We start from the raw sequence: 911,812 nt of genomic DNA on the forward strand, positions 1-911,812 counted from the left end.
GTCACCGGCAGGGGGCGCCGAGCAACCTGCAATTGATGCTGGAGCAGGTCGGCCAGCGTTTTGTCTCCGGTGAGCAGGAGCAGACCTCGGCGACCCGGACCTTGCTGACCCATGCGGGCTTTCGTTCCCCGGCCGCTGTCCAGATGTACTGGGCGGTGCGCCTGTTGACGCCATTGGTATTGGTGGCGCTGGCGGTCATGGCGCTGCCGCTGATACCGAAGGTATCGCTGCTGCTGGGGATGGGGCTGGTGATCCTGGCGCTGGGGGTGGGCTGGCTGGTACCGGCCATCTATGTCGACAGCCGCAGGAACGCGCGGATGACCCGTTTGCTCGTCGCCTTTCCGGATGCGCTGGACTTGATGGTGGTCTGCGTGGAATCAGGCCTTGCCTTGCCCCAGGCGATCGAGCGGGTGTCGGAAGAGATAGCGGTCAGCCAGCCTGAGCTGGCCATGGAGCTGGCACTGGTCAACTCCGAGATCCGCGCCGGGATTCCCAGTACCGAAGCGCTCAAGCATCTGGCCGAGCGTACCGGGCTGGAGGACATTCGCGGGTTGGTGAGCCTGTTGGCGCAGAGTATTCGCTTCGGGACCAGCGTGGGGACGACCCTGCGTATCTATGCCGAGGAGTTTCGTGACCGGCGCACTCAGCAGGCCGAAGAGAAAGCCGCGAAAATCGGCACCAAACTGGTGTTTCCGCTGATCTTCTGCCTGTGGCCAAGCTTCTTTCTGGTCGCCATAGGACCGGCGATCATCGGCGTCTTCAAAGTATTCGGGAAGTTATGAAAGAGGGGAGGGGCAAGGGCCATCGGCATGGATGGCATTGCCCCCTCTGAACTGAACGCCATCGCGATTCATTGTCACTTTGAACCACCCGAACTACCCGAACCTACGTACTCCTTGTAGTACTCGGGGATCGGGTGTTTGTAGTTGTCCAGCCAGCGCTGCAGGGTCAGTTCCCGTTCGCTGGGCGAGGCGTTCTGCGGAATGGGCGACTTGACCTGGTTACGACTCTGCAGCAGCAGCCAGGTTTCGGTCGGCTGTTGTGACAGGGAGGCCGGGCCGGGTTCGATAGCCTGGGTCACCAGCGGAAGAAGCAAGAGTCCCAGGCAGCTGAGCGTTTGGTATTTCATCACTACCTCTGCGTTATTGGTTGATTGACACTTGATGGCGACGAATCCGTAGCACTGACTGCCTGACCGTTAGCTGACTTCTTCACCGCGTTCCTGAGTTTTTCGGCCCGCTCCTTGGCGTTGGTGACTTGTTCGGGCTTCAGGCCGGCACGATTGACCAGGTCCGAGGCCTGTTTCCAGTTGCCTTGATAAATCAGCAAGGTCACCAGGTTGAGGGTTGCCAACTGATCGTCCTGTTTCAGCTCCATGGCCGTGAGGAACTCAAAGCGGGCTTGCCTGGTATCCCCCTGGTTGAGGTAGACCACCCCCAGATCGTTGCGGATCTTCTCGTCGGTGGGGGACAGGCGCGCCGCGCGTTTCAGATGTTCCAGGGCCAGAGCGTTATCGTGGCGTGACGCTGCCAGTTGACCCAGGCCATGCTCGCCTTCGGCGGCCAGGCAGGTGCTGAGCAGGCTGCGGTACAGCGGTTCGGCATCGCTCTGGCCGAGCTGGCGATAGACCTTGGCCTTGCGCATGCGGACCTGCGGCAGGTCTTCCGGCAGGCGTTGCAGATTGGCCAGGCCGGCGTGCAGCTTGCCTTCGCCGATCATGTCGTCGGCCAGGCTCAGCGACAGTTCCTGATCCGAATCCAGTTTGCTGCATGCCTGCTTCGACCAGGCACTGCTGCCGTTCGTGGCGCAGCCGCTGAGCATGAGCAGCCCCAACGCAGCAATGACTACTTTCATTTTTCGCTCCTGGAACAATCCGATTGTCGAGGAATGGCCAACACCGGACTTGCCGAGTCCGGTGTCATCGAGCCTGAGCGTGGCCAGCGACGAGCCAGAACCCTGGTTCATTGTGAAAGCCCGCTGGCGGCCTGGTCATAATTGCCGTTTTCCAGGAAGTACAGACGGAACCAGTTCGGGTCGTAGTTGCGCAGTGGCTCGCCAGGCAGTACCGGCAGCTTGGCGTTGACCGCCAGCGGTTGCACCAGATGCGGGGTGACGATCATCAGCAGTTCCTTCTCTTCGCGCCTGATCGAAGAATCACGGAAGAATGCGCCCAGGATCGGAATCTCTCCCAGGCCGGGGAACTTGCTCACGGCCGTGGTATTGGTGGTGCTGATCAGGCCGCTGATCACGAAGCTCTCACCGTCGGCCAGGGAGATGCTGGTGTCGGTGCGACGCACAACCAGGGCTGGCACCGAGATGCCGTTGACGGTAATCCCGTTGTTGAAGTCCAGTTCGCTGACTTCCGGGGCGACCTTCAAGGCGATGCGGTCATTTCCGACGATTGTGGGGGTCAGGGTCAGGCGAATACCGAATTCCTTGTACTGGATGGTAATACTGTCGCTGCCGCTGCTGGGGACCGGGATCGGCACTTCACCACCGGCCAGGAAGCTTGCGCTCTGTCCGCTCAGCGCCACCAGGCTCGGACGCGCCAGGGTGTAGGCAAACCCACTGCCTTCCAGGGCGTTGATCAGCCCAAGGACGTTACCGCCACCAAAGCCGATATTAAACTGGCCGTTGTTGAGCGGTATTCTCGGTGCGAGGCCACCGATATTGCCGGGCGTCACCGTCACCAACGGGACCGTGCCCGGGGAGCTGAACAGGAAGTTACCGCTCTTGCCGAAGATCGAGGTGCCGGCCTCTTTCAGCTTGGTGCGGCTGACTTCGACAAAGCGGATATCGGTCTGCACCTGGCTGGCCAGAGACGGGTCTTCGGAGGGGGGCAGTAGCGAACTGACCATCGAATGAGGGCCCTTGCCCTGGACGAACACCATGCTCTGGCGAGGTTCCTTGTCGCAGGCTGTCCAGACCATCAGGCTGGTGGCGCCGGGCGCAATGCCCGTCAGCAGGTATGAATCCCGCCCATTGAGATACACATCGGCAATTTTCGGGTCGCCCACGGCCAACCGGGTAATGGCAACGGGGGAGTGCATTATCGTCTGCTGACCCTCTCCCACTTCCACCGTCGACGGCAGTGGCGGCAATCCAGCGCAGTTATTTGATGCCGCCATGGCCATTCCGGTGGGAAGACCAGCGACAATCAATGTCCACGCCACTCTCCTGAGCACCTGTACACAATCACTGTTCATGCACTGCTTCCTTGTTTGGGCTGGGAAAACCGCAAGGGCCGGTCAGCAGGGATCATTTCTCCGTCATCTGAACCAGAGCCCGCCAAGTGTTGCTGCAACCAACCAGCAGTTAGCTGTTTCTGTAACTGACGTTAGCGCAGAAAGATAAAATTGCTATGAAGTGTAAAAAAACGCTTGGTCGATCGAGGGGATTCGCCGCCGGGTCGAGGCTCGCCTGCCTGTAATGCTCAAAAATGGTGCGAGTGCGCATTGCGCGTCACTGAGCCGTTTGCGCTGAGGCGCTTCTGCAGAGGCTGCAATTTGTGGGCTTTCGTGCTGGGTCGAGCCGTGTGGCACGGGCGTGACACAGGTCAGAATCATCTTTTACATCAAGGGGATATTCTGTAGCCTTGCGCAGTTTCAACGCTGCACCTACCTGATGAATACTCACTCTCCCGGCGGTACCCTCAACGGGGCCGGAGCCGGGTGTATACTCGACTTTCGCGCATAAGCGCCCGCAGGTCTTGCGATCATGACGCACATTTCCGAACGCCTTCTGGTTCAGGCCCACCTTGACGCCAAGCAGCCCAAGCCGCTGACTGCCGCAGAAGAAGCCCATTACCGTGCCGCGATTGCTGCCGAGCTCAAGGCTCAGGACGCCGTGCTGGTGGCTCACTTCTACTGTGACCCGGTGATTCAGGCCCTGGCCGAAGAGACTGGCGGCTGCGTGTCCGATTCCCTGGAAATGGCCCGTTTCGGCAACGCTCACCCGGCCAAGACCGTGGTGGTCGCCGGTGTCAGGTTCATGGGCGAGACGGCGAAGATCCTCAACCCCGAGAAACGGGTGCTGATGCCTACCCTGGAGGCCACCTGCTCCCTCGACCTGGGGTGCCCGGTGGAAGAGTTCTCGGCGTTCTGCGACCAGCATCCGGAGCGCACCGTTGTGGTCTACGCCAACACCTCGGCAGCGGTCAAAGCCCGTGCCGACTGGGTGGTGACCTCCAGTTGCGCCCTGGAAATCGTCGAAAGCCTGATGGATAACGGCGAAACCATCATCTGGGGGCCGGACAAGCATCTGGGCACCTACATCCAGCGCCAGACCGGTGCCGATATGCTGCTGTGGGACGGTGCCTGCATCGTTCATGAAGAGTTCAAGTCCAAGCAGCTGGAGGACATGAAGGCGCTCTATCCCGATGCGGCCATTCTGGTCCACCCGGAATCGCCGACCTCGGTGATCGAACTGGCCGATGCGGTGGGTTCCACCAGCCAGCTGATTGCCGCCGCGCAGCGTTTGCCGAACAAGACGCTGATCGTGGCGACCGACCGCGGCATCTTCTACAAGATGCAGCAGCTGTGCCCGGACAAGGTGTTTATCGAGGCGCCAACGGCCGGTAACGGCGCGGCTTGCCGCAGCTGCGCCCATTGCCCGTGGATGGCCATGAACACCCTGGAGCGCACCTTGCAGTGCCTGCGTGAGGGTAGCAACGAGATATTCGTCGACCCGGCGCTGATTCCCCAGGCCATTCGCCCGCTCAAGCGCATGCTCGATTTCACCCAGGCCGCGCGGATGAAGCTGGCGGGCAATGCCTGATCGCCTTCGACAAGCGCACAGAAAAACGCCCCGACATTCGGGGCGTTTTTTTGTGTGGCGGATTATTTTTTCTGTTTGGGGATGCGCACGATCTGGCTGGACGAGTAGATGTCGTGCCAGCTGCGCTTCTGTTTGTCCACCAGGACCCAGATGAAACCCAGCCCGGCGCATAGCCAGGAAGCGATCGAGACCATGAAGCGCAGGAAGGCCTGCCACAGGCTGATGCTGCTGCCGTCGGCGTTCTGCACGCGAATGCCCCAGACCTGCATGCCCAGGGTCTGGCCGGAGTGGGTCCAGAACTTGGCGAAGAAGGCGAACAGCACGAACAGCAGGACGGTCGAGTAGAGGGGATCGCCGTCCAGGGCGCCGGATTCGGTCAGGGTGCGCATCCGGGTTTCACCGAGGATCTGCAACTGGATGAACTTGTAGATGCCGCCCGTGACGATCAGCAGTGCGGTGCACAGCAGGAAATCGTAGAACATCGCTGCCAGACGACGGCCCAGGCCAGCGGCGGGAAAATCGCCCTGGGGGGTTAGCAGGTGCTTTGGCATCACAGGCCTCTCGATCGAAGAAAGAAGCCATTTTACGGAATTGCGCGCACAAAAAAGCCCCTGATGTCAGCATCAGGGGCTTTTTCGTTACAGACGATCAGCCTTCGGCTTGAACTTCGTCAGCCTGCATGCCTTTTTGGCCCTGCACAGCGATGAAGGTCACTTTCTGGCCTTCTTTCAGGCTCTTGAAGCCGTTGCCCTGAATAGCGCGGAAATGCACGAACAGATCCGGACCGCTTTCTGGAGTGATAAAACCAAAACCTTTCTCGTCGTTAAACCACTTGACGGTACCGCTCTGACGTTGGGACATTTCTTATTTCCTTTGACGCTAAAAAATTAATGACAGTCTCTTTCTCATGAAGGAGTACTGGGCTGGGTTGCAGGAAAGTAAGAGACGTCGAACGGGTTGTAGCAAACTTGTTGGCTACTGCCCAGGTCACGATTCCAAGCGACCCATGCAAACACAGTGGGGAAACTCTACGCCAACTATGGGAGAAAAAACAAGCCCTGCGAAACCCCGGTTTTCCTCAGCTTGCAGCTGTTTGCCGGAACTAGGCGTCTGGGCTTATTCGATAGAGTTGTTCAATTGTTTTCAACTGTTATAAGGCAAGTTCAATATCGAAAATATGCACTATTTTATGGCGGTTGCGTTACAGATTAGTGCACTTTTAACGCAACCGCGTTACTTATAGAAACAGTTGATCAACCGCGATAGTAGCGTTGTGCAACGAATGGCATTTTGCTTACAAGCATTGGCACCTTTTTCCCACGAACAATTGCCCAAACTGGCGTATCGAGTGCGACATAAGCGCTATCGATGTAACCCATGGCCAACGGACCGCCCAGGGTCGGACCAAAACCACCGCTGCAAACACTGCCGATCACCTCGCCCGCTTCGTTGACGATTTCCGCGCCTTCTCGCACCGGTGTGCGTTCCTGGGGCAGCAGGCCCACGCGCTTGCGCTGCACGCCATTGAGCTGTTGGGCGAACACCTGTTCCGCGCCCGGGAAACCGCCGGCCCGCGCGCCATCGGCACGACGTGGCTTGGAGATGGCCCACAGCAGGCTGGCTTCGATCGGGGTGGTCTGGCTGTTCATGTCATGGCCATACAGGCACAGGCCGGCTTCCAGGCGCAGCGAGTCACGGGCACCGAGGCCGATCGCCGCCACTTCCGGTTCGGCCAGCAGGGCGCGGGCCAGGGTTTCGGCGTCGGCCGCCGGCACCGAGATTTCGAAACCGTCTTCGCCGGTGTAGCCCGAACGGCTGACAAAACAGTCCACGCCCAGCAGCTTCACGCGGGTGAATTGCATGAACGTCATCTTCGCCACTTCCGGCGCCAGGCGCGCCAGCACGGTGACGGCCGCCGGGCCTTGCAGGGCGAGCAGGGCGCGCTCCTCGAACAGCGGCTCGATGCTGCACGCCTGGCCAATGTGCTGGCGCAGATGGGCCAGGTCCTGCTCCTTGCAGGCGGCGTTGACCACCAGGAACAGCTCGTCGTTACCCAGGTTGGCGACCATCAGGTCGTCGAGGATGCCGCCGTTTTCATTGGTGAACATGGCATAGCGCTGCATGCCCACGGGCAGGTCGATGATGTCCACCGGCACCAGGGTTTCCAGGGCCTGGGCGGCATTGGCGCCGCTCAGGCGGATCTGGCCCATGTGCGAGACGTCGAACAGGCCGGCCTGCTCGCGGGTGTGCTGGTGTTCTTTCATTACGCCCAGCGGGTATTGCACGGGCATGTCGTAACCGGCGAACGGCACCATGCGCGCGCCGAGTTCGAGGTGCAGCGAATGCAGCGGGGTCTTCAACAGTGTTTCGGTGGACATGTTCAGCTCCTGGATAAACGTGAGATGCGTGTGTGCCTGCATCAGCACTCGATGATGTTGACTGCCAAACCGCCGCGGGCGGTTTCCTTGTATTTGCTTTTCATGTCGGCGCCGGTCTGGCGCATGGTGCGGATCACCTTGTCGAGGGAGACGAAGTGTTGCCCATCGCCACGCAAGGCCATGCGCACGGCGTTGATCGCCTTGACCGAACCCATGGCGTTGCGCTCGATGCAGGGCACCTGCACCAGGCCGCCGATCGGGTCGCAGGTCAGGCCGAGGTTGTGTTCCATGCCGATCTCGGCGGCGTTTTCCACTTGTTGCACCGTACCGCCGAGCACTTCGCACAGGGCGCCGGCCGCCATCGAGCAAGCCACGCCGACCTCGCCCTGGCAGCCGACTTCGGCGCCGGAGATGGAGGCGTTTTCCTTGTAGAGAATGCCGATGGCGGCGGCGGTCAGCAGGAAACGCACCACCCCGTCTTCGTTGGCGCCGGGGATGAAGCGCATGTAGTAGTGCAGCACCGCCGGGATGATGCCGGCGGCGCCATTGGTGGGCGCGGTGACGACGCGCCCGCCGTTGGCGTTTTCTTCGTTGACCGCGAGGGCATACAGGTTGACCCAGTCCAGCACCGACAAGGAATCGCGCAAGGCCGCCTCGGGGTGTTTGCACAGCTGGCGGTGGAGGGCGGCCGCGCGGCGCTTGACCTTCAGGCCTCCCGGCAGGATCCCTTCATTGCGGCAGCCGGCATCCACGCAATCCTGCATCACTTGCCAGATCTTCAGCAGGCCGGCGCGGGTTTCCGCTTCCGGTCGCCAGGCACTTTCGTTGGTCAGCATCACCTGGCTGATGGACAGGCCATAGGTGGTGCAATGGCCGAGCAAGTCCTTGGCGCTCTTGAAGGGGAAGGTCAGTTTGGTGGTGTCTTCGACGATACGGTCGGCCCCCGCGGCGTCCTCGTCGACCACGAAGCCGCCGCCCACCGAGTAGTACTCGCGGCTGCGGATCTGCAACCCGGCGGCATCGAAGGCACGGAAGATCATGCCGTTGGGGTGGTAGGCCAGGGGCTTGCGGATCATGGCCAGGTGTTCTTTCTCGTTGAACGCGATGACGTGTTCGCCGAGCAGGGTCAAGCGTGCGCTGCTGCGTATTTCCTGCAGGCGCGCGGCGATGTTTTCGGTATTCACGGTATCCGGGTGTTCACCTTCCAGGCCCAGGAGCACGGCCTTGTCGCTGCCGTGGCCCTTGCCGGTGGCGCCGAGCGAGCCGTACAGCTCGACCTTGACGCAGGTGGTGGCGCCCAGCAGCCCGTCACGCCGCAGGCCTTCGACGAAGCGCGCGGCCGCGCGCATCGGGCCAACGGTGTGGGAGCTGGAGGGGCCGATGCCAATCTTGAACAGGTCGAACACGCTCAAGGACATGTTGGTTCTCCGGTTTCTTATTGTGTTGATCGGCACGCACGGGGGAAGCGGGTATTGCGGTTCGGTCTGGCCGGTATTCGTCGCCAGCCGCCTCGCTCCTACAGGTATACGCAGAAACCGTAGGAGCGTGGCTTGCCCGCGATGGACGGCGATGCCGTCTTAGGCGTCCTGATAGCTTTCGATCGACGGGCAGGCGCACACCAGGTTGCGGTCGCCGAACACGTTGTCGACGCGGCCGACCGGAGGCCAGTACTTGCCGTCGATCAGCGAGGCCACTGGGTACACCGCCTGTTCACGGCTGTAGGGGTGCGACCACTCGCCAACGATTTCCGCCGCGGTGTGCGGGGCGTTTTTCAGCGGGTTGTCGTCCTTGTCCAGGCTGCCGTTTTCCACCGCGCGGATTTCTTCGCGGATGCGGATCATGGCGTCGCAGAAGCGGTCCAGTTCTTCCCTGGGTTCGCTTTCGGTCGGCTCGATCATCAGGGTGCCGGCCACCGGGAACGACATGGTCGGGGCGTGGAAGCCGAAGTCGATCAGGCGCTTGGCGACGTCGTCGACGCTGATGCCGCTGCTGTCCTTGAGCGGGCGCAGGTCGAGGATGCACTCGTGGGCCACCAGGCCGTTGCTGCCGGTGTAGAGCACCGGGTAGTGCTCTTCCAGGCGACGGGAGATGTAGTTGGCATTGAGGATCGCCAGCTGCGAGGCACGCTTGAGGCCTTCGCCGCCCATCATGCGGATGTACATCCAGGTGATCGGCAGGATGCTCGCGCTGCCGAACGGCGCGGCGCAGACCGCGCCTTCCTTGCGTTCCATGGCCGCGTGGCCCGGCAGGAACGGCGCCAGGTGCGACTTGACGCCGATCGGGCCGACGCCCGGGCCGCCACCGCCGTGGGGAATGCAGAAGGTCTTGTGCAGGTTCAGGTGCGACACGTCGCCGCCGAACTTGCCCGGGGCGCAGAGGCCGACCATGGCGTTCATGTTGGCGCCGTCGATGTACACCTGGCCGCCGTTGTCATGAATGATGCCGCAGATTTCGCGGATGCCTTCCTCGAACACGCCGTGGGTCGACGGGTAGGTGATCATCAGCGCGGCGAGGTGCTCGCGGTGCTCGATGGCCTTGGCCCGCAGGTCTTCGATATCGACGTTGCCGCGGGCGTCACAGGCGGTAACCACCACGCGCATGCCGGCCATGTTGGCGGTGGCCGGGTTGGTGCCGTGGGCGGACGAAGGGATCAGGCAGATGTCGCGACGGTCGTCGCCACGGCTCTGGTGATAGGCACGAATGGCCAAGAGGCCTGCGTATTCACCCTGGGAGCCGGCGTTCGGCTGCAGGGACACCGCGTCGTAGCCGGTGGCGGCGCAGAGCATGGCTTCCAGTTCGGACGTCAGTTGCTGGTAGCCGGCGCTTTGCTCGGCCGGGGCGAACGGGTGCAGGGCACCGAACTCGGCCCAGGTGATCGGGATCATTTCGCTGGCGGCGTTGAGCTTCATGGTGCACGAGCCCAGCGGGATCATGGTGCGGTCCAGGGCCAGGTCCTTGTCGGCCAGCTTGCGCAGGTAGCGCATCAGCTCGGTTTCCGAGTGATAGCGGTTGAACACCGGGTGGCTGAGGATCGCCGACTGGCGCACCAGCGGCGCCGGGATACGGCTCTGTACCGTGGTGGCCAGCGCGGCGAAATCCGGCAGCGCCTGACCGTCGGCCAGCAGGCTCCACAGGGCCTCTACATCGGCCTGGCCGGTGGTTTCGTCGAGGGACAGACCCAGGCGCTCGGCGTCAATCACCCGCAGGTTGATGCGCTGGGCGCGGGCCTTGTCGTGCAGCGCCGAGGTGCGCGCGCCTGTGTGCAGGGTCAGGGTGTCGAAGAAGCTTTCCTGCTCGACCTTGATCCCCAGCTTGCTCAGGCCCTGAGCCAGGATCGCGGTCAGCTGGTGGATGCGCCGGGCAATCCGGGTCAGGCCTTTGGGGCCGTGGTACACGGCGTACATGCTGGCGATGTTGGCCAGCAGCACCTGGGCGGTGCAGATGTTGCTGGTGGCTTTCTCGCGACGGATATGTTGCTCGCGGGTCTGCATGGCCAGGCGCAGCGCCGGCTTGCCGAAACGGTCCACGGACACCCCGACCAGACGGCCCGGCATGTCGCGCTTGAACGCGTCCTTGGTGGAGAAGTAGGCCGCATGCGGGCCACCGAAGCCCAGTGGCACGCCGAAGCGCTGGGCGCTGCCGATGGCCACGTCGGCGCCGAATTCGCCCGGCGGGGTCAGCACGGTCAATGCCAGCAGGTCGGCGGCGACCGCCACCAGAGCGTTGGCGGCGTGGAAGCGCTCGGTCAGCTCGCGGTAGTCGAACAGGTCACCGTTGCTCGCCGGGTATTGCAGCAGGGCACCGAAGAACGGGCTGACGTCGGTCAGTTTGCGCTCGTCGCCGACCACCACGTCGATGCCCAGCGGCTCGGCACGGGTGCGCAGCACGTCGAGGGTTTGCGGGTGGCAATGGCTGGAGGCGAAGAAGGCGTGGCTGCCCTTGTTCTTGCTCAGGCGCTTGCAGAAGGTCATGGCTTCGGCGGCGGCGGTGGCTTCGTCGAGCAGGGAGGCGTTGGCGATCGGCAGGCCGGTGAGGTCGCTGATCAGGGTCTGGAAGTTCAGCAGCGCTTCCAGGCGGCCCTGGGAGATTTCTGGCTGGTACGGGGTGTAGGCGGTGTACCAGGCCGGGTTTTCCAGGAGGTTGCGCAGGATCGGCGACGGCGTGTGGCAGTTGTAGTAGCCCTGGCCGATGTAGGTCTTGAACAGCTGGTTCTTGGCAGCGATGGCCTTGATCGAGGCCAGTGCGTCGGCTTCGCTCTGCCCGGCGGGCAGGTCGAGGACGCTGGTGCCCTTGATGCTGTCGGGGATCACGCTGGCGCTCAGGGCTTCCAGGGAGTCGAAGCCCAGGCTGTTGAGCATGGCTTGCTCGTCGTCCTGGCGCGGGCCGATGTGGCGCGCGATGAATTCGTTGGCGGTGCTCAGGTTGACTTGAGTCATGGCGGCTCCTCAGGCGTCGGCGTTGGCTTTGATCAGGCGGTCGTAGGCGTCCTGATCCAGCAGTTGGCCGACAGCGGCGGCGTCCGCGGGAATGAAGCGGAAGAACCAGCCTTCGCCCAGCGGGTCTTCGTTGACCAGCTCGGGGCTGGTGTCCAGGGCCGGGTTGGTTTCCACCACTTCCCCGTCCAGGGGCATGTACACGCCGCTGGCGGCTTTTACCGATTCCACGGTGGCGGCTTCAGCGCCCTTGTCGTAGGCCTGCAATTCCGGCAATTGCACGAACACCACATCGCCCAGGGCGTTTTGCGCGAAAGCCGTGATGCCGACGGTAACGCTGCCATCGGCTTCGGTACGCAGCCATTCGTGATCTTCAGTAAAACGCAACTCGCTCATGGAAACTCCTCAAGGGGCCAGATTCGTCTGGTGGACGCGATTGAATGCTCGTGCAAGGCCGAGCTGAATGGGTAAGCCCATAGCAAAAATGCGGCCAATGTTTTTAAGTTGTTATAAATCAATAAGTTATGAGTTTTCTCTGGCAAGCATAAATTGACAGCTGTAGCGAAATCGCTACAGCTGGAGCGTCAGGGAAAAGCCTATGGGGATCAAAGCCTTGCGTTGCGCCGATTACAACCGACTGTAGCGATATCGTTCCGCTGTAGCGCTTTCAGTACAGGTGGAGGTCGCTTTTCGCACTGTTTTTCTGTAGGAGCGAAGCTTGCTCGCGATGAGCCTGAGAGCGCTGCGCGGGCTCCAGGCACTGCGGCGCCGTTGAGATTTTTCGCGAGCAAGCTTCGCTCCTACAGAAGCAGAGCGGAAGCGACAGCCATCAGGCTTTCAGGGCTTGTTGGGGATGCCGTACTTGCGCAGGCGATGGGCGATGGCGGTGTGGGAGGTCTGCAGGCGGCTGGCCAGCTGGCGGGTCGAGGGGTAGTTGACGTACAGGCTTTCCAGCAGTGCCTTCTCGAACTCTTCGACGGCCTGTTCCAGGCTTTCGACTTCGGTGTCGTTCTGGCGCGCCACCGAGGTGCCGGCGATATCCAGGTCGCCGATGTCCACCAGGCTGCTTTCGCAGATCGCCGCCGCGCGGAAGATCACGTTCTGCAACTGGCGCACGTTGCCCGGCCAGCGGTTGCCCAGCAGCGCCGGATAGGTGCCGGGCGCCAGGCGGCAGACCGGGCGCTGGATCTGCGCGCAGGCCTGCTGCATGAAATAGCGCGCCAGCAACAGGATGTCCTGGCCGCGCTCGCGCAGGGGCGGCACTTCCACATTCAGCACGTTGAGGCGATAGAACAGGTCTTCGCGAAAGCTGCCTTCGGCGACCATCTTTTCCAGGTCGCGGTGGGTGGCGCTGAGGATCCGCACATTGACCTTGACCTCACGGTCGCCGCCGACCCGGCGAAAGCTGCCGTCATTGAGAAAACGCAGCAGCTTGGCCTGCAAATAGGGCGACATTTCGCCGATCTCGTCGAGAAACACCGTGCCCTGGTTGGCCAGCTCCATCAGTCCCGGCTTGCCGCCGCGCTGGGCGCCGGTGAAGGCGCCGGGCGCATAGCCGAACAGCTCGCTTTCGGCGAGGTTTTCCGGCAGGGCGGCGCAGTTCAGCGCGAGAAACGGCGCGCCGTGCCGCGCACTGATGGCGTGGCAGGCCCGCGCCACCAGCTCCTTGCCGGTACCGGTTTCGCCCTGGATCAGCAGCGGTGCATCCAGCGCGGCGACGCGCTGGGCGCGGGCCTTGAGGGTACGGATGGCCGGCGAATCGCCGAGCAGGGCATCGAAGCCTTCGGCATGGTCGTGGTGCAGGGCCGACAGGCGCTCGCCGATGCGATTGGGCTGATACAGGGTCAGCAGCGCGCCGGCGTCGGTGATCGGCGTGGCGTCCAGCAGCAGGGTCTGGCCGTTGAGGGTGATTTCCCGCAGGGGCAGGCGAAAGCCCTGTTCCAGCAGGGTTTCCAGCAGCGCCGGGTCGTCGAACAGCTCGGCCACGCTTTCCCCGGCCGGCTCGCGGCCATACAGGGCGATCAGCGCCGGGTTGGCCAGCAGCACCTTGCCGGCGCTGTCCAGGGCCAGCACCGGGTCGGTCATCGCCGCCAGCAGGGCGTCGAGCTGCAGGTGGCGGCGCTGGCCGGGCAGGATGTCGACCACCGTCACCGCCTGCACGCCGCGCACGCTGAACAGCGCGTCGCGCAGCTCTTCCAGCACTTGTGGGCTGAGCGTCGGGGCGTCGATGTAGACGTTGGGCGGCACCATCTCCACCGCATCCAGGTTGAGGTTGCGCCCACCGAGCAGGGCCAGGACTTCCTGGGTGATACCGACGCGGTCGATAAAGCTGACGTGGATGCGCATGGGGCGGACAAGGGTTCTGGAAAACGGAGGGTGGCAAGTATGCCTTGGCGGACGCCATTGGTGAAATTCGCCGTGGCCACAGGCTTCTGTAGGAGCGAAGCTTGCTCGCGATGAACTAGAAGACACCGCGGCGGATCAGGCTACCCGCGTCATCCTTGACGACCATCGCGGGCAAGCCTCGCTCCTACAAGTCAGCGGGTAGGGGAAGCCCGCGACCCGCGGGCTGGGGTTACTCGAGATGTTCGGGTTTTACCGGGTCCCCGGATTTCACGTTCAACTGCACCCGCACATCCTCGAACATCGCATCGTAGTGCTTGTGCACCGAACCGATGCTGCTCATTGCCTTGGGAATCCCGTACTTCTCGGCGATTTTCGTCACGTTGCTGGCGAAGTTGTACGCCTGATCCTTGGGCAGGAAGAAGGGTTCATCGACCGCTTTGCCCTGGATCGTTCCATGCATCTTGAACTGCATCCCCTTGCCTTCCTTGGGATCCTGCGCAACCTCGTAGTCGATGCAGATGTTGTAGCTGACATCGTCCTTGTTCAGCGCGTGTCGTTCGATGTGCAAATGACCGGGTTCGAACTGGGCCATGGTTCTCTCCTTTCAAGGCATGGGAGAGGGGCAGGCCTGGAACCTGCACCCTGAGTCTCTCTTATCGGTAGGTGATGCCCGGCTGGGCCGTGCTGATGCGCGTGCCGGCCTGGCCCTGGACGATCGCTTCGATGTCCGAGAGTGAACCGATCACTGCGACTTTTCCAGTATGGCGGGCGAACTCGCAGGCCGCCTGGACCTTTGGTCCCATGGAGCCGGCGGCGAAGCCGAGCTTTTCCATTTCGTCCGGGTGCGCCTGGGCAATGGCTTTCTGCGACGGCTTGCCCCAGTCGATAAAGGCCGCGTTGACGTCGGTGGCGATCACCAGCAGATCGGCATCCAGCTGTTCGGCCAGCAGCGCCGAGCACAGGTCCTTGTCGATCACCGCCTCGATGCCCTTGAGCTTGCCATCCTCGCCGTACATAGTCGGAATGCCGCCACCGCCGGCGCAGATCACGATACTGCTCTTTTCCAGCAGCCATTTGATCGGGCGGATTTCAAAGATGCGCTTGGGTTTCGGGCTGGCCACCACGCGGCGGTACTTGTCGCCATCGGGGGCGATGGCCCAGCCTTTTTCCTTGGCCAGTTTTTCCGCCTCTTCCTTGCTGTAGACCGGGCCGATGGGCTTGCTCGGGTTCTGGAACGCCGGGTCCTTGGCGTCGACCTCGACCTGGGTCAGCAGGGTGGCGAAGGGCACTTCGAAGTCCAGCAGGTTGCCCAGTTCCTGTTCGATGATGTAGCCGATCATGCCTTCGGTTTCGGCGCCGAGCACGTCCAGCGGGTAAGGTGACACCGAGGTGTAGGCCGCCGCCTGCAGCGACAGCAGGCCGACCTGCGGGCCGTTGCCGTGGGCGATCACCAGCTGGTTGCCGGGATGGATCTTGGCGATCTGTTCGGTGGCGATCCGGATATTGGCGCGTTGATTGTCCGCGGTCATGGGTTCACCACGGCGGAGCAGGGCGTTGCCGCCCAGTGCGACGACGATACGCATAATGCATTCCTTCCAGAATTCGGTGATCCCGTGGGCGCAAGTCGCGCGCCCACGGGGCGAGGGGCCGGCCGTCAGGCGGTCGGCCCGGTCATCGTGGTTACAGGTCGGCCAGGGTCGAGACCAGGATCGCCTTGATGGTGTGCATGCGGTTTTCCGCTTGCTCGAAGGCGATGCAGGCCGGCGACTCGAACACGTCGTCGGTCACTTCGATGCCGTTGGCCAGGTGCGGATACTGCTCGGCGATCTGCTTGCCGACCTTGGTATCGCTGTTGTGGAACGCCGGCAGGCAGTGCATGAACTTGGTCCGTGGGTTGCCGGTGGCCTTCATCAGCTCGGCGTTGACCTGGTACGGCAGCAGTTGCTGGATACGTTCGGCCCAGGCTTCCACTGGCTCGCCCATCGATACCCAGACGTCGGTGTGGATGAAGTCGACGCCCTTGACCGCGGCTTTCGGGTCTTCGGTCAGGGTGATGCGGGCGCCGCTTTCTTCCGCGTACTTCTTGCAGCGGCTGACCAGGTCGTCATGGGGCCACAGGGCTTTGGGCGCGCAGATGCGCACGTCCATGCCGAGCTTGGCGCCCACCAGCAGCAGCGAGTTGCCCATGTTGTTGCGGGCGTCGCCCAGGTAGGCGTAGCTGATGTCGTGGATCGGCTTGTCGGCGTGCTCACGCATGGTCAGTACGTCGGCGATCATCTGGGTCGGGTGGTATTCGTCGGTCAGGCCGTTGAACACCGGCACCCCGGCGAACTTCGCCAGCTCTTCGACGATTTCCTGCTTGAAGCCGCGGTACTCGATGGCGTCGTACATGCGCCCGAGCACGCGGGCGGTGTCCTTCATGCTTTCCTTGTGGCCGATCTGCGACGAGTTCGGGTCGATGTAGGTGACGTTGGCGCCCTGGTCATAGGCGGCGACCTCGAAGGCACAGCGGGTACGGGTCGAGGTTTTCTCGAAGATCAGGGCGATGTTGTTGCCCTTGAGGTGCTGCTGCTCGGTGCCGGTGTACTTGGCGCGCTTGAGGTCGCGGGACAGGTCGAGCAGGTAGCGCAGCTCGCGCGCGGTGTGGTGCTCGAGGCTCAGCAGGTTACGGTTGTGGATGTTGAAAGCCATGATGGATCTCCTTTGATTTCGGTCGTCCACTTGCCGAGGCCCTTCGTGGGGGCAACGGCAAGCTGCTATGTCGGAATAAGAGGCGCTTAGTAATCGATCGGGTCGCGGATGATCGGGCAGGTCATGCAGTGGCCGCCGCCACGGCCACGGCCGAGTTCGCTGGCGCTGATGGTGATCACTTCCACCCCGGCCTTGCGCAGCAGGGTGTTGGTGTAGGTGTTGCGGTCATAGCCGATGACCACGCCCGGTTCCAGGGCCACCACGTTGTTGCCGTCGTCCCACTGTTCGCGTTCGGCGGCGAAGCTGTTGCCGCCGGTCTCCACCACGCGCAGTTGCTTGAGGTTGAGGGATTCGGCCACCACCTCGATGAACGATTTGTTCTCCCGTCGCACGTCCATGCCATAGGGCTTGCTGGTGTCGGGGCGGATGACGAACGGCACGATTTCCTTGACCACTTCCGGGAAGACCGTGACCAGGTCGCGGTCGCAGAAGCTGAACACGGTGTCCAGGTGCATCGCCGCGCGGGATTTTGGCAGGCCGGCGACCACGACTTTTTCCACCGCGCCCTTGGCGAACAGGGATTGCGCAAGCTGGCCGATGGCCTGGCGCGAGGTCCGCTCGCCCATGCCGATCAGCACCACGCCATTGCCGATCGGCATGACGTCGCCGCCCTCGAGGGTGGCCTGGCCGTGATCCTTGTCCGGGTCGCCGTACCAGATCTCGAAGTCGGCGTGGGTGAACTCGGGATGGAACTTGTAGATGGCGCTGGCCAGCAGGGTTTCCTGGCGACGGGCCGGCCAGTACATCGGGTTGAGTGTCACGCCGCCGTAGATCCAGCAGGTGGTGTCGCGGGTGAACTGGGTGTTGGGCAGCGGCGGCAGCAGGAAGCTGGAGTGGCCCAGGTAGTCGCGGTACATCTTGATCACGCTGGCGCCTTCGCTTTCCGGCAGGTCCTCGCCGGCCACGCCGCCGATCAGGAACTCGGCCAGCTTGCGCGGCTCCAGGCTTTCGAGCCAGCTGCGCACTTCGTTGGTCAGGCCGACGCCGACGGTGTCGGGGGTGATCTTGCGATCCAGGATCCACTTCAGGGCTTCGGGGTTCTGCACCGTATCGGTCAGCAGGTTGTGCATTTCCAGGACTTCGATCCCACGCTCGCGCATTTTGGTAACGAAGTCGAAATGGTCGCGCTTGGCCTGGTTGACCCAGATCACATCATCGAACAGCAGTTCATCGCAGTTGTTCGGGGTCAGCCGCTGATGGGCCAGGCCTGGGGAGCAAACCATGACTTTGCGCAGTTTGCCGGCTTCGGAATGGACGCCGTACTTAACTTTTTCCGTGGTCATTACAGTGATCCTCCAGAGGTAGAAACAATCGTGCGGTTACAGGGTCAGGAAGCCGTCGTAGAGCCCGTAGGCGGCCACCAGGGCGCCTATGACCACTGCGGCGAAAATCAGCTTCTCGACGTTGGTGAAAATCGGTTTGCCCAACTCCAGCTTGGCCTTGGCGAACAGGATCGCGCCGGGGGCGTAGAGCAGGGCGGAGAGCAGCAGGTACTTGACCCCGCCGGCGTACAGCAGCCAGATCGCGTAGATCAGGGCGATGGAGCCGATCAACAGGTCTTTCTTGCGTTCGGCCAGGGCCGCCTCATAGGTCTCGCTGCGCACCGCCAGCAGCACGGCATAGGCCGCCGACCACAGGTAGGGCACCAGGATCATCGAGGTGGCGAGGTAGATCAGCGACAGGTAGGTGCTGGCCGAGAACAGGGTGATGACCAGGAATATCTGCACCATGGCGTTGGTCAGCCACAGGGCGTTGACCGGCACATGGTTGGCGTTCTCCTTGCGCAGGAACTCCGGCATGGTGTGGTCCTTGGCCGCGGCGAACATGATCTCCGCGCACAGCAGCACCCACGACAGCAGCGCCCCCAGCAGCGAGATGATCAGGCCGACGCTGATCAGCACCGCGCCCCAGTGGCCGACCACATGCTCCAGCACCGCCGCCATCGACGGGTTCTGCAGCTTAGCCAGTTCCGGCTGGGTCATGATGCCCAGCGACAGCACGTTCACCAGCACCAGGAACAGCAGCACGGTGATGAAGCCGATCACGGTGGCCTTGCCCACGTCCGAGCGTTTTTCCGCGCGGGAGGAGAAGATGCTCGCGCCTTCGATGCCGATGAACACCCAGACGGTGACCAGCATCATGTTGCGCACCTGGTTCATCACGCTGCCCAGGTCGGGGTTCTTCATGCCCCAGATGTCCGCGGTGAAGATGTCCAGCTTGAAGGCGAACAGGGCGATCAGCACGAACAGCAGCAGCGGCACCACTTTGGCGACCGTGGTCACCAGGTTGATGAAGGCCGCCTCCTTGATCCCGCGCAGCACCAGAAAGTGCACGGCCCACAGCAGGACCGAGGCGCCGATTACCGCGGCCGGGGTGTTGCCCTCACCGAAGATCGGAAAGAAGTAGCCCAGGGTGCTGAACAGCAGCACGAAGTAGCCGACGTTGCCCAGCCAGGCGCTGATCCAGTAACCCCAGGCCGAAGAAAAACCCATGTAGTCGCCGAAGCCGGCCTTGGCATAGGCGTAGACACCGCCGTCCAGATCAGGCTTGCGGTTGGCCAGGGTTTGAAACACGAAAGCCAGCGTCAACATACCGACAGCGGTAATAGCCCAGCCAATAAGAACAGCGCCTACATCGGCACTTGCCGCCATGTTTTGTGGCAAGGAAAAGATCCCGCCGCCAATCATCGAGCCGACTACCAAGGCGACTAACGCACCAAGTCGTAGTTTTCCGGGAGTGTCAGACATTGCGTGACTCCATTGCAGGAGAAGAGAGACGTCAGAGTAGATCTGCGCGTAATACAAACAGCTGACTTAGATCAGGTCATCGCTACATTCCATTGTGAATGAATGACTTAAGCAGTCTTTGCTTTCGCCGGCAGGATGCCTGGAAGTGCCATTACTGAAGGCCTGGAAGGCTGGATGACAGGGCTTCTCATTGATGCCAGATTGAAACTAGTCCGCTTTCAAGAATGCGCAACTAGTAAAAAAGTTATAAAGGGGGTGGCCGGTTGATGGCATTCAGTCTTTACAAAAAATAAAACTCGCCAAGATTCAGTAAGTTCTGATCGGAGTCATGTCATTGGATCCATAAAAGATCAATAATTGACTCTTTTAGTTCGTTGCCAGCGTGTGGAAGTAATTTATTTGCATATAGTTTGGTTGTCGGACAATTGGACTGCACGCAGAGGTAGGCATGCCACAAACCACGCAAAAACTGCGACTCGGCGCCCTGATCGCGCTGGTGGTGGGTTCGATGATTGGCGGCGGGATCTTTTCCTTGCCGCAGAACATGGCGGCCCGGGCCGACGCGGGGGCGATCCTCATCGGTTGGGCGATCACCGCCGTGGGCATGCTGACCCTGGCCTTCGTCTTCCAGACCCTGGCCAACCGCAAGCCTGAACTCGATTCGGGGGTGTACGCCTACGCCAAGGCCGGCTTCGGCGACTACATGGGGTTCTCGTCCGCCTGGGGCTACTGGATCAGCGCCTGGCTGGGCAACGTCGGCTACTTCGTGCTGCTGTTCAGCACCCTGGGCTATTTCTTCCCGGTGTTTGGCCAGGGCAACACCCCGGTGGCCATCGCCTGCGCTTCGGTCTTGCTGTGGGCGGTGCATTTCCTGGTGCTGCGCGGGATCAAGGAAGCGGCCTTCATCAACCTGCTGACCACCGTGGCCAAGATCGTGCCGCTGGTGATGTTCATCGTGATTGCCGCGGTGGCGTTCAAGGCGGACATTTTCACCCGCGACATCTGGGGCCGCGGCAACCCGAACTTCGGCGGGGTGATGGACCAGGTGCGCAACATGATGCTGGTCACGGTCTTCGTGTTCATCGGCATCGAAGGCGCCAGCGTCTATTCGGCCCGGGCCGAAAAGCGCGCGGATGTCGGCCGGGCCACGGTGATCGGCTTCATCGGGGTGCTGGCCCTGTTGGTGCTGGTCAACGTGCTGTCCCTGGGGATCATGAGCCAGCCGGAGCTGGCGACCTTGCAGAACCCATCCCTGGCGGCGGTGCTGGAGCACATCGTCGGTCCCTGGGGGGCGTTGCTGATCAGCATCGGCCTGGCGGTTTCCCTGCTCGGTGCCTTGCTGTCCTGGGCGCTGCTGTGTGCCGAAATTCTGTTCGCCACCGCCCGCGACCGGACCATGCCGGCCTTCCTGAAAAAGGAAAACGCCAACCACGTACCGGTCAACGCCCTGTGGCTGACCAACAGCATGATCCAGGTGTTTTTGCTGATCACCCTGTTCTCCGCCGGGACCTACACCAGCCTGATCTACCTCGCCTCGTCGATGATCCTGGTGCCTTACCTGTGGTCGGCGGCCTACGCGGTGCTGCTCAGTGGCCGTGGCGAAACCTACGAACATGCCTCGGCCGAGCGCATGAAAGACCTGTGCATCGGTGGCGTGGCCCTGTGTTATGCGGTGTGGCTGTTGTACGCCGGCGGGGTCAAGTACCTGCTGCTGTCGGCCCTGCTGTATGCCCCGGGGGTGATCCTGTTCGCCAAGGCCAAGCGCGAGCAGGGCGAGCCGTTGTTCACCGGTATCGAGAAAGGCATTTTCGCTTGTGTGGTCGCCGGGGCCAGCCTGGCCGCCTATGGCCTGTACAGCGGTGTGCTGTCGCTGTGAGGCTCGCTTACCAGCCGCCCTATGACTGGCCGGCGATGCTGGCGTTTCTCCAGGCGCGGGCCATCGCCGGGCAGGAGACCGTCAGCGGCGACCGCTATTCGCGCAGCATCAGCCTCGATGGCATGCACGGCTGGTTCAGCGTGGGCCCGGGTGACAGCGATGCGCTGGCCCTGACCCTGGACTTTCCCGATCCGCAAGCCCATGCGCGGATCGTGGCGCGCATCCGCCGCCTGCTGGACCTGGACACCGACCTGGCGCCGATTCATCGGCAACTGTCCACCGACCCGCTGATGGCCCGTTTGATCGCCTCGCGGCCGGGGCTGCGCGTGCCCGGCGCCTGGGACGGTTTCGAGCTGGCAGTGCGCGCGGTGCTGGGGCAGCAGATCACGGTGGTGGCGGCCATCCGTCTGGCGGGCAAGCTGGTGGCGCAATATGGCCAGCCATTGAGCTGCGTGGGGGCGCCGGCGGGGTTGAGCCATGTGTTTCCTGAGCCGGGGCGAATGGCGGGCGCCGACCTGGCGAGCCTGGGCATGCCGCGTAGCCGGGGGCGGACCCTGTCCGGCGTGGCGCAGGCGCTGCTCGACGATCCGCAGCTGTTTGCTCCCAAGGCCAGCCTCGAACAGAGCCTGTCCGCCTTGCGGGCGCTATGGGGTGTTGGCGACTGGACTGCGCATTACGTGGCCTTGCGCCAGTTCCGCGAAGCGGATGCCTTCCCTGCGGCGGACGTGGGCCTGCTCAATGCCCTGGCGGCACTCGAAGGCGGGCCGGTCAGCGCCAGCCAGCTGCTGGCCCGCGCCGAGGCCTGGCGGCCATGGCGCGGTTACGCGGCGCAGCACCTGTGGACGGCCTTGTAATCCCCCCGTACCTGTAGCCGCTGCCGAGCACCGCGAGGCTGCGATCGGCTGCGCAGCGGCCGTAAATCAGGCGGCGCGTTACGTCATTCATACCGCATGCGCAGGCTTGGCGAGGACTACGTCCTCGATCGCAGCCTCGCGGTGCTCGGCAGCGGCTACAGGTTACGCGTTACAGGCTCACCATTTCGGGCGATGGGCGCCCAGGTCGCTGGCGGGGTAGGCCCATTGCAGGGGCGTGCCGCTGATCTGCAGGGGCACTTGCAGGCGATGGGCCGGGCCCCAGGAGGTCTGCTCCACCAGCAATCCCTGGTCGTCCTGGTCTTCGGCGCGCAAGGCGGGCTCGGCGCTGCCAGGGGCGTGCTCGATCAACAGCTTGGCGGTCCGCGCCAGCGACAGCCGTGCGCTGCCGACGGCCCCGGTTTTCAGTCGTTCGTTCAGGGTGCGGATCGCGGCGGCGGCCATCAGGTAGCCGGTGGCGTGGTCCAGGGCCTGCACCGGCAGCGGTACCGGTTTTTCGGCCTGCTGCCAGCGCTGGCCGGCCTCGGCAATGCCGCTGCTCATCTGCACCAGGCTGTCGAAGCCACGGCGGTTCTGCCAGGGGCCGCTCCAGCCATAGGCGTTCAGGCACACATCGATCAGCCCCGGGGCGAGGCGCTGGCGCTCGGCTGCGCCGTAGCCGAGGCGTTCCAGGGCATCGGCGCGGTAGCCGTGCAGCAGCAGGTCGGCTTCCCCCAGCAGGCTTTCGAAGACCTGGCGATCGGCGGCGTCGTGCAGGTTCAGGCGGGCGCAGCGTTTGCCCAGGGTGACTTCCGGGACCACGCCGGGCTCGTTCCACTCCGGCGGGTCGATGCGCAGCACGTCGGCGCCCAGCCCGGCCAGAAAGCGGCTGGCGATGGGGCCGGCCAGCACCCGGGTCAGGTCCAGCACCTTGATCCCGGCCAGGGGGCGTGACAGCGACCCGCGCCAGGGCTGCGCGGCGTCTGCACCTTGCTTCACGTAGTGCACCAGGGGCTCGGCATTCACGGCCTGCCCCTGGGGATGGGCTTGCCACTCGGCCCAGCTGCGCATTTCGGCGGCGCAGCCACCTGCCTCGACCACCGCCTGCTCCAGGTCGCTCTTGTTCCACTGCGCAACCTTGGCGGCCATGGCCGGCCGGTCCGCGACCCGGCCGAGTACCTGTTCGGCCGCCTGGCGATGATGGGGCGCATTGGTGTGCAGGCGAATCCAGCCGTCCTGGGTGGCGTAGTCGCCGGCGACCGGGTCCCACAGCGGCGGCACGCTCCAGCCCAGCGGCCGCAGGGAGGTGGCGAACCAGAAGGAGGCCAGGCGTCGGTCGACGCTCAGGGTGGGCATGCGCCCGGTCTGGTTGAACAGCAGCCCGGCCGCCGCCTGGCCGGCCGCGGCGATGCTGGCGCTGGCCAGTTCGGTCACGGCGAAGGCCGAGGGCAGGGCGCCGCTCGAGGTCAAGGCAATCGGGGTAAGAGGCAAGCCAAGCGCGGCTTGAACAGACGACAGCACATCGGTCATTGCAGGCCCTCCGCAAGAGAGGGGGCAGCATAAATCAAAAAAGTGAAGCGCCGCAGCCCCGTGACGGAGCAAGAACTATCTGTAGGAGCGAGCTTGCTCGCGATGGTCGTCAACGATGGCGCGCACTCACTGGCTCAATGCGGCGCGCTCCGGTTCATCGCGAGCAAGCTTCGCTCCTACAGTCCTACAGAGGCGAGGATCAGACCCGGAACTGGTCCATCAGCTTCATCTGCTGGGTGGTCAGGGCGTTGAGCTGGCTGCTGACCTGGGCCGATTCGGTGGCCTGCTCGGTGAGGGATTCGGTCACGCTGCGGATCGCCGAGACGTTGCGGTTGACCTCTTCGGCCACCGCGCTCTGCTGTTCGGCGGCGCTGGCGATCTGCAGGTTCATGTCGCTGATCACCGTGACCGCGTCGCTGATCTTGCCCAGGGCCTGCACCGCTTGCTGGATCTGCCCGGCGTTGCTCTGGGCCTGGGCCTGGCTCGAATGCATGGTCGCCACCACGCCCCGGGTGCCGCTCTGGATGCGCTCGATCACCACGCGGATTTCTTCCACCGAATCCTGGGTGCGCTTGGCCAGGTTGCGCACCTCGTCGGCGACCACCGCGAAGCCGCGGCCGCTTTCCCCGGCGCGCGCCGCCTCGATGGCGGCGTTGAGGGCCAGCAGGTTGGTCTGTTCGGCGATGCTGCGGATCACTTCCAGCACCGAGCCGATCTGTTCGCTGTTGACCGCCAGGGCCTCGACCTCGACCACTGCCTTGCTGACTTCCTCGGCCAGGGTGCTGATGTCGCGGGTGCTGCGCTCGATGATGGTCATGCCGTCCTTGGCCGACTGGTCGGCGCCACGGGCGGCGTTGGCGGCGTTCGAGGCACTGTTGGCGACGTCGTGGGCGGTGGCGCTCATTTCATTGGACGCGGTGGCCACCTGGTCGATTTCGCGGAACTGCACCTGCATGCCTTCGCTGGTCTGGCGGGCGATCTCCGAGGACTGGTCGGCGGTGCCGCGGGCGTCGGTGATGCTCTGCTTGATCTGCGCGATGGTCGGTTGCAGCTTGTCGAGGAAGCGGTTGAACCAGCTCACCAGCTCGCCCAGTTCGTCTTGCTTGCTGTACTTCAGGCGCTGGGTCAGGTCGCCGTCGCCGCTGGCGATTTCCTTGAGCATCTGCGCGACGCTGTTGATCGGCCGGGTCACGCCGGAGGCGGTCAGCCAGATCAGCAGCAGGCCGATCACGCCGGCGACCGCCGCCACCAGCAGGGACACCAGGGTGCCCTGGGCCTGGGCGTCGTCGAGCACGCTCTGGAGTTTCACGGTGTCGGCCAGCAGCACCTGCTCCGGCAGGTCGATCACCACGCCCCAGGGGCGGGCGTCGGCGATCGGGCTGACCGGATACACGGCGCGGATCAGGTCGCCCTGCTTGAGGATTTTCGGGGTATTGCCAGCCAGCAGTTGCAGCACATCCTTGCCTTCTGCGCCGAGGGTGTCGGCGATGCCCTTGCCGACCTTGGCCGCATCGTTGCTGTAGGCGGCGAGGATACCGCTGCCGGCGACGATCAGCATGTGCCCGGCACCGTCGAACAGCCCGCTCTGGGACTCGGCGGCCGCGGCCTGCAGGGCATCCAGGGCGATGTCCACGCCGACCACGCCTATGACTTTGCCGTCGACGATCAGCGGCAGAGAGATGGTGGTCATCAGCATCAGCTTGCCGCCCACGGTGTCGGCGTACGGGTCCAGCAGGCAGGTGCGCTTGCTGTCGCGCGGGCAGGTGTACCAACTGTTGTAGGGGGTGCCGCTGACGCTCAGGGTGGTCTTGTTCATGTCCTCTTCGACCATCACCGTGTTCAGCCCGGTGCCGCCGGCACGGCTCCAGTAGCTGGCGAAGCGCCCGGCTTCGTTGGAGGCATGGCCGGCGTCGTTGGCGAACTCGCTGTCCTTGCCGTCGAGGGCGTTGGGCTCATAGGCGAGCCAGATGCCCAGCACCTTGGTGTTGCGTTCGAAGGCGGTTTTCAGGCTGTGGTTGAGTTCTTCGCGCAGCGTCGCGGCGTCCAGCGAACGCTTGCCGGCCATGGCCCGCAGGTCGTTGATCTGGTCGGCCAGGGCGGTGATCACCAGCAGGCTCTCGCCAAAGGTTTTCTGCACCCGCACCGCCTGCTCGGCGGCCCGGGCCTGCAGCAGGTTCTGCACGCTGTCGGTGAGCATTCGCGAGCTGGAACTGCTGACCAGTTGATCGTTCTGGTTGGTCTGGTAGATGTTCATCCCGACGATCAGGCCCACCACGCCGAGCAGGCAGAGTCCGGACAACAGCACGATTTTCAGGCGAATGGACAGAGAGTCGAACATGGGGCGATCTCGCGAATGGATAGGAGGTGAGCGGTGAGTCGGATGACTCCGGTCGCCAAGTCCATTCAGCGCCATGCCCGGAACATCGGCTTGAGCGGCATTTGCCTGAGAAAAAGCCGACGAGCGGTCATGTGTTTGACATAAACAGGGAGGAGGGAGGTTTCGCCGCAGGGCCTGTCGCGAGCAACCGAGCGTCGGCCGGCTGCTCTGGCCGAGGAATCAGGAGGCCTGGGCCAGGGCTTCCGGGCGCGACCAGATCCACAGGTTGCCCAGGCCCATGCCGGCCAGCGCCAGGTACAGGGTCCAGTGATGAGTGAGCAGGCTCAGCATCAGGCCGGCGCACAGCAGCATGCTGACGGTGGCGCTGATCTTGGCCCGGCGGCTGATGATCCGACCGTTGCGCCAGTTGCTCAGGATAGGGCCGAACAGGCGGTGGTTTTCCATCCAGGCGCTCAGGCGTGGCGAGCTTTTGGTCGCGGCCCAGGCGGCGAGGAGCACGAATTCGGTGGTCGGCAGGCCGGGCACGACGATGGCGATCAGGCCGATGGCCAGGCTGACGTAAGCCAGGCAACCGAAGAACAGGCGGGAGGCCTTGGACGGGGATCGGGTTGTGCCGGTCATGGGTTCGATGATGAGGTGACGAGCATGGGGCTCAATCCACAAAGGGTGGGAAAAACGGCTGGCGCCAGCAGGTTCGTTCCTGCAGCGGGCGTGAGTCTACGCCTTCAATGCAGGAACGAGCGCGCCGGCGAAAAAATCAGGCCAGTTCAGGCGCCGTGTCGTAGGCCTTTTCCAGCAGCACGGTAAAACGGTTGAAGGCATCCAGTGCGCCCTTTTCCGCCGCGGCTTCTTCTTCGGCGCTGAATGCCAGGCCGTCGAGGGTGCGGGTGAAGGACTTCCAGCCTTCGGCGCGACCGCCGGCCGGCTCGCCCAGGTGCCGGGCACCGAAGGTTTCGCCGAGGCCCAGGCCCACCGCACGCTTGATCAGGAACGCCGCGCCCAGCTTGGAGCCTTCGGAGACGAACAGCCAGCCCAGGGCTTCGGCCTTGCTCGGGTTCTGCACCGCGCCCGCCACCGGGGCCGGGACTTCGGTTTCCAGATCCGCCAGGTCGGCCTTGGCCGCTTCGGCACGGCAACGCTCTGCCAGGTCCGGGATGATGGCGATCAGCGCCGGGTCGTTGTAGAGGGCGACCAGTTCGGATTGGAACAGGTACTGGGCGACGACGAAGCGGGCAAAGCTGCTGGCGCTTTCGAACGGCGCGTGGGCCTTGACCAGGGCGTCGAGCCTGGCATGGGGTTCGTGGGTGATCTGGTTCAGGCGCTGGGAGCGCAGGCTCGGGCGCTGTGGGGAATCCTGGGTGGTCATGACAATGTCCTTGGGATGTGAAAATGAGAGCTACTGAAAATGAGAGCTACTGAAAACGAGAGCTGCTGAAAATGAGAAGCACTTGCTAACTAGACGAACAAGAAGACGCGGCACAGTAAAAAATCCTCACTGCGCTCCATCGAAAAGCGCAGTGAGGTAGACCGGATCAGATGTCCCAGATCAGGTTGACCGCGAAGTTGCGACCCGGCTGGGTCAGGCGGTCGAGGTTGGCCGGGCTGAGCACCGCGGCTTCGCCGACGCTGTCGTAGCCGCGCACGTCGTCCCACAGCCAGTACTTCTTGTCGGCCAGGTTGTAGATGCCGGCGCTGACGGTGACATCGTCGCTGACCTTGTAGAAACCGGTCAGGTCGAGCACGCCGTAGCCCGGGGTCTTGAACTGGCTGCTGGTGCCATCCGGGGTCTTGAAGCTGCTGCTGTCGACGCGGTCTTTCTTCTTGACCAGGGTCCAGCTGAGCAGGGCGCCGTAGTGGTCCTGGTCGTAGCCCAGGCCGAACACGCCGGTCAGCGGGTTGACCGCGTTCAAGGGTTCGCCGGTGTCGTTGTTGCGACCGTAGGCGTAGGCCACCGAACCCTGGGTGTACAGGCCCTGCGGCGCGCCCAGGGTGTCGAGGTTGAGCCGGCCTTTGACTTCCACGCCCTTGATGGTGGCGTGCTTGATGTTGTTGCTCTGGAACGTCAGCTCGTCGTAGCCCGGGGTCACCGCGTCTTCGTTGATGAAGTCGCGGTACTTGTTATAGAACACCGCCACGTCGAAGTTGCCGGACTCGAAGTTGCCGCGCAGGCCGGTTTCATAGCTCTGGCTTTTCTCCGGCTTGAGGTTCGAGTTCGGCGCCACGCGGTAGCCCGTGGTGGTGTTCTCGAAGCGGCCGTACAGCGCCTTGGCGGTCGGGGTGCGGAAACCTTCGGCGTACTGGCCGTACCAGGTGTACTGGTCGGTCAGGGCGTAGGTCAGGCCGAACTTGGGCGATACCCGGTGCCAGGTCTTGTTCTCGTCGCTCACTTCACCCTGGCCATCGGCGGCCACGGTGTTGAGGAACTCCTGGGTGATGTGCGGCTTGAGCTGGGTGTAGTCGTAGCGCAGGCCCGGCAGGAAGGTCCACTTGTTCCAGCTGATCTGGTCCTGGGCGAACAGGCTGTAGGTGTTGATGGTCGGGTCCGGGAAGTCGCTGGACTTCTTCAGCACGTCGGACGGGCTGATGGCGCCGACCGCCGTGCAACCGCGACCGACCGCCAGGCAGGTACCGCTGCCGCTGCGCGAGCCAGTGACCTTTTCCTGCTTGATAGTGGTGCCGTAGGTCAGCAGGTGCTCGGTTTCGCCGATGGCGAAGGCCTTGTCGGCCTGGGCGTCGAAGACCCACTGCTTCTCCTGGTAGAGGGTTTCGCGGCTGCGCATGACGTTGCGGGTGAACGGGAAGTAGTTTTCCAGGGTGCTCTGGTCGGTCTTGGCGATCTGGTAGTTGAGGCTCCACTTCACGTGATCGGCCAGCAGGCTATCGAGGGCGAAACGGTTGTCCAGGCCGAAACGTTCGCGGGTGATGGTGTCGTTACCAGTGCGCGAGCGGTACATGCCCAACGGCTGGCCGGCGTTGAACGGGCCGCCCACGGCGCTCTTCTGGTTGGTGTCGCGGTCGTCCTTGTACTTCTCGTAGGTCAGGCCCAGGCGCGCGTCGTCGGCATAGTTCCAGCCGGCCTTGGCCAGCACATTGGTGGTGCGCACGTCTTCCGGGTTGGCGGCGGTGCGCGCCAGGCCGGTGCTGTTGTTGCTGCCGTAGGAGTCGGTTTCGTGGCCGTCGCGCTGGCTGAAGTGCAGCAGGCCGTCGAATTGGCCGCTGCGTCCGGCCACGGTGGCGGATTTCAGCCAGCTGTCGTCGGCCGAGCTGTAGCCGGTCTTCAGGCGGGCGCCGACGTCTTTGCCGGGCTTGATGATGTCGTCCGGGTCGAGGGTGAAGTAGCTGACCGCGCCGCCGATGGCGTTGCTGCCGTACAGCACCGACGCCGGGCCGCGGAGGATCTCCACGCGCTTGATGATTTCCGGGTCGACGTAGTTGCGCTGGGTCTTGGCATAGGGGCCGTTGAAGAAGCCGTTGGGAATCTCCACGCCGTCGACCTGAGTCAGGATGCGGTCGCCGTCGATGCCGCGGATGTTGTAGCCGCTGATACCACCACGCTGGCCGGCGCCGCCGACCGAAACGCCTGGCTCGTAGCGCACCAGCTCTTTGATGGTGTTGACGTTGTTGCGGTCCAGGTCCTGGCGGTCATGCACGGTCACGGTGCTGGGCACGCTGTTGACGTCCTGCTCCTGGCGCGTGGCGCTGATGGTCACCTGTTGCAGGGTCAGGGCGCCGCCGCTGGTGCGCTTTTCCAGGACGATGTTGTTGGCGCCGAGCTTGCGGTAGCTCAGGTTGGTGCCCATCAGCAGGCGGTCCAGGGCTTTTTCCGGCGGCAGCGAGCCGCGCACGCCCGGGGACGCGATGCCTTCGCCCAGTTCCGCCGACAGGCCGACCTGCCAACCGGTGACGGCGCTAAAGGCGTTCAGCGCCGACACCAGCGGCTGCTGGTCGATGGCGAAGCTGTAGTCGCCCATGTTGCGCGCCGGTTGGCTGGTGGCGGTGGCGGCCATGACCGGCGCGGCCCCGGCCAGCAGGATGGCGGCAGTCAGCAGGGACAGCGTGCAGTTCTGCAGGCGGGCCTGGCGGGAAGATGAAGAGGACCGGCTGTTGAGGCGAGAGGACATCGATAGCGCTCCGTGTCGCACGAATCTTTATAGGTGCTGATTCGGCATATTTAATGCGAATCAATTGCATTGGCTATAACGAGACGAACGACCGACAGCGATCGCGTAAAAATAAATGCGTGCTAGTTGAGAATCACCAGCGCAGGGAACTCCTGCAGGCGCGCCGAGGTGATGTGAGCCAGGGAGCGCACCACGTCCAGCGGCTGGTCGAGACGGTAATTACCGGTAACCGCGACATCGGCCAGGCGCTCGTTGTTGTTGACGATCCAGCCCGGGTAATACCGGCGCAACTCGGCCAGCACCTGGTTCAGCGGGCAGTTCTCGAACACCAGCCGGCCCTGGACCCAGGCCAGGTCCTTGTCGAGGTCGAGCTTGGCCGGGCGGTCGAAACCGTTGGGGCCGATGCGGATGCTTTCGCCGGCCGACAGGCGCACCCGGGCATCGTCGTGGGTGGCGCGCAGGTCGACATCGCCACGCTGTACCCGCACCTGGGCCACGCCGTCCAGGTAACGCACGGCGAAGGCGGTGTCGCGCACGCTGGCGCGTACCGGGCCGGCGTCGAGTTCCAGCGGCTGGCCGCGGCTGGCGGGGATCTCGAAGAAGGCTTCGCCCTGGTACAGGCGGGCCACGCGCTGGCGCTCGTCGATGGTGCTGGAGAAGGCCGAATTGGTGTTGAGCAGGACTTTCGAGCCGTCCTCCAGTTGCAGGCGCTGGCGCTCGCCGACCACGGTCAGGTGATCGGCCTGCAGGCGCAGTGGCAGGTTGCTGAAACTGAACAGGCCGAGGATCAGCACCGCCGCCACCGCCAGGGGCCGCCAGTGCGGACGCAGGCGCGACAGCACACTGACCTTGGTTTTTTGGGTGTCCAGGCTTTGCGCGCAGCGCACCACTTGCGGACCGTTCCAGATCGCCTGGGCCTTGTCGAAGGCTGCGCTGTGCAGGGGCGAGGCGTTCAGCCAGTCATGGAATTGCCGGGCCTGCTCGGGGCTCGGGCTCTCCAGCAGGATCAGCCAGTCCAGGGCCTGGTCCATGGCTTGATCCGCGGCGCAGGGGGTGGATGTTTCCCCGTCCTGGGCGGTCGGCTGGGTGCGGTGGGTGTCCGTCACGGGGGTTCCTCGGCTGTGTCTGTGCACGGCTGTTTTTTAGATGGAGAGCGCAGGGGCGGTCAAGGGTAGCAAAGGGCTGCGGCCGACGCCCGCCCGGCTGGGCCTCAATGACCGTTCAAGCGCTCGGCGACGCCGATGCAGATGGCCATGATCAGCTTCAGTTCCTTTTGCACGGTGCTCTGGGAGACCTCGAGCTTCTCGGCGATCTCCAGGTAGCTGTGGCCGTGCAGGCGGCTGAGGATAAAGATCTGCTGTTGGCGCGGGCTGAGTTGGGCAAGGCTCATGTTCAGGCGTTCCAGCAACTGTTCGGCATGGGCGGCATCCTCGGCGCTGCTCAGGGGCGCGGCCACGCTTTCGACCACGTCCAGCGGCACGTCTTCGAGCAGGGTGCGGGCCTGGATGCGGCGCGCGCGCAGGTGGTCGAGCGCCAGGTTGCGGGCGGTCTGGAAGACGAAGGGTTCGAGGTGGTCGATGGCCCGTTCGCTCAGGGCCCGGGTCACGCGCAGGTAGGTTTCCTGCAACAGGTCCTCGGCGGTGCTGGGGTTGTTGACCATCCGCTCCAGCGTGCGCAGCAGTGAAACGCGCTGGGTGAGAAAGACGTGATTGAAGCGGGATTGGCTCACAACAGGACCTGGCTGATTTTTCAGCGGATGATAATGCTTATCATCTACGTTGGCGGTCAAGCCCTGAGTGAATCATCGACGCCCTGAGAGGTACGCCGGGTAGTCCGGAATCCGGTAGCTGTGCGCCTGCTCCATCAGCGGGCTGCTGAGCAGGTAGTCGGCGCTGCATTCGTTGCAGGCCACGGGAATGTTCCAGACCGCCGCGACCCGTAGCAGGGCCTTGATGTCCGGATCGTGGGGCTGGGGTTCGAAGGGGTCCCAGAAGAACACCAGCATGTCCACCCGCTGCTCGGCGATTCGCGCGCCGAGCTGCTGGTCGCCGCCCAGGGGGCCGCTGATCATGCTTTCCACCGGCAGGCCCAGGCGCTGGTGCAGCAGCTGGCCGGTGGTGCCAGTGGCCAGCAGAGCGTGCTCGGCGAGCTTGTCTTTCTGCCGCTCGGCCCAGTCCAGGAGGAAACTCTTGCAGTGGTCGTGGGCCACCAGGGCGATGCGCTTGCGCGCCGCCATGCTGGCCTGGGTGAAGCTGATACCGATCATCGGTGGCGGCTCCTGGAGGGAGGAAATCTGCAGGAGCTGCCGAGGCTGCGATCTTTGCGCGCTTGAACCTCGAATGTGAAGATCAAAAGATCGCAGCCTGCGGCAGCTCCCGCGTCGCAGGCCGTGGGCTTACTCGGCGCTGCACAGGGCCAGGCAGTTATCCAGCATGCGGTTGGAGAAGCCCCACTCGTTGTCGTACCAGGCCAGTACCTTGAGCAGCTTGCCGCCGCTGACCTTGGTGTGATTGGCGTCGAAGATCGACGACAGCGGGTTGTGGTTGAAGTCGCTGGAGACCAGCGGCAGGCTGTTGTAGCCCAGGATCTTCGAGTGCTGGCTGGCGCTCTTGAGCAGGGCGTTGACCTCCTCGGCAGTGGTGTTGCGCTTGAGCTGCACGGTCAGGTCCACCAGCGATACGTTGATCACCGGCACCCGCACCGCCATGCCGGTCAGCTTGCCCGCCAGTTCCGGCAGCACCAGGCCCACGGCTTCGGCCGCGCCGGTCTTGCTCGGGATCATGTTCTGGGTGGCCGAACGGGCGCGGTACGGATCGCTGTGGTAGACGTCGGTCAGGTTCTGGTCGTTGGTGTAGGCGTGGATGGTGGTCATCAGCCCGCTTTCGATGCCCAGCTCGCGGTTCAGCACCTGGGCCACTGGCGCCAGGCAGTTGGTGGTGCACGAAGCGTTGGAAATGATCTGGTGCGACTGGCGCAGAATGTCGTGGTTCACGCCATACACCACGGTGGCGTCGGCGCCTTTGGCCGGGGCGGAAATGATCACTTTGCGGGCGCCGGCGCTGAGATGGGCGGCGGCCTTGGCACGGTCGGTGAACAGACCGGTGCATTCGAATACGACGTCGATCTTCTCGGCGGCCCAGGGCAGTTCGGCCGGATTGCGGATGGCGCTGACGGCGATCCGGTCGCCGTTGACGGTCAGGCTTTCCTGATCGTGCTGCACGTCGGCATCGAAAGTGCCGTGGACGGTGTCGTATTTGAGCAGGTGGGCATTGATCGAACTATCACCCAGATCGTTGATGGCGACGATCTGCAGATCCTGGCGATAGCCTTGGGTATAAAGTGCGCGCAGGACGTTACGGCCGATACGGCCAAAACCATTGATTGCGATTCGTAGAGTCATTAGAAAAGCGCCTGCCGTAGTTTTGTTGTTGGAATTACAAGATTATTCGCAAAAAAATAGAAAACAAGCCTTTTTGGTGGCAATATTTTGTTTTATCTACAACGAGTGACCTGAATCAACTGGTCCAAATGGTCAAGAAACCCTCTGCCATCCCCTGTGCCGCGGGCGTTTTGATCAGCATAGACAAACAGGTCGCCACATCCGTTAGCCTGGAGTTCTACACATGCATCCCCGCGTTCTTGAGGTCACCGAACGGCTTGTCGCCCGCAGTCGCGCCACTCGCGAGGCTTACCTCGCCCTGATCCGCGGCGCCGCCAGCGATGGCCCGCAACGGGGCAAGCTGCAGTGTGCGAACTTCGCCCACGGCGTTGCCGGCTGCGGCTCGGAAGACAAGCACAGCCTGCGCATGATGAATGCCGCCAACGTGGCGATTGTTTCGTCATATAACGACATGCTCTCGGCGCACCAGCCGTACGAGCACTTTCCCGAACAGATCAAGAAGGCCCTGCGCGAGATGGGCTCGGTCGGCCAGTTCGCCGGCGGCACCCCCGCCATGTGCGATGGCGTGACCCAGGGCGAGGCCGGCATGGAGCTGAGCCTGCCGAGCCGCGAGGTGATCGCGCTGTCCACCGCGGTGGCCTTGTCCCACAACATGTTCGACGCCGCGCTGATGCTCGGCATCTGCGACAAGATCGTCCCGGGCCTGATGATGGGCGCGTTGCGCTTCGGCCACCTGCCGACCATCTTCGTCCCGGGCGGGCCGATGCCGTCGGGCATTTCCAACAAGGAAAAGGCCGACGTGCGCCAGCGTTACGCCGAAGGCAAGGCGACCCGCGAAGAGCTGCTGGAATCGGAGATGAAGTCCTACCACAGCCCGGGTACCTGCACCTTCTACGGCACCGCCAACACCAACCAGCTGCTGATGGAAGTCATGGGCCTGCACTTGCCGGGCGCGTCCTTCGTCAACCCCTACACGCCACTGCGCGACGCCCTGACCCATGAGGCGGCGCAGCAGGTCACCCGCCTGACCAAGCAGAGCGGCAACTTCACGCCTATCGGCGAGATCGTCGACGAGCGTTCGCTGGTCAACTCCATCGTTGCCCTGCACGCCACCGGCGGTTCGACCAACCACACCCTGCACATGCCGGCGATTGCCCAGGCCGCGGGCATCCAGCTGACCTGGCAGGACATGGCCGACCTGTCCGAGGTGGTGCCGACCCTGTCCCACGTCTATCCGAACGGCAAGGCCGACATCAACCACTTCCAGGCGGCGGGCGGCATGGCGTTCCTGATCCGCGAACTGCTGGAAGCCGGCCTGCTCCACGAAGACGTCAACACCGTGGCCGGCCGTGGCCTGAGCCGCTACACCCAGGAACCGTTCCTGGACAACGGCAAGCTGGTGTGGCGCGACGGCCCGATCGAAAGCCTCGACGAAAACATCCTGCGTCCGGTGGCCCGCGCGTTCTCGCCGGAAGGCGGCCTGCGGGTGATGGAAGGCAACCTCGGTCGCGGGGTGATGAAAGTCTCCGCCGTGGCGCTGCAGCACCAGATCGTCGAAGCGCCGGCGGTGGTGTTCCAGGACCAGCAGGACCTGGCCGATGCGTTCAAGGCTGGCGAGCTGGAGAAAGACTTCGTGGCGGTGATGCGCTTCCAGGGCCCGCGCTCCAACGGCATGCCGGAACTGCACAAGATGACGCCGTTCCTCGGCGTGTTGCAGGACCGTGGCTTCAAGGTCGCGCTGGTCACCGACGGGCGCATGTCCGGGGCCTCGGGCAAGATCCCGGCGGCGATCCACGTCAGCCCTGAAGCCCAGGTCGGCGGGGCGCTGGCACGGGTGCGCGACGGCGACATCATTCGCGTGGATGGCGTAAAGGGCACGCTGGAGCTTAAGGTAGACGCCGATGAATTCGCTGCCCGCGAACCGGCCAAGGGCCTGCTGGGTAACAACGTCGGCAGCGGCCGCGAATTGTTCGGTTTCATGCGCATGGCCTTCAGCTCGGCGGAGCAGGGCGCCAGCGCCTTTACCTCTGCCCTGGAGAACCTTAAGTGAAGCTAGCGCTGGTCGGTGACATTGGTGGAACCAATGCGCGTTTTGCGTTGTGGAAAGACCAGCGCCTGGAGTCGATCCAGGTGCTGGCGACGGCGGACCACGCCAGCCCGGAAGAAGCCATCGGCGTATACCTGGGCGGCCTCGGCCTGGCGCCGGGTTCGATCGGCGCGGTGTGCCTGTCGGTGGCCGGTCCGGTCGGCGGCGACGAATTTCGTTTTACCAACAACCACTGGCGCCTGAGCCGCAAGGCCTTCTGCCAGACCCTGCAGGTCGATGAGCTGCTGCTGGTCAATGACTTCTCGGCCATGGCCCTGGGCATGACCCGCCTGCAACCGGGCGAGTTCCGGGTGGTCTGCGAAGGCACTCCCGAGCCGCTGCGCCCGGCGGTAGTGATCGGGCCGGGTACCGGCCTGGGCGTCGGCACGCTGCTGGACCTGGGCGAAGGCCGCTGGGCCGCCTTGCCGGGCGAGGGCGGGCATGTCGACCTGCCGTTGAGCAGCCCGCGGGAAACCCAGTTGTGGCAGCACATTTACAGTGAGATCGGCCATGTCAGCGCCGAGACCGCGCTCAGCGGCGGCGGTTTGCCCCGGTTGTACCGGGCGATCTGCGCGGTGGACGGGCATGAGCCGGTGCTCGATACCCCGGAAGCCATCACTGCGGCGGGCCTGGCCGGCGACCCCATCGCCCTGGAAGTGCTCGAGCAGTTCTGCTGCTGGCTGGGCCGGGTGGCGGGCAACAACGTGCTGACCACCGGCGGGCGCGGTGGCGTGTACATCGTCGGCGGGGTAATCCCGCGGTTCGCCGACTTTTTCGTCGAAAGCGGTTTCGCCCGTTGTTTTGCCGACAAGGGCTGCATGAGCGATTACTTCAAGGGCATTCCGGTATGGCTGGTGACGGCGCCGTACTCGGGCCTGACCGGTGCCGGGGTGGCGCTCGAGCAGGCGTTTGCCTGATCGAACGTATGGGGCTTGTCGCAAGCAGGCTTCGCTCGGGTTTCGTGTTGGTACGCTGCTTCTGTAGCCGCTGCCGAGCGAGCGAGGCTGCGACCGGCCGCGAAGCGGACGTAAACCGGGCCCCCCGTTCTTTCTGGCAAACCCTGTGTTCAGGTTTTGCGAGGACTTCGTCCTCGATCGCAGCCTCGCAGGCTCGGCAGCGGCTACAGAGCCTTGGTGTCTACGTTTTGTTGATCGGTAAGGCATAATTCGGCCCCATTCATAACAACAAAGGACGGCCCGCGTGAGTTCAGTCAGTAAGTCGATCTTGTTGGTTGATGACGATCAGGAAATCCGCGAGCTGCTGGAGACCTACCTCAGTCGCGCCGGCTTCCAGGTCCGCAGCACGCCCAACGGCGCCGGTTTTCGCCAAGCGCTGAACGAGGCGCCGAGCGACCTGGTGATTCTGGATGTGATGCTGCCGGACGAAGACGGTTTCAGCCTGTGCCGCTGGATCCGCCAGCACCCGCGGGTCGGCCAGGTGCCGATCATCATGCTCACCGCCAGCTCCGACGAAGCCGACCGGGTCATCGGCCTGGAACTGGGTGCCGACGATTACCTGGGCAAACCCTTCAGCCCTCGCGAATTGCAGGCGCGGATCAAGGCCCTGTTGCGCCGCGCGCAGTTCGGCCAGGAACGGGCCGGCGGCGAGGTGCTGTGCTTCGACGAGTGGCGCCTGGACATGGTCAGCCACCGCCTGTTCCACAACGACGGCGAGGAAGTGATCCTCTCCGGCGCCGACTTCGCCCTGCTCAAGCTGTTCCTCGATCACCCCCAGGAAATCCTCGACCGCGACACCATCGGCAATGCCACCCGCGGGCGCGAACTGATGCCCCTGGACCGCATCGTCGACATGGCGGTCAGCCGCCTGCGCCAACGCCTGCGCGACACCGAGAAGCCGCCGCGGCTGATCCGCACCGTGCGCGGCAGCGGTTATCAATTGGCAGCCAATGTGGTTGCCGGCAATGCTCACTGAGTGGCCGCGCAAGTTGCTGGCGCGGGTGCCGGTACCGCGTTCGCTGCTGGGCCGGATGTTGCTGCTGACGCTGCTGGCGGTGTTGTTCGCGCAAACCTTGTCCAGCGTGATCTGGGTTTCCCAGCTGCGCGCCACCCAGCTCGAAGGCCTGGTCACCAGCGCCCGCAGCCTGGCCCATTCGATGACCGCCAGCGTCAGCTACTTTCGTTCGCTGCCGGTGGCGTACCGGCCGCTGGTGCTCGACCAGTTGCGCAGCATGGGCGGCACCCGTTTTGTCGTGACCCTCAACGACAAGCCGCTGGGCATGGAAGTGCTGCCCATCACGCCGCGCAAGCAGGCGGTGCTCAAGGCGGTCGACGAAGTGCTGCGCCAGTCCCTGGGCAACGACGCCTATATTTCGGTGACCTTCGTCAGCCCCGAGGACCTGCGGATTTTCAACGGCGGCCTGAAGCTCGATGAGTTGCCGCGCTCCTGGGCCCACTACGCCCTGACCCTGGAGCCGGTGAACCCACCGGTGCTGGTCACCCAGATCCAGATGGCGCCGGGCGAATGGTTGTACATCGCCTCGTTGTTGCCCGAGCCCTACACCAGCCTCGAAGAACAGGGGCTGCCGGCGCAGCAGGTGTGGTTCATCGTGCTCACCAGCGGTTTCCTGCTGCTGTTCATCGGCCTGCTGGTGCATTGGCAGAGCCGGCCACTCAAGCGCCTGGCGCGGGCCGCGCGGGACATGTCACTGGGCGCCGATGTGCAGCCGGTGGCCGAAGGCGGCGGCAGCGAAGTGGTGGAGGTCGGCCGGGCCTTCAATGCCATGCGCGAGCGCATCAGCCGTTACCTGACCGAGCGCAGCCAGCTGTTCAGTGCGATTTCCCACGACCTGCGCACGCCCATCACCCGCCTGCGGCTGCGGGTCGAACTGCTGGAAGACGAGCAGTTGCAAAGCAAGTTCGGCCGCGACCTGGATGAGCTGGAGCTGCTGGTCAAGGGCGCGCTGCAGTGCGTCAAGGACACCGACATCCACGAGAACATCGAGCCGGTGGACCTCAACCAGGTGCTCGACTGCCTGGTGGAGCCTTACCTGGCGCCCAATGGCAACGGCCGAGTGACCCAGCAGGGGCGGGCGCTGGCGCCGTATCCGGGCAAGCCCCTGGCGCTCAAGCGCTGCATGGGCAACCTGATCGACAACGCGCTGAAGTACGGGCAGAACGCCCACCTGCACATCGACGACGATGCCAACGCGTTCATCCTGCACGTCGACGACGAAGGCCCGGGCGTGCCGGAGCAGCGCCTGGAGCAGGTGTTCGAGCCGCACTTCCGCCTGTCCGGCCAGCAGCAGGGCTACGGCCTGGGCCTGGGCATCGCGCGCAACATCGCCCACAGCCATGGCGGCGAGGTGAGCCTGCAGAACCTGCGCGAAGGCGGTTTGCGCGTGACCCTGTACCTGCCGCGTTCCATGGATTGATGCCCCTGTAGCCGCTGGCGAAGCCTGCGATCGGCCGCGTAGCGGTCGTAAAATTTCATGCCGCGCTTGGCTGTATGACCGAGGCGCCAGTTTTGCGAGCCCTGCGGTCTCGAGCGCAGCCTGCGGCAGCGGCTACAGGGAGTTTTGTCACGGCTTGGTGACATTTCCTGTGACCTTCGTTACCTGCCCGCGCGAACCCGTTGTTTAGACTCAAGGCCCTGATAAAAACAACAACAGGTCCGCCATGAACCCTATTCCCCTGACGTTCAGCAGCTGGCTGAACGCTCCTGCCCATCATCAATGGCTGGCCGCCGAAGGCCAGCGCCTGCTGGGTTTCGCCCGCGCGGCCCGGCTGCCCGAAGGCTTCGGCGACCTGGACGAACGCGGGCGCCTGCCGAGCGGTGCCCGGGCCGGCACCATGAACACCGCGCGCATAACCCACAGTTTCGCCATGGCCCATATCCAGGGCATTCCCGGCTACGCCGCGCTGGTGGACCACGGTATCGCCGCGCTCAACGGCGCGCTGCGCGATGGCGAATACGGCGGCTGGTTCGCCACTCCCGGACATAGCGACGGCAACAGCGGCAAGGCCGCGTACCTGCATGCCTTCGTCGCCCTGGCGGCGAGTTCCGCGGTGGTGGCCGCGCGCCCCGGCGCCGAGGCCTTGCTGGCGGAGGCGATCCGGGTCATCGAAAGGCATTTCTGGAGCGAGGAGGAGGGCGCGATGCGCGAGTCCTTCAACCGCGACTGGAGCGGCGAGGAGGCCTATCGCGGCGCCAACAGCAACATGCACGCCACCGAGGCGTTCCTCGCCCTGGCCGATGTCACCCAGGACCCGCGCTGGCTCAACCGCGCCCTGCACATTGTCGAGCGGGTCATCCATCAGCATGCCGCCGCTGGCGATTACCGGGTCATCGAGCATTTCGACCGGCAGTGGCAGCCGCTGCCGGATTACAACCAGGAACATCCGGCCGACGGTTTCCGCCCTTATGGCACCACCCCCGGGCACGCTTTCGAGTGGGCTCGCCTGCTGCTGCACCTCGAAGCCGCGCGTTGCCAGGCCGGCATGCTCAGCCCCGGCTGGCTGCTGCTGGATGCCCAGAAGCTGTTCGAAACCGCCTGCCGTGACGCCTGGGACGTCGATGGCGCGCCGGGCATTGTCTACACCCTGGACTGGCAGCAGCGCCCCGTGGTGCGCCAGCGCCTGCACTGGACCCACGCCGAGGCCGCGGCGGCGGCCAGCGCCTTGCTGCAACGCACCGGGGAAGCGCAGTACGAAACCTGGTATCGGCGCTTCTGGGAGTTCACTGCCGAGCATTTCATCGACCCGCTGCACGGCAGCTGGCACCACGAGCTGGACAGCAACAACAGGCCCAGCGCCGAGATCTGGGCCGGCAAGCCGGACCTGTATCACGCCTGGCAGGCGGTGCTGATTCCGCGCCTGCCTTTGGCGCCGAGCATGGCATCGGCGCTGGCCGAAGTGTCTAGACTGCAGGTTGTGTAACCATGTGGTGACATTCGCGCATCCCTTCGTTACCTGCGCGGGTAGGCCCCCTGTTTAGAATCCTATGCAGCGCAAGCACCAGACTTGCATGCATAACAACAAGAAAGGTACACCTCAGATGAATGCGATTTCTCGTCTAGCTGCTGTCATTTCCGTTGCCTCGTTGTTTCCCCTCAGTGCATTCCCTCTCGTTTCCGTTGCCGCCGACGCCAAAGGCTCCGTGGAAGTCGTCCATTGGTGGACGTCCGGCGGTGAAAAAGCGGCGGTCGATGTGCTCAAGGCCCAGGTCGAAAAAGACGGCTTCACCTGGAAAGACGGCGCAGTCGCCGGCGGTGGCGGTGCCACGGCCATGACCGTGCTGAAAAGCCGCGCTGTTTCCGGCAACCCGCCGGGCGTTGCCCAGATCAAGGGTCCGGACATCCAGGAGTGGGGCAGCACCGGCCTGCTCAGCACCGACGCCCTGAAAGACGTGGCCAAGTCGGAAAACTGGGACGGCCTGCTCTCCAAGAAAGTCTCCGACACCGTGAAGTACGAAGGTGACTATGTCGCCGTGCCGGTGAACATCCACCGCGTCAACTGGCTGTGGATCAACCCGGAAGTCTTCAAGAAGGCCGGGATCGACAAGGCCCCGACCACCCTCGAAGAATTCTATGCCGCCGGCGACAAGCTCAAGGCCGCCGGCTTCATCGCCCTGGCCCACGGCGGCCAGCCATGGCAGGACAGCACCGTGTTCGAAGACGTGGTGCTCTCGGTCATGGGCGCCGATGGCTACAAGAAAGCCCTGGTCGACCTGGACCAGAAGACCCTCGCCGGCCCGGAGATGACCAAGGCCTTCACCGAGCTGAAGAAAGTCACCAGCTACATGGACCCGAACCGCGCCGGGCGTGACTGGAACATCGCCGCCGCCGACGTCATCAATGGCAAGGCCGGCATGCAGATGATGGGCGACTGGGCCAAGAGCGAGTGGACCGCGGCGAAGAAAGTCGCCGGCAAGGACTACCAGTGCGTGGCCTTCCCGGGCACCGACAAGGCCTTTACCTACAACATCGACTCCCTGGCGGTGTTCAAGCTCAAGGCCGATCGCAAGGGCGATATCGCCGCCCAGCAGGACCTGGCCAAGGTCGCCCTGGGCAAGGACTTCCAGAAGGTCTTCAGCATCAACAAGGGCTCGATCCCGGTGCGCACCGACATGCTCAACGACATGGCCGCGCAAGGCTTCGACTCCTGCGCCCAGGCGGCGGCCAAGGACTTCCTGGCTGACGACAAGACCGGCGGCCTGCAACCGAGCATGGCGCACAACATGGCCACCTCCCTGGCCGTGCAGGGCGCGATCTTCGATGTGGTGACCAACTTCATGAACGACAAGGACGCGGACCCGGCCAAGGCCAGTGCGCAGCTGGCATCGGCCGTCAAGGCCGCCCAGTAAGGTCCGGTGCCGCAGGCTAGCCTGCGGCTGTTCCTGAGAGCGCTCTTCCCCTGTAGGAGCGAGGCTTGCCCGCGAAAGCGTCGTACCTGGCACGACGCGTGATCGTTCATCGCGAGCAAGCTTCGCTCCTGCAGATACTCACTCCTTCAACTGGATTATCCCGATGAGCTCTGTGGCGGTTTTCAGCAAAGCCTCACCGTTCGACGCGCTGCAGCGCTGGCTCCCCAAGTTGGTCCTGGCGCCAAGCATGCTGATCGTCCTGGTCGGTTTTTACGGTTACATCATCTGGACGTTCATTCTGTCCTTCACCAACTCCAGCTTCATGCCGAGCTACAAGTGGGTCGGCCTGCAGCAATACATGCGCCTGATGGACAACGACCGCTGGTGGGTGGCGAGCAAGAACCTGGCGCTGTTCGGCGGCATGTTCATCGGCATCAGCCTGGTGCTGGGCGTATTCCTGGCGGTGCTGCTGGACCAGCGCATCCGCAAGGAAGGCTTTATCCGCACCGTATATCTGTACCCGATGGCGCTGTCGATGATCGTCACCGGCACCGCCTGGAAATGGCTGCTCAACCCTGGGCTGGGCCTGGACAAGATGCTGCGTGACTGGGGCTGGGAAGGCTTCCGCCTGGACTGGCTGGTGGATCAGGACCGCGTGGTGTACTGCCTGGTGATCGCCGCCGTGTGGCAGGCCTCGGGCTTTGTCATGGCGATGTTCCTCGCCGGTTTGCGCGGCGTCGATCAGTCGATCATTCGCGCCGCCCAGGTCGATGGCGCGAGCCTGCCGACCATCTACCTGAAGATCGTCCTGCCGAGCCTGCGCCCGGTGTTCTTCAGCGCCTTCATGATCCTCGCGCACATCGCGATCAAGAGCTTCGACCTGGTGGCGGCAATGACCGCCGGCGGCCCTGGCTACTCGTCCGACCTGCCGGCGATGTTCATGTACTCCTTCACCTTCAGCCGTGGCCAGATGGGCATAGGTTCGGCCAGCGCCATGCTGATGCTGGGCGCCGTGCTGACCATCCTGGTGCCGTACCTGTACTCCGAACTGCGAGGCAAACGCCATGACTAACCAGCTCGGAAAACCTGCGCTGAACTTCAGCCGCATCGCCATCTACGCCACCCTGCTGCTGGCAGCGGCGGTGTACCTGGTGCCGCTGGTGGTGATGCTGCTGACCAGCTTCAAGACCCCGGAAGACATCCGCACCGGCAACCTGCTGAGCTGGCCGGCCGTGATCGACGGCATCGGCTGGATCAAGGCCTGGGACACCGTGGGCGGCTACTTCTGGAACTCGGTGAAGATCACCGTGCCGGCGGTGATCATCTCGACCTTCGTCGGCGCCATGAACGGCTACGTACTGTCGATGTGGCGCTTTCGCGGTTCGCAGCTGTTCTTCGGCCTGCTGCTGTTCGGTTGCTTCCTGCCGTTCCAGACCGTGCTGCTGCCGGCGTCCTTCACCCTCGGCAAGTTCGGCCTGGCCAACACCACCAGCGGCCTGGTGCTGGTGCACGTGGTCTACGGACTGGCGTTCACCACGCTGTTCTTCCGCAACTACTACGTGAGCATCCCGGACGCCCTGGTCAAGGCCGCGCGCCTGGACGGCGCAGGCTTCTTCACTATCTTCGGCAAGATCCTGCTGCCGATGTCGGTGCCGATCATCATGGTCTGCCTGATCTGGCAGTTCACCCAGATCTGGAACGATTTCCTGTTCGGCGTGGTGTTCGCCAGCGGCGATGCGCAACCGATCACCGTGGCCTTGAACAACCTGGTCAACACCAGCACCGGGACCAAGGAATACAACGTTGATATGGCGGCGGCGATGATCGCCGGGCTGCCGACACTGCTGGTCTACATATTCGCTGGCAAGTATTTCCTGCGTGGGCTGACGTCCGGCGCGGTCAAGGGGTAAAAGATGGCAACTCTCGAATTACGCAACGTCAACAAGACCTACGGTACTGGCCTGCCGGATACCCTGAAGAACATCGAACTGAAGATCGATGACGGTGAGTTCCTGATTCTCGTGGGGCCTTCGGGCTGCGGTAAGTCCACCCTGATGAACTGCATCGCCGGCCTGGAAAACATCAGCGGCGGGGCGATCCTGGTGGACGACGCCGACATCAGCGGCATGAGCCCGAAAGACCGTGACATCGCCATGGTGTTCCAGTCCTATGCGCTGTACCCGACCATGAGCGTGCGCGACAACATCGCCTTCGGCCTGAAGATCCGCAAGATGCCGGCCGCCGAGATCGACGAGGAAGTGGCGCGGGTGGCCAAGCTGCTGCAGATCGAACACCTGCTCAGCCGCAAGCCCGGCCAGCTGTCCGGCGGCCAGCAACAGCGCGTGGCCATGGGGCGGGCCCTGGCGCGGCGGCCGAAGATCTACCTGTTCGACGAACCGCTGTCCAACCTCGACGCCAAGCTGCGGGTCGAGATGCGCACCGAAATGAAACTGATGCACCAGCGCCTGAAAACCACCACGGTCTACGTCACCCACGACCAGATCGAAGCCATGACCCTGGGCGACAAGGTGGCGGTGATGAAGGACGGCATCATCCAGCAGTTCGGCACTCCGAAACAGATCTACAACGACCCGGCCAACCTGTTCGTGGCCAGCTTCATCGGTTCGCCGCCGATGAACTTCATCCCCCTGCGCCTGCAACGCAAGGACGGCCGCCTGCTGGCCCTGCTGGACAGCGGCCAGGCCCGTTGCGAGCTGCCCCTGGGCATGCAGGACGCCGGCCTGGAAGACCGGGAAGTGATCCTCGGCATCCGTCCGGAGCAGATCGGCCTGGCGAACGGCGAGGGCAACGGCCTGCCGACCCTGCGCGCCGAGGTCCAGGTCACCGAGCCGACCGGCCCCGACACCCTGGTGTTCGTCAACCTCAACGGCACCAAGGTCTGCTGCCGCCTGGCGCCGGATGTGGCGCCGCAGGTCGGCGAAACCCTGACCCTGCAATTCGATCCGGCCAAGGTTCTGCTGTTCGATGCCAAGAGTGGCGAGCGCCTGGGTGTTGCGGCCCCTGCGCAGACCGAAGCCCATGCCAGCAACGTGGCGCAGTTCAAGGGGCGTTGAAGCCGGCGTTATTGGAGCAGGGACGTACCGAATGCGCGGCGGATGGCCTGTCATCCGTCGCATCAGGTGTAAACCGCGTTAGAGAAAAACAGTTAATAACAATAAAGACGAGGATGTAGGGATGAAAAAGAAGAGCACCAATGCACGCTTGATCTGCCAGTTGTCAGCGATTGCGGCAATGACCCTGGCCGGTAGCGCGCACGCTGACGAAGCGTTCAGCGCCGATTCGAAATGGATGACCGGTGACTGGGGTGGCGAGCGGACCAAACTGCTCGAGAAAGGGATCGACATCAAGGCCGATTACGTTGGCGAAATGGGCGCCAACCTGCATGGCGGCTACAACGACGACAAGACCGGACGCTACAGCGACCAGTTCGGCCTGGGCGTGGCGCTGGACCTGGAAAAGCTCTGGGGCTGGGATAACACCCAGGCGAAGATCCAGCTGACCAACCGTAACGGCCAGAACATCTCCAACGACCGTATCGGCGACCCGCGTGCCGGCACCTTGAGCTCCTCCCAGGAAGTCTACGGCCGTGGCCACATGGTGCGTCTGACCCAACTGTGGATCCAGCACCAGTTCCTCGACGGCAAGCTCGACGTCAAGGCCGGTTACTTCGGCGAAGGCGAAGACTTCAACACCTTCCCCTGCGACTTCCAGAACCTGGCGTTCTGCGGCTCCCAGGTGGGCAACTGGGCGACCAACATCTGGTACAACTGGCCGGTCAGCCAGGCGGCACTGCGGGTGAAGTACCACATCACGCCTGAGCTGTATGCGCAGATCGGCGCGTACAACCAGAACCCGTCGCAACTGGAACACGGCAACGGCTTCAAGCTCAGCGGCAGCGGTACCAAGGGCACCGTGCTGCCGGTCGAGCTGGTCTGGTCGCCGAAGGTCAACAACCTGCCGGGCGAGTACCGCGTCGGTTACTACAAGAGCACGGCCGATGCCAGCGACGTGCGCGAGGACGTCAATGGCCAGGACGCCGCCGTCACCCGTGACAGCTATCGCGTGCACAGCAGCAAGCACGGCTACTGGTTCGTCGGGCAGCAGCAACTCACCACTCACAACGGCGATGCGACCCGCGGTCTGAACATCGCGGCCAACGCCACGTTCCACGACAAGGACACCAACTTCATCGACAACTACCAGTCGCTGATGCTGGTGTACAAGGGCCCGTTCGACGCACGTCCCAAGGATGACGTCGGCATCGGCTTCGCCCGTATCCATGTCAACGACGACGTGAAGAAAAACGCCCAGTTGCTCAATGACACCAACGGCGTCAGCAACTACGACGATCCGCTGTTCTCGCCGATCCGCGAGACTGAGTACAACTACGAAATCAACTACGGCTTCCATGTCACCAACTGGCTGACCGTGCGTCCCAACCTGCAGTACATCACCCATCCAGGCGGTGTGGATGAAGTCGACAACGCCCTGGTGGCCGGCCTGAAAATTCAGTCGGTGTTCTAAGGTCTGTACGAAAAGTCGGCGAGCGAAGGTCAGGCAAGGCGCAACGACCAACGGGAGTAACAGCCGAAGGCTGGCCCGGAGGGTGAGCGCAGCGAATCAAAACAGGCGAGGAACGGCCGGGGTCGCGTTCGACTGTAGGGGCCTACATGAGCATTCCGAGCCTGTTTTTAACGCAGCATGACCGAGCGCAGCCACTTTTCGTACAGAGCTTAACGCTGTTGCGATAAGCTCCTCCTCTCTGTGCGCATTTTTGCGGATGGCCCAGGCTATCCGCTTTTTTTTGGGGACGAACCCGTTCCCTGTAGCCGCTGCCGCAGGCTGCGATCGGCCGGGACGGCCGTAGCGTCCTCAAGATCGCTGAAGGCCTGCGGCCTTATCGCAGCCTGCGGCAGCGGCTACAGGGTTTTGCGCATCAATGATGAATATCGGTACAGCAATGATCTTCAGGACCGTGGCCCATGCATGAGCATCCGCTACAACGCTTTTTCAAATCCTTGCGCGAGCGCCCGATCTTCGCGTGGGAGCGCTATCAGATGCGCGACGTGCTGGTGATCGACCATCCGCTGTGCCAGGCGGTGTTCAGTCGCCAGGGCGCGCAGCTCCTGCATTTTCAGCCGACCGGGCAGAAGCCCTGGCTGTGGTGTGCGGCGAAGTGGCCGCAGGTCGGGGCGATCCGTGGTGGGGTGCCGGTGTGCTGGCCCTGGTACGGCCGTCACCCGAGCGAAAACGCCTGGCCATCCCATGGCTGGGCCCGACTGATCGACTGGAAGCTGCTCGACAGCCGCAGCGATGACGAGGGCGTGTACCTGCACTGGCAGTTGCAGCTGTGCGACTGGCAGGTCGACCTGCACGCGCACCTGGGCGAAAGCATGGACCTGCGCCTGAGCACCGAGCACCAGGACAGCCTGCCGTGCCAGCTGAGCCAGGCTTTGCACGCCTACTGGCGTATTGGCGACGTCGGCGAGGTAGCGCTGTCTGGGCTCGACGGCGCCGAGGGTTACGACCAGTTGAGCCGCCAGGCGTGCCGGCAAACAGGCGAGCTGCGGGTCGATGGTGGCTGTCAGCGGGTGTTCCAGCACGAGGGCGAGTTGCAGCTCAAGGATCACGCCTGGCAGCGCGAATTGCGCATCGACACCGGCGACAGCGCCGACACCGTGGTCTGGCATCCGGGCAGCCGGCCGCTGCTGGGGGTGAGCTGGAACGAGGTGTCCGGGTTCGTCTGCGTCGAGGCGGCGGCGGGGGGCACCGACAGCCTGTGCCTGGCGCCGGGGGAGCGGGCGCATCTGAGTCTGCAGGCGCGGGCGGGGGCTTAGTGGCGGGTTGGCGGTGTGGCTGGTGCCGTCATCGCGGGCAAGCCTCGCTCCTACGGAAACGCATTGACTGTAGGAGCGGCCAGTCGACGCTCGATTGCCCGCGATAAGGCCGGAGGCGCTGGCGCCGGGTTTCGCGAAACTCAGTTGTACTCGTCGCCCACCGGATAGCGGCTGGCGTTGAGGCTTTCCTTGATCTTGCGCAGGTGCGGCTGGAAGTCCACGCCGCGGCGCAGGGTCATGCCGGTGGCGAGGACGTCGAGCACGGTGAGCTGGATGATCCGCGAGGTCATCGGCATGTAGATGTCGGTGTCTTCCGGCAGCGGGATGTTCAGGCTCAGGGTGCTGGCCTTGGCCAGCGGCGAACCGGCGGCGGTCAGGCCGAGTACCGAGGCGCCGTTTTCCCGGGCGATGCGCGCCACTTCCACCAGTTCGCGGGTGCGCCCGGTGTAGGAGATGATCACGAACAGCTCGCCGGTGTGCGCCACCGAGGCGATCATCCGCTGCATCAACACGTCGGCGTGGGCGGTCACCGCCAGGTTGAAGCGGAAGAACTTGTGCTGGGCATCGAGGGCCACCGGGGCCGAGGCGCCGAGACCGAAGAAGTGGATCTGCCGGGCCTGGATCAACAGGTCGACGGCACGGCTGATCAGGTTCGGGTCCAGGGCCTGGCAGGCGCTGTCCAGCGAGGCGATGGCGCTGCCGAAGATTTTCTGGGTGTAGGCTTCGGGGTTGTCGTCGGCTTCCACTGCGCGGCTGACGTAGGCCGCGCCGCTGGCCAGGCTCTGGGCCAGTTGCAGCTTGAGTTCGGGGTAGCCGCTGACACCGAACGAGCGGCAGAAACGGTTGACCGTCGGCTCGCTGACCGAAGCGGCCTGGGCGAGGGCGGCAATACTGAAGCGGGTCGCCTGCTGTGGGTTGAGCAGGATGACTTCGGCGACTTTACGTTCCGCCTTGTTCAATTCTTCAAGGCGATTCTGGATCTGTTCCAGAAGATTTCGCACGCGGTCCATTAGGGTTTTCCTGGTTCGGCAATGCAAAGGAAGCCGGTCTTAACCGGTCTTTGGCGGTGGCCTATCCTACTGATGGCTCCGACGGACCACCACTTCGAATCTGTATTTTGCTAAAATGTTGTGGTTATTACTACATTTTCCCTTGAGTGATGCCTTGAAAAAAGGTATTTGTAGCTTAACTTGATAAAAGAACAAACATCATGCCTTCGATAACGGTTGAACCGTGCACCTTCGCCTTGTTCGGCGCGCTGGGCGATCTGGCGCTTCGCAAATTGTTTCCTGCCCTGTACCAGCTCGATGGCGCCGGTCTGCTGCATGACGACACGCGCATTCTGGCCCTGGCCCGCGAGCCGGGCAGCGACCAGCAGCACCTGTCTTTCATTGAAGCGCAATTGCGCAAGTATGTCGGTGCCAAGGAGATAGACCCTGCGGTGCTGGAGCGCTTCCTGGCGCGCCTGACCTACCTGCACGTGGACTTCCTCAAGGCCGAGGATTACCTGGCCCTGGCCGAGCTGGCCGGGCGCGAGCAGCGCCTGATCGCCTATTTCGCCACGCCGGCGGCGGTGTACGGGGCGATCTGCGAGAACCTGTCGAAGGCCGGGCTGGCCGAAAACACCCGCGTGGTGCTGGAAAAGCCCATCGGCTCGGACCTGGAATCGTCGCGCAAGGTCAACGACGCGGTGGCGCAGTTCTTCCCGGAGAACCGCATCTATCGCATCGACCACTACCTGGGCAAGGAGACGGTGCAGAACCTGATCGCCCTGCGTTTCGCCAACAGCCTGTTCGAGACCCAGTGGAACCAGAACTACATCTCCCATGTGGAAATCACCGTGGCCGAGAAGGTCGGGATCGAAGGCCGCTGGGGCTACTTCGACAAGGCCGGCCAGCTGCGGGACATGATCCAGAACCACCTGCTGCAACTGCTCTGCCTGATTGCCATGGACCCGCCCGCCGACCTCTCGGCCGACAGCATCCGTGACGAGAAGGTCAAGGTGCTCAAGGCCCTGGCGCCGATCAGCCCGGAAGGCCTGACCACCCAGGTGGTGCGTGGCCAGTACATCGCCGGGCACAGCGAAGGCAAGGCCGTGCCGGGGTACCTGGAGGAAGAGAATTCCAACACCCAGAGCGACACCGAGACCTTCGTCGCCCTGCGGGCCGACATCCGCAACTGGCGCTGGGCCGGGGTGCCGTTCTACCTGCGTACCGGCAAGCGCATGCCGCAGAAGCTGTCGCAGATCGTCATCCACTTCAAGGAGCCGTCGCACTACATCTTCGCCCCCGAGCAGCGCCTGCAGATCAGCAACAAGCTGATCATCCGCCTGCAGCCGGACGAAGGTATCTCCCTGCGGGTGATGACCAAGGAACAAGGCCTGGACAAGGGCATGCAACTGCGCAGCGGCCCGTTGCAGCTGAATTTTTCCGACACCTATCGCAGCGCGCGGATCCCCGATGCCTACGAGCGGTTGTTGCTGGAAGTGATGCGTGGCAATCAGAACCTGTTTGTCCGCAAAGATGAAATCGAAGCCGCGTGGAAGTGGTGTGACCAGCTGATCGCCGGGTGGAAGAAATCCGGCGATGCGCCCAAGCCGTATGCGGCCGGGTCGTGGGGGCCGATGAGCTCCATCGCACTGATCACGCGGGACGGGAGGTCATGGTATGGCGATATCTAAATTGAAACTGCCCGCGGGCGTACACGCCCACGAGTTCCATAGCCCGGCGCTGTTGGCCGAAGGCCTGGCGCTGAAGGTGGCCGGGCAACTGAGCCAGGCGATCCAGGTTCGCGGCGAAGCCACCCTGGTGGTGTCCGGCGGGCGCAGCCCGGTGGCGTTTTTCCAGCACCTGGCCAAGCAGCACCTGGACTGGTCCAAGGTCCTGGTCACCCTGGCGGACGAGCGCTGGGTACCGGTGGAGCATGCCGACAGCAACGCCGGCCTGCTCAAGCGCTACCTGCTGCAAGGGGCGGCGGCCAAGGCGAAGTTCCTCAGCCTGTACAACGCCGCGGCGAACCTTGAGCAGGCCGCGGAGCAAGCCGATCGTCTGCTGGCCGAGTTGTCGGCCATCGATGTGCTGATCCTGGGCATGGGCGACGACGGTCATACCGCCTCGCTGTTCCCCAACAGCCCGAACCTGGCCGAAGCCCTGCAGGCCGACGGTCAGCGGCGCTGCTGGCCGATGCTGGCGCCGAGCGTGCCGCATCAGCGCCTGAGCATGAGCCGCGCCTTGCTGGCTTCGGCCACCTACAGCGTGCTGTCGATTTCCGGTCAATCCAAATTGGCCACCCTGAGTGCCGCACTGGCCGGTGACGATGTCGCCGCGATGCCGATTCGTGCCTTCCTGCAACCTCCGTTAGAGATTTACTGGTGCCCATGAGCCAAGGATCAGCCGCTATGACAAACCCACAACCGACCGTTTCCATGGCGGACAAAGTTGCCCTGATCGACAGCCTCTGCGCCAAGGCGCGGATTCTGCCGGTGATCACCATCGCCCGCGAACAGGACGTGCTGCCCCTGGCCGACGCCCTGGCCGCCGGTGGCCTGACCGCGCTGGAAGTGACCCTGCGTTCGCAGTTCGGCCTCAAGGCCATCCAGATCCTGCGCGAGCAGCGTCCGGAGTTGGTGACCGGCGCCGGCACCGTGCTCGATCGGCAGATGCTGGCCGCCGCCGAAGCCGCCGGTTCGCAGTTCATCGTCACCCCGGGCATTACCCGTGACCTGCTGGAAGCCAGCGTCGCCAGCCCGATCCCGCTGTTGCCGGGGATCAGCAATGCCTCCGGGATCATGGAGGGCTACAGCCTGGGCTATCGCCGCTTCAAGCTGTTCCCGGCGGAAGTCAGTGGCGGCGTGGCCGCGATCAAGGCCCTGGGCGGCCCGTTCGGCGAGGTGAAGTTCTGCCCGACCGGCGGTGTCGGCCCGGCCAATATCAAGAGCTACATGGCGTTGAAGAACGTGATGTGCGTCGGCGGTAGCTGGATGCTCGATCCCGAGTGGATCAAGAACGGCGACTGGGCGCGGATCCAGGAGTGCACGGCCGAGGCCCTGGCGCTGCTGGACTGACAGGTTTCCTGCTTTTTTCAAAGATTCGTTGGTGTGTTCTACGGCTTTACGGTGCGCTTGGTCGGTGCACCGTTTTTTTTTGCCTGGAGAAAAGTTGCCTGGCGACAGGGGCTCTTCTGTAGGAGCGCAGCTTGCGCGCGATGACGCCGGGGCGGACAACGCGATCTGAATGGTCGCCACTGTCTGTAGCCGCTGCCGCAGGCTGCGATCGGCCGAAAGGCCGTAGCGTTCTCAGGATCGCAGAAGGTCCTTCGGACCTGTCGCAGCCTGCGGCAGCGGCTACAGGCTACTGGGCCGCCAGTTCAGTCAATGCCTCGACCAGCAACTGGATATCCGAGGCTGGTGTGGTAAAGCCCGGAGTCACGCGGATACAGGGCCCGCAATGCGAACCGCTGCGCGCCACGGTGAACAGGTTGTATTCCTGAAGCAGCCGTTCGGCCATCGCCTGCTGGTCCGGCTGGCGGGTGAAGCGAAACGAGGTGATGCCGCAATACAGCCGTGGATCGTCCGGGGTCATGACTTCAATCCCGGGCAACTCGCGCACCTGGCTCACCCACAGGTCGCGCAGGTAATTCAGGCGCGCGCCCTTGAGGGCCGAGCCGCCCATGCTGCGGTGTTCCTCGAACACCCGGGGCAAGGTCAGCCAGGCCGGAATGTTCGGCGTGCCATAAGGCGCCCGTGAGCGGATATCGTCCAGGGCATAACGTTGCTCGCCCATGTCCGGATCGATATCGGCCAGGCGTTGCGGGTCGATGTAGACAAACCCCAGGCTCAGCGGTGCGCCAATCCATTTCTGCAGGTTGTAGCCGGCGAACGCCACGCCGAGTTCGCTGAGCTGGAAATCGACCTGGGCCAGGGCGTGGGCGCCGTCGAGGATGACGTCGATTCCCCGTTCGCGGGCCTCCAGGGCAATGGCCTGGACTGGCAGCACCAGCCCGGTGCGGTGGGTTACGTGGGTCAGGGCCATCAGCTTCAGCCTTGGGTAGCGCTCGAAGGCCTCGCGGTAGCTGGCCAGCAGGCTGTCGAAACTCGCCGGGTGGGCGTGCTCGATCTCGATGACCTCGACCCCGCGATGGCGCGCCAGCCAGCGCATGGCGCCCTTGACGCTGTCGTATTCCAGGTCGCTGAACAGCACCTGGTCGCCCGGCTGCAGACGGTTGTAGTTGCGGATCAGCGACTGCAATGCCTCTGAAGCACTGCGGGTGAGGGCGATGGCCAGGCGGTCGACGCCGAGCAGTTCGGCCAATTGCTGTCGAATCTGCAAATTGCCGATCTGTTCGAAATGCTGGCGCACATGCACCGAGTTGCTGCGGTTCACGAAGTCGATCTGGCGCTGGTATTCCTCGACCACGGCGCGGCTCATGCGCCCGAAATAGCCGTTTTCCAGGTTGATCGGCCCGGGTTCGACGTCATAGCGCTGGGCAATGGTCAGCCAGTAATCTTCGTCGCGGGCGAGTTGGGCATTGCTGGGCATGGCGGGCTTCTTAATGACGGGGTTTGGGTTTGCCGTGTTTGGCGCGCAGCGGGTCCAGTAGATCGGAAAGGCCGTTGTGATCGATTTCCTGCATCAATGCCAACAGGCCGCCCAGTTCGCCGTGGGGGAAACCTTCGCGGGCGAACCAGTTCAGGTAGGGGCCGGGCAGGTCGGCGAGGATGCGGCCCTTGTACTTGCCGTAGGGCATTTCGCGGGTGACCAGAAGTTCAAGTTTTTCGGGATTCATGGCGGCTGTCTGTAGAGGTGACGAACACCTTGGAAAATACAGGCATTCTGCATGCAGGCCAAATGACAGATCATGCAAATAACGCGGATACAGAAAGCGGTAAAAAACTTAACTTTTTGAAAAGTAATGAAAAAATTTTAATTCCAGGGCTGGCACGCAGGGTGCAACACCTATCACAACTCCCTCAACCTGGAAGGAATGGAAAATGACTGGCATCAACAAAGAAGCGATTTCGATCCTCAACGACCTGATCGAAACCAGTAAGGACGGTCAGGAGGGGTTCAAGACCTGCGCAGAAGACATCAAGCATCCTGAGTTGAAAGCGCTGTTCGTCAAGCGCTCCGCCGATTGCGCCACCGCTGCGGCCGAATTGCAGGCCAGCGTGCGTTCGTTGGGCGGCGATCCGGAAACCTCCACCAGCGTCAGTGGCGACCTGCACCGCCGTTGGGTCGACCTCAAGTCCCTGGTGACCGGCAAGGATGAAGAAGCGGTGCTCAACGAGGCCGAGCGCGGTGAAGACCATGCGCTGAAAGCCTACAAAAACGCGCTGGAGAAAATCAGCAAACACAACCTGGTCGGCATCCGCGACCTGGTGGAGCGTCAGTACCATGGCGTACAGCGCAACCACGATCAGGTCAAAGCCCTGCGCAACCAGGCCCGTGCCCGTTCATAACGGGTCAAACCTGTCAAAAACGCCAGCCTGTCTGGCGTTTTTTTATGCCTGAAAATTAATACTGGACGACTGATAGTTAGCTAGCTAATAATTTGCGGGTGTCATTTCTCGCTTCAGTACATCTATCGTTGTTTTGTCCTTCCCAGGGTTCTTTCCGTGCGTATCACTTTGCAGGCGCTGTTCGCCCCCAATCTCCCGGCCGTGCAGTTCGCGATCAAGACCGTGCTCGGCGCCGGCCTGGCGCTGTGGCTGGCCATGCGCTGGGGGCTGCAGCAGCCGTCCTGGGCGCTGATGACGGCGATCATCGTTGCCCAGCCGCTGTCCGGGATGGTCCTGCAAAAGGGCATGGCACGGCTGGTGGGGACGTTGGTGGGCACCTGCATGTCGGTGCTGTTCATGGGGCTGTTCGCCCAGACTCCCTGGCTGTTCCTGCTGGCCCTGGCGCTGTGGCTGGGGCTGTGCACCGCCAGTTCGACCCTGCTGCGCAGCGCCTGGTCCTATTCGTTCGTGCTAGCCGGCTACACCGTGGCGATCATTGCCTTGCCGGCGATCTCCCACCCGTTGTCGATATTCGACCAGGCCGTGGCGCGTTGTACGGAAATTTCCCTGGGCATTATCTGCGCCACCGCCAGCAGTGCCTTGCTCTGGCCGATGCGGGTCGAGCGGCAGTTGACCGCCCAGGCGCGCAGCGCCTGGCAAAGCGGCATGCAGGCGGCGCGGGCGACCCTGGCCGGTGATGCCCTGGCGCGCAAGGGGCTGCTGGAAATCCTCGGGCGCATCGTCGCCGTGGACTCGCAGCGCGAACATGCCTGGTTCGAAGGCCCGCTGGGCCGGCAACGGGCGCGGGCGATCAGCGCCTTGAGCCAGAAGCTGCTGATGCTGCTGCGGATCTCCCGTTCGGTGCGCCGGCAATGGAAACAATTGGACCAGGCCGAGGCGGACCAGCTGGCACCCTGGATGGAACAGGTGCAGCAGGCCCTGGCGGCCATGGACAAGCCGACCTTGCAGGCGTTGCGGCCGCAGTTGCTGGACGCTTCCCACGACGCGGCCATCAGCTCGGCGCAAAGCTATTGCCTGGCCCGCTTCACCCTGTTGCTGGACACCGCCCTGGCCGCCGGCGCGGCGCTGCAGGCGGTGGAGGAGGGCACGGCGCCGGTCGAGCAGCCGGCGACCCTGAGCCCCCATCGCGATCTGTCGCTGGCGCTGTTGTTTGGCGCGCGCAGTGCCCTGGCCTTCCTCACTGTGGCCTGCTTCTGGCTGGCCACCGCCTGGCCGGCGGCCTCGGGGGCGATGCTGCTGACCTGTGTGGTGTGCGGCCTGTTCGCCAGTCGGGAAAACGGTGCGCAGATCGGCATGAGTTTCATGCGCGGCATCTTCCTGGCGATCCCGGTGGCCTTCGTGGTCGGGCAGATCCTGCTGCCGCAGTGGAGCAGTTTTGCCTTGCTGGCGATGGCCATGGGCGTGCCGCTGTTTTTCGGCGCGCTGGGCATGGCCAAACCCCAGATCGGCGCCACGGCCACCTCGTTCTGCCTGCACTTCGTGGTGCTGATTTCGCCGCAGAACCAGATGACGTTCGACGTCGCGAACTTCCTCAACAGCGCCCAGGCGATGGTGCTCGGCGTGGGCGCCGCGGTGCTGGCGTTCCAGCTGCTGATCCTGCGCGACCCGGCCTGGCATGGGCGGCGCCTGTTGGCGGCGACCCTGCAGGATCTGGTGCGCCTGACCCGGCGCAACCTGCGCGGCGCGGAAAGCTGGTTCGGTGGGCGCATGGCCGATCGCCTGCTGCAACTGGCGCGGCACTACCCGGAATTGCCGGAGCAGGCGCGCAGCCGCTGGGACGATGGCCTGCTGGGCCTGGATATCGGCGACGAACTGATGCACCTGCGCTTGAGCCTGGCGGTGGCCCAGGTGCCCGCGGATGCTTCGCAGCGACGTTATTTCGAGTATCTGGAGCAAGTGCTGGAGCGCGGGCCGGGCGCCGGTCGTGGCGACGCGCTGGCCGACGCCAGCACCGCCTTGCTCGAGGCCCTGGACAGCCAACCGCCCAGCGATGCATTGAAGCTGGCCCAGGGCGCGGTGGTGCAGTTGCAGAAGAGCTGGCGCACCTGGTGCCGGCAGCAGGAGGAAAACCATGGGGCTGCGTGAGTGGTCGCTGGGCGGAGTATTGCTCAGCCCGTTTCTGATTTATGTGGTGCTGGCACTGGTGTTGACCGGGGCGTTGCGCATGCTGTTGCGCGCAACGCCGCTGGGACGCTGGATCTGGCACGAAGCACTGTTCGATGTGGCCTTGTACGTCTGTGTCCTGACGTTGGTCACTGTCGTACTCGGACCTTTATAAGGAGTTGTTCATGCGTGCTTCCGTACGTATCGCTTTTACCCTGTGCCTGGTGGCGGCGGCGCTGTTTGCCGGCTTTCACCTGTGGCAGTACTACATGCTCACGCCCTGGACCCGGGATGCGCGGATTCGCGCCGACGTGGTGATAGTCGCCCCCGACGTCTCGGGCTGGGTGCGTGAGCTCAAGGCTCATGACAACCAGGCGGTGAAGGCCGGCGACCTGTTGCTGAGCATCGACCGCGATCGCTTCGAGGCGGCGCTGGAAAAGGCCCAGGCAGTGGTGCAGACCCGCCAGCAGCAACTCAACCTGAAAGAGCGCGAAGCCAGCCGCCGGGCCAGCCTCGGCCCGCAGGCGATCAGCGCCGAACTGCGGGAAAACGCGCAGATCAATGCCGGGGTGGCCCGTGGCGAGCTGCGCCAGGCCCAGGCCGACGCCAAGGTCGCCGAACTCAACCTGGCGCGCAGCCAGGTCCGCGCGCCGCGCAGCGGGCACATCACCAACCTGCGCCTGGCCGAAGGCAACTATGTGAATGCCGGGCAATCGGTGATGGCGCTGATCGACGATTCGACCTTCTACGTGCAGGCCTATTTCGAGGAAACCAAACTGCCGCGGATCAAGGTCGGCGACCCGGTCAAGGTGTGGCTGATGAGCGCTGGGGAAGCCTTGCAGGGGCATGTGGAAAGCATCAGCCGCGGCATCACCGACCGCAATGCCACGCCGGACGGGCAATTGCTGGCCGAGGTGGAGCCGACGTTCAACTGGGTGCGCCTGGCGCAGCGGATTCCGGTGCGCATCAGGCTCGACAAGGTGCCCGAAGGCGTCAACCTGAGCGCCGGGATGACGGCGAGCGTGCAGGTGGAGGAGGGGAGTCGCTAATCCCGCCTGTAGCCGCTGCCGAGCCTGCGAGGCAGCAACCGCTAGCCTCGAGTCCCGGATCTACCTGGGTAAACGCAGTGGCTGATTTTGTGATTGCTACGCAATCGATCGCAGGCTGCGCCAGCGGCTACAGGGCGGCTTAGCCGATATTGATGGCCGGCAAGGTCGGCAGGGTAACGGTCTGTTGTTTGCGCGGGGCGAGGATTTCGGCTTCGCCGTCCACCACCAGCTCATCGCGCTGGTTGAACACACGGGTGGCGATACGCACACGGAACTTCGGCAGTTTTTCGAGGATCTCCAGGCGCACGGTCAGGGTGTCGCCGATCTTCACCGGCTTCTGGAAGCTCATCTTCTGGCCGATATAGATGGTGCCCGGCCCAGGCAGCTCGCAGGCCACCGCGGCGCTGATCAGCGCACCGCTGAACATGCCGTGGGCGATACGCTCCTTGAACATGCTGGCGGCAGCGAATTCGGCGTCCAGGTGCACCGGGTTGTGGTCGCCGGACATGGCGGCGAACAGCTGGATGTCACGCTCTTCCACGTGCTTGCTGTAGCTGGCGGTCTGGCCGACTTCGAGGGCTTCGTACGGGGTGTTGGTAACTTGGGTCATCTCTCTCAAGTCCTGTGCTGAGCGTTGATTGGCGTATTGATTGGAAACAGGGTCATTCAGTCTTCGGCGGTCGGCGATGCTGCAGGGCCTGGTCGAGCCAGGCCAGTACATCGGCCGTCACTTCGTCGCGGTTGCTTTCATTGAACAATTCGTGCCGCGCCTGCGGGTAGATATTGAGCTGCAGGCACTGGCTGCCGGCCTCGCGCAAAGCACCGGCCAGATCCTTCAGACGTATGCCATTGCTCACCGGATCACATTCTCCGCCCAGTATCAGCAATGGCAGGCCCGGATCGATCTGGGCCAGGTTGGAGGCCTTGCTGATTTGCTGCAGGCCGCCCAGCAGGTCGATCCACAGCTGATTGCTGCAGCGAAAGCCGCAGAGCGGGTCCTGGGCGTATTTGTCGACTTCGTCGGGGTCGCGACTGAGCCAGTCGAAGGCCGTGCGGTTGGGCTTGAAGGCTTTGTTGAACGAGCCGAAGGACAGCCATTCGATCAACGCGCTGCGGCCCAGGGCGCCCTGGCGCCAGCGTTCGAAGCGGGCGATCTGGCGGGCGGCGCGGTACAGCGCCACCGGCTGGAAATTCGAGCCGCTGAGGATGGCCCCGTACAGGCTGGCGCTGTGGTGCAGCAGGTAGGCCTGGGCGATGTAGCTGCCCATGCTGTGGCCCAGCAGCACGATCGGGGTTCCCGGGTGCTGCTGGCCGATGTGCTGGTTGAGGCTGGCCAGGTCGCCGACCACCTTGCACCAGCCGTCGTCGTCGGCGAAGTGCCCGAGTACCCCGTGCTCGGCGGTCTTGCCGTGGCCGCGCAGGTCCAGCGCATAGACGCCGTAGCCTTCATTGCACAGCGCCTCTGCCAGCCTGGCGTAGCGCCCGCTGTGTTCGGCCATGCCGTGGGCCAGCAGGATCACGGCCTTGAGCGGGGCCGCTGGGAGCCACTGGTTCACGTAGAGCTGGCTGTGGTCGCTCGCGGTCAGCCAGAAAGAGTGGTGGATCATGGCGATTCCTTTGCACGGGGTCGTTGCATTGTATAGCTCATCGTCGCGGCCCCGTCCGATCTGCGCGCGCCATGGCGGCAAGATTCACGTTGTCAATGACGCCGCCGCCCGTATTTGCCCTATTCGCCATAGCTGCTAACGTCCGCAGAGCCCCGCCTTTCGTAGCGTCAGAGAAGCGGCCCGGACAGCTCAGGTAAAGAGGACAAGAACAATGCAGCCTGATTTCTGGAATGACAAACGCCCGGCCGGAGTGCCCGTCGATATCGACCTGGGTGCCTATAAGTCGGTGATCGAGGTGTTCGAGCGTTCCTGCAAGAAATTCGCCGACCGCCCGGCCTTCAGCAACATGGGCGTGACCCTGACCTACGCCGAGCTGGAGCGCTACAGCGCGGCCTTTGCCGGTTATCTACAGAGCAGCACCGACCTGGTGCCGGGCGATCGCATCGCGGTGCAGATGCCCAACGTCCTGCATTACCCGATCGCCGTGTTCGGCGCCCTGCGCGCCGGGCTGATCGTGGTCAACACCAACCCGCTGTACACCACCCGGGAAATGCGCCACCAGTTCAAGGATTCCGGGGCGCGGGCCCTGGTGTACATGAACCTGTTCGGGCAGAAGGTCGAGCAAGTGCTGCCCGAGACCGACATCCAGTTCCTGATCGAGGCGAAGATGGGCGACCTGATGCCGTCCGCCAAGGGCTGGCTGGTCAATACCCTGGTCGACAAGGTCAAGAAGATGGTGCCGGCCTATCGCTTGCCCCAGGCCGTTTCCTTCAAGAGCGCGTTGCGCCTGGGCCGTGGCCAGCCGATCAAGCCTTTGAACGCCCGCCTGGACGACGTCGCCGTGCTGCAATACACCGGCGGCACCACGGGGCTGGCCAAGGGCGCGATGCTGACCCACGGCAACCTGGTGGCCAACATGCAGCAGGCCCGTGCCTGCCTCGGGCAACTGGGGCCGGACGGCCACCCGCTGCTGCGCGAGGGCCAGGAGGTGATGATCGCGCCGCTGCCGCTGTACCACATCTATGCCTTCACCGCGAACTGCATGTGCATGATGGTCACCGGCAACCACAACGTGCTGATCACCAACCCGCGGGACATCGGCGGTTTCATCAAGGAGCTGAAAAAGTGGCGCTTCTCGGCGCTGCTGGGGCTGAACACGCTGTTCATGGCGCTGATGGATCATCCCGAGTTCAAGACCCTCGACTTCTCCAATCTCAAGCTCACCAACTCCGGGGGCACGGCGCTGGTCAAGGCCACCGCCGAGCGCTGGGCGCAGTTGACCGGCTGCCGCATCACCGAAGGCTACGGCCTGACCGAAACCTCGCCCGTGGCCTGCACCAACCCTTACGGCGACCAGTCGCGCCTGGGCACGGTGGGACTGCCGGTGCCGGGCACGACCCTCAAGGTCATTGATGACCAGGGCGTCGAGCAGCCGCTGGGTGAGCGCGGCGAGCTGTGCATCAAGGGGCCGCAAATCATGAAGGGCTACTGGCAGAAGCCGGAGGCCACCGAGGAGGTGCTGGATGCCGAGGGCTGGTTCAAGTCCGGCGATATCGCAGTGATCGATCCGGATGGCTTCGTGCGCATCGTCGATCGCAAGAAGGACATGATCATCGTCTCGGGTTTCAACGTGTACCCCAACGAAATCGAGGACGTGGTGATGGCCCATCCGAAAGTCGCCAACTGCGCGGTGATCGGTGTGCCGGACGAGCGTTCGGGGGAGGCGGTGAAGCTGTTCGTGGTGGCCCGCGAGTCGGGGGTCAGCCTCGAAGAGCTGAAGGCCTACTGCAAGGAAAACTTCACCGGCTACAAGGTGCCGAAGCACATCGTGTTGCGTGAGTCGTTGCCGATGACGCCGGTAGGCAAGATCCTGCGTCGGGAGCTGCGCGACATCGCCTGATGTTTCACCGGATGTAACAGTCCCGCGCCAGGGCGCGACCATCGCGAGCAAGCCTCGCTTTTACCGGAACCCAGGGTTTCTGTAGGAGCGAAGCTTGCTCGCGATGCTTTTTGGGGGCCGCAAAAGCCCGTTCCAGAGCCCTATATGGTTGTATAGAATTTTTACTCTAAAAATGACTATTGAATATTCTTGAGTCACTAAAGTGACTGTTTAGGCCGATTTTGGCTCTAGGCGGCCTTTGGCAAAGCTGCTACTCTCGGCGCGCTTTGTGACTTCTCGGCCTATGTAGACAGCCAGACTCACCAACAATAGACATCAATAAAAAACACACACAAATAATAATCGCATCAAGTGCGCTGACGAATTCGCGTTGCTGAGGAGTGGGCTTCCATGATCCAAGACTTTTGGAAGGATAAGTACCCAGCTGGGATTGCTGCCGATATCAATCCAGACGAGTATCCGAATATTCAGGCGGTGTTGAAGCAGTCCTGCCAACGTTTTGCCGACAAACCGGCCTTTAGCAACCTCGGCAAGACACTCACCTACGGTGAGCTGTACGAACTGTCCGGTGCTTTTGCCGCGTACCTGCAACAGCATACCGATTTGCAACCCGGCGATCGAATCGCCGTGCAACTGCCCAACGTCCTGCAGTACCCGGTCGCAGTATTCGGCGCCATCCGCGCCGGCCTGATCGTGGTCAACACCAACCCGCTGTACACCGCGCGGGAAATGGAACACCAGTTCAACGACTCCGGCGCCAAGGCCCTGGTGTGCCTGGCCAACATGGCGCACCTGGCCGAAGCCGTGGTGCCCAAGACCAGCGTCAAGCATGTGATCGTCACCGAAGTGGCGGACCTGCTGCCACCGCTCAAGCGCTTGCTGATCAACAGCGTCATCAAGTACGTGAAGAAGATGGTGCCGGCCTATCACCTGCCCAAGGCCGTCAAGTTCAACGATGTGCTGAGCCAGGGCCATGGCCAGCCGGTCAAGGACGCCAACCCGGCCAGCAGCGATGTCGCCGTGCTGCAATACACCGGCGGCACCACCGGCGTGGCCAAGGGTGCGATGCTGACCCACCGCAACCTGGTGGCGAACATGCTGCAATGCCGGGCGCTGATGGCCTCCAACCTCAATGAGGGTTGCGAGATCCTGATCACCCCGCTGCCGCTGTACCACATCTATGCCTTCACCTTTCATTGCATGGCGATGATGCTGAGCGGCAACCACAACATCCTGATCAGCAACCCGCGCGACCTGCCGGCGATGGTCAAGGAACTGTCGAAGTGGAAGTTCAGCGGCTTCGTCGGCCTCAACACCCTGTTCGTCGCCCTGTGCAACAACGAAGCCTTCCGCAAGCTGGATTTCTCGGCGCTGAAAGTCACCCTGTCCGGCGGCATGGCGCTGCAACTGGCGGCGGCCGAGCGGTGGAAGGAGGTGACCGGTTGCCCGATCTGCGAAGGTTACGGCATGACCGAGACCAGTCCGGTGGCCACCGTCAACCCGGGCCAGAATATCCAGATCGGCACCATCGGCATCCCGGTGCCGTCGACCCTGTGCCGGATCGTCGACGATGCCGGCAACGAGCTGCCCCTGGGCGAAGTCGGCGAGCTGTGCGTCAAGGGCCCGCAGGTGATGAAGGGCTACTGGCAGCGCCAGGACGCTACCGATGAAGTGATGAGCGACGGCTGGCTGAAGACCGGCGATATCGCGTTGATCCAGCCCGATGGCTATATCCGCATTGTCGATCGCAAGAAAGACATGATCCTGGTCTCCGGCTTCAATGTGTATCCGAACGAGCTGGAAGACGTGCTGACGGCCCTGCCAGGCGTGTTGCAGTGCGCGGCGATCGGCGTGCCGGACGAGAAGTCGGGCGAGTCGATCAAGATCTTCATCGTCGCCAAGCCGGGCGTGACCCTGACCAAGGAACAGGTGATGGAGCACATGCGCGCCAACGTCACCGGCTACAAGGTGCCCAAGGCCGTCGAGTTCCGCGATGCGCTGCCGACCACCAACGTCGGCAAGATCCTGCGTCGCGAACTGCGCGACGAAGAGCTGAAGAAGCTGGGCGTGAAGAAGTAAAACGCCAGGCCAACAAAAAGCCCCGCATTCGCGGGGCTTTTTGTTGGGCGCTTGTGTAGCCGCTGCCGAAGGCTGCGATCGACCTCGCAGAGGGCGTCGTTTTTGCCGGCGCGGGAGGTCCTGCGGACCTTGCGCAGCCCGCGGCAGCGGCTACAGGTGGATCACTGCTGGAACTGCGCGAAGTTCACGCCGGTGCCGGCGGGGCGTACGTCCTTGAGGAAGGAGTCCTTGTCGGCGCTCAGCTCCAGGCTCAGGGCCGCCTTGCGCTTGCCGGCGTTGCGGACCACCAGGCCTTCGAGCTTTTCCCGCAGGAACACCGTCGGCACCTTCAGGTGCAGCAACTGGTCGGTGTTCGGGGTGTACAGCAGCAGGTGGACCCATTCGTACTGCCCGATGGCCAGGCGGCTGACCGGCAGATCGAACCACCAGATATTCCGGCTGCGGCTCAGTTCCGCGAAGTGGCAGTTGTTGACGCCCAGCACCGCACCGCCCAGTTCCTGGTTCCGGCGGGCGATGGCCAGCTTTTTATCGAGTTTCATAACATTCCTACGGGATTGGATCTTCAGCGCAGCGCCTGAATACGTTGCGCATTCTCGTGGGTTGGTCGCCAAACATAAAGCGCAACCTGCGTGCGGCGGGCAAATAAGGCGATGAAATACCCCGCTGAAAATAATTGAAACTCCGCGCGACGGCCTCGGGTCAACCTCAGGGCAGGACCCCAAACCCTCGATTGTTCTACGGAGAAATACCATGGGCAGCACAGCGGACAAGGCAAAAGGCCTGGCCAACGAGGCCGTTGGCAATATCAAGCAAGGTGTCGGCAAAGCGACCGATAACGATCGGTTGGAAACCGAAGGCAAGATTCAGGAAAAGAAAGGTGAAGCGCAGCAAGCCCTCGGCAAGGCCAAGGATGCGCTGAAAAAGACCATCGACAAGGCCTGATCCACCGGCTCGCACTGCACCACGACGGCCATCCGCGGATGGCCGTTTTTACATCGGCCATGGCACCAAATGAGACGAAACGGTTCAAAATCGCCAAACTAGGCTAGTTTGTTGTACAAAACGGCCCCTGAGTCGCCACCGACCCTGAATGCTTGCGGCGAAAGGAGACGCTATGTTCTTGCCGAATTTGAAAGGCCTGCCCCTGCATCGTGTGCTGGTGCGCACGGTCACTGAGTTCATCGACGATGAAATGTCGACCTATGCTTCGGCACTGGCCTATCAGATGCTGTTTTCGTTGTTCCCCTTCATTCTGTTCCTGATCGCCTTGATCGGTTTCCTGCACCTGCCGGACTTCTTCTCCTGGTTGCGCCTGCAATCGGAACTGGTGTTGCCGCCCCAGGCGCTGGAGCAGGTCAACCCGGTGATCGACCAGTTGCAGCAGTCCAAGGGCGGCCTGCTGTCGGTGGGTATTGTGATTGCCCTGTATACCGCCTCGGCCGGCGTGCGGCTGATGATGAGCGCGATGAACGCTGCTTATGACGTGGTCGAGAAGCGCCCGTTGTGGAAACGTTTTCCGCTGTCGATTTTCTACACCATCGGCATCGCCGGCATGCTCCTGGCGGCCGCGGCCTTGATGGTGCTCGGGCCGCAGGTGATGGGCTGGATCGCCGCGCAGGTCGGCCTGGAAGACTTCATCGTCACCGTCTGGACCATCCTGCGCTGGCCGGTGATCGTGATCCTGATGATGGTCGCCGTGGCGCTGATCTACTACGTGATGCCCGACGTGAAGCAGGAGTTCCGCTTCATCACCCCAGGCTCGGTGCTGGCGGTGGTGGTGTGGATCATCGCCTCGTTGGGCTTCGCCTTCTACGTGAAGACCTTTGCCAACTACAACGCCATGTATGGCAGTATCGGGGCGATCATCGTCCTGCTGCTGTACTTCTATATTTCCTCGGCGGTGCTGTTGCTGGGGGCCGAGATGAATGCGGCGATCGAGCACATGTCGTCCGACGGCAAGAACCCTGGAGAAAGGGTTCCCGGCGAGCACGACGAACCCAAACAACACGTATCGGGACTGGGCCGGGACCACTCGCTCAAGCCGACCACTGACGAAGTCTGATCATGATCCGTGAAATCCTCAAAATGGGCGACGAGCGCCTGCTGCGCATCGCGCCACCGGTGCCGCCCGAGATGTTCGACAGCCCCGAGCTGTGGCAACTGATCGACGACATGTTCCAGACCATGGAAAGCGTCGGCGGGGTCGGCCTGGCCGCGCCGCAGATCGGCGTCGACCTGCAACTGGTGATCTTCGGTTTCGAGCACAGCGAGCGTTACCCGCAAGCCGAGGCCGTGCCGCAGACCATCCTGATCAACCCGCTGATCACGCCCTTGAGCCCGGTGCTGGAAGAGGGCTGGGAAGGCTGCCTGTCGGTGCCGGGGCTGCGGGGTGCGGTCGAGCGTTATCAGCACATTCGCTACGAAGGCGTCGATCCCAAGGGCGAGCCGATCGTGCGGATCGCCTCGGGTTTCCACGCACGGGTGGTGCAGCATGAATGCGATCACCTGATCGGCCGTCTGTACCCGTCGCGGATCAGCGACTTCAGCAAGTTCGGTTTTACCGAGGTGATGTTCCCCGACCTCGATCCCCACGCCGACGATTGAGGGTAAGGATCGCAGCCTGCCCGCAGGCTGCGATCCTCGCGGTTATTTCGCCGATTTCACAAAGCGCAGCGTCATCCGGTCCGACTCGCCGATCGCCAGGTACTTGGCCTTGTCCTCGTCCCCCAGCTTGAGCGCTGGCGGCAGGGTCCAGACGCCTTGCGCGTAGTCCTTGGTGTCTTGCGGGTTGGCGTTGATCTCGCTTTGCCCCTCCAGCGCAAACCCGGCGTCGGTCGCCAGTTTCACCACGTAGGCGGTGGTCAGGTAGCCGCTGTGCTTGATGTCTTCCAGGGAGGCGCCGTCCTTGGCGCGATGATCCACCACGCCCAGCACGCCCCCCGGTTTCAGCACCTTGAAGAACGCCTGGAACATCGCCGGCGCGGTGTCGGCCAGCACCCAGTTATGCACGTTGCGAAAGGTCAGCACGGCGTCAGCCGAACCGGCCGGACCGAGCACCGGTGCCTTGGGGTCGAACTCGACGAACCGGGCCTTGGCATAGCGGGCCGGGTCGGCGCTGAATTTCTGCTTCAGGCTGTCCGCCGATTTCTGGAAATACTCGCCGCTGGACGGGGCCTGGAGGGCGGCGATGTACTGCCCGTGGTCCTTGAGCAGTGGCGCGAGGAGCTCGCTGTACCAGCCGCCACCGGGAGTGATCTCGATCAACTTCTGGTCGGCCTTGAGGCCGAAGAACTGCAGGGTCTGCTGCGGATGGCGGTAACGGTCGCGGGCACTGTTCTGCGGCGCTCGCCAGTCGCCGGCCAGGACCTTGGCGTATTGCTGGGGCGAGACCGCGGCGTCGGCGGCATGGGTGAATACGGGTAGCAGCAGGGCACTGAGGGAGACAGCCAGAAGCGTCGGTTTCATGGATCATCCTGATGGAGGCCGATTTGCCGCCGAGGCTAGCACGCGCTCCAGGGCCCGCGATCACACATTATCGCTGGTCGACCTAACCAAAGGATCTATGCCCATGGCGATCAGGCTCTTGCTCCTGCGATAACGCTCCAGGCGATCCGCCAGGGCCTGGGGCAGGGCGGGGGCCGTGGCAAAGCCCATGCGTTCGTACAGGGCTTGCAGGTCCGGGTGACAGAACAGCCACAGCGGCCCCGGCAGCTGCGCGCGTGCCCGTTCGACCAGCATTGCGGCAATGCCCTGGCCGCGATGGGCCGGGTCGACGAACAGCCCGGTCAGCCAGTGGCCCTGAGCTATGGGCGTGAGGCTCAGCCCGGCAATGATCGCTCCGCGTTTCGCCACCCAGGATTGCCCTTCGCCGGCGGCGCGCATCGGCGAATTGTGGGCGCGATAGAACTTGTTCAGCAGCGGTCGCAGGGTGTCGGCAAGCAGCAGGTATTCGGTGTCGGGCATGGGATTTCGCAGGTGGGCCGGGGCGGTGGATTATAAAAGTACGGAGCGCTCGGGATAGGTGTATACCTGATGAACGATCCCCTGCGAGTGGAGTGTGCATCATGTCCAAAGGTATGAATGCCAAAAAGACGGCGAAGAAAAAACCCAGCCGGACCGCCGATGAAAAGCGTGCGGACAAGAAAGCCAAGAAGACCGAACACAATATTTTCGGTCATTGACCCTCCCAGGAAGCCCGCCCCGCGGGCTTCCTGTTTTTTGCTTCTAAGTAAATAACCCATCGATCTGCAAGTTTCCCCTTCTCGTTGCACAGAACAGTAATACGCCGAAGGTTCGCCCTTCGGCCAGCCCCTGTCCTGAGTAGCGCCATGGCCCATTACTTCGATCCGCTGCATCGCGAACAAATCGACACCCTGCGCCAGACCTTCACCGCCCGCACCGAATGGCCCACCTGGCTGTTGCCTCTCAACCTGCACCGGGAGCATCAAGATTTGCCAGGACCATCCTGTTTTTACTCGTCGCGATCCTATCGGGATTGCTGGGAGCGGGATAAGGCAGAGGTTGCTGCGGCATCTCTGCTTCGATCCTTACGCCGCTTCGGCCGCCAGCGCCGCTTGCACCGCTTCGCGCTGGGCGATGCGTGCCTGGAAGCGGGCCAGCGCCGGCCACTGTTCCAGGTCGATGGCAAAGCCGGCGGTCCAGCGCAGCACGGTGAACAGGTAGGCGTCGGCGATGCCGAAGGCTTCGCCCAGCAGGTAGCTGTGCTGCTGTAGCGTGCGGTCCAGCAACGCCAGGCGCTTGAACAGTTTTTGCCGGATCAGCGCCTGGGTCGCTTCGGGAAACTCGGGGTTGAACAGCCAGCCGAGGCTGCCATGGATCTCGCTGGAGACGAAGTTGAGCATCTCCTGCAGCCGTACCCGTTGCCAGCTGCCGTTGGCCGGCGCCAGGCCTGCTTGCGGCTTGAGGTCGGCCAGGTATTGCAGGATCGCCGGTCCTTCGGTCAGCACCTGGCCGTCCTCCAGTTCCAGCGCCGCCACATACCCCTTGGGATTGATCGCCAGGAAGTCGGCGCCGTCGGCCGTGGTCTTGTTGCGGTTGTCGACCCGCACCAGGTTGAACGGCAGGGCCAGTTCGCGCAGCACGATATGCGGGGCCAGCGAGCAGGCGTTGGGCGAGAAATACAGGTTCATCGAGGGCTCTCCAAAGGGGGGAGATCAGTGTCATAGTCCGCGCTGTTCTCAGTAAAATTAATCTTTCAGAAAACTCCCATAAGGACAGCTACTGCCATGATGAACCTGGTGCACTGGCGCATGCTGGTGGCCGTGGCGGATACCGGCAACATCACCCGCGCCGCCGAGCGGGTCGGCATGACCCAGTCCGGCGCCAGCCAGGCCCTGGCGCTGCTCGAAGACAACCTGGGCGTGCAGCTGTTCACCCGGGAGAACCGCCAGACCCTGCCCACCGCCGTCGGCGAACAGGTGGTCGAACAGGCGCGGCTGATGCTCGCGGCGTTGCAGAACATCCGCGACACCGCGGACGCCTGCCGGGACATCCAGCGCGGCACCATTCGCCTGGCGAGTTTCCCCATGGTGCTGGCGACTTTCCTGCCGCCGCTGCTGCGGCGCTTCAAGCAGTTGTATCCGGGTATCCAGGTGGTGGCGCTGGAGGTCAGCGACGACGAGGTCGAGGCCTTGCTCGAAGCGCGATTGATCGATGTCGGGGTGCTGCTCAATCCTGCGCCCGAGCGCAGCGTCGGCCTGCTGGGGCGCGATGCCTGGGTGGCGGTGCTGCCGGCTGGGCATGCCCTGGCGCGCCGCGCTCAGGAGCAGGGGGTGACCTTGCAGGAACTGCTAAGCCAACCCTTCGTACTGGCCACCGGCGGCTGTTCGGTGAATGCCCGCAGCCTGGCGGCGGATGCCGGCCTGGAGCTGGCGGATGTGCGGGTCGAGGTGCGGGAGTGGAGCAGCGCCTTTACCCTGGTTCGCGAGCAGGTGGGGGTGACGCTGGTGCCGCAGATGACCTTGCCGGAGCAACGCCACGGGTTGTGCGTAATGCCGTTGGACGTGCCGATCCCGCGCACCTTTGCCCTGGTGCTGGCCGAGGGCAGCGAGCCGTCGCCGACGCTGCGGGCCTTGCTCGACATGCTGGCCCAGGGCTGAGCGCAGCCGCTCAAGCCGACCCATGAAAAAGGGTTCCCATGGGGAACCCTGTTTCGACTGGCCGTTTTTAAAGCGCCGCGAGGAACTTGTCGGTGACTTGCTTATCGACGCCGCTGGCGTCCTTCTCGACTTGCGCCAGCTTCAGCTTGTCCTGGACCCGCTGGGCAATTTCCTGAGCCACCGCCTGCTGTTTCTCCGGCGGCATGTTTTTCAGGTCTTCCTCGGTAATGCCCATCTCCTCGAGGATGCGGTCGCGCATACGCTGCTCGGGGGACTTGCTCATGTAGTCCTTGAACTCGTCCAGGGCCGAGCTCTGGGTCGCGCTATTGGCCTGCGCGGTGCTGGCGGTCGGCGGGGTGGCCTGGAGCAGCACGCGGGTCTTGGCGAAGGCCGCCGCGACATTGTCGTTGACCGTGTTGCTGGCCTGCTGCACGGCCTGGGATGTCTGGAAGCTTGCCGCGTTCTGCACGTTCTGCATCAAACCGCTGTACAGCGCGCTGGCGGCCGCGGTGCTCGGGTCCATGTCGGACCGCTGGGTGGGCTGGATCGCCGAGGTTTTCTGGGCACTGACCAACATGATTGGGTACCTGTGTGTAAGGGCTATCGCAGGCTGAGCAGCAAGTTGCATGCCGCCGTGCTGGAGCGCTCTGCAGGGCCCTGGAACAGGGCTCTGCATTGGGGCTCTGCGCCGGTTGCCCGGCAAGGCTGGCGGCACGCGGCGGACAAGCCTTGCCGCTTGCGGCCAGCGGCGACCGGTCAACGGTGGGCGATATTCTCCAGGGCCAGGTTGCGGGTACGCGGGCCGAAACGGCCGATGGTGAACATCACGATCAGCATGCTGCTGACGATGAACGTCAGGACCCCGGGCGTGCCGAAGCGGTCGAGGAAAAAGCCGATCAACAGGCTGCTGAACACCGTCGACAGGCGGCTGAACGAATAGCAGAAACCTACCGCCCGGGCGCGGATATTGGTGGGGAACAACTCGCTTTGATAGGAATGGTAACTGAAGCTCAGCCAGGCGTTGCAGAAGGTGATCATCACCCCGCAGACGATCAGCCCCAGGGCCGTGCTCTGCCAGGCGAACAGGGTGCCGAAGGTCATGGCGCCAAGGGCCGAGCCGACGATCTGCCACTTGTTCTCGAAGCGGTTGGCGAACTTGACGAACAGCAGCGGCCCCAGTGGATAGGCGAGGGTGATGATGAAGGCGTACATCAGGCTGTGGGTGACGCTTACGCCCTGGCCCGAGAGCAGCGCCGGCAGCCAGTTGCCGAAACCGAAGAAGCCGATGGCCTGGAACACATGGAACACGATCAGCATCAGCGCCCGGCGCCGATAGGGCGGTTGCCAGATATCGGCGAAGCGCCCCGAACCCTGGACGCCGAGGGCCTCGGGCTGCGGGGTGTCCAGCGGCTTGCCATGGTCCTTGGCGCAGCGTGCCTCGATGCCGTCCATGATCCGCTCGGCCTCGGCGAAGCGCCCATGCTGGGCCAGCCAGCGCGGCGACTCCGGCAGGCGTGAACGCAACCACCAGATAAACAGCGCGAACACCGCGCTGGCCAGCACCACCCAGCGCCAGCCGGCGATGCCGAACGGGTCTTGCGGCACCAGCCACCAGGACATCAGCGCCACCGCCGGCACCGAAAGAAACTGCACGAAAAAGGCAAAGGCGAAGGCCGAACTGCGCATGTGCTTGGGCACCAGTTCAGAGAGGTAGGCGTCGATGGTCACCAGCTCGATGCCCAGGCCGATACCCACCAGAAAGCGCATGCCGATGATCCCCAGGGCCGAGGTCTGCACGCCCATCAGCACCGTGGCCACGGTGTACCAGATCAGGGCGAAGGTGAAGATCGCCCGGCGCCCGAAGCGGTCGGCGATCGGGCTCAGCAGGCTGGCGCCGAGGAACAGGCCGAGAAAGGTCGCCGAGGCGAAGGCCGCCTGGTCGGAGAAACCGAACACGCCCTGGCTGCCGGTGGCGAAGATCCCGTCGCGGATCAGGCCGGGGCTGATATAGGCGGTCTGGAACAAGTCATACAGCTCGAAGAAACCGCCAATGGACAGCAGCGCCACCAGGCGCCAGACCGTGGCGACGGCGGGCAGGCGATCAATGCGGGCGGAGATATCGGCGGCGCGGAGCGGGTCGAGGCCATCGGTAGCGACAGTGGGGGCGAGGGACGACATGGGCGGGATTCCAGGTTTCGATGAAGAGGAATCTTAGCTGGCTAACGGAAATCAATGATTGTGAATGCCGGCCCGGAAGATGGGCTTCACAGTGATTTATTGTCGTATTTCGTTACATCTTGGCGGTTTGTGCCGCAGTATCAGCCAAAGCGGCATCCAGCGTCTGTAGGAGCGAGGCTTGCCCGCGAAAGCGCCCGTAATCGCAACACCGGTTCAGGGATCGAGTTGGGTGGTGTCTGGGACGGCCTTATCGCGGGCAAGCCTCGCTCCTACAGAAGAAAAAGACGATTCAGGGAATGCCATTGCGTCCATGCAGCAGGAAGGCCGGACGCTCGCTGAGGCGTTGGTAGTAGGCGGCGACGGCGGGGAAGTCGGGGCGCTCCATGGGCGTCATCATCCAGCGATGCACCGACAGCCCGAGGACGATATCGGCCAGGCTGAACTGCTCGCCGAGCACATAGGCCCCGGTGCTCGCCAGTTGCTGTTCGAGCATGGCCATCTTGGCGTTCCAGCCGCGAAGGCCGGCGGCGATCTGCTGCGGGTCCTGGAAGTCCAGGTTCTGCCGGACCAGGGCGACGAAGGCGTAACTCCACGCGGGGTTGAGTTCCGTGGCCTGCCAGTCCATCCATTGCTCCACCAGCGCCCGGGCCCGGGGCTCGCCGGGCAGCAGCCGTTGCCCGGCGATCTTGCTGGTCAGGTACCGGCAGATGCTGTTGGATTCCCAGAGCGCGCCGGCGTCATCGATCAGCACCGGCACCTGGGCGTTGGGGTTGAGCTTGAGAAACTCCGGCGTGTGGGTCGACTGGAAGCCGCTGCCCCAATCCTCGCGTTCGTAGGACAGGCCCAGCTCTTCGCAGGTCCACAGCACTTTTCTGACGTTGATCGACGAGGCTTTACCGAGAATTCTCAGGGTTCCCATGGGAGCTTTCCTTGGCGGGTGGAGGGCCCTGGAAATCTAACAGCGTCGCCGACTCTCGGCGATGCCGATTTGCGCCGGGATGCTCAGGCCGGGTCCGGCAGCGCCGACGCCGGCAGGCCGAAGACCCGGTCGAACAGCCAGTTGAAGACGAAGGTGTAGCAAGGAATGAACAGGATCAGCGCCAGGTCCAGCAGGAAGGCCTGCACCAGGCTGATGTGCATCCACCAGGCGATCAACGGAATCAGGAACAGGATCAACGTCAGCTGGAAACCCACGGCGTGGGCGATCCGCCGCTTGACCGTGCGGGTCCGCGAGACCTGGCGGCTTTCCCAGCGCTCGAACAGGCTGGTGTAGATGAAGTTCCAGGTCACCGCGATGCTGGTGATCACCACCGCCAGCGGACCGGTGCTGCTCGGCGAGGTGCCGGACAGCAAGGCCAGGCCCAGGGCCGAGAAAGTCATGCCGAACACCTCGAACAGTGACACGTAAACCAGTTTGCGCTTGATGCCTTGCATGCTTTTCCTCCGCGTTCGTTGGCCCGGGCCGCTCCTTTTGCAGGAATGGCTGGCGAATGCGGCGCAAGATAGCTTCAATATGCCTGACAGAAAAAGTCAGAAGCTTTCAGGTTTTCTGATAGATCGGCATCCTAGACAGGCGTCCCCATGAATTTCTCCAGCGACAGCATCCAGTTGTTTCTCGCCGTGCTTGAGCGCGGTTCGTTTTCCGCGGCGGCGCGGGCCCTGGGCAAGGTGCCGTCGGCGGTGAGCATGGGCATCGCCAACCTCGAGGCGGAGCTGGGTTATCCCTTGTTCGATCGCAGCCATCGCGAGCCGGTGCCCACCGCCATGGCCAACGCCCTGGCGCCCCACGCGCGGCTGATCGCCGAGCAGCTCAAGCACCTGCAGGTGCATGCAGTGGAGCTGTCCCTGGGGTTGGAAAGCCGGCTGTCCATCGGTGTAGTCGAGGACATCGACAAGTCCCGGGTGCTGGCGGCGATCAAGCTGATCGCCGAGCGCCATCCGTTGCTCGACATCGAGGTGCTGAGTGCGCCCCAGGACGATGTATTGCAGCTGCTGCACACTGGCCGGATCGCGGTCGGCGTGGCTTTCGCCGGGCTCAGCCTGAACGTGCTGGAGTATTTCCAGTACGTCGGCAGCGAACGGATGATCGCCTGCATTTCCGCGCGCCATCCGTTACCCGAGGCGCCGGACGCCACCCTCTATCTGGAAGAGCTGGTCAACGTCCGCCAGGTGGTGGTCGCCAGCCGCGACCTGCCGATCCGCGACACCCGGCCGCTGATCGCCGAGTCCTACTGGCGTACCGACAGCCTGGCCATGGCCCTGGACATGGTCGAGTCCGGTATCGGCTGGGGCAACTTCCCACAGTCGGTGATCGCCCCCTTGCTCAAGGCCGGAAGGCTCAAGCGCCTGACCTTCAAGAACATCGACAACGGCCTGCTGCTGCCGGTGCACGCGGTCTGGCTGAAGAACCAGCCGCTGCAAAAGGCCGCTCAGGCGTTTGTGCAGTTGTTGGGTGGGCAGGATCCGGCGTTGGAGGGGGGCTGGGGTGACTTTCGGTGTTCGGGTGGTTAAGTTTCCGTTCGTCAGGTACCTATATCACTGCCTGGTCGTTTGCATACCAAGGAGAATGCTGTGAATAAAGGAATGCTCAAGTGGGGGTATGCCGCCGGGATGGTCGTACCGTTCTGGTTGCTGCTCGGGGTCGCTATCGCGGGCCTGTTCTATCCGGGTTACAGCCACCTGAATCAGGCGATGAGTGAACTGGGAGCCTTGCAGGCTCCGACTCATCGTCTTTCGCCGTTGCTCAATAACTACCCGTTGGGTGCATTGTTCGTCGTATTCGGGCTCGCGCTATGCGCCCGTTTCAAGGCTTCACCGCTGGCTCGACTCAGTGGTCTGCTGGTTGTTCTGCATGGACTGGCCAGCGTCTGCACAGGGTACTTTTCCTGTGACGTCGGCTGCGGGCTCGAGCAGCCATCCAGTCGCCAACAGGTGCACAACATTGCCGGCCTGGTGATGTTTCTCAGTCTGGTGATTGCCAGCGCCCTGTGGGTTTACCTTGCGCCGCGCCTGCTGTATGGCAAGCGCTTTGCCTGGTTCTCTCTGCTCAGCACTGTGCTGGCGTTGGCGACGTTGCCGTTGATGGCCAAGGCAGTGGAAGCCGGAGTGGGCTTTGGCCTGTATCAGCGGATTAACTACGGCGTATCTGTGATCTGGGTAGGCGCCCTGGCCTGGCAGTTGTTTCAGCAAACACATGACCAGCTTTTCTTCAAGGAAGAGGTAAAAACGGATGACTGAATCCCATGGACATCTTGATCAAGATGAAGCCGATCTGGATCGCGGGCTTGAAGATATCAATGCTTAGACGATCTGGTGACGGCTTATTTCATGGCGATCCGCAGCAAGGCCAAGGCTGCTACGGCCTTTGATACCGGCCCCGGCATCGCGCCTGATGCGGGGCCAGACTTCAGGTGCTCTCGCGCACCTTCAATTCGAAGCCCATGTCCACCACCGGCTTGGCCACGCTGTTACCGGCCATCAGGGTCAGCAGCTGCTCCGCGGCGCGGCGGCCGATGGCTTCACGCGGGGTGCTGATGCTGCTCAGGCGCGGCACCATGTGCGCGGAGGCGGGCAGGTCGTTGAAGCCCATCACCGCCACTTGCTCGGGGATCCTGATGCCGCAGCGCATGGCTTCCAGCAGGGCGCCGTGGGCCAGGTCGTCGTTGCCGAAGAAGATTGCGTCGACGTCCGGGTGGCTGTGCAGCAGTTGCAGGAAGAGTTCACCACCCAGGCCCACCGACGACGGGCGCGGGGTGAGGACTTCCAGTTTCGGGTCGTACAGGCCGGCTTTCTCCAGGCCACGGCGGAAACCTTCGCCGCGCATCAGGGTGCGCTGGTCGAGCTGGGCGCCGATGTAGGCCAGGCGCTTGCGGCCGCGGGAGATCAGGTGCTCGGCGGCGGTTTCCCCGGCGTTGTGCTGGGAGAAGCCCACGCAGTTCAGGCCGGCCTCGGGGTTGAGGTCCATCATGTAGACGCAGGGGACGTTGCTGGCTTCGACCATCCGTCGGGCACTTTCGGTCCGGTCGAAGCCGGTCAGCAGCAAACCGCGTGGCTGGTAGGCCATGTAGTTGCGCAGCAGGTTTTCTTCTTCGTCGGGGGAATAGTGGAAGTTGCCGATCAGCACTTCGAAGCCCTTGGGCCGCAGAACCTGATGAATGGCTTCCAGGGTGTCGATGAACAGCAGGTTGGACAGCGACGGCACCAGCACCACCACCGAATGGCTCTGGGCCGAGGCCAGGGCGCGCGCGGCGGGGTTGACCACGTAGTTGAGTTCGCTGGCGGCCTTGCGCACCTTTTCCACCAGTTCGGTGGCCACTGTGTCGATGCCGCGCAGCGCTCGCGAGGCGGTGATCGGGCTGACGCCGGCCAGGCGCGCGACTTCGTTGAGGGTAGGGCGCCCCGTGGTGCGGGTATTTTTATCGTTCTTGGAGGAGGTCATCAGACGGCTTGCCAAACAAAATTCAAGTCACTAAGGTAGCGCTGTCTCGAAACAGCTGCAATGCGTGAGCGCGGTCGGCCTGACCCGCACTCTTTGGTTTCGCGGCCTATATACGCGGCAACCCACAAAAATGACAAGAAGGCGTCGGCAGAAACTATTTTTGCACTAGCATTTTCAAGAGCGAAGGTAGCGCTGTCTGCGCGCTGAGGTGTTACATGAGTCAACCCATCACCGCCCTGGTCATCATGGGCGTTGCCGGCTGCGGCAAGTCCAGCGTCAGTGAAGCGCTGTGCCAGCGCAGCGGCGCCACGGCCATTGAAGGCGATACGTTCCACCCTGCCGCCAATATCGCCAAGATGAGTGCCGGTATTCCCCTGAACGACGACGACCGTGCCGGCTGGCTCGACAGCCTGTGCGACGAGTTGCGTCGTGCCCTGGCCGCCGGACAGCGTCCGGTGCTGACCTGCTCGGCGCTCAAGCGCAAGTACCGCGACCGCCTGCGCAGCGCCACGCCCGGCCTGGGCTTCGTTTTCCTGCAATTGACACCACAGGTGGCCGCCGATCGCGTGGCCCACCGTCCGGGGCATTTCATGCCTTCGACCCTGATCGACAGTCAGTTCGCCACCCTCGAATCTCCCGTGGGCGAACCCCTGACCCTGGCATTGGACGCCACCATCCACAGCGTTGACCGGCTGGCCGAACAGGCCCATGGCTGGTGGCTGGAGCACGGGCTGGATTCATCCCGATAAGCTTCGGTTCACACAGATAGCGCTATCCCACTCGGCTCACGTTTTTAACGCTTGAATAAAAACAACAAACCGGAGGCAACCCCATGTTTGGCATGTCCCAAGAGACCTATCTGCTGGTAGACGCAGTGGTCACCATTATCGGGCTGATCGTGCTGATCACCCGATTCAAGCTGCATCCCTTCATCGCCCTGACCATCGCCGCGGGTTTCCTCGGCCTGACTTCGGGCATGCCGGTGGACAAGATCATCAAGGCGTTCCAGGACGGCTTCGGTGGTGTACTCGGTTTCGTCGGGATCATCCTCGCGCTGGGCACCATGCTCGGCAAAATGATGGCCGAATCCGGTGGCGCGGATCAGATCGCCCAGACCCTGATCCGCTCGTTCGGCAAGGAGCGGGTGCAGTGGGCGATGATGTTCGCCGCCTTCCTGGTGGGCATCCCGCTGTTCTTCGAGATCGGCTTCGTGCTGCTGATCCCGCTGGTGTTCATCGTCGCCCGGCGCACCGGCGTGTCGATCATCAAGATCGGCATCCCGCTGCTGGCCGGCCTGTCCGCGGTGCACGGCCTGGTGCCGCCGCATCCGGGCCCGCTGCTGGCCATCGGCGTGTTCGGCGCCGACATCGGCAAGACCATTCTCTACGGCCTGATCGTTGCCCTGCCGACCGCGATCATCGCCGGTCCGATCTACGGCACCTTCATCGCCAAGCACATCCCGGGTCATCCGTCCCAGGAACTGGTCGACCAGCTGGCACGCGAAAACACCTCGGCCAACCTGCCGAGCTTCAGCGTGACCCTGCTGACCGTGCTGCTGCCGGTGTTCCTGATGCTGCTCAAGACCTTCGCCGACGTGGCCTTCCCGGACGGGCACTTCTTCCGCATCTGGATGGACATGATCGGTCACCCGATCAGCGCGCTGCTGCTGGCCTTGCTGCTGTCGCTCTATACCTTCGGTTCGCGCCAGGGCATCGGCTCCAAGCAGATCCTCAAGTTGCTCGACGCCAGCCTGGCGCCGACCGCGGCGATCATCCTGATCATCGGTGCCGGCGGTGGCTTCAAGCAGATGCTGGTGACCAGCGGCGTGGGTGACGTGATCGGCCATATGGCGGTCAACGCACAGATCTCGCCGATCCTCCTGGCGTGGCTGGTGGCGGCGGTGATTCGCATCGCCACCGGTTCGGCAACCGTGGCGACCATCACTGGCGCGGGCATCGTGGTACCGGTGGTCGGCATGATTCCCGGGGTCAACCGTGAGCTGCTGGTGCTGGCCACCGGTGCCGGTTCGCTGATCCTGTCCCACGTCAACGACGCCGGTTTCTGGCTGGTGAAGCAGTACTTCAACATGACCGTGGCGGAAACCTTCAAGACCTGGACCGCGATGGAAACCATCCTCTCGGTGGTCGGCCTGATCTTTATCCTGCTGCTGTCGCTGGTGGTGTAAGCCGAGCCCTGTAGCCGCTGCCGAAGGCTGCGATCGGCCGGCACGGCCGTAGCGATCTTGCAATCGCTGAAGGCCCTTCGGTCCTTATCGCAGCCTGCGGCAGCGGCTACGGGGTCGGCAGACAGGCACAAAAAAACCGCAGCGATGCGGTTTTTTGTGCCTGCTTGTTTGTCGGTGGGTATCAGCCTTTCTGCACCAGGCCATCGGCGCGGAACATGCCGCGGATACCACGCACGGCCTGGCGGATGCGGTCCTGGTTTTCGATCAGGGCGAAACGCACATGGTCGTCGCCGTACTCGCCGAAACCCACCCCTGGCGAGACGCAGACCTTGGCCTCGGCCAGCAGCTTCTTGGCGAACTCCAGCGAGCCCAGGTGCGCGTAGGCCTCGGGAATCTTTGCCCAGACGTACATCGAAGCCTTGGGATTCTCGACCATCCAGCCCAGCTCGTGCAGGCCCTTGACCAGCACATTGCGGCGCTGGCGGTACTGCTCGGCGATGTCTTTCACGCACTGCTGGTCGCCTTCCAGCGCAGCGATGGCCGCCACCTGCAGCGGGGTGAAGGTGCCGTAGTCGTGGTAGCTCTTGATCCGCGCCAGGGCGCTGACCAGCTCCGGGTTACCGACCATGAAGCCGATGCGCCAGCCGGCCATGTTGTAGCTCTTGGACAGGGTGAAGAACTCCACCGCGATGTCCTTGGCGCCCGGCACCTGCATGATCGACGGGGCTTTCCAGCCGTCGTAGACGATGTCGGCGTAGGCCAGGTCGTGGATCACCAGCACGTCGTACTGCTTGGCCAGGGCGATCACCCGTTCGAAGAAGTCCAGCTCGACGCACTGCGCGGTAGGGTTGGAGGGGAAGCCGAGGATCATCATCTTCGGTTTCGGGATCGAGCCGCGGATGGCCCGTTCCAGCTCGTCGAAGAAATCCACGCCCGGCACCAGCGGCACCGAACGCACCTGGGCGCCGGCGATCACCGCGCCGTAGATATGGATCGGGTAGCTCGGGTTGGGCACCAGCACGGTGTCGCCCTGGTCCAGGGTGGCGAGCATCAGGTGCGCCAGGCCTTCCTTGGAACCGATGGTGACGATGGCTTCGCTTTCCGGGTCGATATCGACCTCGTAGCGATCCTTGTACCAGCGCGAAATGGCCCGGCGCAGACGCGGGATACCCTTGGAGGTGGAGTAGCCGTGGGTGTCTTCGCGCTGGGCGACGGTGACCAGTTTCTCGACGATGTGCGGCGGAGTCGCACCGTCGGGGTTACCCATGCTCAAGTCGATGATGTCTTCGCCGCGCCGACGCGCAGCCATCTTCAGCTCGGCAGTGATATTGAATACGTAGGGGGGGAGTCGATCTATGCGCGCAAAGCGGCGCGGCGAACCTTGTTCGGCCATTGTTGCCTCGAGTACGTGAGCGCCCGGAACCGTCCGAGCGACGTCGGCCACTGCGGTGGCCTGGGGGCAGACGATAAGGGCTGTGGCGCCAGGCTGTCCAGAGGGGGGCGACAACTATTTTTTCGCCGGCAGCGGCGCTGCCTGGACAGGGATTTGCATCGTCGTGGCGGGATTCGCAGCCTGCGCATTGTGTTTGCCGGGCCCGCCCGCGTTAAATACCCCCCACTCGAACAACCGCATCGAACAGGATGAATGATGGAGTTTACCAGCGGCTTTCTGCTGAGCCTTTCGCTGTGCCTGGACATAGGCGTGGCCAATATCGCGATGATTACCCTGGCCATGCAGCGTGGCTACTTCCAGGGTTTCTGCCTGGGCCTGGGCACCTGTGTCGGTGACCTGGTCTACGCGGTGCTGGCGCTGGCCGGCATGACCGTGCTGCTGCAGTACGAGGCGGTGCGCTGGGTGTTGTGGATCGGCGGGTCGGCGCTGCTGGTGTATTTCGCGGCGAAGATGATCTATTCGGCGATCCACCACAGCGCGGTGTTGGCCGAGACCGGCGAGGTCGACAACGGTTCGCCGCGCAAGGAGTTTTTCCGCGGTATTTTCCTGGCCATGTCGTCCCCCAGCGCGATCCTCTGGTTCGCCGCGGTGGGCGGGACCCTGATTGCCCGTTCCGGTGGCGGCGACCTGCTCAGCTCCGGGCTGTTCCTCAGCGGTTTCTTCTGCGCCGGGCTGGCCTGGGTTGTGGGCCTGTGCTTTGCCGCGACCCAGGGCGGCAAGCTGCTGGGGGACAAGTTGTTGCGTTACTCCTACCTGGCATCTGCGGCGATCTTCTGCTATTTCGCGGTCTACGTGATCCTGTCCGGTTACCAGGAGTTCATCGTCGGCGCGGCGGTCGCGGAACTTCCCGCGCTCTGATGCAGGCGATTCGGGTTTGGCCTCTATACTCCCTGCCGAACCCATTTTTCAGGCAGGAGTCGCATCATGGATGAGCAAAAACAGGTCAGCGGGCCGGTGCCGCGTTTCGAGAAGGGGCGCTTTCTGCTGATCGCCGGTCTTGGCGGGCGTTTCACTCCCGAGACGACGCAGCGCATTCCTGAACTCTGGGAACGCTTCATTCCCCATCTCGGCAAGATCCCCGGCCAGGTGGGGGAGGTGACCTACGGCCTCTGCTGCAACCCCGACGGCAAGGGCGGCTTCGAATACATCGCCGGGGTCGAGATCAGCAAGCTCGACGACCTGCCCGAGCTGTACCGCTGGGTCGAGGTACCGCCACAGCAGTATGCGGTGTTCGAGCACCAGGGGCCGCTGGCGAGCCTGCCACAGACCTTTCAGTACATCTGGAAAACCTGGCTGCCGCAGTCCGGGCGCGAAGCCGCCGATGCGCCGGAATTCGAACGCTACAGCGCCGACTTCAACCCCGACACCGGCCAGGGCGTGCTGGAAATCTGGCTACCGCTCAAGGAACAGTGAGCCACGGACCGGGCCTGCGACGGGCCCGGTCATTTACCCTTGCCCGGCCGGCGGGCGCGCCACAGGTCGATGGACAGGGTGACAAAACCGAACGCACTGATGCCGAACAGCACCAGCAAACCGATCTGAACATTGCTCATGGCGACTTCCGTACTCGACCAGGATGGGATTGATTGAGCCCTGATAAATAACCCGGTCGGCGTGCGGATGACAGCGACTATATGCAGGTTTTACGGGCTTGCCGCCGTTCGATATGCAAGCCTTATTACTTTATGATCGGCGGCATTTCCCATAGCCGATCTGTTCCCCATGACCTTATCCAGCCTGTTGATCCGTCAGGTCGCCGCCGCTGACCTGGACCGCTGCTTCGCCATCGAAACCCTGGCCTACGAAGGCGACGAAGCCGCCACCCGGGAGAAGATTGCCACCCGCATCGCCACCTGGCCCGAGGGTTTCATCGTCGCCGAAGTGGAGGGCGTGGTGGCCGGTTTCATCAATTCCGGCGCGGCCTTCGAGGTCGAGATGGCCGACGAGGCCTTCAAGGAACTGATCGGCCACGACCCGGCCGGGCCTCATGTGGTGATCATGTCGGTGGTGGTGCATCCGGACTATCAGGGCCAGGGTGTTTCCCGGCGTTTGCTGGAGGCCTTTATCGAGCGCATGCGCGGCCTGGGCAAGGCCAGCATCAACCTGATGTGCAAGGAGCGGCATGTGCCGCTGTACGAGCGTTTTGGCTTCGTCTACCTCAAGGCCTCGGCGTCGGACCATGGCGGCATGGCCTGGCATGAGATGGTGCTGAATCTTCCTCGGTAACACATGTCATTTGCTGCTGGTTCTTTTGTAGTCTAAATTCAGACCAGCTTCTGCGCTGGATTCACCGCTGCGCAAAGCGCAGGAGATAAACCATGCGCATTAAAACCATCAGTTTTGTCAAAAAGAACGCTGCTGATCTCGACCTCTCCGAGCCCATGCTGGTCACGCAGAATGGGGTTCCGGCTTATGTGATCGAGTCCTACGAAGAGCGTAAGCGCCGAGATGAGGCGATAGCCTTGATCAAGCTGCTTTCGTTCGCCGGGCGCGACAAGGAGCAAGGCAAGCTGATCAGCGGCGATACGCTGCTGGAGCGCCTGGCCCAGCGCCGTCAAGCGCAACAAGAAGACGAAGATGCAGAAAACCTGCAGGGTTGAGTTCGCCACTGCGGCCGAACACGGTGTGATTGCCCTGGAGCAGTACCTGATTCAGCAGTGCGGCGCCCGCAAGGCTGGGCAATTCGTTGACCAGTTGGTTATGCAGATCATCTCGACCCTGAGTGAGCAGGCCCATACCTATGCTGTTTGCCAGCAAGCGGCCTCCCTGGGGGTGACGCATTTTCATGAGTTTCTGCCCATGGGCCAGCGGGTTCTGTATGAAATCTATCCGGCAGAAAACCTGGTTGTGGTAGCGCTGGTGATCGGCCAACGACAGAGCGTTGAAAAGCAGTTGATCGACTACTGCTTGCAGCTGTGATCAATACAAATGCCCAAGGGCTGCAGCGATGCAGCCCTTTTTTCTGCCTGCCATTCCACGACACCCCCCTGTAGGAGCGAGGCTTGCCCGCGATAGGGACGCCGCGGTCTGGCTGATGTACCGCGTTAACCTTCATCGCGAGCAAGCTTCGCTCCTACAAGAACCCCTCAATACAGGCTGTTGCGCACCCGCTCCGGCATTTCCCGGTCGTAGCGGTCGGCGTCGAACTGGCCGTCGCAGAGGCGCTTGAGGATGGCGCCGGCCGAGGGCAGGGCCGAGCGTTCCAGGTAGTGCTCGGGGTTCCACAGGTCGGAACGCACGATGGCCTTGGAACAATGGAAGTAGGCCGCCTCGACGTCCACCAGGATCACCGTGCGCGCCGGTTTGCCATTCACCGCGAAGCTGTCCAGTAGCGCCGGCTCGGCCGAGATCCGCGCCCGGCCGTTGACCCGCAGGGTCTCGCCGATGCCCGGGATGATGAACAGCAGGGCCACCCGCGGGTCGCTGACGATATTGCGCAGGCTGTCGATGCGGTTGTTGCCCGGGCGGTCGGGCAGGGCCAGGGTGCGCTCGTCGATGATCCGCACGAAACCCGGGACATCGCCGCGGGGCGAGCCGTCCATGCCGTCGGGGCCGCTGGTGCTCAGGATCACCAGCGGCGAGGCGCGCACCATGGCCTGGTAGTCCGGGTTGAGGAAGGGGATTTCCTTGCGCACGGCCCGTTCGAGGGGTTGGCCGTAGATCGCTTCCAGTTGCTCGAGGGTGGTCAGCATCATGCTTCTCCTGGGTAACGTCAGAAAATCAGGGCCAGGCGGCGTTCGTAGCCGATGCGGCCCCGGTAGGCCTCGCCGCTGTCGACCCAGCCTTGCTTCAGGTAGAGGTTGAAGGCCGCTGCGTTGTCCGCGTCCACCGACAGCATCAGCCCCTTGATCTCCGGCCAGGCCTGGCGAGCGGCGGCGGGCAGGGCTTGCAGGCAGGCGCGGCCATAGCCCTGGCCCTGGACCCGGTGATCGACCTGCAAGGCATGCAGGGTGGCGGTGTCGGGGTCGGCCCAATGGGGCAGGAACGGCGGGCGCTTGAGCAGCAGGAACGCCACCGGAACTTCGTCGGCCAATAGGGCGAAGCCCTTGATCCCGGGCTCCGGCGCCTTGAGCAGGGTATGCAGCGCGGTGTAGATATCGCCGGAATAACTCTTCTGCTGCGGGTGCACCTCGAGCGCGTCGAGCTGCTGCAATTGCGTGGCGTCGAGCTGTTCGTAGGGCACGAGTCGGGTGGTCGTTGGGCTATCCATATCCGGGCACTGAGGGTGGGCTGCGGGAGTGGCGATTCTAGCGATTTTGCCCGGGGTCCCGGTTTTTTTCCTGGCCTTGTCGATTTGCCGGGCGGCCAGACGACTAAGGGTGTCTTCACGATTTAACGGTCGCCCTGCGGCGGCCACCTTGAGCCCGTGTCACTCAATCGCAAGGAGAACTGCCATGAACGCCCAAACCACCGAAAGCGAAATCCGCAGCCTGATCGACGCCTGGCGCCAGGCCGTGATGGTCAAGGACATCGACCGCATCGTCAGCTACTACGCCGACGACATCACCTCGTTCGACGCCGTGACCGCGTTGCAATTCAAGGGCAAGGAAGCCTACCGCGCGCACTGGAAGGCCTGCATGGAAGTCTGCCCCGGCCCTGGCATCTTCGACTTCGAGCAACTGCACATAGTCGGCGCCAACGACATCGCCTTCGCCCACTGGCTGGCCCACTGTGGCGGCACCGACGACAAGGGCGAGACCAAGGCCTGCTGGATGCGCGTGACCGCGGGTTACCAGCGTATTGGTGGGCAGTGGAAAGTGGTCCACGAACACTGGTCGGCGCCGTTCGACATGATGAGCGGCACCGCATTGTTCGACCTGCAACCCTGATCGTCGGGTTTTTCGCCAAAGCCTGAAACTGCAGCCATAGTTGATCAGCTCGATCGAGGAGAGCCCCATGAAATACCTATGCCTGGTCTACAGCGACGAACAGCTGTTGCACAGCCTGCCGGAGAGCCCGAAGGACACCGAGTGCATGGCCTACGCCGAGTCGGTGCAGGGCAGCGGCCGGATGCTCGCCGCCGAGGCCCTGGAGTCGGTGCAGACCGCGACCACGGTGCGCATGCGCGGCGGCCGGCTGTCGATCACCGACGGCCCGTTCGCCGAAACCAAGGAACAGTTGGCCGGGTTCTACCTGATCGATGCCAAGGACCTCAACGAAGCCATCCAGGTCGCCGGCAACATCCCGGCGGCCCGGGTCGGCAGCGTCGAGGTGCGCCCGGTGCGCGAGTTGAATCCCTGATCGCCACCTTGGAAAACGAGCCCTGAAAACAATCATAAGCAGGAGTTTCGCAATGACCGACCGCAGCCTGGGCCCTGCGCCCGCCCAATATGAGTTGTCCATCAGTCGCCTGATCGATGCGCCGCCCGGCAAGCTGTTCCGCGCCTGGACCGAACCGCAGTTGCTGGTGCAATGGTGGGGCCCCCACGGCATGACCACCCCCGAGTGTGAAATGGACCTGTGGGTCGGCGGCCAGTTTCGCACCCTGATGCGCGCCCCGGATGGCAACGAATACCCGACCATGGGCGTGTTCCTGGAGATAGATGCGCCGCGGCGGCTGGTGTTCACCGACGCCTTCCTGCCGGGCTGGATTCCTTCGGGCAAGGCCTTCATGAGCGCCGAGGTGACCTTCGACGACCTGGATGGCAAGACCCTCTACACCGCCCGCGCCATGCACTGGAGCGAAGAGGACCGGCAGGCCCATGAAGCCATGGGTTTCCACGAGGGCTGGGGGCAGAGCCTGGATCGCCTGGAAAGCCTGGTGACCCGAGGCATGCCGGACTGATGCCGGCGGCCGCGCAAGACAGCGTCAAGACGCTGGTAGAGACGGTCTATCGCAACGAGTCGCGGCGGATCCTGGCGACCCTGATCCGCCTGCTGGGGGATTTCGACCTCGCCGAAGAAGCCTTGCACGAGGCGTTTTTCGTCGCGGTCGAGCGCTGGCAGCGCGACGGCGTGCCGGACAATCCGCGGGCCTGGCTGGTGTCGGCCGGGCGTTTCAAGGCCATCGACGGTTTGCGCCGGCGGGCGCGGTTCGCCGCGTCCCAGGCGGCGCTGGTCAGCCAGCTCGAAGAGCTGGAGCAGGCTGACTGGAGCGAGGAGGACCTGGAAGACGACCGCCTGCGCCTGATCTTCACCTGCTGCCACCCGGCGCTGGCGGCGGACGCCCAGGTGCCGCTGACTCTGCGGGAAATCTGCGACCTGACCACCGAGGAAATCGCCCGCGCCTTTCTCTCGACGCCGGCCACCATCGCCCAGCGCATCGTGCGCGCCAAGGCCAAGATCCGCGATGCGCACATCCCTTATCAGGTGCCGTCCCTGGGCGAGCTGCCCGAGCGCCTGGACAGCGTGTTGCGGGTGATTTACCTGGTGTTCAACGAAGGCTATTCGGCATCGATGGGCGCCGAGCTGACCCGCGAGGACCTGACCCATGAGGCGATCCGCCTCGGGCGCCTGTTGCTGGAGCTGCTGCCGGAACCGGAAGTGATGGGTTTGCTGGCCTTGATGCTGCTGCATGAGTCGCGGCGCCCGGCGCGAACCTCGGCCACCGGGGAACTGGTGCTGCTGGACGAGCAGGACCGCTCGCTATGGGATCGCGAACTGATCGCCGAGGGCTGCGCCCTGGTGGAGCACGCCCTGGGCACCCGGCGTTTCGGCCCGTACTGCCTGCAGGCGGCGATCGCCGCGGTGCATGCCGAGGCGGCGACGGCCGGGGAAACCGACTGGCAGCAGATCATTGGCCTGTATGACGTGTTGTTGCGTGCCATGCCTTCGCCGGTGATCGAGCTGAATCGCGCGGCCGCCATCGCCCAGCGGGACGGGCCGCTGGCCGGCCTGGAGCGGGTCGAGGCGATCCTGGCCCGGGGCGAATTGCAGGATTACCACCTGGCCCATTCGGCGCGGGCCGAGTTCTGCCGGCAGTTGGGCCGCGTCGAACCGGCACGGCAGGCCTATCTGCGGGCCCTGGAACTGACCCGCCAGGAACCGGAGCGGCGCTTTATCGAGAACAGGCTCGAAGCACTGAAAACCCTCTGAGTTGAATCCTGGCGAACCCTGTAGCCGCTGCCGCAGGCTGCGATAAGGCCGAAGGCCTTCGGCGATTTCGAATACGCCGCAGCCGTTCCGGCCGATCGTCGCGACTATTCCAGCATCCGCCCCAGCAACCAGCCGCCCGCCGGGCCAGGTGGGTGCAGGCGCGACCACAGGGCATCGACCGCCACGTTACGCGGCCAGCCACGGGCATCGATTTCCACCAGGCTGTCGGCGCCGAAACGCTCCACCAGCCAGCGCGGCAGGGGCGCCCAGCCAAAACCGCCCTGGGCCATTTCCAGCAGCATCAGGTAGCTCGGCGCCGACCATACCCGGCCCTTGGCCCGGCTGTCGTAGGGGTTGACGATGGTCGCCAGGCGCAGTTCGCGGTGCTGTTGCAGCCGGGCCTGGTCGATATGTTTCAGCGCCGCCAAGGGGTGATTGCGCGACACGAACAGGGCGATTTCCGTGCGCTCGTCCACCGTCGCATGGTCCAGGTCCGCCGGGTAGTCGGGCTGCATTTCGGCGAAGGCGATCTGCGCCCGGCCGCGCTGGACCAGCTCGATCAGGTCGTCGCATTCGGCGATCAGGCATTCCAGTTCCAGGTCCGGGTAGCGCTGTTCGAAGGCGCTCAGCGAGGTTTCGAAACGATCCGACTGATAGGTGTCGGACAGGGCCACTGTGAGCTTGGCTTCCACGCCCTGGGCCAGCTGGCTGGCGGCCATTTCCAGGCGGCTGGTGGCGGCCAGGATGTCTTCGGCCCGTTGCAGCATGACGCGGCCTTGCGGGGTGAGGGCGGGCTTGCGGCTGCTGCGGTCGAACAGTTGCAGGTCGAGGTCGATCTCCAGGCTCGCCACCGCCGCGCTGATGGTCGACTGGCTCTTGCCGAGCTTGCGCGCGGCGGCGGAAAACGAGCCTTGGGTGGCCGCCTGGACAAAGGCCAGCAGTACTTCGTGTGAGGCCATGAACTATCGCCTTGATCGATGGTTACTGATTATGAAGTATCGGGAGGGGAGGTGATCATGGCAACCACATTCACTGGCGGGAGCCGGATCATGAGCAGCACCAAATCCTTGACCGAACGCGTTTTCCAGGCCGTGGGCTTCGAGTTGCTGGCGTTCGCGCTGTGTACGCCGCTGCTGGCCTGGATCATGGACAAGCCGTTTGTCGACATGGGCGTGGCGACCATCGCCATCGGCCTGATCGCCCTGGCCTGGAACGTGGTCTTCAATGGCCTGTTCGACCGCCTGCTCAAGCGCCTGGCCCTGGCACCCAGCGGCTGGACCCGGGTCGCCCATGCGCTGCTGTTCGAGGGCGGCCTGGTGGCGGTGAGCGTGCCGCTGATTGCCTGGTGGCTGCAGGTCAGCCTGATGCAGGCGCTGATTCTCGACCTCGGCGTGCTGCTGTTCTTCCTGCCGTACACCTATGTCTATCACTGGGGTTACGACCTGGTGCGGGAGCGGTTGATGCTGCGTCGCCCGCTCGATCGCGCCAGTTGAAAACAGCAGGGGTCAGCGGGCGGCGTGGTGCCGTTCGATGGCCTCGAGGTAGGCCTTCATCGCCCTGGGCACTTCCTGCAGCAGCAGAATGCTCTTGAGCTGACTATTCTCCAGAGCAACCTGGAACAGGCCGATGGGCAATCCGCGCATGGCCGTCACGTAGGCGTCGCGTTCCGTGGCGCTGGCGGTGGGCAGGCGCAGGGCGAGCATGCGGTCGTAGGTTTCCTGGATCCGCGCATGAACGTCCGGGGCCTGGAGCTGGCCGGGGGCGAAGGTGGGGCTGATCATCTGCAGCAGGTCGGGGTGGGTCTCGAGGTATTCCATGATCGGCATGATCATCCGGTCGATCACCTCCTGGCTGTTCAACTCGACCCAGGTGGCCGGGTCGATGGCCAGGAGGTTGGCGGTGATCTGGTCGATGGCGTCGATATGGCGCTGGCCCAGGGCGTCGAGCACGCTCTGCTTGTCGCTGAAGAAGTGGTACAGCGAACCGATGGAGGTGCCGGCTTCGCGCGCGATGCCATGCATGGTCAGGCTGGCCACTCCCTGGCTGACCAGCAGGTGGGCGCAGGCGTCGAGAATCGCCGTGACCCGTTCATGGCCACGAGTCTGTTTCGGCGAGCGCGGGTTTTTGGCCGGGAGCATTTTTGAATCGTTCATGGTCTGAGAGGCGGCAAGGAGCATACATTATGGCGCACCAGAGCGTTTGCAGTCCTCAGGTAAAACTAGACACCATCCTCTACTTTTGCAGAGAATACGCGCCATGGATCAGCGCCCTCCGCTGTCCCACCTGACTCGAAGACCATGACACTCTCTCCCAACTGGATCATCTGCGAGCATTGCGATTCGCTGTACGAATCCGTGCCGCTTGCAAAAGGCCAGACCTCCCAGTGCTCGCGCTGCGGGGCGGTGCTGGAGCGCGCCCAACATCTGAACGTGCAGCAGTTGCTGGCCCTGTCGATCACCGCAGCGCTGCTGTTCGTGTTTGCCAACGCCTTCCCGGTGATCGGCATCAGCCTCGAAGGCCTGAGCAACGAAGCCACCCTCTGGCAGTCGGTCGAAGCCCTGGCCCAGGGCCGCATCAGCCTGATCGCCGCCGTCACCGGCCTGGCCATCATCCTTGCGCCCGGCCTGCAGATCGCCTTGCTCTGCTGGGTGCTGGGGTTCGCCAACATCGGGCGCGCGGCGCCGGGCTTCAAGGCCTGCATGCGTGCCCTGGAGCACCTGCGGCCGTGGAGCATGCTGGAGGTGTGCCTGCTGGGCATCCTGGTGGCCATCGTCAAGCTGGCCGGCATGCTCGACGTGCACCCGGGCCTGGGGTTGTGGTCGCTGGCGATGCTGACGGTGCTGATCATCCTGATCTCCGGCAAGGGCATCCGCCGCCTCTGGACCGACCTGGAGGGCCGCTACTGATGAGCCAGCCTCCCTACGCCCGCGACCTGGGCCTGATGCTGTGCCACACCTGCGGCCAGACCTGCCCGCAGGACGTTCACTACTGCCCGCGCTGCGAGGCCGTGGTGCATGCGCGCAAACCCAACAGCCTGAGCCGCACCTGGGCCTTCCTGGTGGCCAGCCTGATTTTCTACATCCCGGCCAATGTGCTGCCGGTGATGTATACCCAGATCTTCGGCAGCGGCAGCGAAAACACTATTCTCAGTGGCGTGCTGGAGTTCTGGCAGCACGGCTCCTGGGACATTGCCCTGCTGATCTTTATCGCCAGCGTGGTGGTGCCGTGCATCAAGTTCTTCGTCCTGGGGATGCTGCTGATCACCTGTCAGCGCCGCAGCCATTGGGCGATGCGCGAGCGCGCCAAGCTGTACCGTTTTATCGAGGTGATCGGCTACTGGTCGATGCTCGATGTGCTGGTGGTCGCCCTGGTGGCGGCGCTGGTGCAATTCCACGCCCTGAGCTCGATCGAGCCACGCATGGGCATCCTGTTCTTTGGTTTGGTCGTGGTCCTGACGATGTTCGCGGCCATGAGTTTCGATCCCCGGCTCATCTGGGATGTAGAGGTTGAAGATGTCTGATCATCCAGGTTCCAACGCTTCAAGCGCGCCAGCGAGGCCGGGCACCCCCGCGGTCAGGACGCGCCGGTTCAATGTTTCGCTGGTGTGGATCGTGCCCATAGTCGCGGCCCTGGTCGGCCTGTCGATGCTGGTGCACAAGTCGCTGTCGGCCGGGCCCGAGATATCCATCAGCTTCCAGACCGCCGAAGGCCTGGAAGCCAACAAGACCCAGGTCAAATACAAGAACGTGGTGATCGGCAAGGTCACCTCCATCGCCCTGAGCAAGAACCGCAGCAAGGTGATCGCCAAGGTCGAGCTGGACCAGTCGGCGGAGTCCTTCACCGCCGCCGACTCGATGTTCTGGGTGGTGCGTCCGCGTATTGGCGCCGGCGGTGTGTCCGGGGTTGACACCCTGCTGTCGGGGGCCTTTATCGGCGCCGACGCCGGCCAGGAAGAGAAGCGCAAGAAAAGCTTCGTCGGCCTGGAAACGCCACCACCGGTGACCTACGGGCAAAAGGGCAAGCGCTTTACCCTGCGCACCGATGACCTGGGTTCGCTGGACGTCGGTTCGCCGGTCTATTACCGGCGCATCGAAGTGGGCCAGGTGATTTCCTACAAACTGTCGGAAAACGGCAAGGGCGTGGACGTGCGGATCTTCGTCAACGCGCCCAACGACCAGTTCGTCACCACCGACTCACGCTTCTGGAACGCCAGCGGCGTGGACGTGACCCTGGGCGCCAACGGCCTGAAGGTCAACACCGAATCCATCTCGTCGATCCTCGCCGGCGGCATTGCCTTCGTCGAACCCAAGTACAGCCCCAACGCCAAGCCGGCCGAGGAAAACGCCAGCTACCAGCTGTTCGCCGACCCGGACACCGCACTGGCGCCGCCCGATGGCGACCCGTATTACATGCGCATGCGTTTCGACCAGACCCTGCGCGGGCTGGCGCTCAATGCGCCGGTGGAGTTCCTCGGGGTGAACATCGGCCGGGTGGTGTCGATGGACCTGGATTACGACGAGCAGAAAAAGAGTTTCTCGACCCTGGTCGGCGTGGTGATCTACCCGGCGCGGCTGGGCAAGGTCCATCAGCAACTGGAGAAACTCAGCGGTGCCGACGAAAGTCGCGCCGGCTACCTGATCAGTACCTTCGTCCAGCATGGCCTGCGGGCCCAGGCGCGCAGCGGCAACCTGCTGACCGGGCAACTGCTCATTTCCATGGACTTCATCCCCAACGCCAAGCCGGTGGCTTTCGATGCGACCGCGCGGCCGTTGGAGATCCCTACCGTACCGGGCGGGCTCGACAAGCTGCAGGAGCAGTTGCAGCGAGTGGTGGAGAAGATCAGCAAATTGCCGATCGATGCCATCGCCAACAACCTCAATGGCAGCCTGACCGAGATGCAGAAGACCCTGGAGAACGTCAACGGCAAGGTGCTGCCAGAAATGCGCAACACCCTGGAACAGACCAAGAAAACCCTGACCACGGCCAACGACAGCTTCGCCGAGGACTCGCCGCAGCGCCTGCAACTGGGCCAGGCGATGGACGAAGTGCAGCGCACCGCCCGTTCGGTACGGGTGCTCACCGATTTCCTCAGCCGGCATCCCGAAGCACTGATCCGCGGGCGGCTCAAGGACAACCAGCCGGACGCCTACAAATCCTCGACCTCGTCTTCTCGTGAGCCTGAATCGGAAGTCCAGCCATGAAAAAAACTCTCGCGTTGCTGATCGCGTCCCTGGGCCTGGCGGCCTGCAGCTCGGCGCCGACCCATTACTACACCCTGATGCCGCCGGCGCCCGAGCCGGCGCCCGCTGGCGTCGCGGCGCCGGCCCTGCAATTCGAGATGGCCGGGGTGCGCATCCCGATGCAGGTCGACCAGCCGCAAGTCGTGGTACGCCAGGACGGCGGCACCCTGGCGATCCTGGAAACCGCGCGCTGGAGCGCGCCGCTGGTGGACGAGTTCCACGATGCCCTGGCCAGCCAGATGGAGCAGCAACTGGGCACGCGCAACCTGGAAGGCCTGCCCAAGTCGGCGGGGCAGCCAATCCTGTCGTTGCAGACCGATGTGCGCCGCTTCGAATCGGTGCCGGGGCGTTATGCGCTGATCGACGTGGTGTGGAACCTGCGCCTGCGCGGTGACGGCGTCGAGCGCCGCAGCCTGACCTGCAGCAGCCGCATCAGCCAGCCGGCCAGCGTCGAGCTGTCGAGCCTGGTCCAGGCCCATCAGCGGGCCATCGGCGAACTGGCCAAACGCATTGCCGGCACCGCCAAACGCTGGGCGCAGAACCCGGCCACGCGCTGTTCCTGACACCCATCCCCTGTAGGAGCGAGCGGGCTCGCGATGCACGTAGCGCGGTCGATCGAATGTACCGCGTACCTCATCGCGATCCCGCTCGCTCCTGGCGTTTTGGCGCGGCTTAACGCCGTGCCGACAGCTGCTGCGGCGCAAGGAAGGCGTCGTGGAAGTAGTCGCGAAACGCCTGCATCGCCGGGGTGAACGCCCGTTCGCGATGCCAGGCCAGGCCGACGCTCATGGGTGTCACCGGGTCGCTCACGCTCAGGGTTTCGATGCGTTTGCCTTCCAGCGACCAGGGGCGGTGCACCAGGTCCGAGAGGATCGCCACGCCGCTGCCGTTGGCCACCATGCTGCGCACCGCCTCCACCGAACTGGTGCGCACCCGCACCCGGGGTTTCTGCCGGGCGTTTTCCCAATAGCGCATGGCGCTCTGTTCGGCTTCGTCGACGGTCAGCAGGATGTAGGGTTCCTGCGCCACGTCGGCGAGGCTGACGGTGGCGCGCTCGCACAGTGGGTGATGGCTGGGCAGCCACAGGCGGCGTTCGGAGTTGAACAGGGTTTCGGAGACGATGTCCGGGTGGGTGAGGTTGGCGGTCAGCACCACGGCCATGTCGAAGCGGCCTTCCAGCAGGCCCTGTTCGATGGCCTGGCGTTCCTGTTCGTGGACCTCGATGGTCACGTCCGGATGCCAGTGTTCCAGGCGTTGCAGGTGGTGCGGCAGGAAGTAGCCGATCACCGTGTAGCTGGCCGCCAGGTGCAGCACGCCGCTGGCGCGGTAGTCTGGCAGCGGGCTGTTCAGCGCATCGTCGACACTGCGCAGGATCACATAGGCGCGGTTGAGAAAATGCCGTCCGGCGTCGGTCAGGTTCATGCCCTGGGCCGAACGCAGGAACAGCTGCACGCCGAGCATGGCTTCCAGTTCCTTGATTGCCGTGGTCACCGCCGACTGGGAGATGTTCAGGTGGATCGCCGCCTGGGAAATCTGCCCGATCTCGGCGGTGGCGACGAAGTAGCGGACCTGGCGCAGGGTGAGGGACATCACGAATTCCTCAAGGCTTCTGTAGGAGCGAGGCTTGCCCGCGATGAGGCCATGACAAACGCCACCGGGCCAGACTCTTGAACCGGTGGTGGGATCACTGACGCCATCGCGGGCAAGCCTCGCTCCTACATGAGTGTCGGTATCTGTTTTTCAGAAGATACCGTATCTGATAATAGATCTTCCCAAGGGGTCAAGGGCGGCCGTAATTTCCACTGCACGAAGTCACGAGCAGTTGGAGCAACAGCGATGCAGGCAGTGGATTTCAATTCGGACATGGGCGAGAGCTTTGGCCCCTGGACCATCGGCGATGGCGTCGACAACGAGCTGATGGGCTTCATCAGCTCGGCCAATATCGCCACCGGCTTTCATGCCGGCGACCCCGGCACCATGCGGCGTACCGTCGAGCAGGCCAAGCGTCTGGGCGTGGCCATCGGTGCCCATCCGGGGTTCCGCGACCTGGTGGGGTTCGGCCGCCGGCACATCAATGCCCCGGCCCAGGAACTGGTGGACGACATGCTCTATCAGCTCGGCGCCCTGCGCGAACTGGCACGGGTCCAGGGCGTGGCGCTGCAACACATCAAACCCCATGGCGCGCTCTACATGCACCTGGCGCGGGATGAAGAAGCCGCCCGCTTGTTGGTTGAACACCTGCAAGTCCTGGAACCCGGGCTGCTGCTGTATTGCATGCCCGGCTCGGTGATCTGGCGGGTGGCCAAGGAGCTGGGCCAGCCAGTGGTCCGCGAGTTCTACGCCGACCGCGAATACGACCTCAGCGGCTCCATCGTCTTCACCCGCAATGTTCGCGCCCTCGATCCGGCCACGGTCGCCGCCCGTGTGGTGCGCGCTTGCCAGCAGGGCCTGGTGCGCACCGTGGAGGGCGAGGACCTGGAGATCGAGTTCGACTCCATCTGCCTGCACAGCGACACCCCTGGCGCCCTGTGCCTGGTGGAGGCCTCCCGCGCCGCCCTGGACCAGGCCGGGATCGAGGTGCGTGCGCCGCGCTGAGCCGCTCCGCAACCCCCAGCCACAACACCAGGCGCGAAGACGCCGGGGTTCGCCGAAGATTTTTTGCCTGCCTTTCTACAACTATTCCAAGAGGAACAGACATGGCCGAACATTCCGTTATCACCCCCTTGCCGGGCACCTTCTATCGCAAGGCCACGCCCGAGTCGGCGCCCTTCGTCGAGGTTGGCGAGCGCGTCGACGCCGACACCGTGATTGGCCTGATCGAAGTCATGAAGCAGTTTTCCGAACTGACCGCCGGGACGGCTGGTCGCCTTACGGCCTTCGCGATAGAGGACGGTGATCCGGTGGAACCGGGTCAGGTCGTTGCCACGCTTGATGACCAGTGAGGGCAGGCCCATGACTCGAACCATCAGTACTCAAGCCATCAGCAAACTGCTGGTGGCCAACCGTGGCGAAATCGCCGTGCGCATCATTCGCGCGGCCAAGGCCCTGGGTATCCCCACCGTGGCTGCGTGCAGCGAAGCGGACGTCGACTCCATGGCTGCGCGCCTGGCCGATGAGGTGCAGGTGCTGGGCCCCGCCCGCGCCGACCAGAGCTACCTGAACGTGCAGGCGTTGCTGGGTGCCTTGCAGGCCAGCGGCGCCAATGCGGTGCACCCCGGCTACGGGTTTCTCTCGGAGAACGCCGAGTTCGCCGCAGCTGTGGAAGCGACGGGGGCGATCTTCGTCGGGCCCAGCCCGGACACCATTCGCCGCATGGGCGACAAGGCCGAAGCCCGGCGCACTGCCCAGGCCGCCGGGGTGCCGGTGGTGCCGGGTTCGCCCGGGGAACTGTTCGAACTCGACATGGCCCTGCAAGCCGCCGAGGCCGTGGGGTTTCCGCTGCTGATCAAGGCCTCGGCCGGTGGCGGTGGACGAGGTATTCGCCTGGCGGAAAACGCCAGCCAACTGGCGGAAGAATTCCCCCGTGCCCAGCGCGAGGCGCAGACCGCCTTCGGCAATGGCGCGCTGTACCTGGAGCGTTTTATCGGCAAGGCCCGGCACATCGAAGTGCAGGTGCTGGGCGATGGCAAGCACGCGGTGCACCTGTTCGAGCGTGAGTGTTCGCTGCAACGGCGGCGGCAGAAAATCTTCGAGGAAGCGCCATCGCCGGTCCTCAACAACCTGCAGCGGGAAACCCTGTGCGCCAGCGCCGTGCGCCTCAGCGAAGCTCTCGGTTACAGGGGCGCGGGTACCCTGGAATACCTGTATGACGAGGCCAGCGGCGAGTTCTTTTTCATCGAGATGAACACGCGGATCCAGGTCGAGCATCCGGTCAGCGAGCTGGTGACCGGCATCGACCTGGTCCAGGCCCAGTTGCGCATTGCCGGCGGCGAACCGCTGGGGTTGCGGCAAAGCGATATCCGCCTCAATGGCGCGGCCTTGCAGATGCGCATCAACGCCGAAGACCCGGCCCGGGACTTCTTCCCCAGCCCCGGCGTGGTGCAAGAGTTGATCTGGCCGCAGGAGTCGGGTGTACGGGTCGACAGTCATTTGTACCCGGGCTACCGCGTGCCGCCGTACTATGACTCGCTGCTGGCCAAGCTGATCGTCCATGGTCGCGACCGTGGCGAGGCCCTGGCCCGGGCGCGCATCGCCCTGGAACACTGCACATTGACTGGCATGGCCAGCACCCTGGGCCTGCATCGGGAACTGCTCGCCGAGCCCTGGCTGCACCACGCCGACTTCCATACCGGCACCCTGGAAACCTGGCTGGCCGCACGCCGTATGGGAGGTGCCGCATGAACACCGCGATCCGCTACAGCTTCGGCGCTGACGAGCACCTGTTCGCCGAGGTCAGCGACAGCATGTCCCTGGAAGCCTTCTTCAAGGGCATGGCGGTGACCCGCGCCGTGGAGCGGCTGGAGCTCGATGGCGTACTCGACGTGTGCCTGGCCAACGCCTCGTTCCAGATCCGTTTCGACCCCGACCGCATTGCCCCCCACGCACTGCTCGAAGCCGTGCAAGGGGCCGAGGCCGAGGCGGTGGCCGAGCGCACCCTGCACACCCGGATCATCGAGATCCCGGTGCTGTACAACGACCCCTGGACCCATGAAACCCTGATGCGTTTTCGCGACCGGCACCAGGACCCGAGCGCCACCGACCTGGAGTACGCGGCGCGGATCAATGGCCTGGTGGACGTCGAGGCGTTTATCGCCGCCCACAGTGGCGCGCCCTGGTTCGTGTCGATGGTGGGTTTCGTCGCCGGCCTGCCGTTCATGTTCCAGATGGTCGAGCGCGAGCGCCAGTTGCAGGTGCCCAAGTACCTGCGGCCGCGCACCGACACGCCAAAGCTGACCCTCGGCCACGGTGGCTGTTTCGGCTGCATCTACTCGGTGCGCGGCGCCGGCGGCTACCAGATGTTCGGCGTCACCCCGGCGCCGATCTACGACCCGCAGCAGAACCTGGCGTACCTCAAGGAACACATGGTGTTCTTCCGTCCGGGCGACATCGTGCAGTTCAAGCCCATGGACCGCGAGGCCTACGACCGGGCGGTAGCCGAGGTCGAGGCCGGGCGGTTCGACCTGCGCATCCGTCCGGTGGAGTTCTCCCTGGATGCGTTCCTCGCCGACCCGGTCGGTTATCCCAAGTCGTTGCAGGAGGTGCTGGCATGATCAAGGTCATCAAACCCGGCCTGGCCACCTCGGTGCAGGACCTGGGCCGCGAAGGTTATTACCACCTGGGCATTCCGCCGTCCGGGGCCCTGGACCAGTACGCCCTGAGCGCGGCCAACCAGCTGGTGGGCAACCCGGCTGGCGCGGCGGGGCTGGAGTGCACATTGCTCGGCCCGGAACTGGTATTCACCCGCGATGCGTTGGTGGCGGTCTGTGGCGCCCACATGACACCCAGGGTCGATGGCGTGGACATGCACCTGGACACCGCCTTTGCGGTCAAGGCCGGGCAAGTGCTGCGCTTCGATTTTCCCAAGGCTGGCGCCCGGGCCTACCTGGCGGTCGCCGGTGGCATCGATGTGCCGCTGGTGTTGGGCAGTCGCTCGACCTATGCCCTGGGCGGCCTCGGTGGTTTCCAGGGCCGGCGGCTGGTGGCGGGGGACGAGTTGCCGGTGGGGGGCGACAGCGCCAAGAGCCGGCCGGGAGCCAGCCTGCCCATGGCCTTGCGCCAGGCGCTGGGTGGCGAGATCAGCCTGCGGGTGGTGCCCGGCCTGTATTACGAGCGCCTGACCGGCGCGGCCAAGGCCAGCTTCTTTGCCGAGCCCTGGACCGTGGGTTCGGAAGCCGACCGCATCGGCTATCGCTTCAAGGGCGGCAGCCCCCTGGGCTTCCAGCCACGGGAGCAGCCGTTCGGCGCCGGTTCCGATCCGTCGAACATCGTCGACAGTTGCTATCCCATAGGTTCGATCCAGGTGCCTGCCGGGCTCGAACCCATAGTGCTGCACCGCGATGCGGTGTCCGGTGGCGGCTACGCCATGATCGGCACGGTGATCAGCGCCGACCTCGACCTGATCGGGCAGATGCAACCCAACCAGAAGGCCCGTTTCGTCGCGGTGACCCTGGAAGAAGCGCTGGAGGCCCGGCGCTCCTACAAGAAAAAGCTCGCCTGCCTGAGCAAGCTGTTCCCTTCCTGATTCTGCCCGCCGCCTGGCGCGGGTAAATGCCAAAAGGTTGGTCGCCATCGCGCTTTGGTGCGGTGGCGGCTGCCCGCGCTTCAACCTTTGACTGGTCCTGGAGTTCACGCATATGGCTGCTTTATCGCAAGCGAATCAAACCGGGCAGGACCCGGCCAATCTCCCTGTCGCCGCGGATGCGCGCATGGGCAAGCTGTCGCTGACCATGGCCTGGTGGGCCGTGTGCAGTGCCATGTTCTACATCGTGGTCGGTGCGTCCCTGGCGTTGGCCCACGGCACCCGCAATGCGCTGATCGGCATGCTGCTGTCGGTGCTCTGTTATGGCCTGGTCAACAGCGTACTCAGCCGTTTCGCCATGCGCAGCGGGTTGTCGGTGGCGCTGTTTTCCCGGCTGCTGTTCGGCAGCAGCGGGGCCTGCCTGGCGACGCTGATCTTCTTCTCCACGGCGATCTACTACGCGGTGTTCGAAGGCTCGGTGATCGCCGTGGCGCTCAATCATCTGTACCCGCAGCTGGTGTATCCGCTGGCGGCCCTGCTGGTGGTGCTGTACAGCGTGCCGCTGGTTCTGGGCAGCGTGCAACACTGGCTGGACAAGCTCAACGGCGTGCTGCTGCCGGTGTACCTGGGCGGGCTGCTGGTGGCGGTGGGGCTGTCGATCGCGCGTTATGGCTACCAACCGCAGTGGCTGGATTTCGGCCCGGCCAGCCCCGGTGCCTTTGCCTGGTGGGACTGTTTCGTGGCGTACATGGGAGTGTGGATCCTGATGCTGTTCACCTTCGACTACGCGCGTTTCGGCAAGCCTGAAGACGCCGGCTACCACGGGCGCTGGAACTTCGGCATGCCGTTCTACGCGGTGACTTTCCTGCTCAACGGCGCGGCGGGCATCTATCTGGTCAGCAGCATTCCCCACGAAGGCGCGCTCAACGAAGTCTCGGTGGTGATGGCGATCCTGCAACTCATGGGGCTGTGGGGGCTGCTGTTCGTCTGGGCCACGCAAACCCGCATCAACACCGCCAATTACTACCTGGCGACCCTGAACATGCAGGCGTTCTTCGGCCGCTTCGGCGTGCGCGGTTCCTACCTGATGTGGGCTCTGGCGGTGGGAGTGATCGTCTATGTCCTGATGCTGGCGGACGTGTTCGCCTATCTGCTCAAGGCGCTGGCTTACCAGGGCATCTTCGTCGTCGCCTGGGTTGGCGTGGCGCTGGCGCAGATCCTGTTCGGGCGCACCGAGGTGGCGGCCATCGAGCGCGTCGCGGCGTTCAACGGCGCGGGGCTGGGCGCCTGGTTCGGCGGGACCGCCCTGGGCCTGTTGCTGATGTGGGCCGGCGGCGGGCTGGCGAGTTTTTCCGCGCCGCTGACCGGGGTGCTGGCGTTTGTCTTGCAGGCGGGCCTGTCCAGCCGCAGCCGCGGCAGATTGCCTGCCATCAGCTGAGATCCGATCATGTAGGAGCGAGGCTTGCCCGCGATAAGGCTGCGACAGACACCACCCGCTTCGAATCCTTGAACGGTGTAGTGACCACTGACGCTATCGCGGGCAATCGAGCGTCGACCGGCCGCTCCTACCAGGAGAGGTAGTGTTCAGAACAATTGGGTGAACAGCCAATACAGGCTGCCGGACAGCAGGATCGCCGCGGGCAGGGTCAGCACCCAGGCCATCAGCAGGTTGCGGATGGTCTGCATCTGCAGGCCGCCGCCGTTGGCGACCATGGTCCCGGCCACACCTGAAGACAGCACGTGGGTGGTGGACACCGGCAGGCCGAACATGTCGGCGGCGCCGATGGTCAGCATTGCCACGGTTTCCGCCGAAGCGCCCTGGGCGTAGGTCAGGTGGGTCTTGCCGATCTTCTCGCCGACGGTGACCACGATGCGCTTCCAGCCGACCATGGTGCCCAGCCCGAGGGCGATGGCCACGGCGATCTTCACCCACAGCGGAATGAAACGCGTGGCGTTGTCGATCTGCTGCTTGAACAGTTGCAGCTTGCCCTGGGTGTCGGCGTCGAAATCGCCGACCTGGTTCTTGTCCATCAGGCGAATGGTTTCGCTGCTCAGGTACATGTCGTTGCGCACGTTGCCCATGGCTTCGGCCGGCACCTTGGCCAGGGAGCCGTAGCCCTTCACTTCGTCACCGATATGGCCGGTCAGGGCCGCCAGGGCCGGGACCAGCTGCGGCGTGGCCTCCTTGCTGCGCACATAGTCGGAAAGCACCGCGCGCGGGTCGGCGGGGGCCGGTTGCGGGGCGCTTTTCACCAGGGCCTGTTGGGTGACTTGCGCCACGGCGGCGAATTGCAGGGCCTGGTCGGCCGGCATGGTGCGGTTCAGCGCGTAGGCCATGGGCAGGGTGCCGACCAGGATCAGCATGATCAGGCCCATGCCTTTCTGGCCGTCGTTGGAGCCGTGGGCGAAGGACACGCCGGTGCAGGTGACGATCAGCATGCCGCGAATCCACCACGGCGGCGGGGTGTTGCGCTTGGGCGCCTTGTACAGCGCGCGGTTCTTCACGAACAGGCGCAGGGCCAGGAGCAGCAGGGCGGCGAAGGCGAAGCCGATCAGCGGCGAGAACAACAGGGCATAGCCAACCTTGGTGGCCTGGCTCCAGTCCACGCCGCTGGTGCCGTCGCGGCCGTGCATCAGGGCGTTGGCCACGCCGACGCCGATGATCGAGCCGATCAGGGTGTGGGACGACGAGGCCGGCAGGCCCAGCCACCAGGTGCCGAGGTTCCACAGGATGGCAGCGATCAGCAGGGCGAAGATCATCGCGAAGCCGGCCGACGAGCCGACCTGCAGGATCAGCTCCACCGGCAGCAGGGCGATGATGCCGAAGGCCACCGCGCCGCTGGACAGCAGCACGCCGAGGAAGTTGAAGAAACCCGACCAGACCACCGCGAAATGCGGCGGCAGCGAGTGGGTGTAGATCACCGTGGCCACGGCGTTGGCGGTGTCGTGGAAGCCGTTGACGAACTCGAAGCCCAGGGCGATCAGCAGTGCCACGCCGAGCAGCAGGAACGGGGTCCAGGTGGTGACTGTGGTGCCCAGCTCGTGCATGTCGTGCATCAGGCTGTAGGCGGTGAACAACAGGCCCATGGCGAGGATCGCGAAGAACACCACGAGGGTGAAGGGGCTGGCTTTTTTATCCAGCTGCGGTCTGGCTTCGAGGACGGGGGAAGGGGAGGCGGCGGTCAGTGAAGGGGTGGCCATTGCCGGACAATCCTGTGGGAGAAAGGAGTGTCGCCCATGATCGTTGCCAAATATTACAGAGAGACTGCCTCAGGTCAGTGTTTGGGTGAATCCTTTAACCACTGGTCAAGAAGCCGCCCCTTTTCTGTAGGAGCGAGCGGGCGGCGATCTGACTTACCCGCGATGGCGTCGGTGGCCGCTGCCGCAGGCTGCGATCGGTCTGGGCCGGCCGTGGCGGCCTTGAAATCGCCGGAGGTCCTGCGGACCTTGCGCAGCCTGCGGCAGCGGCTACAGGGAATAGGACCTACATATCCTGGCGCTTGCGAAACGCCCAGCGGCCGGCGATGACGGTGAAGGTGGCGACCAGCGCGACGAGGATCCAGAAACCTTCCGGATCCCCGGAGAAGGGGATGCCGCCGACGTTCATGCCGAAGAAGCCGGCAATGATGTTGATCGGCAGCGCCAGCACCGTGACCACGGTCAGGGTGAACAGGGTGCGGTTGGTCTGTTCGTTGATATTGGCGGCGATCTCTTCCTGCAACAGCTTGATCCGCTCGCCGAGGGCGGTGAGGTCGTTGATGATCAGGGCGAACTCCTCGGTGGATTTGCGCAGCTCCTTGACGTCCTCCTTCTGCAACCATGGCGGCGGCCGGTTGAGCAGCCGCAGCAGCGAGCCCGGCTCCAGCGCCAGCAGGCGTTGCAGGCGCACCAGCACCCGGCGCATGGCCCCCAGTTCCGCGCGGTTGGTGGAGATCCGCGCGGCCAGCAACTGGTCTTCGATCTGGTCGACGTTGAGGCTGGTCTTGCGCACGATCTGGGTCAGCACTTCACCCTGGTCGCGCAGCAGGTGCACCAGCAGTTCCAGGGGCGAGCGGAAACGTTCGCCGGCCTTGACCGAGGAGCGCAGCTTGTCCACCGAATGCAGGGGTTGCAGGCGCGCGCTGACGATCAACCGGCTGCGCACGCAGACCCACAGGGTGGAGATATCCGAGGAGACCATGCTGCCGAAGTTGAACACCACATCGTTGACCACCGCCAGCAGGGCCGAATCCACATGCTCGATGCGGGTCGAGCGCGAACCTTCGTGCAAGGCCTCGAAGAATTCTTCCGGCAGCGCCAGGTGGGTCTGCATCCAGCGTTCGCAGGCGGCATGCGCCAGGTTCAGGTGCAGCCAGACAAATTCCTCGCCATCGTCCGGCTGTTGCAAGGCTTGCAGGGCCTTGGCCGAATCCAGTTCGCGACCCCGCTCGCCGGGTCGAAACGCGAAGCCGTAGAGCAGGCCGAACAGATCCGAATCGCGATGGGCATGGTCGATGCTGTGGTTCATGGAGGCTCGCAGGAGGGAAGGCACCTGTAGGCGGTTTACAGGTTCACTTGGGCCCGATCATCGCAAGGCCGCATGACCATTTTGTGACGGTTTGAAGTGCAACATTCAGCACCTATAACCGGCTGTCGGAGGTCCTCAAGAATGCCTCTTTCAGGCCGATCACGCATACGACGACTGCGCGACCGGCTTGCCCCGGTTCGCCTGACAGGGATGTTCGCACGCTACCCATGCCCGCCTCGGGCGTGCTCTATCCCTGTTGAGAGATCTCATTCGATGTCCTTGCAAAAATCCCTGAGAGCGCAAGTCCTGGCTTTGTTGAGCGGCAGCCTGCTGGCGATGCTGTTGATCGCGCTGGCGTGTTTTCACTTCCTGTCCAATGGCGTGCAAGGTTATCGCGAGCTGATCGAGGGGCCGCTGCGCACCTCGCAGTTGCTCGATGAAGCCAACCTGCAATTCAAGGTCCAGGTGCAGGAATGGAAAAACGTGTTGCTGCGTGGCAAGCAGAGCGCCGAGCTGAGCAAATACTGGCAGCAGTTCGAGGATCGCCAGCGCGATGTGCAGGGCATTCTTGGCCAGTTGGCGGCGGAGCCGGGCATCGATGCGGCGCTCAAGGGCCGGATCGAGCGCTTGCGTGAAGAGCACCGGGTGTTGGGCACGGCGTACCAGAAAGGTCGCGATGCCTTTGTCGCCGCCGGTGCCGACCCGGCCGCCGGCGACGCCGCGGTCAAGGGCGTGGACCGCGCCGCCAGCGAGCAGATGAGCGAACTGGTGAGCGAGCTGCGCAAGCAGGGCAGCGAACAGTCGCGGGACATCAGCGCCGGCGCCCAGCGCACGGTGTGGATCGGCCTGCTGGTGATGCTGGCCTCGGGTTTGCTGATCGGCCTGCTGAGCCTGTGGCTGGTCAACCGCAGCCTGGTGGAACCGATCCGCCAGTTGATCGACTACGTGGCGCAACTCAGCCGTGGGCGGATTGCCGAGCGCGTGGCCAGCAGCCGCCAGGACGAGTTGGGCAAGCTGGCGGTGGCCGCCAATACCTTGCGTGATTTCCTCGCCGAAACCTTCAGCCGCCTGCAGCGCAGCGGGTCCGACCTGGACAGCGCCAGCGGCGAGCTGAATGCCATTGCCACCCTGATGTCCCAGGGCACCAACGATCAGTTCAACCGCACCGACCAGGTCGCCACGGCGATGAACGAAATGTCCGCCACCGCCCAGGAAGTGGCACGCCATGCGGCGGATGCGGCGCGGGCCGCCGATGACGCCGACCAGTCGGCCCAGCAGGGCGAGCAGGTGATGCAGGGCACCATCCACGCCATCACCCTGATGCGCGGTGAAATCGCCAACACCGCCGAGGTGATCCGCCGCCTGGAAGCCGACAGCGGGCGTATCGGCAAGGTCCTGGAAGTGATCCGCGGTATTGCCGAACAGACCAACCTGCTGGCACTCAACGCCGCCATCGAGGCGGCGCGGGCCGGCGAGGCCGGACGTGGTTTCGCCGTGGTCGCCGACGAGGTACGCAGCCTGGCGCAGCGCACCGCGGCATCGATCATCGAGATCAACCAGATCATCCAGAGCGTGCAGACCGGCGCGCTGGACGCCGCCCATGCGATCGAGAGTGGCCAGGCGCGCAGCGATGCCAGCGTCGAGCAGGTGACCCAGGCCGGCGCCATGCTGGAGCGGATTACCGAGGCGGTCGAGGCGATCCGCGACATGAACCGGCAGATCGCCACGGCGGCGGAGGAGCAGACTTCGGTGGCCGAGGACATCTCGCGCAACCTGACCGAGATCACCTCGATCGCCAGCACCAACCTGGATAACGTGCAGCGCACCGAACGCGCCAGCCAGAACCTGCACGAGCTGTCGGGGCAGTTGAACGAGGTGACGGCACGCCTGAGTGCCTGATGCGTCGGTGAATAAAAAAGCCGCGTGGCCTTTCGGGCACGCGGCTTTTTTGTATTGAAGCATTACTTGTCTTGCTTGTTGCTCAGGACCTTGCCGGTCTTGGCATCCAGATCGACGTCCCACTCGACGCCCTTGGCGTCACGCAGTTCCACCTGGTAGACGTAGGCACCGGCCGCGGTCTGTTCCAGTTCGGTGTCGGTGATGCTGGCGGCGGTGGTGCCAGGGTGTTCGGCCAGTGCCGCCTGGTTGAGTTTTTCCAGGTCCATGATGGTGCCGGCCTTGAGCAGGCCCGGGATCAGGTCCGGGCGCACGTCGGCCTGGGCCAGGCCAGCGGTCAGGGTCAGGGCGGTCGCGGCGAACAGGGCAGTCAACGTTTTCATAGTGTCTTTCCTTGGGGTGATTCGTTTTGAGTGGGTTCAGATTAGCCGGCACAACTTAATTCACCCTTAATTCAGCGCAAGCTTTGCGCCGTTTGTTCAATTCCAGTGCCCCTCGGGTATTTCAAGCTGTGCTCTCGAACAGGAGAGGCAGTGATGAAAACAATGATCAAAGGCTTGTACGGTCCGGCGTTCTTTGCCGGCTTCATCGGCGCTGGCGTGTGGGTGATCGGCACGCCGGGGCTCGCTCCGGGCTGGTTGCTGTTGGTGTTCGCCGGGGCGCTCGGGGTGTCCTTCCTGGCGGAGTGGTGGTTGCCCTATGAGGTGGACTGGAACCGCCCGCAGCAGGATCGCCTGCGCGACGTGTTGCACGCACTGGTCAATGAAAGCCTGAACGCCCTGGGGTTGCTGCTGTTGCCGGGGTTGGTGAGCCTGCTGGCGTTCGATGGGCTGTGGCCGCGCGGCTGGTCGCTGTGGGCGCAGCTGGCGCTGGCGATTGTCATCGCCGACTGCGGCCTGACCCTGGCGCATTACTTCAGCCACCGGCTGTCCTGGCTGTGGCGCCTGCACGCGGTGCATCACAGCGTGCAGCGCTTGTATGGCTTCAATGGCTTGATGAAACACCCGCTGCATCAACTGCTGGAAGCCAGCGCCGGGCTGTTGCCACTGCTGTTTTTGGGAGTCCCCTTGCCGGTGGCGCAGTTGCTCGCATTTGCCATCGCCATCCAGCTGCTGTTGCAGCACTCCAATGTCGACATGCGCCCCGGTCCCCTGGGCTGGGTGTTCGCCTGGGCGCCGATGCACCGCTTTCACCACATGAAGTACGGCACCGCCGGCAATGTGAATTTCGGCCTGTTCTTGAATGTCTGGGACTGGCTGCTGGGCACGGCGTTTTACTCCTCGACCTACCCGATGCGCCAAGGCGACCTGGGCATCGGTAGCCAGCCGGATTATCCGCAGGCGTATTGGCAACAATTGCTCGCCCCCTTCAGCAGGCAAGCCGTCCATGAGGAACCGCCGGTGCCCTTGCCGCTGCGGCGTTGAGTCAGTCCAGCAGGCGCAGCTTGATGTGTTGCAGGGCCTGGCGCGCCGTGACGCCGAACAGGGTTTTCAGGGTGCGGGAGAAGTGCGCGGAATCGGCAAAGCCGGCGCCATGGGCCGCCTCGGTGATGGCCTGGCCCGCCAGCACCAGGCCCATCGCCAGGCGTAGGCGCCGCCACAGCACCAGGCGCCGTACCGGCAAGCCGAGCTGGCCGCTGAACAGCCGTTCGAGCTGGCTCAGGGACAGGTGCGCATGGGCCGCCAGGGCGCTGGCCGAGACCTTGCCGGCCAATTGTTTGTCGAGGGCGGCCAGGGCCTTTTCGATCCGCCGGTCTTGCAAGGTTCGGCGCGGGCAATGCCGCAGCGCCTCGGCCAGCGCCGGCAGCGTCAGTTCGACACCCAGCAGGCTGTGTTGCAGGGCCTGGGCGTCAATCGTCAGCGGTTCGGCGTAGAGGGTGAACAGGGTCCCGGGCGCGTCGAGGATGGCATGCCGTTGCATGGCCGGGATGAACACGTGGCGGGCGGTGCAGGGCTGGCCGTCGAGGCTGACGGTGACCGGCGCAGCGGGGGCGAGGATCAGTTGATGGGCGTAGTGGGCGTGGGGCGCGGTGCGCCCCAGCTCGCCCTGGATCAGTCCGTAGTCACGCCCGAGCCACAGCTGGCCTGTCCACTCGGGCGTGCGCACGGCGACCGGCTCAGTAGCCGTTGGCCTCGAGCAGCTGGCTCACGCTGCCGCTGGCCGGACGCTTGGCGTACTTGAGCAGCTCCGAGGCGCGGTTGGTGAAGATGCCGTCGACACCGGAGTCCAGGACCTTCTTGAAGTCCACCGGCTCATCGATGGTGTAGACGTGCACCAGCAGGCCCTGGTCGTGGGTGAACTGGTTCATCCAGGGTTGCACCAGGTCGAAGTAGCTCTGGTCGCCGCCATTGGTCAGTGCCGCCGACGGGCCGGTGCCGATGGCGCCCTGGGCCTTGGCGTAGCTGACCCACTGCTCGAACTCGGCCTTGTCCTTGGGTTCCTGCTTGGCGTAGTAGGCCGCCTTGTCCTTCTCGCCGCTGTTGGCGAAGGTCACGTCGGACTTGGGCTGCATGCCGCCTTCACCGATCCACAGCAGGAGGATCTTCGGCACCTTGGGCATTTCTTTCTGCAGCAGTTCCAGGCTGCTCTTCTCGAAGGTCTGCAACACCACCTTGCCTTTGCCCTGGCCTACCGCCAGGTCGCTTTTCGCCAGCTTGGAGCCAGCCGGGCTGAGCCAGCCGCGGTCCTGGAGTTTTTCCTTGAGGTCGTGCTCGATGCCGGGGAACTGCTGGGGCTCCTTGGTCTCGATGTACAGGCCGGGCTTGTGATGCGGGTTGCTCTGGGCGATGTCGATGATTTCGTCGAGGGTCAGGATCTTCAGGCCGACGTAGCTCGCACGGGCGCGGTCGGGATAGGCCTGGTTGAACCAGCTGCCGGCGTCGAGGGTTTTCAGTTCGGCCATGGTGAAGGCGTTGGCCGGGCTGTCCTTGCGCTCGGGAAACTTGCTGGCGACGTCGGTGGTGCGTTGCAGGTTGTTGTCATGCAGGGCGAACAGCACGCCGTCCTTGCTGCGTTGCAGGTCCATTTCCAGGTAGTCGGCACCCAGGTCGCGGGCCAGCTTGTAGGCCGCGGCGGTGGACTCCGGTGCATCGAAGGACGCGCCCCGGTGAGCGATCACTGCCGGGTGTGGAATGCCTTGGCTGACAGCCAGTGCGGTGGGGCTTGGGCTGGCGGCCTGTGCCTGGCCCAGGCCAAGCATCAGGCTCAGCATCAGGGCGCTTTTGGTGAAGGTGGCAGGCATGGTCGAGGTCCTTTCGTGGAGGGCGGTTTTCAAAGGACTACCTTTTAACAATTGAATGGCCGTTGTGCTATCGCGAAACCGACATAAATCTGCACCTGCGGCAAATTTCCCGACGCTTTTGTGGGGTGCTTTGCAGTACGCTTGCGCCCTGAAGTTTCCCCGTCAGAGGGAAGCCCTGGAACAAGTCCACTCTTGCCCTGCGTGTAAACCATCGATCACCTGTCCTGCGGGACACTCAGTGAGGTTTACCATGCGCATCACATCCGAACTCATCTGCCAGGCCGCCGACCAGCTCAAGGGTTTTGTCGGTTTCAACCGCAAGAGCGGCCAGCATATCGTGCGCTTCAGCGAAGACTCCTTCGGCATGGACGTCGCCGACGACGCCATCACCCCCGCCAGCGAATTCGTCTGGGCCACCGCCGAGGGCCAGGTCATGGTGCTCAAGCGCGAGCTGATCCAGTTGCTGCTGGAGCAGAACATCGACGAGCGCATCAACATCAGCGAACCCTTGCGCGTGTACATGCGCCGCACCGACCTGCCGGAGATTTCGGCGGTGCGCAATCGGCTGCCGGCGGCGCAATAGTCCAGGCGTCACGCTTGGCGGGGGAGAGGTCTCAGCGTTCGAACAGATAGGCGCGTTCGACCTTGCACACCCGGGTATGACAGGCCGCGTACCAGTCGCTGCGCCCGCGTTCACGGGCGATGCAATGTTCGGCGTGCTGCTTCCAGGCAAGGATAGAAGCCTGGTCCTGCCAATAGGAGACGGTGATGCCGAAGCCATCCTCGTTACGCGCGAACTCCATGCCGAGAAATCCCGGCTGCTGTTGCGCCAGCTCGACCATGCGTTCGGCGGCCTGTTCGTAGGCCGGGTCCGGCTCGCGGCGTTGGGCGCTGAAAATCACCGCGTAATAGGGCGCCTCGGGTGTGCGGGCGATCATGGGTGGCGCTCCAGGCAAGCGGCGAGCAGGGCGCTGGCCAGGGGCGGCACGACGCCTTTGAGCGCCGCCCGTTCCGGCTGGAACAGGGTGGCGATGAAAAACCGATGGTCGCGCAGTTCCACCGCCCGCAGGTCGCCGGCCGAGTCGTAGCCGCTGGGGCGCAGGTTGTGCTCGAGCAATTGCGCGGCGAACTGCGGGTTGACCCCGTAGCGACAGCGATAACCCTCGCTGATCTGGCGCTCGCCATAGGCTTCGGCGATGCGACTGCCTTCACACAGATGAATGCTGTCGGTGGCTTCCACCAAGGCGCAGGTCAATGGTGTGAGCACGGCGCGCTCGGCCTCGGGATGGGTTTCGCCGTGCTCGGCATCGGCCCAACCCAGCACGTTACGCGCGTACTCCAGCACCGCATGCTGAAAACCGCCGCAGGTGCCGAGGAAGGGCCGCTGCTGTTCGCGGGCAAAACGGATCGCCCGCAAGGCACCGTCCATCGAGCGGTAGGGGCTGGCGGGCACACACCAGATGCCGTCGAACGCTTGCAACGGCTCGTCGCAGGTCAGGCTGTCGGTGGCCATCCAGCGATAGTGCACCTTGAGGCCGGTTTCCTCGGCGGCCATTTCCAGGGCCCGGGGAATGGCCTGGTGCGCGATGACCTGAGGGTCGTAGTCGCCTACCAGGGCGATGTGCAGGGTGGGCGGACGTGCGATATGCGGCATGGACTTCTCCCGGTATGGCCAACGCTTGTGGGTGGCTGGCCGTCACTATAGATTGGCGTTCACGCATTCAATATTGGCGTTTATCCAAGTGATCAATGCAGCTACGCACTATCGGCTCGACTACCCCGACCTGTCGTTGATCCTCGCCCTGGTGCGCGGTGGCTCCCTGGCCCGCGCGGCGGCGTTGTTGAAAGTCGATGTGTCCACGGTGTTCCGTGCGGTGCGTCGTCTCGAAGCCGCGCTGGGCCAGCAGCTGTTCGACAAGAGCCGCGCCGGCTACCTGCCCACCGGCCTGGCCCGCACCCTGGCCGAGCAGGCCGAACGCGCGGAACAGGCACTGGACGCGGCACAGGTCGGGGTAGAGCAGGGCGGCGCGGTGGTCAGCGGCACGGTGCGCCTGACCTGTACCGATTCGGTATTGCAGGGCCTGCTGTTGCCGGCGCTGGCGCAATTCATGCCGCGTTACCCGGCACTGGCCCTGGAGCTCAGCACCTCGAATGATTTTGCCAACCTCAGTCGGCGCGACGCCGACCTGGCCCTGCGCCTGACGCGCATACCACCCGAGCACTTGGTAGGCCGGCAGCTGCGGGCGGTGTCTTATCGGGTCTGTGCCAGTCCGAGCTATCGGCAGTCGGTCGGGGCGACGGAGGATCTGGCCGGGCTGACCTGGATCGCCCCGGACGATTTCCTCCCGGACCACGCCACGGTGGCCTGGCGTCGGCAGGCGTTGCCCGGCGTGGTGCCGGGCTATCGCTGCAACAGCATGCTGGCGGTCAGCGAACTGGTGAAGGCCGGACTGGGCGTGGCGGTGCTGCCGGATTTCCTGCTCGATGACACCTGCGTCCTGCAACCCTTGAGCGATCCACTGCCGGGCTGCAACACCGCGCTCTGGCTGTTGACCCGGGCCGACTGCCGGGCGCTGCGTGCGGTGGTGACGCTGTTCGACGAATTGAGCCAGCGCCTGCGCGCGCCGCAGTGAGTCATGCCTGGGGCGGGGCCTTGTGCAGGACGTGCTGGTGCATTTCCGAGGTCAGGCTTTCGATGCGTTCGGTCAGCTGTTTGGTCATCTCGGTCAGGCGGGTGTTCTGCTCCAGCAGTTCGAGCAGTTGCGCGGTGTGTTGCGCGGCTTGCGCCTGGCGTTCGCTGTTGGCGATAGCGATGGCTTCGCGGTGCTGGGCATCGGCATCGGTCTGGGCTTTGTCGCGCGCGGCCTGGCGGGTTTGGGCCAGCAGGATCAGCGGTGCGGCATAGGCCGATTGCAGGCTGAAGGCCAGGTTGAGGAGGATGAACGGGTAGACGTCGAAGTGCGTCACGCCGCTCAGGTTGAGCCCGACCCAGATCAGCACGATCAGGGTTTGCGCGCCGAGGAAGGTCGGGGTGCCGAAAAAGCGGGCGAAGGCTTCGGCCTTCAGGGCAAAGCTGTCGGTGCCGAAGGTCGGGGCCAGATGAGCATGCGGGCGGTGAAAGCGCAGATGGTCGACAGGGGCGGCTGAGGCTGTTTCGGATGGGGTCGGGTTCATGGCGGGCTCGGGGCGATGGGACTGGCGGTCACTATAGCCCGTTGCCCGACGCCTTCCCTGGCGTCGACACCGTTGATTGATAAGCGCCGGTTCAGAGCGTGGCGCGCTCGTTGGCGAACATGCTCACGGCCTGCACCGCCTCGCTGGCTCCGTCACGAATCTGCAGGATCACCGTGCCGGCCTGATCCGCCAGGCCCACACCCTTGGCAGCCCGGTCCCGGGTGCCGTCCATGCTTTTGATGGCCTGCTGGGTTTCGTGCTGGATCATGTCGATCATCCCCGAGATTTCCGCGGTCGAGCCGCTGGTGCGGGCGGCCAGTTGCCGGACTTCGTCGGCGACCACGGCAAAGCCGCGGCCCTGGTCGCCGGCGCGCGCGGCTTCGATTGCGGCATTGAGCGCCAGCAGGTTGGTCTGCTCGGCGATCGCGCGGATGGTGTTGACGATGGCGGTGATCTGCTCGGAACGCTCGCCGAGCCTGGCGATCAGGGTCGAGGAGTCTTCGATGTTGGCCGCGATCTGACGCATCTCGCTGGCCGCCTGCTGGATCACCGCGGTGCCCTGTTCGGCAACTTGCCGGGTTTCCACCGAGATGTGGTAGGCCTGGGTCGCGCTCTGGGCGTCCTGGGCGTGTTTCTCCACCATCGCCGTCACGTCGGAGGCGAACTTCACCACCTTGCACAGGCGCCCGGCGGCGTCGTACACCGGGTTGTAGTTGGCCTCCAGCCACAGCGATTGCCCGCGTTTGTCGACACGCTCGAACTGCCCGCTGAAGAACTCGCCCTGGTTGAGGCGCCGCCAGAAGTCCTGGTAGGCATTGCTGTTGGCCAGCTCGGGTTTGCAGAAGATCCGGTGATGCTTGCCCTTGAGTTCGGCAAGGCTGTAGCCGAGGCGATCGAGGAAGTTCTGGTTGGCGGTGATGACGCTGCCGTCGAGGTTGAACTCGATCACCGCCATGGCGCGGTCGATGGCGTGCAGCTTGCCCCTGGACTCGCTTTCCTGCTGGATCTTCTCGGTGACATCGAGGGCGTACTTGACCACCTTGAAGACCTTGCCGTCGCTATCCCTGATCGGGTTGTAGCTGGCTTCCAGCCAGACCGGCTGGCCTTTGGCATTGACGCGCTCGAAGGTCCCCGATTCGAACTGGCCGTTTTTCAGGCGGGTCCAGAGTTCGCGGTATTGAGTGCCGCGGGTGAATTCGGCGTTGCAGAACTGGCGATGGGGCTGGCCGATGACCTGCTCTGCGCGATAGCCCATGGTCTTGAGGAAGTTGTCGTTGGCCCGCAGGACCGTGCCTTCCAGGTCGAACTCGATCACCGCCATCGAGCGGTCGATGGCCTCGAGCAGGCTGGCTTGCTGGGCGATGGTGTGGTGCAAGGCGTCGATGGTTTTGTTATGGCGGTTGAATAGCATGATGGCTGGTGCTCAGTGGGAAAAACCTGGAGTCAGTCCCTGTTGTCTGCGCCTGCATGCCGATAGCCCCGGGGCCTCGGCCTTGTCTGCTCAATGCCAGCATTCCATGACTGGCAGATAACCCTTGGAAGGGCACGACCCTGTCCGGAGCGTACCCTTGCCCAACGTCTGAGGAGAGACGCTGGGCCTGCGAGTTAATTTAGGGAAGTTATGTTGCACGGCCGAGAATGGCTGGCTCGGCTTTTTTGGGATAACTGCATGGCGGCATTATGCCGGCTTGGCTCGGAGTGGTGTTCGTAAAAGTTGTACAAAATGTTGGTTTTTTACATTTTTGTATAACTTTTCAGGGGCCGGTCGACACGGCAAGAAGGGTGTCGGTTACCGGACTGGCGGCGGCGACTTTGTTGCGCCCGGTGTTTTTCGCGGCATACAGGGCTTTGTCGGCCTCCATGAGCCACATTGCGGCATCGCGCAACCCCGGGTGCCAGGCGGCCAGGCCGATACTCAGACTGACCCTGAGTTGTGGCACGCCCGGATGGCGATAGTTGCCGAAGACTTCCCGCAGCCGCTCCAACACTTCGCGGGCCTGCTGGATCGAGGTCTCCGGCAGGATCACGCAGAACTCATCGCCGCCATAGCGTCCGGCCAGATCGTCCTGGCGCAGGTTGAGCTTGAGGTCCCGGCTCAACTGATGCAGCACGGCGTCGCCGAGGATATGGCCGTAGCTGTCATTGATGTGTTTGAAATGATCGATGTCGATCAAGGCAATGGTGCCGTGGCAGCGTTGTTGCTGGCACTTGGTGAACTTGAGGTGCAGCAGGTCTTTCCAGGCGCCGTGGTTGAGCAGGCCGGTCAGGCTGTCGGTGCGGCTCAGCGCGCTGAGGGTGCGTTTGTGCTCGGAGAGCTTGATCGCCAGTCGGTAGCAGACCATGCCTACTGCCATCGGATAGAGAGTCAGCATCGGCAGGCAGGCGTATATCTGCAACTGGGTGGCATGTCCGGTGAAGGCAGGACCGAGCAACCACCACGAAAGCACGACACCGCTCAGTTGGGCCACGGAGCCATGGATGAACAGGCGCAGGCCACCGGCTGCGACGTTGTTCATCGCCATCATGGCCAGAATGGTCACCGTGGGCAGCGGATTGAACTGCATCGCCGCCGCCCAGAAACCACCGAAGAGCGAGTCGCACAACACGTTGCGGCGTTCGGCCTGGTAGGGAAAGGTCGCGCGGCTTGAGATCAGGTACGCCAGGTGTGGCCAGATAAAACCGTTGAACAACAGGAACAGCCAAACCCAGGTCGGTTGCGGTACCGGGTACAAGCCGGCGAATACGCTGAGGCTGCCAATCCCCAGCCCGACGATCCTTGGCAGGTAAATACGTTTGGCAAATGACAGCCCTTTGCCTTGTTGGTTATCCATAAATTTCCGCGTCAGCCCGGGTTTGAAACACCTTGTGGTGTTTTTATTGGCCGTCACCCTTCATTGGGCAAGGCGGCGAACATTGTCATTTATTCCAAGAAGAATAATCAGTGTCCTTGCAGGCCATTTAGTGGAACGAGCGTACGCGAACGCCCATTGCAGAGCGCTTGGTGCGAGTCGAGGCAGCCGGCAGAGCCGCGGGCTGGAGCAACCGGCGGGAAGGGCGTCAGGCTTGATAGCAGGCCAGGAACATGTCCAGCGTGGACTCGACGACGTGCTGTCGTTCGTCTTCCTTGAGGGGGGGCTGGTTCATGGTGATCTGCGGCCAGAAGGCAAACGCCTTGAGCATGCCGTGGAGCTGCTGGGCGGCGAAGTCCGGGTCCAGGGGCTTGAGCCGGCCATCCGCCCGGGCCGAGCGAATCCACACCATCAGGCTTTCTTCACGCTCGCCCATGCGCGCCACCATGTACTGGGCGCGCTCGGGGGAATGCAGGGTAGCGGCAATCGCAACCCGCGCCAGGTTGAGGAAGTTGTCATCGGCCAGCAGTTGCAGCTTGGCCATCAGCAATTCCCGCAACTGTTCACGCAGGGTTAATCCGGGGTGGTAAAGAATGTCCGCTTGCGCCCTGATGCTCGCCCATAACTTATGCATGATCTCGGTGAACAACTCCTCCTTGCTGGGGAAGTGGTTGTACACCGTGCGCTTGGACACTCCGGCCGTTGCCGCGATCTTGTCCATGCTGGTGATATCGAACCCGCTGGCGTGGAATTCGGTAATCGCCGCCTGGATGATGGCTTCGCGTTTGAGGTCGGTCAGGCGCTTTGGAGCTGTCATAAGTTGGGTTCGATGGCGGTCGTTGGCAGTTATCCGGGGCAGTTTACTTAGTCCCGGGTTTGTTGCAATCTAGAAAAACTACACTGTGCAGTGTAGTTCGTGACAGAAAAAATGATGGTCGGCTGACGCTTGCGTGCATTGGCCTTTGTCGTTCCGCAGAGAATCACCGGAGCCTTGTCGGGTTCCTTGGAGTCACTGATTCATGGCCACTCTCTCTTCCCGTGCAGACAGCGCCTCACGCCCCGAAACGTCCCTGCAGGAACAAGGTGCGTTCCGTAATCATGCGCCGGTCCGGCGTGCCGGGCTGGGCAAGACGCTGGGTATTTTCTGGCGCATGTTGTTCCACAAGCCGCGTAACACCCGTCCGGTCGGGGCCATCCCGGTGCAGCCATTGACCCACGAACAGCTGCTGGCGGCGCCGAACCAGAGTGTCTACCGCCTGGGGCATTCGACGGTGTTATTGAAGCTGCACGACAAGTTCTGGATCACCGATCCGGTGTTCGCCGAACGCGCATCGCCGGTGCAATGGGCCGGCCCCAAGCGTTTCCACCAGCCGCCTATCAGCCTGGCCGAATTGCCGCCGATCGAAGCGGTGATCCTGTCCCATGACCACTACGATCACCTGGACCATCAGACTGTGCTCAAGCTGGCGGACAAGACCCGCTATTTCCTCACGCCCCTGGGCGTGGGCGATACCCTGGTGAAGTGGGGCGTACCGGCCGACAAGGTACGCCAGCTGGATTGGTGGGAAGGCACGGAAGTCGATGGCATTCGTTTTATCGCCACGCCTTCGCAGCATTTTTCCGGGCGCGGCCTGTTCGACGGCAACAACACGCTGTGGGCGTCCTGGGTGATGATCGATGGCGACACCCGGATCTTCTTCAGCGGTGACAGCGGTTACTTCGACGGCTTCAAGCGGATCGGCGAACGTTATGGTCCTTTCGACCTGACCCTGATGGAAACCGGCGCCTACAACGTCGAATGGCCGGGCGTGCACATGCAACCTGAGCAGACCTTGCAGGCGCACATCGACCTCAAGGGCCGCTGGTTGTTACCCATCCACAACGGCACGTTCGACCTGTCGATGCATGCCTGGTACGAACCGTTCGACCGCATCCTCTCGCTGGCCTGGGAACGCAGCATCGCCATCGCCACGCCGCAGATGGGCGAGGCCTTCAACCTGGCGCACCCGCAGCGGGGGCACGCCTGGTGGATGGAGGTCGACCCTGTGGCCGAGCAGGTAATGGCCAGCGACCTGTAGACCCTTCATCGGCTACTCCCTGGGCCCGGCCATCGCCAGGTTGCCGTGTCCGGGCCTGGGGAGTATCTAGAGAACTCCCCCAATACCCTCGACGGACCTGGTGATGGCTTATCGGCTTCATCTGTTTGGCGCGTCCGGTTCCGGCACCACGACCTTGGGCCAGGCGCTGGCCCAGCGTTTGGCTATCGCGCACTTCGACTCCGATAACTTCTTCTGGCGCCCCAGCGAACAGCCTTTCAGCCTGCGTCGTCCCCGGGACGAGCGCATCCAGCTGTTACAGCAGCAGGTGGCCGGGTTGGACAGCTGGGTGCTGTCCGGCTCCCTGTGCGGCTGGGGCGACCCGCTGATTCCGGCCTTTACCCATGCCATTTTCCTCCGCCTGGACCCCGAGATCCGCCTGCAGCGTTTGCGCGTGCGCGAGTTTCAGCGTTATGGCGAGCAGATCCATGAGGGCGGTGCACGCCATCTCGCTACTCAGACCTTTCTTGCCTGGGCGGCCGGCTACGACACGGGGGGCCAAGGCACGCGCAGCCTGCGCCGGCATGAGAGCTGGATCACCGGGCTGAGCTGCCCGGTCATCCGCCTCGATGCCACTCACCGTTCGGTGCAGGCATTACAGGAAGAGGTACTGAGCGCCCTGGATCACTCGATCATGGCGTAGTCGGGCCGTTCCATCGGATTGGGCGTGGCGCCCTTGATGTTCATGCCACGTCCCGGGGCGAAGCCGGGGAAGAACACCAGGCCTTCTGCTTCCAAGCGAAAAGCCAGTGCCAGCCGGGTCACGTCGAGCAAATCGCCGCCGGCCTCGAAGCGGCGAATGGCGGCGACCGAGACGCCGGACTCCCGTGACAGATGTTCCTGGTTCCAACCCAGCATGGCGCGGGCTTGAATGCAGTGTTCTGGGGTGAACTGGAAAAGGGCGATACGTTCCAGGGTGACTTTCATCGCGAGTGAGGCCATGGGTTTTCTCCGGAAGCGGGTGAAGATGAGTTGATAAAGCACTGTTTATTTGTACAGTTGTTTTGCGCCCGGATCAAACTCATTTTGCCGATCGCCCCAACGTCTTCGTGACAAGGCTTGTCCCGGCGCTATGCCCCGGTTTCCAGGTAGGCACTGGGTGGTTGCCCCGCTACCCGGCGGAACATAGTGGAAAAGGCGGCGGGGCTGTCATAGCCGAAATCGAGGGCGATTCGCGTCACCGCCTCGCCCGCGGCCAGTCGGGTCAAGGCCCTGACCACGCAGGCGCGCTGGCGCCACTGGACGAAACTCATGCTGGTCTGCTCGCGGAACAGGCGGTTGAAGGTGCGCAGGCTGATATGCAGCTGCTGCGCCCATTGCTCGGGGGACTGGTGGGCATTGGGCTGTTGCAGGAAGGCCTGGCACAGGGTGAGCAGGCGCGGCGTTTCGGGCAGGGGAATATGCAGGGGCAGGCGGGTGGTGCGGCTCAGTTCATGCAGCAGCAGGCTGATCAGCACACCGTCGCGTCCGTTCTCGCCATACACCAGCGGCAGATCCACCGCCTCCATCAGCAACTGGCGCATCAGCGGCGACACGCTGATCACCTGGCACTCATCACCCAAGGCCGGCATTGCCGCCGGTTCGATGTACAGGCTGCGGGTACTGACCCCGAGCATCAGCACCTCATGAGCCACCTGGGGTGGAATCCATACCGCGCGCTGTGGCGGCACCACCCAGCGGCCGTTCGTGGTGCTGACCTGCATCACCCCGGTGGCGCCATACAACAGCTGCGCACGACGATGGCTATGGCTCGGCAACAGGTGGCCGTGGGGGTAATCGGTACCGATCGCCACCACGGCGCGTGGGGTGTGATCCAGCCGGTCGATCGAAGTATCACGCATGGCGTCAGGCGTCCGCGGGTTGGCGTAAATGCGAACAGTATTGGCTGACTTGCTAAAGCCGGCCAAGCCCTGGCGCGCTATCGTCGAGGTCTTCTGTCAACGGAGGATCTTCGATGTTTTATCTATGGCTGGGGCTGTTCGGCTGCATGACCGGGATCAGCGCGGTGCTGTTCGGTTTCGGCGGTGGTTTTGTGGTGGTGCCGCTGCTGTATCGCCTGCTGCTGGGCAGCCACGATGCTGACGATGCCATTGCCCAGTCGGCCATGCATATAGCGGTCGCCACCTCGACCTGCGTGATGATCGTCAATGCGTTGATGGCCACCGGCAAACACCGCCGCGCCGGCAACCTGATTCGGCATTACCTGTGGCCGCTGGGTGGTTATATCGGGCTGGGCGCGATAGCGGGAGCGGTCCTGGCGATGGCGGTCAGTGGTGAGGTGATGCGTTACGCCTTTATCGCCTACCTGGCGCTGACCATTGCCGATTGCCTGCTGCGTCGTGGCTTTCTCGAACAGGGCGACACCCGTGCGCCGCGCCGCCTGGGGCGACTGGAATACACCGACGGCCTGGGCATCGGGGCCATTGCTACCTTCCTGGGTGTCGGCGGCAGCGTGATGACCGTGCCCCTGCTGCGTCGCTGTGGCCTGAGCATGACCCAGGCCACGTCCATGGCCAACCCGCTGAGCGTTCCGGTGGCCCTGGCCGGGACTCTCACTTATATGGCCCTGGCCGGCTTCAGCCGTTTCGATCTGGGGCCCTGGTTTATCGGCTATGTCGACCTGCTGGCCTTTGCCGTGCTGACCCTCGGCTCATTGCTGGGCATCCGCCTGGCCACGCCGTGGATCGGGCACATTCCCGATCGGTTGCATGCTCGGGTGTATATCGGCCTGCTGGTGCTGGTGATGCTCGGCATGCTGGCCAGCTAAGGGCTAACCCGTCGCCAACCCCGGTGCTTCACGAATGATGAAGTGGTCGAGGTTCTCGATATTGGCGCTGAATACCCCGAACGTCTGTTCGGGGTGTTTCTTGCTCGGCACCTGTTTCAGCTCCGGGGTCACCCCATAAAAGAAACAATACAGCTCTTGTTCGCTGTCGATGGCGTGCTTGATCTCTTCGAGGAAGGCTTTGCGCTTGCGGTAGTTCTCGATCAGTTTTTTGCTCAGGTAGACGTTGACCGAGTAGGGCTTCTTTTTCCCCTCGTCGGCCTGCTTGAACCAGACCTTCTGTTCGAAGTCGATGCGAAAGCTCTGGGTGTAGTCCTTGATCTCCTTGATCTTGCCCCAGTAGATCAACCCCTTGTTGTCCAGCAGGTATTCGATCTTCTTGAAGAACGAGGCATAGGACGCCGTGTGCTCGCCGATCTTCAACGGCATGCGCTTGAGCAGATCCTTGTCGTCGATATTCGACACAAAACACTCCACCGGATGGGCGAAGACGCTGGTCTTGTCCAGCGTGCTGGCCTGGGCTGGATGAGGCGTGCGCGGGATGGAGGAGGGGGCGGGAGCTGCAATGCTTGGCGTGTCGACATCCGCTGACGGGGTGGCGGGCTTGCGCGCATATTCGCGGCGGGTCAGGAGCAATTCCGACGGGAAGTGCTCTTCCCGATCATCCTCGTCCTGCGCGCCTTCCAAGCCGGCTACCAGGGGCCTGCTGGTGCCATACGGACAGCCTTCGATATGCCGGGTGCCGGGCAGGTTCTTGAAGTGCGGGGTGCGGATGTAATTGACGTTCTTGGCATTGAAGGTGCCCAACTGGTTGTCCGCGGCAAAGGCGGCGCGACAGGTATCGTTGGGGCACTGGAACTGTTCCTTGGCCGAGTCGAAGGCCATGGTCTCGTCGAAATTCAGATCGCGCACGTCATAGATCGACAGCTTGTCGTCGAGGCTGATGCAGTAGGCGGTGTCGAATTTCATGGGGCTCGGGTCCTTGAGTGAAGAAGGCTATTAATAGCGGGTGGTGAAGGGGAGTGCACTGATCTTTTCAAGCATGGGTGCCTATCTCGGCATAATCTTGTAGGTAGCGCGATCCACCCATAACCGGAAAGGGCTCAGGTTCATGTCTGACGGTAACCGCATCAATATCGGCTCCATTGGCGATGCCAACCACATCAACATTGCCCAGAATCAGGCGCCCGAGCGCACCAGCATTCAGTTCGTCATCGACCCCAGGAGCGTCGAACGGGTGAGCCGGGGCAGCGTCATCAAAGGCGCGGTGGCATTTTTCCTGTCGCTGCCGGCACTGGCGCTTTCGGTCATGTCGATCCTGGCCGACGCGCTGGGCATCCTTTCCTACTTCAATGTGGAGTCGCGGATCCTGGCCTACCTCATCATGGCCGTCGCCATGGGCGGGGTGATGCTGTGCAACGGCAAACGCAAGATGGCCACCGCCAGCATTCCTCCCGACCAGGCCCGGTTCATCGATGGGCGTTGGGTCGAGCGTGATGAAAGCGGCGACTACCTGCTGTATCGCAATACCGCGCCCTGCAACTACGAAAACTGCCACGGCACCGTGCGTATCCAGATGCCACCGCCTCGCGAGCAGCATAACCACGACCTGATCGGCGTCTGCGATATCGGCGGCAAGCAACACACCTATCGCGTCGACTTCAATGGCGTCGGCGAACGGCAGCATTTCGATTGGCGCCCGCTTGAGCAGAACAAGCCGTGATCCGGTTCCAGCCGCTCCCTTTTTAGGGACGAGCGTGCTCGAGAAAAGATCTCCCGTCAGAGCCAATCAAACAGACAGCCTCCCTGAATCTTCCGTGTCATCGCGCGAGCATTTCATTGTTTTTGGCGGGGGTGGGTCTACGAAATTTCCTACAGTTTTAATTAACAAAACTCTCACTATCCAGAGATGAGTCCTACGCGCTAAAGCTTGCAAAAACAAAAGCTTAGCTTTCAGACCTGGTCCTGGCAGCGACTGTCATACCCTTGGCAAGGAGGGACAAGTAAGCCCCAGGGAAATGGTCGATAAGAAGGCGCCGGCCTCATGAGTGAAGGTCCGGTGGGAACAAGCCAAACGGCTTTTCTCCTCACAATAACGAGGACCTTGATATGCCTGTTCTGACGCGTTCATTGCTGTTTTTTCTGGCCCTGTCCGGCGCGGGGATCGTCCTGGCGGAGCAGGCGGCCTTGCCTTATCTGCCGGCGAATCAGTTCCAGCTGGCCGACTACCTGCCGCCACCACCTGCCGTCGATTCGTCGCTGCAGCACAGTGATTTGAAAGCGGTGCTGGCGGCCCAGGCGGCGCGCAGCAGGGCGCAGGTGAGCCAGGTCCAGCAGGATGATGAATGGGAGGACAGCGTGTTCCACTTCGCCAGGGAATCCCTCGGCGCCGGTTTCAGCATCGAGCGCCTGCCCCTGACCCGTGCCTTCTTCCGGCGGGCCCAGGAAGACCTGGTGCAGTTCCTGATGCCGGCCAAGCACAGCTATGGTCGGCCGCGCCCATACGAAGCCTCGGCACTGGTGAAGCCGGTATTGCCGCCACCCGAGGGTGATTCCTACCCCAGCGGTCACTCGATGAATGGATATCTCAATGCCACCTTGTTGAGCATGGCGCTGCCGGAGAAACGCAGCGAGCTGTTCAGCCGCGCACAGATCAATGCCGACAGCCGGGTTATCGCCGGTGTGCATTTCCCCAGCGACCTGGAGGGCGGAAAGATAAGCGCCGCGGTGTTGGCAGCTCGGCTGCTGGACGATCCCCGCGCGGCGGCGGATTTCGAGGCGGTGAAACAGGAGATTCGTGGAGTCCTGGCTTCTGCCGATTGAGCAGATATCGATCCGGGCCGGATGATTGGCCTGGAAGCGGGGGAGTCGGACCCTCAATAAAAAAGCCCTGAGCAAGTCAGGGCTTTTTTATCTTTCGTTGTGCCGATTCAGATCAAGATCGGCACAGGGCGGGTGCCAGGAATCAATCCCAGCTCAGCGCGCCGCCAGTCTGATACTCGATCACCCGAGTCTCGAAGAAGTTCTTCTCTTTCTTCAAGTCCATGATTTCGCTCATCCATGGGAACGGGTTGGTGGTGCCTGGGTATTCTTCTTTCAGGCCGATCTGCGACAGGCGACGGTTGGCGATGAACTTGAGGTAGTCCTCCATCATCGCCGCGTTCATGCCCAGTACGCCGCGCGGCATGGTGTCGCGAGCGTATTCGATTTCCAGTTGGGTGCCCTGGAGGATCATCTGGGTGGCTTCTTCCTTCATCTCGGCATCCCACAGGTGCGGGTTTTCGATCTTGATCTGGTTGATCACGTCGATACCGAAGTTCAGGTGCATGGATTCGTCGCGCAGGATGTACTGGAACTGCTCGGCGACGCCGGTCATTTTGTTGCGGCGGCCCATGGACAGGATCTGGGTGAAGCCGCAGTAGAAGAAGATGCCTTCCAGAACGCAGTAGTAGGCGATCAGGTTGCGCAGCAGCTCTTTGTCGGTGTCGACGGTGCCGGTTTCGAACTTCGGATCGGAGATCGAACGGGTGTACTTCAGGCCCCAGGCCGCTTTCTTCGCGACCGATGGAATCTCGTGGTACATGTTGAAGATCTCGCCTTCATCCATGGCCAGCGATTCGATGCAGTACTGGTAGGCGTGGGTGTGGATCGCCTCTTCGAACGCCTGGCGCAGGATGTACTGGCGGCATTCCGGGTTGGTGATCAGGCGGTACACGGCCAGCACCAGGTTGTTGGCAACCAGGGAGTCGGCGGTGGAGAAGAAGCCCAGGTTGCGCATCACGATGCGGCGCTCGTCGTCGGTCAGGCCTTCCGGGTTTTTCCAGAGGGCGATGTCGGCGGTCATGTTGACTTCTTGCGGCATCCAGTGGTTTGCGCAACCGTCCAGGTACTTCTGCCAGGCCCAGTCATATTTGAATGGCACGAGCTGGTTGAGGTCGGCGCGGCAGTTGATCATGCGCTTTTCATCGACGGCGACACGGGCGGAAGCACCTTCCAACTCGGCCAGGCCTTCGGCGATGTCGAGCTGGTCCAGAGAGGCCTTGGCACGGGCAACGGCAGCAGAATCGTTGGCGGTTACGGCGCGGGCTTCGAGAGCGGCGGCACCACCGGCGCTGTCGAGTTTGTCCATGGCAGCTTCGGCAGCGTGGCCGGCGTTGGCGCCTTTAACGGCGACTTCGCCTTCTTCTTTGTCGAATTCGTCCCAGCTCAGCATGACGTGTCGTCTCCTGCGTGAGGGCCAGATGCCCGTGTGAAAACTGATGGTTGGCTTTTCACACGGCCGAACTGGCCGCGTTGGATCTTAAGGAATCGTTTGTTGCAGCAGCTAACGCAGGCAATAAACAAAAATATGTACGGGAGTTCCGAGGCGGTTATGGGCACAGAGGACCGGGTCGATTTCTGCGCTGGCTTCGGATTGGCTGTTTATCCCTGTAAGGGAATATTGCAGGCCCGTTTTAAGGCCGCATTATAGGGACTTTTTTGCCGCTGTGGTGCGACGAAGTGGCTCACGATTCGGCCGGCGAGGGGCGTTATCGCGGCGGAGCGAGGGTTTACAAGGCTTTGGCCGGCGAAGATTTTTTTTCACCCCGTTTGGCGTGTTTTTGCCGCCTCGAGTTGATCGCAGGCGTTGAAGATTTTGCGCGATGCTCTGCAAGCCCCGTAGGACGCGACTTACAGGGAAGGGTAGGGGCTTTGGTAGACAGGATTGTGTTCAATTTCTGCTGAAAATTGTCGAGTGATTTTTCTGCTCAAAAAATAAGCAAAAAAACTCTTTTGCCACTACATCTTGTGTTGGATGGTCAATTTTTGACCTTTGAAACACTATTGTCCCGGCTTGCCATCAGAGGTCGCTCCTGACGCTCGAGAAAGCATTTGCGGACCTCCATCAAGCCCCTCGGAGCGATACAAAAACGCTCCCCGCAAGCTGGCTCGACAGATGAGAAAAGGGAGTGCGAAGGCCGTGGTCGCACTGCGTTGGGCGATGGCTTGCAACACGTCTGGTTTCAGTTGTGCATCTGGCCATCTTTGCCGCAAGAAAGAGCTCTTGCGGCCGGCACTTATTGGAACTTGAAGAGCAACTTGAATATCAGCCGTTAGAGCAGCCATTACCCATGACGCGGTATTGCAGAATATGCCGCAGGCCTTTCGAGTCTTCATATTCCATACGCGCGGGTACAACTTCGCATACATCTGGAACTTCGCTCATGGAGATAACTTTGGCGATGTCCAGGTCGGACGAGTAAGAGTATTCCTCTACGGGCGGTTGCTGGCTGGCGACATCAGTCGGGATCTCGTCGGCCATTGCTGTAGCGCAAAGACTGCTGAGGGCCAGAACTAATAAAGCTTTCATTTTGATTTCACCTTTCTAAGGTCGTGTGGGGTCACGCAGCCTTTGTGGGGCTGCGTGTGGAACTTGAGTGGAAGTCTGGATTAACTGCCTTCGTGGGGGCTGTAACTTGGTTAATCACATTGCCTTGTTGGCGAGGTTGATTTTAGGCGCCTGAGTAGGTGCTATACAGGCGTGCTTTTGATAAACACTATTGACGGTTTTTGTAACAATCCCGGCAAAAACGCCCCCCAGTGGCCTGGCAGCGGTCCGCTACTTGCCGCAGAAGCTGCTGCAAGTACCGTAATAGAAGGGCTAAAGCACTTTTCAGGGGGATTGGCCGGGGGTTGTTACTACCATCGTCGAATGGTTCTATAGGCCCGCCCCGGCTACAACGGGGTCATACAACAACAACTATGTCACCGAGGTAAGAAAGATGAGTGCGGCTTCTCTGTATCCCGTTCGTCCCGAGGTTGCGGCCAACACGCTGACTGACGAGGCGACCTACAAGGCCATGTACCAGCAGTCGGTCGTCAACCCGGACGGCTTCTGGCGCGAACAAGCCAAGCGCCTCGACTGGATCAAGCCTTTCACCACGGTGAAGCAGACCTCCTTCGACGATCACCATGTCGATATCAAGTGGTTTGCCGACGGCACCCTCAACGTTTCCTACAACTGCCTGGATCGCCACCTGGCCGAGCGCGGCGATCAGATCGCGATCATTTGGGAGGGCGACGATCCTTCCGAAAGCCGCAACATCACCTACCGCGAACTGCACGAACAAGTCTGCAAGTTCGCCAACGCCCTGCGTGGCCAGGACGTGCACCGCGGCGACGTGGTGACTATCTATATGCCGATGATCCCCGAGGCCGTGGTCGCCATGCTGGCCTGTACCCGGATCGGTGCGATTCACTCGGTGGTGTTCGGCGGCTTCTCGCCGGAAGCACTGGCCGGCCGCATCATCGACTGCAAGTCCAAGGTGGTGATCACTGCTGACGAAGGCATCCGCGCGGGCAAGAAGATTCCGCTCAAGGCCAATGTCGACGACGCGCTGACCAACCCGGAAACCAGCAGCATCCAGAAGGTCATCGTGTGCAAGCGCACCAATGGCCAGATCAAGTGGAACCAGCATCGCGACATCTGGTACGAAGACTTGATGAAGGTGGCCGGTACCGTCTGCGCACCAAAAGAAATGGGCGCCGAGGAAGCGCTGTTCATCCTTTATACCTCCGGTTCCACCGGTAAGCCCAAAGGCGTGCAGCACACCACTGGCGGCTACCTGCTGTATGCGGCCCTGACCCACGAGCGCGTGTTCGATTACCGTCCGGGGGAAATCTACTGGTGCACCGCCGACGTCGGCTGGGTCACCGGCCATACCTATATCGTCTATGGCCCGCTGGCCAATGGCGCGACCACCGTGCTGTTCGAGGGCGTGCCGAACTACCCGGACGTGACCCGCGTGGCGAAGATCGTCGACAAGCACAAGGTCAATATCCTCTACACCGCGCCGACCGCGATCCGCGCCATGATGGCCTCGGGTAGCGCCGCCTGCGAAGGCGCCGATGGCAGCAGCCTGCGCCTGCTGGGTTCGGTGGGTGAGCCGATCAACCCGGAAGCCTGGGACTGGTACTACAAGAACGTCGGTCAATCCCGTTGCCCGATCGTCGATACCTGGTGGCAGACCGAGACCGGCGCGACCCTGATGAGCCCGCTGCCGGGCGCCCATGCCCTCAAGCCGGGTTCGGCGGCTCGTCCGTTCTTTGGTGTGGTGCCGGCGCTGGTGGACAACCTGGGCAACATCATCGAGGGCGCCGCCGAAGGCAACCTGGTGATCCTCGATTCGTGGCCAGGCCAGGCGCGCACCCTGTATGGCGACCACGATCGTTTCGTCGATACCTACTTCAAGACCTTCCGTGGCATGTACTTCACCGGTGACGGTGCCCGTCGCGATGAAGACGGCTACTGGTGGATCACCGGGCGGGTGGACGACGTGCTCAACGTCTCCGGCCACCGCATGGGGACTGCCGAGATCGAAAGCGCCATGGTCGCGCACCCGAAAGTCGCCGAAGCGGCGGTGGTCGGTGTGCCCCACGACATCAAGGGGCAGGGCATTTATGTCTACGTCACCCTCAACGGTGGCGAAGAACCAAGCGAAGCACTGCGCCTGGAGCTGAAGAACTGGGTGCGCAAGGAGATCGGTCCGATCGCCTCGCCGGATGTCATCCAGTGGGCGCCGGGGCTGCCGAAGACCCGTTCCGGGAAGATCATGCGCCGTATCCTGCGCAAGATCGCCACCGCGGAATACGACAGCCTGGGGGATATTTCCACCCTGGCCGACCCGGGCGTGGTGCAGCATCTGGTCGATACCCACAAGACCATGAACGTCGCCTAAGACGAATCGGTCTCAGTGAAAGCCCCGCCCGGCCTTGTGCCGGGCGGGGCTTTTTTATGGGTGTTACTGCCGCCTCCTGTAGCCGCTGCCGCAGGCTGCGATCGGCTCCACAGGAGACACGCTCTTGAAGGCCCTGAAAGGCCCTTCGGCCTTATCGCAGCCTGCGGCAGCGGCTACAGGCAGCGGCTTTTCGATCGAATAAATATCGGCATGTCCATCAGGCGTATCTGAATGTTACCGGCAGCAGGGAATGTGTAACCCGCTGCCCGGATTCGGGGCAATGAGAAACGCCAGGCCCCGTTTCAGGGCCTTTTCGGGGCCTGTAAAAAATAAGTCATAACGCTGCGCTTGCCGGAATAGAAGGCTTTGCGAATAATAGGCCCGCAATTTGCAACGTAGATAGGTTTATCGTCTTTTGCTCTTGCATAAACTTGAAGAGCTGTCAATGTGCTCGACCTGGTTTCTCAGTGCTTCTGTAATTTGTTGTCGCATTGAGGAAATATCGGCTTCGGGCCTGTCGTTAGAATGCCGATCACTCGCTCGTCGTAGCCTGCCGGAAACCCGCATGGGGTTCATGGCCAGGTCCTCAAGGACGCAGCACCGCTATCAGGTTCCACCCATTCGCATATTGGGCTGTCGCTCACTCTGCCGTTTTCGCCCTTTACCGATGGAGTCCTAAGATGAAGAAACTCGTGCTTCTTGGCGCCCTGGCACTGTCCACCGTACTTTCCCTGCCGACATTCGCCGATGAAAAGCCTCTGAAAATTGGTATCGAAGCGGCTTACCCTCCATTCGCCTCCAAGGCTCCGGATGGCAGCATCGTTGGTTTCGACTACGACATCGGCAACGCCTTGTGCGAAGAAATGAAGGTCAAGTGCGTGTGGGTCGAGCAGGAGTTCGACGGTCTGATCCCTGCACTCAAGGTGCGCAAGATCGATGCGATCCTGTCGTCCATGTCGATCACCGACGACCGCAAGAAGTCCGTGGACTTCACCGGCAAGTACTACAACACCCCTGCGCGCCTGGTCATGAAGGCCGGCACCCAGGTCAGCGACGGCCTGGCCGAGCTCAAGGGCAAGAACATCGGCGTGCAGCGCGGTTCGATCCACGAGCGTTTCGCCCGTGAAGTACTGGCTCCGCTGGGTGCCGAGATCAAGCCATACGGCTCGCAGAACGAGATCTACCTGGACGTCGCGGCCGGTCGCCTCGATGGCACCGTGGCGGACGCTACCCTGTTGAACGACGGCTTCCTGAAAACCGACGCCGGCAAAGGCTTCGCGTTCGTCGGCCCGGCGTTCACCGACACCAAATACTTCGGCGACGGCGTGGGTATCGCCGTACGCAAGGGCGATGCGCTGAAAGACAAGATCACCGGTGCGATCGCTGCCATTCGCGAGAACGGCAAGTACAAGCAAATCCAGGACAAGTACTTCGATTTCGACATTTACGGCCAGTAAATCGTCGAGTCAGCAAGTCCGAGATGGCGCAAGCAGCAGAATCTCTGAAGTTTGCGCCATTTTTTCATCCCAATTTTCGAGGACCTGAATCATGTTGAAAGGCTACGGGGCTGTCATCCTCGATGGCGCTTGGCTGACGCTTCAGCTTGCCTTGTCGTCCATGGCCCTGGCCATCGTTCTGGGTCTGATCGGGGTCGCGCTGCGCCTCTCGCCGGTGCGCTGGCTGGCGTGGCTGGGCGACCTGTATTCCACGGTGATCCGCGGGATTCCCGACCTGGTGCTGATCCTGCTGATCTTCTATGGCGGCCAGGACCTGCTCAACCGTGTCGCGCCGATGCTGGGTTACGACGACTACATCGACCTGAACCCGCTGGCCGCCGGTATCGGCACCCTGGGCTTCATCTTCGGTGCCTACCTGTCGGAAACCTTCCGCGGTGCCTTCATGGCGATCCCCAAGGGGCAGGCGGAAGCGGGCATGGCCTACGGCATGAACAGCTTCCAGGTGTTCTTCCGGGTGCTGGTGCCGCAGATGATCCGCCTGGCGATTCCAGGCTTCACCAACAACTGGCTGGTACTGACCAAGGCCACCGCGCTGATTTCGGTGGTGGGCCTGCAAGACATGATGTTCAAGGCCAAGCAGGCGGCTGACGCCACCCGCGAGCCTTTCACCTTCTTCCTCGCGGTGGCGGCGATGTACCTGGTGATCACCAGTGTCTCGTTGCTGGCATTGCGTCACCTTGAGAAGCGCTACTCGGTAGGCGTAAGGGCGGCTGATCTATGATCTTCGACTACAACGTCATCTATGAGGCCTTGCCACTGTATTTCAGTGGCTTGCTGACCACCCTGAAACTCTTGGCCCTGTCGCTGTTCTTCGGTCTGCTGGTGGCGCTGCCCCTGGGGCTGATGCGGGTGTCCAAGCAGCCGATCGTCAACCTCAGCGCCTGGCTCTACACCTATGTGATCCGCGGCACGCCGATGCTGGTGCAACTGTTCCTGATCTACTACGGCCTGGCGCAGTTCGATGTGGTGCGCAAAAGCTTCCTCTGGCCGTGGCTGTCCAGCGCGACCTTCTGTGCGTGCCTGGCGTTCGCCATCAACACCAGCGCCTATACCGCGGAAATCATCGCCGGCAGCCTCAAGGCCACGCCGAACGGCGAGATCGAGGCGGCCAAGGCCATGGGCATGTCGCGCTACAAGATGTATGCCCGCATCCTGCTGCCCTCGGCCCTGCGTCGGGCGCTGCCGCAGTACAGCAACGAAGTGATCATGATGCTGCAGACCACCAGTCTGGCCTCCATCGTGACCCTGATCGACATCACCGGTGCGGCTCGTACGGTCAACGCGCAGTACTACCTGCCATTCGAGGCCTACATCACCGCCGGTGTGTTCTACCTGTGCCTGACCTTTATCCTGGTGCGCCTGTTCAAGCTGGCCGAAGGCCGCTGGCTGCGCTACCTGGCGCCGCGGAAGCACTGATATGGAACGCATTGACCACGCGTTGCCGTGGAGCCACCTGGGCAGCGAGCGGCAGATCTCGGTGTTCCGTTTCGGCCGCGGCGAGCGCAAGGCCTATATCCAGGCCAGCCTGCATGCGGACGAACTGCCTGGGATGCGCACCGCCTGGGAGCTGAAAAAGCGCCTGGTCGAACTGGAGGCCCAGGGTGCGCTGAATGGCGTGATCGAACTGGTGCCGGTGGCCAACCCGATGGGCTTGGGGCAGCTGTTGCAAGGCAATCACCAGGGGCGGTTCGAGGCTGGCAGCGGCAAGAACTTCAACCGCGATTTCGTCGAGCTGAGCGCGCCGGTCGCGGCCCGTCTGGATGGGTGCCTGGGGGATGATCCGCACGCCAATATCCAGATGATTCGCCAGGCCATGAGCGATGTGCTGGCCGAACTGCCAGCGCCGTCGAGCCAGCTGCAAGGCATGCAGCGCATTCTCCTGAGCCACGCCTGCACCGCGGATGTGGTGCTGGACCTGCACTGCGATGCGGAAGCGGCGCTGCATATGTACGCCTTGCCGCAGCATTGGCCGCAATGGCGTTCCCTGGCGGCTCATCTGAGTGTGCGGGTCGGCCTGCTGGCGGAAGATTCCGGCGGCAGCTCGTTCGACGAAGCCTGTTCGCTGCCCTGGCTGCGCCTGTCGCGCCAGTTCCCGCAGGCGCAGATTCCACTGGCCTGCCTGGCGACCACTCTCGAGCTGGGCGGCCAGGCCGACACCGGTCGCCCGCAAGCCGAGGCGCACGCCGAAGGCATCCTGGCGTTCCTCGCCGAGCAGGGGCTGATTGCGGGTGAGTGGCCGGCGCCGCAGCATGAGGCGTGCGAGGCCATGCCTTTCGAGGGCACCGAATTGTTGTTTGCGCCGCATCCCGGCGTGGTGAGTTTTCTGCGTCCGGCCGGTAGCTGGGTGGAGAAGGGCGAGCCGATTTTTGAAGTGATTGATCCCTTATCCGATCGGGTCAGCACCCTGTGTGCTGGCACCAGCGGCGTGTTGTTCGCCGTTGAGCGGCTGCGTTACGCCCAACCCGGTTTCTGGCTGGCCAAGGTGGCGGGGCGCGAAGCGCTGCGGCACGGGCGCTTGCTCAACGACTGACTGCTTTTGTGAGAACCGACAGCATGTACAAACTTGAAGTCCAAGACCTGCATAAACGCTATGGCAGTCACGAAGTGCTCAAGGGCGTGTCCCTGAAAGCGGCGGCTGGCGATGTGATCAGCATCATCGGCTCCAGTGGCTCCGGCAAATCCACCTTCCTGCGTTGCATCAACCTGCTGGAGCAGCCGCACGCCGGCAAGATCCTGCTGAACAACGAAGAGTTGAAGCTGGTGGCGAACAAGGACGGCGCGCTGAAGGCGGCGGATCCAAAACAGCTGCAACGCATGCGTTCGCGCCTGTCGATGGTGTTCCAGCACTTCAACCTGTGGTCGCACATGACCGCCATCGAAAACATCATGGAAGCGCCGGTGCATGTGCTCGGCGTACCCAAGGCCGAAGCCCGTGCAAAGGCCGAGCACTACCTGGCCAAGGTCGGCGTGGCGCATCGCAAGGATGCCTACCCGGGCCATATGTCCGGTGGCGAGCAGCAGCGCGTGGCGATCGCCCGTGCGCTGGCGATGGAGCCTGAGGTCATGCTGTTCGACGAGCCGACTTCGGCGCTCGACCCCGAGCTGGTGGGCGACGTGCTGAAAGTGATGCAGGCCCTGGCCCAGGAAGGCCGGACCATGGTGGTGGTGACCCACGAAATGGGCTTTGCCCGTGAAGTCTCGAACCAGCTGATATTCCTGCACAAGGGCCTGGTGGAAGAAAGCGGCAACCCGCGCGAAGTGCTGGTCAATCCGCAATCGGAACGTTTGCAACAATTCCTCTCGGGCAGCCTGAAGTAAATCACTCCCGTAATGCACCAAATTAGGTCATGCTGCGCACCGCGCGCCAGATGGTCTAATTTGGTTGCAGCCGCCTTTGGCCTCTAACACTGTTTTCGTTTCGGATTGCCCGCCATGACTGCCCATCGAATTGGTTTCCTGATTTGGCCCAGCACTAAAGCCTTGACGCTGGCGCTGGCCGAGGAGGCCTTGCGTGTCGCTCAGCGCGTGCATCCGGAAGTGGTCTACGAACTGGCCTTCCTGCAGGCCGAGGCGCCGGCCGACGGCGCCTGGCAACTGCCGGGCGAACCTTGGTCGGGCAAGCTCGAAGGCTGCCAGAAACTGTTCCTGCTGGCCGATGAGCCGCCTGCCACCCTGGCGCCGGCCCTGAGCAGCGCGCTCAAGCAACTGGTGCGCGCCGGCTGTGTGATCGGTGGTTTGTCTGCCGGTGTGTATCCCTTGGCACAGCTGGGTTTGCTCGATGGTTATCGGGCTGCGGTGCACTGGCGCTGGCAGGACGATTTTGCCGAGCGCTTCCCCAAGGTCATCGCCACCAGCCATCTGTTCGATTGGGATCGCGATCGCCTGACAGCCTGTGGCGGAATGTCGGTGCTGGATCTGTTGCTGGCGGTGCTGGCCCGTGACCACGGCGCGGAATTGGCCGGCGCGGTCTCGGAAGAGTTGGTGGTCGAGCGTATCCGCGAAGGTGGCGAGCGCCAGCGCATTCCGTTGCAGAACCGCCTGGGTTCCAGCCACCCGAAGCTGACCCAGGCGGTGCTGCTGATGGAAGCCAATATCGAGGAGCCGCTGACCACCGACGAGATTGCCCAGCATGTGTGCGTCTCGCGTCGGCAGCTGGAGCGGATCTTCAAGCAATACCTCAATCGTGTGCCGAGCCAGTATTACCTGGAGCTGCGCCTGAACAAGGCGCGGCAGATGCTGATGCAGACCAGCAAGTCGATCATCCAGATCGGCCTGTCCTGCGGTTTCTCCTCGGGGCCGCATTTCTCCAGTGCCTACCGCAACTTCTTCGGCGCCACACCGCGGGAAGACCGCAACCAGCGGCGTAGCAGCAGCCCGTTCGAACTGTCTTCGGTGCCTTCCGAGCGCGGTTGATCCGCCTCTTCGTTTTGTCTGTCAGACTTTTATTGCGAGCAAGCTTCGCTCCTGCACGGAATGCATTCTTCTGTAGGAGCGAAGCTTGCTCGCGATGGCGCCTTAATGTGTGGCGCAAATCGTTGGACAATCCTGCCGTTAAAGCCTCCAGCAGTTTAAACTGCGCCTTTGCGACGCTATTTGTCGCATTGCCGTAAACCCGCGTAAAACCGGGGTTGGCGCTATAAGAAGTTGTCGCTTGGCGACAAGGTCGGGCAGAAAACTGTCCTTACAATCCCCCCATCGCTCGCCAGTTTCAGGCAGGCGTTCCTCTTCAGGAGACTCCGATGTCCGTTGAGCAAGCTCCGGTGCAACGCGCCGATTTCGATCAGGTCATGGTTCCCAACTATGCACCTGCAGCTTTCATTCCTGTGCGTGGCGCGGGTTCCCGAGTCTGGGATCAGTCGGGCCGAGAGCTGATCGACTTTGCCGGCGGAATCGCGGTCAACGTACTGGGCCACGCCCATCCGGCGCTGGTCGCTGCTCTGACCGAGCAAGCCAACAAGCTGTGGCATGTATCCAACGTCTTCACTAACGAGCCGGCCCTGCGCCTGGCCCACAAGCTGGTCGACGCCACCTTTGCCGAGCGTGCGTTCTTCTGTAACTCCGGCGCCGAAGCCAACGAGGCCGCCTTCAAGCTGGCCCGTCGTGTCGCTTTCGACCGTTTCGGCGCGGAAAAATACGAAATCATCGCGGCTCTCAACAGCTTCCACGGTCGCACCCTGTTCACCGTGAACGTGGGCGGCCAGTCGAAGTACTCCGACGGCTTCGGTCCTAAAATTACCGGTATCACCCACGTTCCCTACAACGATCTGGCGGCATTGAAAGCGGCGATTTCGGACAAGACCTGCGCGGTGGTACTGGAGCCGATCCAGGGCGAAGGCGGTGTGTTGCCAGCCGAGAAGGCTTACCTGCAAGGCGCCCGCGAGCTGTGCGACGCGCACAACGCGCTGCTGGTGTTCGACGAAGTGCAGACCGGCATGGGCCGCAGCGGCGAGCTGTTCGCCTATATGCACTACGGCGTGACCCCGGACATCCTGACCAGCGCCAAGAGCCTGGGCGGCGGTTTCCCGATCGCCGCGATGCTGACCACCGAAGCGCTGGCCAAGCACCTGATGGTCGGTACCCACGGCACCACCTACGGTGGCAACCCGCTGGCATGCGCGGTGGCCGGCGCGGTGATCGACGTGATCAATACGCCCGAAGTGTTGAACGGTGTGAAGGCCAAGCACGATCGCTTCAAGACCCGTCTGCAGCAGATCGGCGAGAAGTACGGCCTGTTCACCGAAGTGCGTGGCCTGGGCCTGCTGCTCGGTTGCGTGCTCAGCGATGCCTGGAAAGGCAAGGCCAAGGACGTGTTCAACGCCGCTGAAAAAGAAAACCTGATGATCCTCCAGGCCGGTCCGGACGTGGTGCGTTTCGCCCCGAGCCTGGTGGTCGAAGAGGCGGACATCGAAGAAGGTCTGCAGCGCTTCGAGCGCGCGGTAGCCAAGCTGACCCAGGCCTGATTCGGGCCGCGGTACTCCTCGGCGCTTGTCTTCAGGGCCAGCGTCGAGCCCCATTTTCGGTGCCGGGCTGTCCCGGCATTTTTTTCCCTGAGTCGGCCTCCTGGCCGGCCTGTTTCGAGTAAGGAGTGACACCATGCTGGTGATGCGCCCCGCGCAAATGGCTGATCTGGGCGAGGTACAGCGTCTGGCTGCGGACAGCCCGATTGGTGTCACTTCCTTGCCGGATGACGTGGAACGCCTGAGCGACAAGATCGCGGCAAGCGAGGCTTCGTTCGCCGCCGAGGTGAGCTTCAATGGCGAGGAGAGCTACTTCTTCGTTCTCGAGGACACCGAAACCGGCAAGCTGGTCGGTTGCTCGGCCATCGTTGCTTCGGCCGGTTACTCCGAGCCGTTCTACAGCTTCCGTAACGAGACCTTCGTGCATGCCTCCCGCGAGCTGAAGATCCACAACAAGATCCACGTGCTTTCCCAGTGCCATGACCTGACCGGCAACAGCCTGCTGACCAGCTTCTATGTGGTCCCGGAGCTGGTGGGTTCGCCGTGGTCGGAACTCAATTCCCGCGGTCGCCTGCTGTTCGTCGCCAGCCACCCGGAGCGTTTCGCCGATTCGGTGGTGACCGAGATCGTCGGCTACAGCGACGAGAACGGCGACTCGCCGTTCTGGGACGCCATCGGCCGTAACTTCTTCGACCTCAACTACGCCGCCGCCGAGCGTCTGTGCGGGCTGAAAAGCCGTACCTTCCTCGCCGAGCTGATGCCGCATTACCCGATCTATGTGCCGCTGCTGCCGGATGCCGCGCAGGAAGCCATGGGCCAGGTGCATCCGCGGGCGCAGATCACCTTTGACATCCTGATGCGCGAAGGCTTCGAGACCGATCATTACATCGACATCTTCGACGGTGGCCCGACCCTGCATGCCCGGGTCTCGGGGATTCGTTCGATCGCCCAGAGCCGCGTGGTGCCGGTGAAGATCGGTGAGGTCGCCAAGGGCGGCGGACGCCAGTACCTGGTCGCCAACGCGCAGTTGCAGGATTACCGCGCGGTGATGCTGGAGCTGGATTACGCGCCGGGCAAACCGGTGACCCTGGATCTGCAAGCGGCCGAAGCCCTGGGCGTCGGCGAAGGTGCCAGCGTGCGCCTGGTGGCGGTTTAACGCCTTAAGCGAGTTTCGCGGGGGCCGTCAGCGGCGCCCGTCTGAGGAGATAGCATGATCGTTCGTCCCGTACGCAGCAGCGACTTACCCGCTCTGATCGACCTGGCCCGCAGCACCGGCACCGGCCTTACCACCTTGCCGGCCAATGAAGAACGCCTGAAGCACCGCGTGGGCTGGGCGGAAAAGACCTTCCGTGGCGAAGCCGAGCGGGGCGATGCGGATTACCTGTTCGTGCTTGAGGACGACAACGGCCGCGTGGTGGGGATTTCCGCGATTGCCGGCGCGGTCGGCCTGCGCGAGCCCTGGTACAACTTCCGGGTCGGCCTGACCGTCAGCGCCTCCCAGGAGCTGAACATCTACCGCGAGATTCCGACGCTGTTCCTGGCCAACGACCTGACCGGCAATTCCGAGTTGTGTTCGCTGTTCCTGCACGCCGATTACCGCACCGGCCTCAACGGCCGCATGCTGGCCAAGGCGCGCATGCTGTTCATCGCCGAATTCCCGCAGCTGTTCGGCAACAAGATCATCGCCGAGATGCGCGGCATGTCCGATGAAGCCGGGCGCTCGCCATTCTGGGAAAGCCTGGGCCGGCACTTTTTCAAGATGGAATTCAGCCAGGCCGACTACCTGACCGGCGTGGGCAACAAGGCGTTCATCGCCGAGCTGATGCCGAAGTTCCCGCTGTACACCTGCTTCCTCTCCGAGGGCGCGCGCAACGTGATCGGCAAGGTGCACACCGATACCGAGCCGGCGCTGGCGATGCTCAAGAGCGAGGGCTTCAGCTACCAGGGTTACGTCGACATCTTCGACGCCGGCCCGGCAGTGGAGTGCGAAACCGCCAAGATCCGCGCGGTGCGCGACAGCCAGGCGCTGGTGCTGGCCATCGGCACGCCGGGCGACGACGCCACGCCTTTCCTGATTCACAACCGCAAGCGCGAGGACTGCCGGATCACCGCCGCACCTGCGCGCTTTGCGTCGGGCACCCTGGTGGTTGATGCGCTGACCGCCAAACGCCTGCAACTCAATGCGGGCGATCAGGTCCGTGCCGTTGCGCTGTCTGCTTCCCGGGAGTCGAAATAATGAACACGCTGTACATCGCAGGCCAGTGGCTGCCAGGCCAGGGCGAAGCCTTTGAGTCGTTGAATCCGGTGACCCAGCAGGTGCTGTGGTCGGGCAACGGCGCCACCGTCGCCCAGGTTGAAAGTGCGGTGCAGGCCGCGCGCCAGGCATTCCCGGCCTGGGCCAGGCGTTCGCTGGACGAGCGGATCGCGGTGCTGGAAGCCTTTGCCGCCAGCCTGAAAAGCCATGCCGACGAACTGGCCCGCTGCATCGGTGAGGAAACCGGCAAGCCGCTGTGGGAAGCCGCCACCGAAGTGACCAGCATGGTCAACAAGATCGCGATCTCGGTGCAGAGCTACCGTGAGCGTACCGGCGAGAAGAGCGGCCCGCTGGGCGACGCCACCGCGGTACTGCGGCACAAGCCCCACGGCGTGGTGGCGGTGTTCGGCCCTTACAACTTCCCCGGCCATCTGCCTAACGGTCATATCGTTCCTGCCCTGCTGGCAGGTAACAGCGTGCTGTTCAAACCCAGCGAACTGACCCCGAAAGTCGCCGAGCTGACGGTCAAATGCTGGATCGAAGCCGGCCTGCCGGCGGGTGTGTTGAACCTGCTGCAAGGCGCGCGGGAAACCGGCATCGCCCTGGCCGCCAACCCGGGTATCGACGGTCTGTTCTTCACCGGCTCCAGCCGCACCGGCAATCACCTGCACCAACAGTTCGCCGGCCGTCCGGACAAGATCCTCGCGCTGGAGATGGGCGGTAACAACCCGCTGGTGGTGGATCAGGTCGCGGACCTGGACGCGGCGGTCTACACCATCATTCAGTCGGCCTTCATTTCCGCCGGCCAGCGTTGCACCTGCGCGCGCCGCCTGCTGGTGCCGCAAGGTGCCTGGGGCGATCAGTTGCTGGAGCGCCTGGTAGCGGTCAGCTCGACCATCGAGGTCGGTGCCTTCGACCAGCAGCCGGCGCCGTTCATGGGCTCGGTGATTTCCCTCGGCGCTGCCCGCGCGTTGATGCAGGCCCAGGAAAACCTGTTGGCCAATGGCGCTGTGGCGTTGCTGGAAATGACCCAGCCGCAGGATCAGGCCGCACTGCTGACCCCGGGCATTCTCGACGTGACCGCCGTGGCTGAGCGCCCGGACGAAGAGTTGTTCGGCCCCTTGCTGCAAGTGATTCGCTACGCCGATTTCGAAGCGGCGATCGCCGAGGCCAACGACACCCAATACGGTCTGGCAGCAGGCCTGCTGTCGGATTCCGAGGCGCGTTACCAGCAGTTCTGGCTGGAAAGCCGGGCCGGCATCGTCAACTGGAACAAGCAACTGACCGGTGCCGCGAGCAGCGCGCCGTTCGGCGGCGTGGGCGCCTCGGGCAACCATCGCGCCAGTGCCTATTACGCCGCGGATTACTGCGCGTATCCGGTGGCGTCGCTGGAAACCGCAAGCCTGACCTTGCCGAGCGCGCTGACGCCGGGTGTACGCCTGGTGTGATGGGTTGCGCTGCAGATTGCTGGAAGGTCCTGCGACCTTCGCAGCCTGCAAAGCGGCTACAGAGAGCGGCGGGGCGTCGGTGGTTGTGGTAACCCTGTAGCCGCTGCCGCAGGCTGCGATCGCCTGCGAAGCGGGCGCCGACGGCCTCAAGACATGTACTGATACCGATGCCTATAACAACAGATTCTCGTGGAGCCTCGCTGATGAAATCCTATGAAGTCAATTTCGACGGTCTAGTGGGGCCTACCCATAACTACGGCGGCCTGTCCTACGGCAACGTCGCGTCCCAGAGCAACAGCCAGCAGTCTTCCAACCCCAAGGAAGCTGCGCTGCAGGGCCTGGCGAAAATGAAAGCGCTGATGGAAATGGGTTTCCAGCAAGGCGTGCTGGCGCCACAGGAACGCCCGGACGTGGCCGCCCTGCGTCGGTTGGGTTTTGCCGGCAGCGATGCGCAGGTCATCGAGCGCGCCGCCAAGGATGCGATGCCGCTGCTGGTCGCCAGTTGCTCGGCGTCGAGCATGTGGGTGGCCAACGCCGCCACGGTCAGCCCGAGCGCCGACACCGCTGACGGTCGCGTGCATTTCACCGCCGCCAACCTGAACTGCAAATATCACCGCAGCATCGAGCACCCGACCACCAGTCGTGTACTGGGGGCGATGTTCGCCGACCAGCAGCACTTCGCCCATCACGCGGCGTTGCCGGCGGTGGCGCAGTTCGGCGATGAAGGCGCGGCCAACCACACCCGTTTCTGCCGCGACTATGGCCAGGCCGGTGTCGAGTTCTTCGTCTTCGGTCGCAGTGCCTTCGATACCCGCTACCCGGCACCGCAGAAGTACCCGGCGCGCCAGACCCTGGAAGCCTCGCAGGCCGTCGCCCGGCTGCACGGCCTGAGCGACGACGGGGTGGTGTATGCCCAGCAGAACCCGTCGGTGATCGACCAGGGCGTGTTCCATAACGATGTGATCGCGGTGGGTAACGGCGAAGTGCTGTTCTACCACGAGGACGCGTTCCTCGAGACCGACAAGATGCTTGCCGAGCTGCAGGCCAAGCTGGGCAAGCGCGGCGGCAACTTCCAGTCGATCTGCGTGCCGCGCTCGCAGGTCACGGTGGAAGACGCGGTGCGCTCCTACCTGTTCAACAGCCAGTTGCTGTCCCGCGCCGATGGCTCGATGCTGCTGATCGTGCCGGAAGAGTGCCGCGGCAACGAGCGCGTCTGGCAGTACCTGCAAGGCCTGACCAGCTCCGGCGGCCTGATCCGCGAGGTGAAAGTCTTCGACCTCAAGCAGAGCATGCAGAACGGCGGTGGCCCGGCGTGCCTGCGGCTTCGGGTCGCGCTCAATCAAACCGAGCTGGCGGCGGTCAACCCAGGGGTTATCATGACCGCGCCGTTGTACGACACGCTGACCCAATGGGTCGACAAGCACTACCGCGACCGCCTGAGCGAAAACGATCTGGCGGACCCGCAATTGCTGCTTGAGTGCCGGACGGCACTGGATGAACTGACGCAAATCCTTAAACTGGGCGCGGTTTATCCATTCCAGATCAATTGAAAGCCCGCGCCTGTTTCCGCTGATCCAGGCGCGCCGCTTTACCTCCAGATGAGAGCGTAATAAATGAGCGATACCCTGCAGCTGATCCTTGAAGACACCGACGGCACTCAACTGGAAACTTCCTGCACCCGCGTTGCCGTGATGTGGCAAGGCAAGGAACTGTGGATCCAGCAGGACGGCCGCGGCCAGCTGCTGATCGGCGTGGACGTCGAGGAAGGCGACGAAGAGTACGCCAACCTGCTGCTGCGTCCATTGGCGACTAATCTGGTAAGTCTGCAACTGGAAATGGAACCGGCCGACGCTGGTGACGACGATCACGTGCATGGCCCTGACTGCCAGCACGACCATTAAGGAATAACGTTCTATGCTCGCCCTCGGCAAACTGCTTGAACTGACCCTCGCCGGTCGTGAACCGGCGGAGAAGACTCAACTGACTGTCGACGGCGTGCGGATGCGCTGGCTGAGCGAAGGTGCGCTGGAAGTCCGGCCACCCCAGGCGCGGGACAATGGCATGGACCTGCTGCTGTCCGCCGGCATCCACGGCAACGAGACGGCACCGATCGAGTTGCTCGACCGTCTGTTGCACGACATCGCTCGCGGCGACCTCAAGCCGTGCGCACGCATTCTGTTTCTGTTCGGCAACCCCGAGGCCATGCGCCGCGGCGAGCGTTTCATCGAGCAGGACATCAACCGGCTGTTCAACGGCCGTCACGAACAAAGCAGTGGCAACGAAGCCTTGCGCGCCTGCGAGCTGGAGCGCCTGGCGGCGAGTTTCTTCAGCCTGCCGGACCGTACTCGCCTGCACTACGACCTGCACACGGCGATCCGCGGTTCGAAGATCGAACAGTTCGCCCTGTATCCGTGGAAGGAAGGTCGCCAGCACTCGCGCCGGGAGCTGGTGCGCCTGCGGGCCGCGGGCATGGAGGCGGTGCTGCTGCAGAACAAGCCGTCCATCGTGTTCAGCTCCTATACCTACGACAAGCTGGACGCCGAGTCTTTCACCCTGGAACTGGGTAAGGCACGGCCGTTCGGGCAGAACCAGGGGGTGAATGTCGAGCGTCTGGAAACCCGTCTGAAGCAGATCATCGAAGGCCGCGAACCGCCCATGGCGGAGGAGAAGCTGGATGGCTTGCAGCTGTTCAGCGTCGCTCGGGAAATCATCAAGCACAGCGATACCTTCCACCTGCATCTGCCGGCGGATATCGAGAATTTCTCCGAACTGGAAGTGGGTTACCTGCTGGCCGACGACATCGCCCAGACCCGCTGGATAGTCGAGGAGGAGGGTGCGCGGATCATTTTCCCCAACCCCAAGGTGAAAAACGGCCTGCGTGCCGGGATCCTGATCGTGCCGACCACGGCTGACGGCCTGGCCTGAGCTGTAGCTGCTGCCGAAGGCTGCGATCGACCGCGTAGCGGGCGCCGCCTTTGAGGTTAATTAGAAGGCCCTGCGGGCCTTATCGCAGCCTGCGGCAGCGGCCACAAAAAACATCGCGAGCCAGCCCGATCCTTGCTGGAACGAGCAGGCTCGCGATTTTTGCTTTCAGCGTCTGACGCTTACACCGCTACCCGCTGCTCAGGGCGACGCAGGGCGCGAGTCTTGTGCAGGGTGTCGGCGCAGGTCTTCGCCGCTTCCTGGCCCTTGTGCACGAAATGCTCGAAGAAGAATTTCTGATGTTCTTCGCCGGCGTGGAAGTGGTGCGGGGTCAAGACCACCGAGAACACGGGCACTTCGGTTTCCAGCTGGACCTGCATCAGGCCGCTGATCACCGACTGGGCGACGAACTCGTGGCGGTAGATACCGCCGTCCACCACCAGGCCTGCGGCGACGATGCCGGCATACCGGCCGGACTTGGCCAGCAGCTTGGCGTGCAGTGGAATTTCAAAGGCGCCGCCGACTTCGAAGAAGTCGATATCGCTTTCCTGATAACCCTGGGCGAGCATTTCGCTGACGAAACCTTTGCGGCTCTGGTCGACGATTTCCTTGTGCCAGCAGGCCTGGATAAACGCCACGCGTTCACCGTGATGCTGTTTGCTTTTGCTATCGATTGCGGTGGGTTGCATCTGTTCTGACTCCTGTTTGTGTGAAAAACAGGGCGTTATGAATCGAAAGGGATTTAAGGGTACGTACCGGCCAGGCGCACAAACAGTCGCGCGCAGGTCTGTGGACGGCCCTTTGGCGCCAATCCCGTTCTCTCTTCATCCGGACTATGACCGTCGGCCCCGGGATCACACCGGGTCTGCTGACCTTGCCGTCATTCGCCGCCGAAGCGGTACCTGTCGCCAAGCGCTCGCGGGCTATGCGCATTGCGCGCAATTACCGCCGGTGGGGAATTACACCCCGCCCTGAGAACGTTGCCACCGGGCTTTGCGGCGGCGGTGAGTTTGTAACACATATTTTTCGGCAGTGCATTGCAGCTTTTGGATGATAAGCATCGGGTTTTCATCTCCATCGATGGGCTTTTCCTGGGCGGGCCTTGATAAATCGCGGTTGTGCCCGTAGTAATTCAGTTCGAAAGAATTTCCTTATCCGCAGCGACGTCCGCGTCCCCTTGCCGAGGCCTGATTCATGAGCGTTATCGATCTTCGTAGTGACACTGTTACCCAACCCACGGCGGGGATGCTGGAGGCAATGGCCACGGCGGCCACGGGCGATGATGTCTACGGCGAAGATCCGACGGTCAACCGCCTGGAAGTCGAACTGGCGCAGCGCCTCGGGTTCGCCGAGGCGTTGTTCGTGCCGACCGGCACCATGAGCAACCTGCTGGGCTTGATGGGCCATTGTGGGCGTGGCGACGAATACATCGTCGGCCAGCAGGCGCATACCTATAAGTACGAGGGGGGCGGGGCGGCGGTGCTGGGCTCGATCCAGCCCCAGCCGCTGGAAGTCCAGGCCGACGGCTCGCTGGACCTGGCCCAGGTCGCCGCGGCGATCAAGCCGGACGATTTCCACTTTGCCCGTACCCGCCTGCTGGCGCTGGAAAACACCATGCAGGGCAAGGTGCTGCCGTTGAGCTATCTGGCGCAGGCCCGGGCCTTCACCCGTGAGCATGGCCTGGCCTTGCACCTGGACGGCGCGCGCTTGTACAACGCAGCGGTCAAGCTGGGCGTCGATGCACGGGAGATTACCCAGCACTTCGACTCGGTCTCGGTGTGCCTGTCCAAGGGGCTGGGCGCGCCGGTGGGCTCGGTGCTGTGCGGTTCGGCGGAGCTGATCGGCAAGGCCCGACGCCTGCGCAAGATGGTCGGGGGCGGCATGCGCCAGGCCGGGATCCTGGCCGCGGCGGGCCTGTATGCGCTCGATCAGCATGTAGCGCGCCTGGCCGACGACCATGCCAATGCCCGGTTGCTGGCCGAGGGGCTGCGTGAGGCGGGCTATGAGGTCGAGCCGGTGCAGACCAACATGGTCTATGTGGCGATGGGTGACAGGGCAGAGGCCCTCAAGGCCTTCGCCGGCGAGCGCGGGATCAGGCTGAGCGCCGCGTCACGGCTGCGGATGGTCACCCATATGGACGTCAGTCGTGCACAAATCGAGCAAGTCGTCGGGACTTTTATCGATTTTTCCCGCAACTGACAGTGTTAGCCGTCCAATTGACCGTCTCTATCGTATAAACACGCTGTACCCCAAGCTCAGGGCCGATATAATGCGGCCCTTTGCCGTCGTTTCGTCTGATGACGTTTCGCACAGGCCTTTGGCCGCAGTCTCCGTGGAAGAACCTAATGAAAAGCGCAGAAATCCGTGAAGCCTTCCTTCGCTTCTTCGAAGAGCAAGGCCACACCCGTGTAGCCTCCAGCTCTTTGATTCCGGGCAACGACCCAACCCTGCTGTTCACCAACGCGGGGATGAACCAGTTCAAGGACTGCTTCCTGGGCCAGGAAAAGCGCGCCTATACCCGCGCCGTAAGCAGCCAGAAATGCGTACGCGCCGGCGGCAAGCACAACGACCTGGAAAACGTCGGTTACACCGCCCGCCACCACACGTTCTTCGAAATGCTGGGCAACTTCAGCTTCGGCGATTACTTCAAGCGTGACGCCATCACCTTCGCCTGGACTTTCCTGACGTCCGACAAGTGGCTGAACCTGCCGAAAGAAAAGCTCTGGGTCACTGTCTACGCCAGCGATGACGAGGCCTATGACATCTGGACCAAGGAAGTCGGGGTTCCGGCCGAGCGCATGGTCCGTATCGGCGACAACAAGGGCGCGCCATACGCTTCCGACAACTTCTGGACCATGGGCGATACCGGCCCGTGCGGTCCTTGCACCGAGATTTTCTACGATCACGGCGCCGATATCTGGGGCGGCCCACCGGGCTCGCCGGAAGAGGACGGTGACCGTTACATCGAGATCTGGAACAACGTCTTCATGCAGTTCAACCGCACCGCCGATGGCGTGTTGCATCCGTTGCCAGCGCCGTCGGTGGACACCGGCATGGGCCTGGAGCGGATCAGTGCGGTACTGCAACACGTTCACTCGAACTATGAAATCGATCTGTTCCAGAGCCTGCTGAACGCGGCGGCCAAGGCCATCGGTTGCACCAACGACGCCCAGGCGTCGCTGAAAGTCGTGGCCGATCACATCCGTTCCTGCGGCTTCCTGATCGCCGACGGCGTGCTGCCTTCCAACGAAGGTCGCGGTTATGTCCTGCGTCGCATCATTCGCCGCGCTTGCCGTCACGGCAACAAACTGGGCGCCAAGGGCAGCTTCTTCTATCAAATCGTGGCCGCGTTGGTCGCCGAAATGGGCGAAGCCTTCCCGGAACTGAAATCCCAGCAGGCGCATATCGAGCGCGTGCTGAAAGCCGAAGAAGAGCAGTTCGCCAAGACCCTGGAGCAGGGCCTGAAAATCCTCGAGCAGGACCTGGCCGAACTCAAAGGCACTGTGGTTCCGGGCGACGTGGTGTTCAAACTCTACGACACCTACGGTTTCCCGATGGACCTGACCGGCGACATCGCCCGTGAGCGCGAGCTGACTCTCGACGAGGAAGGTTTCGAGCGCGAGATGGAAGCCCAGCGTGTGCGTGCTCGTTCCGCAAGCTCCTTTGGCATGGACTACAACAGCCTGGTCAAGGTCGATGTGGCTACCGAGTTCACCGGTTATCACGCCACCAGCGGTGCGGCCAAGGTGGTGGCTCTTTATAAGGAAGGGCAATCGGTCGACGTGCTGAGCGAAGGTGAAGAGGGCGTCGTTGTTCTTGACCAGACGCCTTTCTACGCTGAATCGGGCGGCCAGATCGGCGACTGCGGTTACCTGCAAGCGGGCAGCGCGCGTTTCGACGTGCGCGATACCACCAAGACCGGCGGTGCTTTCCTGCATCACGGCGTATTGGCCAGCGGCAGCCTGACCGTTGGTGCTCCGGTGCAAACCCAGGTCGATGCCGAAGTGCGTCACGCCACTTCGCTGAATCACTCGGCTACCCACTTGCTGCACGCCGCTCTGCGCCAGGTATTGGGCGAGCATGTGCAGCAGAAGGGCTCGCTGGTCGACAGTCAGCGCCTGCGTTTCGACTTCAGCCATTTCGAAGCGATCAAGCCTGAGCAGATCAAGGCCCTGGAAGACATCGTCAACGCCGAGATTCGCAAGAACACTGCGGTGGAAACCGAAGAAACCGATATCGACACCGCCAAGCAGAAGGGCGCCATGGCGCTGTTCGGCGAGAAGTACGGCGACAGCGTGCGTGTACTGAGCATGGGCGGCGACTTCTCCGTCGAACTGTGTGGCGGTATCCACGCCAACCGTACCGGCGATATCGGCCTGCTGAAAATCATCAGCGAAGGCGGCGTGGCCTCGGGCGTACGTCGTATCGAAGCAGTCACCGGTGCCGCGGCACTGGCGTACCTGAACGCTGCGGAAGAGCAACTCAAGGAAGCGGCGACCCTGGTCAAGGGCAGCCGTGACAACCTGATCGACAAGCTGTCGGCCGTGCTGGAGCGCAATCGCCTGCTGGAGAAACAACTCGAGCAGCTACAGGCCAAGGCCGCTAGTGCCGCTGGCGACGACCTGTCGGCGCAGGCGCTGGATGTCAAAGGCGCGAAAGTGCTGGCGGCGCGCCTGGACGGTCAGGACGGCAAGGCGCTGTTGGCGCTGGTCGATCAGTTGAAAAACAAACTCGGTCGCGCAGTGATCCTGCTCGGCAGTGTCCATGAGGAAAAGGTCGTACTGGTTGCGGGCGTAACCAAGGACCTGACTGGCCAACTCAAAGCCGGTGATTTGATGAAGCAAGCCGCTGCGGCAGTGGGCGGGAAGGGCGGTGGTCGTCCGGACATGGCGCAGGGCGGTGGTGTCGATGCCGCTGCGCTGGATGCCGCGCTGGCCCTGACCGTTCCGTTTGTCGAGCAGGGGATTTAAGGTTCCAAGCCGAGCCCGTCGTCTAGTGGCGGGCTTTGGAGCTGTGCAGTTTGATTGATTAATGGGCGCCCCTTTACGGGCTGAGGCGGCTTAGAAATGGCTTTGATCGTACAGAAATTTGGAGGCACCTCGGTCGGTTCCGTCGAAAGAATCGAGCAGGTCGCCGACAAGGTGAAAAAATTCCGCGAAGCCGGTGACGACCTGGTGGTTGTACTGTCGGCCATGAGCGGCGAAACCAACCGTCTGATCGACCTTGCCAAGCAAATCAGCGGCGACGGTCAGCCGGTTCCTCGCGAGCTGGACGTGATCGTTTCCACCGGCGAGCAGGTGACGATCGCACTGCTGGCCATGGCGCTGATCAAGCGCGGCGTTCCGGCAGTGTCGTATACCGGCAACCAGGTGCGGATTCTGACCGATAGCGCGCACAATAAAGCGCGCATATTGCAGATCGACGATCAGAAAATTCGCGGTGACCTGAAGGCCGGTCGCGTGGTTGTGGTTGCAGGTTTCCAGGGCGTTGACGAGCACGGCAACATCACCACCCTCGGTCGTGGCGGTTCCGACACCACCGGCGTGGCGCTGGCGGCAGCCCTGAAGGCTGACGAATGCCAGATCTACACCGATGTCGACGGCGTCTACACCACTGACCCGCGCGTGGTGTCCGTGGCCCAGCGCCTGGACAAGATCACCTTCGAAGAAATGCTGGAAATGGCCAGCCTGGGCTCCAAGGTGTTGCAGATCCGCGCGGTCGAGTTCGCCGGCAAGTACAACGTTCCGCTGCGCGTACTGCACAGCTTCAAGGAGGGTCCGGGTACCCTCATTACTATTGATGAAGAGGAATCCATGGAACAGCCGATCATTTCCGGCATCGCTTTTAACCGCGATGAAGCCAAGCTGACCATCCGTGGCGTGCCAGACACTCCCGGCGTGGCCTTCAAGATTCTCGGCCCGATCAGCGCCGCGAACATTGAAGTCGACATGATCGTGCAGAACGTTTCGCACGATAACACCACCGACTTCACCTTCACCGTGCACCGCAACGATTACCTGGCGGCCCAGCAAGTACTGGAAAACACTGCCCGTGAAATCGGCGCCCGGGAAGTGGTAGGCGACACCAAGATCGCCAAGGTCTCGATCGTTGGCGTCGGCATGCGCTCCCACGCGGGCGTTGCCAGCCGCATGTTCGAAGCGCTGGCCAAGGAAAGCATCAACATCCAGATGATCTCGACCTCGGAAATCAAGGTTTCCGTGGTGATTGAGGAGAAGTACCTGGAACTGGCTGTGCGCGCTCTGCACACGGCTTTCGAACTGGACGCTCCGGCCCGACAGGGCGAGTGATGCGTTGCCCGAAGGGCGCGGTTTACCGCGCCCTTCGTTTTTTTGATCGGCGTGACAGAAAACTGTTCTTTTGCTCGCGCTAGTCAATACTTAGGCGTGTAGGGCTACGGCCGTCCTGGTTGTAGGTCGATACCCTTTTTTTTGCAGACTGTTGTCCCTGAAATGAAATGCGTGAGGAGAAAGGTATGCTGATTCTGACTCGTCGGTGCGCAGAAAGCCTGATTATTGGTGATGGCGAAATCACCGTGACCGTGCTTGGCGTCAAAGGAAATCAAGTGCGTATCGGTGTCAACGCCCCTAAAGAGGTAGCGGTGCACCGTGAAGAAATTTACCTGCGGATAAAGAAAGAGAAGGACGAAGAACCAAGCCATTAATTTTTATCGTTTTTTTTGTTTGCAAACGGGGAGAAAGCTGGTTAATATACGCCCCGTGTTGCGGAGAGCTGGCCGAGTGGCCGAAGGCGCTCCCCTGCTAAGGGAGTACACCTCACAAGGGTGTCGGGGGTTCGAATCCCCCGTTCTCCGCCATTATTTACTTAGTTCGTTGTAATCTGGCTTCTTCTGTAAGTTGTTGAAATTACTAGAAAAAGTGCTTTACAAAAAGATTTAACGGCCTATAATGCGCGGCAACAAATGCACTCGTAGCTCAGCTGGATAGAGTACTCGGCTACGAACCGAGCGGTCACAGGTTCGAATCCTGTCGAGTGCACCATTTAAGAGTTGTTTGCAGTGATGTGAATAGCTTGGCTTCAACCAGTTGTGGTCTGGTCTAAAAACACAAAATGCACTCGTAGCTCAGCTGGATAGAGTACTCGGCTACGAACCGAGCGGTCACAGGTTCGAATCCTGTCGAGTGCACCATATACCAAGAAGCCCGCATTCATTGCGGGCTTTTTGCTTTCTGTCGTTTGGCTTTTCTCCCTTTTTTATCGATTCCTCTCTTTGAACGTCGCGATCATTCTGGCGTCGTATTCAGCGTGTGCCTGTCTTTTTTGATGTGGCCTTTCGAAAGCTCCCGGCAATTGTGAATTGATCGCGGGGGCGAGTTCCGGGCGCAGTTTTTTCGTCTGGGGTGTGTTTTCTTTTTCGGATGGTGCGTCGCAGCTTTATAGATTCAGCGCTTCTTCAGCTTTGCGCCGCAAGCGCTTGTTCTTGCCATGATTTTTTAACGTTTAAAGCCGTCAAGCGGTGTATGATTGCGCCCGTCAGCCCCGCCGGGGCTTGTGGAATACCTCCATGGACTTACCCAGTAGTTACTCAGTATCCCGTTTTTACAATCATGAATTGACTGATTGATCCTTCCGGCGTGCTCCTCTGCTGGGAGTGGAGTTCGCCTATGACCGAAGTAGAAGTAAAGAAAACACAAGACAGCCTGCAGGATCGCCTCGCTCAAGTCGTTGAGCTGCTGCAGCGCCAGCGGGTGGTCGAAGACCTGACTCATCGTCAGGAAGGTCATCATCAGGATCGGGTCGAGAACCTGGTCCACCGGCAGAACCTCGTCGAACTGCAACGCAAACTCGATGATCTGCACTCCGCCGACGTTGCCTACATCCTTGAAGCCTTGCCGCTCGACGAGCGTCTGACTGTCTGGCAGCTGGTCAAGGCCGAGCGCGACGGCGACATCCTGCTCGAAGTATCCGATTCCGTACGTGAAACCCTGATCGCCGACATGGACGATCATGAGCTCCTGGCTGCTGCCAAGGAGATGGACGCCGACGAACTTGCTGACCTGGCTCCCGAGCTGCCGCGAGACGTTGTCCATGAGCTGATGGAGGCGTTGGACGGCCAGCAGCGTGAGCGCGTTCGCTCCGCCTTGTCGTATGACGAGGAGCAGGTCGGTGCGTTGATGGACTTCGAGATGGTGACCATCCGTGAGGATGTCAGCCTTGAAGTGGTCCTGCGTTATCTGCGTCGTCTCAAAGAATTGCCTGGCCATACCGACAAGCTGTTTGTCGTCGACTATGACGGCGTGCTCAAAGGTGTGCTGCCCATCAAGCGGTTGCTGGTGAATGATCCGGAGAAACAGGTTTCTGAGGTCATGGCCAGCGACCCGGTAAGTTTCCATCCGGATGAAGATGCCTACGACGCTGCGCAAGCATTCGAGCGTTACGACTTGATCTCGGCGCCGGTGGTCGACAAGAACGGCAAATTGATCGGCCGTCTGACCATCGACGAAATGGTCGACTTGATTCGTGAGGAGAGTGAGACCGAAGTCCTCAACATGGCCGGTCTGCGCGAAGAGGAAGATATTTTTGCCTCGGTCTGGCGTTCCCTGCGCAACCGCTGGGCCTGGCTGGCAATCAACCTGATCACTGCATTCGTCGCTTCGCGAGTGATCGGCTTGTTTGAAGGCTCCATCGAAAAGCTGGTGGCCCTGGCGGCCCTGATGCCGATCGTGGCGGGTATTGGCGGCAACTCGGGTAACCAGACCATCACCATGATTGTTCGCGCCATGGCGCTGGACCAGGTCAGCACCGGCAATACCTCGCGACTGATGCGCAAGGAGCTGGCGGTGGCCTTGATCAATGGCTTGGTCTGGGGCGGAGTGATCGGCGTGGTGGCCTACCTGCTCTATGGCAGCTGGTCGTTGGGTGTGGTGATGACGGCGGCCATGACACTCAACCTGTTGCTGGCGGCGTTGATGGGGGTTCTGATTCCTATGACGCTGGCGCGTCTAGGGCGCGACCCGGCAATGGGGGCCAGTGTCATGATCACGGCCATGACCGACAGTGGCGGCTTCTTTATCTTCCTTGGGCTGGCCACCATCTTCCTGCTTTGATCCTGCATACAGCCCCTCTAATGGGGCTGTATCGTTTTCTCCATCCCTTTGCGATCCAGGCCCCAGTGCTTTTGTAGCGTTCGAGCGGTAAATTTCGGGTAAAAAAAAGCCAGCACAAGGCTGGCTCTAGCTTTCGAGGTCGAATCAGGAAGCGTCTGCGGCCATTTCGGCGTCATGGGCGATCAGCGAAACGAGGGCGTTCTGCTGGCGATGGGAAAGTTGACGGAAACGTTGAAGCAGTTCGCGTTCATGCAAGGAGAGCTCTGGGCTGTCCAGGCGCATGCTCAACTCTTCACCCAAGGCGCCTTCCTGAATAAGACTCTGTTCCAGGCGCGCGATGATTTCGGAGTTCATGCTGCGGTGATGATTGCGTGCCACCTCGGCAATGCGTTCACGCATCCCGTCGGGTAGACGTACGACGAACTTGTCAGCCGTACGGCTGGAATAAATTGCCTGTTTCAATGGGCGCATATATTTAACCGGTTAGTTCAGGGGAGCGGTTCTCGGAATTGGCCGCGGGATGTCAGTTAGGACAAGCGTTGCTGCCAAATGTTCAACCTGAATTGTTAAGAGGCCCGCATCATGCCTCAAAATAGCCAGATCCTTGGCGTCAATTCTGTGACAAATATTGAACTGGATAAAGGCGTTATGCCAGCACCAATTATCAGAAATGCGGACTGGTTTGAAAAGATTGCCTGTCCGCCTATCTGCCCGCGTCCTGGTGTCCGATAGCTGGCGCGCTTGTGCGTCGCCAGACGGGCCTGCATGCGGATCCGATCATTGTTTCCTACCTTGTACAGGATAGTGGCAAATTGCCGATTTACTAGGCTACGAGTGCCATGGAGTCTTTGAATGCCAGGCAGACTGATTTATTTGATGGGGCCTTCCGGGTCAGGAAAGGACAGCCTGATCGAGGCTGCGCGCCGGCCTCTGGCGCAGCTCGGCTGCGATGTGGTGCGGCGGGTGATCACCCGTTCCGCGGAATCCGTGGGAGAAGAGGCCCACGGAGTAAGTGCTGACGAGTTCGAGCGCCTGGAGCGGCAGGGGGCCTTTGCCTTGTGCTGGCGGGCCAATGGCCTGGCCTACGGAATTCCCGTGCAGATCGACGAATGGCTGGCCAGCGGGCGCCATGTCCTGATCAATGGCTCCAGGGCTTACCTGGATCAGGCTCGCCAGCGTTATCCGCAGCTTTTGGCGATTCTGTTGACGGTGGATATTGACGTGCTGCGGCAAAGACTGATGAATCGCGGTCGCGAAAGTGCGGAGCAGATCGAGGCGAGGCTCAAGAGAAGCGCTCTTTTTTCCGCAGACGACGGACCTGTGCTGGGAGAGTCCGTGTTTTTTCTGGACAACTCGAGCGAGCTGTCCGTGACGCTTGAGCGTTTTATGAAGCTCTTGAGAGATCAGGGGATCAGCGCAGTACAGGGTCGAACTTGATTTTGCGTCCCAATGCCAGCGCCAGCAGGAATAAGCCGGAAAAAACGCCACAAGCAATCAAGGGCACATCACCCAGGGTATTTTCAGCGGTGAAGCAACCCAGTGTGGCACTGAGCACTGCCAGGATGAGAAGGCCTTTGGCAAGTCGGGACATTAATAGGCTCCTGATAGGGTCATATTCAAAATACCCAGCTTTCGGGTCTTGGCTTGGCAGGTAGAACAACGGCTTCTGGGGCATCGGCGACCTGCGCCATGCCAGGATTCTCCGATGTGCTGCTCATCACAGCCCATTGCGGGGCCTGGTGTTGCACGTAGTGGGCCCTGTACTGGGTACTCTGATCAGCGCTGCCATCAGGCTGAAAGTGGAAGACCACCAGTACGGCGATGGCAATGGCATTCGATAGAAGAAGGGCGCTGTTCATGGGCTTGATCTCCACTGTTCTTTCATAGAGATGAAGCAGCGCTCATGCCAAGAGTCTAACCTCTAATAAACCCTTTAAAAACAATGAATTAATAGGGTTTTTAGAAGGCAGGAGATTGCATTCTGCAATGATGGCTTTTTGCAGTGATGCAATTTGCACGACGGCTCTGGCAAGTTGCCTGATGGCTAGAGGTAGCCACCGGTTAAAAAGCCCTACTCACAACATGACAAAATCAGGGCTGGCCGTTAACATGCACGCCGTCCTTTGCGCCGCAGCAGTATCTGCGGTGGTCAATTTGTCCCAGTAGCTCAATTGGATAGAGCATCCCCCTCCTAAGGGGAAGGTTGGCAGTTCGAACCTGCCCTGGGACACCATCTACTTCCGGGCTTTCAGGCCAAACGTGGTTCTCTCCCTTATTTCGCAGCAGCGGCTACGTTTGTGCACACAGTTCTCGATGCTGTGGAGTCATCCATGATTGTCATTGCTGGAAAAAACAATATTTCGGTATTTGGCCTGGAACAGGCTCTGCAACAATTTTCGCCTGACGAAGTTGCGGTGGTCTGCAACCGTAACGACACGGGTGTCGACGGTTGGCAACGTTCGTTGCGGGCGGCGGCGCTGAAATATGGCGTACGTGAGATCAGCCTGGAGACGGCTTACGAACTAGCATCCGTTGCGTTCATTTCCCTGGAGTTCGACCGGATCGTCGTGCCTGAGCGCTTCTCCATCAGTCGCGTGTTCAACATTCATTTCTCGAAGCTGCCGGAATACAAGGGCATGTTTACCTCGGTCTGGCCGTTGCTGGAGTCCAGGGCAGAAGCGGGTGTGACCTTGCATTTCATCGACCGGGGTATCGACACCGGGGACATCGTCGCGCAACAGGTATTCCCGATCCTGTCCTGGTGGACCTGTCGCGATCTGTATTTCGCCTTTAATCAGCATGCCGGCCAGTTGCTGGAGCAGTGGTTTGCCACGTTGGTCGATGGGGACCTCGGAGCAGAGCCACAGAGTGCGGTGGGGTCCAGCTACTTCTCAAAGGACGCCATCGATTATGGGGCGTTGAGAATCGATCCGCTGTCGACGGCCTGGGCACTACGCAATCAGATCAGGGCGTTCGCCTTTCGTGAATATCAGTTCTTGCGCTGGGAAGGAAAGCCGGTGGTCTCGGCGACGATTCTGCCTGGGCGTTCACAATTCAAGGCCGGGACCCTGATCAACGCAACCGAGGATTATGTCGAGCTCTGCACCATCGATTACGACATCCGGCTGAATTTTGATCGATTGCCGGAGATGCTCAAGGCTTGTGAGTTGGGTGATCTGGAGGCGGTGATGGCGCTGCAGGCCAATATTGCCGGTTACAACGATGCCAACCCGCAAGGCTGGACGCCGCTGATCGTCGCCAGTTATGCGGGCGCCTATGAGGTGGTTGACTGGCTGTTGCAGCAAGGGGCCGACCCGGAGCGGAGCAACAACAAAGGCACGACGCCCTTGATGTATGCCAAGGACGCCTACCTGGCCGGGCGTTGTCGTAGAACCTTTCCGTTGTTGTTGCGCAGGGGCGCTAGGCTGGAGGCTGTCGATCATTCCGGTCGGGCACTCGCCGACTATGTGACGAACGAGCAGTTCGCTCAGTTGCGAGGCGCTATCTAGACACCTCGCAACAGGCGCATCAGCGGGCTGTGAACTGGTTGATGGCGGTGGCAATGTGTTGCTGTTGTTCCTGGCTCAATGTCGGATAGATCGGCAATGACAGGATCGAGTCATGCAGCGGGGGCCGGGACACCTTGGAAGTCCTGGCCAGATCGCTGTAGGCCCGCTGCTCGGTAATCGCCAGCGGATAGTGAACCAGGCATTGGATGCCACGTTCGGCCAGATACGCCTTCAGTTGATCGCGCCATGGGCAGGTAATGACATACAGGTGCCAGACGTGGGCGCTCGCTGTCGTGACCGAGGGCAGGGTGATACCCGGGTGCCGGATGTGTTCGCTGTAGTAGCGGGCGACGCTGCGTCGACGGGCAGTATCGCTGTCCAGGTGTGCCAGCTTCACCCCCAGCATCGCGGCCTGGATTTCATCGAGGCGGCTGTTCACCCCTTGATAATCGTGCTGGTACTTGATGCGTGAGCCGTAGTTGCCCAGCGCCCGGACCAGGGCTGCCAGCTCGGCGTCGTTGGTGGTGATGGCGCCGCCGTCGCCCAGGGCACCGAGGTTCTTCCCGGGGTAGAAGCTGAACGCCGCGGCATCGCCCCAGTTGCCGGCCTTGCGCCCGGCCAGTTCAGCGCCATGGGCCTGGGCGGCATCTTCAAGCACCAGCAGGCCATGTTTGTGGGCCAGCGCCATGATCTGTGGCATCGGCGACAGCTGGCCATAAAGATGCACTGGCAGTATCACTCGGGTTTTGTCCGAGATGGCCCGTTCGACGGCCTCGATCTCCAGGTTGTGGGTGGCAGGGTCGACATCCACCAGGATCGGCGCCAGATCGTTTGCCAGAATGGCCGAGATAGTGGCGATAAAGGTGTTGCTCTGCACTATCACTTCATCGCCGGCCTGAAGCTTGCCTTGCTCTTTCCAGGCACGCAGGATCAGGGTCAGGGCATCCAGGCCATTGGCGACGCCGATGGCATGGCGGCTGCCACAGTATTCGGCGAAGGCGGCCTCGAATTGCTCAAGCTCTCGCCCCATCAGGTACCAGCCGGAGTCGATCACGCGGCTGCAGGCGGCTTTGAGCTGATCGGCATATTCGTGATTGATGCCTTTCAAATCCAGAAACGGGATATTCATCATGTGAGTCATTGCCCGACCATGTCCATGAACTGGGCATAATCTCGGACATAGTCGCCTTCTTCGTAGAGTTGATCGGCCAGAACCATCAGTACACAGTCTGGAGAGAAGTCATACATCTCACGCCAGATAAAGGATTCGATCAGCAGGCCCTGGCAAGGATTGTCCAGGGTGATGTCGATCTTTTCCCGGCCGTCGTCCAGCAGAAAACGGCACGAGCCGCGTACGGCGATTGCCACCTGCTTGAGGGTCTTATGGGCATGGTAGCCGCGGCGAACCCCTTCACCGGTATTGAACATGTAGTACACCCGCTTGACTGGGAAGGGGATGTTTTTCCCTTCTTCCAGGGCGATCAGCGAGCCACGGTCATCGCCGTGGGTCTGCAGCGGCAGAATGTGAATCTTCATCGCGTCTCCCCTTCGAGCCGTTTCGACAAATGCTGTTGCAGCCAGTTTTCAACGCTCTTGGCGTCGACCCGATAATTTCGGTAATACAGTTCCCTGGAGTCGGTCGAGCCTACCCGGTAAGCGATGTAGTCCATTTCGACGCCGACGACCGCCGCCAGGTTGGAAAAGCACGACAGCTCTGCGTATTCCTCGGCCATCCAGCACAGGGCGCGAGCGTTTTTCGAGGCGAAAATCAGATTGGTCCAGGCCGCCCCGGTGGGGCCGACTATGACTTCGGCATTGGCCATGATCGCCACCTGATGGTTGATGTCCTGTTCTTCCATGTACACGCAGGTAAACCCATAGGGTTCCAGCAGCTTGAGGATCTCGGCCTGGTTGTAGTGCCGGAGAAAGCCTTTGCGGGCCAGGAATACTCGTTTGGGGAGTTCACTGATGGGAATGTCATGGGCCAGATGCAGCGCCTTTTCCCGCAGGAAATGGATCGACTCCGGGCGGACGAAGCCGCTGCTGGCACTGTTCTGTGCCGCGCCTTTGAAGTTCGGGATCATATTGTTCGGGGCACTGATCAGCAGTAGGTCGGCCACCTGGTAACTGGTGATGTTTTCCAGGAGCACCAGCGGGCGGTCAACACCGATTGCCTCGATCAGGGCCTTGATCGAGGGAATGTTCTGGCTGCTCTTGGAGATCAGCAGTGGATAGTCCGCATAGTGCGGCGGCAGTTCGGCCACGAATTGCAGTTGCGACAACACTTCTACCGTCCAGTGGTAATAGTTCTGCTCGTTGCAGCCGCTGATCAGCAGGCCTTTTTCCAGCTCCACAGGCTTGCCGCTCCTGACCAGGGCCAGGCGCTGCCCATGGTAGAGCAGGTGCGCAGCACTATAGTCGGCCTGCAGGGATTTCGCCGTGGGCACTCGCTCCAGCACCAATTGCCCGTCCGGCAGTATCACCGAGCGGGACACTGAACAGACTTGCCCCTGGCGGAAGTGGTAGAGAGCTATCTCGGGTAATTCCAGGGTGATCGCCGGTGTCGATTGATGGATGAATCGTGGCGGCTGGCTGGTGCCCGGTTGGCTCGGGCGAAAGACATGGACCTTGTGCTCGTCGCTTTCATCCAGCCAGCGCAAGGCCAGGCGCCGGGTATCCTGGCGTCGAAAAAACAGTCGATACAGCAGGTCGCTGATCAGCCCCGGTTTTTTGCATAGCCGTTCATAACCCAGTTGCTCGAGGTGTTTGCCAATACGCTGGAACCATGGGAGCTGCGAGTTGATCTGCGCGCCATGGAACACTTCGACCTTTTGCTCATTGATGGCCAGCTTCTCAGTGAGCTGCGGATGGATCTCGCGGTAGTAATCGCTGGCGATGATGATCTTGTCGAAAGCCAGCGAACTCAATTGCTGAGGCGCGTGGATCAGTTTGCCGAACAGGCGCTGGCCCTGCTTCTGCTGGTTGTTATCGACGAAGCCGATCACCCGGTAGCGGCGGCGGTTGTACTTGTAGAAGTTGACCCCGCCGGCGCCGGTACCGAATATCAGCACCCGCGCTTTTTGTCCAAACCCTGTCGACACATTGACCTCGTCTTGCTGGTGCAGCCGGTGGTAGATCGTCACCCGAGCGGTTCGCCCGCTCGGTAAAGGCGGTGACGCTAGCCATTGTTATTGATGATGTTGCCCTTGATCTGGGCGATACCCTTGGCGTTCAGGTCGCGTCGGGTCCTTATCGGTTGCAGCTCGCCCTGGATTGCGGCGTTGATGGTATCAATCGCGGTCTTGCCGGTGTTACTCCGGGACTTGCCCAGCAGGTAGCGCAGCGACAGGCGGAACTGTTCCGATTCATTGGCCACCGGCCGCGTACCGTGCAAGGTGCAGTTGTGCCAGAGCCCGACGTAACCCGGTCCGCCCGTCAGCCGGTAATCCTGGCAGGCCATCTGCTGCCCCTGATCGTCGGCGTAGGTCCATTGGTCGTGTTCCTGATGTTCCAACTGATGAGGGAACAACGTGGCGCCAAAACGGTGAGTACCGGGCATCAGGTGCAGCGGTGAGTCGTTTTCGGTGACTTCGTGCAGGTACACATAGAGGGTCAGGAAGGTCGAAGGGTCGAGTTCCACCCGGCCCTGGGGCCAGTCGATGATGTCCTGGTGAAAGTCGATCCCGCGGAAGTAGGTGATGTCGCGAAAGGGCTTTTTGATGTACGGCCCCAGGTTCGCCACATTCACATCGCGGATCTTTTCCCGTACCCAGTCCGGCAGCCATGAGTCCGGTACGCCGCACACCGCTTTCTTGATCACCACTTCATAGTCGGCGCCGAGCACTTCATCGAGCACCGCGCTGAGGCGCGGATCCTGCTCGATGAACTGCAGCTGCGGCTCGAAGGCATTGAGGAAGTTGAAGGTCTTGTTCGGGTTGGCGTTGAGGTGGTTTTCCTGGGCCAGGTATTCAGCCTCGTCCATGAACAGCCCGGCCCCGAAGGCCCGTGCGGCGACCATCTCGCGGTACAGCGCCTGCGTGCGGTCAGCGTCCAGGATCTCGCCAAAGATGTGGGCGCCCTGGTCGATGAGGTTTTGGATACAGGTTTGCATGTTGCGCTCGTTTTGACTGTTGCTGTCTGTCTGCAAGGTATCGGCGTGGCTGGCCTGAAGTTGATGCCGCCCGGCTGATATTCCCGATGGAATTTGCCGCAACCGGGGCTGGCGGGCGGCGCGAGCAAGGATATCGAAGGCTTTTGGCAACTATCTATAAGGGAACGCCAGAATCGGCCGATAACCATCATGGATGTTGTTGCAGGTCAAATGGCGGGGCCATGGACCGAGTGCCCGGCGAGAGCAGACGGGCGCTTTTGCGGGTTGATGTAGAATGCATTGATGGCCTGTGGCCATTATCGTTGTCCGGGTGCAACAAAGGTGACGACCTTGAGCGTGTCCTGCTGTTGCCGCGGGCTTCATCTTTTTTACGGGTCTGGAATCTTCGATGCTGGCGTACCACCAAAAAAGCTTTTTGATCGTCGATGATTTCTCGGATTTCCGCAGTTCTGTCCGGTCCATGCTGCGTGAGCTGGGCGTCAAGGACGTGGACACTGCCGATACAGGCGAGCAGGCGCTGCGCATGTGTGCGCAAAAGCGCTATGACTTCATCCTGCAGGATTACCACCTGGGCGACGGCAAGAAGAACGGCCAGCAGGTGCTCGAAGACCTGATGACCGACAAGCTGATCAGTCATGAAAGCGTATTCCTGATGGTCACCGCCGAGACCAGCCAATCGATGGTGCTCAGCGCCCTCGAGCACGAGCCGGATGCCTATCTGACCAAGCCTTTCAACCGCTCCAGCCTGGCTCAGCGGCTGGAGCGGCTGCAGCAGCGCAAGTCGTTGCTCAAACCGATCCTGCAGGCGCTCGATCGCGGCAAGCCGCTCGAAGTGCTCAATGCCTGCATCGCCCTGTGCAAGCAGGATCCGCGCTATTCGCCGCTGTGCCTGCGCTACCGGGCCGATGCCCTGCGTGATATGAACCAGAACGAAGCATTGGAGCGGCTGTACGAGAGCATTCTGGCGGATCGCCCGTTGCCATGGGCCTATGTCGGCCTGGGGCGTCTGCTGTTCAAGCGTGGCCAGGTGACCCAGGCCAAGGCCATCTACGAAAAGGCCTTGAAAGCCTTTCCGATGATGCCGGCGCTCTACGATGGCATGGCCGAAGTGCTGCTTGCCGAAGGAGACTCCAAGCGTGCCCAGAGTGTGCTGGAGGAGGCCGTGCGCCTGTCGCCTCTGGCCGTGCGCCGGCAAGCGCTGCTGGGCAAGCTGGCGATGACCAACGAAGACTTCGAGACCGCCTCCAGGGCCTATCGCCAGGCGGTATCGCAAGGTGCGCAATCGCGTTTCAAGGACCCGGAAAGCAACCTTGGCCTGGCGCATGCGCTGATCAGCAAGGGCAGTGAAAGGGGGCTGGATACCCGCACGCGCCTGGAAATCAACAGCACCCTGAGTGCGGTGGCCAAGGAAAACCCCAGCGATCCGGGGTTGCAGATTCGCGCCCGCTTGATGAAGGCCACCAGCCTGTTGCTCAACGATGCTGAGACGGCGGAAAAGCTCACCGAGCAGGCGATGTTGCGCCTGGACGGGATGGAACAGTTCATGAGCCCGGAAGCGGCGCTGCTGGTGGCCAAGCAACTGCAGATGCTGGGACAGGCCGATGCCGGCGCGTCGATGCTGAAAAACTGTGCGGAAATCTACGGCGACGACCCGAAGGTGATGGAGGGTATCGCCAAGCTCACCGATGACCCGGCGATCCTCAACTCCGCCAACGCCGCGGCGGACATGAACCGCCAGGGTGTGCGCAGTTACAAGGCTGGCGCCCTGGGCGAGGCCCGGGACCTGTTCCGCCGGGCCCTGGCCATGCAACCGAAGAACATCAGTATTGCCCTGAACATGGCGCAGTCGTTATTGCACGGCACTGACATCACCCAGGATACGGCGCTGCTGGAAGAGTGCCGGACCTGCCTGAAAATGGTCGGCCTGATGCCCGATACCGACGCGCGTTATCCGCGTTATCAGAAGCTGCGAAGCAAGGCGTTTGGCGAATGAATACCCACGAACAGGCTCTCGACTTTTCCACGGTGATCGCCTCTACCGTGCACGACATGAAGAATTCCCTGACCCTGCTCATGCAGGCCCATGCCCAGTGGCTGGCAAGATTGCCGCAGGCGCAGCAGGGCACGCCGGAACAGGGCGTGATGGAGTTCGAATTCGCCCACCTCAACGGCATGCTGGTGCAACTGCTGGGGCTCTACAAGCTGGGAGTCAACCAGTTGCCGGTGCAGCCGGGCTACCACGAACTGGATGACTTCATCGAAGCGCAGTTGGTCAGCCATCAGGATGTGTTCGCCAGTCGCGGCATTGCCGCGACCTATGAAGTCGATCCTTTGACCCCCCTGGGTTTTTTCGATCGGGAACTGATCGCCTCGGTGCTGGCCAACTGCATCAACAACGCCATTCGTTATGCGCGCCATGCGCTGCTGGTCAGCGTGCACGATGAAGGCGGGCAGACGGTGCTGACCATCAATGACGATGGCGAGGGTTATCCGCAGCAGATGATCGATAACCAGGCCGACTACGTGCAAGGTATCAATCACAGCAGCGGCAGCACCGGCCTGGGGCTGTACTTCGCCGGGCGCATTGCCGCGCTGCATCAGCGCAATGGTGTCTGCGGGCGTACCGAGATCCGTAATGGCGGGCCTCTGGGTGGTGGTGTGTTCAGTCTCTATCTGCCTTGAAACCGGCCTTGAAGCGGTTGCCGAGCTTGTAGGGGCTTCGCCGCATTTCGGTGGTGTGTCCGATCCCGAGGGCTTTTTGTTCGAGGCTGCTTGATATTCCGAACAGCCGGAGCCTATTTTGTACGGGTCGCCGTTCTCGGCTCGTACAACAACAAGGATTGAGTCATGACAACCGATGGCCGCAGTTCACTCGCACAGCGATTGACGGGCATTGACGAGATTGAATGTGTCACTCCGGATCTGAACGGCGTGCCACGGGGCAAGGTGATGACTGCCGAGGGTTTCCTCGAAGGGCGGCGTTTGCAGATGGCCCGCGGGGTGCTGCTGCAATGCATCATGGGTGGGTATCCACCCGCGCGTTTCTACGGCAGTGACGACGGCGACCTGGCGCTCAATGCCGACCCGCAACAGATTCATCGCCTGCCCTGGAGCTCGCAGCCGCGTGCGCTGGCGATTTGCGACGCGGACGAGTTGAGCGGCGAAAGCTCGCGCCTTTCCACCCGCGGCCAGCTCAAGGAGGTCATCGCGCGGTACGCCGCTCGCGGCCTGGCGCCAGTGGTGGCGACCGAGCTGGAATTCTTCGTGTTTGCGCCCAATACCGATCCGACCCAGCCTTTCCAGCCACCTATTGGCCTGGACGGTCGTCGCGAAGACGGGCATTCGGCGTTCAGTGTCAGCTCCAACAACGGCTTGCGGCCGTTCTTCAGTGAGGTCTACGCCTGCATGGCGGCCTTGGGCCTGCCGCGCGATACCTTCATGCATGAAATGGGCGTCAGCCAGTTCGAGATCAACCTGCTGCACGGCGATCCGCTGTTGCTGGCCGACCAGACCTTCCTGTTCAAGCACCTGCTCAAGGAAGTGGCGCTCAAGCATGGCCTGACCGTGGTGTGCATGGCCAAGCCACTGGCGCATACGCCGGGCAGTTCGATGCATATTCACCAGAGCCTGGTCGAGTCGGCCAGCGGGCGTAACGTGTTCAGCGACGAGGCCGGAGAGCCGACCGCGATGTTCCGCCACTTCATTGGCGGGCTGCAGGCGGGCATGGCGGATTTCACTGCGCTGTTCGCACCGAACGTCAACTCCTACCAGCGCCTGTGTCATCCTTACGCCTCGCCGAACAATGCCTGCTGGTCCCATGACAATCGGGCGGCGGGTCTGCGTATTCCGGCCAGCTCGCCGGTGGCGCGGCGGGTCGAGAACCGTTTGCCGGGCGCCGATGCCAATCCGTATCTGGCGATCGCCGCGAGCCTGGCGGCCGGTTTGCACGGCATCGAAAACGAGCTGGAGCCGACGCCGGCGATTCAGGGTGAGTTTGCCGTGCCGGACAGTTTATCTTTGCCTTGTACCTTGCATGCCGCTCTCGAGCGTCTGAAACGTAGCCAGTTGGCCAAGGAATTGTTCGGCAATGAGTTCGTCGAAGGTTATGTCGCTTCGAAGACCATGGAGTTGACCAGTTTCTTTGATGAAATAACTCCCTGGGAGCGGCGCGTCTTGGCGGCCCAGGCTTAACCGAACCGTCGCAGTCGGGCCATCGTTCGGATGGCCCGGCACTCAATTCAAGGAGCCGCTCGGAACGCCGATGCGCCAAATCTGGAAATCCTTTCGAGCGCTTTATTTCGCCTCGCTGATGATGTTGATCGGCTCGGGCCTACTCAGTACCTACCTGGCGTTGCGCCTGGCCGCCGATCATGTCGACGGGTTATGGGTGGGTGCCTTGATGGCGGCCAACTACTTCGGCCTGGTGCTGGGTGGCAAAATCGGCCACCGCCTGATTGCCCGGGTCGGCCATATCCGGGCCTACGCCACCTGTGCCGGGATCGTCGGCGCGGCGGTGCTGGGGCACGGCCTGGTGGACTGGTTGCCGGCCTGGCTGGTGCTGCGGATGATCGTCGGCCTGGGCATGATGTGCCAGTACATGGTCATCGAAAGCTGGCTCAACGAGCAGGCCGACGCCAAGCAACGCGGGCTGGTGTTCAGCGGCTACATGATCGCCTCGTATCTGGGGTTGGTTTTGGGGCAGTTGATTCTGGTCATGCACCCGGCCCTCGGGCTTGAATTGCTGATGCTGGTGGCCCTGTGTTTTGCCCTGTGCCTGGTGCCGGTGGCCATGACCCGACGCATTCACCCGGCGCCTTTGCATCCGGCGCCCATGGAACCGCGCTTCTTTATCAAGCGCGTTCCGCAGTCGCTGAGCACGGTGCTCGGGTCGGGGCTGATTGTCGGTTCGTTCTATGGTCTGGCGCCGTTGTATGCCTCCCAGCAGGGCTTGAGTACCGAGCAGGTCGGCCTGTTCATGGGCAGCTGCATTTTTGCCGGGCTGGTGGTGCAGTGGCCGCTGGGGTGGCTGTCCGACCGTTATGACCGGGCCCTGCTGATTCGCTGCTTTGCCTGCTTCCTGGCGGTCGTGGCCTTGCCGTTGGCGATCCTGCCCCAGGTGCCGCTGGAGGTGCTGTTCGCCCTGGGGTTCCTCTGTTCGCTGGTGCAGTTCTGCCTGTACCCGTTGGCGGTGGCGTTTTCCAACGACCATGTCGAAGGCGATCGGCGGGTCTCGTTGACCGCGATGTTGCTGGTGACCTATGGCGTCGGGGCCAGTGTCGGGCCATTGGTGGCAGGGGTGCTGATGAAGTTATTCGGCAGTCAGATGCTTTATGCGTTCTTCAGTTTTTTTGCCCTGGTACTGGTCTGGCGCATCCGGCCGAAAGCCGTGACCAACCTGCATCAGGTCGATGATGCGCCGCTGCATCACGTGGCGATGCCGGACAGCATGTCCAGTTCGCCATTGGTGGCCGCGCTCGATCCGCGGGTCGACGAGCAGGTGGTGCAGGATCAGATGCAGCAGAGCAGCACGCCGGAAGCCGAGCCCCCGGTCGCGAGCGAAGAAGCCGCAGACGAGGTTGAGGATCCAATGGTGAAGCCGGATGAGCCGGGGCCGGACCAATTCAGTGGGGCCAGGCCCTAGAAACAAAAAACGGGCAGTCACCGCAAGGGGCTGCCCGTTTTTTTATCGACCTGCGAAACTCAGAGGTCGTCTTTGTCGAAGCGCCGGGCTTCGCGTTGCAACTGATAGACAAAGCGTTCGACCTGGCGTTGAACCAGGCCGCTCATGTTGTGGAAGCGCACGCCGGCGAAAGTCGTGTCGATCTTCTCTTCGTAGTGCAGATAACGCAGTTCCACTGGCGCGGTCATGCTGCCGAAGGGCAGGGCGGCGATAAAGCGCTCGTAGACCTGGCCCAGTTGCAGGCGGCTGGAGATGTCACCGTCGAAGCGCAGCTTGCAGCCGGTGGCGGAGATATCCAGCAGTTTGCCGGCGATCGGCGCCTTGAGTTTTTCGCCACCCAGCTCGATGTTGACCAGTTGCGCCAGCTTCAGGGCTGCGCGAAAGGCATTGCGGCGCTGGTGATAGACCACCTCGTCCGGCAGGGTGCCGCGGTAGCAGCGTCCGCCATTGGATTCGTCGATGGTCGGGATGCCGTTGCTTTCCCAGGCGATGCGCACGCCTTCGTGAAAGCCTTCGACGCGAAAGGGTTCGCCGGCGAGCATGAAGCGTTCGCCATCGCGGGGGATCATTTCGTCCAGGGCCATCATGTTGCTGTCACGATCGACCTCGACCAGATAGCTTTGAAAGCGCTGGCTGCGTTCGTGGAAAGTGATGATCAGCGGGTCATGGCTGTCTTGCAGCAAGCGCAGCGTGGAGTTGATTTCCAAGGGGGTGGTGAGCACCTTGGGTGGCTGCGGCGCATCTTCTGCGTTTACGGCATTGAACACGGTTCATCAATCTCCAGACAAAATACGACTACACGCAAGAGCCGGCATTTTGCCAGCATGCTCCACGACTTGATAGGGCGCGCTCATCTCTGGGGTCAGGCCTGGCTAAGCGGGCGAGGCTTGGCCAGCTTGGCGGTTGAGCCGCGGGCATCATAGAGGGCTGGAGGCTCGCCACCGGTGAGGATCTTCAATTGATTGGCGGTGGTGGCCTGTTGAACCTGGATCGAGCGACCGTTGAGTTCGTTCGCCGCCTGGCAATCGGCAAGCATCTGGGTCAGCACATCGCTCTGGGTCAACAACTGCTCGCCAACCGAAGAATGGCTGGCCAGTTGTTCCAGGCCGGCGCGGCTGGCAGGAAGATTCAGGCTGGCAAGGATTTCGCTGCGTTTGCGGCCATGCTGCTCGAGCAAAATGATCAGGGCTTGCTTCTGCGCAAGAATCTCTTCCAGCAGCGGCATGTCGCGACCGTGCAGGGCGAGGGATTCGGTGCGCAGCAATTCCAGCAATTGTTGAGCTGGAGCAAAGTCGTCAGTGATCAGTTGCAGCAAATTAGTGTCGTGCATGTATGGCCTTGGGTTTTAAGCGTCCAAAAAACTGGCGCAGGCCTTATTGGCTAGCGCTGGGCTTCGAAATTGAGCAGTTTGCTGGCTACACGGTTGCTGTCGACTTTATAGCTGCCATCGGCAATCGCTTGCTTCAACTCGGCCACGCGGGCGTTGTCGACGGCAGGCTGGTCGCGCAGCTTGTCAGTGATCTTCTGCAACTGTTGAGCCTCATTGCTGAGGTGTACCGACTCCCCGCTGGTGCTGGCCTGTTCGGCCGGAGCGTTCAGCGGCGCGGATTTGTCGGCGTCGCCGGTTTCCTTGCTGGCGCTGGTGCGCGTGCTACCGGTGAGTGAAGGAGAGCTGTTTAAACGGCTGAAATCGATGACCATGGTAAAAAACCTCTGGGTATTTGGACGCTTGACTTGTTTTCGGCAATACCCCGGAAAACTTTAGGCTTCAAATATCGATAAGCCCGCACGCGCCGCTATTGCCCTGCATGGGCCACAGTTTAGGGGGCAAGAGTGCGCAGCGCCAGTCGTCTACATCGCGACTTCCACCTGTCCCGGCGCGGTGATCCGCGCTTTGATGACCCGTTGTGAATTGAGGTTCTTGACCCGTATCTGCTCGCTCATGCCGCCATTGGACAAGGCTTCACCCGGCATTTTCACGTTCAGCGTGCCGCTGCGGGCGGAGATCACCACCTGATCGCCCTTGCGCACCACTTCCGCCTGTTCCAGGTGAACCAGGGTGACGAGCTGGTCGGCGACCATTGGTCGGACAAGCTTCTGCCCGATGGCCTGGTCCACCGAGGTCAGATAACCCTGATTGATCTGGCCGATATCGCGCTCGCGCAGCATCACGTCTTCGGGGCCGATGATGCCGGCGCGCTTGAGTGGCCGGGTGGTGGTCACCACTTCGCGGAACAGCTTGACCTGGGCGGGCACGAATACGGTCCAGGGCGAGGCGCCGTCGCAACGCACACGAACGGTCACGCGTCCCAGCGGTTGCGCCGGGCTTTCCAGGGTCGCTGTCAATTCCTTGTCGCAGTGCGGCATGCGCAGCCGCGGGTCGAGCTGATTGACCTGGATCTCGTAGCGCCCCGGGGTTTGACTGGTGGCTAAATAGTCTTCTACGGTGAATTCAAGAAACCCCTGAGTGACGCCGATAAGTAGATCAGGCAGGGTTACCGAGTCAGCAACGGCAGGATGGCCAGGGTTTAAAAAAAACAAAGCCGACAGCCCGTACAGCAATCTGCGGTAGTTTGATGTCAGGCGTCGGGAAAATGTCGTTTTGGCGTTCATAACAGTTAAAAAGCAAGCGCCGTGCCGTTTAGCGATGAGCGCGCGTCGGAACTTAAGCTTTGGGGAGTCTGGGCATGGCTGGTGTAATGGATTCGGTGAACCAGCGCACGCAACTGGTAGGGCAGAATCGCCTTGAGCTGCTGTTGTTCCGTCTCGATGGGCAGCAACTCTATGGGATCAACGTGTTCAAGGTTCGGGAGGTACTGCAATGCCCCAAACTGACGTTGATGCCCAAATCCAGTCCTGTGGTGTGCGGTGTCGCGAATATTCGAGGGGCGACCATTCCGATCCTGGACCTGGCGATGGCCACCGGTTCAGGCGGGTTGCAGGATCTGAGCAACCCCTTTGTCATCATCACTGAGTACAACACCAAGACCCAGGGGTTTCTGGTGCGGTCGGTCGAGCGCATCGTCAACATGAACTGGGAGGAGATCCATCCGCCACCCAAGGGGACGGGGCGCGATCACTACCTGACGGCGGTGACGCGGGTCGACAATCAGTTGGTGGAAATCATCGACGTCGAGAAGGTGCTGGCCGAGGTCGCGCCGACACCCGAGACCATTTCGGTGGGCGTGGTGGATGTCGAGACTCAGCACAAGGCGGTTTCGCTGCGGGTGCTGACGGTCGATGACTCGTCGGTGGCGCGCAAGCAGGTCACGCGTTGCCTGCAGACCGTGGGGGTCGAAGTGGTGGCCCTGAACGACGGCCGACAGGCGCTGGATTACCTGCGCAAGCTGGTCGACGAGGGCAAGAAACCTGAAGAAGAGTTTCTGATGATGATCTCCGACATCGAGATGCCGGAGATGGACGGCTACACCCTCACAGCCGAAATACGCAACGATCCACGCATGCAAAAGCTGCACATCATCCTGCATACTTCGTTGTCAGGTGTATTCAATCAGGCGATGGTGAAGAAGGTCGGTGCCGATGACTTCCTTGCCAAGTTTCGTCCTGATGACCTGGCATCCCGGGTTGTCGACCGGATCAAAGCAGCAGATAACAGCTAGGGATATCCATCCCCGGCGGTCATACGATTTAAGAGGCGGCATCATTGTCTACGGGTAATTTGGATTTCGAACAGTTCCGGGTGTTCCTGGAAAAAGCCTGTGGGATCTTGCTGGGCGAGAACAAGCAATATCTGGTGTCGAGCCGTCTCAACAAGCTGATGGAACAGCAAGGCATCAAATCCCTCGGGGAGCTGGTTCAGCGCATCCAGAGCCAGCCGCGCAGCGGTTTGCGAGAGATGGTGGTCGACGCCATGACCACCAACGAGACCCTGTGGTTTCGCGATACCTATCCATTCGAGGTGTTGAAGAACAAGGTCCTGCCGGAGGCGATCAAGGCCAGTCCCAACCAGCGCTTGCGCATCTGGTCAGCGGCCTGTTCCTCGGGCCAGGAGCCCTATTCGTTGTCCATGTCGATCGACGAGTTCGAGAAGGCCAACATGGGGCAACTGAAGATGGGGGTGCAGATCGTTGCCACTGACCTGTCCGGGACCATGTTGAACAACTGCAAGACCGGCGAGTACGACAGCCTGGCGATCGGTCGCGGTTTGTCGGCCGACCGCCTGCAGCGCTATTTCGACCCCAAGGGGCCGGGGCGCTGGGTGGTCAAGGCGCCGATCAAGAGCCGGGTCGAGTTCCGCTCGTTCAACCTGCTGGACAGCTATGCCAGCCTGGGCAAATTCGACGTCGTGTTCTGTCGCAATGTGCTGATCTACTTCTCCGCCGAGGTGAAGAAGGACATCCTGATGCGCATTCACAGCACCCTGAAACCGGGTGGTTACCTGTTTCTCGGGGCGTCCGAAGCGCTCAATGGATTGCCCGACCACTATCAGATGGTCCAGTGCAGCCCTGGGATCATTTACCAGGCGAAGTAGGAATGTCGCTGTTGAAAAGAGAGGCCTTCGGGCCTCTTTTTTTGTGCCTGCGATTCCTTCTGTGGCGCAGGGCGGCAACCGTTGCATTGCCGCTTTGCTGACGTTTCGCGGAAATGCCTTGCCGCTTTTCTGGCATTGCCGCTTTGCCGCTGCCCGCAAAGCCTTGATTTACGGGGTTCGAGCACTTGGCACGCGGCTTGCTATGTCCAGCTTACGAAAAATCTGGTCGAAGGTTTCCCGACATGAGCATCAGCTTCGATAAAGCGCTCGGCATTCATGAACAGGCTCTTGGCTTTCGCGCCAAGCGTGCCGAGGTGCTGGCCAACAACATCGCCAACGCCGACACCCCGAACTACAAGGCTCGGGATCTGGACTTCTCCGCCGTGCTCGCCGAGCAGAACGAGAAAGCCAAGAGCGGCACCTTTGCCCTGAACATGACCAACAGCCGGCACATCGAAGCTGAAGGCCTGAGCAACGGCGACGAGTCGCTGCTGTATCGCACGCCGATGCAACCATCGATCGACCAAAACACCGTGGATGCCCAACTGGAACAGTCGAACTACGCCGAGAACTCGGTGAACTTCCAGGCCAGCTTCACGCTGCTCAACAGCAAATTCAAAGGGCTGGTGTCAGCCCTGCGCGGAGAGTAATCCATGTCCCTCGCCAGTGTTTTCAATATTGCCGGTAGTGGCATGAGTGCCCAGACCACTCGCTTGAACACCGTCGCCAGTAACATCGCCAACGCCGAGACGGTCTCCTCGAGCATCGACCAGACCTACCGTGCGCGCCACCCGGTGTTCGCCACTATGTTCCAGGGCGCGCAAAGCGGCGGCAGCCAGTCGCTGTTCCAGAACCAGGACGCGGCTGGTCAGGGCGTCCAGGTGCTGGGTGTGGTCGAGGACCAGAGCAACCTCGAGGCGCGTTACGAGCCTAACCATCCGGCCGCCGACGCCAAGGGGTATGTCTACTACCCCAACGTCAACGTGGTGGAAGAAATGGCCGACATGATTTCCGCCAGCCGCTCGTTCCAGACCAACGCGGAAATGATGAACACCGCCAAAACCATGATGCAGAAGGTCCTGACCCTCGGTCAGTGATAAGAGGCGACTCAGATGAGTGTTTCCGATAGCACCAGTGGCCTGACGCTCAAGGAGATCCTGGCGAACTCCTCGAAGAAGACCCCGACCACCAGCAATGATGGCCTGGCGGCGGCCACCAACAGCGTCAAGGGTAAAAACGAGCTGGGCAAGGACGCGTTCCTGAAGCTGCTGGTGACCCAGCTGAAAAACCAGAACCCGCTGGACCCGCAGGACAACAGCGAGTTCGTTGCCCAGTTGGCGCAGTTCTCCACCCTGGAAGGGATCACCACCCTCAATACCTCGGTGAACTCCATCACTGGCAGCTACAAGTCGTCCCAGGCCCTGCAGGCTTCGTCCCTGGTGGGGCGTTCGGTGATCGTCCAGGCCGGTACCACCCAGGTCGACACCACCAAGAGCATGACCGGTTCGGTGACGGTTCCGGCCAGCGTCAGCGGTCTGAAGGTGACCATCACTGACAAGGATGGCAAGGAGGTCAAGACCCTCGACCTGGGCAGTCAGAAGGCCGGCAGCACCAGCTTCGTCTGGGACGGCACCAAGACCGACGGCACCAAGGCCGATCCGGGCAATTACACCTTCAAGGCCAGCACAACGATCGATGGCAAGGCGACCGACCTGGTCACCTACCTGCCAGCGACGGTCAACAGCGTCACCATCAGCCAGACCGGCGGTGAGCTGATGTTGAACCTCGCAGGACTGAGCAGCCCCGTGGCGCTCTCCAAAGTTCAAACCATTGGTATCTAGAGCCGACTAACGCGGCACAAGGAGTGGAATATGTCTTTTAATATCGGCCTTAGCGGTCTCTACGCTGCCAACAAGCAACTGGACGTGACCGGCAACAACATCGCCAACGTGGCGACCGCCGGCTTCAAATCGTCGCGTGCCGAATTCGCCGACGTCTACTCGGCCACCAAGCTGGGCACCGGCAGCAAGACCATCGGTAATGGCGTGCGTCTGGCCAACGTTTCCCAGCAGTTCGGCCAGGGTGACGTGAACAACACCGGCAACGTACTGGACATGGGTATCCAGGGTTCGGGTTTCTTTGTGCTGAGCGACAACGGCTCGCTGACCTATACCCGCGCCGGTACCTTCAAGACCGACAAGGACGGCTACATCACCAACACCGATGGCACTGCCCGCCTGCAAGGTTATGCGGTCGATGCCAATGGCAAGATCGTCAACGGCGTGCTGACCGACCTGCGCATCGACACCTCGAACCTGTCGCCGAAGGCCACCAGCTCGGTGTCCTCGACCATCAACCTGAACTCCACCGCGCCGGTCATCGACCAGAGCGTGACAGGTTTTGCCTTTGATCCGACCAAGGTGGAAACCTACACCAAGCAGTTCAGCACACCGATCTATGACAGCCAGGGCAACGAGCACAAGCTGGACCAGTACATGGTGAAAACCGGTGCCAACACCTGGAAGACCTACACCCTGGTCGATGGTCGTAACCTCGATGGTTCCGCTCCGACCACCACCGGTGCTACCGCTCCAGTCGCATCGACCATGAATTTCGACTCCGCCGGCAAACTGGTTTCGGTCATCACGCCGCCTGCCACTACGCCTAATCCGGGCAACAACCTGACCCTGGCGGGCTGGGTGCCTGGCACTGTGACCAACGGTACGTGGAAGGCCAACGGTGCCAGCGCCAATCCCGGTGGCGTGACCATCTCCATGACCAGCACCACTCAGTTCAACGCCGATACCGCGCGTTCGCTGCCGGTGCAGGACGGCTACGCCACTGGCCAGATCACCAACCTGACCATCGACGGCACCGGTACCCTGTTCGCCAACTTCAGCAACAGCCAGAACAAGGCCATCGGGCAGATCTCCCTGGCCAGCTTCACCAACGAACAAGGCCTGCAGCCGGTAGGCGGCACCAGTTGGAGAGAAACCTACGCTTCGGGTGTGCCGGGCTACGATGCTCCTCAGACCGGTACCCTGGGTTCGATCGTGTCCAACTCCCTGGAAGAGTCGAACGTCAACCTGACCAACGAGCTGGTGGACCTGATCAAGGCCCAGAGCAACTACCAGGCGAACGCCAAGACCATCTCCACCCAGAGCACCATCATGCAGACCATTATTCAGATGACCTGATAATGGCTGGCTGACAGCGCTTGAAAAAAAGCCCCTCATCGCAGGGGCTTTTTTGTGCCCGCAAGCTTCATCGACCACGACCCGCTTTTGTAGGAGCGAAGCTTGCTCGCGATGAGGGATATGGCAGAGGAGGTGGATCGGTCCTGCCACGGCTGCCTGGCTCACAGGGCTGTATTCGGCTGGTTCATTCCCGCGAAGCTGACGTTGGGGGCTTCTGGCAAGTCGTCTGCAACAGGTTGTGGGAGGGCTTGGTCCTCGAAGTGCCGTCCTTTGGATTCGGTGGTGCTGTGGCTTTCCCGGGCAAAAGAAAACCCCCGGCAGGCAGGGCCTGTCGGGGGTTCGGATAAGCGCCGGGGAGGCGCCTATCGGCTCAGCTTATTGGCAAGCTTCGCAATCCGGCTCGTCGATGGCGCAAGCCTTCGGCACTGGAGCAGGACCGGCTGGAGCGGCCAGGACCGAGTCGTCACCGTGGTTGCCGCCGCTGGAAACAGCGTTCAGCTTGCCGGTGTTGATGGTCGACTTCTCGGTGCTGGTCGCGGCCAGGGCACGGAGGTAGTAAGTGGTTTTCAGACCACGGTACCAGGCCATGCGGTAGGTCACGTCGAGCTTCTTGCCCGAAGCGCCGGCGATGTAGAGGTTCAGCGACTGAGCCTGGTCGATCCACTTCTGGCGACGGCTGGCGGCGTCGACGATCCACTTGGTTTCCACTTCGAAGGCAGTCGCGTAGAGCTCCTTGAGTTCTTGCGGGATGCGCTCGATCTGCTGCACGGAACCGTCGTAGTACTTCAGGTCGTTGATCATGACCGAGTCCCACAGGCCACGAGCCTTGAGGTCGCGAACCAGGTACGGGTTGATCACGGTGAATTCGCCCGACAGGTTCGATTTCACATACAGGTTCTGGTAGGTCGGTTCGATCGACTGCGACACGCCGGTGATGTTGGCGATGGTCGCGGTCGGAGCGATGGCCATGATGTTGGAGTTACGAATGCCTTTCTGTACACGGGCGCGCACTGGTGCCCAGTCCAGGGTTTCGTTCAGGTCGACATCGATGTACTTCTGGCCACGGGCTTCGATCAGGATCTGTTGCGAATCCAGCGGCAGGATGCCTTTGGACCACAGCGAACCCTGGAACGTCTCGTAGGCGCCACGCTCGTCGGCCAGGTCGCAGGAAGCCTGGATCGCGTAGAAGCTCACCGCTTCCATGGACTTGTCGGCGAAGTCGACGGCAGCATCGGAACCGTAAGGAATGTGCTGCAGGTACAGCGCGTCCTGGAAGCCCATGATCCCCAGGCCGACCGGACGGTGCTTGAAGTTGGAGTTCTTCGCCTGCGGTACCGAGTAGTAGTTGATGTCGATCACGTTATCGAGCATGCGCACAGCGGTGTTCACGGTGCGTTGCAGCTTGGCGGTGTCCAGCTTGCCGTCGACGATGTGGTTCGGCAGGTTGATCGAGCCCAGGTTGCAAACGGCGATCTCGTCCTTGTTGGTGTTCAAGGTGATCTCGGTGCACAGGTTCGAGCTGTGGACCACGCCCACGTGCTGCTGCGGGCTGCGCAGGTTGCACGGGTCCTTGAAGGTCAGCCAAGGGTGGCCGGTTTCGAACAGCATGGACAGCATCTTGCGCCACAGGTCTTTGGCCTGGATGGTCTTGAACAGCTTGATCTTGCCGTATTCGCACAGGGCTTCGTAGTACTCGTAGCGCTCTTCGAAGGCCTTGCCGGTCAGGTCGTGCAGGTCCGGTACTTCCGATGGCGAGAACAGGGTCCACTTGCCGTCATCGAAGACGCGCTTCATGAACAGGTCAGGGATCCAGTTGGCGGTGTTCATGTCGTGGGTACGACGACGATCGTCACCGGTGTTCTTGCGCAGCTCGATGAACTCTTCGATGTCCATGTGCCAGGTTTCCAGGTAGGCACATACAGCGCCTTTGCGCTTGCCACCCTGGTTCACGGCTACGGCGGTGTCGTTGACCACTTTCAGGAACGGCACGACGCCCTGGGATTTACCGTTGGTGCCCTTGATGTAGGAGCCCAGCGCACGCACCGGAGTCCAGTCGTTGCCCAGGCCACCGGCGAATTTCGACAGCATGGCGTTGTCGTGGATGGCGCCGTAGATGCCCGACAGGTCGTCCGGCACGGTGGTCAGGTAGCAGCTCGACAGCTGTGGACGCAGGGTACCGGCGTTGAACAGGGTCGGAGTCGAAGCCATGTAGTCGAAGGACGACAGCAGGTTGTAGAACTCGATGGCACGGTCTTCTCTCTGCTTCTCTTCGATCGCCAGGCCCATGGCCACGCGCATGAAGAAGATTTGCGGCAGTTCGAAACGCACGCCGTCCTTGTGGATGAAGTAGCGGTCGTACAGGGTCTGCAGGCCCAGGTAGGTGAACTGCTGGTCGCGCTCGTGGTTGATCGCCTTGCCGAGTTTTTCCAGGTCGAAGTCGGCCAGCACAGGGTTCAGCAGTTCGAACTCGATACCTTTGGCGACGTAGGCTGGCAGTGCCTTGGCGTACAGGTCGGCCATCTCGTGGTGGGTGGCGCTCTCGGCCACTTCCAGGAAGCTCAGGCCTTCGGCGCGCAGGGTGTCCATCAGCAGGCGGGCGGTCACGAACGAGTAGTTCGGCTCGCGCTCTACCAGGGTGCGCGCGGTCATCACCAGGGCGGTGTTGACGTCCTTGAGCGCTACGCCGTCGTAAAGGTTCTTCAGGGTTTCGCGCTGGATCAGGTCGCCGTCGACTTCTTCCAGGCCTTCGCAGGCTTCGGTGACGATGGTGTTCAGGCGGCCCATGTCCAGAGGTGCGAAGCTGCCGTCGGCGCGGGTGATGCGGATCGATGGGTGAGCCTGTACCGGCTCTTCGCTTGGCGTGCGGGTGGCGCGCTCCTTGGCGCGCGAGTCACGGTAGATCACGTAGTCGCGGGCAACTTTCTGCTCGCCGGCACGCATCAGGGCCAGTTCGACCTGGTCCTGGATCTCTTCGATGTGGATGGTGCCGCCCGAAGGCATGCGACGCTTGAAGGTGGCGGTGACCTGCTCGGTCAGGCGAGCGACGGTGTCGTGGATTCGCGACGAAGCGGCAGCGGTGCCGCCTTCAACTGCGAGAAACGCTTTGGTGATGGCGACGGTGATTTTGTCATCGGTGTAAGGAACGACAGTGCCGTTACGCTTGATCACTCGCAGTTGGCCAGGCGCGGTGGCAGACAGATCCAGGTTGGAATCGGCAGCCTGCGGCGCTTTGGCCTGCGGGTTCTCGCGAGTTGTGTCGGTTTGCATGGGTGTCTCCACGTTCTCTATGTTTGTTTGGGCACCCTTTGGGTGCCCACCGTTCCGTCCTGAAGCACTACAACCGGCGCACGCCGGGCATAACGACTTCGGGACAGTTCAGGAAGGGGGGCTGTTGGCGCCGCTTCCATGCCGAAGTCATAGGTCGCGAGCCTGGGGCTCGTGACCGTATTCCTGGTGGGTGACAGTCATGTACTGCAACACCCGTACCGTTTTCCTCGCCGTGGGCTGGAAAACCGCAGCCATCCGCACGCGCGGTTTGGCTTCTGAAAATCCGATTGGTTCAACCAAAGAAGTGCAAGAAAAGCGCTTGAGTTTCTTGTCTGATTTGTGTTTGGTTTTTGGCCTGAAACCCTAGATATAGGGTTTTTTCGCGGCCGCGCTACAAGATAATGCGTTTCTGGGGGTGATTGCAACGTACGGCCTGTGGATAAGGTTGTGCGTAAATTGTGTATGAGGCGAGTAAACCTCACGCAGGCCGCAGCAGGGCTGGATCCTACCGTTTGTCACTGTTTTTTACCCTGCAAAACTGCCCGGGGCGGATTTTTGCGGGCGCGAACCCTATCACAAAAAAACGCCTTTACCGAGCGCATTCAGCGCCTTGTGTTCACGGCCTTTGCCGTTGCTACAATCGGGCCTTCGATGCATCGTTTTATCCATTTCACATTACAAAAAGACGGGCGGATTCTTCCTGAGCCCGTACCTGGCAAGCAGAGGTCACCGTGGAGCAAGAAGCGTGGCAGATATTGATCGTCGAGGACGATCAGCGACTGGCCGAGTTGACCTGTGAATATCTGCAGAGCAACGGACTGCGCGTCGCCATCGAGGGCAATGGCGCCCTGGCCGCGGCGCGGATCATTGCCGAACAACCCGACCTGGTGATCCTCGACCTGATGCTGCCCGGCGAGGATGGCCTGAGCATTTGCCGCAAGGTCCGCGATCGTTACGACGGACCGATCCTGATGCTGACCGCGCGCACCGACGACATGGACCAGGTGCTGGGGCTGGACACCGGCGCCGACGATTACGTGTGCAAGCCGGTCCGTCCGCGTCTATTGCTGGCCAGGATCCAGGCCCTGTTGCGGCGCAGCGAACCCGTGGACGGCGCCGCGCCGGAGAAATCCCGGCGCCTGCAATTCGGCCCGCTGGTGGTGGACAGCGCCTTGCGCGAAGCCTGGTTGCACGATGCCGGTATCGAGTTGACCAGCGCCGAGTTCGACCTGCTCTGGCTGCTGGTGGCCAACGCCGGGCGCATTCTGTCCCGCGAGGAAATCTTCACCGCCCTGCGCGGCATCGGCTATGACGGCCAGGATCGTTCCATCGATGTGCGCATCTCACGGATCCGCCCGAAAATCGGCGACGACCCGGAACACCCGCGGCTGATCAAGACCATCCGCAGCAAGGGTTATCTGTTCGTCCCCGAAGCCGCTGCCGACCTGTCGTCGTGAACTCCATATTTCTGCGCATCTACGGCGGCATGTGCGCCGCGCTGATTCTGGTGGCGCTGTTGGGCGTGCTGGCGCTGCACCTGCTCAATCAGGTGCGCAGCGAGCAATACCGCGAGCGCCTGGCCCACGGCACGTTTTCGCTGATGGCCGACAACCTGCAACCGATGAGCGAAATCGAGCGCCGCCGCGCCCTGGCGGTATGGGAGCGCTTGTTGGGCATTCCGCTGACCCTGCAAACCTTCACCCAGACCGGCCTCGACCTCGGGCAGCGCAACCGCGTGCTGCGCGGCCAGGCCCTGGTGGAGCAGACCGGGCCTTACGCGGCGCGGGTCTATCGCCTGGTCAGCGAGCGGGAACAACTGCTGCTGACCGGTGAGGTGCAGCAGATCAGCGAACAACTGGCGCGGGCGACTATCTATCTGCTGGCCGACGAGTTGGTGCGCTTTCCGGTGGCCGAGCAGCCGGAGCGCCTGGCGGCCTTGAAAAAGGACAAGGGCTTTGGCTTCGACATGCACCTAGTCACCCAGGACGACGCGGACATGGACGAGGACCAGCGTCGCCGGGTTGCCGAGGGCGATACGGTGATGGCCCTGGGCAAGGGCGGCGACTCGATCCGCGTGTTCGCGGGGATGGTCGGCACGCCCTGGGTCCTGGAAATCGGCCCGCTGTACCAGATGAATCCCTACCCGCCGCAGTGGCTGGTGTTGATCGCGGTGCTGGGACTGAGCCTGATCGGCCTGATCGTCTATTTATTGGTGCGCCAGCTGGAGCGACGTTTGCGTGGCCTGGAATCGGCGGCCACGCGCATTGCCAAGGGCAGCCTGGAGGCCCGGGTGCCGGCCGGTGGCGCCGACTCGGTGGGGCGGCTGGCGGCGGCCTTCAACGGCATGGCCGAGCACTTGCAGCGCTTGCTGGCGATCCAGCGCGAGCTGGTGCGCGCGGTCTCCCACGAGTTGCGCACACCGGTGGCGCGCCTGCGCTTCGGCCTGGAAATGATCGGCTCGGCGACCACTCCCCAGGCCCGGGACAAATACATGGAGGGCATGGACAACGATATCCAGGACCTCGACCGGCTGGTGGACGAAATGCTCACCTATGCGCGGCTGGAGCAGGGTTCGCCGGCGCTGAACTTCCAGCGTATCGACCTGGATGCCCTGATCAACCAGGTGATCAGCGAGCTGGCGCCGTTGCGTGCGCAGGTCAAGGTGCAGCGCGGCTCATGCCTGTCCGCGGCGGATTGCGATGGCGCCTGGGTCGAGGCCGAGCCGCGCTACCTGCATCGGGCGTTGCAGAACCTGGTGAGCAACGCCATGCGTCACGCCGAGTCGCAGGTGCTGGTCAGTTACCAGGTGGGGCAGATGCGCTGTCGGGTCGACGTCGAGGACGATGGCCCGGGGGTTCCGGAAAGCGCCTGGGAGCGGATATTCACCCCGTTCCTGCGCCTGGATGACAGCCGCACCCGCGCTTCGGGCGGTCACGGCCTGGGCTTGTCGATCGTGCGGCGGATCATTCACTGGCATGACGGCCGCGCGTTGATCAGCAGGAGCAAGACCCTCGGCGGCGCCTGCTTCAGCCTGAGCTGGCCACGGCACCAGGATAAAGGTTGAGGGCCTGCGCTCAGGTTCGTCCGGGCATCAAGCCCGGATGCTGACCAGGCTCAGCAGTTGCCCGTCCTGCAGGGCGAATTGCGCGTCCAGTTCACTGCCACTGCGCCATTCGCTGGACAGGTCGGTCAGCAGGCGCAGACGGATCTGGCCGCTGGCTGTCCACTCCAGCACTTCGGCGTGTTCGAAATAGAAGCGTTGCTGGACGATCGGGTACAGCGCCTTGAACAGGCTTTCCTTCACCGAAAAGGTCAGGGTGACCCAGAGCGCCAGTTGCTCGCGCGGGGCGGCCGCCATGCGCTGCATTTCGGCCGGGATAAGGATTTCCCCCGCCAGGCGTTCCGCCCGTTCAATGTTGAGCAGGTTCTCCAGGTCCATGCCCAGCCCGCGCCAATGCTCCTTGCGCGCGACGATCGCCGCGGCACGCCCGGTGCTGTGGGTGATCGAGCCACTGATGTGCGCCGGCCAGACCGGCGCCCGGTCCTCGCCGATCGGCGGAATGCAGTCCAGGCCGTCCAGGCGTTGCAGGGCGGCGCGGGCGCAGAAGCGACCGGCGAGAAACTCGGCCTGCCGTTTCGCCACCGAACGTTGAATGCTCGCGGGCGGCTCGATGGCGCTGAGCTGGAAGTCGTCGCTGGCCAGGCGCGAGGCATCGAAATGGGTGCCGAGCAGGACGGTGTCCGGCAGGGCGTCGGGCAGCGGCCACTGGTCGTCGAGTGGGGTGCAGCAGGCGGGGAGGGTAGGGATGAGATTCATGCCAGGCATTTTGCCGGGTTGTAAGGCCGGAGGGTAGCCTGGCAACCGTCGGCCTTGAGGCCGCTGTCCCGGGAGTTGAGGCCCCCGGGGCGGTCGGTGCGGGATCAGTTGAACAGTTTCTTGAAGAGCGCCTGCATGTCCGCCCACGAGCGTTCATCGGCGGCCTGGTTGTAGCCGATGTCCAGCCCGCCATGTTCGCCGTGGCTCATGCGGTCGGCATCCGGATTGCTGAAGCTGTGCTTGGCGCCCTCGAGGTTGACGAACTGGTAGTCGGCGCCGGCCTTGTCCATTTCTGCCTTGAAGGCGCTGACGTTATCGGCGGTGACCATGCTGTCGAGGGCGCCGTGTTCAACGAGAATCTTCGCCTTGACGCTGCCGGGGGTGGCTGGGGTGTTGGTGACCAGGGCGCCATGGAAGCTCACCACCCCGAGCAGGGGCAGGCCCTGGCGCGCCGCGTCCAGCACCACCTTGCCGCCGAAGCAGTAGCCGATCGCGGCCAGCTTGTCCGGGTCGGTCTGCGGTTGTTTCTTCAGCAGGTCGAGCCCGGCCTTGAAGCGTGCGCTGGCGGCGGCACTGTCTTTGGAGGCGGCCTGCATGAAGGCCATGGCGTCTTTCGGGTGCTCGGTGTGCTTGCCGTCGCCGTACATATCGATGGACAGGGCGCTGTAGCCCAGGGCTGCAAGGTCCCGGGCCCGGCGTTTGGCGTAGTCGTTCAGGCCCCACCATTCATGCACCACCACTACCCCTGGGCGTGGCCCTTTCAGCGCGTCGTCATAGGCGTAGTAACCGATGAGCCGGGTACCGTCGGGGCTCTGGTAGGGGATTTCCTGGGTCTTGATGGCCGCCTGGCTCATTGCGCAGAAGGTCAACAACAAGCAAGCAAAAAGCGCGCGCATAGTCCGTTCTCCTTTAAAAGACTGCCAGACAGCCTAGTCGATTTGATTCAGCCGAGGTTCAGAGTGTGTTCAGGGGGAGTTCAGGGCGGGGTCGGTAGTCTGGCCCCGTACCCAAAAACACATAGCGAATGAGGAAATACCCCCATGACTACTTTCAAGAAGATGATCCTGGCCTTCACTGTTCTCGGCGCCAGCGCTGTCGTCCAGGCCGCCGACAGCAACTTCGCCAGCCTTACCTACGGCCAGACCAGCGACAAGGTGAAGAAGTCCAGCCTGCTCAACAGCAACCTGAACAACCCGAACGCCGACGGTGTGATCGGCAAGGACAACACCTGGGGCGTGCGCCTGGGTCAGCAGAATGACCAGCACCGCTACTACGCCACCTACGACAATGTCTCCGGTTCCCACAATGGCATTAAACTGCGCCAGGAAAACCTGCTCGGCAGCTACGATGTGTTCCTGCCAGTGACCAGCAGCACCAAGCTGTTCGGCGGCGGCACCGCGGGCCTGACCAAGCTGACCCAGGATTCCCCAGGCTTCAGCCGCGACAGCGATATCGGTTACGCCGTCGGCGTGCAGGCCGGTGTCCTGCAGCAGGTTTCACAGAACACTTCGGTCGAACTGGGTTACCGTTACCTGCGCAGCAATGCCAGCACCGAGATGAGCGAGCGCAGTGGCAGCAAGCAGGGTTCGCTGAGCCTGACCAGCAGCGCCCAGACGTACCTGTCGGCCAACTACGCTTTCTAAAATACCGTCCTGGTTCTGACCGCGCCGGATCTGCCAAGGTAGGATCCGGCGTTGCCATATATACGATCAGGGCGCCTGAGCGCCCTTGGAGATGTCGAATTTTGCCTGGGAGAGCTGCATGAAACTGCTCGTCGTTGAAGATGAGGCGCTGCTGCGCCATCACTTGCAAACCCGCCTCACGGACAGCGGCCATGTGGTCGAGTCCGTGGCCAATGCCGAGGAAGCGCTGTATCAGACCGAGCAGTTCAACCATGATCTGGCGGTGATCGACCTGGGCCTGCCGGGCATGGGCGGGCTGGACCTGATCCGCCAGCTGCGCTCGCGGGGCAAGGCATTTCCGATCCTGATCCTGACGGCTCGTGGCAACTGGCAGGACAAGGTCGAAGGGCTGGCCGCCGGTGCCGACGACTATGTGGTCAAGCCCTTCCAGTTCGAGGAGCTGGACGCGCGCCTGAATGCCCTGCTGCGCCGCTCCAGCGGGTTCACCCAGTCGACCATCATCGCCGGCCCGCTGCTGCTCGACCTGAATCGCAAGCAGGCCTCGCTCGACGAACAGCCGCTGGCGCTGACCGCCTACGAATACCGGATTCTCGAGTACCTCATGCGCCACCATCAGCAGGTGGTGGCCAAGGACCGCTTGATGGAGCAGCTGTACCCGGACGATGACGAGCGCGATCCGAACGTGATCGAGGTGCTGGTCGGCCGCCTGCGGCGCAAGCTGGAAGGCCCTTCGGGCTTCAAGCCCATCGATACCGTGCGTGGCCTGGGTTATCTGTTCAACGAGCGCTGCCGATGATTCGATCGTTACGCCTGCGCCTGATGCTGGCGGCCACGACGCTGGCGGTGCTGTTCATGCTGGCGTTGTTGCCGGCCATGCAAGGTGCGTTCAGTCTGGCGCTGCAGGACTCCATCGAGCAGCGCCTGGCCTCCGACGTGACCACGCTGATCTCGGCGGCCCGGGTCGAGAACAATCACCTGCAAATGCCGGCGCAACTGCCGGATGAGCGCTTCAACCTGACCGACAGCCGCCTCCTGGGCTACATCTATGACCGGGAGGGGCGGCTGGTCTGGCGTTCCAAGGCGACCCAGGAAGAGAACATCAACTACAAGCCGCGTTATGACGGCCGCGGCAATGAGTTCGCGCGCATCCGCGAAGTCAACGGCCAGGAGTTTTTCGTCTACGACGTCGAGGTCAAGCTGCTCGGTGGTAAAAGCGCGGCGTTCAGCATCGTCGCCTTGCAGCCGGTGCGTGAGTACCAGCTGACCCTGGAAGGGGTGCGGGAAAACCTCTACCTCGGTTTCGGCGCCGCGTTGCTGGTGCTCCTGGCGCTGCTCTGGCTTGGCCTGACCTGGGGCCTGCAGGCCTTGCGCCGGCTGAGCCAGGAACTGGACGAAATCGAAAGCGGCACCCGGGAAAGCCTCAGCGAAGAACATCCGCGCGAGCTGTTGCGCCTGACCGGCTCGTTGAACCGCCTGTTGCACAGCGAGCGCGAGCAGCGCAGCCGTTATCGCGATTCCCTGGACGACCTGGCCCACAGCCTGAAAACCCCGCTGACGGTGTTGCAAGGGGTCAGCGAGGACATGGCCCTGCGCCCCCAGGATCGCGAACAGGCCTGGGTGCTGCAGACTCAGATCGAACGCATGAGCCAGCAGATCAGCTACCAGTTGCAGCGGGCCAGCCTGCGCAAGAGCGGCCTGGTGCGTCATCAGGTGCGTCTGCGTCCGGTGCTGAAAAGCCTGTGCGACACCCTGGACAAGGTCTATCGCGACAAACAGGTGCGGGTATCGTTTGATCTGCCGGAGCGTTGCTATGTGCCGATCGAGCATGGGGCCTTGCTCGAGCTGCTGGGCAACCTGCTGGAGAACGCCTACCGCCTGTGCCTGAGCGAAGTGCGCATCAGTGTCCGCCAAGACCTCCACGGCGCGCAGTTGTGTGTCGAGGACGACGGGCCGGGTGTGCCGCCGGACCAGCGGGCGCGGATTCTCCAGCGTGGTGAACGGCTGGATCGCCAGCATCCGGGGCAGGGGATCGGCCTGGCGGTGGTCAAGGACATCATCGACAGCTACGGCGCGCAGCTGACCCTTGGCGATTCCGCCCTGGGCGGGGCGGCGTTCCGCATTCACTTCCCGGCGATCTGAGCGGCGCGCTCAGGTTTCCTGGGCGCGGTAGGCGCCCGGCGTCAGCCCGGTCCACTTCTTGAACGCGCGGTGAAAGGCCGAGGGCTCGGAAAAGCCGGTCTGCTCGGCGATCTGTTGCAATGACAGGTCGGCCCGACGCAGATGGTAGATGGCGATATCGCGCCGCAACTGATCCTTCAATTCCTGAAAGCTCGTGCCTTCTTCGCGCAAATGCCGGCGCAGAGTCTGCGGGCTGATGTGCAGGTGCTGGGCGATGCTTTCCAGGTCTGGCCAATGGTTGCTGTCGCGGCTGAGCAGGCGGCGCAGCTGGCTGCTCAGGCTGTCGCCGTCATCCGGGCGGGCCAGCAGGTCGGCGGGGGAGCGCTCGAGAAAGTGCTTGAGGGTTCGTTCGTCCTGCAGCAGCGGCATGCTCAGGTAGCGGCTGTGGAACAACAGGCTGCTGCAGTCGCGGGAAAACACCAGGGGGCAGGGGAACAGCAGGTCGTACTCGTTGCCATGCTCGGGTTTCGGGTAGCTGAAACAGGCCTGTTCGAGGCGGATGCGCTGGCCGATCAGCCAACTGCCGAGGCGATGCCAGATCACCAGCAGGCTCTCGCTGAGAAAGTGGTCCGGGTCCCACAGCCCAGCGTCGTCCAGGCTCAGGCGGGTCATTTCCCCTTCGCGCGTCAGGCTCAGCCGCGGCGCCTGGGGGAACAGGCTATAAAACAGCAGGCCGCGCTGCAGGGCCTTCTCCAGGTTGCTGCAGTGGATCAGGGCGTGGCACATCATGGCGAAGGTGCCGCGCTTGCTCGGGCCGTCGCCGAACCCCAGGTACTCGTCATCGAGGACTTGCCAGAGCTGTTGCAGCAGGCTGGCGAACTGCTCGGGGGCGATACGGGCCTTGGGTTCGTTCAGCAATTCGAGGCTGATGCCCAGGGTCTGCAGCAACTCCGAATAGTCGTAGCCCCGTCGGCGGGCCCCGCCCAGGGCGGCGCGGGCGAAATGACTGGCGATAGTGCGTTCGCGCATGAAGGTTGATCCGTCCATTAAGTGGCGGATGTTAACAGCCGCCAGCGACCGGACAAGGCGGATATCCGCCAAATTGTAGGACGAGGGCCGGATGATGGGCGGAAATCCGCCACTTCGTGTGGGGCGGGGACCGCGAAGGGCGAGAGCAAACCCTGATGTCCAAAGGCCTTCAGGTTTTTTGGGCAAGCTGGCACGGGCTTTGCGATAGCGAGCGAGGAGAAGGGAGCAGCGAAAGGTGTTCCCCGCAGCTCTACACAACAAATCCCTCCAGTGCAGGAGGGTTCGCACTTTAGGCGTCGTGTGCATCGATGGATGGTGTGCAACGGTGCTCTTGAGGAACTTTGCAATGACGACTCGTCAGCCACTGTACAAATCCCTGTATTTCCAGGTGATCGTTGCCATCGCCATCGGCATCCTGCTCGGTCACTTCTACCCGCAGACCGGTGTGGCCCTCAAGCCCCTGGGTGACGGGTTCATCAAACTGATCAAGATGGTCATCGCGCCCATCATCTTCTGTACCGTCGTCAGTGGTATCGCCGGCATGCAGAACATGAAGTCGGTGGGCAAGACCGGTGGCTACGCGCTGCTGTACTTCGAAATCGTCTCGACCATCGCCCTGCTGATCGGCCTGGTCGTGGTCAACGTCGTGCAGCCGGGCAACGGCATGCACATCGATGTGTCGACCCTGGATGCCTCGAAAGTGGCGGCCTACGTCACCGCCGGCAAGGACCAGAGCATCGTCGGCTTCATCCTCAACGTCATTCCGAACACCATCGTCGGCGCCTTCGCCAACGGCGATATCCTGCAAGTGCTGATGTTCTCGGTGATCTTCGGTTTCGCCCTGCACCGCCTGGGTGCCTACGGCAAGCCGGTGCTGGACTTCATCGATCGCTTTGCTCACGTGATGTTCAACATCATCAACATGATCATGAAGCTCGCGCCGATTGGTGCGCTGGGTGCCATGGCCTTCACCATCGGCGCCTACGGCGTGGGTTCGTTGGTGCAGCTGGGCCAGCTGATGATCTGCTTCTACATCACCTGCGTGCTGTTCGTGCTGGTGGTGCTGGGCGCCATCTGCCGCGCCCACGGTTTCAGCGTGCTGAAGCTGATCCGCTACATCCGTGAAGAGCTGCTGATCGTACTGGGTACTTCCTCGTCGGAATCGGCCCTGCCACGCATGTTGATCAAGATGGAACGCCTGGGCGCGAAGAAATCGGTAGTGGGTCTGGTGATCCCGACCGGTTACTCCTTCAACCTCGACGGTACCTCGATCTACCTGACCATGGCGGCCGTGTTCATCGCCCAGGCGACCGACACCCACATGGACATCACTCACCAGATCACCCTGCTGCTGGTGCTGCTGCTGTCCTCCAAAGGTGCTGCGGGCGTGACCGGTAGCGGCTTCATCGTGCTGGCGGCAACCCTGTCGGCCGTGGGTCACCTGCCGGTGGCCGGCCTGGCGCTGATCCTGGGTATCGACCGCTTCATGTCCGAAGCCCGTGCGCTGACCAACCTGGTGGGTAACGCGGTAGCCACCGTAGTGGTCGCCAAGTGGGTCAAGGAGCTGGACGAAGATCAGCTGCAGGCCGAGCTGGCTTCCGGTGGCCGTGCTATCAGCGACACCCGCGAAGAAGACGACCTGGGCGTTGCCGAAGGCCCGACCCCGACGACCGTGAAGTAACTTCACCGCGTTGATGAAAAACCCGCTCCGGCGGGTTTTTTCATGCCCGGCGTTTGAGCGCAACGGTCAGCCCGGGTGGCGCTTGCGGTGATTGCCGGGCCTTGAGGCGCTGCCTACTCTGTGGGCAATCAATCGGCAAGGGAGAGTGTTCATGCAAGGGCCACTGGCGTCACTCAAGGTACTGGATTTCTCCACGCTGCTGCCGGGGCCGTTCGCCTCCTTGCTGCTGGCGGACATGGGCGCCGAGGTGCTGCGCATCGAATCGCCGACCCGCATGGACCTGCTGCGGGTGCTGCCGCCCCACGATCAGGGCGTTTCCGCCAGCCATGCCTACCTCAATCGCAATAAACGCAGCCTGGCGCTGGACCTCAAGCAGCCCGAGGCGCTGGAGGTGATCCGCCAACTGGTGCTGGAGTACGACATCGTGCTGGAGCAGTTCCGCCCCGGGGTGATGGAGCGCCTGGGGCTGGGCTACGAGGCGTTGAAGGCGCTCAACCCGAAGCTGATCTATGTCTCGATCACCGGTTACGGCCAGACCGGCCCGTATCGGGAGCGCGCCGGCCACGACATCAATTACCTGGCCCTGGCGGGCCTGGCCAGCTACACCGGGCGCAAGGACAGTGGACCGCTGCCCCTGGGCATCCAGGCGGCGGACATCGCCGGAGGTTCGCTGCATGGGGTCATCGGCCTGCTGGCGGCAGTGATTGCCCGCCAGCACAGCGGCTTGGGGCAGCACCTGGACGTGAGCATGACCGATTGTGTGTTCAGCCTGAATGCCATGGCCGGGGCCGGCTACCTGGCGTGCGGGATCGAGCCCGCGGCGGAGCAGCAGGTGCTCAATGGCGGCAGCTTCTATGACTATTACCGCAGTCGGGATGGTCGCTGGCTGTCGGTGGGCAGCCTGGAACCGCCGTTCATGCAGGCGCTGTGCAAGGCCCTGGGGCGTCCGGAACTGGCGGCCCAGGGGCTGTCGCCGCAGCCGGAGCAACAGCAGGCGCTCAAGCAGGCCTTGCAGGTCGAGTTCGAGAAACACGATTTTGCCGAGCTCTGCGAATTGTTTGCCGCGGTCGATGCCTGCGTCGAACCGGTGCTGGGCCTGGCGGAGGCGGTGGCGCATCCGCAGTTACAGGCGCGGCAGCTGGTCAGCCAGGTGCCGCGTGGCGATGGCAGCTACCAGGCGCAGATGGCCTGTCCGTTGAAGTTTTCCCAGGGGCTGCCGGAGCCGCGGCATATCGGGGCGGCGCTGGGGGCGCATAGCGACCAGGTGCTGACCGAGCTGGGTTACAGCACGCAGCGCATCGCTGAGCTACGCCAGGGCCGGGTCATCCTGTAGGGCCGGGTTCACTCCACCCGCATCTCGCCGCTGAACACCAGGGTGTGCCGGCAACGCCGGCACAGATAACGCCGGCCCTGGGCGACCAGGCGGTGGCGCTGGGCGGAAAACGGGAAATCGTTGTCGCAGGGGCAGCGATAGATGTAGCGCGTCACGCTGCGACGCTGGATCTCGTAGGTGTGGCAGCGATTGGGCGGGAGTTCGTACACCCCGCGCATGATCAGTTGCCATTCTTCGCCGTGGGGCTGGATGCGCTCGCCGAACAGTTGGTGGGCGATCAGGTGCGCGACTTCATGGGCCACGGTCTGCTTGAGGAAGTCTTCGGTGTTTTCCCGGTACAGCTGCGGGTTGAAGCGCAGCAGGTTCTCGTGCAGGTGGGCGACACCGGCTTTCTGGCCGCGCAATTTGAGGCTGACCACCGGGCGTTTGAAAGGTCGTTTGAAAAAGGATTCAGCGAGTTGGAAACAGTCTTCGACGCGGGTATTGAGTTGCTCGGGCATGCTTAACGGCTCTCCAGAGCGGGTGAGTATGCCGCAAAGCTGATGCATTCCGAATCGTCCAGGCGCCGAATGGTCGTTGCGCAGATTAGAAGGCCGCCTTGCGGCGGCCTGTGTTGGCAGATTGTGTTTGTTTTTTGAGCAGCGTCAGTTGGTGTAAACGGGGCCGACGCCAAGACCCCAGACGATCACGGTGAACGCCATGATCGCGACCAGCACCACCAGCCCAACGGCCAGTACGGAGCTTGAGAACAGGAAACCTTCGTCCGATGGAATGTTCATGAAGGTCGGCAACCCGACATACAGCAGGTAAACGGTGTAACTGATGGCGGCCGTGCCGACGATCATGCCGAGCCACATGTGCGGATACAGCGCCGCCAGGCCGCCGATGAACAGCGGCGTCGCTGTGTAGGTGGCAAATGCGATGCAGCGTGCAAGGCTCGGGCTGGCGTCGTAGGTGCGGGCCATCCAGTGGACGAAGGCGCCCATGACCGCGACCCCGCCGAGCATCGCCAGGTACGACATGATGGTCATCCACAGCGCGCTTTCCATGGTCAGCATGACCGGCGCTCGATTACCAATGACCCAACCGACCTGGGTGGTGCCGATAAAGGCCGAAATCGCTGGAATCGCCGCGAGAATCAGCGTGTGGGTGAGGTACATGTGGCTGATGCTTTCCTCTTCGTCGCCACGTATTTCTCGCCATTCCTGATCGGGGTGGGTGAAGAGTCCCACGACATGATGAATCATAGTCAGTCACTCCTTTGTTATTGCCATCGCCCCCCAACGGAGCGCCTACGGGCCAGTGGCCAAGTAAGTAAAGGTCTGAATATGTGTGCGACCTTATGTCGCAGTATAGAAAGGACTGCCTTGCAAAAGGCGCAGGCGTTAGAGCAAATCGCGCTGTCGACGCAGCTGGTAATCGCATTCGGTGATTTGATCGGTCGACTGGTGCCCGGCGCTTCGCCCGCGCGCGGTTTTTGCGTAAAATGACCGGCTTTTCGTCACACACCGCGGATTTCAAGCGCCATGGGCACTCTTACGGTCAACCAGAACAAACTGCAGAAACGCTTGCGCCGCCAGGCCGGGGAAGCAGTCGCCGACTTCAACATGATCGAAGACGGCGACAAGGTCATGGTCTGCCTGTCCGGCGGCAAGGACAGCTACACCATGCTCGACGTGCTGATGCACCTGCAGAAGGTTGCACCGATCAAGTTCGAGATCGTCGCCGTGAACATGGACCAGAAGCAGCCCGGGTTCCCCGAGCACGTGCTGCCGGCCTACCTCGAGACACTGGGTGTGGAGTACCACATCGTCGAGAAGGACACCTACTCGGTGGTCAAGGAACTGATCCCGGAAGGCAAGACCACCTGCTCGCTGTGCTCGCGCCTGCGTCGCGGCACCCTGTACACCTTCGCCGATGAGATCGGCGCGACCAAGATGGCCCTGGGTCACCATCGCGACGACATCGTCGAGACCTTCTTCCTCAACATGTTCTACAACGGCTCGCTCAAGGCCATGCCGCCCAAGCTGCGGGCCGACGACGGGCGCAACGTGGTAATCCGCCCGCTGGCCTATTGCAGCGAGAAGGACATCCAGGCCTATTCCGACCTCAAGCAGTTCCCGATCATCCCGTGCAACCTCTGCGGCTCCCAGGAAAACCTGCAGCGCCAGGTGGTCAAGGAAATGCTCCAGGAATGGGAACGCAAGACCCCGGGCCGTACCGAAAGCATTTTCCGCGGCCTGCAGAACGTGGTGCCGTCGCAGCTGGCGGACCGTAACCTGTTCGACTTCACCAGCCTGAAGATCGATGAAACCGCGGCCTCGCGTTTCGTCAATGTGGTGAACCTCTGAGTCGTTTCGCGGCTCTGTATCGTGGAATCACGGCGCTCCTCTGAGCGCCGTTTCTTTATCGTCATTAGGAGAGGGCATGCGCGATTACAAGTGGCTGCACGAATACTGTCTGAACCGTTTCGGTTCGGCGGCCGAGCTGGAAGCCCATCTGCCGGTGCCGAAAACCCCGGCGCAATTGCGCAAGATCAGCGATGACCGTTATCTCTCGACCCTGGCCCTGCGGGTGTTTCGCGCCGGCTTGAAGCACAGCCTGGTGGACGCCAAGTGGCCGGCTTTCGAAGAAGTGTTCTTTGGTTTCGACCCGGAGAAAGTGGTGCTGATGGGCGCCGAGCACCTCGAGCGGCTGATGCAGGACACGCGGATCATTCGCCACCTGGGCAAGCTCAAGAGCGTGCCGCGCAACGCGCAGATGGTGCTCGACGTGGAAAAGGAGAAGGGCAGCTTTGGCGCCTTGATCGCCGACTGGCCGGTGACCGACATCGTCGGCCTGTGGAAGTACCTGGCCAAGCACGGTCACCAGTTGGGCGGCCTGTCGGCCCCGCGCTTTCTGCGGATGGTCGGCAAGGACACCTTCGTGCCGACCTATGACGTGGTGGCGGCGCTGAATGCGCAGCAGATCATCGACAAGGTGCCCAGCAGCCTCAAGGACCTGGCCACTGTGCAGGGCGCCTTCAACCAGTGGCACGCCGAAAGTGGCCGGCCGCTGTGCCAGATCTCGATGATGTTGGCCTATACGGTCAACCACTGATTCGGGGTTGATCTCATCGCGGGCAAGCCTCGCTCCTACAGAAAACCGCATGCTTCTGTAGGGGCGAGGCTTGCCCGCGATGGCGTACCGTCAGGCGGCGCTGACCTCGCCTTCGCCCGCCAGCTTGCGGTTGAGCTGGAAGCGCCAGCGCACATAGAGCAGGGCCGAGCAGAACACCGCCAGGCTGGCGAGCATTTCCAGGACGCCGAACAGCTGGCGGTTCGGATCGTAGGCGGCCAGCGCGCCCTTGATGAAATACAGGTTCACCACAAAGCACATCCACGAATGCCCGCGCGCGCTGCCCACCAGCATGCCCGGCGCCATCAGCAGCAGCGGTACCAGTTCGATCAGCAGGATCACCCAGGGCCGGGCGCCGTGCAGGTCGGCGACGAACAGGTAGTAACCGCAGAGCAGGCCGACCAGGCCGAAAAAGCAGATCAGGCTCAGCACTCGGGTGATGCGTACGCGCGGCTCCAGCCATTCGATGGCCGGCAGGATCTTCGGCTTTTTAGCCACGGCTGCTCTCCAGTTGCAGGGCCGTCTTGGCCAGGCGCAGGCCCAGGGCGCGGCAGAGGGCGACCTCGTGCTCGTTCAGCGGGCTTTTGCCGTCGGCGCCGGCATGGTGGCTGGCCCCGTAAGGCGTGCCGCCGCCACGGGTTTCCAGCAGGGCCGATTCGCTGTAGGGCAGGCCGGTGATCAGCATGCCGTGGTGCAGCAGCGGCAGCATCATCGACAGCAGGGTGGTTTCCTGGCCGCCGTGCAGGCTGGCGGTGGAGGTGAACACCCCGGCCGGCTTGCCCACCAGGGCGCCGGTCAGCCACAGGTTGCTGGTGCCGTCGAGGAAATACTTCAGCGGCGCGGCCATGTTGCCGAAGCGCGTCGGGCTGCCCAAAGCCAGGCCGGAGCAGTGCTTCAGGTCATCGAGGCTGGCATACAGCGCGCCGTCTTCCGGGATGCTCGGGGCCACGGCCTCGCAGTCGGCGGATATCGCCGGCACGGTGCGCAGGCGCGCCTCCATGCCACCTTGTTCGATACCCCGGGCGATCTGCCGGGCCATCTCGGTGGTCGAGCCGTTGCGGCTGTAGTAGAGAACCAGGATGTACGGCGTACTCAAGGCAGGATCTCCAGTACGTTCTCTGGCGGCCGGCCGATGATGGCCTTGTCGCCGACTTCGAGAATCGGCCGTTCCATGAGTTTCGGGTGCGCGGCGATGGCGGCGATCAGCTGCGCTTCGCTCAGGCTGGCGTCGGCCAGGTTGAGGCTCTTGTACTCGTCTTCGCCGGTGCGTAGCAGCTGGCGGGCGCCGATCCCGAGCTTGCCCAGCAGGCTTTGCAGCTGGGCGGCATCGAGCGGGGTTTCCAGGTAGCGGACCACGGTCGGGGTCAGGCCACGGGCTTCCAGCAGTTCCAGCGCACCGCGGGATTTCGAGCAGCGCGGGTTGTGATAAAGCGTCAGATCGGTCATGGGCGGGTCGCATCTTGCGTAAGGTGGCGGCTATTCTACCTGTGCGACGGGCAGTCCTGAACCTTGCGAGGCGATGGGTCGCACGAGAAAGCGGGTTTGACTGTTTTTTTTCAATACAAGGATCAAGGCATGGCAAGGCAACTGGCAGCGGCATTGGCGATCATCGGCACCTTGTTGCTGAGCGGCTGCGGTAACGATTACGGGGTCGATCAATATGGCCGGCAAGTCGCCGCCGAGCGCGTGGACAAGCAGTGGCTGGTGCTCAATTACTGGGCCGAATGGTGTGGGCCGTGCCGCACCGAGATCCCCGAACTCAATGCATTGGCCGAAGGGCTCAAGGGCCAGCCGGTGAGTGTGCTGGGGGTCAATTTCGATAACGTCCAGGGCGAAGAACTGAAAAGCGCCAGTGAAAAACTGGGCATCAAGTTCACCGTGCTGGCGCAGAACCCGGCGGAGATTTTCGACCTGCCACGCAGTGAAGGGTTGCCGGTCACCTACATCATCGATGACCAGGGCAAGGTGCGTGAGCAACTGATGGGCGAGCAGACCGCGGCGGGCGTGATGGCGAAGCTGGAAGCCCTGCGCGGGCATTGATCCGTAGCCACTGCCGCAGGCTGTGATCGGCCTGCAAGGCCGTTGCGATCTCGGGATCGCTGAAGGTCCTGCGGACCTTATCGCAGCCTGCGGCAGCGGCTACAGGGGGCGGTCAACCTTCCTCGAGCCACCAGCGCAACGGCTTGCCTTCGGCCGGCCAGAAGCGCACTTGTTCGATCGGGGAAATGTCCCAGCGCTGGACGGTTTCCAACGCCTGCAGGAAGCGTCGTTCCTGCTCCATCAGGGCGGGCGCGCACATCTTGCGGGTGCTGCCGACCTTGCCGAAGCTGAGCTTGTCGCCGTCCAGGGTGTAGGGGGCGAACCAATGGTTGCAGCCGCCGTTGCCGTAGGCGCGACCGTCTTCACCGAGGGTGATGGTCAGGTGGCTGTAGTCGATCAGCGGACGCTCGCCGATCCACTCCAGGATATAGCTGCGATCCTGCTGCAGTTTCACCGGCTCCGCCGCGCAACCCAGCAGGCCGGCGCCGAACGCGGCGGTCAACGCCAGGCGTTTCATTGGGCGGCTCGCTGGCATTTCGGGCAGAGGTGTTTTTCCCCTTCACTGATCCAGCCCAGCTCGGCGATCCGCGCGCTGGCCGCGGGTTTTTGCGCCTTGCTGCCCAGCTTGGCATCCACCGCGAACTCGAAGCTCAGCTCGGCCGCGCAGCTGTCGCAGTTGACCTGCCACTGATGGATCGCCAGCTCGCCGAATACCGGGCCGCGGGCCACGGCGACCCATTGGCCGACCGGGTTGATCAGGTGCCGCACGGTTTCCACCGTCAGGCGCATCGACAGGTCCTTGCTGCCCTTGAGGGTGACGATCAGCACGTCGTCGTTGCGGATGGAACCACCGTTGCCGGTGACCTGATAACGGCCGGGCACCAGGGCGCGGCATTCGATCAGGGTGTGTTGCGGGTTCATCAGGCTGTAGCGGAAATCGTGTTCGACCATGGGTCCTCCAAATCTGGCGCGTATGCTAGCACGCACCCTGATATCTCAGGTTGCAGGCAGATGACCTTCGCTTACCGCCGGTCCGTCGACTCAACCTTCCACCTGGTTGCAGGGCGTGCCGGCGGCCCAGGCAGCGATGTTGTGCAAGGTGGTGTCGGCGATCGCCGCCAGGGCTTCGCGGGTGAGGAAGGCCTGGTGGGCGGTGACTATCACGTTGGGGAAGGTCAGCAGCCGCGCCAGCACGTCGTCCTGCAGCGGCAGGTCGGAGCGGTCCTCGAAGAACAGCTGCGCTTCCTCTTCGTAGACATCCAGCCCCAGGTAGCCCAGTTGGCCGTTCTTCAGGGCCTCGATCAGCGCCGGGGTATCCACCAGGCCGCCGCGGCCGGTGTTGATCAGCATCGCCCCCGGTTGCATCCGGGCCAGGCTCTGGCGGTTGATCAGGTGTTTGCTGTCGGCGGTGAGCGGGCAGTGCAGGCTGATGATCTGCGCCTGGGCCAGCAGCTCCGGCAGGCTCAGGTAACGCGCGCCCAGGGCCTCGACTTCTGGGTTGGGGAAGGGGTCGTGGGCCAGCAACTGGCAGCCGAAACCGGCCATGATCCGGGCAAAGGTGGCGCCGATCTGCCCGGTGCCGACGATGCCGACGGTTTTTCCCACCAGGTCGAAACCGGTCAGGCCGTGCAGGCTGAAGTCGCCTTCGCGGGTGCGGTTGTAGGCGCGGTGCAGGCGGCGGTTCAGCGCGAGGATCAGGGCCACGGCATGCTCGGCCACGGCATGGGGCGAGTAGGCCGGGACCCGCACCACGCTCAGGCCCAGGCGCTTGGCTGCGGCCAGGTCGACATGGTTGTAGCCGGCCGAGCGCAGCGCGATCAGGCGCGTGCCGCCGGCGGCCAGCTGTTCCAGCACCGGGGCGCTCAGGTCGTCGTTGATAAAGGCGCAGACCACTTCGTGGTGCTCCGCCAGGGCCGCGGTGTCCAGGCTCAGGCGCGCGGCCTGGAACTGTAGCTCGAGGCCCGGCGGCCGCTCGGCGCCGAGGAAGCTGTCGCGGTCATAGTTCTGGCTGCTGAAGAGAATCGTGCGCATGGCGTCGTCCTTGTGGGTGGTTGCCCCCAGCATGAACCTTCGGGGCAATCGGGTCGTTGCCCTGAGTCAGGCGTTGATGCGGGCCTCCGTGGCCAGGCGGTTGATCGCCCGTTCGAGTTCGTCGAGGGCGGCGAAGGCCTTGATGTCTTCCTGCTTGAGCAGGGTTTCGCTGCGCTGGCAGGCGGCGCGCAATTGCGGCACTCCGCAGTAGCGGGTAGCCCCGTGCAGGCGGTGGACCCGTTCGATCAGGGCATTGTGGTCGTTGGCGGCACGGGCGGCGCGAATCGCTTCGCGATCAGCCTCCAGCGAGGCCAGGAGCATCGCCAGCATGTCGGCGGCCAGATCCGCCTTGCCGGCGGCCAGGCGCAAACCTTCGTCGTGATCCAGCACTTGCAGCTCAAGGCCGTTGCCGGACGGTTCGCCCGTGCGTTCCGGGCCCTGGTTGCGCAGGGCCAGACCGGTCCACTTCAGCACCACCTGAGCCAGCTGCCGTTCGCTGATGGGCTTGGTCAGGTAGTCGTCCATGCCGCTTTGCAGCAGCGCGCGTTTTTCGTTGGCCATGGCGTGGGCGGTGAGGGCGATCACCGGCAGCGGCGTGCAGTTGCGCTCGCTTTCCCACTGGCGAATCGCCTCGGTGCTCTGGCGACCGTCCATGCCGGGCATCTGCACGTCCATCATCACCAGGTCGAAGGATTCGTTCTGCACTGCCTTGACCGCCGCGTAACCGCTGTCGACCGCGAGCACCTTGGCGCCCATGTCCTCGAGCAGGGTCTGCACCAGCAGCAGGTTGGCCGGGTTGTCATCGACACACAGCACCCGCGGCGGGCGACTGGCGATCGGTTCGCTCGGCTCGCTGCGCACCGCCTTGGGGTTGACCAGGTCGGCCAGGGCGCGCCGCAGTTTGCGGGTGCAGGCCGGTTTGGCCTGCAACTGGCTGTGAGGGTTGGGCACCGACAGGTGGAACAGCGTCTGTTCGGTGGTCGGGCACAGCACCAGCACTTTGCAGCCCAGGTGTTCGAGGTCCCAGATGTGCTGGTTGAGGCGTTCCGGCGGCATGTCATTGGTGGTGATGCCGAGAACCGCCAGGTCGATCGCCTGTTCGGTCTGGTGCACCCCGGTCACCCCGTTGGTCAGGGCTTCCAGGGTATTGAACGGCGTGACTTCCAGGCCGCAATCCTCGAGTTGATGCTGCAGGGCCTGGCGCGCCAGCTCATGGTTCTCCAGCACCGCGACCCGCCTGCCGAGCAGCGGCGGGGCGGGCAGGTCTTCAGCGTCGTCGCGGGTTTTCGGCAGGCGCAGGCTGATCCAGAACTCCGAACCTTCGCCGGGCGTACTGTCGACGCCGATCTCGCCACCCATCTGTTCGATCAGGCGCTTGGAGATCACCAGCCCCAACCCAGTACCGCCGGGTTGCCGTGATAGCGAGTTGTCGGCCTGGCTGAAGGCCTGGAACAGGGCGCGCACGTCCTGGTTCGACAGGCCAATGCCAGTGTCCTGAATGCTGATGCGCAGTTGCACGCTGTCTTCGTGTTCTTCTTCGAGCATGGCGCGGGCGACGATGGTGCCTTCGCGGGTGAACTTGATGGCGTTGCTCACCAGGTTGGTGAGGATCTGCTTGAGGCGCAGTGGGTCGCCCACCAGCGACAGCGGCGTATCGCGATACACCAGGCTGACCAGTTCCAGCTGCTTGGCGTGGGCAGCCGGGGCGAGGATGGTCAGGGTGTCCTGCAACAGATCGCGCAGGTTGAACGGAATGCTGTCGAGCACCAGCTTACCGGCTTCGATTTTCGAGAAGTCGAGAATTTCGTTGATGATCCCCAGCAGGCTGTCGGCGGATTTTTCGATGGTGCCCAGGTAATCCAGCTGGCGCGGGGTCAGCTCGCTTTTCTGCAACAGGTGGGTGAAGCCAAGGATGCCGTTGAGCGGTGTACGGATTTCGTGACTCATGTTGGCCAGGAATTCCGACTTGATCCGGCTGGCCTCCAGGGCCTCCTTGCGCGCCAGGTCCAGTTCGATGTTCTGGATCTCGATGGTCTCCAGGTTTTGCCGGACATCCTCGGTGGCCTGGTCGATGCTGTGCTGCAGTTCTTCCTGGGCATTCTGCAGGGTGCCGGCCATGCGGTTGATGCCCGAGGCCAGTTCGTCCAGCTCCTGGCTGCCGAGCAAGGGCAGGCGGGTTTCCAGATTGCCGTCCTTGAGTTGGGTGACGGCCTGTTTGATCTGGCTCAGCGGGTTGTTGATGGTGCGCCCCATGCGCAGCGCCAGCAGGCCGGTGCAGATCAGCCCGGCGGTAATCAGCATCAGGCTGGCGAACAGGCTGCGGTAGCCGCGCAGCAGCATGCTGTTGTGGGACAGTTCCAGCTCGACCCAACCGAGCAGGCGGTCGGACTCGTCGGGAATCAGGTCGCCGGCCAGGTTGCGGTGGCGGCCGAACACCGGCAGCAGATAGCGGGTGGCGTCGCTGCCGGTGCGTTGCAGCATCTGGCTGCCGTTACCGGTGGGCGCCTGGTTGAGCATGCTCGGGCCGGCATGGGCCAGGGGCGTGCGGTCGGGCGCAAGGAAGGTCACCGCGCGTACGTCCTGCTGTTCCAGGGACTGGGTGGCGATGCGTTCCAGCAGGGCGGTGTTCTGGTGGGCCAGGGCCGGTGCCACCAGGGGCGCCAGTTGTTCGGCGATCATTTCGCCGCGTTGCAGAAGTTGGGTTTGCAGGTCCGACTGCTGCATCCAGGTGAAATAACCGCCCAGCACCAACGCCATCAGGCTGGTTGGCAGCAAGGTCAGCAACAGCACGCGGCCTTTGATCCCCAGTTTCTTAAGCACGCAACTCTCCTGCTAACACGCCATGTTGAATGAACCCTGCGCACATCCGGTGCGCACCACCTGCGCAGTGTAGCCATTTGCTTTGCCGCAATCTTCGCAAAATTAACCGTCGAACCGCTCGGCCTTCCCCCGGTGTAGCGAACGCTTTGTCGACCGGTGTCGGTTGCCCGGCCGCGGACAATCTTGAATAATCGCCCAACTGAGAATTACTTGCAGAAGCTAATGAATCCCGTATCTGTCGGCCATCCCCGGATCCTGAGCATCGAAGACGACCTGGTGCTCGGCGCCTATGTGCACGAGCAATTGGGCCGTTGTGGGTTTGATGTCACCTGGTGCCAGAACGGCCAGGAAGGGCTGGCGATGGCCCGCCAGCAGCCTTTCGATGTGGTGCTGATGGACATCCTGCTGCCGGGGATGGATGGGCTGACGGTGCTCACGCATTTTCGCCAGAGCCATTCCACGCCGGTGCTGCTGATGTCGGCGCTGGGGGCCGAGGCCGATCGCATCAGCGGTTTTCGCCTGGGCGCCGACGACTACCTGCCCAAGCCCTTCAGCATGGCCGAGCTGCGGGTACGGATCGAAGCCATCCTGCGGCGCGTGGCCCTGGATCGCCGGCCGGCCCCGGCGCCGCTCAGGCAGGAAGCCCAGGGGCTGCGTTTCGACGACGAGCTGTGCGACGTGTATTACGGGCAACAGTGGGCCGGGCTGACCCGCAGCGAGTACCGCCTGCTGGAGACACTCAACCGCAACGACGATGAGGTCCTGAGCAAACCCTTCCTTTATCAGCATGTGCTGCAGCGCGGCTACGCGCCCCATGATCGCAGCCTGGACATGCACATCAGCCAGATCCGCCGCAAACTCAAGGCGGTCGGTTATGTCGCGCGGGAAGTGCGCACGGTCTGGGGCAAGGGCTATGTGCTGAGTGCCGTCGATGAAATGGCCTGAGCTGCCCGGCAGGCATTCGCTGTTCTGGAAGCTGGCCTGTCTGTTGGTCGCCTTCTGCCTGCTGATGATCTGGCTGAGCTGGTCCTGGGGCCGCTACATGGAACAGAAGAACCTGTTCCTCTCCGATGAGGCCCGCGGCACGCTGACCGGTTACGCCGCCGAGGCCGAACAGGCCTGGAGCCAGGGGCAGAGCGCCGGGATCGATGCCTGGTTGCAGGGCATGGCCGGGCGTGAGCGGCATTGGATCGGGGTCATCGGCCGCGACCTACAATCGCTGAGCAGTTATCCGCTGAGCGAAGCCGAGAGCCAGCACCTGACATTCCTGCGCGGCCTGGATTGGCCGGTCAGCCGTCATACCCGTGGTTTGCCCTGGCTGAAGATTCCGTTTCCCAACGACCCGTCCGCCGGCAGCCTGGTGATCGAGCTGCCCCAGCGCTTCATGCCCGGGCGCTACCGGGTATTCTGGCGGGTACTGACCAACGGGGTGATTCCCGGCCTGTTCACCCTGTTGCTGTGTGTCGGGCTGTATCGACTGTTGGTGGTGCCGCTGAACCAGTTGCGCGAACAGGCCAACGCCTGGCGCGCCGATCAACTGAATGCGCGGCTGTCGAGCCAGACCACCAGTCGCCAGGACGAGCTGGGCGAACTGGGCCGGGCGTTCGACCAGATGTCCGAGCGCCTGCAGGGCACCGTGGCCTTGCAACAGCAATTGCTGCGCGACCTTTCCCATGAATTGCGCACGCCCCTGAGTCGTCTGCGGGTGGCCTGCGACGGCGAGCAGAGCCTGCCGGCATTGCGCGAGCGGTTGGCGCGGGAAGTCGATGGCATGCAGCGGCTGGTGGACGACACCTTGCAACTGGCCTGGCTCGACACCGAGCGGGCACCGTTGGCCGAGGAAGTCATCCAGATCCAGGCCCTGTGGGAAATGCTCACGGAAAACGCCTGCTTCGAAAGCGCCTGGTCCAGCGCGCAACTGCACTGCGCGCTGGATGCCTCGTGCTGGGTACGGGGCAACCTCAATACCCTGGCCCAGGCCCTGGAGAACATCCTGCGCAATGCCATTCGTCATTCGCCCGCGGGCGGTCGTGTGCTGCTGGACGGCCAGCGCCAGGGCGAGCATTGGCTGCTGTGGCTGGAGGATGAAGGGCCTGGCGTGGCCGACGCCGATCTGCAGCGGATCTTCGATCCCTTTACCCGTCTCGACGGCTCGCGTCCGGGCAATGGCGGTTTTGGTCTGGGGTTGAGCATTGCGCGCAACGCCGTGCAGCGTCAGGGCGGCCAGCTGTGGGCGGAAAATGCCGGGCGTGGCTTGCGCCTGAATATGCGTCTGCGGGCTGCCGTTAGGGTGCAAGCGCCTTCGAGCGAGGCTGATTCGCTGCCTTATATCGTTAAGCCATAAGACCCTCACTTTGCGTGATATGGCCTGCGAACGTTTGCCGGTATGATAGTCGCCCCCGCAGTCCGGATTGCGAATACGCCATGACCTTGCAGTACCCCACCATCGCCGATTGCGTCGGCAACACCCCGCTGGTCCGTTTGCAGCGCCTGCCTGGCGTCACCAGCAACACCCTGCTGCTCAAGCTCGAGGGCAATAACCCGGCGGGTTCGGTCAAGGACCGCCCGGCGCTGTCGATGATCACTCGCGCCGAGCTGCGTGGGCAGATTCACCCCGGCGATACGCTGATCGAGGCGACCTCGGGCAACACCGGGATTGCCCTGGCCATGGCTGCGGCGATCAAGGGCTACAAGATGATCCTGATCATGCCCGACAACTCCAGTGCCGAGCGCAAGGCGGCGATGACCGCCTATGGCGCCGAGCTGATCCTGGTCAGCCAGGAAGAGGGTATGGAAGGCGCGCGCGACCTGGCCGAGAAGATGCAGGCCGAAGGTCGCGGCAAGGTGCTCGACCAGTTCGCCAACCTGGATAACCCGGAAGCGCACTACACCGGCACCGGCCCGGAAATCTGGCGCCAGACCGAGGGCACCATCACCCATTTCGTCAGCTCCATGGGCACCACCGGCACCATCATGGGCACCTCGCGTTATCTGAAGGAACAGAACCCGAACGTGCAGATCATCGGCCTGCAACCGATGGAAGGCTCGGCCATCCCCGGCATTCGTCGCTGGCCGCAGGAATACCTGCCGAAGATCTACCAGGCCACTCGCGTCGATCGCATCGTCGACATGACGCAGAGCGAAGCCGAAGACGTGACCCGGCGCCTGGCCCGCGAAGAAGGCATCTTCTGCGGCGTGTCCTCGGGCGGTGCGGTGGCGGCGATGTTGCGCCTGTCCCGCGAAGTTGAAAACGCGGTGATTGTCGCGATCATCTGTGACCGTGGCGACCGTTACCTGTCGACCGGCATCTTCGATGCGCCCAACTGATGGCTAAGCCAGTCAGAGGCCTGCGCTTCCAGCCTTCGGGCGGGAGCCGGGCGGCGCAGATCCCCGTTGGAAAAAAACAGCGCCTGACCATCGAGCGCCTGGCCAACGACGGTCGTGGCATCGCCTTTCTGGAGGGGCGTACCTGGTTCGTTGTCGGTGCACTGGCGGGCGAAGAGGTCGAGGCGCGAGTACTGGGTGCCCACGGCAAAGTGGTGGAGGCCCGTACCGAGCGGGTGTTCAGCGCCAGCGATCTGCGCCGGCCAGCGCCTTGCGCCCATGCCGGCCGTTGTGGCGGCTGCAGCGTGCAGCACCTGCCCCATGACGAACAGCTTGCCCTGAAACAGCGCATGCTCGCCGAGCAGCTGTCGCGGGTTGCCGGTGTCGAGCCAGAGGAGTGGGCGCCACCTTTGAGCGGTCCGGAGTTCGGCTACCGACGCCGGGCGCGGGTCGCGGTGCGCTGGGACGCCAAGGCGAAAAAACTCGAAGTGGGCTTTCGTGCCGCCGGCAGCCAGGACATAGTCGCCATCGACGAATGCCCGGTGCTGGTACAGCCCTTGCAACCGATCATGAGCCGCTTGCCGGCCATGCTGCAGCGCCTGAGCAAACCGCAGGCGCTGGGGCATGTGGAGCTGTTCAGCGGTTCGGCGATTGCTGTGCTGCTGCGCCATATGGCGCCGTTGTCCGCGGCCGACCTGGAGATTCTCCAGGCGTTCTGCGCGTTCCATGAGGCCCAGCTGTGGCTGCATGGCGAAGGCGAGCCGCAACCGGTGGACCCGGACCAGGCCCTGGGCTATCGCCTGGAACCGTGGAATCTGCAACTGGCTTATCGGCCGGGGGATTTTGTCCAGGTCAATGCCGGGGTCAACGAGGCGATGGTGGCCCAGGCCCTGGAGTGGCTGGCGCCACAGGCTGACGAGCGCGTGCTGGACCTGTTTTGCGGCCTGGGCAACTTTGCCCTGCCACTGGCGCAGAAGGTTCGTGAAGTGGTGGCGGTCGAAGGGGTGGCGACCATGGTCGCGCGTGCCGCGGAGAATGCCGCTAGCAACAATTTGCATAACACCCGGTTTTTTCAGGCCGATTTATCGCAGCCCCTGAGCGACGCCGAGTGGGCCCGCGAAGGCTTTTCTGCGGTACTCTTGGACCCACCTCGGGACGGGGCTTTCGAGGTGGTACGCAAGCTGGCGAGCCTGGGCGCCAAGCGCCTGGTTTATGTGTCATGCAACCCTGCCACTCTGGCGCGTGACACAGTCGAACTGGTCAGGCAGGGCTACCGGTTAAAACGTGCCGGGATCCTCGATATGTTTCCTCAGACGGCACATGTCGAGGCCATGGCGTTATTTGAAGCGAGCTAGGATGGCTCGTCTAATCCGTTGGCCCGTCAGGCAGCACTCGCCGGCCCAGCGAGGAAATACTGGCAGTGAAGGTCAGCGATTTGACGCATTGAATGTGCGTCGTAGGGAAGGTAAAGCAAGATGGTACAGGTGAGAGCGCACCAGCCGATCAACACCGACGGCAGTATCAATCTCGAGGCGTGGCTCGATCATGCGGTCAGCGTCGACATGGCACTGGACCGTGAAGCCTTGAAAGAAGCCTGCGAGTTCGCTCGTGAGGCAGAGCAACAACACATCGCCGCGAAGAATCTCAGTGGCGAAGACATGTCGAGTTTCAGCACCGGCCTCGAGATCGCGGAGATCCTTGCCGACCTCAAGCTGGATCAGGATTCGCTGGTGGCCGCGGTACTCTACCGTGGCGTCCGTGAAGGCCAGATCCCGCTGCCGGCCGTCAGCCAGCGCTTCGGCCCGGTGGTGGCCAAGCTGATCGACGGCGTGCTGCGCATGGCGGCGATCAGCGCCAGCCTCAGCCCCCGCCAATCCCTCGTGCTCGGCACCCAGGCCCAGGTGGAAAACCTGCGCAAGATGCTGGTGGCGATGGTCGATGACGTGCGTGTGGCACTGATCAAGCTGGCCGAGCGGACCTGCGCGATTCGCGCGGTGAAAAACGCCGACGACGAGAAGCGCAACCGGGTCGCCCGGGAAGTCTTCGACATCTACGCACCGCTGGCGCATCGCCTCGGTATCGGCCATATCAAGTGGGAGCTGGAGGACCTGTCCTTCCGTTACCTGGAGCCTGAGCAGTACAAGCAGATCGCCAAGTTGCTGCACGAGCGGCGCCTCGATCGTGAGCGCTTCATCTCCGATGTGATGAACCAGCTGCAGAACGAACTGCAGGCCACCGGCGTCGACGCCGACATCAGCGGCCGGGCCAAACACATCTATTCGATCTGGCGCAAAATGCAGCGCAAGGGCCTGGAGTTCAGCCAGATCTACGACGTGCGCGCGGTGCGCGTGCTGGTCCCGGAAATGCGCGACTGCTACACCGCGCTGGGGATCGTCCACACCCTGTGGCGGCACATTCCGAAAGAGTTCGACGACTACATCGCCAACCCCAAGGAGAACGGTTACCGCTCGCTGCACACGGCGGTCATCGGCCCTGAGGGCAAGGTGCTGGAAGTGCAGATCCGTACCCACGCGATGCACGAAGAGGCTGAGCTGGGGGTCTGCGCCCACTGGCGCTACAAGGGCACCGACGTCAAGTCCGGCTCCAACCACTACGAAGAGAAAATCTCCTGGCTGCGCCAGGTGCTCGAGTGGCACGAGGAACTGGGGGATATCGGTGGCCTGGCCGAGCAACTGCGGGTGGATATCGAGCCGGACCGGGTGTACATCTTCACCCCCGACGGCCATGCGATCGACTTGCCGAAAGGCGCGACGCCGCTGGACTTCGCCTACCGCGTGCACACCGAGATCGGCCACAACTGCCGGGGCGCGAAGATCAACGGGCGCATCGTGCCGCTCAACTACAGCCTGCAGACCGGCGAGCAGGTCGAGATCATCACCAGCAAGCACGGCACGCCGAGCCGCGACTGGCTGAACCCGAACCTGGGGTATGTCACCACCTCGCGGGCACGGGCGAAGATCGTCCACTGGTTCAAGCTGCAGGCGCGCGATCAGAACGTGGCGGCGGGCAAGACTTTGCTCGAGCGCGAACTCAATCGCCTCGACCTGCCGCAGGTGGATTTCGACAAGCTGGCCGACAAGGCCAACATGAAAACCGCCGAGGACATGTTCGCCGCCCTGGGCGCGGGCGACCTGCGCCTGGCGCAACTGGTCAACCTGGCGCAGCAGTTGGTGGAGCCGGAACGCGGCAACGAACAGTTGGAGCTGATCCCGCGCAAGGCCACCGGCTACAAGCCGGGCAAGCGCGGCGACATCCAGATCCAGGGCGTCGGCAACTTGCTGACCCAGATGGCCGGTTGCTGCCAGCCGCTGCCGGGGGATGCGATCGTCGGTTACATCACCCAGGGCCGCGGGGTGAGCATTCACCGTCAGGACTGCGCCTCGGTGCTGCAACTGGCCGGCCGCGAGCCGGAGCGGATCATCCAGGTCAGCTGGGGCCCGGTGCCGGTGCAGACCTATCCGGTGGACATCATCATTCGCGCCTACGACCGCTCCGGTCTGCTGCGTGACGTGTCCCAGGTGCTGCTCAACGAGCGGATCAACGTGCTGGCGGTCAACACCCGCTCGAACAAGGAGGACAACACTGCGCTGATGTCCCTGACCATCGAGATTCCGGGGCTGGACGCGTTGGGGCGGTTGCTGGGGCGTATTTCCCAGTTGCCGAACATCATCGAGACCCGCCGTAACCGTACCCCTTGAAATCCGGAGCGTAGGAGCGAGCGGACGGCGATCCGGTTTGCCCGCGATAGCGGTATGTCAGACAAATCGCCATCGCGGGCAAGCCTCGCTCCTACAGAAAACATGGTTTGGCAATGAGAGTGACCGATGTACAGCCTTGAAGACCTGTTGCACCTGATGGCGCGGCTGCGGGATCCGCAGTACGGCTGCCCTTGGGATATCAAGCAGAGCTACGCCACCATCGTCCCCCACACCCTGGAAGAAGCCTATGAAGTGGCCGATGCCATCGAACGGGGCGACTTCGAGCACTTGCAGGGCGAGCTGGGCGATCTGCTGTTCCAGGTGGTGTATTACAGCCAGCTGGCGCGGGAGGAGGGGCGTTTCGAGTTCGACGGCGTGGTCGACAGCATCACCCGCAAGCTGATCCGTCGCCATCCCCATGTATTCCCTACCGGGGACCTGTACGCGCCGCTGGATACGCCACGGCTGGATGAAGAACAAGTCAAGCAGCGCTGGGAAGAGATCAAGGCCGAGGAGCGCGCTGAGAAATCGGCAGAGCCTTTGCAGTTGTCCTTGCTCGACGATGTGCCCGCGGCGCTGCCGGCCCTGTCTCGTTCGGCCAAGTTGCAAAAGCGCGCGGCCCAGGTCGGTTTTGACTGGCCGGATGCCTTGCCGGTGGTGGACAAGATCCGCGAAGAGCTCGATGAAGTGCTCGAAGCCATGTCCGAGAATGACCCGCAGGCGATCGCCGACGAGGTGGGCGACCTGCTGTTCGCCGTGGTCAACCTGGCCCGGCATCTGAAGGTCGATCCGGAAACCACCTTGCGTGGCGCCAATGCCAAGTTCGAGCGGCGCTTTCGATTTATCGAGCAGGCATTGCGCGATACCCGCCGACCCATGGAAGATTGCACCCTCGAAGAGTTGGACGCCTTGTGGGGCGAAGCCAAACGTCAGGAAAAGAATTTGCCCAGCTGTGGCTGAGGCTGTTGCCTAAGTGAGTGAGCACCAATGAGCCTTTCCCTTCGCGACCAGTTGCTCAAAGCAGGGCTGGTCAACCAAAAGCAGGCCAAGCAGGTCAGCAAAGAGAAACAGAAGCAGCAACGCCTGGTCCATAAGGGTCAGGTCGAGGCGGACGATACCCAGGCGCGCCTGGCCCAGGAGGCGCAAGCCGAGAAGGTCAAGCGCGACCAGGAACTCAACCGCCAGCAGCAGGAGAAGGCCGAGCAGAAGGCCCGTGCCGCGCAGATCAAGCAACTGATCGAAGTGTCGCGCCTGCCAAAGCTGACCACCGAGGACTACTACAACTTCGTCGACGACAAGAAGGTCAAGCGCCTGTCGGTGAACACCCTGATGCGCAACAAGCTGAGCAGCGGCTCGCTGGCCATCGTGCACCATGCCGGCGGTTATGAAGTCATCCCGCGTGAAGCCGCGCTGAAGATCCAGGAGCGCGATCCACGGCGCATCGTTCAGCTCAACACGCCGACCGAGGCGCCGGACGAGGACGATCCGTACGCGGCCTACCAGATCCCTGACGATCTGATGTGGTAAACCCGCAGAAACAACAAACCCCGCCATGAGCGGGGTTTGTTGTTTCTGAAGCGGCTACCGATGCGTGGCGGCAGCCGCGGCAGTCAGTGTGAGGTCAGGAGCTTTGCGGTGCGCGGTTCTGCTCCAGCTTCTCCAGTTCGGCCTTGTAATTATGGGCATCGCTCTCGGAATGAAACATTCCCACCAGCAAGTCTTGTTGATGCACGTCCCAGATCCGTACACCTGCGGCTACGCCTTCATGGGACATGTGTGAATCGTCGCGTTCAGTTACTTTTACAGTCATCTGCTAGCTCCAATCTCTATTGATCTGCAGCAAGGCGTGTGCAGGACTTCGTTATATATTTTGTTAGCTGGCTAAGTAAATTGCTTTCAAATGCAACAATCTTTTGCAGATTTCGAAACAGTCCCGCAGGCCGCGGAAACTGTGGCATTCGGTCGCAGGGGCCGGAGTTTCATGACAAAAGTTTCATGTTGGGCGGCTGTTGTGCCGGGCATTTTTTGCTCGGCGAGCGAGCCTGTCGGGTCGCCAGGAGGGCTGTGCTTGAGCGGCCAAATAGAAACACCAGGCGAAAAAAAGCCCCGCATCGGCGGGGCTTTTTCATTGTCGTGCGGCTTAGCTGCCTTTGACGGTCTTGCCGTTGACGGTGCCGTTCAGGAGCATGATGTTGTACTCCTTGCCGTCGGTTTCGACCTGTTGCAGGCGAACCAGCAGGTAATCCCAGTCCTTGGCGAACCACATGACGGTGATGCGTTTGCTTTGTGTCGGGTCGCGTACGCGCTCGACCTTGATCGCGTCGATCTGGCCGGCCTTGGTGTCGACTTTTTCCGAGCCCAGGACACGGAAGTCGTAGGTGTCGACTTCGCCATCATCGACGACCTGATAGCTCATGCTTTTCTTGCCGGCGGCCACATCGTGCTGCAAGGCGAGCTGGTAGGTGGATTTGTCGACCATGCCGCGATTGAGCGGGATCTTGACCGCATCGCCGCGATCGGTACCGGTGACCATCTTGGCGTTCCAGTCGAAGTCCAGGTCGGCCTTCTTGGCCTTGCCCAGGCCGCCGCGCTCGAAGTGATAGGACTGCGGCAGCAGGGTGTCCTTGTCGAGCGTCAGGGTGCTTTCTTCAGTCAGGCTGGCGATCATCATCGAAGCCTTGAAGCTCAGCTTCCAGGTGCCGTCGCCTTTCTTTTCCAGGCTGCGTTCGGCGGTACCGCTCATCGGCAGCTGTTTCCAGTCGGCGGTATAGCTGGCGGAGAAGGGTTGAAGGTCCGCAGCCTGCGCGAAGGGCAGGGCGAGCAGAGCACAAGCGAAGAGCAGGGCGCGACGCATAAAATCTCCTAATTACGAATCAAGTGGCCACTGGCGGCCAGCAACTGACCATCCAGTAAAGCACCCTGTTCGCCGAGTGTGAGTCGACCTTCGGCAAACCAGCGTACGGCCATCGGGTAAATCCGGTGTTCCTGGACGTGGACCCGCTGCGCCAGGCTTTGCGGCGAGTCGTGCAACTCTACCGGGATCACTGCCTGTACGACCAGTGGTCCGCCATCGAGTTCCTCTGTCACAAAGTGCACGCTGCAGCCGTGCTCGGTGTCTCCGGCCTCCAGCGCTCGCTGATGAGTGTGTAACCCTTTGTATTTGGGTAGCAGCGAAGGATGGATATTGAGCAGGCGACCCTGATAGTGCCGAACGAAATCCGCGCTGAGAATGCGCATGAATCCGGCAAGCACCACGAGCTTGGGCTGGAAGGCGTCGATCAGTTCGATCAGTGCGGCATCGAAGGCCTCGCGGCCTTCGAATGCTTTGTGATCGAGGGCGCGGGTATCGATACCCGCGTCCTGGGCGCGTTGCAGGCCATAGGCATCGGCGCGATTGGAAATCACCGCGCGGATGCGTACCGGGCTGTCGTCGGCCCGGGTACTGTCGATCAGGGCCTGCAAGTTGCTGCCGGTACCGGACAACAGCACCACTACATCACAGGTGGCTGGCATCGGCTCTTGCATCAATGTGCCTTGAGGTTTTTCAGCTCGACCTGGGCAGCGCCTTCGGCGGCGCTAGCGATCTGACCAATGACCCAAGGCTGTTCGCCGGCTTCGCGCAGGACGTTCAGGGCAGTTTCAACGTGCTCCTGAGCCACGCAGATCACCATACCCACGCCGCAGTTCAGCACGCGGTGCATTTCGTGTTCTTCGACATTGCCCTTCTCTTGCAGCCAGTCGAATACCGCCGGACGCTGCCAGCTGGCCACGTCGACCACGGCCTGGGCACCTTTTGGCAGAACGCGCGGGATGTTGTCCAGCAGGCCGCCGCCAGTGATGTGGGCCATGGCTTTGACTGCGCCAGTGTCCTTGATCAGCTTGAGCAGTGGCTTGACGTAGATGCGGGTCGGGGCCATCAGCAGTTCGGTCAGCGGCTTGCCGTCGAGCTGGACGGTTTCGATGTCGGCGCCGGAGACTTCGATGATCTTGCGGATCAGCGAGTAGCCGTTGGAGTGCGGACCGGAAGACGGTAGGGCCAGCAGGGCGTCGCCGGTGGCAACCTTGGAGCCGTCGATGATTTCGGCTTTTTCCACCACGCCGACGCAGAAGCCGGCCAGGTCGTAGTCTTCGCCTTCGTACATGCCTGGCATTTCAGCGGTTTCACCGCCAACCAGGGAGCAGCCAGCCAGTTCGCAGCCGGCACCGATGCCGGTAACCACGGTGGCGGCGACGTCGACGTTCAGTTTGCCGGTGGCGTAGTAGTCGAGGAAGAACAGCGGCTCGGCACCGCAGACCACCAGGTCGTTGACGCACATGGCGACCAGGTCCTGGCCGATGCTGTCATGCTTGTTCAGGTTCAGTGCCAGGCGCAGCTTGGTGCCCACGCCGTCGGTGCCGGAGACCAGTACCGGCTGCTTGTAGCCGGCCGGGATTTCGCAGAGGGCGCCGAAACCGCCCAGGCCGCCCATGACTTCCGGGCGCGCAGTGCGCTTGGCGACGCTCTTGATGCGTTCGACCAATGCTTCACCGGCGTCGATGTCTACACCGGCGTCTTTGTAGCTCAGGGAGGGTTGCTTGCTCATGATCCAGGCCTTTAGGGGGGATTCAGGGGGTATCGACCGAGTCCAGGGAGGCCATTGAAACAGTCGCGGCGGCAATGCCACGCAATCATTTCAGCGACCCCGGCTGTTGCCGGTCTGCGAAGGCGCGCGATTTTATCAGGCTTGAGGTGTAGCGGCCATCCTCGGGCCGACGGGCAGGGCATATCCGCTTAAAAAAAACTGCAATTGCGTGTGTCGATCGCGTCGCTCAGGACTGTATAAGGTATAGCCTTGTACTCGCTGTCGTTATGACAGCACGAAAACTTCCATCGATCGGGTGAATGTTTGCCTGGGCTTTGTGGTCACAGCCTGGGTCAATCCTGTTCATGCGGTCCGTTCCAGCCGCCTTTTGTCGTCGGGAATCCTCCATGCGTTTGTGCAAATTTCTTTTTATGGGCTGTTTGTCATTGGTCAGCCTGGCGAGTCATGCCGAAACCCTCAATAACCTGTATCAGGTCCGTGAACCGGTCAGCAGCCAGTCCCCTGGCGAGCGCGATCAGGCCACCCAGCGGGCCCTGGAAACCCTGGTGCTGCGCCTGACCGGCGATAGCAAGGCCTTGCAGAGCCCAGGGCTGGCGGCGATCCGCAAGGACCCGCAGCAGATCATCAGCCAGTACGGCTACGACGCCGGTCCTCCCGAGAGCCTGCAGGTCGACTTCGATCCGGCCAGCACCGATCGGGCGTTGCGCCAGGCTGGCCTGTCGCTGTGGGGCAGTAATCGCCCATCGATTCTCGGCTGGTGGCTGACCGACTCCAGTGAAGGTTCCAGCCTGGTCGGCGATGGCCAGGCCAGTGCCACGCCGTTGCGCCGTGCGGCCCTGCATCGCGGCTTGCCGCTGCGTTTGCCGCTGGCTGACCTGAACGAACAGATCGTCGCCACGGCGCCGAATCTCGAAGGTTCCGATTCGGCGCCATTGCGTGCTGCGTCGGAGCGTTACGGCGCGGACGCCCTGCTGGCGGTGCATGCCAGTGAAGAGGGCGGTCAGTGGCAGGCCAAATGGCGCCTGTGGATGGGGGACCAGAAGGAGCAGGGCAGCGTCCAGGGCGCCGATGTGCCGGCCTTGGCCGATGCCGTGCTATTGGCGGTCAGCCAGCGCCTGGCGCCGCGGTTCGTGGTCAAGCCGGGCGCATCCAGCGAGCAGTTGCTGGAAGTGCAGGGCATGAATCTGGAACGTTATGCGGCGTTGGGGCGTTTGCTCGAACCCTTCGGTGGGCGTTTGCAGAGCGTCGATGGCGATCGCTCGGTGTACCGGGTCAGCGGCAGTGCCGAGCAATTGCGCGCGCAGCTGAGCCTGGCTCGGTTGCAGGAGGTCCCAGCGGGCGCTGCGCCTGTCCAGCCGGTTGTCGAAGGCGCGACACCAGCGCCCGCGCCTGCACCGGCCGCGCAACTGCATTTTCGTTGGTAGGTTTTCTTTCTTTATATAGAAGCAATGGAGTGGTTCATGGCTGATACGCGTCGATGGGTCTGGTTGGGTGGGTTGGTCCTGCTCGGTGGTTTTGTGTACCTGTTGCATCCGATCCTGACGCCGTTCCTGGTGGCCTTGCTGTTGGCCTATCTGTTCGATCCGCTGGTGGACCGCCTGGAAAAGCTCGGCTTGTCGCGCACCTGGGGCGTGGTGGCGGTATTTGCCCTGTTCACCCTGATCGTCATGGCGTTGTTGTTGGTGTTGGTGCCTATGCTCGCCAAGCAGCTGCTGCGCCTGTACGAGCTGGCGCCGCAGATGCTCGACTGGTTGCAGCACACGGCGATGCCCTGGGCGCAGTCCAAGCTGGGCTTGTCCGACGGTTTCTGGAAGTTCGACAAGGTCAAGGCGGCGATCAGCGAACACATGGGGCAGACCACCGATATCGTCGGCGTGGTCCTGAGCCAGGCAACGGCCTCCAGCCTGGCGTTGATCGGCTGGCTGGCCAACCTGGTGCTGATTCCGGTGGTGAGCTTTTACCTGCTGCGCGACTGGGATCTGATGATGGCGAAGATCCGCAGCCTGTTGCCCCGTGATCGCGAGGAGCGGGTGGTGGCGCTGGCCGGGGAATGCCATGAGGTGCTGGGGGCGTTCGTCCGTGGTCAGCTGCTGGTGATGGTCGCTCTGGGAATGATCTATGCCGCCGGCCTGATGCTGGTCGGGCTTGAGCTGGGCCTGTTGATCGGCCTGATTGCCGGTCTGGCGGCGATTGTGCCGTACATGGGCTTTGTCATCGGCATCGGCGCAGCGCTGATTGCCGGGTTGTTCCAGTTCGGCGGCGACCTGTACCCGATGATCGGCATCGTGGCGGTGTTCATGGTTGGCCAGGCCCTGGAGGGCATGGTGCTGACCCCCTTGCTGGTGGGGGATCGGATCGGCCTGCACCCGGTGGCGGTGATCTTCGCGATTCTCGCGGGGGGCGAGTTGTTCGGTTTTACCGGCATCCTGCTGGCCTTGCCGGTGGCGGCGGTGATCATGGTGCTGGTGCGCCATGTGCACGACTTGTACAAGGATTCGGACATCTATAGCGGTGTAGAGGAGTCCGAGCAGTAACGCCTACTGTTGATGCTTTAGGGGCGCCCGTGTTTCAGGCGGGCGCCTCTGAGAGTCTTTACAGCTGTCACATCCACCGTCAAAGAACCCCCCGTGATTTCATCAGGCTAACGCAAACCTTTGATTTTGCTTGTGGTCTGCTGCATTGTGCGCCCGGCGTCACGGGTATAAACTTTGCAAACTTTACACAGAGGCCACTAACGGTTCGTTTGGAACTGTTCAGTCAGCATGAAACCGATTCAGCTGCCCCTAGGTGTGCGTCTGCGTGATGACGCCACCTTCATCAACTACTACCCAGGCGCCAATGCCGCTGCACTCGGCTATGTCGAGCGGCTTTGCGAAGCCGACGCCGGCTGGACCGAAAGCCTGATCTACCTCTGGGGCAAGGATGGGGTAGGGCGTACGCACTTGCTGCAGGCGGCCTGCCTGCGGTTCGAGCAACTGGGGGAGCCAGCGGTCTATCTGCCCCTGGCGGAATTGCTGGATCGCGGCATCGAAATCCTCGACAACCTGGAACAGTACGAGCTGGTCTGCCTGGACGACTTGCAAGCGGTGGCAGGCAAGGCCGACTGGGAAGAGGCGCTGTTTCATCTGTTCAACCGCCTGCGTGACAGCGGCCGGCGTCTGTTGATCGCGGCCTCGACCTCTCCCCGGGAGTTGCCAGTGAAGCTGGCGGACCTCAAATCCCGCCTGACCCTGGCGCTGATCTTCCAGATGCGCCCGCTCTCTGACGAAGACAAATTGCGTGCATTGCAATTGCGCGCCTCGCGTCGCGGGCTGCACCTGACCGACGAAGTCGGGCACTTTATCCTGACCCGCGGCACCCGCAGCATGAGCGCCTTGTTCGAACTGCTGGAGCGCCTCGATCAGGCGTCCTTGCAGGCTCAGCGCAAGCTCACCATTCCCTTCCTCAAGGAAACCCTGGGCTGGTAAATCCGCGGGCGGTAGTGGCTTTTTGGTATATTTCAGGCGCCAGAAAACCCGCATCCGGAAGCGTTTCCAGAGGCGCGTGCGTTTAAATTGGGCTTAAGGCCTTAGATGTTGAGTAGAAACCGATAAGTCACATTTCAATCGATTGAATTTGCAAATTAGAGCGATAGAAGGCATAGTCGCGGCTTCTTTATAACTTTAAGCCACGGTCGTGCCCATGCTGAAGCGCTTCGCACCCCTCGTGCCTCTTGCACTCGTCACCCTGTTGTTTGGTTGCGCCACCCACTCTCCGGTGAGCCAACAAGAGCAGCAACAGGCTCAAAACTCTTCAAAAGCCCAGTCTTCCGCTATTTTCCAGGAAGAGCTGGCAACCGAAAAAGAACTCGCCGAGTTCGCTGACAGCAAGCCTTACCAGCTGCCAGTCTTGGCCGACAGTATCCTCGAGCGTGGCATGTCCCTGATCGGTACCCGTTACCGTTTCGGCGGTACCTCTGAAGCCGGTTTCGATTGCAGCGGTTTCATCGGCTACCTGTTCCGTGAAGAAGCCGGCATGAATCTGCCGCGCTCCACCCGTGAAATGATCAACGTTGACGCTCCGCTGGTTGCGCGTAACAAGCTGCAGCCGGGCGACCTGTTGTTCTTCGCCACCAATGGCCGCCGCGGTCGCGTAAGCCACGCTGGCATCTACCTGGGCGATGACCAGTTCATCCATTCCAGCAGCCGCCGCAGCGGTGGTGTGCGAGTGGACAGCCTGGGCGACAGCTACTGGAGCAAGACCTTCATCGAAGCCAAACGCGCCCTCGCAATGGCCCCGACTGTGGTCACCGCACGCAAGTAAGCGGACTTTTTGTAAGGTGAAGTTAAAGTCTTACTTGAAGTTTGGCGCGTAGGCGCTAGAATCCTGATCTATTGTTGAAAACTAACCGCGTAAGCCCTGCTTACGCGGTTTTGTTTTCGGCCTCACGGCAGAGAAAGCCGCATCCAGATCAGGATTGTTCTGCATATGTCGACGTCGGCCCGCCTCGCATTGATCGTTCTCGCCGCGCTGCTCAGCGCGTGTGCCAGCCGTACCCCGCCACCCGCGCCTGTGGTACGTGCTCCCGTTTTCAATACTCCCCAGACCTTCTCGCCCGCTGCCGAAGACGTGCTGTTTCGTGCGTTGGGCCTGGTGGGCACGCCTTATCGCTGGGGCGGCAACACGCCGGATTCCGGTTTCGATTGCAGTGGCCTGATCGGCTACGTCTATCGCGACGCGGCCGGTATCTCTTTGCCGCGCTCGACTCGCGAAATGATCGGCATGCGTGCGCCGAATGTCGGCAAGAACGCCTTGCAGACCGGCGACCTGATATTTTTTGCCACCAATGGCGGTTCTCAGGTCAGTCACGCGGGCATCTATGTCGGTGAAGGCCGCTTCGTCCATGCACCGGCCACCGGCGGTACGGTGAAGCTGGACAGCCTGTCCAAGGCCTATTGGCAAAAAGCCTACCTGAGCGCCAAGCGCGTGTTGCAGCCAGAGCATCTGGCGCACAACCCTTAGGTCCTATCTCAATGTTGAGGTTGCCATGACCGCTCGTACCCTCAACCTCGACGACGCCCTCTATCACTACCTCCTCGACGTTTCCCTGCGCGAAACGCCGCTGCTGCGCCGTCTGCGTGACGAAACCCAGGCACTGCCCATGGCGCGCTGGCAGGTGGCGCCCGAACAGGGGCAGTTCCTCGCCTTGCTGGTCAAGCTTATCGGTGCCCGGCGTGTGCTGGAGGTGGGGACCTTCACCGGCTACAGCGCCTTGTCCATGGCTGCGGCCTTGCCGGACGATGGCCAGTTGATCTGCTGTGACATCCCGGGCGACTACAACGCCACCGCGCGCCGCTACTGGCGGGAAGCAGGTGTCGCCGGGCGAGTCGAGTTGCGTCTGGCGCCGGCCCTGGAGACCTTGGCCAAGATCGAGCAGGAGGAGGGCGAGGGTGGTTTCGACCTGGTCTTCATCGACGCCGACAAGGCCAATTACCCGGCTTATCTGGAAAGTGCCCTGCGCCTGCTGCGCGTGGGCGGGCTGGCGGTGTTCGATAACACGCTGTGGAGCGGTCGGGTGCTGGAGGAGAATCCCCAGAGCGAAGACACCCGAGCCATCCAGGCACTCAATCGTGCCTTGAAGGATGACCCGCGTGTCGACCTGTCGCTGCTGCCCCTGGGGGATGGCTTGACCCTGTGCCGCAAGCGTTGAACCTAGTGCGCCTTGGCTGCTGACACACGCCAGACCTTGTTGCCGACATCATCGGCCACCAGCAGATCCCCTTGCTTGTCGATCACTACGCCGACCGGCCGGCCCATGGCTTTCTCATCGGCGCTGAGGAAGCCGGTCAGGACGTCCACCGGTTGGCCCACCGGCTTGCCATTGGCGAAGGGCACGAAGATCACTTTGTAGCCGCTGTGGGGCTTGCGGTTCCACGAGCCATGCTGGCCGATGAACACGCCCTGGGTGAACGGCGCCGGCAGCTTGCTGCCTTCGGCGAATGCCAGGCCGAGGGAGGCGGTATGTGGGCCGACGGCATAATCCGGGGCGATGGCCTTGGCCACCAGGTCCGGGTTCTGCGGAGTGACTCGCACGTCCACATGCTGGCCGTAGTAGCTGAATGGCCAGCCGTAGAAAGCGCCGTCCTTGACCGAGGTGATGTAGTCCGGCACCAGATCGCTGCCGATCTCGTCGCGCTCGTTGACCGCGGTCCACAGCTGGCCGCTTTGCGGTTCCCAGGCCATGCCGTTGGGGTTGCGCAGGCCCGAGGCGAAAATCCGTTGCTTGCCGGTGGCGCGGTCGACTTCCCAGATGGCGGCGCGACCTTCCTCCTGGTCCATGCCGTTTTCGCCGACGTTGCTGTTGGAGCCTACCGTGACGTACAGCTTGCTGCCGTCCTTGCTGGCAATCACGTTTTTGGTCCAGTGGTGGTTCAGCTTGCCACCAGGCAGGTCGACCACCTTGGTCGGCTGGGCGTTGATCTTGGTGTCGCCGTCCTTATAGGGGAAGCGCAGCAGGCGATCGGTGTCGGCGACGTACAGGTCATTGCCCACCAGGGTCATGCCGAACGGCGAGTTGAGGTTTTCCAGGAACACCGTGCGGGTTTCCGCCACGCCATCGTGATCCTTGTCCCGCAGCAGGGTGATGCGGTTCGGGCTGGGCACGCCAGCGCCGGCACGGCTCATGATCTTGCTGGCGATCCAGCCGCGGAAACCTTTGCTGTCATCGGGGGAGGGCGGGGCGTTGGTCTCTGCCACCAGTACGTCGCCATTGGGCAGCACGTACAGCCAGCGCGGATGGTCCAGGCCTTCGGCGAATGCGGCCACCTGGGTGCCGGTGGCGGCCACCGGTTTGGCGCCTTGCGGCCAGCCGATCGCGGGCGCGATGTTCACGGTCGGGAACAGGGTCTTGTTCGGTTCGGGCAATTTCGGCGAGGGGCCGGTGCCGTCGGAGACCTGGAGGGTGGAAGTTTCGCCACAGGCGGCGAGGCCTGCGGCGACGGCGACAAGGATGGCGTATCGAAGCTTGAGCATGCTGATTTCCCTATGAATGCACGAAGTCGGTGTAGTCATAGAGAAGCACAGATGGACGATGGTTCCACCTGCTCAGCGTGCTTCCTTGAACAGCACGGCAACGCCGGGGTGATAGTTGCCGGCTTCGTTGCGCAATTTGCGGTACGCGTAGGGGAAGTACCAGGCGACGGCGCAGCAGTGTTCCTTTTGCAGGTCGTCGACCATGTCCTGCAGTTCTTCCGGGGTGGCGCTGTGCTGGGTTTTCTGCGGCGTAACGAACAGGCAGCCGAGTTTCAGGTCGCTGGGGTAGCTGGCTTTTTTCGCGTCGCTGGCGGCATCTAGCAACGGTTGGGTCAGGTGCAGGCTATTGACCCGGGGCCAGCGCTGGGTGGTCTGGATATAGACACGCTCCTCCTGCGTGGCGATGTACAGGTCGGTGCGGCCGCTGCGGTCGCCGTCCTCGACCTGTTTTTTGCTCGGTGTGTGTTCCAGGGTGACCATCTCCGCCATCCAGGCCGCCGCCGAGAGCAATCCCAGGTTGGCTTTTTCGTCGAACCAGTAAGGGCTTTCGTTATCGCCGCGCACGGCGTTGTAGCGGTCGATGCAATCGAACCAGCGTTCCAGGGCAGGGCGCAGGAATTCCAGTTTCGGATTGCTGATGATCATGCCTTGCATCGGACTTTTCCTATTATTGTTGAGATATTGGAGTTTTTTAACGCGATTATGGCTATTTGATATCACTGCGTTGAGTGTGGCACAAGATTGGCGTCATTTTTCCGATATGGCAGCCATTCGTCGATCTGCCGGGCCCCGGCTTTAATTGACGCTCCACCCCCAACCCTCTAACCTTCGCGACTTGTTTCAGGTGCTCTGTGGCCGCAGGTCGACAGAGTGAAACAGGGAAGCCGGTGAGTACGCGTGCCGAAGGCGCACGCACGACGATTCCGGCGCTGCCCCCGCAACGGTAAGTGAGTCAAGACTGCGCCTGATGCCACTGTGTCGACTGTCGACATGGGAAGGCGCGCAGTTGGGCATCCCAGCCACTCACAAGCCCGGAGACCGGCCTGATCCATCCAACGGCATCACGGTGGGCGATGCCAGGCTTGCGCCGTCTATTCCTATTCCTGCCCCCCGTTATCCAGCCCCAACGGAGAGCTGCCCCATGACTGAATCCCCTGATCGTGACGAACGCCATCTGGCGCGCATGTTGCGAAAAAAAGCCGTGATCGATGAACGCATCGCCAACTCGCCGAACGAATGCGGCTTGCTGCTGGTGCTGACCGGCAACGGCAAAGGCAAAAGCAGCTCGGCCTTCGGCATGCTCGCGCGGGCCATGGGCCACGGCATGCAGTGCGGCGTGGTGCAGTTCATCAAGGGCCGCAACAGCACCGGCGAGGAATTGTTCTTCCGGCGTTTCCCGGAGCAGGTGCGTTTCCATGTCATGGGCGAAGGTTTCACCTGGGAAACCCAGGACCGCCAGCGCGACATCGCCGCCGCCGAAGCCGCCTGGGCGGTTTCCCGCGAACTGCTGAGCGACCCGAACATCGGCCTGGTGGTGCTCGACGAATTAAACATCGCCCTCAAGCACGGCTATCTGGACCTGGACCAGGTGCTCAGCGACCTGCAGGCCCGGCCGCCAATGCAGCATGTGGTGGTCACCGGGCGTGGCGCCAAGCCGGAGATGATCGAACTGGCCGACACCGTCACCGAAATGGGCATGGTCAAGCATGCCTTCCAGGCCGGGATCAAAGCGCAAAAAGGCGTCGAACTGTGAGTGATGCCCGTCATTGCCCGGCGGTATTGATTGCCGCGCCGGCTTCCGGTCAGGGCAAGACCACCGTGACCGCCGCGCTCGCCCGACTGCATCGCAATCAGGGGCGCAAGGTGCGCGTGTTCAAATGCGGCCCGGATTTTCTCGACCCGATGATTCTCGAGCGCGCCAGCGGTGCGCCGGTGTATCAGCTGGACATGTGGATGGTCGGCGAACAGGAAAGCCGCCGCCTGTTGTGGGAGGCCGCCGGCGAGGCGGACCTGATCCTGATCGAGGGCGTGATGGGGCTGTTCGACGGCACGCCGTCCAGCGCCGACCTGGCGCGGCATTTCGGGGTGCCAGTGCTCGCGGTAATCGATGGCACCGCCATGGCCCAGACCTTCGGGGCCCTGGCGTTGGGGCTGGCGCGCTATCAGCCGGACCTGCCGTTCGCCGGCGTGTTGGCCAACCGCGTCGGTACCTTGCGTCATGCGCAGTTGCTCGAAGGCAGCCTGACCGAAGGCCTGCGCTGGTACGGCGCGCTGTCCCGGGAAACCGGCATCGAACTGCCCAGCCGCCATCTGGGGCTGGTGCAGGCCAGCGAACTCAACGATCTGGATCTGCGTCTCGACGCGGCGGCAGCCGCCTTGGCTGACATCTGCGAAGTGGCCTTGCCGCCCGCCGTGGCGTTTGCCGCTCCCCAGACGGTTGCCGTCGAGCCGCTGTTGGCCGGGGTGCGCATTGCCGTGGCCCGCGACGAAGCCTTTGCCTTTACCTATGGCGCGAGCCTGGATCTGCTGCGGGCCATGGGCGCCGAGCTGGGCTTTTTCTCGCCGATCCATGACGCGGTACTGCCCGAGGCAGACAGCCTGTACCTGCCAGGCGGTTACCCGGAGCTGCATCACCGGGCGCTGGCGGCGAACGGCTCGATGCTCAGCGCGATCCGCGCGCATCACGCCGCCGGCAAACCCTTGCTCGCCGAGTGCGGCGGCATGTTGTATCTGCTGGACTCCCTGACCGACGTCGACGGCGAGCGCGCCGAACTGCTGGGCCTGTTGCCCGGCGATGCGGTGATGCAAAAGCGCCTGGCGGCCCTGGCCTTGCAGGCGGTGGAGCTGCCGGAAGGCTCGCTGCGCGGCCATACCTACCACCACTCGTTGACCAGCACCGAGCTTGCGCCGATCGCCCGGGGCCTGAGCCCGAATGGCGGGCGCGGCGCGGAAGCGGTTTACCGCGAAGGGCGGATGACCGCCTCTTACGTACATTTCTATTTTCCGTCCAACCCCGAAGCGGTGGCGGCCCTGCTGGCGCCGGCAGGAGCGAGCGTGCTCGCGCGGTGCCCATGACCGACAACGCCTTTTCCGCGGCCGAACGCGACGCGGTCTATCGCGCGATCGCCGAGCGTCGTGACATGCGCCACTTCGTCGGTGGCATGGTCGAGCCGCAGGTCCTGCGCCGCCTGCTGGAGGCGGCGCACCAGGCGCCCAGCGTCGGCCTGATGCAGCCTTGGCGTTTCATCCGTATCAGCGACCGACCGTTGCGTGGGCAGATCCAGCAACTGGTGGAAGAGGAACGGGTGCGCACCGCCGAGGCTCTGGGCGAACGCTCCGATGAGTTCATGAAACTCAAGGTCGAAGGCATCAACGACTGCGCCGAGGTCCTGGTGGCGGCGCTGATGGACGACCGTGAGCGGCATATTTTTGGCCGGCGTACCTTGCCGGAGATGGACCTGGCCTCGCTTTCCTGCGCGATTCAGAACCTCTGGCTGGCGGCCCGGGCCGAAGGGTTGGGCATGGGCTGGGTGTCGCTGTTCGAGCCCGTTGCCCTGGCCGAGCTGCTTGGCCTGCCGGCCGGGGCCAAGCCGCTGGCGGTGTTGTGCCTGGGTCCGGTCGGCGAGTTTTACCCGGCGCCGATGCTGGTGCTCGAAGGTTGGGCGCAAGAGCGCCCGCTGAGTGAATTGCTGTATGAAAACTACTGGGGAGTGAGTCAATGAGTGTGGCGTTGCTGAGTGTCGCCGGGGTAGCGCTGGACGCGTTGCTGGGCGAACCCAAACGCTGGCATCCGCTGGTGGCGTTCGGCCGTTTTGCCGACCGCATCGAGCAACGTTTCAACTCCGGCGGTCGCGGCTGGCGCAGTCATGGCGTCACTGCCTGGGTCATCGCGGTGCTGCCGCTGACCCTGCTGGCGACGCTGTTTTCCTGGCTGCCCTATATCGGCTGGTTGTTCGAGATCCTGGCGCTGTACTGCGCCCTCGGCCTGCGCAGCCTTGGCGAGCATGTCGAGCCGGTGGCCCAGGCCTTGCGCAGCGACGACCTGGATCAGGCGCGGCAGCGGGTCGGTTATCTGGTCAGTCGCCAGACCAGCGAGCTGGATGCCACCGAAGTCGCCCGCGCCGCCACCGAGTCGGTGCTGGAGAACGGCAGCGACGCGGTGTTCGCCGCCCTGTTCTGGTTTGCCGTGGCCGGCGCGCCAGGCGTGGTGCTCTACCGCCTGAGCAACACCCTGGATGCGATGTGGGGCTATCGTAATGAGCGTTTCGAGCGTTTCGGCTGGGCGGCGGCGAAGATCGACGACCTGCTCAACTATATTCCGGCCCGCCTGGTGGCCCTGACTTACGCGTTGCTGGGCAAGACCCGCCTGGCGCTGAAATGCTGGCGCCGCCAGGGGCCGACCTGGGACAGTCCGAACGCCGGGCCGGTGATGGCGGCCGGGGCCGGAGCCCTGGGTGTCGAGCTGGGCGGCGCGGCGATCTATCACGGCGAGCTGCACCAGCGGCCGCAGCTGGGCGAGGGGACGGCGGCCGATGCTTCGTCCATCGATCGTGGCTGGCAACTGGTACAGCGCGGGGTCTGGTTATGGCTGCTGATTCTCTGCGTGGGAGCTGAATTCTATGCTTGAGCACGGTGGTCGCCTGCGCAAGGCGGCCGAGCAATACGGCATCGCCGAGGCCGACTGGCTGGACCTGTCCAGCGGCCTGGCGCCCTGGCCGTGGCCGATTCCCGAGATTGGGATGCGGGCCTGGGCGCGCCTGCCGGAAACCGACGATGGCCTGGAGCAGGCTGCCCGCGACTATTACGGCGCCGCCCATGTGTTGCCGGTGCCTGGCTCCCAGGCGGCGATCCAGCTGCTTCCGCGTTTGCGCCGCGCCGGCAAGGTCGGCGTGCTGTCGCCCTGTTATGCCGAGCACGCCGAAGCCTGGCGCCGCAGCGGCTACATCGTGCGTGAAGTGCTGGAACAGGAAGTGGACTTTTTCCTCGACAGCCTGGACGTGCTGGTGGTGGTCAACCCGAACAACCCCACGGGCCTGAGCCTGACCCCGGAGCGCCTGCTGGACTGGCACGCGCGCCTGGCGCAGCGCGGTGGCTGGCTGGTGGTCGACGAGGCCTTCATGGACAACACTCCCCATCTGAGCCTGGCGGCCCAGGCCGATCAGGTGGGGTTGATTGTCCTGCGCTCCTTCGGCAAGTTTTTCGGCCTGGCCGGTGTACGCCTGGGCTTCGTCCTGGCCGAGCGCAAGTTGCTCAAGCTGCTGGCCGAACAGGTCGGCCCCTGGGCCGTCAGCGGACCGACCCGGGTGCTGGGCCAGGTGTGCCTGCGTGACAGCCAAGGCCATGCACGGCAACGGCTGCGCAGCGAAGTGGCGAGCCTGCGCCTGGCGCACCTGCTCGAGCGCCACGGCCTGAAACCCCAGGGTGGCTGTGCGCTGTTCCAGTGGCTGATCACCGATCGCGCCGAGCTGTTGCATGAGTTCATGGCGCGCCGGGGCATCCTGCTGCGGTTGTTCACCCATAACAGCAGCCTGCGCTTTGGCCTGCCGGCCGATGAAGCCGATTGGTCGCGTCTCGAACAGGCCTTCGTCGCCTACGCCAAGGAACATCCATGACCACCCTGATGGTGCAGGGCACCACCTCCGATGCCGGTAAAAGCACCCTGGTGACGGCGCTCTGCCGCTGGCTGACGCGCCAGGGTGTCAGCGTCGTGCCCTTCAAGCCGCAGAACATGGCCCTCAACAGCGCGGTGACCGCCGACGGCGGCGAGATCGGCCGCGCCCAGGCGGTGCAGGCCCAGGCCGCGCACCTGGAGCCGCACACCGACATGAACCCAGTGCTGCTCAAACCCAACAGCGACACCGGGGCACAGGTGATCATTCACGGTCGCGCGGTGACCACCATGAACGCGGTGGCCTATCACGACTACAAGGCCATCGCCATGCAGGCGGTGCTGGCCTCTCACCAACGCCTGAGCGCGGCCTATCCGGTGGTGATGGTGGAGGGCGCGGGCTCGCCGGCGGAGATCAATCTGCGGGCCGGCGACATCGCCAACATGGGCTTTGCCGAAGCGGTGGACTGCCCGGTGCTGCTGATCGCCGACATCAATCGTGGCGGGGTTTTCGCCCATCTGGTGGGCACCCTGGAGCTGTTGTCGCCGAGCGAGCAGGCGCGGGTCAAAGGTTTCATCATCAACCGTTTTCGCGGCGATATCGCCCTGTTGCAACCGGGCCTCGACTGGCTCGAAGCGCGTACCGGCAAACCGGTGATCGGCGTGCTGCCCTACGTGCTGGACCTGCATCTGGAAGCCGAGGACGGCATCGACCAACGTCAGGCCGACAAGGTCGAGCAGGTGCTGAAAGTGCTGGTGCCGGTGTTGCCGCGCATCAGCAATCACACCGACTTCGACCCGCTGCGCCTGCACCCCCAGGTGGACCTGCAATTTATCGGTCCGGGCCAGGCGATTCCGCCAGCCGACCTGATCATCCTGCCCGGCTCGAAAAGCGTGCGCAGCGACCTGGCGTATCTGCGCGCCCAGGGCTGGGACAGGGCCATCGCCCGGCACCTGCGCTATGGCGGCAAGGTGCTGGGCATCTGCGGTGGTTTGCAGATGCTCGGCGAGCAGTTGCACGATCCCTTGGGGCTGGAAGGCGCGCCAGGTTCCAGCGCCGGGCTGGGGCTGCTGGCATTCGAGACGCTGCTGGAAGAAGAGAAGCAACTGCGCAACGTGCGTGGACGCCTGGCGCTAGAGGAGGCCGAGGTCAGCGGTTATGAGATCCATGCCGGGGTCACCACGGGGCCTGGGCTGGAACTGCCCGCGGTGACTCTGGACGACGGTCGTTGCGACGGTGCGCGCAGCGACGATGGGCAGATTCTCGGTACCTACCTGCACGGCCTGTTCGAGGCGCCGGCAGCCTGCAGCGCGTTGCTGCGTTGGGCGGGTTTGCGCGAGGTGCAGGCGGTCGACTACCACGCCCTGCGCGAGCGCGACATCGAGCGCCTGGCCGATCTGGTGGAGCAGCATCTGGACACCGAGCACCTGCGCCAGCTTTGCGGGCTTTAGAGCGTCGGCGCCGGTAGTGCGGCGCCGCTGTGGCTGTACCTCAATTCAAGGGTTTCCAAGCATGTTGCAACTGATCCTCGGCGGCGCCCGCTCCGGCAAGAGTCGCCTGGCTGAAAAGCTCGCTGGCGAGAGCGGTCTGGCCGTGACCTATATCGCCACCAGCCAGGCGCTGGACGGCGAAATGAACCAGCGCATCGAGCATCACCGCGAACGGCGTCCGGCCGAATGGGCATTGATCGAGGAACCCCTGGAGCTGGCGCGAGTGCTGCGTGAAGCGGCGAGCGCCGAACGCTGCCTGCTGGTGGATTGCCTGACCTTGTGGCTGACCAACCTGTTGCTGCTGGAGGATGCCGAGCGGCTCGCCAGTGAACGCGAAGCGCTGTTGCAGTGCCTGGCGTCGCTGCCGGGCGAAATCATTTTTGTCAGCAACGAGACCGGAATGGGTGTCGTGCCGCTGGGCGAATTGACTCGCCGTTATGTCGATGAAGCCGGTTGGCTGCATCAAGCCCTGGCCGAGCGTTGTCAGCGGGTAGTGCTGACGGTGGCCGGCCTGCCCCTGACTCTGAAAGGAACTGCGTTATGAATGACTTCTGGTGGCTGCGGCCGTGCAAGGCGCTCGACACTCAAGCCCTGGAGGCGGCGCAGTCGCGTCAGCAGCAATTGACCAAGCCCACGGGTTCGCTGGGGCAGCTGGAGCGGGTAGCGGTACAGCTGGCCGGCTTGCAGGGGCGGGTAAAGCCTGGCCTGGAGCAGCTGTGGATCGCGATTTTCGCCGGCGACCACGGGGTGGTGGCCGAGGGCGTTTCGGCTTATCCGCAGGAAGTCACCGGGCAGATGCTGCACAACTTCGTCACCGGCGGCGCGGCCATCAGCGTGTTGGCGCGACAGCTGCGGGCACACCTGGAAGTGGTCGACCTCGGCACGGTGACGCCCGGGCTGAACCTGCCTGGCGTGCGTCATTTGAATCTCGGGGCGGGTACCCGCAACTTCGTCGAGGGGCCGGCCATGACCCAGACCCAGGGCGAGCAGGCCCTACAGGCCGGACGTGACAGTGTGCTGCGGGCTGTCGAGCAGGGCAGCGAGCTGTTTATCGGTGGCGAGATGGGCATTGGCAACACCACCGCGGCCAGTGCCGTGGCCTGTGCCTTGCTGGACATTCCGGTAGCGCTCCTGGCGGGTCCGGGCACCGGCCTGAATGCGGCGGGTGTCAGCCACAAGGCGCGAGTGATCGAGCGTGCCTTGAGCCTGCATGCGGCCCAGCGTGGCGATGCCGTGCAGACCTTGTTCAACCTTGGCGGTTTCGAAATTGCTGCGCTGGTGGGGGCGTACCTGGCCTGTGCCCAGGAAGGCGTGGCGGTGCTGGTCGACGGCTTCATTTGCAGCGTGGCGGCGCTGGTGGCGGTGCGGCTCAACCCCGGGTGCCGGCAGTGGTTGCTGTTCGGCCACCGTGGGGCCGAGCCGGGGCATCGGCATATCCTGCAAACCCTCGAGGCCGAGCCTTTGCTGGACCTCGGCCTGCGCCTGGGCGAGGGTAGCGGCGCGGCGCTGGCGGTGCCATTGCTGCGCCTGGCCTGCGACCTGCACGGGCAGATGGCGACTTTCGCCGAAGCGGCCGTGGCGGATCGCCCTGCATGACCTTGCGCCTGGACCTGCTGCGCCATGGTGAAACCGAGCTCGGTGGCGGCCTGCGCGGCAGCCTCGACGATGCCCTGACCGACGCCGGATGGCAGCAGATGCGTGCCGCCGTTGCCGGCCAGGGACCCTGGGATCGGCTGGTGAGTTCGCCCTTGCAACGCTGTGCGCGTTTCGCCGAGGAACTGGGTGCGCGCCTGGCACTGCCGGTGAGCCTGGACCCGGATCTGCAAGAGCTGCATTTCGGCTCCTGGGAGGGGCAGAGCGCGGCGGCGCTGATGGCGACCGATGCTGAGGCGCTGGGGCGGTTCTGGGCTGATCCCTATGCCTTTACTCCGCCGCAGGGCGAGCCGGTGCTGGCGTTTTCCGAGCGGGTGCTGGGGGCAGTCGAACGTCTGCACCAGCGTCATGCCGGCGAGCGGGTGCTGCTGGTCAGCCATGGCGGAGTGATGCGCTTGTTGCTGGCCCGGGCCCGGGGTTTGCCGCGCGAGCAGCTGCTGAATGTCGAGGTCGCTCACGGTGCCTTGTTCGCCCTGACTGTCGAGGCTGGCCTGGCGTTGAGCGAAGGAGTCTGAGCATGCTGCCATTCTGGATCGCCCTGCAGTTTCTCAGCAGTTTTCCGGTGCGTTTGCCGGGCATGCCGTCGCCCGAGGAAATGGGCCGGTCATTGCTGTTCTATCCGCTGATCGGCCTGCTGTTCGGGCTGCTGCTCTGGGGCATGAACCAGTTGTTGATGGGCGCGCCGCTGTTACTGCATGGGGCGCTGTTGCTGACGGTCTGGGTGCTGCTCAGTGGAGCCTTGCATCTGGATGGGCTGGCCGACAGCGCGGACGCCTGGCTGGGCGGCTTCGGCGATCGCGAGCGTACGTTGACGATCATGAAGGACCCGCGCAGCGGGCCGATCGCCGTGGTCACCCTGGGGCTGGTGTTGCTGCTCAAGTTCGCCGCGCTGGTGGCGCTGATCGAGCAGCAGGCCGGCGTTGCCTTGCTGCTGGCGCCGCTGATCGGTCGTGGTGCCTTGCTCGGGCTGTTCCTCTGCACGCCTTATGTACGCCCTGGTGGCCTTGGGCAGGCGCTGGCGAATCATCTGCCGCGTCTGGCCGGCAAGTGGGTGCTGGCGCTTGCTGCGCTGGCGTGTGTAGTGCTCGGTGGTTATGGCGCGGTGTGGGCGTTGCTGCTGGCGGGCGTGGTGTTTGTCGGCTTGCGCCAGCTGATGCTGCGTCGTCTGGGCGGCACCACCGGGGATACGGCGGGGGCTCTGCTGGAACTGCTGGAGGTGGCGGTCCTGGTGGGGTTGGCGCTGTTCTAGAAAGGCGGGGCGCGGGTTTTATCCGCGCCCTGGGCTTTGCAAAATTCTTGCATTCCATTAATCGCGGGTATATACACGCACCATGCTTCCTTCTCAATGTTTGTGCACCAACCTGCGTCGCGCCGCCCGTGGCGTCAGCAGGTTCTACGACGGCGCTCTCGACGGCTTCGGGATCAACGTTGCCCAGTATTCCTTGCTAAGCAACCTGCAGCGCCTGGACCAACCGAGCATTTCCAGCCTGGCCGAAGCGATGGGGCTGGATCGCAGCACCCTGGGCCGTAACCTGCGGGTGCTGGAAGGCGAGGGGCTGGTCCGGTTGTCCGAAGGCGAGGATCAACGCAATCGCATCGTCCAGCTGACCGAGGAAGGCCAGCAGCGATTGCTGGCGGCCTTGCCGGCCTGGGAGGCGGCGCAACAGCGTTTGATCGACCGTCTGGGTGCAGAGAAACGCGAAACCTTGCTGGCCTTGCTGAACGAACTGGCGTGAACGCCTTTTGTTCGATGATAAGCGGGTATATACCCGTAAATGGAGAATAACGATGACTTCGATGTGGCGTACCAGCGGTTGGGTTCTTCTCGGGAGTGCGCTGATCCTGGCCTTGTCCCTGGGGGTAAGACACGGTTTCGGTCTGTTTCTGCCGCCCATGAGCGCCGAGTTCGGCTGGGGGCGCGAGGTGTTTGCCTTTGCCATTGCCTTGCAGAACCTGATCTGGGGCCTGGCCCAGCCCTTCACCGGCGCCCTGGCCGACCGCTTCGGTGCGGCCAAGGTGGTGATGATCGGCGGCGTGCTGTACGCCGTGGGCCTGTTGTTCATGGGGTTGGCCGACTCGCCACTGTCGCTGTCATTGAGCGCCGGATTGCTGATCGGTATCGGCCTTTCGGGGACCTCGTTCTCGGTGATTCTCGGCGTGGTGGGGCGTGCACTGCCGGCGGAAAAACGCAGCATGGGCATGGGCATCGCCAGTGCGGCCGGTTCGTTCGGTCAGTTCGCCATGCTGCCGGGCACCCTGGGCTTGATCGGCTGGCTCGGCTGGTCGTCAGCGCTGCTGGTGTTGGGGTTGCTGGTGGCGTTGATCGTGCCGCTGGTGAGCATGCTCAAGGACAAGCCGCTGCCAAGCCTGGGCCATGAGCAGAGCCTTTCCGAGGCCTTGCGTGAAGCCTGCTCCCATTCCGGGTTCTGGCTACTGGCGTTCGGCTTTTTCGTCTGTGGTTTCCAGGTGGTATTCATCGGCGTGCATTTGCCGGCTTACCTGGTGGACCAGCATTTGCCGGCCACAGTGGGCACCACGGTGCTGGCGCTGATCGGCCTGTTCAATATCTTCGGGACCTACACCGCTGGCTGGCTGGGCGGACGCATGTCCAAGCCACGCTTGCTGACCGGCCTGTACCTGTTGCGCGCGGTGGTCATCGGCCTGTTCCTCTGGCTGCCGGTGACGCAACTCAGCGCATATCTGTTCGGCATGGCCATGGGCTTCCTGTGGCTGTCGACGGTGCCCCTGACCAATGGCACGGTGGCCACCTTGTTCGGGGTGCGCAACCTGTCCATGCTGGGCGGCATCGTGTTTCTGTTTCACCAGTTGGGCTCGTTCCTCGGCGGCTGGCTCGGCGGGGTGGTCTACGATCGAACCGGGAGTTATGACTTGATCTGGCAGGTGGCGATTCTCCTCAGTCTGCTGGCCGCGGCCTTGAACTGGCCGGTGCGCGAGCGTCCGGTCGCGCGTTTGCAGGCAAGCGTGGCATGAGCCGGGCAGGCCTGCGCTGGGTCGGCCTGGCGGTTGTCGTCGTGCTGTTGGCGTTGGCCTGGTGGGGCTGGCACCAGGGTGGGCTGGCGCTGATGCAGCTGGGCATGGGCGTCTGCTAGGAGGCACTTGCTAGGGCGTCCGCCGGGCGAGTAGCTTCACCCTTTGACGGTACTTTCAAGGAGTTGAATATGTTGGCGCGTTGGCTGGCTGTTCCAGCTGTACTCATGGTGTTTGCCGGTTCGGCGTGGGCGGGCGAATGCCCGTCGCTGTTGCAGGGCTCGCTGCCCAAGCTGCGCGCCAAGGAATCCATCGACCTGTGCCAGCGCTTTGCCGGCAAGCCGCTGGTGGTGGTCAATACCGCGAGCTTTTGCGGCTTTGCCCCGCAGTTCAAGGGGCTCGAAGCGCTGTACCAGCGTTACAAGGATCAGGGGCTGGAGCTGGTAGGCGTGCCCTCCAATGACTTCAAGCAGGAGTCCAAGGATGGCGCGGAAACGGCCAAGGTCTGTTATGTGAACTACGGCGTCACCTTCACCATGACCGAACCGCAGCAGGTCCGAGGCCCGGACGCGGTGCATCTGTTCAAGGTCCTGGCCGAGCAGAGCAGTGCGCCGAAGTGGAATTTCTACAAGTATGTGGTCGATCGCCAGGGCAAGGTGATCGCCAATTTCTCCAGCCTGACCAAGCCGGACAGTCCGGAACTGATCGAGGCGGTGGAACAGGCGCTGGCGTCCAAGCCTTGAGTGTTATCCGCGGCCAATAAAAAAGCCCCGGCATCCTTGGATGCAGGGGCTTTTTCGTTCAGGCCGTCAGGCTTCAGAAGCGGTAGGTTGCACCCACGCCAAAGCCGTTCGCACTGTTCTCGTACTCGGAGCTGTAAGACTGGCCGAGCTGCGGGTTCCTGTTGTTGACCTTGACTTTCTCTTCCTTGAGGTAGGAGTAAGCCACGTCGATGGTCAGGTCTTCGGTTGGGCTCCAGCCGGCGCCGAGGCTGAAGATGGTCCGGTCGCCGGTAGGAATGCGTGGCGAACGGTTGGTGTTGTTGGCTGGCGACTGGTCGAAGCTCAGGCCGGTACGCAGTACCCACTGCTTGTTCAACTGGTAGGAAGTACCGATGGCGTAGGCCCAGGTGTCGTGCCAGTTCTGCTCTTCCTTGATGCTGCTGAGCGCACCCGGGGCCAGAAGACCGCCGGCGCTGGCAGTTACACCTTCGTTTTGCACGGTGATGTCTTTCAGGCGGCTCCAGCGGGTCCAGGTCGCACCGGCATAGAGTTTCCAGGCATCGTTGAGGTCCTGGGTCACCGACAGGTCGGCCGATTCAGGGGTGGTGATGTCCAGCGAGGCATCGTAGCGAGCGCCACGCAGCAGAGCGCCTGGAGTACCGGCGCCTGGGCTGACTTCGGTGTGGCCTTCCAGCTTGTACTTGACCTTCGAGTGGTAGGTCAGGCCCACGCGGGTGGTGTCGGTCGCCTGGACCAGCAGCCCAATGTTGTAGCCGTAGCCAATGTCGTCACCCTTGATTTGCACACGGCCGTCGTTAGGCGAAAGAGGGGTGGTCAGTGCCGATTCCAGGGTGCCGGAGATACGGTTGATGGTCGGACCGAAACCGATCGACACCTTGTCGTTGAAGGCGTAGCTGACGGTTGGCTGGAAGGTGATGACTTTAACTTCGCTCTTGCTGCCGAAGTTACGGCCCTGGAAGCCGTTTTCGTAGTCGGTGATCAGGCCGAATGGGGCATAGACACCCAGACCGAAGGCCCACTGATCGTCGATAGGCTTGACGTAGTAGCCCATCGGCACGGCAGTGAAAGGCACCATGTCGCCTTTGTTGGTGCCGCTACGGCTGCCGCTGGCATCGTTGATGTCGGTGGATGCATCAATGGCCGCGACGCCACCAGTGATTTGCTGGCGTTTCAGGCGCGACATACCGGCAGGGTTGCCAAAAACTGTGCTTGCATCGTCCGCAGCAGAGGATCGACCGGCGAAACCAGTACCCATGCCGCTGATGCTTTGTTCGTTCAGGGCAAAACCACTTGCGAAAAGTTGGGTGGATGCCATGGCAACGGCAAGGCTAAGACTGGTTTTGAGTATTACTTTTTTCATTATTAGAACTCCTGGTGATCACCGGAGCGAAAATTACCAACATTTCCTCCTCAGCGCTATAGCCTGTATGGCTTGAGATAGAGCGGTTTTGTAGGACAATCAGACCAAAATTGCCGTTGTTTGCACGAACTTGCAAAAAGTCCGATCAGCAGGCGACCTGATTCAGTGGTGCAACACAGGTTTGCCAGGCATCGGCAAAGTCCCGCAAGCGTCCTTGTGGCTGGAAGATCTGCTTCCAGATGCGAGCCATGCCGAGCAGGTCGCCGGCTTCGGGGAGCGGGGTGTTCTGCTCTTCTACCAGCAGCCAGGCGATGGCGGTGGCGTAACGCAGGTTGACGGTCAATTCCAAGTGCGGGCCGCTGAGGAATGCGTGCTGGCTGGCCAGGCCGCGAACCAGGCTGGCGCGTTCCGGATCCAGCGCCAGATAGTGGTCCCAGAGTGCCTGGTGGCGGGGTTCGGCGATGCGGTAGAGGCCGTGGCCCCTGCGGTCGTGCAGGGCGGAGCCGAGGGCGGATTGGCTGGCGGCGATGCCTAGCAGCAGTGATTCTGCGGTGCGACTGTGGTTGCCCAGATAGATCAGGGTCGGGCGGATCACGTAGCGGCACAGTTCGCTGGCGGCAATACCCATAAAGCCCTCGAAGCGTGAAAGTGGCCGGCGAGACCTGATGGGGGAGCTTGGCAGCGGTGGATCGGTCAGACTCGCCGGAAGCGGATCATGCCGCTTGAGTTGAAGTGTAGTGTCATATCGTTGCTGTAAAGGACTGTTTTTAAAATATTTCCAGCTTCGAGTTATAACCGTTATATCGGATGGTGCTTTAGCCGACGGCGGAAAAACCGAAATAACAGGCAATAAAAAAGCCCCGCTGTTCAGTCGGGGCTTCGGGTTTTCAGCGCTCTGGCGTCTCAGGCAGTCAGGGCCTGACGGGTGCGCTCGATCACCGCTTGCAGCGGCTCGGCGCTGGAATACTGGTCGGGGTACAGGCGTTCGCTGTGACGAGCGATACCGTGTTCGTTGACCAGGGTGAAGCTGAAGCAGCCTTTGCGAGCGGCCATGATCAGGCAGTTCATTGGAGCAAAAGCGTTGGTGAGGGTGCGAATGGCATCCTGAGTCTGGATTTGAGTAGACATAGTTATTGGGTGTTCCTACAAATGACACGGTTAAGAACCGTGCAACGTTAAAACGTTCCAGTAACGCCGACCACCATTGGTCGAACGAAGAACCCGACTGGAACAAAGCAGCCAGTTGGAAGCGCTTTATCAAGTGCGCGCTAGGGCTGGCAGGTAGGTACTTAGGAGGGCAGGCAATCACAGCGGGGGTTAAGGTTCTGGGCCCCAGGTGAAGATCCTGATCAATTTGCAGGTTGGTTCGGTCAGAGTAAAAGGGCTTCGCGACATCCTTTGCAATGTGTTCAAAGGCGGTGTCGGCGAAAGCTTTACCTGGAAACCAGCGAGGTGGTCGATCCCGTGTAGTCGGTAGAAACTTCTCTTCAGGGAAGCTGAACCGGGGGACTTGTTCGACCAGAATTGACTTTCAGCTTGGTACTAACGCTGTGGATGATAACGGATTGATGTAGCTGGTGCAAGTGTGTTAGGCAAAATGGTTATGAGTATCGCAGGGCAGGCCGCGAATGAGCCGGGCCGGACTTTCACCGCAGTGGGGCAGAAAAGTTGTTACTGGAATCTTTGGTCTTCGATGTTGTTCTCCCGGGAACGGACGAAAAAGGTGCAGCGATATAACTGGATCGAGGGTACTTGTGCACAATAGTTGCGCGGGCTGTCACCGGCCTGTCACCTCACCTGCCGGGCCCTCCAATGCCTGCGATGAAAATTTAAGTCAATGAAAAACATCGGTTTTTTTTACTGGTGAAAAAATCGTCAGTTTGACTGCGGGCCCCGTCCCATGCGGCTTTCGGCGACTTGTAGGGCGGTTGTCCACTGAGTTATCCACAGCTTCTGTGGATTGTCCCAAGCGCTTGCTCTAGCACGGGCGTGCCGAGTTCTTTTCGACTTTACGCGTGCGAAAAAAGGAGTAGAGTGGCGCGCCTTCCGATCTGCCCTACAGTGCTTTATGAAGTTTCGCTCAGTGTCACCTTCTGTTACCCCTGCCTCTTCCAGTGTTACCGAGTCCAAGCGTTTTTCGTTACGCGTGGCCATGTGGCTGCTCGACAGCCCACGCCTGGGTGATAACCGGAACATCAAGCACTTTGCCGGGCGTTTGCTCAAGCAGCCTGCCCGGGAAGGGGTGGTGGCAGCACAGAGTCGTCTTGGCCAACTGATGTGCCGCGAATGCGGCAACGCCCGCGATCGGCGGATCGGCCACGATCTGCTGCGTCAGGCGGCACGGGCTGGCGATCGTCGCGCCCAGCAGGAGCTTGGCCAGATCGAAGACTGAGCTGTCCAAGCCTCGGTCCCTTGGTTAACCTTCAAGCTTTATTTCCCTGTCTGGAGTGGCTATGGCTATGGACTTGACCAGCGTACTGCTCGGTCTGGCAGGCGCGGCATTGCCCTTGGTGGCGCTCGCCTGGCAACTGCAACGCCGTCTGAGCTCCCGCCAAACCGAACTGTCCCTGCTGGAGGAGCGCCTGGCCATCGCACTGCTGGCGCAGGATGGCTTGAACGCCCAGCTGGATGCCTGCCGTGACGAGATCAGCGACCTGGGCCAGGCGAATGCCGTGAAGCAGGCCGATCTGGCGGCGGTGCGCCGGGAAGTCGAGTTGTTGCAGATCGAACGCGACAACGCCCGTGACGCGGCCCACGCCTGGAATCTTGAGCGGGCCAACAAGGAAGCCGAGTTGCGGCGCCTGGACGCCCAGGCCGCGTCATTGAATGCCGAGCTGCGCGAGCAGCAGGAAAGCCACCAGCAACGCCTGAGCGACCTGCAAGGCTCGCGGGACGAGCTGCGGGCACAGTTCGCCGAGCTGGCAGGCAAGATCTTCGATGAGCGCGAGCAGCGTTTTGCCGAGAACAGCCAGCAGCGTCTCGGACAATTGCTCGACCCGCTCAAGGAGCGCATCCAGTCCTTCGAGAAGCGGGTCGAAGAGAGTTATCAGGCCGAAGCGCGCGAGCGTTTTTCCCTCGGCAAGGAACTCGAACGCCTGCAACAGTTGAACCTGCGCTTGAGCGACGAGGCGACCAACCTGACGCGCGCGCTCAAGGGCCAGAAAACCCAGGGCAACTGGGGCGAGCTGATTCTGGAGCGGGTGCTGGAGCATGCCGGCCTGGAGAAAGGCCGCGAGTACCAGACCCAGATCAGCCTCAAAGGGCCCGACGGCGAGCGTTTCCAGCCCGACGTGCTGATCATGCTGCCCGGCGACAAGCAGGTAGTAGTGGACTCCAAGGTCAGCCTGACTGCCTACCAACAGTTTGTCGCGGCGGACGATGAGGTGATCGGCCAGGCGGCGCTGAAACAGCACGTGCTGTCCTTGCGCAATCACGTCAAAGGCCTGGCCGGCAAGGACTACAAGCGCCTTGAAGGCTTGCACAGCCTGGATTTCGTGCTGCTCTTCGTACCTATCGAGGCGGCCTTTTCCGCCGCCTTGCAGGCCGAGCCCAACCTGTTCCAGGAAGCCTTCGACCGCAACATCGTGATCGTCAGCCCGACCACGCTGCTGGCCACGCTGCGAGTGATCGACAGCCTGTGGAAGCAGGAGCGGCAGAGCCAGAACGCCCGGGAAATCGCCGAACGCGCCGGTTGGCTGTACGACAAGTTCGTGTTGTTCATTCAGGATCTGGATGAGGTCGGCAATCGTCTGCAGCAGCTGGACAAGGCCTACAGCGCCGCGCGCAACAAGCTGACCGAGGGGCGCGGCAACCTGGTCAGCCGTAGCGAGCAACTGCGCTTGCTCGGCGCGCGCGCGAGCAAGAGCCTGCCGGCGGACCTGCTGGAACGGGCGATGACCGATGCCGACGGTGCCCTGCTCGAACTGCCGGATTGAGCTGTAGCCGCTGCCGTAGGCTGCGATCGGCCCCGGAGGGGAAGCGGCGTTTTCAATATCGCTGAAGGTCTTATCGCAGCCTGCGGCAGCGACTACAGGACTCTCAGAGCGGCAGATGCCGGCTCAACAGCGCCCGCAACGCCGCCGGCTTCACCGGCTTGGCCAGGTAGTCCAGCCCCGCGGCGTGTACCTCGGCGACCATCTCGGGGCGTCCGTCGGCGCTGATCACCACGCCAGGTACCGGATCACCCAACTGGGTGCGCAGCCAGGCCATGACCTCGGTGCCGGTTTCACCATCGTCCAGGTGATAGTCCACCAGCGCCAGTTGCGGGCGCACGCCATCACTGAGCAGCGCGGCGCATTCTTCCCGGTTGCGCGCGGTCCAGACCTGGCAGCCCCAGCGGCTGAGCAGGCTGTTCATGCCGATCAGGATGCTGTCTTCATTGTCGACGCACAGCACCTGGGCGCCGGACAGCAGATGACCGTTGAGTTCGGCCACCTGTCTCGGTGCGCTGACAGCTGCCTTGGCCAGCGGCACGCTGACGCTGAAGACGCTGCCCTTGCCCGGCCAGGAGCGGACTTGCAAGCCGTGGCCGAGGACGCGGCACAAGCCATCGGCGATCGCCAGTCCGAGGCCCAGGCCTTTTTCGGCGCGGGTCTGGTGGCTGTCGAGGCGCTTGAACTCTTCGAAGATCACCTGCTGCTTGTCCAGCGGAATCCCCGGCCCACGATCCCAGACCTCCAGGCACAGTTGGTTGCCGCGGCGGCGCACGCCCAAGAGCACAGGCCCCTTGGCGTAACGGAAGGCATTGGTGAGGAAGTTCTGCAGGACCCGGCGCAGAAGCTTGATGTCGCTGTCGACCCTGAGACGGCTGCCGCGCAGGCGGAACTTCAAGCCTTGCTCCTGGGCCAGGACCTTGAATTCGGCCCCCAGGGTATCGAACAGCTCGTTGAGCACGAATGGCTTGCGCTCCGGATTGATCTTGCCGTTTTCCAGGCGGGAGATATCCAGCAGGTCGCTGATCAGGTCTTCGGCGGAGCGCAGGGAGCTGTCCAGGTGCTGGACCAATTGCTGGGCTTCGGCGGACAAACCGTCGTTCTGGTGGGAGAGGGCGGCGGAGAACAGCCGGGCGGCGTTCAGCGGTTGCATCAGGTCGTGACTGACCGCCGCCAGGAAACGCGTCTTGGACTGGTTGGCGGCCTCGGCGGTGCCCTTGGCTTCGGTCAGCGCAGCGTTCAACTGCGAAAGCTCCTGGGTCCGTTCGGCAACCCGTTGTTCCAGGCCTTCGTTGGCTTCGGTGAGGGCCTGTTCGGCTTCGCGGAACGGGGTGATGTCGGTGAAGCTCATGACAAAGCCGCCGCCGGGCATCGGGTTGCCGATCAACTCGATCACCCGGCCATTGGGGAACAGCCGCTCGGAAGTGTGGGCGCGGCCCTGGCGCATCCAGTGCAGGCGGCGGGCGACATGCACTTCCGCCTCGCCCGGCCCGCACAGGCCGCGCTCGGCGTTGTGGCGGATGATGTCGGCGATCGGCCGGCCGACGCTGATCAGCCCGTCCGGGTAGTTGAACAGCTCCAGGTACCGGCGGTTCCAGGCCACCAGCCTGAGGGACTGGTCGACCACGCTGATGCCCTGGCTGATGTTCTCGATCGCGCCTTGCAGCAGGGCGCGGTTGAATTGCAGCACTTCCGAGGCTTCGTCGGCGATGCGCACCACGTCTTCGAGCTGCATCTCCCGCCCTTCGATGGCGGCCTTGACCACTGCGCGGGTGGACGAGGCGCCGAGGACACCGGCCAGCAGGCGTTCGGTGTGGGCGATCCATTCGCCGTCGGCGTTCTGGTTGGGGTTGAAACCTTTGCCCTGGCGGTAGGCAAAGCGGATGAAGCTCTGGCGGGCCCGTTCTTCCCCGACAAAACGCGCGGCGAGCTTGAGCAGGTCGTCGATCTGCACCGACAGCATCGAGCGGGAGCTGGGGCGGCCGCTGATTTCCTGGCCGATGAAACGCCCGGCCTGCCAGTGTTCCGAAACCCGGGTGCGCGACAGCACCGAGACCCAGGCGAACAGGGTGAAGTTACCGGTCAGCGACAGCACCACGCCCTGGGTCAAGGGCGTGATCGGCAGGTTCAGCGGGTTGCCGTGCAGCCAGGCCAGGCCCGGGAAGCTGCTCAGCGACCAGCCCAGGCTGTGGGCGGCGATCGGCAGGATCAGGGTGTAGAACCACAGGAAGGTGCCGGCCGCTAATCCGGCGAACACGCCGCGGCGGTTGGCCTGCTTCCAGTACAGCGCGCCGAGCATGGCCGGGGCCAGTTGGGTCACGGCGGCGAAGGCGATCTGGCCGATGGTCGCCAGGCTCGCGGTGGAGCCCAGCAGACGGTAGCTGACATAGGCCAGCAGCAGGATGACCACGATGCTGACCCGGCGCACCGAGAGCATCCAGTGGCGGAACACTTCGAAGGGGCGCTCGGCGCTCTGCCGGCGCAGCAACCAGGGCAGCAGCATATCGTTGGAGACCATGGTCGACAGCGCCACGCTGGCGACGATCACCATGCCGGTGGCGGCCGATGCGCCACCGATGAAGGCCAGCACGGCCAGGGCCGGATGGGCCTGGGCCAGGGGCAGGCTGATGACGAAGGAATCCGGCAGGACCGAGCTGGGCAGCAGCATCTGCCCGGCCAGGGCGATCGGCACCACGAACAGCGCGGCCAGGGCCAGGTAGGCGGGAAACACCCACTTGGCCAGGCGCAGGTCCTGGGGCTCGATGTTCTCCACCACGGTGACGTGGAACTGCCGCGGCAGGCAGATGATCGCCATCATGGCGACGCCGGTCTGCACCACCATCGACGGCCAGTTGATGGTTTCCTGCCAGTACTGCTCCAGGCGCGGGGCGAGCATGGCCTGGCTGAACAGGTCGTCGAAACCGTCGTACAGGCCATAGGTGACAAAGGCGCCGACCGCGAGAAAGGCCAGCAGCTTGACCAGGGATTCGAAGGCAATCGCCAGCACCATGCCGCGGTGGTGCTCGGTGGCGTCGAGGTTGCGGGTACCGAAGACAATGGTGAACAGCGCCAGGATCAACGACACGATCAGCGCCGTGTCCTGGGCGCGGGTGCCCATGGTGTCGGCACCGGCGCCGATCAGCAGGTCCACGCCAAGCACGATGCCCTTGAGCTGCAGGGCGATGTAGGGCAGCACGCCAACCAGGCAGATCAGCGCCACCACCACCGCCAGCGACTGGGATTTGCCGTAGCGCGCGGCAATGAAGTCGGCGATGGAGGTGATGTTTTCCTGCTTGCTGATCATCACCATCTTTTGCAGGACCCAGGGCGCGAGCACCAGCAGCAGGATCGGCCCGAGGTAGATCGGCAAGAACGACCAGAGTTGCTCGGCGGCCTGGCCGACGGCACCGAAGAAGGTCCAGCTGGTGCAATACACCGCCAGCGACAGGCTGTACACCCAGGCACGCACCCGCGGCGGCAAGGGCGCGCTGCGACGGTCACCGTAAAAGGCGATGGTGAACATGATGGCCATATAGGCCAGGGCGACAATGGCGATCAGCCCGCTGGACAACGACATGGAAACTCCGAACATAAAGGCGCGCCGGGCGCTTCAGCCCGGTCAGACAGTCTCGCACGATGTTCGGAGTTCGTCAGTGTCGACCAAGGTATTGGCGCGGCCAGGTGTCGCAGGGGGAAGTGCGAGCAATCTCGCTTCTGCAAAGGGTGACGAACCCGCCAGGAGCGAGCTTGCCCGCGCTGGCGGCCTCAAGGCCGCAGCGCGATGTCGATCAGTTCATGCAACTCCTGCACGTCAAGCGGTTCCGCGGCGAACAGGATGCGGAACACCGTCGGCGCCACCGTCATGTTCAGTAGTCGATCGAGGCTGGGCAGAGCTGCTTCGCTGTGCCGGTGGCGATCGAGGATGATCTGCAATTGCCCGCTGAGAATGCTCACGCAATAGCCGGGCGTGGCGCTGCATTGCACATCGCGCATCATGTTGCGCCCGGGCTCGGAACTCATTTCGTCGAGGTACTGTTCGGCCCAGGCCAACAGGTCGCCGCGCAGGCTGCCGGTGGCGGCCGGTTCGCTGTCCGGGCGCATGCGCGCCAGGGCGACATCCGCCAGCAGCGTCGACAGGTCGCCCCAACGGCGGTAGATGGTCGAGGGCGTCACGCCGGCGCGGGCGGCGATTTGCGGCACGGTCAGGGTCGAGCGCTCCTGTTCTTCGAGGAGTTCCCTGACTGCCGAGTGGATGGATTCCTGTACCCGGGCACTGCGCCCGCCCGGGCGTAAACCTTCTTTAATAGCCATGGATCGAACCTTAACACAAAGAATTTGCTTTAAGAGCGAGGCGGTAGCACACTCCGCAAAAGCAAAATATTAGCTTTAATGGAGCGTGCCCATGTCCAGTCCTGTCGACTCTTCACTGTCAAACCGTTCCAGACTGCTGTTTCTGGCGATCACCTTACTCAGTTTTCTCGCCGCTTCCAGCGTGCCGACACCGATGTACCACCTGTATCAGGAGGTGCTGCAATTCTCCTCGGCGACCCTGACCCTGATCTTCGGCGTCTACGCCTTGAGCCTGTTGGCGGCGCTGCTGACCGTGGGTTCGCTTTCGGATTATCTGGGACGCAAGCCGGTGATCTTCGTGGCGCTGCTGCTGGACATACTGGCGATGCTGCTATTTATCCAGGCCGACAGCGTAGCCTGGCTGATTGCTGCCCGGGTGATGCAGGGCTTCGCCACCGGCATGGCCACCAGCGTGCTGGGGGCGGCGCTGCTGGATACCGACCGGCAGCAAGGGCCGCTGGTCAACAGCGTGGCGCCCTTGCTGGGCATGGCCTGCGGGGCGATGGGCAGCGGTTTGCTGGTGGAATACGCACCGTTGCCGCTGCAACTGGCCTACTGGTTGCTGCTGGTGCTGTTTGTCGCCCAGGCGCTGTACGTCTGGCGCCTGCCGGAGACAGTCAGTGCCCAGCCCGGTGTCTGGGCCTCCCTGCGGCCGACCCTGCATGTACCGCCTCAGGCGCGGCGGGCGCTGTGGCTGGCGTTACCGGTGGACGTGGCGGTGTGGGCCGTGGGCGGGTTCTTTCTGTCGTTGGCGCCATCGCTGGTGCGCACCGCGACGGGCTCGACCTCGAACCTGATCGGTGGCGGCCTGGTGGCGGTGCTGACCCTGAGCGGTGCCCTGATGATTGTTTCCCTGCGTCATCGTCCGGCGGACAAGGTACTGCGGCTGGGCGCGAGCCTGCTGGCCGTCGGCATCGGCCTGATCCTGATTGCCGTGCACACCGCCAGCCTGCCGCTGTTCTTTCTCGGCACCCTGGTCACGGGCGGTGGTTTTGGTTCCGGATTCCTCGGCGCCCTGCGCAGTGTGATGCCCCTGGCCTTGCCCCATGAGCGGGCGGGGTTGATGTCGGCGTTTTATGTGTTGAGTTATCTGGCGTTCTGCCTGCCGTCCCTGCTGGCGGGAAACCTGACCCGCAGTTTTGGCCTGATCGCGACCACCGATGGTTATGGCGCGGTATTGATCCTGCTGTCCCTGGCCGCTTTGCTGGGGCTGCTGCGCCAGCGCACCGCCAAGACCTGCGTCGTGCCAGAAAGTTGAGCGCGTTGGTGGCTGATCCGGGCGCCGGCTTGGGTTAGCCTGCGCATCTGGCGCGCGAGGTGCACGCATCAGCCTTGGGGGCGACGGGCATTCATGAAGATCATTCGCAGTAAAACCTTCACTGGGGAGCGGGCCTGGGCGGCGTTGGATATCGCCAACATGAACGGCATCACCACGCGCCTGCATTGGACCGACCAGCCTTATAAGTGGCACACCAACGACGGGCAGGAAGTGTTTGTCGTGCTCGATGGCCAGGTGCGCATGCACTATCGGGAAAACGGCCTGGAGCACTCGGTGCTGCTGGAGGTGGGCGATATCTTCTACGCCGATGTCGGTACCGAGCATGTGGCTCATCCACAAGGTGCAGCGCGGGTATTGGTGGTGGAAACCGCGGGCAGTGTCTGACTCGTATATTTGTAAAATAGATAACAGATAGAGAAATTACCCGTTATATAGATATTCGATCCGGTTCTATCATGGGCTCCACCTCATCGGAGGACAGGAGATCGCACCATGACATGCCCCAACACCCTCGGAACCGGACGGCCCTTGAGCCAGCTGCAGCATCCTCGCGAAGCCATTCGCCAATTCACCCCCAACTGGTTCGCCGCGACCATGGGCACCGGCGTACTGGCCCTGGCGCTGGCCCAGTTGCCGCTGCGGATCCCGGGCCTGCACCTGCTGGCCGAGGGGCTGTGGCTGTTCACCATCGTACTGTTCGTGCTGTTCAGCGCGGCCTATGCGGCACGCTGGATAATGTTCTTCGACGAAGCCCGGCGGATTTTCGGGCACTCCACGGTCTCGATGTTCTTCGGCACCATTCCCATGGGTCTGGCCACCATCATCAACGGTTTCCTGCTGTTCGGCGTGCCACGCTGGGGCGAGGGCGTCGTGCAACTGGCCGAGCTGCTGTGGTGGCTGGACGTAGCGCTGTCGCTGGCTTGCGGGGTGCTGATTCCCTACATGATGTTCACCCGCCAGGAGCACCGTATCGACCAGATGACCGCGGTCTGGCTGTTGCCGGTGGTCGCGGCCGAAGTCGCCGCCGCCAGTGGCGGGCTGCTGGCGCCGCACCTGGTGGACGCGCATTCGCAACTGGTGATGCTGGTGACCAGCTATGTGCTCTGGGCCTTCTCGCTGCCGGTGGCGTTCAGCATCCTGACCATTCTCCTGCTGCGCATGGCCCTGCATAAGTTGCCGCACGAAAGCATGGCCGCCTCGAGCTGGCTGGCCCTGGGGCCGATCGGCACGGGGGCCCTGGGCATGTTGCTGCTGGGCGCGGACGCTCCGGCGATCTTTGCTGCCAACGGCATGGCCGGAATGGGCGAAATCGCCGAGGGCCTGGGGCTGGTGGCCGGTATCACCCTGTGGGGGTTCGGCCTGTGGTGGATGCTGACGGCGCTGCTGATCACCTTGCGTTACCTGCGCGACGGCATTCCGTTCAACCTCGGCTGGTGGGGGTTCACCTTCCCGCTGGGGGTCTATGCCCTGACCACCCTGAAACTGGCCGCTACCCTGAACCTGACGTTTTTTGCGGTGTTCGGCAGCCTGTTGGTCCTGGCGCTGGCACTGATGTGGCTGCTGGTGGGCAAGCGCACGCTGCAGGGCGCCTATCGGGGTGAGCTGTTCGTTTCGCCTTGCATCGCAGGATTAGCGAAATAATCCGCGAACTTTAGGTAAGGTTGTGGCCTGGATCGAAGATCGATAATCCAATAACAGCATCCAAGCCACTCAGGGACATGGAAGATGAGTCACCCCTCACAGTTCACCTTGCTTCGTACGCGGCGTTTCCTGCCGTTCTTCATTACCCAATCCCTCGGTGCGTTCAACGACAACATCTTCAAGCAGTCGCTGATCCTCGCCATTCTCTACAAGCTGGCCATCGAGGGCGACCGCTCGATCTGGGTCAACCTCTGCGCCTTGCTGTTTATCCTGCCGTTCTTCCTGTTCTCGGCGCTGGCCGGGCAATTCGGCGAGAAGTTCGCCAAGGACGCGTTGATCCGCCTGATCAAGCTCGGCGAGATCGTGATCATGGCAGTGGGGGCGGTGGGTTTTGTCTTCGATCACCTGTCGCTGATGCTGCTGGCATTGTTCGCCATGGGCACCCACTCGGCGCTGTTCGGTCCGGTGAAATATTCGATCCTGCCGCAGGCGCTGCGGGAGGAAGAATTGGTCGGCGGCAACGGCCTGGTGGAAATGGGCACCTTCCTGGCGATTCTCGCCGGGACCATTGGCGCGGGGATCATGATGTCCTCCGCCCATTACGCCCCCATCGTCTCGACGGCGATCATTGCCGTCGCCGTACTCGGTTATCTCGCCAGCCGGGGCATTCCCCGGGCCGCGGCGGCCACTCCGGACCTGCGCCTGGACTGGAACATCTTCAGCCAGTCCTGGGCTACCTTGCGCCTGGGCCTGGGGCAGACTGCGGCGGTGTCGCGCTCGATCGTCGGCAACTCGTGGTTCTGGTTTGTCGGGGCGATCTACCTGACGCAGATTCCGGCCTACGCCAAGGAGTGGATGCACGGGGACGAAACGGTGGTCACACTGATCCTCACCGTGTTCTCGGTGGGGATCGCTGTCGGTTCCATGCTGTGCGAGAAGCTTTCGGGACGTAAGGTCGAGATCGGCCTGGTGCCCTTTGGCTCGTTCGGCCTGACGGTGTTCGGCTTGCTGTTGTGGTGGCATTCCGGCGGGATTCCGCTGAGCGAGGCGGGTTACAGCTGGATCGAAGTGCTCGGTTATGGCCACGCCTGGTGGGTGCTGATCGATATTCTCGGCCTGGGCATCTTCGGCGGTTTCTACATCGTGCCGCTGTACGCCCTGATTCAGTCGCGGACCCCGGAGCACGAGCGGGCGCGGGTGATTGCCGCGAACAACATTCTCAACGCGCTGTTCATGGTGGTGTCGGCGATCGTCTCGATCGTCTTGCTGAGCCTGGCCAAGCTGTCGATCCCGCAGTTGTTCCTGGTGGTGTCGCTGCTGAACATCGCGGTCAACGCCTACATCTTCAAGATCGTCCCCGAGTTCAGCATGCGTTTCATGATCTGGCTGCTCAGCCATTCCATGTACCGGGTCGAGCATCGCAACCTGGAGGCGATCCCGGACGAAGGCGCGGCGTTGCTGGTGTGCAATCACGTGTCCTTCGTCGATGCCTTGCTGATCGGCGGCGCGGTGCGGCGGCCGATTCGTTTCGTGATGTATTACAAGATCTACAACCTGCCGGTGCTCAACTTCATCTTCCGTACCGCCGGGACCATTCCGATTGCCGGGCGCAACGAGGACATCCAGATCTACGAAAGGGCGTTCACCCAAATTGCCCGTTACCTCAAGGATGGCGAGCTGGTGTGCATCTTCCCGGAAGGCAAGCTGACCGCCGATGGCGAGATCAATGAGTTCAAGGGTGGGCTGACGCGGATTCTCGAAGAGACACCGGTGCCGGTGATTCCGCTGGCGTTGCGGGGGCTGTGGGGCAGCTTTTTCAGCCGCGATCCTAGCAAGGGGCTGTTCCGCCGCCTGTGGTCGCGAGTGACCCTGGTGGCGGGTTCGGCCGTGACAGCCGACAGTGCCGAACCGGCCCGTTTGCAAACCCTGGTGGGCGAGCTGCGCGGTAACGTGCGCTAGGTTTCCAGCGCCTATAAAAACGCCCACAGAGTGGTGGGCGTTTTTGTTGGGGCGCTTGCTGGTATCAGGCCGTGCTGACCTTCAAGCCGATCAGCCCGGTAATGATCAGCGCCACGCTGGCCAGGCGGAACAGCGCCATGGACTCACCGAACAGAATGATCCCGGCGATCACCGTGCCGACTGCGCCGACCCCGGTCCAGATGGCATAGGCAGTGCCCAGCGGCAGCTCCTTCATGGCCAGCCCCAGCAGGCCGAGGCTGACCGCCATGGCGACGATGGTCAGGGCAGTGGGGAGAGGGCGACTGAAACCGTCGGTGTACTTGAGGCCGACGGCCCAGCCCACTTCGAACAGGCCGGCGAAAAACAGAATGATCCAAGACATGATGACCTCCATCGATTGACGGGGTCGTCCCCAGATTAATGACTCGATCGAGCCGCGGGGTCGTCCCCGCGTTGCGCAGTATAGTGCCCATCATTAATCCGGGGATCAAGTTTCTCCTCAGTCGCTCGCCTGCTGGGCGGCCAGTGTGCGGTCGTCCTTTTCGCTCATGCGGCGGAACCAGGTGGAAAGCAGCGCCCCGGAAATGTTGTGCCAGACGCTGAACAGGGCGCTCGGCACCGCCGCCAGCGGCGAAAAATGCGCGCTGGCCAGGGCGGCGCCAAGGCCGGAGTTCTGCATGCCGACTTCCAGGGCCAGGGATTTGCGTTGCGCCAGCGGCAGCTTGAACAGGCGACCGGTGAAGTAGCCCAGCAGGTAACCGAAGCTGTTATGCAGCATCACCACGGCCATGATCAGCAGGCCGGACTCGGCGATTTTCGCCTGGCTGGCGGCCACCACCGCGGTAACGATGATCACGATGCTGACCACCGACACCAGCGGCAAGACCTCCACCGCATGCCGCACCCGGTCGCCGAGCACGCGCTGGGCAATCACCCCGAGCACGATCGGCAGCAGCACCACCTGCAGGATCGACCAGAACAGCTCCATGAACGAAACCGGCAGCCAGGCCGAGGCCAGCAGCCAGATCAGGGCCGGCGTCAGCAGCGGCGCCAGCAGGGTGGTGACAGCGGCGATCGCCACTGACAGCGCCAGGTCGCCGCGGGCCAGCCAGGTCATGACGTTGGACGAAGTACCGCTCGGGCAGCAGCCGACCAGGATCACGCCGACGGCGATCTCCGGCGGCAGGTGGAAGACCTGGCACAGCAACCAGGCCATGCCCGGCATGATCACGAAATGCGCGACCACGCCCAGGGCCACGCGCCATGGATGGCGGGCGACTTCGGCGAAGTCTTCGAGCTTCAGGGTCAGGCCCATGCCGAACATCACCAGGCCCAGCAGCGGCACGATGGCGCCCTTGAGGCCGATGAACCAGCCCGGTTGCAAGAACGCCACCACCGCGAAAATCAGTACCCAGTAGGCAAAGGTATTGCCGACAAAACGACTTAATGCTGCCAGTGCACGCATGGCCTGTTCCTTCTTATATGAAAACGCCACCGAAAGCGGTGGCGTCTGTGGTGCTCCTGCAGGAGTCAGCGGCGGATCGGGCAATGCCGGTCGCCAGCCCGCTGGCTGCTGAAAGGGGTTGTCAGATGCCTTGTGGAATCTCTTCGCCACCCAGGGCTTCGAACAGCGCCGGGAGGAAATCGCCGAAGGTCAGCATCATCAGGGTGAAGCTGGCGTCCAGTTGGCCGAGGGCTTCGTCGCCGCCGTCCTGTTCCGCCTGGTCCTGCAGCAGGTCTTCGAACTTCAGGCGCTTGACCGTCATCTTGTCGTCGAGCATGAAGGACAACTTGTCCTGCCAGGCCAGGGACAATTGGGTGACCACCTTGCCAGTGCTCAGGTGCAGCTGGATTTCTTCGCTGGTCAGGTCCTGGCGCTTGCAACGGACGATACCGCCGTCTTCGTGGGTGTCACGCAGTTCGCACTCGTCGAGGACGAAGAAGTCGTCGGCGGCTTGTTGGGTTTTCACCCAGTCGGTCATGATCGCGGTCGGCGCGGTCTTCACGGTCAGCGGACGCACCGGCAGGGTGCCGAGTACTTCGCGCAGGGTGGAGAGCAGGTCTTCGGCGCGTTTCGGGCTGGCCGAGTTGACCAGGATCAGGCCCTGTTTCGGCGCGATGGCGGCGAAAGTCGAGGAGCGACGGATAAAGGCACGCGGCAGGAAAGCCTGGATGATTTCATCCTTGATCTGGTCGCGTTCCTTTTTATAGACCTTGCGCATTTGCTCGGCTTCGATCTCTTCGACCTTTTCCTTGACCGCGTCGCGCACCACGCTGCCAGGCAGAATACGTTCTTCCTTGCGTGCGGCGACCAGCAGGAAGTCCTGGCTGACGTGTACCAGCGGTGCATCTTCGCCTTTGCCGAACGGCGCGACGAAACCGTAAGTGGTCAACTCCTGGCTTGCACATGGACGCGCCAGTTTGGTGGCCAGTGCGGTTTCCAGCGCCTCAGCATCAAAGGGCAGATCTTGGGTCAGGCGATAGATAAGCAGGTTCTTGAACCACATGGGGTGAATCTCTCCTTTATACAAAGGGGGGCATTATTCTCCGCGCAGCTCCATAGGCCAACCCTCCGCTAAGCCTTTGGAAGGCCTGAAAAAATTATTTTAAAAAGTGCTTGCCAGAGTAGGGGACGCTCCGTAGAATGCGCGCCACACCGAACGTGAAGGGTGATTAGCTCAGCCGGGAGAGCATCTGCCTTACAAGCAGAGGGTCGGCGGTTCGATCCCGTCATCACCCACCATTCGCTTTCAGTGTTACGCGCAGCGGTAGTTCAGTCGGTTAGAATACCGGCCTGTCACGCCGGGGGTCGCGGGTTCGAGTCCCGTCCGCTGCGCCATATTCGATGATCTGGAACACTGAACGCCAGGTCATCACAGAAAGCCCGCTAACGCGGGCTTTTTTGTGCCTGTGTTTCATGCGCGGCGCCCGATACATCGAAATTCAGCTTTTTTTGATAATTTTGTTATTTAAATCAGCACGTTATGAATTTCTGTGTAATAATGCGCCCCGCAACGAAGGTAAAGGGTGATTAGCTCAGCTGGGAGAGCATCTGCCTTACAAGCAGAGGGTCGGCGGTTCGATCCCGTCATCACCCACCACTTGCTTTCAACGCTACGCGCAGCGGTAGTTCAGTCGGTTAGAATACCGGCCTGTCACGCCGGGGGTCGCGGGTTCGAGTCCCGTCCGCTGCGCCATATTCGATGAGTTGGAACACTGAACGCCAGCTCATTACAGAAAGCCCGCTAACGCGGGCTTTTTGCTGTCTGGGGTATGCAAATACTCCCCAAAAAAAGCGGCCTGCGGGCCGCTTTTTTCGTTTGTGGCTCACTGCTCGGCGTTGCGGCTGTGTCGGTAGTCGCTGACCGCTTCGTACACCGCCTTGCGCAGGCGGTTGATGCCGCCGATAGGGCGGTGCGCCTCCAGGCCGAACCAGGGGTTGAAGGACAGGTTGTCGCATTGCAGGTTCTGCTGCGGGGTATCGAAGTCCTGGGCGGGAATCCTGATCCGCGCCACGGTTTCGAAGGGCGCATCGCTTTCTCGCCATTCGATGCTGGTGTTTTCGATGGGCATGTAGTGGCTCGGGTCCTGGCGTTGCACCTGCAATACGAAGCAGGCCGGCACCCGGTCGGTCGACAGCTGCTGGTTCAGGGCGTTGCGCAGAAAGTTGGGCAGGGCCTGGTTCTGTGGGGGCAGGTTGTACGCCGGGCAGCTGTCCGGATCCGGTGCGACGCGGAACTTGGCGTTGGCGCCGCCGAACTTGTAGGGCGAAACCGAAAAATAGCGGGTTTGCGTCGGGCTGGCCGGGGGCGGCGACAGGGTGGCCAAGGCGATGAACAGATGACGAACCTGCCAGGTGCGTGGGTCCCAGCCGGGGAAAAAGGCTCCGACCTTTTTTCCGTCCGCCTGCGCGGCGACATTCTGCCGATACTCGGCGACATCGCTGACGAAGAAGTTCGGATGGTTGAACATCACGAAATCCTGCTCGCCACGGCCCTGTTGCTCCTTCAATAGCTGGGTGCCGGGCACATTCAACAATTTGATCGCCATCCCGCGCGCATCACGAACGCTGTCGAACTGTGGATAAGCATTGCCGTTGGACAGCCGTACCATGGCTTGCCAGGTCTTGCCGGGTTCGGCGAACACGCCCTGGCGCAACGGCGGCGTCAGTTGCTCGAGCACCTGGACCTCGGCCTTTACGCAGCCGTGGGCCTTGGCGTGGGCGTCGCGCAGGTAACGGGTGTTATCCCGGTGCTGATCGACGATGCGCACGGCGGTCTGGATGATGTCCTGGGTCATGGCGGCTTCGCCGGGCGGGACCTGTTCTTCGGTCGAGACCGGCCCCTGGTAGCGCCAGATCGACCAGGCGCTACTCAGCGCCCAGCCGAGCAACGCGATCAGCCCCAGCAGCACAAGTGTCTTGAGCAGCAGCGCACCGATGCGCAGCCATAAGGTGATCAGCATGAAAGCATCCTTTCGATGAGGGCCAGGGTCATGGCAGCTGCGCCTCCAGCGGCCCGCCCAGCACTTTCAGGTATTCCAGCAGCGCCCAGCGTTCCTCGGGTTGCAGCAGGCGGCCGATCACCCCGTCGCCACGCTTGCCCGAGCGGAACTCATGTCCACCGTTGTGGTTGCCACTGATCCGCGTATCGAACAGGAAGCCGTTCTTGAACGGTTCGGTACGGTAGCCCAGGTGCTTTGGATCGTATTCGAAGGTGCCCTTATAGAAGGTGCTGGCGCGTTCGGCCTGAGGCGAGAGCAACTGGTACAGGCTGGGCACCGAACCGTTGTGCAGGAAGGGCGGGGTGGCCCATACCCCAGCCAGCGGCCGGGCCTTGTAGGCACGCAGTTCGCGGACACCGATCGGCAGGCCGTAGCCGTCGAGTCGCGGGCGTTCGGCCGGGGTCACCTGGGCGTCCCGATAGGCGCGTTCCTCGACGAAGGCCGTGACATAGGCCAGGCCCTTGGCCACGGACAGCTGACGCATGTCCAGCGGTTCGCCGGGCGTTGGGTGCAGCTCGACATTCGACTGGGCCAGCTCGGCGGCATCCCATTGCAGCGCGCTCAGGTCATAGCGCTGGTCGGCAATATTGTTGGCGGTATTGGGGTCGGTACCGATCACCGCAACCGGCAACATCTTCAGCTGCTGCACCGGGCGCCCGTTGACCTCGGTGACCGGCGGGACATGGCAACCCGCGCAGTTTTCCGCGAACAGTGCTCGCCCCTTGGCCGCCAGCGGCTTGTCGATGCTGCCGAACAGGCCTTCCGGCCAGGTCGGCGGTTTCAGCCGTTGCAGGGTTTCTTCGATGCGATTGAGGTCGCGCACCCGAACGCTCGACGGGTAGCGGGCATCGCCCTTGAGCGGCTGGCCCTGGGCATCGAAGAAATTCAGGGTGGCGCCGACGCCCAGCGCCTCGCCGATATTGCGGGCCATGGGTTGCTGGGCAGAGCCGTTCCACTGCACCCAGTCGAAGCTCCAGATGTCCCACAGCTGGGGGTAATCCACCGGCGCGTTGGCCACCCGATAGTTGTCCGGGGAGATGGCGTCGCCGAAGCTGGCGTTGGCGATCCGGCCAAAGGCATCGGTACGCCCGGGGCCTTCTTCGGTGGGGTAGAGGCCACGATGCGTGTCGTTCCAGGCGACGCGCAGGAAGGTGTCCAGCGATGCCTTGAAGTCCTTGCGCAGCTGTTCATGCTCGGCGTCGTAATTCTGGCCCAGCACGTTGCGGGCGAACCGCTCGAATTTCCACGGGTTGTAATAGGTCGACGCCAGGCTGGCGACCAGCGCCTGGCCGAAGCTGCCGCCACGCAGGGTGGGCACGCTGGAGGGCAGCACATGCTGCGCCGAACCGCCGTCGACCCGCAGGGCTTGCTGGTTGTAGCGCAGCTCGCCGGTGTGGCAGGCGGCGCAGGTGATGTCCAGGTACTGCTGCGGGCTGCCAGGGTTCTGATGGCGGGTGAAGCCGACCGGCATGTTCGCCGGGTTATCGGCGCTGGCCTGTTGTGCCGGATCCACCAGAAAGCCGAAGCGGGCCAGGTACTGCGGCGCGGCGAAGCGTTGCGTGGAGAAGGGCAGTTCCAGGGCGGCGAACCACTCATAGCGCAGGCTCTTCACCTGAGTGCCCTGGGGCGTGAAGTAGTAGGTCTGGCGATCGGTGGCGCTCCATTGATCCTGATAGTGCACCTGCAGGGCGGGCACATAGTCGGGCAATTTCGGATTGGCCACGTAATACAGGACCACGGCCAGGGCGACGCCGATCAGGGCGAGGATCAGCAGCAAAACACGGGATAAGAGGCGCAAGATAAACATCCTTGTCGAGTTGTGGCTCTCTTATGCCTCAGGGCAAACTGCCGGGCAAGTGGCCATTACGTCCGGTGTCATGACTTTGTGTTCGAGGCGTTCTTTCCCGCACTCGTAGTATTGGCTGGCGAAATGCTTTTAAACACGTGAACTTATCGGACTAATCCGGCTCTCATGCCGGTAGCCATTGGTCGTGGCCGCCTGATAAGCTCGCGGCTTTACTCGAATGCCCTTTAGGCGCATGAACAAGGAAATAGCATGAAACAGCATCGGTTAGCGGCGGCGGTAGCCCTGGTTAGCCTGGTACTCGCGGGTTGTGACTCGCAGACCAGCGTGGAGCTGAAAACCCCGGCGCAGAAAGCTTCCTATGGTATCGGCCTGAACATGGGTAAAAGCCTTGCCCAGGAAGGTATGGATGACCTGGATTCCAAAGCGGTAGCCCAGGGCATCGAAGATGCCATCGGCAAGAAAGAACAGAAGCTGAAAGACGACGAACTGGTCGAAGCCTTCGCCGCGCTGCAAAAGCGTGCTGAAGAGCGCATGGCCAAGATCAGCGAAGAGTCGGCAGCAGCCGGCAAGAAATTCCTCGAAGAAAACGGCAAGAAGGCTGGCGTGACCACTACCGCCTCGGGCCTGCAGTACGAAGTGCTGAAGAAGGCCGATGGCGCCCAGCCTAAGCCGACCGACGTGGTGACCGTTCACTACACCGGCACCCTGACCAACGGCACTGTGTTCGACAGCTCGGTCGAGCGCGGCAGCCCGATCGATCTGCCGGTCAGCGGCGTGATTCCGGGCTGGGTCGAAGGCCTGCAACTGATGCACGTCGGCGAGAAGTACAAACTGTACATCCCGAGCGATCTGGCCTACGGCGCACAGAGCCCGAGCCCGGCCATTCCGGCCAACTCGGTGCTGGTGTTCGAGCTGGAACTGCTGGGTATCAAGGATCCAGCGAAACAAGACGACGCCAAGTAATCTTCGTCTGGTTCAATGACAACGCCCCGTCCTTACGGGGCGTTGTCGTATCTGGTCGTTGGTCCGGGAAAAAATGCGAACCCACGGCATAAGGCATAGTCTTAACAAGACGCGCTGCGGCTAGCCGCATGAAGCTGCCAAGTCAATGAAATTATGGGTTTTTTTATGTGAGTAAAAAACGCCCGATCTGAGTCGAGCCCTTGTAAAACGGGGCTTTCAGCTGTGAAAAGCGGCTCTGTTCACAAGGTTATCCACAATTTGTGTGGATAACATTTCAGTGGGAGTGACGATGAAAGCACCCTGGAATTTCGCCCGCTTCCTGCCCCTGGCCGGCCGCTTGCTCAGCCGTGGCCGGCTGCCGACCCTGTTGTTCGCCGTGGCCAGCAAAGGCGCCTTGCAAGGCGGCCGTCTCGGCAAGCTCAAGGACGATCTGCGCCTGCTGCAGGCCCTGTGCCTGGCTTACTGGCGTGGCGAGTACCGCGCCATCAGCCCCAAGGCGCTGCTGTCGGTGGTCGCGGGCCTGATGTACTTCCTCAGTCCGCTGGATGCCATCCCGGACTTCCTGCCCATATTCGGCATGCTCGATGATATCGCTGTGCTGGCCTGGATCATGAAAACCCTGGACGGCGAACTCAGCGCCTTCCGCGCCTGGCGCAATCGCCAGCAACCGGAGAAGCTGGCGGTGGTCGAGCGTTTGCCCGACACCCCGGAACAACTGCAATTGGAAGGTCCGAAGAAAAACTGAGGTGAATTCGGATCCATACAACGATGCCCCCGCGACCTTAGTGACTGTTAGGATTACACTTCATAAGGAAAAGTCCGACTCGTTATGTGTCGTCCTACGGGGTAGTAATGGATATTCAGATAATTGCACGCGATGGCGAGCCCGAGTATGCGGTGCTGCCATGGGCTCAGTATCAGGCTTTGCTAAAGGCCGCAGGTATCACCGATCAATCTCCGCGAGAGGCCAGGGGACCTGTCGCGACCGCAGCCGACCAGCCGCTTCCGGGTCTGGATCAACTCCGCAGTTTGCGTGAAACCAAGGGCATCGCCATCGAGGCGCTTGCCCGTACGGTAGGTATCAGTCCGTCATATCTGGCCATGATTGAAAGCGGTGAGCGTCAACCGGACGCCGCTATACGCCGTAGCCTGGCCTGGGAATTGACGGTTCCGGGTTGGAGGGATGAATCGTGAGCGTAAGGATCAGTCGTCAACATTGGGATGGCCTGTTGGGGGAACTCGACCAGGCCCGTCGGCAACGCCATCTTTTGACCTATCGCGCTCTGCTTGAGCGCTTGCAGCTACCCAGCCCCGCCATGCAGACCCTGACAGCGGCCCTCGAGCATCTGGCCGCGCTGGATGCGCGTGCGGAGCAGCCGTTGCGCAGTTCGCTGGTGATCAGCCAGGGGGCGAGCCGTTTGCCGCGCACCGGTTTTTTCGAGTGTGTGGAGCGCCTCGGGCGTTTTTCCGGGCCTTCCGACGGGGTGGCGGCCGCCTCATGGCATGCCTCGGAAGTGGTGCGTGTATTCGAGTACGAATACCCTGAGTCGGCGGAGGCCTGAGTGTACTGGCGCCTCAAGGCGCGGGCCGGCTACTGGCTGGCCCGCCGGTTGTTTCATTGGCCCTGGTTTGTGCGTCAACCCCGGGGCTGGCACTGGCTGGAGGGGCAACTGGCGCGCATGGCGAACCTGGGGGACGTCGGCGCGCAGAGCTTTTATGGCCATATCCTGACCTTTCGTGGCCAGGGCCTGGGGGCCCGTGAAGAAGGCATACGCCTGTTGCGTCTTGCCGGCTTGGCCGGGGACGCCAAGGCGGCCTATCAGATGGGCGTCATCAGCCTGGCCGGTTCACCCAGCAAGGCGGCGGATGCGGCAGAAGCGGCCCGTTGGTGGACCCTGGCGGCGAAGGCCGGGCACCCCTTGGCCGAGGTCAAGCTGGCGCAGCTGAATCCGTCGAGTACGCCGGATCCGCTAGCCGGTCCGCGCCAGCCGTAAAGCCGCCGGCCACCTGGCGGCTGTCGATCACATGAATGCTGTAGCCCGGCACGTTCTTGGCGTGGTGCTTGGCTTGCGAGGCCAGTTCGGCCAGCTGGCTGGCATCGAGTTGTCCACAGGCCTGTGGATACAGATGCACCACGCCAATGGACAGTGACAGCAAGGCGAACTCCTGGCGAATGCCCTGGCGGTTCGGGGCGATGAAGCAGCCGGCTTCCAGGTGTTCGCTGCGATAGAAGCGCCGGCACTGGCTGTGGAAATCGTCCAGCAGCTGGTTCAGGCGCTTTTGCCAGTCCTCGGGGCCCAATACCAGGAGAAAGTCGTCGCCGCCGATATGGCCGACGAAATCACGGCTGGGGTCCACCCGGTCATTCAGGCACTGCGCCAGACACAGCAGCACTTCATCGCCACGGCCGTAGCCATAGATATCGTTGAAGGGCTTGAAGCTGTCGATATCCACGTAACAGATCAGTGATTCCCGCCCTTGTTGCAGCAGGTGGGTCAGGCACTGCTGGATCGGCACGTTGCCAGGCAGCAGGGTCAACGGGTTGGCATAACGCGCCTGCTGGATCTTCAGTTCGGTTATCAGCTTGAGCACATCGATCACCCGTCCCAGGCCCAGGTAGCCGCCGTTGAGGGTGATGATGAAATCCTCCTCGATCCGTTGCCGCGCGCGGCTGGTGATCAGGCGGCTGACCTGTTGCAGCGACTGGCTGAGCTCCACCGCGAGGAAGTCGTCGTTCATCAGGCGGCTGATGGGCTTGCGGGCAAACAGGTCGGTGGCGAAGGGCTTGAGCAGGGCGTCGGACAACGAATGGCGGTGCACGATGCCGCAGGGCTGGCCCTGTTCATCGAGCACCGCCAGCGAATTGAGGTTGGCCTGGCGGCGGAAGGCTTCCAGCACCGTGGCCGTCGGTATGTCGCGTGCTACCGCTGGTTGTTCGTTGAGCAGGGCACTGAGGTCGCTGCCTTCGTCGTTGAGCGTCGCGGGAGTGCTTTCGCGCTTGGGCAGCAGGTTGCGGCCATCGCGGGGCGGGTGCTCCTGGGGGCGGCAGAGCAGGTAACCCTGCAGCAGGTCCACGCCCATTTCCGTGAGCACCGCCAGCTCTTCCGCCACTTCGATGCCCTCGGCGATCACCTGGGCACGGGAGGCCTTGGCAATTTGCAGGATCGAACCGACGAACTCGCGCTTGAGGGCATCCTGGTGAATGCCGTCGATAAAGTGCCGGTCGATCTTCACGTAGTCCGGGCGCAGCTCGGACCACAGGCGCAGGCTCGAATAACCGGCGCCGAGGTCGTCCAGCGCGATCGAGAACCCCATGTCCCGATAGTGATGCAGCGCATCGTGCAGCAGCTGGAAGTCATCGATCGGCGTCTGTTCGGTGAGTTCGATCACCACCTGGCTCGGCGGGATACCGAAGTCCTGCAGCAATTGCAGGGTGCGCCCTGGCTGGTGGGCGGCTTCCAGCAGCGATTCCGGAGAGACGTTGAGAAACAGCTTGCCGGGCAACCGCTGCTCGCTGAAGCCCTTGCAGGCGCTCTGGCGGCAGGCGATTTCCAACTCGCTGAGGCGTCCGACCTGGCGGGCCACGGCAAACAGGGCGACAGGGGAGTGCAGCGGGCTGTTGGACGGGCCGCGGGTCAAGGCTTCGTAGCCGAGAATGCGCCGCTCGGAGAGACAGATGATCGGCTGGAACAGACTGTGCAAACCGCTTTGAGCCAGGATTGAGCTCAAGGCACTCAGCTGTTCGGTCGTGGTCATGGCGATCTCTGTCGATAAAAAAAGGACCGGGCGTGCCCTTGATTCAAGAGCAGCGCCCGGTCCTTTATTTCACGACAGAATGATGACTGTTTGATGACGCTCCGAGGAGCGTCAGCATTAAATTGCCATCATCTCAGTGCTTGGCTACCGCGGTGTTGAGCTTCAGGTAGTCGAGGAGGATTCGCCCGGTTTCGCTCAGGTAAGCATCGTCTTCCGGCTTGGTCTTGTCCGGATCGGCGGCCGCGATGGCGTCTTCGTCTTCTTTCTTCAACTCTTTGAGCGGCTCTTCACCCTTGGCCTTGCGGCGGATGTTTTCCAGCGTCAGCTGCTTGGCCTCGATGTCGGCATGCTGCGCCCGACGCTCGGCTTCGTTGAGGCTGACGGTTTTTTCCGCCATCAGCTTCTTGGCCAGGGCCAGCTTGTCGCGGATGAAGACGAATTCGGCGTCCTTGGCCGAGCGTACGTCATGCTCGGATTTCAGCTGCGCGAGGAATGGCTTGAACGGATCCACCGCCGGCTTGATGGCCGGGCGAATGGTGTCCCACGGCATGGCTTCGGGCAGGGCGCTTTCGCCGATTTCCTTGGTGTCGATGATCGACGGGTAATCGATGTCCGGCAGCACGCCCTGATGCTGGGTGCTCTGCCCGGAAACCCGGTAGAACTTGGCCAGGGTCAGTTTCAGCTCGCCATGGTTGAGTGGCTGGATGGTCTGCACGGTACCTTTGCCGAAGGTCTGGCCACCGATGATCAGCGCGCGGTGATAGTCCTGCATCGCACCGGCGAAAATCTCCGAGGCCGAGGCCGAGAGACGGTTGACCAGCAGCGCCATCGGCCCTTTGTAGAAGGCGCCAGGGTTTTCGTCTTCGAGCACGTCGACCCGGCCGTCGGCGTTACGCACCAGCACGGTAGGACCCTTGTCGATGAACAGGCTGGTCAGCTCGGTGGCTTCCTGCAGGGAGCCGCCGCCGTTGTTGCGCAGGTCGATGACCACGCCGTCGACCTTGTCTTTCTGCAGCTCGGTCAGCAGCTTCTTCACGTCACGGGTGGTGCTCTTGTAGTCCGGATCGCCGGCACGGAAGGCCTTGAAGTCCAGGTAGAAGGCCGGGATCTCGATCACCCCGAGCTTGTAGTCCTTGCCATCCTGCTTGAGGTTGAGGATCGACTTCTTCGCCGCCTGCTCCTCCAGCTTCACCGCTTCGCGGGTGATGGAGACGATCTTGCTGGTCTGGTCGTTCGGCGCGTTGCTCGCCGGGATGATTTCCAGGCGCACCACCGAGCCTTTCGGACCGCGGATCAGCTTGACCACTTCGTCCAGGCGCCAGCCGACCACGTCGACCATTTCCTTGTCGCCCTGGGCCACGCCGATGATCTTGTCCGCCGGTGCCACCTGCTTGGTCTTGTCCGCCGGGCCGGCCGGCACCAGGCGCACGACCTTGACCTGGTCGTTGTCGCTCTGCAGCACGGCGCCAATGCCTTCCAGCGACAGGCTCATGTTGATGTCGAAGTTCTCCGCGTTATCCGGCGACAGATAGTTGGTGTGCGGGTCGTAGGACATGGCGAAGGTGTTGATGTACGCCTGGAAGATATCTTCGGCGCGGGTCTGGTCCAGGCGGGCGAGCTGATTCTTGTAGCGCTTGGTCAGCGTTTCCTGAATCTGCTTGGGTTCCTTGCCAGCGATCTTCATGCGCAGGACTTCGTCCTTGACGCGTTTGCGCCACAGGTCGTCGAGTTCCGCGGTGGTCTTGAGCCAAGGCGCGTCCTTGCGATCGATCAGCAAGGATTCCTTGGTGGTGAAGTCGAATTTGTCGACGCCTTTGCCCAGCTCGGCCAGGGCAAAGTCCAGGCGCGCCTTGACGCGGTCCAGGTAGCGCTTGTAGATGATGAAGCCGGCGTTCAGGTCACCGCTTTTCAGGAAGTCGTCGAACTGGGTTTTCCACTTGTCGAATTCCGCGATGTCGCTGGCCATGAAGTAGCTGCGCGACGGGTCCAGCAGCTTCAGGTAGCTGTCATAGATGATCGCCGAGCGCGCGTCGTCCAGCGGTGGCTTGCTGTAGTGATGACGCTTGAGCAGCTCGACGACATTGAGGCTGGCAATTACCTCGTCGCGATCCGGCTGAAGTTTGTCCCAGCTATTGGCTGCGAACGTATTGGTCGACATCGGCAGCAGACCGAGACCAATGAAAAGAGCGAGGGCGGTGCTGGGGAACAAATGCTTCATGCTGATTCGACGCGGGGGCAATTGATAACGCATATTAGGCCGTCTTTGAAGTCGCCGGTTCCACAAGGGCCGGTCGCATAATGCAAAAAGCCCGGTGCTACAGCTCCGGGCTCAGTCCAGACTCACTATGGAGGCACTGTGAAAGCATTGCAAGGCGTTGAAGGTCATGTGGAGTGGGTTGAAGAGCCAAGTCCGACGTGCGACGTAGGACAAGTGCGAATCCGCGTGGCGGCCGCAGGGTTGAACCGGGCCGACCTGTTGCAACGGGCCGGACTCTATCCGCCGCCGCCAGGCGCCAGCAAGGTGCTGGGGCTGGAGTGCTCGGGCGTGATCAGCGAGGTTGGCCCGGGTTCGGCGTGGCAGGTCGGTGATCGGGTCTGCGCGCTGCTGGCCGGGGGCGGCATGGCCGAGGAGGTGGTGGTCGACGCCCGTCATGTTCTGCCAGTGCCGGAAGGGCTGTCCCTGGCGGAAGCGGCGGCGCTGCCGGAGGTGTACAGCACCGCCTGGCTGAACCTGTTCCAGCTGGCGGCCCTCAAGCCGGGGGAAAAGGTGTTGTTGCACGCTGGCGCCAGCGGCGTCGGTTCGGCCGCGATCCAGTTGTGCAAGGCGTTTGGCAACCCATGCTGGGTCAGCGTCGGTTCCGCCGACCGCCTGGCCTACTGTGAGGCGTTGGGCGCCCAGGGCGGCGTGGTGCGCACCGATGGCCTGGAAGGGCTGCGGGATTTCGGGCCGTTCGATGTGATCCTGGATCCGGTCGGCGCCAACTATGCGGCGCACAACGTCAAGCTGCTGGCCCTGGACGGGCGTTGGGTGCTGATCGGGCTGATGGGCGGGCGCGAGGCCCAACTGGACCTGGCGCAGATCCTCGGCAAGCGCATCCAGTTGCTGGGTTCGACCCTGCGCAGCCGCAACGAGCAGTTCAAGGCCGACCTGTTCAGCGACCTCAGCCAGCATGTCTGGCCGCTGTTCGCCGAAGGGCGCCTGAGCCCGCAGTTGGCCATGACCTTCCCGATCAAGGACGCCGAAGCGGCCTTTGCCGAGCTGGCGACCAACCAGGTGTCGGGCAAGCTGGTGCTGCTGATCGACGAAACGTTGGTCTGATCCTGTAGCCGCTGCCGCAGGCTGCGATAAGCCCGAAGGGCTTCAGCGATCTTCAGATCTTGCGCCCACGTTGTGGGCGATCGCAGCCTGCAGCAGCGGCTACAGTGGCGCTTATTTCCAGTGATGAATCGGCCAGCCGGCCTTTTCCGCGTGTTCGCGCAGCACCGGGTCCGGGTTGACCACGTGCGGGTAATCGACCTTCAGCAGCAACGGCAGGTCGTTGCGCGAATCGGAATAGAAGCTCGCGCCTTCGAGGTTTTCTTCTTCGGCATCCAGCCATTCCAGCAGGCGGGTGACCTTGCCTTCGCGGTAGGTCAGGGTGCCCAGGGTATTGCCGCTGTAGACCCCGTGCAGCACCTCCAGCTCGATCCCCAGGACTTCATCGATGCCCAGGCGTTCGGCAATGGGCTGGACCAGATGAGTGCCCGAGGCCGAGATCACCAGGATCCGGTCGCCGGCCTTGCGGTGTGCGGCGATGGCCTTGCAGGCGTCGCTGAAAATGATCGGCTCGATCACGTCCTCGACCCAGGGGCCGACCAGGTGCCCGACCTCTTCCGGGGTGCGGCCGGCCATCGGCTCCAGGCTGAAGGCCATGAACTCCTCCATAGCCAGCTTGCCGTGGCTGTAGGCGTCCATCAGTTCGTTGTTGCGGCGCATGAAAGACTCGCTGTCGACCCAGCCCAGGCGCCCCATCTGTTCGCTCCAGAGGGTGGCGCAGTCGCCGTGGATCAGGGTTTCGTCCAGATCAAAAATTGCCAGGGCCATTAGTGCAGTTCTCTCCGAGAACAGCTTCAAGCGATAAGCTTCAAGCTGCAAGAATTGGTTTTAGGTGCTTAGCAGTCTATCTATAACTTGAAGCTCGCTGCTTGAAGCTTATCGCTGCCGTCAAGCTACCTCACAGAGGGCCGCGGGATCGATGGAAAGGGCCAGGCGTTGACCGTCGGGGTGCAGATCGTCCGGCGAGCGGTTCAGCACATCCACCACCAGCTCCACGCCACGGGCCTCGACCCGGTAGCGGATCACGTTGCCCAGCAGGCTGTGGCTGCGGATCTGCGCGTCGGGTTCGCCGTCCTTGCGCAGTTCGATGGCTTCGGGGCGAATTGCGATACGCCCGTTGATCGGCCGCTGCAGCAGCTTGCTGGCGCTTTCGGCGTCCAGCAGGTTGTAGTTGCCGATGAAGCCCGCGGCGAACACATCCACCGGTGCGGTGTAGAGCGTTTCGGCATCGCCGCTCTGGACGATCTTGCCCTGGTTCATCAGGAAGATGCGGTCGGACATGGTCAGGGCCTCTTCCTGGTCATGGGTGACGAAAATCGTGGTCAGTCCCAGTTCGCGCTGGATCTGCCGGATCTGCTCGCGCAGGTGCTTGCGGATCCGTGCGTCCAGCGCCGACAGCGGCTCGTCCAGCAGCAACAGGCGCGGACGGGTCACCAGCGAGCGGGCCAGCGCCACGCGCTGGCACTGGCCTCCGGACAGTTGATGGGGATAACGGCTGGCGAAGTCGTGCAGCTCCACCAGGCGCAGGACTTCGAGCACGCGCTTGTGGCTCTCGTCGGCGTTGACCTTCTGCATGCGCAGGCCGAAGGCCACGTTCTGTTCCACGGTCATGTTGGGGAACAGCGCATAGCTCTGGAACACCATGCCGATCCCGCGTTTCTGTGGGCTCAGGGGCACGATGTCGTGGCCGTCGAGGAGGATCTTGCCGGCGTCCACCGGAGTCAGGCCGGCGATGCAGCGCAACAGGGTGGACTTGCCGCAGCCGGAGGGGCCGAGCAGGGTGACGAATTCGCCCTTGTGGATTTCGCAGTTGATGTCGCTGAACACCGGGGTGCCACTGTAATTTTTCTGCAGGTGTTGGACGCTGACGAAGCTCATTGGCTTTTGTCCTTGTTCAAGATGTTGGCGGCCCAGGTCAGAACCAGCACAAAGAAGAAGTAGGAAATCACCAGCGCGCTGGTGAAGTGGCCGCTGCTGTTGCGCATGTTGTTCAGGTAGACCTGCAGGGTTTCGTAGCGGGTACCCACCAGGATGTTGGCGAACACGAATTCGCCGAACAGGAACGAGAACGACAGCAATAGGGCCACCATCAGGCCCTTGCGCAGGTTCGGCAGCACCACCAGGAAGGCCGCCTGCCAGGTGCTGGCGCCCAGCAGCTGGGCGGCGTCCATCAGGTCGCGCAGGTTGATCGCCTGCAGGTTGTTGGTGATCGCCCGGTACATGAAGGGCAGGGCCACGGTGAAGTAGCAACCGACGAGGATCCACGGTGTGCCGACCATGGCGAACGGCCCTGAACCGTAGAGTTGCAGCAGGCCCACCGAGGACACCACCGGCGGCACCGCGAACGGCAGCAGGATCAGGATGTTCATCAGCGCATCGAGCCGTGGGAAGTGGTAGTGCACCACGAACAGCAGCGGCAGGATCAGCACCACCGACAGGATCAGCGCACCGACGCAGACCAGCAGCGACTGGCCGAAGGCGTGCAGGAAGCGCGGGTCGCTCCACAGCTGGATATACCATTTGAAGGTAAAGCCGCTGGGCAGGATGGTCGCCGACCAGCTGCTGGCGATGGAGTAGACCAGGGTCCCGGCCAGCGGCAGCAGGAGGATGGCGAACAGCAGGTACACCACGAGCCGGTGATAGAGGGCGGCGGAGCCGGGTTCAGCGCGAGACATGGTAGCTCCTCTTCAACAGCAGCTGATGGACGATGGTCACCAGGGTCATCAGCGCCACCAGGACCACGGCCAGGGCGCTGGCCATGTTCGGGTCCAGGGAGATGTCGCCGGAAACCATGGCGGCGATGCGGATCGGCAGCACGTTGAAGTTGCCGGTGGTCAGCGCATAGACCGTGGCATAGGCGCCCAGGGCGTTGGCCAGCAGGATGACGAAGGTCCCCAGCAGCGCCGGGGTCAGCACCGGCAGGCCGATGTGGCGCCAGAACTGCCAGCCACTGGCGCCGAGCAAGGCCGCGGACTCGCGCCAGTCTTCGCGCAGGGCGTCGAAGGCCGGGTAGAGCAGCAGCACGCCGAGGGGGATCTGGAAGTAGGTGTAGAGAATGATCAGGCCGGTCTTGGAGTACAGGTTGAAGTCCTGAATGATCCCCGCCTGCTTGAGCATGATGGTGATGCTGCCGTTGAAACCCAGCAGGATGATGAAGGCGAACGCCAGGGGCACGCCGGCGAAGTTGCTGGTCATGTTGGCGAAGGCGTTGACGAAGTTGCGCAGCTTCGAGTCGACCCGGCGCAACGAGTAGCTGCCGAGGATCGCGATGACGATGCCGAACACGCTCGACCAGAAGCTGATTTCCAGGCTGTATTGGATGGCCTGCAGATAGAACTTCGAGCTGAAGATCTTGTTGAAGTTGGCCAGGCCCCAGCCCAGCTCTTCCGACTGCAGGCTGTTGACCAGCACCCAGAGCAGCGGGGCGATCTGGAACACGATGAAGAACAGGGCAAAGGGCAAGAGGCACAGGATCGCCAGCCATTTGCCGCGGGTGAATGCATTCACTTCAGCAACTCCCGGCATACAGGTTTGTCATGGGGCGCGCCGAGCAATTCGCAGATGGTGCCGCACAGCTCGGTCTGATCCGGGGTGGCGACAGGGCTGAGGCTGAACGCATCGCCGAGGACGAACAGCGGCACTTCCCGCTCCTCGGGCAACAGGCCGTTGTGGGAGCGGTCGTTGTTCATGCCGTGGTCGGCCGTCACCAGCACCTGGTAGCCGGCGTCGAGCCAGCCTTGCAGGTAGTCGGCGAGGATGATGTCGGCCGAGCGTGCACTGTTGCGGTATTGCGGGCTGTCGAGGCCATGCTTGTGCCCGGCGTCGTCGATGTTCATCGGGTGCACCAGCAGAAAGTTCGGCGCATGGCGCAGCCGCAGGTGCTCGGCATCGGCGAACAGGTGGGAGTCGGGGTAATGGTCGTTCCAGTAGAAATGCCCGTGCTGGATCGGCAGCTTCTTGTTGTCGGTATGCCGGTCCCGGGCCGGGTTGAACGGTGAGCGGTTGTACAGCTCGCTGACCCAGTGATAGGCCGCGGCGGCGGTGCTGAGCCCGGCGGCGCTGGCATAGTGGAAAATGCTGCGCTGGTTGGACAGGCGCGAGACGTTGTTGTGCACGATGCCGCTGTCCAGCGGTGGCACCCCGGTCAGGATGCATTCGTAGAGCGGTCGGGACAGGGCCGGCAGTTCACATTCCAGCTTGTACAGCGCGGCGCGTCCTGCGCCGACGTAGGCCTGAAGGTGTCCCATGGCATGGCGGGCGACCTCGTGGTTGAGGCCGTCGAGCACGACAAGGATGACGTTGTGTGGCATGGGGGAGGACTCCGCAAGACAACCAGGTGCCTGTAGGAGCGAGCTTGCTCGCGATGGCATCTCTGCGGTTCCAGGGCAGACCGCAGTGCCTGGATCGCGAGCAAGCTCGCTCCTACAGATGCAGCATTACTGCATGTTGATGATCACTTCTTCCTGCCATTTCTGTGGCAGGGCCTTGGAGGTCTTCTCCCAGGCATCGGCGTCCTTGATCGGCGTGACTTTCTTGTACTGCTCGTTGGGCAGCAGGTTGGCCTGGACCTCGGCTGGCAGGGTCAGGTGCTCGGCGCGGATCGGGCGCGCATTGCCGCGTGCCAGGTTGATCTGCCCGGCATCGCTGAAGATGTATTCACGGGTCAGCTTGGCCGCGTTCGGGTGCTTGGCGTATTTGTTGATGATAGTGGTGTAGCCGGAGATCACCGAGCCGTCCGACGGGATCAGCACGATGTAGTCGTCCTTGTTGACCATCTTGTTGCGGTAGCTCAGGCCGTTGAAGTCCCAGACCACGCCGACTTCCACTTCACCCTTTTCCATGGTGGCGATGGTCGGGTTGGCCAGCGACAGGCGCCCTTGCTTGGCGATCTCGGCGAACATCAGCAGCGCCGGCTGGAGGTTCTTTTCATCGCCGCCCTTGGCGATGGCCGCAGCCAGCACGCCGTTGGCGGCCTGGGCGGCGGTGCTCACATCGCCGATGGAGACCTTGTATTTGCCTTTCTCCAGGTCGGCCCAGCTTTTCGGCGCTTCGGAACCGTGCAGCAGCTTCTTGTTGATGATGAAGGCAATGGTGCCGGTATAGGCCAGCGCCCAGTTGCCGTCCTTGTCCTTGGCCCAGTCCGGGACCTGGTCCCAGGTGCTTGGCTTGTAAGGCTGGACCACGCCCTGCTTGACCGCGATCGGGCCGAAGGCCGCGCCGACGTCGCCGATGTCGGCGCTGGCGTTGTCTTTCTCGGCGGCGAACTTGGCGATCTCCTGGGCCGAACTCATGTCGGTGTCGATGTGCTTGAGGCCGTAGTTCTTGGCCAGGTCTTCCCAGGTCCCTTTCCAGTTGGCCCAGTCGTCGGGCATGCCGACGCTGTTGACGGCGCCTTCGGCTTTCGCCGCGGCTTCCAGGGTCTTCAAGTCGGTATCAGCGGCCATGGCGGCGGTGCACAGGGCGATGGTCGAGCCTAACAGTGATGCCAGGAAAAGCTGTTTCATCCGAAGCTCCTTTGGGCGTGTTCAACGCTGTGTTTGTCTAACGTTGTTGGTCTAGGTCAGCAATACCTGAGCCAATTTAAGCCGGCTGGATGACACTTTAATGTCGGCATCAGTCCTGCAAGGCATTCGCGGGCGGCAGGTGCGGGGCTGCGAGATAAGCGTAGACCAAGGCTAAACGGCTGATATGAAAGGACTTGGCCAGCCAATTGCAGGCGTCTGGCACAGCCATTGGGCGGCTTTGTCATCTGTCAGTCATATGCATTGCCTAGGCTCTCGGTGAAGGCTGAGTGCCTTTTTTCCAGGCACGTTTTGCCCTGAAACAGTGCTGGTCTAGTCCAGATAGGTAACGTTGATGCGCGAAGAGGCAGTCAAGGCGGTGACAGCCATTGGGCAGGTCCTGCAGGAACAGATCGATCACGGGTTGTTGGCGCCCGGTAGCAAGCTGCCGGCCGAGCGCAAGCTCAGCGAGTTGTTCGGTACGACCCGGATTACCGTGCGCGAAGCCTTGTTGCAGCTGGAGGCCCAGGGCCAGATCTATCGCGAGGAGCGACGCGGCTGGTTCGTCTCGCCACCGCGCCTGGCCTACAACCTGATGCAGCGCAGCCACTTTCACGCCATGGTCAGCGCTCAGGGGCGGGTGCCGTCGACCGAGATGATCTCGGCGCGCCTGCAACCGGCTTCAGCGGCGGTCTGTGCCTGGTTGCAGCTGCCGGCGCTGTCCAGCGTGATCCAGATCCGTCGGGTACGGCGCATCGACGAACGCCTGGTGCTGTATGTGGAGCACTACCTCAATCCGCAGTACTTCCCGGGCATCCTCGAGTTCGACCTGAACCAGTCGATCACCGAGCTATACGCGCGGCACTACGACCTGCATTACGGCCGAGTGCGTTTTGAGATCGTGCCGACTTCATTGCCGGTGGAAGCCGCGGCGGCGCTGAAGGTGTCGGCGGGCAGTCCCGGGCTGCGGATCGCCCGGGTCAATTACGACCAGCACCAGCGCCTGATCGACTGCGACCTGGAGTTCTGGCGCCACGATGCGATCCATGTCGGTGTCGATGTGGTCTGAGCCCGCTCCCGTTGCAGGAGCGGGCTTGCTCGCGATGACGTCAGGGGCGTTTCGATCCTTAGGGTTTGGCTCCGGCGAACAGATAATCGGTGGTCAATGACGCCAGGGTACGCACGCCCACCACCAGCGCCGATTCATCGACAAAGAACCCCGGGTTGTGGTTCGGCGCGGCCTTGGCCATGTCCTGGTCCCGTGGCGTCACGCCGAGGAACACGAACAGCCCCGGCGCCTCCTTGGCATAGAAGGAAAAGTCTTCCGCGCCTCCCACCAACGGGCCCTGCACCACATCGTCCTTGGCCGCCCAGCGCAGGCTCGGCAGCATTTTCTCGGTCAGGGCCGGGTCGTTGATGGTCGGGTCGTACTTCTCGATGATGCTCACCTCGGCCTTGGCGCCACCGCTTTCGGCGATCTTTTCCACGGTCTGGCGCACATCACTGTGCAGCTTCTGGCGGATGCCGTAGTCGTAGGAGCGGATGGTGCCGGTCATCTCCAGCGACTCGGGGATGATGTTGTAGCGCGTGCCGCCGTTGATGGTGCCGATGCTGACCACCGAGGGGAACGACGAGATATCGGTGCGCCGGCTGACCACGGTTTGCAACCCGACCACGGTCTGGGCGCCGACCGTGATCGGGTCGATGCCGTCCCAGGGGCGGCCGGCGTGGGTCTGCTTGCCGAGGATCCTGATACGCAGGTCGTCGGAGCTGGCCAGGGTCGGGCCCGGTCGATAGGCGATGCGCCCGGCCGGAATCCCGGCCCAGACATGCAGGCCGAACACCGCGTCCGGCTTGGGCGATTTCATGACGCCTTCCTGCACCATCATCTTCGCGCCCCAGGTGTTCTTGCCGTCGGGGACGAAATCGCTCGGGCCTTCTTCGGCGGGCTGGAAATAGAACACCACGGTGCCGGGCAGACGCTCACGCATGTCGCTGAGGATTTTCGCCGTGCTCAGCAGGATGGCGGTGTGGGCGTCGTGGCCGCAGGCGTGCATGACGTCCACTTCCTTATCCAGATAGCGCCCCTTGGCCTTGGAGGCGAATGGCAGGTCCGCGACTTCCTTGACCGGTAGCGCGTCCATGTCGGCGCGCAGGGCCACGGTCGGGCCGGGCAGGGCGCCCTTGAGCACCGCCACCACGCCGGTGCGGGCGACGCCGGTCTTGACCTCCATGCCCAGGGCGCGCAATTGCGTGGCCACCAGTTCGGCGGTGCGTTGTTCGGTGTTGCCGAGTTCCGGGTGGGCGTGGATATCGCGGCGGGTTTCCAGCAGCGCCGGCTCCAGGGCCTTGGCCTGTTCGGCGATGTGCTGGCGAGCCAGTTCCATGGCGCTGTCGTCGACGGCGTTGGCGGCCTGGCTGGACAAGGCCAGGACGCCGATCAGGCAGGCTTGGGCGATAGCGGATAACTGCATAGGGATTCTCTCCATGATTATTGTTGTGCTGCTCAGGTGGCAAAACCTGTGACCGCCCCAACCGTGGAGAGTGCGGCCGCGCCCTTGTCGATGCGCGGCCGGACGCCTTACTCCTCTTGCTGGGGCCCGCCGCCGGCGGTGATCACTTGCACGCTCATGCGTGGCGTGGCCAGGTCCATTCCGGCTTCGTCGAGGTGGCGCTTGAGGGACAGGTTGAAGGCCCGTGACACCTCCCATTGCTTGATCGGCGCGGTCTTGAAGCGGGCGCGCAGAATCGCATTGCCGGACTCGAAGCTTTCCACCCCCTGGAACTCCAGCGGCGACCAGATGTTGCGCCGTTGCAGCGGGTCGGTGCGCATCTTCTGGCCGACATCGCGCATCAGCTTGATGGCCTCGTCTATGTCCATGTTGTACGGAATGGCCACCCGGAAGATCGCGTAGCCGAACTCCCGGGAGTAGTTCTTGATGCTCTTGATTTCGCTGAACGGGATGGTGTGCACGATGCCGTCGATGTCCCGCAGGCGCACGGTGCGGATGGTCAGGCCTTCGACGGTACCCAGGTGGCCGCCGACGTCCACGTAGTCGTCGATGGCCAGGGAGTCCTCGATGATGATGAACAGGCCGGTGATCAGGTCGGCCACCAACGACTGGGCGCCAAAACCGATGGCCAGGCCGATCACACCGGCACCGGCCAGCAGCGGCGTGACGTTCATGCCCATGTTCGCCAGGGCGACGATCAGGGCAATGATGAAGATCGCCACGAACAGCACGTTGCGGATCAGCGGCATCATGGTCTGCGCCCGGGCATTGGCCAGGCCTTTGCGTGAGCGGGTCAGGGCGTGGTGCACCGCCGTGTCGCTGAGGATCCAGATCAGCCAGGCGAACAGCAGGGTGCCGCCGAGGCTGAACAGCTTGACGCTGATTTCGTGGCCGTCGCCTTCGGTGAAGCGGATCAGCGACATGCCCCAGACCCGCAGGCCGAGTTCGATGAATACCAGCCACACCATCAGGTGGGCGAGGGTGTAGAAGAAGCCTTTCAGGCGCTCGGAGTACAGGGCGTGGCGCTTGTGCCCGCGATGGGGCTTGAGCGAATGGCGGCGCACCAGGCCGTTGATCACCATGCACAGCACCAGAAGTACGGTGCAGATCAGCGACTGGCGCAGGGCAGTGCTGGTGTCGCCGGCGGAAATGAAGGTGGCGAACAGGGAGATGGCCACCAGCACCAGCGCTGGCAGGTACCAAAAGGTGCCGATGATCTCGATGGTGTCGCTCAGGGCGCGGCGGGTCAGGCGCCGGGACAGCGGCTGGTTGCGGATCAGGTGTGCGATCGGCCGGCGGAAACGCAGGATGAACACGCCGGTGGACAAGGCCGCCATGACATTGGCGAAGGTGGCCGCGGTGTGCGCCAGGTGGCTGCCCAGGCTGGCGATCAGCCGCGGGTCGCTCAAGGCCTCGCCGAAGGCGGCGAAACTGCCGATCAGCCACAACGGCCGGAACGCCTGGCGGCGCAGAATGTACAGCGCACGGTGGCGGTTCGGACCGTCCAGCACGGAAAAGGCGATCACGCAGATTGCCGAGAAACAGGTGCCGACCACCAGCGCATAAGCCAGGACCATGGCCAGGTCCTTGCCCAGGGACGACGGCAGTTTGTAGGTCATGTACACGGTCATGATCAGCGCGATCAGCCAGGGCCCCAGTTTGCGCAGGGCGAAGCGCAGCAGGTCCCAGGTCTTGGGGTGCTGCGGCAGTTCTTCGGTGAGGCCAAAACGCTCCCGCAGGCGGTGACTGAGCCAGATCAGCGCCGCCGCCAGCAGGCTCCAGACCATCAGGATCAGGGCGAAGGCGAAGATGATCGGCAGCCATTCGCTGGCCGGCAGCATCAGGGCCGCCAGTTCATCCTGGGCCTGATCGAATTCGTTCGACCAGCGGGTGATCGGGCTGTCGGCGCCGGAGAACTGTTTTTCGAAGCTGGACAGGGTGCCGCCGATCAGGCCGAGCACGCCTTCTTCGGCGGGTGTCTGGGCTTTTTTCGTGGCGTCGCGGAGCTTTTTCAGGTCGGTCAGCAACTGGCTGCGTTGCTGGTCGTTTTCCAGGGATTTGATGACCTCGTCCAGCGACTGTCCCAGGGGCTGCTCGGCTTGTGGCTGGGTTTTACCGCTGTTGAGCAGGCCCGGCAGACCCACCGCCTGGGCCGATGACAGCGGCAATAGTGTCAGGAGACAGAGAAACAGGCAGTAGGGCAGAACGGAAAGACGAGCGAACACTGGGCGGTCAACCTCAGAAAAAGCGGATCGACCGAGTGTACGAGGCAGCTAATACCAATGCGAGCCTGGACGGCGCATTTTATTCGGCGAGTTTGGCGAGGATCTTGTAGATCACGGTGCCGAGGATCAGCAGCATACCGGCCCACATGCTGAAGATGCCGGCATTCTTGTCGCGGAAGTTGTAGCCGATGGCCAGCAGGATCATCCCCGAGAGAATGGGAATGAGCATGGCGTGGAACGAAGACATCGAGATCATGGCGACAGCCTTGTCGGAGGGGATACTCACCAGTCTAGGTGGCTTTGGCGGAGTTCGGGTTGATGTGCATCAGAAATGCCTCGATGCCTGGATTTTCGCGTCTTGTAGGAGCGAAGCTTGCTCGCGATGGCGGCGACGCGGAGGTACTGGACGACCGCGTCATCGTTCATCGCGAGCAAGCTTCGCTCCCACAGAAGGGGGCTTACGGCAGGTCGCGGCTGGCGTAGAACGCGCTCAGTACCTTCACCAGATGCGCCAGGTCGTGGCTGCCGCACAGTTCGCGGATCGAGTGCATGGCGAAGGTCGGCAGGCCGATATCCACGGTGCGCACGCCCAGGTGGCTGGCGGTGATCGGGCCGATGGTCGAGCCGCAGCCCATGTCGCTGCGCACCACGAAGCTTTGCACTGGCACTTCCTCGGCCATGCACAGGTGGCGGAAGAAACCGGCGGTTTCGCTGTTGGTGGCGTAGCGCTGGTTGCTGTTGACCTTGATCACCGGGCCGGCGTTGAGTTTCGGGCCGTGGTTGGCATCGTGCTTGTCGGCGTAGTTGGGGTGCACGCCGTGGGCGTTGTCGGCCGAGACCAGCAGCGACTTCTGGATGGTGCGCACGAATTCGTCGCCTTCGGGCAGCAGGCGGCGCAGGGTCTGCTCGAGCATCGGGCCGTCGGCGCCGCAGGCCGAGCAGGAGCCGACTTCTTCGTGGTCGTTGCAGACCAGCACGCAGGTTTCCTCGGTGTCGGCGTTGAGCAAGGCTTGCAGGCCAGCGTAGCAGGACAGCAGGTTGTCCAGGCGTGCGCCGGCGATGAAGTCGCCGTGCAGACCGATCACCGCGGCGCTTTGGGTGTCGTAGAAGCTCAGCTCGTAGTCGAGCACCACATCGGCGTTCAGGCCGTGTTCGCGGGCCAACTGGTCGGTCAGCACCGCGCGGAAGTCGACCCGCTCGTCGCCGGCGAATTGCGCGAGGATCGGCGGCAACTCGGTCTGGGCATTGATGGCCCAACCCTGGTTGGCTTCGCGATTGAGGTGAATCGCCAGGTTGGGGATGATCGCGATGGGCGCCTTGAAGTCGATCAGCTGGCTTTCGACCTTGCCGTCGCGACGGAAGGTGACGCGGCCGGCCAGCGACAGGTCGCGGTCGAACCAGGGCGCCAGCAAGGCGCCTCCGTAGACTTCCACGCCCAGTTGCCAGAAGCCCTGGCGTTGCAGCTCCGGTTGCGGCTTGACCCGCAGGCACGGGCTGTCGGTGTGCGCGCCGACCATGCGGATCCCGCCTTGCAGGGGCGAATGCCGACCCAGCTTGACGGCCACGATGGAGGAGTCATTGCGGGTGACGTAGTAGCGACCGTTGGCTTCGGTGGTCCACGGCTCGCGCTCGTCGAGACGCTGGTAGCCTGCGGCCTCCAGGCGTTGAACGAGGCTGGCGGTTGCATGGAAAGGGGTAGGGGAGGCCTTGAGGAAGTCGATCAGGCCCTGGTTCAACTCTTCGCGCATAAGTAACTCCAGACAGCAGTGGCGCGAGTTTACCGTATCGGCTCGCGGCATTGCAGGCGCAATGCCGTTGAGGGAGACAACATTCATCGCGGCAGGGAAAACGGCTCAGCCGGTGATCAGGTTGCCTTTGAGGAACACTTCGCGGCGTTGCTTGCGGCCCACATATTCATGCTTGCTGGCCTGGTAAACCTGGTTGAATTTCTCTGCGCAAATGCCCGGCAGTTGATCGAGGTATTCCTCCACCAGCGCGTCGTACTGCGCTTCGGTGATCAGTTTGTAGACTTCGCGACGATAGAAGAACCCCAACTGAAAACCCAGGGTCTCGCTGGGATGGGGCGTGATGGTCGCGAAGCAGTTCTCGAAGTCGATGGCCTTGAGCGGAGCCTGGGGGCTGATCATGATGTTGCCGGCCCAGAAATCCATATGGGTGATGTTCTTTTGCGCGAGGGAGTGCAGCAGCCCGAATGCATCGCGGATAAAGGGTTCGATCTTGTCCGGGTTGTTGCGCAACCACTGTACGCCGTCGATGTAATCGTCCAGCAGGCGGGTAAGGATGAAGTATTCCTGTACCAGCCCCAGGCGATCCCGGGTATAGCCGAATCCTTCAAGGTCGGACATCTGTACGCCGCGTCGCTGGGCTTCGACGGTGTTGATCAGCTCTTCCAGCGGCCAGTCGAAGCGGCCGTTGCGCTGGGGCTTGCCCAGGGTGACGCGAACTTTCGCCTTGAGCGTATCCAGGGGCTGCACCTTGGCGAACAGCGGTGTCTCGCCGTTCGCCAAAGGGGCGCTGGCGCGGGTCTGTTTGTGTGCGTGACGTTGGCGGATGAGTTGTTCGAGGGCTGTGCAGGCGTTTGCCGAAGGTTTTTCGCGAAGGTGCAGGGTGGTATTGAGAAAGCAGAAGGTGAAAGGGTAATCGCGTTGAAATGGCTGACTGCTGAGCACGAGGGCTTCCTGCCTTAATATCGAATAGCCACTATTTTAATATTTTTTTCACAAATTCATAACAAATTATTCGGATTAATCTTAATTTTTGGTCGGATTTTTCTGAGGTTGTGTGCCCCTCAATCGAGGGGCGTCCCGCTACGGTGGTCGCTCTCGATCAGAACGGTGCCGGGCACTCGAAGCGCAGGCGTTCGCCGCTCTGTGGATGGGTGAAGCTGAGCATGCTGGCGTGCAGGCACAGGCGTGGCCAGGCGGCCAGCGCTTGTGGATGCGCGTACAAGCCGTCGCCCAGCAGCGGGTGACCGATGGACAGCATATGCACCCGCAACTGGTGCGAGCGCCCGGTGATCGGGGTCAGCTCGACCCGGCACCAGTCGCCGCAACGTTCCAGCACGCGCCAGAAAGTCAGGGCGTTCTTGCCGAATTCGTGGTCCACCACGTGCCGCGGTTTGGTCGGCGGGTCGTAGCGCAGTGGCAGATCGATGCTGCCGCTGTCCAGTTCCGGCTGGCCCCAGCACAGCGCGGTGTAGGCTTTTTCGGTCTCGCGGTCGTGAAATTGCCGGGACAGTTCGCGGTGGGTATCGGGGTCGCGGGCCAGCAGGATGATGCCGGAGGTTTCCCAGTCCAGCCGGTGGACGATGCGGGCTTCCGGGTAGCCGTTTTCCTGCAGGCGGGTGATCAGGCAATCCTTGTTGTCATCGGCCCGGCCAGGCACTGAGAGCAGCAGGGTGGGTTTGTCCACCACCAGGACAGCGGCGTCCTGGTGAATGATGCGGATATTCGACAGCGGCATTAAAACAGCCTCGTAACAAACGCCAACGGCGGCTCGATCAGCCCGGCTTCTACGGGAGCGGGCTTGCTCCTGTAGAAAAACCGAGGGATCGAGCCGCCGTGGCTCCAGCCTGGTCGATCAGCGATCAGGCAGGGTGATATTGAGTTCCAGGATCGAGCAGCTGCCCTGGTTTTCCAGAGCGACGTGCACGTCATCGGACCCGATATTGACGTACTTGCGGATTACTTCCACCAGTTCCTTCTGCAAGGCAGGCAAGTAATCGGGGGTAGTGCGTTGGCCGCGTTCATGCGCCACGATGATCTGTAGACGCTCTTTCGCTACCGACGCGGTGCTTACTTTTTTGCTGGCACGAAAGAAGTCAAAAAGGTTCATTTACCTACCTCCAAACAGGCGCTCGAAGAATCCCTTCTTCTCGACATTGAGGAACCGGTGTTCCTTTTCCTTGCCCAGCAAGCGATCAACGGTATCGCTGTAGGCCTGGCCGGCGTCGCTCTGGTCGTCGAGAATCACCGGCACGCCCTGGTTGGAGGCCTTGAGCACCGCCTGGGATTCCGGGATCACGCCCAGAAGGCGCACTGCAAGGATTTCCTTGACGTCTTCGACACCGAGCATTTCCCCTTTTTCGACGCGCTCCGGGTGGTAGCGGGTGATCAGCAGGTGTTCCTGGATCGGCTCTTCGCCTCTTTCGGCGCGGCGGGACTTGCTGGCCAAAAGGCCGAGCATACGGTCGGAGTCGCGCACCGAGGAAACTTCAGGGTTGGTCACGACAATCGCTTCGTCGGCGAAGTACATGGCCAGGTGGGCGCCTTTCTCGATACCGGCCGGGGAGTCGCAGACCACGAAATCGAAGGTCTCCTTGAGCTCCATCAGCACTTTTTCCACGCCTTCCTGGGTCAGCGCGTCTTTGTCGCGGGTCTGGCTGGCGGCCAGTACGTAGAGGTTTTCCAGGCGCTTGTCTTTGATCAGGGCTTGCTGCAGGTTGGCTTCGCCGTTGACCACGTTGACGAAGTCATACACCACGCGACGTTCGCAACCCATGATCAGGTCGAGGTTACGCAAGCCGACGTCGAAGTCGACGATGACAGTTTTGTGGCCGCGCAGAGCGAGGCCGGTACCGATAGCGGCGCTGGTGGTGGTCTTACCCACACCACCCTTGCCGGATGTAACCACGAGAATCTTGGCCAAGGTGTTTCACCCCTAAGGAAGAAGGACTTTTTAGCCCCTGAAAAACATCTCTATGAAAACTACTGCAGTCGGACAGCCTTGGCTGGAGGTCGGTTAACACCTGCTCCTACTTCGTTTGAGCCGTATTCGCTAGGTTTTAGAGATGCCTGGAAAATGCGGCAGTATCCGTTAAAGACGTGTGATGTTCAACACGTCACCCGACAGGCTGACCTGGACCCCGGCGCCCCACAACGGGTCGCGCCGCAGGTCCTCGGAAACCTTGTACTGGCCGGCGATGGACACCAGTTCAGCGCTCAACTGCTGACAGAAAATCCGTGCCTTGGTGTCGCCCTTGACCCCGGCCAGCGCTCGACCGCGCATCGGGCCGTATACATGGATGTTGCCATCGGCCAGAAGTTCCGCACCCGGACTGACCGACGAGGTCACTACCAGATCACCACCCTGGGCATAGATCTGCTGTCCGCCGCGTACTGGCGAAGTGATGATGCGGGTGGGCTTGATGGTCGGCTCAGGCGGTTTTTCAGGCTTTTTCCGGGCTTCGTTTTCCTGCGGTTCCAGCGGCCGCTCGCGGGCGCCGGAGGGAGGCAGGACCGGCAGATCAACGGCGATCGCCGCGGCGATGTCTTCGATGCGGCTGGCGCGGATCGCCAGGGTGCGCAGACCATGGTGACGGCAGACGCGCATCAGGCCGGGCAGATCGACGGCGCCTTCGCTGGCCGGCAGTTTGTCCAGCGCCAGCACCAGCGGGGCGTTACTGAAGAAATTCGGGGCTTGCGCGACCTTCGCCGCCAGTTGGCGATCGAGGCCTTCGAGGTCGTTGCGGGCCAGTTCCAGCACGGTGATGGCCAGCATGCTGCCCTTCAACTGGAACACAGGATCCAGGTCTTGCGATTCGGTTTGGCTCATGGTCGGCATAAAGCGGCTTGTCACTAAAAGTGCCGAGACTTATAACGAGAACGCCCGCGGGCCGCAAGCCGGGTCGAACCGATGTAGAATGCGCGACCTTGTTGTCTGTCCGGAATCTGTAATGGATCGCCCGCGTTTTCGAGCTGCATTTCTTTATCCCCGTTTTTGGCCGCTGTGGCTGGGCCTGGGCCTGCTATGGCTGGTGGTCCAGTTGCCCTATCCGCTGCTGCTGTGGATCGGCCGTGCCCTGGGCGCGTTGATGTACCGGGTGGCCGGCGAGCGTCGGCGGATCGCCAAGCGCAACCTGGAACTGTGTTTCCCCGAGAAGTCCGCGGCCGAGCGCAAGCGCCTGCTCAAGGAAAACTTCGCCTCCACCGGCATCGCCTTTTTCGAGATGGCCATGAGCTGGTGGTGGTCCAAGCCGCGCCTGGCGCGCCTGGCCCATGTCGAAGGGCTGGAGTACCTCAAGCAGGCGCAGCTGGAAGGCAAGGGCGTGATCCTCATGGCCCTGCACTTCACCACCCTGGAAATCGGCGCGGCGTTACTGGGCCAGCAGCACACCATCGATGGCATGTATCGCGAGCACAAGAACCCGCTGTTCGATTTCATCCAGCGCCGTGGCCGCGAGCGGCACAACCTGGATTCCCTGGCCGTGGAGCGTGAAGACGTGCGCGGCATGCTCAAGCTGCTGCGTGCCGGTCGTGCCATCTGGTACGCACCGGACCAGGATTACGGCGCCAAGCAGAGCGTGTTCGTGCCGCTGTTCGGCATCCAGGCGGCGACGGTTACCGCCACCAGCAAGTTCGCCCGGCTGGGCAAGGCCCTGGTGGTGCCTTTCACTCAGCAGCGGCTGGCCGATGGCAGTGGTTATCGGCTGGTGATTCACCCGCCGCTGCAGGATTTCCCGGGAGAGACCGAAGAGGCCGATTGCCTGCGCATCAACCAGTGGATCGAAGGTGTGCTGCGCGAGTGCCCGGAGCAGTACCTGTGGGCGCATCGCCGTTTCAAGAGCCGCCCGCCAGGCGAGCCGAAGCTGTATAAGAAGCGCGGTTGAAATTATCACGCTAGATTGAAAGCCCTTTATCAGCGCCATGGAGTGTAGCGATGAGCCCAGCGGAACCGGTCACAGGATTGATTCTTTCCGGCGGTGGGGCTCGTGCGGCATATCAGGTGGGGGTATTGGCGGCAATTGCCGAGTTGCTGCCGGCGGGGGCGAGCAATCCGTTTCCGGTGATTGTCGGGACCTCGGCCGGGGCGATCAACGCGGTCAGCCTGGCCAGCGGCGCGCTGGATTTCACCGCGGCCATCGAGCGTCTCACGGCGTTCTGGCAGGGCTTTCGCAGCCATCAGGTGATCCGCAGCGACTGGCCCGGGGTGATCCGCCAGGCCACCCGGTTCGTCGGTCACAGCCTGCTCGGCCTGGGCGCGCAGGTGCCGGTGGCGCTGCTCAACAGTTCACCGCTGCGGCAGTTGTTGAACGATAAGCTGCAGCTGTCCGGCATTCGTCAGGCGATCGCGCAAAAGCACCTGCAGGCGGTGGCGGTCACGGCCTTCGGTTACGAATCGGGCCAGGCGGTGACCTTCTACCAGGGCGGCGGCACCATCGATGCCTGGCTGCGCCATCGGCGTATCGGCCTGCCCACCGAACTCACGGTTGAACACTTGCTGGCCAGTTCGGCGATTCCGTTGCTGTTCGCGCCGGTGAAAATCGACCAGGAGTTTTTCGGCGACGGCGCGGTGCGGCAATCGGCGCCCATCAGTCCGGCGTTGCACCTGGGGGCCAGCCGGGTGCTGGTGGTCGGGGTCAGCGGCAACCCTCGCGGCATCGATCCGCAGGCGCCCCAGCAACGCAGCTACACCGGGCAGCAGCCGACGCTGGCGCAGATCGGCGGCCACATGCTCAACAGTACCTTCATTGACAGCCTGGAGAGCGACATCGAACTCTTGCAGCGACTCAACCAGTTCAGTCATCTGCTGCCGTCGGGCACGCCCGTCCGCGCCCTGGGCGTGGCGCCGGTGGAGGTGCTGGTGATTGCGCCCAGCCAGCCGATCGACGAGATCGCTGCCCGGCACCGGCATGAGCTGCCGGCGGCACTGCGCCTGTTTCTGCGCGGGCCGGGGGCAACCAAGACCAGCGGTGCCGGAGTCCTGAGTTACCTGTTGTTCGAGTCGGGGTATTGCAGCGAACTGATCGAACTGGGACGCAGCGATGCCCTGGCCAAGCGCGACGAGCTGCGGCGCTTCCTGGGATTGGCGGCAGAAGTCGAGACGGCCTGAAAAAGCATCGCGAGCAAGCTCGCTCCTACAGGGAGTTCATTATCTCTGTAGGAGCGAGCTTGCTCGCGATAGCGTTTCTAAGGGCAATGCTCAGGCCGTCAGTTTGTCATCGCGAAAATCCCGCAACGCCTGCTCGATCTCTTCCCGGGTGTTCATCACGAACGGGCCGTACTGCACGATCGGCTCGCCCAGGGGCTTGCCGGCGATCAACAGCACACGGGCGCCATTGGCACTGCTCAACTGGATCTCGCCCTGGTCGGACAGGCGCACCAGCTTGCTGCTGGCGACCGGTTGCGGATGCCCGGCCAGCTCAACCTGGCCTTCATAGACATACAGCAGGGCCCGATGTCCTTCAGGCAGACGCGGGCTGATGCTGGCGCCAACAGGCAGGCGCAGGTCGAAGTAGTGGGGCTCGGTGTCTGGTCGCTCCACGGCGCCGGTCTGTTGCACCTGGCCGTCATCGAAGCGGCCGGCGATCACCACCACTTCCACGCCATTGGCGGTGGTCAGGCGCGGGATGTCCTGGGGTTGGATGTCCCGGTAGCCGGCCTTGTCCAGCTTGTGCTTGCCCGGCAGGTTCAGCCATAGCTGGAAGCCGCGCATCACGCCTTCTTCCTGCTCCGGCATCTCGCTGTGGATGATGCCCTTGGCAGCGGTCATCCACTGCACGCCACCGCCTTCCAGCAGGCCGACGTTGCCCAGGTGATCCTCGTGGCGCATGCGGCCTTCGAGCATGTAGGTGACGGTTTCGAAACCGCGATGGGGATGGGGCGGGAAGCCGGCGATGTAATCGTCGGGGTTTTCCGAGCCGAACTCGTCGAGCATCAGGAACGGGTCGAAACGCTCGACACCCTGGCCACCGAAGACCCGGGTCAGTCTGACGCCGGCGCCGTCCGAAGCGGGCTGGCCGGTATGGACGCTGAGTACTTTGCGAAATTGAGTCATCGATGCAACTCCTGATCAGATTGGAATGAGCGACATGCTATGCCAGCTCAACTGATCGATGGTTGCGAATATCGGCGCGTTACTATCGATTTGTTCGATGTAATCCGTTCCCGCGACCCGCACGGGAACGGTGCTCACAGCATCAGAAGTGGTACTTGAGCAGCAGGCTGGCGGTGTTCTGGTCGGTGTCGAAGTACGGGGTGTCCTTGACTCCGTACTTGTTCTTCCAATAGTCGTATTCGATACCGACATACAGCTGTTTGTCGCCCAGTTTCAGCGCCTTGCCCAGGTCGTACTTGATCTGCGGGTTGATGTGCAGGTTGGCGTGGTACTCGCCTTTGGAATTCTTGTCGTTGTCCACCACCCAGTCGATGAAGCCGTCGATCAGGATGTCCGAACGGCCCACCGGAATGGTGTAGGACCAGACCGGGGTGATCTGCCAGACATTGTCGCCGGCACGGCTGCCTTCGGTCTGGCGGTTGTAGAAGTTCAACTGGAAGTAATCGAACCCGGGGATCGCCAGGTCAAAACCCGGACCGATCAGGTAGGACTCGTTATCGCCTTCGCCGAACTCGTAAGTCATGGCCAGTAATACATCCTTGATCGGACCGAACTCCAACTTCTGATCAAAGATCTTGCCGAATGAAAGACGCGGGCTGAACTCGCCGTAATAAGTATTCGGACCGACGTTGCCGTCCTTTTTACCGTTGTAGAAGATCTTGTCGATAAACAGGAAGTTGTCGCCGTACTTCCAGGCATCGGCATGTTCGAACGTAACGGTCTGTTGGATTTCTGGATTGATCGCGAAGTCTTTGCCGTAGAGGTAAGTCAGGCTGTTGTTCTGCCATTGCAGCAGATCGCCGGCGGTGGCCTGGGCCCCTGCCAGCAAGGATCCGGCAAGCATCAGGCCTTTACAGATGCGGTTCATTCGGTTGCTCCCAAAAAGTAAGTGGTTCCACGTTTTTTTCTTTAAAGCCGGTGCTCTGGTGTGGCACCTTTCAGTGGCTGAAAAATCATCCGATCGGTCAGCTTTGTTGCTGATAGCAAGAGCTGAGCCAAGGCGAAAAAAAACGCAAAAACTCCCGCGCGGCTGTACGAATACAGTCGATCGAGAGTGAATTCGGTTCTAAATCGGTACGCCTTGGTACTTTCCAGAGGCCGGGATAAGTTGGCTTTCTGGTCAGTTTTTAAATCCGGGCTTTTTTTTTCACCGGATTCAGGCGGCCGCGGAGAATACTGACTCCCACGGCCTTGCTCAAGTGCTCTGCAATAGCGCACTTGAAACAACTTTGGAGCACGTTTGCCGGCCATCCTAGAAATGGACCTTCACCAGCAGGCTGGCGGTGTTCTGGTTGGTGTCCAGGTTCGGGCTGTTCTGGATGCCGTACTTGTCTTTCCAGTAGCTGTATTCGAGGCCGACATACAGCTGCTTCTCGCCCAGGCGCAGGGCCTTGCCCAGGTCGTATTTGATCTGTGGGTTGATATGCAGGTTGGCGTGGTAGGTGCCGCGGTCGTTCTGGTCGTTGTCCACCACCCAGTCCAGGTAACCGTCGATCAACAGGTTCGAGCGACCCAGCGGGATGCTGTAGGACCAGGAGGGGGTGATTTGCCAGACACCGTCGCCGGGGCGCGGGCCTTCGGTCTGGCGGCGGTAGAAGTTCAGGGTGAAATAGTTGAAGCCCGGAACGGCAAGGTCGAAACCGGGGCCGATCAGGTAGGCCTCGCTGTCGCCTTCGCCATATTCGTAGGTCATGGCCAGCAACACGTCCTTGATCGGGCCGAAGGCCAATGAGCGGTCGAGGATCTTGCCGAACGACAGCCTGGGGCTGAACTCGCCGTAAAAGGCGTGGCGGCCTTTGTTACGGTCTTCCTGGCCGTTGTAGAAAATCTTGTCGACGAACAGGAAGGTGTCGCCGTACTTCCAGCGGTCGGCGTGTTCGAAGGTCACCGTCTGCTGGATCGACGGGTTGATCGCGAAGTTCTTGCCGTACAGGTACGTCAGGCTGTTGGTCTGCCACAGCAGCAGGTCGCCAGCCATGGCCTGGGTTGTCGCCAGCAGTGTGCCGCCGAGCAGCAGGCGTGCGTGTGCATGTCTCATCGTGTTGCTCCCTGTTTGTTTTTATTGTCAAGGCGCAGGCAGCCGCCGACTGCGACCGGGCGCGGTGCCGGGTCTGCCTGTCGTGCGTGTATTTCGGGTATCGACGGTCAAGCAGGGGCGACCGCCAGGCCGCCCCGTTCAGGCTTCAATGCTGGTGGGCGTGTCGGGGATTGCTGGCGGCCCGTTCGGTACCGCCCAGGATGTTGAACAGCAGGTTCAGGGCCAGGGCACTGAGAGTGGCCATGGCGATTCCGCTGTGGGTGATCGGGCTCATCCACAGCGGCAGGTGGGCGAAGAATTCCGGGCGGACCACCGGAATCAGGCCCATGCCGATGCTCACCGCCACCAGCAGTTGATTGCGGCGGTCGGCGATGTCGGCTTCCTGGAGGATCTTGATCCCGGTCGCCGCCACCATGCCGAACATGGCGATGGCTGCGCCACCCAGTACCGCCGGTGGAATCGAGGCCACCAGGAAAGCCGCCTTGGGCAGCAGGCTCAGGACTATCAGCAGGCCGCCGGCGACTAGGGTCACCGAGCGGCAACGCACGCCGGTCATCTGTACCAGGCCGATGTTCTGGGCGAACGAAGAGTGGGTGAAGGTGTTGAGGAAACCGGCGAAAAACGAGGCGCCGGCATCACACAGCAGGCCGCGACGCAGCATGCGCGGGGTGACTTCCTGGCCAGTGATCTTTCCCAGGGCGAGGAACATCCCGGTGGACTCGACGAAGATGATCACTACCACCAGGCACATCGAAAGGATCGGCGCCAGATGGAACTGCGGCATGCCGAAATGCAGCGGAGTGACCACCTGCACCCAGGGCGCCTGGGCCATGCCGCTGAGGTCGACCATGCCGATCAGGCCGCAGAGCACGTAGCCCAGGCCCATGCCGATCAGCACGGAAATATTCACCCAGAAACCGCGCATGAAACGGTGCACCAGCAGGATGGTGCCCAGTACCAGCGCGGCGATGGTCAGGTAGATCGGGGAACCGAATTCGGTATTGTGGCTGCCGCCGCCCGCCCAGTTCACCGCGACCGGGAACAGCGACAGGCCGATGGAGGTGATGACGGTGCCGGTGACCAGGGGCGGGAAGAAACGCACTACCTTGGACATGAAGGGCGCGATCAGCATGCCGAAGAAACCGGCGGCGATGGTCGCGCCAAAGATCCCCTGCAAACCGATGCCCGGCATGCCGGCCATGGCCACCATGCTGCCCACGGCGGCAAAGCTGGCGCCCATCATCACTGGCATGCGGATGCCCATGGGGCCGATGCCGAGGGATTGCACGATGGTGGCGATGCCGGCGACCAGCAGGTCGGCATTGATCAGGAAAGCGATTTCTTCACGACTCAGACCCGCGGCCTGTCCGATGATCAACGGCACCGCGATGGCGCCTCCGTACATCAGCAGGACATGCTGCAAACCGACCAGGATCAGTTGCAAAAGGGGCAGTCGCGCAATGGCGGGTGCGTCGGGGATGCGCGGTTCGGTTAACGCGGACATGCAACACCTCGGATCTTTTTTATTCTTGTGATTAGAAAGCTGTGTGGTTGCGAACAGCTTTTTTGCAGCAGGCCAACCGCGTGGCGGTTGATCGCGGGCAAGCTCGCGCCTACAGGTATTGCATGAGCTGCAGGAGCGAGCGGGCTGGCACCGCAGTACTAGTTGGTGCGCGCCCCCTGGTTGATCCAGGCGCCGATCAGGTCACGTTCCTGCTGGGTCATCTGGGTGATGTTGCCCAGCGGCATGATCTGGCTGGCGACTGCCTGGGCCTGGATCCGTGGGGCCTGGAGCTTGATCTGCTCCGGGGTATCGAACATCACGCCGGCCGGCGCGGCACTGAACAGCGGGCTGGTGGGCTTGGCCGAGTGGCAGACGGTGCAACGTTCCTGGATCACGTTGTGCACCTTGTCGAAGCTCGGGCCCGGGGTTGCCGTGGACGCTTGCGTCGGAGCAACTTCGGGAGCTGCCGGAGCTGCCGGAGCCGCTGCGGCCTCAGGCTTGGCGCCGCCGCCGATGGCGGTTTCCGGCAGTGGCTGGTACTCGATCTTTGCCGGGGTCTTGGCCACTTCCGGACCCTTGGCCATTTGCGCGGGGCCGGTGACGTAGGCCAGGCAGATCATGCCCAGGGCCGCGACCGGCAGGGTCCAGGCGAACTTGTGGCTGTCGTGGCGGGTGTTGAAGTAGTGACGCACCAGCACCGCCAGCACCGCGATCCCGGCCAGGATCAACCAGTTGTACTGGCTGCCGTAGGTGCTCGGGAAGTGGTTGCTGATCATGATGAACAGCACGGGCAGGGTGAAGTAGTTGTTGTGGCGCGAACGCAGCAGGCCCTTGGCCGGCAGGGTCGGGTCCGGCGTGCGGTTTTCCGCGATGGCGGCCACCAGCGCGCGCTGGGCCGGCATGATGATGCGGAACACGTTGCCGACCATGATGGTGCCGATGATGGCGCCGACATGCAGATAGGCGCCGCGACCGCTGAACACCTTGCTGAAGCCATAGGCCGCGGCGATCAACAGCACAAACAGGATGAAGCCGAGCAGGGCGGGTTTCTTGCCCAGGGGCGAGTCGCAGAGGAAGTCGTAGACGAACCAGCCGGCGATCAGCGAACCGATGCCGATGGCCACGCCTTCAGGGCCGGTCAGGCCGCTGCCGGGCGCTACCAGGTAGAGCATCGGGTTGTAGTAGAACACCAGGCAGAGCAGCGCGATCCCCGACATCCAGGTGAAGTAGGCTTCCCACTTGAACCAGTGCAGGTTCTCCGGCATGGACGGTGGGGCCAGCTTGTATTTTTCCAGGTGATAGATGCCGCCACCGTGGATTGCCCAGAGGTCGCCCGACAGGCCGTCCTTGGGGTTGACGCGATTGAGGTTGTTTTCCAGCCAGACGAAGTAGAACGACGCGCCGATCCAGGCCACGCCAGTGATCATGTGAACCCAACGCACGCTCAGGTTGAGCCATTCCAACAGATGTGCTTCCACAGTCTTTACCTCTCGCCTGTCACCCTTGTTTTCGGGTGATCAGACCTTCTCTTATTGGTGGGGGGCGAGGATCAAACACTCATCCTCTTCAAAGAAATGCTCATCGCAGTTATTGCCTGTGCCACTGCGATCAACCACCAGGAAGTCATCCCGCTTTTCGATCGTCAGCACCGGGTGGTGCCAGACGCCGCGATGGTAATTAATGCCCTGCCTGCCATTGCTGACGAAGGCGCGGACCAAGCCCGATACAGGTGCATCGCCAAGTGGCGCGACCACGATCAGAAAGGGGTTGCCGAGCAGCGGAATGAAAGCCTGGCTGCCCAGCGGATGGCGCTCCAGCATGCGTACGGTCAAGGGCATGTCCAGCGCGTCGGCGCGGAAGATGCTGATGATCGCCTTGTCGTCCGGCGTGGCGGTTTCCACGGTAGCCAGACGATGGAAGCGCATGGTCGAACCGTTGTTGATCATGAAGTGATCGCTGCCGTCGGTTTCGATCACGTCACCGAAGGGGGCGAAGGCTTCTTTGGTCAGCGGTTCGATCATCAATGTGCGCATGCTGTTCTTCTTAATCTGTGAGTTCGGTTTTTCGGCAAGTCATGTTTTTTGCAGGAGCGAAGCTTGCTCGCGATGGCGTCAAACCAGACAGCAGATGTCGACCTGACAACCGCTATCGCGAGCAAGCTTCGCGCCTACAGGCTCGGCATTACTTCGCGACCTTGCCGAGGATCCGCAGGCGGCTGACGCCACCGTCCGGGAACACGTTCAGACGGATATGGGTGATCGGGCCCAGGGCCTTGATCTGCTCGGCGAAGGTGTGTTCGGCGTGCATTTCCAGCTTCTGGCTCGGCAGCAGTTCGCGCCAGAACAGCGACTGGGTTTCGATCTGGCTGTCGGTGCCGCCCTTGACGAAGGCGCCCTGGATCGAGCAGCTGTCCGGGTAGTTGCCCTTGAAGTGCAGGGTGTCGACGATGATCTTCTCGATCTCGCCCGGATGGCCCAGGGCGACGATCACCCAGTCATTGCCCGGCGTGCGGCGGCGGGCGGTTTCCCAGCCATCGCCCATGTTGATACCGCGGCCCGGGTTGAGGATGTTGCTCATGCGGCCGAAGTGTTCATCGGAGCAGGCCAGGGCGCGGCCACCGTTGAGGGCGGCTGCCAGGTCGACCTGTTCGTTGTCGCCGACCGCCGACCAGTCGCGGTACGGGATGCCGTGCACGCGCAGACGGGCCACGCCGCCATCCGGGTAGATGTTGAAGCGCAGGTGGCTGAACGCCTGGTCGTTGCTGATCTCGTGGTAGTGATGGCTGTTGCCTTGCAGCTCGACGGCCGGCAGCACTTCCACCCACTGGGTGTTTTCGTTCGGCTCGCCTTCGGTCAGGAAGCAGGCTTCCAGGGAGGCCGATGGCGGGAAGTTGCCGGTGAAGAATGAGGTGTCGATGTCCACACCCTTGATCTGGCCAGGCACGCCCAGGCGGATCACAGCGCTGTCGTAGCCTTCGAAGCGCTTGCGGCGCGACTCCCAGCCGTCCATCCACTTGCCGTTGTCATCGAATACGCCCTCCTTCCATACGGCCGGGGTCGGCTGGAACAGACGGTTGGCGTCCGCGAACCAGTCATCGGTCACCGAGATGATCTTGGTGCCCAGGCGGGCGTCGGCCAGGTTGACGAACTTCTCGAAAGGTACGGCGTAAGCTTTCATTCTTCTTGTCTGCCTTTAATTGAGTGGCTTGGGATGCTTGCAGGGCCCTGGGTACGTTTCGTACTCGGGCCAGGCTTGCTAGAGAGTCAGTAATCGGAACAGGGCGATCTTGTTGATCTCCGCCAGCGCGCACCGGAATTCGGTGTCCACCGAGTTGTGGATGCGGGCTTCGAACGCCGCGAGGATCTGATGCCGGTTGCTGCCTTTTACCGCCATGATGAAGGGAAACTTGAACTTGGCCTTGTAGGCATCGTTCAGCTCGGTGAAGCGCTGGAACTCTTCGGCCGTGCATTGGTGAATACCGGCGCCAGCCTGTTCATGGGTGCTGGCTTCGGTCAGCTGCCCCTGGACGGCGGCTTTGCCGGCCAGGTCCGGGTGAGCGTTGATCAGGGCCAACTGGCTCTGGTGATCAGCGCTCAACAGGATGTCGCTCATGCGCTGGTGCAGGGTGTCGATCCGGTCGATCGATGCGTCCTGGCCCAGGTCGAAGGCCTTTTCGGCGACCCATGGCGAATGTTCGTAGATATCGGCGAAGGCTTTGACGAAGGCGTCGCGGCTCAGGGTCGAGGGTTTCAGGGTTTGGAAGGTGCTCATTTCGCAGCTCCCGGGAACGGGTGGGTTTGTTGCCAGTGGCGGGCGATATCCACGCGGCGGGTGAACCAGACCTGATCGTGACCCTTGGCGTACTCGATAAAGCGTTTCAGGGCGGCCAGGCGCGCCGGACGGCCGATCAGGCGGCAGTGCAGGCCGATGGACAGCATCTTCGGCGCCTCGGCGCCTTCGGCGTACAGCACGTCGAAGGCATCCTTGAGGTACTGGTAGAAATCGTCGCCCTGGTTGAAGCCCTGGACCTGGGTGAAGCGCATGTCGTTGGTGTCCAGGGTGTAGGGGATCACCAGGTGCGCCTTGCCGGTCGGGTTGTTGGGTTCCCAGTAGGGCAGGTCGTCGTCGTAGGTGTCGCAGTCGTAGAGGAAACCGCCTTCTTCCATCACCAGGCGCCGGGTGTTCGGGCCGGTGCGGCCGGTGTACCAGCCCAGCGGGCGTTCACCGGTGATTTCAGTGAGGATGCGGATCGCCTCGAGCATGTGCTCGCGTTCCTGGGCTTCGTCCATGTACTGGTAGTCGATCCAGCGGTAGCCGTGGCTGCAGATCTCGTGGCCGGCTTCGACCATGGCGCGGATCACGTCCGGATGGCGCTGGGCGGCCATGGCGACGGCGAAGATGGTCAGCGGAATGTCGAATTCCTTGAACAGCTTGAGGATCCGCCACACGCCGGCGCGGCTGCCATACTCGTACAGCGATTCCATGCTCATGTTGCGCTCGCCCTGTAGGGGCTGGGCGGCGACCATTTCCGAAAGGAAGGCTTCTGATTCCTTGTCGCCGTGCAGGATATTGCGCTCGCCGCCTTCTTCGTAATTGAGCACGAACGACAGGGCGATGCGGGCATTGCCCGGCCAGTGAGGGTGAGGAGGGTTGGAGCCGTAACCGATCAGGTCGCGTGGGTAGTCAGCGCTCACTGCAGTCTTCCTTCTTATCGTGATAACGGTGGCGTGGCGGGGCCTGAGGGGGAAAGGCAGGCTGGCGTCACAGCGATGGAACGATTGTATACAACTTTTCAATCAGTTTGTAAGCCCGATTTTTTGCATTTTTCATCGATTGTGCTCATGCCTGGGTATTGCAAGAAACCTGCCTGGTTGGTCAGCTAATGGATGAAAAGTCTTCTGCTCTCATGGTCTAGCCGCTGATCAAGGGAATACGGGGGCTTGCTCGAAGTACCCGGAAATGGGTGATTTTTATTGTGTACAATTTTTTTTAAAAGTGTCTTAATAAATTCCTTGCCGCATCCTTTCGTGCTCCGAAATGGTGCGGTCTCCTTATCAACTGACTTCAGGAGGCGCGAGGTCTGGACGTGTGAGCGCGCACAGACACGCAGAATCAATGGGACGTTTGACTACACACGTGTTGGATGCCGCGCATGGCTGCCCAGGCAGCGCCATCAAGGTCGAGCTGTACCGGGTCGAAGGTGCCCAGTTGGAACTGGTCGCCAGTGCCCTGACCAACAGCGATGGCCGTTGCGATGCGCCGTTGCTGCAAGGCGATGACTACCGCACCGGGGTTTACCAGCTGCAATTCCATGCCGGCGATTACTACCGTGCTCGCGGCGTGCAACTGCCTGAGCCTGCGTTTCTCGATGTGGTGGTGCTGCGCTTCGGCATCTCGGCCGAGCAGGAGCATTACCACGTACCGCTGCTGATCTCGCCCTACAGTTATTCGACCTACAGAGGAAGCTAGGACTTTCCCCCCACGAAGCCTGCGCAAATAGCTTCTTTGGTCTTTCGCCCGCTCACACTGCGGGCTTTTTTTCGTCTGCGAAAATGTGCTGTGGGTGAGGACGCCATCGCGGGCAAGCCACGCTCCTACAGAAGCCAATCCTGTAGGCGCGTGGCTTGCCGGCGAAGCTTTTCAGCGGCTCAACAGCGACGCAGCGCCCGCGCCGCTGAACAGCCCGGCGCTGACCCGGTTGAACCAGCTCTGGCCCTTGCCGCTGCGCAGGTAGCGCGCCGCGCCATGGGCGCCCAGGCCGTAGGCCAGCTTGCACAGCAGGTCGAGCAGGGTCCAGGTGATGATCATGATCAGCAGCTGCGGCAGGAAGGGTTGTTCGGCGCTGAGAAACTGCGGCAGAAATGCGGCGAAGAACAGAATGTCTTTCGGGTTGCTGGCGCCCAGCACAAAAGCGCGCCCGAACAGTGCGCGAAAGCGCGGTTTCGGTGCGGCCTCGGGTACTTCGGCACCGTGGGAGGGCTGCCGCGATTGCTGCCAGCTTTGCCAGGCGAGATAGAACAGGTACAGCGCACCAACGATTTTCAGGGCACTGAACAGCTGCTCCGAAGCCAGCAGCAGGGCGCCCAGGCCCAGGGCCGAGGCACTCAGCAGGCAGATCGAGGCAAACACGCCGCCGAGAAACGCCGGGTAGGACCGGCGCAAACCGTAATTCAGGCTGTTGCTGATCATCAGCAGGGACAGCGGGCCCGGAATCAGGATCACCACCAGTGCCGCGCCGCTGAACAGCAGCCAGGTTTCCACGCTCATTGCCTTTCTCCTTATGTGCAAAAGCCTCACCCGACGGGGTGAGGCCGTTTGAAACCGATGTGCCTACAAGAAAATGAACTTGGCGATAAAGATCGCGCACAGCACCCACAGGCTGATGGAGATTTCCTTGTACTTGCCCGTCCCGGCCTTCAAGGCCACGTAGGTGATGAAACCCAGGGCGATACCGTCGGCGACCGAGAAGGTCAGCGGCATCATGATTGCGGTCACGATCGCCGGGATGCTGTCGGTGGCCTCTTCCCAATCGATGTGGGCCATGCCGCCCATCATCAGCATCGCCACATAAATCAGCGCACCGGCGGTGGCATAAGCGGGGATCATGCCAGCCAGCGGTGCGAAAAACATGGCTGCGATAAATAGCACACCTACGGTCACTGCGGTAAGACCAGTCCGACCACCCGCGGCGACACCCGCGGCACTTTCCACGTAGCTGGTCACGGGTGGAACGCCGACCACCGCACCGAATACGCTGGAGGCGCTGTCCGCCTTCAGGGCGCGGGAGAGGTTCTCGATCTTTCCGTCGGGGTTGACCAGGCCGGCGCGCTGGGCCACGCCCATCAGGGTGCCGGCGGTATCGAACATGTGCACGAAGAGGAAGGCCAGCACCACGCTGATCATGCTGACGTTGAACACCCCGGCGACGTCCATGGCCATCCAGGTCGGTGCCAGGCTCGGCGGGGCCGACATGATGCCCTCGTAGTGCACCAGGCCCAGGCCCCAGCCGGCCAGGGTCACGGTGATTATGCTGATGAGGATCGCGCCGAACACCCGGTGGTAACTGAGCACGGCAATCATCAGGAAGCAGATCGCCGCCAGCAGCGGGCCGGGTTCGCGCAGGGAGCCGAGCTTGATCAGGGTGGCCGGGCTATCGACCACGATGCCCGCGGTCTTCAAGCCGATCAGCCCGAGGAACAGGCCCACGCCGGCGCCCATGGCGAAGCGCAGGCTGGCCGGAATGCTGTTGAGCAGCCATTCGCGGATCCGCGAGAAGGTCAGGAACATGAACAGCACGCCGGACACGAACACCGCACCGAGGGCGGTTTCCCAGTTGTAGCCCATGGTTCCGACCACGGTGTAGGTGAAAAAGGCGTTCAGCCCCATGCCGGGCGCCAGGCCTACCGGCCAGTTGGCGTACAGCCCCATCAACAGGCAACCCAGGGCGGCGGCGATGCAGGTGGCGACGAAGGCCGCGCCGTGGTCGATGCCGGCGTCGGCCATGATGTTGGGGTTGACGAAAATGATGTAGGCCATGGTGATGAAGGTTGTCAGACCGGCGATCAGCTCGGTCTTCACCGTGGTGCCATGCAACCTGAGTTTGAAGATGCGCTCCAGCCAGCCACTGTTCAGCGGCGGCGAGAGTTCCAGCGTAGGGGCTTCGGATTTGCGGCTTTCCACAGCGAGTACTCCTCAAGAGTTTTATTATTTTTTCCAGAGCCGGACACGCGAGGGTGGGCAGCGGCTCTTTGAGGCATGTAAGGCTTGCGGGCTTTTATTGACCTATGGGTCAGGAACTCGCACGTGGCGAATTATGCTTTTGTATACAAAGAAAGCAAATAATGTTTTTTAGGTTGTGTGCGAAAAGTTCGCCAGAAATGCTATATGCCTGTAGCCGCTGGCGCAGCCTGCGATCGAGCGTGCAGCGCTCGCAATGGGGCTGACGCGGTCTTGCAGAAGCATCGACTATGCAGATTGACGGCCGCTGCGCAGGCTGTGGTGTCAGCGGTTTTCGCCCAGGGCCTTGTTCACCGCCAGCCAGCCATCCACCGCCGCCTCGCCGGCCTCGGCGAACACCCGTTGCAGCAGCTTCACCTGCTCGCGCCGCAGCGATTGCTCAAAGCGCGCACCGTCCTCGGTCAGTTCCAGCAGGCGTTTACGCTTGTCGCTCTCTGGGGCAACGCTGTTGACCAGGTGCATCTCCATCAATTGGCGCAGCGGAATGTTCAGCGCCTGCTTGCTCACGCCCAGTGCCGTGAGCAGTTCCTTCACACTCAGCCCCGGGTAGCGGGCAATGAAAAACACGATGCGCTGATGCACGCGACTCAGGCCGCGGCGCTCGAGCATTTCGTCGGCCTTGGCGGTGAACGCCTGGTAACCAAAGAAGAAAGCTTCCATGGCGGCTTGTTGCGTGGTCTGGTTTTTAAGGTCAAGCATATTGACGTATCTGCGAAAGTCGGCGTAATTTCGGTCAAGCAGTTTGACGTATTTTCCTCCGCCTTCGCTACGGGTGACCCTCATGGCCTTCTCCGAACGTGTTTCGCGTCTTAAAAGCTCACTGATCCGTGAAATCCTTGCCGCCGCGCAGCGTCCGGAAGTGATGTCGTTCGCCGGAGGGCTGCCCGCCGAAGCGATGCTGCCGAAGACCGATTGGCAGGCGATGCCGGTGTCCATGGGCCAATACGGCATGAGCGAGGGCGAGCCACAGCTGCGCGAGGCCCTGGCGGCACAGGCCCGGGCGCTGGGCGTGCCGTGCGAGGCCAGCCAGGTGCTGGTGGTCAGCGGTTCCCAGCAGACCCTCGATCTGGCGGCCAAGCTGTACATCGACAAGGGCACCGAGATCATGCTGGAAGCGCCGACCTACCTGGCGGCGTTGCAGATCTTCCAGCTGTTCGGCGCCGATTGCCTGACCGTGCCGCTTGAGGCCGATGGGCCGGACCTGGCGCAATTGCGCGCCCGCCTGGAGCAGCATCGTCCCGCGTTCATCTACCTGATCCCGACCTTCCAGAATCCTTCGGCGGTGCGCTACAGCGAGGCCAAGCGCGATGCCGTGGCGGCGTTGCTCGACGAGTTCGGGGTGACCCTGATCGAGGACGAGCCTTACCGCGAACTGACTTTCGATGGCGGCAATGCCACGCCTATTGTCGGGCGCCTGCGCAAGGCCAGCTGGATCTACACCGGCACCGTGTCGAAGACGTTGCTGCCGGGGCTGCGGGTCGGTTACCTGATCGCCAGCCCGGACCTGTTTCCCCATCTGCTGCGGTTGAAGCAGTCGGCGGACCTGCACACCAATCGAGTCGGCCAATGGCAGGCGCTGCAATGGATAGGTACCGAGCAGTATCAGCAGCATCTGGGCGAGTTGCGTGATTTCTACCGGGTCCGCCGCGACGCTTTTCAAGCAGCCCTGCAACGTCATTTCGGCGATCTGGCCGACTGGCAGGTGCCCCAGGGCGGGCTGTTTTTCTGGTTGACCTTGAAACAGCCGCTGGACACCCGCACTTTGCTGAAGGCGGCGCTGGAGCAGGATGTGGCATTCATGCCGGGCGAACCCTTCTTCTCCGAGCCGGACCGCAATCCAGGTCACCTGCGGTTGAATTTCAGTCATATCGATCCGGCGCGTCTGGACGAAGGTCTCAAGCGGCTGGCCACCGTGGTACGTCAAGCACAGGCTGCACAGGCAGCCTAAGAGGAGAGGGCCATGTACAAGGTTTATGGGGATTACCGGTCCGGCAACTGCTACAAGGTCAAGCTGATGCTCAATCTGCTGGGCCAGCCTTATGAGTGGCACGCCGTGGATATCTTGAACGGGGATACGCAGACCGAGGCGTTTCTGGCGAAGAACCCCAACGGCAAGATCCCGGTACTGGAGCTGGAAGACGGCACTTGCCTGTGGGAGTCGAACGCGATTCTCAACTTCCTCGCCGATGGCAGCGAATTCCTGCCGAGCGAGCCGCGTTTACGCACGCAAGTGCTGCAGTGGCAGTTTTTCGAGCAATACAGCCATGAGCCGTACATTGCCGTGGCACGTTTCATCCAGCTTTATCTGGGCCTGCCGCAGGAGCGCCTTCACGAATACGAGAAGCTGCAAAAGCGCGGCTACAAGGCCCTGGACGTGATGGAGCACCAGCTGGCGCGCACGCCGTATCTGGTAGGCGAGCAGTATTCGATTGCCGATATCGCGCTCTATGCCTACACCCATGTCGCCCATGAAGGTGGCTTCGACCTGGCGCGCTACCCGGCGATCCAGGCCTGGATGCAACGGGTGGAAAGCCATCCGCGGCATGTCGGGATGCTCGACTGAGCTTCTGCGGGAAACAAAAAACCGACCCTTGGGTCGGTTTTTTATGGTCTGGCGCTTGTGGGGGCTGTTCTGGCGCTATCGCGGGCCAGCCTCGCTCCTACAGAGACTCGGTCGTAAACCTGTAGGAGCGAGGCTTGCCCGCGATGACGTCCTTCAGAACGCCACCAACCATTCAAGCTGTTGCAAAGCGCTTGTCCAGATAATCGATGATCACCTTGGACTCGTACATCCAGGTGGTCTGGCCGTTTTCTTCGATGCGCAGGCACGGCACCTTGATCTTGCCGCCTTGCTCCAGCAGGGTCTGGCGGTCCTGCTCGTTGTTTTTCGCGTCACGCAGGGCCACCGGAACGTTCAGGCGGTGCAGGGTGCGGCGGGTTTTCACGCAGAAGGGGCAGGCGTGGAACTGGTACAGGGTCAGGCCCTTGGCGGCCTGTTCGACCTGGGCTTGGGCCGCGGCGGGGCGCTGCTGCTTGCGTGGGCGGGTGATGAAGTCGATGAAGATGATGAGCTGGCCCAGGCCGACTCGAAGCGCTTTGACGATCACGATATTGCCTCTTGCCCATGAAAGAAGGGGCGGCAGCTTACCTGATTTTTGCCAGGCGAAAAAAAACCGGCGATGAACGCCGGTTCTTTCGGGCAGCCGATTACTTGATCAGGCTGAGAAACTCGCTGCGGGTCGCCGCGTTTTCGCGGAATTCGCCCAGCATCACCGAGGTGATCATCGACGAGTTCTGCTTCTCCACACCGCGCATCATCATGCACATGTGCTTGGCCTCGATCACCACCGCGACGCCCAGGGCGCCGGTCACTTGCTGGACCGCATCGGCGATCTGGCGGCTGAGGTTTTCCTGGATCTGCAGGCGGCGCGCGTACATGTCGACGATGCGCGCGACTTTCGACAGGCCCAGCACCTTGCCGCTTGGAATGTAGGCGACGTGAGCCTTGCCGATGAAAGGCAGCAGATGGTGCTCGCACAGCGAGTAGAGCTCGATGTCCTTGACCAGCACCATTTCGCTGTTATCGGAGCTGAACAAGGCACCGTTGGTGACTTCTTCCAGCGTTTGTTCATAACCGCGGCAGAGGTACTGCATGGCTTTGGCGGCACGTTTTGGCGTGTCGAGCAGGCCCTCGCGGGAGACGTCTTCGCCCAATTGGCCGAGGATCGCCGTGTAATTCTGTTCCAGGGACATGAAACTACCTGTGGGATTTTACGCAAAGGGCAAGGGTACGGTGGCGGACTCGACGCTGCAAGCGCGACGAAGCGGCTTTACTCGTCGCGACCTTCCATCATGGTGCGTTTGAGCATCACATAAACGGCCCCAGCGCCGCCGTGCCTGGCCTGGCACGAGGTGAAGCCGAGCACCTGGGGATGCTGGCGCAGCCAGGTGTTGACGTGGCTCTTGATCATCGGCCGCTTGCCGTCCAGGCGCACGGCCTTGCCGTGGGTGACGCGCACGCAGCGGATTTCGAACTTGGTGGCTTCGGCGAGGAACGCCCAGAGGGTTTCCCGGGCCTTTTCCACGTTCATGCCGTGCAGGTCGAGGCTGCCCTCGAAAGGGATCTGGCCGACCTTGAGCTTGCGCATCTGGCTTTCCTGAACCCCGTCGCGGGCCCACATCAACTCGTCTTCCGGGCCGACGTCGATCACGAACTGATCGGACAGCCCATCGACGGTCGTGGTCTCGGTGCGCACGCTGGCAGCCTGGCGCAGCTTGGCGATCTGCGCCCGGTCAGCCTTGGGTTTGCCGGTTTCGGCGCGATCGTGCTTGATCGGCTTGACGCCTTGGACCGCGCTTTTGAACAGGGAAAAATCGTCGTCTTGCATGTCAGCCTCCGCGAAGACCGAGCAGTTTACCCAACTCGAAGGGAGAGGGGCGGGACAAAACGTGTTGCCATCGATTCAGTCATGTTTCTTCATCAGGTGCGGAGCCATGTTCAAGGTCTGCGGCTGGCGCATGCGGCGCCGGCAACGACGCCACAGCCAGACGCCGACATACAGCAGTAACAGACCGACCGCTAGAATCACCGCGGAACCTGCCGGACTTGCATTCAATTCGCCCAGCGCCGGAGGGCGCCCCAACAGGCTGGCGGCCCCGGCCATCGCCAGCAGCACACCGAAGGTCGCCAGCAACGCGGAGAATCCCGCGCCCAGGCGCAAACGCCAGTTCCGCGGGCCTTTGGGCCGCAGACGACGTGCGTCAAAACCATCGGATATCTTCATTCCGACCTTCCTCAATGGGTATCGGCCCTTCGACCGAAAGATGACCGGGTGGTTCCTGAGGCTAAGGCAATTACGGCAAATGAGAGGCTTTTACGGATGAGCGGCCCGTGGACCGCTCATTGCAGGTCGATCAGATCAGATCTTTGGTCAGGGCGAGGGTGGCGAAGTTGTCCGCCATGATGGCCATTTCGGTCTGCTGGACGTGCTCGGCGCTGAGGATGCCGCCCTTGTAGGGCAGGTCGCGGGTGGCGCAGGCGTCTTCCACCAGGGTGCAGCGAAAGCCCAGGTTCTTCGCCGCGCGCACGGTGGTGCTGACACTGGAGTGGCTCATGAAACCGCAGACGATCAGGTCCAGGGAGCCCAGGTCCTGCAGGCGCTTTTCCAGCTCGGTGCCATGGAAGGCGCTCGGCAGCAGCTTGCCGATGATGGTCTCGTCGCCCTGGGGTTCGAGGCCGGGGATGAATTCGCCGCGCTCACCCTGGGGGTCGAACAGACCGCCGACGGTGCCGAGGTGACGCACGTGCACAACCGGGCGGCCGGCGGAGCGGGCGACAGCGACCAGTTGCTTGATGTTGGCGACCGCGGCGTCCATGCCGGACAGGGCCAGCGGACCGCTGAGGTACTCTTTCTGGGCGTCGATGATCACAAGGGTCGCGTGGCTCAAATTAGCCGCTGCATAACCACGACCGCTGAGTTGAAACATCGTCTTTGGAACGGACATTCTGGGGCTCCTGTGAGTGGGGCTTTTGCGACATTGTCCTCTGGCGGAGCGCTTCTGTGAATCGCTACTAACGTAAGGTGCGTGGTTGCTGGCCTACAGCCGTGTCAAGGGCTATGGAGAATCGGGTCGAATGCGGGGAAAACCGCCTGGACGTCCCGCAGACTCAGATTTTTCATGCGTCGTCCTCAGACGTTTTGGCTGTTAGAATCGCCAGTCGTTTTTTCAGGAGTCTGTCCCGTGATCACTTCCCGCCTGCGCACCCTGCGCGACCACATCCGTTGGGCTGTCAGCCGCTTTCATGGGGAGGATCTGTTTTTCGGCCATGGGACCGACAACGCCTGGGACGAAGCCCGCCAGTTGGTACTGGGTGCCTTGCACCTGCCGTGGGAAATAGCCGACAGCTATCTGGACTGCGCGCTGGAAGATGACGAACTGGTCAATCTGCAGCGTCTGCTCAAGCGGCGCATCGAAGAGCGCGTGCCGACCGCCTACCTGCTGGGCGAGGCCTGGTTCTGTGGCCTGTCGTTCATTGTCGACGAGCGTGTGCTGATCCCGCGTTCGCCGATCGGCGAGCTGATCGAAAAACGTTTCGAACCCTGGCTGGGTGCCGAGCCTGCGCGGATTCTCGACCTGTGCACCGGTTCCGGCTGCATCGGCATTGCCTGCGCCTACGAATTCCGCCATGCGGAAGTGGTGCTGGCCGACTTGTCGTTCGAAGCCCTCGAGGTGGCGAACCAGAACATCGAGCGCCATGGCGTCGATGAGCGGGTGTTCACGGTGCAGGGCGACGGTTTCGAGGGCTTGCCGGGCCAGCGTTTCGACCTGATCGTGTCGAATCCGCCGTATGTGGATGCCGAGGATTTCGCCGACATGCCCGAGGAGTACCAGCATGAACCGGAGCTGGGCCTGGCTTGTGGCGACGATGGCCTGAACCTGGTGCGGCGCATGCTGGCCGAGGCGGCGGATCATCTGACCGAGAAGGGCCTGTTGATCGTCGAGGTCGGCAACAGCCAGGTCCATGTCGAAGCCCTGTACCCGGAAGTCGACTTCGCCTGGCTGGACTTCGAGCGCGGCGGCCATGGCGTGTTCATGCTCACCGCCGAGCAGTGCCGGCAGCACCAGGCGTTGTTCAGCTCCCGGGTCTGATCGGCGTTTCTGTAGGAGCGAGCGGGCGGCGATCCGACTTGCCCGCGATCCAGGCACCGGGGTGTGCCTGGACGGACGCTATCGCGAGCAAGCTTCGCTCCTACAGGTATCCGCGTAAGTCTGGAATCAGCGGTGGGTCGCGATCCAGATCAGCAACCCGGCCTGGAACACCGCAAAGGCCACCAGGCAGGTGATGGTAAAGCGCAGTCCGGTGTCTTCGCGCTTGTACTTGGCAACCTTTTCTTCGTGCTTGCGCAGTTTGACTTCCTGCTCTTCGAGGTTCTGCTCGGCCTGTTGCAGCATCTGCGCGGCCTCGAGGATCTCGACGAATTGCAGTTTTTCGGTGTTCCAGTTGGCCAGCAGTTCGCCGACCTGCACATCCTTGACGCTGCCCTTGAGATGCTGGGCATCGGCGTAAACCACATCGAAACCCTGGACCCTCAGGAAATGATCGCGTCGCAGGCGCGTGGCCTCGTTCAGCGCATCCTTGTTCGCCAGTTCGAAACCGTCCACGCGGTAGTGTGGCCATTTCTTCTGCGCCCAACTCGCCCCCTGCGCCAACAGAAAGCGGCCGATGCCACGGTTCGCCGGCTCGATTTGCAGGTTTTCCGGTTCGAAGCGCACCCGCCGAGTCGTATGGTCGACCCAGACATCCAGGTGATTCTGTTCCTTGCGCACCCGTTGGCCCGGCAGCTGGAGGGTCATGCGCAACAGGCTGCGCTCCTTGTTACTGCGCTCGGCATAACCGAACTCGATAAAGCGCAGCGGCCGTCCGCCCGTGGCGCGATCGGTTTGCAGCGGGGCCAGGCGAAGCATCCGGTGATGCTCGGCGTGGACATCCGCCCACGGCAACGCCACGGCTTCGGGAGCGGGGTTTTCAACCTCGGTTTCGGGAGGGTTCTGGGTATCGGTCATAACGGCGAGATCCTGTCCAAGCGCTACTTGCCGACGGCAAGTGAACGGCCGGCAAAGGCTTATCGGCCGTTTTTTTCAGGACTGGAGGGGAAAACGCGTCAACGGGCGTGAAGTCCGTCAATAAAACCGATGATGCGGCTGCCGAGTTCCGAGGCCAGGGGCAGTTGCGGGTCCTTGTAGGAGGCCAGTTGCCGCTTGACGTCGTTGGGCACGATGCGCAGCACATGGTTCATGCCCTCGATCAGCGCCAACTGGGCATCCGGCTTGGCGGCCTTGAGCATCCGCGCGTCGTCGACGCCGACCTGGATGTCGTTGCTGCCCTGGACGATCAGGGCCGGCATTTTCAGGCGGGCGAACGCGGCGGCCGGGTCTTCTTTGAACAGGGTGATCAGGTACGGCTGCACGCTGGGGCGGAAGATCACTTCCAGCGGCGGCGGCACCTCGGTGTCGACTCGGCCGGCCTTGAGGCTGTCGAGCAGTTCGTTGCTGCGCAGCATCAGCGGCGCCGGCAGGCGATAGCTCAGTTGCTGGCGCAGCACCTGGTCCACCGGGCGGGCGGTCCCGGAGATGGAAATCACCGCCGCCGCATCGACCTGGGGCGCCGCCAGGGTGGCGATCAGCGCGCCTTCGCTGTGGCCGAGCATGATCAACGGGCCCAGGCGCGGGTCGGCCTTGAGTTTTTTGCCCCAGGCCACGGCGTCGGCGACGTAGGCGTCGAGGGTCAGGTTGCGTTCGTCCGGGGTGGCGGCAAGGCTCGCGGCCACGCCGCGCTTGTCGTAGCGCACGCTGGCGATGTTGTGCTTGGCCAGCACCCAGGCCAGGCGCTTGAGGCTGTCGTTGCGCCCGCCGTCGGGGTTGTTGCCATCGCGGTCGGTAGGGCCGGAGCCGGAGACGATCAGCACCACCGGCACCGGGGCGTCGGATTTGGGCAACAGCAGCGAGCCGTATAACTCGCCATTGCCAGTGTCCAGGCTGATGGGACGTTGCAGCACGGCCGCGTGGACCAGGCCGGTGAACAGGGTAAGGCTCAAGAGAAGAACTCGCAGCATCATCACGCCATCATGGAGAAGGTGCCGGTTGGACTTCCCGGCACGGATAAGGTTCGAGGATGAACTAGTTGGGTAGGCTGCGTATACTGGCGCGCTCAGTAATCCAGATTGAGTTATTTCGGCTGATTTCACGGAGCGTCCCGCATGTCTGGCAATACCTACGGCAAGCTGTTCACTGTCACCACCGCCGGCGAAAGCCATGGTCCGGCGTTGGTCGCCATTGTCGACGGCTGCCCACCGGGTCTTGAGCTGTCGCTGGACGATCTGCAGCGCGACCTGGACCGGCGCAAGCCCGGCACCAGCCGCCACACCACCCAGCGCCAGGAAGCCGATGAAGTCGAAATCCTCTCCGGAGTGTTCGAAGGCAAGACCACTGGCTGCTCCATCGGCCTGCTGATCCGCAATACCGACCAGAAGTCCAAGGACTACTCGGCGATCAAGGACCTGTTCCGCCCGGCCCACGCCGATTACACCTACCACCACAAATACGGCATCCGCGACTATCGCGGCGGCGGTCGCAGTTCGGCGCGGGAAACCGCCATGCGCGTGGCGGCCGGGGCCATCGCCAAGAAGTACCTGGCCAGCCAGGGCATCGTGGTGCGGGGCTACATGAGCCAGCTGGGCCCGATCGAAATCCCGTTCAAGACCTGGGACTCGGTGGAAGACAACGCCTTCTTCAGCCCCGACCCGGACAAGGTGCCGGAGCTGGAAGCCTACATGGACCAGCTGCGTCGCGATCAGGACTCGGTGGGGGCGAAGATCACCGTGGTCGCCGAGGGCGTGATGCCGGGCCTGGGCGAGCCGATCTTCGACCGCCTGGACGCCGAGCTGGCCCACGCGCTGATGAGCATCAACGCGGTCAAGGGCGTGGAGATCGGCGCCGGTTTCGCCAGCGTTGCCCAGCGTGGCACCGAGCATCGCGACGAGCTGACCCCGCAAGGTTTCCTCAGCAACAACGCTGGCGGCATCCTTGGCGGGATTTCCTCCGGCCAGCCGATCGTCACGCACCTGGCGCTCAAGCCGACCTCCAGCATCACCACCCCGGGTCGCTCGATCGACATCGATGGCAACCCGGTGGACGTCATCACCAAGGGCCGTCACGACCCGTGCGTCGGCATCCGCGCCACGCCGATCGCCGAAGCCATGATGGCCATCGTGCTGATGGATCACCTGCTGCGTCATCGTGGCCAGAACGCCGACGTGCGCGTCAGCACGCCGGTGCTGGGCCAGTTGTAATGGCGTCCCTGCCAGTCGCCACGGTCTGACGGCCGTGGCGGCGCTCCCGTACTGGCGGCTCTCCAGTTTCTATCTGTTCTATTTCGCCTTGCTGGGTTCGACCGCGCCATTTCTGGCGCTGTATTTCGATCACCTGGGGTTTTCCAGCGCGCGCATCGGCGAGCTGGTGGCGATTCCCATGCTCATGCGCTGCGTGGCGCCGAATATCTGGGGCTGGCTCGGCGACTACACCGGCCAGCGCCTGGCCATTGTGCGTTTTGGCGCGATCTGCACGCTGCTGAGCTTTTCGCTGATTTTCGTCAGCAAGAGCTACGCCTGGCTGGCGATGGTCATGGCCTTGCATGCGTTCTTCTGGCACGCAGTGCTGCCGCAATTCGAAGTGATCACCCTGGCGCACCTGCAAGGCCAGACCGCCCGCTACAGCCAGATCCGCCTGTGGGGTTCGATCGGCTTCATTCTCACGGTGGTGGCGCTGGGGCGGCTGTTCGAGTGGCTGAGCCTGGATATCTACCCGGCGACGCTGGTACTGATCATGGCCGGCATCGTGCTCAGCAGCGCCTGGGTGCCCAATGCCCAGCCAGCGGCCCAGGGCAGTCGCCTGGCGGCTGGAGGCTTTCTTGGCCAGCTGCGCAGCCCCGGCGTGCTAGCCTTCTATGCCTGCGTGGCCTTGATGCAAATGAGCCACGGCCCCTACTACACCTTCCTGACCCTGCACTTGGAACACCTGGGTTACAGCCGCGGCTTGATCGGCCTGCTGTGGGCGTTGGGGGTGGTCGCCGAAGTGCTGATGTTCCTGGCGATGAGCTGGATTCTCTCGCGGTTTTCGGTGCGCCGGGTGCTGCTGGCGAGTTTCCTGCTGGCGGCCCTGCGCTGGCTGCTGCTGGGCGCCTTTGCCGAGCACCTGTGGCTGCTGTTGTTTGCCCAGGTGCTGCATGCCGCGACTTTCGGCAGCTTTCATGCCGCGGCCATTCATTTCGTGCAACGCAGCTTCGGTGACCGCCAGCAGGGCCAGGGCCAGGCTCTGTACGCGGCCCTGGCCGGCACCGGCGGCGCATTGGGCGCGCTGTATTCCGGCTACAGTTGGAACGCCCTGGGCGCGACATTGACCTTTAGTATTGCAAGCCTCGCAGCGCTGGCGGCAGCCGTTATCATTGCCACACGTATGCAAGAGGAGAGGCCATGAGCCTTAGCCGCGAACAGCTGGCACAGGACATCATCGAGGTCGGGCGCTTTCTACATGCCCGCGGCTGGTCGCCGGCCACCAGCAGCAACTATTCCACGCGCCTGTCGCCAAGCGCGCTATTGCTCACGGCTTCTGGCAAGCACAAAGGCCAGTTGGGCCTGGATGACGTGCTGGCCACCGACCTGGCGGGCAACAGTCTGGAACCGGGTAAAAAGCCGTCGGCCGAAACCCTGTTGCACACCCAGCTGTACAGCTGGAACCCGCAGATCGGCGCCGTGTTGCATACCCATTCGGTGAACGCCACGGTGCTGTCGCGCCTGACCGCCGAGGACTTCATCGAGTTCGAGGGTTACGAGCTGCAAAAGGCCTTTGCCGGCATTGCCAGCCACGAGTCGCGGGTGCGCGTGCCGATTTTCGACAACGATCAGGACATCGCCCGGCTGGCGAGCAAGGTCCAGCCCTGGCTCGACGCCCATGCCGATTGCGTTGGCTACCTGATTCGCGGTCATGGCCTCTATACCTGGGGCGCGCGCATGAGTGACGCGCAGCGCCAGATCGAGGCCTTTGAGTTCCTGTTCGAGTGTGAGTTGAAGACTCGCGCCCTGTTAAACCGTTAAGGCTTTCTTCGACTGAAGTAGCCACCGCCTGATGACATGCACCGCCTGACCGGCCTGGAAAGCCTGCGGGCACTGCCGATAACGAGGAATTGCCAAGATGAGCAGCCTGTCCGTTTACCACGTATCCAGCCCGGACCTGCCGAACAAGGTGCTGACCCATTTCGACGATATCGCCGCGACCCTGGCCGAGCAGGGCGTGCGTTTCGATCGTTGGCAAGCCGCCACCAGGATCCAGCCGGGCGCCAGCCAGGAGGAAGTGATAGGCGCCTATCAGGAACAGATCGACCGCCTGATGACCGAACGCGGCTACATCAGCGTCGATGTGATCAGCCTCAATAGCGATCACCCGCAGAAGGCCGAGCTGCGCGCCAAGTTCCTCGACGAACACCGCCACGCCGAGGACGAGGTGCGCTTTTTCGTCGCCGGTCGCGGCCTGTTCAATCTGCACATCGGTGATTACGTGTACGCCGTGCTGTGTGAGAAGAACGACCTGCTTTCGGTGCCGGCCGGTACCGCGCACTGGTTCGACATGGGCGAGAACCCGTACCTGGTGGCGATCCGCATGTTCAACAACCCGCAAGGCTGGGTCGCCAACTTCACCGGTTCCGATATCGCCAGCCAGTTCCCGCTTCTGGAGGATTGAGCGGATGCCGATCAAGGCCATTCTCACCGACATCGAAGGCACCACCAGCGCGGTGAGTTTTGTCTTCGAGGTGCTGTTTCCCTACGCGGTGCAGCAACTGCCAGGCTTCGTGCGCAAGCACGCCACCCGGGCCGATGTCGCCGAGCAGTTGCAGGCGGTGCGTGAGGCAAGCGGCGAGCCGGCGGCGGATGTCGAGCGGGTGATCGAGATCCTGCTGGGCTGGATCGCGGAAGATCGCAAGTCCACGTCACTCAAGGCGTTGCAAGGCATGGTCTGGGAGCAGGGGTATAGGGCCGGGCAGCTCAAGGGCCACGTCTACCCGGATGCAGTAGAGGCGTTGCAGCATTGGCACCAGGCCGGCTATCGGCTGTACGTCTATTCGTCGGGCTCGATCCAGGCGCAGAAGCTGATTTTCGGTCGCTCCATTGCCGGGGACCTGGCGCCGCTGTTCAGCGGTTTTTTCGACACCACTTCCGGGCCCAAGCGCGAAGTGCAATCTTACCAGCGCATTACCCAGGCCATCGGTTGTGCACCTGGGCAGATTCTCTTTCTGTCCGATGTCGTCCAGGAACTGGATGCGGCCCAGTCCGCCGGCCTGGCCACCTGCGGCCTGGTGCGCGAAGGCGGGGTGTTGACGGGGCATGCGAATGTGGCGAGCTTCGCCGAGATCGATCCGCAGCGTTTCTGAAAGCAATCAGGCCGTGTCAGCGCAAGGCCGGCACGGCCTGATTGGGGCTATCCGTCATGTCTGAGTTGTCACCGCGAATCCGCAGCGGTACGGATTTAAAGCGAGTGATACGACGGCAGGGCAAAACGGTTCTGGCTTTGCAGCAGGGAAATCTGCGGCAATTCGCTGGCCTGTTCAGCCAGGTCGCGACGCAACGCGCTGATCACCCACGACAGCTGATCGCCCGCATGCAACTGCGCATAAGAGATCGAGCGCTTGAGCTGTTTACCTTCGCTGTTACGCAGCGTCAGCAGGATGCCGCCATCAGGCCGTGGCTGAGTGGTCACTTCGTAGTTGGAGAACAGGGAAGCGAATTTTTCTTGGATCAGGCTCATGTCTATCAGCTCCATTGGTTCTTGAATGGCAAACCTGGAGTGATAGGTGCAGTGATTGTGCCAGCCTCAATTTTTTAAAAAATCTTTATAAATCATATTGTTATAAATATTCGTCATTTGTGCGTTCGTGCAATTTGCATGAATGGCCATCGTGCATCCTGCATTTTGCGAGATCGCAGGCGTGAGCAAGGGCCGAGGCGTAACGCTGTGACTGCCGGTTCACGTAAAAGATTCAACCGGCAAACCGGCCCTCAAGCGCGAGGCACCTGGCGGCGCGGGGGAGATACAAAACTTTGCAAAAACTCCGTGTACAGGCCAAGAAGCGCTGACGTATTTTTTTGCCAGCGACAGGCTGTACAAGTCAATCAGACGCTTCATCGACATGGACAGTCATGCGTCGTGATCCCTAGGGTCATGGGCGCCTGATAATAAGAAAATAGGACGTCATCCATGAACGCCATGCTCCGCATCACTGCCAATAGCGCGCCCCCTGTTTCTCTCCAGTTTGCCGTGGCGGCCCGCCCTCGGCCCCCAGCCGAATAGCCCCATCGACCCTTGTCTGCCTGCCGGTCTGGCCCGTGCAGGATCCTTTTGCGTCGAACAGGAGCCGTCATGAGCACTCGTCAGCACGACATGATCACCTGGGGCATGATGCTGCGAAAGTTGCCCTCCATCGCCCGGGCGTTGCCGCGGGTCATCAAGGGCATGCAGATAGCCAACGTCAAGCGTGCCGATCAGCCCTGCGGGCTGGGCTGGACCTTCGAGCAGGCCACGCAACGCAACCCTGACGGCCCGGCGCTGCTGTATGGCGACCGGGTGTTGAGTTATGCACAGGCCAACCAGTGGGCCAACCGGATCGCCCATTACCTGGCGAGCCAGGGCATCGGCAAGGGCGACGTGGTGGCGATCTTCGTCGAGAACCGTCCCGAGTTGCTGGTGAGCGTGCTGGCGGTGGCCAAGCTCGGCGGTATCTGCGCCATGCTCAACACCGCGCAGACCGGCAGTGTGCTGGTGCACAGCGTGAACCTGGTGAAGCCGGTGGCGATGATCGTCGGCGGCGAACTGCTGGATGCCTATTCGGCGATTCGCGACCAGGTCGCCATCGACGGGGCGCGCACCTGGTTCGTCGCCGACCTGGATGTGGCGCCCGGGCCAACGCCCGCCGGCTGCATCGACCTGATGGCCGCCAGCGCCGCCAGCGACTCGACCAATCCCCCGAGCACCGCGCGGATCTACCTCGACGATCCGTGCTTCTATATCTACACCTCGGGCACCACCGGGCTGCCCAAGGCCGGCATTTTCAAGCACGGCCGCTGGATGCGCACCTCGGCCAGCTTCGGCATGATCGCCCTCGACATGCAGCCGGCCGACATCCTCTACTGCACCTTGCCGCTGTATCACGCCACCGGGCTGTGCGTGTGCTGGGGCTCGGCCATCAGCGGGGCCTCGGGGTTTGCCATTCGCCGCAAGTTCAGCGCCAGCCGGTTCTGGGAGGATGCCCGTCGGTTCAAGGCCACCACCATCGGCTATGTGGGCGAGCTGTGCCGTTACCTGATCGACCAGCCCGCCAGCGAGCACGACCGCGACAACAGTGTGGTGAAGATGGTTGGCAACGGTCTGCGCCCCGGCGTGTGGGGGCCGTTCAAGCAGCGTTTCGGCGTCGAGCATATCTGCGAGTTGTATGCCGCCAGCGACGGCAATATCGGCTTTACCAACGTGCTCAACTTCGACAATACCGTGGGTTTTTCCCTGGCGCCCTGGGCGCTGGTGGAGTACGCCCACGACACCTGCGCACCGATCCGCAACGGTTCTGGCTTCATGCAGAAGGTCGCCCGGGGCGGGCAGGGCCTGCTGCTGGCGAAGATCGACGACAAGGCGCCACTGGACGGCTACACCGAGCCGGAAAAGAACCTGAAGGTGATCCTCGCCGACGTGTTCGAGAAGGGCGACCGTTACTTCAATACCGGCGACCTGCTGCGCGATATCGGTTTTGGCCATGCGCAGTTCATCGATCGCCTGGGCGATACCTATCGCTGGAAGGGCGAAAACGTCTCCACCACCGAGGTGGAGAACATCCTCCTGCAACATCCGCAGGTCGCCGAGGCGGTGGCCTATGGCGTCGAGGTGCACAACACCAACGGTCGCGCCGGGATGGCGGCGATCACTCCGGCCGAGTCCCTGGCGACCCTGGATTTCACCGAGCTGTTGCAGTTCGCCCGCGAGCATCTGCCGGGCTACGCGGTGCCGCTGTTCCTGCGGGTCAAGGTGAAAATGGAGACCACCGGCACCTTCAAGTACCAGAAGACCCGGCTCAAGGAAGAAGCCTTCGACCCGTCGAAAACCGGCGGCGACCCGGTGTACGCCTGGTTGCCGGGATCGGCGACCTACGTCCAGGTGACGGAGGCGGTCCTGGCGGACATTTGCGCTGGCCGGCACCGTTATTGATTCTGGCTATGGCCGCTCTTGAGAAAAAAGGGATGACAGGGCAGGAGGCGCTTGGGGACACTAGCGGCTTTCCGATTGGCCGAAAGTGGAGTTCCCGATGTCAGACAACAGCCGCCAGATGACCGCAGAAGAAGCCGCCGCGTTTACCGAGCAGGTCTTCAACGTCGCCCGTCAAGGCGACGCCCAGATGCTCGACAAGCTGGCGAGCAGCGGTCTGCCGGTCAACCTGCGCAATCACAAGGGCGACACCCTGCTGATGCTGGCCAGCTACTACGGGCATGTGGACGCGGTGCAGGTGCTGCTCAAGCACAAGGCCGACCCCGAGATCCGTAACGACAACGGCCAGAGCCCGATCGCCGGCGCGGCCTTCAAGGGCGACCTGGCAGTGGTCAAGGCGCTGGTGGAAGGCGGCGCCGAGGTGGAAGGTTCGTCCTTCGACGGGCGTACCGCGCTGATGATGGCGGCGATGTTCAACCGCACGGAAATCGTCGACTACCTGATCGGCAAGGGCGCCAACCCGCGAGCCACCGACGCCAACGGCGTGAGCGCACTGGACGCGGCGAAGACCATGGGCGCCGTCGACACCACCGCGCAGTTGCAGAAGTTGCTGGGCTGAGCTGAATGGCGCATGCCGCCGGGCCAAGGCCAGGCCTTGGTCGCGGCGGTAGGTTCGCGGGGCGGGTTTAGGCTATCCTGCGCGCCCGCCATTGACCCGTAACAGGATTCGCCCATGAAAACCGTCCTCGCCGAACTCATCACCAAAATCAGCTCCGGCTGCATGGGCGAAGAAGAAATCCTGCGGATCGCCGACGAGGCCGCCCAGGCCTACGCCGATCCCCAGGCCTTCCTGGCCGCCAACCCGGACATCAACTACGACGACAGCTTCCCGATCCCGCTGGGCGAATGGGTGGTGGTCGGCAGCCTGCCGGAAACCGTGCTGTTCCAGGCCGACACCTACATGGACCTGTTCGCGCAGATCGTCGCGTCTTTCGGCCCGGGCGTGGCGTTCAACATCAAGCCCAAGCAACTGGCCAAGACCGAGGCCCTGACCGCGCTCAACCGCATCCAGATCCAGATGGGCAGCATGAACCCGGAAAACGGTGGCTACGTGCTGATGAACTTCAGCCAGCTGCTGGACGACGAGCTGCAAGTGGTACTGGTCTACGGCAACGATGTGCCGCGCGTGCTGGAGCTGTGCGCCGAAGCCGGTATCGCCGCCGCTCCGTCCCTGGAAGCGCTCAAGGTCGCGGTTCACGTCTGAGCTGCCGAGCCACGGACCTGACCGCGCGGGCGATAAAAAGGAACCCAGGCGCTGGCCGGCTATCCTAAGTGGGCAAGCCCTCACTTAGGAGCGACACCATGGGTTCCACCTTCAATACGCTGGTCGGCCTGATCATCCTCGCGCTGGACATCTGGGCGATCATCAATGTGCTAAAAAGCAGTGCCGAAACCGGGATGAAAATCCTCTGGGTGCTGCTGATCATCCTGTTGCCGGTTCTGGGCCTGATCATCTGGGCGATTGCCGGGCCGCGCGGTAACGTGAGGTTCTGAAGGCTGGCGCGGGTTCGAAAAGGGGCCGCCAGGCCCTTTTTTATGTGACCAAATATGCGCTGCACGAAATTTTCACAAAGTCTCCATGACAATTCGCCAGCGCTGTTTTTCCGCTGCACCCCGTGCGATCTCCGGTTGCGATCCCTGACTCTGGCCATTGCCGGCCGGGTGAGGGCGCCTGCCAGTAATCAATGGCAATGCCGCTGCTGATCGTGCAACATTTGCGCACCGCGCCATCCCCCCAGCCCTGAATGGCTACAAGAGGGCAAAGCGCAGCTGCATTTTTTTCGCAACTTCAACTTCCATTGGGTCCTAAAACGATATGGCAAACCCGGACGCCCTGAGTCAGCAGCGAGCCTCGAGTCGCCTGCTGCAACCGACCGTCAAATCGCATCTGGCTTATACGCTGCTCTGCGCGCTGGCCATGATGGTCATGCTGTCCTTGCTGCGCGTGGCGCTGCTGGTCTACAACCGCGAGATGATCCTCGACACACCGGCCTCGACCTTCCTTGAAGCCTTCGCCAACGGCTTGCGCTTCGACGTGCGCCTGGTGGTCTACCTCAGCATCCCGCTGCTGCTGGCGCTGTTCAGTGCCCGGGCCATGGCGGCTCGCGGTTTCTTCCGCTTCTGGCTGACCATCGTTTCGAGCATCGCGCTGTTCCTCGGCCTGATGGAGATGGACTTCTACCGCGAGTTCCACCAGCGCCTCAACGGCCTGGTCTTCCAGTATGTGAAGGAAGACCCGAAAACCGTGATGAGCATGCTCTGGTACGGCTTCCCGGTGGTGCGCTACCTGTTGGCCTGGGCGCTCGGCACCTGGCTGCTGAGCCTGGCGTTCAAGGGCGCCGACCGCGCGACCCGGCCACGCGGCCCGTTCAGCGGCGGCAGCATCGGCACCCGGCAGGTCGCCCCGTGGTACGCCCGTATCGGCGTATTCGTGGTCTGCCTGCTGGTCTGCGTGGTCGCCGCTCGCGGCACCCTGCGCCAGGGCCCGCCGCTGCGCTGGGGTGACGTCTACACCACCGAATCGAACTTCGCCAACCAGCTGGGCCTCAACGGCACGCTGTCGCTGGTCGAAGCGGCCAAGAGCCGGATGGGCGAAGACCGCAGCAATATCTGGAAAGCCACCCTGCCGCAGCCCGAGGCGCAGCAAGTGGTGCGCGACCTGCTGGTGATGCCGGACGACAAGCTGGTGGACGCCGATATCGCCGCCGTGCGCCGCGACTACACGCCACCGGCCGACAAGACCCTGCCGATCAAGAACGTGGTCGTGATCCTGATGGAAAGCATGGCCGGTCACTCGGTGGGCGCCCTGGGCGCTCCGGGCAACATCACCCCGTACCTGGACCAACTGTCCAAGGAAGGCCTGCTGTTCGACCGCTTCTTCTCCAACGGCACCCATACCCACCAGGGCATGTTCGCCACCATGGCCTGCTTCCCCAACCTGCCGGGTTTCGAATACCTGATGCAGACCCCGGAAGGCAGCCACAAGCTGTCCGGCCTGCCGCAGGTGCTGAGCGCCCGCAAGTATGACGACGTGTACGTCTACAACGGCGATTTCGCCTGGGACAACCAGTCGGGCTTCTTCAGCAACCAGGGCATGACCAACTTCGTCGGTCGCAACGACTTCGTCGATCCGGTGTTCTCCGATCCGACCTGGGGCGTGTCCGACCAGGACATGTTCAACCGTGGCCTGGAAGAGCTGAAGGCACGGGAAAACGGCAAGCCGTTCTATGCCCTGCTGCAGACCCTGTCCAACCACACCCCGTACGCCTTGCCGACGCCGTTGCCGGTGGAGAAGGTGACCGACCGTGGCAGCCTGAACGAACACCTGACCGCCATGCGTTATTCCGACTGGGCCCTGGGCCAGTTCTTCGAGAAGGCGCGCAAGGAGCCGTACTTCAAGGAGACGCTGTTCGTGATCGTGGGTGACCACGGTTTCGGCAACGAGCGCCAGATCACCGAAATGGACCTGGGCCGCTTCAACGTGCCGATGCTGATGATCGCCCCGGGCATCCAGGAGAAATTCGGCCAGCGCAACCACACCGTGGGTACCCAGGTCGATATCGTGCCGACCATCATGGGCCGCCTGGGTGGCGAAGTGCGTCATCAGTGCTGGGGCCGCGACCTGCTCAACCTGCCGCAGGGCGATACCGGCTTTGGCGTGATCAAACCGTCGGGCAGCGAGCAGACCACCGCCATCGTCACCGCCGACCAGATCCTGGTACTGCCGCGCGAGAAGGAAATGGCGCCGAAGATCTACCAGTACGAACTGGGTGCCAATCCCCATGCCGAAGTCGTGCCGGACGCGCCGCGTACCGCCGAGTTGAAGCACAAGCTCGAAGCCTTCCTGCAAACCGCTACCAAGAGCCTGCTGGATAACACCGCAGGCGTGGTGCACGGTACGCCGGACTGATTCATCGCGCGAATGAAAAAGAGGCCCTCGGGCCTCTTTTTTTTCGACGGTTGAACAGTCCCGAGCTTGAACGAGCGATGCCTATATCCGGCCCAGTAACACGAGAATCAGCAACACCACCAGGACCACACCGATGATGCCGGATGGGCCATAACCCCAGCTTCTGGAGTGCGGGAACACTGGAAGACCACCGATCAGCAGAAGAATAAGAATAATGATCAGGATTGTGCCCATGTCGTTGTCCTTATTGGATGATCAAAGGCGCGGCTGGATTCAAGGCAATTAATCCGTACCGCTTAATCATTCCGACTCTTTGTTTTCAAGGATGATTCCAAGTTTTTTTAATGCTTTTTGCACGCAGGGCTATTTCCTTTCGTACCTGCTACCGCTGGCCATCGAGTGGAACTTGCAACACCGCGGGAAGTCGCACCGAGGCCCCGGTTTGCCTGGGGCATTCAGCAATCTGATGGTGCGTGGGCGGCACAAAATCCTTCGCTACACTCGCCTCATCTCTCCCGGAACAACAAGGCAACTCCTATGCAAAATCGCATGATGATCACTGGCGCCGGATCCGGCCTGGGTCGCGAAATCGCTCTGCGCTGGGCGCGCGAAGGCTGGCAGTTGGCGTTGTCGGATGTCAGCGAACCCGGCCTGCAGGAAACCCTCAGGCTGGTGCGCGAAGCCGGCGGCGATGGCTTCGTGCAACGTTGCGACGTGCGTGACTACAGCCAGCTGACGGCCTTCGCCCAGGCCTGCGAGGTCAAGCTCGGCGGCATCGATGTGATCGTCAATAACGCCGGCGTGGCGTCCGGCGGCTTCTTCAGCGAGTTGTCCCTGGAAGACTGGGACTGGCAGATCGCGATCAACCTGATGGGCGTGGTCAAGGGCTGCAAGGCGTTCCTGCCGCTGCTGGAAAAGAGCAAGGGCCGGATCATCAACATCGCCTCGATGGCGGCCTTGATGCAGGGCCCGGCCATGAGCAACTACAACGTGGCCAAGGCCGGCGTGGTGGCCCTCTCCGAAAGCCTGCTGATCGAGCTGGCCCAGCAGGAAATCGGTGTGCACGTGGTCTGCCCGTCGTTTTTCCAGACCAACCTGCTGGATTCGTTCCGCGGTCCGACCCCGGCAATGAAGGCCCAGGTCGGCAAGCTGCTGGAAAGCTCGCCGATCAGCGCGGCGGACATCGCCGATTACATCTACACCCAGGTCGCCGCCGGCGAATTCATGATCCTGCCCCATGAACAGGGGCGCATGGCCTGGGCCCTGAAGCAGAAGAACCCGCAACTGCTGTACGACGAAATGACCCTCATGGCCGACAAGATGCGCGCCAAGGCCAAGCAAAACGCCAGCTGAGCTTGCCGCTGACCCTGTGCGTCGTTAGGGTTGCCAGCATCTGGCATCCCTGACGAGACCTTGCATGCTCAATTACCTGTGGTTCTTCCTCGCCGCGCTGTTCGAGATCGCCGGCTGCTACGCCTTCTGGATGTGGCTGCGCCAGGGCAAGAGCGCCTGGTGGATGGTCCCGGCGCTGGCGAGCCTGATGCTCTTCGCCCTGTTGCTGACCAAGATCGAAGCGAGCTACGCCGGCCGCGCCTATGCGGCGTACGGCGGGATCTACATCATCGCCTCGATCGGCTGGCTGGGCATGGTGGAGCGGGTGCGGCCGCTGAGCTCGGACTGGCTCGGGGTGGCGCTGTGCGTGATCGGCGCGAGCATCATTCTGTTCGGGCCGCGCTTTACCAACGGTTGAGGGGCTGGCCGGGTTTTGGGCGCCGCCATGGCATCCGCTCCCGGCCGAAGATCAGTCGAACAATTCCTTGGGCACGTCGTGCTTGAGCATCAACTGGCACTGCTCGCTGTCCGGATCGAACACGATCACCGCCTGGCCCTTGGTCAGCGCCTGGCGCACGCGCAGGACGCGGGTTTCCAGCGGGGTGTCGTCGCCATTGTCGGTGCCGTCGCGGGTGACGAAGTCTTCGATCAGGCGGGTCAGGGTGTCGACTTCCAGTTGGTCATGGGGAATCAGCATAGGGGCCTCCGGCAAACAATCCCGGATCCTACTGCGCCGGGCCCTGCGCGGCTAGGCAAACCTCGCGCGGGGCCCGGCTTTTCACTTCAGGGCTTATCACCTCAGGACTTTTGCCCCACCAGGCTGTCCACCGACGGCACCCGGGTGTCGCTTTCCATTTGCGTGTCGTGCTCCAACTGATGGCTGAAGCGGTCCAGGGAGCCCTGGGCCGGCTGCGCGTCGCTGGCGAACACCGGCGGGCTGAGGATGTAGGCGCCCAGCAGGCGACTGAGGGCCGCCAGGCTGTCGATATGGGTACGTTCGTAGCCGTGGGTGGCGTCGCAACCGAAGGCCAGCAGGGCGGTGCGGATGTCATGGCCGGCGGTGACCGCCGAATGGGCATCGCTGAAGTAGTAGCGGAACAGGTCGCGGCGCACCGGCAGCTCATGTTCCGTGGCCAGGCGCAGCAGGTGCCGCGACAGGTGATAGTCGTAAGGCCCGCCGGAGTCCTGCATGGCCACGCTCACCGCGTGCTCGCTGGAGTGCTGGCCGGGGGCGACCGGGGCGATGTCGATGCCGACGAATTCGCTGACGTCCCAGGGCAGGGCCGCCGCCGCGCCGCTGCCGGTTTCTTCGGTGATGGTGAACAGCGGATGGCAGTCGATCATCAGCGGCTCACCGCTGTCGACTATGGCCTTGAGCGCGGCCAGCAACGCGGCGACCCCGGCCTTGTCGTCGAGGTGGCGGGCGCTGATATGGCCGCTTTCGGTGAATTCCGGCAAGGGATCGAACGCGACGAAATCGCCGACACCGATGCCCAGCGACTCGCAGTCGGCGCGGGTGGTGCAGTAGGCGTCCAGGCGCAATTCGATGTGGTCCCAACTGATGGGCATCTCGTCCACCGCGGTGTTGAAGGCATGCCCGGAGGCCATTAGCGGCAGCACGCTGCCGCGCACTACGCCGTTGTCGGTGAACAGGCTGACCCGGCTGCCCTCGGCGAACCGGCTGGACCAGCAGCCCACCGGGGCCAGGGTCAGGCGGCCGTTGTCTTTCACCGCGCGCACGCTGGCGCCGATGGTGTCCAGGTGCGCCGAGACGGCGCGGTCCGGGCTGTTCTTCTGGCCCTTGAGGGTGGCGCGAATGGTCCCGCGGCGAGTCAGTTCGAAGGGAATGCCCAGTTCCTCCAGGCGCTCGGCCACGTAACGCACGATGGTGTCGGTGAAGCCGGTGGGGCTGGGAATGGCGAGCATTTCCAGGAGGACTTTCTGCAGGTAGTTGAGGTCCGGTTCGGGAATCGATCGGGTCATGGAAACTCCTGGTGAAGTGGAGCCAGTGGGTGCGTCATCGCGGGCAAGCCTCGCTCCTACATGAATATCTGTGCCTGTAGGAGCGAGGCTTGCCCGCGATGAGGCCGGTACTGTCAGCACATGGCTTTCAAATCGCCGGCTGACTGTGGGGAAACAGCAGGTCGACGAACCTTTCGGCCGTCGGCTGCGGCTCATGGTTGGCCAGGCCGGCGCGCTCGTTGGCCTCGATGAACACGTACTGCGGCTGGTCCGCCGCCGGCACCATCAGGTCGAGGCCGACCATGGGGATATCCAGCGCCCGCGCCGCGCGGATCGCGGCGTCCACCAGTTCCGGATGGAGAATCGCGGTGACATCCTCCAGGGTGCCGCCGGTATGCAGGTTGGCGGTGCGCCGCACGAACAGCCGTTCGCCGGCCGCCAGGATGCTGTCGTAGCCATGCCCGGCGGCCTGCAGGGCGCGCTGGGTTTCTTGGTCCAGGGGGATCTTGCTTTCGCCACCGGTGGCGGTCTGGCGACGCCGGCTTTGTGCCTCGATCAGCTCTCTGATGGAATGCTGGCCATCGCCGATCACCTCGGCCGGCCGGCGAATGGCCGCGGCGACCACCTCGAAGCCGATCACCAGGATGCGCAGGTCCAGGCCCTCGTGGAAGCTCTCGAGCAACACCCGGCTGTCGAACCGCCGGGCGTTGTCGATCGCCTGTTGCAGCTCTTCGATGGTGCACAGATCCACGGCCACACCTTGGCCTTGTTCCCCGTCGAGTGGCTTGACCACCACCCGTTCATGCTCGTCGAGAAACGCCAGGTTGTCGTCGGCGTTGCCCGCGAGTTGTTGCGCCGGCAGGTTCAGCCCGGCCTGTTTCAGCACCTTGTGGGTCAGGCTCTTGTCCTGGCACAGGCTCATGCTGATGGCGCTGGTCAGATCGCTCAGGGATTCGCGGCAGCGCACCCGGCGGCCGCCATGGCTGAGGGTGAACATCCCGGCTTCGGCGTCGTCGACCTGCACGTCGATGCCGCGACGATGGGCTTCCTCGACAATGATCCGCGCATAGGGGTTGAACGCTGCCTCGGGCCCGGGGCCGAGGAACAGCGGCTGGTTGATGCCGTTCTTGCGCTTGATGGCGAAGGTGGAGAGGGTGCGAAAACCCAGCTTGGCGTAGAGGCTCTTGGCCTGGCGATTGTCGTGCAGTACCGACAGGTCGAGGTAGCTCAGGCCGCGGCTCATGAAGTGTTCGATCAGGTGCCGGACCAGCACTTCGCCGACCCCCGGGCGGGTGCAATGCGGGTCCACCGCCAGGCACCACAGGCTGCTGCCGTGCTCCGGATCGTGGAAGGCCTTCTGGTGATCCAGGCCCATGACGCTGCCGATCACCGCGCCGCTGTCTTCGTCTTCGGCCAGCCAGTACACCGGCCCGCCGGCATGGCGCGGGGTCAGCAGATTCTGGTCGACCGGCAGCATGTTGCGGGCCAGGTACAGCTGGTTGATGGCCTGCCAGTCCGCCGCGCTCTGCGCCCGGCGGATGCGGAAGCCGCGAAACACCCGGGTGGCCTGGCGGTAGTCGCTGAACCACAGGCGCAGGGTGTCCGACGGGTCGAGGAACAACTGGGTCGGCTCCAGGCCGAGAATCTGCTGCGGCGCGGCGACATACAAGGCGATGTCGCGTTCGCCGGGGTGTTCGTTGAGCAGCTCCTCGGCCAGGCTCGTCGGGTCGGGAAAGGTATGGCCGATCAGCAGCCGGCCCCAGCCGCAGTGCACGGCGATGGGGTCGGTGCCGAGGGCGCTGCGGTCTTCGGCGAAACGCGCCTGCAGACGCTCGTAGGAGGGCGCCTGACCGCGCAGCAAGCGTTGGCTGTAAGCCGTGGCGTGGGGTTTCATGGGTCAGATTCCTTGTTCGCTGAGCCACAGGTTCAGCGCGGCCAGTTGCCACAGCTTGGAGCCGCGCAACGGCGTCAGTTGGCCTTGTGGGTCGGTCAGCAGGCGGTCGAGCATCGCCGGGTTGAACAGGCCGCGGTCCTGGCTTGGGTCGAGCAGCAGCTCACGCACCCAGTCCAGGGTGTCGCCCTGCAGGTGCTTGAGGCCGGGCACCGGGAAGTAGCCTTTCTTGCGGTCGATCACCGCGCTGGGGATCACCAGGCGCGCGGCTTCCTTGAGCACCTGCTTGCCGCCATCGGGCAGCTTGAACTTGGCGGGTACTCGCGCCGACAGCTCCACCAGCCGGTAGTCGAGGAACGGCGTGCGCGCCTCCAGGCCCCAGGCCATGGTCATGTTATCCACACGCTTGACCGGGTCGTCGACCAGCATCACCGTGCTGTCCAGGCGCAGGGCCTTATCCACAGGCGCGGTGGCGCCAGGCTGGGCGAAGTGCTCACGGACGAAATCGCCGGCGGCGTCGTTGGCGGTCAGCCACTGCGGTTGCACGGTGGCCGCGTAGTCGTCGTAGCTGCGGTCGAAGAACGCCTCGCGGTAGGCCGCGTAAGGGTCGCTGGCGCCATCCACCTGCGGATACCAGTGGTAACCGGCGAACAGCTCGTCGGCGCCCTGGCCGCTCTGCACCACCTTGCAATGCCTGGCGACTTCCCGCGACAGCAGGTAGAAGGCGATGCAATCGTGGCTGACCATGGGTTCGCTCATGGCGCGGAACGCCGCCGGCAGCTGTTCGATGATCTCGCGCTCGTCGATGCGCAACTGATGGTGATCGGTGCCGTAGTGTTGGGCGATCAGGTCCGAATACTGGAACTCGTCGCCGCGTTCGCCCCCGGCATCCTGGAAGCCGATGGAGAAGGTCGACAGGTTATCCACACCCACTTCGCGCAGCAGGCCGACTAGCAGGCTCGAATCGACGCCGCCGGACAGCAGCACGCCGACATCCACCGCCGCCCGTTGACGGATCGCCACGGCTTCGCGAGTGCTGTCGAGCACGCGGTCGCGCCAGTCTTCCAGGCTCAGCCCGGTTTCATCGGCGCGCGGGCCGTAGGGCAGGGTCCACCAGGTTTGCTGCTCGGTGCGGCCGTCGGCTTCGATGCGCATCCAGGTGGCCGGCGGCAGTTTCTCGATGCCCGCCAGCAGGGTGCGCGGCGCGGGCACCACGGCATGGAAGTTCAGGTAATGGTTGAGCGCCACCGGGTCGAGCAGTGGGTTGATGTCGCCACCCTTGAGCAGCGCCGGCAAGGCCGAGGCGAAACGCAGGCGCTGGCCGGTGCGCGACAGGTACAGCGGCTTGACGCCCAGGCGGTCGCGGGCGATGAACAGGCGCTTGGCGTCGCGTTCCCAGATGGCGAAGGCGAACATGCCATTGAGCCGCGGCAGCAGCTCGGCGCCCCAGGCGTGATAACCCTTGAGCAACACCTCGGTGTCGCCGCCGGAGTAAAAGGCGTAGCCCAGGCTTTCCAGCTCGGCGCGCAGTTCGGGGAAGTTGTAGATCGCGCCGTTGAAGGCTAGGGACAGGCCCAGTTGGTTGTCGATCATCGGCTGGGCCGAGCCGTCCGACAGGTCCATGATTTTCAGGCGTCGATGGCCCAGGGCTATCGGGCCCTGGCTATGGAAGCCCCAGGCATCGGGGCCACGAGGGGTGAGGTGGTGGGTGATTCGTTCAACCGCTGCCAGGTCGGCGGGTTGATGATCAAAACGTAGTTCTCCAGCTAATCCGCACATAAGTCCTTACCGGTTTTTCCGTTGGGGAGGGGTGAATCGCGACCGGCCAGAAACGGCAGGTACCCGGAAACTGACCCAGGTGAAACCCTGGAGTTTTAGACCGATGGGTTATAAGCGGCGGGGTGCTAGTGCGTTGCGGGCCGAGGTAAAGGCCTTGATCTGCCTGGAGTTTTGCCGCGCGGGCAGGGCCCGTGGGCGTTTGCGCGGCGATGGCGAAGCGATGCCAGGGCGGCTGGCATCGCGGTTCGCTTTCATGGCTTGCCGCGAATCAACCGACGCAAGGCAAAGCGATTGGGGTGACAGGCTTCGGCCACGTTGCGCGGCAGGGGCAGCGGTTCGTTGTCCAGCCAGGCGGCCAGCAACTCGCCCGACAGCGGCGCGGTGATCAGCCCGCGCGAGCCGTGGCCGCTGTTGATATACAGGCCGTCCAGCCAGGGGCAGGGCAGGTCCGGGACCTGGCGCGCATCCTTGCCCAGCACCGCGTAGACCTCGGCGAATGCCGCCTGGTCCGCCAGGGGACCGACGATCGGCAGATAGTCCGGGCTGGTGCAACGGAAGGCGGCCCGTCCTTCGAGGGTTTCCGCATGCAGGCGGTCGGCTTCCAGGCGTTCCACCAGGTCCTGGGAGATCTCTTCGAGCATCTGCAGGTTGCCCGCGTGCTCGGCGGCGGTGGGCGTCAGGTCTTCGCTCTTGAAGTCGAAACTGGCGCCCAGGGTGTGTTCGCCCAGACGCGCGGGGGCGACATAGCCTTCGGCGCACACCACGGTGGCCAGGTCCTGGCTGCGCGGGGTCTGCGGCAGGCGGGTGATCTGCCCGCGGATGCGCTTGAGCGGCAGCTCGGCGCTGGGCGGGAAGCGCTTGATCTCGGCGGCGCCGGCGAGGATCACCACCTCGGCACTGGCCAGCAGCCGCTCGCCGTCCCAGGCCTGCCACTGGCCATCGACCCGGCGCAATTCCAGTACATCGTGATGGGGCAGCAGGCGAATCCGTGGGTGCGCGGCTTGCCATTGGCACAGGGCCGGCGGGTGCACCCAGCCGCCTTCCGGGTAGAACAGCCCGCCGTGGGCCAGGCCGATGCCGGCCTGGGCCTGGGCCTGGGGCTGGTCCAGCTGATGCAACAGGTCCGTCGGGAAGGCGGCTGCCAACTGCGCCTGACGCTCGGCTTCCTTGGCGTTGAAGGCCAGTTGCAGCACGCCGCAGCTGTCCCAGTCGACACCCCGTTGCAGCTGTTCGAGCAGGCGCCGGGTGTAGCCGAAACCGCTGAGAATCATCTGCGACAGGGCGGTGCCGTGGGCCGAGAGTTTCAGGTACAGCACGCCCTGCGGGTTGCCCGAGGCTTCCTGGGCCAGTTGCCCGTGGCGCTCCAGCAGGCTGACCCGCCAACCCCGCGCGGCGAGGCTGGCGGCGCTGGCGCAACCGGCCAGGCCGGCGCCGATCACCAGGGCACGTTTGTCCTGGATCCGTTGAGTGGGGCGGGCGAACCAGGGCTTGCTGGCGGCAGGCAGCGGCGTGTCTTCGGGCCAGCCGAGAAACTCGCCGCGCAGCACTTCCCACTTGTGGCCGATGCCCGGGGTGCGTTTCATCTTGAAGCCCGCGGCATTCAGCAGGCGGCGCACCCAGCCGGTGCTGGTGAAGGTGCTGATGCTCGAACCCGGAGCGGCCAGGCGCGCCAGTTCGGCGAACAGCTCGGCGGTCCACATCTCGGGGTTTTTCGCCGGGGCGAAGCCATCGAGGAACCAGGCATCGACCTGCCCGTCGAGTTGCGGCAACTGCTCCAGGGCATCGCCGATCAGCAGGGTCAGGGTGACGCGGCCCTCGTCCAGCACCAGGCGTTGAAAACCCTGATGCACGGCGACATAGGCGCGCAACAGGCGCTCGGCCAGCGGCCCCAGCTCCGGCCACAGGGCCAGGGCGCGCTGCAGGTCGGCTGGCGTCAGCGGGTATTTTTCCACACTGACGAAATGCAGGCGTGCGCTGGGGTTGGCCTGTTGCTCGAACAACTGCCAGGCGCAGAGAAAATTCAGGCCGGTGCCGAAGCCGGTCTCGCCGATGACGAAGCGGCCACTGGGCGGCAACGCGGCAAAACGCTCGCGCAGGCGGTTCTGTTCGAGAAACACATGGCGGGTTTCATCCAGGCCCGAGTCGGTGGAGAAATACACGTCGTCGAAAACCCGCGAACGCGGGCGGCCCTGGTCGTCCCAGTCGAGTTGGGCATGGGACTGGGCATGGGGCTGGGTGTGGGACAGTTCAGCGGTCATGTTCGGCTCGGTAACGGCAAGGCGACCATTCTAGCCGATCGACACAGGGGGTAATGATCCACGGCAATGGCTGGCATCTTCCCTGCCGACAAATCAGGTGTCGATCCGCTAGTCTTGCTCCATCTTGCCAGGGAGTCGCTCATGTTCGAATCAGCCGAAATCGGTCACGCCATAGACAAAAAAACCTTTGACGCCGAAGTCCCGGCCCTGCGCGAAGCCCTGCTGGAAGCCCAGTTCGAGCTGAAGCAGAAAGCCCGTTTTCCGGTGATCGTATTGATCAACGGCATCGAAGGCGCCGGCAAGGGCGAGACGGTGAAACTGCTCAACGAGTGGATGGACCCACGCCTGATCGAGGTCCGCACCTTCGACCAGCAGACCGACGAAGAGCTGGCGAGGCCACCGGCCTGGCGCTACTGGCGGATGCTCCCGGCCAAGGGACGCATGGGCGTGTTTTTCGGCAACTGGTACAGCCAGATGCTCCAGGGACGGGTGCACGAGCTGTTCAAGGACGGCCGTTTCGACCAGGCCATCGCCGGCGCCGAACGCCTGGAGAAAATGCTGTGCGACGAAGGCGCGCTGATCTTCAAGTTCTGGTTCCACCTGTCCAAGAAACAGATGAAGGCCCGCCTCAAGTCGCTGCAGGACGACCCGTTGCACAGCTGGCGCATCAGCCCGCTGGACTGGCAGCAGTCGGAGACCTACGACAAGTTCGTCAAATATGGCGAGCGGGTGTTGCGTCGCACCAGCCGCGACTACGCGCCCTGGCATGTGATCGAAGGCGTGGACCCGCATTACCGCAGCCTGGCGGTGGGCAAGATTCTCCTCGAGGGCCTGCAGAGCGCGCTCAACCGGCCCGCGGTCGAAGCCGAGCCCCATGTGGCGCCGTTGGCCGAGGCGGTCGACAAGCTGACCCTGCTCGACAGCCTGGACATGAGCCAGCAACTGGACAAGGACGACTACGAGGAACAATTGATTACCGAGCAGGCGCGCCTGGCCGGCCTGCTGCGTGACAAGCGCATGCGCAAGCACGCGCTGGTGGCGGTTTTCGAGGGCAACGACGCCGCCGGCAAGGGCGGGGCGATCCGCCGGGTAGCGGCGGCGCTGGACCCGCGCCAGTACAGCATTGTGCCGATTGCCGCACCGACCGAGGACGAGCGTGCCCAGCCTTATCTGTGGCGCTTCTGGCGGCACATTCCGGCCCGGGGCAAGTTCACCGTGTTCGACCGTTCCTGGTACGGCCGGGTGCTGGTGGAGCGGGTCGAGGGCTTTTGCAGCCCGGCGGACTGGTTGCGCGCCTATGGCGAGATCAACGATTTCGAGGAGCAGCTCGAGGACGCCGGGGTGATAGTGGTCAAGTTCTGGCTGGCGATCGACAAGCAGACCCAGCTGGAGCGTTTCCAGGCCCGTGAAGAGATCCCGTTCAAGCGTTTCAAGATCACCGAGGACGACTGGCGCAACCGAGATAAATGGGACGCCTACCGCGCGGCTGTCGGCGACATGGTCGACCGCACCAGCACCGAGGTTGCGGCCTGGACCTTGGTGGAGGCCAACGACAAGCGCTGGGCCCGGGTCAAGGTGCTGCGCACCCTCAACCGCGCGCTGGAAGAGGCATTCGACAAGTCCGAGAAAAGGGACAAGAAAGGCAAGAAGAACAAGAAATAACCGTCGCCGGCGATGAGCGGGTCAAGGCACGGGCCCGGCGGCGCGATGGTTTTGCATATGCCGGATGAATGATCGTCGCGGTCGGGCAAGGGCTGGATTTATGCTCGACCCACTCACAACCGACAACAACAATGAGGTATGCCATGCGTGAAGTGGTGATCGTCGATAGCGTGCGGACCGGCCTGGCCAAGTCCTTTCGCGGCAAGTTCAACCAGACCCGTCCGGATGACATGGCCGCCCATTGCGTCAATGCGCTGCTGACCCGCAACGGTATCGACCCGGCCAGCGTCGAGGACTGCATCGTCGGCGCCGGTTCCAACGAAGGCGCCCAGGGCTACAACATCGGGCGTAACGTCGCGGTGCTGTCCCGCCTGGGCACCGGTACCGCGGGCATGACCCTTAACCGTTTCTGCTCTTCCGGCCTGCAGGCGATCGCCATCGCGGCCAACCAGATCGCGTCCGGTTGCAGCGACATCATTGTCGCCGGCGGCGTCGAGTCCATCAGCCTGACGATGAAAAGCGTCAACACCGACAACCTGATCAACCCGCTGCTCAAGGAGCAGGTGCCGGGCATCTACTTCCCCATGGGCCAGACCGCCGAGGTGGTCGCCCGGCGTTACAACGTGAGCCGCGAGGAGCAGGACCTGTACGCCCTGCAAAGCCAGCAGCGCACCGCGGCAGCCCAGGCGGCCGGGCTGTTCGACGACGAGATCGTGGCGATGGCGGTGAAGTACCGGGTCGAGGACAAGAACAGCGGCCAGGTGCAGATCCTCGACGGCGTGGTCGATCGCGACGACTGCAACCGCCCGGACACCACCCTGGAAAGCCTGGCCGGCTTGAAACCGGTGTTCGCCGAAGACGGCTCGGTGACCGCGGGTAACTCCTCGCAGCTGTCCGATGGTGCGTCCATGACCCTGGTCATGAGCCTGGACCGGGCCCTGGCGCTGGGGCTCAAGCCCAAGGCGTTCTTCCGCGGTTTCACCGTGGCCGGTTGCGAGCCGGACGAAATGGGCATCGGCCCGGTGTTCTCGGTACCCAAGCTGCTCAAGGCCAAGGGCCTGCAAGTGGATGACATCGACCTCTGGGAGTTGAACGAGGCCTTCGCGTCGCAATGCCTGTACAGCCGCAACCGGCTGCAGATCGACAACGCCAGGTACAACGTCAACGGTGGCTCGATCGCCATCGGCCACCCGTTCGGCATGACCGGTTCGCGCCAGGTCGGCCACCTGGTGCGCGAACTGCAACGGCGTAACCTGCGCTACGGCATCGTCACCATGTGCGTCGGCGGCGGCATGGGCGCGACCGGGTTGTTCGAAGCGGTGCGCTAAGTCCGTCAGGCGGGGGCGGATCTGTCTGCCTTACGAACCTATCGCGGGCAAGCCTCACTCCTGCAGAAGTACGCCATCTTCTTCTGTAGGAGCGAGGCTTGCCCGCGATGCTTTTTACGACCAGCACAATCCCAATCACGCTCAGCCGGCAATTGTCCCTGTGTTCGCCGCAGCCCCCGGGCCTAGAATGCGGGCTCCCTCCATCAGGCTTTTGGGGTTCGCATGCACATCTCGTCCGGTCGCTGGGTCTACGGCTTGTTCCTTGCGCTGCTTACGGCGCTGTTGTGGGGCATCCTGCCGATCAAGCTCAAGCAGGTGTTGCTGGTGATGGACCCGGTGACCGTGACCTGGTTTCGCCTGTTGGTGTCCGGTGGGTTCCTGCTGATCTACCTGGCGGCGGTCAAGCGTTTGCCGAGCTGGCGGGTGCTTGGGCCGCGCGGCGGCTGGCTGGTATTGATGGCGGTCTGCGGGCTGGTGGGCAACTACGTGCTGTACCTGATGGGGCTGAACCTGCTGAGCCCCGGCACCGCGCAACTGGTGGTGCAGATGGGGCCGATCCTGCTGCTGATCGCCAGCCTGTTTGTGTTCAAGGAGCGTTTCAGCCTGGGGCAGGGGATTGGCCTGGCGGTGCTGCTGATCGGTTTCGGGCTGTTTTTCAATCAGCGCCTGACCGAGCTGCTGACGTCCCTGAGCAACTACACCGCCGGGGTGCTGACGGTGCTCGCCGCCTCGGCGGTCTGGACCTTCTACGCCCTGGGCCAGAAACAGTTGCTGACGGTGTGGAATTCCCTGCAGGTGATGATGGTGATCTACCTGTTCTGCGCGCTGTTGCTCACGCCGTGGGCCCATCCCCTCGAGGCGCTGGAGTTGAGCCCGCTGCAAGGCTGGCTGTTGCTGGCCTGTTGCCTGAATACCCTGATCGCCTACGGTGCCTTTGCCGAAGCGCTGGCTCATTGGGAGGCGTCGCGGGTCAGCGCCACGCTGGCGATCACACCCTTGGTGACCTTCGCCGCGGTGGCTGTGGCGGCCTGGTTGTGGCCCGAATATGTGCATGCCGAACAGATCAACGGCCTGGGTTATGGCGGGGCGGTGTTGGTGGTGCTGGGGTCGGCGTTGACGGCCCTGGGGCCGTCGCTGATGGCCGGGCTCAAGGCGCGGCGGGTGCGTATGCAAGTGCCGGAGAGCTAGGGCGCGTTATCCTTGATCGCGGGCAATCCCCCTATCCTGTAGGAGCGAGGCTTGCCCGCGATAGCGTCTGTTCAATCACCGCCTTCCATCAGCCCTGCTTGCCAGCCTCCAGCATGTTTTCCGGCCGCACCCAGGCATCGAACTCTTCGTCCGTCAGATACCCCAGCTCCAGGGCCGCTTCACGCAAGGTGCGGTTCTCGGCATAGGCCTTCTTGGCGATCTCGGCGGACTTGTCGTAGCCGATATGGGTGTTGAGCGCGGTGACCAGCATCAGCCCGCGTTCCAGGTGGTCGGCCATCTGCACCGGGTCGGGCTCCAGCCCGGCGATGCAGTGCTGCTGGAAGTTGCTGCAGCCGTCGGCGAGCAGGCGTACCGATTGCAGCAGGTTGTGGATGATCACCGGCTTGAATACGTTCAGCTGCAGGTGGCCCTGGCTGGCGGCGAAGCCGATGGCGACGTCGTTGCCCATCACCTGGCACGCCAGCATCGACAGGGCTTCGCACTGGGTCGGGTTGACCTTGCCTGGCATGATCGAGCTGCCCGGTTCGTTGGCCGGCAGCCTGACCTCGGCCAGCCCGGCGCGTGGCCCGGAGCCGAGCAGGCGCAGGTCGTTGGCGATTTTCATCAGGCACACCGCCAGGGTCTTCAGGGCGCCGGAGAGGGTGGTCAGAGGTTCATGGCCGGCGAGGGCGGCGAACTTGTTCGGCGCGGTAACAAACGGCAGTCCGGACAAGGCCGCCAGCTCGGCGGCGATCGCCTCGCCGAAACCGTGGGGCGAGTTCAGCCCGGTACCGACGGCGGTACCGCCCTGGGCCAGTTCGCAGACCGCCGGCAGGGCCGCGCGAATGGCGCGCTCGGCGTAGTCCAGCTGCGCGATGAAGGCCGACAGCTCCTGGCCGAAGGTGATGGGCGTGGCGTCCATCATGTGGGTGCGCCCGGTCTTCACCAGCTTCATGTGGCGTGCCGCGAGTTCGGCCAGGCCGCCGGACAGCTCGGCGATCGACGGCAACAGATGCTGCTGCACCGCCTGGGCCGCGGCGATGTGCATCGCCGTGGGGAAGCAGTCGTTGGAGCTTTGCGAGCGATTCACGTGGTCGTTGGGGTGCACCGGCAACTTGCCGCCGCGCGGGTTGCCGGCCAGTTCGTTGGCGCGACCGGCGATCACCTCGTTGACGTTCATATTGCTCTGGGTGCCGCTGCCGGTCTGCCAGACCACCAGCGGGAACTGGTCGTCATGCTGGCCGTCCAGCACCTCGTCGGCGGCCTGTTCGATCAGCCGGGCGATATCGGCGGGCAGGTCGCCGTTGCGGTCGTTGACCCGGGCCGCGGCCTTCTTGATCAACGCCAGGGCATGCAGGACCGACAGCGGCATGCGCTCGTTGCCGATGGCGAAGTTGATCAGCGAACGCTGGGTCTGGGCGCCCCAATAGGCGTCGTCCGGGACTTCAACCTGGCCAAGGCTGTCGGTTTCGATTCGACTCATCGTGCTCACTCCTGTAGGTCTGATTGCGCAGTTTAGGCCGTGATCCACAGCCCGGGTTCCATAAAGCGCCTTTTGTGTCATTTGGTCGAGCAAATGCAGGCACCACAAGGCTTGGGGTTGAGCGACAGAGTTTTTTAGGCGCAGAATGGTCGCCCTTGGGGTTATACCTCGCCTGCTAGAAAAGGAAACTCGATGACTCGTCTTCGTGCCATCTGTACCGCGGTTGCTCTGGTTTGCGCCAGCGGCCAGGTGCTTGCCGATACCGCCAGCCACAACGCCAGTGCCGAAGCTTTCCTGACCCTGGCGCACGCTGACAAGCTGGGCACTCCGGTGTACATGCAAGTGCAGCAAATGTTTGCTCAGCGTTTTGAACAGACCAAAGCCCCAGAGTCGAAAAAAGCCGTGCTGGAAACCTACCAGGCCAAGGCCAACGCCGCCCTGGACCAGGCCATCGGCTGGAACAAGCTGAAGCCGGACATGGTCAAGCTCTACACCAGCAACTTCAGCGAATCCGAGCTCAAGGACCTGGTGGCGTTCTACCAGTCGCCGCTGGGCAAGAAAGTCCTGGAAAAAATGCCGCAGCTGACCCAGCAATCGGCCCAGATGACCCAGGCCAAGCTGGAAAGCGCGGTACCGGTAGTCAACAAGCTGCTGGCCGACATGACCGCCGAGCTCGAGCCTAAGGCCGCACCGGCGAAGAAGAAGTAAGCGGAGCCAGGAATGACCATGCAACAACGTATCGAATCGGCACTGGGCGCATTGCAGCCTGAGCATTTGCAGGTGCTGGATGAAAGCCACATGCACAGCCGCGGCCTGGAGACCCACTTCAAGGCCGTGCTGGTCAGCGAGCAGTTTGCCGGGCTCAACAGCGTCAAGCGTCACCAGAAGGTCTACGCGACCCTGGGCGAGCTGATGGGCCAGTTCCATGCGTTGGCGCTGCATACCTACACGCCGCAAGAATGGGCGAAGATTGGCGCGGCCCCGGCCTCGCCGACCTGCGCTGGCGGCAGCAAGCATTAACCACAGGTTTTTTGCTAGAATCCGCAACGCGCCGCTCAGTCGGCGCGTTTTTTTTGCATCCGGTTCACCCTTTACGAGGGTAGCCACCTGGAGAATTACCCATGACACAACCGATTGTCGTGGCGGCACTGTATAAGTTCGTCACCCTCGAAGATTACGTTTCCCTGCGCGAACCGCTGCTCAACGCGATGCTCGACAACGGCATCAAGGGCACCCTGCTGATCGCCGAAGAAGGCATCAACGGCACCGTTTCCGGCAGCCGCGAAGGCATCGACGGGCTGCTGGCCTGGCTCAAGAACGACCCGCGCATGGTCGACATCGATCACAAGGAATCGTACTGCGACGAGCAGCCGTTCTACCGCACCAAGGTCAAGCTCAAGAAAGAGATCGTGACCCTGGGCGTGCCCGGCGTCGACCCGAACAAGAAGGTCGGCACCTATGTCGAGCCGCAGGACTGGAACGCGCTGATCAGCGACCCGGAAGTGCTGCTGATCGACACCCGCAACGACTATGAAGTGTCGATCGGCACCTTCGAAGGCGCCATCGACCCGAAGACCACCAGTTTTCGCGAGTTCCCCGACTACATCAAAGCCAACTTCGACCCGAGCAAGCACAAGAAGGTCGCGATGTTCTGCACCGGCGGCATTCGTTGTGAGAAGGCTTCGAGCTATATGCTCAGCGAAGGTTTCGGCGAGGTCTTCCACCTCAAGGGTGGCATCCTCAAGTACCTCGAAGAGGTGCCGCAGCAGGAGAGTAAATGGCAGGGCGACTGCTTCGTCTTCGATAATCGGGTGACTGTGCGTCACGACCTCAGCGAAGGCGACTACGATCAATGTCATGCCTGCCGCACGCCGGTAAGCGTCGAAGATCGCGCCAGCGAGCACTATGTACCGGGTATCAGCTGCCCGCATTGCTGGGACACGCTGAGCGAGAAAACCCGCCGCAGCGCCATCGACCGGCAGAAGCAGATTGAACTGGCCAAGGCTCGCAACATGCCGCACCCGATCGGTTACAACTACAAGCAATCTTCTTCCGAGGCCTGAGCCATGTCTGCCCGCCTGCTCTATGTGATGGACCCGATGTGTTCGTGGTGCTGGGGCTTCGCTCCAGTGGCCGAGGCCCTGGTCGAGCAGGCGCGCGCAGCGGGCGTCGAGTTGCATCTGGTGGTGGGCGGCCTGCGTACCGGCAGTGGCTCGGCACTGGAGCCGACCACTCGCCGCTACATCATCGAACACTGGCAGGCGGTCACCGAGGCCACCGGCCAGCCGTTCAAGTTCGAGGGCGCCTTGCCCGACGGTTTTGTCTATGACACCGAGCCTGCGTGCCGCGCCATTGTGACGGCGCGCAGCCTGGCGCCGGATTGCGCCTGGAAACTTTTGCGGCTGATCCAACAGGCTTTTTACGTCGAAGGCCGGGATGTCACTCGCGCCAGCGTTCTGGTGGAACTGGCCGAAGCAGCGGGTGTGCCGCGCATCGAGTTCGCCGAGGCTTTTGATCGCGCCGAGCAGCATGCCGCCACCGCCGCCGATTTCACCTGGGTCCAGGACCTGGGGATCGCCGGCTTCCCGACCTTGCTGGCCGAACGCAATGGCCAGCTGGCCTTGTTGACCAATGGCTACCAGCCCCTGAGTGAGCTGTCTCCACTGCTCGGCCGCTGGCTGGAGCGTGCCGCCTGTGCGTGACCTGGTTGGTGATCCACAAGCGCCGGAACCCGTCGATCGCCTGAGCTGGGCGGAAGTCCGCCGGCTGGCACTGCAGCATAAAAAAGCGTTGTGGATCGCCAATGGCGTGGCCGTCCTGGCGACGCTGTGCAGCGTGCCGATTCCGTTGCTGCTGCCATTGCTGGTGGACGAAGTGCTGCTGGGGCACGGCGATGCCGCGCTGAAGGTGATGAACCACGCCTTGCCCGCGGGCTGGCAGAGCGCCGCCGGCTATATCGGCCTGATGTTGCTGATCACCCTGATGCTGCGTTGCTCGGCGCTGCTGTTCAACGTGCTGCAGGCCCGGTTGTTTGCCGGGTTGGCCAAGGACATCGTCTATCGCATCCGCCTGCGGCTGATCGAGCGCCTCAAGCGCATTTCCCTGGGCGAATACGAAAGCCTGGGCAGCGGTACGGTGACGACTCACCTGGTCACCGACCTCGACACCCTGGACAAGTTTGTCGGCGAAACCCTCAGCCGTTTTCTGGTGGCCATGCTCACGCTGGTGGGCACCGCGGGCATCCTGATGTGGATGCACTGGCAACTGGCGCTGCTGATCCTGCTGTTCAACCCCCTGGTGATCTACGCCACGGTGCAGCTGGGCAAGCGGGTCAAGCACCTGAAGAAGCTCGAGAACGACAGCACCTCGCGGTTCACCCAGGCCCTGACCGAAACCCTGGATGCGATCCAGGAAGTCCGCGCGGGCAACCGCCAGGGCTTTTTCCTCGGCCGTCTCGGCCGGCGTGCCCAGGATGTGCGGGACTACGCGGTGGCCTCGCAATGGAAGAGCGACGCCTCCAATCGCGCCAGCGGGCTGCTGTTCCAGTTCGGGATCGATATCTTCCGCGCGGCGGCCATGCTCACCGTGCTGTTTTCCGATCTGTCCATCGGCCAGATGCTGGCCGTGTTCAGCTACCTGTGGTTCATGATCGGCCCGGTGGAACAACTGCTGAACCTGCAATACGCCTACTACGCCGCCGGTGGCGCGCTGTCGCGGATCAACGAGCTGCTGTCGCGGGCGGACGAGCCGCAGTACGCCGGCGGTGTCGACCCGTTCCAGGGGCGCGAGACCGTGGGGATCGAAGTCAGCGGCCTGAGCTTCGGCTATGGCGACGAGCTGGTGCTGGACCAGATGAACCTGTCGATCGAGCCGGGGGAGAAGGTGGCGATCGTCGGCGCCAGCGGCGGCGGCAAAAGTACCCTGGTGCAGCTGTTGCTGGGGCTCTATACACCGCAGGCGGGCGTGATTCGTTTTGGCGGCAAGACCCAGCAGGAAATCGGCCTGGAAACCCTGCGCGAAAACGTCGCGGTGGTGTTGCAGCATCCGGCGCTGTTCAACGACAGCATCCGCGCCAACCTGACCATGGGCCGCGAGCGCAGCGACGAGGCCTGTTGGCGGGCGCTGGAGATCGCCCAGCTGGATTCGACGGTGCGCGCCCTGGCCAACGGCCTGGACAGTGTGGTCGGCCGCTCCGGCGTGCGTCTGTCCGGCGGGCAGCGCCAGCGCCTGGCGATCGCGCGGATGGTCCTGGCCGAACCCAAGGTGGTGATCCTCGACGAAGCCACTTCCGCCCTGGACGCCGCCACCGAGTACAACCTGCACCAGGCGCTGACGCGTTTCCTCCACGGCCGGACCACCCTGATCATTGCCCACCGCCTGTCCGCGGTAAAACAGGCGGATCGGGTTCTGGTGTTCGATGGCGGACAGATTGCCGAAGATGGCGACCATCAGCAGCTAATTGCCGACGGCGGCCTTTACGCCAAGCTTTACGGGCATTTGCAGCAAGTCCAACGACCTTGAGTTTTATCCGGTTTTCTGTGCTTAGTGCTTGAATTCTCTGGTGGAAATGACCCTCCTGGGGCACGGCCCTGTCGTGTCTCGACTGGCAGCGTGCTCGAACGTCACGGCCTGTGCGTTCGAAGCCGCGGAAATTAGCCTAGTCTGTGCTGTCAGGAGCGTTATTTTCTCGGGTGTTCATCTGGCAGTGCTTATGCAAGGGACCTCATGAAGCAAAAGCGGACTCTCGGAACGCCACGGTTATTGGGCATCGTCTGGCCATTTATTGCGGTGGTGTTGTTTCAAGCGCTGTTGGGTGGCCTCAGCTTATATGTCCTTTCGGCGGTACGTGGTTACGTTGCCGGGGAGAGCCTTTGGTCCAAGGGCCAGAAGGACGCCATCTACTACCTCAATCTCTACGCCGACAGCCGCGACGAATCGATCTTCCTGAAGTACCAGAACGCCATTGCCGTGCCCCAGGGCGGGCATGAGCTGCGTGTTGCCCTGGATCAGCAGCCGCCCGACCTGAATGCCGCGCGGGCGGGGATTCTCAAGGGCGGCAACCACCCCGACGACAGCGACAGCGTGATCTGGCTGTACCTGAACTTTCGCCATTTCAGCTACCTGGAAAAAGCCATCGACCTGTGGACCGTGGGCGACAGTTATCTGGTGCAGCTCGATAGCGTGGCCCATGAAATGCACCGCAGCATTACCAGCAACCAGGCCTCCGAAGCCGATATCCAGCGCTGGAAGAACCAGATTTTCGCCATCAACGATGGCGTGACGCCCGCGGCCAAGGCCTTTAGCGATGCACTGGGCGAGGGCTCGCGGGTCATCCTGCGGCTGTTGCTGATCACCAACCTGGCCACCGCGCTGGGGCTGATTGTCCTGGCGTTGCTGCGCACCCATAAGCTGCTGGCCCAGCGTCATGAATTCGCCAGCGCCTTGCAGCTGGAAAAGGAGCGGGCCCAGATCACCCTGCAATCCATTGGCGACGGCGTCATCACCACCGACGTGGACGGCGCCATCGCCTACATGAACCCGGCCGCCGAGGAAATGACCCACTGGAAGGCCGAGCAGGCCGTGGGGCTGCCGCTGGCGGCCTTGTTCAATCTGCTCGATGAAAATGCCCAGACCGACGGCTTCACCCTGATCGAACACATCCTCAGCGGCCAGCTCAGTGGCGGCAGCGAGCACTCGAAGCTGATCCAGCGCCTGGATGGCAGCACGGTGTCGGTGACCCTGGTCGGCGCGCCTATCCAGAACGCCGGCAAGGTCAGTGGTACGGTGCTGGTGCTGCACGACATGACCCAGGAGCGCCAGTACATCGCCAATCTGTCCTGGCAGGCGACCCACGATGCCTTGACCGGCCTGGCGAACCGTCGCGAGTTCGAATACCGCCTGGAGCAGGCGCTGCACAACCTGAGCCGGCAGTCGGGGCGGCATGCGCTGATGTTCCTCGACCTGGACCAGTTCAAGCTGGTCAACGACACCTGCGGCCATGCGGCAGGGGACGAGCTGCTCCGGCATATCTGCGCCTTGCTCCAGTCGGGCCTGCGCGAGGGCGATACCCTGGCGCGCCTGGGTGGCGACGAATTCGGCATCCTGCTGGAGAACTGCTCGCCGGAAGCGGCGGAAAAGATCGCCGAAGGCCTGCGCCAGACGGTGCAGAACCTGCATTTTGTCTGGAAGGGCCGGCCCTTCGTGACCACGGTCAGTATCGGCCTGGTGCACGTGGCGCACACCCCGACCACCCTCGAAGCATCACTGCGGGCAGCGGACATGGCGTGCTACATGGCCAAGGAGAAAGGGCGCAACCGGGTCCAGGTCTATCACGCGGACGACTCGGAGCTGTCCCTGCGGTTCGGTGAAATGGCCTGGGTCCAGCGCCTGCACATGGCCCTGGAGGAAAACCGCTTCTGTCTTTATGCCCAGGAAATAGCCGCCCTGGGGCATGTGGACCGGCTTGGCGGGCATATCGAGATTCTGCTGCGCCTGCACGACGAGGCCGGGCGGATGATCCTGCCCGACAGTTTCATTCCGGCCGCCGAGCGTTACGGCCTGATGACCTCTCTGGACCGTTGGGTAGTGGAGAATGTGTTCAAGATCATCGCCGAATGCATCCGCGAGGAGCGTGAAGGGCCGCTGGCGATGTGTGCGATCAATCTGTCGGGCGCGACCATCGGTGACGAGGCTTTCCTGGACTTCCTGCGCGAGCAGTTCATCGTCCATGGCGTGCCGCCGGACCTGATTTGTTTTGAAATCACCGAAACCAGCGCAATCTCCAATCTCGGTAGTGCGATTCGATTTATCAACGAGCTCAAGGGCTTGGGCTGCCATTTTTCGTTGGACGACTTTTGCGCGGGAATGTCGTCATTCGCTTATCTCAAACATTTGCCTGTAGACTTCCTGAAGATCGATGGAAGTTTCGTAAAGGATATGCTGGACGACCCGATCAATCGCGCGATGGTCGAGGTGATCAACCATATCGGTCATGTGATGGGCAAACGCACGATTGCCGAGTTTGTCGAAACACCGCAGATTGAGCAGGCATTGTTGGAGATCGGCGTGGATTACGCTCAGGGCTACCTGATCGAGCGCCCGCAACTCTTTACCTGCGACAGCCTGCAGTGCCGGCCTTCACGACCACAGCCTCTGCTATTCAAGGCTCCTGGCACGTTCCGTTGAATCTCTCGCTGATCCGTACCATCACCATCAAAAGGAGCCCCGACAGTGATCGACGCATTCAACAGGACCGGTCCGCTCATGGACGCTGCAAGCTATCCGGCCTGGGCCCAGCAGCTGATCCAGGATTGCAGCGAGAGCAAGCGCCGCGTGGTCGACCATGAACTGTACCAGCGCATGCGCGACAACAAGCTCAGCAACAAGACCATGCGCCAGTACCTGATCGGTGGCTGGCCGGTTGTCGAGCAGTTCGCCCTGTACATGGCGCAGAACCTGACCAAGACCCGTTTTGCCCGTCACCCCGGTGAAGACATGGCGCGGCGCTGGCTGATGCGCAATATCCGGGTCGAGCTCAATCATGCCGATTACTGGGTGAACTGGAGTCGCGCCCACGGCGTGAGCCTGGAAGATCTGCAGGAGCAGCAGGTCCCTCCGGAGCTGCATGCCTTGAGTCATTGGTGCTGGCACACCAGCTCCGCCGATTCGCTGATCGTGGCGATCGCTGCGACCAACTACGCAATCGAGGGGGCAACGGGTGAGTGGTCGGCGCTGGTCTGCTCCACTGGCGTGTATGCGGCGGCCTTTCCCGAAGAAGAGCGCAAGCGGGCGATGAAGTGGCTGAAAATGCATGCCCAGTACGACGATGCGCATCCTTGGGAGGCGCTGGAAATCATCTGCACCCTGGCCGGCATGAAGCCGAGCAAAGCCTTGCAGAGCGAACTGCGTCAGGCGATCTGCAAGAGTTATGACTACATGTACCTGTTCCTGGAGCGTTGCCTGCAACAGGAAAAGACCCCCGCGGTCCGTGAGCGGATGGCACTGGTCGAAGGTTGAGTGGCTGCCTCCGATGGAGGCGGCCCAGCGTTCTTCAGCCGGCCATCGCCAGGCGATTGCGGCCTTCGCGCTTGGCCACGTACAGCGCGCTGTCCGCACGGCGTAGCAGGCTCTCGGCTGATTCCCCCGGCAGCAGGGTCGAGCAACCCAGGCTGACCGTCAGTTCGATCAACTTGCCATCCGCCCAGTAATCCTTGGCCTGAGCCGCCTGGCGCAGCCGTTCTCCCACCATGGCGGCAGCATCGCGGCCGGTGTTGGACAGCAGGATCAGGAACTCCTCGCCGCCAAAACGAAACACCATGTCGACGTTGCGCAACTGCGCCTTGATGGCCGCGGCAACGGCCTTGAGCACTTCATCGCCGGCGCTGTGGCCGTGGCTGTCGTTGATTCTCTTGAAGTGATCGATATCCAGCATCAGCAGCGACAGGGGATGCAGGTGGCGGCGGGCCATTTCAATTTCCCGCTGCAGCGTCTGGTCCATGGCGATCCGGTTGCCGGTGTCGGTCAAGGGATCGCGCAGGGCGCTACGGGTGGCGGCCCGATAGAGCAGGGCATTGCGCATCGGGTAAAGCAGGGTGGACAGCAGGGATTCCAGATGGCTCTGTTCCTGGTCGCTGAAGCGCTGATTGCGCCGAAACACCAGCTCGCCCATGGTTTCGCCTTCATGGCTCAGGCTGTAGCTGATGGAGTGGTGGCCGCGCTGGCCGAACTCCAGGCGCAGGTCGCTGGGCTTGTGCTGGTAAACCAGGGCATCCAGGGGCACAAGGCGTTGGGTTTCGCGGAAGAACAGGCCGAGAATGCGTTGCGGTTCCAGGCTGGTCTGCAATTGCAGGCTCAGTTGCTGGCGCAGCTGGGCGAGGCTGACCGGGCGTTGCAGGAGTGGTGACTGCTGGCCAAAGCCCAGGCGTTGCAATTTGGCACTATCGAAGTCAATTGCGTTGGTCTGGGTCGGTGTTTTCATATGGCGTGAGCCCCTGAGCACGTAATGCAATCTTTACTGGCTGGGTGAGAGCGGCTCATGGCTGCACGTCATACTGTTCCATCAGTCCCGCAGGACAAAGTGCCCACAGTCTAATCCGCTTTAGAGCCCGTTATAAGCCCCGACCCGATCGCCGCCGAGTTTCGCCAATACACTGCCTATCTGAGGGAGGTTAGAGCGAAAGGCGTGCCATTTGCTTCATCTGAGCAAAATGCTTTTGAATTCAGATGGTTGGCTGACAGTGCCGAGGTTTGGCGTAACCAAGGGTGGCATTTGTCTGGCGATGGCTCGGCAAAGGCCGGCGAAGAAAGGAGCGCCGCGACGGTATTCCGCCGCGGCCAAAGAAAGGATTACTGGGCGTCGAATGCCTGGCCGTTGATCCCGCTACTGTCCGGACCCATGAGGTACAGGTAGACCGGCATGATCTCCTCGGGGGCCGGGTTGTTGCTCGGATTTTCCCCCGGGTAGGCCTGGGCGCGCATGCTGGTGCGGGTAGCGCCCGGATTGACGCTGTTGGCGCGCACCGGGGCAACGCCGTCGACTTCGTCGGCGAGGGTCTGCATCAGGCCTTCGGTGGCGAATTTCGAAACGCCATAGGCGCCCCAGTAGGCACGGCCCTTGCGGCCAACGCTGCTGGAGGTGAACACCACCGAGGCGTCCTGGGACAGCTTGAGCAGCGGCAGCAGGGTACTGGTCAGCATGAACATGGCGTTGACGTTGACTTGCATCACACGCATGAAGTTCTCGCCCGACAGCTGTTCCAGCGGCGTGCGTGGACCAATGATCGAGGCGTTATGCAGCAGGCCATCGAGGTGGCCGAACTCGGCTTCGACCATGGCGGCCAGTTCGTCGTACTGGTGCGGCAGGGCGGTTTCCAGGTTGAACGGAATCACCACCGGCTGAGGATGGCCGGCGGCTTCGATCTCGTCGTAGACCTGGGTCAGGTTGGCTTCGGTCTTGCCCAGCAGCAGCACGGTGGCGCCGTGGGCGGCGAAGGTCTTGGCGGCAGCGGCACCGATGCCGCGGCCAGCGCCGGTGACCAGGATGACCCGATCCTTGAGCAGTTCGGGGCGGGCGGAATAATCAAACATAAAAACCTCGGGAAATCAGAAGCGAAAGCCTGGGCCGGTCAGCAGCTGCACAGCGCCTGATCCAGGACCTGGCGCAGTTCCAGTGGGTGATCGACCACCACGTCGGCGCCCCAATGCTTGGGATTGTCGTCCGGATGGATGTAGCCGTAGGTCACGGCGGCGGTCCTGGTGCCTGCATCGCGGCCCGATTCGATGTCGCGCAGGTCGTCGCCGACGAACAGGACGCTGGCCGGGTCGAGGTCGAGCATCTTGCACGCGAGGATCAACGGTTCCGGATCGGGTTTGCTGTTCTTTACGTGATCCGGGCAGATCAGCAGGGCGGAACGTTCCGCCAGGCCCAGCTGCTGCATGATCGGCTCGGCAAAGCGCACCGGCTTGTTGGTGACCACGCCCCAGAGCAGATTGGCCTTCTCGATATCGGCCAGCAGCTCGGCCATGCCGTCGAACAGCTTGCTGTGCACCGCGCAATGCTTGAGGTAGCGCTCCAGGAACTCCAGGCGCAGTTCCTCGAAGCCCGGGGATTCCGGGTCGATCGAGAAGGTCACGGCCACCATCGCCCGGGCGCCGCCGGAGATTTCGTCGCGAATATGCTTGTCCGCGATCGGCGCCAGGCCGCGGTCGGCGCGCATGGCCTGGCAGATGGCGATGAAGTCCGGCGCGGTGTCGAGCAGGGTGCCGTCCATGTCGAAAAGAACTGCTCTGATACGCATGGGCTTATTCCTCTCGCAGGGTCTGGATCATGTAGTTGACGTCGACGTCGGCGGCCAGCTTGTAGTGCTTGGTCAGCGGGTTGTAGGTCAGGCCGATGATGTCCTTGACGGTCAGGCCGGCGTCGCGGCTCCAGGCGCCCAGTTCGGAAGGGCGGATGAATTTCTTGAAGTCATGGGTGCCGCGTGGCAGCAGCTTCATGATGTATTCGGCGCCGATGATGGCGAACAGGTAGGCCTTCGGATTGCGGTTGATGGTGGAGAAGAACACCTGGCCGCCGGGCTTGACCATGCGGAAGCAGGCGCGGATCACCGAGGACGGATCCGGTACGTGTTCGAGCATCTCCAGGCAGGTGACGACGTCGAACTGCTCGGGCATCTCCTCGGCCAGGGCTTCGGCGGTGATCTGCCGGTATTCGACGTTCACCCCGGACTCCAGTTGATGCAGCTGTGCCACCGCCAGCGGGGCCTCGCCCATGTCGATGCCGGTTACCGTGGCGCCGCGCTGGGCCATGGCTTCGCTGAGGATGCCGCCGCCGCAACCGACGTCGAGGACTTTCTTGCCGGCCAGGTTGACGCGCTCGTCAATCCAGTTGACCCGCAGCGGGTTGATATCGTGCAGCGGCTTGAATTCGCTTTCGCGGTCCCACCAGCGATGGGCGAGGGCTTCGAATTTGGCGATTTCGGCGTGGTCGACGTTGCTCATGGGTAATCCTCTGAATCTGGAAAATGCTTGCTATCGGTCTCGAGCCGCGGCTCGAGGGTTCCTGCTATTCGGTATGGCCGCTGATGCGCCGGCCCCAGGCTGTCGCCGTGGCGTGCAGCTGTTGTTCGTCCAGGCGCGTCAGGCGCCGGTCGTCGAGCAATTGCTTGCCGGCGACCCAAAGGTGTTTCACGCAATCGCGGCCGGTGGCATATATAAGCTGCGAAACCGGGTCGTAGATCGGTTGCTGCGCCAGGCCGGACAGATCGAAGGCCACCAGGTCCGCGGCCTTGCCGAGTTCCAGCGAGCCGATTTCGCTCTCCAGGCCCAGGGCCCGCGCGCCGTTGAGCGTGGCCATGCGCAGTGCCTGGTGGGCATTCAGGGCGGTGGCCGAGCCCGCCACGGCCTTGGCCAGCAGCGCGGCGGTGCGGGTTTCGCCGAGCAGGTCCAGGTCGTTGTTGCTGGCGGCCCCGTCGGTGCCTACTGCAACATTGACGCCAGCCTGCCACAGCCGTTCCACCGGGCAGAAGCCGCTGGCCAGTTTCAGGTTCGACTCCGGGCAATGAATGACATTGCTGTTGGTTTCTACCAGCAAAGCCAGGTCGTCATCGCTGATTTGGGTCATGTGTACGGCCTGGAAGCGCGGCCCGAGCAGTCCCAGCCGCGCCAGGCGGGCCAGGGGCCGTTCACCGTGCCGGGCGATGGCCTGTTCCACCTCGAAGGCGGTTTCATGGACATGCATATGAATGGATGCATCGAGTTCTTCGGCAATGATCCGGATCTTCTCCAGGTTTTCGTCGCCGACCGTATAGGGCGCGTGGGGGCCGAAGGTGATCTTGATGCGCGGATGATGCTTGAGGTCGCTGAACAGCTCGACGCCCTGGCGGATGGCCTCGTCGGCGCTGTGGGCGCCCGGAATCGGAAAGTCGAGGATCGGAATGGCGATCTGCGCCCGAATGCCGCTGTTGTGCACGCGCTCGCTGGCAACCTTCGGGAAGAAGTACATGTCGGAAAAACAGCTGATGCCGCCTTTGAGCTGTTCGGCGATGGCCAGGTCGGTACCGTCGCGGACGAAGGCTTCATCGACCCATTTGGCTTCGGCGGGCCAGATGTGGTTTTCCAGCCAGGTCATCAGCGGCAGGTCGTCGGCCAGGCCGCGGAACAGGGTCATCGCCGCGTGGCCGTGGGCGTTGATCAGGCCGGGGCTGAGCAGCATGCCAGGCAGCTCGCGGACCTCGGCAGCCTGCAGCTTCAAGGCTTCGGCACGCGGGCCGATGAATACGATGCGGCCGTCGCGGATACCCAGGCCGTGCTCCTTGAGCACCACGCCGGCCGGTTCAACAGGCACCAGCCAGGTCGGCAACAGGAGTAGGTCGAGCGCAACGACAGGGTTCGGCATCGAAGATCGGTTCCAGGGCGTTTGTGGAGGATGGCGAAGTATACCCGAGCGTCTTCGCCGGGGGATCGCTATAATCGGCGGCTTTTGTTCATGAGTGCGGGGTGAGGGATGCGCGACCGACTGTTGGCTGCGGAGAAGGTGAAGGCCATCGATTGGCGGGATGACGCCCTGTATCTGCTCGATCAGCGTATTTTGCCCTTCGAAGAACGCTGGATCGCCTACACCAGCGCGGCGGGCGTCGCAGGCGCCATTCGCGAAATGGTGGTGCGTGGTGCGCCGGCGATCGGCATCAGCGCCGCGTATGGCGTGGTCCTGGCCGCGCGCGCACGTTTTGTCGCCGGTGGCGACTGGCGGGCGGCGATAGAGGAAGACTTTGCGCTGCTCGCCGATTCGCGCCCGACCGCGGTCAACCTGTTCTGGGCGCTGAACCGCATGCGTGAGCGCCTGGAGCGCCTCAAGGACCACGCCGACCCGCTGGCGGTGCTGGAAGCGGAAGCCCTGGCCATTCATGAAAGCGACCGCGAAGCCAACCTGACCATGGCCCAATTAGGTGTTGACCTGATTCGCCGGCATCAGGGCAATGCCCAGGCCATCCTGACTCACTGCAACACCGGCGCCCTGGCGACCGGTGGTTTCGGCACGGCCCTGGGGGTGATTCGCGGGGCCTTTATCGAGGGCATGGTCGAACGGGTGTATGCCAATGAGACCCGTCCCTGGCTGCAGGGCTCGCGGTTGACCGCCTGGGAGCTGGCCAACGAAGGCATCCCGGTGACCTTGAATGCAGACTCCGCTGCCGCGCACATCATGAAAACCAAGGGCGTGACCTGGGTGATCGTCGGTGCCGACCGCATTACTGCCAACGGCGACGTGGCGAACAAGATCGGCACCTATCAGCTGGCGGTCAATGCGATGCACCACGGGGTGCGTTTCATGGTGGTCGCGCCGAGTTCGACCATCGACATGGCCCTGGCCAGCGGCGAAGACATTCCGATCGAAGAGCGTGATGGCAAGGAGTTGCTCGAGGTCGGTGGCAAGCGGGTCGGGGCGGATGTGGAGGCCTACAACCCGGTGTTCGACGTCACCCCGGCGGACCTGATCGACGCCATCGTCACCGAGAAAGGCATCGTCGAGCGTCCCGACACCGCAAAAATGGCCCAGTTGATGTGCCGCAAGCGCCTGCACTGAGGTCATTTTGCAAGAGGTTTCGCTGACGGCTGCCGTGGGGCGGTCGTCAGTCCGGGAAAAAATCTGCATTTAAGTGCGGAATCCGCCTCTGAGCTTCTCTCGTCTCTTATCAGCCTGTCACCGGTCAACTAACTATGCTCCATGCGCATCAGGGGGATAGGTGCGTGGCGGCGATTGTGATAACATCCGGCGGTTTCCAAGGTGGTCCGAAGTGACCGCCTTCACTGCGCAAATCCATGGCATAACTTGTTGATTTGTCGTAAGTCGGTGCATGGCACTAGGCCTGCAGCGGCGAGCTTCGTTCGTCCCATATGGATGTGACGAAGTTTCACCAGAAAAAGGAATCAGGCTTCTCATGGGCGAACTGGCCAAAGAAATCCTCCCGGTCAATATCGAAGACGAGCTGAAACAGTCCTATCTCGACTACGCGATGAGCGTAATCGTCGGGCGGGCACTGCCTGATGCGCGCGATGGCTTGAAGCCCGTGCACCGGCGTGTGCTGTACGCGATGAGCGAGCTCGGTAACGACTGGAACAAGCCGTACAAGAAATCTGCCCGTGTTGTCGGTGACGTGATCGGTAAGTATCACCCGCACGGTGATACCGCGGTGTACGACACCATCGTTCGTATGGCCCAGCCATTCTCCCTGCGCTACCTGCTGGTAGACGGCCAGGGTAACTTCGGTTCGGTCGACGGCGACAATGCGGCGGCCATGCGATACACCGAAGTGCGCATGACCAAGCTGGCGCACGAGCTGCTGGCCGACCTGCACAAGGAAACCGTGGACTGGGTGCCGAACTACGACGGCACCGAACTGATCCCCGCGGTCATGCCGACCAAGATCCCCAACCTGCTGGTCAACGGCTCCAGCGGTATCGCCGTGGGCATGGCGACCAACATTCCGCCGCACAACCTCGGCGAAGTCATCGACGGTTGCCTGGCGCTGATCGACAACCCGGAACTGACCGTCGATGAGCTGATGCAGCACATTCCGGGCCCGGATTTCCCGACTGCGGCGATCATCAACGGTCGCGAAGGCATCATCGAAGCCTACCGTACCGGTCGCGGACGCATTTACATGCGTGCCCGCTCGATCATCGAGGACATCGACAAGGTCGGTGGCCGTCAGCAGATCGTCATCACCGAGCTGCCTTACCAGCTGAACAAGGCGCGCCTGATCGAGAAGATCGCCGAGCTGGTCAAGGAGAAGAAGCTCGAAGGCATCACCGAGCTGCGCGACGAGTCCGACAAGGACGGTATGCGCGTGGTGATCGAGCTGCGCCGTGGCGAAGTGCCGGAGGTGATCCTCAACAACCTCTACGCCCAGACCCAGCTGCAGAGCGTGTTCGGTATCAACATCGTTGCGCTGATCGACGGTCGTCCGCGGATCCTCAACCTGAAGGACCTGCTGGAAGCCTTCGTGCGTCACCGTCGTGAAGTGGTGACCCGCCGCACTGTGTTCGAACTGCGCAAGGCTCGTGAACGTGGCCACATTCTCGAAGGCCAGGCAGTTGCCCTGTCGAACATCGACCCGGTCATCGCCCTGATCAAGGCTTCGCCGACCCCGTCGGAAGCCAAGGAAGCGCTGGTCAGCACGCCTTGGGAATCCAGCGCGGTGATGACCATGGTCGAGCGCGCCGGCGCGGATTCCTGCCGTCCGGAGAACCTCGATCCGCAATACGGTCTGCGCGACGGCAAGTACTTCCTGTCGCCAGAGCAGGCACAGGCCATTCTGGAACTGCGTCTGCACCGCCTGACCGGCCTCGAGCATGAAAAACTGCTGGCCGAGTACCAGGAGATCCTCAACCAGATCGGCGAGCTGATCCGCATCCTCAACAGCGCCACGCGCCTGATGGAAGTGATCCGCGAAGAGCTGGAAGTGATTCGCGCCGAATACGGCGATGTGCGTCGCACCGAGATCCTCGATGCCCGTCTCGACCTGACCCTGGGCGACATGATCCCGGAAGAGGAACGCGTCGTGACCATTTCCCACGGCGGTTATGCCAAGACCCAGCCGCTGGCTGCGTACCAGGCCCAGCGTCGTGGCGGTAAAGGCAAATCGGCAACCGGCGTCAAGGATGAGGACTACATCGCTCACCTGCTGGTGGCCAACAGTCACACCACGCTGTTGCTGTTCTCCAGCAAGGGCAAGGTCTACTGGCTGAAAACCTACGAAATCCCCGAGGCTTCCCGTGCCGCCCGCGGCCGTCCGCTGGTCAACCTGCTGCCGCTGGACGATGGTGAATACATCACCACCATGCTGCCGGTCGAGGAATACACCGAAGGTCACTACATCTTCATGGCGACCGCCAACGGCACCGTGAAGAAGACCCCGCTGGAATCCTTCAGCCGTCAGCGCAGCGTTGGTCTGATCGCGCTGGAACTGGACGAGGGCGATGTGCTGATTTCCGCCGCGATCACCGATGGCGAGCGCGAAGTCATGCTGTTCTCCGATGGTGGCAAGGTGACTCGCTTCAAGGAGTCCGACGTTCGTGCCATGGGCCGTACCGCCCGCGGTGTGCGCGGCATGCGTCTGCCGGAAGGGCAGAAACTGATCTCCATGCTGATCCCGGAAGAAGGCAGCCAGATCCTCACCGCTTCGGCGCGGGGTTATGGCAAGCGTACGGCGATCACCGAGTTCCCTGAGTACAAGCGTGGCGGTCAGGGCGTTATCGCCATGGTCAGCAACGAGCGTAACGGCCGTCTGGTCGGCGCGGTTCAGGTGCTCGACGGCGAGGAAATCATGCTGATTTCCGACCAGGGCACTCTGGTGCGCACCCGGGTCGACGAAGTGTCCAGCCTGGGTCGTAACACTCAGGGCGTGACCTTGATCAAGCTGGCCAACGACGAAACGCTGGTAGGCCTGGAGCGGGTTCAGGAGCCGTCCGAAGTCGAAGGCGACGAATTGGAAGACGAAGATGGCGAGGTGCTCGAGGGTGCCGTGCTGGATGCGGCGACCGACTCGGATGATGCCGTCGAAGGCCAGCAGGCTGACGCCGCAGGCGAAGAAGAGTCGCAAGACTAAATAAATCGTAGCAGGGCAGAGTGTTTGCTCTGTCCGCTACCGTGAATGCATAGCGAGAGTGGATGTGAGCAAACGAGCCTATAACTTCTGCGCAGGTCCCGCTGCGCTACCTGAAGCTGTCCTGTTGCGTGCCCAGGCCGAATTGCTGGATTGGCATGGCAAGGGCCTGTCGGTCATGGAGATGAGCCATCGCAGCGATGAGTTCGTCTCCATTGCCACCAAGGCCGAGCAGGATCTGCGTGATCTGCTGAATATCCCCTCGAACTATAAAGTGCTGTTTCTGCAAGGCGGCGCCAGCCAGCAATTTGCTCAGATCCCACTGAACCTGCTGCCGGAAAATGGCACTGCCGACTATATCGACACCGGTATCTGGTCGCAGAAAGCCATTGAAGAAGCCTCGCGCTACGGCCATGTCAATGTGGCTGCCACCGCCAAGCCTTACGATTATTTCGCCATCCCTGGCCAGAACGAATGGCAGCTGTCGAAAGACGCGGCCTACGTGCACTACGCGCCGAACGAAACCATCGGCGGCCTGGAGTTCCAGTGGATCCCGGAAACCGGCGACGTTCCGCTGGTGGCCGACATGTCTTCCGACATCCTCTCGCGCCCTGTGGATATCTCCCGTTTCGGCATGATCTACGCCGGCGCGCAGAAAAACATCGGCCCGAGCGGCATCCTGGTCAATATCGTTCGCGAGGACCTGCTGGGTCGCGCGCGCTCGCTGTGCCCGACCATGCTCGACTACAAGGTCGCGGCGGATAACGGCTCGATGTATAACACTCCGCCGACCCTGGCCTGGTACCTGTCCGGCCTGGTGTTCGAGTGGCTCAAGGAGCAGGGTGGGGTGGAAGCCATCGCCAAGCTCAATGACGTCAAGCAGCGCACCCTGTACGACTTCATCGACGCCAGCGGCCTGTACAGCAACCCGATCAACAAGTCGGACCGCTCGTGGATGAACGTACCGTTCCGCCTGGCCGATGACCGTCTGGACAAGCCGTTCCTGGCCGGTGCCGACGCGCGTGGTCTGTTGAACCTCAAGGGTCACCGTTCGGTAGGCGGCATGCGCGCCTCCATCTACAACGCCGTCGACATCAATGCGGTCAACGCGCTGGTGGCGTACATGGCAGAGTTCGAGAAGGAACACGGCTAATGTCTGAGCAAGAACTCAAGGCACTGCGCCTGCGCATTGACGCTCTGGACGAGAAAGTCCTGGAGTTGATCAGTGAGCGCGCGCGCTGCGCCCAGGAAGTCGCGCGAGTAAAGATGGCCTCGCTGGCCGAAGGCGAAGTGCCGGTGTTCTATCGTCCTGAGCGTGAAGCTCAGGTGCTCAAGCGGGTGATGGAGCGCAACCAGGGGCCGTTGGGCAACGAAGAGATGGCGCGGCTGTTCCGTGAAATCATGTCGTCCTGCCTGGCGCTCGAGCAGCCGCTGAAAGTGGCTTACCTCGGTCCGGAAGGCACCTTCACCCAGGCCGCGGCCATGAAGCACTTCGGTCACGCGGTGATCAGCAAGCCGATGGCGGCGATCGACGAAGTGTTCCGTGAAGTGGCGGCGGGTGCGGTGAATTTTGGCGTGGTGCCTGTGGAAAACTCCACCGAGGGTGCGGTCAACCACACCCTCGACAGTTTCCTGGAGCACGACATGGTGATCTGCGGCGAGGTCGAGCTGCGTATCCACCATCATCTGCTGGTTGGTGAAAACACCAAGACCGACAGCATCAGCCGCATCTACTCCCATGCCCAGTCCCTGGCGCAGTGCCGCAAGTGGCTGGATGCCCATTATCCGAATGTCGAACGGGTTGCGGTTTCCAGCAACGCCGAAGCGGCCAAGCGGGTCAAAGGCGAGTGGAACTCGGCGGCCATCGCCGGCGACATGGCGGCGAGCCTGTATGGCCTGACCCGCCTGGCCGAGAAAATCGAGGACCGTCCGGACAACTCCACGCGCTTCCTGATGATCGGCAACCAGGAAGTGCCGCCGACCGGCGACGACAAGACCTCGATCATCGTTTCCATGAGCAACAAGCCTGGCGCTCTGCATGAGCTGCTGGTGCCTTTCCATGACAACGGCATCGATCTGACGCGTATCGAAACCCGGCCTTCGCGCAGCGGCAAGTGGACCTATGTGTTCTTCATCGACTTCGTCGGCCATCATCGCGATCCATTGATCAAGGGTGTGCTGGAAAAGATCAGTCAGGAAGCAGTGGCACTCAAGGTGCTGGGTTCCTACCCGAAAGCGGTTCTCTGAGGCTTTAACAATGAGTGGCGACTTCCTCGCTCTGGCGCAGCCGGGCGTGCAACAACTTTCGCCTTACGTTCCGGGCAAGCCCGTGGACGAACTGGCGCGCGAGCTGGATATCGATCCGGCGAAAATCGTCAAGCTGGCGAGCAACGAAAACCCGCTGGGTGCCAGTCCCAAGGCGCTGGCGGCGATTCGCGAAGAGCTGGCCGAGCTGACCCGTTATCCGGATGGCAATGGCTTTGCGCTCAAGACCCTGCTGGCCGAGCGCTGTGGCGTCGAGTTGGCGCAGGTCACTCTGGGCAATGGCTCCAACGACATCCTGGAATTGGTCGCCCGTGCCTATCTGGCGCCTGGCCTGAATGCGGTGTTCAGCGAACACGCCTTTGCGGTCTACCCGATCGTTACCCAGGCCGTGGGCGCCGAAGCCCGCGTGATTCCAGCCAAGGACTGGGGGCATGACTTGCCGGCCATGCTGCAGGCCATCGATGCCGATACCCGGGTGGTCTTTATCGCCAACCCGAACAATCCGACCGGTACCTGGTTCAGCGCCGAGGCGCTGGACGAGTTCCTCCAGGACGTACCGGCGCATGTGCTGGTGGTGCTGGACGAGGCCTACATCGAATATGCCGAAGGCAGCGATCTGCCGGATGGCCTGGACTTCCTGGCGGCCTATCCGAACCTGCTGGTTTCGCGAACCTTCTCCAAGGCCTACGGCCTGGCCGCGTTGCGCGTGGGTTATGGCTTGTCGACTCCGACAGTGGCTGATGTGCTCAATCGCGTTCGCCAGCCATTCAACGTCAACAGCCTGGCCCTGGCGGCGGCGTGTGCGGCGCTGGAGGATACCGATTACCTGGCCGAAAGCCGCCGTCTGAATGAGGCGGGCATGCAGCAGCTGGAAGCCGGCTTCCGGGAGCTGGGCCTGAGCTGGATCGCTTCCAGGGGCAACTTCATCGCGGTGGATGTCGGGCGGGTTGCCGCGCCGGTGTTCCAGGGGTTGTTGCGTGAAGGGGTGATCGTGCGTCCGGTGGCCAACTACGGCATGCCGAATCACCTGCGCGTGACCATTGGCCTGCCGGCTGAAAACACGCGTTTCCTCGAGGCTTTGGCCAAGGTTCTGGCTCGTGGTTGATGTCATTCCAGTGCAACCTGCGGTGCCTATGATCGGTCGCCTGGTGGTGGTCGGTCTGGGACTGATCGGCGGTTCCTTTGCCAAGGGCCTGCGTGAAAGTGGCGTATGCCGCGAGGTGGTCGGCGTCGATCTCGACCCGCAATCGCGCAAGCTGGCCGTTGAGCTGGGTGTGGTGGATCGCTGTGAAGAAGACCTGGCGCTGGCGTGCCAGGGCGCTGACGTGATCCAGCTGGCGGTACCGATTCTGGCCATGGAAAAGTTGCTGGCGATTCTGGCCGGCATGGATCTGGGGCAGGCGATCCTGACCGATGTCGGCAGCGCCAAGGGCAATGTGGTGCGGGCGGCGACCGAGGCTTTTGGCGGCATGCCGCCGCGCTTCGTCCCGGGGCATCCGATCGCCGGTTCCGAGCAGAGTGGGGTGGAGGCCGCCAGTGGCCAGTTGTTCCGTCGCCACAAGGTGATCCTGACACCGCTGGAACAGACCGACCCGGCAGCGCTGGCGGTGGTCGACAAGCTCTGGCGAGAGCTGGGGGCCGATGTCGAGCATATGCAGGTCGAGCGCCACGATGAAGTGTTGGCGGCGACCAGTCATCTGCCGCACTTGCTGGCGTTCGGTCTGGTCGATTCGTTGGCCAAGCGCAGTGAAAATCTGGACATCTTCCGCTACGCTGCGGGCGGTTTCCGTGATTTCACGAGAATCGCCGGTAGTGACCCGGTCATGTGGCACGACATCTTCCTCGCCAATCGCGAAGCTGTCCTGCGCACACTCGATACATTTCGCAACGACCTCGACGCCTTGCGCGACGCGGTCGATGCAGGGGATGGGCACCAGTTGTTGGGCGTATTCACTCGCGCCCGGGTTGCTCGCGAGCATTTCAGTAAAATCCTGGCCCGTCGGGCCTATGTGGACGCTATGAACTCCAATAACCTGATTTTCCTGGCAAATCCTGGTGGCCGCCTGACTGGGCGGATTCGTGTACCAGGCGACAAGTCGATTTCTCACCGTTCGATCATGCTCGGCTCCCTGGCTGAAGGTACTACCGAAGTCGAAGGCTTCCTCGAGGGCGAGGACGCCCTGGCGACGCTGCAGGCTTTCCGTGACATGGGGGTGGTGATCGAAGGCCCGCACCATGGTCGCGTGACCATCCATGGCGTTGGCCTGCATGGCCTGAAGCCGGCTCCGGGACCGATCTATCTGGGCAACTCCGGCACCTCGATGCGTCTGCTGTCCGGCCTGCTGGCTGCGCAGAGTTTCGATAGCGTGCTGACGGGTGATGCTTCGCTGTCCAAGCGTCCGATGAATCGCGTAGCCAATCCGCTGCGCGAGATGGGGGCGGTGATTGAAACTGCCGCGGAAGGGCGTCCGCCGATGACCATCCGTGGCGGTCACAAGCTCAAGGGTCTGACTTACACCATGCCAATGGCCAGTGCCCAGGTTAAGTCCTGCCTGCTGTTGGCTGGCTTGTACGCCGAGGGCAAGACCACGGTGACCGAGCCTGCGCCAACCCGTGATCACACCGAACGCATGCTGCGTGGCTTCGGTTACCCCGTAGCGGTCGACGGCGCCACGGCCTCGGTCGAGTCTGGCGGCAAGCTGCAGGCGACCCATATCGAGGTGCCTGCAGATATCTCCTCGGCGGCCTTCTTCCTGGTGGCTGCGTCCATCGCCGAAGGTTCCGAGCTGGTGCTCGAGCATGTTGGCATCAACCCGACTCGTACCGGGGTAATCGATATCCTGCGTCTGATGGGGGCTGATATCAGCCTGGAGAACCAGCGGGAAGTCGGCGGCGAGCCTGTGGCGGACCTGCGTGTTCGCGCGGCGAAGCTCAAGGGGATCGACATTCCGGAAGAACTGGTGCCGCTGGCAATCGACGAATTCCCGGTGCTGTTCGTTGCCGCGGCCTGTGCCGAAGGGCGTACCGTGCTGCGTGGCGCCGAAGAGCTGCGGGTCAAGGAGTCCGACCGCATCCAGGTGATGGCCGACGGTCTGCTGGCCCTGGGCGTCAAATGCGAACCGACCCCGGACGGTATCATCATCGATGGCAGCCAGATTGGCGGTGGCGAAGTGCACGGGCATGGCGACCACCGTATCGCCATGGCGTTCAGCGTGGCCTCGTTGCGCGCCAATGCGCCAATCCGCATCCATGATTGCGCCAACGTTGCCACGTCCTTCCCGAACTTCCTCGCATTGTGCGCGCAGGTCGGCATTCGCGTTGCGCAAGAGGCTCAGTCGTGAACATCAAGGCACCCGTCATCACCATCGATGGGCCAAGTGGCTCGGGCAAGGGCACTATCGCCGGGATTCTGGCCAAGCGCTTGGGTTGGTGTCTGTTGGATTCCGGTGCCTTGTACCGTTTGCTGGCTTTTGCTGCGCGCAATCATGGTGTCGACTTGACCAATGAGGAATCGCTGAAACTGTTGGCGGCTCATCTGGATGTGCAGTTCGTCGGCGCGACCGAAGGTCATCCGCAACGCATCATCCTGGAGGGTGATGACGTCACCGACGATTTGCGCAACGAGCAGGTGGGCGCCTGGGCATCCCAGGTTGCTGCGCTGCCGGCCGTGCGCGATGCGCTGCTGCAGCGTCAGCGGGCTTTTCAGGAGCCGCCGGGACTGGTGGCCGATGGGCGCGACATGGGGACAGTGGTATTTCCCGATGCGCCCCTGAAGATATTTCTCACTGCCAGTGCCGAGGAACGTGCGCGCCGCCGTTACTTGCAGTTGAAGGGAAAAGTCGATGGTGTTAGTCTGTCGAGTCTGCTAGATGAGATTCGTGCGCGCGATGAGCGTGACACCCAGCGAGCAGTCGCCCCGCTCAAACCGGCGGTTGACGCGATACAGCTGGATTCCACGGAGTTGTCCATCGAGCAGGTGTTGGAACGCATCTTGAGTGAGATCGCCATTCGCGATATCACCGGGTGACCAAGGAGGAGCGCAGGGGACCAGTCATAGTCCTGCGGTCCTTCTTTTATATGAACGTAACCCACATTGTCTGGGATGTGGCAGATGGGCGTATTCTTCGCCCTTATCAACAGGAATTAAAATGAGCGAAAGCTTTGCGGAACTCTTTGAAGAAAGCCTAAAAACCCTGAACCTTCAGGCAGGCTCCATCATCACCGGTGTTATCGTCGACATCGACTACCAAGCGCGTTGGGTAACCGTTCACGCTGGTTTGAAGTCTGAAGCGCTGATCCCGCTTGAGCAGTTCTACAACGATGCTGGCGAACTGTCCATCAATGTTGGTGATGAAGTTCACGTTGCTCTGGATTCGGTTGAAGACGGCTTTGGTGAAACCAAGCTGTCCCGTGAAAAAGCCAAGCGCGCTGAATGCTGGATCGTTCTGGAAGCAGCCTTCGCAGCCGAAGAAGTGGTCAAGGGCGTTATCAACGGTAAGGTTAAAGGCGGCTTCACTGTCGACGTTAACGGCATCCGTGCGTTCCTGCCAGGTTCTCTGGTTGACGTCCGTCCAGTGCGCGACACCACGCACCTGGAAGGCAAAGAGCTCGAGTTTAAAGTCATCAAACTCGACCAGAAGCGCAACAACGTTGTCGTTTCCCGCCGTAGCGTCCTCGAAGCCGAGAACTCCGCTGAGCGTGAAGCTCTGCTGGAATCCCTGCAGGAAGGTCAGCAAGTCAAAGGTATCGTCAAAAACCTCACCGATTACGGCGCATTCGTCGATCTGGGTGGCGTCGATGGCCTGCTGCACATCACCGACATGGCTTGGAAGCGCATCAAGCATCCTTCCGAAATCGTCAACGTTGGCGACGAGATCGATGTCAAGGTTCTGAAGTACGATCGCGAGCGCAATCGTGTTTCCCTGGGCCTGAAGCAGCTGGGCGAAGATCCATGGGTTGCTATCAAAGCCCGTTACCCAGAAAGCACTCGCGTTACCGCTCGTGTAACCAACCTGACCGACTACGGCTGCTTCGCTGAGCTGGAAGAGGGCGTTGAAGGTCTGGTGCACGTTTCGGAAATGGACTGGACCAACAAGAACATCCATCCTTCGAAAGTCGTACAAGTCGGCGACGAAGTGGAAGTTATGGTTCTGGACATCGACGAAGAGCGTCGTCGCATCTCCCTGGGTATCAAGCAGTGCAAATCTAACCCATGGGAAGATTTCTCTGGCCAGTTCAACAAGGGCGATAAAATCTCCGGCACCATCAAGTCGATCACCGATTTCGGTATCTTCATTGGTCTGGACGGTGGCATCGACGGTCTGGTTCACCTGTCCGACATCTCCTGGAACGAAGTGGGCGAAGAAGCCGTACGCCGCTTCAAGAAGGGCGACGAGCTGGACACCGTTATCCTGTCGGTTGACCCAGAGCGTGAGCGTATCTCCCTGGGCATCAAGCAACTGGAAAGCGATCCGTTCTCCGAGTACGTTCAAGAGAACGACAAGGGTGCAATCGTTAAGGGTGTTGTAAAAGAAGTTGACGCCAAAGGCGCCATCATCACCCTGGCCAACGATATCGAAGCTACTCTGAAAGCCTCCGAAATCAGCCGTGACCGCATCGAAGATGCTCGTAACGTCCTGAAAGAAGGCGAAGAAGTTGAAGCCAAGATCATCAGCGTTGACCGTAAGAGCCGTGTAATCCAGCTCTCGATCAAGTCGAAAGACGTTGAAGACGAGAAAGAAGCTATCCAGAGCCTGCGCGACAAGCCAGCTGCTTCGGATATCGCTGCTGGTCCTACCACTCTGGGCGACCTGCTGCGTGCACAGATGGAAAAGCAGAACTAAGTTCTGTCAGACCATAGAAAAAGGGCGACTTCGGTCGCCCTTTTTTGTGTCTGCGATTTGGATTCTGGCTTGCATCTGTCAAGGGGGAAACCAATAGAGTCATTCGGGTGTCTATTTTCTTAAGCGGATCAATAACCTATTCAGGGCTAGGCTTGCTTGAGCTGAATGATGGTGGGGCGATTGCCCGGTATAAGGAAGTAGATGAAAAATCTCATTGTGGTTTTTGCGGTTCTAGTCTTGGTGGGTTGTACGACCAACGCCAAGGTCCATGCAGTCCGTGGTGTCAGCGGCATCGAGATCGACTGCTCCGGTCTTGGGGCTGGATGGGACAAGTGCTACAGGCGCGCTGAGCGTGAATGCAAGGGGGATGGCTACAAAGTCATCACCAGATCCAGTGATGCCAAGGACGAGGAGGGTGACTATCCCTTTGGTTGGAATCCTGCGGGGTACCTCACGCGGACCATGCTTGTCATATGTCGTTAGTAGGATGGCGTGGTGGGAGGCGAGATTGCTGTGGAGTTTTCGTTTTAGGCGCTGTTGAATGCCTTCGTTTATAGCGTTTTCGCAAGGTGGGAGATAAGTCAATGCTTGGGCTGTTCAAAATCCCCCGGTCGTGCTAAAACCTTTGAAGCGCTTATCTAGCTGCTTGAAAAAGAAGGGAAAAATATGACGAAGTCGGAGTTGATCGAACGAATTGTCACCCATCAAGGGCTACTCTCATCCAAGGATGTGGAGCTGGCCATCAAGACCATGCTTGAGCAAATGTCCCAATGCCTGGCCACTGGTGATCGTATCGAGATCCGGGGGTTTGGTAGCTTCTCTCTGCACTATCGTGCGCCGCGTGTTGGGCGTAATCCGAAGACTGGCCAGTCCGTCAGTCTTGACGGAAAATTCGTTCCTCATTTCAAACCGGGCAAAGAACTGCGCGATCGCGTGAACGAGGAAGAGGAGGAGGGGCTTTGACAGCTGTTACACTTCAAGGGACTGCTGATGCATAACCTCAAGCGCGTACTTCTCTCTGTATTTGTCCTGTTGCTCGTCCTGGCGATCTTGGCGTTCGTTCTTGAGAACCAGCAAAGCGTGTCGCTGTCATTCTTGGGTTGGGCTGGTCCGCAGTTGCCGGTGTCGCTGATCATGGTGATTGCTCTGCTGGTTGGCATGATAATTGGGCCGATTCTCGGCTGGTTTCTGGGGTGTCCGTCCAGAACCTCACGCAAGCGCCTTGTCTGATTACGACAAACCCGTTGTGTGCATCGAATTTGCGTCACTGCTCGTCCATATCCATTAGTAAAACCTTCATTAAGCTGTAAAATGCTGCGCTTGGCTGATGGGGGGAATTCCCACATTGGTTCAGACTGACTCTGTCAGAAGCCACGGCTGACTTGATGGCTTCTGCATTCATGGATTAGACAGTGCGCGGTTGGCGGCCCTGTCAGCAATTTAAGGGTATGGTTTCGCGTGAAAATTCTAGTAACCGGCGGCGCCGGGTTTATCGGCTCGGCAGTCATTCGTCATATCATCTCTAGCACTGCCGACTCTGTCGTTAACGTCGATAAACTGACTTATGCCGGTAATCTTGAGTCGCTGACCGAAGTCAGCCAGAACTCGCGATACGTGTTTGAACGCGTCGATATCTGCGACCGTGATCAAGTGGATCGTGTCCTGCGTGAACATCAACCGGATGCCATCATGCACCTGGCCGCAGAGTCCCACGTTGACCGCTCGATCTCCGGTCCGTCTGAATTCATCCAGACCAACATTATCGGCACTTACACGCTGCTGGAATCTACACGCCACTATTGGGCGGCACTGGATGATGTGCGCAAAGCGAACTTCCGTTTCCATCACATTTCCACCGACGAAGTCTACGGAGACCTCGAAGGCCCGGAAGACCTCTTCACCGAAACCACGCCGTATCAGCCAAGCTCGCCCTACTCGGCCAGCAAGGCCAGTTCTGATCACCTGGTTCGCGCCTGGAGTCGTACCTACAACCTGCCGACCTTGGTCACCAACTGTTCGAACAACTACGGTCCTTGTCATTTCCCTGAGAAGTTGATCCCGCTGATCATTCTCAACGCACTGGAAGGCAAGTTGCTGCCGGTCTACGGCAAAGGTAATCAGGTCCGTGACTGGCTCTACGTCGAAGACCACGCCCGTGCACTGTACAAAGTTGTGACCGAAGGCGTGATCGGCGAGACCTACAATATCGGCGGCCATAACGAGAAGCAAAATATCGAAGTGGTGCATACCCTTTGCGCACTGCTCGACGAACTGCGTCCAGACTCGGCTCATCGTCCACATGCGAGCTTGATCACTTACGTTCAGGATCGTCCGGGCCACGATCAACGTTACGCGATCGACGCCAGCAAAATCCAGCGCGAGCTGGGTTGGGCGCCGGAAGAAACCTTTGAAACCGGCATTCGCAAAACCGTCGAGTGGTACCTGAGCAACACTGAGTGGGTCGCTCATGTGAAGAGCGGCAGCTACCAGCAATGGATCGACCAGAACTACACGGACCGTTCGGATAAAGCGTGAAAATTCTCCTGTTGGGAAAAAACGGTCAGGTGGGCTGGGAGCTGCAACGTTCTCTTGCGCCACTCGGTGAGCTGATCGCCCTGGATCGGCATGCGGTCGGTGGATTGTGCGGCGACCTGTCTAACCTCGACACATTGCGTGCGACGATCCGTCAGGTCAAACCCGATGTCATCGTCAACGCCGCTGCCTACACTGCTGTCGATAAAGCCGAGTTCGAGACTGAGCTGGCCGACCGCGTGAACGGTCAGGCAAGCCTGGTCATGGCTGAAGAAGCCGCGATTCTAGGGAGCTGGCTGATTTACTACTCGACTGACTACGTCTTCAGTGGCGAGGGTTCGACACCATGGCAAGAGACGGACGCAGTCGCCCCCGTGAATCATTACGGCGCCAGCAAATTGACCGGCGAACAGGCAATTACGACGTCTGGCTGCAAGCACCTGATCTTCCGAACCAGTTGGATCTATGGTGTTCGTGGTAACAACTTCGCCAAGACCATGCTGCGTCTGGCCAAAGATCGTGAAGATCTGAGCGTCATCGCCGACCAGGTCGGAGCCCCGACGGGTGCAGACCTGATCGCCGACGTTACCGCGTTGGCCATTCAGCAAGTTCTGCAGCGTCCTGATCTTTCGGGCTTGTACCACTTGGCGGCTAGTGGTGAAGTGTCGTGGTACGGTTATGCTAGCTATGTGATTGGCTTCGCCCAAGCCAGCGGCGAGCAGCTCGCCGTAACGGTGATCAATCCGATTGAAACGATCGCTTATCCAACACCTGCGCGCCGCCCTCTGAATTCGCGTTTGAATACTCAGAAGCTGTGCGACAGTTTTTCTCTACACTTGCCGGATTGGCAAAGTGGTGTAACCCGAATGCTTAGGGAAGTTCTGAATAAATGACCACGACAAATCGTAAAGGCATCATCCTCGCCGGCGGCTCGGGCACGCGCCTGCACCCGTTGACCCTCGGCGTATCCAAACAGATGTTGCCGATCTACGACAAGCCGATGATCTTTTATCCGCTGTCAGTGTTGATGCTGGCGGGTATGCGCGAGATTCTGATTATTTCCACTCCGGAAGATTTGCCCTGTTTCCGTAAATTGTTGGGTGATGGGAGTCAGTATGGGATCCAATTGACTTATGCTGAGCAACCCAGTCCAGATGGTCTCGCGCAGGCCTTCATCATTGGCGAGGAGTTCATCGGTAAAGATCCTTGCTGTCTGATCCTTGGCGACAACATCTTCTATGGTCAGCACTTTTCTGACAATTTACGTTCGGCTAGTACTCAGGCGCGCGGTGCCACGGTCTTCGGTTATCACGTATCCGATCCAGAACGTTTTGGCGTAGTGGAGTTTGACGCTTCCGGTCGTGCATTGAGTATCGAAGAGAAGCCACTGAAACCAAAATCCAACTATGCTGTTACAGGGCTTTATTTCTACGATAATGATGTAGTAGAAATAGCAAAATGCATTAAGCCGTCTGAGCGTGGGGAGCTCGAAATTACCGATGTGAACCGAGCTTACCTAGAGCGGAAGATGCTGAGTGTCGAAATACTTGGTCGTGGTTTCGCTTGGTTGGATACTGGTACTCATGATTCCCTGCTTGAGGCGAGTCACTTTGTGCACACCATTGAGCAGCGCCAAGGTCTTAAAGTGGCCTGCTTGGAGGAGATCGCGTATCACAACGGATGGATCAATTCCGAGCGGTTGAGTGTGCAAGCCGATGCTTTGAAGAAGACTGGTTACGGGCAGTACTTGAAAAAGCTTCTGGACTCGCCTTCTTGTTAGCCTGAGTAAGCAGAAGCATTTAACCAGCGTAAACAGGAATGGCATGCCAGAACAACGCTTCAAAGTTGCAGTTTTACTGGCGGCCTACAATGGTATGCAATGGATCGAGGAGCAGTTGCACTCGATCCTTTGCCAGAAAGGTGTAGATGTAACCGTCTATATCAGTATCGACTCTTCCAGCGATGGCACAGAGGCGTGGTGCAAAGCATATGCAGGCCAGCATCCACGTGTTGTTGTTTTGCCTGATGCTGGCTCTTTTGGCGGTGCCTCTCGCAACTTCTTCCGACTGCTTCGCGATGTTGATCTTAATGGGTATGATTTTATCGCATTTTCAGATCAGGATGATGTTTGGCATGCTGATAAGCTCCTCCGGGCTGCTCACGCAATACGGAACCGGAAGTTAGATGGCTATTCCAGTAATGTCACGGCGTTTTGGCGGGATGGCAACAGGCAATTGCTGAATAAGGCCCAGCCACAGGTTACTTGGGATTTTCTATTTGAAGCCGCGGGGCCAGGCTGCACTTATGTAATGAGTCAGAAACTGATTGTCCTTTTAAAGGCGAACATGTTGGCTAACTGGGCCGACTTGCAAGGCGTCAGCCTGCATGACTGGTATTTCTACGCTTTTGCTCGTAGCCATGGATTCAAGTGGTTTATTGATCCGCAACCGTCTATGGACTATCGTCAGCACGAGCGCAATCAGGTTGGAGCCAACTCAGGACTGGGGGCGCTCGTCGCACGTTACAAGGCGATTCATGATGGCTGGTGGTTCTCCCAGGTTCGGCTGATTGTTCGCTTGGTAGGCAAAGAGTCTGATCCTTTCGTTCAGAGATGGTTTGTGATGGGCCGAAGGCATCGAATTAAACTTTCTTTGAGTTCATGGAGCTGTCGCCGGCGTGGACGAGATAAAATGTTATTTTTTTTGATTTGTTGGATTACGGCATTGACTGGAAGTAGTGCCGAATGAACTGCCCGAAGATTCTAGTGACTGGGGCTACAGGGTTTGTCGGAGAGGCGGTGGTCTTCAGATTATTGCTCGACAAACAATTTACCCCCGTCGCTGCAGTTCGGGCTAGTACCCGGTTGAGTGGCTTGTGCCAGATTGTTTCCTTTGACCTTGAAGACCCGATGAGAGTGCCATCACTCGAAGGTGTGGATGTTGTCGTCCATTGTGCTGCCAGAGTGCATGTGATGAATGAGACAGCTGAAGACAGTCTGGTAGCGTATCGAGTCGCTAATGTTGACGGAACCCTCCGGCTGGCTAGGCGCGCGGTGAAGGCTGGCGTCAGTCGCTTTATTTTCATCAGCTCAATTAAGGTCAATGGTGAGCGCACGGATCCTGATAGGCCGTTTAAATTCACTGATGTTCCAGCACCTGCTGATCCTTATGGGGTTTCCAAGCTGGAAGCGGAGAATGCCCTGCAAAAACTTAGCCAGGAGACAGGGATGGATGTTGTTATAATTCGTCCCCCTTTGGTTTATGGCCCTGGGGTCAAGGCTAACTTTCTTAATATGATACGCTGGATCAATCGCGGTATACCTCTGCCATTGGGGAAAGTTAAAAATCGGCGCAGCTTTGTTGCTTTGGGGAATCTCGTGGACTTGGTGGTTACGTGCATCACCAAACCTGCTGCTGCCGGTCAGATTTTTTTGGTCAGTGACGGTGAGGATATCTCCACAACTCAGTTGTTGCGGCGTATGGCGTTTGCGTTGGGTAAAGCTGTAATTTTGCTACCCATACCGGTGGTTATGTTGAAAGCGGCAGCTTCTGTATTGAGGAAAGCAGCTGTTTTCGAACGTCTGTGTGACTCCTTGCAGGTTGATATTCGGCACACACAGGAAGTGCTTGGTTGGATGCCACCTCTCAGTACTGAGCAGGCCTTGCGCCAAACTGCCGACTATTACCAGGATAGACAGGCCACATGATTATTATGTTATTGGTGATGGTATTTCTCGCCTCTTGGGCTCTAACCGGTTTTATTCGCCGATATGCATTGACTCGAAGTTTACTTGATATCCCCAATGCACGCAGTTCGCATACGGTTCCCACACCTCGTGGTGGTGGTGTAGCTATTGTTGTGGCTTTTTTGCTCGGGCTACCTGTCCTAAGCCTACTGGACCGGATGCCCCCCCCGGTAATGATAGGGATGTCGGGAGCAGGTCTGCTGGTTGCACTCATTGGCATTGCTGACGATTATGGTCACATCGCTGCGAGGTGGCGTTTGGCTGTTCATTTTATTGCTGCGGCCTGGGTGTTGTCCTGGTTTGATGGATTGGCTTCAATTGAGTTTTTTGGAGTGGCAATCGCGTTAGGTTGGTGGGGGTGGATTTTAGGGGGGCTTTATCTCGTTTGGATGCTAAATCTCTACAACTTCATGGATGGTATCGATGGCTTGGCCAGCATCGAAGCAATTTGTGCATGTTTGGGAATGTGTTTGATTTATGTGTTGATCGGGGATCTTGAGTTAGTTTGGGCGCCTCTGATGCTAGCGATAGGTGTTGCGGGTTTCCTTTGTTGGAATTTTCCTTCAGCGAAGATATTTCTAGGGGACGCCGGGAGCGGTTTTTTAGGACTTGTTCTTGGCGCAATGACTCTTCAGGCCGCCTGGAGTGCACCTGAGTTGATCTCGTGCTGGTTGATACTTCTTGGAGTTTTTATCGTCGACGCGACATGGACGCTCGTGCGGAGATTGATTCGCGGTGATAAGGTGTATCAGGCGCATAGCAGTCATGCCTATCAGTTTGCAGCTCGTTGCTGGGGGCATAAAAAAGTGACAGTTTTAGTTGGTGTTGTCAATGTTGTGTTCTTACTGCCTATATCAGTCCTTGTTGCGTTTGGGTACTTAAATTCATTTGTTGGGATATGTATGGCGTATGCGCCACTTGTATGTCTGGCATATTTACTGGGTGCAGGAAAGAGTCAAGTTTGAAGTGGAAATTTCTTTTTTCTTTGAAAGTAGCGCTTTACTGAAAACGGCTACTGTTTTGTTTGCATCGGTTTCAGGCTGAACAAGTTTCGCTTGCAGGCACAATCCTGGCTGCGTCGGCGTATTGGCTGGGATTGTCACGTGAAGAGGAGGCTGACGAAAGTAGGAGTGTCAGACTCTAAGCCAGCCAATCCGCCAGATTGAGCTAAACTGGCACGGATAGGACGGTGCGCAGGCTGCGCGGGGCATGGAACTGAGGATCCTGTGCGAAAAAAGAGCGGTAGAACAGGCTTGCGATCCTGGTAGCTATCTTGAAAATCCCTGCCGGGCATGCGACCTTACGACCGTTCTGTGCAGCTTGCGGTGCAGTGCTACTGTACCGTACTTCAATTGGCTATCTCAGAGCCAGTCCATCAAAACAGCAAAGAATGCTGCTACCATGTGCCCTAAGCACCCAGAGGTGTTTACCTGATGCAAAATTTTTCAGCCAGCCCCCGTGAACTGGCAGCCAGTCTTTGGCGCAATCGTAGTTTGATCAACGCCGCAGTAAGACGAGAAGTTGTGGGGCGGTATAGAGGGTCATTTATGGGGATCCTGTGGTCGTTTTTTAACCCTCTGTTCATGCTTACGGTATACACGTTCGTGTTCAGTATTATTTTTAAGGCTCGCTGGGGAGTGGGCAGTGACTCGAAAACCGAGTTTGCACTCATACTCTTCGCCGGATTGATGGTGTTCAGCCTGTTTTCCGAGTGCATTATCCGAGCACCGGGACTCATAGTCGGTAACCCTAACTATGTAAAAAAAGTCTTGTTCCCCCTGGAGGTGCTACCTTGGGTGAATCTTGGTTCTGCTCTGTTTCATTTTTTAGTTAGTCTCGTAGTTTGGTTGATTGCTTACTTGTGTTTTTTCGGGTTACCAAATATCACAATGCTCTATTTGCCTCTTGTGTTGCTGCCAATGGTGTTTTTTATAATGGGTATCAGCTGGGCGATAGCATCACTCGGTGTTTTTTTGCGCGATGTGTCGCAATTTATTGGGATTCTTACAACAACATTGATGTTTCTTTCTCCTGTGTTTTATCCGGTTACCGCTATCCCCGAGCAGTATCGTTCACTCATTTATATGAATCCACTGACTCCTGTAATTGAAAGTGTCAGAGATATACTTTATTGGAATGTCACTCCTGATTTTGGGGTGTTGAGTATCTATATTTTAGTTAGTATGTTTGTTGCTTGGCTTGGGTTTGTTTGGTTTCAAAAGACTCGTAAGGGATTTGCTGATGTGCTCTGATAATATAGCAATTCAAGTAAAGAATATAAGCAAGCAGTACGAGATCTACGAGCGCTCGCATGATCGTTTGAAACAATTCCTTTTGCCAAAAATGCAGCGCGCATTAGGTAAGTCGCCGGCGCAATATTATAAGGCTTTCACTGCTCTTGATGATGTCTCATTTGATATATTGAAGGGAGAAACAGTAGGGATTATCGGCCGAAACGGCAGCGGAAAGTCTACGCTGCTGCAAATGATATGCGGAACTTTGAATCCTACATGTGGAGATATAAGAACTAGCGGTCGAATTGCTGCTTTGTTGGAGCTTGGTTCTGGATTTAATCCGGAATTTACGGGCAGAGAAAACGTTTACTTGAACGCTGCTGTATTGGGGCTGGAAAGAAAAGAGGTTGATCGCCAGTTTGACGAAATTGCAAGCTTTGCCGAAATTGGGCAGTTCATGGACCAACCAATAAAAACGTATTCCAGCGGGATGGTTGTTAGGCTTGCATTTGCCGTGCAAGCTCACCTGCGGCCAGATATTTTGATTGTCGATGAGGCCCTTGCGGTTGGTGATATTTTCTTTCAGCAAAAATGCATCAGATATATGCGTGAAAAACTGGAGGCCTGTACCAAGCTTCTGGTTACGCACGACATGCAAGCCATCTATAATTTTTGTTCGCGCGTTATAGTTCTGAACAAAGGGAAAGTAATATTTAATGGGGATGTAAAAATAGGCATCGAAACGTTCATGAAGATTAATCATGGCGTATCTGATGTGGATGTTAAAATAGAAGTCTCTGAGCGACTGCTATCCGCCGATACTGAAAAAACAGAAAGAACTTCGAAGAAGAGACTCATTCCGCTTGATGCCATGGGCGGGAAGCAAAGTGTCAAGTTTGAAAGCTTTGCAACTATAGTTAACGGGAAGACTGTTCTGTCGAGTAGCATGACTGTCTTTCCAGGTGATGACATCGTGATTGATATGGATGTAGTTGCTGCCGAGGCGATTGAGGAAGTTATTGTTGGCTATTTGATAGTTGATCGTAATGGTATGTATGTATGCGGTGATAATTCTCTTTCTGTTAGCAACGGTTTTACTATTGGCTCACCGGGGAATGTGAGTGCATCTATAAGTTTTAAGTGGCCAGCTATTGCAAATGGCACCTATACGTTAACGCTAGGGCTTGGTCGCGGTGTTGATCCAATGAATCATATTGTGGAATGTTGGGCGCATAGTTTGGTTGCGTTTGAAAGTGTCTCGCATACTCCTGTTCATGGGTTGTTTACCAATAAGTTGACTAACTTCGAATGTGATGGAGTAGAGAGATGAGCAATGTTTGCAACCTCTGCGGTAGCGAGGGGCTCGAGTACTTGGAGTCTTTTTTGGGGGCTGATAATGTAGCTATAAAAGTTGCTACGTGCGGTTGTTGTCAATCGCTTATTCCTGAATATGCTGTCGATTCTTCGTCTGAGATAAATTCTACGTTACAGCAAGTAAAGTTTCATGAAGATTGGTGGGATGAAAGTAATAAGGAAGAGCTTGATGAGGTGCTTTCAAATGTCAAGAACCTTGTCAGCGATCTACAGAAATACCTGGGTCCGAATGATCCGGATAACCTAGTTCTAGAATTGGGGGCGGGAAGAGGCAGTCTTCTGCGCGCTCTACTTGATAAAGGTTACAGCGCTTATGGCTGCGAGCCTGCCCCGAAACTGGTAGCGCTGGCTCGCCAGTATTATGGGTTGACCGAGAAAAACCTGTTCGAGGTTCCTGGTGGGCATTTCCTTGATCATATAGTTCCCTCGCTCCCGGGGCATGTTCAAGCCTTTGTGCTGTGGCACGTTCTTGAACATCTGGAAAATCCGATGCAACTGCTTCGCAAGTTGTATGAGATGCTCAGTGATGGCGGTTGTCTTATTCTGCAACTTCCAATATTTTGTCAGCAGTATATTTATCCCGAACATTATTTCTTCCCTTCTCATGCAACCTTTGATTACATAGCCAAGGATATCGGTTTTCAAGTCGAGATTGTTGATTATGATTTAAATAATTTTTTTGTCACGATTTGTTTTAGAAAAACTGAGCTTTCTATTTTACGTGAAAAAAATAAGCTCGCTGAAAATATGAGAAATATGTCAGCTTTTTCTCAGGCCGTATTTCTACGTGACGAAGTGATTCGTGAACGGGAGAGAGCTGTAACGGCTCAGACGAAAATTATTAACGAAAAAGTTCAAGGTATGGACTTGATGGAGTCGCTCATTCAAGAGCGAGATAAAACCATCTCTGCTCAAACTGCACTCATTGATGAACAGGTTGTGGGTATGGACTTGATGGAGTCGCTCATTCAAGAGCGAGATAAAACCATCTCTGCTCAAACTGCACTCATTGATGAAAAGGTTGTGGGCATGGGCTTGATGGAGTCGCTCATTCAAGAGCGAGATAAAACCATCTCTGCTCAAACTGCACTCATTGCTGAGAAAGTTGTGGGTATGAGCTTAATGACAGCTATGATTGACGAGCGAGAGAAGGCTCTCGAGGCCAAATCGGAGCTAGTAGCTATTCAAATATCCGAACTTAGCAGAATGGAATCTGCGATCAAGGGTTTGACGGCCGAAATTAGTAGCATGGAATCTGTGATCAAGGAAATGAAGGTGGCTATTCAAAATGCCAATGAAGAGTTAGATGTGTATCGTAATTCTTCGGTATTTAAAGCAGCAAAATTAATTCGTTTGATTAAGTGAGTAGGTTTCCATGAAACAGTTTGCGATAATTTCCCCGGCTCCTATCAGAGGTTCTGGCGGAGTGGCGAGGATTTTTAACTTTGCTGACGCCCTCACTCGTGCTGGTTTCAAATGTGATGTCTATGTATTTGATGCTGGCTCTAAATCAAAAGAACAGCTTAAGAAAGAAGCTTTGGACTATTATGGTGCTCAGGGCTTTGATGTTTATTGCGGGGCGTACATTGAGGAGCATTACGACTATGTTATGGCGACTCGGTGGGATACTGCGAAACTCGTGAGGGACTCCAGCGCGAAAAATAAGCTTTATCTAGTGCAGGACTTTGAAGCATGCTTCAGCCCGGTCGGTGACGGGACCGTCTTTGCAGAGAACTCCTATCTGTATGATTTGCAAACGATTACCTATGGGAAATGGCTGGCTACTAAATTAAATCGTCAGTATGGAAATCAACCCTATTTCTTGGATTTTTCCTCTGATTTGAATAGCTTCTTTGTTAAGCGAGAATATGAGGAACGGTTGAAAGGCCGTCCGTCGATTTGCTTTATTTATCAGCATGACAAACCACGGCGCTGCCCTCAGCTTGGCATTGAAGCGTTAGGTATCGTCAAGAGCATGCGGCCTGACGTAGAAATAGTTTTGGTAGGTACAGATCAAAGTCCGCCTCTGTGGTTCGAGTACACTAACGCCGGGTTACTCAATCTTGAGGGATTGAATGAACTCTATAACAAATGTCACGTAGGCCTTTGCCTTAGCTCCAGTAATCCGTCATGTAACCCGTTTGATATGATGGCGGCAGGATTGCCTTCTGTGGAGCTATATAGAGACAATAATCTGTATGATCTACCGGAAGGCGGAGTCCTGCTCGCTCATCAGACTCCTGAGTCTATTGCAGAAGCCATCTTGTTTTTGTTGTCTGATAATGAAACTCTGAAACGAATGTCAGAGTTCGGCGTCAATTTTATGAAGGCGCGTGGAGCCGAGCAGGAAGTTATCAGCTTCTTGTCTATTGTTAATGACGTTGGCTCCGGAACCAATAGTCGTCAAGTTACCGGCGGTAAAATTCCAGCTCGTTATTCTTTACCTGCAGTAGTTGCTCCGGCTTGCCAGGGAGCTGCTGTTGAAGCTCATGTTCAGGACCAATTCAATTGTTTTCGGGATGATATGAATTTACAGCCCGCCACGGTAGCGCGTGTTAGCTCACACGATATCGTAAAAACATTAAGTCACCCCCCACGCGTTGCTCATGCTAGAAGCCGAATTCTAGTTTTAGCGAAACGAATCCTTCGCCGCCTTGGTGTTTGATGTATGCAGAATGTGAAGTTGGTTACTATTGATGTTTGGGATACTCTTATTCGTAGAGTATGCCACCCTGATGCGGTGAAAGTACATACTTGCCGTTTTTTACTATTGACTCATTTTTTTGAAATTAAAGATGATTTTAGAACAATAGCTGCCCTTCTTAACGCTAGGCGAGGCGCAGAAGCTCATGTGGGAGAGATCCAAAAAAACAAGGGTTTCGATGATGAGTATCAGATTCGTGAGGTCTATGCTTATTGGCTCAAGTCAGTTCTGAAAAGTGTCGTCGATTTAGGGGGGAGCGTGGATGAACTTTTTAATTCCGAGCTATCTCAGGAATACAAAGTGTCATATCGGGACCCCGAGATTATCCAGGTACTCAATCAGTACCCGAGTGTCAAGAAAATTTTCGTTTCTGATTTTTATATGGGGGCGATAGAGCTTAAAAGTCTGCTCACTCAAACCGGTTATGGCGGAGAAATATCAACGGGCTATAGTTCATGTGATATTCGTTTGAACAAACGTAGCGGGAATATTTTTCCTTATGTGCTGGGTCAGGAAGAAGTTGACGCAAAAAATGTCATGCATATCGGAGATAATGCACATTCTGACGTGTATTCACCGAGTAGATTTGGTATTCAAACGACACACTTTCTTCCAAAAGAGCAGCATGAGTTGCGCTTGGCGAGAGAGTCTGCATTTGATAACCAGCAAACTCTCATCAGTTCCGCGCTGAGCAGTCTCACGATTGAAGCATCACTGGAAACCAATAGCGCGCGAGCAAAAGCTTTATATAGCTGTGGAATTAATAGCTCACCTCTGCTAATCGGTTTTGTGCTTGATATAATGGAGAAAGCGATAAAATTTAGGCATAAAAAGGTTTTTTTCTTTACCCGGGAAGGTGAGTTCTTTAAGCAGATATATGATGTGCTTGCAGCTCAGGATCCGTTTGGTGTGCCTGTCCCAGAAGCGGTTCTTCTCGAAGTCAGCCGTGTGGCAACATTTTCTGCTTCGTTACCCTGTGCCTCACTAGATGTCTTAATGCGCATCTGGACACTCTATAGTACTCAATCAATACAGGCATTGTTTCGCAGCCTTGGCATAAACATCCAAAGCTTTTCCAACATGATTGAATCATATGGGATACCTCTGGAACTTGATATTCAATACCCTTGGTTGGACGATCGCTTCAAAGCTCTTTTTAATGATGAAGAGTTTAAAGTGCGGCTTGAAACCGAGCTGGCGTTGAAAAGAAACAGGTTGTTAGGATACTTGAAGTCGAAAGACTTTCCACTAGAGGGGAAGGCGGCAATCGTTGATATCGGATGGCGCGGAACTATCCAAGATAATCTTGCCCATCTACTTCCGGATGTCCACCTGGACGGTTTTTATCTTGGACTTGACAAATTTCTCAATTCCCAGCCTGATAATACAAAAAAATATGCGTTCGGGCCGAATAGGAATGATTTATCACAGTCTAATTCGACACTATTTGGAAAGGTTGCCCCGATCGAAATGCTCTGTAACTCTCCCAGTGGAAGTGTTACGGGTTATAAGGATGACGGCGGTAGTTTTTTGGCTGAAAAGTTGATTCAAGGTTCAGAAAACTCAATCTTCTATGAATCTGTTACTTACTTTCAGCAGGGCGTTATCTGTGCTGCAGAAAAAATAGGTGCAGTCGTCCGCTTACATGCAGTGATGTCAGAGGCCTTCAAGGACCTAGCTGTTTCTTGCTGGACAGAAATAGTTGACAGGCCTCCAGCAATCATCGCTGATACGTTCTTTAAGCTTAATCACAATGAAAGTTTTGGCTTAGGACGGTTTGACGACAAGAGTGCTGTAATTCCAAGTATGGTCTGGATGAAGGCGTGTATTTCTGTGGGCGGGCTTAAGAACCTGATCAGGGCGCTGGAAAGTACCGGATGGCCAGAGGGATATCTTTCTCAACGCGGCTTATTGTGGATCTGGACAGCTATTCATAAAGCACGTCAGACTAAAAGTAAACTGACTCGGAGGCCTTGACTTTTATGAAGGTTACAGTATTTGGTGGCGGCGGTTTCATCGGATCCACTATCGTGGATAGATTATTACTTGATGGGCACGATATTAAGGTCTTTGAGCGGCCACGTGTTGCGCGCTACCGGACTTTTTTGGCGCATGAGAACGTTCAGTGGATCACCGGAGATCTACTCAGCAAGGCTGATGTCGATTCTGTAGTAAAAGGAGCTGATGTTGTTGTGCATTTGGTCTCAACCACCTTGCCCAAAAGCTCCAATGACGACCCGATATACGATGTACAAACCAATTTGGTTGCCAGTTTGCAGATGCTGGAAGCAATGGTCACACATCAGGTGGGTCGGATCGTGTTCATTTCTTCAGGTGGAACGGTTTACGGTAGCCCACGCTATACCCCAATTGATGAAGTTCATCCAACGGATCCAGAAGTCTCTTACGGAATTACCAAGTTAGCGATCGAAAAATACTTGTTAATGTATGGCAAGCTACGAAATATCAAGCCAGTCATCCTTCGTGTCGCGAATCCTTACGGCGAACGCCAACGTGTTGAGACTGCTCAAGGTGCAGTTGGTGTGTTCATCAGCAAAGTATTAAAAGACCAAACGATTGATATTTGGGGCGATGGTAGCGTCCAGCGTGATTTCCTTCATGTCAGTGATGTTGCTGACGCATTCGCAAAGGCTATTACTTATTCCGGTTCAGAGACGGTTTTCAATATTAGCTCTGGGACAGGCACAAGCCTTAATGAGCTCGTAAAGTTGATTGGTGAAGTAAAAGGTAGTGTGCCTGAGGTCGCTTACTCACCGGGCCGTCAGTTTGATGTTCCCGTGAGTATTTTGAGTAACGAACGGGCAAGAACGGAATTAAATTGGGCTCCTAAAGTCACCATTAAGGAAGGTGTATCCAGAACTTTTAGTTGGATGAAGCAGGAGTTGGCTAAGTCAGAGCAATGAAAGTTCTATTAACCATACACCAATTTTTCCCCGATTTTTCGGCTGGTACTGAGGTTCTGACCTATTCAGTTGCCAAGGAGTTAATCGGAAGAGGTCATGAGGTGCGAATTCTGACTGGCCACCCCGAGCAATCCACGCTTTCAGAGGACAGTTGTTTCGAAGAGTATGATTATGAGGGTATTCACGTCTATCGCTATAATCACTCATACAGTCAGGCGGTGCTGCATGGGTCAAGGATGGAGCTCGATTACGATAATAAAGGCGCCGCTGGATTTTTCGAGAAAGTACTGAATGAATTCAGACCAGATATTGTTCACTTCTTTCATTTGAGTCGTTTGGGCTCGGGTCTCATAACCAAGGTTGTAGAAAAAGGTATTCCTGCTTTTCTGACTCCCACTGATTTTTGGGTCATTTGTCCCAAGGCTCGAATGAGTTATGCGGGTGGTCAAGCGTGCTTGGGGCCCAGTGAAAGTGCAGGAAACTGCGCAATGCATCTTGCCGCTCAACCGTTTGGTGCTTTTGCAGAAAGCCTTGTAAAACTCGTCCCTTCAGTTGTTGGGGATCTTCTTGTTCGTAGCGTTCAAAGTGTCTCTTCGTCCGGCATTCGCAGCTTGAATGAAGTAAGAGCATTAGGGAAGCGGCTACCCACTAATATTCATCGACTTAATCTTTTGAATAAATTAGTGGTTCCTAATCGTACGCTTGAACGTCTGCTGATCCGGTATGGAGTTGATAAAAGGAATATTGTTCTCTCGGCGTATGGAATAAAATTTGACGAGGTGATTGTTCGCAAGGCAAGAGTTACAGCGGGGGCTGCTTTGCGTGTCGGTTTTATAGGAACACTTGCCTCTCATAAAGGTTGCCATGTCCTACTTGATGCGTTTCAGCAGTTGGATAAAGGCATCGCCACGTTAAAGATTTTTGGATCAGAATCTGACTTTCCGGATTATTCACGAAATTTGCGAAATAGTTCTGAAAATAATCCCTTTATTGAGTTTTGTGGCACCTTTCCCAACAGCTCTATAGGGCAGGTGTTAAGTGAATTGGACGTATTGGTAGTTCCCTCAATCTGGGCTGAAAATACCCCGCTTGTTATTTACTCCGCTCAAGCGGCGGGCTGTCCTGTATTAGCGTCTGACGTGCCAGGAATCGCCGAAGCCATTGAGGATGATGTTGACGGCCTGCTGTTTGAACGAGGAAATTCGCAAGCCCTCTACGAATGCCTGCTAAAATTGGTAAGGGCTCCCGATATATTGGAGCGGCTTTCAAAAAATACCCGCCCTCCTAAATCGGTTGTGATTTATGTTGATGAGTTATTGGGTATTTGGGAAGAAGGTATTCGTTTGTAAGTGATCCACCATTGAGGGGTAGAGCAATTATTTATTCGCGCTGCAACTTTTTAAAGCTGCAGCGACTAGATTTTATTCAGGCAGATAGCGATAGCCAGACTGATATTGTCCATTAGAGTCTGACGATAAATTCCTGATTTTTTCATAAGCCGAAGTCTCGTAAAAAATGAGTCTTGTCTACCCTGCCTAAAATCAATCAAAGTTTGATGATTTTCTGGGGGCAGCTTGTTCTCAACTATTTCAAGAGCTTTTAAATTTAAATCACTCCAGTCCCTGAATTGTCCGTCGATGAGCTTCTGGAAACGTATCATCCTTTCCTTGATGCTGGAGCCAGCACCGATGAGATTGCCACCGTGCTGACGGTAATCTAGCGTTGGTTCTTGGTCGTATACAACCCTCCCACCACAAGCTGTTGTCAGGAGATAGGCTAGCCAGTCGTGAGCTACAATCTTCATTGTGTCAGGAATCAAGCTTAGAAGCTCACGTGCGGCGTTGTTCAGGAGCATTGTATTGGCCCCGGAAATGCTCTGTATCAGTGCATTCTTAAAGGTAGGTTCTCGTTTGAACTCGGGTGAAAATCCAATGTTGTTCTGATCTTCATCAATAAGTCTGGTTCTGGAGCAATACAGTGCCGGCAGATCAGAGGGTAGTAACGCCAAATGCTGGATGCTTCTCTCCAGTTTATTATTTTTCCAAATGTCGTCTTGGTCACTGAATGCGAAAAAGTCGGCTTTTATACCCTTGTTTCTAATCAGCGACATGAAGTTGGCTGCAAAACCTTTACGCGGGCCGTTGAAGATTTTAATTCGCTGTTCATCAATAAGCAGCTGATACTCTTCTAATAGCTCAATTGTTTTGTCGGTAGACCCATCATCGGAAATGTATAATGTCCATTCTTGATGGGTCTGAGCAAGGATGGAGTCAATCTGCTCTTTAAGAAAAGCTTGCCCATTATATGTGCAGAGAAGAATTGCCACTTCAAAAGGAGAGGGCGATCTTGTAGAAGGAGGTACGAATAGCTCTGTATCTGTATAACCGGGCTGGGGCGGTTGCTGCTCCATGCGTCCTCGCACTGGGATAAAAATTTGTGTTGGTATTAAGTGAAAAATAGACTGCTGGCCTTGTGATGTCGCGTGAGCAAATGCTCAACAGCACACAGAATGTACGCAGGGTGTGCATTTTACCCGTCTGGGAGGTTTAATCTCTACTTTTTTGCGCTCTAATACTGGGGGTAGATGCGTTTGGCCTGCCGGTACCAAACTGGCAATTCACATGCCAAAAAAGTAAACGCATTTTTTATGCAGTGCCGGCTTGGTTGGGAGTAACTGAGGTCAAAATGAAAGGATGGGAAATGGACAATTTGCGGATGCTCCTTTTGAGAATGCCTCGTCAGAAAAAACGCCTTATTCAGGTGATTACTGACGTATTTCTGGTTTGGACAGCGCTGTGGGGGGCGTTTTTGGTTCGTCTGGGAATTGAAGACGTGACTGAGCCTCTCAGAGTGCATACTTGGCTTTTCATTTACGCCCCGGTGATTGCCATCCCGCTTTTCATCCGCTTCGGCATGTACCGTGCTGTCATGCGGTATTTCGGTAACGACGCGCTGATTGCCATCATTAAAGCTGTCAGCCTTTCATCCCTGATCCTTGCCCTTGTCGTCTACTGGTACACCAATCACCAAGCCGTCGTTCCTCGTTCCATCATCTTCAATTACTGGTGGCTCAGCTTGGTCATCATCGGTGGCTTGCGCCTCTGCATGCGCCAGTACTTCATGGGCGACTGGTTCACCGCCGCCAAACACGTGCCGTTTACCAATCGCGACGACGGTCTGACCAAGGTCGCCATTTATGGTGCTGGCGTTGCAGGCAACCAGCTGGTTGCGGCGCTGCGCATGGGGCGGGTAATGCGTCCTGTGGCTTTTGTCGATGATGATCCGAGTATCGCGGATCGCTCCATTTCCGGTTTGCAGGTTTACAAGCCCAAACACATCCAGCAGATGATTGAAGTAACCGGTGCCCAGGAGATTCTCTTGGCATTGCCGTCGTCGACTCGTGCGCGACGTCGGGAAATTCTCAACCTGCTTGAGGGCTTTCCGCTCCATGTGCGTAGTGTTCCGAACTTCACCGATTTGGCCAGCGGGCGGGTGAAGGTCGACGATATTCAGGAAGTTGATATCGCAGACTTGCTGGGGCGCGACGCTGTACCTGCTCAGCCTGACTTGCTGGCCCGTTGTATCAAGGGCAAGACGGTTCTGGTGACCGGCGCAGGTGGTTCGATCGGGGCCGAACTCTGCCGGCAGATTTTTTCGTTGGGGCCGACCACGCTCCTGTTGTTCGATCACAGTGAGTTCAATCTCTACAACATCCTGTCGGAACTCGAGCAGCGTCTCTCCCGCGAGTCGTCGCCTGTTCGGTTGCTGCCCATTCTTGGCTCGATTCGCAATCCGCATAAGCTGCTGGATGTGATGAAGACCTGGAATGTCGATACGGTTTATCACGCGGCGGCTTACAAGCATGTGCCGATGGTCGAGCACAATATCGCCGAAGGCGTGCTGAACAACGTGATGGGAACGCTCAACACTGCTCAGGCCGCATTACAGGCCGGGGTCGCCAATTTCGTGCTGATTTCCACCGACAAGGCGGTGCGCCCAACCAATGTGATGGGGAGCACCAAACGTCTCGCTGAGTTGACCCTGCAGGCTCTAAGTCGTGAAATCGCCCCGGTGTTGTTTGGGGACAAAGCCAACGTATCGCGTGTCAACAAAACCCGTTTCACCATGGTGCGTTTTGGCAATGTGCTGGGGTCTTCAGGCTCGGTAATTCCGTTGTTTCATAGCCAGATCAAATCTGGCGGCCCACTGACCGTTACCCATCCAAAGATCACTCGTTACTTCATGACCATCCCCGAGGCGGCGCAACTGGTGATTCAGGCCGGTTCCATGGGGCAGGGCGGCGATGTGTTCGTGTTGGACATGGGCGAGCCGGTGAGGATTGTCGAGCTGGCCGAGAAGATGATTCACCTCTCCGGGTTGAGTATTCGTTCGGAGAGGAACCCCCAGGGCGACATCGCCATCGAGTTCACGGGCTTGCGCCCGGGCGAAAAGCTTTACGAAGAGTTACTGATTGGCGACAACGTTTCTGCCACTCAGCATCCGATGATCATGAGCGCCAATGAGGATCATCTGCCTTGGGACTTGCTGAAAGCCAAGCTGGCGGAATTGCTGGCGGCCGTTGAGCAGGATGACTATTCCAGGGTTCGACAACTGCTGCGCGAGACTGTCAGCGGTTACACCCCGGATGGCGATATTGTCGACTGGATTTACCAGCAGCGTCGCCTCGAACCCTGAATTTACATACGTTGTAACCCAGTCACTTTTGACTTGCCCGTGGCACCGCCTAGGTTTGGAGAGCAGCTTTGGAAAAGCTGCTTTTCCTAATCGATGTGATGGAGTGTCACTTATGCGTATCACTTATTTCCCTTCTCTGGTCTTCGCTCTGATGGCCAGTCTTTCTTCCATTACCTACGCAGCACCTGCGGTCCATGCCGAGGCCAAGGCTCCGGCAGTGGCGCAGGTGGCCTCTTCGGAGCAAGCAGGCAAGATCGATCTGAACACTGCCGATGCAGCCGCCTTGCAGCGCGAGCTGCCCGGCGTTGGTGCGGTCAAGGCGCAGGCGATCGTTAAATATCGTGAGAGCAATGGACCTTTTACCTCGGTGGACGAACTGCTCGAGGTCAAGGGCATCGGCAAGGCGATTCTGGAAAGCAACCGGGAAAAGTTGAAGGTCAACTGACGCTTCAATTCATGCGCAAGGCCGATCAGTGATCGGCCTTGCGTTTTTCGGGCTCTAGCGCGCAAACACCATAAGCAGGATTGCGCCATTCAATGTTGTCTATCGCTTCGATAGAATTATGATCGTAATATTTTATTGAATTATGACTATAATCAAATCGCTTCCCAAGCAGCGTATCAATTCCTTGTCTTTCCCTTCTCAAGCACTTTTCTGGAGAGCCGTTATGAACTCGATTTCCCCCAAGGGGCTGGCACTTGTCACCGGTGCTTCATCTGGCATCGGTGCGGTTTATGCCGAGCGGTTGGCCGCTCGTGGTTACGATTTGTTGCTGGTTGCGCGAGATGAGCAGCGCCTGCAGACCGCGGCTACCCGGCTGCGGGCCGAGCACAAGGTGCAGGTTGAAGTGTTGAAAGCCGATCTGACGCTCAAGGCTGATGTGCTGAAGGTCGAGCAGCGTTTGCGTTCCGACTCGAGTATCAGTCTGTTGCTGAACAATGCCGGTATCGCTGCCGACGGAAGTCTGGCCGTTGCCGACACGGATCAGTTGGAGGCGATGATCCAGCTCAATGTGATCGCGGTCACTCGTCTGGCTGCCGCTGCTGCCGCCAGCTTTTCGGCAGCGGGAAGAGGGGCGATCATCAATATCGCTTCGGTGGTGGCGCTGATTCCCGAGCGTTTTAATGCGACCTACAGTGCGACCAAGGCCTATGTCCTGAGCCTGACTCAGTCGCTTGCTGCGGAACTGGACGGTAAAGGCGTGCAGGTCCAGGCGGTATTGCCCGGGGTAACCCGCACTGAGATCTGGGAGCGCTCGGGCATCGACGCCCAGGGGATTCCAGCTGAAATGGTTATGGATGCCACCGAGATGGTGGATGCGGCTCTGGCCGGTTTTGATCAGGGTGAGTTGATCACCATCCCCTCGCTACCCGACTCGGCTGATTGGGACGACTTCGTGGCTGCGCGTTTTGCCCTGGGGCCCAACCTGTCGAAAAGCAGCGCGGCTGCTCGCTACAAATAACCGTGTCGAGGTCGGAGGGTGGTGCGGTTCACTCCGCCTGCCCATCCTGCTTTTTCAGATGCTCGCGTGTTACCTCCAGTATCCGTTTGGCCAGGTCGGGGTTCTCGACACTGCGTGACAGCACCAGGGCCCCGACCAGGGTCGACATGATCACCAGGCTCTGGTCGGCGGCATTTTCTCCTTCGAGATTGGCCTCTACCTGCGCGAGTCGGGCATTGAGCACTGCATCGGTGGTGGGACTGGCTTGCCCGCGCAGGCCCAGTTCCGAAGACATGGTGGGCAGCGGGCAGCCTTGACCGGGAGAGGTCTGATGCCACTCGGACAGGTAGCTGTCGATAAAGGCCTGCAGTGGCTGTTCCTGGGCAAACAGTGTGGCGCAGTGGGCATCAAGTTCTGCGGCCGCAGCCTGCAGGGCTTTTTCGACCAGATCATCCTTGGATTTGAAATGCGAGTAGAAACCGCCATGGGTCAGGCCCAGGGCTTTCATCAGTGGTTGCAGGCCTGTCGCACCGATACCGTCGCGCCGAAAGCGCTCGGCGGCTTCCTTGATGATGCGTTGATGGGTTTGGGCTTTATGGTCTTGCGAGTAACGCATCGGGGAAGTCTCCACAGCTAGGGAGTCATCTTACCCAAGGTTGACGGGAGGGGGATTGCACTTTTAACCCCAGAAACCTCATTTTCCCTACTGAATGACTAGAAAGTCATGGTTTGCCGGCGAGCCCAGTATCAGTTGGCATGAATAGTGACTATTGGATATCCATAGATTGTTCAACAATCGCAAGGCGATATTCATGAGCAACGTATTGTCCCTGGCTGACCAGATAACCCTGGAGTTACGTGCCGATATCATCGGCGGTCGCCTGTTGCCGGGCATGGCCCTGGTGGAAGGCGATCTGGTGTCCACCTACAACGCCTCGCGCAACACCATCCGCGAGGCCTTGCATCGTCTGGGGCAGGAAGGCCTGACGCGCTACGCACGCAACAAGGGCGTCACGGTGCGACAGTTGGGGATTGACGAGGTGCGTGACCTGTTCCAGGTGCGTCGTACCCTGGAGTTACAGGCCATTGCCTCCAGCAAACCGTTGCGCGACTACCAGTCCGATCGAATGCTCGAGGCTATCGAGGCCAGCGAACTCGCCCGTGAGCGCGAGGACTGGCGCTCGGTAGGTACCCACAGCCTGGCGTTTCATCAACACATCGTCGGGCTGATGCGTAGCCCCTTGTTCGACGAGTTCTTCACCAACGTCGTGGCGCAGCTGCGCCTGGTGTTCTGTGCCGCCCCTGACGAGCAGCGTTTCCAGTCCCCCTGGTTGGCCCGGGACCGGCAGATCCATGACTTGCTCGCCGATGGCGACAAGCAGGCCGCCGGCGAGACCCTGGCGGTTTACCTGGACGATTCCGAACGGCTGTTGCTCGACATTCTCAGCCACTCTTCCCGCCACTGATCGAGGGTTTCAACCATGTACAAGGACTATCCCGCGGCTTATCAGGTCAGCAAAGGCTCGGCCCTGCAGGTGGACACGGCCTTTTATGAGCGGGTCCGCGACAGCAAGGACCAACGCACCTTGATCGAGCAATTCGAGGTACCGATCCGCACCGGGCGGGCCTGGCATGTGCCGGCCGGACATGTGTTCCGGGTGACCACGCCGGCCGGCCCACAGGTCGGGGACTTCAACGTCTGGAATGCCAACGATCCGCGGGAGCGTTTGTGGGCGGCGCGTACCCGGCAGTTGCAGGGCGCGCATGTCAGTACCCACGATCGGCTGTGGTCGAACCTGCCGTTCCTGCGGCCGCTGGTGACCATTACCGATGACAGCCTGGCCGGTTACGGCATCGACGAGCATGGCGGGCGTTTGCACGACCTGCTCGGCACGCGCTGCGATCCCTACGTGAACCGCATGCTCACCGGGGAGGACTTCCATCACCATTGCCACTCCAACCTCACGCGCGCGGTCCTGCCCCACGGCCTGACCGAGTTCGATGTGCACGACGTGCTGAACATCTTCCAGTGCACCGGGCTCAATCACGACGACATGTATTTCATGAAGGCCTGTCCTGCGCAGAAGGGCGATTACCTGGAGTTCTTTGCCGAAATCGATCTGTTGTGTGCGCTGTCGACCTGCCCGGGCGGCGACCTGTCGTTGCCCATGTGGGGGCCGGAGGCCCAGGACCCGCTCAGTGTCTGCCGGCCATTGGGCGTGGAAATCTATCGGCTCGACGAGGCGTTGCTCGAAGGCTGGAGCCAGCCAGAGCGGGCTGCCTACAAAGGCTTGCATGGCCTGCAGATCACCAAGGCAGCCTGGGAGAAATAATGCCGTTGAGGAAATAAAAAGCCCCGCCATTGTGTGAAGGGCGGGGCTGTTCGATCGGGTTATCCAGTCAGCGGTCCTGCGCGTCCTTGGCGTCCGCTTCCGCGTTGCGCTCAGCAACGCGCTTGCGTTGCTCATCGGTCAGTTCCACCTTGTTGGCGGTGTCGCGCAACATCATCAGACCGCCGACGATCGAGCCGATTGCAACGATCAGAATCAACCAGGCATACCAGGGCATAGGGCTCTCCTTGAGGGCATACCGGCGGGCGAGGAGTTTCGCCCGTCAAGCTGCCATACCACTTCGAGTTACAGCGTTTCGCAGTGGTTCCATTGTAGGCCCGATCTGCCCCGGTAACCTCTCTTGCATCAATCTTCCGTGCGGCTACGCAAGCCAATTACAGAGGCATGCTACTCACTCAGAGCCCGGTCAGCATCGCATCCGCTGGCGCATTGGCACGCAGTTGTGCGGTCAGTTGGAAGTAGACGAAACCGGCGGCCATGAAACCGAGGAAGATCAGGCCGATCAGGCTGTTGAACCAGGCCATGGCCATCAGGCAGACCACGGCCAGCGCCAGGGCAATGGCCGGGACCAGCGGGTAGCCCGGGGCGCGAAAGGTGCGTTCCAGGTGCGGCTCGACTTTGCGCAGCTTGAACAGACTGAGCATGCTCATGATGTACATCACGATGGCGCCGAATACGGCCATGGTGATCATCGCCGCGGTCAGGGTCATGCCGCCCAGGTTGATCAGGCCATCGCTGTAGATGGCGGCGATGCCGATCAGGCCGCCGGCGATGATGGCGCGGTGTGGCGTCTGGAAGCGCGACAGCTTGGCCAGCGACGCCGGCAGATAGCCGGCGCGGGCGAGGGCGAAGAACTGCCGCGAGTAGCCAAGAATGATGCCGTGGAAGCTCGCCACCAGGCCGAACAGGCCGATCCATACCAGCATGTGCAGCCAGCCGGAGTTGTCCCCGACCACGGCTTTCATGGCCTGGGGCAGCGGGTCGTTGATGTTCGACAGGGTGCGCCAGTCGCCCACGCCGCCGGCGAAGAACATCACGCCCATGGCCAGCAGCACCAGGGTCAGAATGCCGCTGATGTAGGCCTTGGGGATGGTGCGTTTCGGATCCTTGGCTTCCTCGGCGGCCATGGCTGCGCCTTCGATGGCGAGGAAGAACCAGATGGCGAATGGAATCGCCGCGAACATCCCGGCAATCGCCGGCGCGCTGAAGGTGTCCGAACCCGCCCAGCCGTTGAGGGCGAAGTTGCTGAAGCTGAAGGCCGGCGCGACCACGCCCATGAACACCAGCAGTTCCGCCACCGCCAGTACGCAGACCACCAGCTCGAAGGTGGCGGCGAGTTTGACCCCGAGAATGTTCAGCCCCATGAACACGATATAGGCGCCGACCGCCGCATGCTTCGGGTCCAGGGCCGGGAACTGCACATTCAGGTAGGCACCGATCGCCAGGGCGATGGCCGGTGGCGCGAAGACGAATTCGATCAGGGTCGCCAGCCCGGCGATCAGCCCGCCTTTTTCACCGAAGGCCCGGCGGCTGTAGGCAAAGGGCCCGCCGGCATGGGGAATGGCGGTGGTCAGCTCGGTGAAGCTGAAGATGAAACAGGTGTACATGGCCGCGACCATCAGTGAGGTCAGCAGAAAGCCCAGGGTGCCGGCGACACCCCAGCCATAACTCCAGCCGAAGTACTCCCCGGAGATCACCAGCCCGACCGCGATCCCCCATAAATGCAGCGTGCCCAGCGTTGGTTTGAGTTGTGTGTTCATGCGTGGCTCCCGGAACGGAAAGAAGTGCTCGAGGCTGCTCACTGCACCGCTCATGCCAGAGCGAAAACGGGCGTCGTAAAGCGCCAGAAGCTGTCGTATCGAGGATGTTTCCAGTTGTTTCTGGGCTGAAGGTGTCTGGATTGGTGCACAGCCGTGCAACAGAGAAGGGCGGCGTCCGGGCATGTTCCTTCATGGATTGTGCCTGCCGTTGCAGCAAGACTTCCCGCGATGGCTGCCGTCTCCTCCCCAGGCCACGCCGATGGCCGGTGTAAATCCCGCGTAAAGCCTTTCTTTACGCTTTCTTTATGCGCCGCCCACGCCCTCGATCTCGTTCCTTTACAGCCTCCCTGCGGACAATGCCCCACACGCGGCGATTGCCGTACGACGGAGAGATTCCATGAGCGTTCTGGACGGGGTGTCCCTGCTGCTGGCAGTGGGGCTGTTCATCTATCTACTGGTTGCGCTGTTGCGCGCGGATCGGAACTAGGAGCGGCTATGCACAGTTATGACTATTGGCTGATCCTCGGCTTCTTTGCCTTGGTGCTGCTGCCCGCGCCTTTCCTGGGGCGGTTCTACTACAAGGTGATGGAGGGCCAGCGTACTTGGCTGACGCCGCTGTTGGGGCCGGTGGAGCGCGCCTGTTACCGGCTTTCGGGCGTCGATGCGCAGAGCGAACAGAGCTGGCAGAAGTACACCCTGGCCTTGCTTGCGTTCAACCTGGCCGGCTTTCTGTTGCTGTTCACGATTCTGTTGTTCCAGGACCATTTGCCGCTCAACCCGCAGAACCTGCCGGGGCAGGAGTGGACGCTGGCGTTCAACACCGCGGTCAGCTTCATGACCAACACCAACTGGCAGTCCTACAGCGGTGAAGCCTCGCTGAGCTACCTGAGCCAGATGATCGGCCTGACCGTGCAGAACTTTGTCAGCGCCGCCACCGGCCTGGCCGTGCTGGTTGCCCTGTGCCGCGGCATCGGCCGGCGCTCGGCGCAGACCCTGGGCAACTTCTGGGTCGACATGACCCGCGCCACCCTCTACGGCCTGCTGCCGCTGTGCCTGCTGCTGGCATTGTTCCTGGTCTGGCAGGGCGTACCACAAACCTTCGCCCAGTATGTCCACGCCGTGACCTTGCAAGGCGTCGATCAGGTGATTCCACTGGGCCCGGCCGCCAGCCAGATCGCCATCAAGCAACTGGGCACCAACGGCGGGGGCTTCTTTGGCGTCAACTCGGCGCATCCGTTCGAGAACCCGACGGCCTGGAGCAACCTGTTCGAGGTGGCCTCGATCATCCTGATCCCGGTGGCCCTGGTGTTCACCTTCGGCCACTACGTCAAGGACCTGCGCCAGAGCCGGGCGATCATCGCCTGCATGCTGGCGCTGTTCCTGATCGGCGGCGCGACTTCGCTGTGGGCCGAGTACCAGCCCAACCCGACCCTGAACAATGTCGCGGTCGAGCAGACCGCGCCGCTCGAGGGCAAGGAAGCGCGCTTCGGTACCACCGCCACCGTGCTCTGGTCGGTGACCACCACCGCGGCCTCCAACGGTTCGGTCAACGGCATGCATGACAGCCTCAGCCCGCTGAGCGGCATGGTCGCGCTGATCAACATGATGGTCGGCGAAGTGATCTTCGGCGGCGTCGGCGCGGGCCTCTACGGCATGTTGTTGAACGTGCTGATCGCGGTGTTCCTCGCCGGCCTGATGATCGGGCGCACCCCGGAATACCTGGGCAAGAAGCTGCAGGCCAAGGAAGTGCAGTTGCTGGTGGTGACGCTGATGGTGATGCCGGTCGGCGTGCTGGTACTGAGTGCTATCGCCGCGAGCCTGCCGGGGCCGGTGGCAGCGGTGAGCAACCCCGGTGCCCATGGTTTCAGCCAGTTGCTGTACGCCTACACCTCGGCCAGCGCCAACAACGGTTCGGCCTTCGCCGGCCTGGGCGCCAATACCCCGTTCCACAACCTGATGCTGGGCCTGGGCATGTTGATCGGCCGCTTCGGCTACATCCTGCCGGTGCTGGCCCTGGCTGGCAGCCTGGCGCTGAAAAAGACCGCGCCGGTCGGCCAGAACAGCTTCCCGACCCATGGCCCGCTGTTCGTCACGCTGCTGACCATGACCATTTTGCTGGTGGGCGGGCTGACCTTTTTGCCGACCCTGGCGCTGGGCCCGATTGCCGACCACTTGAGCTTGGCTGCCTTTGGAATGAAGGGCTGAGGACTTAATGATGAATATGCCTGTTCCTGCCTCCAAGAAGGCTGTAACTGAAAAAATGCCCGGCGCTAAAACCGTGGCCTCGAAACACACGACCGACGAGCAGCAGAAAACCTCGATCGCAGCCCTGTGGCGTCCGGCGCTGGTACAGGCCTTCGTCAAGCTCGACCCGCGCCAGCTGCAACGTTCGCCGGTGATGCTGGTGGTCGAGCTGACCGCGATCCTGACCACAGTACTGTGCCTTGTGCCGGACACTGCGGTGCCGACCTTCGTCGCCGCACAGATCGCTCTCTGGCTGTGGTTCACCGTGCTGTTCGCCAACTTCGCCGAAGCGCTGGCCGAAGGGCGTGGCAAGGCCCGCGCCGACAGCCTCAAGGCCGGCAGCGAAGGCCTGAGTGCGCGCCTGAAGAAAGCCGATGGCAGCTTCCAGGTGATCCCTGCCGCCAATCTGCGCAAAGGCGACGTGGTACGTGTCGAGGCCGGGGAAATGATCCCCGGTGACGGTGAAGTCATCGAAGGCATTGCCGCGGTCAACGAAGCGGCGATCACCGGCGAGTCGGCGCCGGTCATTCGCGAGTCCGGCGGCGATCGCTCGGCCGTGACCGGCAATACGCGCCTGGTGTCCGACTGGTTGCTGGTGCGCATTACCAGCAATCCGGGCGAATCGACCCTCGACCGCATGATCGCCCTGGTGGAAGGCGCCAAGCGCCAGAAGACCCCCAACGAAGTGGCCCTGGACATCCTGCTGATCGGCCTGACCCTGATCTTTCTGATTGTGGTCGTGACCCTGCAGCCGTTCGCTCACTTCGCCAATGGCAGCCTGCCGCTGGTGTTCCTGGTGGCGTTGCTGGTGACCCTGATTCCGACCACCATCGGTGGCTTGCTGTCGGCCATCGGGATCGCCGGGATGGACCGCCTGGTACGGCTGAACGTGATCGCCAAATCCGGTCGCGCGGTGGAAGCGGCGGGTGACGTGCATGTGCTGTTGCTGGACAAGACCGGCACCATCACCTTCGGCAACCGTCGTTGCGCGGCCATCCACTCGGCGCCTGGGGTCAACCATCAGGAAATGGCCGAGGCCACCTTGCTGGCCTCGCTGGCGGACGACACGGCGGAAGGCAAGTCCATCGTCGAATACCTGCGCGGGCTTTATCCACAGCCCGAGCCGGGCGCCGATGCGCTGACCGCCGTGCCGTTCAGTGCTGAAACCCGGCTGTCTGGTGTCGACTATCAGGGGCGGGTCTATCGCAAGGGCGCGGTGGATTCGGTACTGGCTTTCGTCGGTCTGCAACGTGGCGACCTGGCTCCGGCGTTGTCCCGGGAAATCGACAAGATCGCCCAGAGTGGCGGCACGCCGTTGCTGGTGTGCGCCGAGGGCAAGCTGCTTGGCGCCATTCACCTCAAGGACGTGGTCAAGCCCGGTATCCGCGAGCGTTTCGCCGAGCTGCGCAAGCTGGGGATCCGCACTGTGATGGTGACCGGCGATAACCCGCTGACCGCCGCCGCCATTGCTGCGGAGGCCGGGGTGGACGACGTGCTGGCCGAAGCCACGCCGGAGAAAAAGCTGGCGCGCATTCGCCACGAACAGAACGACGGCCGCCTGGTCGCCATGTGCGGCGACGGCGCCAACGACGCCCCGGCGCTGGCCCAGGCCGACGTCGGCATGGCGATGAACGATGGCACCCAGGCGGCGCGCGAAGCGGCGAACATGGTCGACCTCGACAGCGATCCGACCAAGCTGCTGGACGTGGTGCAGATCGGCAAGGAACTGCTGGTGACCCGTGGCGCCCTGACCACCTTTTCCATTGCCAACGACATCGCCAAGTACTTTGCGATCCTGCCGGCGCTGTTCGCGGCGATTTATCCACAGCTCGGCGTGCTCAACGTCATGCAACTGAGCAGCCCGCAGAGCGCGATCCTCTCGGCGATCGTGTTCAACGCCCTGATCATTGTCGTGTTGATTCCGCTGGCCCTGCGCGGGGTGCGGGTGCAGGCGGCCAGCGCGGCCCATCTGCTGCGCCGCAACCTGCTGATCTATGGCCTGGGCGGGATCCTGGTGCCGTTCCTGGGCATCAAGTTGATCGACATGCTGCTGACGGCTTTGCACCTGGTGTAACCGCATCCCTGGAGGCGCGAGCCTACTGGCGAGGCGGTGTCACTGATGCACCGCCAGCAGGCCGGCTCCTGCAGCGTTTGGGGTGAACTTGTTAACCGAATCGAGGATTTGATGATGTCCACTGTATTGCGTCCGGCCCTGAGCCTGATTGTGTTGATGACCCTGATCACGGGCGTGGCCTATCCGCTGGTGGTCACCGGCGTGGCCCAGGTGGCGTTCCCGAAACAGGCCAATGGCAGCCTGGTGCTCGATGGCGTGGGCCAGGTCCGTGGTTCGGCCCTGATCGCCCAGGACTTCAGCGGCGACAGCTGGTTCCACCCGCGTCCATCGGCCGGGGCCTTTGCCACGGTGTCCAGCAGTGCGAGCAACCTGGCGCCGAGCAACCCGGCGCTGGCCACCCGTGTGATCGACGACGCCAACAAGCTGGTGGTACCAGGGCAGGGGCCGGTACCGCTGGCGTTGCTGACGACTTCGGGCAGCGGCCTGGATCCGCACTTGCCACCGGCGGCGATTAACTATCAACTGGCGCGGGTCGCGGCGGCGCGTAACCTGCCGGTCGCCACGCTGCAGCAACTGGTGGACGCTCATGTCGAGCAGCCTCTGGTCGGCCCGCCGGTGGTGAATGTGCTGGCCTTGAACATGGCGCTGGAAAAGCTCGCCCTGTAGCCAGCTGCTACAAGTCTGTATGTCGATGATTTGAGTCCAGAGAGAAAAATGCATGAGTGATTCCGGCCGCGCCGATGCCCTGTTAGCCGATCTGTCCCACGACGGCCGCGGCCGGCTCAAGGTTTTCCTCGGCGCCGCGCCGGGCGTCGGCAAGACCTACGCCATGTTGCAGGCGGCGCACACGCAATTGCGCCAGGGGGTGAAGGTTTTGGCCGGGGTGGTTGAAACCCATGGCCGGGCGGAAACCGAAGCCTTGCTCGGCGGTTTGCCGCAACAGCCGCTGGTGCGTTCCGAATACCGCGGGGTGATGCTCGAAGAGATGGACCTCGACGGTTTGCTCAAGGCCAGACCCAAGCTGGTACTGGTGGACGAGCTGGCCCACACCAACGCCCCAGGCAGCCGGCACGCCAAGCGCTGGCAGGATATCCAGGAGTTGCTGGCGGCCGGTATCGACGTCTTCACCACGGTCAACGTGCAGCACCTGGAAAGCCTCAACGATCAGGTTCGCGGCATTACCGGGGTGCAGGTCCGCGAAACCTTGCCCGACTGGGTGCTGCAGGAAGCCTACGAATTGCTGCTGGTGGACTTGCCACCACGAGAACTGCTGGAGCGCCTGCGCGAAGGCAAGGTGTATGTGCCGGAGCAGGCCCGCGCGGCGATCGATGCGTTCTTCACCCAGACCAACCTCACGGCGCTGCGCGAGTTGGCGATGCAGGCCGCGGCGGCGCAGGTCGACGACGACCTGGCCCAGGGTTATCGCAAGCTCGGGCAGGCCGCGCCAGCGGTGCGCGGGCGCTTGCTGGTAGGGGTCGACGGCGATGCCCAGGCCGAGCGCCTGGTGCGCCATGCCAGCCATGTCGCCCGGCGGCGGCATCTGCCCTGGAGCCTGGTGCATGTGGATAACGGCCGAGTTCCCGACGAGCAATCCCGCCAGCGCCTGCAAAGCGCCCAGCAACTGGCCGAGCGCCTCGGTGGCGAGGTGGTCCTGCTGCGGGCCGGCGAGGTGGCGAAAACCCTGATCCAGCATGCCGCGGAGCGGCGCGCCAGCCTGGTGCTGGTGGGGCAGTCACGCAAGCGCCTGCGTCGCCGTTTGTTCGGTGGCGGTCTGGCGGCGCGCCTGCTGCGCAACGCCCAGGGTCTGGAAATCAACGTGCTCGACAGCGAGGATGAACCCGGCCAGCCGCGCCTGCGGGTGGAACGTTCGCTGGTCTGGTTCGACTACGCCCTGGCGGTGTTGGCGACAATCCTGGCGTCGGGGCTGTCGTGGGCAGTGGCGAGTGTGCTGGCGTTGCCGAATATCTCCCTGGTGTTCCTCGCCGCGGTGCTGCTGGTGGCAGTACGCAGCAGTCTCGGGCCGGCGCTGGTGTGCGCGGCCCTGTCATTCCTGACATACGATTTCCTGTTCATTCCACCGACGTTCTCCTTCGCCATCCAGCGCGAGGAAGACGTGCTGACGCTGCTGTTCTTCCTGTTGATGGCGGCCCTGACCGGCAACCTGGCGGCGCGCCAGCGTCGGCAATTGCAGGCATTGCGCGATACCCAGGAAGAAACCAGCGAGCTGCTGGACCTGTCGCGCAAACTCACCGCCGCTACCGACCGGCAGGCGGTGGTCAGTGCCGCGGCGCAGCATCTCAATGGCTGGAAGGAATTGCAGCTGTGCCTGCTCAATCGCGACGGGCAGGGTGGCTGGAAGGTCGAGACGGGCGGGCCCTTGCAGTTTTCCGAGTCCGAGCGGGCTGCCGCCGACTGGGCCTGGCAACACGATCAACCGGCGGGGATGGGCACCGGAACCCTGCCGTTCGGCCGCTGGTGGTGGTGGCCGTTGTCCGTCGATGAAGGTCCGCTGGGTTTGCTCGGGGTCTGCCCGAAAGAGGGCGAGGAACTCAACGCTCAGCGTCGACGCCTGTTGAGCGCACTGAGCCAGCCCCTGGCCCAGGCCTTGGCCCGGGCACAGTTGGCCGAGGATCTGGAAGCGGCGCGCCTGCACGGCGAAACCGAGCAGTTGCGCAGTGCGCTGCTGGCCTCGGTGTCCCATGACTTGCGCACGCCGCTGACCTCGATGCGCGGCAGCATTGACAGCCTGCTGGCGCTGGGGGAGGCGATCCCCCTGGAAGACCGGCGCGAACTGCTCGAAGGCACGCGTGATGAGGCCGAGCGCCTGGATCGCTACATTCAGAATCTGCTGGACATGACCCGTCTCGGGCATGGGTCATTGAAACTGGCGCGGGACTGGGTGGCGCCAGCCGATATCGTTGGCAGCGCGCTGAATCGCCTGCGGGTGGTGCTGGCGCCGCTGCGGGTCAGCACCGACCTGCCGGCCGAACTGCCGTTGCTTTTCGTGCATGCGGCGCTGATCGAACAGGCACTGATCAATGTCCTGGAAAACGCCGCGCGTTTTTCGCCAGCCAACGGCCGCTTGCAACTGAGCGTCGGGACCAGCGACACCGAGTTGCTGTTTGCCGTGAGCGACGAAGGGCCGGGTATTCCGGTGGAGGATCGCCCACGGATTTTCGACATGTTCTACACCGCCGCCCGCGGCGATCGTGGCGGGCAGGGTACCGGCCTGGGGCTGGCGATCTGTCAGGGCATGGTCGGTGCCCATGGTGGACGCATCACGGTGGGCGAGGGGATCGAAGGGCGTGGCACCTGCATCACCCTGTGCCTGCCGCTGCAGGCGCAACCCGAGCTTGAAGGAGAGGCCTGAGTGCCGGTAAAAAGCTTCAACCCAACGAGGCCAGGAGGGCCGCCCATGTTCTTTACAATCTACAGCGACGCCTGCGCTACTCTTGCGCCACTTATTTGCCTTGAACCGAAACCATGAGCCAGACCGCGACCATCCTGGTCATCGATGACGAACCGCAGATCCGCAAATTCCTGCGCATCAGCCTGGCGTCCCAGGGCTACAAAGTGCTTGAAGCCGGCACCGGCAACGAAGGCCTGGCCCAGGCGGCGTTGAACAAGCCGGACCTGCTGGTACTCGACCTCGGCCTGCCGGACATGGACGGCCAGCAGGTGCTGCGCGAGTTTCGCGAGTGGTCGGGTGTACCGGTGCTGGTGTTGTCGGTGCGGGCCAGCGAAGGGCAGAAGGTCGAAGCGCTGGACGGTGGCGCCAACGACTATGTGACCAAGCCCTTTGGCATCCAGGAGTTCCTGGCGCGTATTCGTGCCTTGTTGCGCCAGGCGCCCGTCGGCGAAGCGCAGGAAGCGGCCTTGAATTTCGGCCCGCTGACCGTGGACCTGGCGTATCGCCGGGTATTGCTCGACGGTGCCGAAGTGGCGCTGACGCGCAAGGAATACGCTGTGTTGGCGCAACTGGCGCGGCACCCGGGCCGGGTGATCACCCAGCAGCAACTGCTCAAGGATATCTGGGGGCCGACGCACACTGAGGACAGTCACTACCTGCGTATCGTGGTTGGCCATCTGCGGCAGAAGCTGGCGGACGATCCGACCCGGCCACGCTTTATCGTGACCGAGGCTGGCGTGGGCTACCGGTTGCTGGGGGCGGAGGAGTGAGCGGGCTCGCGGCCCTCTTTCAATTCAGCTCGTTCTCGTAGCGGTCCAGGGTGTCGCTGGCAATCTCCCGCCCCAGTGCGATCAGCTCCGGAGCCTTGTAGAACTCGAAGAAGCGGCACACCCGCTTGGGCACGTTGATCAGGATGTCCGGCGGGTAGCCGGCGATCTTGTACTGCGCCAGCGAGGTCTGCATCACCTCGAAGCTCTGGTTGATCAGGTCCAGCAGGGACGCGGGGCCGACGTTATCGATAATGAACGAGCCGGTGGCCGATTTCGGGGCGCCGTCGGTTTCCGGAGCCGCGGCCGGTTGCTGGGCCTCGGGCTCGGCGGATTCGATCCAGGGGTTGCCGATGTCGGCCGCCTCGCTGCGCAGGGCTTCCTGTTCGAGCAGCAGCAGTTGTTCGGCTTGCTTGCGGCGAAAGGGCAGGTGCGAGCCCAGGGAGTTGATCAGGCTGTCGAAGCGGCTCTTGAAGGCGGCGGGGCGCTGGATCACCGGCAACTGGTAACGACGCTGGTTGGTCGAGTTGAGGTTGACGGCGATGATCAGGTCGCAGTGGCTGGAGACCACCGGGACGATCGGTAGCGGGTTGAGCAGGCCGCCGTCCACCAGCATGCGGTTGCCTTGCATGACCGGGGTGAACAGGCTGGGGATCGCCGCCGAAGCCCGCATGGCCTGGTGCAGGCAGCCTTCCTGGAACCAGATTTCCTGCTGGTTGGTCAGGTCGGTGGCCACAGCGGTGTAAGGGATGCGCAGGTCTTCGATATTGATTTCGCCGACGATCTTGCGGATCTGGCCGAATACTTTCTCTCCGCGTATCGCCCCCAGGCGAAAGCTGACGTCTACCAGCCGCAGCACATCCAGGTAGTCCAGGCTTTCGATCCAGCTGCGGTAGTCGTCCAGTTTGCCGGCGGCGTAGATGCCACCGACCACCGCCCCCATGGAACAACCTGCGACACAGGCAATGTCGTAACCACGTCTTTCGATTTCTTCAATCACCCCGATGTGGGCGTAACCCCGGGCACCACCAGAGCCCAGGACCAGTGCGACACGCTTCTTCATGACCCGATCCTTCGCCAGACAGGTTTCCACAATGCACCCATCGAGGGTTTCGGTTCAATCACTGATGCCTGCCCGGGCCTTGGGCAAAGGGATTTTTCCACTGTCTTGCCGCATGAGGTTATGCTCGCGCGACTATATTTTCCCTTGACGGGCCAAGGCACTTTTAGCGGCGGCGATCGTCTTAGGTTCACGATTGTTTTTTTGTTCAAGACTGTTTCCCCCCTACTTTGAGGTGTCATTGATGAAAGCCTGGATCTGTCTGCCGTTGATTGCATTGGTACTTGGTGGTTGTGCTGGCAAGACCGCCTATCGCGACAGCTGCGGTACGCAACTGGATGCGGCCTGGCATGAACTGGATCTGGCCAAGGCCGAAGGTTTTGCGGGAACGGTCAGTTATTCCAAAGCCCTGTCGCTGCTGACCGGGGCCAAGACCCAGCAGCAATTCGAAGCCTTCGAGGGCTGCACCAGAAAAGCCGAGAAGGCCCGTTTCTATATTCGTGAGTCGCGCGCCGGCCGCTGATCGCAAGGTCGCCGTTTGCCGCTAGACTGAAGAGCGCTCTTCAGTTTCCGTCTCGCAGGCGCCTTGGTCGCGCCTGCCAGTCATGCCAGGGCCCGGCCGCAGTCTTTGTGCTGCGGGCCGGGTCATTCGTTTCGGGAGTCAATGATGTCTGCCTTGGTTGATCAGTTGGTGGCTCAGGTGTTGGGGCTGGAGGTGCGCTTGCTGGCGTGCCAGGCGCGTTTGCAGGCGGTGACCGACCCCGAGGCGCTGCACGATCTGCGTACCACGGTGCGCCGCTTGCGCAGCCTGTTGCGAGCACTGCGTGGCTTGCCCGGTGTCGAGCAACTGGAAGCGGCCGCCTCGGCGGTCGGGCAATTGACAACACCGTTACGCGACCGCGAGGTCCTGGCGGCGTACCTGCATCAACATGACTATCATCAGGCCGCGGAGCGCCGCACCACGGGCCTGGCGGACGAGTATCGGACGGTGGCGACAGGCGCTGAACTCAAGCAATTGCTGCTGGTGCTGGATGCCTTCCCGCGCTTCCTGCGGGCGGCGCAACGTCAGGAACTGTTGCGCGGTTTGCGCAAGCGCATTGAAAAACGCCTGGCCAAGCAATGGAAGGCGCTGGATCAGGCCCTGCATGATCCGGCCCATGACCGGCACCGTTTACGCCTGCTGATCAAGCGGGTGCGCTACGCGGCCGAGGCTTATCCCGAACTTGCCGCGCTGTCGCCCAAGGCGGTCTCGCACTTGAAGGCTGCACAAGGCGCGCTGGGCGACTGGCATGATTGCTGGCAATGGCTGGCCCAGGCCGAACGGCAGGCGGACCTGTTGCCTTGTGTTCCGGTCTGGCACACCACCATGCACGAGGCCGAAGTCCGTTCCGATCGGGTACTCGACAAGCTGAGCTCTGCCTGCTTCCGGAGCTGAAAGGCGTCTGGCGGCTTATCTGTCAGTCTTTTTGGCGGGAATAAGTGCTTTACCCTTGTGTGCTGCTGGTTAAGATCCTCGAATCTTTCCTTTGACCAGAGGTGTTCATGCGCTTTTCCGATTTGCTCGATGCCGTCCGCCAACATCCGTTGGAGCTGTCGATTCCAACCGAGTGGGCGCAGGGGCGGGCCAGTTTCGGCGGATTGGTAGCAGCTTTGCAGTATGAAGCCATGCGCGCAAAAGTCTCCGCCGAGCGTCCGGTGCGTTCGTTGGCGATCACCTTTGTCGGTCCGGTCACCCCCGACGTACCGGTCAGCTTTGAAGTCGAGGTGCTGCGCGAGGGCAAGGCCGTCAGCCAGGTGCTGGGGCGTGCGGTGCAGAACGGTCAGGTGGTGACCCTGGTGCAGGGTAGTTTTGGTGCCTCTCGGCCGTCCGAGGTGACGGTCGTCGCCGAGGAAGCGCCTGCCATGAAACATTGGGACGAATGCCCGGAGCTGCCTTACGTCAAGGACGTGACGCCGGAGTTCATGCGCCATCTGGCAATGCGCTGGAGCATCGGTGGCATGCCGTTCACCGGCAACAAGTCGCGAGACATGGGCGGCTGGGTGCGCCTGCGTGGCGACGTGAAGGAAGAACCCCTGACCGAAGCGCATATCCTTGCATTGGTGGACGCCTGGCCGCCGGCCCTGTTGCCGCATCTGACCAGTGTCGTTCCCGGCAGCACCCTGACCTGGACCATTGAATTCGTGCAGCCGCTGCTGGCGCTGAGCACCCTGGACTGGTGCAAGTACCGGGTGCATATCGAGCATGCCCGTGATGGTTATGGCCATGCGGCCGCGGCACTCTGGAGCGCGGAAGGTCAGTTGATCGCACTCAGCCGGCAGACGGTAACCATCTTCGGCTGACACCCTCTCAATGCCGGTGGCGTTCGCGCCAGGCACGCCACCAGGCGCCGCTGAGAACGAAGCGTGGAAAGGTCACGAATTGTTCCACCAGCAGGCGCTGGACCGCATCCTTACGGTCACTGAACGGTTCGGCGGCTTGCGCCTCCAGGCTGTGGCCGTGGCGCTGCAGGCCCAAGGCTGCAATCAGGCCGACCACGCCGATGGCGACGTTGGTGAAGCTCAGACCGAATACCCCTGAAACCAGCAACAGGAAGCCGACGATGAACAGCGGCACCGCAATCAGGTGCGACACCAGGTTGGTCGGGTTGCGGTGGTTATGCGGGTAGGAGCGCCATTGCCAGGCGGGGAGGTTGGGGTGACGTTTACCCATGACGGTGATCCTTGATTCGTAGAAAGCCATGTATCAAGGATAGGTCTCGCGTGGGGCTTCGGCGAATCAAGGCTGGCTATGGGGACGATAGCTTGGCAAGGGTTTCGCCGCGGCAGGGAGGCTGATCCTGCCGCAACGAAACTCGCGGTTTTAAAGCTTCAACTGACCGATGGCCTTGCTCAACTCTCCGGCCAGGGTCGCCAGTTCGTTGCTGGTGGTCGCCGAGTCGACGGTCTGTTGCACGGTGTTTTCGGTGACGTCGCGAATACTCACCACGGCGCGATTCATTTCTTCCGCCACCTGACTTTGCTGCTCGGCGGCCACTGCAATCTGGGTATTGCTTTCACGCATCTGCGCCACGGCCGCGGTGATTTCCGCCAGCGCTGCGCCGGCTTCCTGTGCCTGCTGCACGCAATCGTCTGCCTTGAACGAGCTTTCCTGCATGAAGTCCACCGCGTCGCGGGTGCCGGCCTGCAGGGCGGAGACCATCCGGGTGATTTCGTCGGTGGAGGTCTGCACCCGTTTGGCGAGGTTGCGTACTTCATCGGCGACCACCGCAAACCCCCGGCCCATTTCACCGGCGCGCGCCGCTTCGATCGCGGCGTTGAGCGCCAGCAGGTTGGTCTGTTCGGCGATGCTGTGGATCACGTTGACCACGCCATTGATCTTCTGACTGTCCTCGGCCAGGCGCTGGATCATCTCGGCGGTCTGTTGCACGCCGGTGGAAAGCCCGGCGATGGACTTCTGCACGCGTCCCACCACTTCCTGGCCACTGCCGGCCAGGGCGTCGGCGGCCTGGGAGCGATCCCGGGTGGCACCGGCGTGCTGGGCGATGTGATAGACGGTGACGGACATTTCGTTGATCGCCGTCGCGGCCTGATCGGTTTCGCTTTGCTGGCCCAGCATGCCGTGACGCACATCGTTCATGCTCGACGCCAGGCGCGCGGCGCCGATATCCAGTTGCCGGGCGGTGTTGGCGACGGTGTTGACCACCCGCTGGTAACCGGCCTGCATCGCGTTGAAGGCATTGGCCATCTGGCCGACCTCGTCGGTGCACGACAACGGCACGCGCGCCGACAGGTCGCCGGTTTTCTCCACATGCAGCATCACATCCTTGAGGGTGTTCAGTTGGCTGAGCAGGAAACGGATCAACAGTTGCGAAGCACCGAGCATCGCCAGCATCAGAATGAACACGGCCACCGCGTATTGGCTGAAGCGTTCGCTGAACACCTGTTGCAGGCTTGGCCCATGAGCAAGCACCGCAACCCGTTGGCTATCGGCCCGGGACAGTACGTACGCGCCGATCAGCGGGTTTTCGCCGAACAGCGGCATTTCATCGAAGGCCACCCACCCATTGGCGTTGCTCAACTCTGGCAGGGAGCGTTGGTCGAGGCTGGGGATCTGGCCGGCAGCGAAGCCCAGCAGGTTTTCAGCATTGGGTAGCGCTTGTCCGGAGGGCCATGCACCGAGCAGGTTGGCCTGGGCCCGGGCGTTGTTTTGTGAGGCCTGGCTACGCGCGTGTTGCTCCAGCTGGACGGCGTACAGGACCAGTAGCAGGGTGGTCACGAAGGCGACTGCATTGACCGCCCAGAACTTGTATTTCAGTGAGATATTGCTGAGCCAGGCACCCATGGAAGGTCTTCTCTGATTAAGCGGAACAGTATTGGCAAGGTGCCATTATTGTGCCGCTATGCAGAGCGTCAAATCTTGATATGCGTCAAGCAATCTCGGGCAAGGCGAAGAAGGCTCGGGCGCTGGCGGTACTGTGGGTTGCCAGCTCTTCCTGGCTCTCTCCGCGATGCAGGGCCACCTCGCGCAATACCTCTGTCAGGTAGGCCGGTTCGTTGCGACCGTTCTTCGGTTTGGGGCGCAGGCTGCGCGGCAATAGATAGGGGGCGTCGCTTTCGAGCATCAGGCGGCCGCGGGGAATCTCTCGTACCAGAGGGTGCAAGTGAGTGCCGCGGCGTTCGTCGCAGATCCACCCGGTGATGCCAATGTGCAGATCGAGGTCCAGGTAGTTGAACAGCGCGCGCTGTTCACCGGTGAAGCAATGCACCACCGCAGCCGGCAAGCGGTCTCGGAAATCGCGGACTATTTCCAGCAGGCGCTGGCTGGCGTCGCGCTCGTGGAGAAAGACCGGCAGTTGCAGTTCAACGGCCAGGGCCAAGTGTTCCTCCAGTACTTTTTCCTGTTGCGGGCGAGGGGAGAAGTCCCGATTGAAGTCCAGGCCACATTCGCCCACGGCTTTGACGCTGCTTTCCTTGAGCAGGCTGCGCAGGCGCTGGGCACTGTCGGCATTCCAGTCGCTGGCGCAATGCGGATGAATACCGGCGGTAGAGAACAGTTGGCGGCCGCTTTCGTCCAGTTGCCGCGACAGCTCGAGCGCCTGTTCGCTGCCTTCGACGCTGGTGCCGGTGAGCACCAATTGGCAGACACCGGCGGCATAGGCTCGGTCCAGTACTGCGCGATGTTTTTCGGCGAAACTCGGGTTGGTCAGGTTGACGCCGATATCGATGAGTTGCATGGTGCTATCTCCGCCTGCGGCCGGAAAGCATATCAGAGCTGTAGATTTATAAGAAAAGCCAAGAACTACAACGAGTTGGAGCTGTCTCTTGATGCCGGGAGAAAGGCCGCGGTTGGTTTGTCCGCCGAGGTTGTGCCAGTCTTTCGCATCTTGTCAGCGCTCTAGGCGCTCTGTTTCTGTTGCCCGATTTTTCGTCAGTCCCTGAGAACTCGGACAGTATTCTTCCCGGAGAGCGGATGACGCGACCCTCGGTTTTGCTAGCGTTGTGCTTGTCGTTGCTGCTGCCCCTGCCGGCGGTCGCGCGCTTGGCCGGCCCTCCGGAAGCCGCCGTAGCGGGCAAGGTCCGCGACCTGGCGGAAATTCGTAGCAGCCGAGTCCTGCGGGTGCTGGTCAACCAGAGTCGCAACAGCTCCGGTGAAGTCCAGGGCCAGGCCATCGGCGTCGAATACCACCGCCTGCGCGCCTTTGAGCAGTACCTCAATGGTCATGCCCGCGACGGGCAGGAAATCAGCCTCAAGATCATCCCCAAAGCCAAGGATCAATTGCTCGGTGCGTTGCAGCGCGGTGAGGGCGACCTGGTCGCTCCGGGAGAGTTGCTGGAGGCGCTGCCGGGGCAAGCGGTAAGCCCCAGTGAGCCGGTCGCCAGCAACGTGCCGTTGCTGCTGGTGGGAATCAAGGGTGAGCGGCGCTACACCCGACTTGAACAACTCTCCGGCAAGACCCTGGCGCTGACCACAGGCAGCGCCGCCGGGGAGGTGGTGAGCCAGATCAATCAGAAGCTGGCGCTGCATAAGCTGGCGCCGATCAAGGTCGAGTGGGTCGATCCGAGCCTGGCAGTCGAAGATGTCCTGGAAATGGTCCAGGGCGGGATCTTTCACCTGACCATCGTCGAGAAACCCATTGCCGAGCGCTGGGGCAAGGTCCTGCCGAAGCTGCGTTTCGATCGGCAACTGGTCATCGGCGAGCCAGGCGAGGAGCACTGGTTCGTGCGGCGCGACGCCTCGATGCTGCGGGCGAGCATCGATCGTTTCCTGAAGGTCTACAAGGCGCCGGCGGATCAGGACGTTGCCTTCTTGCGTATCTATCGGCGCCTGTATCAGGTGCATAACCCTTTGACCCGGGCCGACCGCCAGCGCCTGGAAAAGCTGCGCCCGGTATTACAGAAGCATGCCGATGCGCAGAGCATGGACTGGTTGAACCTGGCGGCCCTGGCCTTCAAGGAGTCGTCGTTGCAACCCACTGCCAGGAGCGGCAGCGGCCCGACCGGCCTGATGCAGATCACCCCGTCAGCCGCCCAGCGGGTAGGGGTCAATAACATTCAGACTCTTGATAACAATGTGTTGGCCGGAGCCAAGTACCTGGCATTGATCCGGCGCAAGTTCTTTTCCAGCCCCAAGCTCAACGAACGCGAGCGCATGGCGTTCGTCTTGGCGGCCTACAACATGGGGCCGGAGCGTGTGCAGGGGATGCGGACCGAGGCCCGGCGGCGCGGGCTGAACCCCAATCAGTGGTTTTTCCAGGTCGAGCGCATTGCCATGGAACAGGTCGGAATGGGCGCCGTCAGCTATGTTAATAGCGTCAACAAATACTATTTGGCGTTTGACCGGGAACGCGAATCGTTGGAGCCGCAAGCGCGTAAGGTCGTCTCACGAAAATAATCGAAAAAATAGATTGTTATCTTGCTATTTTTGCACTTTTAACATGAATTTTTATGATTAATATAGCGACCCAATACCCAACACCACAAAGGACTACACAGCATGAGCACACTGATCAAAACCGTACTGAGCACCCGTGCAGGCTATGGCCTGACGGTCCTGCGAGTTTTTGTCGGCATCATTTTCGCCGCACACGGCGCGCAAAAGCTTTTTGGCCTGTTTGGCGGTTACGGATTGGCAGGGACGGCACAGTGGATGGAGAGCATCGGCCTGGCGCCGGGGCATTTGATGGCGTTGCTGGCGGGCGGTACCGAGTTCTTTGGCGGTCTGGCGCTGATTATCGGTCTGTTGGCACGTCCTGCCGCACTGGGGTTGAGCTTCACCTTGCTGGTGGCGATTTTCTCCGTACACATCAGCAATGGCCTGTTCATGGCGAACAATGGTTATGAGTTCGCCCTGGCTCTGCTCGGCGGCACCATTGCGGTTCTGATCGAAGGCGCGGGCAAGTTGTCACTCGATGCCGCGATTGCCAAGTAACTTCCGGCAAACACTCAAAGGCCCGCTTGTAGCGGGCCTTTTTCGTTGCTGATTTCGTTGTGGGGGATTCTTGACACTACCCGGTCGGCTTCTCTAGGATTGTTGCCCATGCGCCGATTTAAACAGCTACTTGCGGGGCGCCAGGTGATTCGGAATATCACCGATAGAAGCTCTACAGGCTTCGAAATACCGCTAAAGCGCTGGTTCGGTGTTGCCTCTCACCTGCCCGGCAGAAAATTGAGGCAGAGACACGACACGATGAATGCACTCCACCCTCCCGTACGCCTTGCGCCAATCACGGCGAATCTTGTTCAGCGCAATCCAAAAATTCTTCTTGGCGGTACACACCAGCCGACACTGCTGCGTTATCTCGATGGCTGGCCGCGTCGCAGCACAGGCCCTTCAGCCTTTCTGATCCAGTTCATTGAAGATGGCGAGTCCCTGGCACGTTTTGCCAACGACAGTTTTGACCTTGCGGTGATACAGGCCCCCAGTGCGGAAAATGCCGCCGAAGTCATCCGACATCTGACCCGCGTGGCTCGACAGGGGTTGATCACCCGCAGGTAAGTAGCGTAGGGGATCAATCCGGCTGTCGAGGTGGGTGTTTCCTGAGGCTTCTGAATCCTGGCTGAAGGCTCCATCGATATCAGGGCTTCAAACGACGGAGTTGCGTTTGGCCAGCTCCGCCAGTGCTACCAGATTGGAAACGTTGAACCGTTTTAGCAGCCTGACCTTGTAGGTACTCACCGTCTTGTGGCTGATCAGCAGCGCATCCGCGATTTTCTGATTATTCAGGCCGCTTGCCAGCAGTTTCAGGACGGTGATTTCCCGGTCGGTCAGTTGGGCAATCAAGACACTTTCCTGGCAGGCGGCGTTTGTATTCTGTTGCAAGGTGCTGATCGTATCTTCGGGGAAGTAGCTATACCCCGATAGGATGGCTTTTACCGCATTAGCCAGTTCGTTCAGGTTATCGTTCTTGCACAGGAAGCCGGCTGCACCGGCCTGCAAACAGCGCAAGGCGAAATTCTTAGAGTTGCTGGAGGTCAGCACCAGCGTCTTTATCGGCAGTCCAGCGGACTTTATGTGGGAAATAACGGAAAACCCGTCGAGGTTGGGTATGTTCAAGTCCAGGATGAGCAGGTCCGGAAGATGCTTGCGTACCAACTGGACAGCGTCCGCGCCATTGTCCGCTTCGGCGACGATGTTGTGTTCATGAGGCTCCAGAACGGTTCTTATTGCGAGTCGAATCAACGGATGGTCGTCGACGATGATGATACTTCCCATGCAAGGCATCTCGATATTTAGGGGGAGGGTGCTTTTCGTATTTTATCCGAGCACTCTGAAAACTAAATCAGACGAATCTGATAGTTGTCATTGAGTGTCTAAGTTATGGTTGAGCACAGTTTTAATCTGGAAAAGACTAGCTCTCCATGCACGTTATTATCTTTAGACCGGCCCAGCTTAAAGGCTCCTGGTTATTTAATCTGCTTTTGCGTCTTGATCGTTTCATTTATTGGTTTGCCCCTTCTCTGGCTATGTTGACGGGGGCAGCTGGCATCGCGTTGTGTTTTCTAGCCTGGCAGCAGCAACTGATATTGACAGGGGTAGGTGGAGCACTCCTGATACTGATGGCAGCAGGAATAACCATGCTCTGGTCGAATTATGAGTGGTGGCTGTTTAAGCTCAGCCCGCAGAAAGGGTTGAATATTCCTCTTAAGTAAAATCTGAGCTGAAATATTGATGCAGTAATTTTATCTGTCATGTTTTTAAAATATTTCAATGTGACTCTCGTCGCTGTGTGATTCGGCGGCTTGTCGATGGTATCGGATAGTTCTACTTGAGGATCGGAAATGTCTGGTTTCCGGTTAGGTGTTGTAAGGTGTATTTTTTGCTCCTTGCGATATATATAACGGAGCCTGAGCCAGTGATGCTGCTACGAACTATTTCCATTAAAAATGCAGAGCAGGAAGTGCTGAACGGCGCGGTGCTTTGTAGCTTTGCAATTCCTATGCTGAGCCATAATTTTCTTGCTTATAGCTTGAATGAGGGGGCTGAAGTTGGAGAGTCGCGAGTTTATCTGGCGATGCTAAATAAGGCGGGGAAGAGTTATTCACTGAGCTCGATTGAGGCCGAGGAAGATTGGCGTCAGGTTATTCAAGTCTTCAAGGATATAGTCACCCATGCGAGCCTGCCTGAGGGGCGACAGCAAGGTGCTGGTAGTAGTACCGATATTCCTTACCATCTGATTGACCTTAAGGATTGTGTGATACCGACAGGAAACCTATCGGATCATCGTTCACTCACCATCAAGAAAAATCTGGTGATGAAGCTTATCTCGTCAGAAGCCTCGGTTGCTTGCCTGCCTGCAATTGACAGCGCTGAACTCGGAGTTCCTGCGCTCGATGCCTCTATTTTGATGACTTCTCAATCTACTCCTGCTGCACAGGCTGTCGCGGAGTGTATAGAAGATGAGGTTTCTGATTCGAATGAGCATTGCTCGCCAGGAAGCGTTGAGGATCTTGGAGGCGATGCACTCGATGGTGCTCCATCCGGGTTCGCTTCGATTGGAAATCCAGAAGAGCTCTCTCAAAAAACAGAAGAAGCTGAGACTGAAGTAGAGAAGGTTCTTACTGATGTTTCATTATTTACCGAGAGTTTTCAACACGATATGACTGAAATGCTGACTGCGAATACCGAAAAATATGTCGACTCCTCTGAAAGTGATGCTCCCTTGTCTGGCCATTTGACGCCTGAGGTTGTCGCTGACCACTCTGCCAACTCGGAGGCCGACATTGGACGCCTGTCCCAAGGTATACAGAGCACATTGGCTGGCTTGGCGGAGGTGGTTCGCGATTTGGCCTCGGAGGAAGAGATGAAGTTAATCCAGAGTGATGAGTTCGACCTGTCGATATCTGACAGTGTTCCAACTTTGATGGATAGGCAGGTTCAGGCTACCGCAGATATTGATCAATCCGCTCAAGTTGCTGGGGATGTAACACGGGATGAGGTGGCTGATTGCCCAATTCCCTTAGAGATCTCATTGGATGAAGCACAGTTTCTGATGGCGACGCTTCCTGAGGCTGAAACTGCGCTTCAGGGGGCGGATACCGATCATCTACTTCTTGATGTGGAAAGCACTTTGTCGAATCTTGCACTTATGGCGCAGGAGTTGACGCAGCAAAAATTGGTTGCGGTGAAACAACAGGAAGCTTTGGAGCTTTTGAAGGAACAGTTGCAAGAGCGAGAGCGTAAACTTCATGAAAAAGATGAGCACCTGCGCCAGCTACAAAGTCAGCTTCAGCAAGAGAAGATCGCGATCGATAAGTCCGCTGAGCATAATTCCCGAGTGATTGCGGAACGCAGTGCTGCGCTTCAACAGCTGGCTGAAAGTGTTGAGTCCAGAGAGCGAAGTGTTGCCCGGCGCTCTGAACTAATGCAGCTTGAGCAGCAACGTCTTGATGAGATTTCCGCTAAGCAAAGTATCCGCGCAGCCGAACTGGAAAAGAGAGACATCGGAATCCAGCAAAAAAATGCAGAGCTGGTAGAAAGGTTAACGCAGTTGTCCAGCACCCGTAAGAAACTCAGCAATATTGTAAAAGGCTTCAATGAGACGGTGACCTTCAATAATAGCCTGCATAGCATATCCAGTACATTGCTCAGCGATGATGAGTAAAGCGCTTCTGCTGGAATTACAGTTCTCTTTTTTAGTGTGTTGGGTATTTCAATAAAGCCGTATTTGACCTGTGTGAAAAGGCGGATAGTGCAGTCAAACGGCGCAAACTGGAGAGGACTGATGGGGCGTATCCGGGTTTAGATATGTGCATTCTGATGTGGATTCGCACGTGGGTTTGATGCCCTATTGACCAAGCGCGACCGCTTTTTCGTACAACGCCCAAGCGGTAGTGTTATCGGCTTGTTCATTCTGGATAGGGTATCCCCGTGAGGAGGTGTGCTGCAGGTGGGTTTATCTCGCCTAGCATTGGTTCTCAAGGTCTCGATTCAACCATAATGCTGAACTGGCTCATAAGGCTCTGCATGGGGGATTTAACCAATTGAGTACCAAGCTCATTACGCAGGAAGGTTTCGAGGCTCTGAAAAACGAGCTGGATTACCTGTGGCGGGAGAAGCGTCCGGATGTGACGCAGAAAGTCACCTGGGCGGCCTCCCTGGGGGACAGGAGTGAAAATGCGGACTATCAATACAACAAGAAACTCCTGAGGGAAATTGACCGTCGGGTTCGCTACTTGCGCAAGCGACTCGAAGACATGAAGGTCGTGTCGTATTCGCCGGAGCAGGAGGGCCGGGTGTTCTTCGGCGCCTGGGTCGATATCGAGAACGAAGAGGGCGAAACCAAGCGCTTCCGTATCGTCGGTTATGACGAGATATACGGGCAGAAGGATTACATCTCCATCGATTCGCCCATGGCCCGGGCACTCTTGAAGAAAGAAGTCGGCGACGAGGCGATAGTGCAGACGCCCGGCGGAGAAGTGTGCTGGTGGATCAATCAGATCGAATACGTGAAATGACCTGCCTGCGAGGGGCTTACCCCTCGCGCAGTACTGTCAGCGGGCTGGCATTCAATGCCCGGCGCGTTCCATAGACACCGGCACCTCCGATCAGCAGAGCTCCGATAATGGGCAGGAGCAGCAGCCAGGGATGTGGATGCCAGGGCAGGTCGAAGGCAAAGCGATAGAGCACCAGGCTCACCAATTCCGATCCCAATGCGGCCAGTAGCCCGCTGACGGCTCCCAGCAGCCCGAACTCGATACGCCGGGCCTTGACCAGTAATTGTCGTTCCGCCCCCAGCGCCCGTAGCAGGGCGCCCTGACGAATACGCTCGTCCAGGGTGGCCTGCAGTCCGGAAAACAGCACGGCCATGCCGGCGGCGAGTACGAACAACAGCACGTATTCCACGGCCAGGGTGACCTGGGCCAGGATGCTGCGCAGTTGTTCGAGCAAGGCCTCCACTTGCAGGATGGTCACTGCCGGGAAGGCCCTGGACAGCTCGACCACCTGCTGGTCGTGGCCCGCAGCCAGATAGAAGCTGGTCAGGTAAGTGGCAGGCAAATCCCGCAGCGTGCCCGGCTGAAAGATCATGAAAAAGTTGGGCTGGAAATTGTCCCAGTTGATTTCCCGCAGGCTGGTCACCCTGGCCTCGCGATTGACTCCGCCGACGCTGAACGTCATCTGGTCGCCAAGTTTGAGTTTCAGGCTTTCGGCCACTTGGGCCTCGACCGAGACGCCAGGCAAATCCCCTTCGGGCTGTTGCGCCCACCACGAGCCGCTGGTGATCTTATTGCCTTCTGGCAGATCCGCGGCCCAGGTCAGGCTCAAGTCCCGCTGTACGGCGCGGTCGCCACTGGAGTCCTTGCTGACGATTTCCCGAACCGGTTCGCCGTTGATGCTGATCAGCCGCCCTGGCACTACCGGATACAGGGGCGCGGAAGGAGCGGAAAGCGCCACCAGCTTGTCGGTGAAGGCCTGCTTGTCCGCGGGCAGGATATTCAGGGCGAAATAGTTCGGCGCGTTTTTGGGCAACTGGTTTTGCCAGGTGTCGAGCAGTTCTCCACGCAACAGCGCAATCAGGGCCATCGATAGCAGGATCAAGCCGAAGGCCAGGGATTGTCCGGCAGCGGCCAAGGGATGCCGCAGTAACTGGCCCAAACCCAGGCGCCATGGCAGCGACGCCTTGGCCAGCAAGCGACGCAGACTCTGCAGGGCCAGCAGCAGTAATCCACCCAGAACCAGGGCGGCAATGACGCCGCCACCGAGCAAGGCGAAGGTCAAGAGCAGATCCAGGCTCAGGCGCCACATGATCAGGCCCAGGGCCAGCAGGGCGGCGCCATAAACCATCCAGGTGCTTGGGGGGATCGGCAGCAGGTCACGACGCAACACCCGCAAGGGCGGGACACGCCCCAGCGCCGCCAAGGGCGGCAGGGCGAACCCCCCAAGCGCCACCAGGCCGGTACCGATACCGGCGACGGCGGGGAGCAATCCGCCGGGAGGCACATCGGTTGGTAGCAGGTCATGCAGCAGATAAAACAGCCCAAGCTGGGCGAGCCAGCCGAGCAGCGCACCGACGATGCTGGCCAGGATGCCGAGCAGGGCCAGTTGCAAGGTGAACAGCAGCATGGTTTCCCGGCGGGACAAGCCCAGGCAGCGCAGCAGCGCGCTGGCGTCGAAGCGGCGGGAGGCGAAGCGCGCGGCGGACAGGGCAACTGCCACGCCTGCCAGCAGCACCGCCACCAGGCTGGCCATGTTCAAGTAGCGTTCCGCCTTGCCCAGGGCTCCGCCGATCTGGCGGTTGCCATCTCGGGCATCCTGCAGGCGCTGATTGGCCGTCAGGCCAGGCTTGATCAATTGGCGATAGGTTTCCAGGGCGCTTCCTGGACCGCGCCAGAGTTCCTTGTAACTGACCCGGCTGCCCGGTTGCACCACGCCGGTGGCGTTCAGGTCGCTCAGGTTGATCAGTACCCTGGGTGTCAGGCTATAGAAGTTGCCGGCGCGATCCGGTTCGTAAGTCAGTACCCGGCTCAGGCGCAGGGTTTTCATCCCGACGTCGATGCTGTCGCCGATTTTCAGGTCCAGCGCGGTCAACAATCGGGCTTCGACCCAGGCTTCGCCTGGTTGTGGACCGCCGCCGATTTCTTCCGCCGCGTAAGGGGCCGGGGCACTTTTCAGCTGGCCGCGCAGCGGGTAGGCGTCGTCCGCGGCCTTGATACTGGACAACTGGATGCCATTGTCGGTGGCGATCACACTGGAGAACTCCACCACCTGCGCATGTTGCAGGCCCAGTTCCCGGCCGCTTTGGATCTGTTCGGGCCTTGCCGGAGAGCTGCTTTCCAGCAGCAGGTCCGCGCCGAGAAACTCCGTGGCGCGCAGCAGCATCGCGCCGTTGAGGCGCGCGCCGAAATAGCCGATGGCAGTGCTGGCGGCTACCGCCACTACCAGGGCGAAGAACAACACCCGCAGTTCTCCGGCGCGGGCGTCGCGCAGAAGTTGGCGAACGGCAAGGCTGAACAGGCGCAACAGCGGTAGACGTGCCATCAAGGCTCCAGGGGGGTGACCAGCAGGCCGGCTTCAAGGCGGATCAGGCGCCGGCAACGATGGGCCAGGCGTTCATCGTGAGTGACCAGGACCAGCGTCGTGCCGCTTTCCTTGTTCAGATCGAACAGCAGGTCGCTGATGCGCTCGCCGGTGTGGCTGTCGAGGTTGCCGGTCGGCTCGTCGGCGAACAGCACGTCAGGCTCGGCGGCGAAGGCGCGGGCGATGGCTACCCGCTGTTGTTCGCCACCGGAGAGCTGGCGAGGCGAGTGGCTCAGGCGTTGCCCGAGCCCGACGCGCTGGAGCAGTTCGGTCGCACGCTCGCGGGCATCCCGGCGGCCATCCAGCTCCAGGGGCAACATCACGTTCTCCAGGGCATTGAGGCTGTCGAGCAGTTGGAACGACTGGAAGACGAAGCCCACATGCTCGGCGCGGATTCGGGCGCGCTGGTCTTCGTCCAATGTGCCCAGGCTGCGGCCGGCCAGGGTGACCTCGCCGCTGCTGGGCAGGTCGAGACCGGCCAGCAGGCCGAGCAGGGTGGATTTTCCGGAGCCGGAACTGCCGACGATGGCCAGGCTGTCGCCTTTGTTCAGTTCCAGGCTGAGTTCGTGCAGGATGGTCAGTTCACCTTCCGCGCTGGGAACCACTTTGCTAAGGTTCCGCGCAGTGAGAATGCTTGCGCCCATGGAGAATCCGATGCGTGTGTGGTTTTTGAGTGCTGGCCTGGCCTTGATGTGCATGGCCCAGAACGCAGCGGCGGGTACAGTCCTGATCGTTGGCGATAGTATCAGCGCGGCTTTCGGCCTGGATACCCGGCAGGGGTGGGTGGCATTGCTCGAGCAGCGGCTCAAGAGTGAAGGTTTCGACGATAAGGTGGTCAATGCTTCCATCAGCGGCGACACCAGTGCAGGTGGCCAGGCGCGGCTGCCGGCGCTGCTTGCAGAGCACAAGCCGGAGCTGGTGATTCTCGAATTGGGCGGCAACGATGGCCTGCGCGGGCAACTGCCCACGCAATTGCAACAAAATCTTGCTTCGATGATCGACAGCTCCAAGGCCAGTGGTGCCAAGGTGCTGTTGCTTGGCATGCAGCTGCCACCCAATTACGGCGTGCGCTACACCCAGGCGTTTGCCGAGGTGTACAGCAAGCTCGCGAATGAAAAAAACGTGGCGCTGGTGCCGTTTTTTCTGGAAGGGGTCGGCGGTAATCCCGAGCTGATGCAGGCCGATGGCATCCACCCCGCGGTCGCTGCTCAGGGCAAGTTGCTGGAAAATGTCTGGCCGACGCTAAAACCGCTGCTTTGACGCTTTTCTACCGGCAGTGTTTCGGCTAATGTGGCGCCCCCGATTTGGAGCCCCCGATGCCGCGTCCCGCCTGGTCCCTGTTTGCCTACCAACTGATCGAGCCTGACGAACAGCTCGACCTGTTCGCCTGCCAGGAAGTCCGGGTGCATCTGGTGACGCGTCAGCTGGAGTTGGGCGGCTCAGCCGATCGCACGTTGTGCGGCACCTTGCTGCCTGCGCAACCGCGCTGGTCGAGTGTCGACCGGACCATTTTCCAGGACCAGCGCCTGTGTCCGTTGTGCCGGGCAATCCTCGAATCGCAAAAGCGCGGCACGCCGCCGATCTGGCCAGAGTTGCGTTTCGAACTGTAAGGCAGCAAGTTCTCGCCCGGCCCCCTTCTTGCGTTGATGCAGCTGTCGCTCCCGCAGCCACGGGGGCGGGTGTACAATCACTTTTTTACTCGTTGATCATGCGAAGGATTTTCCGGATGTTGCCGCGCTTTCCTGTCGTCACCCGTTGCCTGACGCTTGCCGCCTTCTGTGTGGCTGGCCCCGTTGCCGCATTGGAACTGCCTCTACCTCCACCGGGCGAAGATATCGTCGGTCAGGTACAGGTGATCAAGGCCAAGTACGAAGACACCTTTGCCGACCTGGGCACGACCTACGACCTGGGCTATTACGAGATGGTCGCGGCCAACCCGGGAGTCGATCCCTGGTTGCCGGGCGCAGGCACCGAAGTGGTGTTGCCGACGCGCTTCATCCTGCCGCCGGGACCTCGTGAAGGCATCGTGATCAACCTCGCCGAATATCGCCTGTACTACTACCCGAAAGGGCGGAACGTGGTGTACACCTTCCCCCTGGGTATCGGCCGGGAAGGTTGGGGGTCGCCGATCGCCCATACCAGCATCGTCGCCAAGACTCCGAATCCGACCTGGACGCCGCCTGCCTCGATCAAGGCCGAGCACGCGGCTGACGGTGACCCACTGCCGAACGTGGTGCCGGCGGGGCCGGACAACCCGTTGGGACCATTCAAGTTTACCCTGGGCACGCCGGGCTACCTGATCCACGGTTCGAACAAGAAGTTCGGTATCGGCATGCGAACCAGCCACGGCTGCTTCCGGATGTTCAACAACAACGTCCTGGAAATGGCCAGCATGGTGCCGGTGGGGACATCGGTGCGCATCCTCAACGATCCGTACAAGTTCGGTATCAGCGCTGGCAAAGTTTATCTGGAGGCTCATACGCCGCTCGATGACAAGGGCAATCCGTCGGTCGTGGACAAACACACCGCGGTGATCAACGCCTTGCTCAAGCGTGAAGACCTGGCCAATAACCTGCGGATGAATTGGGATGTAGTGCGCGACGTGGTGGCGGCCGAAGATGGTTTGCCAGTAGAGATCGCCATACCGACCAATGCACCGGTGGTATCGGCGGTGCCTATCGATATGCAGCAGTAACGGCTGGAACAGCAACCCGTCGATGCTTCAGGGTGTCGACGGGTTTTTTATTGCCACAAGAAAATCCGGGCAATAAAAAAGCCGACCCAATAAATGGGTCGGCTCGATAACAATCCCGAGGGATTATTACTTGCGGCTAGCTTTTTCCAGCATACGCAGAGCGCGCTCGTTAGCTTCGTCAGCAGTCTGTTGTGCTTTTTGAGCAGCAGCCAGAGCTTCATCAGCTTTACGGTAGGCTTCGTCTGCACGAGCCTGGGCACGAGCTGCTGCGTCTTCAGTTGCAGTCAGACGAGCTTCGGTTTCTTTGGATACGCTGCTGCAACCGGTAGCCAGAACTGCGGCCAGAGCCAGAGCAGAGAATTTCAGAACGTTGTTCATCGTGTTCCCCTTCAAGGACTTTCTATTAAGTAGCTATCTCATCCGAGTGATGAAATGGCCGGCGTACATACTACCCATTACTTGTAGTAAGTAAACTGACGTAGCGCAAGAAGCAAAAAAAATTCTAGGCGTTGAATCTTTTTCGAGCAACTTTTTATCGATCTGTATAAAAAATACGCAACCTTGTCACCCTGTTGGGAGCTTGCGCTTGTTAAGCGCATCTGCCGCAGAGTCCCTTTGCATGGCGCTCGCGGAGTGTAGGCTAAAGTCTATCTATATCGATTCGTCTACACTTTTGTTCAGAATCTGTGGGGCGCCTCACGCATCTTTGTCCATGTTGAGGTGACTTTAAATGGGTGGGCTCGTCTTAAATCTCAACATCCGGCGATGTTCAGGTTGTTGATCATCAGGTGGTTGGATCGAGTGCTTTGCATGTATCCGGGAACAGGTCCGGGGGAAGCATCGACACTAAACTGGCCTGATGCCGGTAGCTTGAATGCAAGCGTCCCTTGAGCATTGGTGCCAATGGTGCCTACTATTTGAAACGTGCTCGGTCATGCGAGAGCGGCAAGCTCTGCTCGGTGTCCAGACAGGCACGGGGTGGCGTAGTTGTTCCTTCGCCGGAAAAACATCGGTAAGGTAGGGGTCAGAATCCAAGACCCGCGAGGAGTAGTGATGAGCGAGGCGTTGTCCATCCACCATGACCAGGCTGGTCATCAATTCGAGACCAATGTGGACGGTCATCGTGCCTACCTGACCTATATGGACCTGGGTAAGCAGACCCTGGATATTTATCGGACGTTCGTGCCTAACGCGCTGCGCGGCCGTGGTATTGCTGCGGCACTGACCGAGCAGGCGTTGGAATATGCTGATCGCATGGGGTACACGGTGATTCCGTCGTGCTCATATGTGGAGCGCTACATGGAGCGCCATCAGCGCCACGCCGCGAAACTCTGAGCGGGGACACCAAAAAAAAACGCCGGGCTTGGCCCGGCGTTTTTGTGTCTGCGATACGGGATCAGGTGCGAACCCGTTTTGGCAGGACGTCCTTGAGCTTGGCGTGCATGCTGCGCAAGGTTTTCTCGGTGCTTTCCCAATCGATGCAGGCATCGGTGATCGACACGCCGTATTGCAGTTCGGCCAGGTCCTTGGGAATGGCCTGGCAGCCCCAGTTCAGATGGCTTTCGACCATCAGACCGATGATCGACTGGTTGCCTTCGAGAATCTGGTTGGCCACGTTCTCCATTACCAGTGGCTGCAAGGCCGGATCCTTGTTGGAGTTGGCGTGGCTGCAGTCGACCATGATGTTCGGCTTGATCTTCGCCTTGTTCAGCGCCTGCTCGCAGAGGGCGACACTGACCGAGTCATAGTTCGGCTTGCCATTGCCTCCGCGCAGAACCACGTGACCGTAGGCATTGCCCTTGGTGGTGACGATGGATACGCCACCTTCCTGGTTGATGCCGAGGAAACGGTGAGGGCTGGAAACCGATTGCAGGGCGTTGATGGCAACGGTCAGGCCGCCGTCGGTGCCGTTCTTGAAACCTACTGCCGAAGACAGGCCGGAAGCCATCTCGCGGTGGGTCTGGGATTCGGTGGTACGCGCACCGATCGCCGACCAGCTGATCAGGTCCTGCAGGTATTGCGGGGAGATCGGGTCCAGCGCTTCGGTGGCGGTTGGCAGGCCCATCTCGGCCAGGTCCAGCAGCAGTTGGCGACCGATGTGCAGACCGTCCTGGATCTTGAACGAGTCGTCCAGGTACGGGTCGTTGATCAAGCCTTTCCAGCCAACGGTGGTCCGTGGTTTCTCGAAGTACACGCGCATCACCAGGTAAAGGGTGTCGGAGACTTCGGCGGCCAGGACTTTCAGGCGCTCGGCATACTCGTGGGCAGCCTTGATGTCGTGGATCGAGCAAGGGCCGATGACGACGAACAGACGGTGGTCGGTGCCGTCGAGAATATTGCGGATCACTTCGCGACCCTTGGTCACGGTGCGCAGGGCGGCGTCGCTCAGCGGAATGTCGCGCTTGAGCTGGTCGGGAGTGATCAGGGTTTCGTTGGAGGCGACGTTAAGGTCGTTGATCGGTAAATCAGCCATCGTGTTACTCGTCAGGTCACGGGTGCCGGCCGCCAGCGATCCCCGCGCGGCGGTGCACAGCGGATTTAAGCGCGTCGGGGAGCCGAACCTTAGCGCGTTACACCGGGGCTCGACAATGGGCAGAGACGGGTTTAATCCAGCGCTGGCTGCATAAAAGCCTGATGAACCCGGTCGTGGGAGAACTCGGCGGCGTGCTGTTCGACCCATTGCTGGGCCAGGGTTTCGATCTGTCGCTGCTCGGCCTGGGGCTCATGCAGGTGGCAGTAGTGGGCGATCTGGCACACCTGCTCACTCATTCGGGCACGGAACAGGGTCTGTTCGTCGATGAAGGCGATCCCCACCAGGTAGCCACGCTTGCGTCGCAGGCACCAGGCCACATAGCCGTTGTAGCGGGCGTTTTCACCCAGAGTGGGCATGCAGATTTCCAGTGCAGTGCCGCGGCGCCAGGCGCGGTGATAATTGCAAGCCATGCCGCCGAGGCTGATAGTGTGCAACCGTTGACGCGAAATGCATGCGTGCTTGCGTAAGGTCAGCTCAACCGGAACATCGTCAGGATGAGGAATGAAACGTCCCATGAACGCGGACTCCGAGTGTCGGCTATGTGACATTGTTTCTCCCAGTATAGTGGTCGAATTGGAGCTGACTGATTTCGATATCGATCAGCGGCTGTTGGCGATGAGCGGTGTTTCGCTGGTGATATTCACCAGCGTCGGCTGCGCCAGTTGTCGCTGGGCCCGGCAGCAGTTGCCCGGCTTCGATCTGCCGATCGAGCGGTTGTGCTGGATCGATGCGGGAAACAATGGCGGCGCGGTCGAGCGTTATCAGGTGTTTCACTTGCCGGCACTGTTCGTGGTGCGCGACGGTGAGTTTTATGGGGCCTTGCAGTCGCGCCTGACACCCGGCGAGCTCGGCGAGCGACTGGCACAGGCGCTGAATCGAATTCCAGAGGAGTTGCCTTGATGGAAGCAGTCCACACGCCGCGAATCGGCATTATCGGTACCGGAGCGATCGGTGGTTTCTACGGGATGCTGCTGGCGCGAGCCGGCCTGGATGTGCATTTCCTGCTGCGCAGCGAATTCGCCGCGGTCACCGAGCGGGGTTTGCAACTGCATAGCGCGGTGCATGGTGAGCTGACCCTGAACCCGGTCCAGGCCTATGCCAGTGCCGAAGACATGCCGCCCTGCGATTGGCTGCTGGTGGGAGCCAAGACCACCAGCAACGCCGAGTTGGCTCCGGCGATTCTTCGTGCGGCGGCTCCCGGCGCCAAGGTGCTGTTACTGCAGAATGGCCTGGATGTGGAGGACGGCTTGCGCGACCTGCTTCCCGACTCGCTGCATCTGTTGGGCGGCCTGTGTTTTATCTGCGTGCACCGTGCCGGGCCCGGGGTGATCGAGCATCAGGCGCTGGGCGCGGTGAACCTGGGGTATCACAGTGGCCCGGCCGCGCAGGACGAATCGCAGCGCCAGGCAATAGTGGAAGAGGGCGCCGCGCTATTCCGCAAGGCCAGTATTGATTCCCAGGCCATGGCCAACCTGCAGCAGGCGCGCTGGCAGAAACTGGTGTGGAACGTGCCGTACAACGGTTTGTCGGTATTGCTCAACGCCAGCACCACGCCGCTGATGGCCGATGCCGACAGCCGCGAGCTGATTCAGGCCTTGATGCGTGAAGTGGTGCAAGGCGCCCTGGCCTGTGGTCACAGCATGCCGGACGGCTATGCTGAGCACTTGTTCAAGGTGACCGAAAGCATGCCGGACTATTGGCCGAGCATGTACCACGACTACCGGCACAAGCGAGCGCTGGAGTTGTCGGCCATCTACGCCGCGCCATTGGCCGCGGCCAGGGCAGCGGGATGCGAACTGCCGAAAATGGAAGCCTTGTATCGGGCGTTGAGTTTTATCGACCGGCATAACGGTTGATCGCAGCATCGGGGGGAAGCGATATGGCAAAGGGCTTGGGCGGTAAACTGGTGGTGGCGATTTCGTCACGGGCCCTGTTCGATCTCAGCGAAAGCCATAAGGTCTATCTGGCCGAGGGGGTCGAGGCCTACCGCAAGTATCAGATCGATCACGAGGAGGAATCCCTCGAACCGGGCGATGCTTTTCCCCTGGTGAAAAAACTCTTGAGCCTCAATGCCAGCCTCGGCCGGGCGCGGGTCGAGGTGGTGCTGGTGTCGCGTAACAGTGCCGACACAGGGCTGCGGGTCTTCAACTCGATCCAGCATTACGGCCTGGATATTTCCCGGGCCGCTTTTGTCGGTGGCCGTAGCCCTTATCCCTATCTCGCGGCTTTCGGCTGCGACCTGTTTCTTTCCACCCACGCCGAAGATGTGCGCAGTGCACTGGACGCCGGGTTCGCCGCGGCGACCATTCTTTCCGGTGGCGCCCGGCGCGCCGCCAGCGCCGAACTGCGGATCGCCTTCGACGGCGACGCCGTGCTGTTTTCCGATGAGTCGGAGCGGGTCTATCAACTCGGTGGCCTGGAAGCCTTCCAGGCCAAGGAGCGCGAGTCCGCCCGCGAGCCGTTGCGCGGGGGGCCGTTCAAAGGCTTCCTTGCCGCGCTCAATCTGCTGCAGCGCGAGTTCCCCGACGATGATTGTCCGATCCGTACCGCCTTGGTGACGGCACGTTCGGCACCGGCCCATGAGCGGGTTATTCGGACCTTGCGCGAATGGGATATTCGCCTGGACGAATCGTTGTTCCTGGGCGGCCTGGAGAAGGCTGCCTTTCTCGAAGCCTTCGCCGCCGATGTGTTCTTCGACGATCAGGCGGGCCATTGCGAACTGGCTCGCGAAGTGGTCGCCACCGGCCATGTACCCCATGGCATCAGCAACGAAACCAAGGTTTAGCTCAATGTTCACGGGCTTGCGCGGGACGTCGTAGTCGCCTTGGCACTGCTAAGCTGAATCAATCTCCGCCATATTGGCAGTCGAGGAGGTCATATGATTCGTTCGATGCTGTATGCCACTGACCTCGGTCTGTATGCGCCCTATGTGATGCAACATGCCCTGGAGCTGGCTCGAACATTCAATGCCGACTTGCACGTGGTTCATGCGGTGGAGCCCATGGGGCTGTTTGCCGAATCGGTGTTGCAGAGTTATCTCGACGAACAGGCCCTGAATGAGTTTCACAGTCAGGGCCTGAGCACGGTGATGGCGAATATCGAGCAACGGGTACTCGACAGCTTTCGCGAAGAGTTGGGGGAGGGCATGCAGGATCTCGCGCTGATTCAGTCGGTCCGGGTCTTTCAGGGGGACCCCTCGCAAGTCATTCTCGAACAGGCGTCGAAACTCTCTGTGGATTTGTTGATCGTAGGAAGTCACAGCCATGGGGCGGGTGGTGAAACCCCATTGGGCAGGACGGCCGCCAGGGTACTGCAACTGGCCAAGGTTCCGGTTTACCTGGTGCCCTTGGTGCAGCGTCGACGGTTCGGAGATATCTGACGCGGCTATTGGAATTTTCTTAAGAAAAGTTCTAGATTTATTCTTCGAACCATTAATATAGTTATATACCGTCGCTGATGCCCGTGGCGTCTACCTGCTTTGAGGGATTCATATGAAGCTTCAACAATTGCGCTACATCTGGGAAGTGGCGCACCACGACCTCAACGTCTCTGCTACAGCCCAAAGCCTTTATACGTCGCAACCGGGTATCAGCAAGCAGATTCGCCTGCTCGAGGACGAGCTGGGGGTCGAGGTATTCGCTCGTAGCGGCAAGCACCTGACTCGCGTCACCCCGGCTGGCGAACGCATCATCACTACCGCTGGCGAGATCCTGCGCAAGGTCGAAAGCATCAAGCAGATCGCCCAGGAATTCTCCAACGAGAAGAAGGGCACCCTGTCGATCGCCACCACCCACACCCAGGCCCGTTATGCCTTGCCGCCGGTGATCAGCAGCTTCATCAAGCAGTACCCGGATGTGGCGTTGCACATGCATCAGGGTTCGCCGATGCAGATCGCCGAAATGGCCGCCGATGGCACCGTCGACTTCGCCATCGCCACCGAAGCGCTGGAGCTGTTCGGTGACCTGGTGATGATGCCGTGCTACCGCTGGAACCGTTGCGTGGTGGTACCGCAGGGCCACCCGCTGACCAAGTTGCCGAAGCTGACCCTGGAAACCCTCGCCGAATACCCGATCGTGACTTACGTGTTCGGTTTCACCGGCCGTTCCAAGCTCGACGAAGCCTTCAGCCATCGCGGTCTGACGCCGAAGGTGGTGTTCACCGCCGCCGACGCCGACGTGATCAAGACTTACGTACGCCTGGGCCTGGGTGTGGGCATCGTCGCCAAGATGGCGGTCGATACCAAGCTTGATAGTGACCTGGTGGTACTGGATGCCAGCGAGCTGTTCGAGTCGAGCATCACCAAGATCGGTTTCCGCCGTGGCACTTTCCTGCGTGGCTTCATGTGCGACTTCATCGAGAAGTTCGCGCCGCACCTGACGCGCGAAGTGATGGCCAAGGCCATTCAGTGCCACAACAAGCAGGAACTCGAAGAGCTGTTCGACGGCGTCGAACTGCCTGTCCACTAAGTCGTCGGGCTCACTTGACCTCGGTGACCGCGAACTGCTGCCGAGCGCCCGCGACGACGATCTCCAGCTCATCCCCCTCGAACTTGCCCAGCAGGCCTTTGCCCAGCGGTGAACGAGGGGTGATGACGGTCACCGGTTGCCCCACCACCTCGACCTTCAGCCCCGCCCCATCCGGCGCCAGGAACAGCCATTGTTCGTGGCCGTTTTCGTCTTCGAGGCCCAGCAGCGCGCCGACCTGGATACCAACCTGCTCGTCGTACGGGCGCAGGGTCAGGTTCTGGCAGAGCGCCAGCGCCTGCCGGATTTCCTCGACGCGCCTGGCCTGGCCGGCGGCGAGATAGGACGCCTCCAGCCCCAGGGTGTCGTACTTGTTTTCGGCAATGTTCTCTTCGTGGGTCGCCGCCTCATAGGCGGTCTGCGCCGCACGCTGGGCGATCTCCAGATCGCCGCGGAGCTTGTCGAGAATCAGTTGGTGGACAGTAGGCTTGTGCATGGTCAGGTTCAGGCTCAATCGCAGAATTGCAGGACGTTGGCCCGGCTCTTTTCGCTCGGCGCCGTCTGGTCCTGTTGCAACCAGAACTGGCATTTCGGGTTGGACTGGTTGCGCAGGTTGCTGCGTGCATTATCCAGTGCCTGCTGTTGTTCGTTCTTGCGCAGGTTTTCCTGGTATTGCTCGAACATGCGGTTGGAGGCGGCCGACTCCGTGCTGGGCGGTTTTGTCAGCTGTTGCACGGCCTGGGCGACGGGCGCCAATTGCTGGTCGAACAGAAAACGCCAGGCCAGCCAGCAGGTCAGGGCGATTGCCAGAAAACCCAGCCACAATCCCAGGGCAATACTGCCGCTGAGCTGAAGTGCGTTTACGCTGATACGTAATGATCGACGGGGTGTCGGGCGATAGGGCATGGCAGCCTCCTGGCAGGCGGTGTCGGCAAACCGTGATTGTCGCACGAAGATTATCGGCATTGGCTCTTCTGTCTGTGGCGATTTATGCGGACAATCGGCGCTTTTGCCAAACGGAGCCCGGAATGAAAGCCTCCTGGGATATTTTCTGCAGCGTCGTCGACAACTACGGCGATATCGGCGTGACCTGGCGGCTGGCCCGGCAACTGGTGGCCGAGCATCAGTGCGCGGTGCGGCTGTGGGTGGATGACCTGCGGGCCTTCGAGCGTTTGTGTCCACCGATCGATGTCGCCTTGCCTCAGCAATGGCAGGAAGGCGTCGATGTGCGCCACTGGCCGGCCGAGTGGTCGCCGGTGGCGGCTGCGGATGTGGTGATCGCGGCCTTTGCCTGCCAGTTGCCACCGGCTTATATGGAGGCGATGGCCGAGCGTGAACATACCCCTTTGTGGCTGAACCTCGATTACCTCAGCGCCGAGGCCTGGGTGACCGGCTGCCACGGCCTGCCCTCGGTGAAGTTCAAGGGCGTGCAGAAGTACTTCTTTTTCCCTGGCTTTCAGGCCGGTACCGGCGGCTTGCTGCGCGAGGCGGGGTTGTTGGAGCGACGCAGGGCGTTTCAGCAGGATCCGCTGGCTCGGCAACATTTCCTTGAAGGACTGGGCGTATTTGCCGCACCCGACGCCCGCCTGATGTCGCTGTTCGCCTATGAGAACGCGGGCCTGGCCAGTTGGCTGGACGCGCTGGCTGCCGATTCGCGGGCTACCCATCTGCTGGTTCCCGAAGGTCGGATCCTCGGTGACGTACAACACTGGCTGGGTGACGAGGCGCTGGCGGCGGGTGCGGTGCAGGTCCGTGGGGCGTTGACGGTGCAGGTGCTGCCATTCGTCCGACAGGAGGAATACGACCAGCTCCTGTGGGCCTGCGATTTCAACGCGGTACGCGGCGAAGATTCGTTCGTGCGCGCACAGTGGGCCGGTCGGCCGATGCTCTGGCACATTTATCAACAGGACGAAGACATCCACCTGGACAAGCTCGATGCCTTTCTCGAGCTTTATACCCAGGGGCTGTCGCCAGAGGCCAAGGCGGCGCTGATCGACCTGTGGCGGGCCTGGAATGCCGGGGGCGAGATGGCGCAAGGCTGGAAAAAATTGCTGGAACACTGGCCGGAAGTGGCCGCTCACGCTGAAAAGTGGTGTCTGGAACAGGGCTCGCAGCCCGATCTTGCTGCGGCGCTGGTGCAGTTTTACCTAAATTGGATATGATACGCGGCCTAGATTTTTGTAAATCCCATCCAAATTCGGATATTCGCAATGAAAACTGGTAAAGAACTCAAACCCGGTACCGTGATCCGTATCGACAACGATCCTTGGCTGGTTCAGAAAGCTGAATTCACCAAGTCCGGTCGTAACAGCGCGATCATGAAGACCAAACTGAAGAACCTGCTGACCGGTTACAAGACCGAAACCGTTTACGGTGCGGACGACAAACTGGACGACGTGATTCTGGATCGCAAAGAAGCGACCCTGTCGTTCATCAGCGGTGACACTTACACGTTCATGGACACCACCGACTACACCATGTACGAGCTGAACGCCGAAGACATCGAAGCCGTTCTGCCGTTCATCGAAGAAGGCATGACCGACGTTTGCGAAGCCGTGTTCTTCGAAGACCGTCTGGTTTCCGTTGACCTGCCGACCACCATCGTGCGCCAGGTTGACTACACCGAAGGTTCCGCTCGCGGCGACACTTCGGGCAAGGTGATGAAGCCTGCCAAACTGAAGAACGGTACCGAGCTGTCGGTTGCTGACTTCATCGAAATCGGCGACATGATCGAGATCGATACTCGCGAAGGCGGTTCCTACAAAGGCCGCGCCAAGGTTTAAGCTTCTGCTTGAATTCTCGCGTACGAAAAAGCCCGACCATCGAGTCGGGCTTTTTTGTGGCCGAAGATCAGTGACAGCCTTACTTCAGGTGTTGCTTGAGCTCTTCACTGGCCTGCAGCAGCGCCGAGCGCACTGCGGGTACCTGGCTGACCACGTTGAGCAGGCCATAGTCATGGATCATCCCGTTGTAGCGCACCGAGGTCACGGTCACGCCGGCTTCGTCCAGCTTGCGGGCATAGGCTTCGCCTTCGTCGCGCAGCACATCGGCACCGGCTGTCTGGATCAACGCGGGCGGCAGGCCCTTGAGCTGGGCGCTGGTGGCGCGCAGCGGCGAGGCGTAGATCTCGTTACGCTGCCGGGCGTCGGTGGTGTAGTTGTCCCAGAACCACTTCATCATGTTTTTGCTGAGGAAGTGCCCCTCGGCATACTGGTTGTACGACGCCGTCTCGAAATTCGCGTCGGTCACCGGCCACAGCAGTAGCTGGAACCGAATCGCCGGCGTGCCCTTGTCCTTGGCCATCAGGCTGACCACGGCCGCCATGTTGCCGCCGACGCTGTTGCCGGCAACCGCCAGGCGCTTGCCGTCGACGTTGATTTCCTGGCCATGCTCGGCCACCCACTGGGTTGCCGCGTAAGCCTGATTGATCGCCACCGGGTAATGAGCTTCCGGAGACGGCGTGTAATTGACGAACACCGCCGCCGCCCCGGAGCCCACCACCAGGTCCCGCACCAGCCGTTCATGGGTCGGGAAGTCGCCCAGCACCCAGCCGCCGCCGTGGAAAAACATAAACACCGGCAACGTGCCTTTCACCCCGGCCGGCCTGACGATGGTCAGGCTGATGTCTTGGCCGTCGACCTTGATGGTCTTCTGGCTGACATCCGCCTTGGGCAGCGTCAGCTTGACCCCGGCCTGGGCACCGACCAGCACGGCCCGGGCCTCTTTTGGCGTCATCTGTTCCATCGGCTTGCCGCTGCCGGCGTTCAAGGCGTCGAGGAACGCCTGGGTGTTGTGTTCGACCCCGCCTTCGGCGAAGGCCGTGTTGATGGACAGGGCGAGAAGGCTACCGGTCAAGACCTTGCTGAAAGTGTTCATGTTCGTCTCCTGGACGGTGCGGGCGCTGGTGCGCAGTTGGGTTAGACAGTCACGTGCAGACGTACGTCGACGTTGCCGCGGGTGGCGTTGGAGTAAGGGCAGACCTGGTGAGCCGCTTCGACCAGGGATTGCGCATCGCTCTGTTCAAGACCTGGCAGGCTGATGTGCAGGTCGATGTCCAAGCCGAAGCCGCCAGGAATCTGGCCGATGCCGACATGGGCGGTGATCGAGGCGTTGTCCGGGATCTTGCGTTTGCTCTGGCTGGCGACGAATTTCAGGGCGCCGATAAAGCAGGCGGAGTAGCCGGCGGCGAAGAGTTGTTCAGGGTTGGTCGCCTGGCCGCCGGCACCACCGAGTTCTTTGGGGGTGGAGAGTTTGACGTCGAGGATGTTGTCGCTGGAGACGGCGCGACCATCACGGCCACCGGTTGCGGTTGCGACTGCGGTATAGAGAGTTTGCATGGTGTGAGCCTCTTGGGTTTCGAAGTTTTGCGCTAAATGTTTGCGCGCTAAGTAAGTGCGAAATAAATGTATCGCTCAAATATTTAGTGCGCAAGGCAAATTTTTGAAAAAAACTCGAAAATGCTTGCCAGAAGCCCATATCTTTTAGCTAAGCGAATGATTTAAATAATATTTTTATCGAGAAATTTTTTCGTCGATACGCTGGTGGCGGCATCGAAATAGAGAGGATCGCGAGCAAGCGCTGCTGCAGGAGGGGCAGGCGTGCTCGCGAGAGCGCGGTTAAAGGCTGTCTTGCAGATGGCCGCGCAGGTTCAGCAGGTCGGCCTGCAGTTTGCGCAGTTGTTCCAGGGTCAGGCCGCTGGCGCCGAGGATGCATTGGGGAACGCCGCGCGCCCGGTCATACAGGGCCCGGCCTTGCTCGGTCAGCTCGATGATCACCACCCGTTCGTCTTCGCGGCTGCGGGTACGGCTCAGCAATCCCTCGGCCTCCAGGCGCTTGAGCAAGGGCGTCAATGAACCGGGATCGGTCAGCAGGCGGCTGCTGATTTCGCCGACGGTCAGGCCGTCCTGCTCCCAGAGCACCATCATCGCCAGGTACTGGGGATAAGTCAGGCCCAGCTCCTGCAGCAGCGGTTTATAGACTTTGGTCATCAGCAGCGAAGTCGAGTGCAGGGCGAAGCACAACTGGTTATCCAGCAGCAGATCGTCGCATTTTTCCGGGGTGGAGCCTTTGGTGTTCATGGTCGGGCCTTGATCGATACTCGCCCTGAATCTAGCGGGCGAATCTTTAATGCGCCAGATAATTCTCGCCGGCTCTCAGCCCATGGCGCTCTGCAGGGCCAGATCCCAGGGCGGAATCGGGCTGAAGCGAGTCTTCAGGTATTCCAGCAACAGGCGGCTGCGGGCGTTGGTGTGCTGTTCCAGGCGCAAAGCATAGATACCGGCGCTTTCCGGTTTGGGCAGGCCGGTTTCGCAGAACAGCGGCAATAGCTCCCCGCGCAACAGGTATTCGCTGGCCAGCCAGGTCGGCAGGTGGGCGATGCCCAGCCCGGCCAGGGCTCCGGACAACAGGGCCTCGGCATTGTTGGCGCTCAGGCGGATGCGTTGTGGGCGGTGAGTCTGCAACTGCCCGTCCAGTTCGAAGCGCCAGGCGAACAGCGGAGCCAGGCCGTCCCAGTCCAGGCCATCATGCTGGCTCAGCTCGGCGGGATGGACCGGAGTGCCGCGAAGCTTGAGGTAGGCCGGGCTGGCACAGGCGATGCGCACGATGCTCGCCAGCGAGGTCGCCACCATGCGGGTATCGACCCTTTGCCCGGCGCGCAGCACCAGGTCGACCTTGCCCAGGTGCGAGCCCTGCATGTCGACGAAGCTGTCGATCAGGTGCAACTGCACATCCAGCCCCGGATAGAGCATCAGGAAATCGGCGATGGCCGGCGCCAGGTGTCGCCGGCCGAACGCCGCGGGCGCGTCGATGCGGATCAGGCCTTCCGGCGCATGGCTCAAGGACACGGCTTCCGCCCGGGCCAGTTGCAGTTCGGCGACGATGCGCCGGGCGCGTTCGGCGAAGGCCTGGCCAGCCGCCGTCGCCACCACCGCGTGGGTGGTGCGCATGAACAGCTTGCTGCCGACCGCGTTTTCCAGGCTGTCGATACGCCGGGCCACCGCCGAAGGGGTCAAGGGATGCCGGCGCGCGGCGGCGGAAAAACTCCCGGCTTCCAGGACATCGAGAAACAGGCCGAGCTGGTCGGTGAGGGCGTTGGGGTTCATGGCGGGCATTTGCCTGTGCGAAATTGGCAAAGCCATTGTGCGTTGCTGTGCGTTTCCGCACCAGAGCCGACTGCGTAGCATGCAAGGCCTGAGGTGAGGAGAGCGGCGGTGATCGATTTAGCGATGTATGTGGTGTTGGGCGCGGCGCTGGGCACGGTGGGCGGCTTGTTCGGGATCGGCGGCGGCCTTATCGCGATTCCGGTGCTGGGTGTGCTGTTCGGGCTGGACCAGCAGATCGCCCAGGGCACGGCGTTGGTGATGGTGGTTCCTAACGTGATGCTCGCGTTGTGGCGCTATCACCAGCGCAACCGGATCGAGGCGCGGCATGCGCTGCCATTGGCCTTGATGGGTTTCTGTTTTGCCTGGCTCGGTTCGATCTGGGCGGTGGGCATCGATGCCCAGGTCATGCGGATCGGCTTCGTCGCGTTCCTGGTGGCCTTGTCGGCCTACAACCTGCTGCGCATGTTCCTGGCCAATGTCCCGGCTTCGGCGCAGATGCGTTACCCCTGGCCGTGGCTCGGCGTGCTGGGGGCCGCTTCCGGGGCCATGGGCGGGCTGTTTGGGGTCGGTGGCGCGGTGGTTGCCACGCCGGTGCTGACCAGCGTGTTCGGCACCACCCAGGTGGTCGCCCAGGGGTTGTCGCTGGCCCTGGCCTTGCCCAGCACCGGGGTAACGCTGGTGACCTACGGAGTGCATCAGGAAGTGGACTGGATGATCGGTCTGCCGCTGGCGGCGGGTGGTCTGCTGAGCATCAGTTGGGGGGTGAAAATCGCCCACGCGCTGCCCGAGCGAATGCTGCGCGGGCTGTTCTGCGGTTTCCTGGTGGTCTGTGCGGTGATGCTCGCCTTTAAAGTTTGAAGCCTTCGACTATGTGCTCGGCCAGGCATTCGGTGATGGGCGAGGGCGTGTTGAGGTTGCGCACCAGCATGATGCTGGCTTCGGGCAGCTGGGGCAGGTCTTCGCCGGCGCCCAGGATGCGCATGTCCGGGGTGATCAGGCTTTCCAGTTGCGCGGTGATCGCCAGGCCGGCGCTGACCACGGCCATCAGTGCCGACAGGCTGGAGCTGTTATAGGCAATGCGATAGTCGCGCCCGGCGGCGTCCAGCGCATTGCACGCCCACTGCCTGCAAAAGCAATCGCTGTTGAACATCGCCAGGGGCAGCGGCGTCTGTTCATGGGGGCAGAAACCCTGGGCCTCGGCCCAGACGAAACGCTCCTTGCGCAGCAACTGGCCGATTTCGCTGCCCGGCTCGCGTGTGACGATGGACAGGTCCAGGTCCTGGCGCAGCAACAATTGCTTGGACGACTCGCAATGCACTTCGATCTGGATCAAAGGGTAAGCCTGGGCAAAACGCGACAGGATCCCCGGTAGAAAACGCATCACGTAATCGTCCGGCGTACCGATGCGCACGGTGCCGACCATGTGCGGCTCGCGCAGGGTATTGAACACCTCGCTGTGCAGTTTCAGGATGCGCCGCGCGTAACCCAGCAGCACCTGGCCCTCGGCGGTCAGGCGCACCTGCCGGCCCTCACGCTGGAACAACTGGCGTTGCAGCACGTCTTCCTCGAGCCGCTTCATCTGCATGCTCACCGCGGACTGGGTGCGATTGACCTGCTCCCCGGCCTTGGTGAAACCGCCCTGATCGGCGATGGCGACGAAGGTGCGCAGGACCTCGGTATCAATGCTTGGGTAGCTGGACAATTCATCAAACTCCGAGATGTATTGCATAAGAAACATTCGTTGGATTGATCTTAGCCCCGGGTGGAGACTTGAGCCATCCCCACTGGAGGGCAAGACGATGAAAGGTCAAAAAGGTTTTGTACTGGCTCACCGATTTGCATGGCATGGCATTTCCGTGCGGCATCTGCTGCAGAGGATTGTCCGCTGGCATGAGCTGCACCGTGAACGGATCATGCTGGCCGGCATGAGTGACGAAGCGCTGAAGGATATCGGCCTCAGTCGCGCGGATGTGGAACGGGAGACCGTGCGGCCGTTCTGGGACGATCCGATGCACAAGTGAATGTCAAAACGCTACACAAGCCACTTCTCACTGAGGTAGTTTGCGGGCAGACAAGGAGATTGCCATGCCCGCAGAACTGTCCTTTTCCTTCAAGCAAGCTCGGCGTCTGGCGCTGGCCGCCCAAGGTTTTTCCGGGCGGCCGCTGCCTGCGACGATCAGGCCGGCACAGGTCAATCGCCTGATCGCGCGCCTGGGCATCCTGCAGATCGATTCGGTCAACGCCCTGGTGCGCTCGCACTACCTGCCGCTGTTTTCCCGCCTTGGCGACTATCCCGCGCAACTGCTGGACCAGGCCGCCTGGAGCCAGGGCCGGCAACGCACGTTGTTCGAGTACTGGGGGCACGAAGCCTCGTTGCTGCCGCTGTCGCTGTACCCACTGATGCGCTGGCGCATGCAGCGGGCCAGCCAGGGGCAGGGGATCTACCAGCAGTTGGCGCGTTTCGGCCAGGAGCAGCAGGCGACTATCCGCCGGGTGCTGGCCGCGGTCGAGGAACAGGGCGCCCTCGGCGCGGGCAGCCTGTCTACCCGCGAGGAACGCGCCGGCCCCTGGTGGGACTGGAGCGCGGAGAAGCACGCGCTGGAATGGCTGTTCGCCGCCGGTGAGGTGACGGTCGCCGGTCGGCGTGGATTCGAGCGTTTGTACGACTTGCCGGAGCGGGTGATTCCTTCGAGCATCCTGCAACATTCGCAGCTCAGCGAGGCCGACGCCCAGCGCGGTTTGCTGTTGCATGCCGCCAGTGCCTTGGGCGTGGCCACCGAGAAGGATCTGCGTGACTACTTTCGCCTGGAACCGGCAGACAGCCGGGCACGCCTGGCGGAGTTGCTGGAAGGCGGCGAGTTGCTGGCCTGCGAGGTGGAAGGCTGGAAGCAAGCGGCCTATTGCCTGCCGCAGGTGAAGGTGCCGCGTAGCGTGCCGGCCAGTGCCTTGCTTTCTCCCTTCGATTCGCTGATCTGGGAGCGCAGCCGCACCGAGCGCCTGTTCGATTTCCGCTATCGGCTGGAGATCTACACGCCGCAGCACAAGCGGGTGTATGGCTATTACGTGTTGCCGTTTTTGCACCACGAACGGATCGCCGCGCGGGTCGACCTGCGGGCAGAAAGGGCGCAGGGACGCCTGGCGGTGCATGCCGTGCATGAGGAAGAGCAGGGGCTGGACGAGCAGGGCATGCAGGCGCTGGCGAGCAACTTGCGGGATATGGCCAATTGGTTGGGGCTGGCCGACGTCCAGCTCAATTGCCCGAGGGCCAGCGCCCAGCGCTTGCGAGGGTTTCTTTGAAGCGCGTCGATCATCCAGCAGCGTTTCCTGGATGATCGAGCGCTACAGGTTCAACGCTTGACCTGTTTCAAGGTCTCGGCAATCAGGAACGCCAGCTCCAGCGACTGATCGGCGTTCATCCGTGGGTCGCAATGGGTGTGGTAGCGATCCGACAAGGCATCTTCGGTAATCGGCCGCGCGCCACCGATGCACTCGGTGACGTTCTGCCCGGTCATCTCGATGTGGATACCGCCGGCATAACTGCCCTCGGCTTCGTGGACCTGGAAGAACTGCTTCACCTCATTGAGGATCTGCGCGAAATCCCGGGTCTTGTAACCGCTGCTGGCCTTGATGGTGTTGCCATGCATCGGGTCGGAGCTCCACAGCACCTTCTTGCCTTCGCTTTCCACCGCGCGGATCAACTGCGGCAGATGGTCGCCGACCTTGTTCACACCCATGCGCACGATCAGGTTCAGGCGGCCCGGATCGTTGTCCGGGTTGAGGATGTCGATCAGGCGGATCAGCTCCTCGGTGTTCATGCTCGGGCCGACCTTGACCCCGATCGGGTTATTCACCCCACGCAGGAATTCGACGTGGGCGCCGTCGAGCTGGCGGGTACGGTCGCCGATCCACAGCATGTGCGCCGAGCAGTCGTAATAGTCGTTGGTCAGGCTGTCGCGACGGACGAAGGCTTCTTCATAGTTCAGCAGCAGCGCCTCGTGGGCGGTGAAGAAACTGGTCTCGCGCAACTGCGGCGAGCTGTCCATGCCGCAGGCGCGCATGAAGGCCAGGGTTTCGTCGATGCGGTCGGCCAGCTGGCTGTACTTCTCGGCCAGGGCGGAGTTGGCGATGAAGTCCAGGTTCCATTTGTGCACCTGGTGCAGATCGGCAAAACCGCCCTGGGCAAAGGCGCGCAGCAGGTTCAGGGTGGCGGTGGCCTGGTGATAGGACTGCAGCAGGCGGTCCGGGTCCGGCACCCGGCTTTTTGCGTCAAAGCCGATGCCGTTGACGATATCGCCGCGGTAGGCCGGCAGGGTCACGCCATTGATGGTTTCGTCATTGGCCGAACGCGGCTTGGCGAACTGGCCGGCCATGCGCCCGACCTTGACCACCGGGCAGCCGGCGGCGAAGGTCATGACGATCGCCATCTGCAGCAGGACCTTGAAGGTGTCGCGGATCTTCGCCGCGGAGAACTCGGCGAAGCTCTCGGCGCAATCGCCGCCCTGCAGCAGAAAGGCGCGGCCCTGGGTCACCTCGGCAAACTGGCGGCGCAACTCCCGGGCTTCGCCGGCAAACACCAGCGGCGGGTAACTGGCCAGGGTCTGCTCGACCTGCAACAGGTGTGCGGCGTCGGGGTAGGCGGGTTGTTGCTGGATCGGCAGGGCGCGCCAGCTGTCAGGACTCCAGGGTTGGCTCATCACGGACTCGGGTGTTTTTTAAGGTCGGACAGGCATGTTATCAGCAATTAGTGCGTGACCTGTTCCCGCCGGTTCGCGGACAATCGCGCCTTTCCCGCTCGGCGCCGAGCGGCCGGTTTATCGCGACGGCGAGGTTGAGCCCCGTCGCGGCTAGGAGAAGAGATGACTGAGGAGCGCGTCGAGCGCCTGCTCGCCGAAGTGCACGATGAGTTCGGCATGATTCGGGTACTGGAAGTGGCGGATTACCGCTTCCTCGAATTTGGCGATGCCATCGAGCAGAGCTGCGTGTTTACCGCCGACCCGAGCTGGCTGGAGTACGACTACACCCGGGCCATGCTGATCGGCGCGCTGTGCCATGAACAGCCCGAGAGTGCGCTGTTTCTCGGCCTGGGCGCTGGCACCCTGACCCAGGCCTGCCTCAAGTTCTTGCCGCTGGAAGATGTCGAGGCCATCGAGTTGCGCCCCGACGTACCGCGCCTGGCCATCGAGTACCTGGGGCTGGATGACGATCCGCGTCTCTATATCCGGGTCGGCGATGCGCTCGAACTGCTGGACAGCGCCGAGTCGGCGGACCTGATTTTCGTCGACCTGTATACCGACGTCGGACCGGGCGTCGGGCACCTGGCCTGGGGCTTCCTGGAAAACTGCCAGAAGCGCCTCAACCCGGGCGGCTGGCTGGTGATCAACCAGTGGGCCACCGACGATGGCAAGCCACTGGGGGCGGCCTTGCTGCGTGGGCTTTACCACCGGCATTACTGGGAGCTGCCGGTGAAGGAGGGCAACGTGATTCTGATCGTGCCGTCCGACCTGGACCAGGATCTGGACATGGACGGCCTGAGCGCCCGGGCCGAGGCGCTGGCGCCGCGCCTGGGCTATTCGTTGCAGTCGTTGATCAAGTGCATTCGGCCGGCGACCTGAGTCGGTTGGCCGAGCGCATCTGTAGGAGCGAGGCTTGCCCGCGATAAGGCCTCACATTTGGCAACTGCCTGAAGCGTTCAACACCCCTTGAACACCCCCGGCCGCTTCTCGACCATCGCTCGTACACCTTCCTTGGCGTCCTCGCTGTTCAATAGCTTCTTCACCAGCGACGGCAGCCCCTGCGCCGCCGCGCTTTCCCCTTCGAGCCGGGCTTGCCGGGCCGACATCAGGGTCGCCTGAACCCCCAGCGGCGCCTGGCTGGCGATCCGTTCGGCGAGAGCCAGGGCGCGGGGCAGCAGGTCTTCGCTGGCCATGACTTCCTGCACCAGCCCCAGGCGCAGGGCTTCATGGGCGTCGAATTCGTCGCCGGTGAGCAACCAGCGCATGGCGTTGCCCCAGCCGGCGATCTGATGCAGGCGCAGGGTGGCGCCACCGAACGGAAAGATGCCGCGTTGCACTTCCAGCTGGGCGAAGCGGGTATTGCTGGCGCACAGGTTGATGTCCGCCGCCAGCATCAGCTCGATGCCTATGGTCAGGCAGTAGCCCTGCACCGCGACTATCACCGGTTTGCTGACCCGTGGCCCGGCGAAGACGCCCCAGGGATCGCAACCGCCGGCCGGCGCCTGCCAGCCTTTGGCGAGCTTGGCTCCGACATTGGCCAGGTCCAGCCCCGCGGTGAAGTGCTCGCCATGGCCGAACACCACGGCGACTCGGGCTTCGGCACAGGCCTCGAACTCGCCATAGGCCAGGCTGAGTTGATCGAGCAACTGCAGGTCGAAGGCGTTGCGCTTGGCGACCCGGTCCAGGCCGATGAGGAAGAGATGACCACGTTGTTCACGGCTGACGCGACTGCAACTGGGCTGGCTCATGGGGCATTTCCTCGGACGGTAAAGAGTGTCTCGGACCGACGGTATCGGCCGGCAAGATGAACCGTTTAAGCGTCATCCCCCGACAGGCGTGGGCCTGTGCAAAATAGACCTTTGCCGGATTATCCGCAAAGCCTGTGACAACTAGGTATTCAGCGGGTTTTTCCGATAAAAAAAACTCCCTTTTTTGAGTAATTCCGGTATAGTGCGCGCCGGCCTTTAACCGGGCCTCGTTTAGGTGATGCAATTCCCCGAAGTCAGCTTCGGCTGCTTGTCCGCTGCGCGGACTATCCTTGACGTTCATTTCTTTCAATCGTTTTCGCAAATCCCCGCCGACAAAGCTGCCAGGGTGACTCTTGAGTCTTACACGGCATGCGCAGCTTTGGAGCATGGGTCTTTGCGGATGCACTTAGAGGCAGACCCATGACCCAGGAAATCGGCGGCTTCGCCGCTCTTGAACTTCATCCCAATATTGTCGCTGCAGTAGTCGCTACCGGCTATGAAGAGCCTTCGGCCATTCAGCAGCAGTCGATCCCGATCATCCTCGCCGGTCACGATATGATTGGCCAGGCGCAAACCGGTACCGGTAAGACCGCCGCGTTCGCCCTGCCTATCCTGCACCGCATTGATCCGTCCAAGCGCGAGCCGCAAGCTCTGATCCTGGCCCCAACCCGTGAGTTGGCGCTGCAAGTTGCAACCGCTTTCGAAACCTACGCCAAGCAAATGCCGGGCGTAACTGTTGTGGCTGTCTACGGCGGCGCGCCGATGGGCCCACAACTGAAAGCAATCCGTAATGGCGCACAGATCGTTGTCGCCACTCCGGGCCGTCTGTGCGACCACCTGCGTCGCGACGAAAAAGTCCTGGCTACGGTGAACCACCTGGTTCTCGACGAAGCCGACGAAATGCTCAAGCTGGGCTTCATGGATGACCTGGAAGTGATCTTCAAGGCCATGCCGGAAACCCGCCAGACCGTACTGTTCTCGGCCACCTTGCCGCAGTCGATCCGTGCGATCGCCGAGCGTCACCTGAAGGACCCGAAACACGTCAAGATCCAGAGCAAGACCCAGACCGTCACCGCGATCGAACAGGCTCACCTGTTGGTTCACGCTGACCAGAAGACTTCTGCCGTTCTCAGCCTGCTGGAAGTGGAAGATTTCGACGCCCTGATCATGTTCGTGCGCACCAAGCAAGCGACCCTGGACCTGGCCAGTGCCCTGGAAGCCAAAGGCTACAAGGCCGCTGCGCTGAACGGCGACATCGCCCAGAACCAGCGTGAGCGCGTGATCGACTCCCTCAAGGATGGTCGCCTGGACATCGTTGTGGCGACCGACGTTGCCGCCCGTGGCCTGGACGTACCGCGCATCACCCACGTATTCAACGTGGACATGCCGTACGACCCGGAATCCTACGTGCACCGTATCGGCCGTACCGGCCGTGCCGGTCGCGAAGGTCGTGCGCTGCTGCTGGTGACTCCACGCGAGCGCCGCATGCTGCAAGTGATCGAGCGTGTAACCGGTCAGAAGGTGGCCGAGGTTCGTCTGCCGGACGCCCAAGCCGTTCTCGATGCGCGCATCAAGAAGCTGACCAACAGCCTGTCGCCGCTGGTGGCTGACGCTGAATCGACCCACGGTGATCTGCTCGATCGCCTGACCGCCGATATCGGTTGCAGCCCGCGTGCCCTGGCCGCGGCCCTGCTGCGCAAGGCCACCAACGGTCAGGCGCTGAACCTGGCAGCGATCGAGAAGGAACGCCCACTGGTGCCGAACAGCGCGCCACGTGGCGACCGTCCCGAGCGTTCCGGCGATCGTCCTGATCGCGGCGAGCGTGAGCGTCGTGCACCGATGCCTCTGGCTGAAGGTCGTGCCCGTTGCCGTACCGCGCTGGGCGCGCGTGACGGTATCGCGGCCAAGAACCTGCTGGGCGCCATCCTCAACGAAGGCGGCCTGGCCCGCGAAGCCATCGGTCGCATCCAGGTGCGTGACAGCTTCAGCCTGGTCGAGCTGCCGGAGGAAGGTCTGGAGCGTCTGCTGACCAAACTGAAGGACACTCGCGTGGCCGGCAAGCAGCTGAAGCTGCGTCGTTATCGCGAAGACTGATCGGCGCTGAGCTGATCGGTTGAACGAAAAAATCCCCGCCTGGTGCGGGGATTTTTTTTGCCTGGTGTTTTGATCCGGTAGGGCTCGCCAGGCTTCATGCCCGACAGTGGCATCAACCGAAGCGATAGATATCCATGCCCAGCGCGCCCATGGTGAAGCCTTGATGGGCGATGCTGAAGTCGCCGCCGGCGCCTCTGGCGAAATACAGCGGCAGCAGGTGTTCATCGCTGGGATGGCTGCGCACGGCATTCGGTGCCTGGCGACGGTAATCGTGCAGCGCGGCTTCGTCGTTGGCGGCGAGTTTCTCGATCATCCAGTCGCGAAAAGCCTTGGCCCAGGGCTCGACGCTTTCCGGGCCGGCGTGCCAGTCCAGTTCGCGCAGGTTGTGGGTAATGCTGCCCGAGCCGATCAATAGCACCCCTTGTTGTCGCAGGCTGGACAGGGCATGGCCGACCTGAGTCTGCAAGGCCGGGCCCATTCGGCTGGGCAGGGAAACCTGGACCACCGGAATGTCCGCCTGTGGGTACATCAGCGACAGCGGCACCCAGACCCCATGGTCGAACGGGCGCTGGTCGTCGAGCTGCGCCGGCAGGCCGTCGGCCCTGAGCAGCTGTGCCACCTGTTCCGCCAGTTCAGGCTGGCCGGGGGCCGGGTATTGCACGGCGAACAGCGCCGCGGGGAAACCACCGAAGTCATGCCAGGTTTGCGGTTGTGGGTTGCTACTGACCCGCAGGTCCTGGCTTTCCCAGTGGGCCGATACCACCACTATGGCCTTGGGACGTGGCAGCTCGGCGGCCAGGCGGGTGAGGGCCGGGCCGCTGGCGCCGGGTTCCAGGGCAAGCATCGGCGATCCATGGGAGATGAACAGGCTAGGGAGCATGAATGAGGTCCTGAGCGTTAAGATGCACCATCTTCAATCAGATCATTGATCTAAATCTAATATAAGTTTTTGTGGTTTTTGATCGAATTTCAGGGTGATTTATGCAGCCAGAGTTTTGGCACAAACGGTGGGAGCAGAATCAGATCGGCTTCCATTTGTCCGAGGTTAATCCTTATCTGCAGCGCTACTGGCCCCAACTGGAGCTGGCGCCGGGTTCGCGGGTGCTGGTGCCGCTGTGCGGCAAGAGCCTGGACCTGAGCTGGCTGGCCAGTCAGGGCCATCAGGTGCTGGGTATCGAGTTGTCGGAGAAGGCCATCCAGGACTTTTTCAGCGAACAGCAGTTGCAGCCGCAGGTCAGCCTTCGAGGTGGGTTCAAGGTCTATGAGTACGGTCCGATCCAGCTCTGGTGCGGCGATTTTTTTGCCCTGCGGGCCACGGATGTCGCCGACTGCCAGGCGTTGTACGACCGGGCGGCGTTGATCGCCTTGCCGCCGGAGATGCGCGAGCGGTATGCGGCGCATTTGCAGTCCATTCTGCCCCAGGGCTGCCAGGGGCTGCTGATCACCCTGGATTACGATCAGGCGTTGATGGCGGGGCCGCCTTTCGCGGTGCTCGATGACGAGGTCAAGGCCTTGCTCGGTAAACGCTGGCAGCTGCGGGTCGAGGAGGAGCGGGACATTCTTGGCGAGAGCTGGAAGTTTCTCCAGGGCGGCGTGACCCGCCTCGAAGAGCGGGTCTATCGCTTGCTGGCACCCTGAGTTCCGGTTTTCACGGGCAATAAAAAAGGGCGACCTGGGTCGCCCTTTTTTGTGTTGCGCCAGCGTTATCCGCGACGACGACTCAGTGCGTCGATACGCTCTTCCAGCGGCGGGTGGCTCATGAACATGCGAGCCAGGCCTTGCTTGAGGCCACCGTTGATGCCGAAGGCATTCAGGGTGTCGGGCATGTGCACCGGCAGGCCCTGTTCCGAGCGCAGGCGTTGCAGGGCGCCGATCATTGCCGCGGTACCGGCCAGTTGCGCGCCGGCTTCGTCGGCACGGAATTCGCGCTTGCGCGAGAACCACATGACGATGGCGCTGGCCAGGATGCCCAGGACCAGTTCGGCGAAGATGGTCGCGATGTAGTAGGCGATACCCTGGCCTTCTTCGTTCTTGAAAATCACCTTGTCGACGAAGTTGCCGATGATGCGCGCAAAGAACATCACGAAGGTGTTCACCACGCCCTGGATCAGCGCCAGGGTAACCATGTCGCCGTTGGCCACGTGACCGATCTCGTGGGCCAGCACGGCTTTCACTTCATCGGGCGAGAAGCGCTCGAGCAGGCCCTGGCTCACCGCGACCAGTGCGTCGTTCTTGTTCCAGCCGGTGGCGAAGGCGTTGGCCTCGTAGGCCGGGAAAATACCGACTTCTGGCATCTTGATCCCGGCTTCGCGGGACAGTTGCTCGACGGTTTGCAGCAGCCATTGCTCATGACGAGTACGAGGCTGAGTAATGATCTGGGTGCTGGTGCTCATTTTCGCCATCCACTTGGAGATGAACAGCGAGAACAGGGAGCCGGCGAAACCAAAGACCGCACAGAAAACCAGCAGCTGATTGAGGTTGAGATCAACCCCATTGGCCGCCATGAACCCGTTGAAGCCGAAAAGGCTCAGGGTGATGCTGGCAATCAGCACGACCGCCAGGTTAGTGGCCAAGAACAGCAGGATGCGCATCATGGTTGTAGAAATCTCCTCATGCTAAAGATGTAGCGTTCTGCGGGGTATATAAGGTGCGGCACCGGCCTATTCAACCGGGTGACTATTTCAAACTGTGTCCTGCAGGCTGATTTTAGACGCTTGCATGAGCTTTCTGTCGCAGGTGGGGAAGGCACCGGAAGCTGACCAGCGCTTCAGAGGCGTGTTACCACTGGGCACGAGGTGCAAGGCAAAGATACAGAAGGGTAGGCGCAGCAGGGAGTACAGAAGTGTTGCTGAATTAATCGCAGTGCGACCCGGGGCGGTCGCACTGCGTCGCAAGGCTTACTGGCGATACGACTTGAGGAAGCTGCCGATACGGCCGATCGCCTGTTCCAGGTCATCGACCCGTGGCAATGTCACGACACGGAAGTGGTCCGGCCATGGCCAGTTGAAGGCGGTGCCCTGAACCACCAACAGTTTCTCCGAGAGCAGCAGGTCCAGGACGAACTTCTCATCGTTGTGGATCGGGCAGACTTTCGGGTCGATTTTCGGGAAGGCGTACAGTGCGCCCATGGGCTTGACGCAGCTGACGCCGGGGATGTCGTTGAGCAGTTCCCAGGTGCGGTTGCGCTGTTCCAGCAGGCGGCCCGGCGGCAGCACCAGGTCGTTGATGCTCTGATAGCCGCCCAGCGCGGTTTGGATGGCGTGCTGGCTCGGCACGTTGGCGCACAGGCGCATGTTGGCCAGCATGTCGATGCCTTCGATGTAGCTCTGGGCGTGGTGCTTGGGACCGGAAATGGCCACCCAGCCGGAACGGAAACCGGCCACCCGGTAGGACTTGGACAGGCCGTTGAAGGTCAGGCACAGCAGGTCCGGCGCCAGGGAGGCGGTGCAGACGTGCACAGCGTCATCGTAGAGGATCTTGTCGTAGATCTCGTCGGAGAACACCACCAGGTTGTGCTGGCGCGCCAGTTCGAGCATCTCCAGCAACACTTCCTTGGGGTATACCGCGCCGGTCGGGTTGTTCGGGTTGATGATCACCAGGGCCTTGGTGTTCGGGGTGATCTTGGCCTTGATGTCGGCGATGTCCGGCCACCAGTTGGCCTGCTCGTCGCACAGGTAGTGCACCGGGTTGCCGCCGGCCAGGCTCACGGCCGCGGTCCACAGCGGGTAGTCCGGAGCCGGTACCAGCACTTCGTCACCGTTGTTGAGCAGGGCCTGCATGGCCATGACGATCAGTTCGGAAACGCCGTTGCCCAGGTAGATGTCTTCGATGCCGACGCCTTCCACCTGCTTTTGCTGGTAGTACTGCATGACTGCCTTGCGGGCGCTGAACAGGCCCTTGGAGTCGCTGTAGCCCTGTGCGGTCGGCAGGTTGCGGATCACGTCCTGGAGAATTTCGTCCGGCGCTTCGAAACCAAAAGGCGCCGGGTTGCCGATGTTCAGCTTGAGGATGCGATGGCCTTCCTCTTCCAGGCGTTTGGCGTGCTTGAGCACTGGGCCGCGAATGTCATAACAGACGTTGGCGAGCTTGTTCGATTTGCTGACCTGCATGGCGATGTGTTCCCGAAAATGAACGATCCAGACGGTGAGTGAGCTACCGTACTGGGAATCCTGCGTTTGCACACAGGCCTGAAGCCTGGGTTCGCGGCGGCAAAATCCGTTTGAACCCGTGTAACACGGCTGCCAGACTGGCGTCTAACGAGGCGCAATCATACGTGCCGCCCGATCCGTGGAAAAGATACAGATCGGGCTTTTTCAGTTGCAGAGGAAGGACCATGGAAAAGCTGGAAAAAACCCTTGAAGAATGGCGTGCCATGCTCGATCCGGAGCAGTACAACGTCTGCCGCCTCAAAGGCACCGAACGGCCGTTCTCGGGCAAGTACAACGCCACCAAGACCGACGGTGTGTATCACTGCATCTGCTGCAATGCGCCACTGTTCGACTCCAAGGCCAAATTCGACTCCGGTTGTGGCTGGCCGAGCTTCTACGAGCCGATCGGCGAGAGCGCCATGGTCGAGATCCGTGACCTGAGCCACGGCATGATCCGCACCGAAGTGGTCTGCGCCAAATGCGATGCGCACCTGGGGCATGTATTTCCGGACGGTCCGCCGCCGACCGGCCTGCGCTACTGCATCAACTCGGTGTGCCTGGACCTGGTTCCACGCTGATCGTAGTGGGCGCCCAAGGCGATTTTTCGAAATCGCTTTTTGGCTAATTAAATTGCACACAATTTAATTGAACGCTATTTTTGTCGCACCTTTCGTTTCTGGAGTCCGCGCCATGAGTGACACATTGCTGAACATTCCGTGCACCACCATCAAGGGTGAGCAAAAGACCCTGGCCGACTTCGCCGGCAAGGCCGTGCTGGTGGTCAACACCGCGAGCAAGTGCGGTTTCACCCCGCAGTACAAGGGCCTGGAAGAACTGTGGCAGACCTACAAGGACCGGGGCCTGGTGGTGCTGGGCTTTCCCTGCAATCAGTTCGGCAAGCAGGAGCCGGGCAACGAAGGGGCGATTTCCGAGTTCTGCGAGCTGAACTACGGCGTCAGCTTTCCGCTGTTCAAGAAGATCGACGTCAATGGCGCCGAGGCGCATCCACTGTTCGTGCAGTTGAAAAAACGCGCGCCGGGGGTATTGGGTTCCCAGGGCATCAAGTGGAACTTCACCAAGTTCCTGATCGGCAAGGACGGCGCGCTGGTCAAGCGTTTCGCCCCGGCCACCAAACCCCAGGACCTGACCCGCGAGATCGAAGCCCTGCTCCAATGACCGACCTGTCCGCCGATTCGCTGAAACTCGACAGCCAGTTGTGCTTCAAGCTGTACGCCGCCTCGCGGGCCGTAGTGCGGGGCTACAAGCCGATGCTCGACCAGTTGGGACTGACCTATCCGCAGTACCTGGTGATGTTGGTGCTCTGGGAATGGCAGGCCACGCCGCCAGAGCTGCCGACGGTCAAGGCACTAGGGGAGCGCCTGGCGCTGGATTCCGGGACCCTGACACCGCTGCTCAAGCGCCTTGAACAGCTGCAACTGGTGCAGCGCCAGCGTTCGTCCCGCGACGAGCGCGAGGTGCACCTGAGCCTGAGCGAGGCCGGCCTGGCCCTGCGCGATCAGGTACCACCGCTCAAGGCAGCGTTGTTATGCGACAGCGGTGTCGACCTCGACAGCCTGAGCGAATTGCGCAATGGCCTGGACCGTCTGCTGGCTCAGGTCAAAGCGCTGTCGTAGTCGGCACCCAGAGGTCCAAGAGGGCGATCAGCTCTTCACGGCGGAAGGGTTTGGCCAGGTAGTCGCTCATGCCCGCGGCCCGGCAGCGCTCGCGCTCTTCGGGCATGGCATTGGCGGTCAGGGCGACGATCGGCAGGTCCGGCCAGCGGCCGCTGCGGCGGATCTGCCGGCTGGCCTCGTAGCCATCCATCACCGGCATGTTGCAGTCCATCAGCACCAGGTCGAAATGCTGGTGCTCCAGCACGTCCAGGGCTTCGGCGCCCTGGGAGGCGACCGTCACTTCGCAGCCGAGCTTGCTCAGCATGCCTTTGGCCACCAACTGGTTCACCGGGTTGTCCTCCACCAGCAGGATGAAGGCGCGGCGCAGGGGCGCCAGGGTTTCCAACTGGGTTTCATTGATCACCGCGGTTTCGGCCAGCAGGGCCCGGCGCAGGGTCTGATACAGGGCGTTGCGCGCCAATGGCCGCGCCTGTTGCTGCAACGGCGCCAGGGCGCTGGCTTCTTCGCTGGGCAGGAAACTGCCGTAGGCGGTGACCAGCAGAATCGGCGCGCTGATGCTCGGGCGCAGGCCGAACAGGCATTCCGGGCAGTCGGTGATCAACAGGTCCGGCTTCTGCCCGAGCAGTGATTCATCGAGATCGCAGCGCCGATATTCCAGCCCCCAGAACGGCAACTGCACGCTCAGCAGTTCGGCCAGCCCGCTGCCTTCGGAGGTAATGGCCAGGACCTGGCCGTGCAGAGGCGACGGTGGGCTGGCAGGCGTGTGGCAGGGCAGCGGCAGGTCGGCACAGAACTGGCTGCCAAACCCCACTTCCGAGCTGATGCTCAGGCGCCCCTGCATGGCTTCGCAGAGGTTGTAGGTCAGCGCCAGGCCCAGGCCGGTGCCGCCGTATTGCCGGGTGATCCCGGCGCCGGCCTGGGTATAGGGCTGGAAGATCTTCACCTGGGCCTCGCGGGCGATGCCGATGCCGGTGTCGCAGACTTCGATCCTGACCCCGTCTTCGAGCCTACGCAGGCGCACATCGACACGGCCGAAGCGGGTGAACTTGAGGGCGTTGGACAGCAGGTTGCTGACGATCTGCCGCACGCGCGTGGGGTCGCCGAGGACCAGCGCCGGGAACTCCGGCTCGATCAGGCAGGCCAGCTCGACACTCGGCGCGGCGTTCTGCGACAGCAGGTTGGCGGTGTCCTCCACCAGCACCCCGAGGTCGAAGGGGATGCGCTCCAGCTCCAACTGGCCGGCGTCGAACTTGGACATGTCGAGAATATCGTTGAGCAGCTCCACCAGCACTTTGCCGGAGTCGTGGGCGATCGACAGTTGCTGGCGTTGTTCGGCGTTCAGCGGACTGTCCAGCGACAGGGCGATCATGCCCAGCAAGCCATTGAGCGGCGTGCGGATTTCATGGCTCATGTTGGCCAGGAAAGCGGCTCGCGCCTGGGCCATGTCGAGGGCGGTACTACGAGCGATTTCCAGCTCTTCGTTGGACTGGCTCAGCCGGTCGTTGATCGCCTTGAGCTCGGTGGTGCGCGCCGAGACGATATTTTCCAGCTGCCCGAGGTAGTCGGTCAGGCGGTTTTCGGCATTGCGCCGTTGCTGGATCTCGGTGGCCATGTTGTCGAACTGCTGGTTGGCGACCTTGACCAGTACGCCGATCTCGTCCTGTTCGTGGCTGGGCGGAAAGTCCAGTCGCGTCTGGTCGGGGTTGCGCGGATCGCGGCCGCTGAGCTCGCGAATGACGCCGACCAGGGGTTTGGTCAGCATCACGTAGAACAGCGCCAGGAGCAGCCCGGTGAGGATTAGGCTGCGCATGAAACCGTTGATCAGGGTGATTTCCGCACGGCGCAGGAAGCGGCTGCCGAACGAGTAGGTGTCGACTTCCAGGTGCAGGACGCCGAGGGATTCCGAGGGCAGGTGATCGAGGTACAGGCGGTCCTGGAACTCGCGCTTGGCGCCGAACAGGAAGTCGCTGAGCATCCGGTAGGGGCTTTGCTGGGCCGGTCGGGTGACGTTGGCCAGCAAAGTGTCGTTGTTGTCGATCAGCCGGGCGCGGATGATCGCCGGCGAGCGCAGCAGGCCGAGCGTCAGCTCCTGGGCGAGCTCGGAGTCGATGTTGTAGGCGATACGCGAGGCCGGATTGTGGCTGATTTCCAGGAGCGCGTTGATTTCCCGGTTGATGGAGGCATCTTCGCTGGCATAATCGATGCCGATTTGCAGCAGACTGAGCGCCGTCCCCAGGACAAACCCGACCAGCACAGTGAGCCTGGCTTGCTTGTAAGACAGGCGGTTGGTGAACTTGATGTCCATGGGGTGTTGAACCAATTTCCGTTTCCCTTCGCTGGGCAAGCATAGCTGATCGTCAGTGTGTTCCGGCAGGGCCCGGCGCCGTTCGCCTGCGGTAGACCTGGGCGGCGGAAGGTCGTTTCGTCTGCGTGCCACATCATTACTGGGAACCTGCCCGAGGAGAAGTCGTGGAATCTCGATTGAATGCTTTTCTTGAACGCGCCGACGCGGTTCTGGCGCGTATCGAGCCGCTGTTGCCTGCGCCGCGACAAGCCATCGACTGGAGCCAATGCCTGGCCGCGCGCTGGCAGCGTGAAGGCCGCAGCGGTTTTCTGCTGCCGCTGGAGGTCAGCCTGGACATGCGCTTGTCCGACCTGATCGGCGTCGACAACCAGCGCGACCAGTTGGGGCGCAATACCCGGCAGTTTCTCGATGGCCTGCCGGCCAACCACGCCTTGTTGTGGGGCTCGCGCGGCACCGGTAAATCGTCGCTGGTCCGCGCGCTGCTGGCCGAGCATGCCGAGCATGGCCTGCGCCTGATCGAAATCGAGCGCGATCACCTGGCCGACCTGCCGCGGGTGGTGGAGCAACTGGTCAAGCTGCCGCAGCGTTTCGTGCTGTTCTGCGACGACCTGTCGTTCGAGTCGGGCGAGGGCGACTACCGGGTACTCAAGAGCGTGCTCGACGGCTCGCTGGAGCAGGCCCCGGACAACGTGCTGCTGTATGCCACCTCCAACCGCCGGCACCTGGTGCCGGAGAAGGAAAGCGACAACGAGAACTGGAAGCGCGTCGATGGCGAGCTGCACCCGAGCGAGGCAGTGGAAGACAAGATTGCCCTGTCGGACCGCTTCGGCCTGTGGCTGTCGTTCTATCCCTTCACCCAGGAGCATTACCTGAACGTGGTCGAGCACTGGATCGGCGAGTTGGGAAGCAAGGCTGGCCTGCAATGGCAGCGTGACGAAGCCCTGGACATCCTCGCCGTGCGCTGGGCCACCGGCCGCGGCAATCGCAATGGTCGCTGCGCGTATCAGTTCGCGCGCTACTGGGTAGGTTTGCAGTTGTTGGAGCAAAAAGCATGATCGATCTGCAGAACACCGGCAAAGGCCTGGACGGCTATGCCTTGCTGTGCGCCCAGCTGGAATCGTTGCTGGCCGACGAGCGTGATTTCATCGCCAACGCCGCGCAATTCTCGGCGTTTCTGTTCAATCAGCTGGACGACTTGAACTGGGCTGGGTTCTACCTCAATCGCAACGAGGAACTGGTGCTCGGCCCGTTCCAGGGCCAGATCGCCTGTGTGCGCATTCCCTTCGGGCGTGGCGTGTGCGGTGCGGCCGCGGCGAGCCTGCAGACCCAGCGGGTCGAGGATGTGCACGCGTTCCCCGGGCATATCGCCTGCGACAGCGCTTCCAACAGTGAGCTGGTGGTGCCCCTGGTCAAGGCTGGACGGCTGATCGGCGTGCTGGACCTGGACAGCCCGAAAATCGCCCGCTTCACCCTCGAGGATCAGGCCGGCATCGAGCGCCTGGCGGCAATTTTCCTGCGCCTGACCGACTGCTGAACCCGCGTCAGGCCCTGAGCCCGGCCTTGCCCAGCACGCCCTCGGGGTCTACTCCATCGATCTGCTGCGGTTCCATGAAGCGGTCGGCGTACTGCTGGTAGATCCCGGTCTGGATAAACAGCTCGAACAGCTGTGGATCGATATGGGCATCGCGGCACATGGTCGCCATGATGCCCAGCGCTTCGCTCAGGGTCTTGCCCTTCTTGTAGGGGCGATCGGCCGCGGTCAGCGCTTCGAAGATATCGGCGATCGCCATCATCCGCGCCGGCAGGCTCATCTGCTCCCGTTTCAGCTGCCTGGGATAACCGGTGCCATCCATTTTCTCGTGATGGCCGCCGGCGATCTCGGTGATGCTGTTCAAGTGGCTGGGGAAGGGCAGGTGGCTGAGCATCCGGATGGTCTGCACCATGTGGTGATTGATCACGTAGCGCTCTTCACGGGTCAGGGTGCCTTTGCCGATTTTCAGGTTGTACAGCTCGCCACGGTTGTACTTGTAGGGCGGCACATCGAGCTTGAAGCCCCAGGGATTGTCCGCCGGAATCAGCTCGCAAGGGTTGCGTTCGATCAGATGCTCGGGCTTGTCGGCCAGCAGCGGTTCGATGACCGGCAGGGGCGCCGCCGGGGTACGTTGCTGGCGGCGGTTTTCTTCCCAGGACACGCCCAGGCGATCGTCCAGGGTGCGGCTCCAGGTGCGTTGGGCAATTCGTTCCAGGTGTTGCAGATCGGCCTCGGCCATGGCTTCGCTGCCGAGGTTGCAGCGGGCGATAAAGGCAAAGTCGTCGTCCAGTTCCGCCAGGCCGGCATCGCGGATCGCCGCCAGCGAAGCCTCATCGCCACCCTGGGCACGAGCCTGCCAATAGTCGATCCAGAGATCGCGCTTGAGCACCTCGAAGCGGGTGCGGATCTCGTGGATGCGGTCGTTCAGGGTTTCCAGCTTGGTGGCCTTGTCCACCACGTACTCGGGGGTCGTGATCTTGCCGCAATCGTGCAGCCAGGCCGCGATATGCAACGCCTCCCACTCGTCCTCGGTGGGCTGGTAGGCGCTGAACGGCGGTTGCTGGCTGGCCGCGGCGGCCTGGGCCAGCATCAGGGTCAGCGCCGGCACCCGCTGGCAATGCCCGCCGGTGTACGGGCTCTTGGCATCGATCGCCCCGGCCAGCAGTTGGATGAAGGCGTCGAGCAATTGTTTTTGCCGGTTCTGCAAGCGCTGGCTGTCGATGCTGACCGCCGCGGCGCCGGAGACTGCCTGCAAGAAAGCGATGCGGTCCGGGCGCAGCTTTTCCAGGTCGGCTTCCTGGCCGCTGTCGGCCAACAGCAGGACAAGGATGCCGACGGTTTCGTTGTGACGATTGTGCAGGCGGATACCGATCAGATGGACGCTGGGGCAATTCATGGCCAGCAGCACGCTTTGCAGGTCGGCCGCCTGCTCGAACCCCAGGGTCGTGACCACGTTCTCGCTGTTCGCCAGTTGCCGCAGCCACACCGGGCTTGCGTCGTGCTGGGCATCCTGGCTCCGTATGTCGAATGCCGGCAGGTCCTGGACATTGCCGGCGATGATCAGGCCGTGAGGCTCCAGGCTCATGCCTTCGTTTTCCCGCAGGTAGATCAGCCCGGCCTGGGCCTGGCCGATCTTCATGGTTTCAAACAGCACCCGTTGCAGCAGCGGGTCGAAGCGGGTTTCCGCGGAAAGGCTGGCGGTGATTTCAAAAAAGCTGGCCAGGGTGTCTTTCATGCGGGCCATCGACACGCTCAACTGGTCGACTTCCAGCACCGGCGAGCGGCGGGTCAGCGGGTAGTTGAAATCGAAGCTGCGGACGGCGTCGGCTTCCTGCACCAGGGCGCGCAACGGCCTGACCAGCACCCGTGAGGTCAGCCAGCCGAGTGGCAGGCACAGCAGCAGAATGCTCAGGGTGATCAGCGCGCCTTGCCAGCGCATGCGATAGGCGTCCGCCAGCAACTCGTCCTCGGGCACCAGCAGCGCCAGCTGCAAGCCACGGGGCCCACCTTCCTGCAGATGACGACTGGCAACTATCCATTGGCGATCCTTGAGTCGCAGGCGATTACCCTGGGCCTTGCCCTGCAACAGCGCATCGAGGGCCGGGTTCAGGTCGTTGGCGCGGATCAGCCGGGCACTCTGTTCTTCGACGATCAGGCGACGGCTGTCCGGATAAGCCACGGCATGGCCATTGCCATCCACCAGGGCGATTTCAGTGCTGGGCGTGACCCGATGCTTGGCCAGGGTGGCCGAGAGTTGTTCCAGGGTCAGGTCGGCGCCCATCACCGCGTTATGGCCACTGCGGCGGGCGAGGGTGGTACCGACGTTGCGGGTGGAGAAAAAGACGTACGGCTCGGTGGTGATCTGATCGGTATCGGCCTTGGCGTTGGCAAACCAGTTGCGGCTGCTCGGGTCGTAGGCTTCCTGGGAATTGTCCCGGCGGCTGACCAGGGCGAGGTCGGCGTCGTAGAACAGCGACTGTGAATGCAGTTGCCCGGTATGGCGGTCGCGCTCGATGCTCCAGACTTCATAGGCCGCGGGTCCGGGGGCCTGGCGGGCCTCCTTCAAGGCCTGGCTGCGCAAGGGCCGGACCATGAAAAAGTCCCCGTCGGCATAACCCACATAGAGGGAAGCCAACTCGGGATTGTCCTTGAGCGATTGGCTGAAAGGCCCGAGCAGCGCCAGGCGTTGCCCCAGATCGGTGGCCTGGACGGCCGGATTGCCCACCAGCAGGCTGAGCAGATGGCGAATCGGTTCGTAGGTCGCTTTCAGGTCCAGCTGCACGTCCTGTTCGATGCGCTGGAACAGTTTTTCGCTGCTGGAAAGGATGATGCGGGTGGTCTGCTGGTAATTGAAAACGCCCAGCACCACGCCGGTCAGCAGAAGCAGGCAAGTGAACATCACGCTGATATGCACATGGAGAGGAAATCGGCGTTTATCGAACGACAGCGTGCTCGGCATTACAGCTCTCTCCAGGGGGCGCGTGATGCGCAGCTCAACGTCTCAGCATAGTTAAGGCAGGTGCATTGTGCTCAGGGGAGGCGGCTCCGGGGGCGTTGCGAATTGCAGTCTGATGGAGACTCGCCATGAGGCTTTTGCGGCCGACTGACAGGATAGTGGCTTTTTGATATTTATCTGGCAACTAGCGGCAAACACAAGCTGTTGCGTTGGTGATGGGGCTCAGGTCAGGGGCGCGCTGGGCTGTTGATCGATCTGCCACAGCAGGGCCCGTTCGAGCTTGAGCATGGCCTGTTCCAGGGCGGTTCTGCGCTGCGTCAGGGTTTGCCTGTCCGCGTCTTCCAGAACGGCCTGCTCAAGGGCTTCGCACTGCGCTTCAAGGTCTTTGGCCTGCACCATCAGCGCCGAGCCCTTGATCTTGTGGGCCAGTTCCGCGAGTGCTCGGGGCGGTGGCTCGCAGGGCAGGGCCATCAGTTGCTGGCGGTCCCGATAGCTGCAATGCAGCAGTTCGGTGAGGATGCGCAGGGCGAACTGCGGTTTGCCACGGGACAGGGTGCGCAGCGCTTTCAGGCTGAACACGCCATTCCAGGGCCGCGGTTGCAGGCCAGCCAGTTTGTGACTGAGGGTCGCCAGGCTGACAGGCTTGAACAGGCAGTCATCGATGCCGGCCTGTTCGCACTGCTGTCTCTCTTGCGGTCGGGGGCTGGCGGTCACCCCCAATACCCGGCAGGCCGCGCGGGACTCCAGGCGTTCATGCTCGCGGATGGCGCGGATCAGCTCGTAGCCGTGCATGCCCGGCATGTTGCAATCGACGATGAGCAGGTCGAAGAACCCCTTGCACCAGAGCTCGAAGCCTTGCTCGACGTCTTCGGCGGTGCGGCAGCGGTGCCCGAGAAAATGCAGTTGTTCCCCCAGCAGCAGGCGGTCCGCCGAATGATCGTCAATCACCAGTACGTTCAAGGCCCGGGTGGCAGGGGCAATGAGTGGCTCGACGAGGGTCGCGGGTTTTCGCGCGGGCTGACAGGCCAGCGGCAACAGGACCCGTACTTCCGTGCCTATGCCCGGCTGGCTGGCCAGTTGCAGCGTGCCTTGCATGAGTTCGCAGAGGTGACGGCAAAGGGTCAGGCCCAGCCCGGCGCCGTCAGGCCGGGAAAGGGGGCGAGCCTGGGCCTGGAAGAAGGGTTCGAACAGCCTGTGCTGATCCTGCTCGTCGATGCCGATGCCGCTGTCCGTCACTTGCAGCATCAGTTGCACCTGTTGCGGCTGCGTGGCCGCTTGCAGGTCGAGATGGACCCTGATCTGGCCCTGTTCGGTGAACGTGATCGCGTTGTGCAGCAGGTTGCCCAGGACCTGCCTGAAACGCAGCGGGTCGAGCAGCACATCGACCGGCTCGAGGCTGGAGTGGAAGGTCGGCAGCAGCTTGAGATGCTTCTCCCGGACCTGGCTGTCGAACTCGCTGACAACGGTTTCGACAAGCAGGCGCGGGTCGAGCCATTCAGGCTTCAGCGCCAGGCTGCCTGATTCGATGCGGGCGATATCGAGGGTATCGTCGACCAGGGCCTGCATTGTCCGCGCCGAGCGATAAGCCATTTCAATGACCGGACCATCCTGGGACTGGCTGGCGGAGCGCTGCTGCAGCAGTTCCAGCGCACCGATCAACGCATTCATCGAGCGGCGCAGTTCGTGGCTGGTGCTGGCCAGGAATGCACTTTTCGCCCGGCAGGCCGCTTCGGCCTGTTGCCGGGCGGCCTCGAGGCTGTCGCTGAGCCGATGGCGTTCGCTGATATCGACCCAGCCGCCGATGATGCCCCGGACCTCGCCGTTCGCGTCCCGATAGGGCAGGACCCAGTGCTGGACGGTCAGTTCCTGCCCGTTCAGGCGCAGTGGCCGGTCACGCAGCAGCGGGCGGCCTTGCGCCATGACCCGCTGGTAGTCAGCGTGATATTCGCGGGCCTGCCCGGGATCGTCCATGACGCCCTGCAACAGGGTTTTGCCGATGAGCGCTTCGCGGTGGGCGGCGAGACTTTCCAGGTAACTGGCATTGCAGCTTTGCAGCAAGCCCTGGCGGTCGCGCACGTAAGTCGGATGCGGCACGCCGTCGATCCAGGCCTGCATGAATGCGAGCTGCTGCCCAAGATCATGCGCGGCCTGTTGCTGGCGGGCCAGGCGTAGGTGCAGCCAGGCATTCCAGCCCAGGGACGCCAGCAGCGGCACGCCAAGCCCCAGGCCAGCGAGCAGGAGCAGCCCGCGATGGCCGTTATCGAGAGGTGGGTCGGCAGCCGATTCAAGACAAGGCGCGGTGCCAGTGCACTGAGGGGCGGATGTTATTCCGGACTCTCGTTGCCCGGCCTCGACCAGGCCAAGAAACAGTACCGCCAGAACGGTCGTGGCCGTCAGGGTTAAATAATAAGAAATGTGTTTGAACATCCTGTTTCTCACACCAGTTCGTGACGTTGTGCCAACTCGATAAGTTCCGCCATGGAAGTCGCGCGAAGTTTGTGCATGATTCTTTTTTTATAGGTGCTGACGGTCTTGCCACTGAGAAATATGCTGTTGGCTATTTGCGTACTGGTGCTGCCCTTGGCAAAAAGTTGCAACACCATGAGTTCCCGATCACTGAGCAACATCAGGCGGTTCAGTTCGTCGTTCGAAGTTTCATCCTGCCTTGGCGTTTGCAGGGCATGACTCGGAAAGTAGTTGTAGCCGCACAGCACGGCCTTCATGGCGCTGAGCACTTCGCTCAGGTCTTCCTGCTTGCACACATAGCCGCAGGCCCCGGCCTGCATGCAGCGCCCGGCGAACAGGGCTGGCGACTGCGCCGTCAGCACCAGCACCCGCAGCGACTTGTCCAGGGCGCCGAATCGCAACAGCAGCTCCAGCCCGTCGAGCTTGGGAATGCTGATATCGAGCACGATCAGGTCCGGCATGCTGTCACGGACCATTTGCAGGGCATCGACCCCGTTATCGGTTTCGCCGACGACTTTATAACCTTCATGTTCCAGCAACATGCGGATGGCCAGTCGGATAACGGGATGGTCGTCGATGATGAAAACAGAACTCATGGTCAAACCCGTGGGAATAAATACAGGGCTGGACCTTAGCGCAGGCAGGACAGTGGATATATGCGGGTTAAGGCGGGGTTGGGGACAATAAGGCAGTTCTTACATGAAAGACGGTTTCGGATTACAGCGGTTTTTCAGTTGAAAGTAGGAATGAGTATCCAGCCATGTAAAAGGTAAGGAGATGTTGGCGGTTTAGTGCAGTTTTCGCAGGGCAATAAAGGGAGGAGGGAAGGGAACAGAGCGAGGCTGCCCCCCGTTCATGGGGGGCAGCCGATCACGGAGCGCTTGCCTCAGGGCGCTTTCTGATCGATGCCGGCCTGCAACAGCTGGCTGTCGCTATGGCCGCCGACGCGCAGCGGCCCCAGGTTGAACGCCTGATCCTTCTGGGTGGCCTCGTCCTGCTTGCGGGTCAGCTCATCCTTGGCGCCGAGGGCCAGGTTGACCGGCGACTTCGACAGGTTCAGCCCGACGTCGGCACGGTAATCCGTACCGGCCAATGCCGTGGTGCTGACGGTCGAGCCGCCGAGGTCGACCTTGCCCTCGCTGGCGCCGATCCGCGCGCCGCTCAGGCGGGTCTCCCCCGACACTTGCAGGCTCACGCCCCGGGTCCCGCTGATGCCTGAAGCCTCTGCCACGCTGTCCTTGCTCTGACGGCTGACATTCAGGTTCAGGGTCGGCGTGTAGGAAGTGTTGCCGCTCTTGTCGCCGAACAGCACGCCTTCCGCGGTGTTGGTCAGCTTGCTGCCAGCGCCGGTTTTCTCGCTGACGGCGTAGCTGTCGCTGGTTTTCGGCCAGACCCGTTCCTTGAGGCTGGAGAAGCGATCGCCCAAGGCTTCGGTCTTGTCGGCGAGGTAGCCCTTGGCTTTGTCCACGCCGCGACCGAAGGCGCCCTTGGGTTCCGGGTTGACGTCATAGCTGCCGCTGCGGGTGAATTTCTCGCCCAGGCGCTCCTTGGCAATTTCGGCCTTGTTCACCAGGGTGTCCTTGGCCGCCACCAGGCGCTCGGTGCCCTTGTCGACGACGTTTTCCAGCTTCTCGCGGTGCTTGTCGAAACTGCCTTCGGCCTTGGCCTGCAGCTTGTCCTTGAGCGGGCCGGTCTGCTTGGTCAGCTTGTCGACCACGCCAGGCTGGTTCTTCTCGGCGTCCAGGCGGGCGTCGAGGTTGACCGTGGTGCTGCTGAGCTGGTCCTTGCGGCTCTCCACCTTGAGATCGCCACCGATCCGTCCATCCACCTGATTGGCGTCGATGCGCGCCCCTGCCAGATGGGTGTCGCCGTTGCTGACGAGCGTCACCTGGTCGGCCTTGATCAGGCTGTTGTGCTGGGTGTTGCTGTGCACCTGCGCGACATCGATCTTGGCCCGGGCGTGGATACCGCGATCGGTTTTCGGCGAGTCGTGTTCGCCGGCGTCGGCGCGGGTGGTCTTGCCGCCATTGCCACCAGCGCCCAGGGTCAGGCCCCAGTTGTTGTGGGCCTGGGTGGATTGCGCCGACTCCTGGTAGATCCCGCCGCGGTCAGCGCTGAGGGTGACGTTTTTGCCCTCGACCTGGGTGCCCTGCAAGTGCAGCGCGGTGTTGCTGTCGGAGCCGCTGGCGAGTGTTACCTGGCCATTGCTGTGCAGTTGCCCGCCGGTCTGCTTCTGGTCCTGTTCCGAGACCCGGCCGATGTTGAAGTTGGCGCTCAGGTTGGCGCTCTTGCCGCTGCTCTGCTCGCTGCTGGTCTTGCTGGCGCCGCCGGTCAGGCCGCCACCGAGGTTGCTGCCCTGGCTGCTGTGGGTGTCGACCGCGGCCTGCAGGTCGAGTTTGCCGCCGGCGTTCAGGTTGATGTCGCCGGTCTTGGCGGTTTTGCTGCCGATGGTGGTGCCCTGCAGGATCAGGTCGCCACCGCTGGTCAACTCGACCGGGCCTTTGCCCTGGATGGTCGCGACCCGCGCCTGGCTGTCCTGTTGGTCCAGGCGCTTGTGGTCCAGTTGCACGCCAGCGCCGAGGTTGAGGTTATTGCCATTGGCGCCCGGGGCGCTGCCGACGGTGAGCGAGGCGTCGCCGCGCAGGCTGGAGTCGCTGCTGTTCTGGCGGTCATTGGCCTGGTTCAGCGCCAGTTCGCCGCCGCTGTGCAGCTTGACGCCGGCTTCGCCGCCATCGAACCGGCTGCCTTCGTACTGGCCATCGCCGCTCAGCGCGATGTCCACGCCCTGTTTGCCGACATAGCTGCCGACCACCGCCTTGCTGCTGTCGCTGCGCTTGTCGCTGCTGCCGCCAGCGCCGCTGCCACGTACGTTCAGGTCCTCGCCCGTGGTGGTGTAGACCCGTACGCCAGCCTTGGCGTCCAGCGCCTGCTCGCTGCTGCTGTGGGTATTGCTGGCGGCCTTGGCCACCTGGCTGCCGGCATCGATCTTCAGCGTGCCTTGGGTGGCCTCGTAGCGGCTGCCCTCATCCTGCAACTGGCCGGCTACCTTGACCTCCACCTGGCCGCCCTGGAACTGGCTGACCACGGCGTTGCTGCCTTGCTCGGTGCGCTGTTTGTTCTGGTGGCCGACTTCCACGTCCAGGCCAACGTTGGGTTGTTCCAGGGCGTCGAGCAGGCCCGGCTGATGGAACTTGCGCTGGGCCACGCCTTCGATGGCTTTTTCCACCGGGCGGGTCAGGCCCTTGTATTCGACGTTGGCGCCGACATCGGCGCTCCAGGTGTTTTCCTTGTGGCTGGTGGACTCAGTGTTGTGCACCGCGCGGTTGTCGACCTGCTCGGCATTCACCAGCAGCTTGCCGCCGGCCTTGACCTGGGCGCCCTCGGTCACCAGGGTGTTGCCGGCCTTGATGGTCAGGTTGCCGCTGGCGGCGATGCCGGTGGTGTTGGCGGTACCGGTGTCATGGGTGTCCTGGGTGCTGCTGTGGGCGAACTCCACACCGTTGCCCGCGCGGTCCAGGCCGCCGGTGTAGTAGAAACCGCCGCCGGTGGTGCGGGTGTCGGTGCTGTTGCTCTTCTGGTCGTGATCGGCCAGCAACTCGACCTGCTTGCCGCTGAGGCTGGCATCGCCGTGGGTGGCCTTCAGGTCGCTGCCCTTGATGCTCAGGTTGCCGCCCGCAGCGACTTGCAGGCTGCCGCCGCTGAGGCTTGAACCCTGTTGCTGGGTGTCGCTGGTCTTGACCGTTTTCTGCTGGTCTTCGTAACGCACGCCGGCACGGTATTGCCGGGTGCCCGGGGCATTTTCCTTGGCATAGGCGTCGAAGCCACGGGTGTGGGTGGTGCTTTCGCTCTGCGAGGTGTTTTGCGCCGAGTCGATCTTGATGTCGCCGCCAGCCTTGGCTTCGAGCTCGCCGGTCGCGGCCACGTGCGCGCCGCTGATGGCGATGTCCTGGGTGCTTTGCAGCTTGAGGTTGCTGTCCGAGCGCAGGTCGCTGGTGACGGTGGTGCTGTCTTTGCGGTTCTGCCGGCTTTCATCCTTGGTGATGCCGAAGAACTTGCTGTCCTTGCTGTAGCTGTTGTCGTGGGAGCGGTCTTGCACGCCGTCGATGGTCAGCGAGCCGTTTTCGCTGATCACGCTGGCCTGCTTGCCGCCACGGGCCTGGCTGCCGCTGATGCGGACCTCGTCGGCCTTGACGATCAGGTCGCCCTTGGCGTTGACCTTGCTGCCCTTGTTCAGGGTCTTGCCCTTGTCGCCGTCGCCGTTCTTGCCGAAGAAGCTGCCGCCGACCAGATCGCCGGAGTAGGACTTGTCGCTGTTGCTCTGGGTGCGGCTGGCACTGGTGATGTCCACCTGGCGCCCGGTCAGCTCGATATTGTTGCTGGCCAGTTCGGCGCCCTGCAGTTGCAGCTGCTTGCGACTGGTCAGTTGTAACTGTTCTTTGGCCTCCAACTGGCTGGTGATACTGCGCTGTTCGCTGCTGGACTTGTCCCAGTCGGCTTTCCACAGGTGCTTGCGGTGGTGGCCCTGGTCGCGTTGTTCGTGGGTTTCGGTGGCGGCGGTCAGGCGCAGGTCGGCGCCGCTGTCGACCGTCAGGTTGTTGCCGGCCTTGATCTGGCTGGCCTTGAGTTCGGTGTTGGCGCGGGCCTTGAGCTCGGCATCGCGGCGGGCGGTCAGCTGGTTGCCGTGCTGACGGCTGTCGCTGTCGGTCAGGGTGCGGTCGTAGGTTTCCCAGGTGATGCCGATGGTGCTGTTGCTCCACTGCTCGCGTTTTTCCTGGAGCTTGCGGCTTTCGATGGCGCTCAGGGTGAGGTTGCGTCCGGCATCGAGCTTGATGTCGCGGGCGCTGACATCGGTGGCGGCGAGGGTCAGGTCCTGGCCGCTGCGCAATTGCACGTCGCCCTGGCTGCTGTGCACGCCGGCACGGACGGCGTCGAGGCTGTCGGGCTTGGCCTGGCCGCTGATCTGCAGGTCGCCGGCAGACGCGATATCCACCCCGTCGTGACCTTTGACCTGCACCGCGCCGACCCGCACGCCGGCGCCTTCGGCGGTGCTGACAATGTTGATGCGCCCGGCCTGCATGGCGCCGAACAGGCTGGCGTCGATGCGTTGCTCTTTGGTGTTACCGGCCGGGTCGGTGCTGAGCACCTTGCCGCTGGCCGGGTCCACGCGGTTGCGTCCGACGGTGAGGTTGAGCTGGTTGCTGGCGGTGATGTCGCCCTGGCTGTCGATGCGCGGGGCGATCAGATTGATGCTGCCATTGTCGTTCTTCAGGCCTCGGCCCTCGACCGTCAACTGGCCTTTGGCGTCACCGGTGCTCAGGGCTTGCAGCTTGCCGTCGTTGAGCTCGGGGCGACCGACCAGCAGGCTGGCGTTCGGCGTGTTGATGAAGCTGCCGCCGTTGACCGAGATGCCATTGGGGTTGGCCAGCACATAGTCGGCGGCGCGGCCGAAGATCTCCTGGGTGCCGTTGAGCGCCGAGGCGTTGCGGCTGATCACCTCGTTGAGAATCACGCTGGCGTCCTGGCCGTGGAACTGCGGGTTGGCAGCCAGCTGCCCGGCCAGTTGCGAGGCGCCGGATTGCAGGGAGTTGTTCAGCACCACGCCCTGGCGATCGACGTTGTAGTCGAGGAACTGGTTATGGGAGAGCCCGGCGCCGTTGGGCGCGACGATGTTGACGATCGGCACGCCGTTCTGGTTTTGCAGCTGCGGGATACCGCCCGGGCCCGGGGCCACGGTGATACCGCCGGCCAGCGCCTGCGGCAGATGGGAGACCAGGAGCAGGCTGGCGATGGCCAGGCGCAGTTTGCCCCTGGGGGACAGGTGAAACACAGATGTGTTGTCGGGCATAAGAAGCTCTCTATGTGTGGGCCGAGTGGCGGTGCGCGCTGTTCGTTGCAACGCTGCTGTAGTGTTCAGGCTCGGCTGTTTTTTTCAGGCTGATGCACGGTTCGCGGGACCTCAGATCTGCACGCTCAGGCGGGTCAGCCAGGCGGGCGATTCATGGTGAAAACGCTGGGGTGTTTCCAGGCTGTGCTGGTAGTCGACATCGACTTGCACGTTCTTCCAGCTCAGGTTCAGGCCGATGCTGGCGCTGCTCAGGCGCTCGCTGCTGGCGCCTTCTTGCGCCTTGATCCGGCCGTGGTCGAAGGCCAGGCGCGGGGTCAGCTTGACGGGCAGGTCGTTCTGCAACGGCAGGCGCAGGGTGTTGCGCCAGATCCCGCCGATGGCGCCCGAGGCGCTGTTCTCGCGATAGCCGCGCACGGCGGAGTCGTCGGTGCCCAGCAGTTGTTCGATGGCCGGCAGCGGGTCGGGGCTGTACTGCAGCGACAGCTGGCTCTGCCACTGCCAGGGCTGGCTGGCGAAGTGGCCATTGCGCCATTGGCTGAGGCTGGCGCGGTATTTGCGAAACTGCGCCTGCGGCAGGTTTTTCTGCACCTGTTGCGAGTCGCGGTCGGCGCCGAACCAGGTCAGGCCCTGGGCGTAATTGATGTCGAGGTTCCACACCGCGCTGTCGAGCCAGAACAGGTTGAGCCCGGCTTCGGCCACGGTCAGGGTCGGGCTCTGGATGCCCAGGCGGACTTTCTCCAGGTAGCTGTCGACATCCTTGTGGGCCAGTTGCAGGTTGGCGCTCAGCTGGTGCCCCTGGTCGCGCCACAGCACACGATCGGCGCGCAGGCTGAACAGGTCAGTGCGCCCGCTGTTGTAGAAGGTCACGCTGCTGAGCTTGAACGGCGCCCGGTACTCGGCATGGCTGGCGAACAGGCTGTAGGTCCAGTAGCCGTAGGGGATCGAATAGAAAACGCTGGCGCTGCGGCTGTAGCGCGGACCGTGATTGAGGGTGTCGCTGAAGTTCAGGTTGAGCGCGTCGTTGAGTTGCAGCGGGCTGTCGAGGCTCAGGTTGACGGAGTTGCGGTCGCGCCCGGTACTGGCGCTGCCGAGGTTATCCACACCCAGCCCGAGGGCCCAGCGCGAGGCGCCGCTGCTGCGCGAGCGCAGGATGATCCGCGAGGCGCCGGGTTGGCTGCCGGGAGCGATATCGGCGGTCAGGTCGAGGGAGCGCAGGCGATTGAGCTGGTCCAGGCCCTGTTCCAGGTCGCGCAGGTTCAGCGGTTCGCCGAGCATGCCGGGAAAGGCCCCGGCCAGGGAAACCGGCAGGCTCTGGTCGGCCAGTTCGACGGCCTCGACATAACCTTCGTCGACCACGATATCCAGCGAATGGCCGGCGGCGGGAGCACTGCTCAGGTAGGGGCGGCTGGCGATGTAACCGGCCTCGACATAGATCCGGGTGATCTGCGCCAGCAGGCGGTTGATCCCGTTCACTCCCATGCAGGGCGCGATATAGGGTTCGAGCTGGCGGTTCAACCGGTCTTTCTTGAACAGCGTGACGCCGGCGATCCGTGTGCCGCTCAGGGCCCAGCACTGTTCATCCTGGCCACCCTGGGTGGTTTCGGCGGGAGTGACCGCCGGGGTCCCGAAGCTGCCGCGCTGTAACTGGCGCTGGCGCTGTTCCAGTTGCAGTTGTTGCAGGTCGCGCTGTTGCTGTTGCTGCAGACGCAGGGCTTCCTGACCCGGTTGTGGCATATCGGCGGCGGCCACCGGCAGGGACCCGGCCAGCAGCGAGAGCAGCAACCAGCGGTGCAGGCTGGTATGGCAACTTGGGTGACTTGAGGACGTATGGGGCACTCGACATCCTTAACAGTGAAAAACGGACGAGGAAGTGCGGGAACAACTTATCGACACGGATTCATTCCGTGTACTCACTTCCATTTTGACGCTTGAGTCCTGGGCGTGCTCTTTGTTACAGCGAGGGGTGAAATTATTTTCGAACTAACCGTTGGCTTGAAGTTTGAGTGAAGGTGCTTAGTTCGCTTGCTATTTGTTTTGCCGGCGATCATCCGGCCTGGGGTCATGAACGGGGAACGATCTATCGAGGCGTGAAATTAACCTTGTTAAGCCATTACGGTTCGAGACTAGCGGAAACGATAAAGTTGATTTGTACGGAATTTGTAATCGACGGGAACCTGCAGGGGCCTTGTGTTGCAAGGGGTTTGGTCCGACGGGTGAGCAGATGTATCGAAAGGTAAAGGTAGGATGTCTGGTTGTTTCGTTAACGGTCTGTTTAATTCAGGTTAGTTGGATTGATTGTTCAGCTACATATATCGGTCACTATCGCTAGTTATAGAGCAAGTGCTCTAGGTGCTGAAGGCTGCCTGGAATAGTGTCGAGACTTGATGGATGTCTCGTGAACGAGGTGGAAGTGAAGGCGCTGTCGAACAGTGCGCAGAAGGCAACTGATCAAAGTTGAAGTAACGATTGCATCGGGATATTGCCTGATAAGGGCCTAGGGGAATCCCTTAGTTGCCGACTCACACAAAACCGCTCGAACGGCCACCTCGATAACGCGAGGCAGCCGTTCAACGACGGGTCATTGCGGGCTGGAACGCCCGGTCATTTCCCGGGCCATTTCGCTGGCGTAGCTGTCGGTCATGCCGGCGATGAAGTCGATCATGCGCAGGAAGGAGGTGTGCAGCGAACCGTTCGGATCCGGCGCGTTGTTGCCGAGCAGGTCGAGGATCCGCCGGTTCTTGAACGACGGTGTGCGTCCGCCGTGCTGTTCCAGCGCGGCGCCGCAGAACGAGTTGAGGAGGATTTCCAGGGTGGTGTAGGCACCGATCTCGTGCAGGGTCTTGCGCTTGTCCTGGAAGATCTTCTTGCGCGCGATGTCCTTGGCATTGAGCACGCAACGCTTGGCCGGGCCGTGCATGTGTTCCACCAGATCGCCGGGCAGGGTGCCGCTGAGCAGGGCGTCCTGCTGTTCGACGAAGGCCCGGGCGGCGGCGTTGGTCAGGTGCTCGATGGCCTTGCCGCGCAGGATCGCCAGCTTGCGCCGGCGCGAGTCCCGCGGGCCGAGCTGGCGATAGGTTTCCGGCAGGTCGTCGCCCACCAGGCCGAGCAGCAGCGACTCGACTTCGGCATAGTCGAGCAGATCCATCTCCAGCCCGTCCTCGAGGTCGATCAGGGCATAGCAGATGTCATCGGCGGCCTCCATCAGGTACACCAGCGGATGGCGGGCCCAGCGTTGTTCCTCGAGTTGCGGCAGGCCGAGCTTGTTGGCGATCTGTTCGAGCAACGGCAGTTCGCTCTGGTAGCAGCCGAACTTGTGCTTCTTGTAGCCCAGGGAGTCGGCGTGGCGTGCGGTCCAGGGGTACTTCAGGTAGGTGCCGAGGGTGGCATAGGTCAGCCGCGTGCCGCCGTCGAACTGGTGATATTCCAGCTGGGTCAGCACCCGGAAGCCCTGAGCATTGCCTTCGAAGTTGAGGAAGTCGTTGCGCTCGTTTTCGCTCATGGCGTCCAGCCAGCCGCGCCCGGCGGCCTGCTGGAACCAGTGGCGGATCGCATCTTCGCCGGAGTGGCCGAATGGCGGGTTGCCGATGTCGTGGGCCAGGCAGGCCGATTGCACCACCATCCCCAGGTCGCTCGGTTCGCACCACTCGGGCAGGGCGTCGCGAATGGTTTCGCCGACCCGCATGCCCAGGGAGCGACCGACACAGCTGACTTCCAGGGAGTGGGTCAGGCGTGTATGGATATGGTCGTTGCTGGACACCGGGTGCACCTGGGTCTTGCGGCCCAGGCGGCGGAAGGCACCGGAGAAGATGATGCGGTCGTGGTCCTTGTGGAAGGGGCTGCGGCCCAGTTCTTCAGGGCTGTGCAGCGGTTTTCCGAGGCGTTCGCGGGTAAGCAGGGTATGCCAATCCAAGGCGGGGTCTCTCCGTCGAATGACTGATGGGCTAGCTTCCCGGTTCGCGCCAGCGCCTGCAAGTGGAACTAAAGCCCCGCGGCATCGATATCGATCAACAGCAGGCGCTGGCCATTGTCGAAGAACTGCCCGGCGGTCAGGCAGTACTGGTTGCTGGTGGCGTCGCGGTAGGTGTTGGACAGGGTCAGCCGTCGCTCGTCCCAGCCTTCGGCCAGCAGGTGGTAGAAGTAAGGACGCCACGACCAGTTGTGGCCGACGTAGCTGTGGTCGGCCTGCCAGCGCTCGTGGCGCCATTCCAGGTTCGGCGTCAGCTGGGTGCCGTGGCGATCGCATTGATAGAAGCGCAACAACCAGGGAAAGGCATCCACCTGCGGCAATCGCTCGATCGGGGCTCGGGCCTGGGCCCAATCCTGCAGCAGGGTCATCAGCTCCGCGAGTTGCTGGCGCATCTGCATCAGGCGTCCGCGTTCGGCCAGTTTCTGCTGCACATAGCGCTGGCGCGCCCGGGCAAAAGGCGCGACGAAAGCATCGCTGGCGAAGAACGCCTGCTCGGCCCGGGCAAACAGGAAACCCTGGACATACCGCGAGCCGCATTCCAGGGCGAAGTTGAGTTCGGTTTCGCTCTCGACCCCTTCGGCGATGATCCAGCAGCCGGTCTTCTCGGCCATCTGCGCCAGGGCCTTGACCACGTCGCTGCTGGGCCCGCCACGGGCCGCGGCCTGGAACAGGCGCATGTCGAGCTTGAGAATGTCCGGTTGCAGGGCCAGCACTCGGTCGAGCTGGGAGTAGCCGGCGCCGAAGTCGTCGATGGCGATCCGCGCGCCGGCTTCGCGGTAGCGCGCCACCACTTCGCTCAGGCGCTGGCTGTTGCCGCTCAACTCGGTGATTTCGAAGACCACGCGCCGCGGATCGACGCCCTGTTGCTGCAATTGCCTGAGGCTCGGCAACGGCTGGCCGGCGCGCAGGCGGCTGATCCAGCGGGGCGAGATATTGAGGCTCAGGAACCAGTCCGCGGGCGCTTCATGCAGGCGGCTCAGGGCGTCGGCGCGAATCAGCCGGTCGAGCCGGCGCAGGGCGGTGGAAGAGGTCCGGGGATCGTTGAACAATGGGCCGACCGACAGCAGTTGGCCGTTCGGTTGGCGCAGGCGGCCCAGGGCTTCGACACCGGCAATGCGGCCAGTGGCGGTGTCGATGAAGGGTTGAAAGCAGGCAAGCGGTTGCCCGTCGATCACGGGGCCTCCTTGGTTGATCTTGTTGATCTTGGGCGGCGCGCCGACGCAACAGGCAGGCAAGGCCCGACCTCTCGTGAGAGAGGCCGGGGCGCAGCTATTGCGGGAACGGTTGCAAGAATGCAGCCAGATGGTGGCGGCTCAATGCTTGCTCGAAGAACCTTGCATGACCAGCTTGATCAGCGGCAACAGGCCGGCGCTGAGCCGTACCAGTCGGGCGAAGTTTCTGACGCTGCCGCTCTTGGCGCCCTTGCCGGTGAGAAACCCCAACAGGGTCACGGCGGCCACACCCCACAACGGCGCGTGCTTGATGCCGAAGCCCTGTTGCCAGCTTTGGCCAAGGCCACGGACCCGCTGCAAGGGTTGCAGCAATTGATGGGATTCGTGGCGGATTTCCTGGCGATGCATTTCCATGCGCAGGCGGATCAGCGCCTTGCGCATTTCGCGCCGGGAATTGGTTTGCGGAATGTCCGGCAGGCTCATGGCAGCAGGCGCTCCCTGTCATTGGCCAGCTCTTCGAGGGTGGCATGGAAGGGCGAGGACTCATCGAAAATCGCCGCCTTCAGGCGCAGGGCGCAGAACAGCGCGGCCAGCGTATAGAAGACGCACAGCCCGGTGATGGCGGTCAGGCGATAGGTGTCCCAGAACAGGATCAGCACCAGCGTCGACAGGCCTACCAACAGCAGCAGGGCGAACACCAGGGTCAACCCGGCGAACAACAGCAGGCTGACGGTTCTGGCTTTCTGTTCCTGCAACTCGATACCGAACAGTTCGACGTGGCTGTGCAGCAAACCCAGGAAAGCAGCGCCCAGGCGCCGCGTTGAGGAGCCTTGGCCCGCGGTGGAGCCGGATTCATCGATAGCCATATCAGCGCCGGGTCGCCAGCAGGCCGATCAGGAAGCCCACGCCCGCCGCGATGCCCACTGCTTGCCAGGGGTTGTTCTGCACATAGTCTTCGGTGGCAGTGACCGCCGCCTCGCCGCGTTCGCGCAGCGATTGCTCGGTCAGTTGCAGGGTCTCGCGGGCGCGCAGCAGGCTGTCGTGAATCTGTGTGCGCAATTCGTCCGCCTGTTCGCCCGCCAGGGTGGCGGTGTGTTCCAGCAGGCGTTCCGTGTCACTGACCAGTGCCTGAAAGTCCGCCATCAGGGTTTCTTGAGCTGTCTTGGTGGTTTTGCTGGCCATGATGATCTCCATAGTGGCGTTCTGAAGGGTTCGAGTATGAGCCTTGCGCGAAGGTTCAGTGCAATTGTCTGGTACAGCTTTTGCTTTGTCCTGGTGCGTAAACACGGGTGGTTGCGCCGAAAGCGCGCAGGATGCGGTGCCTGGCAGCTAAAACCTTACCCTAAAAAATCAACACTTATGGAAACACCCCCGAGCGATACACCCTTCTCGAAAAAGCGTCGCGCCAAAATGGGTCGTAATGCGTAGGTCGACAGGACCTTCGGTGCCAAGTTGGTGCAAAAACGCTCGAGCGGCTCGCGGATAATTCCTGCTATCAGGTCTGCCCATTCCATGGAAAATCTGCAAAGCGCTGTGGACACTCTGGTCCATGGTTCCAATACCCTGTTCATCCTCATCGGTGCGGTCATGGTCCTGGCCATGCATGCCGGCTTCGCCTTTCTCGAGGTGGGCACGGTGCGCCAGAAAAACCAGGTCAACGCCTTGTCGAAGATCCTCAGCGACTTCGCGGTTTCGACCCTGGCCTATTTCTTTATAGGCTATTGGATCTCCTACGGCGTCAGCTTCCTGCAACCGGCGGCGGTGATCAGCGCCGATCACGGCTACGGGCTGGTGAAGTTCTTCTTCCTGCTGACGTTCGCGGCGGCCATTCCGGCGATCATTTCCGGCGGCATCGCCGAGCGTGCGCGGTTCGTCCCGCAGCTCTGCGCCACGGCGCTGATCGTGGCCTTCATCTATCCCTTCTTCGAAGGCCTGGTGTGGAACGGCAACTACGGCCTGCAAGCCTGGCTGCAGGAGAGCTTCGGCGCAGGCTTCCATGATTTCGCCGGCTCGGTGGTGGTGCATGCCATGGGCGGCTGGCTGGCGCTGGCCGCGGTGCTGTTGCTCGGGCCGCGCAACGGGCGCTACCGCGACGGCAAGCTGGTGGCGTTCGCGCCGTCGAGCATTCCGTTCCTGGCCTTGGGTTCGTGGATCCTGATTGTCGGCTGGTTCGGCTTCAACGTGATGAGCGCGCAGACCCTGCAAGCGGTCAGCGGCCTGGTGGCGGTGAACTCGCTGATGGCCATGGTCGGCGGCACGGTGGCGGCGTTGATCGTCGGGCGCAACGACCCGGGCTTTTTGCACAACGGCCCGCTGGCCGGGCTGGTGGCGATCTGCGCCGGCTCCGACCTGATGCACCCGGTGGGAGCGTTGATCACCGGGGCGATCGCCGGCGCGCTGTTCGTCTGGTGCTTTATCGCCACCCAGACGCGCTGGAAGATCGACGATGTGCTGGGTGTCTGGCCATTGCATGGTGTGTGCGGTGTGTGGGGCGGTATTGCCTGTGGGGTCTTCGGCCAGAGCGCCCTGGGTGGCCTGGGCGGTGTCAGCCTGACCAGCCAGTTGATCGGTACCGGCCTGGGCGTGCTGGTGGCGCTGGTCGGCGGCTTCCTGGTGTATGGCGCGATCAAGGCGCTCTGCGGCCTGCGCCTGACCCAGGAGCAGGAGTACTACGGCGCCGACCTGTCGCTGCACAAGATCGGCGCGGTCAGCCAGGACTGAAGCCTTGCGGCCCGGGCTGGAGCCTCCAGCCTGGGCTGCTTGCCGCTGATCATTGGCCGCCGAGCAGGCGCGCCTCCGACGCTTCGATGGCCGCCAGCGGGCCGGACATCAACACCGTATCGCCGGCTTGCAGCAAGGTGCCGGCGGTCAGCTCCAGGTCACGGCCATCGCGCTGCACGCCTTGCACATCCACGCCCAACTGCTCCAGCGCCAGCTCGCCCAGGGCCAGGTCGCAGGCGTGGGCCGCGCTGCCGAGATTGACCGCATGCATCAGCACTCGTGGCTGGCCGCGGTTGTCCAGCAGGTCGGTCTGCGCGCCATGGTAGAAGCCGTGCAGCAGGCTATAGCGGTTGTGGCGGACTTCATCGACCTTGGCCTGTACCTGGTGTTCCGGCAGCCCGAGCATCACCAGCGCATGGGACGCCAGCATCAGGCTCGACTCCAGCAGCTCCGGCACCACTTCGCTGGCGCCGGCGGCTTTCAGTTCGGCCAGTTGGCTGTCGTCCCGGGTGCGTACCAGGATCGGCACGTCGCTGTTGATCCGGCGCGCGCTTTTCAGCACGTTGAGGGCGATGTCGGTCTTGTCCACGGCAATCACCAGCAGCCGTGCGCGTTCGAGGCCGACCGCCGCCAGCAGCTCGGCGCGGCGGGAGTCGCCGTAATGCACGCAGCTTTCGCCGGCCGCGGCTTCCTGGACCCGCACCGGGTCATCGTCCAGGGCAATGAAACGCTGCTGTTCGCGGCGCAGGAAGCGGCCGATCGACTGGCCGACGCGGCCATATCCACAGATCACCACATGGCCCTGCAATGCGGCGTTGAGGGCGCTGATTTCTTCCAGGTGGGCCTCTTGGTTCGGCTTGCGGTGCAGGCGCGCGGCAATGCCCGGGGCGGCGCGCAGCAGCAAGGGGGTCAGCAACATCGAACAGAAGGTCGCGGCCAGCAGCAGGCCGCTCAGCTCGGCCGGCATCAACTGGCTTTGCTGCATCTGCGCCATCAGCGCAAAACAGAACTCGCCGCCCTGGGCCAGGGCCAGGCCACTGCGCCAGGCCGTCTCGCCGTCGCTGCCGCGCAGCTTGAGCAACAGCGCCACCACGGCGCCCTTGATCAGCATCAGGGCCAGGGTCAGGCCGAGGATCAGCAGGGCATGGCTGGCGAACAGTTGCAGGTCGATCAGCATGCCGATGCTGACGAAAAACAGCCCCAGCAGAATGTCGCGGAACGGCCGGATATCAGCCTCGATCTGGTGCCGGTAGCGGCTTTCCCCCAGCAGCATGCCGGCGAGGAACGCGCCAAGGGCAGGGGACAGGCCGAGCAGGTGGGTCAGCCAGGCGGTCAGCAGGACGATGACCAGGGCCAGCAGCACGAACAGCTCGGCGGAATGGGAGGCGGCCACCTCGTGGAACAGCCGTGGCAGCAGCCAGCGGCTGGCCAGCGCCAGGCCGATGAACAGCAGGGCGGTCTTGCCCAGGGTCAGGGGCAGGGCCCAATACCAGGCCTGTTCGGTATTGCCGGCGAATACCGGCACCAGGGTCAGCAACAGCACGGCCACCACGTCCTGGAACAGCAACACGCCGATCGCATTCTGCCCGTGGCTGCTGAAGATTTCCCCTAGGCTGCCCAGCTCCTTGCTGACGATGGCGGTGGAGGACAGCGCCAGGCCCGCGCCGAGCAGCAAGGCCGGGATCAGCGGCCCGCCGGCGAGGATCAGCAGGCCACCGAGGACGGCGCCGCTGCACAGCACTTGCAAGCTGCCCAGGCCGAAGACCACCTGGCGCAGGGCCAGCATCTTCGATACGGAAAACTCCAGCCCCAGGGAAAACAGCAGGAACACCACCCCCAACTCCGCCAGGTCAGGCAGGTTTTCGTTGTCGTTGACCCAGCCGAAGGCGGTCGGCCCCACCAGCAGGCCCACGCACAGGTAGCCCAGCACGGGCGGCAGGTGCAGGCGGCGGAACAGGGCGATCACCACCAGGGATGAAGCGAGGATGATCAACAGATTGGCAAACACAGGCATCTCCGGCGGCGGGTTGGAATACAGAGCGTAGAGGCAAAAAAAGCCGCGAGGGTCGCTCAATCGCAAGTTGGCGACGCTGACCTGCATCAGCTGTTTGGCAGAATGCCCGACGATGACCGCACGCTGCCGTGTTCATCGGTCGACGGCTTTTTATCGCGGGCCTAGAATAAGCGCCTGTCTCTTTTCGGTCTGTATGTCATGCCTCCTGAATGTCAGCTGTTCGGCACCCTGGGTTGCCACCTGTGCGAACTCGCCGAAGCGGAGTTGATGCCGTTGGTGGAGCACGGGTTGTTGGTCGAGCTGGTGGATATCGCGGAAGACGAAACCCTGTTCGAGGCGTATGGCCTGCGTATCCCGGTCCTGCGCCGGGTGGACAACGGCGCCGAGCTGGGCTGGCCGTTCGATGCCGAACAGGTGGTGGCCTTCCTGCGCTGAGCCGGCTGTCGCTGGCACGACCCTTTCCGTTTGTCGCCTTCGCTGCAATCCCTTGGCGGGATCCCGATTATTCGGTTACTGTATATGCGTACAGTTATCGGGATGGTTCGTCATGTCTCTCACAATCCTTGCCCGCGCCGAGCGTTTGCAACACCTGTCGCCCGAACATGCGGAGCACGGCGGGTTTGCTGCCGGGCTCCAGTTCGAAGGCGGTTTTTCGCTGGATCGCACCGTGGGTCTCGGAGCCCCGCAGATCCGCGCGGTGCTGGTGGATGACGACAGCCTGCTGGGCTTCGGTATCTATCCCGGCGACCGGCTGATCGTCGATCGTTCGGCAGCCCCGGCAGTGGATCAATACGTGGTGGCCCATCTCGATGGCGAAGACGCCTATGGCGTGCGCCTGCTGGCTCCCGACCCCAAGGGCGGGCTGCTGCTCAAGGCGGCGCGACCTTCGATTGCACCGATTCCCCTGGACGATCGGGATTCGGCGCAAATCTGGGGCGTGGTGTTGTGGGTGGTCAGTTACGTCGGCCGTGGCTGATATCGATGCGCAGGGCGTGTGCTCAGTGGATGAATGAGAGGGTAGAAGGACTGATGATGGTCAATGTCGAACAATTGAAGAGCAGTGTGAACCGCATGTCCGCCGATGTGGTGCGCGAAGCGGTACTCGAGCTGCGCCTGGACGGGCTGGTCACGGAGGGCAAGACACCGTTCAACAAGCTGCATTTCAATACCTGCTTCGCGGAAATCGAAGCGCTGTTCCAGCGTGCGGGTTATCACCGGCAACTGGACGTGGTGGGGTATCAGGGTTTGTTGTATGCGTTGTATGACCCGGCCCGCTGGGAGGCGGTCGATGTGCTGCGCTGGCTGAAGGAGTTCACCGATGCCGCCGCGCAGGCTGGAGTGGCCCGCGCCTAGTCGTTGGTCCCGAAGGGGGAAACTCTCCTAGGTTCCCCGGGACCCATGTTGGATAATGCCGCTCTGCATTGTCCGCTCGAGCTTTTGTATGTCCTCCGTACCTTTTTCCGCCGCACAGCATCAGGCCAGCACCCTGTACCTGCCCCCCGGGTCATGGCCAACCGTACTGGACTGCCTGTGTGATCACTTCAGTACCATCAGCCGCGAGCAGTGGCTGAGCCGGATCGTCCGTGGCCGGGTGCTCGATGGACAGGGTTTGCCGATCAGCGTCGACCTGGCGTACCGCGAAGGCCTGCGCATTCATTATTTCCGCGAAGTACCCGACGAAAAGGTCATCCCGGTGCAGGAATCGATCCTCTATGTCGATGAGCATCTGGTGGTGGCGGACAAGCCGCATTTCCTGCCAGTCACCCCGGCGGGGGAATATGTCGAGCAAACCTTGCTGCGCCGCCTGATCCGCAGCCTGGACAATCCCCACCTGGTGCCTCTGCATCGCATCGATCGGCATACGGCGGGCCTGGTGTTGTTTTCGGCCAATCCGCAAAGCCGCTCGGCTTATCAGTCGCTGTTTCCGACCCGCAGGATCGACAAGCGCTACGAGGCCATCGCCCCGGCCTTGCCCGGTCTCGAGTTCCCGCGGGTGCATAAAAGCCGCCTGGTCGATGGCGAGCCCTTTTTCCGCATGCAGGAAGGGCCTGGCATTCCTAATACGGAAACGGCGCTGGAGGTCCGGGAAAAGAACGGTGACCTCTGGCGTTATGGGTTGTATCCGGTGACTGGCAAAAAGCACCAGTTGCGGGTGCACATGAGTGCGCTGGGGGCGGCAATCTGCAACGACCCGTTCTATCCCGATGCGCTCAAGGATGTGGAGGACGATTATGCCAAGCCGCTCAAGCTGCTGGCCCAGGGGCTGCGTTTTACCGACCCGCTGAGCGGGGAGGAGCGCGAGTTCGAGAGTCGGATCACCTTGCAGTGGTAATCCAGGTCACTGCTGGTTGTTGCCCGGAAACGATAAAGCCCGCGAAAGCGGGCTTTATCGTTCAAGGCTGTAACGCTATGGATTACAGCTCTTTTACCGTACGAACCTGATCCTTGTTGATACGGGTTTGTTTGCCGTCCAGTTGTTCGAACTCGTAGAAGCCGGAATCCTCATCGTATTTCGGCGTATCGACGGCCTGGATTTCGCGACCGTCATTCAGGGTGATCACAGTAGGCGATGCGCAACCGGCGAGAGTGGCAAGGCCCAGTGCGAGCATGAGAGTGGCGAGAGTCCGCTGAATCATTATGTGTCTCCGAGATGAATACTTTTAGTTGCTGTGCTTGAGACGTATACAACGCCTGCAAGTTCCTTGAGTTAAGGGCATTCTGACACGCCGTGCTGCTGGCTTAACAGCGCTGATGTATTCAGATTAGCCAATCGGGGATCGTTTGCCGGACATTGCAGGGCCTGAGCATCCAGCCCGCGCATGATACGTCCGGGGCTGCGTTCACCGTTCTGCCAGGCGCCGTCGAAGGTGCCGAGCAGGGCGCGCGGAATGATACACAGCAGGGGTTCCCAGTGCTCGCCATGGCGCAGCATCAGTGGTTTGTCCGGGTGCCGGGCGGCGCTTTGTCGCATGGCGTCGATCAGTTGCGCGTCAATGCGCGGTACGTCGCAGGGCAATACCAGCAGTCGGGCATGCCGGGCGACCGCCAGTCCGGCACGAATACCTGCCAGCGGCCCGGGGAAATCGTTGCTTTCGTCCTGCACCAGTTGATCGGCATAAGGCGCGTACTGCTGCTGATTGCGGTTGCAGGAAATGATCAGGTCATCGCTCAGGCTGCGGGTCAGTCGATGCAGGTGGGCGATCAATGGCCGGCCCTGCCACTCGATCAACCCCTTGTCCCTTCCGCCCATGCGTTGGCCGCGCCCACCGGCCAGGAGCAGAATGGAGCAGGGCGGCAAATCTGCGCGCTGGGTCATGGCACGTCTCCACAGGGGCGGGCAAAGAGAGCGCTGTGATATAACACCGGGCTGTTTCTCCTACAACTGGATCGAGCCTATGAAAGCCAAGGCTGATGTACCTTTTGCACCCCTGAACATCGCGGTGCTGACTGTCAGTGATACCCGGACCCTGGAGACCGATACATCCGGCCAGGTCTTCGTCGATCGTCTGAGCGCTGCTGGCCATAACCTGGCCGCGCGCGTCCTGCTCAAGGACGATCTCTACAAGATTCGCGCACAAGTGGCGACCTGGATCGCCGACGATCTGGTCCAGGTGGTGCTGATCACCGGCGGCACCGGTTTCACCGGCCGCGACAGTACCCCGGAAGCCGTGTCTTGCCTGCTCGACAAACAGGTCGACGGATTTGGCGAGTTGTTCCGCCAGATCTCGGTGGCCGATATCGGCACTTCCACCGTGCAGTCCCGAGCCCTGGCTGGCCTGGCCAACGGCACGCTGGTGTGCTGCCTGCCGGGTTCGACCAATGCGGTGCGTACCGGTTGGGACGGCATCCTCGCCGAACAGCTGGATTCGCGGCACCGTCCGTGCAATTTCGTCACCCACCTGAAACAGGCAGCGCCTTGTGAATCCCGTGGGTAAGCCGGGCAAGACCGGTGCCTTGATGCCGGTCGAGGTCGCACTGGCCCGTTTGCTCGAGATGGCCGAGGCTACCCCCATTCTCGAACGCGAACGGTTGCCACTGGCGGCTGCTCAAGGCCGGGTATTGGCCGACGACTTGATTTCCACCCTGGATCTTCCGCCCTGGCCCAACAGCGCCATGGACGGTTACGCCTTGCGTGCCTCGGACTGGAAGGGCGAGCCCCTGGTGGTCAGCCAGCGCATCTTCGCTGGCCAGGCGCCTGAGCCTTTGGCACCTGGCACCTGCGCACGCATCTTCACCGGGGCGCCGGTCCCGGCGGGAGCCGACTGCGTGGAAATGCAGGAGAACGCCCAGGTCCAGGCTGATGAGCGGGTGGCTTTTACCGAGCCTCTCGGCGCGGGGCAGAACATTCGTCCGCAAGGCCAGGAAACCACGGTTGGCGAGTGTGTGCTGGTGGCCGGAACGCAGCTGGGGCCGATCGAGTTGGGGCTGGCTGCGTCCCTGGGTTGCGCGGAGCTGGATGTGGTGCGCCGCGTGCGAGTCGCCGTTCTCTCCACTGGCGATGAACTGGTCGAACCCGGGCGGGCGCTTGGTCCCGGGCAAATCTACAACAGCAACCGTGTCCTGCTGTGCAGTTGGTTGCAGCGTCTGGGCTGCGAGGTGATCGACGGCGGAATCCTGCCGGACGACCTGCCCATGACCCGGCGTCGTCTTGCCGAGCTGGCGGATGTGGATCTGATTCTGTCCACCGGCGGCGTATCGGTGGGCGAAGCGGATTTCCTGGGGATCGCCTTAAGAGAAGAGGGTGAACTGGCCCTCTGGAAGCTGGCGATCAAGCCGGGCAAGCCGTTGACCTTCGGGCATTTCCGCGGTGTGCCGGTAATCGGCCTGCCCGGTAACCCGGCCTCGACGCTGGTGACCTTTGCCTTGCTGGCCCGCCCCTATATTTTGCGGCGCCAGGGAGTGAAGCAACTGCATCCCTTGCAGTTCCAGGTTCCGGCTGGATTTGCCTGGCCGAAGCCGGGGAACCGCCGAGAGTATCTGCGCGGGCGCCTGGAGCAGGGCAGGGCAATCATCTACCGGAACCAGAGTTCCGGGGTCTTGCGCAGTGCCGCCTGGGCCGAGGGGCTGGTCGAGGTGCTGGAAGAGCGAACGCTGGTCGAGGGCGATTGGGTCAACTTCATTCCGTTGAGTGAAGTCCTGGGCTGACGCCAGGGGAGGCGGACCTGGTCGGCAGGGCCGGGTCCATCCTCCAGAGCCCTACCTATCAACGCAGCAGTAGAAGGATCAGCAAGCCAAAACGGCTGTTCAGGCCCCAGGACAGCAGTGCCGATAGAAACCCGGCATAGGCCAATATCCACGCGAGTTTCTTGAGCAAGGCGTGAAGCTTGCTGTCGGGCTTATGCTCGCGGTCATGGGCATGTACTTGATGGACACTCAGTTCCGGGTGTTTGCCTGTACTGAGCAGGATGCTTCCTTCCAGCCGGTTGAGCGCGGAGTTCGAGCGTTCAAAGCATTTCTTGTCATCCATGTGTTTCGCTTCCCTGTTTGAGGCGTCGTTCGCCTGCCATGAACATTCTCCGATTGTCTGTTTCGGGTCAATTCAGGTGATTCTCAATCTGCGGTCAGAAAAGTTACCGGTCAGCCAGCAGACGGCCTGATGGGGACAAATTGATTACATTCCGGTCGGACTTTTTCTCATGGAGCGAGGGTCAACATCCTTCAATGGCCCTCGAATGACAGGAGTGATGAGCGATGAGCGAACGCAAGGCGATGCTGATATTGCACGGCAAGCAGGCCCTCAACGAAGAGGTTCGCGACGCTGTCGAGCGCAAGCGCGAAGAGGGTTGGGAGCTGGCGGTCCGCCTGACCTGGGAGGCGGGCGATGCCCAGCGCCTGGTGGATGAAGCCCTCGCGGGCGGTTATACGCGCCTGATCGCAGGAGGCGGTGACGGCACCTTGCGTGATATCGCCGAGGCCATGGCGGCGCAGGCCAACGATGCCAGTCTGGTGTTGCTGCCACTGGGGACGGCCAATGATTTCGCGCGGGCGGCTGGCGTTTCGTTGCTGCCCCATGAGGCATTGAGCCTGCTCGACGTGCCGGCACGGACGATCGACCTCGGTGAGGTCGGTGGCCAGGTATTCCTCAACATGGCCACGGGTGGGTTCGGCAGCCAGGTGACGGCCAATACCTCCGAGGACCTGAAAAAGATCCTGGGGGGCGCCGCCTATCTGTTCACTGGTTTGTCCCGCTTCAATGAGCTGCATGCGGCCTATGGCGAGCTGCAGGGGCCGGATTTCCATTGGCGCGGCGAGCTGCTGGCCCTGGGGATCGGCAACGGGCGCCAGGCCGGTGGCGGTCATCTGCTGTGCCCTGAGGCGATGGCCGATGACGGGTTGCTTGATGTCAGTATCCTGCCGGCCCCTCAGGAGCTGGTGGGCACCTTGAAGGATCTGCTGGCCGGCGGCTGGGGGATCGACAATCTGTTTGTGCGTACACGCCTGCCCTGGGTGGAAATCAAGGTGTCCGAGGGGCTGGATATCAATCTCGACGGTGAGCCCCTGCAAGGCGAAAACCTGCGTTTTCGCGCGCTTCCAGGGGCATTGCGGGTGCATTTACCGGAAGACTCCCCGCTGTTGGGAGCTTTGGCGCCTTAATCGTCGAGGCTGATGATCTGCTCGCGGACGGCAAACAGGACCAGGCCGGCTACGTCGTAGATCTGCAGGCGTTTCATGATCTGCGAGCGGTGGGTTTCCACAGTCTTGATGCTCAGGCCCAGCCCGTGAGCGATTTCCCGGGTCGATTTGCCGCGAACGATCAGGCGCAGGATCTCCAGCTGGCGGGCGGTCAGGTTATGGGTTTCAACGGGTTCTGGATGGGGCTTCTGCACGCGGATCAGCGCCTGATTGATCACCGTATGGGCAATGGCCGGGCTGAGGTAACGCTCGTTGTTGCGCAAGGCGTCGAGCGCGTGCTCGAGCTCGTTGGCGGTGGTGTCCTTGAGCAGGTAGCCATGAGCACCGGATTCCAGGGTCTGCATGATCAGCGCCGGATCGGTATGCATCGAGAGAATCAGGACTTTGCTCTGCGGATGCACCACCTTGAGTTTCTTCAGGGCTTCAAGGCCGCTGACATCCTTCATGGAAATATCCAGCAGGATAATGTCTGGCGACAGCCTTTCGACCATTTCCAGTACTTGTGCGCCATCGTTGGCTTCGCCGATCACGGCATAGCCAGGAATGTCCATGACCAGGGCACGCACGCCAGCCCTGATGAGCGAGTGGTCATCCACCAGAAGTAAATTGCAGGTCAATGTAAAACCTTATTCGTACTGGCCCGTTCGAGTGCGCGAGGCGCCCAGGGGAAGAGTGCTTCGATTTGTGTGCCCTGGTCGGGCTGGCTGGAAACCTTCAGGGTGCCACCCAGTTGCGCGATTCTTTCCGACATGCCCGCCATGCCGCGTTGTCCTTGTGCGCCAGGATTGGCCGCCGGGGAAAAACCACGGCCATCGTCGCTGATAAACAGCGAAAGTCCCTCGGGCAGGCGTTGCAGGCGTACCAGCAGGTTATCCGCCTGGGCGTGACGCAGCATGTTGGTGACGGCTTCCTGGGTGATGCGAAAGGCGGCCACCGCCATCTCTTCGGGGATGCCAGCCAGGCGTTGCTTGCATTCCAGGCTCCAGTGCACGGAGGTGTTTTCCAGGGTCTTCAGCAAGTGGGCCCGCAGGCTGGCTTCCAGGCCCAGGCTGGCCAATTGCCGGGGATTGAGAATGGCCGATACATCGCGGACCTTGGCCAGGGTTTCTTCCAATGTGCTTTGAAGCGTCGTGCAATGCTGTTGCAGCTCTTCGGGCAGGCGGCGCTTGAGCCATTCGCTTTGCAACTTGGCGGCGGTCAACAACTGACCAATATCATCATGCAATTCACGACTGAGGCGATGGCGCTCGTTTTCCTGGACTTCCAGCAAACGGTCCGCCAGTTCCTGAGGCTGGAACTTGATCGATTTGCGCGAATCGCCGTAATAGGCCCAGACACTGGCCAGGGCCGCCAGATTCAGGATCAGCAGGCTGAGGGGAAAGGTAGTCGACAGGCAATAGACGGCCAGGCTTCCAAGTGCCGAGCATGAGCACAGCAACAGGTTGAGCCGGCGCAGGTGTATTCGAGAAAGAAGCCTGGTGGCGGTTGACTTGAGGCTGGCGTACATAGCGGATGGAGCCAATGAATGTTCGCTGCGGGGAGACCGGTCAAGTCGGCTGACGGGCCCCGGTTTGGAAAACGGTATTGTTTGAGTATGCGGCTTCAATTAACGCGGTCTATTCGTTGGGAGCAAGCCTTGCACTGATCCGGTGTGTAACAAGATCAATCTGAAGTCACAGTGCCATTAAGTACATCGGTTAGTGGTTGGCATAGTACCAGCTTAGCTACCGTTGGTCGCGCCTCTATATATGTCCAGAAAGTCAGGAATATCGCCTTTTGGGACGTATGTGCCGATTTGCTTGTTTCAACTGGCCACCCTGAAACAGTGACTGTATCTCGCCTTGAGCGAACGGGCAGGCGAAATTCAGGACACTTGAAGTCTCGGGATTGGTTTTATTTAGTTGCGCTAGTTGGTTCTGTCGTTAACAGGCATGAAATATTGAATAACGACATGATGCTGATCAATGTCACAACATATCTAACGGCTGAAGTTAGGGATTAACGACAGGTTTATGCGTTTCTCTTGGCGATCGAAAAAACTTTAAACGAGTTGTGTTGGCAGGACAGGGGCGCAGGCAGAGGATCCATTTGCACGGCGAGGGTTTCGATGAGGGTGGCCTGTTCGTTGCCGTCGAGGTTCAGTTGCCCGGTCACCGGATCGACGAGTTCAAGCTGCCAGGCCATCAGGCTGAAGCACTCTCCGAGGGTGTCGAGAATCTGCTCGTTCATGTCCGGATGAGGATGGGAATGATCCAGCAACGCATGAACCTGGCGCGAGAATTCGGCGGTGCTGCGCAGCGCCAGCGCGTCGGTTGTCTCGGCAAGCTTGAGCAGAGTGGACAACATGCAATCGATGGCGTCCTGATCGTTCTTGATCAGATTGAGATGGTTCAGGCACTCAACCGACTTGGCCAATAGTGCTTCTGCCTCAAGCAGAAAGTCAGGTGATTGGTGCCACGTTTGATCGTCGATCAGCATGCTTGTCTCCACGACGCCACGTCAGATGATGGAATGGTCCGTTTTGTGAGCGGCTGTAAGGTATTACGCCGGTTATGCCGTGGGATATAGGACGAATCTGATTGGTTCTGAATGGACGAAGACGATGGGCTGGTGTTTAGTCTGCAGGATGCAACTCGTCGGGCACGGTCTATCGACCACGCTTGGACAGCGGAGGTGGGGGGGCTCGAAAGGGCACCAGCCCATCTTCCTGCGATCACAAACAAAAGCCTGACTCCATTCATGCAATGAGAATGGCGTCACATTAATGGCTATTGGATATTGCGAATATCAGGTTGGTCCTGATTGCCGATAGGGGATTCCCTTACAGAGGGGAACCAAGCGCTGAAATAGAGGTCGCGGCGGGGAAGTTGCGTGGATGAAATCGCGAAGCCAGTAAAGCATGATGTTAATGTGACATCAATGCCTTTGCATGGCATTTTGTATGCGGGTCAAGATTCGGCGAATTGCGCCGATAACCCGCGTTAGTGAATTCATCAGAACAAGCCCAGGAGTCATTACATGGCCGGCATTCTCGACACGGTAGATCAACGCACGCAACTGGTGGGTGAGAATCGCCTGGAAATCCTCATGTTCCGTCTGGCCGGGCGACAGTTGTTCGCGATCAACGTGTTCAAGGTGCAGGAAGTCCTGCAATTGCCGAAGCTGACGCTGATGCCCCAGCGCCATCCGTTCGTCTGTGGCGTGGTCAACCTGCGGGGGCAGACGCTGCCGGTCATCGACCTGTCCCAGGCGATCGGCATGCGGCCGCTGGTGCCGGGGCCCAACAGCACCATCATCGTCACCGAGTACAACCGCTCGGTGCAGGCCTTCCTGGTGGGAGGCGTCGACCGCATCGTCAACATGAACTGGGAAGCCATCCTGCCACCGCCGACCAGTGCCGGGCGCCAGCATTACCTGACGGCGATCAGCAAGGTCGACGATCAACTGGTCGAGATCATCGACGTGGAAAAGGTCCTGGCCGAAATCGTCCCGTACAACGCCAAGGTCTCTCGCGACAAGCTCGACGACCCGGTGCTCGAACGTGCCCGCGGCCGTGAAGTGCTGCTGGTGGACGACTCCAACGTGGCGCTGACGCAATTGCGCGACACCCTGGGCCAGCTGGGGGTGAAGATGCACATTGCCAGCGACGGCCTGAAAGCCCTGAAGATGCTCAAGGCCTGGGCCGATACCGGGGTCGACATGACCGACAAGCTGCTGATGGTGTTCACCGACGCCGAAATGCCGGAAATGGACGGCTATCGCCTGACCACCGAAATCCGCAACGATCCGCGTCTGCGCGGTCTTTATGTGGTGTTGCACACCTCGCTGTCCGGCAGCTTCAACGAGTCGATGGTGAAGAAGGTCGGTTGCGACAACTTCCTGTCCAAGTTCCAGCCGGACAAACTGGTCGACGTGGTGCGCCAGCGCCTGATGCTGGACGAAGTTCCCGCCTGACGGGAGCAGTGGCCGGAGTGATGCCTGCGCCGCAGGTGCTTCTTTGATTCGCGGGCCGGCTCGTATAAGGTTGCTTTTTTTGCCTCCCGGGAGCTGGCCATGCGTCTCAGCGCGCTTTATCGATACCCCTTGAAGTCCGGCAAGGGTGAGTCCCTGCAACAGGTCGCGCTGGACAGGCTGGGGCTGGAGGGAGATCGACGCTGGATGCTGGTCGATGAACCCAGCGGACGCTTCCTGACCCAGCGCGCGGTCCCGCACATGAGCCAGCTGTCGGCGCTGTGGAACGCCGACGGTGGGCTGACCCTCAGCGCTCCCGGCTATCCAGCCCTCGATGTGCCACTGCCTGGTGCGGATGCGCCGTTACGTGGCGTGACCATCTGGCGCGACACCCTGCGCGTGCCGGATGCCGGCGAGGCGGCCCATGCCTGGCTGAGCGAGTTCATCGGCAAGCCGACCCGCCTGGTACAGGTGCCCCTGGAGCGCGCGCGCACCACTCAGGCCGGTTACGGCAAGGATGACGATCAGGTGGCCTTTGCCGACGGTTTTCCGTTGTTGCTGATTGGCGAGTCTTCCCGGGAAGACCTGTCCAGTCGCGTCGGCCGTCCCTTGGAGATGCTGCGTTTTCGTCCCAACCTGGTGATCGAAGGCTTCCCGGCATTCGCCGAAGACGGCTGGAAGCGCATTCGCATCGGCGATATCGAGTTTCGGGTGGTCAAGCCTTGTGCGCGTTGCATCCTCACCACCATCGATCCGCAGACCGGAGAGCGCAGCGCCGACCGTGAACCGCTGGCCACGCTGCAGCAGTACCGGGCGCAAGAAGGTGGGGCGATGTTCGGGCAGAACCTGGTGAACGATGGCATTGGCCGGCTGGAAGTCGGCATGCCGGTCACTGTGCTGGAATAGCCAGCGGCGCTGCAACGAAAAATGCCCGTATCGTCAGATACGGGCATTTTTTATGACCAGCAATCAGTCCCCGGGGGAAGGATCAGCCGCGGTATTCGCACAGGTAGGCGGTGTCGACGGCGACCTTCAGCTGGAACTTGCTGTTGGCCGGTACGTTGAACTGGCTGCCGGCGGCGAAGGTTTCCCAGTCGTTGCTGTCAGGCAGCTTGACGGTCAGGGCACCGGAAACCACGTGCATGATTTCCCGTTGGGCGGTGCCGAACTCGTATTCGCCCGGAGCCATGACGCCGATGGTGGCTGGACCTTCGGCCGTGCCGAAGGCAATCGACTTGACGGTGCCGTCGAAGTACTCGTTGACTTTAAACATGGGCGATTCCTCAAAAAAGGGGTCAAAAAGGCCGGCCAGTATGCACAAGGCCTTCAGATGCGTCACCTGTTGCGCAGACGGATCAGCCGGGAAGAATCAGGGGCAATAAACGCGCCGTATTGCGGGCATCTTCCAGGGCGCGATGCTGCTGGCCGGTGAACTGCAGCCCGGCGAGTTGCAGCGCGCCGTTCAGGCCCAGCGGCCGTTCGAGGCGACGCGCCTTGGCGAAGCGTTGCTTGAGGTTCATGTGCGGCAGTTGGGCGAGGGCGCTGTGCAGTTGCGAGCGTTGCCACTCCTGCAGCAGCTGCTTGCGATCGTAGTCGCCCCAGCTGGCCCAGCCTTCCAGGCGCGCATGGTGCTGGCCCAGCCAGCGTTCGAACAGCGGCCAGACCTCGCTCAACGGCTGGGCGCCGTCGATCTGGGCCTGGCTGATGCGGGTCAGTTCACGGCAGAACGGCGTCAGCATCGGCCGCCGCAGCGGGCGCACGAAGCGCTGGAAATGGTCCAGTTCACGCCCTTCGCGGTTCACCAGGGTGGCGCCGATCTCGATGATTTCCATATCGGTCACCGGCCAGCCTCCTTCGTCCGTGGTGGCTTCCAGATCAATTACCAACCAGTGAGGCATCACAGGCTCCAGCTTCAACATCCCGATGAGGCTTGAGCGTAGCCAAACCCGACGCCTGCGCCTAGCGGCTTATTCCACCTCCAGCAGAACCTGGCGGTTTTTCACCTGATCGCCGAGGTTGACCTGCAGCCGCTTGATCACGCCATCGATCCCGGCCTTCAGCGGATGCTCCATCTTCATGGCCTCCAGCACCAGCAGCAGCTGGCCCTTGCTGACGGTCGCGCCCTCGCTGACCAGTACGTCGACGATGGCGCCGTCCATGGGCGCCTTGAGCATGCCGCTGTGGGCGCCGGCCTGGCTGGCGACCGGTGCGTGGCTCAGGTCTTGAAGGTGCAGGCTGCCGGGACGGGTAAACAGCCAGAGCTGCCCGGCTTCCAGGGTATAGGCGTAGTGGCGGCGGATACCGTCGATGGTCGCGCAGGCCCAGCGGCCATCCGCTTCCAGCAGCTGTACCTCGAAGCTTTCGTCGGCGTGTTGAATCTGCAGCGTCCCGGCTTGCTGGTTATTCAGTTCAAGGTTCCACACGGCTTCACCCGAGCCCAGGCGATAGTGCAGCGGCACACTGGCGTTGTTGCGCCAGCCGGCCAGCGCCGCGCCGTGGCGTTGGGCCGCGTGCTGATACAGCAGCGCCGCGGCCAGGGCCAGTTCGGCGCCGCTTGGCGGCTGGGGATGCAGACTTGGGTCGTCGGCGAAATGTTCGGCGATAAAGGCAGTGCTGAATTCGCCGCTGACAAAACCGGGATGGCGCAGCAGGTTCGCCAGCAGTTTCTGGTTGCTTGCCACACCCGTCAGCACCGTGTCTTCGACCGCGCGCAGCAGCTTGCGGCGCGCCTCTTCGCGGGTGGCGCCATGTGCGATGAGCTTGCCCAGCATCGGGTCATAGAACGGGCTGACGCTCTGGCCTTCCAGCAGGCCATGGTCGATGCGCACATCGGTGCCCAGCGCCGGCTCCCAGCGCCGTACCTGCCCGGTTTGCGGCAGGAAATCCTGCGCCGGGTCCTCGGCATACAGCCGCACTTCGATGGCATGGCCCTTGAGTTCGACCTGTTCCTGGAGCAGTGGCAGCGGTTGACCGGCCGCCACCTGCAGCTGCAGGGCCACCAGGTCCAGGCCGGTGATCATTTCGGTGACCGGGTGTTCGACCTGCAGCCGGGTGTTCATTTCCAGAAAATAGAATTGCCCCCGCGCATCGAGGAGAAACTCCACGGTGCCGGCGCCGACATAGTTCACCGCGCGGCCCGCCTTGAGGGCGGCTTCGCCCATGGCCTGGCGCAGTTCGGCGGTCATCACCGGGCAGGGCGCTTCTTCGACGACTTTCTGATGACGGCGCTGGATCGAGCAGTCGCGTTCGCCGAGGTAGATCAACTGGCCGTGGCGGTCGCCGAACACCTGGATTTCCACATGCCGCGGTTCGATCAGCGCCTGTTCCAGAATCAACTCGTCGCTGCCAAAGGCGTGCAGCGCCTCAGAGCGAGCGGTGCGCACCTGTGCCAGCAGTTCATTGGCGTGCTGAACGAAGCGCATGCCGCGTCCGCCGCCACCGGCGCTGGCCTTGATCATCAGCGGGTAGCCGATGCGTTCGGCTTCCTGTTGCAGGGTCGTATCGTCCTGTTCCGCGCCCTGATAACCGGCGATGCAGGGCACGCCCGCCGCGAGCATCGCCAGCTTGGACAGGCGCTTGCTGCCCATCAGTTCGATGGCCTCGGCGCTGGGGCCGATAAAGGTGATGCCGGCCGCCTCGCAGGCGCGGGCGAATTCGGCGTTCTCCGACAGAAAGCCGTAGCCGGGATGCAGCGCATCGGCGCCCGTGCGCAAGGCTGCATTGAGGATTGCCTGGCTGTTCAGGTAGGACTGCTGCACCGCTGCCGGGCCGATGCGCACCGCCTCGTCGGCCATCCGCACATGCAGCGCATTGGCGTCGGCGTCGCTGAACACCGCCACGGTGCGATAACCCAGGGCTTGCGCGGTGCGCTGGATGCGGCAGGCGATTTCGCCACGGTTGGCGATCAGGATTTTGCTGAAGGCGGGCATGGGGTGGTTTCCTGAGATCGGTGGTGTTTGGTCGGGCGTTTCGCGAGCAAGCTCGCTCCTACAAGGAGTAGGCAGGTCACGGACCTGTAGGAGCGAGCTTGCTCGCGATTGGGCTCATGACGCCCACGCCGGTTTGCGTTTCTGCACGAAGGCCATGGTCCCCTCGATGCCTTCGGCACCAGTGACGGCGGCGGCGAACTGCTCCGCCGCGCGATCGAGCAGGGGCGCCAGCGGTTCTTCAGCGCTGGCCAGCAACAGGGCCTTGGTCGCGGCATTGGCTTCGGGCGCGCAGCACAACACATGGGCCAGTACCTCATCGAGGCGTTCGGCCAGGGCCTGTGGACTGTTTTCGACAAAATGCACCAGGCCCAGCCGCTTGGCTTCGTGGCCATCAAAGCGCGCGGCGGTCAGCGCCAGCCGGCGGGCCTGGGTCAGGCCGATGCGCTTGACCACGAACGGAGCGATTTGCGCCGGCAACAGGCCGAGGCTGGTTTCCGGCATGCCGAACTGCGCCTGATGATCGGCGATGGCGATATCGCTGACACAGGCCAGGCCGAAACCGCCGCCCAGCACCGCGCCTTGCAGCAGCACGATCAGCACCTGCGGGCTGTGCTGGGCTTCTTCGAGCAGCGTGCCAAACGCCCGGTTCAGTTCCTGATAGGCGCTGGCGCCCTGGGCGCGGGCACTGGCCATGTCTTTCAGGTCGCCGCCGGCGCAGAAGTGCCCGCCGGCGCCTCTCAGCACCAGGGCGCGAATGTCGCGGTCATCGCGTACCGCCGCCAGCACCGCGCGCAGTTCGGCGACCATTTGCAGGCTCATGGCGTTGCGGCTGTCCGGGCGATCGAGGGTGATGTGCAGGACGCCGCCGCGGGGCGCCAGCAGCAGGGTTTCGCAGGCGGGCAGGCGGCTCATTTTCTTTTTCCCGGCAGGATGCCCATGAGTTTGCAGATGATGCCCAGCATGATTTCGTCGGCGCCGCCGCCGATCGACACCAGGCGCACGTCGCGGTAGGCGCGGGCCACCGGGTTGTCCCACATGAAGCCCATGCCGCCCCAGTATTGCAGGCAGCTGTCGCTGACTTCGCGGCCCAGGCGCCCGGCCTTGAGCTTGGCCATGGACGCCAGGCGAGTGACGTCCTGGCCCCGCACGTATTGCTCGGTGGCCTGGTACACCAGGGCCCGCAGGCATTCGATTTCGGTGGACAGCTCGGCCAGGCGGAAGTGGATCACCTGGTTGTCGATCAGCGCACTGCCGAAGGTCTGGCGCTCCTTGCAGTACTCGATGGTGCTGTCGACGCAATACTCAAGGCCCTTGATCATGTTGGCCGCGCCGAACAGCCGCTCTTCCTGGAATTGCAGCATCTGCATCATGAAGCCGGCGCCTTCGTGGCCGATGCGGTAACGCTGGGGCACGCGCACGTTGTCGAAAAACACCTGGGCGGTTTCCGAGCTGCGCATGCCGAGCTTGTCCAGGTGCGGGCTGAGACTGATGCCGGGGCTGTTCATCGGCACCATGATCAGCGACTTGTTGACGTGGGGCTTGTCGTCCGAGGTGTTGGCCAGCAGGCAGATGAAGTCGGCGCTGGGGGAGTTGGTGATCCACATCTTGCTGCCGTTGATCACATAGTCGTCGCCGTCCTTGCGCGCCGTGGTCTTGAGCCCGGCCACGTCGGAGCCGGCACCGACTTCGGAGACGCCGATGCAGCCGACCATTTCCCCGCTGATGGCCGGGCGCAGGAATTCCTCGCGCAGCTCGTCGGAGCCGAAGCGCGCCAGGGCCGGGGTGCACATGTCGGTCTGCACGCCGATGGCCATCGGGATGCCGCCGCAATGAATGGTGCCGAACTCTTCGGCGGCGACTATCGAATAGCTGTAGTCCAGGCCCATGCCGCCGAACTTCTCCGGCTTGGAGATGCCCAGCAGGCCCAGCTCGCCGGCCTTGCGGAAAATCTCGTGGATCGGAAAGCGCCCGGCCTTTTCCCACTCGTCGACGTACGGGTTGATCTCGCGCTCGACAAAGTTGTGCACCGTGCGCCGCAGTTCTTCATGTTCCTGGGTGAAGATCATTTTTATTGTTCTCCTCAAGTTGAGTGACGCAATCCCTGAACCTTGTGACTCCTGTAACCGCTGCCGCAGGCCGAAAACACTGCCGTTGCGGAACTGCTCGCTGTCCCTGTAGCCGCTGCCGAAGGCTGCGATAAGGCCCGAAGGGCCTTCGAGGGCTTCAAGAGCACGTCCTCTTCGGGGCCGATCGCAGCCTACGGCAGCGGCTACATCAGAACCGTGCGACACCGAAGCTATTGGGGTGTAGCTGACGCACCTGCGCCTCATGGCAGATATCCAGCAGATAACCCAGCAGGGTGCGGGTATCCCGTGGGTCGATCAGCCCGTCGTCCCACAGGTTGGCGCTGCCATACAAGGCGGTGGACTGGCTGTCGAGTTTCTGCGCGGTGACCTGTTCCAGCATATCCAGCATCTGCGGATCGGCCGCCTGGCCCTGCTTGGCGTGCTTGGCCTCGGTGACGATGCGCAGCACCTTGCCGGCCTGGGCGCCGCCCATCACCGCGGTGCGGCTGTTGGGCCAGGCGAAGATGAAGCGCGGGTCCAGGCCGCGGCCGCACATGGCGTAGTTGCCGGCGCCGTAGGAGCCGCCGACCACGATCGTCAGCTTCGGCACCCGGGCATTGGCCACCGCCTGGATCAGCTTGGAACCGTGCTTGATCACGCCTTGCTGCTCCGACTCGGTGCCGACCATGAAACCGGTGGTGTTGTGGAAAAACAGCAGCGGGGTGCCGCTCTGGTCGCACAACTGAATGAACTGCGCGGCCTTGCTCGCGCCTTTCGGGGTGATCGGTCCGTTATTGCCGATAAAGCCGCAAGGGCGCCCCTGGATCTGCAAATGGCCGCAGAGGGTCTGCTGGTCGAACTCGCCCTTGAATTCGAGGAAGTTCGAGCCGTCGGCGATGCGCGCGACGATTTCCCGGGCGTCATAAGGCTTTTTCGGGTCGTCGGGAATCAGCCCCAGCAGTTCGTCGATCGGGTACAGCGGTTCCGCGTAGGCGCGGGTCGGCTGCAGCGGCAGCCGGGCATTCCACGGCAGGGCGTCGAGAATCTCGCGCACGATGCGCACGCCGTCGCCGTCGTTTTCCGCCAGGTATTCGGCGGTGCCGGCCACCTGCGCATGCATCTCGGCGCCGCCCAGTTCTTCGTCGGTGGCCACCTCGCCAGTGGCAGCCTTGAGCAGGGGCGGCCCGGCAAGAAACAGCTTGGCCTTGCCGCGCACCACCACCACGTAATCCGACAGCCCCGGCTGGTAGGCGCCGCCGGCGGTGGCCGAGCCGTGCACCACGGTGATCTGTGGCAAGCCCATGGCCGAGATGCGCGCCTGGTTGGCGAAGCTGCGCGCGCCTTCGACGAAGATCTCCGCCGCGTAATTGAGGTTGGCGCCGCCGCTCTCGGCCAGGGTCACCACCGGCAGTTTGTTTTCCATGGCGATCTGTTGCAGGCGCAGGGATTTTTTCAGGCCGCTGGGGGAGATGGTGCCGCCCTTGATCGCACTGTTGTTGGCCACCACCAGCACCCGCACGCCACTGACATAACCGATGCCGGCGATCAGCCCGCCACCGGCCTGGCTGCCGTCCTTGTCGTCGTGCAGCTTGTAGCCGGCCAGGCTCGCCAGTTCGAGAAAGGGCGCGCCGGGGTCCAGCAGCAGGTTGAGGCGTTCGCGGGGCAGCAGTTGCCCGCGCTTTTCGAATTTCGCCTTGGCCTCGGCAGCCTTGGCCAGCAGGTTCTGTTCCAGTTGGCGGATCTGCGCCAGGCCGGCCAGCATCGCTTCGCGGTTCTGCAGGAACTGCGGGCTGTGAGGGTCGAGTTGGGAATGGATGACCGGCATGGCTTACTCCTGATCCTTGAGCACGTCGGGCAGATAAGCGCGGTGGAAGCCGTTGTAGGACTGGCTATGGGAGGCCTTGTGCAGCGGCCAGGCGCGGCTGCCGAGGCTGGCGGCGCCGTCGATGCGCAAGGTGCTGCCGCTGATGAAGGCCGCCGCCGGGCTGAGCAGGAAGACGATGGCGGCGCTGACTTCCGACTCGGTGCCGATGCGCTTGAGCGGCACGTGTTCGCGCAGGGTCGGGATCAGCGCCTTGAACGCGCCTTCGTAGGTGTCCATGCCGCTGGAGGCGATCCAGCCCGGCGCCACGGCATTGACCCGCACCCCGGCATGGCCCCATTCGAATGCGGCGGTCTTGGTGAAGTTGTCCATCCCCGAACGGGCGGCGCCGGAATGGCCCATGCCGGGCATGCCACCCCACATGTCGGCGAGCATGTTGACGATGCTGCCGCCGTGCTTGCTCATGGACTGGTTGAAGACTTCCCGGGCCATGAGAAAACCGCCCACCAGGTTGGTGCGCAGCACGGTTTCAAAACCTTTCTGATTGATCGAGGCCAGGGGCGAGGGGTATTGCCCGCCGGCGTTGTTGACCAGGCCATGCAGCGGCCCGTGCTCACGGATCAGTTCACTGACCAGGGCCTTGACCGCCTCCTCGTCGCGGATATCGCAGGCATGCCCGCTGGCCTGGCCGCCGTCTTCGGCAATCTCCGTGGCCACCTTGTGCAGCTTGTCCGCCTTGCGCCCCACCAGCAGTACACGGGCGCCAAGGGCTGCCAGTTCGTGGGCGGTGCAGCGCCCGATGCCGCTGCCGCCGCCGGTGACGATGATGGTCTGGCCGGCGAACAGGTCGGGTTTGAAAATCGAGTCATAACCCACGATAGGTGTCCTCTAATTAACGGCGTCAGCGATGCTCTGCGGCACCGGGATCTGGATTTCCAGCAACTGCTGGGCAAAGGCCTTGCCTTGCGGGTCGATGCGCAGACTGGCGACACCGCCGCCACCGAGGGCGTTTTCCAGCAGGAAATTCAGGCTATGGCTGCCCGGCAGGTACCAGCGCTGGACCCGGCCATGGATCGGGTCCAGCACATGGCTCATCCAGTCCACCACGACTGCGGGGGTCAAGGCTTCGGCGATCCACGGCAGGTATTCGGGCGCGCGGGCCATGACCCCGATATTGCTGTGGTTGCCCTTGTCTCCGGAGCGCGCCACCGCCAGCTTGACCAGCGCCACGCTGGCATCGGCGCGGCCCACGGGGCTGGCCACGGCATGGGGCGCTGGCAGGGCACTGGAGTCGAGGCTGTCGAGCTCGGGCAACTCGACCCGGTGGCGCTGGCCGGCCATCTCGACTTCCAGGGTGCAGGCGCTTTTGTCGATCAGGAACGAGAACAGACGGATCAGCGGATAGACCGTGGGCCGGCCGCCGACGATGCCGGTCAGGCCCGGGGCCATGCCCGTGGCGGCCTGGGCGATCTCCCGGGAAAACAGCACCAGCGCGCGCTTGTCCGGGTGGCGCACGGCGAGCTTGATCACCACTTCGCGGCTGTCCTGGCGCTGGCCGTGAGGGCCGTAGGTGGCTTCGCTGCCGAGCAGTTCGATATTGACTTCGCTGTAAGGCGCCCAGCCGCGCTGGGCGAACATTTCCGCGGTCTTGTCGATGATCGCCTGGCTGACCCGGCGCGCCTTGGCCACTGCGTCGATACCGGCGATCAGGCAACTGGCGGTGCAACGGAAACCGTCCGGGTAGGTGGCGCTGACCTTGTACTGGCCGGTCGGCGGCAGGCCCTTGGCGCCGTGCACGCTGACCGCATTCTTGCCCTGTTGGCGCAGCTTGACCTGGGTGAAGTCGCAGACCACGTCGGGCAGCAGATAGGCCCGAGGGTCGCCGATCTCATATAGCAGTTGTTCGCCGACGGTCAGCGGCGTGACCAGGCCGCCCGAACCTTCGGGCTTGCTGACCACGAACTGGCCGTCGGCGCCGACCTCGACTATGGGAAAACCGATGTGTTCGTAGTCCGGCACGTCGCGCCAGTCGGTGAAGTTGCCGCCGGTGCACTGTGCGCCGCATTCGATGATGTGCCCGGCGAGGGCGGCCTGGGCCAGCTTGTCGTAGTCGTGCCAGGACCAGCCGAACTCATGCACCAGCGCGGCGCTGACCACCGCGCTGTCAACCCCGCGGCCGGTGATGACAATGTCGGCGCCGAGCTTCAGGGCTTCGACTATTCCCGGGGCGCCGAGGTAGGCGTTGGTGGACACGCACATGGGTGGCAGCGGCGCGCCGCTGAACATTTCATGAATGCCGCTGCCGCTCAGTTGCTTGAAGCGCGGTTGCAGGTCGTCGCCCAGTAGCACGGCGATCTTCAGGGCCACGCCGGCCTGGTCGCAGGCCGCTTGCAGGGCCGCGGCGCAGGCCTGTGGGTTGACCCCGCCGGCATTGCTGATGACCCGGATGTTTTGCCGGGCGATCTCGCCCAGCAGCGGGCTCAAGACCTCGACAAAGTCCGTGGCGTAGCCGGCAGTGGGATCCTTCATCCGGGCGCCGGCCATGATCGACATAGTGATCTCGGCCAGGTAGTCGAACACCAGGTAATCCAGGCGGCCGCCCTGCACCAGTTGCGCGGCGGCGCTCGAGGTGTCGCCCCAGAAGGCACTGGCGCAGCCGATGCGGAGGGTCTTGGTCATGGCAGGGGGCTCTCGATAAAAGACTCGATAAAAGACGCGATGACAGAACTGCATCGAGACTACCAAGCAAGCGCTTGGTTTGTAAACGTCGGAAATATCTTCTTCCCAAGCGCTTGCTTGGTCGTCCCCACGGGCTTAAATTGCGCGCGCAAGCTCCCTGTTTCAGCGGGCTGCGCCGCATAACGATCGAGCGAATGTAGGAGAGAGGCCGTGGACGAGCAAAAAGCCTTGCTGGTGATGCGCCAGCTGGTCGCCAACGGGCAACTGACCGATCCGGACAGCGCCCGCGGCAAGCTGCTGCAAACCGCGGCTCACCTGTTTCGCAACAAAGGCTACGAACGCACCACGGTGCGCGACCTGGCCAGCGCGGTGGGCATCCAGTCCGGCAGCATCTTTCATCACTTCAAGAGCAAGGACGACATCCTGCGCGCGGTGATGGAGGAAACCATCCACTACAACACCGCCCTGATGCGCGCCGAACTGGCCGAAGCCGGCAGCGTGCGCGAGCGGGTGCTGGCGCTGATCCGCTGCGAGCTGCAATCGATCATGGGCGGCAGCGGCGAGGCCATGGCGGTGCTGGTCTACGAATGGCGCTCGTTGTCGGCGCAAGGCCAGGCCGACGTCCTGGCCCTGCGCGACATTTATGAGCAGATCTGGCTGCAGGTGCTGGGCGAGGCCAAGGAGGCCGGCTTTATCAAGGGCGATGTGTTCATTACCCGGCGTTTTCTCACCGGGGCGCTGTCCTGGACCACCACCTGGTTTCGCGCCGAGGGCAGCCTGACCCTCGAACAACTGGCCGAGGAAGCGCTGACCCTGGTGCTCAACGAGCCCTAAGCGCAAGTAATTAATTACTCAGTGGAAAGTTGTCGAAGCGAGGGAAACCGCCTAGCTTTAATGGCACTCCCCTGTTTCTTTTCTTGAGGTACGTTACCTGATGTCTTCGCCAATGCGGACGGCTTTGCGAATGCTTGTGTGGGGCCTGGCCACCCTGACGGTTTTCCCGGTCTGTGCTGCACAGTTGGTACGGGTGGGGGCGGCGCACTTTCCTCCTTATACCGTGCGGCCCGAGCAGGGCGCCGATACCGGTTTGCTGCCGCAACTGGTGGAGGCCTTGAACGTACTGCAAAGTGATTATCAATTCGTACTGGTGCCGACCTCGATTCCCCGGCGTTTTCGCGATTTCGAGCAAGGCCGCGTCGACATGGCGATTTTCGAGAACCCGGCCTGGGGCTGGCAGGACATTCCCCACACCAGCGTCGACATGGGCCTGGAAGATGCCGAGATCTTCACCGCCCAGCGCGAGCCCGGCCGCGGCCAGGAATATTTCGCCGACCTCAAGGGCAAGCGCCTGGCCCTGTTCAGCGGTTACCACTACGCGTTCGCCAACTTCAATGCCGACCCCAAGTACCTGGCCGACACCTACAACGCGACCCTGACCTACTCCCATGACAGCAACCTGCTGATGGTGCTGCGCGGTCGTGCCGACATTGCGCTGGTGACCCGTTCCTACCTCAGTGATTTCCTCTCGCACAATGCCGACACGGCGCAGCAGTTGTTCGCGTCCGAGCGGATCGATCAGGTCTACCACCACTACGCCCTGATTCGCCCCATGGCGCCGATCACGGGCGAAGACTTCGCCAAGTTGCTGGGGCGCCTGCGCGACAGCGGTGAAATGCTGAAGATCTTCGATCCCTACCGCATTGTGGTCATGCCCCCGGCCAAGTGAAGCCGGCCTGCCTAAATTTCTCTCTGCGGCTCACGTCACTTGGTTGAACACCGATGACGCTGAGTCCGTGCCATGTCCTCTCTCGATACGCTGTCCGCTGTGGCCGTTGCCGATACCTGCCGTTGCGTCGCCGATGCCGCTGGCCTGCAACCGCTGCGGCTCGCCGGCATTGAAACCAGCGGTGCCAGCCGTGGGCCTGGCGCGCCGCTGCCACCGCCGGGCAGCGAGGTGCTGCAAGCCTTGCGTGGGCAAGACGGATGGCGTGAGGAGTGGATGGCCGGCTGGTTGTCGACCCTGGTGCATTCGTTATGCCTCGACCACGGGCCGAGCGAGCGGCTGGTCGAGGACGCTGGCCACAGGCTCGAGCAGCAGGAGCGTTGCCTGCATTGTGGAAGGGCCTTCGATTTTTCGCACAAGCGCGCCGCCCTGCTGATTCTGGCGCAGGGGCGTGGTGTCGAACGGCATCAGGGGGTCGAGAAGATCGGGCGGGAGCGTTCCTGTTCGCGGTAGCGCCGTGGCGGACGGTGGCTATCGCGATCAGGTGCGGGAGTAGCGGGCAGCGCGGATCAGTGGCGGGCGTAGGTGTCGGCGCGGCTACCCGAGACTTTGCGGCAGTGCACCAGTGCATCGCGAATCATGAAATTCACCAGGGTCGGCGAGACCCCGAGCTCCTTGGCGATGTCCTTTTGCGGCACGCCATGCAGGCGATACATCTCGAACGCATAGCGGGTGCGGCTCGGCAGTTCCGTCAGCGCATCGGCAATGTGTTCCAGGGTCGAGAAATTGATGTGTGAGGTTTCCGGCGACGCTCCCTGCACGACCACATTCAAGCCCTCTTCTTCAGTGCCCGAATACTTCTGCTCCAGCGCCTGCTTGCGATAGTGGTCGATCGCCAGGTTGCGCACGATCTGGAACAGGTAGCTCAACTGCGCCTTGAACGACGAGGTGATCTGCGGCGCCGATTGCAGCCGGAAGAAAGCGTCCTGCACCACGTCTTCGGCGCGGGAGCGGCAGCCGGTAATGCGCGCCGCGATTTTGACCAGGATCAGGCGGTTGTCGACAAAGGCCTGGAGTAGCGGTGAATCGCACCTGCTTGTGGATACTTGTTCCGTCATGGAAATCACCTTGCTGCAAAAGGGTTAGTAGGACGACAGAAATTTCAGATTCGTCTTACACATCGAGCGACAAATTATGTTGAATGATAATGATTGTCAATTGAGAAAGAGAATTAATGATCCTCTTTGGTGCGCAGTGAGAACTGCGGCTCGTTGTCGCACTTTGTGAAGGTGTTCGAGGGGTGGGTGGGGACTAATTATTTCAAGACGCCATCCGTTCTCATTGGAGAAAGGCTACGGGTGGAACATCCCGCCACAGCAGTCTCCAGATGCCCCGTTCCGAGGGCAGGGGCCTTTATTTTTCAAAGGTTTATGTAACGGTCGCGGCCTTGGTCCGCGGCTCTACGTGCAAGCACAATCCGCGCAGGAAACCCCATGATGGACGCGTTCGAACTCCCCAGCACTCTGGCTCAAGCCCTTCAACGCCGGGCGGCTCAGACCCCCGATCAAGTGGCCTTGCGCTTTCTTGCCGAAGAGCAGGATCAGAGCGTGGTCCTCAGTTATCGCGACCTGGATCTGCGCGCCCGGACCATCGCCGCGGCGCTGCAGGCCAATGCCGGTCTGGGCGATCGCGCGGTGCTGCTGTTCCCCAGCGGCCCGGACTATGTCGCGGCGTTTTTCGCCTGCCTGTATGCCGGGGTCATCGCGGTGCCGGCCTATCCGCCGGAGTCGAGCCGACGCCATCACCAGGAGCGGCTGATCTCGATCATCGCCGACGCTGAGCCGCGGCTGCTGCTGACCAGCAGCGGGCTGCGCGATTCCCTGGCGCAGATGGACGAGCTACAAGGCGCCGACGCGCCGCAGCTGCTCTGCGTGGACACCCTGGAGGCGAGCCTGGCCGAAGTCTGGACGGCCACCGAACTGCGCGGCGACGACATCGCCTTCCTGCAATACACCTCGGGTTCCACCGCCTTGCCCAAGGGCGTGCAAGTCAGCCACGGCAACCTGGTGGCCAACGAACTGCTGATCCGCCGCGGCTTCGGCATCGACCTCAACCCCGACGACGTGATCGTCAGCTGGCTGCCGCTGTACCACGACATGGGCCTGATCGGCGGCCTGCTGCAACCGATCTTCAGCGGTGTGCCCTGCGTATTGATGTCGCCGGCCTACTTCCTCGGCCGGCCGTTGCGCTGGCTGGAGGCGATCAGCGAATACGGCGGCACCATCAGCGGCGGCCCGGACTTCGCCTACCGCCTGTGCAGCGAGCGGGTCAGCGAGTCGGCCCTGGAGCGCCTGGACCTCAGTCGCTGGCGCGTGGCCTATTCCGGGTCCGAGCCGATCCGCCTGGACACCCTGGAGCGCTTCGCCGAGAAGTTCGCCGCCTGCGGTTTCACCCCGAACAACTTCTTTGCCTCTTATGGCCTGGCCGAAGCCACCCTGTTTGTCGCCGGCGGCACCCGTGGCCAGGGCATCCCGGCCCTGCGCCTGGACGAGCAGGCCCTGGCGCAGAACCGCGCCGAGCCGGGCACCGGCAACGCCATGATGAGCTGCGGCACCAGTCAGCCCGAGCACGCCGTGCTGATCGTCGAGCCGCACACCCTGGTCGAGCTGGAAGACAATCTGGTCGGCGAAGTCTGGGCCGCCGGCCCGAGCATCGCCCATGGTTACTGGCGCAACCCCGAGGCGTCGGCCAAGACCTTCGTTCAGCACGCCGGCCAGACCTGGCTGCGCACCGGCGACTTGGGTTTCATGCGCGGTGGCGAGCTGTTCATTACCGGTCGCTTGAAAGACATGCTGATCGTGCGTGGCCACAACCTTTATCCACAGGACATCGAGCAGACCATCGAGCGTGAGGTCGAGGTGGTGCGCAAGGGCCGGGTCGCGGCGTTCGCCGTCACCGAACAGGGCGAGGAAGGCATTGGTATCGCCGCGGAAATCAGCCGCAGCGTGCAGAAGATCCTCACGCCGGAGGCGCTGATCAAGCTGATTCGCCAGACCGTGGCCGAGGCCTATCAGCAAGCGCCGAGCGTGGTGGTCCTGCTTAACCCCGGCGCGTTGCCCAAGACCTCCAGCGGCAAGCTGCAACGTTCGGCCTGCCGCAACCGCCTGGCCGATGGCAGCCTCGACAGTTATGCCCAGTTTCCTAGTCGCCAGGCGGCGATCGACGAGGCCAGCGGCGAAGCGAGCAGCGAACTGCAAGAGCTGATCGGCCGCATCTGGCGCGAACAGCTGCACGTCGAGCAAGTGGCGAGCGACGATCACTTTTTCCTGCTGGGCGGCAACTCCATCGCCGCGACCCAGGTCGTCGCGCGCCTGCGTGAAGAACTCGGCCTGGAGCTGAACCTGCGCCTGCTGTTCGAGGCGCCGACCCTCGGCGCTTTCGCCGCGCAGGTCGCGCAATTGCAACAGGACGGCGGCCTGGCCCAGGGCGCGATCAATGCCTTGTCGCGTGCCGAGGCGCTGCCTCAGTCCCTGGCGCAGAATCGCCTGTGGATCACCTGGCAGCTCGACCCGCACAGCAGCGCCTACAACATTCCCGGCGGCCTGCGCCTGCGCGGCGAGCTGGACGAAGACGCCCTGCGCGCCAGCTTCCAGCAACTGATCGAGCGTCATGAATCCCTGCGCACGCGCTTTTTCGAGCGCGACGGCCAGGCGCTGCAACAGGTCGAAGCCGCCGGCGAATTCAACCTGCAGGTGATCGACCTCAGCGACCTGCCGCTGGCCGAGCGCGAGGCGCGGGCGCAACAGATCCGCGAGGAGGAAGCCCGTACCCAGTTCGACCTGGAACAAGGCCCGCTGCTCTGGGTGACCCTGGTGCGCCTCGACGACGAAGAGCACCAACTGCTGGTGACCCTGCACCACATCATCGCCGACGGCTGGTCGCTGAATGTTCTGATCGACGAGTTCTCGCGCCTGTATGCCGCCGCCGTGCAAGGCCAGGCGGCGAGCCTGGCGCCGTTGCCGCTGCAATACGCCGACTACGGCAGCTGGCAGCGCCAGTGGCTGGCCCAGGGCGAAGGCGAGCGGCAACTGGCCTACTGGAAACAGCAGTTGGGCGATGAGCACCCAAGCCTGAGCCTGGCCACCGATCACCCGCGCTCGGCGCAGCGGCAACACAGCGCCGCGCGTCACAGCCTGCGCCTGGGAGCGAGCCTGAGCGACGCCATTCGCCAGACCGCCCAGGCCCATGAATCGACACCTTTCATGCTGTTGCTCACAGCGTTCCAGAGCCTGCTGCATCGCTACAGCGGCCAGCGCGACATCCGCATCGGCGTGCCCAACGCCAACCGTCCGCGCCTGGAAACCCAGGGCCTGATCGGCTTTTTCATCAACACCCTGGTGCTGCGCGCCGAGGTGGATGGTCGCCTGCCATTTAGCGCGTTGCTGGCGCAGACCCGCCAGGCCGCGCTGGAAGCCCAGGCCCATCAGGACCTGCCGTTCGAGCAACTGCTCGAAGCCTTCCCCCAGGCCCGCGAACAGGGTCTGTTCCAGGTCATGTTCAACCACCAGCAGCGTGACCTCGGCGCCCTGCGCCGGTTGCCCGGGCTGCTGGCCGAAGAGCTGCCGTGGCACAGCCGCGAGGCCAAGTTCGACCTGCAACTGCACAGTGAAGAAGACCGCAACGGCCGCCTGAGCCTGTCCTTCGACTACGCCGCCGAGCTGTTCGAGGCCGCGACCATCGAGCGCCTGGCCGAGCATTTCGTCAGCCTGTTGCGCGAGGCCTGCGAGCGTCCGCAGACCGCCATCGCCGACCTGCCGTTGCTCAACCCTTGCGAGCAGGCGCAGCAGCAACAGTGGAGCGAGGCCCCTTGCGCGGCGGCCAGCCAATGGCTGCCCGAGCTGCTCGACGCACAACTGCAACAGACCCCGGAACGCACCGCGCTGGTGTGGCAGGGCGGTGAGCTGAGCTTCGCCGAGCTGCACGCCCAGGCCAACCGCCTGGCCCATTACCTGCGTGACAAAGGGGTCGGCCCGGATGTCTGCGTGGCCATCGCCGCCGAGCGTTCGCCGCAGCTGTTGATCGGCCTGCTGGCGATCGTCAAGGCCGGCGGCGCCTATGTGCCGCTGGACCCGGACTACCCGGCCGAGCGCCTGGCCTACATGCTGGCCGACAGTGGCGTCGAGCTGCTGCTGACCCAGATCCAGCTGCTCGAGCGTCTGCCCCAGGCCGAGGGTGTCAGTGCCATCGCCATGGACAGCCTCAAGCTCGACAGCTGGCCGAGCCATGCGCCGGGTCTGCACCTGCACGGCGACAACCTGGCGTATGTGATCTACACCTCCGGTTCCACCGGCCAGCCCAAGGGCGTGGGCAACACCCACGCGGCCCTGAGCGAACGCTTGCAGTGGATGCAGAATACCTACCGCCTGGACGCCAGCGATGTGCTGATGCAAAAGGCGCCGATCAGCTTCGACGTGTCGGTGTGGGAATGCTTCTGGCCGCTGATCACCGGCTGCCGCCTGCTGCTGGCCGCGCCGGGCGAACACCGCGACCCGCATCGCATCGCCCAGTTGGTGCAGCAATACGGCGTGACCACGCTGCACTTCGTGCCGCCGCTGTTGCAGCTGTTCGTCGATGAGCCGCTGAGCGCCGAATGCAGCAGCCTGCGCTGGCTGTTCTCCGGTGGCGAAGCCTTGCCGGCCGAATTGCGCGACCGGGTGCTGGAGCAACTGCCGAACGTCCAGTTGCACAACCGTTATGGCCCGACCGAAACCGCGATCAACGTCACCCACTGGCATTGCCGCCGCAGCGATGGCGAGCGCTCGCCCATCGGCCGGCCGCTGGGCAATGTGATCTGCCGGGTGCTGGACGCCGACCTCAACCCGGTGCCGGCCGGCGTGCCGGGCGAGCTGTGCATTGCCGGGATCGGCCTGGCCCGTGGTTACCTCGGGCGGCCGGGGCTGAGCGCGGAACGTTTTGTTGTCGACCCGCTGGGCACCGATGGCGCGCGCCTGTACCGCACCGGCGACCGTGTGCGCTGGGCGGCCGATGGTGCGCTGGAATACCTCGGGCGCCTCGATCAGCAGGTCAAGCTGCGCGGCTTTCGGGTCGAGCCCCAGGAAGTCGAAGCGCGCTTGCTGGCCCAGGAGGGCGTGGCCCAGGCCGCGGTACTGGTACGCGAGACCGCGGCCGGTGCACAGCTGATCGGTTATTACACCGCCACTGCGGATGTGGAAGATGAGGAGGTGCAGATCGCGCGCCTGAAAACCGCCCTGGCCAGCGAGTTGCCGGAGTACATGGTGCCGGCGCAACTGATGCTTCTTTCGGCCATGCCGCTGAGCCCGAGCGGCAAGCTCGACCGCCGCGCCTTGCCGGAGCCGCAATGGCAGGTGCGTGAACACGTCGAGCCGGTCACCGAACTGCAACAACAGATCGCGGCGATCTGGCGCGAGGTGCTGGGGCAGCAGCGCATTGGCTTGCGCGATGACTTCTTTGCCCTGGGCGGCCACTCGCTGCTGGCCACGCAGATCATTTCCCGGACCCGCCAGGCCTGCGACGTCGAGTTGCCGCTGCGGGCCTTGTTCGAAGCCAGCGAGCTGGGCGACTTCGCCGAGCAGGTGCGGCTGATCCAGGCATCCGGCAAGCGCAACCAGCAGCCGCCGATCGCCAAGGTCGACCGCAGCGCGCCTGTGCCGCTGTCCTATTCCCAGCAGCGCATGTGGTTCCTCTGGCAGATGGAGCCGGACAGCCCGGCCTACAACGTCGGCGGCATGGCGCGTTTCAAGGGCGTGCTGGATGTCGGGCGTTTCGAGGCGGCGCTGCAGGCGCTGATCCTGCGTCACGAAACCCTGCGTACCACTTTCCCTAGTGTCGACGGCGTGGCCCGGCAACGGGTGCACGCTGAAACCGGCGTGCGCATGGCCTGGAAGGACTTCTCCAGCCTGGATGCAGCAGCCCGCGAACAGCGCCTGCAACAGCTGGCCGACAGCGAGGCGCACCAGCCGTTCGACCTGGAAACCGGTCCGCTGCTGCGTGCCTGCCTGGTCAAGGCGGCGGAGCATGAGCACTACTTCGTGCTGACCCTGCACCACATCGTCACCGAAGGCTGGGCGATGGACATCTTCGCCCGTGAGCTGAGCGCGTTGTACGAAGCCTTTATCGACGACCGCGACTCGCCGCTGGAACCGCTGCCGGTGCAGTACCTGGACTACAGCGTCTGGCAGCGCCAGTGGCTGGAGTCCGGCGAGCGTCAGCGCCAGCTGGATTACTGGACCACGCAACTGGGCAACGAACACCCGCTGCTGGAACTGCCGGGCGACCGTCCGCGGCCGCCGGTGCAAAGCCACCAGGGCGAGCTGTACCGCTTCGACCTCAGCGACGAGCTGGCGGCACGGGTGCGCCGCTTCAACGCGGAACACGGCCTGACCCTGTTCATGACCATGACCGCCACTTTGGCCGTGCTGCTCTATCGCTACAGCGGCCAGACCGACCTGCGCATCGGCGCGCCGGTGGCCAACCGCATCCGTCCGGAAAGCGAAGGGCTGATCGGCGCCTTCCTCAACACCCAGGTACTGCGTTGCCAGCTCGACGGGCAGATGAGCGTCGGCGAGCTGTTCGAGCAGGTGCGGCACACCGTGATCGAAGGCCAGTCCCATCAGGACCTGCCGTTCGACCACCTGGTGGAAGCCCTGCAACCGCCGCGCAGCGCCGCCTACAACCCGTTGTTCCAGGTGATGTGCAACGTCCAGCGCTGGGAGTTCCAGCAGAGCCGCAGCCTGGCCGGGATGACAGTCGAATACCTGGCCAACGATGCGCGGGCCACCAAGTTCGACCTCAACCTGGAAGTCACCGACCTCGATCATCGCCTGGGTTGCTGCCTGACCTACAGCACCGACCTGTTCGACGAGCCGCGCATCGCGCGCATGGCGGCGCACTGGCGCAACCTGCTGGAGGCCTTGATCGAGAGCCCCGAGCAGCGCCTGAGCGAATTGCCGCTGCTGGATCGCGCCGAGCAACAGCAACTGCTGGACAGCCTGGGCGTCGAGCCCGGCGAACATCGCCTGGACCAGTGCATCCATCACCTGTTCAGCGAGCAGGCGCTGCTGCGCCCGGACGCGCCGGCCCTGACGTTCGCCGGGCAGACCCTGAGCTACGCCGAGCTCGACAGCCGCGCCAACCGCCTGGCCTGGATGCTCCGTGAACGTGGCGTCGGCCCGCAGGTGCGGGTCGGCCTGGCCCTGGAGCGTTCGCTGGAAATGGTCATCGGCCTGTTGGCGATCCTCAAGGCCGGCGGCGCCTACGTGCCGCTGGACCCGGAATACCCGCTGGACCGCCTGCACTACATGATCGAAGACAGTGGCATCGGCCTGCTGCTCAGCGACGCGGCGATGTTCCAGGCCCTGGGCCAGCTGCCGCCGAGCGTGGCGCGCTGGTGCCTGGAAGAGGACGGCGCGCAACTGGCCAACTACCCGGCCGGCGAGCTGCCCTTTATCAGCCTGCCGCAGCACCAGGCGTACCTGATCTACACCTCCGGTTCCACCGGCAAGCCCAAGGGCGTGATGGTGTCCCATGGCGAGATCGCCATGCACTGCCGCGCGGTGATCGAGCGCTTCGGCATGCGCCCGGACGACTGCGAGCTGCACTTCTATTCCATCAACTTCGACGCCGCCACCGAGCGTCTGCTGGTGCCGCTGCTCAGTGGCGCCCAGGTGGTGCTGCGGGCGCAAGGGCAGTGGGACACCGAAGATATCTGCCAGCTGATCCGCCAGCACCGCATCAACATCCTCGGTTTCACCCCGAGCTACGGCAGCCAGCTGGCGCAGTGGCTGGCGACCCAGGGCGAAACCCTGCCGGTGCGCATGTGCATCACCGGCGGCGAAGCGCTGACCGGCGAGCACCTGAACCGCATTCGCGCGGCGTTCAAGCCGAGCCTGTTCTTCAACGCCTACGGCCCCACCGAAACCGTGGTCATGCCTTTGGCCAGCCTGGCGCCGGAGCAACTGGAGGAGGGCGCCGGCAGCGTGCCAATCGGCACGGTGGTCGGTGAGCGCGTGGCCTATATCCTCGACGCCGATCTGGCCCTGGTGCCGCAAGGCGCCACCGGCGAGTTGTATGTCGGCGGGGCCGGCCTGGCCCAGGGTTACCACCAGCGTCCGGGTATGAGCGCCGAGCGCTTTGTGGCCGACCCGTTCAGCACTCATGGCGGGCGTCTGTATCGCACCGGCGACCTGGTGCGCCAGTGCGCCGACGGTCAGGTGGAATACATCGGCCGGGTCGACCATCAGGTGAAGATTCGCGGCTTCCGCATCGAGCTGGGGGAAATCGAAAACCGCCTGCTGGAACATGAGGCGGTGCGCGAAGCGGTGGTGCTGGCCCTGGACATGCCGGGCGGCAAACAGCTGGCCGGCTATCTGGTGACCGATGTCGCCGAACAGAGTGACGAGCAGCAAGCTGCCTTGCGCGAGGCGATCAAGGCCCAGCTTAAAATCCATCTGCCGGATTACATGGTGCCCACCCATCTGGTCCTGCTGGCGAGCATGCCGCTGACCGCCAACGGCAAGCTCGACCGCCGTGCCTTGCCGGCACCGGACCTGGAACTCAACCGCCAGCAGTACGTGGCGCCGAGCAACGAGCTGGAGCAAACCCTGGCCCAGGTCTGGTGCGACGTGCTGAACCTGCCGCAGGTCGGCCTGCACGACAACTTCTTCGAACTGGGTGGCGACTCGATCCTGTCGATCCAGGTGGTCAGCCGCGCCCGCCAGCTGGGCATTCATTTCAGCCCGCGCGACCTGTTCCAGCATCAGACCGTGCAGACCCTGGCCGCGGTGGCCAGCCGCAGCGAGCAGATTGTTGCCGAGCAAGGCTTGCTCAGCGGCGGGTCGGGCCTGACGCCGATCCAGCATTGGTTCTTCGACAGCGAGATCCCCGAGCGTCAGCACTGGAACCAGGCGCTGCTACTGGCGCCGACCCAGGCACTCGATGGGCAGTTGCTGGAACAGGCGCTGCAAGCGGTGCTGGCCCAGCATGACGCCCTGCGCCTGCGCTTTACCCAGGTCGATGGCCAATGGCAGGCGATGCATCAACCGTTGTCCGAAGCGCCGCTGCTGGTGCAGATGCATGTGGCGTCTATGGATCAATGTGTTGCGCTGTTCGCCGAGGCCCAGCGCAGCCTCGACCTGAGCAACGGACCGCTGTTGCGCGCGCTGCTGGTGGACGGTCCGCAGGAACAGCAACGCCTGTTTATCGCCATCCACCACCTGGTGGTCGACGGCGTGTCCTGGCGGGTGCTGCTGGAGGATCTGCAAAACCTCTACCGCCAGCTTGAAGCTCAGCAGACGCCGCGCCTGCCGGCGAAAACCAGCGCCTTGCGCGATTGGGCGTCACGCCTGCAGGCCTATGCCGGCAGCGAGTCGCTGCGCGAAGAGTTGAGCTGGTGGCAGGACCAACTGGCTGGCCCGGCGGCGATGCTGCCGGTGCAACACGCTGAGGGCGGGCGGCAGAACAAGCATGCCCGGACCGTCAGCGTGAAACTGGATGCCGAGCGCACCCGGCAGTTGCTGCAACAGGCGCCGAGCGCCTACCGCACCCAGGTCAACGACCTGCTGCTGACGGCCCTGGCCCGCGTACTCTGCCGTTGGACCGGCGAGGCTTCGGCGCTGATCCAGCTCGAAGGCCACGGCCGCGAAACCCTGTTCGACGAGATCGACCTGACCCGCACGGTCGGCTGGTTCACCAGCGCTTACCCGCTGCGCCTGACCCCGCTGGCTATAGAGGAAGCGGCCGGGCAGGGCGCCTCGATCAAGGCGATCAAGGAACAGCTGCGCGCCGTACCGCACAAAGGCCTGGGTTATGGCGTGCTGCGCTACCTGGCCGACGCGGCGATCCAGCAAGGCATGGCGGCCTTGCCGAAGGCGCCGATCACCTTCAACTACCTGGGCCAGTTCGACCAGAGCTTTGCCAGCGACGCGCTGTTCCGTCCGCTGGACGAGCCGGTGGGCGCCGCCCATTCACCGGAAGCGCCGCTGCCCAACGAGCTGAGCGTCGACAGCCAGGTCTACGCCGGTGAGCTGGTGCTGCGCTGGACCTTCAGCGGCGAGCGTTTCGACCCGCAGACCATCGACGAGCTGGCCCAGGCCTACCTCGGCGAACTGCACTGCCTGATCGCCCATTGCCTGGAGGACGATGCCGGCGGCCTGACGCCGTCGGACTTCCCCCTGGCGCGCCTGACCCAGGCGCAGCTGGACGCGCTGCCAGTAGCAGCCGGGGTCATCGAAGACGTCTACCCGCTGACCCCGATGCAAGAGGGCATGCTGCTGCACACCCTGCTGGAGCCGGGTACCGGCCTGTACTACATGCAGGACCGCTACCGCATCAACAGCGAGCTGGACCCTGCGCGTTTCGCCCAGGCCTGGCAGGCGGTGGTGGCTCGTCACGAAGCCCTGCGCGCGTCCTTCTGCTGGAACGTCGGCGAAGACATGCTGCAAGTTATCCACAAGCCGGGCGGCACGCCGATCGAGTTTCTGGACTGGAGTTTAGTGGCCGAAGCCGAGCAGGAGCCGAAGTTGCAGGCGCTGCTGAAAAGCGAACGCGAGGCCGGTTTCGATCTGCTCGAGCAGGCGCCGTTCCACCTGCGGCTGATCCGCGTGGGGGCCGCGCGCTACTGGTTCATGATGAGCAACCACCACATCCTGATCGATGCCTGGTGCCGTTCGCTGTTGATGAACGACTTCTTCGAGATCTACACCGCCTTGGGCGAAGGTCGCGAAGCCCAGCTCAGCGTGCCGCCACGCTACCGCGATTACATCGGCTGGCTGCAACGCCAGAGCCTGGCCGAGGCGCGCCAGTGGTGGAAAAACAACCTGCAAGGCTTCGAGCGCACCACGCCGATTCCGAGCGACCGGCCGTTCCTGCGTGAGCACGCCGGCGACAGCGGCGGCATGATCGTCGGTGACTGCTACACCCGGCTCGATGCCCGCGACGGCGCGCAACTGCGCGAGTTGGCGCAGCAGCATCAACTGACCGTCAACACCTTCGCCCAGGCGGCCTGGGCCCTGGTCCTGCGGCGCCTGAGCGGTGAGCGTGACGTGCTGTTCGGCGTCACCGTGGCTGGGCGCCCGGTGGAAATGCCGGAGATGCAGCGCACCGTCGGCCTGTTCATCAACAGCATCGCGCTGCGGGTGCAGTTGCCGGAAGACGGTCAGCGCCTGAGCGTGCGTCAATGGCTGGGCGGCCTGCTGGAACGCAACATGGAGCTGCGCGAGTACGAGTACCTGCCGCTGGTGGCGATCCAGGAGAACAGCGAACTGCCCAAGGGCCAGCCGCTGTTCGACAGCCTGTTCGTGTTCGAGAACGCGCCGGTGGAAGTCTCGGTGCTGGACCGCGCGCAAAGCCTGAACGCCACCTCGGATTCCGGCCGCACCCACACCAACTTCCCGCTGACCGCGGTGTGCTACCCGGGGGATGACCTGGGGCTGCACCTGTCCTACGACCAGCGCTACTTCGAGCAAGCGACCATCGAGCGCATGCTCGGCGAATTCAAGCGCCTGCTGCTGGCGCTGGTGCAGGGCTTCCATGGCGACATGGCCGAGCTGCCGCTGCTGGGCGCAGAAGAACAGGACTTCCTGCTCGCCGGCTGCAACCAGAGCGAACATGAGTACCCGCTGGAGCGCAGCTACGTCGAACTGTTCGAAGCGCAGGTGGCGGCCCATCCGCAACGCATCGCCGCCAGTTGCCAGGAGCTGCAATACAGCTACGCCGAACTGAACCAGCGCAGTAACCGCCTGGGCCACGCCCTGATCGCCAACGGCGTGGGCCTGGACCAGCCGGTGGCCCTGTTGGCCGAGCGCAGCCTGGACCTGCTGGGCATGATCATCGGCAGCTTCAAGGCCGGCGCCGGCTACCTGCCGCTGGACCCGGGCCTGCCGAGCCAGCGCCTGGGGCGGATCATCGAGCTGAGCCGCACGCCGTTGCTGGTGTGCACCGCGGCCTGCCAGGCACAGGCGCAAGCCTTGCTGGACGAATTCGCCTGCGCCAACCGACCCCGTTTGTTGGTCTGGGAAGAGGTGCAAGCGGCCGATCATTCGCTGGACAACCCAGGCATTTACAGCGGCCCGGACAACCTGGCCTATGTGATCTACACCTCGGGCTCCACCGGCCTGCCGAAGGGCGTGATGGTCGAGCAGCGCGGCATGCTCAACAACCAGCTGAGCAAGGTGCCGTACCTGCAATTGAGCGAAGCCGATGTGATCGCCCAGACCGCGTCGCAGAGCTTCGACATTTCGGTCTGGCAGTTCCTCGCCGCGCCGCTGTTCGGCGCGCGGGTGGACATCGTGCCGAACGCCATCGCCCATGACCCGCAAGGTTTGCTGGCCCATGTACAGGCGCAGCGCATCAGCGTGCTGGAAAGCGTGCCGTCGCTGATCCAGGGCATGCTCGCCCAGGAGTCCATCCACCTTGATGGCCTGCGCTGGATGCTGCCCACCGGCGAGGCGATGCCGCCGGAGCTGGCGCATCAATGGTTGCTGCGTTACCCGCAGATCGGCCTGGTCAACGCCTATGGTCCGGCCGAGTGCTCGGATGACGTGGCCTTCTACCGCGTCGACATGGCCTCGACCCGTGGCAGCTACCTGCCGATCGGTACGCCGACCGACAACAACCGCCTGTACCTGATGGATGGCGCGCTGGACCTGGTGCCGCTGGGCGCGGTGGGCGAGTTGTGCGTCGCCGGTACCGGGGTCGGCCGTGGTTATGTCAGCGATCCGCTGCGCACCGCGCAGGTGTTCGTGCCCCATCCGTTCGGTGCCCCGGGCGAACGTCTGTACCGCACCGGCGACCTGGCCCGCCGCCGCGCCGATGGCGTGCTGGAATACGTCGGGCGCATCGACCACCAGGTGAAGATCCGTGGCTACCGCATCGAGCTGGGGGAAATCGAAGCCCGCCTGCACGAACAACCGGAAGTCCGCGACGCGGCGGTCGGCGTGCAGGAAGGCGTCAACGGCAAGCATCTGGTGGGCTATCTGGTGGCCAGCGACTCGGCGCTGAACCCGACGGAACGCCTGGAGCGCATCAAGCAACGCCTGCGCGCCGAGCTGCCGGAATACATGGTGCCGCTGCACTGGTTGTGGCTGGAACGCCTGCCGCTCAACGCCAACGGCAAGCTCGACCGCAAGGCCCTGCCGGCCCTGGAGATCGGCCAGCTGCACAGCCAGGACTACCTGGCGCCACGCAGCGAGCTGGAGCAGACCCTGGCCGCTATCTGGGCCGAGGTGCTCAAGGTCGAACGGGTCGGGGTCCGGGACAACTTCTTCGAACTGGGCGGGCATTCGCTGCTGGCCACGCAGATCGCCTCGCGGGTGCAGAAGACCCTGCAACGCAACGTGCCGCTGCGGGCGATGTTCGAGTGCAGCACAGTGGAGGAACTGGCGCAGTACATCGACAGCCTGGCGAGCAGTGAAATCAGCGAGGAGAAAGTCGATCGCCTGAGCGATCTGATGGCGGAGCTGGAGGGGCTGTAATCCAGCACTTGTCAGTGCTGGCCCTATCGCGAGCAAGCTCGCTCCTACAGAAGGCGATATGTCCCATGTAGGAGCGAGCTTGCTCGCGAAAAACCTCCAGGCTTGCACGGCCCTTAGGACTTGTCCGATTGACGGCAACCCTTCACCGGCACAGTCTACCGAAGCTTTTTCGCAGCCCACCTGACAGGAGACAGTTGATGCCCTTCGCGACTATTGATGGACAAGCCCTTCACTACCTGGACCAGGGCAGCGGCCCCGCGGTGCTGCTGGCCGGCAGTTACCTGTGGGACCTGAACATGTGGGCGCCGCAGATCGAGGCGCTGTCCCGGCAGTACCGGGTGATCGCCCCGGACCTGTGGGGCCACGGCCAATCCGGCGCGCTGCCGCAAGGCACTGCTTCGCTGGATGACATCGCCCGGCAGGTGCTGGCGCTGCTGGATCATCTTCAGATCGAGCGCATCACCCTGGTCGGCCTGTCCGTGGGCGGCATGTGGGGCGCACGCCTGGCCCTGGCGGCGCCGCAACGGATCAATGGCCTGGTGCTGATGGACACCTATCTTGGGGCCGAGCCGGAGCCGACCCGCCAGTACTACTTCTCGCTGTTCAAGCAGATCGAAGAGAGCGGGACGATCGCGCCGCAACTGCTGGACATCGTGGTGCCGATTTTCTTCCGGCCGGGCATCGACCCGCAGTCGGCGCTGTACCAGGACTTCCGCGCCGTGCTCGCGGCATTGCCCAGCGAACGCCTGCGCGAAAGCGTGGTGCCCATGGGTCGTATCACCTTCAGCCGCGCAGACCTGCTGTCGCGTCTCAACCAACTGGACCCCAAGAGCACCTTGCTGCTGTGCGGCGACCAGGACAAACCGCGCCCACCGTCGGAAACCCGGGAAATGGCCGAGCTGATTGGCTGCCCTTATCAGCTGGTGCCTGAGGCGGGGCATATCTCCAACCTGGAGAACCCGGAATTTGTCACCGAGGCGTTGTTGACGTTTTTGGCGGAGCGGTATTCCTGCTGACAGTGCAGCGGCGTCTGGGGTGACGTCATCGCGGGCAAGCCTCGCTCCTACAGAAGCCGTATTTTCCCTGGTGGATCGCGGCTTCTGTAGGAGCGGCCGGTCGATGCTCGATTGCCCGCGATGCGACTGCGTAATGCCGCCGAATCTTCCGGTTGACGGCGCTTCTGTAGGAGCGAGGCTTGCCCGCGATTCGATCTCAAGGCTACCACCCGACCCCTCTGCTATAGTCGCGCCCGGCGCAGGTCCAAGCACCTGCGTCGGGCGTTTTCATTCAGGGACAGGGGCCATGACGGAACAGATTTACTGGCGCGATATCGAGGACCTGGCCGGCAACTGGAACGGCCTCGGGGTGGACGTCAAGCGCCCGGCCAGCGGCAAGCCGAACCTGCGCCTGCTCAGTGGCAACAACCGACGCATGCAACTGGTGCTGGGTGACCAGACGCTGCTGTGGGGCAGCATGTCCCGCTGCCTTTACGGCGTGTGGCTGGTACGCAATCACCTGCTGGAGCAATTGCCGCAAACCCTGGTGGGCCCCATCGACTCGCCTCAGGTGGAGCAACAGATACGCCTCGACCCGGCCCTGCGCCTCAAGGCCTGGAGCCGCTTCTTCGTCCAGCAGTTGATGCAGCATCAGCCGGACTTTTTCTACCCCGGCTACTGGCTGGTACGGGCCCTGCGCCCGGAATCCCTCAAGCCGATGCGGCCGTTGCTGAGCGGCACCGAAGCCTGGTACTTCAAGGGCGGTGAAGACGCCCTGAGCCATATGCCGCAGTGGGCGATCTACGGCCGCAACATCCTCGACAACCGGCAACCCGGCGCGGCGCGCTGGGTCGAGTTGGGCGAGAGTGGCGGCGCAGTGGTCGGCCTGCATGCAGTGGACCCGCATTCCGGGCGCCTCAAATGGTGGCGCAAGAAAGCCCGTGAAGGCAGCTTGCCGCCCATCCTGCTGTGGTACGTCAGCGGCCTGAGCTGCCACCTGATTCTCGATGGCCATTACCGCTTGCAGGCGGCCATCGATGAAAACCTTCCACCGCAGTTCCTGGTGCTCAGCTCGCCGCGGCTCTTCAGCTATCGCCCGAACCCGCAAGAGCAGCAGAAGGTGCTGGGGGCCCTGCAGATGCAGATCCAGCGCAAGAACCTGGAGACGGTGCGCTTCAACCAACTACTGATCAGCACCTTCGATGACCGTCCGTATCACGGCTTCGGCAGCCAGTCGTGGGCCGGGATTGCCTCGGAAAAGGTCTGGGTCGATCAGGTCAGCGCCATCCTCAACGAACGGGGAGACACGGACGAACTGGAGAACATCCTTGCCCGCGAAGCACCAGACGAGTTCGCCTGAGCCTTACGCACAAACGCCGAATGCTGACGCCCCTGTAGCCGCTGCCGAGCTCCGCGAGGCTGCGATCGGGCGCGAAGCGGCCGCAAACCAGGCGATGGGGTTTTGCCTGACACACCGCATTGGCAGGTTTGGCACTTGCTGCGCCCGAACGCGGACCGAGCCGATCGCGCCGTCGGCAGTCGCTTATCCACAGGCGCCGAATTCTGACACTCCCCTGTAGCCGCTGCCGAAGGCTGCGATCGGGCGCGAAGCGGCCGCAAACCAGGCGACGGTATTTTTCCTGACACACCGCATGGGCAGGTTTGGCGCCTGCTACGCAGTCGATCGCAGCCTCGCAGGCTCGGCAGCGGCTACAGGGGGCCGATTCGCTTTCTTTTGTAGGGCATTTCCGGGAAGTGGTTTGCCGCTTGAATACGGGGGGCCTGACGCACTAGCCTGCACAGGTCATTGCGAAATCAATGGCCGGATGTGCAAGTCCGAAACATATCGGGAACGTACGAAGACCCAGAAGTATTTGCTGGGTGTTCATATCCACTGTGTTGAGGACCGCATCCATGAAAAAGCCAATCCCTGTATATCGTTACCCTGAGTTGAAAACCGCCAATCAAACCTTGCGTCAGGCGCTGGCCAGTTCGCCTCCTGAAGCATTTGATTCTCTCCACGCCACTACGGCAGGGCCGGTAGGTCCGGATTCTCTTTTTTGTGTACGCCAAGGCATCAGCGCCGAAGAAGCCCTGGTGCATGTGTCGCTGCTGCTCAAATGCGCTGAAGAAGTCAGCGATGAAATCACCGAACGCGGCAGTGGCCTGGAGCGTGGGTTGATCTGGTCGATGGTCCATTCCGTGGAAATGGCCAGGGCGGTGGTGGATGCGTTGCTGGATGGGCGCGGCGCCCGTTGAGTCGTTTTTGAAGCGTTCATCCTGAGCGGGCTCGCCCCCACAGGGGCCTGATCGTTGTTTCACAATCAGGTATCCGTGGGGGGCGAGCGCGTTCACCAAATATCTTCAGGTCAGCGTCAGGCGCTGACAGTGTTCAACGTTAGGCCTGCTCTTCCAGAGCATTCAGTTTTGCCAGAAAGGCAGCAGGCCCCATTCTTTGCAGCGGGAATTTGCCGCGACTCACCGCATCGAAATAGCGCAGCGACCCCCAGAGGTCAAAATCCCCCACCAGATAGACCCGACGTTTGGCCCGGGTGAGGGCAACGTTCAACAGGTTGGGTTTGGAGGCGGCCCACTGCGCCGCTCCCGCATGCTCGGGGTCTGCCCCCAGCAGCATGAACACGGTGTCTTGTTCCTTGCCCTGGAAGGTATGCACGGTGCCGATGGAGGCTTTCAACCACTGTTTCAACTCACCCGCGGGTAATTTCGGGCGATGGTTGGGCCTGGCCCAGGCCGCCGCGCGTATGGCTTTCTGCAGGGCCAGGCGCACGGCCTTGAACGGCGAGATCACGTACAGCTGCGGCAGTTCTCCATCGCGCAGGTACAGCTGCCCGAGAAGATCGACCATGAACTCGATCTGCCTGGGGACGACCTGTTTGTGTTCGACATTGCCAGGGATATCGACCCAGCAACTGGAGCTGTACACCGGGGCGTCCTGTTCGGCGTGGGCGTTGGGCAGGCCAAAGACCATCTTGTTACCGTAGGCGATCTGGTTCGACAGGCTGAACATGGGTTCGATGCAGCGTCTGTGGACCCTCAGCGGGCTGCCGATCCACAGCTCTTCATCGGTGTCGTTCTTGAACACGCTGCCATAGCGATTGTTCTGGTCCGCCAGGCTCTGGACCGACACGCGATTGGGGGCGAAGGCATCGTTTGCCGTGTGCGCCGATAGCTGGCCCAGTGTCTTGACCAGGCGTTGCGGCAGGGTGAAGACCGGCTCGATTTGCAGGGGGTCGCCCACCACCATGGCGCGCTGCGCCCGCCACAAGGCACCGACGGCGGCCTGGGGCACGGCTTGCCCTGCCTCGTCGATGTACAGCCAGCCCAGAGAGCCGGCACCCAGCCCACGGAACTGGTTGCCAAAGGAGGCAAAGGTGCTCGAGACCACCGGGATCACCATGAACAGGCTTTGCCAGAGCACCTGGGTCAGTCGCTCATCCTCAGGTGTCTTGTTGCTCAGCAACAGGCTGATGGCTGCAAGGTTGGCGCTGAAGCCCTTGCCGTTCGAGCCTGAGGGCGCGACCTCGGCAAGCCAGGCCTCATGCAGGGTCAACGCCGCGGCGAACACGGTCGAGCGCAATCGGTTGAGCGCGGCATCATGCCAAAGCCCATTGATCTGGAAGTCGCTGTTCTCCAGTTCACTCAGTTGGCCTGGCAGGTTCGGACGGCCCAGGCGGCTGGCGAAATCGTCCAGGCATTGGCACTTGCCTTGCCATTGCGCTTTACGGGCATCGAGTTCGCTTTTACAGAACAGCAATGCGGTTTGCGCGCTTTCAAGTTCCGGTCTCAGGCTATTGTTCAGAAGGCTTTTCGCGCGGTTGATCTCTTCATGCGCCAGACGCTGGAGCCGGGCATTTTCCAGTTGTTCATTACGGTGGGTTTTAGCTGCTTGAGTATTGAACAAGCGCTTCCACCAGACCGGACGACTGCGATCTATCAGGCGCTCCAGTTCCTGCAGGCTGCTCAGGTGTTGCGCCGTTGCTTGAAGTTGCTGTTGCTGGCGGTCGAGGGCTTGCTGGGCGGACGCCCTGGTCTGTTCGGCCTGATTGAATGACTGCTGTTGAGGGTGCAGGAAGGCCGGCTCATCGGTAGCCGCCATTTCTTCCAGCAGGCTGGCGTAGCGGGCTCGCTCCTCCAGCGCCTTGCTGACCTCCTCGTCGGCTTTTTTGAAGGCTGCGCAGGCCTCCTTGAAAGTGGGGCCCTTATAGTCATCCACCCATTGCCGAATCGTCAGGGGCGGATTGGGCTCGGTGGTGTCTACCGGGTTGAAAAACAAACGTTCCTGCAGGGCTTTTCGGTTGCTGCTGTTACCGAGTGCGGCGCAGATCAACCCCCAGGGTTTGTCCTCATCGGACAGGGGGCTGATGCTGCCATCGCTTTTCTGGGCAGCAATCTTATGGGCGACCGGTTGCAGGTACTGCACGTTGTTCCAGCATTTTCCCAGGGATTTGCGTTTGGGCAGGTCTCGGGAAATGTTTTCCACGGCGGCGTTGTTGGAGGAGGCCACCACCATTTCATAGCCGGTCAGCTCAGGCTTGAGCGCGCGGATGGTGTAGGTATTCGGCATGCCCTTGAAGGTGACCTGCGGTTTTTTCCCGCCAACAAAAGCGTCTGCCGCCTCGCTGTATCCCGCCAATACCCGCGCTCGACGAACAATGTTCTCGGCGAACATGTCGCGCAATAAGGTCGTTTTGCCTGTCCCGGGTGGTCCGTTAACGGAGAACACACCGCTGTTTTCCAAGGTGCCGAGCGCGGTATTGATCGCGAACTGTTGCATCAGGCTCATGGCATGGCCGGGCTCATCCGGCCAATGTCCGGGGTTTATGCATTGCGGTTGCAGGGCCTGGTAAATGGCCGTGCGGCCATGATCGGTATACAGGTCGATTCTTTTGCTCGGGTCGGCTTCGCCCAGGTACTGAAGCAAAGGCAGCGGCTGCTCTGCGCGCTGCAAGCTGGCGATCGCACGCTCGATGTCTTTTATGAAAAAGCTGTTGAGAATGTCGATCTCGGTATCGGGTTCTTCTTCATCCTCGACTTCCGGTGCCTGTGCCGCAGAGAGTTGGGTGAGTGGTTTCTCGACCTTGGGCTGGGTCAGCACTTGAAGCAATGCGACCGCGGTACCGCTGTTCTGCTCAGGCGTGAAACTGGCCCAGTTGCACAGCAGTTGATGTAAATGCAGGACTTCCTCAGCCATCAAGCTCGGGTCATCGTTTTGCTGGCGCTGTCCATGGAAGTTGTGCAGCAGTTTGATCAACTGCTCCTTGGCGTCTTCGAAGGCTTGATGGCCAAGAGCGCCAAGCCCTTTGCTCACCGTTTGCCCCAGGGCCCAGGGAGCCGTCGACAGTGACACGGCATCCAGTTGCGGGACGGCTTGAGCATTGAGCTTGATCTTGGCAAAGCACGTCAGCCCTTCAAGCTCCACCCGTTCCTGCTCTTCATAGAAGGTGTTCTCGTCTACCGATAAAGCGGCCAGGTGCGGTTCGCAAAGAGTTGCAATGACGGAGGCATCAAAGACTCCGATGTAGAGGTTGAAGCCTTTGACTTGAAGGTCGTCGGGGATGGAAAAGTTGCGCCAGCGGCTGTCCTTGCTCTGCTGGAGATCTTCCTGGGAGAGCCATCGGGTCTCCCATTCCTTGAAGTCCTCGACATATTTCTCGAGGGCATAAGGTAGAAAGAACTCCACCTTGTGCCAGTAATCGAGAATGTCTAAAAGCCTAGCTTGTCCTTGAGCTATCAAAACGTCACTTCCCTGTCTGCGTGAATAAAGGCAGTAGTGTAACGCTGTCGGTAAGGCTAAAGGCCATTACGGGTCAGGTCTTGGCGCATCTCATTCATTTAGGCCCGAGAATCTTCACCAGCTTGCCCGGCGCCGGCGCGCCTTGTTGCTGTTGCAGTTCGCCCTGGTCGTCCATGTAGAAGATCGCCGGGGTGGCGGACAGCTCCAGTTCGTCCATCAGCGCCATGTTGGCGTCGAGCTTGGCCTGGACTTCGGCGGGGATCTTGTCCAGGGGTTTGAGGCTGCTGCCCTTGCCGGCTTTTTCGTGGTCTTGCAGGGCTTTTTGCGGGTCTTTGGCGGCCAGCAGGGCGGCGGATTTGCCCGGGCTGTCTTCGCGGATGATGCCGACCATGATGTGCCGCAACTGGACCTTGCCGGCGTTCACCCAGGGCCGCGCCTGTTCCCAGAACATGTTGCAGTAAGGGCAGTTGGGGTCGCTGAACAGGTAGACCACGCGTGGCGCGTCGGCCTTGCCGTCGGCGATCCAGTTGCTCTTTTCCATCTTGGCCCAGACTTCCTTGGCCATTGGCGCATACACCAGTTTCTGCAGCAGCTCGGCGCTCAGGTCCTTGCCGTCGGCGTCGTACAGGTTGCCCAGCAGCACATGCTTGCCGTCCGGGGTCAGGTACAGGGCCATGCCACGGTTCTGGTACTGCGCGGCATAACCCTTGAGGCCGTCCGGGGCGTCGAAGCGGCCGACGATCTTGGCGCCTTTGGCTTCGATGTTCTTGATCGCCTGGGGCAGTTCTTCGGCGTGCAGCAGCGGTACCTGGAGCAGGGCCGCGCCCAGGGACAGGCTCAGCAGGTGGCGGATGAAGGGCATGGCAGTTTCCTTGAAGGGGCGGCCTGCGTGGCCGTGGTCGAATGCGGTCGGTCGAAATGTTCCAGGGCGCGGGCCAGGCTGGCCTCGGACAGCTCGCCGAGGTGGCTGCCGAGCATGCGCCCGTCAGCGCTATAGAACAGCGTAGTCGGTAGCGCCATGGAGCCCACGGCCTGGCCCAGGCGGCCGCTGCCGTCGAACAGCACGTTGTTCAGGTTGAGGTCCTGGGTGGCCAGGAAGGTGCTGACGCTCTGCATGCTTTCGGCCTGGTTGACGAACAGGAAGGTCAGGTCCGGGCGCTGCTGCTGGGCTCTTTCCAGCACCGGCATTTCCCGGCGGCAGGGCGGGCACCAGGTGGCCCAGAGGTTGATCACCAGGGGCTTGCCCTGGTAGCTGGTCAGTTGCACGGTGCCGCCGTCGGCGTTGCGCAGGGCGATCTCCGGCAGCCGTGTGCCTTGTTCGAAAATGCTCAGGGACAGGCTGGCGAGCAGCCAGAAGGCCAGGCCGCTACCGACCCCGGCGCCCAGCGGCTTGCGCAGGGCCGGGCGGCGCCAGCCCCAGGCGAGGGCGGCCAGCAGCAGGACGATCGCTCCCGGCCAAGGGAGAAAACCACCGTCGCGCAGGTCGATGATCTGCCACAGGTCGTGGCGGTAATGCTTCCAGTAGGCGACCACGAAGCCGATGCGCGCCGCCAGCATGCCCAGCAGGAACAGGCCGAACAGCACCGATTCCGGGTTCTCGCCACCGCGCTTGGCGACTCGCCAGCCAACCAAGGTGGCCAGCGCCAGGGCACTGATCAGCAGCAGGTGGTTGAGCGCGATGGCAAAGGTGCCGATGGTAAAGGTCAGCATCAACGGGCTTCTCGGGTAGCGGTCCAGCGTTGCAGGAAGCCAGCGGCGTCTACCTCGCCGGTAATCCGCTGGCTGCGTCGTTCTTCGCCGTCCGGGCCGATCCACAGCAGGCTCGGCGGCCCCGGCACTTTATACCGGTTGAGCAGTTCGCGGCTGGCGGCGTTGTCGGCCGTCACGTCCAGGCGCAGCAGGCGCACGTCTTTCAGGGCGTCGAGGACCTGGGGTTGGCCGAACACCTGTTTCTCCATGATCTTGCAGGACACGCACCAGTCAGCGTAGTAGTCCAGCAGCACCCACTGGCCCTGGGCCCTGGCGGCGTCGAGAGCGCCTTGCAGGTCGGCCGGCGCCTTGACGGTGGTGAAGGCGTCATGGGCGCTGACCGCCGCCACGGCATTGCCGCCGCTGTAGACCTTCAGCGGTCGCCACAGGTCGTCGCTGCCACCGGCGGCGCCCACCAGCAGCAGGCTGCCCCACAGGCCGAACACCACCGAGCCGGCGCCGAACAGGTGCCCGGCGCGCCCGGCGGCACGCATCTGATACCAGGCGGTGTAGGCCAGGACCAGCGCCAGCGCGCCCCACAAGCCGATCCACAGCGACTCGTCGAGCACCGGGCGCAGCAGCACGATGGCGGTGCCGAGGAACAGGAAGCCGAACACGCCCTTGAGCAGGTTCATCCACGGACCGGGCTTGGGCAGGAAGCGGTTGCCCAGGGTCACCAGCAGCAACAGCGGCAGGCCGATGCCCAGGCCCATGACGAACAGGATCAGCCCGCCATGCAGGGCGTTGCCGCTCTGGGCGATGTACAGCAGGGCGCCGGCCAGCGGCGCGGTCATGCACGGGCCCACCAGCAGGCCGGACAGGGCACCGAGCACCCCGGCGCCGACCAGGCTGCCACCGCGGCGCGAACGGCTGGCGTTTTCCAGGCGGTCGCGCAGGGCCGCCGGCAGTTGCAGCTCGAAGAAGCCGAACATCGGCAGCGCAAGGATCACGAACACCGCGGCAAAGCTGCCCAGCAGCCAGGGCTGTTGCAGCAGGGCTTGCAGATTGGCGCCGAGCAGCGCGGCCAGCACGCCCATGGCGGCGTAGACCAACGCCATGCACACCACATAGCTGCCGGCCAGGGCGAAGCCGCGACGCGGGCTGGCGCCGCTGCCCACCACCAGGCCGGCGAGGATCGGCAGCATCGGCAGCGAGCAGGGGGCGAAGGCCAGCAGCAGGCCGAGGCCGAAGAACACCAGCAGGCTCCAGCCCAGGGCCCGCTGTTGCAGGCCGCTGGCCAGGGCCTGGTCGCTGGCCTCAGGGGTATTGGTGGCATTGCCGGCGGTGGTCGGGCTGCCGCCCAGGTCCACTTCCAAAGATTGCGGCGGGTAGCACAGGCCGGCGTCTGCGCAGCCTTGCCAGCCGAGCTTGACCTTGCCGGTGGCGCCGGCGGGGATTTTCAGTTCCAGGCCTTGGCGATACACCTGCTGCGCGCCGAAGAATTCGTCGCTGTGGGCCTCGCCTTCGGGCAGCGCCGGTTTGTGCGCGTCCGCCAGGCCGTCGAATCTCAGCCGCTGCTGATACAGGTAATAACCGTCGGCGATCTGCCAGAACAGCTGGGTTTCCCCCGAGGCCAGGCGCTCGGAAGTGAAGACGAAGGCTTTGCCGACCGGGAGAAAGTCGGGTTTGACCTCGAACGGGTTGTTACCCGCCTGGGCCAGGCCCGACAGCAGCATGAACAACAGGATGAACAGACGACGCATGGAAAAGCCTTAAACCGGTGCAAGTGGGGGGCACAATGGCCGATGGCGATTAACCGATGATTAACCCTGCACGCCTTGTGACACTGGCGGTGCGGGCATAATGTCGGCTTAATCGGCGATAGTTTTAATGCACCCCTTTTCTACAGGTTTCACCATGCACGTACTGGTCTGTGAAGATGATGAACTGATTGCCAGCGGGATCGTGGCCGGCCTCACGGCCCAGGGCCTGACGGTCGAGCACGTGGCCACCGCCTCGGCGGCGCGGGCCATGCTCGGCGTGGCGGAGTTCGACGTGATGGTGCTCGACCTCGGCCTGCCCGACGAAGACGGCCTGAAGCTGCTCAAGCAGCTGCGCCACAACGGCCTGGAAATCCCCGTGCTGATCCTCACCGCGCGGGACTCGGTCAGCGACCGGGTCGACGGCCTGCAGGCCGGCGCCGACGATTACCTGCTCAAGCCCTTCGACCTGCGGGAACTGGCGGCGCGCCTGCACACCCTGTTGCGCCGGGTGGCGGGGCGCAGCGTCAACCTGATTGAACACGGCCGCCTGACCTACGACCCGAGCACCCGCGAAACCCTGCTCGGCGGCCAGCCGGTGGACCTGTCGCGGCGCGAGCAGTCGCTGCTCCAGGCACTGCTGCACAACCGCGGCCGGGTGCTGTCCAGCGAACAGCTCAAGGACAGCGTCTACGGCTTCAACGACGAACTGGAAAGCAATGCCCTCAACGTGCACATCCACCACCTGCGACGCAAACTCGGCAATGGCATCGTCGAGACCGTGCGCGGCCTGGGCTATCGCCTGGGGCCGGCGGATGGTGGGGAGGAGTCGTAAGTGATGAGCCTGCGTTTGCGCCTGAGCCTGACCATCGGCGCGGCCTTCGTGCTGATCTGGGCACTGGCCGCGGCCTGGATGTTCAGCGACTTGCGCAACCAGATGATGTTTTCCCTCGACCAGCGCCTGGTGGCTTCGGCGCGCATGGTCGCCGGCCTCCTGGAACAATTGCCGCCGTTGTCGAGCAAGGGCGAGGGCACTCATTTCAGTGCCGAACAGCTGAACATTCCCGGGGGCATGGCCTGCCAGGTCAGCTCCCTGCGCGGCGAGATTCTTGCCCGCAGCCATAACCACCCCGACGAGAAACTCGAAGCCGAACGCATGGGCTTTCACGACCAGATGATCGATGGCGTGCGCTGGCGCAGTTTCACCCTGGCCCGGGGCGACCTGCGCATCACCACTGCCGATCGGCAGGTCGAGCGCGAGGCGTTGAACATGTCGGTGCTGCTGGCTGCCTCGGTGCCAGTCGGCGTGGCGTTGCTGGGCTGCCTGTGGTTGCTGTGGCTGGGGATCGGCCAGGGCCTGGCGCCGCTGAACCGCATGCGCGATGCCTTGATGCGCCGTAGCGCCGACTCCCTGGAGCCGTTGCAGATCCAGCCGCTGCCCAGCGAGTTGCGGCCGTTGCTGGAAACCCAGAACCAGCTATTCCAGCGCATCGGCAAGACCATCGAGCGCGAGCGCCGCCTGACCGGCGACGCTGCCCATGAGTTGCGCAGCCCGCTGACGGCGATCAAGACCCACCTGCAAGTGGCGCGCATGACCGACGGCGCGGCCCGCGATCAATCCCTGGCGCGCGCCGAAGAAGGCGCCGACCGTCTGCACCGGACCCTGGAGCAACTGCTGTTGCTGGCACGGGTCGAAGGCAGCCTGTCGTTCGAGGATGGCGTGCAGTGCAATGCCGAACAGGTGGCGAAAACCGCGATCCAGGACGCCGCCAGCGGCGCCCGGCAACGGGTCCGGCTGCACATTGACGAGCGGGTGTCGGCGGCGCCGCTGGAAATGCCCTCGGTGCTGGCCATCGCCGCGCTGCGTAACCTGCTGGACAACGCCCTGCGTCATACCCCGAGCGATGCGCCGGTGGAGCTGAACCTGGAAACCCTCGGCAACCGCGTGCGCTTCCAGGTGCGCGACCATGGCAGCGGCATCCCCGAGGATGACTTGCAGCACCTGACCCAACGCTTCTGGCGCAACGGCCAGAGCACCGGCTGCGGCCTGGGCCTGGCCATCGTCCAGGCGATTGTCCAGCGCTGCGGTTGCGTGCTGCATTTCGACAGCCGGCCGGATGGCTTGCGGGTCGAGCTGACCATGCCGCTGCAATCGACCTGACGCCCTCATCGCGGGCAAGTCGGATCGCCGCCCGCTCGCTCCTACAAAATCCTGTAGGAGCGAGGCTTGCCCGCGATGACGTCTTGAGGTCCACCACCACCTTCGCGGTTGATACGCAATAAACCTCTCCCGGGTGTAAATCCTCTCGTCGCTGATGCGTTTCCAGAACAGGAAAACCTGCGAGTGCGCGCTGAACCGGCTGCGTACCTGTGTGGTGTGCGGTTTCGCTCAACTCATCAGCGTGAGGATTCGAGAGATGTCAGTTGCTACCAGCCTTGTCGACGATCAGCCCGCGCGGACCAGTCCCGCGCCGGCCGAAACGCTTTACCAGTTCACCGAATCGCCGTTGCTGGCCCGGCAGAACCAGCAGGAATCCAATGCCCGCAGCTACCCGCGGCGCATTCCCCTGGCGCTCAAGCGCGCGCGCGGGATTCATGTCGAGGACGTCGAAGGCCGGCGCTTCATCGACTGCCTGGCCGGTGCCGGGACCCTGGCCCTGGGCCACAACCACCCGGTGGTGATCGAGGCGATCCAGCAGGTGCTGGCTGATGAGCTGCCGCTGCTGACCCTGGACCTGACCACGCCGGTCAAGGACCAGTTCGTCCAGGACCTGTTCGGCCTGCTGCCGCCGGCCCTGGCCGCCGAGGCGAAAATCCAGTTCTGCGGCCCCACCGGCACCGACGCCGTGGAAGCGGCATTGAAGCTGACCCGTACCGCCACCGGCCGCAGCACCGTGCTGTCGTTCCAGGGTGCCTACCACGGCATGAGCCAGGGCGCCTTGAGCCTGATGGGCAGCCTGGGGCCGAAGCGGCCGTTGGGTGCGCTGCTGACCAATGGCGTGCAGATCCTGCCGTTTCCTTACGACTACCGCTGCCCGTTCGGCCTGGGCGGCGAAGCAGGGGTGAAGGCCAACCTGAGCTACCTGGAAAACCTGCTGAGCGACCCGGAAGCCGGCGTGCAACTGCCGGCGGCGATCATCGTCGAGGCGGTGCAGGGCGAGGGCGGGGTGATTCCCGCCGACCTCGACTGGCTGCGCGGTGTGCGTCGCATCACTGAAAAGGCCGGTGTGGCCTTGATCGTCGACGAGATCCAGAGCGGTTTCGGCCGTACCGGCAAGATGTTCGCCTTCGAGCACGCCGGGATCATCCCGGATGTGGTGGTGATGTCCAAGGCCATCGGCGGCAGCCTGCCGATGGCGGTGGTGGTCTACCGTGACTGGCTCGACACCTGGCTGCCGGGCGCCCATGCCGGCACCTTCCGTGGCAATCAGATGGCCATGGCCACCGGTTCCGCGGTGATGCGCTACCTCAAGGAACACAAGGTGGCCGAGCATGCCGCCGCCATGGGCGAGCGCTTGCGCGAGCACCTGCGGATCCTGCAGCGCGACTTCCCGCAGATGGGCGACATTCGCGGGCGCGGCCTGATGCTGGGGATCGAGCTGGTGGACCCGAGCGGCGAAAAAGACGCCCTGGGCCATCCGCCGCAGTTCAGCCGCCTGGCGCCGCTGGTGCAGCGTGAATGCCTCAAGCGCGGGTTGATCCTGGAAATGGGCGGGCGCCATGGCAGCGTGGTGCGTTTCCTGCCGCCACTGGTGATCACCGCAGCGGAAATCGACCAGGTGGCGGATATTTTCAGCCGGGCTTTGGCGGCGGCGGTCGCCAGCCTCTAATTTTCCACGGGCCTCGAACGTTCCTTATTCACAACCGCTGCGCGCTCGGCGCAGCGAGCCTTACAGCGATGGAGACACGTAATGACTTCAGTATTTGACCGCGAGGACATCCTCTTTCAGGTAGTGGTCAACCATGAGGAGCAGTATTCGATCTGGCCGGACTACAAGGCTGTGCCACAAGGCTGGCGCACCGTGGGCAAGAGCGGCTTCAAGAAGGAGTGCCTGGCCTACATCGAAGAGGTATGGACCGACATGCGCCCGCTGAGCCTGCGGCAGAAGATGGACGCCCAGGCGGCGGCCAACTGACTGGCCACGCCCTGTAGCCGCTGCCGAGCCTGCGAGGCTGCGATCGACTGCGCAGCAGGCGCAAAACCTGAGAATGCGTTGGGTCAGGATAATCGCGTTGGCCCCATTGCGGCCGCTTCGTCGGAATGCCGCCCAGCCCGATCGCAGCCTCGCCAGGGCTCGGCAGCGGCTACAGGGAGTGTGGGGATGTGGAAAGCCCGCTGGAGATACAGTCCAGCGGGCTTTTTTGTGGGCGTCAGATCGGGCGTTTGATGGCCTGCAAGGTGTAGCTCAGTGGCAGGCGCAGGGGCGCTTCCTTGAGGTGCCATTCGCCTTGTTCGTCACAACGCATCTGCCCGGGCAGGGCGTCCCAGGGGATGCTCTGGTGTTCCACCAGGCCGCTGATCTGCAGGCCGTGCTTGAGCAGCGCGCTGACGATTTCCCCCAGGCCGTGGTTCCACGCATGGGTCACCGTGGCCTTGAGCGGCCGGTCGGTGCTGACGTAGGTGCTGTCGTCGTCCCACACCAGCGGTTCGCTGTGCTCGAAGTAGGGCAACTCCACCTGCAGCGTATCCTCGCGCCTTTCGTCCAGGGCCCAGAGCATCGGGTGGCCTTCGCGGATAAACAGCCGGCCACCGGGCTTGAGCAGTTCGCTGACATTACGCGCCCAGGTATCGACGCTGGGCAGCCAGCACAGGGCACCGATACCGGTGTAGACCAGATCGAAGGCTCCCTTGGGCAGTACTTCGGAGGCCTTGTAGACGTCGGATTCGACGAACTCGATAGTGGTACCCGTGCGCGCCATCAGGCTGCGGGCTTCGGCCAGGGACGCGGGGGAGAAATCCAGCCCGGTCATCCGCGCGCCGAGGCGCGCCAGCGACAGGGTGTCGGTGCCGATATGGCATTGCAGATGCACGCCGCGCAGGCCGCTGATGTCGCCCAGCAGCGGCAGGTCGAAACGCACCACCTCGGACAGGTGCCGCGGGTCGTCGACAAACATCTGTACCTGATAGTCCGGCGAGGCCGCGTGCAGCGGTGCGCGCTCGTCCCAGTTGGCCTGGTTGAGCTTGAGGTAGTCACTCATGGCGGGGCTTCCTGTCCGTTCAAGGGAGCAGCAGGCTAGCACCGGCGACGCGGGCGATTCTTGGGGGAATTTGTAAGCCGCGCCATTTCCCCTGTAGGAGCGGGTCAGGTTTTCGGAGCGAGGGCACTGGTGATCTGGCTGATGTTGCTCTCCAGCTCCGCCAGCGGGTCGGCGCTGTCGGTTTGCAGCACCAGCAACTGGCTGCCGGCGGCGCTGATGGCGGCCTTGATCGCGTCGGACGGCTGGCGGTGATGCAGGACGATGGCCACGTCGTTGTCCTTGAGCCGGGCTTGCAACTGCTGCAGCGCTTCGGCCGTCCACTCGTTGTCGGCGCGGGCGTCGACCTCCAGCAGTTCCAGGTTGAGCCCGCTGACCAGATAACCGAAGTGGTCGCTGAGGCTGAGCACGCTGAGGTTGTCGGCGTTGGCCAGTTGCCCCTCGGTATCGGCGCTGAGCTTGAGCAGGCGTTGCTTGAGGCTGGCCAGGTTGGCGTCGATCTTCGGCTTGGCGGCGGGGGCCAGGCGCACCAGGTCGGCGGCCAGCACATCGGCCATGCGCCCTAAATTGTTGCTCGACAGCCACGGCTGGCTGTTCAGGCCATCGCTCTTGCCGGGTTGCAGGGCGACGCCGGGCAGGGCGCCGTCCACCGGGCGCGCGGCATCGACTTCGACGATGCGGATGTTGCTGCGCCGTGCGTTGGGGTACAGCGGGTCGTCCGGCCAGATCGAGCGCAGGCCGATCACCGCGTCGGCGTCGAGGGCCAGCTTGTGCAGCGCCGGGGCGCCACGGCCGGTGAAGTAAGCGGTCTGGCGCGAGCCCGGCAGGTTGTCGGGGGCGGCGCGCTCGAGCTGCACATCGGTGCCTTGCAGCAGCAACTGGCCGAGGCCGAAGGTCACCGGCAGCGAGGCCAGTACGGTCAGCGGCTTGTGTGAGCTGGCGCTGTGCAGCGCCGTGGTGCCCAGGCTCTGGTTGGCGGTGACGCGCATGGGTTCGAAACGATCCGGCTGGGCCAGGGCCGGAGCGCTGCTCAGCCCGGCCAGGGCGAGGGTCAAGGGTAGTGTCAGGTGACGTAATGAACTGTGCATTTATCCGATATTCCCTTTGAGGCTGGGGACAATGCCGCGGGCAATGGCGGCCAGGGCGAAGGCGACACCGGCCACCAGGATGATCGCAGCGCCGGAGGGCACCGGCAGGTCGAAGAGGATCGGCAGCAGGATGCCGCACAGGGTGCTGACCGTGGCGATCAGCACCGAGATCCAGAAAAAGCCCTTGAGCGACTGGCTCAACAGGCGCGCGGCCGCCGCCGGGATCACCAGCAGGGCGCCCACCAGGATCGCGCCTATGACTTTCACCGCGGCCACGGTGATCAGGGTCACCAGGATCACGAACAGGTAGTCCAGGGTTTTCACCGCGACGCCGCGCACCGCCGCCAGTTGCGGGTTGAAGCTGGCCAGCATGATGCGGTTGTACAGCGGCAGGCTCAGGCCCATCACCAGGGCACCGACGATCAGCAGCACCAGCAGGTCGTTGCCGTTGACCGTGAGCACCGAGCCGAACAGCACGTTTTCCAGGATGTGCACGTTGATCTTGCCGGCGAGGATCAGCAGCAGGCTGGCGCCCAGGGCCAGGGACACCGAGAGGAACACGCCGATCAGGGTGTCCGGCGCCAGGCCGGTGCGGTTGCGCAGGTAGTTGAGCAGGATGCCGAACAGCAGGCAGTAGCCGAACAGGCTGCCGTACGGGCCGGTGTAGGGTTCGCCGAGCAGAATGCCGATGGCCACGCCGGTCAGGGCCGCGTGGCCCACCGCTTCGGAGAAGAAGGCGAAGCGCTTGACCACCACCAGAGTGCCCAAGTCGCCGAGCACCGGGCCAATCAGCAATCCGGCGAGCAGGGCGTTGACCACAAACCCATAGGCCAGGGCTTCCGGCAGGTAACCGGAGGAGGCCCAGCCCTGGATCATCAGACGAAAGGCTTCGTAACTCATCAGGCAACACTCCCGCTGACAATGTCCGCGCTGCGCGGGTGGGTGGAAAACAGCGTCAGCAGGCGTTCCGGGGTCAGCGCCTGTTGCGGCTGGGCGTCGAACAGCACCCGGCGATGCAGGCCGGTGACCCGGTCCGCCAGGCGGCCGACCGCTTCCAGGTCGTGTTCGATCCACAGCAGGGTGATGCCGGCCTGGCGCCAGTCGCCGAGCAGGCGCTCGAAGACCTGGATGCCGGCCTCGTCGAGGGCCGACATCGGTTCGTCGAGCACCAGCAGCTGCGGCGCCGGGATCAGCCCCTGGGCCAGCAGCACCCGCTGGCGTTCGCCGCCGGACAGGGCGCCCATGCGCCGCTTGCGTTTGTCCTGCATGCCGACCCGCTCCAGGGCCTCGCCTATGGCCGCGGCGTAATGCCGGCTGAGGCCGAGGAAGGCCGGGCGGCGCTGGCACATGGCGGCCATGAAGTCATCGACGGTCATCGGCAGGCCGCGATCGAATTCCAGGGCTTGCGGCACATAGCCGATCACCCCCGGTTCGCCCGGCCAGTGCAGGCTCAACCGGCCCTGGTGGGGCATCTGCCCGAGCAGGGTCTTGATCAGCGAGCTCTTGCCGCCACCGTTGGGGCCGACCAGGGCATGCAGGGTGCCGGGCTGCACCTTGAAGCTGACGTTGTCGAGGATGGTGGTGCGGCCCAGGGTCAGGCTGACCTGGTCGAACTCGATGGACGGGCCGCGGGCCAGAGTGTGCAGGGCGGTCATGCGCCGGCCTCCTGGATCGCCCGGACCACGGTATTGAGGTTGCCGGCCATTTCCTTCTCGTACTTCTCGGCGCTGTAGTCGCCGTAGGAAATGTGCGACAGCGGGTACAGCTTGACCCCGGACTCGCGCTGGATGGTGTCGACGTAGGTGGACGGGAAGTCCATCTCGGAGAAGATCACCTTGACGTCCAGTTCACGCAGTTGGTCGATGGTCTTTTTCAACTGGCTCGGGCTGGGCTCGATGCCGTGGGCCGGCTCGACCACGGCGGTGACTTCCAGGCCGAACTCGCGCAGCAGGTAATCGTAGGCGGCGTGCACCGTGGCCACCCGCAGGTCGGCGTTGGGCGCCTTGGTCAGCTTGGCCAGGGCGTCGGCGCGCATCTGCCGCAGGCGTTTGCCGTAGGCGCGGGCGTTCTGGGTGTAGGCCTTGGCGTTGGCTGGGTCCATCTTGCCCAGCTCGCGGGCGATGTTGTTGACCTGGGCGATGGAGGCGCTGATGGACAGGAAGGTGTGCGGGTTGACCACCTTGCCGGCGCCGCGCGCGGCGATGCCGGTGGCGGCCAGCAGCGGCACGTTCTGGTTGGCCTCGATCACCGGGATGTCCGGGCGCTCGCTGGCCTCGATCATGCGGTCGGCGAAGTCGTCGTGACCGACGCCGTTGAGCACGATCACGTCCAGGGTGCTGATGCGCTTGATGTCTTCGGCGCGCGGTTCATAGGCGTGGGGGTTGAAGCCGGCGGGAATCAGCGGCACGACCTCGGCCTTGTCGCCGACGATGTTGGCCACGTAGCTGTAGTAGGGATGCAGGGTGATGCCGATACGCAGGCGTTTGGCCTGGTCGGCGGTGGCGAGAGGGCTGAGCAACAGGGCGAACAGGCTGACCAGCAGCACCCGCAGGAACGGGCGGCGTTGAGATGAAATAGGCATGGGCTAGCGGTCTTCTCTCGGGTGAATGCGTGGGTTCAGTGGCGATGCTGGCGGGTCACTCCGGCATCGAATTGCGCGACCACCTGCTGCCAGCCGGCACTGGCCAGGGCGGCGTCGCTGAGGTCGTCGGGGGCGGCGAGGGACGGGCCGCGATTGAGCCAGATATCCGGGGCGGCGGCCGGGTCGGCAGCGATGCGCATCAGCAAGGAACCGGCCACTGCGTTGTTCTGGCTGAGGCCGACATAGGCCTGTTGCCGCAGCTGCCAGACATGCCCGCCACGGCTCACCGAGCTGGCGTCCTGGGCAAAGGGCGCGAAACCTTCCTCGGCCAGTTGCTCGGGCGTTGGCAGGGCCTGGGCTTCTTCGCGCAGCAGGCGGATTTCGTCGAGGGTCACCCGCAGGTCGGCGTACAGGCCCTGCTCGCCGGCGGTGAGGTCGCGGCGGGCGTCCAGCTGGTGGCTGTCGACGCTCGCCACTTCGCGGGTTTCGCCGCGCCAGAGCACCACGGAGCCGGCCACGCTGAGGATCAACAGGCACAACAACAGGACGTAGAGGGTTTCATGGCCGGCGCCGGCCGGGCGCACGACTTGGGGAGGAGAGGTGCTCATGGGGCCTCGATGTCGGCTTGGTCGATCTCGACCACGTGGCCGGGGCCGGCGTCGAACAGCACATAGAACTCGGCGTCGGGTTTCTTGAAGGTCAGGGTGGAGTCGGCGCCCAGTTTGCCGGGCACCAGGATGGTTTCGTCGTAGCCGATCACGTCCAGGGTCACCCCCGGGGCGCCGCTGCCATCGGAGAAGCCGCCGGTGCAGCGGATCTGCTCGCCGTCGATCTGCTTGCACTCGCACATCGGGTTGTGGGCCAGGGCGCCGCCACTGAACACGGCGCTGGCGAGCAGGAGCGCGCCGGCGCCGAGCAGGCGCAGGCGGGCGGTGGGTACAGCAATCATGGTTTGCCTCCTTGTTTGTTCAGCCAGGCGAGGGTCGCCGGGGATGCCTGGCCCAGGGGGATGGCCGCCTGGTGCATGCTGCCGTCCCAGCCTTCCATGGTGATCCACAGCTCGGCGTCGGCCTTGGTCTTTTCCGCAACGGGCAGGCTGGCCCCCATGCGGTATGGGGTGCCGAAGAAGATCACCCCGGCGGCGCGCAGGCTGCGGGGTTTGCCGATGCGCAGGTAGGTGGCCTTGACCTGGTTGATGCAGGCGTCACACAGGGCGGCATTGAAGCCTTTCATATAACCGGCCGGCCCCTGGAGTTGCGGCGCTTCGTTACGCAGTTCGGCCAGGCGCAGGCTCCAGGGGCCGACCTGGATCTCGCCCACCTCGCGTTCGCCCAGGCCGCTGTCGCCACGGGCCAGCGCCGCGTCGGCAAAGTACTTGGGCATGAAACCGAGGGGGATCAGCAACAGCAGGATGTTCAGGTGGAAACGCCATTTCAGCCAGAACTGGCGCAGGGGCGAAACCGGCATTGGGTTGTCTGTCTTGCTCACAGGTTGCCCTCCGGCGTGTCGCTGTGCAGGGCCGCAATCGGGCGCGGGGCGAGGGCGGGGCGCGGCGTCTTGGTGCTGCGCTTGAGGGCCGCGGCGGTGGCCAGGGCAGTGCGTTTGGTCCAGATCAGCAGGCCGCTGAGCACCATCATGCTCAGCAGCAGGCCGAAGAAGAACCAGATCAGCTTGATCCAGAGGCCGCCGAAGTCACCGGTGTGCAGCGGGCGCATGGACTCGGTGACGAACTCCAGGGCCGAGCGATGGGACAGCAGGTGCGCGGTATCCACCGAGCCGCTGTAAGGGTTGAGGTTGGCGGTCTGGTACATCAGCGGGTACCAGCCGCGGCCGCCGATGAACATATGGCTGTAGGCGTTGCTCGGCAGCATGACGAAGCCGACCTCGAAGCCCGAGATCTGCTGGGTGGCGATGCGGATGGCTTCATCGACGCCGATCATCGGCGTCGGGCTGCCGTCGGCCGAGGTCGGCACGTTTTCGCGGGCGATCACCGGCACTATGGGTTCGCTGGAAATGGTGATCTGGTTGTCGCTGAGGATTGCCTCGATCAGGAACCAGGTGCCGGTGATGGAGATCACCGCGATAAACCAGATCGACCAGATGCCGCTCAGGCGATGGAAATCGCCCCAGAAAATCCGCGCGCCATGGCGCAGGCGTAGGGTCGGCTTGAGAAAGCCCTTCCAGAACTTCTTGTAGACCACCAGGCCCGTGACCAGCGACGCCAGCATCGGCAGGCCGAGCAGCGATACCAGGTACCAGCCCCAGCTGTAGCCATTGGTGAACGGCACCAGCCACCAGCCGTGCAGGGCGCGGGTGAAGGCCTGGAAGTTGAACGGCGGGCTGACACCCTGGATCACGCCGGTGTACGGATTGACATAGACCTCGACAGAACGGCCATCGGGGTAGCTGACGCCCACGGTCAGGGCGAAATGCGCTTCGTCGGGGGTGTTGATGCTTTCGACCAGGGTCTGCGGTTCGGCCTGCTTGATGGCCTTGACGATCTGGTCGTAGCTCAGCGGCTGGGCATCGCCTGTGGGTTTGCTGGCGCGGATGTCGGGGTTGGCCAGCCAGACGATTTCCTGGCTGACCACGGCCAGGGTGCCGGTGACGCAAACGATCAGCACAAAGAACCAGATGGGCAGCGCCAGCCAGCTGTGAACGAGAAACCAGATTTTCGAGCGGGACTTCTTCGACATTGAGCACGCGTCTTGATTCGAGGAGTGGAGTTGCGGGGCGTTTGCCGAGCCCGGAGATAAACCCGCGGCGTAGCCTTCGCCAACGCGACCTGCTGCATCTAATTAAGACGAATGAGAATCGTAAATCCCGAAAGACGATATGAAAGTAAATGTTTCCGCGCGACCAATGGCGTGCAAAAGGCCGGTGCTGTGGGGCGTTGAGGGCGCTATCGCGGGCAAGCCTCGCTCCTACAAGGGAACGCGCATCTGTAGGCGCGAGCGGGCGGCGATCCGACTGGCCCGCGATCAGCGGTTTACAGGCTCAGGGCTTATCCCTGCTGTTTAAACATCTCCACGGCCCGCTGCTTGATCTGCTCTTCGCTCAGGTCTTCCTTGCGGGTGGCGAGAAACCACAGGTGGCCGAACGGGTCTTTGAGGGTGCCGCTGCGGTCGCCATAGAACTGGTCCTTGACCTCGGACACCACCTGGCCACCGGCGGCGATGGCCTGGGCGAACTGTTTGTCGACATCGTTGACGTACAGGTGCAGGCCGACCGAAGGCGATTGGTCGGGATTGCTCAATGGCCCTTGGTCGCAGGGCGTTCCCAGCATGATCGGGCAGTCGCCGATGCGCAGCTCGGCATGGCCGACACTGCCGTCGGGCATGTCCAGGCGCATGACCTGGGTGGCGCCGAAGGCATTCTTGTAGAACTCGATAGCCTCGGCAGCCTGCGTGATCCCCAGGTAGGGCGTGATGCTGGGGTAACCCTCGGGGATGGGTTTGACGCTCATCTCGGTTCTCCTTTCTTGTCTGGGTGTTCGTCGAAGTGAACCTGGCCGGTTTTCCGGTCGGTTCACTATAGGCCCGGGGAATCCACAGCCTGGTTTGAACTGACGAGGTGTTCGCCAGGCAACAGTGAGCCTGCGATCAGGGGAAGAGGTGTCGCCGCTGCCGCAGGCCGCGATCGGGCTGGATGGCATTCCGACGTTTGACTTGAAAAGACGCCAGCAGTGGCCGCTCCACCGATTGCCGGCTGGGGAAACCGCTGCGCCGTCCGCTCAGTCGGTTTCCAGCAATTGCGCGCCCGGGCCGTGTTCGCCCAGCTGGTCGCCCTGGTTGCGCAGCGGGCAGTCTTGCATCGACAGGCAGCCGCAGCCGATGCAGCCATTGAGGCGGTCGCGCAGCAGGGTCAGCTGCTTGATCCGCTCATCCAGCTCATGGCTCCACTGTTCGGACAGCCGCTTCCAATCGGCGGCCGTCGGTGCGCGGTGGTCCGGCAGGCTGCGCAGGGCCTGGCCGATCTCGGCCAGGGGAATGCCCAGGCGCTGCGCCACCTTGATCAGCGCCACCCGGCGCAGCACTTCCCGCGGATAGCGGCGCTGGTTGCCGGCGTTGCGGTTGCTCTTGATCAGCCCCTTGGTTTCATAGAAATGCAGCGCGGTGACCGCTACGCCACTGCGGGCGGCCACTTGGCCGACGGTGAGTTCCTTGTGCACGGTTTCGGGGGTGAGCATGCAGCACTCCTGCGGGTGGGGAATGAGCAAAAGTCGCTTGACCTTTACTTAACTGGAGGTTTTACCCTGCAGGCCTTCGAATCACAAGATTCCGTTTATCCGTCAGTAGGGACTTGCCATGCACGCGTTTGCGCAAAACCGCAGCTTTACGCAATTGATCGAATTCGAAATCGAACCCCATCAACAATCCGCCCTGGTGTCGGCGCTGTCCGAGCAGACCGAACGCCTGGCCCAGGGTTACCCGGGGTTCCTGAGTGGCAGCGTGCAGGCCAGCGAAGACGGCCGGCGGGTGCTCAACTACCTGCAATGGCAAACCCGGGAAGCTGGCGAAGCGGCCTTCCAGAGTTTCGAGAAGGGCGAACAGGACTTCTGGCAACTGATGCGCGCCTATCAGGCCAAGACCGTGACCTTCGGCTCGTTCCAGGTGGTGCGCAGCATCGAGCGCAGCCCGGATAACGCGCTGCATTGCCGTTTGGCCAGCTAGATCGACAGTTGCAGGGTGCGTTCGTGCTGGTCGGGTTTTTCCGGCAGACGGCGCTTGTTCACCGCCAATTCGCCGATCTTGATCAGCCGGGTTCGGGTGACGTTGCGGCTCAGGCCCAGCAGGTTGGCGGTGTGCACCTGGTTGTAGTGGCTGAAACGGTAGGCCGCGCGCAGCAGCGCATCCTCGACCTTTTCATGCAGGGCGCCGGCCTGTTCTTCGAAGAGTTTGTGAAAGGCCCGCTCCAGCAGGGCTTCGGCTGAGTCGTCGTGGCTGTGGTGGCTGTCGTCCTGGCGCTCGATGCGCATGTTCGACAGGCGCAGGTCGTCGCGCTCGATCACGCCGTCGCGGCAGATCAGCAGGGTGTGGTGGATGACGTTTTCCAGTTCGCGGATATTGCCCGGCCAGCTGTAGCTGCGCAGCTTGTGCTCGGCCTCGCTGCTGATGGTCACGGCGCCGTAGCCCAGGCGCTGGCTGTAGGCTTCGATGAAGTGCCGGGTCAGCGGCAGGATGTCGCCGGGACGTTCGCGCAGCGGGCTCAGTTCCAGGCTGACCACGTCGAGGCGGTAGTACAGGTCCTCGCGGAAATGCCCGGCGTTGATGGCTTTCTCCAGTTGCACGTTGGTCGCCGCCAGCACCCGCACATCGATGGGAATGCTTTTGCGCGAACCCAGGCGCACCACTTCGCGCTCCTGCAACACCCGCAGCAATTTCACCTGGATCGCCATCGGCAGGTCGCCGATCTCATCGAGGAACAGAGTCCCGCCATTGGCTTCTTCGAACCAGCCGGCCTTGGCGCTCAGGGCCCCGGTGAAGGCGCCTTTTTCATGGCCGAACAGCTCGGCCTCCACCAGCGACTCGGAGAACGCGCCGCAGTTCACCGCCACGAACGGCCGGTTGCGCCGGGCGCTGAGGTTGTGGATATGGCGCGCCACCAGCTCCTTGCCGGTACCGGTCTCGCCGATGATCAGCACACTGGCCTCGCTCGGCGCGACCTGCTGCAGATGCGCCAGCAAGGCCTGGGATTTCGGGTCTTCGAATACCTGGGCGGTGGCCCGGATCGAGGTGGCCAGGGCGGGCGAGGGCGGTAAGGTCAAAAGCTGCATGGACAAGCTCCGGGAACAGAAGGCTAGGAATAGAAAGTCGGGGTCGGCAGGGACTGGTTCAGGGCCCAGTCGCCCAACTCATGGAGTTTGTAATCCACCGGGTCGTGCAGGGTTTGCGTGCGCAGGTTGCGCCAATGCCGGTCCAGGCGCAGGGAGGCGTGGGTGGAGCGGGCGCCGGTGACCTCGAACAGGCGGCTGCACAGTTCCAGGCCCTGGCGCGTGGTGGCGACCTTGGCGGTGGCGATGGCCGTGGCCAGGTGGCCGCGTTCTTCGGCGCTCAGGTTCGGCCCCTTGGCCCAGGCCTTGTCCAGCAGCTCCGCGGCGCGCTCCACCAATAGGCGCATGCCTTCCAGGGCCACCCAGAAATCACCGTAATGGCCCAGTACGTAAGGGTCCTGATAGGCCTCCTGTGCGCTGGACTTATGCCAGGGCCGGGTTTCGCTGAGGGTGTACTGGCGGGCTTCTTCAAAGGCGCCTTCGGCGATGCCGAGGAACATGTGGGTGAAGGTCAACTGAGCGATCAGTGGGCGCAGACAGGCAAAGGGCGTGCTCAAGGGGCCCGGGTCCAGCAGCAGCTCCGATTCCTCGACCCGCACCCGCTCGAAGCTGGCGCTGCCGCTGTCGGTCTGGCGCTGGCCCATGTTGTTCCAGTCGTTGTGCAGGGTGATGCCGCTGCGGCCGCTGGGGATGGCGGCGATCAACAGCTTGCCGCCGTTGCTTTCGTCGACCGCCGAGGCGATGAGCATTTCCGAATCGCTGGCGCCGGAGCAGAAGCTCTTCTTGCCGGAGAACTCGCGCCAGCCGCCGAGGTTCTTCACCACGGTACGGGTGTCCAGCGGGTTGAGGGCGTTGCCCCAGAACCAGTTCTTGCGCGCGGTCTGTTCGAACCAGGGTTGCCATTGTTCCGGGCGGGCGAACAGGCGCACGGTGGCCAGCATCAGGTGATGGAAACCGAAGACGTGGGCGATGGAACTGTCGACCTTGGCGAACTCGCGGACGATGTTCAGGGTCTCGCTCCAGCTGGCGCCGAGGCCGCCGTACAGGGTGGGAATGCTCAGGGCCAGCAGGCCGCTCTGGCGCAGGGCGTCGCGCTGGGCTTTCGGGGTTCCGCCGCGTTCGTCGCGTTCGACGGCGGTCAGGGCAAACTCGGCCGCCAGCTGGCGGGCGGTCTGCAAAGGGGACAACAGGGCGCTTTGCGGCTTGGCAGTCACGCGGTGTTCCTCGTTCGGGGCCGGTTGTTGGGCCGTGAAATCGGTGGGCTATCAGGGAGAGCGAGCAAGCCGCAGGTGGCTTCTGTAGGAGCAGGGGGGACGCCCAGTTCTTGCCCGCGATAGCGTTCTGTCGGGCGACCCGGGCAGCAGGCCGCCACGGCCATCAGCCTCCAGCCACTTTCGCCGGCAGCACATCATTGGCAATCATTTCGCCGAACGGCCCGGTGAGGTTGGTCACGCCGCGTCCGGCCAGGCTCGCATAGGGTTCCGGCAGCAGCGGGAACACCAGTTCGGCAAAGCGATAGGCTTCTTCCAGGTGCGGGTAGCCGGAGAAAATGAAGCTCTCGATCCCCAGGTCCGCGTATTCCTTGATCCGCGCCGCGACCTGCTCGGGATTGCCCACCAGCGCGGTGCCGGCACCGCCACGCACCAGGCCGACGCCGGCCCAGAGGTTGGGGGCGATTTCCAGGTTGTCGCGCCGCCCGTCGTGCAGGGCGGCCATGCGCCGTTGGCCCTCGGAGTCGAAACGCGAGAAGGATTGCTGCGCGGCGGCGATGGTCTCGTCGCTGATGTGTTCGATCAACTTGTCCGCGGCCTTCCAGGCCTCTTCCGCGGTTTCGCGCACGATCACATGCAGGCGGATGCCGAACTTCACCGTGCGGCCATGGCGGGCGGCCCGCGCACGCACATCGGCGAGTTTCGCGGCGACCGCGGCCGGCGGTTCGCCCCAGGTCAGGTAGACATCTACCTGTTCGGCGGCGAGGTCATGGGCGGCGTCCGAGGAACCGCCGAAATACAGCGGCGGGTAGGGCTTCTGCACCGGTGGGTAGAGGGCCTTGGCGTTCTGCACATGCAGGTGCTTGCCTTCGAAATCCACGGCTTCGCCTTGCAGCACGCGGCGCCAGATCCTCAGGAATTCGTCGGTGACTTCATAACGCTCGCTGTGGCTGAGGAAACTGCCGTCGCCACGGTTCTCGTCGGGGTCGCCGCCGGTCACCACGTTGATCAGCAGGCGGCCGTTGGACAGCCGGTCGAGAGTGGCGGCCATGCGCGCCGAGACGGTCGGCGAGATGATTCCCGGACGGATCGCCACCAGGTAGCGCAGGCGTTCGGTCAGGGGCACCAGCGCCGAGGCGATCACCCAGGAGTCTTCGCACGAGCGGCCGGTGGGGATCAGTACGCCGTGATAACCCAGGCTGTCCGCGGCCTGGGCCACTTGTTTGAGGTAGTTGAGGGTGACCGGACGCGCGCCCTGGGTGGTGCCCAGGTAATGGCCGTCGCCGTGAGTCGGAAGAAACCAGAAAACGTCCATGACAGGTCCTTAAGCGATTTTCAGCAGATTTTTCGGATGCACGCCGAACAGGGGCGCGGCGCGTTCTGCCGCAAGGCGAATGCGGGCCTTCAAGGGCTCGCTGGTTATCTGGTAGTTGGCGAAGTCGGCCTCGGTGGCATAGACCCCGATGGGCAGGGTCAGGGCCTGGAAGAAACTGAACAGCGGCCGCAGCTGGTGATCCAGCACCAGGGCGTGACGCTCGCTGCCTCCGGTGGCGGCCAGCAGCACCGGGGTATTGATCAGGGCGTTGAGGTCGATCAGGTCGAACAGGTGCTTGAGCAGGCCCGGGTAGGAGCCTCGATACACGGGCGCTGCGACGATCAGCAGGCCGGCGCTTTCGATGGCCTGCAACTCGGCTTCGACTTCCGCCGCCAGTTCCTGGCGGGACAGGGCCGCGCCCAATGGGCGGGCGATGTCGCCCAGTTCGATGAGCTTGCTCTCGATCGGCAATTGCCCTGCCAGTTCGGCGAGCAGCGCTTGGGTCAGCACCAGGGTGCGCGAGGGGCGCCAGGTTCCACCGGACAGGGCAACGACTTTTAATGGACGCGACATGATCAGTTCCTTTGTTGAACAGGGCTCAACGAGCAGTGAGTAGTCCCAGGGCTTGAGCAAGAGCTGTACCAGCGGGGCAAAGCCTTGAGTGGCGGGGCTCGTGGCGCTGTTGCAGGATCAGGCTGTTGTTGAGAAGACACTGTTTTGTTGATTGGCTGTTGCCTGGCGAACAGTTGCCCAGGCAACAGCAGGCGGCGCGATGGGCCTGTTATAAAGGCTTACTGATATTCCTAAAAAATACTTTATTTCCATATTTATAGGTCTTTTGGAAATAAGAGAGGGCGCTATGGGCTGCGATAGGGGGAATCGATAGCCACTATCGAGCGTGATGATTTCTGCCCCGGGAAGGGCGACGGTAGCCTGTGTCCATTGCCTCGCAGACCAGATCCAGGAGCCTTTGCCATGAACCGTTCGCTCGTCTTATCCCTGCTTGTCGTCACCTCGGTCCTGGCCGGTTGTGCCAGCCAGCCGGGTCCGGAATCGCGCCCTTATACCGCCGAGGAAACTCGCGAACTGGCGCTGGAAGCCCTGAACCGGCGCGGGCTGTCCTTTGACGAATACCAGCAGAAGAAGGCCGAGCTGCTTGCCCCGCAACGGACCTTCGGTTTCGACCAGCAGGGCGAAATGAACGCCGAACACAGCGTGACCCTGCATGGCCGTGCCAGCTGATTTGTCGATCTTCCGTGGCCTTGCCCGCAGAGGCTGACGGACTGCCGGTGACAGTCGGCAAAACCCTGTGATGATTTTTCCGCGTCCTGCCGTGTTCTTCGGCCCCTTGGCCGAACCTCGCTTAACCCGGCTCCCGGAGCCTGTTAAGCTGCCCCTCGGGAGCGTTCCTACGCACTTTTAAATGAAGTTGTCCTTCTTTAACTGCATCCGATCGGGTATTGCTGACGGTCTGCCGTTTTTGCGTTGCCGAAAGGGCGCGTATCAGCGTTCGGCACCGAGCGAACCTTGATCCTGGAACAGGCTCTGCGGGTATTTTTGCGATGAATAAACGTCCTCTCTATTTCGACTACGCCGCCACCACGCCGGTGGATGAGCGAGTCATTCAGGTGATGGTGGAATGCCTGGGGTTCAACGGTAATTTCGGCAACCCGGCGTCCAGTTCCCATGCCTTCGGCCAACAGGCCCGGCGCAGCGTCGAGCTGGCGCGGCAGCAGGTCGCCCAACTGGTGGGGGCGGCGCCCGAGCAGATCGTCTGGACCTCCGGCGCCACCGAATCCAACAACCTGGCGCTCAAGGGCGTGGCTCAGGCCCGGGGCGTATCCGGCGGGCACATCATCACCAGCCAGATCGAACACAAGGCCATTCTCGATACCGCCAGCCAGCTGCAGGCTGCCGGCGTGGCAGTGACTTACCTGGTGCCGGACCGCGACGGGCTGATCACGCCCGAGGCGGTTAGCGAAGCCCTGCGCGACGACACCTTCCTGGTGTCGCTGATGCTGGTCAATAACGAGCTGGGTACGGTCAACGATATCCCGGGCATTGGCCGCGTGGTCCGCGAGCGCGGTGCGCTGCTGCATGTCGACGCGGCCCAGGGCGCGGGCAAGGTGGCGATCGACCTGGCGCAGTGGCCGGTGGACCTGATGTCCTTTTCCGCCCACAAGATTTACGGCCCCAAGGGCATCGGCGCGCTTTACGTCGGCCCTCGCGCGCAGCAGCGCTTGCAGGCGCAGATCCACGGCGGCGGCCATGAGGGCGGCTTGCGCTCCGGGACGCTCGCGACCCATCAGATTGCCGCCATGGGCGCCGCCTTTGCCCTGGCAGCCGAGCATTTCGACGAAGAAGCGGCGACCATCGCCCGTCTGCGCGAACGCCTGCTCGAACAGCTGGCCGACCTGCCGGGGCTGCGCCTGAACGGCAGCCCGGCCCAACGCATTCCCCATACCTTGAGCCTTACCTTTGGTGAAGGGGAGTTCAATCCGGCGGCCCTGAGTGCCTCCATCGCGTTTTCCGCGACCTCGGCCTGCAACTCGGCGAGCAATGCGCCGTCCCATGTGTTGCTGGCGCTGGGGCTCGACGCCCGGACGGCGGGGCGGACCATCCGCCTGAGCCTGGGCCGCTTCACCACCGAGCAGGACATCGATCAGGCCGTCCAACTGATCAAGGCTTCATCCGCCAGTGCACCGGCGTTCTGGGCGGTTGCCCAACCCTGAGGGCTTATGCCCTCGGTATCCAATAACAATGATTCACCTGGTAGCAGGAGACACAATGAGTACGCAGCCCTTGACCAATGGAGTGGTCCCCCAGCGCCTGGCGCGCACCCGTGAGCTGATGAGCCGCGAGGGCATTCATGCCCTGCTGGTGCCGTCGGCCGACCCGCACCTGTCGGAGTACCTGCCGGGTTACTGGCAAGGCCGGCAGTGGCTGTCGGGCTTTCACGGTTCGGTCGGCACCCTGATCGTCACGGCGGATTTCGCCGGGGTCTGGGCCGATAGCCGTTATTGGGAGCAGGCGACCAAGGAGCTCAAGGGCAGCGGTATCGAACTGGTCAAACTGTTGCCGGGTCAGCCCGGTCCGCTGGACTGGCTGGCCGAGCAGACCCCGGAAGGGGGCGTGGTCGCGGTCGACGGCGCGGTGATGGCGGTGGCTTCGGCGCGTACCCTGGGCAACAAGCTGCAGGAACGTGGCGCTCGCCTGCGCACCGATATCGATCTGCTGAACGAAGTCTGGAGCGACCGTCCGAGCCTGCCGGATCAGCCGATCTATCAGCATTTGCCACCCCAGGCCACGGTCAGCCGGGTCGAGAAGCTCGGCAAGTTGCGCGAAACCCTGAAAGAGCGAGGCGCGGACTGGCATTTCATCGCCACCCTCGACGACATCGCCTGGTTGTTCAACCTGCGCGGCGGTGACGTCTCGTTCAACCCGGTATTCGTCTCCTTCGCCCTGATCAGCCAGCAGCAGGCGACGTTGTTTGTGGCGCTGAGCAAGGTCGATAACGCTTTGCGTGCCGTGCTGGAACAGGATGGCGTCACCCTGCGTGACTACAGCGAAGTGGCCGCGGCCCTCAGCGCGATCCCCGACGGCGCCAGCCTGCTGGTGGATCCGGCGCGGGTCACTGCCGGTTTGCTGGATAACCTCGGTAGCGGCGTGAAGCTGCTGGAAGGCCTGAACCCGACGACATTGGCCAAGTCCCAGAAGAGCCTGGCTGATGCCGAGCATATCCGTCAGGCCATGGAGCAGGATGGCGCCGCGCTCTGCGAGTTTTTCGCCTGGCTGGAGTCGGCCTGGGACCGTGAACGCATCACCGAGCTGACGATCGACGAGCACCTGACCGCGGCCCGCACCCGTCGCCCCGGCTACGTGTCCCTGAGTTTCAACACCATCGCCGCGTTCAACGCCAATGGCGCGATGCCGCATTACCACGCCACCGAAGAAGAGCACGCGGTGATCGAAGGCGATGGCCTGCTGCTGATCGACTCCGGTGGCCAATACCTGGGCGGCACCACGGACATCACCCGCATGGTCCCGGTCGGCACCCCGAGCGCCGAGCAGAAACGCGATTGCACGCGGGTGCTCAAAGGCGTGATCGCCTTGTCCCGGGCGCACTTCCCGCGGGGCACCCTGTCGCCGCTGCTGGACGCCATCGCCCGCGCGCCGATCTGGGCCGAGGGCGTGGACTATGGGCACGGCACCGGCCATGGCGTGGGGTACTTCCTCAATGTCCACGAAGGCCCGCAAGTGATCGCCTATCAGGCGGCGCCGGCACCGCAAACCGCGATGCAGCCAGGGATGATCACCTCGATCGAGCCGGGAACCTATCGTCCGGGCCGTTGGGGCGTGCGCATCGAAAACCTGGCGATGAACCGTGAGGCGGGCACCACTGAATTCGGCGAGTTCCTCAAGTTCGAAACCCTGACCCTGTGCCCGATCGACAGCCGCTGCCTGGAGCCTTCGCTGCTGACCCAGGACGAGCGTGAGTGGCTCAACGCCTACCACGCCGAAGTGCGTCGGCGCCTGAGCCCGCTGCTGCAAGGCGCGGCGCTGGAATGGCTGAATACCCGTACCGCAACTATCTGAACGTTAATCGCGCTGCCGGCTTTGGGCTGGCAGCGCGAATGGCGTTGCTCGTCATATCGACGTCTTGGCTTAACTCAAGGCTTCGAGGACAAAGTCCAGGCGATCCTGGCCGAAAAACAGCTGGTTATCGACGAACATGCTCGGCGCGCCAAACACGCCGCGCTGCAAGGCTTGTTCGGTCTTGTCCTTGAGGGCGTTCTTGACCTCTTCATCGTTGGTCAGGGCCAGCACCTCCAGCGGATCGAATCCCCCCTCACTGAGTACCGCCGCCACGGTGGCCTGATCATTCAGGTTGCGCTTCTCGACCCAGAGTGCGCGAAACAGGCAGTCGATAAAGGCAACAAAGCGCTGCGGGTGTCGCAGTTGCATGCCGGTCACCGCGCGCATCAGCAGCAGGGTGTTGATCGGGAAGTGCGGGTTGAATGCCAATGGCACCTCATAGCGTCTGGCATAACGCGCCAGGTCCTGAAGCATGTAGCGTCCCTTGGCGGGGATGCTGATTGGCGAGGCGTTGCCAGTGACCTTGAATACGCCACCGAGCAACATGGGTTGGTAAATCAGTTGGCTGCCCGTCTGGGCACAGATCTTCGGCAGTTGGGTGTAGGCCAGGTACGAGGTCGGGCTGCCCAGGTCGAAAAAGAACTCGACGGTTTTGCTCATCGGTAATGCTCCTTTTTTGTTGTTGTGGAGGAGGGGGCTACCAGCGTTCGTTCCAGGGCCGCAGATCCAGTTCGAAGGTCCAGGCATCCCGTGGCTGGCTGTGCAGATGCCAGTAGTTGTCGGCGATGTGCTCGGGGTTGAGGATGCCGTCTTCATCCTTGAGCGCGTACTTTTCCGGGAAACTGTTGCGGATAAAGTCAGTGTCGATGGCGCCATCGACCACCACGTGAGCGACGTGGATGTTCAGCGGTCCCAGTTCCCGAGACATGCTTTGCGCCAGCGCGCGGATGCCATGCTTGGCTCCGGCGAAGGCGGCAAAACCCGCAGCGCCACGCAATCCCGCGGTGGCCCCGGTGAACAGGATGGTCCCGCGTTTGCGAGTGACCATGCGCTTGGCCACTTCCCGCGCATTGAGGAAACCCGAGAAGCAGGCCATCTCCCAGATCTTGAAGTACTTGCGCGCGGTTTCCTCGAGGATGCTGCACGGCACGTTGGCGCCGATATTGAACACCAGGGCTTCGATCGGGCCGATCTCGCTCTCGATCTGTTCGATCAAGGCAATCACTTCTTCCTCTTTTCGAGCGTCGCAGGCGAACCCGTGGGCTTCGCCTCCCGATTGCTGGATGGCCTCCACCAGTGGCTGCAACTTGTCCGCGCTGCGTCGGGTGACACAGGCCACAAGACCTTCCCGGGCAAAACGCTTGGCGATGGCACCGCCTGTGGCATCGCCGGCTCCGACGACCAAAACGACTTTCTTGTTCTCTGTAGCTGTAGTCATGGTGGGATCGCTCTATTGGTAAACGGTCGTTAACTAAACGAACGTTATGCTACGATTCGCCGAGCGTCAAGGCGAAGAAAGGAGAGGGGCGTCATGCGTTATTCAGCCAGTCACAAGCAGGAAACCAGGGAGCGGTTGCTGCAAAGCAGCGCCGTGTCAGCCAAAAAGGAAGGGTTTTCGACTGTAGGGGTCGATGGCCTGATGAAAGCGATCGGGCTGAGCGGCGGGGCGTTCTACAGCCACTTTTCGTCCAAGGATGAGCTGTTCGGTTCGATTGTCGAGCGGGAGCTGAGCCAGAGCCTTGAGCGCCTGGGCGCCGATGGCGAGCAAAGCCGGATGCGGCTTGAACGTTGCCTCAAGCACTACTTGAGCATGGCGCATGTCGAGAGCCCGGAAACGGGTTGTGCGCTGCCGACCTTGGGTGCGGAAATATCACGGGCGGACGAGGTGGTTCGACAGCAGGCGGAAGACTGGATTTGCCGCTTGCAGCAGAGCTGGGCGCACACCTTGGGCAGCGACAGCCTGGCCTGGTCGATCCTGTCGCAATGTGTAGGGGCGTTGGTGGTGGCGCGAATGTTGGTCAGTCCGGACATTCAGCGCCAGGTCCTGAAATCGAGCCATGACGAAATTGTTCGTCAGTTGCCAACGCAGGATGTGCAGTAGGCAGGTGCTGCCTACTTGCAGATGACGATCATGCTGCGGCTGGTGTAGCCGGCGGGGTTCAGGCCGAAGGGGTAATCGCCCGGATCCTCCACCGTATCGCCGGACTTGGCGATCACTTTGTAGCCTTTGGGGCCACAGGAGGTGGCAGCACTGGCGTAGCATTTGTCCCAGGAGGAGGACAGGCCGGAGCAGTTGATATGCAGGCCCTTCTTTCCGCGCTTGACCTCGGTTTTCGAAGTTGCGGCGCAACCTGCGATGGCAAGTACGGCTAACAGAATCAAAAAACGTTTCATTCCTGTCCCTATTGCTGATCCCGGATCTGTTGTCCGGGTTCGACTGCGTTAGCTGTCACTTTGGCGTCTGTGCGGTCCTTGCCCGAAAAATCCATGACTGGCGCTGAGTTACAGCGCCTAAACATGGCCTAATTGAGCGGCAAATGCCAGAGCTATGTACAACCGAGAATCAATCCGCCGCTACCAAAGGTTTCGATTCGCTGCGCATGGTCAGGGTCGCACCCACTGACGCCAGGATGATGCAGGCAATAGCCATCCATTGTGCGAGAGACAGGTATTCGTGGAGGAACAGCAGCCCGGACAAGGCACCGAAAGCGGGTTCGATACTCATCAGTGTGCCGAAGGTTCTCGCTGGCATTCGGGTCAGGGCGACCATCTCCAGGCTATAGGGAAGGGCGGTGGAGAGAATGGCCACTCCGATGGCGATGGGAATCAGGCTGGGGGTCAGCAAGGCAGCTCCGGCGTGCACGATACCGATAGGCGCAACGAACAAGGCGGCGATCATTACACCCAGCGCTGCGGTCTGGACGCCATTATCGGCTCCGGCCTTTTGCCCGAACAGAATATAGAGCGCCCAGCACACTCCGGCCCCCAAGGCATAACCTGCGCCGATCAGGTCGATGCCGGCGCTGGTATCGCTGGTAGGGATCAACAGCAGCAGGCCGATAACCGCCAGAAGGATCCAGAGAAAGTCGATGGCTTTTCGCGAAGCATAAATGGCCACGGCAAGCGGGCCGGTGAATTCCAGGGCGACGGCGATCCCCAGGGGAACGCTGCGTAGCGACATATAGAAGAGGAAGTTCATTCCACCCAGTGCCATCCCGTAAACGATGACCGTGCGCAGGGACTTGGCGGTGAGCTTCGCGCGCCACGGGCGCAATAGCAGCAGCATGATGATGCTGGCGAAGATCAGGCGCAGTGTGGTGGTGCCCTGCGCGCCCACGATCGGGAACATGCTTTTGGCCAGCGAGGCGCCGGACTGGATGGAGGCCATGGCAATAAGCAGCAGTCCCACCGGGAACAGGGTTGAGGTTAGGCTGCGGGGCTGGTCATTCATGGCAAGGCATCATCCGGTTTTATAAAGGGGGGGAGATTGAGTGCGCCGACATGATGCTCAACTAATAACGCATGAGCAATATATTGCTCATGGTGTTTCTGCTCTTCTTATATAGAGAAGGATTTATCTGTTTTTGCAGGTTATTGATAGAAAAGACAAATTAGGGGTTGACGGCAGATTCTGGAAGTCTATAATTCGCCCCACTTCCGGCGCAGTCGAAACGGAAAACTCCTTGAGATTCAATGAGTTACGCGGTTTTCGACAGCGGTTACGCTTCAGTTCATCGAAGCCCGAAGGAGTCGGTTCGGCAGTGTGTTTTCGCCGGATTGACGGTTCGATCTTCTCGGTCGAAAGCGGAGAAAAAGAGGTGTTGACAGCAGCGTGTAACGCTGTAGAATTCGCCTCCCGCTGACGAGAGATCGGAAGCGCAAGTGGTTGAAGTTGCAAAGGAAACTTTGAAAACTTCTTAAAATAACCGCTTGACAGATACGGAGGCTGCTGTAGAATGCGCGCCTCGGTTGAGACGAAAGACTTAACCAACCGCTCTTTAACAACTGAATCAAGCAATTCGTGTGGGTGCTTGTGGAGTCAGACTGATAGTCAGAAAGATTATCAGCATCACAAGTTACTCTGCGAGAAATCAAAGATGTAACCAACGATTGCTGAGCCAAGTTTAGGGTTTTCTCAAAACCCAAAGATGTTTGAACTGAAGAGTTTGATCATGGCTCAGATTGAACGCTGGCGGCAGGCCTAACACATGCAAGTCGAGCGGTAGAGAGAAGCTTGCTTCTCTTGAGAGCGGCGGACGGGTGAGTAATGCCTAGGAATCTGCCTGGTAGTGGGGGATAACGTTCGGAAACGGACGCTAATACCGCATACGTCCTACGGGAGAAAGCAGGGGACCTTCGGGCCTTGCGCTATCAGATGAGCCTAGGTCGGATTAGCTAGTTGGTGAGGTAATGGCTCACCAAGGCGACGATCCGTAACTGGTCTGAGAGGATGATCAGTCACACTGGAACTGAGACACGGTCCAGACTCCTACGGGAGGCAGCAGTGGGGAATATTGGACAATGGGCGAAAGCCTGATCCAGCCATGCCGCGTGTGTGAAGAAGGTCTTCGGATTGTAAAGCACTTTAAGTTGGGAGGAAGGGTACTTACCTAATACGTGAGTATTTTGACGTTACCGACAGAATAAGCACCGGCTAACTCTGTGCCAGCAGCCGCGGTAATACAGAGGGTGCAAGCGTTAATCGGAATTACTGGGCGTAAAGCGCGCGTAGGTGGTTCGTTAAGTTGGATGTGAAATCCCCGGGCTCAACCTGGGAACTGCATCCAAAACTGGCGAGCTAGAGTATGGTAGAGGGTGGTGGAATTTCCTGTGTAGCGGTGAAATGCGTAGATATAGGAAGGAACACCAGTGGCGAAGGCGACCACCTGGACTGATACTGACACTGAGGTGCGAAAGCGTGGGGAGCAAACAGGATTAGATACCCTGGTAGTCCACGCCGTAAACGATGTCAACTAGCCGTTGGGAGCCTTGAGCTCTTAGTGGCGCAGCTAACGCATTAAGTTGACCGCCTGGGGAGTACGGCCGCAAGGTTAAAACTCAAATGAATTGACGGGGGCCCGCACAAGCGGTGGAGCATGTGGTTTAATTCGAAGCAACGCGAAGAACCTTACCAGGCCTTGACATCCAATGAACTTTCCAGAGATGGATTGGTGCCTTCGGGAACATTGAGACAGGTGCTGCATGGCTGTCGTCAGCTCGTGTCGTGAGATGTTGGGTTAAGTCCCGTAACGAGCGCAACCCTTGTCCTTAGTTACCAGCACGTAATGGTGGGCACTCTAAGGAGACTGCCGGTGACAAACCGGAGGAAGGTGGGGATGACGTCAAGTCATCATGGCCCTTACGGCCTGGGCTACACACGTGCTACAATGGTCGGTACAGAGGGTTGCCAAGCCGCGAGGTGGAGCTAATCCCATAAAACCGATCGTAGTCCGGATCGCAGTCTGCAACTCGACTGCGTGAAGTCGGAATCGCTAGTAATCGCGAATCAGAATGTCGCGGTGAATACGTTCCCGGGCCTTGTACACACCGCCCGTCACACCATGGGAGTGGGTTGCACCAGAAGTAGCTAGTCTAACCTTCGGGAGGACGGTTACCACGGTGTGATTCATGACTGGGGTGAAGTCGTAACAAGGTAGCCGTAGGGGAACCTGCGGCTGGATCACCTCCTTAATCGACGACATCAGCTGCTTCATAAGCTCCCACACGAATTGCTTGATTCATTGAAGAAGACGATTGGGTCTGTAGCTCAGTTGGTTAGAGCGCACCCCTGATAAGGGTGAGGTCGGCAGTTCGAATCTGCCCAGACCCACCAATTACTGGTGCACCCTGTAGCGATACGGGGCCATAGCTCAGCTGGGAGAGCGCCTGCCTTGCACGCAGGAGGTCAGCGGTTCGATCCCGCTTGGCTCCACCATTACAGATTGGTGTCCATCGTTTAAAGCTTAGAAATGAGCATTCCGCTGATTGGCGATGAATGTTGATTTCTGATCTTTATCAGAATCGTTCTTTAAAAATTTGGGTATGTGATAGAAAGATAGACTGGATAGCACTTTCACTGGTGTTTATTCAGGCTAAGGTAAAATTTGTGAGTTTAATCGCGAATTTTCGGCGAATGTCGTCTTCACAGTATAACCAGATTGCTTGGGGTTATATGGTCAAGTGAAGAAGCGCATACGGTGGATGCCTTGGCAGTCAGAGGCGATGAAAGACGTGGTAGCCTGCGAAAAGCTTCGGGGAGTCGGCAAACAGACTTTGATCCGGAGATGTCTGAATGGGGGAACCCAGCCATCATAAGATGGTTATCTTGTACTGAATACATAGGTGCAAGAGGCGAACCAGGGGAACTGAAACATCTAAGTACCCTGAGGAAAAGAAATCAACCGAGATTCCCTTAGTAGTGGCGAGCGAACGGGGACTAGCCCTTAAGTGGCTTTGAGATTAGCGGAACGCTCTGGAAAGTGCGGCCATAGTGGGTGATAGCCCTGTACGCGAAAGTCTCTTAGTCATGAAATCGAGTAGGACGGAGCACGAGAAACTTTGTCTGAATATGGGGGGACCATCCTCCAAGGCTAAATACTACTGACTGACCGATAGTGAACTAGTACCGTGAGGGAAAGGCGAAAAGAACCCCGGAGAGGGGAGTGAAATAGATCCTGAAACCGTATGCGTACAAGCAGTGGGAGCAGACTTTGTTCTGTGACTGCGTACCTTTTGTATAATGGGTCAGCGACTTATATTCAGTGGCGAGCTTAACCGAATAGGGGAGGCGTAGCGAAAGCGAGTCTTAATAGGGCGTTTAGTCGCTGGGTATAGACCCGAAACCGGGCGATCTATCCATGGGCAGGTTGAAGGTTAGGTAACACTGACTGGAGGACCGAACCGACTACCGTTGAAAAGTTAGCGGATGACCTGTGGATCGGAGTGAAAGGCTAATCAAGCTCGGAGATAGCTGGTTCTCCTCGAAAGCTATTTAGGTAGCGCCTCATGTATCACTGTAGGGGGTAGAGCACTGTTTCGGCTAGGGGGTCATCCCGACTTACCAAACCGATGCAAACTCCGAATACCTACAAGTGCCGAGCATGGGAGACACACGGCGGGTGCTAACGTCCGTCGTGAAAAGGGAAACAACCCAGACCGTCAGCTAAGGTCCCAAAGTTATGGTTAAGTGGGAAACGATGTGGGAAGGCTTAGACAGCTAGGAGGTTGGCTTAGAAGCAGCCACCCTTTAAAGAAAGCGTAATAGCTCACTAGTCGAGTCGGCCTGCGCGGAAGATGTAACGGGGCTCAAACCATACACCGAAGCTACGGGTATCACGTAAGTGATGCGGTAGAGGAGCGTTCTGTAAGCCTGTGAAGGTGAGTTGAGAAGCTTGCTGGAGGTATCAGAAGTGCGAATGCTGACATGAGTAACGACAATGGGTGTGAAAAACACCCACGCCGAAAGACCAAGGTTTCCTGCGCAACGTTAATCGACGCAGGGTTAGTCGGTCCCTAAGGCGAGGCTGAAAAGCGTAGTCGATGGAAAACAGGTTAATATTCCTGTACTTCTAGTTATTGCGATGGAGGGACGGAGAAGGCTAGGCCAGCTTGGCGTTGGTTGTCCAAGTTTAAGGTGGTAGGCTGGAATCTTAGGTAAATCCGGGGTTCTAAGGCCGAGAGCTGATGACGAGTTACCTTTTAGGTGACGAAGTGGTTGATGCCATGCTTCCAAGAAAAGCTTCTAAGCTTCAGATAACTAGGAACCGTACCCCAAACCGACACAGGTGGTTGGGTAGAGAATACCAAGGCGCTTGAGAGAACTCGGGTGAAGGAACTAGGCAAAATGGCACCGTAACTTCGGGAGAAGGTGCGCCGGTGAGGGTGAAGGACTTGCTCCGTAAGCCCATGCCGGTCGAAGATACCAGGCCGCTGCGACTGTTTATTAAAAACACAGCACTCTGCAAACACGAAAGTGGACGTATAGGGTGTGACGCCTGCCCGGTGCCGGAAGGTTAATTGATGGGGTTAGCTAACGCGAAGCTCTTGATCGAAGCCCCGGTAAACGGCGGCCGTAACTATAACGGTCCTAAGGTAGCGAAATTCCTTGTCGGGTAAGTTCCGACCTGCACGAATGGCGTAACGATGGCGGCGCTGTCTCCACCCGAGACTCAGTGAAATTGAAATCGCTGTGAAGATGCAGTGTATCCGCGGCTAGACGGAAAGACCCCGTGAACCTTTACTATAGCTTTGCACTGGACTTTGAATTTGCTTGTGTAGGATAGGTGGGAGGCTTTGAAGCGTGGACGCCAGTTCGCGTGGAGCCATCCTTGAAATACCACCCTGGCAACTTTGAGGTTCTAACTCAGGTCCGTTATCCGGATCGAGGACAGTGTATGGTGGGTAGTTTGACTGGGGCGGTCTCCTCCTAAAGAGTAACGGAGGAGTACGAAGGTGCGCTCAGACCGGTCGGAAATCGGTCGTAGAGTATAAAGGCAAAAGCGCGCTTGACTGCGAGACAGACACGTCGAGCAGGTACGAAAGTAGGTCTTAGTGATCCGGTGGTTCTGTATGGAAGGGCCATCGCTCAACGGATAAAAGGTACTCCGGGGATAACAGGCTGATACCGCCCAAGAGTTCATATCGACGGCGGTGTTTGGCACCTCGATGTCGGCTCATCACATCCTGGGGCTGAAGCCGGTCCCAAGGGTATGGCTGTTCGCCATTTAAAGTGGTACGCGAGCTGGGTTTAGAACGTCGTGAGACAGTTCGGTCCCTATCTGCCGTGGACGTTTGAGATTTGAGAGGGGCTGCTCCTAGTACGAGAGGACCGGAGTGGACGAACCTCTGGTGTTCCGGTTGTCACGCCAGTGGCATTGCCGGGTAGCTATGTTCGGAAAAGATAACCGCTGAAAGCATCTAAGCGGGAAACTTGCCTCAAGATGAGATCTCACTGGAACCTTGAGTTCCCTAAAGGGCCGTCGAAGACTACGACGTTGATAGGTTGGGTGTGTAAGCGCTGTGAGGCGTTGAGCTAACCAATACTAATTGCCCGTGAGGCTTGACCATATAACACCCAAGCAATTTGCTTAAGAAGCGAGTTGCGGTGTGTGAAGACGAAACGAACCGAAAGTTTGCACTACTCACAAAAGCACCACAAAGCTATTACATACCCAATTTGCTGAAGCGTCGAAAGACGACTCGGCACACCGAATTTCTTGACGACCATAGAGCATTGGAACCACCTGATCCCATCCCGAACTCAGAAGTGAAACGATGCATCGCCGATGGTAGTGTGGGGTTTCCCCATGTGAGAGTAGGTCATCGTCAAGATTAAATTCCGAAACCCCAATTGCGAAAGCAGTTGGGGTTTTGTTTTTGTGCGCAGAAAAACCTTTCAACGGAGAGCAGCGCCCTTCGACTCAAGACTGTCTCAAGCCGAAGGCACCCTTGACCGGCGTTAACGTCCCAGGCTGTTGTGCGTTAGCCGGGTTACCCACTTGCCATGCTGCTCGCCACTCTTCAATGCCCGCAGTTTCTCCGGCAGTTGGTTGAAGTCGAACTCAATCAGCGGTGCAGGTTGCAGAAGACCCGAGACGGTTTGGCTCATCAGTTGTTCGGCGTACTGACGTAGCTGTTGCCAGTCGGCCCGGCTGCCGTAAGCGTGAATGCTGTTGAGGGCCACCTCATGGAGTGAGATCGCGGTGCTGAACGCCGGCAATGGCGTCGTCTCCTGACGATCCTGAATGCACACCAGGTGCCCGTTGTAGCCCAGCAGCGCTGCCAGGCTGCGCGCGTGAGCGCCGCTGACGGTATCGAACAGCGCATGCAGGCGACGTTCCCCCAACCGTGATTGCAGCTCGGTTTGCCAAGTGGCTGTCTGATAGTCGAAGACCCCGACCGCGCCCTGCGCCAGCAACCGCGCATGGTGCTTGGCGGACGCTGTCGCCCACACCCGCAGACCGCGTTGCGCCGCCAACTGAACCAGCAGCGAACCCACTGCCCCGCCAGCCCCCACCACCAGCACATCACGTGCACCTACAACGGGGACTTTATCCAGCGCCTGCAAGGCGGTCAGGCCGGGGCAGGGCAGGCTGGCGGCAACCGCGTCATCCAGTGACTCAGGAACCGGCAGCGCCGCATCGGCATCGAGCAGGCAATACTCGGCGAAGCTGCCATCACGGCTCAGCGACTGGTGATAAGCCACTCGCGTACCGACCTTCAGCGTCACTGCGGCTCCCGCGGCCACCACCACCCCGACGCCATCGACACCAGGCACCCGGCCGCTATGCCAATCGGCATGCCCCCACTCGATGATCTTCCAGTCCACCGGGTTGAGGGCGATCGCGGTATTGGCGATCAACACTTCCTTGGGCCCCGGTTGCGGCAATACCTTGCGGATCAGTTGAAGGCCTTCCAGGTCGGCCCCTGCGGTCCAGCCCCAGGCGTTGTATTCAGTTGGCATGGTGAAACCTCGGCAGTACGAATTCGGCAATTTCCTCGATGGCCTCGGCCACCGGACGTTCGCTGCGCCGCAGATGCAGGCCGACATGCTGCACGCCCGCTTCTCGCAGGGCCTGCAACTCGTCGATCAATGCCAGGCGCCCACAGCGGCCGCCAAAGCGCAGGCGCTGCATGGGTGCATGCGGGTCAGCGGCGAGGTCCAGGTGGACGAAGCTGATGTAGGGTTTGTCGCCACCGACCTCACGCCAGAGCGCGACGCGTCGGCGGTGCTCCTCCGAGGTGCCCGGATAGGCCAGCCAGCCGTCCATGTGTGCACCGATCCAGGCCGGTGATTGCTGGCTCAGTCCGGCCACCAGCAGCGGTGCGGCTTCAGGACGCTGTGGCAGCAGATGCGCGCCCTCGGGCAAGCGATCCTGCCCCTGGCTGTGCAGCAGCTCGACCGCATCGCGAAAGAGCTCCCCACGCTGGGCGTAATCGACGCCGAACAGCGGATACTCCATCGGCCGGTCACCACTGGCGACCCCCAGCAGCAAGCGACCATCGCTCAACTCGTCGATGCTGTTGGCCGCCTTGAGGGTCAGCCACGGCTGACGCAGCGGCAGGACCACCGCGGCGGTCCCGAGCATGATGTTGTGCGTGATACCGGCCAGGTAGCCGAGATAGGAAAAGGTTTCGAAGACCTGAGCGGCATCGCCGAAATTCGGGTCGTACACCGGCACATCACGTACCCACAGCGCACGAAAGCCGGCCTGGTCCGCCAAACGGGCGAGGGTTGCATGTTGCTTGAGGTCCGGCACGCCGAAGGGGCGACCTGCGATCTGGCGCAAGCGTTGGCCATCACTGGACCAGTCGTTGTCCAGCGGCAGTTCCAGGCCGATGGAAAAGTTGTTCCTGCCAAGCAGGCGTTGAAACCGAGGGTGCATGAAGGGCTCCAGCGTCTCGCCCGTGGCAAGACGGTCATAGGGATTACAGGGCAGCAGTATCCCCAGGCCCGGCCCACAGAAAAATGCATGAATCGGAACAACAATCTTGAGCGGGCATCACGAATCGGCCGAATTCTTCATGAAAGCGCCAGGGCGGTTTTTGGTATGGTGCAGCTCGTTTTTCAAGGGACCGACATTCACCCGCACGGACCAGCGTTCACTATTCCACGAGAAGCTGTAGCAATGCCTGAACCGATACCGATCAAGGACCACGAAAAAGAGACGCAACTGGTCAACAAAAGACTGTTGGCCTGTGCCCTGTTGGTGGTCGCCATCACCTGCACCCTGATCGGGCGCCTGTATTTCCTGCAGGTGGTCGAGTTCGACTATCACTCGACCATCTCCGAAAACAATCGTGTGCACGTGCTGCCCATCACCCCGACCCGCGGCCTGATCTACGACCGCAACGGCGTGCTGCTGGCCGACAACCGCCCCAGTTTCAACCTGACCATTACCCGCGAGCGCACCACCGACCTCAAAGGCGAGCTGGACCAGGTGGTCAGCCTGTTGCACCTGCCTGCCGAAGACCGCGTCCTGTTCGACAAGGCGCTGAAGCAGTCACGCCATCCATTCGTGCCGGTCACCCTGTTCTATGAGCTGACCGAAGAGCAGATCGCTGTGCTGGCGGTCAACGAGTACCGCCTGCCGGGGCTGGAGGTCGAGGCGCAGTTCGTGCGGCACTATCCGATGGGCGCGCACTTCGCCCATTCCATCGGCTATGTCGGGCGTATCAACGAGAAGGAAGCCAAGGTCCTGGACTCGGTGGAATACCGCGGTACCCAATCGATCGGCAAGACCGGGATCGAGCGGTTCTACGAGTCCGAGCTGCATGGCCACGTCGGCTATGAAGAGGTGGAAACCAACGCCCAGGGCCGGGTCATGCGGGTGCTCAAGCACACCGATCCGATCCCTGGAAAAAACATCGTGCTCAGCCTCGATGTGAAGTTGCAGGAGGCGGCCGAGGCGGCCCTGGGCGACCGTCGCGGATCGGTGGTGGCCCTCGATCCGCAGACCGGCGAAGTGCTGGCCATGGTCAGCAAGCCGAGCTTCGACCCGAACCTGTTCGTCACCGGCATCAGCTTCAAGGAGTACAGCGCGTTACGCGACTCCATCGACCGGCCGCTGTTCAACCGCGTGCTGCGCGGCCTGTATGCGCCGGGGTCGACCATCAAGCCGGAAGTGGCGATCGCCGGGCTGGATTCCGGGGTGGTCAACGCCTCGACCCGGGTGTTCGATCCGGGTTACTACCAACTGCCGGACGTCGACCACAAATACCGCAACTGGAACCACAGCGGCGACGGCTGGGTGGACCTGGACGCGGCGATCATGCGCTCCAACGACACCTACTTCTACGACCTGGCGCACAAGCTCGGTATCGACCGCCTGCACGATTACCTGGCGATGTTCGGCCTGGGCGAGAAAGTCTCCCTGGACATGTTCGAGGAAGCATCGGGGCTGATGCCGTCCCAGGCCTGGAAGCGCGCCACCCGGCGCCAGCCGTGGTTCCCCGGCGAGACGGTGATTCTCGGCATCGGCCAAGGCTACATGCAGGTCACTCCATTGCAGCTGGCCCAGGCGACGGCGCTGATCGCCAACAAGGGTGTGTGGAATCGCCCTCATCTGGCCAAGACCGTCGATGGCGTGGCGCCGGTGGACGAACACCCGATGCCGAATATCCAGCTCAAGGACCCGGTCGACTGGGACCTGGTCAGCCATGGCATGCAGATGGTGATGCACGCGCCCCGCGGCACCGCGCGCGACGCAGCGGCCGGCGCGCAATACCGCATCGCCGGCAAGAGCGGTACGGCGCAGGTGGTGGCGATCAAGCAGGGCGAGCGTTACAACCGGCTCAAGACCCACGAGCGTCATCGCGACAATGCCCTGTTCGTCGGTTTCGCCCCGGCCGAGCACCCGCAGATCGTGGTGGCGGTGATGATCGAGAACGGCGAGGCCGGTGGCCGGGTCGCGGGGCCGGTGGTGCGTCAGGTCATGGATGCCTGGCTGCTCGACCAGCAAGGCCACCTGAAGCCGCAATACGCCAGCCCCGGCAAGGGGCCGGACGTTCCCCACGCCTGAGTCATTTGAACATCAGGCTGTCCGGCACCTGCTCACGAATACTGAGCATGTGCTGGATGCTGTCCAGGAACAGGGTTTCGGCCTGGCTCATCTTCTGTTCCCGGTGCCACAGCAGCTGGATATCGAAATCCACCACGCCCTCGTCCGGCGGCAAACGCCAGAGCAGCCCTTGCTCGACATTCCGTTTGACCAGGTGGATCGGCAGACAGCCGATACCGAACCCTGCGCAGACCAGGCGATAAATCTCTTCGAAACTGGTGGAGGAGGCGACGATCTTGCCGGTAAAGCCCTGCTGGTCGCGAAACAGCGTCAGCGGTGACAGGTTGCCCCCCAACTGGTCGCTGGTGAAGCTGACGAAGTTCTCGTTGGCCAGTTGTTGCAGGCTCAGACTCTGCTGGCCGAACAGCCGGTGACGCTGGCCGCAGAAGTAGGCATACCGCTCGCGAAACAGCACCCGCTGCTCCAGCCTGGGCTGCGGCAGACGGCACAACCCGACCCCCAGGGTCGCGGTCTTTTGCAGCAGCGAACTGATGATGTCCGAGCTGCCCATCACCTCTACTTCCAGCTCGATTTTCGGGTGGGCCTCATGGAAATCGGCGAGGAACTCATCGTAGTGCGGCGCCTGCACGCCGCTGACGGTGAGGATGCGGATCTTGCCCACCACGTCGTCGTTGCGGCTCTCCACCACGGTGCCCAGGCGGGAAATATCGCCATAGATATCGGTGGCGATGCGCAGCACTTCCTCCCCGGTTTCCGTCAGCTCGAAGCGCCGTCCGCTGCGGGCGATCAACACGCAATCGAGCTGTTCCTCCAGGCGCTTGAGGGCCTGGCTGACCGCCGACTGGGTGATGTGCAGGCGCGCGGCGGCGCGGCTCATGCTGCCTTCCTGGCCGATCACCAGGTAGGTGCGCAGCAGGTTCCAGTCCAGGCGATCGTTGAGGAAACGCCGGCCGACCCAGGGGTTGGACGTGGAGAGTGGTGTAGGCATGGCGGCTCCATCTAGTAGCTGTGCTAATAGCAAGGATAAGGATTTGAAAATTGACTAATCCTGGCACGCCGGCGATAAAGCCCACAAGCGCCGCAGAGCGCCGTGATCCAAGCCTTCCGCACCTGCCCAAAACTACAATTACACAGGGTCCTTGCATGCACACCACCCCTCAACCGCGCAGAGCCGCGGCGGCGGCCTTTATCGGCACGACCATCGAGTTCTACGACTTCTACATCTACGCCACGGCTGCGGCCCTGGTCCTCGGTCAGGTGTTCTTTCCCAGCAGCGACCCGGTGATGAGCACCCTGGCGGCCTTCGGCAGCTTCGCCGTGGGCTTCATCGCCCGGCCCATGGCCGGCATGGTGTTCGGCCATCTGGGCGATCGCCTCGGGCGCAAGAAAATGCTGCTGGTGACCATGGCACTGATGGGCCTGGCCACCACCGGCATCGGCCTGTTGCCCAGCTATGCCAGCGTCGGTATCTGGGCGCCCATCGGCCTGATCGTGCTGCGCATCATCCAGGGCATTTCCGTGGGCGGCGAGTGGGGCGGGGCGGTGCTGATGGCCAGCGAACATGCTCCGGCCAGGCGCAAGACTTTCTACGCTTCCTTTGCCCAGCTCGGCAGCCCGGCCGGCCTGCTGCTGGCGTTGATCGCCTTCCGCCTGGTGACCAGCCTCGACCAGCAGGACTTCCTCGACTGGGGTTGGCGCCTGCCATTCCTCGCCAGCGGCGTGCTGATGATGTTCGGCCTGATGATCCGCTCCGGCGTGCACGAGTCGCCAGAGTTCGCCAAGGCCCGGGCCAACAATGAGACCGCCCAGTACCCGGTGATGGAAGTGCTGCGCAGCTGCTGGAAGCAGATCCTGTTCGCCGCCGCCGCGGTGACCATCGGTTCGGCCGGCTTCTTCTTCACCAACACCTTCATGATCACCTACGTCACCCAGTACCAGGGCATTTCCCGGGCGACCATTCTCGATTGCCTGTTCCTGGTGACGATCATCCAGCTGCTGTCGCAGCCGCTCTCCGCGTTGCTGGCCGAGCGTATCGGCGAGGGGCGCTTCCTCAAGTGGGTGGCGCTGCTGTGCATGGCCACGCCGTACCCGATGTTCCTGTTGGTCGGCACCCAGAACATTGTGCTGATGACCCTCGGCATCGCCCTGGCGGTGGTGATTCTCTCGGCGCTGTACGCGGTGATCGCCGGCTACATGACCCAGGCCTTCCCGGTGCACCTGCGCTACTCGGGGATCTCCATCGCCTACCAACTGGCCTGCGCGGTCGCCGGTGGCAGCACGCCGCTGATCGGCACCTTGCTGGCCAGCAAATTCTCGGGGCAGTGGCTGCCGCTGGCGGCGTTCTTCAGCCTGCTCTCTGCCCTGTCATTGATCGGCGTCTGCGGCCTGGCCCGGCTGCGCGCCAACCCTACCGTCCACCACGCTGCCAAAGAGGTGTATTCGTGAGCAAACCTGAACACATGAGCCCGATTGAATGGCAGGCCCGCTGCGAGCTGGCGGCCCTGTATCGACTGGTCGCGCACTTTCGCATGACCGACCTGATCGACACCCACATCACCCTGCGCATTCCTGGGCCCGAGCATCACTTTTTGATCAACCGCTACGGGGTGATTTTCGACCGCATGCGTGCCAGCGACCTGGTGCGCATCGACCAGCAAGGGCGCATCGTCGATCCACATTACGCCGGGCACCGGGTCAACGCCGCCGGCTTCGTCATTCACTCGGCGATCCACATGGCGCGCCCGGACCTCAACTGCGTGATCCACACCCACACCGCCGCCGGCATGGCGGTGGCCGCGCAGAAACAGGGGCTGTTGCCCATCAGCCAGCATGCGCTGAAGTTCTACGGCAAGCTGGCGTACCACACCTATGAAGGCATCGCCCTGTCCCTCGACGAGCGCGAGCGCCTGATCGCCGACCTCGGCCCGCACAAGGCGATGATCCTGCGCAACCACGGCCTGCTGGTGGGCGGTGCCAGCGTCGCCCATGCCTTCCAGGAGATCCATTTCCTCGAGCGCGCCTGCCAGGCCCAGGTCCAGGCGCTGGCCGGCGGTTGCGAGCTGAACTACCCGTCGCCGGAAGTCTGCGCCCACACCGCCGAACAGTTCGAACGCGACGACGCCGACAACATCATCGAACTGGCCTGGGAAGCCGCCCTGACCCTGATCGAGTCCCAGCGCGAGTCCTATCTGTCATGAGCATCGTGGTGCTGCTGTCCCGCGACAGCCTGTTGCTCAAGCAACTGCAGGCCGCCTTCGCCCGCTGCGTGCCACAGGTGCAGGCGGTGCTGGCCGACGACCCGCGTGCCGCGCAGGCGACAATGGCCGCTTGCTGGTTTCCACCCGCCGGCAGCCTGGGGCGTTTGCCCAACCTGCAAGTGATTCATTCGGTGGCCGCGGGCATCGACCACCTGGAACACGACCCTTCGTGCCCGGACCTGCCGATCTGCCGGGTGGTGGACCCGGGGCACCGCCAGGGCATGACCGAGTACCTGCGCTGGGCGGTGATCCACTTTCACCGCGGCTTCGACCGGGTGCTCGAGCAGCAGCGCGAACGGCACTGGGAGCGACCGCTGCAACGGCCGGCGCGGCAGTTCAAGGTCGGGGTCATGGGCCTGGGTTCCCTGGGTAGCGCCATTGCCCTCGACCTGGCCGCCGCCGGTTATGACGTGCGTGGCTGGGCGCGCAGTGCCAAGAGCCTGGCGGGGGTGCAGACCTTCGTCGGGCCGGGGCAACTGGAGCCCTTTCTCGATGAAGTGGAACTGCTGATCAACCTGTTGCCGCTGACTGCCGAGACCCGCGGCATTCTCGGGCGAGACAGCTTTGCCCGGCTGGCCCGCGGTGCGGCGCTGGTCAATGTCGGGCGGGGTGGCCACCTCAACCTCGACGACTTGCGCCAGGCCCTGGCCAGCGGCCAACTGCGCGGCGCCTTGCTCGACGTGTTCGAGCAGGAACCGCTGCCGGCCGATGATCCGCTGTGGACCATGCCCGGGGTCACCATTACCCCGCACATGGCGTCGGCGGCCTCCCACGATTGCATCGCCGAGCAGGTGGCGGACAACCTGCGGCGCCTGCAAGCCGGAGAGCCGCTGTTGAACGAAGTGGACAGAGCCCAGGGTTACTGAGCGCCCAGGCAGGCCTGCAAGGTTTCGATAAAGACCGTCTCGGCGCGGCTCATGCGCTGTTCACGGTTCCACAGCAGATGGATGTCGACGTCGGCGATGCCGTCGTGGGGCGGCAGGCGCCACAGCAGCCCGGCTTCGACGTCGGCCGCCACCACATGCTCGGGCAGGCAGCCGATGCCGTAGCCGGCGATTACCAGACGCCGCACTTCCTCCAGGCTCGGCGACGAGGCGACGATGCGCCCGCTGAAACCCTGCTGGTCGCGAAAGATGGTCAGCGGCGAGAGCATGCCGCCGATCTGGTCACTGGTGAAACTGACGAAATTCTCCCGCTGCAAATCACCCTCGGCCACCTTCTGCTGGCCGAACAGGGCATGGTGCTTGCCGCAGAAAAACGCATAGCGCTGGCGCAGGAACAGCCGCTGTTCCAGGCGCGGCTGGGGCCGGCGGTTGAGGCTCAGGCCGAGGGTCGCGGTTTTTTCCTGCAGGGCGCTGACGATGTCCGAGCTGCGCATCACCTCGATCTCCAGGTCGACCCGCGGATGCTGGCGATGGAAGTCGGCGAGGAAGTCATCGAAACGCTCGGAAAAGATCCGGCTGATCATCAGCAGGCGCACCTTGCCGATCACCTCGTCGGCCGGCTGCTCCAGCACGCCGCTGACCTGGGACATCTGCCCGTAGATCTCGCCGGCCAGGTGGAAGATCTGCTCGCCGACTTCGGTCAGGGCAAAACGTGGCCCGCGCCGGGCAATCAACTGGCGGCCCAATTGTTCCTCCAGGCGCTTGAGGGCCTGGCTCACCGCCGGCTGGGTCAGGTGCAGGCGGGCGGCCGCGCGGCTGATGCTCAGCTCCTGGCCGATCACCCGAAAGGTGCGCAGCAGGTTCCAGTCCAGGCGGTCGTTGAGCAGGCGGTCGGGCAGGCGGTTGGACATGGCGCAGGGCTCTGGGTCGAAGGACAGGACTGATAATAAGCAGCAGTAATAATCAGCATAATAAATAGAAAATTGACTAATTATAGGCCCGCGACGATAAATCCCTCCCAGACAGGCGCCGCCAGAGTGCCTCTGCGTTCCCGTTCTCTCCTGCCAGAAAAATAATCAAAGGAGCACGATCCATGAAGCCTTCCGCTTCGCCCCAGCCGCGCCGTGCGGCGGCCGCCGCCTTTATCGGCACCATGATCGAGTGGTACGACTTCTACATCTACGCCACCGCTGCGGCGCTGGTGTTCGGCGCCTTGTTCTTCCCCTCCGACGACAAACTGTTCAGCACCATGGCGGCCTTCGGCACCTTCGCCGTGGGCTTCTTCGCCCGGCCACTGGGCGGCATCGTGTTCGGCCATATCGGCGATCGCATCGGGCGCAAGAAGTCCCTGGTGATCACCCTGCTGATGATGGGCGTGGTCACGGTGTGCATCGGCCTGCTGCCGACTTATGCACAGATCGGCGCGACGGCGCCGGTGCTGCTGATCCTGCTGCGCATCGTCCAGGGCATTGCCGTCGGTGGCGAGTGGGGCGGGGCGGTGTTGATGGCCGGCGAGCATGCGCCCAAGGGCCGGCGCAACTTCTTCGCCTCCTTCGCCCAACTGGGCAGCCCGGCCGGGTTGATCCTGTCGCTGCTGGCTTTCAGCACAGTCACCCGCCTGCCCGAAGAAGACCTGATGAGCTGGGGCTGGCGCATGCCGTTCCTCGCCAGCGCGCTGTTGCTGGTGGTGGGCCTGGCGATTCGCCTGGGGGTCAATGAGTCGCCGGAATTCCTCGCCAGCCGCGAGCAGGCTCACAAGGCCCAGCGCAAGGAGCAGGCGCCGGTGATGGAAGTGCTGCAAAGCGCCTGGCGCCCGCTGCTGCTGTGCATCGGCGCCAATACCCTGGGCATCGCCGGGGTGTATTTCACCAACACCTTCATGATTGCCTACAGCACCCAGCAACTGGGGTTGCCGCGTTCGCTGATCCTGGAATGCCTGTTCGTGGTGGCAATCATCCAGTTCTGCATCCAGCCGCTGGCGGCCTGGACCGCCGAGAAGCTCGGCGCCACGCGTTTCCTGTGCCTGGCGTCGTTGCTGGCCATGGCGTCGCCGTACCCGATGTTCGTGCTGGTGAGCAGCGGCCAGGCGCCGCTGATCATCCTCGGCATCGCCCTGGCGGTGGTGTGCATGGCGTCCTTCTATGCGGTGATCGCCGGCTACGTCAGCGGCATGTTCGAGACCCGCGTGCGCTACACCGCGATCTCCCTGGCCTATCAGGTCTGCGGCGCCGTGGCCGGTGGCCTGACGCCGCTGATCGGCACCTGGCTGGCCCACCAGTTTGCCGGCCAGTGGTGGCCGATGGCGCTGTTCTACAGCCTGATCGCGACTATCTCGCTGCTGTGCGTGCTGGCCCTGTCTCGCCGGCATGCCGCCGCCCACCGCCTGGAAATGGCTTGAGTTTTTATCGCATCCGGAGAACCGAAGCATGTTGAAGATCAACGGCGAACGCCTGTGGGCGAGCCTGATGGCCATGGCCGAAATCGGCGCGACCGCCCGTGGCGGCAGCTGCCGTCTGGCCCTGAGCGAAGACGACAAGGCCGGGCGCGAACTGTTCGCCCGCTGGTGCCTGGAGGCCGGCATGAGCCTGAGCGTCGACCCCATTGGCAACCTGTTTGCCCGCCGTCCGGGCAGCGATCCCGACGCCGCCCCGGTGATGATGGGCAGCCACCTCGACACCCAGCCCGAAGGCGGGCGCTTCGATGGCGTGTACGGCGTGCTCGCCGGCCTGGAGGTGGTGCGCCGCCTCAACGATCTGCAAATCCAGACCCGCAAGCCGCTGGAAGTGGCGGTGTGGACCAACGAGGAGGGCGCGCGTTTTACCCCGGCCATGTTCGGCTCGGCGGTGTTCACCGGGATCATGGACCTGGAGACCGCCCTGGCGGTGCGCGACGCCGACGGCATCAGCGTCGCCGAGGCGCTGCACGCCACCGGCTACGCCGGCACACGGCCCCTGGGCGGGGCGGTGGATGCCTATTTCGAGGCGCATATCGAGCAGGGGCCGATCCTCGAGGACAACGCCAAGAGCATCGGCGTAGTCAGCGGTGGCCAGGCGATCCGCTGGCTCGACGTGCAGGTCGAAGGCATGGCGGCCCACGCCGGCACCACGCCCATGCCGCTGCGCAAGGACGCGCTCTACGGCGCCGCGCAGATGATCCTGGCGATCGAAACCCTGGCCACGGATTTCGCCCCCGAGGGCCTGACCACCGTCGGCGAACTGAGCATCGCCAAGTCCTCGCGCAATACCATTCCCGGCTTGTTGCAGTTCACCGTCGATTTGCGGCACCACCGCGACAGCGCCATCGCCGCCATGGAGCAGGAGGTGCGCGCGCGGCTTGGCGCCATCGCCGAGCAACGCCAACTGAAGGTGACCATCAGCTCGCACTGGATCAGCCCGGCCACGCCCTTCGATGCCGACTGCGTGGCGGCGGTGCAGCAGGCGGTGGACGGCCTGGGCTACGCTCAACAATCGATCGTCAGCGGCGCCGGCCACGACGCGATTCATCTGGCGCGGTTCTGCCCGACGGCCATGGTCTTCATCCCTTGCGTCGGCGGCCTGAGCCACAACGAAGCCGAAGACGTCTTGCCCGAGGACGTGCGCCAGGGCACCGACGTATTGCTCAACGCCGTGCTGGCCCGCGCCGGCCAGGTTGCATAAGGAGAAGGTCATGCGCAGTTTTTTCCACCCCGAACAGCTGCTGCACCACCCGCGCAGCTATTACTCCCGCGGCCAGATGCGCACGCCCCAGGAAGTGCCCGAGCGCGCCCAGCGCCTGGTGCAGGCCGCGCATTCCCTGGGCTTTGACGTGCAGCAACCGGAGGATGCCGGCCTGGAGCCGCTGCTGGCGGTGCACGGCGCGGCGTACCTGCAATTCCTCAAGGAAGCCCACCAGCGCTGGAAGGAAATTCCCGAGGACTGGGGCGAGGAGGTGATGTCGAACATCTTCGTCCGCGAGCCCAACGCCCTGCGCGGCATCCTCGCCCAGGCCGCGCGTTACCTGGCCGATGGCAGTTGCCCGGTGGGCGAGCTGACCTGGCGTTCGGCCTACTGGTCGGCGCAAAGCGCGATTGCCGGCGCCCGGGCCTTGCTCGACGGCGAACCGGCAGCCTACGCCCTGTGCCGCCCGCCGGGCCACCACGCCCGGGCCGAAGCCGCCGGCGGCTTCTGCTACCTGAACAACGCGGCGATCGCCGCCCAGGTGCTGCGCGAGAAGTTCGCCCGGGTCGCGGTGCTGGACACCGACATGCACCATGGCCAGGGCATCCAGGAAATCTTCTACGAGCGCGACGACGTGCTGTACGTCTCGGTGCACGGCGACCCGACCAACTTCTACCCGGGCGTCGCCGGCTTCGCCGACGAGCGCGGCAGCGGCGCGGGGCTGGGCTACAACCTCAACCTGCCCATGGCCCACGGCGCCAGCGAAGCCGATTTCCTCGCCCAACTGGAAACCGCCCTGGCGGCGGTAAAGACCTTCGACGCGCAAGTGCTGGTGCTGTCCCTGGGCTTCGACATCTACGAGCTCGACCCGCAAAGCAAAGTGGCGGTGACCCGCGCCGGTTTCGCCCGCCTCGGCGAATGCATCCGCAGCCTCGGCCTGCCGTGTTTGATCGTGCAGGAAGGCGGCTATCACCTGGAAAGCCTGGAAGACAACGCACGGGCATTCTTTGCCGAGGCTGGGGCCTGGAAACTCTGATTGCGGTGGTTGTCAGATCGCTTCGCGGGCAAGCCTCGCTCCTACAGACAGTGGTGCTTCTGTAGGAGCGAGGCTTGCCCGCGATGAACGTTAACGATAACGCGCCACCCCTGAACGCCCCTCATAGCAAAGCCCCGAATCAAAAGATCCAGGGGCTTTTTTAGCGCCTGCAACAGGCTGCCGCAGAGGACGGCGGGAGGGGAGGCTCAAGCGCTTAGGGACGGCCCTAGCATCGCCTTGCCCTGGGCAACATCCAGCAACGCCACACCATCGCTCAGCAGCAGCGAGGCGAGCATTCAGACACTGGATGGTGGGCCAGTCATTAGCTGAAAAAACTGACGTCTTCTTCCAATTCTTTCCAGGAGGTTTAGGACGTTTCCTAGATCAATGCCGTGGGTGACTTGCTAGCCTGGCTCGGCTGTTCAGCTTGGCCGAATCTGGATGTGACCAGGCCAAAAACGAGTTGCGCTGACATCAAGTCCGCGCACCAGAGCTCGCGCTCGCTATGTCGCAGTCCAAAGGAACAAAGGATGTTCAACAGAGCCAATGAAACTCACTTCAGCCTGAGCATTGAAGGCGTCCAAAGCGACTTGCAAGTAGTCTCTTTCAAGGGGACCGAAGGCATCAGCCAGCCGTTCCGTTTCGATCTGGAACTGGTCAGCGAGAACCCCGACCTGGACCTGGAAACGCTGCTGCACAAGCAGGCGTTCCTGGCTTTCGATCCGGCTGCTTTGAACGGAGAGGGCAGTGGCATCCACGGCCAGATCTACCGCGTGGCCCAGGGCGATGCCGGCAAGCGCCTGACCCGCTACAAGGTGTCGCTGGTGCCGCAGCTGGCCTACCTCGAACACCGCACCAACCAGCGCATCTACCAGCAGATGTCGGCGCCGAAGATCATCGCCCTGATCCTCGAAGAGCACGGCATCCAGGGCAACGCCTACCAGTTCCAGCTCGGCACGCCGTGCCCGGACCGCGACTACTGCGTGCAGTACGACGAAACCGACCTGCACCTCATCCAGCGCCTGTGCGAAGAGGAAGGCCTGCATTACCACTTCCAGCACAGCCCGCAAGGCCACCTGCTGGTGTTCGGCGACGACCAGACGGTGTTTCCCAAGCTCGGCCAGCCCATCGCCTATATCCAGGGCAGCGGCATGGTCGCCGATGAGCCAGTGATCAAGGGCTTTAACCTGCGCCTGGAAACCCGCACCCGCCGCACCACCCGCCGCGACTACGACTTCGAGAAGCCGCGCCTGCAACTGGAAGCGGCCTATAAACCCGAGGCTGAAAGCGCAGAGCCGGACCTGGAAGACTACGACTACCCGGGCCGCTTCACCGACCGTGCGCGCGGCAAATTCCTCAGCCAGCGCGCCCTCGAACGCCACCGCGCCGACTACCAGCAGGCCGAAGGCTGGGGCGACCAGACACGCCTGGTCAGCGGCCATTTCCTGGAACTGTCCGAGCACCCGCGCAGCGAGTGGAACGACCTGTGGCTGCTGACCCATATCGTCCACGAAGGCAAGCAGCCGCAGGTGCTGGAAGAGTCGGTGACCAGCGACACCGCCGACGCCTCCCGTGACAACAAGGACGGCTTCCACCAGGGCTACCGCAATCGCTTCCTCGCCACACCGTGGGACGTTTTCTACCGTCCACCCCTGAAGCATCCGAAGCCTCGCGTGCTGGGTAGCCAAACGGCCAAAGTCACCGGTCCCCAAGGCGAAGAAATCCACTGCGACCAGTACGGCCGCGTGAAGGTGCAATTCCATTGGGGCCGCGCGGGGCAGAGCGATGATAAGACCAGCTGTTGGTTACGCGTCTCTTCCGGCTGGGCCGGTGCTCACTACGGCGGCATTGCCATTCCTCGCGTTGGCATGGAAGTGCTGGTGACCTTCCTCGGGGGCGACCCCGATCAACCGTTGATCACCGGCTGCCTGTATCACAAGGAAAACCAGGTCCCCTATGACTTGCCCGCCAACAAGACTCGCAGCACCTTCAAGACCCTCAGTTCTCCAGGCGGCTGTGGTTACAACGAACTGCGCATCGAAGACAAAAAAGGCGCCGAGCAGATCTTTATCCACGCCCAGCGCGACTGGGACGAAAACATCGAACACGACCAGAAAATCCGCATCGGCCACGAACGTCACGACACGGTGGAAAAGAACACCTACACCGAACTCAAGGCCGAAGAACACCGCACCACCCACGCCGACCGCAAAGTCGAAGTCAAAGCCGACGATCATCTAATCGTTGGCCAGGACCAGCACATCAAACTCGGCACGGCTCAACTGATTCAGGCCGGTCAGGAAATCCATCTCAAGGCTGGACAAAAAATGGTGCTCGAAGCCGGAGCAGAGCTCACGCTGAAAGCGGGAGGCAGCTTTATCAAGTTGGATGCTGGTGGCGTTACCGTGGTGGGGCCACAGGTGAGGATCAATTCGGGAGGGGCGCCGGGCCAAGGTACCGAGAATGCGGCGTTATTACCCATCATTCCGCTACCCGCTGACAGGGACAACGCGGGCGAGCTTCTGGAACCTGCGGTCTCGCAACCCGCCCCGGATGTCATACACAAACTGAGCGCGATCGTGAGCCCGTTACCGGGACTTCCAGGATACGAGGATGAGCCGTATACCCTGTTTGCCGATGGCGCGGCTATTCAGGAGGGCCTGACCGGGGCCGATGGCGTGATCACATTCGAGCACGTCCCTGGCACTCAAGCCTATGCGGTAGAACTGGTGAATGGTCATCGCTTCGAGATTGAGCCCAAAGAAGACAGCAGCCAATCCGGTTCACCCAATCAGCAACTGGCACGCCAAGGTTATCGCGACTATCACGCCCAGGCCGATCAGCTCGAACCCTTGGGTTCAACAGATGATTACCGCGCCGCTACCTTGAATCCGGCAAGCAAGCCGAAGAGCCATTGAGTGCAGGAAGCCATCGAATGACAACGGACTACAGCAAGGAAGTTATCCAGCTAACGCCTAAAGCCCACAAGTCCACGGCCTTGACCATGGACTGGTTCGCCAGAAAAGCGCTTTACCCGCCGCGAGCCGGTATACAGGTCACCCCGCTGATCAACGGTGAGCACGCATTCGGCGCTGTATACGATGCCATTCGGGGCGCGCAAAAGAGCATCGAAATCATCAGTTGGGGATTTGACCCGGCGATGTGCTTCAAGCCCGACAGTGATCGAATCGGTGAACTGCTGGATGTTCAAGGTCGACACGGCGTCAAGACGCGTGTGTTGATCTGGAAAAACCCGCTGGCCAACTTTGTCGAAAACACCATCATCGGTGATGGCCTCGCGGGTTCGGGAGGCACCGCAATGGGATCGGGCGTGGCCCGCGCAAGCGCAGCCTCCGATAAGGACCTCAAGTACCGTCAGACGTTGGAATTTCAGCGCACTTATTATCAGGATGAACTGGCCAAGTTGTATGCGGCTCAACGGCAGGTTGACGGTGCAGGCAAGCGCCCTCAGCCGCCCAATCCCGCGCGTGAACGTGAGTTGCAGGCCATGCTGGCTGACATCGAAGCTCAGCTGAATGGGGAGGGCGGCTACAACACGCTCAAAGGCTCGGGTGGGCCCAAATATGCCCCTCAGGATGAGCAGTACACCCGGGAGTGGTTTAACCGCCTGCACGATGGGCGGATGCAGAACGTTGAGTTTCGCACCCGCGATTTCTCCACCGAAGTTCCGCTCAATGCGATCATGCGCGGACCTCAAGTGGTCCAGGAAAAGGGGCGTCTGGCGACGCTCTATCGACTGATAAAAGGCGAAGCGCCCGACGTCAACTTTGCGCACATGCTCGCGCTGACGTTCTTTGCCAGCCACCACCAGAAGATGGTGCTGGTGGACTATGAAGACACCGCGAACGCGGTCGGCTTTGTCATGGGGCACAACATGCATCGCAATTACTGGGATACCAGCGCGCACCTGTATGACGACAAAGCCGCCCGGCGCAGCCCGGGCTTCGGCCCATGGCAGGACTTGTCGATGAAAGTGCAAGGGCCTGTGCTGCATGACCTGAACCACAACTTCAGCACTGCCTGGGATCGGGAAACCTTTTGGATCAAGAAATGGTTTACCGATGGCCTGCGCGATCAGCGCGAGGCTATCAAGCCAGACAATTTCAAAGCCGCTGGCTCGACCATGGCACAGATTTGCCGCACCCAGCCGCAAGAAGGGGCGGAAACCTCGATTCTGGAGCTCTACCACAAAGCGTTAGGCAACGTGCGCAACTACGCCTATTTTGAAAACCAGTACTTCCGCTACCCGGCGTTTGCCAAACAGTTACGCGAGCTGGCGGCCGCTTATATCGCCAAAGGCAGAGACAAGGACTTGTACGTGTTCGTGGTTACCAACAACCCAAACAAAAGGGGTTTTTCCAGCACCACCTACGCCACCTTGCAGGAACTCGGGCAGGAGCAACTGATGCCCCAGGCCCAGCGTACGCTGACGGAAGATATGCTGCGAAAGCGCAGCCAGTTGGCGTATCTGGAGGCCAACCCACACACCGACCCCTACGTGCAGCGCGCTCAGCTCAACCGAGCCGAGATACTCAAACGTGAGATCACCGAGCTGGAAAAAAAGGGCGTTACCCCTGAGGTCGAACAGCGCCTGGGCGGTCTCAAGGCAAAAGATATTCCTGAACTCGGCAAGCCAAAATCGAATGACGGTGAAGAGCCCAAACCCTACACCCTCAAGGACATACCCGGTCTCAAAGTCGTCATCGCCACCCTGACTGCCTGCACGCCGGACCCCGGAAGCACTTTATCCGAGGGGCAACAGGCCTACTTCCGGGATATCTACGTGCACTCCAAGTTGTTGGTGGTGGACGACGTCTTCAGCCTGCTCAGCTCTGCGAACATCAACGCCCGCAGCCTGCATACCGACTCTGAATTAGGCCTCGCTGCGCCGGATGCCGAGCTGGCCAAGCATTGGCGGGAGGAGTTGTGGAAGTTGCATGCAGGTGAGTCGTTTAACGATGACAAAGGGAGTTGTGATGGGCTAGAGAACTTCATTAAGTGGAATAAAGTGATGGATGAAAACTGGAAGAACAAAAACAAAAATGAACCGTTGATAACCCACTTGACACGCTTTTGGGATGTGGAGACGCCTTATGCCAAAGCCATTGATTAAAGCTCTCTCTTTTTGTGCCCTTACTTTTTTATTGTTATTGAGTGGAACTTCGGCCATGGCCTATCCAACCTTTACCTGTGCCTACGAAAAAGACCACAACCCACCACTGGATGCCGAAGCAGATGGTTGGTTTCAACAGGCTCGCGCTCTAGAGAAAGTGCGTGGAGTGAAAGACTGGCGAACCATCGTTGGGCTCTACGAAAAAGCCATTGCCAAAAATCACTGGAAGGCGATGCATAACCTGGCGGGACTCTATCGTACAGGATGGCCAGGACAGCCTGGGGTAGAACAAGACACCAGCAAGATGCTCGATCTTTATGAGCGTATGGTCAAACTCAAAGTGCCGTTGGGTTATTACAACTGGGCCGTGGTTGTCGAGAACGGGCAAGGCGTTTTGAAGTCAGACCGGATGGCCAGTTCGTATATGTTTCAAGCGGCACAATTGGGTAGTCCTTTGGCACAAGTTAAAATCGGAAATTACTTGTCATTCGCGTTACCACGAGACAAACAGGACGATCAAATGGCCGAGGCCTATTTCCGATGTGCCGGCGCTCAAGATTCGCCGGATGCAATTATCGAAACGGCTGCGTTCTATAAGATAGCTAAAAAAAATATGCCTCTCGCATTATTCTATTATCAGCGTGCCGCATCGCTGGGTAGTTCCTCAGGGTTAAGCTCTCTCAGTGGAGCATTTTCGGCTCAACCGGAACCTATAGATAATTTTGGATATCAGCCAGATGAAAAACTCCATGAGTTTTATTCCGGTCTATGGAAACAGCTCCGAGCTGACCGTAATCTACGTTTCCCTAATCTGATGAAAGACCATCCTCTACCCGCCCATCCCAAACAAGGCTTTGACGCGGAACATCCGGATCGCAGGCCGGAGATATGAGCCATCTTATGTACCAAGAAAAACGTCGGTGCATACTAGGGCAATTGATTAAAACAATGGTTTTTTGTGCTGTCTGCATATGCAGCGTATTCAATAGCACTCCGGCCATGGCCTACCCAACCTTTACCTGTGCCTACGAAAAAGACCACAACCCGCCACTGGATGCCGAGGCCGATAGTTGGTTTCAACAGGCGCGAGCTTTGGAGAAAGTGCGGGGCGTCAAAGACTGGCGAACTATCGTTGGACTCTACGAAAAAGCCATCGCTAAAGATCATTGGAAGGCGATGCATAACCTGGCGGGACTCTATCGCACGGGTTGGCCAGGACAACCTGGTGTTGAACAAGACACCAGCAAGATGCTCGACCTCTATGAACGTATGGTGAAACTCAAAGTCCCACTGGGTTACTACGATTGGGCTGTAGTGGCTGAAAACGGGCGTGGGGTGTTGAAGTCGGACCGGATGGCCAGCTCCTATCTGTTCCAGGCGGCACAGTTGGGCAGTCCATTGGCACAGGTTCAAATCGGCCAATACTTCGCTTTTGGGCTCCCAAGGGATAAGCAGGATGATGACATGGCTGAACGTTATTACCGATGTGCGGGGGGGCAGGAAAATGCAGATGCCGTGTCAAAAACAGCATCGTTTTATAAAAATGCTAAACAGAATATGCCCCTTGCGCTTTCCTACTATCAACGTGCTGCATCGCTGGGTAGTTCCACGGGATTGAGCAATTTAAAAGGAGCTTTCGACGCCGTACCTCGGCCAATATATAACTTTGGATATCAGTCAGACCCTAAGCTCCATGAGTTGTATACCAACTTGTCGAAACAGCTAGATGCCAATCCTAATTTGCGCTTCCCTAATTTGATGAGAGACCACCCTCTACCCGCCCACCCCAAACAAGGCTATGACGCAGAGCACCCGGATCGCAGACCGGAAATTTGAATGACTGCATTCACTCCAGTAGCGGCGATCTAATGAAATACGCCACATGAAGAACGACCTCATTTAAGTACACAGTTGCCGTATCACATTTTTTTTCATGTATTTTTCGATCTAGATAAGGAATGAAAATGCTGTTGCTTAGTTGCAAGCCAGGTGAGACGTTCAAACTCGGTGAGGAGATAGTGGTCAGCGTGATGGATATTCAGGGCAAACATGTTCGCTTGGGACTCATGGCGCCTAAAAAAATCGCGATACATCGTCATGAGCATTACCAAAAATATCAGGGTCGGAAAAGATAGTGCAGTAATAAGGCAGTCAAATGAGCCTGAATACGGCAGACAAAATATTCCTGGTGGTCGGATTCATCGATTTTGCGGGGATGTTTATTGCGCTCGGCATCCAATTGCACATGGCCTACACCAAGATGGATGTGATGTTGGAGCATCTGCAGAACAGTGCTGTGCTCAGCACACTGACCACGCTCAGGCACGGCGGTCCGTGGGGGAAATTGATTCTGGTCGGGAGCATTTCCGGTTTTGTGACTTTCCCCAATTTTTACCTTAAGCGTGGCTGGGTCAGCGCTGAGGATTTGCTTGGGTTTCCTGCGGCGCTTAAGCGCAAGTTGGTCGTGCTGCAGTGGAGTGCGCTAGGGCTGATAGTGGTCATGACGGGGCTTGCAGCGGTGGTCAAGCTGGGTGTTGTTTGAGGTCATTTACGAGAGCTGCCAATGAATACCCCTGAGATCGTTTTCGGCTACCTGGGCGGAGTCGTGATTCTCGGCGCATTTGTCTGGATCGGTGTCGCGTTGCACATGGCTTATACCAAGCTGGATGAACTCTTGGACCATCTGAAAAACTGTTCAGCCATCATGGCCCGCGCTCCGTTAAGGCACGGCGGTCCCTGGGGGAAACTTTTACTGATTGGGGGTATCTCCGGGATCGTGACGTTTCCCGGTTTTTATCTCAAAAGAGGGGCGTTGAGCGCTGAGGACTTAAACCATTTTCCCCTGCCATTTAAACGGAAGTTGGCATGGCTGCAGTGGAGCGTAATCGGGCTTCTGGGCTTTGTTTTTCTCCTATGGGTCATTGGCAAAGTTGTAGGTTGGCACAAATAAATCGTGCGTATTTCTGCCTGCCTGCCTGCAAAGCAAAGTGGCAGTGACCTGTACAGGTGCACCTGTCTCGGCGAATGCATCCGTAGCCTCAGCCTGGAAGTTCTGATTGCTGTGGTTGTGAAATCGCTTCGTGGGCAAGCCTCGCTCCTACAGAGACACCGGCATCTGTAGGAGCGGCCGGGCGACGCTCGATGGCCCGCGATGGGCGATGACGCAGCCGTCTCCTTTGCGCCATACGGCACTTGCCATCCGCTTTACGTTAACGTCAAGATGCCCTGGCGCGGTTTGTTCCGTGGCGCAGGTTTTGCTTCTTAAAGGCAAGGCTGGCCACGGGCCAAACTTCCCTTTACTGCCATCTGAACCGGGTGTAGACATTGGCCTTGGCTTGCGTGCTCCTCGCAATCCAAGGGAATGGACCGGGGAGGGCCGGGCGGACCGATTCGGAGCGCTTGATGACTCTCATAAAAACAACAACGGGCGAGCTGCAGCACAAGGCCGGACTGGCCCGGGCAAAACTCCATCTGGAAGGCGAAGTCCCCGACGGCGTATTGCGTGCGGAAATCGATGCTTCATGGCGGCGCAGCCTCAGCCATGGCGTGCACTTTAATGGCCAGCCGGAACTGACCCTGGAATCCGGCGCCAGCCTCGAGGTGCTGCTGGCGAGCAATCGCCTGCTGCTCGACGCGGCGATCCCCGCCATCGACTACCTGGCCGAGCGCCAGGGCCAGGATGGCCTGATCATCCTGGCCAATGCCGACGCCACCATTCTGTCGATCGAGGGCCGCGCCGACCGGCTCAAGGGCAGCGGCGTGCAGGACATCACCCTCGGCGCCTGCTGGAGCGAAGCCACCCGCGGCACCAATGCCCTGGGCACGGCGCTGGTGGAAGCCCGCACGACCCTGATCGATTGCGGTGAACATTACCTGGATCGCCTGAGCCATTTTTCCTGCACTTCGGTGCCCATCCATTGCCCCCAGGGCGAGATCCTCGGCGTGCTCGACCTGACCCGCGAAGGTCCGCTGGGGCGCTTCCAGGACAGCTCGGCGCTGCTGGCCATGGCGGTCAGCCAGATCGAGAGCCGGGTGTTCAACGCTTCTTATCCGGAGCAGATCGTCCTGGCCTTCCACAGCCGCCGGCAGTACCTCGAATCCCCCTGGCAGGGCCTGCTGGCCCTGAGCCTGGGCGGGCAGATCCTCGCGGTCAGCACCCAGGCCTGCCAGTTGCTCAATGCCTCGCGCGCGGCCCTGGTCGGCCGGCGCTGCGAGGAATTTCTCGGCGTCGACGGCCTGCAATTGCTGGCGCGCCTGCAACAGGGCGGCATCGGCAGCCTGCAGACCGCCAAGGGCGAGTTTTTCTACAAGACCCTGCGCGCGCCGCAACGCTCGATCACTGTCAGCAGCGTGCCGCGCAGTGCGCCGAAGAATGCCCCGAGCCATCCGCAACTCGACCCACAACTCGACAATCTGGCCGGCAGCAACAGCCGTTATGCCCGCGCCCTGCGCATGGCCCGCCAGGGCCTGGCCAATGCCTTGCCGGTATTGCTGCTGGGGGAAACCGGCACCGGCAAGGAAGTCGTTGCCCGCGCCCTGCACCTGGCCGGCAGCCGCGCCGACAAACCCTTTATCGCGGTGAACTGCGCGGCGATCCCCGAGGGCCTGATCGAGTCGGAGCTGTTCGGTTATCGCGAGGGCGCCTTCACCGGTTCGCGCCGTGGCGGCATGATCGGCCGCCTGCAACAGGCCCACGGCGGCACCCTGTTCCTCGATGAAATCGGCGATATGCCGCTGGCCTTGCAGGCGCGCCTGCTGCGGGTGTTGCAGGACCGCAAGGTGGCGCCGCTGGGCGCCGGCGAAGAGCAGGACATCGACATCGCGCTGATCTGCGCCACCCACCGCGACCTCAAGCAGCAGGTGGCCGACAAGCAGTTCCGCGAGGACCTGTTCTACCGGGTCAACGGCATCAGCGTGATGCTCCCGGCGCTGCGCGAACGCGAGGACTTCGACGCGCTGCTGGAGGTCCTGCTGGCCAAGCTCGGCAGCCCCGGGGTGGCCCTGGCCGAAGACCTGCGCCAGCTGCTGGCCGGCTATCACTGGCCGGGCAATATCCGCCAGTTGGAGATGGTCCTGCGCACCGCCCTGGCGATGCGCGAGGAGGGCGAAGCGGCCCTGGGCCTGGACCACTTGCCCGACAGCATGCTCGACGATCTCAACGCCAGCGAGCGGCCGGCCACCGGCAGCATCCGCGAGAACCAGCTGGAGCTGATCCGCCAGGCGCTGGACAGTCACCAGGGCAATGTTTCCGCCGCCGCCGATGCCCTGGGCATCAGCCGCGCCACCCTGTACCGCAAGCTCAAGCAGTTGCGCAGTTGATGTCGCGCCTGCTCAGCCGGCTGGTGGACAGCCCCGACCCCGCGGCCCTGCAAGCCGCCTTGCGCTGGCTGTATGGGTTTGTCCGCCCGCAGCGCCTGGCCATCGCCGGGCTGCTGGCGCTGTCGGTGTGCGCCTCGCTGCTGGTGCTGGTGCAGCCGTGGCTGACCAAGCTGCTGATCGACGACGGCCTGCTGGCGCGCAATTTCCCGATGCTGGTGTGGATCGCCGGGCTGATGATCCTCGCCGGGCTGCTGGGCACCGCGCTGTCGGGCATCAACCGCTACCTGCACACGCGCCTGTCGGGGCGGATTCTGTTCGCCCTGCGCGACGACCTGTACCGCCATTTGCAGCGCCTGTCGCCGGGCTTCTACGGGCAGCGGCGGATCGGCGACCTGATGTCGCGGCTCGATGGCGACGTGGCGGAGATCCAGCGGTTTGCCGTCGACTCGCTGTTCTCCGCGGTGTCCAGCGTGATCGGCCTGCTGGTGGCCCTGGCAATGCTGGTGACCCTGTCCTGGCAGCTGTCGTTGCTGGCGTTGTTGCTGATTCCCCTGGACCTGCTCTGGCTGCGCTGGATGCGGCGCAAGGTCGAGCGCGACGTGCGGCAACTGCGCGAGCGTTCGGCTGACATGTCGTCGTTCATGGTCGAGACCCTGCCGGTGATGAAGTTCATCCAGAGCGCCGGCCAGCAGCAGCGCGAAGCCCGGCGCCTGGAGCGCCTGGGCCAGGGCTACATGAGCCAGTTGCTGCGCCTGCAGGTCAGCGAGTTCTTCACCCAGGCGGTGCCCGGCACCCTGACCTCGCTGTCGCGGGCCTGTGCGTTTTTGATCGGCGGTTATTGGGTGGTGCAGGGCACCTGGCAACTGGGCGCGCTGATCGCCTTTTCCACTTACCTGGGCATGGCCGTGGGGCCGGTGCAGAGCCTGCTGGGGCTGTACGTGGCAATCCAGCGCATGACCGTCAGCCTGGGCCGGGTCATGGAGCTGCGCGGCGAACAACCGAGCGTGACCACGCCGGCCCAACCGCTGCCGATGCCCAGCGGCGGCGAGCTGTATTTCCGCGACGTGCATTTCAGCCACCCGGGGCGCCCCAGCACCCTGCGCGGCATCGAGGCACGCATTCCCTATGGTCTGAAAGTGGCCCTGGGCGGCGGCTCCGGGGTCGGCAAGTCGACCCTGATCGACCTGCTGCAACGCCACCACGACCCGCAGTCCGGGCAGGTGCTGCTGGACGGCGTCGACCTGCGCCAGCTCGACCTGTTCGAGCTGCGCCGGCGCATCGCCGTGGTCAGCCAGGACATCGTGCTGTTCCGTGGGAGCCTGGCCGACAACCTGGCCTACAGCGTGCCCGACGCACCGCGCGCGGCGGTGGCCGAGGTGGCGCGGCTGGCGCAACTGGACAGCCTGATCGAGTCGCTGCCCGAAGGCCTCGACAGCCCGTTGGGCGAGCGCGGTCAGCAGCTGTCCGGCGGGCAGAAACAACGGATCGCGATTGCCCGCGCGCTGCTCCAGGACCCCTTGATCCTGGTGCTGGACGAAGCCACCTCGGCGGTGGACGAAAGCACCGAGCGCGAAGTGATCGAGGCCATCGACCGGCTGTTCGCCGGGCGCACGCGGATCCTGATCAGCCACCGGCCCTCGACCCTGGCCGACGCCGACCTGCGTTTCGAGCTGGTGGACGGCGTCTTGCAATCGGTGAAGGTGCCCCATGAAGCCTGAGCTGCGGATCGGCGTGGTCGACAGCGGGCATACGGCCGCGCAACGCCCGCAGGTGGTGGCCGGGCGGCGTTTCTACCTGGTGGAGGACGGGGTGGGCGAGGGCGACTTGCGCGAGGACCCCCTCGGCCACGGCAGCGCGATCATCGAGGCGATCCGCGAGCGGGCGCCCAAGGCGCGTTTCTGCGTGGCCCAGGTGTTCGACCAGCGCGGGGTGACCAGCGCCCTGCAGATCGCCAGCGCCCTGGACTGGCTGGTGAGCCAGCGGGTGCGGCTGATCAACCTCAGCCTGGGGCTGCGCCAGGACCGCAGCCTGTTGCGCGAAGCCTGCGCCGCCGCCCTGGCCCGCGGCGTGCTGTTGTGCGCATCGAGCCCGGCCCAGGGCGAAGGCGTATTCCCGGCCCGCTACCCGGGTGTGCTGCGGGTGACCGGCGATGCCCGTTGCACCCCCGGCGAATGGTCGTGGCTCGACAGCCAGCAGGCGGATTTCGCCGCCTGCGTGCAGGGCAGCCACCCCGGCCAGTCCGGCGCGAGCTTGGGCTGCGCGGCCTTGAGCGGGCATATCGCCGGTTACCTCGGCGAACACCACGACGCCGACAACCCGCAGGTGGTCCAGTGGCTGCAGACCCATGCCCGCTATCACGGCCCCGAACGGCGCGGCTGGCCATGAGGCCGCTGCTGATTCTCGGCGCCGGTCCGGCCGGTGCCGCGGTGGCCCTGGGTTTAAGACGGCTGGGCTACGCGGTGGCGCTGGTCAGCGAGTGGCGGCGTTTCCCGGCGCTCGAAGGGGTGTCGCTGCGGGTGCTCGAAGCCCTGCATGGCGCCGGCCTGGGGCGGGCGCTGGAGGCTGGGTTGCAGGCGTCCCAGCGTCAGGTGGCATGGAACGGCCAGAGCCATGGGCAGAACGTCGAATACCTGCTGGATCGCCCGCGCTTCGATCGTGGCTTGCGCGAGGATCTGCGCGAGGCCGGGGTCGAGTTGATCGAAGGCCGGGTGCTGGAGGTGCAGTCGACGGCGAGCGGGCATCGGCTGCGGATCGAGGGGCAGGCCGAGCGGCTAACGGAATTTCTGGTAGAGGCCCGCGGGCGCCAGGCGCCTGCCTTGAGTAAAGCGCTGGGCAAAGGCCTGCGGGGCCCGGAAACGCTCAGCCTGCTCAACCGTTGGCAGGGCGCGCCGGGCGCCACCGCCAGCGCCGTGCACAGCCTTGAGGACGGCTGGGCCTGGATGGCGCGCCAGGCCGATGGCCAGTGTTACTGGCAACTGACAGTGGACGTGGCCAGCGCCGAGTTACCGGGCAAGGCGCAACTGCTGGATTACTGCCGTCAGCGGCGCCGGGGTTCGGCCCTGGTGCGGGAGTTTTTCGCTGATGGGCCGGAGCTTGATTTGCAGCTGCACGCGCGCAGCAGCACGGCGATTCTCTGCCCGCAGGTGTGTGGCGCCAACTGGATTCGCGTGGGCGACGCGGCCATGGCCGTGGACCCGCTGTCGGGCAACGGTATCTTCCAGTCGCTGTCCTCGGCGTTGCAGGCGCCGGCAGTAATCAACACGCTACTGCAACGGCCCGAACGCGCGGCCCTGGCGCAGCGCTTCCATGCTCGGCGGGTGGAGCAACTGTTCCTGCGCTTCGCCCGCATCGGCCGCGATTTCTACGCCGACGAGCAGCGCTGGGCCGAGCAGCCGTTCTGGCAGGCCCGACGGCAATGGCCGGACCGCGAGCCGGCGCACGCCGTGGCGGACTTTTCCGCCCTGCGCATCGAGCGCGCCCCGGTATTGCGCGAGGGCCTGGTGGATGAAGCCGAGGTGGTGATCACCCCGGACCAGCCGCTGGGCATCTGGCATGTGCAGGGGGTGGAGCTGGCGCCGCTGTTGCGCCGCTTGCCCAACGAACCGGCGCAACAGCTGCTGGCGGGGTTGAGCGCGGAGCAGGACAGGGCCGTGCGTGGCTGGTTGCTGGGGCAGGGCTACAAGCCTTGAGGCGACGGAGCGGCTTTTGTAGCCGCTGCCGCAGGCTGCGATCGGCGGCGCAGCCGTCGTAAAGGCAGGGGTGATCGATCAGCAGATGTGTGATGCCTGGACGAATGATCGCGAGCAAGCTCGCTCCTACAGAAGATGAGACGCCCTTGTAGGAGCGAGCTTGCTCGCGATCCGCGCAGCGGCCATCTGAGCCCCGTCGTTCCTGACGAAGCGCTAACAAGCCGGGGTCCGGACAGACCCCCGGCTTGCCATGGCTAACGATCAGCTATCGGGATTGACATACACCCGGTGGCCGCCTTTCCAGGTTTCGCAGACCTTGATGTCCCTGATGTGGGTGGCCGGCACTTTTTCGTCGAGCGGGTCTTGCTCGAGAATCACCAGGTCCGCGAAATGGCCGTCCTGCAACGACCCGGTCCAACCCTCGGCGTGGCACTGCCAGGCCGCGTCATAGGTGATGGCTTTCAGGGCCTGCTTGCGCGTCAGGCACTCGGCTTCATTGAGGATCGGTTGCAGCCTTGGGTCATGGACGAACCGCCCCTGGGCATCGCGAATGCCTTCCATCTTGCGGGTCACCGCCTGTTCCATGGAACGCAGCGGCCCCAGCGGCGTTACCGAGCAGTCGCTGTGCAGGGTCACTTTCAGGTTGTGGTCCAGGGCCGACTGGCACAGGTCGAGCATCTGTTCGGCCTTGCCTTCGAAGATCGCCTGTTTGAAGGCGTAACCCCAGTAGCCGACATGACCGATCAGGAAGCTCGGCGACAGGCCCAGGCGCTGCATGGCCTGCAGGGTGTCCGCGGTCAGCAGCGAGCAGTGCTCGATGCGGTGGCGTTTTTCCAGGGCGCTGCCGCCCTGCAAGGCCGCCTCATAGGCTTGCAGGGTGAAGTCGATGGCCCGGTCGCCGTTGGCGTGGATCATCAGCGGCCAGCCGGTTTCGACGGCATTGCGCACCACGGTCTTGTAGGTATCGGGTGTGGTGACCGGGGTGTGGTCCTGATCGCAGAAATTGAAATTGCCCACCGGCCGCGTCGCCTCGCAGCAGTAGCGCGTGGCCTGGTAGCCCGTCAGCCCCTGGTTGGAACCGTCCGACACCAGCTTGACCGAGGCCTGATAGAAGCGCTTGGCCTGTTCCCGGCTGACCGGCTGGTAGCGCGGCAGCTTGCCGATGGCCTCGGGCGTGCCATCGCAGGCGGCGGCGTAGCCGATCCGCAGCTTGCGGGGGCGGGTCAGGAAGTAGGCGCCCAGTACCAGCTTCGACTGGGAGTCCATCATCGCGTCGTAGAGCAGGGTGATGCCGCGGCGCGAAGCCTTGTCGAAGTAGTCCTCGAGGTGTTTGAAGATATTCAGTATTTCCAGCTGCTGCCGGAGGGGAATGCTCTTGATGGCGGCCAGCACCTCGGCTTCCTGCAGGACTCCGTTGTCGGCCCTTACACCGGTCTTCTTGAACACCGCGTCGCTCGCCGCGGTGTTCAGGTAGGCGGTGTGCATGGACGCGCTGATCAGCAGCATCGGGTGCTGCTTGTCGATGGTGTCCAGGTTGCCGATGTCGTCGCCGGAGCCACAGTGAAAGGTGATGAGTCTGTTCAGGCCGTGGGGGACGACCTGGAACGGCATCAGCGCCGGATCGACCTGATGGCCGAGGATCCAGGTCGAGTTGTCCTTGGGCAGGTTGGCCTGGATGGTGCTTTTCAACCAGTTCCAGTCATAGGTGGGCCGTAGCCGCTGGTTCTTGTGCTCATCCGGGTTGTCGCTATCGATGGCCCCCAGGTTCAGCCAGCCTTCCGTGGCGCAGCTCTGCACGATATGGGCGTGGGGTTCGATCAGACCGGGCAACAGGGTCTTGCCGTTCAGGGACTGCTTCTTGTAGGTGATGCCCAGGGCGTTCATGCGGGCTTCGACGGCGGCCAGGGTGCCGGAGGCGACCACGTCGCCGGCGTGGATGCCCAGGGCCTCGACCCGTTCGTCCATGTTGCCGTCGCGCAAGGGGTAGATGGTGCCGTTGGTAAAGATGATGGACTCGCCGGCCGGCTCCTTGGCCAGTTCATTGGCGTCCTGTGGTTGGTTGGCGCTATGGCTGGCCGGGTCGAGTGTGTCTTTCAGAGCGTTCCAGATGGGGTTGTGGCATCCGCATTGGACCCAGTCGTGATCATTTCCATTTGATCCCATGATGCTTTCCTCGGGTTTTCGGTGGTGATGAGGTGTGCGTTGAAGGGGGTGAGCCAGGTTCGCAGGGCAGCTATCGAGCCGGCTCGGGCTGAGCGTAGCAGCCGTTCGGGGCGCGGACCGGGCAGCGGGTCGGCGACCCTGGACCAGTCGTCGGGAGGCGCCGGGCAGACCCCGGCGCCGCCGTTGAGGAGCGCTTGCGTGAGTGCGAGGCGCTAGGGCTAGCGCGGGTCAGAGCTTGATCAACACCGATTTCAGCTCGGTGTAATGCTCGATCGCCGCGTAACCCATTTCCCGGCCCACGCCGGACATCTTGTAGCCACCGAACGGCAGCGCCGGGTCGAGGGCGCTGTGGCAGTTGACCCAGACCGAGCCGGACTTGATCCGCGGGATCATCCGGTGCACCGCCGCCAGGTCGTTGGACCAGATGCTCGCGCCCAGGCCGTAGGGGCTGTCGTTGGCCATGCGCAGGGCATCGGCTTCGTCGTCGAAAGGAATCGCCACCAGCACCGGGCCGAAGATCTCTTCCTGCACCAGCGAATGCTGCTGGTCGACGTCAACGATCACCGTCGGCTTGACGAAATAACCGGGGCCGAACTGCTCGCCGCCACAGGCGATGGTGGCGCCGCTTTCCCGGCCCATTTCGATGTAGCGCCAGACCCGTTCCTGCTGCCGGGCGGAGATCAGCGGGCCCATGTCGACGCTGGCGTCCAGGCCGCTGCCGAGCTTCATGGCATTGGCGATGCCAGCGATATCGGCCACCACCTTGTCGAAGTGCTTGCGCTGCACATACAGCCGGGAGCCGGCGCAGCAGACCTGGCCTTGGTTGAAGAAGATCGCGCTGGCGGCGCCGGCCGCGGCGCTGCCCAGGTCGGCGTCGGCCATGACGATGGTCGGCGACTTGCCGCCCAGTTCCAGGGTGACCCGGGTCATGGAGTCCATGGCGATCTTGCCGATTTCCTTGCCCACCGCGGTGGAGCCGGTGAAGGTCAGCTTGTCCACCCGTGGGTTATGGGTCAGGGCGGCGCCTGCGGTGATGCCGGTGCCGGTGACCACGTTGAACACGCCGTCGGGGTAGCCGGCTTCCTGCACCAGCTCGGCGAGTTTCAGCGCGGTCAGCGGGGTTTCGTCGGCCGGCTTGAGCACCACCGTGCAGCCGGTGGCCAGGGCCGGGCCGAGCTTCCAGCAGGCCAGCAGCAGCGGGAAGTTCCAGGCGACGATGGCGCCGACCACGCCCACCGCCTCGCGGCGGATGAAACTGTGGAACTGCTGGTCGGGCATCAACGGCACTGAGACCTCGACGCTGCTGCCTTCGATCTTGGTCGCCCAGCCGGCCATGTAGCGCAGGAAGTCGATGGCCAGTTGCACGTCCATGACCTGGGCCACCGCGGCGCTCTTGCCGTTGTTCAGGCATTCCAGTTGCGCCAGCAGCTCGGCGTCGCGCTGCATCAGGTCGGCGAGTTTCCACAGCAGGTTCTGCCGTTCCCGCGGGCGGGTGCGGCTCCAGGGCGAATCGTCGAAGGCCTGGCGCGCAGCCAGCACCGCGCGGTCGACATCGTCCACCGTGGCCCGCGGCACCACGCACAATTGTTCGCCGGTGGCCGGGTTGCGCAGGGGCATGGTCTGGCCGTCGGCGGCCTCGACCCATTCGGCGCCGATCAGCATGCGCGGGGCGCGCTGGATAAACGCGGTGGTGGCGGGGAGCAGGGTTGCAATAGCCATGACAGAACCTCTTGTTATGCGTGAGGCGAGGGCTTTCGCAACCCCTGTGCCAGTTTTCACTGGCGCTTAACTCGATGATTTGAATGGGGTTTATTAACGGTGGCGAGAGAGCGCCGGATACAAGCTGTCGCAATTTGCGAATGCCTTGAGACAAGTCCGGCCTGAACTTACCCGCCGCGAATTCGTCGTAAAGGGGCTCGTTATAAAAGGAGCATTGAACAAGGAGATGTGCAGTGAAGATTTCAACGATCCTGGGAACCGCCGTGTTGCTGGCTCCATTCTTTGCCCAGGCCGCGACGACCCCGGCCGAGCCGGAACTGCCGGCGTACCAGAGCAGCCTGGCCAGCTACCGCTGCGAGGGTGGGGTAGAGGTGCAGGCGGCGTACCTGAACATCGATAACGGCGCCTCGTTCGCCACCCTGTATTACAAGGGCCAGCTGATCCCGATGCATATCGCCCGCTCAGGCTCCGGCGCGCTGTATGTCGCCGACGACGAGCAGAACAGCTACCGCTGGCACACCAAGGGCGACAGCGGCCTGTTGAGCTTCCTGGAAGCCGACCACACCGCCAAGGAACAGCAGCTGCTCAAGGACTGCAAGGAGCAGAAGGTCGAGGAGCAATAACGCCCTCAGTCGCAGTCTCGCTTGTCCGGCCGGCGAAGGCCCAGGCTGTTGCGTTGTTCCTCCATCCGTCATCGCGAGCAAGCTCGCTCCTACAGGGGTTGCGCATTCTCCGTAGGAGCGAGCTTGCTCGCGATAGATCGGCACAAGCGCCGCTGACCTAGCGGTTGAAACGCTCCACCAGCGAGTACTGGGTGGTGGCGGTCTGGGTCAGTTCCTTGCTCAGTTCGGCCGAGTGATGGGCCTGTTCCGAGGTCTGGTCGGCCAGTTGCGCAATGGTGCTGATATTGCGGCTGATTTCCTCGGCGACGGCGCTCTGCTCCTCGGTGGCGGCGGCGATCTGGGTGGTCATGTCGGTGATGTTGGCCACTGCCTCGCTGATGCCCAGCAGCGCCTGGTCGGCCTCCAGCACCCGGGCCACGCCTTCCTCGGCCTGGCGCTGGCCGCTTTCCATGCTCTGCACGGCGTTTTGCGAAGAGTTCTGCAACTGGGTGATCAGCTCATGGATCTGCTGGGTCGATTGCGCGGTGCGCTGGGCCAGCTGGCGCACCTCGTCGGCCACCACGGCGAAACCGCGGCCCATGTCACCGGCGCGGGCCGCTTCGATGGCGGCGTTGAGTGCCAGCAGGTTGGTCTGGTCGGCGATGCCCTTGATCACATCGACCACGGTGCCGATCTCGTCGCTGTCCCTGGCCAGTTGCGCGACGTTCTGCCCGGTCTCGCCGACCACCTGCGACAGGCGTTCGATGGCTTCGCGGGTATCGCGGGCCACTTCGCGCCCACGCCCGGTCAACTGGTTGGCGGCCTGGGTGGCGTCGGCGGTGCGCTGCACATGGCTGGCCACTTCCTGGGTGGTGGCGGCCATCTGGTTGACGGCGGCGGACACCTGCTCGGTTTCCAGTCGCTGGCGGTCCAGGCCGCGGGAGCTGTCGCTGGCCAGGGTGTCAGAGCGGCTGGCCAGGGCATTGAGCTGCTCGGCGCTGTCCTGCAGGCGGGTGAGGCAGGTTTTCAGCCGCGCGTCCTGACTGACGAAGGCGGTTTCCAGGCACGCCTGGGGGCCGTGGGCGTCGCTGTACATCTGCGCGATCAACGGGTCGCAGGTGGACGAGTCGGCCAGTTGTAGCAGGCGCCGGGCGGCATGGTTCTGGCGCTGCATCGCCAGCAGCGCCAGGGGCACGGAGACCCCGGCGGCCACCGCCAGCGCCAAAGGCGGCGCCAGCCAGAGGCCGCTCAGGCCACCGGCCAGGCCCGTGGCCAGGAAGGGCGCCCAGCCGAGCAGGGCCGGTTGCCAGCGATGTCGGCGGGGGATGGCCGGCTGCTGGCGGTTGAGGCGCTGGTAGAGGTCTTGCGCGCGACGGATCTGTTCGGCGCTGGGTTTGACCCGGACCGACTCGTAGCCGACGATCCGGCTGCCCTCGAAAATTGGCGTGACGTAGGCGTTGACCCAGTAATGGTCGCCGTTCTTCGAGCGGTTCTTGACGATGCCCATCCACGGCTGGCCCTGTTTCAGCGCTGCCCACATATGGGCAAAAACCGCGGGGGGGACATCGGGGTGACGGACGATGTTTTGTGGAGCGCCGATCAGGTCATCGCGGTCGAAACCGCTGATGTCCACGAAGGCATCGTTGCAGTAGCTGATGACGCCATGGGCATCGGTGGTGGAGATGAGTTTCTGGTTCGACCCCAGAGCCACTTCGCGTTGTGTAACGGGCTGATTGTTTCTCATTTCCAGATTGCTCCTTTTGTCCTACAAAATCCATCGGCACAATTCAGAACAATCTTAGAGAAATTTTAGAAAATTCCTTGCATAACAATTAGTTGCATTCCCATCTGCGAGGAATTCTGAATACTCCCGAGCGGGTTTTGCAGGTCGTTGAATCCGTTGGGAAAAATCTGGCGCCAAAGCAGCCCGGGCTCGCCGGAGCGAGCCGCTGACGAAGCGCAACGGGCAGGAAGCCCGCTTCAGCTGTCGTGGGCGCCGAGGGCGTATTGCAGGACTTGCAGGGCGTGGGTGAGCCGCGCCTTGCGCTTGTCGATGATGCTCGGGTCGCCATAACGCTGCGCGGCGTCGAGTTCCATCTGGCGCAATATCACCTGGTACTCGGCCTGGCGCAGGGGCGGGTTGTGCTCGAAGTGCAGGCCGTCGCAATAGCGGCTGAGGGGATCCAGCGCCCGTTGCAGGCCGGCCAGTTGGCGGTACGCGGGGTCGGGCAGGAGTTTTTCCAGGCTGCTCTTGATGGCCTCGCCGCGGGTCAGGCAACTGCTGGTGGCTTCCGGCGGGGCCGGTTCGGGGTCTTCCTGGGCGTGGCCCGTGCTGGCTGCAAGGCCAAGCAGGGCCAGCAGGGTGAGGGAGGTGAGGGCGTTCATGAAGGTCCTTGATACGACAGGCGTGCGGGGCGCTATCTTCAAGAGCCAATGCACGTCGGACCATCAGACACAACTGAAAAAGCCTTGGGTTATTTCTGAGTTTTCCCATCAGACCGTTGGGCGCCGTCTCAGCGCGAGCCGAGCATCCGCTCGATCACCGCCCACAATTGCGGGTCGTTGAAGTCCTCGACCACCAGATGCGCACCGGCGGCCAGCAGGGCCTCGGGGCTCTGGCTGGTGGCCAGGCCGACGGTGAAGATCCCGGCCCCGACCGCGGCGGTCAGGCCGGGGATCGAGTCCTCGAAGGCAATCCCGGCCTCGGCGCTGGCACCCAGGCACTCCAGGCCGGTGAGGTAGGGCAGCGGGTCGGGCTTGGCCCGCGGCAGCTCCTCGGCCACCAGCACGGTGTCGAAGCGATCGCCCAGCCCCAGCACGGCCAGCATGTGCTCGGCGTTGGCCCGTGGCGCATTGGTCACCACGCACATGCCGATGCCGCGTTCCCGGGCGAAATCCAGCAGGCGCAACAGGCCCGGCATCGGCGTCAGCTGCGGCGACAACTGGCGAAAGCGCGCCTCCTTGCGGTCGGCAAAGGCCTCGTGCTCGGCCACCGAGCGCTGCGGGAACAGGTAGCGGCACATATTGGCGTTGGCCTGGCCACTGACATGGGCCTCGAACTCTTGATGGGTGAACACCCGGCCATCTTCCTCCAGCAACAACTGCTGTAACGCCAGCAGGTGCAATTGGTCGGTGTCGGTCAGGGTGCCGTCGAGATCGAAAAGCAGGGCATTGAGCATGGCGCGATTCCTGTCAGGGCCGGGGGCTGAAGCGGTTAAGCCAGGCATCGTAGCAGCTGCCGAGGAGGGTGCCACAGCCATTTCTCGGGGGAGATTCAGAATGCAGCTCCGCTGCCAGCGACCTCTCCCTTCCTATGCTTAGCTCTCAAGATCCCTCTGCTCTTGCAGGCACAGGCGGGTCTCGTCTCAGAGTGGAACAGTTGTCGCGAAATTAAACGCGGCCGGCCGGCGATTGCCTGGGAGGTGCGTCCTGGAACTCCAGCAAGCCTTTGATAAAACACATTATTTGTAAGCTGGCACGCTCCGTGTATTGCTCACCTCAACCGTTTCTCTTGCCTCCATGCCCGGCGCGACGGGCATGGCCGAAACCATAAAAACGACGCACAACAATAATAAAGCTCCTAATAAAAAGCTCCGTGGAGGTCCGACCTTGATCAAGAGAACACTCCGAGCAGGCATGTCCAGCGGCCTGCTGGCGCTGGCAGTCTGCGCCGCCTTGCATTCCCCTCCCAGCCTCGCGGCGCGCGATGCACAGGCCATCCTCAAGGAGACCTGCCAGGGCTGCCATACCCCGGAAACGGGGGGCGGCCTGAGCCGCATCAGCCACCAGCGCAAGACCCCGGAAGGCTGGCTGATGAGCATCGCCCGCATGCAGATCATGCATGGCCTGCAGATCAGCGACGACGACCGCCGCACCCTGGTCAAATACCTGGCCGACACCCAGGGCCTGGCGCCGAGCGAAACCGACGGCGTGCGTTACGCCCTGGAGCGGCGCCTGAACACAGTGGAGAAGTTCGACGAGCAGACCAGCCAGATGTGCGGCCGCTGCCACTCCGGTGCGCGGGTCGCCCTGCAACGGCGTCCGGCCCAGGAGTGGGAACGCCTGGTGAACTTCCACCTCGGGCAATGGCCGTCCCTGGAGTACCAGGCGCTGTCCCGCGATCGCGACTGGTTCGACCTGGCGCGCAAGGAGATGGTGCCGCTGCTGGCCAAGCGGTATCCGCTGGACAACCCGGCCTGGACAAAATGGCTGGGCAGCGCACCCAAGGCCGAGACCCTGGCAGGCGACTGGAGCTTCAGCGGCCATCTGCCGGGCAAGGGCGAACTGGCCGGGGTGATGAGCGTCAGCGCCGATGGCAATGACACCTTCAAGGTCAGCGTCAAGGGCCAGTACGCCGACGGCAGTCCGTTCAACGGCGAGGGCAGCGCGATCCTCTACAGCGGCTACGAATGGCGCGGCAATGTCAGCATCGACGGCGTGAGCATGCGCCAGGTGTTCGCTGCCAAAGGCAATGAATTGCAGGGCCGGATGTTCGAGGCCGAGCACGACGAACGCGGCCTGGACTTCGTCGCCGCCAAGCAGGGCAGCAGTCGTTTGCTGGCGGTGCAACCGGGTTACCTGAAGGCTGGCGGTGAAACCGAAGTCACCCTGATCGGCAGTGGCCTCACCGGCAAGCCGAGTTTTGGCAAGGGCGTGGAAGTGCTCGAAGTCATCGAGCAGAGCCCGCAGCGGATCAGGCTCAAACTCAAGGCGGCTGCCGATGCCCAGCCGGGCCTGCGCAACGTCACCGTCGGCACGCTGAAAGGCCCGACGCTGTCGGTCTACAGCACGATCGCCGAAGTCAAAGTCGTGCCTGAGTTCTCGGTGGCGCGTATCGGCGAGGGCGGTGGCTCGACGCCCAAGGTCCAGGGCCGCTTCGATGCCGAAGCCTGGGGCAAGGGCGCCGATGGCAAGCCGTACCGCATCGGCGTGTTCCCGGCGCAGTGGAAGGTCGAAGCCTTCGACGAGCGCGCCAAGGAAGACGAGGACGTCAAGTTCGCAGGCCAGATGCAGGCCGACAGCGGCGTGTTCATTCCAGGCGATGCCGGGCCCAATCCGCAGCGCAAGATGTCCACCAACAACGCCGGCAACCTCAAGGTGATCGCCGCCGTCGACGACGCAGGGAAATCCCTGACCGGCGCAGGCCACCTGATCGTCACCGTGCAACGCTGGAACAATCCACCCATCCCTTGAGGCGCGGTCCGTGACTTGAGACACCCTTTCGGAATGACCGCAGGCCCCCGCGAAAGGGGGCCGGCACAGGAGGTTTGCAATGGGCGCTATCTTGAATCTGGTCGAACGCAACCTGCACGAAGTGCAGGTCGATGCCGACCGCATGCTGTTCCATATCCCCAGCAGTTCGCTGTTCGCCAGCGATGAGTTGACCGGCACCATCATCGACACCTTGCGCGGCCCCGGCTGCACCCCGGAGGACCTGGTCCAGCGCCTCGGCGCACGGTTCAACGGCGAGGAAATCAACGAAACCCTGCGCGAGCTGATCGCCCTGGAACTGGTCAGCGACGGCTCGCCGCTGACCCCGGAGATCGCCGTCAAACGGGTCGAGCGCACGGCGATCAACACCGTGGTGCTCAACGTCAACACCGGCTGCAACCTGAGTTGCACCTACTGCTACAAGGAGGACCTGGACAAGCCCTCGGCGGGCAAGAAGATGGACGTCGAGACGGCCATCGCCTCGGTGGAAATGCTGCTCAGGGAATCCCCCGATGAACAGCGTTTCACCGTGGTGTTCTTTGGTGGCGAGCCGCTGAGCAACCGCAAGCTGATCGAATACATGGTCGACTACTGCGAGAAGCGTTTTCGCGAGGCGGGCAAGTTCGTCGAGTTCGTCATGACCACCAACGCCACCTTGCTCACCGAAGAGACGGTGGACTACCTGAATGCCCACCGCTTTGGCTTGTCGGTGAGCATCGACGGGCCGAAGACCGTGCACGACCGCAACCGCATCACCGTGGGCGGGCAGGGCACCTATGACGTGGTGCGGCGCAAGGCGAAGATGCTGCTGGCGCGCTACGACAGCCGCCCGGTCGGTGCGCGGGTGACCTTGACCACTGGCGTCACCGATGTGGAAACCATCTGGGACCACCTGTTCAACGAACTGGGTTTCGCCGAGGTCGGGTTTGCCCCGGTGACCTCGGGCGATATCAGCAGCTTCAACCTCACCGGCGAAGAACTGATCGAAGTCTTCGCCAGCATGAAGCGCCTGGGCCGGCGTTACCTGGAGGCGGCCCTGGAGCATCGCAATATCGGTTTTTCCAACCTGCACCAGCTGATCACCGATATCCACGAAGGCCACAAGAAGGCGCTGCCCTGTGGCGCCGGGCTGAAGATGCTGGCGGTGGACCACAAGGGCGAGCTGAACCTGTGCCACCGCTTTACCGGCTCATCGCTGCCGACCTTCGGCAATGTGCGCGACGGCGGGGTGAAGCAGATGGAGCTCAACGACTTCCTGTCCCAGCGCCTGGACCGCAGCAACACCGGCTGCGACAGCTGCCGCATCCGCAACCTGTGTTCCGGCGGCTGCTACCACGAGAGCTACGCCCGCTACGGCGACCCGGCGCACCCGACCTATCACTATTGCGAACTGATGCGTGACTGGGTGGACTTCGGCATCGAGGTCTACAGCCGGATCATGGCCCACAACCCTGCGTTCATCAGCAGCTACATCACTCCGCGCAAGGCTCACTGACATGAAACATCTCAAGCCGATCAATAACAAAGCCCAGAAACTGGAACAGGCCGCCGACGAGAACCGTATCGAAGAGGTGGTTGCCATGAGTTCGGTGGCCGGTTGTGCCTCGACCACCGACCCGGGCTGGGAAATCGATGCCTTCGGTGGCGTGTCGTCCTTGTGCCAGCCGATGGAGGCCGACCTCTACGGTTGCTCCGACCCGTGCTGGTGGCCGGCCCAGGTGCCGGACATGATGAGCACCTACCCCGACTGGAACAAGGACGCCCAGGCCTCCAACGAGAACTGGCGCAATCTCGGCACCGTGTTCCCCAAAGACAAGTAATCGGTCAGTAGAAGGATTCCAGCATGCTTCGCAAAAATGCCTGCGGCCTGGCCGCTTCCGTGATCCTGGGCGCCTGTTCCCTCGGCGTCCTGGCCGACGACAACACTGACAACAAGGCCCTCAACGCCGGCCATGAATACATGGTCACCACCAACTACCCGAACAACCTGCACGTGATCGACCTGGCCAGCGACACGCTGTACAAGACCTGCAAGATGCCCGACGCCTTCGGCCCCGGCACCGTGCAGCTGGCGCCGGACCGTAAGGTCGCCTACGTGCTGAACAACCACTACGCCGATGTCTACGGGGTCGAGCTGGACAGCTGCAAGCAGGTGTTCCACGCCAGCATCACCCAGCAGCCGGGGGAAAAGGCCCGCTCGATGTTTGCCTTCACCGTCAGCCATGACGGCAAGGAGTTGTACACCGTGGCCAACCCGACCCAGATGCTCAACGACCGCTACGAGGTCAAGCAGCCGCGGCTGGACGTCTACGCCACCGACGCCGGGCTCAAGGCCAAGCCGGTGCGCAGCTTCCCGGCGCCACGGCAACTGACCATCATGCAGAGCGGCGACGACGGCTCGCTGTATGTGGCCGGGGCGGATGTGTACAAGGTCGACGTCAAGACCGGCAAGTTCGACGTGCTGATCCCCAGCCGCCACTGGAAACGCCCGAACTACAGCGCGCCGGACGTGCTCTACGTGTGGAACCAGCAGACCTGGCGCCATGACTTCTCGCTGCTCTACACCGCCGCCAAGTTCAAGGACAAGAAACAGGACCCGGCCAGCGCCGAGTACCTGTACGGTCTGTTCAGCATCGACTTGAAGACCGGCAAGAGCGAAACCACCGACTTCGGTCCGCTGACGGAAATCTACTTCAGCGGCATGCGTTCGCCGAAGGACCCGAACCTGATGTTCGGTGTGCTCAACCGCCTGGCCAAGTACGACATCAAGCAGAAAAAACTGCTCCAGGCCGCCACCCTGGAGCATTCCTACTACTGCATTTCCTTCAACAAGGCAGGCAGCAAGATCTACCTGGCCGGGACCTTCAACGACGTGGCGATCTTCGATGCCGACAGCCTCAAGCAGATCGGCAGCATCAAGCTGCCGGGCGGGGACATGGCGATCACCACGGCCCAGGTGTTTGTGCGCTAGGCGTTGCTACCGCTATCGCGAGCAAGCTTGCTCCTACAGGGGAATGTGTCATCTCCCGACACCGCACTCCAAATGCATGCGGTCCCTTGTAGGAGCGAAGCTTGCTCGCGAAAAATCTCAAGATCGCCGCCGATTCAATTGCCCGGCACCGGGCAGCTCAGGTCGCCTTCCTGGCACTTGAGGTAGGTCTTGAACGCCTCGACCCGGGCCTTGGTCAGGTCGGTGGTGCAGTTGCTGTAGATCAACGGATAGACGCTGCCACCGGCGACCCCGGAGGCGGCGAACCCGCATTCCGCATCCCGAAAAGCCACCCAGGCGCGCTGGGCGCTGACCAGCAGCTTCTTGCCGTCCGGGTTGTCCTTCAGGCGCTGGGTGATGCGCTGGTAGAGCGTGTTCAGTTCCTTGTCCGCGGCCTTGTGCTGCTCGGCGGCGCACTGGTTCATGGCGGCCTGGGTGGTGGCGTTGGCACAGTCGGCGGCCTGTGCCAGCGGGGTGAGCAGCAGCGGCGCCAGGGCCAGGAAAATGCGTGGGTTCATGGGGATTCTCACAGTGAAGGGGGACACACCGACAAGGGGCATCGCCCGATGTTGGCGTCGCGCGGCAAGGGCCGCCGGTCAATCGTCGTCATAATCGCCGCCGGACAGCTCGAAGGCCGCGGCCTCGACCGCGCGGACCGGTGACAGGCTATAGGGCGCGATCTTCAGCCTGTCGAGGCGTCTGCTGTACGCCTGGTTGAAGTCGTCATGAAACGCGGCGAAACCGGGAGACGCGATCAGGGTCCTGATGTCCTTAATGTAGGAACGGTAGTTTTCGACGCGGCTCATGTTGGTAGTGGCATCGCTCGTTGCCCAGACTCGCGCGACCTTCGAATCCCAGATCGGGTAGAGCTGCGGGCGCAGAAAGTGCAGGAGCTTGGAGGTGCCCACTACCGAGTGCAGGCTGTTGGCCAGATCCTGCATCTGCGCCGTGTCGATCAGGACGTCTGACTCCAGTGCGCAGGCGAGGGCGGCCGAGGCTTTATCGACATGTCTGGCATTCACCCGGGCCACCCTGGGCATCCAGCCGTAGCACATCGCCGATAACTGCAACAGCAGGTCGCCACTGTCGTGGGTGCTGGCCAGGGTCCTGGAGGCGGCCAGCAGGGCAGGGTAGGAGCGCAGGTAGGTCAGCGACTGAGGCGTCAGTTCGATCAGCGGCTCGTCGATCAGCCTGATCGCCCGGCGCAGTTTTTCCAGGGTGATTGCGGGGGATGTCTGGGTCATCGGAGGCATTCCATTTCTGTTGTCCGCTGCGCTCACTACCGCGTTGGGCAGCGGCGAGGCAGCCATTGGCGAGTGGCGAGCTTAGCCCTGTTTTTCGGCGGCAGGGCTAGGGATTTCAATCCGTGCTTGGCCGGGCGGAAAAAATACGCAACTATAAGGTTGCATTTTTCGCGAGAGCGTCTAGGGTTTCATCACTGGAGGTGACCCATGAACTCATCAGATCGCATCGAAAGAAAGATCCTGCTCAAGGCAACCCGTTCCCGTGTCTGGGCCGCGCTGGCCGATGCCGAGGCGTTCGGCAGCTGGTTTGGCGTGGCGCTCGCGGGCCAGCGTTTTGTCGTCGGGCAACGCACCCGGGGGCAGATTACCTACCCCGGGTATGAACACCTGGTCTGGGATGTGCTGGTGGAGCGGCTGGAGCCCGAACACCTGTTCGCCTTCAGCTGGCACCCTTACGCGGTGGAGCCTGGAGTCGACTATTCCGTCGAGCCCAGCACCCTGGTGCAATTCGAACTCGAAGACCTGGACGGCGGCACCTTGCTGCGGGTGGTCGAGTCGGGGTTCGACGGCATTCCACCCGAACGGCGGCTCAAGGCGTTTCGCATGAACAGCCGTGGCTGGGACGAGCAGATGAACAATATCGAGACCTACCTTGGCCCCTGATACTTCTTCCCCATCCCTGTTGCCGGTGGCGGCATCCCTGGACGGCTCGGCCATGATCTTCGCGGCACTGGGTGACGAGACCCGCTTGCGGCTCGTCACCATCCTGTGTGGTGGCGGCGCCCTGTCGATCACCCAACTGACCCTCGGCACCGACATCAGCCGCCAGGCGGTGACCAAGCACCTGCAGGTGCTGGCGCAGGCCGGGCTGGTGCGCGACGCCAAGCTGGGGCGCGAGCGCCTGTGGGCGTTCGAGCCGGGCCGGCTGGCCGAAGCCCGGCGCTCGCTGGAGGTGATCAGCCAGCAGTGGGATCAGGCCCTGGGTCAATTGCAGGCCTTTGTCGAGTCATAACGGAAATCATCACGGATGTTCGAGTTTTACCTGAAACGCTGGAACCTGCAGGTCGATGGCGCGCCCATCGTCACCCCTGGCAGCCACCTGTTGCCGGTGCGCCTGGACGACGCGCCGGCGATGCTGAAGATCGCCCTCGACGACGAGGAAAAATACGGCAACCGGCTGATGGCCTGGTGGGCCGGGGAGGGCGCCGCCCGGGTCTACGCGCACCACGGCGATGCCTTGTTGATGGAGCGGGCCATGGGCCGGCGCTCGCTGATGCAGATGGCCCTGGCCGGCGAAGACGACGAGGTCAGCCGGATCGTCTGCGCCAGCCTGGCACGTCTGCATGCGCCACGCTCGACACCCTTGCCGCCGCTGTTGACCCTGCCGGAGTGGTTCAAGGCCCTGCGCCTGGCCGCCCGGCGCGAGGGCGGGATGTTCCTGCGCTGCCTGGCCACGGCCGACGAGTTGCTGGCATCCCCTCGGGAACAGGTGGTGCTGCACGGCGATATCCATCACGACAACGTGCTGGATTTCGAGGCGCGCGGCTGGCTGGTGATCGATCCCAAGCGGGTCATGGGCGAGCGCGGTTTCGATTTCGCCAACCTGATCTGCAACCCGGACCTGCCGACCAGCGGCGATCCGCAGCGCTTCACCCGCCAGGTCGAGGTCATCGCCCAGGCCGCGGGGCTGGAGCGCAAGCGCCTGCTGCAATGGGTGCTGGCCTATACCGGGCTGTCCGCCGCGTGGTTCCTGGAGGACGGCGACATAACCAGCATGGAACACGAACTGCAGGTGGCGGAGTTGGCCATCCAGGCCCTGGAAGGCGCGGCCTAGGGGTTTTGGTCAGTGGTTTTATGGCGAAAGGCTTACATGCCCTGGCTGCTATTTCGCCTGTTGCCGATTGGGCGACAGGCTTAATCTTCATTCACCAACTGCAGCGCAGGACGCGCTCAGGGTCATGGATGACCGACCATGTGCAAGGATGCAGCGACAGGATGTCGTAATGGTCTTGAAAAAAACCCGCTTCGGCGGGTTTTTTTTCGCCTGTGGAAAAGCTAGAGGTGACGGATCTCCTCCGGCACATGCCCCCAGTTGTCATGGCGACCGTCGGCGTAATGCACCGGGGCCGCAAGCAGCTCCTGCAGGTCGATGTCATCCAGGGTCATCACCTGCACCGCGACATAGTCGCCGCCGATCTCCTGCACATGCCCGCGCCCGAAGGTGCGCACGCCACAATGCTTGCAGAACAGATGATGGGTATTGCCACGGTTGAATCGATAGTCGCTCAGCGCCTGTTCGCCGCTGAGCAGGCGAAAGGCCTTGGGGGCGATGATCGCGTTCCAGTTGCGGGTCTTGCTGCAGATCGAGCAATTGCACTTGTGGGTGCCCAGGCTCAAGTCGATCTCGACTTCATAGCGCACTGCACCGCAATGACAACTGCCGGTGTAAGTCTTGTGCATGGCAAGGCTCCTGAGGGAAGGCTGGGCCAGAGTGTAGAGGCTGCCTGAACACGCGCGGGAAAACTTTTCAATTAAGGCCAGTAGCCAGTATTGAACATGTCTTGCCTAGATGAAAAAAGTTCAGATAAGAGCATGTAAGTTCGTCCGCTGGGTAGCGCGAAGGACCTACCAGAGTTGGTAGGTTTACAAGTATCCGATTGCAGATAGAGTTTCAGCCAAGAAGACGGGTTCTGTCTCACTACCAATACATTCTGTCAAAAACAGGCAGATAGTGTTTGGAATGCGCGGTGGGCGATTTCCGCTTTCAGTTCATCACCAGGCCGCTGTTCCGGGTGCTGCTGTTTTGTCGTTCATTATGTTTTGTTTTTAAGTTCGACCTGCCACGAATACAGCGCGCGCCTTTTTTGTCGTGCCCAACTTATAAAACTGCCTTTCATGCCGAGGTTCATTTCAAGTGATCTCTGGCGTGCCTGTGTGGTTGAAAAGCAAAAGGTCCCCGCACTTATGAAACATGTACTTGTTGTTCGTTATTCGCAAAGCGGTCAGTTGAGCGAAGTGGTCGAAAGCCTGATCTCGCCCCTGCGTTCGACGCAGGAGGTCAAGGTGCATGAAGTGGTGCTCAAGCCCCGGGTTGCCTATCCGTTTCCCTGGCCGGTGGGCAGGTTTTTCGACGTGTTTCCCGAGACCGTGCAGCTCAGCCCGCCGGCCATCGAACCGGTGCATACCGATCATCCATGGCCTTTCGACCTGGTGATCCTGGCGTATCAGGTCTGGTACCTGTCGCCGTCGCCGCTGATCACCGCGTTTCTCCAGAGCGCGGAAGGCAAGCGCCTGCTGGCCGGGCGCCCGGTGGTCACGGTGATCGCCTGCCGCAACATGTGGCTGATGGCCCAGGAGGTGGTCAAGCGCCTGCTGGACGAGGCCGGCGCGCGGCTGCGCGACAACGTCGTGCTGACCGACCGGGCCAATACCTTCGCCACCCTGATTACCACGCCGCGCTGGATGTTCACCGGCAGCCGCGAGTCATTCCTCGGCCTGCCCAAGGCCGGGATCAGCGCCGAGGATGTCCAGGGCGCCGCACGTTTCGGGCGGGCATTGAAGGCCGCCCTGTATGCCAATAAAGAGAAAGCCAAAGGGCCGATGCTGGCCGGGCTGGGGGCGGCGCCCGTCAACCCCGGGCTGATACTCAGCGAGCGTGCGGCCTATAAAGGCTTCAAGTTCTGGTCGGGAATAATTTGCCGTTTCGGCAAGTATGGGCAATGGCTACGGCGACTCTTGCTGGGCGTGTTCATCGTTTATCTATTGCTGGTCATCTTGACTGTCCTGCCTATTTCACTGGTGTTACGCCGTTTGCTTCATCCCTTTATCCGGACGCGACTGGACGAGTTGCAGCGTTATTACGAACAACCGTCCGGCTCGCAACTAAATCTTGAAACTGAAGAGTGAAATCATCATGAGTGAATCGTTTGTCTATATTACGAAAACATCCACTTATATGCCGGGAGAGGCAGTGGATAACGATACGATGGAAAGCATTCTCGGGTATGTGGGCGGGCGACCTTCACGGTCTCGGCAAGTAGTGCTGCGCAATAACGGTATCAAGCAGCGCTATTATGTGCTGGACCCGCAGACCGGTATTCCCCGTTTCACTAACGCGCAAATAACCGCCGAGGCGATCAAGGGCCTGGTGGGCGATGGTTTTGCCCTGGACTCCATGGAATGCCTGTCCACCGGCACCACCATGCCGGACCAACTGATGCCCAACCATGGCGTGATGGTGCATGGCGAGTTGGGCAACAAGCCTTGCGAAGTGGTGTCCACCGCCGGCATCTGCCTGGCGGGCCTGACCGCATTGAAATACGCCTACCTGTCGGTGCTGTCGGGGGCCAGTCGCAATGCCGTGGCCACCGCCTCGGAGGTGCCTTCGCCGGTGCTGCATGCGCGCAATTTCGATGCGGAAAACGAGGCACTGGTGGCGCAGATGGCGGCCCGCCCGGAAATCGCCTTCGATAAAGACTTCCTGCGCTGGATGTTGTCCGATGGTGCCGGGGCCTTTCTGCTCGAGAACCAGCCACGGGCCGGCGGCCTGTCGCTGCGCATCGACTGGATCGACATCTTCTCCTACGCCAACGAATTGCCGACCTGCATGTACGCCGGCGCGGAAAAGGCCGAGGACGACAGCCTGGTCGGCTGGAAGCTGCTGACCCCGGAGGAGTGGGCCTCGCGCTCGATTTTCGCGATCAAGCAGGACGTGCGGCTGCTGAACGAGAACGTGGTGAAGTACACCCTCGGCAAGCCGCTCAAGGAGGTGATGATCAAGCGCAACCTGTCGCCCGAGGCCATCGACTGGTTCCTGCCGCACATGTCGTCGGAATACTTTCGCCAGCCGATTGCCGAGTGCCTGGAAAACACCGAACTGGCGATTCCCCAGGAGCGCTGGTTCACCAACCTGTCCGAGCGTGGCAACACCGGCTCGGCGTCGATCTACATCATGATCCACGAACTGCTGGAGTCCGGGCGCCTGCGCAAGGGGCAGCGCGTGCTGTGCTTCGTCCCGGAAAGCGGGCGCTTCTCCGGTGGCTTCATGCACCTGACGGTGGTCTGACGCGCCTCGCCATGGCGCAACAACCCGGTGGCCGGCGCGGGCCGGCCACTGTTTCGTGGTACGCATCCAACTGCAAGGGAATGACTATGGAAACCCTCGAGCAACGTGTGAAAAGAGTGGTGGCGAGCGAACTGGCCGTCGACCTGGCGCAGATCGGCAACCAGGACTCGTTTGTCGGGAACCTGGGAGCGGACTCGCTGGCCCGGGTGGAACTGGTGACGGCCCTGGAGACCGAGTTCGAACTCACCATCCCGGACGACCAAGCCGATAGCCTGCAGACCGTGCAGCAGGTGATCGACTACCTCCGACAGGCCACTGAGCACGCAGTCCCGGCCTGACGTCGGTCAAGCGAAGATGCGGCCAGGGCTCAGCTGGCCGATAAGGTTGCCCTGGCCCGCATCTTTCTTCCCCCGGCGTGCGCAGGTCTCAGGCCTGCCGCCACTGCGCCACGACCCTGTCGACTATCTCGCCGCGTTGTTGGATGGAGTTCGCCGCGAGCCGTCGGGCTTCTTCCACCACCGCTTTGGGCGCTGTCCGTGGGCTACCGGCGGCGAAAGGCGGAGCCGGGGCGTACTCCAGTTGCAGCTGCACTCGCTGCGCGGTTGCCTCGCCGAATAGCTCACCGGCCAGGGTCAGGGCAAAATCGATCCCGGCGGTAATCCCGCCCCCGCTCAACAGGTTGCCGTCGCGCACCACGCGCTCCTGCACCGCAATCGCCCCCAGCGCCTCCAGCAAATGGTGGTAGGCCCAATGGGTGGTGGCGCGCTTGCCACGCAGCAGCCCGGCGGCGCCGAGCACCAGGGAACCGGTGCACACCGAGGTGACGTAACGCGCCTGCGCCGCCTGCTGGCGGATGAAGTCGAGGGTCTGCGGGTCTTCCATCAACGGCCCGACACCGGCACCACCGGGGATGCAGATCACGTCCAGTGGCGGACAGTCAGCGAAGCTGGTGGTCGCCTGCAACACCAGGCCGGTGCTGGCGGTGACCGGCCCGCGCGCCTTCCAGACCAGATGCACCTGCACGTCCGGCAGCGACGCGAGCACATCGTAGGGGCCGGTCAGGTCGAGTTGCTGGACGTTGGGGAACAACAGGAAACCGATCTGCAGCGTCATGGGGTATCTCCCTGGAAAAGTTCGAAGGTGCCCACCCTTATGTGGCTGGACGGTTCGACTCTAGCGCCCTAGGCTTTGGCGAATACGCCAACCTGCCCACGATTTACGCCAACCATGCCCCAGACCGCCAGAACCGTTCATGTACTGACTTTCGCCAATGCCCAGGTGCTCGACGTCACGGGCCCGCTGCAGGTGTTTGCTTCGGCCAACGACCTGGCGCGGCATAAAGGCTTGCCGCTGCCCTACGCGGTGAACGTGATCGCCGCGGGCGACGGGCCGGTGACCACCTCGGCCGGGCTGGCGCTGCTGGCCGAGCCCTTGCCGGCGCTGGGCACGCCTTGCGACACCCTGATCATCGCCGGCGGCTGGGGCGTGTACGCCGCGGCCGAAGACCCGGCGCTGGTGGCCTGGGTCCGTCAGCAGGCGGCGCTGGCGCGGCGGGTGGCGTCGGTGTGCACCGGGGCTTTTTTGCTGGCCGCCAGCGGCTGGCTCGACGGGCGCCGGGTGGTCACCCACTGGACCCGCTGCGAGCAACTGGCGCGGCAATACCCGCGCTTGCGGGTGGAAGCCAATCCGATCTTCATCAACGAGGGGCCGGTCTGGACCTCGGCCGGCGTCACCGCCGGCATCGACCTGGCCCTGGCGCTGGTCGAGGCGGACCTGGGGCACGCCATGGCGCTGGACGTGGCCCGGCAACTGGTGGTGTTCCTCAAGCGCCCGGGCGGCCAGTCGCAGTTCAGCGCGACCCTGGCCCTGCAAAAGCAGGGCAGCCGCTTCGACGACCTGCACGCCTGGATCGCCGAAAACCTCGGTCGCGAGCTGAACCTCCCGACCCTGGCCGAACAGGCCGGCATGAGCGAGCGCAGCTTTGTCCGCCACTACCGCGCCGACACCGGCCAGACCCCGGCCCGGGCCATCGAACAGATCCGCGTGGAAAGCGCCCGGCGCCTGCTCGGCGACAGCGGCGTACCGATCAAGCGCATCGCCGTGCAGTGCGGTTTCGGCAGCGAAGAAACCCTGCGCCGCAGCTTCCTGCGGCTCGTCGGCGTGACACCGCAGGCCTATCGGGAACGCTTTTCGCCGGAGGGGGAGTCAGGCTTCCAGTAGTTCCAGCAGCGCCTGCAAGGTGGCCTGCGGCGCTTCCTGGGGTACGTTGTGGCCGACCCCGGGCAAGATCCGGCGTTGGTAAGGGCCGGTGAACAGGCCGATGTCTTCATCCTCTTCGCTGGCCGGGCCGACCCCGTCGGCGCCGCCACACAACGAGATGGTCGGTACGCGGATCGGCGGCTGTTGTGCCAGGGCCTGCTCGATGTGTTCCAGGCTCGGGTCGCCCGGGGCGTACATGAAGCGATGCCGGTAGGAGTGGATCACCACCTCGACGAAGTCCGGGTTGTCGAACGACGGCGCGCTCAGGTCGTAGAGTTCGCGGCCGCGATCCCAGGTCGGCGACCACAGTTGCCACAGCAGTGCGCACAGTTCGCGACGGTTGGCGGTCAGGCCGTCGACCCCGCGTTGGGTGTGGAAATAATACTGATACCAGAGCCGGTGCTCGGTCTCGGGCGGCCGCGGTTGGGTCGAGCGGGCAATGTCTTGGATGTTGTAGCCGTCGGCGCTCACCAGGCAGCGCACCCGCTCCGGCCACAGGGCCGCGACGATGCAGGCGGCGCGACCGCCCCAGTCGAAACCGGCGAGGGCGGCCTGGGGGATCTCCAGGGCATCCATCAGATCCAGCAGGTCCTGGGCCAGCGCCGCCTGCTGCCCGGAACGCAGGATGTCCGGGCCGGCGAAGCGGGTCGGCCCGTAACCGCGCAGGTACGGCACTATCACCCGGTAGCCACGCGCCGCCAGCTCGGGGGCGATCTCGTCGTAGCCGCGCGGGTCGTAGGGAAAGCCATGCAGCAGAATCACCGGCGCGCCGTCGGCGGGGCCGTGATGTTCGTAGGCGATGTGCAGGCGAGGTGTCTGGAGGTACTGGACAGAGGGCGAGCTGTTCATGACGGATCCGGCGACAGGGAAAGCAGCAACCTTAGCTCAATCCGTGTGTCTGGCCAGTGTCGTGTGGAGACTCCGTGCGTGGGTTTTGCCCTGACGGCATAAAGCGCTGACGAAGGCGTCACACCTCAGTCAGGGGCTACAGGAAAGTGAGCTCGGCGCTGGTCGTGAGGTGCTTGAAATGGTGCTGCCACAACCGCACTCCCAACTGCCCGCTGCGGTCCAGTGACGAGCCCAGGGTCAGGTCGGTGATCAGGGTCGGTTGCAGGCCGGCGTCGAACAGGGCGAAGCCGGCGGCGAGCACGCAGGTGTCGGTCTGGATGCCGCAGACCAGCACGCGTTCGGGGCCCAGGCTGAGCAGGTAGGCGATGGTCTCTGGCGTGGGGGCGTAGCCGTGCTTGATGAAGACGCGGTCGGCGGCGACCAGGCAGTGGTCATCGGCGGCGGGTTGCCAGCCGAGCTGGCGGGCGAAGGGCGTGCGGCTTTCATCATGGCGTTCGACGGTGGCCACCGAGGGCAACTGGCCGAGCAGGGCGTTGATGCCGTCCACCAGCCAGTCCGGCGGGTTGAACGTGGGTTGCACATCGATGATCAGCAGCACCTGGCGCATGGGAATCCTTGAGAGGGCCGGGGCGGCCTATTCTGCCCGCAATCCGCCATTGCCGCGAACCGCTCGCGCGGGTAAAACACGCCACCTCTGTAGCCGCTGCCGAGCCCGCGAGGCTGCGATCGGCCCGGAGGGCCGCTAAGCCTGACACCTCGTAGGATCTGGGGAAACGCGGTGCCTACCTGGCGAGTCCTTCGGCCTCGATCGCAGCCTCGCTGCGCTCGGCAGCGGCTACAGCGGCCGCGCATTGCGGCAGGCACCCTGGTCGTCTTTCGTAGGCGCGCAGCTTGCGCGCGATGAAGGATGACACGGTGTATCCGACATTCCGCGTTGCCCCTATCGCGGGCAAGCCTCGCTCCTACGAGAGCGAGGAGGCCGGTCACGGCTGCCAGAAGATCTTCCGAGCCAGGGCTCAGCGCACCCGCAAGCCCTGCAACAGCGCCTCCAGGCCGACCAGCGCTTGCTGCAAGCGTTGCCCCGGATGCTCGTCGCGGGCGATCCACAGCGAGGCGTCGAGCAGGCTGCCGTTGATCAGGCGCGCCAGGGCTTCGCTGGGGGCGTTGACCACCAGGCCGGCCTGCATCAGCTCATCCAGCAGTGTGCTCAAGGACGCCACGCACTGTTCTTCGCTGGCCTCGGTCAGGTCCCCGAGTACCGCGCGCGCATCCTGCAGGACGATGCGCTGGATCTCCGCTTCCTGGGCCATTTCCAGGTAGGTGCGGCAGCGCTGGACGAAGGCTTCCCAGAGGTCGTCGGTGCCGCGCGAGATCGCCTCCAGGCGCTGGTCCATCTCCGCATCGAGCTGTTCCACCACCGCCGCCAGCAGGCCTTTCTTGTCGCCAAAATGGTGATACAAGGCCCCCCGGGTCAGGCCCGCCTCGGCCGTCAGGTCGTCCATCGAGGTGTTGGCATAACCCAGGCTGCCAAAGGCCTGGCGGGCACTGGCGATGAGTTTGCTGCGGGTTTCTTCGATCATCTCGGCGCGTTGACGCGGGCTCATGGCGGGCACTCACACAGCTGACAGGTGGATTGACATACGCCGCGTATGTTCTCATGCTTTCTCACATACGCGCCGTATGTATTTTTGTCTTGCGGTGCATTTCTGGCAAGCCTCAGACAAGGTGTGATGACGATGGCAAACCCTTACCGCGAACTGTTCAAGGCCCCCGGCAGTCGCGCTTTCGTGGTGGCGGGGATGATTGCGCGGATGCCGATGTCGATGACCGGCATCGGCCTGATCACCATGCTGGCCCAGCTCAAGGGCGGTTACGCGCTGGCCGGTGCGGTGGCGGCGACCTTCGCCCTGGCCACGGCCTTCTGCGCGCCCCAGGTGTCGCGTCTGGTCGACCGTTTCGGCCAGGGCCGGGTGCTGCCGATCGCCGCCGGCCTGGGTGGTGGGGCGCTGCTGGCGTTGTTGCTGTGCACCCGGTTGCAGGCGCCGCACTGGACGCTGTTCCTGTTCGCCGCCCTGGCCGGCTGCATGCCGAGCATACCGGCGATGATCCGCGCCCGCTGGACCGAGCTGTACCGCGGCCAGCCGCAGTTGCAGACCGCCTATGCCCTGGAATCGGTGCTCGATGAGGTGTGCTTTATCGTCGGCCCGCCGTTGTCGGTGGGGCTGTGCGTGGCGGCCTTCCCCGAGGCCGGGCCGCTGGCGGCGCTGTTGCTGCTGGCGATCGGCGTCACCGCGCTGGTGGCGCAACGGGCGACCGAGCCACCGGTGCATCCCCATGAGGCCGGGCACGACGCGTCGATCATCCGGTCGCTGGAGTTGCAGTTGCTGGTGTTGCTGATGATCGCCATGGGCATGATCGTCGGCGTGGTGGACGTGGTCAGCGTGGCGTTCGCCCAGCAGCAGGGGCAACCCGCGGCGGCGAGCATCGTGCTGTCGGTGTACGCCATCGGCTCCTGCCTGGCGGGTATCGCCTTCGGCGCGCTGAAACTGAATACCCCGCTGCCGCGCCTGTTCATGTACGGCGGCATCGCCACCGCCGTGACCACCCTGCCATTGCTGCTGGCGAGCAATATCCTCGGCCTGTCCCTGGCGGTGTTCGTCTCTGGCCTGTTCTTCGCCCCGACCCTGATCGTCGCCATGGCCCTGGTCGAGAACATCGTGCCACCGGCCAAGCTCACCGAGGGCCTGACCTGGCTGGTCACCGGGGTGAGCATCGGCGTGGCCATCGGCGCCGCCAGTTCCGGCTGGCTGGTGGATGCCTTTGGCGCGCGCAGCGGCTTCTGGGTGGCGCAGGCGGCGGCAGTGGTGGTGCTGGGGGCGGCGGTGCAGAGTTGCCGCCGACTGACCCGCGGCCAGCCGGCGGTTGCCTGAGCCTTACCCGCCGCGCCCGGAGTTGACCCAGAAATTCACCGAGAGCGAGGTGGACACAGAATGCTCTGCACGTCCACGGCGGTCTCTCTTGTTGGTTGGTTTGATCTGCGACTGGAACGAAGGCTGTGCCGGGAAATTTATGGGGGCGGATGATCCAATGCCGATCGGTCAGCGAAGGGGATCTACTGTAGGAGCGAAGCTTGCTCGCGATGGTCGTTAACGATACCGATGTATTGGCTGGATAAACGTGGCGCTCTCAGGTTCATCGCGAGCAATCGAGCGTCGACCGGCTGCTCCTGCAGATCAGCGTCAGGCCGGTGGCGGCTACTAATTTGCCGCTCAGGTGGCACGTCCAGTCTTTACCATCATTTTTTTCAAGGGGAACACCGTGACCCAGCTGACGCTGCTATGCCTGCCGTATTCCGGAGCCAGCGCCATGGTCTATAGCCGCTGGCGGCGCAAGCTGCCGCAATGGTTGCACCTTGCGCCGGTGGAGCTGCCCGGGCGTGGCGCCCGTTACGCCGAGCCGCTGCACACCGACATGCGCGAGCTGGCGCGGCAACTGGCGGTGGAAATCCGCGCCAATCTGCGCATGCCCTATGCCTTGTTTGGCCATAGCCTGGGGGCGCTGCTGGCCTGCGAGCTGGCCCACGCCCTGCGGGCCCTGGGTTGTCCGGAGCCGGTGGCGCTGTTCGCTTCGGGGACCGCGGCGCCGACCCTGCGCACCGACTACGACCGGGGTTTTGCCGACCCCAAGACCGACGAACAGCTGATCGAGCAGCTGCGTACCCTCAACGGCACCAGTGAAGAGGTGCTGGCCAACCAGGAGTTGATGAGCCTGACCCTGCCGATCCTGCGCGCCGACTTTCTCCTGTGTGGCCGTTTTCGCCCGCTGCAGCGCCCGTTGCTGAACTGCCCGGTGCATGTCTTGGGGGGCAAGGCCGACCGGGCCACCACCGAACAGCTGATTGGCTGGAGCAAGGAGACCCAGGGCAGCTTCTCGGTGGACATGCTGGCGGGCGGGCACTTCTTCATTCACGAGCACGAAACCAAGGTCCTGAGCCTGATCAAGGGCCACCTTGAGGTGCATCGTCGGCGTCACCTGCAACCCGAAGCGGCGACCGCCCTGTAGCCGCTGCCGCAGGCTGCGAATAGCCGGCAGGGCCGCGGCGCTCGGTGGCCCATCGCAAGATCGTCAAGCAAGGCCCTGCGGGCCTTATCGCAGCCTCGCGGGCTCGGCAGCGGCTACAGGGTCGGAGACTGGCTTCATGTAGCCGCTGCCGCAGCCTGCGATCGGCCGGCACGGCCGTGGCGTTCTCAAGGCCCAGGCAGATCTGTCAGCCCAACGACGTGCCCAGGCGCCAGTAACCCATCAGGGTCAGGTTGCGGCGTTCCTGGCCACGCTCGTTGATCAGGTGGCGGCGAATGCTCATCACCGTGGCGGACTCGCCGGCCACCCAGGCATAGAAGCTGTTGTCGGCCGGCGTGGCGGTCTCCCAGGGACGCTGTTCCTCGTCGCCCTCGCGCAGCTTGATCGGCCGCTGTGCCGTGTTGGGCGGCGGCAGCTCGGCCAGCTCCCGGGCGGCATGGATCAGGGTTTCGCCATGCTGGGCGCCCAACAGGTCCCGCGGCAGCCAGTTGAGCCGGGTCTGGGGGTTGCAGCGCAGGTCGATGCAGTCGCTTTCGTGGGGCACTTCGATAAACGCCTGCACGTCCGGGTAATCCGGATAGGCCTGCAGCTCCTCGAGAATCCCGGCAATGGCCGGCAGGGCGGTTTCATCGCCCATCAGCAGCACTTTGCGGATCCCCGCCGGCGGCATCCATTCATAACCGCCGGGGTCGCCGCTGTAGGCCTTGTTCGGCACCACCATCTGCAGGCGGTCGCCGGGCCGGGCGTGGGTGGCCCAGCTGGACGCGGGGCCGTTGATTCCGTGCAGCACGAAGTCCACATCCAGTTCCGCCGGTTGCAGGCGCAGGGCGCGGATGGTGTAGGTGCGCATCGGTGGCTGCTGCTCGGCCGGCAGCTTGCGCCGGGCGGCGTGCCAGTCGCCTTCCACCGGCAGTTGCGGGACGCTGCCGTCGGCCCCGGGGAACAACAGCTTGATGCGCTGGTCCGGGGCCAGGGCGCGGGCCTGGGCGATCTCCTCGCCGGCGAACACCAGGCGCACCAGGGACGGGCTGAGGACGATGCGTTGCTTGAGCTCGACGTTGATCACCCGGTAGCCCTTGGGTCTGGGCCGGTCGATGCCCGTCAGTTTGCGCAAGCCTTGGGTGAGGATGTCGGTCAGCGATTGGGCGGAGGACATGGGCGGATACCTGTGCAAGGGGGGGTAAGCAAGGAACGAAGGGCGGCGGGTCCGATTTAGCGTCGGCGCCGCTGGTCGGCGGCTCCTGAGCGGCGCGGGGGGAGGGTGGCTGGCGTGGCGCGCGGGGTTAATTTTCCCGGGCCTTCATCCGTTCCGTAGGGATGACCGAGCCAATGCTCGATACCCCACAAGCAAGTACGGATGCCCCCCCGATGAATGCCGAAGACTCCTTGAAGCTCGCCCGTAGATTCATTGAACTGCCGCTGGAAAAGCGCCGGCTGTTCTTGAAGGCTCTGGACAAGGAAGGCGTCGACTTCTCTCTGCTGCCGATTCCCGCGGGGGTCGCTGTGCCTGAGCGCCAGGCGCTGTCCTACGCGCAGCAGCGCATGTGGTTTCTCTGGCAACTGGACCCGCAGAGCGCGGCCTACAACCTGCCCAACGCGGTACGCCTGAGCGGGCCGCTGGATCGGGCGGTGCTGGCCCGGGCCTTCGACTGGCTGCTGGAGCGCCATGAAAGCCTGCGCACGGTGTTTTGCCTGGAGCAGGACGAACCGCGGCAGGTCGTCCTGGCGACCCGGGTGAACATCGATTACCAGGACCTGAGCGACCTCGACCCCGCGCAGCGCGAAGCCAGCGTACGGCAGCGGGCCGACGCCGAGGCGCGCCGGCCCTTCGATCTGCAGCAGGGGCCGCTGTTGCGGGTCTGCGTGTTGGGGCTGGGGGAGCAGGAGCACGTCATGCTGCTGACCTTGCACCACATCGTCGCCGACGGCTGGTCCATGGGCGTGCTGATCGAGGAGTTCCTGCAAGCCTACGACGCCCTGCTCGAGGGCGAGGCGCCGAGCGCGCCGGCCCTGCCGATCCAGTACCGCGACTACGCGCTGTGGCAGCGCAGCTGGCTGGAAGCCGGGGAGCAGGAGCGGCAGCTGGCGTACTGGCGGGCCAAGCTCGGGGACGAACACCCGGTGCTCAGGCTGCCCACCGATCATCCGCGCCAGGCCCGTTCCAGCCGCCAGGGGCGGCGCCTGGACTTCGAGCTGGCGCCACCGTTGGCCCAGCAACTGGGTGCCCTGGCGCGACAGCAGGGGGTGACCCTGTTCGCCGTGCTGCTGGCAGGTTTCAAGCTGCTGCTGGCACGCTACAGCGGCCAGCAGGATATCCGCGTCGGCGTGCCGATCGCCAACCGCACGCGCCAGGAAGCCGAAGGGCTGATCGGCTTCTTCGTCAACACCCAGGTGCTGCGCAGCGAGTTGAGCCCGCATTTGACGGTGGAGCAACTGCTGGCCGATATCCGCGAGACCACCCTGGGGGCGCAGGCCCATCAGGAGCTGCCTTTCGAACGCTTGGTGGAGGCCCTGCAACTCGAGCGCAGCCTGAGCCACAGCCCGCTGTTCCAGGTGCTCTACAACCACCAGCCGCAGGTCACCGAGCTGGCCACCCTGCGCAGCCGTTCCGGGCTTGAAGTGCAGGCCCTGGCGCGCAACGAGCGCACGGTGCAGTTCGACCTGACCCTGGACACCTTCGAGCGCGGCGGCCTGCTGCAGGCCGCCTTCACCTATGACTGCCAGCTGTTCGAGGAACAGACCGTCGAGCGCATGGCCGGCCACTGGCAGAACCTGCTGTGGGCGATGGTGCGTGAGCCGCAGTCGGCGATCGCCGAACTGCCACTGCTCGACGCCGAGCAACGCCAGGTCACCCTGGCCCAGGGGGGCGGTGCGCCTGAGGCATTCGCCGCCGCTTCGGTGCTCGAGCTGTTCGCCGAGCAGGTGCGCGTGCGGCCCGAGGCGCCGGCCCTGGTGTTCGGCGAGCAGTGCCTGAGTTATCGCCAGCTGGATCAGCGCGCCGCGCGCCTGGCCGCGGCCCTGGTGCAACGTGGCGTAGGCCCCGAGGTGCTGGTGGGCATCGCCGTGGAGCGCTCGCTGGAGATGGTGGTGGGCCTGCTGGCGGTGCTCAAGGCCGGCGGCGCCTACGTGCCGCTGGATGCCCAGTACCCCGAGCAGCGCTTGAGCTACATGCTGCACGACAGCGGCGTTGCCCTGCTGCTGAGCGAGACCGCGGTGCAGGCGCGGCTGCCGCTGGCGGCCGGGGTCAGCGTGCTGTTGCTCGACCAGCCGGACAGCTGGGCGCCGGCCAGCGATTCGCAGGCGCCACTGCCGCAGGTCGAGGCCGGGCACCTGGCCTATTCGATCTACACCTCCGGTTCCACGGGGGCGGCCAAGGGCGTCACCATCACCCACGGGGCCCTGGCCAACTACGTGCAGGCGATCCTGGCGCGCCTGCCGCTGGGGGCCGCGCGCAACATGGCGGTGGTCTCGACCATCGCCGCCGACCTGGGGCATACCACGCTGTTTGGCGCCCTGTGCTCCGGCAGTTGCCTGCATGTGATCGACCTGGATACCGGCCTGGATGCCGAGGCCTTTTCGGCCTACCTGGACGCCCGGCAGATCGATGTACTGAAGATCGTCCCTTCGCATTTGCAGGCGCTGATGAGCGGCGCGGAGCCGGCCCGCGCCCTGCCAAGGCAGTGCCTGGTGCTGGGCGGCGAAGCCTGCCCGGCGACGCTGGTCAGCAAGGTTCGGGCCCTGGCGCCGCAGTGCGCGGTGTTCAACCACTACGGCCCGACGGAAACCACGGTCGGCGCCCTGACCATGGCTGCCGCTGACGTGGACCAGGCCCTGGCGGTGGTGCCCCTGGGCCAGCCGCTGGCCAACGTCCGCGCTCGGGTGCTGGATGCTTCGCTGCAACCCGTGGCGCCCGGCACCCCGGCCGAGCTGTACCTGGGCGGTGCCGGCCTGGCGCGGGGTTACCATCGCCGGCCGGCATTGACCGCCGAGCGTTTTGTTCCCGACCCTTTCAGTGCCGACGGGCAGCGGCTGTACCGCACCGGTGACCTGGCGCGCTACCTCGAAGGCGGGGTCATCGATTACCTGGGGCGCATCGACCATCAGGTGAAGATTCGCGGCTACCGCATCGAACTGGGGGAAATCACCGCGGCGCTCAAGCAGTTGCCGCAGGTCGAGGACGCCGTGGCGCAGGTGGTCAGCGTGGCCGACGAGCCGCAAGTGGCGGCTTATGGGGTGCTGGCCAAGGCCAGCGCTCAGGAGCCGGAAGCGGCCTGGCAGGAGATTCGCCGGCAGCTGGCGGTGGCGCTGCCCGACTACATGCTGCCGATGCATTTCGTGGCCCTGGAAGGCATGCCGTTGACCGCCAACGGCAAGCTCGACCTGCGCGCCTTGCCGCCGGTGCAACCGCAGGCACCGATGGCCGCATACGTCGCGCCGGTCAGCGAGTTGCAACAGCAGATCGCGGCGATCTGGCAGGACGTGCTCAAGGTCGAGCGGGTGGGCCTGAGCGATAACTTCTTCGCCCTGGGCGGGCATTCGCTGCTGGCCACTCAGATCATTTCCCGGGTCCGCCGGTTGCTGGCGGCGGAGGTGCCGCTGCGGGTGCTGTTCGAGACCGCGCGCCTGGATGAGTTCGTCGAGCAGGTACAGGCCTGCGCCGGCGCCGGTTCGCTGTCGCTGATCGAGGCGCTAGGGCGTGATGAGCCATTGCCGGCTTCCCATGCCCAGCAGCGGCAATGGCTGTTCTGGCAGATGCACCCGCAGAGCACCGCCTACCACACGCCGATCGTGGTCCGGCTCCAGGGTGTGCCGGACCGGCAGGCGTTGCAGCACAGCTTCGACGCCCTGGCGCTGCGCCATGAAGCTTTCCGCACCACCTTTACCCAGCACCAGGACAGCCTGTGCCAGGTGGTGCACCCCCAGGGTGAAATTCCCCTGGCCTGGGAACGCCTGGCCCCGGGCCTGTCCCGCGAGGCGGTCGAGGCCAGGGCCCTGGAAGAAACCCAGGTGCTGTTCGACCTGGAGCACGGCCCCCTGTGCCGGGCCCGGGTGCTGCAGATCGCCGAGCAGGAGTGCCTGCTGGTGGTGACCTTGCACCACATCATTTCCGATGGCGCCTCCATGAGTGTGCTGGCCCGGGAATTCGTCGCCCTCTACCGGGGGTTCATCCAGGGGCAGGCCCCGCAGTTCGATGAATTGAGCGTGCAGTACGCCGACTACGCCAGCTGGCACCGGGCCTGGCTCGAGCAGGGCGAGCAGCAGCGGCAACTGGATTACTGGCGCGAGCAACTGGGGCTGGAGCACCCGGTGCTGGAACTGCCGGTGGACCATCCGCGCCAGGCCCTGGTGAGCCATCGCCAGGAGCGCCTGGGTTTGCGTCTGCCGGTGGACCTGGAGCAGGGCCTGCGGCGCCTGGCGCGCGAGCACGACATGACCCTGTTCCAGCTGTTCCTCGGCTCGTTCGCCCTGTTGCTGCACCGCTATTGCGACCAGCCCGATATCCGTATCGGCGTGCCGGTCAGCAACCGTCGCCACCAGGAAATGGAAGGCGTGATGGGCTTCTTCGTCAACACCCTGGTGATGCGCGTCGAGCTGGCGCCGAGCCTGGCGGTGGGGCAGTTGCTGCGTCAGGTCAAGGCCACGGCCCTGGCCGCCCAGGCCCATCAGGACCTGCCGTTCGACCGCCTGGTGGATGCGCTCAAGCCGCAGCGTGCGCTGGACCAGAACCCGCTGTTCCAGGTGATGTACAACCACCTGAGCATTGCCGGGGAAAGCGCTGACGGCGCCAGCCTGCCGGGCCTGCACGCCGAGGAAATGGTCCTGCAGGGCGGTACCGCGCAATTCGACCTGACCCTGGAAACCCTGGAAACCGACGCTGGGATCAACGCATCGTTCATCTATGCCGGTGAGTTGTTCGAGGTGTCGACCGTCGAAGGTTTCGCCGATCACTGGCGCAACCTGCTGCAAGGCATGCTCGAACCGCAACAGGCGATTGGCGAGCTGGCGATGCTGGGCCGGGAGGAGCAGGGGCGGATTCGCCAGGATTGGGATCACACCCAGGTGGTCTATCCCACCAACCGTTTCGTCCACCAGCTGTTCGCCGATCAGGCAGCCAGGGCGCCAGAGGCACCGGCGGTATTCTTCGCCGAGCAGCGCCTGAGCTATCGCGAACTCGATACCCAGGCCAACCAGCTGGCGCACAAGCTGATCGAGCTGGGAGTCGGCCCGGAAGTCCGGGTGGCCATCGCCATGCCGCGTTGTGCGGAAATCATGGTGGCCTTCCTGGCCGTGCTCAAGGCCGGTGGGGTTTATGTGCCGCTGGACATTGAATACCCCCAGGACCGCCTGCGCTACATGATGCAGGACAGTGGTGCCTGGTTGCTGCTGACCCAGAGCCATCTGCTGGATCGCCTGCCGATTCCCGATGGTTTGCCGACCCTCAGCGTCGAAGGCGCGGCTGACTTTGCGGCTTACCCTATGACCAGCCCGGAGGTGACCCTGGCCGAGGAAAACCTCGCCTACGTGATCTACACCTCCGGTTCCACCGGCCTGCCCAAGGGTGTGGCGGTGTCCCACGGTCCGCTGGCCATGCACAGCCTGGCCACCGGCGAACGGTATGAAATGAGCCCGGCGGACTGCGAGCTGCACTTTATGTCCTTTGCTTTCGACGGTTCCCACGAAGGCTGGATGCACCCGCTGATCTACGGTGCCAGCGTGCTGATCCGTGACGACAGCCTGTGGTCGCCGGAGTACACCTACGAGCAGATGCACCGCTACGGCGTCACCGTCGGTGTGTTCCCGCCGGTGTACCTGCAACAACTGGCGGTGCACGCCGAACGCGACGGCAATCCGCCGGCGGTGCGGGTGTATTGCTTCGGCGGTGATGCGGTGCCCCAGGCCAGTTATGACCTGGCCTGGCGGGTGCTGCGGCCGAAGTACATCTTCAACGGCTACGGCCCGACCGAAACCGTGGTCACCCCGCTGATCTGGAAGGCCAAGGCTGGCGATCCGTGCGATGCGGCCTATGCGCCGATCGGCAATATCGTCGGCAATCGCAGCGCCTACGTCGCCGATGCCAACCTCAACCTGCTGCCGGTGGGCGTGGCGGGCGAGCTGTACCTGGGCGGCCTGGGCGTGGCCCGGGGTTACCTGGATCGGCCGGGGCTGACGGCCGAGCGTTTTATTCCCGACCCTTACAGCATCAGCGGTGCGCGCTTGTACCGCAGCGGCGACCTGACTCGTTATCGCACCGACGGTTTGGTGGAGTATGTGGGGCGTGTCGACCATCAAGTGAAGGTGCGCGGCTTCCGTATCGAACTGGGTGAGATCGAGGCGCGCTTGCTGGAGCAGGACCCGGTGCTGGAAGTGGCGGTGATCGCCCAGCCCGGGCCAAGCGGCCAGCAGCTGGTGGGTTATATCGTGCCGGTGGACGCCGACGTGGTGCACAGCAATGAGCGTCAAGCGCAGCTGCGGGAAAGCATCAAGGCCCGCCTGCGGGAAAACCTGCCGGACTACATGGTGCCGACCTACCTGCTGTTCCTCGAAGCGCTGCCGCTGACGCCGAATGGCAAGCTGGACCGCAAGTCGTTGCCGAAGGTCGATGCACAGCTGATGCAGCAGACCTATGTCGCGCCGCAAAACGAGCTGGAACAGCAGATCGCCGCCATCTGGGCCGATGTGCTGAAGCTGCAGCAGGTCGGCGTGACCGACAACTTCTTCGAACTGGGTGGCGACTCGATCATCTCGATCCAGGTGGTCAGCCGTGCCCGTCAGGCCGGTATTCGTTTCACCCCGAAAGACCTGTTCCAGCACCAGACGGTGCAGGGACTGGCCACGGTGGCGGAGCAGGGCGAGGGCGGGTTGCAGATCGACCAGGGCCCGGTGCGCGGCGAGATGGCGCTGCTGCCGATCCAGCAATGGTTCTTCGACACCCCGGTGCCGGAACGTCATCACTGGAACCAGTCGGTGCTGCTCAAGCCGCTGAAGACCCTGAGTGCCCAGGCGCTGGAGCAAGCCTTGCACGCCTTGCTCGAACACCACGACGGCCTGCGCCTGAACTTCGTCGAAGAGGGGGCCGGCTGGGTCGCGACTTATGCGCCGTCGGCGCCGGTGACTTCGGCACCGTTGGCCGCGATGCAAGCCGATGCGGTGCTGTGGCTGGCGGACAACGCGACTCAAGATTCGCTGCAAACCCTGTGCGACGCGGCGCAACGCAGCCTCAATCTGCAACAGGGGCCTGTGCTGCGCGCCGTGCTCTTGACCTTGCAGGACGGCAGCCAGCGTCTGCTGCTGGCGATCCATCACCTGGTGGTGGACGGCGTGTCCTGGCGGGTGCTGCTGGAAGACCTGCATCAGGCCCTGGTACAGCAAGCGGCCGGGCAAACCATCAAGCTGCCGGTCAAGACCAGCTCGACCCAGGCCTGGGCGGGGCAGTTGCAGGCCTATGCCAACAGCACAGCCCTGCAGCAGGAGCTGCACTACTGGCAGGCGCAATTGCAGGGCGTCGAGTCGCGCCTGCCCTGCGACCGGATAACGGACCAGGTGGTGGTCAAGGATGCCCTGAGTATCAGCACCGAGCTGGACCCGACCTACACCCAGCGCCTGCTGCAGGACGCTCCGGCGGCCTACCGCACGCAGATCAACGACCTGCTGTTGACGGCCCTGGCCCGGGTCATCACCCGCTGGACCGGTGACGCCAACGCCCTGGTGCAACTGGAAGGCCACGGCCGTGAAGAACTGTTCGACAGCATCGACCTGAGCCGTACCGTGGGTTGGTTCACCAGCGTATTCCCGGTCAAGCTGACGCCGCAGGCGGCCCTGGCCGACTCGATCAAGCAGATCAAGGAGCAACTGCGCGCGGTGCCGAACAAGGGCATCGGTTTTGGCGCCCTGCGTTACCTGGGGGATACCAATGCCCAGGCAACCCTCGCGGCCCTGGCCGTACCGCGCATCACCTTCAACTACCTGGGCCAGTTCGACGCCAGCTTCGACGAGGCCGATGCCTGGTTCGCCCCGTGTGCCGAAGCCAAGGGCGCAGACCAGAGTGCCGAGGCCCCGTTGGGTAACTGGCTGAGCATCAATGGCCAGGTCTATGGCGGTCAGTTGAAGCTGGGCTGGACCTTCAGCACACAGATGTTCGACGCCGCGACCATCCAGCGCCTGGCGGATGACTATGCCGAGGAACTCAAGGCGCTGATCGAGCATTGCAGCCAGCCGCAGCACCGTGGCGTCACCCCATCGGACTTCCCGTTGGCACGCCTGAGCCAGCAGCAACTGGATCGCTTGCCCGTGCCGCTGCCCCAGGTCGAGGACCTCTATCCGCTGTCGCCGATGCAGCAGGGCATGCTGTTCCATACCCTGTATGAGCAACAGGGCGGCGACTACATCAACCAACTGCGGGTGGACGTGGAGGGGCTCGATCCCGAGCGTTTCCGTCAGGCCTGGCAAGCGGCCATCGACCGTCACGATATCCTGCGCACCGGTTTTCTCTGGCAGGGCGAGTTGCCGGCGCCGATCCAGGTGGTGCACAAGCGCATGGCCCTGGATTTTGTCGAGCATGACTGGCGCGCCGTGGCATCGGCGGCCCAGGACCTGGACGCCCTGGCCGGGCAGGAGCGCCAGCGCGGTTTTGATCTGGCGGCGGCGCCCTTGCTGCGCCTGACCCTGGTGCGTCTCGATGACCAGCGCTATCACCTGATCTACACCAACCATCACATCCTGATGGACGGCTGGAGCAACTCGCGGCTGCTGGGGGAAGTCCTGCAAGGTTACTCGGGGCAATCGGCGGGGGCGGCGCCTGGCCGCTATCGCGACTACATCGCCTGGCTGCAACGCCAGGACGCCCAGCTCGGCGAGGCCTTCTGGAAACAGCAACTGGCGACCCTGGACGAGCCGACCCGCCTGGCCCAGGCCATCAGCCGCAGCGGGCAGGACGCCGCGGACCAAGGCTACGGGGCTTACCAGCAGCAGTTGGACGGGCAACAGACCCAGCGCTTGAGCGAGTTCGCCCGCCAGCAGAAGGTCACGGTCAACACCCTGGTGCAGGCTGCCTGGCTGCTGTTGCTGCAACGCTATACCGGGCAGGACACGGTGGTGTTCGGCGCCACGGTGTCCGGGCGTCCCGCGGAGCTTAAAGGCGTGGAGCAGCAGATCGGCCTGTTTATCAACACCCTGCCGGTGGTGGCTTCGCCGCGTCCGGACATGGCCGCCAGCGACTGGCTGCAGGTGGTGCAGGCACGCAACCTGGCCCTGCGCGACTTCGAACACACGCCGTTGTATGAAGTGCAGCGCTGGGCCGGTTTGGGTGGCGAGGCGCTGTTCGACAACATCCTGGTGTTCGAGAACTACCCGGTGTCCGAAGCCCTGGCACAAGGCGCCCCGGCGCAATTGAGCTTCGGCACGGCGGCCAACCATGAGCAGACCAACTACCCGCTGACCCTGTCGGTCTACCTGGGGCAGAGCCTGTCCTTCGACTACAGCTATGCCCGGGAGCATTTTGCCCAGGCGAATATCCAGCAACTGGCCGGCTACCTGGAGCAACTGCTCATGGGCATGCTGGCGAATCCGCAGGGCAGCCTCGGCGAACTGTCGTTGCTCGGCGCCACCGAGTGCCGGCTGATCGACGAGCAGCGCAGCCGGACCCCGGCGCGGGACCTGGCGCCGCAGTGCGTCCAGCAGTTGATCGAAGCCCAGGCCCGGCGCACCCCGGATGCGGTGGCGCTGCTGTGTGGCGACCGGCAACAGAGCTACGGCCAGCTCAACCAGCGCGCCAACCAGTTGGCCCACAAGCTGATCGAGCTGGGCATTGGCCCGGATGTCCGGGTCGGCATCGCCGTGGAGCGCGGGCTGGACATGATCGTCGGCCTGCTGGCGGTGCTCAAGGCCGGTGGCGCCTACGTGCCGCTGGACCCTGAATACCCGCAGGACCGCCTGCATTACATGATGCAGGACAGCGGCATCCGCTTGCTGTTGACCCAGGCGCCACTGCTGCAACGCTTGCAGGATGGCGTAGCGGTGCCGCACCTGTGCCTGGACCAACATGAGCACAGCCTGCACGGTTACCCCCTGGACAATCCGCAGCCGCGGGCCCAGGCCGATAACCTGGCGTACGTGATGTACACCTCCGGCTCCACCGGCCGGCCCAAAGGCGTGGATATCAGCCACAGCGCCTTGAGCCAGCACGCCCAGGTTTCCCGGGATTATTTCAAGATGACCGCCGAGGACCGTGGGCTGCAGTTCTCCACCTTCAACTTCGACGCCTTCGTCGAGCAGCTATACCCGGCGCTGATCTGCGGCGCCTCGGTGGTGATTCGCGGCAAAGAGCTGTGGGACAGCGAAACCTTCTACCGCGAACTGATCGGGCAGGGCATCAGCATCGTCGACCTGAGCACCGCCTACTGGTTCATGCTCGGCAAGGATTACGCCAGCCGCGAACCCCGGGACTTCGGGCGCCTGCGCCAGCTCAACCTGGGTGGCGAAGCCATGGCGGCGGAAGGTGTGGCCGCCTGGAAAAAGGCCGGGCTGAAGCACGCGTGCCTGCTCAATACCTACGGGCCCACCGAGGCCACGGTGAGTGTCACCGCCCATGACTGCAGCGGCTACCTGCAGGACGGCGCAACCCTGCCGAGCCAGATCCCCCTGGGCAAGGGCCTGCCGGGCCGCTCCATCTACCTGCTGGACAACAGCGGCAACCTGACCCTCAAGGGCGCCACGGGCGAGCTGATGATCGGCGGCGACCTGCTGGCCCGGGGTTACCACGATCGCCCAGGCCTGACGGCGGAGCGTTTCATTCCCGATCCGTTCAGCCAGGACGGCGGGCGCCTGTACCGCTCCGGCGACCTGGCGCGCTACGACGCCGAGGGCGTGATCGACTACGCCGGGCGTATCGACCACCAGGTGAAGATCCGTGGGTTCCGGATCGAGATGGGCGAGATCGAAGCCCGGTTGCTGGAACAGCCCCAGGTGCGCGAAGCCGTGGTGCTGGCCCAGGAGGGGGCGGGTGGTCCGCAGTTGGTGGCTTATCTGGTGGCCGCCCAGGGTGTGAGCGCAGACAGCCAGGACGATCAGGCCCGGCTGCGGGAACAACTGAAAGCGGCGCTCAAGGAAGTGCTGCCGGACTACATGCTGCCGGCCCATTTGCTGTTCCTGGAAGCGTTGCCGCTGAGCCCCAACGGCAAGCTGGACCGCAAGGCGCTGCCCAAGGCCGACGCCAGCCTGCTGCAGCAGGCCTATGTCGCCCCGCAAAGCGAATTGGAACAACAGGTCGCGGCGATCTGGGCCGAGGTGCTCGAAGTCGAGCAAGTGGGCATGAACGATAACTTCTTTGAATCAGGTGGGCATTCCTTGTTGGTAACCGCGATGGTCTCTCGAGTCCAGCTCAAGCTTGGGCGTCAAGTCAGTGTGCAGATGGCGTTCGAATTTCCAACCCTGGGGCTGTTCGTCAGCCAGTTGCAGCAGGCCCCGGGCCAGGCACAGGGCGCCGATCTGAGCGCGCTGGAGCTGTTGCTCGACGAAATGGAGGCCGTGTAATGGATAACGCCACCGCGTTGAAGATTGTCAGAGGCTTCATCCTGCTGCCGCTGGAGAAGCGTAAGGTCTACCTGCAGAAGATGCTGGAGCAGGGCATTTCCCCGGCCAACCTGCCGATTCCGGAAGTGCGCCTGAGCCAGGAGCGCTTGCCGCTTTCCTATGCCCAGCAACGCCAGTGGTTTCTCTGGCAGCTGGCGCCGGACAGCACGGCCTATCACATTCCCAAGGCCCTGCGCCTGCGTGGTCGGCTGGACGTGGAGGCCTTGCAGCGCAGCTTCGACACCCTGATTGCCCGCCATGAAAGCCTGCGCACGCATTTCGTCGAGGATGCCGACGCGGCGCTGCAAGTGGTGCTGCCCGAGGTTCGCCTGGAAATCGCCCGCCAGACGCTGGCGGCCGATGAACGCGAGATCGACACCGCGGTGCAGGGTTTCGTGCAGACCCAGACCCGGCAGCTGTTCGATCTGCTGCAAGGGCCCTTGCTCCGGGTCGGCCTGTTGCAACTGGCCGAGGACGACCATGTGCTGGTCCTGACCCAGCACCACATCGTTTCCGATGGCTGGTCGATGCAGGTCATGGTGGATGAGCTGATGAGCCTCTACATCGGCTACAGCCAGGGGCGACAGCCCGAGCTGCCGCCGCTGCCGATCCACTACGCCGACTACGCCATCTGGCAGCGCAACTGGATGGAAGCCGGTGAGAAGGAACGCCAGCTGGCCTACTGGACTGCGCAGTTGGGGGGTGAGCAGCCCCTGCTGGAACTGCCGCTGGACCGTCCGCGTCCGGCCGTCCAGAGCCATCGCGGCGCGCGCCTGGAGCTGACCCTGGAGCAGCCCTTGAGTGAAGCCCTGGGCAGCCTGGCGCAGCGCGAAGGGGTGACCCTGTTCATGCTGTTGCTGGCCTCGTTCCAGGCCTTGCTGCACCGCTACAGCGGCCAGGCCGATATCCGCGTCGGCGTGCCCATCGCCAACCGCAACCGGGTCGAGACCGAGCGCCTGATCGGCTTCTTCGTCAACACCCAGGTGCTCAAGGCCGAGGTCGACGGGCAGATGTCCGTAAGCCAGCTGTTGCAGCAGGTGCGGCAGACCGCCCTGGCGGCCCAGGCCCATCAGGACCTGCCTTTCGAGCAACTGGTGGAGGCGCTGCAACCGGAGCGCAGCCTGAGCCACAACCCGCTGTTCCAGGTGATGTTCAACCATCAGGTCGAGGCCTCGGCTCCAGCGGCTGCCTTCAGCCTGCCGGGCCTGGGCATCGAAGCCCTGGACTCGGCCGGGCAGTCGGCGCAGTTCGACCTGACCCTGGACACCGTGGAGACCCAGGGCCGGATCGCCGCCTCGCTGATCTATGCGACCGATGTATTCGATGCCGCGACCATCGAGCAGATGGCCGGCCACTGGCGCCAGTTGCTGCAGGGCATGGTCCGCCAGCCAGAGCAGCGCATTGGCCAGCTGCCCATGCTCGACGCCGGGGAACAGGCGCAGATCATCGCCCAGTGGAATCCGCAGCCGCAGGCATTCCCCTCGACGGCCTGCGTGCACCAGTTGATCGAGGCGCAGGCGGCGAAGGCGCCCGAGGCCATCGCCCTGACGTTCCAGGGCCAGCACCTGGACTACCGGCAGCTCAATGAGCGGGCCAACCGCCTGGCGCACAAGCTCATCGAACAGGGCGTGGGGCCCAATGTGCTGGTGGGGCTGGCGGCGGAGCGTGGCCTGGAGATGCTGATCGGCCTGCTGGCGATCCTCAAGGCCGGCGGTGCCTATGTGCCGCTGGACCCGGCCTATCCCCAGGACCGCCTGCAACACATGATGCAGGACAGCGGTATCAGGCTGTTGCTGACCCAGGGGCTCCTGCGCCAGGGGCTGCCGGCATTTGCCGGCACCACCCTGTTGCTCGAGCAGCCACTGGACACCTACGCGGTGCACAACCCCGAGGTCGGGGTGACCCCGCAGGACCTGGCCTATGTGATCTACACCTCCGGTTCCACCGGCAAGCCCAAGGGCACCTTGCAGCCCCATCACAATGTGTTGCGGCTGTTCGCGGCGACCGCCGACTGGTTCCGCTTCGGCCCGGAGGATGTCTGGAGCCTGTTCCATTCCTATGCCTTCGACTTCTCCGTGTGGGAGATCTTTGGCGCCCTGATGCATGGCGGGCGCCTGTTGATCGTGCCCCAGGAGGTGGCGCGCTCGGCCCAGGACTTCTACCCATTGCTCTGCGCCGAAGGGGTCACGGTGCTCAACCAGACGCCGTCGGCCTTCCGTCAGCTGATGCACGTGGCCTGCGCCGCCGGGCAGGGGCATGCGCTGCGCTACATCGTGTTCGGCGGCGAGGCCCTGGAGGTCAATACCCTGCAACCCTGGTTCCAGCGTTTCGGCGACCGCCAGCCGCAGCTGGTGAACATGTACGGCATCACCGAGACCACGGTGCACGTCACCTACCGCCCGCTGTCCCAGGCGGACTTGACGCTGGCGGGGGCCAGCCCGATCGGCGAGTTGATCCCCGACATGTCCTGGTACCTGCTGGACGGCAACCTGCAACCGGTGCCCAAGGGCTGCATCGGTGAGCTGTATGTCGGGCGCGCCGGGCTGGCCTGGGGCTACCTGAACCGCGGCGACCTGAGCGCCGCGCGGTTTGTCCCGGACCCCTTCGGCGAGGCGGGCGAGCGCCTGTACCGTACCGGCGATCTGGCGCGTTACCAGGCCGATGGTTCGATCGGCTACATCGGTCGCATCGACCATCAGGTGAAGATTCGCGGCTTCCGTATCGAGCTGGGTGAGATCGAGGCACGCCTGCTGGAACTGCCGGCGGTGCGCGAGGCGGTGGTCCTGGCCCAGGCAGGGCCGGACGGTCCGCAGCTGGTGGCCTATGTGGTGCCGGCCGGTCCGGCCTGGAACGACCTGGCCTGGAACGACGCGGCCCAGGCCGACGCGCAACTGGCGCTGCGGGAACACCTCAAGGCCGGCTTGCGCGAGCATCTGCCGGCGTACATGGTGCCGGCCCACGTGCTGTTCCTTCCGGCCTTGCCGCTGACCGCCAACGGCAAGCTCAATCGCGGCGCCTTGCCCGCCGTCGACAGCGGCTTGCTGCAGCGCGCCCATGTGGCCCCGCGCACCGAGCTTGAAGCGCAGGTGGCCGGGATCTGGGCCCAGGTGCTGAAGCTGGAACAGGTCGGCCTGAGCGACAACTTCTTCGAACTCGGCGGCCACTCGCTGCTCGCCACCCAGGTGATGTCGCGGTTGCGCCAGGACCTGGGCATCGAGGCGCCGCTCAAGCGGCTCTTCGAAGGCGAGTCGCTGGAAGACTTCGTGCGCCTGCTGGGAGCGGATACCTCGGCAGCGCTGGAAGCGATTCCCCAGGTGGATCGCCAGCAGCCCCTGGCGGTCTCCTATGCCCAGGAGCGCCAGTGGTTCCTCTGGCAACTGGATGCCGACAGCAGCGCCTACCACATCCCCATGGCCCTGCGCCTGCGCGGCGCCCTGGATGAGGCGGCGTTGCAGAGCAGCTTCGATGCGCTGATCGCTCGCCATGAAACCCTGCGCACACGCTTTGTCGAGGGCGCCCAGGGCCTGACCCAGGTGATCGAGGCCCAGGCCCGCTTGCGGATCGAGCGACAGGACCTGTCCTTGCTGGTGCAAGCCGGCAACGCCGAGCAATTGATCCAGCAGGTGCTCGAGACCCAGGTACGCCAGGCCTTCGACCTGCGCCAGGGACCTTTGCTGCGCGCGACCCTGGTGCGCCTGGCGGCGGACGAGCATGTGCTGGTACTGGTGCAGCACCATATCGTCTCCGATGGCTGGTCGATGCAACTGATGGTCGAGGAGCTGATCCAGCTGTATGGCGCCCATGCCCAGGGGCAGCCGGCCGAGTTGCCGGCGCTGGCGGTGCAGTACGCGGACTACGCGGCCTGGCAGCGGCAGTGGATGGACGCCGGCGAACGCGAGCGGCAATTGGGCTACTGGCTGCGGCAACTGGAAGGCGGCACCCAGGTGCTGGACCTGCCACTGGACCATCCGCGTCCGTTGCAGCAAAGCCACCGTGGCGCACGCCTGGGCATCAGCCTGGACGGCGCGTTGCCGGGCGCCTTGAAACAACTGGCGCAGCGCGAAGGGGTGACCCTGTTCATGCTGTTGCTGGCCTCGTTCCAGGTGCTGCTGCACCGCTACAGCGGCCAGGCCGATATCCGCGTCGGGGTGCCCACCGCCAACCGCAACCGGGTCGAGACCGAGCGCCTGATCGGCTTCTTCGTCAACACCCAGGTGCTCAAGGCCGAGGTCGACGGGCAATCGAGCTTCAGCGACTTCCTCGCCCAGATCAAAGGCCGTGCCCTGGAAGCCCAGGAGCATCAGGACCTGCCTTTCGAGCAATTGGTGGAAGCCCTGAACCCGGAGCGCAGCCTGAGCTACAGCCCGCTGTTCCAGGTGCTGTTCAACCATCAGGCCGCTGCCCGTCAGGGCGCCCGGGGCCTGGAGGTTCCCGGCTTGCAGGTGGAGATGCTCAGTGGCGAGGAGAGCAGTACCCAGTTCGACCTGAGCCTGGACACCTTCGAGTCCGAGGACGGTCTCTGGGCATCGCTGACCTACGCCACCGACCTGTTCGAACCCTCGACCATCGAGCGCCTGGCCCAGTCCTGGGTGCAGTTGCTGCAGGGCATTGTCCAGCAACCCCGGCAACGCCTGGGGGATCTGCCCCTGCTGGCGACGGCGGAGCAGAACAAGCTGCTGCATGAGTGGGCTCCGGCTTCGGTCGAGTTGCCGAGCGAGCACGGTGTGCATCAACTGGTCGAGGCCCAGGCGCGGAAAACCCCTGAAGCCAAGGCCCTGCTGTTTGCCGGGCAAAGCCTGAATTACCTGGACCTCAATGCCCGGGCCAACCGCCTGGCGCACAAGTTGATCGAACTGGGGGTAGGGCCTGAGGTTCGTGTCGGCGTGGCCATGCAGCGCACCCCGGAGATGGTCGTGGCGCTGTTGGCGGTGCTCAAGGCCGGTGGCGCCTATGTGCCGCTGGACCCGGATTATCCACAGGATCGCCTGGCCCATATGCTGCGCGACAGTCAGGCGCAGATCCTGCTGACCGAGAGCGTGTTGCTGTCGCTGCTGCCGGCTGTTGAGTCCCTGCAAACCCTGCAACTGGATGCCCAGCCGGGCTGGCTGGACGGCTATTCGCCGGAGAACCCGGCGCCGCGAGCGACCGCGGACAACCTGGCCTATGTGATCTACACCTCGGGTTCCACCGGCTTGCCTAAAGGCGTGGCGATTGCCCATCGCAACGTGCTGGCGCTGATCGACTGGTCGAGCCGGGTGTACAGCGCCGATGACCTGCAAGGGGTGCTGGCCTCGACCTCGATCTGCTTCGACCTGTCGGTGTGGGAGCTGTTCGTCACCCTGTCCAGCGGCGGTTTTATCGTCCTGGCGCGCAACGCCCTGGAGTTGCCGGAGCTGGCGGATCGCGATCGGGTGCGGTTGATCAACACCGTGCCGTCGGCGATTGCCGCGTTGCAGCGCAGCGGGCAGATTCCGCCCGGCGTGCGGATCATCAACCTGGCGGGCGAACCGCTGAAACAGGCGCTGGTGGATACCCTGTATCAACAGCCGGGGCTGGTGCATGTCTACGACCTCTACGGTCCGTCGGAAGACACCACCTACTCGACTTACACCCGTCGCGAAGCGGGTGGCCAGGCCAATATCGGCCGGGCCATCAGCAATACCCAGAGCTATATCTTGAGCCCGGATCTGCAGCCGGTGCCGGTGGGCAGCGCCGGAGAACTCTATCTGGCCGGCGCCGGGGTGACCCGCGGCTACCTGGCGCGTCCGGGGCTGACCGCCGAGAAGTTCGTGCCCAATCCGTTCTCCAGCGACGGTGGCCGGGTCTACCGCACCGGCGACCTGACCCGCTATCGCGCCGATGGGGTGATCGAGTACATCGGCCGCATCGACCATCAGGTGAAGGTCCGCGGTTTCCGTATCGAACTGGGTGAAATCGAAGCGCGACTGGTGCAGCAGGCCGCGGTGCGTGAGGCCTTTGTCCTGGCCCAGGATGGCGACAACGGCCAGCAACTGGTGGCCTATATCGTGCCGGGCGATGCCGAGGCGGCGGTTGCCGGTGACGCGCAAGTGGCCTTGCGCGAAAGCATCAAGACTGCGCTGAAAGAACATCTGCCGGACTACATGGTGCCGACCTACCTGCTGTTCCTCGAAGCGCTGCCGCTGACGCCGAACGGCAAACTGGACCGCAAGGCCCTGCCCAAGGTCGACGCGCAGCAAATGCAGCAAGTCTATGTGGCGCCGCAAAGTGAACTGGAGCAACAGATCGCGGCGATCTGGGCCGATGTGCTGAAGCTGGACCGGGTGGGCCTGAGCGACAACTTCTTCGAATTGGGCGGCCATTCCCTGCTGGTGGCCCAGGTCGTGACCCGGGTCAAGCAGCAGTTTGGCGTGGATATTCCGATCAGGTCGCTGTTCGGCGCGGAGAGCCTGTCGGCCTTTGTCGAGAAGGTTCAGGCCCTGCGGGAAACGACCTCTTCACTGCAGGATGAATTGGCTAAATCTTTGGAGGCCCTCAAACGTTTATCTCCTGATGATCTTGAAAAAATAATTTCTTAGGAGAGGTAGTACATGCAAGCTTTAATCGACTCGGTAGGCACGCTTTCTGCCAAAGAAAGAAAAGCCCTGGCGATTTTGCTTAAAGAAAAGGGCATCAACCTTTTTGGTATCGCTCCTATCTGCAGCCGCGGCGCCGATGAGGCGCCGGTTCTCTCCTATACCCAGGAAAGCCAGTGGTTCCTCTGGCAACTGGAGCCCGACAGCAGCGCCTACCACATCACCACGGCGTTGCGCCTGACCGGAGAGCTGGACCTCGACGCGCTGCGCCATGGGTTCGATAGCCTGATTGCCCGGCATGAAACCCTGCGTACTACCTTTTGCGAAGAAGACGGCATTGCGGTGCAGGTGGTTCATCCACCGGCGCCGCTGCACATCGAGGTCATCGATCTGCAAGCCGGCGGCCTGTCCTATGAGGAGCAGCTCAATGCCCTGACCGACAGCAAGCGCCAGCCTCCCTTCGACCTGCGCAGCGGTCCGCTGCTGCGGGCCAGCCTGTTGCGAGTGGCGGCGGACGAACATGTGCTGGTGCTGACCCAGCACCATATCGTCTCCGATGGCTGGTCGATGGGGGTGATGGTCGACGAGTTGATCCAGCTCTACGCCGGCTACCGCCAGGGACGCAGGGTCAGCCTGCCGGACCTGCCGATCCAATACGCCGACTATGCCAACTGGCAACGGCAGTGGATGGACGCTGGCGAGCGTGAGCGGCAGCTGGGTTACTGGTTGCAGCAACTGGGCGGGGAGCAGCCGCTGCTGATGCTGCCCCTGGACCATGCGCGCCCGGCGATCCAGAGCTATCGCGGCGCGCTGTTCGACATCCCGCTGGGGGACGAGCTGCGGGTCGCCCTCAAGCAACTGGCGCAGCGCGAAGGGGCGACCCTGTTCATGCTGTTGCTGGCCTCGTTCCAGGTGCTGCTGCACCGCTACAGCGGCCAGGCCGATATCCGCGTCGGGGTGCCCACCGCCAACCGCAACCGGGTCGAGACCGAGCGCCTGATCGGCTTCTTCGTCAACACCCAGGTGTTCAAGGCCGAGGTCGATGGTCAGCTGGGCTTCATTGATTTCCTGCAACAGGTCAAGCAGACCGCCTTGATGGCGCAGTCCCATCAGGACCTGCCCTTCGAGCAACTGGTGGAGGCCCTGCGTCCCGAGCGCAGCCTGAGCCACAGTCCGCTGTTCCAGGTGATGTTCAACCATCAGACCGCGGTCAAGAAGGGCGCGCACAGCCAGCGCCTGGACGATCTCAGTATCGAAACCCTGAGCTGGCAGGGACGCGCCGCGCAGTTCGACCTGACCCTGGACACCTTCGAATCCGAAGACGGTCTCTGGGCATCGCTGACCTACGCCACCGACCTGTTCGAGCCCTCGACCATCGAGCGCCTGGCCCAGTCCTGGGTGCAGTTGCTGCAGGGCATTGTCCAGCAACCCCGGCAGCGCCTGGGGGACTTGCCGCTGCTGGCGGCCTCCGAGCAGAACAAGCTGCTGCACGAATGGGCCCCGGCGTCGGTCGAGTTCCCGAGCGAGCATTGTGTGCATCAGCTGGTGGAAGTGCAGGCGCGGAAAACCCCTGAAGCCAAGGCCCTGCTGTTTGCCGGGCAAAGCCTGAATTACCTGGACCTCAATGCCCGGGCCAACCGCCTGGCGCACAAGCTGATCGAGCTCGGTGTCGGGCCGGAAGTGCGGGTCGGCGTGGCCATGCAACGCACCCCGGAAATGGTCGTGGCCCTGCTGGCGGTACTCAAGGCCGGTGGCGCCTATGTGCCGCTGGACCCGGATTATCCACAGGATCGTCTGGCCCATATGCTGCGCGACAGCCAGGCGCAGATCCTGCTGACCGAGAGCGCGCTGTTGTCGCTGCTGCCGGCGGTGGAGTCCCTGCAAACCCTGCAACTGGATGCGCAACCGGGCTGGCTGGACGGCTATTCGCCGGAGAATCCGGCGCCGCGAGCGACCGCGGACAACCTGGCCTATGTGATCTACACCTCGGGTTCCACCGGCTTGCCCAAGGGCGTGGCGATTGCCCATCGCAACGTGCTGGCGCTGATCGACTGGTCGAGCCGGGTGTACAGCGCCGATGACCTGCAAGGGGTGCTGGCCTCGACCTCGATCTGCTTCGACCTGTCGGTGTGGGAGCTGTTCGTCACCCTGTCCAGCGGCGGTTTTATCGTCCTGGCGCGCAATGCCCTGGAGTTGCCGGAGCTGGCGGACCGCGACCGGGTGCGGCTGATCAACACTGTGCCGTCGGCGATTGCCGCGTTGCAGCGCAGCGGGCAGATTCCGCCCGGTGTGCGGATCATCAACCTGGCGGGGGAACCACTGAAGCAGGCGCTGGTGGATACCCTGTACCAGCAGCCGGGGCTGGTGCATGTCTACGACCTCTACGGTCCTTCGGAAGACACCACCTATTCCACCTACACCCGCCGCGAAGCGGGTGGCCAGGCCAATATCGGTCGCGCCATCAGCAATACCCAGAGCTATATCTTGAGCCCGGATTTGCAGCCGGTGCCGGTGAGCAGCGCCGGCGAGTTGTACCTGGCCGGCGCCGGGGTCACCCGCGGTTACCTGGCGCGTCCAGGGCTGACCGCCGAGAAGTTCGTGCCCAATCCGTTTTCCAGCGACGGTGGCCGCCTGTACCGCACTGGCGACCTGACCCGCTACCGCGCCGACGGGGTGATCGAGTACATCGGCCGTATCGACCATCAGGTGAAGGTCCGCGGCTTCCGTATCGAGCTGGGTGAAATCGAAGCGCGGCTGGTGCAGCAGGCCGCGGTGCGCGAAGCCTTTGTCCTGGCCCAGGACGGCGACAACGGCCAGCAACTGGTGGCCTATATCGTGCCGAGCGATGCCGAGGCGGCGGTTGCCGGTGACGCGCAAGTGGCCTTGCGCGAAAACATCAAGACGGCCCTGAAAGAACATCTGCCGGACTATATGGTGCCGGCCTACCTGCTGTTCCTCGAGGCGCTGCCGCTGACGCCGAACGGCAAGCTGGACCGCAAGGCCTTGCCCAAGGTCGACGCGCAGCAGTTGCAACAGGTCTATGTCGCGCCGCAGAACGAGTTGGAACAGCAGATCGCGGCGATCTGGGCCGATGTGCTGAAGCTGGAACAGGTGGGCGTCACCGACAACTTCTTCGAGCTGGGCGGCGACTCGATCATCTCGATCCAGGTGGTCAGCCGCGCCCGCCAGGCCGGCATCCGCTTTACTCCCCGGGACCTGTTCCAGTACCAGACGGTGCAAGGCCTGGCGGCGGTGGCCGGGCAGGGCGAGGGCGGGGTGCAGATCGACCAGGGCCCGGTGCGTGGCGCGACCGCGCTGTTGCCGGTGCAGCAGTGGTTCTTCGAATCGCCGATGAGCGAGCGTCATCACTGGAACCAGTCGGTACTGCTCAAGCCGGCCCAGCCGTTGCGCGCCGAAGTCGTGGAAAACGCCTTGCAGGCGCTGTGGGTGCAGCATGACGCCCTGCGCTTGCAGTTCAGCCAGCAGGCCGATGGCTGGTCCGCCCGGTTCGCCGATGCCGGCCAGCGGCCGAGCCTGCTTTGGCAGGTCGCGGTGGATAACGCCCAGGCCATGGAACAATCGGCGATCGCGGCCCAGCGCAGCCTGAACCTGCAGGACGGACCGCTGTTGCGGGCCGTGCTGTTCAGCCTGGCGGACGGCAGCCAGCGCCTGTTGCTGGTGATCCACCACCTGGTGGTGGATGGCGTGTCCTGGCGGATCCTGCTGGAGGACCTGCAACTGGCCCATGCGCAGCTGAGCGCCGGCCAGCCCCTGGCATTGCCGGCCAAGACCAGCTCGACCCAGGCCTGGGCCGAGCATATGCAGGCCTATGCCCAAGGCGCGGCGCTGCAAATGGAACTGGACTACTGGCAGGCCCAGTTGCAAGGCGTGGAGTCGAGCCTGCCGCTGGATCACCCCGTGACGCCGTTGCAGAACCAGCACGCCAGCAGCCTGAGCTCGCGCCTGGACAAGACCCATACCCAGCGCCTGTTGCAGGACGCTCCGGCGGCCTATCGCACGCAGATCAACGACCTGCTGCTCACCGCTCTGGCCCGGGTCATCACCCGCTGGACCGGCGAGGCCAGCGCCCTGGTGCAACTGGAAGGCCATGGTCGCGAAGACCTGTTCGATAACCTCGACCTGACCCGCACAGTAGGTTGGTTCACCAGCATGTTCCCGGTCAAGCTGACGCCCCGGGCGGCCCTGGCCGACTCGATCAAGCAGATCAAGGAACAGCTGCGCGCGGTGCCGAACAAGGGCATCGGCTTTGGTGCCCTGCGTTACCTGGGGGATGCCAATGCCCAGGAAACCCTCGCGGCCCTGGCCGTGCCGCGTATCACCTTCAACTACCTGGGCCAGTTCGACGGCAGCTTCGACGAGCAGGATTCCCTGTTCAAGCCGACCGGTGAAGCCAAGGGCGACGACCAGAGCCCGCTGGCCCCGCTGAGCAACTGGCTGAGCCTGGATGGCCAGGTCTATGGCGGTGAGCTGAGCCTGAGCTGGACCTTCAGCACACAGATGTTCGACGCCGCGACTATCCAGCGCCTGGCGGATGACTATGCCGCGGAACTCAAGGCCCTGGTGGCGCATTGCTGCGAGCCGGGCCAGGGCGGCGCGACGCCTTCGGACTTCCCGCTGGCCGGTCTGGACCAGCAGCAGCTGGACCGCCTGCCGGTGGCGCTGGCCGAGGTCGAAGACCTCTACCCGCTGTCGCCGATGCAGCAGGGCATGCTGTTCCACACCCTGTATGAACAGGCCGCGGGCGACTACATCAACCAGCTGCGAGTGGACGTGGACGGGCTCGACCCGCTGCGCTTCCAGCAGGCCTGGCAGGCGGCCATCGATCGGCACGATATCCTGCGCACCGGCTTTATCTGGCAGGGCGAGGTGTCGACCCCGCTGCAGGTGGTGCACAAGCACATCGCCCTGGATTGCAGCGAGCATGACTGGCGTGGCCAGCCGCAGCAGCAGGAAGCCCTGGACAGCCTGGCCGCCGCCGAGCGCCAGCGTGGCTTCGAGCTGGATGCGGTGCCGTTGCTGCGCCTGACCCTGGTGCGTCTCGACGACCAGCGGCATCACCTGATCTACACCAACCATCACATCCTGATGGACGGCTGGAGCAACTCGCAGTTGCTCGGCGAAGTGCTGCAGCGTTATGCCGGTCAGTTGCCGAACCATGCGTCAGGCCGCTACCGGGATTACATCGGTTGGCTGCAACGCCAGGATGCCCAGGCCTGCGAGAACTTCTGGAAAGAACAATTGCAGGCGCTGGACGAACCGACCCGCCTGACCCAGGCCCTGTCCCGGGTTGCGGAGATTCCCGCCGGCGCCGGCCATGGCAAGCATCAGCGTGAGCTGGACCTGGCGCAGACCGCGCGCCTGGGCGAGTTCGCCCGTCAGCAGAAGGTCACGATCAATACCCTGGTGCAGGCGGCCTGGCTGCTGTTGCTGCAGCGTTGCACCGGCCAGGAAAGCGTGGTGTTCGGCGCCACGGTGGCGGGGCGCCCGGCGGAGCTCAAGGGCATCGAGCAGCAAGTGGGCCTGTTTATCAACACCTTGCCGGTGGTGGCCACGCCACGTCCGGACATGACCGTGAGCCAATGGCTGCAGGCGGTGCAGAGCCGCAACCTGGCGCTGCGCGACTATGAATACACGCCGCTGTACGAAGTGCAGCGTTGGGCCGGCCTGGGTGGCGATGCGCTGTTCGACAACATCCTGGTGTTCGAGAACTACCCGGTGTCCGAGGCCCTGGAAAAGGGCGCGCCGGCACAGCTGCAGTTCGGCGCGGTGGGCAACCACGAGCAGACCAACTACCCGCTGACGGTCGCGGTCAATCTGGGCCAGAGCCTGTCGTTCGAATTGATCTACGCCCGCGAGTCGTTCTCCGAGGCTTCGATGCTGCAGTTGGGCGGGCATTTGCAGAGCCTGTTGCTGAGCCTGATGGCGCATCCGCAGACCGGCCTGGGCGAGTTGCCGTTGTTGACCCTGGAAGAGCAGCGCGGCATCCGCCAGGACTGGGATCACACCCAGGTGGTTTACCCCACCAACCGCTTTGTCCACCAACTGTTCGCCGACCAGGCGGCCAGGGCGCCAGAGGCGCCGGCGGTGTTCTTCGCCGAGCAGCGCCTGAGCTATCGCGAGCTGGACATCCAGGCCAACCAGCTGGCGCACAAGCTGATCGAGCTGGGAGTCGGTCCGGAAGTCCGGGTGGCCATTGCCATGCCGCGTTGCGCGGAGATCATGGTGGCCTTCCTGGCCGTGCTCAAGGCCGGCGGGGTCTATGTACCGCTGGATATCGAATATCCCCAGGACCGCCTGCGCTACATGATGCAAGACAGTGGTGCCTGGCTGTTGTTGACCCAGAGCCATTTGCTGGATCGTTTGCCGATCCCGGACGGGTTGCCGACCCTCAGCGTCGAAGGCGCGGCTGATTTCGCGGCGTACCCGACGATCAGCCCGGAGGTGACCCTGGCCGAGGAAAACCTCGCCTACGTGATCTACACCTCCGGCTCCACCGGCCTGCCCAAGGGTGTGGCGGTGTCCCATGGCCCGCTGGCCATGCACAGCCTGGCCACCGGCGAGCGTTATGAAATGAGCCCGGCCGATTGCGAGCTGCACTTTATGTCCTTCGCTTTCGACGGTTCCCATGAGGGCTGGATGCACCCGCTGATCTACGGTGCCAGCGTGCTGATCCGCGATGACAGCCTGTGGTCGCCGGAATACACCTACGAGCAGATGCACCGTTATGGCGTCACCGTCGGTGTGTTCCCGCCGGTGTACCTGCAACAGCTGGCGGTGCACGCCGAACGCGACGGCAATCCGCCGGCGGTGCGGGTGTATTGCTTCGGCGGTGACGCGGTGCCGCAGGCCAGTTATGACTTGGCCTGGCGGGTGCTACGGCCGAAGTACATTTTCAACGGTTATGGCCCGACCGAAACCGTGGTCACCCCGCTGATCTGGAAGGCCAAGGCTGGCGATCCGTGCGATGCGGCTTATGCACCGATCGGCAATATCGTCGGTAACCGCAGCGCTTATGTGGCCGATGCCAACCTCAATCTGCTGCCGGTGGGTGTGGCGGGCGAGCTGTACCTGGGCGGTCTGGGCGTGGCCCGGGGTTACCTGGATCGTCCGGGCCTGACGGCCGAGCGTTTTATTCCCGACCCTTACAGCACCAGCGGTGCGCGGCTGTACCGCAGCGGCGACCTGACTCGTTATCGCACCGACGGTTTGGTGGAGTATGTGGGGCGTGTCGACCATCAAGTGAAGGTGCGGGGTTTCCGTATCGAACTGGGCGAAATCGAAGCGCGCTTGCTGGAACAGGAGCCGGTACTGGAAGTGGCGGTGATCGCCCAGCCCGGGCCAAGCGGCCAGCAGCTGGTGGGCTACATCGTACCGGTGGACGCGCAGGTTACTTCGAGCAATGAACGTCAGGCGCAACTGCGGGAAAGCATCAAGGCCCGACTGCGGGAAAACCTGCCGGACTACATGGTGCCGACCTATTTGTTGTTCCTGGAGGCTTTGCCGCTGACGCCGAATGGCAAGCTGGACCGCAAGTCGCTGCCGAAGGTCGATGCGCAACTGATGCAGCAGACCTATGTCGCGCCGCAGAACCCACTGGAACAGCAGATCGCGGCAATCTGGGCCGATGTGCTGAAGCTGGAGCAGGTCGGTGTGACCGATAACTTCTTCGAGCTGGGCGGCGATTCGATCATCTCGATCCAGGTGGTCAGCCGTGCGCGGCAAGCCGGTATCCGTTTCACTCCGAAAGACCTGTTCCAGCACCAGACGGTGCAGGGACTGGCCACGGTGGCGGAGCAGGGCGAGGGCGGGTTGCAGATCGACCAGGGCCCGGTGCGCGGCGCGACCGCACTGCTGCCGATCCAGCAATGGTTCTTCGACACCCCGGTGCCGGAGCGCCAGCACTGGAACCAGTCGGTGCTGCTCAAGCCGGCCCAGCCGCTGCAAGCGGATGTTCTGGAAACGGCCTTGCAGGCGCTGACGGTGCAGCATGACGCCCTGCGCCTGCGTTTTGTCGAGGGCGAGGGGGGCTGGAGCGCAGCGTTTTCCGAGTTCGACGAGCAGGCGCAACTGCTGTGGCAGGCCAGCGTGGCCAACGATCAGGAGTTGCAGCAATGCAGTGAACGCGCCCAGCGCAGCCTGAGCCTGCAGGACGGCCCGCTGCTGCGTGGCGTGCTCTTTACCCTGGCTGACCAGAGTCAGCGCTTGTTGCTGATCTTCCATCACCTGGTGGTGGACGGGGTGTCCTGGCGGATCCTCCTGGAAGACTTGCAGGTGTTGCTGGGCAACCAGTCGTTGCCGGCCAAGTCCAGTTCGACCCAGGCCTGGGCCGGGCAGTTGCAGGCGTATGCCCGCAGCACAGCCCTGCAACAGGAACTGGCTTACTGGCAGGCCCAGCTGCAAGGCGTCGACTCGAACCTGCCCTGGGATCACGCGAGCGACGGGCTGCAGAACCAGCACGCGTGCAGCGTCGACACCCGACTGAGCAAACGCGATACCCAGCGCCTGCTGCAGGATGCCCCGGCGGCCTACCGCACGCAGATCAACGATCTGCTGTTGACCGCGCTGGCCCGGGTCATCACCCGCTGGACCGGTAGCGACAGCGCCCTGGTGCAACTGGAAGGCCATGGCCGTGAAGAACTGTTCGACAACCTCGACTTGAGCCGCACTGTGGGTTGGTTCACCAGCGTGTTCCCGGTCAAGCTCACGCCGCAGGCGGCCCTGGCCGACTCGATCAAGCAGATCAAGGAACAGCTGCGCGCAGTGCCGAACAAGGGCATCGGTTTTGGCGCCCTGCGTTACCTGGGAGACGAGGCTGCCCAGCAGACTTTGGCGGCCCTGGCCGTGCCGCGCATCACCTTCAACTACCTGGGCCAGTTCGACGCCAGCTTCGATGAAGAGCAGGCGTTGTTCATGCCGGCCGGTGAAGCCAAGGGCGAAGACCAGAGCCCGCAGGCCCCCCTGGGTAACTGGCTGACTCTCAACGGCCAGGTTTATGGCGGCGAGCTGAGCCTGGGCTGGAGCTTCAGCCAGGCGATGTTCGAGCCGGCGACCATCCAGCGCCTGGCGGATGACTACGCCGAGGAACTCAAGGCGCTGATCGAGCATTGCAGCCAGCCGCAGCATCGTGGTGTCACGCCGTCGGACTTCCCGTTGGCACGCCTGAACCAGCAGCAACTGGATCGCTTGCCCGTGCCGCTGGCGCAGATCGAGGACCTCTACCCGCTGTCGCCGATGCAGCAGGGCATGTTGTTCCATACCCTGTACGAGCAGCAGGGCGGCGACTACATCAACCAGTTGCGGGTGGACGTGGACGGGCTCGACCCCAAGCGTTTCCGCCAGGCCTGGCAGGCGACTGTCGAGCGCCATGACATCCTGCGCAGCGGTTTCCTCTGGCAGGGCGAACTGCCGGCGCCGATCCAGGTGGTGTACAAGCAGGTCGGCCTGGAGTGCGCCGAGCATGACTGGCGCGGGCAGGCGCAGTTGCAAGAGGCGTTGGACACCCTGGCGGCGACCGAGCGCCAGCGTGGCTTCGACCTGGCGACGGCGCTGTTGCTGCGCCTGACCCTGGTGCGCACGACCGAGCAGCGTTATCACCTGATCTACACCAACCATCACATCCTGATGGATGGCTGGAGCAATTCGCAGCTGCTCGGCGAAGTGCTGCAACGTTATGCCGGCCAGCTGCCCGCGCACCTGACCGGGCGCTATCGCGACTACATCGCCTGGCTGCAACGCCAGGACGCCCAGGTCAGCGAGGACTTCTGGAAGCAGCAACTGCTGGGCCTGGATGAACCGACGCGCCTGGCCCAGGCTATTGCTCCGGGCGCCCAGGCGCTGGAGGAGCGCGGCCATGCCAGCCATTCCTGCACCCTGGACGAGCAGCAGACCCAAGGCTTGAGCGAGTTCGCCCGCCAGCAGAAGGTCACGGTTAACACCCTGGTGCAAGCCGCCTGGCTGCTGTTGCTGCAACGCTGCACCGGGCAGGACACGGTGGTGTTCGGCGCCACGGTGTCCGGACGTCCCGCCGAGTTGAAGGGCGTGGAGCAGCAGATCGGCCTGTTTATCAACACCCTGCCGGTGGTGGCCGCGCCGCGTCCGGAGCAGTCGTTGGGCGAGTGGCTGCAGGTGGTGCAGGCACGCAACCTGGCCTTGCGCGACTTCGAACACACGCCGCTGTATGACGTGCAGCGCTGGGCCGGCCTGGGTGGCGAAGCGCTGTTCGACAACATCCTGGTGTTCGAGAACTACCCGGTGTCCGAGGCCCTGGAAAAAGGCTCGCCGGCGCAGCTGCAATTCGGTGCGGTGGGCAATCATGAACAGACCAACTACCCGCTGACCCTGTCGGTGTTCGTCGCTGAACGCTTGTCGTTCGACTACAGCTATTCCTTGCAGCACTTCAGCGCCGCAGCGATCGAGCAGTTGGCCGCCGGGTTGCGGCATCTACTGTTGGCCATGCTCGGCAATGCCCGGCAGTGCCTGGGCGAGATGTCCCTGCTCAGTGACGGGCAACGGGCGGCCAGCGAACTGGAGTCGCGTCGCGCGCTCACTCAAGTGGGCCGTGACTTGAACGTCCACCAGTTGATCGAGGCCCAGGCCCGGCGCACCCCGGATGCCGTGGCGCTGCTGTGTGGCGACCGGCAGCTGAGCTACGGCCAGCTCAACCAGCGCGCCAACCAGTTGGCCCACAAGCTGATCGAGCTGGGCATTGGCCCGGATGTCCGGGTCGGCATCGCCGTGGAGCGCGGGCTGGACATGATTGTCGGCCTGCTGGCGGTGCTCAAGGCCGGGGGCGCCTACGTACCGCTGGACCCTGAATACCCGCAGGACCGCCTGCACTACATGATGCAGGACAGCGGCATCCAGTTACTGCTGACCCAGGCGCCGTTGCTCGAACGTCTGCGCGCAGGCGTGGAAGTGCCGCACCTGTGCCTGGACCAGGACCATGAATGGCTGGCCGGCGCTGACCGGGGCAATCCGGTTCAACGCAGCAACCCGGAGAACCTGGCGTATGTGATGTACACCTCCGGTTCCACCGGCCGGCCCAAGGGCGTCAGCATCACGCATAACGCCCTGAGCCAGCATGCGCGGGCTGCGCGGGATTATTTCAAGATGACCGCCGAGGACCGCGGGCTGCAATTCTCCACCTTCAACTTCGACGCCTTCGTCGAGCAGCTGTACCCGGCGCTGATCTGCGGCGCCTCGGTGGTGATCCGCGGCAAGGCGTTGTGGGACAGCGAGACCTTCTACCGCGAGTTGATCGGGCAGGGCATCAGCATCGTCGACTTGAGTACCGCCTACTGGTTCATGCTCGGCAAGGATTTCGCGGCCAAGGGGCCGCGGGACTTCGGGCGCCTGCGCCAGCTCAACCTGGGCGGCGAGGCCATGCCGGCCGAAGGCGTGGCCGCCTGGAAACAGGCCGGGTTGACGGACGCTTGCCTGCTCAACACCTATGGCCCGACCGAAACCACCGTCAGTGCCACCGCCCATGATTGCGAGGCTTACCTGAGCGGTGCCGAGCCGTTGCCCGCGGTGATCCCGTTGGGCAAGGCGTTGCCCGGGCGTTCCATCTACCTGCTGGACAACAGCGGCAACCTGCCGCTGAACGGCGTCGTTGGTGAGCTGATGATCGGCGGCGAGCTGCTGGCCCGGGGTTACCATGATCGCCCAGGCCTGACGGCGGAGCGTTTCATCCCCGACCCGTTCAGCCAGGACGGCGGGCGCCTGTACCGTTCCGGCGACCTGGCGCGTTATAACGCCAACGGTGTGATCGACTACGCCGGACGCATCGACCATCAGGTGAAGATCCGCGGTTTCCGGATCGAGATGGGCGAGATCGAAGCCCGTCTGCTGGAACAGCCGCAAGTGCGTGAAGCGGTGGTGCTGGCCCAGGACGCGGCCGGTGGTCCGCAGTTGGTGGCCTATCTGGTCGCCGCCCAGGGTGTGAGCGCAGACAGCCAGGACGACCAGGCCCGGTTGCGCGAGCAGTTGAAAGCGGCGCTCAAGGCAGTGCTGCCGGACTACATGCTGCCAGCGCACCTGCTGTTCCTCGAGGCGCTGCCGCTGAGCCCCAACGGCAAGCTGGACCGCAAGGCCCTGCCCAAGGCCGACGCCAGCTTGTTGCAGCAGGCCTATGTCGCGCCGCAAAGCGAATTGGAGCAACAGGTCGCGGCGATCTGGGCCGAGGTCCTGGGTATCGAGCAGGTGGGACTGGACGACAATTTCTTCGAACTGGGTGGCCACTCCCTGGATGCGTTGCGCCTGATCGGCGCCCTCAACCAGGCGCTGGGGTTGCAGCTGAGCATCAATGCGCTGTTCAGCGCGCCGACTGTCGGGCAACTGCTGGTCGTCGTCGACGCCGGCCAGGCCGCTGTGGCGGACAACGTCATCGCCCTGGGAGGCTCCGGCCAGCCGCTGTTCTGCTTCCACCCGGCGGGGGGCAGCGTGTATGGCTACCTGCCGCTGGCGGCGCGACTGCGCGATTGTTGCGCGGTGTATGGCGTGCTGCATCAGTCCTATCTGCAGGCCGACTGGAGCGAAGTCTCCTGGCAGGCCATGGTCCAGCGTTATGTGGCCAGCATCCGCCAGGTGCAGCCGGCGGGGCCTTACTACCTGGCCGGTTGGTCCCTGGGCGGGTCGATTGCCATGGATGTGGCCAGCGAGCTGGAGGCAGTGGGAGAGACAGTGCGCTTCCTCGGGCTGCTCGACCCGACACCGCCCCAGGCGGCGGTGGAGGACAGGGTCGAGGAACAGGCAGTGCCGGTCACGGTGACGGCCGAGTCCGAGTGGCGGGCGATTGTCGACAAGCTTTGCCTGCTGTTCCCGGCCAGCGCCGAGCTGATCGGGCAGCGGTTGAGGCAGGAGGCCGAGCTGAACGGGCCGAGCATCCATGGCTGGGTGTCGCGCAATATCGCCCTGGAGCCCGGCGAGCTGGAGCGGGTGCTGGGGTTGTTCAAGGCGGAGTTCGATGCGTCGTTGGTCAGCGCCGTGTTCAATGACTTGAGCGCCTTGTCCGCGGCCTATGCCTATCGTCCGTTGCAGGTCGCGCCTCATCTGTGGTGGTCCGGCGATTATTCCGACCAGGCCATCCAGGCCCTGGAACAGGTCATGGGCCGGGAGGTGCTGGGCGGACGGCCAGTGGCGTCGCTGAAGACGGGCTCCCGCCATGAGGAGATGGTGAACAGCGAGATCTTGCTGGCAAGTTTCAGAAAGCACTTGCTGACCTGCTTGAACTGAGGGCGAGCCCCAGGCCTGGACCGGTAACGGTCCAGGCCTTTTTTGTGCCTGTCTTTTTCTGCCCGGGCTTCCCTCGAAACCCCATCCACCGCCCAGGCAGCGATTGGTCTGTGAAGGCGTGCTTATGCCTTGCGCGCCTGGCGGTTGCGATCGCCGGCAAGCCGGTTCCTACGGAGGAGCGGGGACAGGGATAGGGGGCGTGATGCAAGCGGGCTGGTGTAGGCGCTGGCTGGCCAGCGAAGGCCTGCTTATGTCTTGTGTGCCTGGCGGCTGCTATCGGCGGCGGCTGGCATCTAGAGGGGAGGGGAAAAGGCGTCGGACCGGGCGCTGGGGCCGTGGATCCGACGTGGGCAGGGCGGTGTCGAGGGGGCCGTCGCCGTTGGCGCCGACCCCGGGTCAGGGGAGGAGATTAGAGCGACCAGCTGACGGTGACCATGGCGTTGCGCGGATCGCCGTAGAAGTTGTTGCCGTAGTCGGTGTTGCTGCTGATGCTCTGGTAGTAACGCTTGTCGAAGACGTTGTTGAGGTTCAGGCGAATGTTCACATTCTCCGAGGCCTTGTAGCTGGTCATCAGGTCCACCAGGGTGTAGGCCTTTTGTTCGATGTGGTAGTCGAAGGTGGTCAGGTATTCGTTGGTGCCCTTGTTGTAGATGGTGTTCTGCCGATACAGGCCGCCACCGATGGTCCAGCGGTTGAGGTCGCCGGGCAATTGGTAGGTGGTGAAGGCCTTGAACACATGGCGCGGGATATCGGTGTCGAACAGGGTGCCTTCCTTGGTCGGGTCGGAGTCCTTGGTGTACTTGACCGAGGCGTAGGTGTAGCCGGCCCCCAGCTGCCAGCCCGGGGCCAGGGAGCCGTTGATCTCAAGCTCGATACCTTGGCTGCGCACTTCGCCCGCGGCTTCATAGCAGTCGTTCCCCGGAGGGCACAGAATGGGGTTCAGTAGCTTGGCGCGGTTTTCCTGGTCGATGCGGAAGATCGCCGCGCTGGCATTCAGGGCGCCGTCGAAGTACTCGCCCTTGATGCCCATCTCGTAGTTCTTGCCTTCGATGGGCTTGAGCGCGTTGTTGGAGGCGTCGAGCTCGGTCTGCGGCTTGAAGATGTCGGTGTAGCTGACATAGACCGAGTGATGCTGGTCCAGGTCGTAGATCACGCCGGCATAGCGGGTCAGGTTGCGGGTGACCTTGTTGGGCAGGCTGGTGGAGGAGGGCTTGCCGTTCCAGGTGGTGGTCACATCGTAGTCGTACCAGTCCAGCCGTCCGCCGAGGATGAGTTTCAGGTCGTCGGCAAGGTTCAGGCGCGTGGTGACGTAGGTACTCTTCAGTTCGCTGGTGCGGTCCTGTGTCCAGGGGTTGGCACTCATGTCCGGCTTGGGAATGCCGGAAGGATTGTTCAGGTCGGTGTGGGTCTCGAGGTCGATGGGCAGGCCCTTGCCCTTGAACTTCAGGTCGCGCTTGCTGGCGCCCACCACCAGTTCGTGGGTACGGCCGAACAGCGAGAAGGGACCGCTGACATAACCGTCGTAGCTGCTCTGCTTGTCCTTGTAGTCGTACCGGCCGATGTTCTGGCCGAACTCGACGTAGTCGCTTTGCCAGGTGCGCATCGGGATGGAGCCGAGCATGCTCAGGTCCGACCAGCTCTTGCTGGCGGCCAGGAGCATTTTCCAGTCGTTGGCGAAGCGGTATTCCAGGCGGGTGAAGGCGGTGGTGTTGTCCTGGTCCCAGAATTCCCAGTCGCTGCCCAGGTAGGTCGAGCGCTTCAGGTGCAGGTCGCTGCCGTCGGCGGCCACCGGCAGGCCGCCCCAGGATGTGTTGTTGTTGGCGTTCTGGTTGGAGATGCCGAAGGTGAAGGTGGTGTCTTCGTTCAGGTCGGCCTCGGTGATGCCGTAGAACACCGAGCGCTCGGAGCTGACGAAGTCCTGGAAGCTGTCCTTGGTCTGGTAGGCGGTGACTATCCGGCCACGCAGGGTGCCACTTTCGTTCAAGGCATTGGAAGCGTCGAACTCGGTGCGGTAGTTGTCCCAGCTGCCGGCGCTGCCGGTGAGGGTGACCCGCGGGGTAGCGGTCGGACGCTTGTGCACCATGTTCACCGCGGCCGAGGGGTTGCCCGCGCCCTGCATCAGACCGGTGGCGCCGCGCACCACTTCCACCCGGTCGAAGATCGCCATGTCGGGGGTGGAGTTCATGTCCCGGCTGAGGTAGTGGCTCAGGTCGTTGGACAAGCCGTCGACCATCAGGTTTTCAATGGCGAAGCCGCGGGAGTAGAAGGTCGGGCGCTGCGGACCGTCCTTGGTCACGGAAATGCCCGGGGTGGCCTTGAGCACATCCTCCAGGGTCTTCATGTTCTGGTCATCCATGCGCTGGCGGGTGATGACCGTGACCGATTGCGGTGTTTCCCGGGCCGTCAGGGCCAGCTTGCTGGCGGTCTGCATGGGCCCGGTGGTGTAGGAACCGGTGTCTTCGGTGGTCGAGTCCAGGCCCTGGGCGGTGATGGTGCTGGTCCCCAGTTCCAGTGAACCGGCGGAAGCCCGGTTGAGAATGGTCACCGAGTTGCCCTTGAGGGAATAGGCGACCCCCGTGCCATTGAGCATCGCCGCGATGGCCCGCTCCGGCGAGTAGCTGCCGGAGAGCGCATTGCTGCGCTTGCCTTGCACATCGTCGGGGCTGTACAGCACTTGCAGGTTGGCCTGGCGCCCGAACTCCTGCAGGGCCAACGCCATGGATTGCGCGGCGATATTGAAATGGATTTCCTGGGCCTGGACCTGGGCCATCAAGGGCAGGGTCAGGGCCAGGCCCAGGGTGCGGGAAGCCATTCTCGGCGAGAACGCCTGGCCAAGCAGGGCTTTGGCCAGAGGAGTCAGTCGATGTTGTGCGGGCATGCTCATGTGCTCTTATAAAACGGCAGAGGTAATGATTGTTAATGCTAGTAATTCTCAGTTCTGTCTGTAAGACGCACCAGTTGCCAGAAACCGGAAACAATCACGCCGGTTGCAGATCGCTCATGACTTGCCCGGCCTTCATGCGCACCAACTGGTCGGCGATATCGAAGTAGCGATCGTCGTGGCTGATGACGATGATGGTCTTGCCCAGGCGCTTGAGGTCCGGCAGCAGCTCGGTATAGAAAATCCGCCGGAAGGCCGGGTCCTGGTCGGCGGCCCATTCGTCGAACACCAGCACCGGGCGCTCTTCGAGCCAGGCATTGATCAGCGCCAGGCGCTTGCGTTGGCCGGTGGAGAGGTCGGTGGTGGTGAAAGCGCCATCCTTGATGCTGACCTTGTGGGCGATTTCCAGGCGGTCCAGGTACTGGGTGGCGATGTCCAGCGACTTGCCGGCATTGCCCTGGACCAGGTCGTCGAACAGGTGGTAGTCGGCGAAGACCGTGGTGAACAGTTGTCGGTAGTCGTCCCGGAGCCGGTCGGTCACGGCTTCGCCATTGAGGCGGATCTCCCCGGACTGAGGCTGGTACAGGCCCAGCAACAGTTTGATCAGGGTGGTCTTGCCGCAGCCGTTCTCGCCGACGATGAAGACGATGTCGCCCTGCCTGATGTTCAGGTTGATCGGGCCCAGGTGGAACGGCTCGCTGCCTGCCACGGGCGGCGGACTGTAGCTCACACCGCGCAGTTCCAGGCTGTGCACCACCGCTTGCGGCGCTTCGCTGTCGTCCATCAGCAGATGCGGCTCGGGGGAGGAGAAGCGTTCCGACAGCTCGCGGATACGGGCGAAGGCGATCTTCGCCTTGCCAACGATGGGCAGGTAGCCGACCACGTGTTCCAGGGGGCCCTTCATGTACAGCAGCACCAGCACGAAACCGGTGATCACGGCGGGGTCCGGGTTCGGGTAGTAGGCCTGCATGGCCAGGGCCAGGCCGATGACCACGAAGAACAGCATCGAGCCGAAGCTCTTGGCCAGGATATAGATGTTCACCGAGCGCACCTGGATATCGCTGATGCGGTCCGCGGTTTTCTGGATGCGCTGGGTGTTCATGCGAAAGCGCCGTGGCCGGTGGATGCGCAGTTCCTTGGCGCCGGAGGCAATAGCGTTGTAGTAGCGCTGCAGTTCGTCCTCGTGGTCGCGCGCTTCGTCGAAGCCCTTGATGCCCTTGCCGCCGGCCACCAGTTGCACGCTGGTGCCGATGATGATGGCGACCACCATCATCAGGAACATCGGCACCGACAGGTACGCCAGGTAGCCCAGGCAACCCAGGGTGACGGTGGTGGCGATGGCCAGCGGGGTGAAGGCGAAGGAGAAGTCGCTGATGGTGTCGACGTCGTGGGTCAGCACCGGGATCAGGCGGTGGGAGCGGTAGCGTTCGATCTGGGTGATGGGCGCCGAGAGTACTTTTTCCCCCAGGTCCTTGCGCAGGGCGGCAATGATGCGCTGGCCCACGTAGTTGGTGCCGATATCCGAGACGATCGAGCTGGTCAACGCCAGCAGGCACAGTGCGGCGAAGGTCAGGACCACGCCCTGGGTCATGCCGGTCGCCGAGTGCAGGGCGTTGTTGATGGTCGCCAGCAGCAGGGTGATGGCCAGGCCGCCGACCATGCCCAGGGCAACGGAAATCACGACAGTGGTACGAAAGGGTCTGAGCAGGGCGAGCAGTCCGTGAAAGGCTCCGCGCTTGGGGTCGGTCATAAGGGGTTCCCGGCAGTGAATGAAGGGTCGAGGCAGAAAGACCCGTACTCATGAACAGACGAACCGTTGGCGGCAGTATTTAGCGTGGCCGCGGGCGCGGATAAATTGCCCGGCGCCTGCTTCGTTCTTGTTCTGGAGGTGCACGCGTAACGACGTCGTGCCTGGCCCATTCAGCGAGAGCGAGCAAATGACGAAAAAGAATCTGGTGTATGTCTGGTCCCTGAGGAACGCGGCGGCCGACAAGGCCGGGCAACCGGTGGCCTACAAGGATCACGAGCGCTACATGAAGTCGGTGCTGGAATTCCTGGTGGAGTCGCTGAACCAGACGCCCCTGGGCGAGGCCTACAAACTGGTCGGCGTGGTCTACGACGATGACGAGCAGTCGCCACGGGACCAGCAACTGGTGAGCGACTACGGCTTTGCCTATCAGCCCGGCCGGCAATGGCTGTACCCGGCCGACCTGCAGGTGCAGGGGCGCCTGGTCAACGACCTGCTGCTCAGCGTGCCGTCCACCTATCGCCGTCATCCGCGGGGTTCGGCCGAGCATATCGCCGGCAAGCAGGATTTCGAGCGTCGCCTGCACGACACCCTGGTGGAGCTCAAGGCCGACATCGTGGTGCTCGACGGCCTGCTGGTGATCCTCGACGAGCTGGTGCGCCCGGGCGCGCCTTTCGCGCGGCGGATCATGAACATCCATCCGGGCATCACCCGCCTCGAATCGCCCTACGAGCGTCGCGGCGCCTATGCCACCTGGAATGCGCTGTACGGTGCCCGTGGGCAGAAGGTGGTGGACTGGGCTACGCGGGAAACCGAGCCGGTCGAGCCGCTGTACATGACCGGGGCCTCGTTCCACTACGTGGACAACGGCATCGATTCCGGCGAGGTGTTCCACGACGTGCTCAACACCGAGATCGCGCCCGAGGACACCATCCTCGAACTGCGCTGGAACAACTTCAACAACAGCCTGTTCCCGGCCTTGCATGAAGGCCTGGCGCTGCTGGCCGAGCAGCTTGGCCAGCAGCCGGTCGGCGAATCCCGGGCCGGCGCCTGAGGCCCGCGGCGATCAGGCGCGACGGTCGCGCTTGATCGCTGTCGATCGGGCCTTTTACTGGTGCTGGGTGCCGGGCTGTTCCAGTTCGCGCACGACACGGAAGCTCAACCAATCCCCACGCACTTCGCGCTTGCGGCTGTTGCGGTTGCCCGAGCGGGAGAACACCGGGGCCTCGCCCCAGTCGTTGCCGCGAATCTGCGCGTCGAGACACACCCCGCCCGATTCCTCCATCCAGGCCCTGCCATCGGCGGGCGCGCCGACATAGTCGGGGTGCCAGCAGTCGGCGACCCACTCGTAGACATTGCCGTGCATGTCATACATGCCGAAGGCGTTGGGCGGATAGCTGCCCACCGGGGCGCTGTAGCTGTAGCCGTCCTTGGGGCCGTAGGTGTTGGCGTGCTGGGTGATCTGGTACTGGCCTTCTTCATCGAAGGGGAAGGGGAAGGAGCCGCTGCTGCCGGCCCGCGCGGCGTACTCGCGCTCGGCCTCGCTGACCATCCGGTAGTGCTGGCCGGTCTTCTTCGACAGCCACCGGGCATAGGCCTGGACGTCGGCATAGTCGACGCAGACCGCGGGCTGGCGCGGGCCTTGTTCATAACGCGGCTTGCTGGCCTGGCACAGGCGGCCGGGACGCTCGTCGCCGTCCTTGATCACTGTGCCGGTCTCGCGGATGTAGGCGTCCAGCTCGCCGGCGGTCACGTGGAAACGGCTCATGGCGAAGGCCTTGTTGAAGGTCACCGTATGCTGCGGGCCTTCGTCGGGCTCTCGGCCGACTTCGTCTTCGGGGGTGCCCATGACGAAGCTGCCGGCGGGCAGCACCACCATCTCCGGGCAGTTCTTGCAGTCCTTGAACACGCTGCCGGGCTTGGGTGGCTCGACGGCCTGGGCATTGAGGCTGGCCAGGCAGCCGAACAGCGCGGCGAGTGAGGAGCAGGCGACAGGTTTCATCATCAATAACCTTGTGCAATGTAGAGAAAAGAAGTGGGCGAGGGGCTCAGGCGGTCTTGCCGGCGCGCAGGCGCTTGCCCAGCAGGTCCATGGCGCGGTCGATGTCTGCTTCGCTGTTGAGCAGGCCGGGCGCCATGCGCACCAGCGGCCCCGCGTCGCGGTACACCGCATCCACCAGGATGCGGTTCTCGATCAGCCAGGCAGCGGTGGCGTCGGTGTCCAGGTTCGGGCCGCGGAAGAAGGTGAAGCCAGCGGAAAGCTCCGGGCTCAGGGGCGTCACCAGTTCGATGCCGGGGAGTTCCTGCAGGCGTTGCTTGAGGTAGCTGTTGAGTTGGTGGATCCGCGCCTGGATGTTGGCCTTGCCCAGCTGCATGTGCAGGTCGAAGGCCTGGTCCACGGCCCAGCGGTGCTCGAAGCTGTGGTAGCCGCCGGGGGTCATGGTGGTGGCGAAGTCCTGGTTCTCGGAGAAGGTCGCCACCATCGGCGTCAGGTGCTCGAGCTTTTCCGAGCGCGAGCAGAAGATCCCGGTGCCCCGCGGGCCGAACATCCATTTGTGGGTGCCGGCGACGAAGAAGTCGCAATTGAGGTCGGCAAAAGTGACGTCCTCCACCCCCAGGCCGTGGACGCCGTCGACGCAGTAGAGAATCCGCTCGGCCTCGTCGCGGTTGCGGTTGTGCTGATCCACCAGCTTGCCGATCTCGCCGATCGGCAGCTTGACGCTGCTGCCCGATTGCACCCAGGTCATCCCCAGTACGCGGGTGTTGGGGCGGATGCTGCGGTCGATATTGCCCAGCACTTCATCGACGCAGACCTGGTGGGGCGACTTGAACAGCTCGATGGTGCGCACCTGGGTGCCGTCGCGCTGGGTGCGGAACTTCAGGGCGTTACGGGTCGAGTAGTGCTCATGCACCGTGGTCAGTATCTCCTGCCCGGGGCGCACGTGAATGCCGCCATACATCATGGCCAGGCCTTCGGTGGTGCTGCCGGTCAGGGCCACCTGGGCAGGCTTGATCTGCAGGTAGCGGCCGACGCTCTCGCGCACTTGGGCTTCGCGCTTCCAGGTGTACTGGGTGTCGTAGTCCATGGCCATGGCCGGGTTGCGATCCAGGACCGCGCGGTATTTTTCGATGGCTTCGCGCACGGGCCTGGGGTGCGAGGTGATGAGGAAGTTGGCCAGGTGCACGTAGTCCGGGTCGAGGTCGAACAGCTGGCGCAGTTGGTCCCAGGGTTGCTGGTGGGTGGCGGGCGTGGCGGCGGCCCGGGCCTGGCCGATGGCGAAGGTGCCCAGGGGCAGGGCGGCGGCCAGCAGGCTCGCGTGCTTGAGGAAGGTCCGACGATTGGTCACAGGGATTCTCGTGGTCAGGGTTCAGCCGGCGACGGCGGGTGGTTCGACGGGATGTGTGGCGGGTTGCGTGGCAGGTTGCGCGGTGGGGCTTACCGGCTTGGCCAGTTTCTGCACCTGTTCCCAGACGCGCAGGTAGTTCTCGCCCCAGAGCTTGGCAATCTCGATATCGCTGTAGCCGCGCTGGATCAGTTCGGCGGTGACGTTGCGGTTGTCCGCCACGTTCATCCAGCCGTTGACGCCGCCACCCTCGTTGAAGTCCGAACTGATGCCGACGTGATCGATGCCGACCTTCTTCACCGTGTAGTCGATGGCGTCGACATAGTCCTTGAGGCTGGCCTTGGGCTCTTCTTCCAGAATGCCGTACAGGGAGCTGGCGTACTCGCCGAAGCGCTGTTCCGGCCAGATGGTGATGACCGCGTCGCCCGGCATCAGGGCGTTTTCCAGGCCTTGCAGCGGACCCAGGTCGAAGCGCTGGCGCAGGGCGTTGAGCTTGTCCAGGGTCGGCTGGCTGAGGGGCCGCAGGTAGGTGGAGAAGCCCACCACCTGGACCACCCCGCCCGTGGCCTTGATCACCTGCAGTTCCTTGTCGCTGAGGTTGCGCGGGATGTCCACCAGCGCCCGGGGCGCGGAGTGCGAGGCCACCACCGGCGCGCGGGTCAGGGCCGCGACGTCGTCCAGGGCCTTGCTGGACATCTGCGAGACGTCGATCACCACCCCCAGGTCGTTGAGCCTGCGCACGGCCTGCTTGCCGATCGGCGAGAGGCCGCCGAGGGCGTCCCGGGTGTCGTTGAAGAATGGCAGCGGGCGCGAGGAGTCGGCCCAGTCGTTATTGCCCACATAGCTGAAGCCGAACAGACGCATGCCGCGGGCGGCCCACTTGTCCAGCTGGTCGAGATCGTCGCCCATGGCGTAGGCGTTGAGCAGGCTGATCACCACTGCCAGCTTGCCTTCGGAGGCGATGCGGCGCAGGTCGGCGGGGGTATAGGCAATGGCCGCCTGGTTGGGGAAGTCGCGCACCAGGCCCTGGATGATCCGGTAGCGGGTCTCCCGCTGGTGCCGGGCCTCTTCGACGAAGCCGGCGGTGGGGCGATGCGGGGCGTTGGCGCCGTTCCACATTTCCGGCCAGGCGAGAATGCTCAGGGCGGCGCCGGACATCCTGCCGCGACCGGCCTTGACCAGGTCGAACTGGCGATGGGTGTCCTTGTCCGCCTCGGTGCCTTCGGTGCCGAAATCCAGGGGCACGGTGATATGGCTGTCGAAGGAGATGATGCGTTCCTGCAGGTCGTTGGCGTGCTTGACGATTTCGCTGGGGTAAGACACCCGGTCCTTCCAGTAGTAGTGCCAGGCGGCCCCGGCACCGACACCGAGTACGGCGACAGTAAGTACCAGCAGGCTCAGGTAGAGGGTTTTCTTACCAGGTAATTTGATCATTGCTATCCCAGTCGCAGGCGGGCTGATGACGGGGCCGGAGCGGGAGGCGCAATGCCTCCAGGCCCGACCTTTTTGTGCACATCTATCCGCGATAAACGAGCTGGCCGGCGGCAAATTTAGCGGCCCGGGAGCGGCTCGCCGGTAAATTTCCGTGCAAATCCAACGTTCTAGCTAGATGCGTGAGGCGCCACTGGATATAGGTAGAGCGATGAGGTTTTCGAGACGAGGATTTTTGACCGGTCTGGCGGTGACGGGGGCGGCTATTCCTGTGGCGCTCTACACCCGCAAGGAGTTGCAGCGCCTGGATGTGCGTCGTCAGGAAGAACTGGAAATCACCCCGGGGGAAGCCAAGCTGGAAGTCGCCCTCGACCCGGGCGTGCGCCTTGCCGATCACCTGCGGGGCATCTGGGACATCGAGTTCCTGGATGCCGACGCACCGCTGCCGCGTCGCGGCTGTGAACTGGTGCTCGATGTCGGTCCGACCGGGCGCGGCCTGCGGGGCTTCCTGGGGCGTGCGCAAAGCCTGCGGGGCGACGGTCCGGTGGAGTTTCGGGTGCAGGGCGAGCTGGCGGCGGTGGACGCCGCGAAATTGTGCTGGCGGCTGTTCCCCGGCGGCCAGCTCAGCGGCGCGCCCAGCCATGAGTGCCAGGTGGTGCTCGACGAGGTCTGGGCGAACTGGGGCAATGCCGGCAGCGGCACCCTCAGTGGCCGCCTGCAGTCGTTGCAGGTGTCGCTCCTGGCGCCGGTATCCGCGGTGCGCTTCGTGGCGCGCAAGCGGGCCTTTCCCGCGGCCCGGGAGCAGAACGGCCTGAGCCCCGAGTTGCTGGCCTGGCTGGTGTCCCCGCAGCATCGCCTGTTCCACCAGCTCTGGCATGCCTCCCGGGATCGCTGGCATTCCTTGCCCAAGGACAAGCGCAACAGCCTGCGCGGGCTTGGCTGGCAGCCGGGACCGCTGAAGCACGAGCGCGATGCCCGTGGACGACGCAAGCATCGCAATGCCTCGGGGATCGATTTCCTCTTCATGCACCGGCACATGCTGTTGCAGGCGCGTTCGTTACAGCCGGACCTGGTGTCCTGGCAGCAGCTGCCCTTGCCGTCCCCGCGCCTCGAGCAGGATCGTCTGGGCTTTATCCGCTACTACGAAAATCACGACGGCTGCTCGGTGCCGCCGGCCTGGATCGCCGACGACGATGAAGAGTTCACCCAGTGGCTGCATGGCTTGAAAAGCGATGCGGCCTTCTATGGCAACTTCCAGGTCTGGGAGTCGCAGTACCAGGACCCCGACTACCTCAGCCGCCTGACCCTGGGGCAGTTCGGCTCGGAGGTCGAGCTGGGCCTGCATGACTGGTTGCACATGCGCTGGGCCGATGTCGCCCGGGACCCTGCCAACGGCATGCCGGTCATGGAGGCCCGGGTGTCCTCGGACTTCGCCGGACGCTGGTACCTGGCGCAGAACGACTTTCTCGGCGACCCGTTCTCGTCCCATGTGCATCCGATGTTCTGGAAGTTCCATGGCTGGATCGATGACCGCATCGACGATTGGTTCCGCGCCCATGAGCGCTTCCATCCCGGTGAAGTGTTGCGCCGCGAGGTCAACGGCGTGCCGTGGTTCGCGCCCGGGCGCTGGGTCGAGGTCGACGACCCGTGGCTGGGGGCCTCGACCCATGGCTGCGGCCCGCTGGGCAACGCGCCGGGCGAGATGTCGCTGGAGATGGACCAGGAGGTCATGAAGCTGGCCTTGCGTATCGCCCTGAGCCGTGACGAGGAGGTGCCGCAGTTGCTCAAGCGGGCCCCCCGGCGTCCCTGGTACGCCCAGCACCTGAAGGTGTAAGTTGGCAAGGCAGCGGCGCGGGTCCTGTTGCAGGGCCCGCGCTTTTTTTCAGCGTTTTATTTAGAGGCTCTTTATTCAGCGCTTCTTCGTTTCGAGTGTCTTCCAGCCACCGCCCAGGGCTTTGTACAGGGCAATGCTCGACTGCACCCGGGACAGCCGCAGTTGCACGTTCTGGTCTTGTGCGGTGTACAGGGTGCGCTGGGTTTCCAGGACTGTGAGCAGGTCGGCGGCGCCGGCCTGGTAGCGGCTCTGGGCGATCTCGAAGGCGCGTTGCGCCTGCCTCAGTTCTTCGTCTTGCCATTGCCGCTGCTGGTCCAGGCCGCGAATGCTGTTGAGGGCCTTTTCCACATCGGCGAAGCCATTGACGATCGCTGCGCGGTAGCTTTCCAGCAGTTCCTGCTGGCGGGCCGTGGCCCGGTCGCGCTCGGCACTCAGGCGCCCATTGTTGAAGATCGGCGCCACCAGCCCGGCGGTCAGGTTGTAGAAGGGGCTGCGTAGCACGTCATCGAACTGGTTGGCGCCGGAGCCGAGGTTGGCGGTCAGGGTCACGCTGGGCAGCATCGCCGCCCGCGCCACTTTGACATCGGCCCGGGCCGCCGCCAGCCGGGCTTCGGCGCCGGCGATATCGGGGCGGCGGGCCAGCAGGTCGCTGGGCACCCCGGCATCGATGTCCGGCCAGTTCAGTCGGGCGAAAGGCTGGTCGCTCAAGGTCAGGCTCTGTACCGGCCGGCCGAGGAGGGCGGCGAGGGTGATCAGGGCTTCTTCGGCCTGTTGCCGAACCAGCGGCACCTGGCGTTGCTGCGCCGCCACCAGGCTCTTCTGCTGGGCCAGCTCCAGGGCGGTGGCCGAGCCCGAGTCGTAGCGGGTCTGCACCAGCCTGAGCACGCTTTGCGCATTGGCCAGGTTGAGTTCGGCGATGCGGCTCTGCTCGCGCAGCGACAGCACCTGGGCGTAACTGTTGGCCACGCCGCTGAGCAGGGTCAGCTCCACGGTGGCCTGGTCGAATTCGCTGGCCTGCACGCCCAGCAGCGCGCTGTCCCGGGCGGCACGCTTGCCGCCCCAGAAATCGATTTCATAGCTGGCGCTCAGGCCGGCATCGAAATAGTCCACGGCCTTGTTGTTGCTGTCGGCATTCAGCTGGCTGTAGCCGTTGCCCCGCATGAGCTTCTGGCGGTTGGCGTTGAAGGTGCCGTTGACGGCGGGCAGCAAGGGCGCGCCGGCAATGACGGCACTGGCCTGCGCCTGGCGCACCCGGGCCATGGCGGCGGCCAGGTCGTGGCTGCCCAGGCGAGCCTGTTCGATCAGGCGTTCCAGTTCCGGGCTGCCGAAGCGGGTCCACCATTGCCGGTTGTCCTGCTGCGCGGCCGCGGTATGCGGCGAGTGCCAGGCGGGCGGTGCCTGCAAGCCACTGTCCGGGCGCGGCGCGGGGCCGCTGCAGGCCGCCAGCAACAGGCTGGCGGCGATAAGGCTGAGGGGCGCTTTCATAGGTCGATCATTCACTGGTGAGGGCCGTGACCGGGTCGAGTCGGGCTGCTTTGCGGGCCGGCATGAAGCCGAAGACGACGCCGGTGACCAGGGCGCAGGCGAAGGCGCCCAGGATCGCGGCCAGGGAGAAGGCCACGGCCACTTCGCTGAGGATCAGGATGCCGCCGATGATCAGCGCCACGCCGATCCCGGCCAGGCCGCCGACCACCGAGAGCATCACCGCCTCGGTGAGGAACTGGCGCAGGATGTCGCGCTGGCGGGCGCCGGTGGCCATGCGGATGCCGATCTCGCGGGTGCGTTCTCGCACAGTCATGAGCATGATGTTCATCACCCCGATGCCGCCCACCAGCAGCGAGATCGCGGCGATGGCGCCGAGCATCAGCGACAGGGTGTTCTGGGTGCGGGCCTCGGCCTGGATCATCGCGGCGTTGTTGGTCAGCTCGAAGTCGCGCTTGCCGCCGTGCATGCGCAGCATCAGTTCGTCGATCTCGCGCTCGGTCTGCTTGACCCGGCTGGCATCGGCGGCGGCAATCGCCACGTACTGCGGGTTATGGTCGCCGAACAGGCGGATGCTGGCGGCGGAGTAGGGCACGGCGATGCGGTCGTCGCTGTCGCTGTCGCCGGAACTGGCGCCCTTTTCCGAAAGCACGCCGACCACCTGGAACGGCACGTTCTCGATCAGGATGTATTGGCCGATGGGGTTGGCCACGTCCTTGAGGAGCTTTTCCCGGACCTTGTGGCCGATCACCGCCACCGCCGCCGCCGAGCGTTCGTCGGCGTCGCTGAAGTAGCTGCCCTGGGCCACGGGCCAGTTGAAGATCTCCGGGAAGTTGGTGTCGTTGCCGCCCACATAGCTCATGTAGTCGGCGTTGCCGAAGCGCACCCCGGCCTTGGCGCCGTTGACCGGCATGATGCGTTTTACCTGGGGCAGGTTGGCCAGGGCCGCGACGTCGTCCAGGGTGACGATGCCCTCGGGCGTGCGCGGGTTGGGCGAGTAGCCGCTCAAGTAGATGATGTTCGAGCCAAAGGCGCCCATTTGCGCCATGACCTGGCGCTTGCTGCCTTCGCCCACCGCCAGCATCACCACCACCGAAGCCACGCCTATGACGATCCCCAGCAGGGTCAGGGCGGTGCGGAAGCGGTTGATCCACATCACCCGCCAGGCCGCCTGCACGGCGTCCACCAGTTCACCTTTCCAGGCGCCGTTGTGTTCGCTGCCGTCGGCCAGGCGCTGGCGCAGGTCCACCGCCTGCAGCGCGCCGCTGTTGGCGCTGGCCTGGACCTCGGGGTGGTCGTCGGCGGTGTCGCTGATGATCTCGCCGTCGCGGATTTCGATGATGCGCTTGGCCCGCGCCGCGACTTCGCGGTCGTGGGTGATGAGGATCACCACATGGCCCTGGCTGGCCAGCTCGTCGAGCAGCGCCATGACCTCGGCGCCGCTGTGGCTGTCGAGGGCACCGGTGGGTTCGTCGGCGAGGATGATGTGGCCGCCGTTCATCAGCGCGCGGGCGATCGACACCCGCTGCTGCTGGCCGCCGGACAACTGGTGCGGGCGGTTGCCGGTGCGGCTGGCCAGGCCCAGGCGGTCGAGCAGGGCGGCGGCGCGGGCATGGCGCTCGGCCGCCGGGGTGCCGGCGTAGATCGCCGGCATCTCGACGTTTTCCTGGGCCGAGCCGGACGCAATCAGGTGGTAGCCCTGGAACACGAAGCCGAAGGCTTCGCGGCGTAGCCAGGCCAGTTCGTCGCTGCCCAGGCGGGCGACGTTTTCCCCGGCGAACAGGTACTCGCCCGAGGTCGGGCGGTCGAGGCAGCCGAGGATGTTCATCAGCGTCGATTTGCCGGAGCCGGAAGCGCCGACGATGGCGACGAATTCGCCGGCGTGGATCGACAGGTCGATGCCACGCAGCACGTCCACTTGCGGCGTGTCGCCGCCACCGTAGGATTTGCGGATGTCCTTGAGGTCGATCAGCGGGGTCTGCATTCAGCCTCCGCTGCTTTGCGCGGGACCGATCAGCAGGTGATCGCCTTCGGCGAGGCCGTCGAGGATCTGGATGCGCAAGCGGTCGCTGATGCCGACCCGCACCTTGCGCTCCTCGATCGAACCGTTTTTCGCCACCACCCGGGCCAGCTGCATGCCGCTATCGGCGCCGCCCTGCAGGGCGGCAAGCGGCGCGGTAAGAACGTCCTGCGCGCGCTCGGCGACAAAAAACACCTGGGCGGTCATTTCGGCCATCAAGGCGTTGTCGGCGTTATCCACATCCAGCAGCACGGTGTAGAGCACCACCCGGCCGCTGCCGCTCTTGCTCGAACTGTTGGGGCTGCCGCTGCCCTGGCTGCTTTCGTTCAGCGGCTTGGGCGGAATCGGCAGGATCTGCCGCACGGTGCTGGTCCAGCGCCGGGTGCCGCCGCTCAAGGTGGTGAAGTAGGCGCTCATGCCCGGTTTGACGTGACCGATATCGGCTTCGGAGACTTCGGCCCAGACGGTCATCGGCGACAGCCGGGCAATGCGCAGGATCAGCGGCGTCTGCTGCTGGGCGTTGAGGGTCTGGCCTTCGCGGGCGTCCACCGCGACCACGGTGCCGGACATCGGCGCGTAGATCCGCGTATAGCCCAGCTCGGCCTGGTCGCTGCGCAGGCTGGCCTGGGCCTGGCGGATCTGCGCCTGGATCATGTCGATCCGCGCCTGGGTGGCCTTGAGTTCGGCGCGGGCGGTCTGCACGTCTTCGTCGCGGGTCGCGCCACCGGCGGCGAGGTTCTGCTGGCGCTGGTACTTCTGCCGGGCCAGCTCGTTCTGCGCCCGCTGCTCTTGCAGCTGGGCCTGCAGGTTCTCGATGGAGAAGCGGCTGGCGTCGAGCTTGGCCTGCTGGGTGGCGGGGTCGATCTCCACCAGCAGCTGGCCTTCCTTGACCGGGTCGCCGGCCTCGACGTGGATCTTGCGGATCTGCCCGGACGCCTGGGCGCCGACGTCGACATAACGCCGCGGTTGCAGGGTGCCCAGGGCGGTCACGCTGCTTTCGATGGTGCCGCGGCTGACCTGCACGGTGGCGAACTGGTCGCGCCCCGGCGGCAGGATCTGCCAGGCGGCGAGGGCGACGATGGGAATCAGACACAGGGTGACAAGCAGGGCGCGTCGGGGATGACGGGGACGTTTCATGCAGGGTTCCGGCCAATGGAAATCGGCCCGTCGTCCGGCCTGGCCCGTGGCATGGGCGCTGGCTGGAGGCTGTCGATGGAGCGACAGATACGGGGAGCTGTCAGGTAAACGAGGGAAAACAGAGGGAATTTAAGCATGGACACATGGAGTTACAGCTGGGGCGAAAAATGTAGACGAAGAAAATAAAGTCGGCGAATCGACTCAGTACTTTAAATCTATATGAGAATTACTATAAATTACGCCACTTCTAAACTGCCATCATCGAATCGCCTGCCCAGGGGCGGGGCGCCGGTTGTGCTCAAGGACAAAAGCCGCGTATCGCGGTCGGGAGTCATGTTGGAAAACTACTATCGCGAGCTGGTGTGTTTCCTCAACGCCAAGCTGGGCAACCTGCAGGTGGCCGAAGATGTGGTGCATGACGCTTACGTGCGGGTGCTGGAGCGCTCCAGCGACACGCCGATCGAGCAACCGCGGGCCTTCCTCTATCGCACCGCGCTGAACCTGGTGATCGATGGCCATCGGCGCAACGCCTTGCGCCAGGTCGAGCCGCTGGATGTGCTCGACAATGAAGAGCGCTTCTTCAGCCCCTCGCCGCAAACCAGCATCGACCACGGCCAGCGCCTGGACATGCTGCAACGGGCGCTGGCGGAGCTGCCGGCGCTGTGCCGGGAAAGCTTCCTGCTGCGCAAGCTCGAAGGCCTGTCCCACCCCGAGATCGCCGAGCGCCTGGGGATCTCCCGCAGCCTGGTGGAGAAGCACATCGTCAACGCGATGAAACATTGCCGGGTGCGGGTCCGGCAGTGGGACGCCCATTGATCCTTCTTTGTTAAATTTTTTTTCACTGTCCTCGTTCCTACTCAACAGACGACCTGCTGCCTCGCCATGGGCCGATCAGGTCACCGTCGATTTCTCCCCGCGTTGAGGGATTTATCCAGAGGACACTGGAAATGACACAGGCAATTGCATCGACCATCGTTCACGACCTGATCGGTATCGGTTTCGGCCCCTCGAATCTGGCGCTGGCTATCGCGCTGGAAGAACGTGGCCAGATCCAGGGGCCGCTGGACGCGCTGTTTCTCGACAAGCAGGCCGACTACCGCTGGCACGGCAACACCCTGGTGGCCCAGAGCGACCTGCAGATTTCCTTCCTCAAGGACCTGGTGACCCTGCGCAACCCGACCAGCCCGTACTCCTTCGTCAACTACCTCAAGCACCACGGCCGCCTGGTGGACTTCATCAACCTGGGCACCTTCTATCCGTGCCGCATGGAGTTCAACGATTACCTGCGCTGGGTCGCCGGGCACTTCCAGGAGCAGAGCCGCTACGGCGAAGAAGTGCTGGCCATCGAGCCGGTGCTGCACAACCAGCAGGTCGAGGCACTGCGGGTGATTTCCCGCGACAGCCAGGGCCAGGAATTCGTCCGTACCAGCCGTTCGGTGGTGGTCAGCCCTGGCGGCACGCCACTGATCCCGGACACCTTCAAGGCGCTCAAGGACGACGGCCGGGTGTTCCACCACGCGCACTACCTGGAACGCATGGCCAACCAGCCATGCACCAGCGGCAAGCCGATGAACGTGGCGATCATCGGGGGCGGGCAGAGCGCCGCCGAGGCCTTCATCGACCTCAACGACAGCTTCCCATCGGTGCAGGTGGACATACTGATGCGCGGTTCGGCGCTGAAGCCGGCGGACGACAGCCCCTTCGTCAACGAAGTGTTCTCGCCGGCCTTCACCGACCTGGTGTTCCAGCAGCCGAGCGGCGAGCGCGAGCGCCTGGTCCACGAGTACCAGAACACCAACTATTCGGTGGTGGACGTCGACCTGATCGAACGCATCTACGGGATTCTCTACCGGCAGAAAGTCTCCGGCATCGCGCGCCATGCCTTCTGCACCCTGACCACCGTGGAGAAAGCCACCGCCACCGCCCAGGGCATCGAGCTGCTGCTGCGCAACACCTCCACCGGCGAGCTGAGCACCCGCCACTACGACGCGGTGATCCTGGCCACCGGCTACGAGCGCCAGACCCACCGCGCATTGCTGGCGCCGCTGGAAGCCTACCTGGGCGACTTCGAAGTGGACCGCAACTACCGGGTCATCACCGACGAGCGCTGCAAGGCCGGCATCTACACCCAGGGCTTCAGCCAGGCCAGCCATGGCCTGAGCGACACCTTGCTGTCGGTATTGCCGATTCGTGCCGAGGAAATCGCCGCCTCGCTGTACGAGCACGACAAAGGCCGCCACAGCCGTTCGGTGCGCGACCTGCTGCTGGCCACGGCCAGCTGATAGAGGCCGTCGGGCCCGATAGTTCTGTGTTGAATGTTCGGGCCTCATCGCGGGCAAGCCTCGCTCCTACAGACGCAAATCGACGTCAACCTGTAGGAGCGAGGCTTGCCCGCGATGGGCGGCGCAGCCGTCCCCCATTCCAACCCTCTCGATATCCCCGAAAATCCCCGCATCCAGCCTTCGCTGCCGACCCTTCCTGAACCTTCGCTGAAGAACTTTTCGATTCCCCCACCAGCGCCTTGCCGTCGATTTACTCTGCAAAAACCGCGGCGTAAGCTTCGCGCGTTTTCCATCAAGCGGAGACCCACAGTGGGTACTTGTTCGAGTGACAGTAGTCGGCCGGTTTCGATAACCGGCGCCTTCCCGGCAAGATAACGCGCCCGCTTTTTTTGCGCCGTTGTCTCGCCGTAACAGCGAGCGGCGGCTTCCCGACCGTGGCCTTCAGGGCCCGTTCCCGATGTCCTTCTCATCGACACTGCAACAGTGGGTGATGCCTGACGCATCGCCGCGCTACGGCTGCGCCTGTTCGCGCGGCCGGCGAACCCGACCTGGCTGTGAGTCTCCCGGCGCCGACCGTTAGGGGACACACCATGAACCTCACCCTGCTCAAAGAGTTTTTTGCCGGCTTCCTGCGGACCCGGCACTTCGCCCGGCACTTTCGCCGCCTGGCCTTGCTGGAAAGCTTCAGCGACGCCAGCGTCAGCCGCGATGTACCGCCCAGCCTGGCGCACACCCTGGTGGCCGCGGCCAACGACGAGGCCGCGGACCTGCTGCAACGCCTCGGCAGCCACACCGATGGCCTGAGCGAAGCCGAGGCCCAGGCCCTGCGCGAACGGCATGGCCTCAACGAGGTCGAGCATGAGCAGCCGCTGCCTTGGTGGACGCACCTGTGGCATTGCTACAAGAACCCCTTCAACCTGCTGCTGACCCTGCTGGCGGTGATCTCCTGGCTGACCGAAGACATGAAGGCGGCCACGGTGATTTTTTCCATGGTGGTGCTCTCCACGCTGCTGCGTTTCTGGCAGGAGGCCAAGTCGAACAAGGCCGCCGACGCCCTCAAGGCGATGGTCAGCAACACTGCCACGGTGCTGCGGCGCGATGTGCTCGATAGCGCGCCGTCGGTGTTCGCCAGGCTGCATGGCGCGGCGGTGGCGCACCAGGGCCTGCAACGCCTGGAACTGCCGATCCGGCAACTGGTGCCGGGCGACCTGATCCAGCTTTCGGCCGGCGACATGATCCCCGCCGATTGCCGGGTGCTCAGCGCCAAGGACCTGTTCGTCAGCCAGGCGGCGATGACCGGCGAATCGCTGCCGGTGGAGAAATTCCCGCGCCAGCAGGACGCCGCCACCCTCAACCCGCTGGAGCTGGACAACATCCTGTTCATGGGCACCAACGTGGTGTCCGGCGCGGCCACCGCGCTGGTCCTGACCACCGGCAATGCCACCTATTTCGGCGCCCTGGCCCAGCGGGTCGGGGCCACCGACCGGGCGCCGACGTCGTTCCAGAACGGGGTGAACAAGGTCAGCTGGCTGCTGATCCGCTTCATGTTCGTCATGGCGCCGCTGGTGCTGTTCATCAACGGCTTCACCAAGGGCGACTGGATGGAGGCGCTGCTGTTCGCGCTGTCCATCGCCGTGGGCCTGACCCCGGAAATGCTGCCGATGATCGTCACCTCGACCCTGGCCAAGGGCGCGGTGTTCCTGTCGCGCAAGAAGGTCATCGTCAAGCGCCTGGACGCGATCCAGAACTTCGGCGCCATGGACGTGCTGTGCACCGACAAGACCGGCACCCTGACCCAGGACAAGATCTTCCTCGCCCGGCATGTGGATGTCTGGGGGGAGGAGTCCGAGGATGTGCTGGAAATGGCCTACCTGAACAGCTACTACCAGACCGGCCTGAAGAACCTGCTGGACGTGGCGGTGCTGGAGCACGTCGAAGTGCACCGCGAGCTGCGGGTCGGCACGGCGTTCCAGAAGGTCGACGAGATTCCCTTCGACTTCAACCGGCGGCGCATGTCGGTGGTGGTGGCCGAGAAGGAGCGTGCGCACCTGCTGATCTGCAAGGGCGCGGTGGAGGAGGTGCTGGCGGTGTGCACCCGGGTGCGCCATGGCGCCGCCGAGGAAATGCTCAGCGACGAGCTGCTGGCGCGGATTCGCCAGGTCACCGCCGAGTTCAACGGCGAAGGCCTGCGGGTGGTGGCCGTGGCCGCCCGGCCGATGCCGCAGGGCCGCGACAGTTACAGCCTGGCGGACGAGCAGGGGCTGACCCTGATCGGTTACGTGGCATTCCTCGACCCGCCCAAGGAAAGCACCGCGCCGGCCCTCCAGGCCCTGGCCGCCCATGGTGTGGCGGTGAAGGTACTGACCGGCGACAACGAGCTGGTGACGGCGAAGATCTGCCGCGAAGTCGGCCTGGAGCAACAGGGCCTGTTGCTGGGCAACGACATCGAGCGCATGAGCGATACCCAGCTGGCCAAGGCCGTGGAAACCACCAATGTCTTCGCCCGGCTCACGCCCTCGCACAAGGAGCGCATCGTCCGCCTGCTCAAGGGCAACGGCCATGTGGTCGGCTTCATGGGCGACGGCATCAACGATGCGCCGGCATTGCGCACCGCGGACATCGGCATCTCGGTGGACAGCGCCGTGGACATCGCCAAGGAGGCGGCGGACATCATCCTCCTGGAAAAAAGCCTGATGGTGCTGGAGGAGGGCGTGCTGGAAGGGCGGCGAACCTTCGCCAACATGCTCAAGTACATCAAGATGACCGCCAGCTCGAACTTCGGCAACGTGTTCTCGGTGCTGGTGGCCAGCGCCTTCATTCCGTTCCTGCCGATGCTGCCGATGCACCTGCTGGTGCAGAACCTGCTGTACGACATTTCCCAGATCGCCATCCCGTTCGACAACGTCGACGAGGACATGCTGGCCCGGCCCCAGCGCTGGCAGCCGGCGGACGTCGGGCGCTTCATGCTGTTTTTCGGGCCGATCAGTTCGATCTTCGACATCGGCACCTTCGCCCTGATGTGGTACGTGTTCGACGCCAATACCCCGGACCACCAGACGCTGTTCCAGTCCGGCTGGTTCGTGGTCGGGCTGCTGACCCAGACCCTGATCGTGCACATGATCCGCACGCCGAAGATCCCCTTCCTGCAAAGCCGCGCGGCCATGCCGCTGCTGGTGATGACGGGGGTGATCATGGCCATCGGCATCTTCCTGCCCATGGGCCCGCTGGCGCACTACTTCAAGCTGCAGGCGCTGCCGTCGCTGTACTTCGTGTTCCTGCCGGTGATCCTGCTGGCGTACATGGCGCTGACCCAGGCGGTGAAGGGCTTTTATATCCGCCGGTTCGGCTGGCAATAAGCGGAGCGCCGCACCAAATCCTGTAGCCGCTGCCGCAGGCTGCGCCAGGACCGCAGGTCCTCCGGCGTTGGCACGATCGCCACGGCCCTGCGGGCCGATCGCAGCCTGCGGCAGCGGCTACAGGGTCAATCCAGCGCTTGCCCGATGAGCGCCATCTATCCGTAGGAGCGAGGCTTGCCCGCGATGGGCCGTGCAGCGGCTCTGGTTCCGCGGGCCAACCGGCAATCGCCATCTGCTCGTAATACCAGCCGGTGCAAGATACCCGGCACCCTGGCCGGCCTCATCGCGGGCGCTTGGATCGCCGCCCGCTCGCTCCGGCAAAGTGCACCTATCCTGTAGGGGCAACCGACCGTCGCGTACTCAAGGACTTGATTCATGCAAGCACTCCAGAACATCAACCTGACCTCCCTGGTGGACACCCTGGTCAGCCTCAGCGCGGCTTTTATCCTCGGTGGCTTGATCGGCTTCGAGCGCCAATACCGGCAGCGCACCGCCGGCCTGCGCACCAACGTGCTGGTGGCGGTGGGGGCGGCGATTTTCGTCGACATGGCCAACCGCCTCGGCGGCGCCGAAGGCGCGGTGCGGGTGGTGGCCTATGTGGTGTCCGGCATCGGTTTTCTCGGTGCCGGGGTGATCATGCGCGAAGAGGGCAACGTGCGCGGCCTGAACACCGCGGCCACCCTCTGGGCCTCGGCGGCGGTGGGTGCCTGCGCCGGTGCCGACCTGATCCTCGAGGCCTTTCTCGGCACGCTGTTCGTGCTGGCGGCCAATACCTTGCTGCGGCCGATCGTCAACAACATCAACCGCCAGCCGCTGGACGTGATCTCCGCCGAGGTCACCAACATCGTCTACGTCATCGCCCATCGCTCCAAGCAGAAAGCCGTGTTCGCCCTGCTCGAAGCGGAGCTGGAGCGCAGTAACTACCCGGCCAGCGACATCGATGTCCATGCCTTCGGCAACGACGACGTGGAGATCGAAGCGACCCTGGCCACCACCTCGGTGGACGGCGACGAACTCGACGCGCTGGTGGCGCGGCTGTCCACCTCGGCCCTGGTGGAGCAGGCATTCTGGAGTCCCAGTACCACCGAATAGACCGCGCAATCGTGTTGGTGCGGTGGGGCGATGCGCCTGTAAACAGCGGGCTTTTTGTCGAGAGGAAAAAATTCTCCGTCTACAGCGATTTTTGCGAATCGTCTTAAAGAGTCGGCCGGGGGCCATCGGATAGTCTGTTGAACCTCTGTGTTCAACCGAGAGTTGCCACGCCGATGCCCAACAAACGCCTGAGAATACTGATTGCCGACGCGTCCCGGGAACGGTGTGGACGCATCCAGCGTGTGTTGAATGGCCTGGGTTACTTTCGCGTCGCCACGGTGGAGGCTTTCCGCGAACTGGTAACCCTGACCCACTATTCCTGCGAGCCCTTCGAGAACTTCGACCTGTTGCTGCTCAGCGGCGAGCTGGCGTTTGCCGCCGGGGTGGACGCCGGCGTGTTCTGCCAGGGCAACCCGCAGATCCGCCATGCCATGATCTACGGCGGCCGCACCGACCATGCATTGCCGGTGGTCCTCGGCGCTTCTGCGTTACAGGAGATTCTCTGGGTGCAGGGCGCAACGCAGGAAATCCTCCTGCGCTTCATTGCCCATATCAATCCTCCCTCCTCGGGCAAAGACCGAACCTGCTGAATACTGGAATAGCCCCCGCAGTGGCTGGGAACAGGGCTGCGTCGTGCTGCTGGCGGCGGACACCACCACCTGGCCAGCGGTTTTCCGATGGCCGCTGCCGGGGCCGGGCGGGCCTTTTGTCTCCCCCGGGCCGGGCAAGAAGCAGGGCCCAAAGCTGCCCATCGATACCGGGTGTATGCCGCCGATGCCCGTGGATATCCCAGGGAAACGAGCATTTCAGGCTTAAAAAGTAGGGGAAAGCCGTATTTTAGTAATGTGGAGTAGGGCTTTTCAGAAAAACCTTAGAGAAAACACTCGGCTGCTCCCCTAGCCTTTATTCGTAGGCTTGGAGCCTGTCATCTCAGACTTTTTCATGGTCGCGAAAAAATGCCGAATAAAACGTTACGAATCCTGATCGCCGATGAACAGCATTTTCATCGAATGAAAATCGAGCGGGTGCTGAACCAGCTGGGCTATTACCGGATTGCACCGATGTATCGACTCATCGAGGTGTTGAACATCGTGGAATATGGCAGTGAGCCAATGGACCTGCTGATCATCAACGCCTCTCTGGGGTTGCAGGCCCGGCTCGATATCGTGGCGTTCTGCATGGATAACCCGCAGGTCCGTCACGTACTGGTCTATGACTCCGAGCTTCTCGGCATGCCATCGATTCCACCCGGCTCGCGACGCAAGCTGTATATCAGCAGCCTGCCGTTGCCGGACTACGAGACCATCAGCCGCTTGATGAGGGCCATCGACACCGGCCGCCGGAGCAGGACCCCGGCGGCCGGAACGTTTCCCGGCAGCTCCAATGAGGAAGAAATAGCGCCCGACGGCATTCGGTTGAATGTCGTGGTGCGCTAGGACCTCAGTCCCACGCCGGTGCAATGCCGGCGGGGCTGGTCAGGCGATGCCCGCGCTCCAGATCGGCGATGCGCCGCATGTCTGCTTCGCCCAGGGTCAAGGCGCAGGCCTTGAGGTTGCTTTCCAGGTTCGCGCGCCTGGTCGAAGAGGGAATCACCGCATAACCCGATTGCATGGCCCAGGCCAGGGTCACTTGAGCCGGCGTCGCCCGATGCTGCTCGGCGATCTGCTGGATGACCGGGTCCTTGAGCACTTCCCCGTAGGCCAGCGTCATGTACGAGGTGATGTGAATCCCCTGGCTTTGCGCGAACTCCACGACCTTGCGGTTTTGCAGGTAAGGATGCAGTTCGATCTGGTGGGTGGCGATGTGTTCGGCACCCACCGCGGCGATGGCCTGTTTCATCAGGTCGTTGGTGAAGTTGGAAACCCCGATCTGCCGGGTCAGCCCCAGTTGCCTGGCTTCCAGCAGCGCCGCCATGAATTCTTCGACCGGCACCTGGTTGTCCGGTGACGGCCAGTGGATCAGGGTCAGGTCCAGGTAGTCGGTCCGCAGCTTGCGCAGGCTGTCCTTGAGGCTGGGGATCAGCTTGTCGCGGGCGAAATTGGCGACCCAGATCTTGCTGGTGACGAACAGCTCGTCGCGGGGGATGCCGCTGTCGGCGATGGCCTGGCCGACCTCGGCTTCGTTCTCGTAGATCTGTGCGGTGTCGATCGCCCGGTAGCCCAGCTCGAGCGCGGTGCTGACCGAGTCGATGACCACCTGGCCTTGCAGGCGATAGGTGCCGAGGCCGAAAGCAGGTACAGACATGGATGACTCCAGATGGCAGTGGAAAGGCCACGAGTATCCCGGTCCGCACCTTTGAGAAAAACCGCCGGACAGGCAAAGGAATCTTTACCGCGAATCACGAATATCCCCGGCTCCCGCAGAGACGACGCACGCCCCCACAGGAGCAACCGGGCGACCCCATTCCATCACCCAACCCACACGCAACGGGTTCAGCCGCGGGCTTCGAGGATCATGCAGGTGGTGGAACCGGTGGCGTACAGGCGGCCATCGACATCGTAGATCCGCCCTTCGGCCAGGGCGGTGGAGCGGCCCAGGTGGACGATCTTGCCTTCGGCGCGGATCGGCCCGCTGCTGCCGGTCAGGGCCCGTACATAACTGATGCGCAGGTCCAGGGTGGTGTAGCCCTGGCCCTTGTTCAGCCGGGTGTGGATCGCGCAGCCCATGCAGGAGTCCAGCAGGGTCGCGGCATAACCGCCGTGCACGCTGCCCAGCGGGTTGTAATGGCGGGCATCCGGGGTGCCCTGGAACACGAAGTGCCCGGCGGACCATTCGATGGGGATGAAATCCATCAGCGTGCCGATGGGCGGCGAGGGCAGTTCGCCGTTGCCGATGCCATCGAAGAATTCGCTGGGGGAGAGGGCGCTGACTTCGGCCAGGGACAGGCTGCCCGGACCGGCCAGGCGTGCGCGCATGGCCTGTTCCTGGGCAATCCACTGGGCCAGGGTGGCCTCGCGGGATGGGCTTTGCATGGGCGTTTTCCTCACTGGGCGGAATAAGATGACGAGCAAAATATTATGTTCGAAATATTATTTCGGCCAGTGTCAAAAATGCCACAGGTCGGAAGATTCGGCCTGGCTTCACCTGGAGCGCATCCTCAGGTGATATCGCTGCGGCTGAACTCCTCGCCGAGAAAGTCGATCAGGGTGCGCACCGACGGCAGCAGGCCACGGCGCGACGGGAAGATCGCATGGACGATCCCGCACTTGGGCGCCCAGTCCGGTACCAGCTGCACCAGGCGCCCGGCGGCCACATCGTCGCGCACCACCACGCTGGGCAGGTGGACGATGCCGATCCCCGCCAGGGCCGCCTGGCGCAGGGCGATCAGGTCGTCGGTGACCATCCGCGGCTTGTGGCGAATCTGCGCCAGGGCTTCGTTGGGGCCGAACAGCTCCCACTGGTATTCGCGCTGCGCCGAGCCCCAGTGCAGGCTCGGCAGGCCGCTGAGGTCGGCGAGCGAGGCGGGGCTCGACAGCCGCGCGAGAAAGTCCGGGTGGCCGACCAGCCACTGGGTGCTGTTGCCCAGCACCTTCATCACCAGGTCGCTGCTTTCCAGCGGCGGGAAGCGCACCCGCAGGGCGATGTCGAAACCTTCGTGGATCAGGTCGACCCGGCGATTGGTGCTCTCGATGAACAGCTCCACCAGCGGGTACTTGAGCATGTAGCGGGTCAGCATCGGCCCGACCCAGGAGTTGAGCAGCGCGGTCGGGCAACTGAGGCGCACCAGGCCCTGGGGTTCGGAACGGTTGCGCTCGATGACTTCCGCGGCGCTTTCCGCTTCCACGCGCATGGCCAGGCAGCGCTGGTAGTACTCATGGCCGATCTCGGTGAGCGAGCAGTGGCGGCTGGTGCGGTGAATCAGGCGCACGCCGAGGCGCTCCTCAAGCTGGGCAATGCGCCGGCTGAGCTTGGACTTGGGCATGTCCAGGGCGCGCCCGGCGGCGGCGAAACCCCGGTGTTCGACGACCTGGGTGAAGTAATAGAGGGTGTTGAGGTCTTCCACCATCGTTCTCCAAATAGAACGCTAAGGACGATTTTTGCAGTCTAGTGCATCAAAGGTATGGGTTTTAAGGTGTATCCACGAAATAACTCACCCATGTCGGAGGCACCCGCATGAAAAACATCATCGGTATCTACACCAGCCCACGGTCTCATTGGGTGGGCGATGGTTTCCCGGTTCGTACGCTGTTTTCCTACGACAACCTGGGCAAGCACATCAGCCCGTTCCTGCTGCTCGACCACGCCGGCCCGGCTGAATTCACCCCGACCCAGGGGCGCCGTGGCGTGGGCCAGCACCCCCATCGCGGCTTCGAAACCGTGACCATCGTCTACAAGGGCGAGGTGGAACACCGCGACTCCACCGGCAGCGGCGGCAAGATCGGCCCTGGCGACGTGCAATGGATGACCGCGGCCTCGGGGATTCTCCACGAGGAGTTCCACTCCGCAGCGTTCGCCCAGTCCGGCGGCACCCTGGACATGGTCCAGCTGTGGGTCAACCTGCCAGCGCGGGACAAGATGGCCGCCCCCGGTTACCAGACCATCCTCGATGGCGACATTCCGGCCATTGCCCTCAAGGACAAGGCCGGCACCCTGCGGCTGATCGCCGGCGAGTTCGACGGCGTCAAGGGCCCGGCGCGCACCTTCACCCCGATCGACGTCTGGGACATCCGCCTGAATGCCGGCAAGCCCCTGACCCTCGACCTGCACCAGGGGCGCAACACCGCCCTGGTGCTGCTGCGCGGCACGGTCCAGGTCAATGGCCAGGAGCTGGTGCGCGAAGGTCAGCTGGTGCTGTTCGAACGCGATGGTGACCAGATCAGCCTGGAAGCCAACAACGACGCGGTGGTGCTGCTGCTCAGCGGCGAACCGATCGACGAGCCCATCGTCGGCCATGGCCCGTTCGTGATGAACAGCGAGGCCGAGATCCACCAGGCATTCGTCGACTTCCAGTCCGGCCGTTTCGGCCAGATGCCTGGCTGACACCCCCTTACCGACTTGCACAGGATGTGTAGGCCGGTTTCAGGGCCAGGGATGGCTGTTGCCTTAAATAAATGCCTAGACACAAGAGGAACTGCACATGAACACCCTCAACGCGGCCAACTTCAATGGCCTGAAACCGACCATCGACCCCAACGACGCGGCAATGCTGCTGATCGACCACCAGAGCGGCCTGTTCCAGATCGTCAAGGACATGGACGTGCCGCAACTGCGGGCCAATGCCATCGCCCTGGCGAAAGCCGCGACCCTGTTGCAGATGCCGGTAATCACCACGGCCTCGGTACCCCAGGGGCCCAACGGCCCGCTGATCCCGGAAATCCACCAGGAAGCCCCCCATGCCCGGTACGTGGCCCGCAAAGGCGAAATCAACGCCTGGGACAATCCCGAGTTCCGGGCGGCGGTCGAGGCCACCGGCAAGAAAACCCTGGTGATCGCCGGCACCCTGACCAGCGTCTGCCTGGCGTTCCCCTCGATCGCCGCGGTGCATGAAGGCTACAAGGTGTTCGCGGTGGTCGATGCCTCGGGCAACCATTCGCGCCTGGCCACCGATCTGACCATCGCCCGCCTGGCCCAGGCCGGGGTGGTGCCGATCGACATCATGGCCACGCTCTCCGAACTGCAGGGTTCGTGGAACCGCCCGGACGCCGAGCAATGGGCCGCGGTCTACGCCCAGGCCATGCCGCACTATCAGTTGCTGATCGAGAGCTACCTCAAGGCCCAGCAAGTGGCGAATGAACACGAAGTGCTGGACTCCCAGCGCTGAACGAACACCCCCCACGCCGATTTCCCTTCGGTATCGATAAGAAGCGAGGACTACCCCATGACTACCACCTACAAACGTCTCGACAAAGACAACGCCGCCGTGCTGCTGGTCGATCATCAAGCCGGCCTGCTGTCCCTGGTGCGCGACATCGACCCGGACAAGTTCAAGAACAACGTGCTGGCCCTGGCCGACCTGGCCAAGTACTTCAAGCTGCCGACCATCCTCACCACCAGCTTCGAAACCGGCCCCAACGGCCCGCTGGTGCCCGAGCTCAAGGCGCTGTTCCCGGACGCGCCGTACATTGCCCGGCCCGGCCAGATCAATGCCTGGGACAACGAAGATTTCGTCAAGGCGATCAAGGCCACTGGCAAGAAGCAGCTGATCATCGCCGGCGTGGTGACCGAGGTCTGCGTGGCGTTCCCGGCGCTGTCGGCCCTGGAAGAAGGCTTCGAGGTGTTCGTGGTGACCGACGCCTCCGGCACCTTCAATGAGCTGACGCGCGATTCGGCCTGGAACCGCATGTCCACCGCCGGCGCGCAGCTGATGACCTGGTTCGGCCTGGCCTGCGAGCTGCACCGCGACTGGCGCAACGACATCGAGGGCCTGGGCACCTTGTTCTCCAATCACATCCCGGACTACCGCAACCTGATCACCAGCTACACCACCCTGACCACCGGCAAATGACCTGCCGGTAGCCGCTGGCGAAGGCTGCGATCGGGGCGCAGCCCCGTAAACCGGACAGCGCATTTTCCAGGCAGGTCCGGGGCTCAGGGGTTGCGACAACTGCGTTGCCGATCGCAGCCTCGCCAAGGCTCGGCAGCGGCTACACGGTGACCATACCTGTAGCCGCTGGCGAAGGCTGCGATCGCTTGCGCAGCAAGCGCGACCCAGGGCATGCGGTCCGCCTGTCGAACCGCGTGCTCGTCCTTGACGACGGCTACGCCGCCGAACGCGGGCTGCGCCAGCGGCTACAGAGGTGAACGAAGGCGTTACAGACAGGGGCCTCCCATGAGGCCCCTGTTTTTGTTTTTCCGGCTATACCTGCAAGGTCGCTTCTGTGAGATTGTCGCGCCTCTGACTGTGCTGGAGTTGCTTGATGTCGATTCTGTTCGCCGACCACCCGTTGTTCGCCGCATTGGTGCTGATCCTGCTGGACATGCTGCTGTGGCGCTTGATCGGCGCGCGGGGCGGTTACTGGAAGCTGCTGGTGCGGGTGCTGATCTTTACCCTGTACAGCGTGCTGCTGTTCAACCAGGGCCTGAACCCGATGCAGGCGGCGCCCTGGCCGGAGGACGTGCCGCTGCACCTGGCCGCCACCGGGTTGCAGATCGGTTGGTGGCTGTTCGGCGCGCGGACCCTGACGGTGCTGCTCGGCACCCTGATGATGCAGCGGGTCGGGCATACCGGGCGGCTGTTGCAGGACCTGATGGGCGCGGTGATTTTCCTGATCGCCATCATCGCCGCCATGGCCTATGTGCTGGAACTGCCGGTCAAGGGCGTGCTGGCCACCTCCGGCGCGGTGGCGATCATTGTCGGCCTGGCGCTGCAAAGCACCCTCAGCGACGTGTTCTCCGGGATCGTGCTGAACACCACCAAGCCTTATCAGCTCGATGACTGGATCTCCATCGACGGCACCGAAGGCCGGGTCACCGACATCGACTGGCGCGCCACCCGCTTGCAGACCTCCCAGGGCAGCATGGCGGTGATCCCCAACTCCCTGGCGGCCAAGGCCAAGATCATCAACTTCAGCCGTCCCGCCGATATGCACGGGCTGTCCATCAGCCTCCAGGTCAGCCCTCATGCGCGGCCGCAAACGGTGATCGAGGCGCTGGAGCGGGCCATGCTCGGTTGCCGTTTCCTGCTCCCCAAGCCGGCCCCCAGCGTGGCCCTGAAAAGCTCGGGCAACGCGGGGGTTGAGTACGAGATCAGCGGCTTCGTGGCCTCCATGAGCCAGAAGCGCGAAGTGCGCAACCAGCTGTTCGACCTGGCTTTCCGTCACTTGCAGGCGTCCGGCGTCAGCCTGCTGTCCACCGGTGAAAGCAGCGTGGCGGCCAACCTGTCGCGCCCGCGGGCGCTGCTGGACAGTTCGAGCATCTTCTCCACCCTGCGCCAGGAGGAGAAGGAAACCTTCAGCCAGAACATGACCCTGCAAACCTTCCGCGCCGGCGAGACCATCCTGCCGGCGGGCGAGGTCAGCGATCACCTGCTGATCATCGAGTCGGGGGTGGTCTCGGTCAGCCTGATCCGCGATGGCAAGCCGTTCGAAGCCGGGCGCATGGGGCCGGGCGAAGTGATAGGCGAGGCGGGCATCGCCGATCAGGCGAACGCGGCGGACTTCTCGGCCAAGACCTTCTGCACCCTCTACCGCATCGAAAACGAGTACCTCAAGCCGTGCCTGGACGCGCGACGCGATATCAATGAGGCGATGAAAAATCTCCTGGATTTCCGCCAGCACATCGCCCAGACCCTGACCCAGGAAACCCCGCGGCCCGTGCTGAAAAAAGGCTTCATGCAGTGGCTGCGCCGCCGCGCCTGAGCGTCAATACACAGCCTCTGTAGGAGCGCAGCTTGCGCGCGATCCGCGCAGCGGCCATTCACCGCGGTGCCTGGACTGACGCTATCGCGCGCAAGCTGCGCTCCTACAGAAGAGAGGGGGACATTGGTCACCTGGTCTTAGCCGGAATTGGTCATTGGTATGGACTGCACCCGGGCTTAACGTAGCGCCACATTCACTGGATCTGGAGCCATCCCATGCAACCGCGTATCGACTTCTACACCGCTTCGCCGGACGCCCTCAAAGCCATGATCGCCCTGGAAACCGCGGTCTCGAAACTGCCCCTGGAAAAGTCGCTGATCGAGCTGGTGAAGCTGCGCGCCTCGCAGATCAACGGCTGCGCCTTCTGCGTTGACATGCACACCGCCGACGCGCGCAAGAGCGGGGAAACCGAGCGCCGCCTGTACGCGGTCTCGGTCTGGCGCGAAACGCCGTTCTTCACCGACCGCGAACGCGCCGCCCTGGCCTGGACCGAGTCGCTGACCCGGGTCAGCGAAACCCACGCCCCGGATGCCGACTACGAGCTGCTGAGCAGCCAGTTCAGCCCCAGCGAACAGGTCGACCTGAGCCTGGCGATCGCCACCATCAACAGCTGGAACCGCCTGGCCGTGGGTTTCCGCAAAATGCCCCAGGCCTGATTCACCCGGGCTCAATGGCCGTCGCTGGCGGATCGAACGGACCGCCAGCGCCGGCGTTTGGCGAGGAGGAATCAGGGCACCAGCGGAAGCAGTTGGCGCAAGCCGTGGCGAAGACTATTGTTGGCAGTCTGAATAACTGCCCGAAGAGAGCGATGCCATGAACACCAGTGATTTGCTTGAACAGTTGCTGCGCGCCGGCCAGGCCTCGATGACGCAGCAGGGTGGCGGGGCCTCGGCACCGCAGGGCGGCCTGGGAGGCCTGGGTGGCTTGCTCGGCGGCCTGTTGGGCGGGAACAGCGGCGGCGGTGCTCCGGGTGGCCTGGGTGCTGGCGGGCTGGGTGGTCTGCTGGGCGGCCTGCTGGGTGGTTCCGGCTTGGGCGGCGCGATCTCTGGCGGCGCGGCTTCCGGTGGAGCCCCTCAGGGCCGCTCCGGTGGTGGCATGAACTACGCGGCGCTGGCGTCCCTGGGGATGATGGCGTTCCAGGCTTACCAGGCCTGGCAACAACAGCAGCAATCGGCGGCCCCGCAACAGGCGTTGCGCACCGTCGACCAACTGGCCGGCCCGGAAGTCGAAGAACACAGCCATGCGATCCTCCGTGCCCTGATCGCCGCGGCCAAGGCCGATGGCCGTATCGACGAGCAGGAAAAACAACTGATCAGCGCCGAGATCGGCCGTCACACCGACGACCCGCAATTGCAGCAATGGCTCGACGACGAAGTCGCGCGTCCCCTGGATGCCGCCGACGTGGCCCAGTCGGCCGCGGGCGAGCCGGGCATGGCGGCGGAAATGTACCTGGCCAGCGTGATGCTGGTGGACGACCAGCAGGACGCCGAGCGCAGTTACCTGGACGAGCTGGCGGCGGCGCTGCGGATCGACCCCGAGCTGCAACTGCACCTGGAGCAACAGGCCAAGGGCGGGGTGGCCTGACTCACAAGAACCGGCTCCCGCGGGGCCGGTTCATTGACCGTGCCGGGCGTGCCATCGACGCCCGGCAATCCCGCATCCGTATCACTCCCAATCTCAGAGTCGTTTCGACAGTGCGACCACCCAGGGCCGAGGTGGATTGTCGCAGCGCGGATTTATTCGCCATCTCCCGGTGCGGGCAGGGTGATAATGCTGGCCTGTTCATCATGCGAGCGCACCGTCGCCATGTTCGAGATCCAGCCGCAGAACCCCGAGCTTTTTCGCCAGCAGACCCGTCGTAGCACCCTGTTTATCGCCCTGATCTTCCTGTCCCTGGCCATGCTGCTGTCCAGCGCCGCGGTGCTGCTGTTCGGCACGCCTGGCGGCGACAACTTCCACCTGAATGTCGCCGGCGTGCTGGCCGGGCTGGTGCTGAGCATGGTGCTGATGCGCGTGCGTTTCTGGTCGCAGCCGTGGATGGCCGCGGCGGTCTACGGCTGGCAGCTCAAGCGCAGCCTGATGAGCGTGACCAATGTCATGCATCACGTCACCGCCGGCGTCGAGGCCGCAGACCCGACAGCGATGAAACTGCTGCGCTTCTACCACCTGGGCCTGACCCAGATGCACCAGCTGGACGCCAACTCCAGCGCGCTGAGCCAGGTGGTGCATGAGATCGACCGGCACAAGGAACGGATGGAAGCGCTGGGCATGGACACCGAGCAGAACCGCTTGAATCCGGACTGGATCGAAGCAGTGAAGCGGATCCCGGTAAAAAAATGAGCTGAAAAGGGCGCGGCGTCCAAGGTTTTTCCCGGCCGCCTCCAAGCCCATTTCGCCATGTGACTGCTGCATGAAATCCAAGGGTTGCATGCGCTGGATACATGGCAAAAAGGCAAAGAGTTATAACGTTAGATTTTATTTATATAAATGGACATAAGCATTAGCGCTATGCTGCCGCCAGTTTTTTACCTGGCCGCGGTTGATGCGTAGGGCTTATTGATGGATGTGGGTAATTTTGGTTTTGTAATCGCGGGCCTGTTGGTGGGTTTCATTGTTGGGATGACGGGGGTGGGAGGCGGTTCGCTGATGACCCCGATCCTGTTGTGGTTTGGGATCAACCCGGCGACCGCTGTGGGGACCGACCTGCTGTATGCCGCCATCACCAAGTCCGGTGGTGTGCTGGTCCATCAGAAAAACCGCAACATCGACTGGAAGATCACCGGCTGGCTGACCCTGGGCAGCGTGCCCGCGGTGTTGGCCACCTTGTGGTTCCTCAAGAGCCTGGACACCGACCCGCAAGCGCTGAACAGCGTGATCAAGCAGGCCCTGGGATTTGTGCTGCTGCTTACCGCCCTGGCGATCCTGTTCAAGAAAAAACTGCTGGCGTTTGCCCAGAAGCATGCCGGCGATCACTACCACCTGAAGGATTCCAGCCTCAACGGGCTGACGGTGGTGACCGGCGTGGTCCTCGGCACCATGGTCGCCCTGACTTCCATCGGCGCCGGCGCCCTGGGCACCGTGGCGCTGTTCATCCTGTACCCGTTCCTGGCCACCAAGCGCCTGGTTGGCACTGAAATCGCCCACGCCGTGCCCCTGACCCTGGTCGCTGGCCTGGGGCACGCGAGCATGGGCAACATGGACTGGCAACTGCTGGGCTTCCTGCTGATGGGCTCGCTGCCGGGGATCTGGCTCGGCAGCCACATGACCGGCCGCGTCTCGGACGAACTGCTGCGGCCGTTCCTGGCGGTCATGCTGTTTTCCATCGGTTACAAGCTGGCGTTCTGAACCCGTGCTGGCGGGCCGAGCCAAAAGCCTCCTGCGGGAGGCTTTTGTGTTTTTGGAGTTTGTGCAGATTGAGCCAGATCCTGGCAGACCTGCCTCCACGCCACTCTCAGCGTTGCGCCAACCAGTAATCGTGCAGCCCACGCGCCGCCTGTTCGACGCGGGCTACCGTCTGGCGATGCTGAACCAGATCCAGGTCGGCCGGCAGTTCGAAGTTGTCCTGTTCGGCGCAGGTGACGATGGCTTGCAGCTGGGCGGCCTGGGCGGCGGGCAGTTCGGGCCAGTTGCTTACGGCCATAGCGCGGATGTAGCCGAAGCACCATTCTTCCGCCAGCGTCAGCGGCTGGTCCTGATGCTCGGTCTGTTCGAAGCGCGGCTGAAAGCTCGCCGAGTCGCTCGCCAGTGCCGTGGCGAGGGCATTCAGGTGGCGCACGCTCAGCTCGATGAAGCGCTTGCACTCCTCGGGGTCCTGCCAGTCCGGGTTCTGCCCGCCCCAGATGGCCGGGAACCATTCGGCGATGTCCACCTGGGCCGGGCCGGACACCAGGGCGGTGCAAAAACCGTCGAGCTCGGCCAGGTTGAGCACGGAATGGTCGTCACCGTACTTGAGCAGGGTGTCTTCGATGAATTCGAACTCGGCGGGGCTGAGCGGCTGGTTGTGCATGGATGGCTTCCTTGGAAAAACGTGCGCCCCAGGGGCTGCGCGGAAAAAAGACGCGGAGGATGGCGCGTTCCGCGGCTTTTATCCAGCGCCGATCATCGTCGCGGAGCGAGTTGTCATGGCGGCGACGCGCCCCCGGCTGGCCCAGCGACCGGGCCTGTTAACCGACCCGGCCGTTGTTTTGCTCAGGGTCGCTTCGCCGCGCCGACCTGGTCATCCAGGGCCTTGAGCAGGGCATGGGCGACCTTGACCCGTTCGGCGTTGGGGTAGTTCTTGTTCGCCAGCAGCACCAGGCCGATGTCCTTGCCGGGCACGAACAGCACATAGGCGCCGAAGCCGTTGGTGGAACCGGTCTTGTTCAGCAGGGTATTGGCCCGCGGCGCCTGGGGCGGGGTGAGCCAGCGGGTCGGGTGCGGTTCGAAGGCCATCTGCGACGAGTTGCCAGCCAGCAGGGCGTCGAGGCTGAGCGGGTAGGGGTAGAGCTCCCAGCCCAGGCCCTGGGTCATGCCCTCGACCTGGTAATAGCCGGTGTGGGTGATGGCGATTGCCTGCGGCCAGGGCTGCGGCAGCGACTCGGGCTTGAGGTTGGCCTGGACGAAGCGCAGCAGGTCGGCGGCAGTGGTCTTCACCCCGTAGGCCTCGGCATCCAGGGCGCCGGGGCCGAGCCGCACCGGCTTGCCGTCCTTGCCGTAGCCCTGGGAGTAATTGCCCATCTGCGACTTCGGCACCTGGATATAGCTGTGCGACAGGCCCAGTTGCGGGAACAGCTTCTGCTCCATCAATTGTTCGAAGGGCTGCCCCAGGCTTTGTGCGGCCAGGTAGCCGAACAGGCCGATGCTCGGGTTCGAGTACAGGCGCTGGGCGCCGGGGGCAAAGGCCGGTTTCCAGCCCTGGTAGTAGCCGAGCATCTTGTCCTGGCTGTCCCACTGCTCCGGGAACTGCAACGGCAGGCCGCCGGCGCTGTAGGTGCCCAGTTGCAACAGGCTGATGTGCTCGAAAGGGCTGCCTTTGAATGCCGGCAGGTAGCGGCTGGCCGGGTCGTCCAGGGACAGTTTGCCGCTGGCCTGGGCATAGGCCCCCAGGGTTGCGGTGAAGAGCTTGCTCACCGAGCCGACCTCGAACAGCGTGTCGGCGGCGACGGCTTTCTGCTCCTCTTTGGAGGCCAGGCCGTAGTTAAAGTAATGGGGCTGGCCCTTGAGGGTGATGGCCACCGCCATGCCGGCGATGTCCTGTTGTTGCATCAACGGGCGGATCGCCGCGTCGACCAGCGGCTTGAGCGCGCTGTCCGGCTGGCTGGCGGCCAGGCAGGCGCTGGCGCCGGAGAGCAGCAGGGAAACGGCGAAAAATCCGGATAGGGCAAGGTTTTTGTTGTGCATGATGGGCTGACATTCCATGATTTTGCAGGGTGATGGCCGCTACACTCCGAGCGGCTTTTGCCAGTGCCTGCCCTTGCAGTCAGGGGGCGGGGCGCTGCGAGCCGGCTCAATGTAGGCGGCCGGCGAAGGATCGGCAAACGACGATATTTCGCAGGAGCCATTAGAAAAACTAGGGAGTGGTCATGATTCGACCCCATCTGCCGCTGAATGCCCTGCGGGCCTTCGAGGCCTCGGCGCGGCATTTGAGTTTTACCCGCGCGGCCATCGAGCTGTGCGTGACCCAGGCGGCGGTCAGTCATCAGGTGAAAAGCCTCGAGGCCCAGCTCAACGTCACCCTGTTCAAGCGCCTGCCCCGCGGGCTGATGCTGACCAGCGAGGGCGAAACCCTGCTGCCGGTGCTGTGCGAGTGTTTCGACCGCATCGCCGAAACCCTCGGCCGCTTCGAAGGCGGGCACTACCGCGAAATGCTCAGCGTCGGCGCGGTCGGTACCTTTGCCGTCGGCTGGTTGCTGCCGCGCCTGGAGGACTTCCAGGCCCGCCACCCGTTTATCGACCTGCGCCTGTCGACCCACAACAACCGGGTCGACGTCGCGGCCGAAGGCCTGGACTACGCCATCCGTTTCGGCAGCGGTGCCTGGCATGGCACCGATGCCGTCCAGTTGCTGGAGGCGCCGCTGTCAGTGCTCTGCGTGCCGGAACTGGCGCGACAGCTGCGCAGCCCCGCCGACCTGCTCGGCCAGACCCTGCTGCGCTCCTACCGCACCGACGAATGGCCGGAATGGTTCAGCGCCGCCGGCCTGCCGGCCAGCACCCTGCCTGCGCGCAGCATCGTCTTCGACTCGTCCCTGGGCATGATGGAAGCCGCGCAGCAGGGCATAGGCGTGGCCCTGGCGCCGCCGCTGATGTTCGCCCGGCAGTTGCACGCCGGCAGCATCGTCCAGCCGTTCGCGGTGGGCATCACCACCGGCAGTTACTGGCTGACCCGCTTGCAGTCACGGGCGCAGAGCCCGGCGATGCTGGCGTTCAAGGAATGGTTGTTGGGGACTGTGCAGGAAGGCTGAATGGCTTGAATCAACGCTAGGTTGAATATTCAACGCTGTGTTGATATTTTCGCTCGATTCTTTTTCCGCGAAACCGCCATGAACAGCCCCGACAGCCATTTATCCCCTGAGAGTGCCGCCGAGCGCCAGCTGGTGTTCAAGGTGCTGCACAGCACCCTGAACATGCTCGGCAGCGTGGTGGGCCGGCACACGGAAATCGTCCTGCATGACCTGAGCCGGCCGGAATCCTCCATCGTCGCCATCGCCAATGGTCATGTCACCGGTCGCCGGGTCGGCAGCCCGGTGCTGGCCGGGCCGCGCGAGGACCTGGGGTTCATCGCCGTGCGCCGGGCCATGGAGGATCGCTCCGGCAGCGAGCCGGTGCTGGTGGAGAATTACCCGACCACCGCGCCCGACGGTCGCCCGTTGCGCAGCTCGACGGTGGTGTATCGCGACAGCAGCGGCCAGCCCTTCGCCACCCTGTGCACCAACGCCGACCTCAGCGGTATCGCCGCCGCCCATGCCTGCCTGGGCGAACTGCTGGGCCTGGGCGCAGCCCCCGAACCACGCCACGACGAGCCCCAGGACATGGAGCAGTTGATGGCACAAATCATTCAGCAAGCCTGCCCCGGCGGCCGGGCCTTGATGAAGAAAGCCCAGAAGCTCGAAGCCGTGCGCCAGATGCAGGACCGCGGGCTGTTCATCGTCAAGGGCGGTATCGAGAAGGCCGCCGCGGCCCTCGGCGTCACCCGCTACACCGTCTACAACTACCTGGACCAGATCCGGGCCACAGACCAAGCCAGTCAACAGGAATGAAGCCGATGCAGCTCGATATCTTTCAGGTGGATGCCTTTTCCTCCACGCCTTTCGGTGGCAACCCGGCCGCGGTCTGCCCGCTGGACGCCTGGTTGCCCGACGCCACGCTGCAACGGATCGCCGAGGAGAACAACCTCTCGGAAACCGCCTACTTCGTGCGCAACGGCGAGCTGTTCGAATTGCGCTGGTTCACCCCGACCGTGGAAGTCGACCTCTGTGGCCACGCCACCCTGGCGGCGGCCTGGGTGCTGTTCGAACAGCTGAACGAACCCAGCGAACTGCTGCGCTTCAGCACCCGCAGCGGCGAGTTGCGCGTGCGTCGTGACGGCGAGCGGCTGTCCATGGACTTCCCGGCCAAGCAGCCGGCGGCCGTAGAGATTCCACCCAGCCTGCTGCACGCCCTCGGCCTGCCGCGCGCAGAAGCCCTGTACCGCACCGACGACTATTTGCTGGTGGTCGAGGACGAAGCGATCATCGCCGGTCTCAAGCCCGACTTCGCCGCCCTGGCCAAGTTCGATGTGCGCGGCATCGCTGTCACCGCGCCGGGCAAGCAGTTCGATTTCGTCTCCCGCTGGTTCGGCCCGAGCGTCGGGGTCAACGAAGACCCGGTCACCGGCTCGGCCCACACCTCCCTGGCGCCGTACTGGGCCCAGCGCCTGGGCAAAACCCGCCTGAGCGCGGAGCAGGGCGGGGCGCGCAAGGGCCAGCTGTGGTGCAAGGTGCTGGATAACGGTCGGGTGCTGATCAGCGGCCAGGGCGCGCTGTATCTGAAGGGCACGATCTTTATCTGAAGACCTGGCGTTTGCTCCGCCAGGAGCATCAGTGATCGACTCGGGTCGTGCCTGGGGCCCTCAGGATCGATCACTGCCGGGTGGACGATACCTCTGTCAGATAGCCCATGTAGCCCTGGGCGAAGTCCAGGTAGGCCCGCACGATGGCCGACGGGTGACGATGGGACGGGTAGAGCAGATTGATTTGCTGCTCCGGCAAGGGATGGCCGGGCAGCAGCGCCAGCAGCCGGCCTTCGCGGATGGCGTGTGCCGCGAGGAAGGGCGGCAGCTCCGTCACCAGGTCACCGGCCAGCGCGCGGCTGCGCAGGTGTGCATAGTCGTTGGTGGCGAGCATGGCCCTGGGCCTGAAGGCCACGTCTCCCAACTGCCAGGTCCCCGGGCTGCCCTGGCTCCAGACACCGCAGGGGTAAGCGTTCAGCGCCTCGACGCTGCTGGGTGGGCCCAGCCGCTCGATCAACCCGGGACTGGCTACCAGCAGGTGGCGATAGCTCAGCAGGCGACGGGCGACCATGGTCTCGTGGGTAATCGCACCGACCCGCAGCGCCACATCCACACCGTCTTCGATCAGGTCGATACGCCGCTCCGTGGTATGCACGCTGACCTCGATCTGCGGGTAGCGGCGTTGGAACGCCGACAGCACATCCCACCAGGGTTCGAACGCGGGCGGCAACGACAGCCGCAAGCGGCCTTTCAACAATGCCTGATCGCTGATCACCGCCTGTTCGCCCTCGACCAATGCCTCGATACCGCGGCTGGCGTGTTCGTACAGGCGTGCCCCCGAGTCGGTGAGCTTGGTGCCCCGTACCGAGCGTTCGAGCAGTTGTACCTTCAGCTGTTGCTCGAGTTCGCGAATGCGTCGGCTCAAGGTCGGCAGGGGAATCTCCAGGCGCTCGGCGGCGGCGGAAAGGCTGCCGGTCTGCGCCACGCTGACAAACATCCGGACGGCGTTGAAGTCCATGATTGCTCCTCTCATTGGTGAGAGGAAGCCTATCTTTTGCGTGGATTATCTTCCAGTTTCGATTGATGGATAGTGAAGCCACTTGCCCAGGCGGCAATGGCTTCAACCCACAACGTACTTGAGGAACTCCACCATGAAAGCTTATGTGATCGAACAGACCGGCGGCCCGGAAGTCCTGCAACTGCGGGATATCCCATCCCCCGCGCCGACGGCCGACGAAGTGCTGATCCGCGTCCGCGCCTTTGGCCTCAACCGCGCCGAAACCTATCTGCGTGCTGGCAAGATGGGCGCCATCAGCGCACCTCGGGTGCCGGGTATCGAGGCGGTAGGCGAAGTCATCCAGGACCCCTCGGGCCAGTTGCGCACCGGCCAGCGGGTGGTCACGGCCATGGGTGGCATGCAGTTCACCCGTAACGGCAGCTACGCCGAGCAGGTGACGGTGCTGCGCAACAATGTGATCGCGCTGGACGACACTTCGCTGTCCTGGGAACAGCTGGCCACGCTGCCCGAGGCGTACCTCACGGTATGGGGCGCACTGGACAAGAGCCTGGGCATCCAGAAGGGCCAGACCTTGCTGGTACGCGGCGGTACTTCATCGGTTGGCCTGGCCGCCATCACCTATGCCAAGGCTCGCGGATTGAAGGTCATCGCGACCACCCGCAACCCTGAAAACAGCCAGCGCCTCTACCAGGCAGGGGCCGATGCAGTGGTGGTCGACAACGGCGACATTGCCCCGCGTATTCGCGAAATCGCACCCGATGGGGTCGATGCCGCCCTGGAAATCGTAGGCGCGCCCACCCTGCGGGACACCCTCAAGACCCTGCGCCCCTTCGGCGCGGTGAGCGTGATCGGACTGCTCGGCGGTGCCCCCACCCTGGAACAATTCCACCTGATGCAGGACCTGCCCGCAGGCGTGCGGCTGAACTTCTTCCCGAGCGGCTTGTTCGGGACGCCGGCCTTGCCCCTGCAGGACACGCCACTGCCTTGGCTGGCCAAGGAACTCGCCGCCAAGCGCATACCGTCGATCCATACCCGAACCTTCGCCTTTGACGAAGTCCGCGAGGCGCACCGCTTGATGGAAAGCGATCGCGCACTGGGCAAGCTCGTCGTGGTGCTTTGATCTCAAGGAGAACAGCATGCGTATCCCATTGATCACACTGATGCTCGGCAGCCTGTTGCTGCCCCTGACGGCCCAGGCCGCCAAGCCGGGCGCCGAGGCGGGGGTGACCGCGGCGGTCACCCAGCAACTCAAACGTTATGAAACGGCGCTGAACACCTCCGACCTCGATCAGGTCATGACCCTGTATGCCGACGATGCGGTGTTCATGCCGCAGAACAGCCCGCCGGCCGTAGGCCGTGACGCGGTACACGCGGCGTATCGGCAGGTCTTCGACCTGATCAGGCTCGACGTGCGTTTCACCATCGATGAGATCCAACCGCTGTCACGGGACTGGGCGTTCGCCCGGACCCGTTCCAACGGAACGGTCAAGTTGCTGAAGGGCGATCAGCCTGCCAGCGCCGAAGGCAATCAGGAGGTTTTCCTGTTGCATCGAGAAAGCGATGGCCAATGGCGTTTTGCACGCTACATCTTCTCGACCATCCAGCCACGCCAGTAGATGAAGGAAGCAGAGGCGCGACGCTGTCTTGGGACCTGCCACGAGTGGATCACAGTTTTCAAGCGCGCCTCTTTTTTACAGGTCACCCGGCAGGCTAAAGGCGCTGAGTTTCTCCATCAGTGCTCCGGCCGCTGCCAGTTGTTTGCGTTCCTTATCCGTCAGGCAGGTGTTCACTGCGCTGTCCAGCCATTGATCACGTTGATCCCGGCTGGCCTGCAACACCAGCCGGCCTTTTTCGGACAGCTCTAGCCAGGTGCGGCGACGATCGCCGGTGTCCTGGGTGCGGGTAATCAGTTCACGGGCTTCCAGGTCCCGCAGCAGCGAGGCGAGGTTGGAGGAGCGCATGTTTTCCTCTTCGGCGATTTTCGAGGGCGTGGCCATGCCGTCCATCCGCTCGATTGCACTCATCACCAGCATCTGCGACCAGGTCTCGGGAGTGTTCTGCGCCTCCTGGCGCAGGCGTTTGCCCAGGCGGGTCAACTGTCGGCGAAACAACGAAATATCCATGCCGTCATACCTATGAAAAAATAGCTATGTAATTATAGCTAAATACAGTTCGCGACGATGCCCATTCCGAGCGTCGGACCGGGAACATCACGAGGGGGGATTACGATGGCTAACGATCATCCGAGATTCGCGCGGATTCTTCTCACCAACGATGACGGCATAGACGCACCAGGGCTCAAGATTCTCGAACGCATCGCGGGCCAACTGGCGCGTGAGGTCTGGGTTGTGGCGCCGTTGCTCGATCAAAGCGGCACCTCTCATTCGCTGAGCCTTCACACACCTCTGCGGCTGAGTTGCCATGGCCAAAGACGCTTTGCTGTCACCGGGACGCCGGGCGATTGCGTGGCAATGGCGCTGGGGCATCTGCTCAATCACGACCGGCCCGACCTGATTCTGTCCGGGGTCAACCGAGGCGCGAACCTGGGGGTGGAAACGGTATTTTCGGGGACGGTCGGCGGCGCCATGACGGGGTTGCTGTTTGGCGTTCCTGCCATCGCCTTGAGCCAGGCCTTTACCGACAGAAGTGCGGTGCCTTGGGATAACGCGCTCAATCATGGGCCGCAAGCCATCACGCAACTGATGGACATGAACTGGCCCGAGGATGTTTGCTTGAACGTCAACTTTCCCGACTGCGCGCCGGATGCCGTGCTTCCATTGAAACTGACGCGTCAAGGCTCGGGGCGCTTGAACGGCGTTTCCGTGCGTACGGAAAACGATCCTCGCGGGCTTGAATATCACTGGCTGAAGCTGGACAGGCACACGCAAGCCGATGAGCCAGGCACTGAGACGGCGGAGCTTCTCGCCGGGCATATCACCGTGACACCGCTGCAATTCGAGCGGACTCACGACAAGGCACTCCTCTCATTTGAACAACAGAATCGAGGCTCGCTGGTTAGGTAGCGCGGCTTTTTCAGACGGGGGGATGGCCTTCAAACAGCTTCGGGCAAGGTCGACCGCAGACTATTTGGGCGAGTGATGATGTCGAGGGACGGCCTGATGATTCAGGCTTGTCATTACCGGGCGGGATTGGAGGCAGAGCTGCTCCAATCCCGTCCTTTCCATTACTGACCAGCCACCTGTTTACTGTCCACCAACGCCGGAGTCCGCGGCGGGATCAGGCGTTTGCTGCCGGTGGACTCGTAGGCTGCCGCCAGGCGCAGCAGGTTCGAGTCGTCGTAGGCGCGGCCGGCGAAGGTCAGGCCGATGGGCATGCCGATGTCCGGCATGACGCCCATCGGCACGGTGACCGTGGGCACGCCCAGGTGGCGGATGGCGAGGTTGCCGTTGGCCACCCAGACGCCGTTGCTCCAGGCGATATCCGCCGACGCGGGGTCGACATCGGCATTCGCCGGGCCGACGTCGGCCACGGTGGGGAAGATCACCGCATCGAGCCCCAGCGTGTCCATCCAGTCTTCCAGATCGATCTTGCGGGTTCGCTCCAGGCCGCGCAGGCCGTCGGGCACGGTAGGGATCTGATCCCAGGGGGTGATGCCGCGCTCGGCCATCTTCACGTACTCGTCCATGCCGGCGGCGAGGTCGCCTTCGCGGTTGGGCAGGGTGCCGGGGTCGTGAGGGAATATCAGCGGGCCGTCGACGTCCACCAGGCGATTGAGTTTCGGGTCGCCGTTGGCCCGCAGGAAGTCATCGAAGGCCCAGGCGGTCAGGTCCCACAACTCGTGATGCAGGAACTCCTTGGACACCAGGCCGCGGTTGAACACCGTCGGCGCGCCGGGGCGGTCGCCCTCGCAATTGGACACCAGGGGGAAATCCACTTCGAGCACTTCGGCGCCGGCGGCTTCCAGCGCCTGGCGCGCCTGCTGCCAGAGGCCGATCACCGAAGGGCGGGTGTGGATGCGTTGCCCGGTCGGGCCACCGATCCCCGGTGCTTCGCTGGTGCCTGCCTCGGGGTCGGCGTTGATGTACATGCGCGGCACACCGAAGCGTTTGCCGGCCAGGGCGCTGCCGGTGGCGGCCAGTTCCCGATAGGACGCCGGGCGCACCGAGGCCACGCTGGGAATCGGCACCCAGGGTTGCAGGCGCCACAGATCGCCACGGGTGTCCGGGTCTTCGGCGACCACCACGTCGAGCACTTCGAGCAGGTCGGCCATGGTCCGGGCATAGGGCACCACCACGTCCATGGTCGGGGTCAGCGGCCAGTTGCCGCGCACCGAGATCACCCCGCGCGAAGGGGTGTAGGCACACAAGCCGTTGTTCGAGGCCGGGCCGCGGCCGCTCGACCAGGTTTCTTCCGCCAGGCCGAAGGCGGCGAAACTCGCAGCGGTGGCAGTCCCTGCGCCGTTCGATGAACCCGAGGCGAAGGGCGCGGTGAGGTAGCCGGCGTTGTACGGGCTTTCCGCGCGGCCATAGACCCCGCGCTGCATGCCGCCGTTGGCCATCGGCGGCATATTGGTCTTGCCCAGGCAGATCGCTCCGGCGGCGCGCAGCCGTTCGATGGTGAAGGCATCGCGATAGGCGATCAGCTTGGCGAAGGCAGGGCTGCCGGAGGCCGCGGTGAGGCCCTTGACCAGGTAGCTGTCCTTGGCCGTGTAGGGAATGCCATCGAGCGGACCCAGGGTTTCGCCCCTGGCCCGGCGGGCATCGGAGGCCTGGGCTTCCTTGAGCGCGTCGGGGTTGCGCACCACCACCGCGTTGAGGGCGGTGGGGGTGTCGGGGCCGTCGTAGGCATCGATCCTGGCCAGATAGGCCTGGACCAGTTCGACCGCCGTGGTCTGGCCAGATTCGAGCGCGGCGCGCAGTTGGGCAATGGAAACCTCGGTGACTTCGATCATGCGGTTACCGCCGGCGGCTGATGGGTGATGTGGTGAAGGTTGCCATCACATTGGCGCTGGGGGTTGGGCGGCTTGGGCACATCGCTTATCTCACAATGGGTGTTCATATCGGTTCTCGTTGCGCGGCACGACGCGACTGGGGCTGGGCTACAACCTGAGCAGGGTATTTTGCACCAAGTTGCCGGCGGGGGAATCGCTAAACGCTTGGCCGTTGTTGTTGGCTGCTGATCGGTGTCTGGCGCCCGTCGTGTAGGGGCCCCCAGGCATCGGCGGTTTTTACCTCAGTCAGGCCCCAAAAAGTAAGTAGCTGTTTTAAAAACAAATTTATGCATCTTGGTCTTCACAGATACAGAAAAAGTTGATAAATTTCCGCGCGTTCTTGCAGAGGTCCCCCACGGGCCTTGCAGCGAGAGCAGGCAATACCAGAGATAGGGGCGTCGCCAAGCGGTAAGGCAGCAGGTTTTGATCCTGCCATGCGTTGGTTCGAATCCAGCCGCCCCTGCCATCTCTTATCCATCCAGGTACCCCTCGGCCGCCAGGCATGAGGCGAATCCTCCCGAAACACCCATCCTTCTGTTTTTATCAAGCGCTCTCGTAATGCCCGGTATCTGTGTGGATGCTCAAGCGGCGCATTTTCGCGTGCCCGGAATATCCCCATCACCTCGCCCGTGCCCGACGGCTAGCGAAAGCGCTGCGCGATGGCCTCGGCAAAGGGGTAATGGACAAAGTAGGGCCGGGCTTCGTCGATGACCCGCTGGAACGACGGCCGCTGTATCAGCCGCTCGAAATAGGCGCTCAGGTGGCGATGGTCGTCGGCAAAGGCCACGAGCGTGCTGGCATAGAACAAGGCCGGGGCGGCGGCGCAGTCGGCCAGGCTGAAGCCCGGGCTGGCCACCCAGGTCCTCGAGGCCAGGCGCTGCTCGAGCATGGCGTATGCGCTCAGCAGGGCTGCGCGTTCCCGGCTCAGGTCGCCGTGGGTGCCATACAGGCGATCGGCGACTATCCGCTGCATCGGCCCCTGGACATGGCAATCGAAAAAACGGTCCCACAGCCGGACTTCCAGCGCACTGTCCCAATCCTCGGGAATCAACGGCTGCTGGCCCCTATAAAACCGATCCAGGTACTCGATGATCACGCTCGATTCCGGCACATCACGCTGCCGGGCGTGATCGCGGATGACCGGGAACTTGCCCAGCGGCCACAGGCTTTGCAGCTCGGCCCGGTCGGCGTCGTTGGCGAGATCGATGATGCGCTTTTCAAAGGCGATGCCGTGTTCGTACAGGGCGATCAGCACCTTGTGGCAGAACGACGACAGCGGATGGAAATACAGGGTCAGCGGCATTTTCCGGTTCCTCGGTGAAGTGTGGGGCGCACGACGTGCCAGCAGGGCAACCCACACAGTATCGGCCTGCCTGGGTGGCAACGCGCTGGCAGGCGACGAGCCGGGCTACAACCCCCCGGAATATTTCACCGCCGCCGCGGCCCGCGACGGCACGTTGAGGATGCGCAGCAGCGAAGACACATGGATGCGCACGGTGAAGGGCGAGATCTCCAGTTCGCGGGCGATTTCCTTGTTGGTCTTGCCCTGGGCGATCAGGCGCAGCACCTCGAGCTGGCGCGTGGTCAGGGTGGCGCCGGTGCCCAGGGGCAGCAGGCCGGAAGGGGCGAACTTGACCAGCACCTCGCCTCCGCGAATGGCCAGGACGGCCTGGCCGATCTCGTCCGGGGCGATGTTCTTGCCGATAAAACCGTCGACGCCGGCGGCCATGACCTCGCCGATCAGCGCCTGGTCATCGACCATCGACACCACGATCAGGGTGGTGCGCGGCAATTGCTTGCGCAGTTCGGCCAGCTGGCTGACGCAGGTCAGGCCCGGAAAACGCAGGTCGAGGATCAGCGTGTCCAGTTCGTCGCCGGCCTGGGTCAGGGCGAGTACGGTGTCCAGGTCGCCGGCCTGTTCGATCTGCGCGTCCGGCAGCAGGCGCTGGACCGTGCGCAACATGCCCTCGCGAAACAGCGGGTGATCGTCGGCTATGATAATCCGGCATGCCATGGGGTGACTCTCCTTGGGTCGAGCTTTCCTTGAGGCTGCTACTTTAGCAGCGGGTCAGGCAACTGCCCGTGATTCGTGCTGGGTACGACGACTGCCGGACAAGGATGTTCCCCATGAAATTCGAAAAAAACACCGAGCTCGACCAGGCCAACCTGCGCACCATCGTGGGCAGCTGCGCCTTGGCCTATATCAGCGTGCTGGGTTTCCTGCCCGGGCAGCGGCTCGATACCTACCTGCCGATCGTGATCTATATCGTCCTGTTCCTGCTGCTGTCGATTGTCCTGCGCCAGGCCATCGTGCGCTGGCCCGGGCATTATCCGGCGCGGCGGGTGCTGGGCATGGTCTATGACTACACCGGGACTTCGTTCGGCCTGGTGGTCGGCGGGGAAGCGGCGCTGCCGCTGTACGCGGTGATGGTCTGGGTCAACCTGGGCAACGGCATGCGCTTTGGTTCGCGTTACCTGGCGATCGCCACGGTCCTGGCGTTGGTGGCACTGCTGGCCATCTACCGCCTGACGCCGCTGTGGCAGGCGCAACCCTTCATGGTGCTGATGCTGTTGATCACCAGCACGGTGATCCCGATCTATGCCCATATCTTGCTGGAACGCACGCGCAAGGCGTCGGAGGAGGCGATTGCCGCCAACCTGGAAAAGTCGCGTTTTCTCGCCCAGGCCAGCCACGACCTGCGCCAGCCGATCCATTCCATCGGCCTGTTCACCGCCTGCCTGCGCGAGGCGCGCCTGGGCGACGAGGAGCGGCGCCTGGTGGACAACATCGACCGTTCGCTGCTCAACGTCTCGCAGTTGTTCCGCTCGATCCTCGACCTCTACACCCTGGACAACGGACGGGTGCAACCCAGTTACCAGGCCCTGCACCTGGGCGAATTCCTTGCCGACCAGCTGCGGCAGAACGCCGAAGCCGCGCGCTGGGCCGGGGTCGAGATGCGCCTGCGCCCCTGTTCGCACTGGGTCCGGGCAGACCCGGCGCTGCTCGCCACCATGGTCCAGAACGTGCTGTCCAACTGCTTCAAGTACGCGGCGCGGCGACCGGTGCTGATCGGCGTGCGCAAGCGCGGCGCGGGGCTGGCCATCGTCATCTATGACCGGGGCCGGGGGATTGCCGAGGAGCATCTGCCGAACCTGTTCGAGGAGTTCTACCGGGTGCGCGAGCAACGGGACAAGGACGTCGAAGGCGTGGGCCTGGGCCTGTCCATCGTCAAGCGCCTGGGGCAGTTGATGGGGCTCGAGGTGGCGATCCGTTCGCGGCTTGGCCACGGCACCGCGGTGAGCCTGTACGGGTTGCCCCTGGCGCCACCGCAGCTGCAGGCGGCGAGCCTCGACGAGGCGCGTCAGGCGGGGCTGTTGACTGGCTTGAAAGTGTGCCTGGTGGAGGATGATCGCAATGTGCTGCTGGCCACCTCGGCCTTGCTCGAGCGTTGGGGCTGTGTGGTCCAGGCCGAGCTTTCCGGTAAGGACCTGGTCAGCGACTGCGACATCATCGTCGCCGACTATGACCTGGGCAACCACGCCACGGGCATCGAGTGCATCGACAGCCTGCGCCGGCAGCGCGGCTGGGCGGTGCCGGCGTTGATCCTCACCGGGCATGAAGTCGAGAAGATCCAGGCCGCGTTGCACGACCGCAATATCGCCATCCTGTCCAAACCGGTGCGGCCGGCCGAACTGCGCGGCAGCTTGCGCGCGCTGCGCCAGCATTCTGCGTCGGCATCGGTGGCGGGGGGCATGCCCGAGGCGTGAGGCGCGGGTCAGCGAGCCCCGACCGCGTCCCTTGCCAGGATAAGGGGCGCGCTGGGCTTATCGCTTGCAGGGGACGTCTTGGGTCACGGTGCTTTGCAGGTCGGCCGGCGCTGCTGCTTGCCAATGCCGGTGTTCGGCCCAGGGCGACCAACTGAATGGTGCTGATCAACAAGTACTTCAGCGCCCAAGTGATGGCGTTTGCCGAATCGCTTCACTCCCCACACACCTCCCGCACACAGTCGCGCAGCCAGCGATGCGCCGGGTCGCTGTTCATTCGCGGGTGCCAGAGCATGGACACGGTGATTTCCGGCGTGGCTACCGGCAGGGCGAAGCTGTGCAGGCCGCTACGCAGGTTGTGGGTGTGGCGTTCGGGGACGGCGGCGATCAGGTCCGAGGCGCGGATCAGCGCCAGGGCGGCGGAGAAACCGCCAACGACGGTTGCGATATCACGCGCCAGGCCCACCGCCTGCAATGCGTCGTCCACCAGCCCGCGATCGAGACCCTGGCGCGATACCAGCACATGCTCGCCGGCGGCGTAACGGGCGGCGCTGATCGGCCCGCGGCTCAGCGGATGGCCGGTGCGCACCACGCCGATAAAACGATCGCGGAACAGCGCGCGGGTGTGGATTTCCGGGCTGGCGTTGGCGTCCACCACGCCGGTGTCGAGGTCGACCGTGCCGTCGCGCAGGGCTGTGCTGTCCTTGCTGGTTTTCTGCAGGAAATGCAGGCGCACCCCAGGGGCTTCGGCGCGCAGGCGAGCGACCAGGGCCGGGCCGAAGTTTTCGACGAAACCGTCGCTGCTGCGCAGGGTGAAGGTGCGTACCAGGCGCTGCAGGTCGAGCCGTTCGACGGGGCGCAGCATGGCTTCGGCGTCCTGAACCAGGTGGCCGACCCGCTCGCGCAACTCCAGGGCACGCGGTGTCGGCACCAGGCCGCGGCCGGCGCGTACCAGCAGCGGGTCGCCGGTGGTTTCGCGCAGGCGCGCCAGGGCCCGGCTCATCGCCGACGGGCTCAGCCGCAGGCGTTGGGCGGCGCGCGCCACGCTGCCTTCGGCGAGCAGCACGTCAAGGGTGATCAGCAGATTGAGATCGGGTTTGGACATGGCGGCGGCCCCGTCTGGCGTAGAAGTGAGATGGCGTCAGATGCACGAATAACCTGCAAAGGCTGCGCCTTCCGCCATGTTAGACCGCGGGCTAGATTGGCGACAGCGCCGTTTCGCGCGGGTCAGAGAGGGAGTGCAACGTGAAGCCAGTCAATGCCGGAGCAGAACCGAAAGCGGTATCAGTCGGCAGGGCGCTGGCCAGCCTGTCGCTGTCGATGTTGCTGGCGTCGCTGGGCACCAGCATCGCCAACGTCGGCTTGCCGACCCTGGTGCAGGCGTTCGGGGCGAGCTTCCAGCAGGTGCAGTGGGTGGTCCTGGCCTACCTGCTGGCGATGACCGCGCTGATTGTCAGCGTCGGCCGGCTCGGCGATCTGTTGGGACGGCGGCGCCTGCTGCTGGTCGGGATCCTGCTGTTCACCCTGGCCTCCATACTCTGTGCCGTCGCCCCGACGCTGGGGATGCTGATCGGCGCCCGGGCGCTGCAGGGTGTCGGCGCGGCGATCATGATGGCGCTGACCCTGGCCCTGGTCGGCGAGACCGTCAGCAAGGCCCGCACCGGCAGCGCCATGGGCTTGCTGGGCACGATGTCGGCGATCGGCACCGCTCTTGGCCCGTCCTTGGGCGGGGTGTTGATCGCCGGGTTCGGCTGGCAGGCGCTGTTCCTGGTCTGCGTACCGTTGGGCGGGCTGACTTGGGTGCTGGCTTATCGGTGTCTGCCGGCCGCTGGTCAGGCGCGGACCCTTGAACGAGGCGCTTTCGACCCCCTGGGCACCTTGCTGCTGGCTCTCACGCTGCTGGCCTACGGGCTGGCCATGACCCTGGGCCGCGGCCATTTCGGCCTGCTCAACGCTGGGCTGCTGGTGATGGCGTTGGTGGCGGCTGGCCTGTTTGTCTGGGTGGAGGCGCGGGTGGCCGCGCCGCTGATACGCCTGGTGCAGTTTCGCGACGCGGCCTTGAGCGGCAGCCTGGCCATGAGTGCGCTGGTCTCGACGGTGATGATGGCGACGCTGGTGGTCGGGCCTTTTTACCTGGCCCACGGGCTCGGGCTGGAGGCGCTCGGGGTGGGTCTGGCGATGTCGCTTGGCCCCTGTGTCACCGCGCTGAGCGGCGTGCCGGCCGGACGCATCGCCGATCGTCTTGGCGTGCGACCGATGATCCTCGCCGGCCTTGGCGCCATGGTCCTTGGCTGCCTGATGCTGGCGTTGCTGCCCGTGAGCCTGGGCATTGGCGGTTACCTGGCGCCCATCGTTATCACCACCCTGGGCTATGCAACGTTTCAGACCGCCAACAACACCGTGGTCATGAGTGACGTGGGGGCGGAGCAGCGCGGCGTGATCTCCGGCCTGCTCAACCTGTCGCGCAACCTCGGGCTGATCACCGGTGCCTCGCTGATGGGCGCGGTGTTCGCCGCGGTGGCCGGCGACCTCAGCACGGCAGGCGCCGAGGCCGTCGCCAGTGGTATGGGCTTCACCTTCGCCCTGGCCGCGGGGCTGCTGGTCATGGCGCTGTCTATTGCGCTGGCCAGCCAGCTGCGTGGAGGGCGGACGGTGGATTCGACGGCTTAGCCAGGAGGCAGCATCAGCAAAAGCCTGACCACCGCAAACATCTTCTGTAGGAGCGAGGCTTGCTCGCGAAGACGGACTCCGGTTCGACGCAAGAGGTGGGTTGCATGTAATGGCCCTATCGCGGGCAAGCCTCGCTCCTACAGAGGCGAGGCGGGGAGAGGCCCGCGATTGCGCGGGACAATCGCGGGCTGTTCCTGGTCCGGCGGTTTTATTGGGCGCTCTCGACGTTCACCGCGTCGTTGTTGGCGCCTTTCCTGACGGTGCCGTTGGTGGTTGGGCAATTGGGCTTGTAGGTGCCGACAATGGTGTAGTTGCGCTCCAGATTGTCGTTCTGGCAGCGTTCGCGGCGGGCGTAACCCAGATTGATCGGGTCGTAGCGAGACTCGGGTTTTGGTTCGCGCTGAGGATGAGGCACTGGCAAATCGTGTTTATCCATTCTCAGGAATACGCTGGCATGGACCTTGTCCCGTTCCACCGGCTTGCGACGAATCAGCCCGGCTTTCTTGTAGGCGATATGGGGCAAACCTGTGGCATCGTGGAATTCATCGTGCAGCGGACCGCCGATGCACTCGGCTGGCCAACGGGTGCTATTGGCGAATAGGCCGTCGCTCTTGAGATTATTCAGCATCCAGCGCAGCGGGATGGTTTCCAGCCCCTGGCCGCCCTTGGCATAAGGGCTTTCACCGCACTTGGCGCTATCCGGGGCATTGAGGTAACCACCGCCCACATCGGCATGCACGCCGGCAAACCATACCTCTTCCAATACCTGTGATTTCGTTTGCGGCAGGCCGAAACGCAGCAGGCGGAACGAGGCCCTTTGTTCATCCAGGGACATGGCGTGGTAGCCGCGCTCGGCATACAGCTCCAGGCGGTGTTCGTCGGGTTCTTCCTTCAGGTTGGTGCCTACCGCCGGTACGGTGTCGAACACACCAATGACTTTGACCACGACTTTGTTCTCGTCTTTTTTAGCCGGGTCGTCTCCGTAGACCCGGATGTCGTTGGCGTCTTGGTAGCTCTTCAGGCGCTTGCGCAGCGTGTCATCGAAGCCGGGTACCCCATCGTTGCGCGACTTGTAGATGTCGTACATGTCTTCGACCACATCGTGCATATGGCCGGTCCAGCCCCACAGGGAGCTGTTGTCCCGGGCATCGGCCTTCAGGTTGCTGGGCAGGCCGGCGACTTCGATAAACCCGTTCAGCGAGCGTGCGGTGAAGGCGCCGCGGCTGAACCCGAAGATATAGATATCGTCGCCGGGCCGGTAAGCCTCGATCAGAAAGCGGTAGGCCTGACGGATATTCAGGCTCACACCGGTACCGAACAGTGCGCCGAAGGGCGAGGTGAAGCGGGTCCTTACGCCCTTGTCGTAATAGGGAATGACCCTGGCCCCATCCTTGGCCTGCTCGAGCGCCAGGTTGTACATGCGCCAGATATTGGTGTTGTCCTCCTTGGTGTTTTCCGTGCCGTCGAGCAGCACCACGAGTTTTCTGGGCTTGTTGTCGCTGTACAGGCAATCGAGGAGTTTCCAGCGCTCGCGGACTTTGAAGTAGCCGTCTTGAATACCTTCGGTGTTGAAAGCATCCGCGCATTTTTGTGCCGGTGCCTGTGGTGGGGTCGTTCGGGCTTTGCTCAGCAACTGGGTGTCGAGGAGTTGTGTGGTTTGCAGTTTCAGCGTGCTGTTGTGTGGGGTGGAACAGGCTGCCAGGAGGGCGAGGCTCAACAGAAGGGCTATGCGCATATCGAAGGTCTCCATGACCGGATACGGATGGCGTGGCAATGCAGCCGATCGAGGCCGATGAGCGCGCTCCGCTGGCTGCTCAAGTGAACCTAGCTGAAGGTAATCAAAATGCCATCAGTGGGTCGGGATCAGGTTCCCCAGAGCGACGCCAGCGCCCTGCTTGGGGCGGGCGGGCCAGGGATCAACCCGCGCTTTCCCCCACCAGCAACGCACTGTAGGCCCGCAGCCGCTGCACGAACTCACTCACCGAACCCTGGGGCACATAGGCCTGCTTGAGGAAGAACGCGGCGTACTCGGCCATCCCCGGTTCGGCTGCCGACAGCAGCTGCGCATGCTCCTCCAGGGTGGTCGGCCAGCCGCGTTCCAGCTCGCCGCGCAGCAGGTTGGCCGAGCGTAGCGCCTTGCGCGCCGCGGCCCGTTGCAGGCGTTGTTGCTGCAAAGGTTCGCGGCTTTGTTCCAGCTGCTGCGCGTAGCCTTCCAGCACCTGGGGGAAGTCGCCATTCAGCGCCAGGGCGATGGTGCGGCTCGGGCGGAAGGGTTCGAAGCGCAGCCCCAGGTCATTGCCCCAGATGCAGCGGCACTGGTGCTTGAGCCAGAAACCCCAGCGGTAGCGATTGTCGGGCGCCAGCACCTCGCTGAGCACACCGATATCGAAATCGATCTTCGACACCTCCGGGTGCCGCGCCTCCAGCGCTTGCCGAGTCTCCTCCAGCCGCTGGCGCTCCTCGGGGCTCGGCGCCCAGGCCAGCACCAGGGTCACATCCAGGTCGGAAGTGCCCGGCCGCGCATCGCCACGGGCCACGCTGCCGTACAGGTACAGGCCGTCGAGCAGCGCCGGAAAACGCCGCGAGAGCATTGCGCACAGCTCATCCACCAGAGGGCTGAACGCCGGTTGCAACGGCTGGTCGGGCAGGGACTGGATAAAACCTTCGGCGTCGACGCCTGGGTACTGCGACATGGTGATCTCGATGGGAGGATGGCGATGAAAGCAGCCCGGCCAGGCGGGCGGTTGGCAGACAGTCTGGCTGACTTCACGAATCGCGCAAGCCGGCGCGGTTCAGCGCCACGCCGTCACGGGTCGAGGCTCGCCAGATCGTTACCCAGTGGCGCCGGCGACTCGCCGCTGATCGCGCACAGCAGGGCGCTGATGGTTTGCCCCTCGACCGTGCCGCGTTCTTGCAGCAGGTCCGCCACCGCGCCGACCGCCGGCCAGTAGCGATGCACCAGGCAACTGGCGCGGGCCATGGCCCGGGATTCGGCGTCGAGCAGCTTGCGTGGCGGCAATAGGCTGATCAACTCGTGACCGCGGCTCAGGTCGCCGCGGCCGCTGCCTTTTATCAGCTTGTCGGATCGACCGTGGCGGTAGATCGCTTCGGCCACCGGGCCGGCAAAGCAATGCAGCAGGTCGCGCTCGATGGACTCGACCATCGACGGCAGGTATTCGGCGATCCCCGGGGCATCGAAGGCGGGGCGTGGGACCAGGTAATCGGCCTCCACCAACCCCTCTACATAGCGCGGGTTACCGCGCAGATCGAGCATCGGACCAGCGGCAGCTTCGGCCCTGGTACGCACGCTGACACGGGCGATCGGCTGACCGTTCCACCAAAAGGCCAGGGCGTGGCCGGCTTCGTGGATGGCCGTGCAACGCGGGCGCTGGTTCATGGTCTTCTCCCGTGCTGGGCAGGCTTGGGGCGTGACGAAAACGCGCCAGGCACCGGAAAGCAGGCGACCCCACAGGCGTTGTCCCTATCATTGGCTTCAACTGCGCAGGCCGGGTAAAAGCTTGTTCCTATCAACAAGCAATAGCCCGGCTATTAGCGATCCGCCACAGAGGGTCTAGCCTTAATTCAGCGTCGGCGTCAGCCGGCCGGATGAGACCTGATCAAGAGATAACGAAGAACGAGTCAGAAGCGTACTGGGCTTACCGTGGGCCACCGTCCTGGCAACTTGCTTGCCACTCTTCAGCGGCCTGTGGCCACAACCATCAGTTAAGCGAACTGTGAGCCCTGCAACCTATGTCATTGCTTTCGCCTGTCGCTATTCAGCGCCCGCCCGGGCCGGATAGCTGGATGAATACGACCAAAGGTAGCTCCTCATGGCAAACGAATCGAAATGCCCGTTCAACCACGCCGCCGGCGGTGGTGTAACCAACCGCGACTGGTGGCCGAACCAACTGAACCTGAAGATCCTGCACCAGCACTCGTCCCTGTCCGACCCCATGGGCGAGGACTTCAACTACGCCGAAGCTTTCAAAAACCTGGACTTCCAGGCCCTGAAACAAGACCTGCACGCGCTGATGACCGACTCCCAGGACTGGTGGCCCGCCGACTTCGGCCACTATGGGCCGTTGTTCATCCGCATGGCCTGGCACAGCGCCGGTACCTACCGCACCGGTGACGGGCGCGGCGGCGCCGGTTCCGGCCAGCAGCGTTTTGCGCCGCTCAACAGCTGGCCGGACAACGTCAGCCTGGACAAGGCGCGGCGCCTGCTATGGCCGATCAAACAGAAGTACGGCCGCAACATCTCCTGGGCCGACCTGATCGTGCTCACCGGTAACGTCGCGCTGGAATCCATGGGCTTCAAGACCTTCGGTTTTTCCGGTGGTCGCCCGGACGCCTGGGAGCCGGATGAAGATGTCTACTGGGGCGCCGAAAGCACTTGGCTGGGGGGCGACACCCGCTATGGCAAGGGGCCGGGAGCCCCCGCCGCCGAGCCGGGGCGCAACCTGGAGAACCCGCTGGCCGCGGTGCAGATGGGCCTGATCTATGTGAACCCTGAAGGCCCCGAAGGCAACCCGGACCCGGTCGCGGCGGCGGTGGACATCCGCGAAACCTTCGCCCGCATGGCGATGAACGATGAAGAAACCGTGGCCCTGATTGCCGGCGGCCACGCCTTCGGCAAGACCCACGGCGCCGGGCCCGCCAGCAATGTCGGCCCTGAGCCCGAAGCCGCTGGCCTGGAGCTGCAGGGCCTGGGCTGGAAAAGCACCTTCGGCACCGGCAAGGGCGCGGACGCCATCACCAGCGGCCTGGAAGTGACCTGGACCACCACGCCCACCCGCTGGAGCAACAACTACCTGGAAAACCTGTTCGGCTTCGAGTGGGAACTGACCAAGAGCCCGGCGGGAGCGCACCAGTGGACGCCGAAAAACGGCGCCGGCGCCGGCATCATCCCGGATGCCCATGACCCGTCCAAGCGGCGCAGCCCGACCATGCTGACCACCGACCTGTCGCTGCGCTTCGACCCGGTCTACGAAAAGATCTCGCGGCGCTTCCTGGCCAACCCGGACCAGTTGGCCGATGCCTTCGCCCGCGCCTGGTACAAGCTGATCCACCGCGACATGGGCCCGCTCTCGCGTTACCTGGGCCCGGAAATGCCCAACGAAGAACTGCTGTGGCAAGACCCGGTCCCGGCAGTCGACCACCCCCTGGTCAACCACGGCGATGTCGCCACCCTCAAGAGCAAGCTGCTGGCCTCGGGCCTGTCGGTGTCCCAACTGGTATCGACCGCCTGGGCGGCGGCCTCCAGTTTCCGTGGCTCCGACAAACGCGGCGGCGCCAATGGCGGACGCCTGCGCCTGGCCCCGCAGAAGGACTGGCCAGCCAACCAGCCAACGCAACTGGCGACGGTGCTGCAAACCCTGGAAGACATTCAGCGCGACTTCAACGGCGCGCAAGCCGGCGGCAAGAAAATCTCCCTGGCCGACCTGATCGTGCTGGCCGGCAGCGCCGGCATCGAACTGGCGGCGAAAAACGCCGGGCTCAATATCACTGTGCCGTTCACCCCGGGCCGCACGGACGCGAGTCAGGAACAGACGGACGTCCAGTCCTTCGCCCACCTCGAACCCATCGCCGATGGCTTCCGTAACTACCTCAAGGGCCACTACCGCGTGCCCGCCGAGGCCCTGCTGGTGGACAAGGCGCAACTGCTGACTCTCACCGCACCGGAAATGACCGTGCTGATCGGCGGCCTGCGCGTGCTCGACATCAACGTCGGCCACACCCCCCACGGCGTCTTCACCCTGCGCCCGGGTGCGCTGACCAACGACTTCTTCGTCAACCTGCTGGACATGGGTGTGGAATGGAAACCGCTGTCCGACGCCCAGCAAGAGTTCGAAGCCCGCGACCGCAAGACCGGCCAGGTCAAATGGACCGGCACCCGCGTCGACCTGGTCTTCGGCTCCAACGCCCAACTGCGGGCATTGGCCGAGGTCTATGCCAGCGCGGATGCGCAGGAGCAGTTTGTGAAGGACTTTGTCGCGGCTTGGGTCAAGGTGATGAATTTGGATCGGTTTGATTTGAGGTGAGGGGGAGGGCGTCTTTTGGGGCTGGAAATAGGGCTCTCGACCTGACGATTCAGGTTGGGGGCCACAGACCAGGGAGCCGCGTTATAACCCTTGTTTTGAACGTTCTTAACGCCTCCCAGTGTGGAGGCGTTTTTCTGTTCGCGGGGTGGCGATTGCCTGGGCATTTTGGACAGTACAGGGGATATCCGCTTCTTATAGGCGTCGACAACCTGACCACTCAAGTGCATTCGATGTGATCCGGATCAGGCTTTTCTTGCCGCAGTTTTGGATAATTCCTATCCCTATCCTTTCGTCTCTTTGGGTATGGTGGCAAGCCTGATCTGGACGCCTCATTGGATATCCACACGTCAGCAAACCAGGCTTCGAGAACATGCAGGTGGTGCGAGCGCAGAGTTGATCCTCGCGCACTTTTGCAAATAGGCTACTGCCCTGACGAGTTACCTGGGCATACGAACCGGGCTGGATTGTTCAGCCGTAGTCAGACCAGGCCCAGGTATCCGTCCAGGTAGTACAAAGCGCAGTTGGCGCTCGGCATTGGACGCCATCTTCATACCTGACGCCTCAATACATTGACCAAGGATGAGTCATATGCGTCAAAGGGATTTGAGATTCACCTTCTCCGTGCTGTCCGGCCGGATGGAGTTCGAGGTCGTAGCGTTCACCCTGGAAGAAGCCATTAGCGAGCCTTATCGGCTGACGCTCGAACTGGCCAGTGACCACCCCTCCATCGATTTTGCCCAGGTCCTCGATCAGCCGGCGTTGCTGACTATCTGGCAAGGCTCCACGGCTGTCCGCCATGTCCACGGTTTGGTCTCCAGCTTCACCCAGGGCAAAACCGGCTTTCGGCGTACCCGCTACCGCGCGGTGGTCGAGCCGCAGCTTGCCCGGCTTGGCCTGAGTTCCAATTGGCGCATCTTCCAGCAGAAAAGCGTGCCCGAAATACTCAAGTCGGTGTTGGCCGAGCACGGCATCCTGGACTATCAGCAGAACACCCATACCGAGCACCTGCTTCGCGAATACTGTACCCAGGCGGGGGACACCGACCTTTACTGGTTCGACCGGCTTTCCACGGAAGAAGGCTTGTTCTACTACTTCAAATCCGACGCGACTTCTCACAGGCTGATCCAGAGCGACAAGCTCTACGTTCAGGAACGCATCCAGGGTGAGCCGGTGCTGTACAGCACGCAGCCGGCTGGAGACGCTGAACGGCCGGTGTTGTATGCGTTCAGTTACACGGAAAACGTCCGCACGGCCGAACAGACCCAGCGTGACTACACCTTCAAGCGTCCCGCGTTCAACCAGCAACAGCGCCTGGTCGGTGAGGACCTGGAACACCAGGCTCCGCACTATGAACGCTACGACTATCCAGGACGCTACAAGGCCAGCGCAGCAGGTAAACCCTTCACTGAAAACCGCCTGCGAGGTCACCGTCGAGATGCCCAGGTCGCCATGGTCGAAGGTGACGATCCGCGCCTGATTCCAGGCCTTTCCTTCCAGCTGACGGGCCACCCCCGGGAAGACTTCAACCGCTGGTGGCGATCGGTCCGAATCACCCACAGAGGCGTGCAGCACGCCAGCCAGCAAGAAGAGTCCGCCGACGCTGAAATGGGTGTGAGCTACGACTTCACCGCCGAGATCATTCCCGAACAGATGGAGTGGCGCCCGGTACCTCTGCCCAGGCCCCGTATCGATGGGCCGCAGATCGCCAGCGTGGTGGGTCCGGAAGGCGAGGAGATCCACACCGACGAGTTTGGCCGGGTAAAGGTTCAGTTCCCCTGGGACCGGGAAGGCAAGGACAACGAGTTCAGCTCCTGCTGGATCCGGGTATCACAGAACTGGGCCGGTGCTGACTGGGGCCATATGGCGATCCCGCGAATTGGCCAGGAAGTCATAGTCGACTACCTCGATGGCGACTGTGACCAACCGATCATCACGGGCCGCACTTACCGTGCGAGCAACATGCCACCGTACCAACTGCCGAATCACAAGATCCTCAGCACCATCAAGAGCAAGGAATACAAAGGCAGCCGCGCCAACGAACTGCGCATCGACGACACCACCAAAGAGATCAGTGCCGCGCTGATGAGCGATCACGGCAGTACCGCGCTGCACCTGGGGTATCTGACCCACCCACGCCCCGACGGTGGTGCGCCACGGGGTGAAGGCTTCGAGTTGCGTACCGACGAGCATGGTGCGTTGCGAGCGGCCAAGGGGCTGTTGCTCAGCACTGAAGAGCAGTTGAATGCCGGCGGTGGTCACCTTGACCGTGGAACGGTCATTCAAGTGCTGGAGGCAGCTCTGCAACTGGCCAAGGGCCTGGGTGACTATGCCGCCGATAATCAGGGCATCGATCACGACACCGATCCTCAGAAAACCCTCAGTGAAGCGGTTCGCGATCTGGGGCATGGCGCCAACGACGAGTCAGGCAAAACCAATGGTGGTAAACCTGCCATCGCCCTGAGCGGTCAGGCTGGTATTGCTGTGGCGTCTCCTAACAGCGTCACGTTGGCGGCTGGCGAGCATATCGACAGCGTGGCCCAGCAGAACCAGCAACTGACCTCGGGACAGAAGTTCGTGGTCAACGCTGGCACTGACCTCGGTTTGTTTGCGCAAAGTGGCGAGATGCGCCACATCACCCATCAGGGGCTGATGCTATTGCAGGCGCAGAAGAACAACATCCGCCTGGAGGCGGACCAGAGTGTGGAGGTCAGTGCAAGCAACCAGCATGTATTGGTCTCTGCCAAGGAACACATCACCCTGATGTGTGGTGGCGCTTACGTCACTCTCAAGGGCGGCAATATCGAGCTGGGCATGCCGGGCAACTTTACCGTCAAAGCTGCCAAACACAGCATGCTGGGGGGCGCGAGTCTCGATACCGAGCTGCCGAAGTTCAAGGTGGGGGATACCCAACGACGTTTCATGCTCAAGCAGATCGATGGCCAATCGGCGATGCCCAATGTGCCCTACAAAATCACCATGGCCAATGGTGAGGTTGTCGAAGGCACTACCGATGCAACGGGAGCTACCCAGTTATTGCAGAAAGATGCGATGAACATCGCCAGTGTGCGCATGTTGCTTTCAAAAGCTGGGGCATAAAGATCCAGAGCGGGTGGGCACAGCGGATTTGTAGCGGCCCCCAAATTCAGACAGCTGCCTGGTCAGAAGGATTACCAGGCAGAAGCAAGGAGAGCAGCAATGAATGATGCGGTTCGGATGAGAACAATCAGTTCAGGTAAGGCCATCACCCTGCCTGGCGGTGGTGACGTGCATCTGATTGCAACTCCGCCAAAACCTTGCGTGACCATCGTTGTGCATGGGGTCAACGATCTTGCCGGTTGCTATGAGCGTATCGAGCGTGGTCTATGCCAGGGGCTGAACGAACGCCTGGATATGCCGCAGACCCTGCCCAACGGCGCCACTAATCCGGGTTACCTGATATCGGCTGGATACAGCCTGCCGTCTGACGATGATGGTAAAGCGACTAACCCCGACGCGGTGTACTACCGGCGAAAGTTCAGTGCTTCCAGCGATGGTGGGGCCATCCGCAGTGTGGTCATCCCATTCTATTGGGGCTTTCGCGAGGAAGAAAAATACATTAACAAGACCGAGCCCCACGGTGAGTGGCTGGACCGCAACAATAACCGCCTGGATAAGACCGGCACCAAGGAGGGGGGGCAGTTCGCTAACGCCACCACCAATTTACCCGACATGTGGGGCGAGGGTTTTAACGGTTATCCGTTCGGTATCCTTCCCCTCAATTTTATTGGTGGCAACCTAACCCACCCGCTGTTTTCGGCCGCAGGCCGTCGTTACATGGTGCTGGCTTCCATGCGCTTGGCCATGTTGATCAAGATCATCCGCAAGCGTTATCCGAATGACACCATCAACATAGTCGGACATAGCCAGGGCACGATGCTCACCCTACTGGCCCATGCATTTCTCAAGGATGAAACGATAAAACCGGCCGATGGTGTGATCATGCTCAACTCGCCCTATAGCCTGTTCCAACCCTTCAACGAAAAGACCCAGAAATGGCTGGAGCAGCAAACAACAGCTGCCCGTATCGCCACCCTCAACGGCATCCTTCAGTTCATTGCGGGTACCCCGAACCCGGTTCCAGCACTGTCGAGTGTTGCGCTGAAAAACTGCCAGGGTTACGGCGCTATTGGCGGGCCTGGATGGACCGGCAGCACAGCATCTCAAGCCAATATCCGTGGAGAGTCCGTTTCATTTGACGAACGAGATAACCGAGGATGCACCTACCTTTACTTCACGCCTCAAGATCAGACTGTGGGTCTTGGCAACGTACAGGGAATTGGTTGGCAGGGTATCGGGGATGTCGTTGATGGGCAGCCTGCACGTACCGTGTTGCCGCAGCGCTTCTACCAGCGCATCTTTACCTTGCGCAAGCGCAATGGGCAGAAGGAAGAAATCGGCAAGCATGTGCCTCCCTATTCTTACTCTCTGCTGCTTGAAGGGGAAAAAACCTGGGAAGACACCGGTTTAGGAGGATTGGACCGGAGTGGGCGTGCCAGTTTCAAGCCGGGCACCAGTGTGATGTTGACTGCTCCTCTATTGCCTGTGCCGGCAAAGGCTGATTTCTCGGCCGACGGAACCATGAGCGCGCCAGGGGAAGACTCAAGCAGTGGTGTTTATCAGATCATGGACAAGCTGGACCCCATCGATGCGGCTATTGGTCTGAGTAATGACAAGTCCCTCCGTATCAAGTCTGCCTGGCGTCCCAAGGATCCGAAGTACGCCCGTCAGGAGACGCTAGATGAACAAGTAGCTTTTAAACGTGGCCGTGATACTGCCAGCGTGCAGCAGGCTCGTGACGACATCAATGAGCCCGCTCAGCGCGCTCATGTTTTTTCCGCACGGTCGTTGGGCAATGGTCAGGTACTGATCACCCGCGGAGAGACGCCTTACGAAGCCCGGTTGCGCCTGCAAAGCGAGGAGTATCAAGAAGCCCAGTCCTTTCACTCGGGCATCCCGAACAACCCGGAGCACAGTCGGCAGATATTGGCTTATGACGTGGCCATCGGGGCGGGGGAGAGCGTCGACGATATGACGTTCTATGCGTATCTCTGTCGTGTGGCGGATTGGCGGTTGGATTGGGATAGGACCGATGGAGGGCTAAACAGTGAGAGTGACAATTTGGACGCAGACCTTCCAGGCGATGCAGTCGAAAAACTCTATCTTCAAGAAGAGGGTAAGAATCGCAATCTGATCGACTCCACAGTGACGTACCGCCAGAGTGGCACATTGCCGGATATTGTAGTTAAGGCCGAGATGCCCTCCTTAGTTGCCACTCAGACTTGGGGTGGAAAAAAACTGGGTAAATCCATCAGTTTCGGGGGGAAAGTCTGATGCGCCGCATGCTCCCGTATTTATCTATTACCGGCTTGCTGCTGACCAGTCATCTGGTTCAGGCAGCCCAATCCCAACTGACTGCTACCCGCTGCTTTGCCAACCCGGCCACGCCCGTGACTGCCTATACCTCGGCCAAGGAGGCTACCACTATGTCCGCTGATACTCGTTACCGCGCCCCAACTACCTCTCCTCGCCTGGAAACTCTGGACGTCCTCAGCGTCGGCATGAGCCTGGATGTATTTCGTCAGGGGCAGGCCTGGCAGACTTTGCAAGAGCAGAGCGCGAGACAGCCAGAAGCCCTGCACGTTGGCAGTATCCTGCCCATGGATCCGAAGAAGTATCCGATCACTGGTGATGATAAGGACATGGCTTGGGAAAAGCGTAAGTCGGATGCCCTGGAGCTAGGGTTAAGAGACTTTCCGGAGAAATGGCCGATTCCCACCATCACGGTGGTCCGTGGTTGGAACCCCGCTACACAAAACCTACGCTTTACACCTGAACGAACTCAGAAAATGCTTACCAGTATGGTGAACAGTTACCGTACGGAGGCGGGGTTACACTGGCACCGCATTCGCAATGTGCAGGACGGTATTGTTTGCAATGACACTCCTGAAGGTTTGATAGAGAACCTGTTCCAACTATTTGAACGTAACCCCGACCTTCCTGCTGTGCTGGTGTACAACGTCGAAGGCATCAACATGTTAGGGGCTCTATCGAGTAAGGATGTTCCATTGAAAACACTTGGTGCTGGCAGTGGTCCACGTCAACCCGGTAAATTAACTGACTCAATGGTTGCCTTGGTCGTCGGTCGCCCGGAGCGCGTTGAATGGCTGCGCTACTACGCCCAGTTCACCAAGACCAACAAGAATCCCATCGATCCCGAGTTCACTGGTTGGGGCTGGCGCAAACCCGCCGTGGAATTCCAGCCATCGGAGTTCATTCCCCAGCCCTGGACCCAACGCGCCTTCGAGCAATGGGATGCTTTACCAGTGCTGGCCAAAATCCACCGCCCGGTCACTGTATCGCTGCAACGCCCGGACACCGGCGAACGGTTGAAGCGCGAGGCTTTGACCACGCAACTGGCCAGTGGCTGGAAAAAAGCTACCGACACGCTCACTCCCAAACCTTCCCGACTGTTCTACGACGGTGGTTTGAACAGCGTGCCACTGGCCGAACTTTCGCCAGCGCTCAGCGTTGCCCACAGCTCTTTGGACCTGCTCGACTCGCGGGAGAGCTACGACCTCACCCAGCGCTTGGGAGACACCGGCTCTGCCTCACCCTTCGTAGGTATCGCCCTGGCCACCATGGCCAGCTACCTGAATGCCGATACCAGCGTGGTCATGCCGATGCGCCGTCAGGATCAGGCGACGATCATCAGTGTGACCTCACCGACACCGGGCAAGAAACCGGTCGGCAACCATCATTTTGGCGTGAAGCTGATGTCGCAGACCGCCAACAGTGATGAACCCGCCCCCCAAATACCACCGGAAGGTAAATCTGTTGAGGGATCTGCTCCCAAGCCGCCACTCGTGCAAACGGACTACGCCTTGGAGGAGTTCCTGGCGGACCTGAAGCCGAACAACAACTGGATGGATGAGCTGTAAAAGCCATGTAGACATCAGGACCTGTTGTGACAGAGGGCACTTGCCTCTCTGGGGCATCGCTCTTCACACCCGACATTTATCCTTCGATGGGCATAAAGCCTGTCGAGGGAGAAGTGCCTGGTAGCGCAACGGAAAAGGAACAGGCATGTACATCATTCGAGACGATCAGATCCTCGGGAGTAATGGCTGGTTTCCCCAAGACTTGCCATCGGCTGCCGAAGATCCCCTGCAGTTAGAGGACTCATGATGCGCGTGCATCAACTCATCATTGTTCTTGGCATCGTCACCCTAATCGGGATAACCAGTTGCTCATTACTTCCTTCTTCTCGGAGCCCTGCCATGGACAAGACTGGATGGATCACCCATTGCTTTGGCAGATTTCTAATTGATTTACCGCCCCAAGCGGAAGTTAGAGCGGGGTACTACCTTTGGGGCGATAACATCGAAGCGCTCGACGAATCACCGATCACTCTGGCTGCCAGAGTTGATCAGACTGAGCAGGAACTGAAGAGCCAACTGCACAGAAGGGCACAAGGCAGTATGTTTCTTCGCCGGCTAGACCTTGGGGGGAGCTCGACAGGGCTGCTTTCTTGGAAATCCAATGCCAGCACAGAGATGTATCTGTTGGACACTTACGCTATTTCCAAACCGACATGGCGTGTTTACCGTTGGATGGGAGGCGTATCGAAAAGTCGTGAAGCGCAGGGAGTTGAAAGTGCCACTTCTTTGGCCCACAGCTTACGCTCTCGCGAACCCAACGAAATTCCCTCTGAATCCGGCTTTTGTATTGACCGAGCCTATATCGCGGGTAACAGTTTTCAAGGTGAGCGGTTCGATATTGGCGTGACTTTTCCCGAGTATCCCGGCGCCCACTTCGAATTCACCTCCAGCACCGGAGCCGAAGAAGATCGCCTGTTGGATCGGGCAAGTGGTTTCCTGGCAGGCGCCACCAGGATGGTGTTAGGGATCGAGACCCTGCGCAAAAGAGAGCGTGGCGGCGCGGTTCCTGCCGATGAATACCTGGTGGCCAGTACCGACAAGGGGCAACGCCTCTATACCTTCGCCTGGGAGGCTCAGGGCAAGGATGGCTCGATCACCGAGCCAAACATCTCAGCCGCGCTCGGTGTACTCGAACGTAGCCCCGACAGCAGCGGCAAACTGCCAGCGCCGCCTTTCAAGTCAGACAAGGAAGCTCTGGCGTTGTGGGACACCATCATTGACTCCGTGCGCCTGCGCCCGGTGTCTTCGCCTGATGGTAATGCAGGGGATTCCTGAATACTTATCCTTCGGGAGGCACAACGCCCAAAGAAGGAGAAGTGTTCGTGAGTACAACGAAAAAGGAACAGATATGGACATCATCCGCCTCGGCGACTCCACCAGTCACGGCGGCACTGTGATTGAAGCGTTCAACCAAACTGATTTGAACGGCAAACCCATGGCCGGCGTCGGGCACAAGGTCACATGCCCTTTATGCAAAGGCGTGTTTCCTATTTCCGAGGGCAGTGCACTGCTGGATGTTGGCGGTGTTCCCGTGGCGCTGAATGGAATGAAAACCGCCTGTGGGGCCAGCCTGATCGCCAGCTGTCCGAAAGGAGACGCTGAGAGTTAGTCAGGTAGAGGGTGGTGTTTTTTGTTTGCCCCAGGGGAGGGCGTAGTGATCGTTCGGTGGGTACAGATTGCTGACGTTTCGGGTGGCGTAAGTGGGGACCTGCTGCTTGAGAGATGGACATAAACAGCGACGGTTTTAAGGTTGTTCGCCACCGCCCAAAAAACTAGTCTGCCCTGTCCCTGCAAAAGCAGCGACCGGGCCTGAGAACCCGATTAGATGCAGGCGCACAATATGGGAGCTTCAACCATGTACGCCCGTAATCCGTCTAGATATTGCTGCTTTTCGTCTCTCCTGCCTCTACTCAAAAGCACTTGCTGTCTGGCAGTCGCAGGAGGTGACCTATGAGCACGCAACCCCCCATCAAAACCCTGGGCTTCGTCACCTTCGGCCAATGCGCCGCCCCCGAACAAACCCTGTTCCGCGTCAACGCCGACGTGCCCTTGCAGCAAGCCCTGGAACAAGCCTCGACCCTGCTGTACTACGCCAAAAAACTCGCCCTGGACGCTGCGATGGAAGAGCAAGGTGAACGCTATGCCTGGGCTTCGCACTTTCTGGCGGAGATGGGGAAGGCGGTGATTGATGATGTTTGTTTGGGGTTGGAGGGTGGGGAAGGGCTATGAGTTGGTTTTGATTTGAGGCTCTTTTGAGTGAACCAAAAAAACGCCACTTATCGTGGGTGATGAGTGGCGTTTTATTGTATGGAAGACTGCTTTTAGCTGTGGATTCAACCGGTCGATGCAACACAACTAAATTCTGTGTAAGCAGAAGGAGTGTTGCAGATGAAGCAGAGACCTATTTCCGATTTTTCCAACGTTTCCACAGTCCGCTCATTGCACGGCTGTTTCCGAATATGTTGTTGATAATACTGACATCACCCTCAACCAATCCATCGGGCTTGAGGTCTTTGAGCACGGCTTCGGTTCCCAGGGTTTTGGCCCATCCCGCCATGTATCCCTTCGCGGTATCAGAGGCCCCATTCGCCAGCTCACTGAGGAGCAATCTAGCGTAAGCCAGTCGGTCTTCTTGCGTGAGGAAGCGCTTGTTTACATCTGCGCGCAGGTTGTTGACAGCCGCCCATGTGAACGGACTTTCATCCATTCTGAGTAGTTGCAGGGCCAAAGCAGGTATTTCCTTCGACTCTTTCTCACTGTGGTGTCCTTCATCACGAATTATTTGATGAAACAGTCGCTTGCGTTGCCCGTCATTGGTATCTGCAGCGAGCATCAGTTTTTTCAGGTTGCTGTGTGCTTCCACTCCCAGTGCGCGGCACCACAGCGCGAGGGCTAGATCAGGATCGGTGGTGGAACCAAGCTTGCCCTTGACCAGCACGGCCTTCGTGGTCTCTAGGTCTTCCGAGATGGACAGGTTCGGAGTCATTGCCTTCCAAGCGCGCTCCAGTAGGCCGACTTCCTCGGTGTTGTTGTAATCAATAGCGTCAGCCAATCCCGCGATTTGGGCGATCGATAGTTCCTCTTTGCCAGAACTTAGGAAGTCAACAGCTTCAACAGGTCTTTGCTGCCAAACCACGCAGGCCGTCTCAACAAGATTTGAAGACAGCGTGTCAGAAACCACTTCATCCGCCAGCATGCTGCTCAGGGACGCCAGTGTGTATCGGCCAACGACCCCAGGAGATGAGATAGCTGTCTGTTGAGCTTCCGAAAACAGAGTTTGAGGTGCATATCCGATGGGTAACTGCCCCACGGTTGGCCATCGGCCTATGAAATAACTGTGCAGTGGGTCGAAGGCGTCTTCGTATGCTTTGGCGTTACTGACCAGCATTTGCAGGGCCGGGCCGAGTACAGCAGGGGTCGCATGTGTAAACACCTGAGAAAGCCCAGGCAGAACGTGAGGAAGGTAGCTATGCCAGTTGCTGACCTTGGCGGGCAACTTTGGCAGTAGCTTGTCCAGATGAGGTTGCAGGTAACCATCCTCCCAATACTCGGAAGGAATGTGTGTCGCCACATCGGTGTATAGGGCCTCATCCTCGGCGTCGAGTTCTGCAATATCAGTCAAATCCGTCAGGTATGCGGCCAACGACTCCTGGTCTCCCTCAGGCAGGCTTCCATACGCTGCAAACAATTGATTGCGGCACACGCTCGGGACATGCGAGATCGGTTCATCGATCCAGCTCTCAGCCACTTGGCTGAGGGCTTGCGTGTTGTGAACCACAAAGGTGCGGAACACCTCGGATGCATCCTGTTCGCAGCCTTCAATACGGCTCAACGAGATGGCAAAGCTGGCATATTCTTCGTAGTGAGCATCGTTGAACTGCGGGAGCCGTGCAGCGCCCAGGTCGACCAGCAGGCGAAACGCGCGCTTGTAGTCGAGCGGCGCTTCTTTGACGTCGACCACGCGACGACTGAATCTAGTTAGGCAGTCCAGTAGCAGCTCATCATGCGCGTGGGGAACGTACCGTTCCAACGCGTTGATCACGCACTCAATCAAGTCTGGAGCGTTGATGGTGGAGAGTCGGGTTACCTGTTCCCACAGCCGCTCACGGCTTTCTTCTCCTTCGCCAGCCAAGCGTTCCCATACAGTGTTTATGCGAGTCGCAGTCAATTGTACGTCGAGAGATTCTAGCGGCTCAAAGTCATCGTTAGCCTTCTCTTCAAAATAGTGGAACGCGGTTGTGAGCTGCTGGACATAGTTCGCTCCAATTTCCGGCAATAGCGAGGTCTCGTAGCGGTCTATCCATTGCTGCAGCTCAATGAAACGGAGCGTGTAAGACCCTGCGTCAGCAGAAACATTGCGTTCGCACAGCCATGCCATGAGTAGCTCTTTCGGTTGAGGCGGTAACCCTTGGGCATCAAACACGGACAAGGCGATTTCTGCCGCGCCCTTGGCCATGACAATGGCTTCATCCATGTTGGGAGCCTGGCCACTGGGCAGGCGCATGGTGCTCTTCTTCCCGCTGGTGAGCATTTCTTCAATGAGGGCAGAGGCGATGTGTTGTTGGTCGACGGGGTTGGCGACGGCGGTGATTCGAGCGATCTTCTCAATACCCAGGAGCGACCTGAGTTCTCCAGACGTGATGATGTCGTTGCACAAGATGCCAAGTATCAAATTGCGGGTGCGCGGAGGCAGGCGATCAATCACATCAGCAACTACGCGCATGGCATTGAATTTTAGCGCTTCTTCGGTGCGATGGAGCTCGCTGAGCATACCGTGCAGCAGTTCCATCTCCTGATCGCTCAGGAATTCGTTGGCGCGAGGGGAAAGGGCCTCTAAGAACCCTTGGGTATCACCAGATACCAAGTAGCCATAGATTCGTGATGCATGACCGCCGTATTGGCGAGTCGCGAAATCTTCCGATAGCAGAAGTAGGCTTTGCAGGGAATCTGGCCAATGAATGCCGACCAGGCTTGCCAAAAATTGGCGCAGGTCACGGCATCCTTCCACCAGGATCGTTTTCCCCGTGTCATCTACAACATACCGCTTGAGGACATGATGGGACTCCAGTGGTTCGTCCTTAAGCGACGTTTGTCTGACCATCAGGCTGGTCAGGCGATGCAGCAATTGAGGATCATCTTGGAGGTCTCGGTAGAAGCCTGGGAAACTTACTCGGGCAGCGCTCAGTGCGCCGAGGGCAATCGGGTGCTTGGTTACAGCACCTTCATGAAGTCCACCCGGGCGCTCACTTCCAATGGCGTCGAGCTCGCGTGCCTTGGCTAGCCACCAGGTCTGTGTAAACGCGTTGACGATCTGTAGCGCATTGCGCGGATCGGTGACATTGGTGTGGATCATTCGATCTACCACCTGTTCAACCGATGCACCTTTGTCCGAGATTTCCTTCACGAGCTCCGGGAAATCCTTCAGCTTTGATAGCGCGAACTGGCGCATGTCGTTTCGCGGCGGCGGTGGGATCTCCAGCCGGAACTGAAAGATTCGGTCGAGGTAGCGTCTGGCGTCTGTCGGGTTAAAGATGGAGCCTGGTTGCTCGGGATTGCCGCGCCGGCGGGAGAGGGCATCGGCGACTTTGCCTTCATCGCAGGAGATGACGAACACAAGCCCCAGGTTTTCAGGAAGCTTGTCGGTTGGGATCTCCATGAACGTTCGTACGGCGTCCAGACCTAAGACCATCTCTTCCGCAGAGAGGCGATCGAGGTCGTCTACGAAAATGACGAGGCGTTCATAGGGTACCGCATTGGTTTTTGCGGGCTTGAATTTGCGCAGTTGCTGAAGTAGTAGCTCTTCGTACTGCTCCGCGCTAACGCTGGGGAGATGCACCCGGGTAACGGTGTTGAACGGGCTGACTGCCGGGGGCTTCATGACTTTGATGAGGTAAGCATAGATGCTGGTGACCGCTGTAAGGAAGAGCGATTGGACGATCCAATTGTGAAGCGGCAGCAACGCAAGACCTGCACCGATAATCAGGAGATAGATGATGAAGGCAATCAGGAATGCTGGTACTGGAGCAGCCCAGCTAGTCAGATGCTGCTTGGTCAGCTCGCCTATAGGTTTACTGACTGACTCGGTATGCGTCACATTCCGATAGAGGTCGTCATGAAGCTTACCTTCGTCACCACCCAGCTCTAGGAAAACATGACGAAGCAACGCGCGCTTGATGTCCTGCTCTTTCCCTCCGAAGCGCCAAGCGTTGAACGTTATGCTCTTGAAGCGTTGGCTGCGTGGATGTCGCCCGCCCGCCGTCGAGGTGTCGTCCGCCAACGCTCGCGCGTAGAGCTCTTTGATCGAACTTTTGCCTGTCCCCCACCCCCCGAGTAGTCCAATGCTGAAGGGGGGGCGATGGCCCTCATCTTCGATCAGGCAGCGCAGCGCTTGGGCATAGTGCCGGTGACCGAAAGCATCCTGATCTTCCGTCTCAATGTGACGATCCAGCACCGCGGGCATGGAGCGACGAGAATCTAGCATTCGATCATCCCTAATTCGTATGTGGCATTCAGCTATCGTTGAGGTGAAGCTTACTTTGGGCTTTAGCAGGAGGCCAGTTAACTAATGAGAAGTGTCCACGCATACATTTAGACGTCGGAGCTGACCATCCGCTTTTGGCCGAAAACCACCATTCACAAAAGAGCCATCGAACGACCAGAGCCCCCGCGCCCCAAGCCCCCCAACCCCCGAACTATAATTAATAAGCACCCCCATTTGCCCGGCGAGTACCGCTACGTCCATCTGTTACCCACCACACCCACCCGCCAGGCAGAGGGCAGTCCAACCAATGGGACGGGACGCCCAACTGATTACGCGAGAGGGGCCCGCCATGAAACTTCATTCCTTCCAGCATTACTCCCATGGCCTGGAAATGGCCGTTCACGATGCCTGGATCACCACCAAGGTGAAGTCGGCCCTGGCCTTTGCCGAACCGACCCGCGGCCTGCATATCAATGTCAAAACCCATGCGGGCATGGTCACCTTGAGTGGCCGGCTCATCACCCATAAGCAGTGTGAGCAGGCCGTCAGCCTGACCCGTGCGGTGCATGGCGTCGTCGACATCGAGGCCAGTGACTTGCAGACCCATATGTTCACGCCGGGAAGCCTGCCTGAAGCGCCCAACGCTGAAGAGAGCCGCGAATACTCTTCGCAGTCGTCGACGAAGAAGGACGACAAATGACCAAGGCGATCGCTTGAGCGTCGCGCCGGGAAGCCAGGGCGGCACTGGGTTCGAGAGCCCTTTCGACAGAGCCTCAGGAGGATCATCAGCATGTTGAAAGCCCCACCTCAGCCGGTGGGGCTTTTTCTCATGCGCGAAGTCGGGTTGTATCCGGCCCGTTGCAACACCCAGGCAATCCCGACGAAGCCTTTCAGCCCAGCGCGGCCAGCATCAAATCCAGATTCTCCACCGCCGCCCCGGCGGCGCCTTTGCCCAGGTTGTCGAACACAGCTGCCAGCAGCACCTGACCCTCACCCTCGAACACCATCAAGCGCATACCATCTGTGTCGTTCAGCGCCTGCGGATCAAGGCCCGTGAGTTCTTGTGCGTGCCGAAGCGACATCACCTGCACACAACCGCTCCCGGCGTAATGCTGCTCCAGACAGGCATGGATACGGGCGGCATCGACACCCGGGGCAAGCAGGCGCAATTGCAGGGGAATGGTCAGCACGATGCCCTGGCGAAACGCACCGTAGGCGGGGACGAACAGCGGCCGTTCGCTCAGGCCGCTGTGTTGCTGGATCTCCGGCACATGTTTGTGAGCCAGGCCCAGGCCGTAGATCTGAAAAGGGGCGGCTTTGGACGCATTTGGCCCTTCGTGGGCTTCGACCGCGGCGCGGCCGCCGCCGGAGTAGCCGGAGATGGCGTTGATGCTGATCGGGTAGTCCTGCGGCAGCAGCCCGGCTTGCAGCAAGGGGCGCAGCAGGCCGATGGCGCCGGTGGGGTAGCAGCCGGGGTTGCTCACGCGTTTTGAAGTAGCGATACGTTGCGCCTGTTGCGGGTGCATTTGCGCGAAGCCGTAGGTCCAGTGGGGGTGGGTGCGGTGCGCCGAGCTGGCGTCGATCACCCGCACGGCCGGGTTGCGGATGCTGGCGACGGCGTCGCGGGCGGCATCGTCAGGCAGGCAGAGCAGGGCGATGTCGCAGGCGTTGATGGCTTCGGCGCGGCGTTGCGGGTCTTTGCGCTGGTTGGCGGCGAGGGTCAGCAGGTGCAGGTCGTTGCGGCCGCGCAGGCGCTGGTGGATCTGCAACCCGGTGGTGCCCTGGTCGCCGTCGATAAATACGAGGGGTGTGCTCATGCTGTGTGCTCGCAAGCGGGAAAAGTTGGGCAAATCTTCCGGCTGCAGCTGAAATAGAGAAAGTTGAATTTAATAACGCTAAGCTTCAGTTTTTCTGAATCTGGAGCGAGCCATGCGCGAAATCAGCCTCGACCGGTTGCGCACCCTGGTGGCGATTGTCGACCTTGGCTCCTTTGCCGAAGCGGCCCGCGCGCTGAACCTGGCGCCGCCCACGGTCAGCCTGCATATCGCCGACCTGGAGGCGCGGGTGGGCGGTTCGCTGTTGTCGCGCACCCGCGGCCAGGTGCAGCCCACGGCTATTGGCGAAACCCTGGTGGAGCGCGCGCGGCGCTTGTTGGCTGATGCCGAACAAGCGCTGGAGGATGTGCAGCGCCAAGTGTTGGGTCTGGCCGGGCGGGTGCGCCTGGGGGCGTCCACCGGCGCCATTGCCCAGTTGCTGCCCCAGGCCCTGGAAACCCTCGGCCAGCGGCACCCGGGTATCGACCTGCAGGTGGCGGTGCTGACTTCCCAGGAGAGCTTGAAGAAGCTCGCCGAAGGTTCACTGGACATCGGCCTGGTGGCCTTGCCGCAAACCCCGGTCAAAGGTTTGCGCATCGAGCCCTGGCGCAAGGACCCGGTCATGGCCTTCCTGCCGGCCCGCTGGCAGTGCCCCGACCCGGTAACCCCGCAGTGGCTGGCGGCCCAACCGCTGATCCTCAACGACCACAGCACCCGGCTGTCGCGCCTGACCTCGGAGTGGTTCGCCCTGGGCGGGCAGCAGCCCACGGCGCGCATTCAGCTCAACTACAACGACGCGATCAAGAGCCTGGTGGCCGCCGGTTATGGCGCCACCTTGTTGCCCCACGAAGCCGCCACGCCGCTGCCCGACACGCGGATCGCCATGCGCCCGTTGCAGCCGCCGTTGTGGCGCCAGTTGGGCATTGCCCATCGGGACGGCGAGGTGGAGCGCTCGACCCAGCATGTGCTGGAGGTGTTGTGGGGGCTGAGCGCCGATTGACGACGGGTCGTCCTAGCCCAGCAGATGCTTGGAGATGTACTTGGAGATTTCCACAATCGAAGTCTTGCCGGTGAATTCGAACTTCACCTGGCCCAGCGATGAAAAGTAGATCTCCAGCTCGGAGTCCAGGTCGAAAGTGCCGGAGGTTTCCACCGAGTAAGCGACGATGTTTTTGTAGGGCAGGGAGGTGAAGTCCTTTTTACTGCCAGTGATGCCCTGCACGTTGACCGCGATGATGCGCTTGTTGGTAAACACCACACCGTCGCGCATGGCCTTATAGGCATCGATCACCTGCTCGCCTTCCAGCAACAGGTCGCTGACCCGCTCGGCGTATTCGTCGTTTTGCTTGAGTTTGAAGAAGCCTTTGTTGTTGAAGTCGATCATGGGGGAGTCCTTGTTCTTGAAGTGAGCTTCTAGGATTTTTGCCGATTGCATTGTCGGGCCTGGCCTTTGACATGGCGGTCGGAGGGGTAGGGAGCGCTAGCTTGGACTGACCTTTCCCGACTCACCACCTACCGCTGCCGATTCTCCGGCCACGTCTCAGTCGGAAAATACGCCTCCAGCCCCGGCCGTTTGTGCTCCACGCCGTTGTCGATCCAGTAGCAGCTCAGGCGGCTGTAGTTGTCCAGGTCGCCGCGCAGCAGGCAGGTGCTGCTGTGGCTGGGCCAGTAGAAGCGCAGGACATCGGCTTCGGCGATGCTTGCCCGTTCGACTTTGCCGGTGGCGGTGGTGGTCGTGCCGTTGATGGTTTTCACCAGGGTCAGGGTGCCGTCCTGATAGCGGATTTCGGCGTTGCCCGAGTAGGTCGCGCCGCCGTCCGGCTCCTGGCCGATCAGGGCGTAGCGGCCTGGGGTCATGCTGTAGTAGAGGTGGGGCTCCGGCTCGTTCTTGGTGGCGGCGAGGCTGCCGAGGCTGGTGAGCAGCAACCCGAGCAGGGCGCTGGCGGGCAAAAGGCGATTCATGGGGCGCGGTCCTTGGCGAAATCGACGGCCATGATTCCAGACTTGGCGCCGGCGTGGAATCCTCCCGCGCTGGCGCCGATCACGAGGGTTGCCGGTAGCGGTCGTTAAAACAACTTCCAGCTATAACTCAGCAACAACCGGTTCTCATTGATATCGGTCCGATAGTTCGACCTCGCCACCACATTGCGCACCTTGATCCCCAGCCCGCCCAACGGCCCGGACTGGATCACGTAGCCGATATCCAGGTCGCGCTCCCAGTCCTTGCCCTCAAAGCCCTTGCCGGTGTCGACGTTGTCGCCGCGGATATAACGCACGGTGCTGGTCAGGCCGGGCAGGCCGCTGGCGGCGAAGTCGTAGTCGTAGCGCAGTTGCCAGGAGCGTTCGTCGATGTAGGCGAACTCGTAAGTTGGCACTTCGTTGCCCAGTGGGGTGATGTTGGCGAAGACCCGGGGGAAGGCGCTGTCGCCGAACATGCCCTGGTAGCCGACATAAAAAGTATGGCCGCCACGTTTGGCCGACAGCAGGGAGAAGAAGGCCTGGTTGTCGATGGCGCCGAGCAGCTGTTTGCCGTCCTCTTCGCTGTTGTAGTAGCCGAGGTTGGCGCCGAGTATCCAGTTGCTCAGCGGCTGGCTGTGTTTCAGGCCGAGGAAGCGCTGGTGGTAGATGTCCTCCAGCTGGCCGTACCAGGCGCTGAGGCTGGTGCGTTTGTCGTTGAAGGCGTAGTCGGCACCAAAGTAGTTGAAGGCGTCGCTGCTGACCGCGCGTTTCGGCACGTGGCCGAGCATGGCTTGCAGTTTGCCGTCGCCGGACTCGTTGCGCAGGCTGGTGGAGCGCAGGCGGCCGCCTTGCAGGGTCAGGCCGTTGATGTCGTTGGAGACGATGCTCGCGCCCTGGTAGGACGGCGGCAGCAGGCGGATATCGCTGAAGCTCAGCACTGGCAGGTTGGGTTGCAGTTCGCCGATGCGCAGTTCGCTTTTCGCCAGGCGCAGTTTCAGCGCCTGGCCGAGGCGGCTGTAGTTGTCGGCGGCTTCGCCGTCCTCCTGCACCGGCAGCAGGCCGCTGTTGACCCGGCCCTTGCCGCTGTCGAGCTTGAGCCCCAGGGTGCCGATGGCATCCAGGCCCACGCCGAGGGGGCCGGGGGTGTAGCCGGACTTGAAGTTGAGGATAAAACCCTGGGCCCATTCCTGGGCCATGGACTGCTCGGGGCCGCGGATATCCGAATAGTCGCGGCTGAAGAAGTAGTTGCGGGCCTGGAGGGTGGCGGTGGCGTCCTTGATAAAACCGCCTTCTTCGGCCAGCAGGTGCTGGGGCGCGCTCAGGCACACCGCGCTGGCGCCCAGCACGGCGAGGGTCTTTGCAGGTTTCATTGCTTTTACTCTTATTGTTATGGAAAGCAGTTCACTGCCCGCAGGCTAGGGGCGGGTATGGCGCTGGCACTATCCGTTGCGTGCAGACCTGTATCCCTTTTCTGCAGGCATGCTTTTTGGCGGCAAGGGGAGGTGGGCGCAACCGCGAGTCGGTTGCGCGCGAGGCGTCAGGCGTCGGGGTGTTCGGCGCGCAGTTCGTCGATCATCCGCAAACAGTGGCTGAGCCCCGCGGAGACGTCGCCGACCCGCCGACTGATGATGATCGGCGAGGTGGCGTTGGCTTCCAGTAGCGGGCTGAAGCCGATGTCATCGCGGTGCAGCAATTGCACCGAAGCCGGCACCAGGGTGATGCCGATGCCGGCACCCACCAGGCCGATGGCGGTCTGCAGTTCATTGGTCCACTGCACGATGCGGATATTCAGGCCGTGGGTGTTGAACAGCGCGATCACATGGTCGGCGTAGCTCGGACGCGGGTTACCGGGGTAGAGCACAAAAGGCTCGTCGGCCAGTTGCGCCAGGCTCACCGGCTGGCCGATCAGCGGATGCCCGGCGGGCAGGGCGGCCACCAGGCGATCCTCGGTCTGCACCTTCTGCACGATGGCCGGATCGTCGATGCGGATCCGCCCGAAGCCGATGTCGATGCGTCCGGCCTTGAGCGCTTCCACCTGTTGCAGGGTGGTCATTTCCGACAGCCCCAGCTCCAGGGCCAGGGTCTCGTGGCTGCGCAGGCGGCGGATCAGTTCCGGCAGCAGGCCATACAGGGTCGAGGGAGCGAAGCCGATGCCGAGCCAGGTCTTTTCGCCGTGGCCGATGCGCCGGGTGTTGTCGCAGACCTTGGCCAGTTGCTCCAGCAGCGCGCTGGAATGCTCATAGAAGAAGCGCCCGGCTTCGGTCAGGCGCAACGGCCGGCCGCGCTCCAGCAGCAATACCCCGAGTTCCTCTTCCAGTTGCTGGATCTGCCGGCTCAGGGGCGGCTGGGCGATGTGCAGGCGCTCGGCGGCCTTGGTGAAGTTGAGGGTCTGGCCCAGCACCTGGAAGTAACGCAGATGACGCAGTTCCATAAGGCCTCCGCAGGCAACGGTTGGATACCTTCAAGGTATCGAGCCAGACCAATTCTATATTGGAACCCCGGAAAAAGCCGTACGAGAATCGGGTCCATAACTTCAAGAACCTGATGGGTATGGAAATGCTTTCGAGTGCCATTGAATCGATCGAAACGATCATCGTCGATCTGCCAACCATCCGCCCGCACAAGCTGGCGATGCACACCATGCAGAACCAGACCCTGGTGCTGATCCGCCTGCGCTGCGCCGACGGCATCGAAGGCCTGGGCGAAGCCACCACGATCGGCGGCCTGGCCTATGGCAATGAAAGCCCGGACAGCATCAAGACCAACATCGACCGCTTCTTCACGCCGCTGCTGCTCGGCCAGGACGGCGCCAATATCAATGCCGCCATGCAGCGCCTGGAGCGCAGCATCCGCGGCAACACCTTCGCCAAGTCCGGTATCGAAAGCGCCTTGCTCGACGCCCAGGGCAAGCGCCTGGGGCTGCCGGTCAGCGAGCTGCTCGGCGGCCGGGTGCGCGACGCCTTGCCAGTGGCCTGGACCCTGGCCAGCGGCGACACCGCCAAGGACATCGCCGAAGCGCAAAAGATGCTCGACCTGCGTCGCCACCGCATCTTCAAGCTGAAGATCGGCGCCGGCGAGGTGGACCGCGACCTGGCCCATGTGATCGCGATCAAGAAGGCCCTGGGCGACCGCGCCAGCGTGCGGGTCGACGTCAACCAGGCCTGGGACGAAGCGGTGGCGGTGCGCGCCTGCCGGGTCCTGGGCGGCAACGGCATCGACCTGATCGAACAGCCGATCTCGCGCAACAACCGCGCCGGCATGGTGCGCCTCAATGCCATCAGCCCGGCGCCGATCATGGCCGACGAATCCATCGAGTGCGTGGAAGACGCCTTCAACCTGGCCCGCGAAGGCGCGGCCTCGGTGTTCGCCCTGAAGATCGCCAAGAACGGCGGCCCGCGCGCGGTGTTGCGCACCGCGGCGATCGCCGAGGCGGCGGGCATCGGCCTGTACGGCGGCACCATGCTCGAAGGCGGCATCGGCACCCTGGCGTCGGCCCATGCCTTCCTCACCCTCAATACCTTGAGCTGGGACACCGAACTGTTCGGCCCGCTGCTGCTGACCGAGGACATCCTCGCCGAGCCGCCGCTGTACCGCGATTTCCAATTGCACGTATCCCGGGCGCCGGGCCTCGGCCTGAGCCTGGACGAGGAGCGCCTGGCGTTCTTGCGCCGCGACAAAGCCTGAACTGCCATTCATCACGTCTTAAGGAGAGCACCATGCTGTTCCACGTCAAAATGACCGTGAACCTGCCGGTCGACATGAACCCCGAGCGCGCCGCCCAGCTCAAGGCCGACGAAAAGGCCCTGGCCCAGCGCCTGCAGGAGCAGGGCAAGTGGCGGCACCTGTGGCGCATCGCCGGCCTGTATGCCAACTACAGCGTGTTCGACGTCGACAGCGTGCAGGAACTGCACGACCTGCTGATGCAACTGCCGCTGTACCCGTACATGGCTATCGAAGTGAACGCGCTGTGCAGGCATCCTTCGTCCATTCATGCGGATGACCGCTGAGCCCTCGCCAGCCCGCTGCACACTCTAATAAATACAAGATGAGGAATAACCATGAACGTCCGAATTTCCCACACTGCCAGCGCCCAGAAGTTTCTCGAAGAAGTCAGTGGCCAGTTCAACGACCAGGGCAACCCGCGCACCAAGGCCCTGGTGTACCGCATCCTGCGTGACACGGTGAACATCATCGAAGACCTCGATGTGACCCCGGAAGAATTCTGGAAGGCGGTCAACTACCTCAACGTGCTCGGCGCGCGCCAGGAAGCCGGGCTGCTGGTGGCCGGCCTGGGCCTGGAACACTACCTGGACCTGCTGATGGACGCCGCCGACGAGCAGGCCGGCAAGACCGGCGGCACCCCGCGCACCATCGAAGGCCCGCTGTACGTGGCCGGTGCGCCGCTGAGCCAGGGTGAAGCGCGCCTCGACGATGGCGTCGATCCGGGCGTGGTGCTGTTCATGCAGGGCCAGGTGCGCAACACCGCCGGCCAGCCGCTGGCCGGGGCCATTGTCGATGTCTGGCACGCCAATACTGGCGGTACTTACTCCTACTTCGACACCACCCAGTCGGAGTTCAACCTGCGTCGGCGCATCGTCACCGATGCCGAAGGCCGCTACCGTTTCCGCAGCATCGTGCCGTCGGGCTACGGCTGCCCGCCGGACGGTCCGACCCAGCAACTGCTCGACCAACTGGGCCGCCACGGCCAGCGTCCGGCGCATATCCACTTCTTCATCTCGGCCGACGACCACCGTCACCTGACCACCCAGATCAACCTCGATGGCGATGAATACCTGCACGACGATTTCGCCTACGCCACCCGCGACGAGCTGATCGCCAAGATCACCTTCAGCGACGATCAGCAGCGTGCGGCGCAGCATGGGGTCAGCGGGCGTTTTGCCGAGATCGACTTCGACTTCACCCTGCAGCCGTCGGCCCAGCCCGAGGAGCAGCAGCGCCTGGAGCGGGTACGAGCGCTGGAGGACTGACATCGCGGCAGATCCCGAATCGGGGCCACGGGATGACTTGACGGTTGTCCCGTGGTTTTTGCCATTGTGAACCGTGGTCGATGTTTTGCGTGATGTGCCAGCGGTGGCGAACGATCACCGCCCGATAATAACAATCCCAATAATTAGAACTGGGAGTGACCCGCTTATGGAAACGCATCTGTTGAGTGAGCGCAGCAGGGTATTCGCCCAGGCCGATCCCTATGCCGTGTCCGGCTATGTCAACCAGCATGTGGGCAGCCACTGCATCCGTTTGCCCAAGGCCGGCAGTCCCCAGGCCAGCCTCAATCATCGGCAGTTCGCCAGCCTCGACCTGTGCTCGCTCAGCTACGGCGGCAGCGTGCGCGTCACCTCGCCGGCGCTGGAAACCATCTACCACCTGCAAGTGCTGCTGCGCGGTCACTGCCTGTGGCGCGGCCATCGCCAGGAACATTACTTCGCCCCGGGCGAGCTGCTGCTGATCAACCCCGACGATCCGGTGGACCTGACCTATTCCGACGATTGCGAGAAATTCATCATCAAGGTGCCCACCCGCCTGCTGGAGTCGGTGTGCCAGGAGCAGCGCTGGCTGTATCCGGGGCAGGGGGTGCGCTTCGTGGGCAACCGCTACCAGCTGGATGAGCTGGAAGGTTTCATCAACCTGTTGAGCGTGGTCTGCCGCGAAGCCGAAGCCGTCGAGTGCATCCCGCGGGTGCAGGAGCATTACGCGCAGATCGTGGCGAGCAAGATGCTCAGCCTGATGAAGACCAACATCCGGCGCGCGGGCCTGGGTTCGTCATCGGCGACCTTCGAGACGATTGCCGATTACATCGAGCGCAACCTCAAGCAGGACATCGGCTGCGAGGAACTGGCGCAGCAGGCGCAGATGAGCCTGCGCTCGCTCTATGCGCTGTTCGAGCGCAACGCCCGCAGCACGCCCATGCGCTACATTCGCCAGAAGAAACTCGAGCGGATCCACGCCTGCCTGCGTGACCCCAGCTGCAACGTGCGCAACATCACCGAACTGGCCATGGACTTCGGCTTCCTGCACCTGGGACGCTTCTCGGAAAGCTACCGCAAGCAATTCGGCGAACTGCCGTCCGACACCCTCAGACGCCGGGCTTGATCCGGCTTTTGCTTCTGCTTCTGTAGGAGCGGCCGGTCGACGCTCGATCGCCGGCGATGGCGAACGACACGTAGGTGTTTGATCCGACGCCATCGCGAGCAAGCTTCGCTCCTACAGAAGCTGTGCCCACCGCATCATTCGTGATTCCTCGTGTAGCCGCTGCCGAGCCTGCGAGGCTGCGATCGGCTGCGCAGCAGTCGCAAAACCTGAAACCGTGTTCGTTCTGGATAAATGCGCGGCCCGGGTGGCGGCCGCTACGTCGGAATGCCGCCCAACCCGATCGCAGCCTCGCAGGCTACAGCAGCGGCTACCCCTGTAGGACTTGCCCTACAAAACTCTGCAGAAAACGGATAGTGGTCTGCACGCAACGGATATTGCCCCCGCACACCCCGCCCTAGCATGAGCCTTGCCTGAATAAAAACAACGGAGGCGGCGGCCATGACCCTGCGACCCGAATACCTTCACTCCCTGCTTGAAGAAGACCGTGACCGGGGCGTCTACCGCTGCAAGCGGGAGATGTTCACCGACCCCCGGCTGTTCGACCTGGAAATGCAGCACATCTTCGAGGGCAACTGGCTGTACCTCGCCCACGAGAGCCAGATCCCCAACAACAACGACTACTACACCACCACCATGGGCCGGCAGTCGGTCTTCATCGCGCGCAACAAGGACGGCGAACTCAATGCCTTCCTCAATGCCTGCAGCCATCGTGGCGCCATGCTCTGCCGGCACAAGACCGGCAACAAGTCGTCCTACACCTGTCCGTTCCACGGCTGGACCTTCAACAACTCCGGCAAGCTGCTCAAGGTCAAGGACCCGGCCGCCGCGGGTTACCCGTCGAGCTTCAACTGCGAAGGCTCCCACGACCTGACCAGGGTCGCGCGCTTCGAGTCTTATCGCGGCTTCCTGTTCGGCAGCCTCAACCCTGACGTGCTGCCCCTGGTGGAGCACCTGGGCGAGTCGGCGAAGATCATCGACATGATCGTCGACCAGTCCGCCGATGGCCTGGAAGTGCTGCGCGGTTCCTCGAGCTACATCTACGAAGGCAACTGGAAACTCACCGCGGAAAACGGCGCCGACGGCTACCACGTCAGCTCAGTGCACTGGAACTACGCGGCCACCCAGAGCCAGCGCAAGCAGCGCGAAGCCGGCGAAGAGATCAAGACCATGAGCGCCGGCAGCTGGGCCAAGCAGGGCGGTGGTTTCTACTCCTTCGACAAGGGCCACATGCTGCTCTGGACCCGCTGGTCCAACCCCGAGGACCGTCCGCTCTACGAGCGCCGCGACGAGCTGGCCCGGGATTTCGGCCAGGCCCGCGCCGACTGGATGATCGAGAACTCGCGCAACCTGTGCCTGTACCCCAACGTCTACCTGATGGACCAGTTCAGTTCGCAGATCCGCATCGCCCGGCCGATCTCGGTGGACCGCACCGAGATCACCATCTACTGCATCGCGCCCAAGGGCGAAAGCGACGAAGCCCGGGCCATGCGCATCCGCCAGTACGAGGACTTCTTCAACGTCAGCGGCATGGCCACCCCGGACGACCTGGAGGAATTCCGTTCCTGCCAGATGGGCTACCAGGGCAGCAACAGTGCCTGGAACGACATGTCCCGCGGCGCCGAACACTGGGTCGAGGGCGCGGACGACGCGGCCCGGGAAATCGACCTGCAACCGATCCTCAGCGGCGTGCGCACCGAAGACGAAGGCCTGTTCGTGATGCAGCACAAGTACTGGCAGCAAACCATGCTCGAGGCGCTTGCCGCCCAAGCCGCGCGAACCATTGCCGTGGAGGCTGTGTGATGAGCATTTCCCATGACACCGTGCGCGACTTTCTCTACCGCGAAGCGCGCTACCTGGACGACAAGGACTGGGACAGCTGGCTGGAGCTCTACGCCCCCGACGCGACCTTCTGGATGCCGTCCTGGGACGACAACGACGAGCTCACCGAAGACCCGCAGCGGGAGATCTCGCTGATCTGGTACGGCAGCCGCTGCGGCCTGGAGGACCGGGTGTTCCGGATCAAGACCGAGCGCTCCAGCGCGAGCATTCCCGACACCCGCACCTCGCACAACCTGAGCAACATCGAGGTGCTGGAGCAGGCCGACGGCTTGTGCAAGGTGCGCTTCAACTGGCACACCCTGAGCTTTCGCTACAAGACCGTCGACAGCTACTTCGGCACCAGCTTCTACACCCTCGATGTGCGGGGCGAGAACCCGCTGATCAGGGCCAAGAAAGTCATCCTGAAGAACGATTACGTTCGTCAGGTCGTCGATGTCTACCACCTCTGAGGCGACTGCCATGACTCATCAAATCGCACTCAATTTCGAAGACGGGGTGACCCGTTTCGTCGCCGCCAACGCCGGCGAAACCCTGGCCGATGCCGCCTACCGCCAGGGCATCAACATCCCCCTGGACTGCCGCGACGGCGCCTGTGGCACCTGCAAGTGTTTTGCCGAAGCCGGGCGTTACGACCTCGGCGAGGAATACATCGACGATGCGCTGACCGCGGATGAAGCCGAGCAGGGCTTCGTGCTGACCTGCCAGATGCGCGCCTTGAGCGACTGCGTGGTGCGGGTGCCGGCTTCGTCGCAAGTCTGCCGAGCCGCCCAGGCCACCTTCGACGCCACCATCAGCGCGGTGCGCCAGCTGTCCGACAGCACCATCGCCCTGTCGATCAAGGGCGAGGCCCTGAGCAAGCTGGCGTTTCTGCCGGGGCAGTACGTCAACCTCGGCGTGCCCGGCAGCGAGCAGACCCGCGCCTATTCCTTCAGCTCGCTGCAGCGCGACGGCGAGGTCAGCTTCCTGATCCGCAACGTGCCGGGCGGCCTGATGAGCAGCTTCCTCACCGGCCTGGCGAAAGCCGGCGACCGCATGAGCCTGGCCGGACCCTTGGGCAGCTTCTACCTGCGGGACATCCGCCGGCCGCTGTTGCTGCTGGCCGGGGGCACCGGGCTGGCGCCGTTCACCGCGATGCTGGAGAAAATCGCCGAGCAGGGCAGCGAGCATCCGCTGCACCTGATCTACGGGGTGACCAACGACTTCGACCTGGTGGAAATGGATCGCCTGGAAGCCTTCGCCGCACGCATCCCCAACTTCAGCTTTAGCGCCTGCGTGGCCAATCCCGAGAGCCGCCACCCGCTCAAGGGCTACGTGACCCAGCATATCGAGCCCCAGCACCTGAACGACGGCGATGTGGACGTGTACCTGTGCGGCCCGCCACCGATGGTCGAGGCGGTCAGCCAGTTCATCCGCGACCAGGGCATTGCCCCGGCCAATTTCTATTACGAAAAATTCGCCGCCAGCGCGGCCTGACCCGGTCGCGGTTTCTGCGGCCTCTGTAGGAGCGAGGCTTGCCCGCGATCAGCCGACAGGCTGAAAGGTCAACGCTGCACGCACTATCGCTATCGCGGGCAAGCCTCGCTCCTACAGAAGAAGGGACGGTGGTGCGTCGGTATATTGGCATGAGGTTTTGAGATGAGCAGATTCGAGAAGAAAGTCGCCCTGGTCACCGGGGCGGCGCAGGGTATCGGCCGGCGGGTCGCCGAGCGCCTGGCCGAGGAGGGCGCGCGGCTGGTGCTGGTGGATCGCTCCGAGCTGGTGTTCGAGTTGCAGGCCGAGTTGGCCCCCAGGTTCGAGGTGCTGGCGCTGACCGCCGACCTCGAACAGTACGCCGAATGCAGCCGGGTGATGGCCGCCGCCGTCGAGCGTTTCGGGCGCCTCGACGTGCTGGTCAACAACGTCGGCGGCACCATCTGGGCCAAGCCGTTCGAGCACTATGAAGAGCAGCAGATCGAAGCCGAAGTGCGCCGTTCGCTGTTCCCCACCCTGTGGTGCTGCCACGCCGCGCTGCCCTACATGCTGGAGCAGGGCAGCGGCGCCATCGTCAACGTGTCGTCCATCGCCACCCGCAGCATCAACCGCGTGCCCTATGGCGCGGCCAAGGGCGGGGTGAATGCCCTGACCGCCTGCCTGGCGTTCGAGACCGCCGGGCGCGGGGTGCGGGTCAACGCGACCGCCCCCGGCGGCACCGAAGCGCCGCCACGGCGCATTCCGCGCAACAGCGCCGAGCAGAGCGCCGAGGAAAAGGTCTGGTACCAGCAGATCGTCGACCAGACCCTCGACAGCACCCTGATGAAACGCTACGGCACCATCGACGAGCAGGCCGCGGCGATCCTGTTCCTGGCCTCCGACGAGGCGTCCTACATCACCGGCATGGTCATGCCGGTAGGCGGTGGCGACCAGGGCTGAAGTATCAGGCGTCATCGAAAACCGCACCCTGACCGTAGGAGCGAGGCTTGCCCGCGATGGCGTCCGGCCTGACACACCGCGGCGTCCCGATCGCGGGCAAGCCTCGCTCCTACAAGACTGCGTAAACGCACATCCGGTTTCTCATAAAACAACAACAAGAGTCAGATGCCATGCGAAACATAGACAGCAATCAATTGATCGACGGGGCACGCTTCAATGCCTTTCACTGGCGTGTGCTGTTCTGGTGCGCGCTGATCATCATCTTCGACGGCTACGACCTGGTGATTTACGGTGTGGTGCTGCCGGTGCTGATGCAGGAGTGGGGCCTGAGCCCGCTGCTGGCCGGGGCGCTGGGCAGCTATGCGCTGTTCGGCATGATGTTCGGTGCGCTGTTTTTCGGTTCACTGTCGGAGCGTATCGGCTGCAAGAAAGTCATCGCCATCTGCGTGGTGCTGTTCAGCGGTTTCACCCTGCTCAACGGCTTCACCACCACGCCCACCCAGTTCGGCATCTGCCGCTTTATCGCCGGCCTCGGCATCGGCGGGGTGATGCCCAACGTGGTGGCGCTGATGAACGAATACGCGCCGAAGAAAATCCGCAGCACCCTGGTGGCGATCATGCTCAGCGGCTACTCGGTGGGCGGCACCCTGTCCGCCGGCCTGGGCATAGTGCTGCTGCCGAGTTTCGGCTGGCAGGCGGTGTTCTATGTGGCGGCGATCCCGTTGTTGCTGCTGCCGCTGATTCTCAGGTTCCTGCCCGAATCCCTGGGCTTTCTGCTGCGCCAGGGCCGGGAAGACGAGGCGCGCCAGGTGCTGCAATTAGTCGAGCCGGGCTTCGTCGCGCAACCCGGCGACTCGTTCGTCAAGGCCAACCTCAAGAGCGCCGGCGCGCCGGTGGTGCAGCTGTTCCGCGAAGGCCGGGCGCTGAGCACCTTGATGCTCTGGGTCGTGTTCTTCTGCTGCCTGCTGATGGTCTACGCGCTCAACTCCTGGCTGCCCAAGCTGATGGCCAGCGCCGGATACAGCCTGGGCTCGAGCCTGATGTTCCTGCTGGTGCTGAACCTCGGCGCGATCTTCGGCGCCGTGGGCGGCGGCTGGATCGGCGATCGCCTGCAGTTGCAAAAGGTTCTGGTGGCGTTTTTTGTCGTGGCCGCGGTGTCCATCAGCCTGCTCGGCTTCAAGAGCCCGCACGGGCTGCTGTACGCCCTGATCGCGATTGCCGGGGCGACCACCATCGGCACGCAGATCCTGGCCTTCGCCTGCGTCGCCCAGTTCTATCCGGTGACGATCCGCTCCACCGGCATTGGCTGGGCCTCGGGTATCGGCCGCAGCGGGGCCATCGTCGGGCCGCTGCTGGGCGGTGCCTTGGTGAGCATCGAGCTGCCGCTGCACTATAACTTCATGGCCTTCGCCATTCCGGGGGCGGTGGCGGCGCTGGCGATGTGTTTCGTCTACCAGCGACCCGCCAAGGCGCTGCCGGTCAGCCAGGCCAGCGCGCCATCGCTGTAGTGATGCCATGACCGGCGCGGGCGCCCAGGTGCCTGCGCCGGCGGTTCAGCCATGCCATGCCTCAGGGCTTCGGAGCTTGCATGCGGCAGTTGATCGAGGACTTTTCGTTGTCGGCGCTGGTGGCCGGGTTTATCGCCACGCTGATTTCCTATGCGGGGCCGCTGGTGATCATCTTCCAGGCGGCCAAGGCCGCGGGCCTGCCCCAGGAAGTGTTGTCGTCCTGGGTCTGGGCGATTTCCATCGGCAGCGGGGTGCTGGGCATCGTCCTCAGCCTGCGCTTCAAGGTGCCGGTGGTCATCGCCTGGTCGGCGCCGGGCTCGGCGCTGCTGGTGGCGTTGCTGCCGGGCATTGGCCTCAATGAGGCGGTGGGTGCCTATCTGGTGGCTAGCGCGCTGATCCTGCTGATCGGCCTGTGCGGCATTTTCGACAAGATTGTCGGCCGGCTGCCGGCGGCGATTTCCGCGGCGATGCTGGCGGGCATCCTGTTCAGTTTCGGTACCGGGCTGTTTCGCTCGATCCAGGATAAACCGCTGCTGGTCGGGGCGATGTTCCTCACCTACCTGCTGTGCAAGCGCCTGTGGCCGCGTTATGCGGTATTGGCCGTGCTGCTGGTGGGCTGCGCCATCTCTTTGACGATGGGCGATATCGACCGCTCGGCGCTGGTGATCGGCCTGGCCACGCCGCACTGGATCAGCCCCGCGTTCAGCTGGAACGCTGTGCTCAACGTCGCGCTGCCGCTGGTGGTGGTGGCCCTGACCGGGCAATTCGTGCCGGGCATCGCCGTTCTGCGCAACGACGGCTACCGCACGCCGGCCAGCCCGATCCTCGCCAGCAGTGCCTTCGCCAGCCTGTTGCTGGCGCCGTTCGGTTGTCACGGGCTGAACCTGGCGGCGATCACCGCGGCCATTTGCACCGGCCGCGAAGCCCACGAAGACCCGGGCAAACGCTATGTGGCCGGGGTCATGGGCGGGCTGTTCTACCTGCTGCTGGGGATCTTCGGCGCGACCCTGGTTTCGCTGTTCAGCGCCTTCCCCCGGGCCTTGATCGCGGCCCTGGCCGGGCTCGCGCTGTTCGCCGCCATCGGCGGCGCCCTGAGCAGCGCCATGGCCGTACCGCGGGATCGCGAAGCGGCGCTGATCACTTTCCTGGTGACGGCGTCGGGCATGTCGCTGTTCGGTTTGTCGGCGGCTTTCTGGGGGCTGCTGTTTGGCCTGGTGGCCCATGGCGTGCTGACCCTGCGTCGCCCGCAAGCCTTACCTGCGGCGGGGGAGGCACCGGTCCAGGCGCGTAATTGACAGCACCCTGTATCGAAATCCTTGCACAGGCGAATCGCCACCGGCACGGCCTGTGCCTGCGGGCCTGCCGTGCGCTGCTGGTGAAATAAACGTGTGAATCCCCGGAAACCTGTGGGTTTTTCGATACAACCCTTACCCATTCTTTACCTTCATGCGCTGCTCGATGTCGCGCAAACGCTGTCTGAAACGGCGAGAAACTTGTGGTTCTCGTCCTGAAAGAGAGTGAAGTGATGATGTTGAGTCGAGTTGCAAAAGTGGCGGTAGTGATCGCCTTGTTGTCGTCCCTGTCGGGCTGCTGGATGTTCTTCCCGCCGGGTGGCGGCGGTGGTGGTCATGGCGGTGGCGGCCAGCATGGCGGTTTTGGCGGAGGTCCCGGTGGTGGCGGCCCACGCTGACCGCGGCTGACCCGAGCCTGTAGGAGCGAGCTTGCTCGCGAAAAATCCCAAGGGCGACGTGGAGCGTCAGACACACCCTGTTGTCCCTATCGCGAGCAAGCTCGCTCCTACAGTGACCCTGCTGGTTGCAGATACCGCGTCGCCGACAAGCAAGCGGCTGGTCGGATGCGCTGTTGCAAACCCCTTCTCGAGCCTGGGGCGCAGACCCCAGCACCTATACTCAACCCAGGCATGGTCGTGTGGTACCCGGTTGAAGCCTGCCCCGTCGTGGGCGGGTGGCCGTGGTCGACGCTGTGCGAGGGTTGCCATCTTGTACCTGCGTGCGCTGATCGTCGTGATGCTGCTGGTGCTGGCCGGGTGCGCCGCGACCCAGCGCGTCCGCGAGGCGGTGGCGCCGGTGGTGGTGCCGCCCAGCACCTGGCGCCAGGTGGACCGCGAGATCGCCCAGGCTTCGCAAGAGGCGGTGATCCAGGTCAAGGTGTTTGCCCGCGGCTCCATGGAGCATTGGCGGGTGCGGGTCTACGCAGTCACCGAAGAAACCTTCATCCCCTGGTTCAGCAGTTACTGGACCCAGGAATGGATGGCCATGAAAGTCAGTTGGTACAGCCTCACCGCCGGCGACGAGGAGGACGCGGCGGCGACGCGGCTGGCGGCCTACCTCAAGGAGCAGTATCAGGAACAGGTGCTGGCACCGGTGGCGGTGGAGATCGACCCGGATGCGATTCTCAACCAGGCCACGGAGTTCTATGTCGAGCTGCTGGACAAGCAGGTGCAGGTCATTGCCCTGCGCTATCGGCTGCCGGCCAAGCAGCTCGATCAACGGCTCAATGGCATCCAGGCAATTCGCCTGGGGCCGCCGCCGGCGCGCGATGCGTCGTTGTACCAGGTGCTGCACGCCAAGCCCTTGACCACGCTGCCGGCCTACTCGGCGCTGTACCAGCAGATCCATAGCGCCCCCGCGGGCACCGGCGAGGTGTCGTCCGAGGCGGGGATTGTCTCGGTGGCCAGGCAGGCCAGCGAAAAATTCGAAGCGCAGATGGCCGGCCGTGGCATTGCCGGCGCCGCGTCGGCGGTGGCTGGCAAGGTCGCCGGGGCGGTGATCTCCCTGGGGGCCGCAGGGTTTCGCGCGATCGCCCATGAGAGCGACCGGGCCGAGACCGAGGCGCAGATTCGCCAGAGCCTGGGCAAGGCGTTCGACCAGGCCTGGTTCAAGCTGTTGAACAACACCGGCAACGGGGTGATGGCCGGGGTGTATTACCTGGCCGGACAGGTCGAGGGCGAGCTGGGCAAAAGCGCGGTGCCGAACCCTCCGCTGGAGACCGTGCCAGGCTCCGTGCATCCGCCTGCCACGCCGGGCCTGAGCGCCCCGGAAACCGGTTGGCAACCGGAGCCATGAAGCCCGTCGGTCGGCCTCCCGGTTTTTTCGCGCCGAGCTGTCGATTGTCGGCGATGCGGATCGACCAGTTCACAGAAGGGCCGACACCCGGTTCGGCCCCGGATGTTCAACCCCAATCAGCAGGAGCAGGATCATGTCTTATGTCGATGGTTGTGTCCTGGCAGTACCCACCGCCAACCTTGAAGCCTTCAAGCAGCATGCAGAGACCGCGGCGAAGGTGTTCAAGGAGTTCGGCGCCCTGAGCGTGGTCGATTGCTGGGGCGACGATGTGCCCGAGGGCAAGCTGACCTCGTTCCCCATGGCGGTCAAGCTCAAGGCGGAGGAGACCGTGGTGTTCAGCTGGATCATCTGGCCGTCCCGTGAAATCCGCGACGCGGGCATGCAAAAAGCCATGGAAGACCCGCGGCTCAAGCCCGACGCCTGCCCGATGCCGTTCGACGGCCAGCGCATGATTTATGGCGGGTTCAAGATGCTGGTGAATGCCTGAGGCATCACCAGCGGAACATCGGCAATGGCCGCAGCGGCGTACGCAGCAACTGCCGGGCCGAAGCGCGCGCCAACATCCAGTGAAAACCCTGGTCGGGGTAGCGTGCCTGGACCTTGCGGATAAACGGGCGGGGCAGGCCGAAGCTGAGCAGGCCCAGGGAGACGTCGATCGTGTCGGCCTGCCGGAACGCTTCGACACTCGCGGCGTGGGCCTGGCGATAGGGGCGCAGTTTGTGATGCTGCTCGATCAGCGCGCTGACCTGCTCATCCAGCAGCGATTCGCCGCGCTCGGCCAGAAAGGCCCGGGCCAGTTGGATCGACGGCGCCAGGTAGTCGAGGGTGCCATGAGTCCAGATACCCAGGTCATGAAAGGCCGCGGCGACCTGTACCGCCGAGGACAGCGGCCGGTCCTGCGGGTTGAGCGCGGTGTAGAAGCTCAGCACGCGATATATATGATTGCGATAGCCGGGCAGGTCCTTGCCGATCACCGTGGCGTAAGAGGCAAGGATCTGTTCGGTGAGCGGGCATTCGAGAACGACGTCCATGTGGTCTGCTCCGGGTCTGGAAGGGCGACAGTATAAGGCTCGGCGCAGGGCTTGAGGATGCGGGCGTCACGGCGTATCGACAGGTCGCGGATCGATTCAACGCCAGGAACAAAGGGCGGACCAGATGCTGGCCCGCCCTTTTTTCATTGCGCCGTTCGCTGGCGGTATTCGGTGGTGGTCATGCCGGCGTAGCCCCAGTTGTCGGTGTCGACTTCCTCGATGACGATGTGGGTCAGTTCCGGGGCCTTGTTCAGCACCCGTTGCAGGGTTTCGGTGATCTCGCGGATCACCTGGGCTTTCTGTTCGCGGGTCACGCCGTCACGGGTGATGCGGACGTTGACGAAAGGCATGGCATTACTCCTAAGGAAAGGATGGAGGTTGCAAGGGACGGGAGGCACGCGGGCCTCCCGCCGGGTTTACCATTTGCCGCTGCTCATGCCGCCGTCCACCGGCAGCACCACGCCGGTGGTGAAGCCGGCGCCGGACAGGTAGAGCACCGCGTCGGCGATTTCCTCGATGCGTCCGACCCGTCCGGCCGGTTGCAGGCCGTCGAGGAAGGCGCGGTGCGCCGGGTCGTGCATCGGCGTGTCGATGATCCCCGGGGCCACCGCGTTGACCTGGATGTTGAACGGCGACAGCTCCAGGGCCAGGGCGCGGGTCATCTGGTTCACGCCGCCCTTGATCAGCACCGGCAATGCCGCCGGGACCGCCAGGTTCGGTTGCAGCGCGACGCTGGCGCTGATGTTGATGATGCGACCCTGGCGCCGCTCGATCATGTGCCGCGCGGCGGCCTGGGAGGCGTAGACCACGCCCTTGAGGTTGGTCTCCAGCAGGCTTTCCAGCTCCTCGGGGCTGTAGTCGATAAACGCCTTGGGCAGGAAGAAGCCGGCGTTGTTGACCAGCACATCGACCTGGCCGAAACGGTCGATGGCGCGTTCGACCAGTTGCGTGGCGGTGGCCGGGTCGGCGATGTCGCCTTCGACCCCGAGAAAACGCTCGCTGTGGCCCAGGGTTTCGGCCGCCGCGGCCAGTCGCTTTGCCGAGCGGGCATTGCCGACCACGTTGTAGCCGCGGGCCAGGTAGGCCTGGGCCAGGCCGAGGCCGATGCCGCTGGAGGCGCCGGTGATGATGACGGTGCTGTTGGGGTTCAGGTTGAGGCTCATGGTGATAGTCCTGTTCTGCGTTGAGAGAAGTTCCAGCGCTGTTGGGCAGAACTATATTTGTGTGCCGAATACTGATAAATAGCGCCACAGGTACTTCACTTGATACATGGTGTAATCAATGAGTCGGCAATTCGACGATGTGCTGCTGGGCAGCATCGAGCTGTTCTGCATGGCGGCGGAGATCGGCAGCTTTACCGGCGCGGCGCTGGCGGCCGGGGTCACGCCGGCGGCGGTCAGCCGCTCGGTGTCGCGCCTGGAAGAGCGGCTCGGCGTCCGCCTGTTCGTGCGCACCACCCGCAGCATCCGCCTGACCGACGGCGGGCGCGACTATCACCAGCAATGCCGCAGCGCGCTGAACCAGATGCTCGAAGCCGAGCGCCAGTTGACCGGGCAGCAGCTGGCGCCTTCCGGCACCTTGCGCATCAGCCTGCCGACCACCTACGGCCATCTGCGCATCCTGCCGCTGCTGCCGGAGTTTCGCCGGCGCTACCCGCAGATGCGGGTGGAGGTCAACCTGAGCAACCGCAATATCGACTTTGTCGAAGGGGGCTACGACATGGCGATCCGGGTGCGCGCGCAGCCGGATTCCGGGTTGGTTGCGCGGTTGCTGGAGGACGCCGAACTGGTGGTGTTTGCCGCCCCGGATTACCTGGCGCGGGCCGGTACCCCGCAGCGGCTCGACGACCTGGCGCAGCACGAGTGCATCCAGTTCGAGCTGCCCAGCAGCGGCCGGCGCATCGCCTGGCTGTTCAACGGCCCCGACGGCCCCTGTGAAGTGCTCGCCGAGGGGGCCTACGTGTGCTCCGAGGACCTGCTGGGGGGCGTGACCCTGGCCAGGCATGGCGCCGGCCTGTTCCAGACCTACCGTTTCATGGTCGAGCGCGAGCTGGCCGAAGGGTCGCTGGTGGAGGTGCTGCAGCCTTACGGTGGCCGTTCGCGGCCCTTCAGCCTGCTGTATCCCCACAGCCGGCATGTGCCGTTGCGCCTGCGCGCCTTTATCGACTTCCTGCTGGAGAAACAGCCGGGCTGGAAGACCTGAAGCGGGGATGGGCAGCCCGGGATGGATTGGTTAGTATGGCGACCGGGCTTCCTGGGCGCCCACCTCGCGAAAGCGCAAGCACCTTCAATTTCCGCAAGCACCACGCTTGCATACCCCCTCCGGGCCAATAGCGAGCAGGCCGATTCTCTTGGAGTTGGTATGCCTATCAACAAATCCGTTCCCCGTTCACCCGCCAGTCAGGCCGCCAGCCTGGTACTGCGCGAAGCCAAACGCCTGCATCGCACCGCCACCAGCGGTTCGCTGGCCAGCGCCTTGCCGATTCTGCGGCGCTTGCTGGCGAGCAACAGTTTGCCTGGCCTGTCGTTGCCTGAGCTGTATCGACAGCGCGACAAGGTGCAGCGCAAACACCTGCTGCGCACCCTGGCCAGCGAGGCCGGTTTTGCCCATTGGGAGACCTACCGCCAGATCCTCGACGAGCTGGCGCCCGAGCAGTTGCAACACTTCGAACTGGTCTACCGCCAGGCGGGCCATCTCAACTGCTGGTTCTCGTCGCCGGACGAGGCTCGGCAGTACGTGGCCCATCATGGCGGCCGGCTGTTGTGCGTAGGGCAACAGGCGGTGGTGCTGGTGGATCTGCCGGCGGCGTAAGGCGCTATCCATCGTTGTACAGAAGCACGGTACCCGGGATCTGCCCGGGTGCCGTTTTTATTGGCATGCAACATCTGAATCAACAACACACATCTGTAGGAGCGAAGCTTGCTCGCGATGGTCGTTAACGATGACGCGTATCGACCGGGTAAGCGCGCCGCCCTCAAGTTCATCGCGAGCAAGCGTCGCTCCTACAGGACTGCGTTTTTATTTACGTGCCTCGAGAATCAGGTTGAACGGCGTCTCCGCGGCCCGGCGGAACTGGCTGAAGCCGGCTTCGCTGAAGACCTGGCGCAGGCGCGCTTCGCCGGCCTGGGCACCGAGGCCCAGACCAACTTCCTGGGACAGCGAGTTGGGCGTGCAGATAAAGGTCGAGGCGGCATAGAACAGCCGGCCGACCGGGGTGATGTTCTGATCCAGTCGGTCGTTGGCGAACGGCTCGACCAGCAGCACGCTGCCGTCGTCTTTCAGCGCCTGGAAGGCATGTTGCGCGGCGCCCACCGGGTCGCCCATGTCATGCAGGCAGTCGAAGAAGCAGATCAGGTCGTAGTCGTTGCCGGGGTAGGTCTTGGCGCTGGCCTGGGAGAACTGCACGCGGCCGGTCACCCCGGCTTCCTCGGCGCGTTGCGTCGCGGTGGCGATGGAAGGCTGGTGGTAATCGAAGCCGAAAAACTGCGAAGCGGGATAGGCCTGGGCCATGATCACCGTCGAGGCGCCATGCCCGCAGCCGACATCCGCCACCTTGGCCCCGGCCTGGAGTTTTTCCACCACGCCGTCCAGGGCCGGCAGCCATTCGGCCACCAGGTGCGCCCGATAGCCGGGGCGGAAGAAGCGCTCGGTGCCGCTGAACATGCAGGGGTGGTGATCGCCCCAGGCCAGGGCGCCGTCGCCGCGCATCGCCGCCAGCAGTTTGTCCTTGTCGTGAAACAGCGCGGAGACCACCACGGCGCCACCGGCCACGTACACCGGCGAGTCCTCGATGGCCAGCGCCAGGGCCTGTTCTTCCGGCAGGCGGAACTGGCCGTCGAGGTGTTCCATGTAGCCGGACGCGGCATGGGCGCTCAGCCATTCGCGCAGCAGCCGCGCGTTGCAGCCGGTCTTGGCGGCCAGCGCTTCGGGGCTGACGAAACGACTGTCGGCCATGGCCCGGTACAGGCCCAGTTCTTCGCCGAGAATCATATTGGCGAGCATCGCCGCGCCGCCCATGTCTGACACCAGTTTGCCCATGAAATCGTTGAGCTTGGCTTCGTCCATGGCCTTGTCCTCCGCTGTGAGGGTCACTGTCGCAGACGGCCCGGCAGTGGCCGGAGGGGTACACGCGCACGCGAGGGGAGGCCGTGTCCCGGCGCTGCCGAAGGAATGGGTCTGGCAAGCCAGGCCTGTGCTTTGAAGAACTGATGCACGGACGCCTCCCGCATGGGCGGGGGGCGTGCCTACCGTCAGGAAGGTGAGGCAGGCCATCGGGCCTGGGCGTCGAACCCATGGCGGCAGGCGAGGCTGCGCGCGGGTTCCGGGGACGCCCGGAGCAAGCGATTCCTGGCCGGTAGATGAGTCAGTTTAGTTCCCTGGCAGGGGCGTCGTGGGGTTGGCCGATGAGGGGGCAGGGCGCCGATCACGGCGCCCTTGGGCAAGGTCGGCCAGGCCTTCAAGGGGTGCCGAACATGGCGGTCCAGTAGATGCCGGCATCGCTTTTCGGATCGATCGCATAGGACGCGCCCAGCTCGCGGTATTGCGGGTTCATCAGGTTGGCGCAATGGCCGGGGCTGGCCAGCCAGCCATCGACCACCTTGCGCACGCTGTCCTGGCCGGCGGCGATGTTCTCGCCGATCTGCTGGCCGGCATAACCTGCCAGTTCGGCGCGGTCGCCGGGGGTACGGCCGTCGCGGTCCTTGTGATCGAAGAAGTTGTGGTTGGCCATGTCCCGGGTATGGTCCTGGGCCGCGCTGGCCAGGGTGGCGTTCCAGGCCAGCGGGGTGGCGGCGGCGAAGATCTGGTTGCCGCACTGGCGTGGTTGCGCGCGGGCGCTGTTGAGGCTTTCCAGGAGCTTCTGGCCTTCCGCCTGCCAGTCGCCGAGGCGTGCGGTGAGCAGCGGCCGGGCGAGGACGATACGCCAATCCTGGCCGGTGCGGCTGACGCCGATATCGACGAACTGCGGGTCCAGCACCACCTGGCAGAAACTTTCCCGCACCGCCTTCATGGCCGCCTGGGCATCGCGCGGCCCGGACAGGCTGATGGCCTGCACATTGACCATCGGGTAGGCGCTGCTGGCCAGGGCCTGCTGCAGGTTGCCGATGCTGTTGGCGGGCAGCACCAGGCGCGGGTCGGCGGCCAGCGGCGGCAGCTCCTGGGACACCTGGCCGGCGCAGCGCTGGGCCTGGCTGCGGTAGCTGTTGATCGATGTCACCAGTTGCGTCTCGTCGCTCGCCACGGCGGTGGTGGCGAAGGCCATGCTCATCGACAACAGGAGGGACGACAGCAGGGTCAGTGGCAGAGCGGAGGATAGGCAGCGCATGGAGGTCTCCCTTGAGCGAATTGCGCCCATGATGCGCGATTTCGCCCCGGTCGGCGCAAGGTCTTTTTGCCGAAAACGGGCGCCGTTATCCATTCTTTTGGTTGCCGGCATGGCGCCGGTTACGGGCGGACGGTGGCGAACTACACTCAATTCCAGCCGCGCCAGCCGGCAGGCTGGCGGTGGCTTTCCCGTGCCCGGATCGGGCTTTTGGCGAAGGTGCGAGCATGCGCCCGACAGCGATTGCCGGCGGTCTCCTGATCCTCCTGTGCGGGGGGCTGGCGATGGCCGCGGGTGAAAGAGCGAACCCCGAAGTGGTGGAGGACAAGGCCCAGGTCCTGGAGCAGAAAGCCGCGGACCAGCAACCGGCGCCCCGCAGCGAAACCATTACCCCTCCCGAGGCCCAGGCGGTGGACCCGGCCGGCGCCGCGCCGCTGGACGATGCCATCACCTGCCTGGCGCGCTCCATCTACTGGGAAGCCAAGGGCGGGGCCGCCGCCGACATGGAAGCCGTGGCCAGCGTGGTGCTCAACCGGGTCGGTCACGAGGGGTTTCCGGATACGGTGTGCGCGGTGGTCAAGCAGGGTTCGCAGCAGCGTGCCTGCCAGTTTTCCTGGTGGTGCGACGGGCGAGCGGACCAGGTGAAGGAAGATGAGCCCTACATCGCGGCCAAGGAAATCGCGCGCAAGGCGCTCAACCAGCAACTCCCGGACCGCAGCCACGGCGCCCTGTATTTCCACGACCGACGCGTGCGGCCCGCTTGGGCCAGGCAATACCGCAAGACCGCCGAGACCGGCAAGTTTCTGTTCTACAAGCCGCAAGGCGACAGCGCGCGTTAAACCGGTTTACCCAGGCCATCTGTAGGAGCGAGCTTGCTCGCGATAGCGTCCGTGCTGACACGCTGCATCGCGAGCAAGCTCGCTCCTACAGGGACTGCGTCAACTACGCGGGCGGAGTATCATGCCCGGCCCGCCGCCGACGCCTGCTGTCCAGGCGTGCCTCAACCTTTGGAGCCCTTGCGCGCAATGCCCACCATCAGCCACTTCCAGACCCCGTGCCCGGAGGCCGTCAACAGCCAGATCCTGCAGATGGTGGTCGACTACCTGACCGACATCAGCGCGGTAGCGATCCCGCCCAGCAACCTGCTGTACAACATCTACCAGTACGCCATCGGCTACGAAGTGCATCTGTACCTGCAGGCCCTGGACGGCTCCCGGGGCATCGCCGTGGAACTGCTGGTAGCCACTGACGATGATGACCCGCAGCAGGTGCTGGGTTTTGTGCTGTACCTGCCGGTCAAGGACGATCTCGAGGCGTGCGGCGTGGCCTATATGGCGGTGCGTGCCAGCCATCGCCGGCAGGGGATCGCCCGTTCGCTGCTGGCACGGATGCGCGAGCGCTACCCCCATGCCGAACTGACCTGCGCGGCGGGCAAGGTGCCCTGTTTCGAAGCGCTGGGCTTCCAGGTGCTGGGCGTGCGCGGTCCGCAGGTGCTGATGAACACCCGCGATCACGCCACCGACGGTTTGATGGGCCTGCTGGACACGGCGCCGATCTATCGCTCGCTGGAGGTGCGGCAGATCCACAGCTACCTGCTGCAAAAGCATGGCAAGCGGGCGATGCTCGATGCCGAAAAACAGCGCGACCGTCACCTGGACCAGATGACCCGCAACGCCCAGGCGCTGGTCCGCGAGCGCCTGGGGCAGGGCTGAGGCCGCTCAGCCCTTGAGCCGCACGCTCAGCCCGGCTTGTGCTGGTCGGCGGCCATGATCGAGGGGGCCAGGGAAATGCCCGCCATCTGGCAGATGTCCGCCAGCGTCGCCCTCTGCTTCTGGAAGGCCTTGGCCAGGTCCAGCGCGGCTTCCTGGACGTCGAGACCGAACTCCTTGATCACCTCGCTCTGATCGAACAGGAAGCCATAGGCCAACAGTTCCGGGGTTCGCGATTCGTCCTTGGGCACGATGACGATTTTCCAGAAGCGGGTCGGGTAGTGCACCGGGCCCTTGCCGAAGTCCTGCTCGACGCAGGAGTCCCCCAGCACCGGGCCGGCAAAGATGACGGCCTGGCCACCCCCGGCCTCGATCTGTTCGGCCAGCTCGCCCTCGAAGTAACCCCAGATGCCTTTGCGATTGCGGTACTGGGCGCCGTCGGGTGTTTCCTGGTTGAACAGCTCGTGTTGCGGCGTGCAGTTGGTCCAGTGGTAGGTGTCGGCGTTGGCGTACTCGGTGTCGATTCCCGGCTGGCCCCAGCAGCTGTCTTCGCGGCGCACGATATGGCCGCGATCGAAGTTGCCGGCCGGCGCGTAGATGTCGCTGTTGGTCAGCTGGAATCGGCTCGGCACCCGGCGGTCGAGGCGCCAGCTTTCGCCGCCGAAGCCCCGGCGGCCCCGCGCATCGCCACGGACCTCGGGCCGGTAGTCGGCATTGGAGGCGGCCCACATCGGCATGCGGTACTTCTTGTTCATCACCAGCGAATAGCGGTGATAGGGCAGCTCCAGCGGAGCGTCGTCGTCCAGGTGGGAGAGCCTCATGGCCGGCACATTGCGCGCCGAGGCGGCATGTTCGCGGTAGTCGCCGACGCGGTAGAGCTGGGCCAGCTGGGCGCCCTCGACGAAGGGCGGCGGGACCGGCACCCCGAGAAAGTCCGGGTCGTAGCCGGGGCGGGCCTCGTAGTCGAGGTCGAAGGTCAGGGTCTTTTCCAGGGCCGCGACTGCCGGAGCGGAGTCGGTTGATGCCGGCTCGGCCGGCGCCACGCTCAGGCTGGAGGTAATGCTTGCCGGGCTGTCCGCGGCATGGCTGAGGATGTTGATGGTGGTGGGGCCGGAGATATGAAAGATGTTCTGCGACCTATCGGGCAGGCCTGGGCGGAGCGGCGTAACGGCCACTGCTTCGTTGACGCTGAGCGCGGCCAGCGGATCGGCGGTCTGCTCCATGAGCTGGGCCAGCAGCTCGGCCGGCCTGCCGCTCAGTTGCAGGGCCTTGAGCGCCCCGACGATGCTGCTGACCCGGGTGCCCTCGTTGGCCACCCAGTCCACGGTGCTTTCCTCGTCCCCTTCGGGGTTCCAGAGGCTGTGGTCGGTCTTGAGGATGTTGCCGGCTGCGTCGGTCCGGGGGATGCCGCAGTGATGCAGGGCGATCAGCTCCCAGTTGTCGCTGAACACCGGGGAGCCGGAGGCGCCTTCGGCGGTGTCGGTTTCGTAATGCAGGAAACCCTGGTCGAGAATGTCCAGCAGCCGGTTGTGGGTGGTGGCGTACTGGCGCGGGCCGCCATCGGGGTGCTGGATGATGTTCATCGGCCGGCCACGCAGGGTCTTGCCGGTGGCTTCGATCAGGCGGATGCAGCCGTAGTCCGACAGCGCCTCGCCGCGCGTGCCCTGCGCGGAAATGGCCACCAGGCAGAAGTCCAGCGCCTCGTCGGCGAAGTAGAACTGGTCCGGCTGCAGGTTGAAGTAGGTGCCTTCGTTGATGCCGCGCTCCTGCCTTTCGTAGAGAAAGTTGGCGGCGCAGTCCACGGCATCCACATACCGGGGAAACACATGCTGGTTGGTCAGCAACAGGCTGGGCGAGACCAGGAAGCCGGTGGCGAAGCCCTCGACCACCGTGCCCGGGCGTGGCGCATTGACCAGCCGCGCCACCGGCCTTGCTGCCTGGCGGGCGGCCTCGCTGGGGGCGTAGAAGGTCGGGTCCCAGGTGCCGATCCGGCGTTCCAGCCCGGCGCGGGTCAACAGGGCACGGGCGTTCTCGCGGGCAACCCACTTGGCCAGTTGCTGCGGTGAATCGCCGGCGCCCGGGCCCAGTTCGCGGATGCGCGACAGCGATGCGGTTCGGGTATTGGCTTGCTGGTTCCAGCGCTCCAGGGCTTTGGCCATGTTGCTTCTACGGGCACTGGCAACGGCATCTGGCGTCTTGCTCATGGGCACCTCCTGGCGAGTACGGGATTCCTTTCGGGCTAGCCATTTGAGCGTAGACAACAAGTGCCGCGGCAGACGACCGGCGTCATGCCAGCTCGTCGGATCCGCCGCTCTTTATGCGCCTTTTATGCACCTTTGCCGGCGCGCTCCTGCAAGCGCTCGAGCAACACCTTGGCCACGCCCTGGGCCGAGCCCGGGTTCTGCCCGGTTACCAGCTCGCGGTCGATCACCACGTTTTCGCTCCACGGCGAGCGGTTGCTGCGGTACAGGCCGCCGGCCTGTTCCAGGGCGGTTTGCGGATAGAAACGCATGGCGCCGCCGCCCAGCAGGCCCTTGGCCAATTCCTCTTCCTGGTTGCTGATCACCGTGAACTGGTAGCCGGCGTAGATCCAGCCCGGGGCGCTGGCCTTGCCGCCGCTGGCCAGCTGTCGGGTGAAGTCCTGCGCCTGGGGCAGGGTCGACAACAGGGCGATCGGGCCGTGGCAGACCAGGGCGGTGGTCTTGTTGTTCTGATGGAAGTTGCTCAGCAGCCGGCCCAGCTCGGGGCTGTGCAGCAGGTCCTGCATCGGTGCGTGGCCGCCGGGCACGTACAGCGCATCGAAATGCTCGTAGCCGATCTGCTCGACCCGGGCCAGGCTGATCACCGGCGATTCGCCGGGGGAGGTGATTTTCAACTGGTCGAGCAGCGCCTGGTGCGCCTGCAGCGCGGCGACATCATTGTTGAAGTACATCTTGTCGGTGGAGGAGCGGTCCAGGGTCGGTGCCTTGCCCTGTGGGGTGGCGAAGGTTACCGAGTGGCCGGCGTCGAGCAGCTGCTTCACCGGTTGCATCAGTTCGTTGAGGTAGAAGCCGGTGGAAAACACCTTGCCGTCCTTGAGGTCGAGGTGGTCGGAGTCCGAGAGCACCACCAGGACGTTTCCGGCCTGGGCGTTGAAGGTGGCGGCGGTAATGCTCATGGCAAGAGCGAGGGTGCTGAGTGGGCGCATGTGGGTGTCCAGTATGTGAGGTCAGGGAGCCGGCGGTGGCCGACGGGTGATTCACTGTATTCATGCCTCTGTGGACGATAAACTCGCGCCACTGGAAATCACTTGTTCCCTGGAGGTTAAGGTGAGTCGCCGATTCGATTATCTGGCTGACGTCGAGGTATTCGTCAGCGTGGTGGAGAAGGGCTCGTTGAGCGCTGGCGCGGTGGCGCTGGGCACCACCCCGTCGGTGGTCAGCCGGGCGATTTCCCGGCTGGAGGCGCGCCTCGGCGTGCAACTGCTGCGCCGCACCACAAGGCGCCTGAGCCTGACCGAGGCCGGCCTGTTGTACCTGGAACAGTCGCGCGCGGCGTTCGAGTTGATCGACAGCGCGGAGCGCAGCATCCAGGGCCAGGACGGCGAGCTGAACGGCCGGGTGCGCCTGAGCGTGCCAACCACCTACGGCCATTACCGGCTGCCGGCGCTGCTCGGCGGCTTTGCCCGGCAATACCCGCAGGTGCGCATCGAGCTGAGCATCAGCAACCGCAATGTCGACCTGGTGGCCGAGGGTTACGACCTGGCGATCCGCCTCGGCCAGTTGCCTGACAGCGGCCTGATCGGGCGCAAGCTGGAGGACGCGCCGCTGTGCCTGGTGGCGTCCCCCGACTACCTGCAACGCGCCGGCACGCCGCGGCAGCTGGGAGATCTGGCGGCCCATGCCTGCCTGCCTTTCATCATGCCCAGCAGCGGCCGGGTCGGTGCCTGGCTGCTGCGCGAGCAGGGGCGGGACCTGGAGTGGACACCCCAGGCGAATATCCAGGTGGCCGACGATGTGCTGGGCATCGTGTCCCTGGCCGAGCACGGCATGGGCATCTGCCAGACCTACGAGTTCATCGTCCGCGAGCGGATCGCCAGCGGTCGCCTGGTGGCGCTGCTGCCGGAGGCGGGCGGTCGTTCGCGGCCGTTCTCGGTGATCTACCCGCCGCATCGCCAGCTGTCGGCGGCGGCGCGGGCCGTGATCGATCACCTGACCCAGGCCGTGGCGCAGTGACAGGCTGACTGGCCATCAGTCCCGGTGTTGCCCGGGAGGAGGATTAAAAAAGCGCCCACTCCCGTGGGGAAGGGGATTTACTGAGAATCGGGCGCTGATTACAATGATAATCATTGCTATTAATGTCCTTCCCTCCCTTGAGTGCACACCTTGAAGTCATCCTGTCCGCGTGCCCGCCGTAACACCCTGATCAAACGCCTGTTGCCGACACTGTCCTGCTGCCTGGTCGCCAGCCCGCTGTGGGCACAGGAGGCGGTCGAACTGCCGACCACCGATATCCAGGCCGACCGCCTCAGCCAGGACACCGGCTACACCACCTCGCAAGCCAGCACGGCGAGCAAAAGCAATGTGCCGATCAAGGAGGAGGCGCAGTCGATCAACGTGGTGACCCAGCAGACCCTGGCCGACTATCAGGTGCGCTCGCTGAACGACGCCATGAAGTTCGTCAGCGGCGTCAGCCAGGGCAACACCCTGGGCGGTTCCCGGGACTCGCTGGTCAAGCGCGGTTTCGGCACCAACGACGACGGCTCGATCCTGCGCGATGGCGTGCGTTCCAACCTGGGGCAGAACTTCAGCGCCACTACCGAGCGGGTCGAAGTGCTCAAGGGCCCGGCGTCGATGCTCTATGGCGCGCTGGAGCCGGGCGGGCTGATCAACATCATCAGCAAGCAGCCGCAATATTCCCAGAGCACCACGCTCAGCGGCTCGGCCTACAGCGAAGGCGGCGGCACCATGGCCCTGGACACCACCGGGCCGCTGGGCGATACCGGCCTGGCCTACCGCCTGATCGCCGAGCGCGGCCATGAGGACTACTGGCGCAACTACGGGGTCAACGAGCACACCCTGGTGGCGCCGTCGCTGACCTGGACCGGCGAGCGCGCCAGCCTGACCCTGAACTACGAATACAACGACTACTCCAGCCCCTTCGACCGCGGCACCGTGTTCACCAACGGGCATCCGGCGGACATCGACTACGACAAGCGCCTGGACGAACGCTGGGCGAAAAGCGTCGGCATCCGCGAAGTGGCCAGCGCGCGCTTCGAGTACCAGCTGAGCGATGACTGGAAAACCCGTGTCACCTACGGCTGGAACAACGACCGCTACAGCCTGTCGATCGCCCAGCCCAACAGCCTGACCGGCAACACCCTGCGCCGGGCTGCCAACGGCGCCCACTACGACGACGAAACCCGCTACGCCAGCTGGGACTTCATCGGCCAGCAGGAGCTGTTCGGCCAGCGCCATGACCTGCTGGTGGGCGTCGACAGCGAGCACTCCGACCAGTACCGCGGCAAGACCTACCGCAACACCGCCCAGGGTGGTTTCAACATCACCTCGCCGGTCTACGGCAAGCTGGCCGAGCCGAGCCTGGTCAGCGCCACGCAAAGCAACCTGCGCAACCAGCTGACCTCGAGCTCGGTGTACTTCAAGGACAACTGGCATTTAAGTGAACAGTGGATCCTGGTGTTCGGCGGTCGCCAGCAGCATTACGACCAGTACAGCGACCAGGGCCTGGGCCGCAGCTACAAGGTCAATCGCGACAGCAATGGCGACACCTTCGTGCCGTTCCTCGGCCTGGTGTTCAAGGCCACCGACAGCCTGTCGCTGTACGGCAACTACAGCCGTTCGTTCAAGCCCAACACCGATGTCGACGATGCCGGCAAGACCTTCGATCCGGAAGAGGGCCGCAGCTACGAGGTGGGGGCCAAGTACGATCCGCTGCCGGGCCTGAACATCAACCTGGCGCTGTACGACATCGAGAAGAAGAACGTGGTGACCACCACCACGGTCAATGGCGTGAGCCTCTCGGAAGCCGCCGGCAAGGTCGGTTCCCAGGGCGTGGAACTGGACGTCACCGGGCGTATCGCCGAGCGCTGGGACCTGATCGGCACCTACGCCTACAACCACACGGAAATCCTCGACGACCCGAGCAACGAAGGTCACCGCCTGGCCAACGCCCCCAAGCACACCGCCAGCCTGTACCTGAGCCACCACCTCAACGTGCCCGCGGAATTCGGCGCCTGGCATGCGGGCGGCGGTGCCCGTTATGTCGGCGAGCGCGCAGCCAACAACGCCAACGATTTCTGGCTCAGCAGCTACACCGTGGCCGATGCCTTCGTGCGCTGGGAATCGCCGCTGTTCGGTTATAAAACCAGTTTGCAGTTCAATGTCGACAACCTGTTCGACAAGCAGTACTACCCGTCGTCCACCGGCAGCCAGCTGCAGGTCAACGTCGGTGAACCACGCACCGCACGCCTGAGCGCCAGCGTGACCTTCTGACAATATCCGGACCGCTGCGCGTCGCCCTATCGGGTGGCGCGTCGGCGGGATCCGTCTCGCCGCGGTCGCTCTTCCCCCCACCCATTTCGCTCTTCATGGCATTCCCGCCAATCTCCCGACTTTGCCCACCCGCGGCCCGATTCCCCGTGGCCCGGCGTCAAGAAAGCCCTGGTCATGTCGATAGTTGAAAAGGCGAACTTGGCTATTTGCCACTATCGTTGCTGACTGAACCGCTCGCCGAAAGCGGTCACTCCGTTTTGCCCTCTGCCGATTTTCTTCCCGTCACGTACATGGAGTAAGAGTGCATGGCTTTCCCCCCGCGTTTTCTCGAGCATTACCGCAAAGCCGACCGCATCATGATGGGCCTGATCTGGCTGATGTTCGCCTATGCGCTGGGCCTGGCGTTCTGGCACGACACCTTCACCCAGGCGCTGCTGGTGGGCGGTGGCACCACCCTGGTGCTGAGCCTGCTGTACCGCGCCATCAGCGGCACGCGCCTGATGCGCTGCTGCATCGCCATCGGCTTCATGCTCATGGCGGCGCTGCATATCAACCAGGCCAAGGGCTTGATCGAAGCGCACTTCGGCATTTTCGTGCTGCTGGCGGTGCTGACCTTCTATCGCGACTGGTTGCCGATTCTGCTGGCGGCGGTGACCATCGCCCTGCATCACGTGGTGTTTCATGTGCTGCAGCACCAGGGCTTTCCGGTCTATGTCATGGCCCATCACGGCGGTTTCGGCATGGTGGCGGTGCACGCCTTCTACGTGGTGGTGGAGACGGTGATCCTGCTGTACCTGGCGCTGCACAGCCATGCCGACGCGGTGGAGAGCCAGGACATGCTGGACAAGATGCTCGCCGCCACGTCCCAGCTGACCGTCGAGGTTCATCAGGGCGAGAGCGGCAAGGTGCATGTGTCGCTGGCCCAGCGTTTCGACCACTTCATGCAGCAGATCACCGCGCTGGTGGATGGCGTGGTGCGTGACACCCATGGCCTGCGCGAACTGGGCCAGGACCTGGCGAAAACCAGCCAGACCCTGGAGCAGGGCGCCCAGCACCAGTTGACGGAAATCACCCAGATGACCGGCTCCATGCAGCGCATGGGCGATGCCATGGGCGACATCGCGGTGCACGTCGAGCAGGCGGTCGAGCGCGCCGGCCAGGCCAGCGCGCAAATCAGCCGCGGCCAGCAAAGCGTCGATCGCGCCCAGGCGGAAATCACCCAGTTGGCGTCACGCATCAACGGCACCAACGAGACCGTGCAACGCCTGGCGGGGCAAGCGCAGCAGATCGGCAACGTGCTGGACGTGATCGGCAGCATCGCCGCCCAGACCAACCTGCTGGCCCTCAACGCCGCCATCGAGGCCGCCCGTGCCGGCGAGCAGGGCCGCGGTTTCGCCGTGGTCGCCGATGAGGTGCGCAACCTGGCCCAGCGCACCGCGCTGTCCACCCAGGAAATCAAGACCATCATCGAAGCCCTGCAACAGGGCAGCCGCCAGGCCGCCGAAGCCATGCACGACAGCCACGAAGGCGCCCAGCGCTGCGTCGAAGACAGCCGCCAGGCCTCCGCGATGTTCCAGGCCGTCGGCGCCGACATCTCGCATATCGACCAACTCAACGGCCGCATCGTCAGCACCACCCGCGAACAATCCAGCGCCAGCCTCGACATCGTCGGCCGCCTGCACTCGGTCCAGGCCATCGCCCAGAACACCGCCGACGACATGGGCAGCCTGGCCCTGAGCAGCCAGCGCCTGCCACCGATTGCGATCCGCCTGGAGGCGTTGGGGCAGACGTTTCACAAGTAACGGGGGAGTGGCGCCTGTTTGCCGATAAGCAGCGGGCGCCATCACTGCTGCTGGTCCGCTGGCCCTGACCGGAAGCCGGACTACAGGTCATTCAGACCGGTCAGCGTCAATCTCAGAGTTCTCCAAGTTTCCAAGGGCGAGCCGTTTCGCCAACTTGAGATGTCGACAACCTGAGTGTCGTTACACCGAAACATCACATGGGCATTCACAGAAATGGATGACGTTTATCCATGAAGAACAACATCACTGACTTTACCGAAGACGAATTTGTCCGCTATCTGAAAGAACTGCTCGCCGCTAACAAGACCGCAACCGACGATGTGCTTGACGATCTTCTAGAGGAATTCTGCGAGATTACCGGTCACCCAGGCGGCACCGATTTGATTTACTACCCGGAGGACGGTTCAAAGGGAACCGCCGAAGACATCACGCGAGTTGTGAAGGTGTGGCGTACGGCGAATGGGTTACCGGGATTCAAGCAGTGATGATCAAAGGAGAGGGTGAGCGTCTGATATCACATTCATCAAAAGTGAGACCTCCAAAAATCTTGCTCAAGGTTAGCTGCCATGTCTTTAGATAAGGCTCGGATCGAGCACTACACAGAGTGTGAGTTCCTACAGCTGATCAATGAGTTCTTCAGTGAAACCAACGACCTTGAAGGGCCCCAACTCGAAAAGTATCTGAGTACGCTGGCCGATCATTTTGAGAAAGTCACCGGGCATCCGGCGGGTTATGGACTCATTTACTACCCGGATCAAAACGGTATTGAAGACAGTCCTGAGGCGGTATTGAGTGAGGTGAAAGCGTGGCGGGCCGCGAACGGTTTGCCGGGCTTCAAAGCGTGATGCCCCACCTTGTTGAGCACCAGACAGAACCGATAAAAAGCCCCGCTTATGCGGGGCTTTTTCATGGCCGGGAGTAGGTCAGCCGGGAGGCAGGCTGGCGCGTATCTGGCTGACGCGTTGTTTCACGTCTTTCCAGGGCGCCTGGCTTGCCAGGTCCTGGCGCAGGAAGGTCAGCAGGTCGGCGATCTGCTGGTCGTCGAGGCTGTGGCGGAACGCGGGCATGTAGCCCAGTTCCGGGTTGGCCGGTTGGGCGATGCCTTCGAGGATTACGCGGATGGCGTTGTCGGGGCTGTCGGCGTAGAGGTTGCTGTTGAGGGCCAGGGAGGGGCGCACGCCGGTCAGGGTCGGGCCTTTTTCCTGGGCGTGGCAGGCCATGCAGGCTCCCGAGAACAGGCGGGCGCCGGGGGGGCCGAGGGGGTCGGTGCGTTGCTCGGCCTGGTGGTTCAGGGTGTCGGCGCTGCCTTGCGTGGCGCTGGCCGGCTGCAGGCTGGACAGGTAATGGGCGATGGCCTGCAGGTCGGCCTCCGGCAGTTGCGCCAGGCCTTCGTGGATCACCGGCGCCATCGGGCCGGCGGCGACGCCGTGGCGCGGGCTGTAGCCGTGGCGCAGGAAGTCCAGCAGGTCCTGCTCGGTCCAGGCCAGCGGCGCCTTGCCGCCGGCCAGGGCATGGGCGCTCCAGTCTTCGGCAACACCGCCGCTCAGGTGGCGCCGGCCGCCGCGTTCGCCAAACAGCGGGTCGCGGGGCGAGTGGCAGGCGCTGCAATGTCCCAGGCCCTCGCTCAGGTAGGCGCCACGGTTCCACAGGGCGCTGCGCCCGGGATCGTCGGCCAGGGCGCCGGGCCTGAGGTAGAGCCAGTTCCAGGCGAGGATGCCCGGGCGGATATTGAAGGGGAAATGCAGGTCGGTCTGCGGTGGCTGGTGGCGGACCGGCGGCTGGCTCATCAGGTAGGCGTAGAGCGCCTTGAGGTCCTCGTCGCGGGTCTTGGTGAAGGCGGTGTAGGGAAACGCCGGGTACAGGTAACGCCCGCTGCGGTCGATGCCGTGGCGCATGGCGCGCTCGAAGGCCGGATAGGACCAGCTGCCGATCCCGGTCTCCGGATCGGGGGTGATGTTAGTGCTGTACAGGGTGCCGAACGGGATGCGCATGGCCAGGCCGCCAGCGTTGCGTGCCCCGCCCGGCGCGGTATGGCAGACCGCGCAATCGCCCAGGGCCGCGAGTTGCTCACCCTTGGCGACTTGCGCATGGCTGAAGTACTGGGTGTCGTGATTGTCCAGCGGCGCGATCGCCGGCTGCCAACTGATGAACACGCCCGCGGTGACGGCCAGGCTCAAGGCGGCCAGGCTCCAGCCGACGAGGGTCTTGAGTTTGCTCATGGGTGGGCCTCCTGGCCAGGGTGGTCAGCGTCGGGGGCTTGCTGCAAGGCTTGCAACAGCCTTTCCGGGGTAAAGGGCACTTGCCGCAGGCGCACGCCGACCGCGTCGAAAATCGCGTTGGCAATGGCCGCGGCGCTGGGTACCGAGGCTGACTCGCCGGCGCCCATGGACGGTTCTTCCGGGCGGTCGAGCAGTTGCACATCCACTTCGGGCAACTCGTCGAAACGCAGGATCGGATAGCCGCCCCATTCCAGGGAGGTGCTGCCGCAAGGGTCGAAGCCGACGTATTCCTTGAGCACCCGGCTGCACGACTGGACGATATTGCCGTGCACCTGGTGGCGGACGCCGGCCGGGTTGACCATGCGCCCGCAGTCGTGGCTGACGAAGATCTTGTCCAGGCGGATCTGCCCGGTGCGCCGGTTGACGCTCAGGTCGCAGACCCACGCGGCCCAGGCGGCACCGAAGCCTGGGAACTTGCTGTGGAAATACCGGGCATAGGCAAACCCCCGGCCCTTGACCCATTCCTGCGACGGCGGCGCCGGGTGGCGGTGGGCGCTACCGTCCTGCCAGTCGGCCTGTTTTTTCAGCGCCTCGATCAGCGCCAGGGCACGCGGGTCGTCCAGGTAGCGCAGGCGGAAGGCGATCGGGTCCTGCTGGGCGATGTAGGCCAGTTCGTCGATCCAGGATTCATGGGCGAAGACATTGGGCAGCGCGGAGACCCCGCGCATCCACGAGGCGCGGACGATCGGCGCGGCGTCCTGGCAGACGATGCGCATCTGTGGGAAACGGTATTGCGGGATCGCCGTGCGGTCGCCCATCTGCTGGATGTCGGGGCGGTTGGCGACGGTGCCGGTGAGCAGCAGCGCCAGGGTCCGGGCGTTGTTCGAGGGGTAGCAGGTCTTCAATTCGTAGGCGGCCACTTCGCGTTTGCCGTCCAGGCCACCGCGGACTTGCATCAGCTGCGCGGTGCCCTTGGGTTCCCAACCGGCCTCCTGCTCGCGCATCAGTTGCACCCGTACCGGCCGCCCGACTGCCTGGGAGAGCAGGGCGGCGTCGGCGGCCACATCGTCGGCGCAGTTGCGTCCGTAACAGCCCGAGGCTTCCATGCGATTGATCTGCACCTGTTGCGGTGTGCGCCCCAGCAGCAGGGCGATGTCCTTGCGCAGGTCGTGGGGGTTCTGGCTGCCGGTCCAGACCTCGGCGCGTTCGGCGTCGATCATCGCCACCGCGCAGGACGGGCCGATGGAGGCATGCAGGTGGTAAGGCCAGACATAGTCGACATTGAGCGGGCTGTTGAGCGTGCCCAGGCTGCTGTCAATGTCGGGATCGTCGCGCAGCACGCGGTCCTGCTTGGGATGGGCCAGGAGCGTCTTGTGCAGCGCATCTTGCCGCAGGTCGGGCAGCGCATCCCAGGTTTTCCACTGGACCTTGAGCTGGCGCATGGCGTCGATGGCCTGCTCCTCGCGCTCGGCGACGATGCCGACAAAGTCACCGATCACCACCAGTTTGACGATGCCCGGCAAATGCGCGATGGACGCCACATCCACCGCGATCAGCGCATGGCCCAAGGGCGCGCTGGCATCGGCGCCGGGGTAGGGCGGGCGTACCACGCGACCGTGGAGCATGCCGTCCAGGCGCAGGTCGTGGACATAGGTCAACTGGCCGCTGACCTTGGCCGGGATGTCCACGCGCGGGGTGGACTGGCCGACATAACGACCGGCACCGACGGCCTTGAGTTTGATGCGCGGGTCCAGGGGCAGGTGCAGGTCCTGTCCGCGGGCCAGTTCGGCGTAGCTCAGGCGTCGTTTGGGGCTCGCGCTGGCGTAGATCTGCCCTCGTTCAACCCGCAACCCGGCAATCGGTTGGTCGAGGATTTCCGCTGCGCCTTCCAGCAACCACTGGCGCAGCTGGGCGGCGGCCTGGCGCAGGGGCAGGGCGCTGACCTGAAGGGTCGCGCTGGCGATGGTCGGGCCCTGGTCCGGGGTGCTGGCGGTGTCGCCGAGAATCATCCGCACCTGCTCGAAGTCGACATCCAGCTCGTCGGCGACGATCTGCGCCAGCGCCGTGCGCACCCCGGTGCCGAGGTCGACATGACCGCAGAACGCGGTGACGTGGCCGTCGGCGCCCAGGGCGATAAAACTGTCGACATGGTCCGGCGTCGGGTCCGTTGGCAACGGGGTCGTAGTACGGGTTTCGGCCATGGCCAGCAGCGGTTTGGGCAGCAGGGTGCTGATCATGATCAGGCCGCCGGCCTGGAGCAGGCGGCGACGGGTCAACGGCAGGTCGTTCATGCTCGACCCCGCTCTGCCAGCAGCTGACGGGCCCTGGCCGCGGCTTGCAGGATCTCGAAGTGCGCGCCGCAGCGGCAGAGGTTGTAGGCCAGCTCGTTCTTGATCCGTTGCTCGTCGGCCTCGGGCTCGCGCTCGAACAGCGCCACCAGGGTCATGATCATGCCGTTGCTGCAATAGCCGCATTGCGCGGCCTGCTCATCGATGAACGCCTGTTGCACCGGGTGCAGGCGCTCTTCCTGCGCCAGGCCCTCCAGGGTGGTGACCTGTTTGTCCTGCACGCTGGACAGCGGCAGGGTGCAGGAGCGGGCGGCGACACCGTCCACCAGCACCGTGCAGGCGCCGCATTGCCCCAGGCCGCAGCCGTACTTGGGGCCATTGAGGCCCAAGTCGTTGCGCAGGGCATACAGCAGAGGTGTGTCTGGCGGCAGCTGATCCAGTAAAAGGTGGCGGCCGTTGAGGATAAAAGTCATGGCAGCTTGGGTCCTGTGAGTGAGTGGCGTGGCGCGTTGAGCACGCGACAGCGGTCAGGGCAGGTGTGAGCCGGCAACGCGTCCCGTTCAGGGACTGGACAACAAGGTTGCGCTCAGGTGCTGGGCAGATTTGCGGGGGCGAAGCATGCGGGGTTTGAGGTGGTCGATAAATAAGACGATTCTGGTTTTTTGTAGGCCGAAGCCAGGGGATGATTCGGCATTATCTGATCTGGTGCCTGAGAAAGATGATGGCTAGTAGCCATAATTGTCGCTTGTGACAGCCTTGGTCACGGCGTAGGATGCGCGCCCTGATCAGCCTGGCTGAACCGTTTTACCCGAATGCGACATGGATTGTTATGACTCACTCCCCCCGTTTTTTCTCGCCATTGCTCATCCTGGCACTGGTGACGATCCCGGCTTTCGCCGATCCAGGTGCCCAGCGCGCCGAGCTGCTGCAGGTTTACCGCCAGGCCGTCGAGCATGACGCCCAGCTGTCCGCGGCGCGCCACGAGTACCAGGCCCAGCGCGAAAGCATCCCCCAGGCCCGGGCCGGGTTACTGCCCACACTCAATGCCGGCAGCACCGTGGAATCGGTGCGTCTGGAGCGGGATGAGCCGGGCCTGACCCGCACGCGCAGCACCACGGTGTTCCAGGCCAATCTCAACCAGCCGCTGTTCCGTGCCGATCGCTGGTTTCAATTGGAAGCCGCCCACGCCAGCACCGCCCAGGCCGAACTTGAATTGGGCGCGAAGGAGCAGGGGCTGGTGCTGACCACGGCCCAGGCCTATTTCGAAACCTTGCGCGCCCTGGACCTGCTCGCCGCCTCCAAGGCCGAGGAAGCGGCGCTCGAGCGTCAGCAGCAACAGGCCCAGGCCCGCCTGGAGAATGGCGCCTCGAGCATCACCGATGTGCTCGACGCCCAGGCCGCCCATGACAACGCCGGCGCCAATCGCAAACTCGCCGAGCGCAAGGTCGACGATGCCTTCGAGGCCTTGTCCCGCTTGACCCGCCAGGACTATTCGACGATCGAGGGTATTCAGCATCAACTGCCGGTGGAACTGCCGGTGCCCAACGATGCCAACGAATGGGTCAGCCGCGCGGTGCGCCAGAACCTGGCGTTGCAAGCCAGCAGCTACGCGGTGATTGCCGCCGAACAGACCAACCGCCAGCGCAAGGCCGGTTATGCGCCGACCGTCGATGCGGTGGCGTCCTGGCGCAAAGGTGAAAACGACAGCTTCGGCTACAGCAACCCCACCGACTTCGGGCGGGATGGCTATCGAGGCAATGTCACGCAAAGCAGCATCGGCCTGGAGTTGAATATTCCGCTGTACTCCGGCGGCATGACCCGTTCCCAGGTGCGTGAAGCGACCGAGCGGCTGGCCCAGAGCGAAGACGAGCGCGAGGACCGCCGCCGCGAAGTGGTGCAGAACACGCGCAATTTCTACCGCGCGGTGAATTCCGATATCGAGCAGGTCATTGCCCGCCGGCAGACGATTCGTTCCGGCCAGGCTTCGGTCAAGGCCAACCAGGTCGGGCGCGACCTGGGCTCGCGCAACACCGCGGATGTGCTCAATGCCCAGCGCCAGCTGTACAGCGCGGTGCGTGAGTACAACAACGCGCGCTACGACTACATCATCGACACCCTCAAGCTCAAGCAGGCGGCGGGAACCCTGAGCCCGAAGGACCTGAGCGACCTGGCGATGTACCTGACGAAAGACTACGACGCCGATCGGGATTTCCTGCCACCGCAGGAGCGCAAGGCGCTCTGACGGGTGATTCATACAAAAGAGTGAAATAAATCTCAATCGATGATGTCGTATTGATACTAATTGTTTCAGGTTTGATATAACATCTTGAAATATTAGGACTTTACGGCCGCAACGCGGCATGCATGGAAGCTTATGAGCGAACAAGGAAGGGGCGCCGAGTCGCCCACGCCAGACACTGGCCTGGTCTGTCTGGTGATGCTGGCCCGGTTTCATTCGGTGGCGGCATCCGCCGAGCAACTGGCCCACGAATTCGCTCCAGAGAACCAGCCGTTCACCCAGCGCGAACTGCTGCTCGCCGCCCGCAAGCTGGGGCTCAAGGCCAAGTCGGTCAGCACTTCCATCGCTCGCCTGGAGCGCACGCCATTGCCGGCGATCGCGGCCGATGGCGACGGCACATTCTTTATCATTGCCAAGCTCGACCAAGGCCAGGCGCTGATCCAGGACCCGCGTTCGGACCGCCCTGAGGTCATCTCCTTCGAGGCCCTGGCCGCGCGCTGGACCGGCGAGCTGGTGCTGCTGCGCTCCGAGGCCGGGTTGCCGGGGGAAACCTCGCGGTTCGACTTCACCTGGTTCATTCCCGCCATCGTCAAATACCGCAAGTTGCTCGGCGAAGTGCTGCTGGTGTCCTTTGCCCTGCAGCTGTTTGCCCTGGTGACGCCGTTGTTTTTCCAGGTGGTGATGGACAAGGTGCTGGTGCACCACGGGTTGACCACCCTGGATGTCATCGCCGCAGGGTTGCTGGGCATCATGCTGTTCGAATCGGCCTTGAGCGGTTTGCGCAGCTACGTGTTCGCCCATACCGCCAGCCGGATCGACGTGGAGCTGGGTTCGCGCTTGTTCCGTCATCTGATCAACCTGCCGCTGGCGTATTTCCAGGCGCGCCGGGTCGGCGATTCGGTGGCCAGGGTGCGCGAGCTGGAGAACATCCGCAGCTTCCTGACCGGCAACGCCATTACCTTGTTGCTGGACGTGCTGTTCTCGCTGGTGTTCATCCTGGTGATGTTCTACTACAGCGGCTGGCTGACCCTGGTGGTGCTGTTGTCGCTGCCGCTGTACGTGCTGGTCTCGCTGTTTGTCACCCCGCTGCTGCGCGCCCGCTTGCAGGACAGTTTCACCCGCGGCGCGGAAAACCAGGCGTTCCTGGTGGAGACGGTGAATGGCATCGACACGGTGAAATCCATGGCCGTCGAGCCCCAGGCGATCCGCAAGTGGGACAACCAGATGGCGGCTTATGTCGCGGCCGGGTTCAAGACCCAGACCTTGTCCACCATCGCCAACGAAAGCGTGTCGCTGATCGGCAAGCTGGTCACGGTGGCGACCCTCTGGCTGGGCGCGCGGCTGGTGATCGACGGGCAGCTTTCGGTGGGCGAACTGATCGCCTTCAACATGCTGGCCGGTCGGGTCAGCGGCCCGATCATGCGCCTGGCGCAGTTGTGGACCAGCTTCCAGCAGACCGGCGTTTCCGTGCAGCGCCTGGGCGATATCCTCAACACCCGCACCGAGCTGTCCCAGGCCACCCGCAGCGCCTTGCCGCCCCTCAGGGGGCAGATCGAATTCGACCAGGTGCATTTCCGTTATCGCGCCGACGGCTCGGAGATCCTGCGCGGGATCAACCTGCAGATCGCCGCCGGCGAAGTGATTGGCGTGGTGGGGCGTTCCGGCTCGGGTAAAAGCACGCTGACCCGCCTGCTCCAGCGCCTGTACGTGCCCGAGCGTGGACGGGTGCTGGTGGACGGCATGGACCTGGCGCTGGCTGACGTTTCCTCCCTGCGGCGGCAGATCGGCGTGGTGTTGCAGGACAACATGCTGTTCAACCGCAGCATCCGGGAAAACATCGCCCTGAGCGATCCGGGCGCGCCGCTGGAAACGGTGATGCATGCTGCCAGCATGGCCGGTGCCCACGAGTTCATCCTGGAACTGCCCGAAGGCTACGACACCATGGTCGGGGAGCATGGCACCTCGCTGTCCGGCGGCCAGCGGCAACGCATCGCCATCGCCCGGGCCCTGATCGGCAACCCGCGGATCCTGATTTTCGACGAGGCCACCAGTGCGCTGGACTACGAGTCCGAACGGATCATCCAGCAGAACATGCAAAGCATCTGCGCCGGGCGCACGGTGATCATCATCGCTCACCGGTTGTCGGCGGTACGCGATGCCAATCGCATCCTGGTGGTCGACCGCGGGCAGATCGTCGAGCAGGGCAACCATGCCGAACTGCTGGCGCACCAGGCCGGCCACTATTCGCGCCTGCACCGTATGCAGCAGGGCTGAGCGCCGCCCGATTCACAGGTTATTTGTTCGGCCGCCGCCCCCGCCGCAGGGGGCGGGGCTGGATGCCATCCGGATTCAAGGACCGATTGCCCATGAGCGCCACTCCTTCGTTATTGCAGCGCTACCGCGACGCCTGGCAACACGCCTGGCGCCAGCGCAAAAGCATGGACAGCGTGCAGCGCCTGCCCCATGAGGCGCAGTTCCTGCCTGCCGCCCTGGAGTTGCAGGACACCCCCGTGCACCCGGCGCCGCGGATCTTTGTCTGGAGCATCCTCGGTTTTGCCGTGCTGGCCTTGCTGTGGGCCTGTCTCGGCAAGATCGAAGTGGTGGCGGTCGCGCCGGGCAAGATAGTGCCCAATGGCAAGACCAAGCTGATTCAATCCAGCGAAACCGCGGTGGTCAGGGCGATCCATGTCAGTGACGGCCAGGCGGTGAAAGTCGGCGAGCTGCTGGTGGAACTCGACCCGACGGCGGCGGATGCCGACGTCAGGCGGATTCAGAGCGAGCTGCTGGCGGCCCGGGTCGACAGTGCCCGTGGCTCGGCGATGCTCGATGCGATCAACCAGCAACAGCCGCCGGCATCGCTGATCGGTGCGATTGCCAATGCCAACCCGGAGCAGGTGCTCAGCGCCCAGCGCTGGTTGCAGGGGCAGTATCAGGAATACCGCAGCAACCTGGAGCTGGTGGACGCGGAAATCCTCCAGCGCAGCGCCGAAATCCAGTCGGCCCAGGCCCAGGTGGCCAGCCTGCGGCAAACCGTGCCGATCGCCACGCAATTGGCCGAGGACTACCGGCGGCTGCTGGAGCAACAGTACGTGGCGCGCCATGAGTACCTGGAAAAGGAACAGGCGCGCCTCGACCTGCTGCGCCAGTTGAGCGTGCAGCAGGCCAGTGTCTTGCAGTCCACCGCGGCCCAGGCTGAGGCGCGGCGCCGACGCGAAGGCGTGGTCGCGCAGAACCGCCGGGCCATGCTCGACCTGCAACAGGAAGCCAATCAGAAAGCCGCGAGCCTGGTCCAGGAACTGGCCAAGGCCCGTTACCAGGAAACCCTGACCAGCCTCAAGGCCCCGGTGGACGGCACCGTCCAGCAACTGGCGATCCACACCGTCGGCGGCGTGGTCACCCCGGCCCAGCCGCTGATGGTCATAGTGCCCGCCGACCAACCGGTGGAAGTGGAAGCGATGCTGGAAAACAAGGACGTGGGCTTCGTCCGCGCCGGCCAGCCGGTCACGGTCAAAGTGGAAACCTTCACCTTCACCAAATACGGCACCGTCGACGGCGAAGTGCTTAGCGTCTCGAACGACGCCATCGAAGATGAAAAGCGCGGGCTGATCTACAGCAGCCGCATTCGCCTGAAGTCCGACCACCTGATGGTCAACGGCCAACGCGTGGCGCTGTCGCCGGGCATGTCGATCACCGCGGAAGTGAAGACCGACCAGCGCCGGGTGATCGACTACTTCCTGAGCCCGTTGCAACAGCATGTGGATGAGAGTTTGCGGGAGCGTTGAGTGTTGCCGGAAAGGGGGAGCATGCGAGTGATACGTTGGTTGAAGTTTGTACTGGCAGCGATCGGTTTGTTCACTGTACTGAAGCATGGCGTGATCCTGTTGATCGGCATGATCGATGATCCCGATGATCTGTATACCCAGGTCTATCCCTCACCGAGTGGACGTTACAGCGCCGCCCTTGTTTCTCGCTCGGGAGGCGGGGCGATAGCGCCGTTCTGTTCTGATGAGGTGCTTGTATTCAACAGCCTGCTGGATGTGGAAGAGGCGATTAACAGTAATAGCTACCAGGTTTATTTGGGTGAGTGCGACAGTTTTCTTGATCATGCCCCCTCACCGAAAGTGCAGTGGGTTTCCGACTCCGAGTTGCGCGTTGGTTTTGCGTTGGGGGGAGCGCGGATGTTTAGTCGTAACGTGAACTTGTGCGGGACGGATGCGTCGGGAAATGTGCAGGTCAGGTTTGCGGGTTATCGTTGAGAAGTTGGCTTTATATAAAGTTGGCCACAAAGAATAAGTTGGTAAGTTTTCGGGTTTGGCTTTGGTTAATAACGATATCGCTCAAATGTGATTTTGTTTTCTGATGGATGAGAAGGATGGGGTGAGTCATGCACGGACTGATAAGCGTCTTGCGTAACGGGATTCTAGGGGTTGTATGTTTTTTGCTGGCCGCCTGTTCCGCACCGGTATGGGTGGTCAAACCCATTGATATTTCACAGGCCGAACAAAGAGTCACAGCAGACTTTGTAGTCAGCAAGTCGGCTGACTATAGATTCGCTTTGCTGTTTGTTCAGGGAAACACCCTGGCTGAAATGAACAGCCGGGAAGAAATCTGGGGCACCAGCCACAAGGAAGGTGTCGCGATTCCTGTGCATCTGCGGGTCTTGAAAGATGGAACACCGGTGTTTGACGGGAACATAGTGACCACGGGTATCAACTGGGGTCAGACGTTTGATTACCAGGGGCGGCGAATCAACACGGCGGTGCGTTTGATCAAGACATTGGAATTGTCGCCTGGGAAATATTCGGTCGAAGTCGGCACTCTTGGGGAAGTACAGGAATTTCGCAGTATCGAGAGCTATGTAGAGTTTAGTTATTACAATCCCAAGCATTGAAGCGTTTTTGTAAGCTGGTAAAGGAAGCAACGTATGGAAAGGAAGTACAGTGTAACTTACAAGGTTGCACGGGCTGGTGCGGAATATGTCTATCAGCAGGACAAGGGCGATCATAAGACCGGTGATTCCCACTCTTCCACCGGTGGGCATATGTGGTATGCCCTGAACGATGGAACAGGCCCCGGAGAGAGTTATGGGTTCGAGTCAAAGTTTGATCAGATGCATGGTGAAGGGCAAGTCTCGAGGAACGATAATCTCGGTTATAAAGAGACGGCGTACGAAGTCAGCTTTAATCTGACAGAGGACCAATACAATAAGCTCAAGGCGTTTTCCAAAGATCCCGCGTCAGGCGGATTCGATGCTACGCGTTATAGACTGCTGACCAATAGCTGTGTGGACTTTGTATATGCTTCCTTGCAAGCCATCGGTTATAATGACAAGAAGTTTGAAGGCGCTCTTTTTCCGGCGGATAACATCGAACCGGTCAAGAGTCTTCTGCATACTTATGGTGCACAAATCATTCGTGACGACTTGACGCGTCACGGCGAATATTATGAAGCAAAAGATGGTCAGCAATGTTTATGGCTTGGCGTGGGTGATGTCTCTACTGCCCCTCAGACACCCGGCCTGATCAACATCGACATCAACCCATCCCCGCAACCCCAACAACACATCCAAGGCGAAAGCAAAGCCCAGCAGGACGTCGCCAACGGCTTCATTCAGAACTCGGCGACCAACAGCATTTTTGCCGTCGGCGGCATTCTCAGCAAAACCGATTTCACCTCCACCCAGATGTCCAGCCTGGCCTCGGGCGGTATTCGCCCCGGCGAGATGCAACTCGACCCCAACGCGCGGCCCAACACCTACCTGTCGAACTTCTACCAGGCCCCGGACAGCAGCAAGCCGGACTTCAGCCTGCGCAATGCCGTGACCCTGAACGGCCTGTCGGCCATGACCACCTTCAACACCTACGTTGACCCGTTGCTGCTGGACCTGACCGGCAACGGCGTGCACATGACCGACATCCGTGACGGCGTGTTGTTCGACACCGATCACAGCGGCACGCTCAAGCGCAGCGGCTGGGCCGATCGCAGCACCGGCATGCTGGTGATTGACGATGGCAGCGGCCAGATCAAGGACGTCAGCCAGATGTTCTCCGAGTACTACGGCGGCAAGGCCGGGGTGAACGGCGCGGCGGGCGAGACGAAATTCAAGGACGGTTTCGCGGCACTGGCCAGCGAGGACGCGAACAAGGATGGCGTGATCGATCAGCGCGATCCGATCTGGAGCAAGCTGCGGGTCTGGGTCGACGGCACCCATGACGCGAAAGTCGATGCCGGCGAACTCAAGACCCTGGCCGAGCTGGGCATCACCCAGATCAACGTGCGGGCGGCGGCGTCCACTCAAACCGAAGTGCGTGACGGCAACCGGGTACTCGCCACCGGTTCGTTCACCATCAATGGCAAGAGCCAGGAAGCGCTGGCGGTGGATTTCCTCGGTGACCCGGTCAGCAACACCCTGACTGCCCAGGGCGCGGGTACCAAGGTGACCTCGACCACCAATGGCATCACCACCACCGCCTATGCCAGCCAGAGCACCACCGGCGAAACCCTGGACGCGGCGCAGCTGGGCGTGGGCAACCTGTACGGCGGCAGCGGCAACGACACGCTGATTGCCGCGCCGGCCGGTGGCTGGCTGGTGGGTGGCGGCGGCAGCAACACCTATGTCGGTGGCAAGGGCGACGACGTCTTTGTGATCAGCGCCTCGGACGATCCGAAAAATATCCACGGCAATGGCGGCCACGACACGGCGATCATCGTTGGCGACAAAGGCGTGGTGCTGAACATGGCCCAGGCCGGCCTGACCATTGCCCAGGGCGGCAGCGGCGACGACACGATCATGAGCGGCGGCAGCGGCAGCGCCTTCATCAAGGGCGGCTCCGGCAATTCGACCCTGGTGGGCGGGGCGGGCAGCGACGTGCTGGTCGGTGGCAGCGGCCACAACACCATCATCGGCGGCAGCGGCAAGGCGGTGATCTACGCCGGGCCCCAGGGCGACGTGATTTACGCCGCCGAAGGCGGCAGCATCATTCACGCCGGTGGCGGCGCCGACCGGATTTTCGGCGGTGCCGGCAATGACGTGATCGAAGTCGGCCATGGCAACGCGACCATCGACGGTGATGTCGGGATCAACCTGGTGACGCTGCATGGCAACCATGGCGATTACCGCATCACCCGCACCGACAGTGGCTATGAAGTGGCCGACAAGGTGGCCGGGCGCGACGGCACGGTGACCCTGAAAAACATCCAGAAGCTGAATTTCTCGGATATCTCGGCGGTCGATCTGCAGACCCCCAACGCCATGCCGGTGGCCGACGTGCTGAGCCTCGACAAGGACGGCAAGGCTTTCAACCGGACCCAGGCCCACCTGATTTCCGCGCAAAGCCTGCTGGCCAACGATCAACACCTCAACAGCCAGGGCGCGCTGCGCATCGCCAATGTCGGCGACGCGGTCGGTGGCACCGTCAGCCTCACCGCCCAGGGCGACGTGCTGTTTACCCCGGATGCGCGCTACACCGGCCTGCTCAGCTTCAAGTACGGCGTGGTCGATGCCGCCGGCAACCTGTCGGCTTCGGTGGTGGACCTGAGCAGCGGGCAGACCGCGCCGATGCGCGCCGGGGTGACTTTGCTGACCCCGGAAGTGCCGCTGGACCCATTGGCGGCCCAGGAGTGGTACCTGAGCGACACCAACGTGCTGCCGGTCTGGCAGGACTACACCGGCAAGGGCGTACGCATCGGCCAGTTCGAGCCGGGCGGCCAGTTCGCCACCGCGCCCGAGATCTTCGACATCGCCCACCCGGACCTGGCCGCCAACGTCGATCAGGCCTGGCTGCAGACCCAACAGAGCAACGGCAGCTTGCCGGGCCTGGTGTCCAACCACGCCACCATGGTGGCGGGGGTGATGGTCGCCGCCAAGAATGGCGCGGGTGGGGTAGGGGTGGCCTATGGCGCGACGCTGGGCGGCTACTACCTGGCCAACAGCGGCGCCGACCTCGCGGGGCTGGGGCACATGGTCAGCTTCGACATCGCCAACAACAGCTGGGGTTTCACCAACGATTTCGCCCTCAGCAGCTTCCAGGACGGTTTCGTCAACACCGCCACGGCGCTGAGCATGAATGCCCAGTACGCCGCGAGTAACGGTCGCGGTGGCCTGGGGACGATCATTGTCGCGGCCGGCGGCAACAGCCGCGCAACCGGCGGCAATGCCCAGGGCTCCTTGACCAACAACAACCGCTTCTCGGTGGAAGTCGGCGCGATCAATGCCCAGGGCGACTTGTCGACCCTGCAGATCGGCTCCTCGCCGTTCTCCAACCCGGGCGCCAGCCTGCTGGTGTCGGCGCCGGGCAGCAACGTGGTGTCCACCAGCCATATGCTGGAAACCGATCGTGGCTCGACCTTCGGCAACGACTACACCAGCATGCAGGGCACCAGCTTCGCCGCGCCGATCGTCTCCGGCATCGTCGCGCTGATGCTCGAGGCCAACCCGAACCTGGGCTATCGCGACGTGCAGCAGATCCTTGCGCTCTCGGCGCGCCAGATCAACGACCCGTCCACGCAGTGGAGCGACAACGGCGCCCACGGCTGGAACGGCGGCGGCATGCACACCAGCAACGACTACGGTTTCGGCGAAGTCGACGCGCGGGCCGCGGTACGCCTGGCCGAAGCCTGGATGACCCAGAGCACCGGCGCTAACGAGTATGTCTACAGCGCCTCCAGTGGCGCCCTGGGCAAGAGCCTGGCGGCGGGGGGCACGCTGACTTCGTCCATTGCGATGAATGCCGGCCTCAATGTCGAACACGTCGAGATCGATTTTGATGCCCAGGTGGGCCGCCTTGGCGACCTGACGCTCAAGCTGATCTCGCCCGACGGCACCCAGAGCATCCTGCTCAACCGCCAGGGCAAGGTGCCGGACGGCATGCCCGGCGCGAGTGCCAGCGATGTCGGCAGCACGCAGTCGGGGTCGTTCAAATACAGCTTCATGACCACCCATGACTTTGGCGAGCGCTCGGCGGGCAACTGGACCTTGCAGGTGAGCGATGCGGCTTCCGGCCAGCCGGTCACGCTCAATGCCTGGTCGCTGCGTTTGTACGGCAGCAAGAGCACCCCGGACGACACCTATTTCTACACCGACGAATACCTCAAGTCGGTGGTCGGGCATGCCAACCGCGCGGTCCTGGACGATGCGGTCAATGGTGTCGCGGGCGGGCGCAATACCCTCAACGCGGCGGCCGTTTCCGGGGATAGCTCGGTCAACCTGTTGACTGGTATCGCCAGCATTGGCGGCGCGGCGTTGACGGTGAAGAACCCGGGCAGCATTCAGAACATCGTCACCGGCGACGGCAACGATGTGCTGGTGGCTGGCAAGGCCGATGCCTTGCTCGACGGCGGGCGTGGCAACAACAGCCTGACGGGCGGGGCGGGCAAGGACTTCTTCGTGGTCCATCGCCGGGAGGGTGGCAGCGATGTCATCAGCAACTTCGAGGCCGCCCGGGGCGAGATCATCGACCTGGTGGGTTTTGCCGGGAAGAAGTTCACCGACCTGGTGCTCAGCCAGCAAGGCGCGGACGTCAAGATCGACCTGGCCAAGGGCCAGAGCATCGTCCTGAAGAACCAGCTGCTGGCCGGGATCGGCGCGGCGAACTTCAAGTTCCAGGACACCTTTGTCGCCCCGACGGCCTACGTCAACAGCGACGCCTCGGCGGTCCAGCCGCAGGAAGGCCTGGGCACCGTGCTGCTCAACGGCGGCGCTAAGGGCGTGATGTACAGCAGCGATGCCCAGGGCAAGATGGTGGCTTCGTTGAGCGGCACTATCTACAGCCATGACAGCGCGACTTCGGATGTGTTCGTGGTGGCGGCCCAGTCGGGCGTCAAGGACTACAACAACGCCCTGCGCGGCTTCCGCCACGGGATCGACAAGATCGACCTGCGCCAGACCGGAGTGACCGATTTCAGCCAGCTGACCATCGAGCACAAGAATCGCGCCACCCTCAACGGCCTGACGCAGATTCATGGGGTGTACGTGACCCGTAACGGCGCCCAGGGCGCTGCCTCGAACGTCAACCTGGTGTACCTGGATGCGCTGGATGTGGCGCAGGTCAGCGCCTCGGACTTCATCTTCGCCGAGCATGCGCCGCAGGTGGTGCCGACCGTTGGCCCGGTGCCTGCGGTGACCGAGCAGCCGACGGTGACTGTGCCGGGTACGCTGACGCCGATTGTCGAGCGCCCTGGCGTGGACCAGCCTACGGTGGTGTCGCCACTGCCGCCGGTTGATCTGCACCCGACGGTCAGCGTTCCGGTGGTCGACCCGGTGTTGCGACCTACGGTCACGATCCCGGACATCACCGTGCCGGAACACAAGACGATCGAGCAGATCCTTGCCGAACGTGGTGTCGACCTGAACCCTAAGGTGCCGGAACACAAGACCGTCGACCAGATCCTGGCCGAGCGTGGCGGCAATCAGGGGCCGACGGTTCCCGAGCACAAGACCCTCGAGCAGATTCTCGCCGAGCGCGGCATCGGTTCGCTGGAGCCTTCGAAGGTGCCGGATATCGGGCCGGTCGGGCGTGAAGTGGGACGTACCCCGGTGGACGTACCGAGCCCAAGGCCGATCGTGATTCCCGATATCCCGGTGGTCGATATCGCGCACCGCGACCTGGATATTCCGAGTCGTCCGCGGGTCACTGTGCCGGATCTCCCGGTAGCGTCGGACCCACGGCTGAAGTTCGACGATCCGCTGCCAGCGGTGACCGACACCGATGATTTCTCGTTCGCGTCGATCCGCGACAGAATCCGTACGCGCCCGACACCGACCACCGTGGAGCCGGTAACGAGCTCGTCGCGCGACCCGCTCACGCTGAGCCCGTTGCCGACAGTCGATCCCGCGCCCGTGGCCAGCGATCCCAACACCATGACGGTCAAGGGCTTCTTCGCCAATGTCAGCCTGGGCGACGAGAGCAAGACCATCAACGTCGAGGCCACAGGCGCCAAGCTGCTGGCCGGCAACGGTGACAACAAGGTCAACGTGACGGGCCGCCGGGCCGAGATCACCCTGGGCAATGGCAACAACGTGATTGCCGGCGACATCAACAAGCTCACGGTCGGCCATGGCAACAACAGCATCACCGACAGCGGCTCCTTCGCCACGGTGAAGCTGGGCGATGGCAACAACAAGGTGGTGGTCAGCGGCAGCATGCCGACCGTGGAAGTCGGGCACGGGGTCAACGACCTCGAGTTCAGCGGCAGCATGGGCCAGCTGGTGTTCGGCCAGGACATCAGCCCCGAGCGCCTGTGGTTCCAGCATGAAGGGCCGGACCTGCAGATCTCGGTGATCGGCAGCCAGCAGGAGGTCACGCTGCATAACTGGTACGCCGCAACCCCCGAGCGTCCACGGGACATCATGACCGGCGACCGTCATCGGTTGCTGGGCAACGATGTGGAGAACCTGGTCCAGGCCATGGCGGCGTTCGCGCCGGCAGCACCGGCGACCATGACCTTCGGCGCTGCCGATCAACAGGCCTTGCAGCCTGTGCTGGCGGCCAACTGGACATGACCGCGCAAGCTTGATCCGGTAACAGAGCCCGCGATGCTTATCGCGGGCTTTTGCCGCTCTCGTTCGGGAGCGATCACCTGCGGCGCTCTGGCGGGCAGGTAAACAGCCATTAATCCCCAGATACAAACAGGCGCCGCTTTCAGGTTGCACAGCAAAGAACGCGACGTTGACCCTTCGCCCGTCGCTGCAAAATAAGCGACCGGGTTTGGCAGCCCGATGTTGTCACTGTGCGCAAGGCACCACCTTCAGCGAGGCGCTTTTTCGGCCTGCGCTTTTCTATGGTGGCCGTGCGTAGGGCGCATTCGTGCGCGCCGGGTTCCTAGTGCACCGGTCTACCAACCTGCGTACGGCCGCCACCCTTTCGTTTGGTAGCGATGGTGACGACTCCTGAAGGATGCACCGGGAGTCAATTTCATGAAGAAAATCGCTCCTGATCCACCCGTCATGGCAGATAGCTTCTCAAGCGCCAAAGTGGACTCTGCCAAATTCGAAAGCGCAGCCCACAAAGCCATCAACCACTACCTGTTTCCTACCGCAAACGATGCCCCTGTGCCTCGTCATCGGCCGGGAAAACTGTTCCGTGTCGATCCCAACCTCAGCACCGAAGAAGCCCTGAGCAACGCTTGCGAAATCCTTGAGTCCGCAGCAAGTGCGACCTACCAATCCACCGAAGACATGTCAGCGACCAGCCGCAAGGTGGTATTGGCAGGCGTACGCTTGATCGAGATGGCTCAGGTATTGGTGGAGGCAGTGTTGGAGAGGGAGGGGAGAAGTTGTAGGTAGTCATAAAAGGGCCCCGCGGGTGCGGGGCTCTTTAAATGGAAAGCTATAGTGTTCAAGTAGCAGTTTTTTTGGGCTGATAGTCATATATATAGTAATTCGAGTTTTTCTGCTCTTGGCCAAAAGCAGACGACCGACATAGACCGAGTCCGGCCGAAGACTGGTTAGTCATTCATGTCAATGATGTTATCCCTCCATCGGATGTTCTTTGTCGCGAGACCGAAGAAAGCCACTGACTTCTTCATCTCCAAACTCCTGACGAAGCCCCTCACGCGCTAAACCGACATGCTTAAAGTAATACCCTTCTTTCCGGTCGTGCTGAGTCGCCTCTTTAGAGTCCGAGATCATGATTTTTTTCATGTGTTTCTCCATAACTTGCGTCAACTCGTCTGCTGTATTAATCCCAAAATAATTAAGATCAATCAATAAGTCGTTATACGGTTCGTCATCCTGTCTATTACGATAGGGGAAAATTTTTGAAAGTACGGAATCTAAGATCTCAACGTTGAGAGGCTCATCTGGGTTTTCGTGCTCCAATTGATCTTTGACATATGACAATCGATCCTCCAAAAGTCGATCAAATTCGATATCTACTGTTTCCAGAAGTGCTGAAGCACGATTTATTGATCGACGCAGTGGAAGCGGAACACTTGCCTCGTGCTTATATTGGAGCTTATGGGATGCAGCAGCCCAAATATGTTGCGCCAAAGTTCTAACCTGAATCTCAACTCGTATCGCTCCAAGGTCTCCCCAAGTAGGCAGGCCAAGCCAAGGTCTTGGAACTTCAACTATATAATGCTGTGACTGATACCCAAACTGGGCGTCAGCTAATCTTAAAGAAGTGTCTTCTGAACTTCTTACAGTCAGTGCAGAGCGTAATAGTTTATCCACCGCCATAAGATCTCGACGGAATAGCAAAATCAAGCGGATCCCTACGAGATCATCTAACTCATGAATTTTGTGCAAGTTGAGTGATTTTCGGTTGATTTTTTCCTCAATTGAAAGCCATTCTTTTACCCTTGCTTCAATAGGGACGCCCAGTGTCACCCCATCTTTTGCTAGCAAGTGATCTAGTTCTGCCGAGAGGGCCGTCTTCAAGCGATTTGCACGAGATTCTATACGAGCATATTCAATTCTAAGTTTAGAGGTATCCATATGGATATATCCTTATATTCCCTGAGGCATGTTACTTGTGGCTAGCGGCCATTATGCCTGATGTGGACAGTAAATTTTTAGACGCTTGAATGGCTGCTTATGGCCAAAAAGCAATCATTATTCTCGTTTAGATTGACACCCCCTTCCTCCTCCTAAGCCAGTCATCCTCCACCCCTCCCCCCGAATCCATTGCTGCCTTTAATAAGAAGCATTACTATTCACGCCTCCCCACCCCTCAGCACACTGCAATGACCCCCAAGCCGCCTCGCCGACCAGGCTTTTTCGAGCACTACGAAGAGTTGATCGGTACCTGGACGCGTCGGTTGAAGAGTCGTTCGCAGGCGGAAGACCTGGCCCATGACACCTTTGTCCGGGTGCTGGAGTCGGATGCGGCGGCGGTGCAGCAGCCGCGGGCGTATCTGCATCAGACGGCGCGCAATATTGCGGTGGATGCTTATCGTCGCGAGGATCGGCGCGGCGCCATGGAGTTGGAGGCGGTGTATCAAGGCGCGTCGCCCAGCGGCGACCCGGAGCATTTCATGCATGCGATCCAGCTGGCTGACTCCATCGAACGGGCCCTTGGCGAGTTGCCGTTGAACTGCCGCAAGGTGTTCGTCTGGCAGAAGATCGAAGGGCTGACCCAGGCCGAGATTGCCCAGCGCCTGGGGCTGTCAAAAAACATGGTGGAAAAGTATATGATCCGCACCCTGCGGCACCTGCGCGAGCGCGTGGACGGGCCGCGGTGATGAATGCCATGACTTTTTCACCCCCAGCCCAACAGGATGTTCCATGACGCAGACTCGTGAGTGCGCGTGCGGGCAGGCGACGGTTCGCGATGAGGCGGCGCTGTGGTTTGTGCGCCTGCAAGAACCGGCGATCGATGCCGAGGAGCGGCAGCGTTTTGATGCCTGGCTGGCGGAACACGAGGCGCATCAGGATGAATTCCAACTGCTGCAAAGCCTATGGGCGGCCATCGACCTGGTGCCCAAGGCGCGTTTGCAGGCGCTGTGTGAAGCCCCGAACCCGACCATCAAGCGCCGGCCGCTGCTGCGTTACGCGGTGGCGGCCAGTGTGCTGGCGGTGGCCGTCGGGCTGGGGCTGTTCAGCGGCCTGAACCGGCCAGCCGGGTACAGCGCCGAGTTCGCCACGGCCCTGGGCGAGCGCCGCCATGTGGCCTTGCCCGATGGTTCCCAGGTGGACCTGAACAGCCGCAGTCGCTTGTTGGTGCGGTACGGACGAGGCCAACGCAGCGTCGAGCTGAGCGAAGGCGAGGCGATGTTCAGTGTCGAGCACGACAGCAGCCGGCCCTTCGTGGTGGCGGCCGGGCCCGGCAAGGTCACGGTCACCGGCACCCGTTTCGATGTGCGCCGCGATGCCAGCCAGACCCGGGTGGCGGTGGAACAGGGAAGGGTGAAAGTGCAGGGGCGGGATGCCGCGGACAGCGACTTCGTCAACCTGACGGCGGGCCTGGGCACCGCGGTCGATGCCCAGGGCAAAGTGGCCGCGGCCTATGCGGTCGATCCCCAGGCGCTGACCGCCTGGCGCAATGGCAAGCTGGTGTTCAACAACGCCAGCCTCAGCGAGGTGGCCGCCGAGGTGTCGCGTTATCGCGAGCAGCCGCTGCGGGTCGGCAACGAGGCGGTGGGCAGGCTGCGCCTGACCAGCGTGTTCAAGGCCGACGACACTGATGCGCTGCTCAAGGCCTTGCCGAGCATCCTGCCGGTGGCGGTGAAGACCCACGCCGACGGTAGCCAGGAAATAATTGCGCGATAGATTCAGGTTTTTTTCGAGTTCTTCGTCTTCTTGTCCAACTGCAACTGGTTTGCATTAACAGACGCATCTTCTTGCGATCAACAGGACTGCTCGAACTTGAAACGCCTCGACCTGAATAACAACAATCCTTGCTCGCCCTCCACCCGCTGGCTGCCGCTGGCCCTCGCCCTGGCGGTCAGTGCCGCGCTGCCCCAGGCCCATGCCGAGCAGGCGCCGAGCGCCATCCATATCCAGGCCCAGCCGTTGGGCCAGGCCCTGAGCCAGCTGGGGCTGCAAACCTCGCTGCAGGTGTTTTTCAGCCCTGAGTTGGTGGCCGGCAAGCAGGCCCCGGCGGTGGACGGCAACCTGTCGCCGGAGCAGGCGCTGCGCCAGTTGCTGCAAGGCAGCGGCCTGCAATACCAGATCGACGGCGGCTCGGTGACCCTCAGTCCGGCGCCGTCGGCGGCGGGTGACGGCCCTTTGGAACTGGGCGCCACCAGCATCAGCGTGGTGGGTGACTGGCTGGGCGACGCCAACGAAGCGGTGGTGCAGAACCACCCGGGCGCGCGTACGGTGATCCGCCGTGAAGCCATGCTCGAGCAGGGGGCGATGAACGTCGGCGACGTGCTGCGTCGGGTACCAGGCGTGCAGGTGCAGGACGCCAACGGCACCGGCGGCAGCGATATTTCCCTCAACGTTGGCGTGCGCGGCCTGACTTCGCGCCTGTCGCCACGCTCCACCGTGCTTATCGACGGCGTGCCGGCGGCCTTCGCCCCTTATGGCCAGCCACAGTTGTCGATGGCGCCGATCTCCTCGGGCAACCTCGACAGCATCGACGTGGTGCGCGGCGCCGGTTCCGTGCGCTACGGACCGCAGAACGTCGGCGGGGTGATCAACTTTGTGACCCGGGCCATCCCGGAAAAGGCCACCGGGGAAATCGGCAGCACCCTGGAAACCTCCCAGCGCGGCGGCTGGAAGCACATCGACACGGCCTTCCTTGGCGGCACCGCGGACAACGGCATCGGCGCCGCGCTGCTGTACTCCGGGGTCAACGGCAATGGCTATCGCGGCAGCAACAATGGCAACGACATCGACGACGTGATCCTCAAGACCCATTGGGCGCCCACCGACCAGGACGATTTCAGCCTCAACTTCCACTACTACGACGCCAAGGCCGACATGCCCGGAGGCCTGACCCAGAAGCAGTACGACGCCGACCCGTACCAGTCGGATCGCGACTGGGACAACTTCAGCGGCCGCCGCAAGGATGTGTCGTTCAAGTACCTGCGCCAGATCGACGACCGCACCCAGTTCGAAGTGCTGACCTACTACTCCGACAGCTTCCGTGGCAGCACCATCGCCGCCCGCGACCAGAAGACCCTGGTGTCCTATCCGCGCACCTACTACACCTTCGGCATCGAGCCGCGGGTGTCCCATGTGTTCGACCTCGGCCCGACCACCCAGGAAGCCAGCGTCGGCATGCGCTACCTGAAAGAAGGCATGCACGAACAGGCCAGCCGCCTGGCCCTGGTCAACAACCAGCCGGTGGTGCGCCCGGGCTCCGACGGCCATGTGTACCAGGACCGCACCGGCGGCACCGAGGCCACAGCCTTCTACATCGACGACAAGATCGATGTCGGCAACTGGACCATCACCCCGGGTATCCGCTTCGAGAACATCCGCACCGAATGGCACGACCGCCCGGTAGCCGGCACCAATGGCGTGCCGGTGCAGGAGAAGCGCCGCGAGATCAACAGCAACGAGCCGCTGCCGGCGCTGAGCGTGATGTACCACCTCTCCGATGCGTGGAAGCTGTTCGCCAACTACGAGACCTCGTTCGGCAGCCTGCAGTACTTCCAGCTGGGCCAGGGCGGGGTGGGCGACCAGACCGCCAACGGCCTGAACCCGGAGAAGGCCAAGACCTACGAGATCGGTACGCGCTACAACGATGAAGTGTGGGGCGGTGAGTTGACGGCGTTCTACATCGACTTCTCGGACGAGCTGCAATACATCAGCAACGATGTCGGCTGGACCAACCTCGGCGCCACCAAGCACCAGGGGATCGAGGCGTCGGTGCACTACGACCTGGCCGCGCTGGACCCGCGCCTCGACGGCCTGACCGCCAATGCCGGTTTCACCTACACCCGCGCGACCTATGAAGGCGGCAGTTCGGCGTTCAAGGGGCGCGACCTGCCGTTCTACTCGCGTCAGGTGGCGACGCTCGGCCTGCGTTACGACATCAACCGCTGGACCTACAACATCGATGCCTTCGCCCAGTCCAAGCAGCGCTCGCCGGGCAACATGGTCAACGCCGACGGCAGCTTCAACGACAACTACATCACCGAAGGCAGCGCCGACGGCCAGTACGGCGACATGCCGGGCTACGTGACCTGGAACGTGCGTGGCGGCTATGACTTCGGTTCGCAGTTGTCGAACCTCAAGCTCGGCGCCGGGGTGAAGAACCTCTTCGACAAGCAGTACTTCACCCGCTCCAGCGACAACAACTCCGGCCTCTACGTCGGCGCGCCACGGACCTTCTTCGTCCAGGCCAGCGTCGGCTTCTGATAGACCGCATTGCGCCCATCGCGGGCAAGCCTCGCTCCTACGGAGACATGGCTTGCCCGCGATTTTATGCCTGGCGCAAATCCCTGTAGCCGCTGCCGCAGGCTGCGTAAAGGCCCGCAGGGCCTTCCTGCGATCTCGAAAACACAACAGGGTGCCTGGGCGTGCAGCGTTGGCTGGACGGGCGTATCGCGGGCAATCGAGCGTCGACCGGCCGCTCCTGCAGTAGCGAGTTTGCCCGCGATTTTTTATGCCTGGCGCAAATCCCTGTAGCCGCTGCCGCAGGCTGCGAAAAGGCCCGCAGGGCCTTCCTGCGATCTCGAAAACACAACAGGGTGCCTGGGCGTGCAGCGTTGGCTGGACGAGCGTATCGCGGGCAAGCCTCGCTCCTACAAGGGACGTGTGTCTGTAGGAGTGAGGCTTGCCCGCGAAAGGGTTCAAACCTTCAACACTTTCCCGCTGGCCGCCACACCAATCAGCATCACCGCGATCAGTCCGAAGGCGATGCTCAGGCTGCTGCCGTGGGCGATAAAGCCGATCAGCGCCGGGCCGGCGAGGATGCCGGCGTAGCCCAGGGTGGTGATGGCCGGCACGGCGATGGCTTCGGGCATGACGGTCTGTTTGCCCACCGCGGTGTACAGCACCGGCACGATATTCGAGCAACCGACCCCCACCAGCGCATAGCCCACCAGCGCCGCTTCCCAGGCCGGCGCCAGGGTCGCCAGCAGCAGGCCCGCGGCGGCCACCGAACCGCCCATGACGATCACCCGCCTGGCCCCCAGCTTGTGCACGATGGCGTCGCCGGTCAGGCGGCCGACGGTCATGGTCAGGGCGAAGGCCGCGTAACCCAGGCCGGCATAGGCGGCATCCACCTGGCGTTCGGCGCTGAGGAACACCGCGCTCCAGTCCAGCACCGCGCCTTCGGCGAGGAACACCACGAAGCACAGGCAGCCAATGAACAGCACCACACCGTGGGGCACGGCAAAGGCCGGGCCCGAACTCTGGCTGCCGTACGGCAACATGTGTGGTGCCGCCTTGAGCAGGGCGACGACCAGCAAGGCTACCACCACCAGGGTCGCGCCCAGCGGCGACAGGCCCAGGCCGAGCATGGCGCTGACCCCGGCCGCGCCGACGATGCCGCCGAGGCTGAACAGACCATGGAAGCCCGACATCATCGGCCGGCCGCTGGCCCGTTCGACGATCACCGCCTGCAGGTTCACCGTGGAATCCACCGTGCCCAGCCCGGCGCCGAACATGAACAGCCCGGCGATCAGCAGCGGCACCGTGCTCACCGTGGCCAGCAGCGGCAGGGCCAGGCAGATCAGCAGGCTGCCGGCGGCCATCACCCGCCGGCAACCAAAGCGCCCGGCCAAGACCCCGGCGATCGGCATCGCCAGGATCGAGCCGACCCCCAGGCACAGCAGCAACAGGCCCAATGTGCCTTCATCGAGCCCGGCCCGGGCCTTGGCGTAGGGCACCAGCGGCGCCCAGGCGGCGATGCCGAAACCGGCGATGAAAAAGGCGATGCGGGTGGCCATCTGTTCCAGGCGGCCGGGGCTGATCTGTTGCTGCGAGGTGTGGGTGTTAAGGGCTGTCATAAAAATCCTTGGCGGTCACCCCCGGCGCCTGTCAGCCAATGGACGCTTGGCGCCATTGCTGCTGTCGCTGGAGGACCGAGTCTGCCGTTTCACCGACCAGTTGTTGATACACCGCCGGCGACGTGGCGCCTTCGGTGTGGATAAGCAGGACGCGCGAACGGGCGTCGAGGTGCGCGACTTTGCGCCGCGCGCCATCCTTGCACATCAGGCCCGGTCCCGCGAGGCCCGCGGCGCCGGATTCGCCGGCCGGCAGGGGAATGTCCCGGGCGCTGCCGCTGGCCAGCTGGCGCATGGCGCCGGCGGCGAGCGGGTCGGGGAGTGTGACCAGGCAATCGTTCGAAGGTTGCAGGAAGCGTCAGGCCGGGCCCGTCATCGTCGAGTCCAGCGTGCCACTGGCCTGGCCCCGGCTCGCAGCCCTGGAAATAATATTGCGTGGCTGGCGAATTTGTTTCGCATAATCGCCAGCCTTTGCACAATTTCATTTCATGATTGTCCGCCACCGATTGCCCACCACTGATAGCCCGCCCATGGATTGCCCGCATGACCACCAGCCTGGATGCCTACGACCTGAAACTGCTCGCCGAACTGCAACGCGATGCGCGCACCCCGCAAAGCGAGCTGGGGTTGCGGGTGAACCTGTCCACCGCGGCGGTCAACCGGCGTCTCAAGCGCCTGAGCGATGAAGGGGTGATCGAGCGCTACAGCGCGGTCATCGCCCCCGAGGCGTTGGGCTATGAGCTGAGCATCATTGTCGAGGTGGAGGTGGAGAGCGAACGCATCGATCAGCTCGATGCGCTCAAGCGCAGCTTCCAGGCCTGCCCGCAGGTGCAGCAGTGCTACTACGTGGCGGGGGAGTGCGATTTCGTGCTGATCTTCACCGTGCGCAACATGGCCCAGTACAACGAACTGACCCGCGAGCTGTTCTTCGAGAACAACAACGTCAAGCGCTTCAAGACCCTGGTGGCCATGAGCCGGGTCAAGGTCGGGCTGGATGTGCCGACCGCCCCTTGAAACACCTTGATCCCCTGTAGGAGCGAGCTTGCTCGCGATCAGCCGTGAGGCTGAAAGATTGGCGGTGTATGCAATTTTTTATCGCGAGCAAGCTCGCTCCTACAGGTGGGCAAGGGGGCTCTTGTCACGAAACAAAACGACAACGCGGCGCCCGGGGGGGCGCCGCGTGGTCGTGGGGCAGGCCGATCAACCCTGGCGACGGGCATCCAGGCTGAAGCGACCGGCGCCGTAGGCCACCACTTGCAGCAGGCCGCCGGCCATGGCGATGTTCTTGAAGAAGTGGATGAACTGGTTCTGGTCGCCCAGGTTGTTGTGGAAGGCCAGGGCGGTGGCCACGCTGAACACAGCCAGGCCCAGGGCCACCAGGCGGGTACGGTAGCCGGCGATCAGCAACAGGCCGCCACCCAGCTCCACGACGATGGCGATGCCCAGGGCCAGTTGCGGGAAGGGCAGGCCGACCGATTGGATGTAACCGACCATGGCGGCCGGCGCGGCGATTTTCGAGAAGCCGGACAGGATGAAGATGGCGCTGAGCAGGACGCGCCCGATCAGGCTGATGCTGGCGTTAGTGTTCGAGGTGGCGGACAGGCTGTTGGTCAGTGTGGACATGCTGGATTCTCTCAGTGGGTTCGGCCTCACCACCTTGGTGTGCCGCGATGGAGAGAAGTTTGCCACTGGCTTTATGAACGCAATAGCCGAATAATTTCGAGTATCATGTTCTATTTTTTAGAACACAGCCTTTGCGAGAACAGCGCCATGTCCAGCAACCCCGGCACCCCCACCCTCGATCAATTGCGCATCTTCCTGACCATCGTCGAGGTCGGTAGCTTTGCCGGCGCGGCGCGCAAGCTGCATCGCGCGACCTCGGTGATCAGCTATTCCATGGCCAACCTGGAGTTGCAGCTGGGGGTCACGCTGTTCGACCGCAAGACCACCCGCAAACCCCAGCTCACCGAGGCCGGGCGCACGGTGCTGGCCGAGGCGCGGAGCATCTACAACGGCATCGACGGCCTGCGGGCCAAGGTCAAGGGGCTGTTGCAGGGGCTGGAAGCAGAGATTCACCTGGTGATCGACGTGATGTTCCCGGCGGCGCGCATCGTCGATGCGCTGAAAAACTTCCGCCGCGAGTTCCCCACGGTGCAGTTGCACCTGCATATGGAGGCCCTGGGCGCGGTGGCCGAGATGGTGCTGGCGGGGCGCGCCGCGGTGGGCGTCTGCGGCATGGTGCACCGCGATATTCCCGGTCTTGAACGGGTGCAGGTGGGGTTTGTCCAGCTGATTCCGGTGGCCGCCCCGGAGCATCCGTTGGCGCAGGCGTCGGTCAACCTGCCGGGGGCCGGCCGCGAGCATGTGCAGCTGGTGCTGTCGGACCGTTCCGAGCTGACGCGCAACCAGGACTTCGGCGTGGTCGGCACCCGCAGCTGGCGCCTGGCGGACCTGGGCTCCAAGCACATGCTGCTGCGCGAAGGCATTGGCTGGGGCAACATGCCGGCGCCAATGGTCGAGGAAGACCTGGCCAGCGGGCGCCTGGTGCAACTCAATCTGCCGGGGAACCAGGGCCTGCCTTACGGCTTCGACGCCATCTACCGCCTCGACACGCCACCGGGGCCGGCGGCGTCCTGGCTGATCGATTGGCTGGCGGCCCAGGTTCAGTCCGCCGGCTCGGGCGCGGCCTGATCGGCCTCCTGGAGTGGGCCGAGGGCCTGGGCCAGGAAGTCGACGAAGAAGCGGATCTTCTGCGACACATGGCGGTTGCTGGCGTACACCGCGTAGATGGTCCGGCGCGGCATGGAATGACTGGGCAGGACTCGCTGCAACTGGCCGCTGTCGAGTAGCGGCTGGGCGATGAACGAGGGCAGGGCGCCAATGCCCAGCCCGGCCTGGAGCATGTCGCTGAGCATCAGGCTGTTGTCCACGGCAAAACGCACCGGCAGTTCCAGGCGACTGCTGCCTTGCGGGCCTTCCAGCTGCCAGTGGCCGGGGTGCTCGGCCAGGCGATAGGCCAGGCAGCTGTGGTCGCGTAGTTCATCGACGGTCTGCGGGCTGCCATTGGCCTGCAGGTAGGCCGGGGCGGCGCAGATCACCTGCTCGATTTCCCCCAGGCGCCGGGCGATCAGTGACGAGTCGGTCAACTGCCGGCGAATCCGCAGCGACACGTCGAAACCTTCGCTCACCACATCCAGCAGGCGGTCGTCGAGGGTCAGGTCGATGCGAAATTGCGGATAGCGCCGCATGAAGTCGGCGAGGATCGGCGACAGCACCTTGAGGCCGAACGACAGCGGCGCGTTGACCCGCAGGCGGCCGCCGGGCTCGCGGGTGCCGGCGCGGGTCGCGCATTCCAGGGCCGCCAGTTCGTCGAGCAGGTGGCAGCACTCGCTGAAGTAGGCCTGGCCGGCGTCCGACAGGCTCATGCGGCGGGTGGTGCGCAGCAGCAACAGGCTGCCCAGGTGTTCTTCCAGCTGGCGCACCTGCTTGCTGACGGCGGCGGTGGATTGCCCCAGGTCGTTGGCCGCCAGGCTGAAGCTGGCGCGCTCCACCACTCGGCGAAAGGTGCGCATGGCTGCCAGCACATCCATATTGTTTCTCCTGGGTTGAATATGTCTTAACGAAACGGCTGATTATCGCCCAATTGTTAATCCATACCATGGACACTTCATTTCACAGGAGTGTCGTCATGACTGTTTCCCGTTTGTTGCGTGTCATCCCCGGCCTGGCCGCCTTGTCATTGTTCAGTGCCCTGTTCAGTGCACAGTGCAGTGCCACGCCCCAGGCCGAGGTCGGCGTGAGTCCCTGGGGGCCGAAGGATGAAATCGGCCGCCTGAACCTGATCACCGAGCAGTCGCGGGCGGCGATCATGGCCCGGGTCAGCGGCAGCCAGGCCTACGACCTGGCGGTCGAATATTACGTCGGCATGCCCAGCTGGCAGGCGGCGGGCGATCCGCCTTACCAGATGTGGATGACCCACACCCCGCACGGCAACGTGATCGCCGACCCGATGCAGGTCGGCGAGCCGATGAACCGGCATGTCAGCTATACCGGCTCGGCGGTGTCGATGTACGCCCATATGGGCACCCATATCGATGCGCTCAACCACTTCGGCCTGGACGGCAAGATCTGGAACGGCTTTCGCGCCGACCAGCACCTGGGCGACCGTGGCTGGAACGTTACCGGTGCGGAAAAACTGCCGCCGATCGTCGCCCGTGGGGTGCTGATCGATGTCGCCGCGGCCAAGGGCGTGGACATGCTGGCGGACAATTACCGGGTGACCCGCGCCGACCTGCAACAGGCGCTGAAGGCGCAGAAGGTCAGCCTGGAAAAGGGCGACGTGGTGCTGATCCGCACCGGGCGCATGCGTGACTATGAAAAGGCCCAGGCCTATATGGCCAACCCGCCGGGCATGAGCCTGGACGCGGCGAAGTTCCTGGTGGAAGAGGGCGGCGCCATGGTGGTGGGCGCCGATAACCTGAGTTTCGAGACCTTCCCGTCGGAGGTGGAAGGCAACTACCTGCCGTTGCACACCTACCTGCTAGCGATGCAGGGCGCGCCGATCTTGGAGCTGGTCAACCTCGAAGGGCTGTCGCGGGACCGGGTGTACCAGTTCGCCTTTATCGGTGCGTCGTTGAAGTTCCGCGGCGCCGATGCCGCACCGATTCGGCCGATTGCCTTGCCGATTCGCTAGGCGTTTGCCGCGTGACCTGTAGCCGCTGCCGCAGGATTCCGGCCGGGCCCGATGTTTGTGTAGCCGCTGCCGCAGGCTGCGATCGAGCGGCACGCTCGCGGGGAGCTTGCGGGCGCTGGAGACCCTGCGGGTCTATCGCAGCCTCGCGGGGCTCGGCAGCGGCTACAGGGAACGGGGACACCCTCGATATTCCGGCCGGGCCCGATGTTTGTGTAGCCGCTGCCGCAGGCTGCGATCGAGCGGCACGCTCGTGGGGATCTTGCGGGCGTTGAGACCCTGCGGGTCTATCGCAGCCTCGCGGGGCTCGGCAGCGGCTACAGGGAACGGGGACACCCCTCGATATTCCAGCCGGGCCCGATGTTTGTGTCGCCGCTGCCGCAGGCTGCGATCGAGCGGCACGCTCGTGGGGATCTTGCGGGCGTTGAGACCCTGCGGGTCTATCGCAGCCTCGCGGGGCTCGGCAGCGGCTACAGGGAACGGGGACACCCCTCGATATTCCGGCCGGGCCCGATGTTTGTGTAGCCGCTGCCGCAGGCTGCGATCGAGCGGCACGCTCGTGGGGATCTTGTGGGCGCTGGAGACCCTGCGGGTCTATCGCAGCCTCGCGGGGCTCGGCAGCGGCTACAGGGGATGTCGGCGTTAGTGGGGGCGCTAGTCTTGCCCGCACAATGCCCGCAGGGCCGGGTCGCGTAATTGCATCAGCTCGAACAGCCCCAGGGCCTGGAGTGCGGGCAGGGCGGCCAGCAGATCTTCCTCGGCTATGCGCCGCTGCTGCGCCGAGGTGCGCGGATCGGCCCACAGCCGGGCATTGATCAGGAAGGCCCCCACCGTGCCCTTGCGCACCCGGGTGCCGTTGAAATCGCCATGGTTGAGTTGATCGGGTAACAGGTCTTCGGCGCGCATGGAGCAATCCTCGTGTGAATGAGCCTTCAGTCTGCGGCCTGGGGATTGGCTAAACTGCCTGGTTCTTGCCGTTGAATGACGTGAAACAGCCAATGTCCCTACCTTTGGTTTCCCCCTTGCTCGCTCAAGCCCAGGGCGGCCCGCTACTGTTCGCGGCGTGGCAACACAGCCCGATCGAACGACAGACCGCCGCTCACAGCCATGCCCGCGGCCAACTGCTCGGCGCCCGCCGCGGCCTGCTGTCGGTGACGGCGGCCGACAGCCAGTGGGTGGTGCCGGCGACCCATGCGGTGTGGGTGCCGCCCCGCTGCGAACACGCCTTGCGTTCCCATGGCCCGTTCGACGGCTGGAGTGTCTATATCGAGCCTGACGCCTGCCACGAACTACCGGCGCAACCACGGATCATTGCCACCTCCGGGCTGTTGCGGGAGGCGGTGATGCGCGCGGCGAGCTGGCCACAAGGCGCGCTGGACGAGCCGCAATCGCGCATCGCCCGGGTGATCCTCGATGAGCTGGGCAGCCTGCCGGTGGAACCCTTCGGCCTGCCATTGCCGGTGGAGCCGCGGTTGCGGCGAATCTGCCAGGCGCTGGCCGATGACCTGGCGGACAACCGCGGCCTGGAGGCCTGGGCCCGGTGGGCGGGGATCTCGCCGCGAACCCTGGCCCGGCGTTTTGTCGGCGAGACCGGCTTTGCCTTCAGCCAATGGCGACAGCGGGCACGCTTGCTGCGGGCCCTGGAGCGCCTGGCGGCGGGCGACGCGGTAACCCGGGTGGCGCTGGACCTGGGCTACGACAATGTCAGCGCCTTTATCGCCATGTTCCGCCGTCAGTTCGGGGTGACGCCGGGGCGTTACTTCACCGGCTTTCACCTGTAGGAGCGAGCTTGCTCGCGATCAGGTTCAGCTGATTACCCCGCCGAAAACCGCTCCCGGCTGTTGCTCAGGTGGGTCCACATCGCTGCTCGCGCGGCATCCGGGTCCTGGCGGCGGATGGCGGCGTAGATGGCTTCGTGTTCCTGGTTGGCCAGGGTTGCCAGTTGCGCCAGGTCGACATCGCCGCGCTCGGCGTCGCGCACCCGGGTCCGCGGGATCAGGGCGTTGCCCAGGGATTGCAGGATCTGCACGAAATAAGGGTTGCCGGTGGCTTCGGCGATCAGCAGGTGGAAGCGCTGGTCGGCCTCCACGCAACTGTTGTTGTTGGCCAGCAACTGCTGGTAGTCGTCCAGCGCCTGGCGCATCTGCGCCAGTTGCTCGGCGCTGCGCCGGCGGGCGGCGAGGGCCACCGCCTGGGTTTCCAGGCCCAGGCGCAGTTCGAGGATGTCGCGCACGCTCAGGGCGGTATCGACATTCAGGCGCAGGCCGTGGGTGTCCTGGCGTTCCAGCACGAAGCTGCCGACGCCGTGGTGGGTTTCCACCCAGCCGGCGGCCTGCAGCTTGGAGATGGCTTCGCGCACCACGGTACGGCTGACGCCATGGGCGCGGACGATGGTGCTTTCCGACGGCAGCTTGTCACCGGGCTTGAGAATGCCGCGCATGATCTGCCGGGTCAGGTCGCTGACCAGGTCATGGGCCAGGTTGGTGGAAGGGCGACGGCGGCCCGGGGCGATATCGGATTCGGTGCTCATGGCAAGGTCGCGCAGGGAAAGCGAAAAGCTTATCACCGAAGTGGCCGGGCAGCGCTCAACTTGTCTGACATGTATGACAAGTTGTCGGATAAGTCGCTTTCAGATTCAGTGCGGGTTCTTTGCGTGAGTGCGGCCTGAAAAATATTCCAGCTAAAAGAATTTTTATTTATCCAATTAAAATCAATTAGTTGTGATTATTTTTCAGCGCCTTTCTCGATCAAGATTGCCTTGCAGACCGGCCTCGGTAGTGAGTCTGCGCTTGTGACGCTATTTTTCTACTTGTATGATGACTGTCAACTAGGGCGCTCGCCCAGTCACCCGCACACAACAACAAACAAGTGGGAGAGGCATCGTGAATACCACCCTTGATCCATCCGGGGACGATTCCCTGCTGGCCATCGCCGTGGCGAAGGTCAAGCGTCATGTGCTGCCGCTGTTCGTCATCATGTTCATCGTCAACTACATCGACCGGGTCAACATCGGCTTCGTCCGCACCCACCTGGAACATGACCTGGGCATCGGCGCCGCGGCCTACGGTTTTGGCGCCGGGCTGTTCTTCATCGGCTACGCGCTGTTCGAGGTGCCGTCCAACATGCTGTTGCAGCGGGTCGGTGCGCGGATCTGGCTGACCCGCATCATGTTCACCTGGGGGCTGGTGGCCACGGCCATGGCCTTCGTGCAGAACGAAACCCAGTTCTATGTGCTGCGCTTCCTGCTGGGGGTGGCCGAGGCCGGGTTCTTCCCCGGGGTGATCTATTACTTCACCCGCTGGCTGCCCGGCGTGGAGCGGGGCAAGGCGATCGCCATTTTCCTAAGCGGTTCGGCCGTGGCCTCGCTGGTCTCCGGCCCGCTGTCCGGAGCGCTGTTGCAGATCGAAGGCCTGGGCTGGCACGGCTGGCAGTGGATGTTCATCGTCGAGGGCATGGCCTCGGTGCTGCTCTGCGGTTTTGTCTGGTTCTGGCTCGACTCCACGCCCCGTGACGCCAAGTGGCTGAGCCCCGCCGAACAGGAGGCGCTGGTGCAGGCGATCGACAGCGAACAGCGCGAGCGCGAAGCGGCGATGCCGGTCAAGCCGTCGCTCTGGACCCTGCTCAAGGACCGGCAGATCCTGCTGTTCTGCCTGATCTACTTCTGCATCCAGCTGACCATCTACGCCGCGACCTTCTGGCTGCCGAGCATCATCAAGAAGATGGGCGACCTCAGCGACCTGCAGGTGGGTTTCTTCAACTCCATTCCCTGGCTGATCTCGATCATCGCCATGTACGCCTTCGCCGCGGCGTCCGGCAAATGGAAGTTCCAGCAGGCCTGGGTCGCCAGCGCCTTGCTGGTGGCGGCGGCCGGGATGTTCCTGTCCACCACCGGCGGGCCGGTGTTCGCCTTCGTCGCCGTGTGCTTCGCCGCCATCGGCTTCAAGTCGGCGTCCGCGCTGTTCTGGCCGATTCCCCAGGCTTACCTGGATGCACGCATCGCCGCCGCGGTGATCGCCCTGATCAACTCCATCGGCAACCTCGGCGGCTTCGTCGCCCCGGCCACCTTCGGCCTGCTGGAGCAGCGCACCGGGTCGATCCAGGGCGGCCTGTACGGCCTGGCGGCGACCTCGATCATCGCCGCGATCATCGTGTTTTTCGCCCGCACCCGGCCCAAGGCCGTTGCTGCGCCGGCACCCTTGGGCGCTGCCCGCCCGTTGCTGGACAAATCCCACTGACTTTTGCCGACAGGAACCGACCCATGACGCTTGAATCCACCCACCATCACCCTGGCCAGACACCACTCATCACCCGACTGCAAGTGGTGCCGGTGGCCGGGCATGACAGCATGCTGCTCAACCTCAGCGGCGCCCACGGCCCGTTCTTCACCCGCAATATCGTGATCGTCAGCGACAGCGCCGGTAACACCGGGGTCGGTGAAGTGCCGGGGGGCGAGCGGATTCGCGCGACCCTCGAGGAGGCCCGCGAACTGCTGGTCGGCCAGCCCATCGGCCACTACCAGAAGCTGCTCAACCAGGTGCGCCAGCGCTTTGCCGAGCGCGATGCCGGCGGCCGCGGCCAGCAGACCTTCGACCTGCGCATCGCGATCCATGCGGTGACCGCGCTGGAAGCGGCGTTGCTCGATCTGCTCGGCCAGTTCCTCGGCGTGCCGGTGGCGGCGTTGCTCGGCGAAGGCCAGCAACGCGAATCGGTGAAGATGCTCGGCTACCTGTTCTACATCGGCGACCGGCGCCAGACCGACCTGGCCTACCGCAACGAAGCCGAGGCCGACGATGCCTGGCTGCGCCTGCGCCATGAACCGGCGCTGAACGCCGAGAGTATCGTGCGCCTGGCCGAGGCGGCCAAGGCGCGGTATGGCTTCAACGACTTCAAGCTCAAGGGCGGCGTGCTGCGCGGCGAAGAGGAAATGGAGGCGGTCACCGCCCTGGCCGAATGTTTTCCCAAGGCGCGCATCACCCTCGATCCCAACGGTGCCTGGTCGCTGAAGCAGGCGATCGCCCTGTGTCGCGACCAGCACCAGGTGCTGGCCTATGCCGAAGACCCCTGCGGCGCGGAAAACGGTTACTCCGGGCGCGAGGTGATGGCCGAATTCCGTCGTGCCACCGGGTTGCCTACGGCGACCAACATGATCGCCACCGACTGGCGGGAAATGGGCCACGCGATCCAGCTGCAAGCGGTGGACATTCCCCTGGCCGATCCGCATTTCTGGACGATGCAGGGTTCGGTGCGGGTGGCGCAGATGTGCCATGAATGGGGCCTGACCTGGGGCTCGCATTCCAACAACCACTTCGATATTTCCCTGGCCATGTTCACCCATGTGGCGGCCGCGGCGCCGGGCGAGATCACCGCCATCGACACCCACTGGATCTGGCAGGACGGCCAGCACCTGACCCGCAATCCGCTGCAGATCGTCGAGGGCTGTGTGGCAGTGCCGCAGACGCCGGGGCTGGGCGTCGAGCTGGACCTGGACGCGCTGGCCCGCGCCCACGAGCTGTACAACAGCCGCGGCCTGGGCGCCCGGGACGACAGCGTGGCCATGCAGTGCCTGATTCCGGGCTGGCGCTTCGACAACAAGCGGCCGTGCCTGGTGCGCTGAGCCAGGCGCCGACCCTGTTAGGAGGCTTGGCACAGGGCTTGGCCGGGCCGCTGCATTCACAGTAATGTCAGCGGCCCGTCTGCTTTTGGAACCTCGCAATGACCTCTTTCTACGATGCCCGCGGCAATCTTTACGGTGTGGTGGCACCTGCCACGGTACGTGAGCTGGGGATTGCCTTGCCGGCCAGCGCGGCCGAGGCGGCGCTGGCCCGGGCCAGCTGGAGCGAACAGGTTATCGAGGCCCTGTGCGGCTGGGCGCCCGGCACCCGGCCGGCTGGGGCCAAGGCCCATCGCAGCGACGGTTTGCTGGTCGGGCCGTTCCAGGACGCGCCGCCGTTCGACCTGCTGATCGTCAACACCGACGGCACCCTGGCCGAGCGCAGCGGCAATGGGCTGACCATCTTTTCCCAGGCCTTGACCGAGCAAGGGCTGCTGCCGGCCCAGGGGCCTACGGAGTTGCGGGTGCATCACGACAAACCGGATGGGGTGTCGCCGGTGGCGACCGTGGTCGAGCCGGCACAGGTCGCCGGGGTGTCCGGCTTCTGGCTGGACCTCGGGCAACCGGCGTTCGGTGCACAAGCCGTGGGCGCGCAACACGGGGTCGAGAATGACGGTTCGAGCTGCGTCGAGCTGAGTCGGGTGCGCGGGCTGGCGCGGCTGCACCCGGAATGGAGCCGCAGCCAGTTCGTGCGCATCGGCAACCCGCATTGCGTGACCCTGGTCGGCGATGCCAGCGCCTTGCCGAGCAACCGGCAGATGAATGAAGCGCCCCTGGCCGAGGCGCTGACGCGCATTGCCTACGCCATGCCCACCGGCAGCGGCGAGCCCTGCCCGGCGGGGGTGAACCTGCAATGGGCGTGGCTGGAAGGGCCGCAGCGCATCGCCGCCCGGGTGTTCGAACGCGGCGAAGGCCCCACGGCATCCTCCGGCACCAGTGCCAGTGCGGTGGCCAGCGCGGCGTGGCGGGTCGGCTGGGTCAAGGCCGGCGAAGTCGCGGTGCTGATGCCTGGCGGCACCGCGCCACTGCGCCTGGAGGAGCGGGGTGGGGAACTGGTGCGGGTGAGCCTGTTCGGTACGGCGGTGGGTATTGCTTAGATCGAGGTGTATTCAAGTACGCCATCGCGGGCAAGCCTCGCTCCTACAGAAGACCGCGATCTTGGTTTCGGAGTGAGGCTTGCTGCGATGACTTAGCCGTACAGGGATCGGGTTGGTCGCAACAGCACGACTGACGTGCGTCTGTAGGAGCGAGGCTTGCCCGCGATGACGTCAGCGGCCGTTACACAAACCCCGCATCGCCCGGCAGTTCCACTTGGGCCATTTGCCGTTTCATCAGCACCTTGCCGTCGCGGATCGAGTACAGCGGCAGGCCTTGGCTGCGGATCATTTCGTAATCGCTGTCGGCCGACAGGATCAGCAGGTTGGCCGGCCGGCCTTCCTCCAGGCCGTAACGCTCGCCCAGGGCCAGGGCCTTGGCGCTGTTGTCGGTGACCAGGTCGAGGGCGCTCTGCAGGTTGCGGTAGCCGAGCATGTGGCAGATGTGCAGGCCGGCTTCCAGCACCCGCAGGATGTTGCCGTTACCCAGGGGGTACCAGGGATCGACGATCGAGTCCTGGCCGAAACACACGTTCATCCCGGCTTCCAGCAGCTCGTTGACCCGGGTCACGCCGCGGCGTTTCGGGAAGCTGTCGAAGCGCCCCTGCAGGTGGATGCTTTCGGTGGGGCAGGAAACGAAGCTGATGCCCGAGTGACCGAGCAGGCGGAACAGCTTGGCGCAGTAGGCGTTGTCGTAGGAGCCCATGGCGGTGGTGTGGCTGGCGGTCACCCGCGAACCCATGTCGCGGCTGCGGGCTTCTTCGGCCAGCACTTCGAGAAAGCGCGAATGCGGGTCGTCGGTTTCGTCGCAATGCACGTCCACCAGGCAGCCGGTACGTTCGGCCAGGTCCATGAGGAACTTCACCGAGCTCACGCCCTGGTCGCGGGTGTACTCGAAGTGCGGAATGCCGCCCACCACATCGGCGCCGAGGCGGATTGCCTCTTCCATCAGCTCGCGGCCGTTGCGGTAGCTTTCGATGCCTTCCTGGGGAAAGGCGACGATCTGCATGTCCACCAGGTGCGCGCTTTGCTCGCGTACTTCGAGCATGGCCTTGAGCGCGGTCAGCTCCGGGTCGGTGACGTCGACATGGGTGCGCACATGCTGGATGCCGTGGGCGGCGAGGGCGCGGATGGTTTTGCGGGCGCGGGCCTTGGTGTCTTCCTGGGTGATGGTGACCTTGCGCTCGCCCCAGCATTCGATGCCTTCGAACAGGGTGCCGCTCATGTTCCAGCGCGGCTCGCCGGCGGTGAGGGTGGCGTCCAGGTGAATGTGCGGCTCGACGAAGGGCGGTACCACCAGGTTGCCGCCGGCGTCGAGGTCGTCGGGGCCCAGGGTCTGGGCTTCGGTCTGCCGGGCGATGCTGGCGATGCGACCGTTCTCCAGGTGCAGTTCGTGCAGGCCTTCGCGGTTGCGCAGGCGGGCGTTGATGATGAGCATCGGAGCGATTCCTTTTTCAATCCAGGCGGTCAGGGTACGGCGCTCGGGCCGGCGGCCGCAACGTCGCGTGGTCCGGGTTCATGCCTGGATGTCCGCCGCGGTGGTGGCGCGTGCGCCGAACAGGCTGCTCAGCAGCATGTAGCTCAGGGCGGCGGCCGCGATGCCCACCAGCGGCGCGACCCAGGGCGAGCCGAAGGCCGCCACGGTGCCGATGGCATAGGCGCCCAGGCCGGCCCAGTTGAACGCCGGCAACTTGCTGTCGGCCAGGCGCGGGTACTGGCCGCGGTAGCGATAGAAGAAGTCGGCCATGATTACTCCGCCAATCGGCGGGATCACCGTGCCCAGCAGAATCAGGTAGGGCACCAGCATGTCGTACATGCCCAGCAGCGCCAGCAGGGTGCCGATCACCGCGCCGACCAGGGTCACGGTCTTGCGTCGGCCAGTGCGCAGCAGGTTGCAGCCGGCGACGGCGAAGTTGTAGATGGTGTTGTCCTGGGTGCTCCAGATATTCAGCAGGAGCATGGCCATGGCGGCCATGGCGAACCCCTGCAACAGCAGCACTTCGACCACGTCCGGCTGCTGGTAGACGATGGCGCCGTAGGCCCCGATCAGCACCATCAGGCCGTTGCCGATAAAAAAGCCGATCAGGCTGGCCAGCACCGCGACCCTGGCCGAACGCGAAAAGCGTGTCCAGTTGGTGGCCTGGGTGGCGCCGCTGACGAAGGTGCCGAACACCAGGGTGATGGCCGTGGACAGGTCGAGGCTGGCGCTCGGTACCACGGCCAGCAACCCATCGAGGCCGCCGACCTTGACCGTAGCCACCCACATCGACAGCAACAGCAGCAGGGCCATGGCCGGCACCGCGATATAAGAGAGGATTTCCAGCCCGCGGTAACCGACGTAGGCGGTGGCGCAGAACACCATACCGAACAGCACCATCAGCCCCAGCACCGTGCCCTGGCCCAGCTCGAAATACTTGCCCAGCACCACCGCGGCGGTGGCGGTGCCCCAGGCGTACCAGCCGATCTGGGTGAAACCGAGGATCAGGTCGCTGAGCTTGCTGCCCACCTCGCCGAAACAGAAGCGCCCCATCAGCACCGAGTTCAGGCCGCTCTTGAAGGCGATATAGCCCAGGCCCGCTGCGTACAGGCCCAGCAGCAGGTTGCCGAGGACGATCACCCCGAGCATCTGGCCAAAGCTGAAGGCCACGCCGAGCTTGCCGCCGGCGAACATGGTGGCGGTGAAAAAGGTGAAGCCCAGCAGCACCATGGCCGTGGAGGCCAGGCCCTTGCGCGCGTGCATCGGGACTTCGCTGAGCGGGTAGTCGTTGCCTGGATCGTTCTGCGTCATCTGCCTTCCCCTGATTGGCCCAGGCCGGGCCTGGTGCGTAAGCGACGCAGGCCCATTGCAGTCGCCGTGCCAACGCCCTCGGCGTCAGGGGCGCCCAGCCGGCGTTGTGCAACCTGCAGGAGATTTATAGACAAGCAGCGGATTTTTGCTTTGTGGCGTGTCCGATTGGCCGGCTCAGGCGCGAAAGCGGTGCGCCGGTGAGACAAATTGGATCACTGGCCGCTCAGTCCTCGGGAGCCTCGAAAATACCCTCGATGGGCAGGCCGAAGGCCTTCGCAATCTTGAAGGCCAGGGGCAGGCTGGGGTCGTAGCGCCCGGTCTCGATGGCGTTCACCGTCTGCCGCGAAACCTCAAGGCGCGCGGCCAGTTCCGCCTGGGACCAGCCTTGCGCGGCGCGCAGTTCACGCAGGCGGTTGTTCACTGGTAACGCCTGTTGCCGAGAAGCGTGGCCACCAGCCATACCGAGCCCATGATCGGCCAGACGGCGAACATCGACAGTCGCGGCAGGCCCGCTATTTCCAGGAAGCCGTAGCTGAAGGTGATTAGCGCGGTACAGACAAAGGCGATGCCCAGGGCGTTGAGCTGGATGCGCTGGCTGAGTTCATCCAGACGCCGCAGCTGGCGGATGACCACCAGCGCCATGGCGATCATCGGGATCACGGGAATCAGCGACACCGCGATGCGCCCGGCGCTGCTGTCCATGCCCGACATCAGGTAAGTGCTGAGCACCACGGCGACAAGGTACGCCAGCAGGGCGAGGGTGAATTCCACGAGGTAGCGTTTGCCGCACATGGCCGGCTCCTGAAGTAAAGGGTGCTTTACATTAGGCAGGCGCTCCAGGGGTGTCAAGGACGCTTTACATTGGCTCAATCGAACAGGGTCAGGCGGGTTTCGCCGCGATGGAAGGCAAAGGCCGCTTCGATATCGCCTTCCACGGTGCGGCCGCGGGACAATTCGGGCAGGGCGTCGAGGGCGAAGAACCCGGCGTCGCTGACTTCCGAGCCGGCCACCGGGGCGCTGCGGTCGTTGCGCTCGCAGAGAAAATACAGCTTGTAGAAGTCCCGGGTGTCGGGGGTGAAGGGGCCCTTGGCCTTGTGCCGGACGCTGTAGAGGGCGCGAGCCGAGACGCTGAGCCCGGCTTCTTCGTGGATCTCCTTGACGATGTTTTCGGCGGCCGACAGGCCGATATCGGCATAACCGCCGGGCAAGGCCCAGCGGCCGTCGGTCCGCTCGCGGACCAGGAGGATGCGCTCGTCTTCGATCAAGGCGCCGCGCACATCCACCAGGGGTGTCGAGTAGCGTTTGGCGAAGTCCGACACCAGGCCGGCGATGCGTTCCAGGGGCACGTCGGCCAGTTGCGCGAGCATGTCGTGGGCGATATCGGCGACTTCCTGGTAACGCTCGCGGTCGAACGGGTCCTTGCAGAAATGCAGCCCGGTGGAGGCGAGGGCCTGCAAGCGTTTGGCGTGGGTGAGCCAGGTGTTTTCCATGGTGGATGTCCTCAAGTAATCGCTGGGGCTGAATCCGTCACTGTAGGAGCGAGCTTGCTCGCGATGAGGCCCCTGAGCATTGCATCGACCTTGAAGATTTATCGCGAGCAAGCTCGCTCCTACAGTGGGGGGGCCGGCCGTTGTCGTGCGAGGTAAGCGGCCAGGCGCGGTAGGGCTTCTTCGGCGCTGCGGCTATGGCCGGCCCAGGTACAGGCCAGCATCAGGTTGCGCGGCAGCTTGAAATCCTCCACCAGGAAACCTTCGGCGTCGCGGCCGTCGGCGTCATGGGGCACTTGTTCGCGCAGGGTCGCGGGTGCGTCGAACCAGGCCCACACCGGTTTGCCCAGGGCGATGGCCATGCCCACCTCGAAGGCGGTGCCGGAGTCCGGTTCCAGGCCGCGAAAGGCGTTGAGATTGGCCAGCACCGCGTCGCAGTCGCGGATCATCTGCAGGTTCTGCTGGCAGATCAGTTGGGCGGTCTGCTCCGGCGTCGGCTGGGCCGGCACCTGCTGATCGAAAGGGTAAAGGCCTTGCAGGCCCTGGGCCTGGCACAGGCGTTTGAGGTATTCGCCGCGGGCGATGGCATCGCGGCGAAATACATCGAAGCCGGCGAGGTAGATGCGTGGGCTCATGTCTCGCTCCCGGCCTGGGGTAGAAAACGCAGCAGCGCGGCGATGATGGCTTCCGGTGCGTCTTCCTGCAGCAGGTGGCCGGCGTTGGGCACGGCCTGGAACCGCGAGCCGGGGATCAGCTGGTGCAGTTGGCGACCGCGCTCGATGGGGATCCACTGATCGTCCTCGCCCCAGAGGATCTGGGTCGGGCAACGGATGCTCGGATAGAGCCCGGCCACTTCCGTGGTGTAGCGCTCGTCCATCTGCGCGATCTGCCGGTAGAAGGCGGCCTGGCCGCTGGCGCCGAGCCAGGGCTGGACGTAGGGTGCCAGCTCCTGGTCGGGGATCTCGCGCTGGATCGCCCCACGAATGTAGGCCGGCACAATGGCGCGCTGGATGTAGTCCGGCACGCCGCTGAAGGCCTGTTCGTGCTGGCGCACGTGCTGCACGAACGGCGAGCCCCAGGGCGACAGCGCCACCGGGTCGATCAGGGTCAGGCTGCGGTAGTCCTTGCCATTGAGCAGGTGGGCGCGCAGGGCGGTGGCGCCGCCGAAGTCGTGGGCCACCACGTCCGGGCGTTCCAGGCCCCAGTGCTCCAGCAGTTCGGCCAGCAGCTGGTTCTGCACGCCGAGGGACACATCCTGGCCGACGGCCTGTTCCGACTGGCCGTAGCCCAGCAGGTCGAAATAGTGCACCCGGTGGCTGGCGCGCAAGTGCGGGGTGATGCGGTGCCAGACGTAGGAAGAGAAGGGCGTGCCGTGCACCAATACCAGGGGCGGGCCCTCACCGTGAATGGCGTAGCGAACGGTGTACCCATTGAAGCTGTAGGTTCGATCCAGCGGCCAATCGCTCATGCTGTGGTCCTCTGCGGGTGATCAGTCCAGCGCCTTGCTCATGTAGGCCTGGCGCAGCCCGTGCTCCTCGGCGCGGTGGCTCTTGGTGTGACCGCGGCGCGTGTACAGGACGATGTTTTCGCTCATGGCTTCGTGGGTGTAAAGCCGGATGCAGTTATGACCAGCGGCGAGTGCCTGTCGTTCAGCGAAGTCCGGCCATTGCCGGCCTCGATCAGGCTCAGGTCGGCCACGGTGGCCGGGCGAATGGTCGAGGGCATGACGGGGCGTTCTCCGCTCAAGGCGCGAGGGCCGAGCGGGCAGGCATAGGCATAAAAAAACCACCGCGGGCGGTGGTTTTTTTCAAGCGGGCGACGGTTTATTCGCCGCGATAGATGCAGCCGCTGGTGCAGGTCTCGTGGATGCGGATCGCACTCAGCTCCGGCAGCAGGGGTTTGAGCTCGTTCCAGATCCACTTGGCCAGCACTTCGCTGGTGGGGTTTTCCAGGCCGGGAATGTCGTTCAGGTAGTTGTGGTCCAGGCGCTCGTAGAGCGGCTTGAAGATCTCCTTGATTTCGGAGAAGTCACGAATCCAGCCGGTGTGCGGATCGAGGTCGCCGCTCAGGTGGATGGCCACCTTGAACGAGTGGCCGTGCAGGCGCCCGCACTTGTGGCCAGCGGGCACGTGGGGCAGGCGGTGGGCGGATTCGAAGGTAAATTCTTTGAAGATTTCCACAGTGTCGGTCAGCTCGGTCAGGTGGCTATCGCCGCGGGCGATGTAAGGCAGGCAGCGAGTTTACCAGCTTGGTTGTGCGGGTGCGGGAAAACACTGACTAAAGGGTCAATAGCCGTTCGCCGAGACGACCACCTGCGGCCAGTTCGAGGAACTCGTCGCCCAGGCGCCGGCTTTCGTCCATCGCGCTGCGCCAGTATTTCTGGCGGCTGGCGTCGTCGCCCATGAAGCGCTTGAAGTCGTTGCGGTCTGGCAGCTTGCCGTAGGGCAGGCGCGCCAGGTATTCCTTCGACGGTGCCAGCAGCAACACGTCCTGCAGGCGGCCGGGGTTGCCGCGGCGCCAGGGCAGGGTCTTGTCGAACCAGCCGGGAATCACCCGGTCGGTGAAGTGCGGGTAGAGCACGATATCGTCGCCGCTGTAGGGCAGGTCGAGGTGGTAGTCCAGCAGGCCGCCGTCGCGGAAGGTGCCGGCCCCGGCACCGGGCAGGTCGCGCACGCCTTGCATGACCATCGGGATCGAACCCGAGGCGAGCAGGGCCTGGCGCAGGTTGCCGGTGTCCAGCGGCACGAAGCGCGAGGGGAAGTCGTCGAGAGCCTGCAGCGGTGGTGCCAGGCGCGGGTCGTGCAGCACCAGGCGTTCGAAGTGCCGCGACAGGCGCGCGCGGCCACGCAGGTTGTCGGCGATCACCGAGGACAATCCCAGGCCCAGCCGCCCGCGATGGTCGTCGGCGAGCAGGCCGTGGCTTTTCACCACCATGATGTTCAGCCGGTAGTGCGGGTTGTCGAGAATGCTCGCGTCGCGGCCATCGAGCAGCTCGTGCAGCATGCGCTGCGAACTCTGGCTGATCTGCGCCATGGTCACGCCCTTGGCGAAACTCTGGGCGTTGTACAGCTGGCCCAGGCGGCGGATGCCTTCGGCGGCGTCCGGCAGGCAGGCGCTGGCGAAGCGCCAGGAACCCACCGAGGCACCGATCAGCGAACGCTCCCGTGGCGCCGCCGGCAGCCATTCGCCGAACAGCGCCAGGTCCAGCCCCTGGATGCCCAGGGCTTTTGGCCCGCCGGCGGCGCCGGGCAGGGTGCCGACTTCGGCCGCGCTCAGGCCGTTGGCGCGGATACGGGCCAGGGCGCGTGGGCCGGCCTTGAGGGTCAGGGCGGGAAACTTGATGTGGATGGCGGTCATACCGGCCTCAATCTCGAGCGACGGGTGAGTATAAAAGCTCGGGCCGGCGGCGCCGAATGAAACCTGCACGCTGGCGATGATGGCCATTCAGTTTCAATTAAGTTCGACCCGCTATCGTGAGCCGCGTAGCAACACATAACGAGAAAACCGGAGACACCCCATGAAAACCCTGGCTGCCCTGTTCACCGCGACCCTCATCGGCATGACCGCCAGCCTGGCCCATGCTCGCGACCTGGGGCCCGACGAGGCCCTGAGACTGCGCGACGCTGGTACCATTGTGTCCTTTGAAAAACTCAATGCCACGGCATTGGCCAAGCACCCGGGCGCGACCATCACCGAAACCGAGCTGGAAGAGGAGTACGGCAAGTACATCTACCAGATCGAGATGCGCGACCCTCAAGGGGTTGAGTGGGACCTGGAATTGGACGCGGTGAGCGGCCAGGTGCTCAAGGATCATCAGGATACGTAATGAAGGTGAATCTACGCGCCGGCAGCAGGGTGGCCCTGGCGCTTCTGGCTTTTTGCTCGGTGGCGCTGGCCCGCGACCTGGACCAGGACGAAGCCCTGCGCCTGCGCCAGCAAGGGGTGATCCTGCCGCTGGAACAGTTGCTGCAACAGGCCCTGGACCGTTACCCCGGGGCCAAGCTGCTGGAAGCCGAGCTGGAAGAAAAACACGACGTCTACATCTATGAAGTCGAGCTGCTGACCGCCGAGGGCGTGGTCCGCGAGCTGGACCTCGAGGCCACCACCGGCCGCTTACTGAAAGACAAGGAAGATGACTGATGCGCCTGCTCCTGGTGGAAGACCACGTCTCCCTGGCCGACGAACTGCTGGCCGGGCTCAACCGCCAGGGCTACGCCGTGGACTGGCTGGCCGACGGCCGTGACGCGCTGTACCAGGGCGCCAGCGAGCCCTACGACCTGATCGTGCTCGACCTCGGCCTGCCGGGAGTGCCGGGCCTGGAAGTGCTGGCCAAGTGGCGCGCCGGCGGCCTGGCGACTCCGGTGCTGATCCTTACCGCCCGCGGTTCCTGGGCCGAACGCATCGAAGGCCTCAAGGCCGGTGCCGACGACTACCTGACCAAACCCTTCCACCCGGAAGAGTTGCACCTGCGCATCCAGGCGTTGTTACGCCGTTCCCACGGCCAGGCCAACCAGCCAACGCTGCAGGCCGCCGGGCTGCACCTCGACGAAGGCCGCCAGTGCGTGGTGCGCGACTGCGTGGATATCCAGCTGACCGCCGCCGAGTTCCGCCTGCTGCGCTACTTCATGCTGCACCCGGAGCAGATCCTCTCGAAAAGCCATTTGGCCGAGCACCTCTACGATGGTGAGACCGAGCGCGATTCCAACGTGCTGGAAGTCCACGTCAACCACCTGCGGCGCAAGCTCGGGCGCAGCGTGATCGAAACCCGTCGCGGCCAGGGCTACCTGTTCGGCGGGAGCGCCCAGTGAGGTCGATCCAGCGCCGCCTGAGCCTGGGCCTGATCAGTGTGATGGTGATTGTCGGCCTGGTGCTGGCGCAGACCAGCCTGTGGCTGTTCGAGATGGGCTTGCAACGCTACCTGGAAGCCGGCCTGCGCAACGACAGCGAAAGCCTGCTGGTGGCTCTGGTGCGTGGCCCGCAGGGTTTGCAGCTGGACGAGCGACGTCTGTCGCCGGCCTATCAGCGGCCGTTTTCCGGGCATTACTTCCGCATCGATTTCGATGACGTGCACTGGCGCTCCCGCTCGTTGTGGGACCAGGACCTGCCCGCACTTGCGCAGACCGGCCTGCACAGCAACCTGCAACTGGGACCGGAAGGCCAGCGCCTGCTGGTGCTGCGCACCGACTACCGGCGCCTCGGGCAGTCGATTTCCATCAGCGTCGCCCAGGATTACACCCCGGTGCGCGAGAGCTTCCTGCGCATGCAGCAGGTTGGCCTGGGCCTGGGCCTGGCCGGCCTGCTGCTGATCCTGATCCTGCAGCGGCTTACCGTGCGCCGCGCCTTGCGCCCGCTGGAACAGGCCCGCGAACAGATCGCCCAATTGCAACGCGGCCAGCGTTCGCAACTGGACGAACAGGTGCCGCTGGAACTGGAGCCGCTGGTGGCGCAGATCAACCATCTGCTGGCCCATACCGAAGACAGCCTCAAGCGTTCGCGCAATGCCCTGGGCAACCTCGGGCATGCGCTGAAGACCCCGCTGGCGGTGCTGCTGAGCCTGGCTTCCAACCCCAAGCTGCAAGCGCACCCGGAGTTGCGCCAATTACTTGAAGAACAGCTGGAGCAGGTGCAGCAGCGGCTCAATCGCGAGCTGAACCGCGCGCGCCTGGCCGGCGATGCGTTGCCCGGCGCGCTGTTCGATTGCGACGCCGAGCTGCCGGGACTGCTGGCGACCCTGAACATGATCCATGGCGAGCACCTGGACCTGAGCTATCAGGCGACTCCTGGCCTGCAACTGCCCTGGGACCGGGAAGACCTGCTGGAGTTGCTGGGCAACCTGCTGGACAACGCCTGCAAGTGGGCCGATGCCGAAGTGGCGCTGAGCGTCTGGCAGACCGCCCAGGGGTACGGCCTGGCAGTGGACGACGATGGGCCGGGGATTCCCGAGGAACAGCGCAGCCAGGTGTTCAGCCGTGGCACGCGCCTGGACGAACAGACCGATGGCCATGGCCTGGGTCTGGGCATCGTGCGTGACATCGTCGAGAGCTGGGGCGGGGTGCTGCGCTTGCTGGAAAGCCCGCAGGGCGGCCTGCGGGTGTTGATCGAGTTGCCTGGGCGCCAGTAGTGGTTGGGACCGAGCCTTGCGGTGACAGGCAGATCGCTATCGCGAGCAAGCTCGCTCCTACAGAGACGGCGCCGTCAGTGTAGGAGCGAGCTTGCTCGCGATGAGACTCTTCAGACCCGGAACTGATCCATCAGGCTCTGCTGCTGGTTGGCCAGGCTGTTCAGCGACTGGCTGACCCGCGCCGATTCGTTGGCCTGCTCCGACAGCGACTCGGTGACGTCGCGGATGGTCGCCACGTTGTTGTTGATCTCCTCGGCCACCGCGCTTTGCTCTTCGGCGGCGCTGGCGATCTGCAGGTTCATGTCGCTGATCACCGTCACCGCGTCGCCGATCTGCCGCAGGGCGGTGACCGCCTGGCCGACCTGCTCGACGCTGCCCTGGGCCTGGCGATGGCTGTTGCCCATCGAGCCGACCACTTCCTGGGTGCCGCTTTGCAGCTCCTCGATGACCTGGCGGGTTTCCTCCACCGACTCCTGGGTACGGCGGGCGAGGTTGCGCACTTCGTCGGCGACCACCGCGAAACCGCGCCCGGCCTCGCCGGCGCGGGCGGCCTCGATGGCGGCGTTGAGGGCCAGCAGGTTGGTCTGCTCGGCGATGGCGCGGATCACTTCCAGCACCGTACCGATCTTCTCGCTGTTGGCGGCCAGGCCTTCGACTTGGGTCATGGCGGTGCTCATGTCGGCCGCCAGGTGGTCGATGCTCGCGGTGGTGCGGTCGATCACGCTCAGGCCCTGGCGCGTGGCCTGGTCGGCATCGCGGGCGGCTTGCGCGGCCTGGGCCGCGCTGCGGGCGACGTCCTGGGCGGTGGCGCTCATTTCATGGGAGGCGGTGGCCACCTGATCGACTTGGCGGTACTGCTGCTCCATGCCGGCGCTGGTCTGGGTGGCGATGGCCGAGGACTGGTCGGCGGTGCCGCGGGCGTCCTGCACCGAGCGTTTCACCTCGGCGATGATCGGTTGCAGCTTGTCGAGGAAGCGGTTGAACCAGCCGGCCAGCTGGCCCAGTTCGTCCTGTTTGTCGTAGGCCAGGCGCCGGGTCAGGTCGCCTTCGCCACTGGCGATGTCTTCCAGCATGTGTGCCACGCCGAGGATCGGCCGGGTCACGCTGCGCGCCATCAGCCACACCAGCAGCAGGCCGAGCACCGCGGCCAGCAGGCCCAGGCCCAGCTCGACCAGGGTGCCGGCCTTATTGCTCTGGTCCAGCTGGTTCTTCAGCGCTTCGGCCGGGCCCACCAGGACCCGCTCCGGCACTTGCAGCAGCACGCCCCAGGGCTTGCCGCCGGGAATCGGGGTGAAGGGCGCGAGCACTTTCAGTTCGCTGTCGTCGTTCAGGCTCTGGGTCTGGGGGCTGGCCGACAGCAGGCGGATCAGTTCGCCGCCGTTGGCCTGGTCCAGCTGGTCCAGGCGCTGGCTGAGCTTGCTGGCGTCGGCGCTGTAGCCGGCGAGCAGGCCGACCGGGCTGATGATGCTGACCGTGGTCTGGCCGTCGTAGAGTTCCTTGCTCGCTTGCTGGCTGACCGATTGCAGGCTGTTGAGGTTGATGTCCACCGACAGCGAGGCGATGACTTTGCCGTTCACCAGCAGCGGGAACACGATGCTGGTCATCAGCACGTTCTGGCCGTCGATCGCATAGAAGTAGGGCTCGATCACGCAGGGCTTGAGGGTGCTGCGCGGGCAGGTGAACCAGGCGTTGGCCGGCTGGCCGCTGGGGCCGGTGGTGGTGTCGCTCATGTCGCTTTCCGGCAGCGCCATGGAGGTCAGCTTGCCCGGGGTCGGCTGTGACCAGTAGAGGGCGAAACGGCCCTTGTCGTTGCTGCCCAGTTCGCCCTGGCCGCTGAAGAGTTCGTCCTTGCCGTCCAGTGCATTGGCCTCGAACACCAGCGACAGGCCGAGCAGGTCGGGGTTGGCTTGCAGCGCCGACTTCACCTGGCGGGTCAGGTCCTCGCGCAGGTCGAAGGCATCGAGGAAGCGCTTCTCGGCCTGTTCGCGCAGGAACAGCACCTGGCGCGAGAAGCCGTGGCCGTATTGATAGGCGTCCATGAATTGCTGGCGGATGCCCAGCGCCTGGACTTCGCCCTGGGCCTCGATGCGGGCCTGGGCGGCTTCGTTGAGCATCTCCATACTCGAAGCCTTCACCAGTGCGGAGCTGTGCTCCATGCGGTACAGCGAAAGCCCTACCAGCAGGGTCACGATGCCGGCCAGGCAGAGTCCGGCGAGCAAGGTGATTTTCCACTGGATGGAAAGTTGTCTGAGCGACATGGAGACGTCCTTATTCGATATTTATTTGAGACTTTGCAACGTATCGGCCGCAGAACGGCCTTCTTTAAACGCTCGTTCGAATTTCCCCGGGGGGCTGGCTCGTTGCGGACTCGCCCCTAAGCCACCGTCTCCTGTAGCCGCTGCCGCAGGCTGCGCTCGACCACGAAGTGGGCGCTGCTTTTGAGGGCCTCGGAAGGTCCTTCGGACCTTATCGCAGGCTGCGCCAGCGGCTACAGGAAAGGCGTTGGCAGCGGACCGCCGGTTTTGACAAGCGTTGCCCGCTGCTGCAAAGTGCGCGCCCTCTAATAAGACCCTCCTTTTCCAATCCGGCGTCGGCAGCCATGCCCTCTGGCCGGACTCATTCCTTTTGCGGCGTTTTCCCGTCGCAGTGCCATGAGGTAACGATGATTAATGCAGTAATTGCCGCGGTTGGCGTCATGCTGGTCCTCAGCCTGTCCCGCGTGCATGTGGTGATCGCGCTGATCGTAGGCGCGCTGGTGGGAGGGTTGACCGGTGGCCTGGGCATCGAGGCGACCCTCAAGGCTTTCAACAACGGCCTCGGCGGCGGAGCGACTGTGGCCCTGTCCTACGCCTTGCTCGGCGCCTTTGCGGTGGCGATCGCCAAGTCCGGCCTGGCCCACGCCCTGGCGGACAAGATCCTGCTGTTGGTGGACCGCCAGGACGCCAATGGCGGCGGCAACGTCAAATGGCTGCTGATCGGCCTGTTGTGGGTGGTGGCGATCGCCTCGCAGAACATCCTGCCGATCCATATCGCCTTCATCCCGCTGCTGGTGCCGCCACTGTTGTATGTGCTGAGCAAACTGCAACTGGACCGACGGCTGATCGCCTGCGTCATCACCTTCGGCCTGATCACCCCGTACATGTTCCTGCCGGTGGGGTTCGGCAATATCTTCCTCAACGAGATCCTGCTGGCCAACGTCGCCCGCAGCGGCGTGGACATCAGCAATATCAATGTCACCCACGCCATGGGCATTCCGGCGCTGGGCATGGTCTTCGGCCTGCTGCTGGCCTTTGTCAGCTACCGCAAGAAGCGTGTGTATGACCTGCAGCTGATCGAGAAAGTCGAGCAGGTGACAGTGCAATACAACCCGCGCACGCTGCTGGTGGCGGGCCTGGCGATTGTCGCGGCCTTTGTCATCCAGCTGTTGCTGGATTCGATGATTATCGGCGCGCTATCCGGCTTCCTGATCTTCTCGGTGTCGGGCATCGTGCGCTGGCGCGAGACCGACGACCTGTTCACCGAAGGCATGAAGATGATGGCGATGATCGGCTTCATCATGATCGCCGCCGCCGGTTTCGCCGAGGTGATGAAGGCCACCGGCGAGGTGAAGAGCCTGGTGGAGTCTTCGGCCAGCTGGATTGGCCACAGCAAGGGTGTCGGCGCCTTGTTGATGTTGCTGGTGGGGCTGTTGGTGACCATGGGCATCGGCTCGTCGTTCTCCACCGTGCCGATCCTGGCGACCATCTTCGTGCCGCTGTGCGTGCAACTGGGCTTCAGCCCGCTGGCCATCGTCTGCATCGTCGGCACCGCCGGTGCCTTGGGCGACGCTGGCTCGCCGGCCTCGGACTCGACCCTGGGCCCGACCTCCGGCCTGAACATCGACGGCCAGCACCACCACATCTGGGACACCGTGGTCCCGACCTTCCTGCACTACAACCTGCCGCTGCTGGCGTTCGGCTGGGTCGCGGCGATGGTGCTCTGAGGCCGCGGGGTTTCAGCTGTACTGTGTTGTCCTTATCGCGAGCAAGCTTCGCTCCTACAGAAGCGTCGTATCTGTAGGAGCGAAGCTTGCTCGCGATAAATCTCAAGGGCGCTGCGTGGCCCCAGATTCCCTTCATCTTCCCGCGGGCTCAACTTTTGTGGTGGCGTGCCGTTAAGGCTGTATCACGCCAATAAAATCAAGAGTGAACCTCCTATGCGCTTAAGTCTGAAGGGCAAAGTCCTGTCCCTCGCGGTCCTCCCGGTGCTGTTGTTTGCGCTGGTGATCAGCCTGACCACGGTCGTCATGCTCAAGCAGCAGGCGCAGAACGAGGTGGACGAGACCCGGCAGCGCCTGCTCGGCGAGGCCAAGACCACGCTGCAAAGCTATGTGGAGGTGGCTCTGAGCACGGTCAAGCCGCTCTACGACGCGGCGGCGCCTGGCGATACCGCGGCCCGCGCCCAGGTGGTGAAGCTGCTGTCGAACATCACCTACGGCAAGGACGGTTACTTCTTCGGCTACGACTCCGAGACCGTGCGCCTGTTCAAGGGCAACAGCCCGGACGGCGTCGGCAAGAGCTTCAAGGACAACCGCGACCCCAACGGCGTGTACGTCAACCGCGAGTTGGTCAAGGTCGGCAAGGACGGCACGCACTATGTGCAGTACAGCTCGACCCAGCCGGGCAGCGACGTGCTGGTGCCGAAACTGGGTTACACCGAATACCTGCCCAAGTGGGACCTGATCGTCGGCTCCTCGGTGAACCTGGACGGCATCGACGCCCAGGTGGCCGAGGTCGAGGCCAGCGTCAACCAGCGCATGCGGGGCATGGTCCTGAGTATCATCGGTATCGCTGTGGTGGTGCTGCTGGTGATCGCCGCCATCGGCATGCTGGTGGCCAATACCATCCTGCGGCCGCTGAACCTGATGAAGCTCAACCTCGACGATATCGCCGCCGGCGAAGGCGACCTGACCCGCCGCCTGGCCATCACCAGCCAGGACGAGCTGGGCGACCTGGCCGGCTCCTTCAACCGTTTCGTCGACAAGATCCACGGCCTGGTGCGGCAGATCACCGAGATGACCGGCCAGCTCACCGGCCTGGTGACCCAGGTGTCCGAACAGGCCCAGCGTTCCGAGCAGGCCATGGAGCGCCAGCGCCACGAGACCGATCAGGTGGCCACGGCGATCAATGAAATGTCGTCGGCGGCCCAGGAAGTGGCACGCAGCGCCCAGGGCGCGGCGGTGGCGGCGCAGCAGACCGACGAGGAAGGCCAGGCGGCCAAGCGCGTAGTGGATGGCAGCATCCAGCAGATTCATGCGCTGGTCAGCGATATCCGCAGCAGCGGCACCTCCCTGGACAGCCTGCAGAAAGACGTGGCGTCGATTGTCAGTGTGCTCGACGTGATCCGTTCCATCGCCGAACAGACCAACTTGCTGGCTCTCAACGCGGCCATCGAAGCAGCGCGGGCCGGTGAGGCCGGACGTGGCTTCGCGGTGGTGGCTGACGAGGTCAGGGCGCTGGCCAGCCGTACCCAGCAGAGCACCCAGGAAATCCAGGGCATGATCGACCGCCTGCAACAGGGCACGCGCACCGCCGTGGAGGCCATGCGCCGCTCCAGCGATGCCGGCGACGGCACCTCGCACCAGGCCAACGAAGCCGGGGCTTCGCTGGATGCCATGGCGCAACTGATCGGCACCATCAACTCGATGAACGCGCAGATCGCCAGCGCCGCGGAAGAACAGACCGCGGTGGCCGAAGAGATCAACCGCAGCGTGCACCAGATCGCAGTGGCGGTGGACAGCGTCGCCGACGAAACCCAGCTCGGCGCCCAGACCTCACGCAGCCTGGCCGACCTCGGCCAGCGCCTGGGCAAACTGGTGGGGCAGTTCCGTATCTAAGCGTTCAAGCGTATCGCGGGTAGCTCGTTATCCTCTGTAGGAGCGAGCGGGCGGCGATCCGACTTGCCCGCGATGGCGTCATCAGAGACGCCACCGCAATCAGGATTACACCGCGCTGTTCGGCGTCACGTCGCGCATCAACAGGGCAAAGCGCAGATCCACCGCGTCCGGGATCGGCAGGTACACCGTATGCCCGTCCCCCGGCGCGACCTCGATCGGCTCGCCATGGATGTTCTGCAACTGATGCAGGTCGAAGTGGAAGTTGCCCTTGGGGGTCATCAGCTCCATATGGTCGCCCAGGGCAAAGCGGTTCTTCACCTTCACTTCCGCCAGCCGGTCACGGCGTTCGCCGGTGAGTTCGCCGACGAACTGCTGGCGTTCCGATACCGAGCTGCCGTTCAGGTAGTTCTGGTATTCGTCGTGCACATGGCGGCGCAGGAAACCTTCGGTGTAGCCACGCTGGGCCAGGGACTCCAGGTCGTTCATCAGGCTGCGGTCGAACTCGCGGCCGGCCACCGCGTCGTCGATGGCCCGGCGATAGACCTGGGTGGTACGGGCGCAATAGAAGTGCGACTTGGTGCGGCCCTCGATCTTCAACGAGTGCACGCCCATGCGCGTCAGGCGTTCGACGTGCTGCACCGCGCGCAGGTCCTTGGCGTTCATGATGTAGGTGCCGTGCTCGTCCTCGAAGGCCGGCATCGCTTCGTCCGGGCGATTGGCCTCGCGCAGCAGGAACACCTGCTCGGTCGGCGCGCCCAGACCCAGGGTCGGCTCCGGCTGGAACTGCTGGACGATCTCGCCGAGGGTGTTCTCCGTGGCTTCCTGGGCCTGGTATTTCCAGCGGCAGGCATTGGTGCAGGTGCCCTGGTTGGCGTCGCGCTTGTTCATGTAGCCCGACAGCAGGCAGCGCCCGGAGTAGGCCATGCACAGGGCGCCATGGACGAATACCTCGAGCTCCATGGCCGGCACCTGCTGGCGGATTTCCTCGATCTCTTCCAGGGACAGTTCGCGGGACAGGATGATCCGGCTCAGGCCCTGTTGCTGCCAGAACTCGACGCTGGCCCAGTTCACCGTATTGGCCTGCACCGACAGGTGGATCGGCATCTGCGGGAAGTGCCGGCGCACCAGCATGATCAGCCCCGGGTCGGACATGATCAGCGCGTCTGGGGCCATGGCGATCACCGGCTCCAGGTCCTTGAGGAAGGTCTTGAGCTTGGCGTTGTGCGGGGCGATGTTGACCACCACGTAGAAGCGCTTGCCCTGGGCCTGGGCCTCGCGAATGCCGAGGGCCAGGTTGGCGTGGTCGAATTCGTTGTTGCGCACCCGCAGGCTGTAGCGCGGCTGGCCGGCGTATACCGCATCGGCGCCATAGGCGAAGGCGTAGCGCATGTTTTTCAGGGTGCCGGCGGGGGCGAGCAGTTCGGGGCGGGTCAGGGGCGTCATGGCGGTTTGTCGATGGCAAAAGGTCGCGAGGGTAAGGCCTGGGCCAACAGACTTCATTGATCTGGATCTATGCTCGACGAATAAAACAGGGCACTTGGCCGAACACCGACGGACTAATGCTTTAGGGGCGCTTTGCGGCGTCCTGGGCCTTATTGACAGGAAGCGGAGATGAACCAGCACCTCATGCAACACAAAAGCCTGTTGCTTCTGCTGACCCTGGTGACCGTCGCCTTCATCTGGATCCTGCTGCCCTTTTACGGCGCGGTGTTCTGGGCGGTGATTCTCGGCATCCTGTTCGACCCGCTGCATCGGCGCCTGCAAATCAAGTTCGGTTGGCCACGCAACCTGACGGCCTTTTGCACCCTGAGCATCTGCCTGGTGAGCGCGATTCTGCCGGTGGTCATCATCAGCACCCTGCTGGTGCAGGAGGGCGCCAACCTTTACCAGAGCATCGAAAGCGGCGAACTGGACATCGCCGGTCAGCTGGACCGGTTCAAGCACAGCCTGCCGCTGTACTTCCAGCAGCTGCTGGACCGCTTCGGCCTGGGTGAGCTGGAGAGCGTGCGCGAGAAGATCGTCAAGAGCGCGCTGCAAGGCAGCCAGTTCTTCGCCACCCAGGCTTTCAGCGTCGGCCAGGGCACCTTCAAGTTCGTGGTGAGCTTTTTCGTGATGCTGTACCTGTTGTTCTTCTTTTTGCGCGATGGCGCCGAACTGGTACGCAAGGTGCGCATCGCGGTGCCGTTGGCCGAGCATCAGAAGCGCCGGTTGCAGCTCAAGTTCAGTCGGGTGGTGCGGGCCACGGTGAAGGGCAACGTGCTGGTGGCGGTCAGCCAGGGGGTGCTGGGCGGGCTGATTTTCTGGTTTCTGGAGATTCCCAGCCCGCTGCTGTGGGCGGTGCTGATGGCCTTGCTGTCGTTGTTGCCGGCGGTGGGCGCGGCGATCGTCTGGGGTCCGGTGGCCCTGTACTTCCTGCTCAGCGGGGCGATCTGGCAAGGCGTGTTGCTGGGCTTGTACGGGGTGTTCGTGATCGGCCTGGTGGACAACGTGCTGCGCCCGATCCTGGTGGGCAAGGACACCAGGATGCCGGACTACCTGATTCTGATTTCGACCCTGGGGGGCCTGGCGATCTTCGGCCTGAACGGCTTTGTCATCGGGCCGTTGATCGCCGCGCTGTTCATCTCGAGCTGGGACCTGTTCGTCGATACCCGGCCGCGGACACAGCTGCCGCTGCCTTAGGCATGCAGGACGCGCTGCTCGATCTTTTGCGACAGGGCCTGGGCGGCGGTCAGCGAAGTGAGCGGGCCGCTGACCGGCTCGCCGTCGCGCACCAGGTACCAACACGCCAGCAACCCCAGCTCCCTGAGCGAGGTGGGAACGGCGCTACCGATAACGGACATGATCTGAACCTTGGGCATAAGTACCTCCATCAATCAATGGGGCTACCTTACGGACCGAGAGGTTCGACGAAAAATCACCGCGCTCGATAGTGGACATCGATACCGGCGAAAAAAGCGCCAGCCCGATCAGTCGACGACCTGATCGAGCATGTAGACCACTTCCGGGTCGTGCAACAGGCCCTTGCGCACCAGGTGCTCGGCCAGCAAGGCCAGGAACTTGGCGCTGCGGTGGCCTTCCAGGTGCTTGAGTTCGGTCAGGGCGCTATACACCTTGCTCGCGGTACCCAGGGTGGGGGAGTGATGGGGGTTTTGTGTCGGCATGGGCGTCGTCCTTGTTGTTATGGGGCCGTTTTGTGGACAGATCCGATCTTGCGGACCTGACATGACATAAATATGACAATTGTAGGCTTCAGCGTAGGGGCTGCCTTTGGCAACACTATTGCCGGATTGAATCGCAAAAGCTGTCCCGGCAGCGACCTCTGCAAGATTTATTCAGACGTTTCAGGGTTGTTTCAAACGCAACAGGCCCCGCTGGTGAAGGCGGGGCCTGTGGGTGTGCGGTCGCCGGAATTACCAGCGGCCAGGGCCATAGTAGTAATGGCGTGGCGGGCCGTAGTAACCGCGAGGCGGGCCGTAATACACCGGGGCCGGACGGTAATAGACCGGCGGGCCTTCCACGTACACCGGCTGTGGCTGGTAGTAGACCGGTGGCGGCGCGGCATACACCGGTTGCGGCTGAACATAGACCGGTTGTTGCACGTAGACCGGGCGACTGTGGCTGGCGATCACCGAACCCACCACCGCTGCGCCGACCACTGCACCGACTACCGCCGGGTCACCCCAACCACCGCCACCGTGGGCGGACGCTTGACCGGCGACAGCAAGTGCACCAATGAGCAAGGCTATCTTGGGGATTTTACGCATCATGGCTATTCCTCGGTTCCGACCCCAGCGCTCGGTCTGCAATAGACGCGAGGACTGTCGCGGGGATACTTCTAAGACAGCTTTTTTCTGAAAAACTGCACAGCCGCCGGGTAAATTTTGTGTAAGGTCTGTACCGGCTTCTTTACCCTCGTCCGTAGGCGACAGGCCCGTCTTTCAGGCGCTGTCGATATGATCGGGCAGAACCCGATGACTGGCTAATCCCGTCTATCCGAAAGTGCGTTCCAAGGAGATCAACATGCAGATAAACCCCAACAAAGACACCCAGTTGTGTATGTCGCTGTCAGGGCGTCCGGGGAATTTCGGCCTGCGCTTTCACAATCATTTGTATGAACAGCTGGGCCTGAACTTCTACTACAAGGCGTTCAGCAGCCAGGACCTGCCAGGCGCCGTCGGTGGGATCCGCGCCCTGGGCATTCGCGGCTGTGGCGTGTCCATGCCGTTCAAGGAGGCCTGCATTGCCCTGGTGGACGAACTGGACGCCTCGGCCAGCGCGATCCAGTCGATCAACACCATCGTCAACACCAACGGCCACCTCAAGGCCTACAACACCGATTACATCGCCGTCGCCCAGTTGCTCGACAGCCACCGGATCCCCAAGGACACCCGCTTTGCCCTGCGCGGCAGCGGCGGCATGGCCAAGGCGGTGGCCAGCGCCTTGCGCGATGGTGGCTACCACGATGGCGTGATAGTTGCCCGCAATGCCCAAGCCGGGCAGGCCCTCGCCGACTCCCTGGGCTATGCCTGGCAGGCTGAGCTGGGCGAGTTGCGCCCGCAGATGCTGATCAACGTCACCCCGATCGGTATGAGCGGCGGTCCCGAGGCCGACCAGCTGGCGTTCCCGGTCGAGGCGATCCAGGCCGCGCGCACCGTGTTCGACGTGGTGGCGGTGCCGGCGGAAACCCCGCTGATCCTGCGCGCCCGGGCCGAAGGCAAACAGGTGATCACCGGCCTGGAAGTGATCGCCATCCAGGCGCTGGAGCAGTTCGTGCTGTACACCGGCGTGCGCCCCAGCGCCGAGCAGTTCCAGCAGGCGGTGGCCTTCGCCCGGGCCTGATCGGTGGGTGGAGCAGGGCTGGTCGGTGGCGCGCGAAGCCCTGCCTATACTGGTCGCCAGCAAGCCAAGACTTGCCCCTGTTCCACGCCACCGTGATCGAGGACCGTTATGCCACCTGCCATTCTCAATCTGGATCAGGCGGACCTTCAGCCGCTGCCTGAAGCCCTGAGCCCCACCGGCGACACCGCCGGCCGTTATGTCCAGCGCATCGCCCGTATCGGTCAGCAACTGGGTGCCCGGAAGCTCGGCTACCGGCTGATTGCCCTGGGCCCGGGGATGCGCGCCAGCCCCTTCCATAACCATCGCGTCAACGAAGAGATGTTCTACATAGTCGCCGGCGAGGGCGAGATCCGTCTCGGCGCCGAGCGTTTTGCCATCCGCGCCGGCGATGTGATCGCCTGCCCGCCGGGCGACATGGACACCGCGCACCAGATCATCAACACCAGCCAGGGCGAGCTGCGCTATCTGGCGGTCAGCACCCAGGAGGCGCCGGATATCTGCGAATACCCGGATTCCGGCAAGTATGTGGTGATGAAGGACTTCAAGATCGACGATGAGGGCAACGCCTCGGGATTCGTCGCGGTGGCGCGGCATGCGGACGGGGTGGATTACTGGGACGGGGAGTAGGGGCTTTTGTAGTCTTTGAGACGTTGCGCCGACTGCGGCAGCGGCTACCAGGCGCTGCCACAGAGGCGGGGGCGATCAGCCTTCGAGTTTCGCCAGGCGCTCTTCGAGGGCGGCGATGCGCGCTTCCAGCTCTTCGATGCGCTCCGCCGATACGCCGCTGCCCGAACTGCGTTCCACCGAGTTCTGCCGGGCGGCGAGGATCGCCTCGATATCCGCCGGGTCTCCCAGGGCGTGCATGTAGCGATCTTCGCGCTGGCCGGCCTGGCGCGGAATCAGCAGCGCCAGGCCGCGTGCGATCAGGCGCTCCAGTTGATGCACCACCTGTTCGCTGTCTTCGAAATCATGCATGCGCCCGCTGCGGGTCAGCAGTTCGTTGACGGTCTGCGGGCCGCGCAAGAACAGCAGGCCGGCCAGTGCCACTTGCGCCGGCACCAGTTCCAGCGCCTTGTCCAGGCGATGCTCCCAGCGGTCGGCGCGGCTGCCCATCACCAGGCGGGCGAAGCCGCGGTTTTCCAGGGCGCGCAGGCTCTGGCCGACCAGGCCCTGGGTGAGGTTCATCACCGGTTCGCGGCTGGTTTTCTGATTGCAGGCGATGACCAGGGCATTGAGGGTCAGCGGATAGGTTTCCGGGCTGGTTGCCTGCTTCTCGATCAGCGACCCGAGAATGCGCAGTTCGGTGCTGGTCAGTTGCAATTGCTCGCTGGAGGTTTCTTGCTCGATGCTCATCGCGCTTTCCCTATGCTGTCGAAGGCGACTAGCCTAATCCTTGCTGGATAAAAGACAAGCCGCCGGCGAGGCTCAGGCAGGTCTATAATCGCGCCACCTTTGTTTCCGCTTTTTTCCGTCAGCCTGTCGAGATCACCATGACCATTTCCCTGTACGCCGCCTCCGTTCCTGTCTTCAAGCAAATGCTCAACGCCCTGAGCGATGTCCTGAACAAGGCCGAAGCCCACGCCACGGCGAAGAACATCGACCCGAATGCCTTCCTGCAGGCCCGCCTGTACCCGGACATGTTCCCGCTGATCCGTCAGGTGCAGATCGCCGTCGATTTCGCCAAGGGCGTTTCGGCCCGCCTGGCCGAAGTCGAAGTGCCGAAGTACGACGACACTGAAACCACCTTTGCCGAGCTGCAGGCGCTGCTGGCCAAGGTTCTGGCCTTTATCGACGGCATCCAGCCGGCGCAGATCGATGGCAAGGAAGGCATCGAGATCGTCACCCGTCCGGGCACCCCGAAAGAGAAGCGCTTCAGCGGCCAGTCCTACCTGCTGACCTACGGTCTGCCGCAGTTCTTCTTCCACGTCACCACCACCTACGCGATCCTGCGCCACAACGGCGTGGAAATCGGCAAGCGCGACTACATGGGTGCTTTCTGAAATAGCGCCTTCTGATGTAGCCGGCTGCTAAGCCGATAAAAAAGCCCGGCAAGGTGCGAGCCTTGCCGGGCTTTTTAGTGCGCGCTGTGCATGCAGGCTCAGGCGGTCTGGCGGACCCTCTCTTCCTGGGCCATGCACGCGGCGGCGGTGAAGAGCACGTCGGTGGAGGAGTTCAGCGCGGTTTCCGCCGAGTCCTGTAGCACGCCGATGATGAAGCCGACGGCGACCACCTGCATGGCGATTTCGCTGGGGATGCCGAACAGGCTGCAGGCCAGCGGAATCAACAGCAGCGAACCGCCAGCCACGCCGGAAGCGCCACAGGCACAGATGGCGGCGACCACGCTGAGCAGCACGGCGGTGGGCAGGTCGACGGCAATGCCCAGGGTATGCACGGCGGCCAGGGTCAGCACGGTGATGGTGATGGCGGCGCCGGCCATGTTGATGGTGGCCCCCAGCGGGATCGACACCGAATAGGTGTCTTCATGCAGGCCCAGGCGCTTGCTCAGTTCCAGGTTGACCGGAATGTTGGCCGCCGAACTGCGGGTGAAGAACGCGGTGATGCCGCTTTCGCGCAGGCACATGAGCACCAGCGGGAACGGGTTGCGGCGGATCTTCCAGAACACGATCAGCGGGTTCATCACCAGCGCGACGAACAGCATGCAGCCGATCAGTACCGCCAGCAGATGCATATAACCGAGCAAGGCGCCGAAGCCCGAGGTCGCCAGGGTCGAGGCCACCAGGCCGAAGATGCCCAGCGGGGCGAAGCGGATCACCACTCGCACGATCAGGGTCACGCCATTGGAAAGGTCGTCCAGCACGGTGCGGGTGGTGTTGCCGGCATGGCGGATGGCCACGCCCATGCCGATGGCCCAGGCCAGGATGCCGATGAAGTTGGCGTTCATCAGCGCGCTGACTGGGTTGTCCACCACGCTCAGCAGCAGGCTTTGCAGGACTTCGCTGATGCCGCCGGGGGCGGAGATGGCGACGTCATGGGTGCTCAGCACCAGGGAGGAGGGGAACAGGCTGCTGGCGATCACCGCCACCACCGCCGCGGCGAAAGTGCCCAGCAGGTAGAGCCAGAGGATTGGGCGGATATGGGTTTCCTGGCCGTGCTTGTGGTTGGCGATGGAAGCCATCACCAGCACGAACACCAGGATCGGCGCGACGGCTTTCAGTGCCGAGACAAAGACCTTGCCGATAAAGGCGGTGGATTTCGCCAGTTCGGGGGCCAGCAGCGCCAGGGCGATACCGGCGATCAGGCCAATGACGATCTGCGTGACCAGGCTGGTGCGTTTGAGTTTTTCCAGGAGCGACGGGGGTGAAGCAGTCATAGCGGTATCTCTGATTTTTTTAATATGCCGTGCGTCGACGGGGGACGCCGTGCTGGTGAGTTGCTGGAGGTACGGGGTGTTGCGGCAGGGGGCGGACTTTATCACACGGGGTTCGCCCACGGATGTGACGATCTGCCACCCGAGCCTTCTAGAGTAGCCTGCGGTTTTTTCGCCGCTACCCCAGACATGCGCGGACACATTCTGTTAGGATTCGCCATCCTCTTCTCATCTCCAGTCAGCGGGCCCCCAGGCCATCGCTGATGTCGTCGTTTCCGGAGTTTTCCATGCTGTTGCCCATTCTGCTGTTGTCAGCCGCCGGTTTTACCGTGCTGACGACGGAGTTCATCATTGTCGGCCTGCTGCCTTCGATTGCCCGGGATCTTGCGGTCAGCGTGCCGCAGGCCGGCCTGCTGGTGACCTTGTTCGCCTTCACCGTGGCGGCGTTCGGGCCGTTCCTGACGGCCTATTTCGCCCGTTTCCAGCGCAAGCGCCTGTTCATCTCGGTACTGGTGATGTTCGGCCTGGCCAATACCCTGGCGGCGCTGGCGCCGAATATCTGGGTGATGGCGGTGGCGCGGCTGATCCCGGCGCTGGGCTTGCCGGTGTTCTGGGCCCTGGCCAGCGAAACCGCGGTGGACATCGTCGGCCCCGACTACGCCGGACGGGCCATCGCCAAGATCGGCTTCGGTATTGTCTGCGCCACGGTGTTCGGCATTCCGGTGGGCACGCTGATTTCCGATGCCTTCGGCTGGCGCAGTGCGTTCGGCATCCTGGCGCTGGTGGCGTTTGCCAAGGCGCTGCTGCTGTATGTCTACCTGCCGCAGACCCGCGTGCACAACGAGCAGGCCAGCCTGCGCTCGCAGTTCGGCATCCTGCGCAGCCCCTTGATGCAGGGGCATGTGCTGCTGTCGATCCTGGTGTTCAGTGGCATGTTCACCGCCTACACCTACCTGGCGGACATCCTCGAGCGCCTGGCCGGTTTCAACGGCACGCTGGTCGGCTGGTGCCTGATGGGCTTCGGCGCGGTGGGGCTGATCGGCAACTCGCTGGGCGGCCGCGCGGTGGACCGTCATCCGTTGCTGGCGTCCATGGGCTTCTGCGCCTTGATGATCGGCGGCATGGTGGCGTTGGTGCCGAGCATCCACTCGCCGCTGGGCCTGGCCGCGGCCATGGGTGTCTGGGGCGTGACCCAGGCGGCGCTGTTCCTGGTCAGCCATGTCCGTCTGATCAAGGCCGCGCCTCAGGCGCCGGCGTTTGCTGCGTCGTTGAATATCGCCGGGGCCAACCTGGGGATCGGCCTGGGCGCCATGGTCGGCGGCCGGGTCATCGATACCCTGGGGCTGGGTAGCCTGGGGTTTGCCGCCGCTGGTTTTATCCTGGTGTCGATCCTGCTGGCCCTGCTGTTGATGACCCTCAAGCCACAGGCCAGCTGCGCCTGATTCCCCTCAAGCACCCATGGCGGTGAACAGCTCGCGGCGAGCGCCTTCGGTGATCGCCACGATGCCGGGGTGCTTGACCTTGCGTTCGACCGAAATGGCGTAGAACGACTCGCTGACCGCGTCGGTCTGGCCGATCAGTTGCACGCCGTATTGGCGCCGCACTTCGTCGGCGATCACGCTGGGACTGATGAAGATCCCGCTGCCCGACTGACCGAATGCCTGCATCAAGGCGCTGTCGTCGAACTCACCGATGATCCTGGGTTGTATCTGCTGCTCGGCCAGCCAGCGCAGCAGGCGGCTGCGCACCACGGTTTCCTGCCCGGGAATCAGCAACGGAGCGCCATGCAGGCTATGGGGGAAGTTCGTTCCATAGCGCTCGGCCAGTTCTTCGGTGGCGAAAAAGCTGATGCCGCACTCGCCGAGTTTCTGGCTGTAGCCCTTGATGTCCAGGTGCGAAGGCATGGGGCTGTCGGAGATCACCAGGTCCAGGCGCTGGATGGCCAGGTCGGCCAGCAGGCGTTCGAGCTTGTCCTCGCGGCAGGTGATGCGGATCGGTTCGCTCAGCTCCATGATCGGGGCGATCAGGCGATAGACGATCGATTTGGGCACCACATCGGCCACGCCGACCCGGAACAGGATCTGCTGCTCGTTGGGCTGGGCCTGGAGCATGGCTTCCAGTTCGCCGCCCAGCTGGAACATCTGCTCGGCGTAGGGCAGGGTCTGGCGCCCAGCTTCGGTCAACTCCAGTTGCCGGCCGACCCGGCGAAACAACTCGATGCCATAGGTTTGTTCGAGCAGGGTGATCTGCCCGCTGATGGTTTGCGGGGTCAGGTTCAGTTGCTCGCAGGCCCGGACGATGCTGCCGGTCTTGGCGACGACCCAGAAGTAATGCAGTTGACGGTAATTGAGCATGGCTGGCTTTGATTCGTAAAAATCGAAGTATAGCCGTTAAAAATACGAATTTTCCTGAAGTGTTCGCTTCCATAGAATGCCTCGCTATTGACGGGCCATCGTCTCGGCCCGGTCCGTTCTAACGAGGAAAGCGCAATGACCTATAAATCCATCGCCGCATCGTTGCTGGCGTTGTCGTTGATTACCCTTGCCGGTTGCGAGCAGGCGGAAAAAAGCGCGCAGCAGCTGTTGGGCAAGGCCGCGGAAAACGCCAAGCAGGCAATCGACGACACGCACAAGGCCGCCGAACAGGCGATCAGCGAGGCGACCCAGGGTTTGATCAGCAAGCAGGAAAAGCCGGCTGACGAGGCCAAAGAAGCCACCTCGTCGTCCCAGGAAATCTGATTCCCCCATACCCCCGACTCAGGACTGAGCCATGGAATACCTTTTACAACTCGCCGCCAGCCCCACCGCCTGGGTCGCCCTGGCAACCCTGGTGGTCATGGAAATCGTGCTCGGCATCGATAACCTGATCTTCATTTCGATCCTGACCAACAAGCTGCCCGAGCAACACCGGGCCAAGGCCCGGCGGATCGGTATCGGCATGGCCCTGATCCTGCGTCTGGCGTTGCTCAGCACCATCGCCTTCATCGTGCAACTGACCGAGCCGGTGATCGATGTCTTCGGCCAGGTCTTCTCCTGGAAGGACATGATCCTGATTGCCGGCGGCCTGTTCCTGCTGTGGAAGGCCACCACGGAGATCCATCACAGCATGGACCCGGAGCCGCAGGACAGCAAAAGCGAGACCGCTGGCGTGTCCCTGGGGTTCGCCGCGGCGATCGGCCAGATCCTGATGCTGGACATGGTGTTCTCCATCGACAGCATCATCACCGCCGTCGGCATGACCGAGCACTTGCCGATCATGATCATCGCGGTGGTGGTGTCGGTACTGGTGATGCTGCTGGCGGCCGAGCCTCTGGCCAAGTTCATCAATGACAACCCGACGGTGGTCATGCTGGCCCTGGGCTTCCTGATCATGATCGGCATGACGCTGATCGCCGAAGGTTTCGGTGCCCATGTACCAAAAGGTTATGTGTACGCGGCCATGGCTTTCTCGGCGGCCATCGAGGGGCTGAACATGCTGGCCCGTCGTGCCCGGCAGAAGCGCGTGACGGCGGAGGCGGAAGTCGAAGCCTGATTCGCGGCAACAACCGACGGCGGCCTGTGTTCAAGGACACAGGCCGCCGTTTTTTATTGGGTGGGAGAAAAAGCGCCAGTCAGTGCGCGGTGGCGTGATGCCGGGCCGGTTTTGCGGTTTTCGCGGCGGGAGTCGGCAAGCGCGGATGATGGTGCCGGCGAGCGATTCGCAGGACGCCCCAGAGCATGGCAGCGGCGACGGCCAGCCAGCCGCCGATCAGCATCAGGATTGTCGTTGTCAGGCTCATACATGCCTCCTTTTTGCCCTGTCCGGGGCACACACTCGTTGCAATGGACAGTCTAGTCGCGGTTGTGTTTCAAGCCATTGACCAATAGTCGAGTGTCATCAAACGGTTTGCTCTATGAGGCGCAAATTACTGCGGCTTGACGCTATACCCTTGCCTCGTGGCGCCCTATGATCAGCGTTTCGGCCGGGGCTCCTGGCTTGGCGTCTGCACAAGAGAGTCATGATGGAACGGATGTTTCTGCGATTTCGAACACTGTTGTTGGCGGGCGCCTGCGCCCTGACGCTGGCCGGTTGCGCCAGCAGCGTGCAGCCGGAGATTCAGCGCCTGCCCGAGCGGGTGGAACTCAACGGCGTACCGTTTTTCCGCGGCGAAACCTATCAGAGCGGCCCGGGCACCCTGGCCAGCATGCTGTCCCAGCAAGGTATCGTGATCACCCCGGGCCTACTGGACAAGCCGTTGCACCTGCCAGGCGCCGAGACGAAGTTGCAGCAGAACATGCTGACCCTGGCGCGTGAGTACGGGATGGTGGTCTATCCGCTGGACGACAATTTAGCGGCGCTGCTGACCCAGGTTGCCGCGGGATACCCGGTGATGGTGCGTTACACCGAAGGCTCGGCGTTCTGGGCCGAACCTCGCTATGCCGTGCTGGCGGGCTATAACCGGCACAAGCAGACGGTGTTGCTGCGAGCGGGAATGAATCGCCGTCTGTTGATGGACTTTGTCAAGTTCGAATCGGCCTGGAGCAGTGCGGGGCACTGGGCGGTGCTGATTCAGGGGCCGACCCAGGTACCCGCCCAGGTCGATCGCCAGCGTTGGCTGAGGGCGGCCGATGAGTTGGCCCAGGCCGGGCAGGAGAACGCGGCAGCACGAGCGACCAAGGCGTTGAGCGCCAACTGAGATTGCAGAAACGCTGACGGCGCCCAGGGGCGCCGTCTTTGAAAGGGCCGCGATCGACAGATCCGCGGCCTTTTTTGGGTCCGCCAGCTTCTATTCGGCAGTCTGGGCGACGCCGCTCTGACGGCTTTTCAGGTTTTTGCCGGCTTTGTAGCTCAAGGCGGCATTCGGTACCGAGCCGCTTTTACCGGTTTCCAGCCACTGGCGGATGCGGCTGGCATCGGCGAAGTGCGTGTATTTGCCGAAGGCGTCGAGAATCACCAGGGCGACCGGGCGGTTGCTCATGCTGGTCACCAGTACCAGGCAGTGGCCTGCTTCATCGGTAAAGCCGGTCTTGGTCAGCTTGATGTCCCAGTTGGCCCTGTTGACCAGGTGATCGGTGTTGCGAAAGCCCAGGGTGTAGTTGGGTTTGCGGAACGCCACGGTCTTTTCCTTGGTGGTGCTCAGCTCGCTCAGCAGCGGGTATTTGCGCGCCGCCAGCAACAGTTTGCTCAGGTCCCGTGCGGTGGACACGTTATGGACCGACAGGCCGGTCGGCTCGACATAGTGCGTGCTGGTCATGCCCAGTGCCTTGGCCTTGGCGTTCATGGCGGCAATAAAGGCTGCATACCCGCCCGGGTAGTGGTGGGCGAGGCTGGCGGCGGCACGGTTTTCCGACGACATCAGGGCGATCAGCAGCATCTCCTTGCGCGGCAGCTCGCTCTTGAGCTTGACCCGGGAAAACACACCTTTCATTTCCGGGGTGTTGCTGATGTCCACGGAGATGTATTCATCCAGCGGTTGTTTGGCGTCGAGTACGATCAGACCGGTCATCAGCTTGGTCACCGACGCGATGGGCACGACCACGTCGGGATTGCTGGAATAAATGACCTTGTTGGTCTGCAGGTCCAGCAGCAGGGCGCTGCCGGAGGCAATATGCAGTTGGGAGGGATCGCGCGGCGCTTCGGTGGTTTCGCGAGCGACGGCGCTCTGCGTGATAAAGGTGCCTGTAAGTGCAAAAAATAGGCTCAGGATAGAAAGACGGATTTTCACGCGGGCGGACTCATGAAGTGGATATGCCGTTCTGCAACGGGCTGCTTTCAGAAAAACGTTACATTTTATGAGTATGTGCCAGGAAAGAGCTACACGCCCGTAGGTAAAGGGCTCCAGGTAAATTAAATTTCATCCTGTACCAGATTTGTACCAGTTCGATCCTCTTCTTTCTGATGAGTAGATCGTCCGCTGCAAGCGGGGGTATTCGGTCCAGGTTTTCGGCGAGCAGAAACAAAGAACCCCGCCAATGGCGGGGTTCTTTTTATCCGGGATGTTTCCCAGGGTCAGTCGTGCAGCGTTTCTGCCGCGTACAAGGTGTTTTCCAGCAGGCAGGCACGCGTCATCGGGCCGACGCCCCCCGGTACCGGGGTGATCCAGCCAGCGCGGGGCAGGGCGGTCTCGTAGACCACATCGCCCACCAGCTTGCCGTCTTCCTGGCGGTTGATGCCGACGTCGATGACGATGGCGCCTTCCTTGATCCATTCACCCTTGACCAGGCCCGGCTTGCCGGCGGCCACGACCACCAGATCGGCACGCCCGACGTGGCCGGCCAGATCCTTGGTGAAGCGGTGGGTAACAGTAACGGTGCAGCCGGCCAGCAGCAGCTCCATCGCCATCGGGCGACCGACGATGTTGGAAGCGCCGACCACGACTGCATCCATGCCGTACAGATCGGCACCGGTGCTTTCCAGCAGGGTCATGATGCCTTTCGGGGTGCATGGACGCAGCAGGGGGATGCGTTGGGCCAGGCGGCCGACGTTATAAGGATGGAAACCATCCACGTCTTTATCCGGGCGGATGCGTTCCAGCAGTTTGGAGGCATCGAGGTGTTCGGGCAGTGGCAGCTGTAGCAGGACGCCATCGATGTTCGGGTCATCGTTGAGGCGGTCGATCAGGCCGGCCAGTTCTTCTTGAGTGGTGCCTGTAGGCAAGTCATAGGCTTTTGAAAGAAAGCCGACCTCTTCGCAGTCTTTACGCTTGTGCGAGACATAAACCTGAGAGGCCGGGTCGCTGCCGACCAGGATCACCGCGAGGCCTGGAGTACGCAGGCCTTGCTGGCGACGCTCGGCGACACGTTTGGCGATCTGCTGGCGCAGGCTAGCGGCGATCGCTTTGCCGTCGATTAGTTGTGCAGTCATGACGCGTGATTAACCATCGAGAGGGAGAGAAAAAGAGAACGCATTCTCGCATGCCAGGACGTGAGGGCAAAGGCGCTTGGTCTGCAAATTCCCCTAACTCCTTTAATTAAATGAATTTTTTTCAAAAAAGAGTTGACGACCTAACGGCTCGTCTATAACATTCGTCGCACTTGTCGGGCACAGCCTAGCACTGGTTAAGAAGGTCGGGCAGAGTTGATGTTTAGCTCGTAACGACTGAAAGCACTTAGTTTGTAATCATTAAAGAATACAGATTAATAAGGCGCCCGTAGCTCAGCTGGATAGAGCATCCGCCTTCTAAGCGGATGGTCGCAGGTTCGAGTCCTGCCGGGTGCGCCATTAGGCAGCTTTGGCACAAGTAACGCAACAACGCAATATGGTGGGCGTAGCTCAGTTGGTAGAGCACAGGATTGTGACTCCTGTTGTCGTGGGTTCGATCCCCATCGTCCACCCCATATTCCGAAAGGCGCCAGATTAATAGTCTGGCGCCTTTGCTTTAAAAGCTTGATACGCGGACGTGGTGGAATTGGTAGACACACTGGATTTAGGTTCCAGCGCCGCAAGGTGTAAGAGTTCGAGTCTCTTCGTCCGCACCAATTAAGTAGCTATTTATATAGCAGATAACGGCGCAGCACCTGAAAAGGGCTGCGCCGTTTTCGTTTCAGAAGTTTGTATTTCCAGCGGGTCGCAGGTGGTGGGCCAAGGAAGCGACGAAACACTCGTCCTTTTGTCGCTGGAATGCTGAAGGTTTACCAGTCGGGCTGTGGTTTGGTCCGGCTATCGGGGAGGTGATGCGCCATTCCTTCTATATATAGAAGCGTTGGTGCAGAGGCCCTGGTTTGATTCGCTGTATTTGCTCTCAGGGCGAGGCTCAACCGTTGGTCCCCGCCTTTAAATCGCCAGCTGTTTTTTTACCCGTTTTCAGTAGGGTGACTTCTTGAGTTTGACCCACTAGAATGCATGCCCTTGATTCTGGGGTCGGAAACGGCCGGCTAACGTCTGTGCAACGAGGAATATCCATGCAAGTTTCTGTTGAAAATACTTCTGCTCTTGAGCGCCGCATGAGCATCACCGTGCCGGCTGAGCGCATCGAGACACAGGTCAACAAGCGTCTGCAGCAGACTGCCCAAAAGGCCAAGATTCCAGGCTTCCGTCCTGGCAAAGTCCCAATGAGCGTGATCCGTCAGCGTTATGAAGCTGATGCGCGTCAAGAAGCTGTGGGCGACGTGATCCAGGCTTCCTTCTACGAAGCTGTTGTCGAGCAGAAGCTGAACCCGGCTGGCGCTCCTTCGGTTGAGCCAAAGGTTCTGGAGAAGGGCAAGGATCTGGAATACGTTGCAACGTTCGAAGTGTTCCCTGAGTTCACCGTTGCCGGTTTCGAGTCCATCGCCGTTGAGCGTCTGAGCGCTGACGTGGCTGATGCCGACCTGGACAACATGCTGGAAATCCTGCGCAAGCAGAACATTCGCTTTGAAGTGGCCGACCGTGCCGCTCAAAACGAAGACCAACTGAACATCGATTTCGTCGGCAAGGTCGACGGTGAAGTGTTCGCTGGCGGTTCCGCCAAGGGTACTCAGCTGGTGCTGGGTTCCGGCCGCATGATCCCGGGCTTCGAAGAAGGCCTGGTCGGCGCCAAAGCTGGTGAAGAACGCGTTCTGAACCTGACTTTCCCTGAGAACTACCAGAACCTGGACCTGGCTAGCAAAGCTGCCGAGTTCACCGTGACCGTCAACACTGTTTCCGAGCCTAAGCTGCCAGAACTGACCGAAGAGTTCTTCGCTCAATTCGGCATCAAGGAAGCCGGTCTGGAAGGTTTCCGTGCCGAAGTTCGCAAGAACATGGAGCGTGAACTGCGTCAGGCCATCAAGTCCAAGGTCAAGAACCAGGTAATGGACGGCCTGCTGGCTGCCAACCCGATCGAAGTGCCTAAGGCTCTGTTGGACAACGAAGTGAACCGTCTGCGCGTTCAGGCCGTTCAACAGTTCGGTGGCAACATCAAGCCTGATCAACTGCCGGCCGAGCTGTTCGAAGAACAAGCCAAGCGTCGTGTCGTACTGGGTCTGATCGTGGCCGAAGTGGTCAAGCAATTCGACCTCAAGCCTGACGAAGCCCGCGTGCGTGAGCTGATCCAGGAAATGGCTTCTGCTTACCAAGAGCCGGAGCAGGTCGTGTCCTGGTACTACAAGAACGAGCAGCAACTGAACGAAGTCCGTTCGGTTGTGCTGGAAGAACAAGTTGTGGATACTGTTCTGCAGAAAGCTAGCGTGACCGACAAATCGGTCTCTTACGAAGAAGCGGTCAAGCCGGTAGAAGCACCACAAGCCGACTGATTTTTTACTCGTTCGAAAATACACACCATAAGCCAGCCTTCGTGCTGGCTTATGCGTATTCAAGACATGACTATTTGGGAGTGACTGCAGGACATGTCCCGCAATTCTTATTATCAGCAGAGCTCTGACATCCAGGCCGCAGGCGGCCTGGTCCCGATGGTTATCGAGCAGTCCGCCCGTGGCGAACGCGCCTATGACATCTACTCGCGCCTCCTCAAGGAGCGGGTGATCTTCCTGATTGGCCCGGTAGAAGACTACATGGCCAACCTGGTCGCGGCACAATTGCTCTTCCTTGAAGCGGAAAACCCGGACAAGGACATCCATCTTTACATCAACTCGCCAGGCGGTTCGGTGACTGCGGGTATGTCGATCTACGACACCATGCAATTCATCAAGCCGGACGTTTCCACCATCTGCATCGGCCAGGCCTGCAGCATGGGGGCTTTCCTGCTTGCCGGTGGCGCAGCGGGCAAACGTCACTGCCTGCCTAACTCGCGGATGATGATTCACCAGCCTTTGGGCGGTTTCCAGGGCCAGGCTTCGGATATCGACATCCATGCCAAGGAAATCCTGCACATCCGTTCGCGCCTGAACTCGCTGCTGGCTCATCACACCGGTCAGAGCCTCGAGACCATCGAGCGCGACACCGAGCGCGACAACTTCATGAGCGCAGAGCGTGCGGCTGAATACGGCCTGATCGACTCTGTGATCACCAAGCGTCAAATGCCTGCCTAAGCAACTCAAATGTAGGTGGTTGGTTTAACCGGCCACCTGCGGACTTGAAAAAGCCCGCAATTGCCTTCATCTTGTGTTGCAAGCCTATCGGATTTGGATCGATCGAATGACTGACACCCGCAACGGCGAGGACAACGGCAAACTGCTTTATTGCTCCTTCTGTGGCAAAAGCCAGCATGAAGTACGCAAATTGATTGCCGGCCCCTCGGTCTTTATCTGCGACGAGTGCGTCGACCTGTGCAATGACATCATCCGTGAGGAGGTGCAGGAAGCACAGGCCGAAAGCAGCGCGCATAAATTGCCTTCGCCTAAAGAAATCAGCGGCATCCTTGATCAGTATGTGATTGGTCAGGAACGTGCGAAAAAGGTTCTGGCGGTAGCGGTATACAACCACTACAAGCGCCTCAACCAACGTGACAAAAAGAATGACGAGGTCGAACTGGGCAAGAGCAACATCTTGCTGATCGGCCCTACAGGTTCGGGCAAGACTCTGTTGGCAGAGACCCTGGCGCGCCTGTTGAATGTACCGTTCACCATTGCCGACGCCACCACCCTGACCGAAGCCGGTTATGTGGGTGAGGACGTCGAGAACATCATTCAGAAACTGCTGCAGAAGTGCGATTACGATGTAGAGAAAGCTCAAATGGGCATCGTCTATATCGATGAAATCGACAAGATTTCCCGCAAGTCTGACAACCCTTCGATTACCCGTGACGTTTCGGGCGAAGGCGTGCAGCAGGCCCTGTTGAAACTGATCGAAGGCACTGTGGCTTCCGTTCCGCCTCAAGGTGGTCGCAAGCATCCGCAGCAAGAGTTCCTGCAGGTCGATACGCGCAACATCCTGTTCATCTGCGGTGGTGCGTTCTCGGGTCTGGAAAAAGTTATCCAGAACCGTTCGACTCGCGGCGGCATCGGCTTCAATGCTGAAGTACGCAGCAAGGAAGAGGGCAAGAAGGTCGGCGAATCCCTGCGTGAAGTCGAACCGGACGATCTGGTCAAGTTCGGCCTGATTCCGGAGTTCGTGGGTCGTCTGCCGGTTCTTGCGACCCTGGACGAGCTGGATGAGGCAGCGTTGATCCAGATCCTCACCGAGCCAAAAAACGCCTTGACCAAGCAGTATGCCAAGTTGTTCGAGATGGAAGGCGTCGATCTGGAATTCCGTACCGATGCCCTCAAGTCGGTCGCCAAGCGTGCGCTTGAGCGTAAGACTGGTGCTCGCGGATTGCGTTCGATTCTCGAAGGCGTGTTGCTCGACACTATGTACGAAATCCCCTCGCAGTCCGAGGTAAGTAAAGTAGTGATCGACGAAAGCGTTATAGAAGGTAAGTCCAAGCCACTGTATATCTATGAAAACAGTGAGCCGACTGCCAAGGCGGCCCCGGACGCCTAAGCGCCGGACTGCTGGTTTGACAGAAGGGGCCTTCGGGCCCCTTTGCTTTTACTGCCTTTAAAGTACTGTCTTTGAGCTTGTTTTTTTTCGAGGCAGCCCCCATCTTGGTTTCAAGCTTACTTCCATCTGTTTACGGCCTTATGGCCGCCGTAGAGGCGAAATCATGAAGACAACCATCGAATTGCCTCTCTTGCCATTGCGTGATGTCGTGGTTTATCCGCACATGGTTATCCCGCTGTTCGTGGGGCGCGAGAAGTCTATCGAAGCCCTCGAGGCCGCGATGACGGGCGACAAGCAGATTCTTCTGTTGGCTCAGAAAAATCCTGCTGATGATGATCCCGGTGAAGATGCACTCTATCGCGTAGGTACCATTGCCACTGTTCTGCAATTGCTCAAGTTGCCTGACGGCACCGTCAAAGTACTGGTCGAGGGCGAGCAGCGGGGTGCTGTGGAGCGTTTCAGCGAAGTGGATGGCCACTGCCGTGCCGAAGTCGCCCTGATTGACGAGGTGGACGCTCCTGAGCGTGAGTCGGAAGTCTTCGTCCGCAGTCTGTTGTCCCAGTTCGAGCAGTACGTGCAGCTGGGCAAGAAAGTCCCTGCCGAAGTGCTGTCGTCCCTCAACAGCATCGATGAGCCGAGCCGCCTGGTAGATACCATGGCTGCGCACATGGCGCTGAAAATCGAGCAGAAGCAGGAAATTCTCGAAATCATCGACCTGTCGGCGCGTGTCGAGCACGTGCTGGCGTTGCTGGATGCGGAAATCGATCTGTTGCAGGTCGAGAAGCGCATTCGCGGTCGCGTGAAGAAACAAATGGAGCGCAGCCAGCGCGAGTACTACCTGAATGAGCAGATGAAGGCCATTCAGAAAGAGCTGGGCGACGGTGACGAAGGTCATAACGAAGTCGAAGAGCTGAAAAAGCGCATCGACGCCGCCGGCTTGCCAAAGGACGCCCTGGCCAAGGCCCAGGCCGAGCTGAACAAGCTCAAGCAAATGTCGCCGATGTCGGCCGAGGCCACAGTGGTGCGTTCCTACATCGACTGGCTGGTTCAGGTGCCGTGGAAGGCGCAGAGCAAGGTTCGTCTGGACCTGGCGCGCGCCGAAGATATCCTCGATGCGGATCACTATGGCCTGGAAGAAGTCAAAGAGCGGATTCTCGAATACCTCGCCGTGCAAAAGCGCGTGAAGAAGATTCGTGGCCCGGTACTGTGCCTGGTCGGGCCTCCTGGGGTCGGTAAAACCTCCCTGGCGGAGTCGATTGCCCACGCCACCAACCGTAAATTCGTGCGCATGGCCCTCGGCGGCGTGCGTGATGAGGCGGAAATTCGTGGCCATCGTCGTACCTACATCGGTTCGATGCCAGGAAGATTGATTCAAAAGATGACGAAAGTGGGCGTTCGCAACCCGCTGTTCCTGCTCGATGAAATCGACAAGATGGGCAGCGACATGCGTGGCGATCCGGCTTCGGCATTGCTCGAAGTGCTCGACCCCGAGCAGAACCACAACTTCAACGACCACTATCTGGAAGTCGATTACGACCTCTCCGATGTGATGTTCCTCTGCACCTCCAACTCGATGAATATTCCGCCAGCGTTGCTGGACCGGATGGAGGTGATTCGTCTGCCGGGTTACACCGAGGATGAGAAGATCAACATCGCGGTCAAATACCTGTCGCCCAAGCAGATTCAGGCCAACGGCCTGAAGAAGGGCGAGCTGGAATTCGACGAAGAAGCCATTCGCGACATCATCCGTTACTACACCCGCGAAGCCGGTGTGCGTGGGCTGGAGCGCCAGATTGCCAAGGTTTGCCGCAAGGCGGTCAAGGAGCATGCGCTTGAAAAACGCTTCTCGGTGAAGGTCACTTCCGACCTGCTGGAGCATTTCCTCGGCGTGCGCAAATTCCGCTATGGCCTGGCCGAGCAGCAGGATCAGATCGGTCAGGTAACAGGCCTGGCCTGGACCCAGGTCGGTGGTGAGCTACTGACCATCGAAGCGGCCGTGGTGCCTGGCAAAGGTCAGTTGATCAAGACCGGTTCGCTGGGTGACGTGATGGTCGAGTCGATCACTGCGGCGCTGACGGTGGTGCGTAGCCGTGCGAAGAGCCTGGGGATCCCCCTGGACTTCCACGAGAAGCGCGACACCCATATCCATATGCCGGAAGGGGCGACCCCGAAAGACGGCCCTAGTGCTGGCGTAGGCATGTGCACGGCCCTGGTTTCGGCATTGACCGGCATTCCGGTACGGGCTGATGTGGCCATGACCGGGGAAATTACCCTGCGTGGCCAAGTGTTGGCGATCGGTGGTTTGAAAGAGAAACTTCTTGCAGCACATCGTGGTGGAATCAAGACTGTCATCATTCCAGAAGAAAATGTGCGCGATTTGAAGGAAATTCCTGACAATATCAAGCAGGATCTTCAAATTAAGCCAGTTAAATGGATTGACGAAGTCCTCCAAATTGCGCTGCAATACGCGCCGGAGCCCTTGCCGGATGTGGCTCCCGAGATAGTTGCAAAGGATGAAAAACGCGAGTCTGACTCTAAGGAAAGAATTAGCACGCATTAGTACGCATTAGCCTGGGGGGCTTCCTTGACAGCTTTTTAGAGCCCTTGTTATAAAGCGGCTCTTAAGTGTCTGTAGGCCATTCAGCACTGGTTTTTGCTTTCACCAAAAAACTTAGAATCATACTCAAATAGATATATAAGGGGACTTAGAGTGAACAAGTCGGAACTGATTGATGCTATCGCTGCATCTGCTGATATCCCGAAAGCTGCTGCTGGCCGTGCGCTGGATGCAGTAATCGAATCCGTCACTGGCGCTCTTAAGGCTGGCGACTCCGTTGTACTGGTTGGTTTCGGTACTTTCTCTGTTACCGATCGTCCTGCTCGCATTGGTCGTAACCCACAGACCGGTAAGACGCTGGAAATCGCTGCAGCCAAAAAACCAGGTTTCAAAGCTGGTAAAGCACTGAAAGAAGCCGTTAACTAAGCTTCCTTCAAGCCTTTGCCTACCCGGGTCGGGGTCTTTCCCGACCTGGCAGCGGAGCGGTAGGGCAGCCGGTTAGAAATCCGGTTTGTCACATCGGGGATCGAGGGTTCGAACCTCTGTCCGCTTCGCCAGTTACGAGAAAGGCGCATCCTCGGATGCGCCTTTCTTCTATCCGGACTCTACCCACGCTCCACGGTTGCTTAATTTGAAGTACAACCGTTTCTGGGGGACGCATGCTGCAGAATATCAGGGACAATTCACAAGGCTGGATTGCCAAGACCATTATCGGGGTCATCGTCGCACTGATGGCGCTGACCGGTTTCGATGCCATTTTTCAAGCCACTTCCACCAGTCAGGACGCGGCCAAGGTCAATGGTGAAGAAATCACCCAGAATGAGTTGAGCCAGGCGGTTGATATGCAACGCCGTCAGCTCATGCAACAACTGGGCAAGGATTTCGATGCTTCCTTGCTCGACGAGAAGCTGCTGCGTGAAGCGGCTCTCAAAGGTCTGATCGACCGCAAGCTGCTGCTGCAAGGCGCGGAAAACTCCAAGTTCGCCTTCTCTGACGCCGCTCTGGACCAGGTGATCCTGCAAACGCCGGAGTTCCTGGTGGACGGCAAGTTCAGCCCTGAGCGTTTCGACCAGGTGATCCGTCAGCTGGGTTATAGCCGGATGCAGTTCCGTCAGATGCTGGCTCAGGAAATGCTGATTGGCCAAGTGCGCGCCGGTCTGGCTGGCAGCGGTTTTGTCACCGATGCACAGGTGCTGGCATTCGCTCGCCTGGAAAAGCAGACCCGCGATTATGCCTCCCTGACCATCAAGGCCGACCCGGCGGCAGTCAAGCTGACCGACGACGAGGTCAAGGCTTACTACGACGAACACGCCAAGGAATTCATGTCGCCGGACCAGGTGGTCATCGACTACCTGGAGTTGAAGAAGGCTTCCTTCTTCGATCAGGTCAGCGTCAAGGACGAAGAGCTGCAGGCGCTGTATCAGAAAGAAACCGCCAACCTGTCCGAGCAACGCCGTGCCGCACACATCCTGATCGAAGTGAACGACAAGGTGAACGAAGCACAGGCCAAGGCCAAGATCGAAGAGATCCAGGCGCGCCTGGCCAAGGGCGAAAGCTTCGAGGCGCTGGCCAAGGAGTTCTCCCAGGACCCGGGTTCGGCGAACAACGGTGGTGACCTCGGTTATGCCGGCCCTGGCGTCTATGACCCGGCCTTCGAGGAAGCGTTGTACGCCTTGAACAAGGATCAGGTTTCGGCGCCGGTACGCACCGGTTTCGGTTTCCACCTGATCAAGCTGCTGGGCGTCGAAGCACCTGAAGTACCGAGCTTCGCCAGCCTGAAAGACAAGCTGACCCGCGAGCTGAAAACCCAGCAGGTCGAGCAGCGTTTTGTCGAGGCGACCAAGCAACTGGAAGACTCCTCGTTCGAAGCTTCGGATCTGGCCCAGCCGGCTCAAGAGCTGAAACTGACCGTGCACACTTCCGCTCCATTCGGGCGTGAAGGGGGCGAGGGCATCGCCGCCAATCGCGCCGTGATTCAGGCTGCTTTCAGCCCTGAAGTACTGGATGAAGGTGCCAACAGCACCGCCATCGAACTGGATCCGGAAACCGTAGTGGTCCTGCGCGCCAAAGAGCATCGCAAGCCAGAGCAACTGCCGCTGGAAAGCGTCGCCAGCAGCATCCGCACGCAATTGGCCAAGGAGCACGCCAGTGCTGCCGCCAAGGCCAAGGCCGATGCCTTGATCGCCAGCCTGCGCGAAGGCAAGACTGCGCTGAAGGCGCCTGTCGATGGCCAGAACTGGAAGGTTTCCGAAGCAGTGACCCGCGGCCAGGAAGGCGTCGAGCCGATCGTGTTGCAGGCCCTGTTCCGCATGGCCAAGCCAGCGGCCAAGGACAAGCCGACCTTCAGCAGCGTGACCCTGCCGAACGGCAGCCTGGTGGTCCTGCAGCTCAATGGTGTGAACGAAGCCGCTGCACCGAGCGACGAAGAAAAGGCTCAGTACCGCCGCTTCCTCGCCTCGCGTATGGGGCAGCAAGACTTCGCAGCGTACCGCAAGCAGTTGGAAAACCAGGCTGACATCAAGCGCTTCTGATGCCTGACTGAAGTCACAAACAGAGACCCCGGCCAACGCGCCGGGGTTTTTGTTTTCAGCCTATGGCGGGAAACCCATGGCGGCGGGCGTTCACGACCACTACCAGGCAAACCAGCAGCAGGCCGATGATCACCCAGGGAAACGACAGTACCCCGGGACCTTCCAGCAGTATGCCCCCCACCAGCCCGCCACCGGCGATGGCCAGGTTCCAGGCGGTCACCAGCATCGACTGCGCGGCGTCGGCAGAGGAACCGGAAGTCTTCGCCAGGGCTGTCTGCAGCAGGGTGCCGAGGCCACCGTACGACAAGCCCCAGAGGACCATCGAGGCGTAGACCGCGGCTGGCGCGTCGGGGCGCAGCGCCAGCAGCAGTGCACAGAGGCCGAACAGGATGCAACTGACCAGCACCAGCCGCCGCAACCAGCGATCGATCAGCAGGCCGACGACCCAGATGCTCAGCACCGCGGTCAACCCGAATACCAGCAACACCCGGTCGATCTGCCCGGTGATACCGGCCGGCTCCAGGAGCGGCGCGATATAGGTGTAGAGGATGTTGTGGCCCAGGACATAAGCGAAGGTCACGAACAGCACCGGCTTGACCCCGGGCAAGGCAAACACGCTCTTCAGCGACAGGCGCTTGTCGCTGCGCAGGCCGGGAAAGTCCGGCACCTGCCAGCGCACCCAGCCGAGTAGAACCAGAGTCAGCACCGTCATCAAGGCAAAGCTGGCCCGCCAGCCGACCAATGCACCGAGCAGTGTGCCCGCCGGCACTCCCAGGGACAGCGCCAACGGTGCGCCAAGCATGGCGACGGCGATGGCCCGGCCTTGCAGGTGCGGTGCGACCATGCGGCTGGCATATCCGGCCAGCAGGGCCCAGAGCAGCCCGGCGAATATCCCGGCAAAAAAGCGCGCGACCAGGATCAGGCTGTATTGGGTGGAGAACGCGGTGACACTGTTGACCAGCGCAAAGCCGCCTATCGCGATCATCAGCAAGGGCCGGCGGCGCCAGCCCTGGGTGAGGATCACCAGCGGGATCGCCGCCAGGAGCGAACCAATGGCGTACAGCGTAACCAGTTGGCCCACCAGCGCCGGGGACACCGCCAGGTCCTGGCTCATCTGTGGCAACAGGCCGGCTGGCATGGCTTCGGTAAGGATGGTGATGAACCCGGCGGTCGCCAGCGCCAGCAGGCCGCTCAGCGGAAGTCGGTCGTGACGTCTGGACTCGATGTCCAGCAGGTCGACGGTGGCAAGAGGTTCGGTCATGGTCTCAGGCTCGCTACAGGTTTCAGGAAGTAGGGAGGCTGAGGGTAGGGCGCTGTGATAAAGAGAAAAATAGGCTAAGGTTCCGAACTTATCGGACATCCATGTCCGCAATAGCGAGGTTGGCGATGGACTGGTTGAGCAATATCTCAGTCTTCCTGCAAGTGGCGAAAACCCGCAGTTTTACCGAGGCGGGGCGGTTGTTGGGGGTATCGTCTTCGGCTGTCGGCAAGAGCATCGCGCGGCTCGAGGAGCGCCTGGAGACCCAACTGTTTCATCGCAGTACCCGCAGCATCACCCTGACCGCCGAAGGTGCAGGTTTTCTCGAGCGCTGCCGCCGGATTGTCGCCGAGGTCGAGGCGGCCGAATTCGATCTGTGCAAGTCTTCCAATGCTCCGAGGGGCAAGCTGCGGGTCAGCCTGCCGCAGGTGCATGGCCTGGTGATGCCAGTGTTGGTGGAGTTCATGCAGCGTTATCCGGAGATCGAGCTGGATATCGTGCTGACGGACCGCATAGTGGATGTCGTGGAAGAGGGGTTCGATGCCGTGATACGTACCGGCAGCCCCGGTGACTCACGGCTGGTGGCCCGGTCCTTGGGGCAGTACCGCCTGGTGCTGGTGGGGACGCCTGAGTACTTTCGCGAGCATGGCGTTCCGCAGACGCCCGCGGACCTGGCTAACCACGGGTGCTTGCGGCATACCTTCCACAACACGGGCAAAATCGAGCACTGGCCATTGCGACGAGCGGTCGACGCCCCGGAACCGCTGCTGCCGACACGTTTTGTCAGTACCTCGATCGAAGCGCTGGACCACGCGGTACGGCGCGACCTGGGGATCGCCTGCCTGCCCGACTTCATGGTTCACGAAGCGGTCGAGCGGGGCGAGTTGCAGCGGGTGCTGGACGAGCATCTCGAACACAACGGCACCTTCTGGCTGCTCTGGCCTGCGAGCCGGCACACTGCCGCCAAGCTACGTGTGTTCATCGATCATCTGTGCGCGCGACTTTTTCCGGCAAACCGTGGTCAGTAACCTTGTATTCACCTTAAGACACTAATCCGCGCGCCCTGTGGCCTCGAACTGTTGCACAATACGCCCCGGACCGTTTTCCTCAGGATTTTCGATGCATAGATCATTTCACCTGCGTGCCGCCGGGTTGACGCTGCTGCTGGCGGCCGTCGCCGGTTGTTCGTCGCAGAAGACCGCCATTTACGAGCATGAAAACTTCGATGACTCCGGCACCTTTTCGCGCAATTACCCGGTGAGTGACACGGCGTCCTGCGAGGCCGCCCGTCGCGCACTGCTCAGCCAGGGCTACATCATCACCAGCAGCGATCCGAAACTGGTCAGTGGTCACAAGAGCTTCCAGCAGACGGGCGAAACCCACATGGAGATCAGCTTCAGCGTGGTGTGCGCCCAGGACGGCAGTACCGATCACCGCTCCACGGTGTTCGCCAACGCCCTGCAGGACCGTTATGCGCTGAAGAAGGTCAACAACTCGGCGAGCCTGGGGGTGGGCGTGCTGGGTTCGGTGTCGATGCCGATCGGCTCGACCGACGACTCGATGGTCAAGGTCGCCAGCGAGACGGTTTCCTCGGCGAAGTTCTATGAGCGTTACTTCGCCCTGGTGGAACTGTTCCTGCCGCAGGAAGCGAAAAAGGCCGCGCACATCATCGAGAAGCCGAAGACCGATCTGGGCATGCCCGAACCCAAGCCCGCCGAGCCCGCCGCAGCACCAGCCCCGGCGCCCGTGACGCCGCAACCGGCACCTGTCGTACCGCCTGCTGTACCGGCTGCCGAGCCGACTCCGGCCACTGCGCCCGTTGCGCCACCCGCATCGAACTTCTCGCAACCGCTAGCGCCACCCGCGGAAGCGGCGCCCATTGCGCCGGGCGCACCTGCCGAGCCGACACCGTCCACCGAGATCGTGACCCCGCCTCCCGCCAGCACCTTGCCGGCGCCGACAGAGCCGATTCCGGCAATGCCACAGTAAGCATCTGCGGATAGCTGCGAGATCGACCCTGGTGTCGATCCCGCGGTTGCCAGTCCTCTCTGAAGATTTCTTTGCCAGCTCGCGGGTAAATCCGTTGCCAGCTGCTACGTTCCATCTGAGGGACGGAGATTGCGCACGGTTTTTTTTCTGTCACATCGGCACTTTATGCTGACGGCTCAGTCAGTAAGAAGACGACTCAGCACGCAGGTTACCTAAGCCCCACCCACAGGCCACACACAAGGAGTCCGCGATGGACGATTACCAAGAAGAACTGCTGGAATTCCAGGCCTTTGAACTGGACCCGCTGGAACCCGCAGAAGACGCCACCGAGCTGTAACGCCGGTGGCGTTTTTTTTCAGGCGGACTGCCGGTGGCTGCGACGAAATTCACCCGGTGTCTGGCCGCTCCAGCGCTTGAAGGCGCGTTGAAAGGCCTCGGCTGAGGCAAACCCCAACAGATAGGCAATTTCCCCGAAGGCCAGTTCGGTATCGCGAATGTAGGTCATGGCCAGATCGCGGCGGGTGTCGTTGAGAATGGCGCGAAACTGCGTCCCTTCCTCGGCGAGTTTGCGGCGCAGGGTCCAGGTTGGCAGCTTCAGGCGTGCCGCCACTTCTTCCAGGTCGGGCTCCCGGCCACCATTGAGCAAAGGCCCCAGCAACTGAGTGATGCGTTCACGCAGGCTGCGGGTGCGGGTCAGTTGCTCCAGTTCCCGTTCACAGAGTTGCAGCAAATGGCGCCAGGTACTGGGGCAGTGCTCGACATTGCGCTGGGCCAGGGTGGTCTGGCTCAGGCGCAACTGATTGTGCTCGGCGCCGAACAGGATCGGGCAATCCCCCAGGCTGTTGTAGCGTTCGCGGTAATCGGTCTGGGCAAACTCGATCTCGATGCGTTCAGCCTTGACCGGCGAGCCGAGGCTGCCCAGTTGCTGCAGCCAGCCGGCCAGGATCGAATCCACCACAAAGCGGTTGTAGGCGTTGTAGGGGCTGATGGAGTAGAAGCGCAGCCAGGCGCCGTCGGCGTCTTCATGGAAGCTCGACTGGCCGCGATAGTTCGAGCCATACAAAGCTTCGAAACGGGTCAGGCAGCGCGCGGCTTCGCGTACGGTCGGCGCCTGGGCGGCGGTGACGCCCGCCAGCCCGGCCTGGCTCAGGCGGCTGAGCTGGCCCATGCGCAGCCCCAGCGCCGGATCGCCGGTCAGTTGAATCGCCGCGTGGCCCAGGCGCATGTAACGGGGAATCGACAACCGCGCCCCGGCCTCGGCCAGGCGCGCGGCGTCCAGTCCGTATTGTTCCAGCAGCGGCTGCGGGTCGAGGCCATGGCTGCGCACGGCGTCGGCCAGGCTATGGACGAAGCCCACCGACAGGTCTCCGAGGCGCATCGGCTGGGGCTTCATGGACTTACAACCAGATATTCAGCAAACGCGCGCCACGGGCATCGCCATCGGCGAAGTGCTCGCCGTTGCTGTTGATGAAGCTTTGCCCGGCGCTGCCCTGATCCCAGAACTGGCCGCGCAGGAACACGCTGACGCCGGCGCTGGCCAGGCTGCTGGGCGCGCGGCTGGTCAGGGTCAGGCGGCGCCAGGCCTCGCCTTCGCTGACTTCTTCAGGCTTGAGGCTGACCTCGCTTGGGGTCGAGAGGTTCTTGTAGCCGCGCCATGGCCTGTCCCAGGCGCCACGGCCCATGACGAAGGCCGGGACCGCCACCAGTTGCGCGCCCTGGGCGTTGAGCTTGCGGTAGTTGTCCGGGTACCAGCTGTCGCTGCCGATCAGCACGCCCAGGCGGCCGGCCGGGGTGTCGACCACCTGGACAGCCTGGTCGGCGCTGGCCTGGATAAAACCGCGCTCGTCGAAGGTCGGGTACAGCTGGCGTTGCGGCTGGCCGATCGGCAGGCCATCGCTGCCGAAGACCAGGGTGGTGTTGTACAGCGCGCCGCTGCCGATGCGCAGGTTGCTGCCTTCGATCACCGGTTCCGGCAGGACAATGGAGCCCGCCACCAGGGTGATGCCAAATTCCTTGGCCAGGCCGCCGAACAGCCGCTGGTACTGCTCGGCCATGCTCCTGGCCTTCATCCGCAGGTGCGCGTCGTTCAGGCGATTGTCACCCTTGGCGGTGATCAGGGCGCGCAGGAAGGGCAGGGGGTTGCTTACCGCCAGCCAGTTCATCGCCTCTTTCAGGCTGGCGGCCTGATACAGCTCGTTTTTCTCGCCGCTGACCATCAGCCAGGTGCCGATGTGCTCCGGCAGCACCACCACGGTCTTTTCGTTCAGCAGCCCTTGGTCCCGGGCCTGTTGCAGGTAGGCCGCGAGCTTGCGGTGCAGACGCTCGGGGCTCTGGTAATCGGTGGGGAACAGCTCGGGCTGGATGCCCAGCAGGTTGCCGTGGTCGGCAGGGGTGCCCTGGTCCACCGCGAGCTGGATACGCAGGTCGGACAGGTAATGACCGATCGGCCGCTCGCGGGTCCACAGGGTGTAGCTGGTCAGGGCGGCAATCAGGGCCAGGGTGAAGGTGAAGTAAAGAAGTTTGCGCATGGGAAGACAGTCGGCAGCCGTGTGCGGGATTCGCTGACTAGGGTAGGGCCCATGTCCGCGATTGCCAAGGGCGGGCTGCGCATTTGGATCAATAAGTTGTCAGTTACGGTCATTGAGCGCCTTGGGGGCTGCTCTTAGTCTGTCGAACATGACCGACGGGAGCCGCAGAGCTTCCGCATTTTTCCCGTGATCGTTCGATGTGGAGTTACCGATGGCCGCCGCTCACTACCCGCATTTGCTGGCCCCGCTGGACCTGGGCTTTACCACCCTGCGCAACCGTACCCTGATGGGCTCGATGCACACCGGCCTGGAAGAAAAGCCCGGTGGTTTCGAACGCATGGCCGCCTACTTCGCCGAGCGTGCCCGCGGTGGCGTCGGCCTGATGGTGACCGGCGGCATCGGCCCCAACGACGAAGGCGGCGTGTACTCCGGCGCGGCCAAGCTGACCACCGAAGAAGAGGCGCTCAAGCACCGTATCGTCACTCGCGCGGTCCACGAGGCGGGCGGCAAGATCTGCATGCAGATCCTCCATGCCGGGCGTTATGCCTACAGCCCGAAACAGGTGGCGCCGAGCGCGATCCAGGCGCCGATCAACCCGTTCAAGCCCAAGGAGCTGGACGAAGAGGGCATCGAGAAGCAGATTCGCGACTTTGTCACCTGCTCGACCCTGGCGCAGCAGGCCGAGTACGACGGCGTCGAGATCATGGGCTCCGAAGGCTACTTCATTAACCAGTTCCTCGCCGCGCACACCAACCACCGTACCGACCGCTGGGGCGGCAGCTACGAAAACCGCATGCGCCTGCCGGTGGAAATCGTCCGCCGCGTGCGCGAAGCGGTAGGCCCGAACTTCATCATCATCTTCCGCCTGTCGATGCTCGACCTGGTGGAAGGCGGCAGCACCTGGGAAGAAATCGTGCAGCTGGCCAAGGCCATCGAGCAGGCCGGCGCGACCATCATCAACACCGGTATCGGCTGGCACGAAGCGCGGATCCCGACCATCGCCACCAAGGTGCCGCGTGCCGCCTTCAGCAAGGTCACGGCCAAGCTGCGCGGTTCGGTGTCTATCCCGCTGATCACCACCAACCGCATCAATACTCCGGAAGTGGCCGAGCAGATCCTCGCCGAAGGCGACGCCGACATGGTCTCCATGGCGCGGCCGTTCCTTGCCGACCCGGAGTTCGTCAACAAGGCAGCCGCGGGGCGTGGCGATGAAATCAACACCTGCATCGGCTGCAACCAGGCCTGCCTGGACCACACCTTCGGCGGCAAGCTCACCAGTTGCCTGGTGAACCCGCGGGCCTGCTACGAGACCGAACTCAACTACCTGCCGGTGCAGCAGATCAAGAAGATCGCTGTGGTCGGCGCCGGCCCCGCCGGGCTGTCCGCCGCGACCGTGGCGGCCGAGCGCGGCCATCAGGTGACGCTGTTCGATTCGGCCAGCGAAATCGGCGGCCAGTTCAATGTCGCCAAGCGCGTGCCGGGCAAGGAGGAGTTCTTCGAAACCCTGCGCTACTTCAAGCGCAAGCTGCAGACCACCAACGTCGAGCTGTGCCTGAACCGTCGGGTCGATGTCGAGCAACTGGTGGCCGGCGGTTATGACGAAATCATCCTGGCCACCGGTATCGCCCCGCGCACGCCGGCGATCCCGGGCGTCGACCACGCCAAGGTCCTGAGCTACCTGGACGTGCTGCTGCAGCGCAAGCCAGTGGGCCAGAAAGTGGCGGTGATCGGGGCTGGTGGCATTGGCTTCGACGTCTCCGAATTCCTCGTGCATCAGGGCGTGGCCACCAGCCAGGACCGTGAAGCGTTCTGGAAGGAATGGGGCATCGACACGCACCTGGAGGCCCGTGGCGGCGTCGCCGGTATCAAGCCCGAGCGTCATGCCCCGGCGCGCCAGGTGTTCCTGCTGCAGCGCAAGACCTCCAAGGTCGGCGACGGCCTGGGCAAGACCACCGGCTGGATTCACCGCACCGGCCTGAAGAACAAGCAGGTGCAGATGCTCAACAGCGTCGAGTACCTGAAGATCGACGACGCCGGCCTGCACATCCGCATCGGCGAGAGTGGCGAGCCGCAGGTGTTGCCGGTGGACAATATCGTGATCTGCGCCGGCCAGGACCCGCTGCGCGAACTGCACGAAGGCCTGGTGGCCGCCGGGCAGAACGTGCACCTGATCGGTGGCGCCGACGTGGCCGCCGAGCTGGACGCCAAGCGTGCGATCAACCAGGGCTCGCGCCTGGCCGCGGAACTCTGATCCAGCGGTAATCATGGCCACCGGGGGGTTCTGCGAAGAGCCCCGGTGGCTTTTTTATGTCTGTTCCGACGCCATCGCGGGCAAGCCTCGCTCCTACAGAGCGAGCGGGCGGCGATCCGACTTGCCCGCGATAGCGCCCCTGAGGCTGGTAAACTTGCCGCCTTGATCATCCAGAACCCGCCCACGATGCATTGCCTTCCCTCTGCTGTTCCAGCCCGCCCATGAGCCTCGGACCTTTCCACTGGCTGCCCAGCGCGCCCCTGCAACCCCTGGCCCTCGACTGGCTGTCCCGCGTCGGGGTGGAAGTGGCGGTCCTGCGCCTGGATCGGATCGACCCGCTGATCTCCGGTAACAAGTGGTTCAAGCTCGCCCCGCATCTGGCGGCGGCTGGCGAGGCCGGTGCCCGTGGCATCATCAGCCTGGGCGGCGCTCACTCCAATCACCTGCATGCGTTGGCGGCCGCCGGCAAACGTTTCGGTTTCGCCACCGTGGGGCTGCTGCGCGGCCATCCGCAGGACACGCCCACCGTGCTCGACCTGCAAGGCTTCGGCATGCAGCTGCACTGGCTCGGTTACGGCGGCTACCGAGCGCGGCATGAACCAGGCTTCTGGCAGCCCTGGCAGGCCCAGTACCCTGAATTGTTCCCGGTGGCGGAGGGCGGTGGCGGCTTGCTCGGGGCCAGCGGCTGCATGCCGCTGGTGAACCAGGTGCGCAGCCAGTTGAATGCCTTGGACTGGGACGACTATCACGGCTGGTGGCTGGCCGCCGGCACCGGCACCACCCTGGCCGGGCTGGTGCTGGGGGAGGCCGGCGCCCACCCGGTGTATGGCGCCCTGGCAGTGCCGGACGATCACGGTGTCGCGCAACAGGTGGCGGCTATTGTGCGGGAGGCGGGCTTGCAGGACGGGGGTTATGAGCTGTTCGACAGCAGTCGCGGCGGTTTCGCCAAGGTCGATCCGCTGCTGCTGGCGTTTATCGAAGAGACTGAACGCCACAGCGGCATCCCCCTGGAGCCGCTGTACACCGGCAAGGCCTTGCTGGCCCTCAAGCAACAGGTGGAGGCCGGGCGCTTTGCCGCCGGCAGCCGCCTGGTCTTCGTCCATACCGGCGGCTTGCAGGGCCGCCGGGGGTTCGCCGAGCCGGCGCAGCCTTAGCCGCGCTTGGGCAGCATGCGTTGCAGGGTGTTGTCGCGCATAAAGTAGTGGTGGTAAAGCCCGGCCACCGCATGCAGCCCGATCAGCCAGTAGCCGACGGTGCCCAGCAGCACGTGCCAGCCTTCGACCTGTTTGGCGAACTGTTTGTCTTCAGCCACCAGCAGCGGCAGGTCGATGCCGTAGAACATCACCTGATGGCCTTCGGCGCTGGTGATCAGCCAGCCGAGGATCGGCATGGCGATCATGAACAGGTACAGGGCCCAGTGCATCAGCTTGGACAGCAGCATCTGCCAGCTTGGCGGTGTGGGCAGGATCTTCGGTGCCACCCCCAGGCTGCGGGCCAGCAGGCGCAGCCAGACCAGCACGAACACGGTCAGGCCGAGCATGAAGTGCGCTTCCTTGATCAGCGTCCGGCCACCGCTGCCCTTGGGAAAAATGCCGCGTAATTCGATGCAGGCGTAGACCGCGATCAACAACACCAGCATCAGCCAATGCAATGCAATCGACACCGTGCTGTAACGGTTGTCGGAGTTCTTCCAGGGCATAGAGCCTTCCTCGTTCATCAGGTCAGTAGCCTCCGTTCTTAACGACGGAGTGCTGTAACTGTAATCCTGTTTCCGAGGCTCTGCCCGGGGCAAATGCGCGGTTTGCGCAAGTGCCGGTAAAAAAACGGCAGCTCCATGCCGGGCTGCCGCTCGGGGGAGGCCAATGGCCGATCAGCTGCTTTGGGGCATCTCGCCGTTGGCCAGGCGCTGGTTGATGTCGGCGATCACCTGCGGTAAATCGCTGATGGTGTCGATCATGTAGTGCGGCCGCGAACCCTCGAACAGCCCGTGGATGCGCTGGCGCTCGCTGGCCAGGGTGTCGCTGCCCAGGGCGCGATAACCCTCGTAGGTCAGGCCCAGGGCGTTGCCGGAGCAGATCAGGGCCACAGTCCACATGCCGGCGCGACGGCCTTCGAGAATGCCCGGCACGGTGTCGTCGATCTTCACGCAGGCGGCGACATCGTCGGTCCCCAGGGCGATCACGTTGGCCAGGGCCTGGGCCGGCCATGGGCGGCCGTTTGGCACCTCGTCGGTGGCCACTACGTGGTCGGCGACGTAGCCATTGGCCGCCGCCAGTTCCACCACCTTGTCCATGACCTGCTTCGGGTAGCCGGAGCAGGAGCCGATCCGGATGCCTTGCTGGCGCAGGTTGGCGATGGTTTCCAGGGCGCCGGGGATCAGCGCCGAATGTTCGGCGATCTTTTCGATCTGCAGCGGCATGAAGCGCTGGTAGATGGCGGTGACATCGTCGTCGGTCGGGGTGCGGCCGAACACCTGGCGATAACGCTCGGCAACCTGCGGCAGGTCGCACAGGGTGCGGATGTGGTCCCACTTACCCATGCCCATCGGGCCACGGGCTTCTTCGATGGAGACCTGCACGTCGAACTCGGCGAAGGCCTCGACGAAGATCTGGGTCGGCGCAAAGGAGCCGAAGTCGACCACGGTGCCGGCCCAGTCGAGGATCGCGGCTTGCAGCTGCTTGGGGGTGTTGTAGTTCATTTGTTGATGCCTATGTATGTAGGAGCGAGGCTTGCCCGCGATGAACGATGACGAGGTTGACCTGATGGAACGCGGTGCCCGCAATCGCGGGCAAGGACTAGGCGTCCCCCCCTGCTCCTACAGGTTGTGTGTCGGGGTCAGATATCCAGCACTTGCATTTCCCGCAGCACATCGGCGATGGCCTGGACCGCGGCGCGCATCCCGGCCGGGTCGACGTGGCCGATGCAGCCGACGCGGAAGGTTTCGACCTGGGTCAGCTTGCCGGGGTAGAGGATGAAACCCTTGGCCTTGACCCGTTCGTAGAACTCCTTGAACTGGTAGCGCGGATCTTTCGGCGCGTGGAAGGTGACGATGATCGGCGCCTGGATCGCCGCCGGCAGGAAGCTGCGCAGGCCCAGTTGCACCATGCCGTCGAGCAGCGCCTGGCAGTTGGCGGCATAACGCTGGTGGCGCGCCGGCAGGCCGCCTTCTTCGTGGTATTGCAGCAGGGCTTCGTGCAGCGCCGCGACCACATGGGTTGGCGGCGTGAAGCGCCATTGCCCGGTCTTGAGCAGGTAGCTGTGCTGGTCGTGCAGGTCCATGGCCAGCGAGTGCGAGTTGCCGGCGGCCGCGGCCAGGGCGTCCTTGCGGGCGAAGACGAAGCCCATGCCGGGGACGCCTTCCAGGCACTTGCCGGACGCGGCGATCAGCGCGTCGAACGGCACCTGCCGGGCATCGATCGGCAGCGCGCCGAAGGAACTCATGGCGTCGATGATCAGGCGCTTGCCATGACCGGCGACCACCTGGGCGATGTCCGGCAGCGGGTTGAGGATCCCGGTGCTGGTTTCGCAGTGGATCAGCGCCACATGGCTGATGGTGGCATCGGCATGCAGCAGGCGATCGACGTCGGCGGCGGTGGTGGGCTGGTCCTCGGCGGTTTCGAAGGTGCTGAAATCGCGGCCCAGCACTTCGCAGATCCTCGCCAGGCGCTTGCCGTAGGCGCCGTTGATCAGCACCAGCACCTTGCCGTCGCGTGGCACCAGGGTGCCGATGGCGGCTTCCACGGCGAAGGTGCCGCTGCCTTGCAGGGGCACGCAGTGGTGGCTGGCGGCGCCGTTGACGATGGCCAGCAATTGTTCGCAGACGCTGGCGGTCAGCTGGTTGAAACGGTCATCCCATGAACCCCAGTCCAGCAGCATCGCCTGGCGGGTACGGGCCGAAGTGGTCAGGGGGCCGGGAGTGAGCAGGATGGGCGCGGCAGTACTCAATTCGGGTGTCCTCGCAGAAGCGTTATGGGATGCGCTTGGGATAAAAACTACGGGGCTTAAATTGCAGTTTGGCTCGTTATCAATCAAATTGTTTGTTGTTATGCCAGCCATCAGTGAGGCCGATAGATATGAACCTGTTCCAACTCCGCGCATTCGATGCCGTGGCCCGTGAAGGCAGCTTCACCCGGGCCGCCGCGCGGCTGTTCATCAGCCAGCCGGCGGTCACCGGGCATATCAAGGCGCTGGAGGAGCACTATCAGATCACCCTGCTGCGCCGCACCGCGCGCCGGGTCGAGCTGACGGAGGAGGGCACCAAGCTGGCGGCGATCACCCGCGCCCTGTTCGGCCTGGCCGAAGAGGCCCAGGCCATGCTCGAAGCCAACCGGCAGTTGCTCACCGGGCGCCTGGAAGTGGCGGCGGACGGCCCGCACTTGGTGATGCCGATGCTCGCCAGCCTGCGCGAACGCTATCCGGGGATTACCGTCAACCTGCGCCTGGGCAATGCCCAGGAAACCCTGGCAGCGCTGCTTTCGGAGCACGCCGATGTGGCGGTGCTGACCGAGGTCGAAGCGCGCAAGGGCCTGCATCTGCAGAGCCTCGGCGAGTCGCGGATCTGCGCGCTGGTGCCGCAGGGCCATCCATGGCTGGCCGAGCCCGAGGGCGTGCGGCTGGAGCGGCTGGACCAGGTGATCATGGTCCTGCGCGAACCCAGCTCGATTACCCGCCGCACCTTTGACGCGGCCTGCACCCAGGCCGGAATCAACCCCAAGGTGCTGCTGGAGCTCGACAGCCGCGAGGCAGTGACCGAGGCGGTGGCGGCGCAGTTGGGCGTGGGCGTGGTGTCGTCGCTGGAACTCAGCCCCGACCCGCGGGTGCGGGCGCTGCCGATCATCGGCGAGGGGCTGCTGAACCGGCACATGCTCGGCTGCCTGGAGCGGCGTCGGGAGTTGCGCCTGATCCAGGCCTTCCTGGCGCTGGCGCCCACGCATTGAACCTGTAGCCGCTGCCGCAGGCTGCGATAAGGCCCGCAGGGCCTTCCTGGGGCCTCAAGGGCGCGTCCCGTTCCGGGCCGAACGCAGCCTGCGGCAGCGGCTACAGGGAGCGAGCCGGGCGGTCGCGCAGCCTATCGAGAAAGGTCGTCACCTCGTGCCAACACGGCTCCTGTGCGCAGTCGATGCAACGTGCGCCTGGCCCGGCTCGCCGCCGTGGCGGGCAAGGCCGACAAGGGCTGAGGGGCGGGACAGGTGGTCGCGGATCTGACTTTTTGGTCGATTGGTGCCTTCAGGCCGTATAAACTTGCCCATCGCGTCGGCCAAATCCAACTCGACGCCACAGATCAAAGAGAGTGAGTAATGGGCGCACAGTGGAAGGTTAAACACAAAGAAGCAGCAGCCAACGCCAAGGGCAAGATCTTCGGCAAGCTGGTCAAAGAGATCACCATTGCTGCCCGCAACGGCGCTGACGTCGCCACCAACGCACACCTGCGTCTGGTGGTGGAGCAGGCGAAAAAGGCCTCGATGCCCCGCGAGACCCTGGAGCGTGCGATCAAGAAAGGTTCGGGCCAGCTCGGCGAGACCGTGCAGTACCACCGCGTGACCTACGAAGGTTTCGCGCCGCACCAGGTGCCGCTGATCGTCGAGTGCGTGACTGACAACATCAACCGCACCGTCGCGGAAATCCGCGTGGCCTTCCGCAAGGGCCAGATGGGCGCTTCGGGTTCGGTGTCCTGGGACTTCAACCATGTCGGCATGATCGAGGCCGCGCCGGACAGCCCGGACGCCGATCCGGAACTGGCAGCCATCGAAGCCGGGGCCCAGGATTTCGAGCCGGGCGAAGAGGGCGCGACCCTGTTCCTGACCGAGCCTGCGGACCTCGACGCAGTGCAGAAAGCCCTGCCCGAGCAAGGCTTCACCGTGCTCTCGGCCAAGCTGGGCTACCAGCCGAAGAACCCGGTCAGCGGCCTGTCCGACGAGCAGATGGCGGAAGTCGAAGCCTTCCTCGAAGGCCTGGACAACCATGACGACGTGCAGGACATGTTCGTCGGCCTGGCGGGTTAATCCAGCCCGGTGAATCGCGCTACCTGAGCGATTCTTGCGCCAGCCGGCAAGCTCCAGCAGGAGCGAGCTGGCTGGCGATGCTCTTCAAATCCCCCGCAACACGTCCCCGACTTCGGCAAACCCCGGCCGCGCCAGCACCTGCGGCTGACAGCAGTCGCTGACCAGCGCTTGCAGGCGTTCGTGCTGCCGCGGGCTCAGGCCCGACTCGATCCTTGCCAGCAACTCCTCCAGCAGAATGCCAAAGGCCCGTACTTCGATGCGTTGCAGCGCCCGGGTTTCCTCGGTGTCGGCCAGCGCATGGAAGGACGCCGCGCCAAAATCCCCGAGCAGGCACTCGCCCTCCGGGTTCCACAGAATGTTATGGCCGTACAGGTCGCCGTGGGTGATGCCCTGGCGGTGCAGGTGCGCGCCGACCGAAGCGATGCCGCGGGCCATGCGCAAGGCCGCGTCGGCGCTGAAACGGCTGCTCTCGTCGTAGATGTCGCGGGTGCAGGAGGCCAGGCTCGGCAAGGCCGCCAGGTTGCGGTAGCTCGGCTCGATCAACTGCATCACCAGGCCGTTCTGCCCTTGGGGATGATCGCTGATCCGGCCTTCGACCCGGATCAGGTTCGGGTGCCGGCCGGCGCTGATGCAGGCGTTCATTTCATGCAGCGGCGAGCCGTCGCTGGTCATGCTGCCCTTGTACAGCTTGACCGCCACCTCGACTGACGCTTGTCCGGGGCGCTGCCAGCGGGCCTGGTGAATCACCCCGGAGGCGCCTTCGCCCAGGCGCTGCTGCAACTCCAGCTCGGCCCAGGGAATCTGCGCCACCGATTCCATCGCCGCCGCGTCGGCCTCGGATTCCAGCGGATTGCCGGCATAGGCCAGCCAGGTCAGGCATGGCAGGCCCAGCAGGAAGGCCGGCAATGCGCTGAGGCGGTTGGCGGCGATGCGGATCAGCTCCAGCTGGTGGCATTGGCCGAGGCTCTGGGGCAGCCGGGTCAGGCGGTTACCGGAGAGCATCAGCTTTTGCAGGTGCGGGCGCTGGCCCAGCTCGTCCGGCAGTTCCTCGATGCGGTTGTCGGTGAGGATCAGCCAGCGCAACAGCGGTGGCAGGGCGGCGGCGGGCACCCGCTCGATCCGGTTGGCCTTGAAGCCGACCATGCTCAGTTGCGCGCACTGGCCGACACTGGCCGGCATTTGCGTGAAGTGGTTATCGGAGCAGAACAGCACCCGCAGGCGGGTCAGGCGGTGCAGGTCGTCCGGCAGGCTGCTCAGGGCATTGCCGCTGAGGTTGAGGACTTCCAGCGAGTCCGCCAGGTCGAAGATTTCCCGGGGGAATTCGGTCAGTCCGCAAGACAGGTCCAGACGCTTGAGCCCGGCCAATTGGCCGGCCCGCAGTTGGGCAAGGGTATCCATGAACAGGTTCGACACTCAGGCAGGAGGAGGGCACACGGCCCTGGAAATGGTCGCCATGATAGCGGCGCGGGGCGGCGAGTGGCGACCGCCGGTTCAGCTCGGCGGCGTATCCGCGCTGATTTCCTGCAGCTGGCCCAGGCGGCTGCGGGTGCGCGCCAGGTCGATGGCGTTGCCGCCCAGGCTTTCGCGCAGGGAACGTTCGCCGATCAGGGTCAGGTGCTTGTCCTGGTCGTACAGCACGTCGATCAGGTTGATAAAGCGTTGTTGCACGGCGATCGGGCATTCGCCCAGTTCGGGCAGCTCGTCGATGATCCAGTGGTCGAAACGCCGGCTCAGCTCCAGGTAGTCCATGACTGCGGTCGGCTGTTCGCACAGGTCACTGAAGGCAAAACCCACGCTGTGTTGTTCGCACAACCGCACCTGGAGCTGGCGCGCGCCGACCATCAGCGCCGAGGTCGGGCTGTTGCGTGGTGGCAGGCCCAGGCTCTGGCGCTGCTGCTCGCTGCCGGGCCACAGGTAACGGCCCTGGGTGAATACCTGCTGCGAATGGCTGCGGGGCTGGCTGCGGTAGTCGTGTGGGCCGCCGACCTCCATCACCTGCATGCGGCTGGCGATCAGGTCGATCACCGGTTTGAAGCGCGCATGGTAGAGCGGGTTGGGCAGCAAACCCTGGGGGGCGTAGTTGGAGGTCACCAGCAGCAGGATGCCGCGCTGGAACAGGGCCTTGAACAGCCGCGTGATCAGCATCGCGTCGCCGATGTCGTGGACGTGGAACTCGTCGAAGCACAGCACCCGGCAATGGCTGAGCAGTTCGTCGAGGGTGGCCTCCAGGGCGTCGGGCTGCTCACGGTGACGGAACATGCCCTGATGCAGCTGGGCGAAGAAATCGTGGAAGTGCAGGCGCTGTTTTTCCGCCAGCGGGATGGCGCGGAAGAAGCCGTCCAGCAGCCAGCTTTTGCCCCGTCCCACCGCGCCATAAAGATACAGGCTGCGGCTGGCGTGTGGCCTGGCGTCTGGCTGGAGCAGGGCGTTGGCCTGCTGGGCCATGTAGTCGATCACCCGTTGCTGGCTGTGGCTCAGGGTGTAGCCCTGGTCGTGGGCCTTGTGCCGGAAATACTCGTGAATCACTCGGCCGTGGCTGGTGCTGGCGGCGGGCCGGGCGAAGGCCTTGCCGAAGAACGCGCGCAGCCTGGGCCAGCGCGATGGGCGTAGCGAGCGGTTTGGCGGTAAAGCGGCCAATGGTGTCACCCCGATTGTTCCAGGCCCGCTCCCCCCCTGGAACCGGCGCGGTAATTTAACCAATCCCCGGCCCGGCATCCAGCGCTGTCTGAAGGCGCCGATTGGTTCTACGAAAAGCTCGGGTCGGTACAGCTTTTTGCCCGTGTCACTGTGTTCGACCACGGTGCGCCGGGCGCTCAGGGGGCTGTTTTATTGGCACGCGGCTTGCCCCCCGACGCTGGCGATTTCCCCAGCGCTGACTAACCTGAGCTGTACCTATCGTTCCTCAAAAGGATTGAGGCGTTGAATGGCAAGCTGGTTTTCGCAGTCATGAGCATGCTGCTCGGCGCGACGGCATGGGCCGCGGAGCTCCAGGTGGAGGTCCGGGTCAACGTGCAGCGTGGCTGCCAGCTGGTGGGGCAGCAGCGCGATGCCGGCATCGAGCAACTGGGCGTGCTGGATTTCGGCAGCAGCCCGCGCCTCGACAACCCCGCCGGTCCCCTCAGCGCGGCGTTGCTCGACGCCCGCCGGCCCAGGCTCGAATGCAACCCGGACACCCCTTATCAATTGCGCGTCGACGGCGGACAACACGGAGGCGTCGGCGAAGTGCGCTACCTGGCCGGCAGTGCCGAACACAGCAAACCCATTCCCTATCGCCTGTACCAGGATCCGGCCCGGCGCATTCCGCTGCCGGTGAATGTGCCGGTGAGCGGCCGGGTGCCGGACTCGGGGTCGGTGGACCTGCCGTTGTACGGGCGGATCGAACCGTTGGCCGAGATCCCGCGGGTCAGTCGTTATTCCGACCTGCTGAAAGTGACGGTCACCTGGTAGTGACCGTGAAGGAGCCGTCCGGTGGGTCCGGGCGGTACAGGGAAGTCGCTCGCCATGAGCGGTCAAGGGAGAGTCCTGATGGATCTGGGATGGATGCGGTATGACAAGTAGACGCTGGGCGCTGGCGGCCCTGGGTTCCCTGCTACTGCTGGCTGAGCACGCGCAAGCGGCGATCAGCGGGCAGATCCATGCGCGGCTGACCATCATCGCCGGCTGTGAAGTGACCAATGGCGCCACCAGCACCCCCGAAAGCCCGCTCAGCGACTTCGGCCTGCTGGATTTCGGCCAGCACGGCCCGACCTGGGCCAATCCTCTGAATGCCAGCCTCAGCGGCGTTGGCAATGGCCGCCTGGAAGTCGCCTGCAACCCTTCGGTGACCGGGTTCACCGTGACCATCGACGGCGGCCTGAATGGCGACGGCAGCACCCGGCGCCTGAGCAATGGCCGCCAGACCATTGCCTATCGGCTGTTCCTCGATGCCTCCGGCAGCGACAGCTACAGCATCGGTCAACAACACAATTTCGCCGTTACCAGTGGAGCCCAGGTACCGATCCCGGTGTTTGGCTCGGTGGTCGCGAATAGCCGCGCGCTGCCGGCAGGGGTCTACACCGACACCCTGACGGTGACGCTGGATTGGTAAACCCCAAGAGGACGAATGTCATGCATATGTTTGTATCCCGGATGGCCCTGGCCCTGCTTGGCCTCGCGATCTTCTCCAGTGCCCAGGCCGCGACGGTCACCGGCCAGATCACGTCCAGCCTGATTCTCACCAGCAGTTGCCAGGTCAACGGCGCAGGCGGCAGCAGCGGCCTGAACTTCGGCGCCCTGAACTTCGGCACCACCGACAGCCTGTTCACCCAGGCCACGGCCCAGGTGCTCGGTGGCGGCGGCGGGGCCTTGTCGATCCTCTGCTCCAGCGGCACCAGCCCGGTGGTGAAGGTCCGCGCGGGCGCCCATGACGGTGAGTCCGCCGGTGGTACCCGGGCCCTGGCCGATGGCAGCGGCAACTTCGTGCCTTACGACTTGTACACCGACTCCGGCCACTCGCAGCTCCTGGCCATCGACGATGTCATCAACCTGGCCACCAGCACCGGTGTGGCGCAGACCGTGAATATCTACGGCAAGGCGCTCGGCAAGGCTGGCCTGCCGGCGGGCACCTACACCGATACCGTCGCCGTCGAACTGACCTTCTGACGCCATGGCCCGTCACGCGTGCACGGCGCTGGTGCTGCTCGGTGCCAGCAGCCTGCCGCTGCCCCTGGCGGCGGTGACCAGCCAGAGCTTCCAGGTCAGCGCCACGGTGGTCGCCGGGTGCCTGGTGGTGGGCGAGGTGAGCAATTACGGCAGCCTGGACTTCGGCAGCCAGTCGGCGTTGTCCACCAGCACGTTGCAGGTCGCCCTGGCGAGCAGCGTGCAGCTGCAATGCACACCGGGGGTGACCCTGAACATGAGTGTCGACGGCGGCCAGTACAACAGCAGCGGACGGCACATGCAGCTCGATGGCGGCAGTGCGCGGGTGGCTTATCAGCTGTTTCGCGACGCCGCGTTCAGCCAGAGCCTGGGCATTGGCCAGAGCGTGGCGGTGGCCTACAGCGACGCGAACGACATCAGCCTGCCGATCTACGGCCAGGTGCAATTACCGGGTAACCAGCCTGGGGGGACGTACAGCGATGTGCTGCAGGTGCAGCTGTCGTGGTGATGGGGCAAGACCATAAGGAGTAGCAGCATGTATTCGACTTCCCGGCGCTTGCAGGCCATTCGTTGTGCCGTGCTGGCCATGGCGTTGCTGGGGGCGGCCCAGGCAAGCGCCGCCAGCTCGGTGTTGATCTGGCCGATCGACCCGGTGCTGGAGGCCGACCAGCAAGCCGGCGCCTTGTGGCTGGAAAACCGCGGCACGGAAACCGCCAACCTGCAGATCCGGGTCTTTGCCTGGAGCCAGAGCGGCTTCGAGGACCAGTACCAGAACCAGCGAGAAGTGATCGGCAGCCCGCCGGTGGCGAAGATCGCACCCGGGCAGAAGCAACTGGTGCGCCTGACCCGGACCCGCGAAGTCCCGCCCGGCCAGGAGCTGGCCTACCGCATCATCATCGATGAAATCCCCTCGGCCCAGCCGCCGATTGCCGAAGGCGAGGGCAAGACGGCGGCGGCCATCCGGTTCCAGATGCGCTATTCGGTGCCGCTGTTCGCCTACGGGGCCGGGCTCTGGAGCAAGGAAGACAGCACCCGACAGCGCGACCCGAAAAGCGCCGGCGTGCCCGAGCTGAGCTGGCGCAAGGTGGCGGTGGACGGGCGCAATTACGTGGAGGTGCGCAACCAGGGCGCGGTGCATGCGCGCCTGACCGACGTGGCGTTCAAGCAGGCGGGGCAGACCCGGCCGCTGGTGGAAGGGCTGCTGGGCTACGTGCTGCCGGGGGCGATCATGCGCTGGCCGTTGCCCGCTGCGCCGACCACGGACGCGGTGCTGCAGGTGCGGGTCAATGGCGCGCCGCAGGTGCAGAGCGTTGCGCCGGCCCGCTAAAGCCGCTTGCCGCCGCGGACAGGCGGGGTTGCAGAGCTGCCGCTCGGGCTGACCGGTAACGGGAACCACGGCTGACCATGGAAGAAAGGTCTCCATCGATGGACGAAAAGCCACAATGAGCCTCGGCGCAGCTCGTCGTTTCTGGCGCCCGGGGTGGGCGGTGAGCGGGCTGTGTTGCTGGGTGTTCGCCTCCACCAGCCTGGGGGGCGAACTGCCGCCGCCGCCCAGCGGCATGGAGGCGATCAGCGATGCCCAGCTGTTCCTGGAACTGGTGGTCAATCAGATGAATACCGGGCGAGTGATCGCTGTCGAGCAACGTGCCGGACGCCTGTTCGTGCCGGCCCAGGCCCTGCGGGAAAGCGGCATGAAATTGCCCGAAGGGCTCGATGCGCAGGTCGCCCTCGACAGCCTGCGAGGGCTGCACAGCGACTACGACAGCCAGGGCCAGCGCCTGTTGCTGGAGGTGCCGCCGGACTGGCTGCCGGAGCAACGGATCGGCAGCCGCCAGGCCTATCCACGAACCCCGGCGCTGAGCAGTTTCGGCGCCTTGCTCAATTACGATCTGTACCTCAACGACACCGACGATGCCGGCACCTACCTGGCCGCCTGGAACGAGGTGCGGCTGTTCGACAGCTGGGGCACCCTGTCCAACACCGGCCAGTACCGGCGGACCTTTTCCGGCCTCGGCGAGGGCACGCTGAACAACGGCTACCGCCGCTACGACACGACCTGGCGTTACTCCGACGACGAACGCCTGCTGACCTACGAGGCCGGCGACCTGGTCAGCGGCGCCTTGCCCTGGAGCAACGCGGTGCGCCTGGGCGGCGTGCAACTGTCCCGCGACTTTGCCGTGCGCCCGGATCTGGTGACCTACCCCTTGCCGCAGTTCGCCGGGGAGGCGGCGGTGCCGTCCTCGGTGGACCTGTTTATCAACGGCTACAAGTCCAGCAGCGCCGACCTGCAGCCGGGGCCCTACACCCTGACCAATATCCCGTTCATCAACGGTGCCGGCGAAGCGGTGGTGGTGACCACCGATGCCCTGGGGCGACAGGTGTCCACCACCGTGCCGTTCTATGTCACCAGCAGCCTGCTGCAACAAGGCCTGAGCGATTTCTCGGTGGCCGCCGGGACCCTGCGCCGCGACTACACGCTAAAGGATTTCAGCTATGGCCCAGGCGTCACCTCCGGCAGCCTGCGCTACGGTCTGAGCGATAACCTGACCCTGGAAGGCCATGCCGAAGCTGCAGAGTCCCTGACCCTCGGCGGCTTCGGCGGCAACCTGCGCCTGGGCAATTTCGGCGTGCTCAACAGCGCCATCAGCCAGAGCCGCTTCGACGGCCAGGGCGGGCAGCAGATCAGCCTCGGTTATCAGTACAGCAGCCAACGCTACAGCCTCTCCTACCAGCGCATGCAGCGCCGCGACGGCTATGCCGACCTGACGCTGGTGGATAGCCCCTACGCCAGCCTCAGCCAGCGCAGCGAACAGCTGACCCTGAGCCTCAACCTCGAGCGCTACGGCAGCCTCGGCGCCGGCTATTTCGATGTGCGCGCCGCGGACGATTCGCGCACCCGCCTGCTCAACCTGACCTGGAGCAAGCCGCTGTGGCGCAGCAGCAGTTTCTACCTGTCGGCCAACCGCGAGATCGGCGACAGCAACTGGGCGGTCCAGGCCCAACTGGTGATTCCGTTCGACCTCCACGGCAGCCTCAGCCTGAGCAGCGAACGCAGCAAGGACGGGCAGAACCGGCAGCGGGTCAACTACAGCCGGGCGGTGCCCAGCGAGGGCGGCTTCGGCTTCAATCTCGGATATGCCCAGGGCGATGCGCCGGCCTACCGCCAGGCCGACCTGACCTGGCGTTTGCAGTCGGTGCAATTGCAGGCCGGGGTCTATGGTTCCAGCGAGGCGCAAACCCGCTGGGCCGATGCCAGCGGTTCGCTGGTGTGGATGGACCGCCAGGTGTTCGCCGCCAACCGCATCGATGACGCCTTCGTGGTGGTCAGCACCGACGGTTACCGGGATATTCCGGTGCGCTACGAAAACCAGCTGGTAGGAAGCACCGATAAGAACGGCCATCTGCTGGTGCCCTGGAGCAGCGCCTATTACCGCGGCAAATACGAGATCGACCCGCTGAACCTGCCGGCCAACGTGCAGAGCCCGCTGGTCGAACAGCGGGTCGCGGTGCGTCGTGGCAGCGGCTATCTGGTGGAGTTCCCCTTGACCCGCATCCTCGCCGCCAGCGTGGTCCTGGTGGACGCTCGGCACCATGAGTTGCCCCTGGGCAGCCTGGTGACCCACGAACAGAGCGGCGCCCAGACGGTGGTGGGCTGGGACGGCCTGGTGTACCTGGAAAACCTGGCGCCGAACAACAACCTGCGGGTCAGCCTCGCCGACGGCAGCAGCTGCCAGGTGAGCTTTGCCCTGGAGCCGGAACAGGAACAGGTGCCGTTGATCGGGCCGCTGGTGTGTCAGTGAGGGTTCATGAACGGAATCGGGAGTCAGTGAACATGGACAGGTTGCGTCGTTATTGGGGGCTGGCGTTGTTGCTGCTGGCGCTGCTGTTGCCAGGGGCGGCCCAGGCCCTGTGCTCGGTGGTCAGTACCTCGCCGGCGAGTTTCGGCACCCTCAGTTCGATCCTGGTGCGCACCACCTCGCAACCTGCTTCCAGCACCAACGCCGGCCTGGCCTGCACCGGCTCGTTGGCGACCCTGATGGCCAGCAACGACCATTTCTACGCCACCATCACCTCCTCGCAGAGCGGGCTGCTGGGCCCCACCGGCGATGTCATCGGCTACACGATCTACGGCGACAACAGCACCAATTACCCCATCACCCGCGGCGTGCAGTTCGACTTCGCGCGCAACTCCATCGTCGACGCCCTGGGGCTGCTGGGCAGCCCGACCGTGGCCAAGGCCATTCCGGTCTACCTGGGCAGCATCACCGGCAGCAACGTCGCCGCCGGCATCTACACCGAGACCCTGAGCATTGCCTGGAGCTGGAACTACTGCGCGGGGATCGGCGCGTTGGGCGCATGCCTGGGGCGCGATATCGGCAGCGGCGTCGCCAGCCTGACGGTCAACCTGACGGTGGCCAACGACTGCGTGATCACCGCGCCCAACATCAGCTTCGGCAGCGCGCCGGTGATCAGCGCCTTCGCCACTGTCAGCGGGCAGACCATCAACCTCGCCTGTACCAAGGGCAGTGCCTACACCGTGGGCCTGGACGATGGCCAGCAGCCCGTCAGCGTCGGCGGGCGGCGGCGGATGATCTCGGGGGGCAACTACCTGGCCTACGACATCTTCAAAAGCGCCGGCACCACCCGCTGGGGCAGCGTGGGCGCGGCGCGGCGGGCCAGTTCCGACGCCGAGGTGAACCCCGGCAACGGCCTGGGCACCGGCAGCCAGGTGTTCAACTACAACGCCCGGATCTACACCGACCAGGCCACGCCGCCGGCGGGGACCTATATCGACAACGTGGTGCTGGATGTGGGGTTTTAAGGGGGGAGTGCCCCTATTGTGCTAGTCGCAGGTGTTTGTGGTGTGGCGCAGATCCTGCGGCTGCTTCGCTGCCGATCGCAGCCTGCGGCAGCGGCTACAGGAGAAGGTGATGGCCCAGATGACGGGGTCGAGGTAGCCGCTGCCGCAGGCTGCGATAGGTCCGAAGGACCTCTGGCGGTCTCAAGGCCGGCCCACGGGGATGCGGCTGCCATGGGTCAGAACTTCTGGGTGTCCTGCAGCCGCTGCGCCACCGCCGAACCGCTGGGGCTGACCATGGCGTAGTTGTAGCCGCTGTCGGACCAGTAGTCGGCCTGCAGTTCGCCATCGCTGCGGCTGCCCCGGGGCAGCAGGTAGTTCTTCGGTCCCGGCGGGCGGATATAGAAACTGATCCTGTGCCCGCCCTGGTCCTCGTACAGCACCATCGCCGCCGGTCCTTGATCGGTGCTCAGCAAACGCCCGCTGACCGCCTGGAACCCGGCCTCGCGCAGGTCCGGCAGGCGCTCGGCCTGGGTGAAGTAGCGATCGAGCCAGGCCTGCATGGCGCCGTTGCCCCGGACCTCGAGGTCGGCCGGGAGGACGCCTTGCTGGGCGAACAGGCGATAGGCCTGCAAGGCGTCGGTCATCGGCAGCGGCAGAGCACTGGCCAGGGTCATTTCCCGCGCCTGCCAGCCACTCAGGCCGCCGACGCCGAGGGCGATCAACAGCAGCGCGGCGCTGGCCAGGTGGCGGCGCGACTGGCGCTTGAGGCGCTGGCGAATCAGCGCCGGGTCGAGGTTGGGGTTGACCGGTTGCTGCAAGGCACCGCCGAGGGCCGCACGCAGCTGCTGGGCGTCCTGCTGCCAGGCCTGGACCTGGGCGGCGAGCTGCGGGTGGCTGCTCAGGTAGGTCTCCAGCAGGCGCCGGTCGCTCTCGCTGAGCTGATGGTCGACGTAGGCGTGCAGGTCGCGTTCGCTGGGGGGCAGGCTGATCATTTGAGTATCCGCAAAGAAGGGCTGCTGATTTCGCCGTCGCTGAGCTGGCGCAGGGCCTGGCGCGCCCGGGACAGGCGGGACATCACGGTGCCGGTGGGCACGTCGAGGATAGTGGCGACTTCCTTGTAGCTCAGGCCTTCCACCGAGACCCAGAGCAGCAGCGCGCGCTGTTCGGCGGGCAGGCGGTCGAAGGCTTCCAGGGTCGATTGCGCGACCACGCTGCGTTCCACCGAAGGCTGGGCGTCGTCGCGCCCGGTGAAGAATTCCAGCATGCGCGCATAACGCCGTGAGCGGCGGTGCGCGTCGAGAAACTGGCGGTAGAGAATGGCGAACAGCCAGGCCCGCAGATCGCCCTCGGGGCGTTTTTCGCCCCAGCTCGACAGCGCCCGTTCCAGGCTCGCTTGCACCAGGTCATCGGCGCTGCTGGGCTGACGGCTCAGGGACAGGGCGAAACGCCGCAACCGGGGGATGATTTCACGCAGCTGTTCGTCGATATCGTTCATGGGTTCCTGCGGATCGTTGGCCAGTCGCTACGCTTGCAACAGCGTGCTTGCAACAGCCAGACGCCTGGTCGTGCAGGTTATTCCAGTGCTCGGAAAATAAATATCGGCGACGGGAATAAAGCTTGCCGGGGTACGTCTGACCTGTCCTTTCCACCTGTGGCCCGCGGCCCTGGAGATATTCATGGTAGATCGTCCATCACCCCCTGATCGTCCGCCCTTGAGCGCGGCCAGCCTGAGCCTGCGTCTGGGCGGGATCGCCCTGGTGGTCGCGGCCCTGGCCGGCGCCATGGCTTATGTAAACGGCACTTTCGATCCGCAGCGCCTGACCCCCAAGGCCCTGGTGGATGTGCTGGAGAAAAACAACGGCGTACATCCGGGCTTCCGTCGCAACCACGCCAAGGGTGTGTGCGTGGTCGGTTATTTCGAGAGCAGCGGCGAAGCCCGCAGCTATTCCAGCGCCCAGGTGTTCAACGAAGCGCGGACCCCGGTGGTCGGGCGTTTCGCCTTGCCCCCCGGCAACCCCTATGCACCTGACGGCAGTGTGCCGATCCGCAGCCTGGCGCTGCGTTTCACTCAGGCCAACGGCCAGCAATGGCGCACCGGGATGAACAGCATGCCGGTGTTCCCGGTGGGCACCCCCGAAGCGTTTTACCAGTTGCAGCAGGCCAGTGCGCCAGACCCGGCGACCGGCAAGCCGAACCCGGCCAGCGTGCCGGCGTTTTTCGCCGCCCACCCGGAAGCCATGCCGTTCCTGCAATGGATCAAAAGCGCCAAGCCCTCGGCCAGCTACGCCACCGAAACCTACAACGGCATCAACGCGTTTTACCTGGTGAGCGCCACCGGGCAACGCCAGGCGGTGCGCTGGGGCGTGGTGCCGCTGACCCAGGACGCGCCCGACGCGGTGGTGCCTGAGGGTAACGACTTCCTGGAAAAAGACCTGGTGCAGCGCCTGGCTGCGGGGCCGTTGCGCTGGCGCTTGAGCATCACCCTGGCCAACCCGGGCGACCCGACCGACGACGCCAGCAAGGCCTGGCCCAGCGAGCGCAAGGTGCTGAATGCCGGGACCCTGGTGCTGGAGCGCAGCCAGCCGCAGAACGAGGGCGAATGCCGCGACATCAACTACGACCCGCTGGTGCTGCCGAGCGGCATTGCCGCCTCCGACGACCCGCTGCTGGCGGCCCGTTCGGCGGCTTACGCCAGTTCCTATCTGCGCCGCACCAGTGAAGTCGATCAATTGCCCCACGCTGCCCAGGAGTCCCGCCCATGAGCGCCCAACCGAATCATTTCGCGCCACTGGCGCGCCTGCTGCACTGGCTGATGGCGCTGATGATCATCGGCATGCTGTTTATCGGCGCCGGCATGGTGGCCTCGGTGTCCGAGCGCCATGAGTGGTTGATCCACCTGCACAAGCCGCTGGGCATTGCCATTCTGCTGCTGGTGATCGTGCGCCTGGTCGTGCGCTTTTCCACCCGGCAACCGCCACTGCCGGCGGACCTGCCGGGCTGGCAGGCGTTGGCGGCCAAGGCCTCCCATGTGCTGCTGTACGCGCTGATGCTGATCCTGCCGCTGCTGGGCTGGGCGATGATTTCAGCGGCGGGTGATCCGGTGATGCTTGGCAGTTCGCTGCAGCTGCCGTCGCTCCTGCCTGCCAATGCCCCGCTGTTCGCCTGGTTGCGCAAGGCCCACGGCTTTCTCGCCTACCTGCTGTTCCTGACGGTGCTGCTGCATCTGGCGGCGGCGCTGTTCCATGGCTGGGTGCGCCGCGACGGGGTGCTGGAAAGCATGCTGCGCGGCAAGGGCTGAGAGCAGGGCGGTGCGCTCAAGAGCCCTGGCAATGTGTTTCAACCGGCACACACCGGGGCTTTGCGCGGGTTCAGGCTCCACCGCCAGTACAGCAGCGCCACGCCATTGATCGCGGCGCCCAGCAGGCATACCCCGGTCCAGCCCGCCCAGGCGTACAGGGCGGTGGCGCCGATCGAGCCGCTGGCGCTGCCGATCGAATAGAACAGCATGTAGCCCGCGGCCAGGCGGCTCTGGGCCTCGGGGCGGGTGCTGTAGATCAGGCTCTGGCTGGTGACATGCACCGCCTGCAAACCCAGGTCGAAGACGATCACCCCCAGCAGCAGGGCCCAGAGCGACGATTGGGTGTAGGCGATCGGCCACCAGGAGGCCAGCATCAGGCTCAGCGCCAGGCCGCTGGTCCATTGTCCCAGGCCACGGTCGGCCAAGCGTCCGGCACGCGAGGCGCCCAGGGCTCCGGCCGCCCCGGCGAGGCCGAACAGGCCGATCTCGGTGTGCGACAGCGACAGCGGCGGGGCGCTCAGGGGCAGCACCAGCGGGGTCCATAACACGGTGCCGGCACTGAAGATCAGCATCGCCAGCACCGCTCGATCGCGCAGGACCTTTTCTTCGCGGAACAGACCGAACAGCGAGCGAATCAGTTGGCCGTAGCTGTGCATTGCCGCCGGCTGCTCGACCTTGGGCAGCACCCGCCACAACAGCAGCGCCATCAGCAGGGTCAGCCCGGCCGACAGCAGGTACACCGAACGCCAGCCGGCCAGGTCGGCCATGGTTCCCGAGACCGTGCGCGCCAACAGGATCCCGAGCACGATGCCGCTGGTCACGCTACCCACCACCTGGCCACGTTTGCCTGGCGCGGCCAGGTTGGCGGCATAGGCCACCAGCACCTGGGTCACCACCGCGAGCAGCCCGGTCAGGGCCATGCCCAGCAACAGCCAAGTGCTGTCCGCCGCCAGCGCCACCATCAACAGGGCCACGACCGACAAGCTCGTCTGGCCGACGATCAGGCGCCGGCGGTTCAGCAGGTCGCCCAGCGGCACCAGGAACAGCAGGCCGAGACCGTAGCCGACCTGGGTCAGGGTGATGACCAGGCCGATGGTCGCTCGCGGCATGTCCAGGCTGTGGGCCATGGCATCGAGCAGGGGTTGGGCGTAATAGACATTGCCCACCGCCAGCCCGCAGGCAATGGCAAAGAGCAGCACCACCGACGCCGGAATGGTGGCGGATGGCAAAGGGGCGATTGCGGCTGTCATGCTCGGCTCCGTGAGTTCTGGTTGCTTTATGAAACCAGTTGTACGGTAGAGAGGCTGGTTTTATATTGCAACCACTTTCCTGTCGCGAGTCTGCATCATGGTCAAACGCACAAGCCTGGAGGGCGCCGAGTGCCCGGTGGCCCGTTCGCTGGACGCTATCGGTGACTGGTGGTCGCTGCTGATCATTCGTGATGCCTTTGACGGCATCCGCCGCTTCAGCGAGTTCCAGCGCAATTTGGGGATGGCCAAGAACATCCTCGCTGCCCGCCTGCGGACCCTGGTGGCCCACGGCATCTTCGAGGTGCTGCCGGCGTCCGACGGCAGTGCCTATCAGGAGTACGTGCTGACGCAGAAGGGCAACGGCCTGTTCAACCTGATCATCGGTCTGCGGCAGTGGGGCGAGGCGTATTTCTACGAGGAGGGGGAAGCGCATTCGCTGATGGTCGACCGCGAGCAGGGGCTGCCGCTGCGACCGCTGGAGCTGCGCTCGGCGGATGGGCGCTTGCTCGGGCCCGAGGATTGCCGGCGGGTGCCGGTGCAATAGGCGCCGGCCGCGGTTCGCGCCGCGGCCAGCGCAGCAGGATCAGCGCAGGATGCCGACCATGTCGGCCACGGTGCTGAGGACGTCCTTGCCCAGTTGCATCGAGCGTTTGCCCGACCAGCCGGTGAGCGGGTTGGGGTTATCGTCGTGGTCCTTGAACGGCATTTCCAGGGTCAGCGACAGGCAGTCGAACTTCTCGCCGACGCTGTTGCAGGCCAGGGTCATGTTGGCTTCGCCGGGCTTGTCCCTGGTGTAGCCGTGGGTGGTCTGGAAGTCCCGGGTCTTGTGTTTCAGGTGGCTGCGGAAGTGCTCCTCGAGCTTGGCCAGGCGCGGCGTGTAGCCCGGGTTGCCTTCGCAGCCGGCGGTGAACACATGGGGGATTTCTTCGTCGCCGTGCACGTCGAGGAACAGGTCGACGCCGTACTGCTCCATCTGCTGCTGGACGAACAGCACTTCCGGGCTGAGCTCCTGGCTGGCGCTCTGCCAGGCGCGGTTCAGGTCCTGGCCCATGGCGTTGGTGCGCAAGTGACCGTGGAAGGCGCCGTCGGGGTTCATGTTCGGCACCAGGTACAGATCGGCGCTGGCCAGCAGCCTGTTCAGCTCGGCATCGTCACGGTGCTGCAGGCGTTCGATCACGCCCTCCATGAACCATTCGGCCATGTGCTCGCCAGGGTGCTGCTGGGCGATGATCCAGACCTTGCGTCGGCCTTCGCCGCTGCTGCCTTTGCGCAGCAGCTGGATATCGCGACCCTCGACGCTTTTGCCGGTGGCCAGCAGTTCGGCGCCGGCCTTGGTCAGCGCCTGCTCGATCAGCCAGTCATGCCGGCCGCGGCTGTAGGGTTCGAAATAGGCGAACCAGGCGTGGGTCTGGGTGGCTTCAAGGCAGAAGCGCAGGGTGTCGCCTTCAAAAATCGTCGGCACGCGGAACCAGTTGACGTGGTCGTAGGACGCCACCGCCTGATAACCGCTCCAGGCCTTGTTGTACGAGGACTTGCTGGCATTGCCCAGGCGGAACCAGTGTTCCTGGCCGACACGCAGGCCGCTGGCCTTGAAGTGGAACCACTGGAAATGCGCGCTGCGAGTGTCGGGCTTGATGGCCAGCAGGACTTGCGAGGGGTTGCTGGCATCCAGTACTTCGATATTGCCGCTGTCGAAATTGGCAGAGATTTGAAACGAGCTTTGAGCCACGGTCATGGTCGATTCCTGAACAGGATTTTTTATGGCCGTTACTTTAGCAAGGCAGGGAAAATACCGGGGTAATTTCCGCGGGAGAGGGGGGGCGTCGTCCTTGACGCGAAAGCAGCTTAGAAGCTATGCGATTGATTCTCAAGCGCTGTTTTTGCATTTGCGAGCCGTTGCGGCGGGCGTCGGCTTGCAATGAGGCATTCTTTTGCTATCATCGCCGCCAATTTAGCGGGACCCAGTCTTCATTAGCCTGAAGCCAAGCCAGAAAAACTGGCAGAAAAAAAAGACCCGGCAAAAAGCCGGGTCAAAAACCGTGATTAGCCTGATGAGGAGATAATCCAGGAGTCCGACCTAAGGTCTCTTGGGTTATCGACTGATCTCGCGACCAGTTGCTTGCAATAATAATCATTATCATTTGCAAGTCAAATGTTTTTCCCCGCCGTTTAGAAAATAATTTCCTGTCCCTGTTGTCAGCCTTGTTCATCGGCCGGATCGGCCGTGGGCGAATTCTGCCGCGCCTCTCATTCCTGGCGCTGGCTGTCCAGCGAGCGATCCACCAGCGCCTTGGCCATGTCGATCATGTGCACCACGGAAAACGCCAGGTCCCGCCGGGTTCCCCGCAGGTGGTCGGCGGCCTCGTAGGCGCTGGCCGCGGCGCAGCGCAGCAGGTCGGAAGCGTGGATCATCGCTTCCTCGCTGCTGATGCTGTCTTTGACTTCGAAGAACTTCTCGTCGATCGACGCTTCTGCAATAGCCGGCTTCAAGTAGTAGTCCATGGCCCGGCGGGCGGCCTCGCTGTCCTTGAGGGCGTTGAAGCCGACATCGGTTTCCAGTTCCGGTGCATCTTTGCTGGTTGTGCTCATGAGCGGTTCCATCCTTTGACGTGGAATAAGAGGGTCTGAGGAATGGTAATACTTAATGTATTTGTGACTAGGTTTCAAATACTACAACTTGTGTGTTGAGGGCGGAAATACACAACGTATTGTTCCGGTCCATGGACAAATGGATCGAGTTGGTTAAATCCAACATGAAGGACCGCAAGGTCACACAAGAAAAGCTCGCGGAGCGCCTGGGCATGTCCCAGGGCGGCATCGGCCATTGGCTGAGCAAACGGCGCCAGCCGAAGATCGAAGACATGAACCGCGTGCTGGAAGAAATCGGCCTGGGTTTTCTCGAAGTCGCGCTGGTGATCCGCGAAAAACCACAGGTGGATGACGAGGGCCAGTTGCTGCTGGAAGGGCCGTCACTGGTGCAGAAGTACAACCCGTACTTTCGCTACCCGGTCAGCGACTGGCGGGGCGTTGGCGAGGTGCGCGAGGCCGGTGGCGCGGGCTACGCCGCCGAGCGTTACGAGCTCTCCGACTACCAGGCCGAAGGCTCGGCGTTCTGGCTGGTCGTGGTGGGCGACGCGATGATTGCCCCGAGTGGCCTGAGCATCGCCCAGGACATGTTGATCCTGGTGGATCCGGCGGTGGAAGCGGTTCCCGGCAAGCTGGTGATCGTGCAATGCCCGGGCAGTACCGAAGCGATTTTCCGCAAGCTGGTGGAAGAGGGTGGGCAACGTTATCTGGTGCCGTTGAATCCGACTTATCCGAAGACGCTTTACAGCGATGAGTGTCGGATTATTGGTGTGGTAGTGCAGGCTACCGCTAAATTCTGACGTAAAAATACGATCGTTCCCGCAAGGCTGCGGGAACGATCTTCTGCCTCAGGAGCTTATTCCAGCTCCACCAGGGCACTTCCCTCACTGACCATCTCGCCTTCCTGGCAATACAGCGCCTTGACCACCCCGGCTTGCGGTGCGCGGATGCTGTGTTCCATCTTCATCGCCTCCAGAACCACCAGTTGCGCGCCGGCTTCGACACTCTGCCCGGCCTGCACCAGGACCCGCACGATGCTGCCGTTCATGGGCGCGGTCAGGCCGCCATGATGACTGTGGCTGGCCTCCACCGCGGCAATCGGGTCATAGGCCGTGACCCGGTGCATCTCGCCCTGCCACTGCAGGTACAGGCTGTCGCCCTGGCGAATCGCCCGGTGCTGCTGGCGCAGTCCCTTGTGTTCGATCGACAGCTGTTCGCCGTGCAAGGCAATGGCCGCGTTGGTGTCCAGCTTGATCGCCCGGTCCTGGCCCTCGCAGTCGAGGTGCAGCACGGTTTCCCGCGGCAGGCCGATGCGCAGGCCATTGGCCTTGGCCCAGGGGGAATGACGGTCGTCGACGCGCAGCTGGTCCGGCTGGCTCTGGGCGAACGCCTGGGCGGCGGCTTGCCAGAACTCGTCGCTCAAGGCGGTGGCCGGTGGCAGCAACTGATCCTGATAACGCGGGATAAAGCCGGTATCCAGCTCGGCGGCGGCGAAGGCCGGGTGGGCGATGATGCGCCGCAGGAACGCCAGGTTGGTCTTCAGCCCGCCGATGGCGAACTCGTCGAGCATCCCCAGCAGGCGCAAACGCGCCTGCTCGCGGTTCTCGCCCCAGGCGATCAGCTTGCCGAGCATCGGGTCGTAGAACGGCGACACGCTGTCGCCTTCCTCGACGCCGCTGTCCACTCGCCGTCCAGGGCCCGCCGCCGATTCGCGGTACAACGCCAGGCGCCCGGTGGCCGGGAGGAAGTCGTTGCCCGGGTCCTCGGCGTACAGCCGCACTTCGATCGCATGCCCGATCAGCGGCACCTGATCCTGGGTGATCGGCAGCGCTTCGCCCTGGGCCACGCGGATTTGCCAGGCCACCAGGTCCAGCCCGGTGATGGCTTCGGTGACCGGGTGCTCCACTTGCAGGCGGGTGTTCATTTCCATGAAGAAGAATTCGCCGCGGGCGTCCAGCAGGAACTCCACGGTGCCGGCGCCGACGTAACCTATGGCCTGCGCCGCGCGTACCGCGGCTTCGCCCATGGCCTTGCGCTGTTCGGCGCTCAGGCCGGGGGCCGGGGCTTCTTCAACGACTTTCTGGTGGCGCCGCTGGATCGAGCAATCGCGCTCGTTGAGGTACAGGCAGTTGCCGTGCTGGTCGGCGAACACCTGGATCTCCACGTGGCGCGGCTTGAGCACATACTTTTCCACCAGCATCCGCGAGTCGCCGAAGGACGACTGCGCCTCCCGCTGGGCCGAGGCCAGGGCTTCGGCCAGCTGGCTGACGTCCTCCACCACTTTCATGCCCTTGCCGCCACCGCCGGCGGTGGCCTTGAGCAGCACCGGGTAGCCGATGCGTTCGGCGGCGACACGGAAGGTTTCCAGGTCCTGGGCTTCGCCGTGATAACCGGGGACCAGGGGCACGCCGGCGGTTTCCATCAGCGCCTTGGCCGCCGACTTGCTGCCCATGGCGTCGATGGCCGACGCCGGCGGGCCGAGGAAGATCAGGCCGGCGGCTTCGATGGCGCGGGCGAAGCCGGCGTTTTCCGAGAGAAAGCCGTAGCCGGGGTGAATCGCCTGGGCGCCGCTGGCCTTGGCGGCGGCGATCAGTTTGTCGATCTGCAGGTAGCTGTCGGCGGCCTTGCTGCCGCCCAGGTCGACGCGCAGGTCGGCTTCGCGGCTGTGGCGGGCGTCACGGTCGGTGGCGCTGTGCACGGCCACGGTGGTCAGGCCCAGGGCCTTGGCGGTGCGCATCACGCGGCAGGCGATCTCGCCGCGGTTGGCCACCAGCAGGGTGGTCAGGACAGGGGCGCTCATCAACGCGGCTCCTTGGTGGTCGGGGCGGGCTGCCAGCTGGGCGGGCGTTTTTGCAGGAAGGCGCGCAGGCCTTCCTGGCCTTCGGGGCTGACGCGGATGCGGGCAATGGCGTTCTCGCAGTAGCGACGCAGGGCCGGGGTCAGGGCGCCGTTGCCGACTTCGCGCAGCAGGTCTTTGCTGGCGCGCATGGCGCACGGGCTGTTGAGCAACAGGTTGTCGATCCACGACGCCACTTGTTGCTCCAGCTCGGTTGCCGGGTAGCTTTCCGACAGCAGGCCGATTTCCCGGGCCCGCTGGCCGCTGAAACGCTCGGCGGTCAGGGCGTAGCGGCGTGCCGCGCGTTCGCCGATGGCCTGCACCACGAACGGGCTGATCACTGCCGGGGCCAGGCCGATGCGGACTTCCGACAGGCAGAACTGTGCGTCGTCGGCGCCGATCGCCATGTCGCAGCAACTGATCAGGCCCAGGGCGCCACCAAAGGCCGCGCCTTGCACCACGGCCAGGGTCGGGATCTTCAGCTTGGCCAGGTTGTACATCAGCTCGGCCAGCTCGCGGGCGTCGTCGAGGTTGGTGTGGTAGTCGAGTTCGGCCGACTGCTGCATCCAGGCCAGGTCGGCGCCGGCGCTGAAGTGCTTGCCGCGGCCGCGCACCAGCAAGAAGCGCAGGGCCGGATCGCTTTGCACTTGATCCAGGGCGAGGATCAGTTCGCGGATCATTTCGGCGTTGAAAGCGTTGTTCTTTTCTTCACGGCTGAGCCACAGGGTGGCGAAACCACGCGGGTCCTTCAGCAGTTCCAGGGTGTTGAAGTCGTTCATGTCGATTGCGCTCCGGGTCACATGCGGAACACGCCGAAGCGGCTCTGTTCGATAGGGGCGTTGAGGGACGCGGACAAGGCCAGCGCCAGCACGTCGCGGGTCTGCGCCGGGTCGATGACGCCGTCGTCCCACAGCCGGGCGCTGGAGTAATACGGATGGCCCTGGTGCTCGTACTGATCGAGGATCGGCTGTTTGATCTCGGCTTCCTGGGCGGCGCTGAAAGTCTGTCCGCCACGTTCGGCCTGCTCGCGCTTGACTTGCACCAGCACCCCGGCGGCCTGCTCGGCGCCCATCACGCCGATCCGCGCGTTGGGCCACATCCACAAGAAGCGTGGGTCGTAGGCGCGGCCGCACATGCCGTAGTTACCGGCGCCGAAGCTGCCGCCGATGATCACCGTGAACTTCGGCACCTTGGCGCAGGCCACCGCGGTCACCAGCTTGGCGCCGTGCTTGGCGATGCCGCCGGCTTCGTATTTCTGCCCGACCATGAAGCCGGTGATGTTCTGCAGGAACAGCAGCGGGATGCCGCGCTGGCAGGCCAGCTCGATAAAGTGCGCGCCTTTCTGCGCGGCCTCGGCGAAGAGGATGCCGTTGTTGGCGAGGATGGCGATCGGGTAGCCGTGCAGGTGGGCGAAGCCGCACACCAGGGTGGTGCCGAACAGCGCCTTGAACTCATCGAAGACCGAACCGTCCACCAGCCGCGCGATGACTTCGCGCACATCGAAGGGTTGCTTGGCGTCCGCCGGAATCACCCCGTACAGCTCGTCGCTGGCATACAGCGGGGCGATCGGCGCGCGTTGCTGCAACTCGCCCTGCTTGCGCCAGTTGAGGTTGGCGATGCTGCGCCGGGCCAGGGCCAGGGCGTGTTCGTCGCTGTCGGCGTAGTGGTCGGCGACACCGGAGATCTTGCAGTGCACATCGGCGCCGCCGAGGTCTTCGGCGCTGACCACTTCACCGGTGGCGGCCTTCACCAGCGGCGGGCCGGCGAGGAAGATGGTGGCCTGTTCGCGGACCATGATCGCTTCGTCGGCCATGGCCGGCACGTAGGCCCCGCCGGCGGTGCAGGAACCCATGACCACGGCGATCTGCGGGATGCCCTGGGCGCTCATGTTGGCCTGGTTGAAGAAGATCCGCCCGAAGTGCTCGCGGTCGGGGAACACCTCGTCCTGGCGCGGCAGGTTGGCGCCACCGGAGTCCACCAGGTAGATGCAGGGCAGGCGGTTCTGCTGGGCGATGGCCTGGGCGCGCAGGTGTTTTTTCACGGTCAGCGGGTAGTAGGAGCCGCCTTTCACCGTGGCGTCGTTGGCCACGATCATGCATTCGACACCCTCTACCCGGCCGATGCCGGCAATCACCCCGGCGGCCGGTACGTCTTCGCCATACACCTCATACGCCGCCAGTTGGCTGATTTCGAGGAAGGGCGAGCCCGGGTCGAGCAGGCGGTTGATACGCTCGCGCGGCAGCAGCTTGCCGCGCGAGGTGTGCCGTTCCTGGGCCTTGGCGCCACCGCCTTGCTGGACCTGGGCGAGCAGGGTGTGCAGGGCATCGACCTGGGCCAGCATGCTGGCAGCGTTCTGCGCGAACTCTGGTGATTTCGGGTTGAGCTGAGACTTCAGAATCATTGGGGCTCCCAGCGCAGCTCGAAGCGACAAGCTTCAAGCTGCAAGAGTAAATCGGCGTTACGGCAGCTATGGCTTGCCGCTTGTAGCTCGCAACTTGCAGCTGCTCTTACTTCGTCTCGTTAAAGAGTTCGCGACCGATCAGCATGCGGCGGATCTCGCTGGTGCCAGCGCCGATTTCATACAGCTTGGCGTCGCGCAGCAGGCGGCCGGCGGGGAATTCGTTGATGTAGCCGTTGCCGCCGAGGATCTGGATCGCGTCCAGGGCCATCTGGGTGGCGCGTTCGGCGCTGTAGAGGATCACCCCGGCGGCGTCCTTGCGCGTGGTCTCGCCGCGTTCGCAGGCCTGGGCCACGGCATACAGGTAGGCGCGGCTGGCGTTGAGCTGGGTGTACATGTCGGCGACCTTGCCCTGGATCAGCTGGAACTCGCCGATGCTCTGGCCGAACTGCTTGCGGTCGTGGATGTAGGGCACCACCAGGTCCATGCAGGCCTGCATGATCCCGGTCGGGCCGCCGGAGAGCACCACGCGCTCGTAGTCCAGGCCGCTCATCAGTACCTTCACGCCGCCATTGAGCACGCCGAGGATGTTTTCTTCCGGCACTTGCACGTCATCGAAAAACAGCTCGCAGGTGTTCGAGCCGCGCATGCCCAGCTTGTCGAACTTGTTGCTGCGGCTGAAGCCTTTCCAGTCGCGCTCGACGATGAACGCGGTGATGCCGTGCGGACCCTTTTCCAGGTCGGTCTTGGCGTAGATCACGTAGGTGTTGGCGTCGGGGCCGTTGGTGATCCAGGTCTTGCTGCCGTTGAGCACGTAGTGGTCGCCGCGCTTGTCGGCGCGCAGCTTCATCGACACCACGTCGGAGCCGGCATTGGGTTCGCTCATGGCCAGGGCGCCGATGTGTTCGCCGCTGATCAGCTTGGGCAGGTATTGGCTTTTCTGTGCGTGGTTGCCGTTGCGGTTGATCTGGTTGACGCAGAGGTTGGAATGGGCGCCGTAGGAGAGGGCGACCGAGGCCGAGCCACGGCTGATTTCTTCCATGGCCACCACGTGGGCCAGGTAACCCAGGCCGGCACCGCCGTATTCTTCCGGCACGGTGATGCCCAAGAGGCCCATGTCGCCGAACTTGCGCCACATGTCGGCGGGGAACAGGTTGTCGATGTCGATCTGTGCCGCCCGTGGCGCCAGCTCGGCCTTGACGAAGGCCTGCACCTGGTCGCGGAGCATGTCGATGGTTTCGCCGAGGGCAAAGTTCAGGGTCGGATAGCTCATGGGGGCACCTTCAAACTTGTTTTTATGTAAGGGAGTCGGGCTGTGGAGAGCGGCTGATTCGGCTCTCACCTTTACGTTAACGTAAGCCTGCGACGGGTGGCTGTCAATCACCCTTTACGTAAACGTCAACTTGCGCGAATCTGTAGGAGCCGAGCTTGCCGGCGATGAAGGATCACGCGGTCGTATAGCGACATCGCGGCGCTCCAATCGCGGGCAAGCCTCGCTCCTACAATAAAGACAATAGGGGTCATCATGGATCAACCCGCACCCGCGCCGGGGCGCAGCTACACTCGCGGCACCCAGGACAAAGCCTTGCTGGCGCTGACCATCGGTCAGGCGTTCGATCGCACGGTGGCGTCATACCCTCGGGGCGAAGCCCTGGTGGTGCGTCATCAGCAGCTGCGCTACAGCTGGCAGCAGCTGGCCGAAACCGTCGATCTGCATGCCCGGGCGCTGCTGGCCCTGGGGCTCAGGACCGGCGACCGGCTGGGCATCTGGGCCCCCAATTGTGCCCAGTGGTGCATCAGCCAGTTCGCCAGCGCCAAGATCGGCGCGATCCTGGTGAACATCAACCCGGCTTACCGCAGTTCCGAGCTGGAATACGTGCTCAAGCAGTCCGGTTGCCAGTGGCTGGTGTGCGCCGGTGCGTTCAAGACCTCCGACTACCACGCCATGTTGCAGGGCCTGGCACCCGAGCTGGCGCAGCAGTCCATCGGCCAGCTACAGAGCGAGCGCCTGCCGGATTTGCGCGGCGTGATCAGCCTCGACGCGCAGCCGCCGTCGGGTTTTCTGCCCTGGTCGCAGCTGGCCGACCTGGGGGCCGGCGTCAGTGTCGAAGCGCTGCGCGAACGCCAGGACAGCCTGGACCCCGACCAGGCGGTGAATATCCAGTACACCTCCGGCACCACCGGTTTCCCCAAGGGCGCGACCCTCAGCCACTACAACATCCTCAACAACGGCTATATGGTCGGCGAGAGCCTGGGCCTGGGCCACGAGGACCGCCTGGTGATTCCGGTGCCGCTGTACCACTGCTTCGGCATGGTCATGGGCAATCTGGGCTGCGTGACCCACGGCACCACCATGATCTACCCCAACGATGCCTTCGATCCGCTGCTGACCCTGAGCGCCGTGGCCGAGGAAAAGGCCACCGGGCTGTATGGCGTGCCGACCATGTTCATCGCCATGCTTGACCTGCCACGGCGGGCCGAGTTCGACCTGTCGAGCCTGCGCACCGGGATCATGGCCGGGGCCACCTGTCCGATCGAGGTGATGCGCCGGGTGATCAGCGAGATGCACATGAGCGAAGTGCAGATCGCCTACGGCATGACCGAAACCAGCCCGGTGTCGTTGCAGACCGGCCCGGCGGACGACCTCGAACTGCGCGTGACCACGGTCGGCCGCACCCAGCCGCAGCTGGAAAGCAAAATCATCGACGAGGCGGGTAATATCGTGCCGCGCGGCACCATCGGCGAGCTGTGCACCCGCGGTTACAGCGTGATGCTGGGCTACTGGAACAACCCGCAGGGCACGGCTGAAGCCATCGACCAGGCCGGCTGGATGCACACTGGCGACCTGGCGACCATGAACGAGCAGGGTTACGTGTGCATCGCCGGGCGCAACAAGGACATGATCATCCGCGGCGGCGAAAACATTTATCCGCGCGAACTGGAGGAGTTTTTCTTCACCCATCCGGCGGTGGCCGACGTGCAAGTGATCGGCATCCCGTGCTCGAAATACGGCGAAGAGATTGTCGCCTGGATCAAGTTCCACCCCGGCCACACGGCCAGCGAGGAGGAGCTGCAGGCCTGGTGCAAGGAGCGTATCGCTCACTTCAAGACGCCGCGTTACTTCAAGTTCGTCGAGGAGTTCCCGATGACCGTGACCGGCAAGATCCAGAAGTTCAGGATGCGCGAGATCAGCATCGAGGAGTTGCGCGGGCATTCCTGATGTCATCGCGAGCAAGCTCGCTCTTTGTAGGAGCGAGCTTGCTCGCGATAGCGACCCCAAGGTCGCCGCCGAATCAGGGAAGAAAACAGGAATGGCAGAAAGCACAAAGGGGAGCCGAAGCTCCCCTTTAATTTTGTCGTTGCGTGCTCTTTTTTATTATTGAGGGGCGGTCTGTTGTTGTTTTTGGCAACCGTTACCCTTTACCGCTGTTTTTGGCGATCCCCATCCGGGATCAAGAGCAAACGTATTTTTTTGAGCGCTGATCTATTTTCTCGCTTGAGCGACCAACCAGTTCGGGAGCTACCTTGGGGTAGTTTTATTGTTCTCTGCCCGGTTGCGGGTGGCTCTTGTTGTTGAAGACACCCTGGAAAACACATCCTCTCCAAAAAAATCTGTTAGCTGCGTCTCTGCCGTGTTGTTTTTGTTATGTCAGAGTCGTTTCGTCTTATTTTTATTAGCTTTGCTGCTTTTTATTCTTGTTATGCCAGAGATATAGCAGAAGCCATGCCAACTTTTTAAAATCCTTTAAAATCAATGGTTTGATAAAAACGGCATTTCATCTGTACCGCTAGAAAATCGACAAACTGTTTCCGTGTTACCCGTTTCGAGCGTGCGCCAGAGCAGTCGGTAACACCCTGAAACAGGCAACCCCCTCAACCTGGGTAACGGGCCTTGGCGACGCGCGAGCCGGTGGGCCGCCCCAGCACGGAGCAGATCTGCTGGCCGGCGAGGATCAGGCGCTCCATGTCGATACCAGTTTTGATGCCCAGCCCATTGAGCAGGTACAGCACGTCCTCGCTGGCGACGTTACCGCTGGCGCCCTTGGCGTAGGGGCAGCCGCCGAGCCCGGCGATGGAGCTGTCGAACACCGCGATGCCTTCCAGCAGGCTGGCGTAGATATTGGCCAGGGCCTGGCCGTAGGTGTCGTGGAAGTGCCCGGCGAGCTTGTCCCGCGGGACATGGGCGGCCACCACCTCGAACATCCGCCGGGTAGCGCCGGCGGTGCCGGTGCCGATGGTGTCGCCCAGGGACACTTCGTAGCAGCCCATGCTGTACAGCTCGCGGGCGACCACGGCGACCTGTTCCGGCGCCACCTCGCCTTCGTAAGGGCAGCCCAGCACACAGGACACGTAACCGCGCACGGTAACGCCATGCTGTTTCGCCGCCTCCATGATCGGCACGAAGCGCTCCAGGCTCTCGCTGATGGAGCAATTGATGTTGCGCTGGGAGAAGGACTCGGAGGCGGCGGCGAACACCGCGACCTCCTTGACCCCGGCGGCCACGGCATCTTCGAAGCCGCGCAGGTTCGGGGCGAGGGCGCCGTAGGTCACTCCCGGCTTGCGCTGGATTTGCGCGAACACCTCGGCGGACCCGGCCATCTGCGGCACCCATTTGGGCGAGACGAAACTGCCGACTTCTATGTAGCCGAGCCCGGCCGCGCTCAGGGCATCTACCAGTTGCACCTTGTCGGCGACGCTGATGGGCTGGGCTTCGTTCTGCAAACCGTCGCGAGGACCGACTTCGACCAGGCGCACATGGGTGGGGAGGGACATGGGGCTTTACCTTTTATATGTAGGGCCGCTGATGTAGCCGCTGCCGCAGGCTGCGATCGTCGACGAAGTCGACGCAAAACCAGGCGCTACGGTCTGTCTGGCAGATTATCTGTGTTACTGGTGCGGCCGCTTTGCGGGCGACCGTAATCGGGGCGGTTACTGCACGGCGCTTTTCTGATTCTGGATGGTCTGCTCCAGCGCCTGGGTGCAGCGCTCTTCCGCGGTGTCCAGCTCCAGCTTCATCTGTTCGATGTCCAGCAGCTGTTGTTCCAGCTGTTCACGGCGCTCGGCGATTTTCGCCAGCATGCTGTGCAGCTGCTTCAGGTTGCCGCTGCTGGGATCGTAGAGTTCGATCAGCTCGCGGCACTCGGCCAGGGAGAAGCCGATGCGCTTGCCGCGCAGGATCAGCTTCAGGCTGACCTTGTCCCGTGGCGAGTAGATGCGTTCCTGGCCACGGCGTTCGGGGGCGAGCAGGCCTTGTTCTTCATAAAAACGGATGGCCCGGGTGGTGATGTCGAGCTCGCGGGCGAGGTCGGAAATGCTGTAGGTCTGGCTGCTCATGGGGGCACTCGAAAAAGGTCTTGGCGTTAAGCTAATTCGAGGTTGACGTATACGTCAAGCAAGATGAAACCCTATCCGTAGGAGCGAGGCTTGCCCGCGATGGGTACGTTGAGGTTTCCCTGAACCACCACGTTCTTCCTTATCGCGGGCAAGCCTCGCTCCTAGCGGTCACTTTTCGAGTTTTTTCTCGTGGGCTGTCACCTGCTGGCACAGCTCGATCATCTGCTCGCGCATCCAGCGGTTGGCCGGGTCCTGGTCGGTGCTTTCGTGCCAGTAGAGGTGGGTTTCCAGCGGCGGCACGTCGTTGACCGGCAGGTTGAACGCCTGCAGGTCATGGCGCCGGGCGAAGCGCTCGGGCACGGTCATGACCATGTCGGTCTGTTGCAACACTTGCGAGGCCATCAGGTAATGCTGGGAGCGCAGGGCGATCTTGCGCTGGATGCCCATCTTGCCCAACGCCAGGTCGACATAACCCAGGCCGCTGCGGCGACTGGAAATGTGGATATGGGTCAGCGACAGGTAGTCGTCGAGGCTGAGTTTTTCCTTGTTCGCCAGCGGGTGGCTCTTGCGCATGGCGCAGACGTAGCGGTCTTCCATCAGCTTGACGTGGCGGACCTGCGGGTCGGTGTTGAGCGGGGCATCGACGGCGAAATCCAGGCGGCCGGCGGCCAGTTCCTTGGTGGTTTCCCGGCGCTTGGACAGGAAGCTCTCGATGATCACCGTCGGGGCCAGGCGCCGCAGGCGCTGGAACAGCGGCGGCAGGATCACCGCCTCGGTCAGGTCGGTCATGCTGATGCGGTAGGTCTTGACCGCCTGCAAGGGATTGAAGATGCGGCTTTCCTGCACCGACACCCGCAGCAGCGACAGGGCGTTGCGCACCGGGCCGATGATGTTCTGCGCCATGGGCGTGGGCACCATGCCCTGGGCGGTCCGCACGAACAGCGGGTCGTTGAAGGTCTCGCGCAGGCGGGCCAGGGCGTTGGAGACAGCAGGCTGAGTGATGCCGACGATCTGCCCGGCGCGGGTCAGGTTGGCTTCGGTGTAGATCGCGTCGAAGACGATGAAAAGGTTGAGGTCGACCTTGCTCAGATTCATTGCGCTGCACTCTTATTGTTAGGGTCGGGAGGGATGGGTTGATGGCCTGCCTGATCAGTCAATCATATATCGGTGATGAATGTTAATACACGCCGAGAATAGGCTAGGTAAATTTTCGTAAGCTGTTCTAGCATCGGTTCCATGCCCTCAACCACCTTGCCAAGAAGGTAGCTGCCCATGGATTTCGCCTATTCACCCAAGGTTCAGGAACTGCGTGAGCGCGTGACCGCGTTCATGGACACTTATGTCTATCCGGCTGAAGCCGTGTTCGAGCGCCAGGTCGCCGAAGGCGATCGCTGGCAGCCGACGGCGATCATGGAAGAGCTCAAACTCAAGGCCAAGGCCGAGGGCCTGTGGAATCTGTTCTTGCCCGAGTCGAAACTCGGCGCCGGCCTGACCAACCTCGAATACGCGCCGCTGGCGGAAATCATGGGCCGTTCCCTGCTGGGGCCGGAACCCTTCAACTGCTCGGCACCGGACACCGGCAACATGGAAGTGCTGGTGCGTTACGCCAATGAAGAGCAGAAGCAACGCTGGCTGGAGCCGCTGCTGCGCGGCGAGATCCGCTCCGCCTTCGCCATGACCGAGCCGGACGTGGCATCGTCCGACGCCACCAACATGGCCGCCCGCGCCGTGCGTGATGGCGACGAATGGGTGATCAACGGCAAGAAGTGGTGGACCTCGGGGGCCTGCGACCCGCGCTGCAAGATCCTGATCTTCATGGGCCTGAGCAACCCGGACGCACCGCGCCACCAGCAGCACTCGATGATCCTGGTGCCGGTCGACACCCCCGGGGTGAAGATTGTCCGGCCGCTGCCGGTGTTCGGTTACGACGACGCCCCCCACGGCCATGCCGAAGTGCTGTTCGACAACGTGCGGGTGCCGTACGAGAACGTGCTGCTGGGCGAGGGTCGTGGCTTCGAGATCGCCCAGGGCCGCCTTGGCCCGGGCCGGATTCACCACTGCATGCGCTCGATCGGCATGGCCGAGCGCGCACTGGAGTTGATGTGCAAGCGTGCGGTGAGCCGCACCGCGTTCGGCAAGCCGCTGGCGCGCCTGGGCGGTAACGTCGACAAGATCGCCGATTCGCGGATGGAGATCGACATGGCGCGCCTGCTGACCCTGAAGGCGGCGTACATGATGGACACCGTCGGCAACAAAGTGGCGAAAAGCGAAATCGCCCAGATCAAGGTGGTGGCGCCGAACGTGGCCTTGAAGGTGATCGACCGGGCCATCCAGATTCATGGCGGGGCCGGGGTCTCCAACGATTTCCCGCTGGCCTACATGTACGCCATGCAACGCACCCTGCGCCTGGCCGACGGCCCGGACGAAGTGCACCGCGCGGCTATCGGCAAGTTCGAAATCGGCAAGTACGTGCCCAAGGAAATGCTGCGCAGCGGGCATTAAAAACGATCGTGGGCTCCGCTCCTACAGAATCTTCCGTAGGAGCGAGGCTTGCCCGCGATAATGTCCTCGATTACGCCGCCGATTTTCCCTCCCTCAATACACCCAGACCTCCACCCGCCGATTCTTGATCCGTCCCTCGTCCGCGGTATTGGCCGCGACCGGCATCTGCGCGCCAAAACCGCGGATCTCGCGCAGCACCACACCGTTTCTCACCAGTTCCCGGCGCACGGTCATCGCCCTCAGCTTGGACAGCAGCGCCGCGCGTGCCGGATCGTTCTTGGCGTCGCCGAAGCCGACCAGGGTCACGCGCTTGGCTAGTTTGTCGTGGCGCTTGAGAAAATCCAGGACCCGTGTCAGATCCTGGTGCGCCTTGTTGTCGAGGGTGGCGCTGCCTTCCTCGAAGCGAAAGTTCACGGTCAGGCGCTGCGCCTGCCGGGCGATGGCCTGGTACTCCTCGGGCATCTGCGGGGCGGGGGTGACGCTCATGGCCAGCACCGTCTGCGCGATAAAACCGTTGGCCGCGACTATCGCCTGGCCCCTGGGGCTCTGGGCGAAACGTACCAGGGCGCGGGCCCAGGGGTTTTGCTCGTCGGGTGACAGGTAGAAGTACAGGCGCCGTGACAGCGGGTAGTCCTCGGTGGCGATCAGGCTGTCGAGGGGTAACATTGGTTGCGAGCCGCCGTCGACGATCGCCACGGCCTTGGCCTGGCGCACATAAGGCAGGCCGATAAAACCGATGCCCTGGGGATCGTGGCTGACCGCGTCGGAGAGCTGCTCGCTGGACTCGAAGCGTTGCGCCGTGACGCTGAGGTTCTTGCCGCGTTGGGCCAGCACCAGCTCCTTGAAGGTGTCGTAGGTGCCGGAGCGATCATCGCGGGCGTACAGGTGAATGGCACCGCCGATGCCGCCCAGTTCTTCCCAGGTTTTCACCTCACCGCTGAAGACCCGCGCCAGTTGTTCGGTGTCCAGCCGCGTCAGCGGGTTTTGCGGGTGGAGGATGATCGCCAGGCCATCGATGGCGATCACCTGTTCGGCCTCGGGATCTTTCAGGTCGCCGAGGGCTTCCAGTTCCACCAGTTCGCTGTCCTTGATCGGTCGTGACGCGGCGGCGAGGTCGGCGCTGGCGTTCTTCAACGCGGCAAAGCCGGTACTGGAGCCATGGGCGGCGATCTCGACGAACACGCGCCGGCCCTGGGCATCCTGGCCGGTCAACCGACGCTCGTTGTCTTTGCCTGAGGCCTCGATCCGGATGTCGAGCAAACCCTGTTCCTGCATCAGGCCCTTGACCAGGGCCGGGCCCAGCGCGGCACCGATGGTGTTGGAACCCTGGATGCGCAGCACCGGCTGGTCGCCGCCAGCCAGGGGCAGGGCGGCGAACACCGACCAGGGCAGGGCGTAGCAAACGAAGCCGACCAGCAGCAGGCAGAGGGTTCGGCACCAGAGGTCCCGTTCACTGACGGTACAAACGCGTGACATGCGGCAATGGCCTTCTATGGCGGGAGCGAGTGCGGCGAGATTAAGTCAGGGAGGTGACGGAGATATGACGGTTGATGCGGGTAATCAGAGTCTTCTCGTGGCTTTTCGGAATGCTCTTAAAGACCCGGCACGGCTGGCTCAGTACAGTTGAAAACTTTGTCTGGAGGGGAATTGGCGCAAGCCGATTCTCGTCTTCACCAGGCGTCGATGCAGCCCTGGCTGCAATTTGCTTGTGTCAAAGGAGTATGAAATGAGTGGCTGGTTCGAGCTGAAGCAATATGGCAGCGGAGGTTTCAGGTTCTTGCTGAAGTCCAAGGACGCGCAGACCATGCTTCAAAGCGACCGTTACCCTTGTCGTGAGAGTGTCGAGGCAGCCATCGCGCTGTTGCGCAAGCACTGCACGTCCCCGGGTAGTTACGAAAAGAAGATCGCCCCTGGTGGCAAATCCTACTTCAATCTCAAGGCCGGCAAGGAGGTGATCCTGGTCAGCCACCTGTATGACTCGGAGCCGACCCGTGAGTCCGCCATCGAGGCCATCATGCAGGCCGGCACCAGCACCCGGGTCGAGTTGTGTTGAGACGCTGAAGCCATAAAAAAAAGCCCATCGCAGGATGGGCTTTTTTGTGCCTGGCGATCAGCTCAGTTCGAGCCAGATCGGTGCGTGGTCGGAAGGCTTTTCCATGCCGCGCAGGTCGTAGTCGACCCCGGCATCCTTGATCCGTGGCAGCAGGCCGCGGGAGGCCATGATCAGGTCGATGCGCAGGCCGCGCTTGGGCTCGTCCTCGAAACCGCGGCTGCGGTAGTCGAACCAGCTGAAGCGATCGACCACCTCGGGATTGAGGTGACGGAAACTGTCGACCAGGCCCCAGTTCTTCAGGCGGTCCATCCACTCGCGCTCTTCCGGCAGGAAGCTGCACTTGCCGGTTTTCAGCCAGCGTTTCATGTTGTCCGGGCCGATGCCGATGTCGCAGTCTTCCGGGGAAATGTTCACATCACCCATGACCACCAGCGGCTGCTCGTTGCTGAAACGGGTTTCCAGCAGGTGCTGCAGGTCGCTGTAGAAACGCTGCTTGGCCGGGAACTTGGTGGGGTGGTCGCGGCTTTCGCCCTGGGGGAAGTAGCCGTTCATGATGGTTACCTGGGTGCCGTTGGCGTCGACGAAGGTGCCCCAGATAAAACGCCGCTGGGCGTCTTCATCGTCACCGTCGAAGCCTTTGTACAGGTCCAGTGGCGCCTGGCGCGAAAGCAGGGCGACGCCGTAGTGGCCTTTCTGCCCGTGGAAATTCACGTGATAGCCCAGCGCCTGGACTTCGGCCAGGGGGAACTGGTCGTCCGATACCTTGGTTTCCTGCAGGCCGATGATGTCCGGTTGATGCTTTTCGATCAGCGCCGCCAGCTGATGGGGGCGGGCGCGCAGCCCGTTGATGTTGAACGAGACGATCTTCATGGTCGGCAGTCCTGGCAAAACTGCGATGCTAGCCGACAAGTCGCGCGGCGGCCAGCGTGGCGGCGTGGCGGCTGCGCTGCTAAGGTCCATGAGCAGCGCAGCGTAGTGGAACGATCGCGGGCCTGGAAGGCTCGTAGCTATGAAGCACATCAAGAACTGGCACATGTTCGCCGCCATTCAGCGCGGCCACTTCAAGCCGGCCCCAGGGGGAGACCCATCGCCATGCCTGAAACCTCGACTGCCATCGCCGACATTCATATGCTCGACAGCGGCTACGCGCGCGAAGCCCGTTCCCTGCTGTACCAGGCTTATCGCCACGAGCCGACCTTCGCCTATCTGTTCGAGTCCGAACGCCCGGGTTACGAGCAGCGGGTGCGGGCCACGGTGCGGGAGCTGGTCAAGCAGCACTTCATTCAGGACCTGCCGGCCATTGGCCTGCTGGTCAACGACCGGCTGATCGGCATCGCCCTGATCGCGCCACCCCAGCGTCGCCTGGGCATTACCGAGAGCTGGGCCTGGCGCTTGCGCATGGTGCTCAGTACCGGTTTCCGTTGCACCCGGCGTTACCTGGACTATCACGCGGCAGTGCTGGGTTGCCTGCCCACCGACTCGGTGCACGTCCTGCCATTGCTGGGCGTGCACCCGCAGTTCCAGGGCAGGCATTTCGGTGAGCAGTTGCTGCAGGCGGTGCACAACTGGTGCGCGGTGGACGAGCATTCCCAGGGCGTGGTGCTGGACACCGGCAACCCGCGTTACCTGGCGTTCTATGAGCGCCAGGGTTACGAAGAGATTGGCGAGATCGCTGTCGGTCCGATCCGTGAGCACGTTTTCTTTCACGCCAACCCGCAGGTTCTGCAAAGCGCGACCGGCTGAACAGAACTTTCCTCACATTTGTGCGCTCTATCGGGCTCCCAGCTCGTGATAGCATTCGCGCCTATGAAGTTTTCAGGAAGATTCACCAGCGGCTTGTTGCTGCTGTTCACAAGCTGTGCGGCACTGGCGCAAAGCGAATTGGACGTCAGGGTCAAACCCTCCAACGATGAACTCAAGGCCAATGTGGAAGGCTACATTGGCGGGGTGGGCGATCGCGACGAGGAGGCGCTGCTGCGCTTCAGTCGTGGCGCCGAGGAGCAGGCCCGCAAGGCCGCCCAGGCCCTGGGCTACTACCAGCCGCAGATCAGCAGCGAAGTCAAAGGCGGCGAAAAGCCGCGTTTGGTGCTGAATATCGATCCTGGCGAGCCGGTGCACCTGCGCAACGTCACCATCCGGGTCGACGGCCCAGCGGCCTCCCTCAAGGGCTTTCGTGTGCCCAAAAGTGATCAGCTGAAAAGCGGCGCGGTCCTCAATCACGGTCATTACGAAGACGCCAAGCGGCTGATCCAGAACCAGGCGTCGCGCTACGGCTTTTTCAGCGGGCGTTTCACCCGGCAGAAGCTGGCCGTGGACCCCCAGGCCGGGGTGGCGGATATCGAACTGGTGTACGAAAGCGGTCCGCGCTACGCCCTGGGCAAGGTCAGTTTTGCCGGCGATACGCCGTTCGACGAAGACCTGCTGCAACGCATGGTGCCGTTCAAGGCCGGCACGCCCTACGATTCCGAACTGATCGCCGAACTCAACCAGGCGCTGCAATCGAGCGGCTACTTCGAAGGCGTGCGGGTCGACGCGGCGCCGACCGCGGCCGCCGCCGAGGTGATTCCGGTGGCGGTCCAGCTGGAAACCCGCAAGCCGCGCACCATGGGCCTGGGCCTGGGGTTTTCCACCGACGTCGGGCCGCGGGCCAAGGCCAACTGGACCCGGCACTGGGTCAATGCCCAAGGCCACAGCTATGGCTGGGAGGCGGAAATCTCCGCGCCGCGGCAGAACGTCGGCCTGTTCTACGACATACCGCTGGACCCGCCGCTGACCGACAAGCTGCGTTTTGCCGGCGGCTACCAGAACGAAGAAATCTCCAATACCGACACCCTGAGCAAGCTGCTCACCCTCGGTCCCGAGTGGCACAGCAAGTTGCCCAGCGGCTGGCAGCGGGTCATCTCGCTGAAGTGGCAGCGCGAGGAATATCGGCTTGGCGACGACTCGGGCCTGAGTACCCTGTTGATGCCCGGCATCAGTTATTCCTACCTGCGCAGCGATAACCGCATCGACCCGCACAATGGCTATCGCCTGCAATTCGACAGCAAGGTGGCCAAGGAAGGGCTGGGCTCGGACACCAACCTGCTGTATGGCACCGTGCTGCTCAAGGGCCTGACCACGGTGTGGGACAACCACCGGTTTCTTGGCCGGGTGCAGTTCGGTGGCAGCGCCACCAACGGTTACAAGAAGGTCCCGCCATCGCTGCGCTTTTTCGCCGGTGGCGATCAGAGCGTGCGTGGTTACGATTACCAGAGCCTGTCGCCGGAGAACTCCGACGGCGACCGGATCGGCGGGCGCTACATGGTGGCCGGCAGCGTCGAGTACCAGTACTCCATCGCGGAAAAATGGCGCCTGGCGACCTTTGTCGACCAGGGCAACTCCTTCGACAAACTTGAACTGCCGAACCTCAAGACCGGGGTCGGTGTCGGTGTGCGCTGGATCTCCCCGGTGGGGCCGATCCGTCTCGACCTGGCCCGTGCGCTGGACGACGACGGCGGCATTCGCTTGCACTTTTCCATGGGGCCAGAGCTGTGAAGCGTGGTTTGAAGATCGCGGCGCTGGCGCTGCTTGTACTGGTGGCGGTGCTGATACTGGCGCTGGCTTCGATACTCGGCACCCAGGCCGGCAGTCGCTGGGCCCTGGGCCTGGTGCCGGGCTTGACGGTGGAGAACTTCGCCGGCCGCCTGGGCGGGCAGTGGAGCGCCGATCACCTGTTGTGGCAGCAAGACAGCAGCCGGGTCGAACTCCAGGCGCCGAAATTCGCCTGGTCGCCGGCGTGCCTGATGCGCATGACCCTGTGCATCGAGCAACTGGACGTGGAGCAGGTCAGCCTGCAATTCCCGCCGGGTGCGGAAGAAGAAAGCAGCGGCCCGATCAGCCTGCCGGATCTGCAACTGCCCCTGGCTATCGAGCTGGGTCAGGTGCGGGTCGGCAGCCTGCAGTTCAATGGCGCCGAAGAGCTCAAGGGCCTGCAACTGGCGGCGCAGTGGACGGCCAAGGGCTTGCAGATCGACTCGGTGAGTCTGCAACGCGACGACCTCAGCCTCAAACTTTCGGGCTTGTTGTCGCCCAGCGGCGACTGGCCATTGAGCGCCACCGGTACCCTGACCCTGCCGGCGCCCGGCAGCGAACCCTGGGCGCTGGCGCTGAAGGTCGACGGCGACCTGTTGAAGACCCTCAAGCTTGCGGCCGACAGCAGCGGTTATCTGCAAGGCCGGTTGAGCGGTGAGCTGCAACCGCTGGCGGAGAACCTGCCGGCCGAGGTGCGGATCACCGCCGATGGCTTCAAGGCCAGCGCCGATCTGCCCGATACCCTGATGCTCAATCAGCTGGAACTGACCGGCAAAGGTGATCTCAAGGCGGGTTACCAACTGCTGGGCAAGGCCACCTTGCCGGCCGAGCAGGGGCCGGTGGCACTGGCGCTGCAAGGCAAGGTCGACGCCAAGGGCGCGCAGATCGCCGCGCTGGACCTGACCGCCAACGACAAGCAAAACCTCAAGTTGACCGGCCAGCTGGATTGGAGCCAGGGCCTGAACGCCGAAGCCAAGCTCGACTGGCTGGATTTCCCCTGGCATCGCCTGTACCCGCTGATCGAAGAACCCGCGGTGGCGGTGCGCCGTTTCAATGCTGAAGTCGCCTACCGCGATGGCAACTACCTGGGCAACTTCAAGGGCGACCTCGATGGCCCGGCGGGGGCGTTCAGCCTCAGCAGCCCGTTCAGCGGCGACCTGACGAAAATCTTCCTGCCCCAGTTCAAGCTGGCGGCCGGCCAGGGCAAGGCCGAAGGCCACCTGAACCTGCAATTCGCCGACGGCATCGCCTGGGATACCGCGCTGGATCTGTCGGCGATCAATCCGGCGTACTGGGTCGCCGAGCTGCCGGGTACGTTAGCTGGACCGCTGCGCAGCCAGGGCGAAATGAAGAACGAGCAACTCAAGCTCAACGCCGACCTCGACCTCAAGGGCAAGTTGCGCGGCCAGCCCGTGGTGCTGCAGGCCAAGGCCAAGGCCGATGGCGCTGGCGAGCAGTGGAACCTGAGCGCCCTGGACATCCGCCTGGGCGACAACCGCATCAACGGTTCCGGCCGCCTGCAACAACGCCTGGCCGGGCAGCTCGATATCAAGCTGCCACGTCTCGGCCAGCTGTGGCCCGAGCTGCGTGGCCAGCTCAACGGCCGCCTCGATGTGGCCGGCACCCTGAAGGCGCCGCAGGGCAAGCTCGACCTGCAAGGCCAGCAGTTGGTATTCGCCGACAATCGCCTGCAGAGCCTCAAGCTCGATGCCAACCTGGACAGCGCGCAACGGGCGCGGATCGACCTCAAGGGGGCCGGCATCCAGGTCGGCGAAACCTCGCTGGGGACGCTGACGGCCAGCGGCCAGGGCGATATCAAGAGCCAGAAGTTGCAACTGGACCTGCAAGGCCCGCAGCTCAAGCTGGCGCTGGGCCTGGATGGCAAGCTGGACCAGGGCAACTGGCGCGGACGCCTGGCCAGCGGCGATATCCAGACCGGTGGCCAGGACTGGAGGCTGCAAGCCCCGGCGAAGCTCGAATACCTGGCCGACGGCAAGCTCAATTTCGGCGCCCATTGCTGGGCCAGCGGCGATGCCAGCCTGTGTGGCGAGGATCAGCGGCTGATGCCCGAGCCCAAGTTGCGCTACCGCCTCAAGCAGTTCCCGATCGACAGCCTCGCGCAGTGGCTGCCCAAGGACTTCGCCTGGAAGGGCCGGCTCAATGCCGATATCCAGCTGGACGTACCGGCCGGCGGCCCGCAGGGGCGGATCCTGCTGGACGCCAGCGGCGGCACCTTGCGGGTCAAGGAAAAGCAGCAGTGGCTGGACTTCCCGTACCAGACGCTGAAACTCGACACCACCCTCAACCCCAAGCGTATCGACACGCAGCTGGCGTTCAGTGGCGGCAAGCTCGGTGAGCTGATGCTGCAGGCGCAGATCAATCCGTTGCCGAAAAACAAGCCGCTGTCCGGCGAGTTCCGCCTTAGCGGCCTGGACCTGGCGGTGGCGCGGCCGTTCGTGCCGATGGTCGAGAAGCTTGCCGGCACCCTCAATGGCAGCGGGCGCATCTCCGGTGGACTGCTGGCGCCGCAGGTCAACGGCAGCCTGGCGCTCAGCGGTGGCGAAGTCTCCGGTCCCGAATTGCCCATCAGCCTCCAGGACCTGCAATTGCAGGCGCTGATCGCCGGTGAAAATGTGCAGTTGAGCGGTGGCTGGAAGAGCGGCAAGGCCGGGCAGGGCAGCCTGAACGGCAATATCGCCTGGGGCCAGGCGCTGGTGGTGGACCTGAGCCTGAAAGGCTCGCAGCTGCCGGTCACCGTCGAGCCCTATGCGGTGCTGGACGTGGCGCCGGACCTGAAGATCTCGATGAAGGACGACAAGCTGGCGATCGCCGGCAAGGTCCACGTGCCCAAGGGCGAAATCACCGTTCGCGAATTGCCGCCATCGACGGTCAAGGTGTCGGACGACACGGTGATCATCGGCCACCAGACCGAGGAGGGCAAAGCGCCGATGGCCATGGCGATGGACATCGACGTGGTGGTCGGCGAGGACAAGCTCAGCTTCACCGGTTTCGGCCTGACCGCCAACCTGCAAGGCCACGTGCACATCGGCGACAACATGGACACCCGTGGCGAACTGTGGCTCAACGACGGCCGCTACCGCGCCTACGGCCAGCGCCTGACCGTGCGCCGGGCGCGCCTGCTGTTCGCCGGGCCGATCGACCAGCCGTACCTGGACATCGAGGCGATCCGCCAGACCGATGACGTGATCGCCGGGATCCGCCTCAGTGGCAGCGCCGAACAGCCGACCACGCAGATCTTCTCGGAGCCGGCGATGAGCCAGGAACAGGCGCTGTCCTACCTGGTGCTCGGGCGTCCCTTGAGCACCACCGGCGAGGACAACAACATGCTGGCGCAAGCCGCCCTGGGCCTTGGCCTGATGGGCAGCTCGAACATCACCGGCGGGCTGGCCAAGAACCTGGGGATCGAAGACTTCCAGCTCGACACCCAGGGCAGTGGCAACACCACCAGCGTGGTGGCCAGCGGCAATATCTCCGAGCGCCTCAGCCTGCGGTACGGGGTGGGGGTCTTCGAACCGGCCAACACCATCGCCCTGCGCTACAAACTGAGCAAAAAGGTCTACCTGGAAGCGGCCAGCGGCGTCGCCAGCTCGCTGGACATCTTCTACAAGCGCGACTTCTGATAGCGGTCGGCAAGCCCGTCCCCTTTGGCGAGGGGACGGGCTTTCGCCACCCCTCCAAGCGGTATTCCTCCCCCCGATTTTCGACGTCAAGGCTTTCCCATTAATTAGCTTGATAGTGAGCATGCTAATTATTGTTTGGATATTGGCTGCCTAGGCAGTAACATCTCGACATACTTTCGCTGCCTAGGCAGCTAACAGGTGGTCAGATGAAGCACTTCACCCCAGACGATTTCCACAATTGCCACCTCGGGCTCTTGCTGGGCCGCGCGGCCCTGCTCAAGGACCGGATCATCGACACCCACATGGAACCCCACGGCATCACCGCCGCGCAGTTCAAGGTGCTGATCATCATGGCCCAGTTCGGCGTCGACACCCCGGCCGAGCTGTGCCGCTACCTGTCCCTCGACAGCGGTTCCATGACCCGCATGCTCGATCGCCTGGAGCAGAAGGACTTCCTCGCCCGCCAACGTTCGGAGCACGACCGCCGCCAGGTGCGCCTGGTGCTCACCGAGGAGGGCCAGAAGCTCGCCGACTGCCTGCCGCACATCGGCGCCAACGCCATGAACGAACTGGCGGGCGCCATCACCCCCGAAGAGTTGAAAACCCTGGAACAGATCCTCAAGAAAATTTTGCTGGCGGCCGGTGACCCGATCACCGTGTTGCGGGTAGGTGATAAGTAAATGAGCAGTAAAACCTTGCGTACCCGTTTCAGCCTGGTACTGCTGGCCATGAGCCTGGCCGGATGTGCCAACTACAGCGGCCTGACAACCGAAGGGGTGAGCCTCGATGCCAAATCCCTCAAGGCCGGACAATCCCTGAGTGGCGTGACCCTGTCGCCGGCGGCCTGGCCGAAGAGCGACTGGTGGAAGAGCCTGGGCGATCCACAGCTCGATGGCCTGATCCGCGAAGCCCTGCACGACAGCCCCGACATGCAGATCGCCAGCGCCCGCGCGCACCAGGCCAGCGCGGCGGCCTATGCCGCGGATGCGGCACGCATGCCGACCCTGGATGCCAGCGGCAGTGTCAGCCGCTCGCGCCTGTCTCGCTCGCAGGACCCGAGGGGGCAGGGCGACAACTACAGCACCCTGCGCAGCCTGACGGGCACCTTCAATTACACCTTCGACCTCTGGGGCGGCCAGCGCGATACCTGGGAAGCCGCCCTGGGCCAGGCGCGCGCCGCCGAGATCGATCGCCAGGCCGCGCAACTGACCCTGGCCGCCGACGTGGCCCGTGCCTACAGCGACCTGGGCCAGGCGCATATCGTCCATGACCTGGCCGATGAAGACCTCAAGCGCACCCGGCAGATGCTCGAGCTGAGCCAGAAGCGCCTGAGCTCGGGCATCGACAGCCAGTATCAGTACCAGCAGACCGAAAGCCTGGAGGCCAGCTCCGAAGCCAGCCTGATCGACGCCGAGAAAAACCTGCAGAGCGCCAAGATCGCCCTCGCGGTATTGCTCGGCAAAGGCCCCGACCGGGGCAACGACATCGCCCGGCCGAAAGTCCTCCAGGCCAGCGCGGTGGCGTTGCCATCGGTGCTGCCGGCGGAACTGCTGGGCCGCCGTCCGGACCTGGTGGCCGCGCGCTGGCGGGTCGAGGCGGCGAGCAAGAGCATCGACGCCGGCAAGACCAACTTCTACCCCAACCTCAACCTGAGCGCTGCCGCCGGCACTCAAGCGTTGCTGGGGGATGCGATGTTCGGATCGGCCAGCCGCTTCTTCAACATCGCCCCGACCGTGTCGCTGCCGATCTTCGACGGTGGCCGCCTGCGCGCCGACCTGGATGCCCGGGACGCCGACTACGACCTGGCCGTGGCGCAGTACAACAAGAGCCTGGTGAATTCCTTGGGGGATGTCAGCGACACCATTTTCCAGCTGCGTGACATCGGTCGGCAGATCGCCGCCCAGCAACACGCCACCGACATCGCCCAGGACTCCTACGACACCGTGGTCCAGCGCTACGGCTCGGGGATCGGCAATTACCTGGACGTGCTCAGCATCGAGCAGCAATTACTGCAGGCCCAGCGTCAGCTGGCGACCCTGAATGCCCAGCAGATCAACCTGTCGATCCAACTGATGCAAGCCCTGGGCGGTGGTTTCCAGACCGACAATCTGGCCGCGGCCACTCCGACCCCAGCCTCGCGCAATCAATAATTCAAGGTACTCATCATGGCCACTGTCGAAACCAACAACGCTCCTGAAAATACGCCGGACAGCGCCAACCCGCGCAAACGCAAGGTCATGCTGCTGGGCCTGGTGGCGCTGATCGTCCTGGGCGGGCTGGGGGTCTTTGCCTGGTATGAACTCTACGGACGCTGGAATGAAGGCACCGACGACGCCTATGTGAACGGCAACGTGGTGGAGATCACCCCGCTGGTCACCGGCACGGTGGTCAGCATCGGCGCCGACGATGGCGACCTGGTCCACGAAGGCCAGGTGCTGATCAACTTCGACCCCAACGATGCCGAGGTCGGCCTGCAAAGCGCCGAGGCCAACCTGGCCCGCACCGTGCGCCAGGTGCGCGGTTTGTACAGCAACGTCGACGGCATGCGCGCCCAGGTGGCGGCGCAGAAGGCCGAAGTGCAGAAAGCCCAGGACAACTTCAACCGTCGCCGGACCCTCGCCACCAGCGGGGCGATTTCCCAGGAAGAACTGTCCCACGCCCGCGATGACCTGACCTCGGCGCAGAACGCCCTGGCCAATGCCCAGCAGCAGCTCAACACCACCAACGCGCTGGTGGACGACACCGTGGTCTCCAACCATCCGGACGTGCAGTCGGCTGCCGCGCAACTGCGCCAGGCCTACCTGACCAATGCCCGCAGCACGCTGATCGCGCCGGTGACCGGTTATGTCGCCAAGCGCACCGTGCAACTGGGCCAGCGGGTACAGCCGGGCACCGCGTTGATGGCGGTGATCCCGCTCGACCAGCTGTGGATCGACGCCAACTTCAAGGAAACCCAGCTGCGTGACATGCGCATCGGCCAGCCAGTGGACATCGAGGCCGATATCTACGGCAGCGAGGTCAAGTACAGCGGCACCATCGACAGCCTGGGCGCTGGTACTGGCAGTGCCTTCGCCCTGTTGCCGGCGCAGAACGCCACCGGCAACTGGATCAAGATCGTGCAGCGGGTGCCGGTGCGCATCCACGTGAACGCCGAAGAACTGGCCAGGCACCCACTGCGGGTCGGCCTGTCGACGGTGGTCAACGTCGACCTGCACGACCAGAGCGGCCCGGTGCTGGCCCAGCAGCCGCCACAAAAGGCGTCGTTCAGTACCAACGTCTACGACCGCCAGTTGAGCGAGGCCGATGCGCTGATCGCTCGCCTGATCCACGACAACAGCGCCGCCATCGGCAAGACCGCGCAGCGTTGATTCGCCGATCCCTCTGCTGCGGCCGTTAGCGGCCGCGGCGCCAGCCTCGCTTCATAGGATTCGCGATGAGCAATAACGCCTCTTTCACGCCGCCCAGCCTGTTGCTCAGCACCATCGGCCTGTCGCTGGCGACCTTCATGCAGGTGCTCGACACCACCATCGCCAACGTGGCCTTGCCGACCATCTCCGGCAACCTCGGGGTGAGTTCGGAGCAGGGCACCTGGGTGATCACCTCGTTTGCCGTGAGCAACGCCATCGCCTTGCCGCTGACCGGCTGGCTGAGCCGGCGTTTCGGCGAAGTGAAGCTGTTTATCTGGGCCACCCTGCTGTTCGTGCTGGCCTCGTTCCTCTGCGGGATTTCCACTTCCATGCCCGAGCTGGTGGGCTTTCGGGTGCTGCAAGGGGTGGTGGCCGGGCCGTTGTACCCGATGACCCAGACCCTGTTGATCGCGGTCTACCCGCCAGCGAAAAGGGGCATGGCCCTGGCGCTGCTGGCGATGGTCACGGTGGTGGCGCCGATTGCCGGGCCGATTCTCGGCGGCTGGATCACCGACAGTTACAGCTGGCCGTGGATCTTCTTCATCAACGTACCGATCGGCCTGTTCGCCGCCTGGGTGGTCAAGCAACAGCTGAAGGCACGGCCGGTGGTGACCAGTCGCCAGCCGATGGACTACATCGGCCTGCTGAGCCTGATCGTCGGTGTCGGCGCCTTGCAGATCGTGCTCGACAAGGGCAACGACCTGGACTGGTTCGAATCCAATTTCATCATTATCGGTACGCTGATTTCGGTGATTGCCCTGGCGGTGTTCGTGATCTGGGAAATGACCGACCGCCATCCGGTGGTCAACCTGCGGCTGTTCGCCCACCGCAACTTCCGCATCGGCACCATCGTGCTGGTGGGCGGTTATGCCGGCTTCTTCGGCATCAACCTGATCCTGCCGCAGTGGTTGCAGACCCAGATGGGCTATACCGCGACCTGGGCCGGCCTGGCGGTGGCGCCGATCGGTATCCTGCCGGTGCTGATGTCGCCTTTCGTCGGCAAGTACGCGCACAAGTTCGACCTGCGCTTGCTGGCCGGGCTGGCGTTCCTGGCGATCGGCCTGAGCTGCTTCATGCGCGCCGGGTTCACCAACGAAGTGGACTTCCAGCACATCGCCCTGGTGCAGCTGTTCATGGGCATCGGCGTGGCGCTGTTCTTCATGCCGACCCTGAGCATCCTGATGTCGGACCTGCCACCGCACCAGATCGCCGATGGCGCCGGCCTGGCCACCTTCCTGCGGACCCTCGGTGGCAGCTTCGCCGCTTCGCTGACCACCTGGATCTGGATCCGTCGGGCGAACGAGCACCATGCCTACATGAGTGAACACATCAGCACCTTCGAGCCGGCCACCCGCGATGCCCTGGGCGCCCTGGGCGGTGCCAGCAACCAGGCCTACGCGCAGCTGGACCAGGTGCTGACCGGCCAGGCGTACATGATGTCCACCGTGGACTACTTCACGCTGCTGGGCTGGAGCTTCATGGGCCTGATTCTGCTGGTGTGGCTGGCCAAGCCGCCGTTCACGGCCAAGGCCGGGCCGGCGTCGGCGGGGCATTGATATCGCGGTGGGGCAGAGGCGTTATCGCGAGCAAGCTCGCTCCTACAAAAAGGTACGTCCCTCTGTAGGAGCGAGCTTGCTCGCGATAGAACGTGCAGCGTTCGCCTGGAAGGCCCCGGAAGACCCTCCGGGCCTTATCGCAGCCTGCGGCAGCGGCTACAGGCTCGAGCGGGGCAACGCCAACGGCGACGGGACGAAGTCGAAAGCTGCCAGCTGGAAGCCCTGTTCATCCACCTGCAAGGCCCAGCCCTGGCGGTCCCAGTCGCCCAGCACGATGCGCTTGGCGGCCTGGTCGCCGATCTGCAACTTGTGGATGGCCGGGCGGTGGGTGTGGCCGTGGACCAGGGTCCGCACTTTGAACTCCTGCATGATCCGCGGCACTTCGTCCGGGGTCACGTCGACGATGTCGTTGGCCTTCATGCGGGTTTGCGCGCGGCTTTCGTTGCGCAGCTTGCGCGCCAGCTTGTGCCGGGTGCGCAGCGGCAGGTGCCTGAGGATCCACAGCGAAACCGGGTTGCGCAGGTAACGGCGCATGCGCATATAGGCTTCGTCGCGGGTGCACAGGCTGTCGCCGTGCATCAGCAGCACCGGCTCGCCGTAGAAGTCGACCACGCTCGGGTCCTTGAGCAGGGTCGCGCCCGCGGCCTTGCAGAAGGCCTTGCCGAGCATGAAGTCGCGGTTGCCATGCATCAGGAAAACCTGCGTGCCGCTGTCGCTGAGCTCGCGCAGTGCCTGGCAAATGGAAAGCTGGTAGGGGGTCATGGCGTCGTCGCCGATCCAGACCTCGAAGAAATCTCCCAGGATGTACAGCGCTTGCGCCGAGCGGGCACGCCCGCCCAGTAAATCCAGAAACGCCCGGGTAATGTCCGGGCGTTCCTCTTCCAGATGCAAATCTGAAATCAGCAGTATCACTCAACGATCTCGGCTTTCTCGATGATCACGTCTTCTGCCGGTACGTCCTGGTGGCCGGCCTTCATGGTGGTGGCCACGCCTTTGATCTTGTCGACCACTTCGGTGCCGGCGACCACTTTGCCGAATACCGCGTAGCCCCAGCCCTGGACGGTCTTGCCGCTGTGGTTGAGGAAGCTGTTGTCGGCGACGTTGATGAAGAACTGCGCGGAAGCCGAATGCGGCTCCATGGTGCGGGCCATGGCGACGGTGTACTTGTCGTTGGAAAGACCGTTGTCGGCTTCGTTCTGGATGCTTGGACGCTTGTCTTTCTTCTCTTTCATGCCTGGCTCGAAACCGCCGCCCTGGATCATGAAGTTACCGATGACGCGGTGGAATACGGTGTTTTCGTAATGACCGGCTTTAACGTATTCGACGAAGTTGGCCACGGTGACCGGGGCTTTCTCGGCGTTCAGTTCCAGCACGATGTCGCCGTGGTTGGTGGTCAGTTTGACTTGAGTCATGATCGGTACTCTTTATAAGGAGGAGCGTTTTCAAGGAATTCCCGGGTTCCGGGAGGCGGGCCTGGGGCCCGCGGGCCGGAACCGCGCTGGCAAAAATCCGCCAAGGTGCGCAGTTTAGCGTGCCGAGCGTGAAATTCGAGGCTGTTTTTTCATTTGCGACGGATTAATCACGGCAGATTTAAAGCCCGCTCTGTCAGGGGCTTGACCGCATCGGCTATGATATCCGTTTTGATTTATCAGGCCGCACCGGCCGCGCACTTGTACGTTCAAGGATCCTATGAGCAAGCCCACTGTCGACCCTACCTCGAATTCCAAGACCGGACCGGCCGTGCCGGTCAACTTCCTGCGCCCGATCATCCAGGCGGACCTGGACTCGGGTAAGCACACACAGATCGTGACCCGCTTCCCGCCGGAGCCCAACGGCTACCTGCACATCGGTCACGCCAAGTCGATCTGCGTGAACTTCGGGCTGGCCCAGGAATTCGGTGGCGTCACCCACCTGCGCTTCGACGACACCAACCCGGCCAAGGAAGACCAGGAATACATCGATGCCATCGAAAGCGACGTCAAGTGGCTGGGCTTCGAGTGGGCCGGTGAAGTGCGCTACGCCTCGCAATACTTCGACCAGTTGCACGAATGGGCGGTGGAGCTGATCAAGGCGGGCAAGGCCTATGTCGACGACCTGACCCCCGAGCAAGCCAAGGAATACCGTGGCAGCCTGACCGAGCCGGGCAAGAACAGCCCGTTCCGTGACCGTTCGGTGGAAGAGAACCTGGACCTGTTCGCCCGCATGAAGGCGGGTGAATTCCCGGATGGCGCACGCGTGCTGCGGGCCAAGATCGACATGGCCTCGCCGAACATGAACCTGCGCGACCCGATCATGTACCGCATCCGCCATGCGCATCACCACCAGACCGGCGACAAGTGGTGCATCTACCCGAACTACGACTTCACCCACGGCCAGTCGGACGCCATCGAAGGCATTACCCACTCGATCTGCACCCTGGAGTTCGAAAGCCACCGTCCGCTGTACGAGTGGTTCCTCGAGAACCTGCCGGTGCCGGCGCAGCCGCGCCAGTACGAGTTCAGCCGCCTGAACCTGAACTACACCATCACCAGCAAGCGCAAGCTCAAGCAACTGGTGGACGAGAAGCACGTCAACGGCTGGGACGACCCGCGCATGTCGACCCTGTCGGGCTTCCGGCGTCGTGGCTACACGCCGAAATCCATCCGCAACTTCTGCGAAATGGTCGGCACCAACCGTTCCGACGGCGTGGTGGACTTCGGCATGCTCGAATTCAGCATCCGTGACGACCTCGACCACAGCGCCCCGCGCGCCATGTGCGTGCTGCGTCCGCTGAAGGTGGTGATCACCAACTACCCGGAAGGCCAGGTCGAGAACCTCGAACTGCCGCGCCACCCGAAAGAAGACATGGGGGTGCGGGTACTGCCGTTCGCCCGTGAAATCTACATCGACCGCGACGACTTCATGGAAGAGCCGCCAAAGGGCTACAAGCGCCTGGAGCCGGCCGGCGAAGTGCGCCTGCGCGGCAGCTACGTGATCCGCGCCGACGAGGCGATCAAGGATGCCGACGGCAACATCGTCGAGCTGCGTTGCTCGTACGATCCGGACACCCTGGGCAAGAACCCGGAAGGGCGCAAGGTCAAGGGCGTGATCCACTGGGTGCCGGCCGCCGCCAGCGTCGAGTGCGAAGTGCGCCTGTACGACCGTCTGTTCCGTTCGCCGAACCCGGAGAAGGCCGAAGACAGCGCAAGTTTCCTGGACAACATCAACCCTGACTCCCTGCAGGTCCTCACTGGTTGTCGTGCCGAACCCTCGCTGGGCAACGCACAGCCGGAAGACCGTTTCCAGTTCGAGCGCGAAGGTTACTTCTGCGCGGATATCAAGGACTCGAAACCGGGCGCACCGGTATTCAACCGTACCGTGACCCTGCGCGACTCCTGGGGTCAGTGATCAGTTAAGGAACTCCTTGTGCTAACGATCTACAACACGCTCACCAAGAGCAAAGAAGTCTTCAAGCCGCTCGATGGCAACAAGGTGCGCATGTACGTGTGCGGCATGACCGTGTACGACTACTGCCACCTGGGCCACGGTCGCAGCATGGTCGCCTTCGACCTGGTGACCCGCTGGCTGCGTTTCAGCGGTTACGACCTGACTTATGTGCGCAACATCACCGACATCGACGACAAGATCATCAATCGGGCCAACGAGAACGGCGAGTCGTTCGAAGCGCTGACCGAGCGCATGATCGCGGCGATGCACGAAGACGAAGCGCGCCTGAACATCAAGAAGCCGGACATGGAGCCGCGCGCCACCGACCATATCGCCGGCATGCACGCGATGATCCAGACCCTGATCGACAAGGGCTACGCCTACGCGCCGGGCAACGGCGACGTGTACTACCGCGTGGCCAAGTTCATGGGTTACGGCAAGCTGTCGCGCAAGAAGATCGAAGACCTGCGCATCGGCGCGCGCATCGAAGTCGACGAGTCGAAACAGGACCCGCTGGACTTCGTGCTGTGGAAAGCCGCCAAGCCGGGCGAGCCGAGCTGGGAATCGCCATGGGGCGCCGGGCGTCCGGGCTGGCACATTGAATGCTCGGTGATGTCGACCTGCTGCCTGGGCGAGACTTTCGACATTCATGGCGGCGGTAGCGACCTCGAGTTTCCGCACCATGAAAACGAGATCGCCCAGAGCGAGGCGGCCACCGGCAAGACCTACGCCAATGCCTGGATGCATTGCGGCATGATCCGCATCAATGGCGAGAAGATGTCCAAGTCCTTGAACAACTTCTTCACCATTCGCGACGTGCTCGACAAGTACCATCCGGAAGTGGTGCGTTACCTGCTGGTGTCGAGCCACTACCGCAGCGCGATCAACTACTCGGAAGACAACCTCAAGGACGCCAAGGGCGCCCTGGAGCGTTTCTACCATGCCCTCAAGGGCCTGCCGAGCGTGCCGGCCGCCGGTGGCGAAGCCTTCGTCGAGCGTTTCACCGAGGTGATGAACGACGACTTCGGCACCCCGGAAGCCTGTGCGGTGCTGTTCGAGATGGTGCGCGAGATCAACCGTCTGCGTGAGAGCGATCTCAATGCGGCGGCCGGTCTGGCGGCGCGCCTGCGGGAACTGGCGGATGTGCTGGGTGTGCTGCAACTGGAAGCCGACGACTTCCTGCAGGCCGGTGCCGCCGGCCGGGTCGACGCGGCGCAGGTCGAATCGCTGATCCAGGCGCGCCTGGCGGCCCGTGCCAACAAGGACTGGGCCGAGTCTGACCGCATCCGCGACCAGATCACCGCCATGGGCGTGGTGCTGGAAGACGGCAAGGGTGGGACTACTTGGCGTCTGGCTGACTGATCGCGGTACTGGCTACAAACAGAAACCCGCCTTGTGCGGGTTTTTGTTTGCTTGCCATTTGGGGATGGAGGGGGCGGGGGATCAATCCTCCTGCTGACGCAATCTTTTATAGAGGGTATTGCGACTCACCCCCAGCCGTCGCGCCAGCTGGGAAATGTTGCCGCCCACGGCCTTGAGCTGGCGGTGCAGGTCGGCGCTGTCTTCCAGGGCGATGTCGCCGGGCGGTTCGTGGCTGGCGGCTGGCTCCATGTCCAGGTCGACAAAAAAGTCGTCCGGCAGGTGCTCGGCGCGGATCGGCTGGTCTTCGGCCATGGCCAGCGCCACCTGCATCACGCTGCTGACCTGGCGCAGGTTGCCCGGCCAGGGGTGGCGCTCGAAGAGGTCCTGGACTTCGCGGCTGAGCCCGGCCCATTGGCCGGGCTCGCGGTGCTGCTCCCAGATGCGCTTGAACAGCGCCTGCTTGTCGCTGCGTTCGCGCAGGGGCGGCAACTCCAGGGTCAGGCCGCCGATGCGGTAATACAGGTCCTCGCGGAAGCGCCCGAGTTGCACCTGTTCGCGCAGGGAGCGGTTGGTCGCCGAGATGATGCGGATGTCCACCGGGAACAGTTCGCTGCTGCCCACCGGCTGCACGCAGCGCTCCTGCAGCACCCGCAACAGGCGGGCCTGGGTCGGCAGGGGCATGTCGCCGATTTCGTCGAGGAACAGCGTGCCTTTGTCAGCCTTGCGGATCAGGCCGATGCTGCCTTTCTGGTTGGCGCCGGTGAAGGCGCCTTTTTCATAGCCGAACAGCTCGGACTCCACCAGTTCGGCGGGGATCGCCGCGCAGTTGACGGCGATGAATGCCTGTTTGCTCCGCGAGCTGGCCTGGTGCAGCGCCTTGACGAAGACTTCCTTGCCGACGCCGGTTTCGCCGTGGATCAACAACGGAATGTCCTTTTCCAGCAGCCGTTCGGCCTGGCGCACGGCTTTCTCTACGCGGCTGTCGCCGAAGTGCAGGGTGTTCAGGCCGATGGCATCGGCGTTGGCGGGGGCCGGGCGGGCAGGCGCTTCGGCGAAGACCCGGGCCTGGATCGGCACCTGCCTTGGACGCTTGAGCAGGCAATGGAAGCGGTTGCGTCCGGCGGCCTGCAGGGCGAAGGGCAGGCCTTCGGGCTGGTTGAGCAGTTCCAGCAGGGACACCTTGAACAGGCTTTCGATGCCGACCCGCGACAGGCTGATGCCCAGCAGGTTGTCGGCGCGGCGGTTGGCCGAGAGCACCTGGCCGCTTTCATCGAAGATCAGCAAGCCGGCCCACTGGCTGTCGAGGTTGTTCAGGCCGGTGTTGAAGGTCAGCTGGAAATGCCGGCCTTCGAACAGGTTGAGGATCAGCCGGTTCTCCACCGTCTGGCTCATCATCTTGACCATGCCCAGGGTGTGGGAGGGCGGCAGGTAGCTGTCGCTGGAGACATCCAGCACCGCGATCACCCGGCGCTCGGCATCGAAGATCGGCGCGGCCGAGCCGGTCATGAAGCGGTTGGCCTTGAGAAAGTGTTCATCGTGCTCGATATGCACCGCCTGCTCGCAGGCCAGGGCGGTGCCGATGGCATTGGTCCCGCTGCAGTGTTCCAGCCAGCTGGCGCCGGCACTGAAACCACGGGCCAGGCTCGGCTCGATAAAACGCTGGGTGCCCCAGGAGGTCAGCACCTGGCCCTGGTTGTCGGCGAGCATGATCAGGCAATTGGAGTTGCTGAGGATGTTCTCGTAGTAGGGCAGGACTTCCTGGTGGGTGGTCTGCACCAGGGCATGCTGGCTCTCCAGTAGCTGGGCGATACGCTCGGCGGGCAGTTGATCGAAAGCGGGGGCGCTCTGGTGGCTGAGGCCAAAGGCCCGGCAGCGGCTCCAGGAGTCCTTGATGATGGTCTCGTGAGACAGCGGTGAGGCAGGTGCGCTCATGGCGGTAGGTCTCTGAAAACGCTTTTATTGTTGTTATTGGCGTATGGCCTGGCCTTTGTAGTTGCAGCCCGCGGCAGCGGCTACAAGAAGCAATCTTGCCGGCAAAAACGTCCATCCAGTGTTGTTCACTCTTGTTCATTGTCAACCGCCGGACTGTTCAGTTGTTCAGTGCGGGTTGTTCATTTCTGTTCAGCTATGAACCCGCGGATAACCTGTCTTGGAATAAATATCAGGCTTATCAGTGGCTTGGTGTGCTGCCGCGGTTCTGGCACGAAAGTCGCTCTGCTGCTCCGGTCGCTTGACTCCAATAATAAAAAAGGCCGAGCCATGTCATTAACGCTGGAACACGTCAGCCGTGTCGTCGAGGGCCAGACCTGGATCGATGACATCTCGCTGCGCTTTGAACCCGGTTCCTTCAATGTCCTGCTGGGACGTACGCTGTCCGGCAAGACCAGCCTGATGCGCTTGATCGCCGGGCTCGACAAGCCCGCCAGCGGACGCATCCTGATGAATGGCGTGGACGTCACCGGGCGCCCGGTGCGGCTGCGCAACGTGTCGATGGTCTATCAGCAGTTCATCAACTACCCGACCATGACCGTGTTCGAGAACATCGCCTCGCCGCTGCGCCAGGCCGGTGTCGCCGCGCAACTGATCGAGAGCAAGGTGCTGGAGACGGCGAAGATGCTGCGGATCGAGAAGTTCCTGCAGCGCCATCCGCTGGAGCTGTCCGGCGGCCAGCAGCAGCGCACGGCGATGGCCCGCGCGCTGGTCAAGGATGCCGAGCTGATCCTGTTCGACGAGCCGTTGGTCAACCTCGACTACAAGCTGCGTGAAGAGCTGCGCCAGGAGATGCGCGAGCTGTTCCAGGCCCGCCACACCATCGCCATCTACGCCACCACCGAGCCCAACGAGGCGCTGGCTTTGGGCGGCACTACCACCATTCTCCATGAGGGGCGCCTGGTGCAGAGCGGCAAGACCGCCGAGGTCTATCACCAGCCCCAGACGGTGCTGGCCGCCGAGCTGTTCTCCGAACCGCCGATCAACCTGATGCCGGGGCGCATCGCGGGCAATGAAGTGAGCTTCGCCAACTTCGTGCACTTTCCGCTGAACGTCGATCTGCGCCCGGTCGGCGAGGGTGAGTTCCGCTTTGGCGTGCGTCCCAGCCATATCTCCCTGGTGCCGAGCAACGACGACGACCTGGAGCTGGCGGTGACCGTCGAGGTCGCGGAAATCAGCGGCTCGGAAACCTTCCTGCATGTGCGCAACGAACAATTCCTGTTGGTGCTGCACTTGCCCGGCGTGCACGAATATGACGTCGACGCGCCGATCCGCATTTATATCCCCACCCACAAACTGTTCGTCTTCGATGCCCAGGGCCGTCTGGTCCAGGCGCCGGGGCGACGCGTCGCGAGGGTTGCCTGATGGCCGAGATCCGTTTGCACAACCTCGCCCACAGTTACACCAGCACTCCGGCTGGTCCCGAGGACTATGCGATCCGCGAGATGAACCACATCTGGGAGCAGGGCGGCGCCTATGCCTTGCTCGGGCCGTCCGGCTGCGGCAAGTCGACCTTGCTCAATATCATTTCCGGGCTGCTCAGCCCGTCCCAGGGGCAGGTGCTGTTCGACACCCGGGTGGTCAACGAGCTGACTCCCGAGAAGCGCAATATCGCCCAGGTTTTCCAGTTCCCGGTGGTCTACGACACCATGACGGTGTTCGACAACCTGGCCTTCCCGCTGCGCAACCAGGGCATGGCCGAGGCCAAGGTGCACAGCAAGGTGCAGGAGATCGCCGAGGTCCTCGACCTGCAGGCGCTGTTGAGCAAGAAGGCGCGCAACCTCAGTGCCGACGAAAAGCAGAAGGTCTCGATGGGCCGCGGCCTGGTGCGCGACGACGTGTCGGCGATCCTGTTCGACGAGCCGCTGACAGTGATCGACCCGCACCTGAAGTGGAAGCTGCGGCGCAAGCTCAAGCAGATCCACGAGCAGTTCAACATCACCATGGTCTACGTCACCCACGACCAGCTCGAAGCCTCGACCTTCGCCGACAAGATCGCGGTGATGTACGGCGGGCAGATCGTCCAGTTCGGCACCCCGCGGGAGCTGTTCGAGCGACCGAGCCACACCTTCGTCGGCTACTTCATCGGCAGCCCGGGGATGAACCTGATCGAGGTCCGGGCAGAGGCCGGCGGTGTCAGGTTCGCCGGCACCCATCTGGCACTGCCCGAGGCCTTGCAGCAGCGGATCGCCGAGAGCGATTACCAGAGCCTGAAAGTCGGTATCCGCCCGGAATTCATCCATGTCTGGGACGAGCCTTACGAGGAGGCGCTGCAGGCCGACGTGGTCCACATCGAGGACCTGGGCACCTACAAGATCATGACCCTGAACCTCGACGGCGCGGTGTTAAAAGTGCGCCTGGCCGAAGACAAGCCAGTGCCGCAGGGCAGGGCCTGCATCAGCTTCCCCGCGCAGTGGCTGATGGTCTACGCCGACGAATACCTGCTGGAGGCCCACGCCACGAACGAGGTTCAGCCATGAACAAAGTGCAGAACAACAAGGCCTGGTGGCTGGTATTGCCGGTGTTCCTGCTGGTGGCCTTCAGTGCGGTGATCCCGATGATGACCGTGGTCAACTACTCGGTGCAGGACATCTTCGACCAGTCCAGCCGCTATTTCGTCGGCGCCGACTGGTACCGCCAGGTGCTGCTCGACCCGCGCCTGCACGACTCGTTGCTGCGCCAGTTCATCTATTCGGCCTGTGTGCTGCTGATCGAGATTCCCTTGGGAATAGCCATCGCCCTGACCATGCCGAGCAAGGGGCGCTGGTCGTCGGTGGTGCTGATCATCCTCGCCATTCCGTTGCTGATCCCGTGGAACGTGGTGGGCACCATCTGGCAGATCTTCGGCCGCGCCGACATCGGCCTGATGGGCTCGGCGCTGAATGCCCTGGGCATCAATTACAACTATGCGGCCAACACCATGGATGCCTGGGTCACGGTGCTGGTGATGGACGTGTGGCACTGGACCTCGCTGGTGGCGCTGCTGTGCTACTCGGGGCTGCGGGCGATCCCGGACGTGTACTACCAGGCGGCGCGCATTGACCGGGCGTCGAACTGGGCAGTGTTCCGGCATATCCAGTTGCCGAAGATGAAAAGCGTGCTGCTGATCGCGGTGATGCTGCGCTTCATGGACAGCTTCATGATCTACACCGAGCCGTTCGTGCTCACCGGCGGCGGGCCGGGCAACGCCACCACCTTCCTCAGCCAGACCCTGACCCAGATGGCGATCGGTCAGTTCGACCTGGGCCCGGCCGCGGCGTTCTCCCTGGTGTACTTCCTGATCATCCTGCTGGTGTCCTGGCTGTTCTACACCGCCATGACCCACTCCGACGCCAATCGCTGAGGACGGCCGCCATGACCAAGCGCAAGCTGATACCGCTGCTGATCTACATCCTGTTCCTGCTGGTGCCGATCTACTGGTTGCTGAACATGTCGTTCAAGAGCAACAACGAGATCCTCGGCAGCCTGACCCTGTGGCCCCAGGACTTCACCTGGCACAACTACAAGGTGATCTTCACCGACCCCAGCTGGTACACCGGCTACCTCAACTCGCTGTATTACGTCAGCCTGAACACGGTGATTTCCCTGAGTGTGGCACTGCCGGCGGCCTATGCGTTCTCGCGCTACCGCTTCCTCGGCGACAAGCACCTGTTCTTCTGGCTGCTGACCAACCGCATGGCGCCGCCGGCGGTGTTCCTGCTGCCGTTCTTCCAGCTGTATTCGTCCATCGGCCTGTTCGATACGCACATTGCCGTGGCCCTGGCCCACTGCCTGTTCAACGTGCCGCTGGCGGTGTGGATTCTCGAAGGCTTCATGTCCGGGGTGCCGAAGGAAATCGACGAGACCGCCTACATCGACGGCTACAGCTTTCCCAAGTTCTTCGTGAAGATCTTCGTCCCGCTGATCGGCTCGGGGATCGGCGTGACGGCGTTCTTCTGCTTCATGTTTTCCTGGGTCGAGCTGCTGCTGGCGCGGACCCTGACCTCGGTGAACGCCAAGCCGATCGCCGCGGTGATGACCCGCACCGTGTCCGCCTCCGGTATCGACTGGGGTGTGCTGGCGGCGGCCGGGGTGCTGACCATCCTGCCGGGCATGCTGGTGATCTGGTTTGTTCGCAACCATGTGGCCAAGGGCTTCGCCCTGGGCCGGGTATGAGGATCCGTTGATGGAATGGATGAACTGGACCGCCCCGACGGCGGCATTCTTCGGTGTCATTGCCTTGATCCTGCTGGGCATGACCACGTGGGAATTACGTTCGCCGAGCATCCCTCGGCGCGGCTTCCTGCCGATTGCCACCACCCGTGGCGATCGCCTGTTTATCGGTCTTCTCGGCAGCGCCTACCTGCATCTGCTGGTAATCGGCGTCACCGACTGGAGCATCTGGGTGGCGTTCGTGCTGTCCCTGGTGTGGCTGTTGGCTGTGATGCGTTGGGGCTAATGCTGATACCCATTCCTGTAGGAGCGAGCTTGCTCGCGAAGAATTCCAGCGCGCCGCGTACAGGCTGGTTCTACGCGTCATCGTTAGCGACCTTCGCGAGCAAGCTCGCTCCTACAGGGAGGTATTGGTATCGGTCCTCTTTGAACTTAACCGGGAGGTCTCTATGTTCGACAAAAACAATAAGCTGCGACATAGCGTTTCATTGGCGGCCATGCTGGCTCTGAGCGGCTTGAGCGCGACGGCCTGGGCCGACGCCTATGAGGACGCCGCGAAAAAATGGATCGGCAGCGAGTTCAAGCCATCCACCCTGACTGCGGAACAACAGCTGGAAGAGCTGAAGTGGTTTATCAAGGCGTCCGAGCCGTTTCGCGGGATGAAGATCAACGTGGTCTCTGAGACCATCGCCACCCATGAATACGAGTCCAAGGTGCTGGCCAAGGCCTTCAGTGAAATCACCGGGATCAAGCTGACCCACGACCTGCTGCAGGAAGGCGACGTGGTGGAGAAGCTGCAGACCCAGATGCAGTCGGACAAGAACATCTATGACGGCTGGGTCAACGACTCCGACCTGATCGGCACGCACTTTCGTTACGGCAAGACCGAATCCATCACCGACCTGATGGCCAACGAGGGCAAGGACTACACCTCGCCAACCCTGGACATCAAGGACTTCATCGGCATCTCCTTCACCACCGCGCCGGACGGCAAGATCTATCAGCTGCCCGACCAGCAGTTCGCCAACCTGTACTGGTTCCGAGCCGACTGGTTCGAGCGTGCCGACCTGAAAGCCAAGTTCAAGGAGAAATACGGCTACGAGCTGGGTGTGCCGGTGAACTGGTCGGCCTATGAGGACATCGCCAAGTTCTTCAGCGAGGACGTCAAGGAGATCGACGGCAAGCGGGTCTACGGGCATATGGACTACGGCAAGAAGGACCCGTCCCTGGGGTGGCGCTTCACCGATGCCTGGTTCTCCATGGCCGGCGGCGGCGACAAGGGCTTGCCCAACGGTTTGCCGGTGGACGAGTGGGGGATCCGCGTCGAGGATTGCCATCCGGTGGGCTCCAGCGTGACCCGCGGCGGCGACACCAACGGCCCGGCGGCGGTGTTCGCCACCACCAAGTACGTCGACTGGATGAAAAAGTACGCGCCACCGGAAGCGGCGGGCATGACCTTCTCCGAATCCGGGCCGGTGCCGTCCCAGGGCAATATCGCCCAGCAGATCTTCTGGTACACCGCCTTCACCGCCGACATGACCAAGCCGGGCCTGCCGGTGATGAACGCCGACGGCACGCCGAAATGGCGCATGGCGCCGTCGCCCAAGGGGCCGTACTGGGAGGAGGGCATGAAGCTGGGGTATCAGGACGCCGGTTCCTGGACCTTCCTCAAGTCCACTCCGGAGAAACAGAAACTCGCGGCCTGGCTCTATGCCCAGTTCGTGACCTCGAAAACCGTGTCGCTGAAGAAAACCATCATCGGCCTGACACCGATCCGCGAGTCGGACATCAACTCCCAGGCGATGACCGACCTGGCGCCGAAACTCGGTGGCCTGGTGGAGTTCTATCGCAGTCCGGCCCGCGTGCAGTGGACGCCGACCGGCACCAACGTGCCGGACTATCCACGCCTGGCACAGCTGTGGTGGAGCCATATCGCCGAAGCGGCCAGCGGCGAGAAAACCCCGCAACAGGCACTCGATGGCCTGGCCAAGGACCAGGACGCAATCATGACCCGGCTCGAGCGCTCGAAAGCCCAGGCCACCTGCGCCCCGAAAATGAACCCCGAGCGCGACGCGCAATACTGGTTCGACCAACCGGGCGCGCCGAAACCGAAACTGGCCAACGAGAAACCCCAGGGCGAGACCGTGAGCTACAACGAACTGCTCAAGTCGTGGGAGGCGGCGCGCAAGTAAGGTTGTGGATCGGTAATGCGCAACGGCACCTTCGGGTGCCGTTCTGTTTTGGGAGCTGTAGTGCCCGGACCATTGTTATCGCGGGCAAGCCTCGCTCCTACAGAAGAAGGTGATCCGTCGGAGCGAGGCTTGCCCGCGATGACGTCCTCGAACCAGCGCAGACCTTCAGGCCAGTGCTGCCAGCCGCTCCACCGTATCGGGAAAACGCTGTACCAGGCGGATCAGGGTGGTGGCCTGAGCGTTGGGTTTTGCCCGTCCTTGCTCCCAGTTCTCCAGGGTCCGAGTATTGGTGCGCAGGTACATGGCAAATACCGATCTGGACAGGTTCAACTGCTCGCGCACGGCCAGCACTTCTTCAGCGGTGATCGGGAGCAGCGCGTTCAGCTTGACCTTGTAGGTGCGCAGCGTGAGCTTGCCTTGGCGCTCTTTGGCCAGGGCGTCGAAACCTTCGACCAGTTCGGAAAAGATGTCACGTTTCATGATGGGTTCTCGCCTCGACTTCTCTGTTCAGCAGTTGCTTGAGCAGTTTTTTCTGATGGGGTGTCAGGTCGTTCTGCTCGTTCTTTGCGTAAAGGGTGAAGAGCCAGAATTGGGCGTCTCCGGACCACCAGTAATAAATCACCCGGATCCCGCCGCGTTTGCCCTTGTGCCGTCGCTCATCGACAAAGCGGATCTTGCGCAAGCCATCGGTTCTCTCGATGAGATCTCCGGCTTCGGGGGCTTTCAGCAACTCAAGCTGCAAATTACGAAAAAGCTCGTCGTCCAGGTAGTCCTGTCGATGGCGTTGGAACGGGGGCAGCTCAATAAAAAGTGCGCCCATGATCTGTACGTGATCTGCGTATATTTTTGGTTGAATGGGTCGAGAGGTCAAGGCGTTGCGCATGGCGCTCGTCGCCTTTTAATGACCTTAGACTTGGCAATCAGGATGAGACGTAGGACGCGTCTTTAAAGCCTGAAAGGCAATTCCTTTCAGGTGGCAGGAGGAAGGGCAGGGCGGTTTTTCTTCGGAAAACAAAACGGCGCCCGAAGGCGCCGTCTTGTTTTGCTGCGGATCGTTCTTGAGCGATCAGCCCGCCAGACCGGATTGCTGGACCAGGATCAGCAGCGGTTGTGGGTAGACGCCGAGGAAGAACGCCAGGACCGCGATGGCCAGCAGCATCACGCCGCCGGCTTTCTGTTCCCAGTGCAGCTGGGCGTCGACGCGGCGCAGGTTCGGCTCGATCAGGTACAGGGTGACCATGACGCGCAGGTAGTAGAACACGCCGATGGCGCTGCCCAGGACCAGGGAACCGACCAGCCACCATTGGTGCGCTTCGACACCGGTGGCGATGATGTAGAACTTGCCAATGAAGCCCGCGGTCAGCGGGATACCGGCCAGGGACAGCATCATCACGGTCAGTACCGCGGTCAGGTACGGACGACGCCAGAACAGGCCGCGGTACTCGTACAGGGCATCCGCATCGCGACCCTTGTAAGGCGAGGACATCAGGGTGATCACGCCGAAGGCGCCGAGGCTGGTGATCACGTAGGTGACCAGGTAGACGCCGATGGCTTCCATCGCCAGGCCCTTGCTCGCCACCAGGGCGATCAGCAGGTAACCGAAGTGGGCGATGGACGAGTAACCCAGCAGACGCTTGAGGTTGCTCTGGGTCAGCGCCAGCAGGTTACCGAACAGGATCGAGGCAATCGCGATCAGGGTCAGCACGGTGTTCAGGACACCGCTGCTGGCTACCGGCGAGATCTGGAACAGACGCACCATCACCGCGAACACCGCCACCTTGCTCGCGGTGGCCAGGAAGGCCGCCACAGGCGCCGGAGCCCCTTCGTAGACGTCCGGGGTCCACAGGTGGAAGGGCACCAGCGACAGCTTGAACGCCAGGCCGATCAGCATCATGCCCAGGCCCAGTTGGGCCAGCGGGCTAGGCAGGCCGGTCGCGGCCAGGGCCTGACCGATGCCGTTGAAGCTCAGGCTGCCGGCTTCGGCGTAGAGCAGGGCCATGCCGAACAGCAGGAACGCGGAACCGGCGGCCGACAGCACCATGTACTTGATGCCGGCTTCCAGCGAACGCTTGTTGAAGAAGGCATAAGCCACCAGGCCGTAGACCGGTACCGAGAGCAGCTCCAGGCCGATGAACAAGCCGGCCAGGTGTTGCGCGCTGACCAGGACCAGGCCACCGGCGGCGGCCATCAGGATCAGCAGGTACAGCTCTTCGCGGTTGCCCGGGTAGCCGGTGCCGCCGTCGCCCAGGTAGGCGTGGGCGAGGGTGACGCAGGCCAGGGTGGCCACCAGGATCAGCGCCATGTACAGGCAGGCGAACTGGTCGATCTGCAGCAATGGAGTCACCGCCAGAGGGGTGACTTTCAGGGCCGGCAGGATCGACAGCAACGCCAGGTTCAGACCGGCGACCGACAGCAGGAAGGTTTGCGAATGGTTGCGACGCCAGGCGATAGCCAGCATCACCACAATGATGGTGAGGCTGGTGATCAACAGCGGCGCAAGCGCGATAAAGTGTTGAATCGTAAAGTCCATAGCGCTCTTACCGGGCCGAAGCGAGTTGAGTGAAGGCGGTGCCGAGCCATTGCTGCACGCCACTCATCGTGGCGGCAGAGGTATCGAGGAACGGTTGCGGGTAGATGCCGATGTAGATCAGCAGCGCCGCCAGGCCGACCACCATGATCAGTTCGCGAGCGTCCATGCCGTGCAGGACCGCGTCCGACTTGGCCGGGCCGAAGTAGGCGCGGTGAATCATGATCAGCGAATAGACCGAACCGAACACCAGGCCGGAAGTCGCGAGCACGGTGACCCATGGCGCGCTGGCGAAGGTACCGATCAGGATCAGGAATTCGCCGACGAAGTTACCGGTCGCCGGCAAGCCCAGCGAGGCTGCTGCGAAGAACAGGCTGATGGCTGGCAGGTAGGCGATCTTCGACCACAGGCCACCCATTTCACGCATGTCGCGGGTGTGGGTGCGTTCGTACAACTGGCCGCACAGGATAAAGAGTGCCGCTGCCGACAGACCGTGAGCCAGCATCTGGATCACCGCGCCCTGCAGGGCCAGCTGGCTGCCGGAGTAGATGCCGATCAGCACGAAGCCCATGTGCGAAACGCTGGAGAATGCCACCAGGCGCTTGATGTCGGTCTGGGCGAAGGCCAGGAAGGCACCGTAGAAGATCCCGATCAGACCCAGGGTCATGGCGATTGGTGCGAACTCGGCCGAGGCGTTCGGGAACAGCGGCAGGGCGAAGCGCAGCAGGCCATAGGCCGCGGTCTTCAGCAGGATCCCCGCGAGGTCCACGGAACCCGCGGTCGGTGCCTGGGCGTGGGCATCGGGCAGCCAGGAGTGGAACGGCACCACTGGCAGCTTCACCGCGAAGGCGATGAAGAAACCGAGCATCAGCACGTACTCGGTGGTGGTCGACATCTTGGTCTTCAACAGGTCGGCGTAGTTGAAGGTAATCACGCCGGTGTCGTTGAAGTTGACCAGCACCAGACCGAGGATCGCCACCAGCATGATCAGACCGGAAGCCTGAGTGAAGATGAAGAACTTGGTCGCGGCGTAGATCCGGGTTTTCTTGCCATCCGAAGAACTGTGACCCCAGAGCGCGATGAGGAAGTACATCGGCACCAGCATCATTTCCCAGAAGAAGAAGAACATGAACAGGTCGAGGGCGAGGAACACGCCGACGACACCGCCCAGGATCCACATCAGGTTCAGGTGGAAGAAGCCCACGTGACGCTGGATCTCTTTCCAGGAGCAGAGGACGGAAAGCACGCCCAGGAGGCCGGTCAGCAGGATCATCAACAGCGACAGGCCGTCGAGGGCCAGGTGCACGTTGATGCCGAAGCGCTCGATCCAGACGTGCTTGAACTCCAGGGTCCAGGTCGGATCGGCGCCAGGCGCCGGAGCGAGTGAATAGTCGCCGTGGGCCCACAGCCAGAGGCCGAGGCTGAGCAGCAGGGACATGGTGATCAGCGCAATCCAGCGGGGGAGGGTGGCGCCGAAGCGCTCACCCATCCAGCACAGCAGGCCGCCGATGAAGGGGATCAGGATTAGCCAAGGCAGAATCATGACGGGCTCAATTCCTTTCGCAAGTTCGCAAGGTTCATATCAGACCGCTACCAGCACGACGGCGCCGATAACCAGCACGGCACCAGCAGCCATCGAGGCGGCGTACCAACGCAGTTGACCGGTTTCCGTACGGCTCAGGGAGTTGTGGCCCCCTTTGGCCAGGCGCGGGATCAGACCGATGGTCTGGTCGAGCGGGTCTTTGCGCAGTACATGGCTGATCGCCAGATATGGTTTGACGAACAGTTTGTCGTAGATCCAGTCGAAGCCCCAGGCAGCGAACCACCAGGCCGAGAGGAGGCGGCCGATGCCGCTGTTGGCGATGGCGGTAACGAAGCGACGCTTGCCGAGGAACAGCAGCGCGGCCAGCAGGATACCGGCGATGGCGATGGCGCCGGACGCGAGTTCCAGGCTGTGCTTGGCTTCGCCGCCGGCATGGCCGACGCTGAGTGGCAGCACACCGTGCAGCGGTGGGGTGATCATGGCGCCGACGGCGGTCGACAGAACGATCAGCACCGACAGCGGCAGCCAGTGGCTGATGCCGTGGCCGGCGTGGGCTTCGGTCTTGGCTTCACCGTGGAAGGTGATGAAGATCAGGCGGAAGGTGTACAGCGAGGTCATGAAGGCCCCCACCAGACCGGCATACAGCAGGCCATGGTTACCGCTGGCGAAGGCTTCCCAGAGGATCTCGTCCTTGGAGTAGAAACCGGCGGTGACCAGTGGCAGGGCCGCCAGGGCCGCGCCGCCGACGATGAAGCTGGCGTAGGCCAGCGGCAGTTTCTTCCACAGGCCGCCCATCTTGAAGATGTTCTGCTCGTGGTGGCAGGCAACGATCACCGCACCGGAGGCAAGGAACAGCAGGGCCTTGAAGAAGGCGTGGGTCATCAGGTGGAAGATCGCGCCGTCCCAGGCGCCAACGCCCAGGGCCAGGAACATGTAGCCGATCTGGCTCATGGTCGAGTAGGCGAGGATCCGCTTGATGTCGGTCTGTACCAGCGCGGCGAAGCCGGCCAGCACCAGGGTCACGCCACCGACGACGCCCACCAGGTGCAGGATGTCCGGCGCCAGGGCGAACAGGCCGTGGGTACGGGCGATCAGGTAGACACCGGCGGTCACCATGGTTGCGGCGTGGATCAGTGCCGAAACCGGGGTAGGACCGGCCATCGCATCCGCCAGCCAGGTCTGCAGCGGCAGCTGGGCGGATTTACCGACCGCGCCACCCAGCAGCATCAGGGTCGCCAGGACGATCCAGAAGTCGCCGGCCTGGAACTTCGCAGGCGCCGCGACCAGCAGTTGCTGGATGTTCAGCGTACCCAGCTGCTGGAACAGGATGAACAGGCCGATGGCCATGAACACGTCGCCGATGCGGGTGACGATGAAGGCCTTGAGTGCCGCGTTACCGTTGTTGCGGTTGCTGTAGTAGAAACCGATCAGCAGGTACGAACACAGGCCCACGCCTTCCCAGCCGAAGTACAGGAACAACAGGTCGTCGCCGAGCACCAGGAACAGCATGCTGGCGATGAACAGGTTGGTGTAGGCGAAGAAGCGCGAGTAACCGTCTTCACCGCGCATGTACCAGGACGCGAACAGGTGGATCAGGAAACCCACGCCCACCACCACGCCGAGCATGGTCACGGACAGGCCGTCCAGGTACAGGGCGAAGGTTGGCTTGAAGTCGCCAACGGTCATCCACTGCCACAGCACCTGGGTGTAGTGGCCACCTTCCGGCGGAGCGACATTGAATTGCCAGATCACATAAGCCGCGACAATCGCCGACAGGCCAACGGAGCCGACACCGATCAGGGCGGCGAGGTTTTCCGAGAGGCGTCCACGGGAGAACGACAGCAGCAGAAAACCGATCAGGGGGAACAGGAAAGTCAGATAGAGAAGGTTCATCCGCGCATCTCGCTGGCAGCGTCGATATCGAGAGTGTGGAAGCGGCGATACAGCTGCAACAGGATCGCCAGGCCAATACTGGCCTCGGCGGCTGCCAGGCTGATCACCAGGATGAACATGACCTGTCCATCCGGCTGCGCCCAGCGGCTACCGGCGACGATGAAGGCCAGGGCGGAGGCGTTCATCATCACCTCCAGGCTCATCAGCACGAAGAGAATGTTGCGGCGCACCATCAGGCCGACCAGGCCGAGGCAGAACAGGATGCCGGCAACGGCCATGCCATGCTCCAGAGGGATAGTTCCGATAGTAGGCATGGTCTTACTCCTTCGCCTCGTTGCGGCCCAGGTGGAACGCCGTGACGGCTGCGGCGAGCAGCAGCATCGAGGCGAGTTCGACCACCAGCAGATAAGGACCGAACAGGCTGATGCCCACGGCCTTGGCGTCTACGGTGGTGTGGCCGATACCGGTACCGCTCTGGTGGCTGAACAGCACGTACAGCAGTTCCACCAGCAGCAGGGCGGCGAGCACCACCGGCCCGAGCCAGATCCCCGGCTTGAGCCAGATGCGTTCCTGCTGAACCGAGGCGGGGCCCAGGTTCAGCATCATCACCACGAACACGAACAGCACCATGATGGCGCCGGCATAGGCGATCACTTCCAGCACGCCGGCGAACGGTGCGCCGAGGCTGAAGAACGTCATCGCCACGGCGATCAGCGAAATGATCAGGTAGAGCAGGGCGTGCACAGGGTTGGTGTTGGTCACCACGCGTAGCGTGGAGACAACGGCGACACCTGACGCGAAATAGAAAGCGAATTCCATCTTTCTTCCTTAAGGCAGCAAGCTCTTCACGTTGATCGGCTCGGCTTCGTTTTGCGCGGAGCCTTTTGGCTTTCCGGCAATGGCCATACCTGCAACACGATAGAAGTTGTAATCAGGGTTCTTTCCGGGACCGGAGATCAGCAGATCTTCTTTCTCGTAAACCAGGTCCTGACGTTTGAACTCGGCCATCTCGAAATCCGGGGTCAGCTGGATCGCGGTGGTCGGGCAGGCTTCCTCGCAGAGGCCGCAGAAGATGCAACGCGAGAAGTTGATGCGGAAGAAGTCCGGGTACCAGCGACCGTCTTCGGTTTCAGCTTTCTGCAGCGAGATGCAACCCACCGGGCACGCCACGGCGCACAGGTTGCAGGCTACGCAACGCTCTTCGCCATCGGGGTCGCGGGTCAGTACGATGCGGCCACGGTAGCGGGGCGGCAGGTAGACCGGCTCTTCCGGGTATTGCAGGGTGTCGCGCTTGCGAAAGCCATGGCCGAAGACCATCACCAGGCTGCGCAGTTGGGTACCAGTACCCTTAACGATGTCGCCAATATATTTGAACATGGGTCAAATCCTCACTGAACCGCGCCCGCTGGCGTGTTCAACAACACAAGCGCAGCAGTCACCAGCAAATTGATCAGGGTCAGCGGCAGGCAGAATTTCCAGCTGAAGTCCATCACCTGGTCATAACGCGGACGCGGGATGGAAGCCCGCAGCAGGATGAACAGCATGATGAAGAATGCGGTCTTCAGGGCGAACCAGACGAAGGACAGTTGCGGCAGGATGCCGAACGGACCGTGCCAGCCACCGAAGAACAGGGTGACCAGCAGTGCCGAGATCAGGATGATGCCGATGTACTCGCCAACGAAGAACATGCCCCATTTCATGCCGGCGTATTCAATGTGGTAACCGTCGGCCAGTTCCTGTTCCGCTTCCGGCTGGTCGAACGGGTGACGGTGAGTCACGGCCACGCCAGCGATGAAGAAGGTACAGAAGCCGAAGAACTGCGGAATGATGAACCACAGGTTCTGCGCCTGGTAGTCGACGATGTCGCGCATGTTGAACGAACCGACCTGGGCCACGATGCCCATCAGCGCCAGGCCCATGAACACTTCATAGGACACGGTCTGGGCCGAGGCCCGCAGGCTGCCGAGCAGGGCGAACTTGTTGTTGCTCGACCAGCCGGCGAACAGCACCGCGTAGACCGACAGGCCGGCCATGGCGAAGAAGAACAGCAGGCCGATGTTCAGGTCCGCCACACCCCAGGTCGGGGTGATCGGGATGATCGCGAACGCGATCAGCAAGGCGCTCATGGCCACGACCGGCGCCAGGGTGAAGATCACCTTGTCGGCAAACGGCGGGGTCCAGTCTTCCTTGAAGAACATCTTCAGCATGTCGGCGGCGATCTGGAACATGCCGAACGGGCCAACGCGGTTCGGACCGTAACGGTCCTGCCACCAGCCCAGCAGGCGACGCTCGACAAAGCTGAGCAGGGCACCGGCGACCACCACGGCCAGCATGATGACCAGGGCTTTGACGACCGCCAGGATCACGTCGATCACTTCAGGGGTGAACCAGGTCATTGCGCTGCCTCCTGCAGACCGTCAACGGATTTGCCAAAGAACGCCGGAGGAATGCCCGCCAGGCCGGCTGGCAGGGCCACGAGGCCAGCGCCCAGCTCGTCGTTGATGCGCAGCGGCAGACGCAGGGTCTGGCCCGCCACGCTCACGGCGAGCAGCGCGCCATCGTTGACACCCAGGCGATCGGCTTCGGACTTGGCCAGGGAAACGTAGGCGGCCGGGATGCGTTCCTGGACCGGAGCGGCTTTCGAAGAGTTCTCTTCGCTGCCGAACAGGTGGTAGAACGGCACCGCCTGCCAGGTGCCCTGGGCCGGGGAGAAGGCGCGCGGCACGCTGGCGAACCAGCCGAGGCTGTCGCCCTGGCTTTCGATCAGGCGGGTGCCCGGATCACCGGCACGCAGGTGACCACCGACTTCGTCCTGGAACTTGTTCCAGGCTTGCGGCGAGTTCCAGCCCGGCGACCAGGCGAACGGCACCTGGGAGCGTGGCTCCACGGAGCCCGAGTAACCTTCCATGGAGAAGGAGAACGCGGTGTCCTGGTCCTGCGGGGTACGTGGCTCGTGCACGCTGATGTCGGCGCGCATGGCGGTACGGCCGCTGTAACGCAGCGGTTCGCGGGCCAGCTTCAGGCCCTTGATGCGGAACGACGCCGATGGCGCGGCATCGACGATGCGCGCCAGTTGCGGGTTGCTCTGGGCGCAGGCGGCGGTCACGTGGTCCAGTTGGGTCCAGTCCACCGGCTTGTTCAGCAGGGTAGAGCGCAGGGCATGCAGCCAGCGCCAGCCTTCGTGAACCAGGATGCTGGCATCCATATAGGTCGGATCGAACACCTGGAAGAAGCGCTGGGCACGGCCCTCCTGGCTGACCAGGGTGCCGTCGCCTTCGGCGAAGCTGGCCGCTGGCAGGACCAGGTGCGCGCGATCGCTGGTGGCGGTCTTCTGGTGGTCGGCGACGATCACCACTTTCGCGGCGTTCAGCGCGGCATCGACCTTGGCGGCGTCGGTGCGGGTGTACAGATCGTTTTCCAGCACGACCAGGGCGTCGGCCTTACCGTCGATCACCGCTTGCAGCGCGGCGTCCACCGATTCGCCACCGAGCATGGCCAGGCCGAGGCTGTTGGCCTCAGGCACGATCAGGCTGATGGAGCCGTTCTTCTCGCGCAGCTTCAGGGCCTTGGCGATGTTCGCCGCGGCTTCGATCAGCGCCTTGGAACCCAGGGAGGTGCCGGCGATGATCAGTGGGCGCTTGGCGGCGAGGAGGGCGTCGGCGATGCGCTTGGCCAGTTCCTGGGCTTCGGCGTCCAGGCCTTCGACGGCCGGGGCGCTGGCGTCCAGGGCATGGGCCACGGCGAAACCGATGCGCGCCAGGTCGTCGGGAGCGGCGTGTACACACTCCTCGGCAACGTCGTCGAGCTTGGTTTCAGCCAGGCTGGCGATGAACAGCGGGTTCAGCGCGTGCTGGCCGATGTTTTTCACCGCGGCGTCGAGCCATGGCTGGACGCGCATGGCGTCGGCCATTTCTTCGGCCTTGCCCTTGACCGACTGGCGCAGGGCCAGGGCCATGCGGGCGGCGGTCTGGGTCAGGTCTTCGCCGAGGACGAACACCGCGTCGTGGTCTTCGATGTCGCGCATGGTCGGCACGGGCAGCGGGCTGCTTCTCAGCACTTGCAGGACCAGGCGGATGCGCTCCAGTTCGGCGGCTTCGATACCGCTGTAGAAGTGCTCGGCACCTACCAGTTCACGCAGGGCGTAGTTGCTTTCCAGGCTGGCGCGAGGCGAACCGATACCGACGATATTGCGGCCGCGCAGCAGGTCGGCGGCCTTGTCCAGCGCCTGGTCCAGGCTCAGCTTGGTGCCGTCGTTCAGCAGCGGCTGGCGTGGACGGTCTGTGCGGTTGACGTAGCCATAGCCGAAACGGCCACGGTCGCACAGGAAGTACTGGTTCACCGAACCGTTGTAGCGGTTCTCGATGCGGCGCAGTTCGCCGTAGCGCTCGCCCGGGGAAATGTTGCAACCGCTGGAGCAGCCATGGCAGATGCTCGGCGAGAACTGCATGTCCCATTTGCGGTTGTAGCGCTCGGAGTGAGTCTTGTCGGTGAACACACCGGTCGGGCAGACCTCGGTGAGGTTGCCGGAGAACTCGCTTTCCAGGGTGCCGTCTTCAACGCGACCGAAGTACACGTTGTCGTGGGCGCCGAACACGCCGAGGTCGGTGCCGCCGGCATAGTCCTTGTAGAAACGCACGCAACGGTAGCAGGCGATGCAGCGGTTCATCTCGTGAGCGATGAACGGGCCGAGTTCCTGGTTCTGGTGGGTACGCTTGGTGAAGCGATAACGGCGCTCGTTGTGGCCGGTCATCACGGTCATGTCTTGCAGGTGGCAGTGACCGCCTTCCTCGCAGACCGGGCAGTCGTGCGGGTGGTTGGTCATCAGCCATTCGACGACACTGGCGCGGAAGGCCTTGGATTCTTCATCGTCGATGGAGATCCAGGTGTTGTCGGTGGCGGGCGTCATGCAGGACATGACGATGCGACCACGGGTGTCGTTCTCGTCGGTGTATTGCTTGACCGCGCACTGGCGACAGGCACCGACGCTACCGAGAGCGGGGTGCCAGCAGAAATAAGGGATGTCGAGGCCTAGTGACAGACATGCCTGTAACAGGTTGTCCGCCCCATCGACTTCGAGCGCTTTGCCGTCTACGTGGATAGTGGCCATGGTTCAAAGTTCTTCGTTGGCCCGGTGTCAGCGGGCGTGGCTAATGGAATCTTGGTGCTCGCCTGGCGCGTCGCGGCGTCTTCAGGCGATACGAGGGCGGCACGGACCCCCCTCGTTCGATACGTTTACGCGCCGACTACGATCGGCCGGGCCAGGGGCGGGACGACGGCAGCACTGGTGGCTGCGATGCCGGCCTCGAACTCTGGACGGAAATACTTGATGGCACTGCCCAATGGCTCCACGGCGCCCGGTGCGTGGGCACAGAAGGTCTTGCCTGGGCCGAGGAAACCGACCAGACCCAGCAGGGTCTCGATATCGCCGGCTTGCCCTTCGCCTTTCTCGAGGGCGCGCAGCAGCTTGACGCTCCACGGCAGGCCATCGCGGCAAGGGGTGCAGAAGCCGCAGGATTCACGGGCAAAGAACTCTTCCATGTTGCGCAGCAGCGACACCATGTTGATGCTGTCGTCGACCGCCATGGCCAGGCCGGTACCCATGCGGGTGCCTACCTTGGCGATGCCGCCGGCGTACATCTGTGCATCCAGGTGTTCGGGCAACAGGAAGCCGGTACCGGCGCCGCCTGGCTGCCAGCACTTGAGCTTGAAGCCGTCGCGCATGCCGCCAGCGTAGTCTTCGAACAGCTCGCGCGCGGTCACGCCGAACGGCAGTTCCCACAGGCCAGGGTTCTTCACTTTGCCGGAGAAGCCCATCAGCTTGGTGCCATGGTCTTCACTGCCTTCGCGAGCGAGGGATTTGTACCATTCCACGCCGTCGCCGATGATCGCTGGCACGTTGCACAGGGTCTCGACGTTGTTCACGCAGGTCGGCTTGCCCCACACGCCGACGGCGGCAGGGAAGGGCGGCTTGGAGCGCGGGTTGGCGCGGCGGCCTTCGAGGGAGTTGATCAGCGCGGTTTCTTCACCGCAGATGTAACGCCCGGCGCCGGTGTGGACGAACAGCTCGAAGTCGAAGCCGCTGCCCAGGATGTTCTTGCCCAGCAGGCCCGCGGCCTTGGCCTCTTCCACAGCACGGTTGAGGTGCTTGGCGGCGGTGGTGTACTCGCCCCGCAGGAAGATGTAGCCACGGTAGGTTTTCAGCGCGCGGGCGCTGATCAGCATGCCTTCGATCAGCAGATGGGGCAGTTGCTCCATCAGCATGCGGTCTTTCCAGGTGTTGGGTTCCATTTCGTCCGCGTTGCACAGCAGGTAGCGGATGTTCATGGATTCGTCTTTGGGCATCAGGCCCCACTTCACGCCAGTGGGGAAGCCTGCGCCGCCGCGGCCCTTGAGGCCGGCGTCCTTGACGGTCTGGACGATGTCGTCCTGGGACAGGTCGGCGAAAGCCTTGCGCGCAGCGGCGTAGCCGTTCTTGGCCTGGTACTCGTCGAGCCATACCGGCTCGCCGTCGTCGCGCAGGCGCCAGGTCAGCGGATGGGTTTCGGGGCTGCGCTGGATGCGGTTGGCAGGGCCGAAGGATGTCAGGGTCATACGTAGCCCTCCAACAGTTTGGCCACGCCAGCAGGCTGCACGTCGCCGAAAGTGTCGTCGTCGATCATCAGCGCCGGGGCCTTGTCGCAGTTGCCCAGGCAGCATACCGGCAGCAGGGTGAAGCGGCCGTCGGCGGTGGTCTGGCCGAGGCCGATGCCCAGCTCGCTCTGGATCTGGCTGACCACGGACTCGTGGCCGCCGATGTAGCAGACCATGCTGTCGCAGACACGGATGATGTGGCGGCCGACCGGCTGGCGGAAGATCTGGCTGTAGAACGTCGCCACGCCTTCTACGTCGCTGGCCGGGATGCCGAGGATCTCGCCGATGGCGTAGAGCGCGCCATCAGGCACCCAGCCACGTTCCTTCTGGACGATCTTCAGGGCTTCGATAGACGCCGCGCGCGGGTCTTCGTAGTGATGCAGCTCGTGCTCGATGGCCGAGCGCTCGGTTTCGCTGAGGGCGAAACGGTCTGTCTGGATAAGCGGGCTGTTCATGCTTAGCGGTCCACGTCGGCCATAACGAAGTCGATACTACCCAGGTACGCGATCAAGTCCGCGACCATGCTGCCGCGGATCACCGAAGGGATCTGCTGCAGGTGGGCGAAGCTCGGGGTGCGGATCCGGGTGCGGTAGCTCATGGTGCCGCCATCGCTCGTCAGGTAATAACTGTTGATACCCTTGGTCGCTTCGATCATCTGGAAGGACTCGTTGGCCGGCATGACCGGGCCCCACGAAACCTGCAGGAAGTGCGTGATCAGGGTCTCGATGTGCTGCAGCGTGCGCTCTTTCGGCGGCGGCGTGGTCAGCGGGTGGTCCGCCTTGTACGGGCCTTCCGGCATGTTGCGCAGGCACTGGTCGATGATCTTGATGCTCTGGCGCATCTCTTCGACGCGGACCATGCAGCGGTCGTAGGCATCGCCGTTGGCCGCCAGCGGGACTTCGAACTCGAAGTTCTCGTAGCCGGAGTAGGGGCGCGCTTTACGCAGGTCGAAATCGCAACCGGTGGAACGCAGACCGGCACCGGTGACACCCCATTCCAGGGCTTGCTTGGTGTTGTAGGCGGCGACGCCGATGGTACGACCCTTGAGGATGCTGTTCTGCAGGGCGGCCTTGGTGTATTCGTCGAGGCGCTTGGGCAGCCAGTCGACGAAGTCTTTCACCAGCTTTTCCCAGCCGCGTGGCAGGTCGTGGGCGACGCCGCCGATGCGGTACCAGGCCGGGTGCAGACGGAAGCCGGTGATGGCTTCGATCACGGTGTAGGCGCGCTGACGGTCGGTGAAGGTGAAGAACACCGGGGTCATGGCGCCGACGTCCTGGATGTAGGTACCCAGGAACAGCAAGTGGCTGGTGATCCGGAAGAACTCGGCCAGCATGATGCGGATGACGTCGACCTTCTCCGGCACCTTGATCCCGGCCAGCTTCTCGACCGAGAGCACGTACGGCAGGTTGTTCATCACGCCGCCGAGGTAGTCGATACGGTCGGTGTACGGAATGAAGCTGTGCCAGGACTGACGCTCGGCCATTTTCTCGGCGCCACGGTGGTGGTAGCCGATGTCCGGTACGCAGTCGACGATCTCTTCGCCGTCCAGCTGCAGGATGATGCGGAAGGCACCGTGAGCCGAAGGGTGGTTCGGGCCCAGGTTGAGGAACATGTAGTCCTCGTTGGCGCCGGAACGCTTCATGCCCCAGTCTTCCGGCTTGAAGCGCGCGGCTTCTTCTTCCAGTTGTTGCTTGGCCAGGGTCAGGCTGAACGGATCGAATTCGGTGGCGCGCGCCGGGAAGTCCTTGCGCAGCGGGTGACCTTCCCAGGTCGGCGGCATCATGATGCGCGACAGGTGAGGGTGGCCGGCGAAGTCGATGCCGAACATGTCCCAGACTTCACGCTCGTACCAGTTGGCGTTCGGCCAGATACCGGTCACGGTCGGCAAGCTGAGGTCGCTCTCGGACAAGGCGACCTTGATCATTACGTCACTATTACGTTCGATCGACAGCAGGTGGTAGAACACGCTGAAGTCGGCGCCTGGCAGCCCTTGGCGCTTGGTGCGCAGACGCTCGTCCACGCCGTGCAGGTCATAGAGCATGACGTACGGCTTGGGCAGGTTGCGCAGGAAGGTCAGGACTTCGACGAGTTTGGCGCGGGTAACCCACAGCACCGGCATGCCGGTGCGGGTGGCCTGGGCGGTGAACGCCTCAGGGCCAAAACGGTTATTGAGTTCGACGACCACATCCTGGTCGTCTGCCTTATAAGGCGGGATGTACAGAGCACTGCCTGTAGTCATGGTTTTTTATCGCTTTCGGTCAACGTAAAGAATGAAGCCAGTTTTTCGTTCTTTGTAAGAAGCGCTCTGGAATCAGACTTCGTCGGGGCTGCGCAGGTTGGTTACCTGAATACGCTGTTCGCGGCGCTGTTCCTTTTGCGACGGCATTTCGGCGCGATACACGCCTTGGTCACCGACGACCCAGGAAAGTGGGCGACGCTCCTGGCCAATCGACTCCTGCAAGAGCATCAGGCCTTGCAGAAAAGCTTCAGGGCGGGGCGGGCAGCCAGGCACGTAGACGTCCACGGGCAGGAACTTGTCCACCCCTTGAACGACGGAATAGATGTCGTACATGCCACCGGAGTTGGCGCACGAACCCATGGAGATGACCCACTTCGGTTCGAGCATTTGCTCGTAGAGACGCTGAATGATCGGCGCCATCTTGATGAAGCAGGTTCCGGCAATAACCATGAAATCCGCCTGGCGCGGTGATGCCCGGATAACTTCGGCGCCGAAGCGCGCGATGTCGTGGGGCGCCGTGAAGGCGGTGGTCATTTCCACGTAGCAGCAGGACAAGCCGAAGTTGTACGGCCACAGGGAGTTCTTACGCCCCCAGTTGACCGCGCCGCTCAGCACGTCTTCCAGCTTGCCCATGAAGATGTTTTTGTGGACTTGATCTTCTAACGGATCGGAAACGGTTTCCCGTTCGCCGATCGGATACTGCTCGTTAGGAGCATCGGGGTCGATCCTGGTGAGATTGTATTGCATCGCCAAAGCCTCATTGTTTTAGCTTCGCCTGCCGCTTACGGCGACCTTCCGGAGCCCAATCAAGAGCCCCCACCCGCCAAAGGTAGACAAGACCTGCCAACAGAATTGCTATGAAAACGAGAGCTTCGACGAATCCGGTCCAGCCGCTTTCGCGGACGGACACAGACCAGGCAAAGAGAAAGAGGGCTTCGATATCGAAGATCACGAAGAGCATCGCGACCAGATAGAATTTGGCTGAGAGCCGCAAGCGGGCGCCACCGGTAGGTAGCATGCCGGACTCGAACGGTTCGTTTTTGCTGCGGCCCCAGGCTTTTGACCCGAGGAGGCTGGAGACGCCGAGCATGAAGGCGCAGAGGCCGCCTACACCCAGAAGGAAAATGGCAAAGCCCCAGTTGTGGGCCATGAGTCCTGTCGCTTCGGGCATGCTGGTAATCCTTAACAGAGAGCAAAGGTCTCTGAGCTTGATAAAGAAATAAAGCAGTGACGATATGTCGCAGTGCAATCAATCGCCGTGATTTTATGGCTAAACACCGGGCAAGTAAATTTTCATGGCGAAATTATTTAGCGGAATAAGGACATGGCTCCTCTTGCAAGCCCCGTAAGCCACGGCCTGTGGGCATTAGCGGGTGTTTTGTTAATTATGTTTTGTCCTCGCTGTAACGAATATCTTCATCTCTAAATGATAATCAATATTATTTGGTGCTGCTTTTAAACAATGATTCCCATGAAGAGCCGCTAAGTTGTCTTTTATATGCTCGTTACTGCAAGTTGCGAGCGGCCCCTTTTACCCGCTTTTTCCTCCACGCATACCGCTCTGGATCAATGTTTTGCCTGATTGGCAATAGGCTCGGGCGAGGTCATCGCGAGCTGGCTCGTTCCTCCTGGAGCTTGGGGTTGGTCGGTGACGCTGCAAAAGTCGCAGGCAAAAAAAACGCCCCGAACCAGTCGGGGCGTCAGATGTGCGGCACTGCAGTTAGCTTTTACCGGGTCTGCAATGGCCGTTTTTCAGCGTGAAGTCGAATCAGTGGAACTGTTCTTCTTCAGTGGAGCCGGTCAGTGCGGTGACCGAAGACGAGCCACCCTGGATCACGGTGGTCATGTCGTCGAAGTAGCCGGTGCCCACTTCCTGCTGGTGAGCCACGAAGGTGTAGCCCTTGGCGGCGTCAGCGAATTCCTGCTCCTGCAGCTTCACGTAGGCGGTCATGTCGTTGCGGGCGTAGTCGTGCGCCAGGTTGAACATGCTGTGCCACATGTTGTGAATGCCGGCCAGGGTGATGAACTGGTGCTTGTAGCCCATGGCGGACAGTTCGCGCTGGAACTTGGCGATGGTCGCGTCGTCCAGGTTCTTCTTCCAGTTGAAGGAAGGCGAGCAGTTGTACGACAGGATCTGGTCCGGGTATTCCTTCTTGATCGCTTCGGCGAAGCGACGGGCCTCGTCCAGGTCCGGCTTGGCGGTTTCGCACCAGATCAGGTCGGCGTACGGCGCGTAGGCCAGGCCGCGAGCGATGGCCTGGTCGAGGCCGGCGCGCACTTTATAGAAGCCTTCCTGAGTACGGGTGCCAGTCACGAACGGCTGGTCGTACGGGTCGCAGTCGGAAGTCAGCAGGTCGGCAGCGTTGGCGTCGGTACGGGCCAGGATGATGGTCGGTACGCCGGCAACGTCGGCCGCCAGACGGGCAGCGGTCAGCTTCTGTACGGCTTCCTGGGTCGGAACCAGTACCTTGCCGCCCATGTGGCCGCATTTTTTCACGGAAGCCAGCTGGTCTTCGAAGTGAACGCCGGCAGCGCCTGCTTCGATCATGCTCTTCATCAGCTCGTAGGCGTTCAGCACGCCGCCGAAACCGGCTTCGGCGTCAGCCACGATTGGCGCGAAGTAGTCGATGTAGCCTTCGTCGCCCGGGTTCTTGCCGGATTTCCACTGGATCTGGTCGGCGCGGCGGAACGAGTTGTTGATGCGCTTGACCACGGTCGGCACGGAGTCCACCGGGTACAGCGACTGGTCCGGGTACATCGATTCGGCGGAGTTGTTGTCCGCGGCAACCTGCCAGCCCGACAGGTAGATAGCCTGGATGCCGGCTTTGACTTGCTGTACTGCCTGGCCGCCGGTCAGGGCGCCCATGCAGTTGACGAAATCTTTCTCAGGGCGGAAGGACGGTTTGGCACCCTGGGTCACCAGGTTCCAGAGCTTCTCGGCGCCCATGCGTGCCAGGGTGTGCTCAGGTTGAACCGAGCCACGCAGACGGACAACGTCGGCAGCGGAATAAGTGCGAGTCACGCCTTTCCAGCGCGGGTTTTCAGCCCAGTCTTTTTCAAGGGCTGCAATTTGCTGTTCGCGTGTCAGTGCCATGGAGATAAACCTCGTCGCATAGGTCTGGGGTGGAAAATTCTTGCTCCACCAGATACGCAGGATCAAAGGTGCGTAATTGGCTGCTCGCTGACCAGAAGTCTAGGCGGTCAAGTCGGCTATGGCGCAGATGGCGACGGGTGAACGATGGGCTCAAGGGGAAAGTGAGCAGGTGAGGGCCAGCTGTCGGGCGCATTCGGGCGTCGTGGGCCTTCATACGAACCATCAGTGTGTTGCCGATCTACCTAATTAGCTTCCGTCCCTCGGGACAACCTCGTTCCAGTCGCAATCTCGTCAAACACACCTTGTGGGCGGTACAGACACGAATCGGCTCAGGTGGGTAGGTTAGAGCGGCGATCCGAAGGCCCTTGCCAGGGCCCCTGATTAGCGGGAGCGAGGCCATCATGCCTTCGGTTTTTTGCCTCGTCAAACGTTTTGTAGTGCTTTTTTTCTAACACTACATCTTTGGTCTAATACGACTAATCAGTCAGTTTTCGGTGCTTTAGTCCAGGGCGTCGACTTTCACTCGCAAGGTCATGTCATCCCGGCCCTGAGTCGAGTAGCTGCGGGTTTCAGCTTGTTTGTCGGCCTGGTTCTGGCGATTGACGCCGGCCAGGGTGATCCACTCGCCAAGACGGCCGCTGACAGTTGTGTCGGTACTTTGCACATTCACTACATCGGGACGTTCCTGGCTCATGCGGTCACGGTTGGTACTGATGCTCAGGTGAACGGTTTCGCCGGTGACGCTGGCCGTGACGTAGAAGCCCTGGGTGACATTGCGATACTGGGTCTGGTTCTGCAGGCGGCCGTAAGGATCGGTCTGGGTGGTGGTCAGCGGCACGCTCTGGCCAACCTGGATCAGGGCCGGTATGCCTTCGCTGGCCTGGATCTGCTGTATGCCGCCATCGCGGCTGACGGTGCTGCGGGTGATGATGCGGGTTTGCGGAGCACCGTTGACCGAATAACCCTGATTGTTCTGGGTGTTGTTTTCGTTGGTGTCGACCGTGATCAGCAGGCGTTTGGCGGCAGTATCCAGTTGCGCGATGAAGGCGCGCAGTTCTTCGATCTTCTCCGGTTCAGCGTTGACGATCAGCTGGTTGCCGTAGGCGCTGACCCGGCCTTCCTTGCCAAGGAAGTTCTGCGCGACGGGCAGCAGGTCGGCGCTGGTGCGGTTGTTCAGGGGCACGATCTCGGTCGCGGCCGTGACTGAAAAGCTCGCAGTCAGCAGCAGCGTCGTGAGCAGGGTGCGTAGGGACATGTCCGTTATCTCCGCTAGGGGTGGAAGCCTTGAGTTTGACAGTTTGTCGGCTCGCGGTGGGGCAAGTTGAATCGCCGATGGCAAAACGCCCCGGCCTCCAGGGAGCCAGCTTAGCTTGCTGGATCCGGGGAGGGCGGGGCGTTTTGTGACGGCTGGCAGGATATCGCCAGCAGGCTCGCTGCTGCGCAGGGCTTGCTCAGGCGTTGCCGCGGACCATGTCGACGTGAGGAATGCCAGCTTCCAGGAACTCCTCGCTGACGATGCTGAAGCCCAGGCGCTCGTAGAAGGCGGTGGCCTGAACCTGGGCGCTGAGCATCAGTTGCTTGAGGCCGCGTTTCTCGGCTTCGCCGATCACTGCTTGCATCAGTGCGTCGCCGACCTTCAGGCCGCGCCAGTCCTTGAGGACCGATACCCGGCCGACCTGTCCGTCGGGCAGCAGGCGTGCGGTGCCGATCGGAAAGTTGCCTTCGAGCGCGAGGAAATGCACCGCGCTGTCGTCGTCGGCGTCCCACTCCAGTTCGGGTGGGACGGATTGCTCGACGATGAACACCGCTTCACGAATGCGCCGGATCTCGGCGTTATCCTTTTGCCAGTCTGCGACACGTACGCGAATCTTATTCATCGGCAAATCCCAGGCTTCCTTGCTTGACCAGTTCGCACAGCAGGCCGCGCCCATCCTCGTCCGCCAGCCATGGGCCGAGGTTGTCGAGGTGCAGCGCGTCGGCGGCGCAAATCATCTTCAGCAGTTCGCGCAACTTGCCCGGCAGGTAGCGGCTCTGGCCGCTGGCGAACAGCAGCAGGTCGTCGTCGACTTCGGACCAGGCCAGGCGCGCGCTCGGGTTGCGGATCAGGATGGCGCCCTGTTCGAGGCTGCCGAGCAGGTCTTCTTCTTCCAACTCGGGGCCGACCACCAGTTCCGGGTAGCGCGGCTCGGTCATGAACTGGCCGAACCAGGTCAGCAGCATGCGCTCGTCGCTCATGTGTTCGGCCAGCAGGCCCTTGAGGCGATCGAGGGCGTCGTGCTGGATCTGGTGCGGATCGCTGACAGGTTGCACGTCGGCGTCGGTATAGCGGTCTTCGTCCGGCAGGTACTGGCTGAGGAAGTCGGTGAAGTGGGTCAGCACTTCGGCGGCGCTCGGGGCGCGGAAGCCCACCGAGTAGGTCATGCAGTCGTTCACCGCGACGCCATAGTGGGCCAGGCGCGGTGGCAGGTAGAGCATGTCGCCGGGTTCCAGGACCCAGCTCTCGGTTTCTTCGAACTCGGCGAGGATACGCAGGTCCGCGTGCTGCAGCAGTGGGCTCTCGGCGTCGCACATCTGGCCGATCTTCCAGTTGCGCTTGCCGTGGCCTTGCAGCAGGAACACATCGTAGTTATCGAAGTGCGGACCGACGTTACCGCCGGGAGCGGCGAAGCTGATCATCACGTCGTCGATGCGCCAGCTCGGCAGGAAGCGGAAATGCTCCAGCAGTTCGGCGACTTCCGGCACGAACTGGTCGACAGCCTGGACCAGCAGGGTCCAGTCACGCTCCGGCAGCTTGCTGAACTCGTCTTCGGCGAACGGGCCGCGGCGCAGTTCCCAAGGGCGTTCGCCGTGTTCGATGACCAGGCGCGACTCGACCTCTTCTTCCAGCGCCAGGCCGGCCAGTTCGTCGGCGTCGATCGGGCTTTCGAAGTCGGGCAGGGCCTGACGGATCAGCAGGGGCTTTTTCTGCCAGTAGTCACGCAGGAATTCCCGTGCGCTGATGCCGCCCAGAAGTTGAAGAGGAATATCAGGATTCATGTGTAACCTATTGAAAAAATGCACTTTTCATACGGGAATAAAAACGCCCGGCGCTGCCGGACGTCAAAGGTCTTGCCATCGATCAGATGCGTTTGGCTTGGGCCGCGGCATTACCGATGTAGCTGGCCGGGGTGAGCTTTTTCAGCTCGGCCTTGGCGGCTTCAGGCATTTCCAACGCGTCGATGAAGGTCTGCAGCGCTTCAGGGCTGATGCCCTTGCCACGAGTCAGTTCCTTGAGTTTTTCGTACGGGTTTTCGATGTTGTAGCGGCGCATCACAGTCTGGATCGGCTCGGCCAGGACTTCCCAACAGGCGTCCAGGTCTTCGGCGATCTTCTGGGCGTTGAGCTCCAGCTTGCTGATGCCTTTGAGGCTGGCTTCGTAAGCGATCACGCTGTGGGCGAAACCGACACCGAGGTTACGCAGGACGGTGGAGTCGGTCAGGTCGCGCTGCCAGCGGGAGATCGGCAGTTTGCTCGCCAGGTGCTGGAACAGCGCGTTGGCGATGCCCAGGTTGCCTTCGGAGTTCTCGAAGTCGATCGGGTTGACCTTGTGCGGCATGGTCGAGGAACCGATTTCGCCGGCGATGGTGCGCTGCTTGAAGTAGCCCAGGGAGATGTAGCCCCAGATATCGCGATCGAAGTCGATCAGGATGGTGTTGAAGCGGGCGATGGCGTCGAACAGCTCGGCGATGTAGTCGTGCGGCTCGATCTGCGTGGTGTACGGGTTGAAGCTCAGGCCCAGCTCGTCTTCGATGAAGGCGCGGGCGTTGGCTTCCCAGTCGATTTCCGGGTAGGCCGACAGGTGCGCGTTGTAGTTGCCCACGGCGCCGTTGATCTTGCCCAGCAGCGGCACGGCGGCGACCTGAGCGATCTGGCGCTCCAGGCGGTACACCACGTTCGCCAGCTCTTTGCCCAGGGTGGTCGGCGAGGCCGGCTGGCCGTGGGTGCGCGACAGCATTGGCACGTCGGCGAAGCGCAGAGCCAGTTCGCGGATAGCCCCGGCGGTCTGGCGCATCAGCGGCAGCATCACCTCGTCACGGCCTTCGCGCAGCATCAGGGCGTGGGACAGGTTGTTGATGTCCTCGCTGGTGCAGGCGAAGTGGATGAATTCGCTGACGTTGGCCAGTTCAGGCAGCTTGGCGGCCTGTTCCTTGAGCAGGTACTCGATGGCCTTGACGTCGTGGTTGGTGGTGCGTTCGATCTCTTTGACGCGCTCGGCGTGTTCCAGAGAGAAGTTTTCCGCCAGGGTGTTCAGCACGGCGTTGGCTTCGGCGGAGAACGCCGGTACTTCACTGATGGTGGAATGGGCGGCCAGGCGCTGGAGCCAGCGCACTTCGACCAGGACGCGAGCACGGATCAGGCCGTATTCGCTGAAAATGGGGCGCAGGGCCTGGGTTTTGCCGGCGTAGCGGCCGTCAACAGGGGAAACCGCAGTGAGCGAAGAGAGCTGCATGGGGTGTTCTCGGACAGTCGGGCAACGAAATGGGGCGCGTATCATACATGAAAATATCCGCCGGTCCGTTGCCAACTGACCAGCGTCTTACGCGTTACTGACTACAAAAGGTCTTGCGGGCGCAGTTCAGCTGCTGCGCATCAGCGGATAAAGCTCTTTGAGCAATTTGCGGCGGCTGATCACCAGCTGCCAGCGGTGGCCACCCAACTGGCGCCACAGGCGCGCCGAACGGATGCCGGCCAACAGCAGGGCGCGGATCTTCGAGGCGTTGCTCGGCTGCTGCAGGTTGCGCATGTCGCCATGCACCTGGATCCGCTGGCGCAGGGTGCTCAGGGTGTCCTGATACAGCGAGCCGCAGGCGGCAATCACGTTTTCGTGGGCCGGGCCGAAATGTTCGACCTGGGACTGAATCTGTGGCAGGCGCTTGCCGATGATTTCCAGCAGGTCGTCGCGCTTGGCCAGCTGGCGCTCGAGACCGAGCATCGACAGGGCATAGCGCAGCGGCTCGCGCTGCAGGGTGCTGGGGTCACGTTCCAGGGCGCCGATCAGGGCGCGATAACCCTCGCGTAGATTGATGTCGTCGCCACCGTAGACTTCCAGGGTGTCTTTCGGGTCGCGGATCAGCAGGCTGCCGAGCATGCAGCTCAAGGCCGCTTCGGTGACTTGGCCGGTCTTGGCGATCTTGTCCACCAGGACGGCGGCGAGAAACACGCCACCCAGTGCCGTCAGTTGTTCCTGGGTCGGGCTCATGCCTTGCTGCTCCAGGGCTCTGCGACTTCGATCACACCGCCGCCCAGACAGATGTCGCCGTCATAGAAGACTACGGATTGGCCAGGGGTGACCGCGCGTTGCGGGTCATCGAAGGTGGCGCGGTAGCCGTTGGCGGTCTTTTCCAGGGTGCAAGGCTGGTCGCTCTGGCGGTAGCGCACTTTCGCGGTGAGGCGGCGCGGTTGGCTCAAGTCGATCGGGTTGACCCAATAGATGTCGGAGGCGAGCAGGGCGCGGGAGAACAGCCACGGGTGATCGTTGCCCTGGCCAACGATCAGCTCGTTGTGTTCCAGGTCCTTGATCAGCACGTACCACGGCTCATCGCCGGCGTCCTTGAGGCCGCCGATGCCCAGGCCCTGGCGCTGGCCGATGGTGTGGTACATCAGGCCGTGGTGACGGCCGATCACTTCACCTTCGGTGGTCTTGATCTCGCCGGGCTGGGCCGGCAGGTATTGCTTGAGGAAGTCGCTGAAGCGTCGCTCACCAATAAAGCAGATACCGGTGGAGTCCTTCTTCTTGGCAGTGGCCAGGTCGTGTTTCTCGGCGATCGCGCGGACTTCGGGCTTTTCCAGCTCGCCGACCGGGAACAGGGTCTTGGCGATCTGCTCGCCACCGACGGCGTGCAGGAAGTAACTCTGGTCCTTGTTCGGGTCCAGGCCCTTGAGCAGTTCGGTGCGTCCGTCGATGTCGCGGCGGCGCACATAGTGGCCGGTGGCGATCAGGTCGGCGCCGAGCATCATGGCGTAGTCGAGGAACGCCTTGAACTTGATTTCACGGTTGCACAGGATGTCCGGGTTCGGCGTGCGGCCGGCCTTGTATTCGGCCAGGAAGTGCTCGAACACGTTGTCCCAGTACTCGGCGGCGAAGTTGGCGGTGTGCAGCTTGATGCCAATCTTGTCGCACACGGCCTGGGCGTCCGCGAGGTCGTCCATGGCGGTGCAGTACTCGGTTCCGTCGTCTTCCTCCCAGTTCTTCATGAACAGGCCTTCCACCTGGTAACCCTGCTCCATCAGCAGGAGGGCGGAAACGGAAGAGTCCACGCCGCCGGACATGCCGACGATGACGCGCTTCTTTTGGGTGTCAGAAGGGGCTGGATCACGCATAGGAATTCAACGGGTGTCTTGAAAAAGGACGCGATTCTAACAGGCTGAGGCCTGCAAGGCTAAAACTGCGGTTAAAGCGACGGACGGATCAGCTCGAGGCTGTGCAGTTGCCCGGCCAGATAGTCGTCGATGCAACGGATGATCAACTCGCTGCGCCATTGCGGGCGCAAGGCCAGCAGTTCGTCGCGGCTCAGCCAGCGCGGGCCGATGATGCCGTCGTCCAGTGGGTAATCGGGGTGGTGCCTGAGCGGTTTGCCGGCAAAGCAGACGCGCTGGTAGGTCACACCATTGCTGGGGGCGGTGTACAGATAGATGCCGACCACGCCGGTCAGCTCGATGTCCCAGCCGGTTTCTTCCAGGGTTTCGCGAATGGCGGCCTGGAGCAGGCTTTCGTCCGGATCCAGGTGCCCTGCGGGCTGGTTGAACACCGCCTGGTCGCCCTGGAACTCCTCGACGAACAGAAAGCGTCCCTGGTTCTCAATGATGGTGGCGACGGTGATGTGGGGTTGCCATTCCATATATAAAGCTCTGTCTTGAGTGGGTGGTCATCATAAGGCGAACGCCAGTCCTGTAGGAGCGAAGCTGGCTCGCGATGAAAGCAGCGCGTTTCGCCTGACTCACCGCAGCGCCACTATCGCGAGCAAGCTTCGCTCCTACAGGGAGGGTGTTGTCCAAAAAAGCACAAACCCCGGCACCTGGCCGGGGTTTGTATTACAGCGGTGTTGCTTAGACCAGCGCAGCGATAGCTGCGTTGAGGGTGGCGCTTGGGCGCATGGCCTTGCTCACCAGCTCAGGGTTGGCGCTGTAGTAGCCGCCGATGTCCACTGGCTTGCCTTGAACGCCGTTGAGCTCGGCGACGATGGTCGCTTCGTTCTCGGTCAGGGTCTTGGCCAGGGTGCTGAACTGCGCTTGCAGGGCGGCATCTTCGGTCTGGGCGGCCAGGGCCTGGGCCCAGTACAGCGCCAGGTAGAAGTGGCTGCCGCGGTTGTCGATGTTGCCGACTTTGCGCGATGGCGACTTGTTGTTGTCCAGGAACTGACCGGTTGCCTGGTCGAGAGTCTTGGCCAGTACCAGCGCTTTCGGGTTGTTGTAGGTGGTGCCCAGGTGCTCCAGGGAAGCGGCCAGGGCCAGGAACTCACCCAGGGAGTCCCAGCGCAGGAAGTTCTCTTCCAGCAGCTGCTGCACATGCTTAGGAGCCGAACCGCCGGCGCCGGTTTCGAACAGGCCGCCACCGTTCATCAGCGGCACGATCGACAGCATCTTGGCGCTGGTGCCCAGTTCCATGATCGGGAACAGGTCGGTCAGATAGTCGCGCAGCACGTTGCCGGTAACGGAGATGGTGTCCTTGCCTTCGCGGGTGCGGGCCAGGGTGAACTTCATGGCATCGACTGGCGACATCACACGGATGTCCAGGCCGGCGGTGTCGTGATCCTTCAGGTACGCCTGTACCTTCTCGATCATCACGCCGTCGTGGGCGCGCATCGGGTCCAGCCAGAAAATCGCTGGAGTGCTGCTTGCGCGAGCGCGGTTGACGGCCAGTTTGACCCAATCCTGGATCGGTGCGTCCTTGGTCTGGCACATGCGGAAGATATCGCCGGCTTCGACGGCCTGTTCCAGCAGCAGGTTGCCCTTGCTGTCGGTGACGCGTACGACGCCGTCAGCCTTGATCTGGAAGGTCTTGTCGTGGGAACCGTACTCTTCGGCTTTCTTCGCCATCAGGCCAACGTTTGGCACGCTGCCCATGGTGGTCGGGTCGAAGGCGCCGTTGGCCTTGCAGTCTTCGATCACCGCCTGGTAGATGGTGGCGTAGCAGCGATCCGGGATCAGCGCCTTGGTATCGTGCAACTGGCCGTCGGTGCCCCACATCTTGCCGGAGTCACGGATCATGGCCGGCATCGAGGCGTCGACGATCACGTCGCTCGGCACGTGCAGGTTGGTGATGCCTTTATCGGAGTTGACCATGGCCAGGGCAGGGCGCACGGCGTAGACGGCCTGGATGTCGGCTTCGATCGCAGCTTGCTGCTCTGCAGGCAGGGCCTTGATGCGGGCGTACAGGTCGCCAATGCCGTTGTTCAGGTTGAAGCCGATCTGGCTCAGCACGTCGGCGTGCTTGCTCAGGGCGTCCTGATAGAACTCGGCAACGATCTGGCCGAACATGATCGGGTCGGAAACCTTCATCATGGTGGCTTTCAGGTGTACCGACAGCAGTACGCCTTGTTTCTTGGCGTCTTCGATCTCGGCGGCAACGAAAGCACGCAGGGCTTTCTTGCTCAAGACTGCGCAATCGAGGATCTCGCCGGCTTGTACGGCGGTTTTTTCCTTCAGGACGGTAGCGCTACCGTCTTGAGCGATCAGCTCGATCTTTACGGTGTCCTGGGCGTCGATCAGGGCGGCTTTTTCGCTGCCGTAGAAATCGCCCTGGCTCATGTGAGCCACGTGGGACTTGGAGTCTTTGGCCCAGGCGCCCATTTTGTGCGGGTGCTTGCGCGCGTAGTTCTTGACCGACAGTGGAGCGCGGCGGTCGGAGTTGCCTTCACGCAGGACCGGGTTCACGGCGCTGCCCTTGACCTTGTCGTAGCGCGCCTTGGCGTCTTTGTCGGCGTCGCTGGTCACGGTTTCCGGGTAGTCCGGCAGGGCGTAGCCCTTGGCTTGCAGCTCTTTGATCGCGGCCTGAAGCTGCGGTGCCGAGGCACTGATGTTCGGCAGCTTGATGATGTTGGCTTCAGGGGTTACAGCCAGGTCGCCCAGCTCGGCCAGGTGGTCCGGTACGGCTTTGTCGCCCAGCAGCTCCGGGAAGCTGGCAAGAATACGCCCTGCGAGAGAGATGTCGCGGGTTTCCACGGCAATATCAGCGGAAGCGGTGAAGGCTTCGACGATAGGTAGCAGCGAGTAGGTGGCGAGGGCGGGGGCTTCGTCGGTGAAGGTATAGATGATCTTCGAGCGGGTGGGCATATTCGGATTAACTCTCTTCTTTGCTAAAGCGTGCGCAGAAACTCGAGGGGCGCCGGGTAAGCGCGTTCGTTCAAAGTCATCCATGAACCGAATATCGAGGTTTCTTCGCGGTGATGTTGGGTGCATCAGTCGAGCGTCAAGCGGGTGGGCTGCGATAACAACCCGGCTTTGGGCGGAAAGTCTCGGCTCCTTTTTTCCAGTAGCAGAGCGCTCAGCCGTCGTGACTCTGTGGTCAGCGGCGGCATTATACATAGGTAGCTGGCAAAACGCCGACGGTTCATATGCAACCGCTCTCGTCCATTGGTCTAAAGGTCGCAGGCGGGGCGGCGGCGTAGAGTCCTGCGCAGTGCTCGAGTTTGGCGCTTTTCCCTTTGCTTTCAGGCTTGTAGGCCACGAACTGCGCCGCCTTCACGGTAGATGAGTGGAACATGAGGTTCCCGTCCAGATTCAACTGGGGTACGCTCGAACGCAGCCAGATGTTCAATCCACACAACGGAGTTCAGCATGGGATACAAGAAGATTCAGGTTCCGGCAGTCGGCGACAAAATCACCGTCAACGCAGACCATTCTCTCAATGTTCCTAACAACCCGATCATCCCTTTCATCGAAGGTGATGGTATTGGCGTTGATATCAGCCCGGTCATGATCAAGGTTGTCGATGCTGCTGTTAAGAAGGCCTACGGCGGCGAGCGCAAAATCTCCTGGATGGAAGTCTATGCCGGCGAGAAAGCAACTCAAGTGTACGACCAGGACACCTGGCTCCCTCAGGAAACCCTGGACGCAGTCAAGGATTACGTGGTTTCCATCAAGGGCCCGCTGACCACTCCGGTAGGTGGCGGTATCCGTTCCCTGAACGTGGCCCTGCGTCAGCAGCTTGACCTGTATGTGTGCCTGCGCCCGGTGCGCTGGTTCGAAGGCGTGCCGAGCCCGGTGAAGAAGCCTGGCGATGTCGACATGACCATTTTCCGTGAGAACTCGGAAGACATTTACGCCGGTATCGAATGGAAGGCCGGCTCCGCCGAAGCCACCAAGGTCATCAAGTTCCTCAAAGAAGAAATGGGCGTCACCAAGATCCGTTTCGACGAAAACTGCGGTATCGGCGTCAAGCCGGTTTCCCTGCAGGGCACCAAGCGCCTGGCGCGCAAAGCGCTGCAATATGTGGTCGACAACGATCGCGATTCGCTGACCATCGTGCATAAAGGCAACATCATGAAGTTCACCGAAGGTGCCTTCAAAGAGTGGGCCTATGAAGTGGCGGCGGAAGAGTTTGGCGCGACGCTGCTCGATGGCGGCCCGTGGATGCAGTTCAAGAACCCGAAAACCGGCAAGAACGTGATCGTCAAGGACGCCATCGCCGATGCGATGCTCCAGCAGATCCTGCTGCGTCCGGCCGAATATGACGTGATCGCGACCCTCAACCTGAACGGCGATTATCTGTCCGACGCACTGGCTGCCGAAGTAGGCGGGATCGGTATCGCTCCGGGCGCCAACCTGTCCGACACCGTGGCCATGTTCGAGGCGACCCACGGTACGGCGCCAAAGTACGCGGGCAAGGACCAGGTGAACCCGGGTTCGCTGATCCTCTCCGCGGAAATGATGCTGCGTCACATGGGCTGGACCGAAGCGGCTGACCTGATCATCAAGGGCACCAACGGTGCCATTGGTGCCAAGACCGTGACCTACGACTTCGAGCGCTTGATGGAAGGCGCCACGCTGTTGTCGTCGTCGGCATTCGGCGATGCGCTGATCTCGCACATGTAAGCAGTACGCATCAAAACGAAGCGGCCGGTTCAAATGATTGAACCGGCCGTTTTTTTATGACTGTTTTTTAGGGTTGGATCTGGATACAGGTGTTTCAGCTCAGGACCGTTTCCTGCTGGGGGGAGGCTGCGGCGGAGGCATTCTGGGTCTTGATGGAGTTGATCTTCACCGCGTGCAGGCCCTTGGGCCCTTGGGTGATCTCAAAACTCACGGCCTGTCCGGCTTTCAAGGTTTTGTAGCCTTCCATCTCGATGGCCGAGTAATGGGCGAAAAGGTCGTCGCTCTTGCCCTCCTCATTAATGAAGCCATAACCCTTGGCGTTGTTGAACCACTTGACCTTGCCGCTTGCCATGCTCATATCCCTCTGCAACAGACTCCATCACTGGAGTATCATCCTGTTAATCCGTACCGAAATCCGCAATATAGGATTGACTGTACGGACCTTTATTACCCAATGTGGGCTCTATTGGTTGTAACACTGTTTTGCCGATAGTCAAGGTGACCCGGCGGTCGGAGTTGAAATCCCCCCAGAGCGCCCCCACCACTGTATTTGCTCAACTAACGAACCTTTCTTTCCATGCATGCAATCAGCCAGATTCGACTAACATTCAATCAGGATCGCCCGGATTTCCAAGACGACGATTCCGCTGGCTTGGCTGTACAGGAAGCTAAGCCGACGTTGCAGGCTCCGCCGATGTACAAGGTGGTTTTGTTCAATGATGACTACACACCGATGGATTTCGTCGTCGAAGTGCTCGAGGTGTTTTTTAACCTGAATCGCGAGCTGGCGACCAAGGTAATGCTGGCCGTTCATACAGAAGGACGGGCAGTATGTGGATTGTTTACCCGCGACATCGCCGAGACCAAGGCCATGCAGGTCAACCAGTACGCCAGGGAAAGCCAGCATCCGCTACTCTGTGAAATCGAGAAGGACGGTTAACGCCGACCACTTGGGTATGAGGTGAAGCTATGTTAAACCGCGAGCTCGAAGTCACCCTCAATCTCGCCTTCAAAGAGGCTCGTTCGAAGCGTCATGAGTTCATGACCGTCGAGCACCTCTTGTTGGCTCTTTTGGATAATGAGGCCGCCGCCACCGTTTTGCGTGCCTGCGGAGCAAACCTCGACAAACTCAAGCACGACCTGCAGGAGTTCATCGACTCCACCACACCGCTGATTCCCGTGCATGACGAGGATCGCGAAACCCAGCCAACCCTGGGCTTCCAGCGTGTACTGCAGCGTGCTGTCTTCCATGTGCAGAGCTCGGGCAAGCGCGAAGTGACTGGCGCCAATGTGCTGGTTGCGATCTTCAGTGAGCAAGAGAGTCAGGCGGTGTTCCTGCTGAAACAGCAGAGCGTTGCCCGTATCGATGTCGTCAATTACATCGCCCATGGCATCTCCAAGGTGCCCGGGCATGGCGATCATTCTGAAGGTGAACAGGATATGCAGGACGATGAAGGCGGTGAGTCTTCCTCTTCAGGTAATCCGCTGGATGCTTATGCCAGCAACCTCAATGAACTGGCGCGCCAAGGGCGTATCGACCCGTTGGTGGGGCGTGAGCAGGAAGTCGAGCGTGTGGCGCAGATTCTTGCGCGCCGGCGCAAGAACAACCCGCTGCTGGTAGGCGAGGCCGGTGTAGGTAAAACCGCGATCGCCGAAGGTCTGGCCAAACGCATCGTCGATAGCCAGGTGCCTGATCTGCTGGCCAGCAGCGTGGTGTACTCCCTGGATCTCGGGGCATTGCTGGCGGGTACCAAATACCGCGGCGATTTCGAGAAACGCTTCAAGGCGTTGCTGGGCGAGTTGAAGAAACGTCCGCAGGCGATCCTGTTCATCGACGAGATTCACACCATCATTGGCGCCGGTGCGGCGTCCGGTGGGGTGATGGACGCCTCGAACCTGCTCAAGCCGCTGCTTTCTTCGGGCGACATCCGTTGCATCGGTTCGACCACCTTCCAGGAATTTCGTGGAATTTTCGAGAAGGACCGGGCCTTGGCTCGCCGCTTCCAGAAGGTCGATGTATCCGAGCCTTCGGTAGAAGACACCATTGGTATTCTGCGTGGCCTCAAGGGGCGTTTCGAGCTGCACCACGGCATCGAGTACAGCGATGAGGCATTGCGTGCCGCCGCCGAACTGGCGTCGCGCTATATCAATGACCGGCATATGCCCGACAAAGCGATCGATGTGATCGACGAGGCGGGCGCCTATCAGCGTCTGCAGCCGTCCGACAAGCGCGTCAAGCGCATCGAGGTGGCTCAGGTCGAGGATATCGTGGCGAAAATTGCGCGAATTCCGCCGAAACACGTCACCAGTTCCGACAAGGAGCTGCTGCGTAACCTCGAGCGCGACCTGAAGCTGACAGTATTCGGCCAGGATGCAGCGATCGACTCGCTGTCGACCGCGATCAAGCTGTCCCGTGCCGGCCTGAAATCGCCAGACAAGCCTGTCGGTTCGTTCCTGTTCGCCGGGCCTACCGGTGTCGGTAAGACCGAGGCCGCGCGGCAGTTGGCCAAGGCGCTGGGCATCGAGCTGGTGCGTTTCGACATGTCCGAGTACATGGAGCGCCACACCGTATCGCGTCTGATCGGTGCGCCTCCAGGTTATGTCGGTTTCGACCAGGGCGGTTTGCTGACCGAAGCGATTACCAAGCAGCCTCACTGCGTATTGCTGCTCGATGAAATCGAAAAGGCACACCCGGAAGTCTTCAACCTGCTGCTGCAGGTGATGGACCACGGTACCTTGACCGATAACAACGGGCGCAAGGCGGATTTCCGCAACGTGATCGTGATCATGACCACTAACGCAGGCGCCGAAACGGCGGCTCGGGCTTCCATCGGGTTCACTCATCAGGATCACTCTTCCGATGCCATGGAAGTGATCAAGAAGAGCTTCACGCCGGAATTCCGTAACCGTCTGGACACCATTATCCAGTTTGGTCGCCTCAGTCATGAGGTCATCAAGAGCGTGGTGGACAAGTTCCTTACCGAGCTGCAGGCGCAGTTGGAGGACAAGCGCGTTCAGCTGGAAGTCACCGATGCGGCCCGCAGCTGGCTGGCGGCAGGTGGTTACGATGTGACCATGGGCGCTCGTCCTATGGCGCGCCTGATCCAGGACAAGATCAAGCGTCCGCTGGCGGAAGAGATACTCTTTGGCGAACTGGCCGAACATGGCGGTGTGGTGCACATCGATATCAAGGATGGCGAGCTGACCTTCGAGTTCGAGACCACCGCAGAAATGGCCTGACCGGCCACAATGAAAAAGGCGCCGCAAGGCGCCTTTTTTATATCTGTTCTGTCTTTATATCTGTTCTGTCGGCATGCAGGGCAAATCGCAGGCAAACAAAAACGCCCGGCATGAGCCGGGCGTCTTGTATTGACTTGCTTAGCGAGCGCGGTAAGTGATGCGCCCTTTGCTCAAGTCATAGGGCGTCAGTTCGACGCGCACTTTGTCACCGGTAAGAATACGAATGTAGTTCTTGCGCATCTTGCCGGAGATATGCGCGGTTACGACGTGCCCATTTTCCAACTCCACACGAAACATGGTGTTGGGCAGGGTGTCGACGACAGTGCCTTCCATTTCGAAGCTGTCTTCTTTCGACATGCAGTAAAGCCCTCGGTGTCCAGTGAATGGCCCGGTGCAACTGCGCCAGGCAAAAGCGGCGTGCATTGTGCCCGAAAAGTGGGGTTCAAGCCAAGGGCTTCTAGTTCAGGATGACCCATCTCTGGTTGATCAGCAGCTCAATGGGCCGATATTGGGTCTTGTAGTTCATCTTTTTGCAGTTCTTGATCCAGTATCCGAGGTAGACCGCGTCCAGGCCCAGGCGCAAGGCCTCGCCGATTTGCCACAGAATGGCGTAGCGACCGAGGCTGCGACGCTCTTCATCGGGTTCATAGAAGGTGTAGACCGCGGAAAGGCCATTGGGCAGCAGGTCGGTGACGGCCACGGCGAGCAGGCGCCCATCGAGGCGAAACTCGTAGAACCTGGAGAAGGGCAGGTCGCGAACCAGAAAAGTCGAGAACTGATCGCGGCTGGGCGGGTACATGTCGCCATCGGCGTGGCGTTGTTCGATATAACGCTGGTAAAGGTCGAAATACTCTTCGCTGAACCCCGGTTTGACAGGCTGGACCTTCAGGTCGGCATTGCGTTTGAGAATGCGTTTTTGCTGACGATTGGGTACAAACTGCGCGGCAGGAATGCGGGCAGGAACACAGGCATTGCAGTTCTGGCAATGCGGCCGGTACAGATGGTCGCCACTGCGACGAAAGCCCATTTCCGACAGGTCTGCGTAGACATGCACATCCATGGGCTGACTAGGATCGAGGAACAGCGTGGTCGCCTGTTCTTCGGGCAGGTAGCTGCAAGAGTGGGGTTGAGTGGCATAAAACTTCAAACGCGCCAACTCGGTCATGAATCAACCCTCGGGATTAGCTTTGAATTAAGTGTAAGCCACACCGGCAAAACCCGCCTAGGAAACCCATATGGCGCGGCTGGGCTGGTCCAGATGGCGCTGCAGATAGCCGGCGAACTCCTGGCGTGGAATGGCGCGGGCGCCCAGGCTGTGCAGGTGGTCGGTGGGCATCTGGCAGTCGATCAGGGCAAAGCCCCATGCCTGTAAATGTTGGACCAGCGTGACGAAACCGAATTTCGACGCATTGTCGGCCCGGCTGAACATCGACTCACCGAAAAACAGCTGGCCCATTGCCAGTCCATACAGTCCACCTACCAGTGCCCCCTGATCCCAGACTTCGACCGAATGGGCATGGCCGCGCCTGTGCAACTCGAGGTAGGCATTCTGCATTGATTCGGTGATCCAGGTGCCGTCGGCATAAGGGCGTGGCGCCGCGCAGGCGCTGATGACCGCGGCAAAATCCTGATCGAAGGTGACCTGATAGCGTTGCTGGCGCAGTAGTTTGCCCAGGCTGCGGGATACATGCAGTTCGTCTGGAAATAACACGGTGCGCGGGTCGGGTGACCACCAGAGGATGGGCTGGCCTTCGGAAAACCAGGGGAAACAGCCGTGGCGATAGGCCTGGATCAGCCGGTCGGCCGACAGGTCGCCGCCGGCGGCCAACAGGCCGTTGGGGTCGCGCAGGGCCTTTTCCAGTGGGGGAAAGTCGAAGCTGTTGCGTTGTAACCAGGTCAGCATGGCATTCAGACTTGCGGAAGGGGAGGGCGGTGGCGGGCCTGCAAGGCCCGCCGCAAGCGTAGGTCGGGAGGTCAGTTGTCGTCGAGGAATTTCTCCGCATCCAGGGCCGACATGCAGCCCGCGCCCGCGGAAGTGACGGCCTGGCGATACACATGGTCGGCCACATCGCCCGCGGCGAACACGCCCGGGATGCCGGTGGCCGTGGCGTCGCCTTCGCTGCCGCCCTTGACCAGCAGATAGCCGTCGCGCATTTCCAGCTGGCCCTTGAACAGGTCCGTATTGGGCTTGTGGCCGATGGCGATGAAGACGCCGGTCAGCGCCAATTCCCGGGTTTCTCCGCTGAGGCTATCGCGCAGGCGGGCGCCGGTGACGCCGCTGGCATCGCCCAACACTTCGTCGAGATTCTGGTTCCAGTGCAGGCGGATATTGCCCTTGGCGGCTTTGTCGAACAGCTTGTCCTGGAGGATTTTCTCCGCGCGCAGCTTGTCGCGCCGGTGCACCAGGTGCACCTCTTTGGCGATGTTGGAGAGGTACAGGGCTTCCTCCACGGCGGTGTTACCGCCACCGACCACGGCAACCACCTGATTGCGATAGAAAAAGCCGTCGCAGGTAGCGCAGGCCGAGACACCCTTGCCGGCGAAGGTTTCTTCGGAGGGCAGGCCCAGGTACTGGGCCGATGCGCCGGTGGCGATGATCAGTGCATCGCAGCTGTAGACGCCGCTGTCGCCCTTGAGGACAAAGGGGCGCTGCTGCAACTCCGCGGTATGGATGTGGTCGTAGACGATCTCGGTGTCGAAGCGTTCAGCGTGTTTTTGCATGCGTTCCATCAGCACCGGGCCGGTCAGGCCCTCGACATCGCCAGGCCAGTTGTCGACCTCCACGGTGGTGGTCAACTGGCCGCCTGCTTGCAGGCCGGTGATGACGGTCGGTTTGAGGTTGGCGCGGGCGGCATAAACGGCAGCGCTGTAACCGGCAGGGCCGGAGCCCAGAATGATCAGGCGTGAATGCTTCGCTTCGGTCATAAAAACACCTCATAAGCCTTTGTCACAAAAGAGAATGCGTGCTCAAATTGAATACTGCGTAAAGTGTTCCTGACTTATGCTACACCCAGTATTGAGCAGCGTGGCACGGCGCTTACAAACCCGTACAATGCGGGTTTGCACGCCTATATGGAATACATCGGCATTGCACACGCAGCAGCTCTTACAGTTTCGCAATGCGTGGGCAGAATGTTAAAAGTAGCCCCAGTTACGCTCGTCAACTTTTTTACCTGCTCGGATTGGGCAGTATTTTTTAGTCGATCAACAGTTGGACGCGCCCATGGCGCAGGAAAAGACGCGTTTTGAAGAAATCCACCGCAGCACCTAAAACAGTAGTCCCACTCTGGCGCCAGCAATTGCACTACCGCCTCAAGGAAGGTGCGTTGATCGCCATTGGGGCCTTGTGCCTGTTTCTGATGATGGCATTGCTGACATATGGCAAAGACGATCCGGGCTGGAGCCATAACAGCAAGATCGAAGATGTGCAGAACTTCGGTGGTCCTGCCGGTTCTTACAGCGCCGATATCCTGTTTATGGTGTTGGGTTACTTTGCCTATATCTTCCCGTTGTTATTGGCGATCAAGACTTATCAGATCTTCCGTCAACGCCATGAGCCGTGGCAGTGGAGCGGTTGGCTGTTTTCCTGGCGCCTGATCGGCCTGGTGTTCCTGGTGCTGTCCGGTGCCGCGTTGGCGCATATCCATTTCCATGCGGCGACTGGCCTGCCGGCCGGCGCGGGCGGGGCGCTGGGCGAAAGCCTGGGCGACCTGGCCAAGAACGCACTGAACATCCAGGGCAGTACCCTGATGTTTATTGCGTTGTTCCTGTTCGGCCTGACCGTGTTTACCGATCTTTCCTGGTTCAAGGTCATGGATGTGACCGGCAAGATCACCCTGGACCTGTTCGAACTGTTCCAGGGCGCCGCCAACCGCTGGTGGGCAGCCCGTACCGAGCGCAAGCAACTGGTCGCCCAGTTGCGTGAAGTGGATGCCCGGGTCGACGAAGTGGTCGCTCCGACCGTCACCGACAAACGTGAGCAGGCCAAGGTCAAGGAGCGCCTGATCGAGCGCGAGCAGGCCCTGAGCAAGCACATGTCCGATCGTGAGAAGCAGGTCCCGCCGGTGATCGCCCCGGCCCCGGTAAAAGCGCCCGAGCCAAGCAAGCGCGTGCAGAAAGAGAAACAGGTCCCGCTGTTCATCGACAGCGCGGTCGAAGGCACCTTGCCGCCTATCTCGATTCTCGATCCGGCGGAAAAGAAACAGCTCAACTATTCCCCCGAGTCGCTGGCCGCCGTCGGCCATTTGCTGGAAATCAAGCTCAAGGAGTTCGGGGTCGAAGTGTCGGTGGACTCCATCCACCCGGGCCCGGTGATTACCCGTTACGAAATCCAGCCGGCCGCCGGGGTGAAAGTCAGCCGTATCGCCAACCTGGCCAAGGACCTGGCGCGTTCGCTGGCGGTGACCAGCGTGCGGGTGGTGGAAGTGATTCCCGGCAAGACCACCGTGGGTATCGAGATTCCCAACGAAGACCGGCAGATCGTGCGCTTCTCCGAAGTGCTGTCGACCCCGGAATACGACAACTTCAAATCCCCGGTCACCCTGGCCCTGGGCCACGATATCGGCGGCAAGCCGATCATCACCGACCTGGCGAAGATGCCTCACCTGCTGGTGGCCGGTACCACCGGTTCCGGTAAGTCGGTGGGTGTGAACGCGATGATCCTGTCGATCCTGTTCAAGTCCGGCCCGGAAGACGCCAAGCTGATCATGATCGACCCGAAAATGCTCGAGCTGTCGATCTACGAAGGCATCCCGCACCTGCTGTGCCCGGTGGTGACCGACATGAAGGACGCCGCCAACGCCCTGCGCTGGAGCGTGGCCGAGATGGAGCGGCGCTACAAGCTGATGGCGAAGATGGGCGTGCGTAACCTGTCGGGCTTCAACGCCAAGGTTAAAGAAGCGATCGAAGCCGGTACGCCGCTGACCGACCCGCTGTACAACCGCGAAAGCATCCACGACGAAGCGCCGCTGCTGACCAAGCTGCCGACCATCGTCGTGGTGGTCGACGAATTCGCCGACATGATGATGATCGTCGGCAAGAAGGTCGAAGAACTGATTGCGCGGATCGCCCAGAAAGCCCGTGCCGCGGGGATCCACCTGATCCTGGCGACCCAGCGGCCGTCGGTAGACGTGATCACCGGCCTGATCAAGGCCAACATCCCGACCCGCATGGCGTTCCAGGTATCGAGCAAGATCGACTCGCGGACCATCATCGACCAGGGTGGTGCCGAACAGCTGCTGGGTCACGGTGACATGCTCTACATGCCGCCGGGCACCAGCCTGCCGATCCGTGTCCATGGGGCCTTCGTCTCCGACGATGAAGTGCACCGGGTGGTGGAAGCCTGGAAGTTGCGTGGCGCGCCGGAGTACAACGACGACATCCTCAACGGTGTCGAAGAGGCCGGTAGCGGCTTCGACGGTGGCGGCGGCGGTGGCGACGGTGACGACGCCGAGACCGACGCGCTGTACGACGAAGCGGTGCAGTTCGTCCTCGAGAGCCGCCGGGCGTCGATTTCCGCGGTTCAGCGCAAGCTCAAGATCGGCTACAACCGCGCGGCCCGCATGATCGAAGCCATGGAAATGGCCGGTGTGGTGACCGCCATGAATACCAACGGCTCCCGCGAAGTGATAGCGCCGGGTCCGATGCGCGACTGACAATGACCCGATACAGGCGGCGCGACCCTGCGCCGCCGGTTTTTTCCACGAATCTAATGAGGACTCCCATGCGTCTTATCCGCATGTTGCTGGTACCGGTACTGGCTTTAACGACACTGTCGGCCCATGCCGATCAGAAAGACGTGGCGCGCCTGACCCAGTTGCTCGAAAAGTCCCAGACCCTGACCGCGCGTTTCTCGCAGCTGACCCTCGACGGCAGCGGCACCCAGCTGCAGGAAACCGCTGGTGACATGGCACTCAAGCGCCCGGGCCTGTTCTACTGGCACACCGATGCACCGCAGGAGCAACTGATGGTCTCCGACGGCAAGAAGGTTTCCCTGTGGGACCCGGACCTGGAACAGGTCACCATCAAGACCCTGGACCAGCGCCTGACCCAGACTCCGGCCCTGTTGCTGTCGGGCGATGTGTCGAAAATCAGCGAAAGCTTCGATATCAGCGCCAAGGAAGCCGGTGGCGTGGTCGACTTCATCCTCAAGCCGAAAACCAAGGACACTCTGTTCGACAGCCTGCGCCTGTCGTTCCGCAACGGCCTGGTGAATGACATGCAGCTGATTGACAGCGTTGGCCAGCGCACCAATATCCTGTTCACCGGGGTCAAGGCCAACGAGCCGATCGCTGCTTCCAAGTTCAAGTTCGACATCCCCAAGGGTGCCGACGTGATTCAAGAATAAGTCGACGCCAAGAGGTTTCAATCGTCCGCCATGGATCTGTTTCGCAGTGACCCGATCGCCCAACCCCTGGCCGCGCGCCTGCGCCCGGCCAACCTGGACGAGTACGTCGGTCAGGAGCATGTGCTCGCCCGCGGCAAGCCTCTGCGTGAAGCGCTGGAGCAGGGGGCCCTGCACTCGATGATCTTCTGGGGGCCGCCGGGGGTGGGCAAGACCACCCTGGCGCGGCTCCTGGCGAAAGTCTCGGATGCGCACTTCGAAACGGTCTCGGCGGTGTTGGCCGGGGTCAAGGAGATCCGCCAGGCGGTGGAAATCGCCAAGCAGCAGGCGGCCCAGTACGGGCGCCGGACCATCCTGTTCGTCGACGAAGTGCACCGTTTCAACAAGTCCCAGCAGGATGCCTTCCTGCCTTACGTTGAAGACGGCACCCTGATTTTCATCGGCGCGACCACCGAGAATCCGTCCTTCGAGCTGAACAACGCACTGTTGTCCCGGGCCCGGGTGTATGTGCTCAAGAGCCTCGACGAAACCGCACTGCACAAGCTGGTGCAGCGGGCTCTGACTGAAGAGCGCGGGCTGGGCAAACGCCAGCTGAGCCTCAGTGACGAAGGCTTCCAGATGCTCCTGGCGGCGGCGGACGGCGATGGCCGGCGGCTGCTCAACCTGCTGGAGAACGCCTCCGATCTCGCCGAAGACGGCACGGAAATCGGTGTCGAGCTGCTGCAAAGCCTGCTGGGCGATACCCGTCGGCGTTTTGACAAGGGCGGCGAAGCCTTTTACGACCAGATTTCGGCGCTGCACAAGTCGGTCCGTGGTTCCAACCCGGACGGCGCCCTGTACTGGTTCGCGCGGATGCTCGACGGTGGTTGCGACCCGCTGTACCTGGCGCGCCGCGTGGTGCGCATGGCCAGCGAAGACATCGGCAACGCCGACCCACGGGCGCTGAGCCTGTGCCTGGCCGCCTGGGATGTGCAGGAGCGCCTGGGCAGCCCCGAAGGCGAGCTGGCGGTGGCCCAGGCCATCACCTACCTGGCCTGCGCGCCGAAAAGCAACGCCGTGTACATGGGCTTCAAGGCCGCCATGCGCAGCGCCGCCGAACATGGTTCGCTGGAAGTGCCGCTGCACCTGCGCAATGCGCCGACCAAACTGATGAAGCAGCTGGGCTACGGCGACGAATATCGTTATGCCCACGATGAGCCGGATGCCTACGCGGCCGGTGAAGACTACTTTCCCGAGGCGCTGGAGCCGCAGCCGTTCTATCAGCCCGTGCCCCGTGGCCTGGAACTGAAGATCGGCGAGAAGCTCAAGCATCTGGCGGAGCTTGACCAGGCCAGCCCCAAGCAGCGGAGAAAGCCGTGATCCCATTGATCGTTGCTGTCTCGGTGGGCGGTGTTGCCGGCACCCTGTTGCGCTTTGCCACCGGTAACTGGATCAGCGCCAATTGGCCGCGGCACTTCTATACCGCGACGCTGGCCGTTAATATCGTGGGCTGCCTGCTGATCGGCGTGCTGTACGGCCTGTTTCTGATACGCCCGGAGGTGCCCATCGAGGTGCGTGCCGGGTTGATGGTGGGCTTCCTTGGCGGCCTGACGACTTTTTCATCCTTTTCACTGGATACGGTGCGTCTGCTGGAAAGCGGACAGATACCGCTGGCCCTGGGCTATGCGGCCATCAGCGTATTCGGCGGGCTGCTCGCGACCTGGGCCGGCCTGTCCCTGACCAAACTTTGATAAACGAGAGACCGACATGCTCGATTCCAAACTGTTACGTAGCAACCTTCAGGACGTAGCGGACCGCCTGGCATCCCGTGGCTTTGCCCTGGATGTAGCACGCATCGAAGCGCTGGAAGAACAGCGCAAGACCGTCCAGACCCGCACCGAGCAACTGCAGGCCGAACGTAACGCGCGCTCCAAGTCCATCGGTCAGGCCAAGCAGCGCGGCGAAGACATCGCGCCGCTGATGGCTGATGTCGAGCGCATGGCGGGCGAGTTGGCGGCCGGCAAGGTCGAGCTGGACGCCATTCAAACCGAGCTGGATGCGATCCTGCAGGGCATCCCGAACCTGCCTCACGAATCGGTGCCGGTTGGCGACGACGAAGACGGTAACGTCGAGGTGCGCCGCTGGGGCACGCCGACGGCGTTCGACTTCCCGATCCTGGACCACGTCGCCCTGGGTGAAAAACACGGCTGGCTGGACTTCGAGACCGCGGCCAAGCTGTCGGGCGCGCGTTTTGCCCTGCTGCGCGGGCCGATCGCCCGCCTGCACCGCGCCCTGGCGCAGTTCATGATCAACCTGCACACCAGTGAGCACGGCTACGAAGAGGCCTATACCCCTTACCTGGTGCAGGCACCGGCGTTGGTGGGTACCGGCCAGTTGCCGAAGTTCGAAGAAGACCTGTTCAAGATCAGCCGTGAAAACGAAGCCGATCTGTACCTGATCCCGACCGCCGAAGTGTCGCTGACCAATATCGTGGCCGGCGAGATCCTCGATTCGAAGCAACTGCCGATCAAGTTCGTCGCCCACACCCCGTGCTTCCGCAGCGAAGCCGGTTCGTCGGGCCGCGACACCCGCGGCATGATCCGCCAGCACCAGTTCGACAAGGTCGAGATGGTCCAGATCGTCGAGCCATCGACTTCCATGGAAGCCCTGGAAGGCCTGACTGCCAACGCCGAGAAAGTCCTGCAACTGCTGGAGCTGCCTTACCGCACCCTGGCGCTGTGCACCGGCGACATGGGCTTCAGCGCGGTCAAGACCTACGACCTGGAAGTGTGGATCCCGAGCCAGGACAAGTACCGCGAGATTTCGTCGTGCTCCAACTGCGGCGACTTCCAGGCCCGTCGCATGCAGGCGCGCTTCCGCAACCCGGAAACTGGCAAGCCGGAACTGGTGCACACCCTGAACGGTTCCGGCCTGGCGGTCGGTCGTACCCTGGTGGCGGTGCTGGAGAACTACCAGCAGGCCGACGGTTCGATCCGGGTGCCTGAGGTGCTCAAACCTTACATGGGCGGCCTCGAGGTCATCGGCTAAATGGAATTTCTGCCGCTGTTTCATAACCTGCGCGGCAGTCGTGTGTTGGTGGTCGGCGGCGGGGAGATTGCCTTGCGCAAATCCCGCCTGCTGGCCGACGCCGGTGCGCTGCTGCGGGTAGTTGCACCTGAAGTGGAACCCCAATTGCGCGAGCTGGTCACGGCCAGCGGCGGCGAATGCCGGTTGCGCGGTTATCTCGAGGCGGACCTGGACGGCTGCGTGCTGATCATCGCCGCCACCGACGACGAACCGCTCAATGCCCAGGTCTCCGCCGA

797 protein-coding genes, 14 tRNA genes, 3 rRNA genes, 9 pseudogenes and 2 riboswitches (2 of these 825 cut by a window edge) are annotated in these 911,812 nt (G+C 62.7%); of the genes and pseudogenes, 455 read left to right on the forward strand and 368 right to left on the reverse strand.

Going from position 1 to position 911,812, the window contains the following annotated elements; translation table 11 throughout:
* On the forward strand, positions 1-782 hold the 3' portion of the coding sequence (locus NRG23_RS26885; RefSeq protein ID WP_009050435.1) for a type II secretion system F family protein. 187 nt of this gene lie to the left of the window's left edge; only the last 782 of its 969 coding nucleotides appear in the window; its start codon lies off the left edge, out of view; its stop codon occupies positions 780-782.
* A gap of 74 nt (positions 783-856) precedes the next feature.
* Here the strand turns inward: NRG23_RS26885 and NRG23_RS26890 are convergent, their stop codons facing one another.
* The 3 genes from NRG23_RS26890 to NRG23_RS26900 all read right to left on the reverse strand — a co-directional run bounded on the left by NRG23_RS26890 (position 857) and on the right by NRG23_RS26900 (position 3,206).
* On the reverse strand, positions 857-1,129 hold the full coding sequence (locus tag NRG23_RS26890; protein WP_009050434.1) for a DUF3613 domain-containing protein: 273 nt from the start codon (positions 1,127-1,129) through the stop codon (positions 857-859).
* 2 nt (positions 1,130-1,131) lie between these two features.
* Positions 1,132-1,854 carry a lipopolysaccharide assembly protein LapB gene (locus NRG23_RS26895; protein ID WP_009050433.1) on the reverse strand — a complete coding sequence of 241 codons (723 nt, stop codon included), beginning with the start codon at positions 1,852-1,854 and terminating at the stop codon, positions 1,132-1,134.
* A 107-nt stretch (positions 1,855-1,961) separates the two neighbouring features.
* A complete protein-coding gene (locus NRG23_RS26900; RefSeq protein WP_257372930.1) occupies positions 1,962-3,206 on the reverse strand; it encodes a type II and III secretion system protein family protein in 1,245 nt (414 codons plus the stop codon).
* Between the two features lie 511 nt (positions 3,207-3,717).
* On the opposite strand from NRG23_RS26900, the gene nadA reads away from it, so the two are divergent.
* Positions 3,718-4,776, forward strand: a complete 1,059-nt coding sequence (nadA, locus tag NRG23_RS26905) for a quinolinate synthase NadA (RefSeq protein WP_009050431.1) — start codon at positions 3,718-3,720, stop codon at positions 4,774-4,776.
* 62 nt (positions 4,777-4,838) lie between these two features.
* On the opposite strand, the gene NRG23_RS26910 is transcribed toward nadA, so the two are convergent.
* The 12 genes from NRG23_RS26910 to arcD (NRG23_RS26965) form a co-directional block, all read right to left on the reverse strand.
* The gene (locus NRG23_RS26910) at positions 4,839-5,327 is read right to left on the reverse strand and encodes an RDD family protein (protein ID WP_257372932.1); all 489 of its coding nucleotides are present in this window, start codon (positions 5,325-5,327) and stop codon (positions 4,839-4,841) included.
* 97 nt (positions 5,328-5,424) lie between these two features.
* A complete protein-coding gene (locus NRG23_RS26915) occupies positions 5,425-5,637 on the reverse strand; it encodes a cold-shock protein (protein WP_007931076.1) in 213 nt (70 codons plus the stop codon).
* A 392-nt stretch (positions 5,638-6,029) separates the two neighbouring features.
* Positions 6,030-7,154, reverse strand: coding sequence for a glycine cleavage system aminomethyltransferase GcvT (gene gcvT / locus NRG23_RS26920; protein WP_009050429.1), 1,125 nt, complete (start codon positions 7,152-7,154; stop codon positions 6,030-6,032).
* Positions 7,155-7,195: 41 nt separating this feature from the next.
* Positions 7,196-8,572 (reverse strand): L-serine ammonia-lyase, encoded by a 1,377-nt coding sequence (locus tag NRG23_RS26925; RefSeq protein ID WP_028683221.1) that lies wholly within the window; start codon positions 8,570-8,572, stop codon positions 7,196-7,198.
* Between the two features lie 159 nt (positions 8,573-8,731).
* Complete coding sequence (gene gcvP / locus NRG23_RS26930; RefSeq protein WP_257372936.1) at positions 8,732-11,590, reverse strand: aminomethyl-transferring glycine dehydrogenase; 2,859 nt, start codon at positions 11,588-11,590, stop codon at positions 8,732-8,734.
* A 9-nt stretch (positions 11,591-11,599) separates the two neighbouring features.
* Positions 11,600-11,983, reverse strand: a complete 384-nt coding sequence (gene gcvH, locus NRG23_RS26935; protein WP_009050426.1) for a glycine cleavage system protein GcvH — start codon at positions 11,981-11,983, stop codon at positions 11,600-11,602.
* A 441-nt stretch (positions 11,984-12,424) separates the two neighbouring features.
* Positions 12,425-13,933 carry a sigma-54-dependent transcriptional regulator gene (locus tag NRG23_RS26940; protein ID WP_009050425.1) on the reverse strand — a complete coding sequence of 503 codons (1,509 nt, stop codon included), beginning with the start codon at positions 13,931-13,933 and terminating at the stop codon, positions 12,425-12,427.
* A gap of 229 nt (positions 13,934-14,162) precedes the next feature.
* Positions 14,163-14,525 (reverse strand): DUF5064 family protein, encoded by a 363-nt coding sequence (locus tag NRG23_RS26945; RefSeq protein WP_009050424.1) that lies wholly within the window; start codon positions 14,523-14,525, stop codon positions 14,163-14,165.
* 61 nt (positions 14,526-14,586) lie between these two features.
* On the reverse strand, positions 14,587-15,516 hold the full coding sequence (gene arcC / locus NRG23_RS26950; RefSeq protein ID WP_053269763.1) for a carbamate kinase: 930 nt from the start codon (positions 15,514-15,516) through the stop codon (positions 14,587-14,589).
* 97 nt (positions 15,517-15,613) lie between these two features.
* The gene (locus tag NRG23_RS26955) at positions 15,614-16,624 is read right to left on the reverse strand and encodes an ornithine carbamoyltransferase (RefSeq protein WP_009050422.1); all 1,011 of its coding nucleotides are present in this window, start codon (positions 16,622-16,624) and stop codon (positions 15,614-15,616) included.
* An 86-nt stretch (positions 16,625-16,710) separates the two neighbouring features.
* Positions 16,711-17,967 carry an arginine deiminase gene (gene arcA / locus NRG23_RS26960; protein WP_009050421.1) on the reverse strand — a complete coding sequence of 419 codons (1,257 nt, stop codon included), beginning with the start codon at positions 17,965-17,967 and terminating at the stop codon, positions 16,711-16,713.
* Between the two features lie 36 nt (positions 17,968-18,003).
* Complete coding sequence (gene arcD / locus NRG23_RS26965) at positions 18,004-19,431, reverse strand: arginine-ornithine antiporter (RefSeq protein ID WP_009050420.1); 1,428 nt, start codon at positions 19,429-19,431, stop codon at positions 18,004-18,006.
* Between the two features lie 448 nt (positions 19,432-19,879).
* On the opposite strand from arcD (NRG23_RS26965), the gene arcD (NRG23_RS26970) reads away from it, so the two are divergent.
* Positions 19,880-21,307, forward strand: coding sequence for an arginine-ornithine antiporter (gene arcD / locus NRG23_RS26970; protein ID WP_028683219.1), 1,428 nt, complete (start codon positions 19,880-19,882; stop codon positions 21,305-21,307).
* Positions 21,304-22,161, forward strand: a complete 858-nt coding sequence (locus tag NRG23_RS26975; RefSeq protein WP_257372938.1) for a DNA-3-methyladenine glycosylase — start codon at positions 21,304-21,306, stop codon at positions 22,159-22,161. The genes arcD (NRG23_RS26970) and NRG23_RS26975 overlap by 4 nt, the downstream gene beginning before the upstream one ends.
* Positions 22,162-22,338: 177 nt before the next feature.
* On the opposite strand, the gene NRG23_RS26980 is transcribed toward NRG23_RS26975, so the two are convergent.
* From NRG23_RS26980 to gap, 10 genes and pseudogenes are all read right to left on the reverse strand, one after another.
* Positions 22,339-23,688, reverse strand: a complete 1,350-nt coding sequence (locus tag NRG23_RS26980) for a CoA transferase (protein WP_124340659.1) — start codon at positions 23,686-23,688, stop codon at positions 22,339-22,341.
* Between the two features lie 199 nt (positions 23,689-23,887).
* A complete protein-coding gene (locus NRG23_RS32940; RefSeq protein ID WP_371356885.1) occupies positions 23,888-24,643 on the reverse strand; it encodes a methyl-accepting chemotaxis protein in 756 nt (251 codons plus the stop codon).
* 150 nt (positions 24,644-24,793) lie between these two features.
* Positions 24,794-26,101: pseudogene (locus NRG23_RS32945) on the reverse strand (chemotaxis protein); the annotation flags it as partial.
* 144 nt (positions 26,102-26,245) lie between these two features.
* The gene (locus NRG23_RS26990) at positions 26,246-26,647 is read right to left on the reverse strand and encodes a YbaN family protein (protein WP_009050415.1); all 402 of its coding nucleotides are present in this window, start codon (positions 26,645-26,647) and stop codon (positions 26,246-26,248) included.
* 136 nt (positions 26,648-26,783) lie between these two features.
* Positions 26,784-27,392 carry a biliverdin-producing heme oxygenase gene (locus NRG23_RS26995; RefSeq protein ID WP_053269760.1) on the reverse strand — a complete coding sequence of 203 codons (609 nt, stop codon included), beginning with the start codon at positions 27,390-27,392 and terminating at the stop codon, positions 26,784-26,786.
* A 166-nt stretch (positions 27,393-27,558) separates the two neighbouring features.
* Complete coding sequence (locus tag NRG23_RS27000) at positions 27,559-30,147, reverse strand: TonB-dependent receptor (protein WP_124355341.1); 2,589 nt, start codon at positions 30,145-30,147, stop codon at positions 27,559-27,561.
* 122 nt (positions 30,148-30,269) lie between these two features.
* Positions 30,270-31,253: a FecR domain-containing protein gene (locus NRG23_RS27005; protein ID WP_103331515.1), complete on the reverse strand. Its 984-nt coding sequence runs from the start codon at positions 31,251-31,253 to the stop codon at positions 30,270-30,272.
* A gap of 104 nt (positions 31,254-31,357) precedes the next feature.
* Positions 31,358-31,876, reverse strand: coding sequence for an RNA polymerase sigma factor (locus tag NRG23_RS27010; protein ID WP_009050411.1), 519 nt, complete (start codon positions 31,874-31,876; stop codon positions 31,358-31,360).
* 72 nt (positions 31,877-31,948) lie between these two features.
* Positions 31,949-32,413 carry a methylglyoxal synthase gene (locus NRG23_RS27015; protein WP_009050410.1) on the reverse strand — a complete coding sequence of 155 codons (465 nt, stop codon included), beginning with the start codon at positions 32,411-32,413 and terminating at the stop codon, positions 31,949-31,951.
* 129 nt (positions 32,414-32,542) lie between these two features.
* A complete protein-coding gene (gene gap / locus NRG23_RS27020; RefSeq protein WP_009050409.1) occupies positions 32,543-33,547 on the reverse strand; it encodes a type I glyceraldehyde-3-phosphate dehydrogenase in 1,005 nt (334 codons plus the stop codon).
* A 223-nt stretch (positions 33,548-33,770) separates the two neighbouring features.
* Here gap and edd point away from each other — a divergent pair, with 223 nt between their 5' ends.
* From edd to NRG23_RS27075, 11 genes are all read left to right on the forward strand, one after another.
* Complete coding sequence (edd, locus tag NRG23_RS27025) at positions 33,771-35,597, forward strand: phosphogluconate dehydratase (RefSeq protein ID WP_009045235.1); 1,827 nt, start codon at positions 33,771-33,773, stop codon at positions 35,595-35,597.
* Positions 35,594-36,550 carry a glucokinase gene (locus NRG23_RS27030; protein WP_028683212.1) on the forward strand — a complete coding sequence of 319 codons (957 nt, stop codon included), beginning with the start codon at positions 35,594-35,596 and terminating at the stop codon, positions 36,548-36,550. The genes edd and NRG23_RS27030 overlap by 4 nt, the downstream gene beginning before the upstream one ends.
* 283 nt (positions 36,551-36,833) lie before the next feature.
* Positions 36,834-37,565, forward strand: a complete 732-nt coding sequence (locus tag NRG23_RS27035) for a response regulator (protein WP_007926317.1) — start codon at positions 36,834-36,836, stop codon at positions 37,563-37,565.
* The gene (locus tag NRG23_RS27040) at positions 37,555-39,024 is read left to right on the forward strand and encodes an ATP-binding protein (protein WP_023966798.1); all 1,470 of its coding nucleotides are present in this window, start codon (positions 37,555-37,557) and stop codon (positions 39,022-39,024) included. Before NRG23_RS27035 ends, NRG23_RS27040 begins: the two co-directional genes overlap by 11 nt.
* A gap of 244 nt (positions 39,025-39,268) precedes the next feature.
* A complete protein-coding gene (locus tag NRG23_RS27045) occupies positions 39,269-40,528 on the forward strand; it encodes an AGE family epimerase/isomerase (protein WP_257372953.1) in 1,260 nt (419 codons plus the stop codon).
* A 118-nt stretch (positions 40,529-40,646) separates the two neighbouring features.
* Positions 40,647-41,954 carry an ABC transporter substrate-binding protein gene (locus tag NRG23_RS27050; RefSeq protein ID WP_009050405.1) on the forward strand — a complete coding sequence of 436 codons (1,308 nt, stop codon included), beginning with the start codon at positions 40,647-40,649 and terminating at the stop codon, positions 41,952-41,954.
* 163 nt (positions 41,955-42,117) lie between these two features.
* Entirely contained in the window at positions 42,118-43,026 is a 909-nt protein-coding gene (locus NRG23_RS27055; RefSeq protein WP_008032969.1) for a carbohydrate ABC transporter permease, read from the forward strand.
* On the forward strand, positions 43,019-43,864 hold the full coding sequence (locus NRG23_RS27060; protein WP_009045231.1) for a carbohydrate ABC transporter permease: 846 nt from the start codon (positions 43,019-43,021) through the stop codon (positions 43,862-43,864). Before NRG23_RS27055 ends, NRG23_RS27060 begins: the two co-directional genes overlap by 8 nt.
* A 3-nt stretch (positions 43,865-43,867) precedes the next feature.
* The gene (locus tag NRG23_RS27065) at positions 43,868-45,028 is read left to right on the forward strand and encodes an ABC transporter ATP-binding protein (protein WP_009050404.1); all 1,161 of its coding nucleotides are present in this window, start codon (positions 43,868-43,870) and stop codon (positions 45,026-45,028) included.
* 121 nt (positions 45,029-45,149) lie between these two features.
* Positions 45,150-46,499: a carbohydrate porin gene (locus NRG23_RS27070; protein ID WP_009050403.1), complete on the forward strand. Its 1,350-nt coding sequence runs from the start codon at positions 45,150-45,152 to the stop codon at positions 46,497-46,499.
* A gap of 458 nt (positions 46,500-46,957) precedes the next feature.
* The gene (locus NRG23_RS27075; protein ID WP_101283256.1) at positions 46,958-47,812 is read left to right on the forward strand and encodes a D-hexose-6-phosphate mutarotase; all 855 of its coding nucleotides are present in this window, start codon (positions 46,958-46,960) and stop codon (positions 47,810-47,812) included.
* 140 nt (positions 47,813-47,952) lie between these two features.
* On the opposite strand, the gene NRG23_RS27080 is transcribed toward NRG23_RS27075, so the two are convergent.
* Positions 47,953-48,813: a MurR/RpiR family transcriptional regulator gene (locus NRG23_RS27080; RefSeq protein ID WP_169914959.1), complete on the reverse strand. Its 861-nt coding sequence runs from the start codon at positions 48,811-48,813 to the stop codon at positions 47,953-47,955.
* Between the two features lie 209 nt (positions 48,814-49,022).
* On the opposite strand from NRG23_RS27080, the gene zwf reads away from it, so the two are divergent.
* From zwf to NRG23_RS27095, 3 genes are read left to right on the forward strand one after another with little or no spacing between them, the layout of a single operon-like run.
* Positions 49,023-50,492, forward strand: coding sequence for a glucose-6-phosphate dehydrogenase (gene zwf, locus NRG23_RS27085; protein ID WP_023966786.1), 1,470 nt, complete (start codon positions 49,023-49,025; stop codon positions 50,490-50,492).
* Complete coding sequence (gene pgl, locus NRG23_RS27090) at positions 50,479-51,192, forward strand: 6-phosphogluconolactonase (RefSeq protein ID WP_257372958.1); 714 nt, start codon at positions 50,479-50,481, stop codon at positions 51,190-51,192. Before zwf ends, pgl begins: the two co-directional genes overlap by 14 nt.
* Positions 51,193-51,209: 17 nt before the next feature.
* Positions 51,210-51,875: a bifunctional 4-hydroxy-2-oxoglutarate aldolase/2-dehydro-3-deoxy-phosphogluconate aldolase gene (locus NRG23_RS27095; RefSeq protein ID WP_023966782.1), complete on the forward strand. Its 666-nt coding sequence runs from the start codon at positions 51,210-51,212 to the stop codon at positions 51,873-51,875.
* A gap of 286 nt (positions 51,876-52,161) precedes the next feature.
* Here NRG23_RS27095 and NRG23_RS27100 read toward each other — a convergent pair whose 3' ends face one another.
* Entirely contained in the window at positions 52,162-53,349 is a 1,188-nt protein-coding gene (locus NRG23_RS27100) for an aminotransferase class V-fold PLP-dependent enzyme (protein ID WP_009050398.1), read from the reverse strand.
* A 10-nt stretch (positions 53,350-53,359) separates the two neighbouring features.
* The gene (locus NRG23_RS27105) at positions 53,360-53,596 is read right to left on the reverse strand and encodes a DUF3820 family protein (RefSeq protein WP_007925076.1); all 237 of its coding nucleotides are present in this window, start codon (positions 53,594-53,596) and stop codon (positions 53,360-53,362) included.
* A 29-nt stretch (positions 53,597-53,625) separates the two neighbouring features.
* Here NRG23_RS27105 and NRG23_RS27110 point away from each other — a divergent pair, with 29 nt between their 5' ends.
* From NRG23_RS27110 to NRG23_RS27130, 5 genes are all read left to right on the forward strand, one after another.
* On the forward strand, positions 53,626-53,805 hold the full coding sequence (locus NRG23_RS27110; RefSeq protein ID WP_124340654.1) for a hypothetical protein: 180 nt from the start codon (positions 53,626-53,628) through the stop codon (positions 53,803-53,805).
* Positions 53,802-54,269 carry a PA2169 family four-helix-bundle protein gene (locus NRG23_RS27115; protein ID WP_009050397.1) on the forward strand — a complete coding sequence of 156 codons (468 nt, stop codon included), beginning with the start codon at positions 53,802-53,804 and terminating at the stop codon, positions 54,267-54,269. Before NRG23_RS27110 ends, NRG23_RS27115 begins: the two co-directional genes overlap by 4 nt.
* A 156-nt stretch (positions 54,270-54,425) precedes the next feature.
* On the forward strand, positions 54,426-56,414 hold the full coding sequence (locus NRG23_RS27120) for an FUSC family protein (RefSeq protein WP_101283250.1): 1,989 nt from the start codon (positions 54,426-54,428) through the stop codon (positions 56,412-56,414).
* Positions 56,401-56,607, forward strand: coding sequence for a DUF1656 domain-containing protein (locus NRG23_RS27125; protein WP_023966774.1), 207 nt, complete (start codon positions 56,401-56,403; stop codon positions 56,605-56,607). The genes NRG23_RS27120 and NRG23_RS27125 overlap by 14 nt, the downstream gene beginning before the upstream one ends.
* Before the next feature lie 10 nt (positions 56,608-56,617).
* Positions 56,618-57,481: an HlyD family secretion protein gene (locus tag NRG23_RS27130; protein WP_016703861.1), complete on the forward strand. Its 864-nt coding sequence runs from the start codon at positions 56,618-56,620 to the stop codon at positions 57,479-57,481.
* A 139-nt stretch (positions 57,482-57,620) separates the two neighbouring features.
* Here NRG23_RS27130 and NRG23_RS27135 read toward each other — a convergent pair whose 3' ends face one another.
* Positions 57,621-58,091, reverse strand: a complete 471-nt coding sequence (locus NRG23_RS27135) for a MaoC family dehydratase (RefSeq protein WP_009050394.1) — start codon at positions 58,089-58,091, stop codon at positions 57,621-57,623.
* A gap of 52 nt (positions 58,092-58,143) precedes the next feature.
* The gene (locus tag NRG23_RS27140) at positions 58,144-59,088 is read right to left on the reverse strand and encodes an alpha/beta hydrolase (RefSeq protein WP_016703862.1); all 945 of its coding nucleotides are present in this window, start codon (positions 59,086-59,088) and stop codon (positions 58,144-58,146) included.
* A 211-nt stretch (positions 59,089-59,299) separates the two neighbouring features.
* On the opposite strand from NRG23_RS27140, the gene fadD2 reads away from it, so the two are divergent.
* Positions 59,300-60,988: a long-chain-fatty-acid--CoA ligase FadD2 gene (fadD2, locus tag NRG23_RS27145; protein WP_016703863.1), complete on the forward strand. Its 1,689-nt coding sequence runs from the start codon at positions 59,300-59,302 to the stop codon at positions 60,986-60,988.
* Positions 60,989-61,378: 390 nt separating this feature from the next.
* Positions 61,379-63,067: a long-chain-fatty-acid--CoA ligase FadD1 gene (fadD1, locus tag NRG23_RS27150; RefSeq protein ID WP_009050391.1), complete on the forward strand. Its 1,689-nt coding sequence runs from the start codon at positions 61,379-61,381 to the stop codon at positions 63,065-63,067.
* 161 nt (positions 63,068-63,228) lie between these two features.
* On the opposite strand, the gene NRG23_RS27155 is transcribed toward fadD1, so the two are convergent.
* A complete protein-coding gene (locus NRG23_RS27155) occupies positions 63,229-63,606 on the reverse strand; it encodes a hypothetical protein (protein WP_009050390.1) in 378 nt (125 codons plus the stop codon).
* A 211-nt stretch (positions 63,607-63,817) separates the two neighbouring features.
* On the opposite strand from NRG23_RS27155, the gene NRG23_RS27160 reads away from it, so the two are divergent.
* The 3 genes from NRG23_RS27160 to def all read left to right on the forward strand — a co-directional run bounded on the left by NRG23_RS27160 (position 63,818) and on the right by def (position 65,671).
* Entirely contained in the window at positions 63,818-64,009 is a 192-nt protein-coding gene (locus NRG23_RS27160) for a CsbD family protein (protein ID WP_009050389.1), read from the forward strand.
* Between the two features lie 172 nt (positions 64,010-64,181).
* Complete coding sequence (locus NRG23_RS27165; protein ID WP_007925094.1) at positions 64,182-65,129, forward strand: YihY/virulence factor BrkB family protein; 948 nt, start codon at positions 64,182-64,184, stop codon at positions 65,127-65,129.
* A 2-nt stretch (positions 65,130-65,131) separates the two neighbouring features.
* Positions 65,132-65,671: a peptide deformylase gene (gene def, locus NRG23_RS27170; RefSeq protein ID WP_009050388.1), complete on the forward strand. Its 540-nt coding sequence runs from the start codon at positions 65,132-65,134 to the stop codon at positions 65,669-65,671.
* A 42-nt stretch (positions 65,672-65,713) separates the two neighbouring features.
* Here def and NRG23_RS27175 read toward each other — a convergent pair whose 3' ends face one another.
* The gene (locus NRG23_RS27175) at positions 65,714-66,532 is read right to left on the reverse strand and encodes a class I SAM-dependent methyltransferase (RefSeq protein WP_257372968.1); all 819 of its coding nucleotides are present in this window, start codon (positions 66,530-66,532) and stop codon (positions 65,714-65,716) included.
* Positions 66,533-66,592: 60 nt separating this feature from the next.
* Positions 66,593-67,030: a GNAT family N-acetyltransferase gene (locus tag NRG23_RS27180; RefSeq protein WP_016703865.1), complete on the reverse strand. Its 438-nt coding sequence runs from the start codon at positions 67,028-67,030 to the stop codon at positions 66,593-66,595.
* A 365-nt stretch (positions 67,031-67,395) separates the two neighbouring features.
* Here NRG23_RS27180 and NRG23_RS27185 point away from each other — a divergent pair.
* A pseudogene (locus NRG23_RS27185) lies at positions 67,396-67,503 on the forward strand (fatty acid desaturase); the annotation flags it as partial.
* A 111-nt stretch (positions 67,504-67,614) separates the two neighbouring features.
* Here the strand turns inward: NRG23_RS27185 and gstA are convergent.
* Positions 67,615-68,217, reverse strand: coding sequence for a glutathione transferase GstA (gene gstA / locus NRG23_RS27190; protein WP_009050383.1), 603 nt, complete (start codon positions 68,215-68,217; stop codon positions 67,615-67,617).
* Between the two features lie 96 nt (positions 68,218-68,313).
* Here gstA and NRG23_RS27195 point away from each other — a divergent pair, with 96 nt between their 5' ends.
* Positions 68,314-69,186: a LysR family transcriptional regulator gene (locus NRG23_RS27195; RefSeq protein WP_257372969.1), complete on the forward strand. Its 873-nt coding sequence runs from the start codon at positions 68,314-68,316 to the stop codon at positions 69,184-69,186.
* Positions 69,187-69,253: 67 nt separating this feature from the next.
* Here the strand turns inward: NRG23_RS27195 and NRG23_RS27200 are convergent, their stop codons facing one another.
* From NRG23_RS27200 to NRG23_RS27215, 4 genes are all read right to left on the reverse strand, one after another.
* Positions 69,254-69,763 (reverse strand): hypothetical protein, encoded by a 510-nt coding sequence (locus NRG23_RS27200; RefSeq protein WP_009050381.1) that lies wholly within the window; start codon positions 69,761-69,763, stop codon positions 69,254-69,256.
* Between the two features lie 179 nt (positions 69,764-69,942).
* A complete protein-coding gene (locus tag NRG23_RS27205) occupies positions 69,943-71,364 on the reverse strand; it encodes an MFS transporter (RefSeq protein ID WP_257372975.1) in 1,422 nt (473 codons plus the stop codon).
* Between the two features lie 289 nt (positions 71,365-71,653).
* The gene (locus tag NRG23_RS27210) at positions 71,654-72,283 is read right to left on the reverse strand and encodes a glutathione S-transferase family protein (protein ID WP_257372976.1); all 630 of its coding nucleotides are present in this window, start codon (positions 72,281-72,283) and stop codon (positions 71,654-71,656) included.
* A gap of 83 nt (positions 72,284-72,366) precedes the next feature.
* Positions 72,367-72,798, reverse strand: coding sequence for a PACE efflux transporter (locus NRG23_RS27215; RefSeq protein ID WP_009050378.1), 432 nt, complete (start codon positions 72,796-72,798; stop codon positions 72,367-72,369).
* 147 nt (positions 72,799-72,945) lie between these two features.
* Here NRG23_RS27215 and NRG23_RS27220 point away from each other — a divergent pair, with 147 nt between their 5' ends.
* Positions 72,946-73,875 (forward strand): LysR family transcriptional regulator, encoded by a 930-nt coding sequence (locus NRG23_RS27220; protein WP_257372977.1) that lies wholly within the window; start codon positions 72,946-72,948, stop codon positions 73,873-73,875.
* Between the two features lie 60 nt (positions 73,876-73,935).
* Positions 73,936-74,601 (forward strand): DUF998 domain-containing protein, encoded by a 666-nt coding sequence (locus tag NRG23_RS27225; RefSeq protein ID WP_232788593.1) that lies wholly within the window; start codon positions 73,936-73,938, stop codon positions 74,599-74,601.
* Positions 74,602-74,770: 169 nt separating this feature from the next.
* Here NRG23_RS27225 and NRG23_RS27230 read toward each other — a convergent pair whose 3' ends face one another.
* On the reverse strand, positions 74,771-75,802 hold the full coding sequence (locus NRG23_RS27230) for a LacI family DNA-binding transcriptional regulator (RefSeq protein WP_009050374.1): 1,032 nt from the start codon (positions 75,800-75,802) through the stop codon (positions 74,771-74,773).
* 215 nt (positions 75,803-76,017) lie between these two features.
* Here NRG23_RS27230 and NRG23_RS27235 point away from each other — a divergent pair, with 215 nt between their 5' ends.
* Positions 76,018-76,551, forward strand: coding sequence for a gluconokinase (locus NRG23_RS27235; RefSeq protein WP_007925131.1), 534 nt, complete (start codon positions 76,018-76,020; stop codon positions 76,549-76,551).
* 83 nt (positions 76,552-76,634) lie between these two features.
* Positions 76,635-77,987, forward strand: coding sequence for a GntP family permease (locus NRG23_RS27240; RefSeq protein WP_009050373.1), 1,353 nt, complete (start codon positions 76,635-76,637; stop codon positions 77,985-77,987).
* Positions 77,988-78,168: 181 nt separating this feature from the next.
* Here the strand turns inward: NRG23_RS27240 and alaC are convergent, their stop codons facing one another.
* The gene (gene alaC, locus NRG23_RS27245) at positions 78,169-79,380 is read right to left on the reverse strand and encodes an alanine transaminase (protein WP_007925133.1); all 1,212 of its coding nucleotides are present in this window, start codon (positions 79,378-79,380) and stop codon (positions 78,169-78,171) included.
* Positions 79,381-79,635: 255 nt separating this feature from the next.
* Here alaC and NRG23_RS27250 point away from each other — a divergent pair, with 255 nt between their 5' ends.
* The 5 genes from NRG23_RS27250 to NRG23_RS27270 all read left to right on the forward strand — a co-directional run bounded on the left by NRG23_RS27250 (position 79,636) and on the right by NRG23_RS27270 (position 82,359).
* Positions 79,636-80,298: a LysE family translocator gene (locus NRG23_RS27250; protein ID WP_009050372.1), complete on the forward strand. Its 663-nt coding sequence runs from the start codon at positions 79,636-79,638 to the stop codon at positions 80,296-80,298.
* A 66-nt stretch (positions 80,299-80,364) separates the two neighbouring features.
* Positions 80,365-80,853, forward strand: coding sequence for a GyrI-like domain-containing protein (locus NRG23_RS27255; RefSeq protein ID WP_053269743.1), 489 nt, complete (start codon positions 80,365-80,367; stop codon positions 80,851-80,853).
* Between the two features lie 309 nt (positions 80,854-81,162).
* Positions 81,163-81,666 carry a GNAT family N-acetyltransferase gene (locus NRG23_RS27260; RefSeq protein WP_009050370.1) on the forward strand — a complete coding sequence of 168 codons (504 nt, stop codon included), beginning with the start codon at positions 81,163-81,165 and terminating at the stop codon, positions 81,664-81,666.
* A gap of 92 nt (positions 81,667-81,758) precedes the next feature.
* Positions 81,759-82,040, forward strand: a complete 282-nt coding sequence (locus tag NRG23_RS27265) for a type II toxin-antitoxin system Phd/YefM family antitoxin (RefSeq protein ID WP_009050369.1) — start codon at positions 81,759-81,761, stop codon at positions 82,038-82,040.
* Complete coding sequence (locus tag NRG23_RS27270; protein WP_103330937.1) at positions 82,018-82,359, forward strand: hypothetical protein; 342 nt, start codon at positions 82,018-82,020, stop codon at positions 82,357-82,359. The genes NRG23_RS27265 and NRG23_RS27270 overlap by 23 nt, the downstream gene beginning before the upstream one ends.
* A 167-nt stretch (positions 82,360-82,526) precedes the next feature.
* Here the strand turns inward: NRG23_RS27270 and NRG23_RS27275 are convergent, their stop codons facing one another.
* Both NRG23_RS27275 and NRG23_RS27280 read right to left on the reverse strand, forming a co-directional pair.
* Positions 82,527-83,132, reverse strand: coding sequence for a pyridoxamine 5'-phosphate oxidase family protein (locus tag NRG23_RS27275; RefSeq protein WP_016703878.1), 606 nt, complete (start codon positions 83,130-83,132; stop codon positions 82,527-82,529).
* Positions 83,133-83,152: 20 nt separating this feature from the next.
* Positions 83,153-83,650, reverse strand: coding sequence for an N-acetyltransferase (locus NRG23_RS27280; protein ID WP_009050366.1), 498 nt, complete (start codon positions 83,648-83,650; stop codon positions 83,153-83,155).
* A 184-nt stretch (positions 83,651-83,834) separates the two neighbouring features.
* Here NRG23_RS27280 and NRG23_RS27285 point away from each other — a divergent pair, with 184 nt between their 5' ends.
* From NRG23_RS27285 to NRG23_RS27300, 4 genes are all read left to right on the forward strand, one after another.
* Positions 83,835-84,269: a nuclear transport factor 2 family protein gene (locus tag NRG23_RS27285; RefSeq protein WP_009050365.1), complete on the forward strand. Its 435-nt coding sequence runs from the start codon at positions 83,835-83,837 to the stop codon at positions 84,267-84,269.
* Positions 84,270-84,336: 67 nt separating this feature from the next.
* Positions 84,337-84,681 (forward strand): YciI family protein, encoded by a 345-nt coding sequence (locus tag NRG23_RS27290; RefSeq protein ID WP_257372983.1) that lies wholly within the window; start codon positions 84,337-84,339, stop codon positions 84,679-84,681.
* 52 nt (positions 84,682-84,733) lie between these two features.
* Positions 84,734-85,225, forward strand: a complete 492-nt coding sequence (locus NRG23_RS27295) for an SRPBCC family protein (RefSeq protein WP_009050364.1) — start codon at positions 84,734-84,736, stop codon at positions 85,223-85,225.
* Positions 85,225-86,475, forward strand: coding sequence for an RNA polymerase sigma factor (locus NRG23_RS27300; protein WP_124301983.1), 1,251 nt, complete (start codon positions 85,225-85,227; stop codon positions 86,473-86,475). The genes NRG23_RS27295 and NRG23_RS27300 overlap by 1 nt, the downstream gene beginning before the upstream one ends.
* A gap of 104 nt (positions 86,476-86,579) precedes the next feature.
* Here NRG23_RS27300 and NRG23_RS27305 read toward each other — a convergent pair whose 3' ends face one another.
* Positions 86,580-87,434 carry a LysR family transcriptional regulator gene (locus NRG23_RS27305; RefSeq protein ID WP_038634382.1) on the reverse strand — a complete coding sequence of 285 codons (855 nt, stop codon included), beginning with the start codon at positions 87,432-87,434 and terminating at the stop codon, positions 86,580-86,582.
* Between the two features lie 90 nt (positions 87,435-87,524).
* Between NRG23_RS27305 and NRG23_RS27310 the strand changes: the two genes are divergently transcribed.
* The gene (locus NRG23_RS27310) at positions 87,525-87,968 is read left to right on the forward strand and encodes a multidrug/biocide efflux PACE transporter (protein WP_038634379.1); all 444 of its coding nucleotides are present in this window, start codon (positions 87,525-87,527) and stop codon (positions 87,966-87,968) included.
* Positions 87,969-87,980: 12 nt separating this feature from the next.
* Here NRG23_RS27310 and NRG23_RS27315 read toward each other — a convergent pair whose 3' ends face one another.
* Positions 87,981-88,628 (reverse strand): TetR/AcrR family transcriptional regulator, encoded by a 648-nt coding sequence (locus NRG23_RS27315; RefSeq protein WP_009050360.1) that lies wholly within the window; start codon positions 88,626-88,628, stop codon positions 87,981-87,983.
* Between the two features lie 144 nt (positions 88,629-88,772).
* Between NRG23_RS27315 and NRG23_RS27320 the strand changes: the two genes are divergently transcribed.
* Genes NRG23_RS27320 through NRG23_RS27335 form a run of 4 tightly spaced genes read left to right on the forward strand, consistent with a single transcriptional unit; the run spans position 88,773 to position 92,278 of the window.
* On the forward strand, positions 88,773-89,381 hold the full coding sequence (locus tag NRG23_RS27320) for a paraquat-inducible protein A (protein ID WP_009050359.1): 609 nt from the start codon (positions 88,773-88,775) through the stop codon (positions 89,379-89,381).
* Complete coding sequence (locus NRG23_RS27325) at positions 89,381-89,995, forward strand: paraquat-inducible protein A (protein WP_009050358.1); 615 nt, start codon at positions 89,381-89,383, stop codon at positions 89,993-89,995. The genes NRG23_RS27320 and NRG23_RS27325 overlap by 1 nt, the downstream gene beginning before the upstream one ends.
* Positions 89,988-91,676 (forward strand): intermembrane transport protein PqiB, encoded by a 1,689-nt coding sequence (locus NRG23_RS27330; protein ID WP_257372987.1) that lies wholly within the window; start codon positions 89,988-89,990, stop codon positions 91,674-91,676. The genes NRG23_RS27325 and NRG23_RS27330 overlap by 8 nt, the downstream gene beginning before the upstream one ends.
* Positions 91,673-92,278: a membrane integrity-associated transporter subunit PqiC gene (locus tag NRG23_RS27335; protein ID WP_016703883.1), complete on the forward strand. Its 606-nt coding sequence runs from the start codon at positions 91,673-91,675 to the stop codon at positions 92,276-92,278. The genes NRG23_RS27330 and NRG23_RS27335 overlap by 4 nt, the downstream gene beginning before the upstream one ends.
* A gap of 109 nt (positions 92,279-92,387) precedes the next feature.
* Here the strand turns inward: NRG23_RS27335 and NRG23_RS27340 are convergent, their stop codons facing one another.
* Entirely contained in the window at positions 92,388-93,305 is a 918-nt protein-coding gene (locus NRG23_RS27340; RefSeq protein WP_016703884.1) for a LysR family transcriptional regulator, read from the reverse strand.
* Between the two features lie 246 nt (positions 93,306-93,551).
* On the opposite strand from NRG23_RS27340, the gene NRG23_RS27345 reads away from it, so the two are divergent.
* The 6 genes from NRG23_RS27345 to NRG23_RS27370 all read left to right on the forward strand — a co-directional run bounded on the left by NRG23_RS27345 (position 93,552) and on the right by NRG23_RS27370 (position 99,331).
* Positions 93,552-94,310, forward strand: a complete 759-nt coding sequence (locus tag NRG23_RS27345; RefSeq protein ID WP_028683194.1) for a 5-oxoprolinase subunit PxpA — start codon at positions 93,552-93,554, stop codon at positions 94,308-94,310.
* A gap of 101 nt (positions 94,311-94,411) precedes the next feature.
* On the forward strand, positions 94,412-94,657 hold the full coding sequence (locus tag NRG23_RS27350) for an acetyl-CoA carboxylase (RefSeq protein ID WP_038634370.1): 246 nt from the start codon (positions 94,412-94,414) through the stop codon (positions 94,655-94,657).
* A gap of 10 nt (positions 94,658-94,667) precedes the next feature.
* Complete coding sequence (locus NRG23_RS27355; RefSeq protein ID WP_041984577.1) at positions 94,668-96,056, forward strand: acetyl-CoA carboxylase biotin carboxylase subunit; 1,389 nt, start codon at positions 94,668-94,670, stop codon at positions 96,054-96,056.
* A complete protein-coding gene (locus tag NRG23_RS27360; protein WP_016703888.1) occupies positions 96,053-96,925 on the forward strand; it encodes an allophanate hydrolase subunit 1 in 873 nt (290 codons plus the stop codon). The genes NRG23_RS27355 and NRG23_RS27360 overlap by 4 nt, the downstream gene beginning before the upstream one ends.
* Positions 96,922-97,896 (forward strand): biotin-dependent carboxyltransferase family protein, encoded by a 975-nt coding sequence (locus NRG23_RS27365; protein ID WP_257372991.1) that lies wholly within the window; start codon positions 96,922-96,924, stop codon positions 97,894-97,896. The genes NRG23_RS27360 and NRG23_RS27365 overlap by 4 nt, the downstream gene beginning before the upstream one ends.
* A gap of 112 nt (positions 97,897-98,008) precedes the next feature.
* Complete coding sequence (locus NRG23_RS27370) at positions 98,009-99,331, forward strand: cytosine permease (RefSeq protein ID WP_257372993.1); 1,323 nt, start codon at positions 98,009-98,011, stop codon at positions 99,329-99,331.
* 146 nt (positions 99,332-99,477) lie between these two features.
* Here NRG23_RS27370 and NRG23_RS27375 read toward each other — a convergent pair whose 3' ends face one another.
* Together NRG23_RS27375 and NRG23_RS27380 are read right to left on the reverse strand one after the other, a co-directional pair.
* A complete protein-coding gene (locus NRG23_RS27375; protein WP_257372994.1) occupies positions 99,478-101,094 on the reverse strand; it encodes an inorganic phosphate transporter in 1,617 nt (538 codons plus the stop codon).
* Between the two features lie 283 nt (positions 101,095-101,377).
* The gene (locus NRG23_RS27380; RefSeq protein ID WP_009050354.1) at positions 101,378-102,400 is read right to left on the reverse strand and encodes a transporter; all 1,023 of its coding nucleotides are present in this window, start codon (positions 102,398-102,400) and stop codon (positions 101,378-101,380) included.
* A gap of 855 nt (positions 102,401-103,255) precedes the next feature.
* On the opposite strand from NRG23_RS27380, the pseudogene NRG23_RS32950 reads away from it, so the two are divergent.
* Together NRG23_RS32950 and NRG23_RS32955 are read left to right on the forward strand one after the other, a co-directional pair.
* Positions 103,256-103,366 (forward strand): annotated as a pseudogene (locus tag NRG23_RS32950) (hypothetical protein); the annotation flags it as partial.
* A gap of 228 nt (positions 103,367-103,594) precedes the next feature.
* Complete coding sequence (locus NRG23_RS32955; RefSeq protein ID WP_373922266.1) at positions 103,595-104,299, forward strand: methyl-accepting chemotaxis protein; 705 nt, start codon at positions 103,595-103,597, stop codon at positions 104,297-104,299.
* A 62-nt stretch (positions 104,300-104,361) separates the two neighbouring features.
* Here the strand turns inward: NRG23_RS32955 and NRG23_RS27390 are convergent, their stop codons facing one another.
* A complete protein-coding gene (locus NRG23_RS27390) occupies positions 104,362-104,679 on the reverse strand; it encodes a PepSY domain-containing protein (RefSeq protein WP_009050352.1) in 318 nt (105 codons plus the stop codon).
* 153 nt (positions 104,680-104,832) lie between these two features.
* Here NRG23_RS27390 and NRG23_RS27395 point away from each other — a divergent pair, with 153 nt between their 5' ends.
* Positions 104,833-105,720: a sterol desaturase family protein gene (locus NRG23_RS27395; RefSeq protein WP_028683189.1), complete on the forward strand. Its 888-nt coding sequence runs from the start codon at positions 104,833-104,835 to the stop codon at positions 105,718-105,720.
* A 1-nt stretch (position 105,721) separates the two neighbouring features.
* Here NRG23_RS27395 and NRG23_RS27400 read toward each other — a convergent pair whose 3' ends face one another.
* The gene (locus tag NRG23_RS27400; protein WP_257372998.1) at positions 105,722-106,402 is read right to left on the reverse strand and encodes a helix-turn-helix domain-containing protein; all 681 of its coding nucleotides are present in this window, start codon (positions 106,400-106,402) and stop codon (positions 105,722-105,724) included.
* Positions 106,403-106,412: 10 nt separating this feature from the next.
* Entirely contained in the window at positions 106,413-107,537 is a 1,125-nt protein-coding gene (locus NRG23_RS27405) for a glycerophosphodiester phosphodiesterase (RefSeq protein WP_135006859.1), read from the reverse strand.
* A 250-nt stretch (positions 107,538-107,787) separates the two neighbouring features.
* Between NRG23_RS27405 and NRG23_RS27410 the strand changes: the two genes are divergently transcribed.
* Entirely contained in the window at positions 107,788-108,120 is a 333-nt protein-coding gene (locus tag NRG23_RS27410; RefSeq protein WP_009050348.1) for a DUF2025 family protein, read from the forward strand.
* Positions 108,121-108,151: 31 nt separating this feature from the next.
* Here the strand turns inward: NRG23_RS27410 and NRG23_RS27415 are convergent, their stop codons facing one another.
* Both NRG23_RS27415 and NRG23_RS27420 read right to left on the reverse strand, forming a co-directional pair.
* Complete coding sequence (locus NRG23_RS27415; protein ID WP_009050347.1) at positions 108,152-108,475, reverse strand: antibiotic biosynthesis monooxygenase; 324 nt, start codon at positions 108,473-108,475, stop codon at positions 108,152-108,154.
* Entirely contained in the window at positions 108,472-109,191 is a 720-nt protein-coding gene (locus NRG23_RS27420) for a CTP synthase (protein WP_016704121.1), read from the reverse strand. The genes NRG23_RS27415 and NRG23_RS27420 overlap by 4 nt, the downstream gene beginning before the upstream one ends.
* Here NRG23_RS27420 and NRG23_RS27425 point away from each other — a divergent pair.
* Positions 109,190-110,170: a LysR family transcriptional regulator gene (locus tag NRG23_RS27425; protein WP_373922234.1), complete on the forward strand. Its 981-nt coding sequence runs from the start codon at positions 109,190-109,192 to the stop codon at positions 110,168-110,170. The two genes, NRG23_RS27420 and NRG23_RS27425, sit on opposite strands and share 2 nt — an antisense overlap.
* A gap of 1 nt (position 110,171) precedes the next feature.
* On the opposite strand, the gene NRG23_RS27430 is transcribed toward NRG23_RS27425, so the two are convergent.
* From NRG23_RS27430 to NRG23_RS27445, 5 genes and pseudogenes are all read right to left on the reverse strand, one after another.
* A complete protein-coding gene (locus NRG23_RS27430) occupies positions 110,172-110,711 on the reverse strand; it encodes a DUF1003 domain-containing protein (RefSeq protein WP_009050344.1) in 540 nt (179 codons plus the stop codon).
* Between the two features lie 91 nt (positions 110,712-110,802).
* Complete coding sequence (locus NRG23_RS32960; RefSeq protein WP_373922267.1) at positions 110,803-111,354, reverse strand: methyl-accepting chemotaxis protein; 552 nt, start codon at positions 111,352-111,354, stop codon at positions 110,803-110,805.
* Between the two features lie 51 nt (positions 111,355-111,405).
* A pseudogene (locus NRG23_RS32965) lies at positions 111,406-112,122 on the reverse strand (PAS domain-containing protein); the annotation flags it as partial.
* Between the two features lie 343 nt (positions 112,123-112,465).
* On the reverse strand, positions 112,466-113,542 hold the full coding sequence (locus NRG23_RS27440) for a diguanylate cyclase (protein ID WP_016704125.1): 1,077 nt from the start codon (positions 113,540-113,542) through the stop codon (positions 112,466-112,468).
* Between the two features lie 226 nt (positions 113,543-113,768).
* Positions 113,769-114,377, reverse strand: coding sequence for a TetR/AcrR family transcriptional regulator (locus tag NRG23_RS27445; RefSeq protein WP_016704126.1), 609 nt, complete (start codon positions 114,375-114,377; stop codon positions 113,769-113,771).
* Between the two features lie 202 nt (positions 114,378-114,579).
* On the opposite strand from NRG23_RS27445, the gene NRG23_RS27450 reads away from it, so the two are divergent.
* Positions 114,580-115,638, forward strand: a complete 1,059-nt coding sequence (locus NRG23_RS27450; protein ID WP_016704127.1) for an MBL fold metallo-hydrolase — start codon at positions 114,580-114,582, stop codon at positions 115,636-115,638.
* A 103-nt stretch (positions 115,639-115,741) separates the two neighbouring features.
* The gene (locus tag NRG23_RS27455; RefSeq protein WP_016704128.1) at positions 115,742-116,299 is read left to right on the forward strand and encodes an AAA family ATPase; all 558 of its coding nucleotides are present in this window, start codon (positions 115,742-115,744) and stop codon (positions 116,297-116,299) included.
* Here NRG23_RS27455 and NRG23_RS27460 read toward each other — a convergent pair.
* Positions 116,281-116,598, reverse strand: coding sequence for a helix-turn-helix transcriptional regulator (locus tag NRG23_RS27460; RefSeq protein WP_009050338.1), 318 nt, complete (start codon positions 116,596-116,598; stop codon positions 116,281-116,283). The two genes, NRG23_RS27455 and NRG23_RS27460, sit on opposite strands and share 19 nt — an antisense overlap.
* Before the next feature lie 128 nt (positions 116,599-116,726).
* Positions 116,727-117,497: a helix-turn-helix domain-containing protein gene (locus NRG23_RS27465; protein ID WP_257373004.1), complete on the reverse strand. Its 771-nt coding sequence runs from the start codon at positions 117,495-117,497 to the stop codon at positions 116,727-116,729.
* Positions 117,498-117,610: 113 nt separating this feature from the next.
* Between NRG23_RS27465 and NRG23_RS27470 the strand changes: the two genes are divergently transcribed.
* Positions 117,611-118,423 carry a sulfite exporter TauE/SafE family protein gene (locus NRG23_RS27470; RefSeq protein WP_257373006.1) on the forward strand — a complete coding sequence of 271 codons (813 nt, stop codon included), beginning with the start codon at positions 117,611-117,613 and terminating at the stop codon, positions 118,421-118,423.
* A 3-nt stretch (positions 118,424-118,426) separates the two neighbouring features.
* Here NRG23_RS27470 and NRG23_RS27475 read toward each other — a convergent pair whose 3' ends face one another.
* The gene (locus NRG23_RS27475) at positions 118,427-119,410 is read right to left on the reverse strand and encodes a hypothetical protein (protein ID WP_257373007.1); all 984 of its coding nucleotides are present in this window, start codon (positions 119,408-119,410) and stop codon (positions 118,427-118,429) included.
* A 142-nt stretch (positions 119,411-119,552) separates the two neighbouring features.
* On the opposite strand from NRG23_RS27475, the gene NRG23_RS27480 reads away from it, so the two are divergent.
* The gene (locus NRG23_RS27480) at positions 119,553-120,164 is read left to right on the forward strand and encodes a phage holin family protein (protein WP_028683183.1); all 612 of its coding nucleotides are present in this window, start codon (positions 119,553-119,555) and stop codon (positions 120,162-120,164) included.
* 386 nt (positions 120,165-120,550) lie between these two features.
* The gene (locus NRG23_RS27485) at positions 120,551-121,264 is read left to right on the forward strand and encodes a phosphatase PAP2 family protein (protein ID WP_038576690.1); all 714 of its coding nucleotides are present in this window, start codon (positions 120,551-120,553) and stop codon (positions 121,262-121,264) included.
* Positions 121,265-121,406: 142 nt separating this feature from the next.
* On the opposite strand, the gene NRG23_RS27490 is transcribed toward NRG23_RS27485, so the two are convergent.
* Entirely contained in the window at positions 121,407-122,654 is a 1,248-nt protein-coding gene (locus NRG23_RS27490; protein WP_009050332.1) for a ribonucleotide-diphosphate reductase subunit beta, read from the reverse strand.
* Between the two features lie 873 nt (positions 122,655-123,527).
* Positions 123,528-123,791 carry a DUF2790 domain-containing protein gene (locus tag NRG23_RS27495; protein ID WP_038634332.1) on the reverse strand — a complete coding sequence of 88 codons (264 nt, stop codon included), beginning with the start codon at positions 123,789-123,791 and terminating at the stop codon, positions 123,528-123,530.
* 412 nt (positions 123,792-124,203) lie between these two features.
* Here NRG23_RS27495 and acs point away from each other — a divergent pair, with 412 nt between their 5' ends.
* From acs to astE, 14 genes are all read left to right on the forward strand, one after another.
* The gene (gene acs, locus NRG23_RS27500; protein ID WP_009050330.1) at positions 124,204-126,159 is read left to right on the forward strand and encodes an acetate--CoA ligase; all 1,956 of its coding nucleotides are present in this window, start codon (positions 124,204-124,206) and stop codon (positions 126,157-126,159) included.
* 680 nt (positions 126,160-126,839) lie between these two features.
* Positions 126,840-127,616: an ABC transporter substrate-binding protein gene (locus tag NRG23_RS27505; RefSeq protein ID WP_257373013.1), complete on the forward strand. Its 777-nt coding sequence runs from the start codon at positions 126,840-126,842 to the stop codon at positions 127,614-127,616.
* 91 nt (positions 127,617-127,707) lie between these two features.
* A complete protein-coding gene (locus tag NRG23_RS27510; protein WP_007921541.1) occupies positions 127,708-128,397 on the forward strand; it encodes an ABC transporter permease in 690 nt (229 codons plus the stop codon).
* Positions 128,394-129,092 (forward strand): ABC transporter permease, encoded by a 699-nt coding sequence (locus NRG23_RS27515; RefSeq protein ID WP_009050328.1) that lies wholly within the window; start codon positions 128,394-128,396, stop codon positions 129,090-129,092. The genes NRG23_RS27510 and NRG23_RS27515 overlap by 4 nt, the downstream gene beginning before the upstream one ends.
* A gap of 1 nt (position 129,093) precedes the next feature.
* Complete coding sequence (locus tag NRG23_RS27520; RefSeq protein ID WP_257373015.1) at positions 129,094-130,206, forward strand: succinylglutamate desuccinylase/aspartoacylase family protein; 1,113 nt, start codon at positions 129,094-129,096, stop codon at positions 130,204-130,206.
* Between the two features lie 23 nt (positions 130,207-130,229).
* Entirely contained in the window at positions 130,230-130,994 is a 765-nt protein-coding gene (locus tag NRG23_RS27525; RefSeq protein ID WP_009045161.1) for an ABC transporter ATP-binding protein, read from the forward strand.
* A 114-nt stretch (positions 130,995-131,108) separates the two neighbouring features.
* A complete protein-coding gene (gene argR / locus NRG23_RS27530) occupies positions 131,109-132,089 on the forward strand; it encodes a transcriptional regulator ArgR (protein WP_009045160.1) in 981 nt (326 codons plus the stop codon).
* A 326-nt stretch (positions 132,090-132,415) separates the two neighbouring features.
* On the forward strand, positions 132,416-133,636 hold the full coding sequence (locus NRG23_RS27535; protein WP_257373018.1) for an aspartate aminotransferase family protein: 1,221 nt from the start codon (positions 132,416-132,418) through the stop codon (positions 133,634-133,636).
* Between the two features lie 133 nt (positions 133,637-133,769).
* A complete protein-coding gene (gene aruF / locus NRG23_RS27540; RefSeq protein WP_007921551.1) occupies positions 133,770-134,789 on the forward strand; it encodes an arginine/ornithine succinyltransferase subunit alpha in 1,020 nt (339 codons plus the stop codon).
* 54 nt (positions 134,790-134,843) lie between these two features.
* Positions 134,844-135,869: an arginine N-succinyltransferase gene (gene astA / locus NRG23_RS27545; protein WP_007921553.1), complete on the forward strand. Its 1,026-nt coding sequence runs from the start codon at positions 134,844-134,846 to the stop codon at positions 135,867-135,869.
* On the forward strand, positions 135,866-137,335 hold the full coding sequence (gene astD, locus NRG23_RS27550) for a succinylglutamate-semialdehyde dehydrogenase (protein WP_164485535.1): 1,470 nt from the start codon (positions 135,866-135,868) through the stop codon (positions 137,333-137,335). The genes astA and astD overlap by 4 nt, the downstream gene beginning before the upstream one ends.
* 203 nt (positions 137,336-137,538) lie before the next feature.
* Positions 137,539-138,885 (forward strand): N-succinylarginine dihydrolase, encoded by a 1,347-nt coding sequence (gene astB, locus NRG23_RS27555; protein ID WP_257373020.1) that lies wholly within the window; start codon positions 137,539-137,541, stop codon positions 138,883-138,885.
* A gap of 63 nt (positions 138,886-138,948) precedes the next feature.
* Positions 138,949-139,236, forward strand: coding sequence for a hypothetical protein (locus NRG23_RS27560; RefSeq protein WP_007921560.1), 288 nt, complete (start codon positions 138,949-138,951; stop codon positions 139,234-139,236).
* A gap of 13 nt (positions 139,237-139,249) precedes the next feature.
* Complete coding sequence (astE, locus tag NRG23_RS27565; protein WP_016702532.1) at positions 139,250-140,260, forward strand: succinylglutamate desuccinylase; 1,011 nt, start codon at positions 139,250-139,252, stop codon at positions 140,258-140,260.
* A 179-nt stretch (positions 140,261-140,439) separates the two neighbouring features.
* On the opposite strand, the gene NRG23_RS27570 is transcribed toward astE, so the two are convergent.
* On the reverse strand, positions 140,440-140,946 hold the full coding sequence (locus tag NRG23_RS27570) for a 6,7-dimethyl-8-ribityllumazine synthase (RefSeq protein WP_007921563.1): 507 nt from the start codon (positions 140,944-140,946) through the stop codon (positions 140,440-140,442).
* A 122-nt stretch (positions 140,947-141,068) separates the two neighbouring features.
* Positions 141,069-141,240: riboswitch (FMN riboswitch) on the reverse strand.
* Between the two features lie 211 nt (positions 141,241-141,451).
* Between NRG23_RS27570 and ltaE the strand changes: the two genes are divergently transcribed.
* The 8 genes from ltaE (at position 141,452) to mgtE (ending at position 149,343) form a co-directional block, all read left to right on the forward strand.
* The gene (gene ltaE / locus NRG23_RS27575) at positions 141,452-142,456 is read left to right on the forward strand and encodes a low-specificity L-threonine aldolase (protein WP_257373021.1); all 1,005 of its coding nucleotides are present in this window, start codon (positions 141,452-141,454) and stop codon (positions 142,454-142,456) included.
* A gap of 146 nt (positions 142,457-142,602) precedes the next feature.
* Positions 142,603-145,227, forward strand: coding sequence for an alanine--tRNA ligase (gene alaS, locus NRG23_RS27580; RefSeq protein WP_016702530.1), 2,625 nt, complete (start codon positions 142,603-142,605; stop codon positions 145,225-145,227).
* A 96-nt stretch (positions 145,228-145,323) separates the two neighbouring features.
* Complete coding sequence (locus tag NRG23_RS27585; RefSeq protein WP_007921569.1) at positions 145,324-146,565, forward strand: aspartate kinase; 1,242 nt, start codon at positions 145,324-145,326, stop codon at positions 146,563-146,565.
* A gap of 185 nt (positions 146,566-146,750) precedes the next feature.
* Positions 146,751-146,939: a carbon storage regulator CsrA gene (gene csrA, locus NRG23_RS27590; protein ID WP_002554426.1), complete on the forward strand. Its 189-nt coding sequence runs from the start codon at positions 146,751-146,753 to the stop codon at positions 146,937-146,939.
* Between the two features lie 62 nt (positions 146,940-147,001).
* Positions 147,002-147,092 (forward strand) — tRNA-Ser (locus NRG23_RS27595).
* A 107-nt stretch (positions 147,093-147,199) separates the two neighbouring features.
* Positions 147,200-147,276 (forward strand) — tRNA-Arg (locus NRG23_RS27600).
* A 72-nt stretch (positions 147,277-147,348) separates the two neighbouring features.
* Positions 147,349-147,425, forward strand: a tRNA-Arg gene (locus NRG23_RS27605).
* Between the two features lie 475 nt (positions 147,426-147,900).
* Positions 147,901-149,343, forward strand: a complete 1,443-nt coding sequence (gene mgtE, locus NRG23_RS27610; protein ID WP_007921578.1) for a magnesium transporter — start codon at positions 147,901-147,903, stop codon at positions 149,341-149,343.
* A gap of 144 nt (positions 149,344-149,487) precedes the next feature.
* Here mgtE and NRG23_RS27615 read toward each other — a convergent pair whose 3' ends face one another.
* Positions 149,488-149,814, reverse strand: a complete 327-nt coding sequence (locus NRG23_RS27615; protein ID WP_003178899.1) for an Arc family DNA-binding protein — start codon at positions 149,812-149,814, stop codon at positions 149,488-149,490.
* A 381-nt stretch (positions 149,815-150,195) separates the two neighbouring features.
* Between NRG23_RS27615 and phnN the strand changes: the two genes are divergently transcribed.
* Complete coding sequence (gene phnN, locus NRG23_RS27620; protein ID WP_124300241.1) at positions 150,196-150,780, forward strand: phosphonate metabolism protein/1,5-bisphosphokinase (PRPP-forming) PhnN; 585 nt, start codon at positions 150,196-150,198, stop codon at positions 150,778-150,780.
* On the opposite strand, the gene NRG23_RS27625 is transcribed toward phnN, so the two are convergent.
* Together NRG23_RS27625 and NRG23_RS27630 are read right to left on the reverse strand one after the other, a co-directional pair.
* Positions 150,755-150,934, reverse strand: a complete 180-nt coding sequence (locus NRG23_RS27625) for a PA3371 family protein (protein ID WP_038576734.1) — start codon at positions 150,932-150,934, stop codon at positions 150,755-150,757. The genes phnN and NRG23_RS27625 overlap by 26 nt on opposite strands.
* A 25-nt stretch (positions 150,935-150,959) precedes the next feature.
* Positions 150,960-151,202, reverse strand: a complete 243-nt coding sequence (locus NRG23_RS27630; RefSeq protein WP_198919251.1) for a hypothetical protein — start codon at positions 151,200-151,202, stop codon at positions 150,960-150,962.
* A gap of 297 nt (positions 151,203-151,499) precedes the next feature.
* On the opposite strand from NRG23_RS27630, the gene NRG23_RS27635 reads away from it, so the two are divergent.
* Positions 151,500-151,576, forward strand: a tRNA-Arg gene (locus NRG23_RS27635).
* A gap of 97 nt (positions 151,577-151,673) precedes the next feature.
* Positions 151,674-152,852 (forward strand): ankyrin repeat domain-containing protein, encoded by a 1,179-nt coding sequence (locus NRG23_RS27640; RefSeq protein WP_041989068.1) that lies wholly within the window; start codon positions 151,674-151,676, stop codon positions 152,850-152,852.
* A 19-nt stretch (positions 152,853-152,871) separates the two neighbouring features.
* Here NRG23_RS27640 and NRG23_RS27645 read toward each other — a convergent pair whose 3' ends face one another.
* The 4 genes from NRG23_RS27645 to NRG23_RS27660 form a co-directional block, all read right to left on the reverse strand.
* Positions 152,872-153,993, reverse strand: a complete 1,122-nt coding sequence (locus NRG23_RS27645) for a DegT/DnrJ/EryC1/StrS aminotransferase family protein (RefSeq protein WP_041989066.1) — start codon at positions 153,991-153,993, stop codon at positions 152,872-152,874.
* Positions 153,990-154,388 (reverse strand): FdtA/QdtA family cupin domain-containing protein, encoded by a 399-nt coding sequence (locus NRG23_RS27650; RefSeq protein WP_009045148.1) that lies wholly within the window; start codon positions 154,386-154,388, stop codon positions 153,990-153,992. The genes NRG23_RS27645 and NRG23_RS27650 overlap by 4 nt, the downstream gene beginning before the upstream one ends.
* Positions 154,385-155,953 carry a glycosyltransferase family 61 protein gene (locus NRG23_RS27655; protein WP_038636808.1) on the reverse strand — a complete coding sequence of 523 codons (1,569 nt, stop codon included), beginning with the start codon at positions 155,951-155,953 and terminating at the stop codon, positions 154,385-154,387. Before NRG23_RS27655 ends, NRG23_RS27650 begins: the two co-directional genes overlap by 4 nt.
* A 77-nt stretch (positions 155,954-156,030) precedes the next feature.
* Entirely contained in the window at positions 156,031-156,963 is a 933-nt protein-coding gene (locus NRG23_RS27660; protein WP_009050311.1) for a phytanoyl-CoA dioxygenase family protein, read from the reverse strand.
* Positions 156,964-157,351: 388 nt separating this feature from the next.
* Between NRG23_RS27660 and NRG23_RS27665 the strand changes: the two genes are divergently transcribed.
* The 4 genes from NRG23_RS27665 (at position 157,352) to NRG23_RS27680 (ending at position 162,604) form a co-directional block, all read left to right on the forward strand.
* Positions 157,352-158,956: a tetratricopeptide repeat-containing response regulator gene (locus NRG23_RS27665; RefSeq protein WP_009050310.1), complete on the forward strand. Its 1,605-nt coding sequence runs from the start codon at positions 157,352-157,354 to the stop codon at positions 158,954-158,956.
* Positions 158,953-159,645, forward strand: a complete 693-nt coding sequence (locus NRG23_RS27670; protein ID WP_009050309.1) for a sensor histidine kinase KdpD — start codon at positions 158,953-158,955, stop codon at positions 159,643-159,645. The genes NRG23_RS27665 and NRG23_RS27670 overlap by 4 nt, the downstream gene beginning before the upstream one ends.
* Positions 159,646-159,912: 267 nt before the next feature.
* Positions 159,913-161,154, forward strand: coding sequence for a glutamine synthetase family protein (locus NRG23_RS27675; RefSeq protein ID WP_172833391.1), 1,242 nt, complete (start codon positions 159,913-159,915; stop codon positions 161,152-161,154).
* Positions 161,155-161,224: 70 nt separating this feature from the next.
* Positions 161,225-162,604, forward strand: coding sequence for an MFS transporter (locus NRG23_RS27680; RefSeq protein ID WP_124301975.1), 1,380 nt, complete (start codon positions 161,225-161,227; stop codon positions 162,602-162,604).
* 59 nt (positions 162,605-162,663) lie between these two features.
* On the opposite strand, the gene NRG23_RS27685 is transcribed toward NRG23_RS27680, so the two are convergent.
* From NRG23_RS27685 to flgA, 4 genes are all read right to left on the reverse strand, one after another.
* Positions 162,664-163,410, reverse strand: coding sequence for a flagellar brake protein (locus NRG23_RS27685; protein ID WP_009050306.1), 747 nt, complete (start codon positions 163,408-163,410; stop codon positions 162,664-162,666).
* 95 nt (positions 163,411-163,505) lie between these two features.
* Positions 163,506-163,973, reverse strand: a complete 468-nt coding sequence (locus NRG23_RS27690; RefSeq protein ID WP_009050305.1) for a flagella synthesis protein FlgN — start codon at positions 163,971-163,973, stop codon at positions 163,506-163,508.
* A gap of 50 nt (positions 163,974-164,023) precedes the next feature.
* Complete coding sequence (flgM, locus tag NRG23_RS27695) at positions 164,024-164,344, reverse strand: flagellar biosynthesis anti-sigma factor FlgM (protein WP_009045139.1); 321 nt, start codon at positions 164,342-164,344, stop codon at positions 164,024-164,026.
* Between the two features lie 150 nt (positions 164,345-164,494).
* The gene (gene flgA / locus NRG23_RS27700; RefSeq protein WP_124340630.1) at positions 164,495-165,256 is read right to left on the reverse strand and encodes a flagellar basal body P-ring formation chaperone FlgA; all 762 of its coding nucleotides are present in this window, start codon (positions 165,254-165,256) and stop codon (positions 164,495-164,497) included.
* 74 nt (positions 165,257-165,330) lie between these two features.
* On the opposite strand from flgA, the gene NRG23_RS27705 reads away from it, so the two are divergent.
* The 6 genes from NRG23_RS27705 to flgE all read left to right on the forward strand — a co-directional run bounded on the left by NRG23_RS27705 (position 165,331) and on the right by flgE (position 170,332).
* Positions 165,331-166,263 carry a chemotaxis protein CheV gene (locus tag NRG23_RS27705; RefSeq protein ID WP_007921626.1) on the forward strand — a complete coding sequence of 311 codons (933 nt, stop codon included), beginning with the start codon at positions 165,331-165,333 and terminating at the stop codon, positions 166,261-166,263.
* Positions 166,264-166,307: 44 nt separating this feature from the next.
* Positions 166,308-167,135 (forward strand): protein-glutamate O-methyltransferase CheR, encoded by an 828-nt coding sequence (gene cheR / locus NRG23_RS27710; RefSeq protein ID WP_009050303.1) that lies wholly within the window; start codon positions 166,308-166,310, stop codon positions 167,133-167,135.
* 242 nt (positions 167,136-167,377) lie between these two features.
* Positions 167,378-167,785: a flagellar basal body rod protein FlgB gene (gene flgB, locus NRG23_RS27715; RefSeq protein ID WP_016702521.1), complete on the forward strand. Its 408-nt coding sequence runs from the start codon at positions 167,378-167,380 to the stop codon at positions 167,783-167,785.
* Between the two features lie 3 nt (positions 167,786-167,788).
* The gene (gene flgC, locus NRG23_RS27720) at positions 167,789-168,232 is read left to right on the forward strand and encodes a flagellar basal body rod protein FlgC (protein ID WP_009050301.1); all 444 of its coding nucleotides are present in this window, start codon (positions 167,789-167,791) and stop codon (positions 168,230-168,232) included.
* 15 nt (positions 168,233-168,247) lie between these two features.
* Positions 168,248-168,976, forward strand: coding sequence for a flagellar hook assembly protein FlgD (gene flgD, locus NRG23_RS27725; RefSeq protein WP_009050300.1), 729 nt, complete (start codon positions 168,248-168,250; stop codon positions 168,974-168,976).
* 30 nt (positions 168,977-169,006) lie between these two features.
* A complete protein-coding gene (gene flgE, locus NRG23_RS27730; protein WP_009050299.1) occupies positions 169,007-170,332 on the forward strand; it encodes a flagellar hook protein FlgE in 1,326 nt (441 codons plus the stop codon).
* A gap of 375 nt (positions 170,333-170,707) precedes the next feature.
* Here the strand turns inward: flgE and NRG23_RS27735 are convergent, their stop codons facing one another.
* Complete coding sequence (locus NRG23_RS27735) at positions 170,708-173,599, reverse strand: ribonucleoside-diphosphate reductase subunit alpha (RefSeq protein WP_038576782.1); 2,892 nt, start codon at positions 173,597-173,599, stop codon at positions 170,708-170,710.
* 199 nt (positions 173,600-173,798) lie between these two features.
* Between NRG23_RS27735 and NRG23_RS27740 the strand changes: the two genes are divergently transcribed.
* From NRG23_RS27740 to NRG23_RS27750, 3 genes are all read left to right on the forward strand, one after another.
* Positions 173,799-173,966 (forward strand): hypothetical protein, encoded by a 168-nt coding sequence (locus tag NRG23_RS27740; RefSeq protein WP_155290718.1) that lies wholly within the window; start codon positions 173,799-173,801, stop codon positions 173,964-173,966.
* A 364-nt stretch (positions 173,967-174,330) separates the two neighbouring features.
* Positions 174,331-175,056, forward strand: coding sequence for a winged helix-turn-helix domain-containing protein (locus NRG23_RS27745; protein ID WP_016702519.1), 726 nt, complete (start codon positions 174,331-174,333; stop codon positions 175,054-175,056).
* On the forward strand, positions 175,053-176,663 hold the full coding sequence (locus NRG23_RS27750) for an ATP-binding protein (RefSeq protein WP_009050296.1): 1,611 nt from the start codon (positions 175,053-175,055) through the stop codon (positions 176,661-176,663). The genes NRG23_RS27745 and NRG23_RS27750 overlap by 4 nt, the downstream gene beginning before the upstream one ends.
* A 27-nt stretch (positions 176,664-176,690) precedes the next feature.
* Here NRG23_RS27750 and NRG23_RS27755 read toward each other — a convergent pair whose 3' ends face one another.
* Both NRG23_RS27755 and NRG23_RS27760 read right to left on the reverse strand, forming a co-directional pair.
* Positions 176,691-177,416, reverse strand: a complete 726-nt coding sequence (locus NRG23_RS27755; RefSeq protein ID WP_038634305.1) for a 4'-phosphopantetheinyl transferase — start codon at positions 177,414-177,416, stop codon at positions 176,691-176,693.
* 104 nt (positions 177,417-177,520) lie between these two features.
* Positions 177,521-178,312 carry a dienelactone hydrolase family protein gene (locus tag NRG23_RS27760; protein ID WP_016702516.1) on the reverse strand — a complete coding sequence of 264 codons (792 nt, stop codon included), beginning with the start codon at positions 178,310-178,312 and terminating at the stop codon, positions 177,521-177,523.
* A 144-nt stretch (positions 178,313-178,456) separates the two neighbouring features.
* On the opposite strand from NRG23_RS27760, the gene NRG23_RS27765 reads away from it, so the two are divergent.
* From NRG23_RS27765 to NRG23_RS27775, 3 genes are all read left to right on the forward strand, one after another.
* The gene (locus NRG23_RS27765) at positions 178,457-179,059 is read left to right on the forward strand and encodes a hypothetical protein (protein ID WP_007931772.1); all 603 of its coding nucleotides are present in this window, start codon (positions 178,457-178,459) and stop codon (positions 179,057-179,059) included.
* A 118-nt stretch (positions 179,060-179,177) separates the two neighbouring features.
* A complete protein-coding gene (locus NRG23_RS27770) occupies positions 179,178-179,855 on the forward strand; it encodes a response regulator (protein WP_007931776.1) in 678 nt (225 codons plus the stop codon).
* The gene (locus NRG23_RS27775; RefSeq protein WP_016702515.1) at positions 179,852-181,198 is read left to right on the forward strand and encodes an ATP-binding protein; all 1,347 of its coding nucleotides are present in this window, start codon (positions 179,852-179,854) and stop codon (positions 181,196-181,198) included. Before NRG23_RS27770 ends, NRG23_RS27775 begins: the two co-directional genes overlap by 4 nt.
* A 9-nt stretch (positions 181,199-181,207) precedes the next feature.
* Here the strand turns inward: NRG23_RS27775 and NRG23_RS27780 are convergent, their stop codons facing one another.
* Positions 181,208-182,206 carry an AraC family transcriptional regulator gene (locus NRG23_RS27780; RefSeq protein WP_009050292.1) on the reverse strand — a complete coding sequence of 333 codons (999 nt, stop codon included), beginning with the start codon at positions 182,204-182,206 and terminating at the stop codon, positions 181,208-181,210.
* 346 nt (positions 182,207-182,552) lie between these two features.
* Between NRG23_RS27780 and NRG23_RS27785 the strand changes: the two genes are divergently transcribed.
* On the forward strand, positions 182,553-183,887 hold the full coding sequence (locus tag NRG23_RS27785; protein WP_009050291.1) for a dicarboxylate/amino acid:cation symporter: 1,335 nt from the start codon (positions 182,553-182,555) through the stop codon (positions 183,885-183,887).
* Positions 183,888-184,038: 151 nt separating this feature from the next.
* On the forward strand, positions 184,039-185,220 hold the full coding sequence (locus NRG23_RS27790; RefSeq protein ID WP_053269716.1) for a CaiB/BaiF CoA-transferase family protein: 1,182 nt from the start codon (positions 184,039-184,041) through the stop codon (positions 185,218-185,220).
* 8 nt (positions 185,221-185,228) lie between these two features.
* Here the strand turns inward: NRG23_RS27790 and NRG23_RS27795 are convergent, their stop codons facing one another.
* Positions 185,229-185,720: a SprT family zinc-dependent metalloprotease gene (locus tag NRG23_RS27795; RefSeq protein ID WP_007931787.1), complete on the reverse strand. Its 492-nt coding sequence runs from the start codon at positions 185,718-185,720 to the stop codon at positions 185,229-185,231.
* Between the two features lie 144 nt (positions 185,721-185,864).
* On the reverse strand, positions 185,865-186,467 hold the full coding sequence (locus NRG23_RS27800) for a Yip1 family protein (protein WP_009050289.1): 603 nt from the start codon (positions 186,465-186,467) through the stop codon (positions 185,865-185,867).
* 279 nt (positions 186,468-186,746) lie between these two features.
* On the opposite strand from NRG23_RS27800, the gene ttcA reads away from it, so the two are divergent.
* Entirely contained in the window at positions 186,747-187,571 is an 825-nt protein-coding gene (gene ttcA / locus NRG23_RS27805; protein ID WP_009050288.1) for a tRNA 2-thiocytidine(32) synthetase TtcA, read from the forward strand.
* A 76-nt stretch (positions 187,572-187,647) separates the two neighbouring features.
* Positions 187,648-188,319, forward strand: a complete 672-nt coding sequence (locus NRG23_RS27810) for a DNA-3-methyladenine glycosylase I (RefSeq protein WP_009050287.1) — start codon at positions 187,648-187,650, stop codon at positions 188,317-188,319.
* Between the two features lie 90 nt (positions 188,320-188,409).
* Here NRG23_RS27810 and NRG23_RS27815 read toward each other — a convergent pair whose 3' ends face one another.
* The 3 genes from NRG23_RS27815 to arsC are packed head-to-tail and all read right to left on the reverse strand — an operon-like array spanning position 188,410 to position 189,783.
* Positions 188,410-188,835, reverse strand: coding sequence for a DUF2069 domain-containing protein (locus NRG23_RS27815; RefSeq protein ID WP_009050286.1), 426 nt, complete (start codon positions 188,833-188,835; stop codon positions 188,410-188,412).
* The gene (wrbA, locus tag NRG23_RS27820; RefSeq protein ID WP_009050285.1) at positions 188,828-189,433 is read right to left on the reverse strand and encodes an NAD(P)H:quinone oxidoreductase; all 606 of its coding nucleotides are present in this window, start codon (positions 189,431-189,433) and stop codon (positions 188,828-188,830) included. Before wrbA ends, NRG23_RS27815 begins: the two co-directional genes overlap by 8 nt.
* Entirely contained in the window at positions 189,430-189,783 is a 354-nt protein-coding gene (arsC, locus tag NRG23_RS27825) for an arsenate reductase (glutaredoxin) (RefSeq protein ID WP_009050284.1), read from the reverse strand. Before arsC ends, wrbA begins: the two co-directional genes overlap by 4 nt.
* 129 nt (positions 189,784-189,912) lie before the next feature.
* On the opposite strand from arsC, the gene NRG23_RS27830 reads away from it, so the two are divergent.
* Positions 189,913-190,377 carry a TlpA disulfide reductase family protein gene (locus NRG23_RS27830; protein ID WP_009050283.1) on the forward strand — a complete coding sequence of 155 codons (465 nt, stop codon included), beginning with the start codon at positions 189,913-189,915 and terminating at the stop codon, positions 190,375-190,377.
* Between the two features lie 112 nt (positions 190,378-190,489).
* Here the strand turns inward: NRG23_RS27830 and NRG23_RS27835 are convergent, their stop codons facing one another.
* From NRG23_RS27835 to NRG23_RS27850, 4 genes are all read right to left on the reverse strand, one after another.
* Entirely contained in the window at positions 190,490-190,894 is a 405-nt protein-coding gene (locus NRG23_RS27835; protein ID WP_023966598.1) for an META domain-containing protein, read from the reverse strand.
* Positions 190,891-191,328: a hypothetical protein gene (locus NRG23_RS27840; protein WP_009050281.1), complete on the reverse strand. Its 438-nt coding sequence runs from the start codon at positions 191,326-191,328 to the stop codon at positions 190,891-190,893. Before NRG23_RS27840 ends, NRG23_RS27835 begins: the two co-directional genes overlap by 4 nt.
* 90 nt (positions 191,329-191,418) lie before the next feature.
* Positions 191,419-192,408, reverse strand: coding sequence for a 2-hydroxyacid dehydrogenase (locus NRG23_RS27845; RefSeq protein ID WP_041989046.1), 990 nt, complete (start codon positions 192,406-192,408; stop codon positions 191,419-191,421).
* Between the two features lie 66 nt (positions 192,409-192,474).
* On the reverse strand, positions 192,475-195,228 hold the full coding sequence (locus NRG23_RS27850; RefSeq protein ID WP_009050279.1) for a response regulator: 2,754 nt from the start codon (positions 195,226-195,228) through the stop codon (positions 192,475-192,477).
* Between the two features lie 222 nt (positions 195,229-195,450).
* Here NRG23_RS27850 and NRG23_RS27855 point away from each other — a divergent pair, with 222 nt between their 5' ends.
* The 7 genes from NRG23_RS27855 (at position 195,451) to NRG23_RS27885 (ending at position 203,798) form a co-directional block, all read left to right on the forward strand.
* Positions 195,451-196,173: a response regulator transcription factor gene (locus NRG23_RS27855; protein ID WP_028683152.1), complete on the forward strand. Its 723-nt coding sequence runs from the start codon at positions 195,451-195,453 to the stop codon at positions 196,171-196,173.
* Positions 196,160-197,572 carry a sensor histidine kinase gene (locus NRG23_RS27860; RefSeq protein ID WP_028683151.1) on the forward strand — a complete coding sequence of 471 codons (1,413 nt, stop codon included), beginning with the start codon at positions 196,160-196,162 and terminating at the stop codon, positions 197,570-197,572. The genes NRG23_RS27855 and NRG23_RS27860 overlap by 14 nt, the downstream gene beginning before the upstream one ends.
* Positions 197,573-197,652: 80 nt before the next feature.
* The gene (cysM, locus tag NRG23_RS27865) at positions 197,653-198,555 is read left to right on the forward strand and encodes a cysteine synthase CysM (RefSeq protein ID WP_009050276.1); all 903 of its coding nucleotides are present in this window, start codon (positions 197,653-197,655) and stop codon (positions 198,553-198,555) included.
* Entirely contained in the window at positions 198,555-199,907 is a 1,353-nt protein-coding gene (gene rlmD / locus NRG23_RS27870; protein ID WP_028683150.1) for a 23S rRNA (uracil(1939)-C(5))-methyltransferase RlmD, read from the forward strand. Before cysM ends, rlmD begins: the two co-directional genes overlap by 1 nt.
* A 120-nt stretch (positions 199,908-200,027) precedes the next feature.
* A complete protein-coding gene (gene relA, locus NRG23_RS27875) occupies positions 200,028-202,271 on the forward strand; it encodes a GTP diphosphokinase (protein WP_009050274.1) in 2,244 nt (747 codons plus the stop codon).
* Between the two features lie 126 nt (positions 202,272-202,397).
* Entirely contained in the window at positions 202,398-203,231 is an 834-nt protein-coding gene (gene mazG, locus NRG23_RS27880; protein ID WP_009050273.1) for a nucleoside triphosphate pyrophosphohydrolase, read from the forward strand.
* Positions 203,232-203,258: 27 nt separating this feature from the next.
* Complete coding sequence (locus NRG23_RS27885) at positions 203,259-203,798, forward strand: DUF2058 domain-containing protein (protein WP_007927770.1); 540 nt, start codon at positions 203,259-203,261, stop codon at positions 203,796-203,798.
* A gap of 94 nt (positions 203,799-203,892) precedes the next feature.
* Here the strand turns inward: NRG23_RS27885 and NRG23_RS27890 are convergent, their stop codons facing one another.
* The 4 genes from NRG23_RS27890 to purM all read right to left on the reverse strand — a co-directional run bounded on the left by NRG23_RS27890 (position 203,893) and on the right by purM (position 206,854).
* Positions 203,893-204,081, reverse strand: coding sequence for a hypothetical protein (locus NRG23_RS27890; RefSeq protein ID WP_016702508.1), 189 nt, complete (start codon positions 204,079-204,081; stop codon positions 203,893-203,895).
* 330 nt (positions 204,082-204,411) lie between these two features.
* Positions 204,412-205,125, reverse strand: coding sequence for a DUF3108 domain-containing protein (locus NRG23_RS27895; protein ID WP_007927772.1), 714 nt, complete (start codon positions 205,123-205,125; stop codon positions 204,412-204,414).
* A gap of 8 nt (positions 205,126-205,133) precedes the next feature.
* Positions 205,134-205,784 (reverse strand): phosphoribosylglycinamide formyltransferase, encoded by a 651-nt coding sequence (purN, locus tag NRG23_RS27900; RefSeq protein WP_009050271.1) that lies wholly within the window; start codon positions 205,782-205,784, stop codon positions 205,134-205,136.
* A gap of 11 nt (positions 205,785-205,795) precedes the next feature.
* Positions 205,796-206,854, reverse strand: coding sequence for a phosphoribosylformylglycinamidine cyclo-ligase (purM, locus tag NRG23_RS27905; RefSeq protein WP_038634283.1), 1,059 nt, complete (start codon positions 206,852-206,854; stop codon positions 205,796-205,798).
* 386 nt (positions 206,855-207,240) lie between these two features.
* Between purM and NRG23_RS27910 the strand changes: the two genes are divergently transcribed.
* The 6 genes from NRG23_RS27910 (at position 207,241) to NRG23_RS27935 (ending at position 212,543) form a co-directional block, all read left to right on the forward strand.
* Positions 207,241-208,278: a DUF2066 domain-containing protein gene (locus NRG23_RS27910; protein ID WP_155500005.1), complete on the forward strand. Its 1,038-nt coding sequence runs from the start codon at positions 207,241-207,243 to the stop codon at positions 208,276-208,278.
* Positions 208,279-208,314: 36 nt separating this feature from the next.
* Positions 208,315-209,388 carry an AI-2E family transporter gene (locus tag NRG23_RS27915; protein WP_009050268.1) on the forward strand — a complete coding sequence of 358 codons (1,074 nt, stop codon included), beginning with the start codon at positions 208,315-208,317 and terminating at the stop codon, positions 209,386-209,388.
* Between the two features lie 228 nt (positions 209,389-209,616).
* The gene (hda, locus tag NRG23_RS27920; RefSeq protein ID WP_007898944.1) at positions 209,617-210,321 is read left to right on the forward strand and encodes a DnaA regulatory inactivator Hda; all 705 of its coding nucleotides are present in this window, start codon (positions 209,617-209,619) and stop codon (positions 210,319-210,321) included.
* Positions 210,322-210,535: 214 nt separating this feature from the next.
* Positions 210,536-211,156 carry a C40 family peptidase gene (locus tag NRG23_RS27925; protein WP_009050267.1) on the forward strand — a complete coding sequence of 207 codons (621 nt, stop codon included), beginning with the start codon at positions 210,536-210,538 and terminating at the stop codon, positions 211,154-211,156.
* Positions 211,157-211,321: 165 nt separating this feature from the next.
* Positions 211,322-211,855 carry a C40 family peptidase gene (locus tag NRG23_RS27930; RefSeq protein WP_007927778.1) on the forward strand — a complete coding sequence of 178 codons (534 nt, stop codon included), beginning with the start codon at positions 211,322-211,324 and terminating at the stop codon, positions 211,853-211,855.
* 25 nt (positions 211,856-211,880) lie between these two features.
* Complete coding sequence (locus NRG23_RS27935) at positions 211,881-212,543, forward strand: O-methyltransferase (protein WP_101283181.1); 663 nt, start codon at positions 211,881-211,883, stop codon at positions 212,541-212,543.
* Between the two features lie 2 nt (positions 212,544-212,545).
* Here the strand turns inward: NRG23_RS27935 and NRG23_RS27940 are convergent, their stop codons facing one another.
* Both NRG23_RS27940 and NRG23_RS27945 read right to left on the reverse strand, forming a co-directional pair.
* Entirely contained in the window at positions 212,546-213,865 is a 1,320-nt protein-coding gene (locus NRG23_RS27940; protein ID WP_198919247.1) for a sorbosone dehydrogenase family protein, read from the reverse strand.
* Between the two features lie 72 nt (positions 213,866-213,937).
* The gene (locus NRG23_RS27945; RefSeq protein WP_009050264.1) at positions 213,938-214,519 is read right to left on the reverse strand and encodes a hypothetical protein; all 582 of its coding nucleotides are present in this window, start codon (positions 214,517-214,519) and stop codon (positions 213,938-213,940) included.
* A gap of 171 nt (positions 214,520-214,690) precedes the next feature.
* A riboswitch (cobalamin riboswitch) is annotated at positions 214,691-214,927 on the forward strand.
* Positions 214,928-215,006: 79 nt separating this feature from the next.
* On the opposite strand from NRG23_RS27945, the gene cobO reads away from it, so the two are divergent.
* The 14 genes from cobO to NRG23_RS28015 all read left to right on the forward strand — a co-directional run bounded on the left by cobO (position 215,007) and on the right by NRG23_RS28015 (position 226,348).
* Complete coding sequence (gene cobO / locus NRG23_RS27950) at positions 215,007-215,618, forward strand: cob(I)yrinic acid a,c-diamide adenosyltransferase (protein ID WP_025805652.1); 612 nt, start codon at positions 215,007-215,009, stop codon at positions 215,616-215,618.
* Entirely contained in the window at positions 215,615-216,940 is a 1,326-nt protein-coding gene (locus NRG23_RS27955) for a cobyrinate a,c-diamide synthase (RefSeq protein WP_257373076.1), read from the forward strand. Before cobO ends, NRG23_RS27955 begins: the two co-directional genes overlap by 4 nt.
* Positions 216,937-217,587: a 5,6-dimethylbenzimidazole synthase gene (bluB, locus tag NRG23_RS27960; protein WP_257373077.1), complete on the forward strand. Its 651-nt coding sequence runs from the start codon at positions 216,937-216,939 to the stop codon at positions 217,585-217,587. Before NRG23_RS27955 ends, bluB begins: the two co-directional genes overlap by 4 nt.
* Complete coding sequence (gene cbiB / locus NRG23_RS27965; protein ID WP_009050260.1) at positions 217,584-218,492, forward strand: adenosylcobinamide-phosphate synthase CbiB; 909 nt, start codon at positions 217,584-217,586, stop codon at positions 218,490-218,492. Before bluB ends, cbiB begins: the two co-directional genes overlap by 4 nt.
* Positions 218,485-219,477 carry a threonine-phosphate decarboxylase CobD gene (cobD, locus tag NRG23_RS27970; protein WP_028683143.1) on the forward strand — a complete coding sequence of 331 codons (993 nt, stop codon included), beginning with the start codon at positions 218,485-218,487 and terminating at the stop codon, positions 219,475-219,477. The genes cbiB and cobD overlap by 8 nt, the downstream gene beginning before the upstream one ends.
* Positions 219,474-220,925 carry a cobyric acid synthase gene (locus NRG23_RS27975; RefSeq protein WP_257373078.1) on the forward strand — a complete coding sequence of 484 codons (1,452 nt, stop codon included), beginning with the start codon at positions 219,474-219,476 and terminating at the stop codon, positions 220,923-220,925. The genes cobD and NRG23_RS27975 overlap by 4 nt, the downstream gene beginning before the upstream one ends.
* Before the next feature lie 61 nt (positions 220,926-220,986).
* On the forward strand, positions 220,987-221,508 hold the full coding sequence (gene cobU, locus NRG23_RS27980) for a bifunctional adenosylcobinamide kinase/adenosylcobinamide-phosphate guanylyltransferase (protein ID WP_016702500.1): 522 nt from the start codon (positions 220,987-220,989) through the stop codon (positions 221,506-221,508).
* Positions 221,505-222,560: a nicotinate-nucleotide--dimethylbenzimidazole phosphoribosyltransferase gene (cobT, locus tag NRG23_RS27985; protein WP_257373079.1), complete on the forward strand. Its 1,056-nt coding sequence runs from the start codon at positions 221,505-221,507 to the stop codon at positions 222,558-222,560. Before cobU ends, cobT begins: the two co-directional genes overlap by 4 nt.
* The gene (cobC, locus tag NRG23_RS27990; protein ID WP_257373080.1) at positions 222,557-223,132 is read left to right on the forward strand and encodes an alpha-ribazole phosphatase family protein; all 576 of its coding nucleotides are present in this window, start codon (positions 222,557-222,559) and stop codon (positions 223,130-223,132) included. Before cobT ends, cobC begins: the two co-directional genes overlap by 4 nt.
* 2 nt (positions 223,133-223,134) lie before the next feature.
* The gene (locus tag NRG23_RS27995; protein ID WP_041989026.1) at positions 223,135-223,866 is read left to right on the forward strand and encodes an adenosylcobinamide-GDP ribazoletransferase; all 732 of its coding nucleotides are present in this window, start codon (positions 223,135-223,137) and stop codon (positions 223,864-223,866) included.
* Between the two features lie 82 nt (positions 223,867-223,948).
* Positions 223,949-224,353 (forward strand): MarR family winged helix-turn-helix transcriptional regulator, encoded by a 405-nt coding sequence (locus NRG23_RS28000; protein ID WP_016702496.1) that lies wholly within the window; start codon positions 223,949-223,951, stop codon positions 224,351-224,353.
* 52 nt (positions 224,354-224,405) lie between these two features.
* Positions 224,406-225,608, forward strand: coding sequence for an MFS transporter (locus NRG23_RS28005; RefSeq protein ID WP_009050252.1), 1,203 nt, complete (start codon positions 224,406-224,408; stop codon positions 225,606-225,608).
* The gene (locus tag NRG23_RS28010) at positions 225,605-225,727 is read left to right on the forward strand and encodes a hypothetical protein (protein ID WP_255222802.1); all 123 of its coding nucleotides are present in this window, start codon (positions 225,605-225,607) and stop codon (positions 225,725-225,727) included. Before NRG23_RS28005 ends, NRG23_RS28010 begins: the two co-directional genes overlap by 4 nt.
* A 69-nt stretch (positions 225,728-225,796) precedes the next feature.
* Positions 225,797-226,348, forward strand: a complete 552-nt coding sequence (locus tag NRG23_RS28015; protein WP_025805639.1) for a glutathione peroxidase — start codon at positions 225,797-225,799, stop codon at positions 226,346-226,348.
* Between the two features lie 73 nt (positions 226,349-226,421).
* On the opposite strand, the gene NRG23_RS28020 is transcribed toward NRG23_RS28015, so the two are convergent.
* The 3 genes from NRG23_RS28020 to NRG23_RS28030 form a co-directional block, all read right to left on the reverse strand.
* Positions 226,422-227,708 carry an OmpP1/FadL family transporter gene (locus NRG23_RS28020; protein WP_028681972.1) on the reverse strand — a complete coding sequence of 429 codons (1,287 nt, stop codon included), beginning with the start codon at positions 227,706-227,708 and terminating at the stop codon, positions 226,422-226,424.
* A gap of 145 nt (positions 227,709-227,853) precedes the next feature.
* Positions 227,854-228,336 carry a hypothetical protein gene (locus NRG23_RS28025; RefSeq protein ID WP_009050248.1) on the reverse strand — a complete coding sequence of 161 codons (483 nt, stop codon included), beginning with the start codon at positions 228,334-228,336 and terminating at the stop codon, positions 227,854-227,856.
* A gap of 275 nt (positions 228,337-228,611) precedes the next feature.
* Positions 228,612-228,836, reverse strand: coding sequence for a hypothetical protein (locus NRG23_RS28030; RefSeq protein WP_007927809.1), 225 nt, complete (start codon positions 228,834-228,836; stop codon positions 228,612-228,614).
* A 940-nt stretch (positions 228,837-229,776) separates the two neighbouring features.
* On the opposite strand from NRG23_RS28030, the gene NRG23_RS28035 reads away from it, so the two are divergent.
* Entirely contained in the window at positions 229,777-230,100 is a 324-nt protein-coding gene (locus NRG23_RS28035) for a hypothetical protein (RefSeq protein WP_016704415.1), read from the forward strand.
* A 175-nt stretch (positions 230,101-230,275) separates the two neighbouring features.
* A complete protein-coding gene (gene rmuC, locus NRG23_RS28040; protein WP_257375096.1) occupies positions 230,276-231,643 on the forward strand; it encodes a DNA recombination protein RmuC in 1,368 nt (455 codons plus the stop codon).
* A gap of 103 nt (positions 231,644-231,746) precedes the next feature.
* On the opposite strand, the gene NRG23_RS28045 is transcribed toward rmuC, so the two are convergent.
* Positions 231,747-235,217, reverse strand: coding sequence for a PAS domain-containing hybrid sensor histidine kinase/response regulator (locus NRG23_RS28045; protein WP_257373081.1), 3,471 nt, complete (start codon positions 235,215-235,217; stop codon positions 231,747-231,749).
* Between the two features lie 188 nt (positions 235,218-235,405).
* Positions 235,406-235,951, reverse strand: coding sequence for a TetR/AcrR family transcriptional regulator (locus NRG23_RS28050; protein ID WP_016704413.1), 546 nt, complete (start codon positions 235,949-235,951; stop codon positions 235,406-235,408).
* Between the two features lie 91 nt (positions 235,952-236,042).
* On the opposite strand from NRG23_RS28050, the gene NRG23_RS28055 reads away from it, so the two are divergent.
* The 4 genes from NRG23_RS28055 to NRG23_RS28070 all read left to right on the forward strand — a co-directional run bounded on the left by NRG23_RS28055 (position 236,043) and on the right by NRG23_RS28070 (position 240,869).
* The gene (locus NRG23_RS28055; protein WP_016704412.1) at positions 236,043-237,248 is read left to right on the forward strand and encodes an MFS transporter; all 1,206 of its coding nucleotides are present in this window, start codon (positions 236,043-236,045) and stop codon (positions 237,246-237,248) included.
* Positions 237,249-237,341: 93 nt separating this feature from the next.
* Entirely contained in the window at positions 237,342-237,653 is a 312-nt protein-coding gene (locus NRG23_RS28060) for a cupin domain-containing protein (protein ID WP_028681976.1), read from the forward strand.
* Between the two features lie 108 nt (positions 237,654-237,761).
* On the forward strand, positions 237,762-238,910 hold the full coding sequence (locus NRG23_RS28065) for a TDT family transporter (protein WP_257373082.1): 1,149 nt from the start codon (positions 237,762-237,764) through the stop codon (positions 238,908-238,910).
* An 84-nt stretch (positions 238,911-238,994) separates the two neighbouring features.
* Positions 238,995-240,869, forward strand: coding sequence for an MFS transporter (locus NRG23_RS28070; protein ID WP_124340615.1), 1,875 nt, complete (start codon positions 238,995-238,997; stop codon positions 240,867-240,869).
* A 64-nt stretch (positions 240,870-240,933) separates the two neighbouring features.
* Here NRG23_RS28070 and sugE read toward each other — a convergent pair whose 3' ends face one another.
* The 3 genes from sugE to rdgC form a co-directional block, all read right to left on the reverse strand.
* Complete coding sequence (gene sugE, locus NRG23_RS28075) at positions 240,934-241,251, reverse strand: quaternary ammonium compound efflux SMR transporter SugE (protein ID WP_110175712.1); 318 nt, start codon at positions 241,249-241,251, stop codon at positions 240,934-240,936.
* 117 nt (positions 241,252-241,368) lie between these two features.
* Positions 241,369-242,334: a bile acid:sodium symporter family protein gene (locus NRG23_RS28080; RefSeq protein ID WP_009050238.1), complete on the reverse strand. Its 966-nt coding sequence runs from the start codon at positions 242,332-242,334 to the stop codon at positions 241,369-241,371.
* A gap of 121 nt (positions 242,335-242,455) precedes the next feature.
* Positions 242,456-243,376: a recombination-associated protein RdgC gene (gene rdgC / locus NRG23_RS28085; RefSeq protein WP_009045083.1), complete on the reverse strand. Its 921-nt coding sequence runs from the start codon at positions 243,374-243,376 to the stop codon at positions 242,456-242,458.
* Between the two features lie 160 nt (positions 243,377-243,536).
* Between rdgC and NRG23_RS28090 the strand changes: the two genes are divergently transcribed.
* The 4 genes from NRG23_RS28090 (at position 243,537) to NRG23_RS28105 (ending at position 244,066) form a co-directional block, all read left to right on the forward strand.
* A tRNA-Val gene (locus tag NRG23_RS28090) sits at positions 243,537-243,612 on the forward strand.
* Positions 243,613-243,631: 19 nt separating this feature from the next.
* Positions 243,632-243,708 (forward strand) — tRNA-Asp (locus NRG23_RS28095).
* Between the two features lie 186 nt (positions 243,709-243,894).
* Positions 243,895-243,970: transfer RNA gene (locus tag NRG23_RS28100), tRNA-Val, on the forward strand.
* A 19-nt stretch (positions 243,971-243,989) separates the two neighbouring features.
* Positions 243,990-244,066, forward strand: a tRNA-Asp gene (locus NRG23_RS28105).
* A 130-nt stretch (positions 244,067-244,196) separates the two neighbouring features.
* On the opposite strand, the gene NRG23_RS28110 is transcribed toward NRG23_RS28105, so the two are convergent.
* Together NRG23_RS28110 and NRG23_RS28115 are read right to left on the reverse strand one after the other, a co-directional pair.
* Positions 244,197-245,333, reverse strand: coding sequence for a catalase family protein (locus NRG23_RS28110; RefSeq protein ID WP_257373083.1), 1,137 nt, complete (start codon positions 245,331-245,333; stop codon positions 244,197-244,199).
* Positions 245,334-245,361: 28 nt separating this feature from the next.
* Positions 245,362-247,170, reverse strand: a complete 1,809-nt coding sequence (locus NRG23_RS28115) for a cytochrome c (RefSeq protein WP_257373084.1) — start codon at positions 247,168-247,170, stop codon at positions 245,362-245,364.
* 258 nt (positions 247,171-247,428) lie between these two features.
* Here NRG23_RS28115 and NRG23_RS28120 point away from each other — a divergent pair, with 258 nt between their 5' ends.
* From NRG23_RS28120 to NRG23_RS28140, 5 genes are all read left to right on the forward strand, one after another.
* Positions 247,429-248,142, forward strand: a complete 714-nt coding sequence (locus tag NRG23_RS28120; RefSeq protein ID WP_007927823.1) for an FKBP-type peptidyl-prolyl cis-trans isomerase — start codon at positions 247,429-247,431, stop codon at positions 248,140-248,142.
* 289 nt (positions 248,143-248,431) lie between these two features.
* A complete protein-coding gene (locus NRG23_RS28125) occupies positions 248,432-248,887 on the forward strand; it encodes a YkvA family protein (protein ID WP_257373085.1) in 456 nt (151 codons plus the stop codon).
* Between the two features lie 107 nt (positions 248,888-248,994).
* Positions 248,995-249,336 carry a helix-turn-helix domain-containing protein gene (locus tag NRG23_RS28130; protein ID WP_028683112.1) on the forward strand — a complete coding sequence of 114 codons (342 nt, stop codon included), beginning with the start codon at positions 248,995-248,997 and terminating at the stop codon, positions 249,334-249,336.
* A complete protein-coding gene (locus tag NRG23_RS28135) occupies positions 249,333-249,704 on the forward strand; it encodes a hypothetical protein (RefSeq protein WP_003179080.1) in 372 nt (123 codons plus the stop codon). The genes NRG23_RS28130 and NRG23_RS28135 overlap by 4 nt, the downstream gene beginning before the upstream one ends.
* On the forward strand, positions 249,705-250,136 hold the full coding sequence (locus NRG23_RS28140) for a hypothetical protein (protein ID WP_038634234.1): 432 nt from the start codon (positions 249,705-249,707) through the stop codon (positions 250,134-250,136).
* Here the strand turns inward: NRG23_RS28140 and NRG23_RS28145 are convergent.
* Together NRG23_RS28145 and NRG23_RS28150 are read right to left on the reverse strand one after the other, a co-directional pair.
* Positions 250,072-251,898, reverse strand: coding sequence for a bifunctional diguanylate cyclase/phosphodiesterase (locus tag NRG23_RS28145; RefSeq protein ID WP_009050234.1), 1,827 nt, complete (start codon positions 251,896-251,898; stop codon positions 250,072-250,074). The two genes, NRG23_RS28140 and NRG23_RS28145, sit on opposite strands and share 65 nt — an antisense overlap.
* Before the next feature lie 133 nt (positions 251,899-252,031).
* Entirely contained in the window at positions 252,032-254,116 is a 2,085-nt protein-coding gene (locus NRG23_RS28150) for a carboxy terminal-processing peptidase (protein ID WP_164485204.1), read from the reverse strand.
* 138 nt (positions 254,117-254,254) lie between these two features.
* On the opposite strand from NRG23_RS28150, the gene NRG23_RS28155 reads away from it, so the two are divergent.
* On the forward strand, positions 254,255-255,217 hold the full coding sequence (locus tag NRG23_RS28155; RefSeq protein ID WP_009050232.1) for a zinc-binding dehydrogenase: 963 nt from the start codon (positions 254,255-254,257) through the stop codon (positions 255,215-255,217).
* A 111-nt stretch (positions 255,218-255,328) separates the two neighbouring features.
* Here the strand turns inward: NRG23_RS28155 and NRG23_RS28160 are convergent, their stop codons facing one another.
* The 6 genes from NRG23_RS28160 to NRG23_RS28185 all read right to left on the reverse strand — a co-directional run bounded on the left by NRG23_RS28160 (position 255,329) and on the right by NRG23_RS28185 (position 260,718).
* Entirely contained in the window at positions 255,329-255,982 is a 654-nt protein-coding gene (locus NRG23_RS28160) for an HAD family phosphatase (protein WP_023966499.1), read from the reverse strand.
* A gap of 120 nt (positions 255,983-256,102) precedes the next feature.
* Positions 256,103-257,092, reverse strand: coding sequence for an ABC transporter ATP-binding protein (locus NRG23_RS28165; protein ID WP_016704401.1), 990 nt, complete (start codon positions 257,090-257,092; stop codon positions 256,103-256,105).
* Positions 257,089-257,889: an ABC transporter permease gene (locus tag NRG23_RS28170; protein ID WP_009050230.1), complete on the reverse strand. Its 801-nt coding sequence runs from the start codon at positions 257,887-257,889 to the stop codon at positions 257,089-257,091. Before NRG23_RS28170 ends, NRG23_RS28165 begins: the two co-directional genes overlap by 4 nt.
* Entirely contained in the window at positions 257,876-258,721 is an 846-nt protein-coding gene (locus tag NRG23_RS28175) for an ABC transporter permease subunit (protein WP_038576956.1), read from the reverse strand. The genes NRG23_RS28170 and NRG23_RS28175 overlap by 14 nt, the downstream gene beginning before the upstream one ends.
* The gene (locus NRG23_RS28180; RefSeq protein ID WP_038576958.1) at positions 258,718-259,524 is read right to left on the reverse strand and encodes an alkaline phosphatase family protein; all 807 of its coding nucleotides are present in this window, start codon (positions 259,522-259,524) and stop codon (positions 258,718-258,720) included. The genes NRG23_RS28175 and NRG23_RS28180 overlap by 4 nt, the downstream gene beginning before the upstream one ends.
* A gap of 126 nt (positions 259,525-259,650) precedes the next feature.
* Positions 259,651-260,718 carry an ABC transporter substrate-binding protein gene (locus NRG23_RS28185; RefSeq protein WP_202338662.1) on the reverse strand — a complete coding sequence of 356 codons (1,068 nt, stop codon included), beginning with the start codon at positions 260,716-260,718 and terminating at the stop codon, positions 259,651-259,653.
* Positions 260,719-261,070: 352 nt separating this feature from the next.
* On the opposite strand from NRG23_RS28185, the gene phnR reads away from it, so the two are divergent.
* Positions 261,071-261,784, forward strand: coding sequence for a phosphonate utilization transcriptional regulator PhnR (gene phnR, locus NRG23_RS28190; RefSeq protein WP_009050226.1), 714 nt, complete (start codon positions 261,071-261,073; stop codon positions 261,782-261,784).
* A gap of 58 nt (positions 261,785-261,842) precedes the next feature.
* Here the strand turns inward: phnR and NRG23_RS28195 are convergent, their stop codons facing one another.
* The 9 genes from NRG23_RS28195 to minC form a co-directional block, all read right to left on the reverse strand.
* Entirely contained in the window at positions 261,843-263,189 is a 1,347-nt protein-coding gene (locus NRG23_RS28195; protein WP_257373086.1) for an amidohydrolase, read from the reverse strand.
* A gap of 107 nt (positions 263,190-263,296) precedes the next feature.
* A complete protein-coding gene (locus NRG23_RS28200; protein ID WP_081360139.1) occupies positions 263,297-265,453 on the reverse strand; it encodes a mechanosensitive ion channel family protein in 2,157 nt (718 codons plus the stop codon).
* Positions 265,454-265,532: 79 nt separating this feature from the next.
* Positions 265,533-265,709 carry a hypothetical protein gene (locus NRG23_RS28205; RefSeq protein WP_007927853.1) on the reverse strand — a complete coding sequence of 59 codons (177 nt, stop codon included), beginning with the start codon at positions 265,707-265,709 and terminating at the stop codon, positions 265,533-265,535.
* 202 nt (positions 265,710-265,911) lie between these two features.
* On the reverse strand, positions 265,912-267,201 hold the full coding sequence (locus NRG23_RS28210) for a M18 family aminopeptidase (RefSeq protein ID WP_007928670.1): 1,290 nt from the start codon (positions 267,199-267,201) through the stop codon (positions 265,912-265,914).
* Between the two features lie 105 nt (positions 267,202-267,306).
* Positions 267,307-268,143, reverse strand: coding sequence for a hypothetical protein (locus NRG23_RS28215; protein WP_038576966.1), 837 nt, complete (start codon positions 268,141-268,143; stop codon positions 267,307-267,309).
* Positions 268,144-268,300: 157 nt separating this feature from the next.
* Positions 268,301-268,936 carry an RluA family pseudouridine synthase gene (locus NRG23_RS28220; RefSeq protein WP_007928667.1) on the reverse strand — a complete coding sequence of 212 codons (636 nt, stop codon included), beginning with the start codon at positions 268,934-268,936 and terminating at the stop codon, positions 268,301-268,303.
* Between the two features lie 117 nt (positions 268,937-269,053).
* Positions 269,054-269,308: a cell division topological specificity factor MinE gene (minE, locus tag NRG23_RS28225; protein ID WP_007928666.1), complete on the reverse strand. Its 255-nt coding sequence runs from the start codon at positions 269,306-269,308 to the stop codon at positions 269,054-269,056.
* Complete coding sequence (gene minD / locus NRG23_RS28230) at positions 269,309-270,121, reverse strand: septum site-determining protein MinD (protein ID WP_009050222.1); 813 nt, start codon at positions 270,119-270,121, stop codon at positions 269,309-269,311.
* A gap of 168 nt (positions 270,122-270,289) precedes the next feature.
* Positions 270,290-271,027, reverse strand: a complete 738-nt coding sequence (gene minC / locus NRG23_RS28235; RefSeq protein WP_009045065.1) for a septum site-determining protein MinC — start codon at positions 271,025-271,027, stop codon at positions 270,290-270,292.
* A gap of 121 nt (positions 271,028-271,148) precedes the next feature.
* On the opposite strand from minC, the gene NRG23_RS28240 reads away from it, so the two are divergent.
* Both NRG23_RS28240 and NRG23_RS28245 read left to right on the forward strand, forming a co-directional pair.
* Positions 271,149-272,081, forward strand: coding sequence for a lipid A biosynthesis lauroyl acyltransferase (locus NRG23_RS28240; RefSeq protein ID WP_009050221.1), 933 nt, complete (start codon positions 271,149-271,151; stop codon positions 272,079-272,081).
* Positions 272,082-272,131: 50 nt separating this feature from the next.
* Positions 272,132-273,304: a patatin-like phospholipase family protein gene (locus NRG23_RS28245; protein WP_009050220.1), complete on the forward strand. Its 1,173-nt coding sequence runs from the start codon at positions 272,132-272,134 to the stop codon at positions 273,302-273,304.
* Positions 273,305-273,394: 90 nt separating this feature from the next.
* Here the strand turns inward: NRG23_RS28245 and NRG23_RS28250 are convergent, their stop codons facing one another.
* The 9 genes from NRG23_RS28250 to puuE all read right to left on the reverse strand — a co-directional run bounded on the left by NRG23_RS28250 (position 273,395) and on the right by puuE (position 282,545).
* The gene (locus tag NRG23_RS28250) at positions 273,395-274,249 is read right to left on the reverse strand and encodes a pirin family protein (protein ID WP_257373087.1); all 855 of its coding nucleotides are present in this window, start codon (positions 274,247-274,249) and stop codon (positions 273,395-273,397) included.
* A 142-nt stretch (positions 274,250-274,391) separates the two neighbouring features.
* Entirely contained in the window at positions 274,392-275,177 is a 786-nt protein-coding gene (locus NRG23_RS28255) for an outer membrane protein OmpK (protein ID WP_009050218.1), read from the reverse strand.
* 384 nt (positions 275,178-275,561) lie between these two features.
* On the reverse strand, positions 275,562-276,347 hold the full coding sequence (locus NRG23_RS28260) for an outer membrane protein OmpK (protein WP_257373088.1): 786 nt from the start codon (positions 276,345-276,347) through the stop codon (positions 275,562-275,564).
* A 145-nt stretch (positions 276,348-276,492) separates the two neighbouring features.
* Positions 276,493-277,851, reverse strand: a complete 1,359-nt coding sequence (locus NRG23_RS28265) for a nucleobase:cation symporter-2 family protein (protein WP_009050216.1) — start codon at positions 277,849-277,851, stop codon at positions 276,493-276,495.
* Between the two features lie 158 nt (positions 277,852-278,009).
* The gene (locus NRG23_RS28270; RefSeq protein WP_257373089.1) at positions 278,010-279,329 is read right to left on the reverse strand and encodes a urate hydroxylase PuuD; all 1,320 of its coding nucleotides are present in this window, start codon (positions 279,327-279,329) and stop codon (positions 278,010-278,012) included.
* A 51-nt stretch (positions 279,330-279,380) separates the two neighbouring features.
* Positions 279,381-279,884, reverse strand: coding sequence for an ureidoglycolate lyase (locus NRG23_RS28275; protein ID WP_009050214.1), 504 nt, complete (start codon positions 279,882-279,884; stop codon positions 279,381-279,383).
* 148 nt (positions 279,885-280,032) lie between these two features.
* On the reverse strand, positions 280,033-281,028 hold the full coding sequence (alc, locus tag NRG23_RS28280) for an allantoicase (RefSeq protein ID WP_009050213.1): 996 nt from the start codon (positions 281,026-281,028) through the stop codon (positions 280,033-280,035).
* Positions 281,029-281,106: 78 nt separating this feature from the next.
* Positions 281,107-281,622 (reverse strand): 2-oxo-4-hydroxy-4-carboxy-5-ureidoimidazoline decarboxylase, encoded by a 516-nt coding sequence (gene uraD / locus NRG23_RS28285; RefSeq protein WP_009050212.1) that lies wholly within the window; start codon positions 281,620-281,622, stop codon positions 281,107-281,109.
* A complete protein-coding gene (puuE, locus tag NRG23_RS28290) occupies positions 281,619-282,545 on the reverse strand; it encodes an allantoinase PuuE (protein WP_009050211.1) in 927 nt (308 codons plus the stop codon). The genes uraD and puuE overlap by 4 nt, the downstream gene beginning before the upstream one ends.
* 421 nt (positions 282,546-282,966) lie before the next feature.
* Here puuE and uraH point away from each other — a divergent pair, with 421 nt between their 5' ends.
* Positions 282,967-283,320 (forward strand): hydroxyisourate hydrolase, encoded by a 354-nt coding sequence (uraH, locus tag NRG23_RS28295; protein ID WP_009050210.1) that lies wholly within the window; start codon positions 282,967-282,969, stop codon positions 283,318-283,320.
* Positions 283,321-283,491: 171 nt separating this feature from the next.
* On the opposite strand, the gene NRG23_RS28300 is transcribed toward uraH, so the two are convergent.
* The 3 genes from NRG23_RS28300 to NRG23_RS28310 form a co-directional block, all read right to left on the reverse strand.
* Positions 283,492-284,118 (reverse strand): LysE family translocator, encoded by a 627-nt coding sequence (locus NRG23_RS28300; RefSeq protein ID WP_038576987.1) that lies wholly within the window; start codon positions 284,116-284,118, stop codon positions 283,492-283,494.
* A 63-nt stretch (positions 284,119-284,181) separates the two neighbouring features.
* Positions 284,182-285,531, reverse strand: coding sequence for an NCS2 family permease (locus NRG23_RS28305; protein ID WP_009050208.1), 1,350 nt, complete (start codon positions 285,529-285,531; stop codon positions 284,182-284,184).
* 321 nt (positions 285,532-285,852) lie between these two features.
* Positions 285,853-286,287 (reverse strand): MarR family transcriptional regulator, encoded by a 435-nt coding sequence (locus NRG23_RS28310; RefSeq protein ID WP_009050207.1) that lies wholly within the window; start codon positions 286,285-286,287, stop codon positions 285,853-285,855.
* A gap of 82 nt (positions 286,288-286,369) precedes the next feature.
* Between NRG23_RS28310 and NRG23_RS28315 the strand changes: the two genes are divergently transcribed.
* Complete coding sequence (locus NRG23_RS28315) at positions 286,370-287,536, forward strand: PLP-dependent aminotransferase family protein (RefSeq protein WP_257373090.1); 1,167 nt, start codon at positions 286,370-286,372, stop codon at positions 287,534-287,536.
* Positions 287,537-287,548: 12 nt separating this feature from the next.
* The gene (locus tag NRG23_RS28320) at positions 287,549-288,151 is read left to right on the forward strand and encodes a glutathione S-transferase family protein (protein WP_023966454.1); all 603 of its coding nucleotides are present in this window, start codon (positions 287,549-287,551) and stop codon (positions 288,149-288,151) included.
* Between the two features lie 172 nt (positions 288,152-288,323).
* On the opposite strand, the gene NRG23_RS28325 is transcribed toward NRG23_RS28320, so the two are convergent.
* From NRG23_RS28325 to NRG23_RS28345, 5 genes are all read right to left on the reverse strand, one after another.
* Positions 288,324-288,695, reverse strand: a complete 372-nt coding sequence (locus tag NRG23_RS28325) for a glutathione S-transferase N-terminal domain-containing protein (RefSeq protein WP_009050204.1) — start codon at positions 288,693-288,695, stop codon at positions 288,324-288,326.
* 100 nt (positions 288,696-288,795) lie between these two features.
* Positions 288,796-289,341 carry a GTP cyclohydrolase I FolE gene (folE, locus tag NRG23_RS28330; RefSeq protein ID WP_003204506.1) on the reverse strand — a complete coding sequence of 182 codons (546 nt, stop codon included), beginning with the start codon at positions 289,339-289,341 and terminating at the stop codon, positions 288,796-288,798.
* Positions 289,342-289,418: 77 nt separating this feature from the next.
* Positions 289,419-289,976, reverse strand: a complete 558-nt coding sequence (locus NRG23_RS28335) for a Smr/MutS family protein (RefSeq protein WP_053269690.1) — start codon at positions 289,974-289,976, stop codon at positions 289,419-289,421.
* 75 nt (positions 289,977-290,051) lie between these two features.
* On the reverse strand, positions 290,052-290,372 hold the full coding sequence (locus NRG23_RS28340; protein ID WP_007932271.1) for a hypothetical protein: 321 nt from the start codon (positions 290,370-290,372) through the stop codon (positions 290,052-290,054).
* 130 nt (positions 290,373-290,502) lie between these two features.
* Positions 290,503-291,093: a cysteine hydrolase family protein gene (locus tag NRG23_RS28345; RefSeq protein WP_257373091.1), complete on the reverse strand. Its 591-nt coding sequence runs from the start codon at positions 291,091-291,093 to the stop codon at positions 290,503-290,505.
* 237 nt (positions 291,094-291,330) lie between these two features.
* Between NRG23_RS28345 and prmB the strand changes: the two genes are divergently transcribed.
* The gene (prmB, locus tag NRG23_RS28350) at positions 291,331-292,239 is read left to right on the forward strand and encodes a 50S ribosomal protein L3 N(5)-glutamine methyltransferase (protein ID WP_009050201.1); all 909 of its coding nucleotides are present in this window, start codon (positions 291,331-291,333) and stop codon (positions 292,237-292,239) included.
* A 126-nt stretch (positions 292,240-292,365) separates the two neighbouring features.
* Here prmB and NRG23_RS28355 read toward each other — a convergent pair whose 3' ends face one another.
* Together NRG23_RS28355 and NRG23_RS28360 are read right to left on the reverse strand one after the other, a co-directional pair.
* Positions 292,366-293,154, reverse strand: coding sequence for a hypothetical protein (locus NRG23_RS28355; RefSeq protein ID WP_009050200.1), 789 nt, complete (start codon positions 293,152-293,154; stop codon positions 292,366-292,368).
* A gap of 98 nt (positions 293,155-293,252) precedes the next feature.
* Positions 293,253-294,206 (reverse strand): alpha/beta hydrolase, encoded by a 954-nt coding sequence (locus NRG23_RS28360; RefSeq protein WP_257373092.1) that lies wholly within the window; start codon positions 294,204-294,206, stop codon positions 293,253-293,255.
* A 141-nt stretch (positions 294,207-294,347) separates the two neighbouring features.
* Here NRG23_RS28360 and aroC point away from each other — a divergent pair, with 141 nt between their 5' ends.
* From aroC to mtnC, 5 genes are all read left to right on the forward strand, one after another.
* On the forward strand, positions 294,348-295,439 hold the full coding sequence (aroC, locus tag NRG23_RS28365) for a chorismate synthase (RefSeq protein WP_257373093.1): 1,092 nt from the start codon (positions 294,348-294,350) through the stop codon (positions 295,437-295,439).
* A 34-nt stretch (positions 295,440-295,473) separates the two neighbouring features.
* The gene (locus NRG23_RS28370) at positions 295,474-296,622 is read left to right on the forward strand and encodes an MFS transporter (protein WP_110175705.1); all 1,149 of its coding nucleotides are present in this window, start codon (positions 295,474-295,476) and stop codon (positions 296,620-296,622) included.
* Positions 296,619-297,239 (forward strand): methylthioribulose 1-phosphate dehydratase, encoded by a 621-nt coding sequence (locus NRG23_RS28375; RefSeq protein WP_028683097.1) that lies wholly within the window; start codon positions 296,619-296,621, stop codon positions 297,237-297,239. Before NRG23_RS28370 ends, NRG23_RS28375 begins: the two co-directional genes overlap by 4 nt.
* 97 nt (positions 297,240-297,336) lie before the next feature.
* Positions 297,337-297,882, forward strand: coding sequence for an acireductone dioxygenase (locus NRG23_RS28380; RefSeq protein WP_028683096.1), 546 nt, complete (start codon positions 297,337-297,339; stop codon positions 297,880-297,882).
* 4 nt (positions 297,883-297,886) lie between these two features.
* Positions 297,887-298,570: an acireductone synthase gene (mtnC, locus tag NRG23_RS28385; RefSeq protein WP_257373094.1), complete on the forward strand. Its 684-nt coding sequence runs from the start codon at positions 297,887-297,889 to the stop codon at positions 298,568-298,570.
* Positions 298,571-298,665: 95 nt separating this feature from the next.
* Here mtnC and NRG23_RS28390 read toward each other — a convergent pair whose 3' ends face one another.
* A complete protein-coding gene (locus tag NRG23_RS28390) occupies positions 298,666-298,944 on the reverse strand; it encodes a DUF3509 domain-containing protein (protein ID WP_009045039.1) in 279 nt (92 codons plus the stop codon).
* 612 nt (positions 298,945-299,556) lie between these two features.
* Between NRG23_RS28390 and NRG23_RS28395 the strand changes: the two genes are divergently transcribed.
* From NRG23_RS28395 to NRG23_RS28415, 5 genes are all read left to right on the forward strand, one after another.
* Positions 299,557-301,389 (forward strand): long-chain-acyl-CoA synthetase, encoded by a 1,833-nt coding sequence (locus NRG23_RS28395; protein ID WP_257373095.1) that lies wholly within the window; start codon positions 299,557-299,559, stop codon positions 301,387-301,389.
* 97 nt (positions 301,390-301,486) lie between these two features.
* Positions 301,487-302,005, forward strand: a complete 519-nt coding sequence (locus NRG23_RS28400; protein ID WP_063432609.1) for an ankyrin repeat domain-containing protein — start codon at positions 301,487-301,489, stop codon at positions 302,003-302,005.
* A gap of 114 nt (positions 302,006-302,119) precedes the next feature.
* Positions 302,120-302,650 carry a hypothetical protein gene (locus NRG23_RS28405; RefSeq protein ID WP_009050191.1) on the forward strand — a complete coding sequence of 177 codons (531 nt, stop codon included), beginning with the start codon at positions 302,120-302,122 and terminating at the stop codon, positions 302,648-302,650.
* A 98-nt stretch (positions 302,651-302,748) separates the two neighbouring features.
* Positions 302,749-302,940 (forward strand): PLDc N-terminal domain-containing protein, encoded by a 192-nt coding sequence (locus NRG23_RS28410; protein ID WP_009050190.1) that lies wholly within the window; start codon positions 302,749-302,751, stop codon positions 302,938-302,940.
* A gap of 322 nt (positions 302,941-303,262) precedes the next feature.
* Entirely contained in the window at positions 303,263-305,356 is a 2,094-nt protein-coding gene (locus NRG23_RS28415; protein ID WP_009050189.1) for an LTA synthase family protein, read from the forward strand.
* A gap of 81 nt (positions 305,357-305,437) precedes the next feature.
* On the opposite strand, the gene NRG23_RS28420 is transcribed toward NRG23_RS28415, so the two are convergent.
* The gene (locus NRG23_RS28420; protein ID WP_009045034.1) at positions 305,438-305,590 is read right to left on the reverse strand and encodes a DUF3309 family protein; all 153 of its coding nucleotides are present in this window, start codon (positions 305,588-305,590) and stop codon (positions 305,438-305,440) included.
* Positions 305,591-305,893: 303 nt separating this feature from the next.
* Between NRG23_RS28420 and NRG23_RS28425 the strand changes: the two genes are divergently transcribed.
* Positions 305,894-306,709: an SDR family oxidoreductase gene (locus NRG23_RS28425; protein ID WP_009045033.1), complete on the forward strand. Its 816-nt coding sequence runs from the start codon at positions 305,894-305,896 to the stop codon at positions 306,707-306,709.
* Between the two features lie 64 nt (positions 306,710-306,773).
* Positions 306,774-307,106, forward strand: a complete 333-nt coding sequence (locus NRG23_RS28430; protein ID WP_007932246.1) for a YnfA family protein — start codon at positions 306,774-306,776, stop codon at positions 307,104-307,106.
* 51 nt (positions 307,107-307,157) lie between these two features.
* On the opposite strand, the gene NRG23_RS28435 is transcribed toward NRG23_RS28430, so the two are convergent.
* The 5 genes from NRG23_RS28435 to mnmC all read right to left on the reverse strand — a co-directional run bounded on the left by NRG23_RS28435 (position 307,158) and on the right by mnmC (position 314,578).
* Complete coding sequence (locus NRG23_RS28435; RefSeq protein WP_007932245.1) at positions 307,158-307,385, reverse strand: YheU family protein; 228 nt, start codon at positions 307,383-307,385, stop codon at positions 307,158-307,160.
* A gap of 101 nt (positions 307,386-307,486) precedes the next feature.
* On the reverse strand, positions 307,487-308,671 hold the full coding sequence (locus NRG23_RS28440) for an osmoprotectant NAGGN system M42 family peptidase (RefSeq protein WP_007932243.1): 1,185 nt from the start codon (positions 308,669-308,671) through the stop codon (positions 307,487-307,489).
* A gap of 127 nt (positions 308,672-308,798) precedes the next feature.
* Positions 308,799-310,544 (reverse strand): N-acetylglutaminylglutamine synthetase, encoded by a 1,746-nt coding sequence (ngg, locus tag NRG23_RS28445; protein WP_257373096.1) that lies wholly within the window; start codon positions 310,542-310,544, stop codon positions 308,799-308,801.
* Between the two features lie 3 nt (positions 310,545-310,547).
* Complete coding sequence (locus tag NRG23_RS28450; RefSeq protein WP_257373097.1) at positions 310,548-312,320, reverse strand: N-acetylglutaminylglutamine amidotransferase; 1,773 nt, start codon at positions 312,318-312,320, stop codon at positions 310,548-310,550.
* A 251-nt stretch (positions 312,321-312,571) separates the two neighbouring features.
* Positions 312,572-314,578 (reverse strand): bifunctional tRNA (5-methylaminomethyl-2-thiouridine)(34)-methyltransferase MnmD/FAD-dependent 5-carboxymethylaminomethyl-2-thiouridine(34) oxidoreductase MnmC, encoded by a 2,007-nt coding sequence (gene mnmC / locus NRG23_RS28455; protein WP_257373098.1) that lies wholly within the window; start codon positions 314,576-314,578, stop codon positions 312,572-312,574.
* Positions 314,579-314,719: 141 nt separating this feature from the next.
* Between mnmC and pap the strand changes: the two genes are divergently transcribed.
* The 3 genes from pap to NRG23_RS28470 all read left to right on the forward strand — a co-directional run bounded on the left by pap (position 314,720) and on the right by NRG23_RS28470 (position 318,756).
* Positions 314,720-316,240, forward strand: a complete 1,521-nt coding sequence (gene pap, locus NRG23_RS28460) for a polyphosphate:AMP phosphotransferase (RefSeq protein WP_009050182.1) — start codon at positions 314,720-314,722, stop codon at positions 316,238-316,240.
* A 143-nt stretch (positions 316,241-316,383) separates the two neighbouring features.
* Positions 316,384-317,568: a thiolase family protein gene (locus tag NRG23_RS28465; RefSeq protein WP_038634183.1), complete on the forward strand. Its 1,185-nt coding sequence runs from the start codon at positions 316,384-316,386 to the stop codon at positions 317,566-317,568.
* 222 nt (positions 317,569-317,790) lie between these two features.
* Positions 317,791-318,756, forward strand: a complete 966-nt coding sequence (locus NRG23_RS28470; protein ID WP_009050180.1) for a DMT family transporter — start codon at positions 317,791-317,793, stop codon at positions 318,754-318,756.
* Between the two features lie 88 nt (positions 318,757-318,844).
* Here the strand turns inward: NRG23_RS28470 and NRG23_RS28475 are convergent, their stop codons facing one another.
* Complete coding sequence (locus tag NRG23_RS28475) at positions 318,845-320,239, reverse strand: class II fumarate hydratase (RefSeq protein ID WP_257373099.1); 1,395 nt, start codon at positions 320,237-320,239, stop codon at positions 318,845-318,847.
* A 192-nt stretch (positions 320,240-320,431) separates the two neighbouring features.
* Between NRG23_RS28475 and NRG23_RS28480 the strand changes: the two genes are divergently transcribed.
* The 7 genes from NRG23_RS28480 (at position 320,432) to NRG23_RS28510 (ending at position 328,255) form a co-directional block, all read left to right on the forward strand.
* A complete protein-coding gene (locus NRG23_RS28480; RefSeq protein WP_009045024.1) occupies positions 320,432-320,947 on the forward strand; it encodes a DUF2059 domain-containing protein in 516 nt (171 codons plus the stop codon).
* A gap of 12 nt (positions 320,948-320,959) precedes the next feature.
* A complete protein-coding gene (locus NRG23_RS28485; RefSeq protein ID WP_016704374.1) occupies positions 320,960-321,259 on the forward strand; it encodes a BolA family transcriptional regulator in 300 nt (99 codons plus the stop codon).
* Between the two features lie 101 nt (positions 321,260-321,360).
* Positions 321,361-322,302: a rhodanese-related sulfurtransferase gene (locus NRG23_RS28490; protein ID WP_038577054.1), complete on the forward strand. Its 942-nt coding sequence runs from the start codon at positions 321,361-321,363 to the stop codon at positions 322,300-322,302.
* 36 nt (positions 322,303-322,338) lie between these two features.
* Positions 322,339-322,941 carry a DsbA family protein gene (locus tag NRG23_RS28495; RefSeq protein WP_172833393.1) on the forward strand — a complete coding sequence of 201 codons (603 nt, stop codon included), beginning with the start codon at positions 322,339-322,341 and terminating at the stop codon, positions 322,939-322,941.
* Positions 322,934-324,760 carry an ABC transporter ATP-binding protein gene (locus tag NRG23_RS28500; protein WP_009050175.1) on the forward strand — a complete coding sequence of 609 codons (1,827 nt, stop codon included), beginning with the start codon at positions 322,934-322,936 and terminating at the stop codon, positions 324,758-324,760. The genes NRG23_RS28495 and NRG23_RS28500 overlap by 8 nt, the downstream gene beginning before the upstream one ends.
* A gap of 204 nt (positions 324,761-324,964) precedes the next feature.
* Positions 324,965-327,424 carry an EAL domain-containing protein gene (locus tag NRG23_RS28505; RefSeq protein ID WP_009050174.1) on the forward strand — a complete coding sequence of 820 codons (2,460 nt, stop codon included), beginning with the start codon at positions 324,965-324,967 and terminating at the stop codon, positions 327,422-327,424.
* A gap of 78 nt (positions 327,425-327,502) precedes the next feature.
* Entirely contained in the window at positions 327,503-328,255 is a 753-nt protein-coding gene (locus tag NRG23_RS28510) for a TenA family transcriptional regulator (RefSeq protein WP_246881993.1), read from the forward strand.
* Between the two features lie 34 nt (positions 328,256-328,289).
* Here the strand turns inward: NRG23_RS28510 and NRG23_RS28515 are convergent, their stop codons facing one another.
* The 5 genes from NRG23_RS28515 to NRG23_RS28535 all read right to left on the reverse strand — a co-directional run bounded on the left by NRG23_RS28515 (position 328,290) and on the right by NRG23_RS28535 (position 333,134).
* Positions 328,290-329,216, reverse strand: a complete 927-nt coding sequence (locus NRG23_RS28515) for a GGDEF domain-containing protein (protein ID WP_009050172.1) — start codon at positions 329,214-329,216, stop codon at positions 328,290-328,292.
* A 368-nt stretch (positions 329,217-329,584) separates the two neighbouring features.
* Positions 329,585-330,325 carry a YciK family oxidoreductase gene (locus NRG23_RS28520; protein WP_016704371.1) on the reverse strand — a complete coding sequence of 247 codons (741 nt, stop codon included), beginning with the start codon at positions 330,323-330,325 and terminating at the stop codon, positions 329,585-329,587.
* Positions 330,326-330,363: 38 nt separating this feature from the next.
* On the reverse strand, positions 330,364-331,035 hold the full coding sequence (mupP, locus tag NRG23_RS28525) for an N-acetylmuramic acid 6-phosphate phosphatase MupP (RefSeq protein ID WP_028683086.1): 672 nt from the start codon (positions 331,033-331,035) through the stop codon (positions 330,364-330,366).
* Between the two features lie 4 nt (positions 331,036-331,039).
* Complete coding sequence (ubiG, locus tag NRG23_RS28530; RefSeq protein WP_007932212.1) at positions 331,040-331,738, reverse strand: bifunctional 2-polyprenyl-6-hydroxyphenol methylase/3-demethylubiquinol 3-O-methyltransferase UbiG; 699 nt, start codon at positions 331,736-331,738, stop codon at positions 331,040-331,042.
* 64 nt (positions 331,739-331,802) lie between these two features.
* Positions 331,803-333,134 carry a TRZ/ATZ family hydrolase gene (locus NRG23_RS28535; protein ID WP_016704369.1) on the reverse strand — a complete coding sequence of 444 codons (1,332 nt, stop codon included), beginning with the start codon at positions 333,132-333,134 and terminating at the stop codon, positions 331,803-331,805.
* A 108-nt stretch (positions 333,135-333,242) separates the two neighbouring features.
* Here NRG23_RS28535 and mtnA point away from each other — a divergent pair, with 108 nt between their 5' ends.
* From mtnA to NRG23_RS28655, 24 genes are all read left to right on the forward strand, one after another.
* Positions 333,243-334,319, forward strand: a complete 1,077-nt coding sequence (gene mtnA, locus NRG23_RS28540; protein ID WP_257373100.1) for an S-methyl-5-thioribose-1-phosphate isomerase — start codon at positions 333,243-333,245, stop codon at positions 334,317-334,319.
* A gap of 355 nt (positions 334,320-334,674) precedes the next feature.
* Complete coding sequence (gene gyrA / locus NRG23_RS28545) at positions 334,675-337,344, forward strand: DNA gyrase subunit A (RefSeq protein WP_009050168.1); 2,670 nt, start codon at positions 334,675-334,677, stop codon at positions 337,342-337,344.
* Positions 337,345-337,408: 64 nt separating this feature from the next.
* The gene (gene serC, locus NRG23_RS28550) at positions 337,409-338,494 is read left to right on the forward strand and encodes a 3-phosphoserine/phosphohydroxythreonine transaminase (protein WP_029527103.1); all 1,086 of its coding nucleotides are present in this window, start codon (positions 337,409-337,411) and stop codon (positions 338,492-338,494) included.
* Positions 338,494-339,588, forward strand: a complete 1,095-nt coding sequence (gene pheA, locus NRG23_RS28555; RefSeq protein ID WP_009045010.1) for a prephenate dehydratase — start codon at positions 338,494-338,496, stop codon at positions 339,586-339,588. Before serC ends, pheA begins: the two co-directional genes overlap by 1 nt.
* 10 nt (positions 339,589-339,598) lie before the next feature.
* The gene (gene hisC, locus NRG23_RS28560; protein WP_016704364.1) at positions 339,599-340,711 is read left to right on the forward strand and encodes a histidinol-phosphate transaminase; all 1,113 of its coding nucleotides are present in this window, start codon (positions 339,599-339,601) and stop codon (positions 340,709-340,711) included.
* Between the two features lie 28 nt (positions 340,712-340,739).
* Entirely contained in the window at positions 340,740-342,947 is a 2,208-nt protein-coding gene (locus tag NRG23_RS28565; protein ID WP_257375097.1) for a bifunctional prephenate dehydrogenase/3-phosphoshikimate 1-carboxyvinyltransferase, read from the forward strand.
* Entirely contained in the window at positions 342,944-343,633 is a 690-nt protein-coding gene (cmk, locus tag NRG23_RS28570; RefSeq protein WP_009045007.1) for a (d)CMP kinase, read from the forward strand. Before NRG23_RS28565 ends, cmk begins: the two co-directional genes overlap by 4 nt.
* A 121-nt stretch (positions 343,634-343,754) precedes the next feature.
* Positions 343,755-345,449 (forward strand): 30S ribosomal protein S1, encoded by a 1,695-nt coding sequence (gene rpsA / locus NRG23_RS28575; RefSeq protein ID WP_007931318.1) that lies wholly within the window; start codon positions 343,755-343,757, stop codon positions 345,447-345,449.
* A 201-nt stretch (positions 345,450-345,650) separates the two neighbouring features.
* Positions 345,651-345,932, forward strand: a complete 282-nt coding sequence (locus tag NRG23_RS28580; RefSeq protein ID WP_039968127.1) for a hypothetical protein — start codon at positions 345,651-345,653, stop codon at positions 345,930-345,932.
* 183 nt (positions 345,933-346,115) lie between these two features.
* Entirely contained in the window at positions 346,116-346,412 is a 297-nt protein-coding gene (ihfB, locus tag NRG23_RS28585; protein WP_007899751.1) for an integration host factor subunit beta, read from the forward strand.
* A 27-nt stretch (positions 346,413-346,439) separates the two neighbouring features.
* Positions 346,440-346,679: a LapA family protein gene (locus NRG23_RS28590; RefSeq protein WP_053269674.1), complete on the forward strand. Its 240-nt coding sequence runs from the start codon at positions 346,440-346,442 to the stop codon at positions 346,677-346,679.
* 228 nt (positions 346,680-346,907) lie between these two features.
* Positions 346,908-347,984 (forward strand): dTDP-glucose 4,6-dehydratase, encoded by a 1,077-nt coding sequence (gene rfbB, locus NRG23_RS28595; protein ID WP_053269673.1) that lies wholly within the window; start codon positions 346,908-346,910, stop codon positions 347,982-347,984.
* Positions 347,981-348,874 carry a dTDP-4-dehydrorhamnose reductase gene (gene rfbD / locus NRG23_RS28600; protein ID WP_053269672.1) on the forward strand — a complete coding sequence of 298 codons (894 nt, stop codon included), beginning with the start codon at positions 347,981-347,983 and terminating at the stop codon, positions 348,872-348,874. The genes rfbB and rfbD overlap by 4 nt, the downstream gene beginning before the upstream one ends.
* Positions 348,871-349,761: a glucose-1-phosphate thymidylyltransferase RfbA gene (gene rfbA / locus NRG23_RS28605; RefSeq protein ID WP_053269671.1), complete on the forward strand. Its 891-nt coding sequence runs from the start codon at positions 348,871-348,873 to the stop codon at positions 349,759-349,761. The genes rfbD and rfbA overlap by 4 nt, the downstream gene beginning before the upstream one ends.
* Positions 349,762-349,804: 43 nt before the next feature.
* Complete coding sequence (locus tag NRG23_RS28610; RefSeq protein ID WP_081001276.1) at positions 349,805-350,728, forward strand: glycosyltransferase; 924 nt, start codon at positions 349,805-349,807, stop codon at positions 350,726-350,728.
* Entirely contained in the window at positions 350,725-351,687 is a 963-nt protein-coding gene (locus NRG23_RS28615) for an SDR family oxidoreductase (protein WP_257373101.1), read from the forward strand. Before NRG23_RS28610 ends, NRG23_RS28615 begins: the two co-directional genes overlap by 4 nt.
* Positions 351,684-352,691, forward strand: a complete 1,008-nt coding sequence (locus NRG23_RS28620) for a glycosyltransferase family 4 protein (RefSeq protein ID WP_081001275.1) — start codon at positions 351,684-351,686, stop codon at positions 352,689-352,691. The genes NRG23_RS28615 and NRG23_RS28620 overlap by 4 nt, the downstream gene beginning before the upstream one ends.
* Positions 352,692-353,159: 468 nt before the next feature.
* Complete coding sequence (locus NRG23_RS28625; RefSeq protein WP_053269668.1) at positions 353,160-353,978, forward strand: ABC transporter permease; 819 nt, start codon at positions 353,160-353,162, stop codon at positions 353,976-353,978.
* On the forward strand, positions 353,968-355,290 hold the full coding sequence (locus NRG23_RS28630; protein ID WP_081001274.1) for an ABC transporter ATP-binding protein: 1,323 nt from the start codon (positions 353,968-353,970) through the stop codon (positions 355,288-355,290). Before NRG23_RS28625 ends, NRG23_RS28630 begins: the two co-directional genes overlap by 11 nt.
* Positions 355,287-356,699, forward strand: a complete 1,413-nt coding sequence (locus NRG23_RS28635; RefSeq protein WP_081001273.1) for a bifunctional 2-polyprenyl-6-hydroxyphenol methylase/3-demethylubiquinol 3-O-methyltransferase UbiG — start codon at positions 355,287-355,289, stop codon at positions 356,697-356,699. Before NRG23_RS28630 ends, NRG23_RS28635 begins: the two co-directional genes overlap by 4 nt.
* 10 nt (positions 356,700-356,709) lie before the next feature.
* A complete protein-coding gene (locus NRG23_RS28640; protein WP_155500004.1) occupies positions 356,710-357,999 on the forward strand; it encodes a glycosyl transferase family 1 in 1,290 nt (429 codons plus the stop codon).
* Positions 358,000-358,002: 3 nt separating this feature from the next.
* Complete coding sequence (locus NRG23_RS28645) at positions 358,003-360,015, forward strand: HAD family hydrolase (RefSeq protein ID WP_155500003.1); 2,013 nt, start codon at positions 358,003-358,005, stop codon at positions 360,013-360,015.
* Between the two features lie 5 nt (positions 360,016-360,020).
* Positions 360,021-360,962, forward strand: coding sequence for an NAD-dependent epimerase/dehydratase family protein (locus NRG23_RS28650; protein WP_081001272.1), 942 nt, complete (start codon positions 360,021-360,023; stop codon positions 360,960-360,962).
* Entirely contained in the window at positions 360,959-362,311 is a 1,353-nt protein-coding gene (locus NRG23_RS28655; RefSeq protein ID WP_081001271.1) for a glycosyltransferase family 4 protein, read from the forward strand. The genes NRG23_RS28650 and NRG23_RS28655 overlap by 4 nt, the downstream gene beginning before the upstream one ends.
* Before the next feature lie 65 nt (positions 362,312-362,376).
* Here the strand turns inward: NRG23_RS28655 and NRG23_RS28660 are convergent, their stop codons facing one another.
* Positions 362,377-363,372: a glycosyltransferase family 2 protein gene (locus tag NRG23_RS28660; RefSeq protein ID WP_081001270.1), complete on the reverse strand. Its 996-nt coding sequence runs from the start codon at positions 363,370-363,372 to the stop codon at positions 362,377-362,379.
* 290 nt (positions 363,373-363,662) lie between these two features.
* Here NRG23_RS28660 and NRG23_RS28665 point away from each other — a divergent pair, with 290 nt between their 5' ends.
* The 3 genes from NRG23_RS28665 (at position 363,663) to NRG23_RS28675 (ending at position 367,120) form a co-directional block, all read left to right on the forward strand.
* On the forward strand, positions 363,663-365,657 hold the full coding sequence (locus tag NRG23_RS28665; protein WP_257375098.1) for a nucleoside-diphosphate sugar epimerase/dehydratase: 1,995 nt from the start codon (positions 363,663-363,665) through the stop codon (positions 365,655-365,657).
* 112 nt (positions 365,658-365,769) lie between these two features.
* The gene (locus NRG23_RS28670; protein WP_028683082.1) at positions 365,770-366,102 is read left to right on the forward strand and encodes a helix-hairpin-helix domain-containing protein; all 333 of its coding nucleotides are present in this window, start codon (positions 365,770-365,772) and stop codon (positions 366,100-366,102) included.
* A 223-nt stretch (positions 366,103-366,325) separates the two neighbouring features.
* Positions 366,326-367,120 carry an SDR family oxidoreductase gene (locus tag NRG23_RS28675; RefSeq protein ID WP_103331009.1) on the forward strand — a complete coding sequence of 265 codons (795 nt, stop codon included), beginning with the start codon at positions 366,326-366,328 and terminating at the stop codon, positions 367,118-367,120.
* Between the two features lie 28 nt (positions 367,121-367,148).
* Here the strand turns inward: NRG23_RS28675 and NRG23_RS28680 are convergent, their stop codons facing one another.
* Complete coding sequence (locus NRG23_RS28680) at positions 367,149-367,715, reverse strand: TetR/AcrR family transcriptional regulator (protein WP_016704356.1); 567 nt, start codon at positions 367,713-367,715, stop codon at positions 367,149-367,151.
* Between the two features lie 196 nt (positions 367,716-367,911).
* Between NRG23_RS28680 and NRG23_RS28685 the strand changes: the two genes are divergently transcribed.
* Positions 367,912-368,565, forward strand: coding sequence for a GntR family transcriptional regulator (locus NRG23_RS28685; RefSeq protein WP_009050157.1), 654 nt, complete (start codon positions 367,912-367,914; stop codon positions 368,563-368,565).
* A 15-nt stretch (positions 368,566-368,580) separates the two neighbouring features.
* Complete coding sequence (locus NRG23_RS28690) at positions 368,581-369,432, forward strand: DUF1989 domain-containing protein (protein WP_028683080.1); 852 nt, start codon at positions 368,581-368,583, stop codon at positions 369,430-369,432.
* Positions 369,433-369,499: 67 nt separating this feature from the next.
* Here NRG23_RS28690 and NRG23_RS28695 read toward each other — a convergent pair whose 3' ends face one another.
* Both NRG23_RS28695 and eat read right to left on the reverse strand, forming a co-directional pair.
* The gene (locus NRG23_RS28695; protein ID WP_009050155.1) at positions 369,500-369,667 is read right to left on the reverse strand and encodes a DUF2897 family protein; all 168 of its coding nucleotides are present in this window, start codon (positions 369,665-369,667) and stop codon (positions 369,500-369,502) included.
* 178 nt (positions 369,668-369,845) lie between these two features.
* Complete coding sequence (gene eat, locus NRG23_RS28700) at positions 369,846-371,210, reverse strand: ethanolamine permease (RefSeq protein ID WP_198919215.1); 1,365 nt, start codon at positions 371,208-371,210, stop codon at positions 369,846-369,848.
* 397 nt (positions 371,211-371,607) lie between these two features.
* On the opposite strand from eat, the gene kdpF reads away from it, so the two are divergent.
* From kdpF to NRG23_RS28730, 6 genes are all read left to right on the forward strand, one after another.
* Positions 371,608-371,697 carry a K(+)-transporting ATPase subunit F gene (gene kdpF, locus NRG23_RS28705; RefSeq protein ID WP_007899818.1) on the forward strand — a complete coding sequence of 30 codons (90 nt, stop codon included), beginning with the start codon at positions 371,608-371,610 and terminating at the stop codon, positions 371,695-371,697.
* A gap of 8 nt (positions 371,698-371,705) precedes the next feature.
* Positions 371,706-373,415, forward strand: coding sequence for a potassium-transporting ATPase subunit KdpA (kdpA, locus tag NRG23_RS28710; protein ID WP_257373102.1), 1,710 nt, complete (start codon positions 371,706-371,708; stop codon positions 373,413-373,415).
* A 55-nt stretch (positions 373,416-373,470) separates the two neighbouring features.
* Positions 373,471-375,528, forward strand: coding sequence for a potassium-transporting ATPase subunit KdpB (gene kdpB, locus NRG23_RS28715; RefSeq protein ID WP_016704353.1), 2,058 nt, complete (start codon positions 373,471-373,473; stop codon positions 375,526-375,528).
* A 114-nt stretch (positions 375,529-375,642) separates the two neighbouring features.
* Positions 375,643-376,194, forward strand: coding sequence for a potassium-transporting ATPase subunit KdpC (gene kdpC, locus NRG23_RS28720; RefSeq protein ID WP_029527096.1), 552 nt, complete (start codon positions 375,643-375,645; stop codon positions 376,192-376,194).
* 52 nt (positions 376,195-376,246) lie between these two features.
* The gene (locus NRG23_RS28725) at positions 376,247-378,898 is read left to right on the forward strand and encodes a sensor histidine kinase KdpD (protein ID WP_016704351.1); all 2,652 of its coding nucleotides are present in this window, start codon (positions 376,247-376,249) and stop codon (positions 378,896-378,898) included.
* Between the two features lie 113 nt (positions 378,899-379,011).
* Positions 379,012-379,707: a response regulator gene (locus NRG23_RS28730; protein ID WP_016704350.1), complete on the forward strand. Its 696-nt coding sequence runs from the start codon at positions 379,012-379,014 to the stop codon at positions 379,705-379,707.
* Positions 379,708-379,726: 19 nt separating this feature from the next.
* Here the strand turns inward: NRG23_RS28730 and NRG23_RS28735 are convergent, their stop codons facing one another.
* Entirely contained in the window at positions 379,727-380,767 is a 1,041-nt protein-coding gene (locus tag NRG23_RS28735; RefSeq protein WP_007931359.1) for a patatin-like phospholipase family protein, read from the reverse strand.
* Positions 380,768-381,008: 241 nt separating this feature from the next.
* On the opposite strand from NRG23_RS28735, the gene NRG23_RS28740 reads away from it, so the two are divergent.
* The 3 genes from NRG23_RS28740 (at position 381,009) to NRG23_RS28750 (ending at position 383,104) form a co-directional block, all read left to right on the forward strand.
* Complete coding sequence (locus NRG23_RS28740; protein ID WP_009050148.1) at positions 381,009-381,287, forward strand: hypothetical protein; 279 nt, start codon at positions 381,009-381,011, stop codon at positions 381,285-381,287.
* A gap of 144 nt (positions 381,288-381,431) precedes the next feature.
* Entirely contained in the window at positions 381,432-382,199 is a 768-nt protein-coding gene (locus NRG23_RS28745) for a CHAD domain-containing protein (RefSeq protein WP_110175693.1), read from the forward strand.
* A 107-nt stretch (positions 382,200-382,306) separates the two neighbouring features.
* On the forward strand, positions 382,307-383,104 hold the full coding sequence (locus tag NRG23_RS28750) for an acyl-CoA thioesterase II (protein ID WP_110175692.1): 798 nt from the start codon (positions 382,307-382,309) through the stop codon (positions 383,102-383,104).
* 7 nt (positions 383,105-383,111) lie between these two features.
* Here NRG23_RS28750 and NRG23_RS28755 read toward each other — a convergent pair whose 3' ends face one another.
* The 3 genes from NRG23_RS28755 to NRG23_RS28765 all read right to left on the reverse strand — a co-directional run bounded on the left by NRG23_RS28755 (position 383,112) and on the right by NRG23_RS28765 (position 385,998).
* Entirely contained in the window at positions 383,112-383,474 is a 363-nt protein-coding gene (locus NRG23_RS28755) for an Mpo1-like protein (RefSeq protein WP_257373103.1), read from the reverse strand.
* 150 nt (positions 383,475-383,624) lie between these two features.
* Complete coding sequence (locus NRG23_RS28760) at positions 383,625-385,106, reverse strand: methyl-accepting chemotaxis protein (protein ID WP_257373104.1); 1,482 nt, start codon at positions 385,104-385,106, stop codon at positions 383,625-383,627.
* 85 nt (positions 385,107-385,191) lie between these two features.
* A complete protein-coding gene (locus NRG23_RS28765; RefSeq protein WP_096375081.1) occupies positions 385,192-385,998 on the reverse strand; it encodes a TatD family hydrolase in 807 nt (268 codons plus the stop codon).
* Positions 385,999-386,234: 236 nt separating this feature from the next.
* On the opposite strand from NRG23_RS28765, the gene NRG23_RS28770 reads away from it, so the two are divergent.
* The 3 genes from NRG23_RS28770 to NRG23_RS28780 all read left to right on the forward strand — a co-directional run bounded on the left by NRG23_RS28770 (position 386,235) and on the right by NRG23_RS28780 (position 388,760).
* A complete protein-coding gene (locus NRG23_RS28770) occupies positions 386,235-387,656 on the forward strand; it encodes a transglycosylase SLT domain-containing protein (protein ID WP_257373105.1) in 1,422 nt (473 codons plus the stop codon).
* A gap of 102 nt (positions 387,657-387,758) precedes the next feature.
* The gene (locus tag NRG23_RS28775) at positions 387,759-388,193 is read left to right on the forward strand and encodes a DoxX family protein (RefSeq protein ID WP_038577146.1); all 435 of its coding nucleotides are present in this window, start codon (positions 387,759-387,761) and stop codon (positions 388,191-388,193) included.
* A 258-nt stretch (positions 388,194-388,451) separates the two neighbouring features.
* The gene (locus tag NRG23_RS28780) at positions 388,452-388,760 is read left to right on the forward strand and encodes a hypothetical protein (protein ID WP_009050140.1); all 309 of its coding nucleotides are present in this window, start codon (positions 388,452-388,454) and stop codon (positions 388,758-388,760) included.
* An 87-nt stretch (positions 388,761-388,847) separates the two neighbouring features.
* On the opposite strand, the gene NRG23_RS28785 is transcribed toward NRG23_RS28780, so the two are convergent.
* Positions 388,848-389,477, reverse strand: coding sequence for a response regulator transcription factor (locus NRG23_RS28785; protein ID WP_007931372.1), 630 nt, complete (start codon positions 389,475-389,477; stop codon positions 388,848-388,850).
* A 146-nt stretch (positions 389,478-389,623) separates the two neighbouring features.
* Between NRG23_RS28785 and NRG23_RS28790 the strand changes: the two genes are divergently transcribed.
* From NRG23_RS28790 to greB, 3 genes are all read left to right on the forward strand, one after another.
* Positions 389,624-389,914 carry a hypothetical protein gene (locus NRG23_RS28790; protein WP_016704342.1) on the forward strand — a complete coding sequence of 97 codons (291 nt, stop codon included), beginning with the start codon at positions 389,624-389,626 and terminating at the stop codon, positions 389,912-389,914.
* Positions 389,915-390,072: 158 nt separating this feature from the next.
* On the forward strand, positions 390,073-391,866 hold the full coding sequence (locus tag NRG23_RS28795; RefSeq protein WP_232290976.1) for a hypothetical protein: 1,794 nt from the start codon (positions 390,073-390,075) through the stop codon (positions 391,864-391,866).
* 379 nt (positions 391,867-392,245) lie between these two features.
* Positions 392,246-392,719, forward strand: coding sequence for a transcription elongation factor GreB (gene greB, locus NRG23_RS28800; protein WP_009050138.1), 474 nt, complete (start codon positions 392,246-392,248; stop codon positions 392,717-392,719).
* A gap of 16 nt (positions 392,720-392,735) precedes the next feature.
* Here the strand turns inward: greB and NRG23_RS28805 are convergent, their stop codons facing one another.
* A complete protein-coding gene (locus NRG23_RS28805) occupies positions 392,736-395,240 on the reverse strand; it encodes an ABC transporter permease (RefSeq protein ID WP_257373106.1) in 2,505 nt (834 codons plus the stop codon).
* Entirely contained in the window at positions 395,240-395,923 is a 684-nt protein-coding gene (locus NRG23_RS28810) for an ABC transporter ATP-binding protein (protein ID WP_038577159.1), read from the reverse strand. Before NRG23_RS28810 ends, NRG23_RS28805 begins: the two co-directional genes overlap by 1 nt.
* 10 nt (positions 395,924-395,933) lie before the next feature.
* On the opposite strand from NRG23_RS28810, the gene NRG23_RS28815 reads away from it, so the two are divergent.
* The 3 genes from NRG23_RS28815 (at position 395,934) to NRG23_RS28825 (ending at position 397,974) form a co-directional block, all read left to right on the forward strand.
* Positions 395,934-396,539, forward strand: a complete 606-nt coding sequence (locus NRG23_RS28815) for an arylesterase (RefSeq protein WP_016704338.1) — start codon at positions 395,934-395,936, stop codon at positions 396,537-396,539.
* Between the two features lie 56 nt (positions 396,540-396,595).
* Complete coding sequence (locus tag NRG23_RS28820) at positions 396,596-396,889, forward strand: hypothetical protein (protein WP_007931378.1); 294 nt, start codon at positions 396,596-396,598, stop codon at positions 396,887-396,889.
* A gap of 116 nt (positions 396,890-397,005) precedes the next feature.
* Complete coding sequence (locus NRG23_RS28825) at positions 397,006-397,974, forward strand: L,D-transpeptidase family protein (RefSeq protein ID WP_009044964.1); 969 nt, start codon at positions 397,006-397,008, stop codon at positions 397,972-397,974.
* A 126-nt stretch (positions 397,975-398,100) separates the two neighbouring features.
* Here the strand turns inward: NRG23_RS28825 and oprI are convergent, their stop codons facing one another.
* On the reverse strand, positions 398,101-398,352 hold the full coding sequence (gene oprI / locus NRG23_RS28830; RefSeq protein WP_003448337.1) for an outer membrane lipoprotei OprI: 252 nt from the start codon (positions 398,350-398,352) through the stop codon (positions 398,101-398,103).
* A 675-nt stretch (positions 398,353-399,027) separates the two neighbouring features.
* On the opposite strand from oprI, the gene NRG23_RS28835 reads away from it, so the two are divergent.
* Positions 399,028-399,309 (forward strand): GNAT family N-acetyltransferase, encoded by a 282-nt coding sequence (locus NRG23_RS28835; protein WP_007931380.1) that lies wholly within the window; start codon positions 399,028-399,030, stop codon positions 399,307-399,309.
* A gap of 61 nt (positions 399,310-399,370) precedes the next feature.
* Here NRG23_RS28835 and NRG23_RS28840 read toward each other — a convergent pair whose 3' ends face one another.
* A complete protein-coding gene (locus NRG23_RS28840; protein ID WP_009044963.1) occupies positions 399,371-400,447 on the reverse strand; it encodes a 3-deoxy-7-phosphoheptulonate synthase in 1,077 nt (358 codons plus the stop codon).
* Between the two features lie 131 nt (positions 400,448-400,578).
* Complete coding sequence (locus NRG23_RS28845) at positions 400,579-401,022, reverse strand: PilZ domain-containing protein (protein WP_009050134.1); 444 nt, start codon at positions 401,020-401,022, stop codon at positions 400,579-400,581.
* Between NRG23_RS28845 and NRG23_RS28850 the strand changes: the two genes are divergently transcribed.
* The 5 genes from NRG23_RS28850 to cysB all read left to right on the forward strand — a co-directional run bounded on the left by NRG23_RS28850 (position 401,021) and on the right by cysB (position 404,973).
* On the forward strand, positions 401,021-401,407 hold the full coding sequence (locus NRG23_RS28850; RefSeq protein ID WP_009050133.1) for a co-chaperone YbbN: 387 nt from the start codon (positions 401,021-401,023) through the stop codon (positions 401,405-401,407). The two genes, NRG23_RS28845 and NRG23_RS28850, sit on opposite strands and share 2 nt — an antisense overlap.
* The gene (locus NRG23_RS28855; RefSeq protein WP_053269656.1) at positions 401,407-402,363 is read left to right on the forward strand and encodes a putative 2-dehydropantoate 2-reductase; all 957 of its coding nucleotides are present in this window, start codon (positions 401,407-401,409) and stop codon (positions 402,361-402,363) included. Before NRG23_RS28850 ends, NRG23_RS28855 begins: the two co-directional genes overlap by 1 nt.
* 23 nt (positions 402,364-402,386) lie before the next feature.
* Complete coding sequence (locus tag NRG23_RS28860) at positions 402,387-403,292, forward strand: 5'-nucleotidase (protein WP_016704334.1); 906 nt, start codon at positions 402,387-402,389, stop codon at positions 403,290-403,292.
* Between the two features lie 93 nt (positions 403,293-403,385).
* Positions 403,386-403,886, forward strand: a complete 501-nt coding sequence (locus tag NRG23_RS28865) for a universal stress protein (protein ID WP_009050130.1) — start codon at positions 403,386-403,388, stop codon at positions 403,884-403,886.
* 112 nt (positions 403,887-403,998) lie between these two features.
* Positions 403,999-404,973 carry an HTH-type transcriptional regulator CysB gene (cysB, locus tag NRG23_RS28870; RefSeq protein ID WP_007931387.1) on the forward strand — a complete coding sequence of 325 codons (975 nt, stop codon included), beginning with the start codon at positions 403,999-404,001 and terminating at the stop codon, positions 404,971-404,973.
* Between the two features lie 10 nt (positions 404,974-404,983).
* On the opposite strand, the gene NRG23_RS28875 is transcribed toward cysB, so the two are convergent.
* Both NRG23_RS28875 and NRG23_RS28880 read right to left on the reverse strand, forming a co-directional pair.
* Positions 404,984-405,466, reverse strand: a complete 483-nt coding sequence (locus NRG23_RS28875) for an elongation factor GreAB (RefSeq protein WP_009050129.1) — start codon at positions 405,464-405,466, stop codon at positions 404,984-404,986.
* 14 nt (positions 405,467-405,480) lie between these two features.
* Positions 405,481-405,876 (reverse strand): hypothetical protein, encoded by a 396-nt coding sequence (locus tag NRG23_RS28880; protein ID WP_016704332.1) that lies wholly within the window; start codon positions 405,874-405,876, stop codon positions 405,481-405,483.
* 122 nt (positions 405,877-405,998) lie between these two features.
* Between NRG23_RS28880 and earP the strand changes: the two genes are divergently transcribed.
* Together earP and NRG23_RS28890 are read left to right on the forward strand one after the other, a co-directional pair.
* Positions 405,999-407,132 carry an elongation factor P maturation arginine rhamnosyltransferase EarP gene (gene earP, locus NRG23_RS28885; RefSeq protein ID WP_081360195.1) on the forward strand — a complete coding sequence of 378 codons (1,134 nt, stop codon included), beginning with the start codon at positions 405,999-406,001 and terminating at the stop codon, positions 407,130-407,132.
* 48 nt (positions 407,133-407,180) lie between these two features.
* The gene (locus NRG23_RS28890) at positions 407,181-407,753 is read left to right on the forward strand and encodes an elongation factor P (protein ID WP_007931398.1); all 573 of its coding nucleotides are present in this window, start codon (positions 407,181-407,183) and stop codon (positions 407,751-407,753) included.
* A gap of 79 nt (positions 407,754-407,832) precedes the next feature.
* On the opposite strand, the gene NRG23_RS28895 is transcribed toward NRG23_RS28890, so the two are convergent.
* The 4 genes from NRG23_RS28895 to NRG23_RS28910 form a co-directional block, all read right to left on the reverse strand.
* The gene (locus NRG23_RS28895; protein ID WP_009050126.1) at positions 407,833-408,846 is read right to left on the reverse strand and encodes an alpha/beta hydrolase; all 1,014 of its coding nucleotides are present in this window, start codon (positions 408,844-408,846) and stop codon (positions 407,833-407,835) included.
* A gap of 41 nt (positions 408,847-408,887) precedes the next feature.
* Entirely contained in the window at positions 408,888-409,307 is a 420-nt protein-coding gene (locus tag NRG23_RS28900; protein WP_009044954.1) for an organic hydroperoxide resistance protein, read from the reverse strand.
* Positions 409,308-409,586: 279 nt separating this feature from the next.
* The gene (locus NRG23_RS28905; RefSeq protein WP_007931403.1) at positions 409,587-410,048 is read right to left on the reverse strand and encodes a MarR family winged helix-turn-helix transcriptional regulator; all 462 of its coding nucleotides are present in this window, start codon (positions 410,046-410,048) and stop codon (positions 409,587-409,589) included.
* A 75-nt stretch (positions 410,049-410,123) separates the two neighbouring features.
* Positions 410,124-411,074, reverse strand: coding sequence for a LysR family transcriptional regulator (locus NRG23_RS28910; RefSeq protein WP_016704328.1), 951 nt, complete (start codon positions 411,072-411,074; stop codon positions 410,124-410,126).
* Positions 411,075-411,182: 108 nt separating this feature from the next.
* Here NRG23_RS28910 and NRG23_RS28915 point away from each other — a divergent pair, with 108 nt between their 5' ends.
* Complete coding sequence (locus tag NRG23_RS28915) at positions 411,183-411,932, forward strand: sulfite exporter TauE/SafE family protein (protein ID WP_009050124.1); 750 nt, start codon at positions 411,183-411,185, stop codon at positions 411,930-411,932.
* On the opposite strand, the gene NRG23_RS28920 is transcribed toward NRG23_RS28915, so the two are convergent.
* Complete coding sequence (locus NRG23_RS28920) at positions 411,922-412,776, reverse strand: LysR substrate-binding domain-containing protein (RefSeq protein WP_162096438.1); 855 nt, start codon at positions 412,774-412,776, stop codon at positions 411,922-411,924. The genes NRG23_RS28915 and NRG23_RS28920 overlap by 11 nt on opposite strands.
* A 97-nt stretch (positions 412,777-412,873) precedes the next feature.
* Here NRG23_RS28920 and NRG23_RS28925 point away from each other — a divergent pair, with 97 nt between their 5' ends.
* Both NRG23_RS28925 and NRG23_RS28930 read left to right on the forward strand, forming a co-directional pair.
* Positions 412,874-413,095 carry a DUF1127 domain-containing protein gene (locus NRG23_RS28925; RefSeq protein ID WP_009050122.1) on the forward strand — a complete coding sequence of 74 codons (222 nt, stop codon included), beginning with the start codon at positions 412,874-412,876 and terminating at the stop codon, positions 413,093-413,095.
* Positions 413,096-413,159: 64 nt separating this feature from the next.
* Positions 413,160-414,371, forward strand: a complete 1,212-nt coding sequence (locus NRG23_RS28930; RefSeq protein ID WP_124355301.1) for a winged helix-turn-helix domain-containing protein — start codon at positions 413,160-413,162, stop codon at positions 414,369-414,371.
* A gap of 50 nt (positions 414,372-414,421) precedes the next feature.
* Here the strand turns inward: NRG23_RS28930 and NRG23_RS28935 are convergent, their stop codons facing one another.
* Complete coding sequence (locus tag NRG23_RS28935) at positions 414,422-415,768, reverse strand: class II 3-deoxy-7-phosphoheptulonate synthase (RefSeq protein WP_009050120.1); 1,347 nt, start codon at positions 415,766-415,768, stop codon at positions 414,422-414,424.
* A 162-nt stretch (positions 415,769-415,930) separates the two neighbouring features.
* Here NRG23_RS28935 and NRG23_RS28940 point away from each other — a divergent pair, with 162 nt between their 5' ends.
* Positions 415,931-416,686, forward strand: a complete 756-nt coding sequence (locus NRG23_RS28940; RefSeq protein ID WP_009050119.1) for a spermidine synthase — start codon at positions 415,931-415,933, stop codon at positions 416,684-416,686.
* A gap of 77 nt (positions 416,687-416,763) precedes the next feature.
* On the opposite strand, the gene NRG23_RS28945 is transcribed toward NRG23_RS28940, so the two are convergent.
* Together NRG23_RS28945 and NRG23_RS28950 are read right to left on the reverse strand one after the other, a co-directional pair.
* A complete protein-coding gene (locus tag NRG23_RS28945) occupies positions 416,764-417,555 on the reverse strand; it encodes a crotonase/enoyl-CoA hydratase family protein (protein WP_257373107.1) in 792 nt (263 codons plus the stop codon).
* Entirely contained in the window at positions 417,521-417,856 is a 336-nt protein-coding gene (locus NRG23_RS28950) for a hypothetical protein (protein WP_164485202.1), read from the reverse strand. The genes NRG23_RS28945 and NRG23_RS28950 overlap by 35 nt, the downstream gene beginning before the upstream one ends.
* Before the next feature lie 85 nt (positions 417,857-417,941).
* Here NRG23_RS28950 and NRG23_RS28955 point away from each other — a divergent pair.
* Positions 417,942-419,649, forward strand: a pseudogene (locus tag NRG23_RS28955) (DEAD/DEAH box helicase).
* Between the two features lie 112 nt (positions 419,650-419,761).
* Here the strand turns inward: NRG23_RS28955 and NRG23_RS28960 are convergent.
* Positions 419,762-420,529, reverse strand: coding sequence for a class III extradiol ring-cleavage dioxygenase (locus NRG23_RS28960; RefSeq protein WP_124301947.1), 768 nt, complete (start codon positions 420,527-420,529; stop codon positions 419,762-419,764).
* Positions 420,530-420,630: 101 nt separating this feature from the next.
* On the opposite strand from NRG23_RS28960, the gene NRG23_RS28965 reads away from it, so the two are divergent.
* Complete coding sequence (locus tag NRG23_RS28965) at positions 420,631-421,287, forward strand: thiopurine S-methyltransferase (protein ID WP_257373108.1); 657 nt, start codon at positions 420,631-420,633, stop codon at positions 421,285-421,287.
* A 65-nt stretch (positions 421,288-421,352) separates the two neighbouring features.
* Here the strand turns inward: NRG23_RS28965 and htpX are convergent, their stop codons facing one another.
* Positions 421,353-422,243: a protease HtpX gene (gene htpX, locus NRG23_RS28970; protein WP_007931437.1), complete on the reverse strand. Its 891-nt coding sequence runs from the start codon at positions 422,241-422,243 to the stop codon at positions 421,353-421,355.
* Positions 422,244-422,546: 303 nt separating this feature from the next.
* Positions 422,547-423,758 (reverse strand): pyridoxal phosphate-dependent aminotransferase, encoded by a 1,212-nt coding sequence (locus NRG23_RS28975; RefSeq protein WP_009050115.1) that lies wholly within the window; start codon positions 423,756-423,758, stop codon positions 422,547-422,549.
* A 224-nt stretch (positions 423,759-423,982) separates the two neighbouring features.
* Between NRG23_RS28975 and msrB the strand changes: the two genes are divergently transcribed.
* From msrB to NRG23_RS28990, 3 genes are all read left to right on the forward strand, one after another.
* Positions 423,983-424,375, forward strand: coding sequence for a peptide-methionine (R)-S-oxide reductase MsrB (msrB, locus tag NRG23_RS28980; RefSeq protein WP_009050114.1), 393 nt, complete (start codon positions 423,983-423,985; stop codon positions 424,373-424,375).
* A gap of 112 nt (positions 424,376-424,487) precedes the next feature.
* Positions 424,488-424,973, forward strand: coding sequence for a glutathione peroxidase (locus NRG23_RS28985; protein WP_009050113.1), 486 nt, complete (start codon positions 424,488-424,490; stop codon positions 424,971-424,973).
* Positions 424,970-425,431 (forward strand): MarR family winged helix-turn-helix transcriptional regulator, encoded by a 462-nt coding sequence (locus tag NRG23_RS28990; protein ID WP_028683058.1) that lies wholly within the window; start codon positions 424,970-424,972, stop codon positions 425,429-425,431. The genes NRG23_RS28985 and NRG23_RS28990 overlap by 4 nt, the downstream gene beginning before the upstream one ends.
* Here NRG23_RS28990 and NRG23_RS28995 read toward each other — a convergent pair.
* On the reverse strand, positions 425,415-427,736 hold the full coding sequence (locus NRG23_RS28995) for a response regulator (RefSeq protein WP_009050111.1): 2,322 nt from the start codon (positions 427,734-427,736) through the stop codon (positions 425,415-425,417). The genes NRG23_RS28990 and NRG23_RS28995 overlap by 17 nt on opposite strands.
* A 164-nt stretch (positions 427,737-427,900) precedes the next feature.
* Here NRG23_RS28995 and NRG23_RS29000 point away from each other — a divergent pair, with 164 nt between their 5' ends.
* Together NRG23_RS29000 and NRG23_RS29005 are read left to right on the forward strand one after the other, a co-directional pair.
* A complete protein-coding gene (locus NRG23_RS29000; protein WP_009050110.1) occupies positions 427,901-428,791 on the forward strand; it encodes an ATP-binding protein in 891 nt (296 codons plus the stop codon).
* The gene (locus NRG23_RS29005; RefSeq protein ID WP_009050109.1) at positions 428,788-429,270 is read left to right on the forward strand and encodes a GAF domain-containing protein; all 483 of its coding nucleotides are present in this window, start codon (positions 428,788-428,790) and stop codon (positions 429,268-429,270) included. Before NRG23_RS29000 ends, NRG23_RS29005 begins: the two co-directional genes overlap by 4 nt.
* 7 nt (positions 429,271-429,277) lie before the next feature.
* On the opposite strand, the gene NRG23_RS29010 is transcribed toward NRG23_RS29005, so the two are convergent.
* The 10 genes from NRG23_RS29010 to NRG23_RS29055 all read right to left on the reverse strand — a co-directional run bounded on the left by NRG23_RS29010 (position 429,278) and on the right by NRG23_RS29055 (position 446,855).
* Positions 429,278-432,226 carry an HD domain-containing phosphohydrolase gene (locus tag NRG23_RS29010; protein ID WP_257373109.1) on the reverse strand — a complete coding sequence of 983 codons (2,949 nt, stop codon included), beginning with the start codon at positions 432,224-432,226 and terminating at the stop codon, positions 429,278-429,280.
* 219 nt (positions 432,227-432,445) lie between these two features.
* The gene (locus NRG23_RS29015) at positions 432,446-434,650 is read right to left on the reverse strand and encodes an ATP-binding protein (protein ID WP_103330998.1); all 2,205 of its coding nucleotides are present in this window, start codon (positions 434,648-434,650) and stop codon (positions 432,446-432,448) included.
* An 8-nt stretch (positions 434,651-434,658) separates the two neighbouring features.
* Positions 434,659-435,285, reverse strand: coding sequence for a response regulator transcription factor (locus NRG23_RS29020; protein WP_009050106.1), 627 nt, complete (start codon positions 435,283-435,285; stop codon positions 434,659-434,661).
* Between the two features lie 290 nt (positions 435,286-435,575).
* Complete coding sequence (locus tag NRG23_RS29025; protein ID WP_103330997.1) at positions 435,576-440,534, reverse strand: hemagglutinin repeat-containing protein; 4,959 nt, start codon at positions 440,532-440,534, stop codon at positions 435,576-435,578.
* A gap of 111 nt (positions 440,535-440,645) precedes the next feature.
* The gene (locus NRG23_RS29030; RefSeq protein ID WP_373922237.1) at positions 440,646-442,370 is read right to left on the reverse strand and encodes a ShlB/FhaC/HecB family hemolysin secretion/activation protein; all 1,725 of its coding nucleotides are present in this window, start codon (positions 442,368-442,370) and stop codon (positions 440,646-440,648) included.
* A gap of 742 nt (positions 442,371-443,112) precedes the next feature.
* Complete coding sequence (locus tag NRG23_RS29035) at positions 443,113-444,444, reverse strand: deoxyguanosinetriphosphate triphosphohydrolase (protein WP_028683053.1); 1,332 nt, start codon at positions 444,442-444,444, stop codon at positions 443,113-443,115.
* Between the two features lie 68 nt (positions 444,445-444,512).
* A complete protein-coding gene (locus NRG23_RS29040; RefSeq protein ID WP_009050102.1) occupies positions 444,513-445,676 on the reverse strand; it encodes an EAL domain-containing protein in 1,164 nt (387 codons plus the stop codon).
* A 138-nt stretch (positions 445,677-445,814) separates the two neighbouring features.
* On the reverse strand, positions 445,815-446,156 hold the full coding sequence (locus NRG23_RS29045; RefSeq protein ID WP_009050101.1) for a hypothetical protein: 342 nt from the start codon (positions 446,154-446,156) through the stop codon (positions 445,815-445,817).
* The gene (locus tag NRG23_RS29050; protein ID WP_009050100.1) at positions 446,153-446,539 is read right to left on the reverse strand and encodes a phage holin family protein; all 387 of its coding nucleotides are present in this window, start codon (positions 446,537-446,539) and stop codon (positions 446,153-446,155) included. The genes NRG23_RS29045 and NRG23_RS29050 overlap by 4 nt, the downstream gene beginning before the upstream one ends.
* 1 nt (position 446,540) lies before the next feature.
* Positions 446,541-446,855, reverse strand: coding sequence for a YqjD family protein (locus tag NRG23_RS29055; protein ID WP_009050099.1), 315 nt, complete (start codon positions 446,853-446,855; stop codon positions 446,541-446,543).
* Between the two features lie 330 nt (positions 446,856-447,185).
* On the opposite strand from NRG23_RS29055, the gene NRG23_RS29060 reads away from it, so the two are divergent.
* On the forward strand, positions 447,186-448,394 hold the full coding sequence (locus NRG23_RS29060) for an ammonium transporter (RefSeq protein ID WP_103330995.1): 1,209 nt from the start codon (positions 447,186-447,188) through the stop codon (positions 448,392-448,394).
* Between the two features lie 49 nt (positions 448,395-448,443).
* Here the strand turns inward: NRG23_RS29060 and NRG23_RS29065 are convergent, their stop codons facing one another.
* Positions 448,444-450,402, reverse strand: coding sequence for a monovalent cation:proton antiporter family protein (locus NRG23_RS29065; protein WP_009050097.1), 1,959 nt, complete (start codon positions 450,400-450,402; stop codon positions 448,444-448,446).
* Between the two features lie 204 nt (positions 450,403-450,606).
* Between NRG23_RS29065 and NRG23_RS29070 the strand changes: the two genes are divergently transcribed.
* The 4 genes from NRG23_RS29070 to NRG23_RS29085 all read left to right on the forward strand — a co-directional run bounded on the left by NRG23_RS29070 (position 450,607) and on the right by NRG23_RS29085 (position 452,740).
* Positions 450,607-450,843: a glutaredoxin family protein gene (locus NRG23_RS29070; RefSeq protein WP_009050096.1), complete on the forward strand. Its 237-nt coding sequence runs from the start codon at positions 450,607-450,609 to the stop codon at positions 450,841-450,843.
* A gap of 112 nt (positions 450,844-450,955) precedes the next feature.
* Entirely contained in the window at positions 450,956-451,384 is a 429-nt protein-coding gene (locus tag NRG23_RS29075) for a S24 family peptidase (protein WP_009050095.1), read from the forward strand.
* 56 nt (positions 451,385-451,440) lie between these two features.
* Positions 451,441-451,761, forward strand: a complete 321-nt coding sequence (locus NRG23_RS29080) for a hypothetical protein (protein WP_007923266.1) — start codon at positions 451,441-451,443, stop codon at positions 451,759-451,761.
* Positions 451,762-451,849: 88 nt separating this feature from the next.
* Positions 451,850-452,740, forward strand: a complete 891-nt coding sequence (locus NRG23_RS29085; protein ID WP_009050094.1) for a pseudouridine synthase — start codon at positions 451,850-451,852, stop codon at positions 452,738-452,740.
* A gap of 82 nt (positions 452,741-452,822) precedes the next feature.
* On the opposite strand, the gene NRG23_RS29090 is transcribed toward NRG23_RS29085, so the two are convergent.
* Positions 452,823-453,044 carry a YgdI/YgdR family lipoprotein gene (locus tag NRG23_RS29090; RefSeq protein ID WP_007923269.1) on the reverse strand — a complete coding sequence of 74 codons (222 nt, stop codon included), beginning with the start codon at positions 453,042-453,044 and terminating at the stop codon, positions 452,823-452,825.
* A gap of 71 nt (positions 453,045-453,115) precedes the next feature.
* Positions 453,116-453,724 carry a molybdenum cofactor guanylyltransferase MobA gene (gene mobA, locus NRG23_RS29095; RefSeq protein ID WP_016704307.1) on the reverse strand — a complete coding sequence of 203 codons (609 nt, stop codon included), beginning with the start codon at positions 453,722-453,724 and terminating at the stop codon, positions 453,116-453,118.
* A 79-nt stretch (positions 453,725-453,803) separates the two neighbouring features.
* Here mobA and moaB point away from each other — a divergent pair, with 79 nt between their 5' ends.
* Positions 453,804-454,343, forward strand: coding sequence for a molybdenum cofactor biosynthesis protein B (moaB, locus tag NRG23_RS29100; protein WP_007923271.1), 540 nt, complete (start codon positions 453,804-453,806; stop codon positions 454,341-454,343).
* The gene (glp, locus tag NRG23_RS29105; protein WP_198919205.1) at positions 454,327-455,553 is read left to right on the forward strand and encodes a gephyrin-like molybdotransferase Glp; all 1,227 of its coding nucleotides are present in this window, start codon (positions 454,327-454,329) and stop codon (positions 455,551-455,553) included. The genes moaB and glp overlap by 17 nt, the downstream gene beginning before the upstream one ends.
* A gap of 58 nt (positions 455,554-455,611) precedes the next feature.
* Here the strand turns inward: glp and NRG23_RS29110 are convergent, their stop codons facing one another.
* Positions 455,612-455,875, reverse strand: a complete 264-nt coding sequence (locus tag NRG23_RS29110; RefSeq protein WP_009050091.1) for a hypothetical protein — start codon at positions 455,873-455,875, stop codon at positions 455,612-455,614.
* 224 nt (positions 455,876-456,099) lie between these two features.
* Between NRG23_RS29110 and yegS the strand changes: the two genes are divergently transcribed.
* Positions 456,100-457,002 carry a lipid kinase YegS gene (yegS, locus tag NRG23_RS29115; RefSeq protein WP_028683048.1) on the forward strand — a complete coding sequence of 301 codons (903 nt, stop codon included), beginning with the start codon at positions 456,100-456,102 and terminating at the stop codon, positions 457,000-457,002.
* Here yegS and NRG23_RS29120 read toward each other — a convergent pair.
* The 3 genes from NRG23_RS29120 to NRG23_RS29130 all read right to left on the reverse strand — a co-directional run bounded on the left by NRG23_RS29120 (position 456,999) and on the right by NRG23_RS29130 (position 459,519).
* Entirely contained in the window at positions 456,999-457,658 is a 660-nt protein-coding gene (locus tag NRG23_RS29120; protein ID WP_009050089.1) for a response regulator transcription factor, read from the reverse strand. The two genes, yegS and NRG23_RS29120, sit on opposite strands and share 4 nt — an antisense overlap.
* On the reverse strand, positions 457,655-458,548 hold the full coding sequence (locus tag NRG23_RS29125) for a sensor histidine kinase (protein WP_009050088.1): 894 nt from the start codon (positions 458,546-458,548) through the stop codon (positions 457,655-457,657). Before NRG23_RS29125 ends, NRG23_RS29120 begins: the two co-directional genes overlap by 4 nt.
* A gap of 503 nt (positions 458,549-459,051) precedes the next feature.
* Complete coding sequence (locus NRG23_RS29130; RefSeq protein WP_053269640.1) at positions 459,052-459,519, reverse strand: hypothetical protein; 468 nt, start codon at positions 459,517-459,519, stop codon at positions 459,052-459,054.
* Between the two features lie 540 nt (positions 459,520-460,059).
* Here NRG23_RS29130 and NRG23_RS29135 point away from each other — a divergent pair.
* Positions 460,060-460,995, forward strand: a complete 936-nt coding sequence (locus NRG23_RS29135) for a chemotaxis protein CheV (RefSeq protein ID WP_009050086.1) — start codon at positions 460,060-460,062, stop codon at positions 460,993-460,995.
* A gap of 99 nt (positions 460,996-461,094) precedes the next feature.
* The gene (locus tag NRG23_RS29140) at positions 461,095-461,898 is read left to right on the forward strand and encodes an MOSC domain-containing protein (protein ID WP_009050085.1); all 804 of its coding nucleotides are present in this window, start codon (positions 461,095-461,097) and stop codon (positions 461,896-461,898) included.
* A gap of 82 nt (positions 461,899-461,980) precedes the next feature.
* On the opposite strand, the gene NRG23_RS29145 is transcribed toward NRG23_RS29140, so the two are convergent.
* From NRG23_RS29145 to NRG23_RS29180, 8 genes are all read right to left on the reverse strand, one after another.
* Positions 461,981-462,265, reverse strand: a complete 285-nt coding sequence (locus NRG23_RS29145; RefSeq protein ID WP_007930001.1) for a pyrimidine/purine nucleoside phosphorylase — start codon at positions 462,263-462,265, stop codon at positions 461,981-461,983.
* A gap of 82 nt (positions 462,266-462,347) precedes the next feature.
* Positions 462,348-462,890, reverse strand: a complete 543-nt coding sequence (locus NRG23_RS29150; protein ID WP_009050084.1) for an exonuclease domain-containing protein — start codon at positions 462,888-462,890, stop codon at positions 462,348-462,350.
* A 69-nt stretch (positions 462,891-462,959) separates the two neighbouring features.
* Positions 462,960-464,921 (reverse strand): acetyl/propionyl/methylcrotonyl-CoA carboxylase subunit alpha, encoded by a 1,962-nt coding sequence (locus tag NRG23_RS29155; protein WP_257373110.1) that lies wholly within the window; start codon positions 464,919-464,921, stop codon positions 462,960-462,962.
* 114 nt (positions 464,922-465,035) lie between these two features.
* Positions 465,036-465,833 carry an enoyl-CoA hydratase/isomerase family protein gene (locus NRG23_RS29160; RefSeq protein WP_028683045.1) on the reverse strand — a complete coding sequence of 266 codons (798 nt, stop codon included), beginning with the start codon at positions 465,831-465,833 and terminating at the stop codon, positions 465,036-465,038.
* Complete coding sequence (atuD, locus tag NRG23_RS29165) at positions 465,830-466,987, reverse strand: citronellyl-CoA dehydrogenase (protein ID WP_009050081.1); 1,158 nt, start codon at positions 466,985-466,987, stop codon at positions 465,830-465,832. The genes NRG23_RS29160 and atuD overlap by 4 nt, the downstream gene beginning before the upstream one ends.
* A gap of 208 nt (positions 466,988-467,195) precedes the next feature.
* A complete protein-coding gene (atuC, locus tag NRG23_RS29170) occupies positions 467,196-468,812 on the reverse strand; it encodes a geranyl-CoA carboxylase subunit beta (protein ID WP_257373111.1) in 1,617 nt (538 codons plus the stop codon).
* A gap of 3 nt (positions 468,813-468,815) precedes the next feature.
* Entirely contained in the window at positions 468,816-469,685 is an 870-nt protein-coding gene (locus NRG23_RS29175) for an SDR family oxidoreductase (protein WP_016704299.1), read from the reverse strand.
* A 12-nt stretch (positions 469,686-469,697) separates the two neighbouring features.
* Positions 469,698-471,488: an acyclic terpene utilization AtuA family protein gene (locus tag NRG23_RS29180; RefSeq protein ID WP_009050078.1), complete on the reverse strand. Its 1,791-nt coding sequence runs from the start codon at positions 471,486-471,488 to the stop codon at positions 469,698-469,700.
* Positions 471,489-471,698: 210 nt separating this feature from the next.
* On the opposite strand from NRG23_RS29180, the gene NRG23_RS29185 reads away from it, so the two are divergent.
* The 3 genes from NRG23_RS29185 to NRG23_RS29195 all read left to right on the forward strand — a co-directional run bounded on the left by NRG23_RS29185 (position 471,699) and on the right by NRG23_RS29195 (position 473,724).
* Positions 471,699-472,322 carry a TetR/AcrR family transcriptional regulator gene (locus NRG23_RS29185; protein ID WP_009050077.1) on the forward strand — a complete coding sequence of 208 codons (624 nt, stop codon included), beginning with the start codon at positions 471,699-471,701 and terminating at the stop codon, positions 472,320-472,322.
* Between the two features lie 100 nt (positions 472,323-472,422).
* Complete coding sequence (locus NRG23_RS29190) at positions 472,423-473,214, forward strand: ABC transporter substrate-binding protein (protein ID WP_110175678.1); 792 nt, start codon at positions 472,423-472,425, stop codon at positions 473,212-473,214.
* Positions 473,215-473,286: 72 nt separating this feature from the next.
* A complete protein-coding gene (locus tag NRG23_RS29195) occupies positions 473,287-473,724 on the forward strand; it encodes a hypothetical protein (RefSeq protein ID WP_009050075.1) in 438 nt (145 codons plus the stop codon).
* Between the two features lie 56 nt (positions 473,725-473,780).
* On the opposite strand, the gene NRG23_RS29200 is transcribed toward NRG23_RS29195, so the two are convergent.
* On the reverse strand, positions 473,781-474,329 hold the full coding sequence (locus tag NRG23_RS29200; protein WP_009050074.1) for an RNA polymerase factor sigma-70: 549 nt from the start codon (positions 474,327-474,329) through the stop codon (positions 473,781-473,783).
* Between the two features lie 375 nt (positions 474,330-474,704).
* Here NRG23_RS29200 and NRG23_RS29205 point away from each other — a divergent pair, with 375 nt between their 5' ends.
* From NRG23_RS29205 to NRG23_RS29220, 4 genes are all read left to right on the forward strand, one after another.
* The gene (locus tag NRG23_RS29205) at positions 474,705-487,721 is read left to right on the forward strand and encodes a non-ribosomal peptide synthetase (protein ID WP_257373112.1); all 13,017 of its coding nucleotides are present in this window, start codon (positions 474,705-474,707) and stop codon (positions 487,719-487,721) included.
* A 197-nt stretch (positions 487,722-487,918) separates the two neighbouring features.
* Entirely contained in the window at positions 487,919-488,737 is an 819-nt protein-coding gene (locus tag NRG23_RS29210) for an alpha/beta fold hydrolase (RefSeq protein ID WP_257373113.1), read from the forward strand.
* A gap of 286 nt (positions 488,738-489,023) precedes the next feature.
* The gene (locus tag NRG23_RS29215; RefSeq protein WP_009050071.1) at positions 489,024-490,076 is read left to right on the forward strand and encodes a hypothetical protein; all 1,053 of its coding nucleotides are present in this window, start codon (positions 489,024-489,026) and stop codon (positions 490,074-490,076) included.
* A gap of 554 nt (positions 490,077-490,630) precedes the next feature.
* Complete coding sequence (locus NRG23_RS29220) at positions 490,631-490,975, forward strand: DUF6124 family protein (protein WP_124301939.1); 345 nt, start codon at positions 490,631-490,633, stop codon at positions 490,973-490,975.
* A 139-nt stretch (positions 490,976-491,114) separates the two neighbouring features.
* Here NRG23_RS29220 and NRG23_RS29225 read toward each other — a convergent pair whose 3' ends face one another.
* The 4 genes from NRG23_RS29225 to dsbD all read right to left on the reverse strand — a co-directional run bounded on the left by NRG23_RS29225 (position 491,115) and on the right by dsbD (position 497,923).
* Positions 491,115-494,417 carry an ATP-binding protein gene (locus NRG23_RS29225; RefSeq protein ID WP_257373114.1) on the reverse strand — a complete coding sequence of 1,101 codons (3,303 nt, stop codon included), beginning with the start codon at positions 494,415-494,417 and terminating at the stop codon, positions 491,115-491,117.
* 148 nt (positions 494,418-494,565) lie between these two features.
* Positions 494,566-495,333, reverse strand: coding sequence for a thiol:disulfide interchange protein DsbG (gene dsbG / locus NRG23_RS29230; protein ID WP_257373115.1), 768 nt, complete (start codon positions 495,331-495,333; stop codon positions 494,566-494,568).
* Entirely contained in the window at positions 495,309-496,181 is an 873-nt protein-coding gene (locus tag NRG23_RS29235; protein ID WP_124301937.1) for a TlpA disulfide reductase family protein, read from the reverse strand. The genes dsbG and NRG23_RS29235 overlap by 25 nt, the downstream gene beginning before the upstream one ends.
* Positions 496,181-497,923 (reverse strand): protein-disulfide reductase DsbD, encoded by a 1,743-nt coding sequence (gene dsbD, locus NRG23_RS29240; RefSeq protein WP_038634062.1) that lies wholly within the window; start codon positions 497,921-497,923, stop codon positions 496,181-496,183. The genes NRG23_RS29235 and dsbD overlap by 1 nt, the downstream gene beginning before the upstream one ends.
* Before the next feature lie 154 nt (positions 497,924-498,077).
* Here dsbD and NRG23_RS29245 point away from each other — a divergent pair, with 154 nt between their 5' ends.
* From NRG23_RS29245 to NRG23_RS29260, 4 genes are all read left to right on the forward strand, one after another.
* A complete protein-coding gene (locus NRG23_RS29245) occupies positions 498,078-498,755 on the forward strand; it encodes a response regulator (protein WP_009050065.1) in 678 nt (225 codons plus the stop codon).
* 3 nt (positions 498,756-498,758) lie between these two features.
* Positions 498,759-500,081: an ATP-binding protein gene (locus tag NRG23_RS29250; RefSeq protein ID WP_009050064.1), complete on the forward strand. Its 1,323-nt coding sequence runs from the start codon at positions 498,759-498,761 to the stop codon at positions 500,079-500,081.
* Between the two features lie 256 nt (positions 500,082-500,337).
* Entirely contained in the window at positions 500,338-501,750 is a 1,413-nt protein-coding gene (locus tag NRG23_RS29255) for an aspartate aminotransferase family protein (protein WP_028683032.1), read from the forward strand.
* Between the two features lie 81 nt (positions 501,751-501,831).
* Positions 501,832-502,056, forward strand: coding sequence for an MbtH family protein (locus NRG23_RS29260; protein WP_007923760.1), 225 nt, complete (start codon positions 501,832-501,834; stop codon positions 502,054-502,056).
* 235 nt (positions 502,057-502,291) lie between these two features.
* Here NRG23_RS29260 and NRG23_RS29265 read toward each other — a convergent pair whose 3' ends face one another.
* The 11 genes from NRG23_RS29265 to soxR all read right to left on the reverse strand — a co-directional run bounded on the left by NRG23_RS29265 (position 502,292) and on the right by soxR (position 510,974).
* Positions 502,292-503,119, reverse strand: a complete 828-nt coding sequence (locus NRG23_RS29265; protein WP_257373116.1) for a bifunctional 2-polyprenyl-6-hydroxyphenol methylase/3-demethylubiquinol 3-O-methyltransferase UbiG — start codon at positions 503,117-503,119, stop codon at positions 502,292-502,294.
* Between the two features lie 104 nt (positions 503,120-503,223).
* Positions 503,224-504,204: a metal ABC transporter solute-binding protein, Zn/Mn family gene (locus tag NRG23_RS29270; RefSeq protein ID WP_124355282.1), complete on the reverse strand. Its 981-nt coding sequence runs from the start codon at positions 504,202-504,204 to the stop codon at positions 503,224-503,226.
* Entirely contained in the window at positions 504,205-505,104 is a 900-nt protein-coding gene (locus NRG23_RS29275; protein WP_257373117.1) for a metal ABC transporter permease, read from the reverse strand.
* The gene (locus NRG23_RS29280) at positions 505,104-505,859 is read right to left on the reverse strand and encodes a metal ABC transporter ATP-binding protein (RefSeq protein WP_257373118.1); all 756 of its coding nucleotides are present in this window, start codon (positions 505,857-505,859) and stop codon (positions 505,104-505,106) included. The genes NRG23_RS29275 and NRG23_RS29280 overlap by 1 nt, the downstream gene beginning before the upstream one ends.
* Positions 505,856-506,785, reverse strand: a complete 930-nt coding sequence (locus tag NRG23_RS29285) for a metal ABC transporter substrate-binding protein (protein WP_257373119.1) — start codon at positions 506,783-506,785, stop codon at positions 505,856-505,858. Before NRG23_RS29285 ends, NRG23_RS29280 begins: the two co-directional genes overlap by 4 nt.
* A gap of 35 nt (positions 506,786-506,820) precedes the next feature.
* The gene (locus NRG23_RS29290; RefSeq protein WP_038634043.1) at positions 506,821-507,393 is read right to left on the reverse strand and encodes a DUF6162 family protein; all 573 of its coding nucleotides are present in this window, start codon (positions 507,391-507,393) and stop codon (positions 506,821-506,823) included.
* Entirely contained in the window at positions 507,390-507,734 is a 345-nt protein-coding gene (locus NRG23_RS29295) for a hypothetical protein (RefSeq protein ID WP_009050057.1), read from the reverse strand. Before NRG23_RS29295 ends, NRG23_RS29290 begins: the two co-directional genes overlap by 4 nt.
* Entirely contained in the window at positions 507,731-508,252 is a 522-nt protein-coding gene (locus NRG23_RS29300; RefSeq protein WP_257375100.1) for a thiamine pyrophosphate-binding protein, read from the reverse strand. The genes NRG23_RS29295 and NRG23_RS29300 overlap by 4 nt, the downstream gene beginning before the upstream one ends.
* Positions 508,253-508,269: 17 nt before the next feature.
* Positions 508,270-509,481, reverse strand: coding sequence for a PepSY domain-containing protein (locus NRG23_RS29305; RefSeq protein WP_257373120.1), 1,212 nt, complete (start codon positions 509,479-509,481; stop codon positions 508,270-508,272).
* A gap of 308 nt (positions 509,482-509,789) precedes the next feature.
* Positions 509,790-510,251 carry a VOC family protein gene (locus NRG23_RS29310; protein ID WP_009050054.1) on the reverse strand — a complete coding sequence of 154 codons (462 nt, stop codon included), beginning with the start codon at positions 510,249-510,251 and terminating at the stop codon, positions 509,790-509,792.
* A gap of 267 nt (positions 510,252-510,518) precedes the next feature.
* On the reverse strand, positions 510,519-510,974 hold the full coding sequence (soxR, locus tag NRG23_RS29315) for a redox-sensitive transcriptional activator SoxR (protein WP_009050053.1): 456 nt from the start codon (positions 510,972-510,974) through the stop codon (positions 510,519-510,521).
* Between the two features lie 118 nt (positions 510,975-511,092).
* Between soxR and NRG23_RS29320 the strand changes: the two genes are divergently transcribed.
* On the forward strand, positions 511,093-511,458 hold the full coding sequence (locus NRG23_RS29320; protein WP_009050052.1) for an antibiotic biosynthesis monooxygenase: 366 nt from the start codon (positions 511,093-511,095) through the stop codon (positions 511,456-511,458).
* Here the strand turns inward: NRG23_RS29320 and NRG23_RS29325 are convergent.
* From NRG23_RS29325 to msuE, 4 genes are all read right to left on the reverse strand, one after another.
* Positions 511,455-512,561 (reverse strand): sigma-54-dependent Fis family transcriptional regulator, encoded by a 1,107-nt coding sequence (locus tag NRG23_RS29325; protein ID WP_124301936.1) that lies wholly within the window; start codon positions 512,559-512,561, stop codon positions 511,455-511,457. The genes NRG23_RS29320 and NRG23_RS29325 overlap by 4 nt on opposite strands.
* 23 nt (positions 512,562-512,584) lie before the next feature.
* Complete coding sequence (locus tag NRG23_RS29330; protein ID WP_110175666.1) at positions 512,585-513,772, reverse strand: acyl-CoA dehydrogenase family protein; 1,188 nt, start codon at positions 513,770-513,772, stop codon at positions 512,585-512,587.
* 163 nt (positions 513,773-513,935) lie between these two features.
* A complete protein-coding gene (gene ssuD / locus NRG23_RS29335; protein WP_257373121.1) occupies positions 513,936-515,084 on the reverse strand; it encodes an FMNH2-dependent alkanesulfonate monooxygenase in 1,149 nt (382 codons plus the stop codon).
* Positions 515,085-515,093: 9 nt separating this feature from the next.
* Entirely contained in the window at positions 515,094-515,657 is a 564-nt protein-coding gene (msuE, locus tag NRG23_RS29340; RefSeq protein WP_257373122.1) for an FMN reductase, read from the reverse strand.
* Positions 515,658-516,059: 402 nt separating this feature from the next.
* Between msuE and NRG23_RS29345 the strand changes: the two genes are divergently transcribed.
* The 3 genes from NRG23_RS29345 to NRG23_RS29355 all read left to right on the forward strand — a co-directional run bounded on the left by NRG23_RS29345 (position 516,060) and on the right by NRG23_RS29355 (position 519,680).
* On the forward strand, positions 516,060-516,326 hold the full coding sequence (locus NRG23_RS29345; RefSeq protein ID WP_009050047.1) for a hypothetical protein: 267 nt from the start codon (positions 516,060-516,062) through the stop codon (positions 516,324-516,326).
* A 320-nt stretch (positions 516,327-516,646) separates the two neighbouring features.
* Positions 516,647-517,816: a cysteine desulfurase family protein gene (locus tag NRG23_RS29350; RefSeq protein ID WP_009050046.1), complete on the forward strand. Its 1,170-nt coding sequence runs from the start codon at positions 516,647-516,649 to the stop codon at positions 517,814-517,816.
* A 55-nt stretch (positions 517,817-517,871) separates the two neighbouring features.
* Positions 517,872-519,680, forward strand: a complete 1,809-nt coding sequence (locus NRG23_RS29355) for an aminopeptidase P family protein (protein WP_257373123.1) — start codon at positions 517,872-517,874, stop codon at positions 519,678-519,680.
* 69 nt (positions 519,681-519,749) lie between these two features.
* Here the strand turns inward: NRG23_RS29355 and NRG23_RS29360 are convergent, their stop codons facing one another.
* Both NRG23_RS29360 and NRG23_RS29365 read right to left on the reverse strand, forming a co-directional pair.
* Positions 519,750-520,340 (reverse strand): 2-hydroxychromene-2-carboxylate isomerase, encoded by a 591-nt coding sequence (locus NRG23_RS29360; RefSeq protein ID WP_009050044.1) that lies wholly within the window; start codon positions 520,338-520,340, stop codon positions 519,750-519,752.
* A gap of 37 nt (positions 520,341-520,377) precedes the next feature.
* Positions 520,378-521,118: an SDR family oxidoreductase gene (locus NRG23_RS29365; protein WP_009050043.1), complete on the reverse strand. Its 741-nt coding sequence runs from the start codon at positions 521,116-521,118 to the stop codon at positions 520,378-520,380.
* A gap of 93 nt (positions 521,119-521,211) precedes the next feature.
* Between NRG23_RS29365 and NRG23_RS29370 the strand changes: the two genes are divergently transcribed.
* Positions 521,212-521,781: a TetR/AcrR family transcriptional regulator gene (locus tag NRG23_RS29370; RefSeq protein WP_009050042.1), complete on the forward strand. Its 570-nt coding sequence runs from the start codon at positions 521,212-521,214 to the stop codon at positions 521,779-521,781.
* Positions 521,782-521,792: 11 nt separating this feature from the next.
* On the opposite strand, the gene NRG23_RS29375 is transcribed toward NRG23_RS29370, so the two are convergent.
* A complete protein-coding gene (locus NRG23_RS29375; RefSeq protein ID WP_009050041.1) occupies positions 521,793-522,074 on the reverse strand; it encodes a hypothetical protein in 282 nt (93 codons plus the stop codon).
* 169 nt (positions 522,075-522,243) lie between these two features.
* Positions 522,244-523,131, reverse strand: a complete 888-nt coding sequence (rhtA, locus tag NRG23_RS29380; protein ID WP_257373124.1) for a threonine/homoserine exporter RhtA — start codon at positions 523,129-523,131, stop codon at positions 522,244-522,246.
* A 703-nt stretch (positions 523,132-523,834) separates the two neighbouring features.
* Here rhtA and NRG23_RS29385 point away from each other — a divergent pair.
* The 5 genes from NRG23_RS29385 to rrf all read left to right on the forward strand — a co-directional run bounded on the left by NRG23_RS29385 (position 523,835) and on the right by rrf (position 529,010).
* A 16S ribosomal RNA gene (locus NRG23_RS29385) occupies positions 523,835-525,371 on the forward strand.
* Between the two features lie 65 nt (positions 525,372-525,436).
* A tRNA-Ile gene (locus tag NRG23_RS29390) sits at positions 525,437-525,513 on the forward strand.
* Positions 525,514-525,539: 26 nt separating this feature from the next.
* Positions 525,540-525,615, forward strand: a tRNA-Ala gene (locus NRG23_RS29395).
* A 239-nt stretch (positions 525,616-525,854) separates the two neighbouring features.
* Positions 525,855-528,746: ribosomal RNA gene (locus tag NRG23_RS29400) — 23S ribosomal RNA — on the forward strand.
* A 148-nt stretch (positions 528,747-528,894) separates the two neighbouring features.
* Positions 528,895-529,010 (forward strand): 5S ribosomal RNA (rrf, locus tag NRG23_RS29405).
* The 16S, 23S and 5S rRNA genes sit together here with 2 tRNA genes alongside, the layout of an rRNA operon.
* 127 nt (positions 529,011-529,137) lie before the next feature.
* Here the strand turns inward: rrf and NRG23_RS29410 are convergent.
* Positions 529,138-530,142, reverse strand: a complete 1,005-nt coding sequence (locus tag NRG23_RS29410; protein WP_257373125.1) for a zinc-binding dehydrogenase — start codon at positions 530,140-530,142, stop codon at positions 529,138-529,140.
* A complete protein-coding gene (locus tag NRG23_RS29415) occupies positions 530,132-531,064 on the reverse strand; it encodes a TIGR03571 family LLM class oxidoreductase (protein WP_257373126.1) in 933 nt (310 codons plus the stop codon). Before NRG23_RS29415 ends, NRG23_RS29410 begins: the two co-directional genes overlap by 11 nt.
* 243 nt (positions 531,065-531,307) lie before the next feature.
* Here NRG23_RS29415 and mrdA point away from each other — a divergent pair, with 243 nt between their 5' ends.
* On the forward strand, positions 531,308-533,200 hold the full coding sequence (mrdA, locus tag NRG23_RS29420) for a penicillin-binding protein 2 (protein WP_041989614.1): 1,893 nt from the start codon (positions 531,308-531,310) through the stop codon (positions 533,198-533,200).
* Between the two features lies 1 nt (position 533,201).
* Here the strand turns inward: mrdA and NRG23_RS29425 are convergent, their stop codons facing one another.
* Complete coding sequence (locus tag NRG23_RS29425; RefSeq protein WP_124340546.1) at positions 533,202-534,188, reverse strand: LysR family transcriptional regulator; 987 nt, start codon at positions 534,186-534,188, stop codon at positions 533,202-533,204.
* Positions 534,189-534,343: 155 nt separating this feature from the next.
* On the opposite strand from NRG23_RS29425, the gene NRG23_RS29430 reads away from it, so the two are divergent.
* From NRG23_RS29430 to NRG23_RS29440, 3 genes are read left to right on the forward strand one after another with little or no spacing between them, the layout of a single operon-like run.
* Entirely contained in the window at positions 534,344-535,645 is a 1,302-nt protein-coding gene (locus NRG23_RS29430) for an MFS transporter (RefSeq protein ID WP_124314177.1), read from the forward strand.
* Entirely contained in the window at positions 535,642-536,397 is a 756-nt protein-coding gene (locus NRG23_RS29435; protein WP_009050034.1) for a class II aldolase/adducin family protein, read from the forward strand. The genes NRG23_RS29430 and NRG23_RS29435 overlap by 4 nt, the downstream gene beginning before the upstream one ends.
* Positions 536,394-537,323, forward strand: coding sequence for a glyoxylate/hydroxypyruvate reductase A (locus NRG23_RS29440; RefSeq protein ID WP_257373127.1), 930 nt, complete (start codon positions 536,394-536,396; stop codon positions 537,321-537,323). The genes NRG23_RS29435 and NRG23_RS29440 overlap by 4 nt, the downstream gene beginning before the upstream one ends.
* Here the strand turns inward: NRG23_RS29440 and NRG23_RS29445 are convergent.
* Positions 537,317-538,252, reverse strand: coding sequence for a LysR family transcriptional regulator (locus tag NRG23_RS29445; RefSeq protein WP_257373128.1), 936 nt, complete (start codon positions 538,250-538,252; stop codon positions 537,317-537,319). The two genes, NRG23_RS29440 and NRG23_RS29445, sit on opposite strands and share 7 nt — an antisense overlap.
* Before the next feature lie 182 nt (positions 538,253-538,434).
* Between NRG23_RS29445 and NRG23_RS29450 the strand changes: the two genes are divergently transcribed.
* From NRG23_RS29450 to NRG23_RS29510, 14 genes are all read left to right on the forward strand, one after another.
* A complete protein-coding gene (locus NRG23_RS29450) occupies positions 538,435-539,739 on the forward strand; it encodes an MFS transporter (RefSeq protein WP_053269609.1) in 1,305 nt (434 codons plus the stop codon).
* A gap of 28 nt (positions 539,740-539,767) precedes the next feature.
* Positions 539,768-540,997 carry a Zn-dependent hydrolase gene (locus NRG23_RS29455; RefSeq protein ID WP_257373129.1) on the forward strand — a complete coding sequence of 410 codons (1,230 nt, stop codon included), beginning with the start codon at positions 539,768-539,770 and terminating at the stop codon, positions 540,995-540,997.
* Positions 540,998-541,007: 10 nt separating this feature from the next.
* A complete protein-coding gene (locus tag NRG23_RS29460; RefSeq protein ID WP_257373130.1) occupies positions 541,008-542,033 on the forward strand; it encodes a histone deacetylase family protein in 1,026 nt (341 codons plus the stop codon).
* A 530-nt stretch (positions 542,034-542,563) separates the two neighbouring features.
* Positions 542,564-544,951, forward strand: coding sequence for a type VI secretion system tip protein VgrG (tssI, locus tag NRG23_RS29465; RefSeq protein ID WP_257373131.1), 2,388 nt, complete (start codon positions 542,564-542,566; stop codon positions 544,949-544,951).
* A gap of 17 nt (positions 544,952-544,968) precedes the next feature.
* Positions 544,969-547,167 carry a phospholipase D-like domain-containing protein gene (locus NRG23_RS29470; RefSeq protein ID WP_257373132.1) on the forward strand — a complete coding sequence of 733 codons (2,199 nt, stop codon included), beginning with the start codon at positions 544,969-544,971 and terminating at the stop codon, positions 547,165-547,167.
* Complete coding sequence (locus NRG23_RS29475; RefSeq protein ID WP_257373133.1) at positions 547,148-548,059, forward strand: tetratricopeptide repeat protein; 912 nt, start codon at positions 547,148-547,150, stop codon at positions 548,057-548,059. The genes NRG23_RS29470 and NRG23_RS29475 overlap by 20 nt, the downstream gene beginning before the upstream one ends.
* 8 nt (positions 548,060-548,067) lie before the next feature.
* Positions 548,068-549,003, forward strand: coding sequence for a tetratricopeptide repeat protein (locus NRG23_RS29480; protein WP_232788591.1), 936 nt, complete (start codon positions 548,068-548,070; stop codon positions 549,001-549,003).
* A 128-nt stretch (positions 549,004-549,131) separates the two neighbouring features.
* Complete coding sequence (locus NRG23_RS32970) at positions 549,132-549,302, forward strand: carbon storage regulator (protein ID WP_096375011.1); 171 nt, start codon at positions 549,132-549,134, stop codon at positions 549,300-549,302.
* A gap of 20 nt (positions 549,303-549,322) precedes the next feature.
* Positions 549,323-549,709, forward strand: a complete 387-nt coding sequence (locus NRG23_RS29485) for a hypothetical protein (protein WP_101282987.1) — start codon at positions 549,323-549,325, stop codon at positions 549,707-549,709.
* A gap of 21 nt (positions 549,710-549,730) precedes the next feature.
* Positions 549,731-550,117, forward strand: coding sequence for a hypothetical protein (locus NRG23_RS29490; protein WP_257373134.1), 387 nt, complete (start codon positions 549,731-549,733; stop codon positions 550,115-550,117).
* 452 nt (positions 550,118-550,569) lie between these two features.
* On the forward strand, positions 550,570-552,486 hold the full coding sequence (locus NRG23_RS29495) for a sigma-54-dependent Fis family transcriptional regulator (RefSeq protein ID WP_257373135.1): 1,917 nt from the start codon (positions 550,570-550,572) through the stop codon (positions 552,484-552,486).
* Positions 552,486-554,204 (forward strand): ABC transporter ATP-binding protein, encoded by a 1,719-nt coding sequence (locus tag NRG23_RS29500; RefSeq protein WP_016702424.1) that lies wholly within the window; start codon positions 552,486-552,488, stop codon positions 554,202-554,204. The genes NRG23_RS29495 and NRG23_RS29500 overlap by 1 nt, the downstream gene beginning before the upstream one ends.
* Positions 554,194-554,871 (forward strand): S8 family serine peptidase, encoded by a 678-nt coding sequence (locus NRG23_RS29505; RefSeq protein WP_124301926.1) that lies wholly within the window; start codon positions 554,194-554,196, stop codon positions 554,869-554,871. Before NRG23_RS29500 ends, NRG23_RS29505 begins: the two co-directional genes overlap by 11 nt.
* Positions 554,868-556,175 carry an NAD(P)/FAD-dependent oxidoreductase gene (locus NRG23_RS29510; protein ID WP_257373136.1) on the forward strand — a complete coding sequence of 436 codons (1,308 nt, stop codon included), beginning with the start codon at positions 554,868-554,870 and terminating at the stop codon, positions 556,173-556,175. Before NRG23_RS29505 ends, NRG23_RS29510 begins: the two co-directional genes overlap by 4 nt.
* 261 nt (positions 556,176-556,436) lie before the next feature.
* Here NRG23_RS29510 and NRG23_RS29515 read toward each other — a convergent pair whose 3' ends face one another.
* Positions 556,437-558,338 (reverse strand): amidohydrolase, encoded by a 1,902-nt coding sequence (locus tag NRG23_RS29515; protein ID WP_257373137.1) that lies wholly within the window; start codon positions 558,336-558,338, stop codon positions 556,437-556,439.
* Between the two features lie 228 nt (positions 558,339-558,566).
* Entirely contained in the window at positions 558,567-560,057 is a 1,491-nt protein-coding gene (locus NRG23_RS29520; RefSeq protein WP_009050023.1) for an aldehyde dehydrogenase, read from the reverse strand.
* Between the two features lie 233 nt (positions 560,058-560,290).
* On the opposite strand from NRG23_RS29520, the gene NRG23_RS29525 reads away from it, so the two are divergent.
* Positions 560,291-560,680, forward strand: a complete 390-nt coding sequence (locus NRG23_RS29525; RefSeq protein ID WP_041989642.1) for an MliC family protein — start codon at positions 560,291-560,293, stop codon at positions 560,678-560,680.
* Between the two features lie 157 nt (positions 560,681-560,837).
* Here the strand turns inward: NRG23_RS29525 and NRG23_RS29530 are convergent, their stop codons facing one another.
* The 3 genes from NRG23_RS29530 to NRG23_RS29540 form a co-directional block, all read right to left on the reverse strand.
* Entirely contained in the window at positions 560,838-562,403 is a 1,566-nt protein-coding gene (locus tag NRG23_RS29530; protein WP_009050021.1) for a PAS domain-containing methyl-accepting chemotaxis protein, read from the reverse strand.
* Between the two features lie 236 nt (positions 562,404-562,639).
* On the reverse strand, positions 562,640-563,044 hold the full coding sequence (locus NRG23_RS29535) for a DUF1090 family protein (protein WP_009050020.1): 405 nt from the start codon (positions 563,042-563,044) through the stop codon (positions 562,640-562,642).
* A 128-nt stretch (positions 563,045-563,172) separates the two neighbouring features.
* Positions 563,173-563,838: an HAD family phosphatase gene (locus tag NRG23_RS29540; protein ID WP_023970460.1), complete on the reverse strand. Its 666-nt coding sequence runs from the start codon at positions 563,836-563,838 to the stop codon at positions 563,173-563,175.
* 433 nt (positions 563,839-564,271) lie between these two features.
* Here NRG23_RS29540 and peaA point away from each other — a divergent pair, with 433 nt between their 5' ends.
* The 4 genes from peaA to peaD all read left to right on the forward strand — a co-directional run bounded on the left by peaA (position 564,272) and on the right by peaD (position 568,841).
* Entirely contained in the window at positions 564,272-565,852 is a 1,581-nt protein-coding gene (gene peaA, locus NRG23_RS29545) for a quinohemoprotein amine dehydrogenase subunit alpha (RefSeq protein ID WP_257375101.1), read from the forward strand.
* Between the two features lie 79 nt (positions 565,853-565,931).
* Complete coding sequence (gene peaB, locus NRG23_RS29550) at positions 565,932-567,365, forward strand: quinohemoprotein amine dehydrogenase maturation protein (RefSeq protein WP_124315334.1); 1,434 nt, start codon at positions 565,932-565,934, stop codon at positions 567,363-567,365.
* Between the two features lies 1 nt (position 567,366).
* On the forward strand, positions 567,367-567,690 hold the full coding sequence (gene qhpC, locus NRG23_RS29555) for a quinohemoprotein amine dehydrogenase subunit gamma (RefSeq protein WP_007921889.1): 324 nt from the start codon (positions 567,367-567,369) through the stop codon (positions 567,688-567,690).
* Positions 567,691-567,713: 23 nt separating this feature from the next.
* On the forward strand, positions 567,714-568,841 hold the full coding sequence (gene peaD, locus NRG23_RS29560; protein WP_016702416.1) for a quinohemoprotein amine dehydrogenase subunit beta: 1,128 nt from the start codon (positions 567,714-567,716) through the stop codon (positions 568,839-568,841).
* Positions 568,842-568,975: 134 nt separating this feature from the next.
* Here the strand turns inward: peaD and NRG23_RS29565 are convergent, their stop codons facing one another.
* Together NRG23_RS29565 and NRG23_RS29570 are read right to left on the reverse strand one after the other, a co-directional pair.
* Positions 568,976-569,377, reverse strand: coding sequence for a lysozyme inhibitor LprI family protein (locus NRG23_RS29565; protein ID WP_009050015.1), 402 nt, complete (start codon positions 569,375-569,377; stop codon positions 568,976-568,978).
* A 78-nt stretch (positions 569,378-569,455) separates the two neighbouring features.
* Positions 569,456-570,103, reverse strand: coding sequence for a hypothetical protein (locus tag NRG23_RS29570; RefSeq protein ID WP_257373138.1), 648 nt, complete (start codon positions 570,101-570,103; stop codon positions 569,456-569,458).
* A gap of 207 nt (positions 570,104-570,310) precedes the next feature.
* Between NRG23_RS29570 and NRG23_RS29575 the strand changes: the two genes are divergently transcribed.
* Genes NRG23_RS29575 through NRG23_RS29585 form a run of 3 tightly spaced genes read left to right on the forward strand, consistent with a single transcriptional unit; the run spans position 570,311 to position 571,937 of the window.
* Complete coding sequence (locus tag NRG23_RS29575; protein WP_009050013.1) at positions 570,311-570,766, forward strand: SRPBCC family protein; 456 nt, start codon at positions 570,311-570,313, stop codon at positions 570,764-570,766.
* Positions 570,756-571,115, forward strand: a complete 360-nt coding sequence (locus NRG23_RS29580) for a helix-turn-helix transcriptional regulator (protein WP_257373139.1) — start codon at positions 570,756-570,758, stop codon at positions 571,113-571,115. The genes NRG23_RS29575 and NRG23_RS29580 overlap by 11 nt, the downstream gene beginning before the upstream one ends.
* Positions 571,116-571,130: 15 nt before the next feature.
* Positions 571,131-571,937 (forward strand): aminoglycoside phosphotransferase family protein, encoded by an 807-nt coding sequence (locus NRG23_RS29585; protein WP_009050011.1) that lies wholly within the window; start codon positions 571,131-571,133, stop codon positions 571,935-571,937.
* Between the two features lie 221 nt (positions 571,938-572,158).
* On the opposite strand, the gene NRG23_RS29590 is transcribed toward NRG23_RS29585, so the two are convergent.
* A complete protein-coding gene (locus NRG23_RS29590) occupies positions 572,159-572,563 on the reverse strand; it encodes a GFA family protein (protein ID WP_009050010.1) in 405 nt (134 codons plus the stop codon).
* Between the two features lie 504 nt (positions 572,564-573,067).
* Here NRG23_RS29590 and darA point away from each other — a divergent pair.
* The 3 genes from darA to darC all read left to right on the forward strand — a co-directional run bounded on the left by darA (position 573,068) and on the right by darC (position 575,506).
* On the forward strand, positions 573,068-574,009 hold the full coding sequence (darA, locus tag NRG23_RS29595) for a 2-hexyl, 5-propylresorcinol biosynthesis aromatase DarA (RefSeq protein ID WP_009050009.1): 942 nt from the start codon (positions 573,068-573,070) through the stop codon (positions 574,007-574,009).
* Between the two features lie 7 nt (positions 574,010-574,016).
* A complete protein-coding gene (gene darB / locus NRG23_RS29600) occupies positions 574,017-575,168 on the forward strand; it encodes a beta-ketoacyl synthase DarB (RefSeq protein WP_257373140.1) in 1,152 nt (383 codons plus the stop codon).
* 86 nt (positions 575,169-575,254) lie between these two features.
* The gene (darC, locus tag NRG23_RS29605; protein ID WP_053269579.1) at positions 575,255-575,506 is read left to right on the forward strand and encodes a 2-hexyl-5-propylresorcinol biosynthesis acyl carrier protein DarC; all 252 of its coding nucleotides are present in this window, start codon (positions 575,255-575,257) and stop codon (positions 575,504-575,506) included.
* An 88-nt stretch (positions 575,507-575,594) separates the two neighbouring features.
* Here darC and inhA read toward each other — a convergent pair whose 3' ends face one another.
* A complete protein-coding gene (gene inhA, locus NRG23_RS29610) occupies positions 575,595-576,281 on the reverse strand; it encodes an isonitrile hydratase (protein WP_257373141.1) in 687 nt (228 codons plus the stop codon).
* Positions 576,282-576,395: 114 nt separating this feature from the next.
* Between inhA and NRG23_RS29615 the strand changes: the two genes are divergently transcribed.
* Entirely contained in the window at positions 576,396-577,388 is a 993-nt protein-coding gene (locus tag NRG23_RS29615; protein WP_257373142.1) for a GlxA family transcriptional regulator, read from the forward strand.
* Here the strand turns inward: NRG23_RS29615 and NRG23_RS29620 are convergent.
* The 3 genes from NRG23_RS29620 to NRG23_RS29630 form a co-directional block, all read right to left on the reverse strand.
* The gene (locus tag NRG23_RS29620) at positions 577,374-578,276 is read right to left on the reverse strand and encodes an alpha/beta fold hydrolase (protein ID WP_257373143.1); all 903 of its coding nucleotides are present in this window, start codon (positions 578,274-578,276) and stop codon (positions 577,374-577,376) included. The genes NRG23_RS29615 and NRG23_RS29620 overlap by 15 nt on opposite strands.
* Positions 578,277-578,412: 136 nt before the next feature.
* Positions 578,413-578,883: an isochorismatase family protein gene (locus NRG23_RS29625; RefSeq protein WP_053269577.1), complete on the reverse strand. Its 471-nt coding sequence runs from the start codon at positions 578,881-578,883 to the stop codon at positions 578,413-578,415.
* A 409-nt stretch (positions 578,884-579,292) separates the two neighbouring features.
* Positions 579,293-579,880, reverse strand: a complete 588-nt coding sequence (locus NRG23_RS29630) for a TetR/AcrR family transcriptional regulator (RefSeq protein ID WP_053269576.1) — start codon at positions 579,878-579,880, stop codon at positions 579,293-579,295.
* A 132-nt stretch (positions 579,881-580,012) separates the two neighbouring features.
* Here NRG23_RS29630 and NRG23_RS29635 point away from each other — a divergent pair, with 132 nt between their 5' ends.
* Both NRG23_RS29635 and NRG23_RS29640 read left to right on the forward strand, forming a co-directional pair.
* Positions 580,013-581,206: an MFS transporter gene (locus NRG23_RS29635; protein WP_053269575.1), complete on the forward strand. Its 1,194-nt coding sequence runs from the start codon at positions 580,013-580,015 to the stop codon at positions 581,204-581,206.
* 388 nt (positions 581,207-581,594) lie between these two features.
* Positions 581,595-582,338 (forward strand): thioesterase II family protein, encoded by a 744-nt coding sequence (locus NRG23_RS29640; RefSeq protein ID WP_041989695.1) that lies wholly within the window; start codon positions 581,595-581,597, stop codon positions 582,336-582,338.
* Between the two features lie 205 nt (positions 582,339-582,543).
* On the opposite strand, the gene NRG23_RS29645 is transcribed toward NRG23_RS29640, so the two are convergent.
* On the reverse strand, positions 582,544-583,512 hold the full coding sequence (locus NRG23_RS29645) for a siderophore-interacting protein (RefSeq protein WP_016702404.1): 969 nt from the start codon (positions 583,510-583,512) through the stop codon (positions 582,544-582,546).
* Between the two features lie 212 nt (positions 583,513-583,724).
* On the opposite strand from NRG23_RS29645, the gene NRG23_RS29650 reads away from it, so the two are divergent.
* Genes NRG23_RS29650 through NRG23_RS29660 form a run of 3 tightly spaced genes read left to right on the forward strand, consistent with a single transcriptional unit; the run spans position 583,725 to position 614,731 of the window.
* Positions 583,725-594,884: a non-ribosomal peptide synthetase gene (locus NRG23_RS29650; protein ID WP_257373144.1), complete on the forward strand. Its 11,160-nt coding sequence runs from the start codon at positions 583,725-583,727 to the stop codon at positions 594,882-594,884.
* The gene (locus NRG23_RS29655; RefSeq protein WP_257373145.1) at positions 594,884-601,480 is read left to right on the forward strand and encodes a non-ribosomal peptide synthetase; all 6,597 of its coding nucleotides are present in this window, start codon (positions 594,884-594,886) and stop codon (positions 601,478-601,480) included. Before NRG23_RS29650 ends, NRG23_RS29655 begins: the two co-directional genes overlap by 1 nt.
* A 12-nt stretch (positions 601,481-601,492) precedes the next feature.
* The gene (locus NRG23_RS29660; protein ID WP_257373146.1) at positions 601,493-614,731 is read left to right on the forward strand and encodes a non-ribosomal peptide synthase/polyketide synthase; all 13,239 of its coding nucleotides are present in this window, start codon (positions 601,493-601,495) and stop codon (positions 614,729-614,731) included.
* 409 nt (positions 614,732-615,140) lie between these two features.
* Here NRG23_RS29660 and NRG23_RS29665 read toward each other — a convergent pair whose 3' ends face one another.
* Positions 615,141-617,615: a TonB-dependent siderophore receptor gene (locus NRG23_RS29665; RefSeq protein WP_257373147.1), complete on the reverse strand. Its 2,475-nt coding sequence runs from the start codon at positions 617,613-617,615 to the stop codon at positions 615,141-615,143.
* Positions 617,616-617,709: 94 nt separating this feature from the next.
* Positions 617,710-619,362 carry a cyclic peptide export ABC transporter gene (locus NRG23_RS29670; RefSeq protein WP_103331725.1) on the reverse strand — a complete coding sequence of 551 codons (1,653 nt, stop codon included), beginning with the start codon at positions 619,360-619,362 and terminating at the stop codon, positions 617,710-617,712.
* A gap of 187 nt (positions 619,363-619,549) precedes the next feature.
* On the opposite strand from NRG23_RS29670, the gene NRG23_RS29675 reads away from it, so the two are divergent.
* A complete protein-coding gene (locus NRG23_RS29675; RefSeq protein ID WP_257373148.1) occupies positions 619,550-620,413 on the forward strand; it encodes a formyltransferase family protein in 864 nt (287 codons plus the stop codon).
* A 54-nt stretch (positions 620,414-620,467) separates the two neighbouring features.
* On the opposite strand, the gene NRG23_RS29680 is transcribed toward NRG23_RS29675, so the two are convergent.
* Genes NRG23_RS29680 through pvdM form a run of 3 tightly spaced genes read right to left on the reverse strand, consistent with a single transcriptional unit; the run spans position 620,468 to position 624,137 of the window.
* On the reverse strand, positions 620,468-621,361 hold the full coding sequence (locus tag NRG23_RS29680) for a formylglycine-generating enzyme family protein (RefSeq protein ID WP_016702395.1): 894 nt from the start codon (positions 621,359-621,361) through the stop codon (positions 620,468-620,470).
* 46 nt (positions 621,362-621,407) lie between these two features.
* The gene (locus NRG23_RS29685) at positions 621,408-622,706 is read right to left on the reverse strand and encodes an aminotransferase class V-fold PLP-dependent enzyme (RefSeq protein WP_257373149.1); all 1,299 of its coding nucleotides are present in this window, start codon (positions 622,704-622,706) and stop codon (positions 621,408-621,410) included.
* A 21-nt stretch (positions 622,707-622,727) separates the two neighbouring features.
* Complete coding sequence (pvdM, locus tag NRG23_RS29690; protein ID WP_009049989.1) at positions 622,728-624,137, reverse strand: pyoverdine-tailoring dipeptidase-like protein PvdM; 1,410 nt, start codon at positions 624,135-624,137, stop codon at positions 622,728-622,730.
* Between the two features lie 208 nt (positions 624,138-624,345).
* Between pvdM and NRG23_RS29695 the strand changes: the two genes are divergently transcribed.
* Complete coding sequence (locus NRG23_RS29695; protein ID WP_009049988.1) at positions 624,346-625,968, forward strand: twin-arginine translocation signal domain-containing protein; 1,623 nt, start codon at positions 624,346-624,348, stop codon at positions 625,966-625,968.
* 75 nt (positions 625,969-626,043) lie between these two features.
* Here NRG23_RS29695 and NRG23_RS29700 read toward each other — a convergent pair whose 3' ends face one another.
* From NRG23_RS29700 to NRG23_RS29710, 3 genes are read right to left on the reverse strand one after another with little or no spacing between them, the layout of a single operon-like run.
* A complete protein-coding gene (locus NRG23_RS29700) occupies positions 626,044-627,453 on the reverse strand; it encodes an efflux transporter outer membrane subunit (RefSeq protein WP_039968105.1) in 1,410 nt (469 codons plus the stop codon).
* Between the two features lie 7 nt (positions 627,454-627,460).
* Positions 627,461-629,434, reverse strand: coding sequence for a MacB family efflux pump subunit (locus tag NRG23_RS29705; protein ID WP_009049986.1), 1,974 nt, complete (start codon positions 629,432-629,434; stop codon positions 627,461-627,463).
* Complete coding sequence (locus tag NRG23_RS29710; protein WP_257373150.1) at positions 629,435-630,607, reverse strand: efflux RND transporter periplasmic adaptor subunit; 1,173 nt, start codon at positions 630,605-630,607, stop codon at positions 629,435-629,437.
* Positions 630,608-630,940: 333 nt separating this feature from the next.
* Here NRG23_RS29710 and NRG23_RS29715 point away from each other — a divergent pair, with 333 nt between their 5' ends.
* The 6 genes from NRG23_RS29715 to NRG23_RS29740 all read left to right on the forward strand — a co-directional run bounded on the left by NRG23_RS29715 (position 630,941) and on the right by NRG23_RS29740 (position 638,773).
* Positions 630,941-631,423 (forward strand): sigma-70 family RNA polymerase sigma factor, encoded by a 483-nt coding sequence (locus NRG23_RS29715; RefSeq protein ID WP_016702389.1) that lies wholly within the window; start codon positions 630,941-630,943, stop codon positions 631,421-631,423.
* Between the two features lie 131 nt (positions 631,424-631,554).
* Positions 631,555-632,889 (forward strand): lysine N(6)-hydroxylase/L-ornithine N(5)-oxygenase family protein, encoded by a 1,335-nt coding sequence (locus NRG23_RS29720; RefSeq protein WP_257373151.1) that lies wholly within the window; start codon positions 631,555-631,557, stop codon positions 632,887-632,889.
* 590 nt (positions 632,890-633,479) lie between these two features.
* The gene (mgtA, locus tag NRG23_RS29725) at positions 633,480-636,245 is read left to right on the forward strand and encodes a magnesium-translocating P-type ATPase (RefSeq protein WP_257373152.1); all 2,766 of its coding nucleotides are present in this window, start codon (positions 633,480-633,482) and stop codon (positions 636,243-636,245) included.
* Between the two features lie 375 nt (positions 636,246-636,620).
* On the forward strand, positions 636,621-637,337 hold the full coding sequence (locus NRG23_RS29730) for an MgtC/SapB family protein (RefSeq protein ID WP_007927856.1): 717 nt from the start codon (positions 636,621-636,623) through the stop codon (positions 637,335-637,337).
* 173 nt (positions 637,338-637,510) lie between these two features.
* Entirely contained in the window at positions 637,511-637,927 is a 417-nt protein-coding gene (locus tag NRG23_RS29735) for a hypothetical protein (RefSeq protein WP_029526230.1), read from the forward strand.
* A 366-nt stretch (positions 637,928-638,293) separates the two neighbouring features.
* Entirely contained in the window at positions 638,294-638,773 is a 480-nt protein-coding gene (locus NRG23_RS29740; protein ID WP_028682085.1) for a hypothetical protein, read from the forward strand.
* A gap of 4 nt (positions 638,774-638,777) precedes the next feature.
* Here the strand turns inward: NRG23_RS29740 and dkgB are convergent, their stop codons facing one another.
* The 3 genes from dkgB to NRG23_RS29755 all read right to left on the reverse strand — a co-directional run bounded on the left by dkgB (position 638,778) and on the right by NRG23_RS29755 (position 641,343).
* Positions 638,778-639,581 carry a 2,5-didehydrogluconate reductase DkgB gene (gene dkgB / locus NRG23_RS29745; RefSeq protein ID WP_110175297.1) on the reverse strand — a complete coding sequence of 268 codons (804 nt, stop codon included), beginning with the start codon at positions 639,579-639,581 and terminating at the stop codon, positions 638,778-638,780.
* Between the two features lie 188 nt (positions 639,582-639,769).
* Entirely contained in the window at positions 639,770-640,309 is a 540-nt protein-coding gene (locus NRG23_RS29750; protein ID WP_009049978.1) for a PaaI family thioesterase, read from the reverse strand.
* A gap of 125 nt (positions 640,310-640,434) precedes the next feature.
* A complete protein-coding gene (locus NRG23_RS29755; RefSeq protein WP_009049977.1) occupies positions 640,435-641,343 on the reverse strand; it encodes a LysR family transcriptional regulator in 909 nt (302 codons plus the stop codon).
* Positions 641,344-641,450: 107 nt separating this feature from the next.
* Between NRG23_RS29755 and NRG23_RS29760 the strand changes: the two genes are divergently transcribed.
* The 8 genes from NRG23_RS29760 to NRG23_RS29795 all read left to right on the forward strand — a co-directional run bounded on the left by NRG23_RS29760 (position 641,451) and on the right by NRG23_RS29795 (position 648,979).
* Entirely contained in the window at positions 641,451-642,317 is an 867-nt protein-coding gene (locus NRG23_RS29760; RefSeq protein ID WP_257373153.1) for a pirin family protein, read from the forward strand.
* A 97-nt stretch (positions 642,318-642,414) separates the two neighbouring features.
* Complete coding sequence (locus NRG23_RS29765; RefSeq protein ID WP_028682082.1) at positions 642,415-643,098, forward strand: isochorismatase family protein; 684 nt, start codon at positions 642,415-642,417, stop codon at positions 643,096-643,098.
* A 57-nt stretch (positions 643,099-643,155) separates the two neighbouring features.
* The gene (gene ycaC, locus NRG23_RS29770) at positions 643,156-643,782 is read left to right on the forward strand and encodes an isochorismate family cysteine hydrolase YcaC (protein ID WP_038633891.1); all 627 of its coding nucleotides are present in this window, start codon (positions 643,156-643,158) and stop codon (positions 643,780-643,782) included.
* 412 nt (positions 643,783-644,194) lie between these two features.
* The gene (locus NRG23_RS29775) at positions 644,195-645,634 is read left to right on the forward strand and encodes a mechanosensitive ion channel family protein (RefSeq protein WP_016702380.1); all 1,440 of its coding nucleotides are present in this window, start codon (positions 644,195-644,197) and stop codon (positions 645,632-645,634) included.
* A 215-nt stretch (positions 645,635-645,849) separates the two neighbouring features.
* On the forward strand, positions 645,850-646,290 hold the full coding sequence (locus NRG23_RS29780) for a carboxymuconolactone decarboxylase family protein (protein WP_009044786.1): 441 nt from the start codon (positions 645,850-645,852) through the stop codon (positions 646,288-646,290).
* 157 nt (positions 646,291-646,447) lie between these two features.
* On the forward strand, positions 646,448-647,218 hold the full coding sequence (locus tag NRG23_RS29785) for a tellurite resistance TerB family protein (RefSeq protein ID WP_257373154.1): 771 nt from the start codon (positions 646,448-646,450) through the stop codon (positions 647,216-647,218).
* Positions 647,219-647,440: 222 nt separating this feature from the next.
* Positions 647,441-647,974, forward strand: a complete 534-nt coding sequence (locus NRG23_RS29790) for a DUF3087 domain-containing protein (protein ID WP_039968103.1) — start codon at positions 647,441-647,443, stop codon at positions 647,972-647,974.
* Positions 647,975-648,193: 219 nt separating this feature from the next.
* Positions 648,194-648,979 carry a sulfite exporter TauE/SafE family protein gene (locus NRG23_RS29795; RefSeq protein ID WP_009049969.1) on the forward strand — a complete coding sequence of 262 codons (786 nt, stop codon included), beginning with the start codon at positions 648,194-648,196 and terminating at the stop codon, positions 648,977-648,979.
* A 106-nt stretch (positions 648,980-649,085) separates the two neighbouring features.
* On the opposite strand, the gene NRG23_RS29800 is transcribed toward NRG23_RS29795, so the two are convergent.
* Together NRG23_RS29800 and ampC are read right to left on the reverse strand one after the other, a co-directional pair.
* On the reverse strand, positions 649,086-649,640 hold the full coding sequence (locus NRG23_RS29800; RefSeq protein WP_053269557.1) for a UPF0149 family protein: 555 nt from the start codon (positions 649,638-649,640) through the stop codon (positions 649,086-649,088).
* Between the two features lie 182 nt (positions 649,641-649,822).
* Positions 649,823-651,013 carry a class C beta-lactamase gene (ampC, locus tag NRG23_RS29805; RefSeq protein WP_257373155.1) on the reverse strand — a complete coding sequence of 397 codons (1,191 nt, stop codon included), beginning with the start codon at positions 651,011-651,013 and terminating at the stop codon, positions 649,823-649,825.
* A 182-nt stretch (positions 651,014-651,195) separates the two neighbouring features.
* Between ampC and NRG23_RS29810 the strand changes: the two genes are divergently transcribed.
* The 3 genes from NRG23_RS29810 (at position 651,196) to NRG23_RS29820 (ending at position 653,660) form a co-directional block, all read left to right on the forward strand.
* Positions 651,196-652,074 (forward strand): LysR family transcriptional regulator, encoded by an 879-nt coding sequence (locus NRG23_RS29810; RefSeq protein WP_028682077.1) that lies wholly within the window; start codon positions 651,196-651,198, stop codon positions 652,072-652,074.
* Between the two features lie 78 nt (positions 652,075-652,152).
* On the forward strand, positions 652,153-652,869 hold the full coding sequence (locus NRG23_RS29815) for a transcriptional regulator (protein WP_041988283.1): 717 nt from the start codon (positions 652,153-652,155) through the stop codon (positions 652,867-652,869).
* A 5-nt stretch (positions 652,870-652,874) separates the two neighbouring features.
* Positions 652,875-653,660, forward strand: coding sequence for a PhzF family phenazine biosynthesis protein (locus NRG23_RS29820; RefSeq protein ID WP_257373156.1), 786 nt, complete (start codon positions 652,875-652,877; stop codon positions 653,658-653,660).
* 70 nt (positions 653,661-653,730) lie between these two features.
* Here NRG23_RS29820 and NRG23_RS29825 read toward each other — a convergent pair whose 3' ends face one another.
* Complete coding sequence (locus tag NRG23_RS29825) at positions 653,731-654,618, reverse strand: LysR family transcriptional regulator (RefSeq protein WP_038633869.1); 888 nt, start codon at positions 654,616-654,618, stop codon at positions 653,731-653,733.
* A gap of 133 nt (positions 654,619-654,751) precedes the next feature.
* Between NRG23_RS29825 and NRG23_RS29830 the strand changes: the two genes are divergently transcribed.
* Positions 654,752-655,738, forward strand: coding sequence for a zinc-binding alcohol dehydrogenase family protein (locus NRG23_RS29830; RefSeq protein ID WP_009049960.1), 987 nt, complete (start codon positions 654,752-654,754; stop codon positions 655,736-655,738).
* Positions 655,739-655,754: 16 nt separating this feature from the next.
* Positions 655,755-656,234 (forward strand): SgcJ/EcaC family oxidoreductase, encoded by a 480-nt coding sequence (locus tag NRG23_RS29835; RefSeq protein WP_028682074.1) that lies wholly within the window; start codon positions 655,755-655,757, stop codon positions 656,232-656,234.
* A gap of 75 nt (positions 656,235-656,309) precedes the next feature.
* Here the strand turns inward: NRG23_RS29835 and NRG23_RS29840 are convergent, their stop codons facing one another.
* Positions 656,310-656,741 (reverse strand): MarR family winged helix-turn-helix transcriptional regulator, encoded by a 432-nt coding sequence (locus NRG23_RS29840; protein WP_028682073.1) that lies wholly within the window; start codon positions 656,739-656,741, stop codon positions 656,310-656,312.
* Positions 656,742-656,846: 105 nt separating this feature from the next.
* Here NRG23_RS29840 and surE point away from each other — a divergent pair, with 105 nt between their 5' ends.
* Positions 656,847-657,641, forward strand: coding sequence for a 5'/3'-nucleotidase SurE (gene surE, locus NRG23_RS29845; RefSeq protein WP_009049957.1), 795 nt, complete (start codon positions 656,847-656,849; stop codon positions 657,639-657,641).
* 161 nt (positions 657,642-657,802) lie between these two features.
* Here surE and NRG23_RS29850 read toward each other — a convergent pair whose 3' ends face one another.
* Positions 657,803-659,530, reverse strand: a complete 1,728-nt coding sequence (locus tag NRG23_RS29850) for an amidase (protein ID WP_257373157.1) — start codon at positions 659,528-659,530, stop codon at positions 657,803-657,805.
* A 430-nt stretch (positions 659,531-659,960) separates the two neighbouring features.
* Here NRG23_RS29850 and NRG23_RS29855 point away from each other — a divergent pair.
* Positions 659,961-660,035, forward strand: a tRNA-Gln gene (locus NRG23_RS29855).
* A gap of 174 nt (positions 660,036-660,209) precedes the next feature.
* Here NRG23_RS29855 and NRG23_RS29860 read toward each other — a convergent pair.
* Complete coding sequence (locus NRG23_RS29860) at positions 660,210-660,872, reverse strand: glutathione S-transferase family protein (protein WP_009049955.1); 663 nt, start codon at positions 660,870-660,872, stop codon at positions 660,210-660,212.
* Between the two features lie 105 nt (positions 660,873-660,977).
* Complete coding sequence (locus tag NRG23_RS29865) at positions 660,978-661,583, reverse strand: response regulator transcription factor (RefSeq protein ID WP_257373158.1); 606 nt, start codon at positions 661,581-661,583, stop codon at positions 660,978-660,980.
* 113 nt (positions 661,584-661,696) lie between these two features.
* Between NRG23_RS29865 and NRG23_RS29870 the strand changes: the two genes are divergently transcribed.
* Positions 661,697-663,337 (forward strand): hybrid sensor histidine kinase/response regulator, encoded by a 1,641-nt coding sequence (locus NRG23_RS29870; RefSeq protein ID WP_198919156.1) that lies wholly within the window; start codon positions 661,697-661,699, stop codon positions 663,335-663,337.
* 211 nt (positions 663,338-663,548) lie between these two features.
* Here the strand turns inward: NRG23_RS29870 and NRG23_RS29875 are convergent, their stop codons facing one another.
* The gene (locus NRG23_RS29875) at positions 663,549-664,439 is read right to left on the reverse strand and encodes a LysR family transcriptional regulator (protein ID WP_198919155.1); all 891 of its coding nucleotides are present in this window, start codon (positions 664,437-664,439) and stop codon (positions 663,549-663,551) included.
* A gap of 140 nt (positions 664,440-664,579) precedes the next feature.
* Between NRG23_RS29875 and NRG23_RS29880 the strand changes: the two genes are divergently transcribed.
* Positions 664,580-666,004, forward strand: coding sequence for an MFS transporter (locus tag NRG23_RS29880; protein ID WP_198919154.1), 1,425 nt, complete (start codon positions 664,580-664,582; stop codon positions 666,002-666,004).
* Positions 666,005-666,212: 208 nt separating this feature from the next.
* Here NRG23_RS29880 and NRG23_RS29885 read toward each other — a convergent pair whose 3' ends face one another.
* The 3 genes from NRG23_RS29885 to NRG23_RS29895 all read right to left on the reverse strand — a co-directional run bounded on the left by NRG23_RS29885 (position 666,213) and on the right by NRG23_RS29895 (position 669,401).
* Positions 666,213-667,739: a DUF2235 domain-containing protein gene (locus tag NRG23_RS29885; protein ID WP_198919153.1), complete on the reverse strand. Its 1,527-nt coding sequence runs from the start codon at positions 667,737-667,739 to the stop codon at positions 666,213-666,215.
* 181 nt (positions 667,740-667,920) lie between these two features.
* Positions 667,921-668,697: a nucleotidyltransferase domain-containing protein gene (locus NRG23_RS29890; RefSeq protein WP_053269548.1), complete on the reverse strand. Its 777-nt coding sequence runs from the start codon at positions 668,695-668,697 to the stop codon at positions 667,921-667,923.
* Between the two features lie 113 nt (positions 668,698-668,810).
* Entirely contained in the window at positions 668,811-669,401 is a 591-nt protein-coding gene (locus NRG23_RS29895; protein WP_038633849.1) for a hypothetical protein, read from the reverse strand.
* A gap of 433 nt (positions 669,402-669,834) precedes the next feature.
* On the opposite strand from NRG23_RS29895, the gene katG reads away from it, so the two are divergent.
* The 7 genes from katG to NRG23_RS29930 all read left to right on the forward strand — a co-directional run bounded on the left by katG (position 669,835) and on the right by NRG23_RS29930 (position 681,251).
* Complete coding sequence (katG, locus tag NRG23_RS29900) at positions 669,835-672,045, forward strand: catalase/peroxidase HPI (protein ID WP_257373159.1); 2,211 nt, start codon at positions 669,835-669,837, stop codon at positions 672,043-672,045.
* 588 nt (positions 672,046-672,633) lie between these two features.
* Complete coding sequence (locus NRG23_RS29905; protein WP_257373160.1) at positions 672,634-675,141, forward strand: type VI secretion system Vgr family protein; 2,508 nt, start codon at positions 672,634-672,636, stop codon at positions 675,139-675,141.
* A gap of 99 nt (positions 675,142-675,240) precedes the next feature.
* Entirely contained in the window at positions 675,241-677,415 is a 2,175-nt protein-coding gene (locus NRG23_RS29910) for a DUF3274 domain-containing protein (protein WP_257373161.1), read from the forward strand.
* The gene (locus NRG23_RS29915) at positions 677,415-679,022 is read left to right on the forward strand and encodes a DUF2875 family protein (protein ID WP_009049944.1); all 1,608 of its coding nucleotides are present in this window, start codon (positions 677,415-677,417) and stop codon (positions 679,020-679,022) included. The genes NRG23_RS29910 and NRG23_RS29915 overlap by 1 nt, the downstream gene beginning before the upstream one ends.
* A gap of 339 nt (positions 679,023-679,361) precedes the next feature.
* Positions 679,362-680,297 carry a T6SS immunity protein Tli4 family protein gene (locus NRG23_RS29920; protein WP_257373162.1) on the forward strand — a complete coding sequence of 312 codons (936 nt, stop codon included), beginning with the start codon at positions 679,362-679,364 and terminating at the stop codon, positions 680,295-680,297.
* 73 nt (positions 680,298-680,370) lie between these two features.
* A complete protein-coding gene (locus NRG23_RS29925; RefSeq protein WP_257373163.1) occupies positions 680,371-680,631 on the forward strand; it encodes a PAAR domain-containing protein in 261 nt (86 codons plus the stop codon).
* Positions 680,632-680,972: 341 nt separating this feature from the next.
* Positions 680,973-681,251, forward strand: a complete 279-nt coding sequence (locus NRG23_RS29930) for a DUF3077 domain-containing protein (protein ID WP_053269542.1) — start codon at positions 680,973-680,975, stop codon at positions 681,249-681,251.
* 172 nt (positions 681,252-681,423) lie between these two features.
* Here NRG23_RS29930 and NRG23_RS29935 read toward each other — a convergent pair whose 3' ends face one another.
* A complete protein-coding gene (locus tag NRG23_RS29935) occupies positions 681,424-685,503 on the reverse strand; it encodes a KAP family NTPase (protein ID WP_257373164.1) in 4,080 nt (1,359 codons plus the stop codon).
* Between the two features lie 349 nt (positions 685,504-685,852).
* Between NRG23_RS29935 and NRG23_RS29940 the strand changes: the two genes are divergently transcribed.
* Positions 685,853-686,203, forward strand: coding sequence for a BON domain-containing protein (locus NRG23_RS29940; protein WP_016702349.1), 351 nt, complete (start codon positions 685,853-685,855; stop codon positions 686,201-686,203).
* A gap of 190 nt (positions 686,204-686,393) precedes the next feature.
* Here the strand turns inward: NRG23_RS29940 and argC are convergent, their stop codons facing one another.
* Positions 686,394-687,320 carry an N-acetyl-gamma-glutamyl-phosphate reductase gene (gene argC / locus NRG23_RS29945; protein WP_257373165.1) on the reverse strand — a complete coding sequence of 309 codons (927 nt, stop codon included), beginning with the start codon at positions 687,318-687,320 and terminating at the stop codon, positions 686,394-686,396.
* Between the two features lie 112 nt (positions 687,321-687,432).
* Here argC and NRG23_RS29950 point away from each other — a divergent pair, with 112 nt between their 5' ends.
* A complete protein-coding gene (locus tag NRG23_RS29950; protein ID WP_257373166.1) occupies positions 687,433-688,317 on the forward strand; it encodes a LysR family transcriptional regulator in 885 nt (294 codons plus the stop codon).
* Positions 688,318-688,329: 12 nt separating this feature from the next.
* On the opposite strand, the gene NRG23_RS29955 is transcribed toward NRG23_RS29950, so the two are convergent.
* The 4 genes from NRG23_RS29955 to NRG23_RS29970 form a co-directional block, all read right to left on the reverse strand.
* The gene (locus tag NRG23_RS29955; RefSeq protein ID WP_257373167.1) at positions 688,330-688,701 is read right to left on the reverse strand and encodes a PH domain-containing protein; all 372 of its coding nucleotides are present in this window, start codon (positions 688,699-688,701) and stop codon (positions 688,330-688,332) included.
* A 128-nt stretch (positions 688,702-688,829) separates the two neighbouring features.
* Positions 688,830-689,279, reverse strand: coding sequence for a hypothetical protein (locus NRG23_RS29960; RefSeq protein ID WP_257373168.1), 450 nt, complete (start codon positions 689,277-689,279; stop codon positions 688,830-688,832).
* A gap of 104 nt (positions 689,280-689,383) precedes the next feature.
* Positions 689,384-690,646 (reverse strand): OprD family porin, encoded by a 1,263-nt coding sequence (locus NRG23_RS29965; RefSeq protein ID WP_257373169.1) that lies wholly within the window; start codon positions 690,644-690,646, stop codon positions 689,384-689,386.
* Positions 690,647-690,813: 167 nt separating this feature from the next.
* Positions 690,814-691,707, reverse strand: coding sequence for a LysR family transcriptional regulator (locus NRG23_RS29970; RefSeq protein ID WP_009049932.1), 894 nt, complete (start codon positions 691,705-691,707; stop codon positions 690,814-690,816).
* 125 nt (positions 691,708-691,832) lie between these two features.
* Between NRG23_RS29970 and NRG23_RS29975 the strand changes: the two genes are divergently transcribed.
* From NRG23_RS29975 to NRG23_RS30035, 13 genes are all read left to right on the forward strand, one after another.
* The gene (locus NRG23_RS29975) at positions 691,833-692,960 is read left to right on the forward strand and encodes a muconate cycloisomerase family protein (protein ID WP_162098611.1); all 1,128 of its coding nucleotides are present in this window, start codon (positions 691,833-691,835) and stop codon (positions 692,958-692,960) included.
* Between the two features lie 32 nt (positions 692,961-692,992).
* Positions 692,993-693,283 (forward strand): muconolactone Delta-isomerase, encoded by a 291-nt coding sequence (catC, locus tag NRG23_RS29980; protein WP_009044734.1) that lies wholly within the window; start codon positions 692,993-692,995, stop codon positions 693,281-693,283.
* 51 nt (positions 693,284-693,334) lie between these two features.
* A complete protein-coding gene (gene catA / locus NRG23_RS29985) occupies positions 693,335-694,264 on the forward strand; it encodes a catechol 1,2-dioxygenase (RefSeq protein ID WP_257373170.1) in 930 nt (309 codons plus the stop codon).
* Positions 694,265-694,430: 166 nt separating this feature from the next.
* Entirely contained in the window at positions 694,431-695,387 is a 957-nt protein-coding gene (locus tag NRG23_RS29990) for an AraC family transcriptional regulator (protein WP_124314132.1), read from the forward strand.
* 438 nt (positions 695,388-695,825) lie between these two features.
* Positions 695,826-697,187: a benzoate 1,2-dioxygenase large subunit gene (gene benA, locus NRG23_RS29995; protein ID WP_009049928.1), complete on the forward strand. Its 1,362-nt coding sequence runs from the start codon at positions 695,826-695,828 to the stop codon at positions 697,185-697,187.
* The gene (gene benB, locus NRG23_RS30000) at positions 697,187-697,675 is read left to right on the forward strand and encodes a benzoate 1,2-dioxygenase small subunit (protein WP_016702337.1); all 489 of its coding nucleotides are present in this window, start codon (positions 697,187-697,189) and stop codon (positions 697,673-697,675) included. The genes benA and benB overlap by 1 nt, the downstream gene beginning before the upstream one ends.
* Positions 697,676-697,685: 10 nt before the next feature.
* A complete protein-coding gene (gene benC / locus NRG23_RS30005; protein WP_257373171.1) occupies positions 697,686-698,699 on the forward strand; it encodes a benzoate 1,2-dioxygenase electron transfer component BenC in 1,014 nt (337 codons plus the stop codon).
* Between the two features lie 162 nt (positions 698,700-698,861).
* Positions 698,862-699,635 carry a 1,6-dihydroxycyclohexa-2,4-diene-1-carboxylate dehydrogenase gene (locus NRG23_RS30010; protein ID WP_038633812.1) on the forward strand — a complete coding sequence of 258 codons (774 nt, stop codon included), beginning with the start codon at positions 698,862-698,864 and terminating at the stop codon, positions 699,633-699,635.
* Positions 699,636-699,805: 170 nt separating this feature from the next.
* A complete protein-coding gene (locus tag NRG23_RS30015; protein ID WP_257373172.1) occupies positions 699,806-701,143 on the forward strand; it encodes an aromatic acid/H+ symport family MFS transporter in 1,338 nt (445 codons plus the stop codon).
* Positions 701,144-701,223: 80 nt separating this feature from the next.
* A complete protein-coding gene (locus NRG23_RS30020) occupies positions 701,224-702,438 on the forward strand; it encodes a benzoate/H(+) symporter BenE family transporter (protein ID WP_009049923.1) in 1,215 nt (404 codons plus the stop codon).
* 230 nt (positions 702,439-702,668) lie between these two features.
* On the forward strand, positions 702,669-702,833 hold the full coding sequence (locus NRG23_RS30025) for a hypothetical protein (RefSeq protein ID WP_200877304.1): 165 nt from the start codon (positions 702,669-702,671) through the stop codon (positions 702,831-702,833).
* A 310-nt stretch (positions 702,834-703,143) separates the two neighbouring features.
* The gene (locus NRG23_RS30030) at positions 703,144-704,229 is read left to right on the forward strand and encodes a hypothetical protein (protein WP_257373173.1); all 1,086 of its coding nucleotides are present in this window, start codon (positions 703,144-703,146) and stop codon (positions 704,227-704,229) included.
* Positions 704,230-704,362: 133 nt separating this feature from the next.
* Positions 704,363-704,716 carry a DUF1428 domain-containing protein gene (locus NRG23_RS30035; protein WP_257373174.1) on the forward strand — a complete coding sequence of 118 codons (354 nt, stop codon included), beginning with the start codon at positions 704,363-704,365 and terminating at the stop codon, positions 704,714-704,716.
* Between the two features lie 4 nt (positions 704,717-704,720).
* Here NRG23_RS30035 and NRG23_RS30040 read toward each other — a convergent pair whose 3' ends face one another.
* The 3 genes from NRG23_RS30040 to NRG23_RS30050 form a co-directional block, all read right to left on the reverse strand.
* Entirely contained in the window at positions 704,721-705,260 is a 540-nt protein-coding gene (locus NRG23_RS30040; protein WP_041988228.1) for a phosphohydrolase, read from the reverse strand.
* Positions 705,261-705,403: 143 nt separating this feature from the next.
* Complete coding sequence (locus NRG23_RS30045; RefSeq protein WP_007922853.1) at positions 705,404-705,610, reverse strand: 4-oxalocrotonate tautomerase family protein; 207 nt, start codon at positions 705,608-705,610, stop codon at positions 705,404-705,406.
* A 66-nt stretch (positions 705,611-705,676) separates the two neighbouring features.
* A complete protein-coding gene (locus NRG23_RS30050; RefSeq protein WP_103331622.1) occupies positions 705,677-706,423 on the reverse strand; it encodes an SDR family NAD(P)-dependent oxidoreductase in 747 nt (248 codons plus the stop codon).
* A 118-nt stretch (positions 706,424-706,541) separates the two neighbouring features.
* Here NRG23_RS30050 and NRG23_RS30055 point away from each other — a divergent pair, with 118 nt between their 5' ends.
* Both NRG23_RS30055 and NRG23_RS30060 read left to right on the forward strand, forming a co-directional pair.
* Entirely contained in the window at positions 706,542-707,462 is a 921-nt protein-coding gene (locus NRG23_RS30055; RefSeq protein ID WP_041988223.1) for a LysR family transcriptional regulator, read from the forward strand.
* Positions 707,463-707,621: 159 nt separating this feature from the next.
* Complete coding sequence (locus NRG23_RS30060) at positions 707,622-708,071, forward strand: hypothetical protein (RefSeq protein WP_257373175.1); 450 nt, start codon at positions 707,622-707,624, stop codon at positions 708,069-708,071.
* Between the two features lie 207 nt (positions 708,072-708,278).
* On the opposite strand, the gene NRG23_RS30065 is transcribed toward NRG23_RS30060, so the two are convergent.
* Together NRG23_RS30065 and NRG23_RS30070 are read right to left on the reverse strand one after the other, a co-directional pair.
* A complete protein-coding gene (locus NRG23_RS30065) occupies positions 708,279-709,325 on the reverse strand; it encodes a class I SAM-dependent methyltransferase (protein WP_016702328.1) in 1,047 nt (348 codons plus the stop codon).
* Positions 709,326-709,716: 391 nt separating this feature from the next.
* Positions 709,717-710,526, reverse strand: a complete 810-nt coding sequence (locus NRG23_RS30070; protein WP_373922268.1) for a CAP domain-containing protein — start codon at positions 710,524-710,526, stop codon at positions 709,717-709,719.
* 281 nt (positions 710,527-710,807) lie between these two features.
* Here NRG23_RS30070 and NRG23_RS30075 point away from each other — a divergent pair, with 281 nt between their 5' ends.
* Both NRG23_RS30075 and NRG23_RS30080 read left to right on the forward strand, forming a co-directional pair.
* The gene (locus NRG23_RS30075) at positions 710,808-711,419 is read left to right on the forward strand and encodes a cell wall hydrolase (RefSeq protein ID WP_016702326.1); all 612 of its coding nucleotides are present in this window, start codon (positions 710,808-710,810) and stop codon (positions 711,417-711,419) included.
* Between the two features lie 186 nt (positions 711,420-711,605).
* Positions 711,606-712,292: a GNAT family N-acetyltransferase gene (locus NRG23_RS30080; protein WP_257373176.1), complete on the forward strand. Its 687-nt coding sequence runs from the start codon at positions 711,606-711,608 to the stop codon at positions 712,290-712,292.
* A gap of 26 nt (positions 712,293-712,318) precedes the next feature.
* On the opposite strand, the gene NRG23_RS30085 is transcribed toward NRG23_RS30080, so the two are convergent.
* Both NRG23_RS30085 and NRG23_RS30090 read right to left on the reverse strand, forming a co-directional pair.
* Positions 712,319-714,493 carry a DNA/RNA non-specific endonuclease gene (locus NRG23_RS30085; protein ID WP_257373177.1) on the reverse strand — a complete coding sequence of 725 codons (2,175 nt, stop codon included), beginning with the start codon at positions 714,491-714,493 and terminating at the stop codon, positions 712,319-712,321.
* A 122-nt stretch (positions 714,494-714,615) separates the two neighbouring features.
* Positions 714,616-715,476 (reverse strand): type 1 glutamine amidotransferase domain-containing protein, encoded by an 861-nt coding sequence (locus NRG23_RS30090; RefSeq protein ID WP_009049910.1) that lies wholly within the window; start codon positions 715,474-715,476, stop codon positions 714,616-714,618.
* Between the two features lie 121 nt (positions 715,477-715,597).
* On the opposite strand from NRG23_RS30090, the gene NRG23_RS30095 reads away from it, so the two are divergent.
* The 5 genes from NRG23_RS30095 to NRG23_RS30115 all read left to right on the forward strand — a co-directional run bounded on the left by NRG23_RS30095 (position 715,598) and on the right by NRG23_RS30115 (position 721,427).
* Complete coding sequence (locus NRG23_RS30095) at positions 715,598-716,503, forward strand: LysR family transcriptional regulator (protein ID WP_257373178.1); 906 nt, start codon at positions 715,598-715,600, stop codon at positions 716,501-716,503.
* Positions 716,504-716,653: 150 nt separating this feature from the next.
* The gene (locus NRG23_RS30100) at positions 716,654-718,780 is read left to right on the forward strand and encodes a TonB-dependent siderophore receptor (protein WP_257373179.1); all 2,127 of its coding nucleotides are present in this window, start codon (positions 716,654-716,656) and stop codon (positions 718,778-718,780) included.
* Between the two features lie 1,109 nt (positions 718,781-719,889).
* On the forward strand, positions 719,890-720,582 hold the full coding sequence (locus tag NRG23_RS32975; RefSeq protein WP_241194642.1) for a methyl-accepting chemotaxis protein: 693 nt from the start codon (positions 719,890-719,892) through the stop codon (positions 720,580-720,582).
* A 230-nt stretch (positions 720,583-720,812) separates the two neighbouring features.
* Positions 720,813-721,067 (forward strand): bacteriocin immunity protein, encoded by a 255-nt coding sequence (locus tag NRG23_RS30110; RefSeq protein ID WP_257373180.1) that lies wholly within the window; start codon positions 720,813-720,815, stop codon positions 721,065-721,067.
* A gap of 81 nt (positions 721,068-721,148) precedes the next feature.
* A complete protein-coding gene (locus NRG23_RS30115; protein WP_016702320.1) occupies positions 721,149-721,427 on the forward strand; it encodes a bacteriocin immunity protein in 279 nt (92 codons plus the stop codon).
* Positions 721,428-721,505: 78 nt separating this feature from the next.
* Here NRG23_RS30115 and NRG23_RS30120 read toward each other — a convergent pair whose 3' ends face one another.
* Genes NRG23_RS30120 through NRG23_RS30130 form a run of 3 tightly spaced genes read right to left on the reverse strand, consistent with a single transcriptional unit; the run spans position 721,506 to position 725,562 of the window.
* Positions 721,506-722,801: a cytochrome c gene (locus NRG23_RS30120; RefSeq protein WP_257373181.1), complete on the reverse strand. Its 1,296-nt coding sequence runs from the start codon at positions 722,799-722,801 to the stop codon at positions 721,506-721,508.
* Positions 722,798-725,092, reverse strand: coding sequence for a molybdopterin cofactor-binding domain-containing protein (locus tag NRG23_RS30125; RefSeq protein ID WP_257373182.1), 2,295 nt, complete (start codon positions 725,090-725,092; stop codon positions 722,798-722,800). Before NRG23_RS30125 ends, NRG23_RS30120 begins: the two co-directional genes overlap by 4 nt.
* A complete protein-coding gene (locus NRG23_RS30130; protein ID WP_101282876.1) occupies positions 725,089-725,562 on the reverse strand; it encodes a (2Fe-2S)-binding protein in 474 nt (157 codons plus the stop codon). Before NRG23_RS30130 ends, NRG23_RS30125 begins: the two co-directional genes overlap by 4 nt.
* Positions 725,563-725,918: 356 nt before the next feature.
* Here NRG23_RS30130 and NRG23_RS30135 point away from each other — a divergent pair, with 356 nt between their 5' ends.
* The 7 genes from NRG23_RS30135 to NRG23_RS30165 all read left to right on the forward strand — a co-directional run bounded on the left by NRG23_RS30135 (position 725,919) and on the right by NRG23_RS30165 (position 739,611).
* Positions 725,919-727,331, forward strand: coding sequence for a TolC family outer membrane protein (locus NRG23_RS30135; protein WP_036985205.1), 1,413 nt, complete (start codon positions 725,919-725,921; stop codon positions 727,329-727,331).
* Between the two features lie 132 nt (positions 727,332-727,463).
* Complete coding sequence (locus tag NRG23_RS30140) at positions 727,464-729,602, forward strand: type I secretion system permease/ATPase (protein ID WP_023964207.1); 2,139 nt, start codon at positions 727,464-727,466, stop codon at positions 729,600-729,602.
* A gap of 92 nt (positions 729,603-729,694) precedes the next feature.
* Positions 729,695-731,110, forward strand: a complete 1,416-nt coding sequence (locus tag NRG23_RS30145; RefSeq protein ID WP_257373183.1) for an HlyD family type I secretion periplasmic adaptor subunit — start codon at positions 729,695-729,697, stop codon at positions 731,108-731,110.
* Between the two features lie 39 nt (positions 731,111-731,149).
* Positions 731,150-731,584, forward strand: coding sequence for a hypothetical protein (locus NRG23_RS30150; RefSeq protein ID WP_257373184.1), 435 nt, complete (start codon positions 731,150-731,152; stop codon positions 731,582-731,584).
* Positions 731,585-731,712: 128 nt separating this feature from the next.
* Positions 731,713-732,219: a DUF5625 family protein gene (locus NRG23_RS30155; protein ID WP_009049897.1), complete on the forward strand. Its 507-nt coding sequence runs from the start codon at positions 731,713-731,715 to the stop codon at positions 732,217-732,219.
* 33 nt (positions 732,220-732,252) lie between these two features.
* The gene (locus NRG23_RS30160) at positions 732,253-738,828 is read left to right on the forward strand and encodes a S8 family serine peptidase (RefSeq protein ID WP_257373185.1); all 6,576 of its coding nucleotides are present in this window, start codon (positions 732,253-732,255) and stop codon (positions 738,826-738,828) included.
* A gap of 414 nt (positions 738,829-739,242) precedes the next feature.
* On the forward strand, positions 739,243-739,611 hold the full coding sequence (locus tag NRG23_RS30165) for a DUF6124 family protein (protein WP_257373186.1): 369 nt from the start codon (positions 739,243-739,245) through the stop codon (positions 739,609-739,611).
* A 183-nt stretch (positions 739,612-739,794) separates the two neighbouring features.
* On the opposite strand, the gene NRG23_RS30170 is transcribed toward NRG23_RS30165, so the two are convergent.
* Positions 739,795-740,763, reverse strand: coding sequence for a GTP pyrophosphokinase family protein (locus NRG23_RS30170; RefSeq protein WP_257373187.1), 969 nt, complete (start codon positions 740,761-740,763; stop codon positions 739,795-739,797).
* A 248-nt stretch (positions 740,764-741,011) separates the two neighbouring features.
* On the opposite strand from NRG23_RS30170, the gene NRG23_RS30175 reads away from it, so the two are divergent.
* The 3 genes from NRG23_RS30175 to NRG23_RS30185 all read left to right on the forward strand — a co-directional run bounded on the left by NRG23_RS30175 (position 741,012) and on the right by NRG23_RS30185 (position 745,080).
* On the forward strand, positions 741,012-741,509 hold the full coding sequence (locus NRG23_RS30175; RefSeq protein WP_257373188.1) for a sigma-70 family RNA polymerase sigma factor: 498 nt from the start codon (positions 741,012-741,014) through the stop codon (positions 741,507-741,509).
* A gap of 43 nt (positions 741,510-741,552) precedes the next feature.
* Positions 741,553-742,536 (forward strand): FecR family protein, encoded by a 984-nt coding sequence (locus NRG23_RS30180; RefSeq protein ID WP_257373189.1) that lies wholly within the window; start codon positions 741,553-741,555, stop codon positions 742,534-742,536.
* Between the two features lie 96 nt (positions 742,537-742,632).
* Complete coding sequence (locus tag NRG23_RS30185; protein WP_257373190.1) at positions 742,633-745,080, forward strand: TonB-dependent receptor; 2,448 nt, start codon at positions 742,633-742,635, stop codon at positions 745,078-745,080.
* 434 nt (positions 745,081-745,514) lie between these two features.
* Here the strand turns inward: NRG23_RS30185 and NRG23_RS30190 are convergent, their stop codons facing one another.
* Together NRG23_RS30190 and NRG23_RS30195 are read right to left on the reverse strand one after the other, a co-directional pair.
* On the reverse strand, positions 745,515-746,675 hold the full coding sequence (locus tag NRG23_RS30190; protein WP_009049892.1) for an MFS transporter: 1,161 nt from the start codon (positions 746,673-746,675) through the stop codon (positions 745,515-745,517).
* A 31-nt stretch (positions 746,676-746,706) separates the two neighbouring features.
* Positions 746,707-746,967: a hypothetical protein gene (locus NRG23_RS30195; RefSeq protein ID WP_210532596.1), complete on the reverse strand. Its 261-nt coding sequence runs from the start codon at positions 746,965-746,967 to the stop codon at positions 746,707-746,709.
* Between the two features lie 248 nt (positions 746,968-747,215).
* Between NRG23_RS30195 and NRG23_RS30200 the strand changes: the two genes are divergently transcribed.
* Positions 747,216-747,686, forward strand: a complete 471-nt coding sequence (locus NRG23_RS30200; protein ID WP_016701973.1) for an Lrp/AsnC family transcriptional regulator — start codon at positions 747,216-747,218, stop codon at positions 747,684-747,686.
* 186 nt (positions 747,687-747,872) lie between these two features.
* On the opposite strand, the gene NRG23_RS30205 is transcribed toward NRG23_RS30200, so the two are convergent.
* Positions 747,873-748,295: a DoxX family protein gene (locus tag NRG23_RS30205; protein ID WP_257373191.1), complete on the reverse strand. Its 423-nt coding sequence runs from the start codon at positions 748,293-748,295 to the stop codon at positions 747,873-747,875.
* Between the two features lie 147 nt (positions 748,296-748,442).
* Between NRG23_RS30205 and NRG23_RS30210 the strand changes: the two genes are divergently transcribed.
* Complete coding sequence (locus NRG23_RS30210; protein WP_028682959.1) at positions 748,443-749,363, forward strand: LysR family transcriptional regulator; 921 nt, start codon at positions 748,443-748,445, stop codon at positions 749,361-749,363.
* On the opposite strand, the gene NRG23_RS30215 is transcribed toward NRG23_RS30210, so the two are convergent.
* Positions 749,336-750,262 (reverse strand): LysR family transcriptional regulator, encoded by a 927-nt coding sequence (locus tag NRG23_RS30215; protein ID WP_009049887.1) that lies wholly within the window; start codon positions 750,260-750,262, stop codon positions 749,336-749,338. The two genes, NRG23_RS30210 and NRG23_RS30215, sit on opposite strands and share 28 nt — an antisense overlap.
* 98 nt (positions 750,263-750,360) lie before the next feature.
* Between NRG23_RS30215 and NRG23_RS30220 the strand changes: the two genes are divergently transcribed.
* Positions 750,361-751,365 carry a cyclase family protein gene (locus NRG23_RS30220; RefSeq protein WP_257373192.1) on the forward strand — a complete coding sequence of 335 codons (1,005 nt, stop codon included), beginning with the start codon at positions 750,361-750,363 and terminating at the stop codon, positions 751,363-751,365.
* A 651-nt stretch (positions 751,366-752,016) separates the two neighbouring features.
* Here the strand turns inward: NRG23_RS30220 and NRG23_RS30225 are convergent.
* Entirely contained in the window at positions 752,017-752,268 is a 252-nt protein-coding gene (locus tag NRG23_RS30225) for a hypothetical protein (RefSeq protein WP_016701968.1), read from the reverse strand.
* Between the two features lie 92 nt (positions 752,269-752,360).
* On the opposite strand from NRG23_RS30225, the gene NRG23_RS30230 reads away from it, so the two are divergent.
* Complete coding sequence (locus NRG23_RS30230; protein ID WP_257373193.1) at positions 752,361-753,143, forward strand: helix-turn-helix domain-containing protein; 783 nt, start codon at positions 752,361-752,363, stop codon at positions 753,141-753,143.
* Positions 753,144-753,175: 32 nt separating this feature from the next.
* On the opposite strand, the gene NRG23_RS30235 is transcribed toward NRG23_RS30230, so the two are convergent.
* Positions 753,176-753,892 carry a FadR/GntR family transcriptional regulator gene (locus NRG23_RS30235; protein WP_257373194.1) on the reverse strand — a complete coding sequence of 239 codons (717 nt, stop codon included), beginning with the start codon at positions 753,890-753,892 and terminating at the stop codon, positions 753,176-753,178.
* 352 nt (positions 753,893-754,244) lie between these two features.
* Between NRG23_RS30235 and NRG23_RS30240 the strand changes: the two genes are divergently transcribed.
* The 3 genes from NRG23_RS30240 (at position 754,245) to NRG23_RS30250 (ending at position 758,070) form a co-directional block, all read left to right on the forward strand.
* The gene (locus NRG23_RS30240; RefSeq protein WP_038633725.1) at positions 754,245-755,597 is read left to right on the forward strand and encodes an MFS transporter; all 1,353 of its coding nucleotides are present in this window, start codon (positions 754,245-754,247) and stop codon (positions 755,595-755,597) included.
* A gap of 23 nt (positions 755,598-755,620) precedes the next feature.
* Positions 755,621-756,976: a glucarate dehydratase gene (gudD, locus tag NRG23_RS30245; protein WP_009049881.1), complete on the forward strand. Its 1,356-nt coding sequence runs from the start codon at positions 755,621-755,623 to the stop codon at positions 756,974-756,976.
* A gap of 98 nt (positions 756,977-757,074) precedes the next feature.
* Positions 757,075-758,070 (forward strand): diaminopimelate epimerase, encoded by a 996-nt coding sequence (locus tag NRG23_RS30250; RefSeq protein ID WP_257373195.1) that lies wholly within the window; start codon positions 757,075-757,077, stop codon positions 758,068-758,070.
* A gap of 181 nt (positions 758,071-758,251) precedes the next feature.
* Here the strand turns inward: NRG23_RS30250 and codA are convergent, their stop codons facing one another.
* From codA to NRG23_RS30305, 11 genes are all read right to left on the reverse strand, one after another.
* Positions 758,252-759,505: a cytosine deaminase gene (gene codA / locus NRG23_RS30255; protein ID WP_016701963.1), complete on the reverse strand. Its 1,254-nt coding sequence runs from the start codon at positions 759,503-759,505 to the stop codon at positions 758,252-758,254.
* Positions 759,506-759,583: 78 nt separating this feature from the next.
* A complete protein-coding gene (gene codB, locus NRG23_RS30260) occupies positions 759,584-760,855 on the reverse strand; it encodes a cytosine permease (RefSeq protein WP_009049878.1) in 1,272 nt (423 codons plus the stop codon).
* A gap of 223 nt (positions 760,856-761,078) precedes the next feature.
* A complete protein-coding gene (locus tag NRG23_RS30265) occupies positions 761,079-761,276 on the reverse strand; it encodes a helix-turn-helix transcriptional regulator (protein ID WP_009044678.1) in 198 nt (65 codons plus the stop codon).
* Positions 761,273-761,647, reverse strand: coding sequence for a hypothetical protein (locus NRG23_RS30270; RefSeq protein ID WP_009049877.1), 375 nt, complete (start codon positions 761,645-761,647; stop codon positions 761,273-761,275). Before NRG23_RS30270 ends, NRG23_RS30265 begins: the two co-directional genes overlap by 4 nt.
* Positions 761,648-761,721: 74 nt before the next feature.
* Positions 761,722-762,345 (reverse strand): NUDIX hydrolase, encoded by a 624-nt coding sequence (locus tag NRG23_RS30275; protein WP_257373196.1) that lies wholly within the window; start codon positions 762,343-762,345, stop codon positions 761,722-761,724.
* A 119-nt stretch (positions 762,346-762,464) separates the two neighbouring features.
* Entirely contained in the window at positions 762,465-762,977 is a 513-nt protein-coding gene (locus tag NRG23_RS30280; protein WP_041986359.1) for a nucleoside 2-deoxyribosyltransferase, read from the reverse strand.
* Entirely contained in the window at positions 762,974-763,810 is an 837-nt protein-coding gene (locus NRG23_RS30285; protein ID WP_257373197.1) for an alpha/beta fold hydrolase, read from the reverse strand. Before NRG23_RS30285 ends, NRG23_RS30280 begins: the two co-directional genes overlap by 4 nt.
* Positions 763,811-763,831: 21 nt before the next feature.
* The gene (locus NRG23_RS30290) at positions 763,832-763,936 is read right to left on the reverse strand and encodes an acetyltransferase (protein WP_257373198.1); all 105 of its coding nucleotides are present in this window, start codon (positions 763,934-763,936) and stop codon (positions 763,832-763,834) included.
* Positions 763,933-764,067 (reverse strand): hypothetical protein, encoded by a 135-nt coding sequence (locus NRG23_RS30295; RefSeq protein ID WP_257373199.1) that lies wholly within the window; start codon positions 764,065-764,067, stop codon positions 763,933-763,935. Before NRG23_RS30295 ends, NRG23_RS30290 begins: the two co-directional genes overlap by 4 nt.
* Positions 764,068-764,165: 98 nt before the next feature.
* Entirely contained in the window at positions 764,166-764,522 is a 357-nt protein-coding gene (queD, locus tag NRG23_RS30300) for a 6-carboxytetrahydropterin synthase QueD (RefSeq protein WP_007930577.1), read from the reverse strand.
* 97 nt (positions 764,523-764,619) lie between these two features.
* Positions 764,620-765,699, reverse strand: a complete 1,080-nt coding sequence (locus NRG23_RS30305) for a hypothetical protein (RefSeq protein ID WP_038636760.1) — start codon at positions 765,697-765,699, stop codon at positions 764,620-764,622.
* Between the two features lie 160 nt (positions 765,700-765,859).
* On the opposite strand from NRG23_RS30305, the gene NRG23_RS30310 reads away from it, so the two are divergent.
* From NRG23_RS30310 to NRG23_RS30325, 4 genes are read left to right on the forward strand one after another with little or no spacing between them, the layout of a single operon-like run.
* Positions 765,860-766,168: a PepSY domain-containing protein gene (locus tag NRG23_RS30310; protein ID WP_038633710.1), complete on the forward strand. Its 309-nt coding sequence runs from the start codon at positions 765,860-765,862 to the stop codon at positions 766,166-766,168.
* Positions 766,168-766,482: a PepSY domain-containing protein gene (locus NRG23_RS30315; protein ID WP_007930564.1), complete on the forward strand. Its 315-nt coding sequence runs from the start codon at positions 766,168-766,170 to the stop codon at positions 766,480-766,482. Before NRG23_RS30310 ends, NRG23_RS30315 begins: the two co-directional genes overlap by 1 nt.
* A complete protein-coding gene (locus NRG23_RS30320; RefSeq protein ID WP_257373200.1) occupies positions 766,482-767,150 on the forward strand; it encodes a response regulator transcription factor in 669 nt (222 codons plus the stop codon). Before NRG23_RS30315 ends, NRG23_RS30320 begins: the two co-directional genes overlap by 1 nt.
* Positions 767,147-768,463 carry a sensor histidine kinase gene (locus tag NRG23_RS30325; RefSeq protein ID WP_038633707.1) on the forward strand — a complete coding sequence of 439 codons (1,317 nt, stop codon included), beginning with the start codon at positions 767,147-767,149 and terminating at the stop codon, positions 768,461-768,463. Before NRG23_RS30320 ends, NRG23_RS30325 begins: the two co-directional genes overlap by 4 nt.
* 110 nt (positions 768,464-768,573) lie before the next feature.
* On the opposite strand, the gene NRG23_RS32980 is transcribed toward NRG23_RS30325, so the two are convergent.
* Together NRG23_RS32980 and NRG23_RS32985 are read right to left on the reverse strand one after the other, a co-directional pair.
* Positions 768,574-769,329, reverse strand: a complete 756-nt coding sequence (locus tag NRG23_RS32980; RefSeq protein ID WP_371920945.1) for a methyl-accepting chemotaxis protein — start codon at positions 769,327-769,329, stop codon at positions 768,574-768,576.
* A gap of 150 nt (positions 769,330-769,479) precedes the next feature.
* A pseudogene (locus NRG23_RS32985) lies at positions 769,480-770,721 on the reverse strand (chemotaxis protein); the annotation flags it as partial.
* 407 nt (positions 770,722-771,128) lie between these two features.
* On the opposite strand from NRG23_RS32985, the gene NRG23_RS30335 reads away from it, so the two are divergent.
* The 3 genes and pseudogenes from NRG23_RS30335 to NRG23_RS32995 all read left to right on the forward strand — a co-directional run.
* Positions 771,129-772,445: a Na+/H+ antiporter family protein gene (locus tag NRG23_RS30335; RefSeq protein WP_162473262.1), complete on the forward strand. Its 1,317-nt coding sequence runs from the start codon at positions 771,129-771,131 to the stop codon at positions 772,443-772,445.
* A gap of 303 nt (positions 772,446-772,748) precedes the next feature.
* Positions 772,749-773,432, forward strand: a pseudogene (locus NRG23_RS32990) (cache domain-containing protein); the annotation flags it as partial.
* A gap of 312 nt (positions 773,433-773,744) precedes the next feature.
* A pseudogene (locus NRG23_RS32995) lies at positions 773,745-774,338 on the forward strand (methyl-accepting chemotaxis protein); the annotation flags it as partial.
* 105 nt (positions 774,339-774,443) lie between these two features.
* On the opposite strand, the gene yegQ reads toward NRG23_RS32995, so the two are convergent.
* Positions 774,444-775,781 carry a tRNA 5-hydroxyuridine modification protein YegQ gene (yegQ, locus tag NRG23_RS30345; protein WP_028682975.1) on the reverse strand — a complete coding sequence of 446 codons (1,338 nt, stop codon included), beginning with the start codon at positions 775,779-775,781 and terminating at the stop codon, positions 774,444-774,446.
* 168 nt (positions 775,782-775,949) lie between these two features.
* On the opposite strand from yegQ, the gene NRG23_RS30350 reads away from it, so the two are divergent.
* Positions 775,950-777,017, forward strand: a complete 1,068-nt coding sequence (locus tag NRG23_RS30350) for an AI-2E family transporter (protein ID WP_009049865.1) — start codon at positions 775,950-775,952, stop codon at positions 777,015-777,017.
* On the opposite strand, the gene NRG23_RS30355 is transcribed toward NRG23_RS30350, so the two are convergent.
* The 3 genes from NRG23_RS30355 to NRG23_RS30365 all read right to left on the reverse strand — a co-directional run bounded on the left by NRG23_RS30355 (position 777,014) and on the right by NRG23_RS30365 (position 778,105).
* Positions 777,014-777,196 carry a hypothetical protein gene (locus NRG23_RS30355; RefSeq protein WP_007927236.1) on the reverse strand — a complete coding sequence of 61 codons (183 nt, stop codon included), beginning with the start codon at positions 777,194-777,196 and terminating at the stop codon, positions 777,014-777,016. The two genes, NRG23_RS30350 and NRG23_RS30355, sit on opposite strands and share 4 nt — an antisense overlap.
* A gap of 108 nt (positions 777,197-777,304) precedes the next feature.
* Entirely contained in the window at positions 777,305-777,499 is a 195-nt protein-coding gene (locus NRG23_RS30360; protein WP_007927235.1) for a hypothetical protein, read from the reverse strand.
* A 249-nt stretch (positions 777,500-777,748) separates the two neighbouring features.
* The gene (locus tag NRG23_RS30365) at positions 777,749-778,105 is read right to left on the reverse strand and encodes a hypothetical protein (RefSeq protein ID WP_257373201.1); all 357 of its coding nucleotides are present in this window, start codon (positions 778,103-778,105) and stop codon (positions 777,749-777,751) included.
* Between the two features lie 253 nt (positions 778,106-778,358).
* Here NRG23_RS30365 and NRG23_RS30370 point away from each other — a divergent pair, with 253 nt between their 5' ends.
* Both NRG23_RS30370 and NRG23_RS30375 read left to right on the forward strand, forming a co-directional pair.
* Complete coding sequence (locus NRG23_RS30370; RefSeq protein ID WP_028682976.1) at positions 778,359-779,177, forward strand: shikimate 5-dehydrogenase; 819 nt, start codon at positions 778,359-778,361, stop codon at positions 779,175-779,177.
* A gap of 108 nt (positions 779,178-779,285) precedes the next feature.
* Positions 779,286-779,804: a cupin domain-containing protein gene (locus tag NRG23_RS30375; protein WP_028682977.1), complete on the forward strand. Its 519-nt coding sequence runs from the start codon at positions 779,286-779,288 to the stop codon at positions 779,802-779,804.
* A gap of 75 nt (positions 779,805-779,879) precedes the next feature.
* Here the strand turns inward: NRG23_RS30375 and NRG23_RS30380 are convergent, their stop codons facing one another.
* Positions 779,880-780,530: a YceH family protein gene (locus NRG23_RS30380; protein ID WP_028682978.1), complete on the reverse strand. Its 651-nt coding sequence runs from the start codon at positions 780,528-780,530 to the stop codon at positions 779,880-779,882.
* Between the two features lie 137 nt (positions 780,531-780,667).
* Between NRG23_RS30380 and NRG23_RS30385 the strand changes: the two genes are divergently transcribed.
* Positions 780,668-781,177 (forward strand): DUF1993 family protein, encoded by a 510-nt coding sequence (locus NRG23_RS30385; RefSeq protein ID WP_009049861.1) that lies wholly within the window; start codon positions 780,668-780,670, stop codon positions 781,175-781,177.
* 98 nt (positions 781,178-781,275) lie between these two features.
* Here NRG23_RS30385 and sstT read toward each other — a convergent pair whose 3' ends face one another.
* Positions 781,276-782,508: a serine/threonine transporter SstT gene (sstT, locus tag NRG23_RS30390; RefSeq protein ID WP_028682979.1), complete on the reverse strand. Its 1,233-nt coding sequence runs from the start codon at positions 782,506-782,508 to the stop codon at positions 781,276-781,278.
* Between the two features lie 284 nt (positions 782,509-782,792).
* Here sstT and NRG23_RS30395 point away from each other — a divergent pair, with 284 nt between their 5' ends.
* Positions 782,793-783,947 (forward strand): MFS transporter, encoded by a 1,155-nt coding sequence (locus tag NRG23_RS30395; RefSeq protein ID WP_009049859.1) that lies wholly within the window; start codon positions 782,793-782,795, stop codon positions 783,945-783,947.
* A 15-nt stretch (positions 783,948-783,962) separates the two neighbouring features.
* Here NRG23_RS30395 and nhaR read toward each other — a convergent pair.
* A pseudogene (nhaR, locus tag NRG23_RS30400) lies at positions 783,963-784,859 on the reverse strand (transcriptional activator NhaR); the annotation flags it as partial.
* Positions 784,860-784,994: 135 nt separating this feature from the next.
* Here nhaR and NRG23_RS30405 point away from each other — a divergent pair.
* Together NRG23_RS30405 and NRG23_RS30410 are read left to right on the forward strand one after the other, a co-directional pair.
* The gene (locus tag NRG23_RS30405) at positions 784,995-785,243 is read left to right on the forward strand and encodes a hypothetical protein (protein WP_009049857.1); all 249 of its coding nucleotides are present in this window, start codon (positions 784,995-784,997) and stop codon (positions 785,241-785,243) included.
* 31 nt (positions 785,244-785,274) lie between these two features.
* Positions 785,275-786,036: a TerC family protein gene (locus NRG23_RS30410; RefSeq protein ID WP_038577699.1), complete on the forward strand. Its 762-nt coding sequence runs from the start codon at positions 785,275-785,277 to the stop codon at positions 786,034-786,036.
* A gap of 79 nt (positions 786,037-786,115) precedes the next feature.
* Here the strand turns inward: NRG23_RS30410 and NRG23_RS30415 are convergent, their stop codons facing one another.
* Positions 786,116-786,283: a hypothetical protein gene (locus tag NRG23_RS30415; RefSeq protein WP_009049855.1), complete on the reverse strand. Its 168-nt coding sequence runs from the start codon at positions 786,281-786,283 to the stop codon at positions 786,116-786,118.
* A gap of 222 nt (positions 786,284-786,505) precedes the next feature.
* On the opposite strand from NRG23_RS30415, the gene NRG23_RS30420 reads away from it, so the two are divergent.
* Positions 786,506-787,180, forward strand: coding sequence for a PA2778 family cysteine peptidase (locus NRG23_RS30420; RefSeq protein ID WP_257373202.1), 675 nt, complete (start codon positions 786,506-786,508; stop codon positions 787,178-787,180).
* A gap of 90 nt (positions 787,181-787,270) precedes the next feature.
* Here the strand turns inward: NRG23_RS30420 and pbpG are convergent, their stop codons facing one another.
* The gene (pbpG, locus tag NRG23_RS30425; protein WP_009049853.1) at positions 787,271-788,209 is read right to left on the reverse strand and encodes a D-alanyl-D-alanine endopeptidase; all 939 of its coding nucleotides are present in this window, start codon (positions 788,207-788,209) and stop codon (positions 787,271-787,273) included.
* A 284-nt stretch (positions 788,210-788,493) separates the two neighbouring features.
* On the reverse strand, positions 788,494-789,348 hold the full coding sequence (folD, locus tag NRG23_RS30430; protein WP_009049852.1) for a bifunctional methylenetetrahydrofolate dehydrogenase/methenyltetrahydrofolate cyclohydrolase FolD: 855 nt from the start codon (positions 789,346-789,348) through the stop codon (positions 788,494-788,496).
* Positions 789,349-789,628: 280 nt separating this feature from the next.
* Between folD and NRG23_RS30435 the strand changes: the two genes are divergently transcribed.
* The 9 genes from NRG23_RS30435 (at position 789,629) to NRG23_RS30475 (ending at position 798,909) form a co-directional block, all read left to right on the forward strand.
* A tRNA-Arg gene (locus tag NRG23_RS30435) sits at positions 789,629-789,705 on the forward strand.
* 40 nt (positions 789,706-789,745) lie between these two features.
* A tRNA-His gene (locus NRG23_RS30440) sits at positions 789,746-789,821 on the forward strand.
* A 56-nt stretch (positions 789,822-789,877) separates the two neighbouring features.
* A tRNA-Leu gene (locus NRG23_RS30445) sits at positions 789,878-789,962 on the forward strand.
* A 423-nt stretch (positions 789,963-790,385) separates the two neighbouring features.
* A complete protein-coding gene (gene tig, locus NRG23_RS30450; RefSeq protein ID WP_009049851.1) occupies positions 790,386-791,696 on the forward strand; it encodes a trigger factor in 1,311 nt (436 codons plus the stop codon).
* A gap of 93 nt (positions 791,697-791,789) precedes the next feature.
* Complete coding sequence (gene clpP / locus NRG23_RS30455; RefSeq protein WP_007927205.1) at positions 791,790-792,431, forward strand: ATP-dependent Clp endopeptidase proteolytic subunit ClpP; 642 nt, start codon at positions 791,790-791,792, stop codon at positions 792,429-792,431.
* Positions 792,432-792,537: 106 nt separating this feature from the next.
* The gene (clpX, locus tag NRG23_RS30460) at positions 792,538-793,821 is read left to right on the forward strand and encodes an ATP-dependent Clp protease ATP-binding subunit ClpX (protein ID WP_007927204.1); all 1,284 of its coding nucleotides are present in this window, start codon (positions 792,538-792,540) and stop codon (positions 793,819-793,821) included.
* Positions 793,822-793,984: 163 nt separating this feature from the next.
* Positions 793,985-796,381 carry an endopeptidase La gene (lon, locus tag NRG23_RS30465; protein WP_016701944.1) on the forward strand — a complete coding sequence of 799 codons (2,397 nt, stop codon included), beginning with the start codon at positions 793,985-793,987 and terminating at the stop codon, positions 796,379-796,381.
* Between the two features lie 150 nt (positions 796,382-796,531).
* The gene (locus tag NRG23_RS30470; protein WP_002552737.1) at positions 796,532-796,804 is read left to right on the forward strand and encodes an HU family DNA-binding protein; all 273 of its coding nucleotides are present in this window, start codon (positions 796,532-796,534) and stop codon (positions 796,802-796,804) included.
* A gap of 233 nt (positions 796,805-797,037) precedes the next feature.
* Positions 797,038-798,909 (forward strand): SurA N-terminal domain-containing protein, encoded by a 1,872-nt coding sequence (locus tag NRG23_RS30475; protein WP_023964295.1) that lies wholly within the window; start codon positions 797,038-797,040, stop codon positions 798,907-798,909.
* A 55-nt stretch (positions 798,910-798,964) separates the two neighbouring features.
* Here the strand turns inward: NRG23_RS30475 and NRG23_RS30480 are convergent, their stop codons facing one another.
* A complete protein-coding gene (locus NRG23_RS30480) occupies positions 798,965-800,170 on the reverse strand; it encodes an MFS transporter (protein ID WP_009049848.1) in 1,206 nt (401 codons plus the stop codon).
* Positions 800,171-800,295: 125 nt separating this feature from the next.
* Here NRG23_RS30480 and NRG23_RS30485 point away from each other — a divergent pair, with 125 nt between their 5' ends.
* Entirely contained in the window at positions 800,296-801,195 is a 900-nt protein-coding gene (locus NRG23_RS30485) for a LysR family transcriptional regulator (protein WP_038633698.1), read from the forward strand.
* Positions 801,196-801,286: 91 nt separating this feature from the next.
* Complete coding sequence (locus NRG23_RS30490; protein ID WP_257373203.1) at positions 801,287-802,156, forward strand: DUF2242 domain-containing protein; 870 nt, start codon at positions 801,287-801,289, stop codon at positions 802,154-802,156.
* Positions 802,157-802,511: 355 nt separating this feature from the next.
* On the opposite strand, the gene NRG23_RS30495 is transcribed toward NRG23_RS30490, so the two are convergent.
* Positions 802,512-803,549, reverse strand: a complete 1,038-nt coding sequence (locus NRG23_RS30495) for an AraC family transcriptional regulator (RefSeq protein ID WP_016701938.1) — start codon at positions 803,547-803,549, stop codon at positions 802,512-802,514.
* Between the two features lie 4 nt (positions 803,550-803,553).
* Entirely contained in the window at positions 803,554-804,684 is a 1,131-nt protein-coding gene (locus tag NRG23_RS30500) for a carbon-nitrogen hydrolase family protein (protein WP_038577722.1), read from the reverse strand.
* Between the two features lie 211 nt (positions 804,685-804,895).
* Here NRG23_RS30500 and NRG23_RS30505 point away from each other — a divergent pair, with 211 nt between their 5' ends.
* Together NRG23_RS30505 and NRG23_RS30510 are read left to right on the forward strand one after the other, a co-directional pair.
* Positions 804,896-806,935, forward strand: coding sequence for an NADPH-dependent 2,4-dienoyl-CoA reductase (locus NRG23_RS30505; RefSeq protein ID WP_009049843.1), 2,040 nt, complete (start codon positions 804,896-804,898; stop codon positions 806,933-806,935).
* A 221-nt stretch (positions 806,936-807,156) separates the two neighbouring features.
* On the forward strand, positions 807,157-808,089 hold the full coding sequence (locus NRG23_RS30510; RefSeq protein WP_257373204.1) for a 1-aminocyclopropane-1-carboxylate deaminase/D-cysteine desulfhydrase: 933 nt from the start codon (positions 807,157-807,159) through the stop codon (positions 808,087-808,089).
* Here the strand turns inward: NRG23_RS30510 and NRG23_RS30515 are convergent.
* The 3 genes from NRG23_RS30515 to NRG23_RS30525 all read right to left on the reverse strand — a co-directional run bounded on the left by NRG23_RS30515 (position 808,086) and on the right by NRG23_RS30525 (position 810,880).
* Positions 808,086-808,634, reverse strand: a complete 549-nt coding sequence (locus tag NRG23_RS30515; RefSeq protein WP_009049841.1) for a cytochrome b — start codon at positions 808,632-808,634, stop codon at positions 808,086-808,088. The two genes, NRG23_RS30510 and NRG23_RS30515, sit on opposite strands and share 4 nt — an antisense overlap.
* 171 nt (positions 808,635-808,805) lie before the next feature.
* Entirely contained in the window at positions 808,806-809,633 is an 828-nt protein-coding gene (phnX, locus tag NRG23_RS30520; protein WP_038633688.1) for a phosphonoacetaldehyde hydrolase, read from the reverse strand.
* Between the two features lie 137 nt (positions 809,634-809,770).
* A complete protein-coding gene (locus NRG23_RS30525) occupies positions 809,771-810,880 on the reverse strand; it encodes a 2-aminoethylphosphonate--pyruvate transaminase (RefSeq protein WP_016701934.1) in 1,110 nt (369 codons plus the stop codon).
* A 128-nt stretch (positions 810,881-811,008) separates the two neighbouring features.
* Here NRG23_RS30525 and NRG23_RS30530 point away from each other — a divergent pair, with 128 nt between their 5' ends.
* Positions 811,009-811,872 carry a LysR substrate-binding domain-containing protein gene (locus tag NRG23_RS30530; protein WP_257373205.1) on the forward strand — a complete coding sequence of 288 codons (864 nt, stop codon included), beginning with the start codon at positions 811,009-811,011 and terminating at the stop codon, positions 811,870-811,872.
* A 360-nt stretch (positions 811,873-812,232) separates the two neighbouring features.
* Positions 812,233-812,937: a YebC/PmpR family DNA-binding transcriptional regulator gene (locus NRG23_RS30535; RefSeq protein ID WP_257373206.1), complete on the forward strand. Its 705-nt coding sequence runs from the start codon at positions 812,233-812,235 to the stop codon at positions 812,935-812,937.
* An 84-nt stretch (positions 812,938-813,021) separates the two neighbouring features.
* Here the strand turns inward: NRG23_RS30535 and NRG23_RS30540 are convergent, their stop codons facing one another.
* Both NRG23_RS30540 and zapE read right to left on the reverse strand, forming a co-directional pair.
* Positions 813,022-814,335, reverse strand: coding sequence for a leucine-rich repeat-containing protein kinase family protein (locus NRG23_RS30540; RefSeq protein ID WP_257373207.1), 1,314 nt, complete (start codon positions 814,333-814,335; stop codon positions 813,022-813,024).
* 93 nt (positions 814,336-814,428) lie between these two features.
* Positions 814,429-815,574: a cell division protein ZapE gene (gene zapE, locus NRG23_RS30545; protein WP_016701931.1), complete on the reverse strand. Its 1,146-nt coding sequence runs from the start codon at positions 815,572-815,574 to the stop codon at positions 814,429-814,431.
* A 309-nt stretch (positions 815,575-815,883) separates the two neighbouring features.
* Between zapE and NRG23_RS30550 the strand changes: the two genes are divergently transcribed.
* The 7 genes from NRG23_RS30550 (at position 815,884) to NRG23_RS30580 (ending at position 822,397) form a co-directional block, all read left to right on the forward strand.
* Positions 815,884-816,384: a spore coat U domain-containing protein gene (locus NRG23_RS30550; protein WP_373922238.1), complete on the forward strand. Its 501-nt coding sequence runs from the start codon at positions 815,884-815,886 to the stop codon at positions 816,382-816,384.
* A 100-nt stretch (positions 816,385-816,484) separates the two neighbouring features.
* Complete coding sequence (locus NRG23_RS30555; RefSeq protein WP_257373209.1) at positions 816,485-817,024, forward strand: spore coat U domain-containing protein; 540 nt, start codon at positions 816,485-816,487, stop codon at positions 817,022-817,024.
* 20 nt (positions 817,025-817,044) lie between these two features.
* On the forward strand, positions 817,045-817,578 hold the full coding sequence (locus tag NRG23_RS30560) for a spore coat U domain-containing protein (RefSeq protein ID WP_009049832.1): 534 nt from the start codon (positions 817,045-817,047) through the stop codon (positions 817,576-817,578).
* 4 nt (positions 817,579-817,582) lie between these two features.
* Entirely contained in the window at positions 817,583-818,083 is a 501-nt protein-coding gene (locus tag NRG23_RS30565; protein ID WP_257373210.1) for a spore coat U domain-containing protein, read from the forward strand.
* A 27-nt stretch (positions 818,084-818,110) separates the two neighbouring features.
* Positions 818,111-818,902 (forward strand): molecular chaperone, encoded by a 792-nt coding sequence (locus NRG23_RS30570; RefSeq protein WP_053269480.1) that lies wholly within the window; start codon positions 818,111-818,113, stop codon positions 818,900-818,902.
* A gap of 115 nt (positions 818,903-819,017) precedes the next feature.
* Positions 819,018-821,375, forward strand: a complete 2,358-nt coding sequence (locus NRG23_RS30575; RefSeq protein WP_257373211.1) for a fimbria/pilus outer membrane usher protein — start codon at positions 819,018-819,020, stop codon at positions 821,373-821,375.
* Between the two features lie 32 nt (positions 821,376-821,407).
* Positions 821,408-822,397 carry a spore coat U domain-containing protein gene (locus tag NRG23_RS30580; RefSeq protein ID WP_016701928.1) on the forward strand — a complete coding sequence of 330 codons (990 nt, stop codon included), beginning with the start codon at positions 821,408-821,410 and terminating at the stop codon, positions 822,395-822,397.
* 215 nt (positions 822,398-822,612) lie between these two features.
* Here the strand turns inward: NRG23_RS30580 and NRG23_RS30585 are convergent, their stop codons facing one another.
* Entirely contained in the window at positions 822,613-823,368 is a 756-nt protein-coding gene (locus NRG23_RS30585) for an anti-sigma factor (protein WP_009049827.1), read from the reverse strand.
* Positions 823,365-823,871, reverse strand: coding sequence for an RNA polymerase sigma factor (locus NRG23_RS30590; RefSeq protein ID WP_009044629.1), 507 nt, complete (start codon positions 823,869-823,871; stop codon positions 823,365-823,367). Before NRG23_RS30590 ends, NRG23_RS30585 begins: the two co-directional genes overlap by 4 nt.
* A gap of 181 nt (positions 823,872-824,052) precedes the next feature.
* Here NRG23_RS30590 and NRG23_RS30595 point away from each other — a divergent pair, with 181 nt between their 5' ends.
* Together NRG23_RS30595 and NRG23_RS30600 are read left to right on the forward strand one after the other, a co-directional pair.
* Positions 824,053-825,138 (forward strand): catalase family peroxidase, encoded by a 1,086-nt coding sequence (locus NRG23_RS30595; protein ID WP_103331418.1) that lies wholly within the window; start codon positions 824,053-824,055, stop codon positions 825,136-825,138.
* A complete protein-coding gene (locus tag NRG23_RS30600) occupies positions 825,135-825,674 on the forward strand; it encodes a cytochrome b (RefSeq protein ID WP_101282841.1) in 540 nt (179 codons plus the stop codon). Before NRG23_RS30595 ends, NRG23_RS30600 begins: the two co-directional genes overlap by 4 nt.
* A 38-nt stretch (positions 825,675-825,712) precedes the next feature.
* Here NRG23_RS30600 and NRG23_RS30605 read toward each other — a convergent pair whose 3' ends face one another.
* Entirely contained in the window at positions 825,713-826,924 is a 1,212-nt protein-coding gene (locus tag NRG23_RS30605) for an MFS transporter (protein WP_257373212.1), read from the reverse strand.
* A 97-nt stretch (positions 826,925-827,021) separates the two neighbouring features.
* On the opposite strand from NRG23_RS30605, the gene NRG23_RS30610 reads away from it, so the two are divergent.
* Entirely contained in the window at positions 827,022-827,468 is a 447-nt protein-coding gene (locus tag NRG23_RS30610) for a helix-turn-helix domain-containing protein (protein ID WP_009049823.1), read from the forward strand.
* 39 nt (positions 827,469-827,507) lie between these two features.
* Here NRG23_RS30610 and NRG23_RS30615 read toward each other — a convergent pair whose 3' ends face one another.
* On the reverse strand, positions 827,508-828,659 hold the full coding sequence (locus tag NRG23_RS30615; RefSeq protein WP_016701924.1) for a M14-type cytosolic carboxypeptidase: 1,152 nt from the start codon (positions 828,657-828,659) through the stop codon (positions 827,508-827,510).
* Positions 828,660-829,171: 512 nt separating this feature from the next.
* The gene (locus tag NRG23_RS30620; protein ID WP_009049821.1) at positions 829,172-829,513 is read right to left on the reverse strand and encodes a DUF6124 family protein; all 342 of its coding nucleotides are present in this window, start codon (positions 829,511-829,513) and stop codon (positions 829,172-829,174) included.
* A gap of 131 nt (positions 829,514-829,644) precedes the next feature.
* On the opposite strand from NRG23_RS30620, the gene NRG23_RS30625 reads away from it, so the two are divergent.
* Positions 829,645-830,310 carry a LexA family transcriptional regulator gene (locus tag NRG23_RS30625; RefSeq protein ID WP_009049820.1) on the forward strand — a complete coding sequence of 222 codons (666 nt, stop codon included), beginning with the start codon at positions 829,645-829,647 and terminating at the stop codon, positions 830,308-830,310.
* A 56-nt stretch (positions 830,311-830,366) separates the two neighbouring features.
* Here NRG23_RS30625 and NRG23_RS30630 read toward each other — a convergent pair whose 3' ends face one another.
* From NRG23_RS30630 to NRG23_RS30645, 4 genes are all read right to left on the reverse strand, one after another.
* Positions 830,367-832,310, reverse strand: a complete 1,944-nt coding sequence (locus tag NRG23_RS30630) for an acetyl/propionyl/methylcrotonyl-CoA carboxylase subunit alpha (RefSeq protein WP_257373213.1) — start codon at positions 832,308-832,310, stop codon at positions 830,367-830,369.
* On the reverse strand, positions 832,310-833,125 hold the full coding sequence (locus NRG23_RS30635; protein WP_016701921.1) for a gamma-carboxygeranoyl-CoA hydratase: 816 nt from the start codon (positions 833,123-833,125) through the stop codon (positions 832,310-832,312). Before NRG23_RS30635 ends, NRG23_RS30630 begins: the two co-directional genes overlap by 1 nt.
* A gap of 17 nt (positions 833,126-833,142) precedes the next feature.
* Positions 833,143-834,747, reverse strand: coding sequence for a carboxyl transferase domain-containing protein (locus NRG23_RS30640; protein ID WP_124340460.1), 1,605 nt, complete (start codon positions 834,745-834,747; stop codon positions 833,143-833,145).
* A 106-nt stretch (positions 834,748-834,853) separates the two neighbouring features.
* On the reverse strand, positions 834,854-836,017 hold the full coding sequence (locus NRG23_RS30645; RefSeq protein ID WP_009049816.1) for an isovaleryl-CoA dehydrogenase: 1,164 nt from the start codon (positions 836,015-836,017) through the stop codon (positions 834,854-834,856).
* 252 nt (positions 836,018-836,269) lie between these two features.
* On the opposite strand from NRG23_RS30645, the gene NRG23_RS30650 reads away from it, so the two are divergent.
* Entirely contained in the window at positions 836,270-837,964 is a 1,695-nt protein-coding gene (locus NRG23_RS30650; protein ID WP_257373214.1) for an AMP-binding protein, read from the forward strand.
* Positions 837,965-838,617: 653 nt separating this feature from the next.
* Here NRG23_RS30650 and NRG23_RS30655 read toward each other — a convergent pair.
* From NRG23_RS30655 to NRG23_RS30665, 3 genes are all read right to left on the reverse strand, one after another.
* A complete protein-coding gene (locus NRG23_RS30655; RefSeq protein ID WP_009049814.1) occupies positions 838,618-839,517 on the reverse strand; it encodes a hydroxymethylglutaryl-CoA lyase in 900 nt (299 codons plus the stop codon).
* A gap of 156 nt (positions 839,518-839,673) precedes the next feature.
* The gene (locus NRG23_RS30660) at positions 839,674-840,078 is read right to left on the reverse strand and encodes a MerR family DNA-binding transcriptional regulator (protein WP_007929654.1); all 405 of its coding nucleotides are present in this window, start codon (positions 840,076-840,078) and stop codon (positions 839,674-839,676) included.
* Between the two features lie 168 nt (positions 840,079-840,246).
* Positions 840,247-841,173: a LysR family transcriptional regulator gene (locus NRG23_RS30665; protein ID WP_009044615.1), complete on the reverse strand. Its 927-nt coding sequence runs from the start codon at positions 841,171-841,173 to the stop codon at positions 840,247-840,249.
* Between the two features lie 177 nt (positions 841,174-841,350).
* Between NRG23_RS30665 and NRG23_RS30670 the strand changes: the two genes are divergently transcribed.
* Positions 841,351-842,580, forward strand: coding sequence for an acyl-CoA dehydrogenase (locus NRG23_RS30670; RefSeq protein WP_257373215.1), 1,230 nt, complete (start codon positions 841,351-841,353; stop codon positions 842,578-842,580).
* A gap of 93 nt (positions 842,581-842,673) precedes the next feature.
* Here the strand turns inward: NRG23_RS30670 and NRG23_RS30675 are convergent, their stop codons facing one another.
* Positions 842,674-844,056 (reverse strand): phosphate ABC transporter substrate-binding/OmpA family protein, encoded by a 1,383-nt coding sequence (locus NRG23_RS30675; protein ID WP_257373216.1) that lies wholly within the window; start codon positions 844,054-844,056, stop codon positions 842,674-842,676.
* Between the two features lie 250 nt (positions 844,057-844,306).
* Here NRG23_RS30675 and NRG23_RS30680 point away from each other — a divergent pair, with 250 nt between their 5' ends.
* Positions 844,307-844,633, forward strand: a complete 327-nt coding sequence (locus NRG23_RS30680; RefSeq protein ID WP_009049811.1) for a YegP family protein — start codon at positions 844,307-844,309, stop codon at positions 844,631-844,633.
* 57 nt (positions 844,634-844,690) lie between these two features.
* Here the strand turns inward: NRG23_RS30680 and xthA are convergent, their stop codons facing one another.
* Positions 844,691-845,503, reverse strand: coding sequence for an exodeoxyribonuclease III (gene xthA, locus NRG23_RS30685; protein WP_016701913.1), 813 nt, complete (start codon positions 845,501-845,503; stop codon positions 844,691-844,693).
* Positions 845,504-845,725: 222 nt separating this feature from the next.
* On the opposite strand from xthA, the gene NRG23_RS30690 reads away from it, so the two are divergent.
* The 7 genes from NRG23_RS30690 to NRG23_RS30720 all read left to right on the forward strand — a co-directional run bounded on the left by NRG23_RS30690 (position 845,726) and on the right by NRG23_RS30720 (position 856,807).
* The gene (locus NRG23_RS30690) at positions 845,726-846,376 is read left to right on the forward strand and encodes an N-acetyltransferase (protein WP_009049809.1); all 651 of its coding nucleotides are present in this window, start codon (positions 845,726-845,728) and stop codon (positions 846,374-846,376) included.
* Positions 846,377-846,439: 63 nt separating this feature from the next.
* Positions 846,440-848,167 (forward strand): autotransporter assembly complex family protein, encoded by a 1,728-nt coding sequence (locus tag NRG23_RS30695; RefSeq protein ID WP_009049808.1) that lies wholly within the window; start codon positions 846,440-846,442, stop codon positions 848,165-848,167.
* Positions 848,164-851,844 (forward strand): translocation/assembly module TamB domain-containing protein, encoded by a 3,681-nt coding sequence (locus tag NRG23_RS30700; protein ID WP_257373217.1) that lies wholly within the window; start codon positions 848,164-848,166, stop codon positions 851,842-851,844. The genes NRG23_RS30695 and NRG23_RS30700 overlap by 4 nt, the downstream gene beginning before the upstream one ends.
* 206 nt (positions 851,845-852,050) lie before the next feature.
* Positions 852,051-852,524: a MarR family winged helix-turn-helix transcriptional regulator gene (locus NRG23_RS30705; protein ID WP_009049806.1), complete on the forward strand. Its 474-nt coding sequence runs from the start codon at positions 852,051-852,053 to the stop codon at positions 852,522-852,524.
* Positions 852,525-853,994, forward strand: a complete 1,470-nt coding sequence (locus NRG23_RS30710; RefSeq protein WP_257373218.1) for an efflux transporter outer membrane subunit — start codon at positions 852,525-852,527, stop codon at positions 853,992-853,994. It abuts the gene before it with no gap.
* Between the two features lie 15 nt (positions 853,995-854,009).
* Positions 854,010-855,212, forward strand: coding sequence for an efflux RND transporter periplasmic adaptor subunit (locus tag NRG23_RS30715; protein ID WP_257373219.1), 1,203 nt, complete (start codon positions 854,010-854,012; stop codon positions 855,210-855,212).
* Between the two features lie 65 nt (positions 855,213-855,277).
* Positions 855,278-856,807 carry a DHA2 family efflux MFS transporter permease subunit gene (locus NRG23_RS30720; RefSeq protein WP_009049803.1) on the forward strand — a complete coding sequence of 510 codons (1,530 nt, stop codon included), beginning with the start codon at positions 855,278-855,280 and terminating at the stop codon, positions 856,805-856,807.
* A gap of 156 nt (positions 856,808-856,963) precedes the next feature.
* Here the strand turns inward: NRG23_RS30720 and lpxH are convergent, their stop codons facing one another.
* A complete protein-coding gene (gene lpxH, locus NRG23_RS30725) occupies positions 856,964-857,719 on the reverse strand; it encodes a UDP-2,3-diacylglucosamine diphosphatase (protein WP_038633659.1) in 756 nt (251 codons plus the stop codon).
* Positions 857,716-858,219, reverse strand: coding sequence for a peptidylprolyl isomerase (locus NRG23_RS30730; protein ID WP_007929634.1), 504 nt, complete (start codon positions 858,217-858,219; stop codon positions 857,716-857,718). The genes lpxH and NRG23_RS30730 overlap by 4 nt, the downstream gene beginning before the upstream one ends.
* 277 nt (positions 858,220-858,496) lie before the next feature.
* Between NRG23_RS30730 and NRG23_RS30735 the strand changes: the two genes are divergently transcribed.
* Together NRG23_RS30735 and cysS are read left to right on the forward strand one after the other, a co-directional pair.
* The gene (locus NRG23_RS30735; protein ID WP_009049801.1) at positions 858,497-860,194 is read left to right on the forward strand and encodes a glutamine--tRNA ligase/YqeY domain fusion protein; all 1,698 of its coding nucleotides are present in this window, start codon (positions 858,497-858,499) and stop codon (positions 860,192-860,194) included.
* An 18-nt stretch (positions 860,195-860,212) separates the two neighbouring features.
* Complete coding sequence (gene cysS / locus NRG23_RS30740; RefSeq protein WP_016701906.1) at positions 860,213-861,595, forward strand: cysteine--tRNA ligase; 1,383 nt, start codon at positions 860,213-860,215, stop codon at positions 861,593-861,595.
* Between the two features lie 81 nt (positions 861,596-861,676).
* Here cysS and NRG23_RS30745 read toward each other — a convergent pair whose 3' ends face one another.
* On the reverse strand, positions 861,677-863,527 hold the full coding sequence (locus tag NRG23_RS30745; RefSeq protein WP_016701905.1) for a sigma-54-dependent Fis family transcriptional regulator: 1,851 nt from the start codon (positions 863,525-863,527) through the stop codon (positions 861,677-861,679).
* 327 nt (positions 863,528-863,854) lie between these two features.
* Between NRG23_RS30745 and NRG23_RS30750 the strand changes: the two genes are divergently transcribed.
* The 6 genes from NRG23_RS30750 to NRG23_RS30775 all read left to right on the forward strand — a co-directional run bounded on the left by NRG23_RS30750 (position 863,855) and on the right by NRG23_RS30775 (position 869,928).
* The gene (locus NRG23_RS30750; RefSeq protein WP_009049798.1) at positions 863,855-864,949 is read left to right on the forward strand and encodes an ABC transporter ATP-binding protein; all 1,095 of its coding nucleotides are present in this window, start codon (positions 863,855-863,857) and stop codon (positions 864,947-864,949) included.
* Entirely contained in the window at positions 864,949-866,064 is a 1,116-nt protein-coding gene (locus NRG23_RS30755) for an ABC transporter ATP-binding protein (protein ID WP_016701904.1), read from the forward strand. The genes NRG23_RS30750 and NRG23_RS30755 overlap by 1 nt, the downstream gene beginning before the upstream one ends.
* Positions 866,061-866,927: a carbohydrate ABC transporter permease gene (locus NRG23_RS30760; protein ID WP_009049796.1), complete on the forward strand. Its 867-nt coding sequence runs from the start codon at positions 866,061-866,063 to the stop codon at positions 866,925-866,927. The genes NRG23_RS30755 and NRG23_RS30760 overlap by 4 nt, the downstream gene beginning before the upstream one ends.
* 11 nt (positions 866,928-866,938) lie before the next feature.
* Positions 866,939-867,739 (forward strand): carbohydrate ABC transporter permease, encoded by an 801-nt coding sequence (locus NRG23_RS30765; protein ID WP_007929618.1) that lies wholly within the window; start codon positions 866,939-866,941, stop codon positions 867,737-867,739.
* 10 nt (positions 867,740-867,749) lie between these two features.
* On the forward strand, positions 867,750-868,022 hold the full coding sequence (locus NRG23_RS30770; protein ID WP_009049795.1) for a DUF2160 domain-containing protein: 273 nt from the start codon (positions 867,750-867,752) through the stop codon (positions 868,020-868,022).
* A gap of 163 nt (positions 868,023-868,185) precedes the next feature.
* Positions 868,186-869,928: an ABC transporter substrate-binding protein gene (locus NRG23_RS30775; protein WP_257373220.1), complete on the forward strand. Its 1,743-nt coding sequence runs from the start codon at positions 868,186-868,188 to the stop codon at positions 869,926-869,928.
* A 165-nt stretch (positions 869,929-870,093) separates the two neighbouring features.
* On the opposite strand, the gene NRG23_RS30780 is transcribed toward NRG23_RS30775, so the two are convergent.
* From NRG23_RS30780 to NRG23_RS30895, 24 genes are all read right to left on the reverse strand, one after another.
* Positions 870,094-870,408, reverse strand: coding sequence for a DNA-binding transcriptional regulator (locus NRG23_RS30780; protein WP_009049793.1), 315 nt, complete (start codon positions 870,406-870,408; stop codon positions 870,094-870,096).
* Positions 870,398-870,748 carry a toxin gene (locus NRG23_RS30785; protein ID WP_038636757.1) on the reverse strand — a complete coding sequence of 117 codons (351 nt, stop codon included), beginning with the start codon at positions 870,746-870,748 and terminating at the stop codon, positions 870,398-870,400. Before NRG23_RS30785 ends, NRG23_RS30780 begins: the two co-directional genes overlap by 11 nt.
* Before the next feature lie 246 nt (positions 870,749-870,994).
* Positions 870,995-872,458, reverse strand: a complete 1,464-nt coding sequence (gene nuoN, locus NRG23_RS30790; protein ID WP_007929613.1) for an NADH-quinone oxidoreductase subunit NuoN — start codon at positions 872,456-872,458, stop codon at positions 870,995-870,997.
* Positions 872,459-872,465: 7 nt separating this feature from the next.
* Positions 872,466-873,998: an NADH-quinone oxidoreductase subunit M gene (nuoM, locus tag NRG23_RS30795; protein WP_009049790.1), complete on the reverse strand. Its 1,533-nt coding sequence runs from the start codon at positions 873,996-873,998 to the stop codon at positions 872,466-872,468.
* A gap of 39 nt (positions 873,999-874,037) precedes the next feature.
* The gene (nuoL, locus tag NRG23_RS30800) at positions 874,038-875,891 is read right to left on the reverse strand and encodes an NADH-quinone oxidoreductase subunit L (protein WP_009049789.1); all 1,854 of its coding nucleotides are present in this window, start codon (positions 875,889-875,891) and stop codon (positions 874,038-874,040) included.
* On the reverse strand, positions 875,888-876,196 hold the full coding sequence (gene nuoK, locus NRG23_RS30805) for an NADH-quinone oxidoreductase subunit NuoK (protein WP_023964387.1): 309 nt from the start codon (positions 876,194-876,196) through the stop codon (positions 875,888-875,890). The genes nuoL and nuoK overlap by 4 nt, the downstream gene beginning before the upstream one ends.
* Positions 876,197-876,209: 13 nt before the next feature.
* Positions 876,210-876,710 (reverse strand): NADH-quinone oxidoreductase subunit J, encoded by a 501-nt coding sequence (gene nuoJ, locus NRG23_RS30810; RefSeq protein WP_009049787.1) that lies wholly within the window; start codon positions 876,708-876,710, stop codon positions 876,210-876,212.
* A 9-nt stretch (positions 876,711-876,719) separates the two neighbouring features.
* Positions 876,720-877,268, reverse strand: coding sequence for an NADH-quinone oxidoreductase subunit NuoI (gene nuoI / locus NRG23_RS30815; RefSeq protein ID WP_003223795.1), 549 nt, complete (start codon positions 877,266-877,268; stop codon positions 876,720-876,722).
* Between the two features lie 11 nt (positions 877,269-877,279).
* Positions 877,280-878,287 (reverse strand): NADH-quinone oxidoreductase subunit NuoH, encoded by a 1,008-nt coding sequence (gene nuoH / locus NRG23_RS30820; protein WP_007929607.1) that lies wholly within the window; start codon positions 878,285-878,287, stop codon positions 877,280-877,282.
* Positions 878,284-880,998: an NADH-quinone oxidoreductase subunit NuoG gene (nuoG, locus tag NRG23_RS30825; protein ID WP_038633648.1), complete on the reverse strand. Its 2,715-nt coding sequence runs from the start codon at positions 880,996-880,998 to the stop codon at positions 878,284-878,286. Before nuoG ends, nuoH begins: the two co-directional genes overlap by 4 nt.
* 125 nt (positions 880,999-881,123) lie before the next feature.
* The gene (gene nuoF / locus NRG23_RS30830) at positions 881,124-882,482 is read right to left on the reverse strand and encodes an NADH-quinone oxidoreductase subunit NuoF (protein WP_009049785.1); all 1,359 of its coding nucleotides are present in this window, start codon (positions 882,480-882,482) and stop codon (positions 881,124-881,126) included.
* On the reverse strand, positions 882,479-882,976 hold the full coding sequence (gene nuoE / locus NRG23_RS30835; protein ID WP_009044589.1) for an NADH-quinone oxidoreductase subunit NuoE: 498 nt from the start codon (positions 882,974-882,976) through the stop codon (positions 882,479-882,481). The genes nuoF and nuoE overlap by 4 nt, the downstream gene beginning before the upstream one ends.
* A 2-nt stretch (positions 882,977-882,978) precedes the next feature.
* Complete coding sequence (gene nuoC / locus NRG23_RS30840; RefSeq protein ID WP_009049783.1) at positions 882,979-884,760, reverse strand: NADH-quinone oxidoreductase subunit C/D; 1,782 nt, start codon at positions 884,758-884,760, stop codon at positions 882,979-882,981.
* Positions 884,761-884,832: 72 nt separating this feature from the next.
* The gene (locus NRG23_RS30845) at positions 884,833-885,507 is read right to left on the reverse strand and encodes an NADH-quinone oxidoreductase subunit B family protein (protein ID WP_007929186.1); all 675 of its coding nucleotides are present in this window, start codon (positions 885,505-885,507) and stop codon (positions 884,833-884,835) included.
* Positions 885,508-885,517: 10 nt separating this feature from the next.
* Positions 885,518-885,931: an NADH-quinone oxidoreductase subunit A gene (locus NRG23_RS30850; RefSeq protein WP_007929187.1), complete on the reverse strand. Its 414-nt coding sequence runs from the start codon at positions 885,929-885,931 to the stop codon at positions 885,518-885,520.
* A 597-nt stretch (positions 885,932-886,528) separates the two neighbouring features.
* Positions 886,529-887,854, reverse strand: a complete 1,326-nt coding sequence (aceA, locus tag NRG23_RS30855; RefSeq protein WP_007929188.1) for an isocitrate lyase — start codon at positions 887,852-887,854, stop codon at positions 886,529-886,531.
* A 499-nt stretch (positions 887,855-888,353) separates the two neighbouring features.
* Complete coding sequence (locus NRG23_RS30860; RefSeq protein ID WP_025804702.1) at positions 888,354-889,109, reverse strand: secretin N-terminal domain-containing protein; 756 nt, start codon at positions 889,107-889,109, stop codon at positions 888,354-888,356.
* Positions 889,110-889,305: 196 nt separating this feature from the next.
* Entirely contained in the window at positions 889,306-889,731 is a 426-nt protein-coding gene (locus NRG23_RS30865) for a GNAT family N-acetyltransferase (protein WP_257373222.1), read from the reverse strand.
* A complete protein-coding gene (locus tag NRG23_RS30870; RefSeq protein WP_009049780.1) occupies positions 889,724-890,890 on the reverse strand; it encodes a cupin domain-containing protein in 1,167 nt (388 codons plus the stop codon). The genes NRG23_RS30865 and NRG23_RS30870 overlap by 8 nt, the downstream gene beginning before the upstream one ends.
* A gap of 82 nt (positions 890,891-890,972) precedes the next feature.
* Positions 890,973-892,343 carry an adenylosuccinate lyase gene (purB, locus tag NRG23_RS30875; protein ID WP_257373223.1) on the reverse strand — a complete coding sequence of 457 codons (1,371 nt, stop codon included), beginning with the start codon at positions 892,341-892,343 and terminating at the stop codon, positions 890,973-890,975.
* A gap of 126 nt (positions 892,344-892,469) precedes the next feature.
* Positions 892,470-893,093 (reverse strand): high frequency lysogenization protein HflD, encoded by a 624-nt coding sequence (hflD, locus tag NRG23_RS30880; RefSeq protein WP_009049779.1) that lies wholly within the window; start codon positions 893,091-893,093, stop codon positions 892,470-892,472.
* On the reverse strand, positions 893,090-894,214 hold the full coding sequence (gene mnmA, locus NRG23_RS30885; protein WP_009049778.1) for a tRNA 2-thiouridine(34) synthase MnmA: 1,125 nt from the start codon (positions 894,212-894,214) through the stop codon (positions 893,090-893,092). The genes hflD and mnmA overlap by 4 nt, the downstream gene beginning before the upstream one ends.
* 71 nt (positions 894,215-894,285) lie before the next feature.
* Positions 894,286-894,732 (reverse strand): NUDIX hydrolase, encoded by a 447-nt coding sequence (locus NRG23_RS30890; RefSeq protein WP_009049777.1) that lies wholly within the window; start codon positions 894,730-894,732, stop codon positions 894,286-894,288.
* 208 nt (positions 894,733-894,940) lie between these two features.
* Complete coding sequence (locus NRG23_RS30895) at positions 894,941-897,166, reverse strand: NADP-dependent isocitrate dehydrogenase (protein ID WP_101282824.1); 2,226 nt, start codon at positions 897,164-897,166, stop codon at positions 894,941-894,943.
* A 504-nt stretch (positions 897,167-897,670) separates the two neighbouring features.
* Here NRG23_RS30895 and icd point away from each other — a divergent pair.
* The gene (icd, locus tag NRG23_RS30900; protein WP_007929208.1) at positions 897,671-898,927 is read left to right on the forward strand and encodes an NADP-dependent isocitrate dehydrogenase; all 1,257 of its coding nucleotides are present in this window, start codon (positions 897,671-897,673) and stop codon (positions 898,925-898,927) included.
* A gap of 94 nt (positions 898,928-899,021) precedes the next feature.
* On the opposite strand, the gene cspD is transcribed toward icd, so the two are convergent.
* Complete coding sequence (gene cspD / locus NRG23_RS30905; RefSeq protein WP_009049775.1) at positions 899,022-899,279, reverse strand: cold shock domain-containing protein CspD; 258 nt, start codon at positions 899,277-899,279, stop codon at positions 899,022-899,024.
* 225 nt (positions 899,280-899,504) lie between these two features.
* On the opposite strand from cspD, the gene clpS reads away from it, so the two are divergent.
* Together clpS and clpA are read left to right on the forward strand one after the other, a co-directional pair.
* Positions 899,505-899,867: an ATP-dependent Clp protease adapter ClpS gene (gene clpS / locus NRG23_RS30910; protein ID WP_009044582.1), complete on the forward strand. Its 363-nt coding sequence runs from the start codon at positions 899,505-899,507 to the stop codon at positions 899,865-899,867.
* A 29-nt stretch (positions 899,868-899,896) separates the two neighbouring features.
* A complete protein-coding gene (gene clpA, locus NRG23_RS30915; RefSeq protein ID WP_009049774.1) occupies positions 899,897-902,167 on the forward strand; it encodes an ATP-dependent Clp protease ATP-binding subunit ClpA in 2,271 nt (756 codons plus the stop codon).
* Positions 902,168-902,305: 138 nt separating this feature from the next.
* Here clpA and infA read toward each other — a convergent pair whose 3' ends face one another.
* The 4 genes from infA to trxB all read right to left on the reverse strand — a co-directional run bounded on the left by infA (position 902,306) and on the right by trxB (position 905,092).
* A complete protein-coding gene (gene infA / locus NRG23_RS30920) occupies positions 902,306-902,524 on the reverse strand; it encodes a translation initiation factor IF-1 (protein WP_002553999.1) in 219 nt (72 codons plus the stop codon).
* A gap of 100 nt (positions 902,525-902,624) precedes the next feature.
* Positions 902,625-903,332: an arginyltransferase gene (locus NRG23_RS30925; RefSeq protein WP_007929216.1), complete on the reverse strand. Its 708-nt coding sequence runs from the start codon at positions 903,330-903,332 to the stop codon at positions 902,625-902,627.
* A 57-nt stretch (positions 903,333-903,389) separates the two neighbouring features.
* Complete coding sequence (aat, locus tag NRG23_RS30930) at positions 903,390-904,070, reverse strand: leucyl/phenylalanyl-tRNA--protein transferase (RefSeq protein WP_257373224.1); 681 nt, start codon at positions 904,068-904,070, stop codon at positions 903,390-903,392.
* 71 nt (positions 904,071-904,141) lie between these two features.
* Positions 904,142-905,092 carry a thioredoxin-disulfide reductase gene (gene trxB / locus NRG23_RS30935; RefSeq protein WP_041986223.1) on the reverse strand — a complete coding sequence of 317 codons (951 nt, stop codon included), beginning with the start codon at positions 905,090-905,092 and terminating at the stop codon, positions 904,142-904,144.
* A gap of 320 nt (positions 905,093-905,412) precedes the next feature.
* On the opposite strand from trxB, the gene ftsK reads away from it, so the two are divergent.
* The 6 genes from ftsK to cysG form a co-directional block, all read left to right on the forward strand.
* Positions 905,413-907,821: a DNA translocase FtsK gene (gene ftsK, locus NRG23_RS30940; protein WP_009049771.1), complete on the forward strand. Its 2,409-nt coding sequence runs from the start codon at positions 905,413-905,415 to the stop codon at positions 907,819-907,821.
* A 68-nt stretch (positions 907,822-907,889) separates the two neighbouring features.
* The gene (gene lolA / locus NRG23_RS30945; protein WP_007929220.1) at positions 907,890-908,513 is read left to right on the forward strand and encodes an outer membrane lipoprotein chaperone LolA; all 624 of its coding nucleotides are present in this window, start codon (positions 907,890-907,892) and stop codon (positions 908,511-908,513) included.
* Between the two features lie 30 nt (positions 908,514-908,543).
* Complete coding sequence (locus NRG23_RS30950) at positions 908,544-909,869, forward strand: replication-associated recombination protein A (protein ID WP_124355215.1); 1,326 nt, start codon at positions 908,544-908,546, stop codon at positions 909,867-909,869.
* Positions 909,866-910,240 carry a fluoride efflux transporter CrcB gene (crcB, locus tag NRG23_RS30955; RefSeq protein WP_016701881.1) on the forward strand — a complete coding sequence of 125 codons (375 nt, stop codon included), beginning with the start codon at positions 909,866-909,868 and terminating at the stop codon, positions 910,238-910,240. The genes NRG23_RS30950 and crcB overlap by 4 nt, the downstream gene beginning before the upstream one ends.
* Before the next feature lie 16 nt (positions 910,241-910,256).
* Complete coding sequence (gene serS, locus NRG23_RS30960; protein WP_009049768.1) at positions 910,257-911,537, forward strand: serine--tRNA ligase; 1,281 nt, start codon at positions 910,257-910,259, stop codon at positions 911,535-911,537.
* On the forward strand, positions 911,538-911,812 hold the 5' end (the start) of the coding sequence (gene cysG / locus NRG23_RS30965; RefSeq protein WP_053269441.1) for a siroheme synthase CysG. 1,120 nt of this gene lie beyond the right edge of the window; only the first 275 of its 1,395 coding nucleotides appear in the window; it begins with the start codon at positions 911,538-911,540; its stop codon lies off the right edge, out of view.

The organism is Pseudomonas sp. T8, from assembly GCF_024610635.1.
GTDB lineage: Bacteria > Pseudomonadota > Gammaproteobacteria > Pseudomonadales > Pseudomonadaceae > Aquipseudomonas > Aquipseudomonas chlororaphis_I.

Bases quoted from the DNA above. Each gene is read 5' to 3' on its own strand.
- NRG23_RS26890 (WP_009050434.1), bottom strand. From the start codon at position 1,129: ATGAAATACCAAACGCTCAGCTGCCTGGGACTCTTGCTTCTTCCGCTG.
- NRG23_RS26895 (WP_009050433.1), bottom strand. From the start codon at position 1,854: ATGAAAGTAGTCATTGCTGCGTTGGGGCTGCTCATGCTCAGCGGCTGC.
- NRG23_RS26900 (WP_257372930.1), bottom strand. From the start codon at position 3,206: ATGAACAGTGATTGTGTACAGGTGCTCAGGAGAGTGGCGTGGACATTG.
- nadA (WP_009050431.1), top strand. From the start codon at position 3,718: ATGACGCACATTTCCGAACGCCTTCTGGTTCAGGCCCACCTTGACGCC.
- NRG23_RS26910 (WP_257372932.1), bottom strand. From the start codon at position 5,327: ATGCCAAAGCACCTGCTAACCCCCCAGGGCGATTTTCCCGCCGCTGGC.
- NRG23_RS26915 (WP_007931076.1), bottom strand. From the start codon at position 5,637: ATGTCCCAACGTCAGAGCGGTACCGTCAAGTGGTTTAACGACGAGAAA.
- gcvT (WP_009050429.1), bottom strand. From the start codon at position 7,154: ATGTCCACCGAAACACTGTTGAAGACCCCGCTGCATTCGCTGCACCTC.
- NRG23_RS26925 (WP_028683221.1), bottom strand. From the start codon at position 8,572: ATGTCCTTGAGCGTGTTCGACCTGTTCAAGATTGGCATCGGCCCCTCC.
- gcvP (WP_257372936.1), bottom strand. From the start codon at position 11,590: ATGACTCAAGTCAACCTGAGCACCGCCAACGAATTCATCGCGCGCCAC.
- gcvH (WP_009050426.1), bottom strand. From the start codon at position 11,983: ATGAGCGAGTTGCGTTTTACTGAAGATCACGAATGGCTGCGTACCGAA.
- NRG23_RS26940 (WP_009050425.1), bottom strand. From the start codon at position 13,933: ATGCGCATCCACGTCAGCTTTATCGACCGCGTCGGTATCACCCAGGAA.
- NRG23_RS26945 (WP_009050424.1), bottom strand. From the start codon at position 14,525: ATGGCCCAGTTCGAACCCGGTCATTTGCACATCGAACGACACGCGCTG.
- arcC (WP_053269763.1), bottom strand. From the start codon at position 15,516: ATGCGTATCGTCGTCGCACTGGGCGGCAACGCCCTGCTCCGCCGTGGT.
- NRG23_RS26955 (WP_009050422.1), bottom strand. From the start codon at position 16,624: ATGGCTTTCAACATCCACAACCGTAACCTGCTGAGCCTCGAGCACCAC.
- arcA (WP_009050421.1), bottom strand. From the start codon at position 17,967: ATGACCACGGAAAAAGTTAAGTACGGCGTCCATTCCGAAGCCGGCAAA.
- arcD (WP_009050420.1), bottom strand. From the start codon at position 19,431: ATGTCTGACACTCCCGGAAAACTACGACTTGGTGCGTTAGTCGCCTTG.
- arcD (WP_028683219.1), top strand. From the start codon at position 19,880: ATGCCACAAACCACGCAAAAACTGCGACTCGGCGCCCTGATCGCGCTG.
- NRG23_RS26980 (WP_124340659.1), bottom strand. From the start codon at position 23,688: ATGACCGATGTGCTGTCGTCTGTTCAAGCCGCGCTTGGCTTGCCTCTT.
- NRG23_RS32940 (WP_371356885.1), bottom strand. From the start codon at position 24,643: ATGCAGGTGCAGTTCCGCGAAATCGACCAGGTGGCCACCGCGTCCAAT.
- NRG23_RS26990 (WP_009050415.1), bottom strand. From the start codon at position 26,647: ATGACCGGCACAACCCGATCCCCGTCCAAGGCCTCCCGCCTGTTCTTC.
- NRG23_RS26995 (WP_053269760.1), bottom strand. From the start codon at position 27,392: ATGACCACCCAGGATTCCCCACAGCGCCCGAGCCTGCGCTCCCAGCGC.
- NRG23_RS27000 (WP_124355341.1), bottom strand. From the start codon at position 30,147: ATGTCCTCTCGCCTCAACAGCCGGTCCTCTTCATCTTCCCGCCAGGCC.
- NRG23_RS27015 (WP_009050410.1), bottom strand. From the start codon at position 32,413: ATGATCGGTATCAGCTTCACCCAGGCCAGCATGGCGGCGCGCAAGCGC.
- gap (WP_009050409.1), bottom strand. From the start codon at position 33,547: ATGACTCTACGAATCGCAATCAATGGTTTTGGCCGTATCGGCCGTAAC.
- edd (WP_009045235.1), top strand. From the start codon at position 33,771: ATGCATCCCCGCGTTCTTGAGGTCACCGAACGGCTTGTCGCCCGCAGT.
- NRG23_RS27040 (WP_023966798.1), top strand. From the start codon at position 37,555: ATGCTCACTGAGTGGCCGCGCAAGTTGCTGGCGCGGGTGCCGGTACCG.
- NRG23_RS27045 (WP_257372953.1), top strand. From the start codon at position 39,269: ATGAACCCTATTCCCCTGACGTTCAGCAGCTGGCTGAACGCTCCTGCC.
- NRG23_RS27050 (WP_009050405.1), top strand. From the start codon at position 40,647: ATGAATGCGATTTCTCGTCTAGCTGCTGTCATTTCCGTTGCCTCGTTG.
- NRG23_RS27055 (WP_008032969.1), top strand. From the start codon at position 42,118: ATGAGCTCTGTGGCGGTTTTCAGCAAAGCCTCACCGTTCGACGCGCTG.
- NRG23_RS27060 (WP_009045231.1), top strand. From the start codon at position 43,019: ATGACTAACCAGCTCGGAAAACCTGCGCTGAACTTCAGCCGCATCGCC.
- NRG23_RS27065 (WP_009050404.1), top strand. From the start codon at position 43,868: ATGGCAACTCTCGAATTACGCAACGTCAACAAGACCTACGGTACTGGC.
- NRG23_RS27070 (WP_009050403.1), top strand. From the start codon at position 45,150: ATGAAAAAGAAGAGCACCAATGCACGCTTGATCTGCCAGTTGTCAGCG.
- NRG23_RS27075 (WP_101283256.1), top strand. From the start codon at position 46,958: ATGCATGAGCATCCGCTACAACGCTTTTTCAAATCCTTGCGCGAGCGC.
- zwf (WP_023966786.1), top strand. From the start codon at position 49,023: ATGCCTTCGATAACGGTTGAACCGTGCACCTTCGCCTTGTTCGGCGCG.
- pgl (WP_257372958.1), top strand. From the start codon at position 50,479: ATGGCGATATCTAAATTGAAACTGCCCGCGGGCGTACACGCCCACGAG.
- NRG23_RS27095 (WP_023966782.1), top strand. From the start codon at position 51,210: ATGACAAACCCACAACCGACCGTTTCCATGGCGGACAAAGTTGCCCTG.
- NRG23_RS27100 (WP_009050398.1), bottom strand. From the start codon at position 53,349: ATGCCCAGCAATGCCCAACTCGCCCGCGACGAAGATTACTGGCTGACC.
- NRG23_RS27105 (WP_007925076.1), bottom strand. From the start codon at position 53,596: ATGAATCCCGAAAAACTTGAACTTCTGGTCACCCGCGAAATGCCCTAC.
- NRG23_RS27115 (WP_009050397.1), top strand. From the start codon at position 53,802: ATGACTGGCATCAACAAAGAAGCGATTTCGATCCTCAACGACCTGATC.
- NRG23_RS27125 (WP_023966774.1), top strand. From the start codon at position 56,401: ATGGGGCTGCGTGAGTGGTCGCTGGGCGGAGTATTGCTCAGCCCGTTT.
- NRG23_RS27130 (WP_016703861.1), top strand. From the start codon at position 56,618: ATGCGTGCTTCCGTACGTATCGCTTTTACCCTGTGCCTGGTGGCGGCG.
- NRG23_RS27135 (WP_009050394.1), bottom strand. From the start codon at position 58,091: ATGACCCAAGTTACCAACACCCCGTACGAAGCCCTCGAAGTCGGCCAG.
- NRG23_RS27140 (WP_016703862.1), bottom strand. From the start codon at position 59,088: ATGATCCACCACTCTTTCTGGCTGACCGCGAGCGACCACAGCCAGCTC.
- fadD2 (WP_016703863.1), top strand. From the start codon at position 59,300: ATGCAGCCTGATTTCTGGAATGACAAACGCCCGGCCGGAGTGCCCGTC.
- fadD1 (WP_009050391.1), top strand. From the start codon at position 61,379: ATGATCCAAGACTTTTGGAAGGATAAGTACCCAGCTGGGATTGCTGCC.
- NRG23_RS27155 (WP_009050390.1), bottom strand. From the start codon at position 63,606: ATGAAACTCGATAAAAAGCTGGCCATCGCCCGCCGGAACCAGGAACTG.
- NRG23_RS27160 (WP_009050389.1), top strand. From the start codon at position 63,818: ATGGGCAGCACAGCGGACAAGGCAAAAGGCCTGGCCAACGAGGCCGTT.
- NRG23_RS27165 (WP_007925094.1), top strand. From the start codon at position 64,182: ATGTTCTTGCCGAATTTGAAAGGCCTGCCCCTGCATCGTGTGCTGGTG.
- def (WP_009050388.1), top strand. From the start codon at position 65,132: ATGATCCGTGAAATCCTCAAAATGGGCGACGAGCGCCTGCTGCGCATC.
- NRG23_RS27175 (WP_257372968.1), bottom strand. From the start codon at position 66,532: ATGAAACCGACGCTTCTGGCTGTCTCCCTCAGTGCCCTGCTGCTACCC.
- NRG23_RS27180 (WP_016703865.1), bottom strand. From the start codon at position 67,030: ATGCCCGACACCGAATACCTGCTGCTTGCCGACACCCTGCGACCGCTG.
- gstA (WP_009050383.1), bottom strand. From the start codon at position 68,217: ATGAACCTGTATTTCTCGCCCAACGCCTGCTCGCTGGCCCCGCATATC.
- NRG23_RS27195 (WP_257372969.1), top strand. From the start codon at position 68,314: ATGATGAACCTGGTGCACTGGCGCATGCTGGTGGCCGTGGCGGATACC.
- NRG23_RS27200 (WP_009050381.1), bottom strand. From the start codon at position 69,763: ATGTTGGTCAGTGCCCAGAAAACCTCGGCGATCCAGCCCACCCAGCGG.
- NRG23_RS27205 (WP_257372975.1), bottom strand. From the start codon at position 71,364: ATGTCGTCCCTCGCCCCCACTGTCGCTACCGATGGCCTCGACCCGCTC.
- NRG23_RS27210 (WP_257372976.1), bottom strand. From the start codon at position 72,283: ATGGGAACCCTGAGAATTCTCGGTAAAGCCTCGTCGATCAACGTCAGA.
- NRG23_RS27215 (WP_009050378.1), bottom strand. From the start codon at position 72,798: ATGCAAGGCATCAAGCGCAAACTGGTTTACGTGTCACTGTTCGAGGTG.
- NRG23_RS27220 (WP_257372977.1), top strand. From the start codon at position 72,946: ATGAATTTCTCCAGCGACAGCATCCAGTTGTTTCTCGCCGTGCTTGAG.
- NRG23_RS27230 (WP_009050374.1), bottom strand. From the start codon at position 75,802: ATGACCTCCTCCAAGAACGATAAAAATACCCGCACCACGGGGCGCCCT.
- NRG23_RS27235 (WP_007925131.1), top strand. From the start codon at position 76,018: ATGAGTCAACCCATCACCGCCCTGGTCATCATGGGCGTTGCCGGCTGC.
- NRG23_RS27240 (WP_009050373.1), top strand. From the start codon at position 76,635: ATGTTTGGCATGTCCCAAGAGACCTATCTGCTGGTAGACGCAGTGGTC.
- alaC (WP_007925133.1), bottom strand. From the start codon at position 79,380: ATGGCCGAACAAGGTTCGCCGCGCCGCTTTGCGCGCATAGATCGACTC.
- NRG23_RS27250 (WP_009050372.1), top strand. From the start codon at position 79,636: ATGGAGTTTACCAGCGGCTTTCTGCTGAGCCTTTCGCTGTGCCTGGAC.
- NRG23_RS27255 (WP_053269743.1), top strand. From the start codon at position 80,365: ATGGATGAGCAAAAACAGGTCAGCGGGCCGGTGCCGCGTTTCGAGAAG.
- NRG23_RS27260 (WP_009050370.1), top strand. From the start codon at position 81,163: ATGACCTTATCCAGCCTGTTGATCCGTCAGGTCGCCGCCGCTGACCTG.
- NRG23_RS27265 (WP_009050369.1), top strand. From the start codon at position 81,759: ATGCGCATTAAAACCATCAGTTTTGTCAAAAAGAACGCTGCTGATCTC.
- NRG23_RS27270 (WP_103330937.1), top strand. From the start codon at position 82,018: ATGCAGAAAACCTGCAGGGTTGAGTTCGCCACTGCGGCCGAACACGGT.
- NRG23_RS27275 (WP_016703878.1), bottom strand. From the start codon at position 83,132: ATGCTGACCACCCTCGAGCAACTGGAAGCGATCTACGGCCAACCCCTC.
- NRG23_RS27280 (WP_009050366.1), bottom strand. From the start codon at position 83,650: ATGGATAGCCCAACGACCACCCGACTCGTGCCCTACGAACAGCTCGAC.
- NRG23_RS27285 (WP_009050365.1), top strand. From the start codon at position 83,835: ATGAACGCCCAAACCACCGAAAGCGAAATCCGCAGCCTGATCGACGCC.
- NRG23_RS27290 (WP_257372983.1), top strand. From the start codon at position 84,337: ATGAAATACCTATGCCTGGTCTACAGCGACGAACAGCTGTTGCACAGC.
- NRG23_RS27295 (WP_009050364.1), top strand. From the start codon at position 84,734: ATGACCGACCGCAGCCTGGGCCCTGCGCCCGCCCAATATGAGTTGTCC.
- NRG23_RS27300 (WP_124301983.1), top strand. From the start codon at position 85,225: ATGCCGGCGGCCGCGCAAGACAGCGTCAAGACGCTGGTAGAGACGGTC.
- NRG23_RS27305 (WP_038634382.1), bottom strand. From the start codon at position 87,434: ATGGCCTCACACGAAGTACTGCTGGCCTTTGTCCAGGCGGCCACCCAA.
- NRG23_RS27310 (WP_038634379.1), top strand. From the start codon at position 87,525: ATGAGCAGCACCAAATCCTTGACCGAACGCGTTTTCCAGGCCGTGGGC.
- NRG23_RS27315 (WP_009050360.1), bottom strand. From the start codon at position 88,628: ATGAACGATTCAAAAATGCTCCCGGCCAAAAACCCGCGCTCGCCGAAA.
- NRG23_RS27320 (WP_009050359.1), top strand. From the start codon at position 88,773: ATGACACTCTCTCCCAACTGGATCATCTGCGAGCATTGCGATTCGCTG.
- NRG23_RS27325 (WP_009050358.1), top strand. From the start codon at position 89,381: ATGAGCCAGCCTCCCTACGCCCGCGACCTGGGCCTGATGCTGTGCCAC.
- NRG23_RS27330 (WP_257372987.1), top strand. From the start codon at position 89,988: ATGTCTGATCATCCAGGTTCCAACGCTTCAAGCGCGCCAGCGAGGCCG.
- NRG23_RS27335 (WP_016703883.1), top strand. From the start codon at position 91,673: ATGAAAAAAACTCTCGCGTTGCTGATCGCGTCCCTGGGCCTGGCGGCC.
- NRG23_RS27340 (WP_016703884.1), bottom strand. From the start codon at position 93,305: ATGTCCCTCACCCTGCGCCAGGTCCGCTACTTCGTCGCCACCGCCGAG.
- NRG23_RS27345 (WP_028683194.1), top strand. From the start codon at position 93,552: ATGCAGGCAGTGGATTTCAATTCGGACATGGGCGAGAGCTTTGGCCCC.
- NRG23_RS27350 (WP_038634370.1), top strand. From the start codon at position 94,412: ATGGCCGAACATTCCGTTATCACCCCCTTGCCGGGCACCTTCTATCGC.
- NRG23_RS27355 (WP_041984577.1), top strand. From the start codon at position 94,668: ATGACTCGAACCATCAGTACTCAAGCCATCAGCAAACTGCTGGTGGCC.
- NRG23_RS27360 (WP_016703888.1), top strand. From the start codon at position 96,053: ATGAACACCGCGATCCGCTACAGCTTCGGCGCTGACGAGCACCTGTTC.
- NRG23_RS27365 (WP_257372991.1), top strand. From the start codon at position 96,922: ATGATCAAGGTCATCAAACCCGGCCTGGCCACCTCGGTGCAGGACCTG.
- NRG23_RS27370 (WP_257372993.1), top strand. From the start codon at position 98,009: ATGGCTGCTTTATCGCAAGCGAATCAAACCGGGCAGGACCCGGCCAAT.
- NRG23_RS27375 (WP_257372994.1), bottom strand. From the start codon at position 101,094: ATGGCCACCCCTTCACTGACCGCCGCCTCCCCTTCCCCCGTCCTCGAA.
- NRG23_RS27380 (WP_009050354.1), bottom strand. From the start codon at position 102,400: ATGAACCACAGCATCGACCATGCCCATCGCGATTCGGATCTGTTCGGC.
- NRG23_RS32955 (WP_373922266.1), top strand. From the start codon at position 103,595: ATGTCCGCCACCGCCCAGGAAGTGGCACGCCATGCGGCGGATGCGGCG.
- NRG23_RS27390 (WP_009050352.1), bottom strand. From the start codon at position 104,679: ATGAAAACGTTGACTGCCCTGTTCGCCGCGACCGCCCTGACCCTGACC.
- NRG23_RS27395 (WP_028683189.1), top strand. From the start codon at position 104,833: ATGAAAACAATGATCAAAGGCTTGTACGGTCCGGCGTTCTTTGCCGGC.
- NRG23_RS27405 (WP_135006859.1), bottom strand. From the start codon at position 107,537: ATGCCTGCCACCTTCACCAAAAGCGCCCTGATGCTGAGCCTGATGCTT.
- NRG23_RS27410 (WP_009050348.1), top strand. From the start codon at position 107,788: ATGCGCATCACATCCGAACTCATCTGCCAGGCCGCCGACCAGCTCAAG.
- NRG23_RS27415 (WP_009050347.1), bottom strand. From the start codon at position 108,475: ATGATCGCCCGCACACCCGAGGCGCCCTATTACGCGGTGATTTTCAGC.
- NRG23_RS27425 (WP_373922234.1), top strand. From the start codon at position 109,190: ATGGACTTCTCCCGGTATGGCCAACGCTTGTGGGTGGCTGGCCGTCAC.
- NRG23_RS27420 (WP_016704121.1), bottom strand. From the start codon at position 109,191: ATGCCGCATATCGCACGTCCGCCCACCCTGCACATCGCCCTGGTAGGC.
- NRG23_RS27430 (WP_009050344.1), bottom strand. From the start codon at position 110,711: ATGAACCCGACCCCATCCGAAACAGCCTCAGCCGCCCCTGTCGACCAT.
- NRG23_RS32960 (WP_373922267.1), bottom strand. From the start codon at position 111,354: ATGGTGGAGAAACACGCCCAGGACGCCCAGAGCGCGACCCAGGCCTAC.
- NRG23_RS27440 (WP_016704125.1), bottom strand. From the start codon at position 113,542: ATGGATAACCAACAAGGCAAAGGGCTGTCATTTGCCAAACGTATTTAC.
- NRG23_RS27445 (WP_016704126.1), bottom strand. From the start codon at position 114,377: ATGACAGCTCCAAAGCGCCTGACCGACCTCAAACGCGAAGCCATCATC.
- NRG23_RS27450 (WP_016704127.1), top strand. From the start codon at position 114,580: ATGGCCACTCTCTCTTCCCGTGCAGACAGCGCCTCACGCCCCGAAACG.
- NRG23_RS27455 (WP_016704128.1), top strand. From the start codon at position 115,742: ATGGCTTATCGGCTTCATCTGTTTGGCGCGTCCGGTTCCGGCACCACG.
- NRG23_RS27460 (WP_009050338.1), bottom strand. From the start codon at position 116,598: ATGGCCTCACTCGCGATGAAAGTCACCCTGGAACGTATCGCCCTTTTC.
- NRG23_RS27465 (WP_257373004.1), bottom strand. From the start codon at position 117,497: ATGCGTGATACTTCGATCGACCGGCTGGATCACACCCCACGCGCCGTG.
- NRG23_RS27470 (WP_257373006.1), top strand. From the start codon at position 117,611: ATGTTTTATCTATGGCTGGGGCTGTTCGGCTGCATGACCGGGATCAGC.
- NRG23_RS27475 (WP_257373007.1), bottom strand. From the start codon at position 119,410: ATGAAATTCGACACCGCCTACTGCATCAGCCTCGACGACAAGCTGTCG.
- NRG23_RS27480 (WP_028683183.1), top strand. From the start codon at position 119,553: ATGTCTGACGGTAACCGCATCAATATCGGCTCCATTGGCGATGCCAAC.
- NRG23_RS27485 (WP_038576690.1), top strand. From the start codon at position 120,551: ATGCCTGTTCTGACGCGTTCATTGCTGTTTTTTCTGGCCCTGTCCGGC.
- NRG23_RS27490 (WP_009050332.1), bottom strand. From the start codon at position 122,654: ATGCTGAGCTGGGACGAATTCGACAAAGAAGAAGGCGAAGTCGCCGTT.
- NRG23_RS27495 (WP_038634332.1), bottom strand. From the start codon at position 123,791: ATGAAAGCTTTATTAGTTCTGGCCCTCAGCAGTCTTTGCGCTACAGCA.
- acs (WP_009050330.1), top strand. From the start codon at position 124,204: ATGAGTGCGGCTTCTCTGTATCCCGTTCGTCCCGAGGTTGCGGCCAAC.
- NRG23_RS27505 (WP_257373013.1), top strand. From the start codon at position 126,840: ATGAAGAAACTCGTGCTTCTTGGCGCCCTGGCACTGTCCACCGTACTT.
- NRG23_RS27510 (WP_007921541.1), top strand. From the start codon at position 127,708: ATGTTGAAAGGCTACGGGGCTGTCATCCTCGATGGCGCTTGGCTGACG.
- NRG23_RS27515 (WP_009050328.1), top strand. From the start codon at position 128,394: ATGATCTTCGACTACAACGTCATCTATGAGGCCTTGCCACTGTATTTC.
- NRG23_RS27520 (WP_257373015.1), top strand. From the start codon at position 129,094: ATGGAACGCATTGACCACGCGTTGCCGTGGAGCCACCTGGGCAGCGAG.
- NRG23_RS27525 (WP_009045161.1), top strand. From the start codon at position 130,230: ATGTACAAACTTGAAGTCCAAGACCTGCATAAACGCTATGGCAGTCAC.
- argR (WP_009045160.1), top strand. From the start codon at position 131,109: ATGACTGCCCATCGAATTGGTTTCCTGATTTGGCCCAGCACTAAAGCC.
- NRG23_RS27535 (WP_257373018.1), top strand. From the start codon at position 132,416: ATGTCCGTTGAGCAAGCTCCGGTGCAACGCGCCGATTTCGATCAGGTC.
- aruF (WP_007921551.1), top strand. From the start codon at position 133,770: ATGCTGGTGATGCGCCCCGCGCAAATGGCTGATCTGGGCGAGGTACAG.
- astA (WP_007921553.1), top strand. From the start codon at position 134,844: ATGATCGTTCGTCCCGTACGCAGCAGCGACTTACCCGCTCTGATCGAC.
- astB (WP_257373020.1), top strand. From the start codon at position 137,539: ATGAAATCCTATGAAGTCAATTTCGACGGTCTAGTGGGGCCTACCCAT.
- NRG23_RS27560 (WP_007921560.1), top strand. From the start codon at position 138,949: ATGAGCGATACCCTGCAGCTGATCCTTGAAGACACCGACGGCACTCAA.
- astE (WP_016702532.1), top strand. From the start codon at position 139,250: ATGCTCGCCCTCGGCAAACTGCTTGAACTGACCCTCGCCGGTCGTGAA.
- NRG23_RS27570 (WP_007921563.1), bottom strand. From the start codon at position 140,946: ATGCAACCCACCGCAATCGATAGCAAAAGCAAACAGCATCACGGTGAA.
- ltaE (WP_257373021.1), top strand. From the start codon at position 141,452: ATGAGCGTTATCGATCTTCGTAGTGACACTGTTACCCAACCCACGGCG.
- alaS (WP_016702530.1), top strand. From the start codon at position 142,603: ATGAAAAGCGCAGAAATCCGTGAAGCCTTCCTTCGCTTCTTCGAAGAG.
- NRG23_RS27585 (WP_007921569.1), top strand. From the start codon at position 145,324: ATGGCTTTGATCGTACAGAAATTTGGAGGCACCTCGGTCGGTTCCGTC.
- csrA (WP_002554426.1), top strand. From the start codon at position 146,751: ATGCTGATTCTGACTCGTCGGTGCGCAGAAAGCCTGATTATTGGTGAT.
- mgtE (WP_007921578.1), top strand. From the start codon at position 147,901: ATGACCGAAGTAGAAGTAAAGAAAACACAAGACAGCCTGCAGGATCGC.
- NRG23_RS27615 (WP_003178899.1), bottom strand. From the start codon at position 149,814: ATGCGCCCATTGAAACAGGCAATTTATTCCAGCCGTACGGCTGACAAG.
- phnN (WP_124300241.1), top strand. From the start codon at position 150,196: ATGCCAGGCAGACTGATTTATTTGATGGGGCCTTCCGGGTCAGGAAAG.
- NRG23_RS27625 (WP_038576734.1), bottom strand. From the start codon at position 150,934: ATGTCCCGACTTGCCAAAGGCCTTCTCATCCTGGCAGTGCTCAGTGCC.
- NRG23_RS27630 (WP_198919251.1), bottom strand. From the start codon at position 151,202: ATGAACAGCGCCCTTCTTCTATCGAATGCCATTGCCATCGCCGTACTG.
- NRG23_RS27640 (WP_041989068.1), top strand. From the start codon at position 151,674: ATGATTGTCATTGCTGGAAAAAACAATATTTCGGTATTTGGCCTGGAA.
- NRG23_RS27645 (WP_041989066.1), bottom strand. From the start codon at position 153,993: ATGACTCACATGATGAATATCCCGTTTCTGGATTTGAAAGGCATCAAT.
- NRG23_RS27650 (WP_009045148.1), bottom strand. From the start codon at position 154,388: ATGAAGATTCACATTCTGCCGCTGCAGACCCACGGCGATGACCGTGGC.
- NRG23_RS27660 (WP_009050311.1), bottom strand. From the start codon at position 156,963: ATGCAAACCTGTATCCAAAACCTCATCGACCAGGGCGCCCACATCTTT.
- NRG23_RS27665 (WP_009050310.1), top strand. From the start codon at position 157,352: ATGCTGGCGTACCACCAAAAAAGCTTTTTGATCGTCGATGATTTCTCG.
- NRG23_RS27670 (WP_009050309.1), top strand. From the start codon at position 158,953: ATGAATACCCACGAACAGGCTCTCGACTTTTCCACGGTGATCGCCTCT.
- NRG23_RS27675 (WP_172833391.1), top strand. From the start codon at position 159,913: ATGACTGCCGAGGGTTTCCTCGAAGGGCGGCGTTTGCAGATGGCCCGC.
- NRG23_RS27680 (WP_124301975.1), top strand. From the start codon at position 161,225: ATGCGCCAAATCTGGAAATCCTTTCGAGCGCTTTATTTCGCCTCGCTG.
- NRG23_RS27690 (WP_009050305.1), bottom strand. From the start codon at position 163,973: ATGCACGACACTAATTTGCTGCAACTGATCACTGACGACTTTGCTCCA.
- flgM (WP_009045139.1), bottom strand. From the start codon at position 164,344: ATGGTCATCGATTTCAGCCGTTTAAACAGCTCTCCTTCACTCACCGGT.
- flgA (WP_124340630.1), bottom strand. From the start codon at position 165,256: ATGAACGCCAAAACGACATTTTCCCGACGCCTGACATCAAACTACCGC.
- NRG23_RS27705 (WP_007921626.1), top strand. From the start codon at position 165,331: ATGGCTGGTGTAATGGATTCGGTGAACCAGCGCACGCAACTGGTAGGG.
- flgB (WP_016702521.1), top strand. From the start codon at position 167,378: ATGAGCATCAGCTTCGATAAAGCGCTCGGCATTCATGAACAGGCTCTT.
- flgC (WP_009050301.1), top strand. From the start codon at position 167,789: ATGTCCCTCGCCAGTGTTTTCAATATTGCCGGTAGTGGCATGAGTGCC.
- flgD (WP_009050300.1), top strand. From the start codon at position 168,248: ATGAGTGTTTCCGATAGCACCAGTGGCCTGACGCTCAAGGAGATCCTG.
- flgE (WP_009050299.1), top strand. From the start codon at position 169,007: ATGTCTTTTAATATCGGCCTTAGCGGTCTCTACGCTGCCAACAAGCAA.
- NRG23_RS27735 (WP_038576782.1), bottom strand. From the start codon at position 173,599: ATGCAAACCGACACAACTCGCGAGAACCCGCAGGCCAAAGCGCCGCAG.
- NRG23_RS27740 (WP_155290718.1), top strand. From the start codon at position 173,799: ATGTACTGCAACACCCGTACCGTTTTCCTCGCCGTGGGCTGGAAAACC.
- NRG23_RS27755 (WP_038634305.1), bottom strand. From the start codon at position 177,416: ATGAATCTCATCCCTACCCTCCCCGCCTGCTGCACCCCACTCGACGAC.
- NRG23_RS27760 (WP_016702516.1), bottom strand. From the start codon at position 178,312: ATGCGCGCGCTTTTTGCTTGCTTGTTGTTGACCTTCTGCGCAATGAGC.
- NRG23_RS27765 (WP_007931772.1), top strand. From the start codon at position 178,457: ATGACTACTTTCAAGAAGATGATCCTGGCCTTCACTGTTCTCGGCGCC.
- NRG23_RS27770 (WP_007931776.1), top strand. From the start codon at position 179,178: ATGAAACTGCTCGTCGTTGAAGATGAGGCGCTGCTGCGCCATCACTTG.
- NRG23_RS27775 (WP_016702515.1), top strand. From the start codon at position 179,852: ATGATTCGATCGTTACGCCTGCGCCTGATGCTGGCGGCCACGACGCTG.
- NRG23_RS27780 (WP_009050292.1), bottom strand. From the start codon at position 182,206: ATGCGCGAACGCACTATCGCCAGTCATTTCGCCCGCGCCGCCCTGGGC.
- NRG23_RS27785 (WP_009050291.1), top strand. From the start codon at position 182,553: ATGACGACTCGTCAGCCACTGTACAAATCCCTGTATTTCCAGGTGATC.
- NRG23_RS27790 (WP_053269716.1), top strand. From the start codon at position 184,039: ATGCAAGGGCCACTGGCGTCACTCAAGGTACTGGATTTCTCCACGCTG.
- NRG23_RS27795 (WP_007931787.1), bottom strand. From the start codon at position 185,720: ATGCCCGAGCAACTCAATACCCGCGTCGAAGACTGTTTCCAACTCGCT.
- NRG23_RS27800 (WP_009050289.1), bottom strand. From the start codon at position 186,467: ATGATTCATCATGTCGTGGGACTCTTCACCCACCCCGATCAGGAATGG.
- ttcA (WP_009050288.1), top strand. From the start codon at position 186,747: ATGGGCACTCTTACGGTCAACCAGAACAAACTGCAGAAACGCTTGCGC.
- NRG23_RS27810 (WP_009050287.1), top strand. From the start codon at position 187,648: ATGCGCGATTACAAGTGGCTGCACGAATACTGTCTGAACCGTTTCGGT.
- arsC (WP_009050284.1), bottom strand. From the start codon at position 189,783: ATGACCGATCTGACGCTTTATCACAACCCGCGCTGCTCGAAATCCCGC.
- NRG23_RS27830 (WP_009050283.1), top strand. From the start codon at position 189,913: ATGGCAAGGCAACTGGCAGCGGCATTGGCGATCATCGGCACCTTGTTG.
- NRG23_RS27835 (WP_023966598.1), bottom strand. From the start codon at position 190,894: ATGAAACGCCTGGCGTTGACCGCCGCGTTCGGCGCCGGCCTGCTGGGT.
- NRG23_RS27840 (WP_009050281.1), bottom strand. From the start codon at position 191,328: ATGGTCGAACACGATTTCCGCTACAGCCTGATGAACCCGCAACACACC.
- NRG23_RS27845 (WP_041989046.1), bottom strand. From the start codon at position 192,408: ATGCGCACGATTCTCTTCAGCAGCCAGAACTATGACCGCGACAGCTTC.
- NRG23_RS27855 (WP_028683152.1), top strand. From the start codon at position 195,451: ATGAATCCCGTATCTGTCGGCCATCCCCGGATCCTGAGCATCGAAGAC.
- NRG23_RS27860 (WP_028683151.1), top strand. From the start codon at position 196,160: ATGAAATGGCCTGAGCTGCCCGGCAGGCATTCGCTGTTCTGGAAGCTG.
- cysM (WP_009050276.1), top strand. From the start codon at position 197,653: ATGACCTTGCAGTACCCCACCATCGCCGATTGCGTCGGCAACACCCCG.
- rlmD (WP_028683150.1), top strand. From the start codon at position 198,555: ATGGCTAAGCCAGTCAGAGGCCTGCGCTTCCAGCCTTCGGGCGGGAGC.
- relA (WP_009050274.1), top strand. From the start codon at position 200,028: ATGGTACAGGTGAGAGCGCACCAGCCGATCAACACCGACGGCAGTATC.
- mazG (WP_009050273.1), top strand. From the start codon at position 202,398: ATGTACAGCCTTGAAGACCTGTTGCACCTGATGGCGCGGCTGCGGGAT.
- NRG23_RS27885 (WP_007927770.1), top strand. From the start codon at position 203,259: ATGAGCCTTTCCCTTCGCGACCAGTTGCTCAAAGCAGGGCTGGTCAAC.
- NRG23_RS27890 (WP_016702508.1), bottom strand. From the start codon at position 204,081: ATGACTGTAAAAGTAACTGAACGCGACGATTCACACATGTCCCATGAA.
- NRG23_RS27895 (WP_007927772.1), bottom strand. From the start codon at position 205,125: ATGCGTCGCGCCCTGCTCTTCGCTTGTGCTCTGCTCGCCCTGCCCTTC.
- purN (WP_009050271.1), bottom strand. From the start codon at position 205,784: ATGCCAGCCACCTGTGATGTAGTGGTGCTGTTGTCCGGTACCGGCAGC.
- purM (WP_038634283.1), bottom strand. From the start codon at position 206,854: ATGAGCAAGCAACCCTCCCTGAGCTACAAAGACGCCGGTGTAGACATC.
- NRG23_RS27910 (WP_155500005.1), top strand. From the start codon at position 207,241: ATGCGTTTGTGCAAATTTCTTTTTATGGGCTGTTTGTCATTGGTCAGC.
- NRG23_RS27915 (WP_009050268.1), top strand. From the start codon at position 208,315: ATGGCTGATACGCGTCGATGGGTCTGGTTGGGTGGGTTGGTCCTGCTC.
- hda (WP_007898944.1), top strand. From the start codon at position 209,617: ATGAAACCGATTCAGCTGCCCCTAGGTGTGCGTCTGCGTGATGACGCC.
- NRG23_RS27925 (WP_009050267.1), top strand. From the start codon at position 210,536: ATGCTGAAGCGCTTCGCACCCCTCGTGCCTCTTGCACTCGTCACCCTG.
- NRG23_RS27930 (WP_007927778.1), top strand. From the start codon at position 211,322: ATGTCGACGTCGGCCCGCCTCGCATTGATCGTTCTCGCCGCGCTGCTC.
- NRG23_RS27935 (WP_101283181.1), top strand. From the start codon at position 211,881: ATGACCGCTCGTACCCTCAACCTCGACGACGCCCTCTATCACTACCTC.
- NRG23_RS27940 (WP_198919247.1), bottom strand. From the start codon at position 213,865: ATGCTCAAGCTTCGATACGCCATCCTTGTCGCCGTCGCCGCAGGCCTC.
- NRG23_RS27945 (WP_009050264.1), bottom strand. From the start codon at position 214,519: ATGCAAGGCATGATCATCAGCAATCCGAAACTGGAATTCCTGCGCCCT.
- cobO (WP_025805652.1), top strand. From the start codon at position 215,007: ATGACTGAATCCCCTGATCGTGACGAACGCCATCTGGCGCGCATGTTG.
- bluB (WP_257373077.1), top strand. From the start codon at position 216,937: ATGACCGACAACGCCTTTTCCGCGGCCGAACGCGACGCGGTCTATCGC.
- cbiB (WP_009050260.1), top strand. From the start codon at position 217,584: ATGAGTGTGGCGTTGCTGAGTGTCGCCGGGGTAGCGCTGGACGCGTTG.
- cobD (WP_028683143.1), top strand. From the start codon at position 218,485: ATGCTTGAGCACGGTGGTCGCCTGCGCAAGGCGGCCGAGCAATACGGC.
- NRG23_RS27975 (WP_257373078.1), top strand. From the start codon at position 219,474: ATGACCACCCTGATGGTGCAGGGCACCACCTCCGATGCCGGTAAAAGC.
- cobU (WP_016702500.1), top strand. From the start codon at position 220,987: ATGTTGCAACTGATCCTCGGCGGCGCCCGCTCCGGCAAGAGTCGCCTG.
- cobT (WP_257373079.1), top strand. From the start codon at position 221,505: ATGAATGACTTCTGGTGGCTGCGGCCGTGCAAGGCGCTCGACACTCAA.
- cobC (WP_257373080.1), top strand. From the start codon at position 222,557: ATGACCTTGCGCCTGGACCTGCTGCGCCATGGTGAAACCGAGCTCGGT.
- NRG23_RS27995 (WP_041989026.1), top strand. From the start codon at position 223,135: ATGCTGCCATTCTGGATCGCCCTGCAGTTTCTCAGCAGTTTTCCGGTG.
- NRG23_RS28000 (WP_016702496.1), top strand. From the start codon at position 223,949: ATGCTTCCTTCTCAATGTTTGTGCACCAACCTGCGTCGCGCCGCCCGT.
- NRG23_RS28005 (WP_009050252.1), top strand. From the start codon at position 224,406: ATGACTTCGATGTGGCGTACCAGCGGTTGGGTTCTTCTCGGGAGTGCG.
- NRG23_RS28010 (WP_255222802.1), top strand. From the start codon at position 225,605: ATGAGCCGGGCAGGCCTGCGCTGGGTCGGCCTGGCGGTTGTCGTCGTG.
- NRG23_RS28015 (WP_025805639.1), top strand. From the start codon at position 225,797: ATGTTGGCGCGTTGGCTGGCTGTTCCAGCTGTACTCATGGTGTTTGCC.
- NRG23_RS28020 (WP_028681972.1), bottom strand. From the start codon at position 227,708: ATGAAAAAAGTAATACTCAAAACCAGTCTTAGCCTTGCCGTTGCCATG.
- NRG23_RS28025 (WP_009050248.1), bottom strand. From the start codon at position 228,336: ATGGGTATTGCCGCCAGCGAACTGTGCCGCTACGTGATCCGCCCGACC.
- NRG23_RS28030 (WP_007927809.1), bottom strand. From the start codon at position 228,836: ATGTCTACTCAAATCCAGACTCAGGATGCCATTCGCACCCTCACCAAC.
- NRG23_RS28035 (WP_016704415.1), top strand. From the start codon at position 229,777: ATGAAGTTTCGCTCAGTGTCACCTTCTGTTACCCCTGCCTCTTCCAGT.
- NRG23_RS28045 (WP_257373081.1), bottom strand. From the start codon at position 235,217: ATGTCGTTGTCCAGCGGGCTGATCGCCATTGTCGCCCTGGCCTATATG.
- NRG23_RS28050 (WP_016704413.1), bottom strand. From the start codon at position 235,951: ATGGCTATTAAAGAAGGTTTACGCCCGGGCGGGCGCAGTGCCCGGGTA.
- NRG23_RS28055 (WP_016704412.1), top strand. From the start codon at position 236,043: ATGTCCAGTCCTGTCGACTCTTCACTGTCAAACCGTTCCAGACTGCTG.
- NRG23_RS28060 (WP_028681976.1), top strand. From the start codon at position 237,342: ATGAAGATCATTCGCAGTAAAACCTTCACTGGGGAGCGGGCCTGGGCG.
- NRG23_RS28065 (WP_257373082.1), top strand. From the start codon at position 237,762: ATGACATGCCCCAACACCCTCGGAACCGGACGGCCCTTGAGCCAGCTG.
- NRG23_RS28070 (WP_124340615.1), top strand. From the start codon at position 238,995: ATGAGTCACCCCTCACAGTTCACCTTGCTTCGTACGCGGCGTTTCCTG.
- sugE (WP_110175712.1), bottom strand. From the start codon at position 241,251: ATGTCTTGGATCATTCTGTTTTTCGCCGGCCTGTTCGAAGTGGGCTGG.
- NRG23_RS28080 (WP_009050238.1), bottom strand. From the start codon at position 242,334: ATGCGTGCACTGGCAGCATTAAGTCGTTTTGTCGGCAATACCTTTGCC.
- rdgC (WP_009045083.1), bottom strand. From the start codon at position 243,376: ATGTGGTTCAAGAACCTGCTTATCTATCGCCTGACCCAAGATCTGCCC.
- NRG23_RS28110 (WP_257373083.1), bottom strand. From the start codon at position 245,333: ATGCTGATCACCTTATGGCTGCGCATCGGTGCGCTGCTGCTCAAGACA.
- NRG23_RS28120 (WP_007927823.1), top strand. From the start codon at position 247,429: ATGAAACAGCATCGGTTAGCGGCGGCGGTAGCCCTGGTTAGCCTGGTA.
- NRG23_RS28125 (WP_257373085.1), top strand. From the start codon at position 248,432: ATGAAAGCACCCTGGAATTTCGCCCGCTTCCTGCCCCTGGCCGGCCGC.
- NRG23_RS28130 (WP_028683112.1), top strand. From the start codon at position 248,995: ATGGATATTCAGATAATTGCACGCGATGGCGAGCCCGAGTATGCGGTG.
- NRG23_RS28145 (WP_009050234.1), bottom strand. From the start codon at position 251,898: ATGACCACGACCGAACAGCTGAGTGCCTTGAGCTCAATCCTGGCTCAA.
- NRG23_RS28150 (WP_164485204.1), bottom strand. From the start codon at position 254,116: ATGAAGCATTTGTTCCCCAGCACCGCCCTCGCTCTTTTCATTGGTCTC.
- NRG23_RS28160 (WP_023966499.1), bottom strand. From the start codon at position 255,982: ATGGCCCTGGCAATTTTTGATCTGGACGAAACCCTGATCCACGGCGAC.
- NRG23_RS28165 (WP_016704401.1), bottom strand. From the start codon at position 257,092: ATGAGCTTCGTCAGCGTCCAACACCTGCAGAAAAATTACAGTGGCACC.
- NRG23_RS28170 (WP_009050230.1), bottom strand. From the start codon at position 257,889: ATGTCTCGCGCTGAACCCGGCTCCGCCGCCCTCTATCACCGGCTCGTG.
- NRG23_RS28180 (WP_038576958.1), bottom strand. From the start codon at position 259,524: ATGCCACACAACGTCATCCTTGTCGTGCTCGACGGCCTCAACCACGAG.
- NRG23_RS28185 (WP_202338662.1), bottom strand. From the start codon at position 260,718: ATGAAACAGCTTTTCCTGGCATCACTGTTAGGCTCGACCATCGCCCTG.
- phnR (WP_009050226.1), top strand. From the start codon at position 261,071: ATGCGCGAAGAGGCAGTCAAGGCGGTGACAGCCATTGGGCAGGTCCTG.
- NRG23_RS28195 (WP_257373086.1), bottom strand. From the start codon at position 263,189: ATGCAGTTATCCGCTATCGCCCAAGCCTGCCTGATCGGCGTCCTGGCC.
- NRG23_RS28205 (WP_007927853.1), bottom strand. From the start codon at position 265,709: ATGATCTCGATGTCTTCGTTCCACGCCATGCTCATTCCCATTCTCTCG.
- NRG23_RS28210 (WP_007928670.1), bottom strand. From the start codon at position 267,201: ATGCGCGAAGAGTTGAACCAGGGCCTGATCGACTTCCTCAAGGCCTCC.
- NRG23_RS28220 (WP_007928667.1), bottom strand. From the start codon at position 268,936: ATGCCGCTGTCGAATATCCGCATCATTCACCAGGACGCCGCTGTCCTG.
- minE (WP_007928666.1), bottom strand. From the start codon at position 269,308: ATGAACCTTTTTGACTTCTTTCGTGCCAGCAAAAAAGTAAGCACCGCG.
- minC (WP_009045065.1), bottom strand. From the start codon at position 271,027: ATGAGCCAAACCGAATCGCAAGACCTGGATCCTGTGTTCCAGTTGAAG.
- NRG23_RS28240 (WP_009050221.1), top strand. From the start codon at position 271,149: ATGGATCGCCCGCGTTTTCGAGCTGCATTTCTTTATCCCCGTTTTTGG.
- NRG23_RS28245 (WP_009050220.1), top strand. From the start codon at position 272,132: ATGAGCCCAGCGGAACCGGTCACAGGATTGATTCTTTCCGGCGGTGGG.
- NRG23_RS28250 (WP_257373087.1), bottom strand. From the start codon at position 274,249: ATGACTCAATTTCGCAAAGTACTCAGCGTCCATACCGGCCAGCCCGCT.
- NRG23_RS28255 (WP_009050218.1), bottom strand. From the start codon at position 275,177: ATGAACCGCATCTGTAAAGGCCTGATGCTTGCCGGATCCTTGCTGGCA.
- NRG23_RS28260 (WP_257373088.1), bottom strand. From the start codon at position 276,347: ATGAGACATGCACACGCACGCCTGCTGCTCGGCGGCACACTGCTGGCG.
- NRG23_RS28265 (WP_009050216.1), bottom strand. From the start codon at position 277,851: ATGTCCGCGTTAACCGAACCGCGCATCCCCGACGCACCCGCCATTGCG.
- NRG23_RS28275 (WP_009050214.1), bottom strand. From the start codon at position 279,884: ATGCGCACATTGATGATCGAACCGCTGACCAAAGAAGCCTTCGCCCCC.
- alc (WP_009050213.1), bottom strand. From the start codon at position 281,028: ATGAAAGCTTACGCCGTACCTTTCGAGAAGTTCGTCAACCTGGCCGAC.
- uraD (WP_009050212.1), bottom strand. From the start codon at position 281,622: ATGAGCACCTTCCAAACCCTGAAACCCTCGACCCTGAGCCGCGACGCC.
- uraH (WP_009050210.1), top strand. From the start codon at position 282,967: ATGGGACGTTTGACTACACACGTGTTGGATGCCGCGCATGGCTGCCCA.
- NRG23_RS28300 (WP_038576987.1), bottom strand. From the start codon at position 284,118: ATGAGCGTGGAAACCTGGCTGCTGTTCAGCGGCGCGGCACTGGTGGTG.
- NRG23_RS28310 (WP_009050207.1), bottom strand. From the start codon at position 286,287: ATGCTTGACCTTAAAAACCAGACCACGCAACAAGCCGCCATGGAAGCT.
- NRG23_RS28315 (WP_257373090.1), top strand. From the start codon at position 286,370: ATGGCCTTCTCCGAACGTGTTTCGCGTCTTAAAAGCTCACTGATCCGT.
- NRG23_RS28320 (WP_023966454.1), top strand. From the start codon at position 287,549: ATGTACAAGGTTTATGGGGATTACCGGTCCGGCAACTGCTACAAGGTC.
- folE (WP_003204506.1), bottom strand. From the start codon at position 289,341: ATGTCCCTGGAACAGAATTACACGGCGATCCTCGGCCAATTGGGCGAA.
- NRG23_RS28335 (WP_053269690.1), bottom strand. From the start codon at position 289,976: ATGCAAGACGACGATTTTTCCCTGTTCAAAAGCGCGGTCCAAGGCGTC.
- NRG23_RS28340 (WP_007932271.1), bottom strand. From the start codon at position 290,372: ATGAAGATATCCGATGGTTTTGACGCACGTCGTCTGCGGCCCAAAGGC.
- NRG23_RS28345 (WP_257373091.1), bottom strand. From the start codon at position 291,093: ATGTCCGTTCCAAAGACGATGTTTCAACTCAGCGGTCGTGGTTATGCA.
- NRG23_RS28355 (WP_009050200.1), bottom strand. From the start codon at position 293,154: ATGACCGATACCCAGAACCCTCCCGAAACCGAGGTTGAAAACCCCGCT.
- NRG23_RS28360 (WP_257373092.1), bottom strand. From the start codon at position 294,206: ATGATGCTGCGAGTTCTTCTCTTGAGCCTTACCCTGTTCACCGGCCTG.
- aroC (WP_257373093.1), top strand. From the start codon at position 294,348: ATGTCTGGCAATACCTACGGCAAGCTGTTCACTGTCACCACCGCCGGC.
- NRG23_RS28375 (WP_028683097.1), top strand. From the start codon at position 296,619: ATGAGCCTTAGCCGCGAACAGCTGGCACAGGACATCATCGAGGTCGGG.
- NRG23_RS28380 (WP_028683096.1), top strand. From the start codon at position 297,337: ATGAGCAGCCTGTCCGTTTACCACGTATCCAGCCCGGACCTGCCGAAC.
- mtnC (WP_257373094.1), top strand. From the start codon at position 297,887: ATGCCGATCAAGGCCATTCTCACCGACATCGAAGGCACCACCAGCGCG.
- NRG23_RS28390 (WP_009045039.1), bottom strand. From the start codon at position 298,944: ATGAGCCTGATCCAAGAAAAATTCGCTTCCCTGTTCTCCAACTACGAA.
- NRG23_RS28395 (WP_257373095.1), top strand. From the start codon at position 299,557: ATGAGCACTCGTCAGCACGACATGATCACCTGGGGCATGATGCTGCGA.
- NRG23_RS28400 (WP_063432609.1), top strand. From the start codon at position 301,487: ATGTCAGACAACAGCCGCCAGATGACCGCAGAAGAAGCCGCCGCGTTT.
- NRG23_RS28405 (WP_009050191.1), top strand. From the start codon at position 302,120: ATGAAAACCGTCCTCGCCGAACTCATCACCAAAATCAGCTCCGGCTGC.
- NRG23_RS28410 (WP_009050190.1), top strand. From the start codon at position 302,749: ATGGGTTCCACCTTCAATACGCTGGTCGGCCTGATCATCCTCGCGCTG.
- NRG23_RS28415 (WP_009050189.1), top strand. From the start codon at position 303,263: ATGGCAAACCCGGACGCCCTGAGTCAGCAGCGAGCCTCGAGTCGCCTG.
- NRG23_RS28420 (WP_009045034.1), bottom strand. From the start codon at position 305,590: ATGGGCACAATCCTGATCATTATTCTTATTCTTCTGCTGATCGGTGGT.
- NRG23_RS28425 (WP_009045033.1), top strand. From the start codon at position 305,894: ATGCAAAATCGCATGATGATCACTGGCGCCGGATCCGGCCTGGGTCGC.
- NRG23_RS28430 (WP_007932246.1), top strand. From the start codon at position 306,774: ATGCTCAATTACCTGTGGTTCTTCCTCGCCGCGCTGTTCGAGATCGCC.
- NRG23_RS28435 (WP_007932245.1), bottom strand. From the start codon at position 307,385: ATGCTGATTCCCCATGACCAACTGGAAGTCGACACCCTGACCCGCCTG.
- NRG23_RS28440 (WP_007932243.1), bottom strand. From the start codon at position 308,671: ATGACCCGATCGATTCCCGAACCGGACCTCAACTACCTGCAGAAAGTC.
- ngg (WP_257373096.1), bottom strand. From the start codon at position 310,544: ATGAAACCCCACGCCACGGCTTACAGCCAACGCTTGCTGCGCGGTCAG.
- NRG23_RS28450 (WP_257373097.1), bottom strand. From the start codon at position 312,320: ATGTGCGGATTAGCTGGAGAACTACGTTTTGATCATCAACCCGCCGAC.
- mnmC (WP_257373098.1), bottom strand. From the start codon at position 314,578: ATGACCGCTGAACTGTCCCACACCCAGCCCCATGCCCAGTCCCATGCC.
- pap (WP_009050182.1), top strand. From the start codon at position 314,720: ATGTTCGAATCAGCCGAAATCGGTCACGCCATAGACAAAAAAACCTTT.
- NRG23_RS28465 (WP_038634183.1), top strand. From the start codon at position 316,384: ATGCGTGAAGTGGTGATCGTCGATAGCGTGCGGACCGGCCTGGCCAAG.
- NRG23_RS28470 (WP_009050180.1), top strand. From the start codon at position 317,791: ATGCACATCTCGTCCGGTCGCTGGGTCTACGGCTTGTTCCTTGCGCTG.
- NRG23_RS28475 (WP_257373099.1), bottom strand. From the start codon at position 320,239: ATGAGTCGAATCGAAACCGACAGCCTTGGCCAGGTTGAAGTCCCGGAC.
- NRG23_RS28480 (WP_009045024.1), top strand. From the start codon at position 320,432: ATGACTCGTCTTCGTGCCATCTGTACCGCGGTTGCTCTGGTTTGCGCC.
- NRG23_RS28485 (WP_016704374.1), top strand. From the start codon at position 320,960: ATGACCATGCAACAACGTATCGAATCGGCACTGGGCGCATTGCAGCCT.
- NRG23_RS28490 (WP_038577054.1), top strand. From the start codon at position 321,361: ATGACACAACCGATTGTCGTGGCGGCACTGTATAAGTTCGTCACCCTC.
- NRG23_RS28495 (WP_172833393.1), top strand. From the start codon at position 322,339: ATGTGTTCGTGGTGCTGGGGCTTCGCTCCAGTGGCCGAGGCCCTGGTC.
- NRG23_RS28505 (WP_009050174.1), top strand. From the start codon at position 324,965: ATGAAGCAAAAGCGGACTCTCGGAACGCCACGGTTATTGGGCATCGTC.
- NRG23_RS28510 (WP_246881993.1), top strand. From the start codon at position 327,503: ATGGACGCTGCAAGCTATCCGGCCTGGGCCCAGCAGCTGATCCAGGAT.
- NRG23_RS28515 (WP_009050172.1), bottom strand. From the start codon at position 329,216: ATGAAAACACCGACCCAGACCAACGCAATTGACTTCGATAGTGCCAAA.
- NRG23_RS28520 (WP_016704371.1), bottom strand. From the start codon at position 330,325: ATGTTTGATTATTCCGCCCGCCCCGAACTGCTCAAGGATCGGGTCATC.
- mupP (WP_028683086.1), bottom strand. From the start codon at position 331,035: ATGCGTATCAGAGCAGTTCTTTTCGACATGGACGGCACCCTGCTCGAC.
- ubiG (WP_007932212.1), bottom strand. From the start codon at position 331,738: ATGAGCAACGTCGACCACGCCGAAATCGCCAAATTCGAAGCCCTCGCC.
- NRG23_RS28535 (WP_016704369.1), bottom strand. From the start codon at position 333,134: ATGCCGAACCCTGTCGTTGCGCTCGACCTACTCCTGTTGCCGACCTGG.
- mtnA (WP_257373100.1), top strand. From the start codon at position 333,243: ATGCGCGACCGACTGTTGGCTGCGGAGAAGGTGAAGGCCATCGATTGG.
- gyrA (WP_009050168.1), top strand. From the start codon at position 334,675: ATGGGCGAACTGGCCAAAGAAATCCTCCCGGTCAATATCGAAGACGAG.
- pheA (WP_009045010.1), top strand. From the start codon at position 338,494: ATGTCTGAGCAAGAACTCAAGGCACTGCGCCTGCGCATTGACGCTCTG.
- hisC (WP_016704364.1), top strand. From the start codon at position 339,599: ATGAGTGGCGACTTCCTCGCTCTGGCGCAGCCGGGCGTGCAACAACTT.
- NRG23_RS28565 (WP_257375097.1), top strand. From the start codon at position 340,740: ATGATCGGTCGCCTGGTGGTGGTCGGTCTGGGACTGATCGGCGGTTCC.
- rpsA (WP_007931318.1), top strand. From the start codon at position 343,755: ATGAGCGAAAGCTTTGCGGAACTCTTTGAAGAAAGCCTAAAAACCCTG.
- NRG23_RS28580 (WP_039968127.1), top strand. From the start codon at position 345,651: ATGAAAAATCTCATTGTGGTTTTTGCGGTTCTAGTCTTGGTGGGTTGT.
- ihfB (WP_007899751.1), top strand. From the start codon at position 346,116: ATGACGAAGTCGGAGTTGATCGAACGAATTGTCACCCATCAAGGGCTA.
- NRG23_RS28590 (WP_053269674.1), top strand. From the start codon at position 346,440: ATGCATAACCTCAAGCGCGTACTTCTCTCTGTATTTGTCCTGTTGCTC.
- rfbA (WP_053269671.1), top strand. From the start codon at position 348,871: ATGACCACGACAAATCGTAAAGGCATCATCCTCGCCGGCGGCTCGGGC.
- NRG23_RS28610 (WP_081001276.1), top strand. From the start codon at position 349,805: ATGCCAGAACAACGCTTCAAAGTTGCAGTTTTACTGGCGGCCTACAAT.
- NRG23_RS28615 (WP_257373101.1), top strand. From the start codon at position 350,725: ATGAACTGCCCGAAGATTCTAGTGACTGGGGCTACAGGGTTTGTCGGA.
- NRG23_RS28620 (WP_081001275.1), top strand. From the start codon at position 351,684: ATGATTATTATGTTATTGGTGATGGTATTTCTCGCCTCTTGGGCTCTA.
- NRG23_RS28625 (WP_053269668.1), top strand. From the start codon at position 353,160: ATGCAAAATTTTTCAGCCAGCCCCCGTGAACTGGCAGCCAGTCTTTGG.
- NRG23_RS28630 (WP_081001274.1), top strand. From the start codon at position 353,968: ATGTGCTCTGATAATATAGCAATTCAAGTAAAGAATATAAGCAAGCAG.
- NRG23_RS28635 (WP_081001273.1), top strand. From the start codon at position 355,287: ATGAGCAATGTTTGCAACCTCTGCGGTAGCGAGGGGCTCGAGTACTTG.
- NRG23_RS28640 (WP_155500004.1), top strand. From the start codon at position 356,710: ATGAAACAGTTTGCGATAATTTCCCCGGCTCCTATCAGAGGTTCTGGC.
- NRG23_RS28645 (WP_155500003.1), top strand. From the start codon at position 358,003: ATGCAGAATGTGAAGTTGGTTACTATTGATGTTTGGGATACTCTTATT.
- NRG23_RS28650 (WP_081001272.1), top strand. From the start codon at position 360,021: ATGAAGGTTACAGTATTTGGTGGCGGCGGTTTCATCGGATCCACTATC.
- NRG23_RS28655 (WP_081001271.1), top strand. From the start codon at position 360,959: ATGAAAGTTCTATTAACCATACACCAATTTTTCCCCGATTTTTCGGCT.
- NRG23_RS28660 (WP_081001270.1), bottom strand. From the start codon at position 363,372: ATGGAGCAGCAACCGCCCCAGCCCGGTTATACAGATACAGAGCTATTC.
- NRG23_RS28665 (WP_257375098.1), top strand. From the start codon at position 363,663: ATGGACAATTTGCGGATGCTCCTTTTGAGAATGCCTCGTCAGAAAAAA.
- NRG23_RS28670 (WP_028683082.1), top strand. From the start codon at position 365,770: ATGCGTATCACTTATTTCCCTTCTCTGGTCTTCGCTCTGATGGCCAGT.
- NRG23_RS28675 (WP_103331009.1), top strand. From the start codon at position 366,326: ATGAACTCGATTTCCCCCAAGGGGCTGGCACTTGTCACCGGTGCTTCA.
- NRG23_RS28680 (WP_016704356.1), bottom strand. From the start codon at position 367,715: ATGCGTTACTCGCAAGACCATAAAGCCCAAACCCATCAACGCATCATC.
- NRG23_RS28685 (WP_009050157.1), top strand. From the start codon at position 367,912: ATGAGCAACGTATTGTCCCTGGCTGACCAGATAACCCTGGAGTTACGT.
- NRG23_RS28690 (WP_028683080.1), top strand. From the start codon at position 368,581: ATGTACAAGGACTATCCCGCGGCTTATCAGGTCAGCAAAGGCTCGGCC.
- NRG23_RS28695 (WP_009050155.1), bottom strand. From the start codon at position 369,667: ATGCCCTGGTATGCCTGGTTGATTCTGATCGTTGCAATCGGCTCGATC.
- eat (WP_198919215.1), bottom strand. From the start codon at position 371,210: ATGAACACACAACTCAAACCAACGCTGGGCACGCTGCATTTATGGGGG.
- kdpF (WP_007899818.1), top strand. From the start codon at position 371,608: ATGAGCGTTCTGGACGGGGTGTCCCTGCTGCTGGCAGTGGGGCTGTTC.
- kdpA (WP_257373102.1), top strand. From the start codon at position 371,706: ATGCACAGTTATGACTATTGGCTGATCCTCGGCTTCTTTGCCTTGGTG.
- kdpB (WP_016704353.1), top strand. From the start codon at position 373,471: ATGCCCGGCGCTAAAACCGTGGCCTCGAAACACACGACCGACGAGCAG.
- kdpC (WP_029527096.1), top strand. From the start codon at position 375,643: ATGTCCACTGTATTGCGTCCGGCCCTGAGCCTGATTGTGTTGATGACC.
- NRG23_RS28725 (WP_016704351.1), top strand. From the start codon at position 376,247: ATGAGTGATTCCGGCCGCGCCGATGCCCTGTTAGCCGATCTGTCCCAC.
- NRG23_RS28730 (WP_016704350.1), top strand. From the start codon at position 379,012: ATGAGCCAGACCGCGACCATCCTGGTCATCGATGACGAACCGCAGATC.
- NRG23_RS28735 (WP_007931359.1), bottom strand. From the start codon at position 380,767: ATGAAGAAGCGTGTCGCACTGGTCCTGGGCTCTGGTGGTGCCCGGGGT.
- NRG23_RS28740 (WP_009050148.1), top strand. From the start codon at position 381,009: ATGAAAGCCTGGATCTGTCTGCCGTTGATTGCATTGGTACTTGGTGGT.
- NRG23_RS28745 (WP_110175693.1), top strand. From the start codon at position 381,432: ATGTCTGCCTTGGTTGATCAGTTGGTGGCTCAGGTGTTGGGGCTGGAG.
- NRG23_RS28750 (WP_110175692.1), top strand. From the start codon at position 382,307: ATGCGCTTTTCCGATTTGCTCGATGCCGTCCGCCAACATCCGTTGGAG.
- NRG23_RS28755 (WP_257373103.1), bottom strand. From the start codon at position 383,474: ATGGGTAAACGTCACCCCAACCTCCCCGCCTGGCAATGGCGCTCCTAC.
- NRG23_RS28760 (WP_257373104.1), bottom strand. From the start codon at position 385,106: ATGGGTGCCTGGCTCAGCAATATCTCACTGAAATACAAGTTCTGGGCG.
- NRG23_RS28765 (WP_096375081.1), bottom strand. From the start codon at position 385,998: ATGCAACTCATCGATATCGGCGTCAACCTGACCAACCCGAGTTTCGCC.
- NRG23_RS28770 (WP_257373105.1), top strand. From the start codon at position 386,235: ATGACGCGACCCTCGGTTTTGCTAGCGTTGTGCTTGTCGTTGCTGCTG.
- NRG23_RS28775 (WP_038577146.1), top strand. From the start codon at position 387,759: ATGAGCACACTGATCAAAACCGTACTGAGCACCCGTGCAGGCTATGGC.
- NRG23_RS28780 (WP_009050140.1), top strand. From the start codon at position 388,452: ATGAATGCACTCCACCCTCCCGTACGCCTTGCGCCAATCACGGCGAAT.
- NRG23_RS28785 (WP_007931372.1), bottom strand. From the start codon at position 389,477: ATGGGAAGTATCATCATCGTCGACGACCATCCGTTGATTCGACTCGCA.
- NRG23_RS28790 (WP_016704342.1), top strand. From the start codon at position 389,624: ATGCACGTTATTATCTTTAGACCGGCCCAGCTTAAAGGCTCCTGGTTA.
- NRG23_RS28805 (WP_257373106.1), bottom strand. From the start codon at position 395,240: ATGGCACGTCTACCGCTGTTGCGCCTGTTCAGCCTTGCCGTTCGCCAA.
- NRG23_RS28810 (WP_038577159.1), bottom strand. From the start codon at position 395,923: ATGGGCGCAAGCATTCTCACTGCGCGGAACCTTAGCAAAGTGGTTCCC.
- NRG23_RS28815 (WP_016704338.1), top strand. From the start codon at position 395,934: ATGCGTGTGTGGTTTTTGAGTGCTGGCCTGGCCTTGATGTGCATGGCC.
- NRG23_RS28820 (WP_007931378.1), top strand. From the start codon at position 396,596: ATGCCGCGTCCCGCCTGGTCCCTGTTTGCCTACCAACTGATCGAGCCT.
- NRG23_RS28825 (WP_009044964.1), top strand. From the start codon at position 397,006: ATGTTGCCGCGCTTTCCTGTCGTCACCCGTTGCCTGACGCTTGCCGCC.
- oprI (WP_003448337.1), bottom strand. From the start codon at position 398,352: ATGAACAACGTTCTGAAATTCTCTGCTCTGGCTCTGGCCGCAGTTCTG.
- NRG23_RS28835 (WP_007931380.1), top strand. From the start codon at position 399,028: ATGAGCGAGGCGTTGTCCATCCACCATGACCAGGCTGGTCATCAATTC.
- NRG23_RS28840 (WP_009044963.1), bottom strand. From the start codon at position 400,447: ATGGCTGATTTACCGATCAACGACCTTAACGTCGCCTCCAACGAAACC.
- NRG23_RS28850 (WP_009050133.1), top strand. From the start codon at position 401,021: ATGAACGCGGACTCCGAGTGTCGGCTATGTGACATTGTTTCTCCCAGT.
- NRG23_RS28845 (WP_009050134.1), bottom strand. From the start codon at position 401,022: ATGGGACGTTTCATTCCTCATCCTGACGATGTTCCGGTTGAGCTGACC.
- NRG23_RS28855 (WP_053269656.1), top strand. From the start codon at position 401,407: ATGGAAGCAGTCCACACGCCGCGAATCGGCATTATCGGTACCGGAGCG.
- NRG23_RS28860 (WP_016704334.1), top strand. From the start codon at position 402,387: ATGGCAAAGGGCTTGGGCGGTAAACTGGTGGTGGCGATTTCGTCACGG.
- NRG23_RS28865 (WP_009050130.1), top strand. From the start codon at position 403,386: ATGATTCGTTCGATGCTGTATGCCACTGACCTCGGTCTGTATGCGCCC.
- cysB (WP_007931387.1), top strand. From the start codon at position 403,999: ATGAAGCTTCAACAATTGCGCTACATCTGGGAAGTGGCGCACCACGAC.
- NRG23_RS28875 (WP_009050129.1), bottom strand. From the start codon at position 405,466: ATGCACAAGCCTACTGTCCACCAACTGATTCTCGACAAGCTCCGCGGC.
- NRG23_RS28880 (WP_016704332.1), bottom strand. From the start codon at position 405,876: ATGCCCTATCGCCCGACACCCCGTCGATCATTACGTATCAGCGTAAAC.
- earP (WP_081360195.1), top strand. From the start codon at position 405,999: ATGAAAGCCTCCTGGGATATTTTCTGCAGCGTCGTCGACAACTACGGC.
- NRG23_RS28890 (WP_007931398.1), top strand. From the start codon at position 407,181: ATGAAAACTGGTAAAGAACTCAAACCCGGTACCGTGATCCGTATCGAC.
- NRG23_RS28895 (WP_009050126.1), bottom strand. From the start codon at position 408,846: ATGAACACTTTCAGCAAGGTCTTGACCGGTAGCCTTCTCGCCCTGTCC.
- NRG23_RS28900 (WP_009044954.1), bottom strand. From the start codon at position 409,307: ATGCAAACTCTCTATACCGCAGTCGCAACCGCAACCGGTGGCCGTGAT.
- NRG23_RS28905 (WP_007931403.1), bottom strand. From the start codon at position 410,048: ATGAACACCAAAGGCTCCACCCCGGAAAAATGCGACGATCTGCTGCTG.
- NRG23_RS28910 (WP_016704328.1), bottom strand. From the start codon at position 411,074: ATGAACCCCAACGCCCTCACCGACCAGCTCGGCCTGTTTCTCGATGTC.
- NRG23_RS28925 (WP_009050122.1), top strand. From the start codon at position 412,874: ATGAAAGGTCAAAAAGGTTTTGTACTGGCTCACCGATTTGCATGGCAT.
- NRG23_RS28930 (WP_124355301.1), top strand. From the start codon at position 413,160: ATGCCCGCAGAACTGTCCTTTTCCTTCAAGCAAGCTCGGCGTCTGGCG.
- NRG23_RS28935 (WP_009050120.1), bottom strand. From the start codon at position 415,768: ATGAGCCAACCCTGGAGTCCTGACAGCTGGCGCGCCCTGCCGATCCAG.
- NRG23_RS28940 (WP_009050119.1), top strand. From the start codon at position 415,931: ATGACTGAGGAGCGCGTCGAGCGCCTGCTCGCCGAAGTGCACGATGAG.
- NRG23_RS28945 (WP_257373107.1), bottom strand. From the start codon at position 417,555: ATGAGCCAGCCCAGTTGCAGTCGCGTCAGCCGTGAACAACGTGGTCAT.
- NRG23_RS28950 (WP_164485202.1), bottom strand. From the start codon at position 417,856: ATGAACGTCAAGGATAGTCCGCGCAGCGGACAAGCAGCCGAAGCTGAC.
- NRG23_RS28960 (WP_124301947.1), bottom strand. From the start codon at position 420,529: ATGCTCCCTAGCCTGTTCATCTCCCATGGATCGCCGATGCTTGCCCTG.
- NRG23_RS28965 (WP_257373108.1), top strand. From the start codon at position 420,631: ATGCAGCCAGAGTTTTGGCACAAACGGTGGGAGCAGAATCAGATCGGC.
- htpX (WP_007931437.1), bottom strand. From the start codon at position 422,243: ATGATGCGCATCCTGCTGTTCTTGGCCACTAACCTGGCGGTCGTGCTG.
- NRG23_RS28975 (WP_009050115.1), bottom strand. From the start codon at position 423,758: ATGCAGGTCAGCAAATCGAACAAGCTCGCCAACGTCTGTTATGACATT.
- msrB (WP_009050114.1), top strand. From the start codon at position 423,983: ATGGAAAAGCTGGAAAAAACCCTTGAAGAATGGCGTGCCATGCTCGAT.
- NRG23_RS28985 (WP_009050113.1), top strand. From the start codon at position 424,488: ATGAGTGACACATTGCTGAACATTCCGTGCACCACCATCAAGGGTGAG.
- NRG23_RS28990 (WP_028683058.1), top strand. From the start codon at position 424,970: ATGACCGACCTGTCCGCCGATTCGCTGAAACTCGACAGCCAGTTGTGC.
- NRG23_RS28995 (WP_009050111.1), bottom strand. From the start codon at position 427,736: ATGGACATCAAGTTCACCAACCGCCTGTCTTACAAGCAAGCCAGGCTC.
- NRG23_RS29005 (WP_009050109.1), top strand. From the start codon at position 428,788: ATGATCGATCTGCAGAACACCGGCAAAGGCCTGGACGGCTATGCCTTG.
- NRG23_RS29010 (WP_257373109.1), bottom strand. From the start codon at position 432,226: ATGCCGAGCACGCTGTCGTTCGATAAACGCCGATTTCCTCTCCATGTG.
- NRG23_RS29015 (WP_103330998.1), bottom strand. From the start codon at position 434,650: ATGTTCAAACACATTTCTTATTATTTAACCCTGACGGCCACGACCGTT.
- NRG23_RS29020 (WP_009050106.1), bottom strand. From the start codon at position 435,285: ATGAGTTCTGTTTTCATCATCGACGACCATCCCGTTATCCGACTGGCC.
- NRG23_RS29025 (WP_103330997.1), bottom strand. From the start codon at position 440,534: ATGCCCGACAACACATCTGTGTTTCACCTGTCCCCCAGGGGCAAACTG.
- NRG23_RS29045 (WP_009050101.1), bottom strand. From the start codon at position 446,156: ATGAGCCTGCCGGACATTCCGCAAACCAATTCCCGGCGCGAAATGCGC.
- NRG23_RS29050 (WP_009050100.1), bottom strand. From the start codon at position 446,539: ATGGCTATCGATGAATCCGGCTCCACCGCGGGCCAAGGCTCCTCAACG.
- NRG23_RS29055 (WP_009050099.1), bottom strand. From the start codon at position 446,855: ATGGCCAGCAAAACCACCAAGACAGCTCAAGAAACCCTGATGGCGGAC.
- NRG23_RS29060 (WP_103330995.1), top strand. From the start codon at position 447,186: ATGGAAAATCTGCAAAGCGCTGTGGACACTCTGGTCCATGGTTCCAAT.
- NRG23_RS29070 (WP_009050096.1), top strand. From the start codon at position 450,607: ATGCCTCCTGAATGTCAGCTGTTCGGCACCCTGGGTTGCCACCTGTGC.
- NRG23_RS29075 (WP_009050095.1), top strand. From the start codon at position 450,956: ATGTCTCTCACAATCCTTGCCCGCGCCGAGCGTTTGCAACACCTGTCG.
- NRG23_RS29080 (WP_007923266.1), top strand. From the start codon at position 451,441: ATGGTCAATGTCGAACAATTGAAGAGCAGTGTGAACCGCATGTCCGCC.
- NRG23_RS29085 (WP_009050094.1), top strand. From the start codon at position 451,850: ATGTCCTCCGTACCTTTTTCCGCCGCACAGCATCAGGCCAGCACCCTG.
- NRG23_RS29090 (WP_007923269.1), bottom strand. From the start codon at position 453,044: ATGATTCAGCGGACTCTCGCCACTCTCATGCTCGCACTGGGCCTTGCC.
- mobA (WP_016704307.1), bottom strand. From the start codon at position 453,724: ATGACCCAGCGCGCAGATTTGCCGCCCTGCTCCATTCTGCTCCTGGCC.
- moaB (WP_007923271.1), top strand. From the start codon at position 453,804: ATGAAAGCCAAGGCTGATGTACCTTTTGCACCCCTGAACATCGCGGTG.
- NRG23_RS29110 (WP_009050091.1), bottom strand. From the start codon at position 455,875: ATGGATGACAAGAAATGCTTTGAACGCTCGAACTCCGCGCTCAACCGG.
- yegS (WP_028683048.1), top strand. From the start codon at position 456,100: ATGAGCGAACGCAAGGCGATGCTGATATTGCACGGCAAGCAGGCCCTC.
- NRG23_RS29125 (WP_009050088.1), bottom strand. From the start codon at position 458,548: ATGTACGCCAGCCTCAAGTCAACCGCCACCAGGCTTCTTTCTCGAATA.
- NRG23_RS29130 (WP_053269640.1), bottom strand. From the start codon at position 459,519: ATGCTGATCGACGATCAAACGTGGCACCAATCACCTGACTTTCTGCTT.
- NRG23_RS29135 (WP_009050086.1), top strand. From the start codon at position 460,060: ATGGCCGGCATTCTCGACACGGTAGATCAACGCACGCAACTGGTGGGT.
- NRG23_RS29140 (WP_009050085.1), top strand. From the start codon at position 461,095: ATGCGTCTCAGCGCGCTTTATCGATACCCCTTGAAGTCCGGCAAGGGT.
- NRG23_RS29145 (WP_007930001.1), bottom strand. From the start codon at position 462,265: ATGTTTAAAGTCAACGAGTACTTCGACGGCACCGTCAAGTCGATTGCC.
- NRG23_RS29150 (WP_009050084.1), bottom strand. From the start codon at position 462,890: ATGCCTCACTGGTTGGTAATTGATCTGGAAGCCACCACGGACGAAGGA.
- NRG23_RS29155 (WP_257373110.1), bottom strand. From the start codon at position 464,921: ATGCCCGCCTTCAGCAAAATCCTGATCGCCAACCGTGGCGAAATCGCC.
- NRG23_RS29160 (WP_028683045.1), bottom strand. From the start codon at position 465,833: ATGAGCCGCCTGCCCGCCTGCGAAACCCTGCTGCTGGCGCCCCGCGGC.
- atuD (WP_009050081.1), bottom strand. From the start codon at position 466,987: ATGATCTTCACCCAGGAACATGAAGAACTGCGGCGCACGGTGCACAAC.
- atuC (WP_257373111.1), bottom strand. From the start codon at position 468,812: ATGCCGGTCATCCATTCCCAACTCGACCCTCACAGCCCGCAGTTCCTG.
- NRG23_RS29180 (WP_009050078.1), bottom strand. From the start codon at position 471,488: ATGACCAAGACCCTCCGCATCGGCTGCGCCAGTGCCTTCTGGGGCGAC.
- NRG23_RS29190 (WP_110175678.1), top strand. From the start codon at position 472,423: ATGTCTTCGCCAATGCGGACGGCTTTGCGAATGCTTGTGTGGGGCCTG.
- NRG23_RS29195 (WP_009050075.1), top strand. From the start codon at position 473,287: ATGTCCTCTCTCGATACGCTGTCCGCTGTGGCCGTTGCCGATACCTGC.
- NRG23_RS29200 (WP_009050074.1), bottom strand. From the start codon at position 474,329: ATGACGGAACAAGTATCCACAAGCAGGTGCGATTCACCGCTACTCCAG.
- NRG23_RS29205 (WP_257373112.1), top strand. From the start codon at position 474,705: ATGATGGACGCGTTCGAACTCCCCAGCACTCTGGCTCAAGCCCTTCAA.
- NRG23_RS29210 (WP_257373113.1), top strand. From the start codon at position 487,919: ATGCCCTTCGCGACTATTGATGGACAAGCCCTTCACTACCTGGACCAG.
- NRG23_RS29215 (WP_009050071.1), top strand. From the start codon at position 489,024: ATGACGGAACAGATTTACTGGCGCGATATCGAGGACCTGGCCGGCAAC.
- NRG23_RS29220 (WP_124301939.1), top strand. From the start codon at position 490,631: ATGAAAAAGCCAATCCCTGTATATCGTTACCCTGAGTTGAAAACCGCC.
- dsbG (WP_257373115.1), bottom strand. From the start codon at position 495,333: ATGCCCTTCATCCGCCACCTGCTGAGCCTGTCCCTGGGCGCGGCCCTG.
- NRG23_RS29235 (WP_124301937.1), bottom strand. From the start codon at position 496,181: ATGCTGACCTTTACCATCGGCACCTTTGCCATCGCGCTCAACCACCTG.
- dsbD (WP_038634062.1), bottom strand. From the start codon at position 497,923: ATGCGTCGTCTGTTCATCCTGTTGTTCATGCTGCTGTCGGGCCTGGCC.
- NRG23_RS29245 (WP_009050065.1), top strand. From the start codon at position 498,078: ATGCACGTACTGGTCTGTGAAGATGATGAACTGATTGCCAGCGGGATC.
- NRG23_RS29250 (WP_009050064.1), top strand. From the start codon at position 498,759: ATGAGCCTGCGTTTGCGCCTGAGCCTGACCATCGGCGCGGCCTTCGTG.
- NRG23_RS29255 (WP_028683032.1), top strand. From the start codon at position 500,338: ATGTCAGTTGCTACCAGCCTTGTCGACGATCAGCCCGCGCGGACCAGT.
- NRG23_RS29260 (WP_007923760.1), top strand. From the start codon at position 501,832: ATGACTTCAGTATTTGACCGCGAGGACATCCTCTTTCAGGTAGTGGTC.
- NRG23_RS29265 (WP_257373116.1), bottom strand. From the start codon at position 503,119: ATGAGTGACTACCTCAAGCTCAACCAGGCCAACTGGGACGAGCGCGCA.
- NRG23_RS29270 (WP_124355282.1), bottom strand. From the start codon at position 504,204: ATGCACAGTTCATTACGTCACCTGACACTACCCTTGACCCTCGCCCTG.
- NRG23_RS29275 (WP_257373117.1), bottom strand. From the start codon at position 505,104: ATGAGTTACGAAGCCTTTCGTCTGATGATCCAGGGCTGGGCCTCCTCC.
- NRG23_RS29280 (WP_257373118.1), bottom strand. From the start codon at position 505,859: ATGACCGCCCTGCACACTCTGGCCCGCGGCCCGTCCATCGAGTTCGAC.
- NRG23_RS29285 (WP_257373119.1), bottom strand. From the start codon at position 506,785: ATGCCTATTTCATCTCAACGCCGCCCGTTCCTGCGGGTGCTGCTGGTC.
- NRG23_RS29290 (WP_038634043.1), bottom strand. From the start codon at position 507,393: ATGAGCACCTCTCCTCCCCAAGTCGTGCGCCCGGCCGGCGCCGGCCAT.
- NRG23_RS29295 (WP_009050057.1), bottom strand. From the start codon at position 507,734: ATGATTGCTGTACCCACCGCCCGCCTGCGCCTGCTCGGCGCCGGCGCG.
- NRG23_RS29300 (WP_257375100.1), bottom strand. From the start codon at position 508,252: ATGCCGGTTTCGCCCCTGCGCCAGTTCTGGCTGAAATGGCGTTTCCAC.
- NRG23_RS29305 (WP_257373120.1), bottom strand. From the start codon at position 509,481: ATGTCGAAGAAGTCCCGCTCGAAAATCTGGTTTCTCGTTCACAGCTGG.
- NRG23_RS29310 (WP_009050054.1), bottom strand. From the start codon at position 510,251: ATGAGCGTCAAACCCATCCCCGAGGGTTACCCCAGCATCACGCCCTAC.
- soxR (WP_009050053.1), bottom strand. From the start codon at position 510,974: ATGCTCACCCCCGAAACCGTGCACAAGGAACTCACCGTCGGCCAAGTG.
- NRG23_RS29320 (WP_009050052.1), top strand. From the start codon at position 511,093: ATGCACGCGTTTGCGCAAAACCGCAGCTTTACGCAATTGATCGAATTC.
- NRG23_RS29325 (WP_124301936.1), bottom strand. From the start codon at position 512,561: ATGCAGCTTTTGACCTTACCGCCCTCGCCCGCCCTGGCCACCTCGATC.
- ssuD (WP_257373121.1), bottom strand. From the start codon at position 515,084: ATGGACGTTTTCTGGTTTCTTCCGACTCACGGCGACGGCCATTACCTG.
- msuE (WP_257373122.1), bottom strand. From the start codon at position 515,657: ATGTCGCGTCCATTAAAAGTCGTTGCCCTGTCCGGTGGAACCTGGCGC.
- NRG23_RS29345 (WP_009050047.1), top strand. From the start codon at position 516,060: ATGAACCGTTCGCTCGTCTTATCCCTGCTTGTCGTCACCTCGGTCCTG.
- NRG23_RS29350 (WP_009050046.1), top strand. From the start codon at position 516,647: ATGAATAAACGTCCTCTCTATTTCGACTACGCCGCCACCACGCCGGTG.
- NRG23_RS29355 (WP_257373123.1), top strand. From the start codon at position 517,872: ATGAGTACGCAGCCCTTGACCAATGGAGTGGTCCCCCAGCGCCTGGCG.
- NRG23_RS29360 (WP_009050044.1), bottom strand. From the start codon at position 520,340: ATGAGCAAAACCGTCGAGTTCTTTTTCGACCTGGGCAGCCCGACCTCG.
- NRG23_RS29365 (WP_009050043.1), bottom strand. From the start codon at position 521,118: ATGACTACAGCTACAGAGAACAAGAAAGTCGTTTTGGTCGTCGGAGCC.
- NRG23_RS29370 (WP_009050042.1), top strand. From the start codon at position 521,212: ATGCGTTATTCAGCCAGTCACAAGCAGGAAACCAGGGAGCGGTTGCTG.
- NRG23_RS29375 (WP_009050041.1), bottom strand. From the start codon at position 522,074: ATGAAACGTTTTTTGATTCTGTTAGCCGTACTTGCCATCGCAGGTTGC.
- rhtA (WP_257373124.1), bottom strand. From the start codon at position 523,131: ATGAATGACCAGCCCCGCAGCCTAACCTCAACCCTGTTCCCGGTGGGA.
- NRG23_RS29410 (WP_257373125.1), bottom strand. From the start codon at position 530,142: ATGCCAACTGAATACAACGCCTGGGGCTGGACCGCAGGGGCCGACCTG.
- NRG23_RS29415 (WP_257373126.1), bottom strand. From the start codon at position 531,064: ATGCACCCTCGGTTTCAACGCCTGCTTGGCAGGAACAACTTTTCCATC.
- mrdA (WP_041989614.1), top strand. From the start codon at position 531,308: ATGCCTGAACCGATACCGATCAAGGACCACGAAAAAGAGACGCAACTG.
- NRG23_RS29425 (WP_124340546.1), bottom strand. From the start codon at position 534,188: ATGCCTACACCACTCTCCACGTCCAACCCCTGGGTCGGCCGGCGTTTC.
- NRG23_RS29430 (WP_124314177.1), top strand. From the start codon at position 534,344: ATGCACACCACCCCTCAACCGCGCAGAGCCGCGGCGGCGGCCTTTATC.
- NRG23_RS29440 (WP_257373127.1), top strand. From the start codon at position 536,394: ATGAGCATCGTGGTGCTGCTGTCCCGCGACAGCCTGTTGCTCAAGCAA.
- NRG23_RS29445 (WP_257373128.1), bottom strand. From the start codon at position 538,252: ATGTCCAACCGCCTGCCCGACCGCCTGCTCAACGACCGCCTGGACTGG.
- NRG23_RS29450 (WP_053269609.1), top strand. From the start codon at position 538,435: ATGAAGCCTTCCGCTTCGCCCCAGCCGCGCCGTGCGGCGGCCGCCGCC.
- NRG23_RS29455 (WP_257373129.1), top strand. From the start codon at position 539,768: ATGTTGAAGATCAACGGCGAACGCCTGTGGGCGAGCCTGATGGCCATG.
- NRG23_RS29460 (WP_257373130.1), top strand. From the start codon at position 541,008: ATGCGCAGTTTTTTCCACCCCGAACAGCTGCTGCACCACCCGCGCAGC.
- tssI (WP_257373131.1), top strand. From the start codon at position 542,564: ATGTTCAACAGAGCCAATGAAACTCACTTCAGCCTGAGCATTGAAGGC.
- NRG23_RS29470 (WP_257373132.1), top strand. From the start codon at position 544,969: ATGACAACGGACTACAGCAAGGAAGTTATCCAGCTAACGCCTAAAGCC.
- NRG23_RS29475 (WP_257373133.1), top strand. From the start codon at position 547,148: ATGCCAAAGCCATTGATTAAAGCTCTCTCTTTTTGTGCCCTTACTTTT.
- NRG23_RS29480 (WP_232788591.1), top strand. From the start codon at position 548,068: ATGTACCAAGAAAAACGTCGGTGCATACTAGGGCAATTGATTAAAACA.
- NRG23_RS32970 (WP_096375011.1), top strand. From the start codon at position 549,132: ATGCTGTTGCTTAGTTGCAAGCCAGGTGAGACGTTCAAACTCGGTGAG.
- NRG23_RS29485 (WP_101282987.1), top strand. From the start codon at position 549,323: ATGAGCCTGAATACGGCAGACAAAATATTCCTGGTGGTCGGATTCATC.
- NRG23_RS29490 (WP_257373134.1), top strand. From the start codon at position 549,731: ATGAATACCCCTGAGATCGTTTTCGGCTACCTGGGCGGAGTCGTGATT.
- NRG23_RS29495 (WP_257373135.1), top strand. From the start codon at position 550,570: ATGACTCTCATAAAAACAACAACGGGCGAGCTGCAGCACAAGGCCGGA.
- NRG23_RS29500 (WP_016702424.1), top strand. From the start codon at position 552,486: ATGTCGCGCCTGCTCAGCCGGCTGGTGGACAGCCCCGACCCCGCGGCC.
- NRG23_RS29505 (WP_124301926.1), top strand. From the start codon at position 554,194: ATGAAGCCTGAGCTGCGGATCGGCGTGGTCGACAGCGGGCATACGGCC.
- NRG23_RS29510 (WP_257373136.1), top strand. From the start codon at position 554,868: ATGAGGCCGCTGCTGATTCTCGGCGCCGGTCCGGCCGGTGCCGCGGTG.
- NRG23_RS29515 (WP_257373137.1), bottom strand. From the start codon at position 558,338: ATGGGATCAAATGGAAATGATCACGACTGGGTCCAATGCGGATGCCAC.
- NRG23_RS29520 (WP_009050023.1), bottom strand. From the start codon at position 560,057: ATGGCTATTGCAACCCTGCTCCCCGCCACCACCGCGTTTATCCAGCGC.
- NRG23_RS29530 (WP_009050021.1), bottom strand. From the start codon at position 562,403: ATGAGAAACAATCAGCCCGTTACACAACGCGAAGTGGCTCTGGGGTCG.
- NRG23_RS29535 (WP_009050020.1), bottom strand. From the start codon at position 563,044: ATGAACGCCCTCACCTCCCTCACCCTGCTGGCCCTGCTTGGCCTTGCA.
- NRG23_RS29540 (WP_023970460.1), bottom strand. From the start codon at position 563,838: ATGCTCAATGCCCTGCTTTTCGATCTCGACGGCACCCTGACCGACACC.
- peaB (WP_124315334.1), top strand. From the start codon at position 565,932: ATGGGCGCTATCTTGAATCTGGTCGAACGCAACCTGCACGAAGTGCAG.
- qhpC (WP_007921889.1), top strand. From the start codon at position 567,367: ATGAAACATCTCAAGCCGATCAATAACAAAGCCCAGAAACTGGAACAG.
- peaD (WP_016702416.1), top strand. From the start codon at position 567,714: ATGCTTCGCAAAAATGCCTGCGGCCTGGCCGCTTCCGTGATCCTGGGC.
- NRG23_RS29565 (WP_009050015.1), bottom strand. From the start codon at position 569,377: ATGAACCCACGCATTTTCCTGGCCCTGGCGCCGCTGCTGCTCACCCCG.
- NRG23_RS29570 (WP_257373138.1), bottom strand. From the start codon at position 570,103: ATGACCCAGACATCCCCCGCAATCACCCTGGAAAAACTGCGCCGGGCG.
- NRG23_RS29575 (WP_009050013.1), top strand. From the start codon at position 570,311: ATGAACTCATCAGATCGCATCGAAAGAAAGATCCTGCTCAAGGCAACC.
- NRG23_RS29585 (WP_009050011.1), top strand. From the start codon at position 571,131: ATGTTCGAGTTTTACCTGAAACGCTGGAACCTGCAGGTCGATGGCGCG.
- NRG23_RS29590 (WP_009050010.1), bottom strand. From the start codon at position 572,563: ATGCACAAGACTTACACCGGCAGTTGTCATTGCGGTGCAGTGCGCTAT.
- darA (WP_009050009.1), top strand. From the start codon at position 573,068: ATGAAACATGTACTTGTTGTTCGTTATTCGCAAAGCGGTCAGTTGAGC.
- darB (WP_257373140.1), top strand. From the start codon at position 574,017: ATGAGTGAATCGTTTGTCTATATTACGAAAACATCCACTTATATGCCG.
- darC (WP_053269579.1), top strand. From the start codon at position 575,255: ATGGAAACCCTCGAGCAACGTGTGAAAAGAGTGGTGGCGAGCGAACTG.
- inhA (WP_257373141.1), bottom strand. From the start codon at position 576,281: ATGACGCTGCAGATCGGTTTCCTGTTGTTCCCCAACGTCCAGCAACTC.
- NRG23_RS29615 (WP_257373142.1), top strand. From the start codon at position 576,396: ATGCCCCAGACCGCCAGAACCGTTCATGTACTGACTTTCGCCAATGCC.
- NRG23_RS29620 (WP_257373143.1), bottom strand. From the start codon at position 578,276: ATGAACAGCTCGCCCTCTGTCCAGTACCTCCAGACACCTCGCCTGCAC.
- NRG23_RS29625 (WP_053269577.1), bottom strand. From the start codon at position 578,883: ATGCGCCAGGTGCTGCTGATCATCGATGTGCAACCCACGTTCAACCCG.
- NRG23_RS29630 (WP_053269576.1), bottom strand. From the start codon at position 579,880: ATGAGCCCGCGTCAACGCGCCGAGATGATCGAAGAAACCCGCAGCAAA.
- NRG23_RS29635 (WP_053269575.1), top strand. From the start codon at position 580,013: ATGGCAAACCCTTACCGCGAACTGTTCAAGGCCCCCGGCAGTCGCGCT.
- NRG23_RS29645 (WP_016702404.1), bottom strand. From the start codon at position 583,512: ATGTCCTCCGCCCAATCGCTGACCGACATCCTCACCCAAGGCTTGCGC.
- NRG23_RS29650 (WP_257373144.1), top strand. From the start codon at position 583,725: ATGAATGCCGAAGACTCCTTGAAGCTCGCCCGTAGATTCATTGAACTG.
- NRG23_RS29655 (WP_257373145.1), top strand. From the start codon at position 594,884: ATGGATAACGCCACCGCGTTGAAGATTGTCAGAGGCTTCATCCTGCTG.
- NRG23_RS29660 (WP_257373146.1), top strand. From the start codon at position 601,493: ATGCAAGCTTTAATCGACTCGGTAGGCACGCTTTCTGCCAAAGAAAGA.
- NRG23_RS29665 (WP_257373147.1), bottom strand. From the start codon at position 617,615: ATGAGCATGCCCGCACAACATCGACTGACTCCTCTGGCCAAAGCCCTG.
- NRG23_RS29670 (WP_103331725.1), bottom strand. From the start codon at position 619,362: ATGACCGACCCCAAGCGCGGAGCCTTTCACGGACTGCTCGCCCTGCTC.
- NRG23_RS29675 (WP_257373148.1), top strand. From the start codon at position 619,550: ATGACGAAAAAGAATCTGGTGTATGTCTGGTCCCTGAGGAACGCGGCG.
- NRG23_RS29680 (WP_016702395.1), bottom strand. From the start codon at position 621,361: ATGAAACCTGTCGCCTGCTCCTCACTCGCCGCGCTGTTCGGCTGCCTG.
- pvdM (WP_009049989.1), bottom strand. From the start codon at position 624,137: ATGATCAAATTACCTGGTAAGAAAACCCTCTACCTGAGCCTGCTGGTA.
- NRG23_RS29695 (WP_009049988.1), top strand. From the start codon at position 624,346: ATGAGGTTTTCGAGACGAGGATTTTTGACCGGTCTGGCGGTGACGGGG.
- NRG23_RS29700 (WP_039968105.1), bottom strand. From the start codon at position 627,453: ATGAAAGCGCCCCTCAGCCTTATCGCCGCCAGCCTGTTGCTGGCGGCC.
- NRG23_RS29705 (WP_009049986.1), bottom strand. From the start codon at position 629,434: ATGCAGACCCCGCTGATCGACCTCAAGGACATCCGCAAATCCTACGGT.
- NRG23_RS29710 (WP_257373150.1), bottom strand. From the start codon at position 630,607: ATGAAACGTCCCCGTCATCCCCGACGCGCCCTGCTTGTCACCCTGTGT.
- NRG23_RS29715 (WP_016702389.1), top strand. From the start codon at position 630,941: ATGTTGGAAAACTACTATCGCGAGCTGGTGTGTTTCCTCAACGCCAAG.
- NRG23_RS29720 (WP_257373151.1), top strand. From the start codon at position 631,555: ATGACACAGGCAATTGCATCGACCATCGTTCACGACCTGATCGGTATC.
- mgtA (WP_257373152.1), top strand. From the start codon at position 633,480: ATGAACCTCACCCTGCTCAAAGAGTTTTTTGCCGGCTTCCTGCGGACC.
- NRG23_RS29730 (WP_007927856.1), top strand. From the start codon at position 636,621: ATGCAAGCACTCCAGAACATCAACCTGACCTCCCTGGTGGACACCCTG.
- NRG23_RS29735 (WP_029526230.1), top strand. From the start codon at position 637,511: ATGCCCAACAAACGCCTGAGAATACTGATTGCCGACGCGTCCCGGGAA.
- NRG23_RS29740 (WP_028682085.1), top strand. From the start codon at position 638,294: ATGCCGAATAAAACGTTACGAATCCTGATCGCCGATGAACAGCATTTT.
- dkgB (WP_110175297.1), bottom strand. From the start codon at position 639,581: ATGTCTGTACCTGCTTTCGGCCTCGGCACCTATCGCCTGCAAGGCCAG.
- NRG23_RS29750 (WP_009049978.1), bottom strand. From the start codon at position 640,309: ATGCAAAGCCCATCCCGCGAGGCCACCCTGGCCCAGTGGATTGCCCAG.
- NRG23_RS29755 (WP_009049977.1), bottom strand. From the start codon at position 641,343: ATGGTGGAAGACCTCAACACCCTCTATTACTTCACCCAGGTCGTCGAA.
- NRG23_RS29760 (WP_257373153.1), top strand. From the start codon at position 641,451: ATGAAAAACATCATCGGTATCTACACCAGCCCACGGTCTCATTGGGTG.
- NRG23_RS29765 (WP_028682082.1), top strand. From the start codon at position 642,415: ATGAACACCCTCAACGCGGCCAACTTCAATGGCCTGAAACCGACCATC.
- ycaC (WP_038633891.1), top strand. From the start codon at position 643,156: ATGACTACCACCTACAAACGTCTCGACAAAGACAACGCCGCCGTGCTG.
- NRG23_RS29775 (WP_016702380.1), top strand. From the start codon at position 644,195: ATGTCGATTCTGTTCGCCGACCACCCGTTGTTCGCCGCATTGGTGCTG.
- NRG23_RS29780 (WP_009044786.1), top strand. From the start codon at position 645,850: ATGCAACCGCGTATCGACTTCTACACCGCTTCGCCGGACGCCCTCAAA.
- NRG23_RS29785 (WP_257373154.1), top strand. From the start codon at position 646,448: ATGAACACCAGTGATTTGCTTGAACAGTTGCTGCGCGCCGGCCAGGCC.
- NRG23_RS29790 (WP_039968103.1), top strand. From the start codon at position 647,441: ATGTTCGAGATCCAGCCGCAGAACCCCGAGCTTTTTCGCCAGCAGACC.
- NRG23_RS29795 (WP_009049969.1), top strand. From the start codon at position 648,194: ATGGATGTGGGTAATTTTGGTTTTGTAATCGCGGGCCTGTTGGTGGGT.
- NRG23_RS29800 (WP_053269557.1), bottom strand. From the start codon at position 649,640: ATGCACAACCAGCCGCTCAGCCCCGCCGAGTTCGAATTCATCGAAGAC.
- ampC (WP_257373155.1), bottom strand. From the start codon at position 651,013: ATGCACAACAAAAACCTTGCCCTATCCGGATTTTTCGCCGTTTCCCTG.
- NRG23_RS29810 (WP_028682077.1), top strand. From the start codon at position 651,196: ATGATTCGACCCCATCTGCCGCTGAATGCCCTGCGGGCCTTCGAGGCC.
- NRG23_RS29815 (WP_041988283.1), top strand. From the start codon at position 652,153: ATGAACAGCCCCGACAGCCATTTATCCCCTGAGAGTGCCGCCGAGCGC.
- NRG23_RS29820 (WP_257373156.1), top strand. From the start codon at position 652,875: ATGCAGCTCGATATCTTTCAGGTGGATGCCTTTTCCTCCACGCCTTTC.
- NRG23_RS29825 (WP_038633869.1), bottom strand. From the start codon at position 654,618: ATGGACTTCAACGCCGTCCGGATGTTTGTCAGCGTGGCGCAGACCGGC.
- NRG23_RS29830 (WP_009049960.1), top strand. From the start codon at position 654,752: ATGAAAGCTTATGTGATCGAACAGACCGGCGGCCCGGAAGTCCTGCAA.
- NRG23_RS29835 (WP_028682074.1), top strand. From the start codon at position 655,755: ATGCGTATCCCATTGATCACACTGATGCTCGGCAGCCTGTTGCTGCCC.
- NRG23_RS29840 (WP_028682073.1), bottom strand. From the start codon at position 656,741: ATGGATATTTCGTTGTTTCGCCGACAGTTGACCCGCCTGGGCAAACGC.
- surE (WP_009049957.1), top strand. From the start codon at position 656,847: ATGGCTAACGATCATCCGAGATTCGCGCGGATTCTTCTCACCAACGAT.
- NRG23_RS29850 (WP_257373157.1), bottom strand. From the start codon at position 659,530: ATGATCGAAGTCACCGAGGTTTCCATTGCCCAACTGCGCGCCGCGCTC.
- NRG23_RS29860 (WP_009049955.1), bottom strand. From the start codon at position 660,872: ATGCCGCTGACCCTGTATTTCCATCCGCTGTCGTCGTTCTGCCACAAG.
- NRG23_RS29865 (WP_257373158.1), bottom strand. From the start codon at position 661,583: ATGGCATGCCGGATTATCATAGCCGACGATCACCCGCTGTTTCGCGAG.
- NRG23_RS29870 (WP_198919156.1), top strand. From the start codon at position 661,697: ATGAAATTCGAAAAAAACACCGAGCTCGACCAGGCCAACCTGCGCACC.
- NRG23_RS29875 (WP_198919155.1), bottom strand. From the start codon at position 664,439: ATGTCCAAACCCGATCTCAATCTGCTGATCACCCTTGACGTGCTGCTC.
- NRG23_RS29885 (WP_198919153.1), bottom strand. From the start codon at position 667,739: ATGCGCATAGCCCTTCTGTTGAGCCTCGCCCTCCTGGCAGCCTGTTCC.
- NRG23_RS29890 (WP_053269548.1), bottom strand. From the start codon at position 668,697: ATGTCGCAGTACCCAGGCGTCGACGCCGAAGGTTTTATCCAGTCCCTG.
- NRG23_RS29895 (WP_038633849.1), bottom strand. From the start codon at position 669,401: ATGAACCAGCGCCCGCGTTGCACGGCCATCCACGAAGCCGGCCACGCC.
- katG (WP_257373159.1), top strand. From the start codon at position 669,835: ATGGCAAACGAATCGAAATGCCCGTTCAACCACGCCGCCGGCGGTGGT.
- NRG23_RS29905 (WP_257373160.1), top strand. From the start codon at position 672,634: ATGCGTCAAAGGGATTTGAGATTCACCTTCTCCGTGCTGTCCGGCCGG.
- NRG23_RS29910 (WP_257373161.1), top strand. From the start codon at position 675,241: ATGAATGATGCGGTTCGGATGAGAACAATCAGTTCAGGTAAGGCCATC.
- NRG23_RS29915 (WP_009049944.1), top strand. From the start codon at position 677,415: ATGCGCCGCATGCTCCCGTATTTATCTATTACCGGCTTGCTGCTGACC.
- NRG23_RS29920 (WP_257373162.1), top strand. From the start codon at position 679,362: ATGGACAAGACTGGATGGATCACCCATTGCTTTGGCAGATTTCTAATT.
- NRG23_RS29925 (WP_257373163.1), top strand. From the start codon at position 680,371: ATGGACATCATCCGCCTCGGCGACTCCACCAGTCACGGCGGCACTGTG.
- NRG23_RS29930 (WP_053269542.1), top strand. From the start codon at position 680,973: ATGAGCACGCAACCCCCCATCAAAACCCTGGGCTTCGTCACCTTCGGC.
- NRG23_RS29935 (WP_257373164.1), bottom strand. From the start codon at position 685,503: ATGCTAGATTCTCGTCGCTCCATGCCCGCGGTGCTGGATCGTCACATT.
- NRG23_RS29940 (WP_016702349.1), top strand. From the start codon at position 685,853: ATGAAACTTCATTCCTTCCAGCATTACTCCCATGGCCTGGAAATGGCC.
- argC (WP_257373165.1), bottom strand. From the start codon at position 687,320: ATGAGCACACCCCTCGTATTTATCGACGGCGACCAGGGCACCACCGGG.
- NRG23_RS29950 (WP_257373166.1), top strand. From the start codon at position 687,433: ATGCGCGAAATCAGCCTCGACCGGTTGCGCACCCTGGTGGCGATTGTC.
- NRG23_RS29955 (WP_257373167.1), bottom strand. From the start codon at position 688,701: ATGATCGACTTCAACAACAAAGGCTTCTTCAAACTCAAGCAAAACGAC.
- NRG23_RS29960 (WP_257373168.1), bottom strand. From the start codon at position 689,279: ATGAATCGCCTTTTGCCCGCCAGCGCCCTGCTCGGGTTGCTGCTCACC.
- NRG23_RS29965 (WP_257373169.1), bottom strand. From the start codon at position 690,646: ATGAAACCTGCAAAGACCCTCGCCGTGCTGGGCGCCAGCGCGGTGTGC.
- NRG23_RS29970 (WP_009049932.1), bottom strand. From the start codon at position 691,707: ATGGAACTGCGTCATCTGCGTTACTTCCAGGTGCTGGGCCAGACCCTC.
- NRG23_RS29975 (WP_162098611.1), top strand. From the start codon at position 691,833: ATGCTTTCGAGTGCCATTGAATCGATCGAAACGATCATCGTCGATCTG.
- catC (WP_009044734.1), top strand. From the start codon at position 692,993: ATGCTGTTCCACGTCAAAATGACCGTGAACCTGCCGGTCGACATGAAC.
- catA (WP_257373170.1), top strand. From the start codon at position 693,335: ATGAACGTCCGAATTTCCCACACTGCCAGCGCCCAGAAGTTTCTCGAA.
- NRG23_RS29990 (WP_124314132.1), top strand. From the start codon at position 694,431: ATGGAAACGCATCTGTTGAGTGAGCGCAGCAGGGTATTCGCCCAGGCC.
- benA (WP_009049928.1), top strand. From the start codon at position 695,826: ATGACCCTGCGACCCGAATACCTTCACTCCCTGCTTGAAGAAGACCGT.
- benB (WP_016702337.1), top strand. From the start codon at position 697,187: ATGAGCATTTCCCATGACACCGTGCGCGACTTTCTCTACCGCGAAGCG.
- benC (WP_257373171.1), top strand. From the start codon at position 697,686: ATGACTCATCAAATCGCACTCAATTTCGAAGACGGGGTGACCCGTTTC.
- NRG23_RS30010 (WP_038633812.1), top strand. From the start codon at position 698,862: ATGAGCAGATTCGAGAAGAAAGTCGCCCTGGTCACCGGGGCGGCGCAG.
- NRG23_RS30015 (WP_257373172.1), top strand. From the start codon at position 699,806: ATGCGAAACATAGACAGCAATCAATTGATCGACGGGGCACGCTTCAAT.
- NRG23_RS30020 (WP_009049923.1), top strand. From the start codon at position 701,224: ATGCGGCAGTTGATCGAGGACTTTTCGTTGTCGGCGCTGGTGGCCGGG.
- NRG23_RS30025 (WP_200877304.1), top strand. From the start codon at position 702,669: ATGATGTTGAGTCGAGTTGCAAAAGTGGCGGTAGTGATCGCCTTGTTG.
- NRG23_RS30035 (WP_257373174.1), top strand. From the start codon at position 704,363: ATGTCTTATGTCGATGGTTGTGTCCTGGCAGTACCCACCGCCAACCTT.
- NRG23_RS30040 (WP_041988228.1), bottom strand. From the start codon at position 705,260: ATGGACGTCGTTCTCGAATGCCCGCTCACCGAACAGATCCTTGCCTCT.
- NRG23_RS30045 (WP_007922853.1), bottom strand. From the start codon at position 705,610: ATGCCTTTCGTCAACGTCCGCATCACCCGTGACGGCGTGACCCGCGAA.
- NRG23_RS30050 (WP_103331622.1), bottom strand. From the start codon at position 706,423: ATGAGCCTCAACCTGAACCCCAACAGCACCGTCATCATCACCGGCGCC.
- NRG23_RS30055 (WP_041988223.1), top strand. From the start codon at position 706,542: ATGAGTCGGCAATTCGACGATGTGCTGCTGGGCAGCATCGAGCTGTTC.
- NRG23_RS30060 (WP_257373175.1), top strand. From the start codon at position 707,622: ATGCCTATCAACAAATCCGTTCCCCGTTCACCCGCCAGTCAGGCCGCC.
- NRG23_RS30065 (WP_016702328.1), bottom strand. From the start codon at position 709,325: ATGGACGAAGCCAAGCTCAACGATTTCATGGGCAAACTGGTGTCAGAC.
- NRG23_RS30070 (WP_373922268.1), bottom strand. From the start codon at position 710,526: ATGAGCATGGCCTTCGCCACCACCGCCGTGGCGAGCGACGAGACGCAA.
- NRG23_RS30075 (WP_016702326.1), top strand. From the start codon at position 710,808: ATGCGCCCGACAGCGATTGCCGGCGGTCTCCTGATCCTCCTGTGCGGG.
- NRG23_RS30080 (WP_257373176.1), top strand. From the start codon at position 711,606: ATGCCCACCATCAGCCACTTCCAGACCCCGTGCCCGGAGGCCGTCAAC.
- NRG23_RS30085 (WP_257373177.1), bottom strand. From the start codon at position 714,493: ATGAGCAAGACGCCAGATGCCGTTGCCAGTGCCCGTAGAAGCAACATG.
- NRG23_RS30090 (WP_009049910.1), bottom strand. From the start codon at position 715,476: ATGCGCCCACTCAGCACCCTCGCTCTTGCCATGAGCATTACCGCCGCC.
- NRG23_RS32975 (WP_241194642.1), top strand. From the start codon at position 719,890: ATGGGCGACATCGCGGTGCACGTCGAGCAGGCGGTCGAGCGCGCCGGC.
- NRG23_RS30110 (WP_257373180.1), top strand. From the start codon at position 720,813: ATGAAGAACAACATCACTGACTTTACCGAAGACGAATTTGTCCGCTAT.
- NRG23_RS30115 (WP_016702320.1), top strand. From the start codon at position 721,149: ATGTCTTTAGATAAGGCTCGGATCGAGCACTACACAGAGTGTGAGTTC.
- NRG23_RS30120 (WP_257373181.1), bottom strand. From the start codon at position 722,801: ATGAGCAAACTCAAGACCCTCGTCGGCTGGAGCCTGGCCGCCTTGAGC.
- NRG23_RS30125 (WP_257373182.1), bottom strand. From the start codon at position 725,092: ATGAACGACCTGCCGTTGACCCGTCGCCGCCTGCTCCAGGCCGGCGGC.
- NRG23_RS30130 (WP_101282876.1), bottom strand. From the start codon at position 725,562: ATGACTTTTATCCTCAACGGCCGCCACCTTTTACTGGATCAGCTGCCG.
- NRG23_RS30135 (WP_036985205.1), top strand. From the start codon at position 725,919: ATGACTCACTCCCCCCGTTTTTTCTCGCCATTGCTCATCCTGGCACTG.
- NRG23_RS30140 (WP_023964207.1), top strand. From the start codon at position 727,464: ATGAGCGAACAAGGAAGGGGCGCCGAGTCGCCCACGCCAGACACTGGC.
- NRG23_RS30145 (WP_257373183.1), top strand. From the start codon at position 729,695: ATGAGCGCCACTCCTTCGTTATTGCAGCGCTACCGCGACGCCTGGCAA.
- NRG23_RS30155 (WP_009049897.1), top strand. From the start codon at position 731,713: ATGCACGGACTGATAAGCGTCTTGCGTAACGGGATTCTAGGGGTTGTA.
- NRG23_RS30160 (WP_257373185.1), top strand. From the start codon at position 732,253: ATGGAAAGGAAGTACAGTGTAACTTACAAGGTTGCACGGGCTGGTGCG.
- NRG23_RS30165 (WP_257373186.1), top strand. From the start codon at position 739,243: ATGAAGAAAATCGCTCCTGATCCACCCGTCATGGCAGATAGCTTCTCA.
- NRG23_RS30170 (WP_257373187.1), bottom strand. From the start codon at position 740,763: ATGGATACCTCTAAACTTAGAATTGAATATGCTCGTATAGAATCTCGT.
- NRG23_RS30175 (WP_257373188.1), top strand. From the start codon at position 741,012: ATGACCCCCAAGCCGCCTCGCCGACCAGGCTTTTTCGAGCACTACGAA.
- NRG23_RS30180 (WP_257373189.1), top strand. From the start codon at position 741,553: ATGACGCAGACTCGTGAGTGCGCGTGCGGGCAGGCGACGGTTCGCGAT.
- NRG23_RS30190 (WP_009049892.1), bottom strand. From the start codon at position 746,675: ATGACAGCCCTTAACACCCACACCTCGCAGCAACAGATCAGCCCCGGC.
- NRG23_RS30195 (WP_210532596.1), bottom strand. From the start codon at position 746,967: ATGCGCCAGCTGGCCAGCGGCAGCGCCCGGGACATTCCCCTGCCGGCC.
- NRG23_RS30200 (WP_016701973.1), top strand. From the start codon at position 747,216: ATGACCACCAGCCTGGATGCCTACGACCTGAAACTGCTCGCCGAACTG.
- NRG23_RS30205 (WP_257373191.1), bottom strand. From the start codon at position 748,295: ATGTCCACACTGACCAACAGCCTGTCCGCCACCTCGAACACTAACGCC.
- NRG23_RS30210 (WP_028682959.1), top strand. From the start codon at position 748,443: ATGTCCAGCAACCCCGGCACCCCCACCCTCGATCAATTGCGCATCTTC.
- NRG23_RS30215 (WP_009049887.1), bottom strand. From the start codon at position 750,262: ATGGATGTGCTGGCAGCCATGCGCACCTTTCGCCGAGTGGTGGAGCGC.
- NRG23_RS30220 (WP_257373192.1), top strand. From the start codon at position 750,361: ATGACTGTTTCCCGTTTGTTGCGTGTCATCCCCGGCCTGGCCGCCTTG.
- NRG23_RS30225 (WP_016701968.1), bottom strand. From the start codon at position 752,268: ATGCGCGCCGAAGACCTGTTACCCGATCAACTCAACCATGGCGATTTC.
- NRG23_RS30230 (WP_257373193.1), top strand. From the start codon at position 752,361: ATGTCCCTACCTTTGGTTTCCCCCTTGCTCGCTCAAGCCCAGGGCGGC.
- NRG23_RS30235 (WP_257373194.1), bottom strand. From the start codon at position 753,892: ATGAGCACCGAATCCGATATCGCCCCGGGCCGCCGTCGCCCTTCCACC.
- gudD (WP_009049881.1), top strand. From the start codon at position 755,621: ATGACGCTTGAATCCACCCACCATCACCCTGGCCAGACACCACTCATC.
- NRG23_RS30250 (WP_257373195.1), top strand. From the start codon at position 757,075: ATGACCTCTTTCTACGATGCCCGCGGCAATCTTTACGGTGTGGTGGCA.
- codA (WP_016701963.1), bottom strand. From the start codon at position 759,505: ATGCTCATCATCAACGCCCGCCTGCGCAACCGCGAAGGCCTGCACGAA.
- codB (WP_009049878.1), bottom strand. From the start codon at position 760,855: ATGACGCAGAACGATCCAGGCAACGACTACCCGCTCAGCGAAGTCCCG.
- NRG23_RS30270 (WP_009049877.1), bottom strand. From the start codon at position 761,647: ATGTGCGGCAAACGCTACCTCGTGGAATTCACCCTCGCCCTGCTGGCG.
- NRG23_RS30275 (WP_257373196.1), bottom strand. From the start codon at position 762,345: ATGGAAAACACCTGGCTCACCCACGCCAAACGCTTGCAGGCCCTCGCC.
- NRG23_RS30280 (WP_041986359.1), bottom strand. From the start codon at position 762,977: ATGAGCCCACGCATCTACCTCGCCGGCTTCGATGTATTTCGCCGCGAT.
- NRG23_RS30285 (WP_257373197.1), bottom strand. From the start codon at position 763,810: ATGAGCGATTGGCCGCTGGATCGAACCTACAGCTTCAATGGGTACACC.
- NRG23_RS30290 (WP_257373198.1), bottom strand. From the start codon at position 763,936: ATGAGCGAAAACATCGTCCTGTACACGCGCCGCGGTCACACCAAGAGC.
- NRG23_RS30295 (WP_257373199.1), bottom strand. From the start codon at position 764,067: ATGCCCTCGACCATTCGCCCGGCCACCGTGGCCGACCTGAGCCTGATC.
- NRG23_RS30305 (WP_038636760.1), bottom strand. From the start codon at position 765,699: ATGACCGCCATCCACATCAAGTTTCCCGCCCTGACCCTCAAGGCCGGC.
- NRG23_RS30310 (WP_038633710.1), top strand. From the start codon at position 765,860: ATGAAAACCCTGGCTGCCCTGTTCACCGCGACCCTCATCGGCATGACC.
- NRG23_RS30315 (WP_007930564.1), top strand. From the start codon at position 766,168: ATGAAGGTGAATCTACGCGCCGGCAGCAGGGTGGCCCTGGCGCTTCTG.
- NRG23_RS30320 (WP_257373200.1), top strand. From the start codon at position 766,482: ATGCGCCTGCTCCTGGTGGAAGACCACGTCTCCCTGGCCGACGAACTG.
- NRG23_RS32980 (WP_371920945.1), bottom strand. From the start codon at position 769,329: ATGGAGCAGCAGTACCGCCAAGTCGATCAGGTGGCCACCGCCTCCCAT.
- yegQ (WP_028682975.1), bottom strand. From the start codon at position 775,781: ATGACGCCCCTGACCCGCCCCGAACTGCTCGCCCCCGCCGGCACCCTG.
- NRG23_RS30350 (WP_009049865.1), top strand. From the start codon at position 775,950: ATGAACCAGCACCTCATGCAACACAAAAGCCTGTTGCTTCTGCTGACC.
- NRG23_RS30355 (WP_007927236.1), bottom strand. From the start codon at position 777,196: ATGCCCAAGGTTCAGATCATGTCCGTTATCGGTAGCGCCGTTCCCACC.
- NRG23_RS30360 (WP_007927235.1), bottom strand. From the start codon at position 777,499: ATGCCGACACAAAACCCCCATCACTCCCCCACCCTGGGTACCGCGAGC.
- NRG23_RS30365 (WP_257373201.1), bottom strand. From the start codon at position 778,105: ATGATGCGTAAAATCCCCAAGATAGCCTTGCTCATTGGTGCACTTGCT.
- NRG23_RS30370 (WP_028682976.1), top strand. From the start codon at position 778,359: ATGCAGATAAACCCCAACAAAGACACCCAGTTGTGTATGTCGCTGTCA.
- NRG23_RS30375 (WP_028682977.1), top strand. From the start codon at position 779,286: ATGCCACCTGCCATTCTCAATCTGGATCAGGCGGACCTTCAGCCGCTG.
- NRG23_RS30380 (WP_028682978.1), bottom strand. From the start codon at position 780,530: ATGAGCATCGAGCAAGAAACCTCCAGCGAGCAATTGCAACTGACCAGC.
- NRG23_RS30385 (WP_009049861.1), top strand. From the start codon at position 780,668: ATGACCATTTCCCTGTACGCCGCCTCCGTTCCTGTCTTCAAGCAAATG.
- sstT (WP_028682979.1), bottom strand. From the start codon at position 782,508: ATGACTGCTTCACCCCCGTCGCTCCTGGAAAAACTCAAACGCACCAGC.
- NRG23_RS30395 (WP_009049859.1), top strand. From the start codon at position 782,793: ATGCTGTTGCCCATTCTGCTGTTGTCAGCCGCCGGTTTTACCGTGCTG.
- NRG23_RS30405 (WP_009049857.1), top strand. From the start codon at position 784,995: ATGACCTATAAATCCATCGCCGCATCGTTGCTGGCGTTGTCGTTGATT.
- NRG23_RS30410 (WP_038577699.1), top strand. From the start codon at position 785,275: ATGGAATACCTTTTACAACTCGCCGCCAGCCCCACCGCCTGGGTCGCC.
- NRG23_RS30415 (WP_009049855.1), bottom strand. From the start codon at position 786,283: ATGAGCCTGACAACGACAATCCTGATGCTGATCGGCGGCTGGCTGGCC.
- NRG23_RS30420 (WP_257373202.1), top strand. From the start codon at position 786,506: ATGGAACGGATGTTTCTGCGATTTCGAACACTGTTGTTGGCGGGCGCC.
- folD (WP_009049852.1), bottom strand. From the start codon at position 789,348: ATGACTGCACAACTAATCGACGGCAAAGCGATCGCCGCTAGCCTGCGC.
- tig (WP_009049851.1), top strand. From the start codon at position 790,386: ATGCAAGTTTCTGTTGAAAATACTTCTGCTCTTGAGCGCCGCATGAGC.
- clpP (WP_007927205.1), top strand. From the start codon at position 791,790: ATGTCCCGCAATTCTTATTATCAGCAGAGCTCTGACATCCAGGCCGCA.
- clpX (WP_007927204.1), top strand. From the start codon at position 792,538: ATGACTGACACCCGCAACGGCGAGGACAACGGCAAACTGCTTTATTGC.
- lon (WP_016701944.1), top strand. From the start codon at position 793,985: ATGAAGACAACCATCGAATTGCCTCTCTTGCCATTGCGTGATGTCGTG.
- NRG23_RS30475 (WP_023964295.1), top strand. From the start codon at position 797,038: ATGCTGCAGAATATCAGGGACAATTCACAAGGCTGGATTGCCAAGACC.
- NRG23_RS30480 (WP_009049848.1), bottom strand. From the start codon at position 800,170: ATGACCGAACCTCTTGCCACCGTCGACCTGCTGGACATCGAGTCCAGA.
- NRG23_RS30485 (WP_038633698.1), top strand. From the start codon at position 800,296: ATGGACTGGTTGAGCAATATCTCAGTCTTCCTGCAAGTGGCGAAAACC.
- NRG23_RS30490 (WP_257373203.1), top strand. From the start codon at position 801,287: ATGCATAGATCATTTCACCTGCGTGCCGCCGGGTTGACGCTGCTGCTG.
- NRG23_RS30495 (WP_016701938.1), bottom strand. From the start codon at position 803,549: ATGAAGCCCCAGCCGATGCGCCTCGGAGACCTGTCGGTGGGCTTCGTC.
- NRG23_RS30500 (WP_038577722.1), bottom strand. From the start codon at position 804,684: ATGCGCAAACTTCTTTACTTCACCTTCACCCTGGCCCTGATTGCCGCC.
- NRG23_RS30505 (WP_009049843.1), top strand. From the start codon at position 804,896: ATGGCCGCCGCTCACTACCCGCATTTGCTGGCCCCGCTGGACCTGGGC.
- NRG23_RS30510 (WP_257373204.1), top strand. From the start codon at position 807,157: ATGAGCCTCGGACCTTTCCACTGGCTGCCCAGCGCGCCCCTGCAACCC.
- NRG23_RS30515 (WP_009049841.1), bottom strand. From the start codon at position 808,634: ATGCCCTGGAAGAACTCCGACAACCGTTACAGCACGGTGTCGATTGCA.
- phnX (WP_038633688.1), bottom strand. From the start codon at position 809,633: ATGAACTACAACACCCCCAAGCAGCTGCAAGCCGCGATCCTCGACTGG.
- NRG23_RS30530 (WP_257373205.1), top strand. From the start codon at position 811,009: ATGAACCTGTTCCAACTCCGCGCATTCGATGCCGTGGCCCGTGAAGGC.
- NRG23_RS30535 (WP_257373206.1), top strand. From the start codon at position 812,233: ATGGGCGCACAGTGGAAGGTTAAACACAAAGAAGCAGCAGCCAACGCC.
- NRG23_RS30540 (WP_257373207.1), bottom strand. From the start codon at position 814,335: ATGGATACCCTTGCCCAACTGCGGGCCGGCCAATTGGCCGGGCTCAAG.
- NRG23_RS30550 (WP_373922238.1), top strand. From the start codon at position 815,884: ATGAGCATGCTGCTCGGCGCGACGGCATGGGCCGCGGAGCTCCAGGTG.
- NRG23_RS30555 (WP_257373209.1), top strand. From the start codon at position 816,485: ATGACAAGTAGACGCTGGGCGCTGGCGGCCCTGGGTTCCCTGCTACTG.
- NRG23_RS30560 (WP_009049832.1), top strand. From the start codon at position 817,045: ATGCATATGTTTGTATCCCGGATGGCCCTGGCCCTGCTTGGCCTCGCG.
- NRG23_RS30565 (WP_257373210.1), top strand. From the start codon at position 817,583: ATGGCCCGTCACGCGTGCACGGCGCTGGTGCTGCTCGGTGCCAGCAGC.
- NRG23_RS30570 (WP_053269480.1), top strand. From the start codon at position 818,111: ATGTATTCGACTTCCCGGCGCTTGCAGGCCATTCGTTGTGCCGTGCTG.
- NRG23_RS30575 (WP_257373211.1), top strand. From the start codon at position 819,018: ATGAGCCTCGGCGCAGCTCGTCGTTTCTGGCGCCCGGGGTGGGCGGTG.
- NRG23_RS30580 (WP_016701928.1), top strand. From the start codon at position 821,408: ATGGACAGGTTGCGTCGTTATTGGGGGCTGGCGTTGTTGCTGCTGGCG.
- NRG23_RS30585 (WP_009049827.1), bottom strand. From the start codon at position 823,368: ATGATCAGCCTGCCCCCCAGCGAACGCGACCTGCACGCCTACGTCGAC.
- NRG23_RS30590 (WP_009044629.1), bottom strand. From the start codon at position 823,871: ATGAACGATATCGACGAACAGCTGCGTGAAATCATCCCCCGGTTGCGG.
- NRG23_RS30595 (WP_103331418.1), top strand. From the start codon at position 824,053: ATGGTAGATCGTCCATCACCCCCTGATCGTCCGCCCTTGAGCGCGGCC.
- NRG23_RS30600 (WP_101282841.1), top strand. From the start codon at position 825,135: ATGAGCGCCCAACCGAATCATTTCGCGCCACTGGCGCGCCTGCTGCAC.
- NRG23_RS30605 (WP_257373212.1), bottom strand. From the start codon at position 826,924: ATGACAGCCGCAATCGCCCCTTTGCCATCCGCCACCATTCCGGCGTCG.
- NRG23_RS30610 (WP_009049823.1), top strand. From the start codon at position 827,022: ATGGTCAAACGCACAAGCCTGGAGGGCGCCGAGTGCCCGGTGGCCCGT.
- NRG23_RS30615 (WP_016701924.1), bottom strand. From the start codon at position 828,659: ATGACCGTGGCTCAAAGCTCGTTTCAAATCTCTGCCAATTTCGACAGC.
- NRG23_RS30620 (WP_009049821.1), bottom strand. From the start codon at position 829,513: ATGAGCACAACCAGCAAAGATGCACCGGAACTGGAAACCGATGTCGGC.
- NRG23_RS30625 (WP_009049820.1), top strand. From the start codon at position 829,645: ATGGACAAATGGATCGAGTTGGTTAAATCCAACATGAAGGACCGCAAG.
- NRG23_RS30630 (WP_257373213.1), bottom strand. From the start codon at position 832,310: ATGAGCGCCCCTGTCCTGACCACCCTGCTGGTGGCCAACCGCGGCGAG.
- NRG23_RS30635 (WP_016701921.1), bottom strand. From the start codon at position 833,125: ATGAACGACTTCAACACCCTGGAACTGCTGAAGGACCCGCGTGGTTTC.
- NRG23_RS30640 (WP_124340460.1), bottom strand. From the start codon at position 834,747: ATGATTCTGAAGTCTCAGCTCAACCCGAAATCACCAGAGTTCGCGCAG.
- NRG23_RS30645 (WP_009049816.1), bottom strand. From the start codon at position 836,017: ATGAGCTATCCGACCCTGAACTTTGCCCTCGGCGAAACCATCGACATG.
- NRG23_RS30650 (WP_257373214.1), top strand. From the start codon at position 836,270: ATGGATCAACCCGCACCCGCGCCGGGGCGCAGCTACACTCGCGGCACC.
- NRG23_RS30655 (WP_009049814.1), bottom strand. From the start codon at position 839,517: ATGTCCCTCCCCACCCATGTGCGCCTGGTCGAAGTCGGTCCTCGCGAC.
- NRG23_RS30660 (WP_007929654.1), bottom strand. From the start codon at position 840,078: ATGAGCAGCCAGACCTACAGCATTTCCGACCTCGCCCGCGAGCTCGAC.
- NRG23_RS30665 (WP_009044615.1), bottom strand. From the start codon at position 841,173: ATGAATCTGAGCAAGGTCGACCTCAACCTTTTCATCGTCTTCGACGCG.
- NRG23_RS30670 (WP_257373215.1), top strand. From the start codon at position 841,351: ATGGATTTCGCCTATTCACCCAAGGTTCAGGAACTGCGTGAGCGCGTG.
- NRG23_RS30675 (WP_257373216.1), bottom strand. From the start codon at position 844,056: ATGTCACGCGTTTGTACCGTCAGTGAACGGGACCTCTGGTGCCGAACC.
- NRG23_RS30680 (WP_009049811.1), top strand. From the start codon at position 844,307: ATGAGTGGCTGGTTCGAGCTGAAGCAATATGGCAGCGGAGGTTTCAGG.
- xthA (WP_016701913.1), bottom strand. From the start codon at position 845,503: ATGAAGATCGTCTCGTTCAACATCAACGGGCTGCGCGCCCGCCCCCAT.
- NRG23_RS30690 (WP_009049809.1), top strand. From the start codon at position 845,726: ATGCCTGAAACCTCGACTGCCATCGCCGACATTCATATGCTCGACAGC.
- NRG23_RS30695 (WP_009049808.1), top strand. From the start codon at position 846,440: ATGAAGTTTTCAGGAAGATTCACCAGCGGCTTGTTGCTGCTGTTCACA.
- NRG23_RS30705 (WP_009049806.1), top strand. From the start codon at position 852,051: ATGAAGCACTTCACCCCAGACGATTTCCACAATTGCCACCTCGGGCTC.
- NRG23_RS30710 (WP_257373218.1), top strand. From the start codon at position 852,525: ATGAGCAGTAAAACCTTGCGTACCCGTTTCAGCCTGGTACTGCTGGCC.
- NRG23_RS30715 (WP_257373219.1), top strand. From the start codon at position 854,010: ATGGCCACTGTCGAAACCAACAACGCTCCTGAAAATACGCCGGACAGC.
- NRG23_RS30720 (WP_009049803.1), top strand. From the start codon at position 855,278: ATGAGCAATAACGCCTCTTTCACGCCGCCCAGCCTGTTGCTCAGCACC.
- NRG23_RS30730 (WP_007929634.1), bottom strand. From the start codon at position 858,219: ATGACTCAAGTCAAACTGACCACCAACCACGGCGACATCGTGCTGGAA.
- NRG23_RS30735 (WP_009049801.1), top strand. From the start codon at position 858,497: ATGAGCAAGCCCACTGTCGACCCTACCTCGAATTCCAAGACCGGACCG.
- NRG23_RS30745 (WP_016701905.1), bottom strand. From the start codon at position 863,527: ATGAGCGCACCTGCCTCACCGCTGTCTCACGAGACCATCATCAAGGAC.
- NRG23_RS30750 (WP_009049798.1), top strand. From the start codon at position 863,855: ATGTCATTAACGCTGGAACACGTCAGCCGTGTCGTCGAGGGCCAGACC.
- NRG23_RS30755 (WP_016701904.1), top strand. From the start codon at position 864,949: ATGGCCGAGATCCGTTTGCACAACCTCGCCCACAGTTACACCAGCACT.
- NRG23_RS30760 (WP_009049796.1), top strand. From the start codon at position 866,061: ATGAACAAAGTGCAGAACAACAAGGCCTGGTGGCTGGTATTGCCGGTG.
- NRG23_RS30765 (WP_007929618.1), top strand. From the start codon at position 866,939: ATGACCAAGCGCAAGCTGATACCGCTGCTGATCTACATCCTGTTCCTG.
- NRG23_RS30770 (WP_009049795.1), top strand. From the start codon at position 867,750: ATGGAATGGATGAACTGGACCGCCCCGACGGCGGCATTCTTCGGTGTC.
- NRG23_RS30775 (WP_257373220.1), top strand. From the start codon at position 868,186: ATGTTCGACAAAAACAATAAGCTGCGACATAGCGTTTCATTGGCGGCC.
- NRG23_RS30780 (WP_009049793.1), bottom strand. From the start codon at position 870,408: ATGAAACGTGACATCTTTTCCGAACTGGTCGAAGGTTTCGACGCCCTG.
- NRG23_RS30785 (WP_038636757.1), bottom strand. From the start codon at position 870,748: ATGGGCGCACTTTTTATTGAGCTGCCCCCGTTCCAACGCCATCGACAG.
- nuoN (WP_007929613.1), bottom strand. From the start codon at position 872,458: ATGGACTTTACGATTCAACACTTTATCGCGCTTGCGCCGCTGTTGATC.
- nuoM (WP_009049790.1), bottom strand. From the start codon at position 873,998: ATGATTCTGCCTTGGCTAATCCTGATCCCCTTCATCGGCGGCCTGCTG.
- nuoL (WP_009049789.1), bottom strand. From the start codon at position 875,891: ATGAACCTTCTCTATCTGACTTTCCTGTTCCCCCTGATCGGTTTTCTG.
- nuoJ (WP_009049787.1), bottom strand. From the start codon at position 876,710: ATGGAATTCGCTTTCTATTTCGCGTCAGGTGTCGCCGTTGTCTCCACG.
- nuoI (WP_003223795.1), bottom strand. From the start codon at position 877,268: ATGTTCAAATATATTGGCGACATCGTTAAGGGTACTGGTACCCAACTG.
- nuoH (WP_007929607.1), bottom strand. From the start codon at position 878,287: ATGACCTGGTTCACCCCTGAAGTGATCGACGTGATCCTGGCGGTCGTC.
- nuoG (WP_038633648.1), bottom strand. From the start codon at position 880,998: ATGGCCACTATCCACGTAGACGGCAAAGCGCTCGAAGTCGATGGGGCG.
- nuoF (WP_009049785.1), bottom strand. From the start codon at position 882,482: ATGACCCTGACATCCTTCGGCCCTGCCAACCGCATCCAGCGCAGCCCC.
- nuoE (WP_009044589.1), bottom strand. From the start codon at position 882,976: ATGAACAGCCCGCTTATCCAGACAGACCGTTTCGCCCTCAGCGAAACC.
- nuoC (WP_009049783.1), bottom strand. From the start codon at position 884,760: ATGACTACAGGCAGTGCTCTGTACATCCCGCCTTATAAGGCAGACGAC.
- NRG23_RS30845 (WP_007929186.1), bottom strand. From the start codon at position 885,507: ATGCAATACAATCTCACCAGGATCGACCCCGATGCTCCTAACGAGCAG.
- NRG23_RS30850 (WP_007929187.1), bottom strand. From the start codon at position 885,931: ATGCCCGAAGCGACAGGACTCATGGCCCACAACTGGGGCTTTGCCATT.
- aceA (WP_007929188.1), bottom strand. From the start codon at position 887,854: ATGGCACTGACACGCGAACAGCAAATTGCAGCCCTTGAAAAAGACTGG.
- NRG23_RS30860 (WP_025804702.1), bottom strand. From the start codon at position 889,109: ATGTCCCTACGCACCCTGCTCACGACGCTGCTGCTGACTGCGAGCTTT.
- NRG23_RS30865 (WP_257373222.1), bottom strand. From the start codon at position 889,731: ATGAATAAGATTCGCGTACGTGTCGCAGACTGGCAAAAGGATAACGCC.
- NRG23_RS30870 (WP_009049780.1), bottom strand. From the start codon at position 890,890: ATGAATCCTGATATTCCTCTTCAACTTCTGGGCGGCATCAGCGCACGG.
- purB (WP_257373223.1), bottom strand. From the start codon at position 892,343: ATGCAGCTCTCTTCGCTCACTGCGGTTTCCCCTGTTGACGGCCGCTAC.
- hflD (WP_009049779.1), bottom strand. From the start codon at position 893,093: ATGAGCCCGACCCAGGAACAACTGACGGCACTGGGTGGCGTGTTTCTC.
- mnmA (WP_009049778.1), bottom strand. From the start codon at position 894,214: ATGCGTGATCCAGCCCCTTCTGACACCCAAAAGAAGCGCGTCATCGTC.
- NRG23_RS30890 (WP_009049777.1), bottom strand. From the start codon at position 894,732: ATGGAATGGCAACCCCACATCACCGTCGCCACCATCATTGAGAACCAG.
- NRG23_RS30895 (WP_101282824.1), bottom strand. From the start codon at position 897,166: ATGCCCACCCGCTCGAAGATCATCTATACCTTCACCGACGAAGCCCCC.
- icd (WP_007929208.1), top strand. From the start codon at position 897,671: ATGGGATACAAGAAGATTCAGGTTCCGGCAGTCGGCGACAAAATCACC.
- cspD (WP_009049775.1), bottom strand. From the start codon at position 899,279: ATGGCAAGCGGCAAGGTCAAGTGGTTCAACAACGCCAAGGGTTATGGC.
- clpS (WP_009044582.1), top strand. From the start codon at position 899,505: ATGCATGCAATCAGCCAGATTCGACTAACATTCAATCAGGATCGCCCG.
- clpA (WP_009049774.1), top strand. From the start codon at position 899,897: ATGTTAAACCGCGAGCTCGAAGTCACCCTCAATCTCGCCTTCAAAGAG.
- infA (WP_002553999.1), bottom strand. From the start codon at position 902,524: ATGTCGAAAGAAGACAGCTTCGAAATGGAAGGCACTGTCGTCGACACC.
- NRG23_RS30925 (WP_007929216.1), bottom strand. From the start codon at position 903,332: ATGACCGAGTTGGCGCGTTTGAAGTTTTATGCCACTCAACCCCACTCT.
- aat (WP_257373224.1), bottom strand. From the start codon at position 904,070: ATGCTGACCTGGTTACAACGCAACAGCTTCGACTTTCCCCCACTGGAA.
- trxB (WP_041986223.1), bottom strand. From the start codon at position 905,092: ATGACCGAAGCGAAGCATTCACGCCTGATCATTCTGGGCTCCGGCCCT.
- lolA (WP_007929220.1), top strand. From the start codon at position 907,890: ATGCGTCTTATCCGCATGTTGCTGGTACCGGTACTGGCTTTAACGACA.
- NRG23_RS30950 (WP_124355215.1), top strand. From the start codon at position 908,544: ATGGATCTGTTTCGCAGTGACCCGATCGCCCAACCCCTGGCCGCGCGC.
- serS (WP_009049768.1), top strand. From the start codon at position 910,257: ATGCTCGATTCCAAACTGTTACGTAGCAACCTTCAGGACGTAGCGGAC.